We start from the raw sequence: 922746 nt of genomic DNA on the forward strand, positions 1-922746 counted from the left end.
GCGGAGCGCTCTGTCGCGGAGGGATTCGAGGCTCGAGTGCCCTTCGCGCTGGAGCAGGTTGGTGAGGACGGCCCGCTGCGCCGCTGCGCGATCGTAGAGCGCCTCGACCTGCACAGGGTTCTGCAGCACGCCGGGCGCGTGCAGCGGCTCTCCCGGGAGCGCGCGCCGTCGCGGCGCTCCGGGCGCGTGCACCTCGACGTGCCGCGGCGCAGCGAGGCGCACGACCCAGACCCAGCGCGTGCCTTCGCCGAGCAGGTCGTCGATGTTCCGGGCGAGGCGCACCTCGTCTTCGCCGACGTCGGCGTACGCGATGGCCAGCGCCGGCGCGCCCGGCACCCGGCCCGGGGCGTCGGGCGCGTTGCCCACGGCCACGTGCGGCGCGCGCAGCAGCCCCGGCGCGGAGGTGTCGTCTGGACCGACGGAGGCCTCGGAGACGGCGGGATCCCACGCGACGACGGCGCCGCCGAGGAGGAGGGCGGCCGAGGCGCGTCCACCGAGGGGCAGGCAGGCGATCGGGTGCCCGTGCGACAGGTCGACCGGGTCGCCTGGCCGGATCGGACCGGCGCGAAAGGGTCCGCGCTGGTCGGGGTCGAGGTCGGGGCGGCTGGCCGGGATGTCCGGCGACGTGGCGTCCGGCGGAGGCGGAGGCGCTGTGGCCGGCGCGGGGGCGGGATCGGGCTGGTCAGGCGCGGGAGCCGGGGTCGGTCCGGGATCGGTAGGAGAGACGAGGAGCTCTGGAGCTTGCACGGGGTATCTGGGTCGCATGCAGTGGATTCCGGGCGCGCCGGAGGCCTGGTCACGGATTCGCCGTCCGGTGGGATCGGCGGCTCGCTGGCGGCCGCGGATGGGTTCCTCCAAGCATCCGACGCTCCGGTCCCCGTGGCGATCACCACCGGGGAGAACGGGACCGGGAAGACGATCCTGCTGGATCCGATCCGGGGGCTGTCCGTGCATCCCTACGGGGGGAGCCCGCGCGCGATCTGGCGAAACGGAACGCCGTTTCTGATGGAGGCCACCCTGGTCGTCGAGGGGCGCCAGAAGGTGCTCAAGGCGACGGAGACACAGCCTGGTACGTTCAATTTCGGCGACATCCGCAAAGACATCTCTACTCTTCCACCGAAAGTCGAGCAGGGACAAGAATGCCCGAACGGGGTAGTAGATTTCTGGCGCTCTGCGCTACCCGCGGACACATACACAATCAATCAACTTACACGACAGGAGCCGAAGCTCTTCCTGCGAGATGCCATGAGAGGCATCCAGCGCAACGCCGCGGCGACCGAGCTCATCTTTACCTTCAGATCATCGCCACGACGCACTCGCCCTTCCTCGTCGGATCGGTCCCGGGCGCGAGGGTATTCGTCTGCCGTTACGATCGGGGGCGAAGGACCTGCGTGGTCGACGACGCCACAGATCTCTATGCGAACAAGCCGGTGGAGGAGATCGTGCTCTCCCCCGCGTTCGACGGCGCGCAGCCGTTCGGCGAGGAGATCTCCCGGCTGATCGAGGAACGAAAAGCCGCGTTCGAGGCAGGGGACGACCTTCGGCGTCAGGAAATCGAGGGGCAGCTCAAGGACAAGAACCCCGGGTACTTCTCGTACATCGACGTCGAAGAGCGGCTGCAGGCGCTGCGCGGCGAGACTTCCCCTTCTCCCTCATGTTCAGCGTAGTTCTTGAAAGGCTCCACGTGTAACTCCGCCATCGGGGGCGGCCTGGCCCCCGGATCACGCGCTTGCTGCTGCGCCCCCGCAGCCGAGCTCGGACTGTCGCCGCGCACGCCACGCCCATCGGACGCGCACTCCTGGCGCAACGCCAGTATCCACGGCGGAGTCACATCTCGTTCAGGAGATCATCGCGCTTGTTCGAGGGAGCTTTGCCGCCGGACTTCCCCGGAGCGCGAGTTCTGGAAGGCGCCGTGGGCGGAGCCGAATGGCTCTGCGGCGCATCCGCGGACGCCCCCGCATCGGGCAATGGCGCCGCGCCGCGCTCCGGTGCTGATTCAGCAGGAACCGCTTCGGCCGACGACGCCGCCGGCCCTGCTCCGCCGACGCTCGCCGCCGGCGCCGCTCCACCGACGCTCGCCGCCGGCGCCGCTCCGCTGACGCTCGCCGCCGGTGCCACCGCTTCGACAACGTCCCCGGGGCCGGAGAGCGCAGAGAGCAAGAGCAGGACCCCACCGATCACCACCGCGAGCCCCACCGCCGCCCCGATCACGATCCCTGTGCGCCCTCGCTTCTGTGGCGGCGGCACATCGGCCTGGGTCTGCGACGAGGGGGAAAATGTGGCTGTTGGTTGGGGCAGAGCAGCCGGGGCGATCGCCGGCTCCGTCGCCGAGATCCTCGCCGGCGCCGGCTCCGTCGCCGAGATCCTCGCCGGCTCCGGCTCCGTCGCCGACACCCCACCCGCCTCTCTTGCGGCGATCCTCGCCGCCTCCGTCGCCGAGATCCTCGCCGTCTCCCCCGCGGCCACCGGCTGCGCCGCGGCTGCATGCACAGCGCCCCACGGCGCGCCCGCCCCGGGATCGCGCGCCCCGGGCAGCGCCGCGAAGGCCTCGACGAGCTCGGTCGCGCTCTGGAACCGCCGCGCCGGATCCCGCTCGAGCGCTCGGTGGAAGAAGGCGTCCACCTCCAGGCCGAGGCCGGGCGCCACCTGCGAGGGGAGCGGGATGGGCGCCGTGCAAATCTCGACGAGCACATCGCCGAGCTCCTGACCCGGAAAGGGGAGCTGGCCGGTGACGCACTGGAACGCGATCACCCCGAGAGACCAGAGGTCGGAGCGGTGATCGACCTTGCTGCTGCTCCGCACCTGCTCCGGGCTCATGTAGCTCGGCGAGCCGAGCAGCGACCCCGTGCGCGTCGCCCCGGCGCTCTCGACGGCGGTCACCTTCGCGACGCCGAAGTCGACGACCTTGGCGACCAGCTCGCCGTCCTGGAGCGAGAGGAAGAGGTTGCTGGGCTTGAGATCGCGGTGGACCAGGCCGAGCTCGTGCGCCCGGCGCAGCGCCCTGCCGACGTGATCGAGAATGGCCAGCGTGATCGGGAGCCCGAGGCGCCGCTCGCGCGCGAGGCGCGCCGCGAGGTCCTCGCCCTCGAGCAGCTCCATCACGATGTAGGGCGTCTCGTGCTCGATGCCGTAATCGTAGATCTGCACGGCGTGCGCGCTCTTGAGCACGGCCGCGGCCCTCGCCTCGCGCTCGAAGCGCGCCCGCAGCTCGGCGGACGTGGCGAATTGCGGCGCCATGAACTTGATCGCGATATCGACGCCGAGCTGCAGGTGCCGGCCCACCCACACGCTGCCCATGGCGCCCCGCGCCAGCTCGCGCTCGACGCTGTAACGGCCTGCAATGGTGATGCCTGGCGCGATCTCGAGCACGGGGGAGAGCATAGTGGAGGCGGCGTGCCCGGTCCACCGGCGAGGCGGACCCCCAGGGACAAACTCGTCCGCCTCTACTCGTCGCGCGCGCAGCGGAATCCGAAGAAGGAATACCGCAGCTCGGGCTGCTCGCCGATACGCTCGGTCGTGCTCAGCGTCTCTTCACCGTGGGAGAACGCTCCGCCGTGGGCCGCCCTGCCGAACTCCCCCTCGATCAGGGACGCACAGTTGTCGCAGGGCGGGACGGGCTCGTTGTGGTAATCGAAGACCCACTCATACAGGCTGCCGGCCAGATCGGCCTGCTTCCACTTGCCGTCGCCGGCAGGCGATCGCGAACCGACGCTCGGGACCGGGCACACAGTGGTCGTTGTCTCGCAGCCGAACACGGCCAGATCGTCGCTCGGGGCCGCGGCTCCCCAGGGGTACTCGCGGTGCTCGTTCCCGCCGGCGGCCGCGTAGTTCCACTCGGCGTCCGTGGGCAGCCGGCCGCCGTCCCAGGCGCAGAAGGCGAACGCTACATACCAGCTCACACAGTTGATGGGCGCCGTTTCATTGCCGGACGGCTCGTCGGTCCACGTCCTGAAGTTCTCGTCGCACTGGAGCTCATCCACCAGCTCGTCCCGGCTCGCGGGCAGCTCGGCATCCCAGGCCGGGTCCCAGCCGCTGCCGTCGATGCGCGGGTGCGCGCCCGCGCCCGCCACCGGCTTGATCGCCGGATAGCTCGCGACGAACTGCCGGAACCGACCCACGGTGACCTCGAAGCGATCGAGGTGAAAATCGGCGACCGTCGCCGGATATGCCGCATTGTTGAGGCGATTGAACGTGCCGCCCACCACCTCCCCCGCCGCGCAGCAGCTCTCATTGGACGCCGGGCCGCAGGTCGGCGCCACCTGATCGCAGCGCGGCAGCGAGAAGACGTCCGGCTCGACGTCGGGGATGCACGCACCCCCGAACGCCGGCACGAGCGCGAGCGCGGCGAGCGCTCCGAGGGAATGCAGGGACACGCGATCACCTGTGCGCATCAGAAGCTCCCGGAGATGCTGGCGCCGGCGACGGAAGGCGCGATCCAGGGCGCCACGACGGCCGCCTGCGCCGGCGCGGCCCGATCCTCGCTGCCCGCCCGCAGGATCCCGAAGGTCGCCACCCCGAGCGCGACGAGCCCTGCGCCGCCGAGGCCGATGAAGAGCGGCAGATCGCGGTTCTTGCGCGCGTTGTCGGCCGCGACGTCGTATCCGGGGTTGCAGTACGTCCCGCCCGGGGCCTCGCGGCAGTTCTCTCGCAAGGCGCCGATCGCCGACAGGTCGTCGACAAGGAACCCGACCGACGCGCCGACAAGGGCGATGCCGGCGGCCCCCGAGATCCACGCCCAGGTCGGGACGCGCCCGCTCGATGCTTCGTTCGTGTCCGCCGCCGCCACCGGCGCGCTCGCGGAGGGCGCCGCGGCCGCCGGCCGCAACGTGAGCTCGACCGTCGCCGTCTCGCCCTCCTTCAGCGTGACCGAGCGGGTCTCCGCCTGGTGCCCGGGGGCGCTGGCGCGGATCTCGTGCGGGCCCGGATCGATCGGCAGCGGCTCGCCCAGCGCCGCCGCCGGGAGCGGCGTGCCGTCGCGCTGGACCTCGACGCCGGGGGGCGCGCCCTCGAGCACGATACGGAGCTTCGGCAAGCGCGGCTCGAGCGCCGCGATCCCCTTCTGCGCGAGCTCCTCGAGGCCACGCCGCCGCTGCTCCCCCGCCGTCTCGCGGTTCAGGACGAGGGCCCGATGGTAATCGTGCCAGGCGGTCGCGAGCTTGCCCTCGTGCTCGTGGCACCGCGCGATGTTGATCATGGTGCTCGCGGAGGGGTTCAGCGCGAGGCTGGCCTCGAACTTCGGGCACCCCGCCGCGTGATCCCCCTTGTCGACCAGCGCGCGCGCGGCCTTGAAGAGCGCCTCTGCGGCCACCGGGTCGCGAGCGGGCTGCTGCGCGCGCGCCGCCGCGCCGCCGAGCGCGATCGCCGCCCCCGCCGCGAGCGCGAGCGCGGCGCGCATGCCCGGCCTGGGAGCAGCGCCGCGGCGGGCGCCGGCGAGGTGAATGCGCGGCGCCGCGCGAGGGAGGTGTTTCCCGAGCGGGCTCGTTGTCGATTCCACCATGGGTGCTCGTTCCGCTGCGGCGAGCCCGGGGGGCGCGCGGGGGAACTCTACACAAAAACGTCCGGACGACCAGCCTGTCGACGATCGCACGCGCCGCGCTCGACAGCGAGAGCCCCCTCCCCCGTCTGACGTGCTGAGCGCAGGAACGGGCGCAGCCCGGCGCTCATCGCTTCATCATCGCGAAGGCAACACCGCTCTGCAGCGTCAGGCGCGTCGTCACGCCGCCCAGATCGCGCCCAACGCGCGTGAGCTCCTGCGCGATGTGGGGACCGATCCCGGTCAGGACGACGTCCGTACCGAGCAGCCGCGCGGCCTGCGCCAGCTTGACGATCTCGTCGGCGGCGTCCGGACCCAGGCTCGGAACGCCCGTGAGGTCGACGATCGCGACACGGGTGTTCCGGGCAGCGATACCCGCGGTCAGGGTGGCCTGTACCTGCCGCATCCGATGCCGATCCATGTGCCCGATGAGCGGCATCACGGTGATGTCGTCGGTGATCGGGATGAGCGGCATGGAGAGCGCCTCGAGCGCCCGCGCCTGCTCCCGGATGATCTCCTGCTGCGCCCGCTGCTCGGCAGCCGCCGCTTCGGCCCGCCGGCGCTCGGTGATATCGCGGATCAACACCAGCGCCTCGGACGCGTCGAGCCCGACGATCCGGGCCTCGTGGTGGCGAAGCTCCCCGCCCACCGGCTGCTCGTACTCGAGGACCTGCGTCGTGTCGTCGGCGAGGGCCCGGCGGAGGTCGTCGAGGAGGCGCCGCGCGACGTCGTCCGGCAAGGCGTCGCCGACAGGCATGTCGCGCGAGAACCCGGGCTGGAGGGCCAGCGCGAGCCCGCGCGGCGGCTTGACCTCGAGACACCTGCCGTCCCTGTCCACGCGGAGCACCATGTCCGGCAGCGACTGGATCAGCCGGCGGTGCTTCTCGTCCTGGGCCGAACTCCGGGCGACCGCCTCCTCGAGCTCGCGCTCCCGGTTCCACTTCTCCGTGAGCGCACAGGCGATCTGCCGGACCTCGACGACATCGAACGGCTTCTTGAGGATGAGCAGGCGATCGGTCTGGCCGAACCGCGCCATCACGTCTTCCCAGCAGCAATCCGAGTAGGCGGTGCAGATCACGCCCTGGAGGAGAGGATCTTCCTCCCACAGCCGAGAGAGCGTCTCCACGCCATCCCACCCCGGCGGCATGCGGACATCCACGAACGCCACGGCGAACGGGGCGCCGGCCTGCACGGACCTGCGCACCGCCTCCAGCGCCACCTCGCCCTGGTAGGCAGACGTCAGCTCGAAGCTCGGCCCCCGAGGCGCCCCGCCCTGACCGCCGAAGAGCAGCGCGTCCAGCGCGTCGAGCCCGGCGGAGCTCCCGGCGGGGGCCAGGACGTCTCGGAACGTCCTGTGGATGCTCTCGGTGTCGTCGACGACGAGGACTCTCCTGTTCTTCGCGCTGGCTCCGTTCATCGGCTCAGGGCCTCCTGCGAGCGACCACACACCATCGACCTCTGTGCTCAATGTTCTTCCACCGTGGCAGGCTCCCACCGACGCGCCCCTGAGAGCACCTGAAACCCCATGTCGGGCTGGCGCCGTCCGCTCGCCAGCTCCGAAGGGAGCCTACCCTACAACATGCCGCGCGCGCAGCGGGGAACCTGCGCGCGCGCGACCTGCGCCCCCTCCTCGATGGCTCCGCGCGCCGCCAGGCAGGCGACGATGAACGAGCGACGCGGCGCCTCGGGCCCGCCGTGCTCGCACCATGACAACTCGGTTTGCTGTTGCAAGGCACCCACGAACTGGCTCCAATGAGCTCGATGCGGCACGCCGCGGCAGAGCGCCGAGCGTGCCGGTGCGCGCGTCGTCCGCTCGCCCTGACGCGGCCGCCCGATGGGATGGCGGTGCGCCAATCCACAGCACGTGTTCCAGCCAACAGAGAACGAGACAAGCGCCATGCTCGAGATTCATGGATACACGCTTCTCGACGCCATCAAGGCGACCGACGCCGACGTTGTGTACAGGGCAGTGCGCCGCGCGGACGGGCTGCCCGTCCTCGTCAAGACGCCGGCGGCGCTGCACCCCGGGCCGCGCGAGCGCGAGCGCTACCGCCGGGAGCACGGCACGTTGCAGCGGCTCCGCGGCGCGCGCGGGGTGATCGGCGTGCTCGCGTGCGAGATCGCGCAGGAGCGCCCGGCGCTCGTCCTGGAGCGCGTCGAGGGGCGGCCCCTGCAAGAGCGCGCGGGCGCGCCCCTCGACGTCGGTCGCTTCCTCGATCTGGCCATCTCTCTGACTGCGACAGTGGCGGAGATTCATTGCCATGGCGTGATCCACAAGGACATCAAGCCGGGCAACATCGTTGTCTCGCCGTCGGGCGAGCCCTGGCTCATCGATTTCCGCATCGCTGCCTCCCAGAAGGTGGAGCACGTGGACGCGATGCCGACCCACCTCATCGAGGGCACGCCGGCCTACATGTCCCCCGAGCAGACCGGGCGCATGAACCGCGTCATCGACTACCGCACCGACCTCTACTCGCTGGGCGTCACCTTCTATGAGCTCCTGACTGGCACCTTGCCCTACCAGGGGCGCGACGCCCTGGAGTGGTTCCACGCCCACATGGCGCAGGTCCCGAGGCTCCCGCACGAGCTCGTGCCCGGCCTCGCGCCCGCGCTCTCCGCCATCGTGATGAAGCTCCTCTCCAAGACCGCCGACGAGCGCTACCAGAGCGCCGAGGGCCTGAAGGCGGACCTGGAGCGGTGCCGCGAAGGCCTGCGCCGCGGCGCCATCGAGGATTTTCAGCCCGGCACGCGCGACGTCTCCACCTGCCTGCAGATGCCGCAGCGGCTCTACGGGCGCGAGCCCACGGTCGCCACCCTGCTGGAGGCGTGGGGCCGCACGGCGCGCGGCGGGCGGCCGGAGCTCCTCCTTGTCAGCGGCTATTCGGGCATCGGGAAGTCCTCGGTCGTCCACGAGCTGCACCGGCCGGTCCTGGAGCGGCGCGGGTTCTTCCTGAGCGGCAAGTTCGACCAGTTCCAGCGTGATGTCCCGTACGCCACGATGGCGCAGGCCATCCGCGAGCTCGTGCAGCACCTCCTGGCGGAGACCGACGAGAAGCTCGGCAGCTTTCGCCAGCGCCTGCGCGAGGCGTGGGGAGACAACGGGCAGGTCATGGTGGACCTCGTGCCGCAGCTCGCGCTCGTCGTGGGCGAGCAGCCGAAGGTCCAGGAGCTGCCGGCCGCCGAGGCCCAGAACCGCTTCAACCTGGTGTTCCAGCGGTTCCTCGGCGTCTTCGCCACCACCGAGCATCCGCTCGTCATCTTCCTCGACGACCTCCAGTGGAGCGACCTGGCCACCCTCAAGCTCGTCCAGCACCTCACCGCCCACCCGGACATGCCGCCGGTGCTGCTGATCGGCGCCTACCGCGACAACGAGGTCGGGCCGTCACACCCGCTCATGCTGGCGCTCGACGAGATACGCAAGGCGGGCGCGCGGGTGAGCGAGGTGCAGCTCGGCCCGCTGAGCCCCGCGCAGACCCGGGAGCTCGTCGCCGACGCGCTCCCGGGCGCGGGCCCGGACGTGGTCGCCCCGCTCTCGGCGCTCGTGCACGAGAAGACCGGCGGTAACCCGTTCTTCCTCGTCCAGATGCTGCCCACGCTCCACCGGGATGGGCTCCTCCGCCGCGCGCCCGACGGGGGTTGGCAGTGGGACGCAGAGGGGGTGAAGGCAAAGGACTACTCCGACAACGTCGTCGACTTCATGGCGGGGAGGCTGCGCCTGCTGCCTGTCGAGACGCTGCACCTCCTGCGGCTCGCGGCGTGCGTGGCCAACACGTTCTCGCTGCAGACGCTGGCCATCATCTCTGGCCAGGACCTGGGCGAGGTGGAGCGGCACCTCGATCCCGCGCTCCAGGAAGGGATGCTCGTGCGCAGCGCGGCGGACCAGTACCGGTTCCTCCACGACCGCATCCACCAGGCGGCTTACGCCCTCACCCCGGAGGACGAGCGCAAGGCCGCGCACCTGCGCATCGGCCGCCTGCTGCTCGGGAGCCTGACGCCGGAGGAGGTCCGGGAGCGGCTGTTCGACGTGGTGAATCAGCTCAACGCCGCGGCCGAGCTGATGGACGAAGGCGCCGAGCGCCACCGCGCGGCGCGCCTGAACGCCGAGGCGGGCTGGAAGGCCAAGGCGTCGGCGGCGCACCGCTCGGCCATCTCCTACCTCACGGCGGCCTTCTCGCTCATCCCCGGCGACCCGTGGGAGACCGACCACGAGCTCGCCTTCAAGCTGCGCCTCGATCGCGCGAGCAGCGAGTTCATGCTCGGCCGCGCCGCCGAGGCGCGCCGGCTCGCCGACGAGCTCCTCGAGCGGGCGCGCACGCGCGTGGACAAGGCCGCTGTGTACCGCCTCAAGAGCGACATCCACGTGGCCTCCAGCGAGAACGAGGCGGCCGTCGCGAGCATCCTGGCAGGCCTCGACCTCTTTGGCATGCACATGCCGCCCCGCCCCTCGTGGGACGACGTCGCGGCGGCCAACGAGGAGGTGATGGCGCTCCTCGGCGACCGCCCCGTCGAGAGCCTCGTCGATCTGCCGCTCATGGCCGACACAGACAAGAAGGCGGCGATGGACCTCCTCGCGGCGCTCTTCGCGCCGGCGTTCTTCACGGACGGCAACCTGCTCGTGCTCCACCTCTGCCGGATGGTCTCTCTCGCCCTCCGCCACGGGAACACCGACGCGGCCGCGCAGGGATACGTCTGGTACGGCGTCATGGCCGGCGCCGTCTTCCAGAACTGCCAGCAGGGCTATGCCTTCGGCAAGCTCGCCTGCGATCTCGTCGAGCGATACAACTTCTCCGCGTGCCGAGGCAAGGTCCTCTACAGCATGGAGATCATCAATTACTGGACTCGACCCATCTCCATCTCGCTCGACCTGGCCCGGAGCGCCTTCCACCACGCGGTCCTGTCCGGCGATTTCCAGGTCGCCTGTTACTGCTGCAATCACATCGTCACGGACCGCATCAGCCTCGGGCACGACCTGGCCGACGTGTACCGCGAGTCGGTGGCGCGCCTCGATTTCCAGCGCAAGGCCGGGTTCCGGGACGTGCAGGACATCACGCTCCCGGCGCAGCGGTTCGTGCAGCAGATGCGCGGGCTCACGCGGGCGTTTGACACGCTGGACGGCGACACGCTGGACGGCGACGGCTTCGATGAGGCGGAGTTCGAGGCCGCGCTGACGCCGGACCGGATGAGCACCATGCGGTGCTGGTACTGGATCCTCAAGATGCAATCGAGGTACATGGCCGGCGCTCACGAGGAGGCGCTGCGCGCGGAGGCGAGGGCGACGGAGCTCATCTGGGCTTCTCTCAGCCACATCCAGCTCCTGGATTACCACCTCTATCGCCCCCTGACCCTCGCGGCGTGCTTCCACGACAGGGCGCCCGAGGAGCAGCGGGAGCACCTCGAGGCGATGCGGCAGAGCCAGCGGCAGCTCGAGGCGTGGGCGAGCCACTGTCCGGAGAACTTCCGCGCTGCCGCGCGGATGGTGGGCGCGGAGATCGCGCGCGTCAGCGGCAGGCCGGACGAGGCGATGCACCTGTACGACGAGGCGATCCAGGCGGCCCGCGAGGACGGCTACATCCAGTACGTCGGCCTGGCGAACGAGCTCGCGGCGCGCTTCTGGCGCGAGCGGAAGCTCCCGTTCATCGCCGCCGCGTATGCGCGCGCGGCGCAGGACGCGTACAGGCAGTGGGGGGCCGACGGCAAGGTGAGGCACCTCGCGGCCCTGTGGCCTCAGCTCGCCTCGCCCGCCGTCCCCCTGGCCGCGGACGCCACGTGCGACACGAGCGTGACGCACATCGACGCGCTCGCCGTGGTGAAGGCACAGCAGGCCGTCTCCGGCGAGATCGTGATCGAGCGGCTGGTGAGCACGCTGATGAAGGTCGCCATCGAGAACGCGGGGGCGCAGCGCGGCGCCCTGCTGCTCCCGAAGGGCGACAAGCTCGTCGTCGAGGCCGTGGCCGACGCCCATCGAGGGCGAGGGGGCGTCGTCGTCGCCCCGGGCGACGCCGGCCAGGAGCTGCCGTGGAGCATCGTCGCTTATGTCAGGCGCACGCACGAGCACGTGCTCATCGGCGATGCGCTCGAGCCCCACCCGTTCTCGTCGGACGCCTACCTCGCGAGCGGCCGCGCGAAATCGGTGCTGTGCTTGCCGCTCCTCCGCAAGGGGGAGTTCCACGGGGTGCTCTACCTGGAGAACGGGCTCGCCTCCCAGGCGTTCACGCCGGACCGCATCGCGCTGCTCGAGCACATCGCCTCTCAGGCGGCCATCTCGATCGAGAACGCGCGGCTCTACGCGGAGGTCCAGCGGGCCGAGGTCGCCTTGCGCCACGCCAACGACGAGCTCGAGAAGCGCGTGGAGGAGCGGACGCGGGAGCTCAAGCAGGCGCAGTCCCAGATCGCGGAGTCGGCGCGCGCGGCGGGCATGGCCGAGGTCGCGGCGAACGTGCTGCACAACGTGGGCAACGTCCTGACGAGCGTCACCGCGGACGCGCAGATGATGCAGGAGTCGCTGGCCGGCTCGCGCGTCGGCCGGCTGAAGCAGATCGCGGCGATGCTCCAGGAGAACCGCGGGGATCTCGCCGGCTTCCTCACCAGCGACCCGCGGGGGAGCCGGCTGGCCGAGTACCTGCACGCCGTCGCGGGCGAGCTCGCCGGGCAGCAGGAGGCGCTGCTCGGCAGCCTGAGCTACATGCAGCAGCACATCGAGCACATCCGCACGATCATCCAGGTGCAGCAGCTCCACGCGAAGAGCGCGCTCTACGTGGAGGAGTGCTCCCTCGGCGAGGTGGTCGAGAACGCGCTGCGCATCCAGGAGACAGCGCTCCGCCGCCACAGCGTCGCCGTGACGCGTGAGCTCGACGCGCTGCCGGCGCTGCCGGTGGACAGGCACAAGGTGCTGCAGATCGTGGTGAACCTGCTGGCGAACGCGGCGGAGGCCGTGGCCGAAATGCCCGAGGGCGATCGGCGCCTCGTCGTGCGGCTCCGGCGCGAGGGGCAGGCGGCGCGCATCCAGGTGGTCGACAGCGGCGTGGGGATCGCGCAGGAGGTGCTGCCCCGGCTCTTCTCGCACGGCTACACGACGCGCAAGGACGGCAACGGCTTCGGACTGCACTCGAGCGCGCTGGCCGCCAGGGTCCTCGGGGGCTCGCTCACGCTGAAGAGCGAGGGACCCGGCAAGGGAGCGACGGCCACGCTGGAGATCCCGATCGCGGGACCGGCGGTCGAGCCGACCCGGGGAGCGGAGGCCAGGAGCCGCACGAGCGAGCTGGCGCCGTGACGCGGGGGCCGGGATCCCGAGCCTCGATGCGCTCGGCCCCCCTCACGGATCGTCCTCCACCCACAGCCTCGGCCCGTTGTCGCGCCCCGGCGCCTTCTGCCCGACGAGCACCGCGCCCACCCAGACCTCCTTCGCCGTCTCCCCCGCGTCGCCCGCCTGCGGCCCGAGCAGCGACAGCCGCACCACGCGCTCGCCCGGCGCGAGGTCGTCGCCCAGCCGGATCACCGAGCGCCCCACCCCGTCCGCGCCGCGCCTGTCGGTCGCCGCCTCCCACAGCGTCGCGCGCGTGAGATCGCCGCCCCGGCCCGCCAGCACGCCGTCCGGGATCGTCACCCGCCGGAAGAACGCCGCCTCGCGCGACGCGGGCTTCGCCCCCTCGATCCGGTAGCGGACGCGGTAGTCCTCGTTCTGCCCGGGCGTCACCACGAACAGCACGAGGTGCAGCGTCTCGCCCGGCTCCTGCCGGAACCGGTACGCCATCGGCCGGCCGCGCGTCAGCTCGAACACGTCGCGCCGGCGCACGATCGCCCCGCCGTTCGCCGGCGGCGCCTCCGTGTACGCGACCCCCGCCTCGCCGAGCCCCTCGACCTCGATCCGGCGCGTCCCCGGCGCCGCCGTCACGCGCAGCGCGCCCGACAGCGCCACGATCGGCTCGCGCAGCGCCACCTCGCCGTCCACGCGCACAGCGACCTCCTTGCCCAGCGACGCGCGCGCGGCCCTGTAGACGATCGACAGCCGGCCCGCGCCGGCCCCCTCGGCGTCCACGCGCACGTCCTTCGCCACGAGCAGCGGCGTCCACGCGTCGCCCGGCGACGGCTCCCCCGCCGACTGCCACGCCGGCATCAGGAGCCGCCGGCGCACCGGCGCGTGCTCGGGCACGAGGATGCGCTCCGGCCGATCCGCGTCCGACCTCGCGCCCTCGCCCGAGCGCTCGATCCGCACCTGCTCGCGCAGATCCGAGAAGCGCTCCTTCCGCTCGAGATCGTCGAGGTTGACCGGGCGCACGTCGGTCCACGTGCTCACGTCGAACGGCGCGTACCGCCACGTCTCGTCCTCGGCCAGCTCGACCCGGTACGGCAGCCGGTAGAGCGTCTCGTTCACGCCCGGCTCGATCGTGCGCAGCCGCACGCGCGTCCTCGCGTCGCCCGTGATCTCGATCCGCTCCACCCCCGGCGGCGGCCGGAGGATCGCGAGCCGCGGCTCGGACGCGTCGAACCCGTCGTTCCACCACTCGAAGCGCGATCGCGGGAGCGTCACCTTGAGCTCGGCCCGCTCGGACGGCCCCGGGCCCCACCGCGCCACCACCGTCGCGTCGCCCTGGTTCGCGCCGCCTGTCGCCTCGATCTCGGCGCGGATCAGCAGCCCGAGGAGCTCCTGCCCGGGCGCCATCCGCGCGATCACCGGGTCGCCCGGATCCAGCGCGAGGTAGCGCACGATGCGCACGTCCGGCGGCGTCTGGAGCCGCGCCGGCGCGGCCGGCGCCGCGGCGGCGGCCGGCGCCTCGGCGGCCGGCGCCTCGGCGGCGCCGGGGGCCTCGACGGCCGGCGCCGCGCCGGGGTCGCCTGCGGCGGCGGGCGGCGGCATCGCCGGGTGGACGATCTCGCCGACCTGCTGCATCGCCTGCGCCTCCGGCGCGCCGAAGCGCACGCCGAAATCCGGGCCGACGCCGTCGATCACCACCGTCCGGATGCCCTCGCGCGACAGCTTCACCGTCGCCCGCCCGAGCGGGCCGAGCGCCACGCTCGCGGCCGCGCCCGCGCCATCCGCGACGCGCACCGTGCGGCCCGGCGGGCCCTCGATGTCGAGCGACAGCGGGCCGCGGAAATTCAGCGCGGCCGCGTGGCGCTCGCCGACGACGAACTCGGACGCGCCGCGGCCGTCGGCGCGCGGGTACGGCATCCGGAAGCGGCGCAGCAGCAGCCGCGACATCTCGTAGTCGAGCCCCTCGCGGCCCCCGGCCTCGAGCCGCCGCGCCCAGCCCTGGAGCAGCTCCCGTCGCGCCGGCTCCGGCAGGTCGGCGAACCCGAGCGCCGACACCCGGCGCCCCATCTGCCGCCGCTCCTCCGCGTCGAGGCTCTGCTCGAACACCGCGCGCGACGTCTCGCTGCGCTCGTAGCGCCCCTCCAGGCGCGACAGGATCGTCAGGTCGATCGGCGCGCCGTCGCTCCCCACCGCGGGCTTCGCGCGGAGCCGCACCTGCCCGCCCTGCGGGAGCACGTCGTGCGTGATGAGCAGCGTCGAGCGCGGATCCGTCACAGCGCCCTCGCCGCCGGCCAGCCGCGCCGCGTACTCGCCCTCGCCGAGCGGGCGATCCGGATCGCAGCTCACGCGGCTCTCCAGGTCGTACACGTGCCGCGCGACCTCCGCGCCCCGCTCGTTCACGAACGTCGCGACGAACCCGTACGGATAGCGCCGCGCCGAGTCGCAGATCTCGGCCTTCACGCCGCCCCAGGTCGTCACCTCGACGGCGTCGATCTCGGCCGGGATCTTGATCACGAGGTCCCGCTGCGGCTCGATGTGGTAGGCGAGGATCTCGTCCTCGGCGGGCAGCGAGCTGCGGAGCGGCGGCGCGCTCGGCAGGAGCGAGAGCGCGAACGCCGTCACCCCGAGCAGCGACATCGCGATCAGCCAGCGCGGGTTCAGCCCCTTGCGCGGCGCGCTCGGCCGCGCGACGAAGCCCCCCGTCGCCTGGCGCGCCCGCAGCGGCGGCCGCGCGGGGCGCGGCGGCGCGGGCGCCTCGTGGATCGACGGCTCGCGGCGCTTCGCCGGGGCGCTCACGGGGCCGCCTCCTGCGGGGCCGCGCCGGGCGACGTGGACCCGGGCGCGGGCGCCGCGCCGGGCGGCGCGGACCCGGGCGCGCCCGCGCCGGCCGCCTGGAACCTGAGCGCGCTCGTGCCGACGGTGACCGCGCGCCGCAGCCGCAGCTCGCCGGGCACGGCCGCGCCCGGGATCGCGACGAGCGCGCCGTCGATCGGCAGGATCTGCGCCTCGCCCGGCCGGGCCGCGATGACCCACGGGCGCCCCGTGATCACGTCGCGCCTGAGCTCCACGTGGCACCGCGCCTCGGCCCGCGGCGCCGCCGCCGCCTCGGCCCGCGGCGCCGCCGCCGCCCCGGCCCGCGGCGCGCCCGCCTGCGCCGCCGCTGCCGCCTGCGCGCCCGCCGCCGCCGCCGCCTGCGCGGCGAAATGCGCCTTCAGGTAGTACGGGTTCCGCTCCGTCGTGTAGCGCCGGAACACCTCCATCGCCGCGGTGAGGTCGCACTCCGCCGGCACGCCCCGGGTCGGGCACGCGACGTCCCCGCTCGCGCCCGCGCCCGCCGTCGCGCACGACGCGAGCGTCCGCGCGCGCTCGGCCACGTCGAGCGGCTCGGGCGCCACGCCGAGCCGCGTGAGCCGCGCCTCCAGGCGCGTCTCCCCCTGCCCCGGCGCCGCGAAGCGCCGCAGCTCGAAGAAGCGCCGGATCGCGCTGCCCAGGTAGACGATCGCGAACCGCCCCTCGGCGAACCGCTTCGCGTAGGCCATGGCCATGTCCGTCGCGCCGCTGAACGACACGTGCTCCCGCGTGCCGTCGAAGAGCCCGACGCGCAGCTCGAGATCGCGCAGCGTCTCCAGCAGCGGCCCCGCCAGGGCGGGCACGTGCTCCGGCCGCACGACCTCGTAGCCGAACGAGATCACCGCGTCGCGCTCGTGGCTCCGCTCCGCCTCAATCGCCTGGACCGACAGCGCGCTCCCGCCGTCGCCGACCCAGACCTCGTGCGCCCGCTGGAAGAAGCTGCGCAGCCCCTCGGCGCGCCGCACGTCGGCCGCGCCGCTCGGCTCCGCCGTGGGCACCGCCCCCGCGAGCAGCAGCGACTGCGCCGAGAGCGCGTCGGCGAGCGCGAGCCCCGCGCCGAACACCCCGATCTGCCACCGCGGCGCCGGCACCTCGACGAGCATCGCCCCCGTGAGCGCCGACCGCATCGACTCGGGCGACGGCGACGGCAAGATCCCGCCGATCGACGCCGCGGGCCCCGCGCGGCGCCCGGCCGGCGCGGCCGGCGGCGGCGGCGGCGCGGGCGGGTGCGACAGCACGAGCCACGCCGGGTTGCCGCGGCGCTCCGGGCCGCCCTCGGACGGCCCCGGCTCCGCGATGCCCCACGCCGCCGGCGCCGCGTCGGTGCCGCCGATGCGCACCTCGCGGAAGCCGAGCCGCCCGAGGATCGCCCGCTCCCACGCGGTCGGCGGCGGCGCGCCGGCCGCGCCGCCGGGCCGCGTCGCCGCCGCGATCAGCCGCGGCGCCACGACGCTGTCGAACAGCCGCAGCTCCTCGATCGACGGCGGCCGGAACCGGCCCGGCTGGACCTCGGTCAGCGACACCATCCGCTTCGAGAGCTCCTCCTCCAGCGTCCCGCTCCAGCGCACGATCCCGGGCACCCCGAGCACGCGCGCGCCCACCGCCTCCGCGACGTGGAGCGGCACCCGGAGGCGCGGCGCGTCGCCGAGGAGCGTCGACGGCTCGGCCGCCGGGCGGAACGTCATCGTCGCCTCGGCGCCGAGCCCCGCGCCGATCGACACGACAGGCAGCCCCGCCGGCGAGCCCACCACGCTGAGCTCCGGCCCGTCGCCGCCGCCCGCCTCGACGATCAGCACGTGCGGGTCCTCCATCGCCTCGATCATCGCGGCCGCGAACGCCTCGTCGTGGCGCCGGATCGCGCCGTGGCGCGACAGCAGCACGACCCCCGCCGCGTCGAGGATCTCCGCCGCCCGGAGCGCCACCGCGGGCAGCGCCGAGCCGATCTGCGCGGGCGCCGCCAGCACCAGCCACTCGGGCGCGGACGTCGGGCTCCGGCCGAGGCGCTTGCGGAACGCCGCCCGCGGCGCGCTCGGCGCGTCCTCCGGGTCCTCGAACCGCGCGGTCATCACGTACCACGGCCTGTCGCCGTCGCCCTCCTGCACGACCGAGAGCCGCGCGCGCTCCGCCACGCCGAGCAGCTCGCCCGCCGGCCGGCCGTCGCGCAGCACGCTCCGCGCGAGCCGATAGGCGACCCGCCGCGCCTCGATGTCGGCGGCGATCGCGGCCGCCCTCGGGCGCGGGCCCGGCCGCGGCACCGTGTCCGCGAGCACGAGCGACAGCGCCGCGCTGTCGACGCGCGGCGGCGGCCTCGCCTCGGCCGCCGGCGGCGGCGGCGCGCTCCCCCACCCGAGCGCGACGAGCGCGTAGCCGACCGCGTTGCCCGCGAGGAACGCCGTGAGCGACACCTGGAGCGTCGGCATGATCACGATGCCGACGTGCTCCTTGTTCCACATCTTCACGGCGAGGAGGCTCGGCAAGAGGTACCCGAAGCCGAAGTAGTCGATCATCTGCAGCCCCGGCGCGAACCGCACCATGGCGAAGCCGATCGCCATCTTCACGACGAAGCCGAGCACGTACACGAAGATCATGCGCCGCGGCCCGACGAGCAGCATCCGCGAGAACGGGCGGACCGAGGTGATCCAGCGCGACAGGTAGAAGACGACCAGCGCCTCGACCGTCGTCGTGAGCAGCTTCGTCGGCTCGTACCAGGCCACCGCGAGCAGGCCGGGCACGAGGATGCCGTTGTAGTCCCACCCGTAGCGGACGTTGTTGCGGGCGCCGAGCAGCGCGCCGATGACGAGGATGATGTGGGCCTTCGGCAGCTCGAGGAACTCGAGCGACAGGCTCTCGTTGAGGACCTGGAAGCGCGAGACCGACAGGTTCGTCGTGCGGAGCAGCACGCCGAGCACGAGCGCCGTCAGCGCCGTGACGACGGCGAGCCGCGGCGCCGCCCGCACGAGGCCGCTGTTCCAGAACGCGTTCGCGATGAGCGGCACGAGCACGAGCCCGATGCTGTAGAGCTCCCGCGAGTGCACGAACTCGTAGCGCGCCGAGACCTCGGGGACGACGAAGCCCTCGACGAACAGCCGCACGATCACCGCGCCGACGATGAACAGGTAGAACCGCTCGCGCCCGAACGCCGTCGACCACGCGCCCGTCCGGGTGATCCAGCGGCCGATCAGCGCGACGAACAGGTACGTCACCACCGACTCCGCGATGATGAACACCGCGGTGACCGGGGCCGCGAAGAACACCGTCGCGAGGTAGCCGGGCACGACGAGCCCCGCGTACGTCCAGCCGAGCGTCTCCGTGAACAGCGTGCCGAAGACGAGCCCGATCAGGACCGCGGCGTGGAGGCTGCGATCCAGCCCGTTCGGTGGGAAGAGCGGCAGGTTCTCGAGCATGCGACGGTGCGGCGAGGCGGCGAGGCGGCGAGGCGGCGGTGATCGGCGTCGGTCCGCCGGGATCGGGTCGGCGCGCGCCGCCGACGCCCGACCCGGCGTGCCGCGCCGCTACGGCAGCGTGGTGGCCAGGCCGATAGCGCTCGGCGCGCCCCAGCCCGTCGGGTAGTCCCAGCCCGGCCCCGCGGCAAAGAACTCCGTCGAGCCGCTCACGACGTCGCGGAACGTCGCCTGCACGGCCGGGGTCGTGTAGAGGATCGAGTTGAGGAAGCCGACGCGCGGCAGCCCCTGCGCGGCGCGGTAGCTGTTCACCGCGGCGACGATCCCCGCGAACGCGGGCGCGGAGAACGACGTCCCGCCGTAGCGCTGCCACTCGCCGAGGTAGTAGACCCAGTAAGGGAGCGGCGAGGTCGAGGCGTGCATCGCGACGTCCGCGACCGCGCGCTTGCCGCCCGATCCCTCCACGATCCCGACCTGCCACGAGGGGATGTCGAACGAGAGCGTCGGACCGGAGCCGGAGCGCGACCAGGCGATCTCGCTCTCGACCTCGCCGTCCTCGGTGACCCAGAGCGACGTCCCGCCGACCCCGGTGACGTACGGGCTCGCCGAGGGCGTGTCGGTCTGCGCGGAGTCGCCGGTCGCCGCGACGACCGTGATCCCGAGCGCCGCGGCCATCTGCGCCGCATAGTGGTACTGGAGCCGCACGGCCGGCGGCTCGGAGTCCTCGCGGTGCGCGAACGAGTCCGTGATGATCGACACCTCGCCGCGGCCGATCGCCTCGTTGAAGGTGTAGACCATCGACGTGTTCCGCGCGTCGGGCCCCTGGTACACGACGAGCTCCGCGCCCGGGGCGAGGCCCCCGGACCACTGGACGTCGAGCGTCGACTCCACGTAGCGCGTGGCGGGCGGCTCCATGGTCTGGATGACCCGCGGGTTCGACCGCTGCACGCCGAGCGACCGCCAGAACGACTGGAGGTCCTTGAACTTGAAGGCCGCGCCGACGGTGACGCCGAGCTTCACGCCCTGGCCCGTGAACCCGAGCTCGTAGAGCTCGTCGAGGTCGTACGCGCCCGCGATCTGCGCGAGGGTGACCCCGTCGGTGACGTCGGCCGGCCCCTCCTCGTCGATCGCCCCGCCCTCGGCGGGCAGCGGCTTGGTGCTCGCCGCGAGATCCGCCGTGATGATGCCGGTCGTCCGATCGGCCACCCACGTCGGCACGGTGAGCTGCTCGAGCGAGCCGTAGACGTCGAACGGCGGGTTCCCCGCCTGCGGGTTCTCCCGCTCGAAGACCCTGAGCTCCGTCTGGAAGGCCGCGTTGAACTGGGCGACCGTGCCGGTGAACTGGAGGAGCAGCCGGTTCGTGGCCGTGAAGTTCACCTGGAACCCCTGCTCCTCGAGCCAGAGCTTCACGAGGTGCACGTCGAGCTCCCGCGGCGCGAACTGCGCGATCCACTGCTCCGAGGTGAGGTACTGGCGGAACCGCGGGCTCGCCGGGTCGTACATCTCCTCGATCACCGGCGCGAGGCGCCCCGAGTTGCGGATGGGGAAGCCCATCAGCGCGCGGACCACCGCGTCGTCCTCCGCGGTGCCCTTGTCGTCGTACACGCCCGGCAGCGGGCTCGGGATGCCGTCGGTCGCCTCGGTGGGCTCGAGCTCCTGCTCGGTGAAGTCGGGCAGCTCGTCCGGCAGCACCTCCGGCGGCACCTCCCCGCCGGCCCCGCCGCCGCCCTCTGCCGCGCCCCCGGCGCCGCCGCCGCCCTCCGCCGCGCCCCCGGCGCCGCCGCTCGCGGCCCTGCCCCCACCGCCGCCGGCGCCGCCGGCGCCGCCCGCGCCGCCGCTGCCCGACGGATTTGCGAGCTGCACATCCGACTCGCAGCCACAGCTCGCGGCAGAGAAGGCGACGCTGTTCGCCAGAACGAACAACCCGAGGACCGGCGCGACCCGAAGAACTGATGAAGTACGACGCATACGCAAGGGCGATTCAAACCCCTTCCGACAGGCCGATCCAGCCCAATCGTCACCGCGCGCTGACGTCGCATGACACGCACGCCGCCCGCAACACAACGTGCCTCCGAGGGGCGTGCGGAGCACCACGTCGCACCTCGTCTCGAACAGAATCCGCTGCTGCGCCGCGGCGAGGCCGCTCGCCCCGCGCCGGCGGCCCCGCGCGGGACGAGATGAACGCGGGCGGCAGCGCTGAGCGAGCGGCTGTAGGGCGCGTCCTTCTTCTTCGAAGACACATGTTTTTGGCGCGGCGCACGCCGGTAGACAATTGTATTGGAGCGACCTCGATGCGACGCTCGGTCTCCCTGGGCGTTTCGCGACCCCTGGTGCGCTGCGTTCTTCAGCGATTATGGCGAAGACTTACCGTCCGCGGATCCCCAAGCCCTTTCGCATCCCGCGACCGATGACCTCGCCCGCCGAGGCGGCGCGCTTCGGGTGGCTCAGGCCCGACGCGATCGCGATCGCCGCGGGCGCGCTGCTCGCCGCCGTCGCGCCGCTCGAGCGGTTCGACTACGTCGCGCGCGGCCTCACCGCGTCGTCGCTCGCCGACGCCGCGCCGTCCGGGCAGGTGCTGCTCGTCACCGCCTCGCCCGAGGCGCTGCGCGACGGGCTCTGCGAGCGCGCGCTCCCCGGCCTGCTCGAGCGGGGCCGCGCGCGCGGCGCGCTGCTGATCCCGCCGGCGGACGCGTTCTGCGCCGGCGGCGCGGTAGAGGGCGCGCGCGGCGCGCTCGACGGTGACCGCGCCGCGCCCGTCGTCCGCATGCCGCCCGGGCTGCTGCGCCTGAGCGCGGGCGAGGTCGTCGGCTTCTCGCCGCTGGCCGGCGAGGAGCGCGCGGCCGAGCTCGCCGCGCTCGGCGTCTCGGCGGCGCCGTGGGTCCTCAAGAAGGCGCCGCAGAGCGTGCCCGCGGTCAGCCTGAGCGCCCTCGCCGAGGGAGAGGTCCCCGCGAGCGCGCTCGCGGGCCGCGTCGCGGTCGTCGGGGTGGGCTCGGGCGGCGTCCCGCCCCAGGCCGTCGCGACGTCGGCGCTGCCGCCGGCGAAGGGCGTCGCCGCGGTGCTCGGCGGGCTGCTCGACGGCGGGCGGCGCGCCTCGGCCCCGGCCTGGGCGCCGGCGCTGTTCGTCCTGCTCGCGGGCGGGTTCGTGTGGTTCGCGCGCCGCCGTCACGGCAGCCTGGTCGCCACCGCCGCGGTCTTCCTCGCCACGTTCGCGCTCGCCGCGGGCCAGAGCGCGCTCGCCGCGCGCGCGGAGGCGAGCCTCCTGCCGCTGCCGAGCACCCTGTTCGGCCTCGCCGTCGCGTTCGCCGGCGTGATGATCCTCCGCGGCATCGGCGTCCAGCGCGCCGTGGATCGCGCCGCGGAGCTCATCCAGCGCGCCGCGCTGTTCCGCATGCAGGGGGTGCACACGCTGCCGGACGAGGAGTTCTGGCCGCGCGTGGCCCGCCTCGCCGAGCAGGCGCACCCGGCCGATCTCGTGCTCGTCGCGGAGCTGCCCGCGGGGAGCTGGCACCTCAGGTTCTGGAACGACCAGCGCGGCGGCGAGAGCCTCGTCGCCGAGCGGCGCCACGACGTCCGCCGCCCGCCGTACAGCAGCGAGCAGGGCGTGCCGGCGATCCGCCTGGCGCGCCGGTTCCTCACCAAGCAGGACATGCCGGCGGTCGTGGTCCCGCTCATCGCGTTCGGCGAGATCGAGGGCTACGTGTTCTTCTGCGGCCCTGTCGCGGAGGCGACGTACTCGCGCGAGCCGGAGCGGGCTGAGCACGTCGGCCGCGAGCTCGCGCTGCTCCTGCGCAGAAAGCGCCTCGCGCGCACCGCGGAGGCGACCGGCGGCGAGTCGCGCGCCGGGCACACGCCGACGGACGACCTCGTCGAGGGCGCGCGCGTCGCGCTCGACGACCTCCAGCTCTTCGGGTCGATGCTGCGCAACGCGCCGGTCGGGCTCCTCTACGCGGACGCGTTCGGCGACGTCCGCTTCGTCGCGCCGGAGTTCGCGCGGTGGCTGCGCGCGCGCGACGTCACGGTCCCGGCCGAGAGCGCGAGCTCGGCGCTCCCGCCCGGCTCGCTCACGCTCGGCGACGTGCTCGGCGCCACGTCCGCGGGCAGCGCCGCTGTGTCGCTCTCCAGCGTGATGGCCAGCGACGACGGCATCGAGCTCAGCGTCAGCGCGCCCGAGCCCGCGGTGCTGTCGGTGCGCCCGCTGCGCCGCGAGTCCGACGGCTCGTCGTGGATCGCGGGCTACGTCGCCGCGCTCATCCCGGTGAAGCAGCCGGCGCCCGTGTCGGGCAACGTGCGGCCGCTCGCCGCGCGGGACGCGACAGATCCGCTCTGCGCCTTCCAGCTCGGCGACGTCGTTGCCGACGCCGTCGCGAGCGCCGCGCGCGCGACCGGCCGCGCGGTGCGGCTCGAGCCGATCCGCGGCGCGACGCACGCGCTCGGGCACCGCGGCGAGCTCGCGCAGGTGCTGGAGGCGTTCCTGACCGACGTCGCGAGCCGCGGGCTGCCGGGCCACGGCCCGGTTGTGTCGGTGCGCGAGGCGACGCACGGCGTGCAGCTCTCGATCCTCGACGTCGGCTTCGGGCTGGGGCTGCCGGAGTCGGCGCTCCGGCGCGTGCTGACCGCGCCCGGCGCGGCCCCGGCCGGGCTCGAGCCGCTCGGCCGGCTGATCCTGGCCGTGGAGGACAGCCACGGCCACGCGGAGCTCAAGACGAACGACGGCTGGGGGATCACGCTCACGGTGACGCTCCTCAAGGCGCACCCGCGCGTCGGCGTGACCCCGCACGAGGGCGGCAAGCCGGCGGCGCAGCAGAACGTCATCGCGATCGGGCGGGCGAACCCGAAGTGACCTGAGGTGCCGCGGCCGGCCGGCGGCCTCGCCGAGACCTCGGCGAGGCGCAGGGGCGCGACCTGGCCGGGGGCCGCGGCGCTTGACGATGGGGGGCCGGTCTCGATGTAGCGCCCATGGGGCAGCCATCCACCGGACGACGTCCGCAGTTCCCCTCCACCGTGCCACGACCGGTCCGGGCGCGCGCCGGGCGCACACCGACGGAGCGGACTCCGCTGGCGGTGCGGACCTTCGGCGTCGGGGTCGACGTGGCCACGAGGGCGCACGTGCGCCAGACCCTCGCGGCGAAGCTCGGGCGGTTCGCGCCCCGCATCGAGCGGCTCACGGTGCGCTTCACGGACGTGAACGGGCCACGCGGCGGCGTCGACGTCGCGTGCGACGTGAAGGTCGTCCTGAGCGGGCGCCCCAGCGTCGTCTACCAGACGCGAGGTCGAGAGCCGCGCGAGACGATCGACAGAGCCGTCCCGGGGATCGTGCGGGCGGTGCAGAGCGCCCTCGCGCGGGCGCCGCGCGGCGCACCTCGCGCGCCGCGCGGCGCGCCTCGGGCGCAGGCGCGCGCGCCGGAGCCCACGGCGCGCGCGGGGAAGCGCGGCGCGGCGGCTCCGGCGCGGCTCGAGCATCCATCGCCCGAGGGCAGCCTCATCGGGCGGCGCGTGGGGCGCAGCGAGGAGAACCTCGAGAGCGCGCTGGAGCGGCCCGAGAAGTCGCGGCGTGACGTACCGGTCGACACCGCAGCTCCGGGGCGGAGCGCGACCGACAGGAAGGCGGGCGGCGGCTCGACGGCGCGGCGCAACACGATGCGGAGGGCACGGAAGGCCACGGCGGCGCTGGAGGACTCGGCGCAGGACCGCCCGTCGCGCAAGTCGACGCGCAAGAGCGCCAATCGCGCGAAGCAGGACGCGAAGCTCCGGCGACGCGCGGTCCAGCAGGCGGCCGCTCCGAGCGCCAGGGCCGCCAAGGCGACCGCCCGCTGATCAGCGGGTGCGCTGCTGGCCGCCCTCGGCCGTGACGCCTCCCACGCGCGCCAGGCACGATGTTCCCGCCGGCGCGCTGGTACGGACGATGCCTGAAAGCGGACGTGGTCCCGGCAGCTCGTCCACGCGCGGCGGGTGATCGGCGGGACACGCGTGCTCCACGAACCGGAGGGGTGTCCATGGTCGATCCGCTCGAAGAGTCCCCGAAGCCTCTGCGCTTCACGCCGGTCGACATCGACACCGTGCGGGACAAGCGCGGTCGGTTCCTCGCGATCGGCGTTGTCTCGATCGTGCTCGGGGTGCTCGCGATCGTCCTGCCCTTCGCCGCCTCCCGGGTCACCGCCATCGTCCTCGGCTGGTTGATCGTGCTCGCCGGCGTGGCCGAGGGGTGGCACGCCATCCAGAGCCGCGGCTGGGCCGGTGCCGGCTGGGAGCTCGTGAGCGCCCTCGTGCAGGTGGCGTTCGGGCTTCTTCTCGTGGTCTTCCCGACGACAGGCAAGCTCGCGCTGGTGGTGATCGCCACGGCGTACTTCGCCGCCGAGGGCGCCCTCAAGCTCGTCCGCGCCTCTCAGCACCGCGGGCTGCCGGGCTCGGGATGGCTCGTGATCGACGGCATCCTGACGCTGGCGCTCGGGATCCTGATCGTCACGGGCGGCGTCGCCGCCGCCGTGAAGGTGCTCGGCGTGCTCGTCGGGCTCAGCCTCGTGACCGGCGGCATGTCGATGATCCTGATCGCGCTGGGCGCCGCTCGCGAGCTCCACATGCGGCCTTGAAGGAGGCGACCTCCGCGCCGTGCAGAGGGCGCGCCCCTTCCACGCTTCATCATCCTCCCCGACGAAGGCCCCTGCTGCCGGCTCGATGGCCTCGCATGGGCCGGCACGCCGACGCGCCTCGTGGTCGGCGCGGACTGCCGCGCCGCTGGACGACGCCCGCGGATGCGGATAGCTCCAGCCCATGGACCTCACCGACGTCCTGCGGGATCTCGCCGCGCTGGGCAACGAGAGGATGCGCGAGGTCAACGCCCGCGCCGGAGACGCCCACGGCGTGAACCTCACCCAGCTCCGCGCGCTCGCGAAGAAGCTGAAGGCTGACAACGCCCTGGCCGGCGCGCTGTGGCGCACAGGGGACCCCGACGCACGCCTCCTGGCGACGCTCGTGTTCAAGCCCAAGGCCTTCTCGGCGGACGAGCTGGACGCGATGGTCCAGGAGATCGGCTACCCCAAGCTGCTCGACTGGTTCATCGTCAACGTGGTGCGGGCGTCGGGCCATGTCGAGGCGCTGCGGGTCCGCTGGAAGGACTCCGCGAGCGCGCTTGTCGGGCGCGCTGGCTGGAGCCTGACGACGGACCGCGTCGTGAAGAGCCCTGCCGGCCTCGATCTCCCAGCGCTGCTCGACCAGATCGAGGCGGAGATGAAGACCGCGCCCGGCCCGAAGCAGTGGTCGATGAATCACTGCCTCGCCGAGATCGGCATTCACAACCCCGGGTTGCGCGCCCGCGCGACGGCCATCGGCGAGCGGCTCGAGGTGCTCAAGGACTACCCCGCATCGCCGGGCTGCACGCCGCCGTTCGCGCCGATCTGGATCGCGGAGATGGTGCGGCGGCAGAAGGCAGAGAAGACGCGGAGCCGGTGAGGGCGCCGGCAAGGCCCTCTGGCGGGACCCCGCCGGTCACAACCCGTCCGTCGACGCGGCGCTCTCCGCCTCGCGCGTCATTCGCGCTCGAACGCGAGCGTTGGTAATAAAACGTGTGCTTCTGCGACATGACGCCTGAGGCAAGCCGTGCCGCGTAGGGGCGTCGGCTCGAACGGTCCGCCAGCTATCCAGCCATGGGTTGACGGATGATGGTTTTCCACTTCGCCGGGTCGGCGCGACGCACGTCGCTCAGATACAAAATGAGGCTGCATGATCATCATCGTCCATTTCCACCTCGACCTGTCGTTGGAGGTGAAGACGGACATGTCATCCGACCACCAGAGGCCTTCGAGCGGCATGACCGCGTAGTCGATCCCTTGCGCCCCCTTCTTCACCATGAACTTCGTCGTGTAGGCAACGGAGAACAGCGCTTCCACGGCCTCGGCATACGCCTGTGACGTGTTGGGGTCGCCCTCGCCGTCGATCATGAGAAACTGAAACGCTGGAACGTCGACCTGAACCACCTCCTTCGCGGATGGCTGGTAGAGATGCTTGAGCTCCCTCTTGAGATCGACCTTCGACACGAATGCACCTGAGGATAGCCAACGCCAAGCTCAGCCGCGGCGGGCGTGCGACGCACGCCTGTGGATGCACTGTAACCTGCGCCCGCCGCCGGATGCAACGCTCTGTTCGGCGGCGGGACGCGTGGCCCGCCGCCTACGGGTTCAGAACCGGTTTGAGCTCTGACTTGAGCTGCTGTTCCAATCGCCGGGCGTCAGCCCCATCCATGGCGGTGGCGAAGCGGAACGCACATCGTTCGACCAGGTAGGAACGCACTGCCGCCTTTGCTTGGTGCGGATGGCGAGCGCGTTCATCGGAGATGAACTGCACACGAGCCAGAAACAGGTACTGCGCGAACATGTTCACAATCTGGCCGCTGGCATGATCACGAAGTCGCCGGCGGAGACTTCCGCTCCTGTCACGACCGGCCATCCCCACGTAGATGACTTCTTCGTCGTCGTAGATGACGTAGGCACCAGGCTGATCCGGCACACTCCTCCAGTCCACACCCCTGAAGCTCACGGGTGGAGAAAGCAGGCTGCTACGCGGGGTAGATTCATCCATCAGAACGAGTCGAGAGCCGCCGAACGATTTGCCTGCGCGCCGTACCGCGAATCCACCGCATGGACGCCACTGCGTAGCACTGCGCGCGATCGTTCAAAGGCCGGGCGTGGGTTCAGCTCTTCGGGGAGCATGGTCATGTGGAGCTAACGGCTTGCGGGTGAGCTGCGAAGCCCGCCGAGACCGACGTCCCATCGTGCCACGCCCGTCGGACCTCTCGCAAGGCTCCGGTCATCCACGCGGCGGCCTCGTCGGCTCCAGCCGCTTGTTGGCCGAGCCTGGCCCCGCTCGTCATCTCAGCAGGGATATGAACCGGTCGAGCATCGGACCGATCTGCGGAAGCTCGGGAAGACTCGGGCGAGGGCGTCCCTGGCCGCTTCTGGGCTACGCTCCGGCGCATGCATGGGGACGTGCGATGCGGCGGAAGCAACGGCTCCGGTCATCCACGCGGCAGGCCTCGCCGGCTCCAGCGGCTGGTCCGTCGTGCCTGGGTCAGATGGCCCAGGTGCCGAAGCCTTCCGAGGAGGCGAGCTTCCCGTGGGCCTCCATGAACGGCTTGTCGCATTCGCGGCACAGGATGATCCAGTGTTCTTCGAACCCCTTGCAGTCCGGGAGCGGGCGGCGCTTGGCGATCGGGGCGCCGCAGGCCGGACACGCGCCCTCGCCATCCCGCCGGTCCTCGGTGATCCGCCCGCCGCCCAGCCCGCTCAGCGCGCAGATGGCCGCCTCGTACTCATCCACCGCGACGAGGATGAACGCTGCTCGCTTGCCGAACCGGGCGCGAGCCAGCTCCCGCATCTCGGCGAAGAGCGACAAGCACTCGGCGAGGAGCTCTGCCCGGACCGCGCTCGGCGACACGGACATCTTCTGCCCGCGGCTCATGACACGGTCCATCAGGCCGGACGCCCGGAACACGTGCTGGGTGATGGGGTGCGTTGAATCGAGCATCCGTGCCTCCGATGCCGAACAATCAAGCTCGGCAGCCCCGAGCCTTCTCGGCCCTACTCGCATGGGCGCCAGGGCCTACCACGACTCCACATACGGGCGTGCGTATCCCTCGCCCAGGCGAGGTACACGTCGCCCGACGGAGCATGCCCGAAGTCGGGGCGCCCCTCGTCGCCGAGCAGGACGCTCGACGATCGTGGGCGCGCCAAACGTGCTCCCGGAATCCTCGGAGATCAGGAGCTCCGTGACCTCGCCGATGCCCGTCAGCCCGAGCCCGCCCTCGAACGTCCGCTCTCGGAGGACGCGGATCCGCTATACTGGATTCCCCTTGCTGCGCCAGCAGCGGGCGCGTGCTGCGCGTGTGCTGCTGGCGCAGCAGGCGGCGCGCGGCGCGGCGTGACGAGCAGCCGTGGCGTGGGCCTGCTCCGGCTCGGGAGCGTGATTTGCAGGGCGCCCGCGCGGCAGTACCCCCCGACTCGGCACAGCGGGCGAACGCGCCGATCGACCGGCAGCTCGCCTCGGTTCGCGTGATGACCTCTTCGCCTCCTCTCCCCCAGCGTTATCTTCTCGGCTTCATGGTGCTCGGCCTGCTCGCGGGCACGAGCAACGGCGTGGCCAAGGTGGTCCTGCCGCTGTACGCCGCCTCGCTCCACGCCTCCCCCTGGCAGATCGGCCTTGTCGGCGGCCTGCAGTTCACCGGCATGCTGCTGCTCTCGATGCCTGTCGGAGGCTTGATCGACCGCCACGGCAGCCGGCCGCTGTTCCGCTTCGGCGGCCTCGCGGGCGCGGCGCTGTACCTGATCGGCTTCACCCGGATGGATCGGCCCTGGCAGCTCATCGCGGGCGTGGTCCTCTTCGGGCTGCTCAACCCGTTTCGCATGGTCGCGACCCAGACCGAGTTTCTTCACCTGCTCCCTCGCCTCGGCCCGCGCAAGGCAGGCTGGCAGCGCGCGTCCCACTCGCTCGGCATGTTCTTCGTGGGCCCGATGCTCGGCGCGCAGCTCCTCGGCCTGCTCGGCTACACAGGCGTCTTCGTGGTGACCGGACTCGGGCTGCTGGCGACCGTCTTCGTCGGCGATCGCGTGCTCTCCGGGGCTCCCCCCGGCCGCGGGCGCTCGGCCACGCCGCTCGTCGAGCGCCTCCGTGGACAGGTCGGGATCATCCTGTCTCGCCGCGAGCTGCGCCAGAGCATGCTCATCGAGCTGTGTGGTCAGATGGCGATGTCCTACTTCGCCGTGTTCGTGGTGCTGATCGGGATACGCGAGTTCCACCTCTCGGTGCCGCAAGCCGCGAGCCTGGTGACCATCCAGGGCGCCGTGTTCGTGCTGACCTTGCTCCTCGCCGGGGGCGCCCTGTCGCCGCTGCGCGACGCTGCCCGCTACACCATCGCCTTTTCGCTGCTGCTCGCGACCGAGCTCCTGCTCGCGTTCCCCCTCGGCGTCGCGTCGCTGTGGCTCGGGGCGGTCTTGCTCGGGCTCGGGCTCGGCGTGCAGCACCTCACGAGCGTCAATCGCTTCGCGGCGCTCACAGCGGAGCTCGGCCGCGGGCGGGTGGGCGGTCTGTTCTCGCTCTCGGGGCCGGCCGGGAGCCTGATCGGCGCGGTGGCGGGCGGCTCGCTTGGGCAGCGCTTCGGCCTGCTCAGCGGCTTTCGCGTGCTCGCGGCGCTCTACGCGGTGCTGGTGCTGTGGCACGGGCGCGGCGCGCTGACCGGGAACGCCCAGCCCGTCGCGCTCGCCGAGGGCGAGCCGGAGTGACAGCAGCAGTCAAGCCAGCTCGCGCAAGAACGACAGGACCACCTCTCCCAGGCGCTCGGGTTGTTGAAATGGAAGGCCGTGGCCGGCGTCCTGCACCTGCTCGATCCGCAAGCGCGGATTGAGGCGCCGCAGCTCCGTTGCCATCTCGAGCGTGACGACGGGGCTGCTGTCACCGCCCCTCGGCTCGCCACCACCGCGGCTGTCATGCCGCCCATCGAGTGGCCCAGCAGAACCGGACGAGAGAGATCCAGGCCGCGGAGGAGGCCCACGACGTCGCTCGCGTGATCGTCGTACCTGTATCCGTGGTGCGGCGCGCTCGAGCCGCCGTGCCCTCTGGCGGCGGGCATGACGACGTCGAACTCACCTTCGAGCGCCCGCGCCAGGGGAGTCCAGCAGGCGCCGCTCCCCATCAACCCGTGGAGCAGAATGACGAAAGGCCTGGCGCCTCCAGTCCGGAGGTAGCGGATGCTGATGCCGTTCGTCTCGCAGACTCCGCTGATCCAGGTCGTCATGGAACCATCCCTGCCTGCCGCAGCAAGATGTCAGTCATTTCTCTTGATCCCGAGCGCGTTCGCCACGAGCCCACGTAAGACCCCGCTCTGCTTCGCGGCCGGCACCCCCTGGTTGGGATAACCGTCCGCGCCGCCGACGTACCCCTGGAGCTGGTTGTAGATGGGGTCAGCCTGGACATCGGGACGCTCGAACGCTGCCCGGGTGGCAGGCAGGAGATATCGTGGCTTTGCGTCCTGGCCCCCATCGCGGGAGAGCAGGACCGTCTCGTAGACCCTCGCGTCCGTGTAGAAGGTCGCGAACCTGGCAGCAGCATCCTTGCACTCCGCAGCGCTGCACCGAGGCGACAGGACGAGCGCATCGGTGAACAGGAGGAGGCGGTCTGTCTGGCCAAGCGCCGCCGGCACGATCGTCACCTTGTCAGGGTCTGTGCCCTTGCGCGCAGCCTCGTTCAGCCGCTCCGAGTACCCGAACAGCGCGTCGACGCGCCCTGCGGCGAAGGCCTCCGCGGCGTCATCGGCGCAGTGGTTCTTTCCCTCGTGGGTACACGCCCGACCAACCTTCATCAGATTCGCCTCGACATCCCTGTCGAGCCTGGCGTGCGTCGTCGCCTCCGATGCTGACGCGGTGGGGTGCGCATCGACATAGGCGTCGAGGTACAACATGACAGACTCCCAGCTACCGTCCATGTCGCCCGCCACGTCGACGCTTTCCGCTCGCCCGGCAGTGGCAAGCGTCCTGAGAAGCTGGTCGAGAGACGAGGCCGCCTTGATCTGGGGCAAGTTGCTCATGAAGAAGTGCCCGCACGTCCAGTGAGGCACGCCATACGTCGTGCCATCCACTTGAACCGCCCGTCGGGTGAACTCGAGGAACCCGGGGTCGGGGATCGTGAACGGTAGCACGGCCTTCCGCTTCACCAGCTCGCCCAGGATCATCGTATCGACCTCGACGAGGTGCTGGAAGTCGGGCGAGCTCGCATCGGTCAGCGCCTGGCCAGTCTTCTCCCACTCGTACGACAGGTCGCCGACGTACTCGTTCGGCTTCCAGTCATGGGACTTCGCAGGGTCGCGAACGACGAGATCAACCGTGGGATTCGACCTTTCGAACTCCTCTTCGATCCACCTGACGTAGGACGTATCGCCAGGGATCCACGGGAAGAGCGACACCTTCAGCCGAAAACGACTGGCGGCTGGGGTGGTGGGCGGCGCGGCGTGCTCCGCGGCGCCTGAGGCATTCGGGCTGGCTTGCGAGCCGCCGCATGCGACGTTGAAGGCACAGAGCATCCAGATCATCGATCTTCGAAGCATTGGTTCTCCGTTGACCTCTTTGGCGAGGCCGGCTGGGGAGCGGGATGGGCTGGCAACGGCGGTCGCCCCATGGACCGAAGAAAGGGCCTGCGGCCGCTGGTCGGGCGGCGGTCTCTCCGGTCCGGCTCACGGCTCGAGCTCTGACATGAACGTCACAGGCGCGGGCCGCGCAGCAGCGACGCGAGGCCCTTGTAGAAGCGGAACGCTCCGAAGAGGATGGCCCCCCACGCGAGGATGTACGAGTTGCTGACCGCCGAGTAGGTCGCCAGGGTGAAGGCGATGCCCGCGACGCAGAAGAGGCCGCCGACGAGCATCTCCCGCAGCGCCCACTCGTTGTCTCCCTGTGCGGCCTGGGCGCGCAGCTTCTCGTCCCCGGAGGTGAAAGGCACGAGGAGCGGATCGTCGACTCGCGTCTTTGCCGCGCACTGCTCGACAAGACCAACGAATACTCCGGGGTTGGGGATGCGGTCGAGGCGTATGGTGCGCCAGGCCATGATCGGAAAGCGGCGATAGAGGCGCACGCGCGCGTGCGACACGACGGCCAGCCGGATCTCGCCCCACATCATCCGCGCACCGCCGACCGTGACCCCCGCGCTATCGAGCTGGATCTTCCCGAACGTGAGCACCTCACCTTCCCCGAGCGCCCGCCGAGCTTCGACGAGCAGCGGCCCGGAGCACCCGCGCAACACGCTGATGGCGAGCGTGCCACCGTCGTTGACCGCGAGGGGCAAGCGGTGCTCCTCACCGGAGTAGTCAACAAGGCGGAGGGCGCCGAGGTACGCCCCCGCCTGATTATGAATTGGACGGATCTCGTACCACACCTCGTTCACGTCATCGAACGTGACGACCCGCCGGGTGCCTCGTCGCAGCAGGACCAATCCCTGCGCGTGCAGCGCCGCCGACCACCCGCGGTTGCGCAGCGGCTCCCAGGAGAGGATCGCGAGCGTGACCGCCGCAAGGGCGACGAGGATGGTCCGTGACGCACCACCCGCGGCGCCGATAGCGACGATAAGGGCCGCGATCAGGATCGGGCCGAGGAGGGCCCGGCGCAGCGGCGGGGGCGCGTGGACGGAGCGCAGACTCCCGAGCCGGGCCGCCTCCGACTGCTGCGGGACGGGGTCGGGCTCGACCGGCGAGGGCTCACGGTAGGGTCGCGCAGGCACAAGCATCTCCTACCACGGAGGACGGCGGGCGGGCGGGCGAGGGTGAAGCTGCCGCGGTCCAGAGTAGATGCGTGTTCCGTCCAAACCGCCGTCGGATTCACGGAGCAAGCCCTCCCTCAAGCAGGGTTCGGCGGCCCAGTCGAACAGAGCCTCGCTCATGCATCAGCGTATGGCAACCTGGGCAGAGCAGAGCGAGCTTCTCGAGGGAGTGATCGCCTCCACTCGAGAACAGAACGATGTTGTGTCGCTCCAGGATACGCTCGATCTCCTCTTCGCCCGCGCGCTCACCCGCCCTCGGAGGTGGCCCCGATGCGCCGGGGCGGCGAGGTGCTCTTCCCCGGCACGACGCGCGACGTGCCGGGGTGGAGCGACGGGGTCCCCCGCGTCAGGCGTGGCTCGCGATGAAGCGGGCCGTCGCCTCGGGCGACCGAGCGCCCGCTGGCGCTCCCGGGTCAGCGGGGAGAGCGCGACGGTGCTGGGCAGGCGCCCCGCCCGGATCTCGTCCGGCGCGCGCTCCTCGTACAGGCTCACGTCGAGTCCCTCCTTCTGGAGGTGCAGCGCGAGGTGCAGGCCGGCCATGCCGGCGCCGACGATTGCAATGGTGGGCATCCTTGTCCTCCTCGTCCTTCTCACCTGGTCGGTGCGGGCTTCACGGCGAGGGCCGCCGGGCGCTCGGCGCCCCCGACAGCGGCGACGTCGCGGGAGCGGATCGCGCCGGCGAAGGCCCCTCGCGCGACGGCCCCATTTCAGAGGACCACACCGCTGCGCGGAACGCGCGTGTCGTCCTCGAGTGAGGCCGTGAATTTCTCCTCGGCGGCCTCGATCAGGACGGGTATTGTGGAGGAGCACAGTAGAGTGGCCCACCGTCGTCGGGAGGGGGATGTGGGGAATCCACATCGAGGAGCAGCGTTGAGGCGACTGCCCTCGGGTGTGTCCTCGCGAGCCGGAATGCACATCGACCCGTCCGCCGCACGGCCCTGGACCGTCGTCGCGCAGGACGGGCGCGACGGCGCGCCGACCTCGGCAACCACGGGCAGCTCGGACGCGGGGACGTGGCCGGCGTGGGCTGCGCGGACGGCGGCTACGTGGAGCTGGCCGGCACCTTTGCGAACAGCGCGCCGAGGCCTTCGGCCATCGTCGGGTGCGCCAGGACGGCGTCCCGCAGCCCTGTGTAGGGCATGCCGGCCAGCATCGCGATCTGCACCACGGCGACAACCTCCCCGGCCTCCGCGCCGAGCATGGTGAAGCCGAGGATGCTGTCGCTCCGCGCGTCGACGAGGGCCTTCATGAAGCCCTGCGTCTCGCCGGTCGTCGCCGCCCGCAGCACGTTGCTCATCGGCAGCGTGGCGATGCGCGCCTCGACCCCACCGCTCTCGGCCTCGCGCTCGTTCAGGCCGACACGCGCGAGCGGCGGGTCGGTGAACATGCAGAAGGGGACCAGCCTGTCGCGCGTGGTCCGGTGGCCCCCGGCCTGGTTGTCGCGGACGACGCGGAAGTCGTCGATGGCGACGTGGGTGAACTGCGGGCTGCCGGCGCACTCGCCCATCGCCCATACCCCGGGCGCGGTGGTCTCCAGCCGATCGTTGACCTTGATGTAGCCGCGATCGTCGAGCTCGACCCCGGCTGTCTCGAGGCCAATCCCGGCCGTGTCGGGCGTGCGCCCCACCGCGACAAGGAGATCGCTCCCCTCGATGGTCCGCTCGCCGTCCGGCGTGCGCGCGCGCAGGCTGACGTGGTCGCCGGACCGGCCCTGCACCCGCAGCAGATGAGCCGACAGCCGCACCTCGATCCCCTCGCCCTCGAGGATCTGGCGGAGCGCCCCCGCGACGTCGGGGTCCTCGCGAGGGGCGAGCTGCGGCGCGCGGCTGATGAGGGTGACGCGGCTCCCGAATCGACGGTACGCCTGCGCGAGCTCGAGGCCCACGTAGCCCCCGCCGAGCACGAGGAGGTGCTCGGGGAGCCTGCCGAGGTCCAGCGCCTCGACGTGCGTGAGCGGCGCCGCGGACGAGAGGCCAGGGACGTCCGGGATCGTGGCGCGCGTCCCCAGGTTGAGGAACACGCGATCGCCCCTCAGCACGCGTGTCTTGCCGTCGGATTGCACCTCGAGGGTCTTCGGCGCGACGAACCGCCCCGCGCCGATGATCAGGTCGGCGCCGCTCGCGCGGAAATTCTCCAGGTGACGGGCGACCTGCGCCTCGACCATGGTGCGCTTGCGCTGCCGCACGCGCGCCATGTCGACCGCGACGGGGCCGGTGATCGTGCCGTACGCGGCCGCGTGCCGCGCCAGGTCGGCGACCTTGGCGCTCCAGATCTCGTTCTTGCTCGGGAGACAGTTGGTGTTGGGGCACGAGCCGCCGATCATGCGGCGCTCCCGCTCCACGACGGCCGTACGCGCCCCGGCCGGGGACATGTCCCAGGCCACGTGTTTTCCGCCGGCGCCGCTGCCGAGAACGAGGATGTCGAACTGCTCGGGAGACATGAGGCCCTCCTGGTTTTCAGGTTTGTTGGCGCTGACCCTGTCGCGGTGACGCGTCGGCGCGCGCGCCGAGGACGAACCTGTCGACGGCGCACGCGAACCCCTCTTCGTCGTTCGACGAGGTGACGTGGCGCGCGCAGCGTTGCACGTCGGGGCTGGCGTTCCCCATCGCGATGCTCAGCCCCGCCAGCCCGAACATGAGCACGTCGTTCGGCATGTCACCGATGCAGGCGACCTGCGAGAGCGGGACGCCGAGCGTGCGCGACAGCCACCGCAGCGCCGCCGCCTTGTTCGCGTCGGGGTGGGTCACGTCGAGATAGTAAGGCTGCGATCGCGCCGCGGACACCTGTGCTCCGAAGCGCTGACGCAGCTCGCCCTCGCAGCGTGCGACAAGGGCGAGGTCGTCGCTGACGCCGACGATCTTGACGGCGCCCTCGAGGGCGCCGCCGAGATCGTCGATGACGATGGGCGCGAACTGCACTGTCTGCTCCTCGCGCGTGACGTGCGGCGCGTCGCGGCGGCGGATGAACCAGTCGCTGCCGCGGTAGACCCAGACGTCCAGGCCAGCGCTCGCGAGCGCCGTCACGACCTCCTCGGCGACGGTGACAGGCAGGCAGCGTTGCTCGAGCACCTCGGCGAGATCGGGCGTCACGAACATGCCGCCGTTGAACGCGATGACGGGCGTCGCCAGCGCGAGCGGTCCGTTCAGCATCGCCATCCCGCGCGGCGGGCGACCGCTGATGATGGCGAGCCCTACACCGGCCGAACGCAGCCGCTCGACCGACGCGAGGGCGCGATCGGTGAGGCGCTTGTCCGAGGTGACGAGGGTGCCGTCGACGTCGGTGAGGAGCAGCTTGATCGCAGGGTACGAGTCCATGGGCTCACGACCCCCGTGACGGGCTCGTCGGCGGCAGCGGGCCTGTCAGCCTTTCGAGGAGCGCGAGGGCCCGCGCCACGACGTGATCGATAGAGAAACCGTACTCCTTCATCACGAGATCGCCGGGCGCCGACGCCCCGAACCTGTCGACGGAGAGGATGTCGCCGTCCGGGCCGACCCAGCGCTCCCAGCCGAACGATCGGGCGGCTTCCACCGCGAGCCTCGCCTTCACCGCGCGGGGCAGCACGCTCTCGCGGTACGCCGCGCTCTGCTGCGCGAAGAGCTCCCACGACGGCATCGACACGAGGCGCACCCGGACGCCGCGCTGGCGCAGGGCCGGCTCGGCGGCGACGATGAGCGGCACCTCGGAGCCGGTCCCGATCAGGATGAGCTCGGGATCGGCCTCGCCTCGATTGAGCACGTACGCGCCCCGGCGCAGCTCCTCGGCCGGGGCCAGGGCGCCGCGATCGAGGGTCGGTACGCTCTGGCGCGAGAGGATGAGCGCTATCGGCGTGTCGTGGGTCTCGATGGCCACCTGCCAGGCGCAGCGGGTCTCGTTGGCGTCGCCCGGGCGCAGCACGATCAGCCCCGGGATGGCGCGCAGGCTGGCGATCTGCTCCACCGGCTCGTGTGTCGGTCCGTCCTCGCCGACGCCGATGCTGTCGTGCGTGTAGACCCAGATCGACCGCAGCCGGGCGATGGCCGAGAGCCGGATAGGCGGGCGCATGTAGTCGGCGAAGACCAGGAACGTCGCGCCGAAGGGGATGAAGCCGCCGTGATAGACAAGGCCGTTGACGATCGCCCCCATCGCGTGCTCGCGGACGCCGAAGTGGATGTTGCGCCCCGCGTAACCCCAGCCGCCGCCGACGACCCCGTCCACCCCCTCACGTTGCCGTGCCGGTGACTCCAGGTCGCCGCCCTCCTTGAGCCACGTGAACGTCGAAGGATCCAGGTCACCCGAGCCGCCGACGAGCTCCGGCACCGTCTTCGCCAGCGCTTGCAGCACGGCCTCGGAGGCCTTGCGGGTGGCCATCCCTCGGGCATCGGCGGGCCACCTGGGCAGGCCCTCGTCCCAGCCGGCAGGGAGCTCTGCGCTGAAGCGCCGCTCGATCTCCTGCGCCAGCTCGGGATGCGCCCTGGCGTAGGCGGCGAAGCGCTGGTCCCAGTCCCTGTGCAGGGCCTCGCCGCGCTCCGCGACGGAGCGGAAGCGCGCGCGCGCCTCGGCCGGGATGTGGAAGGGCGGATCCTCGGGCCAGCCGAGGTTGCGCTTTGTCTTCTTTACCTCCTCCGTGCCCAGCGGGTTACCGTGCGCGTGCCACGAGCCGGCGAGATCGGGCGAGCCGTAGGCCATCACCGTCCTGACCACGATCAGCGACGGTCGCGCCCTGGCCCCCTTCGCCGCCTCGATCGCGCGCGAGATGGCCGCCAGATCGTTGCCGTCGTCGACCTCTTGCACGTGCCAGCCGTAGGCGCTGTAGCGGGCCGCCACGTCCTCCGTGAACGTGAGCGAGGTGGTGCCCGAGAGCGTGACGCGGTTCGAGTCATAGAGGACGATGAGCTTGCCGAGGTCCAGGTGACCCGCCAGCGAAGCCGCCTCCGCCTGCACGCCCTCCATGAGGTCGCCGTCGCTCGCGAGCGCGTAGGTGTGGTGGTTGAACACCTCGTGACCCGGGCGGTTGTAGCGCGCAGCCAGGTGCGCCTCGGCGATGGCCATGCCCACCGCATTCGCGATCCCCTGTCCGAGCGGCCCCGTCGAGGCCTCGACGCCTCTCGTGAGGTGGCTCTCGGGGTGGCCGGGCGTCAGGCTCTGCCATTGACGGAAGCGCTGGAGTTGCTCGAGGGTCATCTCCTGATAGCCCACGAGGTGCATGAGGGCATACAGGAGCGCCGAGGCGTGGCCGGCCGAGAGCACGAAGCGATCGCGATCGATGAAGCCCGGATCGGCCGGGTCCCTGCGGATGAAGCGCGTCGCCAGCACGTAGGCCATCGGCGCCGCGTCGAGCGGCATGCCGGGGTGGCCGGAGTTTGCGTGCTGCACCATGTCGACAGCGAGGAACCGGAGGGTGTTGACGCAGAGCCTGTCGATCTCTTCCTGGTTCATGCCGCCGCCCTCGGAGGGATCGGCCTTTGCCAGCCGCCGTGCACCGCCGCCACCAGACGATCGGCCTCCGCGGGTCCCCAGGTGCCCGGTTCGTAGGAGAGAGGCAGGGTCGGCGCGTCGAGGACGGGCTCGACGATGCGCCACTGTGCCTCGATGGCGTCCTCGCGCGCGAACAGGCTTGTGTCGCCCCGCATCGCGTCGCCCAGGAGCCGCTCGTAGGCCAGCATGTCGTGCGCCTGCCCCTCCGATGCAAGGAGCTCCACGTCGCGGCCCACCATGGCCTCGCCGGGGCGCTTGACGTGCACGCCCACCGCGATGGCGGTCACGTCGGGGCCGATACGGAAGCGGAGGTACTCGGGCGGCGCCGAGCGCTCGCGGTAGATGTCGCGCGGCGGTCGCTTGAGCTGCACGCGCACCTCGAAGGCGCTGGTCGGGAGGCGCTTGCCCGCGCGCAGGAAGAACGGCACATCCGCCCACCGCCATGTGTCGATGCGCAGCTTCATGGCTGCAAACGTCTCGACGTTCGAGTCGGCGGCGACGCCCGGCTCCTCCCTGTAGCCGCGAAACTGGCCCCGCACGACGTGCTCGGGGTCGAGCGGCGCCATGGCCTTCAGGATGCGCGCCTTCTCGTCGCGGATCGCCTCGACGTCCTCCCTGGAGGGCGGGTCCATGGCCAGGATGGCCGTCACCTGCAGCACGTGGTTCTGGATGACGTCGCGGATCGCGCCCGTCTCCTCGTAAAACCTGCCACGCCCCTGGACGCCGAAGCTCTCGGCCATGCTGATCTGCACGCTGTCGACGTTGTCGCGGTCGAGCACGCGCTCCAGGAAGCGGTTGGTGAACCGGAAATAGAGCAGGTTCAGGACCGGCTCTTTTCCGAGGTAGTGGTCGATGCGGAAGATCGACGGTTCAGGGAACGCTTCGTGGAGCGTGGCGTTGAGGGCGCGCGCCGAGGCGAGGTCGCGCCCGAACGGCTTCTCCACAGCGACCCGCGCTCGACCGGCGCAACCCGACGTGCCGAGGCCGCGGATCACGGAGGCGAAGGCGCTCGGCGGGATGGCGAGGTAGTGCAGAGGGCGCTCGGCCCGCCCGAGCTCGCGGCGCAGGGCATGAAAGGTCGCGACGTCGGCGTAGTCGCCGGGAACGTAGCGCAGGAGCGAGCAGAGCTTCGCGAAGCTGTCGCGATCGACGCCGCCATGGTGCTCGAGGCTGTCGCGGGCGCGGGCGCGGAGCTGGTCGACGGTCCATGGCGATCGCGCGGTGCCGATCACCGGCACGCTCAGCGCGCCCGTGCGGACCATCGCCTGCAGCGCCGGGAAGATCTGCTTGTACGCGAGATCGCCCGTGGCGCCGAAGAACACAAGGGCGTCGGAGCGCAGCGGGACTGTCATGGACGCTTCTCCTCGTGCCCGCCGAACCCGAAGCGCATCGCCGACATGACCCGGTCGGAGAACTCCGCCTCGCCGCGAGAGGCGAAGCGCTCGCTGATGGCTGTCGCGAGGATCGGTATCGGCACGCTCTCGTCGATCGCGGCCTTGAGCGTCCAGCGCCCTTCGCCGGAGTCGGAGACGCGGCCGGTGAAGTCGCGCAGATCGGGGTCGCGCGCCAGGGCCGCGGCCGTGAGATCGAGCAGCCAGGAGGCGATGACGCTGCCCCGGCGCCACACCTCGGCGATGTCGCGCAGGTCGAGGTCGTATCGATAGAGCTCGGGCTCCGGCAGGGGAGCCGTCTCGGCGTCGACGGGACGCGCCTCGTTTCCGGCGTTCGCGCGGCGGAGGACATTGAGCCCCTCGGCGTACGCGGCCATGAGCCCGTACTCGATCCCGTTGTGTACCATCTTGACGAAGTGGCCCGCGCCGTTCGGTCCGCAGCGCACGTAGCCGTGTTCGGCGGCCGTGGGCGCGCCGTGGCGCCCCGGCGTGCGCGGCGCCGCCTCGAAGGGCGGAGCCAGCGCGGCGAAGATGGGCTCGAGCCGCTCCACAACGTCGGCGTCGCCGCCGATCATCTGACAGTAGCCGCGCTCCTTGCCCCAGACACCGCCCGAGGTGCCCACGTCGACATGGCGAACGCCGGCCGCGGCGAGCGTTCTGGCGCGGCGGATGTCGTCACGGTAGTGCGAGTTGCCACCGTCGATGATCACGTCGTCGCGTGACAGGAGCGGCGCCAGAGCCGTGATGGTGCCGTCGACGGCCGCCGCGGGCACCATGAGCCAGATCGCGCGGGGCGGCTCGAGCTTCTTGGCCAGCTCCTCGAGCGAGCCGGCGCCGATCGCGCCCTGGCTCACCAGCTCTCGTACCCTGTCCGCGTTCCGATCGAAGGCGACGATCCGGTGGTCGGCCTGGAGAAGGCGCGCCACCATGCTGGCGCCCATCCGACCGAGCCCAACCATACCGAGTTTCATCCCCCCTCCCCTCCATCCATGCGAGCAGGGCGGCCGGCGCCCTGGCCTCGTTGCTCGTCGCTGTCGGCGCCGCGACCGTCGGCCAGCGCCTTGCCGAGCCGACGCCTAGCGACACCTAGGACGACGGGCGCCGGGTGCAAGCCCTGCGTGCCAGGGAAGTCGTCGCCTCTTCAGCCCGCCACTCCGGCCCGTCGAGCCCAGGGACCGCCGCCTGAACGCCGTCCCGCGCCGCGGTTACCGCGTGGGCAGCCTCGATCCGCGCGCGCCGGGAGCGCAGCTCGGACCGCGGGTCGGCTGTCGCTTCAGCAGGAAGCCCAGCGCCTCGGCCGCTGAGGCAGCAAGCTGGCGTGGCTCACGCGCTGCGTCGAGCTGGCTGACAGGCGCCGTCGCTCGTGCAAGGCCCGGACGCATCGGCGCTGAGCTCACAAGACTCGGCCAGGGAGAAGGAGGTTCGCGCCCGAGGCGACGCCGCGCTGCTAGACGGCGCCGGCGGATACGGCTAGCGCCAGTCCATGAAGCTCACCGACGTCCTGCGGGATCTCGCCGCGCTGGGCAACGAGAGGATGCGCGAGGTCAACGCCCGCGCCGGAGACGCTCACGGCGTGAACCTCACCCAGCTCCGCGCGCTCGCGAAGAAGCTGAAGGCTGACAACGCCCTGGCCGGCGCGCTGTGGCGTACAGGGGACCCCGACGCACGCCTCCTGGCGACGCTCGTGTTCAAGCCCAAGGCCTTCTCGGCGGACGAGCTGGACGCGATGGTCCAGGAGATCGGCTACCCCAAGCTGCTCGACTGGTTCATCGTCCACGTGGTGAAGGCGTCGGGCCACGTCGAGGCGCTGCGGGTCCGCTGGAAGGACTCCGCGAGCGCGCTTGTCGGGCGCGCTGGCTGGAGCCTGACGACGGACCGCGTCGTGAAGAGCCCTGCCGGCCTCGATCTCCCCGCGCTGCTCGACCAGATCGAGGCGGAGATGAAGACCGCGCCCGGCCCGAAGCAGTGGTCGATGAACCACTGCCTCGCCGAGATCGGCATCCGCAACCCCGGGTTGCGCGCCCGCGCGACGGCCATCGGCGAGCGGCTCGAGGTGCTCAAGGACTACCCGGCATCGCCGGGCTGCACGCCGCCGTTCGCGCCGATCTGGATCGCGGAGATGGTGCGGCGGCAGAAGGCAGAGAAGACGCGGGGCCGGTGAGGGCGCCGGCGGGCGCAACCGACCTCCACCCGATCGAGACCATGCTTCCGGTCCGGCCGGTCCTGGCACGATCCCCCGCTCGCCCAGCGGATCGGCGGTTCACCCGCGCGAGCCGAAGGCGAGCGCCGCGTGCACCCGCGCGTTGTGGAGCGGTCGCTGGACGCAACCGCCAGCTCGATCGTCGGCTCACAAACGCTTCATCATGGCTCGCTCGCCCGCCTCGCGGGACGGACCCAGGTCGATGAATCCGTGGCGGGCGTACAACGCGATGGCGCTGGGGTTGTGCTCCTTCACGTCGAGGCGGAGCTCACTTGCGCCCCGCTCGCGTGCCCATCGCACGATCTCCTCGACCAGCGCGTCTCCGACCCCGCGGCCGCGCACCTCCGGCGCCACCCACATGCTGATCAGCACGTAGGTGCCTTCGAGAGGCGCGCCTGTGGCCATGCCGACCGGCTCGCGGTCGACGTAGGCCACGAGGTTGTGGGAACCAGGCAGCTCCAGGCGCGCGCGCCAGCGCTCCTCGGACGCGTTTCCCCATTCCTCGAGCGTCGCCCCGAAAGCCTGGGGAGCGTCCGCGAGCGCGCGCAGCCTGAGGTCGCGCCAGACGGGCCACTCTTCAGACGACAAGGCCCGCAAGTCGATCATGGGTCACCTTGCGCCGGGCCAATGGGCCAGATGGTTGTTCCGCCGACAGGCTTACCTTCACCGTCGGTCCAGGTGAAAGCCGCGCCACCCCATTCCTGGACATCGATCCCGAGGTGCCGCTTGTACCAGGCCTGTAGTGCCGGAGCATCCTTGGCCTTGAAGAAGATGCCGCCGATGCCAGTGACTCGCTTCATGGAACCTCCGAGGACGTGTCGCGATGAGGGAGAGCGTGCTTCTGCGGCCTGCCGCCTGTATCAAACCATGCCGCGAAGCGGCGCCGGATCGAGCGATCTGTCGGCCATCACTCCATGGGCTGGCGGACGATGGTCTTCCACCTGGCTGGATCGGCGCGGCGTATGTCGCTGAGATACACCTCGTGGTGCTTTCCTGCTAGCACCGAGCGCGCACCAATGAAGTCATGGACTCGCTGGATGGTCGGCCCTTCTTCAGTGAAGGGGCCGACGTGAAGTATCTGAGCACATGATCCCTCGGTGAAGCTCTCCAGCCTGAGCGCGTCCACCGCGGGAAGCGCCTTCTTTCGCCTCACTTCCGTCATGGCCGCATGGATCACCACCTCCTCCACAAAATGAGGCTGCATGATCATCATCGTCCATTTCCACCTTGACCTATCATTGGAGGTGAAGACGGACATGTCATCCGACCACCAGAGGCCTTCGAGAGGCATGACCGCATAGTCAACCCCTTGCGCCCCCTTCTTCACCATGAACTTCGCCGTGTAGGAGACCGAGAACAGCGCTTCCACTGCCTCGGCATACACATGGGATGTGTTGGGGTCGCCCTCGCCGTCGATCATGAGGAACCGAAACGTCGGCACGTCAACCTGAACCACCTCCTTCGCGGATGCCTGGTAGAGATGTTTGAGCTCCCTCTTGAGATCAACCTTCGACACGAATGCACCTGATGACAGCCAACGTCTTGCCAATCAGCCGCGGGTCGCCCTGCCCGCCAGGGCGCTCGCGGCTGCATCACCGGGTCCGGCGGCACCCGCTCGTGGTCCGCCTCAGGCGCTCGATACCGGCGGAGCACGCGCGGGGCGCACAGGAAAGTTGCAAGAGCATCGCCTGGTGTCAAGCAAAAGTCAACATTGCTGTGCGCGCCGCGCGAGCAGCCGTCCGCTCCCGCCTGCCCGCCCAATGCTCACCGGCCCCCGCATACGCGCAACGTGGGCGCACCCTGTCTGGACCGGCCTGGGACGATGCCCGCCCGCCGAACGCCTTGCCTGTCACCCGTGGGCGCGGAGCGCCCGGCGGTGCGGCGGGGGGGCTGGTCCGCCCTTCATCTCTGTGCGGTTTCCTGGAGCGAGCCGAGCCACTTCAGCTCACGCAAGAACGACAGGACCACCTCTCCCAGACGCTCGGGTTGTTGAAATGGAAGGCCGTGGCCGGCGTCCTGTACCTGTTCGATCCGTACGCGTGGGTCATGGAGCAGAACGACGGGATACCCGGCGCCTCCAGCGCGGAGGTAGTGGATGTCGATGCCGTTCGTCTCGCAGACTCCGCTGATCCAGGTCGTCATGAAGGACCGCCGCGATGTCGACGTGGAGCTCGTCGAGGAGCCCAGCGTTCAGGCATTGCTGGATTGTGCCGGCGCCCGAAGCCCGCCTCGCCGCTCAGCCTGAATGTGACCCCCTGCTCACCCATCTCGATGTTCTCGACCGCGTGACGATGCAATTCTTCGTCCGGGAGAATCGCGCGATGATCGCAGCACCCGTCCCATGTGACGTTGATCGAATACCGAAGGGGTCGCATTGCGTGCGCCTGAAGCGGGCCAACGTTCGAGGTGAGGCGGGGCTGACGGCAAGGTACCATGGCCGCCGGAAGGATGCTACGCCCGACCTGGAGGCGGCCAGGGTGCCTCGCCGCTGGGCCTCGGCTCGACCGAGGGGTCGGGCGACGCTGCTGCTCGACCAAGCTCCTGGCCTTCAGCGCATGTGCTCGATGTCTTGCGGCATGACCACCCAGCCATGCATTCGCTCTTCATAGACCGAGAACGTCGGACCGGGGAAGGCCGGGTCCGCGAAGGCTCCCACCGGTATGGCGATCATGTCCTCGTGCCCGTCCATCACGTAATAGACGGTGGCGCCACATTCAGGACAGAACGTGAAGGTGCTCTTCGTTCCTTCGTCTCCGATCCGGACGAAGTCCTTCCCGTGCCCCTTTATCTTCACGTTCTCGCGGCTGAACCTGGCTTGAGCGCCGAAGACGCTTCCGGTCCTTCGCTGGCAGGCCAGGCAGTGACAGACGGACACGCGAATCGGGTCGCCTTCGACTTCGGCCGACAGGTTGCCGCAGCTGCAGCTTGCGATGTGATTTCTCATCGTAAATCCTCGACTTGCCGGCGGTTGTCGGCCCCTCCGAAGCGGGGAGGTGCCCTGCGACGGCCCGACCGATCCGCGGCATCGCCGTTCGGGCGGCGGCCGGGGTGCAGCGGGCGGCGTGCTGGAGGACCGCTCGGCCTGCTCCTGCGACGGGGCCCGGGGGCGACGGCGGTCATGGCGGCCCGGGGCGCGGCGGCGACGCGATCGGCATCGCCTACCTCGACGAGGACCGGCTCACTGTCGAGGGCGTCACGTCCGCGATGGGGTTGCCGGGCAAAGGCGGCATGAACTGGGACGACCAGGCCACGATGATCGCGGGCGTGGACGGCGTCGCCGTGGAGACGCTCCGGTGCAAGCGCCCGGCCAACGCCATCATGACCGTCCCCCTCCCCACGGCGAGAAGGTGCCGGGGAGCGGAGCGTGAGGTGAGCGGCGGAGCGATGGGCGCGCGCCGGAGACGATAACGTGCTTGTGATGAGCGTGGCTTGACGTCGCATTTGCTCGCGGGAGATCCTGTCTTCTGTCCGGCGAAGGAAGGTTGCACCGACAATAGCGCAACGACGGAGCGGCCGGAAGGGAGACAGCGGACCATGATGGACAAGCGCCGTGGACAAGGCACGTGGGTCGGGGTCATCGTCGCGGTCGTCCTCGCCGGGTGTTGCGCAGCCGGCTGCGGCGCCGATCCGGAACACGACCCTCCCGGCAAGGGGGGCAGCGGCGGGGCGGGCGGCGGCGGCGGGGCCGGCGGGGACGCGACGGGCGGCGGCGGTGGGGCGGGCGGGGCCGATACCGGTGGCGGCGGGGCCGATACCGGCGGCGGCGGGGCCGATACCGGCGGCGGCGGGGCCGGCGGGGATGCGACGGGCGGCGGTGGGACCGGGGCGGGCGGTGAGGGCGCCGGGGCGTCGGCTGGGCCTCCGAGCTGCGGCTCAGGCGCGCTGGCGAGCGAGGTGCTGTGCGGTTCCGAGAGCGTCAGCTGCTGTGACAGCAGGCTTGTTCCGGGCGGCACGTTCCAGCAGACGACGGTGAGCAGCTTTCTCCTGGACACGTACGAGGTGACGGTGGGGCGATTCCGCGCGTTCGTCGACGCCGGAGGAGGGACGCGGGCGAGCGCACCCGAGGACGGGGCGGGGGAGCACCCGAAGATCCCGGGCAGCGGCTGGTCTGACGAGTGGAACACCTGGCACGACTGGTTCGCGGAGGACACCGCGGCGCTCAAGGCTGCGCTCCACTGCCGTTCGGAGTACGAGCGGCCGACGTGGACCGATGAGGTCGGGCCCAACGAGGACCTGCCCATCAACTGCGTCACGTGGCTCGAAGCCTTCGCGTTCTGCGTGTGGGACGGGGGGCGCCTCCCCACAACGGCGGAGCTGAACTACGCGGCAGCCGGCGGCGACGAGGAGCGGGAATACCCGTGGGGCCAGGGGCTCGACCCGAGCCACGCGAGCTACGCCTGCACGGGCGATGGGAGCCCTGCGGGCGAGTGCGCGCTCGGCGACATCCTCCCTGTCGGCTCGAAGCCGGCGGGAGCAGCGCGGTGGGGACAGCAGGATCTCAGCGGAAACATGATGGAGTTCACGCGGGACTGGTCGGGCCAGCTCCCGGTTCCATGCGTCGACTGTGCCATTCTGAAGCAGTCCGTGGGCGGCGCGTACCTCTTGACCCACGGCGGGAGCTATCTGCAGGGCGAGGAGAATCAGCATGCGACAACGAGCGGTATTTATCGAAGCCCAGGTCGCGCAGACGATCTCGGGTTCCGGTGCGCCAGGACCCCGCCATCTGCGGAGTGAGAGAGCGGATGGGAAACCTCGACACTGTCACGAGCGAGGACGCCTCGGGCACGTGCCGTATCTACGAGCAGCAGTGTGACGCGGGCGGCGCGGGCGTCCGTGCTCGGCGTCGCCCTGCGTCGTCGGTCCCCCGCCGCGCTGACGAGCTGAGGGGAACGAGAATCCTCTACTCGCAGTCGACGAACACGACGTCGTAGGCGATGGTCGCCGCGATTCCCGAGACGTTCACGGAGTAGGTCTGGCCGGCCTCGGGGTCCCAACCGTTCGGCACGATGCGGATGGCGTTCGTGGAGCCGTAGCCCCCCTCGAGCGGCTCCACGTCGACGGCCAGAGGGGCTCCGCCGCTCGTGATCGTGACCTCGGCGTCCTCGAGCTCGATGTCCTCGCTCTGGATCGACCAGCCAGTGTCGCTGAGTGAGCTCCAGCGGTCGCCATACGCCTGCATCGGGAACGCCCCGGGCGGAGGCCAGGCCGTCCACGCCTTCCCCGCGCGCCCCGTCCCTCCGATGTTCTGCATGCAGGAGGCGCCGTTCTTCCCGGTGGAGCCGAGGCCGATCGGGCCGAGGTCGTTCGAAAGGATGATGCGCCGGTGGCCGAAGGTCGACTCGTTCCCGGGGTCGATCAGATAGCCCAGCACGCTCGCGACGCCGGGGCCACTCGATATGTTGCTTGTCCTCGCGCCGTCCGCGCCTGTCTTCGAGTAGCACTTCCAGCTCTCCGGCGGCTCGTGCGAGAGCGAATTGTTCGCGTCCATCATGAGCGCGCAGGCCTGGGCCTGAGCGTCGCGGGCGGGCTCGGTCACGACCGGGGGCAAGTCCGCCAGCCAGCGGTACAGGTTGAAGAGCCGGAGCGCATTCGCTCGACCGTCGGCAGAGATGTCTCCCGGGTCGCACGCGGGATCCAGCGAGCCGCTCCACGTGCCTTCGCTCATGTCGGCGGTGTCGGCGTTGAAGCGCGCGCAGGTGCCTTCCGGCGAGCGATCGCCCGCCTCGGGCTCCGCCCCTCCCGAGCCCCCCGATGCAGTGCCTGCCGATCCGCCGCCCCCTGCTCCTGTGCCGACGGCTGACGAACCTCCCGTGGAGACGCCCCCAGCTCCCCCGGCGCTCGCGGCGCCCGAGCCTGGATCCGCACCGCCGCTGCTCGCGGCCGCTCCCCCCGCTCCGCCCGATCCGCCGGCTGGCGGCGAGCCGCCCGACGAACCTGGCGTGCCAGGATCGGCATCTTCGCCGCTGCAGGCCGCGGCGGCCGCGACGAGGAGCGCCGTCGATGCGACGAGTCGAAAGCGAAAGAAAGCCTTGTTCATGGTGGGGAAAGGAAATCCAAACGTCTCGGAGACGTCAAGCGTCAACTGGCGCGGGGGACCAGGTGATGGTGATGCGGAGCAGCAGCAGGGGGCCCACGCTCACCTCATGGCGACCTGGCCCTGCGGCGCTCCCGGGGCATCAAGCCGCCGCAGCGAATTCTACCGAGCTGCGCCGACGTCCCTCTCCCCCCGACGACCGGCCACTGGGCGGTAGAAGGCGCGTTCGACGTCCTGGCCTCCGGTGAAGATCCGATTCATCAGACGTCAACCTCGGAGCTTCACCCCCCGATCCAGCGTTGCCCTGAAGCGGTCGGCGAGCCCCCGCGCGGCGTCGGACAGGGCGCTCTGCGGCTCAGGCCCGGTGCAGCCCATCGCCATGATCGGGCGCGACGAGGTAGCCGGACTCCGGCGAGGCGTCGCGACGGCATCGCAGCCCGGACCGCCAGAGCAGCGCCGGGGCGAGCGCGAGACAGAAGAGCGCGGCGCTGCCGTGGACCCCGAGGAACACGGCGGGGGATGCGCCGTGGCTCCACGTGGTCAGCGCGTCGACGACGGGCATCACGGTGCAGACGAGCACGAAGACGCCCGCCGCGCGCCGCTGCCGGGTCGCGACGAGGCCGAAGAGGGCCAGCGCGATGCCGAGATCTCGCCCGGACTTGATGCCCAGCCAAGGGACGGCGTCGGCGCTGGAGATGGGCAGGCCGAAGCCCTGCGCGGCGCTCAGCGGGTCCATCGCGCCGCGGACGCTGAGGAAGAGCATGAAGGATCCCAGCAGCAGCGTCAGAAGGGCCGTGGGAGAGGTGAACTTCCAGGGCAAGTCGTCTCGGTGCGATTCCATGGTGCCTCCGTGCGCGTTCGACCGCGCTTCACGGCGAGGATCATGGTGACGGCCGCCGCCGAGGGCCATTCGCGGGCGGCTCAATGCTTTGCCCGAAGCGCTCACCGTCCGGGGTCGCCGGATGGATCGCTGCTATCCTGTGGGCGTGGACGTCTCCGGCGCATCCGATCTCCTCGGGCAGATCCTCGAACGCACCGGGCTGCGCGGGCAGCTCTACTGCCGCACGGTGGCGCGCGCTCCGTGGGGCCTCCGCTTCCCGACGACGACGGTGGCGACCCTGCACCTCGTCACCTCGGGCACCTGTCACCTTGTGCACGGGCGCGAGGTTGTCGCCCTGGGTCCCGGGGATGTCGTGCTGCTGCCTCGCGGCGATGGGCACGCGATGGCGGACTCGCCGCGCAGCCCGAAGGTGCCGCTCGAACAATGGCTCGCGGAGCGCGGTGACGGGCCCGCGCGCGAGCTGGGCGGCAGGGGCGCCGAGACGCGGGTGCTCTGTGGCTGCTTCGCGTTCGACGAGCCCGGCGCTCACCCGGTGCTGCGCCTGCTGCCGGCGCGGGTGCACCTCCGTGGCGCCTCCCAGGCCGCGCGCGCCCTGTCGCCCACGGTGTCGCTGCTGGAGCGGGAGCACGAGCGCGGCGAGCGGGGGGCCTCGGTTGTCGTCTCGCGGCTGCTCGACGTCCTGCTGGTGCAGGTGCTCCGCGCCTGGGCGGACGCGCAACCGCCGGGCGGTGCGGGGTGGCTGGGCGCGCTCGGCGACAGGACGCTGGCCAGCGCGCTCGCGTGGATGCACGCCGAGCCCGAGCGGGACTGGAGCGTGAGCGAGCTGGCGCGCCGCTCCGGGACGTCGCGGGCGACGCTCGCGCGTCGGTTCGCGGCCGAGGTGGGCATCGCGCCGCACGCGTACCTCACACGCCTGCGGATGCAGGAGGCGGCCGTGCGGCTCCGCGAGAGCGACGACGGGCTCGCGTCGATCGCCGCGCGCGTCGGGTACGACTCCGAATTTGCCTTCAATCGCGCGTTCCGCCGCGCCATGGGCGTGCCTCCCGGGCAGTACCGGCGACAGGCCCGCTCCTGAGGGCCGCTCCGGCGCGAGCGCCCTCGGCCACCTTCGCCAGGCGCCCACGACCGGCACCCGACGCGACGGGCGTCGGGAAGGCGGCTGGGGCGTCCACCCGACCCGTCCACCGCGAGGCGGTGAGCGCGCCTCCAGCTAGAACGAACAGTGCGGCGGGCGGACTTCCGTGCTGCTGTCCACCACGAAGCCTCGGGCAGATCGCCTGATGACGAGGTAGGTGGGCGTGCTGCTCATGTGCTCGGCGAGCGCCGGCGGCGCCCTCCTCTGCGCGGTCCACAGCCACGCGGGAGCGTGCGGCGGCGCGGCGCAGCCGGACACGTCGGCGAGGTCGATGCGCTCCGCGGCGCGAGCGCGCTGCAGGCGAAGGTGCTGCGCTCTCAGCCCGGGCGAGCCGCTCGCCGCGGACCTGGCTTCGCTCCAGGGCTTCTCGAGCCAGGCGTCGACGAACGACTCGAGGTCGCTCGGCACATCGGCCACCGGGCACGGCGAGGCGTCGAGCACCGCGCTCACGCGGGCGGGCTGCCCGCGGGGCTGCCGCACGACGACGAAGGCCTCTCGGCTCCACGCCCCCGGTGGGTCGTGCTCCGCGTGGAGCTCGAGCCCGAAGACCCACGCGCGCTCCCCGGCGCGGGGCTCGCACGCGCGGACGGCGCCGTACTGCCAGCGGACCCGCTCGGCGTCGAGCGCTCGCAGCAGCGCTGTCGCCTGCGTCCCTGCGAGCTCGGTCGGCATCTCCAGCCTGTCCCGATACGCCGGCACGCCGAGCCAGCGCTCGACGAGCTCGTAGGGCGCGGCGCTGCCGTCGTTGCTCTTCAACCACCGCTCGCACAGCCGCTCGCGCTCGCGGTCCGCCGCGGGCGATTCGCCTGGAAGGCCGTCGCGACAGCGGACGAATCGGCCCACGTCGTAGGCCGACGTCGAGGCGTTGTACCTGCCGTCGTGCTCGATCACCATGCGCCCGCCGAAGCTGTCCACGGGATGGATCCGCCAGAAGGCGAGACGTAGATCCGAGAAGCCGTGTGTCCTCGTCGGGAGCGGGCGCAGCAGCGCAGGCACGTCGGCCACGACCCGCAGGCAGCGCGGGTACGCTTCGTTCACGAGCAGCCGCGTACCGGGGTTCGTGAAACCCATCTGGTACTCGACACGGAGCTCGCGGTGGCCGTCGGCGTTCAGGTCCAGATCGGTGTCGACCGTGAACGGGAATTGACCGTCCCAGTCGTGGATACCGCGGGTCGCGAGGTCCTTCGGGCAGGAGCTATCGGCCAGGTCGCTGATCCTGTACGCGAATCCATCGATGCCTGGGGCCACGCCTGACTCGGTGTACTGCGCCGAGCGGACCCGACCCCGCAGGGCGTACCTGCCCGGCGCGAGGTCCACCGACAGCGCCGGGCCGCACGCCAGCATGTCCCCCGGGCCGGCACCGGACATCGCCTGCACGCCGATCAGCGCGCGCGTCGTCGCCAGCTCCGGCGACGGGAACGGCCCCGTGCTGGCCCACAGCCGCACGGGCTTCGGCACCTCGATCACCCAGAGCGGCGGACTCGCAGCGTCCGCGGCCATGGTCTCGCAGCCGAGCTCGGCTTCCGTGCGCGCCGGTGTGAGCGGCTCGGGGCGCACGGCGTACTCGCCAAGCCGCCATGCAAGCGAGGGGACCGCAGCCGCGCCGCGAGGCGGCGTGACAGCCACGGCCGCATCGAGGGGCGGCGCTCTCCCTGCCCCAGGCACAGCCGCGCCCGGAGCGGCGACGTCCGCCGGCCCGGGCGCTCTGGCTTCACGTGGGCTCTGCGAAGCTGCGTTCGTCGCCGGCCCGCACGCGCACAGGCTGAGCCCAGCAACGACCAGCTGCCGGCCCAGACGCGGGCCGAACACCCCCGGAGCTGGACTCCCTCGCAAGCGCTCGCCGCCGTTCATGCTGCGGCGCGCGTCGGCAATCGGCGTGCCGTGCGCCGCATCCCGTCGGCGCCGTCTCTTTCATGATCCGCGCACCCGGACCGTCGCCGTCGGGACACAGCGACCGTGGGCGTGGAGACGCGCTCGGCGTCGACAGGGGCCGTGGGACAGGCTCCACGACCTGCCGCGCGCCTGGCCGGCGGCCACCCGTCATCGTGAGGCCGAACGGTCGTCCACCATCCACCGTGGGGCCCCGGCGCGTCGAGCAGAGCACCTGCGACACTTCCCCACGAAGCGTGAAGGGCCGAGATCGGACAGCCGCACTGCACATCTCGACGGGCGATTGACGCGGGAGGGAACCGTGCCGACCATGCAGGGATGCCCTTACCTCATCGATGTTTCGCGCTCGTCGCCCTGCCCGCCGCGACTGCCGTGCTGAGCGCGGGGTGCAGCTTCCCCGACGCCGTCTTCACCGAGCCGGCGAGCTCGGGTGGTGGTGGTGGCGCGGGCGGCGCCGCGTCGTCCGACGCGGCGGGCGGCGGCGGGGGCGCGGCGGCCTCCGGCGGCGGCGGGAGCGGCGGGGCGAGCTCGACGTCGGGCGGCGGCGCGAGCAGCGAGGTGACCTCGGGCTCGGGCGGGAGCGGCGGCGGGATCGTCGACTGCGACGCGGACGGGGACGGCTATCCGTCGATCGCGTGCGACGGCGGCACCGATTGCGACGACGACCATGCGCAGGTCCACCCCGACCAGCCCAACACGTTCCATGACACGCCCATCCGCCCCGGAGGCGGCTTCGATTATGACTGCAGCGGTCATGAGGACCCGCAGATCCCCGCGGTCCGCTGCGAGACCGGCGGGCCGTGCCAGGACGCGTCCAATGTGTACCTGGTGGAGGTTGCGTGCGGTGAGCCAGGCCCGGTCGGCAGCTGCAACCTCCTCTGCCAGCAACGCATCACGTACAGCGGGCTCAAGCGGGCCTGTCATTGAGGTGACCAGCGGACCAACGACCTTGGCACCGCGATGCTCGGAGCCGCTTGACGAAGAAGGAGGCTCTCGCGCGCGGTCTGGCGCTGGAGCTCGCGCCGCCGTCCGCGGCATGGCAGGCTCCGGAGTGGGCCGGTGGATCCCGCCACCGATCGGAGGACGACATGATCCGCCCGGCGTGGCAGCGCACCCTTGGCCTATACGCCGAGCGACTCGGCGTGAGCGTCGACGAAATCCTCTAGAGCGACAAACGGGTTGAAACCCCGAGAAAACGAACCACAGAGGCACAGAGGGCACAGAGGAAGAGAAAAGAAAGATAATTTATTTTCCCTTCTTCCTCTGTGCCCTCTGTGCCTCTGTGGTTCAAATCTCTTCATTCCTGGGTATTTCAAGCTGATCGGCGCTCTAGCCAGTCAGGCCGCCTCCGGGCCTCTTTCTGCACGGGGGCGTCACGAGCGACGTTGCGCGGTCGGCGACCATTCGAGCCGGAGCTCCGGATACTCATGCCCAGAGGGGTCGCGCTCCAGCTGCGCGGCTTTGCTGAACTCGACATCTCGTGCGCCATCGACGTAGAGCAGCCGAAACGGGCAGCAGCTGCCGTCCACAAAGGCGACGCAGAAGGTCGTGAACGGATTCGTCAGACCCGCGGGGCCAAGGATGAACGCTTCAAGCGCCGCACGATCGGCGAAGCCCCGGACAGAGGACGCTGGCACATGGGCCTCGTGATCGACGACGATGAAGCGATCGTTCAGCTCGAGCTCCGTGGAAAACGGCGGCTGAAGAATGCCGGCCGTCATCTCGATCCTGGAGAGCGTCTCCAGGAACTCGCCGCCGTCGAACGCCCAGGGATCCGCGACAGCGCATGCGGTCAGGGCGTCAGCCAGCTGAATCAGGTCCATAGAAGCGCGCAGGAAGCGGTCACGCAGGTCGGCCTGACGGCTGCGCATGAGCCGCAGCTCAGAAAATAGCACCGCAGCGCGCCGGGTGGCAAGACAGCCGGGCGCCATATGACTGCTGGGCCTTCGACGCGCCACGGCGCCCAGCGGCGATGCCCTGTTCCGAGAACCGAGCCGCCGGCTTCATGCGCTTGTCAGCCAGGACAGCGATGGCGACCGCTGGAGCCCGATACGCCACGCAGACACAACTCCTTGCTTGGATTGCGTGTCGATTGCAATCAGAAGCTCACGTTCATGAACGACCAGCGCGACCTCGAGCGAGGCAGGAAGCTCATGATGCGCCGCAACCTCCACGGATGTTCCGTCGCACGTGCACACATAGACATCCTGTCCATCGGCAAGACCAAGTTGCCAGCCGCGCCCGCGCAACGTCCCGCCGATCGCCAGCCGGCAAAGACCGTTTGATTCATCGCCCTGTCGGGCCGCATCCGTCCATGGTCAGGAGAGCACTTCGGTGGCCGTCTTCGCGCCGAGGACGTTCTCGATCCAGCGGTCGAGGGTCGCGACGTCCGTGCATGCCTGGATGCGCGCGCTCTCGTTCTCGGTGAGCCCGATCCCTGCGCGCGCGAGCAGCCGCAGCAGCGTGTCCCTCTTGCCCTCGATCCTGCCCTCTCGCATGCCCTCGAGCCGGCCCTCACGCATGCCCTTGAGCTCGCCCTCGCGGATGCCGCGATCGATGAGCTTCTGCACGAACGGGGGAAAGGTCGCCTCGCCTTCGATCTGCCGTTCCATGACCAATGCCTCCAGAGCCTGCCTCATCGGTTCACGCAACCCGTTCCAGATGAGCTGAAAGTAAACCATGGCGTGCGCCTGGTCGAGCCGGCCGAGGCCGGCGAGCGCCGCCTGGACCACCGTCAGCCCGCTCGGCCCGTTGCCGTGCGCCACCGCCGACAGCACCGCGAGCTCCGTCTCCTTCTCCGCGTCGGCCGGGTCGGTGATCTCGGGGACCACCGCCGGACCGAGCACCAGCGGCTCGACGTTGCCGCGGCCCAGGCCGAGGTCGATGTTCTCCGCGGCCCAGGCAGCCACGCCCGCGTCCGGCGCGACAACGAGGACGATCGCGCCACAGCGCTTCCTGGCGCGCACGACCGCGACGTACGTCGGCCATGAGAACTTCTTGTCCGGGTCCACGTCGCGCTGCACCTCGAGGACGATCGCCAGCACCAGCGCTTCGCGCTCGTCTCGAAGCTCGAGCACCAGATCGGCGCGGAACTCCACTGGCATGAGCTGGTCGAGCGACGACTCGACAACCGCGACCGCCGCGTGCGGCGGCACGTCGACGTGGAGGAGCGTCGCGAGCAAGCGGGGCGCGAGCTCCGGGCGTTCGCGGAACATCTCGACGAGGGCGTTGTGCTCGAGCATCGGCATGACGCTCGGCCTCGAGCACGCCCCATGCCGGCACGAAACGCCGGGAAAATGCGAGCAGAGCTCCAGCGCAGGGGGTGGCGGCGCCATGGCGGACGAGGCGGCCACAGCTCCCCCCATGGCACCCGGCGTATTCGCGATACGCGTGGCTCTGCCCCTCATGGTCGCGGGCGTCGATCTTGTTCTCGATGACGACCACCAGTCGCTTCTCGGGCACCGGCACGGAGATCACCAGGTCTGGATAGATGAACCGCGGCTTTGGATCGATCCGCCACTCCGGGTCGCTCTCGACCGTCGCCTCGTCGATCGAGGCTGCCGGCACCTCGATCTCGGCGCCGCCTCCCCTCACGACTCCGGGAGCGCATACGCAATGATTCGTTAGCCGGCGCCCTCTTCACGCCGGAGGACCTTCGGTCGGTTCCGATCGTGCTCGAAGATCTTCAGCAGTCCGTCCCAGAGCCGGGCGATCACCTCGTCGGCCAGGTCGAGAGTGACGTTGACCTCCTGGTCGACACCGAGCTCATTGGCAGCGGCGGCGGAGAGCGTCAGTTCGAGAATGCTCCCTCGAAGCCGGCACGCCTCGATCCTAGAGTAGGTCGTGGCGCCCGTGTGAGTCGAGATGGAGTACGTGTCCTGCCCCAGCTCTCGGTCCTGGTCATCGAACGGGTCGAGCCGACGTTGAACCTCAATCCGCTCACCCTCGCCATCGGTCGACGATGCGAGCACGACCACGTAGGCGTCCATCTCCGGGACGGCGAGCGCTTCACCGGCCCGTGCGTTGAGTGTGGTCATCCGGGTCCCCGCTCCAACGCGCGACGAGCTGCAAGGTCCAGCGCGACGCCGTGGCCCGACGGCACAAGAAGGAGCTCGCGGCTGGCCACGGCGAGGTCGACCTGCCCCACGCTCTGCGAGCGAAGATGCCAAGAGCAGCCACGAGCCTCGCCTGGCAGTATCTCTCCCTCGCCTCTCGCCCTTGCACCGATCCTGCGACGGGTCGACAGGACCTCTACCACCTGCACGAATCGGCGGTGCAATGGGCCGTGCACGATGCCGGACGGGCGGCAAGGCTCACCAGGCGCGCGACATGCCAACCCCTCCGCCGCAGCTCCGCGACCCACCTGCTCGAGGCGAGCACCGACATCCAGACGATTCAGACATGGCTCGGTCAAAAGGATGTGCGGACCACCGTGGCCTACACCCACATCGTCGACCGCGGGCCTCTCGGCGTGATCAATCCTCTCGACCGCTGATGGGCGCTGTCGCGTGGAGCGTCTTGAACTCCAATCCCGCCCCCCCGTACCGCCCTCACGCATCGTGGAAAGATAGCGTATCCGAAGGCTGCCCCAACTTGTCAAGGAGACCGGGGAGACCGGCGCAGGACCGTCCGGGCGCTACACTGGACGAAGGCCGACGACGCTCCGCGACAGGTTCGACCCGGCCTGCGGCGGCGACCGCCACGGCGACGTCTCCGCGCTCGCCCCGGCCGAGCTCGACGAGCTCGTGGCGTACCTCGAGTCGCTCTGACGCCACCGAAGAAGCTCCGCCGCTCACGGCGGCGATGGCGGCCCGGGGCGCGGCGGCGACTCGATCGGTATCGCCCACCTCGACGAGGACCGGCTCACCGTCGAGGGCGTCACCTCCAGGCTGGGGCCGCCAGGCAAGGGCGGCATCGGCTGAGACGACCAGGGCGAGATGATCGCGGGCGAGGACGGCGTCGCCGTGGCGATGCGCCGGTTTCCTGGATCGCTGGCGTGGAGCTCGCCCGCGCCCGCGCAACGTCCCGCCGATCGCCAGCCGGCAAAGACCGTTTGATTCATCGCCCTGTCGGGCCGCGTCCGTCCATGGTCAGGAGAGCACTTCGGTGGCCGTCTTCGCGCCGAGGACGTTCTCGATCCAGCGGTCGAGGGTCGCGACGTCCGTGCATGCCTGGATGCGCGCGCTCTCGTTCTCGGTGAGCACGATCCCTGCACGCGCGAGCAGCCGCAGCAGCGTGTCCCTCTTGCCCTCTCGCATGCCCTCTCGCATCCCCTTGAGCTCGCCCTCACGGATGCCCTCGAGCTTGCCGCGATCGATGAGCTTCTGCACGAACGGGGGAAACGTCGCCTCGCCTTCGATCTGCCGTTCCATGACCAATGCCTCCAGAGCCTGCCTCATCGGCTCACGCAACCCGTTCCAGATGAGCTGAAAGTAGACCATCGCGTGCTCCTGGTCGAGCCGGCCGAGGCTGGCGAGCGCCGCCTGGACCACCGTCAGCCCGCTCGGCCCGTTGCCGTGCGCCACCGCCGACAGCACCGCGAGCTCCGTCTCCTTCTCCGCGTCGGCCGGGTCGGTGATCTCGGGAACGACGGTTGGACCGAGCACCAGCGGCTCGACGTTGCCGCGGCTCAGGCCGAGGTCGATGTTCTCCGCGGCCCAGGCAGCCACACCGGCGTCCGGCGCGACAACGAGGACGATCGTGCCACAGCGCTTCCTGGCGCGCACGACCGCGACGTACGCCGGCCACGAGTACTTCTTGTCCGGGTCCACGTCGCGCTGCACCTCGATGACGATCGCCAGCACGAGCGCGTCGATCTCGTCTCGAAGCTCGAGCACCAGATCGGCGCGGAACTCCACCGGGATGAGCTGGTCGAGCGACGACTCGACAACCGCGACCGAGGCGTGCGGCGGCACCTCGACGTGGAAGAGCGTCGCGAGCAAGCGGGGCGCGAGCTCCGGGCGTTCGCGGAACATCTCGACGAGGGCGTTGTGCTCGAGCGTCGGCATGACGCTCGGCCTCGAGCACGCCCCATGCCGGCACGAAACGCCGGGGAAATGCGAGCAGAGCTCCAGCTCAGGGGGTGGCGGCGCCATGGCGGACGCAGGCGGCCAGCGACGCCGGCCGCCACGGCGACGTCTCCGCGCTCGCCCCGGCCGAGCTCGACGAGCTCGTGGCGTACCTCGAGTCGCTCTGACGCCACGGAATACGCTCTGCCGCTCACGGCCAGGGATCGCGCCGTGAGGGGCAAGCGTACGTTACCCGGCGACGCCCTCATCAAGACGCTGTCACCGAGGGCGCCGAGTCCTCCTGAGCCGGGAAAACGTGCGATGCTTGACCCGTGTCCCGCGTCGCTCTCATCTCCGACCTCGACCGTGCCTTCGATGCCCAGGCCGACCCCCGCAACGTGGCCATGATCCGGCGTCGCCATGCGTTCTGGGCCCAGCTCGCCCGCCTTCATGGCTGGGACCTCGCGGTCTGCGATGTGGCCTTGCTCGACGCGCCGCAGGGGGTCCGCGGCAGTGTGTCCTGGGTCGATCTGCCGATGCTCCCTCACTCCGCCTACAAAACCGTCGTCGCTCGGGCGGTTGCTGCCGGCGCCACGTGCGTGCTCGACCTCCCCGACAATGTGGAGCGGGTCCTCGGGCTCGATCAATTCTACTCGGTGCTCACGAACGCTGGTGTCCCACTCGTCGGCCAAGTCCGCCAACCCCGAGCTCTACTACGGCAGCAACCAAGCGGACGTCGAGGCCACGGTCTTCGAGGTGATCCGCCGCCTGCGTGTCGCTCTCGATGTCGGCGGCCTCGCATTGCGCGAGCACCTCGACCTTGAGCGCATCGAGCTCGCCACCGCGCCCGGCGACCGCAACCCCATCCGGGTGCCCTTCGAAGTGCGGCTGACGGTGTTGGACGGCCGTCTCCTCATGGCCAGCTACCACGGCCCCTTCGAGGCCCTCACCGACGACGTGCGCCGGCCCCTCTCCGATGAACTCACTGCGAGGAGCGAGGTGGTGCAGAGGGCGGTTCGCGCCCTTCTCCCAGCTCTTCTCACGGCTGACCTCCCGGCGAACTACGTGGCTGACGTGGCCTTCGTTCGAGACGGCCAGCCAGTGGTCCTCGAGCTCAACCCGCTCTATGCAGCGGGTTACAACGTGCCCTCCGCGCACGCCCTGCTTGTCGCTGCGCTCGGCGCCGACCTTGCCCACCGTGCCGGGTACGCAGAGTCGCCGTGGACGGAGATCCTCGACAGCGCTGCGACGCTTGCCGGCGAACGTGTGGAGCAAAGCCCGGCGGTATGGCTGCTCCGCGAGCCGGTGGACTGTTCGATAAGTTCTTGAACATTTTCACGGGCGCCCGGGGGGTGGCGGCCATCTACGTCTTCTTGTTGCCGGCGGGCGAGTTCGAGCGCTACGGCGCGCCGGCGCTGCTGCCCGGCTGAGGGCGGGCAGGGCCGTGTCGAAAAAAAAACGAGGGCGACCGATGAGTCTTCGCCGCCGCCCCGGTCTCAAGGGGAACGTGCCTCGAAGCATGGGGCACCCACCTCGACAGGAGCACCGACGATGAGACTGTACGAATTTGCGCCGACCCGATCAATTCGTGCCCGCTGGACGCTGCAGGAGCTGGGGGTCGACTTCGAAGCCATCGAAGTCAACCTCAGCGCGGGCGATCATCACCGCCCCGAATTTCGCAAGATCAACCCCGCCGGCAAGGTGCCCGCGCTCGTCGACGGAGACTTCGTGGTCACCGAGTCGGTGGCGATCGCGCTCTATCTCGCGGAGAAGTACCCGCAAAAGCGCCTTTTGCCCACCGATCTACGGCAGCGGGCCGAGGTCGACCGCTGGCTTTTGTTCACCGTGACCGAACTCGAGCAGCCGCTCCAGCGCATCGTCAGGCACACGTCGATCTACCCCGAGGCGCTGCGCGTGCCTGCCGAGGTCGACCTCGCCGGCCGCGAGTTCAAACAGATGGCCGCGGTGCTCGAGGGGCACATGCAGGGCCGCCAATTCGTTGTGGGCGACGGCGTCACCGTCGCCGACTTCGTGCTCGCCTACACGCTCGACTGGGGAAACGAGGCCAAGCTGCTGGGCGATTGCCCGAAACTTATCTCTTACATGGAGCGAATGTACGCCCGCCCCAACGCAGCGCCGCGTATCGCACAGGCCGTGGCGAGCCTCGCGGCCAGGTAGGTCGCCTTCGCCGCCCGCGCCACGGGGGCTCCGAGCAGAGCGCCTTTTGAATCCAGAGCAAAGCCAGCAAGGTGCGCGCCTCGACTTCCCCGTGAGCGAGGGCTGCCAGCGCCACAGGCGTTGCGGGACGAAGTCAGAAGCTGGATCTTCACGGTCGTCGCCCGCACGTGCCCAGTGAAGCACTGTAAGGGGGCAGGAAGGTCGAGCGTTCACCCGGGATGCCTACGAGCTTGGGCCGAGGAGCTGATCGTCTCGTGATCGCGATCGCCGCGCTGCTGGCCGCGTGCGGCGGCGCACACCGTCCGAGTGGGCCCCCGCGGGGCGCGGTGCAGCCGCCCGCTGCCGCCGTGACGCCGACTGCGGCATCGACGGCGACCGTCGCCGGCTGGCCGACGGGGTCGCCCCTGCCGCCCGGCCCGGCGACCTGCGCTGCCGCGTCGGAGTTGTCGGTGATCCTCGCGTTGCGTATTCCGGGCCGACGTGACGACCGATTCCGAGCGCACGTGACGGCTCGTTCCGCGGGGACGTGACGGGGCGTTCCGGGCCACCCGACGGGGTGTTCCGACACACCTGACGGCTCGTTCCGACGCGCGTGACGGCTCGTTCCGACGCACGTGACGGCTCGTTCCGAGGGGCGTGACGGGCCGTTCCGGCGGGGGTGACGGCCCGTACGCGGCGCTCGCGGTCGCAGCCTCATCGCGTACATGAGCGCGATGTCGGAGCGGCTATCGATGCGGAAGGTTCGAGAGATTTTGAGGCTCAAGTTCGAGTGCCGGCGCAGTCGAACGGAGATCGCGGCGGCGGCGTGCATCGGCGAGAGCACGGTGAGCGGCTACCTGGCGCGGGCGGCGAAGGCCGGGCTGACGTGGGAGGTCGCCCGAGAGATGACGGACGCGGAGGTCGAATCGCAGCTGTTCCGCGATGTGGGCCGCAACGAGCCGCCCGCGCGCGTACCCATCGACTTCGCGTGGGTTCATCGCGAGCTGTCGAAGCCGTGCGTCACGCTGCAGACGCTCTGGCTCGAGTATCGGGAAGCAAGCGCGGCGCAGGCGCCGCTCAGGCCATACGAGTACAGCCGGTTCTGCGACCTGTACGCGGGCTGGAAGAAGAAGCTCGGCGTCGTCATGCGCCAGGTCCATCGCGCCGGCGAGAAGGTCTTCATCGACTACTCGGGTAGGAAGCCGCACCTCGTCGAGCGAACGACCGGCGAGGTGACCGAGATCGAGCTGTTCGTCGCGGTGCTCGGCGCGAGCAACTACACCTATGCCGAGGCGACACGCTCGCAGAAGCTCGCCGACTTCGTCGGCTCGACGGTGCGGATGTTCGAGTACTTCGGCGGCGTGCCCGAGGTGCTCGTCCCGGACCAGCTCCGCAGCGCGGTCTCCGGGCCGGATCGGTACGAGCCGGACGTCAATCCGACCTACCTCGAGATGGCGCAACACCACGGCGTGACGGTGATTCCGGCGCGGCCTCGGAAGCCACGCGACAAGGCGAAGGTCGAGGGCGGCGTGCTCATCGCGCAGCGCTGGATCCTCGCCTCGCTCCGAAACCGGAGCTTCTTCAGCCTCGCCGAGCTCAACGCCGCCATCGCGTTGCTGCTCGACCGGCTGAACGCGCGGCCGTTCCAGCGGCTCGACGGCTGCCGGCGCACGGCGTTCGAGAGCCTCGACAAGCCCGCGATGCGGCCGCTGCCGGCGCAGCGGTACGAGCTCGCCGAGTGGAAGCACGCCAAGGTGAATATCGACTACTGCGTTGCCTACGACGACCGCCTCTACAGCGCACCGTACACGCTGGTCGGCGAGCGCGTGGACATCCGAGCGACGGCGTCGGTCGTGGAGCTGTTCCACGGCGGCGTGCGCGTCGCGTCGCACGCGCGCAGCTACGGGCGGAAGGGGATGGCGGTCATCGTGGACGAGCATCGTCCCCGAGCCCATCGCGACTACGGCAAGTGGCCGCCGGAGCGCGTGATCGCATGGGCCGAGACGATCGGCCCGAACGTCGGTGAGCTCGCGCGAGCGATCATGAGCCGCCGCACGCACCCGGAGACGGGGTACCGGACGTGCCTCGGCGTGATCCGGCTCGCGGACAAGTACGGGCGGGAGCGCGTCGACGCCGCATGCGTCCGCGCGCTCCGCATCGGCAGCCCCACCGCGAAGAGCGTGACCGCGATCCTGAAGAACGGCCTCGACCGCGCGTCGCTGGTCGAGCCGCCGCCCCGGGGGCCCCTGGCGCACGAGAACATCCGCGGTGCCGAGTACTTCGACAAGGAGCAGAGGAGTGATCTTGGAAGAGACGATACAGAAGCTGGTCGAGATGAGGCTGAATGCGATGGCGGCGATGCTGCGAGAGAGGGCGGCTGCGCCACCGACGGAGCCGCTGTCCACTGAGGAGATGATCGGGCTGCTCGTCGACCGCGAGTGGACCGCACGCGAGAACAAGCGGCTGCATCGCCTGCTGAAGGATGCGCGGGTGCCGGGGGCGCGTGCATGGAGGACTTCTCTTGCGACGCAGGGCGTGGCGTGGACAGGTCCTTCGCTCGGTCGCTGGGCTCCTGCCAGTGGGTCCGAGCGAAGCAGAACGTGATCGTGTTGGGAGCGACCGGAGCCGGCAAGAGCTTTCTCGGCGGCGCGCTCGCGCAGGCCGCCTGCAGGCAGGGCTTTCGTGCCCTCGTGATCCGTACGCCGCGCCTGCTCCAGCAGCTCGCGGTCGCACGTGCCGACGGGACCTACGCGAACGCCCTCGCGCGCCTCGCCAAGGTCGCGGTGCTTGTCCTCGACGACTTCCTGCTCGCGCCCATGACCGATGTCGAGAGGCGCGATCTGCTCGAGGTCCTCGAGGACAGATACGATACATCGTCGACGGTGATCACCTCGCAGATACCGACGAAAAGTTGGCACCAAGCCATCGGAGAGGTGAGTATCGCCGACGCGATCTGTGACCGCGTTGTCCACAACGCGCACGTGGTGACACTCCGCGGCGGGTCGATGCGAAAGAAGAAGGCGGTGGCTCCCGAGGTGACCGAGACGAAGACCTGACCGCGCTCGTCGCTACGCTCCGGTCCACGTCACGCCGGACTGGGCCGTCACGTCGCTCCGGAACGAGCCGTCACGTCCGTCGGAATACGCACTTCAGCGCCAGACGAAGCGGTAGCGCTCGGGCCCACCGTAGATGCACAGCTCGCGCTCCGTCTTGTCCCACGTGTCGCCCCAGAGCCGCGCGCGCACCACGACGGGCTCCTCCGGCGCGGACGGCGATGGATCTCCCTTCACACCGAACACCGCGACGGCGGCGTCGGAATCAACCTGGAGCGCCACCTGGAGGGCGAGCACCAGGTCTCCCTTGTTGCGCGCAGCGACCGTCGTCCGTGGCTCGCTGTCGTAGGGATCCGCCGCGACGTCGAGCACCGAGACGCCGTCGCGGTACCACATCGAGGCATGCTGGTCCGTGCCCTCCGGCACCGGCTCGGCACCCAGCGCAGCCGCGACCGCCGAGCCGACACGCGCCTTGATCTGGCAGGAGCACGGGAGCTCGCCCTCGTCCGCGCTGGCGGCGCCGAGGCGCTCGAGGCATACCGGCCAGGACACGGCGATCGGCGTGGGCTCCAGGTGCTCGTCCTCCAGGTGCACGGTGCCCTCGGCGTCGACGGCGTAGCTCACGCTGCCCAAGATCTCGGCGCCGATCGGGACGAGCTGGCCCTCGTCCACGCTCGCGGCCTCCTTCGCATCTGGCCGGTCCGGCCACGCGCCGACGATGCCGAACGGCCCCCACTGCACGTTGGCGAAGCGAAGGCCGCCCAGGCGCTCTTCGAAGTCGAGCGCCGCCTCGTGCGCCGGTAGCTCCCAGCAGGAGAGCAGGTGCTCGAGCGAGGCCCGCTCGCCCTTGCGCCGGGGGTCGACGCGCGCGCCGAGCCGCAAGAGCCCACGGACGGCGCGCGGCGTGAGCAGCGGGCGCAACGTGTCCTCGGCGCCGGTGAAATCGCGGAGGCGTGCACCCCGAGCGTCGACCGTCTCCCAGGACAGCAGCGTGCCCGCGAAGAGCCGTGTTTGCTCCAGACGCGGAGGCCCTGGCGGCGCCCACACATGGCCGGAGGTGCCGTCCTCCCCAGCGCCCGCGAGGAGCGCGACCGCGCCGCCTTCGAGGAGCACCTCGGGTGAGGGCGCCACCGGCGCGCTCCTCGGCGGTTCGATCTGCAGCTCGGCGCCGGCCGTCGTGAGCTCCGCGCCGAGCGCTCCGCACGCCGAGCCCGCGGCCCGCAGCGCAGCCACCGCGTCCTCCAGGGCAAGGGTCCACACGAGCGTGTCGCGCTCCCCCTCGTCCCGCAGCGGGTGTCCGTCCGCGATGACGAGCGAGCCGCGGCGGAAGAAGCGGTGAAAGCTGTCCGTGGCCTCGACGGCAGGCTCCGCCCCGAGCGCTCCCGCGAGCGCCGCGCCCACGTACGGCCGGAATCGCAAGCGCAGCGCCCCTTTCGCCAGCGGCTCGACGCTGGCGAGGAGGGCGAGCTTCTCGAGCAGCGTCCAGGGGTTCGTCGCGACCGGGGTGAGCTCCTTGTCTCGCGGCGCGTCGCGCATCCGATAGAGCACGCCGCGGGCATCGATGAAGTACGCCGCACCTCCGCTGCGACCGACGGGGATCGCTGCCTCTCCGTCGGGCGTCCGCCTGGTCGGCCCGTGCGCCAGTCGGCGAGCCGTGGCGAAGGTGAGCGACAGCGCGGGCACGGAGAGTCCGCCGACGTCGCGATGGAACTGAAGCGCGGCGTCGAGCTCCGGGAGCCCCTTGCTGCGCAAGGCCTCGCGGAGCGTTGATTCATCCACGCGGCCGGCCTCCTCAACCTGAACGCCCAGGGCAGTCAGCGTGCGCCGCGCGTGCTCCGACAGCTTCTCCAGGACGGTGTTCAGCTCCTCTGCCACCTGCGCGCTCATATCACACCGGTCTTCCGTAGTTTTCGTGCCGCTGGTAGCTCACGCCCTCGGGAAGTGGGTCTTTGAGCCAGTTCGGATCCTTCGGGCTCGAGAAGTTCGTGCGCTCGCCGATCCCCCTCTTCGCCCCCTTCTTCCCGGTCAGCGCAGGGTAGCCTTCTTGGATCGTATCGGGTCGAGGGCCACCCCACTTCGAGTGCAAGTTCGCGAGGAGCTGGCTGCAATTGGCGCAGGGGGCGCGGTCGACGGCCTCTTGGCTCCCGTTCGCCGGGTTCTGGGCGCTGATGCTTGTGATCGAGCCGAGACATTTCCGGATGTCTGCGTGATCCTGCGGGTTGTCCGGATCGAGCGGCTTGCCGTCCCGGTTGTCCTTTTCCCACTTCTTTATGTAAGCCGTGAGCGCGCGGGGCTCCGCGCACGACGTTGGATCGGGACCGCCGGGATATTTGCTGTTGACCTTGGGCGGAAGCGATTGCTTGACGATGTCGTGAAGATCCGGGTTCGTCCCGCCCCCGGGATCGCCGTCTCTCACACGACCGCGATGCGGCGTACCGCAGGGATTTGACGCCCCCTCGTCGGTCGTCACCGGCTCGAGTGCCGCAACCCCGCTTCGGTTGGAGCCCGGCCCCGGAGGAGCACCTCGCCGCCTCTTTGCCCGCGCCCTCACCCGCTCTCGGAGGTGGCCCCGATGAGCCCGATGAGCCGCGCCCCCGTCGACGCCCCCGCCGAGACGGCGGCCGATCTCCCGACCGCGACCGAGGCCGCCCTCCTCGAGATGGTGCTCGGCCTGCCCGGCGTCGGCCCGCGCATCCTCGGCACGACCGCTCTCCCCTCCCTCGGCCGCCTCTCGCCCGCGGCCCTCGCCGAGCGCACCCAGATCGCCCTCTTCGACGCGACCCGGCTCGCCGCCGCCTTCGAGCTCGGCCGCCGCTATTACGCATCCCGCGCCCGCCGGGGCGCGCTCCTCAACGACGCCGCCCGCGTGGCGCGGTACTTCGGCCCGAGGCTCGCTCCCCTCGTCCACGAGGAGCTCTGGATCGCCGCCCTCGACACCCACGGCCGCGTCCGCGAGGCGCGCCTGCTCGCCCGCGGTTCCGACGACGCCCTCTATGTCGGCCGCTCCACCGTCCTGCGCACGGCGCTGGACATGGCAGCCCACAGCTTCGTCCTGGCCCATAACCACCCCAGCGGCGACCCGACGCCGACCCGCGAGGACGAAGACATGACCCTGGAGCTGCGCCACCTCTCCGAGGAACTGCACGTCCCGCTCAAGGCCCACGTCATCGTCACCCCCAGCGGCCGCTACGCCGCCGTCCACGAGGTTGCCCTCGCCACGCGCAGCGCCCCGCCGCCGGCGCGCCGGCGTCCGCACCGGGGGCCCGGCATCGTGCGCCTGACGTGCGACCTCGACCTGGATGGCGCGCGAGAAAGGCGCTCGCGGGGTCGGGCGGTGGGAGCCACTCGGCCGCTGCGACGTCCAAGGCGGGAGGACTGCGACGGGAGTACGCGCTCAGGGCGACGACAGCCGGCCGGCCTCCGGAGCCATGCTCGCTATCGTCGGGGATCACCACCCTGGTACAGTGGGTCAGGCGCCCGACGCCGATGCATGATCGCCAAGCCGAACGAACAGGGGCCGAACCCTCCGGCGCCGAGAAGAGCTGGGATCAGCGGATACTCGAAAGAGTCCCCTCGGGCGTTGATGCATCGCTCATCGCCGAGAACCTGCGCCTGACGCCCACCGAGAGAGTCGAGCGGATGCGGAAGGCACTGGAGTTCATCGAGGAAGCGAAGTCGGCCCATGGTGATCGACGTTCAGCGCGTCGTTGAAGCGCTCGTCGGTGAGCATGTCGATTTCGTGATCATCGACGGGCTCGCGGGTAATCCAAGGCCGACTTCAAGCGACGTGTGCGCTCCTGCACGGCAGGAGAATGGGAGGTCGGCTCCGCTGGATCTGGCAAGGAGCTCGGACGTCGGCCGGGAGCGAGCGTGGGGCGAGGGAGGGCACCCAGCCGGAACGACACCCCGCCTCGCGAGGGACCAGCGGCGAGCCCTTCCCGTGCGAGCGGTTTCTGCTAGACTCATGCTGTATGTCGATGGTCGACACCTCGCCGCAAGCGGACGCACGCTACCACGAGCTGCTCCGGCGCATGCCTCCGGAAAAGCGGCTCGAGGCTGCGATGCGGCTGAGCCAGGCGGTCCGTGAGCTCGCCCTCGCGAGCATCCGTTCTCGCCACCCAGGGGCGGACGAACAGGAGCTTCGCGTTCGCCTCACGGTGAGACTGTACGGGCACGACTGCGCGCGCCGGCTGTTCGGTCACGTGCCGGCCGACGCCATGTGACGTCATGAGCAGCTCGACGGATGTTGTCTCCGCGCTCGATGTGGCGTTGCGCGTGGCCGCCGCGCTCGAGAGCCTTGGCTGCGAGTACTTCATCGGCGGCAGCCTCGCGAGCTCCCTCCAAGGTGAGCCGCGCGCGACGAACGATATCGACCTGGTCGTCGCGATGACGCCCCGTCATGTGCGCGCGTTCGCGGAGCTGCTCGGCCCGGACTTCGAGGTGGATCAAGAGGTGCTTCGCGACGCCCTGGCCCGCGGAAGCTGCGCGAACATCTTCTACCTACCGATGGTGACGAAGATCGATATCTTCGCTCTCGGGCCGAGCCCCTACGATGAGGTCGAGTTCAGTCGCCGGCGAAAAGTCAAGGTCCGACCCCGGGGCGCTCGCCTCGTCCTCCGGGCCTCCAGCGTGTCACGGAGCGCCTGCCCGGGCGCGGTCACAGCGACTGGTGCCCGAGGCGCACCTGCATCGACGGGTGGCGGGCAGCGAGGGCGCGGAGAAAGGCGAGGCTCCTGGCGCTGCCGGCGCTGTCGTACGAGAACGTCCCGGGCTCGACGTCGTTGCGCCAGCCCCAGACGGTGTGGCACACATCGCCGGTGAAGAGCACGGGTCCCTCGGGGGTTCGCGCGACGTAGGCGACCGATCCCGGGGTGTGCCCCGGCGCCGCGAGAGCGAAGAGCGAGGCGTCGCTGAACACGTCAATCGCGCCGCTCTCGTCGAATACCCACTCTTGAAGGGCCGCGCGGCCCTCGAGGAGCTGGTCCACGACAGGCTGCGTCAGCGCATGGAAGGGGCTCTCGAACGCGGACTCGCCGGGTCCGACGAAGATCGGGACGTCGCGCGCCACGTCGGCCAGGCCCAGCACGTGGTCGAAGTGCAGGTGCGTGAGCAGCACGTCGGCCAGCGGCCGGTCGCCGCGCCAGGCGCCGAGGCCGGCCTCCACCCGCAACGCGCCGAAGTTGAACGCCTGCCCGACGGCGCCAGTCCTCAGGGGATGGTCGTGCGCCGCGAGCGCCTGCGCCGGTTCCCCCGACCTCGGTCGGGGACCTGCGGGTTCAGTGATCGGAGATGACCACCCCTGCGTGGGCGCATGCGGCGAGCTCCTCGTCGGTCGGGAAGGACTCGGTGTCCTGCAGGACGCGCACGGGGCGGCCGGCGGCGGCAAGCGGGCGCAGGAGCTCGCAGAAGCGCTTGGTCGAGATGGCGATGAGCTGGAAGTAGGCGTCGAGTCCCAGTACCGCCTTGCGGTGCCGCAGCATGAAGCCGGGGCCGGCATGATAGGTGTGCCCAAAGGTGTCGAGCTTTCGCTCGGCCGCGCCGTGCAGCTCCTTGAGCAAGCGCTCGGCGTCGGCGCGCTGGAGGAACCCGCCCATGCTGGCCTCGGTGCGCCAGCGCTGGAGCTTCCAGTCGAGCGCGAGACGCAGCAAGGTCGACTCGAGGTCGTCGCCGCCGGGTTCGAGGTCGTCGCCGAGGCTTCCCGCAACATAGCAGCGCCCCTCCTCGTCGATGCAGAGCCAGCGCATCTTGTCGACCTTGCCCACCTGGCGCACCGGCTTGCCCTGGATGTCCTTGATCCGCTGGTCGCCCGCAACGGTCTCCGCGACGTATCCAGGCGCGATGAGGGGCGCCACGCCGAGCAGACTCCACGGCGCGAAGTCATCTTCCGCGATGACGCCGCCGTGGTCCCGCTCCACCGCGGCGAGGACGGGCCAGAGGTCGTCGCCGAAGAGCCTGCGCAGGTCCTCTTCGGAGCGCCGGAAGCGATCCAGGCGGTGGATACGCCGGGCGAACAGGTATTCCTGCAGCTCGGGAATCGGGGCAAACAGCTCGGTCGCCGGACGCGTGCGCTGGACGAGGAGCTCGCCGTCTTCCCACTCCGCTCGCTCGGTGGCGACGTCCCCGTAGTGGAGGGCCTGCTCGATCCGCCGCCCTTCGGCGACTTGAATGGAGATCTCCGCGATGCCGGCCACCTGGTGGAGCTGGGCGCCCCTGGGCACACGCTGGAGATCCTCGACGAGCATCGCCTCGGCGCGGCCGTCGTGCAGCCCAAGCTCCGCGCCGGCGGCGCGGGCGGCCGCGAGCAGCGCGGGCACGTCCTCGAAGCGGCGGGCGGCGGCGCGATCCCGGACGATGAACCAGCGGTCGTCCGACCAGCACGTGTCGTGCGGCGCCGAGGCAGCGCCGTTCTCGGCGGCGCGGAGCTTGTTCGCGAGCTTCCTGGCCTCGTCTCCAGCGCGCCAGTGGATCGAGAAGCCAACCAGGGCGGGCGTGGGGGAGAGCTCGGCGGCGAGGCGTTCCAGGAACGCGCGCAGATCGCTGCAGAGGCGCTTCTCGTACCGGCCGAGGTACACAGCGCCCTCTCGCTGCGTCAGGAGCACGCGCCGGCCCGAGGCGTGCCTTGCGATCACGAGGTCGGGCGGGCCCGAGCGGTGGCGGCGGAAGCTGCAGTCGAACTCGGCGAGGGCGCCGAAGTCGTAGTCGCCGAGGAGGGGCAGGCCGCGGTCCTGGGTCAGCGCGAGGAGCAGGTCCGCCGCCTCGGTCCAGCGGGGCGGGCAGCCGGGCGGCGCGAGCTTCGCGAGCGTGCGGCGGTCACAGGCGCGCCGGATGGGTGCGCGTTCGGCCAGCGCGGAGAGGGCCTCGGAGAATCCCTGGACAGCGCTCATGGTCATGTGACCCTCTGGAACCGATCGCCCACCACCCTCCAGGTGCCCACGTTCTGGATGCCTCCCGGGCGGTTCGGTCGTGTGAGGCGGTTGCTTGGGTTATCGTGATAAATGGGGTTCTGCGGGTTCATGGCCCCGCCGACCTCGCTCGGGCGCGGCGGCTTGCGGCCCGCCATGGTCCACAGCCGAGGGATGAGCTGGGAGCAGTTGGGGCAAGCCGGGATGTTGCTGGTCCCGGTCTCGGACTCCATGCCCTGCACCTCGCCGAGCGCTGCGCGCAGGTTGCGCCGCCACCCGGGCTGACCCGGCGTGCATGACCTGCCGGTGCGCTGCTCCCACTCCCGGAGGTGGTCGCTCAGCACGTGGGGCTCGGCGCACTGCTCCGCAGGCTGCGGCTCTATCGGGTGCCGGGCCGGCTGCCGCGGCAATGCCCTCTCGACGGCCGGATGAAGCCGGCTTGGGCTGCCACCGCTGCTCCTCGTGATCGGATCCCCGACCGTGCGCGTGAGTGTGCAGCGAACGAGCGCGTCGATGTCGACGTGCTCGACCGGCATGTTGTCGACATAGGCGTAGGGCTTGAGGCTGCCCTCGATGCGCAGCGGCTCCGGGCTCAGGTAGCAGCCCGTCTCGGGATCGTAATAGCGATTCCGGTTGTAATGGAGCCCGGTCTCCTCGTCTGCGTACTGGCCCGGGAACCGAAGCGGGGTCCTGGGCTCGCCGTCGACCCGCCCGTACAGGGTAGGGTCGAGGGGCTCTAAGCAGGGCCCCATCGCTCGTAACGAGCGCCTCGGGCGCGCCGTTCGGGCCTTCGACGTAGTACAGCAACTCCGGCGTTTGCCCGGCCCTGGTCTCGCGCTGTGCCAGTGGCAGCACCGTCCCCGGCAGCACGACATAGGTCCGCTCCTGGACGATCGGATCGCCCGCCGCGAGCGCAGTCTCATGGATCTCGCGCACGAGCGCGTCGCCGTACCAGGCGTAGCGGGTCACGCTCTCGACGCGTCCGGCGCGCTCGACGCGCTTCTCGGTCCGCCGCGCGAACGGATCGTACGCGAAACGGACCGTCCGCCCGTCGGGTAGGCGCACGGCCATGAGCTGGTCGTCGTCGGCCCAGGTGAACGACCAGGCTCTCCCGTCGGGCGCCCGCTTGTGCGACACGCGCCCCAGCGCATCGTAGGCGTACTCGACTTCTCCCCTTCGGACGAGGCGGCCTCCGGGAGCGTACTCGCGTGGGGCGGCCGGCTCGTAGAGATCGCCGCTCGCGCCGTAGCCGTACGACTCGGCAACCGCGTGCTGCGCTCCCTGAACACGACGCTTCTCGACGACACGCCCATTCGCGTCGCGCCGGAGCTCGACGCCGACGCCGCTCGCGTCGTCGACGGCTGCGAGCAGGCTGGCCGGCGAGTAGTGATAGCTGCGCGCGAAGGTTTCGCCGAGCGGGATCTGGCCGACCCACGCCGGCTCGCCCGGCCCGACGTGCGGCGTTGCTCGAGGGCTCAGGACCTGCACGCGGGCGAGCATGCCGTCGGGCGTGAAGCCCTGAACGATGCGTCCGCCGCCGGGCAATACCTGCTCGAGGACGCGGCCAGAGGGGTCGTATTGGATCTGTATCGGCGCGATGTCGCCGTGATGGAGCCGCACCGGGCGGCCGGCGACGTCGCGCTCAACCGCGATCGCGCCGAATGGGCCCTCCGCGCGTACCGCCTTGCCCATGACGTCGTACGCGGTCTCGACCGTGGTGGTCGCGCCACGGTCGACGAGGCGCTCGTGCACGATCCGGCCGCGGGCATCGTAGGTGTACTCGCAGGCGCTATCGCCGCTCCCGACGTGTACGACGCGGCCGAGCGCATCGTACTCGATCCGCTCGACGCGCCCATCGGAGAAGCTGCGCCCGACGAGGCGGCCGCAGGGGTCGTAATCGAGCTCCGTCAGACGCGCGTCCTCGCGGACAGCGAGGATCTGTCCCATGGCGTCGAGCCGGTAGGAGATGGCGCGGCCGTCGAAGGTGCGCTCGCCAACGATGCGGCCCTCGGTGTCGCGCTCATAGACGTGTTCTTCACCTACCTCGTTGATGACCCGTGCGAGGTCCTGCTCGCGGTCGTAACGATACCGGACGATCTGACCATCGGTGCGCACGACCTCCGTAACCACGCCGATGCCTCCCCAGCGGAGCAGGGTGGCACGGCCATCGGCGTCCAGGATGCGCGAGACGTTGCCGTCTGCGTCGTACTCGTAGACGACCTCAGCGCCCCCGGGGGTGCGCATGCTGCGGGTGCGACCACAGGCGTCGTAGGTGAAGAACGTCTGAAGCCCGCGCTCGTCGGTGAAGCCCACCACGCGGCCCAGGTAGTCGTACCTGATGTGGCGTGTGGCGCCGTGCGGCTCGACGACGGAGGTCCGGTTGGCGAGGGCGTCGTACTCCATGCGGGTGACGCCGCCGTTCGGCAGGGTGGCGGTGACGAGGAGGCCGCGGGGGTCGTAAGCGAAGGCGACGACCAGCCCGAGTTCGTCATGCACGGAGAGCACGTCGCCCCAGGCGTCGCGCTCATAACGGGCGACGCCACCCAGCGCGTCGCGCATCTCCACGACGTCTCCGCGCTCGTCGTGCACGTAATCCGTCAACGCTCCGGTGGGATCGACGGATCGCAGCAGGCGGCCTTCGGTGTCCCGCTCGGCGCGAGTGACGTGGCCTAGCGCGTCGATGTACTGGGTGGGCTCGCCCGCGTCGTCGTACGTATAGCTGTGCACGCCCCGTGACCAGGTGACCAGCGTGGGCTGGTCGAGCGCGTTGCCGTGTACGCGCCGGATGCCGCGCGAGGTGACGACTTCCGTGCTGTCGGGGCCGTACTCGAGGCGCACGTGGAGGAAGCCCTTGGCCCGCGTGGTGTGATCGGCGAGGAACTCGGGGATGGCGGCATCGAGTCCGTGATTGCCTTCGCGGTGACACCAGCTCTCGTAACATCTGCCTTCCTGGTCGTAGCGGAACTCGGCGACCAGCCCGCCGGGCTCGGCGCGCCGGAGGAGGCGGTGGTCGACGTCGTACTCGTAGCGCGTCGGCTGGCCCTCGCCGTCGACGGCTGCGACCAGGTCGCCTCGGTCGTTGTACAGGTACGTGCGGAAGGAGACGCGGCGGCCCTGGGCCTGCGCGTTCTTGACCTCGAAAGCGGCGATGTGTCCGTCCGGGTGCCTGCGCACAGTGACCACCCTTCCCACGCTGTCGAGGACGGTCGCGAGCTTGCCGCGTTCGTAATGGAGGCTGATCGCGTTGCCGCGCCGGTCCACGATGCGCGACAGCTTCCACCGCGAGCCCTCGGCCTCGCCGAAGAGGTACGCGAGCCCATTTCGATCGATCACGTAGCCCCAGGGGTGTCGGGTGAGCTTGCCGCAGGGCAGGCGCACCGATGCCCCCTCGGCAGGGCGCGGCGTCTCTGTCGGGTTCGCTCCCGGCTCGATCACGAGGATCGAGCGGCGGCGCTCGTCGATCGTCCAGGCGAGCGCGTGGGTCCAGCCGAAGCCGAGGCCGAGATCCTCGTGGGCCAGGGAGCTGCTGTAGCTGCGAGTGATGATGAGCGGGATGGTGCCGGGCAGCGCGAGATCGACGACTGCCGTGGTGTAGACGCGCCCGGTGATCGGGTCGACGGGGTCCCCCGCCTGGGTGCCGCGGCCGCCGTGGCTCGGGTTCGGGCATCCGCCACCGCTGCCCTGCCCGCAGGAGCCCGCGTCCTTGCCGCCGCCGCTCGCGCCGCTGCCGCCATTCTTGCCGCCGGCACCCTGTTTGTCGCCGCGTCCGCGACCGCCTCGTCCGTTGCCGCCGCCGCCACCACCTCCTCCTCCCATGATCCAGGTGCCGGGGTTCATGCCTGGAATGGCGGGGATGTTGGGCACGGGAGCGGTACGAGCCACGGCTCCATCTCTCGCCGAGCGGGTGCAGGTGTCAACCCGGTCTGGTCCGACCGGATCCTCTCCGCGGCTGGATCGTCGCCGGGCGTTCGCGCCATGGGGCGCGGGCGTTCGGGTAGTGTCAGGGCGCGTCGCGCGGGCGCAGCCCGTGTCGCTGAACGCGGCGGACGCGGCGGCTAGCCCGACCCGAGTCGCCCCAACCTGGGTCGGGCTGCTGTCCGCTCCGGTCGCGCTATGCGAGAGCGACCGGCTCGGCCGTGATCGGCTCGGCGTTGACTGGCTCTGCCGGCTGCCGCTTGGTTCGGCACCATCGCTCGCAACGGGCACGGTGGTGGGGCACCGCATCAAGGGTCGACCCGCACTCACGCATCGCCTCCGGCGACCGCCAGCGCGCCGGCGTCCGCGCTGGAGGCCCGGCATCGTGCGCCCAACGTGCGACCTCGACCTGGATGGCGCGCGAGAAAGGCGCTCGCGAGCTCGGGCAATGGGAGCCACCCGGCCGCTGCAACGTCCAAGGCGGGAGGACCGGCGACGGGCGTACGCGCTCAGGGCGACGACAGCCGGCCGGCCTCGGATTCATGCTCGCTCGCTGTCGTCAGGGATCGCCGCCATCGTACAGCGGGTCAGGAGCCCGAAGCCGATGCGTGACCGCGAAGCCGAAGGAACAGGGGCCGAACCGTCCGACGCCGAGAAGAGCTGGCATCAGCGGATACTCGAGGTCTGCTAGACTCATGTTGTATGTCGATGGTCGACACCTCGCCGCAAGCGGACGCACGCTACCACGAGCTGCTCCGGCGCATGCCTCCGGAAGAGCGGCTTGAGGCTGCGATGCGGCTGAGCCAGGCGGTCCGTGAGCTCACCCTCGCGAGCATCCGCGCTCGCCACCCAGGGGCGGACGACCAGGAGGTTCGCGTTCGCCTCACGGTGAGGCTGTACGGGCACGACTGCGCGCGCCGGCTGTTCGGTCACGTGCCGGTCGACGCCATGTGACGTCATGAGCAGCCGTGGTGGTTCAGCCGCTCGTGCGAGCGCGCCATCGTGGGCATCAGACCCCGGGGCGATGGCCTCGTCCTCCGGGCCTCCAGCGTGTCACGGAGCGCCTGCCCGGGCGCGGTCACAGCGACTGGTGCCCGAGGCGCACCTGCATCGACGGGTGGCGGGCAGCGAGGGCGCGGAGAAAGGCGAGGCTCCTGGCGCTGTCGGCGCTGTCGTACGAGAACGTCCCGGGCTCGACGTCGTTGCGCCAGCCCCAGACGGTGTGGCACACATCGCCGGTGAAGAGCACGGGTCCCTCGGGGGTTCGCGCGACGTAGGCGACCGATCCCGGGGTGTGTCCCGGCGCCGCGAGAGCGAACAGCGAGGCGTCGCTGAACACGTCAATCGCGCCGCTCTCGTCGAATACCCACTCCTGAAGGGCCGCGCGGCCGTCGAGGAGCTGGTCCACGACAGGCTGCGTCAGCGCATGGAAGGGGCTCTCGAACGCGGACTCGCCGGGTCCGACGAAGATCGGGACGTCGCGCGCCACGTCGGCCAAACCCAGCACATGGTCGAAGTGCAGGTGCGTGAGCAGCACGCCGGCCAGCGACCGGTCGCCGCGCCAGGCGCCGAGGCCGGCCTCCACCCGCAACGCGCCGAAGTTGAACGCCTGCCCGACGGCGCCAGTCCTCAGGGGATGGTCGTGCGCCGCGAGCGCCTGCGCCGCGCCGGTGTCGATGATGTACAGGCCCCGGGTCGGGTGCGCGAGCGCGTGGAAGCTGATCTCGACCGGCTCGGCGCCGTCGGTCAAGGCGGCGGCGCGCTCGTGCTCGAGGTTGATGAGCCCGCTGCGGCTCGACTCCCAGCGCGCGCTGACGACGCTCTCGACGGTGATGGGGCCTGCGTCATCGAGGAGCGCCTCCATCGCCTGAAGCGTTGTCGGCTCGCCGAGGGTGGCTTTCCCCGCGTCATGCGTCGACGCGGGCGGGGCCTTCGGCGCCGGGGATGGCTCCGTGCAGGCGCCGAGCAGCAGCGCAGAGGCGAGGAGTGTGCGGGACACGAGAGCGGTGGCGTGGATGGACATGCCGCCAGTGTGCTCTCGAAAAAATGGATGAAAACTGACGAAACCAGCATGTAGATATACGCAGATGAATATCTCCTGGGACGACGCGCGGCTGTTCCTCGCGGTGGCGGAGGCAGGCAGCCTGAGCGCCGCCGCGCGCAAGCTGCAGATGACCCAGCCGACCGTGAGCCGGCGCCTGGCCGAGCTGGAGGCGGTCCTCGGCGAGCCCCTCTTCGACCGGGGCGTCGCTGGCGCCGCGTTGACGGCCTACGGGGCCGGCCTCATCGAGCCCGCGCAGCGGATGGCCGACTGGGCCGCCGAGCTGACCCGCGCGGCCGAGCGGCGACACGCGCCCGCGGGCGTGGTCCGGATGACGGCGCCCCCCGGCGTCGCGCACGTGTTCCTCGCCCCCTTCGCCGCGGCGATCTCGTCGCGCACGCCGGGCATCGAGCTGCACGTGGTGTCCACGGTGCGCCCGCTCGATCTGATCAGGCGGGAAGCGGATCTTGCGCTGCGGCTGGGCGCCCCCGCCGATGAGACAAGCGTCGCCTCGGTGGACCTCGAGCTGCGCGCCTTCGCGTCGGAGCAGTACGCGGCGCGCGTGGCGGGCAAGACCGACCCGGCCGATCTTGCCTGGATCGGCTGGGCGCCGCCGTTCGACGACCTCTCGCCGAACACCGTCCTCCGGCGCCGGATCCCGGGATGGCGCCCGTCCTTCGCGTCCGACGACTACCTCGTTCAGATCCGCGCGTGCGAGCTCGGTCTCGGCGCGATGCTGCTCGCGCGCGAGCACCCGCATTTCGGCAGGCGGCCGCCGCTCTGTGAGCTGAAGGTGGACCTGCCGCCCGTCCGACGCCCGCTCGTCCTGCTCTGCCCGCGCGGCGCACGCGCCATTCCGCGCGTGCGCGCGGTGCTCGAGCTCCTCGTGGAGAGCCTGCACGCGTGGCGCCCGCCCAAGGGAAGGGCCGCGCGGCGCTGACGGCGCCGTCCGCCAGGGATGGGCACGGCGCGTCGTGGCGCGGGCGCCGGCGGCTTCGATCGCACACACCAGCCTGGGCATCGCCCCGCACAAGGAGCCGGAGGTCGCCGTCGCCCATCTCGGGATCTCGATCGATTACGGCGGCCTCGGCCTGGAGGCGCTGCCGCGCGGGGCGGTCGAGGAGATCCTGAGGGCCTATCCGCGGCTCGAGATGAAGCAGGAGCTCCGGCGCGCCCTCTGCGGCGTCGTGGAGCGGAAGCCGCACACAGCGGCCGGCAATTTCCTCTCGGACTTCGGCCGCCGCCACGTGCCGGGCTTTCAGCCCTTCGACGCCAGCGCCCTCCTGGAGGGCGCCCCCTTCGAGAGCTGAGCGAGGGCAGCATCGGCGGCGTCGAAGGCCGCCAGGTGGGATGCCCTGCTAGACGAGAGTCTCCCGTCGCCGAGCATGCTGTTCCAGCCAGGCGAGGAGCTGGTCCCGTGAAAGCGTGCCGGAGGCAAGCGAGAGCATCATGCGCTCTTGTTCGTCGACATTCACGTCAAGGGAGTAGCCGTTCAGCATCAGGAAGACCTCCATCGTGGCGTGACCGACGCGCTTATTTCCATCGACAAACGGGTGGCCTTGCACGAGTGAGAAGCACAGCGTCGCTGCCTTGGCGACGACAGTAGGATAGAGATCCTCGCCTCCGAAGGTTGCCTTTGGCTGGGCCACGGCAGCCTCGACGGCGCGCAGGTCCCGAACGCCTGCGGCCCCACCGCTCGCCGCCAGAACCCGCTCGTGGAGGAAGAAGACCTCCGCCAAGGTCAAGTAGCGCACTTTCAGGCGAGCCGCCTGTACAGCTCTGCGTTCTTCTGGAGGACGACCTCGGCGGCAGCGCGGAACTCGTCCTCCGGGGTCGTCAGCAGATCCGCCACAGCGGCCCGCGCCAGCTCTTCCGGCTGCAAGCCGAGACTCTTTGCGCGTTCATTGAGACGGTCTGCTTGCGCGGGCGACAGGTCGATGGCGAGCTTCATCGGTTGCAGTGTACCCCGGCCGCCCCTTGCTCGTCACCCAGCAACATGGGTAGGCCGGCGAGCGACGGATCCCTCCCTGGGAGGGCAACGGCCGATGGGCAGTTGCATCTGATGCAGGAGAGAGACGAACTCCGGAGCGGTCGGGTGTAGCGGCGTGCCAGGCGGAGCCGTTCCGTCCCCGGTCGAGCCGTGTCGTTCGGCTCACGCCTCCCCGGTCTCAACCTCCGGCCCGGGTATCGCGGCGAAGCAGGCGGCACCGGGCTCGGAGGTCGCCCGGCCATCGGACGGCGAACCACGCAGCGCAGTCGGACCTCTCCAGCAGGTCGAGCACACCCGAACTGTCGGCAGCTTCCCTTGCTGCGCCAGCAGGGGGCGCGTGCTGCGCGTGTGCTGCTGGCGCAGCAGGCGGCGGGCGGCGCGGCGTGACGCCGCGAGCTGACGCGCCGGCCCCGTGCCGTGGCGCCGGGGGCGGCGAGGCGGTCGCCAGAGGCCTGCTCAGCGGCTTTCGCGTGCTCGCGGCGCTCTATGCGGTGCTGATGGTGTGGCAGGGGCGCGGCTTTCTGACCGAGAACCCCCAGCCCGTCGCGCTCGCCGAGGGCGAGCCGGAGTGACGGCAGCAGCTACATCAGCTCACGCAAGAACGACAGGACCACCTCTCCGAGGCGCTCGGGTTGTTGAAATGGAAGGCCGTGGCCGGCGTCCTGCACCTGCTCGACCCGTACGCGTGGATTGAGGCTCCGCAGCTCCGTTGCCATCTCGAGCGTGACGACGGGGCTGCTGTCACCGATGACGAGCAGGCTCGGGACGTCGATCGCGCTCACCACGTCGCGGTACTCGGGGCTCGGCGGCGTGAGGACGTCGAACGCGCCCATGCGGGTCTTCAGCCTCGCCTCGGCTTGCAGCTCGACGAGCTCGGGCGAGCGACCCGGGTGTCGAGCTCGGGCCTGCGCGACGAGGTCAGACTTCTGCAAGCCGAGGGCCTGGCGGTGTTGATCGGCGACGTCGCTGTCGCGCACCTCGCGCTGGCGCTCGGGGCTCAAGAACGTCGGGTCGACCAGGATGAGGCCGCGGATGACCCCCGCCGCTCGACTCGCCACGACCGCAGCGGTCATGCCGCCCATCGAGTGGCCGAGCAGAACCGGACGAGAGAGCTCCAGACCACGGATGAGGCCCACGACGTCGCTCGCGTGATCGTCGTACCGGTATCCGTGGTGCGGCGCGCTCGAGGCGCCGTGCCCTCTGGCGTCGGGCATGACGACGTCGAATTCACCTTCGAGCGCCCGCGCCAGGGGAGTCCAGCAGGCGCCGCTCCCCATCAATCCATGGAGCAGAACGACGGGATACCCGACGCCTCCAGTTTGGAGGTAGTGGATGTTGATGCCGTTCGTCTCGCAGACTCCGCTGATCCAGGTCGTCATGGAACTGTCCCTGCCTGCCGCAGCTTCGCACGTGAAATGAAGTGGTTCAGGTCCAGGTACGCGTATATCGGAGAACCACGGCCGCCGTCTGCTGCAGCGCCCGGTGCGGCGGCCTACTCGAACGGAGCCTCGTGGACTCCGAATACGCGCTGCTTGTACCGCCGTCCCGCGTCGAGGTCGACCTGCCGCCAGTCGAGAACCTGCCCGCCCTCATCGAGGAACAGCTCGGCGCCGCGCGGGTACTCCCGCCCGTCGATGACTGACGGCGAGGCGAGCACGACGAGGCTCGGACGGCCATCCGGGTAGACCCAGGCGTGAAACTCGGCGGAGCACGGGAGCCCGCCGACCAGTTGATCGGCCTCCAGCCGCTGCGAGTGCTCGAGCAGCCCCCCGGCCTCGTCGAGCGTGACCCGCGCGCCGGCCGGGACCGGCACGCCCGCGAACTCGTGGGCGGCGGCAAGGGTGGCGTTCAGGAGAGCGCCGCTCTCGTGAACGTAGACGATGCCGGGGGCGCAGGCCACGCCCCCGATGACCACCGGTCGGGAGAGCCGAGCGAGCCGGAGCCGGCCGCCGGGGAAGAACACCACGTCGCAGCCGCCGGCGCACGGAAGTCCCTGGATGTCCGCGTCGCGGACAAGGGTCGCGCCGTGGATTGAGCCGTCGGGGAACAACTCCGCGCCCTCGTCCAGGTACTCGATGCCGCTCACCACCATCATTGCCCCAGGTGAGAAGGAATCGCGAAGTTCCAGGCTTCGGCGATCTGTTGAACGGGTCGATCCGTGATCGGATCGGCGTGGGCCACGAGGATTCGCTGGAGCGGCAGCGCGCGCATCTGCGCGATCGATTCAGCCACCGGCGTGCTCGCACGAGTATGCATTCGGACGTCAGGGGGCGTCCTGACTTTTTCGTAGCGTCCCCAGACGCGCGCTGCAATCCGCCAGCTCCAGTGGTCGCGCGCGCAGGCGGAAATGAGCAGATCTGCAGCGATCAGGGAACCGCTGGCTGGGTGGAAGAAGACGGTCTCATCGAGAAAGGGAACGCCCCTTAGCTGAACAGGGATCAGCTCAGGCGTGGAGCGGACATACGCCGGTTCGTCCGTGCCCATGGTCAAGCTGACGTGCGGGTTGCGCGACTGGGCAGACCTTGGTCCGACGACATGTGCCTTTGGGTATCGAGCGGCAGTAGCTGGAGCTTGTAGATGATGCCACCGATTAGGCACCACGATCCAACGCACCTCGCCGAGCGCGTCGAGCGCCGCGCATACATCGTCAGTGGGTGTGCAGGGGCTATGAACCCACAGGGCATCACCCGAGAGTCGGACGACGGTAGTTCTCGCTCGCATCCGAACACCGCCGAACCATATCGGACGTTCGGTGACCCATATGGAGTCCGGCACGACAACCTCGAAAACGCTGGCAACTGCCATCAGGGTAGCCTCCGTGTCGGTCTAACGTTTGAGCTCACCCGCGCGCGGAAGCCGGCTGTAGCGCGTGGGGCGCAGCGAAGGGTCAGGCCACATGTTCGCCTACAGGCGCATTGTCATGAACACACTGTTCGGGTCTTCCATGTACTCGCCGAACGGCCCGCAGTACGCGAAGCCGAAGCTCTCGTAAAGTCGTTGAGCTGGCTTGAATGCTTCCGCCGAGCCAGTCTCAAGGCTCAGGCGTTCGTAGGATCGAGACCGAGCGACGTGAATTATATGAGCGAGGATCGCTCGTCCCGCGCCTCTGCGACGAAGTGCGGCAGGGGTGCGCATGGACTTCACTTCGCCGTGCTTGCGGTCCAGCTCTTTGAGGGCACCGCAACCAAGCAGGAGCGAGGCCTCCCAAGCGGACCAGAACGTGACCTCGGGCCTGCGAAGCTTCTCGAGATCGAGCGCGTGAACGCTCTCGGGCGGAGACAGCTCGTACATGCTCTGCAAGTGTTCATTCAGCAATGCATGGATTGCCGGTCGAGAGAGGTCGTCGATCTCGATTATCATTGGTGAGGCGGCTCCTCTCTGCGCCCTGACGTCTCAATCAGCTGTGCTGCGCGCCATATCTTCGCTGATCGTCGCTTCCGCGTGGAGCGTCTTGAACTCCGACCCAACCCCAACGTGCCGCCCCCACGCATCGTGGAAAGGTAGCGTAGCCGACGGCTGCCCCACCTTGTCAAGGAGGCCAGCGCAGGACCGTGCGGTCTCTACACCGGACGGAGGCGCGAGCGGGTCCTCGATGCCGATGAGCGCGATGAGCCGCGCCCCCGTCGACGCTCCGGCCGCGACGGCGGCCGAGTTGCCGACCGCGACAGAGGCCGCCCTCCTCGAGATGGTGCTCGGCCCGCCCGGCGTCAGCCCGCGCATCCTCGGCACGGCCGCTCTCCCCTCCCTCGGCCGCCTCTCGCCCGCGGCGCTCTGGGTTGAAGTCTGCAGCATGTCAGTCATCTCTCTTGATCCCGAGCGCCTTCGCCACGAGTCCACGCAGGACCCCGCTCTGCTTCACGGCTGGCACCCCCTCGTTGGGATAAGCGTCCGCGCCACCCACGTACCCCTGGAGCTGGTTGTAGATCGGGTCAGCTTGGACATCGGGACGCTCGAACGCTGCCTGGGTGGCAGGCAGGAGATATCGCGGCTTCGCGCCCTGGTCCCCATCGCGGGACAACATGACCGTCTCGTAAACCCTCGCGTCCGTGTAAAAGGTTGCAAACTTGACAGCAGCATCCTTGCACTCCGCAGAGCTGCACTGCGGCGACAGTACGAGCGCATCGGTGAACAGGAGAAGTCGGTTCGCCTGGCCAAGCGTCGCCGGCACGATCGTCACCTTGCTGGGGTCTGTGCCCTTGCGCGCAGCGTCGTGCAGCCGCTCCGAGTATCCGAACAGAGCGTCGACTCGCCCTGCGGCGAAGGCCTCCTCGGCGTTACCGCCGCAGTGGTTCTTTCCCTCGTGGGTGCACGCTCGACCTACCTTCGTCAGGTTCGCCTCGACATCCTTGTCGAGCTTGGAGTGCGTCGTCGCCTCTGATGCTGACGCGGTGGGGTGAGCATCGACATAGGCGTCGAGGTACAGCATGATGGATTCCCAGCTACCGTCCATATCACCCGCCACGTCAACGCTAGCCGCTCGCCCGGCAGCGGCGAGCGTCCCGAGAATCTGGTCGAGAGATGAAGCCGCCTTGATCTGGGGCAAGCTGCTCATGAAGACAGGTCGCCGACGTACTCGTTCGGCTTCCAGTCGTGGGACTTCGCAGGGTCGCGGACAACGAGGTCAATCGCGGGGTTCGACCTTTCAAACTCCTCTTCGATCCACTTGACGTAGGACGCATCGCCAGGGATCCACGGGAATGGCGACACCTTGAGCTGAAAACGACCGGCAGATGGAGTGATGGGCGGCGCAGCGTGCTCCGCGACGCCTGATGCATCCGGACTGGCTTGCGAGCCGCCGCATGCGGGGTTGAAGGCACAGAGTACCGAGATCATCGATCTTCGACGCGTTTGTTCTCCGCTGATCTATCGATCGCAAGATCGCCTTGGAAGTGCAAGCATGTGCCGCGACCGAGTACAGTGACCTCGGACCGGCCAACATCGGGACGCGGGCGAGCACGAGGCACGTGCGCCGCTCAGGGGAGCGGGAATCGTCACGTGCGCGGAGTGGCCAGCTCGTGGTGCGCGACGGCTCCCCGTTGAACGGCTCGCCGCCGAGGTTCAGCGTCTCTTCGACGGCGCCGGATCGAGCTCCGGATAGCGCCGGAAGATGCCGTCTTCGTTGAACGGTATCCGCCGATCCGAGGCCAGGTAGGCCGCGATCCGCGGGCGCTCGGCCACGCGGTCGTGCAGCGCGACGAGCCCGGGGATCCTGGGCGCGAAGGCGGCCATGGCGTGCGGGAACGCGTAGCGGAGGCCCTCGATCACCTGGAACAACGAGAGATCCACGTACGACATCGCGCCTCCCAGGAGGTGACCGCCGCCGTGGCGTTCGAGGACGCGCTCGAAGTAGCCGAGGAACTTGGGCATGCGCTCGGCGACGAACGACTGGCTGCGGCGGAGCGCCTCGGGCTTCTGGTCCTCGTAATAGAGCTCGACGGAGATGGGGTGATGCGTGTCGTGCACCTCGGCGACCAGATCGGTGATGGTGAGCTGGAGCTGATGGGCGCCGAGCCTGCTCGCCTCGTCGTCCGGCGCGAGGCCGAGGCGCGGGCCGAGGTAGAAGAGGATGTTGGCCACCTGGGCGATCACGAGCTCGCCGGAGCGGAGGAACGGCGGCGCGAAGGGCTCGAGCGCGAGCGCGTGGCTCTTCATGAGCTTCTGCATGGCGGCGACGCCGCCGTGCTTCGCCGCGGGCAGGCGGGCGACATCGACATAAGGAGCGCCGGCGTCCTCGAGCGCGAGGCGCACGAATTCGCCTCGGCCCTGAATGCTCGGCCAGTAATACAGCTCGTACGTTGGCGCGTTCATGATGGAGTACTCGCGCCGGCGCGGGCCGCGGTCAATGGGCGCGCCGCCGAGCGGTCCGCCGGGTCCCGCGCGGGCACGCGAGCCGGTGCCCCCTCGATGCGCCGCTCCACGCTGTCGCGGACGATCGCCTCGACCCGCGACGCCCTCGTCAGGGAGCGCCTGTAGACCGCCCCCGACCTCACCCCCGCGCGATTGTTGAAACCGGAACGACCATTTCGATGGTATCCGAGGAGAAGACGATGGACTTACGAAGAGATTCGCGCGCGCGGTGGACCGAGGCCGACATCCCCAGCCAGGTGGGCCGAGTCGCTGTCATCACGGGCGGAAACACAGGCATTGGCCTCGAGACGGCCCGGGCGCTGGCGGAGCGCGGAGCCACTGTCGTGCTCGCGTGCCGCGACATGGAGAGGGCCGGCGCCGCGGTGGAGCAGATCAAGGCCCGCGCCCCCGGCGCGACAGTGCGCGCCGTGCGCCTCGATCTGGGCTCGCTCGCGTCGGTCCGCGAGGCCGCCGGCGAGCTCCGGGCCGCTCACGACCGCATCGACCTGCTCATCAACAACGCCGGCGTGCTGTCGTTCAAGCGCGAGGTCACCGCCGACGGCTTCGAGCTCCAGCTCGGCGTGAACCACCTCGGCCACTTCGCCCTCACCGGCCTCGTGCTCGATCGGCTGCGCGACGTGCCGGGCTCGCGCGTCGTGACGGTGTCCAGCCTCGCGCACCACCAGGGCGACATCGACTTCGGCGACCTGCAGAGCGAGCGGGCGTTCCGGGGGTTCCCCGCGTACGGGCGCTCCAAGCTCGCGAACCTGCTGTTCACCTACGAGCTCCAGCGCCGGCTCGCCGCGAGCGGGGCGAAGACGATCGCGCTGGCCGCTCACCCCGGCGGCTCGTCCACCTCGATCACCCGCAGCGCCCCTGGCTGGTTTCGCCGCATGGGCAAGGTCGGCGCGTGGCTCCGGGTCGGGCACAGCGTCCCGATGGCCGCCCTCGCGTCGCTCCGCAGCGCTGTCGATCCGGGCGCGCGGGGCGGCGAGTACTACGGGCCCACGGGGCTCTTCGGGATCACGGGCTTCCCCCTGCGCGTCGCGTCGAGCGCCCGCTCCCGTGACGAGGTCGCGCAGCGCCGCCTCTGGGAGGAGTCCGAGCGGCTCACCGGCGTGACCTACGCCCTCTGACCCTCGTCAAGGGTCGGTCCTCCGACGACCGGACCGCGGCCTTTCGACAGCGCGCGGGCGGCGCGGCTACTCTCGCCAGCGGTCGAGGAGCTCGCGGGCCGAGCCGCCGCGCTCGAGGCGGGCGCGCGTCACCGCGCCGTCCGGGGCGACGTCGACGATGAACTCGAGCGTCGGGTCGCCGCGCAGGTGGTAGCGGAGGTCGGCGACGCGCACGGTGGTCCCGCCGTCGCCGGCGGGGGCGTGGCGGACCACGGGGAAGCGCGCCCAGGCGAGCGCCTCGCGCACGGTGGGCACGGCCGCGACGCGGGAGGGGACCGGGCCGCTCGGCGCGCGCGCGACCCGGCGCTCCTCGGTCGGCGCGCCGCCGAGCAGGCTGACCGTGCCGGCGGCGTACGCGTCCTCGTGCGTCGCGAGGAAGCGCCATGTCGTCACGCCGAGCATCGCGGGGAAGACGGCGACGCGTTGCGCTTCGGGGTGGGCGGCGGCGACGCGGGCGACGAGGACCTGCTGCGTCGCGATCCGACCGCCGACGTACACGGCGGCGACGGCGGCCCCGGCGAGGAGCGCGCGCCGCCAGCGCGCCGGCCGGCGCCACGCGACGAGCGCGCCGAGGGCGAGCGGCAGCGTGACAAGCGGGTCGAGCACGCCTGTCCAGTCGAGCGTCAGGCGCGCGTCCGAGAACGGGAGGAGCAGGCGCGTCCCCCACCCGGTCCATAGATCCGGCAAGAGGTGCGCGAGGGCGACCGAGAGGACGCTGAACGCGTAGACCGGGCCGAACCGGGCCCGCCGCCCCAGGACGAGCCAGGCGATCCCGGCGGCCACCGCCGCCACCGCCGGCGCGAAGAGGAGCGCGTGCGACGGACCGCGGTGCGCGCGCAGCGTGCGCAGCACCGCGTCCCCCGCCGGCCAGAAGTAGTCGAGATCCGGCAGCTCGGCGGCGATCACGCACGCGAGCAGCACGGCGCTGTCGGTCGGCGACGCGCGCCCCTCGCCGGGCCTCACGTCGGGTCGACGCGATGCGCCGACCGCCAGCCCGAGGAGCCCGTGCGTGAGCGTGTCCATGAACGTCGTCAGCTAGCTCATGGCCCCGAGCGCGCGCAAGGCCGTGGCCCGCTCCCCCCCCATGGAGGTTGCCGCCGCCACCTCGAGGGCGGCGCCACCAGGGGGACGCGCCGCGACGTCCCGCGGTCCGGCGCCGGCCGGCGCCTCCATCCGGCGTGTGCGGGCGCGCCACGCGCGCCGAAGCAGCCACAAATCAAAGTAATTTCAACAAGATAGATCACCACCATCGCCCTGGAGCGCGCCGCGATCACCTCGCCGCGCGGGCTCCTTCTCTTCGAATCCTTCGCGCCGACTCGCTGGCACATCGGTTGCTCTATCGGTTGGCGTCCGGCGCGCAAACGACGCCGCCGGACGAAAAAGCAACGCATTCGCGGCGCGCGGCGAGCGCGGCACGGTCCGAGCCCCTTCGGTCCGGCCGGCCCGCTGCGCCCAGCGGCAGGAGTCAGGGATCATCATGAACACGCTTCGCATCGTCAACGGGCTCGGTTTCGTTTGCTTCAGCGTGGTTGCCTTCGCCCTCGCGGGCTGCGCGGTCGACGCCGCCGGAGACGACTCGCTCGTCGATGACATGGTGGAAGCGGACGTGGAAGAGGCCGAGCAGGCCATGGGCGTCGAGTGCGCCAATGCCGCCGCCACCGCCACGTTCGTCGGCGGCATCGACTACAGCTCGCCGCAGACCTACAACACGACGAGCTGCTACAAGGGCGTGGTCCTCGACGTCAGCAAGTACTCCTCGCTCTACACGCAGAACCCGAGCGGCTCCGTCTTCCCGGGCCGCACCACCGTCGCGTGGGCCGACGGCCTCCCCGCCCTCTCGGATGTCGACCGGGTCGCGAAGTGCAATAGCACCTACGTCGCCGCGGATCTCTTCGAGAAGGTCGGCTCGAGCTGGGTCTACAAGACCACCAAGGAGTCGCTCGGCGCCTGGACTCCCTTCTTCGACGGCGGCTTCTGCGCTGGCCCGGCCGTCTCCTTCTCTTCCGAGATGCAGGCTGGCAAGACCTACCGCATCTCCGCCACCGCCCGCAGCTACAAGGGCAGCTCCGCCCCCACCCGCAAGCTCCACGTCGATTCCCTCGAGCCCGTCGAGGCACCTCGCTGAAGCGCTCGGCGCGGACATCGAGCTCCCGGTGCGCCCACAGGAGCAGCCGGCGAGCGCGCTGACGGGGTGAGGTGACGAAGAGACGTTGCACGGGCGCGAGGCGCGCAAGGAGCAGAGAAGAAGTCAGCGGCTCGCCCTTGCGCCCTTGCGTTCCTCCTCCCCCTACTCGATCGACAGGGTGACGCTATCGTCCGTGAGCGACGTCACGAGGATGGTGCCGGAGAAGATCTCCTCGAACGCCGTATCGAGGAGGACGAACGACGAGCTCGCCTTCTCGATCCGCGCATCGGCGGCGAGGATGTTGTAGTTCAGATCGTAGACATCGATTTCACCCCCGAAATCGCGCGACGTGATCCAGTAGGCGTCCCCGTCGACCCACACGGGCACCAGGGCGCACTCCAGGTTTGTCGCCTCGCCTTCGAAGAACGCTGTTTCATCGACGCCCCAGACCCCGTTCACGAACGTCGCGCACCCCGAGGTGGCGTCGTCGTCGGTGCCTATCGCGAGCTCCACCGGATCGAGGCCGCCCGCGCCCGTGGGCCCTCCGCCCTCGCCCGCGGGCCCGCCGCCCTCCGCATTGCCGCCCTCGCCCGCGGGCCCGCCGCCCTCCGCATTGCCGCCTTCGCCCGCGGGCCCGCCGCCCTCCGCATTGCCGCCTTCGCCCGCGGGCCCGCCGCCCTCCGCATTGCCGCCTTCGCCCGCGGGCCCGCCGCCCTCCGCATTGCCGCCTTCGCCCGCGGGCCCGCCGCCCTCCGCATTGCCGCCCTCGCCCGCGGGCCCGCCGCCCTCCGCATGGGTACCCCCGCCGCCGTCGGCATGGCCGCCCGCGCCGCCGGCCCCGGCACTGGGGTCATCGTCCCCGCAGGCCACCAGCAAGCATCCAAGAAAGGCTATCGAACTCCATTTCATGTGCACCTCGGCTGTCTGTCACGCATGAAAATTACGCATGACAGCATAACATGCGCGACATGCACGCCAAAGTAATCGACTCGGCCGCTCCGGCGCCCGCGGTCGCTCACAGCGGCGTGAGCTCGTGACCCGCGCCGGTCCGTGACGCTGCCTGATCGGCCTTCTCTGTCTGCTGGATCTGGATCTTCGAGCGATCGAAGCCGCGGCGCCCGGTGAGCGCCGGTGATGGCGACGGCGGCGAGATCAGCCGGCGACAGCGGGCGCAGCCCGCGCCCCTGCCGCCCGCCGCGCCGCCTTCAGGACCCGATCCGGATCTTCTTCTTCAGCGCGGCGAGCTCATCGTCGACCGCCGACCCGCCGGGCCTGTCCGCGCCGGCGCTGCCCGCGCTGCCTCGGCCGTGCTCGAGATGGGCGAACTTCGCCTCCAGCTCGGCCGCCGACAGCCCGCCGCCGGAGATCGCCTCCTCCACCTCGCGCGACGCCGCGACCTGCGCGACCTGCCCCTCGACCTGCTCCTCCATGCGCCGGAACTCCGAGAAGGCGCTCTGGCCGCCCCGCGCCCCGAGCCCCTCGGCCCCGCCGCCGGCGCGGCTCTGCTGGATCTGCGCCGCGAGCGTGCCCTTGCGCGCCTGGAACTCCTCCTGCTTGGCCTCCATGCGCTCGAGCTCGGCCTTCATCGAGAGGACCGCCGAGCGCTGCTCCGCGCGCATCGCCTCGGCGCGGTCGCGCTCGCCCACGACCCGCTTCTTCTGGACGAGCGCCTCGCGCGCGAGCTTCTCGTCGTTCGCCTTCAGCGCGAGCTCGGCGCGCTTCTCCCACTTCTCCGCCTCGGCGTCGAGCTCGTCGACCTTCTTGCGCAGCACCTTCTCGGCCGCCACAGCGTCGACCATCTCCTTCCGCGCCGCGCGGACCTGGTCCTTCATCTCCTCGACGATGAGATCCAGCGACTTTTTCGGATCTTCCGCCTTGTCGAGGAGCGCGTTGACGTTGCTCGAGATGACCTTTCCCATGCGGTCGAAGATGCCCATGCCGGTAGCGTGCACCGCCCCGCCGCCCCTGTAAAGCGCCGGCGCGCCCGCCCGCCGGCGCCCCCGAGAGCGCCCCGCGGCGCCCTGGAAGCGCCCCTGCGGCCTCCTGGAAGCCCGCGCGCCCCGGAGGCCCCCGGGGCGCGCCCCGCGGCCCGCCGTGGGCGCCCGCGGGTCCACCGCGAACGACCGCCGGTCAGGGCGGCGGCGGGTACGCGGGGCCGAAGCTCGACTCCACGGACGAACGGGTCGTCAGCAGCGGGGTCTTCATCGCCTCGTCCTGGTAGAGCGGCCTCACCACGCAGGTGTCCTCGCCGCACTCGCCCCCGTCGACGAACGCCACGTCGGCGACCAGCCAGTACCGGACGCTCCCGTCGCTCGCGTCGAACGTGACGGGCACCTCCGGGTCGTGGAACCCCGTCGGGCCGAGATCCGCCCCGAGGGCGCCGTTGCAGAAGATCTTGATCCGCGGGTGCACCGCGTAGCTCTGCCCATGATTCGAGTAGTAGTGGACGCCGATCCTCGTCCACTGCCCGAGCGGCGGGAAATCGACGTTGATGTTCTCGGGCGCGCAGAAATCTTCGCTGTTCGGGTCCGTGACGGCGGGGTCGCAGGTGATGTTATCGATGTCGAGCCGCGGGTTGTGGCACCCCCGGCCGACGTCGCGCCACGCTTGCCCGGCGCCGCGAGGGGCATGATAGCAGGTGTTCCTGGCCTCCATCGGGTCCGCGTACCAGCTCACCGGCTCCGGCGGCGTCGCGTTGTCGCTGAACCAGCGGATCTCCGGATCCGGCTCCAGCGTCTCGATGGTGCAGTTGTTGTATCCGCAGTCGCTCGGCGAGCCGCCGATCCGCCACGGCTCCACGTCGTTCGGGCGGTGCAGGTGCAGATCGAGATCCACCCCGCCGCCCCCGAGGTCGTGCTCCCACTCGAGCTCGACCCGCAGGCCGGGCGCGCCGACGTAGAGGGCATACTCGCACGAGTCGGTCGTGCCGTCCGCGAGGCGCTTCGTGTAGACGACCTTGTACTCCCCCGACTGGAGCGGCTTGTAGTCATCCGCCGGGCTCGCTCCGGACACCCCGGGGCACGGATCGATGCCTGTCGGGCAAACGACCGTCCAGGTCTCGGAGCCGGGCTCCGCGTCCGCGCTGAACGTGCCTGTCCCGTCCTTCAGGTTCACGTCGGCGAACGGGGGCACCTGCAGCGGGTGACAGCCCGCGGGGTTCTCGCTGAAGCATTGCTCCGTCGCGTGCCGGCCGCCGAGGCACGGCCCCCACACGCCGATCTCGTTGCACAGCTCGGTGCCCGGAAAGCACCCCTCCGCCGCGCGGTACGACGGGTCGCCCATGAAGCACGCGCGCGCCTGCCCCGCGATGCAGGAGCACGTCTCGTCGACCTGACCGTCGCAGTCGTCATCGAGCCCGAGGTGGTTGAGATCGCAGAGCTCCTCCGGGCCGCACTCGGTGCCGCACGGGTTCACCGCCGCGTCGATGACCCCGGCGTCCTCGCCGGGCGGCATGACCCCGCCCGGAGCGTCCTCGGGATCGATGCCCCCGTTACCTCCCGCGCCGCCGCCCCCGCCGGAGCCGCCGGGCGGCGCGCCGCCGCCGCCCCCGCCGGGATCGTGGCCCGGCCCCGAGGCATTGCAGCCGACCGCGACGAACGCACCCGAGACCGCGGCCCCCAGAACAGCGAGGAGCGCAGAGGAGACGCCGAGATGACGCATGAAACCTCCAGTCGCCTGCGCGCGGTGAGGCGGCCTGGGGCAACACGAGCGTCCAGCCAGACACCGGCGGTGAACAGCGAGGTTCCTGGTTTAGCAGACCTGGCGAAACTCCAAAGCACGCTCGTGAGCGCGCCAAAGCACGCTCGTGAGAACGGATGTCGCGCTGTCCTCTGGAGACGTCCCGGAGGCGGGGAGACTCAGTCCGTCGCGCGCGGACCGCTCGAGGACCCAGCCGCGAGCGCCGCCTGGGCCGCGGCCATGCGGGCGACGGGGACGCGGAACGGCGAGCACGAGACGTAATCGAGCCCGACCTGCTCGAAGAACGCGATCGAGCTCGGGTCGCCGCCGTGCTCGCCGCAGACACCGAGCTTCAGCCCGGGCCGCGCCGCGCGCCCCCGATCCCGCCCGATCTCGATGAGCGCGCCGACGCCGGGCACGTCCAGCGACTGGAACGGATCCTTGGCGAAGATGCCGGCCTCGACGTACGCGCCGAGGAAGCGGCCCGCGTCGTCGCGCGAGATGCCCAGCGTCGTCTGCGTGAGATCGTTCGTGCCGAAGCTGAAGAACTCCGCCTCCTCGGCCAGCTCGCCGGCCATGATCACGGCGCGCGGGAGCTCGATCATCGTCCCGACCCGGACATCGACCCTGCGCCCCTTCTCGGCGAAGACCTCCTCCGCCACGCCCTCGACCAGCCCGCGCACGATGGCGAGCTCGCGCCGGGTCATGCTGAGCGGGATCATGATCTCGGGCTTCACCTCGATGCCCGCCGCCGCGACCTCGCACGCCGCCTCGAGGATGGCGCGCGCCTGCATCTCGTAGATCTCCGGCGACGTGATCGCGAGCCGGCAGCCGCGGTGGCCGAGCATCGGGTTGTACTCGGCGAGCTCCTCGCCCTTGCGCCGCAGCGCCTCCGCGCTGACCCCCATCGCCCTCGAGAGCTGCCGGAGCAGCGCGTCGTCCTGCGGCAAGAACTCGTGCAGCGGCGGATCGAGCAGCCGAATCGTGACCGGCAGCCCGGCCATCTCGCGGAAAACACCCACGAAATCGCCGCGCTGGAACGGGAGCAGCTTCGCGAGCGCGCGCCGCCGCCCCGCCTCGTCCTCGGCGAGGATCATCTCGCGCATCGCCTGGATGCGCTCCTCGTCGAAGAACATGTGCTCGGTGCGGCAGAGCCCGATGCCCTCCGCGCCGAAGTTGCGCGCCGTCCTCGCGTCGTGCGGCGTGTCGGCGTTCGCCCGCACGCGCAGGCGCCGGACCGCGTCGGCCCAGCCCATGAGCTCCTCGAGCTCGCCGCTCAGCGCCGCCGGCACGGTCGGCACAGCGCCGAGGTAGACCCTGCCCGTGCCGCCGTCGAGCGTGATCAGGTCGCCGGCCTTCACCGTGATCGCGCCGGTCGCGTGCCCGTTGTCGTCGTAGACCGTCACCGCCATCTGGCCCTGGCTCACGCTGATGGCCGAGCAGCCGGCCACGCAGCTCTTGCCCATCCCGCGGGCCACCACGGCCGCGTGGCTCGTCATGCCGCCGCGGGCCGTGAGCACGCCGCGCGCCGCCTTCATGCCGTGGATGTCCTCGGGCGACGTCTCGGAGCGCACGAGGATCACCGCCTTGCCCTGGCCCGCGCGCCGCTCCGCCTCGTCGGCGCTGAACACCACCTGCCCCGTCACCGCCCCGGGGCTCGCCGGCAGCCCCCGCGCGAGCAGCTTCTTCGGCGCGGCCTCGTCGATGCTCGGGTGGAGCACCTGGTCGATCGAGCCCGGGTCCACGCGCAAGATCGCCTCTCGCTGGCTGATCAGCCCCTCCCGGGCCATCTCGACAGCGATGCGCACGGCCGCCCGGCCGGTGCGCTTGCCGGTGCGGCACTGGAGCAGGAAGAGCTCGCCCCGCTGGATCGTGAACTCCAGATCCTGCATGTCGCGGAAGTGCTGCTCGAGCCTGCCCTGCACCGCGACGAGCTTCGCGTACACCTCCGGCATCCGCGCCTCGAGCGAGCGCTCGTCGTCGTCGCCGCCCGCCCCGGACCTCGACAGCGGGTGCGGCGTGCGCACCCCCGCCACCACGTCCTCGCCCTGCGCGTTGGGGAGCCACTCGCCGAAGAAGCGCCGCTCTCCCGTCGACGGGTCGCGCGTGAACGCGACGCCGGTGCCGGAGTCGTCACCCAGGTTGCCGAACACCATCGCCTGGACGTTGCAGGCCGTCCCCCAGGCCTCCGGGATATCGTGCATCTTCCGGTACACCTGGGCCCGGTGGTTGTTCCAGCTATCGAATACGGCGCGGATCGCGCCCTGGAGCTGCTCGAACGGGTCGTCGGGGAACGGCCGCCCCGCCGCCTCGCGCACGATGTCCTTCTGCTGCTGGATCAGGGACGCGAGCGACGCTGCGTCGAGCAGCGAGTCGGGCACCTCGCGCTCGAGCTCTGCGGCGTTCAGGCGCGTCGCGTCGACGCCGAGCCGCGCCGCGGCCTGCCGGCGCGCGCGGCCGAGCGCCTCGTCGAAGCGGTCGCGGGGCACCCTGAGCACGACATCGGCATAGGTCAGGATGAAGCGCCGATACGCGTCCAGCGCGAATCGCTCGCTGCCCGTGCGCCGCGCCAGGCCCCTCGCGATCTCGTCGTTGATGCCGAGGTTCAGGATTGTATCCATCATTCCTGGCATCGACGCGCGCGCGCCCGAGCGGACCGACACGAGCAGCGGCGCCTCGGGGCTCCCGAACCGCGCGTCGAGCAGCGACTCCAGCCGGCCGATCGCCGCCTTGATCTCGTCTTCGACGCCGGCGGGGAGCGCCTTGCCGGCGGCGACATAGGCGTTGCAGACCTCGGTCGTGACCGTGAAGCCCGGCGGCACCGGGATGCCGAGGCGCGCCATCTCGGCGAGCCCTGCTCCTTTTCCGCCGAGCAGGTCCTTCTGTCGTGCGTCCCCGTCCGCCTCCCCCGCACCGAAGAAATAGAGTGATCTCGCCATGGCGGGGCGCACGCTAGACCGTCCGCGCAGGCTGGTCGAGCTCCTCGAACGCCGGCGAGGGCGGCCGTCCGCCGCGCCGATCCGCGACCGACGGACGGCGCGTGATGTGGCGCGCACCTCGCCAAAAATACCGGCCCTCGACGGCAGACGAGCTATGAAGCCGCCCATGAAGCGCTGCGCTCTCCTCCTTGCGATGCTCACCCTCCCTCTCGCGGCCTGCGACCAGAAGCCCAGCTCGCAGCCGACCGCCGAGCCCCCGCCGCCCGCCTCGGCCCAGCCGGCGGCGCCGACCGCCGAGCCGACGGCGCAACAGGCGCCTGCAGAGCCCGCCGGCTTGGCTGCGCCGCCGGACGTCGCCGCGCCGCCCGCCGACGCGCAGAAGACGGCGTCGGGCCTCGCGTTCAAGGTGCTGACGCCGGGCAAGGACCAGGCGCACCCCGGCCCGGACGACAAGGTGACGGTGCACTACACGGGGTGGACGACGGACGGGAAGATGTTCGACAGCTCCGTCCTCCGCGGCGAGCCGGCGAGCTTCGGCGTGGGCGGCGTGATCAAGGGCTGGACGGAGGCGCTCCAGCTCATGAGCAAGGGTGAGAAGCGCCGTCTCTGGATCCCCGGGAGCCTCGCCTACGGCGACCGGCCCACGCGCCCGGGCGCCCCGGCCGGCATGCTGGTGTTCGACGTCGAGCTGCTCGATTTCGCGCCCGCGCCGAAGCCCCCGCCGGCCCCGGCGGACGTGAAGGCGCCGCCGAAGGGCGCGAAGAAGACGGCCTCGGGGCTCGCCTACCAGGTGCTCCAGAAGGGCACAGGCACGGAGCACCCCAAGCCGACGAGCCGCGTCACGGTGCACTACACGGGGTGGACGACGGACGGGAAGATGTTCGACAGCTCCATCGTGCGCGACGAGCCGGCCACCTTCCCGGTGGGCGGCGTGATCAAGGGGTGGACGGAGGGCGTACAGCTCATGGTGAAAGGCGAGAAGGCGCGCTTCTGGATCCCCGCCGACCTCGCATACGGCGAGAAGCCGGCGCGCCCCGGCGCCCCGGCCGGCATGCTGGTGTTCGACATCGAGCTCCTGGACTTTCGCTGATCCGTCGGCCGGCGCTTTACATCCGGCCAACCGCCTGGCTACATGGACGGCGGCGGGCGGCCAGGCATGCTGACATCCATTCGACTCAAGAACTTCAAGAGCTTCGCCGATCAAACGGTGGAGCTCTCCCCCTTCACGCTGCTGCTCGGGGCGAACGGCTCCGGCAAGAGCAATTTCCTCGACGCCCTGCGCTTCTTGCAGGGTGTGGGGCTCGATCTCCCCTTGTGCGACATCTTCCGCGGCCGCGTCGACGGCAGGCGCGAGATCTGGCCGGGCCTGCGCGGCGGCACGCAGGGGGCCACGTACAGGGGCGCCAAATCGTTCACCATCGAGAGCCGATGGGCGATCGGGAAGGAGGAGCTCACACACAAGATCACGTGTCAGGTCGAGCCTGACGTGATGGTGGAGCACGAGTCGCTGGAGGCGAGGTCGGCCGGGGGGCTGCTCTTCGACACGACGGCATCGGCGCTGCGGGGGCTGGAGGGGTTCGCCGCGGGCGGCGCGCTGAAGGCGGCGTCGAAGAAGGGCCGCTCGATGCGGATCGCCTCGATGGACCGCAACCCCGCGCGGCGCAGCCTGCTCGGTCAGATCGAGCACCACCGCGGGCGCGCCGACGACGTGAGCCTGGCGGACGTCATCGCGCTCTGCAACGCGCTCCAGGTCGCGATGCGGAGCACGCTGTCCGTCGACATCGATCCTTCGCGCATGAGGGGCTATGTTCCGCACGAGATCGAGAACCTCGGCGCCGGCGGGCAGAACCTCTCCGCTGTGCTCCGGTGGCTCTGCCAGGAGGCCGATCACAAGGCCGACGTGCTCGGCTGGGTGCGATCGATCCTCGCGCCGGAGATCAGCGACATCGAGTTCGCGGAGACGGGCCTCGGCGACGTCATGATGGTGCTCGTCGAGCAGGGGGGCGCGCGCATCCCGGCGCCGAGCCTGCCGGACGGCGCGCTGCGGGTGCTCGGCAAGATCGCCGGCGTGCTCACGGCGCCCGAGGGCTCGCTGCTCCTCGTGGAGGACCCCGACGCCGGCCTGCACCCCGAGCGCGCCGGCGTGCTGGCGCAGCTCCTGGAGGGGGCGGCGCGGCCGTCGGTCTGCCAGATCGTGGCGACGACGCACTCGCCAGCGCTGCTTAGGGGGGTGTCCAAGCAGGGGCTGAGCCGCGCGATCGCGTTCGAGCGCGACGCCGAGATCTCCGCCACCACGGCGCGGCGGCTCGGCGAGCTGCCGCGCTTCGCGGAGATGGCAGAGCGGGATCCGGGAGAGCTGCTCTCGTCGAAGGCGCTCGCGGGATAGCTCGCGGGCAGCGCTGCGTTCCGGAGCCACACGCCTCCAGCAGAGCGGGGGGTTCCGGGACGCCCGGCCCGCGGAGAGGGTGTTCGCCGCGCGGGGTGGGGGCCCCGCCGAACTCGGCTGAGACAATGAGCCTCCGGCTGCGCCGGAGGCTCATTGTCTCAGCCTCAGACATCGGCCCATCCCCCACCCCGCGCGGCGAACACCCTCTCCGCGGGCCTACCGTGGACGCGGCATCGGGCGCGATCACGCGACGGCGACGAGCTGCTGCGCGAGCGGTCGAGTCTACCCGGAAGTTTGCAGTGGTCTATCGCCCCGCGAGACTCGAACGGATCGCGACGCATGTCAACGACATACGGCATGCAGAACGTGGCACGGACCGCGTATGGGACGGCAATGCCGGAAAAATCATGTCAGGACATCATGAGTGTTCGGAGCGAGGAAGAAAAATCCTGAGCTCCTTGCTGCATAGCCCATTCCTGCGTGCGTGAGATGATGTCACTCGGGCACGATCTCGAGGAGTCGGAGATCAGATCAGACTGGCATTTTATCCATTCCACCATGACGTGGGGCATCTCTGAGCATCCGACAGCAACCCCCACCTGCGCACCGAGACTGGGCGCCATACAGCACACCATATTCCAACGCCGACAGTGCATTGCAGTGATGTCATGCATAAAGTGACCAGCTCACCTGCCATCACGCGTTGCATCGTGTGCGCGGTCATGCTTTCTATCTCTCCGTGAACCGCCTGCGCGGCGTACGTCGCGCGGCCAACACCTTGAAGAGGTACCTTGCTTTACTACAACACTTCGCTTCGACTGGTCTTTTGCATGTCCATCGGCCTATCGGCGGCGGCTTGCAACGTTGACGCCATCGAGGACTACGTCAACGACAACTTCGGCACCGGCGGCGGCGACGCCGCCAGCACGACCGGCAGCGACAGCAGCTCCAGCCAGAGCAGCAGCGCCGGCACCAGCGGCAGCACCACCGCCGGCACCGGCGGCGCGGACGCGAGCAGCGGCGTGGGCGGCGGCGACGCGGGCGGCGATGCAGGCACCGGCGGCGGCACCACCACCGGTGGCGCCGGGGGCACAGGCGGCGGCGGCGCGCCTCCGGCCGATCCGGCCTGCGGACCGGACACGGCGACCTACGCCCAGGTACGGCCGATCCTGGACAGCTGCGCGAACCAGTACTGCCACGGGAGCCCCACCGCACCGTCCGGCGGGCTCGACCTCCGCCTCGACACGGCGGTCGGCTCGCTCGTCAATCAGAGCGCCAGCTCCTGCTCCACCGAGCACGCGCTCGTCGTGCCGTTCATGCCGAGCAGCAGCTACCTCCTGAACAAGCTGAACGACGTCGACCTCTGCGACCCCGACGAGAGCAAGATGCCCCCGGGCGGGTCGCTGTCGGACGCCGAGCTGAAGACGATCACCGACTGGATCTGCGCGGGCGCTCCCGCCGATTGAGCTCGAATCGACTCGACATCAGCAGCGACGCGACCGTCCGGCGCGTCGAAGGATGGCTATCGCCGCGTCGCCCAGGCTCGTCCCTGGTTCATGGGAGAAGAAACGACCGAGGCACAGAGGAAACAGCCGGGCTCAGCAACAAAATCCTGTGACCTCTGTTGCTCGATGGTCCATCGTCTTGCCCATCACGGGATCACCACGGAACCAGAGGCGAGCCCCTGGGACGCGTCACAAGGGAGCTCCCGTGGGATCCGAGCGACGCGCCCGAGCCGCTCCAGCGTGATTTCATGATCGGTGCCATCGCGCGCACAGGCGCCTGTACGCGCGATGGCACTGATAACGACATCATCGCCAGGGTCGCGGCCGGCACAGGATGTGCGGAGCACCCATCACGCCAGCATGGATTGGCGGACACGGCCGCGTTCAACGCGGCCGACACAGGTTGGCGGACACGATCATCGACGCAGCCAGCGCGAATTGGCGGGCACAGCCGTGATCAATCGAATGCTGGCCGGGAATGACGAACACGAACCAATGAAGCGGCAAAGATCGCAGGCGAGCTGATTCACTTATCCATCTTGAGCAAAACCTGCGATTCCGCCGAATCGACCTGGAGAACCTTGATGCGCACCACTCGCTTACTTGGCACCCTCTCTGCTTCGTTCGCATGCTTCCTGCTCGCGTGCAGCCCTGGAGGCCCCGGCGACGAGCACAGCGACTCCTTGCGCTCCGGATTGCTCAGCGCGGACGGCACGATGGAGGCCTTGCTCACGCTCCCGTCGGACTGGGGAAGCGGATACTGCGCGAGCGTGACGATCACGAACAGGAGCTCCACCGTGACCACCGGCTGGAGCATGGTCGTCGGGCTCAACGGATCGACGCTGGACCACGCGTGGGTCGCGAACCTCACCCGATCGGACGGGCAGCTCACCGCCGCCAACATGGACTGGAACGCCAGGCTGGACCCGGGCCGCTCCACGACGTGGGGATTCTGCGGGAGCGGCAGCGGAAGGCCTTCGATCGTGTCGGTCGAGGGCAGCGGGGGCCCGATCATCACCAGCTCGAGCACGTCCACGAGCAGCAGCGCGGGCTCAGGCGGCGCTGGCGGCGGTGGCGGTGATGCCACGACGGTCGGCACGGGCGGCGAGGGCGGCGGCTCCACCTCCACCACCACCTCCGCCGGCACGGGCGGCGAGGGCGGCGGCTCCACCTCCGCCACCACCTCCGCCGGCGCGGGCGGCGACGGCGGCGGCTCCACCTCCGCCACCACCACCTCCGCCGGCACGGGCGGCGAGGGCGGCGGCTCCACCTCCGCCACCACAACCTCCGCCGGCACGGGCGGCGACGGCGGCGGCTCCACCTCCGCCACCACAACCTCCGCCGGCGCGGGCGGCGAGGGCGGCGCGCCTCCGGGCGATCCCGCCTGCGGCCCGGACACCGCGACCTTCGCCGACGTCCGGCCGATCCTCGAGCGGAGCTGCGCGAACCAGTTCTGCCACGGCAACCCCACCACACCGGCCGGCGGGCTCGACCTCCGCCTCGACACGGCGGTCGGCTCGCTCGTCAATCAGAGCGCCAACTCCTGCTCCACCGAGCACGCGCTCGTCGTGCCGTTCATGCCGAGCAGCAGCTACCTCCTGAACAAGCTGAACGACGTCGACCTCTGCGACCCCGACGAGCTCGCCATGCCCCCGGGCTCGCCGCTGCCGGCGGCCGAGCTGAAGACGATCACCGACTGGATCTGCGCGGGCGCTCCCGCCCTCTGAGCCCCGACCGGCTCAGTAGACCTTGCAGCGCGCGCCCCCGGCGGCGCGCGCGTAAGGCACCGCCGCGCTCCGCGCCTTCACGTAGATCGCCCCGCCCGCGGCCGGCCTCGGGATCACGGCGCCTGTCGCGATCGGCCGTCCAGGCGGCAGCTCCTCGACCTCGATGACGATGTCGTTCCCCTCCTGATCGACCGCCGAGATCGACGGCCGCCGGCGCTCCTCGTCGGCAGGGCCGCCCGGGCACGAGACGCCGCGCGCGCTCAGGGCGACGGCGAGCGTGTCGGCGCCGGTCTCCGGGGCGCCGGCCGCCCACTGGAACCTCGGATCGCCGGCCTCCGCCACCTCCACGGCCAGGCAGTTGCAGCGCTCCTTCCGCGACGCGGCGCTCGCGAGCGCGAGATCGTGCCGCACGCCGACCCACGACGCGGCCCCCCGCTCCTGCGGCGTCGTGGGGGCGCCGCCGTAGTCGTCGGGCGTGCCGAACGCCCGCCGCGGCGCCTTCTGCTTCGCGCCTTCCTGCTCCTTCGGCCTGGAAGGTTCGACGGTGTCGCCCTCCCAGAACGCGGTGGCGCCCGCGTGCTGGTTGCCGCCGCAGGCGGCGAGGACGACCCCGGAGAGGAGCGCAGCGAACCGTGCGATCTGGACACCCGAGCGGAGCATACGGCGCGATCTTCGCACCGGCGCCGCCAGCGGCCAAGGTTTGTGCTGAGAGGGGGAGGCGCGGGAGGCGCGGAGAGGCGAGAGAAGCGGCGGTGAGGCACGCGCGCCGCGCGCCGGCTACCCGGCGCGCAGCGCGGGGAGCGTCACTTCGGCTTGATCTCGGTCAGGACGAGGAGGTAGTCCGGCGAGTTGTTCGGCGACAGCTTGGCGTACGGGTTCTCCTTGCTGGGCCACCCGACGAAGCGCTTCGTGCTGTACTCGCCCCAGGACGGGTTCTTGAACAGCGGGATGACCGGCACCTGCTGCGCGTAGATCATCTGCAGCTCGTCGATGATGCGCTTCTGATCGGCCGGCTCCGTCGCGGCCTGGAACTGCTTGAACAGCGGCTCGGCCTCCTTGGCGGCGAAGCGGTGCCAGTTGCGGTTCGTGACCTCGCCGACGGGCTTCACGAACTCCGGGGCCATGAGATCGCGGTAGAAGTTGAACGGCGTGGGCTCGGTGTTGGTCCAGCCCATCGACATGTCGAACGTGCCCTTCTGGAGCGCCTCGAAGAACGCGCTGAAGTCGTACGTCTTGAGCGTGGCCTCGATGCCGACGGCCTTCAGGCTCTGCGCGGTGATCTGGACCGCGCGCACCCAGTCGGACCAGCCGGTCACGACGTTGATGTCGAACTTCAGCGGCTTGCCGTCCTTCGCGCGGATGCCGTCCGAGCCCTTGGCGTAACCGGCCTCGTCGAGGAGGGCGTTCGCCTTGGCCACGTCGTAGGTCGTCCAGTCGCCGGCCGCGACGGCCTTCTCGTTGCGCCAGCGCGCGTAGGCGTCGTCGAGCCCGGTCCCGTCCGCGCCCACCGTGTAGCCGTTGACCGCGATCTTCGCGATCTGGGCCCGGTCGATGGCCATGCTGATGGCCTTGCGCAGCTTGATGTCGTTGAACGGCTTCTTCGTGGCGTTCGGGTAGAGCGTCACGGTGCCGCCGACGAGCGGGAACCAGTAATGGTTGTTCTGCGGGTCCTTGGCGACGTAGGTCTTGTCGATATCGGGGACGAAGTTGCCGGCCCAGTCGACCTCGCCGTTGATGAGCGCCAGGTTCGCCTGGTCGTTGCCCGGGTACGCCGGGAAGCGCAGGCCCTCGACCGCCGGCTTGCCCTTCTGCCAGTAGTTCGGGTTCTTGCCGAGCTCGTAGATCTGGTTCTGGAACGTCTTCACCTCGGTGAAGGGGCCCGTCGCGACGGGGTTCTCGTTCGAGAACGTGACCGGGTCGGCGACGTCCTTCCACTTGTGCTCCGGCACGATCGGCTGGTGGCCGATGTAGCTGAGCCCGGGGACGAACGGCTCCTTGAAGAGGAACTCGACGGTGGTGTCGTTCTTGGCCTCCACCGAGTCGACGAACTTCCACACGCCCGTCTGATCGAGCGCCGGGAACTTCTTGAGGAGCCCGAACGTGAACGCGACGTCCTTCGCCGAGAAGGGCTGTCCGTCAGACCACTTGACCTCGGTGCGGGTCGTGAAGGTGAGCTTCTTGTTCGAGTCGCTCCACTCGTACTTCGTGGCGAGCCACGGCACGAACTCGCCCTTCATCGTGTTGTACACGATCATGGGCTCGTAGATGCCCGCCACGGTGGGGAAGCGCACGCTCCCCTCGCCGAGCAGGGGGTTGAAGTTGCGCACCCAGGAGGCCTGCTGCTCCCTGGAGATGGTGACGAACTTCGTGGCGCCCTTGGCCCCGCCCGCCTGCGCCGTCCCGGACCCGGCCGGCGTCGCGCCCGGCTCCTTGCCGGCGGTCCCTTCCTTGTTGTCACAGGCCGCCGTGGCGCCGACGGACAGAAGTAGCGCCGACAGGGCAAAATAGCGGCGCGACATGGATCGACTCTTCATAAGCTTGCTCCCTCGCGGCGACCTCGGTCGCCCGCGACGATCCTCTCACTCGACCGACAGCACGCAGCGCCGCAGCGCAGCGACAACAGCAGACCGTACGGCGGCGCCACGGATGAGCCGCGACTGCGGCAACCTGACGCCGGCGCACTCTACCGGCCGAGGTAGAGAAGTGTCAACCTGACGAATAGAGGGGGGTTCCTGGGCCCGCTGTGCGGCCCGTGACCTGATCGGACGCGCCAGCGGGCGCGGGCGTCCCGGCGGGCGGCGCGGGAGATCAGAATTCTGCCGGGTCGCTGTAAGTCCCCATGACGTCGCGCAGCACGTCACAGATCTCCTGCTCGGTCGCGTACACGCTGGCCGCCGCGATGATGGGGGGCATGAGGTTGTCGCGGCCGCGCGCGCAGCTTCGCACCTCGGCCAGCGCGCTCCGCACCCGGTCCTGGTCGCGCTGCGCCTTGACCCGGGCGAGGTTCTCGCATTGCACGCGCTGCACCTCCTCGTCGATGCGCAGGAGGGGGATCGTCTTCTCGCCCGCCGCGGCATAGCGGTTGACGCCCACCATGATCCGCTCGTTCGACTCCAGCTCTCGCTGGAACCGGTAGGCCGAGGCGGCGATCTCGCGCTGCGGATACCCCTTCTCGATGGCGGGCACCATCCCGCCCATCTCGTCGATCCGCTGGATGTACGCGAGCGCCTCCTGCTCCAGGCGGTCGGTCAACCACTCGACGTAGTAGCTCCCCCCGAGCGGATCGATCGTGTTCGCCACCCCGCTCTCGTGGGCGATGATCTGCTGCGTCCGGAGCGCGATGGTCACGCTCTCCTCGGTCGGGAGCGCGTAGGTCTCGTCGAGGGAGTTCGTGTGGAGCGACTGGGTGCCGCCGAGCACGCCGGCGAGCGCCTGGAGCGCGACGCGGACCACGTTGTTGTAGGGCTGCTGCGCCGTCAGCGAGACGCCGGCCGTCTGCGCGTGCGTCCGCAGCTTCATGCTCTCGGCCTTCTTCGCCCCGTAGCGCTCCTTGAGGAACCGCGCCCACATGCGGCGCGCGGCGCGGAGCTTCGCGATCTCCTCGAAGAAGTCGTTGTGGAGGTCGAAGAAGAACGAGAGGCGCGGCGCGAAGGAGTCGACGTCGAGGCCGCGCTCGACGCAGCTCTCGACGTAGGCGAGCCCGTCCGCCAGCGTGAACGCGAGCTCCTGCGCGGCGGTCGAGCCGGCCTCGCGGATGTGGTAGCCGCTGATCGACACCGAGTTCCACCGCGGCACCTCGCGCGCGCAGAACTCGATCATGTCCGTCACGACGCGCATCGCCGGGCGCGGCGGGACGAGCCAGGCGTGCTGGGCGATGAACTCCTTCAGGCAGTCGTTCTGCACGGTGCCGCCGATGCGCTTGCGCGGGATCCCGCGCTTGTCGGCGAGCGCGACGTAGAACGCGAGCAGCACGACGGCCGGGCCGTTGATGGTCATCGACGTCGTCACCTGGTCGAGCGGGATGCCGTCGAAGAGCACCTCCATGTCGCGGAGCGTGTCGACCGCGACACCGCACATCCCCACCTCGCCGAGCGACCGCGGAGAGTCGGAGTCGTACCCCATGAGGGTCGGGAAATCGAAGGCGGTGGACAGGCCTGTCTGCCCCTCGGCGAGCAGGTATTTGAACCGCGCGTTCGTCTGCTCCGGGGTGCCGAAGCCGGCGAACATCCGCATCGTCCACAGCTTGCCGCGGTACATCGTCGGCTGGACGCCGCGCGTGAACGGGTACTCCCCGGGCAGCCCGAGATCCGCCGCGTGGTCGGCCCGCGCGTCGGCGGGCGTCGCGAGGTCGGGCACCTCGACGCCGCTCCAGGTCGTGAAGCGCTCGCTGCGCGGCGGGAAGCGCGCCGACGCCTCGGCGACCGGGCCCTCGCGCCACGCGGCCACGGCGCGCCGGAGCGCGGCGAGCCCGCCCTCGTCGAGCCCGAGGCCCTCGCCGCCCCCGCCGTTCGTGTAACGGAGCGCGTCGGCGCGGCTCTCGTCGGCAGCAGCCGGGGACCGGAGCGCGCTGTCCGCTTCTGTCTCCTGAGGGAAGGTGCGCTCTTCGTACGCCATGGACTCTATTTAGCGCGGCGCGCGCGCGATGGCGCCGCTCATCGCCGCGGGCGCGGCCGCGGGCGCACGCGGGGCGGCGCCGGGCGCACGCGCCGCGTCACGGGCAGCGCGCGAGGAACACCTCGGAGACGACAGGCGTCGCCCCGTCTTCCAGCGAGTCCTCGATCGCGCCCGTGATCCGGATCCCCTCCGCGGCGCAGAGCGCCGCCGCGGCGTCGCCCGGGAGCGTCCCGCCCCCGGCGCTGGTGTCGACGGTGAACGCCACGGTCACGTCGCTGCCCGGGGCGACCTCGACCGGCAGCGACGTCGCTGTCTCGACGGGGAGCGGCGCGACGATCGAGGTCTTCTGATCGGCGCTCGCGATCTCGAAGGAGCGGACCGCGACGCGGCTGGGGCCGCTGGCCCGCGGGCCGAGGTGGAGCTCCAGCGTGAAGCGCGCCTCGAGGCTCGTCCCGAGCGCGCTCGCGGAGACGGTCGCCTCCGGCGCGGCGATGGCCGGCTCGACGAACACGGCGGCGTCGGTGTCGATGCAACCGCTCACCGCCGCGGCGAGCGTCGCTGCGGCGGCGGGGATCCAGGCGCGGGCCTTCATTGTGTCACTGTCTCCCGGGCCGGCCTGTCCTGTCCAGATCGGCGGGCGCGCGGCATGGCGACGCGGGCAGCCGCGCGCGGCCGGCTCCGCTCAGGGCGGCGGCGGGACGACGCCCTTGGAGCGGGCAAGGGCGCAGCCGAGCTCCACGTTGGTCGGCCCCTTGTCGGTCCGCACCACCTTGAACTCGACGCGCCGGTTCTTCTCCCAGGCCGCCGCGTTGTGGGCCGGGTCGAGGGGGCAGTACTCGCCGTAGCCCATGGCGCGCACCGCGTTCCGGTTGACCCCGCGCTGCACGAGCGCCGCCACGACGGCGTCGGCCCGGGACTGGGTCAGCTTCAGGTTGTACGCGTCGGCCGAGCGCTCGTCGGCGTGCCCCTGCACCTCGATCATCGAGAACTCCGGGTGGTGCTTGAGCGTCTCGGCGACCGCCTGCACGATGCCGAACGACTCCGGGAGGATCTCGGCGCTGCCTGTCGCGAACTGGATCTTCTCGAGGATGACGATGTTGTTCTCCTCGATCACGACGCTGCCCTTGTCCGGGCACCCGTCCTCGTCCTCGAGGCCGTTGAACGTCTCGGGCTCGTTCGGGCACTTGTCGACAACGTCCGGGATGCCGTCCCTGTCGTTGTCGGGGTCGGGGCAGCCGTCCTCGTCCTCGAAGTCGTCCTTGTCCTCCGGATCGTTCGGGCACTGGTCGGACTTGTCCGGGATGCCGTCCTTGTCGTTGTCGGGATCGGGGCAGCCGTCCTTGTCCTGGAAGCCGTCGCGGTCCTCCGGCTCGTCCGGGCACTTGTCGCGCGAGTCGAGGATGCCGTCGCCGTCGCGGTCGCCGTCGCTCCCCTCCGGGCAGCCGTCGTCGTCCTCGTCGCCGTCGCGGTCCTCGGGGTTGTTCGGGCAGCGATCGTCGACGTCGAGGATGCCGTCCTCGTCGTTGTCCGGATCCGGGCAGCCGTACTTCCCGGGGGGCGAGTCCGCCTTGGTGTCCTGGAAGCCGTCGTAGTCCTCCGGCTCGTCGGGGCAGTCGTCCTGATCGTCCTTGATGCCGTCGCCGTCGCGGTCGCCGATCGACGGCTCGAAGACGAACCCGAGGGTCGCGCGCTGCTCCGCCGCCTGGAACCCGGGCGTGTACCCGACGCCCGCGCCCAGCATGAGGAAGCTGTTCCGCTCGATGAAGAGCTTGATGCCCCCGATCGCCTCGGCCGACAGCTTCTGCCGGCTGCTGTCGCCGCCGCCGACCTGCTGCGTGAGGTAGGTCTCGGCCACGAGGTCGAGCGGCGTGAGGACGCGGTAGCTCATCCCGAACCCGCCGGTGAGCAGGTCGGAGTACTCGAAGTCTCCTTCCTTGAGCTGGAAGGTCATGCCGTCCTGGCGGAGGCCGAACGCGGGGTTCTTCCCTGTGTGGCCGCGGTATCCGGCGTTCACCGCGATCCGGAACGGGTTGGTGATGCCGAGCCGCTTCTCGAGCACGATCTGCGGCCAGAAGAAGAAGCCCGGGTCCGAGGCGAAGTCCTCGCTCCCGCCCACGCCGACGCCGGCCTGCGCGATCAGCGCGAGCCCGATCACGTCCTGATCGGGGCGGAGCAGGCGGAGCTTGGCGTGGATCGCCAGGTTGCCGAGCGTCTGGGCGTCGAGCGCGTCGTCGTCGTAGTTGGCGCCGGGCCCTGGGCCGATGTCGTCAACAGCCTTCGCCCCGTTGAGCACCACCGGCACCGACAGCCCGACGACGAGGAAGTTGGCGATGCCGTAATCGAACTGGAACGTCCCCTGGAAGGCGTGATTCAGCATCACCCCCGTCCCTCGGGCGTTCTCGTTGAGCGGCATGATGTTGTGCCCGTAATCGAGCACGAGCCCCAGGCTGATATCGTTGGCGCCGAGGATGTCTGCCCCGTTGACCGAGAAGAGACCTTTGGAGTCGACCGCCGGCCGGAACAGGTGCAGGTCCATGCCGTCGCCGTTGGCGCCGTTGCCCGTGCGCGTCCTGTCCCTGCCGGCGTCCTGCGCGGCGGCGTCCGGCGCGGCGGCGGTGATCGCGGCGCCGCCGAGGAGCATGGAGAGCAGCCCGACGGCGAAGCGGCTCGGGCGGCTGGGGCGACCGTGGGCGGGCGGCGCGCGCCGGTCGTCTGGCGCGCCGGGGCCGCCTGGGGGCGGGGCGGCGGGGAGCAACGGGGAACGAGGCATCATGGCAAGGTCCTCGGGTTCGTGAGGTCGCGATCGGGCAAGCGCGCATGGATCAGGCGCTGGCCGCCACGTACCACCGCGTGAATTGCGGTGTCAAACAGACGGCGCGGCGGGTCTTCGCGGCGGCGCGGGCGGGGATACCTGGATCAGAAATGTCCACGTGCCGCGCGCCCGACCGGGGCGCCGCGCGCGATCATCGCCCGCGCCGGGGCTCGCGGTTCGCCGGGGATCGCCCGCCGGCCGGGCGCGCGAGCGACGGAAGCGGCCGCGGTCGCGCGGTCGCGCGGTCGCGCGCCGGCGGCGACCGTGGCGCGAAGTTGTCCTGGCGATCGGAGACGGGTATTGCGTGAAAGGATCGCCGTGACAGGTGCTCGGCACGCGTCACGCGAGGACCTCGCGCCAGGATGGGATGTATGCTGCAAGCGAAGTGGACGAAGCTGGCCGCGGCGATCGCGGTCATGGCGCTGCCGGCGTGCGGAGACAGCGACCCGAGCGACGGCAGCGGGGGGGCCGGCGGGGCCGCCTCGAGCGCGGAGGACGCGAGCTCCGTGACGAGCACGACGGCCGCGACCGGCGGCGGCGACGGCGGGAGCCGCGGCGACGGCGGGAGCGCCGGCGACGGCGGGAGCAGCGGTGACGGCGGGAGCGCCGGCGACGGCGGGAGCAGCGGTGACGGCGGGAGCGCCGGCGACGGCGGGAGCGCTGGCGACGGCGGGAGCGGCGGTGACGGCGGAGGGGTGTGCGGCGACGGCCTCGTGCGCGGCGCCGAGGCCTGCGACGACGGCAACACAGCGGAGGGAGACGGCTGCAACGCGGTCTGCGGGATCGAGGCGGGCTACGCGTGCAGCGCCGAGCCGAGCTCCTGCGGCCCGGTCTGCGGCGACGGCCTGCTCATCGGCACCGAGACGTGCGACGACGGCAACACGAACGGCGCCGACGGCTGCAGCTCGGATTGCGATATCAACGTCGGCTACAGCTGCAGCGGCGAGCCCAGCGCGTGCGTGCCCGTGTGCGGCGACGGCATCCGCGCCGGGGGCGAGGGCTGCGACGACGGCAACACAGCGGACGGCGACGGCTGCAGCCGCGCCTGCGAGGTGGAGGAGAGGCGAGCGGCGAGGCCACGGCTCCGCCAGCGCTCAGACCTCCGCCGCTGACCCACGCCGGTCGCGCGGCCGATCAGGGAGCGCGCGTCTTCAGGCTGTCGATGGCGTGAACGGGGGCCTGATCGCCTGCCATGAGGTGCGCGATGGCCCCGTAGACCAGCCGCTGGCTCTCCAGCATGCTCTTGCCGGCGAACACAGGCGAGGTCACGACGAGGTTGAAGTGCCCTCCGCCGCCGGTCACCTCGGCGGTAGAACCCTCGATCTTCTCTTCGATGGCCCGCTTCAAGGCCTCGGGGATCGACCCTTGAAAGGTGGTCAGGTGGATGGACATGGGGCGATCTATAGGCCATCGCCCCGCCGCAGGAAAGCCGGAGCGCGGGGCTCGGGCTCGCGGCGGGGCGCGCAGCGGGGAGGATCAGCGGCGGGGGCTCAGGCGCGCGCGGCCGCGCCGGCCAGCTCGACCAGGCCGGCCGCGCCCATGCCGCCGCCGATGCACATCGTGACGATGGCGTACCGGCCGCCGCGGCGGCGCAGCTCGTAGAGGGCGGTCGCGGTGAGCTTCGCGCCGGTGCACCCGAGCGGGTGGCCGAGCGCGATCGCGCCGCCGTTCACGTTGAGCTTCTCCTCGGGGATCTCGAGCGCCCGCTGGACGTGGACGGCCTGCGACGCGAACGCCTCGTTGACCTCGAAGAGGTCGATGTCGGCCATCTTCAGCCCCGTCCTCGCGAGCAGCTTCTTCACCGCGGGCACCGGGCCGATCCCCATGATCGCCGGGTCGACGCCGACGGTCACGAACGCCCTGAAGAACCCGAGCGGCTTCACGCCGAGCGCGTCCGCCTTGGCCTTGCTCATCACGAGCGCGGCGGCGGCGCCGTCCGACAGCGGCGAGCTGTTGCCCGGGGTGACGCTCCCCTTCGCCGCGAACGACGGCTTCAGCCCGGCGAGCGCCTCCGCGGTCGTCTCCTTGCGGATCAGCTCATCGGTGCGGAAGTCGAAGGTCGCGCGCTTGCCGTTCTCGTAGCGCACGCCCTTCACGGTGACGATCTCGTCCTCGAACCGCCCCGCCGCGCGCGCCGCCGCCGCCTTCTGGTGGCTCTTCAGCGCGAACGCGTCCTGGTCGGCGCGGCTCACCTGGAACCTGTTCGCCACGTTCTCCGCGGTGATGCCCATCGGCGTGTACACCGTCGGACACCGCTCCATCGCCTCCGGCGACGCGCTCAGCTTGTTGCCGGTCATCGGCACCATGCTCATCGACTCGACGCCGCCGGCGACGGCGATGTCGACCGATCCCATCGCGATGCTCCCCGCCGCGTTCGCGATCGCCTGCAGCCCGCTCGAGCAGAAGCGGTTGATGGTGATCGCGGAGCTCTCCTGCTGCATCCCGCCGAGGAGCGAGACGACGCGCGCGACGTTGAGCCCCTGCTCGCCTTCCGGCATGGCGCAGCCGAGGACGAGGTCCTCGATGTCCTCCGGCTTCACCTGGGGGACGCGCTGGAGCAGCGCGGCGACGACCTCGCCCGCGAGCTCGTCGGGGCGCTTCAGCGCGAGCGACCCTTTGTGGGCCCGGCCAACGGCCGAGCGGACGGCCTCTGCAATTACGACGTCGACCATGGCGTTCACCTAGTTCCGGAGGGGCTTGTTGTTCATCAGCATGTACTGCATTCGCTCGGCGCTCTTCGGCTCACCGCACAGGCTGACGAACGCCTCGCGCTCGAGCTCGAGGATCTCGTCCTCGGTCACCTCGCGCGCCGCGCCCCCGGCGCCGCCGCAGAGCACCTCGGCGAGCTTGCGCGCAATCTTCGCGTCGTGCTCGCTGGCGTGGCCGCCGGCGACGAGCGTGTCGATCATCATCTGCAGCGTCGCGATCCCGCTCTCGCCCGGCAGCTTGTAGGCGCGCGGCACGGGCGCGTGGTACCCGGCCTCGGCCATCCCGACCGCGCGCGCCTTCACCTCGTACAGCTGGCGCGCCCGATCGAACGAGACGCCGTCGGTCTTGCGGAAGAAGCCGAGCGCCTTCGCCTCGTCGGCGCTCGTCGCGACCTTGGCGAGGGCGATGTTCTTGAAGACCTGCGTCACGAGGTCGTACGCGTTCACCGGCACGCCCTCCGGGACGCCCTCGAGCGCGCGCCAGAGCATGTTGAGCGTCCCCGCGCCGCCCGGGATCAGCCCGACGCCGACCTCGACGAGCCCCGCGTACGTCTCGGCGGCGGCCTGCACCGCGTCGCAGGCGAAGCAGAGCTCGAGCCCGCCGCCCAGGGTCATCCCGTAGGGCGCGGCCACGACGGGGACGCTCGCGTACTTCAGCCGCTGCGTCGCGTCCTGGTACGCCTTCACCATCTTGCGGATCGCGTCCCAGTCCTTGTTCCCCGCGGCCATGGCCACCAGGAACAGGTTGGCACCGACGCAGAAGTGCTCGCCCTGGTTGAAGACAACGAGCGCGCGGAAGTCCTGCTCGGCCTTCTCGGCGGCGAGCGTGAGCATCCCGATCGAGTCCGGATCGAGGCTGTTCGCCTTCGTCTTGAAGGTGACGCCGAGCACGCCGTCGCCGAGGTCCCAGGCCTCTGCGCCGTCGTTGGCGAGCACCGCCTTCACGCCGTTCGCGGCCGCGCGCGCGCCGGCCAGCGTGACGTTCCGCGGATCGAGCTTCCGGGCGACGTACTCCCCCTTGAGCAGGTCGAACACAGCGCCGTCGGCGCGGTAGAACGAGGTCGCGCCGCTCTGCTTCATGCGCAGGATCGACTCGGGCAGCTTGATGCCGTCCTTCTGCATGCGCTCGACGGTCTCGGCGAAGCCGAGCGCGTCCCAGGTCTGGAACGGCCCGAGCTCCCAGTTGTACCCCCAGCGCATGGCGTCATCGACGGCCACGATGCTGTCGGTGATCTCGCCGATCCGGCGCGCCGTGTACGCGAGCGAGCGGGAGAGCACCTTCCAGGCGAACTGCCCGGCCTTGCCCGGGTCGCCGGCGAGCTTCTTCACGCGCGCGGCCGGGTCCTCGATCTTCTCGCACGACCTCGTGGCCTTCTTGATCGCCTCGTCGCCGCCGTGCGGCCGATACGTGAGCTTCGCGGGATCGAGCGTCTCGAGCCCGTCCTTGGTCTTGCGGTAGAAGCCGCCCTTGGTCTTGTCGCCGAGGAGCTTCGCCTCGATCATGCTCTGGATGTACGAGGGCAGCTTGAAGACCTCGCGGTCCTCGTCGCGGTCGAGCGACGCGTAGCAGTTCTCGGCGACGTGGGCGAAGGTGTCGAGCCCGACGATATCGCCTGTCCTGAAGCTCGCGCTCTTCGGGTGGGCCATGGCGACGCCGGTGATGGCGTCGACGTCCTCCGGCGCGAGCCCCTCCTCGATCATGAGGTGGATGGCCGTGAGCATCGCGTGGGTGCCGATGCGGTTGCCGACGAAGTTCGGGGTGTCCTTCCCGAAGACGATGCCCTTGCCGAGCACGTCCTCGCCGAACCTCCGCACGCGCGCGACGACGGCCGGATCGGTGTCGGGGCCGGTGACGAGCTCGAGGAGCTTCATGTACCGGACGGGGTTGAAGAAGTGCATGACGAGGAATCGCTTGCGGAAGCCCTCGGAGCGCCCCTGCATCATCTCCTCGATGCGGAGCCCGGAGGTGTTCGACGCCGCGATCGCGTCCGGCCGCATGACCTGCTCGAGCCGCGCGAAGAGGGCGCGCTTCGGCTCCATCTTCTCGATGATGGCCTCGATGACGAGGTCGCACTGCGCGAGCTCGGCGAAGTGGTCTTCCGTGTTGCCGGTGCGCACGAGGCGGGCGTGCGACGGGTGGAAGAACGCGGCGGGCCTGGCCTTGAGGGCCTTCTCGAGCCCGCCCGCGGCGAACCGGCTCCTGGCGGCCGGGTCTTGCCGCTCAGCCTCGCTGAGGTTCGGGGGCACGATATCGAGGAGCAAGACCTCGATGCCGGCGTTCGCGAAGTGGGCGGCGATGCCGCTGCCCATGACGCCCGCGCCGATGACGCCCGCGCGGCGGATTGGTTTCGTCATGCAGATCCTCCGAGATGAATGGGGCGCAAACCATTGGCGCAAAGGGCGCCGAGCGCAAGCGTATCCGGGGTGGACGGCCGCGTGGGTGAGCTGGCGAAGGAGGTGCGCTGACGACCTGTCCTGACCGTCCGCCTGTGGTGCGCTGTGTGCGAGCGTCCTCAGGCGTTGCCGGTCGGGCTCGCGGCCGGTGGTTTTGCTCTCAGTGCCATGCCTGAGCGGACTGCACCGGCTGTCCGGTGCGGTCGTGCTCGGCCAGGAGACGCTTCGATATCTCGACGCATACGGTGCAGGACGCGAAGCGCGACCGGTGCAGGCACTGGAGCCATGTGGCCGTCCCTTGCGCCCCGAACTCCACCGCATCGAGGTGCTTGCCGCAGGCGACGCAGTGGATGTGCTTGTGTTCGTGCGGCTGCGCCGCCGGGCGCGCCGGTGCGAGCGCCTTCCGCTCGCGCTTGGTCAGTCGCTTTTCTCGCTTCATGGTCTCCTCTGGGGACGGGGATGGCCGCACGGCGTCGTGCTGGCGCGGCGCACGCTACCATGTGTCGCTCGGCGAGAGTCCCGGCGGGCGGCGCGGGAGCGCCGCGCCCCTGCGGCGCGGCCGGGCTCGCCCTGGGCGGCCCTGCTGGCGGGTGAACCCGCGCGACGGCGGTGGCTTGACTTCCTGCACGTGCTGTGCGTTTGGGGCGCTGGACCTGGACGGCGCCGACGCGAGCACGTCGAGCCCGCCCGCGTCCGCCACAGGCGTGCGCGTCGGGGCGGGGAGGCTCTGGGAGAGCGCTCTTCCCGTTGCTCCCGCCGCACTCCGGCTGTCCGGGCGAGCACCCCGCCGGCCCGAGGGGCGAAGGCCATCTCCAGAGCAGCGAGGGGCTCATCAACGGAGAGCCCGGTCCACCATGGCCGAGCTTGACCTACTCCGCCTTGGCCCTCTGGCGTGCTTACGTGGATGCCGTCGAGGATGCGCCCGAAGGCGAGAGCGAGCTTGCGACTGCCGAGGCGGCGGCGCGCGGGTTCCACGGGTCGTCCGGGCCTCACCCTCGGTGTTGGTCGTCGATGAGGAAGGTTCTGAAAGAGCGAAGGAAGGCCGAGATAGAGCGGATGCCCACCCCCGGCCCGTGCTCGGCGCTCCGCGCCTGCGCGCGGTCCGCCCCTCCCAAATCGCGCGCTCCGCGCGCTCAGGGAGGGGTGCGCCGTCTGGTGCCTGCGGCCCGAGTGCGAAGTCCGGACAAGCGAGGACGTGCACGACCTACGTCAGGACATCAGGCCGAGCACGAAGAGCGCGTCGGACCAGAGCGGCCAGAGCGTACGGTAGGGATGAGTCGCCAGCACGACGCCGCCGCTCGGCAGGCGGCGCACGTGGAAGGGCGCGTGCTCTTCGAGAAAGCGGGTGTGCCCGCGCGTCATGACCTTTGCCCGAAAAGCGGGCGGGCCCTCGCCCTCGGCTGCCTCCGCGAGCTGGCGGAGCAGCTCCATGATCTCGTGCGCCTGGGGTTCGGCTGCGCGCCACGTGTCGTCGGGCACCGCCGCGGCCTCGAGCGCATCGAGCAGCGTGGCCGGCTGCGTCGCGAGCGCCTTGAGCACGGTCTCGCGCGGGAGCGAGCCGCTGAGCTCGTGCGTGCCTTTCATGGGCACGCGCGCGCCCCGCGGCGCGGCGTCGATGCGGGCGTGCAGCGCATCCAGCGACATGCCCGCGATGCACGACACGCTCTGCTTTTCGTGCAAGCTCACCCAGGAGAGGGCGAGGTCGCGCGCGAGTTCCTCCGCGTTCGCGGTATAGGTCGCGCACATCTCGACCGGGGCGAGCCAGTCCTCCTTGTCGGTGCAGGCGCCAGCCGGCACGCGCCCGCTCGCGTCCGGCGCGCAGAGGCGGAGCAGGAGATCCTCGATGTCGCCCTGGACCAGGTGGCAAGCGACCACGGCCTCAGCCTCCACGGAGCGGGGGCCGCCGCCCACGGCGATCTCGTACGGAAAGAAATCCCGTTTTTCGCATATCCGCAACTTGAGAGGGCCGCCGGGAGAGCGACGCTCGCATTCGTCGGTGTAGCACGCGATACCACAACATATATCGCGCTCAGAATCTCTCAAGTTCACGCCGGAGAGAACGTGAGCATTGTTCCATCCTCCGAAGTGAGCGCGAATCATCGCGAGCACTTCGTCCACGGAAGGCGTCTCGCACCCTTCCTCGGAACTCATCATCAGACTGATGAGCTCTCCCGAGGGGATGAGGGCCGACAGTGCCGCGGCGAACGCGTCGATCCGTTCTGCCTCATCACACCAGGCGAAGAAGTGAGGTCCTGACACACTCATAGCCGGATCACCATGATGAACTTGTTGAAACCCTCCAACGTCACGGCCTTGCCCGTTCTCCCGTTGAACAGGTAACCGTCCCGAACAGTGAAGTTTTCATCATCAAACTTCGCTCCCTGCTCCATGATGAGCTCGACGCGTTCCACGTCTCCATCGAGCCCCTTGTTCTTCAGGGCCTTCATGGCGTTTGATAGCTGCACGCGCACGTCTTCAACATAGATCTTTCCGCCCTTGCCTCGCTGATGATGAGCTTGTGACCCGTGGATATCGACACGAAGTCAGGCGCCATCGCTTCCTTGGATTTAGGACGCGAGGTCTTCGGAATGCCGACCACCTTGCGCACGCCGTCGTCGCCGACCCCGACGAGCGATCGGCCGTCGTCCACCAGGAACTTCGCCGCCTTCTTCTCGAAGATGTCCACCTCGAACTTGGTGATCGCCCCGGTGAGCCCCTTGTACCCCCTGACTCGGTTCGTCTTCACGATCTGGGCGAACGCCTCCTCGATCTCGGCGATCTCCCCGGCCACCCGGATCGCGGCCGGCCTGAGCCCGCTGCTCGTCTTGACCGCGCGCCACATCGGCCCGACCGCCCCGAGCCCGAAGCCCAGCCCCGAGAAGATCCGCTCCTCGTCGCTCAGCTCCTGCCCCGACGGCACACACCACTCCTTGCCCGTCACCGCCTCGCACAGGTCGAGCGCCGGCCCCACCACCGGCACGAACCCCACCCCGATGCGCGTCGTCGCGTGCACCAGCGTCTGCATCACCTCGCCGTACGCCTCGACGCCTTTCGCTACCGTCGACATCGCCCCCGCGAACGCGCTGATCGTCTGGTAGAGCTGCGTCTGCTCCAGGTCGAGCCCGGCCCCCGTCCACTGGTTGAGGCTGTCCTTCATCTGGTCGGCGAGCGCGTCGAACCTCGGCTTCAGCACCGTGTCCACCACCGCCCGCAGGTCCGCCGGCACCGGCGAGTCCACGAACCAGTCCGACGCATCCATGAACCGCCGCACGACCGCCGCGATCCGGTTCTGCGCCTTCAGGAACGCGTTCGTCTCCGCCAGCGACACCCCCATCCGGTCGCGCAGCGCGATCTCCAGCGCCGCGCTGTTCTCTCGCCACGCCCTCACGTTCGCCACGAAGTCCGCCCGCGCGACCACCACCCCGCCGCTCACGGCCGCCTCCAGCGCCGCGATCACCGTGTCCGCGTACGCCGCGTACGGGTCCCTCCCCTCCTCGAACGCTCCATCCACCTCCGCGATGTCCGGCACCTCCACCCACGGCACGTCGCTCTCGCCGAGCGCGTAGCTCCACGGGTCGTCCGGATCCCACCCCTCGGCGCGCGCGTCCTGCGTCGCCAGGTCCGCCAGCTCGTCCGCCTGCGCGCCGAACTCGTCAAGCAGTCGCGCGAGCTCGCTCTCCAGGTCGCTGACGCTCTTCTTCAGGTCGTCGACGAGCTGCTGCATCGCCGCCCGCGTCTCCGCGTCGACAACGTCCTTGTACCGGTCGAGGATCGCGTCGAGGTCGGTCCGCGAGATCTCGTCCAGCGGCCGCTGCACCAGGTCGTGCAGCTCCGTGTCGAGCTGCCGCAAGAGGTCCATCCTCGCCCGGAGGTCCGCGACCCTGGCGGCGTCGCGGAGGAGCGCCGTCATCAGCCCGGCGATCCTGACCTCCAGCTCCGCGATGTCGCGCGCCAGCTCCGGGTTGATCTCCGCGAGGCTCAGGTCGACCGCGGTGTTGCCCTCGAACCCGGCCCCGTCGCGGCGGATGTTGAAGAGCGGCTTGTTCAGCCCGAGCGGCTCCGACACGAGGTGCACCACGTCGTGCGCGTGGGTGCACCAGTTGCCGCCGTTGACGGTGTGGGCCCGGAAGTGGAAGTCGTTGCTGCCCATGCGAAGCAGCACCGAATCGAACTCCGCCTCGAACGTGTTGCTCTGGGAACCATCGGCTTCGATCTGCAGCGCGTCCGGAACCGAGTACGTGGGCAGCGGCGTCTGGTTCGCCTCGAAGAAGGCGCCGCCCTCCCTGTCCAGCTCGGCGATCCCGCACGAGCCGACGTCCTGGTGGTTGCTCCAGAGGAGGGTGTACGGCGTGCCAGCCCGCGCGAACGACGGCGACAGCACCGCCAGCACCGTGACCAGCGCGACGAGCTTCTGCAGCACCACGGCGCCCCGGCGGCGCAGCGTGACATTCTTCGATCCGCTCATGTCCCCTCCGCGCCGCGCACGGCGGCGTCATACGCAATCGCGGCGCCCTTCACGTCGCCCGCGTCGAGCCTTGCCTGCGCTGCATCGAGCGCCGCCGCGGCCATCCCCCTCTCCCGCAGCGCCGAAAGGCCCGCCGCGATCTTCCGCGGCAGGCCTGTCCTGAGCTCTTCCTCCGCGCCGTCGAACCGCCCTCGAAGCTCCGCGCACCCGGCCTCGCGCCACGACGATCCCGCCGCCTCGCAGAGCGGCCGCATCTGCACCAGCGCCAGGAGCTCCCCGCACCGCTCCGCGAGCAGCGGCAGCCCGAGCTTCTCGCTCACGGGCGGCGCCGCCGACAGCGCCGCCGCCCGCCCGCGCGCTCCCTCGCGGAACCGCTCCGACGCCCTCCGGCTCCGCGACCGCGCGACCGCCTCGCGCGCGCCCTCATCGCCCTGCAACACGCGGAGCGCCTCCCGGCGAAGCGCGATGCCGCCGAGCAGCGCCGTCGCTGTCGCGTCGCTCCGCGCGACGCGCCGCTGCGCGTAGCCCAGCATCGTGCCGAGCGAGCGCAGCGCCCCCGAGGTCATGTCCGGCACCACCGCACCGTGCGTCGCGAGGACCTCCTTGTGCGGCGCGATAGCCTCCTCGAACGACACAGCGAGCGCCTGGAGCTCCGCCGACAGCGTCATGATCTCCGCGGCGAGCTCGTTCGGCGCCCGGCTCGCCTCGCGCGCCGCGGCGAGCACGGCCTCCTCCGCGCCGTCGAGGGCGTCGATGTCCGACCGCGACGCCTCCGCCGAGAGCGCCGCGTACGCCGCCGTCTCCGCCGCCTCGGTCGCGCGGTAGTCCGCGAACCGCGCCGCGACGGCCGCGTACCTCGATTGCAGTGGCGCGGCGTCGCGCCGGGCCTCGTCGAAGACCGCGTGCGCCGCAGCCAGCGCCTGCTTGTCCGCCGCGAGCGCGGCGGCGAGCGGCTCCTCCTCGGCGCGCGCCTTGTCGGCCATCGCCCGAGTGAAGTTGTCGGCCGCGCGGACCGGCTCCTCGTCGAGGATCTCCTTCTGATGACGCCTGTGTGTCAGGAGCAGCCCGAGGAGCTCGCCGTCCAGGGTCGCCCGGAGCGACTCGGCGTGCTTCTCCTCATCCCGCACGTAGGCCACGGCCCGATCGACATTGTCGAACCAGGCCCTGAGCTCCGCCTCGCTCGCGACGAACGCGTCGGGCCCGCTGAACGGCGGCAACGCCCACATCTGGATCGGCAGCTCGCCGTCCTCCTCGGCCTTGCTCCACGCGCTGCCCGGGCCCTCGCTCGCGTCCACGCAGTGCTCGAGAGTGCTGGTGTCGGCTTGCGCGCAGAACCTGCCGGGCGCGTGTTCCTCGCGCGGCCACAAGCACCCTGTCGCCATCGCGCCCAGCGCCAGGACGGCCACGGCCGCGACGAGGATGGCCGTCCGCCGGCTCGATCTTTTTCTCCTGATCACACCGGTTCCCTCCACCCCGCGAGTCTTCTCTCCCGCGCACGCTCACCCGCTCATTCGTGGGCGGCAAGCGTCCACACGGGACCGGTGGGGCATTGGTAGGAGACGGGAGACGGAGACGGGAGACAGATGACGGGCAGCCCGACGGCAGGCCCACTACGGATCGAGCAGGTCGAGGCAGCAAAAACCCGACGGTTGATCAGGCGAGAAAGCCCTTTTCAACAGCGCCGACTCCCATTGCATCTTCCCTCCTCATTGCCGCCGCCCGGCTTTGCCGGCCGGCAGGGAGGAAATCAGTCATGGAGTATTCGAATGCAGTCCTCGAGGCCACGCCGGAGCGCGCCACCAAGCTCCTGATGGGGATAGGCGCCGTCGCCGCGGTTCGCACGTTGATGGCCGGAGCGGGCATGACCGACGACGACATCCTGGAGGGCCGCGCGCTCCTCCTCGACGTCCTCGCCGCCCCGCGCAAGACCGCCGGCGCGCCGGCCGACACCGACGATGCCAGGGCGCAGCGCGCCGCGACAGGGGAGCTCGACCAGTGGGACGAGCCCAACTACGCCCGTCATGGCGCCGCGCTCCGCCGGCGCTTCCCCGACGTGCACGAGTACGTATTCAAGGACCTCTCGCCCTCCACCGGCACCGCCGCTGTCCAGGGAGTGGCCACCTTCCTCGCGCGGATCGACGCCCTCGAGAATGGCACCGATCCGGACCGCGCCGCGACGAAGCAGGGCGACAAGAAGGCCGTCGCATTCCTCGCCACCCGCGGCCTCGACAAGGCCGAGCGCAAGCGCCTCAAGGGCCTCGTCGACGTGGCGCTCGGGCCGACATCGCCTCTGCCCGAGACAATCGATCTCCCCGAGGCCGCGCGACGGCGCGAGGCGCTCGTCAAGCTGCGCGGCTGGTTCGACGAGTGGGCGACAACGGCCCGCGCCGTCGTCAAGAAGCGCAGCTACCTCATCCGCCTCGGCCTCGCGAGCCGCAAGGCGCCCCAGCGCAAGCCCGCGACAACGCCGGCCACGCCCACGGCCACGCCGCCCAGGCCGGCCGAGCCGGTCGAAGAGACCGGCGGCGCCGATCTCCAGTAATCCGAGACACAGGCTCCAGCGCCCGGGGTGCTGCGGAAGCTTCGCGCGCGCGCCCGAGACCTTCGCGCGCGGTCCTGAAGCTTCGCGCGCGCTCCGGAAGCTTCCCGCGCGCTCCGGAGCACGAGATTTCGCGTACTTGGCGGCGTCCGCCGCGCCCCCGGCGCCTTCCGGCGCGCGTCTGGGGGCGAATTTCCCGGGGAATTCAACCTTCCGACCCGCGCGCGAAGCTCCAGGACCGCACGGGAAGCTCCAGGACCGCGCGCGAAGCTCTCGCGCCACCGCCCGAAGCCTCCCCGCCGCCTCCCGGAACCTCCCCGCCGCCGCCCGAAGCCTCCCCGCCGGCCCCGCCTCCTCAGCGCCCCGCCGACTCGAACCGCGGCGCCGCCTCGAACGTCTCCGCCAGCGTCCGGCGGTACTCGTCGGCCATCTGGACGAGCCCGTCGATGAGCAGCGCCGCGTCGTGGTCCGAGAAGCCCTCGAGCGACGCCACGCACGAGACCGAGACCTCGTCGCCGGTGATCGACACGCGGAACTCCCCCGTTGTCTGGTCGTTCATCGTGAGCAGGAACCGGTAGAACGGCTCGTGGTTCGCCGCCGGAAGGCCGACGACCGGCGCGCGCAGCGTCAGCAGGCGCCCCGCCTCGTCGATCTCGACGTCCACCTGCGTCGCCGTCTCCGCCGCCGGGAACGGCCGCTGCGCGATGCGCCAGGTCCTCGGGCCGACGCGCGCCCGGTTCGCGATGATCCCGAGCGCCGACAGGCCCTGGCGGATCACCCGCTCGACCCCCGCGCGGGCCGGGGCCGGCGCGAACGCGTGCGGCAGCAGCCGGCCGCAGCCCAGGCAGCGATCGCCCTCGACGTCGAACGGCTCGTCGCACGCCGGGCAGCGGTAGACCGGCGCCCTGTCCCTGAGCTCGACGAGCGGCCGGTCCACCGCGGCGAGCAGCGGCTGGAACGAGCCCGCCGGCAGCACGACGCTGTGGCCCGGGAGCTCTCCCGCCGCGCCGGACGGCGCCGCCACCACCCCGAGCACGCGCCCCTCCGGGTCGAGCACCGGCGCGCCGAGCGGGGCCGCCACGTCGATCTCGAACGCGGGGAGCTGCCCGTCGACCCTGCGCGCCACGTGGCACACCCTGGCGACGGCGAGGCGCAGGGTCTGCCCCGGCAGGCAGCTCAGCACGGCGACGCGCTCGCCGAGCCGCGGCTCCACCGGGGCGCGCACGGCGAGCGCCGCGACGCCCGGCGGCTCGCCCGGCGCGACGAGCGCCACGTCCCGCCCCACGTCGGCGGCGATCGCGCGCCCCGCCATGCTCCGCCCGTCCTCGAGCGTCAGCGCGACCTCCGTCGGGTAGCCGAGCCCGCGCCGGCTCGTCACCACGACGCCGTTGCCGAGCGCCACCCAGCCGGTCGTGACGAGCGCGCCGGCGCGGATCGCCACGATCGAGCGGCGCGCGCGGGCGACCCGCTCGTGGAGCAGCGCCAGATCGCCGTCGCCGTGCGCCGCGAGCTGCGACGTCATTGGGCGACGATCCTCGAGAGCGCCGTCATCAGCAGATCGATCGTGCCGGGCTTCGCGCCGTCGCGCTGCGCGTAGGCGACGATGTCGCGCAGCCGCTGCTCCGTCTTGAGGGGCAGCTTCGTGCGCACGAGCAGCTCCGAGAGGGCGCCGATCGCGAGGAAGTGGCGGAGCATCGGGTCGGCCGGCGCGCGCTCGATCTCGCGCAGGTAGCGGCCGAGGTGCTCGCGCGCGAGCGCCGCCGTGGTGAGCGGATCGACGTGCAGCGGCTTCTCCTCCGCCACCTGCCCGCGCAGCGTCACGAGGCGCTCCATCGCGAGGAACGCCGGCTCCGCGACCCCGGCCGTGCCGCCGCGGCGCGCGCCGCCGTCGGCCTGGATGAGCTCGCGGGTCGCCGCCGCCGTGCAGCGGTAGAGGTGCGCCACCGCGTCCGGCATCGTGTCGCCGTACTCGTAGATCGCCCGGAACACGGTGCACCGGATGAGGAGCACCATCACGCCCGGCCGCTCCTGGAAGCTGAGCGCCGCGCCGAGCACCTGCGCGTCCCGGAGGAGCTGGCAGAACCGGTCCGCCGGCGTGTTCGTCGACTCGGGGCGGGACGGGATGTTCTGGCGCGACGGCGGGTCGATCTCGACCTCCGGCAGCGCGGGCGGGCGCACCGACACCGGCGTCGTCACGGCGGCCATCACGCTGGAGTTCGAGCGGCGAAAGGGCACGGTGCGCGCGCTGCGGCGATCGCCGATCTGCGCCGGCGTGTCCGCGGCCGGCGCGGGCTCCCCCGAGAGCGGGGCGGCGGTCGCCGGGGCCGGCTTCGCGGCGCCGGCCTCGGGCCCCGGGATCGCCACGCTGCTGATCGACTTCGACGCGGCGCCCCCGTCGTGCGCCGGCGGGAGGATGCCGGCCTTGGCCGGCGGCGCGCCGCCGTTCCTCGCCGACGTCGCCATCGACGTCGGCGCCGGGACGGACGCCAGCGACGGCGACAGGATGTCGGGGATCACGTCCGCGTCGCGGATGGGACGCGCAACCGACTCCGGCAGGCGCGGCAGCGGGGGCGCCGCCCACGCCGAGTGCTCCTCGTGCGGCGTCCGCACCGCCGAGATCGGCGGCGGGGGCGCTACGGCCCGCACCGACGGAGCGCTCGCCGGGCGGCCGGGCGCCGGCGGGATGGAGAAGCTCTTCAGGGGCCGCGCGCGGCCGGCCGACGCCCACGTCAGGCTCGCCCGCTGCTCCTCCGAGAACGGCTGTCGCGCGTCGAACCACGCGGCCATCGTCGCCCCGAGCCGCTGGGCCGCCTCGCCGCTCTCGCGCAGCGCCTGGCGCAGCGCCTCCGGCGTGAAGGCGGCGACGCGGCCGACGCGGCGGAGCAGCAGCAGATCGTCCCGGAGGCAGAGCCGGAAGGGCTCGGGGCCGCCGGACAGCTCGAGCGCCGCCCGGAGGAGCGGCACCCGCTGCCGCTCCGCGACGCGCACGACCGGGACGTCGATCGACACCCGCTCGTTCGCCGCGTCGAGCGCGACGAACAGCGTCGCCGCCCCGAGCGGGACGATCCACCCCACGCCGTCCTGCAGCGTCGTCGCCTGGACGGTCGTCCCGGCCTCCGCCGACGCGCAGTGGGACACGAAGCGCACCGGATCGCGCGCGCGCCAGGCCTCGATCGAGCTGCCGTCCCAGTCGGCGTCCGCGGGCGGCGGCTTGCGCGAGATCGCCGGCGAGCGGTCGACCCCGCACGCCTCGCACCGCGGCCCGCGCAGCGGGAAGCCGCACGCCGCGCAGAAATCGGAGGCCGGGCTCGACGGGACCGCCACGCCCGACAGCATACCTCAGCGCAAGGCCGAGGTGACACCGGGGTTTGCTCTCACAGGAACGGATTCAGGTGGAGCGCGACCTTGGCCTGCCGCAGGTTGTACTGGACCCTGCGAATGAAGTGGACGAGCAGGTAGGCCCAGACGGCGAAGGTGACCACGCTGATGACGAGCTGGACCGTCTTGCTGACGCCGATCACCATCCAGAGCGCCGTCAGAAGGAAGGCCCCGAACGAGAGCGGGACGAACCACTTCCAGCAGAGGTTCATCATCTGGTCGATCCGGACGCGCGGCAGCGTCCAGCGGATCCAGATGACGACGAAGACGAGCAGCCAGCTCTTCAGCAGGAAGAGGAAAACACCGAGGAGCTGGAGTCCGAAGCTCGCCTCCTGCTGGGCCGGCGAGACGCCGGGGATCTGCCAGCCGCCGAGGAAGAGCGCGCTCGCGATGCCGCACATCACGAAGACGTTCGCCCACTCGGCGAAGAAGAAGAAGAGGTACCGCATCCCCGAGTACTCGGTCGAGTAGCCGGCGACGAGCTCGCTCTCCGCCTCGGGCAGGTCGAACGGCGCGCGGTTGCCCTCCGCCAGCGCCGTCGTGAAGTACAGGAAGAACAGCGCGAACGTGATCGGGTTGCGGAAGACGAACCAGTACCAGGGCCAGCCGCCTATATCGAGGAACGAGGCCCCGGTGCCGCCCTGCGCGCCGATGATGTCCTGGAGGCGCAGCGATCCGGTCATCATGACGATGCACACGATCGCGACAGCGCCGGGGATCTCGTAGCTGATGATCTGCGCCGCCGAGCGGATCCCGCCGAGGAGCGACCACTTGTTGTTCGACGCCCAGCCGCCGGTCATGAGGCCGATCGTGACGAGCGAGGTCACGGCGATGACGAAGAGGATGCCGATGTCGAGGTCGGCCGCGATGAGGTACTGGCCGAACGGCATCACCACGAACGTCGCCGACACGCCGACGAAAACGAGGTAGGGCGCGAGCCGGAAGAGCGCGCGATCGCTCTCCGCCGGGATGACGTCCTCCTTGAGGATCGACTTGATCCCGTCGGCGATCCACACGAGGAAGCCCTGCGGCCCGGCGCGGTTCGGCCCGATGCGCGACTGCATGCGCGCCGAGACGCGGCGCTCGACCCAGGTGATGATCCCCGCGGTCGGGGCCATGAAGAGCAGGATGATCGCGGCGGCCACGCCGAGGAGGATGCCGGCGCCGAGCAGGTCGGTCGGCGCGCTCGCGTGGAACCCCTCGGTCGAGACCTGGACCTGGGACGGCGTCGCGCTGCCCCGCCGGATCCCGACCGTCGACAGCCGCTCGTGGCCGCTCGGGATCACGTCGCCCCTCGAGAGGACCTTCACGCCCTCGAAGCTCGTGATGACGTCGCCCGGGGCGATCTGCGCCCGGCTGGCGGGGCTCGCGTCGCGCACGCCCGTCACGACGAGCCCGCCGGACGGCGGCGACTCGGGCGCGACCTCGACGCCGAGGAACGCGAGCGCGCGCGCCCCCTCCTTCTCGCGCGCCGCGATGACGGCGCGGCGCGGGGTCGGCGGGATGAAATCGATCGTGACCGCCCTCACCGTGCCGGCCACGGGGAGCGCCCCCCGCGTTGTCGCGGGGATCTCGACGACGACGTCCCCGTGGAAGGTCGTGTGCACCGCGTCGTCGCCGCGGCCGGCGAAGCGCGCCTGCAGCCCCTCGGAGAAGACAAGCGAGACCTTGTTGCTGCTGACCTGCGCGTCGTCGATCTCGATGCTCTGGTCGGTGAGCGGCGCCTGGCCCGGGCGCCTCAGCGTCCCGCGGAACGTGACGACCGCCTCCTTCGCCTCGGCGGTGGGCAGGTTGGTCCCGAGGATCTCGATGCGGTCGCCGAGGTCGACCTCGCGCGGCACGACGTCGATCACGTTCAGGAGCTCGGGCGCCGTCCTGCTCCGGGCGCAGCCGGCCGCGCCGAGGAGCGCGACAAGGGCCAGCAGGCACGGGAGGAAGCCTCGAGGGAGAGCTCTCCAGGGTGGAGATCCGCGCATGGCGCCGCTTATAAACCGCGCCGCTCGGGCGGTCGAGATTGCGGAGGATCGCGCTCGGCCCCGGCCGCGGGCGGCGCCGATCAGCGCGCCGGCGCGTCGCGCGCGCCCCGGACGGGGAGGAAGTACCGGCTGCCGTCGAGCTCGTTCACCCCCACGTAGAGCTCTGCCTCGAACACGTCCCTGAGCCGGCGGTAGGTCATCACCTCCTCGATGGCGCCCTGCGCGACCAGCCGCCCGCCCTTGAGGAGCGCCACCCTGTCGGCGTACTGGGCCGCCGCGTTGAGGTCGTGCAGCACGGCGACGCAGGCGAGGCGCCGCTCGGCCACCTCCCTGCGCACGACCTCGTGGACCTCGATCGAGTGGCGGATGTCGAGGTGGGCCCCCGGCTCGTCGAGGATCAAGACCTGCGCCTCCTGCGCGAGCGCCCTTGCGATGGCGACCCGCTTCTGCTCGCCGCCGGAGAGCTCGGCCACCGGCCGCCCCGAGAGCTCGACGAGGTCGCAGGCGCCGAGGGCGCGGGCGACCGCCTCCTCGTCGCGGCCGGAGGCGCGCATCCAGGCGCCCTGGTGGGGCGCGCGGCCCATCATCACGACCTCGCGCACGGTGAACCCGGGCGCCGAGGCGATGCCCTGGGGCACGACAGCCACGCACCGCGCGATCGCGCGCCGGTCCATGCCGCCGAGCGGCCTCCCCAGCAGGCTCGCCTCCCCCCGCGCCGGCCGCAGGGCCCCGGAAAGGACCCGGACCAGCGTCGATTTGCCGGCGCCGTTCGGCCCCAGAACGGCGCAGAGCTCGCCCGCGCGCACCGCCAGGCTGATCCCTTCCAGCGCCAGCCTCCCGGTGGGATAGCTCGCGGTCACGTCACGCAGCTCGATCGCCGGCTCCTTCAAGCGCCGCCCCTTTTATCGAGTGATATCGAGTGATCTTTCCTTGCGCGAGGTTTCTAGCGGTGGTCCAATCGACTCGAGGCGTAGAGGAGATGGAAACGGCGAAGGAGACCCTGGGCAGCGGCGAGGTACCGCGTCGCGTTATCAAGCGCTACTCCAATCGGAAGCTCTACGACACGAAGGACAGTCGCTACGTCACCCTGCAACAGATCGGGGAGATGGTGCGGGCCGGCGAAGAGGTCCAGATCATCGACAACGCGACCAAGGAGGACAAGACCGAGGTCACGCTGGCGCTGATCATCTCGGAGGATCTCAAGTCGCAGCCGCGCTCGGTTCCGCTCGGCACGCTGAGGGATCTGATCCAGGAGCGGGGCGAGCGGCTCCTCTCGCAGCTCCGCGAGGGGCCGATCGGCCGGCTCATCCCCGGCGCGGTCCCCGGGGAGGGCGGGGTCGTAGCGCCGGGCGCCCCGCAGGCGCCCGCGCCGGAGCAGGCGGCCTCCACGCCGCCGTCCCAGCCGCCCCCGCCGCTCGACCCGGACAGGTCGAGCCACGCGAAGGGTCGCCTGAGCGGCATCGTCGAGAGCTCGAAGCAGACGCTCGATCAGTGGCAGCAGGCCGTCGACGAGCGCATCCGCGCGATCCTCCCGGGTCTCGGGCTGGTTCGCGATCTCCAGGCCGATGTCAAGCGCCTTTCGCAGCGCATTGACGAGCTGGAGGCGAAGCTCCAGGGACGCGCGGGTGAGCAGATCGAGGGCACCGCTCCCCTCCAGGCCGGCTCCGCCACGGACGAGCCCGTGGGCGAGGGTCAGGGGAGCGAGAGCAGGCCGGAATAGTCGTGGCCGCCCCTCTGTTCCCCTGTCGATCCCATGCCGTTCTTCTTCAGCAAGAAACCTGCATCCGTAGCGCAGGACCTGTCGTTATCCAGCAGTGAGGGGGGGCGCGCGGACGCCTTCGAGGTCGAGCTGCTCGGTCATCTGGACACGCTGTACGGCGTGAGCTGCAGGATGACCAAGAGCTCGACCGAGGCGGAGGATCTGGTCCAGGACACCATCGTCAAGGCGATGCGTGCCCGGGAACAGTTCGAGCCCGGCACCAACCTCAAGGCCTGGTTGCTCCGGATCCTGACGAACACGTTCATCAACCGGTACCGGCGCGGGGGCCTCGAGCGGGGCATCTTCGAGGGCCCCGACGCCGAGCCGCTCACCGACGGCTGGGTCGGTGCGACAACGATGCGCGCGATGCGCGATCCGGAGACCCAGGCGCTCACGCCGCTCGTCGAGGCGGAGGTGCAGCGCGCCCTCGACGAGCTGCCCGAGGAGTTCCGCCTCGCGGTGGTCCTCTCGGACATCGAGGAGCTCTCCTACAAGGAGATCGCCGAGGCGATGGGCTGCCCCATCGGCACGGTGATGTCGCGGCTGCACAGGGGCCGCAAGCTCCTCCAGAAGACGTTGCGCGAGCACGCGGTCCTGATGGGCATCGTCAGCGCCGAAGCACCGAAAGAGGCGCCTGCCGACCTGGACGCGTACCGCAAGCGGAAGCGGGGTGTCGCATGAGCGCCGCGAAGTCGATCGAGAGCTGTGCGCAGTTCGAGTACGCGCTGTCGGCCTACGTCGACGGCGAGCTGGATCCGGATCACGCGGTGGACCTCGAGTCCCACCTCGTCCAGTGCCCGCCGTGCTTCGAGCAGGTGAAGGTGCTGCGCTCGCTGCGCGCGAGCCTGAAGCGGGCGAAGCCCGCCGCGTGCCCGAACGCGCTGCGGGCGCGCGTCGCCGCGTCGATCGCGCACGAGCAGGCGCGCGAGGCGGCGCAGGCGTTCGAGGCGAGGCCGCGCCTCGTGCACAGGGGGTACGCCGCCGCGCTCGCCGTGGCCGCGGGCGTCGTCTTCATGGTGGGCGTGACGCGGCAGCGGGCCGCCGCGCCGCCGCCGGAGGCCGCGAAGAGCGCGGCGAAGGTGGATGCCGACGCGGCGCGCGCCGAGAGCGTCGAGATCCTGCTCGACGACCTCGTCACCCAGCACGCCCAGCCGCTGCCGCCGGAGACGACCAACCCGGAGGACCTGCCGCGCTTCGATCCGTTCGTCGGCGTGCCGGTCCGCAGGCCGGAGTTCCAGTCGATGCCCGTGAACTTCATGGGCGCCCGCGTGCACACGATGCGCGACAGGCGCGCCGCGCTGCTCCAGTACGTCGTGAGGGGCAACCACCGCGTGACGGTGTACCTCTTCAACTCGCGCGCGGTCCCGGTGCAGAAGGCGCAGCCGATCCTCCAGCCGCGCGTCGTGCGCGAGCGCCCCGTCTACGTGGGCAAGATCAACGGCTACTCGGTCGTCGCCGCCGAGCGCAGCGGCGTCGGCTACGCGCTCGCCTCGGATCTCGGCGACGACCTCAGCACGCAGCTCGTGCTCGCTGCGATGCAGTGACCGCGCCCGCGCCCGCCCGAGCGGGCGCGCCCCTCCCTCCCCTCGACCACCCCCGACCCGCGAGAGACCGCATGCGCTTCGTCTTCGTCATGGATCCGCTGAGCCGCGTGGCGCACGACAAGGACACGTCGTTCGCCTTCATCCGAGCGGCGCAGGCGCGCGGACACGAGAGCTACCACTGCTTGCCGCGCGATCTCTCGATCGAGGGCGGCGAGGCGCACGCCGTGGCGACGCCCGTGATCATCGGCGACGCGCCCCCGTACATCTCGCTCGACCTCGCGGGCGGCCCGCGCCGGCTCCGCCTCGGGGACGTCGACGCGATCTTCATCCGCAAGGACCCGCCGTTCGATCGCAGCTACCTGTACGCGACGCTGATCCTCGAGCGCGCGCGGCGCTGCCCGATCATCGTGAACGACCCGCGCGGGCTGCGCGACGCCAACGAGAAGCTCTACGCGCTGAACTTCCCCGAGTGGACGCCGAGGACGCTGGTCACCGCCGATCGCGAGCAGATCCACGCGTTCGTCCGCGACCTCGGCGGCACGGCCGTGATCAAGCCGCTGGACGGCGCGGGCGGCCTCGGCGTGCTGCAGATCAGCGAGCGCGACAAGAACGCGCGCGCGATCGCGGACATGATGACGAGCGAGGGGCACCGCCTCGCGATGGTGCAGGAGTACCTCCCCGCGGTCGTCCAGGGCGACAAGCGCGTCCTCTTGCTCGACGGCGAGCCGCTCGGCGCCATCCTCCGGGTCCCGCGCGACGACGACCACCGCTCGAACATCCATGTCGGCGGGCGCGTGGTCTCGACGGAGCTGACGCCGCGCGAGCGCGATCTCGTCCGGGCGGTCGCGCCTCGGCTGCGCGCCGACGGCCTCTTCTTCGTGGGCCTCGACGTGATCGGCGAGCGCCTGACCGAGGTGAACGTCACGAGCCCGACGGGCATCCAGGAGCTCGGCCGCTTCACCGGCGAGGATCCCGCCGCGCGGGTGATCGCCTGGGCCGAGGAGCGGGCGCTCGGCCGGACGCGCGGGTGACCGGCCGCGCCCGGGCGTCCGGAAGTTGGCCCGGAGGTCCGGTTTCTGCGAAGGCTCCCCCATGGGCGAGTCATTCGAGCGATGTGCCGTATGTGAAGATCGCGAGCTGGACAGCCGGGAGGGCGTGCCGTCCGGGGACGCTCGCGCGAGGACGCGGATGGCGCGCGTTGTCATCCAGGGGCGCTCGCTGAGCCTGTGCCGGTCGCACGCGGCGACAGTGGCCGCCGCCATGCCGGAGACGTTCGAGGAGATGCGCGAGCTGTTCGTGGGCCTCCAGCGCGGCGGGCCGCCGGCGCAGGGCGACACGTCCGTCGAGCGCCGCTCGCCCATCCCGCGCCGCAACCCCGAGGATCGGCGCGTCTTCCCCCCGCGCCCGGAAGGCCGGCGGCTCGGCGTCGGGCGCCGCGCCACCGATCCGCGGGAGTGATCGCGAGGCTCGCGCGGATCGTCGCGCCGGCGCCGGGGCCGCGATGCCCCGCGCTCGCTGGCCCGACGGCCGAGCGTCGCGAGCAGCCTGGAGCTGCGTGGTAGGTTGCCGCCATGAGATCTCATCGACGCGTCGTCATCGGGCTGGGGTCGAGCGTGGGCGATCGCCTGGCGACGATCCGCGCCGCCGTCGCGGCGCTCGACGCCGATCCCGACATCGAGGTGGTCAGCGAGTCGCCGCGTTACGAGTCGCCGCCCGCAGGTGGCCCGCCGCAAGGCGACTACGTGAACGCCGCGGTGCTCGTCGCCACGTCGCTGCCCGCGCGCGAGATCCTCGAGCGCACGCTCGCCGTGGAGCGCTCGCTCGGGCGGAGGCGACCCGATCCGGTGCGGTGGGGCCCGCGGACGATCGATCTGGATCTGCTCTGGATCGAGGGCGAAGCCGTCGCGGAGCCGGACCTCAAGGTGCCTCACCCGCGGCTGTGCGAGCGGGTCTTCGCGCTGAGGCCGCTGCTCGACGTCGCCCCCGACGCGCGCGACCCGCGCACGGCCCTCGCGTATGCCTCGCTCGCCGAGGCGAGCGCGTCCATTCGCCGGCTCGATCCGGGCTGAGCGGCGCGCTCGATCCGCGCGCCCCGGCGGCGCGCGAGCGCGCGCTCAGCTCGAGCGAGGCGCCCCGCCGGAGCGAGCCCGGAGCCCGGCGCTGCCGCCGACGGTCGACGCCGCGCTGCCGATCGCGACCATCACGACGAGCAGCAGCGCCCACCCCAGCGCGCCCGCCGGCGCGCCCTCGGCGAGCGCGAGCGCCCAGGCGAGCGCCGCGACGACGGCCCCGCTCGCGGCCGCCTCGCGCCGCCCTGCGCGCCCGCCGAACCGCCCGACGAGGTAACCCCCGGCGACGCCGGCTAGCGCGAACGCGATCACGTTGAGCCCGACCATCGCGAGCCGCACCCGCGTCGGCGCCTCGGCGTCCCCTGCCCGCTCGAGCATCCGGCGCAGCAGCGTGTTGACGAGCCCCGCGAGCGGAAGCCACGCGATGAACGTCGCCACCGTCCCGAGCGCGATCCAGTGCCACGGCGGACGGTCTTCTCCCTCGTCGTCGCCGCCGCTCTGCAGCACGGGGAGCTTGCGCTTCTCCGGCGCGGCCGTCGCGCCGCGGGGAGGCGCCGCGCCGGGCGCACCGCCGCCGACGATCGGGAGGCGTCGCTTCGGCCCGTCGGCCATGACGTCAGCTCGGCTTCGAGGTCGGCGGCGCGGCGGGGGCAGGCGCCTTCCGCCAGAGCTTCCGCGCTTCATCCTGCAGGCGGACCAGCCGCCGCTGCTCCTGGATCAGGCCGCCGTAGGCGCGAGGCACCCGCGGATCCTTCGCCAGCGCGTAGAGGACCTGGAGCGCCGCCTCGGCGTCGTCCGTCGCGCGGTGCGCCTTGTCCAGCGTGATCCCGAGCCGCGCGGCCATGTCGCCGAGGGCTCGGCTCTCCTCGTTCTTGTAGAGCTCACGGGCGAACGTGAGCGGGTCGATCCAGTCGACCTCCCGCCGCATGGCAGGCGGCGGCTCGCGCGGCCGCATGCCCACGCGCTCGAGCTCGGCGAGGAGGAACGAGCGATCGAAGGCGGCGTTGTACGCCGCCGGGATCGTCCCCTTGAAGCAGGCGAGGATCTCCTCCGCGACCTCGGCGAACGACGGCTTGCCCTCGACGTCCGCGTCCTTGATGCCGTGGATCGCTGTGCTCTCCGCGGGGATCGGCCGCCCCGGATGGATGAGCCAGTTGTAGCGGGTCAGGATCTCGCCGGCGCGGCCGATGACGATGCCGAGCTCGATGATCCGATCCCCCGCGGGGTCGCGCCCCGTCGTCTCGACGTCGATGAAGGCGATGGGCTGGTCGATCCAGGCGCTGCTCGCGTCGATCTCGGACGCGACGCCGACGGCGCGCACCTTGAGGAGGTGCGCGATCCCAGGGTAGTGCCGGCCCGTCGGGAAGCAGCCGCACGGGTCGGCGACCTTCAAGGCTTCCTCGGCTGGGCGGGCTGGGCAGGCTGGGCCGGTCCGGCAGAGGCAGCGGGGCGCGCCGCGCTGCCCGCGGGCGCGCTGCTGCCGGCGGCGCTCGCGCCGGCGGCCGGGGTCGCGCTCGCGGAAGCGGGCGCGTCGGTCGCGCCGGGCTGGGCGCCGGCCGGCTTCGGCGGCGCGGGCCGCGGGGTGTGGCCGAGGAGCTCCAGCTCGACCTTCACCCACTCCTCGAGATCCGCGGGCGGGTTCGAGAGGAGCTGCAGGTCGGCCTCGCGGCCGTTGACGAAGACCAGGGGCGTGCCGTCCAGGCCGACCTCGTCCGCCTGCTTCTTGTCCTTGTCGATCCGCGCCTTGGTCTCGGGCGAGACCATGTCGGCGCGGAACTTCACCATGTCGAGCTTGAGCCGCTGCGCGTAGCGCTCGATGTCGGCCTGCTCCAGCTTGTCCTGGTTCTCGAAGAGCAGGTGGTGCATCTCCCAGAACTTGCCCTGGTTGAGCGCGGCGATCGCCGCGCGGGCGGCGGGCTCCCCGTGGACGTGCGCCGAGAGCGGGTAGAACTTGAAGACCAGCCGCACCTGCCCGTCGAAGCGCTTCACGAGCTCCTCGAGCACCGGCGACATGAGCCGGCAGAACGGGCACTCGAAGTCGGCCCACTCGACGAGCGTGATCGGCGCGTCGGGCGGCCCCATCTCGGGCGAGCCGTCCGTGGCGAGCGTCCGGACCTTGTTCGCGTCGAAGCGCATGTGGAACGCGTCCTCGCGCTCCTTCTTCGACCGGCCATCCTTGACCTGCTTGAGCAGCAGCTGCGCGGCGGGGAGGCACGCCTTGCAGGGGCGCTGCTCCTTCACGCACTGCGCGATGCTCACGGGCGTGTCCGGGCAGGGCGAGAGCAGCTCGGAGACCTGGGCGGCCCACTCTCGACGCTCGCGGGGCGTGAGCGAGGAGGTGTCCACACCGGCGATCGAGACCGAAACCTCCGGGCTCGGGGCCGGCTTCGGCTCGCTCGAACCAGAATTACCAGGACAGCCCGTGACGCTGATCGAAGACAGCGCGAGGAGCGGCAGCATCCAGCGCAGGAATGACATCGCGGCGCGAGCTTAGTCGGACCCTTTGCGAGATGCTAGCGCGGGTGTAGCGTCGCCGGGTGCGGAGCGTCCTCTACCGCTTCCCGGATCTGCAACAGTTCGAGCAAATCGTGTGCGATCCCGAGGAGGGCGACCTCGAGCTCGGGCTGCCCGCGGGGGAGGTGGTCGCCGACGGTGAGTGGGTGCTCGCCGTCTTCGAGCTGGGCGAGAACCGCCGCGCCACGTCGGCGGCAGCGTGCGCTTGCATCTCGCCCGAGGGAGCGCGGCTCACGTTCGAGCCACGCGACTGGCGCCGCCTCGCCCATTTCGCGCAGACGGAGGCGACCCGCCCTGGCTCGATGCCCGACACAGACGCCGCCGCGCTCCTCCGCGCCGCGGGCGAGGTCCGTCCCGCCGCGCCGCCGGGCGACACTCTGGACGCCGATGCGGCGGGCCGGGCGCCGTCGCCTCCTCGGCTGAGGGGCAAGGGCGCGCGGGTCCTCGTGGTCGACGACGATCCGGACGTCCGCGGGATGCTGGCGACGATGCTCGAGGCTGTCGAGCTCGTCGTCGTCACCGCCGCCAGCGCGGAGGAGGCGCTGGAACACGTCCACGGCTCGGCGTTTCACCTCGTGATGCTCGACTGGAACCTGCCGAAGATGACCGGCATCGAGCTCTGCCGGACGCTGCGGCAGGATCCCGGGCTCCGCGATCTGCCCGTCCTCTTCCTGACAGCGAACGCCTCGTCGCAGGACATGGTCCACGCCTTCGCCAGCGGCGCCGACGACTACATGGTGAAGCCGTTCCGCGCCCCCGAGCTCCGGGCGCGCATCTTCAGCCTGCTCCGCCGGACCCGGCGCGGCGCCCCCTGAGCCGTCGCGCCGCGGCGACGCCGATCGCTCAGAAGCCGACGTCCACGTTGACGTTGAGCACGCCGATGGTCTGCGCGTAGATCCCGCCGGAGTCGGGAGCCCTCGAGTTGCCCGCCAGGCCCGCGGTGATGCTCTTTCCCGTGGTGTCGCGGCTCGCATAGAACAGGTGCGTGTACGACGCCCCGAGGTGCAGCTCCTTCGTGAGCTCGAAGCGCCCCCCCACGGCGAACGAGACATCGTGAAAGTCGGTGGCCGACGGATCCAGGGTGTCGTCGGGCACAGCGTTGGAGTCGTACCCGACGCCGCCGAAGAGCTCGACCGGGGGCTTCGGCCAGTAGCTGACGCCCGCGCGCACGCCGAACGTGTCGTTCCAGCGCCGCGCGATGTTCTGCACAACGCCGGCGGGGTCGACGGCGGAGCCGTCGCTCTCGATCGCGCACGACGCGCCCACCTGGGTGAGGCACTGGTTTTCCATGGAGCTCCACCGCGTCCAGTCGCCGAAGAGCCGGATCTCCACGCGCTCCGCCGGGACGAAGCGGGCGCCGAGCCGGACGATATCGGGCAGCCCCTGGTGAAGCTCGACGGCGGCCGGAGCGCTCGACACGCCGTTGAAGCGGTTGGTCAGCGTGCCCTCGAGCGTCTCGCCCCCCGTGACGTTCGGCCGCGACTGGTACGACGCGCCCACCCAGAGCTTCTCCGGCATCGCCTCGATCAGCGCGCCGACGCCGAAGCTCGCGTGCAGCCCGCTCACCTCGAGCAGCGAGCGCCCCTCGGTGGCAAGGAGGTTGTCGCCGGAGGCGTTGCGGGCGCGGACGGTGCTCACCTGCGTCCGGATCAGGTTCCCCGACGCGCCGAGGCTGAGGCGGAGCGCCGGGATCTCGTAGGCGGCAGCGAGCGTGAAGAACATCGCCTGGAGCGAGGACTCGATGGAGTGCCACCGCTGCACGCCGTCGACGGGCCCGGCGAGATCGCCATTGCCGTCGAAGGCGCTGTTCCTGCCCCAGGACGCCGCGCCGCCGAAGGGCACGTAGACACCGGCGCCCAGCGCGAGGTCGCCGAGCCTGGCCGACGCGCCGAGCATCGGCGAGGCGGCCTCGTTGAGCAGGCGCGCCTCACCTGTGTTCGCCCCCGGCACCGTCACGTCGTCGGACGCCGCCTGCGTGTGCGCGTAGGACGCGGCGCGCAGCGCGAAGGTCCCGTCCAGGAACAGGTGAACTCCCTCGCTCTCGGCGAGGCCTGCGGGGTTGTAATAGACGGCGGTCGGATTGCCGGTGATCGGGTTGCCGTGCTCACCGCCGAACCGCGCGGTCGCGAAGCCGCCGGCGAACGCCGGCCCGGTCCAGACAAGGCCGCCGAGGAGGCCGAGGGAGAGCGCGAAGCAGTGGCGATCGATGAGCATGGCCGGGTGTTCTCGGTACGGGGCGGAGGAACGCGCACCTGCGACAGACCTGCGTGGTAGGGTGTGTCACCTGCCAGCTCGCGGGACGTTCGACCCGATCGAGTCAGATGTCACCTTTCGCACGGTGTCAAATGCTTTTCTCCCGCTCCCTCCGGACATCGCTCGCCTCTGCCGCCCTCTCCTGCGCCGCGCTCCTCGCCGGGTGCGCCGACCCGCAGGGCAGATACGATGACTTCCAGACGCGCGACACCGCGATCCGTGAAAACCAGGCCAGCGGCGACGGTGGCAGCGACGGAAACGGTGGCAACGGCGGTGGTGGGGCCGGTGACTGCCTTCCGGAGGCAGGGGCTCCCGATGGGGACTTCTTCTTCAGCCTTTCTGCGTATCTCAGCCCACGGGCCCCCATCGTCTTCTTGAGCAAGCTGACAACCGAGGCGCGCGACGGCGGCCTGAGCTTCTCGCTGAGCTTCCAGCCGCTGGAGTCCGCCGATCGCAAGACGCCCACGGGCGATCCGGTCGACGTCGGCCCCTACGAGGTGTCCGCCGACGGGCAGTTCACCGCGGAGCTTCCGACGATCGTGGTGCCAGGCAACGCCAACCCCATCTCCGGCAACGAGCTCGAGGCCACCATCACGCTGACCGGCGCCCTCTGCGCGCCCGCCGACTTCGTCTGTGGCGAGGTGACAGGCACGGCGACGCGGCCGATCGCCCTCGATCTCGAGGGATCGACGTTCGCGATGGAGCGCATCACCGATCCCAGCAGCTACCCGGCGCCTGTCATCAACTGCGACAGGGATCCGGCGCGCCCGCTCCCGTGATCGCCTGATCGGCCGGGAGCGCAGGCGCTATCGACGGACGTCGGAGCACGGCGGTATCGCGGGCGAGCGCGGCCGACGGGCCGCGCAGCAGCTCGCCGGGGAGGGCCTAGGCCAGGGCTTCGGCTGCGGCGGTGCCCTCGAGCTCGATCAGCGAGATCTCGGACGGGGCGCCGACGCGCATCGGCGGACCCCAGTAGCCGGTCCCGCGGCTCACGTAGATCTGGGTCTCGCCGTGGGAGGACAGCCCCGCCACGTAGGGTTGATCGAGGCGCACGAAGAGGCCCCAGGGGAAGATCTGGCCGCCGTGGGTATGACCGCTGAGCTGCAGGCCGACCCCGCGCTCCGCGGCCTCCCGGATCTGCTTGGGCTGGTGCGCGAGCAGCACGAGCTCGCGGGAAGGATCCCGCCCGGCGAGCGCGCGCGCGAGGTCGGGGCCATGATCGCGGCCCATGCCGCGGGCGCTCCAGTCGTCGACGCCGGCCAGGTCGAAGCTGAGCTCGCCCTCGCCGATCGTGACGCGCTCGTTGCGGAGCACCCTCACGCCGAGCCGGCGGAGCTCCTCGATCCACGCCTCGACGCCGGAGTAGTACTCGTGGTTGCCCGTCACGAAGAAGACCCCGTGCCTGGCGCGCAGGTCGGCGAGCGGGGCTGTGTGCTCCCGGAGCTCTTCCACGGGGCCGTCGACGAGATCTCCCGTGATCGCCACGACGTCCGGCTCGAGGGCGTTCACGCGCGCGACGACGCGCTCCAGCCACTCCCGTCCGATCGTCGGACCGATGTGAAGGTCCGTGAGCTGAACCACGCGAAAGCCCGACATGGCGGCGGGGAGACGGCGGAGGCGGACGCGCACAGGGCGGACGGCGACCTCGCCGAGGGCGCTCGCGGCGCCGGCGAAGCCGAGGCCGATCGCGAGCGCGCCGACCGCGCCCGCGATGGCGCGCGAGAGGAACGTGCGGCGGTCGCTGTCGAGCGGCGGCTGGCTCAGGAGCGCCGCGACGCCGTGGGCGCCGAGGCGGACGAGCTCCGAGGTGAGCAGGAGGAAGAAGAGCAGGACGGCGAGGCCGACCCACGTGTAGACGACGCCCGCGACGATGCTGCCGATGTGCCGGGGGAGCGTGCGCGTGACGAGGAGGCCGACCGGCACGAGCAACGCGAGCACCACCAGGGCCACGCTGCCGACGCGGTGCCAGAGCGGGCCAAGATCGGGCGCGCGGATCAGGCGCTGCCAGAGGTAGTAGTGGACGCCGGCCACGATGGCGCTGAAAACACCGATGAAGAGGACGAAGGGGAGGAGAGGCCGCTGCACGCGCCCAGCATGACCACGGCCGCGCGCGCCCGCCGCTCCGATCCACGCCGCTGCGGGGATCGACGACACTTTTTAACGGGCCGGGGAGCTAGAGCGTGCTGACGCACACGCCGAACCCCGGAGGGTAGGCGCCGCTCCCGCCCTGGCACTTGGCGCCTGAGCCGCAGTCCCGCGCGCTCCCGTCGATGCGGCAGAGCTGCTTGCACTGGTTCGTCAGCATCGAGCACACGAACCCGGGCGCGCACGGGCACGACTCGCCGGCCCGCCCGGCGCCGGGCGCCACGCAGCTCGTCGTCCCATCCTCGCGGACGATCGTGCAGGTCTGCCCCGCCGGGCAGACGCTGTCGTTCAGGAGCTCGCAGTTCACCGCGGGAACGCAGACAGGGATCGAGACCGGAGCGCCCCCCTCGAGGATGGATTCGGCCATCGGCCGCTCGTCGCAGTACGTTCCAGGCGCGCAGCTCTCGACGTTGCCGCAGCAGTATTGCCGGCACACGCCGCCCTCTCCGTCGGCCGCCGCGCAGCCCAGCCCGATCGTGCAGTCCGTGCCCCGGTGACAGGGGCCGCCCCTGTCGAAGCGGCCCACCGGCTGGCAGCTCGGCATCGCGTCGCCGTCGACGAGCGCGAGCTGGCAATGCAGCATCTGCGCGGGGGACATCCCCGTGCCCGAGCCGCCCTCCGACGACGAGCACTCGCTCGGATTGCCCCCCGGCGTGCAGCCCTCGCCGCACAGGTGAGCGAAGCGCGTGTAAGGATCCGGCGGCCCTCCGGGCGCGGGGATGTTGACGTCCTCTTCCACCGCCGTGGCCCCGCCGCCCCCGCTGAGGCCATCGCTCCCCCCGGCGCCGACGCTGACGACCGCTCCGATGTCGCCCGCTCCGGTGGCCCCCTCCCCGCCCGGTGCCCCCCCCGTGTACTCCGCGGCGTCGCTGTCCGTCGCGGCGGAGTCGGCTGACCCACACGCAGAGGCCGCGGCGATCGAGAGCGCCGCGAGACCAGGAAGCAGAAGGGCACGTTGGTAGCTCATTCCAGGGTCACCAGAAAAGAACAAGCGGAGTGAGCGTATCATGTCCCCATTCAGCATTCATAGAATGTGCCGTCCCAGCATGCTTCCCGTGCACGCTGGCGCAACGTGGGTCGGGACGCCGTCGTGCGCGAGGCGCGGCGTGTGCGGCCCGCGGGAGCGCCGCTCCTGACCGGGCTCCTGGCGCAAGCATGACGCCGGTGTCGCGCCGAGAGCTTCGCCCCGCAGCCGAGGGCTTCGCCCCGCAGCCGAGGGCTTCGCCCCGCAGCCGAGGGCTTCGCCCCGCAGCCGAGGGCTGCGCCTGCACAGAAGGAATGGCGCGGTGACGGCGCCTACCGCGCCTCGATGTCGCGGGTGACCACGTTGCCCGCGCTGTCGTAGGCGCGCACCGCGAGCAGGTGCGCGCCGGGCGGCACGATCGCGCTGAGGTCCGCGTCGAACGGCTCCGCGGCCTCGTCGAAGATGCCGTCGCTCGGGAAGATGGGCCGCCACTCCTCCAGGCCGGCGATCGAGACCTCGATGCGAGCGACCGGACCGAGCCCGTCCACGACCTCGCCCGTGAGCCGGCGCCCCTGCAGCGCGAGCGTCCGGAACAGCGGCGGCGTCGTGTCGACGAGGACGGTCCCCGACTCGAGGCTGTGGCGCAGCGTGCGCTCCGGCGGGTTCGCCAGCTCGTCGCTCGCCTCGACCAGGATGCGGTACTCGCCCTCGGGGAGCGCTGTCGTGTCCCATACGTGCTCGGCGCGTGTCACCTTCTCGCCCGGCTTCAGCATGCTGCGCCAGGTCGACTGGCCCTCCATGCGGTACGACAGCCTGTAGCGGAGGTCGTCCTGATCCGGGTTGTCGACCTTCCACGTGAGCTGCAGCGAGGTCACGGGCTTCGGCGCCTCCCCGCCCGACGACGGGAAGCTCGTGCGCGAGGGCTTCGTCTGCCCCTTCGGCGCCGCCTCGATCGACGTGACCACCGCGCGCGCGTTGTCGGTCACGAACGCGAGCTTCACCTCGCGCAGCACGGCGCCAGGATCGCGGCTCCAGCGCGCGCGAATTTGCACGAAGCGCGCCGGCGGGCTCTTCGTGTCGCCCGGCGCGCCGAGCGCGGGAGACCACGGGCTCCAGGTGCTGTCCGGCGTGTCGGTGTTCCCGGTCCGGGTCTCGAGCTCCAGCGCGCCGTCGGAGCGCCACGTCAGGCGCCCGAACGTCGCCCGCAGGCCGGCGTCGAGCACCTTGCTCGTCCACACCGCCGAGGCGCCGCCGACGCCCTTCACCTCGTGGAACACCGCGGGGTCGGTGGTGGCGATGAACCTGCGCTTCCCGGCCAGCAGGAACGCGCCGACCTGGCGCTCGTCCGTGTCGGCGACGAGCCGCGCGACGTGGTTGTCGCTCACCGTGTAGAGCCGGCCTTCCGCGCCGGTCCCGACGAACGGCGTGAGATCGTCGCCGAGGCCGAGCGAGACGTAGTGGGTCTCGTCGTCGCTCATCATCCGCTCCGCGACGCCGCTCCGATCGAAGCGCACGAGCAGGCCCTTGCCGGGCTTCTGCGCGCGCGCCGGCTGCGGCGACGGCGGCCCGCTCCGGTTGCGCTTCGGGGACGCGAACGCCTCGGCGTACTTGTTGGCGATGGCGTAGATGGCGCCGCCCTTCGCGCCCGGCGCGACGGCGATGGCCTTCACGTCATCGGCGTCGAAGTCGTGGAGCACTGTCGCGCGCCCGGGCGCCGTGAGCTTGTAGAGGAGCGCCTTGCCGTTCGAGCCGGCATAGACGGCGCCGTCGTCCGCGACAGCGACGCTCACGAGGTGCGGCTCGTCGCTGTCGAAGTACACCTGCGCTTTCCCCGTGGCGTCGAGGCGGAACAGCTTCCCCTCGGGGCCTGTCGCCGCGTACAGCGCCTTGGCCCTCGGGTCGTAGGCGAGGCCCCAGACGTCCTCGGTCTGCGGGAGCTCGGCGAAGAGCTTCGCCGGGCCGCCGTTGCCGGCGCCGCGCGGCAGGCGGTACAGCTTGCCGTCAGGGAACGTGCCCGCGATGACGTCGCCGCCGTCCACGATCGCGAGCGCGCTGACCGCCATCTGCCCGGTCGTGGCCACGACCGCCACCCGGCCGCCCGACACGCTGTAGATCTTCCCCTCGTTGCCCGTGCCGAGCAGCACCGTCCCGTCCGGCAGCACCGCGGAGCTCCAGACGGACGTCGCGTCCGGCAGCGGCGTCGCGCCGAGCGTCAGCCCGGCGCGCACGTTGCCGTTCGAGTCCACGCTGACGCCGGTGAGATCGCCGTCCTTGAGGTCCTCGAGCGTCTTGAGCTCGAAGCTGCGCGTGCCCACCGCGTGGGCCGGGAGCGCGACGAGCCCCGCGGCGGCGACGGCCGCGGCGAGGGCCGCGCGCGGAGAGGGTACGGCGTGAGGGCGTGAGGTTCGGGGAGGGGCAGGAGAGCGCTTGGTGCTCATGGATCGCAGGATTGAAGGGGGGTCAGGGAGGAAGAGGGAGGCGGGGAGCCGGCGCGGCTCAGCGGAGGATAGGCCGGACCGTGACGCGCACGGTGTCCTTACCGACAAGGAAGCGCTTGAGGGAGACCGGCACTTGCACCTGCGCGCCGAAGGTCTCGGGCGCGTCGGAGTCGGAGCTCGGGCGCAGCGTGTCCATCGCGCCCGGCGGCAGCCGCGAGGCGACCTTGCCGCGGTACGCGGCGCCGTTCTCCCGCAGCTTGAACGTCGCGACGACGCTCTCCGGGTCGTGGCTCTGGTGCGGGAGCATCGCCACGAGCTCGGCGACGTTGTTCGGCGTCGCCATCGGGCGCTCGACCTCGTAGCCGGGCGACAGCTCGATGTCCACCTGGCCGCCGGCGAGCTCGCGCGGCACCGGCACCTCGATGACGCGCGACTCGACGGGGCCCTGGTGGGGCTGGAGGTCGAGGCGGATCCGCGCGGGCGCGCCCGCGTCGATCTCCGGCTCGAGCACCTTCGCGCCGCGCAGCAGGACGACCTCGCGATCGAAGGTGACCTTCACGCGGGTGTCGACGCGCTCGATCGTGACGTCCTCCCACGGGTTGTTGAGGAGCGAGCCCATCGCCCGGACGAGCCGGCTGCGGACGAAGTCGTCGGCGCTGAGCGGGGTGCCGTTGCCCGCGCCGAAATCGACGAGAGAGATCGTGCCGTAGCGCCCGATCTTGAGCTGGCTCACCGCCCGCCAGGTCATGTCCCGCCGCTCGGCCGTTGTCGTCTCGACAGCGTTGCCGATCGCCATCGACACGAACGACGGCGCCAGGAACTGGTCGTGCGCGACCTCCACGTTCCACGTCGGGTGCGGCGCGCCGGCGACGCCGTCGATCTGGACGCGCATCGGGAAGACCGGCGCCTTCGCCGCGCTGTCGACGACGATCGCGGCCTGCCGGTCGTTGACCAGCGAGCCGACCGACCGCACCGCCTCGCCGATCTTGAAGCTCCGGTTCTGGCTCGCGAGGATCCAGTGCACCCGGGCGATCGCCGTGGGGAGGTTGGTCACGCCGCCGTTCATCATCGGGTGGCCGAAGGCCACCAGCTTGTCGCCCGACACGCGCGTGACCGTGCCGATGCCCATGGCGGAGATGTCGCCGCGCACGAGCTCGACGCCGATCGCCCCGCCGTCGACGTACTTCGTCGGCGCGCCCGGATCGGGGCGCATGGACGAGCCGCCGCCGGCCTGCATCGGATCGAGCCCCATCGGGCCGAGCAGGTCGCTCGCGATGCGCAGCGACGTCCCGCCGAGCCCGCCGAGCATCACCGGCGTCGAGGCGCGCGCGAGGCCCGTCGACTCGGGCGGGGCGATCGCCGACGCGACGCGCGCGGCGATCTGGCGAGCGTGGCCGGCGAGGTCGTAGGCGTCGACCGCCCCCACGAAGCCGCGGCCGCCGTGGCGCCGGGCGGGCGCCGCGGCGCGCGGCGGCGCGCCGCCGATGGCGCTCACCGGGGCGGGCAGCGGGCCGCCGACCCGCGGGGCGATCCCCGGCGGGAGCGGCCGCGCGAGCTCGTCGAGCATCGACTTGATCGGCGTGACGCCGGCGATCGCCTCCGCGCCGAAGAGCCAGCCGTACGCATAGGCGCCGATCATCTTGCCGTTCACGTAGATCGGGCTGCCGCTCATCCCCGCGACGGTGCGGGCGATCTCGAGGCGCGGGTGCTGCGTCTTGATGAGGATGAGATCCTGGTTCGGCCGGAAATTGCGGAGGGTCGAGATGACCTCGACATCGAACTTCTCGGGCGTGGTGCCGGAGAAAACGGTCAGGCCGTATCCCTTCATCCCCGGCTTCACCTCGGAGACGGGCATCGTGTCGGGCGGCGTGGAGATCGCCTGAGCCGTGCCGAGGCCGACTGCGATGCTGCACGCCGCGCCGGCGAGCAGGCTCAGGGGGATGAGGCGCCCTTCACGGTCGACGAGCGCGCGCGCGGCGCCCGCGATCGCCCTCGCGCAGCGGGACGCGCGCGGGACGACCCGCGCGGCGAAGGAGGAATCCGGACGAAAACACGGTGATTCGCGCAGAGGCACGGACCCAGCTTAGCCCGGATTTGGGTGCGGGACAGAGCCGGGGCTCGAGGAGCGCGAGACGGGTCGGCGCGCACCCCGGGTCGATGATTTCCAGCGGCGAGGTGCGCCGCTGACGCTAGGCTTCGCTCCGTGAAGGATATCGCGGCGACCGCGACGCTCATTCTGGCCTTCGCCACCTGGGTGACCGTCCACGTCGCGCTGGCGGCGCGGCTCGTGCTCCGGAGCCAGCCCCGGTGGCGCGGGCTCATCGCGCTGGTCGTGCCGCCCCTCGCGCCGATGTACGGCTTCCGGCAGGGGTGGCGGCGGATGAGCACGCTGTGGCTTGTGTTTCTCATCGTGTACGTGCTCGCGCACCTCGTCGCGCGGGCCTGAGGAGCAGGGCGTGGCCTCTGACGTGATCTGACATGAAGGATGCAATGACGGCGAAGCGGCGCCCGGGCGCGCCGCCGGGCCTCGTCGTGGGCACGATGAACTTCGGCGGCCGCACGCCGCCCGAGGAGGCCGAGCGCGTCGTCCACCGCGCGATCGAGCGAGGGATCACCGCGTTCGACACGGCCAACCTCTACCAGGACGGCGCGTCCGAGCGGATCCTCGGCCGGGCGCTCCGGGGCCGCCGGGCCGAGGTGCAGATCGCCACCAAGGTCGGCCTGCGCCGCGTCCGTGGCAAAGCCGAGGGCCTCGGGCGCGCGCAGGTGATCCGCGCCCTCGAGGAGAGCCTCGGGCGACTCGGCACCGACCACGTCGACGTCTGCTACCTGCACGCGCCGGATCCGGAGACGCCCGTCGAGGAGACGCTCTCCGCGATCGACGCCCTGCTCGAGCAGGGGAAGATCCTGCGCTTCGGGGTCAGCAACCACGCCTCGTGGCAGATCCTCGAGATCATCGCGCGCCGCGACGCCGAAGGGAAGGCGCGCCCCGCTGTCTCTCAGGTGCTCTACAACGCGCTGATCCGCCAGCTCGACCTCGAGTACGCCGCGTTCGCGAGGCGGTATTCGGTCCCCACCGCGGTGTACAACCCGCTCGCGGGCGGGCTGCTGACCGGGCGGCACGCCGGGCCGGACGCGGCGCAGGCGGGATCGCGCTTCGAGGACAACCGCCTCTACCAGCGCCGGTACTGGAGCGGGCGCATGTTCGAGCTCGCGGCCAGCTACGCGGCCGTCGCGGCGGACGAGGGGATGAGCTTGCTCGAGCTGTCGTATGCGTGGCTCGCGGGGCGGGACGTCGTCGACTCCATCCTGGTCGGCCCCGCCCGGATCGAGCACCTCGACGCGGCCGCGGACGCGACCCGGCGCGCGATCTCGCCGGAGGCGGCGCGGCGCATGGATGCGCTCCACCGCGACCACCTCGGCACGGACGCGAGCTACGCGCGGTGACGGACTTCCTGCTGCCCGAGACCAGGACGCTCGACCTCGCGGGCCCCCTCGCCGACTACGCCGCCCGCGGGTACGCGCGGCTCGGCCGCGTGATGAGCGACGCCGGGCTCGCGGCGCTCCGCGCGCGCTCGGACGATCTGATGCTCGGGCGCGTCACGTACCCCGGGCTCTTCTTCCAGCACGACGCCGCGTCGGGCCGCTACGAGGACCTGCCGTACGGCAAGGGGTACCAGGGGCCGAGCACGTCGTACCGCAAGATCGAGAAGCTCGAGAAGGACCCGCTGTTCCGCGCCTGGATCGAGAACCCGCTCTTCGAGCGGGTCGCGCGGTCGCGCATCGAGGGCGAGATCGCCATCTACCGCGCCGTGCTCTTCACCAAGGCCGCTCCCGGCGGGACGCCGCTGCCGTGGCACCAGGACGGCGGCAGCTACTGGGGCCTGGATCGCGACCCCGAGCTGCAGATCTGGACGGCGCTCGACGACGCGCCGCTCGAAGCCGGCTGCGTCGAGGTGCTCGAGGGCAGCCACCGGGACGGGCTCGCGACGCCGCTCGGCGGGGTCGTCCCGAGCGACCGCGTGCGCGCCGCCGACGCGGACGCCCGCAAGATCGCGCTGCCGGCGCGCGCGGGCGAGGCCCTGCTGATCCACAACTACCTCTGGCACTGCTCCGCGGTGAACCGCAGCGGCCAGCCGCGGCGGGCCCTCACCATCTGTTACATGAGCAGGGCGACCCGCTGCCTCAGGAAGAAGAGAGCGCCGCGCGCGTTCACCCCGGTGTTCTGAGCCGACACCGGGAATTGCGGGCGCGGCGGTGCCGTCGGCCACCGCGCTCGGCGAGCCCCCGCCCCGCGATTCGACGATTTTTCACCCCGGCGACGCCGCGTGTCGCCCGCGCACCGTAAGGGTGGACGCCGCAAGCCGCGGCAAGTTGCCGCTGTATGCGGCGACCTGCCGCTCCGCTGGGCCATGGCCCTCCCCCGCGGCAATCTGCCGCGGCCACGCGGCGTTTTGTCGTCTTGTCGCACCCCACCAGCTGGCCATAACTGGGCCCGCGCGTCGCTCCGACGCTACACAAACCCTATGGCTCGGTTCCTGTTCCCACGATGGGCCAACAAAGTGGTCCCGCTGGGGCTCCTCTTCGGAGTCCTGCCCCTCGGTGCCGCTGTGATCGGCGGATTCTGGTACTACGGTACCAACAAACATATTGAGGTCGGGTATCAACCGGATCAACCGGTTGACTACTCACACAAGCTGCACGCCGGCGACCTCGGTATTGACTGCCGGTATTGCCACAACACTGTGGAAGTATCCGGCTTCGCCGCCGTTCCACCGACCGAAACGTGCATGAACTGTCATGCCAAGGTGCGGAGGGACAGCGAGAATCTTCTGCTCGTGCAGGAGAGCTGGGCGACCGATCAACCCATTCCCTGGGTCCGCGTCCACAACCTGCCCGACTATGCCTATTTCGACCACTCAGCCCACCTGGCTGCAGGGGTCGGCTGCGTGAGCTGCCACGGCCGCGTCGATCAGATGCACAAGGTCCGGCAGGTCGCGCCGCTCTCGATGGGATGGTGTCTGGACTGCCACCGCAATCCAGGTCCCCACCTCCGCAATCCCGCCGACGTCACCAAGATGGATATGGCGCCCTCGACGGCCGTCATGGCGGCCGGGGTCCCCCCGAACCCGGAACCTTACCAAGATCGCGTGCCAGCGGTCACTACCTCCGGGCGGCAGGTGCAGGCGCCGCTCCACTGCTCGGGGTGCCACCGATGAAACGAACTCCTCTCCCCCTCGCCCAGGATCTCTCTGGGAAGACCTACTGGCGCAGCCTGAACGAGCTCGCCGGCTCCCCCGACTTCGTCGACGCGCTCGCGCGCGAGTTCCCTCCGGGCGCGATCGAGCCGCCGGCGGACGGGGACGGCGTCGGGCGGCGCACGTTCCTCTCGCTGATGGGCGCGTCGCTCGCGCTCGGCGGCCTCGTCGGCTGCCGCCGGCCCGTCGAGCAGATCCTGCCGTACTCGCGCGCGCCGGAGGAGGTCATCCCCGGCCAGCCGCTCTTCTTCGCGACGGCGCTGCCGATGATGGGCACCGCGTTCGGCGTCCTCGTCGAGAGCCACGAGGGGCGGCCCACCAAGATCGAGGGCAACCCGAAGCACCCCGAGAGCCTCGGCGCGACAACCATCTACACCCAGGCGGCCGTCCTCGACCTCTACGATCCCGACCGCAGCAGCTCGCCGCGCGAAGGGGCGAACGCCAAGTCGTGGGACGACGCGGCCGCGTTCCTGCGCACCGAGGGCGACAAGCTCCGCGGCCGCGGCGGCAAGGGGCTCACGATCCTGACCGAGGCCCACCGCTCGCCCACCCTGGCGGCGCGCCTCGCCGATCTCCGCAAGACGCTGCCGGAGGCGCGCGTCGTCCGGTACGAGCCGTTCTCGCGCGACGCCTCCCGCGAGGGCGCGCGGCTCGCCTTCGGCAGGCCGCTCGAGACCTCGCTCGACCTGACCAAGGCGCGCGTGATCGTCGCGCTCGACGCCGATCTGTTCGCCACCGACGGCAGCCCGCTCAAGCAGGCGCGCGCGTTCGCGGCGGGCCGCGCGGTCGACAAGGACGCGCAGGCGATGAACCGCCTGTACGCCGTCGAGAGCACCTTCACGATCACCGGCGCGTCGGCCGATCACCGGCTCCGCATCCAGAGCCGCAAGATCGCCGCCTTCGCCTTCGCGCTCGCCGCCGAGCTCGGCAAGCGCGGGGTCGCGCTGGACGCGGACGTGCTCAAGGCGATCGAGGGCAAGTCGGGCGGGCTCGACGCGAAGGCGACCCGGTACGTCACCGCCATCGCCGCCGACCTCGCGGCGAACCGCGGCCAGGGCGCCGTCGTCGCGGGGCGCTCGCAGCCGAAGGAGGTCCACGCCGTCGCGCACCTCATCAACCTCGCCCTCGACAACACCGGCAGGGCGGTCCGGCTCGTGGCGCCGTTCGACGAGTCGCGCGAGGGCCCCGAGGCGATCGTCGAGCTCGCGCGCTCCATCGAGCGCAACGAGGTCGAGACGCTGCTCATCCTCGGCGGCAACCCGGCCTTCGACGCGCCCGCCGACGCGCGCTTCGCCGACGCGCTCGCCAAGGTGCCCGTCAGCGTGCACGTCTCGACGCACGTCGACGAGACGAGCGAGCGCGCCCGCTGGCACCTGAACCGCGCCCACCCGCTGGAGTCGTGGAGCGACGTCCGCGCGGAGGACGGGACGGCCAGCATCGCGCAGCCGCTCATCGCGCCGCTCTTCGGCGGCAGGACCGACGCCGAGGTCATCGAGCTCCTGCTCGGCGGCACGCGGACGGCCTACGATCTCGTGCGGGCGACGTGGATGACGGCCGAGGGCGCGAAGCGCACGGAGCAGGACATCCGCCGCGCGCTGCACGACGGCGTCGTCGCGGGGACCCAGCTCACGGACGAGCTGGTCACCGCCGCGCCGCAGGCCGCGCTCGAGGCGCTGCGGGCGTTCGCCCCGGCGGCCGAGGGCCTGGAGGTGACCTTCCGGCCCGACCAGCACGCCTGGGATGGGCGGTTCGCGAACAACGGGTGGCTCCAGGAGCTGCCCCACCCGATGACGAAGCTCACCTGGGGCAACGGCGCGTACCTGTCGCCGTCGACGGCGGCGCGGCTCAACCTGAAGGACGGCGACGTCGTGACGCTCTCGGGCGCGGGGGCCCAGGTCCGGATCCCCGTCGTCGTCGCGCCGGGGCAGGCGGACGACTCGGTGGCGATCAGCGTCGGCCAGGGGCGGCGCGCGCAGCTCCGCGTCGGTCGCGGCGTCGGCGTCGACACGACGCCGCTCCGGAAGAGCGACGCCTTCGAGGTCGCCGGCGGCTTCTCGCTCGAGAAGACCGGCGAGGTCGCGGCGCTCGCGCGCACCCAGGAGCACTTCGTCATGGAGGGCCGCCCGCTCGCGCGCGAGGGGACGCTCGCCCAGCTCCAGAGCGACCCGGAGTTCGCGAAGAAGCAGGTCCACGTGCCGGCGCTGTTCAGCCTCTTCAAGGAGCCGAACCGCAGGCAGGGGCACGCCTGGGGCATGAGCATCGACCTCAACGCCTGCATCGGCTGCAACGCGTGCGTGGTCGCCTGCCAGGCCGAGAACAACATCCCGGTCGTGGGCGCCGACGGCGTGCGCGAGACCCGCGAGATGCACTGGCTCCGCGTCGACCGCTACTACCAGGGCACGGACGCGAACGAGCCGGAGAGCATCCAGCAGCCGCTCCCCTGCCAGCACTGCGAGAACGCGCCGTGCGAGCAGGTCTGCCCTGTCGCCGCCACGGCGCACAGCCCCGAGGGGCTGAACGACATGGCGTACAACCGGTGCGTCGGCACGAAGTACTGCGCCAACAACTGCCCGTACAAGGTCCGCCGCTTCAACTTCTTCGAATACGGCCAGCCGGACTCCGAGCAGCGGAAGATGCAGTACAACCCCAACGTCACCGTCCGGTCGCGGGGCGTCATGGAGAAGTGCACCTTCTGCGTGCAGCGGATCAACCACGCCAAGATCGAGGCCAAGAGAGAGGGACGGGAGCACGTCAAGGACGGTGAGGTCGTGACCGCGTGCCAGGGCGCGTGCCCGACGCGGGCCATCGTCTTCGGCGACCTCAACGACCAGCAAAGCCAGGTCTCCGTGACGTCCGCGAGCCCGCGCGGCTACCGGATGCTCGACGAGATCAACACCAAGCCGCGGGTCACCTACCTCGCGAAGATCCGCAACAAGAACCCGGAGCTCGCCGACGCATGAGCGCCACAGCACCCCTCCAGGTCGAACACCCCCGGCTCTCGGAGCGCGCTGCCCTCTTGGACGAGGCGCCGCTCGTGCAGGGGAAGGACGACTTCCGTTCGATCACCGACAAAGTCACGGGCATCGTGCTCAACAAGGCGCCCTCGGGATGGTTCATCCTGCTGTGCCTTGCCATCAGCATCCTGCTCATCCTCGGCGGCTCGCTGGTCCACCTCGTCGGGACCGGTATCGGCATCTGGGGCCTGAACACCACGGTCAACTGGGCGTGGGACATCACCGGCTTCGTGTTCTGGGTCGGTATCGGCCACGCCGGCACGCTGATCAGCGCCATCCTCTTCCTCTTCCGCCAGAAGTGGAGGACGAGCATCAACCGCGCGGCGGAGGCGATGACGATCTTCGCCGTCGCGTGCGCCGCCATCTACCCGGTGGCCCACCTCGGCCGGATCTGGTTCGCCCACTGGCTGTTCCCGATCCCGAACCAGATGAGCATCTGGCCGAACTTCAAGAGCCCGCTGCTCTGGGACGTCTTCGCCGTCTCGACGTACGCGACGGTCTCGGCGCTCTTCTGGTTCGTCGGGCTCATCCCCGACGTCGCCACGCTCCGCGACCGGGCCACGAGCCGGACGAAGCAGATCGTCTTCGGGATCCTGTGCCTCGGGTGGCGCGGCTCGCACCGCCACTGGCTCCACTACGAGAAGGCGTACCTCATCTTCGCCGGGCTCTCCACGCCGCTCGTGCTCAGCGTGCACACGATCGTGTCGTTCGACTTCGCCGTCTCGATCGTCCCCGGCTGGCACACCACCATCTTCCCGCCGTACTTCGTCGCGGGCGCCATCTTCAGCGGGTTCGCGATGGTCGTCACGCTGATGGTGTTCGCGCGCAAGGCGTTCGGCCTCGAGGGGCTCATCACCATCCGGCACCTCGAGAACATGAACAAGGTGATCGTCGCGACGGGCACCATGGTCGGCTACGCGTACGCGATGGAGCTCTTCATCGCCTGGTACAGCGGCAACGACTATGAGCGGTTCGCCTTCGCGAACCGCATCCTCGGCCCGTACGCCTGGGCCTACTGGACCATGGTGAGCTGCAACGTGATCTTCCCGCAGCTCTTCTGGTTCAAGAAGGTGCGCACCAGCATCCCCGCGATGTTCATCATCTCGATCCTGGTCAACATCGGGATGTGGTTCGAGCGCTTCGTCATCATCGTGACGAGCCTCCACCGGGACTTCCTCCCCTCCAGCTGGACCTACTTCCGCCCGACCATCTGGGACATCTCGACGTTCTTCGGCTCGTTCGGCCTCTTCTTCACGCTCTTCCTGCTGTTCGTCCGCTACCTGCCGATGGTCGCGATCAGCGAGGTGAAGGGGATCACGGCGGCGGCCGATCCGCACGGCTCGCACAAGCACGAGGAGGCGCACCATGCAGCGTGACAGCGACCCTCCGAGCCAGAAGCGCTCCGAGGAGGCCGCCTCCGCCGAGGAGGCAAGGGACTCGGCCCGCGCCGGCGCGGCCGACGACAAGCCGCAGGGCTTCGTGCCGGGCGACGAGGCCGAGTACGACAAGCCCCACGAGGAAGGGCCGCACGGCAAGGCCCTGCTCACCTCCGAGCGCCAGGTCGAGCGCCGGCACGAGCAGGACGCGGCCCTCGAGGCGTCCGGGGAGCAGATCCCGTACGCGCTCATGGGCTACTTCACGACCCCGGCGGACATCTACCACGCGTGCGAGGCGCTCCGGGACGCCGGGTACAGCCGCTTCGACGCGCACACGCCGTTCCCCGTGCACGGGCTCGAGAAGGCGATGGGGCTCAAGCCCTCTCCCCTGCCGTGGCTCGTGCTCACGGGCGGCGTGACGGGGCTCGTCAGCGCCGTCCTGCTCGCCTGGTACACGCAGCTCTACGACTACCCGCTCATCATCAGCGGCAAGCCGTCGTTCTCGTACCAGGCCTTCATCCCGATCTTCTTCGAGCTCACCGTCCTCTTCGCGGCGCTCACGTGCTTCTTCGGGCTCTTCGTGCTCGGGCGCCTGCCGTCCTTCTTCCACCCCACCATGACGCACCCCTCGTTCCCCCGGGCGACCGACGACGCCTTCTTCATCAGCGTCGAGGTGACCGACCCGAAGTTCGACGCCACGGAGACGCGCAACCTCCTCCAGCGCATCGGCGCGCAGGGCATCCGGGAGGTCTCCTCGTGAAACGCTGGTGTATTCCCCTGCTCGTCGTCCTGGCAGGCTGCCGTGGACAGGCGAGCAGCGATCCGCCGCTCCACGTCTTCGGGGACATGGACTGGCAGCCGAAGTTCCAGCCCGAGGAGGGCACCCGGCTGTTCCCCGACGGGCGCGCCATGCGGCCGCTCGTCGAGGGCACGGTGCCCCAGGGCGCGCTCGACGAGAGCGAGGCCTACCGGACCGGCAAGGACGGCGACACGTTCCTGGCGATGGCGCCCGTGACCGTCGACGAGTCGGTGATCCGGCGCGGCCAGGATCGCTTCAACATCTACTGTGCGCCCTGCCATGACCAGACGGGGAGCGGGCAGGGCATGGTGGTGAAGCGCGGGTACCCGCCGCCGATCGACCTCGCGTCCGACAGGGCGCGCGGGCTGCCCGACGGCGAGATCTTCCATGTCATCACGAACGGCGTGCGGAACATGCCGTCTTATCGGAAGCAGATCCCGGTCCGGGACCGGTGGGCGATCGTCACGTGGGTGCGCGTGCTGCAGCAGAGCCAGCACGGGCGCATCGACGACGTGCCGGAAGCCCAGCGGGGCAACATCGCGAAGGAGAGCGGAACTCCATGAAGTCCCACGGAAGTGCTCTGGCCGAGGACACGAAGGTCCTCGATAAGGCGGTCGCGAAGCGGCTCGTCTCGAGGAGCATGGTGCTCGCCATCGTCGGCGTTGCGCTCTCGGTGCTGGCGGCGGTCGTCGACGCGAAGCGCTTCGCGTTCTCGTACCTGACCGGCTTCACCTGGCTCGTGACGATCGGGCTCGGCGCGCTGTTCTTCGTGATCATCCAGCACCTGACCCGCGCGCGCTGGTCGGCGGCCGCGCGCCGCCACATGGAGTGGATGAGCGGCGTCCTGCCCGCGTGCGCCGTGCTGTTCCTGCCGATCGCCGTGCTCGCCCACGACATCTACCACCACTGGATGGGGCCCGAGGCGGCGAACGACCACATCCTCCACCAGAAGACGCCCTACCTCAACCCGACCTTCTTCTACATCCGCGCGGCCGTGTTCCTCGCGACGTGGGCGGGCATCTCGCTGTGGTTCATCAGGACCTCGCGGGCGCAGGACGAGAGCGCCGATTTCCGGCCCACGGCGAAGATGCGGGCGTTCAGCGCCCCGGCCGTCATGATCTTCGGGCTCACCATCTCGTTCGCGGCGTTCGACTGGCTGATGAGCATCGACCCGCACTGGTACTCGACGATCTTCGGCGTCTACGTGTTCGCCGGCGCGGTCACGAGCTCGCTCTCGGCGCTCGCGCTGATCACGATCGCCCTCCACAAGGCGGGGCTCCTGCGCAAGGTGAGCAACGTCGAGCGCCAGCACGACATCGGCAAGCTCCTCTTCGGCTTCACGATCTTCTGGGCCTATATCGCGTTCTCGCAGTTCATCCTGATCTGGTACGCCAACATCCCGGAAGAGACGATCTTCTACCGTCACCGCTGGGAGGGCTCGTGGAAGGTCGTCAGCCTGGCGCTGCTGTTCGGTCACTTCGTCGTGCCGTTCCTCGTCCTGCTCTCGCGGCACGCCAAGCGGAGCCCGCTGGTCCTCGGGGCGGCGTCGGTGCTGCTCCTCGTGATGCACTACGTCGACCTCTACTGGCTGGTCATGCCGAACGTGGATCACCACGGCGCGCACCTGAGCTGGATCGACGCCGCCGGCTTGCTCGGACCGCTGGGCGTGGGAGCCTGGGTGCTCTCGCTTCAAGCGGCCAAGAGCCCGCTGTACCCTCTGAACGACCCTCACCTTGCCGAAGCGGCTCGGATCGACAACCCGTAAGGAGCCGGCCATGAGCGAACCGACCGAAAGCACAGCGACGGCGCACGGCGAGCACGAGCACGCCGAGGCGGACCGCCCGAACAACACGCTCATCTTCGTGATCGTGATCGCCACGCTGGCCTCCCTCGTGGTGACCGTGCTCTTCGTCAACGAGGTCTTCAAGGCGACGATGGAGCGCGAGATCTCGAGCAAGGTGCTCGAGCCGCCGAGCAGCGCGCTCCGCGGCCTGCGCGCGATGGAGCAGGAGCGCCTCAGCCACTTCCAGTGGGCGAACGAGAAGAACGGCATCGTCCGCATCCCGGTCGACCAGGCCGTGGCGCTCACCCTGAAGGCCTACCAGGAGAAGCGCATCGGGCTGCCCATCCCGGGCGCGAGCGCCACGCCCGCGCAGGCGGCGCAGCCGGGGCAGCCCGAGGACAGCGCCACGAAGCCGGACGAGGCCGCGGCGCCGAACGCCGAGAGCGGCGCGCCGCTCCAGGGCCAGGACGTGGCGAAGCCCGCCGACGCGGCGAAGCCCGCCGACGCGGCGAAGCCTGCCGACGCGGCGAAACCCGCCGACGCGGCGAAACCCGCCGACGCGGCGAAGCCCGCCGACGCGAAGCCCGCCGACGCGAAGCCCGCCGACGCGAAGCCCGCCGACGCCGCCAAGCCCGCCGACGCGAAGCCCGCCGACGCCAAGCCCGCGAAGCCTGCGGACGCCAAGCCCGCCCAGCCCGGAGGCGCGGAGCCCAAGCCGGCGCCTCCTGCTCCGGTGCAGTGATGTCCCGCCCGCTGTCCGCCCTGCTCGCGCTGCTCGCGCTCGTGGTGGCCACCGTCACCCCGGCGCGGAGCGCGCGGGCAGCGGACACGACCATTCCGACAGAGCTCGTCGGCGTCGATATCGAGGAGCGCCCGGGGGCGCTGCTCCCGCGCGAGCTCCGGCTCCGGGACCAGTCGGGACAAGAGGTCGAGCTCGGCCGGTATGCGACGGGGGACAAACCCCTCGTCCTGGTGCTCGGCTATTACGAGTGCCCGATGCTGTGCTCGCTGGTGCTGAACGGCGTGCTGCAGGCCATGAAGGAGACCGACTGGGCCGCGGGCACGGAGTACCGCACCCTGATCGTGAGCTTCGATCCGCGCGACACGCCCGATGTCGCGCGCAAGAAGCGGGCGAACTATATTGAGGCCTACGGCAGGCCGGTCACCGGCGACGGCTTCGACTTCCTTGTGGGAGACGAGGCGTCGGTGCGTGCGCTCGCCAATGCCGTGGGCTTCGGCTACCGATGGGACGAGACGACCAAGCAGTACGCACACGCGGCGGGCGCGTTCGTCTTCACGCCGGACGGGCGCCTGTCGCGTACGCTGTACGGCATCTCATTTCCACAGAAGAACTTCAGCCTCGCGCTGCGCGAAGCGGGCAGCGGGAAGGTGGGGAGCGCCTGGGATCGGGTGCTCCTGTTCTGTTTCCATTACGATCCCAACGCCCGGGGGTACGTCCTGGCGACGAAGCGGCTGATGAAGGCGTCAGGCGCCGTCACGGTCGTGCTGATCGGGCTCTGGCTCATTCGCTTCTGGCGGACTGAACGCTCCCGCTCGAGGGCGCGCGTAAACGAGGCTTCCTAGGACACAAGGTGGCGGAGCCACAACTATGGTGATGAAAAACCCGATCGAACTCGGCACCTTCTGGCTGCCCCGCCAGGGCTCGACGCTCGCTGAGCGCATCGACGCCGGCTGGGACGCGGCTTACTGGGTCTCCGTCGTCTTCTTCGTCCTGGTCACCGGGGCGGTCCTGCTGTTCGCCGTGAAGTACAGGCGGCGCAGCGAGAAGGACAAGACGAGCCCGATCGACCACAGCACGACGGTCGAGGTCGTGTGGACGCTGATCCCGCTCGCCATCCTGATCGTGCTCTTCTTCGTGGGCATGCGCGGCTACGTGCACGCCTCCGTGGCGCCGGCCGAGTCCTACGAGATCAACGCCACGGGCGAGATGTACCTGTGGACGTTCACCTACCCCGACGGGACGACGACAGTGAACGAGCTCGCCGTCCCGCGCGGGCGCCCGGTGCGGATGATCCTGAGCTCGAAGGACATCCTCCACAGCTTCTACATCCCGGAGTTCCGGGTGAAGCAGGACATGGTCCCGGGCTCGTACACGTCGGTGTGGTTCGAGGCGACGGAGGCGCGCGAGACGGTGCTGCTGTGCACCGAGTACTGCGGCTCCGGCCACTCGGACATGATGGCCACGGTCAAGGTGCTGGAGCCGTCGGACTTCGAGAAGTGGCTCGAGGGCAACAACAACAGCGACCTTCCGCCCGAGGAGCTCGGCAAGACGCTCTTCGCGAAGCGGAGCTGCGCGACCTGCCACTCGCTCGACGGCACCCGCCTCCAGGGCCCCTCGCTCAAGGGGCTGTTCGGCCGCGAGGAGGAGCTCGCGGACGGGTCCAAGGTCATCGCGGACGAGAACTACTTCCGCGAGAGCGTGTTCAACCCGGCCGGCCAGGTCGTGCGCGGCTACCCGCCGGTGATGCCGTCGTTCAAGGGGCTCCTCAAGGACAGAGAAGTGGATGCGCTCATCGCTTACCTGAAGACGGTCAAGTGAGCGCTGGGGAGAAGCAGTCATGTCGCAGACAGTAACCACCGTCGACGTCAATACGGCACCCGACGCCGGCCACGGATCGGATTACATCCGGGCCAAGAGCGGGATCATGTCGTGGCTCACCACGGTCGATCACAAGCGGATCGGCCTGATGTACCTCGCCAGCACCTTCGTCGCGTTCCTGATGGGCGGCCTGTTCGCGCTCGTCCTGCGCCTCGAGCTCCTGACGCCGAAGGCGACGATCATCAGCGCGAACGCCTACAACCAGATGTTCACGCTCCACGGGGCGGTGATGACCTTCCTGTTCATCATCCCGAGCATCCCCGGCGCGCTCGGCAACTTCCTCCTGCCGATCATGATCGGCGCGAAGGACGTCGCCTTCCCCAAGCTGAACCTCCTCAGCCTGTACCTCTACTGGATCGGCGCGCTCTTCACGCTCTCGTCGCTGCTCACGGGCGGCATCGACACCGGCTGGACGTTCTACGTGCCGTACTCGAGCACGGTGACCACGACGTCGGTCCTGAGCGTCACGTTCGGCGTCTTCATCCTCGGCTTCTCCAGCGTGCTCACCGGGCTGAACTTCATCGTCACGATGCACAAGCTCCGGGCGCCCGGGATGGGCTGGTACAAGATGCCGCTCATGCTCTGGGCGATCTACGCGACCAGCATCGTCCAGATCCTCGCGACGCCGGTCCTCGGCATCACGCTGCTCCTGCTCATCGCGGAGCGCGCGTTCCACATCGGCATCTTCGACCCGGCGCTCGGCGGCGACCCGGTGCTCTACCAGCACTTCTTCTGGTTCTACAGCCACCCGGCCGTCTACATCATGATCCTGCCGGGCATGGGCATCATCAGCGAGCTCATCGCCGTCCACTCGCGGCGCCGGGTCTTCGGCTACAAGGCGATCGCCTTCTCCAGCGTCGCCATCGCCCTGGTCGGCTTCCTCGTGTGGGGCCACCACATGTTCACCTCCGGCCAGAGCGAGTTCGCGGCGATCATCTTCTCGTTCCTGACCTTCCTCGTCGCCATCCCCAGCGGGGTCAAGATCTTCAACTGGACGGCGACGCTGTGGCGCGGCTCGATCAGCTTCAACGCCCCGATGCTGTACGCGCTGTCGTTCCTCATCCTCTTCTCGATCGGCGGGCTCACCGGCGTCTTCCTCGGGATGCTCAGCGTCGACCTGCACCTGCACGACACGTACTTCGTGGTCGCGCACTTCCACTACGTGATGGTGGGCGGCACCGTCATCGCCTACTTCGGCGGGCTCCACCACTGGTGGCCCAAGATCACCGGGAAGATGTACTCCGAGCGGCTCGCGGCCATCGCCTGCGTGCTCGTCTTCATCGGCTTCAACGTCACGTTCTTCTCGCAGTTCATCCTGGGCAGCCGCGGGATGCCGCGGCGCTACTACAACTACCTCGACCAGTTCCAGCCGCTGCACGCCTTCTCGACCGTGGGCTCGTGGATCCTGGGCGCCGGCGTCATGGTGATGTTCGTCTGCTTCATCAAGTCGCTGCGCTCCGGCGCGCCGGCGCCGAAGAACCCCTGGGGCGGGCTCAGCCTCGAGTGGACCACCGCCTCCCCGCCCATCACCGAGAACTTCGTCCGCACCCCGATCGTGACCAAGGGCGCATACGACTTCAACACGGAGAACGCATGAGCGCGCACGCCGAGGCCGTCGAGAGGCCGAACAAGGCAGGCCCGGCCCTGTCCCCCAATTTCCACGTCGCCCATCATTTCGACTCCGCGGACACGCAGTTCGACGCCGGCAGGATGGGCATCTGGCTCTTCCTTGTCACCGAGATCCTCCTCTTCGGCGGGCTGTTCTGCGCGTTCGCGATCTTCCGGACGTGGTTCTTCGACTCCTTCGTCGAGGCCCACCACCACCTCGACAAGGTGATGGGCGGCGTCAACACGGTGGTGCTCATCTGCTCCAGCCTGACGATGGCGCTCGCCGTCCGGTCGGCGCAGAAGAGCGACCAGAAGACCACCACCCGGCTGCTCGTGGTGACGCTGCTGTGCGCTGTCGCGTTCCTCGTGATCAAGTACTTCGAGTACCAGCACAAGTTCCACGACGGCCTGCTGCCCGGGAAGTACTTCACCGCCCAGGGCTTCGAGACGGCCCACGCGGGGATCTTCTTCGCCATCTACTTCATGATGACGGGCATCCACGGCGTGCACGTCCTCATCGGGATGGGGCTCATCACGTGGATCCTCATCCGCAACACGCGCGGTGAGTTCTCGAGCCGCTACTACTCGCCGGTCGAAGGGGTGGGGCTGTACTGGCACCTCGTCGACCTCATCTGGATCTATCTCTTCCCCCTCCTCTACCTGGTGGGCTGAGGACAGCATGTCGACACACGCAGAAGCAGCCGATGGGCACGGGCACGGGCACGGTGGAGACCACGTCCCCCACGTCCTGCCGCTCAAGGTCTACATCGCCACGTGGCTCGCGCTGCTCGTCCTCACGGTCGTGACCGTGGGGGCGAGCTACGTCGACCTCGGCGCGGCCAACCTGGCCATCGCGGTCCTCATCGCGACGGTGAAGGCGGGCGTCGTGGCGCTCATCTTCATGCACCTGAAGTGGGACCATAAGTTCCACGCCCTGATCTTCGCGTCGTCGCTCATCTTCCTGGCGATCTTCATCGGCTTCACCATGTTCGACACGAACAACCGTGGCCGGGCCGAGCCGATCGAGGCCGAGCGGCCCGCCGACCTGAAGGCGCCGTTCGACGGGAAGCGCGCCGTCGACAACTGGGCGGTGAAGCGGCCTCACAAGGTCGCCCCGCCGCCCAAGCAGGTCCACCAGGGGACGGAAGGTCCCCACTGACCGTCCGCGGGGCCGAGCGCCCCGCGCGCACGCGTCGATCGTTAGATAGATTACAACTTCAAGTCGCGGAAATCTCAGGGGTTTTCCCTGATCACGCCCGGATTTGCGCGTCGGCGCACCTCGGGCGTGCTCGCGGCTTTCGTGCGCGGTACAAGGGACCGGTCGCAAGGCAAGGTCGGAAGGTTGCTCCGGGACTGAACTCCGGGCAGCTCGACCCCGCCCTGAAAGCCCTCCCTGTCCGCGCGCGGATGCAATCCTCCTTCCAGTCCTGGTCGCTCGACGCGAGCTCCGATGCCTCCAGAAGCGGCGCGCCCCCGGCGGCGCGGCGCCGCCTCGCGGTGCTGCTGTCCGGGCCGAAGCCCCCGTCGTGGGAGACCGCCGATCGGTGGCTGATCCAGCTCCGCTGGGTGGCGATCGCGGGGATGATCGCGACGACGCTCGCGGGCAGGAAGCTCGTGCCCGACCTCAGGCTCGGGCCGCTCATCCTCGGCATCGCGGCGATCACGCTGGCCAACGTCGCCTGGACGTTCTGGGTGCGGCGCGCGCGTCAGCGGTCCGGGGGCGAGCCGTCGGCGCGCGAGCCCGCGCAGGACCTCGCGCGCGCCCAGCTCATGGGCGACGTGATCGCGAGCGCCTGGATGCTCTGGTTCTCGGGCGGGCTGGAGAACCCGTTCGCCGTCTTCCTCACCTTCCACATCGCGCTCTCCGGCCTGCTCTGCCCGCGGCGCACGACCGTGCTCGTGGGCCTGCTGACGCTGACCGCGATCGGCGTGCTCACGCACGCGGCGCCGCTGCCGCTCGGCTCCGCGCCGCTCGGGAGCGACCGCATCCGGCAGCTCGGCGACCTCGTGTCGCTCACGTCGCTGACGCTGTTCCTCGGCTTCTTCGTCGTCGTCTACGCGCACCGGCTCGAGGAGCTCCGCCAGCAGAGCCAGCGGAACGAGCGGCTGGCGATGCTCGGGCGCATGGTCGGCGGCATGTCGCACGAGCTCAGCACGCCGCTCGCGACGATCCTCCTCGCGAGCAAGGACCTCGTCGACGTGGCGCGCGAGACGGGCTCGGAGGACGCGGCGGCCATGGCCGAGACAGTGGCCGGCGAGGCGCGCCGGGCGAGCGACATCATCAGCCTGATGCGCGGCCAGATCCGGCTGGACCAGCGCCTGGAGCCGCTGGAGCTCACGCGCTTCGTGCGCGATCTGGCGAAGGTCGAGCTCGCGCGGCTCGGCTTCCGGGGCGAGCTCGCGTTCGACACGCCGCGGCCCGTGCAGGCGAACGTGCTCAGGCCGGCGCTGCGCCAGGTGCTCGTCAACCTGCTCGCCAACGCCGCCGAGGCGACGGCGGAGGCGGCCGAGCAGCGGATCGAGGTGAGCGTCCTCGAGCGCGGCGACGTCTGCGAGATCGCGGTCTCCGACAGCGGACCGGGGCTGAGCCCCGAGATCGCCGGGCGGCTCGGGGAGCCGTTCCAGACGACGAAGATGTCGCAGGGCGGGATGGGGCTCGGGCTGTACATCAGCTCGATGATGGCCTCGCGCATGAGCGCGGTGCTGCGCATGGAGAGCGTCGAGACCGGCGGGGCGAAGGCGACCTTGCGCCTCCGCCTCGACGGGACCACGGGCCCCACGGACCTGGATCTGCCCGCCGCGCTGAAGCGCGCCGGGGCCGCCTGAGGTGAAGATGACGCGACGGATCGAGACTGCGCTCCTCGTGGACGACGACGACGCGTTCCGCACGACCTTGCAGGGGGCGCTGCGGCGCCGCGGCGTCGTGGCGAGGACGGCGGCGACGATCGACGAGGGGCTCGTGGCGCTCGAGTACGAGCCGGTCGATCTCGTGGTCATCGACTACCGCATGCCGCGCGGCGACGGGCTGAGCGCGCTCGCCCAGTACCGCAAGCTGCAGCCCGACGCGGCGATCGTGATGCTGACCGGCTTCGGGGACATCCCGCTCGCGGTGGCGGCGATGCGCGAGGGCGCGGACACGCTGCTCAGCAAGCCGGTCGACGCGGACAAGCTGCTGCGCGAGGCCGCGAGCCTGCGGGAGCGCCAGCGGCCCCCGCCGTCGTCGGCGCCGACGCCGCCGCCGGGGAGCCTGAAGCTGGACGACCTCGAGCGCGAGGCGATCCGCGCCGCGCTCCGGGAGTCGGGCGGCGTGGTGGCCACCGCGGCGAAGCTGCTCGGGATCGACCGGCGGACGCTGCAGCGGAAGCTGCGGAAGCTCGGGAGCTAGGCCTTGCCGAGCGCGTCGAGCGCGCCGAGGACGTCCTTCACGACGTCCTCGGTCTCCTCGACGCCCACCGAGAGGCGGATGAGCGCGGGGGAGATGCCGATCGCCGCGAGCTGCTCGTCGCTCAGCTCGTGGAAGCTCATGATGCACGGCTGCTCGATGAGCGTCTCGACGCCGCCGAAGCTCGGGGCGATCGCGGCGATGCGCGCGCCGTCGACGACGCGCGACGCCGCCTCGCGCCCGCCGCGCACGATGAAACTCACGACGCCGCCGAAGCCGCGCATCTGCTCGGCGGCGATCCGGTGATCGGGGTGCGACGGGAGCCCCGGGTAGAACACGCGCTCGACGGCGGGGTGCGCCTCGAGCGCGCGCGCGACGGCGAGCCCCGTCGCGTTCTGCCGCTCGACGCGGAGCGCGAGCGTCTTCATCCCGCGGCCGATCAGCGCCGCGGCGTGGGGGTCCATCACCGACCCGAGCACGCTCCGCATGTCGCGCACCAGCGAGATGAGCGAGGCCGACCCGGAGACCGCGCCGCCGAGGACGTCGTTGTGGCCCGACAGGTACTTGCTGGCGCTGTGCACCACGAGGTCGATGCCGCGGCCGATCGGGTCGGAGTTGTACGGGGTCGCGAAGGTCGCGTCGACGATCGTCTTGACCCGCGCCTTCCTGCAGATCTCGGCGAACCGGGACAGATCGATGCAGTGCAGGTACGGGTTCGTCGGCGACTCGCTCAGCGCGAAGCGGGTGCGCGGCCTGAAGGCCGCCTCGAGCTGGTCGAACGCGCCCGGGTCGATCAGCGTGTGCTCGACGCCGAGCCGCGCGAGCACGGTGATCACGAACTGCCGCGTGCGGCGGTAGACGTCGCGGAAGAGGATGACGTGATCGCCCGCCTTGAGCAGGGCGAACGCCGTCGTCGTCACCGCCGCCATGCCGCTCGCGAAGAGCACGGCGTCCTCCGCGCGATCGAGCGCCGCGATGCGCCGCTCGACCTCCCGCACCGTGGGGTTGCCGTAGCGGCCGTACTCCTGCCGCTCGGGATCGGCGTCGCCGCCGGCGAAGTAGCGCTCGAGATCCGCCGTGTCCGCAAACGTGTAGGTGGCTGTCTGCGCGATCGCGGGGGCGAGGGTGTGGGACGGGCGCTCGCGGAGCACGCCCGCGTGCACGGCATCTGTCGAGTTCGGCAGGTCGATCTTCATGGCGCTGGACGGCCAGGTACCTCGGTCACCGGCCTGGATAATTGTCGCACTTGACGCGTCGGAAATATAGGGAATAGCATCAGTCATGTCGCAACCAGTCGAGCGCCTTGCGGCGGCCATCGACGAACACGCCGAGAACGTCGCCAAATTCAAACGTGGTGAGCTGACCCCCGACCAGTTCCGCCCCCTGCGGCTGGCCATGGGTGTCTACGCGCAGCTCGCTCACGTGAAGCACATGCAGCGCATCAAGATCCCGGGCGGGCAGCTCACGGCCGCCCAGCTCGAAGCGCTTGCGGAAGTCACCGAGCGGTGGGGTCGCGGGCTAGCGCACGTCACGACCCGCCAGGACATCCAGCTCCACTACCTGGAGATCGAGGAGACCATCGACCTGCAGCGCGTGCTCGCACGCGCGGGGGTGACGACGGTCGGTGCGTGCGCGGACACGCTCCGCAACATCACCGCGTCCCACCTCGCAGGCGTGGTGGAGGACGAGGTCTTCGACGTGACGCCCTACGCGCACGCCCTGACCGATCACTTCCTCTTCCACGAGCACAACCGGCGCCTGCCCCGGAAGTTCAAGATCGCCCTGTCGGGCAGCGCGCGCGACCACGCGCAGATCATGATCAACGACATCGGCCTGCTCGCGAAGATCGGCGACACGGGCCAGGGCTTCGCCGTCTACGTGGCCGGCAGCCTCGGCTCGACGCCCGAGGTCGCGCACCTCTGGCGGGAGTTCATCCCGGTGTCCGATCTGCTGCCCGTCTGCCAGGCGGTGGTGAGCGTGTTCCACCGGGACGGCGAGCGGAAGAACCGCAAGAAGGCGCGGCTCAAGTTCCTGCTCCGCAAGATCGGCGAGGCCGAGTTCCTGCGCCGGCTCGACGAGGAGTTCGACCGCATCAAGGCGGAGCGCGGCGATGCGCTCGCGGCCGAGATCGTGCGGCGCGTGTCCGAGTACCGGGAGAGCGATCCGCCCCCGCTCACGCCGCTGCGCGACACGCTCGGCGACGGCGCGTTCGCGCGCTGGAAGCGGACCAACACGATCGCGCAGAAGCAGCCCGGCTACCGGGTGGCGACGGTCAAGCTGCCGCTCGGCGACATCACGAGCGAGCAGCTCAAGAGCCTGGCCGACATCTCGCGGCGCTACAGCAACGGCGAGGTGCGGGCGACGAACACCCAGAACTTCGTGCTGCGCTGGGTGCCGGAGGGGCAGCTCCTCGGCCTGCACCGCGAGCTCACGCAGATCGGGCTCGCCGAGGCGGACGCCGGGCACATCACCGACGTGGTGACCTGCCCCGGCGGCGACTACTGCACGCTCGCGATCACGAAGAGCATGCAGGTCGGGTCGCGCATCCGGGAGCACCTGGTGCCGAACGGCAACCGCCAGGAGGCCGACGACTTCGTGAGCGCCCTCGGCGAGTTCGACATCAAGATCTCGGGGTGCCCGAACTCGTGCGGGCAGCACCACGTCGCCGACATCGGGATGACGGGGCTGATGGTGAAGGGCAAGGACGGCATCGAGCGCCCGCACTACTCGCTCCGCGTCGGCGGCGGCTGCGGCCCGAACGCCCGCATCGGCGAGCGCCTCGACGGCCGCATCCCCGAGGAGGAGACGTCCAAGGTGATCGCGGCCATCGCGCGCTACTACATGGCCGAGCGCGCCGAGGGCGAGAGCTTCCGCGACTTCGTCTCGCGCAAGGGCGCTCCCGAGATCACCCGCGTCGGCTTCGCTGCCGCCCAGGGCGCCGCCATCTAGAGCGACAGTCACCCGCTGCGGATACGGGCCCACCTCGACGTTTTCGGTGCTCGGCGTACGGGAGTACGCCTGCGCGCCGAAAACGCCGATCTGGGCCCGTCTGCTGTGCGGGTGACCGTCGCTCTGTTCCGTGGGGAAGCGAGCGGAGAAAGACTGCGCTAGGACCGGCGGCGAGGGATGAGAGGGGGATCGCCGGCGAAGGGGTTCATCGCCAGCGCGGCCAGCACGCCGGCGGCGCCCGCCTTGACCTTCTCCATCCCCGGCGCGACGGGCGCGATCTCCTCGCGCTCGTCGAGGAGCTCGGGGGGGATGTCGAGCACGAACCGGCTCGGCGTCCTCGGCACCATCTTGCCGCGCGACCCGCGGTGCTTCGCCCGCGTGAGGTAGAGCCGATCGCGGGCCCGCGTGACCGCGACGTAGAAGAGCCGCCGCTCCTCCTCGATGCTGTGGCCGCCCGCCTCGCCCCCCTCCGCGCTGATCGGCGCGGCGTCCGTGGCGCGCTCGTCGAGGCTGCGCTGGTGGGGCATCAGCCCTTCCTCCAGGCCGATCACGAAGACGTAAGGGAACTCGAGCCCCTTGGCGCCGTGCATCGTTGTGAGCGTCACGCGGTCGGTGGCCTCCTCTTCCTCGGAGTCCTGCCGGAGCGCGAGCAGCCGCAGGAACTCGGCGAAGTTCTCGCGATCCCCCTTCCCCTTGTCGTCGCGGCGCGCGAAGACGTTGAGCAGCCCCTCGAGGTTGCCCCAGCGGCGCGCCGCGGCGTTGTTCGTGGAGGAGCCGGCCGTGATGTCCTCCTTGAAGCCGGCGTCCGCGAGGAGCGCGCGGGCGATCTCCGCCGAGGGCTCGCCGCGGTCGAGCCGCGCGCGCGTGGCCTCGATGATCCGGAGGAGCTGGCGGCACCCCTCGATCGCGGCGGAGGTCAGCTCGTGGATGGCGTGCGGCCGCGAGACCGCCATCCAGAGCGAGGCGTCGTGCGCTGTCGCGTAGGCGCCGAGCTTGGCGACCGCGACATCGCCGATGCCGCGCGCCGGGTAGTTCAGGATGCGCCGCAGCGACATCTCGTCGTTTGGGTTGAGCGCGACGCGGAGGTAGGCGATGAGGTCCTTCACCTCCTTGCGCTCGAAGAACTGCTGGCCGCCGATCATCCGGATCGGGATCTGCCGCTCCTTCAGGGCGGACTCGATCGCGGCGGCCTGGAGGTTCGAGCGGTAGAGCACGGCGATGTCCTTCGGCCGCGCGCCCTCCCGCTCCAGCAGGCGCTGCGCCTCGGTGGCCACGAAGCTCGCCTCGACGTCCGGGTCGACGCAGATGATCGAGCGCACCTTGTCGCCCTCCATGCGCGTGGCGATGAGCGACTTCTTGTGCCGCCGGCCGCCGGACTTTGCGAGCACCGCGTTCGCCACGTCGAGGATCGGCTTGCGAGAGCGGTAGTTGTGCTCGAGCTTGACGACCTTCGCGCCCGAGAAGTGCTCCTCGAAGTCGAGGATGTTGCGCACGTCGGCGCCGCGCCAGGCGTAGATCGACTGGTCGTCGTCGCCGACGACCACCACGTTGCGGTGCTCGCCGCAGAGCAGGCGCAGGAGCTCGAGCTGGGCGCGGTTCGTGTCCTGGTACTCGTCGACGATCACGAAGCGATAGCGCATGCGCCAGCGCTCGAGGACGTCGGCGCGCGCCTGCCAGAGGCGCACCACCTCGCAGATGAGGTCGTCGAAGTCGAACGCCTGGAACGAGCGCAGCGCCGCCATGTAGCGCGGGTAGACGAGCATCGAGATCTCGTCGTACTCGTCGATGCCCTTGCCCTGCCGCTGCGCCTCGGCCCACGACTCGGCGTCGAGGAACGCGTTCTTGGCGTTCGAGATGCGCGAGAGGATGGCGCCGACGTCGTAGCTCTTGCCGGCGCGCAGCTCGCGGAGGATCTCGCGGATGACGCCGAGCGCGTCGGACTGATCGAAGATGGCGAAGGAGCCGCCGCGCAGGCCGAGCGCGCGGGTCTCCGCGCCGAGCACGTCGAGGCCGAAGCGGTGGAAGGTGCAGACCTTGAGCTCGCGCGCGACCTTCGCGCCGACGAGCTTGCCGACGCGCTCGTGCATCTCGGCGGCGGCCTTGTTGGTGAAGGTCATCGCCAGGATGGAGCGCGCAGAGACGCCGCGGTCGAGCAGGCGGGCGATGCGCGTGGTCACCACCCGCGTCTTGCCGGACCCGGCGCCCGCGAGCACCAGCATTGGCCCGAGCTCGTGCTCGACGGCCGCACGTTGAGACGGGTTCAATAAGCTCGTCACCGTGGCGTGGCGTAGCCCGAAGGGGGCCGGAGCGGGAGCTTGATTTTCCCGGAGCGCGGCGGCGGCCCGGAAGCCCGCGGGAAAGGCTCAGCGGCCGGGTGGCGTGGCGAATTGCCCGGGGAACGGGTCGGCCTCGCGGCGGCGCTGGAGCTCGTCGAGCGTCCAGGGCGTCGTGCCGCGCTCGTGGAAGAGGGCCACGCCGATCACGCCGACGTTGCGCGCGTCGCCGTGCTTCTGGTTCGCGTAGGAGCCGCGGACCGAGCCGAAGCGGAACGCCGCGACAGTGTCCATGCTCTGACGGAAGCCGTCGATCTCGAGCTCGCCGTGCGGATCGACCAGGTAACCGCGCTTGCCGAACGCCGCGGGCTCGCCGTCCATGACGTCGAGGCCGTCGACGGAGACGACGCACTCGATGCGGGTCGGCGTGAGGTTGCGCAGGACGATGCTGTAGCGCTGGCCGGCCTCGCCGACGACGTGGCTGGTCTCGCCGGCGACGAAGCCGCTCAGGAAGCCGCCGCTCCCGGCGCGGAGCCCGACCTCGACGGCGCCGCCGGCCAGCGTGAACGCCTGCGGCGACGTGCGGCGGAAGCCGGACGCGCGCGCCATGGCGCGGGCGCCCTCGGCGTCGTTGTAGAACAGGCTCGCGGCCGCGAACGGGCGCTCGGCATCCGCCCGCACGAACGGCGCTGTCGAGATGCGGGAGACGCGCGTCTCGCCCCACTCCGTGCCGAGCCCCGGGCGCTCGATCGGCTCCGGCGCGATCTCGCGGCTCGGCGACCTCCGCGCCGCGCCCTCGCCGCGGCCGGCGCCCTGCGAGGCGGCGGGGCGCTCGAAGTCGGCCGAGGGCGCGGAGGGCAGCGCGTCGCGCGGCGCCGGCGCCGCCGGGGGAGGAGCGCCCTGCTCGAAGGCGGCGCCGTCCGGAAAGCCGCTCGCGCCGGAGGGCGCGACGCCGGGATCGCTCGCGGCCGCGGCGACGCTTCGCCCCGTCGGCGCGGCGTCGGCGGCGCGCGGCGCGGTGCTGCCGCCGCAGGACGCCGTGCTCGCGAGGAGCGATATCGCCAAACAAGCCAGCCCGATTCGTCGCGTCCGGTCCATGGTGCCTCCACTCCGCGGTGCGGTGATGCGGTGTCGACCGGAGAACGGGCTCGACGAGGCTACCTTACAGCCGAGCGCACCTGCGCGGCGGCGCGCGCGGAGGGCGGCGCCGGCGAGGGAGGATCGCTGTCGGGGAGCCAGCGCTGCGCGAGCGCGAGCACGAGCGCGGCGGACGCGATGGCGAGCGCGCAGATCCCGAGCGGGGCGGCGCGCGACGCGGGGCGCGGCGCCGGACGTGCGCGCTGGCGCGAGCGCGCCCGCGGCCGGCGCGCGAGGAGCGCGGCGCCGGCCCTGCCGCCGATCGGCGAGGCGGGCCGCGGGCGGCGCTGCGGCGCGCCGCGCGCGCTCGCGACGGCCGCAGGCGCGTCGGTCGCGGTGGGGGTGAGCTCCCTCGCGACGGACGACGGCGCCGCGCCGGGCTGCGCGCCGTCGTGCAGCCGGCGCACAGCGGCCTCCATGTCGGCGGCCGTCTGGAAGCGGTGCTCCGGAGCCTTCGCGATCGCGCGCAGGATCAGCCGCTCGACAGCGGGGGGGATCGGCTGCGGCGCAAGGCGCGACGGCGGCGGCGGCTCCCGCTCGCAGTGGGCGAAGCGGAGCGCGTCGCGCCGGCCGCGCAGCTCGTCGAACGGGCCCCGCCCGGCGACGAGCTCGTAGAGGACGAGGCCCATCGCGTAGATGTCCGCGCGCGGATCGATCGGCCGCGCGGCGCACTGCTCGGGCGCCATCGTCCTCGGCGTGCCGATGACAGCGTCCGGGTCGGTCAGCGAGGCGCCGGCGTGGAGGAGCTTCGCGACGCCGAAGTCGAGGACCTTGAGCGCGCCGTCGTCGCACAGGAACAGGTTCTCGAGCTTGATGTCGCGGTGGACGATGCCCGCCGAATGCGCGAGCGACAGCGCGGAGAGGGCCTGCAGGACCAGGCCGAGCGCGGTCGGGACCGCAACCACGCCGAGGCGCGCGAGCTCGGTCCTGAGGTCGCGCCCCTCGAGGAGCTCCATGGCGAAGTAGGGGCGGCCGCCGTCGGTCGCGCCGAGGTCGAACACCTCGGGGAGGCTCCGGTGGCGCAGGCGGGCGATCGAGCGCGCCTCGGCGCGCATGCGCGCCGAGAGATCGAGGCGGCCGGCGTGGATCCGGTGCAGCACCTTCACCGCGAACCGCCGGCCGAGCTCGCGGTGCTCGACCTCGTACACCTCGCCCATGCCGCCCTGGCCGAGCAGGCGCACCACTCTGTAGGGCGTGCCCTGGAGCGGCTCGCCCTCGACGAGCGCGCGGAGCTGCCGCGTCTCTGCGGAAGACCCGATCTCGGACGCGCCGAGCTGGCGCGTCCCTGCGCAAGAGCCGATCTCGGACGCGCGGAGCTGAGGCGTCCCTGCGCAGGACCCGCCCTCGACGAGCGCGCCGCGCTGCCGCGCGCGCGGGTGGCTCGGCGCGAGCAAGGCGCCGCGCGCGTACAGCAAGGTGCCCGGCTCGGAGCGCTCCGCCAGCGCGCCGCTCATCGCGCCGCTCCGTGCGCGAGCAGCGGCCGCGCGCTGCGCTCGCCGGTCGGCGGGGCGGCGAGCCCCGCGCCGCCGTCGGCCGGCGTCTCCCTGCCGCCGTTCTCTCCCTGCGCCTCCGCGAGCGCGGCGGCCATCGCGTCGGCGGTCTGCCAGCGGAGCGCCGGGTCCTTCTCGAGGGCGCGCGCGACAGCGTGGTCGAGCGCCGGAGGTACCCAGAGCAGCGAGCGGAGCCGCGGCGCCGGCGTGTGGAGGTGCGCCCGCATCACCGCCATGGAGTCGACGACCGGGAACGGGCCTCGCCCGGTGATCGCCTCGAAGAGCAGGAGCCCCACCGCGTACACGTCGGTGCGCGCGTCGACCTCCTCGCCCCGGATCTGCTCCGGTGAGAGGTAGCGCGGCGTGCCGAGGACGTTCGATCCGGTCGACGGCTCCAGCCCGTCGCAGCTCACCTTCGCGATGCCGAAGTCGATGAGCACGGCGTGGTCGATCTCGAGCGCGCCGGACGCGCACTCCAGATCGTCGGCGCCGTGCTCGCCGCCGGCGCGCGGCTGGACGAGGAAGACGTTCGCCGGCTTGACGTCGCGGTGGACGATGCCGGCCCTGTGCGTCGCCGCGAGCCCGCCGAGCACCTGGATCGCGATGCGCACGGCGGCGGGCGTCGCGAGCGGGCCGCGCGCGTCGAGCCGCTCGCGCAGCGTCTCGCCGAAGAGGCGCGGCATGACGAGGAACGGCCGGCCGTCGCTCGTCACGCCGACCTCCTCGACCTTCACGATGTGCGGGTGGCTCAGCGCCGCGAGGGCGCGCCCCTCCTGGACGAGGCGCGCGCTGACCTCGCTCGAGCCCTCGTGCATGGCGCGGAGCAGCTTGAGCGCCCGGAGCTGTCCGCGGCGCCCCAGCACCTCGAAGACCTCGGAGCACGAGCCCGACCCGATCCTCTGGAGCAGGCGGTATGGAGTCCCCGGGAGCGGCTGTCCGTCGTTCTCTTGCACCATGTCCGTCGACCTCCCTTGCGGGGGCGCGCGGCGGAAAGCCGGCGCCTTCGTTCGGGAAAGGAATCGTCGCTCTCACGGCGAAAGTTGCGCGAACAAACCGCGCGACTCACCAAAAAACGCGCAATCAACGGATGTGCAGTGGAGCCCGCTGCGCGCCGTTTCAGGGCTGTGCAGCGGAATGCGGCGCGCGGCGCGCGCTCAGTGGTAGAGGAACCACCGGACGCCGGCCTTGATCTCCATGTGGTAATGGTCCGCGTGCGCCGCGTTGTAGTTGGGCGTCAGTACGTATGTAAAAATCCCGAGATCGGCCGCCTCGCACACGATGGACCGGAGCTCGCGCGCCTCGGGCAGCTCGGGCTGGGGCGCCCCTGCTCCGCACGTCTTGTCCCCGATGCGGCCGTGGAAATGGCGCGCGACGCTGATCCAGGTGCCGTCGCGCTTCCTGAGCGCGCCGACGTCGATGGCCAGGCCCGCGGGGTGACGCGTGCCAGGCGGAGCCCACGTGCCGCGCGGCTTCTGACCCGCGTCGCTGCGCAGGGCGACGTCGCCGCGACGCCTTGTCGAGGACGCCGTGGCCCGGGCCGAGCCCACGGGCTCGCGGAGCGCTACGCGCCGGGCCCCGGCCTTGCCCGCCGTCTTTGACGGCCCGCTGCGCGCCGCTGTCGCATCCGGCCGATCGGCCGGAGCGCTCGGGGCGGCGCCCCGGGCGGCCTCCGCGGCGAGCTTCGGCTTCGCAACGGCCCCCGCGGCGACCTTGTCCTTCGGAGCTGCCCCGGTGGTGCCCTTCTGCTTCGCGACGGCCCCCGCGGCGCCCTTGTCCTTCGGAGCTGCCCCGGCGGCGCCCTTGTCCTTCGGAGCTGCCCCGGTGGCGCCCTTCTGCTTCGCAACGGCCCCCACGGCGCCTTTGTCCTTCGGAGCTGCCTCGGCGGCGCCCTTGTCCTTCGGAGCTGCCCCGGCGGCGCCCTTCTCCTTCGCAACGGCCTCCGCAGCGCCTCTGTCCTTCGGGCTCGCCTCCGCAGCGCCTTTCTTCGCCACGGTCTTCGCGGCGCCCTTCTCCTTCGGGTGTCGCGGAGGCTCCTCAGGTGCCTTCGTCGCGTCGAGCGCCCCCTTCTCGCCGAGGTCCACGGGCGCAGCCTTCGGCGGTTCCTCGGGCACCTTCGTCGCGTCGAGCGCGCCCTTCTCGCCGAGGTCCACGGGCGCAGCCTTCGGCGGTTCCTCGGGCACCTTCGTCGCGTCGAGCGCGCCCTTCTCGCCGAGGTCCACGGGCGCAGCCTTCGGCGATTCCTTGAGCGCCTTCGACGTCGCGTCGAGCGCGCCCTTCTCGCCGAGGCCCACGGGCCGAGCGGGCTTCGGCGATCCCTTGCGGACGGCGCTGTCCGCGGCCGTCGCCTGCGCGGTCGGGTGCCCGTGATCTCCCCCGTCGCCCGCGCCGTCGCGGCCCGGCATCGGCATGTTGGGGCGGTACATCGTGTAATGAACGACCTCGTCGATATCGTGCCGCGCCAGCAAGGCCGCGAAATCGTCGAGCGCGAGCGCGAGGCGCGCGTCCAGGATCTCGAACACGCTCGTCACGCGCTGCTCGGGCGGGAGCACCGAATGAAAGTGCACGCCGTTCAGCCGGCTGGTGAGCCGGATCGGCGCGCGCACCCCGGGCGCACGGTCGACCTTGATGTAAAGGATCTTCCGGCGATCCAGCTCGGCCATCGCCTCGTCGTCCGTCATGTTGGCGTAGCGGTACGCCGGCGACGCCTCGACGATGCTCGCGTCCGGCGTCATGAGGAACGGCGACGCGGCCGATGCGGGCCCCGGAGAGAGCGACGCGACGGACGCGATCAGCGCGCAGGCCAGCGGCTTCAGCAGACAGCGAAGTCGGGAAAACGGCACAGCGGCCGCACTCTAACGAGACCGGGATGGAAGGCTAGAAAATGGGCGGTGGCTGGACCGGTGAGCAGCGCCCAGCGCGCCCCCGCCCAGCGCTGACCGTCGCGGACCGGCGTGCTCGCGGTTACGCTGAGCGCGCGCGACCGCGACGCCCGCGGCGCCACGATCCCGCGCACGCCCCCGCCCGCGCGCACGCCCCGCGACGAACACGCCTTGCAACCGCCGACGCCCATCGACCCGAGCCGCGACGCGAACCCCCGAGCCGGCGGCGAGGCGCCCAGCGCGCCCGCCGACGTGGACGCCGCGAGCGCGCCCCGCGGCGAGCGCCCGCGACCCCCCGAGCCGACCGCCGCGCGCGCGCTCGTCGCCGCGGCCGCCACGACCGCCGCGGTGACCGCTGTCTCCTACGCGGCGCCGGCGAGCTACGCGGGCACGCTCGTGGGCCTCACGTTCCTCGCGGCGACGTTCTGGCTCGTGCTGCGGTACGACGAGGTGACCATCCGCGATCACGGCCTGTCGCTCGGCGGGATCCTCGAGCCCGTGCCGCTGTCGGCCGAGCGGCTCGCCCGCGCCGCGCTCCGCGCCGTCGCGTGGGCGTCGCTGGCCGCCGCGATCGTGTTCCCGCCGTTCTGGCTCGGCTACCGGCTGTACTGGGCAGCGACCTCGCCGTTCGTGCTGCGCCCGCCCTCCGCCGACGAGATCGCCGCGCAGCTCCTCGTTGTCGCGCTGCCCGAGGAGGCGTTCTTCCGCGGCTACCTCCAGAGCGCCCTCGACCGCGTCTTCCCGCCGCGCGTCCGCGTCCTCGGCGCGAGGCTCGGCCCGGCGTGGCTCATCTCGTCGGCGATCTTCGCGCTCGGACACGTGCTCACGATCCAGCACCCCGCGCGGCTCGCCGTGTTCTTCCCGGCGCTCCTCTTCGGGTGGCTGCGGGCGCGCACCGGCGGCGTCGGGGCGCCGCTCCTGTTCCACGCGGCGTGCAACCTCTTCTCCCTCACCCTCGCCCGCGGTTACGGTCTATCGCCGTGAGCACCTCGTTCGACGACACGGCGCCGCGCACCCCCGGCGCGCCGGCGCGGCACGACGGCGCCGCGCCGCAGGGCGGCCGCGCGGCGCGCCGGCGCGCGGCGCTGTTCGACATGGACCGCACGCTGCTGCGCAAGGAGACGGCGAGCCTCTACGTGAAGTACCAGCGCCAGATCGGCGAGGCGACGACGCGCGATCTGCTGAGGACCCTCTACTGGGTCGGGCAGTACACGCTCGGCGTGCTCGACGCCGTGAAGGTCGCCGAGCGGGCGCTGGTCTCGCTCGAAGGCATGCCCGAGACCGTCATGGCGGCCCGCTGCGACGACTGGTTCCGGCTCCACGTCGAGCCGCACATCGCCGACGGGGGGCGCGAGGCCGTGAGGCGCCACAAGGCAGCAGGAGACCTCTGCGCCATCGTGACCGGCGCGTCGCGCTACGCCTCGCACCCGCTCGCCAGGCGGCTCGGGATCGAGCACCTCGTCTCGAGCGTGCTCGAGATCGACGAGCACGGGCGCTTCACCGGCCGCGCCGAGCAGCCGCTCTGCTTCGGAGAGGGCAAGGTCGCGCGCGCGCGGGCGCTCGCCGACGCGCAGGGGTTCCGGCTGGAGGACGCGACGTTCTACACGGACAGCATCAGCGATCTGCCGCTCCTCGAGCTCGTCGCCGCGCCGGTCGCCGTCAACCCCGATCCCAGGCTGCGCCGCGTCGCCGAGCGGCGCGGATACCGCATCGAGCGCTGGTGAGCGTGCGCCGCGCGCGCCGGGCGTGCCGCGCGCTGCCGCCTCAGAACGACGGCGGTCGCGACGTCGGGGGCGCGCCGGACGTCGGCGGCGGTCGCGACGTCGGCGGCGCGCCGGAGGTCGGCGGCGGTCGCGACGTCGGCCCCAGCGAGGCCGGCGGCGGCTGCGAGGCGTGCAGGCCGAGCGGGAGGCTCGAGCCAGCGATGGAGGACCGCGTGTTGACCGCCCAGAGCACGATCGCGGCGACGACCGGGCCGATGAAGATGCCTGCCGCGCCAAACAGCTCGAGGCCGCCGAAGATGCTGAGCAGGGCGATGAGCGGGTGCATCCCGCCGTGCGAGCTCTGCACCCACGGCCGGATGACGTTGTCCGAGAGCCCGATCAGGCCGGCCGCGACGCACATGCCGATGCCGCCGCCGATGCGACCGACGATGAACAGGTAGACGGCCGCGCCCAGCGTCACCGGCGTGGTCCCGATCATGGGCACGAGCGAGAGCAGCGTGGCCAGCAGGCCGAACAGGAACGCGCCCGGCACCTTGAAGACGAAGAGCGCGACAGTCGTCAGCGTCCCCTGGACGGCGGCGGTCGCGAGCAGGCCGAGCACGGCGCCGTGCACCGTGTCCTGGATCGAGGAGAAGAGGACGTCCGTCTCCTCGTGCCGGAACGGCGACTGCGTGAGCAGCCAGCGCAGCAGCAGGCCGCCGTCGCGGAGCAGGTAGTAGAGCGCCACGGTGAACAGGAAGGCGTCGACGATCGACTGCGGCACCGCGGCGACCATGCCCCCGGCGAAGCCCGCCATCGAGCTGCCCACCCGCTGGAACAGGTTGCTCACGTAGTTGCGGACGTCGTCCCCGGACAGGCCCGCCCTGTTGATCAGCCCCGTGATCCGCCCGTCGTTGAGGATGCCCTGGAAGCGCTCGATGGTGCTGGACCAGTCCCGGGCGAAGAAGCGGCTGATCGAGGCGGAGGCCTCGATGATGATGACCGTGAGCGGGATGCACACGAGGATGACCACGCCGACCGTGGAGATCGCGGGCGCGAACCTGCGGAAGCGGCCGAGTCGAGGCGAGAGGCGGCGCTGGAGAGGGGAGACGAGGAGCGCGACAAGGCCGCCGAGAAGGACCGGGACGAGCAGCCCTTTGACCATCCAGAAGAACAGCGCGACGAGCCCCGCCCGGAGGGCAAACGACAGCCATCGATCGGACTGAGATTCGTTCATTGCCGTGTGCGCTTGCCTGTGCGCCGCCCTCGGCGACCCGTTGCGCGCCCAAGGTAGGGTGGGCGTTCGGCATACACCAGCAATTTCCACGGCGGCGCGAGCGCAGCGCGCAGATTCCGCGATACAGTCAAGCTCGGCCGACGACCGCGAAGGCTCACGACAGCCATCGCCGCCACGTCCGCTGGAGGGAACAAGGATGAGCACGAGCGGTGGTGGGGTTCCGCCCGGAGGCGATGGCTGGGGAAACGGCGGTGGCTGGGGGACGAGCCCGCCAGGCGGGCAGGGCGCGACGCCAGGCGGACAGGGCGTGACCCCTGGCGGCGGTGGCGCGCCCTCCGCAGGGGGATATCCGCCGGCCGGTGGGGGCTACCCGCCGCCGGGCGCTGGCTGGGGAGCGCCGCCCGGCGGGGGCTACCCGCCGCCGGGCGCTGGCTGGGGAGCGCCGCCCGGGGGGCCGGGCGGACCGCCGGGAGGTGGATGGGGACCGCCGCCGGGAGGACCGGGCGCGCCGCCGGGAGGTGGCTGGGGGCCGCCGCCCGCGTACGGCGGCGGACCATCGCACCCCGGCCCGATCCAGGGCACCTCGGACAAGGACCAGGCGACAGCCTTCCTGCTCGCGGCGTTTCTCGGGATCTTCGGCGTCGACCGCTTCTACCTCGGCCAGACCGGGCTCGGGCTCCTGAAGCTGTTCACGTGCGGTGGTCTCGGCTTCTGGACCCTCATCGACATGATCCTGATCGGCACGGGCTCCATGCGAGATGCCCAGGGTCTCGTGCTCAAGCGCGACCCGCCCGTCGGTCACCCGACCAGGAGCCAGTCCACGCTCTTTCTGCTCTCGTATTTCCTGGGCACCCTGGGGGCCGATCGCTTCTACCTCGGCCAGACCGGCCTCGGCATCGCCAAGCTCCTGACGTGCGGTGGACTCGGCATCTGGTCGTTGATCGACACGCTCATGATCGGCATGGGCCGCTTCCGCGACGCGGAGGGCAACTCGCTGCGGTTCGACCGCTGACGAGCCAGCGCGCAGCGGCCCGGACGACACAGCCGAAGACGCCAAGCACGCCTGGAGCCCCTCGGAGATCTCTTCTCGCGCCCTTGGCGTCGAGGCGGCTCAACTCGCCCTCTCATCCGGGACCGCCCTCGATCCTCCAGGCGACGGCCACGATCGCTTCACCGCGGGCCACGGCCAGGAGCTCGCGCCCGGATCGGCGCGCTCGGCGTGTCGCTCGATGTCGAGGGATGCATGGAGCGAACCCCGGCTCGCTCCCCCGCGCTCGTCACTCCAGCGCCAGCATGCGCACGGTGCGGGGCATGAGCCGCACCTCCAGCGCCCCTCGACGCGCCTCGAAGCGCGCGTCGTCCAGCACGTCGCGCGCCCGCGACGCGCGCACGGTGACGCGCGCCACCACGTCCGCGTCCTCCGGGTTCAGCAGGAAGAGCACCCGCGGGGTGCCCGACGCGTCCTCGTGCAGCGTGGCGAACACGGTGCTGGGATCGCACGCGAAGGTCGGCAGGCCGAGCGCGTCGATGGCGCGCGAGACCGCGCTGTCCGCCGCCGCGGGATCGTCCTGGAGCAGCGCCGGCAGGTTCTGGCCGGGGGCGAGGAGCCGCTTCAGGTCGTAAGGCTGCGGGAGCTCGCGGAAGGCGCCGTCGAACGCGGGCTCGCGCGGGCCAAGCGTGATCAGCGTCCCCTGCCCCGCCGCCGCCTCGAGCCGCGCGAACAGCTCGGGGCTCAGGCCGCCCGCGGTGGCGCAGATGATCCAGCGCGCGCCGGCGAGCGAGACGTCGCGATCCTCGCCGCCCACGTGGGCGTAGGGGACGCCGCGCGCGTCGAGCGCCTCCTCGAACGCGCGCACGAACGTGTCGGACTCCACCGCGAGCGGGTAGCCGAGGCCGAGGTCGTCCTCGAGGCACCTGTCGCGCGCGCCGAAGTTCAGGATCGAGAAGAAGGCCCCGGTGAGCGGGCCGAACGCGTGCATCACGCGGCTCAGCCGGCGCTCGGTGCGCGGGGTGACGATGCGCACCGGCGCCGGGCGGCGGAGCGCGTGGAACGCCGTCGCCTCGAGCGCCGCGGAGAGCTTCCGCCAGAACGCGGCGAACGGGCGCGGGCGGCCGTGCGGGTCGATCGGCGCGCCGATCCAGCGATCGCGCTCGACCGCCATGTAGATGTTGTACCCGCGCAGCCCGTAGGCGAGCGCCGCCATCATCACGAAGACGCTGTCGCGCTCCTCGAGCGGCGGGAAGAACGGCGGGAAGCCGGCGCCCATCTCGCACGCGAAGGGCGGCAGCGAGAGCGCCTCGCAGCGCACGGCGAGCTCGCTCGTCCGGCGGGCGATGATCTGGCGGCTGCTCGGGCTCGCGACGCTGTAGTAGTCGAGGCCGACGAGGTCGACGACGCGCGAGATGCGGGCGGCGTTCAGCGGCGTCGCCTCCTGCCCCATCGGGAAGTTGTGCATCGTGGGCAGGCCGTCGACGCCGGCCGCGGCGAGCGCGTTCGCGAAGCGGCCCATGGCGGTCTCGAGCAGGTGCTCGTGGAACTCGCTCCAGTCGAGGTGGCGCGCGAGATCGGCCGGCGCCTCGGCGTCGAAGGCGACCGGCGGCGTGATGGTCGCGAACCGCAGATCGCCCTCGTCGGCGGGCGCGCGCTCGCGGGTGACCGCGCGCAGGAGCGCCGCCGCGGCGTCCTCGGGCGCGCCGCCCTCCGGCGCGGGCTCCGCCCGCCGCGCGTACGCCTGCTGGAGCGCCTCGATCGTGCGGTATTTCTCGCGCAGGAACCCGCGGTAGAGGGAGATCGCGTCCGGGTGGTAGTCCTGGTCGTACGCCCCGTCGCGGAAGTAGAGCGCGCCCTCGTTGTCGATCTGGACGAGCACGATCGGCCCGTCCGGATAGAGGTGCGGCCGGAGCACCGGGCCGAGCGCGTGGAAGTAACGGGCGACCTCGTCGTGGAACGCGTCGCTCGCGTAGCTCGGCACCGGGAACCCGTACGGCAGCATCGGGAGCACGACCGGGTTGTTCCGCGCCGAGCGGGCCTGGCAGCTCGAGTCCCACAGGATGCGCTCGGGGATGCCGAAGCCGGTGAGCTCCGCGTTGATGTGCGGGCCGGGGCGGGCGATGACATAGAAGCCGAGCTCGCGCGCGAGCCGGAGGAAGGCGCCGACGTCGCGGCGCGGGTCGAGCTGGCCGAAATCGAACTGGCCCGGGCCTGTCTCGTGAACGGCCCACGGCACATAGATGTCGATCAGGTGAACGCCGAGCGCGCGCGTCGCCTCGAGGCAGGCGCGCCAGTCCGGCGGGTCGAGCCGCCAGTAATGCAGGCTGCCGGCGTACAGCGGGACCAGCTTTCCGCCGATGTCGAGGCCGCCCGGGACGAGGCGAACCCCCCGCGTGAAGCGTTCCTGTGGAGAGCTCGCGTCCTGCGTCGTGGCCACGCGCGCGCACACTAGCAAGGATCGCCGGGAGATCGATACCGCCGCGTGCGGTCCGGCGAGCGCGCCGGCCGGGGGCGACGGCGGCGCGGCGCGCGGTCGGCGCACGTCCTCCGTGGTGCGCGCGGCCAGCAGCGCATGTCAGCCCGCGGTCAGCGGATCATGGTCAGCGAGCGCGCCACGAAATCGTAAACGGGCCCCCAGTAGACCCCGAGCAGCAGGGTCGGAACCGCGAGCGCGCAGGTCATCGCGCCGAGCAACCGCCGCACGGGCGCAGGCTCCGTGCGCTCGCCCTGCTCGAGGTACATCGCGCGGAGCACGCGCGCGTAATAGAAGAGCGAGATCACGCTGTTCACCACGCCGACGACAGCCATGACCCAGTTCCACGCGCCCCCGGCGGAGATCAGCGCCGAGAAGAGGTAGAACTTGCCGACGAAGCCGACCATCGGGGGCAGGCCGGTGAGCGAGATCAGGAACACGGCCATCGAGGCCGCGACGAGCGGCGCGCGGCGCCCGAGCCCCCGGAAGGCGGAGAGCGTCTCGTCCCCGCCGCTCGTCTCGGCCACGGCCATCACCACCATGAACGCGCCGAGGTTCATGAAGCAGTAGGCGACGACGTAGAACGCGATCGCCGCGAGGCCGGCGTCGCTGAACACGGAGAAGCCGAGCAGCATGTAGCCGGCGTGCGCGATGCTCGAGTAGGCGAGCATGCGCTTCACGTTCTCCTGCCCGAGCGCCGAGAGGTTGCCGATGGTCATTGTCGCCATCGCCAGGCACCCGGCGAGCACCGACCACGGCGTCTCGACGGCGGGCGTCGCGCTCGCGGCGCCGAGCGCGTCCCAGAAGAAGCGGACCAGCACGGCGAAGCCCGCCGCCTTCGGCCCGACCGAGAGGAACGCTGTCACCGGGGTGGGCGCGCCCTCGTACACGTCCGGCGTCCACATGTGGAACGGCGCGGCGCTGATCTTGTAGCCGAAGCCCGCGAGGATGCAGGCCGTGCCGACGAAGACGACCTCGGGCACCCTGCCCTGCTGCGCGGTGAGCTCGGCGATCCGGGCCGCGCACTCGCCGAGGCGCATCGACGCGGTGATGCCGAAGATCCAGCTCATCCCGTAGAGCATGATCCCCGACGCGACGCCGCCGAAGATGACGTATTTGAGCGCCGCCTCGCTCGACTTCGCGTCGTTGATCTTGAAGCCCGCGAGCACGAAGCTGATGACGCTGACGAGCTCGAGCGACAGGTAGATGAGCAGCAGGTGGCGGCTCGCCGCCATGAGGTTCATGCCGAGCGAGAGCGCGAGGATCAGCGCGAAGAACTCGCCCGTCTCGCGGCGGAGCTCGGGCTCGACCCCCGTCTCCTTCGAGGGCGGCACCGAGAAGAGGACGATCGCCGCGGTGACGAACGCGAAGATCACGCGGAACAGGTTCGAGAAGCGGTCGAACGCGAGCAGGCCGTAGAAGAGGTTCTGGGGCCCGGCGTCGCTCGCCAGGAAGTACGCGCCCATCCCGCCCGACCAGCCGAGCGCGGCGAGGCTGATGATCACGAGGCCGCCGAGCTTGAGGCGCGCCGGCGCCGCGAGGTCCCACGCGACGAGCAGCAGGACGGCGGCGATGAGGCCGAGCTCCGGCGCGAAGTACGCGAGGCTCTCCAGGTTGTCGAGGGTGCGGGTTTCCACGGCTTATCTGGCGCTGGCGAGGGCACCCCGGCCCGCCGCGGCGCCCTCCTCCGGGGCCCGCGCGGCGCGGGCCGACGCGGCGCTGTCCACGCCGGGCGCGCCGGCGATCTGGAACTGCCCCGGCCTGTCGACGAGGCGGTGCACCTCGAGGGCGCCGCGGTCGATGAGGCTGAGCAGCGGGCGCGGCCAGAAGCCGAGGACGAGGACCAGCGCCGCGAGCGGCGCGATCGACGCGAGCTCCCGCCCGCTGATCTCGGGGAACTTCCCGCCGAACGGCTCGAGGTACTTGCTCTGCCGCCACGACGCGCGGAACGTGCCGAGAAACATCCGCTGGAACGCCCAGAGGTGGTACGCCGCGGCGACGATCACGCCGACGGCGGCGAGGATCGTGAGGGCGCGGTAGCGCGGGAAGGCGCCGATGAACGTCATCGCCTCGCCCCAGAAGCCCGACAGGCCGGGCAGGCCGAGCGACGCCATGAACGCGAAGCCCACGAGCGCCGTGTAGAGCGGCATCTCCGCGGCGAGGCCGCCGAACTTGTCGATGTCGCGGGTGTGCACGCGGTCGTAGATCACGCCGACCAGGGTGAAGAGCATCCCGGTGATCAGGCCGTGGTTGAACATCTGGACGAGGCAGGCCTGGATGCCCTGCGGCGTCATCGCGCCGAGCGCGAGCAGCGTGAAGCCCATGTGGCTGACGGACGAGTAGGCAACGAGCTTCTTGAGGTCGCTCTGCGCCATGGCGCAGAAGGCGCCGTAGAGGATGTTGACCACCCCGAACGCCGCCATGGCCGGCGCGGCCCACTGCGTCGCCTCGGGCAGCAGGGAGAAGTTGATGCGGAGGATGCCGTAGGTGCCCATCTTGAGGAGCACCCCCGCGAGGATCACGCTGATCGCCGTGGGCGCCTCCACGTGGGCGTCCGGCAGCCACGTGTGGAACGGGAACATCGGGATCTTGATGGCGAACCCGACGAAGAGCCAGATCCAGACCACCTTCACCGCGGCGATGCCGAGGATCTCCAGCCCCTGCGCCGTGAAGGCGACGCGCGAGAGCTCCGGGATCGAGAAGATGCGCTCGGTCGCCTGGCCGTCGACCAGGTAGGTGTGGCCGGCGTTCAGGTAGAACCAGATGAACGCGAGCAGCATGAAGACGCTGCCGGCCAGCGTGTAGAGGAAGAATTTGATCGCCGCGTACTCGCGCCGCGGCCCGCCCCAGATGCCGATGAGGAAGTACATCGGCAGGAGCATCACCTCCCAGAACACGAAGAAGAGGAACAGGTCGAGGGCGATGAAGACGCCGAACATCCCCGTGACGAGGAGGTTGTACATGGCGAAATAGCCCTTGAGCTGATCCTGGACGCTGTAGCTCGCGAGGGCGCCCACGAACGAGATCAGCGCGGTCAGGAGGACCATCGAGATCGACACGCCGTCGACGCCGACGAAATACTCGACGTTCAGCGAGCGGATCCACACGCCGTGCTCGATGAACTGGTAGCCGTCGTTGCCGTCGGCCGCGGTGAAGCCCCGGTCGAACTGGGCGTAGAGCCACCCCGCGAGGACGAGGTTCACGCCCATCAGCACGACGGTCATCAGCCGGAGCTTCCTGTCGTCCCGGAGGCGCAGGACGTGCGCGAGGAAGACCGCGACCACCCCGAGCAGCGGCAGGAACGTCATGATCGAGAGGATGTGGTCGCCGACGAAGCCGAGGCCGCGCCCGCGCTCCGCGTGGATGCCCATCGCCAGGGTCCGCGCTGGCTCCACCACGCCGGCCGCGCCGGCCGCGACAGCGTCCGACTCGACGACGACGTGCCCGTAGAGCTCGCGCGCGCGCGCGCCCGCGGTCTTCCACCGGACGAGGACCTTCCGGCTCGCGCCCGGCGCGAGGGTCGCCGCGGCGCCGCCGCCCTCGAGCTCCGCGCTGACGCCCGGCGGGACGCGCGGATCCTCGGGCGACGTGCGCACGATCACCCGCGTCACCCTCAGGGGGCCGTCGCCGCGGTTCTCGATCGTGAACGAGCCAGCGAAGTCCGGCCCGCTCGCGGCGAGCTCGACCGGAGCGCCGGTCGCCTCCGCGCGCAGCGCGATCTGGCCGCGCGGCTCGGTCGCCCCCGGCGCCTGCGCCCGCGCGGGCAGCGCCGCCCCGAGCACGACGGAGAGCGCGGCCAGGAGGGAGATCAGGAGCTTCATCGTGGTGGCTCTGCCCGAGCTCGCGAGGGCGAATCCGCGAGACATGTTGACGAAGGAGAGGTTCGACATCCGCCGTTCACCGCAGGAAATAATGAACGATGCTGAACAAGGCGACGCCGCCCAGGAGAAAGTAGATGTAGCTCTGGATGCGCCCTGTCTGCAGGGAGCGGAGCTTCTCTCCCGCGCTCAGCGTGCCCTCGGCGACGACGTTCACGACGCCGTCGACGAGGTGCCGATCGATGGCGCCGGTGACCCAGGCCGCGGCCCGGGCCAGGACCGCGACGGCGTTGACGAGGCCGTCGACGATCCACCGATCCATCTCGGCGAAGAAGAGGCGCAGCGAGAGGAAGGCGCGCACCACTGTCGCGCCGTAGATCTCGTCGACGTAGTACTTGTTCGAGAGGAGCTGGAAGCCCGGCAGCCGCCGCTCCTCGGACTCCCAGCGCGGGGAGCGCCGCGCGCCGTAACGCGCGCGGGCGAGCGAGAAGGCGCCGATCGCGCCGCCGACGGAGATCGCCATCAGCGCGAGCTCCAGCCCCAGCCCGTGGCGCTGGAACGAGACGCCCGCGTGGGCGAACACCGGATGGAGCCACTCTTCCAGCAGGGGCTCGCCGTGGCCGCCGATGAAGTGGCTCGAGAAGCCGAACACCACGCCGGCGAGCGCCGACAGGAGCGCCAGGACCGCGAGCACCCCGGTGATCGCCGCCGGCGACTCGTGGACCTTCGTCTTGATCTCCTTGCGGGCGTGCGGCCCCTCGAAGGTCAGGTAGTAGCTCCGCCACATGTAGAACGAGGTGCCGAGCGCCGCCGCCAGGCCCATCCCGTAGAGCAGCAGCCCCGGGATCGGACCTGTATTCTCGGTGCCGAACGCCTTCCAGAGGATCTCGTCCTTGGACCAGAACCCGGCGAGGAACGGGATGGGCGCGGCGGTGATGGCGATACACGCCACCTGGTAAGTCCGCGCCGTGCGCGGCATGACGCGGCGCAGACCGCCCATGTTGCGCATGTCCTGCGCCGCGGCCTCGTCGTGCTCCACGGCGTGCATCCCGTGGATCACCGAGCCCGAGCCGAGGAAGAGGCACGCCTTGAAGAAGGCGTGCGTCATCAGGTGGAACACGGCGGCCCAGTACGCCCCGACGCCGACCCCGATGAACATGAAGCCGAGCTGGCTCACCGTGCTGTAGGCGAGCACCTTCTTGATGTCGTACTGGAAGAAGCCGATCGTGGCCGCGAAGAGCGCTGTCGAGGCACCGACGAGCGCGACGATCCCGCTGGCCACCGGGCTCAGCGCGTAGACGAAGTTGAGGCGCGCGATCAGGTAGACGCCGGCCGTGACCATGGTGGCGGCGTGGATCAGCGCGGAGACGGGGGTCGGGCCGGCCATCGCGTCGGGCAGCCAGACATGGAGGGGGATCTGGGCGCTCTTGCCCGCCGCGCCGACGAACAGGAAGAGGCAGGCCAGCGTGACCAGCGCGACGCCGCCCCACACCGTCTTCGACTGGAGGGCATCCTTGAGGAAGGCCTTGCCGCTCGCGTCCTTGATCACGAGCTGATCGTGGATCTCGCGGAAGGTGACCGTCGAGCCCACGGTCGCCACCACGACCTCCTTGCCCGGCTCGACGCGCATCCGATCGATCGCGGCGATCTCGAGGCCGTCGCCCCCGATCACGGCGCCGTCGCCCGGCACGATCACCACCGAGTGCACCCCGGCGTCGATCTCCTTGCGGATGAAGGGGGAGACGCCGAACGGCGGCGGGTTCGAGGCGAGCTGCGCCGCGTTCGCGATACCGAGGTACACGCGCGCGCCGGGGTGACCGGTGAAGGTGAGAGAGCCCTTCGCGCCCGCGAGCCGCTGTGTCCGGCGCTCCCCCGCCTTGCCCCCGGCCGCGTCGCGCGTCCCGGCGGAGGCGCCTTGCTCGCCGTGCGCCTCCCCGGACACCGCGATGAAGCGCGCGCGGTAGTCGGAGAGGTACCGGCCGTCGTCGAGCCACCTCGCGCCGAGGCCCCAGAAGAGGAGCGCGAGGCCGCACACGAAGCCCCAGTCGCCGACCCGGTTCACGACGAAGGCCTTCATGCCGGCAGAGGCCTTCTTGTAGTCGCCGTACCAGAACCCGATGAGCAGGTAGCTGCAGAGGCCGACGCCCTCCCAGCCGAAGAACATCACGATGAAGTTGTCCCCGAGGACGAGGAGCAACATCGAGAAGACGAAGAGGTTCAGGTACGTGAAGAATCGCCAGTACGCCGGCTCCGCTTCCATGTACGCCGCGGCGTAGACATGGATGAGCGCGCCGACGCCGGTGATGATCAGCGTCATCACGCCGCTCAGCGGGTCCATCAGGAACGCGAAGTTCGCGTCGAGCGACCCGATGCGGACCATCTTCCAGGCGAAGCTGTAGAGAGCGCGCTCGCCCGGCGCGAGCCCGGCGAGCTGGACGAAGTTCGCGAGCCCGAGCGCGAAGGCGCCCAGCATGGCGCCCACGGCGACGAGCGTGACGCCGAGGCTCCCGATGTGGAGCCGCTTCGACAGGTCGCGCCCGAACGCGCTCCGCTGCAGCGCCCGGCCGAACAGCGCGTTCACCGCCGCGCCGAGCAGGGGCAGGAGCGGGATCCACCAGAGCGGCGTCAGCGACGCGTGGACGTGCGTGACCTGGCCGGAGTAGTCGGGCATCGTAGGGTCAGCCGGTGGAAACGTGGGCCGCCGCGCGCGTTCTGCGCTGAAAACGCCGCGCGACAGCGTGACTGTCGGCTCTGTTGACTCCCCCGCGAAGCCGGAGGAGCCGCACGTTAATGGACGGCCGGAGGGCGGGTCAATACCTCCATCGGCGCCGATCCAGGGCGCGACGCGCCGATGCGGCGCGCGTCGCGCACCCGCGCAGCGTCATCCATCCTCGGCCGTTTCGCCGTGGCTCGACGCCGTCGCGTCGCTGCGCGTCTCCGTCGCGTCGCTGCGCGCCTCCGGCACGCCGACGCCGAACAGCGTCGCGCGCCGGATCGCGAGCCACAGATCGCGCCTGCCCTCTCCTGTGATCGACGAGAAGCCGACCGCGCGGCGGAGCGCGCCTTCCGCGGTCCTCGGGGCCGCGGAGGCGAGCTGATCCAGCGCGCGCCGGACCGATGAGCGGGGCACCTTGTCGAGCTTCGTCGCGACGAGGAGCAGCTCCACGGGCCGTCGGGCGACGTCGCGCGACGCCTCGATGAAGCGGATGAGCTCGAGATCGTCCTCCTCGAGGCCCCGGCGCGCGTCGACGAGGAGCAGCACCGCGGCGAGCGTGACGCGGCCGCGCAGGTACCCCTCGATCAGCGACGCCCATGCCGCCTTCTCGGACTTCGAGCGGTGGGTAAAGCCGTACCCCGGCAGATCCACGAGATGGAACACCGCGCCGTCGCGCGCCCGGGCCTCGTAGAAGTTGATCTGCCGCGTCGAGCCGGGGTTCGAGCTCGTCCGGACGAGCCCCTTGCGCTCGACCAGCGTGTTGATGAGGCTCGACTTGCCGACGTTCGAGCGCCCCGCGAACGCCACCTCCCCGCTGGCGGGAGAAGGGAGCGACGAGAGCGTGCCCGCGCCGGCGACGAACGAGGAGTCGACGATCTGGAACGGATCGAGCTGCCGCTCGGCGCGCGCCTTCGGAGCGGCGTGCCCCTTCGGAGCGGCCTGAGCCTTCGGAGCGGCCTGAGCCTTCTGTGCGCGGCGGGAGGTCACTTGGCGTTGGGCGGCTGGAATTGCGGCTTGCACTCGTCGCACTGGCAGAGCGAGCGCAGGTACCGGAAGGTGTAGATGCCCGAGTCGTGCTGGTCTCCCCAGGTGAACTGGAGCGCGTAGTTGCCGACCTGCTCGATCTCGCGGAGGTTCAGGTCGCCGCCGGGCACGAAGTTGATCGTGCCGCCGTGCCCCTGGCAGTTCGCGCACGGGCAGTACCCGCGCAGCAGCTCGTGCGGAAGGACGCCGCGGTGCCCGTCGGCCCAGTGAATTTCCATCACCCGCGCTCCGTGCGGCGCCTTGACCTGCGTGGGTGTGATCTTCGGATCCTGCGGCATATTACCCTTCCAGCCGACGGCAGTACCACGCCGATCCGGCGCTGCAAAGGGCAGCGGGGCGGCGATCCCGCAGCGGCCCCGCGCGCTCGCCTCCGCGTTCCACGTTCCACGTTCCGCGCCGATCCGGAGATCCCTGCGATCCGGCGCCCGGCCGCCGGCCCTCGCCGCGCGCGCCGCGCCGTCCGGGCGCCCCCGGGCGCGCTCCCCTTCCCCGGGGCGCGGCCCCTGCAGGCTACCCCGCGGCGGCCGCCCGCGCCTCGACGGGGGCGAGCGTCGCCTCGACGCGCTCGAGGATCCGCACGACCGCGGCGCCCTCGTCGAGCGGCGTCAGCGGAGGCGTGCGCTCCTCGACGCAGCGGAGGAAGTGCTCGATCTCGACCGAGAGCGGCTCGCGCCACGGCACCTCGAGCTCGTGCCCGGCCGGCGCGAGCGCGTCCCGCCCCGCGCGCTCACCCGCCGCGGCGCCGCGCCCGTCGACGAACAGGATCCGGTCGGGCGCGCGCACGTCGTCGAAGACAGCGACGCGCGCGCTGCCCGCGAGCCGCAGCCGCCGCTCCTTGGTCGGGCTCGACGAGCAGAGCTCGATCTGCGCGACGAGGCCGCTCTCGAGGCGCGCCTCCACCGTGACGCGCTCGCCGCCGGGCGAGAGGTGACCCCGCGCCTCGACGAGCGGGCTCGGATCGAGCGCCGCGAGCACCGAGAGGTCGTGCGGCCCGAGCGTCCACAGCGCCGAGGACGCCCCGCCGCCGCCGGCGCTCGCCGTGGACAGGCGCGCGGCGCTGAAGCTCACGAGCTCGCCGAGGCGCCGCTCGCGCGCGAGCGCGACGAGGTGCACAACGGAGGGGTGGTAGCGGAGCAGGTGGCCGACCATGCCGATCCGGCCGAGCGCCGCCGCGCGGGCGGCGCAGCGGTCGGCCTGGGCCGCGGACAGCGCCAGCGGCTTCTCCACGAACACGTCCGCGCCGGCCTCGATCGCGCGCAGCGCGAGCTCCGCGTGGCTCGCCGCCGGCGTCGCGATGAGCACCGCGTCCACGCGCGCGGCCAGCGCCTCGTCGAGCGTGCGCACGAGCCGCGCCCGCGGCGCGAGCGTGCGCGCCCGCGCCAGGCGGCCGCGGTCGACGTCCGCCACCGCGACAACGCGCGCCCGCGCGCTCTCCGACAGCGCGCGCAGGAGCTTCTCCCCCCACCGCCCGCAGCCCACCAGCGCGACCCGGACGCTCACGGCGCCCCCGCGGACGCGGCCGGCGTGGCGGCGAGCTCGCGCAGGACCGCCTCGCCCTCGGCGTTGCCCGGGTGGATCGAAGGGCCGTTGATGTCGACAAGGAAGTCGTAGCGCAGCGGCGGCTCCCCCTCGATCGTCGCGCGCACGCGGACGTGCTGGAGGCAGGCCGACTCGGTGGACGCGCTCCAGACGGGCGCCTTGTCCGGGTGCCGCGCGTCGATCGCCTCCGGCGCGCTCCGGCCGCCCTCCGGGCGGTACTGCTGCACGACGCCGAGCGCCGCCCTGCGGTCCGAGGCGTTGAACCTCGACTGCACCCGGAGGACCACGCCGGCGGCGACGGCGCTGGTGCCCACGAGCAGCAGCGTCCGCAGCGCCTTGCCGTAGTCCATCCGCGAGCCGTATAGCCCCGGCGCCCGGGGAGAGCCAGCCGGAGCGCCGGGCAGCGCTATCCGACGAACGATCCGAGCCCGCGGAACCTGCGGTACCTGTCGTCGACGAGCTCCTCCGGGCTGAGCGCGTCCATCGACGTGAGCGTCGCCCAGAGCGCCTTGTCGAGCAGCGCCGCCGCCTCGTCGTGATCCTGGTGCGCGCCGCCGGTCGGCTCCTCGACGATCGTGTCGACGACGCCGAGCTGCAGCAGATCCGGCGCGGTGATCTTGAGCCGCTCCGCGGCCTCGTCGGCCCGCGCCCCGTCCTTCCAGAGGATCGCCGCGCAGCCCTCCGGCGAGATGACCGAGTAGCAGCTGAACTCGAGCACCAGCACCCGGTTGGCGACGCCGAGCGCCAGCGCGCCGCCCGAGCCGCCCTCGCCGATGACGGTCGCCACGATCGGCACCCCGACCCGCGCCATCGCGGCGAGCGCAGCGCCGATCGCCTCGCTCTGGCCGCGCTCCTCGGCGCCGATGCCCGGGTAGGCCCCCATCGTGTCGATGAACGTCAGGATCGGGAGCCCGAACCTGTCGGCCATCTCGTAGAGCCGGATCGCCTTCCGGTAGCCCTCGGGGTGCGGCATCCCGAAGTTGCGCTTCACGTTCTCCTTCGCGCCGCGCCCCTTCTGGTGGCCCACCACGACGACGCTCCGCCCGTGATAGGTCGCGAGCCCGCCCACGATCGAGCAGTCGTCGGCGAAGCGCCGATCGCCCTTCAGCTCGACCCAGTCGGTGAAGAGCCGCTTGATGTAATCGAGCGTGTACGGCCGGTTCGCGTGCCGCGAGAGCAGCACCTTCTGCATCGGCGTGAGGCCCGCGAAGATCTCGCGCGCCAGCCGGCCCGTATTGTCCTCGAGCTGCGCGAGCTCCGGCTCGAACCGCGGGTCGGCCGCGGCGAGCGCGCGCAGCTCCCGCACCTTCTCGATGAGCTCAGCGACAGGTCTCTCAAAGGGTAGAATGGAAGCAGCCACGGGCCGGACCCTAACGCCGCAGCGGGCGGACGGCTACGGCGCTGTGCTGCCGCGCCGCATCGCGCTACATCGCGCTGCATCGCCGAGAGGACGCGCCGCATCGCGCTGCATCGCCCAGAGGACGCGGCGGACGCGCGCCCCTCGGCCGAAGCGGCGCGTCATCGCCGTCATTCCTGCGCGGCGTTCGTCGGCTCGGGGTTGAGGAAGGCGTTCGCCGGGACCTGCGCCATCGGCCGGCTCCGGATCACGTTGTAGATCGGGATCGGCCTGTCCTTGCCCTTCACCCGGGCGGGCTGGAGCTCCTCGGTCTCGAACCTGCCCCCGAGCTGCGCATACGTCGCGTCGCTGATGACGATCTGCCCGGCCAGCGCGATGGCGCAGAGCCGCGCCGACGTGTTCGCCACGTCGCCGATCACCGTGTAGCTGAGCGCCTTCGAGCTCCCGATGTACCCGGCGACGAGCGGCCCGGTGTGGATCCCGATGCCGACAGCGAGCGGCGGCTCGCCCTTCTCCAGCCGCTCGCGGTTGAACTCGCCGAGCACCTCGCCCATCTTCAGCGCGCACTCCACGCTGCGGACCGCGTCGTCCCGGTGGGCGACCGGCGCGCCCCAGAGCGCCATGATCCCGTCGCCCATGAACTTGTCGAGCGTGCCCTCGAACTGGAAGATCGTGTCGACCATCCGCTCGAAGTACTCGTTCAGCATCACGACGAGCTCCTCGGGCCGCTTGCTCTCGGCCATGCGCGTGAAGCCGCGGATGTCGCTGTTGAAGACGGTGCACTCCTCGACGTGCTGGCCGCCCTGCTTCACCGCGAGCTGGCCGCTCAGGACGCGCTCGGCGATGTTCGGCGACAGCAGCCGGCGGAGCTGCTCCCGCGTGACGATCTCGTTCTCGATCTTCTTCCCGAGGATGTTGATCTCGATGAACATCGCCGCCTGGTAGGCGATCGCCGTCACGAGCTCGAGGTCCTTGGGCTGGAACTGCGCGAGGGTCTCCGAGTCGAGCCAGAGCACCCCGAGCACCTCGTTGTTGTGCTGCAGCGGCGCCACGAGCGGGGCGACGATCGCCGAGCTGATCCGGTTCAGGATCATGCTCTTGCCCTTCGACGCCGCGAAATCCATCGCCGCGTCGTGGGTCAGCACCGCGGCGCGCTCGTGCACGACGTGGTTCAGGATCGTCGAGGACACGCTGATCGGCGCCGTCGTCCCGTCGCGCCGCTGCATCGCCTGCGGCGTGAGCTCGCCGCTCTCGTTTCGCAGGAAGATCACCCCGCGGTCGGCGCGGATGAACTTGAAGACGCTCGTCAGGATCTTCTCGAGCAGCTTGGTCGTGTCGCGCTCGGCGGCGATCTCGCGGGACAGCTCGTGCGACAGGCGCAGCCGCTCGTAGTCCGCGCGGAGCTGGTTCATGTCGTTCGCGATCCGGTCGAACGCGAGGAACCCCTTGTCGACCGCGGCGATCTGCGTCCCGATCTGCCGGGCCTGATCGTTCACGTCGATGCGCGTGCCCTGCGCGACGTACGATCCGCCGTGCGCCCCCGAGCGCCCCGGCAGCGGCGCCGTCCCGCCCGGACCCGGGAGCGGCGGCGGGGGCGGCGGCGGCGCGTACGCCGGCGGCCGCGTCACCGGCGGCGCCGCCGGCGTGCCCGCGAGCGGCGCCGGCTGCTGTTGCTGCGGGCGCGCGTACTGCGGCGGAGGCGGCGGCGGATAGCCGCCCTCGCGCTGCGGGTGCCCGTACCCGGGCGGCTGCGCAGGCACCCCGCCCTGGTGGTTGCCCCCGGGAGGCCAGCCCTGGACCATCGGCGGGGCGGCGCCCGGATCGTCGAACCGACCGCGCGTGGACCCCAGGGCGATCTCGTCCCCGTGCTTGAGCGGCGCTTCGCCCCGGACACGCTCGCTGTTGATGAACGTCCCGTTCAGGCTCCCGAGATCGCGCAGGACGAAGTGATCGCCCCGCTGCTCGATGATGCAGTGCTCCTTCGAGACGATCTTGTCGAGGAGCTGGATGGAGTTGTTCGGGTGGCGCCCCAGCGAGTTCACGGGCCGCAGCTCGATCGCCTGCTGGCCCTCGGCGGTCTGCAGGATGAGGCGGGCCATCGGTCCTGGGAGATTACCCAGCCCGGCACGGACCGACAATCTTTCCGGCCCGGCTTCCGGGGACGCCCGGGATGAACGCGGGCGAGCCGGGGCGGAGAGGCCGCGCGGACGAGCGCGGGACACCGCCGGAGCAGGCGGCTGGGCCGGCCTGCCTGAACAGCGGACCTCGGGCCGACACTGATCACAAGATCAGTGTTTCGTCCATAGTCCATCTGGACGTAGCGCGTGGAACTGCTATGCGCCCACACCCCGCCGCGTTAGTCGGCCGCATGGATTCCGCGTACCTCCTCGCCATCGATCAGGGCACCACCGGCACGACATCCCTCCTCATGGACACGGCGGGCGCGACGCTGGGCCGCGCGACGCGCGAGTTTCGCCAGCATTTCCCGGAGCCCGGGCTCGTCGAGCACGATCCGGAGGAGATCTGGCAGAGCGTTCAGGACGCGGTGGGCGAGACGCTCAGGGCGGCAGGCGTGGCGGGCAGCGCGATCAAGGCCATCGGCATCACGAACCAGCGCGAGACGACGCTCGTCTGGGAGCGCGCGACGGGCCGCCCGATCCACCGCGCCATCGTGTGGCAGGATCGCCGCACGACGGCGCGCTGCGCCGAGCTCCGCGCCGCGGGCCACGAGCAGGCGGTCGAAGAGACGACCGGCCTCGTGCTCGATCCGTACTTCAGCGGCACGAAGCTCGCCTGGATCCTCGACAACGTGCCGGGCGCGCGCGCGCGCGCCGAGCGCGGCGAGCTGTGCTTCGGGACCGTCGACAGCTTCCTCGTCTGGCGCCTCTCGGGCGACGTCGCGGGCGGCTCGCCGGTGCACGCGACCGACGTCACCAACGCGTCGCGCACCCTGCTCATGAGCCTCGAGTCGCTGCGCTGGGACGACGCGATGCTCGCGATGCTCCAGATCCCGCGCCCGCTCCTGCCGGAGATCGTCGGATCGGCGGGGCGCATCGCGGCGACTCGCGGCTTCCCTCACCTGCCCGACGGCATCCCGATCGCGGGCATCGCGGGCGACCAGCAGGCGGCGCTCTTCGGCCAGGCCTGCTTCGCGACGGGCGACGCCAAGTGCACCTATGGCACCGGGGCGTTCGTGCTGGCCAACATCGGCGATCGCCCGCTCCGGAGCCGCTTCGGCCTGCTCACCTCCGTGGGCTGGAAGATCGGCGCGGAGGTGGTCTTTGCGCTCGAGGGGAGCGCCTTTATCGCGGGCGCCGCGGTGCAGTGGCTCCGTGACGGCCTGGGCCTCATCAAGAGCGCGGCGGAGATCGAGGCGCTCGCCCGCACCGTGCCCTCGAGCGAGGGCGTCACGTTCGTCCCGGCGCTCTCCGGGCTGGGCGCGCCCTACTGGGACCCGGACGCCCGCGGGATCATCTCCGGCGTCACGCGCGGCACGACCGCGGCGCACCTCGCCCGCGCGACGCTCGAGGGAATCGCGCTCTCCGTGACGGATCTCGTCCAGGCCATGGCCGACGACCTGGGCCACCCGCTGCGCCGGATGCGCGTGGACGGCGGCGCCTCCGCGAACGACCTGCTCATGCAGTTCCAGGCGGACGTGGCGAACGTCGCTATCGAGCGCCCCACCGACCTGGAGACGACGGCGCGCGGCGCCGCAATGCTCGCCGGTGTCGGCGCCGGCCTCTTCCGCACGAAGGAGGACTCGGCCCGCATGTCCCGTGTCGGGCAGAGCTTCCAGGTCGCGATGAGCGAAGCGGATCGATCCGCCCACCTCCGCCGCTGGGCCGACGCCGTGGCCCGCGCGCGCTCGCAGCATGCCTGAGCACTCGGCGTTCTTCGACCTTGCACCTTTCTTCGACGATTCCCCCGAATTTCCACGCTGATTTCCGCTTGAACCAGTTCTTCCGAAGCTCTCTCCCGAGCCGTCATCGCGCCGCGGCTCGGCGGCCGAACGGGCTTCCGGATCAAGGAATCAACCCTAGGTTGCGAGAGTTAGGCCCAGAAGCCCCCAACCAGCGTAGAGTGCTATGACGACGGCGCATTTCCGTTCAAACTTGGTGCACTTGAACCGAGGCGCGCGGCCAGCCCACCGCCGCCTCGCTGCTTTCGATGGAGACGAGGAGGACATGCCGACTACCGAGAATGCTTCAGCCGGCGGGACGGCCGTTCGCGACATCCCGATCGACTGGGAGGCGCTGGAGGACGCCTTCGAGAACAACGCCCCAGAGGTGCACTCGTACCTGCACCTCGGCACGGGCGACGTGCTGCGGGTGGTCGACGGCGTGGCCGATCCGCAGATGCACGCGCGCATCGCGGCCGATGCCAACTACCTCCGGATCGATCCCGTGAGCTCGCGCGAGCAGTACCGCTGGATGGAGCGCTACATCCCGATGGTGGAAGACATGGAGCTCCAGGCGAAGCTCAGCCAGGCCATCGACGGCAAGGGCGCGTTCCGTCGCTTCAAGGATGTCTTGATGTCCTACGGTCCGGAGCGGGAGCGCTGGTTCGCCTTCCGGAGCGAGCGGCTGCGGATCTTCATGGAGGCGTGGCTGAGCGCGCACGCGCTGAACCCGGTCCCCCGTCCGCTCTGGGTGCCGGAGGTGCCGGCCCGCCCGGAGGCCGCCCCGGTCGCCCCTGCGGCCGAGGCGCCTGTGCGCGAGCGGGAGCGCGAGCGCGAGCGCGAGCGCGAGCGCGAAGAGGTGCGGGAGCCCCGCCGCGGCGGCAAGAGCGTGGAGAGCCTGCGCAAGAACCTCCGCGACATCGCCGAGGCGCTCGGCCCGCGCGACCTCGACACGCTGACGGCGTTCGCGGAGTTCCTGAAGGCGCGGCGCGCGGCGCGCTCGTTCGCGCACCACTACCACGAGGTGCCGGGGCCGTCCGACGAGGAGGCCGGTCCTGCCTCGCAGGAGATCGCGAGCGAGTCGCGCAGCGATACGGCGTGAGGGCGCGCTCGCCGGCGCCGCGATCGCGGCGCCGGGGCGCTGGCCTGAGGGTGGAACGGAGGGGAACGGAGGGGAGCGGCGGAGTCGGTCGCCGCAGGGTCTAGAAGTACCAGTCGGTGCGCGCGCCGATGTAGTGGCCGACGTTCGACCCGGCGCCCGTCCTCTGGAGGTAGGCGGACAGCGCCTGCTCGCGGGCGGCGTCGTTGTAGAACGCGGCCGTGTAGATGAGCTTGAAGTGCGGACGCGCGCCGGCGCTCAGCTCGCCCGTGGGCACGAGGGTCGGGACGACGGAGACCTTGACCGCGGTCCCGAGATCCGCCACGCCGTCCTTCCGGCCCTGGAACGAGGCCTCGACGACGGGGTGGAAGTTCTTGTGGGCGAAGATCGTGGCGTTCGCCTGGAGCGAGAAGTCCATCTGCTTCTCGTGCGGGCCAGCGGCGGTCGGGGTGACGCCCGCGGGCGCCTCGTACGCCGCCTTCGTGTAGTGGAAGGTGGCGAGGCCTTCCAGGGCGGCGGCGTCGCCGATCCGGAAGCCGACGTGCTCGACGGCCTCGATGCCGAAGGAGCCGGCGAAGGTGCCCTCGTCGTTCGCGGCACCCCACGTCTGGTACGTCTTGGCGCCGCCGGCGGCGCCGTTGGCGATGCCGGTGCCGAAGCGCACGGACGTGTCGCTCCAGTTGCCCTGGCCGAGGCCGAGGTGGAGCTTCGCGCCGATGACGCCGCCGAAGTCGGCCTTGCCGTTGTCGGGCGTCGGGATGCCCGAGCCCTGCTTCGCGGCCTGGAGGACGTGCGCCTCGGCGTGGACCTTGACGTGGTGCTTGGCCTCACCGCCGAACTCGAACTTGTAGTTGCCGGCGAAGATCGTGCGGAACCGCTCGACGTCGATGCCCCCGTCCCCGTTGAGGTCGATGTTGTACGCCGGGGTGGTGGCGCCGAAGCCGCGGTAGCCGAGGATGGCGAGGTTCAGGTTCTCGTACTTGATGCCGCCGCCCTGGCCGCTGAGGTCGTCGAGGTAGAAGTAGTCGCCGATGGGCGCGTACTGCTCGCGGAAGAAGCGCGCGCCGCCCCAGACGCTGAGGCCCGGGGTGAGGAAGTTGCCGGCCTCGATGTAGGCCTGGTTGAACTGGACGGTGATCGTCTGGCCGCCGTTCGAGGCGGGCTGCATGAACGGCCCGCCGTACTGCTTCCAGATGGCGAAGGTCATCTCGGACTTCACGAAGAAGTCGTCCGGCGTCGCGCCCTTCACCACGTGCGCGACGAACGACGGCTCGGAGTAGTCGTCCTCTTCGTAACGACCGCCGATGCCGAACCCGAGAAGGTTCATCGACGCGCCCTGGATGTTCTGCCCGTAGACAGACCACGCCATGCCGAGGCGCGAGTACCAGTGCCACTCGAAGTTCTCGCTACCCACGGCGTGGGCCGAGCGCGGCGCCGCCGTGAGGCAGATGGCCGAGGCGGCAACCAGCCCGAGGGCTCGGACTACGGTGCGCCGACCCGCGATTCGCTTGCTGGGAACCGACGACCTGTCTGTCTTAAGTGATGTCATCGAACGACGCTCCTATCCATTCTTGGGAGTGTACTTGGGGTGGTGGGACGTGGTTTGGCCAGGTGGCCAAGCGCGGCAGAGGAAGCGGCCTGTCAAGACAATCCAAGGTTGGCTCTGTGGGACAGAGCCGCCCGCTGCCACACACGCGGGGCTTGCGGGGGGCACAGTTAACAGGAACGTTCTGTTCATGTCAAAGGTCTCCGAAGCACCTACAGCAGTTTGTTGACTTCTGCGGCGCGTCATCACGAACTGACCGGAATTGCTTGGTTTCGTCAGCACCGGCGGCCCCCCGGAGCGCGCGCCACGGCGCTCTTGACGCATCGCACCAAAACCAGCTCGCGTCAGACGATTCGCGTCGGATGAAGTGCTGCCAGAAGAATTCACGCGCCCGCCGCGCGCATTGCCGGCAGTGAGCCGAGCGCGTGGCGCGACTGGGAGGCTGCGCTGGCGAGCCCCCGCGGAGCGCGATTTCTTGCCGCGGCGAGGCGGCGGCGAGCGCCGGAGTCCGCCTTGTTTCAGGATCTCGAACACGGCTTTTCGTGACGGGGCGAGGCGGGAGGCCGCCGCGGCGGCGCCCTCTCTACCGGGTTGAGCCCCGGGCGACCCCTCGCGCCCGCGGAGCCTCAATGACGATTGCGGGCGCGCCCACAGCGCCGCAGGGGCGGGATGATCCTGCGCGCGCGCGCAGGGCCGAGCGGCAGGAGGCGATCGCGTGAGAAACGTGCTCCCTGGTCCGCAAGATTACGCAACGCGTTAAACACGTGGCGCTCGACGCGGGTTCTGAGCGAGCCAGTGTCGATTGCAGTGCACGTGGGTGGACGCGATCGGGTCCAGGTACGGCGTTACGCGGTCGGCTCGGGGTTGCATCATGTTCTCGCCGCTGCCGGGCGGGGTCGCGCGGAGGACAGGCACGGTCCAGAGCGCGCGAGGCGCAGTGAGGCGGATCGGTGTTCGGGAGAGCCGGGCCGCGCCGGGCCCTCAGTGCTCTTCCGCGACGGCGCCGATCACCCCGTCGAAGAACTCGACGACGCCGATGCTGTCGAGCATGCGGTTCCAACCGATCTCGTCGAAGGGCTCTGGCAGCCCGTGGTTCGTCAGCAGGACGCCGAACAGCTCGCGCGCCGGATCGATCCACAGGAACGTGCCGGTGCCGCCCGCCTTGCCGAACGACCCGGGCGACAGGCGCGCTCCGCCGCTCGAGAAGCGCGGGGTCCAGAGCTCCCAGCCGAGCCCCTTCGGCGCGAGCAGGAGGTTGTTGAGCGGCGAGGTGTCCGTCGCCGCGGCGGTGACCTGGGGAGTCTGGTTCCGCGTCATCCTGTCGACGGAGTGCGGCGTGAGCACCCGGACGGCGCCGTAGCTGCCGAGGCCCAGGATCATCTGGCAGAAGATGGCGACGTCCATGGCCGTCGAGAACACGCCGTCGCAGCCCGTGATCCCGCCGAGCGCGAAGTCCTGCTCGTCCTGCACCTCGCCGCGCACGAGGCGCCCGCGGCGGCTCGAGTGCCCGGTCGCCGCGACGCGCGGCGCGAGCTCCGCCAGCGGGTTGAACATCGTGTCGTGCATGCCGAGCGGGCCCCAGATGTGGGCGCGCGCGAAGGTGCTCAGATCCGCGCCGGCGACGACCTCGACCAGCCGGCCCAGCAGGCGGTAGGAGAGATCGCTGTAGAGGACAGAGGAGCCCGGCGCGTACTCGAGCGGCGTCTCGGCCATGGCGCGCCAGACCGTCTCGACGTCGGGCTCGTCGAGGAGCTGGTTGTCGACGGGCAGGCCGGCCGAGTACCGGAGCATGTCGAGGACGGTGACGTCCGACTTCCCGTTCGCGGCGAAGGACGGCAGGTACGCCGCCGCCTTGTCGGAGAGCAGGAGCTTCCCCTGCTGGTTGAGCACCAGGACCGCCGGCGCCGTGGCCAGCACCTTCGTGAGGGACAGGACGTCGAACATCGTGTCGAGCGTGACCGGCTCGGTCGATCCGACGACCTTGTTGCCGAAGGCCCGGTGACCCACGATGACGCCCCGCCGCGCGATGAGCGCGGTCGCGCCCGGGAAGAGGCCGTCGCTCACGCGGCGCTGCACGCGCGCGAAGACATCCTCGACGCGCTCCGCGCTCATGCCCACCACCTCCGGGAAGCCGGCGGCGAGCACGGTCGACGTCGTCGCGCGCGCGGACGAGCTGCCGAGCACCGCAGGCGCGATCGCGGTCAGCGTCGCGATGCCGCCGAGTCCCCGCAACAGATGCCTGCGATGAAAAGGACGATCCACGGTATCCATGTGAACAACTCCTTGCGAGGTCCTGTCACGATGCCTGTCGCCATGCGCCGCCCCGGAGACGTCTCCTGCGACGCTGGCGAGGTCCGCGCGTCGATGCGTCGATGCGTCGATGCGTCGATGCGTCGATGCGTCGATCGCCACGCGCCGGGGCGGCTCGCGCGGCGTCACCGGCGGCCGTGATCGGCCCGGCGCCCGGCGTCCTCGACGCGCGCGCGACATCGCCGGGAGACCGCGCGCGCGCCGCAGCCCGCCGGCCAGCCGCGACAGCGCCTTACAGCGGCTCACGAGCGGCGCCCGCCCGCGGTCACGTGCTCTATCCCATGGCTCCTGGAACGCGCCCTCCAGCGCCGATCGCCGGGATGTAACCCCGACGAATACCCCTACGGATACGGCGCACTGGACCCCCATCCCGCGCGGCCAGCACGGGAGCGCCCGCGCTCCAAGCTGCCTGAGTGAACACCAGGCAACGCAGCAGTATCGCCCGGGTGTTCTTCGAGTTCAAGAGTCAGAGTTCACCCACGTTATCGGCCTCTGCCGCATCTGCCTGTCGTGGGTTATCGTGGCGGGTCGGCGCTATCGTGCCTTGTAAGTGGCTGGTGACCGGTGACCCGTGAAGGGCGACCCATGGCCGACTCGCCGCGCGCCGCGGCGACGGTCGAGGGGCGCGTCGAGCGCCGCTCGGCGTCGTGTCCGCGCGCTCGCGCGCTCAGCGCGCGGACACGATGCTGAGCGAGACCCGCGCTCGCGCGTTCTGGTAATACGCGTCGAGCGCCTGGGCGAGCCGCTGCCCCACGTACCAGCGCTTCAGCGCCGGGGCGACGTCCTCGTAGCGCTGATCCTTGAACGGCGTGGCGCCGGAGCGCAGGGCGATCTTGAGCTCGAAATCACTGGGCTCGAGCATCGGCGCGACCATGCGGTCCAGGTACAGGCTCGCGCGGGCCTGGCGGCGCAGCATCGCGTCGAGCTCGTCGGAGCTCACGCCCTCGGCGGCCGCCGCGGCGAGGAGGCGCGCGCGGCCGCGGGCGCGCTGCTCCAGGGAGATCCGGGCCGCCTCGGCCCGCTGCGCGACCTCGGCCGACGTCGGCGCGGGGGAGATCGGCAGGCTGGCGAGCAACGTCTCCGCGACGTGCCGGTCGAGCGCGGCGCGGATGTGCCTGTCGCGGTACAGCCCGGGCTCCGCGTCGGGGTCGGCGAGCGCCTCGATGCGCGCCTCGAAGGCGAGCTCCCGCTCGAAGATGAACTGAGGGCGGCGCACGCCGCCTGTCTCGGGCGCATGCCAGCGCACGACGACGCGGTCGAGCGCCACGGGCGCCGAGGGCGGCGCCGGCGGCGCGACCGGAGCCTCCTGGGCGCGGGCGCCGAGGGGCAGCGACGCGAGCGCGAGCAGCGTCGTGAAGATCCCGAGGCGGCGCACGCCAGCAGGCTACCGCAAGCGCGCCGCGCCTCCCAGGCGCAACGACGGCTCGCGGAGCGCCTGGGCGAGGCGATAAGATGGGGACCATGTACAGGCAGTTCGCGCTGGAGGGCGAAGTCCACGCTGTGCTCGACTGCGTGCCGCTCGCGGTGCGGCGGAAGCTGGACCTCGCGGAGCTCAAGATCTCGCTCGCGGGGTGGCAGACGCTGTCGCGCGCGGAGCGGCTCGCGCTGTGCCACATGCCGGTGGATACCGACGAGGACGTCGCGGTCTACGCGGAGGTGCTCCGCGGCTTCGCGGCCCGCGCCGGGGTCGCCCTCACCCCCCTCGCGGGCGCGCCGGTGCGCCGCGCCGCCTGGGAGAAGGACGCCGTGATCGCGCGGCTGCGCGACCGGCTCGGCCCGGACGGCGCGCTCGACGAGGCAGCGCTCGGCCGTCTGGCGGAGCTGACGGAAGAGGAGCGCTACGCGCTCGTCAAGCTTGCGGATCCGAAGCGCGGGCCCGAGAAGCTGCGCGCGCTGCTCGGCGAGCTCGGGCTGTCCCGGGACGCCGGCGGCGCGAGCCCGCCCGGCTGACCTGCCGGGGGGCGCGAGCCCGCCGGCTGAGATCTGCCAGCGGGGCGAGCCTGCCCTGTCCATGCATCGGGCGGCGCTCCGCCGCTCGCCGCTCGATCGCATGCCCGCCGCGCTGTCTCTCCGCCGCCGCCGTCGCCGCGCTCGCCGCGGCGTCGCTGCTCCTCCCCGGCCGCGGCGAAGGAGCCGCCGGGCGGCGGGAGCGCGCGGCGGTCCGCGTGGACCTCGTGTTCGACGTGGGCGGGCGCGGGGACAAGAGCTTCAACGACGCGGCCGACATCGGCTCGCCCGCGCCGCGCGCGAGCTCGGCGTGACGATCGGAGGTGCTCGAGCCGAGCGGCGCGGAGGACCGCGAGGCGGCGATGGGGCTCTTCGCGGCGCCGAGGACGGCGTCGGCTACGTGAACGAGGGCCCGCACGCGGCCGGGATCCCCGCCGGGGCGAGGGCGCGCGTCGACGCGCTCGCGGCGCGGATCGCGCGGGGCGAGCTCGAGGTCCCGTCGCGCTGACGGAGCGTCAGCGCGGCGCGCTCACCACTTCACCATCACCTTCGGCGGGTTGACCTCGGCCGTGACGCGCGGGACGTCGACGAGCACGTCGAGGAAATCGCTGCCCGGCTGGCTCAGATCGAGGTTCGCCGCCTTGGGCTCCACGCGCGCCAGGATCGCGTCGGGGTTGACGGCGCCCACGTCCTCCGGCGTCCCCGTGATCCTCACCTGCACGATGGACGGCGTCGCCGTGGCGCGCGGGATCCCGACCACCTCGACCCTGCGATCGAAGGTGCGCGTGGCGAGCTCGCGCCCGATCTCGATCGTGGCCATGACGCTGTCGACGTCGTACGTCACGAGCTTCGGCGGCCTGTCGAGGGCGAGCGGCCGCTGGTAGGTGCCCTCGGTGAGCCCGCTGATGTCGAACGGCGCGGTGCGCGCGAGCTGCATCACGTCGACGACCGAGCGCGGGCCGCGGGCGTTGACCATCGCCGGCTCGATCCCGACCGTCCCCTTCACGAGGAACCCCACCGCGGCGTCCCCCGTGCGCGGCACCTGCACCGGGATCGGGCGCACGATGATGTCGTCCCAGCGGAGATCGATCGTCGGCGGGTAGATCTGCTCGACCGTGAGCCCCGCCGGGACGTGGAACATCGACTTGTCGAGCTCGATGCGCGTGACCGTGCCGTTCCGGAGATCGAGCTGCAGCGTGCCGAGGTCGTCGGCGCGGAGGTCGTCGAGCTGGGTGCGCGAGCCCCGCACCGTGACCGAGACCGCGTTCGGGACCTGGGTCATGAGCTGCCGGTTGCTGGACTCGGGCGGGATGATCGTGACGATGTCGAGCGAGAAGGTGCGCTGCGCGTTCTCCGCCCCGTGGATGAAGGCGTAGAGGCACAGCGCGAACGTGAGCGAGAGGAGCTTGAGGCCGAGGTTGTCGAGCAGCGCCGCGCGGAGCGCCTCGCGGAGGCCGGCCAGCGTCATGGCTCATCTCGCGGGGGCATGCCCTCCGCGCTCCCCTTGGATACGGCGGTCGCCGCGGCGGCCTGCCCGGTCGGAACGAAGGTGCGCTGCGACGGGACCGGAGAGTCGGTCGCGCCCGCCGGGACGTCGGCCATCGGCCGGCCGCGCTCCGACGAGGGGCGATCGCCGTCCGGCGGCGCCGGCCCGGCCGCCGGGCTCCGGAGCTCGGCGCTGGACCCCCCCGGGACGCGCGCCTCGGCGCCCGAGCGCATCGGCGTGGAGGTGGACATCCTCGACATCGTCCGCGCTTCGCCCTCCGCGGGCGCCTTGATCATCGAGGTCGTCTTCGTGATCGGCGCCGCGGGCTTGCCCTCGATCGGCGCGGGCTTGGCCGCGGCGGGCTTGCCGGGCTCGTGGCCCGGCGCGGCGGCGGCGCCGGCCGGGGCGGCCGCCGCGGGGCTGCGGACCGGCGGCATGGGGAGGCTCGCGCGGCCGCCCTGCGCCACCTTCTTCGCGAAGCGCCGCCGGCGCGACGAGCGGCCGAACAGCCCGAGCAGCGCGTGCCGCAGCGACTGGCCGTCGAGGTTCGAGACGATGTTGCCGCTGAAGCAGAAGCTGATCGTGCCGCGCTCCTCGCTGACCACCACCACGACAGCGTCGGTCTCCTCGGTGATGCCGAGCGCGGCGCGGTGCCGGGAGCCGAGGCTCGCGTCGAGGATCTTCGTCTCGGGCATCGGGAAGAAGACGCCTGCGCGCGCGATCTTGAGATCGCGGATCAGCACCGCGCCGTCGTGCAGCTTGTTCACCGACTCGGGGACGAAGAGCGACACGAGCAGTTCCCGGGTCACGACCGAGTCGATGTGGATGCCGTCGCTCTTGACGAACTCCAGCACGTTCGCGTCCTGCTCGAAGGCGATGATCGCGCCCATGCGGTGGCGGGCGAGCTCCGTCGCGGCCGCCACCACCTCGTCGATGACGCGCGACTGCTGCTCGCGGCCGCTCGTGAACCAGTTGCTGCCGCCGACGCGGATGAGCGCGCGGCGGATGTCGTTCTGGAAGACGACGACCACGATCAGGATGATGGACGAGAGCAGCCACGAGAGGAGGTTGAGGAGCGTGGTCAGGCCGAAGACCTTCGCCCCGAGGTAGATGAGAAAGACGATGCCGAGCCCCAGGCCCATCTGCATCGCGCGCGTCCCCCGCAGCACGAGCAGCGCGCGGTAGACGACGTAGGCGACGATGAAGATGTCGATGAGGTCCCGGGCGATCTGCGTCACCGGCCTCGCCGCGAAGAGGCGGAGGAGCCCGTCAGTCATCGCCGCGCGCCCCCTCGGCCAGGGGATCGCCGGGGGGCCGGCGGCCGCCCGGGCCGGCGCGCTCGATCGCGCGCATCACGTCGAGCGCCTGGCGCACCGGGCCGACGTCGTGGACGCGCACGGCCGCGGCGCCGCGCGCCGCGCACGCGAGCGCGGCCGCGACGGTGCCGCCGAGCCGCTCCGACGGCGGCGCGAGCGCGGCGCCGCCGGCCGCGCCGCGCTCCGAGGCCGCGGCGCGCGCGAGGAACGACTTGCGGCTCGGCCCGACGAGCACCGGGAAGCCGAGCGCGCACAGCTCGTCCAGCCGGGCGCACAGCTCGAGCGACTGCCGCGCGTTCTTGGCGAAGCCGAGGCCCGGATCGAGGACGAGCTCGCCCTGCGGCAGGCCTGCGTCGAGCGCCCGCGCGGCGGCGCTCGACCACTCGCGCGCCACGTCGGCGACGACGTCGCTGTACGCGTCGTCGGGGTACGCGGAGAAGCCGGCCATCGCCGACATCGGGCCGCGGCTGTGCATGAGCACGAGCGACGCGCCCCGACGCGCGCAGAGCGCGCCGAGCTCTGCCGCGCCGTCGAGCGAGATCGTGTTGACCACCGCGGCGCCGTCGTCGAGCGCGCGCGCCGCGACGGCAGGGGAGGTCGTGTCGATCGAGACGATGGCCCCCCTCTTCACCGCGTCGCGCACGCTCCCGCCGATGCGCGCGATCTGCTCGTCGTCAGGCACCGGCTGCGCCCCCGGTCGCGTCGACTCCGCGCCGATGTCGATCATGTCCGCCCCCTCGGAGAGCATCGCATCGATCTGGGCGAGCGCCGTCTCTTCATTCTCGAAGCGACCGCCGTCCGAGAACGAGTCCGGCGTGCGGTTGAGGACCCCCATGATCACCACGCTCCTGCGGCGTTCGAGCAGCATGCGCAGCGGGGACATTTCCTGTGGGTAGCAACTTTTGCGCCGAACGGCAATTGTCTGCTCCAATCGATGTTTTCCGGGAGCAATTGGAACATCGCGAGGGCGTCCGGGCGCCGCGCGCCGGCGTCGCCGGCGGGCGCGCGCCGGTGTTGGACGACGCGCCGCCATCAACATTCGGCCGCGCGTCCGGCTTCCAGGGCCTCTCGCTCGGGGCGGCCCCTCGTCCAGGGGCGTGCGCCGGGGGCGACGCTCCACGCGACGCTGACTCGGGCACGCTTCTTTGCTAGGGTCCCGCCTACACCTTGACATCGGCGGCCGCCCGCGGCCGTTCGGTGGCGGCGGGGTGACGCGCAAGCGTGCCCCGTCAACCGTTTCTCAGGTTCCCTCCAGCGGACGAGACCGAGCGGTTCCATGCTGCGCACGCGTATCCGGGCAGGTCCCCTCGCCGGCTTCGTCTTGAGCGTCCTCTTCTCGGCGCTCTTCGCCGTGATCAGCGTGGGCGAGCTCTTCATCCCCTCGCTGAGCCCCGAGATGGGCAAGCCTGCGCCCGTGACGCTGCGGGTCCCGTACGGGCCGCGCATCGTGAGCGACTCGCACGACGGGGGCATCTCGCTCTCGTACGAGCACCGGCGCGTCATCGTGCCGCGCGGCACGGTGCTGTCGGAGCGCAACGAGGATCACGACGCCGCGATGGCGTACGAGACGGTGCGGCGCATGCGGCGGCCCGGGCTCGGCGCGCGCGTCGCGAGCACGTACGTCATCTACCTGATCGTCTGCCTGATGCTGACGGTCTACCTGCGCCGGTTCGGACAGAACCGGGTGCGGCTGCTCCGCACGCAGGTGGGCATGTTCGTCCTGATGACGGGCTCGTTCCTCGTCGCGAAGCTCCTCCTGCTCTTCACGGCGCTGCCCGAGTTCTGGATCCCGGTCGCGGCGCTCCCGCTCTGGGTCGCGATCGCGTTCGATCGGCGGACGGCGTTCCTCGTCGAGGTGGGCGTCGCGTTCATCGCCGCGTCGCTGCTCCGGTTCGACGTCGTCCTCCTGTCGGTGCTGCTCGTGCGCGGCATCGCGGCGACGATGTTCTTCTTCAAGCGCAAAGGCTCGCGGCAGCTCCTCATCGCGGGGAGCCTCGCGGGCCTCGCCGGAGCGATCGGGTTCATCGCGCTCACCGTGCTGTTCGAGGGCAGCTTCGACCTCGGCGCGGATCTGAAGCGCTGGCTCGGCTCCAACGTGCTGGCCTGCATCGGCGGCGGGCTGCTCGTCGGCCTGCTCGGGCGCAGCCTCCGGGAGCCGGCCGAGCGCGCGATGGGGCACGTGCCCCGCGACAAGCTGCTCGACCTCACCGACCTGGAGCAGCCGCTGCTCAAGAAGATGGCGGCGGAGGCGCCGGGGAGCTGGGAGCACGCGCGCGCGATGGCGAACCTCGCCGAGGCGTCGGCCGCGGCGATCGGCGCCGACGCCCTGCTGACGCGCGTGGGCGCCTACTACCACGACCTCGGCAAGACGGTTCAGCCGAAGTACTTCATCGAGAACCTCGGGCCGGGCGAGCGATCGCCGCACGAGGATCTCGAGCCGGAGGTGAGCGCCGACGCCATCATGGCGCACGTCGTGATGGGCTCGAAGATCCTGCGCGAGGGCAACATCCCCGAGCCGGTGGTCGAGTTCGCGTACACGCACCACGGCACGCAGGTGGTCGAGTACTTCTGGCACAAGTGCGTCGAGCAGGGGAACCCGAAGGATCTGACGCAGGAGCACTTCCGCTATCCGGGCATGAAGCCGCAGACGAAGGAGACGGCGATCCTGATGCTCGTCGACTCGATCGAGGCGGCGTCGCGCACCATCTGGCCTCCCGAGCACAAGAAGTTCGAGGAGATGATCCAGCGCGTGATGTTCTCGAAGCTCGCGTCTGGCCAGCTCGATCAGTCGGGGCTGACGATCGAGGATCTGCGCATCATGACGAGCCGCATGGCCTCGACGCTGGTCAACATGTACCATGGGCGCATCAAGTACCCGTGGCAGCGCGAGAGCGATCGCGCCGGGCACACCCCGTCGCCGCCCACGGCCACGCCGCACCCCGTGCGCCCCGCCACGCCCACGCCCGTGCCGTCGTCCGGCGCTGCGGCGCGGGACGGGAGCGCCGCGGCGCCGCCCGCGTCGACGGCGCGAGGCGCGGCCGCGGCGCCCGCGTCGACCGCGCGGGGCGCGGCCGCGGCGGCGCCCGCGGGCAGCGAAGGGGGCGCGAAGGAAGAGAGCCCAGCGGAGTCCGTGCGGGCGCCGAAGAAGACGCACTGAGCAGGCCGGACGCGCCGCGCGCTCCTCCGCGGCGAAGCGGCCTGCCCCTGAAAGGACGGTCCGATGCCGCCGACGATCGAGCAGAGCTTCATGAAGGCCCTCTTCCACGGCATCATCGCCGAGGACATCATCTTCCCGTACCCGGAGATGGCCGCCGAGGACCGGGAGACGACGTCGATGATCCTGGACAGCGTGCGGCGGTTCTTCGCCGCGAGCGTCGACAGCACCAGGATCGATCGAGAGCACGCGATCGATCCGGGCCTCATCGACGAGATGAAGGGGCTCGGCCTGATGGGCCTGCAGATCCCGGCCGAGCACGGCGGGATCAACCTCAGCAACATGGCGTACGCGCGCGTGATGCAGGAGATCGGCGGGCTCGACGCGTCCATCGCCGTGACCCTCGGCGCGCACCAGTCGATCGGGTTCAAGGCGATCCAGCTCTTCGGGACGGAGGACCAGAAGCAGCGCTACCTCCCGAAGCTCGCGACCGGCGAGTGGGTGGCGGCCTTCGCGCTCACCGAGCCGGGCGCCGGCTCCGACGCCGCGGCGATCAGGACGCGCGCCGAGGTGTCGGCCGACGGCTCGCACTACATGCTGAACGGGTCGAAGATCTGGATCACGAACGGCGGCTTCGCCGACGTGTTCACGGTGTTCGCCCGGACGTCCGCGCTCGAGGAGGGGAACAAGCCGAAGCTCACCGCCTTCATCGTCGAGCGGGGCATGGGCGTGAAGAGCGGGCCGAACGAGCACAAGCTCGGGATCCGGGGCTCGTCGACGACGGAGCTCTTCTTCGAGGACGTGAAGGTGCCGCGCGAGAACGTGCTCGGCGAGGTCGGCAAGGGGTTCAAGGTCGCCGTCGAGGTGCTCAACAACGGGCGGCTCGGCCTCTCGGCCGGGTGCGTGGGCGCGTGCAACACGCTGATCCGGCTGGCGCTCGACCGGGTGCAGGAGCGGCGCGCGTTCGGCCGGAGCATCGGCGATTTCGGGCTCATCAAGGACAAGATCGCGACGATGCTGGCGCACACGTACGCGCTCGAGTCCATCACGTACCTGACGGCGAGCCTCGTCGACGCCAAGGTCCCTGATTTCTCGATCGAGAGCGCGATCTGCAAGGTCATGGGGAGCGAGACCCTGTGGTTCGTGGTCAACGAGACGCTCCAGATCGCGGCCGGCATCGGCTACATGCAGGACTATCCCTACGAGCGGCACCTGCGCGACGCCCGGATCAACATGATCTTCGAGGGGACGAACGAGATCCTGCGCTGCTTCATGGCGCTCTCCGGCATGAGCGGCCCGGGCAGGGAGCTCGCGGACGTGGCGAAGGCGATGCGGGAGCCCATCAAGGGCTTCGGGCTGCTCAGCGATTTCGCGCTGCGCAAGGCGCGGTCGGTGCTCGGGCGCGAGCGGATGTCGAAGGCGCACCCGCTGCTCAGCCGGGAGGCGGTGCTCTTCGAGGAGTACACTGCCGAGCTCGCCGCCCGGAGCCAGGACATGCTCCGGAAGCACGGGCGGGAGATCGCCGAGATGCAGTACGCGCAGCGCCGCATCGCGGAGATGGCCATCGACCTCTACTGTATGGCCGCGTGCATCGCACGCACGACCCGGGCCATCGAGCGGCGCGGCGAGGACGGGGCGCGGCGGGAGATCGATCTCACGACAGTGTTCATCGGCATGGCGCAGAAGCGGCTCAGGCAGCATGTGTCGGACTTCCAGAAGAACGACGACGAGCTGCGCAAGGCGATCGCTGTGCGAGCCTATGCCGATCGCGCCTACCCGTTCGACATCCTGTAATCGCAGCCCGTCTCACCTCGGCTGACACCAAGAGACACCGAGGGAACCACACGATACGGCGCTCCATGTAGCTCCATCGCAGGAAGCACACGATACAGCGCTCCATGTAGCTCCATCGCATCACGCTCATCGACCGTGGCCGCGCCCTGTTTCAGGACGTTTTCAGCGCACGGCCGGGACGGATTGCGATATCATCTGATGGGGAGTGACGTTGGGGTAGGCCCTTCGACAGGAATCGGGTGATCACTTGTCCCAGGCTTGGGCATCGGGTGGCAGGTGCGGCGCCATGCAGGAGACCGAAGGTCGGGCCGTCATGGATAAATACCGCCTCGAGCGCAGGCTCGGGGGCGGCGGCATGGGCGACCTGTGGCTGGGCTTCGACATCAAGCTCAGGCGGCGGGTCGTCATCAAGTTCATCCGGAGCTTCGCGGCGACGGAGCCGGAGCTGATCGCCCGCTTCGAGCGCGAGGCGCGCGCGTCCGCGCGCGTCCGGAGCCCCTACGTCATCGAGACCTACGATTACGGCGTCGATCGCGGCTGCGCGTTCATCGTGATGGAGTACCTCGAAGGGGAGGACATGAATCGCCGCCTCGATCGCGAGCGGAAGCTCCCGCTCGCGCAGGCAGCGACCCTGTTCACGCAGCTCGGCAAGGCGCTCGACGCGGTGCACGCCGCGGGGGTGATCCACCGGGATCTGAAGCCGGGGAACATCTTCATCACGTCCTCGGGCGGTGATGAGCTGGTGAAGGTGCTCGATTTCGGCGTCGCCAAGTCGTCCTGCTCGCGCGACAGGATCACGAAGACGGGCATGGTCCTCGGGACGCCGAGGTACATGAGCCCCGAGCAGACCATGGCGCCCAAGCAGGTCGATTACCGGAGCGATCTCTGGTCCATGGCGGTGATCCTGTACCGCGCGACCACCGGCCAGTGCCCGTTCGCCGGCGCGACCATCAACGAGCTGGTCCGGCACATCTGTCAGACCTCGTTCCCCAGGGCGTCCGAGCTCGCGCCGGAGCTCCCGCCCAGCATCGACGCGTTCTTCACGCGGGCGTTCGAGTTCGATCCCGGCGCGCGGTTCCAGTCGGGCAAGGAGATGATGGAGGCGTTCGCCGAGATCGTTCAGCAGGTGCCGGCCTCGCTGCGGTCCCCCGAGCCGCCGCGCGCGATCCCCGGCCCGCCGCCGTCCGAGCGGAGCGCGGTCATGAAGCGGCACGCGCTGGGCGTGCCCGCCGCGGCCCCGCCGCGCTACGGGATGGATGAGACGACCATGGCCGCCATGCTGGCGACGCCGGCGAACGATCTCGGCGGCGCGCCGCAGACGGCCGCCCCCTCCGACCTCGACGACGACGACAGGCCGAGCGAGGTCGTGCTGGACAGCCGCGTCCTGCCGCCGCTCCGGGTCCCCTGGCTGGTCGCTATCGCGCTGCTGCTCGCGGCCGCCTCGGTCGTTTGCCACAGCATGGCGCAGGGCGCGGACTGGTCGCTGGGGTCTACGGAGAGCCCGACATCGATGAGCCCGTGACCGGCGGGCGCCGCGCCGCCCTCGCGGCGGGCGCGGCCCCTCGCGGCGGTTGCCTCCCCGGCCGTCGCGCGGGTGGCGGCATCGCGACGCTGGCCGGCGGAGACTACCGCGCCTCGAGTCTGGGCGCCTCGTCGATGCCGGAGATCCACCTGAGCTTCGGCGCGCCCTCGTCGATCCAGCGGTCGCGCACCCGGCGCGCGAGCTCCGGGTGCTGGCTCGCCTTCACGGCCAGCGCGGACACGAGGCATGTGCCCGGCCAGGACTCGTAGGCCGCGATGGCGCCGGCGTACGAGTCGCTCGCGAACACCGACGCGACGCTGCCCTCGAGCACCTTGAACACGAGCGGCCGCACCTCGCCGTCGATCTCCTGCGTCGTCCGGATGAGCTGCGCCTCCCCGAGCCGCACGCCGTAGCCGTCGGCGAGCGGCGCGTTCTTCGCCCAGAACTCGTCGAGGCAGCTATCGGGATCGCTCGGCCCCGAGGTGCTCGTGTAGAGGACCGTCAGGGCGGCGTAGTGCTCGTCGCCGTACCGGAATGTCGCGCGCGTCGGCTGGCTCCAGATCCGCACCCTGCGCCAGCTCTGCCAGTCGACCAGGGGAACGTCGAGCGTGTTGAACCGGTCCCGGCGCCGTCCCCAGGGCTCCTTGAGCAGCCGCTCCAGCGCGGCCCGCTCCGGGTCGGCGGCGTCGCCCCCCGGGTTCTCGCGGGTGACCGAGGCCGGCGTCGGCGGCAACCCGGGCGGCCTCGGCGGGGGGCCGCTGCTGCTGCACGCGGTGAGCGCGAGGGAGGCGAGCAGAGGGGCCGCCGACGCGGTCCCCCCGCGGAGGAAAGAGCGCGCGATCGGCCTGGAGCAGGACATGGGCAACACGAGCCTCGGCTGGCGGTCCTCGGACGGCAGCCCCGCGAGCGGTTCCCGCGGCGCCGTTACAGTCGGACCTCGCGCATCGCGATTTTATTCTTGTCGAAGACGCCCAGCCCGAGCTCGCCCGCGATGCGGATGTACGAGGGCTCGCGGCTCGCCGCCTTCAGCGTGGGCAGCCCGTTCTCCTTGCGCCACGTCTCGACCACGCCCCAGCCGATCACATCCATCGCGACAGGGTCGGTCGTGGCGTAGACCGACTCGTGGAGGACGCGCCGCTTCGGGTTCTTGTCGAGCGGGCCCTGGTCGTAGATGAGCTTGAAGCCGTCCGTGATGTGCAGGCGCACGCGGCTCTTCACGACGTCCTGCGCGTAGAGCTCGGCGATCTGCGGGCTCGCTGTGTGCTCGTGGAACGAGTGCGGGTTGATGGTCGCGCCGTGGGTGATGTTCTTGAGGCACCCGGTGTAGCCGCAGATCGAGTGATCCTTGATCAGCGACACGTTGATCACCGCGGTCGCCTCGGTGAAGGGGCGGACGAACTTGGTGGGGATGCCGCAGACAGTGATGCTCGGCATCACCGCGTCCTTGTTCTCGTGCACCGCGGCGCGGATCCCGGCCGGGAAATCGGCGGCGGGCTTGGCGGTGCGGTCGGCGCAGCGCGTGCCGGCGAGGAACGACGGGTACTGCTCGAAGATCATGACGTTCTCCGCGGGGACGCCCGCCGCGATAACGCCGCGCACGATCTCGAGCACGAGCTCCTTGTTGGTGGCCATTGTCGCGCCCTTCTGGCCTGCGATGCCGTTGGCCTTGATCGCCACGCGATCGTCCTTGTGGACGAAGCGCCCGAAGGCGGCGCCGAGGTCGGCCTTCCCGGTGAGCTCGGCCATGGCCCGCTCGAGCATCATCTTCGCCGCGGACGCGTCAGGCCAGAGGCCGTTCGGCTGCAGCGAGTTCCCCTTCGTGACCTTCACGATCTTCCCCGGGATGGAGAGCGGCGTGAAGCCGGGGGGCGGCTTGGCCGCGAGGCTCGGGACCGCCTCGGCGAACGCCGCGCTCGGGCCGAGGAGCGCGGCGCCCGCGGCGCCGGCGGCGATCCCGCCCAGGAAGGCTCGGCGCGAGCGCCCCGCGGGGCCGGGATCAACGAAGCGACGGGGATCGTGGGGCATGAGACCTCGTGGTGAGCGCCGTGGGGCGGGGTGAATGCCGCCGGGCCGCCGGGCGCCCGGAGCGCTGATGCTAGCCGAGCTTCTCGCTCGAGACACGGCGACAGGACGCCCGGGGGCGGCGAGATCGTCGTCGCCTCCCGCGTCCGCCATGGCGGCGCCGCCCCCGGGCGCGCCGGGTCCCCGCGATCGGCTCGGGTTTTCAAGGGCGCGCGCGGCCGGCATGCCGCTCGCTTCGCGCCCGGGCCGAGGAGACGAACGCCGCGCGCCGGTGCGCGGAGGGCGACGTCCTTTGCACGTTGAGGAGGCGCGGCACGATGGAGGAGACATCGAAGCGGAAGGGCTCGCTCGCCGGTCGGGCGGAGCCAGGGCAGGCTGTGGAAGCGCGGCGTTCATGGCGGAAAAGAGCGCTGACAGCGCTGCGGGAGTCGGCCTGGACGGCGCTGGGGGGCAAGGTGGTGGCGTACGGCGCGGGGTTCTTCGCGCTGGCGCTCGTGGGCTCCGGGCACGCGCGGAGCCTGCTGCCGGCCCGGCGCGCCGCAGATCCGGCGGCCGGGCTGGCGATGGTCGCCAGCGGGCCGGCGCCGATCGGCGCCGCCGGCGCCGCCGGGAGCGCGCCGCCCCACGCCACCGTCGATCCCGCGGACGCAGGGGCAGCAGCGGAGGCGCCGCCGCCGGGCGACGGCGGGGCGGGCGCTCCGGCGGGCGGCGGCGTGACAGCGGACGGCAAGGTCGTGCTGAACCTCGCCACAGAGGCGGACCTCATGCGCCTCCCCGGCGTGGGCCCGGCCAAGGCGGCGGCGATCCTGGCGCTCCGCGCCAAGATGAAGCGCTTCCGGAAGGTCGACGACCTGCTCCGGGTCAAGGGGCTCGGCCGGCGGTCGCTGAAGCGGCTGAGGCCGCTCGTGCTCGTCGATCCGCCGTGATTCCGCCGCGACGTCGTGCGCCGCGCGCCTCGTCGAGGCCTGTTCGCCCTCGCCCAGGCCGCGTGGAGGCGCGTCGTGCAGCAGAGCGGCTATCCAGGACCGGTGAGCCCGTCGCGCCTCGCGGCGCGCAGCGCTGCGGCCCGGCCCCGCGCCCGTCTCGACCTCGCGACATGCGAGCTCGCGGCGCCGCGCAGATACTGTGTTTGCGGAGCGCCGATGCGTGGGCGGCAGAGCGCAGCGCCGGCCCTCCCACGTAGAGCAGGAGGGACTCGACGAGGCGAGGAGGAGCGTCGGGCGGCGCGCGCATCAAGGCTCCCTGGTCCGCGTTGCCCGTTGATCGAGCGTTGCTGGAGCTTCTGTGCTGATCGCGGCGCACCGCTCGATCCGAGTCCGCAGCGGTCGTCTGCTCGCGGCGCGCCGCGCCGTGACGCCAGGAGCCGCGGCCCGTCGTCCGGCGATCTGCGGCGCCGAGCCCCCTTGCCCTCCGAGGGCGCTCGGGCACACTGCGCCGCGATGCACGTCCACTTCGTCGCCGTTGCGGGCACCGGCATGGGTGCGCTGGCGGGGCTCTTCAAGGCCGCGGGGCACGAGGTCTCGGGCTCCGACGTCTCCTTCTATCCGCCCATGGGGCCGGCCCTCGAGCGGTGGGGCATCCGCCTCATGACCGGGTTCGAGCCCGCGCACCTCGACCCGCGCCCCGATCTCGTCGTGATCGGCAACGTCTGCCGCCCGACGAACCCCGAGGCCCGCGCCGCCATCGACGGCGGCATGCGGGTGACCACCATGGCCCACGCGCTCGCCGACCACATGCTCGCGGGCCGCTCCCCGCTCGTCGTGGCGGGCACGCACGGCAAGACGACGACGAGCTCGATGTGCGCGTGGCTCCTGCACGAGGCAGGCAGGGATCCCGGCTTCCTCATCGGCGGCCTGCCGAAGAACTTCGAGGCGAGCTTCCGGCTGCCCCAGAGCGCCGCCCCTGCGGGCGACCGCCGCGGCCTTCCGCTCCTCAACGAGGCGGGCGCAGGTCGCCGCAGAACGCCGTTCGTCGTCGAGGGCGACGAGTACGACACCGCCTTCTTCGAGAAGACGCCGAAGTTCTGGCACTACCGGCCCGAGGTGGGCGTCGTGACCTCGATGGAGCACGACCATATCGACATCTACCCCGACGCCGCGTCGTACGAGGCCGCGTTCCGCGGGTTCGTCGAGCGGATCCCGGAGACGGGGCTCCTCGTCGCGGCAGCGCACGATCCGCGGGTCGTCGACGTCGTGTCGCGGTCGGCGCGCGCCGAGGTCGCCTGGTTCGCCCTCGAGGGCGACGACACGCACGGGAAGCCGCCGCACTGGCTCGCCGCCCCCGCGGAGGCCGGCCCGAGCGGCCAGTCGTTCGACCTGTACGCCGGCGGCGTCATGGCCGGGCGCGTCGCCCTGCAGATGCCGGGGCACCACAACGTGCGCAACGCGGTCGCCGCGATCGCGGCCGCGGCGCACGGCTTCGGCGTGCCGCTCTCGACGGCGACCGCCGCGATCGCGAGCTTCGAGGGCGTGCGGCGCCGGCAAGATCTCCTGTTCGAGGCGCGCGGGGTGCGCGTCTACGACGACTTCGCGCACCACCCGACCGCCGTGGACGAGACGCTGCGCGCGCTCCGGGCCCGGCACCCGGAAGGCGCGCTGTGGGCGGTGTTCGAGCCGCGCAGCGCGACCGCGTGCCGCGCCCTCCACCAGGATCCCTACGCGCGCGCCTTCGGCGCGGCCGATCGCGTCGTGCTCGCGCCGCTCGGCCGGCCGGACATCGCCGCGGGCGAGCGCCTCGACCTCGACCGGCTGGTGCGCGACCTCGAGCAGACGGGCAAGCGCGCGGAGGCGGCGGCCTCGGTCGACGCGATCGTCGCGTCGATCGCGCGCGACGCGCAGGAAGGCGACACGGTGGCGCTGCTGTCCAACGGGGCGTTCGGCGGGATCTACGAGAAGCTCCGCGGCGCGCTGTCGACGAGGTCGCGATGAGCGGGCGCGGGCCAGCGGAGCTGCTCGAGCTCACCGGGATCGCGCTGCGCGTCGCCGAGGAGGCAGCCACGCTCGCGCAGGCCGGCTTCCGCGCGAGCCCGCGCGTGGAGGAGAAGGGGCCGCACGACCTCGTGACCGAGTTCGACCGGGCGAGCGAGGAGCTGCTCATCGCGCGGCTCGGCGCGCTCACGCCGGGCATCGCCGTCGTCGGCGAGGAGCAGAGCGCCTCACGCCCGACGTCGTCCCGCGGAGGGCTCGTCTGGTACGTCGATCCGATCGACGGCACCACGAACTTCGTCCACGGGCATCCGTTCTGGTGCGTCTCCGTCGGCCTCATGGACGACGACACGCCCGTCGCCGGCGCCGTCGTCGCGCCGGTGCTCGGGATCCGCTGGACGGGCTACATGCCCCGCGATGCGCAGCCGTCCGGCGACGGGCCGGCGCCGGCGGCCGCCGGCGAGGCGCGCCGCAACGGCGAGCGCTGCGCGGTCAGCGCCACGACGTCGCTGCAGCACGCGATGATCGCGACCGGCTTCCCGCCGGTGCGCGATCGGGCCCCCGACAACAACTTCGACGCCTTCATCACGGTGAAGCGAAACGCCCAGGCCGTGCGGCGGTGCGGCAGCGCGGCCATCGATCTCTGCATGGTCGCCGACGGGACCTACGACGCCTACTGGGAGCGCCGGCTGCACGCCTGGGACATCGCCGCGGGGAGCGCGATCGTGCGCGGCGCCGGCGGCGTCATCACCGGGCTCGACGGCCGAGCGGCGGACTACCACACAGGCAACATCGTGGCGTCCAACGGGCTCGTCCACGCCCCCATCGTCGCGCTCTTCTCCGATAAGGGCTCGCCCGCCCGCTAGGCGTGGCGCCATGCCAGCTCCGGATCGTCCTGACGGGATCGGACCGACCCTGCATGAACGCGAGACGCGATCAAGACCAAGAGCGAGACGGCGAGCGAGATCAAGCGCGAATTGTGCGCAGACGACGCGCAGACGACGCGCCAACCATGAACCAGCCAGACGCGAGATGAGCGACGCCGAGGCGAAGAGCGGTTGACTGAGCCAGCGAGAGAACTATCCTATGGTCGTTCCCTCTGCCGATTTCGTGAGGCGCTGGACGATTGAATCCCGAGTAAGCGAGAACCAGGGAGCCAGCAACGATACCGTGGTGAGCTAGGCCCGGAACCATTCACCGGGAAGCCTGAAGCGGTACTTAGGCTCCCACCTAGCAGCTATGCTAGGGGTTCAAGTCCTTCTGCCCACGTCCTCGGCGGTACGGAACATCTCTCCCCTGCGGGCCGTTCATGCGGCCCGCAGTTTTTTTGTCCCCGGGAGCTCAGCCCAGCGGCTGCCGCACCGCGGCGTCGTCTGCCCGCGGCCGCCCGCCGAGGCATGACGCAGCCCCGCGCGGGGCGGGACCCTTGCGCCGTGCGCGGCTCGGCGCCGGAGAGGCACCGCGGCGCGGGTCGGCGCAGCGCGGCGCGCGCGGCGTCTGCGCCCGGACGGCGGCCCGGCTTTTGTTTCCGTTCTCATTCCCCTTCCGGTAGCTTCGGGCCTGCGATGGATACGAGATCCCCTCGATCTTCAGGAGCGCAACACGACGAGCAGCGCCCGCTCGCCGGCGCAGCGCGGCTCGGGCCGTCCAACCACATCACGCGCCGCGTCCACGGCCGCTCGCGCTTCATCCGGCGCCTGGCCCTGACGCTCGCGATCCTCACGGTGCCCGGGGCGGCCTTCGCCGCGGTGACGATCAAGGGCAGGACCACGGGCATGCCCAAGCTCCTGAACCCTGTCTGGAACGAGGCCAAGGATCCGAAGGCCAACCGGTACACCTTCCGCGAGCCGTCCCCGACCGTCCGCGCCGATGTCCGCACGCTGGTCGGCCACACCCCGAAGGAGCTCTGCGTCGCCGCGCTCGCCGAGAAGGGCGCGCCGCTCAAGACGCCGCGCACCATCGTCATCGCCGGCGGCCGCACCACGCCGGTGACCCTCGTCGTCGCCGAGGGCCAGCAGCTCCAGTTCGAGAACCACGACCCGTTCCCGCACAAGCTCTACGACGTCGGCAACAAGGGGCTCCAGCCGGTCGAGGTCGCCGCCGCCAAGACCCGCGCCTGGACGCCGCCGGGGCCGGGCAAGTACGAGATCCGCGATCAGCTCGCCCCGAGCATCCGGTCGTGGATCGTCGTCGAGCCCAGGGCCGTGGCCATCGCCTACCCGGACCGCCAGGGCAATTTCACGATGGAGCTCGAGGCCGGCAAGTACACGCTGCAGGGCTACTTCAACGGTGAGCCGGTCGGAAAGCCCCTCGAGGTCGTCGCGAAGCCGACCCCGGACGAGCAGTTCATCAAGGAGGCGGTCGTCGTGGGCGAGAGCGGCAAACCGAGCGCGGAGGCTGGAAAGTAGGCCATGCTGCTGTCGCGTTTCTGGTACGGGGTGCTCGCGCTCGCGCTAGGCGCCGCGGTCTTCATCCTCTTCGTCGCCGCGCAGCTCTACAACCGCTCGGGCCACCGCGCGATGAGCGAGGCGCTCGGCGCCGACTCCAGCGCGGTCGAGTGGTTCCTCAACGACGACGCCCGGAAGCGCTCCAGCGCCCTCATCCGGGTGGCGCTGAACCCCGCCCTGCGGACCGCGCTCGCCAAGTCGTCGACCGAGACCAAGCCCGGCCCCGACCTTCGCGAGAAGGCCCGCGTCGCGCTGCGCAGCGCGACCGAGGAGGTCCCCGCCGACCTCAAGTTCGATCATGTGTGGGCCGTCGACTCGAGCGGCCGGGTGATCGCGTCGGTGGGCTTCGAGCACCGTGAGGACTGGGAGCTCGGCGGCTACCCGGTCGTCGCCGACGCCCTCCACGGCTGGATCCGCGACGACGCCTGGGTCTGGAAGGGCCGTATCCTGCGCGTCGTGGCGCGCCCCGTCGAGCAGGACGGCAACGGCGAGCCGGTCGGGGCGGTGATCGGCGCCAAGATCATCGACGACACCTTCGCCCGCGCTGTGACGAAGCGCACCGGCGCCGCCGTCGGCTTCTACGCCGAGGGGTCGCGCGTCGCGTCCGGCGCGCCCGAGGGGTTCGACAAGGCGAACCTCGATCAGATCACGCAGGATCTGAAGCTGCTCGACGACAACAAGGACTACATCGAGAAGGGTCGCTCGGAGGTCCGCGCCATCGGCAAGCACCTCGGCGTGGTCTACGCGCGGCTGCCCGGCGAGGCGTGGGAGCTCGGCGCCGGCTACGCGGTCGGCCGCCTCGCGGCGTCGGTCGACTCGCCGTTCAACTTCCTCGACAAGGCGAACAACGAGGACAAGGGCAAGGTGCCCACGCTGCTGATCCTCGCCGCCGTCCTCGGCCTGGCCGCGCTCGGGCTCGTGTTCTCGTTCCTGGAGCACACGCGGCCGCTCCATGTCTTCCGCAACGAGGCGGCGCGCTTCGCCAAGGGCGACGTCGACGTGCTGGCGCCGAGCCGGTTTCGCGGCGCCTACAGGAAGATCGCGGCCGACATCAACGACGGCGTCGAGAAGGTGGCCGCGAAGGGCGGCGCGCCGCGGAAGGCCGCCGACCTCGAGCAGGTGCTCGGCCCGATCCCGGCGCAGCCCGCGATGAGCGCGTTCTCGGTGCCGCTCGGCCCCGGCGACACGCGCCCCGAGTCGCGCCCGTCGTACCCGAAGCCGATGGTGAGCCCGCGCGGCCCGACGCGGCGGCCCGGCTCGCACCCGCTCAGCGGGCCGCCGCCGGCGCGCGAGTCCGAGGACCCTGTCGAGGCGGTCGAGGAGGTCTCCGATGCGGCGATCGCGATCTCCGCCAGCAGCCCCTCGGCCGCTCCGGGGCGCCCGCCGCCGCGGCGCCCGCCGCCGCCGCCGCCGCCGCCCAGGGCGCCTGGCGCGCCCGCCCCGGCGAACCCGCTCCCCGACGCGACGAGCGCTGTCCCCGACGCGACGAGCGCGCCCGCCGCGCGGCAGGACGGCGCGGGGGACCCGGACGAGCTCACCGAGTGGAACGCCGTCTACGAGGAGTTCCTGTCGGTCAAGCAGCAGTGCGGGGAGCCCACGAACGCCCTCACCTTCGAGAAGTTCAAGGGGACGCTGCAGCGCAACAAGGACGCGCTGGTCGCGCGCCATCACTGCTCGCGGGTGCGCTTCACGGTCTACGTGAAGGACGGCAAGGCGGCGCTCAAGGCGTCGCCGGTGAAGTGAGCCGCCGGGGCGGCCGCGCGGGGAGATAGACCCCATGAGACGAGGAACTGCCGGCGCCGCGGGCGCGGCGCTCGCCGCGATGGTGGCCGCCGGCGCGGCGCGCGCGTCGTCGGGGCTCGACTCGCCGGACATCGGGGTGCTCCAGCTCGGTCGCGGCGGCGCGTGGGTCGCGCGGGCGGACGATCCGCTCGCGGCCTACTTCAACCCAGCGGGGCTCGCCGCGCAGCGGAGCAGCGCGCACGGCGGCGTCCACCTGATCCACCTGGCGCAGTGCTTCACGCGGCTCGGCCCCGACGGCCGTCCCGTCCCGCCGAGCTACACGACCGCGATCCCGGCGCCCGGCAGCGACGGCGGCCCCGACCCGGAGGTGTGCGCGGAGAGCGGCCTGTTCCCGAACCCGCAGGTCGCCGGGACCCTGCGCCTGAGCGACGCGCTCGCCGTGGGCGTGGCGGTGCTCGGCCCGCACGGCGTCGGCGAGCGGACGTGGCCCGAGTCGCTGCCGTACACGCACCCGAACTTCGGCGCCATGACGCAGCCGTCGCCGCAGCGTTACCTGCTCACGTCGCTCGACGCCCTGATCTTGATGCCCACGCTCTCGGTCGGCTTCACGCCCGCGGAGGGGGTCTCGGTCGGCGCCGGCTTCATCTGGGGTACGGCGAGCATCGATTTCGTCAACTTCAGCGAGGCGACCTCGGCCGAGGGGGGCGACGACTTCAGCTCGCACAACGATCTGCGCACCCGCGCGCGGGCGGACGATCTCTTCATTCCAGGCTTCGTCCTCGGCGCGCGCTGGGCGGCGACGGATCACCTCGACCTGGGCGCATGGTTCAAGTGGCAGGACGCCGTGCGCGCGAAGACCGATCTCGTCATCGAGTCGCGCTACTGGACGGCGGCCGGGGTCAAGAACGAGGACCCCTGCAGGGGGGAATCGCCGGACTGCAACGTGACCGACGAGAAGGGCGCCGGCGATCTCGAGATGCAGATCCCGATGGAGGCGAAGCTCGGCCTCCGCTACCACCGGCCGCGGGCAGGCGCCGCCCGGCCCGCGCGCTCCTCCGCGGCCGAGCCCCGCGTGCGCGACCCGATGGTCGACGACCTCTTCGACGTGGAGCTCGACTTCACGTGGGCCCACAACAGCGCTGTCGACGCGATCGAGGTCCGGTTCCGCGAGGGCATTCCGGTGCGCGGCACGGTCGTCGGCACGGTGCCGCGCAACGCCGACGTCCCGCACCGCTGGCGCGATGTCCTGGGAGTCCGGCTCGGCGGCGATCTCGTCGTGCTCCAGAACCTCCTGGCGCTGAGGGCGGGCGGCTTCTTCGAGGCCAAGGGGCAGGACGACGCCGACCTGAACCTCGACTTCCACCTCGGCCACCGGATCGGCGTCGGGGCGGGCGTGACCGCGCGCGTGGGCCCTGTCGATGTTTCGGTCGCGTTCCAGCACACGTTCTTCGGTCCGCTGGACAACGGCGGGAAGGGGCGCCTCAAGGCCGTCTCCGGCTCTGCGCCGAGCGGCTACCGCAGCATCCAGAGCGTCAACGGCGGCCGCTTCGAGAGCAGCCTGGACGAGTTCGGTATGAGCGGAACGATGCGCTTCTGAACGAGCGGCTGCTCGGCGCGGGGCAGCAGCAGGCGCGGGGCTGCCGGAGCGGCGGGAATGCCGCGCAGCGGGCGGGAATGCCGCGCAGCGAGCGGGAACGCAATGCAGCGCCGGGGGTGCTGCGCTGCGGGGGCGCGCCGCGCGCAGCGGGGCGCGCGCGGCGGAGCGCCGGGGCGGTCGACGCGGAAGGCGGTCGCGCCTATAAGATGGCTCCACCATGAGCGAATCGAACGTCCGCAACCTGGTCATCATCGGCTCCGGCCCTGCCGGGCTCACCGCCGCCATCTACGCGGCGCGCGCCAACCTGAAGCCGCTCCTCATCGAGGGCTTCAGCGCGGGCGGCCTGATCCCGGGGGGCCAGCTCATGTTCACGACCGACGTCGAGAACTACCCCGGCTTCCCCGAGAAGATCACCGGCCAGGAGCTGATGCAGCGCTTTCGCGATCAGGCCGCCCACCAGGGCACGGAGATCGTGACGGCGGACGTGACGAAGGTCGAGCTCACGAGCCACCCGTTCAAGGTGTGGGTGGAGGACACGCTCTACCTGGCGAAGTCGGTGGTGATCGCGACGGGCGCGCGCGCCAACTACCTCGGCCTGGAGAGCGAGGAGAAGCTCAAGAACAAGGGCGTCAGCGCCTGCGCGGTCTGCGACGGCGCGCTCTTCCGCGGCCAGGACGTCGTTGTCATCGGCGGCGGCGACACGGCCATGGAGGAGGCCTCGTACCTCTCCGGGCTCTGCAGCAGCGTCACGCTGGTGCACCGCCGCGACGAGTTCCGGGCGTCGAAGGCGATGATCCAGCGCGTTGTCGAGAACCCGAAGATCAAGATCCTCTACAGCCACGTCGTGGAGGAGGTGCTCGACGTGAAGGCCGACATGGTGACGGGCGTCCGCGTGAAGAACCTGAAGACGGGCGACAGCCACCTCGTGCCCGCGGCCGCGATGTTCGTCGCGATCGGGCACACGCCGATGACCGATCTCTTCGTCGGGCAGCTCGAGACCCACCCGAACGGCTACCTGAAGACGGTGCCGGGCTCGACGCGCACGAACATCCCCGGCGTCTTCGCCGCGGGCGACGTGCAGGACTGGAACTACCGCCAGGCCGTGACGGCCGCCGGCACGGGCTGCATGGCCGCGCTCGACGCGGAGCGCTGGCTCGCGCAGCAGGGCGGCCACTGAGGAACGGACGATGGTCGAAGCGCTGCGCGAAGAGCTCGCCGATCTGACCGCCTCGGTCCGAGCGTTCCTGGAGTGGCACGCAGCGACCGGCGCCGACGGGCTGCCGGGCCATCCTTCGGCGCTCCACGAAGCGCTCGGCGCGTCCTCGGCCGAAGGCGCGCCGGCCCCGCGGCGGGCGGATCGGGGCTTCCCGGGGCTGGATGCGCCGTCGCCGCCGGCGTCGCGCGGAGGCAGCGCCGCCGCGCCGCACCCGGAGCAGCGCTCCCCCGCCGCCCCCCCTCCGGAGCAGCGCATCGCCGAGGCGCCGGCGGCGCGGCCTCCGGTGCAGGCGCCGCGGGGCCCCGAGCCGTCCCCCCGGCTTGCCGTGAGCGCCGCCACGGCGCCCCGCGCCGACACGGCCGCGCGCGCGAGCGCAGCGCAGCCGGACACGCCCGAGGAGCGCGTGACACGGCTCGCGCTCCTCGCGGAAGAGGTCCGCACCTGCCAGAAGTGCCCGCTCCACGAGGGCCGCACGCACACGGTGTTCTCGCGCGGCAACCCGCTCTCCGAGGTCGTGTTCGTCGGCGAAGGGCCAGGCGCGGAAGAGGACCTGCAAGGCGAGCCGTTCGTCGGCCCGGCAGGGCAGCTCCTCGACAAGATGATCGCGGCGATGGGGTACCACCGCGACGACGTCTACATCTGCAACATCGTGAAGTGCCGGCCGCCGAAGAACCGGAAGCCCGAGCCGGCCGAGATGGCGGCCTGCAGCCCCTACCTCACCTCTCAGCTCGCGCTGATCAAGCCGAAGGTCATCGTCGCGCTCGGCGCCACCGCCGTGCAGGGGCTGATCGGCACGAACGAGGGGATCACCAAGCTCCGCGGGACGTGGAAGCTCTACAAGGGCTCGATCCCGATCATGCCCACGTTCCATCCGGCCTACCTGCTGCGCCAGCCGGGCGCGAAGCGGGAGGTGTGGAGCGACCTGAAAGAGGTGATGCGCCACCTCGGCAAGAGCGCGCCCGACCGAGGCTGACGTGACCGCGCCCGCCTCCGGGCGCGGGAGCGCCGCCGCGCTGGCGCCCGCGCCCGGGAGCGCCGACGCGCTGGCGCGCGGCCTGTCGAAGGCGTCGGAGCCGGCGGGGGCGCCCTCGCTGCTCCGGGCCGCGCGCTGCGCGCTGGTGCTCCTCGGCGCCCTGCCCTGGTGCGTCCCCCTGGCGCGGAGCCGCCTGCCGCTCGGAGAGCTCGGCGCGGCGCTCGATCGCTTCTTCGTGCCGATGTGCCACCGCATGCCCGAGCGGTCCCTCGCGATCGAGGGCGTGCTGATGCCGCTCTGCAGCCGCTGCGCTGGGATCTTCGCCGGCGTCGCGGCGGGCGCCGCGATCGCGCGGCCCCGCCTGGCGATGACGGCGTGGCGCCCGATCCTCATCGCCCTCAGCGCGATGATGGTGGCCGACGTGGCGACCCAGGACCTCGGGCTGCGCCCGGTCTGGCACGCGACCCGCCTCGCCACGGGCCTGGCCTTCGGCTACGCCCTGGCCGCGGCCTTCCTCACGCGGCTCACGCGCCGCCCGGGCTGAGCGCTACTTGCGGCCGCCCATGGCGCGGCACTCGTGGATGGGGCCCTTCGTGGCGTTGCGAACGCAGTCGCTGTACGCCGCGATGCCGTCCTTCCACTTGCCGGTGTCCTGGAGCGCCGAGCCCAGGTAGAGGTAGGGCAGCGCGTCGGTCGGATCGGCCGCGATGGCCGCGCGCGACGCCTCGATCGCGTCCTTGTACCTGCCGCGGTTGAGGAAGCTGAGCGCCTCCTTCTTCAGCTTGCCCGCGTCCTCGAGGCTGACCGCGGCCGCCTCGGCCTTCTCGGCTTCGGCCTCCTCCGCCGCCGCGGCCTTCTCCGCGTCGGCCTTCTCCGCCTCGGCCTTCTCCGCCGCGGCCTTCTCCGCCTCGGCCTTCTCCGCCGCGGCCTTCTCCGCCGCGGCCTCCGCCACCTTCGCGGCGCCCTGCGCCGGCGCCGGTTCGGCCGGCGGGGGCGCCTTCTCGCGCGCAGGCGCGGGATTCGCCGCCAGGGCCGAGAGCTTCGCCTCCACAGGCGCCGGCTTCGAGGCAGGCGCGGCCATCGCGACCGGAGCAGCCGAGGACGGCTTGCTCGAGAGCACCGATTTGGCGACCACCGCCACGGAGATCACGCCGGCGAGCCCGGCGACCCCCGCGACGATCCGGCGCAGGCGCGCCCGGCGGGCGAGGGTCTCGGGCGAGAGCTGATGGACCACCACGAGGCGCTCGTCCGCATGATCGTCCGGGTCGCTGGCGACATCGGTGAGCGGCGGAAACGACTCCTCTTCGCGCCGGAAGAACGCCGCCGTCGGCGAGGAAGGGTCGATCAGATCGAGCGCGTCCGAGTCAGGCGCCGGCTCGTCGGCCTCGGACGCGGCGGCAGCCGGCCGGTCGTCGGCGGCGGCTCGTTGAGACGCGACCGACGCCTCGGAGTCCCGCGCCTTGACCGGGGCCGCGTCGCCCGCGCCGCTCGAAGCGGCCGACGCCCTGGGGACCTGCGGCGCAGCGGGCACCTCCGCGATCGGCAAGGCGGCGGGCGCCTCGGGGACGGGCGGCGCAGCCAGCGCCTGCGCGACCGGCGGCGCAGCCGGCGCGTCGCCGCCGCGCGGCGCAGCGGACACCTCGGCGTCCAGCGGCGCAGCGCGCGTGCCGGCGTCGGTGTCGACGGCGTGCGCGGGCGCAGCGGAGAGAGCCGCCGCCGGCCCGGCGACAACGTCCGGGCCGCTCGCGACGGGGTGCGCGGAGTCCCGGGTCGAGGAGGCCGGAGCCTCGGGCGCCCCCGACACCCGGGGCAGGGAGGCCCGGGGACGGAGACTGCGGCCCCTGTTCGCGCGGGCCGATGCAAGAAGTCGCTTCGACATGTCCGAACCATCCTCCCGTGATCGTCACGCCCCCGATGGCGCAGGGGACCGGCGGCTCGCCCTATTCATGATCCAGGCCGGCCCCATCGGCGAGCGCCCGACCGCGCATTTCCGCGTGGCGCCGCGCCATCCCGTGTGCCGGATCGTGCCGTGTCGCCCTGACCGGCCATGCCCTCGCTCGACAGGAGGACATGATGTCTCGCGCTGCTGAAAATTGACAGATTGCGCACGGAAATCGCGCCGGACGCCCCTCCAGCGGAAGCGCCCCTGAGGGGGCAGCGATCCAGGGAATCGAGCCCCCGGCGCCGCGCACGTCAGCCTCCACCGAGCTGGACGGGCCGCCCCGCGACAGGGGCAGCGCGGAGCAGGACGAGGGTGTCGAGCTTCTTCTTCGCGTCGGAAGCGATCACCGTGCCCGCGAGGTTGTGCGCCATCTCCCAGGGCACCTCGTCGTCCGACGAGAAGAAGGCCACCGTCGCGCTGCACGCGGCGATGTCCTTCGTGAGCTGCTCGCCTGTGTGCGACAGATCCGGGCCGGCGAGCCCCTTGCGCTGGCGCTTGCCCATGCCGCCGCCGAACGGCCAGATCGCCGTCGCGAGGTCCTTCAGCACCATGGTGCTGACCGCGCACGCGGGGGGCTTCGACACGCGCCCCTCCGGGACCACCGTGATCTCCTTCGGGAGGTCGTCGCGCCCGTCGGTCTTGATGATGACCTTCGGCGCGCCGGCCGCGCCGAGCTCCGTCACGACGGCCGCGACCGCGCTCGGCTTCGCCTTCTTGTCGGCCAGCAGCGTGACCGGCTTGCCCTCGATCGGCAGCGCGCGGATCGCCTTCGCGAGCTTCTCCGCCCCGTCCTTCTGCGCCAGATCCACGCGCTGGCCGACGTAGGGGCCCATGGAGTCGACCGAGAGCTCCGGCATGCCCTTCGGCTTCGGCGGCTCGGCGGGCGCCTCCGCGGTCGAGGCCGCGGCGGCGGCGCCGGGCTCGGGCGGCTTCGGCGCGCTCTCGCACGCCGCCGCCAGGATCGAGCCGACGACCACCGCGAGGCGGGGCAAGGCGCTGGATCGGAAAGAGGAAGCTCGCATGGCGCGGCAGTGTAACCAACCGGCCTGGCTGCGCGCACCTCCGCCGTGCGAGAGTTGGCGCGATGACCTCCCCGCTCGCCGAACGGCTCTCGCAGCTCGGATCGTCCGCCCGGACCGCCGTCGAGGACGACCGAGGGCGGACCACCTTCGCGGAGCTCATGGAGCGCGCCCTCCGCGTCCGCGGCGCGCTGCTCGCCGGCGGCGCGCGACGCGGCGCGGAGCAGGGCGCGAGCCCGAGCTCCCTCGAAGGAGAGCGGGTCCTGCTCCTCGTGCCGCCCGGCACGGCGTGGGTGTCGGCCTTCCTCGGCGTCATCCTCGCCGGCGGGATCGCGCTGCCGCTGTCGCCCCTGTATCCGCCGGCAGAGCTCGCGTGGCTCGCGGGCGACGCCGGCGTGCGGCGGATCCTCCTCGGGGACGAGCTCGCCGCCGTGGCCGCCCCGATCGCCGAGGGCCGGGCCGTGCTCCGCGTGGAGGACGCCGAGCGCGCCGCGCCGGGGCCGGAGTCGGCGGTGTCGGACCTCGCCGCGGACGATCCGGCGCTGCTGCTGTACACGAGCGGCACGACCGGCAAGCCGAAGGGGGCGCTGCTCACGCACCGCAACCTCGCCGTGCAGGCGGAGCTGCTGCGCGCGGCCTGGGGCTTCTCCGAGCAGGACGTGCTGCTGCACGCGCTGCCGCTGCACCACCTCCACGGCGTCGCCATCGCGCTCACGACGTCGCTGCTCGCAGGCAGCGCGACGAGGATGCTGCCGCGCTTCGACGCCCAGCGCGTCGCCGCCGAGATCGCGCGCCGCTCGGCCACCGCGGTCATGGCCGTGCCGACCATGTACCAGCGGATCTTCGAGCACGTCGACCGCGGCGGAGCGCCGGAGTTCGCCGCGGGGGCGCGGGCCCTGCGGCTCGCCACGAGCGGGTCCGCGGCGCTGCCGGTGACGCTGGCCGAGCGCTGGCGCGACCTCACCGGCACGATCCCGCTCGAGCGCTTCGGGATGACCGAGATCGGCGTCGGCCTGAGCAACCCGCTCGATCCGGGCGGGCGGCGGGCGGGCTGGGTCGGCTCTCCGCTGCCGACGGTCGAGGCCCGCATCACGGACGACGCGGGCAACGCGTCGGCGTGGGCGCCGGGCGAGCCGGCGGCGCCGGGCGGCGGCGGCGTGGTCGCGCGGGGCGAGCTCTGGATCCGCGGGCCGAGCGTGTTCAAGGGGTACCTGGGGCGCGAGGACGCCACCGCCGCGGCCTTCCAGGACGGCTGGTTCCGGACCGGCGACGTCGCGGAGCGCTCCAGCGACGGGTGCTTCCGGCTCCTCGGACGGACCTCGGTCGACATCCTCAAGAGCGGCGGGTACAAGCTGTCTGCCCTCGAGATCGAGGAGGCGCTGCGGGAGCACGGGGCCATCGCGGAGGTCGCGGTGATCGGCGTCCCGGACGAGGCGTGGGGCGAGCGCGTCGTGGCGGTCGTCGTCCCCGCGCCGGGGCGAGAGGCGGAGTGCGCGATCGGACCGCTCCGCGCCTGGGCCAAGGAGCGACTCGCGCCTTACAAGGTCCCACGCGAGTCGGTCGTCGTGGGGAGCCTGCCGCGCAACGCGATGGGCAAGGTGGTCAAGCCAGAGCTCGTGAAGGCCCTCGTGGCGAGCATGGGCGGCGAGGAACGCCAGCTCGCGCGGTGATCAGAGGAATGCCAGCCCGCGCGGTAGACGCCGCTTGACCGAGGTGCGCTGCTCCGGCCTACTCGTCGCCAATGCAGCCTGGCACCCCCATGGTCCCTGCCGCGTACGGCGGCCTCTCGGTTCAACCGTTCGCGCATCCCACCTACACCATCAAGCGGCCTTTCTGGTCGCTCCTCGGCCGCAAGTTTCATGTCTTCGCGCCCGACGGCACCCTCGTGTGCTTCGTCAAGCACCCGCTGCTCAAGCTCCGTCAAGAGTTCACCCTCTTCGCGGATGAGTCGGAGTCGCAGCCGCTGCTCACGATCCGGTCACGGCAGGTCGTCGCCCTCAATCGGTGTCTCGACGTCCTCGACGCGCGCACCGGCGAGCGGGTCGGGACCCTCCGCTCGCGAGGGCTCAAGTCGATCCTCCGCGACACATGGGACATCCTCGACCCGTCCGATCAGCCGGTCGGCCTCATGCAGGAGGACGGCGCCGCGATGCTCCGGCGCATGTTCCCGCTCCTCATCGGCAAGTGGCACGTCGAGCTCCACCAGCAGGAAGTCGCGAAGGTCACGCAGGTGTTCCGGTTCTTCGTGAAGGAGTTCACGCTCGACCTGTCGATGAACCAGGGGCGCATCGACGCCCGGTTCGCCATCGCCTGCGCGCTGCTCGCGCTCATGGCCGAGACAGCGCGCGAATCCGGCTGAGCCCGGCGACGGCCGCCGGCGGCCGCGGGCGAGCGCGAGCCGGTGGACGCGCGCCCGCTCGCCGAAAATTCGCCCGTTTTCGCGAGTTCTGCGAGGTTGCCGCGCGATGCGCCTCGATCCTGTGTCCCGCCTCGACACCGCCCCCGAGGAGGGCCGACCGCCGTCGCCCCCTGTGCCCCCGTCCGGCCTGGCCCGGTTCGCCCCGAGCGGGCAGGGCGCCGACTCCGAGCGCGAGCTCCGGGGACGCCGCTTCCTGTGGACGAGCGCCCCGGCGGCGCCGGACGGGCAGCTCCGCGCGACCCTCGACGAGGCCGTCGAGCTCGCGCTGGCCCTGCGCGGCGCGCTACCGCCGCGGGTCGAGGCCGGCGCCCCGCTCGAGGCGGTGATCGCCGACCAGGTCTTCCGCGCCAGGGCGCTCGGCGCCGCGGGGCTCGCCGTCGCCTTGCCGAGGCTCGCGACCGGGGCGCCGGGGGCGCTCCATCCGGAGGACAGCACGACGCTGCTCGCCTGGCTCAGCGCGGCGCGCGAGGCGCCCCTCGCCCTCGTCTTCGACGAGGCCGACAGGTCCGCGAGGGTCCTCGCGCCGGTGCCCCTCGCGGACCTCGTCGAGCGGCACGCGCCCGAGGGGCACAGCGCCGCCTCCCCGCGCGGGCAGGTGCGCAGCCTCCCGGCGCGGGAGCCCGCCGCCGCACGAGAGCTGGGCGCGGCCCGGGAGCTGGGCTCGACGCACGAGCCCGCCGCCGCGCGCGAGCCGGAGCGACATCTCAGGCCGGCGCAGCCCAGCGCCGCGGCGCCGGAAGAGGCGCCCCAGGCCGAGGCGAGCGCGACCGCGGCGCCCGCCGCCGCCGAGGCGCGGACCGACGGGAGGCCGCGCGGCGTGCTGCCCCCCCGCTCCTCGAAGATCCGCCGCCCGGACGCGCCGGTGGGCATCTCCGCCATGGGGAGAGGCCCTGGCGCGGCGCCGGCGCCGGGAGCGGGCGCGCCGCCCGCCGCCAACGACGCGTCGGCGATGACCGCAGCCAGCGCGGACACCGACGCGCCCCTCGAGGAGCGCAGCGCGGGAGCGACGCTCCGGCCGCCGCGCGCCGCGCACGAGGCCGCGACCGCAGCGCCGCCCGCAGAGGCCGCCCACGCGGACACCGACGTGCTCCCGCCGACGCGCAGGGAGCGGAAGGCGCCGCGCCACCGGATCCTCAGCGCGGCCGAGTGGCGCGCGCTCGCCGTCGAGCTCGACAACGCCCGCGGGCCGAAGCCGGTCCGGGTCATCGAGCAGCTCTTCGCGACCCACTACACGCCGCTGCTCGGCGCGACGCTGGCGGGTGAGACGGACGCGGCCGTGCGCGGCGTTGTCGATGGCTGGAGGACCAGCTTCGAGCACAGCTACCGCGAGGCGTTCTCGGCGCTGCGCGTGACCGGCAAGCGGCCGCCCATGGTGTTCGACGCGCCGGACATGGCCGCGCGCCTCGCCCGGCTCAACGGGGCCCGCGGCGTGAAGCTCCTGCTCGTGGACGCGATGCGCTTCGATCTCGGCGAGCGGGTCGCCGCGCACCTCAAGGAGCTCATGATGGATCGGGCCATCCTCGTGGAGCGCTCGATCCTGTGGGCGGCGCTGCCGCCCACCACGTCGGCGCAGATCTCGCTGCTCGCCCGCGGCCCGGACGGGCTCCGCGAGGCGATGCCGCCGAGCGAGGCGGAGCCCGCGATCGCCCGCGGTCGCGCCGTGGCGACGCTGCGGCGCGAGCGGGTCGGATCGCGCGAGCTGATGAAGCTCGATCTGGTCGAGGCGCGGCTGCGCGCCGCGGGGCCGCCGTTCGCCGAGCGGATCGAGGCCATCGCGGAGGAGGTCGCCGACGTTGTCGCGCGGTTCATGGACAGCCTGCCGCCGCGGACCCTGCTGCTCGTGTTCGGCGACCACGGCTTCCGCATGACCGGCGACGGCAACATGACCGGCCCCGCGTCGCAGGGAGGAGGCTCCCCGGAAGAGGTGCTCGTCCCGGCGCAGGCGTGGCTCGTCGGCGGCGTGCACTGAGCGGTCGATCGAGGCGCCGTCGAGCGCAGGGCGGCGCTGTCGAGCAGGGCGGCCTCGAGGCGGCGCGCCTCGCCGCGCGGGGCGCTCAGGGCGACGCGCCGCGCAGGCTCGTCAGGGCGCCGTGCGGTACGGGCCCGTCGCCGCGTCGCCGCGCGGCTTCGGGCGGATGAGGCCCGCGAGCCGGGTCGCGACGAGCGCCCCGGCGCCGATCAGCGCGACGGCCGCGCAGATCGCGCCGCCGACGTAGGGGATCCCGCTGACGAGGAGCAGGCCGAGGCAGCCGATCGCGAGGTGGACGTAGGGGTTCCTGGTCCGGTGACCGAAAACCCCCGCCCCGGCCGTCTCCAGCACAGCGCAGCCGCCCGCGACAACGGCGATCACGGCGAGCAGCAGGCCGATCACCGCGAACGGTATGCCGATCAGCGTCACGCAGAGGGCGGCGGCCAGCGCCGCGGCGCCGAGGACGCCCACCACGCCGAGCGCGAACGAGCGCATGGGCCGGGCGGCGATCTCGACCTTGAGCGTCTCCATGCGCCGCGGCCAGAGCGCCAGCATCACCGCGCCGAAGGCGAACAGGAGCGCCGTGCGCGTCACCGCGTTGCCGGCCCTGCGCGCGAGCGCGGACGCGCCCTTCGCGCCGGGCCCGCTGTCGCCCACCGCGCTGACCTCGTTGTTCACGTCTCCCTTGATGCGCGCGCGCTCGCCCCGGCGGAACGGTCCGCCCACCACGTCGACGTCGCCGTCGATGCGCGCGCCGTCGGCCACCGTGAGGGGGCCGCCCACCGTCGCCACGTCGCCGCGGACGCGCGCGCCCTCGTGGACGTGCGTGGAGCCGCCCATCACGTCGATGTCCCCGGTGACGGTGCCCCACACGTCGAGCGAGCCGCCGATCACCGACACGTCGTGGACGACCTCGCCCCGCTCGATCCGGAGGCTGCCGCCGGTCACGAACCGATCCTGGCCGCGCGACGTGCGCCGCGCCTCCTCGGCGTCGTCGTCCTCGTCGTCCGCCTCGTCCTCCGCGTCGTCGGGCGACGCCCCGGGCGAGGGCGGCGCCGGGACCGCGGGCGACACCGGGGGCTCGGGCGCGGGCCGCGGCTCGGGGGCCGACCGCGGCGCGGTCGCTGCCGGGGCGATCGCGATCAGGTCGCCGTCGCGGGTCGCCACGTAGCTCCCGTCGGCGAGCAGGAGCTCCAGCACCTTGTCCGCCGGCTGGTCCTGGATGTGGAGCTCGACGACATCGCCGGGCGGGAGGTTGAGCAAGAGGCTCCACCCGGCTTCCCGGGCGACGCGCTTGAGCGCCTCGTTGCGCGGCTCTCCGCTCACCTCGAGGCTCACCTTCGGCTCGAGCTCTGGCCAGGATCCCTTGCGGGTGATCTCCGCCGTGGCCGCGCCGCTGACCGAGATCCCGATCGCGGCGCCCAGCGCAGCGGCGCCGAGCCGCGAAGCGCAGAAGAGACGAGCCGAGATGATCTTCATCACATCCCTCCGTTCAGCGTGAGCTGCTTTCCCCTGGTCCAAGCGACACCGACCCCCACGACGACGAGGAGCGCCGCCGAGAGCCACGGCAGCGCCGTGAGCCAGCCGGACAGCGCCCCGCTCCCCGCGACGGCGCAGCCGGTCCGCACCACGACCGCGCAGGCATGCCAGAGCGCCGCCAGCCGCTCCCGCAGGCCCCCCGCGCCAGCGACGAGCGACGGCGCCGCGCCGAGCGCGGAGAGCGCCAGGGCAAAGGCGATCGCGGGGACCGGCAGCGGGGCGCGCGGCGCCGCCGGCTCGCTCGCGCCGCTCGAGGCCGCGCGCGCGCGCAGCATCTCCCCCGCGCGCAGCGAGAGGAGCGCCGTCCGGCCGAGCGCCGACGAGCAGGTCAGGCAACGAGCGACATGCGCGGCCGCGCCCGCTGGCAGGATGGCCTCCTCCCCGTCCCCCAGCGCCGTGAGCGCAATGTCGGTGAGGTGGCCGTCTGGTTGCCATACGAGATCCGGCGAGAGCTTGTCGTCGTCCTGCATCGATCACTCTCCGAGCGCCTCGGCCAGGCAGCGCCTGCCCCGCGCGATCCACGTCGCCACCGTCCCGAGCGGGATGTCGAGCCGGCGCGATATCTGCTGGTAGTTGAGCCCTTCGACATGGAAGGCCAGGAGCGCGCGGCGCTGCGGCTCCGGCAGCCTCTGCAGGGCGATGTCGATCCGGCGGGCGCGCTCGGTCTGGGCGGCGCGCTCCTCCGGCCCGGGCGCCGGGTCCTCCACCGACTCGAGGAGCTCGCCCCGCTCCTCGGGGTCCTCCGCCGGCGGCGCCTCGGCGCGCCGCGTGCGGCGGCGCCGGCGCAGCACGTCCAGCGCCACGTGACGGGCGATCCCGAGCACCCAGGGGCGCAGCGGCTCGCCGTCGCGGAGGCGGCTGCGCCCCTCGAGGGCCCGCGCGAGCGCCTCGTGGGTGCAGTCCTCGACGTCGGGGTGATCGGCCCGCTCACCGAGCACGCAGGCGATCGCCGCGCGAACCACCGACCGCAGGGCGGCGGTGTCGTCGAACGACGCCGTCACGAGCGACGCCGCCGGCAGCCCGTCGGGCGCCTGGGGAGACCGCGGCGTGGTGGCTGGGATCATGGTGAACCCAGACAGTTCGCGCGAGCCCTCCCCGAAATTTCACGCGCCGGCGCGGCGTGAGATCGCGCCCCGGGAATCATGGCGCGCCGGAGGGCTCAGCAGGACGTATCCGACCCATGTCTGCCGAGGTAGGACAAGGTGACTCGACGGCCGCCGCGGCGGCGACGCCGGCGGCCCTGGCGGCGGCGCGGCTTGCTGCCGCGGTGGGGGCGCCGGCTGCGGCGCTCACGGCTCCGCCGACGGCGCGAGGAACGCCGTGAGCTCCGGGAGGACGAGCGCCGGGTCCTCCAGGTGGGGTGCGTGCCCGAGCGGCACGACGCGCAGCGCGGCGCGCGGGATCGCGGCGGCCGCGGCGATGCCGATCGGCGCCGGGAACACGCCGTCGCGCTCGCCCCAGAGCACCAGCGTCTCGGCGTCGATCTCGCCGAGCCGCGCCAGGCGGTGCGGGACCGGGCCGAAGGCGGGGAACAGCGCGTTGAACGCGGCGACGGGCGCGGCCCGGCCGTCGGGCACGGCGTAGAGCTCCCGGTGCAGGGCGCCGAGGCGCTCGCCGAGCGGGGTGGGCGGCGGCGGGTGGAGGCGGCGGAAGAGCGCGGCGCCGAGCACCCGGACCAGGCGCTCCGGCGGGGCGCGGAAGTAGGCGCGGCTCCGGGCGGTCATGACGGGCCCGACCCCCATCGCGCCGAGGAGCGCGAGCTTCCGCGGGCGCGCGCGCCTGCGGAGCGCGATCTCCACCGCGACCAGCCCGCCGAGGGAGTGGCCGACGAGCGCGGCGTCGCCGAGGTCCATCTCGAGCAGGAGCTCCTCCACCGGATCGGTGAAGAAGCGGAGGCCGTCCTCGAACCCCCCGCCCGCGAAGGGGGGCGACGACGCGTGACCGAAGCCCGGCAGATCCAGCGCGATGACGCGGTGGCGCCGCGCGAGCTCGGGGAGCAGCGGGAACCACGTCGTCGCGGCGTTCCCGCGGCCGTGCAGGAGGACCACCGGCGGGCCGCTGCCGCCCTCCAGGGTGCGCAGCGTCGCGCTCAGCGCGGCGCGGCGGTGCACGGTGATGGGCGGCGCGCCCGCGGCGAGCTCCGCGAGGATCGCGCGCTCGGCCGGGCCCAGGCGGGAGACGACGGCGTGCACGTTCGTCACAGGGGCCCTCCGTAGCGCGATCGATACGCCGCGGAAATGCCGCAGCAGCCCGCGCGGACACCGCCGCGCGGCGCCCCCACCGTCAGTCTCGGCCGTGCCCGGGCCCGAGGATGAGCTGCATCTTGGCGATGGGCTCGAACCCCTCGACGTGCGGCGGGTGGTGACACTGCGTGACGCAGCTCTCGGGCGGCGGCGAGAGCACGATGAGCCCCTTCTTCTCGGGGTCCTTCGCGTGCAGCGAGCCCGGGCCGTGGCACTCCTCGCACTGCACGTTCTGCAGGGCGGCGTTGTGCGTCACCGTGGAGCCGCCCGGCTTGCCGTAGCCGGTCACGTGACAGCTCACGCAGTCGAGGTTGAACTCCTTGAAGTCCTGCTGCAGCGTCGCGTACGCCCGCGCGTGCGCGGTGCCGTCGAAGACCTTGCGCTCCTCGTCGTGGCAGTTCGTGCAGGCGTCGATGCCGATGTAGCTGGCCTCGCCCTTCGGCGCAGGCTCGGGGACGCGGTCCGCGAAGGCCTCCTTGTTGTGGGCGTTGACCCGCTTGTAATAGGCGAGGAGCTGCCCGGCGACGTCCTTGTCGGCGCCGAGCTTCTCGCGCACCTCCACGAGGTTGTAGCGGAAGAAGCTGCCGGTCACCTTCGTCTCCGCCGCCTCGAGCTTCGCCTTCTCGACCCGGAGCTTCTCCAGATCGGCCTTCCGATCGGCGACGTCCTTCGCCGAGACCCGCTTGTCGCCCTCCCAACCGTTGAGGCGGATCTCGAGCTCCCGGATCCGCGCCGACAGGCTGATGAGCTCCTCGGCCTTCGCGACGCCGCCCGCGTCGGCGAACACGAGCGGGCCGTCGCCGCCGCCGCGGAGGAAGAGATCCACGACCGCCACGGACTGCAGGTGGTTCGGCGTCTCCACGACAAGCGTCGACCCGATCATCACCGGCGGCTTCTGGCCGTCGTTGCCGTCGCCGCGCTCGCTGGGCTTGCCCAGCACCAGCACGTGCAGCTCCGGCACGCTGTCCGCGAGCCGGAGCGCCTCGCCCCTCGGCAAGGCCGCGAGCCCGACGAACACCCGCGCGCCCTGCTTCTTCGCCTCCTCGATGCCCGCCTTCATCGCCTCGATCGCCGGGCCGGCCTGGAGGCCCTCGGGGTAGGCGCCGGTGCGGCCCTTCGGGTCGCTCACGCCGACGAGGCCCACCTTCACGCCGGCGACGTCGCGCACGACGACGCCCTGGACGCCCTTCGCGCCCCCGAGGTTCTTGCCGAGCACCGCCGCCCCGGCCTGCTCCTGGTACTTCGCGAGCGAGTCCGCGCCGAGCGCCCAGTCGTTCTCGCCGGGCGCCCACGCGGCCAGCCCGATCTCCTTCGCCGCCAGCGCCATCGCCTCGGCCTTCCAGGCGTCCTGCGACGAGCGCTCCGGCTTCACCTCGGGGTCGGTGAAGAGCAGCGGCCCCGCGCCGACCACGAGCCGGTTCGGCGCCTCGTCGCGCTGGCTCTCGATGAGGGCGGCGAGGTGATCGATGCCCCCGAGCTGGTCCTTCGTGCACCCGCACGGCTCCAGCGCGCCGGCGACGGTGCTGAGCACGTAGAGCCGCACCGTCGGCGTCGTCGCGGCCGGCTCCGTGTCCGCGTCCGCGCTCACGGCGCCCGTCGACGGGACCTTGCACCCCTGGCATGCCGCGACGCCCGCAGCCGCGGCGATCGCGAGAAAAGGAATCAAGAGCGCGTATCCCCGACGCACCCCGCCAAGAAGCGAGCGCTTCATGCCCGCGCTATAGCACACGCGCCCGCGTGAACCGCCGGGGGCCGCGCCGGAGGGCCAGGAGCGCGGTCAGAAGCTCGACGGAGCGAACGGCAGGACCGTCTTCAGGTCGGCGTCGTTGAACCGGAGCTGCAGGCCGATGAAGTAATCCCGGCGATCGGTGTTCAGGATGTCGTCCATGCCGCCGAGCAGCCACAGCTTGCGGATGAACTCGTACGCGAGCGCGACCCGCCAGCGCGGCGACAGCTCCTCGCCGAAGCCGAAGAGGTCCTGACGGAGCTCGAACCTGTCGTCGAGCAGGTGGAGATCGAGGCCGAGGCCGCCCGTCGACTCCTTGATGCCGAACCGGCCCGTGAACGGGCCCATCCGCTTCGCGAACTGGAACGAGAAGCGGAAGGCGTTCGTCGTGATCGTGCGGACTTCCCGGTAGTGCGCGGGGTCGTTCGGGTTGGTCGTGTCGACGTCGATCTGCTGGAAGTCCGTCTTGCCGCGCGGGTCGTTCACCAGCTCGACGACGTAGTACTTGTCCTCCGTCGGCTGGAGCCTGAGCTCGACGTAGCTCTTGATGGTGTTCGCGAGGAAGTTGTAGTCGGTCCGCAGCCCGACGACGGTTTGAAACCGGCTGATCCCCCCGACGAGCTCGCCGACGTCCTCGACGACCGTCTCGACCTCGTTGATCAGCGTCTCGTCCTTGGTGATGCGGCCGAGCGTCCCCTCCCCGCGGTCGATGCGCGCGGCGACGCTGTCCACGTGCTTCAGCGCCGACTCGAGGCTCTCGGTCGCGCGGCCCACGCGCTCCGCGGCGCTGCGCAGCTCCCCGGGCTGCCCGTCCCGGCCGGGCACCTCGGCAGCGGCGGTCATCATGCGGATGTCGCGGCTCACCTGCTCGACGTTGCGCAGGATCTCCCGCAGGCGCGGGCCCGACTCGCCCGTGATCTGGTTGATGTTGTTGATCGTCTGCGTGACGCCCGCGCGGTTCTCGCGCACGGTCGCGTTCATCTGCTCGGTGACGTCCGCGAGGTTGTCGAGGATCTGCGCGAGCCGCTCCTGCCCGCCCTCGGAGCCGACGGTGTTCTTCAGCGTCTCGGTGACGGTCTTGACGTCCTTCAGGATCTCGGCGACCTGCCCCTGCATCGACTGGATGGTCGGCTCGTCGATGTAGTACTGGATCCTCCCCTCGTCAGGGATCCGCGGCTTGCCCTCGGTGCCGGGCGCGAGCACGACGAACGACTCGCCGATGAGGCTCGTGGCGCGCTTGCCGACCGCCGCGTCCTCGTAGAGCGGGACGTCGGGGCTCATCTTGATGTCGATGCGCGCCTGGCCGTTGTAGAGCGAGATCTTGTCGACGACGCCGACCTGGATGCCCGAGATCATCACCCGCGACTGCGGGGAGACGCCGATCGCGTCCGGCAGCGTGGCCCAGACCCGGTAGCCGTTCCCGCCGCCCACGTCGCGCGAGACGAAGCGGTAGCCGCCGTAGGCCGCGCCTGCGAGCACGATCGTCATGACGCCGACCTTCGCGGCCTTGGAGACCTCAGCCATCCTGCGCGACGCCACGGTAGCACGAGCCGACCGCGGGACCGCGCGGCTTTCTCTCCGGCGCGGAGGGGATGCGGGGAGGCGCACACCGCGCGACCAGGGGTCGGTCGCGGGCGGGCGCCGGCTCGAAAAACCTGCTAGCCGAGGCGCATGCGGTCGTGGTGGGCCACTCTGGTGTTCGGCGCGGCGCTCACCTTCGCCGGGGCCGCGGCAGCGGAGCCGCCTGCGCTCACGTGGGCGGCGACGACGCGCTCGCCGCAGCCGGGCGCGGCGAGCGCGCCGGAGATCACCGCGCTCGCGGCGCGCTGCGGGAGCGCGGACGCGGCGCTCGCCGCCGTCGCCCGGCGCAACGTCGAGCGGCAGCTCCAGGGCGGGGACTTCATGCCTCCCGACGAGCTCGCCTTCACCCTGCGCGCCGCCGGCGAGCCGCACGCGTGGCCGAGGGGCTGGTCGATCTCGGGCCGGGGGCTCGATCCGGCGGAGATCGGGACGCGGCTCGACGGGTGGCTCTCGGGATGGATCACCCTCGGGGTGAGGCGATGTGGGGTGGCCCAGGCGAAGAAGCCGGACGGGACGGTGATCGTGGCCACGGTCGGGGTGGACGCGCTCGCGGACATGTCGCCGCTGCCGACAACGGCGCGGGTGGGGCAGTGGGTGACGCTCGAGGGGACGATGCGGGTCCCCGCGACAGCGGTGAAGGTGGTGCTGCTGGGGCCGCGGGGCGCGCCCAGGGCGGTGCTGAGCTCGCTGTCGGGCGCGCGGCTCCGCTCGAGCTTCGCTGTCGACCAGCCCGGGAGCTGGCTGGTGCAGGTGCTGGCCACTGTGTCGACAGGGCCGCGGCCCGTGCTGGAGGCGATGATCTTCGCCGGGAGCGCGCCGCCGGGCCGGTACGTCCGCGCGACGGCGCCCGGCGAGGAGGCCGCCAAGGGGGCGAAGGACGACGAGGACGCGCTGCTGCGGATGATGAACGCGGCGCGGGCCTCGGAGGGCCTGCCGGCGCTCGCGCGCGACCCGGCGCTCAGCGCGCTGGCGCGGGCGCACTCGGAGGAGATGATCAAGGCGAAGATGGTGGGCCACGACGTGGGCTCGGGCGACCCGGCGGTGCGCCTCAACGCGGCCGGGTACAAGGCGACGATCGCGGGAGAGAACGTGGCCAGCTCGAGCACGACCGAGGGCGCGCACCGCGCGATCTGGGCGAGCCCGTCGCACAGGGGCAACCTGCTCGACCGGCGCTACGGCAGGACCGGCGTCGCGGTGGTGCGCGACGCGAGCGGGCGGGTCTGGGTGACGCAGCTCCTCGCGGGGTGATCGCGGGCGCCTGGCGTCAGGCGCCGCCGCGCTCCCGCCGGAGCCGCTCGAGCTCCGCCATCGCCTCCGCGAGCCGGCGCTCGGCCTCCTCGCGGGCGCGGGCCTCCTCCTCGCGGGCGCGGGCCTCCTCGTCGAGGCGCGACTCGATCTCCTGCGCGCGCTGCTCCGCAGCGTCGACCAGGGCGCCCAGCTTGTCGATGAGCTCGTCCGTATCGGGGATCGCGGCGTCGCCCGCATAGAAGCGGAGCCTGCCGTCCTCGATCACGAGATCGAGCCCGAGCACCCGCGAGGCGTAGTGGCCGCGCTGGGCGATGACGGGCTCGTACACCTTCGCCGCCGAGGACGGCAGGCGAAAGCCGCGCAGCGAGCCGCGCGTGCGGTCGTACACGAAGTACTCCGGGATACCGAGCCTCGCGAACCACTCCACGTTGCGCTGGAGATCCTTCCTGCGCTTTCCGCGGACGATCACCTCGAGGGCGACATCGAGGCCCCTGCCTTCGTCCGACACGACCCACCGGTCGCGCTCGTGCGTCTCCACGTCGACCACCGCGATGACGTCGGGCGAGAAGACGCGCTCGCCCGGGTAGTACACGGCGAGGTTGCCGCTGACGTAGACGCGGCGGCCAGCGCGCCGGAACCAGCGCTCGAGCGTCGTGCGCGCCCGGGTCACCGGGTGCCAGTGCGGATCGCCCTCGGGCGGCGAGGCCTCATCCAGAGGGAACTCGGACGGAAGGCTGTCGACGAGCTCACGGCGCTGCGCGGGCGTGAGCTGCTCCCAGACCTCGGCGGTCGGAGCGCGCGGATCGTCGGGGTCGACACGCCACGGGGTCGCACAGCGCATGGCCTGATTCTACTCGCGCCGCGCTGGTCCGTCAGCTCCTGGGCTCGAGGGCGTGTCGACGCGAAGCTTACGGCGAGCAGGCGCCCGGCGCTCGCCGATCGCCCGCTGTTCACCGCCGCACGGACTTCTGCGGCTCATCCGGGCGGCCGCCGTTCCGCGCGTGTATCCTTGCACGCGATGGCTGCACGCCCGCTTTACGTCGGCATCGACCTCGGCACCACGAACTCGACCGCGGCCGCCTTTGACGGCGAGAAGGTCACCCTCGTCAGGAACTCCCAGGGCGCGACGCTCACCCCGAGCGTTGTGCGGATCGACGCGCGCGGGACGATCACGGTCGGCGCGCGCGCCCGGAGGTTCCTCGAGAGCGATCCGCAGAACACCCGCGCGGAGTTCAAGCGGCTCATGGGCACCGCCCAGCAAATCGAGTTCGCGGCGGCGAAGGTGACGAAGAAGCCCGAGGAGCTCGCCGCCGAGGTGCTCCGCTCGCTGCGCGCCGACGTCGCCGAGCACCTCGGCGCCCTGCCGGCCGCGGCGGTGATCTCCGTGCCCGCGCTCTTCGAGCTGCCCCAGAGCGCGGCGACCTCGGAGGCGGCGCGGCGCGCGGGGTTCGAGCGCGTCGAGCTGATCCAGGAGCCGGTGGCCTCGGCGCTCGCGGCCGGCTGGACGGCCGAGGACTCCACGGGGAGCTGGCTCGTCTACGACCTCGGCGGCGGGACGTTCGACGTGTCGCTGCTCGAGACGCGCGACGGGCTGCTCCGCGTCGTCGGCCACGACGGCGACAACTTCCTCGGCGGGCGCGACTTCGACTGGGCCATCGTCGACTGGGCGCTCGCCGAGACCGCGCGCGCCCAGGGCGTCACCGTGAGCCGCGCCGACCCGCGCCACGCCGCCGCGCTCCGCAAGCTCAAGCTCGCCGTCGAGGAGGTCAAGATCGAGCTCACCCGCGCCGACGAGGCGGCGCTCGCGATCCCCGGGGCGTTCGAGGTGGACGGCGCGCATGTCGACGTCGACCTGGTCCTGCAGCGGTCGACGCTCGAGGCGCTCTGCGCGCCGATCATCGACCGCTCGATCGAGGTCTGCAGGCGGCTGCTCGCGGCGCACGGCCTCGTCGCGTCGCAGCTCGCGCGCGTCGTGCTGGTGGGCGGACCGACGGTGATGCCGGCGCTCCGGGCGCGCGTGAGCGACGCGCTCGGCGCGCCCTTCGGCGAGGGGCTCGACCCGATGACCCTCGTCGCGCAGGGGGCCGCGATCTACGCGGCCACGGCGGGCCTGGACGCGCGGGCCTCCTCCGCGGGCGCGCGGGCCAAGGAAGAGGGCCGCCGGCTCTGGCTCCAGTACCCGGCGATGTCGTCCGATCTGACGCCCCACGTCGTGGGCCGCGTCGTGGAGGGGCCGGGGCCCGCGCCCGAGCGGATCCGGCTCGCGCGCGAGGGCGACGGCTGGACGAGCGCCGAGGCCCCGCTCGACGCCGAGGGCGCGTTCGTGATCACCGTCGACCTGCTCCCGCGACGGCCGAACGTCTTCCGCGTCGAGGCGCTCGCGGCCGGCGGCGCGCGGGTGCCGGTGCACCCGCAGGCGATCACCATCGTCCAGGGGCTCACCATCAGCGATCCGCCGCTGTCGCGCACGATCGGGGTCGCGCTCGCGGACAACACAGTGCGGGTCTACTTCGAGCGCGGCGCGCCGCTGCCGGCCCGGCGGACGTTCGTGCACCACAGCGTGGAGAGCGTCCCGAAGGGCTCGAGCGCGTGCGTGCTGAAGATCCCGATCGTGCAGGGCGAGCTCGACGTCGCGCACCTCTGCCGCGTGGTCGGGACGCTGGAGATCGACGGGAGCGGGCTCACCGCGCCCCTGCCCGCGGGCGCGGCGATCGAGCTCACGCTCGAGCTCGACCGCGGCGGGCACCTCTCGGCGCGCGCGCTGATCCCGTCGCAGGGGCTCGTGTTCGAGGGCGTCGCGCACCTGCTCGTCCCCGAGGCGGCGCCCGAGGTGCTCGACGCCTCGCTCGCCGCCATGCGCGAGCGGCTCGCCTCGGTGCGCGAGGGCGCCCTGCGCAGGAACGAGCCGCACGCGCTCGGCAAGGTGACCTACGTCGAGTGCGCGCTCGCCGAGGTCGAGCGCGACGTGGCGGCCGCGCGCGGCGGCGACGCCGACGCCGGGCAGAAGGCGCGGCGCGCGCTGCTCGAGCTCGACGTGCTGCTCGAGCAGGCCGAGTCCGACAAGCGCTGGCCGGAGCTCGAGGCCGAGGCCCAGGCCGCCGTCGCGAACGCGTCGGTGTGGATCTCGCAGCTCGGGTCGGGCACCGAGAAGGCGCTCCTCGAGGAGGCCGCGCAGGGGGTGGCGCGGGCGCGCGCCGAGAAGAACCAGGTCGAGCTGCAGCGGCAGCTCCGCCTCGTCCGCAACCTGAGCAGCGCGGCGTTCCAGCGGCACCCGAAGGCGTGGGTGTGGATGTTCGAGGAGGCCGCCTCCGAGGCGCACCAGGCGTCGGACCTGGTCCGCGCGCAGAAGCTCGTGCGCGACGGGCGCGGCGCGGCGGAGCGCGGCGACGCGACGGCGCTCCGCGCGATCACCGAGGAGATCTGGCGGCTCCTGCCCGTCGACGCGCAGAAGCGCAGGCTCGGCCACGAGTCGGGGGTGCGGTGATGGACGACGCGCTCGGCCGCATCCGCGACAACCCGTTCTACGTGCTCGGCCTGCGCCCGAGCGCGACCCGCGCGGAGGTCGAGCGCGAGGGGCAGAAGCTGCTCGGGATGCTCGAGCTCAAGCTCGCGAGCGCCGCGGCCTACGCGACGCCGGTCGGCCCCGGCGTCCGCACGGCCGACAAGGTGCGCCAGGCCATGGCGGCCCTGCGCGACCCGGAGCGGCGCCTCGCGCACGAGGTCTGGGCGCGGCTCGACCCGAGGCCGCCGCCGAAGGACGACCTCGACGACGACCTCGGCGACCTGCCGCCGCCGGAGCCGCCCGGAGAGGATCCGCGCGCGCCGTGGCCCGAGGCGCTGTCGGCGCTCGGCTGGGGGTCGCGATGAGCTGGGGCGCCGCCCTGTGCATCGCGGTCGTGCTGCGGGCGATCGGCGTGGCGGTCGCGCGGAAGGCCTCGCCCGAGGCGCCGTGGCGCGAGCTCGTGCTCGGCTCGGGCGGCTGGCGCACCCCGGTGACCATCGTCTTCGTGCCGGCCGCGTTCGTCCTCGCCATCGGCCTTGCCGCGGGTCAGCTCTGGTGCGCGCTGCCGCTCGCGCCGCTCGTGCTCCTCGTCGCGCCCTGGTTCGTCGCGCGCCGCGTGCTCATTCCGCTCGGGCTGCCGCGCGCCGCGTACTTCGTCGCGTGGCTGTCGGACTGGACATGGCGCGCCGACAGGCGCGGCGGCGCGGCGCTCGCGGCCGCGTGGGCGCTCTGCCGCGCGCGGAAGCCGGACGCCGCGGTGGAGGCCTGGGTCAGCGAGCGGATCGAGCGCGGCGGCGAGCCCGCGGGGGCCGGGCCCGCGCCCTCGTCGGCGAGCGTCGTTCCGCTCCGCGGCGCGGGGATCGCCGCCGGCGCGATGCTCGCGGCGCACCGCGGGGACGTGGAGGGCGCGCGGGCGCTCTTCGGCAGCGTCGCCGGCCTGGACGAGCGCGCCTGCCCTGGCGAGGCCCGCCGCGTCGCCGCCGGCTGGCTCGCCGCCGAGGCGGCGTCGCGCGGCGACTGGGCGGCCGTGATCGCGCACGCGTGCGCGGGCAGCGGCCGGGCGCTGTCGCTGCTCGGCGCCGTCGCCGCGCGGCTGGTCGGCGAGGAGCCCGCGCCGGGGGCGCTCGGGCTCTGGCTCCGCTGGCTCATCGCGCCCCGCCGCCGCGCCACGCTCCCGCTCCTGCGCCGCGCCCTGGCCGCGGGCGCCGGCGCGCCGCGCCCGGCGCCGGAGGCGCCCGAGCCCTGCGCGGCCAAGGTCGCCGACGGCGACCTGTGGAGCCGGGCGGTGCTGCTCCACGCGACGCTGCTGCTCCGGCCGCGCGGCAAGGTCTCGGGCGACGACCTCCGGCGGCTGGGCGGCGCGTGGGACGCGGCGCTCGAGGACGCGCGCGCCCAGGCCGAGCTCCGCGAGCGGGCGCTGTCGCTCGGCGCCTCGGGGGCGCACGCGGCGCTCGGCCCGGTCGCGCGCGCGGTCGAGGACGACCTCGCGGCGGCGCTGCGCGCGGCCCGCGTGCCGCGCGCGGAGTGGGACGACCTCGGCGCGACCATCGGCCGCACGCGCCGGCGGCTCCGGGACGAGCTCCTGTCCGAGGTGGAGCTCGCGTGCGACGCCCTGCGCCGCCGCGTCGACGAGAAGCGCGAGCTCCCGGCGCTGTCGGAGTGGCGCGAGTGGACGGCGCTCCGCGCGCAGTACGAGGCCGCCGCCGAGCTCGTGGGCACGGAGTTCCGCCGCCTCGTGTTCCCCAAGCTCCACGCCGACGTGTGCCACGCCGCCGTCTGGCTGTTCAACACCCGCAAGGAGCGGGCGATCGCGAACGCGATGTTCCGGTGGCTCCTCGCCGAGGCCGAGGCGCTCGAGGACGCGCGCCTGGCGGGGCTCCAGCGCGGCAACGTCGCGTGCGGGGTGTGACGACGAGCGCCGCGCGCGCTCGATGACGGCGCGCGCGGGTCCCCGCGGCGCGCCCGAGGAGCCAGCATGATCGAGCTCGACAAGGTCACGAAGCGCTACGCCGACACGATCGCGGTCGACGAGGTCTCGCTGCGCGTCGAGGAGGGCGAGCTCCTCGTCCTGCTCGGCGGCTCGGGCTCGGGCAAGACGACAACGCTCAAGATGGTGAACCGCCTCATCGAGCCCACGTCGGGCGCGATCCGGATCGGCGGGCAGGACGTCACCCACGAGCCGCCGCACGCGCTGCGCCGGCGCATCGGCTACGTCTTCCAGCGGCTCGGGCTCTTCCCGCACCTCACCGTGGCGGAGAACATCGGCGTCACGCCGTCGCTGCTCGGCTGGGACGCGGCGCGCATCCGGGCGCGGGTCGACGCGCTCCTCGAGCTCTGCGAGCTCGACCCGGCGGCCGTGCGCGATCGCCGGCCTGCGGAGCTCTCGGGCGGCCAGCAGCAGCGGGTCGGCGTCGCGCGCGCGCTCGCCGCCGAGCCCCGGGTGATGCTCCTCGACGAGCCGTTCGGCGCGCTCGATCCGCTGACGCGCGACCGGCTCCAGCAGTCGTTCCTCGCGATCCGGCGCCGGCTCGGGCTGACCGCGATCTTCGTGACCCACGACATGGTCGAGGCCCTGCTGCTCGGCGACCGCATCGCGGTGATGCAGGGCGGCCGGCTCGCGCAGGTCGGGACGCCGCGGGAGCTCATGACGGCGCCGGCGGACGAGTACGTCTCGCAGCTCATCGGGACGCCGAAGCGGCAGGCGGGGCTCATCGACGCGCTGCTCCCCGAGGGGGAGCGCGCCGCGTGAACGAGCAGCTCGCCCTCCTCCCCGGGCGCCTCCTCGCGCACCTCGAGCTCACGCTCGTCGCGCTCCTCGTCGGCGCGGGCGTCAGCGTGCCGCTCGGCGTGCTGGTCTCCCGCGCGCGCCGGCTCGAGCAGCCGGTGCTGGCGGTCGCGAGCGTCATCCAGACCGTCCCCAGCCTGGCGCTGCTCGCGTTCATGGTGCCCGCGCTCGCCGCGATCGGCGCCGCGAGCATCGGCTACCTGCCGGCGCTCATCGGGCTCGTGCTCTACAGCGTGCTCCCGGTCCTCCGGAACACCGTTGTGGGCCTCTCCAGCGTCGATCCGGCCCTGATCGAGGCGGCCGACGGCGTCGGCATGACGCCGGGCCAGCGGCTCCGGCGCGTGGAGCTGCCGCTCGCCATGCCCGTGATCGTCGCCGGCATCAGGACGGCCACGGTGTGGACGGTGGGCACCGCGACGCTCTCGACGCCCATCGGCGCGGAGAGCCTCGGCAACTACATCTTCACCGGACTGCAGACGCGCAACACAGCGGCGGTGCTCGTCGGGTGCGCGGCGGCGGCGGCGCTGGCGCTGTTCCTGGACGGCACCGTGAGGGCGCTGGAGGTCGGGCTCCGCCGGCGGCGCCGGGGCCTCGTCGCGGCGGCGGCCTTCGCGCTCGCCCTGCTCTACGCGATCACGGCGGTGAGCTTCGCGCGGGGCGCGCTCGGGGGCAGCGCGCGGAAGATCGCCATCGGGTCCAAGACCTTCACCGAGCAGTACATCCTGAGCCGCGTCCTCGCGGGGAAGATCCAGCGCGACACCGGGCTGCCCACCGAGACGGTGGAGTCGCTGGGGTCGACGGTGGCGTTCGACGCGCTGCGGACGGGCCAGATCGACGCGTACGTCGACTACTCGGGGACGCTCTGGGCGACGGTCATGAAGCGGAGCGACCTGCCGGCGGACCCGGGCGAGGTGCTCCGGGGCGTGAAGCGGTACCTGCTTGAGGAGCACGGGATCGTCGTCGCCGCCGCGCTGGGCTTCGAGAACACCTACGCGCTCGCGCTGCGGCGCGACCTCGCCGAGCGGATCGGCGCGCGGACCATCAGCGATCTCGTGCCCGCGGCGCGATCCATGACGATCGGCGGGGACTACGAGTTCTTCCAGCGCGCCGAGTGGAAGACGGTCGAGCAGCGGTACGGGATCGCGTTCGCGCGGCAGCGCAGCATGGACCCCTCGCTCATGTACGAGGCCGTCCGGGCGGGCGAGGTGGACGTCATCAGCGCGTTCTCGACGGACGGGCGGATCGTGTCGTTCGACCTGCGCGTGCTCGAGGACGACCGGCGGGCGATACCGCCCTACGACGCCGTCGTCCTCGCGAGCGCGCGGCTCGCGCGGGAGCACCCGGAGGTGGTCGAGGCGCTGCGGGGGCTCGAGGGCAAGATCGACGCGGCGAGGATGCGGGAGCTCAACGTCGCCGTCGACGAGCGCGGGAAGTCCCCCGCGGAGGCGGCGGAGACGCTGCTGCGGGGGCTCTGACGGGGCTGTGCGCGCGCCGGCCGGCCGGCCGCGCGCGCCCGTCGCGCCCCGCTACGGGTCGCGACGGCTGCTCGCGGGCTCGCCGTCGCGCGGCGACCGGGCGCCGGGGCGCCTGAGCGTCACCAGGTGCTCTTCCTGGAGGGGCTCGGGCTGGATCGTGCAGTGGGTCAGCGCGTGCTGCTCGCGCAGCCGCCGCGCCACGGCCGCGGCCACGTCCGTGCCGTGGTGCCCCTTGGCGAGCACCACGTGCACCGTGAGCACGTTGAAGCCGTCGGAGATCGACCAGACGTGCAGATCGTGGAAGTCGACCACGCCGGGCACGCTCCGGATCGTTGTCTCGACGTCGGCGAGGTCGATCTCGATCGGGCTGCCCTCCATCAGCACGCGCGACGTGTCGCGCACCAGCCGCCAGCCGCCCCAGAGCACGAGCCCGCCGATGGCCGCGCTGATCACCGGGTCGGCCCGCGTCCAGCCGAACGCGAGGATGAGCACGCCCGCGAGGATGGCCCCGACCGATCCGAGCGCGTCCGACAGGACGTGGGCCAGCGCGGCCCGCGTGTTGATGTTGTGCCCGTGCTCGCCGGTCGAGAGCAGCAGCGCCGAGGCCACGTTCACGATCAACCCCACGGCCGCGGTGATCGTCAGCGCCTCGGCGTGCACCTCCTGCGGCTCGCGCCACCGGCGGGCCGCCTCGATGAAGATCCATGTCGCCGTCAGCGCCAGCGCGATGCCGTTGGCGAACGCCGCGAGCACCTCGGCGCGGCGGAAGCCGTACGTCCGCGCGCGCGTCCGCGCCTGCGCCGCGATGCGCTGCGCGATGATCGCGAGCGCGAGCGCCGCGGCGTCCGCGAGCATGTGGCCCGCGTCGGCGAGGAGGGCGAGGCTCTTCGACCACCACCCGACCGCCGCCTCGACGAGCAGGAACGACGTCGTGAGCGCGAAGGCCGCGATCAGCCGGCGGAGCGGCGCGCCCCGGTGGTCGTGATCGTGATGCCGCGGGTCACCGTGGTCGTGGTCGTGACGTCGCCCATCGCCGTGGCCCTGATGTCGCCCGTCGCCGTGATCATGGTCATGCCCGTGATCGTGGCGGTGCCCGTGATCGTGCCCCGCGCCGCGCCCGCGAGGGCGCTCGTGAGCGGAGCTCCCGGGATCGTCGGGCACCCCCATCGCGGCGCCGGCGCGGCTCACACCCGCTCGACGATGGTCGCCACGCCCATCCCTCCGCCGATGCACAGCGTGATCAGCGCGGTCGCCTTGCCGTCGCGCTCGAGCTCGTCGAGCGCCGTGCCGATCAGGCAGGCCCCTGTCGCGCCGAGCGGGTGCCCGAGCGCGATCGCGCCGCCGTTCACGTTGACGCGGTCGAGATCGACGTCGAGCTTGCGCGCCGTCTGCAGCGGCACCGCCGCGAACGCCTCGTTGATCTCCCAGAGATCGATGTCGCGCGCCTGCATCCCCGCCTTCCTGAGCGCGCGCTCCGACGCGGGCGCCGGGGCCGTCAGCATGATCACCGGCTCTGCCCCGGCCGTCGCGACGGCGCGGATCTTCGCGCGCGGCTTGAGCCCGTGCGCCTTCACGTAGTCGCCCGACGCGAGCAGCACCACGGCCGCCCCGTCCACGATGCCGCTCGAGTTGCCCGCCGTGTGGACGTGCTGGATCGCCTTCACCTGCGGGTACCGCACGAGCGCGAGCTCGTCGACGGTCTCGCCGCGGGGGCCCATCGGCGTCGCCCCGAGGCCGCCGAACGCCGGCTCCAGCTTCGCGAGCGCCTCCATCGTCGCCCCGGCCCGCGGGTGCTCGTCCCTGTCGAGCAGCGGCTTGCCGTCGCGATCGACGACAGTGAAGAGGCTCTTCGCGAACCGCCCCTCGCGCGCGGCCCGCTCGGCCTTGTGCTGGCTCGAGAGCGCGAAGCGGTCGACGTCCTCGCGCGAGAAGCCCTCGATCGTCGCGATGAGATCCGCCGAGATGCCCTGCGGCACCATCGCGAGCTTCTCGCGGAGCGCGAGGTTGTTCCCGTCGAGGGGCGCGCCGTCCGAGCCCATCGGCACGCGCGACATGCTCTCGACGCCGCCGCCGATGGCGAGCTCCTGCTGGCCCGACATCACCCCCATCGCCGCGAAATTGACAGCCTGCGCGCCCGAGCCGCAGAAGCGGTTGACGGTCACGCCGGTCACGTCGTCCGGCCAGCCGGCCGCGAGGATGGACGTGCGCGCGACGCACGCGCCCTGCTCGCCCGCCTGGGTCACGCACCCGACGACAACGTCCTCCACGTCTTCCTTGCGGATCCCTGTCTTCTCGGCGAGCCGGTTGAGCGTCTGCGCGAGGAGCTCCTGGGGGTGCACGCCGGAGAGCGCTCCCTTGCCTGCCTTGCCTCGCCCGCGCGGCGTGCGAACGGCATCCACGATGAAAACATCTCGCATGACAGGCCTCCGAGCCCCCGGCGTCCGGCCCGTGCTTAGCACACGACCCGTTCCCGGGGCAGCCTGCACGCGACAGGTCCCGGTGGACCTGAACCGCGTCGGATCGGCTATGCTCGCCGCCGATGACGGACCGGTCGCAGCGCATGGTGTGGGTCGATCTGGAGATGACAGGGCTCGATGAGAGCTCGTGCGCGATCGTGGAGATCGCGACCATCGTCACGGAGCCCGACCTGACCGTGGTCGCCGAGGGGCCGTGCCTCGTCATCCACCAGCCCGAGGACGTGCTCGCGGGGATGAGCGACTTCGTCCGCGATCTCCACGCCCGCTCGGGGCTCCTCGCGCGCATCAGCGCCTCCACGCTCTCGGTCGGCGACGCGGAGACCGAGACGCGCGCGTTCCTCGAGGCGCACTGCGACGAGGGGACGGCCGTGCTGTGCGGCAACTCCGTCTGGAAGGACCGCGCCTTCCTGCAGCGCTACATGCCGGGTCTCCTCTCCTTCCTGCACTACCGCATCGTGGACGTCTCCACGCTGAAGGAGCTCGTGCGCCGCTGGTACCCGACGCGCTCTGCGCCGAAGAAGCGCGAGATCCACCGCGCGCTCGACGACATCCGTGAGTCGATCGAGGAGCTCAGGTGGTACCGCGCCAACGTGTTCCAGCCGCTGCCGGGCAACGAGCCCCGCTGAGCGGCGAGCGCCGCTCGCTCTCCTCGCGCCCGCAGCACCCCGCTCGCTCGCCCCCCGGCGCCTCGCCGCGCGCCCCGGGGCGCGACGCCCGCTCCCGTCGACGGGCGAGGCGGCGCTGCCTGTCGCCGGAGAAAATTATCGACAACGTGAGAAAACTCGATCGATTGACGGAATGCTTTTGGTAGGCTGGCCATGCGTCCAGGCCTCCGGCACGAGGCCTGTGATGCAGACGCCCCGGCGGCCCCAATCCGCCGGGGTGTCGTTTGCCAGCTTACCTCGGGCAGCCTGCGGGGGCCTCAGAAGAGCTGGTCGCCGTACCACCGCTGCCGGGGGCGCCCACCGGCGTCCACGGCCGGGTTCGTGGCCAAGGAGGCCGGCGCAGGGCGGCGCGTCGCCCGGGACCTCAGCACCGGCCTCTCGGCGGCGGGTCGCACCGCCTCGGGGACATCGGGGTCGCATTGCGCCGGCGGGATCAGCCCGTAATTGTTGTCTGAATTACCTGTGTACGATGAGGGCTCGGCCGGGGCCGGGGGCGGCGCCCCGCGCCGGGCAATGAAGGAGCTCAGGGATACGGCGACAGCGGCGCTCGTCAGCCCGAGGATCAGCAGCGCCCCCCCGACCCGCAGCGCGCCGCGACGCCAGCGCGGGGCGACGATCGGGACCACGGGGTGCCGCATGGCCTCGGGGGGGAGGGTCCCGGTGGGCAGGGTGTTGCGCGACGTCGGGGTGGGCGCGCTCCGCTCGGTGTCCGGCGGCGCCTCGTGCGGCGGCGGGGCGCCCGCCGCGAGGGGCGCCGGGTCGGCGAGGAGCAGCGGCCGCACGGCGGTCATGAGCTCCTGGACCGTCCGGAAGCGCGCGTCGGGATCCTTCGCGAGCGCCCGCGCGAGCGCCTCGTTGACCTGGGGCGGCACGCCCTCGATCGGCGGGGGCACCTCGTCCAGCGCGCACACGTCGAGATCGTCGCGCCCCTCGAACGGCCGCCGGCCCGCGAGGACGCAATACAGCAGCATCCCGAGCCCGTAGATGTCCGTCCGCGGATCGATCGCGCGCGCGTCGAAGAGCTCCGGCGCCCTGTAGCGCGCGGCGTCCGCCATGGCGTCCGCGGGCGCCCCGAACAGCCGGTGCAGCCCGAACCCCCTGACGAGGGCGGCCCCCTGGCCGGAGACCACCACCGTGTGCGGGCCGAGGTCCCCGTGCGACAGGCCCAGCGCGTGCGCCGCGCCGAGCGTCCGCGCGACGTCGACGACGAGCTCGTAAGCGACAGAGCGCAGCCGGGGCAGCAGATCCTCCACCGAGGGATCATCGCTCGGCCGGGCGGCGAGCCAGCCCGCATTGCCCTCCATGCCGCCCCGGAGCACAGGCACGATGCCGTGCAACGACGCAGACGCCGAGAGGAGCCGCTCGAGCTCACCGCGGAACGCGGCGGGGTCGAGCGCCAGCTCCTCCTGGACATAAAGCGTCACCTCGCCGCCGTCTGCGTCGAGCGCGCGATAGGCCTCGGCCGGAGCGGGGGAGTCGAGGCTGGCGACGATGGTGTAGCCAGCGAACTCCTGGCCCAGGATCACCATGAGCCCCCCGACGCAACCCCCCCGCCGGACACAGCAGCTTCAGCTTCTGTACGGGGGAAGAACCAGGATCGATGCGCGGACGCGCGCCGCGATGTTGAATCAGACCAGAAGATTCTGCTCACTGCGTCGGACCTCCGGCACGAGGTTCGAGTCCATGACACCCCCGGACACGGCTCGGGGAACATCGGTTGACGCGAGCCTAACAGACGTCTCAGGCGCGCGGAAGCCGTCGGCAGGGCGGACCGGGATCGCGGAGCGCGCGAGACGGCGCGCTCACTTCCCGGAACGACGGCTCGAGGGCGGGGTAACGCGCCCTGAAGCGGCGCGCTCCGGCGGGCGCGATCGCGGCTGAGCCGCCGAGCGAGAGCGCTCGGGATCCTCGCTGGCCAGGGCGAGCATTGCTTGCTTCCTCGGCGAATCGTCAGCCTCCATGAGCAGAAAGAGGATCGCGTTCTGGAGCGTCTCCTGGGCCTTGTCGAACAGCTCTGCCACGACCGACGCGACAGGGCTGCGGCCGTCGCCGGGCAGCAGGAGGCGCGGATCGCACTGGAGCCCCTGGGCGATGAGGCCGAGCGCGCCGAGGCCGAGATCCCGCTCGCCGCGCTCGACCTGCCGCAGGTACGTGGCCGAGAGCTGCGCCCTCTCGGCGAACTCCTGCATGCTGAGCCCGCGAAGCTTCCGGAGGATGTGGATCGCCTGGCCGACCTCCTTGGGGAGCGTGTCGCGCATTGGTAGATCCTACTTTCTTCCGCCCGGTCGTGAAGCCTGGCGATGAAGGGCAAGACCCCCTTTCAAACCGTGCGTGCGGATTTCCCGCACACGGCTTGCCGGTGGCCTCTCGGGTCGCTGCATTACGCAGCCTCCGGGTACTGCACGGTCCCGCGCAGGCGGTGGAGCCCGTGGCCTTCGACGAAGAAGTCGCTCGTCCATCCCTCGACCTCGCCCGCGCGCAGGTTGCGCCCCTTGCGCTTCACGAGGAAGCCGCAAAGCCGCCGCCGCACGTAGTCGTCGACCTGGTTGAACTTGTTCGCCGCATTCCCGGTGCGGAAGTAGTTGCCCCAGCCGCGCAGCACCGGGTTCAGGTCGCGGATCAGCACCCGCACGTCCTTCACCCCGTTCCTGGCTCGACCGGTCAGCTCCTTCACGCGCTGCCGCACCCGCTTCATGCTGCGCTGAGAGGGCCAGCGCTGGAGCAAGTACACGCGCCGGCGTGACTGCTCCCAGATCCGTCCGCTCAACCGCTTGCGCAGGTGGCAGCCGAGGAAGTCGAAGCCCTCCTTGCCCCAGGAGAGATCCACCCGCCTCGTCTTGTCCGGGTGTAGCTCCAGCCCGAGCCGCGCGAGCACCTCGCGCACGCGCTTCTCGGCCTGCTCGCACGCCGACCTCGTGCTGCACATGATCACGAAGTCGTCTGCGTAGCGCACCAGCGTGCCCAGATGGGCACCGTGGCGCTCCCACGCCGCATCGAGCACGTGCAGGAAGATGTTCGACAGAAGCGGCGAGATCACGCCGCCCTGCGGTGTCCCCGAGAGCGTCGCTACCTCGCGCCCCTCGTCCATCACCCCGCACTGGAGCCACTGGCGCAGCAGCTTGAGCACCCGCCGATCCGAGATGCGTCGCTCGACCAGCTTCATCAGCTTGCCGTGGTCGATGCTGCCGAAGTAGTCGCGGATGTCCGCGTCGAGGACGTGGTTGCCTCCGCGAGCTCCCAGCTTGCGGAGGGTCTCCAACGCCTGCGTCGCGCTGCGACGAGGCCGGAAGCCGTACGAGCTCGGGCGAAAGTCCGCCTCGAAGATCGGCTCCAGCACCAGCTTCGCCGCCATCTGCACCACCCGGTCCCGGATCGTCGGGATGCCCAGCGGCCGCTTCTTTCCGTCGGCCTTCGGGATGTACCGACGCAGCACCGCTGCCGGCCGGTACGTGCCTGCTCGCAGCGCGGCGCCGAGCTCTTCGAGGAAGCGCTCCACGCCGTGCTGCTCGATGTCGGCGAGCGTCTGAGCATCGACGCCCGCCGCACCTCGGTTCCGCTTCACCCGCTTCCACGCTTCCGCGAGGACGTCACGCCTCGCGATGCGGTCGTACAACGCGTGGAACCGGCGCCCCGGATGCCGCTTGGCCGCGACCCACAGCCGGCGTTGGAGTTGTCGCACTTTGTCCTCGGGCTCGCGCCCGCGGGGGTGGTTGGAACCGGTCCTGCCGGCCATGCCCTCGTGCTTACCTCCTCGACCGACGCGACCACCGCAGGGGCCTCTCCCTCCGGCCGCGTTGTTCGTCGCGGCCCTCGACGGTACTACGGCCCCCTCGGACTCCCGCTGCGCAGCGCTCGATTTCACCTTCGGCTTATACGAGCCACCTTGCCGTGACGACGGCGGCGCAGACGGGCCTCCCGTGTTCCGCACCTCTCCTTGAACGCGTGCTGCGCCCTCTACCCCGGAGGGACCCGTCGCGCGTTCTGCTCCGGACTGCGGCGCGACGGGCGTGGCCTTCGCCGTGGCATGCGCGGCTCGGCTCCCTCGTTGTGACTCTGTCGAGGCGGCAGGCTTCACTTCATGTTGCGGCCCGCGTTCTTGCTCCCTCCGTGGAGGCACTCGACGCCCCGCTCGGGCTGCGGGGTCTCCCCCACCAACCTGGGGCCTGCTACCGGGCGCTCCGGCGCTTACCCGGGCGGGACTCGCACCCGCTGGAGATGTGCAGCGTGAGGCCGATCCCTCGCCCCGCAGGCGGGACTCGAGTTCGACCTCGTCACGACGCACCATGCGGCGAGCCTAGCAGGGAGGGCCCGCTCGAGCTCTACAGGTATCCTTCGGCCTGCAGCGCGAACATGCGGGCGTAGCGCTGGCCGCGGGCCACGAGATCGTCGTGGGTTCCCTCCTCGACGATCCGTCCACCATCGAGCACGAGGATGCGGTCGGCCATGCGTACGGTGGGGAAGCGGTGCGAGATGACGATCGTCGTCCGGCCCCTGGAGAGCGAGCGGAACCGCTGGAAGACCGCGTGCTCGGCCTCGGCGTCGAGCGCCGCGGTCGGCTCGTCGAGCACGAGGATGTCGGCCTGCTCGCGCATGAACGCGCGCGCGAGCGCGATCTTCTGCCACTGCCCGCCGCTCAGCTCGACGCCGTCCTTGAACCAGCGCCCGAGCTGCGCGTCGAGGCCCCCCGGCGCCGCGGCCACGACCTCTTCCGCGCCCCCCTCCGTGACGGCGCGCGCGATGCGCGGCTCGTCCGCGAGGTGATCGAGGCTGCCGAGACCCACGTTCTCGCGCAGCGTGAGCTGGTATTGGTTGAAATCCTGAAACACGACACCGATCCTCCGGCGCAGCGCGTCGAGATCCCAGGCGCGGAGATCCTTGCCGTCGAGCAGGATGCGCCCCTCGGTGGGCTCGTAGAGCCGCGTGAGCAGCTTGATGAAGGTGGTCTTGCCCGCGCCGTTGTGCCCGACGAGCGCCAGGCTCTGCCCGCTCGGGATATGCAGATCGATATCCCGGAGCGCCCAGCGCGACTGGCCAGGATACCGGTAGCCGACGCCCTCGAACCGCACGCCCCGCTCGCCGGCGCCGCCGTCCGCGAGCGCAGGCGCGCCGTCCGTGGGCGCCGCGGCGCCGTCCGGGAGCGCGGGAGGCGCGCTGGTGGGGATGCTCAGATACTGAAAGAGGTTCGACATGTAGAGGTTGTGCTCGTACATGCCGCCGACGCCGGCGAGGACGGCCTGGAACGCCTGCTGGCCCTGCCGGAACGCGGCGACGTAAAGCACCATCTCGCCGAGCGAGAGGCGCCCGGCGGCGGCGCCGAGCGCCATCGCGCCATAACAGCCGTAGAACGCGGCCGTCCCGAGGAGCGACAGGGCGTAAGCCCACCCGGCGCGGCGGACCGCGAGGGCGCTGTCCTCCCGGTAAAACGACGCGGCCAGCGCCTTGTACCGCCCGAGGAACATCGGCCCGAGCCCGAAGAGCTTCACCTCCTTGGCGTGGCCGTCGTTGGCGAGCACGTACTCGAGGTAGTTGAGACGGCGCGCCTCGGGAGAGCGCCAGTTGCGGAGGCGGAACGCCGCGCCCGAGAAGCGCGCCTCGGCGACCGTGGCGGGGATGGCCGCGACCAAAAGCGCGAGCACCGCGAGGGCGCTGAACCCCACGAGCATCGCGGCGTACCCCGCGAGCGTGATGAGGTTCTGCACGAGCGAGAAGCTCTCGGTCACCACCGACGCGGGGCGCGACGACGCCTCGCGGCGCGCGCGGGTGAGCTGATCGTAGAACTCGGAGTCCTCGAAATGCGCCAGATCGAGCGAGAGCGCCTTCTCGAGGATCATCGCGTGGATGTCGATCGAGAGCCGCGCGCCGAGGAGCTGCCGCGTCAGCGCGAGCCCGCGCTGGGCGAGCGCGAGCGCGGCCACGAGGCCGAGCTCGACCGAGACCCACACGAGCGCCGCGCGCTCGTCGCGGGCGACGACCGCGTCCGTGATCGTCTTGCCCACGTAAGCCACCCCGAGCGGCAGCGCCGCCGCCACGAGCGTGAGCGCGCCGAGCGCGACGCTGGCCGCCCGCGAGGAGCGCCAGACGAGCTTGAGCGTCCGCGGGGTGTGGGCGAAGCTGTCCCGCAGGCGGGAGAGGCCGAGCATGGGGGCGGATTCTAACCACGCCGCAGCGCTCCGCCCGCAGAGGCCCCGGCGAGCGCGAGCGCGGGCGCGGCGGCGCGGGGCCGCGGTGGCGGGCGCGCGGAAAGGCCGCGGTGGCGGGCGCGCGGAAAGGCCGCGGTGGCGGGCGCGCGCCGTCCGCGGTATCCCGGGGGCTCAAACAAGGAGGCTCTGCATGTCGAGCATGTCGAATGTGACCCTGGGCTACGGCGCGCTGCTCACGGCGCTCGGCGTCGGCAGCTTCGCCGCGACGAGCGCGCCGACGGCGCTCATCCCGGCCGGCTTCGGGGTCGTCGCGATCGGGCTCGGCCTTGTCGCGCGGCAGGAGAAGTACCGCATGCACGCCATGCACGCGTCGGCGCTGCTCGGCGTCCTCGGCGTCCTCGGCTCGGCCCGCGGCCTGTCGAAGCTGCCGGCGCTGCTCTCCGGCGGCGACGTGGAGCGGCCGGCGGCCGTCATCGCGCAGTCCCTGATGGCCGTCCTCTCCGCGGGCTTCGTCGTCGTCTGCGTGCGCTCCTTCGTCGCGGCGCGCCGCGCCGCCGCCCGCCCCTGAGCGGCGCGCGCGCCTGGGCGCCGCGCGCGCCGCCTCGCGGCGGCGCCAGGGCGCCCTCACAGCCCCCCTCTTCGCCATCACCTCCCCGCCACGGCGCGCCGAGCGGCCCAGTCGGCCGCGCGCGCTGGCGGCGCGCGGCGCGCTCCTGTCGAATCCGTAGAGAACGGCCGGCGCCGCAGCGCCTCTCGCGTCGACGAACTCCCTCCCCTCTCCCCACTCTGCACGTCCGATCTCCGCGCGTCGGATCTCCGGATCCGCGCTCTCCGCGCGTCCGATCCAGGCATCTCCGGGCGTCGCTTCCCCCGGGCGGATCTCCTCATGTCGATTATTTGGCAATCTGGAACGACAATCCGGAATGCCACAAATCCGCTCGCAAACGGCCAGATCGGCGCCCTCGACCGCCGTGCATGATGTACTGTCGTCGTCACCAGACCATCAACTACTAAAGAAGAGCGAGCACCATGCTTCGACGCGTCATTGCATTGGGGCTGACCGCGCCTCTTTTCCTTTCGTGCGGGGAGAACGGGGCCATCATGATCTGGAGTTGCGACGAGTGCCCCGAGGGCTGGACCTGCACGGAAGACGCCTGTATTCCCCCGCACTGCAGCAATGGCGTCATGGATGATCACGAGGGGGAGACCGACACCGACTGCGGCGGTTCGTGCGCGCCTTGCCGCCTCGGCGCTGCGTGCGAGACGGGACTCGACTGCAAGGACGGCGTATGTCGCCTGGGGGCTTGCCAGGCGCCGACGTGCGTGGACGGCGTGGCGAACGGCTTCGAGACCGGCGTCGACTGCGGCACCCGGTCGTGCCCGCTCTGCCCCGCGGGCGAAGGGTGCCTCGCCGGGGAGAACTGCGCGTCCGGCGTGTGCAGGGAGCGTGTCTGTCAGGAGCCTTCCTGCAATGACGGGATCCTGAACGGGAGCGAGCTCGACGTGGATTGCGGTGGCGCGTGCCGGACCTGCAAGTGACGCGGCGGGCGCGATGAGGCCAGCGCGACGCGGCCAGCTCAATGCGGAGCGACGACGGGCGCGGTCTCCAGGCTCACCGTGCCGCCGGTCGCGATCCAGCGGAACCCGTCGATGAGCGCGGTGGAGTCGAAGCGATCATCGCCGGTGTCGAAGAGGATGAACCGGAGCGTGATCTCCTCGCCGCCGCGCACCGGCGCCCTCGTCTTCAGCCACCGGGTGCCGCCGTCGTGGCGCGGGCTGAACCCCGTCCCCGCGAGCTCGCCAGCGCCGCGCGGGCATCCGTCGCAGACATCGAAGAACGCGATATTGACGCTGACCGGCCTGCCCTCCTCGTCGAACGAGAGGTTGCCGTTGTACGATCCCGGCGGCGCGGGCGTGGCCAGCGCCACGAACTGATCGTTGAAGTCCTCGCAGACCCACTCCGGATACTCGTACGTATAGAACTTGAAGAGGAACTCGTAGCCGGTCGCGTTCCGGGGCGCGCGCAGGACGACCTCCAGGCCGATATCGTCGTTGATGAAATCGGAAGGAGGACAGTCCGGGTTGTCCTGGGGGAACCCGGGCGGCGCGGCGCCAGGGCCGTAGCTCGAGCAGCTCTCCGTCCAGCAGGCGTCCGGGTGGTCCGGCAGGCGGGCGCGCCCTGTCGAGAGCGCGAGAAGGCGCGCGCCGCCCTGCACGTGCACGTTCGGCCCGAACCCGTCGAAGAGCCCGACCGCCGGCGAGCGCGCCGCCGGCGAGCCGTCCCCGCGGACGTACCTGGCGGACAGCACGCCCCACCGCCCGTCCTCGCGGGACGCGACAGCGCAGAGGTCGATCGCCCTCGCCCCGTTCATCGGATCGAAGTCCTCCAGCGCGAGCCCCTCGTCGCAGGGCGGCGCCACGTTGTCGATCGCGCCGTCGCAGTCCTCGTCCGCAGGCGCAGGCACCTGGCCGCTCGCGTCAGGCTCCGTGACCTCGACCTCGATCGCGCCGGGGTTCACATTTTCATCCGCATCGTTGCAGTCGCCGCCGGCGGGCGTGAACCCGTCGCCGTCGCCGTCCGCGTGGGGGTCGGCGACGGGGCCAGCGCCGCCGCCGCCCAGCCCCGGCCCGCCCGGCGCATCGAGCCCGCCGGGGCCTTCTTCGTCGCCGCCGGCCCCCGAGGACGCCGTGCCGCGCTCATCGCCCGCGCCGCCCTGCGCGGGCGCGCCCCCCACCGCCGAGCACCCGAACGCGGCGACGAGCGCCCCCAGCGCCGCGACGCCGACGCCGGGAACAGAAAACCGTCGTTCCATCATCCCTGTACTTTGCCACGAGGCCCGCCGCGAGCCCGCGCGTAGACCCCGGGCGAGCGCAGGCGGCGCGCTCGCATCCGATGGGCTCGCCCGCCCCTCGGGCCGCGGCGCGCCCCCCCGGCGGCGCGCTACATCCGCTCGGGCGCCTCGATCCCGAGCAGGCCGAGGCCCTTCGCCAGCACCTCCGCCGTGAGATCGCAAAGCGCGAGGCGCGAGCGGCGCACCTCGTCGCTCTCCGCCCGGAGCACGGGACAGCGCTCGTAGAAGGTCGTGAACGAGCCGGCGAGCTCGAAGAGGTAGCCACACAGGCGGTGCGGCTCGAGCGTGGCGGCCACGTCCTCGAGCACGGCGCCGAACCGGAGCAGCTCCAGCGCGAGCGCCCGCTCGGCCGGATCGCCCAGCGCGAACCCGGCGCCGCGCGCGGGCTCGACGCCGCCCTTGCGGAAGATCGACCGGATGCGCGCGTGCGCGTACATCAGATAAGGCGCCGTGTTCCCCTCGAAGGCCAGCATCCGGTCCCAGTCGAACACGTAGTCCTTGATGCGGTCGCTCGAGAGATCGGCGTACTTCACCGCGCCCACGCCGACGGCGCGCGCGACAGCGCCGGCCGCCTCGGCGTCGAGCTCCGGGTTCTTCTCGCGCACCACCTTCGCCGCGCGCTCGACGGCCTCGTCGAGCAGGCTCGAGAGCTTCACCGTGTCGCCGGCCCTCGTCTTGAACATCTTCTTGTCGGCGCCGAGCACCGAGCCGAAGGCCACGTGCTCGGCCCGCGCCGGCGGCCTGAGCCAGCCGGCCTCCCGCGCGGTCGTGAAGACCATCGCGAAGTGCTGGCTCTGCGGCGCGCCGACGACGTAGACGATCCGCTGCGCGCCGACGGTCGCGAGGCGGTGGCGGATCGCCGCGAGGTCGGTCGTGGCGTAGCCGTAGCCGCCGTCCTGCTTGCGGATGATGAGCGGCAGCGGCTCGCCGCCCTTGCCGGTGAAGCCGGCCGGGAAGACGCACAGGGCGCCCTCGCTCTCGCGCGCCAGCCCCTTCTCGGCGAGCTCGGCGATGACGTCGGCCAGCATCGGGTTGTAGAAGCTCTCGCCGGCGAAGTCGGCCTCGGTCAGGGTCACGCCGAGCCGGCGGTAGACCGACCCGAAGTAGCGCGTCGACTCGCGCACGAGCTTGCGCCAGAGCGCGAGCGTCGGCTCGTCGCCGCCCTGGAGCCGCACGACCCGGAGGCGAGAGCGCTCGACGAACGCGGGATCGCCGTCGAACTTGGCGCGCGCCTGCCGGTAGAACGCGTCGAGATCGCCGACCGAGAGCTCCTCGGCCGCGGCGGCCTCGCCGAGATCGAGCATGTGCTCGATCAGCATGCCGAACGGCGTGCCCCAGTCGCCGAGGTGGTTCTGGCGGATCACGCGGTGGCCGAGCGCCTCGAGGACGCGCGCGAGGGCGTCGCCGATGATCGTGCTGCGCAGGTGGCCGACGTGCATCTCCTTCGCGGCGTTCGGCCCCGAGTAGTCGACGATGACCGTCTCGGGCTCGGCCGCGGGCGCGACGCCGAGCCGCCCGCCGCCCGCCGTCTCGGCGAGCTCGCCCGTGAGGTAGGCGTCGTCGAGCGTCAGGTTCACGAACCCGGGGCCGGCGATCTCGACCTTGCGGCAGATCCCGCCGACCTCCAGGTGCGCCACGATCGCGGCCGCGACATCGCGCGGCGGCCTGCCGAGGCGCTTGCCGAGCGCCATGGCGGCGTTCGCCTGGTAGTCGGCGTGGGCCGAGCGGCGCAGGGAAGGATCGGTGGCGGCGTGCTCGGCGCCGAACGCGGCGGTGATCGCCGCCTGGAGTGCGCGGGCGAGGGCGTGGACGGGATCGGCCATGGCGCATCCTTGGCCCGGGCACGCGGCCAATTCAATAGGCAAGCCGGCGCGCTCCCGCCGCCGCGCCGCCGCGCCGCCGGCTCCTCCCCGCCTCTCTCCGCCTTTGACAAAAAACGCACCAGGCCGGACAGTTCACGCCTTCCCGTGAGCGCCTCCCCGCCCCCTGCCCCCGGCCCCCCGCAGCCCGCCGCGAGCGACGCGACGGCGGAGAGCGCGGCGGCCCAGATGGTGGGGAAGGTCATCTCGGACAGGTACCGGATCGTCGAGCTCGTCGCGACAGGCGGGATGGGCGCGGTCTACAAGGCCGAGCACCTGCTGCTGCGCAAGTGGCTGGCGGTGAAGCTCCTGCTGCCCGCGGCGAAGGGCTCCCCGGAGCTCGCCGCGCGCTTCGAGCGCGAGGCGATCGCGGGCGCGCACATCCAGCACCCGAACATCGCGTCGGCGACCGACTTCGGGAGCCTCCCCGACGGCTCCCGGTTCCTCGTGCTGGAGTACGTCCGCGGCACGACGCTCGACCGCATCATCAAGAAGGGCCGGGTGCCCGCCGCGCGCGCCGCCGAGATCGCGCGGCAGATCGCGGCCGCGCTCGCCGCGGCGCACGAGCGCGGCGTCATCCACCGCGATCTCAAGCCGCGCAACGTCATGGTCGAGCACGGCACGGACGCCGTGAAGCTCATCGATTTCGGGTTCGCGAAGGTCCCGCTGGAGCGCCTCTCCACGACCGACGCGCACAGCGGCGAGGCGCGGCCCGAGCCCGACCCGATCACGCTGAGCGGCATGGTCTTCGGCACGCTCGCGTACATGGCGCCGGAGGCGGCGCAGGGCATGGATCACGTCGACGAGCGCTCCGACCTGTATGCCCTCGGGCTGATCCTCTACGAGATGCTCGCGGGGAAGCACCCGTTCGACTCGATCCTGCCCGTCGAGCTGTTCCGCGATCAGCGCGAGACGGCGCCGCCGCCGCTGCGGCTGCGCGCTCCGGGCGCGGACGCGCCGCGCGAGCTGGAGGCGCTCGTGATGCGCCTCTTGCGCAAGGCGCCGGCGGCGCGCCCCGCGAGCGCGCGGGCGCTGCTCGCCGCGCTCGACGCGGCCGTGCCGAGGTCCGAGGCGATCGGCCTGCTTCCGTGGAAGGAGCCGCTCTCGGGCGGCATCGCGCCGCACGGGGGCGCGCTGCGCGCGCTCGAGCCCGCCGCGCCGCCGGCGCAGCAGGACCGGGCAGGCGCCGCGGCCGACGGTGGCGCGGGCGCCGGGGCCGGCGCGGCGCACGCGGGTGCGGCGGGCGCGGCGCCGGCCGGGAAGGATGCGCGCGGGGCGGCGGGGCGCGGTGCGCGGCAGCGCAGGAGCGCGCTGGGGTGGCTCCTCGGCGCGGCGGCGGTGGTCGCGGTGGGCGCGGCCGCTGGCGCGCTGCTCCTCCGTCGCCTGGACGCGGGCGCGCCCGCGCTGGCCGTCGCCGGCGCGGAGCTCGGGGAGGCGCCCGCCGCGATGCAGGCGCCGGCCGCCGGGGCGCCGGGCGCCCTCGGCGCGCGGCCGCCAGCCCCGTCCGCGGCGCCGGCCGCGGGCGCCACGGACCTCGAGCAGGCCGCCTCCGTGACGGCGCCGACCGGGGGCGCGACGCTCGACGCAGGCGCGGAGCTCGCTGGGGGTGCAGCGGCCGACGCAGGCGCGGAGCTCGCTGGAAGCGCAGCGGCCGACGCAGGCGCGGAGCTCGCTGGAAGCGCAGCGGCCGACGCAGGCGCGGAGCTCGCTGAGGGCGCAGCGGCCGACGCAGGCGCGGCGCCCGCGGGTCCGGGGCCGATCGACGGCGCGCCCCTGCCGGCCGAGCGGGCGCGCCTCGTGGAGGCCGTCCAGGCGAAGCGGTGGGAGGCGGCAGAGGAAGCGCTGCTCGCGCTGCTCGACAGGGATCGCGCCGCCTTCGCGGATCGCGACGTGATGACGTCCGCGGCCGCCGCCGCGGTGAAGAGCGCGTACCGGGCCGACGGCCGCGCGGACGCGATCTTCGACGCCCTGGAGAGCCGCCTCGGCCCCGACGGCCTCGACATCGCCTACGAGATGATGAGCGGCTACGGCGGCACGCAGGGCGGCAAGCGCGCGGCCGCGCTGCTGCGGCGCCCCGAGGTGCTGAAGCGCGCGAGCGTCCCGCTGCGCATCGCCGTGGAGCTGCGCGAGGCCCCCTGCCGGCGCAAGCACGCGCTCTTCGACCGCGCGGCGCTCGAGGGCGACGCGCGCGCGCTCGTGTTCCTGGAGATGCTCCGCTCGTCGCAGTGCCAGCCGCGCATCGGGCAGTGCTGCTTCCATCATCACGCGGGGCTCGAGCGCGCCGTGCGCGCGCTGCGCGACCGGCTGCACCACTGACGACCGGCCGCGCCCGCGCCGCCCGCGCGCCCCGGGCGAGGCGCGGCCCCCCGAGGGGCGCCGAGATGGGCTACGCTCGCACCCCCTGTCCGCGGCGCCCAGGAGGCCAGAGCACGGCCCCAGGGGCGCGCCGGACGACAAGGACGAAGGAAGAGGAATGAGCGACAAGACGAATGAGGAGATCTACAGGGCGTATCTGCTCGCGTACGCGTGCAGCGGCGACGCCTCGAAGGTCGCGGTGCTCCAGGACGCGCGCCCGCTGACCTCGGCGGTCGCCGCCGCGCTCGCCCTGGCGGAGCGCGATCGCCAGTCCGGCGAGCCGCCGGACACGTGGGACTCGCTGACCGAGCGCCTGCAGGCCATGTTCGACGAGTTCGATCCGCACGGGTACGACCTGGCGAGCGGGGACGACGAGCCGCTCGACGACGAGGACGAGGAAGACGCCGAGGAGCCGATCGCCTCCTGAGCGGCCCGGGGCGCACCTCGGCGGCGGGGCCGCGGAGCGCGCGCGCCGGCGACACGGCCATTCGCCCGGCGGCTCCGGGCGGGTGGCCGCACCTCGATCTCGGGCGGGAGCTCCGGCGCGCCGAGCGACGTCGTCTCGATGACGAAGCCGCGCATGTTGCGCCCGGACCGGTCGACCGCCAGCTTCGTGCAGCGCAAAGGGCAGCCCCGGGGACCTCTCGGGCGATCTGTCCAGGCCCCCCGGGCCGCCGGCTCACCCCCCGAGGGTCGCGCCGTTCGAGGCGATGACCTCGCGATACCAGTGCGCCGAGTCCTTGGGGACGCGCTTGCCTGTCGGGTAATCGACGAAGACCAGGCCGAAGCGGTGCTTGTAGCCGTGGGCCCACTCGAAGTTGTCCAGGATGGACCAGTGGAAATAGCCGTTCACGGCCGCGCCGTCGGCGATCGCCTTGCGGAGCTCGATCAGGTGGCGCGCCATGAAGTCGATGCGCTGGGGGTCGTGCACCTTCCCGTCGAGCGATATCCAGTCCCGGGTGGACAGGCCGTTCTCGGTGATCACGATGGGGCGCTTGTACCGCTCGTGGAAGAACCTGGGCCCCCAGTAGAGGCACTCGGGGGTGACGGACCACTCGAAGGCGGTGATCGGGTGTCCGACCGGATGCGGCACGACCTCGGCGGCGCCGTTCGCGCCGGCGCGCACGGGGAACCCCCAGTAGACGTTCACGCCGCAGAAATCGACGGGCTGGGCGATGATCTCCATATCGCCGCTCCGGATCTCGGGCAGCTCGTTCGCGAACAGGCGGAGCCCGTCCTCGGGGTACCTGCCGAAGAACACGGGATCCATCCACCACGTGTTGGTCCACGTGGTGCGCGCGTTCACCGACCACGTGGCCGCGCGCGCGGCCTCGAGATCTTCGGGCGACGAGCTCGCTGGGTATTTCACCTGCGCGACCGGCGCATAGTAGACATTGCACTTGCCGAGGCTCGCCGCGCGGATCGCCTGCACCGATTTGCCGTGCGCGAGCAGGACATGGTGGCACAGGCGCAGGACCTCGGCGAAGCGCAGCCGGTCGCCGGGCGCGTGGCGGCCCTCGTAGTGGCCGGCCCCGGCGAACACCTGAGGCTCGTTGAGCGTCATCCAGTCCTTCACCCGGTCGCCGAGCTTCCGGACCACGACGCTCGTGTACTCGGCGAACCAGTCCGCGCTGTCGCGGTTCAGCCAGCCGCCCTTGTGGTAGAGCGCGAGCGGGAAGTCCCAGTGGAACAGGGTGATATGGGGCTGGACGCCCGCCTCGAGCAGCGCGTCGACGAGGCGATCGTAGAACGCGAGCCCGCGCTCGTTGACGGCGCCCGTGCCCTCGGGCAGCACGCGCGGCCACGAGGTGCTGAGTCGGTAGGCGCGGAGGCCGATGTCGCGCATGAGGGCGACGTCCTCCTGGTACCGGTGGTAGTGGTCGCACGCGACGTCGCCCGTATGGCCGTTCCACACCGCGTCCGGCTTCCGGCAGAACATGTCCCACACGGACGGCCCTTTGCCGTCCTCCTGCGCGGCGCCCTCGATCTGGTACGACGCCGCCGCGGCGCCCCAGAGGAACCCTTCGGGAAAGCCCTTTTGACCCTGTTCTCGCGTCATGGTGGCCGCCACCATATCAAAGGCGGCCGATGTCCGGCACCGCGACGTCAGCGCACAGCGACGTCAGCCCGCGTCGCGCGCCTCGTAGCCGGCGTCGCGCACGGCCGCGAGCAGGGCCTCCGCCGTCGCGCTCCCCTCGACGATCGCCTCGCCGCGCTCGAGGCTCACCTCGCCCACGCGCGTGACGCCGGGCACCTTCGCGAGCGCCTTCGAGACCGCCTGGACGCAGTGGCCGCAGGTCATCCCTTCGATAGCGAGTCTGCGCATCACCCCCCTATGCCCGCTCCACGCGGCAGCGTCAACGCGCCGCCGGCCGGCGCGCTGGGCCCACGGCCCCGCCGGCGGGCTCAGCGCGGGCACGCCGGGCACGCCTGCCCACCGCAGTCCACGCCGAGCTCGTCACCGTTCTGCACGCCGTCGAGGCACGTCGGCCGCTGGCACACGCCGGCCCAGCAGACGCCGGCCTCGCAGTCCGCCGCCGCCGCGCACCCGTCCCCGGGCAGGCACGGCTTCCACGGGCCGCCGCAGTCGACGCCGGTCTCGGACCCGTTCCGCACGCCGTCGGCCTCCATCGCGCCCCGGCATGTCCCCGGGCTGCCGAGGCACACGCCGGAGATGCAGTCCAGCGCCACGGTGCACATCTTTCCGCTCTCGCAAGGTCGCCTGCAGATACCGCCGCAGTCGACGTCGGCCTCGTCCGGGTCGCGCCGCGCGTTGATGCAGTGGCGCGGCGCGCAGTAGCCCCCGCCGCGCTGCGCGCCCACGACCGGGATGCAGATGCGGTCGGCCCCGCACTGGTTGTCCTCGACGATGCAGTCGAACGTCTCCGCCTCGTAGCAGATCTGATCGACCTTGTAGAGGTCCCAGAGGCTGACCCCGTTGTCGAGAGGCACGTTGACAGGCCTGTTCTCCTCCGAGCAGATATCCGAGGTGCACAGGTTGCCATCGTTGTAGAGGTCCGACGGGTCGGGCCTCGACACGACCTCCCCCGCGTGCGTGCACTCCAGCCGCGCGCAGTCGCCGCGCACCTGCGAGGGCAGCGGGCCGGGGTAGATGTCCACCTCACACACCCGGTCCACGCAACGACCGACGCCGCAGCGGGGGTCCGGCGGGCCGGCGCACTTCGCGTCGTTGTCGCACGCCGTCCCCGCCGTCCCCGGCGCGCAGCTGAACCAGCCCTCCTGGCACTCGCTGCACGGCCGACAGGCGAGAAAGCAATCAGGCGCCGTGTCCTCGGGCTCGCAGCACAGGGTGTGGCCCTCCTGGACGCAGGTGCACACCCCGTCCGCGCACTCCGTGCCAGGCGCGTACTGCGTGTCCGACTCGCAGTCGGCCGTCGACTCGCAGCTCCCACCCAGGTGGCTCGGCCGCTCGCATGAAGAAATCGCCACGACAGTGAGAAATATGGACACAACAACGCAATGCTTAAGATAACTGTACATGCGTCCAGTCCTCCGGCACGAGGCTTTGGCGCCAACACCCCGGCGGCCCCAATCCGCCGTGATGTCGCTCCCGACTGGCGATGATCCTACCCGGACCCGGCGCGCCTCTGCCAGCCTTGACGACAGTTTTCGTCACTTTTCGTCAACAGCGCATCGAGGCTCCGGTCGTCTGCGTGTTCACGTGCGCTTGCTGGCGTGCGCTTCGCCTCATTACGGATTCAGGTGCTCGCGGCGGATCACCGCTGCTGCGCGCTTGCGCCGTCCGCGCCGGAGTGGTTGGCTCTCGCGGGTGGCGGCTCGCGAGCACACGGCGCTTGTCGACGAAGGCGGCGTGCACGTCGTCGAGGACGCCGGCGGGACGCGCCGCCATGCCCTCCACCTGGTCAAGCTGGTGGTGCCTGTCGACGGCCCTCTCCGGGTCGAGCGCGAGGGCGCGCGGCCGCTCGAGGTGCGCGCGCCCGTGCTCACCGGCGCCGGCGTCGCCCACGCCATCATCGCGCCCGGACCGACGGTCACGGCCTTTCTGCCGCCCGGCGGGCTCGGCGCGGGGGCGCAGGTGGCCGTCCGCGGGCGGGTGCTCGCGCTCGAGGGGGCCCAGGCCGAGCGGGTGCGCGCCGCCGCGCGCGAGGTGCTCCGCGGTCGGCTCGACAACGCCGCCGCGCGCGAGCTCATGACCGCGTGCGCCCGCGCGTTCACGCCGGAGCGGCCGCCGGTCGACCGCCGCGTGCTGCGCGCCATGCGCCGCCTCGCGGAGCAGGCGCCGGAGCGCCCCGCGCTGGGCCCGCTGGCCGCCGCGGAGGGCCTCTCGCGCTCGCGGCTCTCCCACCTGTTCCACGACGCGTTCGGGCACCCCCTGCGCGATTACGTGACGTTCCTGCGGGTCATGGCGGCCGTCCGGGCGCTCGTGGACGGCGCCGCGCCGGCCCGGGCCGCGCTCGCCGGCGGCTTCCACGACCAGGCCCACCTCGCGCGCGCGGTCGCCGCCACGCTGGGCCGCACGCCGGGCGCCGTCGCTCGCAGCCACTTCGTACAAGCGCCGGCCGCGCCGGGGCGCATGGTGGTCCCCTGAAACCAGGAGGACCCATGCCCCCTCGCGCTGTCGACGCCATCCGCATCTCCCTCGGCCTCATCGTGCTGCTCGGCGGCATCAACGGCTTCGTGCGCATCGTGCCTGTCCCGGAGCCGCTCCACCCGTTCACCCGGATGCTCGTCGACAGCGGCTACATCCACGCCGTCAAGGCGGTGGAGCTCACCGCGGCGGTCCTGCTCCTCCTCGGCCGCCGCCGCGCCCTCGCTGTGGCGCTGCTCTGGCCGGTCGTGGTGAACATCGCCCTGTTCCACCTGCTGCTCGACCCCCGCGCCGGCATCAACGCTGTCATCCTCCTCGGACTCCTCGGCGCCCTCACCTGGCACGAGCGCCGCGCGTTCGCGCCGCTCTTCGCCGAGGGGCGCTCCGGTGCGCCGTCTGCCGCGGACAGCGCGGCGCGCGGAGAGCGTGGTTCGCCCGCGTTGCTCAGCGGGCGGAGGACGGGATGAAGAGATAAAAAACCACAGAGGCACAGAGGGCACAGAGGGAGAGAGAAGAGAAAGAAGAGAGGGAGAGGGGCTCAGAGTTCATTCTCTTCCCTCTGTGCCCTCTGTGCCCTCTGTGGTTCCAACTCTCTTCTTCTCGTGGAGCCCCGACCGGCGCCGCGGGCGAGCCCGGGGGCCGGCGCGATCGGGCCCAGAGAATTCGACAAGCCTCTTGACAAAGCCTCTTCGTCCGGGCCCCGCGCAGCGCGCGGGGGCGCGCTACGGGGCGCTGTCCTGGAGCACGCCGTCGGGGACGAGGCGGAGGGAGCGCACAGCGCCTTCGCGCGCGAGCAGGACGGCGCCGAGCAGGCCGGCCTCGCTGCCGAGCGGAGAGGCGACGACCGGCACCTCTCCGGCGCGGACGGCGTGGCGCGGCAGCTCCTCGCGCAGGCCGGCGAGGAGGATGTCGGGCGCGGCGATCGCCTCGCCCCCGAGCACGACGAGCTGCGGGTTGAGCAGGTTGAGGAGGACGCCGATGCCGCGCGCTAGCTGCGCGCCGGCCTGGTGGAAGATCCCGCGGGCGGCCTCGTCACCGGCCAGCGCGGCGCTCGCGATGGCGGCGACCGCGTGCGGCCGGGGGAGCGCGGCGAGCGCGCTCGAGCGCGACGACGCAGCCTCGGCGGCGCGCCGGAGCGCCATCACCGAGGTGAACGTCTCGAGACAGCCGCGGCGGCCGCAGCCGCACGGGGGGCCGTCGTCCGCGACACGACAGTGGCCGATCTCGCCGCTGTACCCCTGCATCCCGAAGAACAGGCGCCCATCGACGACGAGCCCCGCGCCGACGCCGAGCCCGACGTAGATCCAGACGTACGAGGCGTGCCCCCGCGCCGCCCCGAGCTCCCCCTCGGCCACCGCCGCCGCCTGGGGCAGGTTGTACACAGGCACCTGCATGCGGAGCGCGCGGCTGAGCTCCGCGCGCAGCGGGAACCGCTCCCAGCCCAGGTTGGGGGCGAGCACGCAGACGCCGCTCGGCCGCTCGATGAGCCCGGGCAAGATGGCGCACGCGCCGCGAAGCCGCTTCCGCGGCACCCCGGCGAGCTGCAGCACCTTCGGCAGGAGCTCGACAACGTCGCGGACCGTCCGATGCGGATCGCGCAGGACGGCCGGCTGCTCCAGGCGAGCCCGCGTCCGCCCGCGCGCGTCGGCCACGGCCACGGCCGTCTGCTCGACGCCGATCTCGATGCCGAGGTAGGCCGCGCTGTCGTCGTTGAACTCCAGGAGGCGCGCCGGGCGCCCGCCGCGCGACTCGGACCCGACATCGCGGACGCTGCCGCTGTCGAGCAGCTCCTCGATGATCGCGGAGACCGTCGGCTTCGTCAGCCCGCTCAGCCGCGCGAGGTTCGTGCGGGAGATCGGGCCGTGCTCCTGGACGAGGTCGAGCACGAGGGCGCGGTTCAGCTCCCGCGGGGTGCGGTTGTTCGCGGTCTTGTCGGTGGGACGGACCATTCGAGCGGACCAAGACTTAGCCGCGCTCGAGCATCGAAAGCAAGGGCCGTCACCGCCCCGCTGCCTCGAACCCTCGCGTCGCCTCGAGCGCTCCGCCCCCGTAGCAAACTGCCCCGCAGCACGGCGATGCGTCGTACAGCGAACGACGCCGTGTGGCGGAACGCCTCATCACCGCGTGTGATGTGGGAACAGGGTGTGCGCGACCCCTTCCCGCCGCCGGCCCCGCCCGGACCGACCCGGATCCCCGTCTCCGCCGCGCGCCGCGCCCCCCGCGGCGCCGCAGAGAGCAGCGGCGGGCGGGCTCATCTCATCTCGCGGGGAACGCTGATTGCAAACGCAGGTAGCGGACGACAGAGGGCACCAGGTGCCGAGTCGATGAGAGCTGACGACGTGGATGAATGAGGGGAGCGATCGTCGAGGCGCTGGAGCGTGGACATATCGACGCACTGCCACCCCGGGTCGGGCGAGAGCTCGGCGGCATGGAGGACACAGCGATATCGCAGGGAGACGCAGGACGAATGACCGTCGCGCCACGAGCGCTGTCGGCTTGCTCTCCCGGACGGCGGTTGACGGGCCCATCCACGGGTCCTAGCAACCGCTTGCCCGGGATGAGGGACCGAGACAGCGCGCCTCGCGGCCGCGCTGGCGTCGTCCATCCCGCAGCCGATTCGCATTTCCGAGGGGACGCCCGGAGCGCTGGGCCCATTTCCTCATGAGGAGTTTTCACGATCATGAACATGGCGAATGTTCTGGGTGCTGTTCTCGCTGTAACACTCGCCGGCTGCACGGCATCATCGGACCCTGCCGAGGTCGCAGACCAGGAGGAGACGGGGACAGTCGAGGGCGCGCTCAGGCTGAGCGACGTCGCCGCCGTCCCGGCGTATTTCGATCATGAAAACCGCCTCTCGGTGGGCCGCGGGGAGTCGGTCTACGCGCACTTCACGAGCCATCCTGGCCGGACGATCACGCTCGATCTGCGGGCCGTCGCCGCCGGCAGGAGCGCCGCTGTCGCCGTCAGGGTGCACGAGGTCACGACCGACGGGAGGCTGCGGAATGTCCCGCGGATCAGGGGCTCGCTCGGACAGGGCTCCACGACGTGGCAGAGCCAGGGCACCGGCTCGTACGTCGTGCAGGTCGTCTCGCAGCGGACCCCCGTCGAGGTCGAGCTCCGCCTCTCCTGCGGCGGCGAGGTCTGCTCGCCGCGCGCGCAGCCCGGCGCGATGTGCGGCGGCATCGCCGGCTTCCGCTGCGCGGAGGGGCTGTATTGCGACTTCGCCCCCGAGGCGAACTGCGGCGCTTACGATCGGAGCGGCACGTGCAAGCTCGTGCCGGAGGCGTGCCGGCAGGACTACGATCCTGTCTGCGGGTGCGACGGCCGGACGTACGGCAACGACTGCGTCGCGGCGATGGCCGGCGTCTCGGTGAAGAGCCTCGGCGAGTGCGGCCCGACGATCGTCGGGCTCGGCGAGAGCTGCGGCGGCTTCACCCTCGGCGGGCCGCGCGTTTGCGGCGACGGGCTTTATTGCAAGTACGCGCCCGACGCGATCTGCGGCCGCGCCGACGCGGCCGGCGCCTGCGCGGAGAAGCCCGAGGCCTGCACGAAGGAGCTCGCGCCCGTGTGCGGGTGCGATGGACAGACGTACTCCAACGCCTGCGTCGCGGCCGCCACCGGCATCTCCGTCGATCAGCGGGGCCCGTGCGCGAGCGCGCCTATCGAGTGAGGCGCACCGCGGGCTGGTCTCTCCGCGCGACCTCGCGTAAGGTGGGGAGCCGTGCTCGACGTCGATCGCCTGGGCCTCCGGGCTCCTGGACCTCCGGGCGGCGCGGGGCGCAGGAGAACGACATGCTCGGCTCGCCACTTCCCGTCGATGTCCGCCATGAGTCCGATCGGGGCAGCGTCGAGGTATCGTATCCAGGACGCCACATCATCTATTACCGCCTGACGGGGCACATCGACGCTCCGCTCCTCGCCTGCCTCGTCAAGCCGACGCTGCAATGCGTGGCGCTCCACGGGCACATCGACGAGTTCCTCGATTGCACGGGCGTGACCGGCTACGACTCGATCGTTCGCGTCCGCCTCGTCGAGTACCTGCGGGCCGTGCGGGAGAGCGCGTCGGTGACCGAGCACGTGCTCGTCGAGGCCAAGATCGTGGCCCTGGGCGCCTGGCTCATGAAGCTCGCCGTCGGCGGGATCGAGATCTACCACGAGCGCGCCGCGTTCGAGGCGGCGCTGCGCCGCGCGCTCGACGCGAGCTGAAGCGGAGCCCCGCGCGGCCTGAAGCGCGGGCTCAGGGCTCCCCGCCGACGCTCCCCTCGCCCTGGGCGCTCCCCTCTCCCTGAGTGCTCCCCTCGCCCGGCCGGATCCCGCGCGCCGCCCGCCGCTCGCGGTTCCTCGCCACCCGCGCCGCCCGGCTCGCCAGGAGCTCCGGCGACGGCTTGCGCCCCTGGTGCGGCACCTGCTCGGCGTGGTGCTCGTCGAACGACCCCGGCTCGCTGCCGAGCTCGAAGATCGCGACCTCGCGCTGGCCGCGCTCGCCGAGCCGCAGCGGCATCACCGCCGCGCCGATCCCTGCCCCCACGTAGACCGCCCCCTGGCCGGGCTCTGCCCGCTTGCGGGTGCCGTAGAGCCCGTGGATGTACCGGTGCCCGGCGATCTTGCCGATCGAGAGCTCGTTCAGGCGCGCGACAGTGACCTGGCCCGCGTGCGTGTGGCCCGAGAGCACCAGCGGGACGCCGTGACGCCAGAGCCCGTCCGCCTCCTCGGCGATGTGCGAGAGGCCCAGCGTCGGCAGATCGCGCCGCATCCCCTTCACCGCCTTCTCGCGCGACGCATGGCCTGTGTAGGCGTCGTCGAGCCCCACCACCTGGAGCCGCTCATGGCCCAGCGTGATCACCGTGCTCGCGTTGCACAGCACCGCGGCGCCCCCGCGCTCGAGCGCGCGCTTCACCGCGTCGGCGCCCGACCAGTGATCGTGATTCCCCAGCACGGCGATCACCGGCGCCTCGAAGCCGCGCACCACCTCCTCGAGCTGATCGAGGTAGAGCTGGCTGTGGCACACGAAATCGCCGGTGAGCACGACCAGATCGGGCCGCTGCTGGTTCGTGATCTCCACGGCCGCGCGCTGGACCCGGACCGACGTCACCCGGCCGACGTGCTGATCGGTCAGGTGGGCAATGCGAAGCGAGGAGACCTGGTCGAGGTAAGCGGCCGGCCCGGCGAAGCGCCGGAGGCGAATCCCCATGGTCGCGTCCGTCGCCCCGGGTTCCGATATCTCCCCTGAGGCGCCAGCGCCTCGCCTGAAGAGCCCCTGCCACCGCTCCTTCGCACGTACAGCGCTGTTCACCGTCGCCGAGTCTACGGGCGAGGTCGAATGGCCGCCACCTTTTCTTGCGCCCCGTTCATCCAGGGAAGCGCCGCAATCCAGCGTGCGCTCGTGTGTGACAGCGCCGATCTTGGAAAACTTTATGCTCGTGCGAGTCAGGCACCGTTCAACGGTCCTGAGAGCGGTCGTGGCAACGGCAACGCGCCTGGGGTCGGCGGACGAGGTCGCGATCGAGCGCCGCGAGGGAGGGGCAGCCGGCGAGCGCCATGGCGACCGAGAGCTCGTCGCGCAGGGCCGCGAGCACGCGCGCGACGCCCTCGCCGCCGAGCGCGGCCAGGCCCCACAGGACGGGGCGCCCGACCAGCACCGCGCGGGCGCCGAGCGCGAGCGCCTTCAGCACGTCCGTACCCCACCGGACACCGCCGTCCATCAGCACAGGGCACCGCCCGGCGATCGCGTCGGCGACGGCGGGGAGGGCCTCGATCGTCGCCGGGGCGCCGTCGAGCTGCCGCGCGCCGTGGTTGGAGACGATGACGCCGGCCGCGCCGGCGTCGAGGGCGCGGACCGCGTCGTCCGGGCGGATGATGCCCTTGAGCAGGATGGGCAGCCTCGTCAGCGAGCCGAGCCACTCGACGTCGCGCCACGTGAGCGAGGCGTCGTGTCGCGCGGCGACGTAGGCCGCGAGCAGCGAGCCCTGCTCCCCCGCCGGGGCGGACGCCGCGGCGTCGCGGAGGTTCGCCATCACGAGCCCCTCGGGCAGCGCGAAGCCGTTGCGCACGTCCGCGATGCGGCGGCCGAGGAGCGGCGTGTCGACGGTGAGCATCAGCGCCTGATAGCCAGCCGCCTCCGCGCGCTCGACGAGCGAGCGCGTGAGGCCGCGGTCCTTGTGCACGTAGAGCTGGAACCACTTCGGCCCCGGCGACGCCTCGGCGACCGCCTCGAGGCTCGTCGTCGAGAGCGTGGAGAGCGTGAAGATGGTCCCGAGCTCCGATGCCGCCCGCGAGGAGGCGAGCTCGCCGTCGGGGTGCGCGAGGCGCTGGTAGGCGGTGGGCGCCACGAGGATGGGGAATGGCACCCTCGCGCCGAGCACTGTCGTGCTCATGTCCCGCTCGGACACGTCGACGAGCACGCGGTAGTGGATCTCGAGGCGGCGGAAGGCGCGGCGATTCTCCCGGAGCGTCCTGCCCTCGTCGGCGCCCGATCGGTAGTAGTCGTAGGCCATCCTGGACAGCCGGGCGCGCGCGGCGCGCTCGAAGTCGTCGACGGTGAGCAGCGACGGGGCGGGGCGAGGGTCTTGCACGGCGTTCTCCTGGAGAGCTCCGCGAACCATCCTGACCGCGGGCGCCGGCCATCTTACCAGCCCGGGTGGCGGGGAGCCGGCGTCGCGAGGGCGCTCCGGCGAGGTAGGCTCGTGCGCGGCGAGCAGAGCGCCTTGCGCGGTGAGATCGCCGCGGCGCCGCGCGAGGGGCGCGCCGCTGGGCCTGGGTGGCCGCCGCGGCGCGCAGGGCTCGATCGGCCGGATGCCGGTCGGTCTCAGTTGCAGGCGGGGAGCTGGGCGCCCGCGGGCTGGTCACCCGCCTTGAGGTCCAGCATGGCTTCCACGGAGGATCCGTTGATGTCGGTGGCGCGGACATGGTACGGCGGAGCCCCCATGTCCCCGTCGCCGACGACGAAGTAGTTGTACGGCTGCCGCGTGGCCGTCTGCCACGTGCCCTTGATCTCCACCTCGACCTTCTCGATCGGGTGCGCGTGCCCCTCGACGATGATCTCGTTCCAGTACCGGTTGGTCGCGTCCTTGAGGCGGAAGGTGACAGGGGCCGTCGTCGGGCACGGGATGTATTTCCACGAGATCTTCCCCGCGGCGCCGCCGTTGGTGGTGCCGAGATACCCCTCGCGCTCGGCGCCGATCTGGAGAAAGGCGTTCTTGCTGAGGTCGATGTGGCCCCGCACGCACTTCGGGTTCGTGGCGATCGGGCACTGGTCGACGACCATGGCCTGCACCTTGCGCCCGTCGTCGCGGGAGACCTCCACGCACGCGCCGCACATCCCCGCAGCGTCGTAGTCCTGGGTGTTCATGGCGGCGAAGTACTGGCCTCCGCCGAAGGGGACGTGCGCGACGATGTCCGGGTTGCGCCCGGTGATCTGGTAGCTGCAGTTCACCTCGGCCGAGCCCATGTCGAGCGTGTAGAAGGTGATGGATCCGTTCTCTGTCACCGCGGGATAGCCGCAGCTCACCGACCCGCCGCCGCCCGTGCCCGTCGTGGCGGCGGTGGTTGTCGCGGCCGTCGTGCTGGCGGGCTCGCCGCTGCTCGTCGAGGTAGCGCCGGTCGTCGTGGAGCTGCCCGGGCCAGCGCCCGTGCCCGTCGCGGTGACCCCGCCGCCGCCGGCGCCGCCCTGCCCGTCCTGGCCGCCGGTGGCGGTCGACGTGCTCTCCGTACCACCGCCGGAGTCGCCGCTGCCGTCGTCACCACAGCCCGTGAGGCCGAGGGCGATCAGCGACACGAGGGGCCATAAAATGCCCGTGGGCACGGAATCTAGCTTCATCTCGGCTCCTTAAGATTTACGATAGAAGTGGATTTGTGGTTCCACGGAGCTGGCTTACGCCAGGAGGGGAAGTGACGCAACAACCTCGGCGCGATGTCGTGCGCTGAGACAAGGGCCCTGGCGCACATTGCGGGCTCGGAAGGGGTCGTGAATCGGGCGGACTCGTTTGCTCAACCGCGCCGGGAGCGCAGGAGTTTTCACTGGCGGGCGACACGCGCATGCGCGGAGGGAGCTGGCGATTTGCCGCGTGTCCGCTCGACTCGGCTCGATACGCCGGCAGGCGGGCGGACCCGCTTCGCGTCCGTGCTCCCGCTCCGATTCTCGGAGGGCTTGCGCTGCAGCTCGCCCTCGTCTTGCCCCGTGTCCGCGTACTCCACGGCGAGCGGCGGCGCCGCGCTCGCCCATCCGGGCTTGTTTTGGACGTTTCCTACCGAGATGTCCGGCGCACGGAGCATGTCCGGGCGCACGGAGACGCCGACATCCACACCGGCAGACTCGACCGCTGGATCGGTGTCCAGCACGGAGCCGCCCACCAGGTTGCCTCGCCCGCCGCGCTCCCCGGTCGGCAAGCACTCGACCAGCTCTCCTTCCGAGAGCTCGTAGGGATCACCCGGTCGGATCTTGTCGGCCGTGAGGGGAGAACGTGGCGGAGCGCCCATGGGGTATCTTCTCATACCTTATTGTTCCGGGTAGACCGGCGCGTCGATCTCGGTTTCTGCGCGCCGCGGGAGACGAGCGCCGCGAGCGGCCGCGGCGCCGCGCTCGCGCTCGCGCTCCCATCGCCGCGCTTGCGCTCACGCTCCCATGGCCGCAGGCGCGCGGATGCATCGCGGCCAGCGCGCCCGCTGCCTTCACGGGCCGACGGCGCGCTGCTCGACGAAGGTGCCGGCGCTGGTCGTGTACGCCAGCCAGAGCGAGCCGCCGCGGTCCGCCTCGATCGCCACGTGCTTGAACGACTTGCCCTCCACGGCAAGGCAGCGCGCCTGAAAGCGCCCCTCCGCGTCGAGCTGCCCGATCTCGAGCGCGTGCCGCGCCCCGGGCTCGGGCGCGATCGGTCGGACGCGGGCCACGTGGATCGGCGAGACGCCCTGCGTGGCCGCGATCGGCGCGGGGCTGAGGCCGTTCGGGTAGAGCGACCAGACAGCCGGCATGTCGTCGCGCGGCGCGTCGGCGATGCGGATCGCGGCCATGCCGAACTCGGACATGTCCTTCGACGCCGGGAGGAGCACGTACGCCGGGCCCTCGGGCCCGATCGCGAGCGCGCCGCCCATCCGCGACTCGCCCGCGTCGCCGACGAAGAGCACAGCGTCAGGGCCGAGCTCTAGCTTGCCTTCCGCGGTGGGCCGCAGCGTGCGGGCGTGGACCGGCGTCAGCGCCGAGCGCGCGTCGATGTACATCGCGAGCGCGCCGTCCTTCCACGGCGAAAGGGCGACGAACGTCGCGCCGCTGCCCTCCTCGGAGAGCGGCACGGCGGGCCTGTCGTCGAGCACCGCGAAGGCCTGCGTCACGACGCCCTCGCTTGTCTTGCGGTCCGAGAGAAAGGCGAGGAGCGTGTGCCCCCCGGGCAGCGGAACCGCGGAGATCCCCGTGCCGCGGCGCCCGGCGCCGAGGGGCGGCGCCGCCCCGCCGGACATCGGGGTCCTCCGGATCGTGCCGCCCTGATCCATGCAGAACACGAACCCGGAGGCGACGGCGCAGGCCGGCCACGACGCGCGCGCGGGCTCTCCGCTGCCGGCGCCGGCGTCGGTCGCGACATCGTCGCGCGGCGGGACCGAGCCGACGAGCGCGGCGAACGCCGGCGCGACGGGCTGCGCCACGCCGTCGCGGTTGAAGATCACCCGGAAGTCCGCGCGCGCCTTCTCGTCCGGGGACCACAGCAGCGCCGGCCCGCGGAGCGAGAGCGCGAGCGGGCCCCGGCGGAGCTTGCAGCCCGCGTCGGGCGCCGCGGCCGCGACTGCGGCGTCCGCGCCGGCGTCGGGCGCTGCCGCGTCCGGCGCTGCCGCGTCCGCTGCCGCGACGGCTCCCGCGTCCAGCGCCGCCGCGCTCGCCGCGGGGACAGGGGCGAGCGGGACGGAGGACGCCGGCGCGGCAGCGGCCACCTCCTGCGCCTGCGCCGGCCCGGCGTCAGGCGCGCCGGCGCCGCCACGGCAGGCGGCGAGCAGCGCTGCCAGCGCGACCAGGCAGGAACGGAAGGGCGAGGATCTCACCACCGTGGCCCGACCCCGACGGGGGCCAGGATGTTCCCCGTGCCCATGCGACGGGTATCCGGCGGGCCGCGCGGAGCGTCAACCCGGGACGCTTCACCGCGCGTCAACCCGGGACGCTTCACCGGAGCTGCTCCACCGGAGAGGGACGCCGTGGGGCGTCCGGCGAGCCACATCGTCCCGGGCCTTCGAGCAGGCCTACTGCTGCTCGAGCACCGTGATCGACCGGTCCCAGTACGAGGCGACAACCGCCCGCGCGCCGTCCTTCGAGACCGCCACCGCGCACGCGCCCTTGCCGGTGGGCAGCGACGCGACGACCTTCGGCGGGTCGCCCGCGATGACCGCGACGCCGCTGCCGACCGGCGGCCACTGCGTCCCGCCGAGCGCCACGAAGAGCGTCCTCCGATCGGGCGACGTCACGCCCGTCCGCGGGACCCCGCGGAACGGCAGCGTGCTCTTCACCGCCATCGTCGAGAGATCGATCACGCTCGCGGTCCGCGCTTCGGCGTTGAGCGTGATTCCATACCTGTCGTCGTGGAGCAGGTAGCCGGCGGTCGGCCCGACGCCGACAGGCGCCTTCCGCGTCTCGGTCACCCCGGCGACGCGCAGCAGGATCGCCGTGTTGGACAGCCGATCCGGGAAGAACACCGCGCCGCCGTCCGCGGTGATGTCGCCCTCGCGCGGCTCGCGCCCGACAGCGATGCTCCGCCGCGTCGCGCCGAACGGCGACTCGCTCGGGTCGAACAGGTCGATCCAGGCGCCCGCCGGGCGGCCGGCGTGCGTCAGCGCGCCGAGCGCCGCGATGTAAGGCCGCCCCTCGGCCTGCACAAGGAAGAGCTGCCCCGTCGCGTGCGGGAGCGTGATGTTCGCCAGCCGCACCCCCGTCGGCAGCTCGAACTTCGTCACCCGCTTCGTGTCCGTCGTCGCCGCGACAACCGTCCTGCCGTCCGGCAGCGCCACGATGTCGCCAGGGCTCCGCCCCACGTCGAGCAGGACCGGGTCGCGATCCCACGCGGTCGTGTCCATCACAGGGATCCGCGCGGCGTCCTCGTGCCGCAGCACAGCGACGTACCGGTCGAACAGCAGCCGGATGTGATCGCCCTGCGCCGGCACCGACGCCTTGTGGATGATCTCGCCGCTGTCGAGCTTGTACTCGCGCAGCGACGCGTCGTCCCCGCTGACGTAGATCGACGTGCCGCTCGGGTTGAAGACAACGTCGAGCGGGTGGACGTCCCCGATCCGGAAGTCGCGGGCGCGCCAGCGGCCCGTCGGCTCGGGCGGCGGGGGCGGCGGCGTCGGGTCCGGGCCGAACGCGGCGGGGTTCGGCGCGTCGTCGGGCACATCGGGCGAGGCCGCGCCCTCGGGCGTGAGCGCTGTCAGCGGCGGGGCCTCGCCGACGGGCGACTTCAGGCTCGTCACGAGGGCGATGATCACGGCCGCGACGCCGCTCGCCACCGACACCGACACCCGCGTCAGGCGCGGTTCGCGGCCCGAAAGCGAGGCGGAGGAGCCGCGGGGACGCTCGCCCAGCCACGCCTTGCAGGCGCGGCACTTGCGCGCCCCCTCGACGACGCGGACGCCGCAGCTCGGGCACGGGACGCGACGCTCGCTCATTGCAGCACCCACGCGACCTTGGCGCGATCGCCGAGCGCGAGCGCCGAGCCGCCGTCCGGGGCGAGCCGGATCCGCGTCGGCTCGCCGCCGAGCGGGTGGACCTTCGCCGCGTAGCTCTTCAGGTCGACGAGCGCCACCGAGCCGGCCCCGTCGCCGCTCAGCGCCACGACCGCCTGCGCCCCGTCCGGCGCGACCGCCATGTCGAGCGCGCGGCCGGGGAACGTGACAGCGCGGACGAGCTCGCGCTTCGCCAGGTCGAAGACCTGGATCGCCCGCCCCTCGTTGCACCGCACGATCGCGCGCCTGTCGCTCCGGACGAGCTCGATCTGCTCCGGCTCGCGGCACGTCGTGATGCGCGCCTCCTGCCGCACCGCGCCCGATGGGAGCCAGGTGAGCGGCACCAGGGTGTTCTCGGCCCGGAGCGCGACGAACCCCGCCGAGCCGTCCGGGCTCATGAGCGCGCTGGCCGGGTTGCCCACCATCGAGGTGCGCACGCGATCCTGCTCCGACCCGAGCCGGCTCGGGTCGAACGGGTACGCGACGCCACCCGACGCCGGCTCGCGCTGGCCAGGCTGCGGGAGCTGGCCCGTGGTCGTGATCGCGCGGGAGCCGCTGTCGTCGACGGCCACGGGGCCCACGGCGTCGTCGCCGAACTGGATGCGCTCGATCTCGGCGTGGTACTCGGTCGCGAGGATCGCCACCGCGTGCGCCTCCGGCAGCGAGGCGAGCGCGCGCCGGCCCGAGGCGCCGACGACGACGTCGCCCACGGCCTCGCCGAGCTCGATCGTCTTGAGCAGCCGCGTGGTGGCGGCGTCGATCACGTAGATGCGCGAGGGCGAGGTCGCGTAGACGACGTCGCCCACGCGGTAGAGGCGCCGCACGTGGGGCGCCTCGGTGACGAGGCTCAGCGCCTCGCCCGTCCTGGAGCTGCGCACCTCGAGGCCGGAGGAAAGCGCGACAGCGAAGCGATCGCGGTCGAGCGGGAGCGCGTCGGCCGCGTCCTTGGGGAGGGGGAAGGGCCCGGCGATCGACGGCGCGTCGACCAGGTGGCCCACGTTGTTCGGGCGCTGCCAGACGCAGCGGCCGAGCTGGCACGACTCGCCGCTCCAGCAGGGGGCGCCGCACACAGGCGCCGGCGGGGCGACCGCCGTGGCGGCCCTGGACGGCGAGAACCGGTGGGGCGCCAGGTAGCGCAGCGCCCCGCCGGTGCTGATGAGCCCGAGGATGGCGCCGATCGTGACGAGCGGGCGCCAGTGCAGCGAGAGCCAGCTCGCGTCCGGCGGGGCGTCGGGGACCGAGGGGGCCCGCACCGGCTTCCTCGTTGCGTCGGGCGGCTCGCCGCACTCGGGGCAGAGGGCCACGCCGGCGGTGATGCGCTCGAGACAGACAGGGCAAATCGCCTCACTGGCGCTGGGCGGGCGGGTCGACGGCGCGTCCGCCCACTCGGCCGACGGGCTCGCCTCGGCGGCATGGAGGGCCTCCCGCGCGTCAGCGGCGCTGGAGCCAGGCTCGATGTCGCTCGACGTCTCGTGGTCCACTGCGCACCTGCGTCTCTACCGGGAGCGGTCCCGCGTACTCCGAGCGTGCCCGGATGTCGAGCCCCTCGTGGTGGCGCACCGGACACAGCGACGTCGCCGCGCCGGTGCCCCGGCGGTGATCGAGCGGACGCAGACGGGAAGTCGAGCTGCCTCGGGGGAGGGCTCGCGCGGGCAGGATGAAGGTGGCAGGGGCATCAGGTGAGCATGGTTGTGGCCGCCAGCTCAGGAGTCGGCCGGCGGCCGTTCAAGGCCAGCTCAGGAGTCGGCCGGCGGCCGCTGGATGGCCGCAACATCGGTGTAGTCGGACTGCCCGACTGGCTCGCGCCCGTCCTTCGGCGCAGACGGGTCGTTGCCCGCGGGCCGGTCGGCATACGCCTCGTCCCGGGGATCCGCGTCGTCGTCCTCGGGCTGCGCGCCCGGCGGATCGAGCCCGGGGCTGTGCCCGATCTCCTCCGACGGCACGCCCTCGCCCGCCCCGGTGTGCGCGGCCGTCCGCTCCGCGGCGTCACGTCGTTGATCACCCATCGTCGCTTCCTCCTTCCGCGTTACGCGTTCAGCGTTCCGTGCGCTGTCCTGTATGCAATCCAGCGTCCACTCCCGCCGGCGCGCCTGTGGGAGAAGGTCATTCACGGCGCCGGGCACAGCCGTCCATGCGGACGAGCCCGGCCCCTGTCGTTGTCTGCGCCCCAGGTGGCGCCGCGGCGCAGGCGACCAGCGCGCTCATCGGGGGCGACCCGCTCGACGCCCTCCGAGGCCCTGTCGCGCGGGTTCGACGCCGACCTCACCGGAGCGAGCAGAAACGTATGGGATCAAACAATTTCAGCGACCTGGGTTCGCCGGCCTCCGGCCACGAGGCCCCGGGAGCATCGATGGTAGAAAATGCCAGCGTGAGCACACTCAATCGCTTGCTGGAGGTGCGCAATTCCGCTGATGACGCATTACGTCAACACGCCGGAATAGCGCTCTCATGCTAGTTTGCCGTCGGGGCTTGGGAAGACATCTTAGAGCGAGGTCGGCGATGAAGGCGATGAAGACGGCGGCGGGTTGCGGGGCGGTGCTTGCGCTTGTGGGCGTGCTGAGCGGGTGCAGTGCAGAGGCGAGTCATCGCAACGGCGGGGACTCGTCGTCTGAGGGCGCCGGCGGGCCTGGCGGACCTGGCGGGACTGGCGGGCCTGGCGGGCCTGGGCCCGGCGGGACCGGGGGCTACGACGACAGCTTCGGCTCGGTCAACCCCACCACCACGGGCGGCACCGGCGGTGGGAACCCCGGAGAGAACGGGCAGCAAAACGGGGAGTCCTGCGATGGCAAGTTCACCGGCCGGGTGCGCGACTTCAAGGAGGAGCACCCCGACATGGAGCCGCAGGACGTCGGCAAGTGCTCGAACTGCGACGACCACCTGATCGTCACCGACACCCTCGGAGAGGACCTGAAGCCCATCTACGCCGGCGGGCCCGATGGCACCATGACCACGACCGGCAAGGCGAACTTCGACATGTGGTTCCGCGACATGGAAGGCGTGAACATGCCGAAGAACATCACGCTCCAGTTCGAGGACCCCGACAGAGACGGCGTGTGGACGTACAACGACCAGCTCTTCTTCCCCATCGACAATGAGCTCTTCGGCAACGAGGGGCGGGAGCACAACTACCACTTCACCTTCGAGATGCACATGGGCTTCGAGTACAAGGGCGGCGAGCAGTTCACGTTCGCCGGCGACGACGACGTCTTCACGTTCATCAACGGAAAGAAGGTCGTCGACCTCGGGGGCATCCACGCCGAGCAGACAACGATCGTCGACCTCGACGAGCTCGGGCTCGAGGTCGGGAAGACCTACCAGCTCGACTTCTTCTTCGCCGAGCGCCACGTGACCGACTCCCACTTCCGGATCGACACCTCGATCGAGTTCATCAACTGCGGCGTCGAGGTGAAGTGACGCAGGCCGACCGGCGCGGGCGAGGCCGATAGCGCGCTGGCGCGCCCGGATCGCCCCGCCGCCCGCTCACTCCGCGCAGGAGAAGGTCTGTGGGCAGGCCGTCGACGCCTCGCAGTCGTCGCCGCACTCCTCGTGACAGCTCACGCACGCGGCGAAGCTCTCCTCGGTGGAGCAGAAGGGCACCGCGTCGCGCAGCCGATCGCAGCGCTGCTGCGCCTCCTCGGTCGAGAGCCCCCCGCAGCCGGCTGCGAGGGCGACCAGCGAGAGCAGTGCCGTGCCAAACCCCTGTCGTCGAGCCATCATCGCCTCCTTCGAGCCCCCCGAGCCTATCCGAAGCGCCGCGGTGAGGCCCGGCTTTCCGCGCCGCGCGCTCAGCCGTCCGCCGGGCGCGCGGGCGCGGCGAGCCCGTACGTGCCGGCGCCGCTCACCTGGATCCACGCGCGCGTCACCTGGATCGGGCGGCCCGCCCGGGCCACGGCGGCGGCCGCGTCGCCGAGGTCGCGCGCGCACGCGGCGTGCAGGTCGTCGGTCGTCTCGTGGTCCTCCGCGGAGCGGCGGATCCAGACAGCGGTGGACGGCATCGCCGCGCCCTCGTGCCTGTCCTGCCAGCGCCTGCCGACGAGGTGCGCCCGGAGGAGCTTCCGCGCGTCCGGGGGCGTGTCCGGGTGAAGCTCGTAGACCATCGTCGCGATGAATGACCTCATGCGCGGAGGCTGCCAAAGCGGCGTGGGCACGTCCAGAGAGGCAGAGCGCGGCCGGGCACCGGCGTCGCCGCGCGCGCCCTCGGATCGTGCGCTGGGTTGCACCCGCGCGGGGGCGCGCTCATGCCGTGGCTGCCAGCGGCTCCGTCGCGCCTGGGAGCGCCGGGGCATCTTGATCCAGGCCGTGCTCGACGCTGTGCCTCTGCCGATCCGAGGCTCCCCTGCAGGGCATCTCCGCGCGCTCGGTGCCCCAGCGCACGCCACGTCCGGCTCCTCCCGGCGCCGCTCCTCGGCGCAGGCGAGGGCCTCGGCGGCGAGGCGCTGCGCTAGCATGCGCCGATGTCGCTCGACCCCCGGCGCATCCTGCCCATCGCGGACCGCCTCCACGCGGAGCCCGGCGTTGCGGGCCGGGATGTGACGATCGCCTTCCTCGACTCCGGCTTCTACGCCCACCCGGATCTCGTCACGCCGCGCCGCCGCATCCTCGCCTACCACGACCTCTTCGCGCCCGAAGCGGGCCTGTCGGCGCTCGATCTCCCGGATGTGTCGTCGTGGCACGGGATGATGACGTCGGTGGTCGCCGCGGGAAACGGCGCGCTCTCCGACGGGCGCTTCCGCGGGCTCGCGTGGGAGGCGAACGTCGTGCTGGTGAAGGTCGGCTCGGCGCACCGCATCGTGCACGACGACATCCGCAGGGGCATCGAGTGGGTGATCGCGCACCGCGAGCAGTACGGGATCCGCGTGCTCAACATCTCGTGCGGGGGCGATTACGAGGAGTCGTACCTGACCGGCAGCCTGTCGCGCGCGGCCGACGACGCGAGCCGGCACGGCATCGTTGTCGTGGCGGCGGCGGGCAACGCCGGGCACGACGCGGCGCACAACGTCCTTCCGCCGGCGAGCGCGCCGAGCGTCATCGCTGTCGGAGGGCTCGACGACGGCGGGGCCGGGGAGCAGACGTGGAACTACCACTCGTCGTACGGGCTCACCGTCGACGGGCTGCAGAAGCCGGAGCTCATCGCGCCGGCGATCTGGCTGGCGGCGCCCATCCTGCCCGGGACGCCGACGGCGGCGCAGGCGCAGCTCCTGTCGCTGCTCGACAGCGCGCCGGACGAGCAGCTGCCAGGGCTGCTCGTCGAGCACGCGTGCGTCGATCCGGACCTCGACGCCGTCGCCGGGCGCGAGCCGTACCTCGTGCGCCAGCTCGCGGCGGCCAGGCTGCGCGACCAGAAGGTGATCTCCGGCCACTACAAGCACGTCGACGGGACGAGCTTCGCCGCGCCGATCGTGAGCAGCGTCGTCGCGCAGATGCTGGAGGCGAACCCGCGCCTCACGCCGCAGCAGTGCCGGCGCATCCTGATGAAGACGGCGCGCGGGCTGCCAGGCATCGCGCTCGAGCGGCAGGGCTGGGGCGTCGTGCAGCCCCGCGCCGCCGTGGCCGCGGCCCGCGCCGCCTGAGGGGGGCGCAGGGCAGATCGCGGCGCCGGCGCGGCGCCGCGCTCAGCTCCGCCCCGCCCCCGTCACTGCGGCACGGGCAGCGCCTTCTCGGCCCACTGCGGGATGTGGTTGCCCGTGGGGTTCGCCATGTCGTCGTTCTGCTGCGGCATCCACACCGGCGCGAAGCTCGGATCGCCGTCGATCGACCCGCCCGGCGCGAGCGTCACGGCGGCGAAGGCGAGGTGCTTGCCGTCCGGCGACCAGGCTCGCGCCCGGGGGGCGCGCCGGGCAGCGCGATCTCGCCGGCGACCTTCACGGTGACCTCGGCGGTCGCCGTGATCGAGCCGCCCGCGGCGGTCACCCGGACCCGGCCGGGCGAGGCGGTCGTTAGCTGCCCGGCGTCCACGTGGGCGAAGAGGTCGTCGGCGCTCCATGTCACCCGGCCGGTGACGTCGCGCTCGGAGCCGTCCTGGAAGCGGCCGATCGCGCTGAGCTGCACGGCGGCAGCCTTGCCGTACGCGAGCTCGACCGAGGTGGTGCCCGGGTCGACGCGCAGCGAGACGAGCCCCTCCACCGCGCCGCCGGCGCCGCTGGACGAGGAGCCGCCCCCGCCCTGCGCCCCGCCCGCCGACGCGCCCGTGCCGCCGTCCGACGACGAGGAGCACGCCGCCCCGGCCGCCGCGAGGGCGAGGAGGAGCGCCCCTCGATCCGCCTTGCGCGAGCCTGCCCTCGCGGAGAACACGCGTGATCTCATGGTCTGACCTCCGGTTCGAGCGCCGAACAGGCAGGCTACCAGAAGCGACGATCGGGGACATACGGCCTCGCCCCCGGCCCGCGCGCGACGACGTCTTCACGAGATCTGGGTCGAGCCGAGCTCGGCAACGTCGGAGAGATCCAGGAGCTCCGTTCGTCCATGGTGCACAAAAACACGCGTTCCGGCGCGGGCGCGGGGCCGCGGCGCGCGTCCCCGGGGCGGGCGCCGGGGGGCGATGGGCGGGCGCCGGGGGGCGACGAGCGCGGCGATCATCAGGCAGACGCGGCCATCCAGGGGGAATACCTTGCGTACCCCGTCGCCGGCCGGTAGCTTCCGGAGCGCCTCAAGGCTCGTTCGTCCTCGACCTCTGATCCGGCCGCCTGCTGCAACGTGGTTGCCTCTTCCGAACGTGGGGTGACGGCCGGTCATCGGGGAGCGTTTTCGCATGGCGGCCCGCGGCACGATCCGGGCCGCCTGCGAGGGAAGCGGGGATCGTGCAACGGGATCGGCGGCAGACATGAGCAAGCGGCTTTATGTGGGGAACCTCGCGTTCCATTCGACGGAAGACAGCCTTCGCAACGCGTTCGAGGCGGCGGGTGTCGAGGTTCTCTCGATTCAGTTGATGACGGATCGGATGACCGGGCAGTCTCGCGGGTTCGGCTTCGTCGAGGTGAGCGATGCCCAGGCGCAGGCGGCCATCAACGCGCTGCACGGCAAGGACCTCGACGGCCGCACCCTGACGGTCAATGAGGCGCGCGAGCGCACCGGAGGCCCCGGCGGGGGCGGTGGCGGCGGCGGCTTCCGTGGCGGCGGCGGCGGCGGCGGTGGTGGCCGCGGCGGCGGCGGCGGCGGCGGTCGCGGTGGCCGCGGAGGTGGCGGCGGCCGCGACCGCTGGTAGCGAGCGGCAGCGGATAGCTGGCAGCGAGGCTGCCAGCGGATAGCTGGCAGCGAGGCTGCCCCCCGGCGCGCTCCGCGCCGCGGGGGCCCCGCTGCGTCGTTCACATCGACGGCACCGAAGACGTCGACAACGTCGACATCACCGACAGCATCGACCAGCGCTGGCCGCGCCTGTGCGGCCAGCGCCGGGCGATCTCACTGGCTGGCGCGCTGCGACCCGGGGCGGCGGAACGGCTTGCGGCCGGCGAAGATCTGGCCGTCGCCGAGCGCGTACGCGATCCGGAGCAGCTGGTTGTACTTCGCGACGCGGTCCGAGCGGGACGCGGAGCCCGTCTTGATCTGGCCCGCGTTCGTCGCGACAGCGAGGTCGGCGATGAACGTGTCCTCGGTCTCGCCCGAGCGGTGGGAGATGATCGACCGGTAGCCGCCCTCGGCCGCCTGGCGGATGCACTCGAGCGTCTCGGTCACGGTGCCGATCTGGTTCAGCTTGATGAGGATGGCGTTGGCGAGGCCGTCCTCGATGCCCTTCGAGAGGCGGGCGGGGTTCGTGACGAAGAGGTCGTCGCCGACGAGCTGGATCTTCTTGCCGAGCCGCTCGGTGAGCAGCCGCCAGCCCTTCTCGTCGTTCTCGGCGATGCCGTCCTCGATCGACACGATCGGGAACGCCTTGCTGAGCTCCTCGTAGATCGCGACGATCTCCTCGCGGGTCTTCTGCTGCTTGTCGAAGGTGTACCGCTCGGTCTTCGCGTCGTAGAACTCGCTGAGCGCCGAGTCGAGCGCGACGCCGACGTCCTCGCCGGGGCGGTGGCCGGCGGCCTCGATGGCGCGCACGACGTACTCGAGCGCCGCCCGGTTCGACGCGAGGCGCGGGGCGAAGCCGCCCTCGTCGCCGACGGCCGTGATCATGCCGTCCTTCTTGAGCAGCCCCTTGAGGGTGTGGAAGATCTCGGTGCCGGTGCGCAGCGCCTCGGCGAACGACTCGGCGCCGTAGGGGACGATCATGAACTCCTGGATCTCCAGGCCGTTGTCGGCGTGCACGCCGCCGTTCAGGATGTTCATGAGGGGCGTCGGCAGGACGCGCGCCGCGGCGCCGCCGAGGTAGCGCCAGAGCGGCAGGTCGACCGTGTCCGCGGCGGCGCGCGCGGCCGCCATGGAGACGGCGAGGATCGCGTTGGCGCCGAGCTTCGACTTGTTCGCGGAGCCGTCCGCCTTGATGAGGACCTGGTCGAGCTCGGCCTGATCGAGCGCATCCATCCCGAGGATGGCCGGACCGAGGACGGTCTCGATGTTCTTCACCGCGGTGAGCACGCCCTTGCCGAGGAAGCGCTTCTTGTCGCCGTCCCTGAGTTCGACGGCCTCGTGCTCGCCGGTCGACGCGCCGCTCGGCACGGCCGCGCGGCCGGTGCCGCTCAGCGTGGTGACCTCGGCTTCGACGGTGGGATTGCCGCGCGAATCGATGACTTCGCGCGCGATGACGCTCTGGATCTCCGACATGACCTCTCCTCAAGGGGCCGCGTCCGCGCGGCCCCGGAAGTTCTCGAAGGGGGCTCGAGAAGCGGGCGGAGCATAGGCACGGCCCCTTCCGGATGTCGACGCTCCGGTGCACCGGCGGCCCTCGGCGGGCTCAGGTCGACCGCCGGCGGGGAGCGCGCGCGGGTCGACGGTCGGTGCGCGTCTGGCGTAAGCTCGCGGCCGCGTGGAAACCTCCATCGGCGTCTTCGGTGAGGAGATGCTCCTCTGGCTCTGCATGCTCCGCCAGTCCCCGCGGCGGCCGCCGGCCGATCACGTGCTGCGGCAGGCGAACCTGCTGCTCGAGGAGCTCAAGGCGACCAAGCTCGGGCGGGAGATGCCGATGGCGTCGGTCGACGACGGCATGTTCGCGATCGCCGCGTTCGCGGACGAGCTCGCGATGTCGCTGCCCGATCTCCGGCCGGTCTGGGCCCAGCGCCCGCTCCAGGCGGCGCGGTGGACGACGAACAACGCGGGCGTCGAGCTCTTCGAGCGGCTGGAGCGCGTGCGGAAGGGCCCGCTGCCGGTGATGGCGACCTACGCGTGCGTGCTCGGGCTCGGCTTCCGCGGCCGCTACGCGCTGCCGGGGCAGAGCACCGACGACCTGCTGCGGATCCGCCGCGATCTCTCGCTGAAGCTCGGCGTCGATCCGGATCGGGACTGGAACGGCGGGGTGCTCCGGCCGGTGCGCGTCGAGGGCGTCGCGGTCCAGCACCTCCCCAAGCTGCCGCTGTGGAAGTCCGCGATGGTCGGGCGGACGCTGGCGGCGCTCGTCGCGCTCGCGGGCGCGGCCGCGATGGCGTGGACGATCGCCCAAAGGGTCGGATGAGCGGCTCCTTCGTCTACGAGCTGGCGAGCGTCCACGCGCTGGTCCAGCAGGCGAACCCTGGCAGCGCCGAGGGGATCTACGCTGTCCCCTGCTACCTCGTGCTCGGCGAGCCCGGCTCGGGCCGCTCCACGGTGATCCGCTCGATGAACCTCACCTGGCCCGCGGGCGGCGGCCCGCTCGCGATCGGCGTGCCCGGGGCGCGGTGCTCGTACTGGCTGGCGAAGGAGGCGCTCTTCATCGAGCCCGAGGCGACGGTGCTCGGCCCGCGGCGGGAGCCGGCCGAGCTCGCGCAGCTCTGCGAGGAGCTGCGCCGCTCGCGCAAGCGCGAGCCGATCGACGGCATCCTCCTCGTGCTGAGCATCGCCGAGTTCATCGACCTCGACGAGCAGGGGGTGGACGCCTACGCGAACCGCGTGCGCGCGTACCTCCTCGAGGTGGGCCGCGCGCTGCGCGCGGACGTGCCGGCATACGTGGTGCTGTCGCGCTACGACACGCTCTGGGGGTTCGCCGAGGTGTTCCAGTGGACCGCCGAGCGCGGGCGCGAGGAGCCCTGGGGCTTCGCGCTCCCGCTCGAGACGGGCCTGGACAAGGCGGCGCCGCGCATCCTGCAGGAGCTCGAGGGGCTGAACGCGCGGCTGGAGTCGTATTGCCTGGCGCGGGTGAGCTCGGAGGATCCGCCCGAGGCGAGGACGCGGGCGTTCCAGCACCTCGCGGAGGTGCGGGGGCTGATGGCGCGGCTGCGGCAGCTCTTCGGCGTGATCGCGATGGAGAACGCGTTCGAGCGCGCGCCGTGGCTCCGTGCGGTGGCGATCGGCAGCGCGCTGCCGGGCATGGGCGACCGGCTGCGCGCGGGGGTGACGCGGTTCATCAACATGGGGCTGGCGCAGCCGCCGAACGCGGCTGTCGCGCAGCGGCCGGGCGGGCTGCCGATCCACCAGACGATGACGGCCGTCGTGCTGCCGGAGCGCGACATCGTGCCGCTCCGGCCGCGGTGGCGGGACGACAGGCTCACGCTGATCGGCTTCGTCGTCGGGCTGCTGCTGCTCGTCGGGGCGGGGATCACCGAGCTCATCCTGCGTCTCGTTGTGTGACGCCGCAGAGGGCTTGATCCTGGCGAGCTGACGGCGGGCGCTCGGCGACGCAGTCCGGGCTGTGTCTGATTCACGCTCACGGCGCGGCACCGCATTTGCAAGAAATGCGGCAGACAAGGAGGTTCCCATGGCGGAACAGCAGCGTCAGCAGGCGGGTCAAGATGTGTCCGTTGGCAGGTCGCAGCAGGGCAAGACCGGCAGCCAGGCGACGGGTCAGCCCTCCTCTCAGGCCGCCGGCGGGCAGTCCACCGGAATGCAGCGCCAGCAAGGTGGCGCGCCGATCGGGCGCTACGGCGGGGCGGGTGGCCTCATGAGCCCGTTCACGATGATGCGCCGGATGATGGAGGACATGGATCGCATGTTCGATGATCTCGGCTTCGGAGGGGTACTGTCGCCGTACAGGCAGGCCCGTCCGATGGCCGAGCAGGGCGGCGGGCGGGAGCTCTCGTCGTTCGGCGGCGGCCTCTGGGCGCCGCACATCGAGGTGGGTGAGCGCAGCGGCCAGCTCGTCGTGAAGGCCGATCTGCCCGGCGTGACGAAGGAGGACATCCGGGTGCAGCTCCAGGACGACGCGCTGATCATCGAGGGCGAGCGCCGGCAGGAGCAGCAGGAGCAGCGCGAGGGCGTGAGCTACACCGAGCGCAGCTACGGGTCGTTCGTGCGCTCCATCCCGCTGCCCGAGGGCGTGCAGCCCGAGGACGTGAACGCCACGTTCGAGAACGGCGTCCTCGAGGTCTGCCTGAAGCTGCCGCAGCAGCAGCGGCGCGGCCGCTCGGTCGAGATCAAGAGCGGCGGGTCCGCGGCGCAGATGGCGAGCGGGCAGGGCGCGAGCGCGGGCGGCGGCCAGGCGACGGCCGACAAGGCGAAGCAGCCCAGTTGATTGGCTTCATTCACGGCCGGGGGCGGCGGCGCGCCGCCCCCGGCGATCTGAGCCGGCGGAGGGACCGATGATCACCGACTGCGTTGTTCGGAACTGGTGGGCGCCTGTCGTTCGTGGCGTCCTCGCGATCGCCTTCGGCGCGCTCACGCTCGCCGTGCCGCGGATCAGCCTCAAGGTGCTGGTCCTGCTCTTCGGCGCGTATGCCCTGGCCGAGGGCGTGACGAACATCGCCGGCGCGGTCCGCGGCGGCGACGAGCGGCGCCGCTGGTGGGTCCTGCTCCTCGAGGGCCTGGTGAGCATCGGTGTCGCGCTCGTCACGCTGTTCTGGCCGGGCATCACCGCCTTCGCGCTCGCCCTCTGGATCGGCGCGTGGGCAGTCGTGACCGGCGCGCTGGAGATCGGCGCGGCGATCCGGCTGCGCAAGCACATCGAGGGCGAGTGGCTCCTCGCGCTCGGGGGGGTGCTCTCGATCGCCTTCGGCGTGCTCATGCTCGTCGCCCCTGGCGCGGGGGCGCTCGCGCTGGTCCTGTGGATCGGGGCGTATGCGCTGGTGTTCGGCATCTTCCTGATCGCGCTGGGGATCCGACTGCGATCGTTCAGCACCGCCGCGGTGGGGCCCGGCGCGGGGCCGATCCACGGGACGTGAGGAGGTCGCCAGACGCCTCCCCTGACGGGGGGCCGGCGGTGCCTGGAGAGCGCTTTTGGCGCTCCCGGGCACCGTGGCGGACGGGGCGGCTCACGCCACCGCTTCTTCGAGCTCGCCGAGGACGATCACCGCCGCGACAGCCGGCTCGAAGAACTCGGCCTTCACGGCGCGGTACGCCGGATCGGCGAAGAACCGCTCCCGCGTCGCGCGATCGGGGAACACGATCGTGAAGACGCGGTTGATGCGCTCATCCCCCTTCAGCACGCGCGCCACGACGAAATCGTGGCCGAAGGCGCCGCCGTAGGTCGAGAGGATCGGCGTCATGCGGGCGCGGTAGCTGGCGTAGGCCGCCTCGTCCGTCACCTGGAGCCCCATCAGGAGCACGTGCTTCCGGCCCTCAGCGTCCATGGGAGTAGCCTCCGTCCACGTCGAGCGTCGTGCCGGTCACGAAGCCGGCCCTGGCCAGGTACAGCGCCGCGTCCGTCGTGTCCCGCACCTCGCCGATCCGCCCGAGCGGGTGAATCGAGGCCATCGAATCCGCGTTCTCGCCGATGAGCGGCGTGCGGATGATGCCGGGCGCCAGCGTGTTCACGCGGATGTTGTGGCGGGCCAGCTCGGCCGCGAGCGAGACGGTGAGCGCGTGGACGCCGCCCTTGCTGGCCATGGCGGCCGAGGCCGGCATGGCCGTCATGGCCTGCTGCACGAGCACCGTGCCGACATTGATGATCGAGCCCCCGCCGCCCTCGATCATCAGCGGCACCGCGGCCTGGGTCATCAGGAACGTCCCCTTCACGTTGGTGGCGAAGAACCGGTCGAGGTCCTCCTCCGTGCTCTCGAGGAACGGCTTCACGCCGAAGATCCCGGCGTTGTTGATCAGCACATCGACGCCGCCGAAGCGCTCCCGCGCGGCGGCGACGACAGCCAGCGCCGTGGCCCTGTCGCCCACGTGGCCCGGCACGGCGACGACGCGCGCGCCGCCCTCGAGGCTCCGCCGCGCCCGGTCGAGCTTCTCCGGATCGCGCCCGTTCAGGACGAGGCTCGAGCCCTCGGCCAGGAAGCGCCTCGCGAGATCGAGGCCGATACCGCTGCTGGCGCCGGTGATGATGACGCGATCGATTCGGTTGGACATGGAGTGTCGCTCCTCTCTTGTCGACACCCTGATGCCACACCCCGGAACAAGAAAGTGGTATGTTCCTATGGACTCCATAACCTCCGGTTATGGACCTGCGCGCGCCGCCATGACCTACGATCAGCTCGTCGCCTTCCTCGCCGTCGCGGGCGAGGGCTCGTTCAGCGCCGCGTCCGCGCGGCTGCACAAGTCCCAGCCGGCGGTGAGCAAGCTGGTGCGCAACCTGGAGGGCGAGCTCGGGGTCGAGCTGTTCGATCGCCGGGAGTACCGCGCCACGCTCACCGACGCGGGCCGCCTGTTCCACGAGCGCGCAGCGGCGGTCATCGAGAGCACCGAGGCGCTGCGGAGCTTCGGCATGCGGCTCTCGGGCAAGGTGGAGCCGATCGTGCGGCTCGCGGTCGAGGCGGTGACGCCGCTCGGGCCGATCATGGCCGTCTTCCGCGGGGTGCAGGCGCGCTATCCGCTGGTGCGCATCGAGCTCGGCACCGAGCGGCTGTCGGGCGCCGCCGACGCGCTGCGCGAGCGCCGCGCCGATCTCGCCGTGGCCACGAGGCTCGGGATCGACGCGTCCGAGGTCGAGATGGCGCCCTTCTGCGACGTGCGCGTGCTCCCTGTGGCGCGCTTCGATCACCCGGTGGCCACCTGCGGCACGCCCATCCCGCCGGCGCTGCTGCGGGCGCACGCGCAGATCGTCCTGCGCGACAGCGCGACGGGGAGCTCCTCGCCGTCGCTGAACGTGCTGGAGGGCGGCCTGCGCTGGAGCGTCACCGACGTCGCGTCGAAGCGGGAGGTCATCGCCGCGGGCATGGGCTGGGGCGGGCTGCCCGAGCACGTGGCCGCCGACGCGCTCGCGGCGGGCGAGCTGGTGAGGTTGCAGGTGCCCGAGTTCAAGGCCGACGTCATGGAGCTGTTCGTGATGCGTCGCCGTGACCGCCCGCACGGCGTCGTCGCGCAGGCGCTCTGGGAGGCGCTGCGGAGCGGCGGCCGCGACGCCGGGGCGCCCGCGTCGGCGGGGAAGGCCCGGCGCCGGCGGAAGAGGGGCTGAAGCCGGTGGCGCGTCGCCTCGTCGGCACGACGCGCGCGCGTTGCGCTCCAGCATTCCTCCGCGGCCTCGATGTGCCGCGCTGCCACCTTGCGATCGGCCACGCCGTCGTCCGGCCCCCCTGGAGAAGCGACGCCAGCTCAACAACTCATCTGTACATCGAAGATGTCCGCCTTCACTCCACAGCCCGCGGGATCATGAGCCTCGACGACAGCGCCTGCGTGGTGACGAGCGGCTCCGGACGATACCGCCAGCGTGCCAGCGTGCCAGCGTGCCAGCGTGCCAGCGTGTTTTTCTGGGTGGCAGGCCCCTCCTGCACGATAAAGAGGCGCGATGTCCGTGCGGAGCACCTGGCCCGACGTTTGCCAGAACGTTTGCTAGAGCCGTCCCCGGATAACGCTTTAGTTCTACGGCGCCCGCAGTAGCCGTTCCGAGGATCAAATGACGCGCGAGGAGGTCGCGCACGCGCTTGAGCAACCCGGGACAGGTCCCGCCTTTGGAGCTTCATGACTTCAAAACGTCTATTTTTGCTTCTCCCTCATGGACTTCAGCGGCAAAGCCCGTGTCTCGCCCTGCGTGCCACGAACACGAAGCATATCATTCAATATATACCGAGAGCGATATACCTATGACCAGCAACCAGAATTCGAAGCTCTTCCGCGGAATGGGAGGACCTGGACTCGCATGGGCTCGCATGGGCGCAGCCGGCGTGCTGCTCGCTGTGGCGACCGTGGGGTGCAGCGCCGCAGACGCGAGCGATGACTTTTCCGACGAACCGATCGCGACGGACATGCAAGAGGTCCGTGCCGGCACGCCAGGCGGCGGGGTCGGCACCGTGGAGATCGGTGGCTGCACCGGAACGCTGCTCGGTCGACACATGATCCTGACCGCGGCGCACTGCTTCGACAGCAGCCTCGGAACGGCGCTGTCGGGGATCGTGAGCACCAGGGTATCCTACGCGCACGACGGGGGCACCTGGAGCTGCATGACAGGGACCCCCGCGAACGACAAATGCCAGGTGAAGCGCGACATCTTCGTGCACCGCTACCAGGTGGGATGGGACGCGAAATATGACCTGGCCGTCGCCTTCACCAGCACGATCGGCGGCTCGTTCCAGAACGTGACTGCCTCCCACGCAGCCGACGGGTTCTACACAGGGGAGCTGTCTCCCGCGGAGCCCTATCGACTCTATGGGCGAGGCTACGAAAGCCCGTCTGGCACCGGCGGTGGAATCATGCGCTGGATGGAAGACTCGCTGAACTGGGTAGGCGAGAGGCACTTCGTCACGGACGCGGGATGGGACCGAGTTTGCTCGGGCGACTCAGGCAGCCCGTACTTCCTCAGGAACGCAGGCGGCCCCACCAAGTGGACGTTCGGCATACACTCCAACAGGGACGATTCAGGCGACGCGTGCGCCGCGGAGGGCGACAAGTTCCGGGGCATGCGGCTGACCCCGTTCCGGGCCAGCCAGATCAATGATTACCGCGCCGACCGAGGACTTCCGCCCTGCGTGCATCCCTCGGCTTCATCCACTGATTTCTGGGTCTGCCTGTGAGCGGCTACTGATCCAGGCTGCTGCTCGCGCCGCCCGCCGCCCCTCTGGCGGGCGCCGCCCCGCCGCTCCCCTTGAGGATCGCTGGTGAGGCTGGAGGTGCCCGAGTTCGAGGCCGACGTCATGGAGCTGTTCGTGATGCGTCGCCGTGACCGCCCGCACGGCGTCGTCGCGCAGGCGCTCCGGGAAGCGCTGCGGAGCGGCGGCCGCGACGCCGGGGCGCCCGCGTCGGCGGGGAAGGCCCGGCGCCGACGGCAGAGGGGCTGAGGGCCCAGCCCGGATCGCCCGCTCCTCAGTCCCGCTGCCTGGCCTGTTTCAGGGCCTGATCGAGCTCTCCCAGGCGCTGCTCCGCGGTCCTCTTGACCGCCGCCAGGCTGATCCCCCTGGCGCGATCGATCTGGAGCAGGATCTCCTGGACTGCCGCCGATCGTCCCGTGAGATCTTCCACGAGCCTGTCCGCCTCGGCCTTCGGCAGCTTTTCCCGGGACTGGGCTGTCGGATCGCGGACGCCAGCGCGGCTCAGCCCGGGCCAGCAGGCGAGTCGCCCGCCTCCCACCCGAGCCGACGGAGCAGGCCGGTCACCTGCTCTCCGACGAGCGCCCGCTCGTGCGAGGAGGCGATGGTCCGCTGGGCGACCTCCGCGATCAGGGCCGCGTGGCGCGCGAGCGCTCGCCGGTCTCGCTCCCGCGAGGCGCAGCCGGCGACGGCCTCGACCGCGGAGAGCATCCGGGCGAGGACCGTCGTGTTCCCGGCGGCGTTCCGGCGGATCGCGCCGAACGCGACGTCGAGCAGCGCCTCGAACGTGACCCCTGCGCGATGACGCGCAGCTCGCCGCCGTCGAATCGATAAGGCGACACAGGCCGCCTGCCCGCGGCCCGCGCGAGGATCGCCGAGAGGTAGTCGACGCACGTCACGGCGGTCGTGGTGTCGTTGATGCCGGGCGAGAGCGCCTTGAGCGCCACGTCGACGATCTGCTGGACACCGAAGCTCGGGTCCTGGTCCGCGGTCCGGTGCCCGCCGATCATGTAGAGCTCATCCATCGCCCGCGCTGTGCCCTCGTCCGATCGCCCCCCTGCCCCCTCCCCTCCCGATCGCCGCGAGCACGATGAGCGACGGGACGAACCAGAGGCTCACGCGGAGCTCGCTCCAGAGCTGCCGCAGCCGGATCATCGCGCTGCCCCCCGCCCGCGCGCCGCGCCGCGGGGTCGCGAGGACGGCGCGCGGCCGCGAGCGCGGGGCGCCGGGCGCCGACCCCGGCGGGCGGTGACGATGCCCGCAGCGCTCACGGCGGGCCCTGCGCTCCGACAGCCGCGGGCGCCGCACCCGCGCGTCCACCGAGGATCGCGAGCTCGGTCTTGATCCACCGATCGAGCTCCCCTTGCAGGCTGAACAGCGCCAGATCGAACTCCCGCCCATTGACCACGATGAACGGCGTCCCCGAGAGCCCGGCGCGGTCGGCCTCGGCCCTGTCGCGCGCGATCACCTTCGCGGCGGCCTCGCCCGCCATGTCGGCGCGGAACCGGGCCATATCGAGGCCGATCCGCTGCGCGTAACCGAGCAGGTCCTTCTCCTCGAGGCGCTGCTGGTTCTCGAACAGGAGGCGCTCCATCTGCCAGTAACGGCCCTGGGCGTGCGCCGCGATGGCGGCCCGCGCCGCCGGCTCGGCGTGCGCGTGCGACCGCAGCGGATACACCTTGTGGACCAGCCGGACGTTCGGCGCGTGGCGCTCGACGATCTCGTCGAGGATCGGGACCGCGCGACCGCAGGAAGGACACTCGAAGTCCGACCACACGACGATCTGGACCGGCGCGCCCTCCGGCCCGCGAGAGGGCGAGTCGGCGAGGTCGATCTTCTTCACGTTCGGACCGAACCGTACACCGTACGCGGCCTGCGCCTCCGGGCCGCTCGCGCCGCCGCGGATCTTGTCGGCGAGGAGCTGCGCGGCGGGCACGCAGGCCGCGCAGGGGCGCGCCTCGCGGACGCACTGCGCGAGCGACACGGCGTGTTCGGCGCAGGGCGCGTAGAGCTGCGAGACGAGCTGCCACCAGGTATGGCGCTCGCGGCGAACGAGCTCGGCCGTGTTGACGCCGGGCAGCTCCTCCGGCTCGCCGCCGGGGGCGTCGAGCGGCGCGGCGCCAGGCGGGCCGGGCAGCGGGACAGCGGGGGAGTCCGCGAACCGAGGCTCCTGCCGGTCGGCGCCGCCGCACGCGGCGAGCGCGGCGAGCGCGGCGAGCGCGAGCCGTCGTGCACCTGATTTCGGAATGAACACGCGCGGATGCTACACCGTCGTCGCCGCGCGGCGAGGCGCGAAGCGCCGGCCCGGGCCGGCTGGCCGCCCCCCGGCTCCGGCGACGGATCGCGGGAGCGCGCTCCCGCCGTTCGACTCAGAAGGTGCCGCCGAATCCGAAGGTGGCGCCGCCGGGCGCGAGGCCGACCTGCGGCGCGAGCCGCAGGCGCGGCGAGCGGACACGGAGGTAATCGTAGCTCTCCACCGTCCCGCGCTCCTCGACCTCGAGGACGGCGATGTCGATGACGTTCGCCGTGAGCAGGCCAAGGCCGCCGCCGAGGACCAGACCGCCGAGCGCCGCGAACGGTTCGTCGGAGGCGCTGCCAAGGAGCATCCCGATCATGCCGCCGCCGAACGTGCAGCCGGCGTTGAGGCCGAGGCTGATGAAGCCCTTGCCGAGGTTGCCGTTGGCCCAGTGCGTGACCGGCCCGCCGAGCGCGGCGCCGCTGAAGCTCACCCAGGCGAGCCCCTCTGACTCGGTGGCGACGACGATGGGCACGAGGGCGGCGCTCCCGAGGAGCACGAAGAGGTGCTGCCAGCCGTACCAGACGGTCTTCCGAGCGGGCTGCTCGCCGCCGACGGCGCTCCCACGCTGCCCGGGGATGGGGCTCCACGTCCACCCGGGAGGCGGCGGAGGATAATACCCGGGCGGCGCGCCTGCCGGGCCGCCCGCCGGCGCAGGCGACGCCGGCGAGACCTCGTGCGCCTGTGCGGGCGGGGGCTGCATGGCGCTCGCCTGCACCGCCGTGAACGCCACGGCCGCTGCGCAGCACGTCCCCACCACCTCGCGAAGCATGTCTGTCACCCGGCGCTCCTCCGTTCCTCGCTTCTACTCCTTCCTGGCCGGTGCTGCTCTCTTCCTGCGCGCGATCCGGGGCCCGCGTCCACGCGCGCACGGTCGGGCCGTCCGGGCGACTCCGGCGGCGCGGGCCGTCAGATCCACCGCCGCGTCGACCGGGCATAGGTCTCGTAGGCAGCGCCGAACCGGGCGCGGAGCCGCCCCTCTTCGAAAGCGATGTACCACCGGTCGACGATCACGACGAAGACGGCCGCGAGCAGGAACGAGGCCGCGGAGCCGCTCAGCATCGCCATGCCCACGGCGGCGAGGCCCATGCCGAGGTACATCGGGTTCCTGGACAGCCGGAACAGGCCGCCTGTCACGAGCCGCGTGGGCTCGGCGAAGGTGTTGATCTCCGTCGCGGCCCGCGCGAACTGCAGGCGGGCCGCGATCGCCGCGGCGACCCCAATCGCGAGGAGCAGGAGGCCGATCGGGCGGTACGGCCCCGGGAGCACCGACGGGCGCGGCACGAGGGCGTGCGCGAGCCCCATGACGGCCGCCACGATCAGGAAAAGAACGGGCGGGAGCAGATTGCGCGGGGATGCGTTGGAGGTGATCATGAGCCGCCAGTCTGGTGCATCCGGCGGACCGCGGAGACTCGCGTTGGGAAGACACTCGATGAAGCGCCCACAGACGCCGCGCAAAGAGCCTCGCCAGGCGCGCTCGCGCTTCCTCGTCGAGACCATCGTCGAGGCCGCAGCTCGCGTTTTCGACGAGCATGGCTACGACGGGGCGAACACGAACCGCATCGCCAGGATCGCGGGCGTGAGCGTCGGCTCGGTGTACCAGTACTTCCCGAACAAGGACGCCCTCGTCACCGCGCTGCACGAGCGCCACGTGCGCCAGATGCTCGGGCTCCTCGAGCAGGTCGGCGCGGTGGACGGCGGCGCCTCGCTGAGGGAGGCGACGGAGAGGCTCGTCGCCAGGGGCCTCGCGGTCCACCGGACGGAGCCGCGGCTGCAGCGGCTCCTCCACGCCGATCTGCCGACGCTGGAGCAACGGCGCGCGCTGAGCGCCGCGAGCCAGGCGGTCTTCGACAGCACGCGGCAGCTCCTGTCGCGCCACAGCGCGGAGATCGCGCAGCCGGATCTCGATCTCGCCACCTACGTGGTGCTGCGCATGTTCGAGGAGCTCGTCCACGCAGCGGCCCTCGATCCGCCTCCGGGCGTCGAGGAGGGCGGCCTCCTGCGGGCGATCTCGGACGCGCTCATCGGCTACCTCACCGTCGCTTCGCCGCAAACGCCGGCGGCGAGTCCCCCGGATCCGCCGTAGGCGCAACGCAGGCTCCGCGCGCGCGGCCGCGGTGCGCGGCGCCTCGCGCGTCGGACACCAGGCGGCTGCGGAGCGTCCGCGCCATTGCACTTGCGCACTTGCAACGACGCGCCTGCGACAACTTGCCACATGTCGCGCGCGCGGCAGCCGTGCAACGAAGCCCCGCGCTGCAGCGGGCGGGCGCGCGCGGCGCGGCCCCTCGGGAGAGGACCCTTATCATGACGAGATCACCTGGACCGACCCTGTTGGCGATGGCGCTGGCCGGCTTCGCCGCATTCGCTGCGGCCTGCGGCGACGACAACGACGGCGCGCCCCCCTGCGCCGACCCGCCCGCCGGAGACGGCGGCTCCGGGGCCGAGCCGCCCGCGGGGGACGGCGGCTCCGGCGGCGCGGGCGGCCAGCCCGTGGACGACGAGGACAGCGACAACGACAGGGACGGCTTCACCTCGCGCGCGGGCGACTGCGACGATTTCAACAACACAATCCACCCCGGCGCCGAGGAGCGGAGCCTCGATACCATCGACTCCGATTGCGACGGGTCCGACGCGCCGGCCAAGAGGCTTGTGTGGGACGGCGGCGCGGATCCCGATCAGGCCGACGCGATCGCGCTCATGGACGCGGACGGCGACGGTCAGATCTCGCTCGACGAGTTCTCCGCGCAGTGCGCCGAGTCCGCCATGCTGATGGGCACCGCGCGCCCCGGAGTGGTCCAGGTCCACGCGGCCTGCGCCGGCACGAACAGCTGCCGCGGCATGGTCTATCAGGTCTGGAACGAGATCTACGAGCACGCCTGCCGCGCCGTGAACGACTGCGCGGGCTGGAGCTGCGTGGAGACCGCCGAGGACCACGATCGCGACGGGCTCGCCGCGTTCGAGGCGGGGACGTGCAACCACTGCCACGCCGTCTCGGAGGGCTCGTTCCTGGTGCAGGTGCCGCCCGGCGAGGACGTGAGCGCCTTCATCGCCGACTTCTGGGAACGTCGCCCGGATCCGTACCTGCAGGCGATCATCGCGTTCGGGCTCGACGGCGTCACCGCAGAGGGTCATGCCTACTCGAACATGCCCGGCTCCTACCACCTGCTCTCGCGCGCCGAGATCGACCGGCTGATCGCCTACCTGCGCACCCTGACGCCGGAGGGCGAGAGCTTCGAGCAGCTCCCGTCACCCGACCCGATCGACTAGCCCGCCGATGCGCGCGCAGGGCCCCACCGCCGGCGATCAGGCGCCCGTCGCGCGAGCGCCCTCGCGAGACGCGCTCGGCCTCGGCCTGCGTCCGCCGCACTACGAGGCGATCGAGCGGCTCCGGCCCGAGCTGGGCTTCTTCGAGATCATCGCGGAGAACTACCTCGGCGCCGCTCCCTTGCCCCGGGAGCGGCTCCGCCGCGTCGCCGAGCGCTATCCCATCGTCGCCCACGGCGTGTCGCTGAATCTGCTCGGCGAGGCCCCCCTCGACCGAGATCACCTGTCCCGGCTCAGGGACCTGATCCAGGAGCTCCATATCTCCTATTTCACGGATCACCTCTGCTGGACGGCGTTCGAGGGCGTGACGCACCACGATCTCCTGCCGGCGCCCTGCGATCCGGAGCTGATCCCCTACGCCGCCGGCCGGGCGTTCGAGGTCCAGGAGGCCCTCGGCGTCCCCTTCGGGATCGAGAACCTCTCCTCGTACGTCGCCTGGGAGCGCGACGCGATGCCGGAGTGGGAGTTCTACCGTCGCGTCGTGGAGGAGTCCGGGTGCTGGTATATGCTGGACCTCAACAACGTGTTCGTCTCCAGCGTGAATCACGGGTTCGATCCGCGCGAGTACCTCGACAGCGTGCCCTGGCGCCGGGTCTTGCAGGTCCACCTGGCCGGCCACCAGACGTTGCCCTCGGGCCTGCGGCACGACACGCACGATCGTCCTGTATGCGACGAGGTGTGGTCTCTCTACGAGGAGGCGTGGCGCCGGGGCGGCCCCTTCCCGACGCTCCTCGAGTGGGACGCGGAGATCCCGCCCTTGCCCGTGGCGCTCGCGGAGCTCGACAAGGCGCGGCGGGCGCGGTCGGCATGAGCCCGAGGGGCGGAGATCCTCCGGGCTGGCTGCGAGAGCTCCAGCGCGATTTCACCGCGGTCCTGCGCTCGCCGCTCGACCCGGATACAGGCGTCTTCCGGGAGCGGCAGGATCTGTATCCTGCGCGCCTCGTGGCGCAGCTGAAGGGCGGCCCCGGGAGCGCCGCTCCGTCGGAGCGGCTCGCGCTCTATCACCGCCAGTACTGGATGCGGCTGTTCACCGCCCTCCAGACGAGCTTCCCCCGCGTGTCGCGGGCGGTGAGCTACTGGCACTTCAACCACCTGGCCGCGCAGCACCTGGCCGAGCACCCGCCGCGGCACGTCGACCTCGACGAGGCGGCCCGCGGCTTCTCAGCGCGGCTCCGGGGCGCGCTGAGAAGCCTCGACGGCGCGCGCCGCGATCGCCGGCCGGGGCGCCCGGCGCGCGAGGACGCGTGGTGCCGGCGGATCGAGCTGTCGAGGGCGCCGGTCGCGATGGTCCGCCAGGCGCTGGAGATGGACGAGGCAGAGCGGCACGCCTACGAGTCGCCGTTCGAGGGGCTCTGGCGGCCGACGCCGGAGGAGCTCGCCAGGCTGGCGCTGTCGTCCGAAGCGCGGCTGCGCTTCGCTGTCTCCTGCACGCTGACCCGCGAGGACTGGGACCTCGCCCGCTTCTCGCGGCTCGCGGGGGTCGACCAGGACGAGGGCGCGCCGGGCCCCCTGCGCCGCCACCCATCGACGCGCTGCTGGGTCTTCGCCCGGAGCGCCGGCGGCACGACCACGACCGCCGTGGATCCGCTGTTCGCCCGGCTGCTCGAGCGCTGCAGGGAGCTGCCGTTCGGGCAGGCCCTCGCCGACGTCGAGCAGGCCTGCTCGGCCGCGGAGGCAGCGCAGCTGCGCGCCCACCTCCAGGGCTGGATCGCGCTCGCCCTCTCGAGCGGCTGGTGGACGGGGCTCGCCGAGGCCGAGCCGGGCGCGCAGCGGGCCGCGATCGACGACCCCGGCCGAGCGTGAGCCCCGCGCGCACAGCGCCTCCGCCGGCTCCCCTCGCCTACCCGAGCAGCGACGCCGCGACGCGCGGCGCCTCCCGCGCCGGGCAGCCCATCCAGCTCGAGAGCCGCGCCGCGGGCTCGCCGCTCACGAGCGCCCGGTGCACCCGCTCCGCCACGTCCGCGCGGATCGCCCGCGTCCCGAACACCGGGTAGCCGATCGCCGCGTACGCCCTCGGATCCACGCCCCGCGCGACAGCCACCGAGACGGCGCCCGGCGCGGGGCAGGCGGGCACGCGGCCCCGGTCGAACCACGCCGCGCACAGCGCGAGCCGGCGCTCCAGCGCGCCGCGGCGGAGGAGCTGCTGCGCGTAGATCACGCGCTCGCCCACCTCGATGCCGCGCGCCGCGAGGAGCGCGCGGTCCTCCGGCGCGAGCTCCGCGATCTGCTCGCCGGCGTCGCGCGCCGCCGCCGTCCCCAGGCCCTGCTCGAGCTGGTAGACGATCCCGCGCGCCGCCCCCTGGAGCCCGCGCACCTCGGGCGACCGCAGCGGCGCGAGGAGCTCCTCGACGAGGTCGCGCGCGAACGCCACGAGCCGCCGCAGGACGCGCGACCGCGCCCCCGGGCCGAGGTCGTCGAGCGCCGCGAGCCGCACGTCCGGCAGGAGCAGCGCCGGGCCGCGCGCGAGCTGCCCGAGGAGCTGCTCGCCGTCGAGGATCCTCCCGGCCACGTCGACGGAGAAGCGCTCGTGCGGCGCCCCCACGATCGACTCGACCCAGCGCGCCCTGTCGTCCTCGGGCGCGGGCGCCGCCGGCCCCGGCGCCAGCAGGGCGCGCATCGCCGCGATGCGCGCGAACGGGTGGTCGGGCGCGACCTTCACCGGCTCCTCGGCCTCCGGCCGGCGCTGCGCCGGGCGCGCTCCTGCCCGCGCGCCGCGCGCCGCCCCGCCGCCGCGCTCGACGAAGCGCTGCACCAGCCGCTCGTGGAGCGCGTCGCTCAGGCGATCCTCGATCGCGCGCGTGCGGTCCTGCCACGCCCCCGCGTCGCGCACCCAGCGCCCGTGGTTCGAGATGTAGGTCCACGTCCGGATCGACGCGATCCGCGTGATCAGCGTGTCGATGTCGCCGCCCACCTCGTCGATCTCGGCCACCCGCGCGGCCATCCAGCCGGGGTCGAGCGCCGCGCTCGGGCCCGAGAGCTGCGCGTAGATCTCGGCGAGGAGCGCGACGTGCGACTCGAACAGCAGCTTGCGGAAGTCGGGGATGCGGCAGACCTCCCAGAGCAGCCCCACGGCCTCGCTGCCGCGCGCGCGGGCGCGGATCTCGGGGTCCTCGGCGAGCCGCGACAGGGCGGCGGCGTCCTCGGCGTCGTGGACGAGCTTCAGGCTGCGGGCGGGCGGGGGCTCTCGGAGCGACGCGAGGAGCGCGTCGATCGAGCTGCGGTCGAGCTCGCTGTTGCGCCAGCGCAGCCGCCGCACGGCGGGGAAGCGGTGCGCCTCGATGGCGGCCGCGATGCCGTCGGGGAGCGACAGCGGCGCGACAGTGCCGAAGGTGCCGTCCGCGAGGTGCCTGCCCGCGCGACCGGCGATCTGCGCGAGCTCGGCGGGGTCGAGGTCGCGCACGTCGCGGCCGTCGAACTTGCGCAGGGCGGCGAACGCGACGTGGCGCACGTCGAGGTTGAGGCCCATGCCGATCGCGTCGGTGGCGACGAGGTAGTCGACCTCGCCCGACTGGAACATGGCGACCTGCGCGTTGCGCGTGCGCGGCGAGAGCGCGCCGAGCACGACCGCCGCGCCGCCCCGCTGCGCGCGCAGCCGCTCGGCGATCTCGTAGACCTGCGGGGTCGAGAACGCGACAACGGCGCTGCGCGGCGGCAGCCGCGAGAGCTTGCCGGCGCCGGCGCTCGTGAGGCGCGAGAGCCGCGGGTGCTGGACGAATTTCGCCGTGGGCACGAGGTCGGACACGAGGGGCCGCATCGTGTCGGCGCCGAGGAACCAGGTCTCGCGCCGCCCGCGCGCGAGGAGCAGCCGCTCGGTGAAGACGTGGCCGCGCTGGTCGTGGGCGGCGAGCTGGATCTCGTCGATGGCCAGGAAGTCGACCTCGAGGTCGATCGGCATCGCCTCGACGGTGCACACCCAGTAGTCCGGCCGCCTGGGGACGCGCTTCTCCTCGCCGGTGACGAGGGCGACGCGGGCCTCGCCGACCCGGGTTGTCACGCGGTCGTAGACCTCGCGCGCGAGGAGCCGCAGGGGAAGGCCGATCATGCCCGAGTCGTGCGCGAGCATGCGCTCGATGGCGCGGTGGGTCTTGCCGGTGTTGGTCGGACCCAGGACGGCGGTGATCGCGGAGGCGTCGGCCATGCCACGCGCAGCTTAGTACCGGACGCCGCAAAGACTCCCCGGCGCGGCGGGGAGAGCGCGAGCCCGGCGCGGCGCGGGTGGACGGGCTCGTCCGTGGGTCTGTGGATGCAGGGTGCGCGTGGCGGCGGGGGCCCCTCGCGGAGGGTGCGCCGTGAGGAGGAGCCATGCGACAGCGGACCGCGCGCGCTCGACCTTCGTCGCGCTGGCTCGGCCATGGCATGATGAGGCGAGATGCCAGCAGGTGTAAGAACGGCGACGCTGGGTCCCGCCTCTGCTAGACCCGGTGGGCCCGAACGCAAGGACACTGGGACGCGGAAGGCTCGAACGCATGCTGTCGCTTGAAGCGGGGAGCGTCGTCGGTGGGAAGTATCGCCTGGAGCGGCCGTTGGCGGGCGGCGCCATGGGCTTCCTCTGGGTGGCCCGGCACCTCCAGCTCGACGTCGAGGTCGCGCTCAAGTTCATGATGCCGCAGCACGCCGACTCCCCGGTCGCGCGCGCGCGGTTCGAGCGCGAGGCGAAGGCCTCGGCCCAGCTCCGGACGCCCCACGTCGTCCACGTCTACGACTACGGGCTCGAGGGCGACACGCCCTACCTCGCGATGGAGCTCCTCGAGGGCGAGGATCTCGCGGCGTACCTGGTGCGCCGGGGGCGCCTCGCGCCGGCCGAGACGCTGGGCATCATCGTCCAGGTGTGCAAGGCGCTCCGCCGCGCGCACGAGGTGGGGCTCATCCACCGCGACCTCAAGCCGGCGAACATCTTCCTCGCGCGCCAGGGCGACGAGGTCGTCAAGATCCTCGACTTCGGGGTCGCCAAGGCGACCGGCACCGGGCTGGCCGCCGACGCGACGAAGACGGGGACGCTCATCGGCTCGCCGCACTACATGAGCCCCGAGCAGGTGCGCCGGAGCAAGACGATGGACCACCGCAGCGATCTCTGGTCGCTCGGGGTGATCATCTTCCAGTCCCTCACCGGCCAGCTCCCCTTCCCCGGCGAGGAGCTCGGCGACGTGCTCGTGGAGATCTGCACGGGCGACATCCCCGTCCCCTCGCAGCTCGCGCCGGACCTCTGGCCCGAGCTGGACCAGTTCCTGGCGCGCGCGCTCAAGCGCGAGCCCGCGGAGCGCTTCCAGAGCGCGAGCGAGCTCGCCCACGCGTTCGCGGCGGCCGTGCACCGCACACCCCTCCCCGCGCCGCGCGACGCGATGGACTCGACCGGCGCGCTCGCGGCGCTGGGCGGCGCGCCGGCGCTGGGCAGGCCGGGGTCGGGCAGCGCGCCGGCGCTGGCCGTGCAGGGCTCGGGCAGCGTGCCGGCGCTGGGCAGCGCGCCGGCGCTGGGCAGCGCGCCGGCGCTGGGCAGCGCGCCGGCGCTGGGCAGCGCGCCGTCTCACGCCGCCCCGGGCTCCGGCAACACGCCGGCGCTGGGCGCGCCGGGCTCGGGCAGCGCGCCGGCCTTCCGGGGCGGCACGGTGGCCCTCGATGTCGGCGTCGGCGCCGGCGGCACGCTCGCCGCGGGCGAGACGGTCGTCGCGGGCCGCATGCAGGTACCTGGCGGGGTCCCCGGTCCGGGCGGCACGCTGGAGGCCGTGGGAGGCGCCCTCCCCGCGCCACCGGAGCGTCGCTCCTCGTCCAGGGCGCTGCCCGCCGTGATCGCCAGCGCGCTGACGGTCGCGGCGGGCATCGTCGCCGTCGTCGTGCTTCGATCGCCCGCTCCGGACGCGCCCGTCACACCGGCGGACATGCCTTCGCCCGTCGCGCAGGAGCCCGCGGCGCCGCCGCCCCCCGTCGCACAGGAGCCCGCCCCTCCGCCGGCGCCGGTCGAGCAGGAGTCCTCCCCGCCTCCGTCGAGCGCCCTCCCCGCTGCTTCCTCGTCAGCCTCGGCTGGGCCCGCCACGCCGCCGGCGGCGTCCCCACCGGGCACCGCGAGGGCCTCCAGGCCGGCGCGCCCGGCGTCGCCTTCCCCGCCCAGGCGATCTGCGCCGGCCGCGCCCACCAGCAAGGGAGCTTCCGAGAGGGATCCCACCTTCGGATTCTGAATCAGACAGGGGGGGTATCTCTCGAGCTGACGCTGGAACACCGCGAGAGTTGCCCGCGCAACCAAACCCTCTCGCCCCCGTCTCCCGTCTCCCGTCTCCCCTCTCCCGTCTTACGACCATCGTCCTCGTCTGGCGTGCTCGTGCGCGTGCGCGTTCCACGTCCTCCATCGTGCCGCTACACGTCTCACGGTGACGGGAGAAGGGATGGATCGGGCACGCGCACGCGCACGACAGACGCGCACGGAGACGATGGGTCGGGAGACGGAAGACGGGAGACGAAAGACGGAAGACGGGGGACTGAGGACCGGCGATGGATTGACGCCAACCAGCCCCGAAGACCGGCTCTCTCTCCGCTCATACCCTGGCCGTCGTCAACCAGTGCGGATTCTTCGTCGTCCCATCAAATCGCTCGGTCGTCTTGAACTGCTCGTGCTTCCCCGTGGCCCCGAGCGCGGCGGTGCGCGCCAGGATCGCCGAGACGCGCTCGCTGCCGAGCGGCTGAAACGTGTAAGCCGCCCTGAGCGCCTGCTTGAGAACCCCCATCGTATCGCAACCGGTGATGACCACCGACGTCGGCAAGCTCATCGGGTAATGCAGGCACTCGGTCGCCGAGACCGCCCCGGTCATCATGATATCCCCGCTGGCGAACGGCTTCATCCCGAGCACCCCGATGCCACGCTCGGTCAGCACGGGGAGCACCTTCTTCTCGAAGCTGCGGTAATGGGGATCCATCACGTTGAGCGGCATCTGCACGGCGTCGAGCGGCACACCCTGGCGCTCCGCCATCTGCAGCATGGCCAGGTGGATGTCCGGATCCTTGTGGCCGGTGAAGCCGATGAACCGGATCTTGCCGGCCTTCTTCGCGGCCACGAGCGCCTCCATCGCGCCGCCAGGCCCGTAGATCTGCTCGGGATCGCTCATCCGGATGATCTCGTGCATCTGCACGAGATCGATGACGTCGGTCCGCAGCCGACGGAGCGACTGCTCGAGCTGCGCCTCGGCGACAGCGCGCGTGCGGCCGTCGAGCTTCGTCATCAAAAAGGCCTTCTGGCGATAGCCGTCCTGGAGCGCCTTGCCCATCAGCTCCTCGCTCCTGCCCTCGTTGTAATCCCAGCAGTTGTCGAGGAAGTTGATCCCGTGATCGAGCGCGAAGCGGACGAGCCGGATGCTCTCCTGCTCGTCCTTCGGCTTCGCGATGTGGTACCCGCCGAGCCCCACGAGGCTGACGTTCACGCCGGTCCGCCCGAGAGGCCTCATCGGCATCACGCCCCCGGCAGGCAGCTCGACGTCCTTCGCCCCGGGCGCGCCGGGCGCAGGGCCCTTGGGAGGATCCTGAGAACCCCCGCTCGCAGATGTGGCATTTTGCCCCACCTGCGCGCTTCCTGCACACGCGCTGAGCGCGACGCCGGCACCCACTGCATGAAGGAATGTCCGTCGGGAAGGTCGCTTCGTCATGAAAGGCAGCGCTCCTTTCGAGGACGAAGCTGGATTGCAGGGGATGTGCCAGGCGGCCCGGCACGACGGCGCGCAGGCCGCGCCGCCAGCCCAGGAGATGGGCCGGTCAGGCCTTGAGCACGTCGAGCTCGCCTTCCTCGCCGAAGGAGCCGAAGTTCTTTATCGGACCCCCGCCCTCCTCGGTGCAGCCGACCGCGTTCGCGAGCGTCGTGAGCAGCTTGTTGTGGGGAGCATCCTTGTCCTGCACCGTGTCTTGCTGCCGCGTCACCTTGATGTACTGACCCGTCTTCAAGTAGCCGCCGCAGCTCCCCGCGATGATGTACGGAAGGTCGCGAAAGTCGTGCCACTTCCCGTTGGAGAGCTCGTTCATGAACACGACAGCGCTGTTGTCGAGCACGGACGTCCCGCCCTCGTCATAGCCCGCGAGACGGTCGAGCAGATAGACATACTCGCCCATGAACCAGCGATCGATGTTGAAGAGCATCTCCTCGTAGCCGTCCACGACGCTCCCTGTGTCGTCGTCCTTCGTGTTCCCGTGAGAGAGCTTGTGGTGGTTGTACTCGTGGTTCATCCCGTCCCACCTGAAGATGGGCCCGTGCGCGCCCGAGCCCCACTGCAGCGTCGCCGAGCGCGTCGCGCCTGTCGCGATCGCCAGCGCGAGGATGTCCATCTGCATGCGGCCGATCGTCCGGAACTCGGCGTCGAACGCCACGGTCTGCGGGTCGATCCCCTCGATCTCCGCCGCCCTCTCCGGCGGGAGCTCGCGCGGGATGACCCCCGCGTTGCCCATGCCCACCTCCAGGTCGCGCACCGTCTGGAAGTGCATGTCGAGCTTGTCGCGATCGGCCTTGCTGAGCTTCTTCTTGAGCAGGCCTTCGTACTCGGCCCCGACCAGGTCGAGCACGCTCTGGCGGCGCTTCGTGAGCCGCACGATCGCCTCGTCCTCGAGGTTCGTCACGCCGATCAGGTCCTGGTACGCGAGCCACGGGTTGTTCTCACCCGTCACGGGCTGCTCGGGGCCGCTGTACGAGATGTGCCCGCGCACGTTCGGGGTCTTCGCCCCGACCATCAGCGTCAGCGCGGGCGTGCCCGGCGGGTTGATCTTGTTCGCGATGAACTGATCGAGCGAGATCCCCGCGGGGTACTGGCTGCCCTGGACGAGCGGCTGCGCCGTGAGCTTGCAGCCGATCCCCTTCGCGTGATCGTCGCCCGCGCTCATGTCCCGCCCGAAGCCGCGCGGCACCATGTGAATGCCCCGCGGGATCAGGAGCCTGTCCCTGTACGCGGCGAGCGGCGCGATCGCCCGATCTGCGCCGAACGAGGCGGCCGTCAGCGCGCCGTACGCCGTGCCCGGGAAGAACCGGTCCATGTTCACGCCGTTGCACATGAAGAAGGCGATGAACCGGCGCGGCGCGGTCGGCGCGTCGGCCTTGGCGTCGCGCGCCCGCAGCGACTCGAGGAACGGGAGGCCGAGCATCACCCCGCACGCGCCCCGCAAGAACGTTCTGCGATTCATTGCTCCACCTCTTCCGCCGCGTCTTCCACCGCACGGTTCCTGAACGTCTTCGTCTGCGTGAGCGCGACGAGCAGCTCCTTGATGTTGTACCCGGTCTCGACGAGCTTCGCGTCGAGCTCCTCGATCGTGCACGCGTCCTCGGGCGAGAGCTGGCGGGCATTGCCGTATCGATACCAGTTCGTCAGATAGCACCGCTCCGCGACGGGGCTCTGCGCGAGCTGCTTCACGAGGTCGATCGCGCCGTCGAAGCGCATCTCCGTCGCGCCGACAGTGAGCGTGCCGGACGCGTCGATGGGCGCGCCGCCCTCGTCGGCGCGGTATCGCCCGACCGCGTCGAAGTGCTCGAACGCGAAGCCGGGCGGGTTGATCATGCCGTGGCACGTGCTGCACGCCTTCGGGGACGTGTGCGCCTCCACCTGATCCCGCGTCGTCCTGATCTCACCCTGGATGGGCGGCAGCTCCGTGTCGACGTTCGCCGGCGGATCCGGCAGATCCGCGCAGAGGATCTGGCGCTGGATGAACACGCCGCGGTGGATCGGGGACGTCTTGTTGAAGAACGCGTGCGAGCTCAGGAAGCCGGCCTGCGTGAGCAGCCCTGCGCGCGCGCCCGGGTCGAGCGGCGTCTCCACGAGCTCGCTCGTGAACGAGCCCTCGACGCCGTAGATCGGGGCGAGCTTGTCGTTCACGAAGCCGACGGACGAGGTCATCAGCGCCTCGTAGTCGCCCTCCATCTCGAGGACGACGTGCCGGATGAACCGCCGTGTCTCGGCCTTCATGGCCGAGGACACGCTCGCGTCGAAGTCCGGATAGAGCGCCGGATCCTTCGTGAGATCGTCGTAGCGGCTCACCTGCAGCCACTGGTCGTGGAAGTCGTCCAGGGCGCTCACCGCCCTGGGATCGGCCAGCATGCGCCGCGCCTCGGCCTCGACGCCCTCGGGCGTGCCCAGCGCCCCGCCCTCGGCGGCCGCGAGGAGCGCGTCGTCGGGCAGGCTGTTCCAGAGCAGGTAGGAGAGCCGGGTAGCGACCTCGTGGCCGTCGAGCGGGATGATGTCCTCGCCGTCGAGCGCCTCGCTGAGCTCGACGCGGTAGAGGAAGTGCGGCGACTGGAGCATCACCTCGATCACGTGCCGGACGCCCTGCTCGAACGGCGTGCCCGCCTCGAAGAGGCCATTGCCGCGCGCAAACGCGGCGACGTACGCCTCCTCCTGCTCCGCCGAGAGCGGCCGCCGGTAGACGCGCTTGCCGAGCTCCTGGATGAACCGCCGGGCGCACGCGGCGCCGTCTCCCTCGGGCGCGCAGGGCAGGATCTTGCCGAGCACGGCCTCGTCGGCGACGGCGCTCTCCGCGATGGTCTCGGCGGCGCGGCGGTAATCGCGGGCGAGGCGGTCGGAGACGGTGAGCGCCCTGGCGTTGTTGGTGAACCCCTCGAACGCCGGGTCCGCCAGGAACGACGCCGCGGCCTTCATGTCCTTGCCGAAGAGGTCCCGGATCGTGTTGTCGTACTGCGCGTGCGTGAGCCGCGTCAGCCGCGGCGTCGGGCCGGGCGCGGTGACGCCGGGTGCGCACTGGACGCCTGTGTCAGGGCCGGTGTCAGGGCCGGTGCCAGGGCCGGTGTCAGGGCCGTCGCCAGAGCTGGAGGATCCGTCCGGGCCTCGGTCGGCTCCCGAGCACGCGGCCGCGCTCGAGAGCGCGAGGACCGCGAGCAGCATCCTCGGGGTGCTTCGTTTCAAGGGCAGCTCCCTTCGTGAAGAGGTCGAAAAGCAAGAATGTACAAGCGGGGCCCGAGACAGGCTATCGGCGACGAGCGCCGACCGTCAACGCGGCGGGCGCGCCGCGGGTGCTTTTCGTCCATGCGCTGGATCCGTTCAGGGGCGATGGCGCAGCGCGGTGGTGACGCGCTGCGGCCGGGGAGGCGCCGCCTGTGGGTGGCCGGGAGAGCCTTATCTACGGCGCGGGTGACGGCGCCTGATGGCGCACACAGGGAACGCTCTCCTTCACGGCATCGAGGGCTGACACCTGCCCTCCGAGCATTTCGCCGTCATCCCTGCCGGATACACGGGCGCGCACGGAGGGCACGCGCCGAAGCCCTCGGGGCAGACGATGCTGGCGAGATCCGCGCTCTGGTTGAGGGCGACGATGCCTGTCCCGTCGCACCCCTCGCAGCACCCGACGCCGTCGCGCAGGGCGCAGTCCGCGTCTTGCGTGCATTCCGTCAGCGGGGACTCGCGCACGTCGAGGACGACGCAGCGCCCGCTCTCGCACGCGGCGGTGAAGTACTGGGAGGTGCGCTCGGCCTCGGTGGCCGGCGGGCACGGCGCGCACGCCACGTCCCCGCACCCGGTGGCGACCGAATAATCCGCCGACGCCTCGCGGTGGATGGCGACGAAAGCGCTGGCGTCGACAGGGTCGCAGGAGGCGCAGCAGCGCGGCGAGGCGAGGACGCAATCGCCCGCCGACGCGCAGGTATCCATGTCCGGGGCGCCGCCCTGACAGGCCTCCTGACAGGCAGCGAGCGACTCGAAGCGGTTCTCGTTGCCGTCGCAGCCGCCCCACGTGAACGGAACGCAGACGCCGGTGCTGGGGTCGTGCCAGTAGCGCGGGATCGCCGCGTCGCAGGGGCCGACGTCCTGCGGCAGCGCGCACCGCGCCGGCAATTCTCCGCCAGCGCCGCTGCTCGCGACCGAGCCGCCGCCGCTGCCCGTGACCGCGCCGCCGCCGCTGCCCGTGACCGCGCCGCCGCCGCTGCCCGTGACCGAGCCGCCGCCGCCCGGACCCCCGCCGCCCGGTCCGCCGTTGTTCTCCACCTCGCCGCAGCCCACGGCGAGCAGGAGAGAGGTAAGCAAGCCAAGACCGAGGGATAAGCGGCGATGCATGCCAGATGCATTGCAACCAGCGTGCCCCCGGTCGCCGGAGGATAAGCCCGTCGATTGAAGGATATTCATGCGTGTCCGATGGCATGCCAGGCGGCGGTGTGCCAGGCGGAGCGGCACACCGTGACGACGTCGTCCAGGTGCGGCGCGGCCTCGACGGCGCGCGGCGCGCGGAGCCGACGTTATCCCACCCATCGGCCGATCAGCGCCTGTGTGCGTCAGCGCGCGCGCCCGTCACGCGGCGCGCGCGCCCGTCTCACGCGGAGATCTCGAGCGACGGGAGCTGCTCGCGGAAGAACGCGTTGTACTTGGGGTCGTTGTACCGCTCGTACTCGAGCACGAAGGGCGTGAGCTGACTGACTCCGCCCTTGTACCGGATGGTGAGCGCCATCGGCGTGACCTCGCGGTAATTGCTGGTCGGCGGCAGGTCGTCGTTCGTCTTCCCGCCGGCGGAGAACAGGGTGAGCAGCACGCCGTCGGGGTCGTCGTAGACGACGCGGAACCCCTCCGGGATGCGCTCGTGGCCGCGGATCAGGGTGGTACAGCCGATCTTCTGCATGAAGCTCTTGAACTGCCGCTTGCCGAACGGGAATCGGGCGGTGGCCCGCTGGAGCTCGGCGGGGATCGCGTCGGCCTCGCTCGGGTCGCTCCACAGCATCTGGAAGCGGATCTCGGGGTCGTTGAGCGAGGACAGCGACCGCCACTTGGCCGCGAGGGTGTCGTCGCGCGCGACGCCCGCGTGAACGAAGAGGATGCGGTCGAAGATCAGCATGTTCGGGAGCGCCTCGAAGAGGCGCATGTACGCGGCGAACACCTCGTTCGGCGCGATCGCCGCGAGCGAGCTCATCGCCTCGGAGGGCCGCACCGGCGCGAGCACGCGGCCGTTCAGCTCGACGTAGTACTCGTGGTTGCCGCGCAGCACGAAGACGTTGTCGGGCGCGGCGAGGAAGAGCTGCATCACCGTGCGCAGGATGCCGTTGTAGCTGAACCTGCCGCGGTCGATGTAGTCGCCCAGGAACACGAGCATCATCCGGGGGTTGTGCGCAGGGTCCTCGCGGTGCGCCTGCACCTTGGCGAAGAAGTCGGCCTGCATCAGCGCCGCCTTGAGGCACGAGTAGCACCCGTGCAGGTCGCCGACGACGAGGAGCTCGACCTCCTCGGCGGGGTCGGGCGAGGCGACGTAGATGTGGCCGTCGAGGAACGGCGGCTGCCCGGCGAAGCCCGAGAAATCCGTCGCGCCGTCGAGCCGGCCCGCGCCGCGCGCGCGCTGCTCCTCGAGCTTCTCCTCGAACCGGCGCATCAGGTCGAGGTCGACCTTGGCCTGCTCGGCGAACGTGGCCGGGTCGCTCGCGTAGTCCCACTCGAACGCCTTGAAGAACGGGTGATCGATCTCGCGCGCCTTCTTGCGCGTGGCCGGGTCGATCACGATCGCGCCCTGCTCGACCGGCTCGATGTCCACGTCGTCGATCTCGGTCGGGGTCGCGAGGAGGGCGAAGAGCTCGTCGCGGAACCGCTGCTCGTTCGGGTGGACGACGCCGTCGGCGAGCATGAGCCCGTCGACGATCGCGAGCAGCGCCTCGCGGCTGTCCTCGTCGAAGCTGTCGAGGAGCTCGAAGCAGCGGAGCTTGATCTTCGCGAGGACGAAGTCCCTCGGGTCCTCTCCGTCGGCGACGCTCTCGGTGAAGAGGGTCTGGATCTGGTGGTCGACCTCGGCGAACACCTCGTGGAAGTGAGCGGTCCACCGCGCGATGACGTCCTGGTTCGCGGGAGCCTCGGCGCCGAGGGCGTCGAGCGCGCGCTGCGACACGAGCTCCTGGATGTAGCCGCGGATGAAGGACTTCTCCGTCGCGTCGAGCTCGCCGTCGATGTAACCGAACCCCGTGAGATAGTAGATGATGGCTTGCATCTGCTGCTCAGCGACGCGTGGATCAGGGCTGAACGACATCATCAGGCAGCTCTCCTCTCGCGGTGGACCCCCAGGGTAGCGCAAGACGGGCGCGCCGCGGCGACGGCCGCGCGCCTCACGGCGACCCGGCCGGCCCCGGGCGCCCGACGAACGCGCGGATCCGCGCGCGATCAGCCTCGGACAGCGGGCGCCCCGGGGGCGGCATGGTCCGCTCCTCGAGGACCCGGCGCGCGATGGACTCCCGGAGCGTCGTCGTCGTCGTCCACGCCGCGGGCGTGGAGAGGTCGACCCCGCCCTCGCCGCCCGGGAGGTGGCAGGGCGCGCACGCGCGGGCGACGACCGGCGCGAGGTCGTCCCAGGCGGGCGCGGCGTCGCCGTCGCCCGCGGAGAAGCGCCGGAGGGCGCCCGACGCGAGCAGCCAGACGTCGCCGCCCGGCGAGCCGATGAGCTTCCCGCCGCGCGGGAGGCGCGCGCCGCGGGTCTCGCGCGCGCCGGTCGCGTCGAGCACGCCGAGCTCGTCGCCGTCGGCGAACCACACGCGATCGCCGGCGACGGCGAGCGCGTGGAGCGCGGCGCTCGCCCGCAGCCGGAGGCGCAGCACGCCGGCGGCGTCCTCCTCGTAGAGCGCCGCGGGGGTCGCCGCGAGCAGCCTGCCGGCGCCGGTGACGGCGAGGAGCGGCGCGGGGCCGTCCGGCAGCGGGTACGACCGCAGCGCCCGCGTGGCGACGTCGAGGGCGCGGAGCCCGTCGCCGAGCGCGAAGGCCACGCGCCCGCCGCCCGCCGCGAACGCCTCGAGCGGCCCGGTCGCGTAGCGCGTGACGGTGGCGCCGTCCGCCACCGCGATCTCGCCGTCCAGCGCGAAGGCGGCGCCGCCTGCGACGGGGGCGCCGCCCCCGCCGAGGCCGAGCGCGGCCCGCACCGGGGCGCGCTCGAGGCCGTAGCGATCGGCGACGGGCTCGAACGCGCCCTGGCCCGGCAGCCTGAGGAGGCGCCCCTCGGCGTCGACGCCGACGATCCACGTGCCGTGGCCGTCGGGCGCGGGGAGCGCCGCGGCGCTGACCCAGCGGTGGGGCGCGCGCTCGACCCGGGCGAGCGCGCCGTCCACGAAGACGGCCGCGGCGCCGTCGTGGAACAGCACGACGCGGCGGCCGTCGTCGGCGACAGCGCGGACGGGGCCGAGCCCGGCCGAGGGGGGCCACGCGACCGGCCGCACGGCGAGCGGCCGGGCCGGCGCCGCGGCCTGCCCGGCGCAGCCGGCGAGGGCGAGCGCGAGCGCGAGAAGGGCGCGGGGGGCCGCGCTGCGGAGGCGCGTCACGGGCTCCGGAGCAGCTCCGGCACCACCTCGCCGTCGCGCAGGTGCTCGCGCGGCGCGATGCCGAAGGCGAACAGGAAGGTGGCGAGCAGGTCCGGCGGGGCGATCGGGCGCGGGCCGCCCCGGAACGCCTTCGCGGCGGCCGGGAGGAGCTGCTCGGGGTCGGTCTTGCCGAACGAGAAGTTCCCGCGGAAGCGGGGGGAGATCACCATCGCGGAGTTGTTGGGGTAGTGGTCGCGGCCCATCGCCGTGTTGATCTGCGGCGTGCGGCAGAAGTCGCTCGTCACGAGGAGGTGGGTGTGATCCGAGAGCTTCTTGCCGGCCCGGGTCGGGTGCGGGGTCGCGTCGAGCGAGCGGACGAGGGCGGCGATCAGATCGAAGAGCTCCTGCTGCGTGGCCGCGTGCTGGCGGTAGTTGCTCGTGTGCGTGTCGAACCCGGTGCTCGAGAAGCTCACGCAGCGGACCACGTTCCGCCGCATCGCCTCGAGCGCGAACGCGGCGTTGACCGCCGCCTGCCTGGCGAAGCGCGCCGTGTGGTTGAACTCCGGGTGCGCCTGGACGAGCTTGCCTTTGGAGAACACGTCCTGGAGCCCCGACTTGAGCATCCTGGCGAGCCCTTCTGCCTGGAGCGCGAAGCCGTCCAGGGTGCCGGTGGTGCTCGATCGCGCGGCGAGCGACCTGGCCTCCTCGGAGAGGAGCGCTGTCACGGCGTCGCGGTCCTCGGCTGTGTCGTAGAGCTTCGCGCGGGTGAGGGAGCGGCTGATCGTGCCGATGTCCGCCACCATGAGCGGGGCGGCGCGGCGGTCGAGGCGGTCGCCCACGAACGACGAGGGGAACTGCACGGAGACGACGGGGAAGGTCTGGCCCGCGCCGAGCTCGCTCGCGCAGATCGCGTCGAGGCTGGACGACGTGGAGCGGCCGCCGCTGAGGTGCCTGCCGGTGGTCGCGAAGGCGATGCCGTCGGGGTGGCTGACGGTGTTCATCGCCAGCCCGTTGACGATGCACAGCCGGTCGTACAGCGCCGCGAGCGCGCCGATGCCGGGGCCGAACGCGAGGTTCGAGCCCTGCGGCCTCACCGGGGCGAAGGTCTTCGCGCCGCCGGGCCCGGGCGCGTCGACCCAGAGGCGGAGCGGCGCGGCGTCGGTGTTGTCGGTCGTCGCCGGGTCGACGAGCCCCCTGGCCTCGTTCCGCGGGTCGGCCCAGAGCGTGACGTCCCAGCCGCCGGACGCGTGGATGAAGACGAAGAACTCGTCCTCCGCCGACTTGGTCTGCGCGGCGAGCGCGCGCGCCGGCAGGCCGAGCGCGCCCGCCGACAGGCCGAGCGCCGCGCCCGCGGCGGCCTGGAGCAGCGCGCGGCGCGGGAGCGCATGGCAACGAGGACAGGGGTCGAGACGAGCCATCACGGGTGGTCCTCAGGGTACCTTCTGACGCCGCCCGCGCCCGCACGATCGATTCTCGCTGTTCCTGGGTCAGCACGAGGATCTCGGCTTCTCCCTCCGGCGCCTCCTCCGGAAGATTGAGCTCGACGCGTCACGACCTGGGAATCCGGACAGTGAGCTTGTGCCCGTGCATGGCGCTGCGCACGAAAAGCAATCTGCATTACACCATGCACCATCTGGCCGGCTCGACGCCACGCGACCTGCGGCGGCAATCCAGGCGCAAGGACAGGTGAGCGAGCCCGTCCGTCACCGGATCTCGGAGGCTCGGGACGCAAGAGCAACCCTCAATACAGCACGAACTCCGGGTGCCGCACGAGCCCGTAACACACAGCGGCCCAGCCTGCCTCGGCCGGCGAGAACCGCGACTTCGGCGCGCCCTTCGCGCGGTGCCGCGCCACCGTGCCCTGGTAGAGCGCGAAGAACCTCCCCTGCCGGTCCGGCGGCGCGAGGCGCGCGGGGTAGCTCAGGAAGGTCCGGTGCAGCACGTCGAAGCGCGGAGCGAAGGCGGGCTCGTCGAGGTCCTCCGCGGGCAGGTCGAAGGCGAAGATGAGCCGGCGCTCGATCGGGACCGGCACGCTCGCCTTGAGGTCGTGCTCCAGGGCGCGGTCGCAGAGCGCGATGCCGAGCCGCTCGAACGCCGCCATCATGAGCGCGTTGGTCTGCGTGCCGCGCGGGAAATCGATGCCGTGATCCGGGAGCCCGAGCGCCGCGAGGTAGTCTCCCCACGTATCGAAGAGCGCCGATCTGTCGTCCCCCCGCGCACGCCGCTCGACCTCGGCGGGCGAGAGGCCGCCGAAGAGCCGGAGGTACGTCCTCAGGTACGCCTCGGCCGGGATGAGCCGCACGTCCCGCCTCGGGGCGCGGCTCTGGGCGACGCGCCCCGTCTCCCGGAGCGGCGCGGCGGGCCGCGGCGCCACCGCCTCCGGCGGGGCGCAGGCGCCGGCCAGCGCGGCCGTCCCGGCAAGGGCAAAGGCCCTCACCCGGCCGCGCATCACCGCGCGCCCCCGCCGGCGCGCTCCAGCGCGGGCCGCTGGTTGCTCGCGCGCGCATAGGCCGGCGAGCGGACGATCGCCTCGACCAGGGACCGCATCCGGTAGCCGCGCGACACGAACCGCTCGCGGAGCGCGCGGAGCAGGGCCTCGTCCTCGTCGCGCAGCGGCCGCCCGAGGAACGACTCGGTCACGCGCTCGACAGCGCACGAAGCGAACTCGGGCATGCGCGTGAGATCGGCCGCGACGCCGGCCGGGCCGCGCTCGGCGTTGTCCGGTGAGGCATAGGCGCCCCGGAGCACGCCGCGCTCCCGGCTCGAGAACGCAGGATCGTAGAAGCGCTGGCACGAGTGGCCCGTCTTGCCCTCCGCGTTCAGCTTGCACACAGGGTTCTCGATCGGGAACCTGGAGGCGGGGAGATAGGTCCACGTCGTCTCCTCGACCCGCGTGAAATACGCCGCGAGCGGCTCCAGCCTCGCATGACAGCTCGAGCAGCCCGGCCGGACCATCAGGTCGGGCTCGTCCGACGGCGGGAGATCCGCGTGCTCGGCCATGAAGCTCTTGCACAGGAACGCGCTGTAGAGCGCTGCCGCGCGCGCGCGGCGGGAGGCATATTTGGCGAGGAACACCGGCGTCGTGATGATCCCCGCCGCGCGCGGCCCGCGATCGGGGATGAACGTCCAGTCCGACACGTCGTGCGGAGCGACGACAGGCGGCACCGCGCCCGGCAAGAACAGCGGCGCCTCGTCCTCGCGCATCCCGAACGACTTGTGCAACGAGCAGCACGCCGCGGGCGCGCTCGATCGATAGAACTGCGCGAGCGGCCCGTTGATGAACGTGTAACGCCCGGTGAGGATCTCGCGGAAATCGCGGTCGGCCCCGAAGACGTGCTTCATGAAATGAATCGCCTCCTGCGACCACCAGAACTTGTGCCAGCCGGAGATCGTGTGGGGCGCCGCGCCGATCGGGGCCTCGATGCCGAGCGGGAGGTGGGCCGGCAGCGAGAAGGCGCGCGGATCCCTGCCGGAGCTGTCGCCGGGCAGGCAGTGCTCGAGGCCGATGCCGCAGCCGCAGTCGACGCTCATCACCGAGGCGAGCGCGCTCCGGCACGAGATCGGCTCGCCGCGGTGCGCCTTCGCATAGCGATCCTCGGGCATCGGCGGGCGCGCGCGGCCCGCCGGCAGCGGCGCCCCCCGGGGCAACGGGGGGATGTCGCTCGCGTAGATGCGGCCGACGTCGGCTGTCTGCGCCTCTTCCTTGCAGACCCGGACCTCGACCGTCGGCGTCGTGCCGTCCGGCTCGAACAGGAGCTGCGGCAGCGGGACATAGGCGCTGTCCGGGTCCTTCCACCCGGCGCCGTAACGCTGCGTCGGCACGACCGAGAGGTAATCGCGGTAGAGCCAGAACGGGCGCACGACAGTGGTCCGCTCGTCGAGCAGCCGCTGGGAGATGGGCCTGGGCGTCCCCGTGACAGCAGCGAAGCTCGCCACCCGGAGGCCGCTCTCGGCCTCGGAGAAGCAGAAGTCGCCGTCGATCACCGGGAGCAGGCGGCGCTGGTTGTGGCGGTAATAGACATGGAGCGGCTTGCCGTCCGGGCCGAGCACCTGCGCCCGGCGGAGCGTCGTCTCCGACGGCGTGAACAGCCCCACCGGGCCGAGCTCCAGCCGCAGGACATCCATGTAGATGCGCGTGAGCCGCTCGACGTACCCCGGGCCGTCGAGGTGGCGCTCGATCCAGGCGTCGAGATCGAAGCCCGGCGACTCGAGCTCCGCGAGCTCCTCGCGCGTCGGGAGCCGGCCCTCCAGATCGAGAGAGAGCGCGCGGAAATACCGGTACTGCTCCAGCGCCGGCGCGGCGGCGGACGGCGGCGCGACGGCGGCCGCGGCCGCCGCCGCGAGCAGCGCCGGCGCCGTCAGCGCGCGCACAAGGCGCGAGCCGCTCACGGCGCCACCTCGCCCGCCGCGCCCTCCGGGGCGGCCTCGCCGGGGACCGCCCCGGCCATCAGCATCCCGAGCTCGGTCCGCGAGACGGCGCCCGCGTCCCGCGTCGCCACGATCGCGCCCCTGTACATCACCGCGATCCGGTCCGACAAGGACAGCACCTCGTCGAGCTCCGCCGACACGAGCAGCACCGCCGCCCCCGCGTCGCGGGCCGCCACGATCTCGCGGTGGATGTGCTCGATCGACCCCACGTCCACGCCCCGCGTCGGCTGGCTCGCCACGAGCAGCTCCACCGGGCGGCTCAGCTCGCGCGCGAGGATCACCTTCTGCTGGTTGCCGCCGGACAGCGCCGAGACGGGCGTCCCGGGGCCGGGCGCCCGAATGTCAAAGCTCTTTATCAGGCGCCGCGCGTTCTCCTCGCGGGCGTCGTCGCGGAGCACGCCGCGCGAGGAGAACGGCGCCTTGTAATACGTGCAGAGCGCGAGGTTGTCCGCGATCGAGTACGAGAGCACGAGCCCGTGACGCTGCCGGTCCTCGGGCACGTGCGAGACGCCCCGCTCGCTCAGCGCGCGGGGCAGCGCGCCGGTGACGTCGCGGCCCCGGAGGAGCACGCGCCCGCCCCGCGCCGTCGACAGGCCGGTGATCGCCTCGACGAGCTCGGTCTGGCCGTTGCCCTGCACGCCGGCGATGCCGAGGATCTCGCCCGCGCGCACCGAGAAGCTCACCTCGCGCACCGCGTCGCCGCCGGCCCCGCGCCGGCCCGCGACGCTGAGGCGCTCCACCTCGAGCACGACCGCCTCGGGGCGCGCCGGCGCCTTCGTCACCTGGAGCGCGACCTCGCGGCCCACCATCGTCGCCGCCAGGCCGCGCTCGTCGGTCTCGGCCGGGACCGCGGCGCCCACCACCCGGCCCGCGCGCATCACCGTCACCCGATCGGCGACCGCGAGCACCTCCCTGAGCTTGTGCGTGATGAACAGCACCGACACGCCCTGCGCCGTCAGGCCCCGCAGCACGCGGAACAGGTCGTCCGCCTCCTGCGGCGTGAGCACGGCCGTGGGCTCGTCGAGGATCAGGATCTCCGCCTTGCGGTACAGCGCCTTGATGATCTCCACGCGCTGCTGCACGCCGACCGGGAGGTCCTCGACGCGGGCGTCGGGGTCGACGCCGAGCCCGTGGCGCGTCGACAGGGCGCGCACCTCGTCGCTGGCGCGCCGCCTGTCGATCACGCCGCCGCGCCGCGCGGGCTCCGCGCCGAGCACGATGTTCTCGGCGACCGTGAACACCGGGATCAGCATGAAGTGCTGGTGCACCATGCCGATCCCGAGCGCGATCGCGTCGCTCGGCGAGCGCAGCGCCACCGTGCGCCCGCTGCGGCGGAGCTCCCCCTCGTCCGGGCGCACCAGCCCGTAGAGGACGTTCATCAGCGTCGACTTGCCGGCGCCGTTCTCCCCGAGCAGGGCGTGGATCTCGCCCTCGCGGAGGTCGAGATCGACCCTGTCGTTCGCCAGGACGCCGCCGAACCGCTTGGTGATCCCCCGGGCCTCGAGGACGGCCGTCACCTGCGCCCCTCCGGCTCGTAGGGCTGGCCGTCGGCGGCCGGCGGCGTTGTCTTGCCGATGACGCCGGTGAGGATGAGCAGCGTCAGGAGGTACGGCACGAGCCCCACGACCGACGATTGCTGCAGGAACGACCACGACGGCGGGATGAGGTCGCGGAAGAGCTGGAGGTTGATCTGGAACGCCTGCGCGGCGCCGAAGACGAGCGCCGCGGCCCACGCGCCGAACGGGGTCCAGTCGCCGAAGATCATCGCCGCGAGGGCGATGAAGCCGCGGCCGTTCGTCATCATCGGCTCGAACGACGGCACCGACTCCAGCGTGAAGTACGCCCCGCCGAGCCCCGCGATCGCGCCGCCGATCACGACGTTCACGTAGCGCACGCGCGCCACGTCGATCCCCACCGTGGCCGCGGCGCGCGGGTGCTCGCCCACGGCGCGCGCGCGCAGCCCCCACCGCGTGCGGAACAGCACGAGGTGCGTGACGACGACCAGCGCGATGGCCGCCAGGGCGATCGGCTGCTGCTCGAAGACGGGGCCGACGACGGGGATGTCCGCGAGCAGCGGGACGCGCAGGCGCGGCAGGACGCCGGGCGCGTGCGGGACCTGGCCGCCGAACGCGCTGCCCGGCCCGAAGAAGAGCTGTCGGTTGAAGAAGCCGGTGAGCCCGACGGCCAGCAAGTTGATCACCGTCCCCGCGAGGATCTGGTCCACCGCGAAGGTCACCGCAAGCACAGCGAGCAGGAGGCCCAGCGCCGCGCCCGTGAGGATCGCGATGACGACGCCGAGCAGCAGGCTCGGCAGCGCCGGGAGGTGCAGGACCGCGCTCGCGTAGATCGACCCGAACCAGCCCGAGAACGCCGCCGCGAGCATCATCCCCTCGATGCCGAGGTTGACGACCCCGGAGCGCTCGCAGAACACGCCCGAGAGCGCGCCCAGCGTGAGCGGCGTGGCCACGGCGAGCGTCGTGGCCGCCATGCTGGCCACGATCGTGAGGGGCGGCACCCGCGAGGCGCCGACCAGCGCGACGACGAGGACCAGCAAGCACACGACCGCGGCGATGAACCCGTACCGTCGATAGGCCATCTTCACCCTCGCGCTCAGCCACCCCAGCCGCGCGTGAGCACGAGCCGCTCGCGCTCGCCCCGCACGCGGTAGATGCGCCGGACCAGGGTGTCCGCCGCGACGAAGAGCAGGATCAGCGCCTGGATCACGGAGATCACGTCGATCGGCACCTGCGTGAGGTACTGCATCCGGGTCGCGCCGCTGCGCATGGCGCTGAACAGCAGGGCGGCGAGCACCGTCCCGCCGGGGTGCGCCTTGCCGAGGAGCGCGATGGCGATCGCGTCGAAGCCGTACCCCTGCGAAAACCCGAGCTCGTGCCGGTGGTGCAGCGCGCTCACCTCGATGGCGCCGGCCGCCCCGGCGAGGGCGCCCGAGAGCGCCATCGTCACGATCACGGTGCGGCCCACGCGGACCCCGGCGTAGCGCGCGGCGTCCGGGCTCTGCCCCGCGGTGCGGACCTCGAAGCCGAAGACCGTCCGCTGCAGGACCCACCCGACGAGCGCCGCCGCGAGCAGGGCCAGCGGGAAGCCCCAGTGCAGCCGGAAGCCGTCGACGAGCGCCGGCAGGCGCGCGCTCTCGTCGATGAGCGGCGTGCGGGAGAGCACGTTGCCCGGGGTGGGGTCCTTCATCGGGCCGTTCAGCAGGAAGCTCACCGCGTTGAGCGCGACGTAGTTGAGCATGATCGTGCTGATCACCTCGTGTCCGCCCGCGCGCGCCTTGATCCACCCGGGGATCGCGGCCCAGAGCCCGCCGGCGAGCGCGCCGAGCAGCAGCGTCAGGGGCACGTGCAGCGCCGCGGGCAACCCCACGCCGGCGAGCCGCGGCAGCCAGTGGCCCGCCCAGGCCGCCGCGAGCGCCCCGAGCGCGAGCTGCCCCTCGGCCCCGATGTTGAACAGCCCGCCCCTGAACGCCAGCGAGACCGACAGGCCCGCGAGGATGTACGGCGTCGCCCACACGAGCGTCTCGCTGACAGCCCGCGGCGACCCGAACGCGCCCTCGAGCATGCCCGCATAGGCGTCGATCGGATTGCCGCCGGCCAGGGCGATGAGGGCGCCGCCGAGGACCATCGCGGTGAACACCGAGAGGGCCGGCAGCAGCAGCGGACGGAGGAGCCGGATCAGCCTCTCTCGCATGCCCGAGCTCCCCGGGCGCTCACTGCCCCGGCTTGGTCGGCGGCACCCCGGTCTTGAGGGTCCCGTCGAGGAGGGCCTTCCTGAGCTCCTCCATCTTCGCCTTCACCTCGGCCGGCACCTTGCCATCGAGATCGTGATACGGCGCGTACCCCGATTTGCCCGTGAAGTTCCCGCTCGGGAGCTTGCCTTCCTTGGCCATCTTGATGAGGTCGAACGCGCCGTCGTTGATGAGCTTGACGGCGCTGGAGAGCAGGACCTTCTGGGCCTCTGGCACCGTGTAGTACTGGTCGGTGTCGACGCCGATGGCGTAGGCGTCCTTCGTGGCCGCGCCGAGCAGCGCGCCGTTGCCCGTCTTGCCGCCGCCGCCGAAGACGATATCGACGCCCTTGTCGATCATCGAGACGGCGGTCGTCTTCCCCCACTCGGGATCGGTGAAGGTCTTATCGAACCCGACGTCGTTGTGATAGACGACGCTGAGCTCGACGTCGGGCTTCACGTGGCGCGCGCCCGCGCGGAACCCCTCGCCGAAGCGCCAGACGGGCGGCACGGCGTCGGTGGCCAGCACGGCGCCGATCTTCCCCGACTTCGTCATCATCGCGGCGAGCGCGCCGACGAGGAAGCCGCCGTGGTCCTCCGGGAAGATGAGGCCGACAACGTTCGGCTTCTCGGCGCCGGGCCCCTGGAACTGGTCGATCCCGATGAACTTCACGCCCGCGAACTGCGCGGCCGCGGCGTGCGTCGCCTCGGTGAGCCCGAAGCCGCTCGTCACGACGACGTCGTACTTCTCCTCGGCGAATGTCGCGATGTTCTTGGGGTAGTCCTTCGGATCCGTTGTCTCGATGTACTGCGTCGTGGCGCCGAGCTCCTTCTGCGCCCGCTGGAGCGCCTCCCACGCCGACTGGTTGAACGACTTGTCGTCGATCTTGCCCATGTCGGTCACGAGGCCCACGCAGAACACCTCGGGGGTCGCGCAGTCGGCCTTCTTGTCCCTGCTGCACGCCGGGAGCGCGCTGGCCAGCGCCAGAAGGACCGCGACCGCGAGGCGCTGCTTCTTCAACATGCCGGATCTCCTTTGGAAGTCGCATTGGACACCGGCCAGCGCACCAAGGCAACCCGGCGATTGCATTTGCGCACATTTGCACACACGGCTTCGGGCAGGGCCGCGGCGCGCCGGGCGCTCGAGCGCCGCGGCGCGATCGGGAGCAACTTTTTCCTGAGCGGCGTTGTCACAGTCGCTCGGTGGCGCCCGATGAACGACGGGGCGCGCCGGCTCAGCCTGCCCGAGGAGGTCTTTCATGACGGGTCCTGCCGTTCGACTCATGCTTTGTGGTGCACTCATCGCGACTGCCCTCGTCCCTTCCGGGGACGCGTCGGCCTGCGGTGGCGAGGAGATCATGCCCGCCATCGATCACCGCGTGATGGGGGTCGCGCAGGCCGAGCAGGCGCTGCGCGACGGCCGGATCACCGCGGCCGCGGGGAGCGTGATCCGGATGTTCCCCGAGATCCGGCGGATGTCTCATGACAGAGATCCGCTGCTCAACCGGGCTTTCCGCGTCCTCGCCGTGGCCACCGCGCGCGCGGACGGGGCGCTCCGGGTCGCCCCGGAGCTGCCGCGCGAGCTGCTCGAGACGTGGGGCGGTGCGTCGGCCGAGGACCGGAAGGCGAACGTCGACTGGTCGATCCGCGCGCTGCGCCGGCTGAACGAGCAGCGAAAGAACGACCCGGCGCTCCAGACCGACCTCGGCGAGGCGCTCGCCAGGGCGCCGGAGCACAGCGGCGAGGCGCTGAAGCTGCTGGGCGGCCTGGCGGAGAAGGACCTGCTCGCGAGCCCGGAGGGGTACGCGGCGCTGGCGCGGCTGCGCGCGCTGTCGGGGGACGGCGCGGGGCACGACGCCGCGGCCAGCCGGTGCGAGGCGATGGCGAAGAACACGGCCCTCTGTAGGAGCAGCCGCGCGATCGACGCGCGGCCGCAGAGCTGACGCCGATGCGCGCCCGCCCGCTGCTCGCCGCGCTTGTGGCGCTCGCCTCGGGCGCCGCCGCGTGCACCTCGGAGGACCCGCGGGGGACCGGCCCCGCCGCGACGCCGCCCGCGCAGGACGGCGGCGCGGCGGCCGCGATCGCCGCGGCGCCGGCCGCGATCGCCGCGGCGCCGGCCGGCGATCCGGAGCGCGGGCAGCGGCTCGTCGCCGAGCACCAGTGCAACCGCTGCCACGACGGGACCGGGCACGCGCCCGCGCCGCGCGACGCCCATTGCGTGCAGTGCCACCAGGACATCGCGGCCGGGCGGTTCCAGGCGCCGGCCGCGGCGATGAAGCGGTGGAACGAGAACCTCGTGTTGCTGCGCGACGTCCCGTCGCTGGCCGCGGCCGGCGACAGGCTGCGGCGCGACTGGATCCGCGGGTTCCTGCTGGAGCCGCACGACGTCCGCCCGCGGCTGCACGCGACGATGCCGCGGCTCGCGCTCGGCCCGGAGCAGGTGAGCGACATCGCGGCGTACCTCACCCGCGATCGCCGCGAACGTCCGAGCGTGTCGCTCGAGGGCGCGAGCGCGGCCCGGGGGCGCGCGCTCTACGAGGCCAAGGGGTGCGGGACGTGCCATGCCTTCACCGGGGTGACCGGCGTGACGGCTGTCGCGCCTGTCAAGGCGATGGAGAAGGAGACGCGCGCGGCGGTCGCGCTGGCGCCGGATCTGCGGGTCGCGCGCGACCGGATCGAGCCGGCCGATCTCGTGGCGTGGGTGCTCGATCCGGGGGCGATCAAGCCGGGGACGCCGATGCCGCAGGTGCCGATGTCGCCCGCCGAGGCGCGCGACATCGCGGCGTTCGTCATGACCGAGCCGCTCGCGCCGCGGGCGCCGGCGAGCGCGCCGGAGAGGCTGCCTGTCCTGTCGCGGCGGGTGACCTACGAGGAGGTGGATCGCAGGGTGTTTCGTGTCACCTGCCGGCACTGCCACTCCGAGCCCGACTACGCGCTCGGCGACGGCGGGCCCGGGAACACCGGCGGGTTCGGGTTCAAGGCGCGCGGGCTGAACCTCGCCGCGTACGAGGGGATCGCCGCGGGGTACGTCGATGATCAGGGCGAGCGGCGGAGCGTTTTCGCGCGCGGTCCGGGCGGCGTGCCGCGCCTGGTCGCCGCGCTGCTGTCGCGGCAGGCGGAGGAGGCGGGGCGGGCCGATCCGGCGGTGCGCGGGATGCCGCTCGGGCTGCCGGCGCTCGGCGCGGAGGAGATCCAGCTCGTCGAGAGCTGGATCGCGCAGGGGCGCCCTCAATAGCGCGGCGGGCGACGCGGGCGCCCGTGGTAGGCTCCGGCCGCGTCCGCGCACCGCGGGTCGCATCTCATGCCCTTTTGGGGAGGCCGGTGTCATGACAGGGATGCTCCTGGAAGACGATTTTGCCAAGGTCGGTGTCGATCCGCGACTCGAGTGGCGCCACCCGCCGGCGCGCTGGGCCGTGGCGCCGGAGCGGAGCGTGCTCGTTGTCGAGCCCGCCGCGAAGACCGATTACTGGCAGCGGACGCACTACGGTTTCCAGAACGACAACGGTCCTTTCTTGTTCACGCGCGCCGGCGGCGATTTCGTGATGACCACCCATGTGCGGTTCCGGCCCGCGCACCAGTACGACCAGGCGGGGCTCATGGTGAGGCTCTCGGCGTCGTGCTGGCTGAAGACGTCCGTGGAGTTCGAGCCGAACGGCCCGAGCCGGCTGGGCGCGGTGGTGACGAACGCCGGCTACAGCGACTGGTCGACCCAGCCGTTCCCCTCGGATCGCCGCGAGATCTGGCTGCGCATCCGGCGGGAGGGCCCGGACTACATCGTCGATGGCTCGGACGACGGCGCGGCGTGGACGCAGCTCCGCATCGCGCACCTGCACGAGGACGACGGGGCGCGCGAGGTCGAGTGCGGACTCTACGCTTGCAGCCCGATGGGCGAGGGCTTCGTCGCGGAGTTCGAGCTGCTCCGGATCGCGCCGGGGCGCGCGGCGTGAGGCGCCGCGCCGCGGGCGCCGCCGCCCTCGTCGCCGGGCGCTGAGCGCTCAGCCGGCCGGGCAGCGTGGCGCCTCGCCCGCGGGGGCGGGGGCGGCCTGCGCGTCGGGCGCGGGGAACTGGTGGCGGAAGGTGAACGCGCGGGGCGTCGGCCCGTGGCGGCGGAGCTCCTCGAGCCGCTCCTCGGCCTCGGCCACGGTCGGGATGTGCCCGGCCGGGATCCACCACAGCACGGAGATGGCCTCCTTCATCGGGGCGAACCACTCCCGGCGGCGGCGCATCGCGGCGGCGTGGTCGGGGTTGCGGAAGACGAAGTCGGACAGGGCCTCTGGCGACTCCCACACCGACATGTTCACGATGAGCCGGTCGTCGCCGAACGCGCGCACCCCGGTGGCGTCGCCGTCGTCGGTCTTCAGCCGCCACACGAAGCCCGGCGCGGCCTCGGCCAGCGCGTTCACCGGGTCGAGCGCGGACACGAAGTCGGCCAGCCGCGCCGAGTCGAGCGGCTCGATCGGCAAGGCGATGTTGACCTGGGCAAGGTGGTGAGTCGGCATCTGGGGAGGATACCACCGCTGCACGCCTACGGTTGGCGGAGCCTCCGCGAGGACAGGAGCGCGAGCCCTCCCGTGCGCTCCGCGACGCGCTGGAGCGACGCGCGCAGCGCGGACGCCTGCTCCTCCCCCAGCAGCGCGCGCAGCCGCCGGTTCACGGCGGCGTGCGCGGCCCGCCCCGCCTCGACAGCGGCCCCCCGACGGCGCGGCAGCCTACGGAGCGCGCGAGGCGCCGGGCCATGCCCGCATCGCGGCCTCCACGGCCGCGCGGAGGCTCTCCCGTGACGCGCCGTCCCGCGCCTGGACCGACATCCCCAGCAAGACGGTCGAGTAGAACGTGGCCAGCGCGTCGGCGTCGGTGTCGGACGCGATCTCGCCGTCCTCGATGCCCCGCTGGATCCGCGCCTGAAGCGAGGCGTGCCACGCCTCGCGGTGCCCCCGCATCAGGTCCTGTACGGGCCGGGCGCCGGGGGAGCACTGGGTCCCGCCCAGCGCGATCATGCAGCCGGACGGATGATCGGATCGCGTGAGCTCGGCGGCCGCCGTCTCGAGCAGCCGCTGCACCCCGCCCCGGGCCGTCGGCTCCTTGGCAAAGATGCAGCTCATGCTCCCGCCCCCCCGGGCGAGGTACCGGTCGACCGCCGCCCGGAAGAGCTGCTCCTTGCCCCCGAACGTCGCGTAGAGGCTCGACGGGCTGATGCCCATCGCCGCGCTCAGCTCGTCGAGCGACGTCGCCTCGTACCCCCGCTCCCAGAACAGGACCATGGCCCGCTCCAGCGCCGCCTCCTGATCGAAGCTGCGCGGCCGCCCTCGCCCCCGCGGGATCTCCCCTGCCGCTTTTTTCATAACGACCGTTCCATAAATCGCTTGACGGACAGCGACAGCCTACGTAGCTTCCTTTTCAGGAACGATCGTTCCAGAAAAAAGGAGACCTGTCGATGAGCACGCTGAAGGGCAAGGTTGCGCTGGTCACCGGGGGTTCGCGGGGTATCGGGGCGGCGATCGCCAGGCGCCTGGCGCACGAGGGCGCCGCCGTGGCGATCACGTATGCCGCGTCGCCGGCGAAGGCGGCCGAGGTGGTGCACGCCATCGAGGCGGCGGGCGGCAGGGCGGTCGCCGTCCGGGCGGACAGCGCGGACGCCGAGGCGGTGAAGGGCGCCGTCGCCTCCACGGTGAAGACCTTCGGGCGGATCGACGTGCTGGTGAACAACGCGGGCGTCGCCGCCATGGCGCCCCTCGATCAGTTCTCGCTGGAGGAGTTCGATCGGCTCATGGCGGTGAACGTCAGGGGCCTCTTCGTCGCGGCGCAGGAGGCTGCCCGCCACATGGGCCAGGGCGGGCGCATCATCAACATCGGGAGCGTCAGCGGCGACAGCGCGCTCATCCCCGGGATGGCCGTCTATGGCGCGACCAAGGCAGCGGTCGCCGGCCTGACCCGCGGCTGGGCCCGGGATCTCGGCCCGCGCGGCATCACGGTCAACAACGTCCAGCCCGGCCCCGTGGACACCGACATGAACCCGGCCGACGGCCCGCTCGCCGCCCAGCTCAAGGACCAGATCCCCGTGCAGCGCTACGGGCAAGGCGACGAGATCGCCGGCATGGTGGCGTACCTGGCCGGCCCCGACGGCGCCTTCGTCACGGGCGCCGACCTGACGATCGACGGCGGCCTCACCGCCTGATCAGCCGGATCTCGCGCGAGACCGCCGCGCGTCCCGCTCGCCGATGCGCTCCATTTCCCGGAGCCATGTCGCTCGTTGCGCGGGGGTCCGGGTGTTCTGATTGAAATAGGTGGTCTCGCGGACGGGCCCGAAGCCGACGAAGCGCAACGTCGCGTTGACGAAGGACGCATGAACGGAGCGCCGGTGCCAGAAGCGGTACCACCAGCTCGGGCTATCCATCGTCGTCACGACGCGCGCGCTGCGACCGGCGAGCAACCCCTCGGGCAACGGGCTCCGCTTTCGGTAGGCGAACGACCAGCCGGGCAAGAAGGTGCGGTCGATGAAGCCCTTGATGAGCGCGGGCGGCCCCGCCCACCAGGTGGGAAAGAACCACGCCACGTGGCTCGAGCGCTCGATGGCGGTCCGGGCCTGGAGGAGATCCGGCTCGAGCTCCTGTCGACCGCTGAAGCCGGCGCGCAGGTGGGGATCGAAGGAGAGCGAGCGCAGGGCCAGGTGCTCGACGCGCGCTCCGCCTCTCTCGAGGCCGGTGGCGTAGGCCCGAGCGAGCGAGTCGCTCAGGCTGTCGGGAGCCGGGTGACCTTGAATGATGAGGTGCATGCGTCGATCGTGGCCATGCAGCAGCATCCGGGTAGACCGATCCGGGCAGGCGTGCCATGCGTGGATGCATGGCTCGCTCTCCCGCTTCCCCGCGCGCAAGCGTGCCGCCCGCCGACGTGGACTGGGCCGATCTGCGCCTCTTCCTGGAGGTGGCGCGCACAGGCAGCTTCTCGGCCGCCGCCCGCGCGCTCGGGGTCGAGCAATCGACAGTGAGCCGGCGCATGGCCGCCTTCGAGAGAGCGCTCCGGGTGGCCGTTTTCGATCGGCGACCGGGAGGCTCGATGCTCACCCCGCTCGGCGAGCGGCTCCGCCGCCACGTCGAGGCGATGGAGGCCGGCGCCGACCAGCTCGTGCGCGAGGCGAGCGGCCACGAGAAGGAGGTCGAGGGCCTTGTTCGCCTGGCGCTCACCGAGTCGATCGCCGTGCACGGCGTCATCCCGCGCGTGCTCCCGGTGCTCGCCGAGAGGCACCCGCGCGTGTCGGTCCACCTGCTGACCAGCTACGAAGCGGCGGATCTGGGCCATCGTGAGGCGGAGATCGCCGTGCGCTTCTTCCGGCCGAAGAGCGGCGATCTGGTGGCCGCGCGCATCGTCACCCTGCCCACGGTGCCTGTCGCCCACCGCAAGCTCTCGAAGAAGAGCCGCGACGAGCTCGACTGGGTCGGCGTCGACCTGGGCCGCATCCCCACCGTCGAGGAGGACTACCAGAGGCAGCACGTGAAGAAGGCTCCCAAGGTCGTCGTGAGCAGCTACATCGCCCAGATCGAGGCCGTGCGGGCGGGTCTCGGCGCCGCCGTCTTGCCGTGCAGCGCGCTCGATCTGGACGCGGATCTGGTGGAGCTCGATCTGGGTCTACCCGCAGGTCCAGTGCTCGAGCTCTGGCTCGTCACGCCCCGCAGCCTGCGCCACGTGCCGCGCATCGCCGCCGTGTGGAGCGCTCTCGAGGAGCAGCTCCAGTTTCTGCACGACGCGCGGCGCGCGCCGGCGCGTCCACGGTCGCGGTGAGCCGCACCGCGATCCATGGCGCCTGCCGATCTTGCGCTCGCGCGCGCGGCGCTCGGATGTGAACGCTCACATTTACCCCCATTTCCGCATCCGTCGATCGCGCGCCCCGTGAATTCCCCGGCCTTGCCACGTCGTTCCCCGGGGCGACGGCGCGGCTCAGGGCGCTGGCAAGCCCGACAACCGGGCCGCCCAGGCGAAGCCCGTACGGCAGCTCACACGGGCACGGCGATCGACAGCCGTGGCGCCCCCGGCGCAGATCGAGGAGCGCCGCGCGCCGGTCATTTTGATTGACGCCGCCATGTGAACGTTCACAATTGGAGCTGGACCCCTCGAACGACACGAAGCGGGCGACGGACGAGGAGGTGAATCAGGCCTGAAAAATCCCCTCGGTTTGCAGCCCTTTTCAGCGGGGCAATTGAACAGGGAGACGGGGAGTATCGTGAAATTTTCCCTCCCCGCCCCCCTGCCTCCCTGTGAATTTTCTGAAGGATCCGAGGGGACGCCTCAGGAATCAGGCCCCTCGGACAGCTCGGGGAGGCGCCACGACCAGGAAGCAGCTCGCCTCGACGCAACCATTTCTCTGCGAGCCGCGTGCCGAGCGCTCGCTGACACCTCTCATCAGGAGTTCACCATGCACTTTGCTTCTCGATGGTCCAACGTCCGCTCTCTCGCCCGACGTACGGGCGGCACGGCGTCCGCAGCCGTTCTCCTCGCTCTCCTTGCAAGTTGTGCCGGGGAGTCGCAGGAGGGCGATGGCGCCACGACGGGTACGACGACCGGCCCTGGAACGAGCGGTTCGACCACCAGCGGCTCGGGCGGGAGCGGTGGACAAGCGGCGAGTGGCAGCTCGACGAGCACCAGCGGAGGATCGACGACGTCCGGAGGCGGCGAGCCTGGGACCGGCGGCGGCGGCGACGGCGGCTCGGGTGGCAGCGCCCCTGCCGTATGCCCCGAGACCTACTCCAATCCTCTCATCTGGGCAGACCTCCCCGATACAGAGGTCATTCGCGTCGACGACACCTACTACTATACCGCGTCCTCGTTCCACCATTCGCCTGGAGCGCCGGTGCTCCGCTCCTACGATCTGGTCCACTGGGAATATCTATCACACTCCGTCCCCCGGCTGGACTTCGACGCGTCGTACGACCTGAGCGGGGACAGATCCTACGTGAACGGCATCTGGGCCTCCACGCTCCAGTATCGAAAGAGCAACGAGACCTTCTACTGGATGGGCTGCATGCACAACACAGGCGGCGGCTGGGTCTTCACCGCCAAGTCCCCCGAAGGTCCGTGGGAGAAGCACAGAGGCGGCTGCTATTACGACATGGGGCTGCTGGTCGACGACGACGACACCATGTACGTGGCGTACGGGAACGGCACGATCAGCGTGGCTCAGCTCAGCGCAGACGGCTTCAGCCAGGTCAAGAATCAGGCCGTGTTCCAGACGCCGGGCAACATCTCCGGGCCGCTGGAGGGCTCTCGCTTCTACAAGATCGACGGGGACTACTACATCCTCGTCACGCAATACGCGAACGGCGAGTATGTGCTGCGATCGACGAACGGCCCCTTCGGTCCCTACGAGCTGCGGCCCTTCGCGGTCAAGCTGCCCTACGCCGGCGCCGCGGGCTCCGGCGGGAGCCCGCATCAAGGCGGCATCGTCCAGACGCAGAACGGCGACTGGTACTACATCGCGTTCAATGACGCGTTCCCGGCCGGCCGCATGCCTGTCATGGCCCCGGTGACATGGTCCGACGGCTGGCCCTCGGTCACCCTGGTGGACGGCAAATGGGGAGGTACGTACCCCTTCCCGGACCTGCCGTGCGGCTCGAACCGGGTGAAGCCGCCCGCGAGCAGGGAGACCTTCGCGGAAGCGACCCTGAGCCATGAGTGGGAGTGGAACCACAACCCCGACAACACCAAATGGTCCTCCGGGGCTGGGCTGACCCTGCAAACGGCGACGGTGACCAACGATCTCTATGATGCTCGAAATACGCTGACCCGTCGTATCGAGGGACCCGTCTCGATCGCGACGATCGAGCTCGACTTCAGCAAGATGCAGAACGGCGATGTCGCCGGCCTCGCCGCGCTGCGCGACGCGTCGGCGTGGATCGGGGTCAAGAAGGCCAACGGGGCGACGCGCGTCGTGATGACCAACGGGGTCAACATGAACACCTCCTGGACCACGACGAGCAGGGGCACCGAGGTGGCCGGCGCCGACGTGTCCGGCACCAAGATCTGGCTGCGCGTGGAAGCCAACGTCCGCACCGATGCCGGCGGCGCGCAAGCGCGCTTCTCCTACAGCACCGACGGCACCCGGTTCACCAGCCTGGGCAACACGCTCAACATGAACAAGGACTGGCAGTACTTCCTTGGCTACCGCTTCGGCATCTTCAACTACGCCACGCAGTCTCTGGGCGGCTCGGTGAACGTCGCCTCCTTCGAGGTGACCAAGCCGTAACCCGCGAGCCGTTCGCCTGCGCGCGCCGCCGCTCGTCGGCGCTGCGCATCCCCGTGGTGCCCTCCCCGCCCCTCCCCGCTCGTCGATGCCCGGACGCGCCGCCCCCTCGAGGGGCCCGCTGCGCGCGTCGAGCCGGCGTCAGCCGTCGTACCCGCCCTGCTCGCCGTCCGCGTCCGGCGAGCGACACCGCATCACCATGCAGATCTCGTTGCCCTTCTCGTTGTGCCGCACCTCGTCCATGAAGGTGCGGATCAGCATCAGGCCGCGGCCGCTCGGCTTCTCCAGGTTGGCGAGGTCGGTCGGGTCCGGCAGGTCGCGCGGGTCGAAGCCGGGGCCCTCGTCGCGCACCACGTAGGTCGCCTCGGTCCGCGTCTCCCGCGCTGTCACGTACACGCGCCGGTCCCGGTACGGGCTCTCCCGCCGGCGACGCTCGACGAGCGCCTGGAACGCGCTCGGATCCTCGTCGAGCAGCGTCGAGCAGACCTCGAGGTTGCCGTGCACGATCGCGTTCACGAGCGCCTCGCGCAGCGCCACCGCCACCTGGATCCGGCCCGTCTCGTCGCACAGCCGCATCCGGCCCAGGCTCTGCTCGATGTGGCCCACCAGCGCGGGCACCTTCGCCACGTCGTTGTCGAGCTCGAAATGGGACTCGGTCGCCGTCAGGCACGAGAGGAGCTGCTGCTCGCGGCGATCGAGCCGCGCCACCGCGAGGACGTTCTCGACCGTGCTCACGAGCTCCGCCGCGAGGTTCCGCTTCGCGACGTAGCTCGCCGCGCCCCGCCGGAGCGCCTGCACCGCGATCTCCTCGCTGCCGTGCGCCGTCATCAGGATCACCGGCAGGTACGGGTGATCGCGGCGGATCGCCTCGACGAGCTCCAGGCCGTCCATCTCCGGCATCTGGAGATCGGTCAGCACGATCTCCGGCATCGCCCGCGCGATCGTCTGCAGCGCCTCGACGCCGTTCTCGGCGTACATCGGCTCCATGCCGGCGCGCTTCTTGAGCAAGCTGCCGGAGAGGCGCCGATCCATCGGGGAGTCGTCCACCACGAGCACCCTCACCATCGCGTCACCTCGTTATCAGAGCGTGGTTCGCCCTGCACCGGCGGCGCAGGGTCCGCCGGCGAGCCCTCTCGCATGAACGCGGCGAGCTCGGGGATCAGGCGCTCGATCTGCGCGCGCAGCGCGAACTGCGCCTCCGCGAGGCTGCCGAGCTCGTTCGTCCGCGCCATCTTCTCCAGCGCGAACGCGGCCTCGAACGCGCCCCGCGCGCCGAAGCTGTCGACCCCGCCCTTCAGGCTGTGCGCGGCCCGCTGGAGCTTGCGCGCGTCGCCGGCGGTCACCGCCTCGTCGATGTCGGCCATCCAGCGGGGGCACTCCTCCAGGAAGACCTCGGCGAGCTCGCGCAGGAGGTCGGCGTCGCCGCCCGTCCGCTCCAGCGCCCTGGTGCGGTCGAACATCGGCCGGCTCGCGATCGACGACGGCGAGCCGGTCAGCCGCTCCGAGCGGTTGCTCGGCGGCCCGCTCTCGAACGACGACGAGGGCACAGGCGAATACGAGCTCGGCGCGCCGAGCGACAGGCTCGCCGGATCCTCGATCTCCAGGGAGGAGGGCCCGGCGGCGAGCCGGTCGATCATGTCGTAGAGCTCCTCCACCTGCACCGGCTTCGACACGTAGCCGTCGAAGCCCGCCCGGAGGCAGCGCTCGCGGTCGCCCTTCATCGCGTAGGCGGTCACGACGATGAGCGGCATGTGCCCGCCCTCGCGCCGCTCGCGGGCGCGGACGACGCGCGCCGCCTGGAGGCCGTCCATCTCGGGCATCTCCACGTCGAGCAGCGCCACGTCGTACTGCCCGCTCGCGATCTTCTCGACGGCGAGCCGGCCGTTCTCGACGATGTGCACGTGATGGCCCTGCCGCTCCAGCCAGCGGCGCATCAGCTTCTGGTTGATCGCGTTGTCCTCGGCGACGAGCACGCGCAGGCCGCGGACGCGCGGCCCGGGCGCGGCGCGGCGCACGTCGGCCGACCGGAGCGCGCTCCGCGTCGGGACGCCGAAGGCGTGGAACACGGCCTCCTGGAGGTGCGACGGCTTCACGGGCTTGGTGAGCATCGCGAAGACGCCGAGGTCGCGGCAGCGCGCGGCGTCCGCCTGCGCGCTCGTCGAGCTCAGCATCATGATGGTGCGGCCCTTCAGGATCTCGCGGCGGCGGCAGTGCTCGACGACGGCGAAGCCGTCGACCTTCGGCATGCGGGCGTCGACGATCGCGAGGCCGAACGAGCTGCTCGGCCCGACCGCGTTGCCCCCCGGCTTGCCCCAGGGCAGCGCCCACACCCCCGAGTCCTCCGAGAGCGCCGCGATCGCCGCCGCGCCGGAGTCGACGGGGACCGCCTTCATCCCCCAGCCCTCGATCGTCTCGATGAGGATGCGCCGCGTCGTCGCGTTGTCGTCGGCGATGAGGACCCGCGTGCCCTGGAGATCCTTCGGGAGCTGCGGCCTGCGCGACCGGGCGGCGCCCTCGAGCGCCCGGAGCTGGAGCGTGAAGTGGAAGGTGCTGCCCTTGCCGACCTCGCTCTCGATCCAGATCTTGCCGCCCATCATCTCGACGAGGCGGGCGCAGATCGTCAGCCCGAGCCCGGTGCCGCCGTACTTGCGGGTCGTCGACCCGTCCGCCTGCGCGAACGCGTCGAAGACGAGCCGCTGCTTGTCGGGGGCGATGCCGATGCCCGTGTCGATGACGCGCACGTGGAGCACCACGACGTCGCCGAGCGCCTCGCCCGAGTAGAGGTCGGCCGAGCTCGGCCTGTCCGCGGCGGCCTCCTCGGGCGCGACGGGCGCGCGCGAGTCGACCCCGGCGCGGACGAGGATCTCGCCGGCGTCGGTGAACTTCACCGCGTTGCTCACGAGGTTCACGAGGACCTGGCGCAGCCGCAGCGGGTCGCCGACGAGCGCCTCGGGCACCTCGGGGCCGACGTCGTAGGCGAGCTCGAGGCGCTTCTCGTGGGCGCGGAGCGCGAGCGTCTTCACGGCGTCGCCGAGGATCTCGCTCGGGTCGAAGACGACGGGCTCGATCTCGAGCTTGCCCGCCTCGATCTTGGAGAAATCGAGGACGTCGTTGATGATGGCGAGCAGCGCGTCGGCCGAGATCTTGACCATCTCGAGGTACTCGCGCTGCTCCTGGGTGAGCTCGGTCTGGAGCGCGAGCGACGTCATGCCGATGATGCCGTTCATCGGGGTGCGGATCTCGTGGCTCACGCTGGCGAGGAACTCGCTCTTGGCGCGGCTCGCCGCCTCGGCGGCCTCCTTGGCCTGCTGGAGCTCGGCCTCGACCGCCTGGCGCTGCATGAGCAGGGCGCGCAGGCTCGCCGAGTGCTCGCGCTCGTTCTCGAGCGAGGCCTCGCCCATGGCGTCGGCGCGCCGCTTGGCGATGCTCGCCATCACCGCCATGGCGGGCGTGGTGACGGCGAAGACGATGACCCGCAGCAGGTTCTCCCCGCTGTAGACGAACGGCGCCCCGTCCTCGGAGAAGTAGATCGCGAAGTAGACGCACGAGATGAGCGACGAGGCGATGCCGCTCCAGAGGCCGCCGCTGAACGCCGCGAAGACGATGATCATCGACAGGATCGCGGGCGGGTTCGGGACGGTCCAGTCGAACGCGGCCTCGAGCGAGGTGACAGCGCCGATGACGAGCAGCGCGAGCAGAGGCCCGAGCAGCGGCAGCCACCGCTTCTCCCAGGAAGGGCGGCTGAGGCGTGGATGAGGCGCGGACCGGGCCGGCAGGAAGGTGCCGCGGGCGTCGCCGTCGCCGGCGAACGAGGGGCGGGGCTCGCCGGCGAGCGAGGGGCGGGGCTCGCCGGCGAACGAGGGACGGGCGTCACCCCCCAACGAGGGGCGGGCATCACCGCCCAACGAGGGGCGGGGCTCCGCGCTGCTGGTCCCCGGCGCGGCGGCTGGCGGGGGAGCCTCGGCCTTCGGCATGGCTCCATGGAGATAGCGGGGTCGCGATCGGGCGTCCATGGCCGCGAGGGTGAGATCCGGCGGTCCGGCCGCGCGGAGGCGACCCCGGCAGCGGGCGGCGCGCGCGGGCCGACGGCGGCGCTCGACCCCCCGACCGCTCACCGCGCGTTCACTGTGCGTTCGCCGTGTGATCTCGGTGCGTTCCCCGTGCGCGCTGCGTGGGTTCTCCGTACCGTTACCCCTTCACCCCACCCGTCGTCAGCCCCGCCACGAGGTGCCGCTGCACCAGGTAGAACGCGCCCATGACAGGCAGCGACACGAGCAGCGCGCCCGCCGCGAACCGCTCCCACTGCGCGTCGTACTCGCCGATGTACCGCTGCAGCACCACCGGCAGCGTGAACATCTCCTCCTTGCCGAGCAGCGTCGCCGCGAGGATGAACTCGTTGTACGCCGTCATGATCGCGAACAGCGCCGTCACCGCGATCGCCGGCCGCGCCGCCGGGAGCACGACCCGCAGGAACGCCTCGAAGCGCGTCGCCCCGTCGACCATCGCCGCCTCCTCCAGGTCGACAGGGATCGCCTCGAACGCCGCCCGGAGCTGGAAGATCGAGAACGGCACCGCCGTCGACGCGTAGCAGAGCACGAGCCCCGTCCGCGAGTTGAGCAGGCCGAGCGCGTCGAGCAGGAGGTACAGCGGGATCGCGCTCGCCACCGTGGGGAACATCTGCGTCGCGAGCAGCGCGCGCAGGCCGCGGACCTTGCCGACGAACTGGAAGCGCGCGAGCGCGTACGCCGCCGGGACAGCGACGGTCACGCCGACGGCCGCTGTCGCGAGCGCCACGACGATCGAGTTCGCGAGCTGGCGGGGGAAGAGCCAGATCTCCTCGCCGCCGACCTTCTGCCTCGTCGTGACCACGGCCTCGAGGTGCTCGAGCGTCGGCTGGTTCGGGATCGGCAGGACCTCCGGCACCGGCGGGCGCGACCCGGAGAAGGCGATCGAGATGACCCAGAGCACCGGGTACAGCGCGAACGCGACCGCCGCGAGCAGCGCGAGGTGCACAGCGATCGACTCGACCGGAGAGGGCTTGCGCGTCATACGGCCTCCGTCGCCGCCACCGGGGCGGGCGCCGACCCGTCGGCGGCCCCGCCGCCCTGCGGGATGGTCGACCCAGGCGTCCGCCGGCGCCACCCCGAGGCGCGCGTCGCGAGCGTGAGCAGCAGGAAGATGAGCACCGAGTACGCCGCGGCGTAGCCGTACTGGGCCTCTCGCGTGAACGCCCACCTGTACGCCTCGGACACGAGGATGTCCGTGGTGCCGTCGGGATCGCCGCCCGAGACAAGGAACACCACGTTGAACATGTTGAACGTCCAGATCGCGCCCAGCGTCACCGCCGGCGCGAGCACCGGCCGGATCAGCGGCAGCGTAATATTCCAGAGACGCTGCCATCGCGTGGCGCCGTCGACCTCGGCCGCCTCGAGCACGTCCTCGGGCACGGCGGTGAGCGCGCCGAGCGTGACAACCATCATGAACGGGAAGCCGAGCCAGACGTTCGTCGTCACGTTGGCCGTGAACGCTGTCGTGAAGCTCGAGAACCAGGCGATGGGCTCGATGCTCGTGCCGAACGCGGAGTTCACCGCCTCGATGAGGCCGGTCACCGCGCCGAACTGCCGGTGGAACATGCCCTTCCAGGACAGCGCGGTGACGTAGCTCGGCACCGCCCACGGCACGATGAGCAGCACCCTGTAGAGCGCGCGGAGGCGCAGCGTCGGGCGGTGCAGCAGCAGCGCCAGCGAGACGCCGAGGAGGACGTGGAAGAAGAGGTTCACCGCCGTCCAGAGCACGGTCACCGCGAGCACGAGGTAGAACGAGCCGCTCGCGAAGAGCGGCCCGCCGCGCGCCGTGAGGATGCTGATGAAGTTGGCGAGGCCGACGTACCGGAGGCTCTCCCCGCTGCCGGCGAAGAGCGACGTGGCCGCGCCGATGACGAGCGGCACGATGACGAGCACGCCGATCGCGACGACGGCGTGCGCGACGTACTTGTAGGCCGGGAGCGAGCGCTCGAGCGCGCGCCGGAGCGTCGGGCGCGTCGGGTGCGTCGGGCCGCCAACAGCGCGCCTCGCGGCGACGACCCACCGGAGCACGAGGGCGAGCGCGAGCGCGCCGAGCACGAGGAGCAGCGGCGCCGGCGAGGCGGGCGGCGGGAGCGGCCGGCGCACGTCGTCGAAGCGGCGCTTCGCCTCGGAGAGCGCGACATCGGGGGGCGCGTCGCCCCGCAGCACCTTGCGGATCGCGCGCGCCGACGGCTCCCACGTCGAGCGCATCGCCGGCGAGGTCGGCATCGGGATCGCCACCTTGGCCTGCTCGGCGAACGCCGCGATGAAGGCGTCGTCGGCCGGGACCGGCACGTCGCTCCGGACCGGCGGCGTGCGCGCTACCTCGAGGCGCGTGGCCGCGGCCGCGGCGCCGGCGATGTGGCGCGCGAGCGCCCGCGCCTCGGCGCGCCGCGCGCCGTCGGGCGAGAGCATCACCGCCTCGACGGTCATGAACGGCCGCATCGGCTGGCCGGTCTCGCGCACCTTCGGGAGCGGCACGACGCGCGAGCGCCGCTTCGCCTCGTCCTTGAGGCCGCCAACGAACCACGGCCCGCTGATCGCGAACGCCGCGCGGTTCGTGTTGTAGAGGTCGGTCACGAGCGCGCCGTTCGCATCCTCCGGGACGACCCGCCGCGCGATCAGCGAGCGGACGAGCTCGAGCGACCGCTCCGGGCCGGGGCCGACGAAGCCGAACTGGTCGTTCTCGTCCAGCATCGTGCCGCCGAACGCGGCGAGGATCGGCATGTGCGCGTAGGCGTTCGACGCCTCGTACGCGAGCGGGTACACGCCCTGCGGCAGGGAGCCGGCGAGCGCCGCGATGTCCTCGAGGTAGGCAGGGGCCTCGCGGACGAGCGCTGTGTTCATGTAGAGCGCCATGCACTTCTGGCTGATCGGCAGGCCGAAGATCTCGCCTTCCTGCCGCACCGCCGCGAGCGCCGGCCCCTGGAACACCGCCTCGCCGCCCGGCTCGAGCGCGTCGCCCACCGGCGCGACGAGCTTGCGCGCGCGGTAGTCGCCGAGCCGCTCGTGGGCGTCGATGAACAGGTCGGGCCCCTCGCCCATCGGGACGGCCGCCTGGAGCTTCGAGGCGTACGCGTCGAACGGGAGGGCGAGGAGCTCGACCTCCTCGCCCTTGAAGGCCGCGACGATGGCGCCGAGCGCCCTGGCCTCGTCGTCGCGGTAGGCATGCCAGAGCCGGAGCGGCGCCGCGGCCGCGAGCGCCGGCAAGAGGAGCAGCAGCGCGGCGAGCGCGGCGGCCGTGACGGCGGGCGCGGGCGGGGTGCGGCGGCGACCTGGCATGGCTCGCCTCACGCTTCCCGGAGGCTCAGCCCCGTGTCCGTGTCGAACAGGTGCACCTTCTGGAGCGCGATCCTCACGGTGTCCCCCTTCGCGACAGGCGCCGCCGGATCGAGGCGCGCGACGAACGGCGCCCCCCCGACGGTGCCGTGGGCGTACGACTCGGCCCCGAGCGCCTCGACGATCGCCACCTGGAACCGGGCGCCCTCGTCGCCCGAGGCGAGGTCCACCTCGTGCGGGCGCACGCCGACAGTCACCCGCCGCCCGGACGAGAGCGCGCCCGGGAAGTCGGCGGCGTCGATCTCGATCGCGAGATCGCCCTGGGACGCGAACCACCGGCCGTCCCGGCTCTCCATCCGCGCCTCGAAGAAGTTCATGGCCGGGCTGCCGAGGAAGCTCGCCACGAACTGGGTGCGCGGCCGGGCGAACACCTCGAGCGGCGGCCCGGACTGCTCGACGACGCCCTTGTTGAGCACGAAGATCTCGTCGGCGAGCGTCATCGCCTCGACCTGATCGTGGGTGACGTAGACGCTCGTCGCGCCGAGCCGGTCGTGCAGCTTGCGGATGTCGACGCGCACCTGCGCGCGCAGGGCGGCGTCGAGGTTCGAGAGCGGCTCGTCGAAGAGGAAGAGCTGCGCCCGCCGCACGATCGCCCGGCCCATCGCGACGCGCTGCCGCTGGCCGCCGGAGAGCGCCCGGGGGAACCGGTCGAGCAGCGGGCCGAGGCCGAGCATCTCCGACGCCTCCTTCACGCGCGCCTCGATCTCGGCCGGCGGCGTCTTCCGGAGCTTCAGGCCGAAGGCGAGGTTGTCGCGCACGGTGAGGTGCGGGTAGAGGGCGTACGACTGGAACACCATGGCGATGTCGCGATCGCGCGGCTCCAGCCGGGTGACGTCGCGGTCGCCGAGCGCGATCGAGCCGTCGTCGGCCTCCTCGAGGCCGGCGAGCAGCCGGAGCAGCGTCGACTTGCCGCAGCCGCTCGGGCCGACGAGGACGGCGAACGAGCCGTCGGGCACGTCGACGGAGACGCCGCGCAGCACGTGGGTCTGGCCGAATCGCTTGTTGAGTCCGCGCACTTTGACAGAAGCCATGTTGGAGACTCTCGGGGGCAGGAGTGCTGAAGAGGGTCAGAGACCCTGGATGACCTGATCTTCCGGGACGAGCAGCGCGCCGCTCACCGGAGGCAGCTTGACGACGACGGCGCCGCGCGCGCCCACGGTATAGGTCTTCTGCCCGGGCGAGAGCACGTCGACGAGCACGGTCCCCGGCTCGAGCTCCGTCGTCATCGCCTCCCCGCCGAAGCTCGTGGCGCTGTGCTTCTTCGGGTGGGTGTTGAGGACGACGAGCGCGTAATCGCCGCCCGCCTCGCCCCGCTCGAACGCGAAGATGCCGGCGTCCTCGTCCGAGCCGCCCGTCCGATCCGTCGACCATCGCACCGTCTGCTCGCCGACGGTGAGCGCCCGGTAGCCCCTGCGCAGCGCCGTGAGCCGCTTGACCCACCGGAAGAGCGGGTGCTGGGTGTCATAGCCGCTGATCCAGAGCGGCTCGCGGTTGGCCGGGTCGTTGCCGCCGCGGAAGCCCTGCTCCGTGCCGTAGTAGAGGCAAGGGATGCCGTCCTCCGTGAAGAGGAACAGGAGCGCGTTCCTCAGCGCCGCCTCGGGGTCGGCCTTGAAGGGCGAGACGCCCGCGCCGTCGTAGAGGAAGCGCGGGACATCGTGGTTGTCGATGAAGTTGACCAGCGTCTTCGTCGGCGGCAGGCCCGTGCCGTTCGCGTTCGGCTTCGTGCCGTAGTGGGCCTCGCGCGCGGCCCAGAGATCCTCGATGCGCCGGGTGCCGAGCGCGTCGCGGAAGACGTCGCGGAAGGCCTGGTAGTACTGGGAGAAGTAGAAGACGCTGTCGACCATGTCGCCCGTGATCGGCGCGTCGCCCGGACAGCCCCCCTCCGCCTCGCTGCCGTTCTCGCGCTCGAGATCGCCGCCGAGCGCCTCGTCGTGCGGGTGGGCCGGGACCTCGTGCTTCGTGAAGCTGCCGATGAGGTCGTCCCTGCCGTCGAAGGCCTCGCCGAACATGAAGAAGTTGGTCTTGCCCCGCGCCTTGAGCCGCAGCCGGACGTTCTGCGTGAAGTAGCGCCAGAACTCGTGCTCGACGTGCTTCAGCGTGTCGAGGCGGAACCCGTCGACGTCGGTGAGCTCGACCCAGCGCACGAACAGGTCGACCATCGCCCGCTTCACGTCGCAGCGGGAGGTGTCGATGTCCTTGAGGCCGCCCGGGAAATCGCCGTGCACGAGCTGGTCGACGTCGTCGAAGTCGAAGATGCGCCCCTTGCGGTTGTAGACCTCGGGGTCCTGGAAGAGCTCGGGGAGCGGCGGGAGGTGGTTGGTCGCGGGGTCGTAGCGGAAGACGATCGGCGCCGGGCCCGACTCGCCGAGCGAGGTCCGCGCCTGGACGCCGCGGGGGTCGAAATCCGGGTCGTACTCGCTCATGCGCTCGATCGGCGATTGCCCGGGCCTGCCGCTGCCGTACACGGACTCGTCGGGCTGCCCGTTCTGGTTGATGTCGTAATAGAAGAGCTGCCCTACGTGGTTCGTCACCACGTCGAGGATCACCTTCATCCCGCGGCCGTGGGCCGACGCGACGAGCCGGCGCAGCGACGCGAGGTCGCCGAAATGCGGGTTCAGCGCGGTGAAGTCCTGCGTCCAGTAGCCGTGGTATCCATCGAAGCCGGCGTCGGTGTCGACGTTCTTGACGATCGGCGAGATCCAGAGCGCGGTGACGCCGAGCTCCTCGAGGTACGGCAGCCGGTCCTCGAGCCCCTTCCAGTCGCCGCCGTGCCAGCGGCCGAGCGCCGAGGAGACCCGGGCGTTGTTGCCCGGGTCGCCGTCGGCGAAGCGGTCTATCAGCACCTGATAGATGATCTCCTCCCGCCAGTCGCTCACGTGCGCCTTGAGCGCTACCTGCTGCGCGACGGCCTCGTCGAACGACATGCACCCCGCCGCGGAGAGCGCGAGGGCGGCGGCCGCCGGGGCCAGCGCGCGCGCCGTTCGCCCGAGCGTCGCTCGCCAGAGAGAGTGCCTCGATCGCTGCCGGAACATCGTGATCACCTCAGCTCGGGGTGTTGAACCACCACTCCGCCCCGAGACCGAGGAAGTGCTCTGTCTCGCGGAGGCCGAAGACATCATCCTCCGGATACAGCCCCCGCGCCCCCTCGTCGCGCAGCGTGAGCGCCCAGATCAGCCGGACGACCGGGCGGCTCAGGTCCCCGCGGCCGGCGGGCGTGACGAACGGGGAGACGCCGAAGCGCACGAGGCTCGCTGTGTGCGGCGCCTCGGGCGCGTCGAGCGAGCCCGGCGGCGCCCACGGGGTCGAGAACACGCCGCGCTGCTGCGCCTGGTACGAGGCCTCCACCGCCAGCCCGCCGAGCTCACCGAAGAAGACGTGCGGGCGGGCCATCACGATCCCCTCGTCGACGTCGTGGAGATCGAGCGCGGGGCTCGCGTCGCGGAAGCTCCGCACGTAGCCGGCGACCATGACCCCGAACGGGCCGCGCTCCCAGTTGCCCCCGAGCGCCACGACGAGCTCGCGCGCGCCCGAGGTCGTCCCGTCGGCCGCGAGCTGCACCGGGGTCGCGAGCTCGCCGTACGCCGCGAGCCCGCGCGCGTACCGGACGAAGAGGTTCACATGCGTGTCGCGCTCGCCGGCATAGGCGCCTATCTCGGCGCCGAGCACATAGCCGCTGTCCGCCGGGAGCCGTTGGTAGACGTCGGGCACGTTCGGCTCGGCCTGGCGCTGCCCGCGCGCCAGCGTGTGGAGCTCGCCGTACGCGACCCCCTTGAGCCCGGCCCGCCCCGGGAGCGGGATCACGTGGGCCGCCCGCGCGCTGCCGATGAACTTCTGGCGCGACAGCACCTCGACCGACGTGACGCCCATCTGGTTGAAGGGGCTCGGCCGCTCGACGGACTGGGTGAAGAACAGCCCCTGCGGCCTCGAGAGGCCCGCCTGGAGCGCCGCTGTCGTCCGCTCGTCAACGGCGTACTGGACCCCGCCGCCGAGCGTGTTGAGGTTGTCGAGCGGCCACCAGTCGAGCAGGTAGATGTCGTCTCCCCGGTACATGCGGGAGCCGGCCCAGAGCGAGAGCCCCTTTGCGCCGAGATCGCCCACCTCGAGATACAGGTTCCGCAGCGCGATCGAGGCGTCGAAGACGCCGTCGTGATGGAAGATCGGGTGAGCGACGGCGAGGGTGGTGACGACGCCGGTGGAGGCGCCGGTCTTCTGCCAGTGATCGTCGCGGCGGAGCGTGAGCTCGACATAGCTCGACTCGTCGAGGCGAGAGCCGTGAGCGACGATATCGGCGTCACGCCCCGGGCGCCCCCGGAGATCGGTCGCGGCGACAACGCGACCATAGGAGCCGAAGGAGAACCCATCTTGCCTGGATTGCGCCACGGGCGGCGGCGTGGCCGCGGCGGGCGCGCCCGGATCGGGCCGCCCGCGCGAGGAGGCGGCCGCGGCCTCGCCGGGCAGCTCGGGGCGGATCGCCGCGGGCTGCGGCGGCGTCGCGCCCGGCGGATCGGCCGGCGGAGGAGCCGCCTCTGCCGGAGGCGGCGACGGCGATAACGGGGTCTCTGCGGCAAGAGCTTCCGGGGTATCGGGAGAAGCCGTAGTGTTGGCAGGATTCTGCTGAGCCGCGGAGCGCAATGCACTCCCCAGCAGCGACATGGCCGCCAGCGCGGCCACGACGCGATGTTCCCCCACCCTCAACGACCCTCGCACGGCGCGAACGCTACACCAGCCTCCATCGCGTGGTCCACGATTTCTACAGGTGGCAAGTGGGTTTTCGACGGGCGCATTCGCCCTCGCGCCGCCCGGAGTCGCGCGTCGCGCGCTGCCGGAGGCCGTTGCCGCGCGGCTTTCGTGAGCCGTGGCCCACGCTGTCGACGTTCGACATGATTGCGACGTCACCGCGCCGTCACGAGCCCTCGTGATTCACCGGGGACGCTTACGTCTCTGGGTGGCGTTCCGTTGACCGTCCCGGCGCAGCATGGCACCGTCAGATTCGTGACCTTCTCCGCGCCTCCCGACCTCGATCAGGCGCAGGCCAGCGCGGGAGATCCGAGGCGCCGGTTCGAGGCGGGCGGGACCGTGGGAGACGGCGCCATCTATATCGAGCGCTCCGCGGACAGGGAGCTCTTCGAGGCGCTGCGGGAGGGAGAGCTCTGCTATGTGCTGTCGACCCGGCAGATCGGGAAGTCCAGCCTGCGATTGCGGGTCTCGAGGCGGCTCCGCGCCGAGCAAGTCGAGTGCGCGAGCGTCGATCTCGAGGCGCTCGGCGCCGAGTCGACGACGCCGGTCGGCTGGTACCTCGGGATCGCGTCGGAGATCGCCGAGCAGCTCGGGCTGGAGCCGCCGGACGAGTTCTGGGACATGCACTGGCACCTCGGGCCCGTGCACTGCTGGTTGCGCTGGCTCGAGGACGTCGTGCTCGTGGAGATCTCCTCCGCGATCGTCCTGTTCATCGACGAGGTCGACGCCACGCTGTCTCTGCCGTTCTCGCGCGACGACTTCTTCGCGGTGATCCGGTCGTTCGTGAACCGGCGGGCCGAGCGCCCGGCCAACGCCCGGCTCACCTTCTGCCTGCTCGGGGCGGCGGCGCCGTGGGAGCTCGTCGCCGATCCGGCCCGGACGCCGTTCACCATCGGCCGCTCGGTCCGGATCGACGATTTCACCCGCGCCGAGGCGCGGGGGTTCCGCGCGGGCCTCGAGGGGCTCGCGGCCGATCCCGACGCGCTGCTCGACGCCGTCTACGCGTGGACGTCGGGGCACCCCTACATGACCCAGCGGCTCTGCGCGGATCTCGTCGGGGAGCGGCGCGGCCTCGGCGTGGACGAGGCCGTGCAGCGGCGGTTCCTCGGCCACGGCCGGACCGAGGACCCGAGCCTGCGCCACGCGGAGCGGTGCCTGGACGCGCAGGGGCCGCACCGCGCGCAGGCGCCGAAGCTCCTCCGGCTGTACCAGCGGCTCCTCGACGGCCAGCCTGTCGCGGCCGACAGCGGGGACCGGCTCCAGCTCCTGCTGCGGCTCTCGGGGGTCGCCGCGGAGCGGGCGGGGCCCGCGGGCGCTCCGTGCCTGGCCGTCCGCAACCGCATCTACGGCGCGGTCTTCGACCGGGCGTGGGTCGCGTCGCGCGAGGCGGAGCGATCCGTCACGGCGCCGCTCCTCCGCTGGCTCGCGAACGGGCGGAAGGACGACTTCCTCCTGGGCGGCGCGGCGCTCGCCGAGCTCACGTCGTGGTGCGACGGGCGGGCGGACCTCTCGGCGGAGGAGCAGGCGTTCCTCGCCGCCTGCGCGCGGGCGGAGCGCCAGAAGCGGTCGATGCGGCGGCTGCTCACCGTGCTCGCCGTCGCCGTCACGCTGCTCGGCAGCCTGAGCCTCGTGCTCCTCTGGCAGATGGGGAAGGAGGAGCAGGCGCGGCTCCGGGTGCAGCAGGAGTCGCGCGAGAAGGACGCGCGCCGGCTCGCGGCCCAGGCGGCGAAGGAGCTGGCCGAGGGCCGGCTGCAGCGCGCGCGCCTGCTCGCCGTGGAGGCCGGCCTCGCGGCCAGGGCCAGCGGCCGCCCCGCGGACCCCACGGTGGTGCAGGCGCTCGGCGACGTTGTCTGGGGCCCTGCCGTGGGCCAGGAGGTGCTCGCCGGGCACGGCGGCGCTGTCCACGACGCGGCCTTCAGCCCGGACGGCCTCTCCGTGGCCACCGCCTCGGCCGACGGCGCCGCGCGCGTGTTTCGCCTCGGCGGGCGCGACGAGCCGCTCGTCCTGCGCGGCCACGACCTCGCGGTTGTCGCGGTCGCCTACAGCCGCGACGGGAGCCGCCTGGCGACCGCCTCGACCGACGGCACGGTGCGCCTGTGGCGCGCGGACGGCCACGAGGAGGGCACGCTCACCACGCGGGACACAGCGCCGGCCAGCGTGGCGTTCAGCCCGGACGGCAGCCGCCTCGTCGCGGGGACGACGAGCGGGGCGATCTACGTGTGGCGCCCCGGGATGGGCGACGAACCGCCGATCATCGTCCACCTGGGCGAGCGGCACATCCGGCACGCGGTCTTCGATCATGACGGCACCCGGATCCTCGCCACGGCGATCAGCGGGACGGTCTACGTGGTCCGCGCCGATGGGCAAGGCGCCCCCGCGGTGCTGGACAGGCAGGGGCACGGGGTCGAGAGCGCCGACTGGAGCCCGGTCGACGACCGCATCGCCCTCGCGGTGGGCGACGGGACCGCGCGCGTCCTCACCGCCTCCCATCGCGAGCCCATCGTCCTCCGCGGGCACCTGGGCCCTGTGCGCAGCGCCGCCTTCAGCGCCGACGGCGCGGCGATCGTCACGGCCTCCGCCGATGGAACCGCCAGCATCTTCCGCGCCGACGGCAAGGGAGCGCCCACGGTCCTCCACGGCCACGAGGGGATCGTGAACAGCGCCGCCTTCAGCCACGACGGCCGGAGCGTTGTCACCGCGTCCGACGACGGGACCGCGCGGGTCTGGCGCCTCGACGCGCCGGGCGAGCCGCTGCTCCTGCGCGGCCACGCCGGGCCGCTGACAGGCATCGCCGTCAGCCCGGACGGCAGCAAGATCGCCACCGCCGGGACCGATAGGACGGCGCGCGTCTTCCGGGCCGACGGCGCGGGTGAGCCCGTGGTGCTGCGGGGGCACGAGGAGCACCTGCTCAGCATCGATTTCAGCCCCGATGGAGGCCGCCTGGTCACCGGCTCGGCCGACAGGAGCGCGCGGGTGTGGCGCACCGACGGCAAGAGCCCGCCGGTCGTGCTCGGCGCCCACGACGACCGGGTGGTCGGCGTCGCCTTCAGCCCGGACGGCAGCCGCATCGTCACGACCTCGTGGAACGGCATCCTGCGCGTGTTCGAGGTCGGCGTCCCGGGCGAGCCCGTCGTGCTGCGCGACGAGCGCGCAGGGCTGATCCGCGCGGCGTTCATCCCGGACGGCAAGCACATCGTGGCGACCTCGGGGCCGAACGTGAAGGTGTGGCCGGCAGACGGCCAAGGCGCCCCGCGCGTCATCCTCTCGGGGTCCGAGGACCGCGCGATCGCCGCGCTGGCGGTGAGCCCGGACGGCAACCACGTTGCCGTCGCGGCGCTCGACGACGGCGTGCGGCTGCTGCGCACCGACGGCCAGGGACAGCCGTTCGTCCTGAACGGCCTCGGCACGGCGGTGCGGACGATCGCGTTCAGCAGCGACAGCGCCCGCGTCGTGGCCGTGTCGAGCGACGGCATCGCGCGGGTGCTCCCGGTCGACGGGCAGGGCGAGGCGATCGCCCTCCGCGCCGAGGGCGTCACGCTGACGGACGCCGTGTTCACCCCCGACGCGGCGCGCGTCGTGGCCGCGGCGAACGACGGCGCGGCGCGCGTCTTCTCGATCGCGGCCGAGCCGCTGATGACCCGCGCGTGCGCCTATGTGGGGCGCAACTTCACGCGCGAGGAGTGGGCGCAGCTCATGCCCGACATGGCCTACCGCACCACCTGTCCCGAGTGGCCGGGCGCCCCCGAGCAGGACGCCGGCGTGGCGCCGCCGCCCAGCGTGCGCTGAAGCCGCTCGAGCGGCGCGCGTCGGTGGCTGTCCGTCCTCGGCTGCGCGCGTGAGTGAGACGCGCCTTCCGGCCACCGCGCGGAGCGCTTCTCCCACCTTTCTTCCGTGAGGGCGGACGACCTTGTGATGGTTCGCGCTTCAACGGGAACCATGTATGCTCGCCCTGCTCCATTCGCCTTCTGCCGCGCACGGCGCGGCCTCCGTTCGCCGCCCGGTCTATGGCCCCGCTCGATCCGCACGCCGAGGAGCCGAACCTCGTGGACACAGCCGCTGCGCGGATCGGGACATCCCTGAACGCCAAGTGGCGGCTCGATGACCTGCTCGGGGTCGGCGGCATGGGCGCTGTGTTCGCGGCGACCCACCGCAGGGGCTCGCGCGCCGCGGTGAAGGTCCTCCACATCGAGTTCGCCCGGAACGCCGAGCTGCGCGACCGCTTCCTGCGCGAGGGCAAGATCGCGAACCGGGTCGATCATCCCGCGCGCGTCGCCGTGATCGAGGACGACCTCAGCGACCGGGGGGAGCCGTTCCTCGTGATGGAGCTGCTCACCGGCACGACGCTCCAGCGGCTCGCGAGCAGCGCCGGCGGCACCCTCTCCGTCGCCCAGGTGCTGCCCGTCTTCGACGTCGTGCTCGACCTGCTCGAGAAGTGCCACTCGATCGGCATCGTCCACCGCGACATCAAGCCGGCGAACATCTTCGTCACGAGCGCCGGCCACGTGAAGGTCCTCGATTTCGGCATCGCCCGGATGCGCGACCCCGAGCGGCAGGCGACGCGGGCCGGCCTCACGTTCGGCACCCCGGCGTTCATGTCGCCCGAGCAGGCCATGGGCGTGTCGGGCATCGACGGCCGCTCCGACCTCTGGTCGGTGGGCGCGAGCCTGTTCACCCTCCTGTCGGGCAAGCGGCTCAACCGCGGGCGGAGCGAGTCCGAGTCGTATTTCCTCGCGGCGACGCAGACCGCGCCGTCGATCGCGACCGAGGTCCACGACCTGCCGGTCGAGATCGTGGCGTTCGTCGACAAGGCGCTCGCCTTCGAGCGCGGGAGCCGCTTCCAGAGCGCCGCCGCGATGCGCGCCGAGCTCCGCCGGCTGACCGCCGCGTACGCCGCCGGCCAGCTCACGCCGTCGCGCGAGAAGAAGGCGCCGCGCGTGCTCGTCCGCGGCAACGACGCGATCGACGAGGAGCAGGAGCCGACGTCGATCGCCCTGGTCGAGCAGACGTGCCAGCGGCTCGTCGGCGTGTGGAAGCAGCTCGCGCTCGTGCTGAGCAACATCCGCCAGTACGGGTGGAACCACCCGCACGTGAACAAGGGCATCCACTTCGCGTTCGACGAGATCACGCGCACGCTGGCGCAGAACCCGCTCGGCGTCCGCTGGGAGGTCACCCCGAGCGCGTTCACCTCCGGCGGCCAGCCGATCTGGCAGCCCGACCGGCCGCCGTTCGACCGCATCCCCTACCAGCTCTTCGCCGACGGCGTCCGGAAGATCCAGGTCAAGGCCGGCGTCACCGAGGCCGAGCTCCGCGATTTCGCCGCCATCCTGCTCCGCGACCAGAGCTTCGGCATCGGCGAGGACGACGACGCGGTGACGGCGCTCTGGGATCGCCGCTTCGAGCACATCGCCTACATGGCGATCGACCAGTTCGCCGCGGGCGACGTCGACCCGGAGGAGTTCGAGGAGGAGTGCCGCGAGATCGCGACAGGGGCGCGGGCCCTCGCGCAGATCGAGAGCCTCTGGGACGAGAGCTCGCTCGCGGGCAGGGCGCTGCAGCGGAACGTCGAGGCCGCGCTCGCCGAGACGGGGGCGGCCGCCTCGGCGCTCGCCATCGACCCGCTGACCCGGAGCACCCTCGGCGCCCAGATCGCGCTGCCGACGGAGCAGTGGAGCGAGCGCTACATGGAGGCGTTCGTCGACGGCTACGTCGACGCCGTCCGGCACGGCGACGTCGGCCGGCTGACCACGGCGCTCACCGCGTGGACCGCCGACCAGATCGTCCTGCACAGCTACGAGATCGCGTTCGAGGTGCAGACGATGCTCCGGCGCGCGTTCGCCGCGCGGCTCGACGGCGTCCAGCGGAGCGCGCCGGGCGCGGCGGGGAGGCGCGGGGCGGCGACGCCGCCGCTCTCGCTGCGCTCGGTCGACCGGGCGCTCGCGCACGCGATGTTCCCGGTGGAGGCGCTGCGGGCGATCCTCGACGACCTCGCGACGGCCCACCCGGACGAGGCGGCCGCCGCCGGCGCGGGCGCCGCGACGCAGGCCGGCCCGGGGCGGAGCATGGCGCCGCTCGATCCGGCGATCGTCGAGGGGCTGGCCCACGCGCTCGACGCGCTCGACGACGGCGCGCTCTTCGGCGCCGTCTGCCAGTGCTACAGCGCCGTGCAGTCCGAGCGCCTGCGCGAGGTCCTGTTCGCGTACCTGCGGCGGTGGTCGCCCGGGCGGGAGGCCGAGCTCGGGGACCTGCTCTCGCGCGCCCCGGCCCCCCTCGCCCTGACGCTCATCCAGCTCCTCGTGCAGCTCAAGACCCCCGAGGCGCTCGCCGCGCTGGACGCCGGCTTCGCGAGCCCGCACGTCGAGGTGCGCATCAGCGCGCTCGCCGAGCTCCCGGACGCCGCGGGCGGCGAGGGCGCCCCCGCCGGCGGCGCGGCCGAGCGCGTCCGCGAGGAGCTCCAGAAGCTGCTCGACGACCCCGCCCTGCCGGTGCGCCGCGAGGCCCTGCGCCTCATCGGCAAGCTCGGCGTCCTCGCCGCGGGGCCGACGCTGGTGCGGCGGATCGTCGCGCCGTCGTTCCACGATCTGCCGGCCGTGGAGCGGCGGCAGTGGATCGAGACCGTCGCGCTGCTGAACCCCGCCCGGGCCGAGAAGCTCGCGATCGAGCTGCTGGAGAAGCGCCAGCTCATCCCGTCCGAGGCGATCGAGCAGACCCGCGAGCTCGCCGCCCACTTCCTCTGCCAGGCGCGCAGCTACGAGGCGCTCCGCGCGGTGAAGGAGGCGACAAAGCCGCGCTGGTGGAACACCCCGCCGGTGCGCGACGCGGCCGCCCGCGCCGCTGTCGCGATCGCCGCGCGGCTCGTCGCGCCCCCCCGCCAGAGCGATCGCCCGCCGTCGGCCGCGTCGCTGGCGCCATCGTTCCCCGACGCGAGCTCGCCGCCCTCGCGCGCCGCGCGCTCGTACTCGCCCGTCTCGGTCCGGCGCGCCGGCCCGGCGGCCGGGCCGCTCAGCCTGCCGGACCCGCTCGAGCCGTGGAGCACCCCGCGCCCGAGCGCTGTGGGGACCCACAGCGGCGCGACGGGCCCTCACGGCGGCTCGGCCGGCCCCCACGGCGGCGACGCGGGGCGGCCCGCCTACCGGCCGCCGATGGTGTCGCCGGTGCCCGGCTCGGTCGGCGCCGCGTCGGCGCCGCCCACCTCCGTGCCGTTCAGCCGGCGCATGTCGCCGCCCTCCGCGGCCGCGGCGTCCACCCCGACCGCGGCGCCGCCGCCGTCGATGCCCCGCCCGGGCTCGCCGTTGTCCCCCCCTGCCCCGCCCTCCGGCGCCCCGCCGACCAGCGCGCGGCAAGGCCCCGCGTCGCTCCCGCTCAGCTCGCCTGGCCGCCAGGCGTTCGAGCCGGCGCCCGGCAGCGCCGTGCCGTCGACGAGGCCCGCGCCGTCGCCGTCGCCCCGGGGCGGGAGGAAGCCGTGAGCGAGGAGAAGGCGAACCTCCACGAGATCACCGGCGAGACGGCGATCTCGGGCGTGAAGGCCGACGTGCGGCGCCGCGCGGCGCTCGGCCTCGTGCAGATGATCTACCGGCTCGCGAAGGCGTGCCTGCTGCACAGCGACTCGAACCAGGCGGTGCTGTCGCTCGTCCCGTCGGCGATCGACAGCATCGTCCAGTACTGCGAGCTCTCGGGGACCGAGGCGGCGACGCTGGTGTTCGCGGGCAACACCCTCTTCCTCAACGGCCAGATGCTCCGCGCCTCGCGCGAGACGTACGAGATCGCCCTGGAGCTCGGCAGCTTCTTCGAGGCGTGCGACGTCTCCGAGCTCGTGCTCGAGAAGACGGTCCGCCGCGCCGAGCTCGCCGCCTTCGCCCGCCTCCTCGCCGACGCGCAGCGCGACCGCAGCATCGCCGCGCGGCTGCTCCAGTCGAACCTGCGCGGCGTCCGCGTCCGCAAGCTCACGAACCCGTTCCCCGCCGGGGCGATCGAGGGCGACGGCACGCGCATCGGCCGCATCAGCCGCACCTACGCGGCGGCGATCCTGGTGATGCGCTCGTTCTACGCGGCCCTGCGCGCCGCGGAGCCGGCGCTGCCGCATCGGGTGAAGCGCGTCGCGCAGAAGCTCGTCGCCGCGGCCGAGGAGGACGCGCGCCTCCTGCTCGCGGTCGCCGCGGGCAAGGTCGCCGACCCGGACGAGGCGGGGCTCAGCGTCTCGACGGCGATCGTCGCGCTGGGCATCGCCCGCCAGCTCACGACCGACCGGCGGATGCTCGGGAGCCTCGTCACCGCGGCGCTGCTCTACGACGTGAGCCGGCTGCGGCTCACGGGGGTGCTCGCGGGCCCGGCCCACGGCGAGGATCCGGCCGCGCGCTCGCTGCTCGAGCGCAGCCTGAGCGACGACGAGAAGGAGCGGCTGCCCGCGAGCGCGGCCGTCATGCTGACGGCGCTCGGCAAGCTGCACGCGCCGTCGATCACGCGCACGGTGATCGCCTACGAGGCGCTCGGGCTGCGGCCGGGCGGCCGGCAGGGCGCGCTCTACGGCGGCCGGCGCAGCCCCACGGTGCTCGCGCGGATCCTCGCCGCGGCCCGGCACTTCACGGAGCTCCGGGCGGCGCCGTTCCCGGCGATCGACGGCGCCTCGAGCGGCGGATCGTCGCTCGACGCCGTGCTCCAGCGGATGCTCGCGGGCGCCGAGAGCGCGACCGACAGGGCGATCGGCAAGCTGCTCATCGGCGCGCTCGGCATCATCCCGACCGGGACGTTCGTGCAGCTCAGCACCGGCGAGCTGGGCGTCGTGCTCTCGACGCCCTCGTCGCCCGCGCGCTTCGCGCAGCCGCCGGTGCGCGTCCTCTTCGACGAGCAGGGGCACCTCCTCGGCGCGCCGTTCGACGTGGATCTCGCGCAGCGGGCGCCGGGCGCGGAGCCATGCTTCATCGTGCGTCCGGTCGAGGTGGAGCCGCACCACGAGCGGGCGATCCGCGCCGCGTTCGGGTTCCGCTCCGGCCGGGGCGCGGCGGGCGTGGAGTCGCGCGTCACCGCCGTCGCGCCGGTCCTGTTCGGCGACGAGGTCCCCCCGACCGAGCCGGGCGACACGCTCGCGCCGCGCGCGATCCGCGCCGCGGAGGAGGGCGCCCGCGCCGCCCAGGCGCGCAAGGAGGCCGCGTGGCTCGGCAGGCCGCTCGCCGGCTCCGCGCACGGCGCGCCGCCCCCGGTCAGCGTGCAGCCCCGGCAGCCTGCGCCGGCGGTCCGCCCGCCGCCGGCGGAGCGCGGCCGCAACGAGAACCTCATCTCGACGCAGCCGCCCCCCTCGACGGCGGCGGCGAGCGCGGCGACGGCGGTCCCGCCGCCGCCGCGGCTGCCGCGGGACTCGCGGCCGTTCGGGCAGGTCCCGTCGACGAGGTACGCCGTGCCCCCGGCCGAGCCGACGCGCCCGTCGCGGCGCCTCGAGCGCCGGGACGACGCGCCCTCGCGGGATCCAGGCGTGGGCCAGCTCCCGACAATCGGCCCGCCGGCGGCGTTCCCGGCGTCGCGGAGGTCGGGGGATGCCCGGCTCGGCCCGACGTCGCGCCGGTCGGATTCCCGAGCAGATCCGGAGAGTTGGGACTGGGACGACGAGCTGCCCACCATCGATCCGCCGCCCCCGCCGCCCCCGCCGCCTCCGCCGACCTCGCGGAGCCCCTCCTTTGCGCCCGAGCGTCCTCCCAGCAACGTGCCAGGCCGCCCGTCGAGCCGTGCGCCGGACCGGTCCCCGAGCTACGCGCCGGATCGGTCCCCGAGCTATGCGCCGGATCGGTCCCCGAGCTACGCGCCGGACCGGGCCTCCAGCCCCAGCTTCGCGGCCGGTTACCCGCCGGACCGCGGCTCCAGCGCCACCCTCATGCCCGGGCGCGCTCCTGGCCCGCCGCCGGACCGCCCCACCACCCCGAGCTTCGCGGCCGGTTACCCGCCGGACCGCGGCTCCAGCGCCACCCTCATGCCCGGGCGCGCTCCTGGCCCGCCGCCGGACCGCCCCACCACCCCGAGCTTCGCGACCGGGCGAGATACCGGCCACGCGCCGGACCGGGCGCCGAGCTACGTGCCAGAGGCTGTCGCCACCGAGCGGAACGCGCCGCGGGGGCTCTCCAGCGCCGGGGCCGCGATGACCTTGGAGGAGGCGGACCTGACCTGGACCGACGACCTGCCGACGCTCGACCCGCCGCCGCCGAGCACGGAGGAGCTGGAGCGCGACCGCCTGCTCGCTGCCTACCTGGCCGAGCGCACGCCCTTCCCGGAGGCCGGTCTGCACGAGTGGAGCGCGACGTCCGGCGGACCGCCGGGGCTGACCGACGCCGAGGCGGACGGCAGATGGCGCGGCGGCTCGCCGTCCCAGCGCGCGCCCGACTCGCGCGCGACGCCGCCGATGAGCTCCAGCCCCTTCGGCGCCACGAGGCGCCCGCCGCGCGCGCCCATCCCGCGGGAGGAGCCGGAAGAGGACACGGGCGACCCTCCGGCGTCGGAGGGGCGGGATCGCTGATGGCCTGGCCGCGCCGCTCGGGGGCGCCGCGTCTCGCGGGGCCTGCGCTCGTCGCGCTGCTGCTCGCGGCGCCCGCCTGCGGCGACGAGCCTCCGCCGGACCCGTGCAAGCTCGGGTACCTGGGCGAGCAGGGCGCGGACATCCAGCTGGAGGTCATCGCGCTCGACTCGAGCGACGTGGCGCGCCCGGTGAGCGACGGCGACGAGGTCGACATCATCATGCCGCCGCAGGGAGGGCGGGTGATCTTCCTGGGCGCCCGCGCGACGAACCTGAGCGCCTGCGGCGTCAAGCTCTCCGGCTCGCTCCGCGACACCGGGTCCGGGCGGGTCATGGTGGAGTCGAGGACTGTCAACCTGAGGCCGACCGGCGACGGATGGGGCGCGAGCGTCGACGCCGACATCTCGACGTTCGCGAACGTGGGAGTCTGCCCGAACAACTGGTCTGGTCGGAACATCTTCGATGAGGACCACGAGATCGTCGTGCAGGTGACGGACAGGGACGGCCGGAGGGCGGAGCAGGTGCGGCAGGTGCGGCCGGCGTGCAACGAGCCCGAGCTCGAGGTCGAGTGCCGCTGCGTCTGCAAGCACGGGTACATCCTCGGCGAGGCGTGCGAGTAGGTCGTCGCTGCGCGCCAGCGATGGACTGGCAGCTTCGAGGGATCAGCTCGCCGGGATAACGATTTCCAGATGCAGCCATCTGTCAGCACGTGAGCGCCGGAGCAGCCCAACACCACAACACGACGCGCTGGTTGCCGTGAATGCGCTCTGCTACTGCGCCGCGAATGCCGCTCGCGTGGGTGCTCGCGCAGCGGCAGCTCGCGCTGCGGCCCGAGGAGGACGCACGCATCGAGGGCTGCGCCGAGCTCGACGTGCTGGAGCGGTGGCTCGAGCGCGCCGTCACCGCCGCGACGGCGACCGACGCGCTGACGTGATCGCGGGCTGCCCTGACGGAAGACGCCTCGCGCGCCCGCGCCCCCGGGCGAGCCGTCGGTCGTAGCCCGCCGCGAGCGGCGCACGGCTCCCCGGCGCGAGCGCGGCCCGCTGCGGCCGTCATGGCCCGGCGCGCGCCTGCCGCGAGGCGCCTCGGCTCGACCGCCGGCGAGTCTTTGCCTGCCGCAGCGTCCTGGTGGTAGGGCAAACCCGTGATGCACGCGCGGCGGAGCGGCGATCGATCCGGCGGGACCACGCTGGAGCAGGCGATCGCGCGCTTCCTCACCTACCTCACGGCCGAGCGCCGGGCCTCGCGCCACACGGTGGACGCCTACCGGCGCGACCTGGAGCAGCTCGCCCGCTTCGTCCGCGAGAAGGCGGCCGCGAACGCCGAGGGTCGCCCGGCGACGGCGCGGGGGAAGGCGAAGACAGCGGGGAAGGCTCTGGCCGCAGGCGGCACCCAGGCCGCCAGCAAGGCCCAGACCGCCGGCAACAGCCCGGCCGCCGGCGACGCCCACGCTGCCGCCGAGGCCCCCGCCGCAGGCGAGGCGACGGCCGCAGGCGAGGCCCCGGCCGTCGACGGCCTCGACGTGCTCCTCCTGCGGAGCTGGCTTGGCTCGCTCGCGCGGACCCACGCGCCCGCCTCGATCGCGCGCAAGGTGGGCGCCGCCCGCGCCCTGCTCCGGTACCTGGAGCGGCGCGGCGAGGTCGACAAGAACGCGGCCGCCCAGCTCGCCCTGCCCAAGATCCGGCGGCCGCTGCCGACCTTCCTCGACGTCGACGCCGCCGCCGAGGTCATGGAGATCCCCGGCGCCGACACGGCCGAGGGGCTTCGCGACCGCGCCATCCTGGAGACCCTCTACGGCGCGGGCCTGCGCGTCTCCGAGCTCTGCGGGCTCGACCTCGCCCACGTCGACCGACAGCCCAGCAAGGCGTCGGTGCGCGTCGTCGGCAAGGGCGACAAGGAGCGGATCGTCCCGCTGGGCTCCCATGCCCTCGCCGCCATCGAGCGCTACCTCGAGCGGCGCGCCGAGCTCGCCGATCCGACGACCGGCGCCCGCGACCCCCGCGCCCTGTTCCTGTCCCGCCGCGGCGCGCGCATCGGGGTGCGCCGCGTCCAGACCCTCGTCCAGCGCTACGGCGCCCTCGGCGCCGGCCGCGCCGACCTGCACCCGCACGCGCTCCGGCACACCTGCGCGACCCACCTGCTCGACGGCGGCGCCGACCTCCGGACCATCCAGAAGCTGCTCGGGCACGCCTCGCTCGCCACCACGCAGCGGTACACGCACGTCTCGATCGACCACCTGCTCAAGGTCTACGACGCCGCCCACCCCATGGCGCGCAAGCGGAGCCCCTCGTGAAGCGGGCCCCGAGCTCGCCGGGCACCGCCGTCCCCACGCTGGCCCGCGCGTGGGCGGGGCGGCTCGCCACGAGCGCGCTCGGGGCCAGCGTCTTCGGCGCCCTCGCCGCGTCCCTCGACGCCGGGTGGGCCACGGCCGGCACCGGCGGCGACTCCGCCTTCCAGCTCGCGACCTACCTCGCCGACATCGGGGTGTTCGCGCCGCTCGCCCTCGCGGTCGGCCTGCTCGGCGGCGCCGCCGCGATCGTTGTCGACCCGTCGCGCCCGCCGTCGCCGGCCACGCTGGTCGCCTCGCTGCGCGTGCGCGCGATCGGCCGGCCCGCCGACATCGCGGCGTTCGTGCCGCTCGCGGTCCTCGCGGCCTTCCTCTGGATGACCCTGTGCGCGCACCTCGCCCGCGCGCTGCTCGGGCTCGAGGCCGCCCCCCTGCTGGTCGGCACGGCCATCGCCGCGGGCGCGCTCGGCCTCGGCCTCTTCGCGGGCCTCGCCGTCCTCGCCCTGACGCCGCCGCTCCGGCGCACGCTCGCCAACGCCAGCGACGGGCGCCCGGCCTGCGTCGACCCCGCGGTCACCGGGGGCGTCGCGCTCGGCATCGCCGCGTCCCTGTTCGCGCTCGGCGTCGCCACGGGCGGCGTCTCCGGCGAGGGCGGCTTCCTCGGCATCTACGGCGTCTTCAAGCGCCCCGAGCTCGACCTGCGCGCCCCGGCGATCCTGCTCGTCGTCGCGCTCGCCGCCTTCCTCGCGCCGGCCGCCGTCCGGACGGTGCGCGCCCCGCTCGCGCTCGTCCTCGCGCTCCTGCCGCTCGCGCTCACCGCGCGCGCCGCCACGTCGCTCAACGCCCAGCCCGCGGTGAGCCAGGCGCTCGAGCGCGACGCGCCCGTCGGCGGCAAGAGCCTCGCGGTCCTGCGCCGCATCGCCGACCGCGACGGCGACCGCGCGGCCGCGCTCTTCGGCGGCGGCGACTGCGACGATAGCGACGCGCGCGTCCACCCGCTCGCCGAGGAGATCCTCGACAACGGCGTCGACGACGACTGCACCGGAGGCGACCTGACCGCCGCGGCGCTCGCCCGGCTCGCCCCCGCGCCAGTGCCGGCGGCGAGCGCCGACCCGCCCGCCGCGCGCGTCCCGCCGGACCTGAACGTCGTCCTCATCACGATCGACACGCTCCGCTGGGACCTCGGCTACGCGGGCAACCCGCGGCCGGTGTCGCCGAACCTCGACGCGCTCGCGGCGCGATCGACAGTGTTCGAGCGCGCGTACGCGCTCGCTTCCTACACGGGCAAGAGCATCGGCCCGATGCTCATCGGCAAGTACGGGAGCGAGACCCACAGAAACTGGGGTCATTTCAACAAGTTCAGCGACGAGGACACGTTCGTCACGGAGCGGCTGAAGCGCGCCGGGGTGCGCACGATGAGCGTGCACGGCCACCGGTACTTCGGCAGCTTCGGCGGCCTCGACCGCGGCTTCGACGTGGTGGACATGTCGGCGGCGCCGCCCGAGGGGGCGCCGTGGGACGTCGACAACAAGGCGACGAGCCCCGCGCTGACCGACGCCGCGCTCCGGCTGCTCGCGTCGCCCGAGAACACGGGCGGGCGCTTCTTCCTGTGGGTCCACTACCTCGATCCGCACGCCGACTACCTCCGGCACGACGACGGGCCGGATTTCGGCGCGAAGTCGCAGCGGGACCTCTACGACGGCGAGGTGGCCTTCACGGACAGGCACATCGGCCGGCTGCTCGACGCGATCGCGGCGGCGCCGACGCTCGCCGGGCGCACGGCGATCGTGGTGACGAGCGATCACGGCGAGGCGTTCGGGGAGCACAAGATGTACCGCCACGGCTTCGAGCTCTGGGAGGAGCTCGTGCGCGTGCCGCTGCTCGTCCACGTGCCGGGCGCGACGCCGTCGCGGGTCTCGGCGCGGCGCAGCCTGATCGACCTGACGCCGACGCTCCTCGACCTCATGCGGGTACCGGGCCCGGGCGAGGGCGCGCCGGCGACCGACTTCCTGTCCGGCGCGTCGCTCCTGCCCGACGTGTTCCTCCCTCCCGGCGAGCAGGCGCAGGCGCGCGACGTGCTGATCGACATGCCGGCCGGGCCCTACAACGACGCGCGGCGGTCGTTCATCCGCGGCGACATGAAGCTGACGATCTCGGGCGGCGCCCGGTTCGAGCTCTACGACCTGGCGGGCGACCCGGAGGAGCGGAAGAACCTCTGGGGTACGCCGGCGGCGAAGGAGATCGAGCCGTACTACGCGGCGATGCGGGCCCGTCTCCGCGAGATCCAGGTGACCGGCGCGCGGAAGTGACCGGCGCGCGGAGGGGGCGTTTCTGGGTCCTTGGCGGCCCTCTTCGTGTCCCTGACGGCACGCCACCTCGTCCCGTCGACGCGTCTCTGGGCCCCTGGCGGTCCTCTTCGTGTCCCTGACGGTTCACGTCCGCGCCCTGCCGTTCGAGCTGCGCGCGCTCTCGGCCAAGAGGTCCGGCGTCCGCTCGCGTCCATTCCGGAGCGACGCTGTCTGACCTCCTGCACCGAGGAGCCGCAAAGCCCGTTGACGTCACGGGCTCCACTCCTAGCTATTTCCGGAGGCGTGTCGCGCGCTCGGCGACGACGACAGGTCCAGCGTGAATGAGGAGGGGGGGGTCCAACGAAGACCGAGATTCTCCACAAAGTCCGGGACCGCCTCGCCACAGGGGGCCATCGATCCGTGCCAGTCCGAGCGTTGGTCCTCGCCGGCGGATGGTGGGCGCTCACCGAGGGAGATCGCGCGGGGCTCGCCTTCGGCGCGCCGGTGGTGCTCCTGGCCCTCTTCGCGAGCGCGTGGTTGCCCTCGCCCTCGCCTCGGTGGAGCCCGCTTGGCCTGCTGCGGTTCGTGCAGGTCTTCCTCATCGGCTCGCTCCGTGGCGGGATCGATGTCGCCCACAGCGCGCTCGCGCCACGGCTCCCGATCACGCCCGTGATGATCCGAGTTGCGCTCCGCCTGCCCGCGGGTCCGGCGCGACACCTCTTCATCGGAACGATGAACATGATGCCCGGGACGCTGAGCGTGACCCTCGATGGCGACCAGATCGAGATCCATGTCCTCATCGACACGGGCGATGAGCTCGTCGGGCAGCTACGGGCGCTGGAGGAAGACGTTGCTCGCGCCCTGGGCGAGCGCCTGGAGCGTTCCCGTGCATGACGTGAGGACCGGCGTCGCTGTGTTTCTCTTGCTGAACGTCCTCGCCGGCCTCGTGAGGGTCGCGCGAGGCCCCACGCTCGCCGATCGCATCCTTGTCGCCCAGCTCTTCGGCACGACCGGCGTGGCCGTGCTCCTGCTCATGGCCGCGGACCCGGGGATGTCGGCGCTGCGAAACGTGGCCCTGCTCTTCGCCATGCTCGCGCCGATCACGGTCGTGGCGTTCGTCAAGCACGCCTTCGGGCGCTGGACGGGGGGCGACTCGTGAGGATCGTGGACGCCGCTTCGGGCGCGCTCTTCGCCGTGGGCGCGTTCTTCTTCTTCGCGGGGACCGTTGGGCTCCTGCGGTTTCCGGACGTCTACACGAGGCTGCACGCGCTGACGAAGGCGGACAACCTCGGCCTGGGCTTCGTCGCGGCGGGGCTCGCGCTAGAGGCCGGCGAGCTCTCGGTGGCGCTCAAGCTCGGGATCACCTGGGGTCTCGTGCTGCTCTCCAGCGCCGTCACCTGCCACCTGATCGCGAGGGCCGCATGGCATGGCGGAATCCGACCCTGGAGGAAGACATGAGCGGCGTCGACTGGGCGATGGACGGAGTCCTCGCGTGCGTCCTCCCCTTCCTCTCGTGGCGGGCCCTGGTGACCGAGGATCCGCCGAAGTCCGTTGTGCTCTTCCTGGCCTTCGGCCTCCTCTCCGCCGTGGCCTGGGCTCGCCTCGGCGCCCCGGACGTCGCCCTCGTCGAAGCGGCGGTCGGCACCGGGTTCACGGGCGCCCTGCTCATGAGCGCGCTCGGGTGGATCGGTCCGGCGAAGCAGGCGCCGCCACCCCCTTCCCGGTTCCGGCGAGCCTTGCTGTCCCTGACGCTCGCCGGGCTCGCCCTCCTCCTCGGCGCTGTCGTGTTCTCTCTGCCCGATCCGAGCCGTGGCCTGAGCGATGAAGTGCTCAGCCATCTCGCGCCGGCCGGGGTGTCCTATCCCGTCACCGCGGTCCTGCTCAACTTCCGCGGCTATGACACGCTCCTCGAGATCGCCGTCCTGCTCCTCGCGGCGCTCGGGGTGCAGGCGCAGCTTCGGCCGGCGGTGGCGCTCGACGATGCAGCCACGGCGGGGCCCCTGCTCCCCGCGCTGGTGCGCCAGCTCATCCCCGCCATGATCCTGGTTGCCGGCTATCTGCTCTGGCGGGGCTCGCGGGCGCCTGGCGGGGCGTTTCAAGCGGGCTCGATCCTCGGCGGGGGCGCGATTCTCCTGCTGCTCGCGAGGACGGTGCCACCGCCCTCCCTGTCGTCGATCGCCGTGCGAGCGGCCTTGCTCGTGGGCCCGGCGTGCTTTCTCGCGGTCGCCGTGGCGCCGCTCTTCGCCGGTCGACATGTGCTGGAGTACCCGCCCGCGTGGGCCGGGGCGCTGATTCTTTGCGTCGAATCGGCGCTGACGATCTCGATCGCCATGGTCCTGGCGCTGTTCTTCCCCTCCACGAGGCACCTCGACCGCGCGGGAGAGCAGGTCCACCAGGAGGACAGGACGTGAGCCCGTGGACCCTCTATGCCCTCTCGGGCGTCGTCGTGCTGGCCGTGGCCCTGTACGGGCTGTTTTCCACCGGAGCTCTCCTCAGGAAGGTCATCGCGGCCAACCTCGTCGGGAGCGGCGTGTTCCTGTTTCTCGTGGCGCTGGCGCGGCGATCTTCCTCCGGCGTCCCCGACCCGGTGCCCCACGCGCTGGTCCTGACCGGCATCGTTGTGTCCGTGAGTGCGACGGCCCTGGCCCTTTCCCTGGCGAGGCGCCTCGGCGGTGCGGCGGAGGCCCCCGGGCCCTCCGCGTCGGCCGAGAGAGAAGCGGATGAGCCATGAACGCCGGGCTCGCCTGGGCGGTCCTCATCCCCCTGATCGGCGCCGTCCTGTGCTTGCTCTCAGGTCCGCGCGGCCAGCGATGGATCGTCGGCGCCACGAGCCTGGGGACCCTGGGCGCCGTCTCTGTGGTCGCAGGGTCCGTCAGCAGCCGCGGCACGCTTCGCCACGCTGCAGGCGGCTGGGGCGTGTCGCTCGGCATCGCGCTGCGCGCCGACGGCCTGGCGGCGGTGATGCTGCTCGTCGTCGGCGTCGTCGGCGCGCTGACAAGCGCGCAGGTCCTCCGGGATCCGCGCGCCAGCCCTCGCCCTGGAGGTGGGTTCTTCGCGCTCTGGCTCTCCGCGTGGGCGGCCCTCAACGCCCTCACGGTGTCGGCCGACCTCTTCAACCTGTATGTCACGCTCGAGCTGACGACGCTGGCCGCGGTGGGGCTCATCACCGCCGGCGGCAACCGAGAGGCCGTCGACGCGGGGTTACGTTACCTCCTGGTCGCGCTCCCGGGCTCGCTCGTTTACCTGCTCGGCGTCGCGATCCTCTACGGGATGTACGCCACGCTCGACCTGAGCGTCCTCGGGGCGCGGCTCGCCCCGGACCCGACGACGTGGACGGCGCTCGCGCTGATGATCGTCGGCCTCTGCCTCAAGGCCGCGCTCTTCCCGCTCCACGCGTGGCTCCCTCCCTCCTACGTGAGCGCCGGGTCGACCGTCAGCGCGCTCGTCGCCGCGCTCGTCGGAAAGGGCTCGTTCTATGTGCTCTTGAGGATCTGGCTCGAGGTCCTCCCGGCGGAGGCGGCGCCGCGAGCCGGACAGCTCCTCGGGGCGCTCGGGGCCGCGGGCGTGCTCTGGGGTTCGCTCCTCTCGCTGAGACAGCGACGACTGAAGGCGCTCACGGCCTATTCGAGCGTGGCGCAGATCGGGTATCTGTTCATGTTCTTTCCGCTCGACGTCCCGGGCGCCTTGTCGGGCGCCGTGTACCTCGCGGCCTCGCACGCCGCCGCCGCGGCTTCCATGTTCCTGGCGGCCGGCGCTGTGCATCGCACGCTCGGCCACGACGAGCTCGATGGGCTGCAAGGCCTGGCCCGACACCGCCCGATCACCTTCTTCTCCCTGGCGCTCGCGGGCGCCAGCCTGATGGGGATGCCGCCGAGCGGTGGATTCGTCGCGAAGTGGCTGCTCCTCCGCGCGGCCATCGAGCGCCGCCATGGGTGGCTCGCGGCCGTGATCCTGGTGGGCGGGCTGCTCGCCGCCGGCTACGTGTTCCGGGTCCTGCGCGGCGCGTTCCTGCCGCTGCCGCCCGAGGTGCACCTCCACCCGCTCCCGCGCGGCGCCGAGCTCGCGGCCCTCGCGCTCGCCCTGCTCGCGCTCCTGCTCGGCGTCGCGCCGAAGGCCCCGCTCGATCTCCTCCGCGCGGGGCTGCCGTCATGAGCCTCCACGACTCCATTCCCCTCCTTGTCATCCTGAGCTCTCTCCTGCCTGGGACCCTCATCTTCCTGCTGGCCGAGGAGCAGCGTCGCACCCGGACGGCCCTGAACCTTGCCTCGGCGCTCCTGAAGCTCGCGCTCACGGGCATCCTTGTCTGGGGTATCGAGCACGGCCGGCGCTACGAGACGCGCCTGCCGTTCCTCCCCGGCGCGGACCTGCTCCTCCGCGCCAGCCCTTTCAGCATGCTCTTCGTCACGCTCTCGGCGGTCCTCTGGCTCGTCACCACCGTGTACGCCGTGGGCTACCTGGAGGGGTCGCCGCACCGCAGCCGCTTCTTCGGCTTCTTCTCGCTGAGCGTCTCCTCGACGATGGGCGTCGCGCTCGCGGGGAACCCCCTCACCTTCCTCGTGTTCTACGAGATGCTCACCCTCTCGACGTACCCGCTCATCGTCCACCGCGGGACCAGGGAGGCGCTCCGCGCCGGCGACCTCTATCTCCGCTACACGATCCTCGGCGGGGCGCTGCTCCTCGCGGGCGTGGCGTGCCTGTACGCGCTCGTCGGATCCATCGAGTTCACCGAGGGGGGAGCGCTCCCCCCGCTCGCGGCGCAAGACCGCCACGTCTTCATCCTCGTGTTCGTGCTGCTGATAGGGGGCCTGGGCGTGAAGGCCGCCCTCTTCCCGCTTCATGCCTGGCTGCCCGTGGCCATGATCGCTCCTGCCCCGGTGAGCGCTCTCCTCCACGCGGTCGCCGTCGTCAAGGCCGGAGCGTTCGGGATAACGCGCGTCGTTTACGACGTGTACGGGGTCCACCTCGCTCACGAGCTCGGCGTCATGAGGCCCCTCGCGATCCTCGCCGCGACGACGATCCTCTACGGCTCGCTCAAGGCCCTCGCGCAGGATGATCTCAAGTCGCGGCTGGCCTATTCGACCGTCAGTCAGGTCTCCTACATCACGCTCGGCGTGGCGGCGTTCGGCACGCTGTCCACCATCGGTGGCATCGTCCACCTCGTCCACCAGGGGCTGATGAAGATCACGCTCTTCTTCTGCGCCGGAAACCTGGCCGAGGAGCTCGGGCTCCACAAGGTGAGCGAGCTGCGCGGCGTGGGCCGGCGGATGCCCTGGACGATGGCCGCGTTCACCCTGGCGGCGCTGGGGATGATCGGCGTGCCGCCGCTCGCCGGGTTCGTGACCAAGTGGTACCTCGGGGTGGGCGCGCTCGAGGCGGACCAGCCGTGGATCGCCGTCGTCCTGATCGTCAGCAGCCTGCTCAACGCCGCCTACTTCTTGCCGATCGTCCACGATGCATGGTTCGGGGAGCCCGCGTCGCCCTGGCCGGAGGCCTCGCGCCGCGCGGAGGTGAGGCCGTTCCTGCTGTGGCCCACGCTTGTCGCCGCGGCGCTCTCCCTCGCTGTCGGGCTCTTCGCCGGCGCCTCGCTGAGCCCCCTGGCATGGGCCAAGCTGATAGCCGCCCGGGAGTTCGCGCCGTGACCCTCGACGGCCTCGCCGCCGGGGCGACGATCGCGGCGTTCGCGTTCCCCCTGCTCCTCGCGGCGGCGATGCCTGTACGCTTCCTTCGACCGCTCGTGGCCGCGCTCGCCCCCTGGGCCGCCTTGCCGGCGCTGATCCTCGCCGTCGGCCTGCACGGGCGCGTGACCATCGACTGGAGCGCTGCCGTCCTCGGGATGCGCCTCGGGTCCTCAGGCACGTTGACCCGGGGCTTCCTGCTCTTCACGGCGTGCCTGTGGCTCGTCTCCAGCCTCTTTGCGCGAGCGTACCTGGCGGGCGATCCGGATCGCGCTCGTTTCTGGGTCTTCTTCCTCGCGACGCTGAGCGGGAACCTCGGGCTCGTCCTCGCCCAGGACGTGGCGAGCTTCTATCTCTTCTTCGCCCTCATGACCTTCGCCGCGTACGGGCTGATCGTGCACGATGGAACCGGCGGGGCGCGCCGGGCCGGACGGGTCTATATCGTGATGGCCCTCCTCGGCGAGATGTCGCTCCTGGCGGCGTTTCTCCTCATCGTGGGCGCCGACATCAACGTTGACCTGCAGGACGTCCCGCGCGTGGTGGCCGCCTCGGCGCTCCGGGATCTCATTGCCGCCCTGCTCCTCGTCGGGTTCGGGGTCAAGGCTGGAGCGCTCCTCCTGCACATGTGGCTGCCCCTCGCGCACCCGGCGGCGCCGATCCCGGCGAGCGCGATCCTGAGCGGCGCGATGATCAAGGCGGGTGTCCTCGGCTGGCTGCGGTTCTTGCCCCTCGGCGCCGCGGCGCTGCCCGCCCACGGTTCGGCGTGCGTTGTCGCCGGGGTCGCCGCGGCGTTCTTCGGCGTCGCGCTCGGGCTGACGCAGCGGGAGTCCAAGACGATCCTGGCCTACTCCAGCGTGAGTCAGATGGGCTTCATGACGGCCGCGCTCGGCATCGGCCTCTCGAATCCGGGCGCCGCTCCCGGGGTGGTCGCGGCGATCCTCTTCTACGCGATGCACCACGCTCTGGCGAAGGGAGCGCTCTTCCTCGGCACCGGGGTCGCCAGGGCGACGGGCTCCGGCTGGCCGGGGGGCCTCGTGGCCCTGGGCCTGTCATGGTCGGCCCTGGATCTGGCGGGGGCGCCGCTCTCCAGCGGCTCCCTCGCGAAGATCGCCCTCACGAACATCGTGGCACAGGCGCCCTGGGGAGCCGCGTCGTTGCCCTGGTTGCTGTCCATCGGGGCCGTCGCCAGCACGCTCCTGATGATCCACTTCGTGCGTCGCACCATCCCGCGCTCGGCGGAGCGCCTCGTTCCCGGGGCCGGGCTGTGGGTTCCCTGGGCGTGCCTCATCCTGCTCGACCTCGGCTTTCTCGTGAGGCCGCCGGTCGCGCCGGCGGATCTCGGGCTCCTCGTTGCCCCCGGCGCGCTCTGGTCCGCGGCCTGGCCGGTGCTCGTGGGCGTCGTGCTCGCCGCTGTCGGCGGGCGGCTGCGACGCCGAGGCACACGCGTCCTTGTGGAGCTCCCCCCTGGAGATCTGCTCTATCTGGTCGATGCCGTCCTGATGAAGCTTCAGCGGGTCCTCCTCGCGGCCCGGGACGCGTGGGCGAGCGTGGATCTCCGGCAACGGCGCGCACGGCTCGTTCCTATCGGGCGGCTCTCGGATCGCCTCCTCGAGGCAGCGGAGCGGGGCGAGGTGGCCCTCTCCGCGTTCGGGGCGATCGGCCTGCTGTTCCTCCTCCTCGCCGTCGTGGTCGCGGCCGCGCAGCTCTTCTAGCGAGGAGCGGTAGACGGCGCTGCGCGCGAGGTCGCTCGCCAGGTCTCCGGCGGCGCGTTCGTGCTCCGCCGCCGCGCGTCGACCGAGCGCTTCTGGGGAGTTTGCGCGCAGCGCCGCGGCCAGCACGTTTCGGTCGCGGAGGACGAGACGCGGCCTTTGATACATTGACGTCATGGCAAAACACACGGTCTTCAGCTTCTGTTTCATGGCCGTAGCGCTCGTGGCGGCCGCATGCAGCGACGACAACGGCGGGAACAACGGCGCCACCTCGGGGCCGGGCGGCGGCGGCGGCGATGGCGGGGCCCCCGGCGACAAGGACCCTGCCGAGGTCACGTCGGCCGACGATTGCTTCTCCGACGGCGCGGGCGGCGCCAACGCATTCCAGTGCTCGGCCGCGAGGATCGAGCTCGCCGAGCCGGTCCCCGTCGCCGCGCTGACGTTCGTCGTCGAGACCAGCGAGGGCGACGTCTTCGATGCCGCCAGCCAGGACCAGCCGCTCGGCATCAGGGTCGAGGTCGACCCGGGTGGCGGCGCGGGAGGAGGTGGCGGCGCCGGCGGCGGGTCGGGGGAGGTCGCGACAGCGCTCGTCGTCTACGTCGACAGCCCGCCGCCGCACTACAACCCGACGTGGATCGACGTCCAGGTCCGCGCCGGCGGTGAGCTCGTGGGCGAAAAGCGCTTCGAGGACCTCAAGTTCGCCTGCGTCGCGCGCTCGTCGGACGACTGGTGCTGGGAGTCCGAGCCGGTCACCCTGCCCATCGACGCGGCGGAGTGAGCGCCTCGAGCGGCGCGCCGCAACGCTTCCTGGAGACGACCACCGCCGCGGAGATCCATGTAGCCCGTGATGGGCTCGTCGACGACAGCACAGTCGATGCATGGAGTCGGGGCTTCGCCCAACCAGTCGCGCACGAGCCCCTGCGCGCTGCCGCCGAGATCCTGGTGTCCGCATCGCCCTCGTTCCATCGGCTTCGACCCGACCGGCAAGAGTTCACTCAACGCCCATTGGCCCGCCAGGCTGCCATCCTCGATGGCAATCATGGCCGGAGTCGCTGAGATCGATCCCCTGGCGCCACGGATCTTCACGCGGCTCGTCCCCGCCGGCTGCCGCGTAGGCGCTCGCAGAGCAGGCCCGTCGACGGAGCGCTCGCGCCTCATCATCGCACGATGCTCCTCTCCGCCGGTTTCGCCGGTTCGCTGGCGGCGCAAACCAACCCCATCGACGTCGACAGGCTCCGCCGGTGCGGGACGCGGCGTCATGGCACGCTCGCGACGAGCAGCTTGCCGCCGGACCGGCGACCGGGCGCCTCCCCGCGCTGCCGCGCGACGCGGGCGTGCTGCCCCGCCCCGTTCTGCGGTAGCCTCTCCCCGCCCCATGAGCGACCTGCGCCAGCCCGCCGAGACCAAATACGAACACGAGCTCGCGGCCCTCGCCGCCGAGGACACGGCGCCGAGGCCGCCCGGGTGGCGGCTCTCGCCGAGGGCCGTGGAGACCTACATCCTCGGCAGCGACAAGCCCGTCGGCGGCATCGCGATCACGCCCAAGTACATCGGCGATCGCGCGCTCGTGCAGGTCGCCCTCGCGACGCTCGCCTCCGACCGCGCGCTCATGCTCGTCGGCGAGCCAGGCACGGCGAAGAGCTGGCTCTCCGAGCACCTCTCCGCGGCCATCAGCGGGACGAGCGCCCTCGTCGTCCAGGGGACCGCGGGCACCAGCGAGGAGCACGTCAAATACGGCTGGAACTACGCCCTGCTCCTCGCCGAGGGGCCGTCGCAGAAGGCGCTCGTGCCCTCGCCCATCCTCCGCGCCATGCGCGACGGGAGGTTCGCGCGGTTCGAGGAGATCACCCGCACGTCGTCGGAGATCCAGGACGCGCTCATCTCCATCCTGTCCGAGAAGCAGGTCGCCGTCCCGGAGCTCGACCAGGTGGTCTCCGCGCAGCGCGGGTTCAACCTCATCGCCACCGCCAACACGCGCGACCGCGGCGTCAACGAGATGAGCGCCGCGCTCAAGCGCCGCTTCAACTTCATCACCGTCCCTGTCGTCGACGACCTCGAGCAGGAGATCCGCATCGTGCAGAAGCGCGAGGCCGAGCTCCGCGGCGACTACCAGGTCGGCGTCGAGCCGCCGGCCGAGCTCGCGAAGCTGCTCGTCACGCTGTTCCAGGAGCTCCGCGCCGGCGTCACCAAGGACGGCAAGACCAAGGTGAAGGCGCCCGGCTCGGTCCTGTCGACAGCGGAGGCGATCAGCGTGCTGTTCAACAGCGGGATCCTCGCGCAGCACTTCGGCACGGGGAAGATCACGGCCGACGACCTGGCGCGCTCGCTCCTCGGCGCCGTGACCAAGGAAGGCGGCGACGACCTCAAGGCCGTGCGCGAGTACTGCGAGACAGTGGCCAAGGGGCGCGCGGGGCTCTGGAAGGAGTTCTACGCTGCCTCCAAGAAGCGGCTCGCGCCCTGAGCGAGGGAGACCCGATGGACCTCGACCGGCTCGCCGCCGTCCACCTCTTCCCGGTGCGCCATCACTCGCCGCGCTCGAGCGCGACGCTGCGCGCGTACCTCGACGAGGTGCGGCCGAAGGCGATCTTCGTCGAGGGGCCGAGCGACGCCACCGAGCTCCTCGAGGCGCTCGTCGATCCGAAGACCGTCCCGCCGGTCGCGATCCTCGGCTACCGGACCGACGGGACGCCCGCGTCGTCGCTGTGGCCGTTCGCCGCGTACTCGCCCGAGTACGTGGCGGTGAAGTGGGCCTTCGAGCACGGCGCGCGCGTGGAGCTCATCGACGTGCCCGTCGGCATGACCCTCGCGCCGTTCGAGGGCGCCACGGTCGGCCACGACGACGCCGAGGACCCGGGCGGCCACGAGCGCGAGGGCGACGCGGAGCGCGGGGAGGACGCGGACGAGGGCGGTGACGGGCCGGCGAGCGTGGAGGAGCCGCAGGAGAGCCTCTACGAGGCGTGCGCGCGGGCGCGGGGGTTCCGCTCGTTCGAGGAGTTCTGGGAGGCGTCGTTCGAGGCGCCCCGCTACGAGCCCAGGTCGTTCCGCGAGGCGCTCCTCGCCTACGCGGACCTCGCGCGCGGCGACGGCGAGCGGCTGGTCCACCGGGCGCGCGACGCGTACATGGCGCGGCAGATCCTCGAGCGCATGGGGGCGGACCTCGCCCCGCGCGAGGTCGCGGCCGTGCTCGGCGCGGCCCACGCGGCGGCGTTCGCGGCGCGCGACGTCGATCCCGCGCTGGAGGCGCGGCTGCCGGCGCCCGTGCCGTGCGCGGTGACGCTGATCCCGTTCAGCTTCCCGCGGCTGTCCGAGCAGCTCGGCTACGGCGCGGGGAACCGGGCGCCGCAGTACTACCAGCGCGCGCACGACGCGGGGGGCGACTTCCGGCGCGCCACGCTCGAGGTGCTGATCGACTTCACCGAGCACCTCCGCCTGCGCGGGTTCATGGCGTCGCTCGCGGACACCATCGAGGCGTTCCGCCTGGCGGTGGCGCTCGCCGAGCTCCGCGGCAAGGCGGAGCCGGGCCTCGACGAGGTGCGCGAGGCGACGATCGCGACCATGTGCCGCGGCGACGCGACCCACGTTGACGGCTTCCTGTGGCCGGCGGTCATCGGGCGCAACGTCGGTCGGGTCGGGAGCCGCATCGGGAAGAATTCACTCCAGGAGGAATTCTGGCGCGAGGTGCGCGAAAGAAGGCTCCCCGCAACGGACGCGCCCGAGTCGTTCCGGCTCTCTCTCACCAACCAGGTTGAGGTCGGAACGAGCGTGCTCCTGCACCGGCTCCGCATCGCGAAGATTCCGTACGCTGCGTACGCTGGCACGCGAAGGTCGGGCGTTGCGGCGCGTCGCCGCGGTCCGGCGGCGCAGGAGGTGCCGGCGGACGAGCTGCTGGGGCAGCTCAGCGAGACATGGGAGGCGCAGTGGACGCCGGCGACCGACGTTGCGCTCGTCGAGAAGATCGTCCTGGGCGACACGCTGGAGCAGGTGGCGACGCGGCTGCTCGAGGAGGACCTCGCGGCGTGCCACACGACCGGCGAGGCAGCGGACGTGCTGCTGAACGGGGTGCTCGCGTCGAGCGCCCGCGCCGTGGCCGCGGCGCTGCGCGCGTGCGACGAGTTCGCCGCGGGCGACAGCGATCTGCCGTCGCTGGCCCGGGCGTGCCGCGCGTTCGCGGGGCTCGCGTCGTTCGGGTCGTCGCGGTCGCTGTCGTCGCTCGGCGACGGGGTGATCGCGCCGATGCTGGAGAAGACGTTCGCGCGCGCGGTCCTGCGCGTCCACGGGGGCTGCACGGGCAGCGACGAGGCGGTCGCCGCCGCCAAGGAGGCGCTGCGCACGCTGCACGACGTGGCGCTGTCGCAGCCGATCGTCGACCGCGGGGCGTGGCTCGACGCGGCGCGGGGGCTCGTGGACAGCGAGGTGGTGAACCCGACGGCGTCCGGGCTCGCGTGCGGGCTGCTCTACCTGGCGCAGGCGATCGACGACGCCGAGGTGGCGCGGGTCGTCGGCCTGCGGCTCGGGGGCGCGGCCGTGCCCGAGGCGGCGGCGTCGTTCCTGGCCGGGTTCCTCGAGGTGAACGCGCTGGTGCTGGTGAAGAGCCGGCCCGTGGTCGAGGCGCTGGACGCGTTCCTCCGGGCGATCGCGCCGGAGCGCTTCAAGGACACGCTGCCGGTGCTTCGGCGCGCGTTCGCTGGGCTCGGCGCGACGGAGCGGCGGTACCTGCTCGAGAACGTGCTCGCGGCGCGGAAGCTGGGGGACAAGGCGCGCGCGGCGCAGGCGGTGCTCCTGGAGAAGGACCGGGAGAAGCTGAAGGAGATGAGCGAGGACCTCTCACAGGCGATGGACGACCTGGACGAGTTGCTCTGACACGACCCGGGTCTGACGACCTGCGGGTCCGACGACCTGGACGACCTGAACGACGACCCGACGACCGACGACCTGAACCAGGTTGAGTTCTCGTGAGACGACCTGAACCAGATCGAGACCAACGCTACCCCCAACGACGACCCGAACCCGACGACCCGAACCAGGTTGAGTTCTAGGTTATTCTAGGTTCACGGTACAGAACGGTTCCCGCCGGTCAAGCATAGCCCCCCGACAACACGGATTCTGTTTCGCTTCTTGCACGCTCACCACGGTATGACGCATGCGTACCCACTCGCGTGATGCCGCATGGAGGATCTACCACTTGCTCGGCCTCCTGAAGGCACACGCTCGCCTGAGGGCACGTCCATGTCGTCGCCCACCCCTCGATCCTTCTGGCCATCCCACGATCCCGCTCCCGCAGGCGGCTCTACACCACAAGCACCACGTCATTCACGCTGACCCCGTGAAACATTCGCATCCACCATGTCCCCACCGGGAATACGGCGCTGCGTACACCGGCACGCCAGCGTTCGAGCGCCGCGCGGTACGTCGCGCGGAACGCCCGCACGGACGCGGCAGCGGTTTGCCACGCTCCTCCCTGCTCGCGGCCCACCGCAAAGGTAGGATTGCGGCCAAGCAGCGCCTCGAAGCTCGTGGCACGCTGGTAAGGCGAGACGTTGCTGGCTCGCTCGGCACCAAAGAAGCGGAGTCCTTGCCGCTCCACCTCGGCATGGGCCAGCGCCTCCTGTCGTTCGAGCTCGGCCAAGATCTCGCGGCGGAATGCCTCCGCCGCGTCCTGCTCGATGATAGGCGGTAGTGCGAGCGGCAGCGTTGCTTCCTGGGGCCACTGTGGATTTTCCGGGTCGAGGTATGCCGAGGGACGAGCCGCGTGCAGCACGGCGTGGCCGATCTCACCCACATCCACCTTGGCGCCGGGCCATTCTCTCGAATTACGGACGAGACCGGCAGCAACAGGGTTTGCAAGGACATAGGCAATCTTTTCCACAACCGCCGCGCGAGTCAGCAGCCGTACCACGCTCGTGGCTTCATGGTCCCATACCGGGCCCTCCCACTTGCGCAGCACCTTCGTGCCGAGCGCGACGATTCGATGGAAGAACTGCAAGAAGCGCGGCAGGACGCCCTGCACATCGGTCACGACGAGGTGCAGATGCGTCGACATCGCGCAAAGGGCATGAACCTCGACACCGTAGCGGCGGGCCGCGACAGCGAGGGCATAGACCAAGAACTGGTTCATGGCTGCATCGGGGCGAAACAGGAAATGTCGGCGCAGAACGCGACGGGTGATCAGGTACGTGGCGCCGGGAGCGATCTCGCGAGGCTGGCTCATGGCCGGATCACATAGACAAACGCTGCGCCACCAAGGGATGTGAATCATTTCAATGACTTACCCCGCTATGGGGGGTGGCGGCCGCCGATTTCCGCCAATTTCCGCCACGCTGGGCCGCCGCTTGTCACGCGGCCAGCTGGTGTCAGGCCGCCTCGGATTACCCCCGGTAGACCTCGGTAGACCTCAACCTCGGTAGACCTCAACCTGGGTATGGGTAGACCTCAACCTGGGTCGGGTCGGCCCCCCAGAGTTGGGTCGGATCGGGTCAGGTCGGGTCGGGTGGGTCGACAACCTGGGTCGTCCAACCCGGGTCGGGTTGCGGCTCCCCAACCGGCCAACCTGGGTCGGGTTGCCAGGTTGCCAACCTGGGTCGGGTTGCCGGTTGAACCTGGGTCGGGTCTGCCCCCGGCCGCCAGCAAACCTGGGTCGGGTTGCCGGTTGAACCTGGGTCGGGTCTGCCGGTCGGGTCTGCCCCCGGCCGCCAGCAGGCTCACTCCTCCTGGCCGGCCCGCGACCAGCCGCCGAGCTTGACGCCCGGCGTCTGCGCCAGGAAGGCCTGCACCGCGGGCGGCGGCGACGCCCACGCCGCGAGGCGCCCCGGGCTCCGCGGGATCGGCGTCGTCGCCGAGCGCGAGTAGGAGCTCCACGCGCCGTCGCTGCAGGCATAGCAGGTCGAGCGCGCGAGCTGCGCGGTGAGCCGGAGCGACCCCCGCGCGTCGTAGGCCGGCGCGATCTTCACGAGCTGCGGGGGGTCCTTCTCTCGCCGCGCGGCCTCCGGATCCTCCTCGATGTCGTCGAGCGTCGCCTCGGCCGCGCGCTGCAGCGACGGCACGCCGGACACCTCGGCGAGCAGGTCGACCGCCGCGCCGCGCTCGGCGTCCCACACAGTGAACGCGGCCCCCTCGGAGCCGTGCGCGCCGCAGAGGTCGCTGTACGTGCGCTCCTCGATGAACAGGTACGGCCCCACGCTGCCGATCAGCGCGGCGCTGTGCTGGAACACGTTGCTCTCGTCCTGCTCCGGCACCGTGATCACCGCCTGGCGCTCGCCGTCCCCGCGCAGCACGAGCGCCGCGTCGGTCGCCGTACCCTCGCCCGGCTCGCGCGTGTCCCCGTCCCAGAGCTCGCACGGCGTCGTCTCGACCTCCTTCGCGCGCGCCTCCCAGCGCCACTCCCCGCGCCGGGTCGCCACGACGATCCCGGGCTCCTCGCGGATCACCGCGCCGCCCTCGGCGACGTGCCACGTCCTCGGCGTCCCCTCGCCCGTGCTGCCCCAGACGAGGACCACCCCGTCGGCAGCAACGTTCCCGGCCGACTCGGCCTCGGGCGGGCGCGGGGCGGGCGCGAGCTGGATGTCGGTGGAGGCGGCCGGCGCAGGCCCGGGCCGCGCGGCACAGCCGGAGATCAGCGCCAGCGAGACGATCAACGCAGCAGGTCGGGAGCGCAGCATGCGGAGCCGAAAGAGCATGGTGTGTGCCGCGGCCCACGGCCAGGAAAGCCCGCGCCGCGCGCGCCGGAGGTGTAGCCGCGCGCCCACGCCGCGTGGCACGAGCGCCCCGTCACCGGCGTCGGCACCCGACGATCGAGCTCCGACGCGGGCAGCAGCACGAACGGCGCGTCGCCCGCGTCGGCGAGCGCGCCGTCCTCAGGTGCCGGAACGCGAGCGCGCCCGGCGCAGGAGCGCCCGCTGCGCGGCGTTCAGCCGGATCCCGGGCCTGCGCTGCCGGATCCGGGCCTCCATCGCGTCGACGTCGGCGGCGAGCTCGCGCTCCAGCAGCAGCGCGGCCGCGAGGGTCGCCGATCGGCCGCGGCCCGAGGCGCAGTGCAGGTACACGCCGTCCACGCCCCGCAGCCGCTCGAGGAGCTCCAGGAGCCGCTCCACCTCGGGCCCCGTGCCGTCGAGCGTCGGCACGCAGAGGTAGCCGGGGTGGCGCCGCACCGCGGCGGCCGCCGGAAACTCGGCCGTCATGTCCACGACCACCCGCACGCCCGCCGGCAGCTCGTGGGCGAGCGGCCGCCGGCCGACCCAGAGCCCCGGCGCCACCTCGTTGGCGCAGTCCGCCCGCCCGAGCGCCCGCTCCGCGCGCCATACAGCCCAGGTCAGGAGGAAGTACGGACCGAGCAGGATGAGCGCCCACGCGGCCTGTGTGCCGTCTGGCCGCTTGCCCAGCAGCGCGGGCCGGCGCGCGATGTACGCGGCGCCAACAAAACCGAAGCTCAGCGCCGGCCAGAGCAGGGCGAGCGCAGCCCCGCCGGCCAGGACGGCGAGCGCGGCGAGCGAGGCGCTCAGGACGAGGAAGGTCAGGCCGTATCGCATGGATCGGAGAGGCGTCTGCTCGGTCATGCTCTCACATCGGGCGCTCCTCAAGGAAGTCGAGCAGCCGCTCGCTCGCGTCGGACGTCTCGCTCTTCGGCCCGAACACCGGCGGCAGATCCCCTCCGCCCGGCCACGTGCGCCCGCCCCCACGACAGCGCAGCGCTCGACCTCGGCCTCGTCGGCGCAGCGCGACCACGCCGTGCACGTCGTATCGCCGTGCGCGCACGTGATGTGGGAGACGTCAGCGCAGCCGTCGCGATCGCGCCAGATCGGAGACAGGACAGTGCGATGGGCCGGACATCATCACAGCTCTCTCTTTCGGGATCTCGAAAGCCATCCGGAGGTGCGCTGTCGGCGCGGACAGCGTCTCACACGCCCGGCAAAGCTGGCCTCGAGTCCACCGCGACAGCCCTCTGGATGGCGTCGCGGAGCCACCCGTGGCCCTCGTCGTGCTCGGAGCGCTCAGGCCAGACGAGCGTCAGCGTGTAGCCCTCGAGCTGGAACGGGCACGGCCGCACCACGAGATCGAGCCTCCGGGCCAGGGCCGCGGCGACGCGCGCGGACACGGTGAGCAGCAGGTCGGAGCCGGAGACGATGAACGGCGCGACAAGGAAATGGGACACGGTCAGCGTCACCCGCCGGCGTGTTCCCTGCTCCGCCAGCGCCCGATCGATGGCGCCGTGGTCCTCTCCGTGCGGCGAGACCATCAGGTGCTCGCAAGCAGCGTAGCGCGCCGCGGTGAGCGGCCTCCGGGACGCCGGGTGTCCGCGGCGCATCACACAGACGATCTCCTCGGCCGCGAGCAGCGTGGAGCGACAGCCGTCGGGCACCGGTCCGCCGCGCCCGAGCTTGCCGTCGAGCTCGCCGCGGCGCAGGAGCTCGGCGAAGTCGGCCGGGATGTTCCCGCAGCGCAGGTTGACGCGCGGCGCCTCCACGGCGAGCAGCGCGGTCAGCGCCGGGAGCACGAGCAGCTCGAGGTTGTCGGTCGCGACAAGCCGGAACGTGCGCTGCGACCGCCGCGGGTCGAACCGCTCGACCGGGCGGAAGACCTGCTCGAGCCGCTCGACGGCCTCGGCCGCCCGCGGGGCCAGGTCCCGCGCCCGCTCGCTCAGCGTCATCTGCCTGCCGACCTGGATGAGCAGCGGGTCCTCGAAATGGGCGCGCAGCCGCGCGAGCGCGTGGCTCATCGAGGGCTGCGTCACGCCCACGCGGCGCGCGGCGCGCGTGACGCTCTTCTCCTGGAGCAGGGCGTGCAACGCCACGACGAGGTGGGTGTCGACCGACTGCAGCCGCATGGTCGATGGATATCACGTCGATCCATCGACGGCGTCTATGGATCGCCGCGCCGACTGCCGATTCGACGCCCGGGCCCTGGGTGCCTATCTCTCCTCTCCGGACGGCGCATGCCGCCGCGCGGCGCGCGCCTACCCCCCAGCGAGGAGAGCAACCCCATGATCATCGAGTACGTTCGCTACACGATCCCCGCGGAGCAAGAGAAGGAGTTCCTGGCCGCTTACCGCGACGCCGCCGCGGAGCTGCGCGGGTCGGAGCATTGCCTCGACTACGAGATCTCCCGCTGCGTCGAGGATCCGACGAGCTACGTCGTCCGCATCTGCTGGGACTCGCTGCAAGGCCATCTCCAGGGCTTCCGCAAGGCGGCGGCGTTCCCGTCGTTCTTCGCCAAGGTGAAGCCGTTCTACGAGCGTATCCAGGAGATGAGGCACTACGCCTTGACCGACGTCGCCGCGCGGCAGGCGGGGACGGCCGCGACGGGCTGAAGGGTAGCCCCTGCGGCCCCCCGAGCGCCGAGGCCGCCTGCGCCGGCCTCGGCTGCTCCCCGCCAGCCTGTCCGCGCCTCACATCGAGCCCCTTGCAGGCCCAGCGCGCCCGGTGAGGTGCGGTGTGACGCCGCGATCCCGGAAAGCCGCTGGGGAGACCGCGCGGGGAAAGCGACGCGCCGCTTCCGCCGCGGTGCGGGCGGGTGCAGGATGCGGCCATGGGAATGCCTCCGGCGCTCGACCGAGACCACCGCCGCGCCGCGCGCGCGCGCGCCGCCGCCCTCATCGCGCTCCTCGCAGCCGGCGCCGCGCTCGCGGCCTGCTCCAGGAGCACAGGCGGGCCGAAGCACCGCGAGGCGGCGCCGGAGCGCGACAGCGCCTGCACCGATCCAGCGAAGCCCAGGGCGTACTTCTATCCTGCGGAGAACCGGACTGACTACGCGCCTGACGATCCCTGGAAGGACGGCTGCGCCATGCTGGTGCCGGATCACCTGTTCTGCTGTCCGGAGAAGGCCCCCACCGGCTCGCCCTGATCCGCGCCGCCCCGCCGCGCGCGCACATGCCGCTCGTCCGGAGCGCAGCCGCCCCCCGCGCGTGCGCCACACAGGCCGCAAACGTCCCACACGCCGCGCCTGCAGGCCGAGCGCAGGGCGCCCTGCGGAGCGCCGCGCGCCCACCTCGGGCGCCGTCGCGCGGCGACCGACGCGGCCGTCGCGCGGCGATCGACGCGCGGGCAGCGCGCTTCACGGCGACGTGGGGATACCCTGGCCTGGCCGTGGATCTGTTGAGCCACGCCGGGTCGAACCTGCAGGACCGCGGGCCGAGCTCGCTGCGCGTTCCCTTCCCCGCAGCCTGAAGCGGGCGAGCGTGGCGCCGCAGCGGGGCGGCCGACACGGGTGCCGCACAACGCGGCATGTCGCATTCTGCGGCGGCGCCGGGCGGATGGCTGGACGCGCGCACCTGCGCGCGCCACCTGCGCTACGACGCCGGACATGAAGCTCGCGCGCAAGCTGACGCTCGCCCTCGTGTTCGGGGTATTCCTCGTGCTCGCGCTGAGCGCCTACGCCCAGATCCGCAGAGAGGCCAGGATCTTCGAGAACGACGTCCAGCGCGACCACCACACGATGGGCCGCGCGCTCGCGGCCGCGGTCATGGAGGTGTGGCGCGCCGAGGGAACCGCGCGGGCGCTGCGCCTCGTGGAGGACGCCAACGAGCGGGAACAGCAGGTGAACATCCGCTGGGTCTGGCTCGATGGCCAGGCCGACGAGCCCCATCGCCCCCGGCTGGCGCCGGAGCTGCTCGCCCCCGTCGCCGAGGGGCGAGCGGTCGTGCGCCGGATCCCACAGAAAGACGCGGATCTGCTCGTGACCTGCGTGCCGGTGTCCGTGCCCGGCGACCGCGCCGGCGCGCTCGAGCTCTCCGAGTCGCTCGCGGGCGCGCGCCGGTACATCCGGAGCATGATCCTGAGCACGGCGATCACCACAGCCGCCCTGACGCTGGTATGTGGGTTGCTTACAACGGGCCTCGGAGTCTGGCTGGTGGGACGCCCCATGCGCACGTTGATCGACCAGGCGCGGCGGATCGGCGCCGGCGATCTCTCCGGGCGGCTGTCGCTGCGCCAGGAAGACGAGATCGGCGAGCTCGGGCGCGAGATGAACGCCATGTGCGATCGCCTCGCCGCGGCGAACCAGAAGCTCGAGTCCGAGGCCGCCGCGCGGATCGCCGCGCTCCAGCAGCTCCGTCACGCCGAGCGGCTCGCGACCGTCGGCAAGCTCGCGTCCGGGATCGCGCACGAGCTGGGCGCGCCCCTCCAGGTCGTCACGGGGCGCGCGCGGATGCTCGTCGACGGCGACGTGTCGGGCGATGAGGTGCCGATCAATGGACAGATCATCCTCGAGCAGTCGCAGCGGATGACCCAGATCATCCGCCAGCTGCTCGACTTCGCCCGGCGCCGCAGCGCCGAGAAGCAGGAGACCGCGCTCCGCGGCGTCATCCGCGGCACGTTCACGATGCTGAAGCCGCTGGCGGACAAGCAGGGTGTCACGATCGTCGAGGAGGGAGACACGCCGGATCGGGTGGTCCACGCCGACGCCGACCAGCTCCAGCAGGCGCTCACGAACGTCGTCGTCAACGCGATCCAGGCCATGCCGTCCGGCGGCACGATCGCTGTGCGTGTCCAGGCCGTCCGCGCCAGCCCCCCGCCCGACCAGGGAGAGGCCGAGGGCGACTACATCGCGCTGTCGGTGCGCGACGAGGGACAGGGCATGACGGCCGACGTCCTCGAGCACGTCTTCGAGCCGTTCTTCACGACCAAGCCCGTCGGCGAGGGGACCGGGCTCGGCCTGCCGGTCGCCTACGGCATCATCAAGGAGCACGGCGGCTGGATCGACGTCGACAGCCGCCCCGGCTCCGGGAGCCAGTTCACGATGTACCTGCCGCAGGAGAAGCCATGACCGGACGCGTCCTGATCGTCGACGATGAGCGAGGCGTCTGCGAGCTCCTCGACGCCGGGCTGAAGAAGCGGGGATTCCAGGCGGCGTGGCGCACGTCGGCCGCCGAGGCGCTCGAGCTCCTCGGCGCGGAGGACTTCGACGTCGTCGTCACCGACATGACCATGCGCGGCATGAACGGCCTCGAGCTCTGCGAGCGCATCGCCCAGAACCGGCCCGATCTGCCGGTCATCGTCATCACCGCGTTCGGGAGCCTCGACACCGCCACGTCGGCGATCCGCGCCGGCGCCTACGACTTCGTGACCAAGCCGTTCGAGCTCGACGCGCTCCGGCTCACCGTCGAGCGCGCCCTGCGCCACCGCGCCCTCCGCGAGGAGGTGCGCCGGCTGCGGCGCGCCGTGGACGACTCCCACCGTTACGAGCAGATCCTCGGCGGCAGCCCGGCCATGAAGGGCGTCTTCGATCTGCTCGACCGGGTCGCCGACTCGGACACCTCGATCCTCATCACCGGCGAGAGCGGCACCGGCAAGGAGCTCGTCGCGCGCGCCGTGCACCAGCGCAGCCGGCGCGGCCAGGGCGCGTTCATCGCGGTGAACTGCGCGGCGGTCCCGGACGCCCTGCTCGAGACCGAGCTGTTCGGCCACGCGCGGGGCGCCTTCACCGACGCCAAGGGGGCGAGGAGCGGCCTGTTCGCGCGGGCCCACGGCGGCACCCTGTTCCTCGACGAGATCGGCGAGCTGCCGGTCGGGCTCCAGCCGAAGCTCCTGCGCGCCCTCCAGGAGCGCGTCGTCCGGCCCGTCGGCGCGGACGAGGAGGTCCCCGTGGACGTGCGGCTCATCGCGGCGACCAACCGCGACCTGGAGACAGCGATCGAGGAGCGCCGCTTCCGCGAGGACCTCTATTACCGGATCAACGTGGTCCACGTCGATCTGCCGCCGCTCCGCTCCCGCGGCGCCGACGTGCTGCTGCTCGCGCAGCGCTTCCTCGAGCACTTCGCGACCGTCAAGGAGCGGCCCATCAAGGGCCTCTCGGCGCCCGCGGCCGAGAAGCTCGTCGCCTACGCGTGGCCCGGCAACGTCCGCGAGCTCCAGAACTGCATCGAGCGGGCCGTCGCGCTCGCGCGGTACGATCAGATCACGGTCGACGATCTCCCCGAGAAGATACGGAGTTACAGGCGCTCTCACGTCCTGGTCTCGAGCGACGACCCGACCGAGCTCGTCCCCATGGAGGAGGTCGAGCGGCGCTACATCCTGCGCGTCCTGGAGGTGGTCGGCGGAAACAAGAGCCAGGCAGCCCAGGTCCTGGGCTTCGATCGAGCGACCCTGTACAGGAAGCTCGAGCGGTACGGCCTGCGCGCCGGGCGCGCGGGCGACCCGAGGCCGTGATCCGCCCGGCGCCGCGCCGGAGGTGATTTTAGGAGCGCCTCGCGGCGGCGGCGCCGCTCGTCCTCGCGCTGTTGCAGAACGCGACACCCGCGGCGCCGCGCGATCGGCAGCGCCGCGCGCGGGCGCGCGCGTTCTGCGCTGGTGGCATGAGAGCTGCCTGAAAGCAGGGCGCGAACATGAGCCACACAACGGCGGCGTCTGCTGCTCCGGACCGGAGAGTGCCAGTCGACTGGATCGCGCTCGCGAACGCCTTCGACAACATCGCTCGAGGCGTGCGCCATTTCCTTCACCTCGACACGGGCGCCGTGCTCCGGCTGAACGAGCGGCTCGTCGATCCCGCCACGCGCGCGCGCATCGAGGAAGACCCGGGGTGCGTGCTCATCGAGGCCATCGCCGCTCGGGATCAGTATCGATGGCTGGAGGCGTTCATTCCCACGGTGGAAGACCTCGAGTTCCGGCTGGCGCTCCTGCACAGCATGCAGGGCCCAGGATCGTTCCGGCGGTTCAAGGCCGCGCTCTCGGCCAGGCCGGAGCAGCTCCGCCGCTGGCGCGCCTTCCGGCAGGAGCAGATCCGGGTCGCGATCCTCCGGTGGTTCCACGCCCGCGGGCTCACGCCCGTCGCGCTCGAGCTCTCCTCGCAGGACGCGAGCTCCGAGCCGCAGAGCTCCCGCGCCGTCGACTCGGCTCGCCAGCAGCTTTACTCCGCGGCGGACGGCCTCTGTCCGAGCGACCTCCAGGCGCTGACGTCGCTCGCGGAGTACCTGCGCGCGGCGCGCTCGGCGCTGCGGATCCCCGCCGATTCATCCATGGGAGACGCCGCGCGGGCCGTCCGCCTGATCCCTTGACGACGAGCGCGGCAGCTCGATCCGGAAGACCGAGCCGGCGCCGGGACGGCTCTCGACGAAGAGGCGGCCGCCGTGCGCCTCGACGATGCGCTTCGCCACCGCGAGGCCGAGGCCCGTGCCCGGGATGGATCCAGACGTCGACTTGAGCCGCCGGAACGGCTCGAAGAGGTGCGCCAGATCCTCGGGCTCGATCCCGAGCCCGCGATCGCGAACGGTGATCTCGGCCCCCTCGCCGTCGGCGCGGACCGCCACGTCGACCTGCCCCCCGGCAGGGGAGTACTTGAGCGCGTTCGACAGGAGGTTGTTCAGCACCTGCTCGATCCGGGTCGCGTCGCAGCGGACGAGCACCTGTGTCTCGGGGAGCGAGAGCTCGATGGGGTGCTCCGGCGAGACAGGGCGATAGAGGTCCACCGCCTCCTGCGCGAGATCGCGCAGGTCGCGCTCCTCCACCCGGAGTTCGAGCTTGCAGGCCTCGATCTGCGACGCGTCGAGGAGGTCCCCGACCATGCGCTCGAGCCGGTCGACCTGCCGCCCGACGAGCGCCATGGTCCGGCGCACGCTCGACTCCTGGGGCCGGTTGTCGGCGTCGAGGAAGTGCACGGACAGCCGGAGCGCCGACAGCGGGTTCCTGAGGTCGTGGGCCACGCCGCCGAGGAACGCGAACTGCGCCTCGCGCTGGCGCTCCAGCGACTCTGCCATGTCGTTGAAGGCGCGCGCGATCTCCCCGAGCTCGCGCGGCCCGATCAGCGGCGCGCGCGCGGCGCGGTCGCCCGCGCCGTAGCGCCCGATGGCCTCCTGGATCGCGACGATGGGGCGGTAGATGAGCCACCGCGCGCTGAGGAGGATCGTGGACGCGCCCGCGAGGAAGAACACCACCGCCGCGAGGCCGGCGCCGGTCGTGCGCCGGGTCAGGTGCGCGACGAGCGCCTCCGACGCGCGGGCCTGCTCGAGGTTGATCTCGACCAGGTGATCGAGCGCCCTGAACGCCTCGTCGAGCGCGGGGTCGTGCACGCCGACCAGGCCGGGTTCGCGCGCGCCAGGCGCCGACGGGAGCTCGTCGGCGTCGGCGGCGCGGCGCCGGGCGAGGTAGTCCTCCACGCGCCGCTCCGCGTGCTCGAGGATCCTGCCCTCCTCCGGGCTGCTCACGTGGTCGCGCGCCGCCGCGAGGCCGCTCCTCAGGCCTTGCTCCCACGCCGCCAGGGAGGGGGCCAGCTCCCCGCGGCCGGAGCCGACCGCGCGGCGGCTCTGGTGCGCGTCGAGCAGGAGATCGATCTCCAGCCTCTCCACGAGCCGGACGCTCTCGACCGTGGCGCCGAGGATCCGGGTGGTCTGTTGCATGGTCGTCGACGCGACCATCAGCGCGCCGACGACAACGATGGCCACGCTCGTGAGAAGAAGCGTGGCGGCCCCGAGGAGCGCGCTCAGGCGCACGGGCCGCGGAAGACGGGGCCAGCTCAGGCCCTGCGGAGTTGGCTGTCGCATCTTCCTGCGTTGGTTCGGATCCGCGCCGGATGCAACGTCGCCTCGATGGAGAGATTGAACTGCAGAGGCACAGAGCACATCGAGACAGGGAGCGATAAGCGCGCTGCGCCCGCGGCGCTCCCCGCCCCTCCGGGCCGGCATCACCGGCCGCTCGCGCCTCGATCATCTCGGTCCTCTGGACGGTGTTCCCCGTTTCCTCGACACTGCGCGAGATGCCCGCCCGCACCCCCCGCAAGCCCCCGCCGCCCGCCTCGCCCGCTGGCCCCGCCGGCGCGCCGGACGACCTCACCGACAGCGATCGCGACGCGCTGCTGCGCTGGCGGCTCGCGCTCGGGCCCGAGGCCGAGCGGGTCGACCCGCGCCTCTCCCTCGGCGGGCTCGGGGGCGCGGCGCCCGCGATCGACGTCGACGCGCGGCGGCTCGGCGACCTCGACAAGGCGCTCTCGTTCATCTACGACGAGCGCGCCGGCGGCCTCGGCGGCTCGCGGCCCTACGTGCCCGAGTGGCTCTCCGCCGTGCGCGAGTTCTTCAGCCACGAGGTCGTCGCCCTCGTCCAGAAGGACGCCATCGAGCGAAAGGGGCTGACGCAGCTCCTCTTCGAGCCCGAGACGCTGCCGTTCCTCGAGAAGAACATCGAGCTCGTCGCCACGCTCATGAGCGCCAAGGGCCTCATCCCGGACGCCGCGCGGGACACCGCCCGGCAGATCGTGCGCGAGGTCGTCGAGGAGGTGCGGCGCGCGCTCGAGGCCGAGGTCCGCACCGCCGTCCTCGGCGCGCTGCGCCGGAACACGACGAGCCCGCTGCGCGTCCTCAGGAACCTCGACTGGAAGCGCACCATCCGCAAGAACCTGAAGGGGTGGGACGCGGAGCGGCGCCGCCTCGTCCCCGACAAGCTCTATTTCTGGGCGAACCAGACGCGACGGCACGAGTGGGACGTCGCCATCCTCGTCGACCAGTCGGGCTCGATGGGCGAGAGCGTCGTCTACAGCTCCATCATGGCCGCGATCTTCGCGTCGCTCGACGTCCTCCGCACCCGGCTCCTCTTCTTCGACACCGAGGTCGTCGACGTGACTCCGATGCTCGTCGATCCGGTCGACGTGCTGTTCACGGCGCAGCTCGGCGGCGGCACCGACATCAACCGCGCCGTGGCCTACGCCCAGGCGAACTTCATCGAGCGGCCCGAGAAGACGCTGCTCATCCTGATCACCGACCTGTTCGAGGGCGGCAACGCCGAGGAGCTCGTCGCGCGCATGCGCCAGCTCGCCGACAGCAAGGTGAAGTCGATCTGCCTGCTCGCGCTGTCGGACGGCGGAAAGCCCTCGTACGACCACGAGATGGCGCAGAAGCTCGCCGCGCTCGGGACCCCGTGCTTCGGCTGCACGCCGAAGCTCCTCGTCAAGGTGGTGGAGCGGCTCATGCGAGGTCAGGACCTCGGCCCGCTGCTCGGCGCCGACGCGCGGTGAGCGCCCCGCGCGGCGCGGGATCACGGAAGCAAAGAGGACGCAGAGGCACTTGTCTCTCGTCTGCGTCCTCTGTGTCCTCTGCGCCTCCATGGCCGCCCGTCAGGGGCCCCGCGACCGACAGGCGCGGCTCGCGAACCTCGCCGACGTCAGCGAAGGCGCGCCCTGGACATCCGCGGCCGCGCAGGCCGCGTCAGCGCGCGCGACGGATCGGCTTGGCGGCGCGCTCGTCCGCCCGCCGGGCGGCGGCGCGCTTTCGCGACGTGGCGCCGTGGGCAGCGCTCGCGGAGACGCGACGGCGGGCGCCGGCCGCGCGAACCACCGCTTCGAGCGAGGGTGACTGGCCCACGAGAGGACCAGTGCTGATCGAGGGGCCGACTAGGCTGATAGAAAGTTTCACTTGAACTACCGATGTGGTGGCGGACCGATCACGTCGCTCAGCGGAGGGCTCGTCGACCTATAAACTGTTTTGATCTTTTGCGCAGCGTCACGATGCGGAGATCACGACCCCTGAGCGCCCGTCCGGACGTGAACTTGTCCCCCCGGGGGATCCACACGCCTTCCGCCTCTCACGACGGACGTACGCATACACCGCGGAGGCACGAAGGCACGGTTGTGGGTTCGCTCCGTGCCTTCGTGTCTCCGCGGTGCTTGGCGAGGGACTGCCCCCGGAGGTTGCACCGGGCGCTCTGTCCGAGCTGGTTGCACGATGCAGGCCAACGATGGCCGGATGCCGGCGTCGCCCGTTTTCCGGGGATGGCCATGGTCCGCCTTTCATGGTTGAAACCACTGGTTGCAACCATGGCGGAACGGAGCGGCGTCGCTGCCCCCGCGGCGCCTGGCGCCCCTGGGAGAGCGCCTCTCGGCCCGCAGGACCGGTCAGCGGGGATCCAGGGCGCTGGCCCAGCGGCCCCGGCGATCCAGCCGCGCGGGGCGGGAGCGGCAGCGTGGATCACTGCGGACTTGCCCTCGACCGAGGTCCGCATCCGGATCGGCTTGCCGCGACCGTAGCCGATGGCGTTCATGAGCAGGCTGGCGATCACCGGGTCGACGCCTAGGTGGTCCCACCGGCCGATCGCCGAGGTCGAGCGCCTGGGCGACGTCCCCCGGCGAGCACGCGACGCGCAGGCCGGGACGCCCGCTCGTCAGCCCCCCGCCGCGCTGCCCACGCCGAGACGAGTTCCTGCAGGCGATCTCGGGCTCACCCTCGCGCGAGGACCTGCTCCTCGGTGAGCCCGATAGACGCTGCCCGGGCCTCCCCCCCCCACTCCGTACCTGCCCGACAAAGGACCAGCCCACGCGCGCTGTCATTCGGTTGAGCACCCGCCTTCTGTTCGCAGGGTGCGCCTCGAAGAGTCGGACAGGTCGCCTTCCGGAAAGGCAGAGGCCTGGTGTCCGCCATGTTTCCGGCGTGCTTCGCAGCTCGGACCACGGGCCACCTCTACCCGGGCAACTCGACCTGATGCAATGCAGTCGACCCCGCCTGGCCCTCGCGACGCCAGGCCCACCACAGCGTACTCGGCGCAACCACTCAGCCCTCACGATAGCTCTGTAACTTTTCTTACAACATGCGCACTTGATTGAAAGACTGGAAAAGCGAACGACGAAAGGTTGCGTATATTACTGTAGGTGCTAGCCTGGCGCGCACTTCCCTATGCCCGACACGTCGTCGTCTAGCCCCGTAATGGCGATGGGGCTATGGGACTCGAAAGCCCGGTCCGTAGAGGATGCACGGCCTGCCTCGGGGCTCCCTCGTCCATCCGCGGGCATCGCTGTGGTGGGAATGGGATGTCGCTTCCCCGGCGGCATCGATTCGCCCGGATCCTTGTGGGCGGCCCTATCTCAAGGGCGCGACCTTATCAGCGAGGTCCCGCCGGACCGGTGGGATGTCAATGCCCACTACGACGCCGACGCAAGCGTCCCCGGGAAGATTGCGACCCGCCATGGCGGCTTCCTCGCCGGGGTCGCGGCGTTCGACGCGCCTTTCTTCGACCTCTCGCCGCGCGAAGCGAAACATATGGATCCGCAGCAGCGCCTCGGCCTCGAGACGGCGTGGGAGGCGCTGGAGGACGCAGGCCTGGACGCGAGGAGCTTGCGGGGCAGCCGGGCAGGGGTGTTTGTCGGCTCGATGTGGGCGGAGTACGACGTGCTCGCGTCGCGACATCCCGAATCCATCTCGCCGCACGGGGCCACGGGGAGCGACCCGGGGATGATCGCAGCGCGCATCGCCTACACCTTTGGCCTTCGTGGGCCGGCCTTGTCGGTGAATACCGCGTCGTCGTCCTCCCTCGTGGCGGTGCATCTCGCATTGCAGAGCTTGCAGAGCGGAGAGTGCGAGCTCGCGCTGGCCGGCGGCGCGAACCTCATCCTGACCCCATACAACACGATCAAGATGACGAAGCTCGGGACGATGTCGCCCGACGGCCGGTGCAAGGCGTTCGACCACCGCGCCAACGGCTACGTGCGCGCCGAGGGCGTCGGGTTCGTGGTCCTGAAGCCGCTGTCGCGGGCGACCGCGGACGGGGATCGGATCTATGCGGTCGTGCGTGGCTCGGCCGTGAACAACGACGGGCTGACCGACGGGCTGACCGCGCCGAGCGGGGAGGCGCAGGAGGCCGTGCTGCGAGAGGCGTATGCGCGCGCCGGGGTGTCTCCCGCCGAAGTGGACTACGTCGAGGCGCATGGGACGGGAACGCCGCTCGGCGACCGCGTGGAGGCGACGGCGCTGGGACGGGTGCTCGGCGCAGGACGCGCGGCGGATCGCGCGCTGCGGGTCGGTTCGGTCAAGACCAACCTCGGTCACGCGGAGGCAGCCGCCGGGGTCGTCGGTCTGATGAAGACAGCGCTGTCGCTGCGTCACGGGTCGCTTCCGGCGAGCCTGCACGTCGAGCGCCCGAACCCCGAGATACCTTTCGAATCGCTGGGCCTCCGGCTCCAGACGGCGCACGGCGCGTGGCCGGAGGTCGATCGGCCCCGGCGAGCAGGCGTGAGCTCATTCGGCTTCGGCGGCACGAACTGCCATGTGGTGCTCGAGGAGTGGCGCGGGGGCCTCCAGCAGAGCGCCGCCGAGGCGGGCAGCGAACCCGGCGCCGCCGTACCGCCGTCTGGCCTTCCCCTTGTGCTGTCGGCGAGGGACCACGGGGCGCTGCGGGCGCAGGCGGGCCGGTGGGCGGCGTGGCTCACGGAGCACCGCGAGGCGCGCTGGGAGGACGTCGTCCACACGGCGGCAGTGCGGCGGACGCACCTCGGCGCTCGGGCCGCGGTGATGGCGGCGGGCGTGGCCGAGGCCGTCGATGCGCTGAAGGCCCTGGCCGACGGGCGCGCCCACGGGGCCGTGACGGTCGGCGAGGCGCGCGAGCGGGGCAAGGTGGTCTTCGTGTTTCCGGGCCAGGGCAGCCAGTGGCCGGCGATGGGGCGAGCGCTCCTGTCCGCGTCGCCGGTGTTCGCCGAGGCCGTCGAGGCGTGCGACGCGGCGCTGAGGCCGCTGACGGGCTGGTCGGTGCTCTCGTTGCTGCGCGGCGACGCCGGGGAGGCAGCGCCGTCGCTCGACCGCGTCGACGCGGTGCAGCCGGCCCTGTTCGCGATGGCTGTCGGCCTGTCCGCTGTCTTTCGCGCGTGGGGCCTCGATCCTTCGGCCGTGGTGGGCCACAGCCAGGGCGAGGTCCCGGCGGCGTACGTCGCGGGGGCGCTCTCGCTCGACGACGCGGCGCGGGTCGTGGCGGTCCGAAGCGCGCTCGTGCGGCGGCTCGCGGGCGCAGGGGCGATGGCGGCGGTGGAGCTGCCGGCCGGCGAGGTGGAGCGCCGCCTGGCGCCGTTCGGGGGGGCTCTGGCCATTGCGGTGGTCAACACGTCGAGCTCGACGGCCGTTTCGGGAGACGCCGAGGCGGTGGACAGGCTGGTCGCGCAGCTCGAGGCCGAAGGCATCTTCTGCCGAAAGGTGAACGTCGATTACGCATCCCACAGCGCGCACGTGGACGTCGTGCTGCCAGAGCTCCTGGAGCGCCTGGCGCCGGTCCGGCCAGGGGCCACGAGGATCCCCTTCTATTCGACAGTGACCGGCGGTGTGCTGGAGGGGACGGCGCTCGACGGGGCGTACTGGTGCCGCAACCTGCGCCAGCCGGTGCGGCTGGACCGCGCGCTCGCCCGGCTGCTGGACGACGGGCATGGCGTCTTCGTGGAGGTCAGTGCGCACCCGGTGCTGGCGTCGCCGCTGACCGCGGCGTGCGCCGAGCGCGAGGGCGTGGTTGTCGGCAGCTTGCAGCGCGACGACGGCGGGCTCGCGCGGCTCCTCGGCTCGCTGGGCGCGCTGCATGTGCAGGGCCAGCCTGTCGACTGGCGCGCGGTGCTGGCGCCGTTCGGCGGCAGCCTGGTGGACCTGCCGACCTATGCATTCCAGCGCCTGCGTTACTGGTTCGATACGGACGAGAGCGCGGCCCTCGCAGCGGCGTCCAGCGTCGCGGAAGAGTCGTGGTCAGAAAAGCTGGCCGGGCTGCCTCCCGCGCGACGGGAAGAACGGCTGCTCGAATGGGTGCGCGCAGAGATTGCAGCGGTGCTCGGGCTGGAGGCGCCGGCGGTGCCGCCAGACGTCTTGCTGCGGGATCTCGGATTGAAATCGCCGATCGCCGTGGAGCTGGGGAGCCGGCTGGGACGCAGGACACGCCGGAAGCTGCCCGTGACCTTCGTTTACAACCACCCGACGCCACGAGCGATCGCTCGCGCCCTCCTGGAGGGAATGTTTTCCTCGATCAAGGACTCTGCTTCGAGCGCCGCTGACGGCCGCCGGCCGCCGGGGGTGCTCGAAGACGTTGCGCCCCCACAGGCGCTCGAGACGTCCGAGATGTCCGACGATGAGCTGTTCCAGTCCATCGATGCGCTCGTCTAGGGAGACCGCGCTCTCGTCGAAGAAGGTTGTTCAACGCTGCGGGTCGAGGATTGCTCGTGGATCGAAGCGATAAACTGCGTGCGTATCTGGAGAAGACCACGGCCTCGCTGGTCGAGGCGAAGGGCCGGATCCGGGAGCTGGAAGCGCGTTCGCGCGAGCCGATCGCGATCGTGGCGATGGCGTGCCGGTTTCCTGGCGGCGTCGACAGCCCCGAGAAGCTCTGGACGCTGCTGGACGAGGAGAGGGACGTCATCACCGAGGTGCCGCCCTCGCGATGGGACCTCGAGCGCTTCTATGACCCCGATCCGGACGCCGCGGGCAAGACCTACAGCCGCTGGGGCGGCTTCGTTGGCGATCTGGACCGTTTCGACGCGGCGTTTTTCGGGATCAGCCCCCGCGAGGCCCGGAGCATCGACCCGCAAGAGCGCTGGCTGCTGGAGACCACGTGGGAAGCCCTCGAGCGGGCCGGCGTGCGCGCAGACACGCTGGAAGGGACCCTGGGGGGCGTTTACATCGGCCTGTCCGGCTCGGAGTACCAGACGGAGGCATTCCACGATGCGGAGCGCATCGACGCCTATTCGCTGACCGGCGCTTCGCCGAGCACGACCGTGGGGCGCCTCGCCTACTGGCTCGGGCTACGAGGCCCCGCGGTCGCCGTGGACACCGCGTGCAGCTCCTCGCTCGTCGCGGTGCACCTGGCCTGCCAGGCGCTGCGGAACGGGGAGTGCGATTTTGCGCTGGCAGGCGGCGTCAATGCGCTCCTGGCCCCCGAGAGCTATGTTGCCTTCTGCCGCCTCAGGGCGCTGTCCCCCACCGGGCGGTGCCAGACCTTCTCCGCGGACGCCGATGGCTACGTGCGCGCGGAAGGGTGCGGGGTGCTGCTGCTCAAGCGTCTGTCGCACGCGCAGCGGGATGGAGACCGTGTGCTCGCGGTCATCCGGGGCAATGCCATCAACCAGGACGGCCGCAGCCAAGGGTTGACGGCGCCGAACGGGCTCGCGCAGGAGGACGTCATCCGCAGCGCGCTGTCGCAAGCCGCCGTGGAGCCGACGACAGTCGATGTGGTCGAATGCCACGGGACCGGCACGGCGCTCGGCGATCCGATCGAGGTCCAGGCGCTCGGGGCTGTTTACGGCGATGGGCGCCCCGGAGACAGGCCGCTCGTGATCGGCTCCGTCAAGACGAACATCGGTCATACCGAGGCGGCCGCGGGCATGGCCGGCCTCATCAAGGCCGTCCTTTCGCTGCAGCACGCCCAGGTCCCTCGATCGCTGCACTTCGCGGCGCCGAGCCCTTACATCCCCTGGGATACCCTCCCCGTCCGCGTGGCCGCGCAGCGCGTCGCATGGGAGCGGCGCGGGCACCCGCGGCGCGCCGGGATCTCATCGTTCGGGATCAGCGGCACCAACGCGCACGTGATCGTCGAGGAGGCGCCGGAGGCGCCGGAGGCGCCGGCAACGGCGCCGGAGGCGGCGGCGGTGACGTCGACGCTGCCGTTGCTTGTGTCGGGGCGGGATGAGGCGGCGCTCAGGGCGCAGGCAGAGCGGTGGGCGGCGTGGCTCGCGGCGCACCCGGAGGCGCGCTGGGCGGACGTCGTGCACACGGCCGCCGTGCGGCGCACGCACCTGGAGGCGCGCGCGGCGGTGGCCGCGGAGAACGCCGCCGACGCCGCCGCGGCGCTGGGGGCGCTGGCCGCCGGGCAGCCGCACAAGGCGGTGTCCCTGGGCGAGGCGCGCGCGCGCGGCGATGTCGTGTTCGTGTACCCGGGCCAGGGGAGCCAGTGGCCGGCGATGGGGCGGGCGCTGCTGGCCGAGTCCGAGGTGTTCGCCGCCGCTGTCGCCGCCTGCGACGCGGCGCTGCGGCCGTTCACGGGCTGGTCGGTGCTCTCGGTGTTGCGCGGGGAGCAGGGAGAGGCGGTGCCGCCCGCCGACCGCGTGGACGTGGTGCAGCCGGCGCTGTTCGCGATGGCCGTGGGGCTCTCGGCTGTCTGGCGGGCGTGGGGCATCGAGCCCTCGGCCGTGGTCGGCCACAGCCAGGGCGAGGTCGCGGCGGCGTACGTCGCCGGGGCGCTGACGCTCGAGGACGCGGCGCGGGTGGTGGCGCTGCGCAGCCAGCTCGTGCGGCGCATCGCCGGCGGCGGCGCGATGGCCGTGATCGAGCGCCCCGTCGGCGAGGTGGAGCAGCGGCTCTCTCGGTTCGGAGGGCAGCTCTCGGTGGCGGCGGTGAACACGCCGGGCTCGACGGTGGTGTCCGGGGACGCCGCAGCGGTCGATCGCCTGCTGGCCGAGCTGGAGACCGCGCAGGTCTTCGCGCGGCGGATCAGGGTCGATTACGCGTCGCACAGCGCGCACGTGGACGCGATCCTGCCGGAGCTCGAGGCCTGCCTGGCCTCGGTCGAGCCCCGTACCTGTGCCATCCCGCTGTACTCGACGGTGACGGGAGAGGTGCTCGCCGGCCCGGAGCTCGGCGCGGCATACTGGTGCCGCAACCTGCGCGAGCCGGTGCGGCTCGACAGGGCGCTCTCGCGGCTGCTGGCGGACGGGCACGGGGTGTTCGTCGAGGTCAGCGCGCATCCGGTGCTGGCCATGCCGCTGTCGGCCGCGAGCGCCGAGCGCGGCGGCGTGGTGGTCGGCAGCCTGCAGCGCGACGACGGCGGTCTGGGGCGGCTGACGTCGGTGCTTGGCGCGCTGCATGTCCAGGGGCATCCGGTGGACTGGGCCAAGGTGCTCGCGCCGTACGGCGGGGCGCTCGTGGGCCTGCCGACGTACGCGTTCCAGCGCCAGCGCCACTGGCTCGAGGCGCCGCGGTACGCGGCGGTGGATACGGACGGCGCGGCGCGGCGCGACCCGCTGTACCGGGTCACGTGGATCGAGGCGGCGCTGGAGGAAGCGCCGTGGGCGCCCGAGCGCCACGTCGTGCTCGGCGGGGGCGGCGCGCTGGCGGCGGGGCTGGGGGCGCTCGCGCTGGCGGGGCTGCCGGAGCTGCTCGAGGCGCTGGAGAACGGGGCGGCGGCGCCCGAGCGGCTGGTGCTGGACCTGACCGAGGGCCGCCCAGGCGCGGTGGCGGAGTCCGTGCACGCCACGACGCGCGACGCGCTCGCGCTGGTCCAGGCATGGCTTGCGGCGCCGCGGCTCTCGGGCACCGAGCTGGTCGTGGTGACGCGGGAGGCTGTGGCGGCCGGCCCGGACGAGGGCGTGGCGGCGCTGGGCCCCGCCGCTGTCTGGGGGCTGCTGCGCACGGCCCGGGTCGAGCACCCCGAGCGCGCGGTGCGCGCGGTGGATCTGGGGCGCGAGCCGCTGGACGTCGCGGTCTTGCGGCGGGCGCTGGGGGCGGTGGCCGAGCCGGAGCTCGCGCTGCGCGCGGGCGGCGCGCGGGCGGCGCGCCTGCGCGCTGTCGACGCCGGCGCGGGCGCCAGGGAGCCGGCGGCTGCGCTGGACCCGCAGGGCACGGTGTGGATCACGGGCGGCACCGGGGAGCTGGGGCGGCAGATCGCGCGGCACCTGGTCGCGGCGCACGGCGTGCGGCACCTCCTGCTGACGTCGCGGCGGGGCGCGGCCGCGCCGGACGCCGAGGCGCTCGTCGAGCAGCTGCGGGCCGACGGCGCCGAGACGGTCGAGGTCGTGGCGTGCGACGTGACGGACGGCGCGGCGCTCTCGGCAGCAGTCCAGGCGGCTGCGGCAAGGCACCCGCTGACGGCCGTGGTGCACACCGCCGGGGAGCTGGCGGACGGGGTGCTCACGGGGCTGACGGCGGAGCAGCTCGCGCGGGTGCTGGCGCCGAAGGTCGACGGGGCGTGCCACGTGTACGCCGCCGCGCAGGACCAGCCGCTCGCGGCCTTCGTGCTGTTCTCCTCGATCGTGGGCACGCTGGGCAACGCGGGCCAGGCGAACTACGGGGCCGCCAATGCGTTCCTGGACGCGTTCGCGGCGCAGCTTCGCGCGCGCGGCGTGCCGGCGACGAGCCTCGCGTGGGGCTTCTGGGAGCAGGCAGGGCTCGGCATGACGTCGCACCTCGGCGCGGCCGACCTGGCGCGCCTCAGGCGGCAGGGCCTTGCGCCGCTGTCGGTCGCGCAGGGCCTGCGCCTGCTCGACCGGGCGCTCGCGCGCGCGGAGGCGACGCTGGTGCCGGCGGCGCTCGATCTTCCGGCGCTCCAGCGTGCGGCGAGCGACGCCGGACGGGTGCCGCCGCTGCTGCGCGGGCTGGTGCGCGCGGGTCGCGGCCGCCCCACGGCGACCGCGACCCCCGAGGCCGGGCCGGCGGCGTCGGCGCTGCGCGCGCGGCTCTCGGCGTTGCCCGAGGCCGAGCGGGCGGGCGCGCTGCTCGAGCTGGTGCGCACGGAGGTGGCGGTCGTGCTGCAGCTGGGTGGGCCGGCGCAGGTGCCCGCGGACAGGCCGCTGAAGGAGCTGGGGCTCGATTCGCTCACGGCCGTCGAGCTGAGGAACCGCCTCGGCGCGCGCGCCGAGACGGTGCTGCCGACGACCCTCGCGTTCGACCATCCGACGCCGCGCGCGATCGCGGATCTGCTGCTTCAACGTGCGTTCTCGGAGCTCGCGGCGGCGGAGGCGACGCGCGCGCGGGGAGCGCATGACGAGCCGATCGCGATCGTGTCGATGGCGTGCCGGCTCCCGGGCAGCGTCGACACCCCCGCGGCGCTGTGGGAGCTGCTCTCGGAGGGCCGGGACGCGATCGGGCCGTTCCCCGAGGGGCGCGGCTGGGACGTGGCGGGGCTGTACGACCCGGACCCGGACGCGCCGGGCAAGTCGATCACCACGCAGGGCGGCTTCCTCTACGACGCCGACCGCTTCGATCCGACGTTCTTCGGCATCAGCCCGCGCGAAGCGGAGCGGATGGACCCGCAGCAGCGGCTGCTGCTCGAGTGCGCCTGGGAGGCGCTCGAGCGCGCGGGCCTGGCGCCCCACGCGCTCGAGGCGAGCGCCACGGGCGTCTTCGTCGGGCTCGCTCACGGTGACTACGGCGGGCGGCTCTTGCAGCAGCTCGAGTCCTTCGACGGCCACGTCCTCACCGGCAACTTCCTCAGCGTGGGCTCGGGGCGCATCGCGTACACGCTGGGGCTCCGCGGCCCCGCGATGACAGTCGATACGGCGTGCTCGTCGTCGCTCGTGGCGGTCCACCTCGCGTGCATGTCGCTCCGCGCGGGCGAGTGCGACATGGCCCTCGCCGGTGGCGCCACCGTGATGGCCACGCCGATGATCTTCGTCGAGTTCAGCCGCCAGCGCGGCACGGCGCTGGACGGTCGTTGCAAGGCGTTCGGCGCCGGGGCCGATGGCGCCGGCTGGTCGGAGGGGTGCGGGATCCTGGCGCTGAAGCGGCTGTCGGACGCGCGGCGCGACGGCGACCGCGTCCTGGCGATCATCCGCGGCTCCGCCGTCAACCAGGACGGCCGTAGCCAGGGGCTCACCGCCCCCAACGGCCCGGCCCAGCAGGACGTCATCCGCCAGGCCCTGGCCGCGGCGGGGCTCACGCCCGCCGACGTCGACGCCGTCGAGGCGCACGGCACCGGCACGCGCCTCGGCGACCCCATCGAGGCGCAGGCGCTGCTGGCGACCTACGGCGCCGCGCACACAGCGGAGCGGCCGCTCTGGCTCGGCTCGCTCAAGTCGAACCTCGGGCACACGCAGGTCGCCGCGGGCGTGTCGGGGCTGATGAAGCTCGTGCTGGCCTTGCAGCACGCGGAGCTGCCGAGGACGCTGCACGCCGACCCGCCCTCGCCGCACGTCGACTGGTCGCAGGGGCACATCAAGCTCCTGAACGAGCCCGTGCCGTGGCCGCGCACCGACAGGCCGCGACGCGCGGCTGTCTCGTCCTTCGGCATCAGCGGCACCAACGCGCACGTCATCGTCGAGGAGGCGCCGGCCGAAGCGCCGGCGACAGCGGCGGACGCAAAGTCGGTGGAGGCGCTTCCGATCCTGCCGCTGCTTGTCTCGGGGTCCGACGAGCCGGCGCTGCGCGCGCAGGTGCGGCGGCTGGTGGAGCACCTGCGGTCGCACCCGGACGAGCGGCTGCTGGACGTGGCAGCGAGCCTTGCGACCACGCGCGCGCATCTCGCGATGCGACTCGCGCTGCCCGTCTCGGCAGGGGCGCCCCGGGATGCGTGGGTGGATGAGCTGGAGGCATTTGCCAGGGGAGGAGCGGCTCCGACGCAGGCATCGCAGACCCCCGCCGAGAGCAGCGCGGGCAAGGTCGCGGTGCTCTTCACCGGCCAGGGCAGCCAGCGCGCCGCCATGGGGCGCGCCCTGTACGCCACCCACCCCGTCTTCCGCGCCGCGCTCGACGCCGCATGCGCCGAGCTCGACCGACACCTCGACAGGCCCCTCCTCACCGTCCTCTTCGCAGACGCCGGCACCGAGGCCGCCGCGCTGCTCGACCAGACAGGATGGGCGCAGCCTGCCCTGTTCGCCCTCGAGGTCGCGCTCTACCGACAGTGGGAGGCCTGGGGCCTGCGCCCCGAGCTGCTGCTCGGCCACAGCATCGGCGAGCTCGCCGCTGCCCACGTCGCCGGCGTGCTCGACCTCCCCGACGCCGCCGCCCTGGTCGCCGCCCGCGGACGGCTCATGCAGGCCCTCCCCCACGGCGGCGCCATGGCCTCCATCGAGGCCACAGAGCACGAGCTCCTGCCCCTGCTCGACCAGCACACCGGACGCCTCTCCCTCGCCGCCCTCAACGCTCCACGCCAGTCGGTCGTCAGCGGCGACCAGCCCGCCGTCGACCATGTCTGCGCCCACTTCATCGCCCTCGGCCGGCGCGCCAAGCGGCTCGACGTCAGCCACGCCTTCCACTCGGCCCACATGCAACCCATGCTCGACGCCTTCGCCGGCGTCGCCCGCGGCCTGACCTTCCACCCGCCACGGCTGCCCATCGTCAGCAGCGTCACCGGCGCTCGCGCCACCGCCGAACAGCTCTCCTCGCCCGACTACTGGGTGCAGCAGGTGCGCGAGCCCGTGCGCTTCCTCGACGCCATGCGCTCCCTGCACGCCGCCGGCGCCGCCTCCTTCGTCGAGTGCGGGCCGCACGGCGTGCTCACCGCCGCAGGCGCCGAGTGCCTCGCTCCCGAGGGCGCTCGCGACGCCGGCTTCGTCACCAGCCTCCGCAAGGACCGCGACGAGGCCCTCGCCCTGGTCCACGCCGCCTGCGCCCTGCACGTCCGCGGGCACGCCCTCGACTGGCCCCGCTTCTTCGACGCCACCGGCGCTCGCCGCGTCGAGCTGCCCACCTACGCCTTCCAGCGACAGCGCTACTGGCTCGAGGCGCCGAGGCCTCGCCCCAGCCTCGAGGGCGTCGGCCTCACCGCCGCAAACCACCCGTGGCTCGGCGCCGCCGTGCGCCTCGCAGACCGCGATGGCTACGTCCTCAGCGGCCGCCTCTCCACCACCGACCACCCGTGGGTCCTCGACCACGTGGTGCTGGGCACGGCGCTGCTCCCGGGCACGGGCTTCGTCGAGCTGGCGTGGGCGGCGGCCGAGGCGGTCGGGCTGTCCGGGGTATCGGAGCTGGCGATCGAGGCGCCGCTGGCGCTCCCGGCGCGCGGGGCGGTGGCGCTGCAGATCGCGATCGAGGCGCCGGACCCGGCGGGGCGCCGCGGCGTCGCGATCTACAGCCGCCCCGACGGCGCAGCCGACGCGCCCTGGACAGCGCACGCGCACGGCGTGCTGGGCGCCGCGGCGCCCGACAGGGACGCGGCGTGGGCACAGGGCGCGTGGCCGCCACCGGGGGCCGTGCCTGTCGATGTGACGCAGCGGATCGAGATCGTGGACGCGTGGGTCGGCCCGGCGTTCCGGGGCGTCACCGCGCTGTGGCGCGTCGGGCGGACGATCTACGCGGACGTCGCGCTGCCGGACGGTGTGGCGAGCACGGCGCAGGACTTCGGGCTGCACCCGGCCTTGCTCGATGTGGCGCTACGCGCGTTCCTGAGAGCGGAGCTCGGCGCCGATCCGTCGCCACGGGAGGGCACGGTGGTGCCGTTCGCGTTGTCGGACGTGGTGCTCGCGGCGCGTGGGACGGCGGCGCTGCGGGTGCGCGTGGAGGTGGCGGCCGATGGGGACGGCGACGCGATCACGGCGTCGATCCAGCTGGCCGACGGGCAGGGCCGCCCCGTCGCGCGGGTGGGCGCGCTCCAGATGCGGTGGACGACCGCCGAGCGGGTGCGCGCGGCCGCGGCCGCGGGCGCGGCGGAGCGCGATCTGTACCGCGTCGCGTGGACGGACGTGGCGCTGGACGACGCGGCGTTTGCGCCGGAGGAGCACGTCGTGGTCGGCGGCGACGGCGCGCTGGCGGCGGCGCTCGGTGCACGCGCGGTGGCGGGGCTGCCCGAGCTGCTCGCGTCGCTGCCGGACGGCGCGGCGGCGCCACGCCGGCTGGTGGTGGACCTCACGGCGGACGCCGCGGGCGCGGTCGTCGACGCCGTGCACGCCGCAGCGCGCGACGCGCTGTCCCTGGTGCAGGGATGGCTGGCGGCGCCGCAGCTGGCGGCGACGGAGCTCGTGGTCGTGACGCGCGGCGCGGTGGCGGTCGCGCCGGACGAGGGCGTGGCGGCGCTGGGCCCCGCGGCGGTCTGGGGGCTGCTCCGCGCGACGCGCGTCGAGCATGCGGATCGCACGGTCCGCGTGCTCGATCTGGGGTCCGCGGCGCCGGACATGGCGCTCTTGCGCCGGGCGCTCACGACGGCCGAAGAGCCAGAGCTCGCGCTGCGCGCGGGCGGCGCGCGGGCGCCGCGCCTCGACGCGGCCAGCGAGACCGAAGGAGAGCTGGCGCCGCCCGACGGGGCGCGCTCTCTTCGCCTGTCCATCCGGACGAAGGGCTCGTTCGACGCGCTCCACCTCGCGGACGCTCCCGATGCGCTGCGCCCGCTCGGGCCGGGGCAGGTCCGGCTCGCTGTCCGCGCCACGGGGCTCAACTTCCGCGATGTCTTGAACGTCCTGGGGACGTACCGCGGCGAAGCGGGGCCTCTCGGTCTGGAGGGGGCTGGGGTGGTGCTGGAGGTGGGCGAGGGAGTCACCGCCCTTCGACCCGGCGACAGGGTGATGGGCATGCTGCACGCGGGCATGGCGACCCATGCTGTCGTCGACGCCCGGCTGCTGACGCACATCCCGCGGGGGCTTTCCTTCGTGGAGGCGGCGACGATTCCAGCGGCCTTCCTCACCGCTCTGTACGGGCTGCGCGACCTCGGCGCGCTGAAGGCGGGGCAGCGCGTGCTTGTGCACGCCGCCGCCGGCGGGGTGGGCATGGCGGCGGTCCAGCTGGCGCGCCTCTGGGGAGCCGAGGTGTTCGCGACGGCGAGCGAGGGCAAGTGGCCGGCGCTGCGTCGGATGGGGATCGACCAGGCCCATATCGCCTCGTCGCGGACCCTCCACTTCAGGAGAGCCTTCCTCGATGCGACGCAGGGACAGGGCGTCGACGTGGTGCTCGACGCGCTCGCGGGCGAGTTCGTCGACGCTTCGCTCGACCTGCTCCCGCGCGGGGGCGCGTTCGTGGAGATGGGCAAGAGCGACGTGCGGGATCCCGAGCGCGTCGCCAAGGACCACCCCGGCGTTCGCTACACGGCCTTCGATCTGCTCGACGCGGGGCCAGACCACATCCAGGCGATGCTGCGGGAGCTCGTCCCGCTTTTCGAGGAGGGCGTGCTCGCTCCCCTGCCCTCCGTGGCCTACGACCTGCGTCGCGCCCCGCACGCCTTCCGCTCGATGGCCAACGCACGCCACGTAGGCAAGCTCGTGCTGGTGCCGCCCGCGACGCTCGACCCTGGCGGCACGGCGTTGATCACGGGCGGCACGGGAGAGCTCGGGCGGCAGGTCGCGCGGCACCTGGTGGCGGCGCACGGCGTGCGCCACCTGGTGCTCACGTCACGGCGCGGGATGGACGCGCCCGACGCCGCGGCGCTGGTGGAATCGCTGCGCGCGGCGGGCGCCGCGACGGTGGAGGTCGCGGCGTGCGATGTGACGGACAGTGACGCGCTCGCGGCCATCGTGCAGGCGATCCCCGCGGCGCGCCCGCTGACCGCCGTCGTGCACACGGCCGCCGTGCTGGACGACGGCACCGTGGCGGGGCTCTCGGCCGAGCAGCTCGCGCGCGTGCTGCGGCCGAAGGTCGACGGCGCCTGGCAGCTCCACGAGGCGACGAAGGACGCGCCGCTCGCGGCGTTCATGCTCTTCTCGTCGGTCGCCGGCACGCTGGGCAGCTCGGGGCAGGCGAACTACGCCGCCGCGAACGCGTTCCTCGACGGGCTGGCGGCAGAGCTCCGCGCGCGCGGCGTGCCGGCGATGAGCCTCGCGTGGGGCTTCTGGGAGCAGGGCGGGATCGGCATGACGGCGCACCTCGGCGCCGCCGATCTGGCGCGGCTGAAGCGGCAGGGCATCGCGCCGATGACGGTCGCGCACGGCCTGCGGCTGCTCGACCGCGCCCTCGAGCGCCCGGACGCGGCGCTGGTGCCCGCCTCCCTGGACATGGCGGTGATCCAGCGGACGGCGAGCGACCACCGTCAGGTGCCGCCCATGCTGCGCGGGCTGGTCCGCGTCGCGCCGCGGCAGGCGGCAGGGGCAGCCAGCGGCAGGAGCCATGAGGCCTCGACCCTGCGGCAGCAGCTCGCCGCGCTGCCCGAACCGGAGCGGCAGCGCGCGTTGCTCGATCTGGTCCGGACCGAGGCGGCCGCCGTCCTTGTGCTGCGCGGGCCAGACGCTGTCCCCGCCGACAAGCCGCTCAGGGAGCTCGGGCTCGACTCGCTCACGGCAGTGGAGCTCAGGAATCGGCTCAGGACCCGTGCGCAGACCGATCTCCCATCGACCCTCGCCTTCGACTACCCGACGCCGAAAGCGGTCGCCGTGTATCTGGCCCAGGAGCTCGACCTTCACGACGTCATGACGGAGATGCGCGGACCGAGCTCGCGCTCTGACGACGAGCTCAAGTCGGCCATCGCGAGCATCCGGATCTCGACGCTACGCCAGGCGGGGCTGCTCGACAGCCTGCTTCGGCTCGCCGCCAGCGAAGCCGTCTCCACATCCAGCGACACGACACCTGAAACCGACGAGCTGACGCTGCAGCATGTTGGAGACGATGAGCTGGCACGGCTTGTCTTCGACCTCGCCGGAGGAGCGCAATGAAAGAAGAGATCTCCGCCCGTCAAGCTCTCGAGAAGAGCTTCATTGAACTTCGCCGTATCAAGCGGGAGCTCGATCAGCTCAAGGCGAAGTCGAGCGAGCCAATCGCGATCGTGTCGATGGCGTGCCGGCTCCCGGGCGGCGTCGATACCCCCGCGGCGCTGTGGCAGCTGCTCTCGGAGGGCCGGGACGCGATCGGGCCGTTCCCCGAGGGGCGCGAGTGGGACGTGGCGGGGCTGTACGACCCGGACCCGGACGCGCCGGGCAAGTCGATCACCGCGCAAGGCGGCTTCCTCTACGACGCCGACCGCTTCGATCCTGCGTTCTTCGCCATCAGCCCGCGTGAGGCCGAGCGCATGGACCCGCAGCAGCGGCTGCTGCTCGAGTGCGCCTGGGAGGCGCTCGAGCGCGCGGGCCTGGCGCCCCACGCGCTCGAGGCGAGCGCCACAGGCGTCTTCGTCGGGCTGTCGGTCACGGACTACGGCGGGCGGCTGCTGCACGATCCCGAGGCCCTCGACGGGTACATCGCCACCGGCACCCTGCCCAGCGTCGGCTCGGGGCGCATCGCCTACACGCTGGGGCTCCGCGGCCCCGCGATGACAGTCGACACGGCGTGCTCGTCGTCGCTCGTGTCGCTCCACCTCGCGTGCATGTCGCTCCGCGCGGGCGAGTGCGACATGGCGCTCGCCGGCGGCGCCACCGTGATGGCCACGCCGATGGCCTTCATCGAGTTCAGCCGCCAGCGCGGCACGGCGCTGGACGGTCGTTGCAAGGCGTTCGGCGCCGGGGCCGATGGCGCCGGCTGGTCGGAGGGCTGCGGGATCCTGGCGCTCAAGCGGCTGTCGGACGCGCAGCGCGACGGCGACCGCGTCCTGGCGGTGATCCGCGGCTCCGCCATCAACCAGGACGGCCGCAGCCAGGGGCTCACCGCCCCCAACGGCCCGGCACAGCAGGACGTCATCCGCCAGGCCCTGGCCGCGGCGGGGCTCACGCCCGCCGACGTCGACGCCGTCGAGGCGCACGGCACCGGCACGCGCCTCGGCGACCCCATCGAGGCGCAGGCGCTGCTGGCGACCTACGGCGCCGCGCACACAGCGGAGCGGCCGCTCTGGCTCGGCTCGCTCAAGTCGAACCTCGGGCACACGCAGGCCGCCGCGGGCGTGTCGGGGCTGATGAAGCTCGTGCTGGCCTTGCAGCACGCGGAGCTGCCGAGGACGCTGCACGCCGACCCGCCCTCGCCGCACGTCGACTGGTCGCGGGGGCACGTCAAGCTCCTCAACGAGCCCGTGCCGTGGCCGCGCACCGACAGGCCGCGGCGCGCGGCTGTCTCGTCCTTCGGCTTCAGCGGCACCAACGCGCACATCATCCTCGAGGAGGCGCCGGCGGCCTCCGCCGAGGCGACGAGCCGCGGGGAGAAGACGTCCGCTGCCGCGCCGCCGTCGATGCTGCCGCTGCTGGTCTCGGGGGTGGACGAGGCGGCGCTACGAGCGCAGGCGGGGCGGTGGGCGGCGTGGATCGAGGCGCACCCGGAGGCAGGCTGGGCGGACGTCGTGTACACCGCGGCAGCGCGGCGCACGCACCTGGGGGCGCGTGCGGCGCTGACGGCGGCGGACGCGGCCGGCGCTGTCGCGGCGCTGACGGCGCTCTCGCAAGGGCAGCCGCACGCCGCGCTCGCCGTGGGCGAGGTGCGCGCTCGGGGGAAGGTCGCCTTCGTGTTTCCGGGCCAGGGCAGCCAGTGGCCGGCGATGGGGCGGGCGCTGCTCTCGCAGTCGGAGGTGTTCGCCGCGGCGGTCACGGCGTGCGACGCGGCGCTGCGGCCGTTCACCGGATGGTCGGTGCTCTCGGTGCTGCGCGGCGACTCGGGCGCGGAGGTGCCGCCGCTGGAGCGCGTCGACGTCGTGCAGCCGGCGCTGTTCGCGATGGCGGTGGGGCTCGCCGCCGTGTGGCGCGCGTGGGGCCTCGAGCCGTCGGCGGTGGTGGGCCACAGCCAGGGGGAGGTCCCGGCGGCGTACGTCGCGGGGGCGCTGTCGCTCGAGGACGCGGCGCGGATCGTGGCGCTGCGCAGCCAGCTCGTGCGGCGCCTGTCCGGGGCTGGCGCGATGGCCGTGATCGAGCGCCCGGTCGGCGAGGTCGAGCAGCGGCTCTCGCGGTTCGGCGGCGCGCTGTCGGTGGCGGCGGTCAACACGCCGCGCTCGACGGTGGTGTCGGGAGACATCGAGGCGGTCGACCGCCTGCTGGCGGAGTTCGAGGGCGAGCAGGTCTTCGCGCGGAAGGTCAACGTCGACTACGCGTCGCACAGCCGACACATCGACGGGCTGCTGCCGGAGCTGGAGAGCGGCCTGGGCGCGGTGCGGCCGCGCGCGAGCACGATCCCGTTCTACTCGACGGTGACCGGGACGGTGCTGACGGGCGCGGAGCTGGACGCCGCGTACTGGTGTCGCAACCTGCGCGAGCCGGTGCGGCTCGACCGGGCGCTCTCGTGGCTCCTCGACGACGGGCACGGCCTGTTCGTCGAGGTCAGCGCGCACCCGGTGCTGACGCTGCCGCTCACAGGAGCGAGCGCGGCGAGCGGCGGTGTGGTTGTCGGCAGCCTGCAGCGCGACGACGGCGGGCTCGGGCGGCTCCTGGGGGTGCTGGCCGCGCTGCACGTGCACGGCCACGACGTCGACTGGCGCGCGGTGCTGGCTCCGTGGGGCGGAGGCGTGGCGGACTTGCCGACCTACGCGTTCCAGCGGCAGCGCTACTGGCTCGAGGCACCGCGCGGCCGGGCAGGGCTGGAGAGCGGAGGGCTCCTGGCCGTGAAGCACCCGTGGCTCAGCGCGGCGGTGCGGCTGGCCGACCGCGACGGCTACGTGCTGAGCGGACGGCTGTCGACGGTCGAGCACGCGTGGGTCCTGGACCACGTGGTGCTGGGCACGGTGATCCTCCCGGGCACGGCGTTCGTCGAGCTGGCGCTCGCGGCGGCCGATGCGGTCGGACTGCCCTCGGTGTCAGAGCTCACGATCGAGGCGCCGCTGGCGCTGCCGGCGCGAGGGGCGGTGGCGCTGCAGGTGACTGTCGAGGCGCCGGACGCGACGGGGCGGCGGGGCTTCGCGGTCTACAGCCGGCCCGACGGCGCGCACGACGCGCCGTGGACGGCGCACGCGCGCGGCGTGCTCGGCGCAGCGCCCGCGGCGGCCACGACGGCGTGGGCGGCGGGCGCGTGGCCGCCGGCGGGGGCCGAGCCGGTCGACGTCACGCGGTGGGTCGAGGCGCTGGACGCGTGGGTCGGCCCGGCGTTCCGGGGCGTGACGGCGGCGTGGCGCGTGGGGCGGTCGATCTACGCCGACCTGGCGTTGCCCGAGGGGGTCTCGGAGCGGGCGCAGGACTTCGGCCTGCATCCGGCCTTGCTCGATGCAGCGCTCCAGGCCCTCCTGAGGGCGGAGCTCGGCGCAGGCGCGTCGCCGCGGGAGGGCATCCCGATGCCCTTCGCGTGGTCGGACGTGGCGCTCGAGGCGCGGGGGGCAGCGGCGCTGCGGGCGCGCGTGGAGGTCGAGGACGCCAGCGATGGGGACCAGCTCGCGGCGTCGATCGAGCTGGCCGACGCGCAGGGGCAGCCGGTCGCGCGCGCAGGGACGTTCCGGGCGCGGTGGGCGACGGCGGAGCACGTGCGCACGGCGGCGGCGGGCTCGAGCGAGCGTGACCTGTACCGGGTCACGTGGACGGACGTGGCGCTGGAAGAAGCGGCGTGGGCGCCGGAGGAGCACGTCGTGCTCGGCGGCGACGGCGCGCTCGCGGCGGCGCTGGGCGCGCGCACGGCGGCGCTGCCGGAGCTCATCGCGGCGCTGCCGGAGGGCGCGGCCGCGCCGCGCCGGCTGGTGATCGACGCGGCCGCGGGCGACCCCGGCGACGGCCTGGTCGCGGCGGCGCACGCGGCGGCGCAGCGGGTCCTGTCGCTGGTGCAGGGGTGGCTCTCGGAGGCGCGGCTCGCGGACAGCGAGCTGGTGGTTGTGACGCGCGGCGCTGTGGCCGCCGGGCCCGACGACGGCGTCGCGGCGTTGAGCCACGCGCCGCTGTGGGGACTCGTGCGCACAGCGCGCCAGGAGAACCCCGGCCGGGCGGTGCGCCTCGTGGACCTGGGGCCCGAGCCGCTGGACGGAGCGCTCCTGCGCCGGGCGGTGGCGGCGGCCGAGGAGCCGGAGCTCGCGCTGCGCGGGGGCGCGGCGCGCGCGCCACGCCTGCGCGAGGTGCGCGCGGGCGCGGCCGACGCGGCCGACGCGGCGCGGCCGACGCGGCTGGCTCCCGGCGGGACGGTGCTGATCACGGGCGGCACCGGGGAGCTCGGGCGGCAGGTCGCGCGGCACCTCGTGGCGTCGCACGGCGTGCGGCACCTCGTGCTCACGTCGCGGCGCGGGATGGATGCGCCGGACGCCGCGGCGCTGGTGGACGAGCTGCGCGCCGCGGGCGCCGCGACGGTCGACGTCGCGGCGTGCGACGTCGCCGACGGCGCGGCGCTGGGGGCGGTCATCGCGGCGATCCCGGCTGCACACCCGCTCACGGCGGTCGTGCACATGGCGGGCGTGCTGGACGACGTCATCGTGACGAAGCTCTCGGCCGAGCAGCTCACGCGCGTGCTGCGGCCGAAGATCGACGGCGGCTGGCACCTGGCCGCGGCGACTCGAGACCATCGGCTCGCGGCCTTCGTGCTGTTCTCGTCGGCGGCCGGCACGCTGGGCAGCCCGGGGCAGGCGAACTACGCCGCGGCCAACACGTTCCTTGACGCGCTCGCGGCGCAGCTCCGCGCGCGCGGCGTGCCCGCGATGAGCCTCGCCTGGGGCTTCTGGGAGCAGGCAGGGCTCGGGATGACGGCGCACCTCGGCGCGGCCGACCTGGCACGCCTCAGGCGGCAGGGCATCGCGCCGATCGCGCTCGCGCAGGGCATGCAGCTGCTGGACCGGGCGCTCGCGCGCCCGGAGGCGGCGCTGGTGCCGGCGGCGCTCGACCTTCCGGCGCTCCAGCGTGCGGCGAGCGACGCCGGGCAGGTGCCGGCGCTGCTGCGCGGGCTCGTGCGCCCGGCGGCCGGGCGGCGCGCGGCGGCGCCTGCGGCCGCCGCGACCGGAGCGGCGGCGCTGCGCGCGCGGCTCGCGCCGCTGCCCGAGGCCGAGCGGCACGACGTGGTGCTCGACCTTGTGCGCGCCGAGGCGGCGGCCGTGCTGCAGCTGGCGGGGCCGGCGCAGGTCCCCGCGGACAAGCCGCTGAAGGAGCTGGGGCTCACCTCGCTCACGGCCGTCGAGCTGAGGAACCGCCTCGGCGCGCGCGCCGAGACGGCGCTGCCGGCGACCCTCGCGTTCGACCATCCGACGCCGCGCGCGATCGCGGATCTGCTGCTCCAGCGTGCGTTCTCGGAGCTCGCGGCGGCGGTGGCGACGCGCGCACAGGCGCCACGCGCGCAGGGGGCGCACGACGAGCCGATCGCGATCGTGTCGATGGCGTGCCGGCTCCCGGGCGGCGTCGATACGCCCGCCCGGATGTGGCAGCTCCTGGCGGAGGGGCGGGACGCGATCGGTCCGTTCCCCGAAGGGCGCGGCTGGGACGTGGCGGGGCTGTACGACCCGGACCCGGACGCGCCGGGCAAGTCGGTCACCAACCTGGGCGGGTTCCTCTACGACGCCGACAACTTCGATCCGACGTTCTTCGGCATCAGCCCGCGCGAGGCCGAGCGCATCGACCCGCAGCAGCGGCTGCTGCTCGAGTGCGCCTGGGAGGCGCTCGAGCGCGCGGGCGTCGCGCCCCACACGCTCGAGGCGAGCGCCACAGGCGTCTTCGTCGGGCTGGTGTACAGCGACTACGGCGGCCGGCTGCTGGAGCACCTCGAGGCCTTCGACGGCTACGTCGCCACCGGCAGCTTTCCCAGCGTCGGCTCGGGGCGCATCGCGTACACGCTGGGGCTCCGCGGCCCCGCGATGACAGTCGATACGGCGTGCTCGTCGTCGCTCGTGTCGCTCCACCTCGCGTGCATGTCGCTCCGCGCGGGCGAGTGCGACATGGCGCTCGCCGGCGGCGCCACCGTGATGGCCACGCCGATGGCCTTCATCGAGTTCAGCCGCCAGCGCGGCATGGCCCCGGACGCACGGTGCAAGGCCTTCGGGGCGGCGGCGAACGGCATCGGCCCCGCGGAGGGCTGCGGGATCCTGGTGCTCAAGCGGCTGTCGGACGCGAAACGCGACGGCGACCGCGTCCTGGCGATCATCCGCGGCTCCGCCGTCAACCAGGACGGCCGCAGCCAGGGGCTCACCGCCCCCAACGGCCCGGCGCAGCAGGACGTCATCCGCCAGGCCCTGGCCGCGGCGGGGCTCACGCCCGCCGACGTCGACGCCGTCGAGGCGCACGGCACCGGCACGCGCCTCGGCGACCCCATCGAGGCGCAGGCGCTGCTGGCGACCTACGGCACCGCGCACACAGCGGAGCGGCCGCTCTGGCTCGGCTCGATCAAGTCGAACCTCGGGCACACGCAGGCCGCCGCGGGGGTTGTGGGGCTGATGAAGCTCGTGCTGGCCTTGCAGCACGCGGAGCTGCCGAGAACGCTGTATGCGGAGCCCCGATCGCCGCACATCGACTGGTCGCAGGGGCACATCAGCCTCCTGAACGAGCCCGTGCCGTGGCCGCGCACCGACAGGCCGCGCCGCGCGGCCGTCTCGTCCTTCGGCATCAGCGGCACCAACGCGCACGTCATCATCGAGGAGGCGCCGGCCGAAGCGACAGCGGCCGCGCAAACAGCAGCGGCGGCGGGGGTGCCGTCGACGCTGCCGCTGCTCCTGTCGGGTCGCGACGAGCCGGCGCTGCGCGCCCAGGCCGGGCGGCTCGCCGAGCACCTGCGCGCCCACCCGGACCAGCGGCTGCTCGACATCGCCGCGGGCCTGGCCACGACACGCACGCACCTCGCCACGCGCCTCGCGCTGCCGGTCGCCGCAGACGCAGCCGCGGAGGAGCTGGGTGCGCTCCTTGCGCAGTTCGCCGCAGGCGGCCCGGCGCCCAGCGGCGCCGCCGTGACCGCGCCGGGGCAGCCGCCCGGCAAGCTCGCGGTGCTCTTCACCGGCCAGGGCAGCCAGCGCGCCGCCATGGGGCGCGCCCTGTACGCCACCCACCCCGTCTTCCGCGCCGCGCTCGACGCCGCGTGCGCCGAGCTCGACCGACACCTCGACAGGCCCCTCCTCACCGTCCTCTTCGCAGACGCCGGCACCGAGGCCGCCGCGCTGCTCGACCAGACAGGATGGGCGCAGCCTGCCCTGTTCGCTCTCGAGGTCGCGCTCTACCGACAGTGGGAGGCCTGGGGCCTGCGCCCCGAGCTGCTGCTCGGCCACAGCATCGGCGAGCTCGCCGCTGCCCACGTCGCCGGCGTGCTCGACCTCCCCGACGCCGCCGCCCTGGTCGCCGCCCGCGGACGGCTCATGCAGGCCCTCCCCCACGGCGGCGCCATGGCCTCCATCGAGGCCACAGAGCACGAGCTCCTGCCCCTGCTCGACCAGCACGCGGGACGCCTCTCCCTCGCCGCCCTCAACGCTCCACGCCAGTCGGTCGTCAGCGGCGACCAGCCCGCCGTCGACCATGTCTGCGCCCACTTCATCGCCCTCGGCCGGCGCGCCAAGCGGCTCGACGTCAGCCACGCCTTCCACTCGGCCCACATGCAACCCATGCTCGACGCCTTCGCCGGCGTCGCCCGCGGCCTGACCTTCCACCCGCCACGGCTGCCCATCGTCAGCAGCGTCACCGGCGCACGCGCCACCGCCGAACAGCTCACCTCGCCCGACTACTGGGTGCAGCAGGTGCGCGAGCCCGTGCGCTTCCTCGACGCCATGCGCTCCCTGCACGCCGCCGGCGCCGCCTCCTTCGTCGAGTGCGGACCGCACGGCGTGCTCACCGCCGCAGGCGCCGAGTGCCTCGCCCCCGAGGGCGCTCGCGACGCCGGCTTCGTCACCAGCCTCCGCAAGGACCGCGACGAGGCCCTCGCCCTGGTCCACGCCGCCTGCGCCCTGCACGTCCGCGGACACGCCCTCGACTGGCCCCGCTTCTTCGACGCCACCGGCGCTCGCCGCGTCGAGCTGCCCACCTACGCCTTCCAGCGGCAGCGCTACTGGCTCGAGGCGCCAAGGCCCCGCCCCAGCCTCGAGGGCGTCGGCCTCACCGCCGCAAACCACCCGTGGCTCGGCGCCGCCGTGCGCCTCGCAGACCGCGATGGCTACGTCCTCAGCGGCCGCCTCTCCACCATCGACCACCCGTGGGTCCTCGACCACGTGGTGGCAGGCACAGTGATCTTGCCAGGAACGGCGTTCGTCGAGCTGGCGTGGGCGGCGGCCGAGGTGGTGGGCGCCGCCGCGGTGTCCGAGGTGACCTTCACGACGCCGCTCGTGCTGCCGCCGCGCAGCGTGGTGGAGCTGCAGGTGAGGATCGGCGAGCCGGACGCGTCCGGGCGGCGGACGTTCGCCGCCTACAGCCGCGCGGACGCGGCGAGCGAGGCGGAGTGGACGCAACACGCGACGGGCGTGCTGAGCGCGCAGGCGGCGGCCGGAGCCGACGTGGCGGACCTTTCGGTGTGGCCACCGCCGGGCGCCGAGGTGGTGGCGCTCGACGGCGGCTACACGTGGCTGGCGGCGCAGGGCTACGGCTACGGCCCGGCGTTCCAGGCGCTGCGCGAGGTGTGGCGCGCGGGCACGACGCTGTACGCGCGGGTCGCGCTGCCGGACTCGGTGGCGGACACGGCGCGGGGCTTCGGGATCCATCCGGCGCTGCTCGACGCGGTGCTGCACTCGTTGCTGGCGCCGTCGGCGCAGGAGGAGGCGTCCGGCGACGACAAGGTGCTGCTGGCGTTCGCGTTCTCGGACGTGGTGATCGAGGCGCGCGGGGCAGCGGAGGTGCGCGTCCGCCTGAACAAGCAGGCAGGAGACGACGGGGAGGGCGTCACGGCGTCGATTCACCTCGCCGACGCGCAGGGGCGGCCGGTCGCGCGCGTGGGGGCGTTCCAGGCGCGGGCGACGACCACGGAGCGGGTGCGCGCGCTCGCGGGCGCGAGCGAGCGCGATCTGCACCGGGTCACGTGGACGGACGTGACGCTGGAAGAGACGCCGTGGGCGCACGAGGACAGCGTCGTGGTCGGCGGCGACGGCGCGCTGGCGGCGGCGCTGGGCGTGCGCGCGGTGGCCGGGCTGCCCGAGCTGCTCGCGGATGGCGCGGCGGCGCCGCGTCGTCTGGTGATCGACGCGACAGCGGGCGACCCCGGCGACGGCCTGGTCGCGGCGACGCACGCGGCGACGCAGCGGGGCCTCGCGCTCTTGCAGGGATGGCTCTCGGAGGCGCGGCTCGCGGCCACGGAGCTGGTGCTCGTGACGCGCGGCGCGGCGGCGGCCGAGCCGGACGAGGGTGTGGCGGCGCTGAGCCACGCGCCGCTCTGGGGGCTCGTGCGCGCGGCGCGCGAAGAGCACCCGGCGCGCGCGCTGCGCCTTGTCGATCTGGGGCGCGAGGCGCCGGACGGGGCGATCCTGCGCCGGGCGATCGCGGCGGACGACGAGCCGGAGCTCGTTGTCCGGCGCGGGGCGCTGCGGGCCGCGCGCCTGAGCCTCGCCCACGCCGGCCCGGACACCGCGGGGCAAGCGACGCGGCTGGCCCCCGGCGGGACGGTGCTGATCACGGGCGGCACGGGAGAGCTCGGGCGGCAGGTCGCGCGGCACCTGGTGGCGGCGCACGGCGTGCGCCACCTGGTGCTCACGTCACGGCGCGGAATGGACGCGCCCGACGCCGCGGCGCTCGTGGAGTCGCTGCGCGCGGCGGGCGCCGCGACGGTGGAGATCGCGGCGTGCGACGTGGCGGACGGCGATGCGCTTGCGGCGGTGCTCCGGACCATCCCGGCGGCGCATCCGCTGACCGCTGTCGTGCACACGGCGGGCGTGCTCGAAGACGGCGTCGTGACGGGGCTCTCGGCCGAGCAGCTCGCGCGCGTGCTGCGGCCGAAGGTCGACGGCGCCTGGCAGCTCTACGAGGCGACGAAGGACGCGCCGCTCGCGGCGTTCATGCTCTTCTCGTCGGCGGCGGGCACGCTGGGCAGCGCGGGGCAGGCGAACTACGCCGCCGCGAACGCGTTCCTCGACGGGCTGGCGGCAGAGCTCCGCGCGCGCGGCGTGCCGGCGATGAGCCTGGCCTGGGGCTTCTGGGAGCAAGGCGGGATCGGCATGACGGCGCACCTCGGCGCCGCCGACATGGCGCGGGTCAAGCGGCAGGGCATCGTACCGATGGCTGTCGCGCACGGCCTGCGGCTGCTCGACCGCGCGCTGGAGCGGCCCGAGGCGACGCTGGTGCCCCTATCGCTCGACGTGGCGGCGCTTCAGCGCGCGGCGAGCGACGCCGGACGGGTGCCGGCGCTGCTGCGTGGCCTGGTGCGCCCGGCGGCCGCCCGGCGCACGGCGGCGCCGGCGGCCGCGGCGACGGGGGCGACAGGGCTCCGCGCGCGGCTCTTGCCGTTGTCCGAGGCCGAGCGCCAGGACGTCTTGCTCGATCTGGTGCGCACGGAGATCGCCGATATCCTCGCGCTGTCCGGGCCAGCGGCGGTGCCTCCCGATCAACCCATCAGGGAGCTGGGGCTCGATTCGCTGACAGCGGTGGACGTTCGGAGCCGGCTTGTGCAGAGGAGCGAGATCGACCTCGCCGTGACCCTCGCGTACGATTACCCGACCGCGCGAGCGATCGCGGCACATCTGAGCGAGCAGATGGGCCTCGAAGGAGCGCCGGAAGATCGTGAGTCGGCGCTCGACGAGAGCCAGATCCGCGCCCTGCTCATGCAGATTCCTATCCCCACGTTGCGCCAGTCGGGGCTGCTCGGAGACCTGGTTCGCCTGGCCTCCCCGCAAGCGCCCCCGCGCGAAGAAGGCGAGAGCGAGACGTTGAGCTTCGATCACCTCGGAAATGAAGAGTTCCTCAGCCTCGCGTCGAAGCTCATTGCAGAGGAGGGATCATGAGCCAAGAGACTGTTCTTCGGCAGACACTCGAGAAGAGTCTCCACAAGATCCAGCACCTCAATCGGGAGCTCGAGCGTCTCAAGGCGAAGTCGAGCGAGCCGATCGCGATCGTGTCGATGGCGTGCCGCTACCCGGGCGGCGTCGACGGTCCCGCGCGGCTGTGGGAGCTGCTCTCGGAGGGCCGGGACGCGATCGGGCCGTTCCCCGAGGGGCGCGGCTGGGACGTGGCGGGGCTGTACGACCCCGACCCGGACGCGCCGGGCAAGTCGGTCACCACGCAGGGCGGCTTCCTCTACGACGCCGACCGCTTCGATCCGACGTTCTTCGGCATCAGCCCGCGCGAAGCGGAGCGCATGGACCCGCAGCAGCGGCTGCTGCTCGAGTGCGCCTGGGAGGCGCTCGAGCGCGCGGGCGTCGCGCCCCACGCGCTCGAGGCGAGCGCCACAGGCGTCTTCGTCGGGCTGGTGTACAGCGACTACGGCGGGCGGCTGCTGGAGCACCTCGAGGTCTTCGACGGCTACGTCGCCACCGGCAGCTTTCCCAGCGTCGGCTCGGGGCGCATCGCCTACACGCTGGGGCTCCGCGGCCCCGCGGTGACAGTCGACACGGCGTGCTCGTCGTCGCTCGTGTCGCTCCACCTCGCGTGCATGTCGCTCCGCGCGGGCGAGTGCGACATGGCCCTCGCCGGCGGCGCCACCGTGATGGCCACGCCGATGGCCTTCATCGAGTTCAGCCGCCAGCGCGGCATGGCCCCGGACGCACGGTGCAAGGCCTTCGGGGCGGCGGCGAACGGCATCGGCCCCGCGGAGGGCTGCGGGATCCTGGTGCTCAAGCGGCTGTCGGACGCGAAACGCGACGGCGACCGCGTCCTGGCGATCGTCCGCGGCTCCGCCGTCAACCAGGACGGCCGCAGCCAGGGGCTCACCGCCCCCAACGGCCCGGCCCAGCAGGACGTCATCCGCCAGGCCCTGGCCGCGGCGGGGCTCACGCCCGCCGACGTCGATGCCGTCGAGGGGCACGGCACCGGCACGCCCCTCGGCGACCCCATCGAGGCGCAGGCGCTGCTGGCGACCTACGGCAAGGCGCACACAGCGGAGCGGCCGCTCTGGCTCGGCTCGATCAAGTCCAACTTCGGGCACACGCAGGCCGCCGCGGGGGTCGCGGGCATCATCAAGCTGGTGCTGGCGATGCAGCACGCGGAGCTGCCGAGGACGCTGTATGCGGAGCCCCGATCGCCGCACGTCGACTGGTCGCAGGGGCACATCAGCCTCCTGAACGAGCCCGTGCCGTGGCCGCGCACCGACAGGCCGCGGCGCGCGGCTGTCTCGTCCTTCGGCGTCAGCGGCACCAACGCGCACGTCATCATCGAGGAGGCGCCGGCCGAAGCGCCAGCGGCCGCGCACACAGCAGCGGCGGCGGGGGTGCCGTCGACGCTGCCGCTGCTCCTGTCGGGTCGCGACGAGCCGGCGCTGCGCGCCCAGGCCGGGCGGCTCGCCGAGCACCTGCGCGCCCACCCGGACCAGCGGCTGCTCGACATCGCCGCGGGCCTGGCCACGACGCGCACGCACCTCGCCACGCGCCTCGCGCTGCCGGTCGCCGCAGACGCGGCTACGGAGGAGCTGAGCGCCCGCCTTGCGCAGTTCGCCGCAGGCGGCCCGGCGCCCAGCGGCGCCGCCGTGACCGCGCCGGGGCAGCCGCCCGGCAAGCTCGCGGTGCTCTTCACCGGCCAGGGCAGCCAGCGCGCCGGCATGGGGCGCGCCCTGTACGCCACCCACCCCGTCTTCCGCGCCGCGCTCGACGCCGCGTGCGCCGAGCTCGACCGACACCTCGACAGGCCCCTCCTCACCGTCCTCTTCGCAGACGCCGGCACCGAGGCCGCCGCGCTGCTCGACCAGACAGGATGGGCGCAGCCTGCCCTGTTCGCTCTCGAGGTCGCGCTCTACCGACAGTGGGAAGCCTGGGGCCTGCGCGCCCACGCGCTGCTCGGCCACAGCCTCGGCGAGATCGTCGCCGCCCACATCGCCGGCGTGCTCGACCTCCCCGACGCCGCCGCCCTGGTCGCCGCCCGCGGACGGCTCATGCAGGCCCTCCCCCACGGCGGCGCCATGGCCTCCATCGAGGCCACCGAGCACGAGCTCCTGCCCCTGCTCGACCAGCACACCGGACGCCTCTCGCTCGCCGCCCTCAACGCTCCACGCCAGTCGGTCGTCAGCGGCGACCAGCCCGCCGTCGACCATGTCTGCGCCCACTTCATCGCCCTCGGCCGGCGCGCCAAGCGGCTCGACGTCAGCCACGCCTTCCACTCGGCCCGCATGGAACCCATGCTCGACGCCTTCGCCAGCGTCGCTCGCGGCCTGACCTACCGCGCCCCGCGCCTGCCCGTCGTGAGCAATGTCACCGGGCGCATGGCCACCGCCGACGAGCTCACCTCGCCCGACTACTGGGTGCGCCACGTGCGCGAGCCCGTGCGCTTCGTCGCCGGCGTGCGCGCGCTGCACGCCACCGGCGTCACCACCTACCTCGAGTGCGGGCCCGACCCGGTGCTCGGCGGCATGGCCGCAGACTGCCTCACCGCCGACGAGACCCGCGACCCAGGCCTGGTCCCCAGCCTCCGCAAGGACCGCGACGAGGCCCTCGCCATCGCCCAGGCCGCCTGCGCCCTGCACGTCCGCGGACACGCCCTCGACTGGCCCCGCCTCTTCGACGCCACCGGCGCTCGCCGCGTCGAGCTGCCCACCTACGCCTTCCAGCGGCAGCGCTACTGGATCGATGCGCCGCGGCGCGCGGCGGGGCTCGAAAGCGTCGGACTCACGGCCGCAGACCACCCCTGGCTGGGCGCGGCGGTGCGGCTCGCCGATCGGGACGTCTACGTGCTGAGCGGGCGGCTGTCGACGGTCGACCACCCGTGGATCCTGGACCACGTGGTGGCGGGCACGGCGCTGATGCCAGGAACGGGGTTCGTCGAGCTGGCGTGGGCGACGGCCCAGGCGGTGAACGCCGCCGCGATCGCGGAGCTCACCCTGACGACGCCGCTCGTGTTGCCGGCGCGCGGCGCGGTGCAGCTCCAGGTGACGGTCGACGAGGCCGACGCGGATGGCCGGCGGGCGTTCGCGATCCACAGCCGGCCGCATGGGCTCGTCGACCTCGAGTGGACGCAACACGCGACAGGCGTGCTGAGCGCGGAGCCGCCGGCGGGAGCCGACGAGGCGGCGGGGCTCTCGGAGTGGCCGCCGCCGGGCGCGGAGGCGGTGGCGCTCGACGGCGGGTATGAGCAGCTTTCCGAGCACGGCTACGGCCACGGCCCGGCGTTCCAGGGGCTCCGCGGGCTCTGGCGCGCGGACCGGACGCTGTACGCGCACGTCGCGCTGCCGGACGCTGTCGCGGGCACGGAGCAGGGCTTCGGGCTCCATCCGGCGCTCTTCGATGCGGCGCTGCAGTCGCTGGCGCGGCTGTCGCGCGAGGAGGCGGCCGCTGGCGACCCGGTGCTGGTGCCGTTCGCGTGGACGGACGTGGCGCTGTACGCGGCCGGCGCGACCGAGCTGCGGGCGCGCATCACGCTGGAGCAGGCGGAGGGCGGCGCGCCGGCGGTGGCGTCGCTGCTGCTGGCCGACGCGCACGGACGAACCGTGGCGACGACAGGGCGGGTGCGCGGGGCGAGCGCGGCGCAGACGCGGTCCGCCGCGAGCCGTGCGGAGCCGATGTACCGGGTCGCGTGGACGGACGTGGCGCTGGAGGCGGCGGCGTGGGCGCCCGAAGAGCACGTCGTGCTCGGCGGTGACGGTGCGCTGGCGTCGGCGCTGGGCGTGCGCGCGGCGGCCGGGCTGCCGGAGCTGCTCGAGGCGCTGGCGGACGGCGCGGCCGCGCCGCGGCGGCTTGTCGTGGACCTGACGGCGGGCGACGCGGGCGCGGTCGTCACGGCCGTGCACGCCGCGGCGCGCGGCGCGCTGGCCCTGGTGCAGGGATGGCTCGCCGCGCCGCAGCTGACGGCGACGGAGCTCCTCGTGGTGACGCGCTGCGCCGTGGCGACAGGGCCGGACGAGGGCGTTGACGCGCTGGGGCCGGCGGCCGTCTGGGGGCTGCTGCGGGCCACGCGCGCCGAGCACCCCGACCGCGCGGTCCGGGTGCTGGACCTGGGGCGCGAGCCGCTGGACGGGGCGCTCCTGCGCCGGGCGCTGGCCGCGGTGGCGGAGCCGGAGCTGTCGTTGCGCCGCGGCGAGGCGCGCGCGCCTCGCCTGCGCGAGGCAAAGCCCGCCGCGGCGCCGGCGACACGGCTGGACCCTGACGGGACGGTGCTGGTCACGGGCGGCACCGGGGAGCTGGGGCGGCAGGTCGCCCGGCACCTGGTGGCGGCGCACGGCGTGCGGCACCTCGTGCTGACGTCGCGGCGCGGGATGGACGCGCCCGACGCTGCGGCGCTGGTAGAAGAGCTGCGCGCGGCGGGCGCGGCGACGGTCGACGTCGCCGCGTGCGACGTCGCCGCTGGCCCGGCCCTGGCGGCGGTCGTGGAGGCGATCCCGGCGGCGCATCCCCTGACGGCGGTCGTGCACATGGCGGGCGTGCTGGACGACGGCATCGTGACGAAGCTCTCGGCCGAGCAGCTCACGCGCGTGCTGCGGCCGAAGGTCGACGGCGCCATTCATCTCCACGAGCTCACGAAGCACGCGCCGCTCGCGGCCTTCGTGATGTTCTCGTCCGCGGCGGGCACGCTGGGCAGCCCGGGGCAGGCGAACTACACGGCGGCCAACGTGTTCCTGGACGCGCTGGCGGCGCGACTGCGCGCGCGCGGCGTGCCCGCGATGAGCCTGGCGTGGGGCTTCTGGGAGCAAGGCGGGATCGGCATGACGGCGCACCTCGGCGCCGCCGATCGGGCGCGGATGAAGCGACACGGCGTCGTGGCGATGTCGGTCGCGCAGGGCCTGCGGCTGCTCGATCGCGCGCTCGCGCACCCCGAGGCGGCGCTGGTGCCGCTCGCGCTCGACCTCTCGTCGCTGCAACGCGCGGGGAGCAACGCCGGGCCGGTGCCGCCGCTGCTGCGCGGGCTCGTGCGCGCACCGGCCGGCCGGCGCACGGCGGCGTCCGCTTCCGGGGCGAACGGGAACGGGAACGGAGCAGCGGCGCTGCGCGCGCGGCTCTCGCCCTTGCCCGGGGCCGAGCGCCAGAAGGTGCTGCTCGATCTGGTGCGCACGGAAGTCGCGGAGGTGTTCCAGTTGCCGGGCCCCGCCCATATCCCTGCGGACAGGCCGCTGAAGGAGCTGGGGCTCGACTCGCTCATGTCGGTCGAGCTGCGCAATCGCCTGGGTCCGCGCGTCGAGGCGGCGCTGCCCGCGACGCTCGTGTTCGACTACCCCACGCCCGGGGCCATTGCGTCCTATCTGGGCACGTTGCTCAACCTCTCCGGCGAGAACGCACACCCGGGCCAACCGGGGCGCGCTCCGGACGAAGAACACGAGATCCGGGCCGCGATAGCGCGCATCCCGATAACAACCTTGCGGGAGGCAGGGCTCCTCCAGAGCTTGCTCCGACTCGCCCCCGACCAGACGACGTCCGATGACGTCACGCCGAGAACCGATGAGCTGATGGTCGAACACCTCGAAGATGAAGAGCTGCTGAAGCTTGCTTTCGCGTCCACCGGAGGAACCAAGTGAAGGACGAGGTGCTTTCGTTCCGCCGCGCCTTGGAGAAGACGGTCGTCGAGATCCGCCGCCTCAACACGGAGATCGACGGCCTGCGGGCGAAGTCGGTCGAGCCGATCGCGATCGTGTCGATGGCGTGCCGCTACCCGGGCGGCGTGGACAGCCCAGCGGCGCTCTGGCAGCTTCTCTCCGAGGGGCGGGACGCGATCGGGCCGTTCCCCGAGGGGCGCGGCTGGGACGTGGCGGGGCTGTACGACCCCGACCCGGACGCGCCGGGCAAGTCGATCACCACGCAGGGCGGGTTCCTCCACGACGCCGACCGCTTCGATCCGATGTTCTTCGGCATCAGCCCGCGCGAGGCCGAGCGCATCGACCCGCAGCAGCGGCTGCTGCTCGAGTGCGCCTGGGAAGCGCTCGAGAGCGCGGGCATCGCGCCCCACACGCTCGGCGCGAGCGCCACGGGCGTCTTCATCGGACTGATGTACACGGAGTATGGCCTGCGGCTGCTGAACCAGCCCGAATCCCTCGACGGCTACATCGGCATCGGCAGCGCCGGGAGCACGGCCTCCGGGCGCATTTCCTACACGCTGGGGCTCCGCGGCCCCGCGGTGACAGTCGACACGGCGTGCTCGTCGTCGCTCGTGTCGCTCCACCTCGCGTGCACGGCGCTCCGCCGTGGCGAGTGCGACATGGCGCTGGCGGGCGGCGTCGCCGTGGTGGCGACGCCGGCCCCGTTCATCGAGTTCAGCCGGCAGCGGGCCCTCGCGGTCGACGGTCGATGCAAGTCGTTCGGCGCCGGGGCCGACGGCGTCAGCTGGTCAGAGGGTTGCGGGCTGCTCGTCCTCAAGCGGCTGTCGGACGCGCAGCGCGACGGCGACCGCGTCCTGGCGGTGATCCGCGGCTCCGCCGTCAACCAGGACGGCCGCAGCCAGGGGCTCACCGCCCCCAACGGCCCGGCCCAGCAGGACGTCATCCGCCAGGCCCTGGCCGCGGCGGGGCTCACCCAGGCGGACATCGACGCGGTGGAGGGGCACGGCACCGGCACGCCCCTCGGCGACCCCATCGAGGCGCAGGCGCTGCTGGCGACCTACGGCAAGGCGCACACAGCGGAGCGGCCGCTCTGGCTCGGCTCGATCAAGTCCAACTTCGGGCACACGCAGGCCGCCGCGGGGGTCGCGGGCGTGATGAAGCTCGTGCTTGCCTTGCAGCACGCAGAGCTGCCGAGGACGCTGCGCGCCGACCCGCCCTCGCCGCACGTCGACTGGTCGCGGGGGCACGTCAAGCTCCTCAACGAGCCCGTGCCGTGGCCGCGCACCGACAGGCCGCGGCGCGCGGCTGTCTCGTCCTTCGGCGTCAGCGGCACCAACGCGCACGTCATCATCGAGGAGGCGCCGGCGCCCGTCGCGGAGGTGACGAGCCCTGGAGCAGAGCCGCCCGCTGTCGCGCTGCCGCTGCTCGTGTCGGGGCGGGATGAGGCGGCGCTCAGGGCGCAGGCAGAGCGGTGGGCGGCGTGGCTCGCGGCGCACCCGGAGGCGCGCAGGGCGGACGTCGTGCACACGGCCGCCCTGCGGCGCACGCACCTGGGGGCGCGCGCGGCGGTGACGGCGGCAAGCGCCGCCGATGCGGCCGCGGCCCTGACGGCGCTCTCGCAAGGGGAGCCGCACCCCGCGGTGACCCTGGGCGAGGCGCGCGCGCGCGGCGATGTCGTGTTCGTGGCTCCGGGCCAGGGGAGCCAGTGGCCGGCGATGGGACGGGCGCTGCTGGCCGAGTCCGAGGTGTTCGCCGCCGCTGTCGCCGCCTGCGACGCGGCGCTGCGGCCGTTCACGGGCTGGTCGGTGCTCTCGGTGTTGCGCGGGGAGCAGGGAGAGGCGGTGCCGCCCGCCGACCGCGTGGACGTGGTGCAGCCGGCGCTGTTCGCGATGGCCGTGGGGCTCTCGGCTGTCTGGCGGGCGTGGGGCATCGAGCCCTCGGCCGTGGTCGGCCACAGCCAGGGCGAGGTCGCGGCGGCATACATCGCCGGGGCGCTGACGCTCGAGGACGCGGCGCGGGTGGTGGCGCTGCGCAGCCAGCTCGTGCGGCGCATCGCCGGCGGCGGCGCGATGGCCGTGATCGAGCGCCCCGTCGGCGAGGTGGAGCAGCGGCTCTCTCGGTTCGGAGGGCAGCTCTCGGTGGCGGCGGTGAACACGCCGGGCTCGACGGTGGTGTCCGGGGACGCCGCAGCGGTCGATCGCCTGCTGGCCGAGCTGGAGCACGAGGAGGTCTTCGCGCGGCGGGTCAACGTCGACTACGCGTCGCACAGCGCGCACGTGGACGCGATCCTGCCGGAGCTCGAGGCCTGCCTGGCCTCGGTCGAGCCCCGTACCTGCGCCATCCCGCTGTACTCGACGGTGACGGGAGAGGTGCTCGCCGGCCCGGAGCTCGGCGCGGCATACTGGTGCCGCAACCTGCGCGAGCCGGTGCGGCTCGACAGGGCGCTGGCCCGGCTCCTGGACGACGGGCACGGGGTGTTCGTCGAGATCAGCGCGCATCCGGTGCTGGCCATCCCCCTGACGGCCGCGAGCGCCGAGCGCGGCGGCGTGGTGGTGGGCAGCCTGCAGCGCGACGACGGCGGCCTGGGGCGTCTTGTTTCAGCGCTGGGCGCGCTGCACGTCCAGGGGCATCCGGTGGACTGGGCCAGGGTGCTCGCGCCGTACGGCGGCGACCTGGTGGACTTGCCGACGTATGCGTTCCAGCGGCAGCGCTACTGGCTCGAGGGGTCGAGGAGCCGGATCGACGCGAGCGACCTCGGGCTCGCGGCGACGGGCCGCCCGCTGCTGGGCGCCGCAACGCGGGTCGCCGGCACGGACAGCTACATCCTGGCGGGTCGGCTGTCGACAGCGGAGCACCCGTGGCTGTCGGGACAGGTCGTCTTCGAGCGGACGCTGTTCCCGGCGACGGGGTTTCTGGAGCTGGCGCTCGAAGCCGCTGACGCGATGGGGGCGGCGGGGGTGACCGAGCTGGTCGTGCCCGCTCCGCTGATCTTGCCGGCGCGGGGCGCGGCGCACGTCCAGGTCGCGGTTCAGGGACCGGACGAGGCGGGACGCCGGCCGTTCTCCGTGTACAGCCGCGCGGAGACCGCCGGGCTGGACGCGGAATGGACGCTGCATGCCACGGGGCTGCTCGGGGGAGCGCGCGCCAGCGCGGCGGCGGACACGGGGCTCGAGGCGTGGCCGCCGGAGGGAGCGGCGCCGGTGGACGTCAGCGACGCCTACGCGCGGCTGGAGGCCGCCGGCGTGCGTTACGCGCCGAGCTTGCGCGCGCTCGTGGAGGCCTGGCAGGCGGGGCGGCGCATCTATGCGCGCGCGGTGCTGGCGGCCGGCGCGACGCAGGGCCACGGGCTCCACCCGGCGCTGTGGGACGCGGCGCTGCACGCGCTGGCGCTGGTGCTCCTCGGGCAGGACGCGGAGCACGCGGGCGTGCTGTTGCCCCGGGCCTGGTCGGACGTGACGCTCGCGGCGCAGGGGGCGACCGAGCTGCGGGTGCGCATCGATCTCGCGGACGCGGACGCGGAGCACGTGTCGGCGTCGCTGACGATGGCAGACGCGGACGGTCAACCCGTGGCGACGGTGGGGTCGGTGGAGGTGCGTCGCACGACCGCGGCCCAGGTGCGCGCCATGAGCACCGCGACCCAGCACCTGTACGGGGTCGAGTGGAAGGCGGTGGCGCTGGCGGAGCCGCCGCGGTCTGCGGGGGAGCAGGTCGTGCTCGGACCGGACAGCGAGCTCGCGACGAGGCTGGGCGCGCGACGCGCCGGCAACCTCGATGAGCTGTTGGCCGACGGCGAGGCGGCGCGCCCCGCGCCCAGGCGGCTCGTGGTCGACGCGCGGACGCGCCACGACGGCGACGTGCCGGCGGCTGTGCACCAGGCGACGCGCCAGGCCCTCGAGCTCGTGCAGCGATGGCTGGCGGACGCGCGACTGACGGACACCGAGCTCGTGGTGCTGACGCGCGAGGCTGTGTCGACCGGCCCAGACGTGGGGGTCGAAGACCTGGGCCACGCGGCGCTCTGGGGATTGCTGCGCGCAGTGCGGAGTGAGCACCCGGACCGCGGGGTGCGCCTCATCGACCTCGGGCCTGACGCCGCCGCGACGGAGCTGCTCGACAGGGCCCTCGAGACCGTGGCGGAGCCCGAGCTGGCGCTCCGGCAGGGGATCGCGCTGGCGCCCCGGCTCGGCGTGCCGCGCGATCGCGCCGGCGCCCCGGCGCCGATGCGGCTGGACCCGGACGGGACGGCGCTGCTCACGGGCGGCACCGGGGAGCTCGGGCGGCACGTCGCGAAGCACCTGGTGACGGCGCACGGCGTGCGGCACCTCGTGCTGACGTCGCGGCGCGGGATGGACGCGCCCGACGCCGCGGCGCTGGTGGAAGAGCTGCGCGCGGCGGGCGCGGTGACGGTCGACGTCGCCGCGTGCGACGCGGCGGATGCAGCGGCGCTGGCGGCGGTGGTCCGGTCGGTCCCCGCGACGCGCCCGCTGACGGCCGTCGTGCACACCGCAGGCGTGCTGGACGACAGCATCGTGACCAAGCTCTCGGCCGAGCAACTGGAGCGCGTGCTGCGGCCGAAGGTCGACGGCGCCATTCACCTCCACGAGCTGACGAAGCACGCGCCGCTCGCGGCCTTCGTGCTGTTCTCGTCGGCGGCCGGCACGCTGGGCAGCCCGGGGCAGGCGAACTACGCCGCGGCCAACACGTTCCTTGACGCGCTCGCGTCGCACCTGCGCGCGCGCGGCGTGCCCGCGATGAGCCTCGCCTGGGGCCTCTGGGCGCAGGCAGGGCTCGGCATGACGGCGCACCTCGGCGCGGCCGACATCGCCCGGATGAAGCGCCTGGGTGTCGTGACGATGTCGCCGCAAGAAGGGCTCGAGCTGCTGGACGCGGCGCTCCAGCGGCCGGACCCGCTCCTGGTGCCGGCGCCGCTCGACCTCGCCGCGCTCGAGCGAGCCGCGCGCGACGGCGCGCCCGCCTCGCCGATGCTGCGCGAGCTGGTGCGCGGCGCGCCCGCGCGGCGCGCCGCCGCGGGCGACGGCGCGAGCGGCAGGGCCTCGGCGCTGCGCGCGCTCCTGGCGCGGCGGCCCCAGAGCGAACGATTCGCGGCGGTCCTCGAGCTCGTCAGGGCGGAGGCGGCGCGCGTGCTCCGGTTGCCGGGGGCCGCGGCGGTGCCGCCAGATCGGCCGCTCAAGGAGCTGGGGCTCGACTCCCTCACCGCTGTCGAGCTGCGGAACCGGCTGGCGGCGCGGACGGAGGCCAAGCAGCCGGCGACGCTCGTCTTCGACCATCCGACGCCCAGCGCCATCAGCCGATTCCTGCTCAAGCAAGCCGGCGCCGATCTCGCCTCGAGCGAGGCCGTGGCGAGCCTCGTGCCGAGCAGCCGGCGTGCTCCCCTGGATGAGCCGATCGCGATCGTCGCCATGGCGTGTCGGTGCCCCGGCGGGGTCGATAGCCCCGAGGCGCTGTGGAGGCTGCTCTCCGAGGGACGGGACGCGATCGGCCCGCTCCCGGAGGAGCGAGGCTGGAGCGTGGAGCAGATCCTCGGCCGTGATCCGGGTGCCTCGAGCAAACCGTTCAGTGGCCGGGGCGGCTTCCTCTACGACGCTGACAAGTTCGACGCCGAGTTCTTCGGGATCACCCCGCGCGAGGCCAGGTTCCTCGACCCGCAGCACGCCTTGCTCCTCGAGTGCACCTGGGAGGCGCTCGAGCGCGCGAGCATCGTCCCGCAGTCGCTGGAAGGGAGCTCCACGGGTGTGTTCGTGGGCATGGTGGGCGGCATGGCCGCTGGTCACGGCTCGGTATCGAGCGAGGGCTATGCGCTCACCGGGACCGCGCTGAGCACCGCCTCGGGGCGTATTTCCTACGCGCTCGGCCTGCAGGGCGCGGCGGTGACCGTCGACACGGCGTGCAGCTCGTCGGCCGTGGCGATTCACCTCGCGTGCACGTCGCTGCGGACCGGAGAGTGCGATCTGGCGCTGGCGGGGGGCGTGACAGTCATGGGCAGGCCCGAGATCTTCTCGGAGTTCGGCCGGCTCGACATCCTCGCCTCGGACGGCCGATGCAAGGCGTTCGGGGCCACGGCCGACGGCGTCGGCTGGGGCGAAGGCTGCGGGGTCTTGCTGCTGAAGCGGCTGTCGGACGCGCAGCGCGACGGCGACCGCGTCCTGGCGGTGATCCGCGGCTCGGCCGTCAACCAGGACGGCCGCAGCCAGGGGCTCACCGCGCCCAACGGCCCGAGCCAGGAGGCGGTCATCCAGAAGGCCCTGGCGGTGGCCGGGCTGACGGCGGCCGATGTCGACGCCGTCGAGGCGCACGGCACCGGCACGCGCCTCGGCGACCCGATCGAGGCGCAGGCGCTGCTCTCGACCTACGGCCAGGCCCACACCGCGGGGCAGCCGCTGTGGCTCGGCTCGATCAAGTCCAACCTCGGGCACACGCAGGCCGCCGCAGGGGTCGCCGGCGTGATCAAGATGGTGCTGGCAATGCAGCACGGGCAGCTCCCGAGGACGCTGTACGCCGACACGCCCTCGCCGGACATCGACTGGTCGCAGGGGCACGTGAGGCTCCTGGTCGACGCGGTGCCGTGGCCGCAGAGCGCGCGGCGGCGGCGCGCGGGCGTCTCGTCGTTCGGCATCAGCGGCACCAACGCGCACATCCTCGTCGAGGAGGCCCCGGAGCCGCCGCAGGCGGGGGCCGCGCCGGAAGCGCCGGTGACGCTGCCCTCTCTGCCGCTGCTGGTCTCCGGCCGCGACCTCGCGGCGTTGCGGGCGCAGGCAGCGCGCCTCGCCGCGCACCTGCGCGAGCGCCCCGACCAGCGGCTGGTCGACGTGACGGCGAGCCTCGCCACGACGCGCACGCACCTCGCCGCGCGGCTGGCGCTGCCTGTCGCCGCGACCGCTGGACGCGACGAGATATGCGGCGCGCTCGACGCGTTCGCGGCGCGGGGGCTGGCCTTGAACGGCGCGTGGGCCACACCGGCGCAGCACCGCGCCGGCAAGATCGCCGTGCTGTTCGCGGGGCAGGGTGCCCAGCGGCCCGCGATGGGGCGCGGCCTCTACGAGGCGCTCCCGGTGTTCCGCGAGGCGCTGGACGAGGTGTGCGCGCGCCTCGACGCTCACCTCGACGCGCCCCTGAAGGACGTCCTCTTCTCCACCGAGGGCTCCCCGGAGGCGAGCACGCTGCACCAGACCGGATGGGCGCAGCCGGCGCTGTTCGCGCTGGAGGTGGCGCTGTACCGGCAGTGGGAGGCGTGGGGGCTGCGGCCCGACGCCTTGATGGGCCACAGCCTCGGCGAGATCGTGGCGGCGCACGTGGCTGGGGTGCTCGACCTCGCGGACGCGTGCGCGCTGATCGCGGCGCGCGGGCGGTTGATGCAGGCGCTGCCGACGGGCGGCGCGATGGCCTCCATGGAGGCCTCCGAGGACGACGTGCGGCCGTTGCTCGACGCCCAGCAGGGGCGGGCGTCGCTGGCGGCGCTCAACGGCCCGAGGCAGACCGTCGTCAGCGGCGACGAGGACGCTGTCGACGCTGTCTGCGATCACTTCAAGGCGCAGGGGCGCCGCGTCAAACGGCTGACTGTCAGCCACGCGTTCCACTCGGCGCGCATGGAGCCGATGCTCGAAGCGTTCCGCGCTGTCGCGGCGACGCTGACCTTCCGGGCGCCGCAGATCCCGATCGTGAGCAACGTCACGGGCGAGCGGGCGCCTGTCGACGCGTTGACGTCGCCCGACCACTGGGTCCGGCAGGTGCGCGAGGCCGTTCGCTGGACGGACGGCGTGCGCGCGCTCGAGGCGGACGGCATCACCACCTACGTGGAGTGCGGCCCGGACGGGGCGACGTGCGCGATGGCGTCGCAGTGCGTGACGCGCGCTGCGAAGGCCCCCGCGTTCGTCTCCAGCCTGAACCGGAAGGGCGACGAGGTGCAGGCGCTCGTCAGCGCCGCTTGCGCCGTTCATGTTCGCGGCGACTCCCTCGACTGGAGGGCGTTCTTCGCCGGCTCCGGCGCTCGGCGGGTGGAGCTGCCGACCTACGCGTTTCATCGACGGCGATACGGGGTGGACGAGCCGAGCCCTCGCCCCACGGAGGTCCGGACCCCGGACACCACGCGGACGCGCGTGCACGTGAGCGCGGACGATCCGACGGTCCACGGGCACGTCGTCGGCTCCCAGACCCTCTACCCTGCCGCCAGCTACATCGACCTCGCGCTCCGCGTCGCCGCGAGCGCCGGGCAGGCCTGTGTGCGCGCCGCGAACCTGGCCTGGTTCGCCCCCGCCATCGTGCCGCCCGGGGGCCTGTCGCTCGACGTCCAGCTACGACGCACGAAGGCTGGCCTCGAATGCGAGGTCTCCAGCGGAGACTCCGACCAGCGGACCATCCATTTCCAGGGCACCCTGATCGGCGGCGATCCCGGACCGTGGCCGGCGGTCGACCTCCGCCGGATCATCGGAGAGTGCTCCCTTCGTCTCGACAGGGCCCACCTCTACGGCATCTTCGCAAGCTACGGATTCAGCTACGACCGGGCTTTCCAGTCCGTCGCGTGGCTCGTCAGCAACGCGAACGACGTGGTGGGACGCGTGGAGCTGCCGGCGTCCGGGTCCGCGACAGCCGAGCACCACCTCCAGCCGAACCTGCTCGACGGCGCCTTTCAGACCATCGTCGGGCTCGACGCGGTCAGCGCGCTGAGCGGGCCCACGACCGACGCGGGCTTCAACTTCGTGCCGTCCGCCATCCAGGATGTGCAGATCTTCGGGCGCCTTCACCGCGCTGCGTACGTTCGCGCGACCCGACGCGGCAAGGCGCACGGCTCGCCCTCGTTCGACTTCCAGCTCCTCGGCGAGAACGGCGAGCCCATCGCGCTCGTCACGGGCCTGACGTTCCGCAAGCTCCGTTCCCGAGCCGAGCTCGACGCGCCCTCCGCCCCCGCCAAGAGACCAAGCAACGGAGAGGCCGCTCGCCCCAGGAACGTGCCAGCTCCTGCCAACGTGCCAGCTCCTGGCGGTGACCACGCCGACGCGTCCCCTCGCGCGCCGTCGGCGGAGGTGCTGTTCTTCTCGCCCGCATGGGTCCCGGAGAAGCCCGTCATGGCCGCCTCCGTGACAGGAGACATCGTCGTGTTCGGGGACGATGACGCGCAGATCACCCATCTCCGGGGGCTCCTGCCGCTGGCTCGGCTGATTCACGTCCGCTCCGGACCGAGCTTTCAGCGCACCGGTCCCGCCGCCTACGCGGTCCGACCCGACAGCCAGGAGGATCTCTCCGCGCTCTTTGCCGAGTTCGACGACGCCCGGTCGAAGTCGCTTCGGGCCCTCTATCTCTGGGACCTGTCCCGCAGCGCGGCCGAGGGCTCGGCGCTCCCGGGCGACGGTGACGTCGCGGCGGCGATCCGCTCGTTGTTCTGCCTCTTCAAGGCTCACATGGCCGAGCGGCGAAAAGGGATGCAGCTCCTCTATCTCACGTCGTCGGCGACGAGCGCAGTGCCCGTGAACGAAGCCGTGCTGGCGTTCTTCCGGACCATCCGCACGGAGAACCCGACGTATGTGGGCAAGGTGATCGCCGTGGCCGATCCGGGCCACATCGGCCGCGCCTGCGCCACGGAGCTCGGCCTCCCGACCGGCAGCGACGTGGTCCAGCATGTCGACGGCGCTCGCCACGTCCGGAAGCTCTTCTCGCGAGAGCCGGCCCCCCGGGAGCGCCTGCGAGACGCGCTCCCGCTGGCGCCGGGCGGCACGTTCGTCCTGACCGGCGGCGCAGGCAAGATCGGCCTGCTCCTGACAGACATGCTGGTGCGGGAGTACCAGGTGAACGTCGCCCTCATCGGTCGCTCGCAGCTCGACGAGCCCCGGCGACAGGCCATCGACAGCATAAGGTCAGGTCCTGCCCGGGCGCTCTACTACTCGGCGGACGTCGGGGTGCTCAGCGACACCGACAGGGCCATCGGAGACATCCGCGCGACGCTCGGCCCCATCCGCGGGGCGATCCATGCGGCGGCGATCATCCGCGACAGCTTCTTCATCAAGAAGACCCTCGCGGAGGTCGACAGCGTGCTGCGACCGAAGGTCAACGGCGCCATCTACCTGGACTTCCTGCTGCGCGACGATCCGCTCGAGATGTTCGTCCTGTGCTCGGGCCTGGCCTCTCTCCTGGGCAATCAGGGGCAATCGGACTACGCGGCCGCGAACGGGTTCCTCGATGGATTCGCGATCCAGCGCGAAGCGCTCCGGCAAGCAGGCCGACGTCAGGGGCGCACAATCTCCATCAACTGGCCCTTGTGGGGGGGCGACGGAGGCATGGGTGTACCAGACTACATCGAGACCGAGCTCCTGAAGCGTGGACTCGTGCCGCTCAACACCAGCGACGGTGTGACGGCGTTTCGGCAAGCGATCGCCATGAAGGAGCCGCAGGTGGCGGTCGTCGCCGGACAGAGGGCCGCAGCCCGGCGGCTCCTGCGCCCGTGGCTTTCAGAGGGGCGAACGGAGGATCATCAATGACAAGCTGGTTGCTGGCGAAGACGGAGGAATTTCTCGGGGACCTGGTCTCCGAGGTCAGTGAGATCCGCCGGGACACGATCTCTCCTGACGCTGATTTCCAGGAGTTTGGTCTCGACTCTCGCTTCGTCATCGCGATGAATTCGAGGCTGGAGCAATATTTTTCCGGCCTGCCTCGCACGCTGTTCTTCGAGTACCCGTCCATCCGCGCTGTCGCCAGCTACCTGGTCGAAGAGTTTCAAGACCAGCTCCACGCGCTCTTTCCCGACGGCGAGCCAGCCGAGGCGCCGCGACCTGCGCAGAGCGTGCCGGTCGCCCGACCCAGCGACGCCATCCCCAGCGGCGCTTCGCCCGGCGGCGCTTCGCCCGGCGGCGCTTCGCCCGGCGGCGCTTCGCCCCAGACCTCCGCGGCCGATCTCTCCGATCTCGCTTCCCTGATCCAGCAGATCCCGCTCCCGGAAGCGGTCCTGTCGAGCGTCGAACTTCCCCGGGTCGACACCCGGCCGGCGGCGCCCGCTCCCTCTGTGGCCAGAACGTCATCCAGCGACCAGAGCGGCGATGACATCGCCGTGATCGGGGTGGCGGGCAGGTACCCGAAGGCGAGAAACATCGAGGAGTTCTGGCGCAATCTGCGCGAGGGCCGCGACTGCATCGAGCCGTTGCCGAAGGATAGGTGGGACCCGGATCCGTCGGACCCGCTCCGCTGGGGCGGGTATCTCGACGGCGTCACCGATTTCGATTCGCTCTTCTTCGGCATCTCGCCGCGTGAAGGAGAAGGGATGGACCCCCAGGAGCGGCTCTTCCTGGAGGTCGCCTGGGAGACCATCGAGAGCGCCGGCTACGACCCCCTCAGGCTGGGTCGCAGCGGAGAGCCAGCGTCCGTCGGCGTCTTCGTGGGGGTCATGTACGGCGAATATCAGGTCTTTGGAGCGGAGCTGACGCTCCTCGGCCAGCCGACCCTGGTGAGCTCCTCGTACGCGACGATCCCGAACCGCGTCTCGTACTTCCTGAACTTCAGCGGCCCGAGCCTGGCCCTGGACACGATGTGCTCGTCGTCCCTGACGGCGCTTCACCTCGCGTGCGCGAGCCTGCGCTCAGGAGACTGCAAGATGGCCCTCGTCGGAGGGACCAACGTCACGATCCATCCAAACAAGTACCGGCTGCTGGAGGCCGGGAAGTACCTGGCGAGCGACGGCCGGTGCCGGAGCTACGGCGCGGATGGCGACGGGTATGTCCCCGCCGAGGGCGTCGGCGCAGTGCTCATCAAGCCCTTGGCCGACGCGCGCCGAGACGGCGACACGATCTGGGGTGTCATCAAGAGCACGAGCATCAACCATGGCGCGCGCGCGCGCGGCTACACGACCCCCAATCCCAACGCTCAATCGGCCTCCCTGTCCCGCGCGCTCGAGCGCGCGAAGATCGAGCCGCACACGCTCGGATACATCGAGGGTCATGGGACTGGCACGTCGCTGGGTGATCCGATCGAGATCCGCGGCATCCAGAAGGCCGTGGGCCGCGTTCCGGAGAAGATCCCGATCGGCTCGGTCAAATCGAACATCGGGCACGCGGAGTCTGCCGCGGGCGTCGCGGGCCTCACGAAGGTGCTCTTGCAGCTTCGGGCGCGGGAGCTCGTGCCCTCGATCCACTGCGAGCCCCCGAACCCGAACATCGACTTCGACAGGGCGCCCATCCAGGTGCAGCGGCACGCCGCTCCCTGGAACCGCAAGACGGTCACGTCGGGCGGCGTCACTCGAGAGATCCCCCGGCGGGCCGTCGTCTCCGCCTTCGGCGCGGGAGGCAGCAACGCGCACGTCATCGTCGAGGAGGCCGACGCGCCAGCGCTGCAGCGCACCGTGTCCGCGCAGCCTCGGTTGTTCGTCCTGTCGGCTCGCTCCGTCGAGCGGCTCCGCGCCCACGCGCAGAGCTTTCTCGATTTCTTCTCGAGGATGTCGACCCTCAGGGAGCCCGAGGCGAGGGAGCTCTTCTACGATATGTGCGCGACGCTGTACTTCGGCCGCGCTCCGTTCGAGGCGCGGCTTGCCATCGTGACCGAGAGCCTGCGGACGTTGCAGCAAAAGCTCGCCGCGTTCGTTTACGGCGCCTCGCGAGACCCGGACATCCTCGTGAGCGATGGGCGATCGCCCGCGGCCACAGACGGCGGGCAGCGGCAGCTCTCTGGCCTCGCCGATCTGGGGCGGCGCTGGGTCGCGGGAGAGGCGGTCGACGCGAGCGAGCTGTTTCCGCATCCCTGGAAGAAGCTGGCGCTGCCTACCTATCCGTTCGAACGGCGGCGGCTGTGGGCGCCTTCCGGAGACAAGCTGTACGATCTCAGGTCCGCCGCGGCGCCGGCTCCGGCGGCTCCACCAGGGAACGGGGCTTCACCGAGGGAGGTCCCTGCGAACGTGCCGCGGGCGGCTCGTGCGGACACCGCAGAGACAGCCGTCGTGAACGGCCCGCATCACGCACGGATCGCGCCGGCCGAGCGGAGGCTCGACGTGGCCGAGCAGGCGCTCGCGGTGGCCGAGCGCCCCTCACCCCCTGGCCGGGGCCCGTCGACGAGCGAGGCGCGGGAGAGCGAGAGCGGTCCGCACGTCACGAGCACGTTGAACGGCCACACGAGCGCGTTGAACGGCCACGCCGCGCGAGCGACAGCGCCCGAGCGCCCGGCGGCGGCCGCTCAGGCAGCAGATCAGGGCGCGGCCGTCGAGATCGTCCAGGAGATGGTCCGCGATCTCGTGGCGCAGATCCTCTTCGTCGACCGCTCCACCATCCTGCCCGACGCGGCGCTGTTCGATTATGGCCTCGAGTCCGTCAGCTCCGTAGAGCTCGCGGAGCGCCTCAACGCGATGCTCGGCGTGGACATCACGCCGACGAGCTTCTACGAGTTCAACACGCTCGCGCACTTCAGCCGCCACCTGGTCGAGCGCTACAACCTCGCGGACCGGCTCTCCGGTCTCGGCGCCGGGCTCGCCGGGGGGAGCTCCGCTCCCATCGGCCCGTCCGGTCGTGGTGATTCGCCGCCACGAGCGGCCGCCGGAGCCGAGCGCCCCGTGGTCGGCGCAGCGGCCGCCGAGGGCGCCGCCGCGCCTGCGGCAGGCGGACCCACCGTCGAGGAGCTCTGGGCCAGCGCGATGCACGCCGAAGGGCTCGCCGTGCTCCCGGGCCCCGAGCCCCGGCGCTCGGCCTCCGGGGTTGAACGCCCGGCGCCGCCCGTTCAGCCGTCGGATCAGGCCAGGCCCGTCGAGATCGTCCAGGAGATCGTCCGCGATCTCGTGGCGCAGATCCTCTTCGTCGACCGCTCCACCATCCTGCCCGACACGGCGCTGTTCGATTACGGCCTCGAGTCCGTCAGCTCTGTCGAGCTCGCGGAGCGCCTCAACGCGATGCTCGGCGTGGACATCACGCCGACGAGCTTCTTCGAGTTCAACACGCTCGCGCATTTCAGCCGCCACCTGGTCGAGCGCTACAACCTCGCGGACCGGCTCTCCGGCCTGAGCGCCGGCCTCGCCGGGGGGAGCACCGCTCCCGCGCGGGCCAGCGCGCCTCGCGCCCAGGGGCCCGCGGCGCCCTCGAGCCCCGAGCCCCGAGGCTCGGACGCCGAGATCGAGCTGCACGTGATCCCTGGCGTCGACGGACACGCCGTGGAGTTCGCCACGCTCGGCTCGGGCGTACCGCTCTTCGTGCTCGGCGGCCTGCTGGCGACCCATGACGCGCTGACCTTGAACCCGGATATCCTGTCGCTCGGTCAGACCTACCGGGTGATCATGGTTCATCCGCCTGGCGCAGGCCGGAGCGAGCTGCCGCGCGGCGAGCTCACGATGGATTTCATCGTGCGGCAGGTCGAAGGCGTGCGGCAGTCGCTCGGCCTCTCGTCTGTCGTGCTGGTCGGCTACTCGTTCGGTGGCCTCGTCGCGCAGGCCTACGTCGCGCAGTTCCCCGAGCGGGTGTCGAAGCTCGTCCTGGCGTGCACGACGTCGGACCCGGCGAGCGTCGTGAACGGCATGCACCTCGTCGCGGCCGAGGCGCAACGCCACCCGGACGGTCTCCGGGCGCTGCAGTTCGCCGACGTGAGCAAGTTCCCGCTCTACTCCCAGCTGAGCACGCGGCTCCGGCCGGAGACGCTCGCTCATCCCCCCGTGCCGACCCTGATCGTGGCGGGAGCCGAGGATCGGTACGTGCCGACCCTCCACGCCGAGCGGCTCGCGCGCGCCAATCCCAACGCGACGCTCCACATCGTCGAGGGCGCGGGGCACTTCCTCGGCCTGTCTCACGGCGGCGTGCTGGTCCACCTCGTGAATGGCTTCGTGCTCGGGGACAGGACCGCTCCGGCGAGGTCTCCTGCGGTCGGCGCCTCGCGGCGCGGTGGGCTGCGCAAGATGAGCCAGGAGTCGGTCCGCGCGCTGAAGAGCTACCTGGAAGAGGGAGAGATCGCTTCGGGGGTGGAGGCCTCGCCCGTCGCGGGTCAGGTCGGCTATTTGCTCAACCGGCTCCTGAGCGGACAGGAAGCGCCGAGCAGCCCCTACCACTGCTTCTTCATGCCGTCCGGCATCGAGGCGGTCGACGCGGCGCTGCGGTTCGGACGCCGCCGGGCAAAGCTCTCCAGGGGCCTCGGCGACGCGAAGACGCTCGTCCTCGATCCCGAGGGGGCTCTCCGCCGGCATTTCGAGTTCCTCCCGCAGGAGAGGCTCTTCCCCGATCTGATCTTCGTGGGCGAACCGCGCGAGCTGCTCCGGATGCTGCAGGGCGCCGGGGACATCGGCGCCGCGTACGTCACCACGGCGTGCGATGACGCGACCCTCGAGACGGTCGCGGCGGAGTGCGCCCGGCGCGGGATCGTGTCGGTGCTCGGAGAGCTGCACGCGGACACCGGCGAGCTCGTCTCGGCGAGGCTGCGCTCGAAGCCTGACGTCGTGGTGCTCGACGAGGCCATCGCTGGTTTCGAGCTGCCGTTCGGCGTGTGCGCGATACGGCGCTTCCATGAGAGCGGCGTGTGGACGCGCCAGCCCGAGGAGTTCGCTGTGCGCGTCCCCGGATCGATGGCGGGGCCCGCGCTCACCGTCGTGAGGGAGAACATCCTGCGGCGATTCCGCTCCGTCGTGACGAGCGACACCACCGCGAACCTGCACGCGATCGCCGCGGATCAACGGCGCACGAAGGAGGCTCACCGGAGCTATGTGAACCCCGTGCTGCTGGAGTCGCTCGACGCGTTCGGGCTGGCGGTCCGGCAAAGGCACGCGGACCGACGCGGCTACGAGATCGAGCGAGATGACGGGAGCTCGGCCCGGGTCGTCAACCTGTACCTCGTGACGAGCGCGTCGTTTCGAGGGCACACCGGCTCCGAGATCGCGCAGTCGGTCCTGGGCGCCCACGACATCACGAGGGACTACTGGGCGGATCTCGAGAAGCGCATACCGCGCGAGACGGGCTTCGAGCGGGTCTTTCCCGCGGCGGGCCCCGCGACGGCGGTCGAGACGGCGGTGAAGCTCGGGCTGCTCGCCGCGAGGAAGGGCTCGGCGCTGCTCGTCCTCAAGGGGAGCCCCATCTTCACGCGGCTCGGGGCGCTCGTCTCGCACGCGGAGCCCGGCTCGCCGCTGGAGGCCCTCGTGGAGAGCTGCCCCTGGTCCAAGGTGCTGGCCGTCGATCCGTTCGGCGAAGGCGCGGCCGCCGAGCTCGAAGTGAAGCTGACGTCGGACGACGTCGGGTTCGTCTGGCTCGAGACGCTGCAGTCGGACTGGGGCGGTCTACGGAGCGTTCCGGATGCCGTGCTCGAGGTGATCGACAGGCATCGGGAGCGGTCGGGGTACCTGGTGGGCGTCGACGAGACCTACACGAGCCTGGGTTGTGGCCGGATGTTTCACTGGCAAGGCAAGCTCGCCCGCCCCGACGTCGTCGCGGTGTGCGTGGGCTGGACGGACTGCCAGCTCCTGGCGGGCTACGTCCTCACCACCGAGGAGGTCGCGGCGCGCGCGCGGCAGCGCAACGAGGCGGCGGTCTCGGCGCTGCAGGAGCAGCTCCGCTGCCAGCTCACGGCGCATGCGACGCTGCGCCTGCTCGACGTCCTGAAGGAGGACCGGATCCTGCCGCAGATCGCGGAGACCGAGCGACGATTCTCCGGCGCGTTGAACGACTTCGCGGCCGAGTGCGGCCTGGTCAAGCGCGTCTGGGGAGAGGGGCTCTTCTGGGCGGTGCAGTTCGATCTCGACGGGTGGCCCCGCTTCGTCCGTGACTGGTTCTCGTCATTCCTCTGGAGTGAGTGCTTGCGAGATCCAGTGGCGCCCGTCGCGCTGTCGATGCAGCCGCTGACGCCAGCGTGCATCCGCGTCGAGCCGCGCTACGACATCCCGGCTGCGGAGCTCGACGCCGCGATGGGCACGCTGAAGCGCGTGCTCGGCAAGGGTGTGGAGGGGATCGTCGCGAGCGTCGCCGACGACGTCGAGCGACGGGGAGACACCCGCCGCGCAGCGCTGTTCCGGAGGATTCTTCAAGGGTTCAAGACGACATGAGCGCCCAACCTGAGTACTGCATCGTTGGCGGCGGGCCCATCGGCATCGGCATCGGGAAGTGCTTCGCCCAGGAGGGGCTGAAATTCACGATCGTCGAGGCCGATGAAGACTTCGGTGGCACATGGGCGCTCTCCCAGCGTTCGGGCCTCGTGTACAAATCGACCCACCTGATCTCATCGAAGAAGAACACGCAGTTCATCGACTTCCCGATGCCGGCGGATTACCCGTATTATCCCAGCCACGCGCAGATGCTGTCCTACCTGCGCAGCCTGGCGACGCATTATGGCCTTTACGACAGAGCGTTGTTCGGCACCCGCGTCGAGCACGTGGCGCCGAATGGCGGGGGCTGCCGCGTTCGCCTCTCGAACGGAGAAACGCGGACGTTCTCGGCCGTCGTCGTGGCCAACGGGCGCATGCGCACGCCCCTCACCCCGCGCTATCCGGGGGTCTTCAGCGGGGAGACGATGCACTCGGCCGCCTACAAGTCACACGAGGTCTTCCGCGGGAAGCGCGTGCTCGTCATCGGCGGCGGGAACTCGGGCTGCGACATCGCCGTGGACGCAGCGCTGGCGGCCGAGCAGACGATCCACAGCACGCGGCGTGGGTACCATTACATGCCCAAGTTCATTCACGGCAAGCCCACCCAGGAATGGCTCATGGACATGGGGTCGCGGTTCCGCTCCCAGGACGAGTACTGGTCGTTCGTCCAGCGGGAGTTCAAGGCGGCCGGCTACGACCCCGTCGATTACGGTCTGCCGCGCCCCGACCACGCCATTCATGAGGCGCATCCGATCTTGAACTCCCTGGTCCTCTACTACATCGGCCACGGGGACATTCATCCCAAGCCGGATGTCCGGCGCTTCGAGGGCCGGACGGTAGAGTTCGTGGATGGCACGCGCGCGGAGGTCGATCTCATCCTTTATGCGACGGGCTACGAGATGGATTTCCCGTTCCTGGCGGAGGATCTGAGGCCGAGCGACGGCGCGCTGGAGCTGTTCCTGTCGATGTTCCACCGAAAGGCCGACAGCCTCGTGTTCGTCGGTTATTTCAACGCGGCGTCGGGGCTCGGCAACCTGCTCAACTGCGGCGGGGCGCTGGTCACAGACTATTTGATCGCCCGCGAGAAGAACACCGAGGCATTTCGAGTGCTGCGCAGGCTCATTCAAGGGCCCGAGCCCGACATCGGCAGAGGTCGTTTCCTGAACTCTCCGCGGCACCGGGTCGAGACGGATCTATGGAAGGCGATGAAGGTCATGAATTTCTTCCGGTCAGTGCTCAACCCGGCACGGGCAGCCGGAGACGTGGTGCGCGCCTGACGGAGGCCAGGCGCGCGCCTCGCAGCAGCGGTCGAGTCGACCCGGGCGGGTCGACGTGAGGGCTTCATGCCCACGGCGCTGCCTCCGCGAGCGGCACACGCTCGACTCGCCCCGAGACTGCGCTGAATCGCTTGACGTCAGGGCCGCTTGATCGTAGTCGTGAATGGATAAGACTGCACCTTGCAGTGCATGAGCAAGGAAGGAACGAGCTCGATGAACATTGGTAGTCCGCTGCCGCCCGTCGAAAATGCTCTGGACCTGTTCAGGCATTACGCCACGAGCGCCCCTGAAGCGAGGATCGCCGTATTCATCGAGGAGGAGGGGCAGGAGCAGGGCCTCACCTACAGGGAGCTTGAGCGCGCGGCCACGAACCTCAGCCTTGAGCTCGGGTCGGTCGCCGCGCCGGGTGACAGGGTCCTCGTCGCTTACGATTCCGGTCCCATGTACCTGGTGGGGGTATGGGCGGCGCTCTATGCCGGCATGATCGCCGTCCCCGTGGATCCGCTCGGTCCTGATCGCCCCGCGGCGAACGTCACGCGATTGTTGAACGTCACCGCCGACTCGGGCGCCACGGTCTGCGTCGCGTCGCGCAGCATGCTCGACGCGGTGAAGAGCCACCCAGGCGCGCGGCAGCTCACGGAGACGCTCCGGTGGGTCGTCCCCTCGCTCCCCGATCTCCTGGGGCGAGCGCCCGGCTCCCCGCCGGCTGCCCGGTGGACCGAGAAGGACGTCGCGATGCTCCAGTACGCGTCGGGCTCGACCGGCGCGCCGAAGGGCACGATCGTGACGCACGCCAGCCTGCTGATGCTCGCGCGCGCGCTGCTCATCTCGACCTCGGCCGACAGCCCGTTCGGCCGCCCCGACGTCGAGGTCACGTGGCTCCCCCTGACCCACTCGACGGCTGGATACGGCTTGATCATGAAGTGCCTGACGGGAGCGACGATGTCCGCGTGGTACATCGCGCCCAGCGCGTTCGCCCGGTCGCCCGCGATATGGCTGCGGACGATCTCCCGTCACAAGGGCAAGCAGGTGTATTCCGTCGCTCCGAACTTCGCGCTCGACTGGTGTGTCTCGTCGACGACGGAGGCCGAGCGCAAGCAGCTCGATCTGAGCTGCTGGACGCACGTCATGAGCATGGGGGAGAAGGTGCGCCCCGAGACGTGGAAGGCGTTCTCGGACACGTTTCGCGAGAGCGGCTTCCGCCCCAAGCTGTTCATCGCCGGGTACGGCATGTCGGAGACGGGATACGTCTCCGGCTCGGTGAACGGCGGCAAGACGGTTCGCTTCGATCGTGCGGCGATGGACGAAGGCAGCTTGGTAGAGGCGCCGGAGGGCGGGATCCTTCTGCTGTCGTCGTCCGGGTTCATCCTTCCCGGCGTGCGTGTGGCGATCGTGGACCCGGAGACCAGAGAGGTCCTCCCGGAGGGCAAGATCGGCGAGATCTGGGTGTCGACGCCCACGGCCATGACGGGCTACTGGAACCGGCCAGAGGAGACCGAGCAGCAGTTTCACGCGCGGACGGCCGATGGAAGCGGCCCCTTCTTCCGCAGCGGGGACATGGGCGCCTTCTATGGGGGCAATCTGTTCGTGACGGGCCGGCGAAAGAGCATCGTCGTCATACGCGGGCGCAAGCACTACGCGGAAGACATCGAGTCGACGCTCGAGCGTACGCTCGACTGGCTTGGCGCGAACTCGTCCATCGCCTTCGCGGACGACGTGAACGGCGTCGAGGAGCTGTTCATCGCGGTCGACCCGAGGGGCGCGCGCGACGGCGTCGGCTTCGAGGAACGCACGGACGCCCTACGCAGCGTCGTCGCGCGGGAGTTCGGCATTCGCGTTCACGAGGTCCTGTTCCTGGCCGCGGGGCAGCTTCCGCGGACCAGCATGGGCAAGGTCTCCCGGGTCTCTTGCAAGGACCTCTTCCGCAGCGGCGAGCTCGAGATCGCGGCGCGGTCCGGCAGCATCGCGCGCGGCGGCGCCGACCTGCCGGCCGTTGACCTGCGCGCGATCCTCGACGAGCCGGACGCGGAGCTGCGCGTGGCGCGAATGGCCGAGCACATCAGGAGCCTGCTCTCCGCGTCGCTCTCTGTTCCGGCCGACGCGCTGAGCCTCACGAAGTCGTTCGACGAGCTTGGGGTCGACTCGATGACGGGAGTCCGGTTTCGCGGCGAGCTCGTCCGCGCGGTCGGATTGGAGCTCCCTGAATCCATCGTCTACAATTATCCGACCATCGCGCAGCTCGCGTCCTTCGTGTGCGAGAAGCTGACCGGCACCGCTGGCAGCGACGATGGGGAGCGGGCGGATCGAGGTCCCGCGGCGCTCGCGGCTCTCGACGTCGAGAGCATGTCCGAGGAGACCGCCGCGGCCGCGCTGCGCGCCCACCTCGATGGTCGAAAGTAGGAAGCGGGCTGGCCGACGCCATCACCCCGGAGTGAAGTGAGATGAGCGAATCCGGCGAACTGTCTCTCACCAAGCGCGCGCTCCTCGCCCTGCAGAAGGCGGAGCTCGAGATCAGCCGGCTCCGGGACGCTCGGCCGGAGCCGATCGCGATCATCGGCGTCGGATGCCGCATCCCCGGCGGCGCCACGTCGCCGACCCGGTTCTGGAAGCTGCTGGAGGACGGCTTCGACGCGCTCGCCGAGATACCGGCCGCGCGGCGGAAGCTGTTCGAGCTGCAGGGGGCCCGCAGCCCGACGTCGGGAGGGTTTCTCGATGAGATCGACAAGTTCGATCCCTCCTTCTTCTCGATCTCCCCACGGGAGGCCATCTCCATGGATCCGGCGCAGCGGCTGCTGCTCGAGGTCTCGGTCGAGGCGCTCGAGGACGGCGGCGTCCCGATGGCGCAGATCCGGGGCACCCGGACGGGGACGTTCATGGGGTTCTCCGGGTACAGCGGCTATGGCTCGCTGACCGGCGCGCAGGTCGAGCAGCTCTACGCCGTGACCGGGCTCTCGATCAACGTGGCCGCCGGCCGGATCTCGTACGTGCTCGACCTGCAGGGGCCGTGCGTGTCCGTGGACACCGCCTGTTGCTCGTCGCTGGTCGCGGTCCACCTCGCGTCTCAGAGCCTCCGCAGCCGCGAATGCGACCTCGCCCTCGCCGGAGGCGTCAATGTGATCGCGGCGATGGCCGGCAACGAGGCGATGGCGGCCACGGGAGCGCTCTCGTCGTCCGGCGGACGTTGCAGGACGTTCGACGCGGCGGCGGACGGCTACATCCGGTCGGAGGGCTGCGGCGTGGTCCTCCTGAAGCGGCTGACGGACGCGATGGAGGCGGGGGATCGGATCCTCGGTGTCGTCGCCGGCTCCGCCGTGAAGCATGACGGACATAGCAACGGGCTCACCGCGCCGAACGGCCGCGCGCAGCAGCAGCTCGTCCGCGAGGCGCTCGCCGCCGCGCGCGTCCGACCTGAAGAGATCGACTACATCGAGACGCACGGGACGGGCACGCCGCTCGGCGATCCTATCGAGGTCGAGGCGCTGGCGGAGGTCTTTGGCGGCGCGCGCGACCCCGACCGGCGCATCATGCTGGGCTCGGTGAAGACCAACGTCGGGCATCCGGAGGGGGCGGCCGGCATCGTCGGTCTCATCAAGGTCCTCGGCATGTTCCGGCGCGGCATGGTCCCACGTCATCTTCACTTCAACACCCCGAACCCGCGGGTCTCCTGGGATTCGGTCCCGTTCCTGGTCCCGCGCGAGACGCTCCCCTGGCCTGCCGCCGACAAGGTGCGGGTGGCCGGCGTCAGCGCGTTCGGGTTCAGCGGCACCATCTCGCACGCCATCGTCATGGAGCCGCCGAAGGCGCCGGAGCGGAGCGTGGACGTCGGTCCGGCGACGGCGGGGCGCCCGCTGCTCCTGCCCATCTCCGCCAGGACACCGGAGGCGCTGAGGGCCTATGCCGCGTCCTATCTCGACCACTTGAGCGCGGAGGCGACGCCGGAGGAGACCGATCGGGATGTGGCCTATACCGCCAGCCTGCGGCGGGATCATCATGCGCACCGGCTGGCGGTGGTGGGCAGCGATCGCGCAGCGTGGCGCGAGAAGCTGCAGAGCTACGTGTCCGGCGAGGGCTGCCGTGGCCTGGTCGAGGGGGTGGTGCCCGAAGCGCGTCCGCGCCTCGCCTTCGTCTTCTGCGGCCAGGGTCCGCAATGGTGGGGGATGGGGCGGGAGCTGCTGGAGAAGGAGCCGGTGTTTCGCGGCGCGCTGGAAGCGTGCCACGAGCGCATACGGGAGGCGGGAGGCCCATCGCTGCTGGATGAGCTGCGGCGCGACGCCGACGCGTCGAGGTTGAACCAGACCGAGGTGGCCCAGCCGGCGCTGTTCGCGCTGCATGTGGCGCTGGCGGCCCTCTGGCGTTCCTGGGGAGTACAGCCGGACGCCGTGGTGGGTCACAGCATCGGTGAGGCGGCCGCCGCCCACGTCGCCGGCGCGTTGAGCTTGGAGGACGCCGCGCGGCTGGTGGTCCACCGCGGTCGGATCATGCAGCGAGCGACCGGCCTCGGAAAGATGCTGTCTGTAGCGCTACCGCTCTCGGCGGCGCAGCGGATCGTGAGCGATTACGGCCAGCGCATATCCATCGGCGCGAGCAACAGCCCCACGTCGACCGTGCTGTCGGGAGAGGCAGCGGCCCTCAAGGAGGTCGTCGAGCAGCTTCAGGGCCGGCAGGTCGAGGCCAAGTGGCTACCGGTCGAGTATGCCTTTCACAGCGCCCAGATGGAGGGCTTTGGGGAGGAGCTGAGCAAGGAGCTGCGCGGGCTCGCCCCGGGGGCGAACGGTCCGCTGCTGATGTCGACTGTCACCGGCGCGGAGCAGCGCGGGACCTCGTTCGACGCGGACTACTGGGGGCAGCAGATCCGCAAGCCGGTCCTCTTCGCGCAGTGCGTGGAGGAGCTGGCGCGCAAAGGGTGCAGCCTCTTCCTGGAGATCGGGCCCCACCCGGTCCTCTCGGCGTCCATGACCGAGACGTTGCTCGCCCAGGAGAAGAGCGGCCGCGTGGTGGCCTCGCTGAGGCGCCGCGACGAGGAGGTACCCACGCTCCTCGAGGCGCTGGGGCAGCTCCACTGCGCCGGCTACCCGGTGGACTGGTCGAAGCAGCACCCGGCGCGCGGCCGTGCCGTTTCGCTGCCCACGTATCCGTGGCAGCGGGAGAGCTACTGGCTCGAAGCCCCGAAATCGCAGGCGCCGCGCCAGCACGGCGCGGAGCACCACTATGAGATGGAATGGCGCCTGGCCGAGCGCGAGCGGCCCGCCGAGCCTCGGCGGGGCGGATGGCTGATCCTGGACGACCAGGCGGAGCGCGCCGCTGCGCTGCAGGACTACCTCGAGGCGCGCGGCCAGACGTGTGTTCGTGTGGCGACTGCCGACACCTACGCGCGGCGTGGCGCGCGCGACTACCAGATCAACGCACGGGAGCCCGAGCACTTTGCCCGGCTCCTGGGTGAGCAGGAGGTTGTGGACGCCCTGGCCGACGCCTCTCCTTCAGATCGGTGCGGCGTCGTGCACTTGTGGAGCGCGCACAGCGCGCCCGCGCCCACCCTCGAATCGATCCAGCAGGCGCAGGCGCTGGGCTCGATCAGCGCCCTCCACCTCGTCCAGGCCCTGGCGCGCGCGGGATGGCGACAGCCGCCGCGCCTCTGGCTCGTGACGCAGGAGGTCCAGGCTATCAAGAACCCGACCGTCTCGGTGACGCAGGCGCCCGTGTGGGGCTTTGGCGCGACCGTGGCGCTCGAGATGCCGGAGCTCCAGTGCACCCTGCTCGACCTCGACGCCACGCCGAACCTCGAGCCTCTGGGACAGGAGCTCCTCTCCGGCAGCGACGAGGATCGGATCGCGCTGCGCGGAGCCGAGCGTTACGTCGCGAGGCTGGTCCCGCATCTACCGGAGCAGCGCCCGGCCCCGGAGCCGTTGTCGTTCAAGGCCGACGCGACCTACCTCCTGACCGGAGGCCTGGGGGGCATTGGACTTGTGGTCCTGGAGTGGATGGCGGCGCGAGGCGCCAGCCACTTCGCGCTGCTGGGGCGGAGCGGCCCATCCGCCTCGGCGCAACCCGTGCTGGACCGGATGCGCGAGGGTGGCGCGCAAGTCCGGACGTTCTCCGTCGATGTCGCCGACCGCGAGCGGCTCCGCAGCGTCCTCGAGCAGATCCAGACCTCGATGCCACCGCTGGCCGGGATCATTCACGCGGCCGGGGTGGGAGATCAGAAAATGATCCCCGACCTGGACGGGCCCTCTCTGCAGGCGATCGGGCGGCCGAAGGTCGACGGGAGCTGGAATCTGCACGAGCTGACGAGCGAGCTGCCGCTCGACTTCTTCGTCCTGTTCTCCTCCGTGTCGTCGCTCTTCGGCTCGCACGGGCAGTCGAGCTACGCCGCCGGCAACGCCTTCCTCGACGCGCTGTCGCACCACCGGCGAGCGCTCGGCCTCCCGGCGCTCAGCCTGAACTGGACGGCGTGGACCGACGTCGGGATGGCGACGCCGATCATCGCCCACACGTCGCGGTACCTCGCCACGCAGGGCATGGGCGCCCTCTCCTCCAGGGAGGGCGTCGCCGCGCTGGAGCAGCTCTTTCGCGCCCCCTCGGCCCAGATCGGCGTCGTGCCTCTGTCGATCCCCTCGCTGCCGAGGAAGCCCTTCTATTCCGTGGTGGCTCCGCCCGCCGCCCCGACGCCGACGGCGCAGACGGTCCGGGCGTCCGAGCGCATCGCCGCGCGGCCCCCCGGGGAGCGGCAGGAGGCGATCGAGGGCACGCTGCGCGAGCTGTTCGCCAGAGCGCTGCGGATGCCGCCCGGCAAGCTGAAGCTGACCGAGGCGCTCCAGAACCTGGGTGTCGACTCCCTGATCGCCCTGGAGCTCCGCCGCCGCATCGACGAAGAGCTCGGCGTGAAGCTGCAGGCCGCCGAGATCGCCAGGGTCGCCAACGTGCGTGAGCTGGCCCAGCTCGTGACCGCCAAGTTCGACGCGCTCCACGGCAGCGCGAGCGTGGCCCAGCAAGCGCGGCTCGAGGCCCGCGGCCCATTGACCGTCCTCAAGCCCAGCCGGCAGAGGCCGCGCTTGCGGCTTGTCTGCTTCCCCGCTTCGGGCGGCGGCGCCGGCGACTTCGCCGAGTGGGCGAAGGTGATGCCGGACGACTGCGAGCTCGTGGCCGTGGAATACCCGGGGAGCGGCGCGCGGCAGCTCGAGTCGTGCGAGCATCCCCTGGCCGCGCTCACGCTGCAAGCGGCCGGCGCCCTCATGGCGATGCCCAAAGCGCCGCTCGTGCTCTTCGGGCACAGCCTGGGGGGCCTCATCGCGCACGCGACGGCCGTGGAGCTGGAACGGCACGCCATGGGCCCGTCGTGCGTGGTCCTGTCCAATCCAGCCAACGTGATCACCGTCCAGCGGGACCTCCCCCGAGACGGATTCCGTGACCAGAAGTTCCTGACATGGCTGGCCAGGTCGATCGGGATCCCCATCGACCCCGACGCGACCGACAGCGAGGCCACGCGTCAGTTCTTGAAGACGTTCGGCGAGCAGCTCGCGTGGACGTTCGACTTCGACCTGGGGTGGCGGGTCTCCTGCCCGGTCGTTCTTTCGTGCGGTCGAGACGACACGACGCTCCACGCCGAGAGCCTCGAGTTCTGGAGGCGCAGCGGAGGCGATCTGGAGGAGTGGAGCTTCGCCGGAGCCCATGACTACATCCGCCAGCAGTTCGCCGAGATCGTGTCCAAGATCATGAACAGGGCTACGGGGAAAGACAGAACATGAGCCGTGCAATCGTCATCGGGGGCAGCATCGCAGGGATGTGCAGCGCTCGCGTGCTGTGCGATTTCTTCGATGAGGTCGTGATCCTGGACCGGGACCAATTTCCCGCCGAGATCGCGCCTCGGCCTGGCGTGCCGCAGAGCCGTCATACACATGTGCTCCTGACGCGGGGAGAGCAGGAGCTCGAGGCGCTCTTTCCCGGCTTCACCGCCGCGATGATGGCCGCGGGCGCGCTGAGGTTCGACGTCGGGACGGGCATGGCGGTGCGGCGCGTCTTCGGCTGGCAGACGGTCGGGCCCACCGGCCGCGAGCTGCTCTGGGCCAGCCGCGACCTGTTCGAGGGCACGATACGCTCGCTGATGCGACAGCAGACCAAAGTGCGCGTTCGGGAAGGCTCCCAGGTGCTCGCGCTGCGCAGCACGGCGGGCGAGAGGCCGCGGATCAAGGGCGTGCTTCTGCGCGATGACGCCGCGGAGCAGGAGCTGGAAGCCGACCTGGTCGTCGATGCCAGCGGCCGGCATACGCGCGCCGAGCAGTGGCTGACCGAGCTCGGGCTACCTGCGCCCAAGACGCAGAGCGTCGACTCGCGCGCCGGCTACGCCTCGCGGTTCTACAAGGTGCCCCCGCCCGAGCGCCGGCCGTCGGACTGGTGGTGGAAGGGTCTGTGGGTCGAGGCGGAGCCCGACCGGCCGCGGGGCGCGGTCGTCTTTCCGATCGAAGGCGATCGCTGGCTGGTGACCGCCTCGGGCTTCAGCGGCTCGTATCCGCCCACCGACGAGCAAGGCTTTCTCGAGCACCTCGCGAGCCTGAGCTCACCGATCGTGGCTCGGGCAGTGGCGCTGGCGGAGCCCATCTCGCCGATCTACGGCAACCGCTCCATGGCCAACGTATCCCGCGCTTACGACAGCTGGGAGATCCAGCTCCCTGGCTTCGTCGCTGTTGGCGACGCGGCTTGCGCCTTCAATCCCGTCTACGGCCAGGGCATGTCGACCTCGACCGTCTCTGCCGTCATCCTGCGCGACGTGCTGCGCCGCCACGGCCCAGGCGCGGGCTTCGAGCCGGCCTTCTTCCAGCAGCAAGCCAGGTTCTTGCGCTCGGTCTGGGATTTCGCCACGCGCTCCGACTTCCGATGGCCGGGAACGGTCGGCGAGCGCCCGCGCACGCCGGCGATCATCGGCGCGTACGCGAAGCTCGCCATCGAGTCTGCTCATCATGACAGCGCCATACGGCGCCATCTCTTCCCGGCGTTCGATCTCACCGGCTCGGCGGCCTTGCTCTTCGAGCCTCTCTTCGTGGGCAAGGTGCTGCTCTCCGCTGGCCAGCGTCGACTCCGCCAGCGCTTGCTCGGCGCACCTCCGGTCTCCGAAGCGCCGCCCGTGCCCGCGGGTGTACCTCGAGGGGCGGCCGGCGCCGCCACGTGATCGACGCCGCGAGCAGGCGCCAGACGAGAGCAGGCCTGCTGCCGCGGCGGCGTGATTGAGTCACATCCGCCTCCCATGGTAGAAAATGGGTGAACGGACCCTTCAGAAAAAGGAGAATCAACAATGCGTTACATGATCTTCGTCACGAGCGACGAGTCGTTGTGGGCGAGCGCGACCCCCAAGCAGCGGGAAGAGATCTACGGCAAGTACATCCAGTACACCGAGGAGATGCGGAAGGCAGGCGTCCTGCTTGGAGGCGAATCCCTTCAGCCGACGAGCAAGGGCGCGCGCGTATCGATCCGGAACGGCGAGCGGGTCGTCGTCAACGGTCCGTTCGGCGAGCCGACAGCCATCGGCGGCCATGTCCTCATCAAGGTCAACTCGAAAGAGGAGGCGATCGAATGGGCGGCGAAGAGCCCGGGCGCCGTCTACGGGACCATGGAGGTGCGCGAGGTGACCGAGTTCGGCTGACGCCTGCTCGGCGAGACGCTCGCGCAGCGGCGTGCTGGGACGGTGATCACGAGGCGGCGAGCGGCAGCCTGCGGGCCGCGCGCGCGGCCTCGTGCCCGTCTCCCGCCTCAGGCGTCGCCTCGGCCGCCTGCCCACGGTAGATCCGATCGATCCGGTCGCGCGACGCGATCAGGGCCTTGTCGAACCGGCCAAGGACATTGCCCTTCAGGATCCCGCGCTTGTCCGCCAGACGGGACAGCAACCTCATGTCAAGGCGCAGCTCGAGATCCATGGCCGCCCGGAGGGGAGGCCAGATCAATGAGCCGAGCCCGAGCTCGCTCCAGCGCCCCAAGGACGCGAACAGAAACGTGTAGATCTCCGAAGACTCCGGGCCCACCGGGTTGAAGAACACGGCCGACCGAAGCGGGTATGTCACGACCTCCCTGGTCCTCGGGTTGATGAAGGAGTGGTCGTAGATCGCGTGCACCGGCGAGAAGCGCGCCGTCCATTCGACGACGAACTTCGCGTCGTGCGGGATGCGGAACATCTTCTCCACGATCCGTGGGATGGGCCGCTTCGGACCCGTATTGACGACCCGGACGGCGTCGTCCGACAGGGTTACCTGCGCCTCCACCTCCGGCATCTGGTCGAGCGAGTAGCCGAGCATGAAGTGGACGAACGGCGTGTGCTCGACCTCGATGAAATTGTCGAGCGCCAGCTCGAACGGCACGGAAGCGCGGTGCCGGAGGACACCGGCGGGCACGTACCCCTCGGCATCAAAACGCGGGAACGTGGCCAGCGCCCCTGCGCGCTTCACCCAGATGGCGCCGTACCGCTCCACCGCGTCGAACACATCATCGCGCCGCGCGCACGGCCGTGCCGCCGGGGTGGCAGGGATGTCGCCCCGGCCGTCCACGGCCCAGCGCCAGCCGTGGTAGGCACACACCAGCTTGTCGCCCTCTACCCATCCCTCGCTCAGGCGCATGCTCCGGTGCGGGCAGCGATCCGTGAACGCCCCGAGCCCGCCGCTCGAGGTCCGGAACACCACGATCTCGCGACCCGCGAGCCGCACGCCGCGGGGCTTGCGGCGGAGCTCGTGGCTGAGGAGTACCGGATGCCAATGGTCGAGTTCAGCCATGATCAATTCACCCCTCGGAGATGCCGCGCGACGCGCGGCGCCTCGGCTGCGATGTCCCGAAGCTGCCCTGTGATGGGATTGCGGAAACCGATGAAGAACAGCCCCGGCGTCGGCGTCGGTGCGCCATGCCAGCGCGGGTAGCCGCGCTCGTCCGTGAAGCGCGCCGCGTCCTCGAGGAAGTCACCGAGCCCGGCCCTGTAGCCGGTGGCGAGCACGACGGCATCGAAGGGCAGCTCGCGACCGTCCGTGAAGATCACGCCTGTCTCGGTGAACGCGCGCGGTCCGGGGACCACCGCGATCTTGCCCTGCTGGATCAGCGCCAGCGTACCCATATCGATGAGCGGAATGCGGCCTTCCTTCACGGCCCGGGTACCCGGGCCGATCTCGGGCCGATGGATCCCCCAGCGCGACAGATCCCCCACCGTGCGGGACAGGAATGCGGTGGCGAGCCGGTCCCCTACGGCGACCGGGAGGGCTCCGTAGAGGGCAAGGGCGCTGAACTGGGCCGGGAGCCTGAGCGGGTCTCGCGGGATCACGTGAATACCGCTGCGCGCGGAGACTGTCGTCTCCGCCGCATGCTCCCAGAGGTCCATCGCGATCTCGCCGCCAGAATTGCCGGAGCCCACCACGAGCACGCGCTGACCGCGGAATGCAGCGCCCGACCCGTAGGTGGAGCTATGGAGGATGGGCCCGCGAAAGCGCTCCTGACCGGGCCAGGTGGGTACGTTGGGGAGACGGCTGTAGCCCGTGGCCACGACGAGCGCGCGGCTCGTGAACTCTCCAGCGCGCGTCTGGGTCACCCACCGCGACCCGTCGCGGTGAGCGCGCACGACCTCGGCGCCGAAGCGCGGCTCCAGGCGGAAGCGCTCGGCGTAGCGCTGGAGGTAATCGACCATCTGCGCCCGGGAGGGATACGGCGGGGCATATCTGGGCCAGGCGAGCCCGGGCAGCGAGGAGAATTGCTTGACCGTGTGGAGGTGCAGCCGTTGATAGTGGCGCCGCCAGGTGGCGCCGACCGCATCCGATTGCTCGAGCAAGACGAATGGAATTCCCCGCTCGCGCAGACAGGCGCCCACCGCTAGCCCAGACGGACCGGCGCCGATGATGACGACATGGCTCTCCTCGATCACGACCGGAGTTTAACCGAATTTCGCCCGGGATACCAACCACATCGACCCGCGGAGCGAGCGGCGCGGGCGCCCCGCCTACAGGAGGTCCGCGAGCCTGCCGAGCAGTGGAGTGCGCTTGAACGTGGCGCGGATCGCCGCGCGCATCCCGCGGTACTTCGCCGTCGTGTACGGGAACAGGAGAGGACTGTTCAGCGGCATCGCAAAGCGCTCGTGGTTGACGTGGCGCGCGTAGCACATCGCGCGCAACGAGTCGTCCGAGTGTACGCGGCCGTAGCCCGAGCTCTTGATCCCGCCGAACGGCGCCTCGGGCGCGCAGTACGAGACGAGCACGTCGTTGATCATCACGGTGCCCGCCTCGATCCGCTCGGCGACCGCCCGCGCACGCGTCTTGTCCCGCGAGAAGACGTACGCGTGCAGCCCGAGCGGCGAGTCGTTCGCGATCCGGACGGCCTCCTCCTCGTCGCGCACTTTCATGATGGGGACGACCGGGCCGAAGATCTCTTCGCGCATCACGGTCATCTCGGGCGTGCAGCGGGTCAGCACCGTGGGCTCGAAGAACATCCCCGGCCCCGGCCTGCGCCGCCCGCCCGTGGCCACGAGCGCGCCGCGCGCGACGGCATCCTTGATATGCGCCTCGGCGATATCCATCTGCTTTGCGAAGATGATCGCGCCCACGTCCACGTCGTCCGCGCGCGGGTCGCCCTGGCGAAGCTCACGCGTGAGCGCCACCACGCGATCCACCAGCCGGTCGTGCACCGCCTCGGTGGCCAGCACCCGCTCGACCGAGATGCATAGCTGCCCCGAATTGATGAAGCCGCCGGCGACGATCGACCGTGCGGTGCGCTCGATCTCGCAGTCGTCGCACGCGATGAGCGGCGCCTTCCCGCCGAGCTCGAGCACGCACGGGATCAACCGCTCAGCGCACGCGGCCCCGACGCGCCGCCCGGAGCTCACCCCGCCGGTGAAGACGACCTTCTGCACGCCGGCGTCGATCAGCGCAGCCCCGGTGCGGGCATCGCCGGTCACCACCTGGAATAGATCGGTCGGAATCCCGACCGCGTCCACGACCTCCTTGGCCTTGAGCAGCGTGAGCGGCGTGACCTCCGACGGCTTGGCCACCACGGCGTTACCAGCGATCAGCGCCTCGATAACGCTGCCCATCGGGATCGCAAGCGGCAGGTTCCACGGCGAGATCACGGCGATGACGCCCATCGGCACGTGCGTGACATAGCTCCCGCGCCACTTCATATGGTGCAGCGTGATGGACGTATCGGCGAGGATCCGGCCGGCGTGGCGCGTGAAGTAGTGGCACGCTTCCACCACCGTGATCCACTCGGCGAGCGCGTCGTTGCGCGGCTTGCCGGTCTCGATCACCACCGCGTCCACCAGCTCGTCCAGCCGCTCGACGAATGCGTCGATCACGCGCGCCACGCGCCCGGCGCGGGTCTCGATCGGGAGCTGCGCCCAGGCGCGCTGGGCGGTGCGCGCGCGCTCCACCGCGGCGCGCACCTCGGCATCACCCATCAGCGGCACCTCGCCCAGGCGCGAGCCGTCGATCGGCGATTGGACCACGAGCGTGCGGGTGGAGGGCGTTGTCGTCGGGGATGCGGGAAAGGCTTGGGCCATGAGCGGCTCCTCGTTTGCTCGAAAGCGGGGCGGCAGCTTACCACTCGCGCCGCGCGGCTCGCAATGGCCGTCCCGCACACCGCGCGCGTCCTCTGCGTCGCTCACGCGTGGTGTGGCAGAATGGGCGCCAGTCCTTGCACGAGTGCCATGACGGCGGACGGGAGCCATGCGCCAAAACGTCCGAGATATGGGGCGCACCACCTGGGCTTGACAGGATGACGGTCCTGGGTCTTTCTACGCGACATGTCCTTCATTTGTGCTACAAGCCACAGCTCGGCGGGCTCGCGCGGCCCCGGAGGAGCGCAACCAGCTCGTGGGACGCGAGGGGGCCACGGCAGCGACAGCGGGAGCCGCGCGCGGACAACGCCACCCTGAGCGCCCGGCTTCCCCAGGCACCGCTGGCGGACACGATGGCGCTTGAGGCGCACGAACGGAACGATCCCCGAGGAAATGATGCAATCGACGGCCACCATCGCCCCCCTGGCAGTCCTGTTCGTACTGATGGCCATCGAGGCGGTCGTGGCCCGGCATCGGCGCGGTGACACGACGTACCGCCTGCCTGACACGGTGGCCAGCGTGGGCGTCGGTGTCGGGTCCTTCGCGCTGGTCGCGTTCTTCAGCTTCATCTCGATCGTGGTCTACGACATCGTCTATGAGCGCTGGGCGATCACGCACCATGCTCGCTCGGCGGTGACGATCGTCTTCACCATCTTCGCGGCGGACTTTCTCTACTACCTGTTCCACCGCGCCAGCCATCGCGTCAACGTCCTCTGGGCGATCCACGTCGTACACCACCAGAGCCGCGAGCAAAACCTGGCGGTCAACCTCCGCATGCCGTGGCTCCAGCCGGCATACCAGTGGTTCTTCTATCTGCCGCTCGCCTTCCTGGGGATACCTCCGGCCGTCTTCTTGCTCGCGCGCGGGGTAAGCATCTCTTACAACGTCTTCACTCACACGCGCGCGGTCGGGAAGCTCGGCCCGCTCGAGTATGTGCTCAACACGCCCTCCCACCACCGCGTGCATCATGGGATGGACGAGCAGTACCTCGACTGCAACTACGGCGGGATCTTCATCGTGTGGGATCGCCTCCTCGGGACGTTCGTCCCGGAGGGCAAAGAGCCGACCTACGGAACGCGCAGAAGGGTGGTCTCGTGGAATCCGATCTGGCTCAACGTGGAGCCGTTCATCCACCTCGCCAAGCTATCGCGCGCAGCCAGATCTCCGTGGGATCGCGTCAAGGTATGGTTCATGCCGCCCGAGTGGCAGCCCGCCGGCGTCCTGGAGGCCAGCGCTCCGCCCGAGCGGCGCGACATGGAGAGCCGTGGTTCTACGGCGTCGTCGATCGCCCAGATGGCGCTCAGCGTCGGCGTCACGGTGGTCATCGGCGCGATGGTCATCATGTACACGGGCACGTCGTCGACGATGCCGAGGCTTGCGCTCCTCGTGCTGCTGCTCGCGTCGCTCGGCGCGCATGCTCGGTCTCTCGAGAGTCCTGGCTTCGCCTGGAGGTTTGAGCTCGCGCGCGCAGCCCTGCTCCTCGCCGTCGCGGGCTGGCTCGACGCCATCGGAGCGAGGCCGCTGGCCAGCGTGGCCCTGATGGCCGGAGGCCTCTCGGCCGCGAGCGGTGTCCTGTTCCGCCTCGGGCGCCGCCCGCGCGGCGCGCGGGCGGGAGGGGCCGAGGACGCCGCCCCGTCGATGTCGCTCCCAGGATCGTAGCAGGTCGGCCGAGGCGGACGCCTCGGCCCGGACCGCCCATCGCACCCATCAGCCAGGGGATTCTCTCTTGATCGGGAGGTAATGTATGGCTCCGTTCGAAGCTGGAATGCGCAGGTGGTCGAACACGAAGAGCCTGGCGCTACATGAGCGCGCGGCGAAGGTGATGCCAGGAGGCCAGGCGAACTTCAGGGGAGGTTTGTTGAGCACCCCCCTCTTCTTCACCCATGCACGAGGCGCGCGCCTGTGGGACGTCGACGGCAACGAGTACATCGACCTGATCAACGCAGGCGGTCCGGGCATCCTCGGCCACAACGATCCGGAGTACATCGACGCGCTGAAGCGCCAGCTCGACACGATGTACTCGCTCGGGTCGGGGATCTGCCAGACCGAGCAGGATATCGAGCTGGCCGAGAAGATCGCGAGCCACGTCCCGTGCGCCGAGCGCGTCCGCTTCTGCGTCACCGGATCGGAGGCGGTACACCTGGCCCTACGGCTCGCGCGGGCGTACACGAAGCGCCCCTATTTCATTCGCTTCCAGACTCACTACCACGGCTGGTTTGACAGCGTGCTGGGGGGTGTCGTTGACGAGCACCCGGAAGGGCGCCCTCTCCCGCTGGAGAGCGAGCAGAGCTTCTTTCACACCGAGGGCAGGGTCCCCGACGCATTCAAATACTCGTTCCTCTTGCCCTGGAACGACATCGATGTCCTCGAGGAGACGCTGAAGAAGTACGGGCACGAGGTGGCCGTGATCCACATGGAGCCGATCCTGGTGAACGGCGGAGGCTGCCCCCCCAGGCCCGGCTATCTCGAGCGTGTGCGCGAGCTCTGCGACCAGCATGGAATCGTGCTCAGCTTCGACGAGATCATCACCGGCTTCCGCGTCGGCCTCGGCGGCGCGCAGGCGGCGCTCGGCGTCGCGCCCGATCTGGCGACGTTCGGTAAGGCGCTAGGAGGTGGGATGCCGATGGCGGCCGTCGTCGGGAAGAAGGAGATCATGGATCAGCTCCGGACCGGCAAGGTGACAGGGGCTGGCACGTTCAACGGTTATCCTCTCGGCGTGGCCGCGTCCCTCGCGACGCTCAAGATCCTGGAGAGGGACGATGGCGCGGTCTACAGGAGGATCGACACGATGCAGGCTCGGCTCAAGGAGGGCCTGCTCGATATCTGCAAGCGACGTGGGATCCCCGCCCTGGTGCAGGGGCCGCGCGGCGTCTTCTTCTTACTTTTCACGGACAAACCGGTGATCTATAGCTTCCAAGAGCTCATGCAGGCCGCTCTGCCCAGGCAGTTCAAGTTCTACTCGACGATGCCCGAGGAGGGGACTCTCCTCATGTACGGCGGCCGCTGGTACATCTCCGCGGCGTTGACCGAGGCCGACGTGGACTGCGCGCTGGAGAGCGCCGACAGGACCTTGGCTAGAATCTGACGTAGTCTCGCTTCGGCAAACGACGTTGACTTGGACGGTCGGGTGCGCTGAACGCCGGCCCAGAAGAGGAGCGCCAGCCTGGGGCTGGCGTCTGTTCGATGCCCCCTACAGAAGATTTGAAGCAGGTCTTGGAGCAGCTCGGATCGGCCAGGTTGAGCCATGAGGTCGAGCTGAGCCAGCTCATGGCGCCGCTCTCGCCAGAAGAAGTTTTGTTTTGCTTTCTGTTCATCAAGTCCGGCTCGGCCGAGGGCTTCGGCGAAGAGCCCGTTCGGTTCAAGGACTTGCCGAGCGCGCCTGACAGATTCTGGAAGGCGATGGCGCTGCACGTCGGCGCGCTCTCCGGGCAGTTCAAGCCGCTGCCCCCGTCGTATCTCAAGGATGCGTGGCTCCGTTTCGTGAAGGAGCGGCCCGGGGACGAGCCGCTGTCGCTCCTCGAGTACTACAGCCTCGCCGCGCAGCTCCTCAGCGACACGGACAGGGTCTTCATCAACCACGGGTACGCGTTCCTGAACCCAGCAGAGGCGCCCTCTCTCGCTGCCTGGGAGGAGCCGTCGCGCCTCAGCATCCACCTCTACCACAAGCTCCTGGGCGGCCAGGATTTCACGGGGCTCGATGTGGTCGATATGGCCTGCGGACGGGGGGGCGGCAGCCTCTACCTGAAGCAGCGGAAGGAGGCCCGGCTCGTCGCCGGCATCGACGCGGTGCGCACCCACGTGCTGCTCGCGCGAGAAGCCCATCCCTCCGTCGACGGCGTCTACTTCGTCCACGGCCGAGCGGAAGAGATACCGCTGCCCACCGGCGCCTTCGACGCGCTGATCGCGGTGGACGCTGTCTTCCACTTCCCGCTCAGGGAGTTCCTCCACGAAGCCCATCGCGTGGTGAAGCCGGGGGGGCGCTGTTTCCTCAATAGCTGGGGCCCGCCGACCTGGTACATGGATCTCGAGGGTGCGGTCGAGTCGTGTGGTTGGAAGCTCGAGCACGCCGAGGACATCACGACGGGCGTCCTCCTGGCCAGAGAGCAATGGAGGACTCACGACATGTTCACGTGGGTCCGCTCGCGGCCGCGCAAATGCCGGCCGGAGATCTACATCGAGTTCGACAGGATGGTGATGATGCCCGTCGAGGGCCGCCGCTATTACAATTTTCACCTCACCCGGCTCGACCAGAAGGCAAGCTGAAGCGAGGCGGCCCGCGCTCCCCTCGACCCGGCTGGCTACCGGTAGGCGACGATGCCACCGAACGGCCACTTCGCGTGGTCCTCGGGCGCCGGATAGACCTCCCATTCGGAGAACCCGGCCGCGCGGAGCGACAGCTCCCACTCTTGCAGCGTCAGATAACCAACATGCTGACGGCGAGGCGGATCGAGCTTGGCCTTGCTGTAGGTGTGCAGCATCGACTGAAAAAATTCATTGGGGAAGAACACCCCGGGCCGATCGCGGAACGACATGGTGAACGCGAGCTGACCGCCCGGCTTCAGCATCGTGTGGAACGCCTGGAGGGTGGCGTGAAGATCGCGCACGTCGTAGAGCACGTGCTCGAGGACGATCAGGTCGACCGAGGCGGCCCGGGCGAACGTGCTGCCAGCGGAGGGCAGCGTGTCCAGGTCCAGGCGCTGGAAATGAATGCGCTGAAACACGTCGGCCGGCGCGTGGGTCCGCAGCCACTGCTTCCCCGTCTCCATCAACAGGGCGCTGATGTCGGTGTAATCGTAGCGGACGAGGTTCTTGCTCAGCGGGAGGAACCGCGGATCGGACAACGCCTGCCGCAGCACCACGCCGAGCCCCGCGCCCCCCTCGAATACAGAGATCCCCGGCCCCTCTGCGAGCTTGGCCATCAGCGCCCGCGCCAGCATCACGTTGCACGGCTTCTTGGCGGGAAGGCTGATCATCGAGTATTCCCAGAATTTCAGCGAGGCCTGCATCCCGTACTGGAGATCCATGGTGGCCAGCGCGTCCTTGCCCGCCAGCACCGGCCCGGCCAGACCCCGATAGCGCTGGAGGAACTCGACCATCTCGCCCAGGATCGCGCGGTCTGCGAGCGCGATGGACTCCTTCTCGGCGACGCGCTGTCGCACCGCCTCGCTGGGCACCAGCCGCCCGCTGGGGTCCTGGGTGAGGTCGCCCTTGTCGCTGAAGTAGTCGAGCAGCTTCCTGCGAAACTGATAGGCGGTGACCGACGGAGCCGACTCCGGGCGATCGTCGAGCCCCCGGACCGCGCCGCTCGGGTCGACGAGGTGCTCGAGCAGGATCTCGCTGGCAACAAGCTCGGTCTGACGACGGAATGCTTCTATGTAAGCGGTGTAAGCGTCGTTGTAGAGATCGGTCACGTCCAATCGTTGTCGCATGCAGGTCCTCGCGGGTGTGGCGCCCATCCTGCGCAGCGCAGGGACGAAGCAGGTCATGGAATGGTCCAGCTCGCCCGGGAACGCAAGGACGGACCGCCCCCTGCCGACGGGCGCCGCGCCTCCGAGCGCCTCGCGCGCCCGCGCGTCACCTGGAGCTCAGCGCCTGCCCGCCGTTCCCGCGGTTCTTGTGCACAATGGCGTACAGGATGAGCACGTAGGCGAAGAGCCGGAATAGGTACAGGTAATGGATGGCGTCTTCCTCGACGCGGTTCAGGGCGACGGCGATGCGGCCCAGCATCATCAGCCAGAACGCCGCCGAGAACTTCGCGAACAGCCGGTCGCCCGTCTTCTTCCAGAAGCGGAGGAAGAAGAGCGCGACGGTCGCGTACCCGAACGTCATCGCACCGATAAGGAAGTCGTTCAAAGGTCCTACCTCGCCTCTACGCGCGTTTACTCGCGCAGGTCCCAGATGAGGCCATAAAGGAGCAGGGCCAGCCCGATGAGCGCGGTGAGGTGGCGCAGCGATGATAGATCGACGCTCCGGATCACGACGAGGTCCACGAAGAGCAGGGTGTTGTTCGCTGCGAGCGCGGCGAAGCAGAGCCCGCTCCACAAGAGGAGGCGGACCTTGCGCTGCGCGTATCCGCGCAGGAGCAGCACGGCGCACGCGATGCTGGTCAGGGCGCAGAGGATGTAGACCGCCGCTGCCATGGCTAGCCACCCTTTCCCTTCTTCGTGATCAGGAATGCGTCCGAGAAGCTCTGGATGTCGCTCGGCGGGGGCGTGGCGTAGATGTGATTGATCACGCTCAGCCGGCGCTCCTTGTACGCCTGCGCCAGGTCGTCGATCGTCCGGCGGGTGTCATCGTCTGCCGGGGCGTACCGGTAGAAGATGTCCTCCCCGTCCTCCCGGGCCACGATCAGACATCTGCTGGCCAGGCCCCCGAACCGGTCCTGGATGGACATCATGCTGGACCCTATCTCGCGCGCCATCGCGGCCGCGCTCCACTCGCGCTCCGCCGTGCGACGCATGAGCAGAAGCACTTCGAGTTGCTCGATCGAGGAGATGTGCGCGCCGAGAAAGCGCTGGACCCGGTCGGGGAGCCCGCTAGACACGAGCTCCTCGCCGGCCGAGGGTCCCTCCGGTCACCGGTGCAGCCATAGCCGCAGCATAGCGAGCAGGTGCTCGGGATCCACCGGCTTCGAGATGTAATCGTTCGCGCCCGCCTCGAAGCACTTCTCCCGGTCGCCCTTCATCGCCTTGGCCGTGACCGCGATGATGGGCAGCGCATGGTGCTCGGGCTTCGCGCGGATGGCACGGATCGTGTCGTAGCCGTCCATCTCTGGCATCATGATGTCCATGAGCACGATCTCGATGTCCGGCGTCCGCTGCAGCATCTCGATCGCCGCTCTGCCCGTCTCCACGTAGACCGTCTTCATCTGCTGGGCGTCGAGGATCGTCGTCATCGCGAAGATGTTCCGGACGTCGTCGTCGACGACCAGCACCTTCTTGCCCGCGAGCACCCTGTTCGACTGGTGCAGCTCCTGGAGGGTCTGGCGCTGTCGCTCGGAGAGCGCCGCCACCGGGCGGTGCAGGAACAGGGAGACGTCGTCGAAGAGCCGCTCCTTGGAGCGGACGTGCTTGAGCACCATCAGCTGGCTGAAGCGGCTCAGCTGCGCCTCGTCCGCGGCCGAGATCTCCTCCGGCGCGTAGACCAGGACGGGCAGCTCCGTCGACCCGCTGCCCTGCGCGAGCTGCCCGATCAGATCGAAGCAGCGCATGTCGGGCAGGTCGAGGTGCAGGATGAGGACGTCGGCCCGCTCGGTGAGGAGCGCGTCGAGCGCCTCCTCCCCGGAGGCCACGCTCCGGATCGTGACGTCGTCGCCGCCGAGGAGCTCGACGAGCTCCTGGCGCTCGGCCTCGTCCGGCTCGGCGAGCACGACCGTCCGCCGGCGCGACACCATGAACTGCGAGAGGCGCCTGAAGGTCTCGTCGAGCGCGTCCCGGGTCTTGAGCGGCTTGCAGAGCACCCCCGTCGCGCCCATCCGGAGCGCGCGCTCGCGCTCCTCGTCCGTCGTGATCACCTGGACGGGGATGTGCCGCGTCGCGAGGTCGCGCTTCACCCGGTCGAGCACGCGCCAGCCGTCCATGTCCGGCAGGTTGATGTCAAGCGTGATCGCGTTCACCCGCCGCTCGCGGACGATGGAGAGCGCCGCCCCGCCGCGGTAGGCGAGGATCGCCTTGAACCCGTGGTCGTGCGCGACCTCCATGACGAAGTGCGCGAAGCTCGCGTCGTTCTCGACGATGAGCACAACGGAGTCGCTGGGCTGGAGGCTCGCGCTGTCGTCGACGCTCTGGTTGAGCAGGTGCGGCGGCGGCTCGGCCGCCGACCGCGGCGCGACGTCGCCCGAGACGAGGGCCGGCGGCGCCGAGGGCATCTCCGCGGCCTGCTCCTTCCTGCGCGGGCGCGCCGGCGTGTACGTGAGCGGCAGGTAAAGCGTGAACGTGCTCCCGCTCCCCGGCTTGCTCGAGAGCTTGATCTCGCCGCCGAGCATCCACGCGATCTCGCGGCTGATCGCGAGCCCGAGGCCGGTGCCGCCGTACTTCCGGCTCGTCGAGCCGTCAGCCTGCTGGAAGGCCTCGAAGATGATCTGCTGCTTGTCGTGCGGGATGCCGATGCCCGTGTCCCGCACCGACATGGCGATCGCCGCGCCGGCGCGCGAGAGGCCCTCGTTCTCGATGGTCCATCCCGAGGTGACCAGATCGACGTCGAGCGCGACGCTGCCGCGCTCCGTGAACTTGAAGGAGTTCGAGAGCAGGTTCTTGAGCACCTGCTGCACGCGCTTCGCGTCCGTGTAGATGACCTGCGGCAGGTTCTGCGCGAAGTTGAGCTCGAACTCGAGCCTCTTCGACTCGGCGACGTGCTGGAACGTGCGCTCGACGTAGTCTTGCAGGTCGCTGAACGACAGCTCGCCCACGTCGACGATCACGGTCCCCGACTCGATCTTGGACAGGTCCAGGATGTCGTTGATCAGCGCGAGCAGGTCGTTGCCCGACGAGTGGATCGTCTTGGCGAACTCGACCTGCCGCCCCGTGAGGTTGCGGTCGGTGTTCTTCGAGAGCTGATCGGACAGGATGAGCAGGCTGTTCAGCGGCGTCCGGAGCTCGTGCGACATGTTCGCGAGGAACTCCGACTTGTACTTGGAGGTGATGGCGAGCTGCCGCGCCTTCTCCTCGAGCGCCTGCCGCGCCTGCTCGACCTCGCGGTTCTTCCGCTCGACCTCGACGTTCTGCTGCGCGAGCAGGCGAGCCTTCTCCCCGAGCTCGGCGTTCGTCTGCTGCAGCTCCTCCTGCTGGCTCTGGAGCTCGCGCGCGAGGGACTGCGACTGCTTGAGCAGGTCCTCTGTGCGCATGTTCGCCTCGATCGTGTTGAGCACGATCCCGATCGACTCCGTGAGCTGGTCGAGGAACGCCTGGTGGGTCGGGCTGAATCGCTCGAACGACGCGAGCTCGATGACCGCCTTGACCTGCCCCTCGAAGAGCACGGGGATGACGATGATGTTGACCGGCGGCGCCTCGCCGAGCCCGCTCGTGATGCGGATGTAGTCGGGGGGCGCGTTGACGAGGAGGATCTTCTCCTTCTCGAGCGCGCATTGCCCGACGAGCCCTTCGCCGAGCTTGAAGTGGTTGTCGATGTTCTTCCGCACCTTGTACGCGTAGCTCGCGAGGAGCTTGAGGATCGGCTCCTCCTTCGCCACGTCCATCGTGAAGAACACGCCCTGCTGCGCGCCGACGACCGGGGCCAGCTCGGACAGGATGAGCCGACCGACAGTGAGCAGATCCTTCTGCCCCTGGAGCAGGCGCGAGAACTTGGCGAGGTTGGTCTTGAGCCAGTCCTGCTCGCTGTTCTTCAGCGTCGTGTCCTTGAGGTTCCGGATCATCTCATTGATGGTGTCCTTGAGCGACGCGACCTCCCCCTGCGCCTCGACCCGGATGGTCCGGGTGAGGTCGCCCTTCGTCACCGCGGTCGCTACCTCGGCGATCGCGCGCACCTGCGTCGTCAGGTTGGCGGCGAGCTGGTTCACGTTGTCGGTCAGGTCCTTCCACGTGCCGGCCGCGCCGGGGACGCTGGCCTGCCCGCCGAGCTTGCCCTCGACGCCTACCTCGCGCGCCACCGTCGTCACCTGGTCGGCGAAGGTCGCGAGCGTCTCGATCACGCCGTTGATCGTGTCGGCCAGCGCCGCGATCTCGCCCTTCGCGTCGAAGGCCAGCTTGCGCTTCAGGTCGCCGTTCGCGACCGCGGTCACGACCTTGGCGATGCCGCGCACCTGGTTGGTCAGGTTGCCGGCCATGAAGTTCACGTTGTCGGTCAGGTCCTTCCACGTGCCCGCGACGCCGGGGACGCTGGCCTGCCCGCCGAGCTTGCCCTCGGTGCCGACCTCGCGCGCCACGCGCGTCACCTCCGACGCGAACGCGTTGAGCTGGTCCACCATCGTGTTGTTGATGGTGTTCTTCAGCTCCAGGATCTCGCCGCGGACATCGACGGTGATCTTCTTCGACAGATCGCCGTTGGCGACGGCCGTTGTGACGGCGGCGATGTTGCGCACCTGCGCGGTCAGGTTCGACGCCATCGAGTTGACGGAGTCGGTCAGGTCCTTCCACGTGCCGGCGACGCCGGGGACGCTGGCCTGCCCGCCGAGCTTTCCCTCGGTGCCCACCTCGCGCGCCACGCGCGTCACCTCCGACGCGAACGAGCGGAGCTGATCCACCATCGTGTTGAAGGTGTCCTTCAGCTCCAGGATCTCGCCGCGGACATCGACGGTGATCTTCTTCGACAGATCGCCGTTGGCGACGGCCGTTGTGACGGCGGCGATGTTGCGCACCTGCGCGGTCAGGTTCGACGCCATCGAGTTGACGGAGTCGGTCAGGTCCTTCCACGTGCCGGCGACGCCTGTCACCTCGGCCTGGCCGCCGAGCTTTCCCTCGGTGCCCACCTCGCGCGCCACGCGCGTCACCTCGGCCGCGAAGGAGCTGAGCTGATCCACCATCGTGTTGAAGGTGTTCTTCAGCTCCAGGATCTCGCCCTTGACGTCGACGGTGATCTTCTTCGACAGGTCGCCGCGGGCCACGGCCGTGGTCACGTCGGCGATGTTGCGGACCTGCGCGGTCAGGTTCGACGCCATCGAGTTGACGGAGTCGGTCAGGTCCTTCCACGTGCCGGCGACGCCGGGGACGCTGGCCTGCCCGCCGAGCTTTCCCTCGGTGCCCACCTCGCGCGCCACGCGCGTCACCTCCGACGCGAACGAGCGGAGCTGATCCACCATCGTGTTGAAGGTGTCCTTCAGCTCCAGGATCTCGCCGCGGACATCGACGGTGATCTTCTTCGACAGGTCGCCGTTGGCCACGGCGGTGGTCACGTCGGCGATGTTGCGGACCTGCGCGGTCAGGTTCGACGCCATCGAGTTGACGGAGTCGGTCAGGTCCTTCCACGTGCCGGCGACGCCTGTCACCTCGGCCTGTCCGCCGAGCTTGCCCTCGGTGCCTACCTCGCGCGCCACGCGCGTCACCTGGGCCGCGAAGGAGCGGAGCTGATCCACCATCGTGTTGAAGGTGTTCTTCAGCTCCAGGATCTCGCCGCGGACATCGACGGTGATCTTCTGGGTCAGGTCGCCGCGGGCGACGGCCGTTGTGACGGCGGCGATGTTGCGCACCTGCGCGGTCAGGTTCGACGCCATCGAGTTGACGGAGTCGGTCAGGTCCTTCCACGTGCCGGCGACGCCCTTCACCTCGGCCTGCCCGCCGAGCTTGCCCTCGGTGCCTACGTCGCGGGCGACGCGCGTCACCTCGGCCGCGAAGGAGCTGAGCTGATCGACAGTCGTGTTGATGACGTCCTTGATCTGGAGGATCTCGCCGCGGACATCGACGGTGATCTTCTGCGTCAGATCGCCGTTCGCGATGGCTGTCGCGACCTTCGACACGTCGCGGAGCTGGACCGTGAGGTTCGACGCCATCGAGTTGACGGAGTCGGTGAGATCCTTCCACGTGCCGGCGACGCCCTTCACCTCGGCCTGCCCGCCGAGCTTGCCCTCGGTGCCTACCTCGCGCGCCACGCGCGTCACCTCCGACGCGAACGAGCGGAGCTGATCCACCATCGTGTTGAAGGTGTCCTTCAGCTCCAGGATCTCGCCGCGGACATCGACGGTGATCTTCTGGGTCAGGTCGCCGCGGGCGACGGCCGTTGTGACGGCGGCGATGTTGCGGACCTGCGCGGTCAGGTTCGACGCCATCGAGTTGACGGAGTCGGTGAGATCCTTCCACGTGCCGGCGACGCCCTTCACCTCGGCCTGGCCGCCGAGCTTGCCCTCGGTGCCTACCTCGCGCGCCACGCGCGTCACCTCCGACGCGAACGAGCGGAGCTGATCCACCATCGTGTTGAAGGTGTCCTTCAGCTCCAGGATCTCGCCCTTGACGTCGACGGTGATCTTCTGGGTCAGGTCGCCGTTGGCCACGGCCGTTGTGACGGCGGCGATGTTGCGGACCTGCGCGGTCAGGTTCGACGCCATCGAGTTGACGGAGTCGGTCAGGTCCTTCCACGTGCCGGCGACGCCGGGGACGCTGGCCTGGCCGCCGAGCTTGCCCTCGGTGCCCACCTCGCGCGCCACGCGCGTCACCTCCGACGCGAACGAGCGGAGCTGATCCACCATCGTGTTGAAGGTGTCCTTCAGCTCCAGGATCTCGCCGCGGACATCGACGGTGATCTTCTGGGTCAGGTCGCCGTTGGCCACGGCCGTCGTGACGGCGGCGATGTTGCGCACCTGGGCGGTCAGGTTGCCGGCCATCGAGTTGACGGAGTCGGTCAGGTCCTTCCACGTGCCGGCGACGCCCTTGACGTCGGCCTGCCCGCCGAGCTTGCCCTCGGTGCCTACCTCGCGCGCCACGCGCGTCACTTCGGACGCGAAGGAGCCGAGCTGATAGACCACGGTGTTCACTGTCTTGGCGGTCTGGAGGAACTCTCCCTCCAGCGGCCGCCCGCCCACCTCGAGCGCCATCGTCTGGGAGAGATCGCCCTTGGCGACCGCGCCGATGACGCGCGCCATCTCCCTCGTGGGCTGCACGAGATCGCCGATCAGCGCGTTGACGGAGGCGACCTCGTCGGCCCAGGCGCCGCTCACCTCGCCCATCGAGACGCGCTGGCCGATCTTGCCTTCCTTGCCGACCGCGCGGCTCAGCCGCTCGAGCTCGAACGCGAACTTCTCGTTCATCTCGACGACATCGTTGAAGGTGTCGGCGATCTTCCCGTCCAGCCCCTCGAGATCGATGGGGAGGCGTACCGAGAAGTCCCCCTTCTTGAGCGCCACCAGGACCGCGAGCATCTGGCCCATCTCGAGGGCCTGCCGCGCCGGCCGGCGCATCACGTCATCCGATGCAGCGCGCCGCCGCGGGCGACGCAGGTCTTCGAGATGGACAGACTGCGACCGCTGCTCAAACGCGGTGGATTGCGGCTCCCGGGCCGCGCCGCCTGCGCGCTTGGCCTCCGCGTTCTTGCCGTTCCTCGGGTGCTTGCCGTCCTTGCCGTTCGTGCCCTTCGCGACGCCGTCCTTCGAGGACGTCGCCCGGTTCCGAGGAGACGCTACCTTGCCGCTCGTCCGCTGCTCCATGTTGAACCCTCTCCAGGGCGACGCCATGCTAACGCGCTCGGCGGCCGGCGAACCACACTAAAGATATTCGTGTATCTACCGTGTGAGAGATCCCCGACAAGAGGGGTCGGGATGATCCCGATACCGCCGGCGGAGCTTCTCGCGCCCGTGGCGGACACAGCCTTGGACATCGCGGAGGTGCGCGGTTGGTCAGCGAACGAAAGCCACCTTCAGCGGGCGGGCGCGACCGTCAGTGCGCCGATGCTGCTCTTGCGGTGCGGGCTGTTCATGCCGTGCCCTCGCCCCTCACCCTTGCTGATCTTCGTCACCGCGTTCGCGGCGCCGCGCGCCTCGCCTGCGCCTCTACCACGACCCGCCCGCGCGCGCGGCTGCTGCTCGAGGCGCCCGCGCGCGGCGCGCTCTCGGCCAGCATCTCCCCCCAGCGCGAGATCGCCTGCGCGACCGCCTGGAACCCCCGTCCGGAGTCGGTCAGCTCGTACTCCACCCGGACCGGAGGCCCCGGCAGCACACGCCGCACCACGAGGCCGAGCGCCTCGAGCTCCTTGAGCCGGCTGGAGAGCATCCGGTCGCTGATCGCGTCGAGCCGCTCGCCGATCTCGCCGAAGCGCAGCGCGCCTCCCTCGAGCGTCGCGATGATGAGCCCATTCCAGGGCTTCGCGAGCACGTTCATCGCCGCTTGAAATTTGTCGCAGAGATGCTGACATGGATGCTTCATTCCTGGTCCCCGAGCCTCATCATGATCGCATCACTAACAAAAAGGAAGCTACTTGACGGAAAGAAGCGACGACCCATGATGCTTTCCCAGCGGATGCCACTTCCGTTTCGGAAGTTACAGCTTTTTTGCCAGGGGAATCGACAATGACCACCGCCTCTCACCTGCTGTTCAGCTCCTTCTCTCTCGGCTCTCTCTCGCTGCCGAACCGCATCGTGATGGCGCCGATGACGCGCTGCCGCGCGGGCGAGGGCAACGTGCCCACCGAGCTCAACGCGGTGTATTACGAGCAGCGCGCCTCCGCCGGCCTCATCATCACCGAGGCCACGCAGGTCAGCCCGCAGGGCGTGGGGTACCTCCGCACGCCGGGCATCCACACCGACGCGCAGGTCGAGGGGTGGCGGCTCGTGACGGACGCGGTGCACCGGGCGGGGGGGCGCATCTTCGCCCAGCTCTGGCACGTCGGGCGGTCGTCGCACGTCTCGTTCCAGCCGGGCCGGCAGGCGCCGGTCTCGTCCTCGGCCGTCCGCATCCGCACCGGCCACGCGCACACGCCCGAGGGCCCGCAGCCGTACAGCACCCCGCGCGCCCTCGAGACGCACGAGATCCCCGGCGTCGTCGCGCAGTTCGAGGACGGCGCGCGCCGGGCGAGGGCGGCCGGCTTCGATGGGATCGAGCTGCACGCGGCGAACGGCTACATCATCGACCAGTTCCTCCGCGACGGCGTGAACCAGCGGACGGATTCGTATGGCGGCTCTGTCGAGAACCGGGCGCGGTTCCTGCTCGAGATCGTCGACGCGGTGACCGGCGTCTTCGACCCGGACCGGGTCGGCGTGCGGGTCTCGCCGCTGGGCGGCTACAACGACATGAGCGACTCGAACCCGAAGGCGATCTTCGGCCACGTCGCCGCCGAGCTCTCGGCGCGCAAGCTCGCCTACCTGCACGTCGTGGAGCCGGTGGACGGGCAGGCGGAGGACGCCGCGGGTCGCGTGATGCCGCTGCTCCGCGAGCGGTTCCGCGGCGTCCTCATGGCGAACGGCGGCTACACGCTCGAGACAGCGGAGGCGGCGCTGCGGTCGGGCGCGGCGGACCTCGTCTCGTTCGGCGCGCCGTTCCTGGCCAACCCCGATCTGCCCGAGCGCCTGTCGCGCCGGGCGCCGCTCAACCCGCCCGACGTGTCGACGTTCTACTCCGAGGGGCCGCGCGGCTACACCGATTATCCGCGCCTCGGCGAGGCGCAGGCCGCCGCGCAGCCGTCGGCCTGAGCGCGGCATCCGGCGCAGGCGCGGCGAGGGCTCCCGCGCCGCGGACCATGGTAGGCTCCAGGGCCGATGCCGACGGCCCTGGATCTGTTCCCGAGAGCGGTCGTTGTTCTGTTGGCGAGCAGCGCGCCGCGCCCGGCGCGCTCGCCCGCGGGGGCGCCGTGAGCGCGGCGCCGGGCGAGGTGCAGCGCATCGGGGCGGGCGAGCTCCGGGCGTTCATCCAGGACGCGGGCGAGCTCAAGAAGGGCACGCTGCTCTACGACGGCGGCCAGCTCCTGAACCTGGCCCGCCACGAGAACAAGCTGTTCTGCGAGGCCAGGGGCTCGGGGGCCGCGCCCTACAAGGTCACGCTCGTCTACACCGGCTCGCCGGCGCCCGCCTTCAAGGGGCGCTGCACCTGCCCGGCGCGGACGTTCAACACGGCGTTCTGCAAGCACGCGGCGGCGCTGCTCGTCGCCTGGGCGCGCGCGCCCGAGTCGTTCGTCGTGAGCGACGCGGCGCCGCCCGGCGCGCCCGGCGCCGACACCGCGCGCAAGAGCGTGAAGAAGGGCAGCGCGAACGCGCAGGCCCTGATGAAGTCGGGCGTCGAGCAGGTAGGCACGCTTGTGCGCGAGCTCGCCGTGGCCGGCGTCGCGGCGATCGGGGCCGACCGCATCGAGCAGATGGAGAAGCTCGCCGAGGCGCTCCGGGAGAACCGCCTCCGGCGGCTCTCGGCGCGGACGCTCGACCTCGCCGCGCTGCTCCGTGGCCCAGCCGCGGGCGGCCCGCAGGCCACCGGCGCCCGCCGCGGCGCGCTCCCGGCTGTCGCGTACGCGAACCTGATGGCCGATCTCCTGCTCACCGCCCGCAAGCTCGAGAAGCACCTCGCGGGCGAGCCGCTCGACGACCGCCACGTCGAGGAGCTCGTCGGCAAAACGTGGAAGGCGTCCGACCGCAAGCCCGCGGAGGGGCTCACGCTCGTCGAGTACGCCTTCTCGACGCGGACGACGAGCGACGATTACGTCATCCGGGAGAGCCGCTTCCTCGACCTCGAGACAGGCCGGCACCTCAGCGAGAAGCAGATCCTCCCGGCCTTCATGGCGAAGCGGACCGAGCCGAAGCGGAGCTTCGCCGGGGAGGTGCTCGCCGGGGCGCGCGCGACGACCTACCCCGGCTACCCGCCGCTCCGCCTTGACTTCACGGACCTCGGCGACAAGCGCCCGCTCGACGCCGGCGCACTGGAAGCCGTGCTCGCGCGGGCGCTGCCCGACGTCGGCGCGGCGCTCGCGGCGCTCCAGGAGCACCGCAAGGACGTCTTCGCGCCCGACCTCGTGCCCGTGGCGGTGCGCATCGACACGCTCTTCGCGCGCGGCGCGCGGCTCTCGGCGGTCGACGACAAGGGCGAGGCCCTCCACCTGCCCGACGACGCCGCGCTCGAGGAGCGGCTCGCCGGCTCCCTCCGCGACGCGCGGCTGCGCGCGCTGCTCGGCGACGTCGGCATCGACGCGGCGCTGCCCACGCTGTGGCCGCTCGCCGCTGTCGTCGAGGGCCCGCTCGGCCTCGAGCTCCGGCCGGTCGTGGAGCAGGGCGCCGCGGCGCGGAGCGGGCCGCTGGAGGGCTCCGCGTGGAACGCCGCCGCCCGCGAGGCCGGCGCGTCGCCCGCGGCCATCGCGCTCGGCGAGGTGCGCGAGGAGCTCGCCGAGGCGCTCGCCACCGGGCTCACCGGCCTCGGCGCCCGCGTGACCGACCCGCTGGCCGAGCGGCTCCGCGACCTCCGCCTGGAGAAGCAGGCCGCGCTGCTCCAGGGCCTGCCGCAGCGGCCCGAGCCGGCGGACAGGCTCGACGACTTCATCAAGCTCTACCAGGTGCTCGAGATGGCGCTCGTGCGCCTCGCCGGCGCGACGCACATCGACAGCGTCGGCGAGGAGATCGAGCGCGTGCCTACCTACGAGAGCGTGACCGTCGCGCGGCCCGACGAGGCGCTCCCCCCGGACGAGGTGGCGCGGCGCCGCGCGGCGGGCACGATGAGCCGCTACGTCGCCGCGGTGCACTACGCCCGGTACTACGCGTCGCTTCCGGCGAGCGAGCTCGTCGAGAGCATCTTCCCCCTGTGGGCGGACGGCACGGCGACGCCGACCATCGCGAGGACGTTCGCGCCGCTCGGGGCCGAGGCGATCGCCGCGGCCGAGCGGGCGCTCACGGTCAAGGCGGGCCGCGTGGCGAAGCTGACCGCTGTGCGGGTGCTGCAGGCGGTCGCCCTGCACGGCGGCGCGGCCTCGGCCGACGCCGCGGCGATGCTCGGCCGGGTCGCGGAGCACGCCAAGGACGCGGGCCTGCGGGCGCTCGCCCGCGACGCGCTCGACGTGCTCGACGTGCTCGACGCGCGCGCGGCGGGCCCGGGCGGCGCCGCGGTGCGCGCGCGCCGCGCCGGCCGGATGGAGCGGGTGCAGGAGCTCGCGAAGGCGCTCGGCGCGGCGCCCAACAAGGAGGAGCGGGGCGAGGCGCTCAAGGCGCTCGCCGAGCTGGGCGACCTCTCCGCGCTGCCGGCGCTCCGCCGCGCCTTCTACGCCGACGCCGCCCGCGGCGTGCGCGAGGAGGCCGCCTACGCGCTCGCCCAGCTCGGCGACGTCGAGATGGTCGAGACGTTCGTGCGGATGCTGGCGAGCCGCGGCGAGGACGAGCGGGAGGCGAAGATCGCCGCGTACGCGCTCGGCTACCTCGGCGACGTCCGCGGGCTGAGCGAGCTCCTGTCGGCCTACGCCGAGGGGTACAAGCCGGGCATCGTGGCGGACGCGATCCGCGCGTTCGGCCCGGTGGCGCTCGCGCCGCTCGTGGAGCTCATCGAGGCGCGGCCGGAGATCGCGAAGCGCGCGGCGGCGCTCGACGCGCTGAAGAAGATGGACGACACCGCGGTGGCGGGGTGCCTGCTCGAGCGGGTCGAGGCGCGGCGCGGCGACGCCGATTTCCCCGAGCGGGCGCAGCTCTACCTGAAGCTCGCGGACGTGCACCCGCACAGCCGGCGCGAGGTCGCGAGCGCCGTCGCGGCGGCGCTCGCGGGCGCCGAGGGCAAGGACGCGCAGGCCGCGCTCAGGGCGGCGCAGCGGGCGCTCGGCGTGGTCAAGCGGGGCAAGTAGCGGCCCCGCGCCCGCTCACATCGCGATCTGCAAGGGGATCTCCGCGGACACCTTCTCGCCTGCGTCCTTGGGGGTCGCGACGATGCGGAGCACGCCGCGGGCCGCCGGGATCTCGCCTGCCGCGTCCGCTTGCCCGCCGTCGCGGAAGTCGAGGAACACGGGCGCGATCGTCTCGGTCCACCCGGAGGCGCACGCGTTGACGGGCACTGTGTTCGAGCCCTCGAGCACGGGCCGGCGCGGCGCCGCCGGATCGGGCTCGGGCGCCGCCGGATCGGCCGCCTCCGGCTCGAACGCCAGGCGGTAGGCCCACACGCCGCCGCCGCGCGTGTGGTGCCGGATCGCCACCATCACGTGCTGGCCGCCCTGGGGGCCGTACTCGATCGGGAGCGCCGCGTCCTCGGCGAGCGGGGTCGCGCCGCCCTTCGGATCGCTGAAGAACAGGCCGGCCGCGCCGGCCGCGGGCGGCTCGCCGTCGGCGCACGCCGTCGAGGGGTCGGGCGGGCCGTTGTTGCCGCCGGGATCGGGCCAGATGCAGAAGGAGCCCATCGAGCACAGGCCGAGGAGCGCCGTGAGCGCGACGCTGGTCCGGAGCTTGGGGAGCCGCATGCTCCCACCTATCCGGCAGATCCGCGAGGGGCGCAATCGGCTCTTCGTGGGGGATCGGCCTCCGCCGCGCGTCGCCTCGTGACGATCGCGCGGTGGCCGCAATGGCCTCAATGGCCGCAATGGCCTCAATGGCCGCGGTGGCCTCAATGGCCGCGGTGGCCTCAATGGCCGCAGGCGCTGTGGAGCGCTGCCAGAAAGCTGGCGAGTTTCGCTAAGGTAGCTCGACAAGTCTCCAGTACTTGTTGAGCGCCGCCATCAGCTCAACGAAGCTGAGGAACGTGACGGGCTTGAGGAGATAGCCGGCCACGTTGAGGTTGAAGGCACCCACCTTGTCGCGATCGTCGTTCGATGTGGTCAGCACGACAACCGACGTGGACACGAGATCCGGATCGGCGCGCAGCTCGCGCAGAAACTCGATCCCGTTCATCTTCGGCATGTTGAGGTCGAGCAGGATCAGCCGGCGCTCGACAGGGATGACGCCGCTGCGCAGCATCTCGAGCGCCTCGACGCCGTTGCCGGCGACCCAGAGAGGGTTCGAGATGTTGTTCCTCTTGAACGCCCGGCGGACGTTCATCACGTCGACCTCGTCGTCCTCGACGAGGAGGATGTTCAGGAGCTTCTCTTCGACGTTCATTGTCTCCCTGTTCTCCTTGGCGGGAAGGACGTGAACGTCAACCTCCGCGCGATGGTCGCCGCCGCACTGATCATGGCAAGAGGGCGACCGCCGCGGAGGTCTCGCGGCCGCCGGTGTGCCCGAGCGCGCTCCGGCGCGCTGCTTGTCGCGCGAGCTCTCCCGGAGTGTCTCATTGTTCGAGCTTGGATCACCGGTTCGCCCGATTCAACTGCAATGAGGATCCCCTCCCGCCGCTGAGCTTGCCACTGGCCCGGTTCGCCGGCGCCGCAGCGGGGGAGCTCAGCGATCGTTCGGATCGCGCTTCTGCCAGGTGAAGCGGAAGGTGGCGCCCTGGCCCGGCGAGGAGTCGATCCAGATGTGGCCGCCGCGGCTCTCGACGATCTTCTTCACCACGGACAGCCCGATTCCCGTGCCCTCGACCTTGTCGCGCGCCTCCAGCGTCTGGAAGAGGCCCCAGACGCGGTCGTGGAACTCCGGGGCGACGCCGGGGCCGTTGTCCTCGACGAAGAACTCGTGGTGCAGGCCTGCGTCCCTGTGCCCGACGCGGACGCGCACGTCGGCGCGCCGCGCGTGCTTGAGCGCGTTGCCGATGAGGTTCATGAACACCTGCTGCAGCGGGATCCGCTCGGTCCGCAGCGACGGCAGGCCCGGCGCGACCTCGACGCTCGCCCCGGGCGCGGGCGCGATCAGCTCGATCACGTCCGCGAGCACCTGGCCGACGTCGACCGCCTCGACCTCGTGCCGCACCCGCCCGGCGCGGCTGTAATCGAGGATCCCGTCGATGAGCGCCTCCATGCGCCGGACGCGGCCGCGCAGCAGGCTCATGTGCTCGCGCGACTCGCCCTCGACCGTCCCGGCGAGGTCCTCCTCGATCCACTGCGTCAGGTTCGCGATGCCGCGCAGCGGCGCCTTCAGGTCGTGGCTCGCCACGTACGCGAACTGATCGAGCTCCTTGTTGCTCCGCTCGAGCGCGGCGATGAGGCGCTCGCGCTCCGCCTCGGCGCGCTTCTGCTCGGTGATGTCGCGGATCTCGATGACCGTGCCCACGGGGACGCCGCCGTCGAGGATGGGGCTCGCGGTGAAGGCGACCTGGTAAAACGAGCCGTCCTTGTGGACCAGGACGTCCTCCCCTTGCTCCTGGCTCTTGCGCGGCAGCGCCCTGTCGATCGGGCACTCGTCGATGGGGTAGTGGCTGCCGTCCGGCCGCGTGTGGTGGATGATCTCGTGCAGGGGGCGATCGAGCGCCTTCATCTCGTCGAAGGTGAAGCCGGTGATCTTCTCGGCCGCCGGGTTCATGAAGGTGCAGCGCTGGTGCGCGTCCATCATGAACAGGCCGAGCGTCGCGTTCTCGGCGATGGTGCGCACGATCTGGTGCTGCACGCGGAGCGCCTCCTCGGCGCGCCGGATGTCGCTCACGTCGACGTTGCAGCCGACCCACTCGTCGATGGAGCCGTCGTCCGCGAGGAGCGGGACGCCGCGCGCGACGGTGTGGGCCCAGGAGCCGTCGCGCCGACGCAGCCGGTACTCCACCTCGTAGCGGGACCTCGACGCGACCGCTCCGCGCCACGCGGCGTCCGCGTGCGGGCGGTCGTCGGGGTGGACGGCGTCGAGCCACCCGTAGCCGAGCCACTCCTCGCGGCCCTGCCCGGTGAAGTCGCGCCAGGACGCGGAGTCCTCCACGACGTGGCCGTTCGGCCCGGTCCGCCAGACGACGACCGTCGTCGCCTCCACCATCGAGCGGAAGCGCTTCTCGGCGGCGAGCGCCTCCTCGCGCAGCCGCGCGTTCTCGATGGCCACGCTGGCGAGCTGCGCGAGCTGCATCAGGATCGACTCGTCGTCGCCGGTGAACTCCCCCTCGATCTTGTCCGAGAGCTGGATGAGCCCGATGTTGCTGCCGTCGCGGGCGACGAGCGGCGCGACGAGCCAGCCGCGCATCGGCGGGTGGCGCGACGCCTCGCCGCTGAAGCCGCGCCACGCCGGGTGCGCCTCGAGCTCGGCCTGCGTCATGCGGAGCGGCCTGTTCTGCTGGCAGGCCAGCGTGTAGATCCCGCTGCCGGTCGTCCTCGCGTCGTAGCCGCGGTACGCGGCGTACTTGTCCGAGAGGCTGACCGCGTTGATGGCCTGCGCCCAGTTCTGGTCGCGGGTCATGCTGATGACCGACTGGTGCGCTCCGATGAGCGACCGCGCCCGCTCGGTGATCTCGGCGAGCATGCGGTCGAGCGACGGCGCCGAGTTGACGGCGAGCGAGGCCTCGGCGAGCCCCCGGAGCTGCTCGCTGCGGCGCCGCTCCTCGCGCAGGGCGCGGATCCGCTCCGTCGCGTCGACGCCGACCACCACGCCGGCCACGATCTGCCCCGCGGCGTCGCGGATGGGCGCGGCGCTGTACTCGATGATGGCCCGCGAGCCGTCGGCGCGCTGCATCTCCACCGGCTCGGCCCGGACGAGCTCGCCGCTGGCCACGGCGCGCGCGAGCGGCCACTCGTGCGGCGCGTAGGGCCGGCCGTCCGCGTGGAAGCCCTGGTAGGCGGCGCTGTACTCTGCGATGTCGGTCGACACGACGAACGGGCGGCCGAGCTGCGCGGCGCCCTGCGCGTTGCCCATCACGAGCTGCCCCGAGGGGGCGTCCGCGATGTACACAGCGTGGGGCATCTGCTGGATGATCTGCTCCAGCTTGTGGCGCTCGTGCTCGAGCTGCTCGGCGAGCTGCTCTATGCGGCGCCGCGCGAGCACCTGATCGGTGACCTCGACAGCGAAGAGCACCACGCTCTCCGTCCCGCCGGCGGCGGCCGGGATGGGCTCGAGGGTCACGTTGAAGTACCCCTCGGCCAGCGCGCCGTCGCCGCGGTCGAGGAGGATCAGGAGCTCGCACGCGGCGGCCGCCCGGCCCGACCCGTGGGCCCGCTCGATCAGCTCGGCCACCTGGGAGCCGGCGAGCTCCGGGGCGCACTGGAACAGGCGCCTGCCGACCACGGTGCGGTCGCGGAAGAGGCGCTGCGCGAGCCGGTTCGTGAAGTCGATCACCCAGTCGGGCCCGCGGAACACGGCGATGGCGGTGGGCGCCTCCGTGAACAGCGCGTGGATGGAGTGGATGGACCGGCTGGCGTCCGACGCGGCCTGCGCCTCCATCGGAGTCAGTCCGCGCGCGGCCGCCCCCTCGTCCCGGAAATGCTGGGTCATCGCTCGTCCTGGTGGTCAGTCGCCGCCGCGGCGAACGGCTCCGTGACGCGGCGGCTCATCACGCACTCGGCGGGCTCGGAGCCAGTTGCGCTGCGTCTCGACTCCGAGCCTGCCCGGTCACCCCGGGAATGTCAACGGGACCCCGGAGAGGGGGATTGGGCCTGGGGAGGTTCATGCGGAGCAGGAAGGCAGGAAGATCCTTATCTTCCCTCCTCTCGTCTCCTGCTCGGATGCGGCCGCCCCTGGAGAGGCGGCGCTGCATGCGTTGTTCGCGCGGTCGGCGTCGCGGCGCGCTGGCGGCTCAGCTCACCCGGGGCCGCTCGCGCCACAGCGTCATCAGCACGCGCCCGACCTGGACCATGCGGCCGACCCGCCCCTTCGGGCTCGTGTCGGCGGCGCGGAACGGCTCGGCGCGGAACGGCTCGGCGCGGAACGGCTCGGCGCGGAACGGCTCGGCGCGGTAGCTCGGGCCGGCGGAGGGCGCCTCGCGGGCGGCGGCGCCGCCGCTTTCGGCCGTCGCTGCGGAGACGGGCGCGGGCCCGAGCCGCCTGTCGAGGTGCACCTCGACCGCCTCGCCGATCAGGTTGCTCATGTCGCGGTCGTGCTCGATGCAGTGGAGCAGCAGCCGGTCCGCGAGCGGATCGGGGAGGTAGACAGTGACAGCGCGCCGCGCGCGGCCGTCGTTCCCGACGAGCACCGGCGGGACGGCCGGCGGCTCCGAGGTGGTGGCGAGCGGCTGGGGCCCGGCGATCGCGCTCGCCGCCGCGGGCTGCGCCGCCGCGGGCGGCTCGGCGCTCGGCTGCGGCGCTGGATCCTGCCTCGCTTCCGCCGGCTTCTCGGCGTCGAGCGCGCGCCTGTCGGCGGCGGCCTTCGGCTTCTCGGCGTCGGGCGCGCGCCTCGATCGGTCGTCGTCGTGCGCCGGCTTGCCGTCGGCGCCGCCCGCGACGAACGCGTCGACCTTCTCAGGCGACGGCGGCTTTCTTAGCGAGACCGCGACTTGTTTTTTCGCCATGGTGAAGCGTCTCCAGTTCTTCGAGAAGGTGGGTGATCTCTCTGGCCGCGGTGTCCCGCGGCGCATAGCCCGTCACCCCTTGCCCGCAGGCGAGGGACTCCTGGTAGGCAATGCGATAGCCGAGCTCCGTGGAGAGCACCGGCAGGCCCGAGGTCTCGAGCACGGCGCGCGCCGATTTGCCGAGCGCCGTGCGGCCCTGCTTTCGCGTGATGAGGATGCAGCCTTTGAGCCCGCTCCGCAGCGCGGCGGCCTCCCGGAACACCTCGATCGCGGCGGTCAGCGCCCAGGCGTCCGCGGCCGTGGGGCCGCAGGGATAGACGGCGATGTCGGCGATCATCAGCGCCGACCGGGCGATCTCACCGTGGCGCGGCGGGCAGTCGATGACCGTGAGGTCGTACGCGGCCGCGACCTCCGGGAGCTGCCCCGGCTTGTGCATCGAGGCGCCCATCGCCATCACTGTCGGGATCTCGTGCCCTGCCTCGGCGGCCACGTCGCCCCACGTGCGGACGGTGCCCTGGGGATCGGCGTCGACGAGCAGCGCCCGCCGGCCCTTCGCCAGCGCGGCCACGGCGAGGCTCACGGCCGTGGTGCTCTTGCCGATCCCACCCTTCTGTCCGGTGAGCGCGATGATCATGACACCCCCCTAGCAGAACCTACGTCGGGTGGTCCACTTTCTTGCGGACGCCACCGCGGCCTCGTCGCGGCTCTGCCCCGCTCTTCGCTGTGGACGCCGCAGGCCCGCGGAAGGGAGCTCCCTACACGACGCTCGACAGGGCCGCCGATTCGTCGGTGGTATCCGCAGCTTGGATGTCACCTCACAGGTTGTTCCGCATGCTCGCACGCTCGGCTCAGCCCTCTTGCTCCCTCGCTGGCCTCTCGTCGGTCGTCCTCGACACCGACCGCCGGGCCACGTTACCTTGAGGACGAAAGATGACGAACACAGCGACTTCCCTCGGATCCCCGGGGCTCGGCACGAGCTACATGAGCGCTGTGCGCAGCGCGCCCTTCGTGGTGATCGAGTGCGCTGGGAATCTCGACGATCTCGTGGTCGTCGCGTGGAATGGCGAGGCGGAGCGCCTCTTTGGATATACAGCTGACGAAGCGGTGGGCCGCCGCCTCACCGACACGATCTTGAGCGGACCGGACGCCGAGGCGTGGCGGCGCTCGCTCGGGCAGGCGAGCGCCCCGATGCGCTGCACCCATGCCCGCAAGGACGCGGGCGCGGTCGTTTGCGAGTGGCGACATGCGCCCGTGGTCGACGACGGCGGCGCGCCGATCCGGCTGCTCTGCTTCGGGCAGGATGTCACGGAGCAGGTCAAGGTCGTCGAGGAGCTGAGAGAGAGCGACGTCATCCTCCGGGCCATCCTCGGCGCGGTGGACACGTCCGTGACCCGGATGGATCGGGATGGATTCTGCACCTTCCACGAGGGCAAGATGCTCCCGTCCCTCGGCCTCAGGCCGGGCCAGTTCGTCGGAAGGAACGTGTTCGACCCCCCTCCCGAGCCGATGGACATGGAGCCGATGCGGAGAGCGGTCCGGGGCGAGCTCGTCCGCAGCAGCGTCGAGGCGTTCGGGATGGCCTGGGAGACGTGGGTCATCCCGGTCCGCGACGCCCGCGGGGGGCCCGACGGCGCGGTCAGCTTCACGCTCGACGGCACGGAGGCGAAGCGCAGGGAAGACGAGCTGAAGGCGCGGCTCGAGATCATCGAGCGCCAGCAGAAGGTGATCCGCGACCTGTCGACGCCGATCATCGAGGTCTGGGACGGCGTGCTGACCCTCCCGATGGTGGGCGTCGTCGACAGCAAGAGGGCCGCCGAGGTGATGGACGACCTGCTGGCCGCCGTCGCGGACAAGCGGGCCCGGTTCGCGATCCTGGACCTGACCGGCGTCGAGGTCGTCGACACGAAGACAGCGAGTTATCTCATCGACCTCGTCCGCGCCCTCCGGCTCCTGGGCGCCGAGGGGGTCATCACGGGCATCCGGTCCAACGTGGCGCAGACGATGGTCTCCCTCGGGCTCGACCTGTCGGGCATCGCGACCGTGGGGAACCTCCGCGCGGGCCTGAAGCTGTGCATGCAGCGCGCGGCCGCGAGCGGCGCGGCGGCGAGCGCCGCCGAGGGCGCGGCGCCGAGGCTCCCGGGGGGCGGCCCGCGCTGAGGCGGCGGGCACGCTGGGGGCGCGCCGCTCGCCGCCGCGCGCTCGCGACACCTTCGCTCCTGGCGCACATCCTCGGCGACAAGCTCTGCGACGGCCTGCCGTTCCATCGCCAGGAGTGTTAGACTTGCCGCATGGGACTCTTGACCTTCAGCATCAACGTCACCCTGGACGGCTGCGTCGACCACCAGGAGGGAATCGTCGACGACGAGACACACGCCCTCTTCACCCGCCTCATGGACGAGGGCGGGGCGATGCTGTGGGGCCGCGTCACCTACGAGATGATGGAGAGCTACTGGCCGGCGGTCGCCCGCGGCGACGAGGAGGCGCCGCCGGCGATGCGCGAGTGGGCGGTCAAGCTGGAGGCCAAGCCGAAGTACGTGGTGTCGTCGACGCGAAGGGACTTCCCGTGGACCAACAGCCACCACATCGCCGGCGACCTGCGCACGGGCGTGCAGAAGCTCAAGGACGCGACCCCGGCCGGCGTGCTCCTCGGTAGCGGCAAGCTCGCGACCGAGCTGGACCGGCTGGATCTGATCGACGAGTACAAGCTCCTCGTCCACCCCATGATCGCCGGCCACGGCCCGACCCTGTACCAGAGCGGGCTGCCCAGCACGCGACGGCTCGAGCTGGTCTCGGCGAAGCCGCTCCGCTGCGGCGCGGTCGCCATGCACTACCGGCGCGCGCGCTGACTCAGAGCAGCCCCATCGCGCCCAGCTCGCGGGCCAGCGCGTCGTCGGGAGCCTTCTCGCCGCGCAACACGGCGTACCCGCTGCACGAGCCCCATCTCGAGCATGACCGGCTGAGCGGTGCAGGGTGCAGGGGACGGCGGATGCAGCTACGTGGAAGAAGCATGTGGCGGCCTGGCGTGCGAGCGGAGACGTCCGGCGTCCTGGTCACCACCTTCTCCGGGCCCTGCATTGCCGTCCAGAGCGCCGGCACGGAGCTACACAACATGGGCGATCCTCATCTCGCCGAGGCCGTTGGTCGCGCCAGGGACCTCTTGAAGCGTGGAGCGTACGCCGAGGCCGAGGAGCTGCTCTCCGGGCTCATCCACGACATCGAATCGCGATTGGGCGACCGCGCGCCGGAGCTGATCAACCCCCTTTACCAGTACGCCAGGGCTGTGAGCCAGCAGTACCCGTGGACCACGCTGCCGCATCGCGAGAGAGCCGCGCTCGAGCGCGCGTTACGGCTCGCCGTCGAGCATCACGGCGAGGAGTCGCGTCCCGCGGCGCGGATCCAGAATGTGCTGGCGCTGAGCCTGAGCTCGTGTGGAGAAGCCGCGCTGGCGTGCACCCACATGATGAATGTCGTTCGGTTCACGGAGCGAGCCCACGGAGATGGCGTCCTGCTCGCTCACGCGCTGGGCGGGCTCGCTGATATGCTGCTGGATGCCGGGCGGTGGGAGGAGGCCCTCGCGACGTACGAGCGCGCGTCCTGCATGATGAGAGGCAGAGGAGACGAGCTGGCCGAGTTCACGCTGCTGTTTGGCAAAGGCCGCTGCCTCATCGCGATGGGACGTCACCCCGACGCGGCTCCGGTCCTCGAGCGCGCGTACACCTGGTTTCTCGGGAGATTTGGCGACAACAGGAGGGCAAAGGAGCTGCTCGCCTGGCTCGATCGTGCCCGGCTCGGAGCGGCGGGAGCCCTCGAGACGTGAGTCCGACGGCACGTGGATAGCGCGCACCTTCTCCAGCACCCTCGGCCCCTGCTCCCGGAACGGGAGAGCCCTCGCGCGGTCCTTCCCCGAGATTGCCCTCGACCACGCGCTCGGGGACCTGCCGGAGCCCGAGCCCGTCAGGGGTAGACGTCCGGCGCGTCCAGCCCAGCGCGGCGAGGTTCGAGCGGTTGAAGAGCAAGTTGGACGAGAAGTCCGGGGTGGCGTGAGCGCCATCCCCACGATGATGGCGTCCACGAAAGCGTCTCCAAGACGAACCGCGGGACCTGCCCCGGGCTGACAGCGCGTTCTGCTGTGCAGCCCGGCCCTCCTGGAAGAACGACGGTAGATCGATGCATCGCAGCCGCCGCGTTCACTCCACCGCCTGCGGGCGAGCGCCCGCTACTGCAACAGCGACTCGATATCGGCGCAGGTGCGATCCTCGACCTCCTGGCATTCCCACGAGACGTAGGCATCGTAGGGGAACCGGCAAGCGCCCATGTCGTCGACGGCGCACGCCTCCTCCAGCCCTTCCTTCATGACGACCGGGCAGATCTTCTGCGCCGCGGGCGCTTGCCAAGGGATGTCGTCAGTGCAGAAGCTGACGAAGGGGTCGTCGGAGGTGCGCCCGCGTTCCTGAAAGAGGGCGGTGCCGTCGCCGAGCAGGACGTAAATCCGCTGGGTCTGGCCGCATCCCCCGCCCGGATCGTCGAGGGTGCCCAGCACGCCGACCTCGCCCGAGACGATCAGCTTGGCGCCGCAGAGCATCGCAGAAAGCGGCTCTGAGTCGATGTGGGAGTAGATCTCCTGGCAGGTGTATGGCAGGCCGCACTCGAAGAGATTGACATGCTCCTGCGCACTTCCAGTGTCCTCGCCGCCGGCGCCGCCGTCCCCTCCCCCGGCGCCGCCGTCAGCGCCGAGCGCGGGCCCGGAGACCTCGCCGCCGGCGCCGCCGTCCCCTCCCGAGGAGCCGCCGTCACAGCCGAGCGGGAGGCCGGAGAACGAGATGGCGAACGCGAAAGCCCAGAGGTTCTTGCGGTGGAGCATGGAGGTTCCTTTCGTTGCGCCTGGCTGCCAGTTGCAATAGCCTGGCCACACACAGTGACCGACGACTCGTGCCCTCGCCGTCCGGAGATATGACAACCCTGTCAGGACTCGGCCGTCATCGGCACACTTCGAGCCAGATTGTGCATTGATCGCGCATGGCTCTGCGCGCTGGCTCCTTCACCTTGCTTGCTGCCTCGCTGACGCTCCTCGCGGCCTGCGGCGGCAATACAGCTCCCCAGCGCGCCCGCTCGACGTCGATGATGCCGGCAACCCTGCGTTCCTTGACGAAGAGATCGGGGCGCCGGGCACGAACGAGGTAGTGCTTCCTGGGCGCCGCAAACTTCTTGAGAGCCGCGCTCGGTGCGTCGAATATCCGTGGACCAAGACACGGCGTGACCGCCCAGGTCGTCGACAATGACGTTCACCCACTTTCTTGATGATGTGTCGAACGTCCGGTACGAGTTGAACTCGCACTTGTACTCGCCGGATGACACCACGAACTCGATTTCAAGGAATCGCCCCCGCATCCGAGAAACACGAGTGATCAGGCGGTCGACCGCCCGATAGCCGCCCCGCTTGCGCCTGGGAGCGGGCTGCTCGTCCACCGTCGCGACCGCGGGGACTGGCCCGCGGTCAGGCAGCCCGCCCTCGGCCGCCGAAGTTCGCGTTTGCGTCGGCAATCCCAGGCCCGTAAGGAACGGCGGACAGGCGACGCCGCGCGCGGCGCCGGGAGACGCCGATCGTGACCACCGAGCCCCGCAGCACCACGAACGCCGGCCAGCGCGCGGCTGGCCCTCGCAGCCCCCGCCGCGGCGCGCGCGGCGTCGCCGCCGGCCGCCGCGCCGCCCTGGCGCTCGCCGTGGCGCTCGCCGGCGCGGCGTCCGCGGGGTGCGCCCCCCGGGGCGCGGCGTCGCCGCTCGCCGTCGAGGCGCCGCTCCCCGCCGCGTTCGCCGCCGCCCTGGAGGCCGAGATCGCGAGCTCCGCCGCGGCGGCGCCGTACCTCGACGCCCTCGAGCGCGCCGTCGACGCGCCGAGCGACGCGGGCGCGCTCGCGACCGTGATCGCGTCCACCGACGCGCTCGTCTTCGGCGCCGGCACAGCGGGCGGCCCCGACCCGGGCGCCTCGGCGATCGCGTTCCGCTCGCGCGAGGCGCTCCCCGAGGTCGCCCGCCGCCTCCAGCGCGCCTGGGCGTTCGCGGACGTCAGCGGCCGCGGCGCCCCGGAGATGCCGTTCGTGCGCGGCACGCTCGCGAGCGCGCTCCACCGCATCGCCCTCTTCGTCGGCGACGAGGCCGCGGCCGCGACGTGGAGCGCGCGCCGCGGCTGCGCGGGCGAGGCCGCCCTCGTCGGCCCGCTCGACGCGGCGCCGCTCCAGAGCCTCGCGCGGCCGTCGCCCGTGAGCTCCGCGCCGGGCGCCCCGCTCGCGCGGTCCTATCCCGGGATCGCGCCGTTCGCGCCGAGCGTTTCGCCCCTCGTTGTCCGCGCCGACGCGTGCGCGATCGACGTCGACGCGGTGAGCGCCCTCCAGGGCACGCGCGCCGTCGTTGTCGACCTCCACAACCCGGTCGCCCAGCGCGTGAGCCTCGCGCTCGCCTCGGGGTCCGCCGCCGTGCTCGAGGTGGGCGGCGTGCCCGCCCTCGAGCGCGACTACGCGGCGGGCGGCGGGCAGGTCACGCGCCTCGCGACCGTGGAGGCCCAGCCGGGCACGCTGCGCGTCGTCGTGCGCGTCGCGCAGAAGGGCGACGGCAGCTCCATCGAGCTCAGCGCGTGGGGCGAGAACGGCCTGCCGCTCCGCGCCCGCGCGCCGCGCCCCGGCGCCGCCGCGACAGCGACGGCGGCGCGGCCGTCCGCGGTCAGCCTCACGCCCGGCCCGGGCGGCAGCCCGGCGTCCGTCGAGGTCGCGGCCGCGGCGCTGCTCGCGCTGGGCGACGCGCGCGCGGCGGAGCACCTCCTCGACCCGGCCGGCGACGGCCCCTCCGGCGACGGCGCGGCGCGCGGGCAGGCCGCGGCCGCGGCCCCCGCCGCGGCCCCCGCGCCGCGCCGGCCGCGGCACGACCTGCTCTACGCGAGGGCCATCCGCCGCGTGGGCGACCTGCCCGAGGCCGAGGTCGTCGAGCGCATCCGCGCCGCCCTCGAGCGCGTGCTCGCCGCGTGGCCCGCGTCGTGGGAGGCGCGCCTCTACCAGGCAGAGCTCGCGGAGCGCCGCGGCGGCCAGGGCGAGGGCACCATGGACGCGCTCCGCGAGCTCGGGGTGAAGGTCGCGCCGCCGGGGCCGGGCGGCGCCGTGAAGGCGCCCGGGGTCCCGGACGCCGACCGCATGGTCCTCGCCGAGCTCGCGGCGACCGCCCGCCGCGCCGGCGTCACCGACGTCGCCGAGGCCGCCTACGCGAGGCTCGCCGTGGCGGCGCCGGGCTCGGCGCTGCTCGCCGCCGTCGACGACCGCATCCACGGCCGCGTCGGCGTCGACGCGGTGAAGGCCGCCTGCGAGGGCGGGCTCGACCGCTCGAGCACCGCGTGCCTCGGCGCGCGCCTCGACGCGAGCGACCGCGCCGCGGTCCTCGCCGAGATCACCCGGCTGCGCCGGCTCCGCCGCGCGCCGGACGCCCTGCGCGAGGTGGAGCTGCGCGAGCGCGTCGCCCGCGGCGACCTGCGCGGCGCGCTCGCCGTGTACGACGCGATGCCGCCGGGCGACCGGATGATGCTGGAGGCGCTCGGCCTCGCCGCCGGCCGCGGCAACGTGCGCGCGGTGCGCGGCCGCCTCGCCCGCGACCGCACCACCGCGCGCGACACCCCCGCCGGGATCGGCCCCATCACCCGCGCGCTCGGCCTCACCCCGGACCCGGCGCCGGCGCTCGAGGCCGAGGGGCGCAAGCTCGTCCTGGAGGACCAGGCCAAGGCGTTCCTGCCCGGCGCCGCGACAGCGGTGCTCCGCCACGTCGAGCGGTTCACGATCGCGCCCGACGGGCTCGTCCACTACGTGACGTACGACCTCCGCCGCGTCTCGGGCACCACGGACGTGGCCCAGGGCGCGGTCGCGTACGGCCCGCTCATCGAGGGCCGCGGCGCGGCGCGCCTCCTGCGCCGCCGCATCCACAAGCGCGACGGCCGCATCCTCGCGCCCGACGCGGCCGCGAACGCCGCGCAGGAGCACAGCGACCTCTCGCAGCTCGAGCAGGGCGACTACGTCGAGCAGGTCACCGAGGGCTACGCGCTGCCGGGCGACAGCGGCCAGCTCGTCATCGACACATGGGACCTGCTCCCCGAGCGCACGAGCGTGCGCGAGGCCGAGATCGAGGTGCGCCGCCCGTCGTCGCTCCGGCTCGCTGTCTGGTCGCACCCGCTGCTCGGCGCCGCGGAGCAGCGGGTCGAGGGCGCCTCCACGGTCAGCGTCTGGCGCCTCAAGGACCAGCCGCCGCGGCGCATGGAGGACGGCGTGCCCCGGGTGGAGATGGGCGTCGGCGTCAGCCTGGGCACGCAGACATGGGGTCACGTGGCCGCGGCGATCGACGAGAACCTCCGCGCGCTCTCCGACCGCGACCCCTCGATGACCCGCTGGGCGCGCGAGGCCGCGGGCCCGGAGCGGACGCCGTCGCCCGCGCTGCTCGAGCGCGTCGTCGCGGCCGCGGGCAAGGCGGTGAAGGTCGCGGGCGGCGCCGAGCTCTCGGACATGGCGGCGCTGCTCGGCGGCGGCCCGCAGCGGACGACGGCGCGCGCGATGATCGAGCTCGGCCAGGGCAGCCGGTCGTGGGTCATCTACCGCGCGCTGCGCGAGCTCGGCGTGCGCGCCGACCTCGCGATCGCCGAGACCGAGCCGTTCAGCTCGTCGGCGGACTTCCCGCCGCACGCGGGGCGCTTCCAGCACCCGCTCGTCATCGCGCGCCTGCCGGGCGGCGACGTGTGGATCGACGCCGACGTCGAGGGCCCGCCGCTGCCGCCCGGGCGCATCAGCCCCGAGCTGCGCGGCCGCGCCGCCATGCTGCCCGGCGGCGAGCTCGTCACCGTGGCCGGGACGAGCGGCGAGACAGGCGACGAGGTCGACCTGCGGCTCGCTGTCGACGAGCAGGGTAACGCCGCGGGAACATTCACGATTTTGCTGCACGGACGGGCGGCGCAGGCGCTGTCCGAGGCGTTCGAGACCGTGGTCGGCACGGCGCGGCGCGAGATGCTCCGCGGCGTGGTGCTCGGCTGGCTGCCGTGGGCCGACGTGGAGGACGTCACTGTCTCGTCGACGGAGGGCTCGTGGGAGGTCGCGCTCCGCGCCGCGGTGACGATCCACGGCTTCGCGCGGCCGGAGGGCAAGGACGCCGCCGCGTGGACGCTGCCGGGGCTGGAGCCGGTGCACCTCGTGTTCCCGCGCGCGTTCACGGGCACGCTCGGCGCCACGTACGCCTCGCGCGGGGCGCGCAAGAGCGCGCTCGCGATCGAGACAGCGCTCCAGTACCACGTGCGCCGCCGGATCGAGCTGCCGGCGGGTTACGCTGTCGCGCGGGTGCCCGAGGGCGTGCGCGTCGAGCACGCGGACCTCACGGCGTCGCGCAAGGGCAGCTACGGCGCGGTGATCGAGGAGGACTTCGCGCTGAGCCTGCCGACCGGGACCGTGGCCACCGACGAGTACAGGGCGTTCGTGGAGCGGGTGCAGGCGGTGGACAGCGGCTTCATGGCGGGCATCCGGGTGGCGCGGCCGGCGGGGGCGGCGAGCAACGCGCAGAAGCCCGGGGCGGGCCGCGGCGGCGCGGCGAGCCCGCAGAAGCCGGAGAAGAAGCCCTGAGCCTCGAGGTCCGCGAGTCGGTCCCGCTGGCCTCGCTCACGACGCTCGGCGTGGGCGGGCCGGCGCGCTTCTACGCCGAGGCCGCGGGCGAGGCCGCGGTGGTCGAGGCGTTCCGCTTCGCCGAGGCGCGCGGCGTGCCGCTGTTCGTGCTGGGCGGCGGCTCGAACCTCGTTGTCTCGGACCGCGGCGTCGACGCGCTGGTGCTGCGCGTGCGGGTCCGCGGCGTCGAGGTCGTCGGCGGCGAGGTCGTCGGCGGCGAGGGGCTCGATCCGGCCGGGCGCGTGCTCGTGCGCGCCGGGGCGGGCGAGGGCTGGGACGACCTCGTCGCGCGCGCGGTCGCCGAGGGGTGGGCGGGGGTCGAGTGCCTGTCGGGCATCCCTGGCGACGTCGGCGCGACGCCGATCCAGAACGTGGGCGCCTACGGCCAGGAGGTCGCGGAGACGATCGCCGAGGTGCGGGCGGTCGACCGCGCGACGGGGGCCGTGGCCGTCATCGCCGGCGCCGACTGCGGCTTCGGGTACCGCGACAGCCTGTTCAAGCGGGCCTGGCGCGGGCGGTACGTCATCACGGCGGTCACCTTCGCGCTGCGCCCCGGCGGCGCGGCGGCGGTGCGCTACCCCGAGCTCCAGCGGGCGCTCGCCGCGGCGCCGGGCGGGGCGGCGCCGCCGCTCGGCGAGGTGCGCGGCGCGGTGATCGCGCTCCGCCGCGGCAAGTCGATGGTGCTCGACCCGGGGGACGAGAACGGCCGGAGCGCGGGGTCGTTCTTCATGAACCCGACGCTCGCGGCCGGCGATGCCGCGGGCGCTGTCGCGCGCATCGAGGCGGCGGGCGTGCTCGCGCCGGGCGAGGCGATCCCGAAGTACCCGGCGGGCGGCGGCCGGGTGAAGCTGTCCGCGGCCTGGCTGATCGAGCGCGCGGGCTTCGCGAAGGGGACGCGCCACGGCGCCGCGGGCATCTCGACGCGCCACACGCTCGCGCTGGTGAACCGCGGCGGCGCCACCGCGGCGGAGCTGCTCGACCTGGCGCGGCGCGTGCGGCGGGGCGTGCTCGATCGGTTCGGCGTGGCGCTCTCGGTCGAGCCCGATCTGGTCGGGTTTGCGCCGGGGGAGATCGCGGATCTCGTCGGCGACGCCCACGGGGCTGACCAGGGCGGCTGATCCGCAGAGCGCGGCGAGGAGCGCCTGCGCATCGCCGGCCGCATCGGCGCCTCGTGTGGTTGCCGTGCTGGCCGTCGACGTCCGACAGCCGCCGCGTCGACGGGCCGTACCGGTACATCGTCTCGACCCCGCTGCCCGCCACCACCCGCACCCGTTGCCCGTGCTCGTCGTACCCGATGAGCCTCAGGTACTCCGTCGTCCTCGGCTCGTCCGGGTGCTGCGGATTGACCTGCTGGTTCTCCCCGACCGCCGACACCAAGAGGCCGCCGCGCTCGCACTCGCGTGCTCGGGCGCAGCTGCCTGACATTGTGCAGCTGCGCCCCAATTCACGTCGAGCAGGGTACTAACCGGGGGAATAGACGTCCACCCTATCGCAGAGCTCCGAGATCCGCCGCATCACGTCTGACGAGAGCGTGAATCCACCCTGACCACCAGCCGGCTCCCACCAGATGCCCACGGAAATCGTCGCTCCCGCTGCGTCAGCCATCCCTCGGATCGCTGCTGCACGAGGCTCCGCTACCGCGAGAAGTTCGAGGGCACACTGTTGAACATCGGACCCATCACAGGTGACCACCCATATCCCCAAAGGACGCTTACGAGTTCCGCCTGCCTTCGATTCATAACATTCACCTTTGCTCCAAGCGCGAGAGGGAAGCACCCCAACAGCCGCCGTGACCTCCGCTGGAACAACCCTGTCCCCCGACAGACCAAGCTCCACATGCACAATATCCGGCGCACCGTCGTCGCAGCCCTCTTCAACGTCGTATTTCACATCAGCACTCATAGGTACTCGAGGAGATTTCCGAGATAGTTTCCAACATCATCCACATAGTCGCCAGTACTCAGAATTCGCCCATGGTGGTCATTCGGAATTTTGTTAAACCGCTTCAGCCCTTCCAACGCCCGCCCCCATTCGCGCCGAGACAGTCCATACCCAGCGCCTCATTCAGCCCTCTCGCCGTACTCGAGTTGAACTTGTTCCCGCCAGTCTGGAGTACTTTTGAAGCAGCGGCGCTGAGGGTCCCCTCTCCGAAGATGGTAGCGCCCCCGTTCGAGATCACCTTCGACGCCAGCTTACCGAGAGCGAGTTTCGCTCCGACTCTGACTAGGGTAACGGCCGTACCGGCGACGCCTATCGCATCGATAGGGTCAATCAGCGGAGCTTCTAGCGGCTTGTCTTCAGCCGCGTTCCGCGCCCGGTCGATCTCTTGCCAGTGCTGGACACGGGCAACCGGACTCATGCATGATTCAGAGATACATCCACTCGCACGTTGCTCCTTGGTTTGAGTGCTGACCTCCTCGGGCGCCACAAACGCTTGGCAGACACCGTCGACGCATTTCTCGGCCAGCCCCGTCGGGTCGACGAACATCAGCGGGTTGTTCCGCGTGTACGTGTACACCCCCAGGTGGATCGGCTCGTACACCCCCCCGTTCGGCGCACCCCGCATGTACTGGTCGAGGATCGGATCCGGGCTGAGCCACACGCCGAGCTGCGGCTCGTAGCTCCGCGCCCCGTAGTAATAGAGCCCCGTCGACAGGTCGAGCTCCTTGCCGGTGAACAGGTACGGCTGCCGGTTCTGGAACCGCGAGTCTGACTCGTCGGTCCACAATTCCCCGCTTGGCAGGTACTCGACGTCCTGGCTCAGCTCCTGGTCCTGGTCGGTGACGTACTGCGTGCTCCCGAGGTCGTCGGGGTGGTAGTACATCACCGGCGGTCTCTGGAACCAGTCCGCGTCGATCTTGCTCGCGACCCGCGTCTCGCCCGCGAAGATGTGCTTCGTCGCGACCACCCCGTTGCGCACCACGAGGTGCTGATCGACGTACGCCGTCTCCTCCTCGCCGGCCACCCCGTGCCGGTGTACCCGTCGCTCCCCTGCGCCATCGTACAGCGCCCGCGACATCTCCTGGTTATTCTCTCTCACCGACACAAGCCGGTTGTCTTCGTCCCAGCCCAGGGTGCGCTGCAGGTTCCCCCGGTACTTCCACTCCTTGTGATTGCCGTTCGCGTCGTGGAACAGCTCCCGCAGCCGAGGCTGCGCCTCGGCATGCACGAACTCGTCCACCTGATTCGCCGCGTGCGGCCGCGACCCGGTGTAGCGGTACTCGTTGCGGTACGTCCTCTCCCGGATCACGTCCTGCTTCTGCCACTCGCCCGGGGCGCCCCACATCGGCACGTACCGGGCCACCTCCTGCCCCTTCGTCTTCACGTTCCCGAGCACGTCGTACGCGATCTCCAGCGCGTACCCCTGCCGCTCGTTCCCCCGCTCCTGGTAGGTGCCCGATGCCCCGATGAGACGATCTCCTCGCCGGTGCCGCGGAAGTGCAGCTCCTGCATCGCAGAGGTCCCACGAACGATCGACATCCATCATCGACACATTCCTCTGCCAGAGCTATCGGACCCCTAAATTCCCTCATTCTGTGGCTGATTTTAGCGACAAATTAAACACGGAGGCGGGAAGGCGAGAAGATTTTCCAGAGATTTTGCTTCCCGCCTTCCCGTCTTCATATGAACTCCCCGAAAAATTCGAGAGGATTCCTCAGGTAGACGTCTTCAACCTCGATCGACACAGGCACGCCAATATCGAGCAGGCGCTATTCCTCTCCGACATAGAGGTCGAAGTCCACCTCAGCGCAGATATCGGCAAGATCGCGAATTATTTTCTTGCTCAACCCCAGTGCAGGCTCGGTCGGCGCGTGCACTATGCAGGACAGTAGCACTTCGTTCTCTTCAGCCATCTCAGCGATTTGCTTGGCGCAGCGCTCAACCTTCCGAAGAACCGCGCTAATATGCTCAGACAGCTCGCAATGTTCGGGAAGTCCCGAGTGAAGCTCCCAGCAATTCGTGTTCTCGATGATGGTCGTATGCGGTCGTGGCTGCCCCGCGCGCCGAACGCGATCGGGATTCAAGCCCAAACGTGCGGTAATCTCCTCTGGCGTTACCGACCGGGTAATGATCTTAAGGCGGACATGATTACGAACCGACATCACTCACCTCCCCCGCGCATAATGTCTTCGATGTTTATTCCGGTCGGATCCCCCGGACCCGAACCACCCTTCGGTTTCACTAGGACATTGCCCTTGGAATCTTTGTACAGGTCGTAGCGGCCGGCCCGCTCCGGCTTGAGATCGTGAACGTCGATGCCCGCGTCCTTCAGCGCTTTTATCTCTCCCTTTGATAGCATCTTATCCTGGGCAGCGGCATTAGGCGCGTCCTTACCTCCCCCCCCTGCGGCCTTCGCGGTTGTCGTGCCACCGTTGCTATCTCCATCGGTCGCCGCCATCTGCATGGTCGTGGCGCCCTGCATCACAGCGGCGCGGCCGCTCGCGACGAGCACCGCCCCTACCTCGACGCCCGCGACAGCAACCGGAACTGCTGCAGGAGCCGCTGCACCGCCCGAACCGGCGGTAGCCGCCACGCCGCCCGCCGCTGAACCGCCCGCGATCGCCCCGCCGACAGCCATCTGCACCACGCCACCGGTCATCTGTCCGGCTCCCATGCCGACTTGAAACGACTCCGTGTCCTTTGGAGGCGGCAAAAAGCCGAGCAGGTTGCCAACAACAGGCGTCGCGCCAAGCACAAACCCGTACGAGAATCCGAGGACGGTATCTTCTGCGCGCGCAAGGCCTGCCTCGATCTCCTCGGCCGTTGGCCATCTTCCCGTGGGGTCTCTGAGGACAACCGGGTTGTTCCACGCATACGTGTACAGCCCCAGGTTGATCGGCCGGTACACCCCGCCGTTGATCCTGCCGACCATGTACTCTGCCAGCACCGGATCCGGGCTCAACCACACCCCGAGCCGCGGCTCATAGCTCCGCGCCCCGTAGTAATAGAGCCCCGTCGACAGGTCGAGCTCCTTGCCGGTGAACAGGTACGGCTGCCGGTTCTGGAACCGCGAGTCTGACTCGTCGGTCCACAATTCCCCGCTCGGCAGGTACTCGACGTGCTGGCTCAGCTCCTGGTCCTGGTCGGTGACGTACTGCGTGCTCCCGAGGTGGTCGGGGCGGTAGTACATCACCGGCGGTCTCTGGAACCAGTCCGCGTCGATCTTGCTCGCGACCCGCGTCTCGCCCGCGAAGATGTGCTTCGTCGCGATCACCCCGTTGCGCACCACGAGGTGCTGGTCGACGTACGCCGTCTCCTCCTCGCCGGCCACCCCGTGCCGGTGTACCCGTCGCTCCCCTGCGCCATCGTACAGCGCCCGCGACATCTCCTGGTTATTCTCTCTCACCGACACAAGCCGGTTGTCTTCGTCCCAGCCCAGGGTGCGCTGCAGGTTCCCCCGGTACTTCCACTCCTTGTGGTTGCCGTTCGCGTCGTGGAACAGCTCCCGCAGCCGAGGCTGCGCCTCGGCATGCACGAACTCGTCCACCTGATTCGCCGCGTGCGGCCGCGACCCGGTGTAGCGGTACTCGTTGCGGTACGTCCTCTCCCGGATCACGTCCTGCTTCTGCCACTCCCCCGGGACGCCCCACGTCGGCACATACCGGGCCACCTCCTGCCCCTTCGTCTTCACGTTCCCGAGCACGTCGTACGCGATCTCCAGCGCGTACCCCTGCCGCTCGTTCCCCCGCTCCTGGTAGGTGCCCGACGCCCCGATGAGCTGATTCAGGTCGTCGTACGCGAACCGCTGCTCGGTCGTCGCGACCATCACCGCCCCGCCCAGCGACTCGTCGAACTGCGCCTCGTTGCGGAGCGCGAGCACGTTGCCCACGAGGTCGTAGTCGTACCGCAGCCGCTGGAACGCCCGCGGCCCGCGCCCCATCCGCCGCATCTGCGCCGACTGATGATCCGCGTCCACGTCCGACAGCCGCCGCGTCGACGGGTCGTACCGGTACTTCGTCTCGATCCCGTTGCCCGCCACCACCCGCACTCGCCGACCGTGCTCGTCGTACCCAATGTGCCTCAGGTACTCCGTCGTCCTCGGCTCGTCCGGGTGCTGCGGATTGACCTGCTGGTTCTCTCCGGCCACCGACACCAGCAACCCGCCGCGGTCGTACCCGTAGCGCACGACCTCCTCGCCGGAGCCCGGGAAGTGCAGCTCCTGCATCCGACCCAGCGCGTCGAACACGTACTTCAGACTCGCCTGGTACGGCCCCCGGTGCGGCTCGCGCAGCCGCGGGAACTCCGCCTCCAGCTCGGCCACGTTGCCGAAGCGGTCGTAGCGGTAGCTCCGTGTCCCCGCCATGCTCGTCTCCTGCTTCAGCCGCCCCGCGCGGTTGCCCTGCGCGTCGCCGGCCTCCTCGGGGCTGCCGTACGTGTACGCCACGTCCTGCGTCACCGGGTAATCGATCTTTCGCAGCCGGTTGAAGTCGTACTCGTACCGGATGAGCTGCCCGCGTAGCGCCAGCTCCGCCGTCTGCTTCGCGCGAAGGTTGCCGGCCAGGTCGTAGCGCCACTCCGTGCGCCCAGCGTCCGGGCTCACCAGCTCCACCATGCGGCCGACCGTGTCGTATCTCGCCTCCGTCGCGTTGCTCCGCGCGTCCGTCACCCGCACCAGCTCGCCCAGCGGGTTGTGCGCGTACCGCGTCACGATCTGCCGCTCGACCTCGTCGATCGTGTTCCACTCCTCGACCGCCGCGATCCGCCCGCCCACGTCCCGGTAGGTGTTGCGTGACTTGCCGTTCGCGTCGATCACCGTCTCCTGGAACAGGAGCCGCCCGTCGAACTGCACCACATCGCGCTCGACCCGCGTCTGCGCGTACCCGCCCGTCAGCGTGGCCTTGGGGTCCGGCACCTCGACAAGCCGCGTCCGCGACAGCACGTCGTGCTCGAAGCGCGTGCTCCGCAAGAGCTCCGCGGCCGTGAACGTCGTGTCCGGCTCCGCGCTGAACACCGGCTGCCCCTGCTCCACCACCCGACCGAGCGCGTCGAACACCACCGCGCCGCTGACGGTCATCCCGACCTCGGTGCCCGTGCCCGTGTCGCGCTCCAGGTCCTTCTTCGTCTGGATCACCCGCCCGAGGCCATCCGCGAACGTCACCGTCACGATCGGGTCGCCCGGGTGCTCCATGTCCTTGTGGCTCGTCCTCGCCCACGCCGGCATCGCGGTCGACTGATCCGGCTGGAGCGCGTACTCGAACCCGACAGCCGGCTCGCCTTCTCCGTCGAGCTCGTCCTCGCTCCAGATCTTGCTCGGCGTGCAGTCGACCGGAAGCGCCTGTGCCTCGGTGAGGTCGTTCGGCCCCCAGACGCCGATCAGCCGGCCGAAGTCGTCGTACCGATGCACGATCGTGTGCCCGTTGACATCGGTCTCCTGCGCCACCGTGCCGTACAGTACGTTGGGCACGCTGTTCGAGCGGTACCCGAAGCTGTCGACCACGCACGTGCGGTAGCTGCGCGTCAGCTCATCGTAGCCGTAGGTCAGCGTGTAGCTGTTCGGGTCGGTGAAGGTCTCCAGGTTGCCCAGGTCATCGTAGTCGAAATGCCATGTCGCCTCGTCGCCGGCGTACAGCGACCCATCCGGACGCTTGCCCCCGGTGATGACATTCGTGAGCGTCTCGAGCGCGCCCGTGCCGGGCCAGTACGTCGCCGTGCGCTCGCGCAGCACGCGTCCTTCCGTGTCCGTCGTCCGCACGAGCTTCGGCTTCACGTGATAGGGAGCGTCGTCCTTCTCGTACTCGACGTGGTGGTGCACGTCGTCGGCCGTTGTCCCCGCCTCGCCGTAGAAAAACACGTCGGTGAGATTGCCGTCCTCGTCATGAAGCCGTGTCTCTCGCGTGCTCTTGTGGGTCGCCTCCGGGTCGTCCGCGGTGCCCTCGTAGAACGCGCTCCTTCGCTCCGTCTCCCGCGGGAAGAACCACCCGTTCGCCTCGATGTGCGCCAGGTCCGGCGGCAGATGGTCGACCTCCTCGACCGTGTAGAGCATCCCGTCCCCGTCGCGCAGCGCCGAGCGCGCCAGGAAGCCTCGCCGGTAAACGTCCTCGTTCCGATAGCCGACCTCCTCGATCGCCATCGCGGAGACGCCATCCTCGTCGAGCGTCGTCGTCGTGACATGCCGGTACCCGAGGTCCACGCGCTCATCCCGGTGGTACACCCCGTCCCCGAACGTCTCGATGCGCGTCCGGTACGTGTGCGCCCCGTGCGCGCCGCTCACGCCCTCCACGCCGTCGCGCACGACCACATCGCTCAGCACCCACTGGCTCGACGGCATGTCCACCGCCGCCGTGCGATCGTCCGCCTCCGTCCGCGCGTCGTCCATCGGCAGGCCATTCTCGTCCACCGGCCCGCCCGCCGGCACCTCTCTCGGCACCACCAGGTTGCCCTCGCGCCGGTAGTCGATCTCCACGCTCCCGCCCAGCGGGCGGTGCACCCGCCACAGGAGGTTCGCCTTGCCGATCGTGTTCCTCCGCGCCCGCACCGCGCTGTCGCCGTCCCGCTTCAGCACGTGATCGGCCAGCCCGTCGCCGTCGATGTCCTCGAACCCGAGGTGTGACGCGCCGGTTCCCTCGGAGTAGTAGACCGAGCCGCCAATGCAGACGAAGTAACAGACCTGGAGCGACACGCTGCCGTCGAGGCTCTCCGAGCGCCGGAAGCCCACCGCATCGCCGCTCCCCATGAACGCGTATTCCGGCGGGTCGATGTCCACCCCCCAGTCACCGGCCGGCCACTCCTCCTCTGCCGCGAACCGGTCGCCGAGGTTGAGCTGCACCCGGAAGGACGCCTCCGCCGGATCCTTCATCACCTTGTCGGGCAGCCCGTCGCCGTTCACGTCCGCGAAGTCCACGATCGTGCGCGCCGTCGTGCGCGTGTACCCGATCCCCGCGCCCACGCTCGCGCTCACGCCGCCGCTGGAGGAGCCGCCTGCGTTCGCCCCGAACCCGACGCTCTGCGCGCCCGTGTCCTCCAGCCGCACCGCCTCCACGCCCGCCGCGTCCGTGAAGAAGCCCAGCACCTCGCCGAGCGCATCGTTCAGCGCACCCGCGTTGAAGCTGGCCTTGTTGAACCCGTCTCGCTGCCACGGCACCGGCGCCGTGAACCGGTAGCCGAGGTTCAGCGCCACCGTCATCTGCCCGCTCTCGGGGTTCTGCGCCACCTGGTCGACAAGCCCATCGCCGTTGATGTCGATGAGCTCCACGTGCGCCGCCGATAGCCCGTAGCTGGTCCCGGCGCTGAAGCTCGTGCGCAGGTATCCTTGCGAACGCCCCCGGCTGTCGGTCTTGTTGAGCGTCTGCTCCTCCTCGTCTCCCCCGCTGAACGTGAGCGACGCCAGGTCGCCGCTGAGCCGCACCGTGCGGTGCTCCACCCGCCGCAGCGCGTCCGGCAGCGAGAACGACGCGCTCGCACCGAACCCCGCGCCCGTGTTGAGCGCCGCGCCCTGGCGCGTGACGCTGTCCGGGTAGCGGTCGCCGTTCAGATCGATCAGCTCCAGATCCGTCGTCGTGCTGCCGAAGCTATAGCCCCCGCCCACGGGGCCCGCGCCCACGGTCAGCTCCGCGTTCCACGTCTCCGCATAACGCACGCTGCCCCGCTGGCGCTGCCCCGAAAGCCGTCCCACCACCGACGGCAGCACCCGATCGCCGCCCACGAACGCCTCCGACGCCGCCGCGCCCCAGACCGGCGCGCCCTCCTCCGGCGAGAGCGGCACCGCGAGCGTGAAGTTGCGCTCGGGATCGCGCGTCGGGAACAGGATGTCCGCCTCGGAGAACGCGCGGTCTCCGTTCATGAAGCCGACCGACCAGCCGTGGAACCCGCCGGCGGTCGGGTCCTGCGGCGCCCCATCGACAAGCGCCTGGGATGCAGGGTCGGGCACGAGCTGGGCGACCGGGACCGGCTCCCCATCGATGCTGGCGCTGTTCAGGACCGCGAAGCCCCCGGGCGCCTGCTCCGAGAAGAGCGTCACATAGATCGGCTCGCCGGCCTGGACCTCCAGGTCGACGGATACGGGATACGCGGTTCCAGCGCTGCTCGGCGCCGAATACGACTGCTTGTACAGCAGCCGGTGCACGCCCTGGACCAGCAGCGTCAGCGGCTGGGCAAGCGTGCTGGTCCCCGGCACCACCAGGGTCCCCTCGAGCCGCGCGGTCCCCGTCTCCGGCGCGATCCAGGGCGCCCGGCGCGCCGGCCTCCACCGCCGCACCGGCATGGCCACGTACGGCTGCTGCTGGATGAGCGCCACCGGCAGCGCCGCGTCCTCGGCCCTGTCGCTGTCCAGCTTGCAGCCGGCGCGCCCGTTCGGCTGCACCGCGCACGTCACCGGCCCGCAGCGTCGCTCACCCGTCCGTCGATCGGCGCGGCAGTAGGTCCGGTAGTCGACCGTCGGCGTCCACGCCACGCGCGCCGGGTCGTCGGGCACATCCGACCTGACCCGGAACCACAGCCGATCGCCCTCCTTCACCTCGACAAGGCCGCTCGCGTCGCCGTGGATCCGGCCCGCGAACGCCAGCACCCCTGCGTCAGCGCTCACCACCTCCTCATCCATCACGCTGCGGAACGTGCCCTCGCTCTCCCGCGCGATCGACACCCGCAGCGCATCGCTCGTCGACGCCTTCACCAGATCGCCCGTGATGCTCACGAGGCCATCCGACGACGCCACCCACGGCACCTCGGGCTGCCCTCCGAGCCGGTGATCTTCGGCGTACGCGAATCGATGGATGGGCCGGCCGTCCGGCCCGACGTGCCCGAGCATCTCCTCGCCGACCTGGTACGTGATCGACGGGCTCCACGACAGCACGTCGGACGCCGTGTTCACCGCCCGCTCCGGGTCGATCTCGGGCGCCGCGCTCACGCGGAAGTAGAGGCGATCGCCCGCGAGCACGTGCACCGAGAGCGCCGCACCGCCGCAATCGCCCGCGCCCACCGCGCACGGCCCGAGCTCGTCCGAACCGAACACGTGGCTGAACAGCGGCGGCAGGGTCCCATTGCGAACCAGCTCAACCCGCACCCCGTCGCCTCCCGCCTCCTGCTTCTGGAGCACGCCCTCGATGCGCACATCCCCCTCGAACGGCGCGGTCCACCGGAGCATCGGGTCGGCCGGATGGAAGTCCGCGCGCGACGCCAGGGCGAAGTCCGGGTTGCCCGAAGGCGCGCTGTCGTCGACGGTCCCCCAGTCCATCACGCCCTGGAACCCGCCGCGTCGATCGTTGATCGCGACCTGCAGCTGCCCGAGCGCCCCGACCGACACGAGGTCAGGGAACCCGTCGCCGTTGAGGTCCGAGACGACCCGCTCGTCCTCCGCCCGGCTGCGCGTGTACGCCGCCGACGCGCTCAGCGCATCGCCCACGTTGATGCCGGCGTGAACGCTCCATCCCGAGGTGTCCGTGAACCCGAGATCGTCGCTGGTGAGCCCGCTGAGGTGGAACGGATCGAGGTGATTCCCGTCGGGAAGGCGCAGCAGGTTGCGCAGCGTGTCCCCGCCGTCGCCGGCGAAGTCGGGCAGCCCGTCGCCGTTCAGGTCGAGCAGGCTGGCACGCGTCGTCTGGTTGCCGCTGTAACCGCCGCCGCCCACGCTGACGATGCCGAGCAGCCCCACGGACACGCTGCCGCCGAAGGTCGAGTCCTCCGTGCGCGACAGGCCACGTTGAGACCACGCCTGCCCCCACGTCACGGCGTCCGCCGCGAACGCCCCGGGCTGCCCGGACGCGGTGCGCGGCGCGGAGAAGTACTCGAACGTGTGCCGATAGAGCTCCTCGCTCGTGAGCGTGCCGTTGGCGTTGCAGCTCCCCTTGCCGAGCACCGCGATCGCCTGGAGCACGCTCTTGCCGAAGTCGCCCTGCGCGTACTCGAGCGCAATGCTGCGGATGATGGTATCGCCGAACCGCACGTCCACGCGCGCGAGCCGCTGGCTTGTCTGCTCCAGAAAGCCCGGCCTGCCGCTCAGCATCACGTCCGGGCGCCCGCCCTCCGAGATGAAGTCCACGGCGTACGCCGCGTCCACGCCCTGCGACGTGTTGGCCGTGTACTCGATTCGCTCGGGGTGCACCTCGATGCGCGGCGCCGGGCCCGCGGTGTCCGACCAGCGCGCGTACTGGATGAACATCTGGTTGCCGAACGGATCGCGGACCTCTTCCAGGTACCAGCGGAACACGTTGCTCGGGCGGCCCGGGTCCGGATCGGCGAGCCGCGCTGTCGCGCTGCGCCCGTAGACATAGGTCGTCCCGTTCTTGTCCGTGACCTCCCAGGAATAGCTGTCCGGCCCGGTCCCGTGGCGCAGGATCCGCGCGAAGCGCCCCTCCACCCGCTGCCGGTAGACATACGGCTCGCTCGACGCGTCGCCCATCCGCACGAGCTCGCTGCCGTCGAGCGCGTACCGCTCCTCACCCGTCGCGTACGTCGGCACGCCGAAGCGCGTGTCGATCTCCACCCGCGACAGCTGCAGATCCCAGCCCACGCCGAGCCAGCCGTTGCGATGCTCGCTGTCGTAGCGGACGGCGAGCGATGGCTGGATGCCGTTGCGGCCCGGCGGGACCTCGATCGGGTGGCTCAGGTGCGCCGAGCCGCTCGAGCTCGCCTCCGGCGGCGCGATCATCGTCACGCCGGCGAGCGGGCTGCCGAGCGCGAGCCCCTTGATGCTGCTCGGATCGAACGAGCGCGCCCCCGGCGCGTCCGGCATCGCCAGCGTCGCGTTGATGAAATCGGTGAAGTGGTCGGTCAGGCTCGCCAGCTTGCCCTTCTCGGCCTCGCCGGCCCGCTCGACGCGCTGCCACGTGCCGAGCGCCTCGTCGAAATAGAAGCCGGTGATGTGCTGCGCCGTCATCCCCGGCGGAATGGCGTGCTCGTCATACGGCAGCGTCAGCCGCACGGGCTTCTTGAACCTGAGGCCGTGCGGCCCGAAGCGGTAGGCTTTGCCTCCGGGCGTGACATTGACCATCGCGCGCCCCATCGGCTGCACGTCGCCTGGGTCGAGCGGCCGGATCGTGATCCGCACCGGCTCGTCCACCGCGCCCTCGGGGATCTCCAGCACGGCCCCCTCGAACGCCACCACCCCGGCCTGATGGGGGAGCACCATCTCTCCATGGGGCGCCCCCACATCCTCGACCAGCGGCGCGTCGAACCGAGGCCCCAGCAACAGGCCCCCTGCCCCGTCGCTCGGCAGCCGCAAAGGAACCGTGGAGAGCGCCACGCCGCCGCCCGGAGGCGACAGCGGCAAGAGCCGCGGCTCCGGAGGCCCGGCCAGCGCGAGGCCCTCGTGCCCCCGCCCGAGCAAGAGCACCACAGCAAAACACACCACGAGACGACAGAACCAGCCCGCGTGTCGCATTCGAGATACTCCCGACGCAATGTCTGTTGTTGGCGCCCACATATCCACGGCAGAACGCACCGTGTCAATACGCGACGAACGAAAGCAACGAAGTCGCGCTGCCGTCCTCTCCGATCGCCGGACGCCTGCTATCGGAAGCTGCGCAAGAACATCGTCGCAGCAGCATTCAGACGTCTGGCCCCGTCGAGCGCTGTTGACAGCGGCTCCTCATGACCGACCATCCCCCGGTTACGCTGACCCAGGAGGGGACCTGTCCCCCCAACGACGCTCCCGCCGGAAGGCCACGGCCACCAAGTCCGTCGTCGCCCCCGAGCTCGGCCCGGAAGCATAACGTCTCCCTCACGGCCCGATCCTCTCGCGCCCGCGCCCGATCCTCCCGCCCGCGCCAGGAGCCCTCTCCTCCTCTGCGCCCTTTCCGGTCCTCTCTCGCCCATCCGCTCCACGCGTCGAGCCCGCACGGATGCCGCTTCGCCCCTGACGCCCGTCTCCGTCGCGCGCGTCTCGCGCCCGCTCCCCGTGCCGAAGCGAGCCTTGCGGAGCGGCGTCCCCTGCGCTTTGATGGCCGCCCCTTCCGAGGTGGAGCAGCTCATGGCGACCCTGGACGAGCTTCGTGTGCGCATCGACAGCATCGACGACCGGATCCTCGATCTCCTCGCCGAGCGGGCCGAGGTGGCCGTCGAGGTCGCCCACACGAAGCGCGCCGCGAACGCGACGCAGTTCCACGACCCGGAGCGGGAGCGGCGCGTCCTCACCCGGCTCCAGGCCAAAGGCGCCGGCCGCTTCCCGCGCGACGCCATCCGGGTGGTCTTCCGCGAGGTGATGAGCGCCTGCCTGGCGCTCGAGGAGCCCATGAAGGTCGCCTTCCCGGGCACGGAGGGCGCCTTCGCGGAGGTCGCGGCGCGGCACCTGTTCGGGCTGGCGGCCCGTTACAGGGAGACGGGCACCATCGAGGGCGTCTTCGACGCCGTGCGCGCGGGCGAGGCGGCCTGCGGCGTCGTCCCGGTCGAGAGCTCGACCGACGGATCGGTGACGCTGACGGCCGACGCCCTGATCGAGAGCGACCTCCAGATCCGGCAGGAGCTCGTGCTCGACGTCGCGTACTGCCTGTTCAGCCAGGCGGCGGGGCTGAGCGGCGTCGCGCGGGTGCACGGGCACTCGCACGCGCTCTCGCAGTGCCGCCTCTGGCTCGCGAAGCACCTCCCCGGCGCGCAGATCGTCCAGACGGTCTCCGCCGCCGCGGCGGCGCACGAGGCCCTCGGCGACCCCGCCGCCGCGGCGATCGGCAGCCGCGGCGCGGGCGAGCTCTACGGCCTGCCGCTGCTGCGCGAGCGCATCCACGATCGCCCCGAGAACGCGACGCGCTTCATCGTCATCGCCCCGGCCGACGCGCCCCCGACGGGCACCGACAAGACGTCGCTCGTCTTCTCCGTGCAGGAGGAGCCCGGCGCGCTCCGCCGGGTGCTCGCCATCTTCGACGACGCGGCGATCAACCTGACCCGGATCGAGTCGCGGCCGAGCCGCCAGAAGCACTGGGACTACGTGTTCCTCGTCGACCTGGAGGGCCACCGGAGCGACCCGCGCGTCGCCGAGGCGGTCGAGCGGCTGCGCGCCCGCTGCGAGATGGTGAAGGTGCTGGGGAGCTACCCGCGCTCGACCGGCGCGCGCTGAGGGGCGCGCGCGCGACACGGCTCCTCGCCGCCGCGGCGGGCGCGACACGGCCTCTCGCCGCCGCGCCCCGGGTGAGGCACCGCCGCCCCCGTGCTATGGGGCCGCCATGCCGAACGTGGCCGGCGACATCGACGTGGAGGCGCTCAACGACCGCCTCGCCCGCGAGCACCCGATCGACGACTACTACGACCGCGCCCCGCTGCCGATCCGGCTCATCGAGCGCGAGCGGCTCGCCATCATCCGCGACATGCTCGGCGACTGCGCCGGCCTCGATCTCGCCGAGGTCGGCTCGGGCGGCGGGCACGTGCTGCGGATGTTCCCGCGGGCGCGCATCACGGCGATCGACGTCTCCGACGTCTTCCTCGACACCGCCCGCAAGAACCTCGCGGGCTACGACGCCCGCTTCCTCAAGGGCGAGGTCGACAAGCTCGACCTCCCCGCCGCGAGCTTCGATCGCATCGTCTGCACCGAGGTCCTTGAGCACACGGTCGACCCCTCCGCCGTCCTCGCGGCCATCGCCCGCCTGCTGCGCCCCGCCGGCGTCGCCGCCATCACGGTCCCGAACGACCCGCTCATCGCGAAGCTGAAGGGCATCGTCCGCCGCACGCCGGTCGGCTACCTCCTGCGCGACCGCATCCAGTGGGGCGGCGACGTCTACCACCTGCACAAGTGGACGCCCGACGAGTTCGGCCGGCTCCTCGCGCGCCACTTCCGCGTGACCGAGCGCCGCGCCGCGCCGCACGACGCGCTGCCGATCCGCGCGTGCTTCCGCTGCGTCCCCCTGTGACCCCCCGCGAACCCACCATGTCCGAACCCCGATCCGAGCTCGCTCCGGAGACGCCGCCCGAGACGCCGCCCAAAACGCCGATCGAGCTCTCCGTCATCGTGCCCTGTCTGAACGAGGAGCTGAACATCCCCGAGCTCGCCGAGCGCGTCCTCGGCGTCTTCCGCGAGGGGCGCCTCGCGGGCGAGCTCCTCCTTGTCGACGACGGCTCGACCGACGGCACGAAGACGACGATCGAGGCGCTCGCCGCCGCCCACCCGGGGCTCGTTGTGGGGTGCTTCCACCCGCAGAACCGCGGCATCACCGCGGCGTGGCGCACCGGCGCTGCCGCCGCCCGTGGCAAGCTCGTCGCCATCATCGACGCCGATCTCCAGTACCAGCCCGAGGACCTCCTGCGCCTCCGGCGCGAGCTCTACGAGCACAGCGTCGATGTCGTCCAGGGCTGGCGGAGCGCCGTCGGGCGGCGCCGGGACCGGCGGTATCACCTGAGCCGCGGGCTCAACTACCTCCTCAACAAGACCTTCGGCATGTCGCTCCAGGACAACAAGAGCGGCTTCGTGATGTGCGCGCGCGAGGTCTTCCAGGACCTGCTCACGTACGAGGGGAGCTACTTTTACTGGCAGTCGTTCATCCTTGTCGCCGCCCACGCCAAGGGCTACTCGTACAAGGAGGTCGAGACGCTCTTCGAGCAGCGGCGACAGGGCACCTCCTTCCTCGACCAGCGCGAGGTGAGCGCCGTCGCCAAGTCGTTTCACGACCTCGGCAAGGCGGTGTGGGAGTACCGCGTCGACAGGATCCCGGCCGACATCGCCACGCAGTACCTCCGCCGGCACCCGGTCACGGGCCGCTCGCCGGAGCGCGATCCGCTCACCACGGCGAAGTGGCGCGCGTACCTCGCCGCGTTCAACCACACCCACTGGATGATCACGCGCGACGTCGAGCACTACTACGAGACGCTGCGCAAGACGCAGTGGCTCGCGCCGGCGCAGACGCGCGAGCTCCAGGACGAGAAGCTGCGGCGGCTCATCCGCCACTGCTACCGCAACGTGCCTTATTACCGCGCGCGCATGCAGGAGCTCAGGCTCCGGCCCGAGGACATCCGCGGCCAGGACGACCTCCACAAGCTGCCGTTCCTCACGAAGGCGGATATCCGGCGCCACCTCTACTTCGACATCATGTCGGAGAACCACGACAAGTCGCAGGTCCTCAAGATCACGACCAGCGGCTCCACCGGCGAGCCGTTCGTCTGCTACGCCGACAGGGCGCAGCTCGAGTTCCGCTGGGCGGCCACGCTGCGCGCGCAGGAGTGGACGGGGTACCGCTTCGGCGACCCCACGGTGCGGCTGTGGCACCAGACCATCGGCATGACGAAGTGGCAGGCGGCCCGCGAGCGCGCGGACGCGATCCTGTCGAACCGGACGTTCATCCCGATCTTCGAGCTGTCCGACGACAACCTGAGCCAGATGATCGCGCGGATCGCCGAGGTGCAGCCGGTGCTCATGGACGGCTACGCCGAGGCGCTCGACTTCCTCGCCCATTACGTCAAGGGCACCGGCAAGGTCGCGGCCCGGCCGCGCGCGATCATGTCGAGCGCGCAGACCTTGCCGCTGCCGAGCCGCCGGCTCATCGAGGAGGCGTTCGGCTGCAAGGTCTTCGACAAGTACGGGAGCCGCGAGTTCTCGGGCATCGCGTACGAGTGCGACGCGCACGAGGGCCACCACGTCGTGGCCGAGGGCTACCTCGTCGAGGTCCTGCGCGACGGGCGCCCCGCGGAGCCCGGCGAGATCGGAGAGGTCGTGATCACCGATCTCAACAACTTCTGCATGCCGTTCGTGCGTTACCGCATCGGCGACCTCGCCGAGGCGATGGATCCGGCCGTGCCGTGCCCCTGCGGCCGGGGGGCGCCGCGCGTCGGCCGCATCGAGGGTCGGGTCCAGTCCATCATCCGGGGGACGGACGGGCGGTATCTGCCCGGCACGTTCTTCGCGCACTATCTCAAGGAGTTCGACTACGCGATCAAGCGCTTCCAGGTGGTGCAGGAGGAGCGCGACGCGATCACGTTCCGCGTCGTGAAGGGCGGGCGGTTCTCGCAGCAGGTGCTGGACGAGGTGCTCGCGACGTTCCGCCATTACCTCGGCGAGCGGATGCGCATCTCCGTCGAGTTCGCGGACGAGATCGCGCTCGTCCGCACGGGCAAGCACCTCGCGAGCGTCTCGCGCCTGAACGTCGACTTCCAGCGCGCCGCGCCGGCGGTGATCCTGTCGCCCGGCGAGAGCGGCGCGGGCGGTTGACGAGGAGCCCCCGATGGCAGCGACGATGAACCGCGTTGTGACGGTCTCCAGGCCTGGCGTGAGCTACGCCGAGCGCGCGCCCTTCGATCCGCCGAACCCTGTCTACGAGGCCGTCGAGGCGCTCTTCCGGCGGCTCGGCCTCGACGCGGCCCGCGCCGGCACGCCCGCGTGGAACCCGCTCGGCGACCTGATCGCGCCGGGCGACAGCGTGATCATCAAGCCGAACCTCGTCTCGTCGAAGAACCTCCACCAGAAGATCACGGGCGAGCTGCTCGCGGCCTCGAGCACGCACGGCTCGCTCCTCCGGCCCGTGCTCGACCACGCGCTCCGCGCCGCGGGCCCGCGCGGGCGGGTGCGCGTCGTCGACTCGCCTGTCGAGGGCTGCGAGATCGAGAAGGTCGCGGGCCCGCTCGGCATCTTCGAGGTGATCGATCACCTCAAGGCGCAGGGGCACGACGTCGATTTCATCGACCTGCGCTATTTCCGGGTCGCGCCTGTGTTCGCGCTCGACGACGTGCGCCGCTTCGGCCGCTCGTGGAACCTCGGCCTGCTCCTCCGCCGCCGCCTCCCCGGCGATCCGAGGGGCTACCGGGTCGTCGATCTCGGCCGGGACAGCTTCTTCGCCGCCGCGGGCGCCCCGCGCTCCGGCGCGCTGCGGTTCCACCGCAGCCATTACGCGACGCCGGTGCCGCACCACAGCGGGGAGCGGCACGAGTACAGCATCCCCCAGACGCTCCTCGACGCGGACGTCGTCATCAACCTTCCCAAGCTGAAGACGCACAAGAAGACAGGGGTCACGCTCTCGCTGAAGAGCGTGATTGGCCTGACCAACGAGAAGTACTGGCTCCCGCACTTCACCGAGGGCGACCCGTCGGTGGGCGGCGACGAGTTCGACAGGCCGCAGGGCCTCGGCGACGCGGTGGAGAACAAGCTGAGCCGGTTCCCGCTCCCGGGCGATCACTCGCTCGTGGCGCGCGCGCCGCGGCTCGGGGCGCCGCCGAAGGTCATCGACGGGAGCTGGGAGGGGAACAACACGCTCTGGCGGACGATCCTGGATCTCAACCGCATCCTGTTCTTCGCGGACCGGACAGGCGCGCTGCGCGGGGAGCCGCAGCGGCGGTACCTGACGATCGTCGACGGCATCGTCGCGGGCGAGGGCGAGGGTCCGCTCGGGGCGACGCCGGTGCGCGCGGGGCTGCTGATCGGCGGGTTCGACCCGAGCGTCGTCGACGGGATCGCGTCGCAGGAGATGGGCTTCGATCCGGCGCGGATACCGCTCGTGCGGGCGTCGCTGGGCGGGGTGCTCTTGCCCGGGAGCGACCTCGACGCTGTCGAGCACATCGTCGATGGTCCCGCGCCGGCGTACCTGTTCAAGCCGCCGCGGAGCTGGCCGTCGCTGTTGCCCCGCCTGGCTGGCGCGGCGGCGTGACGGGAGGGGGAGTCGCCCGCTTCCCGTCACGCGAGGGTCCGTGGCGCGGTGACCTGATCGCCGGCGGGCTCAGCCCGTCACCGGTGCTCCAGCCCGAAGGCGGTCAGTTGGCGACGAACGTGCAGCACCCGAGGACGCAGGAGTAGCCGGCCGAGCACGCGTCCCCGTTGCTGCAGGGAGCGTCGCAGGTCCAGGCGGACCCACCCTCCCCGCCGTCCGGGTCGCCGCTGCTGCCGCCGGTCCCGCCCGTGCCGCTGCTGCTGCTGCTCGTGCCGCCGTCGTGGGGGCAGTCCCCCGCGCCGCTGCCGGTGCTTGTCGTGCCGCCGTCGCTGCCGCCCGCGCCGCCGGTGCTCCCGGTGCCGCCATCGCAGTCACAGTCGCCGCCGTCGCCGCCGCCCGTGCTGCCGGAGCCGCTGCTGGGCCCGTCGTCGCAGTGGCCAGGGCCGATGCCGCCTTCGTTGAAGTCCGCGAGCGCGCCCGAGAGCGAGACGGCGGCGTCGGCCGCGCTGCCCCGCTTCACGCCGTACGGGAGCCGGCCGTCGGCGTCCTTGTTGGCGGCCATCCACGCCTCGGCGTCCGCGAGCGCCCCGCCGAGGGCGGCGTCGCTCGCGCCGCTCGCCACGTTGAGCAGCGCGGCGATGAGCTGGTGGCCCACGATCAGGCTGGCATCGCCCTTCGGGGGCGTCCGGAAGAGCTCCAGCAGTTCCTCCTGCGAGTACGCCACGCCGCCGATGGTGAGCGACGACACCGGCCAGCTCTCCTCGTGGTTCTTCCAGTAACCCTGCGTGAGCGTGCAGCCGTCGCCCTCGGACGTGGGGGGAGTCACGACCACGTTGCCGCTCCCCTCGCCGACGCGATCGGCGCCGGCGAGCCCACAGCCGACGAGGGCAGTTCCGACAAGCGACAGACACCCCACAAGCATCATCCTGCCAAGCGTCATGACTCCTCCTGAAGTTACTCATCTGCGATGATCGCTGCGCGCAAGCGGCGAGCGAGCGACATCGCACGTGCTGAGCGGCCGGCGTCGCGCCGATCGGGTGCACCGGTGGACCCGATCGACGGGCGCCGCGGTCTCGATCGGACCGAGCTGGTACCTTGTCGCTCAGGTTCGTCCCTGGTCCGTGAGGGGAAGAAATTGAACCACAGAGGCACAGAGGGCACAGAGGAGAGAGAGAGAGTAGAATTTTCTCTCTTCACCTGTCTTCCCTCTGTGTTCTCTGTGCCTCTGTGGTTCCCTCTCTCCTGAGACCAGGGACGACCCTGGGCGGCGCAGTACGAGCTGCGAGCCGCGCTCTCGGTCCCTTCAGTGCCGGCCCGAGCTCGGCGCGGCTCATGTTTCTGTGGGTGCCTGCCGATTCAGGTTGCGATCTCAGGTGAGCAGATTTTTACCTCACCACCGCATCCCCGCCGCGCTCACTTCAGCCCGTACCGATCCATCTTGTTGAGCAGCCCCTGGCGCGACAGCCCGAGCCGCGCCGCTGCCTGGCTCCGGTTCCCCTGGGTCGCCCGGAGCGCGGCGGCGATCTCCCGCCGCTCCAGCGCCGCGATCTTCTCCTCCAGCGTCGCCCCCTCGCCCAGCTCGTCGCTGCCTGCCGCCGCGGCTGCGGGCGCGGCGCCTCGCCGCGCGGGGGAGAGGTCCTCCTCGAGGATCTCTCCCCTTCCTCCGGCCATCACGAGCGCGCGCTGCATCTCGTGGCGGAGCTCGCGCAGGTTGCCGGGCCAGTCGCACGCCTCGAGCCGCCGCATCGCGCCGGGCGACACCGTTGTCACGGGCGAGCGCGGCACGAGCGCCCGCGCCATGTTCAGGAAGTGCTGCGCGAGCAGCGGCAGATCGCCCACCCGGTCGGCGAGCCGCGGCAAGGCGATCTCGATGCCCCGCACGCGCCAGTAGAGGTCGTCGCGAAAGGTCTTGCTCGCGACCATCGACTCCAGCGCCCTGTGCGTGGCCGACACGATGCGGACGTCCACGATCGCCGGCCGCGCCGCGCCCACGGGCAGGATCTCGCCCGTCTCGAGCACGCGCAAGAGCTTCACCTGCAGCGCCGGATCCATGTCGCCGATCTCGTCGAGGAACAGCGTCCCTCCGTCCGCCTCGACGAACAGGCCGGGAGCGTCCTTGATCGCGCTCGTGAAGGCGCCCTTCTTGTGGCCGAACAGCGTCGACTCCAGCAGGGTCGGCGCGAGCGCGCCGCAGTTGACCGCGATGAACGCCCTGTCCTTCCGCCGGCTCCTCGCGTGCAGGTACCGGGCGAACACCTCCTTTCCGGTCCCCGACTCGCCCGTGATGAGCACCGGCACGTCGGCCGGCGCCGCGCGCTCGCACAGCGCCCTCGCCTCGAGGAAGGCCGCCGACTGCCCGAGCAGCGCCGAGGCGTCGCCCTCGCGGGCGGTGAGCGAGCGCTCGAGCTCCGCGACCCGGTCCTCCAGCGCCAGGCGCGCCGCCGCGCGCGCGACGACGGCGAGCAGCACGTCGGGGTCGACCGGCTTGGCCAGGAAGTCGTACACGCCGCGCTGGACGAGGTGCAGCGCGAGCGGCGTCTCGCCCGCGCCGGAGACGACGATCACCTTGGCCGCCGGCCGCTCGGCGAGGATCCTCTCCGCGAGCGCCGCGCCCTCCTCCGGGCGGCCCGACGGCGGCAGCATGAGGTCGAGCACGACGAGCCGCGCGCTCGTCCGACGGAGCTCCGCGAGCGCCTTCGGGGCGACCCCCGCCTCGGCCACCGCGTAGCCCTCGTGCGCGAGCAGCTCGCTGTAGGCGTCGCGGAACCCGGGATCGTCGTCGATGAGCAGGACAGTCTCGGTCACGGGTGACCGTACCGCGTCGCCAGGGCGCGGATCCAGGCCCGTCCAGGGCCTCCGCGCGCCAGGCAGGTCCCCTGCCGCGATCCGCTGCCAGCCCAGCTCGATGTCCCGCACCGCCGAGCGCCGGAAGCGATGGACCGGCGACGCGAAGGATCACAGGTAGAGGCCCGGATCGAGGATATCAATGGTCAGGGTGATCATCCGGGCAGAGTCCCCTCCTCGGAGCGTCGCGCGGTATCGGGGCTCACGATCGGCGGCGGTGCGCTCGCGTACATCGATCCAACGTGAAGGTCGTGCGGTGTCGGAGGCGCTGCGCGCGAGGAGCGGACGTCCGAAGTTCGCCCGGGGTAGCCTTGCTTTTGGTACGGTGGCTCGGAAGGACGCCGCCTTCCATCTGCGCTTCGAGGGACCACGGGATCATGAGCGAGGTCGGTGCGAGAACCGGTGCTGCTGCAGAGACGGAGCTGGAGATGCTCCGCCGGCGGAACGCGGAGCTCGAGCAGGAGCTCGCCGAGAAGCTGCGCGTGGAGATCGCCCTGCGGGAGAGCGAGGCCCGCTACCGGGGCATCGTCGAGGACCAGACCGAGCTCATTTGCCGCTTCCGGATGGATGGCACGCTGACGTTCGTCAACGAGGTGTACTGCCGGTACTTCGACAAGACGCAGGAGGAGCTGGTCGGTCACCGCTTCACGCCGCTCGTCCCTGACGAGGACCAGCGGCTGCTCGACCAGCAGTTCGCGAAGCTCGGCCCCGACAACCCCATCGTGCACACCGAGCACCGGGTCGTGCGCCCGGACGGCTCGACCCGCTGGATGCGCTGGACCAACCGCGCCCCGCTCGGCGAGGGGGGGCCGCACGCCGAGTTCCAGGCGATCGGCGTCGACGTCACCGAGCGCCGGCAGGCGGAGGACGAGGTGAGGCGCCTCAACGCCGAGCTCGAGCTGCGCGTCGCCGAGAAGACGATGAAGCTCGAGCAGATGGTGCGCGAGCTGTCGGCGCCGCTCATGCCGGTGGCCGATCAGGTCATCGCGATGCCGCTGATCGGCGTCCTCGACGGCGCCCGCGCCGCGGCGGCGCTCGAGACCCTCCTCCACGGGGTCGTCACGCACAACGCCACGACGGTGGTCCTGGACATCACGGGCGTCGGCGTCATCGACGCCCAGGTCGCCGACGCGTTGCTCCGGTTGGCCAAGGCGGTGAGGCTCCTCGGCGCCCAGGTGGTGCTCACCGGCATCCAGCCGCGCATCGCGCAGACGCTGGTCCAGCAAGGCGTCGGTGTAGGCGGCATCGTGACGCTTCGGACGCTGAAGGAGGGTATCGCTTTCGCCCTGCGGCGCGGCCCCGCCGGCGCTCGACCGCCGGACCGCTGACCGTGTAGCCTTGTCGATCATGGCGCCCCCGCACGCGACTGACCGGCCCGACGCAGAACCCGCGGCTCACGGCGCCAGAGCCAGCGACGGCGTCCAGGGGACAGAGGGCGGGTTCGACCCCCGCACCATGAACGAGGACCTCGCGCCCGTGCGCTTGGACCAGCGCAAATGGGGGACGAAGGACATCGCCGCGCTGTGGGTAGCCATGTGCGCCTGCACGCCCACGTACATGCTCGCCTCGGGCCTGATCGCCGAAGGCATGAGCTGGGTGCAGGCCGAGCTCACGATACTCCTCGGCAACGTCATCGTGCTGCTCCCCATGATCCTCAACGCGCACGCGGGCACGAAGTACGGCATTCCATTCCCCGTCTACTGCCGGAGCGCCTTCGGCGTCCGAGGGGCCAACGTGCCCGCGGTGCTGCGAGCGCTCGTGGCCTGTGGCTGGTTCGGGATCGGGACATGGCTCGGCGGGTGGGCCATCTACAAGATCGTCGCCGTCTTCATGCCATCGATAGAGCAGATGCCGGTGACGCCGCTCGGCATCAACGCCCCCCAGCTCGCCTGCTTTCTGCTGTTCTGGGGCATCAACGTCTGGATCGTTTACCTGGGCATCGAGTCGATCCGGATCCTGCTCAACATCAAGGCGCCCCTCCTGGTCGGCCTCGGCCTCTTGCTGCTCCTCTGGGCATACAACCGCGCCGGCGGGTTCGGCCCGATGCTCGAGAAGCCCTCGTCGTTCGCGCCGGGCCAGCCCAGGGAGGGCCAGTTCTGGAGCTTCTTCTTCCCCGCGCTGACAGGGATGGTCGGCTTCTGGTCGACCCTGGCGCTCAACATCCCCGACTTCACGCGCTACGCGCGCTCGCAGCGCGACCAGATCCTCGGCCAGGCCGCCGGCCTGCCGCCCACCATGGCGTTCTTCTCGTTCATCGGCGTCGCGGTCACCTCCGCCACGGTCGTCATCTACGGCGAGACGATCTGGGATCCGGTCGTCCTGCTCGCGCGCTTCGAGAGCCCTGTCGTCCTGATCGTCTCGCTCGCGGCGCTCAGCATCGCCAACCTGGCGACGAACATCGCCGCGAACGTGGTGAGCCCGGCCAACGACTTCTCGAACCTCTGGCCGTCACGGATCTCGTTCCGGACCGGGGGCCTGATCACCGGCATCCTCGGGATCCTGATGCAGCCCTGGCGGCTGGTCAGCGACCCCACCGGGTACATCTTCACCTGGCTCGTCGGCTACTCCGCGCTGCTCGGCCCCGTCGGCGCGATCCTGATCGCGGAGTATTACGTGATCCGGAGGACCAAGCTCGATCTCGTCCAGCTCTACAGGCGGGAAGGCACCTACTGGTACGCGAACGGGTGGAATCCCATCGCGATCGTCGCCCTCGTCGCCGGCGTCTTGCCCAACTTGCCCGGCTTCCTCGGCACCATCAAGGTCGTGACGGTGTCCGCTGCGTGGATGGACTTCTACCATTACGCCTGGTTCTCGGGCTTCTCGATCTCGTTCGTCGTCTATGTCGCGCTCACGCTGATGCGCCGCCCGGCCCCGGCTCTCGTTGTGGGCCAGGAGCCCACGGCGGAAGACCTGTAACACAGTGTAGAGCGCTGCTTCCATGAGGGCGCCTCGCCCTGTGAAAGTGTCTTACCAAACAGACATATCATGATTTGAATCTTCCCTCTTGCCAGGCGACTGCACTTTTATGTCATCATTGTATGTTCCTCCAGCCTCCGAGGTGCCCAATGATGAAGCTCGTTCTCCTGTCGCTCCCGGCGCTCGCCCTGGCCGCCTGCAGCGACGCCGGCACGCCTGTCGACGAACCCCGTGCTGCTGGGAGCGCCCCGAGCGCGCTCGCCGCCGCCCCGTCGTACCCCCTCTTCGAGAGCGGCCAGGTGCGCCCTCTCGCCCTCTCGCCCGACGGCTCGACGCTCTTCGCCGTCAACACGCCGGATAACCGGCTGGAGATCTTCAACGTCCGGAGGGGCACGCTCGAGCACCGCGGCTCGGTCACCGTCGGCCTGGAGCCCGTCGCTGTAGCGGCCCGCAGCGACGACGAGGTCTGGGTCGTCAACCACCTCTCCGACAGCGTGAGCGTGGTCGACGTCTCCAGGCCGAGGAGGCCCCGCGTGGTGCGCACGCTGCTCGTCGGCGACGAGCCTCGCGATATCGTCTTCGCGGGCGCCGGCAAGGGCCGCGCGTTCATCACCACCGCGCACCGCGGCCAGAACAGCCCTGTGGACCCGGCGCTCACCACGCCGGGCGTGGGCCGCGCCGACGTCTGGGTCTTCTCCGCGGCGAGCCCGAGCGCGGCGCCGCTGACAATCATCACCCTCTTCAGCGACACGCCCCGCGCGCTCGCTGCGACGCCCGACGGCGCGCGCGTCTACGCGGCGGCCTTCCACTCCGGCAACCGCACCACGGTCGTGGAGACCAACGTGGTGAACCTGGGACTCGGCCTGCCGCCGCCGACGACCAACGCCGCCAACGTCGCGCAGCCCTCGGCGCCCCTCATCGTCCGGTTCAACGGCCAGCACTGGGTGGACGAGCTGAATCGCTCCTGGGACGACAAGGTGAACTTCGCCCTGCCGGACAAGGACGTCTTCGTCCTCGACGCCCTGGCCGACCCGCCCGCGCCTGTCGCGGGCCCCACGGGCTCCTTCGGGGGCGTCGGCACGATCCTCTACAACATGGCGGTCAACCCGGTGAGCGGGCGCGTCTACGTCGCCAACACCGAGGCGTTCAACGAGCAGCGCTTCGAGGGCCCCGGCGTCTTCGCGGGCCACACGGTGCGCGGCCGCTTCAACCACAACCGCATCACCGTGCTCGATCCGGCGACGGGCGCCGTGGCCCCGCGGCACCTGAACAAGCACATCGACTACAACGCGTGCTGCGCCCCGGTCCCCAACGCCGAGAACCGGAAGAGCCTCGCGCTGCCTCAGGGCATGGCCGTCTCGGCGAACGGAAAGAGGCTTTACGTCGCCGCGCTCGGCTCGGACAAGATCGGCGTCTTCCAGACAGCGGCGCTCGAGGCCGACACCTTCGTGCCCAGGCTCGCGCGCCAGATCCCGGTCTCGGGCGGCGGGCCGACCGGCGTGGTGCTGGACGAGGCGCGCGGCCAGCTCTACGCGCTCACGCGCTTCGACAACTCCATCGCTGTCATCGACACCGACGCCCGGGCCGAGGTCGCGCACGTGCCCATGTACAGCCCCGAGCCGGAGAGCGTCGTCCGCGGCCGCCGCTTCCTCTACGACGCCTCGTTCTCGTCCAGCCACGGCGACTCGGCCTGCGCGAGCTGCCATGTCTTCGGCGACACCGACAGCCTGGCGTGGGACCTCGGCGATCCGGACGCGCTGACAACGCCGATGCCAGGCCCCTTCGCGCTCGATCCGACGCTCTTCGGCCAGCCCGCCGAGTTCGCCGCGCTCAAGGGGCCCATGACGACGCAGACCCTGCGTGGGATGGCCAACCACGGCCCGATGCACTGGCGGGGAGACCGCACCGGCGGCAACGACGCGCCGAGCGCGCAGCCGGACAGCGGCACCTTCGACGAGGACGCCGCGTTCAAGAAGTTCAACGTCGCCTTCGTCGGCCTGCTCGGGCGCGACGCGCCCATCCCCGCGCCGGACATGCAGGAGTTCACCGACTTCGTCCTCCAGATGATGTATCCGCCCAACCCGATCCGGCGGCTGGACAACGCGCTCACCCCCGATCAGGCGGCGGGCAAGGCCTTCTTCCTCCTGCCGCCCAGCGAGGGCGGCCCCTGCGCTTCATGCCACGTGCTCGATCCCACGGCCAACGCCGAGCACGGGGTGCAGTTCCCGGGCTTCTTCGGGACCGACGGGCGCTACACGTTCGACTTCATCTTCCAGAGCTTCAAGGTCGCCCAGCTCCGCGGCCTCTATCAGAAGGTGGGCATGTTCGGCATGGTGCAGAACCCCCGCTTCAACGATCGAGACCACCTGTTCCAGGGCGATCAGATCCGCGGGTTCGGCTTCGCCCACGACGGGACGGTGGACACGATCTTCCGCTTCCACGATCAGCTCGGCTTCAACGAGGCCCCCGGGATCGCCGGCTTCCCGCCGGGCGAGCCGGGCGACGTGCTGCGCCATCAGGTGACAGACTATCTGCACGCCTTCGACAGCAACCTCGCGCCGATCGTGGGCCAGCAGGCCACGCTCACCGGCGCGGTCGATCCGGCGGCCGAGCAGCGGGTGGATCTCCTCATCGCGCGCGCCGGCGCGGGCGAGTGCGATCTCGTGGTGAAGGGCCGCATGGGCGGCGAGGACAGGGGCTTCCTCTACCAGCCGGGCGACGGCACGTTCCGCAAGAACAGGGCGGGGAGCGCGGCGATCGGCGACGCGGCGCTGCGCCAGCGCGCGTCCGCGGAGCACGCGCTGACCTACACCTGCGCGCCGCCGGGCGCGGGGGTGCGGATGGCGCTCGACCGCGATGGCGACGGGGCGCTCGACGGGGACGAGGAGGACGCGGGGACCGATCCGGCGGATCCGGCGAGCATGCCCCCTGGCTGAGCGACGTCACCCCGCCTCCGCCCCCCGCCCCGGCCACAGCGCCTCGAAGCGCGCGCCCCCTGCCGGCGCGCGCTCGTGGCGCAGCGCGCCCCCGTGCCGCTCCAGCCAGCGCGCCGCGACGGCCAGCCCGAGGCCGGTGCCCGGGTGCTTCGCGTCGCGCCCGCGCCCCGTCACGAACGGCTCGAACAGCCTCGCCTCGATCGCCTCCGGCACCCCCGGGCCGTTGTCCTCCACGCGCACGACAACGGCGCCTCCCTCGCCGCGCGCGACGCGGACGCCGATCCGCCCCGCGGGGCTCCCGTCGAGCGCGATGGCGGCGTTCTGCAGCAGCGCCGTGGCGACGTCGAGGAACGCCCCGCGGTCGGCCTCGACGAAGATCGCGTCGCCGGCCTCGGACGCGATCTCGACGGTCGGCGCGCCCTCGCCGACGATCTGCCGCACGTGGCTCGCCGCGAGCCGCAGCGTGGAGAGCACGTCGACCTCGCTCACCTCGAGCGGCCTCGGGCGGCTGTAGCGGAGCAGGTCGTCGAGGAAGCGCCGCGCCCGGTCGACCTGGGCGCGCAGCGCGGCAACGGTCTCGGCCTTCGCGCCCTGCCGCTCGAGGAGCTTCGCCTGCGCGGCGATGACGCCGAGCGGGTTGCGGATCTCGTGCGCCACGGCGCTCGCGAGCCGCCCGAGCTCGGCGAGGCGCTCGGCCTGGTCGGCGCGGACCTCGACGCGCTCGACCTCGTCGGCGAGGTCGCGGACGCCGATCGGCCTGTCGAAGAGCCGGCGCCCGAGGTGCTCGACGACGAGCATGCGCAGCGGGTCGAGCGGGAGCGCGGCCAGGAAGATGACGAAGGCGAGCCAGGGGAGCGACGCGCCGCCGCCGGGCGAGAGGTGCGGCAGCAGCTTGAAGAAGGCGGCCAGCCCGAACGTGGACAGGAGCGCCGTGAGGGCGGCGTAGGCGAGCCCCTGCATGACGACGCGGCGGGATCGCCCGAGCTCGCTGCTCAGCACGGCGTAGGCGACAAGCAGGATCGCGGCCAGGAGGAGCGGCGCGGCGACGATCACGTCGCCGAGGCCGGTCACGCGGAGGATCACGACGAAGCCGCCCCCGAGCGTCGCGAGCACGCTGCCGAAGAAGAGCGCGGCGAGGCGCCGCTGCTGCAGCCCCCGGGCGCCGCGCACCGCGCGCCCGAGGTGGACGCCGATCGCGATCGCGGTGACGCCCATGACGACGGCGAGCGGGAAGAACAGCGGGCCGGGCGAGCGAGCCGCAGGGCCGTAGAGCAGGCGCGGGGAGACGGCCCCGAGCAGCGCGACCGCGGCGCTCACGACGTAGGCCACGGCGACGGGGCGGCGCGAGGTGCCGGCGACGTCGGCGTAGGCGTGCGCGAGGCCGGCGGCGAGGATCATCCCGCTCGGGAGGACGTGCTCGGCGAGGCGGAGCGTGCTGTCGGTCTCGAGCAGGATGAGCCCCGTGATCCAGAAGGCGAGGAAGAAGCAGAGGGCGACGAGGCCGCGGCCCACGTTGCGGCCGAGGCGCAGCGCGGTGATCGCGACGGTCACGACGACGGCCCAGAGCGGGTAATAGGCGAGGGCGACAAGGGGTCTCACGGGGCCTCGGCGGGGTGGGAGGCGGCACGATAGCGCCGGAGGACGCGGGGGGGCGAGGTATCCACCGCGTGGACAGGGGGCTGTCCACGCCGTGGGCGCGAGGCGGGCGCGACGCGGGCGCGAGGGCTCGATGGCGCGCGTTGGCGCCGCGTTCGCGGGCGGATACGGCGGTGGCACGCGCGCTGCTAAGGGGGGTGTCGAGGAGACGGAGCATGGAAATCGAAATGGAAGGCGCCTTCGAGGGCTATATCGTCGCGGTGTACGGGGCGTATGCGATCATCAGCGTGGGACTGACGATCTGGATCGCGCGGACGCTGTTCAAGAACGGAGCGGTGTTCCTGGAGGACGTGTTCGCCGACAACCCGAGGATGGCAGAGGCGGTGAATCGGCTGCTCGTGGTGGGCTTCTACCTGGTGAACCTCGGGTATGCGTCGCTCATCCTGAAGGCGGACCCCTCGACGACGGTGGCGGGCGGGATCGAAGTGCTGTCGTCGAAGCTCGGGCTCTTGCTGCTCTCGCTCGCGGTCATGCACTTCGGGAACCTCTATGTGTTCCACCGCATCCGGCGCCGGGCGAAGCTCGCGGTGCTGCCGCCGCCTGTAGCGCCGCAGATGAGGCTCGGGGCGCACGCGTAGCGAGGAAAGGCGCGAGCCGGGGGGGTGGGGAGGAGACGAGGGGGAGCGGAGAGGAGAGAGCGAGCACGCGCACGCGCACGCGCACGAAGAGGCGCACGGAAGACGGGAGACGGGAGACGGGGGACGAGTGACGATGGACGAGAGACGGCAGGGGGGAGGCGGGGGCCTGCTCCCCGTTCACGAGGAGAAGAGCCATGATCGAGCGGATCACCGTCCTCTATGACGCGGACTGCGCGCTGTGCGTGAGATGCCGCGAGTGGATGGAGCGCCAGGACGCGCTCGTCGAGATCGAGTTCGTGCCCGCGGGGTCGGGCGAGGCGGCCGCGCGGTTCGGGGACGTGCCCTGGCTCGGCGAGGACCTCGTGGTGGTCAGCGACCGCGGCGAGGTCTGGGCCGGCCCGGCGGCCTTCATCGTCGCGCTCTGGGCCCTCGAGCGCTACCGCGAGTGGTCGTACCGGCTGAGCGGCGACACGCTCTCGAAGGTGGCGGAGGGCTTCTTCCACGCGCTCTCGGGCAACAGGAGGTGGATCGCCGGCTGGTTCGGGCATCCCTCGTGCTCGGGCGGATCTTGCCGGCTGCCGGGCGCGCCGGCGGCGGGGCCGTTCCGGTGAGGGGAGCTGTGATGAGAGCGAGCTCAGCTCAGCATGCTGCGCGAGCTCGAACCTGCCGCCGGCGGGCGATCGAAAAAATCCCCTCATCTAGCAGCCTTTTTTTCAGCAGAGAAATTGAACAGGGAGGCGGGGAGATAGGGAGTATCTTCGAGATTTCTCTCCCCGCCTCCCTGTGAATTCTCCGAAGTTTGAGGGGGTTTCTCAGCTGGGCGATGGTCCCATGTCCACGCGAGACGTGGGTGCGGGCCCGCCCGCCCTCAATGCACCCGCATCCCCGGCTTCGCCCCCGAGTCCGGCGCCAGGATGTGCACCGTTTCGTCCCCCGCCGCGAGCACCATCCCCTCGCTCAGCCCGAACTTCATCTTTCGCGGCGCCAGGTTCGCGCACACGATGACGAGCCTGCCGATGAGGTCTTCCGGCTTGTAATACGCCTTGATCCCGGCGAACACAGTCCTCCGCGCCTCCCCGCCGAGCGACACAGTGAGCTTGAGCAGCTTCTTCGCCTCGGGCACGTGCTCCGCCGCGACGATGCGCGCCACGCGCAGGTCGACCTTGCCGAAGTCGTCGATCGTGCACTCCGGCGCCAGCGGCTCCTTCGCGAGCGCCGCGCCGTCGTCCTCTGCGGCCGCGCCCCCGCCCGCCGCCTGCTCCGCCGCCGCCGCCGGCGCGGCCGCCCCGCCCTGCGCCCCCGCCTCGTCGGCAGGGCGGCTCTCCGCGATCATCTTCTCCACCGCTCCCGGATCAACCCGCTTCATGAGGTGCTCATACGCGGCCACCGGCGTCCCCACAAGCGGCGTCTTCGCGAGCTCCCACCTGTCCATCGGGCACCCGAGCAGCCGCCCGACGTCCTCGGCGAGCTTCGGCAGCACCGGCGCCAGGTAGATCACGATCTGCCGGAACAGGTTCAGCGCCACCGTGCACACGGCCTGCACCTCCGCCTTCTTGTCCGGCTGCTTCGCCAGCGCCCACGGCTGCATCCGGTCGACATACTCGTTCGCCCGGTCCGCCAGCGACACGATGATCCGCGTCGCCCGCGCGTAATCGAACCCCGCGTACGCCGCGCCGATCGCCTCCGCCTCCGCCGCGGCCGCCGCGAACAGCCCCCCGTCGTCCGGGTAGGCCGCCGACAGCCCCGCCTGCGCCACGAAGCGCGACGACCGGCTCGCCAGGTTCACGACCTTGTTCACGAGCTCGGCGTTCACCTTGTTCACGAGCTCTTCCAGGTTCAGGTCGATGTCGTCGACCTTCGAGCTCAGCTTGCTCGCGTAGTAATAACGGAGGTACGCCGGGTCGAGGTGCTTCAGGTACGTCGAGGCGAGCACGAACGTGCCCTTGCTCTTCGACATCTTCTCCCCGTTCACCGTGAGGAACCCGTGCACCTGCACGCGCGACGGCAGCGTGAACCGCGCGCTCCTCAGCATCGCCGGCCAGAAGAGCGTGTGGAAATACACGATGTCCTTCCCGATGACGTGGACGATCTCGGTCTCCTCGGATCGCCACCAGTCGTCGAACGCCTCGCTCTGCCTGTCGCACCACTCCTTGCTTGCGGCCATGTACCCGATCGGCGCGTCGAACCAGACATACCAGTAGTTCCCGGGCGCGTCGGGGATCTCGAACCCGAAATAGGGCGCAGGGCGCGACACGTCCCAGTCGCGCAGCGGCTCCGACAGGAAGTGGCCCGCGAGGTAGTTCGCGATCTCCTTCGGCATCCGCCCCTCGCCCTGCGTCCAGGTCGTCAGGAACGGCCGCTCCGGCTCGATGGCCACCATGAGGTGCTGCGCGCTCCGCACCTCGGGCCGCGCGCCCGTCAGCGCGCTCCTCGGCTCGACCAGATCGGTGGCGGCGTACGTCGAGCCGCACCGATCGCAGCTATCGCCGTACTGGTCCGGCGCGGCGCACTTCGGGCAGGTGCCCTTGACGAAGCGATCCGCCAGGAACATCCCCTCCTCCGGATCGAAGAGCTGCGTGACCTCCTTCGTCGTCACCCTGCCGCGCTCGCGCAGAGACGCCCAGATCTCCTCGCACAGCGCGCGGTTCGCGGGGGAGTTCGTGCTGCCGTAGTGGTCGAACCGGATCTGGAACGCCGCGAAATCGCGCTGGTGCGCCGCGCTCATGTCGGCGATGACGTCGGCCTCGCTCCGCCCCTCCTGCCGCGCGCGGATCATGATCGCCGTGCCGTGGGTGTCGTCGGCGCACAGGTAAACGCACCTCCGCCCGGTCATGCGCCAGTAACGGGCGAAGATGTCGGTCTGCGTGTACTCGACGAGGTGTCCGATGTGGATGTGCCCGTTGGCGTAGGGCAGCGCGCTGGTGAGCAGGAGCCGTTTCATGCTGGGCTGGACTGTGCACGAAATCCCGACCGGAGGCGAGCGGCCGATGGGCGCCGCGCGCGCCTCCTGCGACGCGCGCCCTCCAGCGGACCGCCGCGCGCGGACACCGCGGCCATGGACGGAGCGGGCTCAGGCTCTAGGTACGTAGTGAACCGATCGACGTGGAGGGGACCATGACAACAAGGGGCCAGCAGCGGCAGCGTGGCAAGGGCGGAGAAGCGCGGGCGGTGGAGGCCCAGCCCGTCCTCCGGCAGCGAGGCAAGGAGATCCAGCCTTTCGGGACGCTCGTGGAATATCCGCTGGCGCTCGCCGCGAAGCCGCGCGCGGAGAGCATCAAGGCGCTCAATCAGATCCTGTCGGACACGCTCGTCCTGCGCGACATGTACAAGAAGCACCACTGGCAGACGTCCGGGCCGACCTTCTTCCAGCTCCACCTGCTCTTCGACAAGCACTTCAAGGAGCAAACCGCGCTGATCGACATGCTCGGCGAGCGCGTCCAGATGCTGGGCGGCGTCGCGATCGCCATGGCCCACGACGTCGCGGAGATGACAAAGGTCGAGCGGCCTCCCCGCGGCCGCGAGCAGGTGCCCGCCCAGCTCTCGCGCCTGCTCGACGCGCACGAGGTCATCCTCGCCGAGACGCGCGAGGCGGTGACGCGCGCGACCGAGAACCGCGACGACGGCACCGCCGACCTGCTCATGAGCGACGTCCTCCGCACGAACGAGATGCATGTGTGGTTCCTTTCCGAGCACCTCGTCGACACGCCGCTCGTCCGCGCCACCTGAGCGCCCGCGCGCCGCTCCCCCCTCCCCCGTCCGGCCTTCCAGGCCCGCCCCGAACAATCGACGGGGCGCGCGTAACCTTTCCGGGCCCCCGATCGTGGTACCGCCAGGAAAGGGGACATGTGATGCGCACTACAAAAGATGCGGTGGTGATCGGCGGCGGCCTCGCGGGCCTCGCGGCGGCGACGTACCTCGGCCGGGCGGGGCGGTCCGTCGCCCTCATCGAGAAGGCGCACGCGCCGGGCGGCCGCGCCGTCACGCAGCAGAGCCACGGCTTCTCGCTGAACCTCGGCGCCCACGCGCTCTACCGCGGGAGCGCCGCCGAGGAGGTGCTCCGCGAGCTCGGCGTCCGCTACACCGGCGCCCCGCCGCCCGCGTCGGGCGCGCTCGCGTTCGACCGCGGCGCCTTCCACACGCTGCCCTCCGGCGCCCTCTCGCTCCTCACGACGGGCCTCTTCGGCGTCGCCGCCAAGATCGAGATGGCCCGCGTCCTCGGCGGCCTCGCCGCGATGAGCCCCGCGCCGCTCGCGTCGGTCCCCGTCTCGACGTGGCTCCGCGACACCTTCCGGACCCCCGAGGTGCGCCGCCTCGTCGGCATGCTCGTCCGGCTGACGACCTACTGCGCCGACGAAGGCCGGCAGAGCGCCGGCGCGGCGCTCGCCCAGCTCCAGCTCGCCTTCAGCCACGGCGTGCTCTACCTCGACGGCGGCTGGCAGACGCTCGTCGACGGCCTGCGCGACGCAGCGACCGCGGCCGGCGTCGAGATCCTCACCGGGGTGCGGGCGACGCAGGTCGCCGTCGAGGGCGGCGCCGTCTCCTTCGTCGAGCTCGCGAACGGCGACCGCCTCGGCGCCGGCGCCGTCGTCGTCGCCGCGAGCCCGCGCGCCGCGGCCTCGCTCGTGCCCGGGAGCCCCGCGCTCGCCGCGCACGCCGAGCGCGCCGTCCCTGTCCGCGCCGCGTGCCTCGACCTCGCGCTGTCGCGCCTCCCCCGCCCGCGCGTCCGCGTCGTGCTCGGCATCGACCGCCCCCTCTACCTGACGCTCCACTCGGCGTCCGCGCGCCTCGCCCCCGAGGGCGGCGCCTTGCTCCACGCCGTCCAGTACGGCCCCGAGCTCGCCGGCCGCGACGCCGAGCGCGAGCTCGAGGCCCTGCTCGACCGCGCGCAGCCCGGGTACAGCGCCGCGATCGTCGAGCGCCGCTTCCTCCCCTCGCTCGTCGTCTCGAACGCCGTGGTCGCCGCGGAGGGGGGCGGCGCCGCGGCGCGCCCCGGCGTCAGCGTCCCGGAGGTCGACGGGCTCTTCCTCGCCGGCGACTGGGTCGGACCGACGGGCATGCTGGCCGACGCGAGCCTCGCCAGCGCGCGCGACGCCGCCGGCGCCCTGCTCGCGCGAAGCGCGCGCCGGGCGCTCGACCGCGCGGCGTGACGGGGTTACCGGGGCACTCCATGAGCAGCGCCACGGCCTCCCCCGCCCCGCGCGCGGCGCCCGCCTCGCCGGCGCCGACGCCGGGCTTCCTCGCCGCGAGCTACCGCGAGCACGAGCGCTTCCTCTGGGCCGTCTCGTACCGGCTCACCGGCAGCGCCGCCGACGCGGACGACATCGTGCAGGAGACGTTCGTGCGCGCGCTGGAGCACCCGCCCGCGCGCACGGACGAGCCCGTCCGCCCGTGGCTCACCCGCGTCGCGCTGAACCTCGGCCGCGACGCGCTCCGGCGCCGCAAGCGCCGCGCCTACGACGGCCCGTGGCTCCCCTCGCCCATCGAGACCGAGATCGAGCCGCCGTCGTTCGAGATCCCGGGCAAGGACGGCACCGAGGGCCGCTACGATCTCCTCGAGAGCGCGTCGTTCGCCTTCCTCATCGCGCTCGAGGCGCTCACCCCGCAGCAGCGCGCGGTGCTCCTACTCCGCGACGTCTTCGACTACTCGGTGCAGGAGACCGCCGGCGCGCTCGGCCTGTCCGAGGCCAGCGTGAAGACGACGCACCACCGCGCCCGCCGCGCCCTCGAGCCGTACGACCGCGAGCGCTGCCGCCCCTCGCCCGAGCACGTCGAGCGCTCGGGCGCGGCGCTCGTGCGCTTCCTGCAGACCCTGGCGACGCAGGACGTCGCCGCGATCGAGGCGCTCCTCAGCGAGGGCGTCCGCGTCGTCAACGACGCGAACGGCGAGTACAAGGCGGCGCGCCGGATCGTCGTCGGCCCGAACCGGGTCGCGCGGCTCTTCGTCGGCCTGCTGAAATGGGAGGGCGCCGGCGAGCCCCGCCACGAGATCCGCCTCATCAACGGCCTCCCCGCGATCGTCATCGAGCGCGCGCCCATCCTGCCCGGCGGGGCGCCGCGGTACGTCCTGCGCTGCGACGTCGACGCGCGCGGGCGCATCACGGAGCTCCACGTCGTGCTCGCCTCGCACAAGCTGACGGCCGTGAGGCCGCTCACCCCGTGACGGGTCTCGACGACCCATCAACGGGCCGAACGTTGAAAGCATCGACAACGTCGACGCGCGGCGAGAGGGACAGCCCTCTGCCGGCCGAGCACTGGGGTGAGTCGTATCGCGGGGCGCACTTCGGCCGGCGAAGTTGAATCTGTGTTGCAGCAGCCTAGCGCGGTGCGGCGCAGGTGTCCACGCCGGAACAGCCCGCTCGTCAGGTGGCTTTGCCCGCGCCCTGGGCTCGCTCTTTGTGCGCCTCGCCGATGAAGTGTCGAACTTCCTTCTCGATGGCCGCGATCGCGATCCCCTTGAAAGGTCGCATGAGGAACGGCACGTCGAGATCGACGTCCACGGCGCCGGGGCGGAGCTCCATGCTGCCCTTCAGCTTGACCCCCTTCACCGAGAAGCCGAGCTCCGCGCGCTTCTCGTCGCGCCACACGAGGAATGGCTCGTACTCCGCGTAACGCTCCCGGTACTGCGCGATCGCTCGCTCGGTCACCAGCTTCGCCTCGCTGTCGTTCAGATCATGCTCAATCGTGTGCTTCATGATGGGACCTCGCAGTTCGTATCAGGGCACATCGCGAGAACCGACCAGGGGGACCGTCCACGCCGGAGACGTCCGCTCGGCGCGCGGCGCCAGGCCGATTTCCATCGATCAGATAACACAGATGGGCTGAGCACGCGGCCCGCGACGGCCCTTGATCCACTTCTGCGCGCCCTGTGACATTTCGCCACGAGGCGGAATGGCGGCCCCTTGTGGGCTTTCCCGCACGACGCGCCGGGTCGACCGCGGCGCGCGGAGGCCGGCGGGAGGCACCGCGGATGCAAAGCGCCCTCGCATGCGTGTGCTCGGCGCTCGATCTGGAGATCTCCTGGGGCTCACGGCCGCAGCGGCCCTGCTGCTCGGCGCCGTCGGGTGCGCCCTGCCGACGCGGATCACCTCGGTGGACGAGGAGGTGGCCCGGGTCCAGACGCCGGCGGCGATCGACGAGGGGCTCGAGAAGCTGGAGGAGGCGGAGACCCAGCGGCGCGTCGCGCGCCTGATGGCCAGCCCGGAGGTGCGGGCCGCGCAGCGGCAGCTCATCGCCGGGCTGATCGACGGGACGCTCGCGTCGCTGGGCGAGGCGGACCGCGCCGCGCGCGTCAACGAGCTCACCGCGGCGTACACGCGCGGCGTCGTGCGGAGCGCGACGAACGGCGCGCTCGACGGCGCGCTGAGCGAGGACCGCCGGCGCGATCTGCAGCGCATGACGGGATCGCTGGTGGAGGCGAGCGTCAGGCAGCTCCGGGACAGCCTGGACGAGGCCGACCTCGGCCCGGCGATGTCGTCCGCGCTGCGGGAGCAGCTCGGCCCGGCGCTCCAGGTGGTGATCGCGGAGAACCTGGGCCCGGGGATGACAGCGCTGCTCGGCAGCGAGGATTTCCAGCGCGCGCTGGGCGCAACGGCGCGGGTCATCGGCCGCGAGATGGTGGCCGGGGCGAACGACGCGCTCACGGAGATCCAGCAGCGGAGCGGCGGGCCGCAGGGCGAGTCGATGCTCTCGCGCGTCGGCGACCTGGCGGACGAGGGAGCGCAGCTCGTCGGCGCGCTCCCGTGGATCCTCGCCGCGATCGCCGTCGCGCTCGCTGTCTGGGTCACGACGCTGCTCGCGCAGCGGAAGCGGTACCGCGCCGAGACCGAGCGGCGCGCGCGGGCGCGCCTGCTCCTCTCGGCGCTCGAGGCGTCCGAGGGCAAGCCCTGGTCGGACGAGCTCCTGGCGGCGCTCGAGGACCGCTTCCCCGCCGAGGAGGACGCCGAGCTGGAGCTCCGCCGCGCCCGGAGCAAGGTCATCCGGGCGCGCGCCCGCGCGAACGGCGCGGGCGGCGTGGACGGGGGCCACCCGACGCCGCCGCCCACCTGAGCGCGCCGCCGGCCTGCGACCGTCGCGCCTCGGCGCAGTGGCCAGTGGCCACCGCGCCCGGCCTCGCGTAAAGACAGGCCCCGCCGTGGACCTCCTGTATTTCGCGCTGCTCTGCTCCGTGCTCATCTTCGTGCACGAGCTCGGCCACTTCGTGTGCGCGAAGATCTTCGGCGTGAAGGTCCTCACCTTCTCGATCGGCTTCGGCCCCCGGGTGCTGCGCCTGCGGGGCCGTGAGACGGAGTACTGCATCGCCCTCCTGCCCCTCGGCGGCTTCGTGAAGATGCTCGAGGAGAACCGGCAGGAGGCCGTGCTCCCCGAGGATCGCAAGCGCACCTTCGAGTCCCAGGCGCTCTGGAAGCGCGTGATCATCGTCATGTCCGGCCCGGCGATGAACGTGCTCTTCCCGGTGCTCCTCTACTTCGCTGTCTTCATCGGCGAGACCCGCTTCGTCCCGCCCACTGTCGGCGTCGTCCTGCCGGGGCACCCGGCCGAGGGCCGGCTCGTCCCGGGCGATCGCATCCTCGAGGTGGACGGCGAGCGGGTCAGCACCTTCGCCGAGCTCCACCGCATCGTGGCCAAGAGCCCCAACCAGGAGCTCCGGCTCAAGGTGTTCCGCAACAAGGAGCACGTCGAGGTCACGGTCGTCCCGGAGGAGAAGCTCGTCCACAAGCCGCTCGAGATCGTCGACCGGGTGGGCGAGATCGGCATCAAGCCGAGCCGCCCTGCCGCCGTGGTCGGCGTCTCGCGGCCCGACTCGCCCGCGTTCCGCGCGGGGCTGCGCACGTTCGACGTGGTGACGGAGGTGCGCGGCACGCCCGTGAAGACCTTCGCCGACCTGGAGATCGCGCTGGAGGAGAGCCGCGGCGCCACGGTGCCGGTCACGTACCTGCGCCCGGTCCCGGTGCCGCACGCGCTCGGCGGGCTGGCCGAGATGGCGGTCTACGAGTCGGGCGTCGCCGCGCTGACGCCGGAGACGGGCAACGGCGACCTGCTCGCGCGGACCGGCATCGAGCCGGCCGATCTCTACGTCGCGCAGGTGCCCGAGGGCTCGGCCGAGTGGGACGCCGAGCTCCGGCCGGGCGATCGCATCACCGAGGTCGACGGCGTCGAGGTCACCGCCTGGTCGACGTTCGTCGAGCTGCTGTTCGCGGCGCCCGATCGGCCGCACGTCATCACCTGGCAGCGATCGGGCCAGCGCAAGAGCGGCACGATCGAGCTCCGCCGCGAGGACTGGATCGACGAGTACGGCCAGCACCGCCCGCGCTTCTACCTGCGCGCCTCGAACTGGTCGCCGATGGTGGCCGAGCCTTACGTCGACAGCCCGTCCGCCTTCCAGTTCGCCCTGGAGAGCGCTGTCGACGAGACGTACGACGTCATCCGGTTCATCGTGGTCGGGATCGTCCGCATCATGGAGGGCAAGGTCAGCATCTCCACGCTGGGCGGACCCATCACTGTGTACGACGTGATCGGCGAGGAGGGCGCGAAGGGGGTCAGCTATTTCGTCTGGGCGATGGCGGTGATCTCGATCAACCTTGGGCTCATCAACCTGCTGCCCATCCCCGTGCTCGACGGCGGTCACCTCCTGTTCTTCACGTTCGAGGCCGTGCTGCGGCGCCCGCTGCCGCTGCGCGTGCGCGAGATCGCGAGCCTGGTCGGGCTGGTGGTGCTCATCGGCCTGATGGGCATCGCCTTCAAGAACGACGTCGAGCGCCGCTGGGATGTGATCCAGGGGCAATTCAAGGAGCTCGTTGGCTGACCGGACGAAGGGCGGCAGGGGCGGCGCGGCTGGCGCCGAGGGCGGCGCGGCCGGCGCTGGCGGCGCTCCGCCGCGGCAGCGGGAGAGCGCGCCGCGCGCGGTGGCGGCGCGGGTGCTCGCGCGGGTGTGGGAATCGGACGCCTTCGCCTCGGCGGCCCTCGACGCCGAGCTGCGCCGGGCGCCGGCGCTGGACCCGCGGGACGTCGGCCTGGCGACCGAGCTCGTCTACGGCGTCCTGCGCGCGCAGGGGGCGCTCGAGGCGCGCATCGCCGAGCTCGCCGCGAAGGGCCGCTGGACGACCGACCCGCTGGTGCGCGCGCACATGCTGATGGGCGCGTACTCGCTCTGCTTCCTCGATCGGGTCCCGCCGTTCGCGGCCGTCTCGGAGGCGGTGGACGGCGCGCAGGCGTCCGGCGGTCCTCGCGTCGGCGCGTTCGCCAACGCGGTGCTGCGGAAGCTCGCGACCGCGGTGGAGGCCGGCGGTCGCCCGCCGCTCGCGGCCGCGGTTGTGGCGTCGGCGCCGGGGTGGCTCCGGGGCGCCCTGCGCCGCTCGCTCGGCCGGGCCGCGGCCGAGGCCTTCCTGTCGGCCGGCCCGGTGCCGCCGCCGACCGGCCTGTGCCTCGCGCCCGGCGAGGACCGCGACGCGTGGCTCGAGGCGCTGCGGGCCGCCGCGCCGTCCGCGTCCTTCGAGGCGGGCCGCGTCTCGCCGCGCGCGATCGTCGGGCGCGGCGCGGGCGATCTCCGTCGCCTGCCCGGCTTCGGCGCCGCGTGGATCGGCCAGGAGGAGGGCGCGCAGGCGCTCGCGCTCGCGCTCGGCGCGCGGCCCGGCGAGCGGGTGCTCGACGCGTGCGCCGGCCGGGGCAACAAGTCGTGGCTCCTGTCGCGCGCTGTGCTCCCCGGCGGCGCGGTGGACGCGGCGGACCTGTACCCCGCGAAGCTCTCGCAGCTCCGCGCCGCGCTGGGCGCGCCGCCGGCGAGCTCGGAGAGCGCGGGCGCGGAGGGCGACGCGCTGGTGGGCGGCGCGCTGCCCGGCGCTGGCGGCGGCGGGCTGGCGCGGGCGGCGGCGTTCGTCCGCGAGACGTACGCCGTGGACTGGACGGTGGGCGCGGGCGACGTCCCCGAGGGCTACGACCGCGTGCTCGTCGACGCCCCCTGCTCCGGGATCGGCACGCTGCGGCGGCGCCCCGAGATCGCGCTCGGGCGCGAGGCGGACGACCTCGCGCGCCTCGCCGACCTGCAGGTAGCGATCGCGCGCCGCGCCGCGACGCGCGCCCGGGACGGCGGCCGGCTCGTGTTCGCCGTGTGCAGCGTGCTGCGCGAGGAGTGCGAGGCCGTGGCCGCGCGGCTCGCGGCCCCGGCGGAGGACGACCTCGGCGTCCGCCTGGAGCCGGCGCCGTTCGACGCGGAGATCGCGCGGGAGCTCGCGGGCGGCGGCGACGCGTTCCGGCTGCTGCCGCACGTGCACGGCACGGACGGGTATTTCGCGGCGATGTTCGTCGTGCGCAGGTGACGGCGCGCGCGCCGACCGGCCGCATCGAAACCGTCGCTCATGCGGCGAGCGTGGCGGCCGTCGCGCCAGGAGCAAGAGGCTCGCGGGGCATTCTGGGGCGCTCCTGCGCGCGCTCGGCGGCCGGGCTCGGGTCCTGGGGTGAAGCGAAAAGCGAACTGGCGGATCGACGCTCCAACAGGTGAACCGATTAAGCTCAGCGACAGAGGCCAAGCGCTCTGAAGATGGTTCCAACGAACCACAGAGGGCACAGAGGAGAGAGAATTAAAATCTCTCCTCACTCTCCCCTCTGTGCCCTCTGTGCCTCTGTGGTTCAATCTCTTCTCTTCCCATCCCGGAGCCACGGACGAGCTCTGTGGTTCAATCTCTTCTCTTCCCATCCCGGAGCCACGGACGAGCTTCCGGGGACGCGGCGCTCCACGACAGCTCCGCGGCTGCGAGCGGCTGCTGACAAGCTCGAGGAACCCCCGCACCTCGGCGTCCCGGTGCCGCCGCGCTGCATCAGCAGGGCGCGACGGGACATCGCCGTTTCATCTGTCCCCGCGGTCCGTGCCTGGCCCAGCCGGCCGCCGCGCGGCGGGAGGCGCCAACGTCGCGCGGCGTCCGCTCCGAGGCCGCCGGCCGAGCGCGCCGGCACGGCCCGGCGACGCCGCACCGGCAGGTCATTCCAGCAGCGACAGCCGATCCCCTGGTGAGGGCGTCGCGCGCCGTTCATCCGCTGTACCGTGCCGCGCGCGTGTGAGAGGATCGCGATCGCCCATGAAGAGGATCAAGCTCAAGCTCCACAGCGACGAGTACCACCTCAGCGCGGTCGGCTACCTGTTCGAGGACCCCCCACCGGACATGGATCCGGCGGGCGTGCGGCCGTTCTCGATCCGCAACACGGTCTTTCCCGAGTTCGATCTGGAGCCCGGCAACTACGTATTCCGCTTCAGGATCCGGAACGGCAGCGGGAAGTTCCAGATCTTCGCCTTCGACCCCAAGACGAACCAGAGCACGCGCGCGGAATACGACACGTCGAGCGGCGCAGAGCACCTCACGTTCAAGTTCACGGTGACGCCATGAAACGATCGCTGCTGCTCCTGCCCACCGCGGCGCTGCTCTCGCTCTCGCTGACCTCGCCCGCCCTCGCCCAGAGCGCGCCGCCGCCGTCGGATCCGGCGCCGCCGGGCGCGCCGCCCACCCCGCCTGCGGCGCCCGTCGCGCCCGTCTCCCCCGCGGCGCCCGTGCCGCCCGCCGCCGCGCCCCTCCAGCCCGTCGCCCCGACGCCAGACGCCGGCGCGGCCGCGGCGCCCGCGCAGCCGGGCCGCGCCATCTCGCCGGTCGCGCCGGGCGCCTCGAACGCGCCGATCTCTCCGATCGCCCCCGCCCCCGGCGCGCCCATCTCGCCGGCGGCCACGGGCCGCGAGCTGGTCTATCTCGTCCCGGCCGAGGTCACGGGCGCCTCCGACGGGACGGCGCTCGCGCGCGTCGGCTTCGGTGTGCTGGCCGGGTTCGGCGAGGTGACGGATCCGACGGCGTGGGACGTGAGCACCGTGCTCCAGGCCGAGGTGGCGACCGACAACGGGCTGGCTACGCTGATCGGCCTCTCGAGCGCCGACGAGACGGCCCAGGCGCCCGTCGGCAGCCTGCGCCTCTCCGCGTCGTTCGCGCGCCTCGACTTCGAGGGCGAGGGCAGCTCGGCGTATCCGCCGCTGATCCTCTACGTCGGCGGCAAGGTCGGCCGCACGCGGTTCAGCTACCTCGGCCCCGGCCCCGAGCGGCGCGACGAGAGCCTGCCGCCCACCTTCGTGCCGCGCGAGATCATCGCCGTGCCCTGGAGCGTCGGCGCGGCGGCGGTCTACGTCGGCGAAGGCGGGAAGAAGCTCGCGCCGACCCTCGAGGGGCAGATCGCGTTCGACTCGCGCTGGACCGCGTCGGCGGACACGCTCGACTGGTGCGAGCCCGTGGGCGACGTCGTCCGCGGCGTCGATCCGGTCACCCAGTCCACGGAGTACGCCCCGGTCACCCGCTGCCGGCGCGAGGTGCTCGGCGCGCCGGCGAAGAGCCAGGAGCTCACGATCACGGCGCACGCCGGGCTCGTCGACAAGGTGGCGAACGCCACGTTCCGCGCGTCGATCGGCGCGCGGGTCGCCGTCGCGCTCAACGACGAGGCGCCCGCCGACGTCGGCGTCAACGTGCGCGCCCCGGTCTACGTGACGCTGGCGCGCGCGCCGGAAGGGACGAAGTACCGCGGGCTCATCCGGCTGATGCCGGCGCTCAGCGTGATCCGGCGCTCGACCGGCGAGACGGACGTCGGCGGCATGCTCGAGATCAGCTTCCTCGGCCAGCGCGCGATGTTCTCCGACAACTACACGGACCTCTGACGGCCGGCGCCGGCAGGCGCGGGCCAGCGCGCTGCACGCGCAGCGAAGGCCGCCCACGCAGGCGCCGCGGCGCGCCCACAGCGCCGCGCGCGCCGCCCGCCGCGGCAAACACCGTCGCAGCGACCTCCGGCCGGGCTCGGCTGTCGCGGGCGCCTGGCGCCGTCCCGCACTTTCTTGGCCCACTGCGCCAGCATCCGCTACCGACGCACGAGAGCAGCGGTGGCGCACCCGGAAGCATCGGATGGGTCGCCGCGGCTCGCTAGGGAGACAGCGATGGGCCCGAGCGCGGCGTACAAGGTGGAGGGGCTTTGCGACGGGGTGCCGGCGCCGAGCGGCGTGGAGGGGCGCAAGCAGGGGCAGCTCAGCCTCTGCAGCGCCCCCACGATGCCGTTCAGCTCGCACGCGGGCAGCGTGGAGGGACCGCCGGCGTCGAGGCCCTGGTGCGTCGACCACGGCGACCACCTCGAGGCGATGAGCACGGTCGAGCTGTGGCGCGCGCTCGAGGAGGGGGAGCTCCCGCACAGCACGCGCGTGTGGCGCGAGGGCCTCGAGTGCTGGACGCCCGCCGGCGAGGTGAAGGCGCTCGGCTGGACGATCTCGCAGCCGCCCCCGCGCGACGAGGCGCCCGCCGTCTCCGCCGCGGGCGACGGTCCCGAGTCCACCGGTCCGCTCAGCTTCGCGCTGACGCCCGACGACCTCAGGTCCGTCGCGCCCCGCTTTCACCAGGACGGCCCCGCGAGGGCCCGCGACGAGCGCGCGGACTCCTTCGTGCTCGGCCCGTTCCCGCTGGCCGAGTCCGCGGCGCAGCGCGAGACGCCCTCGCCGCCGATCTCCCTCGAGATCCCTTCCTGCTTTCCGGCGATCCCCTCGTCCGCGCCCGACACGCTCCCGAGCGCCGTGGCCCCGCGGCTCAGCGCCGCGCACCTCGGTCCGGCGCGCGGCGCGCGCGACGCGGCCCAGGCGGCGCGCGGGCGGGCGTCGGGCACCTGGTCGCGGCTGGCGCGGCGGGCCCGCGCTTCCCGCAATGCGGTCTCGATCGCCGCGGGCAGCGCGGCCGTCGTTCTCGTGCTGGGCCTCTCCGTGCTGAGCGCGCTCGGCCCCGCGCGCGCGCCAGCGAAGGCCGCGGCCCCGCCGGCGGCGCACCGCGGCGTCGCGCAGGGCGTCGCGGCGGCCGCCGCCCAGGTCGTCCTCCCCGTCCCGGAGCTCGCCGGGGCGGCCGGCGCTGCGGGTCTGCCCGGCGCCGCCGCCCTCCCCGCCGCCGCCGCCCTCCCCGCCGCGGCCCAGGCGACCTCCGCGCTCGAGGGCGCCGCCTCGGCCGAGGATCCCGGCGCGCCCGCGCCGCCGGTCCACCGCGCGGGGAAGGCTCCGGCGGCGGCCGGCGCGAAGCCGGCGCCCGTGGGTCGGCGCGAGCGCGGGCAGTTCCGCCTGCGGCGAGGTCGATCCGAGGCGGACACCGCGCGCGGCATCAGCTATCCGGGTCGCGGCCCCGGCTCATGGGTCGGGACGGGTGCGATCGAGCGCGACTCGCGCTAAGGTGCGCGCCGCGCGGCGGTCAGCTCCGATCCCGCGGCACTCCGGCGTCGTTCAAGGGCAGGACGGGGGACTTTGAATCCCCTAATCGTGGTTCGAATCCACGCGCCGGAACCAATGAGCGCCCGCGATCTCTGAGGGGGATCGTGGCGGGCAGCCTCCATCGAGCGCACGGGAGCGCCTCCGGCGCGGTCGCGCCGCGTCGCGGGCGCTACGGGCGCCGTTGCCTGCTCGCTATTGTCTGGCGCGGCCGCGCCGGGGTTGTTTACCGTTGTCTCACCGAGGGCTCCGCGCCTGCCGCGCGGCGGGGGCGAGGCCTTGCATCCTGGAGGACCGGACGGCGTGGCGAGCGATGAAGGGGACGACCGCGAGCGCGGCGTACCGGCCCATGCAGATGCGGACCGCGGGCGCGGCGCTCCGGCCCGCGCGGACGTGGTGCGCGGGCGCGCCGTACCGGCCCGCCCTGACGGAGACCGCGGGCGCGGCGCTCCGGCCCGCGCCGACGGAGACCGCGGGCGCGGCGCGCCGATCCGCGCGGCCGTGGAGCCGGAGCGGGAGCTCACGGAGCAGCTCGACGCGAGCGAGTCCCAGTTCATCGCGCGGCTCGTCGCGCGCGACGAGAGCGCGTTCAACGAGCTCGTGGTCCTGTACGAGCGCCGCGTGTTCGCGCTCGTCTACCGCATGCTTGGCCGACGTGACGAGGCCGAGGACCTGTCCCAGGAGGTCTTCGTGCAGGTCTTCAAGGCGATCGACCAGTTCCGCGGCGAGTCGAAGCTCTCGACCTGGATCTACCGCATTGCCGTGAACCTCTGTAAGAACCGGACGAAGTACCTCTCGCGCCGCCACGCTGGCGCCCAGGACGATGTCGACGCCATGGCCGAGCGGGTGCCGCTGTCGGCCGCCAAGGGCGTGAGCGTCGGCGACGTGAGCCGCCCCGACGAGCTCGTGGAGGGGATGCAGCTCGAGGCGGTCGTGAAGCGCGCCATCGGGCAGCTCGATCCCGAGTTCCGGGAGGCGCTCATCCTTCGCGACGTCGAGGACATGTCCTACGAGGAGATCGCCTCGGTGACGGGGCTGCCGGACGGGACGGTGAAGAGCCGGATCCATCGCGCGCGCGGGCAGCTCCGCGCGCTGGTCGAGAAGGTGATGGGCGAGAAGATGAGGGGCGGGAAATGAGCGGATCGGACGACCCCAGGCGCACGGGGCAAGCCGAGGATCCTGCCGCTCCCGGCGTGGAGAGCGGCAGCCGTCCCACGGCGCCGCCCCTGGAGCGATCGCGCGACGCCGCGCCGCGCGCCGCTGCGCCGCCGCGCGATCTGCCCGACGACGGCGACTTGCCCGACGACGGCGACTTGCCCGACGACGGCGATCTGCCGCTCGTCGACGAGGTCGATCTGCGCGAGCTCGTCCGCGGCGCCATGCGCGCGCCCCCCGCGGCTCCGCCGAGCCTGCTCCGCGGCGTGCAGCAGCGCATCCGCACGCGCTCTCGCGGGAAGTTCTACGGCGACGGCTGGAGCACCGCGCGCTCGCCGCGCTCGACGTACCTGATGACGAGCCTGTTCATGCTCGCCCTCATCGCCTTCGTCTTCCTCGTCCTGGTCCCCTGGAGCGGCGGCGCCCTCCCCTGAGCGGCGCTCACCCGCGTCGGAGACGGGCCCATCTCGACGTTTTCGGTGCTCGGCGTGCTGGAGCACGCCTGCGCGCCGAAAACGCCGATCTGGACCCGTCTCCTGTGCGGGTGAACGCCGCTCGGCGACGCCGGCGGCACGGAGCCGCTGCGGAGATCGGACGCTCGAGGTCGGGGGTTATTGCGTCCAGCGGACGAGGACGCACGTGACGTTGTCGGGGCCGCCGTTCTCGTTCGCGCGCTCGATCAGCTTCGAGGTCGCGACCTGGATGTCCTGGTGGTCCGACAGGATCTGGGCCATCTCGTGGTCGCTCACCGGGCCGGAGAGGCCGTCGGAGCAGAGGACGTAAAGGTCGTTGAGCTGCGGCACCTCGAAGCGGGTGTCGACCTTGACCGTGTCCTTCATGCCGAGCGCGCGCACAATCACGTTCTTGTGCGGGAAGTTCGCGATCTCCTCCGGCGTGAGCCGCTTCATCTTGATGTAGTCGTTGAGCAGCGAGTGGTCCTCGGTGAGCATCTCGAGGCGGCCCTCGCGGAAGCGGTAGACCCGGCTGTCGCCGACGTGGGCGACGTAGACGCCGTCGTTCGCCGTGAAGATGCCGACGAACGTCGTCCCCATTCCCCGCTTCTTCGCCTCGCGCTGCGCCGTCTCGTAGATACGCAGGTTCGCGAGCTTGATGCCGGTGATCAGCCGGTTTTCCTCATAGCCCTTGGACCGGTCCATCTTGTAGGGCCAGGTGCGCTCCGGGTCGTCCTGCGTCTGCGCGAAGAAGTCCTGCATCGCGTCGACAGCCATCTTCGACGCGACCTCGCCCGACGCATGCCCCCCCATCCCATCGGCGACCATGAAGAGGCCGTACTCCACCATGATGCCGAAGTTGTCCTCGTTGTGGTTGCGCTTGCGCCCGACGTTCGTCTCGCCGGCCACCTCGATTCGAAACGTTTGGGACACGGATCACCCGATCGAAGGCCCCGCGCGAGGCGCGAGGCTGAATGAGAACCGCGAGCGCGCTAGACCGAGCCGCTCAAGCCCGATCCTGGAGGTTTGGTTGACGGAGTGTCAACCGGATCGCGCCCGAGCGCCGAGCTTATAGAATCCGCGCGCGGCCCCCCATCATTTTTCGCTTACTTGCGGTACTCTTCCGTGGCTTTGCCGCTTGAGCTCGGCGGCGGGAGCTCGGCCTCGGGCGCGGGCTTCTTCGCCGCGGCGGCCTTCGGATCCGGCGCGGCGCGGAGCAGGACCGCGACCTGCCGGTACTTGCCGCGGCTGAGCAGCAGCAGCGGCACCTTCTCGCCGACCGCGTGCGTGCGGATCGCGTCGGAGAGCGCCTCGGGGCTGGTGACGGGCACGCCGTCGACGGCGAGGATCATGTCGCTCGCGGCGCGATCGCCGCCCTGCAAGCGGGCCTCGTCCGCGGGGCTCTCGGGGTGGACGACGGTGACCCGGACCCCCTTCGCGACCGGCGAGGCCTCGCTCACCCCCTGGATCCCGAGCCACGCCGCGGGCTGGACCGCCGTCGCCGGCACCGCGCGAAGGAAGCCCCGGATCGCGCTGATCGGCGCGCCGTAGGCGACCGGCGTGCAGGGCTTGCCCTCGTTCGGGGCGCAGCCGCGGCCGAGGATCGCGACGACCCGGCCGTCCTCGTCGACGATCGGCGCGCCGAGATCGAGCGGCGAGACGCGCGACCCGAGCTCGATCGCGTTGTCGAGCTGCCTGTCGTCGCCGCCGATCAGCGTCTTGCGCGCCCGCAGCACGAGCGGGACGGGCGCGACCTTGCCGCGGGCCGCCGAGAACGAGCGGATCTGCGCGTCCGGGCGCACCGGATCGCGCGACGAGGCGGTGAGCCCCTCGGTCCACCGGCCTGTCTGCGGCACGAGCAGCGCGAGGTCCCACACCCGGTCGTGGTGGCCGAGCTTCACCCGCACGGTGGTCCCGTCGGCGAGGCGCGCCGACAGATCGTTGCCCGCGCCGAGCGGCGAGAGCGCCGTGAGGATGCGCCCGTCGCCCGCGAGCACCGCGCCGAGGCCGAGCACCTGCCCGCCCCGCTCGATGATCGCCACGCCGCGCGCGGCGCGCTCCTCGACGGGGCGCTCCGCCTTGTCCTTCTCGGCCGGGCCCCTCTTCGGCTCCGCGTCCGCGGGGGCCGCCCTGCGGTCCTTCCCGCCCACGTCGGCGCGCGCCGGGATCACCTTCCTGCGCGCCTTCGGGGCGGGCGGCGGGGCCTCGGCCTCCTGGGCCTCCTCGTCCAGCTCCTCCGCTTCCTGCGCGAGCGCCGCGGACGACGAGAGCGCGCCCGCGACGGACAGGGCAAGGGCGAACGCGAGGGACCGTCTCCATCGCTTCACAGGCGAGGTGTCAACGGGCGCGCTCGGTCCGGCATCTCCGGGCGCGAGTGCCTTCGCGAGCACAGACAGGCTTGTCTCATTCATAAGCGCGGCTCCTGAGGCGACTGCCGATTCTGCTGCGGCTGGGATCGTATTGCAAAAGGCAAAGGCCGGACCCGCCTGTACTGTGGGATCGGGCACCGGAAGCCGCCGGGGGGCGGGGGCGAAGAAGAAATCCGGTCACGAACCCGGGGGACGCGGACACATGGCCGGCGATGAGGCAGCGATGGCAGCTGGGCTAGCGCTCGTGGGGGCGGGGGACGGCGCGCGGGCCGAGGGCGACGCGCGGACCGAGGGCGACGCGCGGGCCGACGAGGCGCGGGCGATCGAGGGGCTGATCGGGGCAGGCGACTTCCGGGAAGCGCTGTCGCTGTGCGCCAGGGCTTACGCGATGCCGCTGGGCCGGCTGTGCATGGCGTTCACGGGATCGCAGGCCGAGAGCGAGGAGCTGGTGCAGGAGACGCTGCTCGCGGCGCTCGACGCGTTCCCCCAGTACCGCGCCGAGGGGAGCGTGCGGGCCTGGCTCTTCGGGATCGCGCGGCGCCTCTGCGGGCGTCACACGGAGATCAAGGCGCGGCGGGAGGCGCGGCTGCGCCTCGTGCACGACACCCGGCCGCGGCCCGACGCGAGCGAGATCGCGCTGGAGCGGGAGCGGGCCGAGCGCGCCCGCGCGGCCCTCGCGCGGCTCAAGCCGAGCGAGCGCGAGGCGGTGGTGCTGCGGTTCGAGGCGGGGCTCTCCTTCAAGGAGGTGTCCATCGCGTGCGGGATCGACGAGGCGACGGCGCGCAAGCGGGTCAGCCGCGCGCTCGGGCGGCTCAGGGCCGACCTGGGCGAGGAGTGAGGGCGATGAGCGCGACAGGAACGGGTTCGGCTGGGCTGTGCGGCGAGGTCGAGGAGCAGCTCGCGGAGGTGATCGACGGGACGGCGCGGCCGTCGCTGTACGAGCACATCGCCGGCTGCGACGCGTGCCGCGACCTCCGGCACGACGCGGCGCGGGCCGCGGAGGCCGCGGCGGCGGCGGGCGCTGATTTCCGGCCGGCGGACGACTTCGCGGAGGCGCTGCTCCGGCGGATCGAGGCCGCGCGCCCCTCGGAGGGCGCGACGAGCGGCGCCGTCCTCAGGGCGGTGCCGGAGGCGGGCCACGGCGAGGCGGCGGCCGACGCGCGCCACGGCGAGGCGACGGCCGACGCGCGCGACAACGAGGCGACGGCCGACGCGCGCCACGGCGAGGCGACGGCCGACGCGCGCGACAGCGACGTGCGCGCTGGTGAGGCGACGGCCGACGCCCGCACCGGCGGCGCCCTGACCGGCGCGGACACAGGCGCGCCGCGCTCCTCCAGCGCCGGGCGCGCCGCGCCGGCGCCGCGCCGCGCGCGGGGCGCGCTCTTCGGGCGGCGCCCCGCCATCGCCGCCGCCGCCCTCACCGCCGCGGCGGCCATGGTGGCCGGCGTCGTCCTGCTGCGCGACGACAAGGACGGCCCGGCCAGCACGGCGGCGGCGGTCAGCTCGCCCTGGTCCGGAAAGGTCGCCTCCGTGTCGCGCGCCTCGGCCGACAGATCCGGCGGCCTCGAGGCGTGCGACGCCGCCGGCGCCTGCGCGCCGCTCGTACCGGGCGCCGAGCTCCCCGAGGGCGCGACCCTGCGCACCGACGCGCGGACACGCGCGCACGTCGCGCTCCAGGACGGCTCCGCGCTCGCGATCGACCGCGGCTCGCGCGTGTGGCTCGGCGCCGGCGACGCCCGAGCCGCGCGGGTGGACGAGGGCGCCGTCGTCCTCGATGTCGTCCCGGCCGCCGGCGCGCCGCCCGCGCGCATCAAGGTGCCCCACGGCGAGATCGAGGTGCTCGGGACGAAGCTCGCTGTCACCGCGAGCGCGGAGCGCGCCTCCGTCGAGGTCGCGCGCGGCGCCGTGCGCGTCACCGGCGAGAAGGGCGAGCCCGTCGAGGTGCGCGCCGGCGAGGAGGCCACGCTCGAGAGGGGCGCCGCGCCGCGGGTCGCGAGCTCGACGTCGCTCGCCGACTCGCTCTCGTGGAGCGACAGGTCCGCCGAGGAGGCCGACGCCCCCGCGCTCCGCGGCCTCGGCGAGCTCCGGGCGCGCAAGCCGGGCGCCACGCAGGAGAAGGAGCGGGCCGTGCGGCTCGCGAAGCACGCGGTCAAGGTGCGGATCGTCGACGTCGTCGCCAGGACCGAGATCGACGAGACCTTCGCCAACGACACCGACGAGGAGCTCGAGGGCATCTTCCGCTTCCCGCTCCCGCCGGGCGCGCAGATCGAGCGGCTCGCGCTCGAGGTCGACGGCAAGCTCATCGAGGGCGCGTTCGTCGACCGCGATCGCGGGGCCGCGATCTGGCGCGGCGTCCTCCAGAACGCCGCCCCCAAGGCCCCCAAACCGCGCGAGGAGATCATCTGGGTCCCCGGCCCGTGGCGCGACCCCGCGCTGCTCGAGTGGCAGCGCGGCGGCCGGTTCGAGCTGCGCATCTTCCCCATCCCGAAGCGCGGCGCGCGCCGCGTCGTGCTCACCTACACGCAGCTCGTCGAGCAGGCCGCCGGCGTCCGGCGCTTCACCTACCCGCTCGCGCACGACCAGAGCGGCACGACGACCATCGGCGACTTCTCGCTCGACCTCCAGGTGCTCGGCCACGACCGGGAGTTCGGCGTCGAGACGCGCGGCTACGAGCTCGCCGCGGCGCCCGCCGAGGGCGCCGCCGACCGGCGCACGCTGCACGCGCAGGGGTTCACGCCGGCCGGCGACCTCACGGTCGAGTACGCGCTCCCCGATCGCGATCGCCCGGTCACGGCGTGGGCCTACCGGATGCCCCCCGCCGCGGCGACGGCGCCCGAGCCGAAGGCGGCCACATCGCCGCCGGCCCCGCGCAGGCCGGCCGGGGCGCCGGGGAGCGGCGGCGCGGAGCACGAGGCGTCGCTCGCCGCGGCGCGCGCCATCGCGGGCGACGCCTCGCCCTACGTCGCGATCGCGCTCCGGCCCCGGCTCCCCCGCTGGGAGCAGGCGACGTCGCGGCGCCACGCGATCGTCGTCGACTCGAGCCGCTCGATGATCGGCGAGCGCTTCGCCCGCGCGACGCGGCTCGCCTCGTCGATCGTCCGCGAGATGGACAGGCGCGACGAGGTCGTCGTGCTCGCGTGCGACACGCTCTGCCGCTCGCTCGGCGAGGGCGGCCAGGCCGGCGCCGCGCGGCCCATGGCGCCCGGCGCCGCGTCGGCCGACGAGGTCGAGCGGTTCCTCGGCCGCATCGAGCCCGACGGCGGCAGCGATCTCGCCGCGGCGATGATCGCGGCGCGCGCGGCCGCCGGCCCGCTGCAGGGCAAGGAGCTGCGGATCCTCTACCTCGGCGACGGCACGCCGTCGGTCGGGCCGACGCGCCCCTCGCACATCGAGGCCGCGGTGCGCGGCGCCGTCCCCGCGGACGGCGCCGCCGTCGTCGCTGTCGCGCTCGGGAGCGACGCGGACACGACGTCGCTCCGGGCGCTCGCGCGCGGCGGCGGCGGGGTGATGGTCCCCTACGTGCCCGGCCAGCGGGTCGCGAGCGCGGCGCAGTCGGTCCTCGGCGCGGCCTACGGCCTCGTGCTGCGCGATCCCGAGATCGAGCTGCCCCCCGGCCTCACCCAGGTCACGCCGGCGCGGCTCGACCCGATCCGCGCCGGCGGCGAGGCGTTCGTCATGGCGCGGATGAGCTCCGGCGCCGACGTCACCGGCGAGATCCGCCTCCGCGGCCGCGTCTCGGGCGAGCGCTTCGAGCAGACCTACCCCGTCACCATCGCCGCCGGCACGGGCGCGGGCAACGCCTTCGTCCCCCGCCTCTACGCGGCGGCGAAGATCGCGGAGCTCGAGGAGACAGGCGGCGACGCGCAGAAGCCCGCGATCATCGAGCTGTCGCGGCGCTTCTCCGTGGCGAGCCGGTTCACGTCGCTGCTCGTCCTGGAGAGCGAGGCGATGTTCAAGGCGTTCGGCCTCGAGCGGGACGGCCTCGCCTCGGCCTTCACCGGCGAGGAGCAGGCCGAGCGCGTGAGCGCGAGCGCCGCGGGGGAGCAGCCCGACGACGCAGCGAACGACGCGAGCGCGTTCAACGACGACCTCGAGGCCGAAGCGCCGAAGGGGAGGGCGGAGTCGAAGGAGGAACGGTCCCAGGCCGCGGCGGACCTCGGGGTGTCGGGCACGGGGTTCGGCGGAGGCGGCCGGTCCAGCCTGGACGCGCTCCCCAGACGGGCGAGGCCGGCACCGCCGGCGAAGGCGGCGGCGCCCATGTCCCCCCCGCGCCCGAGCGGGCCTGGCTCGCCGTTCCTCGACAGGGACTTGCCGGCGGAGATCGCCGAGGGAGACGCGCCGAGGCCGGCGGCCACAAGCGCCCGCCCGCCCGAGCCCGCCTGGCAGCCGCCGGCCCCGCGGCGGATGGTCCCGATGCGCCGGGTCTTCGACCGCCGCGTGAGCTTCGACGCGACGAACACGCTCGCGCCCGAGGGCGCCGCGAAGACGGCGACCGCCGAGGCGGCGCTCGCGGCGTCCCCGGACAGCCGCGACCGGACGATGGGCCTCTACGCGCTCTACGCCACGACCGGCCGGCTCGGCGAGGCCCAGGAGCTGACCGCGCGCTGGAGCGGCCGCGACGCGCTCGACCCCGACGCGCTGATCGCCCGCGCCGACCTCGCGGCCCGCCAGGGCGATCGCGACAGCGCGGCGCGCATCCTCGGCGGCCTCGCCGACGTGCGCCCCGGCGACAGGGCCGTCCAGACGCGCCTCGCCGATCTCTGGGACGCCGCGGGCCGGCCCGCGTTCGCGTGCCAGCACCGGGTGGCGCTCGCCGACCTCGCGCCCGCCGACGCGCGGCTCGTCGCCGCCGCGATCCGGTGCGCCGGCGAGGGCGGCATGGGCGAGCTCGCGAGCCAGCTCCGCCTCGACGTGACCTCCGCCATCCGGGCGGAGGTCGACCGGCGCCTCGCGCAGCCGGACGCCGCGCCGCCCGCCAGCCTCTCGGGCGACGTGCAGCTCAGCGCCGAGTGGAGCGGCGGCGCCGATCTCGACCTCGCGCTCATCGACGCGCAGGGCCGGCGCCTCTCGTGGATGGGCTCCACGCTCGGGTCGGTCGGTGTGCGCTCGCGCGACGCGACAAGCACGCGCGCCGAGTCGCTCGCGCTGCGCGGCCTCCCCAAGGGCAGCTACATCGTCGAGATCGCGCGCGCCTCCGCCGGGGAGGAAGGCGCGCCGTCCGCCCCTCCCGGCGGGGCCGGCGTCGTGCGCGGCGAGCTGACCCTGCGTCTCGCGGGAGAGACGCGCAAGATCCCCTTCACGCTCGAGGGCGCGCGGCGCGAAGTCGGCGCGGTGCGCGTCTTCTTCACCTCCCGCCTGGTGCCCGTCGACGAGCTCCCGGCGCTCCCGGTGCGCCCCTGGTGACGTGGTGACGCCGGCGCGCGCGCCGCGCCCTCGCCCGGAGAGCGCCTTTCCGGCGCATCTCCGGGCGCTCACCCGGGGAGTCGTCAGGGCCCCCCCGCCGCGCTCGTGTCGGGAGGAGATCCCCGATACAGTTTCGACATGAATCCGCTCGTCCCGGACTTCATCCTCGAACAGGATGCCGAAGGGCAGTACGCGGGAGCGGTCGACGCCGCCGTCCTGCACGTCTCGCTCCCGGCGGTCGTCGAGCTCGCCGAGCAGATGATCGCGCGTCAGGCGATCGATCCGGACGCGCTGCGCTCGCTGTTCGATCCGCTCTTCGAGGCCGTGCACCAGTCGGGCGGGTTCGTGGCGACGTTCTCGCCGGGCGGCGGGTTCACGGCGCTCTTCCCCGATCGGCCGGGGCGCAACGTCACCCGGCACGCCCGCAGCGCCGCCCTCGCGATGCGGCGCAGCCTCCTCGAGCTCGCCGCGCGCCGCGCGCTCGGCGCCGGGGGCGCGCAGATGCCGTTCCGGATCGGGCTCGCGTGGGGCTCGGTCCACTGGACGATCGTGCGCATCGCCGAGGATCGGGCGTACTTCCTGCTCTACGGCCCCGCGCTCGAGGCCTGCCAGGCGACCGACCGCGGGGGCGACGACAGCGAGCTCCACCTCGATCGCAGCTTCCGCGAGCGGCTCCCCGGCGCCGGCGCGCGCGAGAGCGCGGTGGAGTTCGACGACGCCGATCTCCTGAGCGGGCCTCCCTCGCTGACCGTCGCGTCGGCCCCGACGGACGCGGACGCCGAGTCGTTCCTGCCGCCGGGCGCGGGCGATCTCGCGCCGGAGGGCGAGATCCGGGAGGTGACGACTGTCTCGCTCTCGCTCGACCGGGTCGCGAGCCCGACGGAGCTCATCCAGCAGCTCCACGAGATCGCGGCGATGTACGGCGCCACGTTCGCCGGCATGAACGTGACCGAGCGCGGCTTCGGCGCGCTGTTCTACTTCGGCGCGCCCGTCTCGCACGAGAGCGACCACGATCGCGCCCTCGACTTCGCGCTCGAGCTGAAGAGCAACGGCCTCGGCGTGCAGCGGCTCGCGGTGGGCATCACCCGCGCGCGCTGCCTGATCGGCTTCTTCGGCGGCGCGGGCCGCCGCGAGTTCGCCTGCATCGGCCGCGCCGTCCACCTCGCCGCGCAGATCGCGCGCAAGGCCGCGCCGTCGTCGATCTGGGCGGACGAGCGGGCGTTCCTCGCGGGCGAGGCGAGCCACCAGTGGTCGACCGAGAACATCTTCCGGTTCGACGGGTTCGACCTGCCGATCCTCGTCTACTCGCTCGAGCGGCGGCGCATCGCCGTGCAGGAGGAGTTCTACGACCTCGGCCCCATCGGCCGCGAGGCCGAGCTCGAGCGGCTCACGCGCGCGCTCGAGCCGATCTTCACCGGGCGCTCCGCCGGGGTCGTCTACATCCTCGGCGAGGCGGGCATCGGCAAGAGCTACCTCGTGCACAGCTACCGCCACCAGCGCGCGCAGCTCATGGACATGCGCCCGCTCCTCTGGATCGAGGCCCGCTGCGACCAGACGCTGAACACGCCGCTCTACGCGTTCGAGTTCGCGCTGAAGGAGTACCTCGGGATCTCCTCGGAGATCGGCCAGCGCGCGAAGCAGGCCGGGCTCGATCTCGCGCTCCAGCTCCTCCTCGAGCGGCTGCCCGAGAGCTGGACCGAGGTGCGGGCGCGGATCGACCTGTCGCGCGAGGCGCTCGCGCGGCTGCTCCGGCTGCGGAGCGAGGAGCCGGCGACGCCGGAGGCCGAGGCCGAGCGGCGCGAGGAGGCGCTCGCCGCGCTCGCCGCGCTGCTCGTCGCGGAGAGCTCGCTCCAGCCGGTGGTGGTGCACCTCGACGACGCGCAGTGGGCCGACCCGACGTCGCTCGAGGCGGTGCGCGCGATCACGGCCGCCTGCCGGGATCTGCCGCTCGCGGTGATCTGCTCGGCGCGGCCGCCGGCGCCCGGAGGCGAGGAGGGCGCGGTGCGCATCCCGCTCGACGACGGCATCCCGTCGCAGGTGATCGAGCTCGCGCCGCTGCCGAAGGAGCGGCTTCTCGCGCTCGCGGAGCCGTTCTTCGGCGGCCCGCTCCCCACGATGCTCGAGTCGCTGCTCGGCCAGACCGCGGGCGGCAACCCGTTCTTCGCGCAGGAGATCCTCGCGTACTGGCTGGAGGACGGCCGGTACGGGTCGACGCACGAGGGCGCGCGCTCGAGCCGGTTCATGCCGCCGCGCACGGTGAACAGCCTGCTCGTCGCCCGGCTCGAGCGGCTCGAGCCGCGGACGCGGCAGACGGTCGTCTCCGCGGCGGTCCTGGGGCGGGAGTTCGACACGCGCGTGCTCGCCCGGATGATCCCGGACGCGTCGGTGCTCGTGGATCACCTGCGCTTCGGCGAGGCGCAGCGGATCTGGTCGCGGATGGGGGAGCACCGGTTCGAGTTCTGCACGGTGCTGATCCGCGACGCCGCGTACGGGATGCAGCCGAAGCCGGCGGCCGAGCGGCAGCACCGCCTCGCGACCGAGGCGCTCGAGGCCGTCTACGGCGACGACCTCGAGGATCAGCGCGCGGCGCTCGACAGCCACCGGAAGCTCGCGGGCTGAGCGCGCCTGGCCGCGCGGCCGCGGCCGCGCCATTGCCCGCTCGCGCGGCGGAGCGTTGTACCCCCTCGACGCCGCTGTGGAAGTGCGGCAACTGTCGCGCGCATGAGCACGGCCCATCAAGAAACTCACGCGGCCGCGGCGCACGACGCGAGCGACCACCACGGCTTCGACGGGGAGCCCGCCCGCGCGCTGCCGGCCGACGAGCCGCCCACCCCGAACTGGGTCCCTGCGCTGGGGCTCGCGATCTTCGTTGTCGCGGGCGTGACGTTCCTCGCGATGGGCAGCGGCGACGACGCCACGGGGAGCGGGCAGGCCGCCCCGGCCAACGCGCGTCCGGCGGCCGCGGCGGACGCTCGCCCGGCGGCCGCGGCCGGCGCCCGTCCCGCGGCTCAGGGTGACCAGCCCCCGCCCGGGCGCCGGCTGGCGCTGCCGGGCGCGCGTCCCGCCCCGCCCACCGGGCCCGCGGCGGGCGCGGCCGCGGAGACCCTGCGGGCCGCCGCGGCCCTCGGCGCCCCCGCCGCGCCTGGCTCGGCGAACCTGCGCAAGCTGACGCCCGAGGAGGTGGAGCGGGTGCGCAAGCAGATGCAGGAGGCGCGGCAGAAGAGCGGCGCGCAGCCGCCGGCCGCGCCGAGGTGAGCGAGCCGGTGGAGGTCTCCCCCGGCGCCCGCGTGCGCGCGGTGCTCGTGCTCGGCGCGGGCACGATGGGCCAGGGGATCGCGCAGGTCACGGCGGTCGCCGGCTACGTGACGCGCCTCCATGACGTCGACGCGGCGCGGATCGGCGCGGCGATCGAGGACATCAAGCGCTCGACCGATCGCCTCGTGCAGAAGGGCAAGATGCTCAACGAGGCGCGCAGCGAGATGATCGGGATGCTGGTCGCGTCGCCGGATCTCGACCGCGCGGCGGCGGACGTCGATCTCGTGATCGAGGCGGTGCCCGAGCGGATGGACCTCAAGGTCGAGGTGCTCGGCCGGGTGAAGGCGGCGGCGCCGGAGCGGGCGCTGTTCGGCTCGAACACGTCGAGCCTGAGCATCACGGAGCTCGGGCGCCGGCTCGGGGCGGGGGCGCGCACGGTGGGGCTCCACTTCTTCAACCCGCCGCCGGTGATGGAGCTGCTCGAGGTGGTGCGGGGCCTGGAGACCGACGAGGCGACGGTGAGGGCGGCGCTCTCGGTGGCGAGGCGCCTCGGCAAGACGCCGATCGTGGTGAACGACACGCCCGGCTTCGCGACGAGCCGGCTCGGGGTGGCGCTCGGCGCGGAGGCGATGCGGATGCTGGAGGCCGGGGTGGCGTCGGCGGTCGACATCGATCGCGCGATGGAGCTCGGGTACCGGCACCCGATGGGGCCGCTGAAGCTGACGGACCTCGTGGGGCTCGACGTGCGGCTCGCCATACTGGAGCACCTGCACCGAGAGGTCGGGGAGCAGTTCAGGCCGCCGGTGATCCTGCGGCAGATGGTGCGGGCGGGGAGGCTCGGGAAGAAGACAGGGGAGGGGTTCTACCGGTGGACCGAGGCGGGGGCCCAACCCATCGAGGGCGACGGCTGGCGTAGGGGGTAGAGAGCGCTCTGCACGCGCGCGGGGGCCCGCCGAACTCGCGCGGGCCCGTGCTTGCCCCTCGCTGCGCGAGGGACAAGCACGGGCAAGAGGCGCTCAGACATCGGCCCGTCCCCGCGCGCGTGCAGAGCGCTCTCTACCCCCTACGCCAGCTCCTGAAGAAAAAGGGGAGTCGTCGAGAGGGCAACGGGCGTCAGCGGGGAATGGGGAGTCGAGGACGGAGAAGGCTCGCGTGCTCCGTGGAGGAGCTCCGCGCAGCCGGGGAGGACGCGCTAGCGGTTCAGCTTGTCCTTCTTGGCGTTCTCTTCGGCCTCTTTCTGACGCTCGGCCTCGCGCTGGACGATGCGCTCCTTGACCGCGGCGTAGTCCTTCTCGTCCTTCACCCGACGATCGATCTGCTTCTGACGCTCCGTCACGGTCGCCGGATAGCCGCCCGCCTTGGGGTTGCTGGTCAGGAACGCGCCGTAAGCGCCCCACGCATCCCGCGCCCCCTGCCAGCTCTTCTGACGCTCTCGCAGATCCGCGAGGCAGAAGAGGACCTTGGCGTGCAACGCGTCCGTGCCCTTCTTGCCGAGCGCCGTCGTCCAGGCCGCCTCGGCCTCCGCCTGGTTGCCCGACTCGAGCATCGCCTCACCGAGACGGTAGAAGCCGAGCATCTTCGTGGGATCCAGCTTGATCGCCTCCTGGAAAGCCGCGATCGCGCCGGGGATGTCGCGCGCCACGAACGACCCCTGACCCTTCAGGATCTGCTCCGTGTACGGGCTGATGCCGCTCCGCCCCTCAGGATCCTTCGGCGACGTGGCCGCAGCAGCAGGCGGCGCCGCGGAGTCCGCAGCCGTCTGCTGGGCAGCGGCCGGCGCCGCAGCGGCGACAACAGCGAAAGCGAACGAGGCGATGACAGCAAGCGAACGGTCCTGCATGCCCGCCAAGGTACCGCAGCCACGCCTCGATGGGGAAACCTTGCTGCACAGGCCGACAACGCCAGGCAGCCCCGACGGGCCCCGTCCCCGTCGACCTCGGCGCGGCGCGCTACTTTCGCCGCGGCCTGAACGGGTCCGGCGGCACCCCGGCGTCCGGCGGCCGCCCCGCATCCACCGGCGGCCAGCCCGCATCGGGCACCCCAGCGTCCTCCGGCGGCCAACCCCCGTCCGGACGCCCCGCGTCCACCGGCGGCCAACCCCCGTCCGGCTGCCCCGCGTCCACCGGCGGCCAGCCCGCATCCGGACGCCCCGCGTCCACCGGCTGCCTCCCCCCATCCGCCGGCACACCGCCGTCCACCGGCAGCCTGCCACCATCCGGCAGCACGCCGCCGTCGAGCGCCGCCGGGCCCTGCGCGTCCAGCGACGCCAGCCGGCCGTCCGGCCCCGGAGGCCACAGGAAGCGCTGCTCCGCGCCCGTCTTCCGATCGACCAGCTTGGCCCAGCTCGCGCGCGGGTTGTCCGCCATCTGCACGCGCAGCCGCGTCGTCACGCCCTCGTCGAACGCCGGACGGCGGTGCAGGATGTCCGGCTGCCGCTCGGGCGCGTCACCCGTCAGCGGCACGTCGAAACGGACCCTGTCGAGCAGCTCCTGGCCGACGTAGAGCTCGATCGCGAACCGGCCCATCACGCGCGCCGTCGACACAGCCCTGTCGAGCTTCACCGGGCGCGCCCCCGCGATCGAGCCCCTGCCCTTCGCGTACTGCACCTCGAAGACCCACTGCCTGTCGCTCGGACGCACCGCCGGGTCCGGCGCATACCCGGCGCGGGACGGCGGTGCGCCAGGCTCGGCGACCGCGACAACGGCGGCGGCGGCGAGCGCGAGGCCGGCGAGGATCGCCAGGGCAGCACGGGCGAGAGGACGAGGCGAGGTCATCGGGTACCGGATGGAGCCCCGAGCAGCAGAGCCGCCTCGGGCGTCGCAGACAGCACCTCTTCCCACGCGGAGCCGTCGCCGTCGAGCGACGTCCAGAGATCCCGCAGCTCGTCAGGGACAGGGGCCAGCGCCGCGCGCTCCTCGCCGCGCTCGTCCGGCACCGCGACACGCAAGGCGTGCAGCGCGATGCGCGGCAGCGGAAGCACGCGGCCCCGCGCCGTTGTCACGGACCGGGCGCCGCCATGGTCGCGATCGCCGAGCAGCGGCGCGCCCGCATGCGCGGCGTGCACCCGGAGCTGATGCATGCGGCCCGTCACCGGATCGAGGCGGAGCAGCGTGGCCACGGCCGAGCCGCCGCCCGCCCAGGCGACCGCCCGGTACCGCGTCGCCGCGTCCCTCGCCCCGGCGCCGCCCACCGCCGGCAGGCTGCGCCCGCCCCGCGCCCGCGCCGCGCCGATGGGCGCGTCCCACGTGCCCGCCCCCTCGACGCGCCCCCCCGCGACGCCGACGTACACCCGCGCGACGCGCCCCGCCTCGCGCATCGCCGCGAGGTGCCGCTGGCCCCGCACGCCCGTCGCGCACAGCACCGCGCCGCTCACGCCGACGTCGAGCCGCGAGGCCGCGTGCGGCGGCGCGCGCAGGCCGAGCAGCTCCGCGACCTCCGTGACAAGCGACCGCGTGCCGCGGCGCTCCGGCGTCGTCGGCAGCGCCGCCGGCTTCGACGCGACGAGGATCTCCCCCCAGCGCGCCAGCACCTCGACCGGCGGCCCGCCCGGCGCGTCGCGCCGCGCCGGCCACACGGCGAGCTCGTCGCCGACCGCCACCGCGTCGTCAGGCCGCGCGCGCCGCGCGTTCAGGAAGGCGCGCCCCTCGGCCGCCGCGCCCGCAAACCCGCGCGACGCCCCGCCCATGCGCTCGAGGACGTCGGCCACCGTGGGGCCATCCGCCGGCCCGACGCGCCAGCGCGCGGCGGTCATCCGGGCGGCGCGGCGAGCGGCGCCGCGCCCTCGCCGACGGCGCCGTCCAGCGACGGCGGCGCGGCGCGCTCGTCCAGGCGCTCGACAACGCCGCGATCGCCGTCGATCCGCAGCCGATCGCCCGTCTTGATCGCCAGCGTCACGCCAGGGACGTTCACCACGGCAGGGATGCCGTACTCGCGCGCGACGATCGAGGCGTGCGACATGGGGCCGCCGAGCTCGGTCACGACCGCGGCGGCCACAAGGAACAGCGGCGAGAGGCCGATGTCCGTCGTCCGCGCGACGAGCACCTCGCCCGGCTCCACCGCGTCGAGCGCCGATGTGCCGGGATCGAGCACGCGCGCCCGACCCTCGACCACCCCGGGGCTCGCGGGCAGCCCGAGGAGGCGGACCCCGGACGCCGGCGGCAGCACGACAGGCGGCGGCCGGCCGATGAACGTGGGCGGCGGATCGGGGCGCGCGGCGTCGCGCAGGTGCTCGGCGCGGCGCAGCCGGACGACGTGGCCCACGTCGGCGCGGCCGCTGGAGAGCGCCGTCACGAGCTCCTCGTAGGTGCAGAAGAAGACGCTCCCGGGCAGCAGCGAGGGCTCGATGCGCCGGAGCCGCCGGTCGATGTCGAGCGCGACCTTCCGCAGCATGCCGAGCACCCGCGTCACCCATGTGCGCATGCGCTCGCGCAGGCGCACGTAGCGCTGCGCGCGGCCGACCAGCGCGCGGAGGAGCGCGAGCTCCACCCGCGGCAGGCGCGTCTCGAGCATCGCCATCTCCCGGTCGGCGAGCGCGCGCGCCCGCGCCAGCGCGCGCTCCGGATCGCCGGGCGCGCCGCGCAGCGACGCCATCAGCATCGCGATGACAGGCGACGGGTCCTCCCGCCAGCGCGGCGTCGCGAGCTCCGCCTCGCGCACGGCGCGATCGCCGTACGCGTCGAGGAAGCGCGCGAGCGCGTCGCGCGCCGGCCCCTCGGGCAAGTCGCGCGGCCACCTCACCTCGCCGGCGAGGAGCCGCTCGCGCGCGACCCGATCCAGCATGACGAGCTCGGCCACCCGGGCGAGCTCGATGCCAGGCCCCGCGCTGTCGAGCTCGCGCACGCCGCCCGCGAGCACCTGCGCCAGGTGCTCGATGTTGGTCTCCGCGCGGCCGGCCGGCTCGTCGAGCGGCGCCTCCCCGGAGGCCGAGCGCGCGGACGCGCGGCGGCGCGTGACCCGCTCGAGCGCCTTGCAGAGCGCGAGGTGGCTCGCGAGCGACGCCGACGCGCAGTGCAGCATCAGCGTGCCGGTCCGCTCGAGCAGGAGGAAGACGCTCCGCAGCGTCGTGCCGATCGCGTCGTCCGGCAGGAGCGTCATGTCGAGCTCGGAGAGCGCGCGCTGCGCCCACAGCGCCTCGCCCTCGTAGGCGGCCACCTCGCGCTCGAGCCGCGCCTGCCGGAGGAGGAGCCGCGGCCCGGTGAGCGGCAGCCGCGCGTAGAAGCCGCGCCGCGAGACGCTCGCGCTCTGCTCGACGAGCCGCGCGATGAGCTGCTCGCTCGCCCCGCCGCTCATGCCGAGCAGCGCCCGCGGCGAGAGCCCCGGGACCTGCGCCGCGATCTGCATGAAGGCGGTGAGGTTCAGGTAGAAGCGCCCGTACACGTTCGTCACGAGGCGCGCGCCGCGCGGGACGCGGCATCCGAGCGCGGAGAACGCCTCGCGGAAGCCCCGATCGGAGAACGCGCGGGCCACCGACCAGGTGAGCGGCGTCGCCGCCCCCGGCAGCGCCTCGCTCACGTTGGCGCGCGACCAGATCGTGTCGGGGCCGCCCCCCTCGGGGAAGCCGCCGCCGCTCACCGGGCGCACCTGGAGCAGCCAGACGCGCCGCTCGGCCGGCGGCAGCGCGCTGCCGGGCGCGGCGCCGTCCGGCGGCTCCGGCGGCTCCGACGGGCGGCCGGGGTCGTCGCCCTCGACAGCGAACTCCACGTCGAACGGGCCCTTGCCGCCCTGCTCGAGCCGCGCGGCGAGCTCGGCGAGCTGCCGCAGCGCGGCCTCGTCGAGCGCCGGGCGCTCGGCGCGCGCCTCGGGCACCGGGACCTCCTCGATCCCCGCCGGGCCCACGACGAGCGCGCGCCGCTTCTGCGCCACCGCCGACGCGACCACCCGGCCGCCGTCGCGCGCGATCCGGATGGTGTCGGCGGCCACGGCGCCGTCGACGACAGGGGCGCCGAGCCCGAGCGTGACGTTCACGAGCCGCTCGCCCGCACGCCAGTGCTCTCCCGCGAGCCCCGGCGGCGGCGCGGTGAAGAGCACCCCCGCGGCCTCGGCGCGCACCATGACCTGCAGGACCACCCCCATCGCGACGTCGCGGACGCCCGCGTGCGCGAGGTAGGCGAGCGCGCGCGGCAGGAAGGCGCTCGCCCAGACCTGCCGGATCGCCGCGTCGAGCTCGGCCTCGCCGCGCGCGCCGAGCACGGAGGTGGCGAGCCCCGCCATCGACGTCTCGTCGCTGTCCTCGCACGTGGCGCTCGATCGCACGGCGAGCCCCCAGGGCGCGTCGGGCTCGACGGCCTGCCAGAGCGCCCGCAGCGCCGTCGAGAGCGTCTCGGGCAGCGGCTCGCTCAGGATGCGGTCGCGCGCCCGCGCGGCCCGGTCGACGCCCGCCTTCGTGCCCGAGAGCCGGATCAGCGTCGCGAGGTCGTGCCCCGGCGGGAGCTGCCTGTCGACGAGCTCCGTGAAGCACCGCGCATCGAGGACCCAGCCGCGCGGCACCGGGAGGCCGTCGCGGAGCAGGCGCCCGAGCGACGCCGCCTTGCCGCCGACGCGCTTCGCGCTCGTGTGGCGGCGCTGGCCGGCGCTCTCGAGCGGCTTCAGCCACTCGCGCACGGAGGGCGGGTCGGTCGCGCTGTCGGCGCGGGCGATGCGTGTCGGGTCGGCCACGTCGTTGCCGAGGAAGTAACACGGTTCCGCGGCCTGGGTCAGGGGCTTGTGACGCCAGGACCGACCCGGTCACGGCGGGCTCAACCCGCGCAGGACGCGCTCGTGCCAGAGCACCATTTCCACGCCGCCGGGGCCTCGATTCCAGGCATAGTCGTGCGGTCCGGGCACAATGAGCAGCTCGTGGGCAACGCCGTCCTGTCGCAGCCGATCGCTGATCGCCTGGATGGCGGGCAGGAAGGGGTCGGCCTCGCTCGACACGAGCCGCAGCGCGAGCTTGCGGCGCTCCATGGCCCGGCGCGCGAGCATCGAGAACATCTCCGCCTCGCCCGCCCGCACCGCGGGCTGCAGGGCGCCGACCGCGCCGAAGACGTCGGGGTGCGACAGGCCGACGAGCAGCGCGAGGCGGCCGCCGAGGCTCACGCCGTCGATGCCTGTCGCCGTCCGGGCGGCCCGGCAGCCGCTCTCGGCGCGCGCCCGCGGCAGGAGCCGCTCGACGACGAACCGCCCGAAGCCCGCGGCCCCCTCGACGGATCGATCGCGGAGGTCGGGCGTGAACGGCGTCGCGATGGACATCCCGCGGTAGGGGTGGGCGCCGAGCGAGGCGTTGAGCTGCGCGAGCCGCTCGCGCGTCACCATGTGCCCGAGGTCTTCCGGCGCGAGCGGCGGCGAGCGGAGCCGCTCGAGGGTCGCGTCGAGGCCGTAGTCGTCGCGCCACCCGCGCGCGCCGACCTCGGCGCCCCGCACCGCCTCGCCGCGCCCGTGCAGGGCGACGAGCAGCGGCAGCGCCGCCGCGTCGCCGGGCGCGAGGAGCAGCGCGCGCTGCGGGCCCTCGTCGCCGGCGACCGGCTCGAACGCGAGGTCCTCCCAGCCCGGAGGGGCGGCTGCGGACGACGCGGGCGCCGGCTCCGGCGGCGAGCTGCTGCGGCGGCACGAGGTCGAGGCGAGCGCGGCGAGGCCGAGGAGCGCGCGCCTTCGCGAGAGCGGGGGGAGCTTCGTGGCGGCCATCGGCGGCGAGGGTAGCAGCGAGGGGTGCCGCGGCGCCGGCGCGCGCGGGCTGGTCCTGTAGCGGGCTCACGACAGGCATGTTTCGACAGCCGTCCACGCCGCCGCGGTGCGCGCGGCGATGACAAGCGCAGCGGGCTGATCGTGAGAACGACAGCCAGGACGCCAGGAGCGCCAGGAGGGACGAGTTTTTTCTCTCCCCCTTGGCGTCCTTGGCGGTTCAAATCCTTCGTCTTGTCGCCCCACGACGTGCCCCCCGTAGGCTCGCGTTGCGCGGGCGAGATCCCGGGTGGAGCTCATCGCAGCGCGCTCTCGCTCTGCACCGCGCGCACGATGGGCCGGGTCGGCCAGGTCAGGGGGTGAGTCAGCCGCCGGAGGGGCTGAAGAGGAGGGGATAGGTGACGGTCACGATGCCGGCGTCCGGCGGCGGGAACGACAGCCCGTAGAACGAGCGCACCACGCAGGCGACCACGCCGGCGTCCGGCAGATCGGAGCCACCGTTCTGCACGCTGGAGACCGCGCCGTCGCGGCCGATCGTGAAGCCGACCGACACGCGCCCGGTCAGGTTCGGGCTGTTGCGCAGCCCGTTCTCGTAGCAGAGCCGGAACCGGCCGAAGTTCTGCCGCACGATCCGCTGGATGACCTCGGGCGGGATCCGGCCCGACACCGAGGGCGACCCGACCCGCATGCGCGGCGCGTCCGGCTTGTGGCCACGGGCGCCGGCGAAGCGCGACGCGCCGTGGCCAGGGCCGAAGCCCTGCCCGTCGCCGAGCCCGTTGCCGTGGCCGACGGTGCCGAGGGGCCCCATCCCGATGCCGGTGAAGCGCCCGCCGCCGCCCTCTCCCACGCCGAGGAGCCCGAGCCCACCCACGCCGCCCGACTCGTCGATCGTCTCGCCCCACATGTTGGCGATCACGCTCCGCGCGCCGTTCCCGAGCGTTTCCACGCCACCCCAGGGCGCCGAGAGCGCGTTCGGATCGCCGCCGAGGCCCGCCTGGAGCACGCCGATCATGCCGAAGCGCGCCGCGTCGTCGAGCGCCTGCGCCCGCGAGATCCGCACGTCGAGGTTGTCCTTCGGCCCCTCGATGTCGAAGCGCCCGTTCATCTTCCGGCTCGTCGCGCTCCCGGCCTTGCCCGACTCGCCGATCGCGGCCGCGCCCGTGCCGCCTTCCGTCTCGTTCGGGCGGCTCGCCTCCGCGCCCTCGTTCGCCTCGGGCAGCTCCCGCTCGGCCGTCGCCGCGAGCGCCTGCGCCATGAGGTACGCCTGCTCCGCGCTGACGCCGCCGTCGTCGGCCATGGCCAGCGGCGGCATGAACGCGGCCATGGCCGAGAGCAGGCCGACGTGGACCAGCGTCGAGAGCGCGGCGAACGGCAGGCTCCGGCGGTCGAGGCTCACCTTGCCCGCCACGCGGCGGCCCGCCCTGCCCACGGCGACCTCGACCCCGAAGTCGCCGAGATCGAGCTTCGCCCGGCCGCCGAGCGGCAGCGCGATCTGCCGCGCGCCGTCGAGCGCCGCACACGGCACGGCGCGGCCCGACGCGATCGCCTGCGCGACAGTCATCTTGCAGCTCCCGAGCTCGATCATGCCCGTGGCGCCCGGCGGGATCACGGCGCTCACCTCGCCGCCGTCTCCGACGAGCACGAGCGGCGCGCTCGCCGCGCCGAGCCGCGCCGCGGGGACGAAGAAGTCACACCCGCCCTCGACGCCTTCCTGCTCGCCGGCGTGAAAGGCGCGCGGCGGCGTCAGGTGCGCCATGTGAAGCAGGCTGTCCCCCCACCGGATGACCACCTCGACGGACAGCGCCTCGGTCTCGCACTCGTCCGCGGGCACCTCGGGCGCGCTCTTGACCAGCGCGTACGTATACGAGCCCTCCGGCGCGTCCGCGGACACCTCGGCCTCGCAGGCCGGAGCCGGGCTGAAGGGCAGATTGCCAAGAAATGGGTTCGACGATGCGATGCTCGGAGCCAGCTTGAACGTGTCCATCGGAGACAGCCCTTTCCTGCCCGCGCGCGCGGCGTGAGCCGCGCAGCGAGCGGTATGAATGGAGCGAGCCCGCGAGAGCCCGCCAGCGCAGCGCTCCACGGCGGGCGCGCGGCGAGCTTCACCGCGCTCTGCGTGCGCCGCGGAGCACCGCGTCCACGCCCTGGATCGACAGCGGCCCCTGCCCCAGGTTCCGGGCCTGCAACGCAATTTTCAGCGGCGACCTCGCGCGCCGGCCGTTGAATAAATTCCAGACCACCGGCCCGCACGCCCCCGCGGCGGCGCGCCGCGGAATCGCCGCGAAACCGGATCGCAACCTTCCGGTGCTCTCCGGTTCACCACCACGCACCGGCCGAGACGTCGACCAGAGAACCCCCCTTCATCGCACCATGGTATCGAGCGCGACACACCGATGGTGGACCCGGAACCGCAGGGACGATCGGGGCTCACGCAACCAGAATGACACGGGCGTTGGGGTAGCCGGGCGCTCTCCCTCGTGCGTATGATGAACGCCATGGGTGCGACCAGGAGCAGCGGTCAAGACCCGCTCATCGGCGCGACGATCGCGGGCCGATATCGGATCATCTCGCTCATCGCCCGCGGGGGTATGGGCAAGGTCTACAGGGCAGAGCAGTTCGCGCTCGGTCGGATCTGCGCCCTCAAGCTCCTCGTCCCCGATGAGCGCCACGAGCAAGATCCGGAGTTCTTCCGGCGCTTCTCGCGCGAGGCCGCGACCGCGGCGAGGCTCACCCACCCGAACTCGGTCACCGTCTTCGATTACGGCAAGGACGATCGGCGCGGGATCTATTTCATCGCCATGGAGTACATCGCCGGGCGCACGCTCCACCGCGTGCTCCACGACGAGGGCCCGCTCCCCGAGGCGCGCGCGAGCCGGATCGCCCGGCAGATCTGCCGGGCGATGGCGGAGGCGCACGGGCTCGGGCTCGTGCACCGGGACCTCAAGCCGAGCAATGTGCTCCTCGTCGACCAGGGGGACGAGAAGGATTTCGTCAAGGTGCTCGACTTCGGCCTGGTCAAGGACGTCTCGGGAGAGCTCGACGATCTGACGCAGAAGGGCCTGTTCATCGGCTCTCCCAGGTACACCGCGCCGGAGCAGGCGCTGGGCAACGAGCTCTCGCCGCGCGCAGACATCTACTCGCTCGGCGTGCTGCTCTACGAGATGCTCTGCGGCAAGGCGCCGTTCGACAAGAAGGTGCCGACGGCGACGCTGATGGCCCACGTCAGCGAGCCGCCGCCGCCGCTCGCGCGCGCCTCCGGCGACGCGCCGGGCGCGCCCGTGTCGCCGGGGATGGAGGCGATCGTGATGCGGTGTCTCGAGAAGAGCCCGGACAGGCGCTTCCAGTCGATGAAGGAGTGCCTCCTCGCGCTGAAGGGCGCGGCGGGCGAGCCGGTCGACGTCGCGCGGTCGTCGACGCCGGACCGCGTGCCCGTGTCGCAGCCTGGCGGCGCGCTGCCGTCTGCGCCGTCGGCCTCGGGGCCGCTCATCTCGGAGCTCTCGCCGCCGCCGGCCGACTCGGGCGCGTCGCCTCGCTCGATCCAGCTCGACTCGCTGTCTCCTCCCCACGTCTCCCCGACGTTCAGCGGCTCTGTCGCGCCACCCCGTCACCGGCCGCTGTCTCTTTACCTCGTGGCGCCGATCGCGGCGCTCGTCGGCGGCGGCCTCGTGATGGCAATCGGCGGGCAGGCGCGCGGGCCGCAGGCCGCGAGCACCCCGGCGGCCGTCCAGTCCGTCTTCTTGCCGATCGCCGTCCCCGCCGAGGCGTCGGCGGACAGAGCGCCCGGGGCGGCGGCCGGCTTCAGGATCGTGCGGATCGAGAGCGCTCCGCCCGGCGCCCGCGTGTCCGACCGCGGGACGGAGGTGTGCCTGGCAACGCCGTGCCGGCTCGTCCTGGAGGGCGCCGGGACCCGGGCCGAGTACCGGCTCCAGCTCACCAGGCCCGGCTACAAGCCGGCCGCGCTGGTCGTGCGCCCCGAGGACGAGACCGCCTCGGCCCACCTCGAGGCGCTGGCCGCGGCCCCCGCGCCTCCGCCGCCGCCGAGCGCGCAGGTCGCGGTGAGCGCCCTCCCGGAGGCGGCTCTCTACGAGGAGGCGCTGCGCGAGGAGGGCGCCGCGGCCGAGCCCGCCGTGACCGAGCCCGGAGCTGCCCAGCCCAGCGCGGCCGCCCTGCCGGCGGCTCCAGAGGCCGCGCCCGCCGCGGCGCCGGCCGCGCCGGCGTCGATGGTGACCGCTCCCGAGATCCTGCGCTTCCAGGACGGGATGACGCGCCCCGTGCCGATCGAGGCGCCCGCGGTTGTCTACACGCGGGAGGCGCGGCAGGCCCGCGTCGAGGGGACGGTCCTCGCGCGCTGCGTGGTGACGACGGCCGGAAATCTCGCTGGCTGCCGGATCGTGAAGGGCGTCCCCCACATGAACGAGGCGGTCCTCTCGGCGCTCGCGGCGAGCCGCTACAAGCCGGTCACGTACCAGGGACAGCCCGTCAACGTCGACTACGTGTTCTCGATCAAGCTCGTGCTGCCCTGACGCCAGCACCTCGCCGCTGAGGCTCATCCCTGGTTCATGAGAAAAAAACCACAGGGGCACAGAGGAGAGAAGAGAGGATAAAAAACTCTCTCTTTCCTCTGTGCCCTCTGTGCCCTCTGTGGTTCAAATTCTTCCCCATCACAGGGCGAGCATGACGGCGGCCGAGAGGAAGACGACATGAGTGATCATGGCCGAAACCGGGCGGCGCGAGCCGGGCTGATCCTCTGTTTCGCGGCGCTGCTCGGCTGCTCGCGGGAAGAGACCTCCCGGCCGGGCGCAGGGAGCAGCGCCGCGCGCCCGGCTGCGCTCGGGGCCGAGGTCGTGCCGGCGCCGGAGGGCGGCGAGGTCCCCGCGCTGGTGCAGGAGGCGCGGGACCGCGCCCGGCGCGAGGGGCGCGAGCTCGTCGTCTACGTGGGCGCGTCGTGGTGCGAGCCGTGCACGAGGTTCCACGACGCCGTGAAGGCGGGCCAGCTCGACGCGAGCTTCCCGGCGCTGCGCCTGCTCGAGTTCGACCTCGACCGCGACCACGACCGGCTCGCCGAGGCCGGCTATGCGTCCGAGATGATCCCGCTCTTCGTCGTGCCGGGCGCGGACGGCCGGGGAACGCCCCTCCGCGTCGAGGGGTCGGTGAAGGGCGACCGCGCGGTGGACGAGATCGTCCCCCGGCTCGCGGCGATCCTGGCCCGAGCGCGCGCGGCGGCGCGGTGATCCGCGGAGCGCGCGGCGCCCGCGCCGGCGATCGCGAGCGCGGCGCCCGCGTCGCGGTGGACGGGCGGCGGCGGCGGAGCCATGGATGGACCTCCATGAGGACCGCGAACCTGCTGCTCGCAGCCGCGATCGTGACGCTCGCCGCGGGCTGCCGCGGCGGCGGCAGCGAGCCTGCTCAGCCCATCCCGCACGTCACGCCGATCGACACGCGCCCCCCCGCCGAGCCGGCGGCGGACGACGAGCCGCCCACGCCGCGGCCCCCGAAGCAGGCTGACCCCACGAGCACGGACTCGTTCGAGGGCACCGCGGGCGCCACCGACAAGCCGCGCGCCGGCGCCACGGTCGCGGTCCTGCGCGACGTGCGCGCGGCCCGGCACGAGCACTACGACCGCGTCGTGTTCGAGTTCGAGGGGGACACGGTGCCTGGCTACCACGTCGACTACATCGACAAGCCGGTGCGGCAGTGCGGCTCGGGCGAGGCGACGGAGATCGCCGGCGACGGGTGGCTCGCCGTGCGCATGACCCCCGCCGCGGCGCACACGGAGGCGGGGAAGGCCACGATCCCGTTCCGCGAGCGGAAGCTCGCGCTCGGCGTGGCCCTGGAGCTCGAGCGCACGTGCGACTTCGAGGCCGAGGTGACCTGGGTGCTCGGGGTCTCGTCGCCGAACCGGTACCGCGTCCTCGAGCTGACGAAGCCGGCGCGGCTCGTCGTCGACGTGAAGCACTGAGGCCGCGCGAACGACCGCCGCGCGCCCCTCGCCGGCTCAGCCGCCCAGCGCGGGCCCGGGCTCGTCGTGGCGCGCCGGCGTGGACGCGTCCGCCGCCCTCGGCGGCGGAAGCCGGCGCGGCGGCACCGTGACGTGCTTCGGCGGGGCGGCGGGGCCGCCGGACGGCCGCGGGATGTTGTAGACGCGCTTCGCCTGGATCGCCGTGGATCGCAGGCCGTTCGCCCGCTTGATCGCCTCCACGGTGGTGCCGTACCGCCGGGCCAGCGAGCCCAGGGTCTGCCCCTTCCTCGCGAGGTGGCGCACGTACTGCGCCGTCGGCTTGATCGCCCCGCGCTTCACGAGCATGGGGTAGGCGCGCACGGCCGAGTCCTGCGCGATCGGGCTGTAGAACCTGATGTGGATGTGGTTCGCGTGCCCCCGGGCGTGACGGATGAGCGGCCGCGGCTTCCTCGACCCGAACTGGAAGACGTCGTCGAGCCAGTCCTTGTCCTCGCCGATCTTCAGCGCGTGCTCCTTGAGCAGCTTCTGCACGCTGGTGTCGATGAGGATGAGCTCCACGTCGGTCTCGGTGATCAGCGCCCGGACGAAGGCCCAGGTGCGCTCCCGGTCGAGGTTCGCCGCCGTGGCCCGCTGGTACCAGCGGTGCCTCGCGTCGAGGAAGTAGCTGATGTCGACGTCGCGCCCGGCCTGGTGGCTCTTGTGCGGCGAGAGGCGGCCGCCGTCCCGCGCGCTGATGTGCCCGATGTAGAGCTTCGGGCTCCCCGGGAACTGCCGGTGCACCTCCCCGATCGCCCGATCGAGCGCGTCGACCGTCTCGCGCGTCCCCCAGGCGTGACCCGGGTCGACGAGCTCCCACCTGTCGCTCTCGGGCATCCGGATGCCGTTGAACAGCGCGCCCGCGTTGGTGGCGCCCACCGACATCGGCCCGAGCGCCGCCGGGTCCTTCGACAGCAGCTCCTCGATCTGCGCGTCGGTCATGGCCGCGAGCGGCGAGCGCGCCGGCGTGCCGGTGCCCGGCTCCGGCGGCAGCTCGACGTCGTCGTCGACCTCCCCGCCGTCCTCGTCCACCTCGTCGTCGTGATCGTGGTCGTGGGCGGCCGCGAGCGCGGCGTGGTCCGCCGCCGTCCTGGGCGCGCCTGCGCCGTGCTCCGATGAGACAGCGGCGGCCGCGCGCAGCAGGCTGTCCTTCGACCGCGCCGCCACGGGCGCCCTCCCGGCGCAGCCCGCGACGATGAGGGCGCAGAGGACGGAAACCAAGCTGCTGCGGCCCATCGCGGCGCCACTATACCGGCACGAGGACGACACGCCAACCGCGGCCCGGCGGTCGCACAGCGCCCTTCACGCGACGCGTGTTCAGCGCCCGGGCGCCTTACGCGGCTGTGCCCGCGGCCGCGCGCGGCTGCGCTCCGGCTGGCACCGGGCGCAGAAGGCGCTGGAGCGCCCGCCGATCGCGCGCGTCTCCAGCGCCGCGCCGCAGCGAGGGCACGGCTCGCCGGCGCGCGCGTAGACCTGGAACGGGTTCGGCGCCGCGCCGGACTCGGACAGGTACGCGATCTCCCCGGCGCCGATCGCCGTGATCGTGTGCGCGATCGACGCCTCGATGCCCGCGGCGATGGCGGCGACCTCCTCGCGCGACAGGGAGCGGCCCGGCCGCGCCGGGTGCACGCCAGCCCGGAAGAGCGCCTCGGTCGCCTGGATGTTGCCGAGGCCGGCGATCACCGCCTGGTCCATCAGGATCACCTTCACGGCGCGCGCGCTCGCCCGGGCGCGCTCCAGCAGGGCGTCCACGTCGATCCCGTCGCGCAGCGGATCGGCGCCGAGCGCGGCGATCTCGGGGATCTCGCGCGGCGAGGCGCCGCGCAGGACGGCGAGCCGCCCGAGGAGCCGCGGGTCGTTGTAGTGGAGCACGCTCCCCGAGGTGAGCCGCAGCCGCGCGCGGCTGTGCCCCAGCGCGGGCTCTCCCGGCGCGCGGCGCACCCACTTGCCCGACATCCCGAGGTGGCTGAGCAGCATCACGCCCCCGTCGAGCTCGAGGACGAGGTACTTGCCGAAGCGCGTGACGCGCTCGAGCGCGCGGCCCGGCAGCTCGCGCTCGAAAGCGTCGCGGCTCGATCGGCGGAACACGCGGGTCGGATCGCCCTCGGCGGACGCGATCCGGTCGCCCGCGAGGAAGCGGCGCAGCGAGGCGGCGGCGTGCTCGACCTCCGGGAGCTCCGGCACCCGCGAGGACTATCACGCGCCGCGGCGCACGAGGGCGTTGCCGCCGGCTGGGCGGCGGCTACATGCTGCCCTCGTGCAAGGGTCCCAGCGGAGCGGCCGCCCCGATCCGGCAGCCCAGGGGGCGGCCGCGACGGCGCGCCATCCGGGGCCGGCCGCGGCGCCCGACGGCGCGCCGCGCCCGCACGAGCGACCGGCCGGGGCCGGCGAGCGGCCGGCCGCGGCGGGCGAACGGCACCCGGGCGGCGGGGGCCAGCGGAAGCTCTTCTCGGCCAGGGAGGTGGCGGGCGACGGGTCCGCGACGGTCGAGGGAGAGGTCGTCCGCGTCACCTACGAGAGCGAGTCGAGCGGCTTCCGGGTGCTGCGGGTGGAGGTCACCCCGGGCGCAGCGCCGGAGGTCTGGGTCGGGGTGTTCCCGCCGGTCGGCCCGGGCACGCGCGTGCGCGCGACCGGGCGCTACGAGCGCGATCCGAAGCACGGCGAGCAGCTCAAGGTCGAGACCCTGCTGCCGATCGCCCCCGCCACGCTGGACGGGCTCGAGCGCTACCTCGGCTCCGGCATGGTGCAGGGCATCGGCCCCGCGTACGCGAAGCGGATCGTCGAGGCGTTCGGCGCCGAGACGCTCGAGATCCTCGACCGGTCGCCGGAGCGGCTCGCCGAGGTCCCCGGGCTCGGCCAGCGGCGGGCGCAGGCCGTCGCGAAGGCGTGGGCGGCGCAGCGGGCCATCGGGGCCATCATGATCTTCCTCCAGGCGCACGGCGCGTCCCCGGCGCTGGCGAGCCGCATCTACAGGCGGTTCGGCCCGCACGCGATCGACATCGTCTCCCGCTCCCCGTACCGGCTCGCGCTCGACGTGTGGGGCATCGGCTTCAAGACAGCCGACCGGATCGCGCGCTCGATCGGCGTCCGGGCCGACTCGCCGGAGCGGGCGCAGGCGGGCGTGCTGCAGACGCTGGTCGACCTGTCGACGCGCGGGCACACGCTCGCGGAGCGGCCGGAGCTCGCGGAGCTCGCCGCGACGATGCTCGAGCGCGACGCCGCCGAGGTCGACAGCGCGATCGACGCGCTCGTGGCGAGCGGCCACGTCCGCGTCGAGGCGCTGTCGACCGGCGAGGTCGCCGTCTACCCGAAGGACCTCTACGAGGCCGAGGTGCGGCTCGCGCGCCGGATGCGCTCCCTGCTGGGGGGCGACGAGGACGACGCGGCGAGCGACGCGCGCCTCGCGGAGGGCGTCGACGCGGCGATCGCCGCGTTCGAGGAGAAGACGAAGGTCGCGCTGGCGGCCGCGCAGCGCGCCGCGGTGGAGCAGGCCGCGCGGAACAAGGTGCTGGTCGTCACCGGCGGCCCGGGCGTGGGCAAGACGACGATCGTCCGGGCGATCCTGGCGCTGTTCGATCGCGCCCGGCTCCCGGTGCGGCTCGCCGCGCCGACGGGGCGCGCGGCCAAGCGGATGAGCGAGGCGACGGGGCGCGAGGCCGTCACCCTCCATCGGCTGCTGGAGTTCGACCCGAAGCAGCGCAAGTTCGGGCGCCAGCGGGGCCGCCCGATCGAGGCGGCGGCGATCGTGGTCGACGAGGCGTCGATGCTCGACCTGGCGCTCGCCGACGCGCTCCTGCAGGCCACGTCCGACGCGGCGCGGCTCGTCCTTGTGGGCGACGTCGACCAGCTCCCGTCGGTCGGCCCCGGCGCGGTGCTGCGGGACGTGATCGCCTCCGGCGAGGTGCCCACGGTGCGCCTCACGCAGATCTTCCGGCAGGCCGAGGGCAGCCTCATCGTCCGCAACGCGCACCGCATCCACGACGGCGAGCCGCCGGAGGGCGCGCGCGGCCCCGGCGGCGAGTTCTACGTGATCGAGCGGACCGAGGCCGAGGCCGCGGCGGAGCTGATCCTGCACCTCGTCACGGAGCGCATCGCCAAGGGGTTCGGGCTGGACCCGCGGCGGGACGTGCAGGTCCTCACGCCGATGCACAAGGGCGAGGCCGGCGCGATCTCCCTGAACGCGCGGCTCCAGGCGGCGCTGAACCCCGAGGGCCCGAGCGTCACGCGCGGCGCGCGCACGTTGCGGCTCGGCGACAAGGTGATGCAGCTCCGCAACGACTACGACCGCGAGGTCTACAACGGCGACGTCGGGTTCATCACGGACCTGAACGCCGAGGAGCGGAAGCTCCAGGTCCGCTTCGACGATCGCGAGGTCGGCTACGAAGAGGGGGAGATCGACGAGCTGACGCTCGCTTACGCGACGAGCATCCACAAGAGCCAGGGGAGCGAGTATCCGGCCGTGATCGTGCCGATCCTCACCCAGCATTTCGTCATGCTGTCGCGGAACCTCATCTACACGGCGGTGACCCGCGGCAAGCGGCTCGTGGTGCTCATCGCCGATCCGCGAGCCGTGTCGCTGGCGCTGGCGGAGACGCGCAAGGAGGAGCGCCGCACCCACCTCGCGGAGCGGTTGCGCAGCGCGGCGCCGGCGCGCTCCGGGCCGGCGCTCGAGCCCAAGCCGGCTCTCGCCGCCGGGCCGCGACTCGACTAGGACGTTGGCCGAGAGGGCGAGCGACATGAGCGTCCGTGACGGCGACAGCGACAACGACAACGATCCCACGAGCGAGCGCGAGACGCGCGATACGACCAAGGCGACAGCGCAGCAGGGCCCAGCGCGGCTGGCCTGGAGCGCGGGCGGCGCGACGAGATTCACCAGTGGAATCACGCGTGGAAACTCGGGTGGAATCACGGGCGGAAACTCGGGTGGAAACCGAAGTGGAGCCGGCGGAGCCGCCGCGGCCAGGGCCCGCACGCTCGGAGCTCCCCCGTTGCCCGGCTCGGCCCTCCCTGCTAGCGTTCGCGCCCCCTCTACACGAACTACGACCCCCATCACTTCAGCGCGCAGGGTACCGGGGCGAGGCTGGGCGATTCCTGCCCCTCGGCGCGCGTGGGGGAGAGATCTCGGAGCATCGACGATGACGACCAACGGACAGCAGCAGGCGGCTGGGCTCAACATCAGCGGGGGGGCGGCGATCGTCGCGCCCGTGAGCGCGTTTCCGAACGGCGTGCCGGGGAACGCGCTCATCGTCATCCCGATGAACAAGCCGACCGATGAGCTGAAAGGCCTCCTCGAGCAGGGGCCCACGGCGGTGACCCTCGATCAGATGTGGCAGCTCCTCGGCTTCAACGGGCCGGCGGTGCAGGTGCAGGACGACCAGGGTCGCCCCATCGCGATCGGTCTGGAGGACCTCCTCGCCGGCCTCGAGAAGCACTGGACCGAGCAGCCCGACGACCTGAACCGCGGGCGCATCTACGCGCAGGAGCTCCTCAAGCACAACCGGCTGCAGCGCGCCGAGCAGGTGCTCTCGAAGGTGGTGGCGAAGGGCGGCACGGGCGACGACTGGCTCGCGCTCGGCATCGCGCAGCTCTCCCAGGACAAGCACGACAAGGCCGAGGGGACGCTCAAGGGGGCGCAGAACCTGCTGAAGGACAACCCCTACCCCTCGCTGCACCTCGCGAAGCTCTACCAGGCGCGCAAGGAGGACGCGAAGGAGCGCGAGTACATCGAGAAGGCGATCGCGATCGACGCCGGGTGTATCGACGCGTGGGCCTACCTCTTCCAGTACCTGAAGCAGCGCGGGGACGAGGAGAGCGCGGTGGCCGAGATGGAGAAGATCTCGGCGGACAAGAAGACGGCCGCGCCGTACATCGCGATCCAGGGCTTCTACGCGAGCAACGAGGAGACGCGGGACAAGGCCGTCGAGTACGCCAAGAAGGCGGTCGCGCTGAACCCGGACGACCCGCTGGCGCTGCTCTGCCTGTCGGCGCTGTACGGGCAGAAGAACGACCTCGAGGCGGTGGTCCGCCTGCTCCAGCCGCACGAGGCGAAGATGAGCCGCGACGTGCGCCTCGCCAACAACTACTTCGAGGCGCTCTTCCAGTCTCGCCAGCTCGAGAAGGTGACCAAGCTGCTGAACGCGCTCGCCGGATCTCCGAACAAGGAGGTCAAGCAGTTCGCCATCGAGCGCTCGCGCGCCGTCGCGCAGTACCTGCAGCAGCAGCAGCAGCAGCTCGCCGCGGCGGCCCAGCCGGCGCAGCGCAAGGTCTGACGAGCGCGCAGGACCCGCGCGGGGGGCGTCCTAGGCGGCGCTCCCCGCGGCTCACCGGCTCAGCAACGAACAGCAGCCGCTCGCCCTGGCGGGCGCAACGCCCTCCCTCAGCTCAGCGACTCAGCCTCGGCATGAAGAGGCTCGCCGCAGCCGCCTGACCGGCGCTCAGCGCCCGAAGGCGCGGCGGATCGCCTCGGCGATGCCGCCGCCGAGCAGGCCGTCGGCGTCCAGGCGGTCCGTCGCGGCTTGCTTCACGTTCTCGGGCGCCTGCCCCATCGCGAAGGAGCGCCCGGCGACCTCGAACATCGGCAGGTCGTTGAGCCAGTCGCCGACCACGACAACGTCCGACGGCGAGCACTGGTAGTGCTCTGCCAGCCACGCGATCGCCGTCCCCTTGGTGGGCCCGGCGGCGCGGACCAGCATCGCGAAGACGTCGTGCAGGAGGGGGAACGAGACGACGAACACCGCCTGGCCGAGCTCGGACCGGACCTCCTCGACGGCCGCCATGACCTGCGGCTCGGTCCCGATCGCCACCAGCCCGAGCAGGCCGTGCTCGTGCTCCCAGTACGGGTGCGACGAGACCCGCTCGACCTCGGCGATGGCGCTCGACCACCCCCGGACATAGTGGACGTGCGGCGCGCCTGTCGCGTCGTGGACGATGCTGTCCTGCGCGAAGAGGAACGACGCCGTCGCGTGCCGCTCAGTGATCGAGCGCAGGAGCGCCGCCTCGACGCCCGAGATCGTGCGCGAGTACAGGTGCGCGTCGCCCTCGGTGTGCACGATGTGGCTGCCGTCGACGCACGCGATCGGGCCGACGATGCCGACCCGCCGCGCGACCTCGCGCGTCCCCGAGTACAGACGCCCTGTCGCGATCGAGACCGGTACACCGGCCGCCTGGAGCCGCTGGATGGCGAGGAGGTCGTCCTCGTGGATGGATCCATCACGACGGACAAGGGTCCCGTCGACATCGAGGGCGAGGAGCTTGTAGGTGGTCACCGCGCTACGCTCTGTCCGACGAGCTGCTGCGCCGCCCGTACTGACAGTCGAGCTCGCTCGAAGTACTGCAGGTTTCCGAGCTTGCTCTCGCCGGTCCCGGGCCGCTGGCGACGTTCATCACACAACGCCTTGAGCAATGCGAGAGCCCACGGGGCGCTGCAGGCAGGGCTAGCTGGACTGGATGGCACCGCGCTCGGCGCGGCATCCGGAAGGAGGGCTCAGGAGCCCGGGTAGACCGACACCTGCTTCTTGGTGTTGGACTTCCACTCGTACTTCACGACGCCGTCGACGAGGGCGAACAGCGTGAAATCGCGGCCGGTGCCGACGTTGTGGCCGGCGTGGATCGAGGAGCCGACCTGCCGGACCAGGATGCTGCCCGCGCGAACGGGCTGCCCGGCGTAGATCTTCACCCCACGGCGCTGCGCGTTCGAGTCACGGCCGTTCCTGGAGGAGCCGCCGCCTTTTTTGTGAGCCATGTCTACTTCTCCTGCTAGGCGGTGATGCCGGTGATCTTGAGCTCGGTGTACGGCTGCCGGTGGCCGTTCTTGCGACGGTAGTTCTTCCGGCGCTTGAACTTGAAGACCACGATCTTCTTGCCGCGGTCCTGCCCGGTGATCTCGGCAGCGACGGAGGCGCCGCTCACGAGGGGCTTGCCAATCTTGGGGGAGTCACCGCCGACGAGGAGCACCTCGCTGAACGTGACCTTGTCACCGGCATTGCCGGCAAGCTTCTCGACCCGGAGCTTCTGACCTTCGGCGACCCGATACTGCTTGCCGCCCGTCTTGATGACCGCGTACATGGTGCGTCTTCCTCAACCTGGGGACCGCGATCCCTCACCTTACGTCACGCAATTGCCCTCGTTCGGAGGGCCCGGTGAGCGAGGGAGCGGCAGTATACGGACCTTCTTCGGCTTGGCAAGAGGTTCGCAGCGCCCTCCCCCAGGTTCGTCGCCCGGAGAAACAGCCCGCGGTCGCCCGCGCGCTGTCAGCGCCGCCTGCCCGCTGGCAGCGCCTGGAGGCGGCCCGCAGGCGTGCCCCCGCGGCCCGGCGCAACCCGGGCCACGGTCGGGCTCGCTACCCCTCGGCCTTGGTGAAGACAAACCTCTCGCCGACCACGTCGACCAGCATCTTCTGACCGGCCTGGTACCCGCCCGCCAGGATCGTCTCGGCGAGCGGGTTCTGGAGCTCGCGCAGGATGGCCCGCTTCAGCGGGCGCGCGCCGAGGCTCGGCTCGTAGCCGAGGTCGACGAGCCGCGCCTTCGCGGCGTCCGTGAGCGCCAGGCGGATGTCCTTGTCCGTGAGGAGCTGCTCCAGGCGGCGGAGCTGGATGTCGACGATGCCCCGGAGATCCTCCTTGCTGAGCGCCTTGAAGACGACGATGTCGTCGATGCGGTTCAGGAACTCGGGGCGGAAGAACCCGCGCAGCTCCTCGAGCAGCACGTCGCGGATCGCCTCGCGCCCGTCCTCCGTCGACCAGAGCTTCGCTTCGGTGTCGAGCACGCGCTTCGACCCGATGTTCGAGGTCATGATCACGACCGTGTTCGAGAAGTCGGCGAGCCGCCCGCGGCCGTCGGTCAGCCGGCCATCGTCGAGGATCTGGAGCAGCAGGTTGAACACGTCCGCGTGGGCCTTCTCGACCTCGTCGAACAGGAGCACGCTGTACGGCCGGCGCCGGGCGGCCTCGGTGAGGAAGCCGCCCTGCTCGCTGTCCGCGTAGCCCGGCGGCGCGCCGATCAGGCGCTGGGCCATGTGGCGCTCCATGAACTCGCTCATGTCCATGCGCGTCAGCGCCTGCTCGTCGTCGAACAGGAACTCGGCGAGCGCCTTGGCGAGCTCCGTCTTGCCGACGCCGCTCGGCCCGAGGAACAGGAACGAGCCGATCGGCTTGCCCGGATCGCGAAGCCCCACGCGCCCGCGCCGCACCGCCTTCGCGATCGCGCGCACCGCCTCGTCCTGGCCCACCACGCGCTGCGCGAGCCGCTCTTCCATCTTGAGGAGCTTCTCGGCCTCGCCCTCGAGCATCTTCGCCACCGGGATGCCGGTCCAGTCGTTGAGCGTCGCCGCCACGTCCGACTCGCTAACGACGTTCGACGTCGGCGCGACCCCCTCCCGCTGCGCCGCCTCCTCGGCGGCATGCAGCCGCCGCTTGATCTCCGGGATCGTGACGTGCTCGAGCTCGCCGATCTTCGCGAACGCCTTGTCGCGCTGGGCCACCTTCAAGGCGTCCGTCGCGGCGACGAGCTCCCGGCGGATGGACTGGCACGCCGCGATGACGCCGCGACGCGACGCGTTGCGGGCCCGCATCGATGACGCCTTCGGCTCGATCTCGGCGAGCTCCGCCTCCAGCCGCCCGCGGGTCTGGACGCTCAGCTTGTCGTCGTCGTCGGCGAGCGCGGCGATCTGGGCGCGGAGCGCGTCGACGCGCCGGCTGAGCGCGTCGAGCTCGGCCGGCACCCCGTCGACCTCCACCCGCTTGCGGGCGGACGTCTCGTCGAGCAGGTCCACGGCCGTGTCGGGGAGCGCGCGGTCCGAGATGTACCGCTTGGCCAGCGCGACAGCCGAGGCGATGGCGCTCTCCCCCACGCGGACGCGGTGGTGGGCCTCGTACTTCGTCGCGATCCCGCGCAGGATCTCCGTCGCCTGGTCGATGCTCGGCGCCTCCAGCGTGATCGTCGAGAACCGGCGGATGATCCCTGGATCGCGCTCGTTGATCTTGCGCACGCCCTCCGGCGTCGTGGTGGCGATGATCCGGATCTCGCCGCGCGACAGCAGCGGCTTCAGGAGCTCGCCGACGCCGGCGCCCTGCACCCCCTGGCCGAAGAGCGCGTCGAGGTCCTCGACGACGAGGATGCTCTCGGCGTCCTGCTCGCCGCGCAGGCGGTCGACGAGGACCTTGAGGCGCTGCTCGATCTCGCCGCGCAGCTTCGCCCCGGCGACCAGCGCGCCGGTGTCGAGCTCGTAGAGGTGGGCCCCGGCCAGGTTCGTGGGCACGTCCCCATGGGCGATCCGGTCGGCGAGGCCCCGGATGAGCGCTGTCTTGCCCACGCCGGGCTCGCCGACGATGAGCGGGTGGTTCTTGAACCGCCGCTCGAGGATCTGCAGCAAGCGGCGCGCCTCGACGTCCCGCCCGATGACCGGATCGAACCGCCCCTCGCGGGCGTCGGCGACGAGATCCCGCGTGTAGGGCGCGGGCTGGCCCGGCTCCGACGCGCTCGCCGGCGTGGGCGACGGCTCCCGCGAGGCCGCCTCCAGCGCGCCGAGGTGCGGCCGGAACGCCCCTGGGCCGATGCCGAACGACGAGAGGATCTCCCCCGCGGGCCCGCGGATCTCCTGGGCGAGCGCGTGGAGCAGGTGCTCGATGCTGACGCTCGCCGACTTGTCGCGAGTCGCCTCCCGCTCGGCGCGCCCGAGCAGGTCGAGCAGGCGCGGGCTCACGTACGCCACCCCGCCGCCCGCCCTGGGCAGCTTCTTCAGCGCGTTCTCGGCGAGCTGGAGCACCTCGTTCGGGTCGGCTCCGGCCCGCCGAAACACCTCGGATACCCCCCGGTCACGCTCGAGCAGCCTCGTCAGCAGGTGCAGCGGCGTGACCTCGGTGTGCTGGCGCTCGTCCGCGATCTGCTGGGCGCCGGCGACGACTTGCTTCGCGTCGCCGGTATAGCGATCGAGGTGAATCGTCCCCTCTTTCTCGGCCATGCGCGCAGCGTACCCCAAGGAAGGGCCCTGTGCGCTTGCATCTTTGGCCGTCCCGGGAAAGGAAAGAGGACGAGATGTCCATGCAAGCAGCCGAAGTCACCATCTACGTCACCGAATACTGCGGATACTGCACCATGGCGAAGCGCCTGCTGACCCAGAAGCAGGTGCGGTTCACGCAGATCAACGTGGAGGACCGAGACGACCTCCGCGCCTGGCTGGTCAAGGCCTCCGGGCAGCGGACCGTCCCGCAGATCTTCATCAACGGGAACAGCGTCGGCGGATTCAGCGAGCTCTCGGCCCTGGAGAAGCAGGGCGCGCTCGACGCGCGGCTCGCCGAGGCGCCGCGCGCGGACGCACCCGCCATGCCGCGCTGAGCGGCGCAGGCGGGCGAGGTGCGACGAGCCCCCGGCCGGGCGCCCCTGGGCCGCCGCCGGCGAAGGTGCACCCCGGCGTGGGTAGGTGATAAGCTGCCGCGCGGGGACGGGGCGCAGCTTTCTTTGATACCGTTCGTCCATAGGGCTTCATGGGCTCCGCCCGCCCCTCAGAGTCGCAACCGCCATGCCTAGCAGCACCGACACCACTGCCGCAGCGACTCAGCCGGTCGAGGGGTCGCTCGTCGGGAAGCGGGTGCAGAAGTACGAAATCGTACGGGTGATCGGCCGTGGCGGCATGGGCATGGTCTACGAGGCGGTCAACACCGCCATCGGCAAGCGCGTCGCGATGAAGTTCGTCGACGCCGACCTCGCGCAGAACAAGGACTCGGTCGCGCGGTTCCACCGCGAGGCGCAGGCGGCGAGCGCCGTCGAGAGCGCGCACATCGTCGAGATCTTCGACGCCGGCTTCGCCGACGACATCCCCTTCCTCGTGATGGAGCTGCTCCGCGGCGAGGACCTCGGCCACCGCATCCGGCGCTGCGGCAGGCTCGAGCTCGGCGAGGCGCTCCACGTGACCGCGCAGATCCTCCGCGGCCTGCACCGCGCCCACGAGGCGGGCATCGTCCACCGCGACCTCAAGCCGGACAACATCTTCCTGGTCGACCGCGACGACGACCCGAACTTCGCCAAGATCCTGGACTTCGGCATCTCGAAGGTACGCCGCGTCGACGGCGCGCCGGCCCACACGCTGACGCGGGAGGGCACCGTCCTCGGCACGCCGTTCTACATGTCGCCCGAGCAGGCGCAGGCGCTGCCCGACGTGGACGGCAGGACCGACCTCTGGGCCGCCGGCGCGATCCTCTACGAGTGCCTCACCGGGCACCCGCCGCACAGCGGCAACTCGTACGAGCAGGTGATCGTCAACATCTGCATGAAGGACGCGCAGGACGTGCGGATGAGCAACCCGGCCGTCCCCGAGCCGATCGCGCGCGTCATCGCGAAGGCGCTCACGCGGGACCGCGACCAGCGGTTCTCCTCCGCAAGGGATTTCCTGGACGCGCTGATCGGGGCGGCTGGCGGGCTCCTCGGGCCGCGGCGCAGCTCGAGCGACGAGCTGACCGTGCCCGCGGCGATCGCGCCCGGCGTTCCCGGGCACACGCCGGCGAAGCAGACGCCGGCCGATCCAGGCATCGGGCTGGATCCGACGCTCGAGGTGCCCGGCAGCGGCTCGAAGGTGGGCTGGGTGAGCAACGGGCGCACCGGCGCGCGGGGACCGCGGCGGCTCGTGCTCGTCGCGATCGCGCTGCTCTCGCTGATCGGCGGGCTCGCGGGCGCGGTCCTCCACGCGCGCCGCTCGCCGGCGGAGGCGACGGCGGCCATCGCGCCCGCGCCTCCCGCCCAGGTCTCGGTCGAGCTCCGGACGAACGCCGAGGGCGCGCGCTTCACCGTCGACGGCGTGGCCCTGGTCGACCGCACGCTGCGCGGGCGCACGGGCGAGACGAAGCGGGTCCGGGTCGAGGCCTCCGGCTACACGCCCGTGGACAAGGAAGTGACGCTCCAGGCCGGCAGGACCCCGATCGAGGTCCTGCTCCACCCGCTGCCGCTGGCCGTCACCCCGGTGCCCCCGGCGATCGAGACGGCCGCGGAGCCGGCGCCCACAGCGCCCGCCCCGCCCCCCAAGGCCGCGCCGAGCGCGAAGAAGACGGCGACGCTCCCCTTCGCAGCGCGCCCGAGGGGCGCGGGCACCGGCGCGAAGCCCGCCGCGTCGAGCCAGGCCACCCCGGCGGTCGCGACGTCGAAGCCGGCGGGGGTCGCGGCTGGTCTGCAGCTCAAGGTGGACTGAGGCGGGTTTGGGCCGATCCCACGGACGACTCCCGCTCGCGCTCTGCGCCGCGACGCTCGGCCTGGCCCTGCAGCTCTCGCCGGCGCTCGCGCAGGTCGAGCCGTACCGGCAGCACATGGCGAACGGCATCAAGCTGTTCCAGGACCGGAACTACCCGGCGGCGATCGCCGAGTTCGAGGCGGCCTACAAGGAGAAGCCGAAGGCCAGCCCGCTGTTCAACATCGCGCTCGCCGAGAAGGCCCTCTTCAACTACCCGCGGGCGATCGCGGCGCTCGAGCGCGCGCTCGCGCAGCACCGCGACACGATGGACGAGAGCGACGAGAAGACGGCGCGCGGCGCCATCGAGGAGATGCGCGCGCTGCTCGCCCAGGTGACGATCGAGCTCAGCCCGCAGAGCGCGACGCTGATCATCGACGGCCAGGAGCACCCCCCCTCGTCGTCCGGGACGCGGGTCGTGGAGCTCGGGCCCGGGGTGCACCGCATCGGCGCGCGCGCCGAAGGTCACGTGGGCGCCGAGCAGAGCGTCACGGTGGTGAGCGGCGAGCGCGGCAAGCGGGTGAAGCTGTCGCTGGCACCGGAGCGGCCGGCCGCGCCTCCGGACACGGAGCCGTTCACGCCGCCGCCGCCCCCGCCAGCGCCGCGGCCGGTGCCCCTCTCGCTGGCGCCGCAGGGCTACTACGTGATCGGCGCGGCGTCGCTGCTCTGGCCGCTCGGCCATCCTCGAGCATTCCCGGAGCCGGAGGCGAACAGCGGCGGCGCCGGCTCGATCCGGGTCGGGTACCGGGTGAACACCCCTGCGGCGTTCGACCTGATGCTCCAGTACGCGAACATCAACATCGAATCGGACGACACTGCCTACCAGAACGCCAGCTACACGCTCGGCTCGACGCGCCTCGGGCTGAATGTCCGGTTGATGACCCCCGGGCAGACCTGGCGGTTCGTGGGCTCCATCGGCGGCGGCCTCACCTATGACGAGGTGCGGTTCCACAACGTCGGCACGACGGACGGGGACATCTGTGGCGGCCGGTGCCGCCCCGCCTCGGGGGTGAACGCGTTCGTCTTCTCCGAGGTAGGGGTCGAGCTCGACCTCGACGGCGTGCTCCTCGGGTTCTCGCTGGACAGCTACTTCCAGTCGTCGCGCGGCATCGACTACGAGCAGGGCGAAGACGGCCCCCCGCTCTACTCCTCCGTGCTGCTGCATCTCGGCGGCAGCCTGCACGCCGGCTACGCGTTCTGGTGATCGGGCCGCACCGGGCTCGACGGGTCGCTCGTTCCCTCCTTGTTCTGCCGCTCGGCGGATGTATTCTCGCACCCCCTCGCGGGGAGTCGGAGATGGTTCGCCGATCTTTCCATCGGGGAACATGGGTCGGGGATCGGCCTTCGCCGTCCCCTCCAACGTAGGCCGGGGATCGGCGCTCGCCGTCCCCTCAAGGGGTGACCATGTCGCAAGATGCCATCACGTCGTTGCTCAAGGAGACGCGCCGGTTCGAGCCGCCGGCCGAGTTCTCGCGTCGTGCGCGCGTCGGCGCGCGGGAGACCTACGAGGCGCTCTACCGCGAGAGCATCGAGCAGCCGGACGCGTTCTGGCGCCGCGAGGCGGGCGACCTCGTGTTCCGCACGCCGTGGACCACGACCAGCGACTGGTCCCTGCCGCACGTGAAGTGGTTCCTCGGCGCGACGCTCAACGTCACCGAGAGCTGCCTCGATCGACACCTGACGACGGCCACCAAGAACAAGGCAGCGATCATCTGGGAGGGCGAGCACGGCGCCACGCGCACGCTCACCTACGCCCAGCTCCACCGCGAGACGCTGCTGCTCGCGAACGCGCTCAAGCGGCTCGGCATCGAGAAGGGCGACCGGGTCGCGATCTACATGGGCATGGTCCCCGAGGTCGCCGTCGCGATGCTCGCCTGCGCCCGGCTCGGCGCGGTCCACACCGTGGTCTTCGGCGGCTTCGCCGCGGACGCCCTCCGCGACCGCATCCACGACAGCCAGGCCAAGCTCGTCATCACGCAGGACGGCGCGAACCGGCGCGGGCAGGTCGTGCCGCTCAAGGCGACCGTCGACAGGGCGCTCGCGCAGCCGGAGGCGAAGAGCGCGACGCACGTCATCGTGTACCAGCACCTCGGCAGCGAGCGCTGCGAGGTGCAGATGAAGGAGGGCCGCGACGTCTACTGGCACGACCTGCTCGCCCAGGCCTCGCCCTCCTGCGAGCCGACCATCGTCGACGCCGAGCACCCGCTGTTCATCCTCTACACGAGCGGCTCGACCGGCAAACCCAAGGGGGTGCTCCACACGACCGCGGGCTACCTGGTCAACGTGCACGTCACGACGAAGTACGTCTTCGACCTGCGCGACGACGACGTCTACTGGTGCACCGCCGACGTCGGCTGGGTGACGGGGCACAGCTACATCGTCTACGGCCCGCTCTCGAACGGCGCGACGTGCCTCATGTACGAGGGCGCGCCGAACTTCCCCGACTGGGGTCGCTTCTGGCGGCTGATCGAGAAGCACGGGGTGACCATCCTCTACACCGCCCCCACGGCCATCCGCGCCTTCATGCGGCAGGGGGACGAGTGGCCTGCAAAGAGCGATCTCTCGAGCCTGCGGCTCCTCGGCTCGGTCGGCGAGCCGATCAACCCCGAGGCGTGGATCTGGTACCACCGGACCATCGGCGGCGGCCGCTGCCCGATCGTGGACACCTGGTGGCAGACGGAGACCGGGGCGATCATGATGACCACGCTGCCCGGCGCGGTGCACGCGAAGCCGGGGTCGACCGGGCTGCCGATCTTCGGCGTCGTGCCCGAGGTCGTGACGAAGGACGGCAAGCCGGTGGCCGCCGGCGAGGGCGGGCTGCTCGTCCTGAAGAAGCCGTGGCCGTCGATCCTGCGCACCGTGTGGGGCGACGACGAGCGCTTCCGCAAGCAGTATTTCAGCGACGTCGAGGGCTGCTATTTCACGGGCGACGGCGCGCGCCGCGACGAGGACGGCTATTACTGGGTCGTCGGGCGCATCGACGACGTGCTGAACGTGGCCGGCCACCGCATCGGCACGGCCGAGATCGAGAGCGCGCTCGTCTCTCACCCCGCTGTCGCAGAGGCGGCCGCTGTCGGCCGCCCGGACGATCTCAAGGGGCAGGCGCTCGTGGTCTTCGTCTCGCTCCGGCCGGGGTTCGCGGCCGGGCCGGAGCTCCAGGGCAAGCTCGCCGAGCACGTGGCCAAGGAAATCGGCAAGTTCGCGCGCCCCGACGCGATCCGCTTCGCGGACGCGCTGCCGAAGACCCGCAGCGGCAAGATCATGCGCCGGCTGCTGAAGGACGTCGCCGCGGGCCGGGAGATGACCGGCGACACCTCGACGCTGGAGGATCTGAGCGTCGTGGCGAAGCTCCGGCAGCAGGAAGACGAGTGACCCTCGCCTCGGCGCAGGGGCACGGTCGTGCCCCTGCGACCGACGAGGCGGCATCGCGCGGGATGGGGGAGGCACTGGATCGCCAGCGAGGCGGCGGCGAAATCATGGAAGAGCTCGGCACCACGGCTCTTTCTCCGTCCCCGACCAGCGCAGGACGGCGGCGGCTCACGGCCGGCGGCCTGCGGTCGACGGCCAGATCTCCTCGTTCGCGCCGGAGAATTTGATCCGCCGCATCGGCGCGGGGGATAATCTGTGGCGAGGCGCTTTTGGAGCTCGAAGCTGGAACCGTCGTTGCGAACCGGTATCGCATCATCCGCCAGCTCGGACGTGGCGGCATGGGTGAGGTGTTCGCTGCGGAGAACATCCGCACCGGCCGCCAGGTGGCGATCAAGCTCCTGCGCGCCGACTCGAAGGCCAAGTCGTCCGCCGCCGAGCGGTTCCGGCGCGAGGCGCGGGCGGCGGGCTCGATCAACAGCGACCACGTCACCGAGATCCTCGACGTCGAGGAGGACCCCGAGCACGGCATCGTGCTCGTGTTCGAGCTGCTCGAAGGCGAGTCGCTGATCGACCGCCTGAAGCGGACGGGGCCGATCGGCTTCGAGGAGCTGCACCCGATCATCGAGCAGGTCTGGATGGGCCTCGCCGACGCGCACCGCGCCGGCATCATCCACCGCGATCTGAAGCCGTCGAACGTGTACCTGGAGCCGCGCCCCGACGGGTCGACGCGGGTCAAGATCCTCGACTTCGGCATCTCCAAGCTGCCGAAGGAGATGGGCGGGGAGACGCTCACCGAGATGGGGCAGAGCCTCGGCACCTTCTCGTTCATGCCGCCCGAGCAGATCGGGAAGGCGAAGACGGTCGACCACCGCGCGGACATCTACGCCTGCGCCACGATGATCTACCAGTCGATGAGCGGCCAGCTCCCTTACCAGGCGCGCAACCTGCTCATCATGGTCGAGATGAAGCAGAAGGCCGACGCGCGGAAGCTCGCCGAGGCGATGGACGGCCCGGTCGATCCGCGGCTCGAGGCGTTCCTCGCGAAGGGGCTGGCGCGCGAGCCCGCCGACCGCTTCCAGAGCGCGCTCGAGGGGCTCACCGCGTGGCGGGAGCTGCGGCCGGCGAGGCCCTCCAGCCATCCGATGAGCGGCTCGCGCACGTCCCTGGCCGGCGGCAACGTGGCCGGCAACGCGCTCGCCACGCCCGTCCCTCCGCACACCGTCAAGCCCCCGTCCTCCGGCGCGCTCAAGAACCTGCAGCCGCTGGTCGACCCCGTCCTGATCCGCACGCAGACCGATCCAGGGACGCAGGCGCCGGTCGGGACCGTGGCGCGCTCGGCCAGCGGGCATGATGTGGCGGCCCACGGCTTCGGGGAGCCATCGCTCGCGCAGACCGAGGACCAGCGCCCGTCGTACGCGGGGGGCGCGGCCGGCGGACAGCTGGCCGCGCCGCCCATGCAGTGGACCGGCCCGAACGGCACCATGGTGCTGAACAACGCGGCCAGTGAGCTCGCGGTCCCGAGCGCGCCCCCACCCGCGGGGCCGCCGAGGATCCTGGACCTCTCCGAGGACAGCTCGGCCGGGTCGACCAGCCAGGGGCCGACGCTCATCTACAAGCCCACGCGGCCCAGCATGGGCTCGGTGAGCTCGGGGCTGGCTGGCCCAGGCGGTCCAGAGCCGATCGAGCAGCGGCCTCCTGCGCAGCCGCCGGCGCGGACGTTCCGGACCATCATTTACGTGCTGGCGGCGATCTTGTTCGCCGTCGTGGGCTTCCTTCTCATGGGGATCGCCCTCGAGTACCTGGACGCGCCGAGGTAGCCGGCGCGCAGCGCCGCGACCTCGTCCATCCGCCCCGCGGCGGCTCAGAGCGCCGCGTGCTCCTCCGCGGCGCGGCCCTGGGCCGGCGCGCCGCCGGCGGGCAGCGTGATCCGGAACCTCGTGCCCCCCGTCGCGCGCGCCTCGCACGAGATCGTGCCGCCGTGCGCCTCGATGATGTCGCGCGTCACGGCGAGCCCGAGCCCCGTCCCGCGCTGCTTGGTCGTGAAGAACGGGTCGAAGATGGACGCACGCAGCTCCTCCGGCACGCCGGGGCCCGTGTCGTCGACCGCGATGGTCGCGGCGCCGCTCGAGAAGCTCACGCTCACCACGATCTCGCCGCCCTTGGGCATCGCCTCGCGCGCGTTGCGGAGCAGGTTCAGGAGCGCCTGACGGAGCTGCGACTCGTCGAGGAGGATCTCCGGCCCCGCCTCGTCCACCTCGACGCGGACCGCGACGCCGGCGCGATCGAGCTCGGGCCGCACGAACGCCACGAGCTCCTGCACCAGGTCGTCGACGCGCTCGGGCACAAGCCGCGGGCGGGGGCGCCGGGCGACGCTGAGGTACTGCTCCGCGATGCGCGACAGGCGATCCACCTCGGCGCGGATCGCCGTGACGAGCTGCGCCGACTCCTTCATCACGGGCCTGAGCTCCGCGTCGGGCGTGCCCTCGGCGGAGGCGCGCGCCACCTCCTCCTCAAGCAGCTCGAGGTTGAGCCCGATCGACGACAGCGGGTTCCTGATCTCGTGCGTGACGTGCGCCGCCATCTTCCCGATCGCCGCCAGCCGCTCGGCGTTCACGAGCTCGGCGCGCGCGCGGCGGATCGCGGCGACCATGTCCTCGAACGTCGTCGCGAGCTCGCCGATCTCGTCGTTCGTCGCGAGCACCTGCTTCGGCGTGAGGTCGCCGCGCGCGACCGCGTTCGCCCGCTCCGTGACCGCGGTGAGCGGGGCGAGCACGCGCCGCGCGTACAGCGACATCATCACGCCGACGAGCAGCGTCAGCACGCCCAGCCCGAGGAGCAGGTGCATCGAGCGCTCCTCGCGCCGCCGCGCCTCGACGGTGAGGGTCTCCATCTGCTCCTCGACGCGGCTCTTGATCGCCCGCAGCCGCTGCGCCCCCTCGACCTCGCGCTTGACCAGCTCGTCGCGCGTGCGCTCGGCGAGCTCGCGGTTCCCGACGGCGAGCGCCTGGAAGAGCTGGGAGAACCGCTCCGGGCTCGCCCCCACGAGCCGCTCGATCGCCGCCACCTCGGCCGCGATCTCCTCGCTGAACCGGCGCACGCCCGACGAGGCGGCCGCCTGCCCCACGCCCGCGCCCCCGCCGGCCGCCTTCTCGTCGGCTCCGGCGAGCGCGCGGGCGGCATCCTTGACGATCGAGAAGGCGAGCGGCCGCGTCCGCCGGGCGGTCTCGATCCACTCGCGCACGTCGCCCGGGTTCTTCGCGGCGGTGATGTGGTTGAGCTGGGCGTTGAAGACGTTCTGCTCCGCCAGCACCTCGCCGATGCGGAGCAGCAGCGGGACGTACCCGGCGCGCAGGAGCTGGGCGTCGCGCGACGCGGCCCGGAGCGCCTGGACGCTCCAGCCGACGGTCAGCGCGAAGGCGGCGAGCACAACGAGGTAGCTCGCGAGGAGCCTGCCCGCGACCGTGCGCCGCTTGTGCGGCGCGCGCCCCTCCGGGCCCGCGGCGCCGCGCACAGCGTCCACGGCCGGCGCCGGCGCGTTCATCGCGGCGCGACGGCCCGCGCGACCAGGCTCGCGAGGTCCTCCGCGGGCTCGCCCCGCGACCTGAACCGCCGGAGGCTCTGCGCGCAGTGGGTCACGAGCAGCCCGCCGCCGAGCGCGCGGTGCTCCGCGATCCTGCCGTCGGCGATGGCGGCAGACGAGGCGGGGCGCGTGGCGGGCACGAGGCCGCCGCCCCCGCTGCAGTCGGCGTGCTCGCGGCGGTGGATGAACTCCTCCGGCGGCCGCCCCGTGATGCGGGCGAGGATCTCCCGCGGCGCGTCGTAGCGATCGAGGCCGCGCCCGAGCTGGCAAGGGTCGTGGTAGCGCACCCGCCGCTCCGACGTCGACCGCTGCAGCCGGTCCAGCGAGGCGACCGCGAGGTCGACGAACAGCTCCGGCGCCTTCACGTCCACGCCGGCGCGCGCGTACTCGACGCGCACGGCGCGCGCGCACCCGGGGTCGACGGCGACGAAGCGCTCTCCCTCCGCCACCTCGGCGGCGAGCCGCCGCGCCGCGGCCTCGAAGCCCGGCCTGTCGCCGGCGTACAGGAGCGGCAACCCGCAGCAGGCGCGCACCGGGCGGACGGGGGCGCCGATCAGCGCCTCGGTCGCGTCGAGCGCGTCCTCTGCGACGTCCGGCGCGTGGCGGACGTAGCCGCAGCCGACCAGCACGCGGACCGCCCCCGGCGCGGCCGCGCGGGCGTCCGGCTCGCCATCACCGGCGTCCTCGCGGGCCCAGAAGCGCTCCGCCGCGCGCCTGGCCCCCTCCGGCGCGAGGCCGCGCGCGAAGAACTCCGCGCGCGCGTCGGTCAGCACCGTGGCCACCTCGTTCTTGTGGTCGCAGCGCTCGCGGCACGCGTAACAGCCCGAGCAAGCCCAGGCGGGGTCCGCGTGCAGCGCGTCGAGGGGCACGTCGCCGCGCCCGGCGAAGTACGCCATCGACATCTTCCCCCACGGCGTGACCGTCTCGTTCGCCTCGACGTTCGACACGGGGCACGCGGCGCGTGAGAGCTTGGGGCAGTAGACGCACTTCTCGAGCGACGTCCGGTGCGGCTCGAGGAGCTTCAGGCGGAGCTGGGGCACCGTTCGAGTCTCTCCATCGGACGCGCCTCGCGCAAGCGGCGGGGGCGCGTCACGCGTCCGAGCCGCTGCTCGACGAGCGCCTGCCACGCTCGTTCGCTGGGGGGGATGAGCTCGCCGGCCTGCGGCGCGGCGCGCCCTCGTGGACGACCGTCGCGGCCTCCGCGCTCGGCCTGGTCGCTGGCTCACCGTCCGTCGACGCCAGCCGCGACGACGCCTCCGCCGCCGCGCCCTCCGCGGCCGCGGCCGTCGAGGACCGCGACGGCGCGCTCTCCTGGGGCAGGCGGATCGTGAACTTCGCGCCCTTGTCGGACGACTCGACCTCGATCGTCCCGGCGTGCTCGTCGACGATCTTCTTCACGATCGCGAGCCCGAGCCCGGTACCGCCGCGCTTGCCCGAGGTAACGAACGACTGGAAGAGCCGGGCCTGGACCTCCTTCGGGATCCCCTTGCCCGTATCGGCGACGCTGATCGCGAGGTTGCCCCCGTCGCGGTAGGCGCGGATCGTCACCCTGCCGCCGCCCGGCCGCATCGCGTCGGCCGCGTTGCGGACCAGGTTGTGCAGGAGCCGCGTCATCTTCGCCTCGTCGAACCGCGCCGTCCCGCGGTCCTCGAGCACCAGCGACAGCGTCACGCCGGTCCCGGCGAGCTCCTGCTCGAGCTGCTTCTCGATGTCGCCGAAGAACTTGGTCAGGTACACCTTGCGGACGAGGATGCTCCGCTCGCCGCGCGCGAACTCCAGCACCTCGCGCTGCATCGCGCTGATCACGTCGAACTGCTTGAGGATCAGCCGCGCGTGATCCTCCCTCGTCGCCGCGTCCGGCGCGCCGGCCATGAGCTGGACGTACCCGCTGATCACCGTGAGCGGCGTGCGCACGTCGTGCATCACCCCCGAGAGCAGGCGCCCGATCGTGGTGAGCCGCTCGCTCTGCTCCCGCTCGAGGCGCGACCGGAACAGCCGCAGCGCGGTCGACGCGTTGGCCGACACGAGGCGCAGGAGCGCGCGATCGTCCTTCGAAAAACCGTGTGATTTCCTGGAGTTGTAGAGCGCCATGGCGCCGATCGGCACCGCGTCCTCGCCCTCGAGCGGCACGGCGATCGCCGTCTTCAGCTCCGCGCCGAGGAGCTGGGCGAGCCGGGGCGACACCGGCATGTCGCCCGCGTCGCCGCCGCCCTGGCTCGAGAACCACACGGCCTCGTTGTGCACCATGGCGCGGCCGACGATCCCCTCGCCGCGGCGCATGGCGATGCGCTTGACCTCCAGCCTCGGCGGAGACGCGTCCACGACCCCGTCGGGCTCGTCGCCCGAGGCGGACGATCGCGGCGGCGGGTTACCCTCCTCGAAGGCGGCGAGGTCGAAGAAGTAGAGGACGAGGCCGCCCTCGATCTCGTCGACGAGCATCGCCCCCGCGCGCGCCTCGCACGCCCTGCCGGCCGACGTGATCACCGCGCGCGCGAGGTCTTCCATCGTTGTCGCGCGGCCCATCGCGCTCTCGAGCTCGAAGAGCAGCTTGAGGTCGCTCACGCGGTGCTCGAGCTGCTCCTTCGTCTCGACGAGCTGCGTGTTCTTCTGGATGACCGACAGGAACAGCCGCGAGTTGTCGATCGAGACCGCCGCCTGCGTCGCCAGCGCGCTCAGGAGCTCCTCGTCGTGGACCGAGAACTCCCCTTCCCCGTGCTTGTTCAGGACCTGGATGACCCCGATCGTCCGGCCGACGTGGTTCTTCATCGGCGCGGCGAGGATCGAGCGGGTGCGGTACCCCGTCACGTCGTCCCAGTCGCGCGAGAACCGGCGATCCCGGTAGGCGTCCTTCACGCGGACGGTGCGCCCGACCTTGGCGACGTGGCCGGCGATCCCGGCGCCGACGGGCAGCTCGATCGCGCGCGCCTCCTCGCCGATGACGATCCGCGAGAACAGCCGCTGGCGCTGCTCATCGAGCAGGTAGAGGGTCGCCCTGTCCGCGTCGAGCAGCTCGGTGATCTTGTTCAGGATGAGCGCGAGGAGCTGATCGAGATCCAGGGTGCTGCCGAGCGCGAGCCCGACGTCCCGGAGCGCGTGCACGGTCTTCTCGGCCTGGGCGAGCCGCGCCTCCAGCTCTTGAATGCGAGCTTGCAGCGCCTTCGTGCGTTGTTCCGCCTTCGCGGTCACCGGGAGACGCTAACACGACTTCGCCCGGGGGAGCGCGCGCGCGGGCCCCTGCGCGACGCGTCCGTTCGGCAGAGAGCGCCCCCGACGTCCGCCGGGAGCGCCCCTACGACGAGCGGCTACTGGTTCATGCTCTCGAGGAACTCCTGATTGGTCTCGGTGCGGCTCACCTTGTCCAGGAGGAATTCCATCGAGTCGATGACGTTGAGGGGATGCAGGAGCTGGCGGAGCAGCCACACGCGCTGGAGGATCCACTCCGGGAGCAGCAGCTCTTCCTTGCGGGTCGCGCTCTTGTTGATGTCGAGGCAGGGGAAGATCCGCTTCTCCATCAGCTTGCGATCGAGGTGGATCTCGCTGTTACCCGTGCCCTTGAACTCCTCGAAGATGACCTCGTCCATGCGCGAGCCGGTGTCGACGAGCGCGGTCGCGACGATCGTCAGCGATCCGCCCTCCTCGACGTTGCGCGCGGCGCCGAAGAACCGCTTCGGCTTGTGGAGCGCGTTCGAGTCGACGCCGCCGGACAGGATCTTCCCGCTCGGCGGGACGACGGTGTTGTAGGCGCGCGCCAGGCGGGTGATCGAGTCGAGGAGGATCACGACGTCGTGCTTGTGCTCGACGAGGCGCTTGGCCTTCTCGATCACCATCTCGGCGACCTGCACGTGGCGCGTCGGCGGCTCGTCGAAGGTCGAGCTGATCACCTCGCCCTTCACGGTGCGCTGCATGTCGGTGACCTCTTCCGGGCGCTCGTCGATGAGCAGCACGATGAGGGTCGTGTCCGGGTGGTTCGCGGAGATCGCGTTGGCGATCTGCTGCAGCAGGACCGTCTTGCCGGCGCGGGGCGGCGAGACGATGAGGCAGCGCTGCCCTTTGCCGATGGGGCAGAGCATGTCGATGATGCGGGTCGAGAAGCTCTTCGTCCCGTTCTCGATGTTGAACTTCTGCTGCGGGTAGAGCGGCGTCAGGTTGTCGAAGAGGATCTTGTCGCGGGCGACCTCCGGGGGCTCGCCGTTGATCTTGTCGACCTTGAGCAGCGCGAAGTACGCCTCGCGCTCCTTCGGCGGCCGGATCGAGCCGCTCACGCTGTCGCCGGTGCGGAGGTTGAAGCGCCGGATCTGGGACGGCGAGACGTAGATGTCGTCCGGGCCCGGCAGGTAGTTGTAGTCCGGCGCCCGCAGGAAGCCGAAGCCGTCGGGCAGGCATTCGAGGACGCCCTCGCCGTAGACCGGCTGGTCCTGCGCGGCGTGGGCCTGCAGGAGCGCGAAGATGACCTCCTGCTTGCGCAGCCCGGCAGCGCCCTCGATGTTGAGCCCCTTCGCCATCTGGACGAGCTCGGCCATCGGTTTCTGCTTCAGTTCCCTGAGGTGCATGAGTCGGAAAGCTCCAGGATGCGACAGCGCTCTCCCTGTCAAGGGCGTGGAGGCCGTCGGTCGATGGTTTCTGGTTGGGGGGGTCTAGCGGGTCGGCCCGAGGCGGGGCCGAGCATGTCGTCGATGTCGGCGGGCCGCCAGGGAGAAGAGGGCTCGCCTCGTCACCGGCGCCCCTCACGTTCATGTCGCTCGATCGGCGGGCTGCGCTTGCCGATCGGGCGGCGACTCTATCAAGCGCGTTTGCTCTGTCAATGCGCGCCGGCGGCCGTGGACAGGAGGGTCGTCCGCGCGGCGCTCGCGCGGAACGGCGGGGGCGAACCGCCGCGAACTGCCAGGAGCGTCCTGGCGCTGCCTGAAGTTGCCTCCCTCTGGATGCGCGGCTAAGTCAAGCTGGTTCCATGGGGCTCAAACAGGTTCAACTGTTCGTCCGCGGTCGCGTCCAGGGCGTCTTTTTTCGTGCCTCCACGCAGCGCGAGGCCAAGCGGCTCGGTCTCACCGGCTGGGTGAAGAATCGCGCCGACGGCAGTGTCGAGGTCCTCGCCGAGGGTGAGGAGGACGAGCTCAAGGAGCTCATCGCCTGGGCCAACCGCGGCCCGAGCGCGGCGCGCGTCGAGCGCGTCGACGTCCGGTGGCGCGGCTTCTCGGGCGACTTCTTCGACTTCCGCATCACGGATTGAGGGATTTGGCACGCTGTCCGTCCGATCTGGGGAACGCGGGTGCGCGACCGTCACGGCGCTACAGGCCGGCGGGCGCGTGGCTCGTCCTGCTCATCCTGCTCCCGGGGGCGCCGCTCGCGCTGCGTCCGGCGCACGCCGCGCTCGACCGCGACGCGGGCGCCGCGGCGGCTGCCTCGTCCCCGTTACCGGAGCTCCCGCGCCTCGCGCCGATCGCCCGCCCGGAGCCCGACATCACCGCGATCCGCGAGCTCGATCGCGTGCTCGACCAGCTCACGTCGCAGGACGCGCGCTCGCGCGAGAGCGCCCGCGCGGGCCTGGATGAGCCGATCCCGGGCATCGTCGACGCGGTGCGGCTGCGCGTGCAGGACATCCGCGGCTCGCTCGATCGGGACGCGGCGCCGCGGGTGCTCGCCGAGGCGCGCCGGGAGGGGCGCAAGGCGCTGAAGGGCGAGAAGGACGGCGAAGGGCGCGACGCCAAGAAGAAGGGCGCGGACGCGAAGGACGGGAAGTCCGACAAGGGCGCGAAGAAGGGCGCCGGCGACGCCAAGCAGGACGCGAAGAAGAGCGCTGCCGACGAGAAGAAGGGCGCCGGCGACACCAAGAAGGACGCCAGGGCCGACCAGGGCGCGAAGAAGGGCGCCGACGACGAGAAGGACGAGAGCGAGGGCGACTGGCTGGATTTCATGCTGGCCATGCCGCGGCCGCGCGACAGCGCGTGGCGCGATGTCGTGAAGCTGCTCGCGATGGAGCGGATGCTCGTCGCCGCGGGCACGACGCCGGCGGTACGCGAGCTCATCGCGCTCCACGCCTACTTTGGCGAGCTGCTCCGCATCGACCTGCAGCGGCAGATCGTGAAGCTGCGCGACAAGGCCGTCCCCGCGCTGATCGAGGCGCGCCAGCACGACGCGAAGATCGTCCAGCGGTGGGCCAACAAGCAGCTCGACCTGCTCGGCCGGGCGATCCCCGGCGAGGCGATCGCATCGAACGACACGCAGATCCTGGCCGACGTCCTGCGCGCGTACGGCCGGGTCCGCGACGTGGACGCGATGCGCGCGATCCTGAGCTTCTGCAACAGCGACCGCGCGCGGCTGCGCGACGCTGCCCGGGAGGCCATCTCCGCGATCGGCGAGCCGGGCATCTGGCAGCTCCGCGACGCCTACCTGAACCTCACGGGCGAGAAGCCGCCGCGCGAGTGGTCGTGGGACCGCATCGCGCGCGAGCTCTTCGCGACGTACGATCGCGCGCGCCTCGCCGAGGTGTACAAGCTGATGGACGAGGGCGTCGCCGCGGCGAGCGCGGGCAAGCTGGCCGAGGCGACCGACGCGTTCGACAAGGTCCTCGCACGCGCGCCGCTCTTCGAGCGGCGCGCGGAGATGGTAGCGGCCTACGTCGAGCGGGCGGGGTCGCTCGCCGACGACCGCCGCGAGGACGCCCTGGCGATGCTGCGCAAGGCGCTCCGCCTCGAGCCGACCGGCGAGCACGCGAAGAAGATCGAGGCCGAGATCGCCTACCTGGAAGGCGCGCTCCTCATCGATCGCGGCACGCCGGACAAATTCGTGCTGGAGCGGGCGCTGGAGCTCGATCCCGCCCACGCCGGCGCGAAGGCGGCGCTCGCGTCGCTCGGGGACAAGGTCGCCGAGCGAAAGAGCCAGAAGAACCGCTACATCGCCGCGGGCGCCGTGGGCATCGCGGCGATGCTGGCGATGTTCTTCATCGCCCGCCGCCGGAGCGACCCGACGCCGTCGCCACGGCGGGCCAGCACCGCTCCCCCGCAGCCGCACGCGGAGACGCCGGAGCCGTCGCCGCCACAGGCCAGCGCCGCTCCCCCGCAGCCGCACGCGGAGACGCCGGAGCCGTCGCCGCCACAGGCCAGCACCGCTCCCCCGCAGCCGCACGCGGAGACGCCGGAGCCGTCGCCGCCGCAAGCCAGCGCCACTCCCCCGCAGCCGCACGCGGGGACGCCGGAGCCGTCGCCGCCCCAAGCCAGCGCCACGCCCACGCCGTCGCAGGCTGACCAGGAGCCGCCGCCGTCGGCCAGCCCGGAGCCGGGCCCACAAAGCAGAGACGCCGGGTGAGCTGGTCGCTCTCCCGGCGCCTCTGTGACTACGCCGGCGCCGCGGGGCGCCGGCCTGGTCCGGTTCAGCCCGCGGTGGTCGCCGGCGTGGCCGGCTCCGCCGCCGCGACCGGCTCAGCCGCCTGCGCGGGCGCGTCCTCGACCGCCGGCGCGTCGATGAACTCGATGAGGCTCATCGGCGCGTTGTCGCCGCGACGCGGTCCCAGCTTGATGATGCGCGTGTAACCACCCGGCCGACCCTCGAACCGCTTCGAAAGATCGATCATCACCTTTGCGATGATGTCGACCTTCTTGCCGTCGGTCGCGACGCCCCAGCGAGGGATGTAGCTGCCGACGAGCCGCTCGGCGTGGAGCCGGCGCGCCCTGTCGCCAGGGCTGAGCTCCGTGTGCGCGGTGTACGCTACCTTCCCGAGCCGCGTCGCCTTGGTGATGAGCCGCTCGGCCACCCGGCGCAGCTCCTTCGCCTTGGCGTCGGTCGTCTCGATCCGCTCGTGGGTGATCAGGTTCGCCGTCAGGTTGCGAAGCATCGCCCTGCGGCTGGAGGTATCCCGACCAAACTGCCTGCCCGCTTTCTTGTGACGCATGACGTTCCCTCAGTACCGACTCACGCCTGCGCCTGCTGCGCCTTCCAGCGCTCGAGGAGCTGCGGCCAGTTGTCGATCTTCATCCCGAGCGAGAGCCCCATGTTCGCGAGGATCTCTTTGATTTCCTTCAGCGACTTGCGACCGAAGTTCTTGGTCTTGAGCATGTCCTGCTCGGTCCGCTGCACGAGCTCGCCGATGAGCGTGATGTTCGCGTTCTGCAGGCAGTTCGCGGAGCGGACGCTCAGCTCGAGCTCCTCGACGGACCGGAACAGGTTCTCGTTGAGCGGCTCGTCGTCGCTCATCACCGCCTGGTAGCTCGTCTCCTCGCTCTCTTCGAAGTTCACCCAGATGGAGAGCTGCTCCTTCAGGATCTTCGCGGCGAACGCGACCGCATCCGCAGGCGAGACGGATCCGTTGGTCCAGACCTCGAGCGTGAGCTTGTCGTAATCGGTCACCTGCCCGACGCGGGCGTTCTGCACGGTGTAGTTCACCTTGCGGATCGGCGAGAACAGCGCGTCGATCGGGATCGTCCCGATGGGCATCGTCGGCGTCTTGTTGCGCTCGGCGGGCACGTAGCCGCGGCCCACGTTGACCGTGAGCTCCATCGAGAGCGGCCCCTTCTTGTCGAGCACCGCGACGAGGTGGTCGGGGTTGAGCACCGACAGCCCCTCGACGAGCTGGATGTCGCGCGCGTACACGGGCCCGGGGCCCTCGCGGTCGATCCGCACCGAGTACGTCTTCGGGGTGGCCGCCTTGAAGACGACCTCCTTCACGTTGAGGATGATGTCGCTGACATCCTCGACGACGTCCGGCACCGTGGTGAACTCGTGGAGCGCCCCCTCGATGCGGATGGCCGTCGCGGCAGCGCCCTGGAGGGAGGAGAGCAGCACCCGCCGCAGCGAGTTGCCGATCGTGATCCCGAAGCCGCGCTCCAGGGGCTCACACGTGAACTTGGCGTAGAACTGCGTCCCGCTCTCCGCGTCGATCGAGATGCCCTTCGGCCGGATCAGATCGCGCCAGTTCCGGGCGATCATCGTGAGGTTCGGGTTGTTCATCGTCATGACGTTCTCCTTCCTTCATGGGTCTGCGCGGAGGTCCCACGCCGCGGCCGCACTCGACCGGTCCGGCGCCGCCTCCTGCCCGCATTCGTGGCTCCATCCGCCTGCGCGCGCCGCGCGCAAGACGACGACGCCGAGGGGAGCCCGCAGCGCGCGAGCGCACCCCGCAAGGTGCGCTCGTGACGCTGCCTCCTCGGCGCCGCCTCGCGCGATCAGCGCGAGTAGTACTCGACGACGAGCTGCTCGCGGATCTCCGGCTCGTTCAGATCCTCGCGGATCGGAGCGCCCTTGACCGCGCCGGTGAACGCCGCGCGATCCACGTCGATCCAGCTCGCGACCGGGCGCTTGTCCGCGCCGCCGACGGACGCGAGGACGCTCTTGAACTTCCGCGCCCCCTCGGTGAGGTCGATCCGGTCACCGGTCCGCACCACGTAGCTCGGGATGTCCAGCCGCTTGCCGTTCACGTGGACGTGACCGTGGCGGACGAGCTGGCGCGCCTCGGCGCGGGACGAGCCGAAGCCCATCCGGTGCACCACGTTGTCGAGCCGGCGCTCCAGGAGCGCGAGCATCTCCTCGCCCGTCCGGCCCTTGCGCCGGTTGGCCTCCTGGAAGTACCCGCTGAACTGCCGCTCGAGCACGCCGTAGATGCGACGCACCTTTTGCTTCTCGCGCAGGCGCACCGCGTACTCGCTCAGCTTGATGCGCCCCTGGCCGTGCTGGCCGGGCGGATACGGGCGCCGCGTGTACGCGCACTTCTCGGAGTAGCACCGCTCTCCCTTGAGGTAGAGCTTCATCCCCTCGCGGCGGCAGAGCTTGCAGACCGGACCAATGTAGCGAGCCATCGTGAATTACCTCAAACCCTGCGCCGCTTCGGCGGCCGGCAACCGTTGTGGGGGATCGGCGTGACGTCCCTGATCAGCGTCACCTTGAAGCCAGCGGTCTGGAGCGCGCGGAGCGCGCTCTCGCGCCCGGCCCCCGGCCCCTTCACGAACACGGCGACCGATCGCATGCCGTGCTCCTGCGCGCGCCGCGCGGCCTCTTCCGCCGCGAGCTGCGCGGCGAACGGCGTCGACTTGCGCGATCCCTTGAAGCCGCGAGCGCCAGCGGACGACCACGCGATCGCGTTGCCGTTGATGTCCGTGATCGTCACGACCGTGTTGTTGAAGGTCGACTGAATGTGCGCGATGCCCGCGGACACATTCTTCTTGACCTTCTTCTTCTGCTTCGTCTTGCTGGTGGTGGCAGCCGTCTTCGCTTGCGCCATGGCGTCCTAATCCCCGCTCGTCACTTCGTCGCGGCAGGACGCCGCTGCAACATGCCCTTGCGCGGCCCCTTCCGGGTGCGCGCGTTCGTGTGCGTCCTCTGTCCGTTCGCCGGGAGGCCGCGCCGGTGGCGGAGCCCCCGGTAGCAGCCGAGGTCCATGAGCCGCTTGATGTTGAGCTGCACCTCGCGCCGCAGGTCGCCCTCGACCTTGTACTCGGCGTCCAGGAGGTCGCGGATCGCCTTTACCTCAGCGTCGCTGAGCTCCTCGACCCGCCTGTCCTGCGGGATGTTGGTCCTCTCGCAGATTTGCAACGCGAGAGACCGCCCGATCCCGTAGAGGTACGGTAGGGCGTAGGCGACATGCTTCCGACGCGGGAGATCGACACCAGCGATACGAGCCATGGTTACTCCAAACCGAAAACGAGGGCGGGCTTCCGCCGAAAGAGCTAGTTCCCCTGGCGCTGCTTGTGGCGGGGGTTCTCGCAGATGATCCGAACGACACCACGCCGCCGCACCACCTTGCACTTGTCGCAGATCTTCTTGACGCTCGGGCGCACCTTCACGGGGAGCCTCCAGATTCCTCAAAAAATACGTTACTTATGCCGGTACGTGATCCGGCCTCGACTCGGGTCATACGGCGAGACCTCGACGGTCACGCGGTCGCCCGGCAGGATCTTGATGTAGTACTGCCGCATCCGGCCGCTGATGGTGGCGAGGACGCCCAGGCCGTTGTCCGCCTTCACGCGAAACATGGCGTTCGGCAGGGCCTCTTGAACCACGCCGTCGAACTCGAGCTTGTCGCCCTTCGGTTCTTTCGGCGCTCTGGCTTGTTTTGATCGCCTCATTCTCCACCCGAACCCGGTCGGCCGAGGGCCGACATCACCCTCTGCGTGACTTCTTCCGGCGTCCCGACTCCGTCAACGCGACGCAGCAGTCCCTTCTGTTCGTAGAACGGAAGAAGGGCGGCCGTCATCGCCTCGTAGGCGTCCAGACGCTTGCCGACAGCTTCGGGCCGGTCGTCGGCTCGATGCTCCAGCTCCGCACCGGGGGGCGGCGGATTATAAACGAGATGATATATCTGTCCACTGCGTTTGTCGGTGCGGCGATGGATCAACCGTTCCTCGAGCAGGGAGCGCGGAACGTCGAGCTGGATCACCGCCTCGATCCCGCTGCCCTGGCCGACGAGGAGCGCGTCGAGCGCGTCCGCCTGGGGCACCGTCCTGGGAAATCCGTCCAGAAGGAAACCGCCACGGCAGTCGGGCTCAGCGGTCCTGCGGTCGATAAGGCCGATGACGGCCTCATCCGGCAGGAGACCGCCCGAGTCCATGATGTCCAGGTAGCGCTTCTCCAGCGTGCCCGAGCGCTTCGCCTCGCGCAGCATGTCGCCCGTCGAGATCTGCGGGATGCCGAAGCGAGCGCACAGCAGCTTCGCCTGCGTACCCTTCCCAGCGCCAGGTGGCCCCACCAGAACCAAGATCATTTGACCTCCATCACGCTTCCGGGAGCCTGCGGCCCCGGATGCGGCTGGCGCCGGGGCCGGTCAGGCCCTCGTAGCTCCGCGTGATCAGGTGCGCCTCAAGCTGGTTCACGGTGTCGAGCGCGACGCCGACGACGATCATGAGCGACGTCCCTCCGAAGCCGAAGGGGACGCGCAGAAGGTTGCCGACGATCGACGGGATCACACACACCGCGGCGACGTAGAGCGCACCGCCGACGGTGATCCGCTGGATCACCCGGTGGATGTAGTCCGCCGTCTGCTTGCCCGGTCGGATCCCGGGGATGTTTGCCTGCTGCTTCTTCAGGTTCTCGGCGACGTCCACCGGCTGGAACGTGACGTTCGTGTAGAAGAAGCAGAAGAAGATGATGAGCAACGCGTAGCCGGTGTTGAAGACCCAGTCCCCCCGGTTGATGATCGCCTGGAGCTGGTCGGCCCCGGGCACGTTCATGTTCGCGAGCGTCTGCGGGAACATCAGCAGCGAGGACGCGAAGATGGGCGGGATGGTGCCGGCGGTGTTCACCTTGAGCGGCAGGTGCGCCGTCTGCCCGCCGTAGACGCGGCGACCGACCTGGCGGCGCGAGTACACGATCGGGATCTGCCGCCTGCCGTTCTCGAAGAACGCGATGACCCCGATGACGAACACGATGAACGCGACGATCGCGGCCATCGACAGCGGCTGGAGATCACCGGAGTTCTGCGCGAAGTAGTTGCCGATCTCCTGCGGGATCTGCGTGATGATGCTCGCGAAGATCAGGAGCGATACGCCGTTGGAGACGCCGCGCTCGGTGATCTGCTCGCCGATCCACATCAGGAACGCGGTCCCGGTCGTCAGCGTGATCACCGTCATGAGCTGGAAGCCGATGCCCGGGTGGTTCACGATCCCGGCCCCGGTCTCGCTGCTCGACAGGCCCTCGAGCATCTTCGCGATCGAGAAGGCCTGGAACAGCGAGAGCGCGACCGTGCCGTACCGCGTGTACTGATCGAGCCGGCGACGCCCCTGCTCGCCCTCTTTTCGCAGCTCGTCGATGGGCTTGTAGACCATGCCCATGAGCTGCATGATGATCGATGCCGAGATGTACGGCATGATCCCGAGCGCGAAGATCGACAGGTTCTCCAGCGCTCCGCCGGAGAACATGTTGAAGAAGCCCAGGAGCCCGCCCGACTGCTTCGCGACGTACTGTCGCATCGCGTTCCGGTCCACGCCGGGCGTCGTCACGAAGACGCCGACCCGGTAGACCGCGAGCATCACCAGCGTGAAGATCACGCGCCGCCGGAGCTCGGGGATCTTGTGGAAGTTGGTGATTCCCGCGAGGCTGGCCATGGGGGTTCCTGGACTCCGGCTTGAGGGGGTGCGCCTGCGCGCTGGCTAGGAGGACGAGGAGTCCGTCGAGTTGCCCTGAGCAGCGGGCGCCTCGAGCACGACGGCCTTGCCCCCCGCCTTCTCGATCTTCTCGATCGCTCCCTTGGAGAAGCGATGCGCCGTCACGGTGAGCTTCTTCGTGAGCTCACCGCCGCCGAGGATCTTCAGGACGTCGAACCGGCCCTGCACCAGGCGGCTCGCGTGGAGCGCGATCACGTCGACCTGCGCGCCGTCGTCGAACGCCTCGAGGGCGCCGACGTTGACGTTGGCCACGATGTCCGCGAGCGGGTTGCGGAAGCCGCGCTTCGGGAGGCGACGCTGGATCGGCGTCTGGCCACCCTGGAAGTGCTTCTTGTTGATGTTGCCGCCCGCCCGAGCCTTCTGCCCTTTTTGTCCTCGGCCAGCCGTCTTGCCGACGCCGGATCCCACGCCGCGGCCGACGCGGAGCCTCTTGGTTACGGCGCCTTCAGGGGCTTGGAGCTTAGAAAGGATGTCCATGTTTCACACTTCCGTACGCGGCAAACCCGCTGGAATGACGATCTCGCTTCTCAGGACTTCGGGGAGGTTGCCTCGTCGGCGACCTCCTCCACCTCGACCAGGTGGAGGATCTTCTTGACCATGCCACGGAACGAGGGCGTGTTCGCGACGACCACCTCAGATCCCGGCCCACGCAGGCCGAGCCCCTTGATGACCTTGCGGGTGTGCTCGACCTGGCCGATGTTGCTGGCCTTCTGACGTACGCGGAGCTTCACTGCGAGCCTCCTTCACCCCCGCCACCACCCTGCGGCGCGCCGCTCGGCGCGGGGGGCGCGACGCTCGCGCGCCGCCGGGCCGCGGTGTTCGTACCGCCGCGGCGCTGGTAGTCGAGCGAGTCGAGCTGCATCGATCGCTTCCCCGCGACGCTCTCCGGGCTCTTGAGCCCGCGGAGCGCCGCGACGGTCGCGTGCACGACGTTGTGCGGGTTGCTCGTGCCGAGCGACTTCGACAGCACGTCGTGGATCCCCGCGGACTCGACGACGGCGCGCACCGCGCCGCCGGCGATGACGCCCGTCCCGGGGCTCGCCGGCTTCAGCAGGACCTTGCCCGCCCCGACGTGCCCGAACGAGTCGTGCGGGATGGTCACGCCGTCCAGCGGGATGCGGAACAGGTTCTTGCGAGCCTGGTCGTTCCCCTTGCGGATGGCCTCCGGCACCTCGTTGGCCTTACCCAGGCCAACGCCCACGTGCCCCGCCTCGTCGCCCACCACGACCAGCGCCGAGAAGCTGAAACGCCGGCCGCCCTTGACGACCTTGGCGACGCGGTTGATGTGGATGACTCGCTCTTTCAGCTTCTCTTCGTCGACATGATCGAACGCCATATCCGTCCTCTATCACGTTCTCCGCCGCGGCAGTTGACCGCGCCCGCCGCCCTCACCTGCAGGGCAGCGGCTATGGGAGTCAGAAATCGAGACCTGCCTCGCGCGCCGCCTGGGCGAGGGCGCTCACGCGCCCGTGGTACAGATAGCCGTTGCGGTCGAAGACGACCTTTTCGATCTGCTTCTCCTTGCAGATCTTCGCAATCAGCGCCCCGACCTTCTTCGCCGCATCGACCTTGTTGTCCTCGTCGAGCGAGCCCTTGAGGTCCTTCGACAGCGTCGAGGCGTGGGCGAGCGTCTTGCCGCTCACGTCGTCGATGACCTGCGCGTAGATGTGCTTGGTGCTGCGGAAGACGCTGAGGCGCGGGCGCTCCGGCGTCCCCTCGACCTTCTTGCGGATGCGGAGCTTCCGGCGCTCCCGACCGACGATTTTCATGCCCATGACCGTCTCGTACCTCGGTGCAGCGACGTCCCCGCCGCTGCTCGCCCTTACTTCTTGCCGCCCTTGCCGGCCTTGCCAGCCTTCTCCCGCACGCGCTCGCCGCGGTAGCGAACGCCCTTGCCACCGTACGGCTCCGGCGGCCTGAAGCCGCGGATCGTCGCGGCCGTCTGCCCGATGAGCTCCTTGTCCGCGCCCGTCAGGACGAGGACAGTGCCCTTCGAGTCCGCCGGGATCGTCGCGGTGAGGCCCGCCGGGACCGGGAAGGTCACCGGATGGGAGAAGCCGAGGGCGAAGTTCAGCGTCGTACCCTTGAGCTCGACGCGGTAGCCGGTTCCCTTGAGCTCGAGCGTCCGCTCGTAGCCCTCGGCGACGCCCTTCACCATCGCGGCCACGAGCGCGCGCGTGAGCCCCTGGAGGCGGGACCCGTCACGGCCGGGCGCGAGCGAGTTCACGTGGAGCTTGCCGCCGTCGAGCTTGATGTCCACCCGCTCGGTGATCGCGCGGGAGAGCTGCCCCTTCGGACCCTTGACGTCGATCCGGCGGCCGTTGACGGTCGCGGTGACACCCTTCGGGAGATCGATCGGCCGCTTGCCGACGCGCGACGTCTTCGGCGCGAGGCGGTTGTCACCGTTCGCGTTGCCCTTCGCGAGCTGGTCTGCGTTCGCCTGAGCTTCCATCACCACACCTCGCAGAGCAGCTCGCCGCCCACCTTCAGACGGCGCGCATCCCTGTCGCTCATGAGCCCGCGAGACGTGCTCAGGATCGAGATCCCGAGCCCGCTGAACACGCGCGGGATCCTGTCGTGACGCACGTACACGCGGCGCCCCGGGCGGGACACGCGGCGCACGCCGTCGATCGCGCTCTGCCGATCGCGCCCGTACTTGAGCACGATGGTGAGCTTCTTGGGACCTTCGCCTTCGGTCTCGCGCACATCGGCGATGAAGCCCTCGGATTTGAGGATCTCCGCGACCGCAGCTTTGATGCGGCTCGCGGGGACCTCGGTCCGGTCGTGCCGCGCGAGCGCCGCGTTGCGAATGCGGGTCAGCATGTCGGCGATGGGATCGGTCATCATAGAATCACCAGCTGGCCTTGATCACACCAGGGAGCTCACCACGGAGCGCGAACAGCCGAAGGCAGACACGGCAGAGCTCGAAGTCGCGGTAGTAAGCGCGCGAGCGCCCGCACACCTTGCAACGGTTCTTTTGCCGCGTAGAAAACTTCGGCGGACGGTTCAGCTTCGCAAACTCTTTTGCACGGGCCATCGAAAATCCCTCAATGCCGGAACGGGATGCCAAGCTCGGTCAGGAGCGCGCGTCCTTCTTCGTCCGTCTTCGCCGTGGTCACGAACGAGATGTTGAGCCCCTTCACGACGTCGATCTTGTCGTAGTCGATCTCGGGGAAGATGATCTGCTCGCGCAGGCCCATCGTGAAGTTGCCCTTGCCGTCGAACCCCTTCGGGCTCACGCCCTTGAAGTCACGGACGCGCGGCAGGGAGAACGCGATCAGACGATCGACAAACTCCCACATCCGCTCGGCGCGCAAGGTCACCATCACCCCGATGGGCAGGTTCTCGCGAAGCTTGAACGTCGCGATCGACTTCCGGGCGCGGGTCACCACCGGCTTCTGGCCGGAGATCGCCCGCATGTCCTCGACCGCGGAGTCGATGATCTTCGGGTTCTGCACCGCGGCGCCGAGCCCCATGTTGATCACCACCTTCTGCAGGCGGGGCACCATCATCGGGTTCTTGTAGCCGAACCGCTTCGAGAGCGCGGCCGTCACGTTCTTCTGGTAGTGCGTGCGCAGCCGCGGGATGTAGTTCGGGTCGCGCGGGCGCACCTCGGCGGGCTCGGAGGCCGAGACCTCGGCGCCCTTCCCCTTCGCGCTCCTGGCTTCCTTGCTCTTGGCGGGCGCCTGCGGCTTGGCCTGCTGCGACTTGGGCTTGTCCTTGCCCTTGCCGCCGTCCTTGGCCGCCTTGTCCTTGTCCTTCTTGTCCGCCATGGCTAGCCCACACCGATCGCGCTGCCGCTCTTGCCGACGCGCGTCTTCTTGCCGTCCTCACCGACGCGGACCTTCACGCGCGTCGGCTTGCCCGTCGCCGGATCGACCGGCATGACATTCGAGGCGTGAATCGGCGCCTCCTTGGTGATCTTCCCGCCCTCCTGATTGCGCGGCGTGGGCCGCTGGTGGCGGGTCACCGTGTTCAAGCCCTCGACGACCACGCGATCCGTGTCGGCGAGGATCTTGGTGATGCGGCCCTGCTTCCCCTGCTCCTTGCCGCTGATGACCTGCACCAGGTCACCGACCTTGAGGCGCTTCATCAGAGGACCTCCGGGGCGAGCGAGATGATCTTCATGAACTTCTTCGCGCGGAGCTCGCGAGCGACCGGCCCGAAGATACGGGTGCCGATCGGCTCCTTCTCCTTGTTGATCAGGACCGCGCTGTTGCCGTCGAACTTGATGTAGCTGCCGTCCGAGCGCTGGTACTCGCGGGCGGTGCGGACGACGACGGCGCGCGCCGTGTCACCCTTCTTCACCTTCGTCCCCGGCAACGCCTCCTTGATCGACACGACGATGACGTCGCCGAGGGCGGCGTACTTGCGGCGCGAGCCGCCGAGCACCTTGATGCACTTCACGATACGGGCGCCGGAGTTGTCCGCGACCTCGAGATGCGTCGACACCTGGATCATGGCGCTACTCCTCCACCGGCCGGGCAACGAGCTTGGTCACGAGCCACCGCTTGTCGCGGGAGATCGGCCTGTGCTCCATGATCTCGACGCGGTCGCCCACCTTGTACTGGTTCGTCTCGTCGTGCGCCTTGTAGCGCTCCCGCTGACGGACGTACTTCTTGTAGACGGGATCGAGCGCGTTCCGGATGACCTCGACGGTGACCGTCTTGTTCATCTTGTCGCTGGTCACCTTGCCGACCAGCTTGCGCCGGAAGCCGTGCGCCTTCGCCTCGGTCTCGGCCTGCGCAGGCGCGGCGGCTGCCAGCTCGGGCGCCGCAGCGACCGGCTGCTGGTTCTCTGCCTTCTTCTTCGCCATGGCTACGCCTTCTCCTCGGCACGCGCACGCTGCGTGAGGATCGTCTTCACCCGCGCGAGATCCCGCTTCGCCTTGCGGATCGTCGCCGTGTCGTTCAGCCGGTTCGTGAAATTCTTGAAGCGCGCCTCGAACAGGCCCGCCGCAAGCGACTTCTCGAGCTCGCGCAGGTGATCAGTGGTGCGTTCACGCAAATCCTTCGCCTTCATCGCCTACCTCACGTCAGCCCGCGGGCGAGGAACTTGCACTGCATCGGGAGCTTGTGCGACGCGAGGCGGAACGCCTCCTTCGCAATCTCCTCGCTCACGCCGCTGATCTCGTACATCACGCGGCCGGGCAGCACGAGCGCGCACCACTCCTCGGGCGCGCCCTTGCCCCCACCCATGCGGACCTCGAGCGGCTTCTTCGTCACCGGACGATCCGGGAAGATGCGGATCCAGAGCTTGCCCGCGCGCTTCACGTGCCGCTGGATCGCCATACGGGCCGCCTCGATCTGCCGCGAGGTCACGCGGGCAGGCTCGACGCACTGGAGCGCAAAGTCGCCGAAGGAGACGTCGCTGCCCGTGAGGGCGAGGCCACGGTTGTTCCCCTTCTGCATCTTGCGGAACTTGGTTCGCTTCGGAGACAGCATTCTGCAATCCCTCTACTGGATCCGGCGCGCCTTACGCTGCAGGACCTCGCCCTTGAACATCCAGACCTTCACGCCGATGATGCCGACCTTCGTCTTCGCCTCGGCGAGGCCGAACTCGATGTCGGCGCGGAGCGTGTGCAGCGGCACCCGGCCCTCGCGGTAGGTCTCGACGCGGCTCATCTCGCTGCCGCCGAGCCTGCCGGCGCAGCGCACGCGGATGCCCTTCGCGCCGAACTTCATGGCGGTGGCCACGGCCTTCTTCATCGCCCGGCGGAACGCGATCCGGCGCTCCAGCTGCGTCGCGATGTTCTCGGCGACGAGCTGCGCGTTGGTCTCGGCCTTCCGGACCTCCTGCACGTCGATGAAGACCTCGTTGTCCGTGAACGACGACACGCCCGGGAAGAGGGTCTCACCCTTGGACGCCGTGCCGACGTTGCCGCTCTTCAGCGTCTCGATCCCCTTGCCGCCCTTGCCGATGACCATGCCAGGGCGGGCGGTGAAGACGATCACCTTCGCGCGGTTCGCGGCGCGCTCGATCTCCACGCCGGCGATGTTCGCGTTGTAGAGGTACTGCTTGATCGCGCGCTTGATGCGGATGTCCTGGTGGAGCCACTTCTGATACGCGGCGCCGTCCTCGTACCACTTGCTGCTCCACGTCTTGATGACACCGACGCGGAAGCCATACGGATGGGTCTTCTGTCCCATAGCGGCAGGTCCTCTACTTACTTTCTCTCGTCGACTTCGATGACGATGTGCGACACGCCCTTGGTGATCCGGGTCGCACGGCCCATCGCGCGCGGCCGCCAGCGGCGGTTGAACTTGTTCGGCCCCTTGTCGACGGTCGCCTTGCTGATGAAGAGCGCGTCGATGTCGGCGCCCGCCTGCTGGGCGTTCGCGACCGCGCTCTCGATGATCTTCCGCAGGACAGGGGCGCCGCTCTTCTGCGTGAACGAGAGCAGCTGGATCGCCTCGTCCGCGTCGCGACCCCGGACGAGATCGGCGATCATGCGTGCCTTGCGCGGGGCGATCCGCGAAAACATCGCACTGGCTTTGCTTACCATTCGAGACACCTCGCGACACCGGCGGGCGGAGAGACTCCGTACCGGGTTTCGGTTCACTTCGAACCGGTTGCACCGTCGTACACTTCCGGTCGCAGCCCGACGTCCACCGACGCGAACCCCCTTCGCGTCACCGGGGGGAGGCCCGCGGCGGCCGAAGGGGCGGAGCTGAGATCGAAGCGCCGTTACGGCTCTTCTACTGGGAGACCGGGAGGACACCCGATCGCCCGGGAAAACGGAGCGCGGTGATTACCAGCGGGGCGCGCGGTACGCAAGCGCGATCCTTCCGCGTCCCTTCAGTTTGTTGCTCGGGCGTTGCTCAGGCCGGTTTCCCCTGAGCAACCTTTCAGATTTTCCTGAACGCGCGTCCGGAGGGGCGCGGGAGGCCGCATCCTGGCGCAGGGCCGGCCCACGAACGGTCATACCCCTCGCGGTCGGCCTTGACAATCACGAAACACGACGGAAACAGTCGGGCCTGGCGATCTGAGCGGCGCTCGGCCGCCCCCGGACAGGCTGCGCCCACCCGGGCGCATGCTCGTGCGGCACGGCGACGGTGAAGAACAGGATTGCGAGGGGAATAGGAGAGCCCCAGGCTCAGTCGAACGTCCCAGGCCCAGGAGCTTTTTCCTGACACTGTAGGAGGCAACGTGACCATGCTTGCTCGTCATCGCCATTCTTTCTTCGCGCTTACCCTGATCTTGCCCGCGTTCTACGGCTGCGTCGTGACGTCGGAGGACACCGACAACGACGTGGAGCAGGCGACCGGCGTCGGCGTCACCAATTCCTCCTCCTCCTCCAGCGGCGGCGACGGCGGCTGGGGAGGCGACGGCGGCTGGGGAGGTGACGGCGGCTGGGGAGGTGACGGCGGCGAGGGCGGCCAGGGGGGCGACGGCGGCGAGGGGGGTGGCGCGTGCGTCGATGACTCGGACGGCAACCTCACGGTCGCGGCGTGCGACGAGCTGAACATCGCGCCGGCGCAGGGCGCGACGAGCCAGTGCGGCCCTGAGCGAGACGAGCCGCCGATCGGCTACGGGCTGTGCAAGCACGGCTTCGTCATCTTCGCCCGGGGGCACGCCGCGGACCTCGTGGACTGTCTGAGCGAAATTCCCGTACAGGAGGCGTGCGATCAGCCGCCCGTCGAGGACTGCATGGACCGCGTGTACGCCAACGCGTGCCCCAGCCAGGCGGTGGAGATCTGCGACACCATCTACGAGGCCTGCGACGCCAACACGTTCGACCGCACGACGTGCTCGGCTCAACTGAACCCGTTCAACACGGCGACAAAGGAAGCCATCGTGGAGTGCATGAACAACAACCTCGATGTCACCTGCCAGGAGGCGTACGACGAGTGCTACCTGGAAGCCTTGTACTTCGAGGGCTGAACAGGTCGCCGTCGGACAGGTGAGACAACGGCGTCACCGGCGCCCGCTCTGCTCTCGCGGTTCTTTTCCCCCGACACGCGACGCACATCCGGTGACCTCCGTGCCTCGCATCAGCTCACGCCCACCTTGGCGCCAAGACGTACGCAGCCTCTCAATGTACGGGCCTTCGGGCGATCCCTGAGCGCGGTATTCGGTTGCAAAAAAGATGGCGGGAAGGGATCCTCGGCTCCTCCGTGGCCAAGGACTCCTCTCGACCGCGCCAGGCAACCTCCCCTTCCCGTTCGTCGGGGGCGCGTCCATTCCGAGGCGGTGCCCTGCTAGGTCTGCTGGTCGCGTCAGCCGGCTGCGCGCCGGGATCGACGACAGCGGAGCAGATCACGCCACGCTTGATGATGCGCGCCTCGCTCGACGCGAGCCCCGCCGTCCTCGCGGAACGACCCATGAAGGCGAAGGAGAGCGCGACCACCACCGTCAAGGACGGTGCCGCGCTCGAGTCCACCATGGCGCCCGAGAGCGGCGCCGGTCAGGTGGTCTCCTCCACGGGCAGCACGCGCTGCCCCGCCGAGATGGCCCTCGTCGAAGATCGCGTGTGCGTCGATCGGTGGGAGAGCTCCCTCGTGGAGCTGACGCCCAGCGGGGAGCGCCCCTGGTCGCCGTTCGATCCGGTCGACGGGAACGAGCGCCGCGTACGCGCCGTGTCATGGCCGGGTGTCATCCCGCAGGGGTACATCAGCGGCCGTCAAGCCAAGATGGCGTGCGCGGCGTCGGGCAAGCGCCTTTGCACCTCGGATGAGTGGGTGAGCGCCTGCCGCGGGCCGGAGGACACCACCTTCCCGTACGGCGCGCAACGGCAGCACGGCGTGTGCAACGACGACGAGCGCCCGGTGCACCCCATCGCCGAGATCGCGGCGCTGCTCGAGATCAAGTCCGAGGAGCTCTGGACGACGGCGATGAACAACCCGCTCATCAACCAGCTGTCCCACGCGCTGCTCGCGACGGGCGAGCGCGCGGCGTGCACCAACGCCTACGGCGTGTTCGACATGGTCGGCAACCTCCACGAGTGGGTCGACGACCCGAACGGCACCTTCCGCGGCGGCTACTTCATGGACACAACGCGCAACGGCGAGGGCTGCAAGTACTCCACGACAGCGCACTCGTTCGGGTACCACGACTATTCGACGGGCTTCCGGTGCTGCATGGATCCGGAGCAGGCCGACTAGTGCGGGCATCGCGAGGTGCGGCCGGCGCCGGGCGGCCGCGACGCGGGCGCGGAGTCCGGGGGGGCGGCTCGAGGAGACTGGCGGTGGCTTTGGCCGCCGTGAGCGCCCTCCTGGCGATCGGGTGCAGGAAGAAGGAGAAGGCAGAGCCGATCACCGTCCCGCCCCCGGGCGCCGCGTCCTCGGACGAGCTCACCACGGCCATTGGCCAGGCGCGGGGAATCCACTCGGCGCTCGCGCCGTCGTCGACGCGGTGGCAGCGGGCGTTCGTGCTCGACGACAAGCGCGCGGTGGTGACAGGCGAGGTCGAGAACGAGGCGATCGCGCTCGTGACCGACAACGCAGGCAGGACGTGGCGCTCTCTGCGGCGCCTGCGCGAGGGGTGGTCGACCTGGTCGGTCGGCGAGGACGGCTCCACCGTGCTCACCGTCGGTCCGCGCGGCCAGGATCGCTCGAAGCAGGCGCACGGAGCTGCAGGGGCGCCGCCCGCGGTGGACCCGCCGAGCCTCTTCTTTGCGCCGTTCGAGGCGGCCGATCTCTCGGCGCCGTCGCCGGTCACCCTGCCCGAGCTGAGCCGCGGAGCGCGGTCGCCGGTGAACGCCGTGCCCGCGGTGCTCTCCGCCGAGATCGCCGCGCTGCTCATCGAGCCGAAGCCCCGGCGCACGACGCTCGTCTATGCGGGGCCGCCCGGCGCTCCGCCGGTCGCGCCGGTGGTGTTGCCCGCGCAGGAACAAGCGCTTCCCGTGCCGTATGGCCGCCCGCCAGCGCTCCTGTCCCTGCGCGGGCGCAACCTCCTCGTGCGGCCCGTCCCCGCGCCGGGGGCGCCGCTCGACGCGCCAAGGAGCGTCGATGGGCTCGTGATGAGCCCAGCGGCGACGTCCGCGCTCTCCGCGACACCCGCGTGCGATTTCGCGGGGTGGTCGATCCAGCTCGTGCCTCAGCCGCCCGACACGACCGCCGTCGTCGCCATCTCCGCGACGCAGACAGCCGTCCTGAAGCTGCCCGCGAAAGCCGCCCCCGGAGCCGCGGTTGGCTGCGCGGCCGGTCGAATCATGGTCGAGGTCGTCGCGCCCGCGACCAAAGAGCTCACGATCGCGACGTGCACGCTCGAAGGCGCCTGCGTCCTCGCCGAGAAACCGCCCTTTCGCCCCTCGCTGGAGCCGCATGATCGCTCCGTCGCCCTGGCGCCCACACGCGAGGGCGTCGTGGCGATCCTGACCTCCCGCGCCGCAGCGCGATGGGGGCTCTACATCGCGCAATCGCCGGAAGCGGGTAAGATCTACGACGTCCCGAGGGTCATCGGAGAAGGCACGGGCGAGCGCGGCCGTATCGAGCTCGGAGCACTCCTCTCCTTCGGGAATCGACTCGTGATGCTCCTCCAGGCGGACGTCACCGGGACGTCGCGACGTGGCTGGTATGTTGCGGCCTCTGAAGATAGCGGGCTCACCTGGAGCCCGCCCTGAGCTCCGTCTCGAACGGGACAGCCATTCTGAACGCAGCGCGTCAGCATAGCTTCATCCCCCTCTGACGTTGACGTGCGCGGTGGTCGCCAGACCTACTTCGCCGGCGCGGCAGCCTGGGCGACACGCTTGCGGCCCTTGACGCTCGGCTTCTTCACGGGCGCAGGCCCCGCCGCTGTCTTTCGTGCGTTCGCGCTCGCCTGCTCGGCGGTCTTCGCATCGCCTGCATAGCGAGCGAATCGGCGATCACCCCCCTGGAAGATCCGCTTTTCCAGCTTGAGCTCCTTCAGCGCTGCGGCGGCGCGCGTCTGCGGGATCCCCGCCTGCTTCGCCACCTCGCTCGCGCTGACGCCAGAGCTCGCTTTGACGACGCGCTCGACCGCATCGAGCGTCTCCTGACGCTCCGCCGAGGCGGCGGGCGAGCTGCGCGGGCGACCGGGCCGGCGCTTCGGCGCGGCGCCTCGCTTGGCCGCGACGGAAGACGTCTTGGACTGGACCGCTCCAGCGCGGGCACGCGCGCGGCTGCGGCGAGGCGCCGGCGGAGGAACCAACGGCGCTTCCCCGGTCACGGCGCCCAGCTGATTCTTGACGAGCGCGAGGATCGCCTCGTCCGGCATCTTCCGCACGAGGTTTACAATCTGCTGTGAAAAGGCATCCGTTGCCATGTGCTCTCCCTCGTCGCCGAATCCAGCTCGGCGGTTGGATACGACTATGCCGTTGCCACTTGCCTGGTCAAGCGAATTGAGGACACAGGGGTGTCTTTTCTTTCATTAGGCGCTGCGGGCGGGCTCAATCGGAGAGCTCATTGGACGGCCACGAACGGCTGGGCTGCTTTGCTCGACAGGCGCCGAGCGATGAGCGCCCCGTGGCGCGAGCGCCAATTGATAGCCGAGACCCCTCCCCCGCGCGGGACGGCCCGGTCCACGACAAATCCCTCTCAGCCCCGCTCACGATGCACTGCGGCATTGCGTGTCTCGGGTTAGCGGCCGGTCAGGTCACCGCTGTATGAGACCGGGCGGGCCGCTCCCTCGATCAAGCCCGTCGCGGGCGGCAATGCAGGCGCGCGCACAACGCAGAGGCGCATCGACCTCCGGCCTGGCGCCTCCCACCCAACCATTGAAGCGCCCGGCGCAGGGTGCGAGCGCCTGGCGACGCCACACAGGCGACCAGCGCATGGCTACATTGCACGCCCCGGGCACACGACTGACCCATGATGGATCCTGATACGATGCCGCCCGGCGGAGCGACGCAGCGGGGCTCTCCACGACGCGCGCCGGGGGGGCGGCAATCACCGCCGAGACGAGAGCGCCTCGTCCAACCAGCACAGGCCACGGCCTCGCGCTGGGAGCTGCCTCCCCGTCCGCCCGCGTCGCGACGGCCGCGCGCCCGCTTCGAGCGACAACCGCGACGAGGTAAATCGCCAGCAGGCTCATCGCGAGCCGATGGTCGAGCTCTTCCCGCGACATCCGCTCATCGGAGCGGGAGGAAAGGGATCGCGCGCGTCCGTGTCTTCGGCCGCCTCGCCCGTTCAACGAGGGACCCGCCGGGCTCTTCGAATGCCGACGCCGCGAAGGCGTCCGCCGGCCCACGATCGAGGCGCGCCTACAGCGCAGCGCCGGTCTCGAGATCACGCGCGTGGCCGCCGCCGCGGGCGGCGCAGGGTGACGCGTTGGGGGCGCGTCGCGCCCGGCGGACCGGCCGCGGACGCGTGGTCCATACGGCAAGACTTTCCCTCGTTACATAACAGAGCGCCGAAGCGGGCTCATCGCGATTGTCAGGTCTCCTGCTCGGCGCTCCCGGAGCGCTCGGCCCCCGATCCGGCGCTCTCGAGCGCGCGGGCCCGCTCCCGGGGCGCACGTCCTCTACGACATTGTCGTCTGCTCCAATGCAAGGACGACGGCCGAGATGCCGGCCCGCTCCACCCCGGCTTCTTCGAACGCCTTCCTGTCCATATCTGCGCCGATCCGGCATCCTCCCGCGTTGACCGGGCATCCTTCATGACGATCCCGGTGTCGGCGCCCCCCGGCGGCGGCCGAGATTGGCCAGCCGCCGCCCCTCGTTGACATGCGCCCCCATCGCGAGAAGGATGCGCGCATGCCGCTGGTCCGTAGGCTCGAGCCGGAGGTCATGGATACCGACGAGGACGCGCGGGCCTATGACAGCATGGACCACGCCGCCGTCAACACGGCGTTCTGCGACGCGCTCCTCTCCCACGATCCCGATCTCGCATACGCCCTCGACGTCGGCACAGGGACCTGCCTGTTGCCCATCGAGCTTTGCAAGCGCGTTCCGACGGCGCGGCTCAAGGCGATCGATCTCGCGACGTCGATGCTCGCGCTCGGGCGCAGCCACGTGGAGCAGGCCGGGCTCACCGACGCCATCGCGCTCGCGGTGGTGGACGCGAAGGAGCTGCCCGAGCCGGACGAGACGTTCTCGGCCGTCCTCTCGAACAGCATCGTCCACCACATCCCCGAGCCGATCGCGGTGCTGCGCGAGATGCTCCGCGTTCTCCAGCCCGGCGGTCTCCTGTTCGTGCGCGACCTGGTCCGTCCCGAAACGGAGGCGTCGCTCGCCGCCCTCGTCGCCACGTATGCGGCGAACGACACCGCGTACCAGCGAGCCCTCTTCGACGCGTCCCTGCGCGCGGCGCTCTCGCTCGATGAGCTGCGGGAGATGCTGCGCTCGCTCCAGATTCCCCCGGAATGCGCACAGATGACCAGCGACCGGCACTGGACCCTGGCGTTTCGCAAGGCGCCGTGACGCGCGGCCGACGCGCCGGCCCGTCAAATCAGCGCGACGTCCAGCCCGGCACGTAATAAAAGCGTCCGCGTGAACCCCACCGGAACACGAGCTCGCCGCGCGCGCGGCGTCGCCCGCGCGCTCCTCCTGCCCCTCACCCTCGTCGTCCTCGCGGCCTGCGAGGAGAGCCCGCCGCGCCCGAGCGAACCGGAGCGGCCCGCGCCCCCCTCGTCGCAGCCGGGCGCGTCGGCCGCGCCGCCCGCGGCCAGCGCGGCGGCCACGGAGCAGCCCAGCGCGGGCGCGCCGGGAGACGCGGGCGAGCCCCAGGGCACACCGGTGTGGCAGGGCACGTGGGAGGGGCGCTACGACGCCAAGAAAGGGAGCGTCGTGCTGCCCCCCAAGGTCAAAGATGCCGTGCGCCAGAAGGACGACGGCAAGGTGGCCACGGGCGCCGGGACGGTGACCGTGACCGTCGAGCCGAGCGGAGAGCTGAAGGGTACGGCGAAGGGAGCGCTCGGCGACGCGACCCTCGTCGGCAAGGTCGAGGACGGCATGGTCCGCGCCTCGGTCTTCCCCGACGATCCGCGCGCGCCGAACGCGATGACCGGCATCCTGGTCGGGAAGCTGAAGGAAAACGTGATCGAGGCGGAGATCCGCGTGACCGGGCCCGACGCGATGCTGGTGCGCGAGTCCCCCGTGGAGCTGAAGAAGAAATGACGCGCGCCGCTGGACGAGCGCGCCGACGCCGGCGCCTCGCCCAGCGGCGCCTCGCGTCAGCTCGCGGCGCCAGCTCCGCCCGGCTCGTCCGTCGGCGGCCGCCCCTGCGGCGCAGCCCCGGCCTCTCCCGCCGGCGCGCCGCCGCGCGGGCCGCCGCGCGCCGCCTCGCGCCGCTCCTCGCGCCGCTCCTCGCGCTGGCGCGCCACCTCGGCGTCGCGCTGCTCGTACGCCACGATGATCCGCTGCACGAGCGGGTGGCGCACGACGTCGACCTCGGTGAACGAGCAGATCGCGATGCCCTCGATCCCCGCGAGAAGCTCGCGCGCCTCGGCGAGGCCGCTGCGCGCGCCGTGCGGGAGATCGACCTGCGTGACGTCGCCCGTCACCACAGCGCGAGACGCGTAGCCGAGGCGGGTGAGGAACATGCGCATCTGGTCGCTCGTCGCGTTCTGCGCCTCGTCGAGGATGACAAAGCAATCGTTGAGCGTGCGGCCGCGCATGAAGGCCAGCGGGGCGACCTCGATCTGGCCGCGCGTCACGAGGCCTTGCGCCTTGTCCGCGTCCATCATGTCGTGGAGAGCATCATATAAAGGACGCAGGTACGGATTCACCTTCTCGGCGAGGTCGCCGGGCAGGAAGCCGAGCCGCTCTCCCGCCTCGACGGCGGGGCGGGTCAGGATGATCCGCTTGACACGACGCTCGAGCAGCGCATGAACCGCCATCGCCATCGCGAGGTAGGTCTTGCCCGTACCCGCCGGCCCGATGCCGAACGTCATGTCGTTCGATCGGATCGCCTGGATGTACCGCTTCTGCGCCAGCCCCTTCGCCGAGATGGGCCGGCGGCGCGCCGAGATCAGGACGACATCCTCGAACAGCTCGCGCAGCGTCATCGCCGGATCGTCCCGGAGCGCCTGCACCCCGCGCACGTAGTCCTGGGGATCGAGGACCACGCCGCTCCTCAGCATCTGCGCGGCCTCCGCGAGGCAGCGCTCCGCGAGCGCGACCTTGTCGGCGTCCCCGGCCAGCCGGATCGTGTTGCCTCGAACGCCCGACTCGATGCCAAGAGTGCGCGCGATGAGCTTCAGGTTCTCGTTTCCAGGCCCCGCGAGGGCCACCAAGGTGCTGTTGTCGAGCACCTCGACATCCGCCGTGATCCGCACGCTCGTCGTCATCGCGTGATCCTTCCCGGAAATTGCCCCGGCGCTCCTTCGCCGACGCGACCGTCCCATCGGAGCGGGCTCTTGACCCACCCACCCTCTACGTGATTGTGATGCCCGCGCGTCCACTGGCTTACACAGAATCGTAACGTCCAGGTCATAATCCTGCTGCGGGGTCCATGGTGGATTCAGGCGCGCGGGCGAGCCGCACAAGGGAGAACTGCATGAGGTTAGCTACATCAGCGTTGCTGGGCATGACCGTTACGCTGTCGGGCCTTTCGGCGCTAGCACAGCCTGGGCCCCAGGGCCCGGCGCAACCGGCGCCGACGCCGCCCGCGGCCCCGGCCCCGGCCCCGGCCCCGCCCCCGGCTGCGGCCCCGCCCGCTGGCGCCGCAGGCGCGGCGCCGCCGGCTCCGCCCGCCGACGCTGCGCCTGCAGCGCCGGAGCAAGCGCAGCCGCCCGCCGTTCAGGTCCCGCCGCCCCCTCCTCCTGGAGCGGCTGCGGCCACGGCGCCGCCCCCGCCGCCCCCGCCGGTGTTCGCGCCGATGGCCGATGCGGCCGTGGTCACGGAGCAGCAGCCGCTCGCGGGGTGGCACGGCGGCTTCTTCCTCCGGGACGCCAATGACACCTTCCGGCTCTACCCGAAGGCCCGGATGCACCTCGACTTCCAGAGCAGCTTCGGCCGCGGGGTCTCGGACGTGGGCGCGGCCGACGGCGGGAACGCGCTGCAGCCGCGCTTCTTCGTCCGTCGCGCCCGCCTGGAGTTCGACGGCGAGTTCCTGAAGCGATGGTCGTTCAAGCTCGACGTCGACTTCGCCGGCCAGGCGCTCGGGAACGCCAACGGCAGGGCCGAGACCTCCGCCGCGCCGGCGGGCCAGGCGCCGAGGGCCGAGACCGCGCGCTTCGCCCCGGTGCAGACCACGAGCCCGAACGTGGCGCTCGCCGACGTCTGGATCAACTACTCGGTCCTGCCGGCGCTGAACTTCATGTTCGGGCAGTTCAGCTCGCCGTTCGGGATCGAGACCCAGACGAGCAGCAACGCCATCACGTTCATGGAGCGCAACATCGCGATCCGGAGCTTCGCCCACCCGGAGGCCAAGAGCATCGGGGTGATGGCGTGGGGCGACGTCGCCGACAGGATGCTCGGCTACGGCATCGGCGTGGTCGCCGGCGACGGCCAGAACCGGCCCGGCGTCGACGCCCCGCCCGATTTCATCGGCCGCGTGTTCGCGCGCCCGTTCGCCGGCGACAAGAAGGGGCTGCTCGCCAAGGCGCAGATCGGTATCAGCGCGCAGCACGGAGAGCGCGACCAGGACTACGTGGGATACGACTACGCGCCCATCAGGACGGGGCAGGGGTACACGCTCTGGAGCGGCGGCTACAGGGATTCGCTGGACCGGCAGATCCACGTCATCCCGTCGGGCGCGCAGAACGCGATCGGCGGTGAGCTGCGGCTGCCCATCAAGATGGTCGAGCTGCGGGCGGAGGCGTACTACCTCGCGAACAACACCCGCGAGGCCGTGGAGGGCTATCAGCTCACCAACACCGAGCGGCTCGGCCGGGTGAAGGGCCTCGGCTGGTACGTGCAGCTCTCCGCGTGGCCCGTGGGCGACGCCTTCGTCACCGGGGATCCCGGGTACAGCCCGCGCCCTGCGAAGGTCGATCTGACGAAGGAGCCCGAGAAGCCGAAGTCGGGGCTCGAGGTCGCGGCGCTCCTCTCGGGGATCAACGCGACGTACGACGGCGCGACCCGCAAGGATAGCGAGCACGACGACGACACGCCGGGCGCCGAGGGAGGGCCGGGCACCGATCTCGACGTCCTGCAGATCGGCGTCGCCGCCAACTACTGGCACACGAAGAACGTGCGGCTCAGCGTGAATTACAACGCCTACCTGACGCCGGGCAGCGGATCGGACGAGAACCTCCTCCGGGTGCCTGGCAACACCCTGAAGCGGGCCGACGCGCACGCGCTCCACGAGCTCGGCGCCCGGCTCGGCCTGTCCTTCTGAGCCGCGGCGCTGCCCTCCTCGGCGCGGCCGGCGACGCGGCCGCGCCGCTCGATCGTTTGCCCTCCAACGAATATCGCCGGGCACCGCGCTGGGCGGCGCCGCGCCGCGCCGCCCGCGCCCGCCGGCCGGGGGCGCGCCTCAATTTTGGCCCAGCGCGCCGCGGCGGGGTACCCGTCGGCCATGCGCGACATGCGTCAGTGGATCGCCGTCGGCGCGGCCGTCGGGCTCGTTGCCGTGACCCTCCCCATGCTGCGCGAGCACGACGTCCAGCTCGGGGGATTGCTCGCCAAGAAGACGACCGCCGGCGGGCCGACGATCACGCGGAAGGTGACGCCGCCGCCGCTCACGGACCTCGATCTGACGCGCATCGACGACCGGCGGAGCCCGCCGACGGCGCCGGCGCACGGCGGCCGCGTCGCGGAGCTGACCATCAACCCGATGTACCAGCGCGCGGCGCTCGGCTTCCTGCGGGCGGGCCAGGTCCCGGAGGGCGCTGTCGTGATGACCGATATCCGCACCGGGAAGGTGCTGGTCTGGGCCAGCTACGTGAACGAGGGGGCGCTCCACGACGTCGCCGCCGAGGCCACCGCGCCGTCGGCGAGCATCTTCAAGGTCGTGACCGGCACCGCGCTCATCGAGGCCGGCCTGAGCCCGAGCACCAAGCAGTGTTATTCGGGCGGCGAGCACTCGATCCGGCCCGCCGACATGATCGACAACAAGCGGCGCGACAAGTACTGCGCGACGCTCGGGCAGGCCATGGGCCGGAGCATCAACACGGTGTTCGCGCGCCTCGCCGCCAAGAACCTCGATCACGAGAAGCTCGGCGCCGTGGCCGCGAAGCTCGGCTGGGGGCAGGACACGCCGTTCGACGTGAAGGTCGCGACGAGCACGATCGCGCTGCCGGAGGACGAGCTCGGCTTCGCGCGGACCGCGGCGGGCTTCTGGAATACGACGCTTTCGCCGTTCCAGGGGGCGAACCTGGCGACCATCGTCGCCAACGGCGGCGAGATGATCCGGCTCCACGTCGTGTCGAGCGTCCAGGACGAGGTCGGCGAGATCTACCAGGGCGCGAGCGAGCGGCAGGTGCTCAAGCGCGTGATGGACGAGAGCACGGCCAGCGCCGTGACCACGATGATGGAGGCGACGGTGGATAACGGGACGAGCTACCGATCGTTCCACGATCGCAACGGTCGCGCGTACCTCCCGGATATCCGCGTCGCGGGCAAGACGGGGACGCTCACGAAGCCGACGCCCGAGGGACCTTTCTACACGTGGTTCGTCGGCTTCGCCCCGAGCCGCAAGCCGGAGGTCGCGATCTCCGTGATGGTCGCGAACGGCGCGAAATGGCGGGTGAAAGCGACCAACGTGGCGTGCGACATGCTCCGCACCTACTTCGCGGATCAGGGCGCGCCCGGCGTCAGCGATCCGAACAATCGGACGGGCGCGACAGCCAAGCGCCGCTGACGTCCGCCGACGCACCTCGGCGCCGGATCCGACCCGGCCCGCATTGCCTCACGCCGCGCGACGCAGCCGGCGGCACCTGGGACCGGAGCGCCCGCCACACGGGCGCGGCGCAGCGCCGCTGCGCCCGATCGGGCTGGGCATCGGACCAGCGATCGCCTAGCCTGTGCGCCCCCGCGGCAAGGCTGAGAGCGTTCGCCTCGTTCCGCCCGGCCCGCGGCTCGCCGCCCTGGCGACAGACGACGCGGCGAGTCGTCGCGCCCGCTCGGCGGCCGGCAAGGTATGCTGAACCATTGTATGCGGCGCCTGGACCATTGATTTACAGAACTTTTCCGCCCAGGAGCCGGCCCCCCTACACCCGCTCGCCGTCCGCGGCGCGCAGGTCCGGGCGGCTCCTATGCAGCCGGACACCCTGGGCCAGGGTGGGACCTAGTTGCGAGAGGCGCTGCTTGTGCAGCTTGTGCTCGGCCGAGATCTGCGTGCTAGCATCTCTGTTGTGCAGGTTGTGCTCCGCAAGCTCGGCCGGGGATCGCGCGCAGTCGTTGGCCGGCTCGTCCGTGCACCACGGAAAGGCTCGGTCATCGTCATCGAGTTTTCCGATGGAATGCATGAATACGTGACGACCCCGGTCAAGCGCGTGTTGCGTCTCGCCGGGCGCGAAGTCTTCTACATAGAGACCGTGAACTCCCGGTACCGCCTCGAGGTCCGCGGCCGCGAGGTCGCGCTGGACGGCGCGGTCGGGGGCTGAACCAGCCGGGCGCGGCCGCGCAGCGCGAGATCGCGCCGGCCCCGCGCTGACGACGCGACGACGCGACGACGCGACGACGCGACGACGCGACGATGAAGCCACCAGAGCGCGCGCGGGACACTGCACACGCGTCTAGCTCGAGAACTGCGCCTCCGCGCGCATTGCCCCTTGCGCTCCCATTCGCTCTTGGGCACATTCCCGCTCCCTTTGAGGGGCCCCGCGGTAGTCCATCCACACGGTTGCAGGATGGGGCTCGCCTGGCGAGCTGTCTTCACGATGCCGCGCCCGTGCCCCCGACCGTGAGGAGATTGAAGCAGATGGGCAAGCGCGATCGTCGCCAGTCGATGAAGATGAGGCGCCGCAAGGCGCAGGCTGCCAAGAAGGAGCGCGCCAAGCGCAGCAAGCTGACGAGGGCCACGACCGAGGTCGCCGGAAAGGCCAAGAAGCCCCGGGCTGCGAAGAGCAGCACGCCCGCCAGCCCTGCGCCGTCTGCTTGACGGGTGCGTGGCCGGCACGCCGGCCACGCGGGGGACCGCCGCTGCCGCGCGGTCCCGCCGATCACCGACATCGCGCCGGCCGGCGAGGAGCTCGAGCCCGGCGCGGTCCCCAGCGCGCCGCCGCGCGCCTCAGGCATCCGCGGCGGCGCTCACTCATCTCGAATGACGCGCGTGTGGAGGCTCAGGCCCTGTTTCCGGCCCGTGTCGACCGCGCTCGACGCCTCGCCGGCCTCCTCCGCCGCGGGCGGGGGCTCGCCGAGGAGCCCGACGTCGCCGTCTCGCCGCTCCTCGCCGATCAGCTCCCAGTGGCCCCGCGCGTCGCGCCAGCGCTGGGCGATCCGGGTGGTGCGGACCGTGGACTCGTCGTTCCGCAGCCAGAGGACGTCGAGGTAGACCTCGGCCTCGTCGCGCTGGACCATCTCGAAGCCGCCGAACTCCACGTCGACGACCCGGAGGCGGGTGCCCCACGCGGCGTGGCGGCTCATGAAGTCCTGGCGAGCGGTCGAGCCCACGCGCTCGAGCGCCACATCCATGCGGCCGAACCGGGTCGCCGTGTTCATCTCGAGCGCGGCTTCGGTGAGACGCTGGGAGTTGCTCGGGGCGATGCCGCAGCCGGCGAGGGGGAGGAGGCTCAAGGCGAGGAGGACGCGGCGCATGGCCGAGCACCGTGGGCGAAGCGGCCCGCACGGGCAAATTTCCCGCGGGCGCGCGGCGCTCAGAACGAGTTCGTCGCGACGAAATAGAGCTGGCCGCCGGGGATCGCGCGCTCGCTCAGGCCGTAAGCGTAGCCGAAGCGTAGCTGCGAGAAGGCGACGTACCCGAGGTTCAAGCTGAACCACACCTCGCCGCCGACCGAGGTGTGGAGCTGGGGCGAGTAGAGGAGGCTCCCGTTCGTGAAGAGCGCGAGGTCGTCGGTCTCGAAGCGGTTGAACGCGCCGCCGTGGTCGAGGAAGAGGCTCGCGTCGATGCGGCGCAGGTAGATCGGCAGCGTCGAGAGGCCGCGATCCGGCTGGGCGACGGGCACGCGGTACTCGAAGGTCTGCGAGAAATACGAGCGGCCGGACATCACGCCCGGCGCGTAGCCGCGGAGCGTGAAAGAGCTGTTCGTGACCCCCGTGAGCAGGGTGTCGACGAGCGTGAGGTTCTCGAGATCGTACCCGCCGACCGCGTAGGCGCCGCCCCGAGGGAAGTTGCCGCCCGAGACCGCCCCGGCGACGCGGAACGCGAGGGTGTGGTCGCGCGACCAGGGCATCGCCACGTAGGCGCTCAGGGCCGTCGAGAACGCATAGGTCGTGTAGCTGCTGCCCGTCTCGCGGCCGGCGTAATCGAGGCCGGCGTTCATCGCCACGCCGCGCACCGCGCCGGCCGCGTCGAGCGAGCCCTCGGCGTTCGAGAACGCATAGCCGAGGTGCGCGAGGTTCAGCGTGCCCTGCGGCGGGAGGATGGTCCGGGGCGCGTAGGGGTCGATGTTCTTGCCGATGGGGAGCTTGCCCTTGAAGCCGACGCTGCTGAACGACGCGCTCAGCGTCTGCCGCGAGAACTCGCCGCGGATCGGGTAGCTGATGCCCGAGACGATGCCGATCGCGCGCTCGTCGTAGGTGATGTCCCGGCCGCCGATGCGGTAGCCCCGGCGCGGCGATGTCACGTAGTACCCGCGGACGCCGAGGTCGACGGGCAGGCGCCCGTAGTTGTACCCGAGCAGGACGTCCGGGGCCGGCGCGTCCGGCTGGACCGTGAGCTGCCCGAAGATCGCGTGCCGGCCGACGATGTCGGAGCCGGTCACGCTCACCGTCAGCGCGTTGGAGCCGTAGCTCCCTGGCGCGTAGTCGAGCGTGACCGCGCGCGGCGCGAGCGTCGGGAGCGGGTTGTACGGCGTTCGCTCGATCCGTATCGCCGAGGCCTCGGTCGCGGGATCGGGGCGGTCGCTCGGGGGCGGCGGCGCCGGGAGGAAGCGCGCCGGATCGAGCGGCATGACGAAGAGGTCGTGGCCCCGGGCGGTGTACCCGACATAGACAAGCGTCTTGCCATCGGGGCTGATCGCCGGCTGGAAGGCCCCGAGTCTCACGTTGGTGACCTGCCGTAGCGCGCCGGTCGAGAGCTCGCAGGCGTAGACGTTGTGGATGCCGGTGCGGTCGGAGGTGAAATAGAGCGTCCGGCCGTCGGGCGACCAGACCGGGCTCATGTCGGTCGCGCGATCGCGCGTCACCTGGCGGAAGCTGCCCGTGGCGACGTCCACCACGCGGATGTCGCGGTAGCCGCCGGCGGTCCAGACGCTGTACGCGAGGAGCTTGCCGTCGGGCGAGAACGACGGGGAGTAGGCCTGCTCGAAGCGGGCGCTCGGCACGAGGTCGCGCCGCTCCGAGAGGACGCCGTCCCTGGAGAGGCGCGCGATCTCGAGGTACCGCGTGCCCTTGCTGTTGAGGGAGAAGGCCACGTGGTCCCCGGTCGGGCTCACGTCAGGCGCCGAGGAGCGGAGGCCGTGGGTCAGCCGGCGGCGCCGGGGCTCGTCGCCGTCGGGCGCCGCCTCGCCGCGCGGCAGGAGGACCAGGTCGTCGCGGTAGTACTGGTTGCGCCACGGCATGAGCGCCGTGAAGATCAGGTCGCCGGCCGGCGTGAAGGCCGGCCGCGAGGCGGAGCTGGTGCGCGCGAGGAGCGCCTCGGGGCGCGCGCTCCCGGGCGCGGGCGCGGCGAGGGAGAGGCGGTAGATGCCGCGGCGGTCGTGGCCGTCGTCGCGGTAGTAGACGATCTCGTCGGCGGCGCCCCGGCGCGCGACGGGCGGCACGAACCGCGGGTAGTGCACGATGCGCCCGTGATCGGTGAGGCGCGCCCCCTCGCGGAGCCCGCGCGCCTCGACGGCGGCCACCTGCTGCCGGTAGACCCGGCGGAGGTGGTCCTTCCAGCCCTCGTACAGATCGACGTACGTCCTGCCCGTCACGCGGCGGATGGCGCGGTTGATCCCCCACGGGACGATCGACGCTCCGTAGTCGGCGGAGACGGCGCGCATCGTGTTGGGGCCGTAGACGTCGAGGATCCAGCCGAGGAACCTCGAGCCGTAGAGGTACCAGAGGTTTCCCTGCGGCCAGCGGACCGGGGAGCTCGAGATCTGATCGAGCCCCGCGATGTTGTCCGCGAGCACGTCGGCGCGCAGGTACATGTCGAAGACGGTCGAGCGCATGCGGCCGCCGCTCGTGTGATGGCTCTCGCTCACCACCGCGAGGCCCTCGATGATCCACCGCGGCTGCACCTGGTTCGGCGAGAACGACTTGCCGACGATCGCGTTCAGGAGCGCCGGGATCCCCGAGGTGTTGTCGATGTGCGCGATGTGCGTGAACTCGTGCGTGACGAGGTCGAGGTACCAGTCGTCGTAGTCGCCGAGCGTCGACAGGTCCTCGGGCCCGGACACGAGGAGGGAGATCGCGTTGTAGGGGATCGTGCCGGCCGACCCGTTCGCGCTCTCGGAGTCGTCGGTGATCACGATCTCGGTGCGGCCCTTCGGGGCGTAGCCGAGCGCGTCCTCGACGCGCCCGTAGATCGTCTCGGCGAGCGAGGCGATGCGCGCCGCGATGGGCTCGAGGCCCTGCGGGTGGTGCACGCGGAAGTGCGCGGTCTCGTAGGTCCAGAACGCGAGGTCGGGGTCGCCTGTCGCCCGGGCGGGCCGCGGCGCGAGCAGCAGCGTCGCCGCGAGGACGGCGGCACAGAGGACGGAGGCTGCGCGGTGGAGCGGCCGGCTCGCTCGCGAGCCGGGCCGCATGGGAAGGAGATTCACCGGGATCGACGCGGCGTGGCGGTGTCAGAGGTCGTCGTAGAAGAGCGGCTCCCTGTTGCGCGTGAACCGGGAGACGAGCTGGCGCCCTTCCGCCGAGATCTGCGTGATCCGGGCGCCAAAGCCGGGCTCGGCCGAGTCCCTCGAGCCGCCGGCCTCGCGCGTCCACCGGACCGTGGCCAGCGCGGTGAACTCGTAGTTGCCCGGCAAGCGGACGCGCAGGGTCATGGCCGTGCCGATCGGCGGGATCTTGTAGGTCGCGACGAAGATCCCGCCGTGCTCGACGACGTCGTTGCCAGCGAGCCCTTTGTAAAAATTCGACGGCGTCAGAGCGCCGAGCTCGACGTCGACGACAGCGGCGGCCGCGCGGTTGTCGACGGACTGCAGCGTGGCCTGGAACGGCGGCGCGCTGCGCGCGTCCGCGTGAGCCTGCGGGGCGGGCGCGCGCCGGGGCTGCTGCGGCGAGGGGAGCGTCTGCTGGAGGTGCGGAGGAGCGGCCACCGGCGCGGGAGGCGCGGCCACCGCGACGGGCGGAGGAGCAGCGACGGCGACCGGCGGCGGCGCGGGCGCAGCGACGGGCGCGGGCGCAGCGATGGGCGAAGGAGCAGCGACGGCGACCGGCGGCGGCGCGGCCACCGCGACGGGCGCGGGCGCAGCGATGGGCGCAGGAGCAGCGACGGGCGCGGGCGCAGCGATGGGCGCAGGAGCAGCGACGGGCGCAGGCGCAGCGATGGGCGCAGGCGCAGCGACGGCGATGGGCGCAGGCGCGGCCACGGGCGCCTGCGCGCCGGCCGCCTGCGCTCTGCTCAGCGCGTGCACCTTGCTCAGCGACGACGCGACGTGCTCCATCAGCACGTCCACCACCGGATCGGCCACGGTGACGCTCTGCAGGCGGTTCAGGACGTCGCGCACGTGGCCGAGCGCGACATCGCTGCCGTCGAGGGTCTGCCCCCCGGAGCGCTCGATGCGGTGCATGATGCCCATCGCCTGCGCGATCGGCTCTGCGAGCGCCTCGACCTGAGGCGACACTCCCCCGTTCGACTGGAGCGCATTGAGCGCCGCCGCGAGCAGTTCGCGGGCGCTTTTCGCAAGCTGCGCGGGTTCCGACATGAATCCTCCGAGGGGCGCATCCTACGCGGTCGCGCGCGCGCAGGTTCAGGATTCGATGGCCCGTGAGCCGGCCAGGCGCGCCCGCTGGCCACGGCCGCCGGGCGCGCCCCGGCCGGCGGTCACCCGCTCGCGGCGCCCGACGCGACGAGCGCCGCGAGCTCCCCCGCCGACGCCGGCTCGCCGTCGATCTCCCCCTCCAGCAACGCGACCGCCGTGTCGCCCGTCCGCACGACGACCACCCCGCCCTGGGACACCGCCTCGCCCGGCGCCAGCGCCTCCGCGAAGCCCGGCGCCGGCGCCGCCCGCAGGACGATGACGCAGGCGCCCTCGATCTCCGTCCATGCCCCCGGCGCCGGCGCGAGCGCGCGGACGTGCCGCAGGACGCGCTCCGTCGGCCACGACCAGCAGATGGCGCACGCCTCGTCGTCCGGCGCGGGCGCCGCCGTCGCGAGCGCCGGGTCCTGGGCGACGCCCGCCACCTCCTCGCCGCGCGCGAACCGGGCGACCGTGCGTCGCAGCACGCGCAGGCTCGGGCGATCCAGGGCGCGGGCGAGCTGCCAGGCGGTCCACGCCGGGTCGATCGGGAGCCGCTCCTGGTCGAGGATGTCGCCGGTGTCGTACTCCGCCTCGATCCGGTGCGCCGTGACGCCGCTCTCGGCGTCGCCCGAGGCGATCGCCCAGTACGTCGGGTCCGGGCCGCGGTGGCGCGGGAGCAGCGAGGGGTGCACGCCAATCCCCCCGAGCCGCGCCGCCCTCACGAGCGACATCGGCAGGCGCGTGGTCCAGAACCAGCTCACCAGGAGGTCGGGCGCGAGCGCCTCGACGCGCGACCTGAGCTCGGCGCGCTCGACGTCGGGGCGCATCAGGAGGCGCAACCCGAAGACGCGGCCGGCGCGGCGGAGCCCCACCGCGTCGGCGCGGCTGATCGCGGCGAGGGCGATCTCGTGGCCGTCGGCGTGGAGCAGCAACGCCGCGAGCGGGAGGCCGAAAAAGGCGATCCGGAGGGGTCGCCCCTCCGCGCCTCGGCCGAAAAGTTTTCCGTGTCCGAGCAGGCTGATAGGTGAAGGGTCCGATGGCGGCGCCCCCCCCGCAAGGCTCTTTTCGACCCGCGCTCCGGCCCGGCCACCGCTACGACGCGTCCGCCGCGCGCCGGCCGATCCTCGTGTTCGAGGACGTATATAAGTCGTACCGCGCGGACCAGCCGGTGCTGCGCGGGATGTCGCTCTCGATAGAGCGGGGCGAGTTCGTGTTCATCACCGGCCCGAGCGGCTCGGGCAAGAGCACGCTCCTCCGCCTCGTTCACCGCACCGAGCGCGTGGACGACGGCCGGATCCTCTTCCTCGGCCGGGACATCGCGCGCCTGACCGACACGTCGATCCCGGCGCTGCGGCGCAACATCGGCTTCGTCTTCCAGGATTTCAAGCTGGTCCCGAGCTGGACGGTGTTCGACAACGTGGCGATCACGCTGGAGGTGCTCGGCCTGCCGTCGCGCCTGCTCCGGACCCGGGTCGGCGAGGCGCTCGAGCGCGTCGGGCTCTCGGGGCGCGGCGGCGACCGGGCGCAGGTGCTGAGCGGCGGCGAGCAGCAGCGCGTCTCGATCGCGCGGGCGATCGTCGGCGAGCCGACGCTGATCCTCGCGGACGAGCCCACGGGCAACCTCGACCCGCAGCTCGCGATCGATCTGCTCGGGCTGTTCGAGGACATCCACGAGACCGGCACGACGGTCCTGTTCGCGACGCACGATCGGACGCTGCTCGACGTGCGCCCGCGGCGCGTGGTGGTGCTCGACGACGGCAAGGCGACCGACGTGCCCCACGGCCTCGGCGGCGGCGACCTCGCCGGCGGCGAGGACGAGGACGAGATGGATAGCGGCGTGCGCGGCGCGGCGTAGGCCGAGGGCGCCGCCCAGGCGATCGACCGATAGAGGGACCGGATGCAGACAAGCGAACGTGACGATCGGCGGAGGCGGCTTCGCACCTGGCGGGCCGGGAGGAGCGACTGGCGCCTGCAGGCGCTGTCGATCTTCTCGCTCGCGGTCGCGTTCGTCTGCCTCGCGTCGGCCCTCCTCGTTGTCACGAACCTCGTGGCGGTGCGCGATCGCTGGTCGCGCGCCGGCCGCGCCACGATCTACCTGCGCGACAGCGCGACCGACGCGGAGGCCGCGGAGCTCACGCGCGCGCTCGAGGGCACCCAGGGCGTCAAGAAGGTCCGGCTCGTGACGAGCGCCGAGGCGCGGCGCGAGGTGGTGCACGACGACGGCGACAAGGCGCTCGCCGCGCTGCCGCCGAGCGCGTTCCCCGCGTCGCTCGAGGTCGGCTTCACCGAGGAGATCTCGGACGAGGCGCTCGCCTCGATGACCGTGAAGCTGCGCGCGCTGCCGGCCGTGGACACGGTGGAGACGTACCAGCGCTGGACGGAGCGGCTCTCGTCGCTCCTCGGCGGCGGCGTGGCCGCGAGCGCGTGCCTCGCGGCGATCGTCCTCTGCGCCGTCGTCAGCGTCATCGGCTCGACGATGCGGCTCCTCCTGCACCGCCGGAAGATCGAGGTCGAGGTGCTGAAGCTGGTCGGCGCGACCGACGGCTTCGTGCGCCGGCCGTTCATCGTCGAGGGCGCCACGCAGGGCGCCGCCGGCGCGGCGGGCGCGCTGCTCATGCTGGGGGCGCTGTTCCTGATGGTGCGGGGCCGCTTCGATCACGAGCTCGCCAACCTGCTCGGCGTCTCGCCGTCGTTCCTGCCCTGGCCGGTCGCGCTCGGGATGGTCACCCTCGGCGCCGCGCTCGGCGCCGCGACGGCGCTGCTCACGCTGCGCAAGATGGTGGCGGTGTGAGGCGCCGCGCCCGGATCGCGCCGATCGCGCTGGCGCTCCTGACCGGCGCCGCCACGAGCGGCGCGGAGGTCCCGGCGCTCGATTCGACGTCATCGACGGCGGCGGCGCGCGCGCCCTCGCCCGCCGCGAGGGCGCCGGCCCCGCGCCCGAGCTCCGCGCTGGCGGAGAACGATCTCGACCGGCTGCTCGCGAAGCTCGACGCCGAGGAGAAGGCGCTGCGCGCGGAGCTCGACGCGATCGGCCCCGCGCTGGAGGTCACGCGCCGGCGGATGATCGCGCGCGGGCGCGCGTACTACCGCCACGTGCGCGCCGGCTTCCTCCCTGTGGGCGGCGGGTTCGACGCGCTGGTCGACCACGCCGCCCGCGTGGAGCGCACCCGGCTCGCCCTCGAGCGCGATCTCGCCCGCGAGGCCGAGCTGACCCGGCGCAGCGCCGAGCTCGCCGATCGCCTCACGCACCTCGGCGCGGAGCGCGCGCCCCTCGAGGTGCACCGCGAGGCGATGAACCGCGCCCGCGTCGCGCTGGCCCAGGAGGAGGAGCGCCGCGCCGCGTTCGCGCGCGCGTTCGCGACCAGCGTCCGCCCCGACCACGTCGCCATCTACGGGGCGGACGTGGGGCCCGCCGAGCTCGATCGCCGCGCCGGCTTCCGCTCGCTCCACGGGCGGCTCCCCTTCCCGATCGCCGGGCGCGCCGAGGTGCGCAAGGTGTCGCGCCGCGGCGTCGGCGGGCCGGGCGTCGAGCTCACCGCGCTGGACGGCGCGCCGGTCCGCAGCGTGGCCGCGGGGCGGGTGGCCTTCGCCGACAGCTACGCGGACTACGGGCTCACCGTGATCGTCGATCACGGCGAGCGTCACTACTCGGTGTACGCCAGCCTCGGCGCGGTGGACGTGCGCGCCGGCGATCAGCTCCCGGGCGGGGCGCGGGTGGGCACGGTCGCGAGCGGGCCTGACGGCGCGAAGCTCTACTTCGAGCTGAGGCGCGGCGCCGAGGTGATCGATCCGGGCCCCTGGTTCGGGATGTAGCGGCCGCGGCCCGCGGCGCTTCCTGCGCGCCGCCGCGAGGCGCGGCCGTGCCACGCCGGAGATGTGCTAAGGCGGCGCTCGTGAATCGCCCTGACGGTCGCCCCCTCGACGCCCACCGCCCCGTGGAGATGATCCTCGGGTTCCACCGCAACGCAGAGGGATCCGTCCTCTACCGGGCCGGGAGGACGGTCGTGCTCTGCACGGCGTCGGTCGATCCCACCGTCCCCGCCTGGATGATGGGCAAGGGCGCGGGGTGGCTCACCGCCGAGTACCAGATGCACCCGCGATCGAGCCCCGCGCGCAGGGAGTCGCGCGACGGGCGGGGCAAGGCCCCGAGCGGCCGCACGCAGGAGATCCAGCGGCTCATCGGGCGCGCGCTCCGGGCGGCGGTCGATCTGAAGCAGCTCGGCGAGCAGACGATCGCGATCGACTGCGACATCCTCGAGGCGGACGGGGGCACCCGGACCGCGTCGATCACGGCCGGGTTCGTGGCGCTCGCGCTGGCGCTCGATCGCCTGCGCGCGGCCGGCGCGCTCAAGGGGCCGGTGCTCCGCGATCAGGTGGCGGCGATCAGCGTCGGCCACCTCCCGGGCGGGCTCGCCCTGGACCTCGTGTACACGGAGGACAGCGCGGCGCGCGTCGACATGAACGTCGTGGCGACGGCGGTCGGCTCGATCGTCGAGGTCCAGGCGACCGCTGAGGATGAGGCCATCCCCCGCACGGAGCTCGACAGCATGATCGACCTCGCGCTCGCGGGCGTGGCGTCGCTCGCGAGCGCGCAGCACCGGGCGCTGGCCGACGCCGGCGTCGATCTCTCCGAGCTGTTCCAGACGGACCACTGGAGGGTCGCGTGAGCCGGGGGCCGATGCGCCTGCTCGCCGCGACCTCGAACCGGGGAAAGCTCGCGGAGCTGCGGTCGCTGCTCGCCGATCTCCCGATCGAGGTGCTCTCGCTCGCGGAGGCGCTGCCGGGCGCGCCGGCGGTCGTCGAGGACGGCGAGACGTTCCTCGAGAACGCGCTCCTCAAGGTGCGCGCCGGCGCGCTCCGGTCGTCGATGGTGACGCTCGCCGAGGACTCGGGGCTCGAGGTGGACGCGCTCGACGGCCGGCCGGGCGTGCGGTCGGCCCGCTTCGCGCGGGAGGGCGCGACCGACGCGGAGAACAACGAGGCGCTGCTCTCGGCGCTCGCGAGCGTGCCGGACGACCAGCGTCGCGCGCGCTTCCGCTGCGTGATGGTGCTGCTCGACCCGCGATCCGAGCAGCCGCCGATCGTGACCGAGGGGCGCTGCGAAGGCTGGATCGGCCGGCAGCCCAGGGGAGCGGGCGGATTCGGCTACGATCCGCTGTTCGTCGTGGAGGACTACGGACGGACGATGGCCGAGCTCGGCGAGGCCGAGAAGAACCTCGTGAGCCACCGCGGCAAGGCCGCGCGGGCGATGCGGTCCTCGCTCGAAGCGCTGATCGCGCGGCGCCCGTAGCGGCGGCGCCCCGGGCCGAGCGCCCGACGGCGGTTGACCTCGTCCGGGACCGCTTGTAATCGCGACCTGAGGCACCCAGGTACTGCCGGGTGATCGGATCCCCTGATGAAGCAGGACTGGAAGGCCGTCGGAAGCTACGGGACCATCGGCCTCGAGGTGGTGCTGAGCATCCTGCTCGGCCTGTTCATCGGCCGCTGGCTCGACGGGAAGCTCGGGACCGATCCGCTGATGTCGGTGCTCTGGTTCTTCTTCGGGCTCGGCGCCGCCGGCAAGGCGGTCCATCGAGCGTGGAAGGAGATGCAGGCCGAGGCGGCGCGGGAGGAGCGCGAGCAGGGGAACCCCGCGCCGATGTTCGAGGACCGGAGGGCGCGGCAGGACGATCGCGCGCCGGAGGACGACCGGCGGGCGGCTTCCAGCAACGTCGCCCTCGATCCCGACGAGCGGCAGCCCGCGAAGGAGCACGATGAGCGCTGAGCGACGATCCGGGGCACGCGGCGACGAGCCGCCGCGCAGGGAGCCCGACGCGGAGGAGCAGCCGGGGGTCGGGGACGCGACCATGCGTGCCGTGCTCCGCTGGGTCGCCGGCACCGCCGCTGTCCTGTCCGTGGCCGGGCTGCTCGCGTACGGCGTGCGCGCGGCGCTCGGCGTCGCCATCGGGGGCGCGATCGCCACGGCGAACCTCTACGTCTTCGCCCGCATCGTCGACGCGTTCATCTCGCGCCGGGGCCACACCGTGTCGTGGACGGTGATCGCGATGGTGAAGCTCACCGCCCTGATGGGCGGGGTGTGGCTCATCCTGAAGAGCGAGGCCGTCTCGGGGGTCGCCCTGATGGTCGGCTACGCCTCCCTCGTGGTCGGCATCAGCCTGGGGACGCTGTTCGGACCGAAGCCTCCTGCGGAGGGGGCCCCGCCGAGCGCCCCCGGCTGATGTCCCGCGGAGGCCGGCGCCGCGCCGGGGACGACCAGCGCGCTACCTGATGTCACCTGGAGCGGACCTGGCGCGCTCCAGGGTGCCCATCGTGGGCGAGTTGTGGTAGAGGCGAGGCCCCCTCGACCGAGGGCGAACTCCTTCAAGGCGCGCGAGCGCTCGCGGCCGTGTCAGCACAGCCGCGCGGCCGCCAGCGCGGCGCATCGACGACGAAAGCCATGCCTGAGCATACAGGGTTCCTCACGTACCTCCTGGCGCAGCTCCCCGGGCTCCGGGAGAACGCTCGCAACATCGGCAAGACGTTCATCGGTCACCACACCGTGGATTACCGCGGGACCGAGCCGATCTTCATGAGCCTCCTCATCATCGTGCTGTTCGTGCTCCTCGCCAGCGAGGTGCGCTCGCAGTACCGGCGCCTGAACGAGTCCGTGATCCCGGAGGACAAGCTCACGCTGCGGACGTTCTTCGAGGCGTTCTTCGGCTACTTCTACGGGATGGCCCGCGACGTGATGGGGCCCGTGAACGCGAAGCGGTACTTCCCGCTCATCGGCGGTTCGGCCGCGTTCGTCTTCTTCTCGAACGCGTCGGCGCTGATCCCGGGGGTGAACCCGCCGACCTCGAACCTGAACGTCACGATCGGGTGCGCTGTCGTCGTGTTCGTCCTTTTCAACTACTACGGGCTGAAGGAGAACGGCTGGGGCTACATCGCTCACCTCGCCGGACCGAAGTGGTACCTGGCGCCGCTGATCTTCCCCATCGAGGTCATCTCCACCTGCGTCCGCCCGGTCACCCTCTCGATCCGGCTCATGCTCAACATCGCTGTCGATCACCTCGTGGCGAGCATCTTCCTCGGGCTCGTCGCGCTGTTCGTCCCGGTGCCGCTGATGTTCCTGGCGATCATCGTCATCACCGTACAGACGCTGGTGTTCTGCCTGCTGAGCTGCATCTACATCGGGCTCGCGACGGAGAAGGCGGATCACCACTGAACGCCTCGCCTGACCGCTCGGTCGAGACCTGCCGGCGCCGCAGAGAACAGCGCTCGGGAGTGAAGAGAAGGCTAGCCAGCCCTCGAAAAACGGATTAGAGGGGCCCCGCTGTCGATGGGTTGCCCCAGAGAGGTGGGTGGATCGCGGAAGCGCGTCCCCTACCGATGCAGTTGCGAGGTCCCGGGAGCGATCCCCGGAGCTCGATGGGGGGCCGCCCGCGGAGCCCCCGACCCACGCAGATGTTACGCATGCAGCCCCGCGCGGGTTGTGTGGCTTGAAAGGAGCAGATTCGGATGTCGCTGAAGAGCAAGCTGTCGCTGTCCGCCGTTGTCGGCACGGCGCTGGTACTGGTTCCCGCTATGGCGCTGGCGCAGGATGGCGCGGCGTCGAACAAGTACGACGCGAACTCGTGGCTCGCCGTCGCGGCTGGATTCGCGATCGGCATCGCTGCCCTCGGCGGCACCATGGGCCAGGGGCGCGCTGCGGCGGCCGCCCTGGAGGGCATCTCCCGGAACCCGGGCGCTGCGGCCCGTATCCAGACCCCGATGATCCTCGGCCTGGCGCTCATCGAGTCGCTCGTGCTCCTCTCCTGGGTCATCGCCTTCTTCCTCCAGGGCAAGATCGCCCCCTGAGCCAGCGCTCGCCGCGCCCAACGGGCCCGGCTTCGCTGCTGCTCCCCCCGCCTCCCCTCGCCCTCTCTGCTGCGCCGGTCGAGCGCTCCTCTCACGGAGCCTCGCCCGTCCGCGATGTCTCCCCCGCTACCCGCCGCCGTCGCACGCGCGCCTCGCGCCCCGGCTCCCGCGCGCGAGGTTCCGCCGCCCGCAGCTATCGCACGCGCACCACGGTCCCTGGCGCGTGCGCCGTGGGGAGGACCGCTGTCCATCCGGCGGGGAGCCGGGGCGACGTCCACCAGAACAGCCGCTGCGCGTCGAGCGGGGCCAGGTTCACGCAGCCGTGGCTCCGCACCTGGCCGAACGAGCGATGCCAGAACGCGCCGTGCAGCCCGACGCCCTTCGAGAAATACTGCACGTAAGGGACGTCCTCCATCCGGTAGTAGCGATCGGCGCCCTCGTCCTCGAGGTTGTCCATGTCCGAGGTGAGCAGCTTGGCCCAGACGCGGTAGGTGCCGGCCGGCGTGACGCTCGACGACCCGGGCGCCCCCTTGCCGGTCGAGACGAGCGTCGCGAACACGGGGCGCCGCCCCTCGTATGCGACGAGCGTCTGCGTCGCGCGCTCGACGTCGATCCACCGCTCGCCCGCGTCGACGTCGACCTCGGGCGGCGGCGGCGCCACCGACGGCCGCCGGAGATCGCGCGCCGCGATCCACGCCGCGCCGTCGCCGTCCGCGACGCGCGCGAGCTTCCCCGACGCGCCCTGCGCCTCTTCCAGGTAGGGGACGACCTCGAACCGCGCCTTGCTCTCCTCGGTCCGCGCGAAGCCCGCCGCCGTCCTCCGGTAGAGCGGCGCCTTCTCGGACGCGACCCACGCGGTCGCGATCTCCGCGGCGCCCGCGGGCACATCCACCCCGTGGAAGGCGAACGCGCGCACCGGGCCGAGATCGCGCATCGGCACCCAGAACCCGCTGTTCGTGCGGCCGTACCGCGCGCCGCCCTGCGCTCGCTCCTCGACGATCGCCACCGCGAAGCCGGGCTCGAGCTGCGCGTCCGGCGCGTCGATGTCGGCCGCCTCCGCCCGGCGATAGCCGAAGGTCCCCTCGGGGCCGACGAAATAGTAGCGGTACGGCAGCCCGTCCGGCATGTCGCGCCACGTGCGCACCAGCGGGCTGATCGGACCTGCGGCCGAGAGCTCGACGGCGTCGTCGCAGACCCAGGCGGTGGCGCCCACCTCGAGCCAGCGCCCGAGGCAGCCGTCGCCGCGCCGGACCGCGAAGATGGGGAGCTGCACGTTGCGGTCGACGGAGCCGCGCCGGCGCGCGTTCTCGCCCGGCGCCTCGAACAGCGGCTGATCCCGCTTGAGCACGCGCGCGCTCTTGACCCACGGCGGGAGCGGGATCTCGCCCGCCTGCACCCACGGCGGGGGCTGCGCGGCGAAGACCGCGCCGCCCCAGATCGCCGCGCCGAGGGCGACCGCCGCTGCGGCGCTTCGCAGCGCCCGCTCGCGGCGGGATCCCGGGACGCGGTGCGCGCTCAAGGACCTGCCGCGGTCAGCGGTACGAGAAGCGCACTTCGTGATCGCAGATCCGGAAGAGGTCGCCCTCGACGATGGCCTTCCGGGCGATGCGCTGGCCGTTGTACTCGACGCCGTTCGTCGAGCCCATGTCGACCATGTAGTACTGGCCGTTCAGGAACTCGACCATGGCGTGCTGTCGCGACACGTTCGGGTCCTTGATCGTCAGATCGCTCGACTGCTTGCCGCGCCCGATGATGAACCGGTCCTTGTTCACCACGAAGCGCTGCCCCGCGTAGAACGCGGCGAGCGCCGGGCCGGCGGGGATCTGGCTCGGCATCCCCATGGCCATCGGCGGCGGGCCCGGCACGCTGCTGCCCGTCGGCGGCGCAACGCCGTACGGCGGCGACACCGGAGGTCCGATCGGCGAGGCGTACCCGGTCACGCTGCTCATCGGCGGGGGCGGCGGCGGACCCGAGCGGCCCGGCGGCGCGCCGGGCATGCTCTGGCGCCCACCGGACATCGAGGCCTGAGACGGGAGCGGCGGCGGCGCGCCGAGGCGGGTCACGCTTGTCGGCGGCGGCGGCGGCGGGCCCATGCGGCCCGGGATCGGCGGCGGCACGGGCAGGCTGGGCCGCTTCCCGCCGGCGTTGCTGCTGCCGGGCGGCGGCGGCGGCGGCGGCGCGCCCTGCCGGACCTGCCCCGGCGGCGGCGGCGGCGGCGTGAGCGCCGGGACCGGCGTCGGCCCCGGCCCCACCGGCGGCACGCCGTACGGCGGCGACGGCGCGCCGTAGGCGGGCGCGCCGGGCGATGCCCCGTAAGGCGACCCGCCGGCCGCCGGCTGCTGCTGCAGCGCGACCATCGGCGAGACGCCCCCGCCGAAGGGCGGCGGCGAGCCCGGCGTCGCCAGCCCGGGCGGCTGGAGCGGCGGGTTGGGGGGCATCGCATTGGCCTGATGAGCGTGCGCGATCGCCTGCTGTCCGGAGCCGGGGGGCGCGTCGACCCTGGCGGGCGGCGGAAAAGGCGTGCGCGGGCTGTAGCTTCGCTGCCGCGCGTACTGCTTCATCGACTCATTGATGAGGTAGTCGATGGAGCACTCGAGCTCGCGCGCCATCTGCTCGAACGTCTCCCAAAGGACATCGCGACACTGGAACGTCCGTGCGCTTTTCTTGTTCGGATCCGCGCTCATCTCTACCCAACGATAATGGAGGATGAATTGCGCTGGGAAGCCTCCTCCCGGCCTCTTCCCTGCAAGAACCTGATGGCCCTCGGCGGCGCCGATGGCGCGCTGCGACCCTGAACATGCCGTCGTGAGATCCCGTGATCACCCGCGCAGCTCGCCGCGAGACCTGCGCCCGGATCGCACGGCGATCCAGCGGCGAAGCGCGGCGCGAGAGGCGCGCGGCGCCGCGCAGGACCTCCTGGAATCGCCGCGGCGTCGCCCGGGATTCTCGCGTACTGAGCCGGCGCTCGCGTCACTTCTTCTCGCCCTCCGGCTTCCGCTCCTGCATGGCCGGCTCGATGCAGTACTGAACGAACTCGCCGACGGTCTTCACGTCCCTGAGCTCGCGCTCGTTCGACCCCTCTTTCGGCACCTCGCACGCCCACTTGCAGTCCGGGTCTGCATCGCAGACCGGCGCGCGCGTTGTGTCGCCCTCGAGCGGCTTGACCGCCTCGATGTCGGCGGCGGTGCCGAAGGTGAAGTAGTACGCGATGGCGCTCGTCCGCGCCGGCGCCGGCCCCGCGGCGAAGTGCTTCTTCAGGGCCTCGAGGGGCGAGCCCTCCTTCAGGTCGCCGAACGCCGCGCCGTACGTGAGCGCCTCGGGCATGGCGAACCCCTTGCTGTCGGGGAGCCTGCTCATGAACTCGTCGATGTGCTTCACCGTCGACATCTTCAGGATGGTCGCGGCGGCGGCGCGGCGGATCTTCCACTTGTCGGTCTTGAAGAGGCCGTAGAGCTTCTCGACGACGAGCTCACGCGGCATCTCGCCGACGCGGCGGAAGGCCTGGTCGAGCACCACGTCGGGCGCGTCGGCGGTCGCGATCTCGAGGATGCGCTGGATGTCGCTCGGGTTGTTGCGATCGAGCCGGCCCTCGAGGGCGGCGAGCGCGGCCTGGCGGCGCTTCTCGGGCTGCTGTGTGTCCGCCGCGAAGGCGAGGAGGAAGTCCACCGACGGCCGGCCGCCGAGCTTCTTCATCGAGCCGAAGACCCGGAAGAGCTCCTCCTCCTGGTACTGCGCGAGCTGCGCCTCGAACTGCTTCTCGGTGGGCGTGAGCTTCGACGCGGCGTTCGCCGCCTGGAGATCGGGCTTCTTGACGTTGACCCAGTCGCTCGAGGTGACGAACTTCGCGATGGCGACCAGGTTCGCCGAGGCGGCCTCCTTGGCCTGCGGGTCGCCGTACTCGGCCACGAGCGACGCCATCTGGTCGAGCCGCTTCGCCTCGCGCGTCATGAGCTTGGGCAGGCCGGCCACCGCGGGGGGGCCGATGAAGCGCAGGAGCTGCTCCATCCCGTACGCCTGGGAGCGGTCCTCGAGCCGGTGCTCGAAGTCCGCCATGGCCCAGTCGATGAGGGCGGCCTTGAGCCCCTCCTTCAGCCCCTCATCCGCGATGATCACGGTCCGGTCGGACGTGAGCATCGCGTACGCGGCGTCCTTGTAGGGGAACGAGGTGTCCGGCGGGACCGGCTGCCCGGGCTGCGCGACGGGCGGCGGCTTTCTGAGCTCGGCGATGATCGTCGGCACGAGCGCCGCGACGATGGGCTGCCGGGCCTCGGGCGCCATGGTCGCGAGGGTCTCGACCATGATGCCGATGCCCACGCGCCGGCCCTGCCGCGGCTTCATGCGGATGAGCGAGGTGGCCGCCTCGACGCGGAGCGAGTTGTCGTACTTGTCGTGAAACAAGACGGCCCTGAGCTTGTCCGGCCCGTGGGCGGTGCTCTCCCAGCGGTGGATGTCGTTCTCGTTGACGCGACACCCGCTGGTGGCGAGCCCCATGCCGGCGGTGGCGAGGCACAGCAAAAGAAGGCCCGCAGCGCCAGCGCGCCGCCCTGCTCGTTCGACAGTTTCCATGCACGTCCCAGGAGGGTGGGGATGGTACCGCCCGCCGCGTCCTGTTTGAAAGAATTTCAAGGCCGACGAGAAGGGAGCACGGGTGAGTTTCCGCCAGATCGGGCCTGAACTCCAGCGCGGCGTCGTCCCCTCCCCTCCATCTCGCCACCGCGCCGCGCCCTCGCCGCGCCCGCGCCCGTCACGCTCCGGAGAAGGCTGAGCCGCACCGCCGGCGAGCTCGGGCGCACGCGCCCGCACGCAAGCGCACGCAAGCGCGCGGAGGTACGCGAACGCGCCCGTCTGTTCCGCCCTTGCCCGATTCTTACCAGCCCTGCCAGACTTCTTGCCCCCGTGGCGGAGTACGCATATGTGAGTAAAGTAGGTTTAGGTAGGTATGAACGTCCCCTTGTTCGCTCCTCGCCGTGCCCAGCCTGCCGCCGGCCCTGGTGAGCCCTTGCGGTCCGGGGCACGTGGCGCCGCACGGACCAGTCCGGTGGGGGTCGCGGGTCCTGCGGCGCCGCGGGGGCATAGCTACGCCCGGGATGCGGCGGCGCTGGTCCTGCTGGTGTCGGCGCTGTACAGCGCGCTGGCGCTCGCCTCGTTTCGCGCGGATCCGCTGCGCCCGGAGCTCGTGGGCGAGGACTGGGTCGGGCCCGTGGGGGCGGCGCTCGCGGGCGCGTCGGTCGAGGCGGTCGGCGTCATCGCGTGGTTCGTCCCGCTCGAGCTGGCGCTGCTCGCGATGCCGCTGCTCGGGGCGAAGCGCTCGATCGCGAGCCTGTTCCGGCTGAGCGGCGACATCGTTGTGGTCGTGGTGCTCGCGGCGCTCTCGCACGTCGCGTTCCCGCGGGCGGTCGCGTTCGGCGCGATGCCGCTCGGCGGGGCCGTGGGGGAGCTGTTCGGGGAGGTGCTGCGCGCGCTCTTCTCGAACATCGGGTCGTACATCATCGGGCTCACCATCGTCGCGCTGATCCTGATGGGCCGCGCGACGTTCTCGTTCATCGAGCTCGCGCATCGGGCCGAGCAGCTCGCTGTCGCGATCGCGGCGCGCGTCGCCGGCTGGGCGCGCGCGCTCTTCGGGGCGTGGGCCGCGGCGCGCGACATGGAGCGGCGGGCGGCGGGCGCGGAGCAGGAGGCGCCGCCGATCATCGCGCGCAACTCGAGCCCCGACGCGATCATCGCCGCGCTGGCCGACGACGCCGACGAGCCGCTCTCGGACCCCGGCGCGAGGAGCACGCCCATCGAGCCGGCCGGCGTCGAGGCGCCGGCGCTCGACCTGTGGAAGAGCGCGCCGACCGGCGCCGCCGCTCAGGAGCCGGCGGCCCCGCCGAAGCCGAAGCGCGGACGGAAGGCGCAGGTGCGCGATCCGCGCGAGGCCGCGCCCCTGACGAGCGAGGCGGCGCCGCACGGAGCCGAGCCGCGCGAGGCGGTGATCCACGGCGGCGAGGCGCACGAGGTGGTCACCCACAGCGCCGAGCCGCGCGAGGTGGTGATCCACGGCGGCGAGGCGCACGAGGTGGTCACCCACAGCGCCGAGCCGGAACCGGAAGAGGAGGCGCCGCAGAGCGATCCGCGCGAGGTCGCGCAGGACAGCCCCGCGCCGCGCGAGGTGGTGCAGCGGTTCGTCGAGCTGTTCGAGGGAGAGGAGCGCGGAGGAGCGCAGCGCGCCGTCGAGCCGCGCGAACGAGCGCAGCGCGCCGTCGAGCCGCGCGACGGCGGACCGCGCCGCGCTGGGCGGCGCCGCGCCGCGGCCGTCGCAGCGCCGCGCGTCGACGCGGCCCTGGGGGACGACGACGAGTCGCCCTTCGCGGGCGAGGCGCACCTCTTCGAGAGGGAGGAGCAGCTCGATGAGGACGACGCGGTCGAGCCCGCGGAGCTCGACGCGGCGGACGAGGAGAGCGTGGCCGCGTTCGCAGAGCCGGAAGCGCTCGACGTGCCCACGCCGTCGCCCATCCTGCCCGTGCGCGAGCTGCCGGCGCGGCAGCCCGACGCCAGGGTGGCCCACCGTGACCTGCCCGTCCGCGGGCCGCGCGACCTGCCCGCGCACGAGGCGCGTGACCTGCCTGCACGCGAGCCGGATGCCCGGGTGGCCCACCGCGAGCCTCCGCCGGCCGGCGGCCCCGAGCGATCTCAGGGCGCCGCGCCGCGCGCGCCCACGATCGTCGACACGAGCCGCGAGCTCGTCAGCGAGAAGCCGGCCGTGGTCAAGGTCGTCCCGGCCACGGGGGCGGGCTTCCGCCTGCCGATGACCGACATGCTCGACGCGGCCGCGGGCGGGCGCATCCAGCTCGACGCGGATCAGCTCAAGGCGACCGCGCAGCTCCTCGAGAAGACGCTCGCCGACTACGGCGTCAGCGGCAAGGTCGAGGAGATCCACCCGGGGCCGACCGTGACGACGTTCGAGGTCTCCCCCGCCGCCGGCACCAAGGTCTCGAAGGTGGCGGGCCTCGCGGACGACCTCGCGCTCGGCCTCTCGCGCAAGGTCCGCATCGTCGCCCCCATCCCCGGGAAGAACCGGATCGGCTTCGAGATCCCGAACGAGCATCGCCTGCCCGTCAACCTGCGCGAGCTCGTCGAGGACCGCCGCTTCGTCGAGATGAAGGCGCCGCTGCCGTGCGTGCTCGGGCGCGACATCATCGGCACGCCGTACTTCGCCGACCTCGCGTCGATGCCGCACGTGATCGTCGCGGGCGCGACCGGCGCGGGCAAGAGCGTCGGCCTCAACGTGATGCTGGTGAGCCTGCTCTTCCGCAAGACGCCGGAGGAGCTCAGGCTCCTGATGATCGACCCCAAGGTCGTCGAGCTCGCGCCCTTCGACCGCATCCCGCACCTGCTCCTGCCGGTCGTGACCGACATGAAGCAGGCGGCGAACGCGCTGAAGTGGGCGGTCGACGAGATGGAGCGGCGGTACCAGCTCTTCGCGAACGCGGGGACGAAGAACATCACGACCTACAACGCCTGGGTCGAGCGCGTGCAGCGGGGCGAGGCGCGCCCGCCGAAGCCGCCCGCCAAGGTGAGCGCGATCGGGGCCGACGGGCTCGAGGTGGAGATCGACGCGGCGAAGGACGGGTCGGACGCGGCGCTGCCGGAGAAGATCCCGTTCATCGTGATCGTCGTCGACGAGTTCGCCGACCTGATGATGCAGCAGGGCAAGGACGTGGAGGCGAGCGTGGCCCGGCTCGCGCAGAAGGCGCGCGCCGCCGGCATGCACGTGATCCTCGCGACGCAGCGGCCGAGCGTCGACGTGATCACCGGCATGATCAAGGCGAACTTCCCCACGCGCATCGCCTTCCGGGTCGCGCAGAAGGTGGACAGCCGCACGATCCTCGACGAGCAGGGCGCCGAGCACCTGCTCGGCCGCGGCGACATGCTGATCAAGATGAACGGCTCCAACGACACGCGCCGCGTGCAGTGCCCGTTCTGCTCCGAGGAGGAGGTCCAGAAGATCACCGACTTCCTCCGGCTCCAGGGGGAGCCGGTCTACGACGAGGCGATCCTCCGGCCCCGCGACGAGGAGGGCGAGGAGCCCGACACCGCCGACGCGGAGGCCGATCCCATGTACGACGCCGCGGTGCGGATCGTGGCCGACACCCGGCGCTGCTCGACCTCCTGGCTCCAGCGCAAGCTCGGCGTCGGCTACAACCGCGCCGCCAAGCTGGTCGAGGCAATGGAGAAGCGCGGGCTCGTCGGGCCGGCCAACGGCGCCAAGGATCGCGAGGTGCTCATCGCGCCGATCTGATCCTCACGGGATCTGTCTTGACGCCGCGCCGCAGCGCGTGTTGGCACGCGGTCGACCCGGGCGAGCAGGCCGAGACGGATGTTGAGGAGAGCACAGCCCCGGCGTCCCCGCCGCCGGGGCGGCGCGCTAGCATGGCGGTTGTTTTGACTTTCCCGTTCGAATGCTTCATGGAGCACGCAGGATGGCGCCTGAGGAAACGCGCACGCGTCTGATCGCTCAGATCGCGAGCCTCCTGAAAGAGGGAACGATGCCCGCGGACGCCCGCGCAGCGGGGCTGACGCTCATCGGCTGGCTCGCGAGGCGCATGCCCGGAGAGGCGGCGTCGCGAGACGGTGTCGACGAGATGTGCCGCCGCGCCGCGGTCCTGGGCTGCCGGCCGCGGCGCATGGGCGGGCGGCGGTCCACCTGATCGGGCGGCGCTGATCGGGCGCCGCGGGAGAGCCGCCTTGTCGACGCGCCGGCCAGCGCTCCGCGGCGCGCGAGGCGGTCGCCCTGCTCCCCGGAGCCTCCCGCCCGATGCGCGGCCGCGACGGGCGGCGGGCCCCGGCGGCCGTACACGGTGGCGCGACGGCCGGAAGCCGACCTCCGTGCCGTAATTTGTACGTGCCGTATCCAGCGCGGCTAAGCTCCTGGTGGCGCGGTATCCCGCGCCGTGAGGCTCGCGCGACGCTCGAACAGGGACGTCGGCTCGCCAAGGTACGATGGGGTCAACGGCCGCTGTTGGGCCTGTGATAGGTGGTGTTGCTCATGGCGAACCGCGTGGTCGCCCTCCCCGAACCGCACCCGAATGACGATGAAGATGTCGTGTGGGGGATCTCCACGGCCAGCGCGCTGTGGGCGCGAGGCGAGCGACGTGACGCCATCGTGTGGCTGCGGCGCGCGGCCGACGCGGCCGGGGCCGCGGGGCAGACGTTCCGCGCCTCGGAGCTCGGGCTCTGCGCGACCGCGCTCGAGGAGGTGATGGCCTCGGAGGTCGGTCAGCCGAGCGATCCCGACCTCCTGGAGACGATCGACGAGGACGACGAGCTGACCCTGACGTCCGACGACACCGAGACCGACGACGAAGGCCCGCCCTCCGACGAGCAGACATGGCGCCGCCGCCGCTCGCTCACCGAGGAGCTGCGCGCCTCGATGCCCTCGATCGAGATCGACATGTTCGAGCCGCTCTCGGAGCCGGAGCTGGCCGCCGAGTCGGAGCGCCTGCCGCCGCCGCTGTCACGGCCGTCGCCGGTGATCCACCCGGCCGCAGACGACGCCCCCGGCCCCGCGGCCCGACCGATCGCGCCGTATGCCCCGGGGCTTCCCGGCGTCGCGCAGGGCAGCGCCCCGCAGCCCCCGCCGCAACGAAGGACGCAGCAGCCTCCGGGCGCCCCCTTCCCGCAGGCCGCGCCGCCCGTTCAGCCGCCGCCGCCCATCGCGCCGGCGGCGCAGGCTGTCGCGCCGCCCTTCGCGCCGGCGGCGCAGGCTGTCGCGCCGCGCTCGCAGCCGCCCGCAGCTGCGTACCCGCAGCGGCTCGACCCCCCTCACGCCCAGCCCCCGGCGCCGGTCGCGCCGTCCGCACCGCCGCCAGGGGTGACCACCCTCCAGGGCAGCGCGCTCTATCAGAGCCAGCCGCCGCCGGCGCCTCCGCTCACCGCAACGCAGGCTGCGAGCGCGATCCCGCCGCCGCCTCCACTGCCCGGGGCTCCGTCGTACAGGCCGCAGGTGGCCGCCGACCCGGCGTGGCACGCCGCGCAGTCGAAGCCGCAGAGCGCGCCGCCGCCGCCCCCTGCCCCGCCGCCTCCGGCCCCGCCGCGCGCCGCATCGCTGCGGCCGTCGTCGGCTCCGCCTCGCCTTTCCCCTACGTCTGTGCCGCCATTGCCGTCCCTCGGGGCTCCGCCGGCGCCGTCCTTCGGGCCTCCGCCGGCGCCGTCCTTCGGGCCTCCGCCGGCGCCGTCCCATCCGCCGTCTCCTGGGGTGCTGCCCGCGCCGCCGCATCCGCCGTCCTTCGGACCTCCGCCGGCGCCGGCTCATCCGCCGAGCTTCGCGCCACCGCGCCCGCAGCCGCCGCCGGTGCCGCATGCGCAGGCGCCGCATCCGCCGAGCTTCGCGCCGCCGCGCTCGCAGCCGCCGCCTCCACCCGCCGCGCCGGCAACCGCGGCGGCGCCGCCCGTCGCACCGCCGCCCCCGCAAGCGCTGCCCCCGCCGGTCGCGCCGCCGCCCTCGACGCTCGCATACGCTGCACCGCTGCCGCCACCGGTCGCGCCGCATGCGCAGGCGCTGCCCCCGCCGGTCGCGCCGCATGCGCAGGCGCTGCCCCCGCCGGTCGCGCCGCATGCGCAGGCGCTGCCCCGGCCGGTCGTGCCGCCGCCGCCCTCGACGCTCGCGTCCGCTGCATCGCCATTGCCGCCGCCGGGCGCGCCGCCGCATCCGCATCCGCAGGCGCTGCCGCCGCCGGGCGCGCCGCCGCATCCGCAGGCGCTGCCGCCGCCGGCACCACCTCCACCCCACACCCTTGCGTCGGCATCGCGACCGCCTGCTGCACCCCTCGCGCCGCCGCTCTCCGCGCCGCCAGCGCCTCCAGCGCCGCCGCTGGCCTTGTCGGCGTCCGTCGCGCCGCCTGCCTCGGCGCCACTCGCCCCGTCGACCTCCGCGGCGCCGCCTCCTCGACCTGCCGCGCCGGCGTCCGTCGCGCCGCCTCCGCCGCCCGCGCTTGCAGCGCCGCCGTCCCCGCCGGTGCCCGCTGCACCGCAATCCCCCTCGCCTGCTGCGCCGCCTCCTGCGCCGCCCGCAGCACCACCGCCGCCCACGGCGCCTCCGCCTGTCGCTGCGCCGGCTCTTTCGGCCCCTGAGGCGCCGGCCGTGTCGGCTCCCGTTGCGCTGCCTCCTCCGTCGCCCGCAGCACCGCCGTCTCCGGCCGCGACCGGCGCGCCGTCGTCACCGCCGCCCGCCGCGCCTCTGCCCTCGATCGCGTCGGCGCCGCCGCAGAGCCCGAGCCCTGCGACGCGCACCGACGATCGCGCGGCAGACGACGACGTCGGCGAGATCCTCGTCGAGGCTCAGGCCCCGCCTCCCGCCGCGACCCGCCCCAGCCCGGCCGCACCGGCGGGGACGGCCATGGCGAGGCGGAAGCCGCGCGAGCCGATCCTCGACCCCTGGTCCGATGACGCCGAGGTGGCCGCGCCACCTCGGCCACCGCAGGAGACCATCTCGCCGAGCGGCGACACGTACCTCGTGGCCCGCCGGCCTCCCTCGACGCCGCACGAGGGCGACGAAGACGAGGTCATCACCTCGGCGGCGCCGCTCGATCTGACGCTCAAGCGAAAGCCGATCTCCGCGCGACCTCCCGCGCCTCCGGCGCCGGCAGCCCGCCTCCGGCCAGCGACCCCCGCTGGAAGCGAGCCGCCCGGACACATCGGGGCGTCGGCAGACAGCATCCCCCCGAAGGGCGCCGTCGTGTCCTCGATCCGCGACGAGCCGATCGAGCCTCCTGCGACCGCAGGAGCGTCGGATCCGGCGTCGACGCCCGAGGGAACCGTCGTGATCGAGCTCTCCGATCACGACCTCGACGCGCAGCCGCCGTCGGTGCGCGACGACGCCGCGCCGGCACCCCAGGCGGCGGTGCAGGACGGCGACCTGCAGGCGAAAGCCGACTCCGCCCACGGCAAGCCCGTCTCCGACGGCGCGGAGGCCCCGGCGCAGCCCCCGCGCGAGCTCGGTAAGGCGGTCGCCGAGCCCGCGCCGGAAGAAGAGCTACTCGACGAGGCGGACCTCGCGCTCGACGAGACGCCCGCGATCCAGGCCCCCGTGGCCAAGGCCCCTGCGGCCGAGCCGCTGCCTCCGCGCCCGGCATCGGCCCGCGCGCCGGCGGCGGGCGATGCGCGTCCCGGGACGGCCGCGACGCCGCCCGAGGTGCTCGCGGCGGAGCTGCCTGGACCGGACGCAGGCGACGCCGTTGACCTCGCCGCGATGGAGCTCGACCTGCCGCCCGAAGCGCCACCGGCGGAGGGAGCGATCGCGGCGCTCGACATCACCCCGGGGATCGCGGCGGATCTACCGCAGCGCGATGGCGCCGGTGCCGCGCCCGTCGCCAGCGCCGCGCCGGCCGCCGCCATCACCGGCGGCGACATCGAGCAGATCGAGGCGTTCGCCGACCTGCCCGAGGAGATGCACGACGAGCTCGCGCGCGCGGCGCTGGTGGACGACCTCGCGCCCGACGAGGAGCTCGCCGTCCACGGGGCGGCGCTGGTGCTGAGCGGGAGCGCGGCCGTGTGCGCGAGCATCGTCGACATGCCGGCCGAGCGCCCCGCCATCATGGCGCTCGTGCCGTCGCGCGGCACGCTCGAGGACGGGATCCCGCTGCGCGTCGTCGCCGGCGCAGGCGGCGCGCGGGTGGCGATCTGGGACCAGGCGACCATCGACAACGCGCTCCGCTCCTGCCCCTGGGTCGTCGACGAGCTGCGCACCGTCGCAGACCGGATCCAGTCGCTCGCTGGCGCCACGATGGGGCCGCTCGGAGAGCTCGAGGAGTCGCTGCTCCGCCGGGTCCTGGGCCGGCTCCGCGTGCGCGGCCTCGTGCCCGGCGAGCAGCTCGTCCACGCCGGCAATCCCATGCCAGGGCTCGTCATCATCGGCGCCGGCGCGCTGGAGCTGGTCGACGAGCGCTCGCACGAGACCATCGGCGCCGCGCGGCCCGGTGAGCTCCTGTTCGCCTCCGAGCTACTCGGAGGCCAGCCGGCGCCGTCGATCGCGCGCGCGGCCGGAGGCGGCGCGCTCTTGCTCATCGCCGACCACCCCGTGCTGCGCGAGCTGTTCGAGAGCACGCCGGAGCTGCTCTCCATCCTCGCGCAGTCCGTCTCGCTGGGCGCTCAGCGCGGCTGAAGGCCCTGGCGGCTCGAGCCTCGCGCCGCTGATCCCGCCGCAGGCTCGGCCGGTCCCCCCGGGCCGGTCAGCGGCCCGCCACGGGGCGCAGCGGCCGCGCGGCCTCCTGCTCCAGCTCGACCGGCTCGGCGGGCTCCTCGTCCTCCGTGAGCTGCCAGACGAGCTCGCTGTTGCCCTGCGCTCCGGCGAAGCGGAGCCCGAACCACTTGGCGGCGGGCGAGATCGTCAGCCTCCCCTCCGCTGTCGCGCGCGGGAAGCGGATGCGGAACGCCTGCCGCCACACCGTGTTGTACGGGAAGTAGGTCCGCTCGAGCGCGTTCGGCTTCTTGATCGCGATGATCTCCTCGGGCGCCGTCTCGTTGCCTGTGTCGTCGATCAGCCGGACGATCCACGCGCTGTTCGGCGTCGAGAGGTCGTTGTACTTGCGCTCGCCCCCGAAGATCGCGACGAAGAACTGGTGATGGTGGCGCGTCTCCTCGAGCGTCTTCTCGAGGAGCTTCTGCCGCTGCTCGATCGTGAGCCGGTAGTCCTGCGCGTAGCGGGCGACGTAGGCCCAGCGGAAGTCCCACGACTCGAACGTGGCGGTGGCCGTGAGGAAGTTGTCGAGCTCCGAGAGCGCGAACAGGTGCTCCGTGCGCGTCCAGGCGCGGAGCACGTTCTCGTAGTCCGTCGCCACGTACTCGCGGGGTCCCTCATTGAGGCTCACGAGCTGGGTCGCGCAGCCGGTCGCCCCGAGGAGCGCCGCGAGAACCAGACCGCGCCGGAGCCATGCTGCTTTGACCACGCGCCCAGGGTACCCAGCAGCCGCGCTGGATGCACGCACTCGAACGAGCCCCCCGCACCTTCGGCCGCGTCGCGCCGCCGCGCCCCGCCGGGAGCGCCCGCGGGAGGCGCGCCCCTCTCTCACGGGTACGCCGGAGGATCGTCGGTCGGGAAGGCGAACCCGACGCTGAGCCGCGCGGCGTAGTACGAGGCCACGTCGCCGCGCAGCGGGGTCGCGATCGGCAGCAGCACGCTGAGCGCCGGCTGCACGTTCGCCAGGATGAAGCGGACGCTCGGCGAGATCGCGAACGTCGCGCGCCTGTCGTCCGGGAGGCCCTCCGTGAGCTGGTAGACCTCCCACATCTCGAGCCCCACCCCGACCGGCCGCGCGATCCGGTAGCCGAAGTAGAACGCGGTGTGCGCCCGGATGTCGGTGCGCCGCTCGCCGGACCTGAGGCCGCGCACGACCAGCGACCAGTCGAGGCCCTGCCGGAGCTGGAAGATGAACGGCCCCGTGATGTGCCGCATGTCGAACCAGGGGCGGAACGTCAGCGTGAGATCCCGGAAGCGCGTCTCGTCCCACGGCCGCACCACACGCGCGGTCCGCAGCACCTCGGCCTCGTGGGGCGAGACGTCGCGCGGGACCGGGATCACGACGCCGAAGCCGCCGCCCGAGGAGAGCCCGCGCGCGCTCGACCAGACGCCCCGCCCGTAGAGCTCGGGGCTCCCGAGCACGATCGACCGCGCGACCCCCGGGACGCTCGCGGCGGCGCTGTCGTGCACCGCGCCGACGAACCATTTCCGGGGGACGAGCGGCATCTCCATCTCGCCGTGCGAGTACCAGGCGAAGGCGGTCCTGCCGCTCGCCCGGCTCGTCGACTCGGGCTCGATCACGGCCGCCGTGTACTCGAAGGTGAAGGTCGGATCGCGCCGCGTGAGCCCGGGGAGCGTCGGCGGCGCGGGGACGTCGAAGACGGCCTCTTCCTCGTCGTCGGACCACGCGCCCGAGCCCGGCGGCGCGGCCAGCGCGGAGGACGGCGAGCCGGCCAGCGCGAGCAGCGAGAGCGAGGCCGCCGCGCGGGCGAAGCGGCACGACATCGCGTGGGCGAGCCGCCGCGCCGGCGCGCGGGCGCGGCGCCGTGCCGACGCCGGAACCCGCGCGGGCCGCCTCGATGCCACGCGGGGAGCGCTACTTCGACCCGAGGCCGAAGTCGTTCGCCGTGACGTAGAGCATCAGCCCGAGCAGCATGACCACGCCGACCAGGTGGATGTGCGCCTCGATGCGGGCGTTCGGCCGGCGCCGCGTGGCGGCCTCGTAGAACAGGAACATCAGGCGGCCGCCGTCCAGGGCCGGGAACGGGATCAGGTTGAACGCGCCGAGGTAGGCCGAGAGCAGGCCGAGCCACTCGAGCCCCTCGGCCCAGCCGCGCTTGGCCGCGTATGCCGTCTCCTCGATCATCCGCTTCGGACCCCCGAGCTCCCCGTCGACCTTGCCCGTCAGGTACTGGCCGAGCCCGACCACCAGGCTCTGCACGACCTTCGGCGGCTTCGTCACGGCGAGCACCGCGGCCTCCTTCGCTGTCACCGGCGCCGAGCGGGTCGCCCCGATGGACATCACGCCGATCTTGCCCGAGCCGTTCTCGTTCGACGGGGTGACCTTGGCCTGGACGCGCTCGCCGGCGCGCTCCACGACGATGTCGAGCGGCCGGCCAGGGCTGTGGGAGATGATCTCCGCCATCGTCTCCCAGTCCTGGACCGGGGTCCCGTCGATCTCGACGATGCGGTCGCCGTCCTTGAGGTTGGCCGCCGCCGCCGGCATCCCGGCGACGACGCCGATGTCCGTCAGGCGGTAGGGCTTGCCGCCCGTCATCAGGCTCGCGAAGAAGAGCACCGACGCGAACAGGTAGTTGGCGAGCGGACCGGCGAAGATCGCGGCGATCCGGCCCATCAGGCTCGCGTTCGCGTAGCTGCCCTTGTCCTCGGGATCGACCTCCTCGAGGGGGTTCATCCCCGCGATCTGCACGTACGCGAGGAACGGGATCATCGCGACCTGGAACACGGTGGGGCCGTGCTTCACCGGGTCGTGACGCCAGAGCCGCACGCGGACCTTGTCCGCGGCGGTCGTGAACCAGAAGTACCCGTCCTTCGGGACGACCTTGAAGAAGGTGGGACCGAAGCCGATCGAGAACTTCAGGACGCGCATGCCGTAGGCGCGCGCGGCGAAGTAGTGCCCTCCCTCGTGGACCACCATCAGCAGGGCGAGACCGAGGATGCCTACAAAGTACCAGCCGAACATCTCCGGCTAGTCTAACCAGGGCGGGCCTCCTCCGCACGTGCCCGATGGCCGTCCCGTGCGCCCGCCCCGGCGGCGATCCCGCCGCCCACGGCGGAGGCCGGCGCTCCCCCGGCGCCGGCAGCGGGGCAGCGAGACCGCAGGGCAGCGCCCGTGGCGGCTCGGTCCGGCCTGAGAAGGGACGGGGGTGGGGCTCAGCCGGTGAAGAACGACACGCCAACGCTGAAGAACGGATAGCCGATCCGCATCGTCAGCGAGATGTCGTCGTTGAAGTGGTACCGGCCGCCGACCATGGTGACGAAGTCCAGGTACACGTCGTCGTAGAACCCGTCGGTCCGGAGGACACCGCCGATATCGGCGAACGCGCTCCACTTATCGTTGAAGAAGAAGTTCCACTGCATGGTGACCGGACTCCAGATGGTGAAGTCGCGGCGGCAGTAGTTGCAGTTGGTGAAATCCAGGCCGAACGAGATGCCAACCGTGTTGTTGAGCCGCGGGATGAAGGCCGGATCGGCGAGCTCGATCGTGGCCCTGAAACCGAGGCCGAACTCCGCGTCCCCGACGCCGGCGTACCTGCCCCGGCCCCGCCGCAGGCCGTAGTCGCGGTGCAAGAAGACGAAGTTCCCGTGCGGCTCGAGCTCGGCCACGTAGTCGGGGTGGTCGTTCGGATTCTTGATGTTCGCCTGCGCTTCGGGCGCGAGCGTGAGGAGGGTGGCGCCGGCGAGAGCGACACTCACGAGCGAGGGGAGCGCTTTCATGTGCTCTACGTACCAAAGGAACGGCAGCGAAGGAAGTGAACGGCCACGTGCCGGGCTCATGAAAGCCGCCGCTGGAGGCGGTGTCGCACCCCGCGCACCCCGCGCGGCGCTCGCGGCGCTCGCGGCGCCGTGGCTTGTGGCGCTCTGCGCGGGGCGGTCCACGTGGTGCGGCGCCCTCTGGCCCGCGGCGCGCTGCGCGCGTGGCCTGCGTCACGCCGCGCGCGGGCTCTCGCCGAGGGCGAGCTCGTCTGGCTGAGGCGCGCGCTTCGATGTAAGAGGGAAACGGAGCGCAGCGCCGCATGAGCCCGCGTGGCGCGGAGGGGCGGCGTTCCCGGAGCGTCGAGAGGAGAGGTTCGATGAGCGTCATCCAGCAGGCCCGTGGTTGCGTGCGCATCGCCCCGGCGCTCGCCGCGATCGCCGCGCTCGCGTGCAGCCCCACGATCCAGGTCGCGGGCCCGCCGCCGGACGAGACGGCCCAGCCGCCGGCGCCGCAGAAGAAGACGCCCGCTCCGGCGGGGCCCCTCACGACGCCGGAGCCGCCGGCGCCCGCGCCCGTCGAGCCGTTCGTGAAGACGCAGGACTCCGACGAGTGGGTGAGCCAGACGCTGAAGCTGCAGCGGCGGTACGAGCGCGTCCTCGTCGTCGGCGCGCCGGCCCCCGCCACGATCCGCGTCGCCGCGCTCGATCTGAACGCGCGCGACGCCCTGAACGCGCGCAACGCCGCCGCCGGGCCGCAGGATCTGCCGGTCACGCGCGCCTTCGCGACGCTCCAGGAGGCCGCGGACGCGGCCCGCGGCGGCGACCTCGTCGCGGTGCTGCCGGGGACGTACGCGGGGTTCTCGATCGGCGACAAGCCGAGCGCCGGCCAGGAGAAGTACATCCACTTCAAGGCCATGGGGCGCCCGGGGGAGGTCGTGATCGACCGGGCGTGCCCCGCCGACCCGAGCTGGATGGTCTACCTGAAGGCGGCGCACCACGTGGTGCTCGAGGGCTTCAACCTCGCCGGCAGCAGCGAGCCGGGCAAGCAGAGCGCGGGCTCGCCGCGCGCGGGGATCATGGTCGACGGCGCGTTCGGCGAGACCGGCAGGCTCGCGCACCACATCGCCATCGTCGGCAACTTCTCCCATCACCATCGGACGTGGGGGTTCCACTCCACCGACAGCCACACCGTCCTCCTGCAGGACAACCTGTTCGCGCTGTCCGCGCGCGAGCACGGCGCGTACGCGTCCGACGGCTCGGACAACTACGTGGTTCGTCGCAACGTGTTCTTCGGCAACAACGCGGGCGGGTTCCAGGCGAACCTCGATCCGGAGGCGTCGCTCGAGGAGGTGATGAGGCACCCGTCGTTCCGGGGCTACCCGTCCATGCAGCCGACCCGCGCCTGGGCCGCGGGGCTGATGAAGCTCGCGACGGACAGGTTCGGCGAGCACGGGTTTCCGGACGGCCGCGGCGTCAACTTCATCATCGAGCAGAACGTGATGAACGGCAACGGGCGCATCGGCGGCGGGGCGATCAATCTGGCTGGGCTGTCGGACTCGCTGATCCAGAACAACCTCGTTTACGGCAACCTCGCCCACGGGATCGCGCAGTGGGACAACGCGAACCCGTTCGACAGGGCGTACGTGGAGCCCGGCCCGCGCTCTCCGGAGCAGGTGAGCGGCCCCGACGCGCTGCCGCTCTGGGGCTGCCGCAACAACCTCATCCGCAACAACACGGTGATCATGAACGCGAGCGGCCGGGCCGCGCTCCAGTGCGGCAACGGGAGCTGGGGTTGCCGGCTGCGGAACAACATCTTGGTGAACGACGCGGCGTCGTCGATCGAGGTGCTGAGCACGGGGATCTACCGGTTCGACGCCGGGCACAACGTGGTGACCCAGGTGAGCTACGGCGGGATGCCCGACGGGCTGAAGCGGCTCGCGGCGGCGCTGCCGGAGACGCGGGCGATCACGGGGATCACGCGCGCGCGGCTCGCGGCGGAGGTGGTGCGCGCGAGCGAGGAGCCGTGGGTGGTCCTGGAGGGGAGCTGGTGGAAGCTCAACCCGAACCGACCGGATTTCAGGCCGAAGCGGTCGTCGAAGATGCTCCTCGGGCAGGGCGACGCGCGCGAGATGCCGGCGCAGGATCTGCTCGGCAACAAGCGCAGCGGCGCGGAGCTCGGGGCGCTCTCGCCAGGGGGCTGAGCGGGATCGCGGGAGGCTGCGGCAGGGGGTCGCGGCGGGCCGCGGCGGCGCCCGGCGGGGACGGGCCGCGGCGGCGGCGCCCGGCGGGGGTACGCCCGGGGGCGCCGCGCCTGTCAGGGGTCGCCGGCGGCGGTGGCGGCGGCCGGGGCGGCGATGCCGAGCCAGCGGTGGGCGTGCTCGAGGCTGGGGAGGCAGACGTCGGCGAGCGCCTCGAAGCCGCGGCCTTCCCAGGGGCCCTCGGGGACGGCAACGACGATCATGCCGGCGGCGCGCCCGGCCGTGACGCCCGCGAGGGAGTCCTCGAGCACGGCGCAGCGGGCCGGGGGCACGCCGAGCGCGGCCGCGGCGCGGAGGAAGATGTCCGGGGCCGGCTTCGGGTGGGCGACGTCGTCGCCGGAGACGACGGCCTGGAAGCGCGGCCGGAGGTCGAAGCGCTCGAGCACGGCGGCGATGAGCCGGTGCGGCGACGACGAGGCGAGCGCCGTGGGCAGCCCCGCGAGCGCGGCCGCGGCGAGCAGCTCGGCGGCGCCGGGCTTCAGCGCGAGCCCGCCGACGGAGCCGATGAAATCGTCGACGACCGCGGCGACATCGCGCTCGTGCTCGACGGCAAACCCGAAGCGCTCGCCGGTGGCGGAGAGGGTGGCGCGCAGGCCCCCGCCGACGCAGCCGGCGTGGTGCTCCTTGGTCCAGGTGAAGCCGCGCGCGCGGCAGAAGGCCTGCACGACCTGGAGCCAGAGCGGCTCGGAGTCCACGAGGAGGCCATCCATATCGAAGATGAGCGCGGCAGGGGGCAGACCGGACATGGGCCGGGTGGGTAGCCGAGCCGGGGCGCGATGCCAACCGGCGCGGGTGGTGGGGACGCAGGCGCCGGGGCATGCGGGTGTGAGGAAAAAATCTTGCGGGGGGAATGAAGTAGGCGAACGATCGCCCGGCGTTGAAGTAACGCGGTGGAACGGGCGCGGCGTGCCCTGAAGGAGAGCGGAGATGCGCAACAGGACTTCTTCTCTTGTGTTCGTGTTCTGCGTGGCCGCGGGCGCGGCGCTTGCGGGCTGCTCGGGCGAGACGACGGAGAACCCCGGCGGGACCGGGGGGAACGGGGGAGACGGCGGCGCGGGGACGACGAGCAGCACGACGTCGAGCACCACGACCGGGGCGAGCACCACCTCGACCACGACGGCGGCCTCGACCACGACGGCAGCGTCGAGCGGATCGGGCGGCGCCGGGGACGTGTGCGATCAAGCGTGCGCGCGCGCAGCGGAGTGCGGATCGCCCATTTGCGAGCAATACGCCGTCGAGTGCTCGGACCCGCAGTACGAGTGCATCGCTGAGTGCGTCCTCGACGCGGAGGACTGTGAGAACATCAGCGCCAACAACCCGACATTTATAGCCTGCGCACTCGGATGCGAGGGTGGGGGCGCCGGCGGCGGCAACAGCGGCGGAGATTGCCGCACGTGTGCTTTCGAGAACAACTGCTTGACGAGCTGCCTGCTCAATCCGGGCTGCCGAACGTGGGCTGAGTGCACACAAGGCTGCTTCACGAACGATCCTACCCCCGAGTGCTTCAGGAGCTGTGACATGGTGGCATCGAACAACGAGGAAAACGGCGAGGCGGTGGAGAGGCTCTACCGCGCTGCCTACGAGTGCACCTGCACGAGCTGCGAGGAGACATGCGAGGCTGTCGCGGATCCGTGCAGCCAACGATGAGCGGGCACCCCACAGGACACACCAGGCTCGACCGCACCCGCGCCGTGCTCTCCGTTGTGCATCGAGACGCGCGTTTCGCGACCGCTCCGGAGTGAGCTCACAGGCGACACGTTTCCAGACACAGTGTTGCAGCAATTGCGCCACAGGCTGTCCGAGACGCGCCCATCCGAGCTGTGAGGAGCGTGCGGCACCGGAGCTGCCTATCTTGTCCGTGCATTCCTGGCCGGACGCCGGTGGCTCGTTTAATCCACCTTATGGCTAGTTGCTAGCTTCGGCCATCCCAGCCCGCTGCGTAGATTCGCCACCGTTGACGACACAACGGCACCCTTCAAGGGACAAGCTTCGCCAGAAAAATGTCCGATCCTCCGTTCGTCGTCAGAGTGCCGGTACCAAGCTCGATGTTTCCTGAGAACGACCCCAGGAGCATCGGCTCCTCCAAGGAGGTAAGAGCCATGCCTGCCCATTGTCTATTGGAGAACCCGCTAATCTCCCTGGACCACGACAGTTGGCCGACCCGCGAAAGCTTGGCCAAGAACAAAGATCCGGACTCCCCTACTGAAGAAAGCTCAGCGCTCCCGAATCTCACCATCATCTCAAAACCACCCTGCACGTACACGTCTCCATCGCCACCGATTACCACGTCCTGCCCCAGCTGATCCCCCGCGCCGCTCAGCCATAGGCTCCACTGATACCCCCCACCTGGGCCCATCTTGAGCAGGAAACCATCTCGGCCAACGGCGTCAAACAAGCCGCCGCCAACATTAAGAGCCCCGTCAAAACTACCGGACAACAAAACACCTCCCACGCTATCCAAGGCCACGCCGCCCACAATATCATCACCACTTCCGCCAACACGTCGCTGCGAGGAGACTGTCCCATCAGGCTCAAATTGAGCGACAAATATGTCTTGCCCCTCTGCCGCACGCAGACCGCCCAAGCCAAAGTCAACACTACCCCGATATTCGCCGACGAATACAATCCCACCTTCACTATTCAGCACAAGGCGCCTACCATACTGACGCTCAGCATCACCAAATACCTTTCCCCACGACCCCGCCGTCGCCGCCCCGGAGCCGTCCGAAGCCCGGAGCTTCGCAAGGAACAAGTCCGTGTTCGTCCCAGTCGAAAGGAGGGCATCACCTCCAAAAGCGATGGATTGGCAGAAATCCCCCGCGACAACCAAAGCGTCATCCCCAGCAGCAGCAATCGACTTTACACCTGGAACATCTAGGGAACACAACCCAGAAAGATGCTTTGCCCAAACAGGATCGCCGAACGAATCGACCATGGCGAGAAACACACCTCGCTCAATCAGCGTTTCTCCCAGCTCAAACGGACCCGTCGTGACACCCGAGAAGAAGACGTTTCCGTCGGCATCAACAGCAATCGCAGACGGCCACTGTGTATCATCACTCCCAAATCCTCTAGCCCACACAAGATCTCCGTCCGCGGCGAACTTGATCAAGAAGATATCATTCGACCCCAAGGAAGTCAGAACCGCTCCACCAATCGCGATATCTCCGTCAAAGGTCCCGATAACGTAGCTGTTACCAGAAGAATCAACCGCTATCGCCCTCGCGGTCTGCAGCGACTCATCCCCGAAAGTCATCGCCCACTGGGCGCAGTCCTTCCCGTCGCAGTCCTCGTCCTCCGTGCTCGCGCACGTCTCCGCCGCCGGCGTCACCTCGCCCGAGCACGCCTCGTACCCGAAGCCATCCTGCTTGCACGCCTGCATCCCGGCCTGGCAGGTCCCAACGCCCTCCGTCCCGGGAGGGCCGGAGTAGCACTCCGCCACGCTCCGGGGCTCGCACGTGGCCCCTCCGCCTGCTCCTGCTCCACCTGCTCCCGCTCCGGCCGACGTAGCGCCGTCAGCGGGCGCGGCGTCCTTGAAGTCGTCCAGGTCGAGCAGCAGACCGCAACCGGATACCGCCAGGATGCCGAAGCCGGCCATGCATCGAGGCAACGTACGCATCTTCATGCGCGCCATCGTAGAGCGATGACGCACAGGCAGTCAGCCCGAGAGCATCCCTCAGCCCGCCCGCATCGAAGCGAGCCTACGGCGCCGGCGCCCTCCCCTCCTCCACCGCGCCGCGCCTGCACGCCATCTCGCGCCGGCGCGCCCTCCGCTCGCACGATCGCTCCCAGCTCCGCCCGCTCGCGGGTCTCCCGCTCGAGTAGCCGCTCCGCGATGCGGTGCAGCACCAGCCTCTCCCTCAGCACAGCGCGCCCCGCTCGTACGCCGCCGTGACGGCCGCCCCCACCTCGGCGTCGATCGCGCCGGTCTCCTCGCTGAAGTTGCGCTCCTCCCCGAGGCTCACCGGGGTGTCCAGAAAGCGCGCGCCGGCCGGGCGGCCGAACATGAGCGGCCCGAGCACGTCGCTCATCCCGGAGCGGCATCTGCCGCGCCGTCTCCGTCGCGCGCTCCAGGTCGTTCTGGGCGCCCGTCCAGATGTCGTCGCAGCAGGGCTCCTCGGCGATCCGGCCGCCCAGCATCACGCAGAGCCGATCGCGCAGCTCGTCGCGCGTCATCAGGTAGCGATCCCCAGTCGAGAGCTCGAGCGTCGCGCCCCGCGCGCCGATCTAGCGCGGGACGATCGTCAGGCGATGGACCGGCTCGGCGTGCTCGACCGAGAGCGCCACGAGCGCATGGCCGGCCTCGTGGAACGCCACGCGGCGCTTCGAGGCGGAGGAGCGCACCGCGATGGAGCCCAGGCGCGCGCCGGGCGCGTGTACACTCCGCCTCGTGCCGTCCGTGCCGCCCTGCGACCGCCTCCGGGCTCGCCTGTCGAACAGATCCTCACTGCCCCGGCGCCTGTCAGGACGCGCGCATCCAGGTCTGCTGGCCGCCCTGGGTTGGCTCACGGCCTGCGCCGCTCCGAACGACGGCGGCGGCAGCGCGGCGAAGAAGGTCGAGGCCTCCGGCGAGGCCCACGTGGCGCACCACGCAGAGGGAGCGGCCCCGGCCGCGGCTGCGGGGCTCGCCGCGGCTTCGGCCTCCGCCGCATCTCCGGGGCTCGCCGCGGCGTCGTCCGCCGCCGCAACGCCGGCCCCCGCCGCGCCCGCGCCCGCCGGCAGCGCGCACGCCGGCGCAGCCATCCCGGGCGGCGCCGCCGCCGAGCCCGCGCCGACCGCGGTCGCCGCGAGCGCCGCCCCCGCGGCGGCGCAGCCGCCGGGCTCCGCCAGCGCCGGGCCGGCCGTCTTTCCTCCGCGGCCGCTCGGGCTTCCGCTGGAGCTCGGGTCCTGCCCCGCCGATATGGTCCTCGTGGGCGGCTTCTGCATCGATCGCTACGAGGCGCACCTGGTCACCGACGCCGGCGGACAGCTCACCGTTCACCCTCACTACCAGCGGCCTGAGCCGAACGTCCGCTATCTCGCCCGCAGCGAGGCCGGCGTCTTTCCCCAGGCGTACATCAGCCGCGTCGAGGCCAAGGCCGCCTGCGTCGCCGCGGGCAAGCGCCTGTGCACGCGGCGCGAGTGGCAGCGCGCCTGCCGCGGCAACGGCGTTCACCGCTACCCGTATGGCCCCCGCGGCGAGCGCGGGCGGTGCAACACCGGCAAGCCCCACCTCCTGCGCGAGCTCTTCGGCGACCACCCGCCGGGCGGGTGGAGCTACGAGCGCCACTTCAACAGCGCCGACCTCAACCAGAAGCCCGGCTTCCTGGCGAGGAGCGGCGACCACCCCGGCTGCGCCAGCGAGCTCGGCGTCCACGATATGGTCGGGAACCTGCACGAGTGGGTCGGCGACATGGTCGATCACGAGCTCGTGCAGCGCATGCGCACCGAGGGCGTCGAGCGCCGCGACCAGCCCTCACACGACGGCAACGGCGTGTTCATGGGCGGCTTCTTCAGCACGACCAGCGAGCTCGGCCCAGGCTGCTACTTCACCACCATCGCCCACGAGCCGACGTATCACGACTACTCCACCGGATTCCGTTGCTGCGATAGCCCCGAGCTGCCCGCCGCGTCGGACGCGGCCGGCGCGACCAGGCCAGACGGCAGCTGAAGGCGCGGCCGGCTGCTCCGACCTGTCCACTCTCGCTGGAAACACGTTCTTCAAGGGGTCCGGCCGTCCCGCTGGGCGAAGGCGCGCCGCCGACGGGGCGGTCCGACCGCCCCCTCGCTGTCGAGATCGATGCCGGAACGGCGGTCCGACCGCCCCCTCGCTGTCGAGATCGATGCCGGAACGGCGGTCCGACCGCCCCGTCGCTGGCGAGATCGATGCCGGAACGGCGGTCCGACCGCCCTCTCGCTGTCGAGATGACAGCACCAGGGGCGGTCAACCGCCCTGCCTTGGGAGGCGCGCGGAGGCCGATCCGCTCACGCCGTGAACATCCGGTCGAGCACCGCCCTCGGCGCCCCGCCCTGCAGGATCGTCTCGAGCGCCTCGAACACCCCGGCGTCGACCTTCCGCGCCCTCGCGAACGCCACGACGCGCGGGATCAGCGGGATCGCCTCCACGCGCAGCCTCGCCTGCGCGACCGCCTCATCGAGCGTCCGACCGCGCGCGAGCGCCTTGCCGAGGAGCACCTCGGGCCGGCTCTCGAGCCGGATCGAGGCGAGCAGATCGCCGTACCCGCCGAGCCCCAGCATCGTCCGCTCCTCCGCGCCCGCCGCCGCGGCGACGCGCGCCGCGCTGTCGACAGCCCTCGAGATGAGCGCCGCCAGCAGCCCCGGGCCGGCGCCCGCCTCCTCGGCGAAGCCGACGCCGATCGCCAGGCAGCCCACCAGCGCCGACGCCCACTCGAGGCCCTGGAGATCCGGCGTCGTGTAGACCCGGAGCGCGTCGGACTGGAACGCCGCGGCCACCGCCGCGTGCACCTCGGGGAACCGCGACCCGCACACCATCGCCGAGGGGCGGCCCTCCCGGAGCTCATCCGCCTGCACAGGCCCGCCCAGCGCGCCCACCCGGCGCGCCGGGGTCTCATCGCGCACGAGATCCGAGACGGTCTTCAGCGCCTCGCCCTCGAGCCCGCGCACGCCGTGGATCACGAGGTGCGACCCATCCATGTGATCGCCGAGCGCGCGCAGCGCCGTCCGCGCCGCGTTCGACGGCACCGCCATCACGAGCAGCCGCGCCCGCGCCACCTCCGCGTAGTCCCGAACGACCCGCGGCCCGTCGTTGATCTGCGGGTGCTCGCGCCGCGAGAACAGCAGGACCTCCGCCCCGGTGCGGCTCGCCGCGAGCGCCAGCGCCACGCCCCAGAAGCCGCCGCCGATGACCCCCACCGTGGCCGCCGGACGCGCGCTCACCGGCCACCTCCGGCGCCGTTCATCGAGCCCGCGCGCACGCCCGCGGCCGCGCTGTGGGACGAGGCCGCGCCCCGGTCGTCGAGCGGCGGCGGCGGCGACGAGGCCGCCAGCGGCGGCAGCGGCGGCTGCACCTGGAGGCCGGACGGGACGCCGGGCGGCGCGATCACGTCCCACGCCACGCCGTGGGCGGCGAGGCGGTTCTGGTAATAAAAGAGCAGGTTCGTGTCGCAGATCGCGATGCCGTCCGGCCGCGAGTCGAGCACCGGCGACGAGTGGTATCCGGCGAAGGCGCGCAGCGCGCGCTCGACGATGTCCCCGCCCGAGCCGAGCCGGACGTCCTCGCCCAGCACGACGCACCCCCTCTGCTCCAGCTCACGCAGGCGCTCGCAGAGGGCCATCACGTCGGCCGCGAGGTCGTCGCGCGGCACCGTGAGCACGTCGCGCTGGCGCAGCACCGTGAAGAGATCCGCGGCGGGCGCGTGCGCGCGGAGCCGGGCGAAGCTCGCCGCCGCGACCACGTGCGTCGCCATCACCACCGTGTCGCGCGCGTACGCCCGGCAGATCTCCTCGCCGAGCTCGCGGGCGTACTGGGCGTCGCGCGCCCCGTCGATGACCGGGGCGCCGTCCTGGTTCTTCACGTAGCTCGCCGGATCGACCTCGCGGCCGCGCGCGTCGAAGGAGCGGCCGAGCTCGTCGACCCGGTTGCCGAACGGATCGAGCGGCTCCGAGAAGCGGATGACCACCGCGGCGTTCATCGCGAGGAGCTTGCGCAGGAACGAGGCGATCCGGCCGATCCGGCTCGACTCGTCGTCCTCGATGATGAAGCGGCCCTTGCCGGCCTCGGAGAGGAAATCGGCGATGAGCGTCTCGGCCTCGAGCGTGATCAGGTAGTTGATCGTGGCGGGGACGAAGAAGACGCGGCGCTCGCGGCCGCTGAGCAGCGTGCGCGTGTAGGCCTCGAACGCGCTGCCGACCAGGCCCAGCTTGAGCTTCCGCTCGATGCCGCCGGAGCGCGACCGCGTGCCGCCCGGGAAGAACAGCGAGTGGTAGCCGCGCTCGAGCAGCACGCCCGAGTACGTCTTCAGCACGTCCTTGTAGAGGTTGTGCCGGACGCGCCGATCGACGCGGTAAGCGCCGAGGTTGTGCATGAAGAACGAGAGGACCGGGTTCGTGAACAGGTTCTTGCCGGCGCCGTAGGTCGCGGGCGGCAGGCCGGCGCGCTCGAGGGCGTAGCCGAACACGATCGAGTCCATGTTCGACAGGTGCGTCGGCACATAGACGGCCGTGCCGCGCTGCACGAGCGACCGGAGCTTCGCGAGCGGCCCCTGCACGAGCACCCGGTCGGCGAGCAGCTCGAGGCTGACGAGCTTGCGCGGGTCGCGGACCACGGTCACGAGCTTCCGCGGCGCGAGCAGGGCGCTCACGACCGGCGGCAGGAGCCGCGACGAGAGCTGGTAGACGCGCCGGTCGAAGTTGCCGGCGATGTCCCACGCGTACTCCTCCGCGAGCTCCCGCAGGCGGCGGCGGCGCTCGGCGTCGTGCATGCGGCCGAGCGAGCGGGCGAGCCGCTGCCACTCGGCGAGCTCGCGGACGTCCTGCGGCTTCCGGGAGCCCTCGAGCCGCTTCGCCTCGTGATACGCCGCCTCGTTCATGGCGAGCAGCGGATCCCTGGTGGCGCCGACGACCCGGTCGACCACGGTGCGCACGATCTCGTCGCGCGCGTCGTTGAACCCGAAGATGGGAGCGCGGGAGTCCATGCCCGTAGTCGTATAGAAATCAGGCGGCGGGCGCGAGCGGAATACGGCCGCGCGCCACGGCGTCACTCAGCGGTAATTGTCCTTGGCGCGCCGCACGGCGGCGAACACGTCGGGCAGCGTGGCCCCCGGGAATCGCGCCTGTACGGACGGCTCGCCGCAGCGCAGGAACGGGTTCGTCGCGAGCTCCTCGGCGATGGTGCTCCCCACCGTCGGCTCGCCGCGCTCGCGCGCCGCGCGGGCGGCCTCGAGCTTCTTGCGGACAGCCTCGTTCTCGGGCTCGACCGTCTCGGCGAAACGAAGGTTGTTCACGGTGTACTCGTGACCGCAGAACACGCGCGTGTGCCCCGGGAGCGCGGCCAGCTTGGAGAGCGACGCGTGCATCCCCTCCGGTGTGCCCTCGAACATGCGGCCACAGCCGGCGATGAACAGCGTGTCCCCGGTGAACACGGCGTCCTCGACGCAGTACGAGACGGCGCCGAGCGTGTGCCCGGGGACGTGCAGCGGCCGGAGCTCCAGGCCGGCGACCCGGACCGGCTGGCCCTCCTCGACCCGCTCCGTCTGCGCTGGCACGCGGCCGACGTCGCTCGAGTGCGCGTACACGGGGAGGTCGCCGTAGCGCGCGCGGAGCGCCTCGTTGCCGCCGACGTGGTCGTGGTGGTGGTGCGTGTTGACGATGGCGACCGGACGGAGCTTCTCGCGCTCGAGCGCCTCGATGACCGGCGGGGCCTCCGAAGGGTCGATGACGATCGCCTCGCTCCGCCCGTCCGCGGCCACGAGGTAGGCGTAGTTGTCGCTGAGGCAGGGCACAGGGAGGATGCGCATCAGGCGGGAACTATATCGCGGCGCTCGCGGGGCGCTCCGGAGAAAAACTCGATGCGGAGACCGCAATGGCACGCGCTTGTCGGCTTCGTACGAAGCGGCGCGCGGCATGACGCTGGCGGGTCGCCTCGCGCCGTGACGCGGGCGGCGGCGTGTGGCAAGGGGCGGGCATGACGTCGGCCGAGACCTCCATTCGCTACCGCATCGGCGTCGATGAGAACGGCCTCGGCCCGCGGCTCGGCCCGATGGTGGTGACGGCGGTCCTCTCGCGCGTCACCGGGCCCGGCTGGGACACGGCCAGCCGCGCGCCCCGCGGCGCCCTGGCCCAGCGGCTCGGCGACTCGAAGCAGCTCGTCTCGTACGGGGACGTCTCGCTCGGCGAGGCCTGGACCCGCGCGCTCGTCGCCCGCGGCTGCGGGCGCGCGGGGGCGCCGAGCGACGCGTCGTCGGTCGACGAGCTGCTCCACGCCGTCTCGCTCGACGATCGCGCCGCGCTGCGCGCGCTCTGCCCGGATCACGTCGAGGAGCAGTGCTGGTCGACGGAGGGCGAGGCGTTCACCGCGCCCGCCAAGCTGCTGCGCGCGATCGGCCGCGACCTCGACAAGCTCGCGGAGAAGGGGGTCGAGATCGTGGCCGTGCGCTCGATGCTGCTCTGCGTGAAGCGGATGAACGACGGCGTCCGCGCCGGGAAGAACCGGTTCGTGCTCGACCTCCACGCGATGGAGCGCCTCATCCTCGAGCTCGGCGGCCTGGCCGGCGCGGAGGTCTTCGCTGTGTGCGGCAAGGTCGGCGGCTTTGGCAAGTACGGCTCCGCCTTCGGCCCGCTCGCCGGGCGGCTGCACGCGGTGCTCGAGGAGGGCCGCGCCCGCAGCGCGTACCGCTTCCCCGGCCTCGGCGAGATCGCGTTCGTCCGCGACAGCGACGCCTCGGATCTGTGCGTCGCGATGGCGTCGATGGTGGGCAAGTACGTCCGCGAGGCGCTGATGGAGCGGGTCGCGCGCCACTACCAGCGCGCCGTCCCTGGCCTGCACGGGGCGAGCGGCTACCACGATCCGGTCACCACGGCGTTCATCGGGGCGACCCGCCTCGTCCGTCGCGCGCGCGAGATCCCCGACGACTGCTTCGAGCGACGCGCCGCCGAGGGCGACGCCGCTCTCGAGAGCGGCAGCCCGTAACGCCGAGTCCGGCGCCTCGAGGCTGCGCCGGCCGCGCGATCCGCGCCGCGGGGCGAAATCGGCGCGGCGAGGCGAAACCGGCGGCGCGGCGAGGCGTAGGAGGGGTGGTTACGCTACCCTTCCGGCAGGCCAGGTGGATATGAATTGGCTCCGCGCTGCTCGTCTACTTTTCGCGCTCTTGCTCGTCGGGTGCGCCGCCTTGTTCGCGTGCCGGCGCGCGGGAGAGGCGGGGCGCGCGAGCGAGGTTGCTCTTGGGCCCAAGGAGGCTGTGACGATGTCGGACAGAAGCTATCGCAAACCGTCGGAGGAGGAGCTGCGCAAGCGGCTCACGCCGCTCGCATACGAGGTCACGCAGCGCGACGCGACCGAGCCGCCGTTCCGCAACGCGTTCTGGAACAACCACGACGCGGGCCTTTACGTGGACGTCGCGAGCGGCGAGCCGCTCTTTTCGTCGCTCGACAAGTTCGACTCGGGCACCGGCTGGCCGAGCTTCACGCGCCCGGTGGCGCCGGAGCGGGTCGTGGCGCGCGTCGACAGGGCCCACGGCATGGTCCGCACGGAGGTGCGCTCCAGGGACGGCGACTCGCACCTCGGGCACGTCTTCGAGGACGGGCCCGCGCCGGCCGGGCTGCGCTACTGCATCAACTCGGCGTCGCTCCGGTTCATCCCGCTGGATCGCCTCGAGGCCGAGGGCTATGGCGCCTACCGCGCCCTGTTCGAGGGCGGGAGCGGCGCGCCTCAGGCGCAGGCCGGCGCGAACGCCTGCGCCGCCCCGGCGCCGGGGCAAGCCCCCGGCTGCCAGACAACGCTGGAGACGGCCATCCTGGCGGGCGGCTGCTTCTGGGGGATGGAGGAGCTCCTCCGGGGGATCCCCGGGGTCCTCGAGACAGAGGTCGGTTACACGGGCGGCCGGATGACGAACCCGACCTACGAGCACGTGAAGACGGGAGACACGGGCCACGCCGAGTCGGTGCGCATCGTCTTCGATCCGGCGAAGCTGTCCTATGCCGAGCTGCTCGAGAAGTGGTTCTTCCGCATGCACGACCCGACGACGCGCAACCGCCAGGGCAACGACGTCGGCACGCAGTACCGCTCAGCCATCTTCGTGACGACGCCCGAGCAGCGCCGCGTCGCCGAGGAGGTGAAGGCGCGCGTGGGCCAGAGCGGCAAGTGGCGCGCGCCGGTCGTCACCGAGATCGTGGAGGCCGGGCCGTTCACGCGCGCCGAGGAGTACCACCAGAAGTACCTGGAGAAGTACCCGGGCGGGTACACGTGCCACTACATGCGCGACTGACGCGGCGGTACGGTCTGCCCCGGCGGCGCGCTCTCTTCTCGGATCGTCGGGCTGGAGCACAGCAGCTCGAAGAGAAGAAGGGTTAGAACCACAGAGGCACAGAGGGCACAGAGGAAGAGAGAGAATTTTATCTCCTCTTTCCTCTGTGCCCTCTGTGCCTCTGTGGTTTTATTTCTGGCCCTTTTCGAGCCGGGCGTCGCTTCAAGGGAGCAACGCGCCGGCTCGTTGGCGGCCGGGCCCCGTGAGCCGCCGGCCGCCTCTGCCAGGGCGCGCGCTCAGCGGTTCGCGATGTGGATCGCCGCGCCCATCGCGTGGGCAGCGGCTTCCATCAGCGACTCGCCGAGGGTCGGGTGGGGGTGAATCGTCATCGAGATGTCCTCGAGGAAGGCCGCCATCTCGAGCGAGAGCGACGCCTCGCTGATCATCGTGCTGGCCTCCGGCCCCACGATGTGGACGCCGAGCACCTGCTTCGTCTTCTTGTCGGCCACGATCTTCACGAACCCCTCGGTCTCGTTCATGGCCATGGCCTTGCCGAGCGCCGCGAACGGGAATTTGCCGACGATCACCTCGAGGCCCTTCGCCTTCGCCTCCGCCTCGGTGAGCCCCACCGTGGCGATCTCCGGATCGGTGAAGATCGCGCCCGGGATCGCGACCCAGTCCTTCTCGGCCTTGTGGCCCGCGATCACCTCGGCGACGATCTCGCCCTCCTTCGACGCCTTGTGCGCGAGCAGGGGCGGGCCGCTGACGTCGCCCACGGCGTAGATCGATGGCACGTTGGTGCGGCCCGTCTTGTCCGTGGGGATGAACCCGCGCTGATCGACCGTCACGCCGACCTTCTCGAGGCCGAGGCCCTTCGAGCTCGGACGCATGCCCACGGCGACAAGCACCATGTCCACGATGATCGTCTGCTCCTTGCCCTCGATCTGGATCTTCACCCCGACCGAGCCGTCCTTCTGCTTCTCGTACCCGAGCGCCTTGGCGTTCTTGTAGATGGTGCCGCCGCGCTTCAGGATCTTGCGCTCGACGACCTTGGTGCAGTCCGGGTCGACGCCCGTGAGCAGGTCCGGGAGCGCCTCGACCACGGTGAGCTGGGCGCCGAACGCCTGGTAGACCATGCCGAGCTCGAGGCCGATGACGCCGCCGCCGATCACGAGCAGCCGCTTCGGGATGCGGCGCAGGCTCACCGCCTCCTTCGCGCCGATGATCGCGTCGCCGTCGAACTTGAACGTCGGGATCTCGATGGTGGTCGAGCCTGTCGCGATGACGATCCCCTTGGTCGCCTCGATCTGCTCCACCGAGCCGTCCGGCAGGGTCACGTCCACGCGCTTCGGCCCGACGATCGTCGCGGTGCCGGCGAGCAGATCGGCGCCGTTGCCCTTGAGCAGCGACCTGACGCCGCCGGTGAGCTTCTTGACGATGCCTTCCTTCCAGTCCTGCATCGCGTTGGCGTCGAGCTCGACGCCGCTGACCTTGATGCCCATCGAGGCGCCGGCCTGCGACTTCTCGTAAAGGTGGGCGGCGGCGATCAACGCCTTGGAAGGGATGCAGCCCCAGTTGAGGCAGACGCCGCCGGGCTGCTCCTTCTCGATGCAGAGCGTCTTCTGCTTGAGCTGAGCCAGCCGGATGGCGCAGGGGTATCCGCCGGGGCCGGCACCAATGACGATTGCGTCGTAGGTCTTCATCCTTGTCCTTTTGTGCGCTTCGGAGACTGGAATAGGGGCGCCGGGGTGGGCCAGGCAAGCCCCTCGCTGACCAGCCCTGAGGCCGCGCCCGCCACCGCGAGCCGTACCCTGGGGTCCGGCGGGCTTACACGACCTCGCACCGAGGGGAAATCCCTCGCGTGGTCAGCGTCCGCCGCCGTGCGCGGGCCCTTTCGGTGAGCGCACGAGCTCCGCGCGCTGCTCGCGCAGGTGCCAGGGCAGCTCCGCGTAGACGTCGTCGAACAGCGTCTCGCGGGCGGGCGGGTCCATCCCCTCGACCTCCGTGACCGCGGCGGCGATCTCCGCGTTGAGCTCCGCCTCCAAGGCGGCCTCCGCTGCGTCGTCGAGCAGGCCGCGGGCGGCGAGGTGGCGCCCGAGGCGCAGCAGCGGGTCGCGCTGCGTCCAGCGATCGACCTCCTCCTGCGACCGGTAGCGGCTGGGGTCGTCGCTCGAGGAGTGGGCCCCGACGCGGTAGGTGAGCGCCTCGATGAAGGTCGGCCCGCCGCCGGACCGGGCCCGCGCGACCGCCTCGGAGACGGCGCGGTAGACGGCGATGACGTCGTTGCCGTCCACCCGCATCGACGGGACGCCGTACGCACGGCCCTTGATGGCGATGGTCCTCGACGCCGTCTGCCGCGCCGTCGGCACGCTGATCGCCCAGTGGTTATTCTGGCAGATCATCACGCACGGCACCCTGAACACCGCCGCGAAGTTCATCGCGCTGTGGAAGTCGGGCTCGCTCGTCGCGCCGTCGCCCATGAACCCCACGACCACCGTGCTGTCGCGCCGCAGCTTGGCGGCCCACGCGGCGCCCACCGCCTGCGGGATCTGCGGCCCGATGCAGCTCGACCAGGACACCTGGTTCACGCGCCGCCCGCTCATGTGCGACGGCATCTGGCGCCCCTTGAGCAGATCGCCCGAGTTGCCGAACACCTGGGCCACGTAGGTGCGGAGCGGGAAGCCGCGCACCAGCATCATCACGCTCTCGCGCAGCGCGGGGAAGATCCAGTCGCCGGGCTCGAGCGCGAGCGCCGTGGCGATCGGCGTCGCCTCCTGGCCGGTGCACGCGCCATAAAAGCCGACCCGCCCCTGCCGCTGGAGCAGGAGCATGCGCGCGTCGAGCAGCCTGAGCCGCTTGATCTCGCGGAAGGCGCGCAACAGCAGCGCGTCGTCGAGGCCGGGATCGGTCGCGGGGTCCAGCGTCCCGTCGTCGCGGAGGACGCTGAGCAGGCCCTCGTCGTCCCCCTCCGCCGCTCGGGACGGCGGCGCGGGAGATGGAGAGACGTCGGCTGCAGGCCTCGTCGTGGCGCCGGGCGGCGTGGCTTCCAGCTCGCTCATGACGGGACGACCATACCGCGAAATGGCGGCGATCGTGGCGCCTTCAGCCCGCCGGAACGAGCCCTCCCGCCCCGGTCGCCTGCCGGAGCGAAGCGGCTCACATCCCTCGCGCCCGCGCTCAGCCGAGGAGGACGCGGAACATGCGCTTGCTGTCGGAAAGATAGTAATAAGCGGCGCGGTCCGCGTCGCCCATGAGCTCGAGGATGGCGCGCTCCATCTGTTCCGGGCTCAGCGAGTTGGACACCTCCCAGGTATCCCGCGTGACCTCGTCGCCCTGCCACGGTCCGGCGCAGAGCGCGACGAGGCGAGCCCGGTTCGCCTCGTCGGCGATCGAGAAGGTGAGGATGTAATCGTGGTTGACGAAGCCGCTATACAGCTTGTTGTCGCGCGGCATCTGATCTCTCCCTGTCGTGGGCGCGGCGTCACCGCGGGCCGGGCGGCAGCGGCGCGGCCGCCTCGTCGTCCTCGTCGTCCTGGTCGGGACGGCGCGCGCCGAGCGTGAACACGTGCAGCACGACCAGGCCCGCGCCGAGGAACACCTCGGAGCGCCCCACGAGCTCGGCGCGGCGATGGGCGCGCTCCAGCTCCATGCCGAGCTCCCCCTCGCCGCGCCGGACGCCGTCGCGGTGGAGCGCGGCGATGCGGGGGGTGAGCGCCAGGCCAACGTAGGCGGCGCAGCCGGCCATCACCATGGCGACGACCCGGCGCACGCGGGCCGCCGGGCCCGCGCCCCGACGTCCTGCCGCCCACGTGCGCGCCACCTCCGCGCCGAGGAGGATCACCGCGGCGCCGAGCGCGAGCTGATCGAAGCGGGCGAACGCCGCGCTCATCGCGTCACCGGAGAAGGGGGCCGGGGCGAGCCGGAAGACGAACGGCGCGGCGCAGGCCCCCAGCGCCACCATCCCGCCGGCCCAGGCGCCCGCCGCGAGCGCGGCCACGCTCGCGGCCACCCTGTCGATCAGGAAGCGGCGCGACGCGGCGCGCTCTTCGGGGCCCGGGGCGAGGTCGGCCTCGCTGAACTGCGCTTCATCGTTCATGCATCCACCTCGGTGGGGGCAGCGCGGCGTCCCGGCGACCTGCCCGCGGTTGCTCCGTCCCTCTACGCCAGCCTCGGCCGCGCCGCATGCCCCGCGCGCGGCCGTCGCGCGGCTCAGTCGCCGGGCGCCGTCGGCGCGCCCTCGGCGGCGGAGGCGATCGCGGCGAGCGCCTCCTCGACGGCCCCCTGGTCGGCCTTCCGCTCGTCGCCCCGCATCGCCGCGATCGTCGCGCGGGCGGCCTCGAGACGCGCGCGACCGGCGGCGGCGACGGCGAGCGTGCGGCGGTGGCGGTCCCACGCGCCCAGCTCGCTGAGGATCTCGCGGACAGCGCGCTCGTGCCCCGTGCGCGCGAGCGCGACGCGCGCGTGCCAGCGCAGCGGGTCGCGGCCGAAGCCGATCCTGAGCCCGAACGCGCGCCGCTCCAGCGCGCTCCGGGCGGCCTGCAGGCCGAGCTCGCCGCAGAGCTCGATGGCCGCGGCCTCGTCCTCGTGGTCGACCCCGCGGAGCTTCCCTTCCACGATCTCGACGAGCACCGGGTGACCGATGGGATCGCCGAAGCGCGCGGTGACGACCGCCGCCGCCGCCCGGACGAGCGGCGACGCGTGGCCGAGCAGCGCCCGGGTTCGCTCCAGCGCCAGCGGCGGCAGCTCGCCGGTGGCTTCCCCGAGCTCCTCGAACATGCGCAAGGCGATGTGGCAGACGATCGGGTCGTCGTCGTGGGTGGCCTGCATGACGGCATCGACCGCGTCGGCCCCCTGGGCGCAGACGCGGGGGAACGCGATCACCGCCTGGAAGCGGACCTCGGGCCGCTCGTCCGCGAGGGCGCGCCGCAGCCGACCCGTGGCGCGCCCGTCGCCGATCTCGCCGAGCGCCGTGATCGCCATCTGCCGGACGTGCGGGTCCACGTCCTCCACGGCGAGGAGCAGCGCGGGGAGCGCCTCGACCGCCTTCGTGTCGGCGAGCGCGATCGCCGCCGCCGCGCGCACCGCCGCGTGCGCGTCCGAGCGCAGCGCGCCCTCGACCGCGCGCAGGACCTGCTCGCGCGCCGTCGCGGCGTACGGGACGAGGTCGCTCACCGCCTCCACGCGCACGGCGGGCTTCTGCGAGCCGACGTCGCGCAGCGCAGCTTCGAGCGTCCTTTTCGCAGGGGCCGGTCCGAACACGCGGCCAACGCTAGCACGGTCGACGCGCGACGCCGGATCGACCGAGCAGCGCTCAGCCGCCGCCCGCGCCCCCGGCGCCGCCAGCGCCGCCAGCGCCGCCAGCGCCGCCAGCGCCGCCAGCCCCGCCGTCGCCTCCGGAGCCGCCGGCCCCGCCCGAGCCTCCGCCAGCGCCGCCCTCACCCGCCGCGCCGCCCTCGCCGCCTGCCCCGCCCGAGCCAGAAGACCCCGGCGTATAAGGAGTCCACGCGGGCTGCTCGGTGGCGGGCCCGCAGATCCCGGGGGTGCTCTCGGCGTCGCCCGACGGCTCGCCGGGCGCGCTCGGCGAGGAGGACGGCAGCGGCAGGCACGCCTTCCAGCCCTCCGGCTCCGTGTCGACGATCACGGCGTTGCGCTCGCCCGGCGCGATCGCCGCCGCCTCCCGGACATCGCGGAGCGGGACGCAGGCGTAGCCGCCGCGGCAGTCGTCGTCCTCGTCGCACGTGGCCATGCAGAAGGTCCGCTCGAAGCGCGGCCAGCGGGCGTTCTCGAGCGCGCCGCACGCCTGGTCCAGCACCGGGTTGAACGCGACGCAGACGCTGCTGCCGGAGCAGCCGTTCGGCTCGCAGTTGAAGATCGTGCAGTAGCCGCCCGGCTGGGTGGTGTCGCAGAAGAGCGCCTGCTCTTGCTGCACACAGTCGAGCGACGTGGTGCACTCATCGCCGATCTGCGGGCCGCAGCCGGCGAGCAGGCAGGAAACGCCGAGGAGGACGAGCAGTTGGGCGGGCCCGGGGAGGCGAAGCATCGAGGAGGGCCGCTTAGTACTGGCGGGGGCGCCCGCGCGCAAGCATACGCGCGGCTCTGGCGCGCAGAACCGGCGCCCGCTTCCGCCCGAATTGACACCCTGCGGTCAGGCCTCTACAAACGAGCGGACCGGGGTTGGACCCCGGAGAATGAAGCGAAGGTCATGGCGACTTACATCACCGAAGACTGCATCAACTGCGGCGCCTGCGAGCCCGAATGCCCGAATGAAGCCATCAGCGAGGGCGATGAGATCTACGTGATCGATCCGGAGCTCTGCACGGAATGCGTCGGCTTCTATGACCACGAAGCGTGCCAGGCCGTGTGCCCGGTCGAGTGCTGCCTGCCCAACCCGCAAATCGTGGAGACCGAGGAGGCCCTCATCGCGCGCGCGATCAAGCTGCACCCCGACGATGCCGATCTGCAGAAGCGGGCCGCTGCCAACGACTACCCCTCGCGCTTCCGCAAGTAGCGCCCCCTCTCGATCCGCATCGCGTCGCCAGCCGGGCCGCGCTCGCCATGTCTCCGCTGGCCCCGTCGGTTCGATGCGGCGCCCGGGTCGCGCCGTGATCCGGCGCTGGGCCGCATGGCTCCTCGCGAGCGCGTGCGCGGGCTGCCACGGCGGCGGCCCGCTGCTGCACCCGGCCCACGCGCTCCGTCCTGGCACCGTGAGCTTCGGCGGAGGCCTGTCCGGCGAGATGGTCGTCGCCGGCGCGACGACCGCCCCGCCGGACGCGAGCCCCGGCGGCCCGGCGGCGGCGGAGGGCGCCGCCCGGCGGAAGCTCTCCGAGATCGCCGTGGCGCCCGGCGTGGCGCCCTGGGCCAGCGCCCGCGTCGGGATCGAGGGCGACAACGAGGCGGGGCTGACATACACGGGGCGCGCCCTCCGGCTCGACGGGCGGCATGCCTTCCCGATCGGCGAGGCGGCCCTGTCGGTCGGGCTCGGCGCCGCCGCGCTCTTCGCGGGCGGACCGGGGTCAGAAGGAAGCGACGTCCTCGGCGCGGGGATCGACGTTCCTGTCCTGCTCGGCTTCCGGTCGGACGCCGACCTCTACGCGCTCTGGTTCGGCCCGCGGCTCGGGCTCGACCTCCTCGGCGGCCAGGTGCGGCTGCCCGCCGCCGGGGCCGCCGCGCCGGGACCCCTCGTCGACGCGTCGGGACAGCACCTCCGGGTCGGGTTCGTGCTGGGCGTGCGCGGTGGGTTCCGCCATGTGCATGTCGCCGTGGAGGCCACAGCGACCTACCACCACGCCGAGGGCGAGATCGCCGGTGTTCCCGTGGCGATCGACCAGGGGACCGTCGTTCCGGGCGGCGGTCTCACCGTCACCTTCTGACGTGGCCGTAACCGCCGCCGGCCAGACCGCAAGCTAGCGGATTTTCTTGCATTTTCTGTGGGTCGCACAGGCGCTTGCCCGCCCGGAGGACCCGCCTTAGACTCGGATCTATGCGTCCCAACGGCGCCCTCTCCATCGCATGCCACGTCCTCGCCGGTGCGGCTCTCGTCGGCTGCTCGGCCCCTGTCGCGGGCGACGACGCGGCCGACGCCAGCGGGGTGGTCACCCAGGGGGTCGTGCGCGTCGAGCGCGCGATCAACCTGAGCCGCGATGACGCCTGGACCACCTCGGCCGTCGAGCTCGATGAGGCGGCGCTGCCGAGCGCCGCCGTCGAGAGATCGGGGTCGGTCACCAACGTCTCGGCGAAGTTCATGCGCCTCTCGTCCGCGGCCGATTCCGAGCTCGCGGAGCGGGTGGTCGGCTCGCCCTTCGACCTTCCGTCCGCCGGCAGCTGCATGGTCCTCTCCCCCGCCGACGACGAGACGGCGACGAGCAGCCTGAGCTCGCTCGGGCCGATCGAGCTCCTCGACGCGGGCGACGTGACGATGAAGACCGACAGCGCGGCAATGCCGCTCGCTGCCCGCGCATTCCCCGACGTCGGCGATCTGGTCTTCGGCGTGTTCTACACGTCGCGCGACGCGACGAGCGATCTGCCGGCGCCAGCGAGGTACGTCTTCGAGAGCTCCGGGTCGGGCCTGCTCGACAGGTTCTCCTTCGAGGCCGACGCGCCCGCGGGCCCTGAAGAGGTGCGGGTCGGCGACGCCGACCTGGCCGACGGCGTCGAGCTCGACGCCGGGGTCGGCGCCGTCGTGCAGTGGCGCGCCGACGAGGGCGCCGAGGACGGCCGGTCGCGGGACGTCATCTACGTCGACGTCACCTCCACGCGCGGCGCGGCCGTGCGGTGCGCCTTCAAGGACACGGGGCGGGGCGTGATCCCGGGCTCCTTGCTCGACCCCTCGACGCTCGGTCCCCTGCCGGCGATCGCGACGCTGGCCGTGCACCGCACCCGGCAGGTGCCGTTCAGCGCCTCGGGGATCGACCTCGGCGAGGTGCGCTTCGATCTCTCCGTGGTCGGCCGCGCGCGCATCGCCGCGCACTGACGGCTGGACGGCCGACGTCGGGGTGGCGCACGAGGACCTGCGACGGCGCGCGGCCGAGCTCGCCGCGATCGGGCAGCGCGCCCGCGGCGCCGCGCTGCTCGTGGCGGCCGGCGATCACGCGGGCGCCTCGGAGCTGCTCGAGCGGGCCTGCGACTTCGTCGGCGCGGCCCGGGAGGCGCTGGCGGCCGAGGATCCGGCCCGCGGGGCGCTGATGGCCGCGCTCGGCGGCGACGAGGCGCTCGCGCGCGAGGCGCTCGACCTGCTCACCGCCACGGCGCCCCGCGACGCCGCGCTGCGCGCCGCCGCCGATCTCGCGGCGCGCGGGTTCGCGCGCCACGCCGGCGCGCTGTTCGCGGCGCTCGGCGCGCACGCAGCGGCCGCGGAGGCGTTCACCGCGGCCCAGGACGCGCGCCGCGCCGCCGAGAGCTTCGAGCTCGCCGGCCGTCCCGCGGACGGCGCGCGGGTGCTCGAGGCCGCGCTCCGCCGCCGCCCGGACGACGCGGCGGCGTGGCTCGCGCTCGGCGAGCTCCTCGCGCGCCACGGCCGCGCCGAGGCCGCGGTGCGGGCGCTGCAGCGGCTGCCGGCCGACGCCGCCGAGCGCGCGCGCGCGCTGCCGCTGCTCTCCAGGTGCCTGATCGAGCTCGGGCTCGAGGACGCCGCGCGGACCGTGCGTGACGAGATCGCCCAGCGCGATCCGAGAGCTCCGGAGGCGCCCCCGCCGCGCGACATCGCCCCCGTCGTCCCCGCCGCGGGGCCGTCCGGCGCGCCGCTCCTCTTCGGGCGCTACGAGTCGCTGCGCGAGGTCACGGCCACGCCGCACGCGCGCGTCGTGGAGGCGCGCGACAGGATCACGGCGGAGCGCGTCGCGGTGAAGATCTTCGCGGGCGCGGCGTTCGGCGCGGGCCGCGACGCGCTCCTCCGGTTCGAGCGCGAGGCGCGCGCCCTCGCCCAGCTCCGGCACCCGAACGTCGTCGCGCTGCGCGCGTACCACCCGGAGGGGCCCGCGATGGTGCTCGCCTGGATGTCCGGCGGGTCGCTGATCGAGCGGCTGCGGGGGGAGCCGGTGGCGCCCGCGCGCGCCGTGGAGATCGCGTGCGCGCTCCTGTCGGCGCTCGGCGAGGCGCACCGGCTCGGCATCCTTCACCGCGACGTGAAGCCGAGCAACGTGCTCTTCGACGAGGTCGGGACGGCGCACCTCGCGGACTTCGGCGCGGCGCACCTCGGCGATCTCTCGACCACCGCCACGGCCGGCGCGATCGGGACGTTCGCGTACATGTCGCCGGAGCAGCGCATGGGCCGACCGGCGACGCTGACGAGCGATCTGTACGGCGTCGGCGCGGTGCTCGCCGAGCTGCTCACCGGGGAGCCGCCCGCCCCGGCGGTGCACGGACAGCTCGATCCCGCGCCGAGCGACGTCCATCCGGACCTCACGGCGGCCCACGACGCGGCCGTGGCAGCGCTGCTCGCGGAGCACCCGGCCGCGCGGCCCGCCGACGCGTTCGAGGCGCGGCGCGCGCTGACCGCGCTCTCCTGGCCGGAGCGCGCGCGGCCGCAGCGAGCGCGCGCGAGCGCCCGGCCGCGGGCGAGCGACGCGCCGCCCTCGACGACGGCGCGGCTCGCGGCGACCCTGGAGGCCGGCGACGGCCGGGACACGGAGGGGCGGTGGCGCGACGCGTGGCTCGATCGCGACGTCCTCGTGCTGCAGCTCGACGACGCGACCCTCGCCCGCGCCCGGGCGTTCGCGCGCGCCGGCCACCCGTCCCTGCCGTGCGTCCTGCGGGTCGACCTCGCCGCCGGCGAGGTCTGGGTGGCGCCGCCCCAGGGCCGCGCGCTCGCGGACGAGGCGCGCGCGCTGACCAGGGGCCAGCGCGCGCGGCTCGGCGAGGCGATCGCGGCGCTCCACGCCGCGGGGGGCGCGCACGGGTGCATCGACGACCAGCACCTCTACCTGCACGACGGCGACGTCGCGCTCGCCTACCCGCGCGAGGCTCCCGGCGACGTGGAGGAGATGGCCGCGCGGGATCTCGCGGCGCTCCAGGAGCTCGACAGGAACGCGCTGGACGAGCTCTAGGAAAATGGGAGCGGGGGCGGCGCAACGCTCGTCCGGCGCGAGCCCGACGGCGAGGGCGACGAGCGCCCGGCGTCAGGGCTCAGTTCGGCGGAGAAGGCGCGGGCTGCGGCGGTGGAGCGGGCTGCGACGGCGACGGCGGCGACGAGCGCCCGTCGAACGAGGTGCACGCGCCGTAGTCGTCGCGCTTGGTGATGCTGTAGCAGCAGTAGTCCCCGTCGTACTCGGGCTCGCTGTCGACCGACTCGACCTCGCCATTGCACTCATCGCTGCCGAAGTAGGCGGGCGCTTCGGCCTGGGAGGGGCATGCCCCCTCGAGCTCGGTCCACTCGAAGCACCCGACCTTGTCGCACCCGGTGGTCGCGACGGCGAGCGCCAGCGCTGCGAGCGGAGGAAGGGCCAGGACGGGGCGACGCGCAAGGGCCGAACGGATCCTCGAGATCATGGACTCTCCCGCATGGGGGCGCTGCGCGCGCCCGGGGCGAGCATACTCCGGTTCGGACGAAGCCGGCTGCCCTGGAGAGCGGCCGGCCTCGCGGAGCAGGCTTACGCCACGCAGCGCGGCGGCGGGCGCCGCCTCGCCTGGTCGATCCGGAGCGGCTGGAGTACACGACAGCATGGCGACCGGAGAGCAGGGGGCCCGGGTGGTGCGCGCGCCGCGCGGGAGCGAGCGGAGCTGCAAGGGGTGGGTCCAGGAGGCGGCGCTCCGGATGATCCACAACAACCTGGATCCGGAGGTCGCGGAGCGGCCCGACGATCTCGTGGTGTACGGCGGCACGGGGAAGGCCGCGCGATCGTGGGAGGCGTTCGACGTGATCGTCCGCGAGCTCCGGGAGCTCGCGGACGACGAGACGCTCCTCGTGCAGTCGGGCAAGGCGGTGGGCCGCTTCCGCACGCACCCGGACGCTCCCCGCGTGCTCCTCGCGAACTCGAACCTCGTGGGCCGGTGGGCGACGTGGGACGAGTTCCGGCGGCTCGAGGCGCTCGGCCTGACGATGTACGGGCAGATGACCGCGGGCTCCTGGATCTACATCGGCTCGCAGGGCATCGTGCAGGGCACCTTCGAGACGTTCGTCGCCGCGCGGAAGGCGCACGCGGCGCGGGTCCAGGGCGGCGGGCGCTGGGTGCTCACCGCGGGCCTCGGCGGCATGGGCGGCGCGCAGCCGCTCGCCGCGACCATGGCGGGCATGGCCTGCCTCGGCGTCGAGATCGACCCGGCGCGCATCGAGAAGCGGCTCCGCACCCGCTACGTCGACGAGCGCATCGACGACATCGACCGCGCGCTCGACGCGGTCCTGGAGAGCGTCCGGCGCGGCGCGCCGCGCTCGATCGCCCTCTGCGGCAACGCCGCCGACGTGTACCCGGAGCTCGTCCGCCGCGGCGTCACGCCGGACCTCGTCACCGAGCAGACCGCGGCGCACGATCCGCTCGTCGGCTACGTCCCGCCGGGGCTCACGCTGGAGCAGGCGGCGGAGCTCCGCGCCCGCGACCCCGGGGAGTACGTCGCGCGCGCGAAGGAGGGGATGCGGATCGAGGTCGACGCGATGCTCGCGATGCAGCGGCGCGGGGCCGAGGTCTTCGACTACGGCAACAACATCCGCACCTGCGCGATGGAGGCGGGGTGCCAGGACGCGTTCGCGATCCCCGGCTTCGTGCCGGCGTACGTGCGCGAGCTGTTCTGCCAGGGCAAGGGCCCGTTCCGGTGGGTCGCGCTCTCCGGCGACCCCGAGGACATCCTCGCCACCGACCGCGCGGTGCTCGAGGCGGTCCCGGGCGACCCCGATCTGCGGCGCTGGATCGAGCTCGCGGAGCAGAGGATCGCGTTCCAGGGGCTCCCGTCGCGGATCTGCTGGCTCGGCTACGGCGATCGCGCGAAGGTCGGGCTCGCCTTCAACGAGCTCGTGCGCACCGGCCAGGTGAAGGCGCCGCTCGTGATCGGGCGCGACCACCTCGACTGCGGGTCGGTCGCCTCGCCGTTCCGGGAGACCGAGGCGATGAAGGACGGCTCGGACGCGATCGCCGACTGGGCGATCCTCAACGCGCTCGCGAACACCGCCGGCGGCGCGTCCTGGGTCAGCTTCCACCACGGCGGCGGCGTCGGGATCGGCAACTCGCTGCACGCGGGGATGGTGATCGTCGCCGACGGCACCGAGGCCGCCCGGCGCAGGCTCGAGCGGGTGCTCACGATCGATCCGGGGATGGGGATCATCCGGCACGCCGACGCGGGGTACGAGACGGCGATCCGCGTCGCCGACGAGAAGGGCGTCAGGGTGCCGCACCGGGCAGGGTGACCGGGCGGAGCGCCGGGGCGCGCGAGCCGCGCCGCGGGGCCGCGATCACCCGGAGGCACCGGCTGGCGCGAGCGTCACGCGCGCGGGGCGCGCGGCTTCCCCTTCCTCACCGGACGGGCATCGACGGGGGACGGCGTCGCCGCCGCCGGCTCTGCCGCGCCGCAGAGGCCGCGCAGCCGCGCGAGCTCCTCCGCGTAGCCGCGCCGCTCCTTGGAGAGCGGCGGCAGCTCGATGACCGCCGGCACGCGCGCGAGCCGCGCGTCGTTCGCGAGGCGCCAGAACGGCGCGAGCCCCATCTCCCCGCCGCCGATGCGCTCGTGCCGATCGACCCGCTGGCCGAGCGCCGCCTTCGAGTCGTTCACGTGCATGCACCGCAGCCGGTCCAGGCCGAGCCGCCGGCCGAAGTCGCCCCAGAACCGCTCGTAGCCGGCCTCGCTGCGGAGATCGTGCCCCGCCGCGAACGCGTGCTGGGTGTCGATGCAGACCCCGAGCCGCGCCCCCTCCGGCCCGGCGCGCTCGATCATCGCGGCGATCTGGTCGAGGCGATCGCCGAGCGTCGAGCCCTGCCCGGCCATGTTCTCGATGCAGAGCTGCGCGCGGAGCCCCTTCCCCCGCGAGAGCACGATCGCGAGGCTCTCGCCGATGCGGTCGAGGCCGGCCTCCTCGCCGAGGCCGCGGTGCGCGCCCGGATGGAACACGACGAAGTCGATCCCGAGCGCGTCGCACCGCGCGAGCTCCTGGTACAGCGCCTCCCGCGAGCGCTCGAGGATCGCGGGGTCGTCAGCGCACAGGTTGATGAGGTAGCTCGCGTGCGCGAGCGTCCGACCCGCGCCGGCCCAGGACGCGCGCGCGGCGCGGAACGCCGCGATCTGCTCCGCGCTCAGCGCAGGCTCGCGCCACTGGCCCGAGACCTTGGTGAAGATCTGCATCGCCTCGCAGCGGTCCTCCCCCGCCAGCGCGATCGCGCGGTGAAGGCCGCCGGCCACGGACTCGTGCGCGCCGAAGATCATGGGCCGCACTGCTTGGGTCGCCGACCGCGCGCCGGCAAGGCATTGCGCTGAACGCGCGCGATCTGCCACCGCCCCGGCCCACCACCCGCTCGCGCCACGCGCGGACACGACATGCCCGGAGCACGCCGTCGAAACGCCGCGACAGACTCAATTCTGCGAGCAAGATGTGAGCAAACCCCATGCCTGGAGGGCGCGTACCCCGGTTCGCGGCACCTCGCCCTTGACGCGTTCCGGCCCAGGCGCGAATTGAGCGGCCTTCCTGGAGTCTCGATGAGCCATATGGGTGTTACGAACGGGGCTGGGGCCAGAGCGACGGAGCCCGGGGCGCCGGGTGAAGCGGGCCGCCAAGAGATCGCGGCGGCCCCGCCGCTGGTGCCGTCTCACGTGCTCTCGGGCAAGCGGCTCGTGGTGGTCGGAGGCACCGGGTTCCTCGGCAAGGTGTGGCTGGCCATGCTGCTCGCGAGGTTCCCGGAGATCGCCCACATCTACCTGCTCGTCCGGGCCAAGGAGGGCCAGTCGCCGGAAGAGCGCTTCTGGTCGCAGATCGCCACCTCGCCGGTGTTCGATCCGGTCCGCGAGCAGCACCCCGGGCCCGCCTTCGAGGAGTACCTCCGGCAGAAGATCACCCCCATGAACGGCAACGTCGGCCAGCCGCTGCTCGGGCTCGGCGACCGCGTCGGGGAGCTCACCGGCCAGATCGCCGCGGTCGTGAACGTGGCCGGCGTCGTCGACTTCAACCCCCCGCTCGACGAGGCGCTCGAGGTCAACGCGTTCGGCATCAGCAACATCGTCGAGCTCGCGCGGACCCTCGGGGCCAAGGTGATGCACACGAGCACCTGCTTCGTCGCAGGGTACCGCTCCGGGCTCATCGAGGAGAACCACCCGGCCGAGATCCCCTTCCCCCGCGCCGCGGGCGAGACGTGGTTCGGCGCCGCCTGCCCGAAGCGGACGCTCGATCGCTCGCACTGGGACCCGCAGCGCGAGATCAGCGAGTGCCTCGACCTCGTGAAGCAGGCGCGCCAGCGGTGCGAGGACGCCTTCCGGCAGAGCGCCTTCCTCGACGAGGCCAAGGCGAACCTGGCCGCGCGCGGCGAGCCCGGCCGCGGCAGCGCGCTCGAGAACGAGCTCGCCCGCGTGAAGCGCAAGTTCATCAAGGACCGGCTCGTCGAGGCCGGCAAGGAGCGCGCGCTCTTCTGGGGGTGGACCAACATCTACACCTACACGAAGAGCATCGGCGAGCAGGTGCTCGCCAGCTCCGGGCTGCCCTTCACCATCGTCCGCCCCGCCGTCGTCGAGACCGCCGTCGAGTTCCCGTTCTGCGGCTGGAACGAGGGGATCAACACCTCGGCGCCCTACCTCTACCTCGCCTCGAAGGGGCAGGTGCAGTTCCCGGGCGACCACGACGTGCGGCTCGATCTCATCCCGGTCGACATGACCGCGAGCGGCATGATCGCCTCGCTCTGCGAGCTCATCGAGGGCCGCGCGCCCGCCGTGTACCAGTACGGGACCACCGACACGAACGGCTGCCGCGTGACGCGCTACCTGGAGCTCGCCGGGCTCTACAAGCGACGGCAGGTCTTCGAGGGGAAGAAGACCGCGCTCTTCGACGTCGTGTCGTCCCGCTTCGAGCCGCGCGGGCTCACCCGGCAGCAGTACAACGCGCACGGCGCGCGGACCATCGAGGGCGCGCTCCGCGGCCTGGGGGGCCTGCTCAAGACGGCCGGCGTCGGCCCCGCCGCGGCGCTCCTCAAGCCGGCGGCCGCCGCGCTGGAGAGCGCCGCGAAGACCGAGCAAAAGACGGCCGCCCTCCTCGAGGTCTTCATGCCGTTCGTCGCGGAGGCGGACTGGGTCTACTCCTGCGCCAACACCCGCGCGGCCATGGCCCGCATGCCGCCCGAGGAGCGGGCCCGCTTCGTCTGGGCGCCCGAGAAGATCGACTGGCGCGACTACATCTGGAATGTCCACCTCCCCGGGCTGGAGAAGTGGGCCTTCCCGCTCATGGAGAACATGCTCCGCCGGGAGATCAAGGCGCTCCGGCCCTACGACAGCCTCGTCGACCTGCTCGACGAGGTCGCCGAGCGCTTCGATCACGCGCTCTCCGTGCAGCGCATCGAGCAGGACGGGCTCTCGCGCACGAGCTACCGCGAGCTCCGCGACGCGGCGTGCAAGACGGCCGCGCGCCTCGCCGCGCTCGGCGTCCGCCGCGGCGATCGCGTGGCGCTCTCCGGCGCGAACCAGCCGGCGTGGCCCGTCGCCTACTTCGGCATCCTCCGCGCGGGCGCCGTCGCCGTCCCGATCGACCCCGCGGTCGACGCGGAGGCGTTCGCGGCCGTCGTCCGCTCGTCGACAGCGAAGGTCGTCCTCTGGGACAGCGGCGTGGAGGCGAAGGTCGGCGCCGGCGTGCGCGCGGCGCTGCCGAACCTGTACGCCTTCGACCTGGCCGGCTTCGCCGAGGGCCGCGCGGCCGACCTCGGGCCGGCTTCGGGCGACGGGCTCGCGCCGCCGGACGTGCGCGTGGGCAGCGAGGACGTCGCGAGCGTCGTCTACACGAGCGGCACCACCGGGGAGCCGAAGGGCGTGCTGCTCACGCACGGCAACTTCACCGCGCTGCTCGCCTCCCTCGCCCCGCTCTTCCCGCTCAAGGCGGGCGACCGCGTGCTCAGCGTGCTGCCGCTCCACCAGACCTTCGAGGTCACCTGCGGCCTGCTCCTGCCGCTGTCGCAGGGCGCGCGGATCATCTACCTCGACGAGGTCTCGGCCGACCGGGTGACCGACGGGCTGAAGAGGGCGCGCGTCACCGCGATGGTCGGCGTGCCGGCGCTCTGGCAGATGCTCGAGCGCCAGATCGTCGCCCGGATGAAGGAGCAGGGGCCCGCCGCGGCCGCCGCGTTCAACTGGGCCATGGAGCTGAACCGCATGCTCGGCAAGCGCTTCGGGCTGAACGCGGGGCGGCTCTTCTTCGGCAGCGTCCACGACGCGCTCGGCGGCAACGTCCGCTTCCTCATCTCCGGCGGCGCCGCGCTCCCAAGGGACACGGCCGCCGTCTTCAAGGGGCTCGGCCTGCCGCTCGCCGAGGGCTACGGCCTGACCGAGGCGGCGCCGCTCCTCACCATCGCCAAGGCCTCGCCGGCCGCGAGCCCGGGCAACGTCGGCAAAGCGCTCCCCGGCGTGCAGATCAAGATCGCGAACCCCGACGCGAACGGCGTGGGCGAGGTGCTCGCGCGCGGCGCCAACGTCATGAAGGGCTACGCCGACGCCCCCGACGCGACCCAGGCGGCGCTCGACGCGGACGGGTGGCTCCACACCGGCGACCTCGGCAAGCTCGACAAGCAGGGGCGGCTCACCCTCGTCGGCCGGCAGAGCGAGGTGATCGCCGCGGCGAAGGGCGAGAACGTGTACCCGGCCGAGATCGAGCGCACGCTCGGCAAGGTCGAGCACATCAAGGAGCTCGCGATCGTCGGGATCGACAACGGCCGCGGCGGCGAGCAGGTCGCGTGCCTCGCCGTCCCCACGCCGCTCGGACCGAAGGACGACGGTGAAGACGAGGAGCTCGCGTGGGCACTGCAGCACGAGCGCGCGCTCGATGCGCTTCGGACGTCGATCCAGGCGCTGCCCAAGCCGTGCCACCCCATGGCCGTACACCTCCACGACGCGGACCTGCCGCGCACCGCGTCCGGCCAGGTGAAGCGCGCCGAGGTGAAGGCGATCGTCGCGCGCCTCGCCGCCGAGGCGGCCGCTTCCGCGGCGGCCGACGCCGGCGCGGGGAGCCTCGCGCACGACGGCGGCGCGGCGGGCATCGAGCCGAGGTCGCACGCGCCCGGCGAGGAGCCGATCCACATCCCCCGCCCCGTGGCCGACTTCGCCAAGCACTGGATGAACAAGGTCCAGTCCGGCTTCTACGGGAACGTCATGCGCCCGAAGGTCTACGGGCGCGCGTTCATCCCGCACAACCGCAACACGATCGTCGTCTCGAACCACGCGAGCCACCTCGACATGGGGCTCGTGAAGTTCGCGCTGGGCAGCTACGGCGACGGCCTCGTCTCGCTGGCCGCGCAGGACTACTTCTTCGAGGGCAACCGCTGGCGGCGCGCCTACTTCGAGAACCTCACGAACCTGGCGCCCTTCGACCGCAAGGGCGGCCTCCGCACGGCGCTGCGCCAGACCGGCGAGATCCTGGACCGGGGGCGGACCGTGCTGCTCTTTCCCGAGGGCACGCGCAGCCCCGACGGCAGCGTCCTGGAGTTCAAGCCGGCCATCGGGCACCTCGCGCTCACGCACAACGTCGACATCCTGCCCCTCTACCTGGGCGGCACCTTCGAGGCGCTCCCCAAGGGGCGCAGCGTCCCGATCCGCCGCGACCTCGTCGCGCGCATCGGGCCGCCGCTCGAGATCGCCGACCTCAAGCGGCTCACCGCCGGGATGAAGTACGCGGTGGCGTGCCGCAGGGTCGCGGAGCTCACGCAGCTCGCCGTGATCAAGCTGCGGGAGGGCGGCGCGCTCGACCTGCGCCGGGTCGAGAGCATCGACCAGGCGGCCACCACGAAGGAGCACCCGCTCACGGTCCTGTTCCGCGAGCTCGAGGCGAAGTACGTGGCCGGGCGGGTCGCCCAGCCGATCACGTACTACGTGACGCTCGGCGCGGAGGAGGAGGCGAAGTGGACGCTGCGGATCGATCCGGCCGGCTGCGAGGCGCGGATCGGCAAGCCGATCCAGCAAGCCGACTGCGTCCTCAAGACGACGCCGGAGATCTTCACCAAGATCGTCCGCGAGGCCTACACGCCGAGCCCGATGGAGTTCATGACGGGCCTCGTGAAATCGAACGACATCTCCCTCCTCCAGACCTTCCAGAAGGTTTTCGACCTCGCATGAGCCGCTACCTCGTCACCGGCGCGACCGGTTTCCTTGGCTCGCACCTCGTCACGGCCCTCCGCGGGGCGGGCCACGACGTCGTGGCGCTCTGCCGGTCGGAGGCGCCCGCGCTCGTCGAACAAGGCGTGGCGCTCCGCCGCGGCGACATCCTCGACGCGGCGTCGGTCCGCGCCGCCGCCGAGGGCTGCGAGGGGCTCTTCCACTGCGCCGGGCGCGTCTCGCGGCGCCGCGAGGACGCCGAGGCGCTCTACCGGACCCACGTCGAGGGGACGAAGATCACCCTCGACGCCTGCCGCGACGCGGGGGTGAAGCGCGCGGTGATCGCGAGCACGAGCGGCGTCGTCGCCGTGAGCCGGGAGCCGAGCGACGTCCGCGACGAGACGGCGCCGCCGCCGATCGACCTGATCGCCGGCTGGCCCTACTACCGCTCGAAGCTGTACGCCGAGCGCGCGGCGTTCGATCGCAGCGGACCGGGCTTCGAGGTCGTCGCCGTCAACCCGAGCATCCTGCTCGGGCCGGGGGACGTCCACGGCGCGTCGACCGGAGACGTCGTGAGCTTCCTCGAGCGCCGGCTGCCGTTCATCCCCGCGGGCGGCCTGTCCTTCGTCGACGCCCGCGACGCGGCGCAGGGCATGGCGCTGGCCATGGAGAAGGGCCGCCCGGGCGAGCGCTACCTGCTCGGCGCCGCGAACATGAGCCTGGACGTCTTCTTCCACCGCCTCTCGCGCGTCTCCGGCGTCCCCGCCCCCGCCCTGCGGCTGCCCCGGAGCATCGCGCTCGCGAAGGCGGGCGCGCACCTCATCGAGCGGGCGCGCAAGCGGCTCCCGTTCGATCTGCCTGTCGACCCCGTGTCGGCGGAGATGGCCCAGCACTTCTGGTACCTCGACGCGACCAGGGCCCGGCGCGAGCTCGGGTGGACGCCCCGCGACCCGCTCGAGACGCTCGCGGACACGGTCGCGGACCTGCGCGCGCGCGGCGTGGTCTGGCCGCAGGCGTAGGCCGAGCGCGGACCTCGCGGCCGCCGCGCGCCGAGAGGCGGTGGGGCGGCGACGTCAGCACACCCCTCCAGCTCCCAGGGGGGTCCCGTCACCACCCCCGCGCGCGCCAAGTTGCCCCGCGTGATGGCGTTACGCCACAGCCGCGCCCGGTGACGGCGACGGTACCGCCGGCGTCGCGGCGCGGTCCGCCGCTTGCACGATGAGCCTGCCAGAGAGACTCCGCAGCAGCGAGGGAGCAAGCCTGGTGAGACCGTCTCTATCCACCGATGCACCGACCGTGGGCACGATTCAGGTGGGGCTCGTGTTGCTGGACATCGCGCGGCGCGGCCGGGTGGTCTTCGCGAACGCGCCGGCGCGCGAGGTCTCCTTTGCCTACGAGGACCTGGACGGGCAGACCCCGCACGTCACGAACGCCGATGGGGAGCCGATCGCGCCGCACGAGCGGCCCCGGTCCCGCGCCCTCCGGGGCGAGGCGTTCGGCCCCTTGATGACGCACTGGAAGACCGGCAACGGCGACGTCGCGCTCATCGTCCGGTGCGACCCCGTCGACCTCGATCACAAGCTCGCCGCGCTGACCTTCGTCGACGTGACCGCCTTCCAGCGATGGACCGACGACACGCGCGCCGCGCTCGCCGCGCGCGACGAGTTCCTGTCCATCGCGGCGCACGAGCTCAGATCGCCCCTCAACGCCCTGCTCCTCACGATCCACCGGGTCAAGCTGCGCGTCCCGTCGGACGAGGCGCCCTCCGAGCTCGATCGCCTCGTCGACATGTCGCAGCGCCAGGTCGATCGCCTGACCAGCCTGGTCCAGAACCTCCTCGACGTGACCCGGATCCGCGCCCGCCGGCTCGAGCTCGATCTGGAGCCGAAGGATCTGCTCCAGATCGTGCGCGACGCCACGGAGGCGGTCGCCGAGCATGCCCGCGCGGCCGGGACGCCGGTCCGGGTCGTGGCCGGCGAGCCGATCCACGGCCTCTGGGACGGCGCGCGCATCGAGCAGGTCGTCCAGAACCTCCTCACGAACGCGCTGAAGTACGGCGGGGGCAGCCCGATCGAGGTCTCCGCCGCGCGCGAGGGGACGACCGCCAAGCTCACGGTCCGCGACCACGGGCCAGGCATCGCCGCGGGCGACTGCGACCGGGTCTTCCAGCCCTTCCAGCGGATCGCGTCCACCTACAAGTCACAGAGCCTCGGGCTCGGCCTCTACATCGTGCGGGAGATCGTCCATGCGCACGGCGGCAGCATCGTCATCGAGTCGCCCGACAGCGGCGGGGCGGCGTTCGTCGTTCGCCTGCCCGTCGAGCAGCAAACGCCGGAGACTTCAGCGGAAAAATCATGACGCTAGGACGAGAAGATCAACCAGGCGCACAGGGGTCCTCGATCCAGGACGGAGAGCGCGACAGCCCCAGCGCGGCCATCCCCCGGCTGGAGACTGGAATTCCGAGGCTCGACTACATCCTGAAGGGCGGCTTCCTCCGCAACGGCACCTATGCCGTGATGGGCCCGCCGGGGAGCGGAAAGACGATCCTCGGCAATCAGCTCTGCTTCGAGCGCGTCCGGCGGAGCTCGAGCACGCGGTGTGTCTACGTGACGCTCCTCGTCGAGTCGCACGCCAAGATGATCCGCCACCTGAGCGGGATGAAGTGGTTCGACACCGGCATGATCCCGGACCGCATCTATTACATCAGCGGTTACACGGCGCTCCGCGATCAGGGCCTGTCCGGGCTGATCGACCTCCTGCGCCGCACCCTGCGCGAGCGCCGCGGCACCGAGGTGCTCGTGATCGATGGGCTGGAGAGCGTCGAGCAGCGCGCGCCCGACGTGCTGGCTTTCCGTGAGTTTGTGCACGAGATTCAGGGGCTCTCGGCCCTGAGCGACTGCACGACCTTCCTGCTCTCGAGCACCGGGGAGCGGTCGCACTCCGAGAACACGCTGGTGGACGGCGTCATCGAGCTCACCGATCAGCTCATCGGGCTGCGGGCCGTCCGGGAGCTCACGGTGCACAAGTTCCGCGGGGGCGATTACCTGCGCGGGAAGCACGAGGTCGAGATCCAGTCGTCCGGGATGGTCATCCACCCGCGCACCGAGATCCAGTTCGACACCCCGCAAGCGAGCGCCACCGAGGACCGCAAGCGGATGAGCTTCGGGATCGCGAGCTTCGACGCGATGATCGAGGGTGGACTGCTCTCCGGCTCGGCGACCGCGCTCCTCGGCGCGCCAGGCATCGGCAAGACGCTGCTCGGGCTCTCGTTCCTGGTCGAGGGGGCGAAGCAGGGCGAGGAGGGGATCTATTTCGGCTTCTACGAGCCTCCGCCCAGGCTCTGCGAGAAGGCCCGGAAGGTCGGCATCGATCTCGATACCTACATCCAGGAGGGTACGATCCGGCTCCTCTGGCAGCCGCCGCTCGAGCACATGCTGGACTCGCTGGCGGAGCAGCTGCTCGAGCTGCTCCGACATCGCCCGAAGCCGCGACGCCGGCTGTTCATCGACGGCATCGAGGGCTTCCGCGCCGCGTCGGTCTACCTGGACCGGCTGCCGCGCTTCCTCTCGGCGTTCACCAATCAGCTCAGGATGCTCGACGTGACGACGTTGGTGAGCGAGGAGCTCGATCTGTTCACCCCGCTCATCAAGATGCCGAGCCCCGAGCTCGGGAACGTGGTCGAGAACGTCGTCCTGCTCCGCTATGTCGAGCTCAGGTCCCAGATTCACCGCCTCATCTCGATCATGAAGATGCGAGAGAGCCACTATGACAGGTCAATCCGTGAGTTCTTCATCGGCGAGCAGGGGATCGAGGTGGCCGATTCGTTCCGCTCGGCGGAGCAGATCCTCTCGGGGCAGGCGCGGCTCCTGGCCGGATTGCAGGACAGAGAGGGAGAGTCGTGACGACGGTGCTCGTGGTGGATGACGAGTCGGACCTCCTCGCGTGCATCGAGGGGCTGCTCGAGGACGAGGGGTACTCGGTCGTGACGTGCCCCGACGGCAAGGCGGCGCTCGACTACCTGCGAGAGGCCCGGCCAGACGTCGCCCTCGTGGACCTGATGATGCCGATCATGAGCGGGTTCGACCTCGTCAGGGCCGTGAAGGAGGAGCGGCGGCTCGACGGCATGCCGATCGTCATCATGAGCGCGGTCGAGCAGCGCCAGGAGCTGCTCCAGAAGCTCGGCGACCGGGTGCACGCCGTCCTCAAGAAGCCGTTCACGGCCGACAAGCTCCTCGGCACGGTCCGCAAGCTGCTCGCGGCGCCTGCGGCCGCGGCGGCCCCGTGAGGCGCCGCCGCGGCTCAGACCGCCCGGCGCAGCGGGGTCGGCGGGAACAGGTCCTTCATGTCGAGCGGGAGCTGACCGCGGAACCCCTCGATCTCCCCGGCGGACACGCTGTCCGCGACCGCCTCGCAGATCGCCTGCAGCACGAAGCCGGCGGCCTCGCGGTCCATGCGCAGCTCGCGCGCGACGTCGTCCTCGATGGTCGCCGTCGTGATGCGCTTGTCGGGCCCGTCGAGGAACGGATCGAGCGACGGGTGGAGCTTGGAGGGGAGCTGCGCGATGAGGTGCCGCGCCTCCTGCGGCGTCACCCTGCGGCAGAGGTTGCCGAGGACGATCTGCAGCGCGAGCTCCGCGCGGTCGCGCTGCTGGAGGCCGCTGTGGCGCTCCACGGCGTGGAGCAGCCGGCCATAGGCGCTGTCCGCGCGCGCCTTGCGCCGGGTGAGGGCGCGCACGGGGCCGCGCGAGCGCTCGGGGCGCGCGGTCCCCTCCGGGTGCAGCGCGCCTCCCGGCTTGAACCGGGCGGCTACCTCGAGCTGCGCGCGCACGACGGAGCCGGCGGCCTCGGCGTCGACGGCGCCGTCGGCGAGCAGGTCGTCCAGGGTCACGAGGCCGACGGGTCGCCCTTGCTCGGTCAGCGGCACGCGTCGACACGCCTGATCGCGCATGATGCGCACGGCGTCGTCGATCGACGCGTCGATCTCGAGCGTCGCGACCTCGTCCGACATGATGTCGCGCAGCATGGTGCTGCGGGCGTCGAGGTCGCCCGCCACGATCTCGAGCGCGACGTCGCGGTCGGTCACGATGCCGGCGAGGCGCTGGCCATCGTGGACCAGGACCGCGCCGACGTGGTTGTCGACCATCGCCCTCACCGCGTCGTAAGCGGTCGAGCGCGGGCTCAGAACGATCATGCGCGGGCGTCGGTACTGTTCGAGCGGCATGGCGAGATCCCTCCCCTGGGTAGCGCTGGCGCGTGGGTGCGTTGAAGAGCGGCTAGCCAGAACGGTACCAACGGGTCGCCGACGGGCGGCCTCGGGGCGAGGGGACCGATCCGGCCGAGCCGCTCGAGGACACCCCCGACGGCGGACCTCTCACGGCGTCTGCTTGTTTGCCTGCGCGACGGGCACGAGCCGCACCATCCGGTGCTGGAGGCCGTCGACGCGCTGCAGCCAGCTTCGCCAGGCGGCGTACTGGGCCACGGGGATTGTCGAGCGATCGAGGACCACGCGCTCCTTCACCACCACGGCGTTCCTGCCCGGCACCCTCGCGAACGAGAGCGTCGCGCGGCCGAACTCGCCGCCGTCCTCGTCGCCGCCCGGCGGCAGCTCGGCGAACGTGTACCCGGCCGGGGCGACGATCGTGATCGTCCGGTGGTGGTGCCGCGGCGCGAGGCTCGGCGGCAGGACCACCGGCAGCGTGCGCTTCACGAGCGGCGCGAGCTGCGACGTCATCGTCGACGTGCCCGAGAGCGGCACCGAGAGGTCCGCGCCCTCGCGGCGGGCGAGCCCCTCGGAGCGCGCCTCGTACGCGAGCGACGCCGCGCCGTGCGGGAGATCGGCCTGGAACGCCACCTTCGGCTTCACGTCCACGGTCGGGAACCAGCCGTACGCGAGGTACTGCTCGACCCACTGCGCGCGCGCGTCGGCCTCGGCCAGGTTCGACCGGAGCTCGAACGCCGCGTCGCCGATGTGCCGCTCCTTCGCGGTGAGCTCGCCCGCGCCCGACGGCTGCAGCGCGATCGTCCACTCGGCGTCGACGCCGTGATCGGCCGGAGAGCTCGCCGGCGTCTCCACGATCTTCGGCGGCCCGTCGTCGACGAACAGCGCCAGCGTGCGCGCGTCCATCGCCGGCAGCGGCCCGAGCCGGCTCTGCGGGCTCGTCGCGTCGAGCCACATGCCCGGCGCGCCGCCCACGCCCGGCAGGTAAGCGATGCCGTGATCGAACACCGGGATCGCCGCGACCTCGCTCCGGAGCAGCGACGGCTGGCCGGTGTAGCGCGTCTGCACGAGCACCTCCGTCGCCTCGATGCCGATCGACTTGAGCAGCGTGATCAGCAGCATCGCCTTGTCGTCGCAGTCGCCCTGCCGCCGCGCCAGGAGCTCCTGCGGGCGGTTCGGCAGCCACCACTCGCCCGAGACGAAGTTCACGTAACGGATGTCGTCCGCCACGAAGTCGAAGAGCGCCCGCAGCTTCTCCTCGCGCGTCGTCTTGCCCTTCGTGAGCTCGGCCGCGAGCCGGCGGACCTGGTCGTCGGGCTCCATGAAGCCCGCGACAGCGCCCCGGTACCACTCGCGGAAGTCGTGCCAGCCGTGGAACGTGGAGCCCACGACGACAGGCAGCACCTCCGACAGGTGCGGCGCGAGCGGCTCCTCGGGCACCTCGGGCGGGTCGTCCCAGATGAACCGCGTCACCTGGCGGCCGTCCTTCTCCGACGTGAGCACCCGCTCCGCCTTGCCGTTGAGCACGTCGATCGCCAAGGGATCGCTCTTCGGCGAGTCGACGACGACCTCGTTGTAGAGGATCGGCCGCGTGTCGGTCGAGCCGACGTAGTCGATGAAGTAGAACGGCGCGTCGCCCCGGCGGCCCACCGGGCCCGGGGTCCACGAGCGCACAGCGACCTCCACCACGTCGCCCGCCTTGAGCTTGGGCCAGCGCACGAACGGCCTCTGCCCGCCCGCGCCCTGCTCGTCCGGCTGCGCCACGGTGCCGTCCTTGCGGTGCACGCGCGCGAACAGCAGCTCGGTGTCCGCCGCCTCGGCGGGGATGTCGCGCTCGTAGAGGTCCTGATCGGTCCGCGGCTCGATCACGATCTCGCGCGCGTAGTGCATGAGCTGCGAGACGCGCTTGTCCGGGTGGTACGTCGCGACGCGCACCCAGTGGAGCTGACGGTCGGCGATCTCCCCCTTCTTCGCCGGGTCCTTGCGCGCCCGCGCGAGGAAGACGTCGGGCGCGACGAGGTGCTGCTCGTCGCGCATGCGCCGCCGTCCCGGCGCGCCGGCCGAGCCCTCGCCCATGCGGAGCGCGAGCTCGGCCTTGAGGAACGGGTCGCCGGGCGTGAGGTCGCGCGCCCGCCCGAGCGCGGCGGTCGAGAGGGCGGACCAGGGCGCGGCGTCGGCGCCCTGCCGGGCGGCGGCGAGCGCCTGGAACGCGGCGGGCTGGTTCGGCGCGACGTGCGTGGCGTAGGCCAGCACCTCGCGCGCCCACGCGGCGCGGCCCGCGTCGTGGAGCGCGCGGCCGATGCGGATGACGTCCTGGGCCGACGTCTGCTGCGCGAGCGCCCCGGCGGCGGCCACCTCCAGCGCGGCGCCGCCCTCGTGTCCGAACGCGAGGACGTAGTCCGCGCCCCGCGACTCGGGCGTGACCTCGGCGAGCCGGCGCGCGGCCCGCAGCTCGAGCGCCGGGTCGAACCGGGCCGAGGCCGCGATCTCCTGCCACACGACGACCGGGGTGCGGTCCTTCTGCTCGCGCTCGATCGCGAGCAGATCGTCGAGCGCCGCCCGCGCGAGCCCCGAGGCCGCGAGCTTCTTCTTCACGAGCGCCCTGAGGACGCGCGCCTCGGGATCGCGCGCCGAGCGCAGCGGATCCTCGCGCAGCGCGGAGGCCGCCCAGTCGACGCGGTCCGAGGCGAGATGGGCGGCGACGAGCCGGCGCTGCGCGAACGAGGCGGTGGCCCGGTCCTTGTCGGCGAGGCCGCGGGCGCGCGCGGCCTCGAGCCAGCCGCTGCGGTTCGCGCCGAACGGGGACACCCACCCCGCCATGGCGATCGCGTCAGCGGAGACGCCCGCCGCGCGCGTCAGGCGGTCGAGCAGCCCGGGCGCGCGGGGCGACCGCTGGTCGTCCGCGCCCCCGAGCGTGCGCGCCACGACGGCCGTGAGCGTCTGATCGAGCGCCGGCGACGCGCCCGCCTCGAGCGCCCGGTCGAGCGCCGTCCTGACCGGGGTCACGGCCGAGGGCGCGGCCGGGGGCGCCGTGAGCGGCGTGAGGTCCGACGAGGTCGCGAGCGCCACGGGCCGGCGCTGCTCGTCGGTGAAGCGCACGCGGACGCGCCCCTCGTCGCCGATCGCGCCGGTGCACACCTTGAGCGCGAGCAGGTGATCGCCCGCGGGCGCCTCGACGCGCGCGGCGAGGCGATCGAGCACGAGGCGCTCGTGCTCCACGTCGCTCGCGGCGACGTCGGCGCCGTCCCACAGGAGCCGCACGGCGCCGGCCGCGGCGACGTGCGCGACGAGCGGCTTGCGATCGAGCGCGGCGGGCACGGTGACGCGGGAGGCGAGGTACGTGCAGCTCTCGCCGCGCGGGTGGATGTAGAGGTCGAGCGGCACGCCGCGCGCCGTCGACGCGGCGGGCAGCGACCGGCGCCACGCGACGTCGTACACGCCCCACGCGTAGCGGGCGCTCATGTCCGAGAAGCGCTGGCCTTCGGCCTCGGGCCCCTCGCGGCGCGCGAGCCCGCCGCCCGAGCTGTCCTGGAACGGCCCCAGGACGGCGAACGCCTTCACGAGCCCCGACGGATCCGGCGGCGCGTCGTACGAGACGGCGCGCGCGCCGGGCCACGCCGCGGCCGGGGGCTCGGGGGCGAGCGAGGCCGCGAGCCAGCGCGCGTCGTCGGCGAGCGGCGACGAGGACGCGGCGATCTGCGCGAGGCCCTCGCGCGCGCGGCCCTGCGCCGCGCGGTCGGACAGCGCCGCCGCGATCACGAGCCCCGCGATCGCGTCGTCGCCGCCCCGCCGCGCGCGGGCCAGCGCGGCGCCGAGCATCTCGTCGGGCGTCGCGGCGGTCCACCGCGGCGCCGTCGCGATCGGCGCGCGCTTCTCGGTCGCCTGCGCGCCGCCCACCGCGGGCGCGCGCGCCTCCACCTTCGCGCCGCCCGGGCGCGGCGCCGGCGCGCCACCCGCCGCGGGCAGGCGCGGCGCCACGATCCTGCCCGGGCGCGGCGCCTGCGCCTTGTCCGCCGCCGGCGCGCCCGCGTCTGCCGGCGCGCCGCCCGGGCGCGGCGCCTGCGCGTCGCTCGCGGCGGGCGCGACGGCGACGGCGAGCAGCGCCGCGATCCATGCGCCGCGGCGCGCCGCGCGGGCGCGCGCGCGCCCCGCTCGTCGATCGTGTTGATCCAGCCGATCGCGCCGCCCTCGTCGACCGCGTCGATCTTCCCCCGGCGAGCTCCGCTCCATCGATCCTCGCTTCCAGGCCACGGCATAGCGCGAGCCCGATCGCGGCGCGAGCGCGGCGATCGCCGCGCGCTATCGCACGGACGCGGCCGCCGCGCGCGAACGCGCCGTGCGCGAACTTGGCCGGCCAGCGCGCGGCCCACTAGCCTGGCTCGCATGCGGCACGCGTCACGATGGGTGTTCTCGGCGGTGATGGCCCTGACCACGCTCATGGCCTCGCCAGCGATGGCCTCTTCCCGCGAGACCAAGGTCGACTGGAAGAGCGTCGACGTCCCCGCGGGTGAAGGGCAGGCCCGGCGGGCGCGCACGCTGCGCGGCCTGCTCGCGAGCGCCGCGAAGAAGGCGGACTTCGGCAAGGCGAAATCCGTCGTGCTCAGCGCCCGCGTCGTCGAGTTCACCTCGTCCACGCGGGGCGACGTCCACCGCGTGAGCTGCACGGTGGTCGGCCGCGTCGTCGGCGGCCCCACCGCCCGCTCGCGCATCTCGTTCGGCGGCAGGCCGAGCGAGCGACAGGCGCTGGAGAAGCAGGTGCTCACGATGGTCGCCAACGGCGTGGTCGGCAGGCTCGCCGCCATCGTCCGCTCCCGGGAGGCAGCGCGCGACTGAGCCGGGCGGCCGCGCGCTGCCCCGATCGCGTCGCGACGCGCTCGACCCTCCGCGGGATCTGGACTACGAGGGCCGACGCGTCATGGAACTGGACCGGATGGTGAGCGAGCTCTTCCAGGAAGAAGAGCTCGCTCGCGACATGGCGAGGAAGCTGCTCGCCATGGCGCAGCGCTCCGCGGACGAGGCGAGCGCTGAACGCGAGAGCCTGCTCGCATTTCTCCGCGGGCCGATGGAGCGGCACATGCACTACGAAGAAGCCGCTATCTTCCCGCATTTCCAGGCACGCGGGCTCGCCGAGGAGGTCCAGGTCGCGCTGAAGCAGCACGCCGCGGTGCGCGACGCCACCGAGGCGCTCGCGCGCGCCGCGCAGGGCAGCGACGTCGCCGGGATCATCGCCCACGTCGCGAGGCTGCTCCTGCACCATACAAATTTCGAGGGCGACTACATTTATCCGGAGCTCACCGATGACGAGTGGCGCGCGCTGATGAAGGAAACGGCTCGTCGGGAGATCTGAGGCCGTGCGCAGGAACTCGACACGGATGTTCCCCTCGACGTAGGCTTTTGCCGCCGTGTCTATCGCAGCAGGTCAGGTGCTGAGCGAGCGCTACCGCCTCATCCGACCCGTGGGGCAGGGCGCGCAAGCCTCGGTGTGGGTCGCCGAGCACCTGGCCCTCAGCACGCACGTCGCCGTCAAGCTCATCGACCCCGACCTGGCGAAGCAGGAGGACGCGCGCGAGCGGTTCCGCCGCGAGGCCACGGCGGCGGCGCAGCTCCGCAGCGCACACGTCGTGCAGATCCTCGATCACGGCATCGAGGGCGAGCAGCCGTTCATCGTGATGGAGCTGCTCGAGGGCGAGGACCTCTTCGAGCGGCTCGCGCGCCGGCGCCGCCTCTCGCTCCAGGAGACGTCGAGGATCATGACGCAGGTCGCGCGCGCGCTCACCCGCGCGCACGGGGCCGGCATCGTGCACCGCGACCTCAAGCCTGAGAATTTCTTCCTCTGCGCGAACGAGGACGACGAGGTCGTCAAGATCCTCGACTTCGGCATCGCCAAGGTGGGCCACGGCAAGCGCGCGGCCCAGCGCACGACGGTCGGCACGCTCATGGGCACGCCGCACTACATGAGCCCGGAGCAGGTGAAGGGGCTCCAGGAGGTCGACTACCGCGCCGACCTCTGGGCGCTCGGCGTGATCGTCTACCAGTGCGTGACGGGCGAGCTCCCGTTCGACAGCGAGGGCATCGGCGACCTGCTGATCAAGATCTCGGTCGGCGAGATCCCGGTCCCCTCGCGGGTGAACCCGGAGCTGCCGCCGACGTTCGACGCGTGGTTCGCGCGCGCTTGCGATCGCGATCCCGAGGGGCGCTTCAGCAGCGCGCGCGATCTGGCGGAGTCGCTCGCCCGCATCGCCGATCTCTCGACCGAGGCCCCGGCCAGCCTGAGCTCGCCGCGGCCGCCGCCGCTGCCCCCTCGGTCCGCGCCGACGCGCCCGCCCGCGGCGCCGCCGCGGCCGGCGACGGGCTCGACGATCCCGAAGGCGCCGCCGCTGCCGCGGATGGCCGACCCCGACGGCGAGGTCGCGGCGGGCTCACCCGATCGAAGGCCGAGCGAGCGGTCCGCGAGCGCTGCTCCGCTGTCGACGCTGCCGAGCGCGAAGATCCCCGCGCGGCCCAGCGAGCGGCCGCCGGCGCCGCCGCGGCTCACCGACAGGCCGCCAGCGCCGCCGCGGCTCACCGAGCGACCTGCGACGCCGCCCCGGCTCACCGAGAGGCCCCCTGCGGCGCCGCGGCCCACCGAGCGACCTGCGGCGCCGCCGCGGCTCACCGAGCGACCTGCGGCTCAGGCGCAGCTCGGCGAGCCGCCGCCCGCCTCGTCCCAGCTCGCCGAGCGGCCCCCGCTCGGCGAGGCCCCGCCGCTCTCCTCGCGGCGCGGCGAGCGGCCCCCTCTGCCGCCGCGGCGCAGCGACGCCGCGTCGCAGACGGCGACGCCGATCTCCACGGCGCCGCTCTCCGCGAAGGCGCCGCCGAGCGGCGCGCAGCCCGCGACCGCGGACGGCAGCCTCGAGGTCCCGCAAGGATCGACGCCGCTTCCGCGCAGCGGAGCGCCCCGGCCGCCGGCCGACAGCGCGCCCTCGCTCGTCGACGTCGACATCGAGGATTTCGAAGAGGACGCGATCGACACCGACGTGGACGAGCCCTGGGTGGAGCCGTCCGCGCCCGCGGCGCGAGCGCCGCAGGCGGCCACGGCGCTCGCCTCCCCGGAGCCCGCGGCGCTCGCGCCGCAGGCGGCCACGGGCACGGCGGAGCCCGCCGAGGCGGCGCCCACCGAGGCGGCGCCCGCCGAGGCGGCGCCCCAGAGCGGCGAGGCGTTCGCGCTTGTCGTACCGGCAGCGTCGGCGGCCGCAGCGCCTCCACCGCAGGCGCCCGCGCTTCGGGCGGTCGAGCCGACGGAGGCGGCGAGCGAACGCGGCGCGCCGCCGAGCCAGGCGCTGCCCGAAGAGCGTCGCGATCGCGTCGAGCCAGCGGCCATCGCTTCGGTCGCGGCCCTGAGCGCCGCGCCTCCCGCTGCGCTGCGCGCGCCGCAGCCGCTCGAGCCGCCGATCGCGCGTGCTCCGGTCCCGCCGGAGCACGCAGCCCGCGCCGGCCAGACGCCGGAGCACTGGATGAGGGGCTCCACCGTGAACGGGATGGCGCACGAGGGCGAGCTCCCGGAGTTCGACCCCGGCTCGCGCCGGCGTCGGCTCGCTCGCTGGGGAGCGCTCGCGCTGGTGGTCCTCGCCGGCGTCGCGGTCTGGCAGGTCGTCCGCTTGCGGCTCCCGCCGCCGGGCGCGCCGGCGGCCGAGAGCGAGCCCGCGCCGCCGGCCGTCGCGACCGACCCGGCGCCCCCGCAGGAGCCTGCGCCTCCGCCCAGCGACACGGCGCCGGCCGCGTCGGCGGCGCCGTCCGCGCAGCCTTCGGCGAGCGCCGCCGCGACGTCCACAGCGCCGCGCAAGCGTCGCGCGCCGCCGCCTCCGCCGAAGAGGCCGCGGAAGCAGCCGGCCACCAAGGTGGACGACCTGACGATCGAGATCCCGGACCCGGTCCCGGAGCCGGCCGAGGCAGAGCCGACCTCACCCCCGGAGCTGCCTCCCCCGAGCGAGCCGCCTCCCCCCGAAGCACCGACCCCGCACGCAGAATAAAAGAGCGGATGGAAACGACGGCATACCAGCAGTACTCCGAGGAATCCGGCGACTGGTTGAGGAAGGGGAGGGCTCGGCTGCTGGCCCATCTGGTGCGCGAGTTCGCCCCCGCGCGGCGGCCGCTCGAGCTGCTGGAGGTCGGCGCCGGGGTCGGCCAGAACCTGAGCGTCCTCGCGGAGTTCGGCGCCGTCGACGCGAACGAGGTGAGCCCCCTCGGACAGGAGGCCATCGCGAGGACCGGCGCGGCGAGGACGCTTTACAGCGCGTCGCTCCCGTTCGAGCTCGACCAGCGCTACGACGTGATCTGCGCGCTCGACGTCATCGAGCACATCGAGGACGACCGCGCCTCGCTCCGGTGGATCCACGATCACCTGAGCCCCGGCGGGATCTTCGTCGCCACGGTGCCGGCGTATCCGTGGCTGTTCAGCGATCATGACCGCGCGCTGCAGCACTTTCGCCGGTACACCGCGGGCAGCTTCCGCGCCGCGCTGCCGGCCGACTTCCAGGTGGAGGCCTGCGCGTACTTCAACCAGCTCCTCTTTCCCGCCGCTGTCGGCTCGCGCGCCGTCTGGAGCGCCGCGCGCAGGCTGCGCCCGGGCAAGGGCAGCATGAAGCAGCCCTCGCCGAAGTCGGGCCTCGCCTCCACCGCGCTCGAGGCCGTCCTCGGCGCCGAGGTCGACCTCATCGCGCGCGGTTACCGGCCGCGCTTCGGGCTGTCGGTCTTCTGCGTGGCGAGGCGCCGGCCGACGTGAAGGACAGGCCCGCGTCGCTCGTCGATCTTCCGGCCGCCCCGCCCCCCGACGCCCCGCCCGCCCCACCGAAGATCCCGGACGCCCCGCCCGAGCCGGCGCCCGGCGCCCCCGGCCCGCTGCAAGGGATCGGGGGCCCGCTCGCCAGGGCGCGCGCCGCGCTGCGCCCGGTGATGCTCGTTGCCGCGGCGCTGTTCATCGGCCTCGCCGCGCGGGATCTCGCGCGCCGGTGGGAGAGCGGCGAGTCCATCGAGGTCCGCCCGGCGTTCGTGGCCCTGTCGGTGCTGCCCCTCGCGCTGGGCGCGGTCGTGCTCGGGCTCGGGTGGGCCTGGCTCCTCGAGGAGCTGACAGGCCGGTCCATCCCCCGCTGGCCGGCGATCGCCCTGCACATCGAGTCGCAGGCGGCGCGGTACATCCCCGGCAAGGTCGGCGTGCCGCTGACCCGCATGCTCGGCGCGCCGCGCATCGGCACGACGAGCGCGGTGGTGGGGTCGTCGTTCGCCGTCGAGCTGATCAGCTTCGTCTCGGTCGGCGCTATGGTGGGGCTCGGCCTGCTCGCGGCGGGCGGCGAGCAGGTCGCTGGCGTGAGCGCGCTCATCGGGCGGTGGAGCCTGCCGGTGCCCCTCGCCCTGGGCGTGGTGCTCGTCGCGCTCATGACGGTGGATCGGGCCCGCGCGCCAGCGCGCGTGCGCAAGCTCCTCGCGGCCGAGGGGCGCGGGCCGCTGATGCCGGCGCGGCTGCCGCTCGCCCACGCGGCGTACTGGCTGACCTGGGCCGCGCACGGCACCTGCGCGGCGCTCGCCGTCGGCGCGACGCCGGGCGCGGCGCTCGGCGGATCAGGCCTCTTCGTGCTCGCGCCGATCGTCGGCTTCCTCGCGCTGGCCACGCCGGGCGGCATCGGCGTGCGTGAGGCGCTGCTCTCCGTGGGCCTCGCCCCGGCCGTGGGTCCCGCCGCCGCGCTGGGCGCCGCGGTGATGTCGCGCGCCACCTCGCTCGCCGTCGACGTCGGCGGCTGGCTCGCAGCGCGCCTGCTCAGCGGGCGGCGCGGGGCCGAGCCCCGACGGCGCTAGCGGATCAACCGCGCGCGTCGCCACGGTGCTTCGGCCATAAAACCTGCCTGGATTTTCGACACGCGGTACTAGGATGCGCGCCCGCCATGCTGGCTCGCTTGCGTGCTGTCCTCACTCCCGACTCGCCCCTGGCTCGCCTGCGCGCCGCCCTGACCTCCGACTCGCCACGGCCGAGGCTCCTGCGCGGCGCCTTCGCGGCCGTCGCCTGCATCGCGGGCCTCGCCTATTACGCGTTCGCGGTCCACAAGCACATCCCGGTGCAGCACTGGCTCCTGTGGCGGCTCGCGCCGCTCTGGGGTTATTCGCTGCTGTTCCTGCTCTCCAGCCTCGGTATCGGCCTCGTGCTGCTGCGCCGGGCGCTCCGCCTCGCGCACCTGCCGCCGGTCGAAGAGGGCCTGTTCGGCATGGCGCTCGGCACCACCGCCTTCGTGTTCGGCATGTACCTCGCCGGCGCGGCCGGCTGGATCCGCCCCTGGTTCGGGCTCGCGCTGCCGGCGGCGCTCCTCGCCGGCGGCCTCCTGGAGCTACCGCGCTGGCTGTCGCGGTTGAAGGGCGACCTCGACGCCTCGACCACGCCGAGAGGGGCAATGCGCTGGCTCTGGCTCGCGGCGACGGGCGTGGGCGCCGTGGGCCTCGTTCTCCTTTACCTGATGTCGCTGACCCCGGAGTCCATCGGCTTCGACGCGAGCTGGTATCACCTGCCGATCGGGCAGGACTACGCGCGCGCGGGCCGCATCGTGCCGTTCTACGGGGACGTGAACCGCGCCTTCCCCCACTTCGCGAGCATGCTCTACGCCTGGGGCTTCAGCGTCCCCGGGCTGATCGTGGAGCAGCGATGGATGCTGGCGCTCCACCTGGAGCTCGTGTTCGTCGCGTGGAAGGTGGTCGGCGTCGCGGCGCTGGCGCGGTACCTGCTGCAGGGCGAGCGCGTCCCCGGCCTCTGGGCGGCGTTTTTCCTGTTCCCCTCGCTGTTCGTCCACGACCAGAACCCCAGCGGCTCGTCGGACCATTTTCTGGGCTTCTTCGCGGCGCCCGTCCTGCTCGCGTCGATGCGCTTCGCCGAGCGCTTCGACAGGCGGTATGCCGTCCTGCTCGGCGCGTCCCTCGGGGGCGCGATGCTGGTGAAGTACCAGGCCGTCTATCACCTCGGCATGGCAGCGGCGATCGTCGTGCCCCGCGCTGCGTACCTGCTGGGGCGCGCGGCGTTCCGCGCCGCGAAGAAGCGCCGGCGGCCGCTCCTCTCGCCGCGCCGCGTCCTCATCGCGGGGCTCCTCGCGTCGGGCGTGGCGCTCGGCACGGCCGCGCCGCATTTCGTCAAGAACACCATCTATCACAACAACCCCGTGTATCCGATGGCGCAGCGCGTGTTCACGCGGTCGTACCCGCAACACCCGCGCTCCGCGGAGTTCATGGAGAAGGCGTACCCCAACAAGCCTTACCTGCCGAAGGGGAAGGGGCTGGAGCGACAGCTCATCGCGGTCGGGAACTTCTTCTCGTTCTCGTTCTCCCCGCACTACTCGTTCACGCGCTACGTCCCGTCGATGGGCTCGCTCTTCACGCTGCTCCTGCCGATGTTGCTTGTCATCCGGGGCCGGCGCAGGCCGGCGCTCGCGGCCTGGGCGGCGTTCGCCGGCATCTGGGTCTGGGGCAACACGTACACAGCGGACCGTTACCTGCAGGGCCTGCTCGCGGTGCCGATCGCCGCCACGGCCGCGATGCTCGTCCGCACCTGGCAGCTCGGGACGGTCGCGCGGCTCGGCCTCGTGCCGCTCGTGGTGTTCCAGATCGTGTGGAGCGGCGACGTGCCTTTCTACTCCGGCCCCGACCGGCTCGAGCGCGCGCTCTCGCTGATCCGCTCCACGTACGAGAAGAAATGGACCGACGCGCAGCGGTTCAAATTCCGCGAGAATCATCGCGCGATCACCCAGGCGACCCCGCCGGACGCGCGCATCCTCGCGCGCAACTACCGCACGACGCTCGGCATCGAGCGCGACATCATCTTCGATATCCAGGCCTGGCAGTCGCTCATCTTCTACGAGCCCGTGCGCGGGCCGCGCGAGCTCTACGAGCATTACCGGAGCGTCGGTATCACCCACATCCTGTACCCGCCGAACCAGCGCCCGCCGGACACGCTCCAGGCGGCCGTGCTGTTCAACGAGCTCGTTCACCGCCACGCGACCGAGAAGCGCCGCTTCGGCGGCCTCCAGCTCGTGACCATGCCGAAGGAGCCGCCGCCGCCCGACGAGCTGCCCTATGAGGTGCTGACGCTCGGCGCGCCCGGCTACGAGGACGGGCTCTATCCGGTCGAGGCGCTCCACATCCTCCCCAAGCTCCAGCCGCCCAAGGGCCAGGGGCCCGAGCCCGCCCAGGCGTGGCCCAAGGACAGCGGCGCGCAGGCCGCGCTCGTCGAGGCCGCGGAGGCGGTGGTGGTCGGAAAGAACGCGGCGCGGCGCGGCCGGGCGCTGAAGCTGGACAGCGCGTTTTCCGCGACGGAGCGCTTCAAGGGCTACACGGTGTACCTGCGGGACAAGCGCAGCGCCGCCCCGGCAGAGGCGCCGGAGCCCGCGGACGCGCCGTCCGCGCCGGAGCCCGCGGACGCGCCGTCCGCGCCGGAGCCTTCGGACCCGGCAGATCCCTCGCAGGACGACGACATGGAGGACCCGGGCGGCTGAGCGCCCCGGCCAGCGGGGCTACGGGCGCTGCTCGGCGAGCAGCACCGTCCAGGGGACCGGGCTCTTCACCTCGCGGACGGCGAGCTCGCCCCCCACGAGCGCCACGAGATCGCGGCGGCCGAAGTGCTGGATGTGGCCCGGCGTGTTGCCGAGATCGGCGAGGTACCGGCCGCGCAGCACGTTCAGCGCCCGCCACAGCGGCTCGCGCGGCGTGCTCGCGATCACCCAGCGGCCGGCCACGCGCCGCAGCTCGCGCAGCGCGCGCGCCGGGTCCTCGAGGTGCTCGAGCACCTCGCAGCACACGACGAGATCGAACTCGCGATCCTCGAACGGCAGCTCGTAGACCGACGCCTCCCGGAACTGGATGAGCGGATCCACGTCGGGCGCGACGCGCTCCAGCGAGACGTCGGTGGCCACGAACCGCTCGGGCCGCGGCGCGCTCGTCACGATGTGGTGGGCCAGCCGGCCTTCTCCGCACCCGACCTCCAGCACCGAGCGCGGCGCGACACGGCGGTAGAGGTCCGTGACGGCGCCGAGGAAGCCGCCCATCAGCATCCGGGCGACAGGGTTCTTCGTGCCGTACTTGTCGTAATGATTGCCGACGATGTTCCCCGACATGGCCATCACCCCGCGCTCGCCCGCGCCCTGTGCACCTGCTGGTTGCGCCACGGCTTCGCGCCGGTCGTGTGGATGCCCTCCGGCCGGACGCCCGGCGCCCGCTGCGCGAGCTCGGTCTCGATCCGGCGCACGCGCATCAGCACCTCCTCGACGAGGCGGCGGTTCGCCGCGATGAGCTCCGCGAGCAGCGCCACGGCCACCAGGATGCACGCCACGACGACGGCGCCCGTGGCGACGATCAGCGACTGGATATAACCGCTGTAGTCCGGGTTCTGGAGGTAGAAATAGAGAAACCGGACGCCGAGCGCGAGGCCGAACACGAGCAAGATCGCTGCGACCCAGCCCACGAGCTGCACGGGGCGGTACATCGCATAAGCCCGGAACATCACCGGACCGGCGCGCCTCAGGTAGTCGGGGATCGACCGGAAGAGCCGCGACTCGCGCGTCTTCGGGTTGGTCGTGATCTTCACGTTCTCCACGGCGAGGCCGCGGCGGCCTGCCTGGATCACGGTCTCCAGCGTGTAGGTGAAGCGGTTGTGCACGAAGAGCTGCAGCGCGGCCTTCCGGCTCACCGCGCGGAAGCCGCTCGGCGAGTCGGCGACGTCGGTGGCCGACAGGCGCCGGATGAGCCGCGAGCCCCACCGCTGCAACACCTTCTTGAGCGGCGAGAAGTGCTCGATCCTGTCCGTCTGCCGGTCGCCGATCACCAGGTCGGCCCGGCCTTCGAGGATCGGAGCGACGAGCCTCGGGATCTCCGCGCCGCGATACTGGTTGTCCGCGTCGGTGTTCACGATGATGTCAGCGCCGAGGCGCAGGCACGCGTCGATGCCGGCCATGAAGCCGGCGGCGAGGCCGCGGTTCATCGCGAAGCGGACGATGTGGTGGATCCCGAGCTGTTCGGCCAGCTCGCTCGTCCCGTCCGTGCTGCCGTCGTCGATGATCAGGACCTCGATCTCGTCGACGCCGTCGATCGACCTCGGCAGGTCGGAGAATGTCTGCGCGAGGGTCTCGCGTTCGTTCAAGCAAGGGATCTGGATGATGAGCTTCACGGGGGATGTCGCGGCGCAGCGTAGCACGATGTGCGTCGAGGGATTCACCTCGGATCACATCGCGGCCCGCCTGCACATGTCCGCGTCGCTCCTCCGCGGAGCTCCGGCGCCGGGCGCCGCGCGTCGGAGGCGACAGCCCGCAGCCCCCGCGCCGGGACCGCGGACGATCGCCCCGCGCTAGTTCAGCAGCTTCTTCGAGAGGTGCTTGACCGCCTCCTGCGCCGCCTCCCGCAGCGCGACCTCAACCGCCTTGGAGGACGTATCGCCGCGCACGAGGATGGCGCAGTTGTCCCCTTCGGCCTCGAACGATGCGAGGGGGAGCTCCGTCGCCGCCTCTGCAGCGCGGATCGGCACCTGCACGGCAAGCGAGCCGACCTCGAGCTCCACGAACCCCACCAGCTCCGACTTGGATAGGTTCTGCATGCTTAGAACGTGGGTCGCCCTCAGGGCCTAGGCAAGGTCAGGTTTTTCCTGCTTGTCGGTGGGATTGAGCTCCACCGGAAGAGGCAGATTGCGCGCACGTCAAGCCTGTTCCCCCACGACCGCGCAGCCCGACACACGTGGCCCGCAGGGCGCGCGACGCGCCGGTCCGGGCGTCCCGCTCGCCGCGTCGTCAATGGCCCGCCGCGCCCGACGCGCCGCGCGGCGCGTCGTCCACGATCGCCGCGTTCGTCGCGCGCGCCGCGTTCGTCGCGCGCGCCGCGTCGTCCATCCCACGCTTCCGCACGGATGCCCGCGCTCGCGTCAGTGCTTCAGCGACGTGAGCTGGTCGGCCATGATGCTGCGGTGGCTGCGATAGACCTGGAGCACGATGGCCAGCGCGATCGCCGCCTCGCTGGCGGCGAGGACGATGATGAAGACAGTGAACACCTGGCCGGCCACGCCGCCCGCGACGAAGTGCTCGAACGCGACGAAGTTGAGCGCAGCCGCATTGAGGATGAGCTCGACGCCGAGGAGGATGCCCACCGCGTTCTTCCGGGTCATCACCGTGAACAGCCCGAGACCGAAGAGCACGGCGGCCACCGTGAGGTAGTGGATGAGCCCGATCTCCATCGGCTACTCCCGCTCCCAGGCGCGCTTGACGGCGCGGCGCGCCAGGACGACAGCCCCGATCATGGCGGCGAGCAGGACGATGGATCCGAGCTCGAACGGGAGCAGGTACTCGCCGAGGAACGCGTGTCCGAGCTTGGCCGTGGACGGCATCGCCGACCGGGCCTCGGCGGGCCAGGGGGTCCGGGTCGCCACCCTGCCGAGCACGAGGAGCACCGCCGTGACCAGGGCGAAGGCCACGGCGAGCCCGCCGCGCGGGTTCGAGATCTTCATTTCCTGGATGCGGCTCGTGAGCATCACGGCGAAGAGGATGAGGATGAGCGTGCCGCCGACGTAGACGAGCACCTGCGTCGCCGCGAGGAAATCGGCCGACAGCGTGACGTACAGCCCGGCGACGCCGAGGAACGTGCCGAGCAGGGCCAGCGCCGAGTGGATGATGTTCCTGGAGAACGCCACGAGCCCGGCGGAGCCGAGCGTCAGCGCGGCGAGCCCGAGGAAGGCGAGTGTGCTCAGGGGAGGCATGCGGTGGGGACCGCGACGTTAGATCGCCGCCCACCGCCCATCAAGCCATCAAGCGCGACGCCCCGGCTCACCCGCCCGCGGCGCCGGCGTCCTCGGCCCCGCCCTCGGCGCCCTTGTCCTTGCCGCGCTCCCTGCGCCAGATGGCGCGCAGCTCCTCCAGCGCGGCGGGGTTGTCGCGCATGGCGCGCTCCCGGGCCTCGCGGGCGTGAGGCCCGTACTCGCCGACTGGCACCTCGCCGAGGTCCTTCGGCGCCCTGTACAGCGGCACCAGCCCCTCCGGGATGAAGCGGAAGGTGAGGTGATCGAGCGTCGGCGCCGCGCCCTCGAACTCGCGGGTGTGGCGGATCGCGCCGGTCGATTCGGTCTTGCACGCCTCGACGCAGAGGCCGCAGTACATGCACTTGCCCATGTCGATGTCGAAGCGGCTCATCGCCTGCTTCTTCGTCGCCGGGTCCTTCTCCAGGTCGATGGCGATGCACTCGATGGGGCACGCGCGCTCGCAGCGCTTGCACCCGGTGCAGATGTCCATCTGCACCTCGAGGAAGCCGCGGTAGCGCGGGGGGAGCATCTCGCTGACAGGGCGGTCCGTCTTGTCGGGATACTGGACGGTGATGGGCTCCCGGAACAGGTGGGAGAACGTGACCGCCATCCCTTCCAGGATGGTAGTGGCCGCGCTGGAGATGCTCTTGATGTACTGGGCGAGATCCATGGCGGGGGCTTCTCCGGGACCTGGCGCGCGCGGGCATACGGCCCTGACGAGCGAGGTGCCACACCGCGCAGGCTAGCAGAATGCCAGCCTTTCTCGAGGCGTCCGGGGCGCGATCCGTCAGCCCCGCGGCGCGGCGGGAACCCGCGCCGCAGGGCGTCCATGGCCGCGCTCGACCGGCGAGGGTCGACGACGCGCCGCGCTGGTCGGGCGCGGCGCGCGCCGCCCGCCCGGCGCAGCGCGGCCGCGCCCGACCAGCGCGGCGCGGCGGGAACCCGCGGAGTGCGCGGAGGTGGTGGTGAACCTGTCCTCTCCTGTTGACGCGCACCCCGGGTGGCGATCATGGTCCCTTTATGACGCAGCTCCCCTTGTCGGGAACCTTCACCGCCCTGGTCACGCCATTCACGCCCGACGGCGAGGCCGTCGACTTCCAGGCGCTGGACGCGCTGGTCGAGGCGCAGATCGCGGGGGGCGTCAGCGGGCTCGTGCCGTGCGGGACCACGGGCGAGTCACCGACCCTGAGCGAATCGGAGACGACAGCGGTCATCCGGCGCGTCGTCGAGGCGGCCCGCGGCCGCGTGCCGGTGATCGCGGGGACGGGCTCGTTCTCTACGAAGAAGACGATCGACGCCTCGCGCGCCGCGATCGCGGCGGGCGCCGAGGGCGTGATGATCGTGATGCCGTACTACAGCAAGCCGTCGCAGGACGGGCTCCGCGAGCACACGCTGGCCATCGCGAAGGCGATCTCCGCGCCCATCGTGCTCTACAACATCCCGGGTCGGACCGGGATCGACCTGTCCGCCGAGGCGACCGAGCGCATCTGCGCGGCCGCGCCGAACGTGGTCGCGATCAAGGACGCCACGGGCAACGTGCTCCGCTGCCAGGAGCTCGTGCGGCGCCTCGGCGACCGGCTCACCGTCCTGTGCGGCGACGACGCGCTGACGGTCGCGATGATGGCGCTCGGCGCGAAGGGCGTCATCAGCGTCACGTCGAACGTGCTGCCGCGCGAGACGAGCGCGGTGACCCGGCGGTTCCTGGCCGGCGACCTCGCGGGCGCGCGGGCGGCGCACCTCGCGCTGCTCGAGCTGCACGGGCTCATGTTCGTCGAGCCGAACCCCGCGCCCGCGAAGGCCGCGCTCGCGGCGCTCGGCCGCATGAGCCCCGCCGTGCGGCTGCCGCTGGCGCCGGCCGGCGACGCGACAAGGCAGCAGATCGCCGAGGCGGTGCGGCGGCTCGAGGCGAGGCGCGAGGCGACGTGAAATCGAACGGCGATCATCGAGGCGTACCCATGGGCGTGCTGCTGGGGGCCGCTGCGGCCGAGGAGGCGCGCTCGCTGAAGGTCGCGATCCACGGCGCGGGCGGCAAGATGGGCCAGGCGATCGTCCGGCTCGCCGCGAACGAGCGCGCGCAGGTCGTGGGCGCGATCGTGTCGCGCGGCTCGTCGCGCATCGGCCGCGACGTCGGCGAGCTCGCGGGGACGGGCACCATCGGCGTCGCGATGAGCGACGACACGAGCGCCGGGCTGCTCGGCGCGGACGTTGTCATCGACTTCTCGCGGCCCGAGGCGCTCCCCCGGCTCCTGCACCTCGCGATGCGGGCCAAGGTCGCGGTGGTCAGCGGCACGACGCGCCTCGACGCCACGTGCGAGCGGCTGCTCGACGAGGCGGCGCAGCACGTGCCCGTGCTCTGGTCGCCGAACACGAGCATCGGCATCCACGTGCTCGCGGAGATCGCGGCGAGCGCGGCGCGGCGGCTCGGGCCCGGCTACGACGTCGAGATCGTCGAGGTGCACCACCGCGCCAAGGTGGACGCCCCGAGCGGCACGGCCGTGCGGCTCGCGGACGCCGTGCGCGCGGCCCGCGGCGAGGCCGGCGACGCGGCCGCGGCGCTCTCCGACGTGCACGGCCGGGAGGGCAACGTCGGCCCCCGCAAGGCGGACGAGCTCGGGATCTTCGCCGTGCGCGGCGGCGACGTCATCGGCGACCACACCGTCCACCTGCTCGGCCCCGGCGAGCGCCTGGAGCTCACGCACCGCGCCACGAGCCGGGATCTCTTCGCGCGCGGGGCGCTGCGCGCGGCGTGGCACCTGCACGGCAAGCCGCCTGGCCGCTACACGATGGCGGACGTGATCGAGGGCTGAGGGCGACGCCGCCGGGCAGCCGGACGAGGAGACGGCGCAACGACGAGATGACGAGATGACGAGATGACGAGATGACGAGGCGGCGACCGCGTCCGGCGGGTCGCGCGAGGCGCCACAATGTGGTCCGCGGCGTGGCGCCGCACTAGGCTGCCCCGCTCGTATGGAGACGCTCGCTGCGCGGATCGCACGCGCGGGACCCTTGCCGGCCCGGGACGCGGTGGGCTGGGTCATCCGCCTGGCGAAGCGCGTCGAGCGCATGCACGGGCGCGGGACCGTGCACGGCCGGCTGTCGGCCGCGTGCGTCGTCATGGGGGACGAGCCGTGCGCGTCGCAGGGATGGCTGTCGGATCCGCTCGAGACGCCGGCGTTCGTAAGCTACCGCTCGCCGGAGCGGGCCGCCGGCGAGGGGCCGTCGCGCGGGGATGACACCTGGGCGCTCGGGGTGACCCTGTACGTGGCGCTCTCGGGGAAGCACCCCTTCCCGGCCGAGAGCGACAGGGAGCTGCGCCGCCTGCAGGGCGCCGGCGCCGCGCCGCGGGTGACGCTGGCGGGCGCGGAGGGCGACGCGCTGTGGCGCGTCCTGGAGCAGGCGCTCGCGCGCGACGCCAGGGAGCGGATCGTCGAGGTCGCCGCGCTCCGCCGCGCGCTGGAGGCGGCGCGGCCGGGCGACGGCCTGGAGGAGCTGACGCCGCTCGACGAGCACCCGCTCGCAGCGCCGGCGAGGACCGTGCCGGCGCCGCGCCCCTCGAGCAGCGGCCTGCGGGGCGCGTCGAGCTCGCAGCCGCCGCGCAGGAGCGCCCCGCCGGGAGAGAGCTCCGGCGGCTCGCAGCCGCCGCGCAGGAGCGCCCCGCCGGGAGAGAGCTCCGGCGGCTCGCAGCCGCCGCGCAGGAGCGCCCCGCCGGGAGAGAGCTCCCGCAGCTCGCAGCCGCCTCGCTGGAGCCCGCCGCCTCGTGGCCAGACGAGCTCGCTGCCGCCGCACAGCGGAGGCTCCGCGGCGCGCCGGACGCCGATCCCGCTCCACGGGCTCTCGGCGCTGGGCCTCCGATCGACGGCGGGCACGCCGATCACCCCGGTGCCCGAGGCGCCAGACCGGCCCGCGAACGCGCCCTCGGCCTCGCCTCCCGGGCCATCGGAGCTCGCCGGCGCCACACCGGCAGGTGCCTCCGGCAGCCCGCCCGGGCCGGCCCTCTCGCCCGCGCAGGTCGAACAGCCGGCCCTCTCGCCCGCGCAGGCGGAAACGCCGTCTATTCCACCTGCATTGCTATTTTCCGATGAAGACGACGAGCTGGAGAGCCCGCCGTCGTTCCGCGCCGTGCCGCTGTTCGCGGGCGACGAGGTGCCGCCGACGCCCTCGAAGCCGCTCGCGCTCGCGCCCGCGCCAGCCAGCGACGTCGCGCACGTCCGCGCGCCCCGTCCCGGTGCGCTGCGCGCCCCGGCCCCGGCGCCGGAGCCGCGCCCGCCCCGCGGGAGGCCGTCCGCCGCCCCCCGGATCGCGGCGCTGGTCCTCTGTGTCGTGGTCCTCGCCGGCGCCGCCGCGGCGGCGTGGCTCTGGCTGCGCCACCGCGGTGCCGCGACGCCCCAGCCGCCCGTCCCGGCGCTGCCTGCCGCGCCCGCCGCCTGCGCCACCCCCGCAGCGCCAGGAGGCCCCCCGGCCGCTTCCGCGGCAGCGTACGACACGGCTCCCGCGGCAGCGCAAGGCGCCGCCGCGGCGGCGCCGGTGGACGCCGGCGCGGCGAGCGCAGCGCCGGCGGAAGCGGCCCCGGCGGCGTTCGCCGCGTGCATGGCCCCGCTCTTCCCCGGCAAGAGCGTCGACGCCGCGACCGCGGGGCAGATGGCGTTCGTCTGCGCCGAGGTCGACCCGATGAAGGGCGTCGCCGCGCTGAAGGGCCACCTCGCCCAGGCCGCCGGCCCGAAGGGTATCTCGGATGCGACGAAGGAATGGGGCGTGCTCCGCTGGTACGACATGGCGGCCCTCGCCGCCGTGCGCGCCCGTTGCTGCCACGCTCCGCCCCCCCTCGATCTGCCCGACACGCCGGAGGGCTGCCCGCCGCTCGACGCGGCGCTGAACGACCTCGGCGCGGCCGTCTCGTCGGCGTCCGCGCCGGACGATCGGGCGATCGCGAAGGAAGCGCGGCGGTACACGCGGACGGTCCAGTGCATCGTGCGCGTCGGCGCGGCGAGCCGTTACGGGCGCAAGAACAACCCGAACGGAGGAGAGGCTCGCGCCTTCACGAAGGTGCTCGCGCGCGCCCTCCAGGACGCGGCGCCGGGGCGCTGAGCGCGCGGCAGGGCGCTCGGTCCGGCGCGGCCTGGCGCGGGGTCCGGCGCAGCGAGCCGCGGCTCGAGGTGGCCCCCGTGGATCGATCGACCGCCTCGCCGGACGGGCGGTTCTGGGGTAGCGTCCGCGGTCCCATGTCCAACGAAGCGAGCGATCTCCTGCTCGAAATCGGCGTCGAGGAGCTCCCCTCGTCGTTTGTCGAGGCCGCGCTCCGCGCGCTCCCGGAACTCGCCACGAAGCGCCTCGCGGAGCTCAGGCTCCGCCACGGCGCGATGCGCGCGCTCGGCACCCCGCGGCGGCTCGCCTTGCTCGTCTCCGCTGTCGCGGCGCGCCAGCCGGACCTCGAGGAGGAGGTCACCGGCCCGCCCGTCAAGGCGGCCTTCAAGGACGGCGCGCCCACGAAGGCGGCCGAGGCGTTCGCGCAGAAGCTCGGCTGCGCGGTGTCCGATCTGCGCCGCGTCGAGGGGCCCAAGGGCGAGTACCTCGCGGGCACCCGGCGCGAGGCCGGCAAGGCCGCGGCCGAGCTCCTCCCGGAGGTCCTCGCGGCGCTCGTCGCGGCCATCCCCTTCCGGAAGTCGATGCGCTGGGGGACGGGCGAGTTCGCCTTCGGCCGCCCCATCCAGTGGCTGGTCGCGCTCTCCGGCGGCGACGTCATCCCCGTCGAGATCGCCGGCGTGCGCAGCGGCCGCGCGAGCCGCGGCCACCGCTTCCTCGCGCCGGGCGAGATCGCGATCGGCGCGGCGAAGGACTACGTCGAGGCGATGCGCGCGGCGCACGTGATCGTCGACACCGAGGAGCGCGCGCGCCTCATGCGCGAGCGCCTGGTCGCCGCGGCCCGCGACGCCGGCGGGGTGCTGATCGAGGACGACTTCCTGATCGGCGAGAACCTCTCCCTCGTGGAGGAGCCGCACGTCATCGTCGGCGGCTTCGAGGAGCGGTTCCTCGAGCTGCCGGAGCGGGTGATCCTCGAGGTCGCGCGCGGTCACCAGCGCTACTTCGGCGTGCGCGACGCGAAGACGGGCGCGCTGCTCCCGAGGTACCTGGCGGTCGTGAACACAGCGGAGGCGCCCGAGGCGATCAAGCGCGGCAACGACAAGACGATGCGCGCGCGCCTGTCCGACGCGCAGTTCTTCTACCGGGAGGACGTCAAGATCCCGCTCGCGAACCGCCGCGAGAAGCTCGGCGGCATCGTGTTCCAGAAGCGGCTCGGCAGCGTGCTCGCCAAGGCCGAGCGCGTCGAGCGGCTCGCCCGCGAGCTCGGCCTGCTCCTGATGCTGCCCGAGCCGACGCTGATGGCGGCCGCGTCGGGGGCGCACCTCGCGAAGTGCGATCTCGTCGCGCTGATGGTGGGCGAGTTCCCCGAGCTCCAGGGCGAGATGGGCCGCGCCTACGCGCTGGCCCAGGGGGTCAGCCCCGACGTCGCCGACGTGATCCGCGATCACTACCTGCCCAGGGGCGCCGCGGACGCGACCGCGCCGACGCACGCCGGCGCGCTGGTCGCGATCGCCGACCGCCTCGACACGCTCGTCGGCTGCTTCTCGATCGGGCTCATCCCCACGAGCACCGCCGACCCGTACGGCCTGCGCCGCGCCTGCCTCGGCGTGCTGCGCACGCTGCTCGATCGCGAGCTCGATCTGCGCCTCGGCGCCGCGTTCAGCGCCGCGTACGACGGCTACGCGGGCGTGGAGCTCAGCGCCTCGCGCGAGGAGCTCACGGCGCGCCTCGGCGAGTTCTCCGCCGAGCGGCTGAGGGGCCTGCTGTCCGACCGGCTCCCGCAGGACGCGGTCCTCGCGTGCCTGCGCGTGGCCGCGGACCGCCCGCTCGACCTCCGGGCGCGCGTGCGCGCGATCGACGCGCTCAGCCCCGACGTGCGCGCGCGGGTCGGCGAGGTGTTCAAGCGGGCGACGAACATCGCGGACAAGGCCCCTCCGGGCGAGCCGGTCGCGCCGTTCGGGCAGGAGGTGCACGCGAGCGAGACGGCGCTCTTCGCGGGGTACCTGAAGCTGCGGGAGCAGATCGCGTCGGACGTGAAGAGCGGGGCGTACGACGCGGCGTTCCGGGCGGTGGCGGATTTCGCGCCGCTTCTCCACCAGTACTTCATCGACGTGTTCGTGATGACGGACGACGCGGCCGTGCGGGACAACCGGCTGCGGCTGATGCGCGCCCTCTCCGAGACCTGCTCGAGCCTTGCGAGGCTCGAGCTCCTCGGTGAGGCGCCGCGCGCGGCGTCCTGACGGGACGGGCGCGACGCCGTTTCCCCGGGGGGGCCCCGCTGAACTCGCCTGGGAGTTGGAACACCCGGCCTTGCCGGATGCTTCGACTCCCAGGCTCACACATCGGCCCATCCCCCACCCCGCGCGGCGAACACCTCTCCGGGGGCCTACCGTGAACTGGGACCGGGGGCGAACCACGGGCAGCGAGAGCGGATCTCGGAGGAATCGGACCGCGGAGCTCCGTCGGTCACGTTCTCGTTCCTGCGGGCGCGACGCAATTGGTGACAATTCCGGCAACGCTATCGCAATGAACACGATCGAGGCGCTTGTCGCCTCGGCGCCGCGCCAGCCGACCCGTGAGGTGCTCTGTTGCACGACGAGGGTGTGGTGGGCGGACGCCTCGCGCACCCGATGAAAAAAGCTGTCGTGGAGGTCGGGGCCGGCGGGCTCCTGGCGGTTCTCTCCGGGAGGCGTGGTGAACAAGCGTTGCAGGACGTAAGCGGGACGGGCGCCGCGATCGCCGGCCCGCGAGGGTCGCCGCGGTGCGAGGTCGCGCGCGGGAGCGCGCTGGCCGCGACAGCCGCGGTGGAGTAAAGGGGATTGACCAGGAGGCACCATGGGCATCTCCATCGCGTACAGCGGCAAGCTCCGTGACCCGGCCCTCGTCCCAGAGCTCGTCGGCGATCTCGCCGCCAAGGCCGAGTCCGCCGGCTGGCTCAGCAAGGCCATGAAAGAGCTCGTCGCCGAGAAGCGCGTCACCTGCTCCGGTCTCGAGGGGATCACGCTCTACCCCCATCGCGAATGCGAGCCGCTGCACTTCCATTTCGATGAGGAAGGCACCTTCATCAACCACTACTATCATGCCCTCCTCAGCAACACGGAGATGGCGGACATGATGCGTCAAGCGCTGGCCGAGTCCGCGGCCCTCACCCGCAATCTGGCCCGGAGCTCGCAAAGCACGCCAAGCGGCGGCGGGCCGCGCATCGCCGTCCCCGCCCTGCCGGAGGCGCCAGGAGTCGAGTTCTTCAAGCAGGGGAGCCGCTACAACTGGACCAAAACGCAGTTCGCCGGCCCCAAGGTGCACGTCGCCGTGTGCGCCATCCTGCGTTACGTGAAGGAGCGCTACGCGCCCGATCTCGAGGTCAAGGACGACAGCGGGTACTTCGCCAGCGGCGACTACGAGAAGCTCGAAGCCGAGCTCGCTTACGTCGAGCGCCTCGCCTCGATCACGACGGACGCCATTCAAGCCGCGGCCACGTCGAGCAAGGGCCCGATGACCCTCGACGCGTTCGTGAAGCGGATCAACGAGGAGCTCGCCGAGGCCAAGAACAAGCTGCACTGAGGAGCGGCCAGGAAGCAGGCGCCGGCGCCGCGAGCGCGGTCGGCGGCCTCGCCTCTGCTTCCTCGCCGTGCACCCTGGCGCGGGGGCGCCATGCACCGGTGACAGAACATCACGGCTGGCGCCCTGGCCGGCGGCGGCGTGCCGCCAGCCGGCATCCATTTCGTACCGTCCTCCGTCGCGCTAGGTGACCGGAACCACGATACGGCGCCCCTTCCCCTTCTCGCGCTTCGCCTTCTTCTCGTGCTTCTTCCCGAGCCCGAGCTGCTCCGCGATCGCCTTGCGCGCCTCGCGCGCGAGCTTGCGGACCTGCTTCGCCTCGTCCTGGGTGATGACGCCGTCCTTGGCGGCCCTGTCGACCGCCGCGCGCACCTTGGCCTGGGCGTCGTCGAGCGCCTTCCGGATCTCGGCGCGACGCGCGTCGGGGACGCCGCCCTGCTGCATCTTCGCTTCGATCTTCGCGCGCTGCTTCGCGCTCTTCGCGTCGACCCGCTTGCTGAAGCTGGCGGCGTCCTGCGGGAACTGCGGCCGGCCCTTGCCACGGCCGTGATGCGGCGCCTTCGCGGCCGCCGCGGGGGTCTCCTTGGCCGCAGCCGCGGCCGGAGGGGCGGCGGCGCCGAGGACGACGAGCGCGGCGAGCGCCGAGGTGATGCGAGCGAGCTTGTTCATGGATCCTACCTCTCGAGATGACGCGGTGCGGTGCGAGACCGGGGTCGCGGCCGGCGAGCCGAGGCCCCCGAGGGACCGCGTGCTCGGCCCGTGAGACGTGGCTCGGGCGACGGTATTCCCGCCGCACGTGGAGCGCCAGTCAGGCACGAAGCTGCACCTCGCCCCGGGGTGGTGGCAGCAGAAATCCTTCTCGGAGGCCGCTTGACACTGCGCGTCGCGTTCGGGTGTGCTCGCTGGTCCTGTCATGCACCTGGTCAACGCCACGGCCGTCCCTGCCAAGCTGATGACGGCGCGCCTCTTCGGCGCGACCCACCGCATCGGTATGGTGGTGGCGAAGGCGACGTTCCGCATCGGGCCGAGGGGGACGGAGCTCGACACGCAGGATCCCTGGCCGCTCCTCGACGACGATCGCGCGACGGAGCTCGGCATCGCGCCCCGCGACGACCTGCCGAGGCGCGACGACGCGTTCGAGGTCGTGCTGCTCGGCGCCGCGCACGCGCCCGGCGGCGAGCCGGTCGGCCAGATGGTCGTGTCTCTCACCGTCGGTGGCGAACGGCGCGAGCTTCTGGTCTCGGGGGATCGCACCTGGGAGAGCGGCGCGACCCCGCGCATCGGCGCGCCGGTGCCCTTCACGCGGATGCCCCTGACCCATGAGCGCGCCTTCGGTGGAACCGTCGAGGTCGAGATCGACCGCGAGGCGTTCGTCGAGGCGATGGACGCCCGCAACCGTGGTGGGCGCGGCTTCGACCCTGCGCCCGCCGTGAGGTCCCTGATGGAGACGCTGAATCCCCCCGACGGGTACCCGCGCTACGATGGGATCCGGCGGCTGCCCAACATCGAGGATCCGAGGACACGGATACGTCTCCCCGAGGACGCGCCCGAGCCCGTGTACTGGGGCGCGGTACCGGTGGACTCCGCGGTCCAGGCGATGCGCACCGTGGCGCCACCCCCGGGAGTCGGGCCCACGCTGCCCCAGTTCGACGACGGCGCCTATCACCGGGCGCACCCGCAATGGGTCATCCCGCTGCCGGCGGCGCGGAGCCGGGTGACTTTGACCGGGCTCACCCCGGGGCCGGAGCCGCTCTCCTTTGCCCTTCCGGCAGTGCGGGTCTTCGTCGATTACGTATCCGGGGTCCGCACCGGAACTCGCGAGCTGCGACCCCATGCGCTCGTCCTGCTCCCGGAGGAGCGGCGCCTCTACCTCGTGTTCCGCCACGCCTTCACCTACGACTACCCCAGCGCGGAGCGCTCCATGCGCCTGCGCGTCGAGCGGGGCGGCTGGTACGAGCCGTCCAGCCGAGGAGGATGAGCCATGGGCGTCCCTGTCCCCGTCACCCGGTCGAACGACCTCAGCGCGGGCTATTCGACCCACCTGTTCCTGACGATCCCGCCCGCGCCGCCGCCGACGATCAACGCGGCCATCGAGATCCCGCTCCCGCACGCGTGGCCGCCGGGCGAGAGCGCGGGGAAGGTCCAGAAGACGACCACCGTCTTCGTCAACGGCAAGAACGTGATGCTCGATCTGCACGACTGCGGGCCTGTCATTCCGCAGATCACGATTCCGCCGGTGAACGCCCTCTTCCCGATGCAGCTGTTCAAGTCGAAGCGCGCCGTGACCGTGACCTGCTTCTCCGTCCGGATGAACGGCAAGACGACGGCGTGCACGGGCGTGTGGCCGCCGCTCGCGCTGCTCGCCTGCGGCGATCCGGTCTCGTGGCCCACGACCTTCACGTTCACCAACATGTGCGTGAACGTGCATGTAGGCGTGTCCGGCGCGGACCTGATCGGTGGGCTCCTCTTGACGCTCGCCACGATGGCGATCGACCACTGCTTCTTCAGGTTGCCTGATGTGAAGCTAAATCCGTGGGAGGAGCTCGCCAAGGGCTTCCTTGGGGCCGCTGCGAGCGCGACGACGAGCTTGGTTCAACACATGCTTGATCCGCGTTACCCGATTCGGATCGACACGAAGGTGAAGGCTCCTGGCGGCATCGAGATCAAGATAATCGCGTCCACATTGTCCACGGACACCACCAACAACCCGCAAAAGATCTCTATAAGCATCGAGAAGAAGGTGGAGGATAAATACAAGAGTCGCGCCGCGAGCATCGGTGGCTCTGGTGAGTACACCTGGGACGCCGGCGGGGACACGACCAAGGAGGGGTTCAAAGGCCAGCTCGGCGCCGCGGGGGCTGGTCCCGGCCTCGGCATCAAAGGAACTGCCGCCGGCGAGCACCACCCCGACGCCTCTGAAGAGCAGCGAACGAAGTGGACGCTCAAGAAGGAAGAGGCGACGCCCTTCGGCTCCGAGTCGAAGCAACACGACTATAACCCCGGAGCCCCCGAGGGCCAGGGTTGGTCGAGCAAGACGGAAAGGGTGGTAAAAGGCCAGAGCGGTGACCGACGAACGACGACCGTGGCCAACCCCGACGGCACCACGACCGTCACGGTCGTCGAGAACAAAGACGGCAAGGTCACGATGAAGAGTCGTAAGCACCCTGGTGACCCCAGGCCGTTTCCGGAGCAGACTGGCAGCAGCGGCAGCCCGTCTCGCGCCGCCGACGCCGCAGGTTCCAACGTCTGGGGTCCTCCGCTGTGATCGCCGAACGTACACCCGTGCGCGAGACGTATGACGCCGTCCTGGAGCTCGGCCCCTGGGAAGGGGTGTCCCCGACAGCGTACGTGCTGGTGAAAAAGACGTTCACGATCGCCGGGCGAAGGTGCGAGCTTGCACCGCCGCTGCCTCTGTTCAACGATCCTCGTGACGAGGCGCTCGTCCCGCGCATCCCTGCGGGGATCGATTTCTGGCCGAGCAAGGAGGCGACCGACTTCGTCGTCCGTGGCGCCGCGTACGCACCCGGTGGCCGGCCGACAACGCAGATGTTCGTGGGAGCCTCGATCGGCGCCACGTCGAAGCGCATCGCGATCTTCGGCCGGCGAGAGATCAGATGGACCGCGGGAGGCAGGCCGGTCATCGATGATCCGGAGCCGTTCACCGTGATGCCCGTGATCTGGGAGCTCGCCTACGGCGGCGCCGACCCGCGTGTCGAGCTTCAGGGCGAGGTGTCCTTGCCACGGCTGGGGATGGCCTCGATGGGCATGGATCACCCTGGCACCTACCCGCGAAACCCGCTGGGCAAAGGCTACCTCGTCGAGCTCGCGCCGCTCCACGGCGCCGAGCTGCCGAACCTCGAGGATCCGCTCGATCGGCTCACGGTCGAGCGGCTCGTGACCAAGGATCCGGCGCTCTGGTACCGGCAGCCGCTTCCAGCATGTTTCGACTTCGTGCCTCCGCTCGCGTTCCCGCGTCACCTTGGCTTCGGTCCCTCGGTCGAACCATGGTTTCCTCCGCCGGATGACGAGCGGTTGCCCGAGGTGCGGCTCGGCGTGCTCCCGGCAGGGTACCGCGGCGCGCGCGCGCCGGGGTTGTCGCCGCGGTTCTTTCAGGAAGCTCCGCCGGGCTTCGTGCTCGACGCGGTGCGCGGCGACGAGGTGGTTCGCATCGAGGGCATGCACGCAGAGCGGCCATCGATCGAGTTCACATTGCCCCGGGCGCCGTCGATCGCGTTCATGATCGAGGGTGGCCGCGTGCCCGTCGTGCCTCGCACCCACACGATCCTCGTGGAGCCTGCTGTGGAGCGCGTCTCTCTCGTCTACGGGGCCACGGTGGCGCTACCGCGCACGTTCGTGCCGGGGATCCACAAGTACATCCCTGTCGCGGTGACTGTCGACGGCGATCGGCCCATTCACTACCAGGCTCCGCCCACGCTGCGCGATCGAATGTCATCGACGAACGGGCGGCAGGAGCGAACGTGAGCCACGGAGCCGCCACGGCTTCGCTCGCCGAGGACCTCACGAGGAACCGGGCAGGGCACCTCTCCTCAGCGCAGCGAGGCGTGCTCGAGAAGGCTGCTCCGGTCCGGTTCAAAACGTGGGCGGTGTGGCTCGGCCTGCTCGTCACCCTCACGACCCTCATCATGGCTACCGCGGCCATGGCTTCGGAGTGGCGACACGAAGCCTCGGGCATGAAGGCCGCGCTGCTCGGCGGGGTGCTCGTCCTGGCGTGCAATCTCGGGCTTGTATGGATGCTCGTGCGAGGAGCCCAGCGCCGCGCCGCGCTCCGCACCGATATCGCCGAAGGCAACGTGGTAGCGTTCCTCGGTCGCGTCGTCTGGACGACGCGCTTCTCCTACAACAACTACGTACTCGAGCCGGTCGACGGGTCGCCGGCCGTCCACGCGAGGTCGGCGCCGCTCCCGCCCGGGCCCTACCGCGCCTACGCCCTGCCGCGGTCCCGGGTCGTCGTCGCCGCCGAATCAACGGTCGTCCCCGGGGGGGTCTGGTCCATCTCGCTCACCAATCCCAGGGAAGTGGGTTTGCACCTCGACTCGAGGCCGGGCCTCGGCTCCGCGCTCGCGCAGCCGTTCCCCATTGCGCCGCACATCGGTGAATGCGCCGAGCTGCTCCGCGCCCTCGCCGACGCGCTTGCATTCGATGCCGAGGACCTCGAGCACAACCGTCGAGGCACCATGTCCCCGCGCCAGGTGCGCCGGCGCCTCACCTCGGCGGTGGTCCCCTTCATGTTCATCAGCTGGCTCGGGTTCATACCTGCCGTGCCATTGATCCTCGGCAGTCGCTCTTCCCCTCTCTTCTTCGCCGCGCCTACCCTCCCCGCCGCTCTCATCTGCCTCTGGCTCCGTCGAGACGTCTTCACACGACATGTGGAGGCCGTCGAGGGCGTCGTGGAGCGTTACGCCCCGGCGAACGTGATGGAGACGATGGCGATCAGCGACTCGAACGACTACTATCGTTCACTTCTCGTTCGTGGGCATAAGATCCCTGTGCGAGAGTCGCCCTTTCGCGCCGTGGTCCCCAAGCTGCGGTATCGGCTCTATCTCGCCAAGAGCACGGGGAGAGTGCTGAGCGCGGAACCCTTGGACACGTCATCGGCCCAACCTCACGGCGCCCCGCGCCCGGGCGCGACCTGGAAGGCAGTGTGAGCATGCGACACAGCTCTGACCGCGAATCATCCGTGCTCTACGAAGAGCCCTCCCCCGTCGACGAGCTCGTCGACGCCTCTCTCGCGCACCTCGACGAGGCGCCGCCCGAGCCGCTCGCGGGCCTGCGCCCCGGCGAGGTGATCGTCGGCGAGTGCATCGACGCGCGGCACCCGACGTTGATCGGCCGCCTCCTCGTCCGCTGGGCGACGCCCCGCGGCGCGCAGGAGTGCTGGCTGCCGTCACTGCATGGCCTCGCCGTGCGCGCGCACGACCGCGTGCTCGTCTCGCAGCCATCGAACTGGCCCGAGCCCATCGTGACGGGCGTCGTCGACGGGTTTGCCCTGCGCCCCGAAGCGCCGCGCGCGGAGGCCGCGCGCCTCGCGCTCCACGGTGATGAGACGCTGCGCGTCACCACCGCCGACGGTAAGCCGCTCGTCGAGGTGTTCGCCTCGGAGACCGGCCCCGTGATCCGGCTCATGACCGAGGGCGTGGACCTCGAGCTGCCGGGCGCGCTGCGCATCAGCGCCACGAGCATCGATCTCGTCGCCCGACAGGGCGAGGTGCGGGTGAACGCGACCGACGACGTCGTCGTGCAAGGCGAGAACATCCACCTGAACTGATGCCGTAACGGGAGGAGAACGACCAGCATGGCCAGCGACTTCAGCTTCGCATGGGAAGGGGCGAACCGCTCCGACGACGGTCCGTGGCACCATCTCCGGGTGCTGGAATTCCGCGGACGCGAGTCGATCAGCGGGCTATATGCGTTCGAGATCGATCTCGTGCGCCTGCACCATACGCCGGACGTCGATGTGACGGATCTCGTGGGGAAGCTCGCCTCCCTCCGGATCGCGACAAAGGACAGTCCCCCTTTCCGGCTCATCCATGGACAGATCTCGGCCGCCGAGGAGCTGGGTGAGGTCCAGCTGGGCACGCGCTACCGCGTCACGCTCGCGCCGCCGTTCTGGCGCGCGACGATGCTGAAAAAGAGCATCATATATCTCGAGAAGACCATCCAGCAGATCGTCGAATCGGTGCTCGCCCGCACCTCGTGGGGCGCCGGGCTCGTCGCCTCTTCAGGCCAGCCAGCCGAGGACGACGGCGACGAGAGCACGTTCAGGCCGGCGAAGGCGACCTTCGCGTGGCGCGTCATCGACATGGGCCGGATCGCCGACGTGACGGCACGATCGTACTGCGTGCAGTATCAGGAGAGCGACTTCGACTTCGTGTCTCGTCTCCTCGAAGAGGAGGGCATCTCGTACCATTTCGAGCACACGAAGGGCGAGTGTGTCCTCGTGCTCAGCGACAACGACGGCGGGCGCCCGCGGCTCGATCCAGCACGGCCGCTCGGCCCCGGCATCCTCGCGCGGAAGGTGAGCGACGTCCGGATGGGGAGCCGCGTGCAGCCGACGTCGGTCGTCCTCAACGACTACAACTGGCGCAAGCCGAAGCTCGATCTGCTCGCGTCGGCGCCGGCCGGCGCCACGGAATCCGCGGTGTACGAGCACCCCGGCCGCTACGAGGAGTCCAGGGAGACAGGGGAGCGCCTCGCGGAGCAGCGGGCGCTGCGCCTCGACGCCGACCGAGAGTGGGCAGCGGCGAGCGGGGCGTGCCGGCTGCTTGGCGCCGGGACGCTGTTCACGCTCGAGCACCCGACATCGAAGTGGAGCGGGTCCTACCTCGTCACCGCGATCGAGCACTCCGCGCACGAGCCGGGCTACTTCGCAGCTCCCGCCGGGCAGGAGCCCTACCGCTGCCGCTTCGAGGCCATCCGGTGCGGCCGGAGCGGGGAGGATGCCCCCTCTCGCTTCGTCCCGGCCCGCGTCGCGCCCCGGCCGCGGATCCACGGCAGTCAGACAGGGGTAGTCACCGCGGAGCCGTCCGATCAGGACGCCGAGATCAACGTCGGCGGGCCCTCGGCCATCGGCTGCGTGCGCGTGCGCTTCCACTGGGACATCGACGTCGGCCGCCACGCGAAGGAGGCGACCTCGTGCTGGGTACGCGTCAGCCAGATGTTCGCCGGCGGCCGCGGGCACGGCGCCATCTGGCATCCGCGCGTCGGCGACGAGGTGGTCGTCGACTTCCTCGAAGGCGACCCCGATCGGCCGCTGATCACCGGGCGCGTCTACAACGGGATCAACCTCCCGCCGGAGAACGCGACGAAGCGGCCGACCTACAGCGCCATCAAGAGCTACACGAGCCCCTTCAACGGCAACTACAACCTGCTGTCGTTCGAGGATGCCCAGGGCGAGGAGGAGATCCGCCTGCACGCGGCGCGCGATCTCACCACGGAGGTCACGCGTAGCGCGCGCAGGACCGTGGGCGTCGACGACGCGACCGAGGTGGGCGGCGATCAGAGCACGCAGGTCGCAGGCTCGCAGTCGACCAGCGCGGGAGCGATCACGCAGAGCGCCGGGACGACGGTCGCCGTCCGCTCCGGCGCCGAGATGACCCTCTCGGCCGGGACGACGCTCACTGGATCGGCCGGAGACAACATGTCGCTCGGCGCGGGCGGCAACAACACCATCACGGCCGGGTCCCATCTCTCGCTGGGCGCGCCGGTCATCGAGATCACGGGCGAAGGGAACATCAACGTGGACGCGCCCTGGATCGACATCAAGGGAGGCCCGAAGCTCCGGGCCGGCGCCGCGCTCGTCGAGGTCAACGGCGCCGCGACGGTCCTGATCAACGGCGGCAACTCGATCTCGATCAAGGGCGGCACGGTCAACGTCTCCGGAGGGACGGTCAACGTCGCCGGCGATGGGACCGTGACCATCAAGGGCGCGGTCGTGAATCTCAACAGCTGATCGGGTCGCGCGGAGCGGGCCCCCGCTCTGGGACGGCGCGCGGTGGAGGAACCAGGAAGATGGCCAGAGACGCATCGCAGCTGCCCGGAACGACGCCGGCCGATGCCCGCGAGACGACGCATGGCGGGCTGACCATCGAGCGATACGGCGAGCTCTCCGCGCACCTGCGCCGCTTCCCGCGGTTCGCCAAGGCGGAGGTCCTCGCCCGCCTGACGATCGCGGACGCGGACTGGGACGCCGCGGTGTGCGGGTGGACCGACGCGCTCGCCGAGGAGAGCGCCGACGGCGGCGAGGCGCTCTCGAACCGCTTCTGTCGAGCGTTCACCGCCGCCGAGACGCGCCTCGAGCGCGAGCAGCCAACGCTCGCGTCGCTCGGCCCTTTGCCTACCAACGCGCCTCCCGATGTCTCGCCGCCAGCGCCCCCGGCGCTGGCGGTCGTCCCGGCAGGAATGCGGCACTTCACGAGCTTGCGGGAGACGGTCGAGACAGCGCCGACCGCGTCGCGCGGGCCGGCGCTCCCGTTCGCGCCCCGGACGGCCGCAGGACCGGGCGGCCTCAACGAACGCGCCGCGTCCTTCGCGGAGAGCGCCGCGCGAGCGGCCGCGCCTCCGCCCCGATCGGCGTTCCCGCCCGGGGGCCACACCGCCGATCTGTCGACCGCCGTGGCGTCAGCGCTCGGCCAGCGCAATCCGCTGCCCTTCAACGCAGCGCCGAAGGGCGCCGCGCTCCCCGCCGAGGTCCGTCCGGGGTCACCGGCGGCGCCCGTAAAGCACGGATCGGGGAGCGGCGCGACGCGCCCTGCGGCGGCGGCGGCCGCCCCCGGATCGGCGCACCCTGGGGACAGCCGCGGGGCGGCACGAGCTGCCGCGTCACAGCCACTCAGCACGGCCAGCGCGGCGGTGCTGTCGCTCGAGCAGCATGCGTCGATGTGCGCCGAGATCGCGGTCGCCCCTGGCAAGACGGCCGAGATCGTCGCGCGTTACGGGCTCACGGAGGCAACACGAGCGCAGACGGACGAGCACTGGCGAGCGCGGATCGCGCAGGAATCCCGTGCGGGGGAGGCGTGGCAGCGGGCCTATACGATCCATCGGGACCGGCTGCTCGGTCTGCGCTCCTGAGCTGTCCCGCTCCTCCGCGCCGCCGATCTGCGCGGAGGAGGTCGCCGAGAGCCTCCGTTCTTCCCCGCCCGCTCGACGCGCCCGCCGTCACGCCATCGACCTCGCCCAGCTCCTGGCCGCGCCGCTGCCGCTCGCGGCCATCGACAGCAGCCGGCTCACGCGCTCCTCGGTCGTCGGGTGCGTCGAGAACCACTTCAGCAGCGAGCTCGCCCCGGCGAGCGGGCTCACGATGAACAGGCTCGCCGTCGCCGGGCGCCCGGCCTCGGAGGGCACGAGCTCGACCCCGCGCTCCAGCCTCGAGAGCGCGCTGGCGAGCGCCTCCGGGTCGCCGCACAGCCTCGCCCCCACCTCGTCCGCCAGGTACTCGCGCGAGCGCGAGATGCCGAGCTGCACGAGCGTGGCCGCGATCGGGGCGACGATCGCGAGGGCCAGGCCGCCGAGCAGGCCGCCGCCCTCCTCCTCGTCGGACTGCCCGCCGCCGAAGAGCCCGGCGAGGCTCACCGCGTGGGCGATCGACGTGATGCCCGAGGCGAACGCCGCCGCGATGGTCGACACAAGGATGTCGCGGTTCTTGATGTGCGCGATCTCGTGCGCCAGCACGCCCCGCAGCTCGCGCTCGCTCAGGAGCTGCAGGATCCCCTCGGTCACGGCGACCACGCCGTGCTCCGGGTTGCGCCCGGTGGCAAAGGCGTTCGGCTGCGCGTCCGGAATGACGTAGACGCGCGGCTTCGGGATCTCCGCCCGACGCGAGAGCTCCTCCACCATCCGGTGCAGGCCCGGCGCCTCGTCCGGCGAGACCTCGGCGGCCCTGTGCATCGCGAGCACGATACGATCCGACATAAAATAGGCGCCCAGGTTCATCGCGAGCGCGAGCACGCCGAACAAGACGAGGTACCCCGGCCCGAGCGCCCCGCCGATGGACACAAGGATTGCCGACATGATGCCGAGCAACAGGATCGTCTTGATCTGATTCTTCATGAACTTCGTTACCTCCTCGGAACCCTGAAATGGAGCGCTGCGAACACCGCTCCACGAAGCGGAACGCCGCGCGCGCCGCTCCCGCGGAACCCACGGAACCCACGGAACGAGCGCCGCAAACGCCGCTCCCGGAGCTCCCGGAGATCGATGTGTCGCGCTCCGCAGCATTGCAATGCCGCGTGCCACGATCAGCAGTCGTCCCGTGCGGCGGATTCCCGGCGTCGCGGCCCTGACCGCCCGCCCCGCTCCGCCCCATTTCGCCCCGCCGCCCCGTTTCGCCCCGATCCGCCCGACTCGCCCCGATCCGCCCGTCTCGCGGCGACCTCAGGCCTGCCAGATCGCCAGCAGCCACACCGCGACGCCGGCCGCGCAGACAGCGAGCCCCGGGGCGGCCCGCGGCCAGACCCACTGGCCCGTCACCGTGACCGCGCGCCGCACCACCCAGATCGCCCCGACCACCCACGCCACGAAGGCCGCGACCAGCGCCGCCACCCAGCCGACCCGCGGCGCGTCGTCGCGCGCGAGCGCCTCGAGGTGCTCCCGCGCCACCACGGCCGCAGGCTCGGTCCGCGTCCCCGGCGGGCGAGGCGCCGCCGCCGAGAGCCGGGCGATCGCGGCGTTGGCCTGCGCCAGGTCCCCGGCGTGCGGCGTCGTGAGCCACCGCGTCTCCAGGGCGGCCGTGCGCACCCCGCGCCAGGCGAAGAGCGCGAGGTCGGCCTGGCCGAGGCCCTCGGCCGCCGTCGCGAGCGCGATGAGCCGCTCGTACGCCACCCGGACGTGCGGGGCGCCGGGCGCGTACCAGCCCGCCGCCCGCCGGGCATGGAGCGCCGCGGCGTGCGGATCGCCGGCGCGCAGGGCCTCCGTGCTCTCGGCGATCTCCCCCTCGCCCGCGACAACCACGCGCAACGACGCCGCGCCAAGGAGGAAACCGACGAGCGCGAGGCCGCGCAGGACGCCGAGCACGACCGGGAGCTTCACAGAAAGTCGCGCTTCTTGAAGACGAACGTCGCGACAGCCAGGAGGCCGAGCGCCCAGCCGACGCACGTGATCGCCGCCCAGCCGAGGTACACGAGGAGGTTCGCGTCGGCGACCTCGCCCGCGAGCAGCGGGCGGGGCGGCACGTAGATCTGCAGGTTCGGCACGACCCGGGACAGCGCGCGCCCCGCGGCGCTGATCTGCGGGCCGAAGTACTTCACCGGCAGCCGCGCGAGCGAGTCGGCGTTGCGACCGACAAGGAAGAGGCCCAGCGTGAGCAGCGACGACAGGAACGGCGTCGAGAACGACGAGAACAGCGTGGCGATCGCCGCGACGATGCCCACCTCGAGGAACGCGAGCGCGCTGCCGGCGAGCACGACGCGCCGCTCCGTGGGGGCGGCGGCCGAGAAGAGCACGCCGAGCGCGAGGAAGACAACCGACCACGGGATGAACCCGTACGTGCGCGCCGCAGGGGAGCGCCACGCCGCGAAGCCGAGCACCGCGAGCGAGGCGGCCCCGGCGCCCGCCACGAGCGCCGCAGGACGGCCGGCCAGCACGCCGCTGATCAGCAGCACGAGCCCCGCGTCCGCCAGGATGAACACCGCGAGCGTGAGCAGCGTGCCGAGGTACTTGCCGACGAGGTACTCGCCCCGCCGCATGGGGCGGGCGAGGATCGGGAAGATCGTCTTCTGCTCGAGCTCCCGGTAGAGCGACGTCGCGCCGATGATGACAGCGACAGCGATGCTGAACAGCGACAGCGACGCGACGCCCAGATCGCTGACGACGCGCGGCCCGTTGCGGAGCGTGTAGGCCCCGACGATGATCGCGTAGAAGGCGACGGCGAACGCGACGCCCGCGAGGCCGATCAGGATGCGCGCCCGGAGCGACTCCCTGTAGGTGTTGAGCGCGATCGCGGAGATCCGGCCGAACATCAGGGCGACGTTAGCAAGGGACAGGGGGAGCTTGCAAAGGGCCGCGGGTCACGGATCGGCCGCGTCGCCGGGATCCACGACCCGCACGTCGAGGAACCACAGGCCGTGCGCCATCGCGTGGCCGTCGATCTGGAGGTAATAGACGCCCGGATCGAGCACGAGATCGAGGAAGCTCCGCTGGGGGCCCACACCGATCGTGCAGGAACGCGGCATTTCGGTGCCGGGGCAGGTCGGGCCGCGGCGGACCGAGAGCAGCGTCTCGTAGCTCGACCCGGCCATGTCGAGCACGACCCGCCGGCGCGCGGAGAGCGTGAGCTTCAGGAGCTGGTCCCGCGCGCCGCGATCCTCGATGCCGGCGCTGTCGCAGCCCGCGTCGAAGTCCGCGGCGGCGTTGGTCGTGTTGCCCTGGAAGAAGCCGCCGGACTCGGGGATCTCCAGCGCGCCCTCGCACGCGTCGGAGAACGGGACGAGCGTGGGCGGCGCCGCGGGCCGCACGAACGCCGTCACGCTCACCGGCTGGCCGAGCTGCGACTCCGCCACGACGCGGTACGAGCCCGCCGCGAGGCCGCGCCGCGCGCTCCGGAGCGGGGAGACCTCCCCCTCGCCGCACGCGAGCCGGTCGCCCGGGCCGCCGCACGCCGGCGCGGACAGGGCGATCGCGCCGGTGTCGCCGGACGACAGCTCCTCGACGAGGAGCACGTCGGAGGCGACAGGCAGCTCGAGCGCGTACACCGCGTCGACCGCCGCCGGGCCGCAGCCGAGATCCACGTCGTCCTGGTGGCCGACGAGCGACACGGCGACCGTCCGGTTCGGCTCGAGCGCCGCCTCCGAAGCGCACCCCTCGTCGGGCGGCGGCTCGGTCGGCGGCGAGAGCTCCAGCGTGACGAGCGCCGACGTCGGCGCCGTCGCGGAGACAGCGATCGCGTAGCTCCCCGCGGGCAACGCGCGCCGGAAGAGGTGCGGCGCCGCGGCGGTCTGGCAGGCGAGCTCGTCCTCGGGCAGCGCGCACGCGGCGGTCCGCAGCGAGAGCGAGGGCGCGCCGTCGCCGTCGGTCGAGACCGCATAGACGTCGACGTCCCGGGGCTCGGTGAGCTCGAACGTGTAGACGAGCTCCCCGAGCTCGGTCTCGCACGCGCCCCCGAGATCCCGGGCGGCGTCGAGGATCGTCGCCAGCACCGGCTCGCCCGGCGCGATCGGCGCCGCCGTGCCGCACGTCTCGTTCTCGGGCGCCGGCGAGGGCGGGAGGAACGCGACGTCGACGAGCACCGGCGCGCCCTCCGCGGTCGTCACGTAGACCGGCAGCGCCGTCGTCCGCTCCGGATCGCCGAGGCCGCGGGCGCGGAGCTTCGCGAGCCTGCCGCCGTCCGTCGTCGCGAACGGGCGGCCGCACGCGAGCTCCGTCGCGGCGTCGCCGCACTGGCCGGCGAGCGTCACCGCGACGTCCGTGCCCTGGGTCCGCGCCGTCACCTGCACGTCGACGGGCGGCCCCGGCGGCAAGAGCACCGCGGCCACGACGTCGCGCGTGCTCGCCGGGCGGGGCAGGCCGCACGCGCTGGCGTAGTGGAAGCCCGCGCCCGCCGTCGTCATCGCGTACGAGCCCGGCACCGAGATCTCGAGCGCGTCGGCGCAGGTGTCGTGCTCAGGGGATACGCAGTCGTCCTCATCCGTGTCGCCGTCGCAGTCGTCGTCGCGCTCGTTCCCGCAGACCTCGGGCTGTGACGAGGACGTCGCGGGATCGGCGTCATCGCAGTCGCCCCCGCCGCAGTGCGCGTCGGGATCGCCGTCGAGATCGGCGTCGCGCGGCGCGCTCGAGCACGTCCTCGTCCGCTCGTCGCACGCGTCGATCGTGCACGAGCTTCCGTCGCTGCACCCGATCGGCTCGCCGCGCACGCAGCCGAGCTGCGGGTTGCAGCGCTCGACCCCGTCGCAGTAGACGTCGTTCTGACACGCGCTGTCGTCCGGCGTGAAGCGGCACCGCCCTGCGGCGGTGTCGCACGCGTCGAAGGTGCAGGGAAATCCGTCCTCGCACTGTTCGTCGTCGACGCACGGGCCGCCGAGCGTCGGGTCCGCAGGAGCGAGCCCGCCCCCTTCACCGCCGGCGCCGCCCTCGCCGCCGGCCCCGCCCGCTCCGCCGGTCGACGGGAACGGGCTCGGGGCGCTCGAGCTGCAGGCGGCGCCCGTCAGGGCCGCCGTCGCGGCCGCGCACCAGGCGGCGCCGAGAAGCGCGATACGCATCCAGAAGGAAGCAGAGGCAGAGGAGGTCGAGGGGATCTGCATCGAGCGAGGTGAGCGGCAATGAGCGTAGCAGGGCACCGCCACGTCTGGCATCATGGCGCGCGAATCCGCGGAGCGCGGCGGACAGAGGGACAACAGGGTGACCAGCGACAGATTGACCCGACCCGAGCTGACGTGGCTGCTGGCGCAGGAGGCGCGCAGCGCCGCCCAGAAGCTCCGCCAAGGCGTGGGGATGATCGCGACCGAGGCCACGCCGCCGCCGCTGCCGTCGCAGGAAGACGGCGCCGGCGGCGTCGAGAGCACGCTCAACCGGCTCGACGAGGCGGTGAGCATGCTCGCGTCGCTCCACGGCCGGCCCATGGCGCGCGGGCGGCGCGGCCGCGTCGACCTCACGGCCCTCCTCTGGGAGGTCGCGCCCGAGGCGCGCGTGCAGATCGAGATGGGCGAGGGCACCACCGTATTCGGCGACGAGACCGAGCTCCGGCGGATGCTCCAGGTGCTCATCGCCCAGGGCGGCGATCCGACAAGCCAGGCCGGCGCGCCCGAGGTGAGCATCCGCCGCGTCGGCGAGGAGGTGAGCGTCCGCGTCAACCTCGGCCCGGAGACGCCCGTGAACTTCGAGACCGAGCGGGTGTGGCTGTCGCGGATGGCGCTCCGCTACGGCGGCCGGCTCGAGCTCGACGGCCTGATGCAGACGCTGACGCTGCCCGCGGAGATCGACCAGCAGCGCCTCGAGGTCGAGAGCCTCAAGAAGGAGCTGGCCGCGGCGCAGGCGCAGGGCGAGGCCTACGCGCGCGAGCTCGCCGCTGTGTTCTCGCGGGTCGAGGGCGAGCGCGAGCGCGGGTCGCTGGCGGGCGTCGTCTCGCGGCTCGGCAGCGATCCGGTGTCGCACCTGCCGCCGAGCGGCGACAGCCTCGCTGTGCTCGTCGCCGCGGCGCGCGTGCTCGGGACGCAGCTCCGCGGCATCCTGTCGGCGATCGGCCGCGACATCGCGCCGCTCCGGAGCCACGGCGGCGACGTGGGCGAGACGGCCTCGTCGGTCGGGCGCCACGTGACCGCGGCCTCGGAAACCGTGAGTGATCTCGCGAGGTTGGGCGCGTGCCCGCTCCACGAGTTCCCGCGCCACTGCGACGTGGCCGACCTGCTGCGCGACGTGGTGAAGGACGACGTCGCGCGCGCCGCCCGCCACGACGTGCGCGTGGTGCTCGAGTCGCCGGAGGCGACGCAGGAGGTGGTGCCGCAGGGCGCGCTGACGGTGCTGCTGCACGCGCTGCTCGACCACGCCATCAGCGCGTCGCCGCCGGGCAGCGAGGTGGTGGTCACGCTCGTCGAGACCCCGAGCGGGGTCGAGATCACCTTCGACGACGCGGGCCCGACGCTCCCTGCCGCGGCGCGGAGCGTGGTGCTGAGCCGCGACTTCGAGGCGGTCGCGCAGGGGCGGCCCCCGGCGGTGCCGCTCATCGCGGCGCACGCGATCGCGGCGCACACGAACTACGGGCTCACCCTCGAGGACGGGCCGCGGGGCGAGACGCGGGTGCGGCTCACCATTCCTCGATCGGGCTGAGCGCTGGAGATCCCGAGAGAGAATTCGAACCACAGAGGCACAGAGGACACAGAGGGAAGAAGGAGAAAAGTTTTTATCTTCTCTCTTCCTCTGTGCTCTCTGTGCCTCTGTGGTTCAATCTCTCTCTGTGGTTCATCTCTCGGGCTCTCGCGCCCGTCGATGGCCTGGTCTAGAGGAACGAGGTCGACGGGAAGTCGACGTCGATGTTGAGCTGAGCTCCCCTCACGATGCGGAGGTTCTCGAGCGGCAGCGTCGTGGTGACAGGGCGCTCGTCGCCCCGCTCCACGAGCGTGGCAATGGCCCTGTACTCGTCGGGCGGGAGATCCACCGTGATGCTGAAGTCCTCGCAGCTCGCGTACTCCCTCGCCACCTCGCGGCTGCCCCTGTAGACGATCAGCTCGAAATCGGCGCCCTGGCGGCCGCCGTAACGGTCGCAGACCCGCGGGTCGCTCCTGCGGTTCACCGTCCACTCGACCGTGAGGCTCCCGACGGCTTGCCGGGGACTGGCCCCGTCCCGCACGTCGACGATGCAGCCCGCGGCTAGGAAGCCCGATAAGGCGAGACCGCAGAGGGGAAAGACGCTCTTCTCCTGATTCATCCTCGAACCCGTCCTTTCGCTGCTGCCCCGCCGTCAACGCGGCGTGTAATGACGGCGCCCCCGCTCGCGCGGATAGCTCAGCTCGCGCTCCGGCACGTACCGCGGCGACGCCCGGTACGTCTGCCGGTAGCGCCTGAGCTCCACCGGCTCCTTCTCGAAGATCACCCAGCCCCGGTTCGTGGGGTAATACCACTGGCCGTCGACCAGGTACGCGTAGGTCCCGCGGAAATAGACGCGCGGATAGGCCGCGATCTCCACCGGGACGGCCTCCGCGCGCACCGCCGGATAGCCGGACACGACATAGCCCTCCGTCCCGACCGTCGCGAGGCACCCCGTGAGCAGCGAGGCGCCGAGCCCGAGCGCAGCCGCCGTGAGAACGGACCTCGCCACGGAGAGAGACGTGGGCCGTCTTCGCACGAGCGAAGTCACCGTGTTGCTCAGTTGGACGTCATGCTTCACGTCATGCTTCACGTCATTCTTCACGTCATGGTTCATGTCATGGTTCACATTCGTGCTCCTCGCGGGGCAGCTCAGCAATGCGAGTGCCAGCGCGGGGCGGCGCGACTCGGGATCTCCGGTGACGGAGCGCTCAGCCGCCAGCGCGCCGCGCGCCGAGCGCGCCGGCGAGCGCGAGCGCGCGCTGGATCTCCGCCGTCGTCACCAGCCCGATCACGTGCTCTCCCCCGTCGAGCACCGCGACCGCGCTCGCCTCGCCGCTCGCCAGCGCGTCGATCGAGCGGGACGCGTCGTCGTCGGCGCGCGCCCTGGGCACGTCGACGGGCATCACCGCGCCCACCGTCGCCGGCGCGGCGCCGCGCCCGAGCTGGCGCGCGAGGTCCCAGACCGTGACGACGCCGATCTCCCGGCGCCCCTCGCCGCCCACGGGCTCGTCGATCACCCGCGCGCCGACCAGGTTGTTGCGCAGCAGCCGCTCGGCCACCGCGCGAGGGCTCTCGTCCGCATAGGCGTCGCCGAGCCGATCGGTCATGAACCGCGCGACAGGGACGCCGCGGAGCAGCTCGCGCGTGCTGGAGCGCGCCTGCTCGGCCGAGGCGCCCATGTAGACGAACACGGCGACCAGCACCAGGATGAAGTTCCACGAGAGCAGGCCGAAGAGCCCGAAGACCACCGCCATGCCCCTGCCGACCGCGGTGGCGACGCGCGTCGCGCGCACCGGCCCGAGCCGGCGGAGGAGCAGCCCGCGCAGCACCCGGCCGCCATCCATCGGGAACGCGGGGAGCAAGTTGAACGCGCCGATGATCGCGTTCGTGAGCGCGAACGCCAGGAGCGCCACGCCGACCTCCGCCGGCGCCGGGAGCAGCCGATAGGCGCCGTAGCTGCCGAGCGCGATTCCAAAGCTCATCAGCGGCCCCGCGAACGCCATCCACGCCTCGTGCTCGGGATCGTCGCGCTCCATCAGCGAGACGCCGCCCAGCATCATCAGCGTGATCGAGCGCACCCGGACTCCATTCCTGAGCGCGACGAACGAGTGGGCCAGCTCATGCGCCAGGACCGCGACGAACAGCCCCACCGCCAGGATCCCCCCCCAGGCGAGCGGCGGCAGGCGCAGCGACTCGAGCGGGATCTCGAGCGACGACGCGATCAGCGAGAACTGCGACGCCGCCACATACGCGACGTACGGCAGGAATATCAGCAGCGTGATGTGCAGCTTGATCGGGATTCCCCGGATCCTCAGGACAGTCAACCCGTGGTCGAACATGTGCCTCCTGGTGCGTTCGTACAGATGGGGCCGACAAGCGCCTTCGCAAGCCGCCGAGAGCGCACCGGCGCGCGGAAAACAGGGCCATTCGCGCAGATCTGCCCTGCAATGCGCAGGCGCGCGCAAGCGGAGGTGGAAGCTGAGGTGGAATGGCCGCGAGCGGCGGCGAGCGCCGCGCCGGCTCGATTCCAGCGCTCGCCGCGCGTCGACGCTTCGGCTTCCACGCTGAGGCCTTCACGTGGGTTTCCGTCCCAGGCGGGAATCGTCGCTTGAAATCGCGCAGCGCAGCGCGGCGCGCTCCCCGCGGCGCGCGGATTGGCGTAGCGTGGTGTGTCCGAGGTCGCCCATGCGCCAGCGGGTCCCCGATGCATTGATGGAAGCGAGCGCGGAAGAGCTCACGGACGTCGGGCTCACCGTGCTCGAATCGTCGCTCTCGAGCGGCGTGCCGAGGGACCTCACGGGCCATGTATTCGCGATCGGGCCGGCGGGCTCGGTCGATAGCGGCGTGCCCGGGGCGGACGGCGCGCCGATCCTGAACGGCAATGGGATGATCTACAGGCTCGACTTCGACACGGGCGGCCCGGTCCGGCTGACGTCGCGGCTCGCGCGCACCCCTTGCTATCACGCGGACGCGGCCTCGCGGCCCGGCGCGCGCTTCGAGGCGCTCGGCTTCCGCGACGCCGGGCGGCTCCGCTTCTCGCCCCACCTCGGCCTGCGCAATCACCTCAACCACGCGCTCGTGCCCATGCACGCGCCCCGCGCGCCGGCGCGCCTCCTCGTCACCGGCGACACCGGGAGACCCTACGAGATCGACCCGGCGACGCTGGAGCTCGTCACGCCGGTCGGGCGCAACAGCACGTGGTACCCGGCGGTGCCCGTCGATCACCCGTTTCCGGTGACGCTGGCGACAGCGCACCCGTGCTTCGACGCGGCGCGGGGCGAGCTCTTCACCGTCAACCACGGCCGCTCGCTCCTCCCCCGCTTCCTCGCGTCGCTCCCGTGGCTCGACGAGCTCGGCGCGCTGCCGCGCTCCTGGGACCGGCTCGCGTCGGCGGCCGCGTCGATGATCGAACAGCAGATGCTCCGGCCGAGCGCGGAGCGGCTCGATCTGTTCGCGAAGCGCGCGCTCGGGCTCCTGCCCGCGCGCCTGCGCCCGGGCGCGCCGCCAAGCCCGGGCGACCTCCTGGCGCGGCAGGCGGCGCGCCTCGGCGGCACCCCGCTCGCCGAGGCCGGGGGCGATTTCGTGTTCCTGCTGCGGTGGGACGGCCACAACGAGCCGGAGCGGCACCAGCTCGTCCTGCCGGGCGGCGCGCCGGTGCGGATCGAGCAGAGCGTGCACCAGCTCGGGCTGACGCGGCGCTGGGTCGTGCTCGCGGACACGGCGCCCAAGATCGGCCTGGAGAGCGTTGTCAGCCAGAGCGCGCCGGAGAGCCCCGGCGTCGAGCGCCTCCTCCGCGCGCTGCTCACCATGCCCCAGGAGCCGAGCACGACGTTCTACCTGGTCCGGCGGGACGCGCTGCGGCCAGGCGGCGGGCAGGCCGTCGTGAAGAAGGTCGTCGTCCCCCTGGAGACGCTCCATTTCCTCGTCGATTACGAGGACGCGGGGGACCGCATCACCGTGCACGCGGCGCACAGCTGCGCGACAGATCACGGGGAGTGGCTGCGGTCCTTCGACCGGCACGCGGCCAGCAAGGCCCCGGCGCCGCCGCGGCTCCGCGGGATGTCCCCGCCCGGGCAGGCGGACGTGCACAGGATCGGCCGGTACACGCTCGACGCGGCCGCCGAGCGCGTCGTGGATCAGGCGGTGTTCGCCGACCCGGCGCGGGCGCTCGGCGTCGGCCTCTACGCGCACCGGGAGACAGGCGCGTCGTGGATGCCGCCCGACCGCCTGGAGAACGTCTACTGGCGCGGCGTCGGGGTCTGGGACGAGCTCTCGACCGAGTTCATCGACCGGCTCTACGCGGCGCACCCGCACCGGTCGCTCCCCCTGGCCGCGCTCCGGCGGATGCGCGCCGAGGGCGGGCACCCCGACAGCCTGTTCCGGTTCAACCACCGATCGATGCGTATCGAGGATCGCCACGAGTTCCCGCGGCGCGCCGTGGGGTGCTGGATCAGCTCGCTGCAGTTCGTGCCGCGGCGCGGCGGCAGCGGGGCGGACACCGACGGGTACGTTGTCGCGCTCGTCGCGACGGCGCACCGGGCCGAGATCTGGGTGTTCGACGCGACGAACCTGGCGCGCGGGCCGCTCTGCAAGCTCGGGCACCCGTCGTTCCGGCCGGGGCTCACCCAGCACACGGCGTGGCTCAACGCTGTCGCGCCCTGGAGGGGTGGATACCGCGTGCCGGCGGCGGAGGATCACGAGGACTTCGTTGCCGAGGCCCCCGCGGACGGGGTGAAGGCGCTGTTCGAGGAGGAGGTCTATCCGCGGCTCGCGTGAGGCGCGGCGAGCAGCGGCGCCGCCACGCGGGGCCCGAGCAGCGGCGCCGCCGCGCGGGACCCGAGCAGCGCCGCGCCGCGCGCGTCGACCGCGAGGCCGTCGCCCCGCTCGAGCAGCACGCCCACGGCGCCGTCGCCCAGGATCGCCTCGAGGTCGTTTCCGGCCCACGGCCGCCCGGCGCGCAGGCGCGACGACCGCACCTCGCTCGCGACGACGAGCGCGCGCCGGAAGCCCCCGTCGAGGTGCCTGTTCGCCACGTGGAGCGCCGCGGCGAGGCCGCCCTGCGCGGACGAGAGGTCGAGCGCCAGCGCGGGCGACAGGCCCGCCATGCACGCGGCGAACGCCGCCGCGCCGCCGTCGCCCCGCGCGCCGTCGTCGCTCGTCATGATGACGACATCGACGAACGGGTCACGGAGCCGCCCCGCCTCGATGAGCTGCCGCAGCACCGCCGCGGCCATGGACAGCGTGGTCTCCGCCGCGCCGGCGAAGCGCCGCTCCAGGACCCCCGTCGCCCGCTGCAGCCAGTCGGCCGAGCAAGGGAGACCGTAGCTCGCGACGAGCTCGTGGTTCGTGACGACGCGCTCCGGAAGATACATTGCGACGCCCGTGATGCGCACTTGAAGCATGTTCCCGCCCTGCTCCGGCGCCCGCCCCCGGGGCGCGCCGACGATGCAATTCTCCGCCAGGAAGGCTCGATCCGGAGCCCCACCGGCGCCGCTCGGCCAGCGCCGGGTGCGGCGTCGAGCCGGTGCCCCGGACAGCATGAGACAATCCGCCGTCGACACGAAAGGCACTGTGCGACGGGCAACAGCTCGGATGCTCCCTCCCCGTCTCCGACGTCAACCACTGGACCATTTACCGAACGTCCTGCGCAAGGGGGAATGACGCCGCTGCGCCCCCGTCCGTTCCCGGAGGAGCGACGCGGAGGCGCTGCGCGCCGCGTCGGGGGCGCTCCCGCCGCCCGCGACGCGCTCGCCGCGGCGCGTCGCGGGCCCGCGGGGCCCGCCGCGCGCGGGGTGCGTGGCCTGCGCGGATCAGTCGCAGTCGCGGGTCCTCAGGCCGCTGATCGTCGCGGGGGTGGCGCTGTGGCTGATCGCGCCCCAGCACTGCACGGAGCCGTCCGCGAGCCGGGCGCAGCTATAGTGCTTCCCCGCCGAGAGCGCGACCGCTGTCGAGATGCCCGCGACGGGCGCGAGCCGGCCCATGTCGAGCCCTGCGCCCTCGGACTGGCCGCCGCTCGAGCACTGGACCTGCCCCGTCGCCAGGAGCACGCAGGTGTGGAATTGCCCCCCAACCACGGCGACCGCGCCCGACGCGACCAGGGTGACGCCCGGGTCGGACGAGGCGCCGAGGCCGCCGAGCTGCTTGTTCCAGTCCTGACCCCAGCACTGGACCTTGCCACCCTCGAAGACCGCACACATGTGATCTTGACCCGGACCGACGTAGAGCGCCCTGCCCGGGACCGTCGTGGGCGACGCGGGGCCGCCCGTGCCTGATGAGGTGCCGATGCCGTGCATTCCTCCGTTGTTCTCGCCCCAGCAGTACAGCTTCGCTGCGTCGGTCACCGCGCAGCAGCCATGGTAGTAACAAGCGACCTGGACGGGCGCCTCGCCGCCGAACGTCACGTCCGCGGGGAGGTCCCCTCCCCAGCACTTGACGGCGTTGCCGACGATCGCGCACGCGTGGTTGAGGCCGCCGGAGACCATCGTCGCGCCCGCGCTGACGGTGGGCGTCCTGGAGATCGTCGTGTGACGGCCGCAGTGCACAGCGCCCGTGTCGAGCAGGACGCACGCCTCCTCGGTGAAGCCCTTGCCCGTGACCTGGGCGACGCCCGTGACCTCCCCGCCGCCCTCGTAGGTGAGCGTCGTCGGCGTTGTCGACGCGAAGCACACAGCCTTGCCGTCGGCCGTTGTCGCGCAGGGGATTGTCGTGCCCGAGCCGTTGTTGAGCCCGGCGCACGCCGGAGAATCCGACCCGGTGCCCGGGTCGCTGCCCCCCGCGCCCGTCGTGCTGCTGGCCGAGGTGCTGCTCGCGCCGCTGGCCGAGGTGCTGCTCGCGCTGCTGGCCGAGGTGCTGGTCGCCCCGGTGCTGCTCGTGCTGCTGGCCGAGGTGCTGGTCGCCCCGGTGCTTGTCGCGCTGCCAGCCCCCGCGCCGCTCGTCGTCCCGCTGCCGGCGCTGGTGACGCCGGGGTCGCCGCCCCCGGACGCCGCCGCGCCGCCCGTGCCCTCGTCCCCGTCCGACGACGAGCAGGCCATCCATCCACAAGCCAAGAAGCCCAGTATCACCAAGGAACGTTTCGAACTCATGTGAAGACCTCGCGTTGGTACCGCGCTTCCCGGCTCGCCCCTGTTTCATGAGACGGGCCCGGGAGGCGCAGAGGACACAGAGACGCTCGTTCTTTCTCCTCCGTGCCCTCGCGGCCTCCCGGGTCCACCGCGGAAGCCGGCGCGGTGCCGCCGGGGCAACGGGCTTCGTCTCCAGGGAGGAGCTCGAGGAGCGCAGCACGAAATCTAGCTCAGTCCGAACCCGCGGGTAATGGCTGCAATCTCAGCGCAAAACTTCACTACCACCGGGTCGCCCCGCTGGAGCCCGCCGGAGATCGACAGCGCGGCGCGCCGACAGGGGCTCCGGGCGCCCGGCGGCAAACGCCTCTTCGCGCCCTTGCTCTCGCGTCGTCTCCCACGTTGGTGCCGTGGCTTACGTCCTCGATGGGCCCGGCGCGGGTCGCTGCGGACACGTGACCTGGCCGGAAGCGAGCACGCGTGAACGGCGCGCAACGTCGCGACACGGCGCGACACAGGGCCGGAGCGGTTATGTCGTGGAGGGTTCGATCACGGCCACGGCGGAGCGTTCCGGCCCAAGGCGAGGAATCCGCTCCTGCGAGCGCGCGGATGCACAAACGTGACGACCCGTACGGCGCTGAGCAGGCTGGGCGCAGCGCGGCCGTCTTCCCGGGACGGCGGGATCGATTGCGTCGGGGCTGCGAGCGGCCCGCGTTTTTCTGGGCGCGGAGGGGAGCTCCACGTATTGTGAGTTCCGAGAACACCCATGCTCGACACGACATGCAGCGCCGCGACGCGAGCGCCGCGCAGCGGGGAGCGCAGGGGGCCACGTCTCGTATCGTTTTTGCCGCGCGCAGGCGCGTGATGAGGGCAACAAGCCGCCGATTCAGCGTGAAATCGGCGCCGCGGCGCGCGCGTCACGCGCGTCACCAGGATCGATCTCGATCCAATCGCGGAGAAATCCCCATGGAGCGCAGATCCGGGGAGCGCCTATTTCAAGGACGCAGCCTGCGAATCCACGCGGGCTCGGAGCGGCAACCTCTGCACAGGCGAGCGAGGCACACACCCTGCTCATGGGTGAGTCAAGGTGTTCGGGGCCGCAAGGCCAGGCATGAACACCGGGGAGGACCGATGATCTCGATTCATGGCAAGATGATGGGTCTCGCGATGGTGCTGGCGCTCGGGGCCGGGTGCGCGGCGGGCGCGGACGAGGAGATCGACATGGACGCGATGGAGCTCGACGAGGAGAGCGTCGACTCCACGGCCGAGGCGCTGGAAGAGGCCGAGCGCGGCGGGTACGCGGGTCAGCTGCAGGCCCAGGTCGGCCAGATGGGCCCCAGCAAGCTCGGCCTGCCCCCGAGCAAGGGCCTGCCCTCGAAGGGCAGCCCGATGCTGCCCAGCAAGGGCGAGCTCGGGCCCAGCAAGGCCGGGTTCCCGAGCAAGGGAAGCCTCCCGAGCAAGGGTCTCCCGACCAAGGGCTACCCGACGAAGGGCGAGTACGGCCAGCAAGGCCCGGCGCAGATCGGCCAGTCCGGGGTCGGGCAGGTGGGCCTCTCGGAGGCGCAGGTCGGGCAGGCGCAGATCGGCTCGCAGGCGCAGATCGGCTCGCAGGCGCAGGTCGCCTCGAAGGCGCCGCTCGGCTGGGCGCAGACCGGCCAGACGGCCGGCATCAGCCAGGTCGGCGTCGGGCAGACGGGCCTCGTGGGGCAGGAGACCGGCCAGCGTGACGGCGCGCGCTGCTTCGGCGGCTTCGGCGGCTTCGGCGGCTTCGGCGGCTTCGGCGGCTTCGGCTGCGGTCTGACGGCGATCACGACGTCGATCACCAGCTTCGTCCCGAGCTTCATCAACCCGTGCTGCAGCCCGTGCGGCTTCGGCGGCTTCGGCGGCTTCGGCGGCTTCGGCGGCGGCTTCTGGTGAGCTTGATCTGACCGCGCCGCGCCGGACGGCGCCACAGGCTCCGCGTCCCAGGATGCCACGGCGCCGCTCCGGCCCTCCTCTTCGATGGGCTCCCGAGCGCCGGTAGCCCGGGGTTGGATATCCCGGGCTGCCGGCGGCTCCCCTCTCCCCTCCTCCGCCTCCTCCGCTCGCGCGGAAGCCGCCCCACCGACGCCGGTGGGGATCGCGCGAGCCCCCTATCCACCGTCAACCCACCCACCGTCACGCCACCGTCAGCCGCCCTGACCGAGCGCGCGATCCAGGTAGAACGCCGCGCTCACCAGCCCGAGGTGGGTGAACGCCTGCGGGAAGTTGCCGAGCAGCTCTCCGTTCGGCCCGATCTGCTCGGAGTACAGGCCGAGGTGGTTGGCGTAGGTGAGCATCTTCTCGAAGAGGAACCGCGCGTCGTCGAGGCGGCCAGCGCGCGCCTGGGCCTCGACGAGCCAGAAGCTGCAGATGCTGAACGTGCCCTCCTTGCCGTCGAGGCCGTCGCCGGCGCCCTTGCCGAGCTCGTAGCGGTGGACGAGCGTGTCGCTCGCGAGCTCGGCGAGCGTGCGATCGATCGTGCCGACCATGCGCGGGTCGGTGGGGGAGATGAAGCGCATGAGCGACATGAGCAGGTTGCTCGCGTCGAGCGCCGTCGAGCCGAACGACTGCACGAACGTCCGCCGCTCCGCGTCCCAGCCGCGGGTCATGATCGTCTCGTAGACCTCATCCCGCGCGCGGGCGATGCGCTGCCGGTCGAGCGGCAGCGAGCGCTTGTCCGCGAGCCGCAAGGTGCGGTCGAGCGCGACCCAGCACTGGAGCTTCGAGTAGACGAACTGCCGCTTCCCGCCCCTCACCTCCCAGATGCTCTCGTCCTCCTTGTCCCAGTTCTCGCAGACCCAGTAGGCCATGCGCCGGTGCTCGCGCCAGAAGTCGTAGGAGATGGGCGATCCGTACTTGTCGAACAGGTACACCGAGTCGATGAGCTCGCCGTAGATGTCGAGCTGGAGCTGCTCTGTCGCGCCGTTCCCGACGCGGACAGGCCTCGACCCGCGGTAGCCGTCGAGGTGGGTCAGCGCGACCTCGGGCAATTCGTGGCGCCCGTCGATTCCGTACATGAGCTGGAGCGGCCCGGTGGGGCCATCCTCCTCGGAGACGCGGGCCATCAGCCATTCCATGAACCGCGCGGCCTCCTCGGTGTAGCCGAGCCGGAGGAACGCGTAGAGGGTGAACGCGGCGTCGCGCACCCAGACGTAGCGGTAGTCCCAGTTGCGGACGCCGCCGATCTCCTCGGGCAGGCTAGTGGTCGCCGCGGCGACGATCGCGCCGGTCGGCTCGAACGTGAGCAGCTTGAGCACGAGCGCCGACCTGTCGACCATCTCGCGCCAGCGCCCCTTGTAGCGCGACTTGCCGAGCCACTGCCGCCAGAAGGTGACCGTGCGCCGGAGCGCCTCGTCGCCGTTGATCGGCGTCGAGAGCAGGTCGGCGTTCGCGGTCCAGTCCTCGACCTGGCGCAGCGAGAACGTGGCCGACTCGCCCTCCTCCAGGACGAAGTCCGCGGTCACCCCGCCGGCGCCGTCGGGGAGCAGGGGGACCGGGCTGATCAGGGCGAGGTCGAGGCCATCCGAGTCGAAGACGGCGCCGCGCGGGTCGTCGAGGAGGAGACGGTGGGGGCGGCGGGCGAAGTCGATCGCGGGGCGGCAGGAGAGCCGGAAGCGCACAGCCCCGCGGACGGCGCGCGCGACGCGGACGATCTGGTGCATGCCGCGGCGGTAGGCGCCGTACGTGTCCCGGTGGATCGGCATGAAGTCACAGACCTCCCCGACGCCCTCCGCGTCGAGGAACCGCGTGAGGAGCACGTTGGTGTCCGGCAGGTACATCTGCTTGCGCGACGTGCTGTGCACCGCGGCGAGCTCGAAGCTGCCCCCCTGCTTGTCGTCGAGGATGGCCGCGAAGACGCTCGGCGAGTCGAAGTGGGGGAGGCAGCACCAGTCGATGGATCCATCCATTCCGACCAGCGCGACGGAGTGCATGTCGCCGATGATGCCGTAGGACTCGATGGGCTTGTAGGGCATGGCCTCTTCATAGCGCCCGCCCGGCCGATAGGAACCGCCGCCCGGCAAATCTGGAATGTTCAATCGTTCACGAGCGGGGCGGCAGCCGCGAGAGCTTCCGCTGGAGCGAGCGCCGGTGCATCCGGAGCTTGCGCGCCGCCTCGGAGATGTTCCCCTCGCAGTCGGCGAGCACGCGCTGGAGGTACTCCCACTCGACCCGCTCGAGCGACGGCAGGTCCTCGTCGCCGCCCGCGGCCGGGGCGAAGCCGAGCAGCGACCGCGCGCACCGGGCCGCGTCGACCGGCTTGGTCAGGTAATCCACCGCCCCCGCGCGGATCGCCGCCACCGCGTTCGCGATCGTGCCGTAGCCGGTGAACACCACGATGCGGATGCCGTCATCCATGCTCCGCAGCGTCCCCACGAGCTCGATCCCGCTCTGCCCGGGCATCCGGACGTCGACGAGCGCGTACTCGAACACATGCTCGCGCGCCATCGCCGTGGCCTCCTCCGCGCTGCCGGCGAGGAACACGGCGAAGCCGTTCCTGCCGAGCGCCTGGCCGAGCGCGGACCGGAAGGTGGCGTCGTCGTCGACGATGAGCAGCGTCGGCTCGGAGGCGGGCTCCGCGCTCATGAGTCCACCGGCGCGAGGCGCAGTGCGACCCGCGTGCCGCGCGCGCCGCCCGCGTCCGACCCCTGCCTCGACGACACAGTGAGGCGCCCTCCGACCTGCTCGATGAGCGTCCGCACGAGGTAGAGCCCGAGGCCCATCCCCTCGCCGGGGGCCTTGGTCGTCACGAACGGCTCGCCGAGCCGCCCCTCGAGGCCCGGCGGGACGCCCACCCCGCCGTCCTCGACGCTGATCACCGGCGCGCCGCCCTCGTCCCCGACCGTGACAACGATCGGCCCCGCGGCCGGCGTGCTCGGCCCGAGCGCCTCGAGCGCGTTGTCGAGCAGGGCGAACAGCGCCGCCTCGATGTCGGCCGCGTCGAGCGGCACCGTGCGGCGCGGCGCGAGGTCGCCGCGCACCTCGACGGCGACCCCGGGGTGCGCCGCCTGCCACGCCTGCACGCCGCGCCGCGTCGCCTGGCCGACGTCGACGCCGGCGCGCAGCCCGTCGGCGCGGACGTCCGCCCGCATGCGCGCGATGACGACGCGGCAGCGCTCGACCTGCTCCGCGACCGTCCGGGCGCGGCGCCGCGCGGCCTCGCTCGACGCGGGGTCGTGGAGGCTCTCCTCGGCGAGCACCGCGATCGTCCCGAGCGGGGTGCCGAGCTCGTGGGCGGTGCCGGCCGCGAGCGCGCCGAGCGCCTGGAAGCGCGAGGCCTCCTCCGCGCGCCGGCGCAGCGCCGCGTTCTCGGCGGCGCTCTCGTCGAGCGCGCGGCGGACCTTGAGGAGCACGTGGGCGACGAGCGCCGAGCTCAGCACGAAGGCGAGGAGCATCCCGTAGAGGTGGGCCGAGAAGGCGCCGTGCTCCGGGTGGCTCGGGCAGCACGCACCGGAGGGGAGCGCGAAGAGCGCCGCGAACAGGCAGGCCGCGAGCGCCGCGAGCGCGAACGTCGTCCGCGCGGGCAGGAGCGCCGCGGCGAGCGCGACGTGCACGAAGAAGAGCGCGCTGAACGGGTTGCCCGCGCCGCCCGACGCGGCGAGGACGCCGGCGATCGCGACGAGGTCGAGCGCCACGACGCCAGCGACGAGCGCGCTCTGCGCCCCCTGCTCGGACCTCAGCCGCCGCGCGAGGACGACGTTGAGCCCGGCGGCCAGCGCCAGGATCGGGACGGCGATCGCGTACCGGACGTGGTAGCCGAACAGCACCTCGTCGAGGGCGAGCGTCGCCGCGAGCACCGCGAACAGCGCCCAGCGCAAGCCGATGAGCCAGCGGAGGACGATCCCGCCCGCCGGCGCCTGGTCAAGGGAAGCCTCGTGCGTCACGGCACGACTATACCGCGAACGCGGCGGGCGCTCCGGACCGCCCGGCTCACCGCGGCTTCAGCACGGCGAACAGCGCGCGCGGGGGCGGCTCCCGGGGCCCGTGGTAGACGGTCTCGTCGGCGGAGAGGACCTCGAACTCCGCCCCGAAGATCTCGCGCAGCGCCTCGGGCGTGAATCGGTACGGCCCCTGGTCGAACGGCTCCAGCACGCTGAAGCACTTGAGGAACAGGTGCCCTCCGGGCGCGACCAGCCGCTTCAGCGTGCGGACGTAGTCGGCCCTGCGCGCCGGCGGGAGGCAGTGGAAGCAGCCGCGATCGAAGACGACGTCGAACCGCTCGTCGAGCTTGCTGTCCAGGATGTCGTCCTGCAGGAAGCGCGCGGAGGCTCCCCGCTGCGCCGCCTGCGCCGCCGCCTGCTCGATGGCGGCGTGGGAGAGATCGGTGCCGGTGACGTCGAAGCCGCGCTCGGCCAGCGCGAACGCCTGCGTGGCCGGGCCCGTGCCGAGGTCGAGCGCCCGTCCCCGCGCGATCTGCCGCTGCTCGAGCGCCCGCTCGAGGTCGGGATCCAGGCGCGCGTGGTACCAGGGCATGCTCTCTGCCGGGGTGCTTCGATACAGCTCTTGCCAGTCCGGGAAGCTCCGTTCGTCGCTCATGCCATCGTTATAATCCGCGCGGGCGGCGCTGCACCCGACGTTCTCGTGTAGGCTCCGGCGCGGGCGCAGGCGCAGCAGCAGGGGAGCAGGGCGGTGAGGATCACATGCGTGGGCGGCGGGCCGGCGGGCCTCTACTTCGCGCTGCTCGCGAAGCAGCGCGACCCGCGGCGCGAGGTCGTCGTGGTGGAGCGGAACCGGCCCGACGACACGTTCGGCTTCGGCGTCGTGTTCTCGGACGCGACGCTCGACAACCTCGAGGGCGCCGACCGCCCGAGCTACGACGCGATCCGCGGCAGCCTCGCCCACTGGGACGAGCTCCACGCGCACTTCCGCGGGCGCGTCCTCGTCTCGAAGGGGCACGGCTTCAGCGGCCTCTCGCGCCGGAGGCTGCTCGAGATCCTCCAGGGGCGGGCGCGGGAGCTCGGCGTCGCCCTGCGCTTCGAGGAGGAGGTGCAGGACGCGGCCGAGATCGTGTCCGGGAGCGACCTCGTTGTCGCGGCCGACGGGGTGAACAGCCGGATCCGCGAGCGCTTCGCCGACAGGTTCCAGCCGCGCATCGACGTCCGGCCGAACCGCTTCGTCTGGCTCGGCACGACGTTCCCGTTCGACGCGTTCACGTTCTACTTCGAGGAGAACCGCCACGGGCTCTTCCGGGTGCACGCGTACCGCTACGAGCCGGATCGCTCCACGTTCATCGTCGAGTGCCGGGAGGAGACCTTCCGGCGGGCGGGCCTCGAGCACGCGGGCGAGGACGGGACGATCGCGTACTTCGAGGAGCTCTTCGCCGACAAGCTCCAGGGGCACCGGCTGCTGAAGAACCGGAGCGTGTGGCGGAGCTTCCCCACGGTGCACAACGAGCGCTGGAGCGCGGGCAACGTGGTGCTGCTCGGGGACGCCGCGCACACGGCGCATTTCTCGATCGGCTCGGGGACGAAGCTCGCGCTCGAGGACGCGATGGCGCTCGTCGAGAGCCTGGGGCGGGACGCGCGCGTGCCCGAGGCGCTCGCCGCCTACGAGGCGGAGCGCAAGCCCAAGGTGCTCGCGTTCCAGCGGGCCGCGCAGGTGAGCCTCCGGTGGTTCGAGGACACCGAGCGCTACATGGCGCTCGACCCCGTGGAGTTCATGTTCAGCCTGCTGACGCGCAGCCTGCGGGTGACGCACGAGGGGCTGAAGGCGCGCGATCCGGCGTTCGTGCGCGAGGTCGACGCGCACGTCGCGAGCAAGGCCGAGGAGCAGTCGGGGGCGCGCGTCACCGGCGCGGGCGGCGCCCCGCCGCCGCCGATGTTCACGCCGTTCCGGCTGCGGTCGCTCGTGCTCGAGAACCGGGTCGTCGTGTCGCCGATGTGCCAGTACTCGGCGGACGACGGGCGGATCGACGACTGGCACCTCGTGCACCTCGGGAGCCGGGCGCTCGGCGGGGCGGGGCTCGTGATCACGGAGATGACCGACGTGAGCGCCGAGGGGCGCATCACGCCCGGCTGCGCGGGGCTCTACCGGCCCGACCACGCCGACCGCTGGCGGCGCGTCGTCGACTTCGTCCACGCGCGCTCCCCGGCCCGGATCGGCGTCCAGCTCGCGCACGCGGGGCGCAAGGGCGCGACGAAGCGGATGTGGGAGGGCGCGGACGAGCCGCTCGAGGCCGGCGCCTGGCCGCTGCTCAGCGCGTCCGCGGTGCCGTACCTCGCGCAGAGCCAGGTCCCGAGGGCGATGGATCGCGGGGACATGGACCAGGTGACCTCGGATTTCGTGCAGGCGGCGAGGCGCGCGGACGAGGCCGGGTTCGACCTGATCGAGCTGCACTGCGCGCACGGGTACCTGCTCTCGAGCTTCATCTCGCCGCTGACGAACCGGCGCACGGACGCCTACGGCGGCCCGATCGAGGGCCGGATGCGCTACCCGCTCGAGGTGTTCGACGCGGTGCGGGCCGCGTGGCCGGAGGAGAAGCCGATGAGCGTGCGCATCTCGGCGACCGACTGGGCGCCGGGCGGGCTCACGACGGACGATCTCGTCGCGCTGTCGGTGATGCTCCGGGAGCACGGCGCCGACATCATCCATGTCTCGGCGGGGCAGACGGACCCGTCCAGCAAGCCCGAGTACGGGAGGCTGTTCCAGACGCCGCTCTCCGAGCTCGTGCGGCTGGAGGCGAAGGTGCCGACGATCGCTGTGGGCAACATCCAGAGCTACGCGGACGTGAACAGCATCATCGCGGCCGGCAGGGCGGACCTGTGCGCGCTGGCGCGGGCGCACCTCTACGACCCGTACTGGACGCGGCACGCCGCCGCGGAGCAGGGCTTCGACCTGGAGTGGCCGCCTCAGTACAGGTCGGTCGAGAGATACACGCTGCGCATGCGGTGACCCGGGGCGGCGGCGACGCCGCGCCGGTGGATCGGAGCGCGCGTGGGTGGCCAGGCGGCCGGCGCCCTTCGGGGACCGGCGCGGCGCTTGCTCTTTGCGCGCACGTCTTTCAGAGTCGCCGGACCCGATGGCGTCCGCCGACGTCCGCTACCTCGAGCATGCGCCCCACCCCCTCTTGCGCGGCGCGGTGCAGAGCTGCTCTTCCTACGAGGAGCGCCACACGGCGAGCACGGAGGAGCACCGCCTCCTGCCGGACGCCAGCGTCGATCTCGTGTTCCACTGCGGCGACGCGCGCATCGAGGGGCGCGACGGCCGCCTGCGCCCCTTGCCGCCTGTCTTCGTGATCGGCGTGCGGGACGAGCCTGCCCGGATGGTGTCTCGCGGCCTGTCGCGCGTGCTCGGCGTCCGCTTTCATCCGTGGCGCGCGGCCGCGTTTCTCGAGCACGAGGCCGATCTGCGCGGCTACTGCACGATCGTGGGCCCGGGCCTGCGCGCGCTCTCCGCGCGGGTCGGCCCGCTCCTCGAGGGGGGCGAAAGCGGCGCGGCGCTCGGGCTGATCGAAGGGTGGCTGCTCGCGCAGCGCCGCGTGGCCCGCCGCCCCGCCGCCCCGGTGGAGGCGGCGGGCCTCGCGCTCCACGCGAGCCACGGGGGCGCGCGCGTCGGCGCGCTCGCCGGGCGGCTCGGCGTGTCGGTCCGGCAGCTCGAGCGGCAGTTCAAGCGATCCGCCGGGATGTCTCCCAAGGCGCTCGCGCGGCTCATCCGCTTCTCCCGGGCCACCGAGCGCCTCGAGCTCGACCCGGACGCGCGCCTCACCGCGCTGGCCTTCGAGCTCGGCTACGCGGATCAGGCGCACTTCACCCGGGAGTTCCGCGCCTTCGCGGGCATGAGCCCCGGCATGTACGCCGGCGAGGTGCGGCGCCTCTGGCCGCGCAGCGAGGGCGCGCCGGGCGCCCCTCGATCCGGCGACGCGCGCGCTTGACCTGATCTGCTCGCGAGCGCGCGCCGCGTCGCGTTTGTTCAATCGAGGCGGCGCGGCGGTCGTCACGTTCTGCGCATGACGAGCGCCGTCCAGCGCCGTCCCGGCGCGGGCGTACGCCCCGGGGCGCTCCTGTTCCTCCAGGCCACGGCCTTCCTGAGCGCGGCCGGCACCGGGCTTGTCGTCCCGGTGACTCCCTTCCTCGCCGCGCGGCTCGACGGCGACCCTGCCCATGTGGCCTCGGCGGTGGGCCTGCTGAGCGCGTCCTACTCGCTCTGCGCCTTCCTCGCCGCGCCGGCGCTCGGGGCGCTGAGCGACGTGGTCGGGCGCCGCCCGGTGCTCCTGCTCAGCCTGGTGGGCTCGGCGGCCGGGTACGCGCTGTTCGGCTTCGCCGACGCCCTTCCGCTCCTGTTCCTCGGGCGCGCGATCGACGGCCTCACGGCGGGCAACGTGGGCACGGTGTTCGCGTACCTGGGCGACACGACGCCTGCCGAGCAGCGCGCCCGGTATTTCGGGCGGGTAGGCGCGATGTTCGGTGCGGGGCTGATCGCCGGCCCCGCGCTCGGCGGTGTGGCCCTGAAGCTCGGCCTGAAGGCGCCGTTCTTCCTGGCGGCCCTCCTCACCGCGCTGAACGCCGCAGGGAGCTATCTCTTCCTTGCGGAGAGCCTCGACCCCGCCACCCGGGTCCGGGCGGTGCCGTGGAGAAAGCTCAACCCGCTCTCGCAGCTCTCAGGGCTGCTCCGCCTGAGCCACCTTCGTCCGCTCCTGACCGTCGGCGTGCTCTTCACGGCGGCCGTCGTCTCGCTCCAGGCGACGTTCGCGCTGCTCGCCAAGGACCGGCTCGGCTGGGGCGCCGACGCGGTGAGCTTCGCCGTCATCGCTGTCGGCGTCACGGACGTGTTCGTCCAGGGGATCTTGCTGGAGCGCCTGGCCAAGGTCCTCGGGGACTCGCGCGTCCTCGGGCTGGGCCTTGCCCTCGTCGTCCTCGCCCTCGCGACCATGGCGGTCGTCGCCCGCCACCCCTCGGCGCCGGCGTTCGTCGCGGCCATCGTGGTGTTCGCTGGCGGCGAGGGACTGCTCACCGCGTCCTTCTCCGCCCTCCTGTCGCGCGCCGCGGGGACGGCCGCGCAGGGGCAGGCGCAGGGCGGCCACCAGGCGCTCCAGGAGCTGGCCTGTGTGATCGTGCCGCTCGTCGCCACCCAGCTTTACGCGCGGGCCGGCATGGGCGCGCCGTTCTGGGCTGCGGCGGCCGCGGCGGCGCTCGCCGGCGTGCTCCTCCGCGCGAGCGTCGCGGCGGCGCCCGCCGCCGGCGACGGGGCGTGACGGGGCGCGCGAGGGCAGCGAAAAAAAAGTGGCGGCCCGGCCTTGATCCTCACGCTACGTGAGGACCTAGCCTCCGGGGCATGGACGTCCTCCCCCGCCCTGGAACCAGGGGAAGCACCATGCGTTCAGCACCGTTGAAAGTCGGCGATCTCGCCAGGCAGACCGGCCTCTCCGTACGCACGCTCCACTATTACGAGGAGATCGGGCTGCTGTCTCCGTCGCATCGCACCGCGTCGGGGCACCGGATGTACTCGGCAGGCGACGTCGCCCGGCTCCAGCACATCAAGTCGTTGCGAGAGCTCGGCTTCAGCCTGGAGCAGATCAGCGGGTGTCTGGACAAGGAGGGCTTCTCTCCTCTCCAGACCATCGAGCTGCACCTGTCGCGGCTGCGCGAGCAGATCGCGCTGGAGCAGAAGCTCTGCGCGCGGCTCGAGGGCCTGGCCCATGTCCTGCGGGCGGGGGAGGACGTCTCTGTGGAGCAGCTCCTTCAGACAATCGAGGTGATGACCATGATCGAGAAGTACTACACCCCAGAGCAGCTCGCGGAGCTCAAGCAGCGCGCGGACGCGCTCGGCCCGGAGAAGATGCGCGAGGCGGAGAACGCGTGGAAGACGATCTACGACGACATGCGGGCGGAGATGCAGAAGGGCTCCGATCCGAAGAGCGAGCCGGTGCAGCAGATCGTGCGGCGCATGCGGGAGCTCATCGACGCGTTCACGGGGAAGAACCCCGGGATCGAGAGATCGCTGAACAGGATGTACCAGGAGGAGCCGTCGATGAGGAACCGCCCCGGGGTGGATCCGGCGTTGCACGAGTTCATCGGCAAGGCGATGAGCTAGCGCGTCCTCATGGAGGCAGCGGATAGCCGGTAGGTGGGAGACCGCCGATGGAGCGAGGGCCGCTGGGCTCAGACATTGGCCCTTCCTTGCGCGCCGCGCGGGGCGGAATACCTCTCTTCGCGCCCACCGTTTTCTCAATGCCCGTATCGCTCAGACATCGGCCCATCCCCCGCGCCGCGCGGCGAATACCCCCCTTGGGGCCTACAGGCTTCCTCGCAAGCTCCTCCCTCGCCCCACCGCAGCACTGGACAATTTCATCCTCACGGCAGGTCATCCAGGCCCAGCAGGCCGCCCTCCGCGAGCTCTCCCCCCCTCGTCCCCCTCGCCGAGGGCGTCGTCGCCATGCCCCTCATCGGCGCCCTCGACCGCTCCCCCGCCCTCGCGCCGCGCAGCGGCCGGCACGCCACGTCCGTTCCGGGCGCGCCCGCCTCGCCTGCCAGACAGCGAGCGCCCGCCTGAGCGTCGTGACGCACGCGGGGGAGCGCCTGCGCCGGACCGCCGGAGGGGGCGCGCCGCGCCGACGCGCCGATGAAAGATAGCTTGCGTCCGCCCGCGCCTTGATGTGGCCTTTGTGCCGCGTGGGGCAATTCGCGCCACGCCCGCGGGAGGAGCCGCTCAGCGCCCGGACGGGCTGCGATGCGAGAGATCGTCACCATGGGGGTCGAGCTGCCGCCGCGCTCGGCCTGGCATCCACGTTGCTCGTTCAGGGGCAGCCGCCCCGGCTTGAGCCGCCCAGGAAGTACATCCCGGCGCCGCGCGCGCCCCTGCAGCGAAGGTCCGCTATGCACCTGCCCGGAAAAGAGATCCCCTGGAAGGATTTTCTGAACGACCTAAAGCAGGAATGGGTCAAGGACAAGGTCGACACCGTCGCTGCTGCGCTGACCTTCTTCGGCGTCCTCGCGATATTCCCTTTCCTGCTCTTCGCTGTCGCCCTCGCCGGCCTGGTCATCGATCCGGTGGAAGCGGCGCGGATGGTCGGCGAGCTCTACCAGGTCGCCCCCCCGGCGGTGGCGAACATCCTCGGTGAGCGGCTCCACGCGCTGACCGAGGGCCAGAGCCCGGCGCTCCTGACGGTCGGCGCCCTCGGCGCTGTCTGGGCCGCCTCGGGCGGCGTCATCGCGCTGATGGATGCGCTCAACTCGGCCTACGGCGTCGAGGACAGCCGGTCGTTCCTCAAGCGCCGCGGGATCGCCCTCCTGGTCACCCTCGGCGGCGCCGTCCTGCTGACGCTCGCCTCGGCGCTCGCGGTCGCCACGCCGGCCATCGCCGAGCACCTCGGCCCGCTGGGGACGCTGATCCTCTGGCTGCGCGTGCCGATCTCGGCGCTCATCGTGATGTCCGTCCTGGCGACGCTCTATTACGTGCTCCCCGACGTCGAGCAGAGGTTCAAGTTCATCACCCCCGGCTCGATCGTGGCGGTCGTGATCTGGGCCATCGCGTCCCTGGGATTCTCGTTCTACGTCGGCCGGTTCGGCAGCTATGAGGTGAGCTACGGCGCGCTGGGCGGCGTCATCATCCTCCTCCTCTGGATGTGGATCTCCTCGATGGCGGTGCTCCTCGGGGCCGAGATCAACGCCATCATCGAGCACCGCTCGCCCGACGGGAAGCGAACCGGCGCCAAGGACGCCAACGATACCGGCGCAGATGTGCCGAAGACCGAGAAGGAGCACGTCGAGGGCGCCGCGCTCCCGGCCGGCGCCGCGCGCCCCGCGGGCGGCGACGTCGCGATGCCCCGCCCGATCCGCTCGAACCACCCGGGGCTCCATGGCGGGAGGGCGTAGCCGACGCTGCCTGTCCCTGGAGCTCGGTTGAACCTGACCGCGAGGACGCCTCCATGCCCAACAACAGACTCACCCTGTCCACATCGCTGCTCCTGCTGTGCGGCTCGCTCGCCGCGGGCTGCCAGGGCTCCCAGAGCGGCGCGCCCATGGCGCCCCCGCCGATCGACACAGGGAAGGGCGCGGAGGCGGTCGACGTGCAGGGCCAGGAGGACGCAGGAGGCGCCGGCGATCCGACCGGGGCCGGCGGCGCGGCGGGCGGCGCGCAGGGCTGCGTCGACGGGCCGCTCATGAAGTACGTCGGGCAGAGCCACGACGCGTGCGCGCGGATCCGCTTCGTGTGCGAGCCGGGGTGGAGCTACTTCAGCGACGACTGCGGCTGCGGTTGCACGAAGCAGCCGTGACCGAGGCCGGCGGCGCGGAACGGCGCGGAACCGCGCGCCAGGCGGCGTTGACGGCGGCGGCGCTGGCCGCGCCACAAAAACACCTCGCCCTGGGCGGCCTGCGGCATCTAGCATCGGAGCCCGCATGCGCCCCCTCCTCATCGTGAATCCCCGGTCCAGCGGCGGAAAGACGGGCAAGCTCTTCGACGGGATGCAGAAGCCCATCCGGCGCGTCCTCGGCGAGATCGACGTCGTGCACACCGAGCGTCCGCGGCACGCCGTGGACCTCGCGCGCGAGGCGGCGCTCGGCGGGCGCGAGACGGTCGTCGCGGTGGGCGGCGACGGCAGCGTCAACGAGGTGGTGAACGGCCTGATGCAGGCGCGGGACAGGGGGGCGACCGGCACCCGGCTCGGGATCATCGGCGCGGGCACCGGCGGCGATCTCTGCAGGACGCTGAAGCTGAGCCACCGGCTCGACAGGTACTGCACGGCGATCGCGAGCGGCAGCGCGCGTCCGATGGACGTGGGCCGCTTCTCGTACGCGACGCACGACGGGCGGCAGGCCGAGGCGTTCTTCGTCAACGTGCTCTCCGCGGGGATGAGCGGCCTCGTGGATCAGATCGTCAGCGAGACGACGAGGGCGCTCGGCAACTCGCTGGCGTACACGATGGCCTCGCTCCGGGGCCTCGTCCGCAGCCGCGTCGGCCGGGTGCGCTGCGTGGCGACGCTGCGCGGCGAGCGGCGCGAGGAGGAGCTCGCGACGCGCACGGTGGCGATCTGCAACGGGCGCTTCTTCGGCGCCGGCATGCAGGTCGCGCCGATGGCGCGGGCCGACGACGGCGTGTTCGACGTCATCGACCTGGGCGGCGCGCCGCACGTCCGCTTCGCGGCCGTGTCGACCGGCATGTACACGGGCGCGCACATCCGCCACCCGGACGTCCGCCACTTCCAGTGCGATCGCATCGAGCTCACGCTCCTGAACCGCGACGTCGAGGACGCGTTCCTGCTCGACGTGGACGGCGAGCCGCTCGGGCGCCTGCCGATCACGGTGACGATGGAGCCGAAGGCGATCGAGGTGCTGGCGCCGGCGGACTGAGGGCGCGGCGCGGCGCTGAAACACCGGGAAGAATTTGAACCACAGAGGCACAGAGGGCACAGAGGGCAGAAGAGAGAGATAGATAAGCCATCTTTCTTTTCTCTCCTCTGTGCCTCTGTGGTTCAAATTCTCATAAAACCAGCAGGTGATGATCCCGAGCTGAATAGTCCATTGTTCGTGGGCACAGGCTCGTCCTACGCGTGACGATGCCGGCAGTGCAGGCGTCGACCCGCCGACAGCGGCACTCCTCCGGCGACATCTCCTCCGGCGAGCCGCGAGCCCGCCGCGCGCTGCTGACGCGCGAGCGCACGCCGCGCTGCGCCGCGCTGACGCGGCGCGGTGACCTCCGACGCCCCTGCCCCGTGCTGGCGCTCCCCTCGAGCCCGTCGAGCCCGCGCCGCAGCGGTGGTAGGGGATCTCGCATGAGCTTCATCGATTCTTCAGCGGGCGAGTCTGCGCCGAGCTCCTCCGCGGCGCGCGGCGCCTCGGCCCCGCGGCTGCTGGTCGTCGGGTGCGGCGGGATCGGCGGCATCATCGCCGCGCACCTGTTCGAGCAGGGGCACGACGTCACCGCGTTCACGACGAACCCGATCATCGCCGACGCCATCAACGCCGTCGGCTTCCGGGTGCGCGGCGAGGCGAGCCCGGGCACGGTGCGCGGCCGCGCGGTGCGCGAGCTCGGCCCGGACACCCGGCCGTTCGACTACGTCCTGCTCGCCACGCAGCCGCCGCAGGTCGAGGAGGCGGCGCGCAGCGTTGTCGCCCACCTCGCCCCGACGGGCGCGATGATCTGCCTCCAGAACGGCCTCTGCGAGGAGCGCATCGCGCGCATCGCCGGCCCGGAGCGCACCTTCGGCGGGATCATCGCGTGGGGCGCCTCCATGGTGGAGCCCGGCGTGTACGACCGCACCTCGAGCGGCGGCTTCGTCCTCGGCCGGCTCGACGGCGCGAGCGACCCGCGCCTCCACGAGCTCGCGCGCATCCTCGAGGCGATCGGCCCGACGACCGTCACGGACAACCTCGCCGGCGCGCGCTGGTCGAAGCTCGCCATCAACTGCGCCATCTCGTCGCTCGGCACCGTCGGCGGCGACCGCCTCGGCGCGCTCCTCCGGCACCGCTTCGTCCGCCGGCTCGCGCTGGAGGTCATGACCGAGACCGTCCAGGTCTCGCGCGCGGCCGGCGTGCGCCTCGAGAAGGTGGCGGGGACGCTCGACCTCGACTGGATCGCGCTCACGGACGCCGAGCGATCCGCCGTGGGCTCGCCCGGGCTCTTCGCGAAGCACGCGCTGATCCTCGCTGTCGGCGCGCGCTACCGCCGCCTGCGCTCGTCGATGCTCGCCGCCATCGAGCGCGGCCGCCCACCCGCGGTCGACTTCCTGAACGGCGAGGTCGTCACGCGCGGCGCGGCGCTCGACATCGCCACGCCCATCAACGCCGCGGTCCGCGAGGAGGTGCTCGCGATCGCGGCGGGCCAGCGCAAGCCGAGCCTCTCGCTGCTGCGCGCGCTGTTCGACCGGACGCGCGAGCTCGTGGGCGCGCCGCCGCCCGCGGGCGCGCCGTCGACCCGGCCGCCGCCCGCGGGCGCGCCGTCGACCCGGCCGCCGCCCGCGGGCCCGCCGCACGAGACGTCCGCAGCGCCAGCCGACACCCAGGCGGCCGCCCCGCACGCGCCTACCGCGGCCGTCGTCGACGCGCAGGCGGCTGCCCCGCACGAGGCGTCCGCGACAGCAACGAACGCCCAGAGCGGTCGCGAGGACGTCTAGCGCGCTTCGCGCACCGGACGGAAAAACGCCAGGACCCCTGGCCTCACCGACAAATGTCCTGGCCTTCTTGGACGACGGCGCGGGATCGAGCGCTCCGCGGCGTCGCGGCGCGCACTCTTTGTCGCGCCCGCGCGTCGAAGTTCGGTAGCATCGGGCGTCTCTCCCCGTGGATCTCGAGAAGGTCCCTCGATGAGGAGCCCTCGCATGACGCACTCCCCGCTCGCACTCTCCTCCCGGCGCGGCGCCTCGCTCCGCGGCCGTGTTCCCCTCCTGCTCCTCGCCGCGCTCGCCACGCTCGCCGCGTGCGGCGACGACGGCGGCGGGGGCGGCAGCGGGGCCGCCGGCGGCGGGGGCGACGGCGGCGAGGACGGCGCCGGCGGCAGCCCCGTCATCGAGGAGCCGAACCGGTTCCGCATGCGCATCGACGACGCGGACGTGCCGTCGGTCACGCTCGAGCTCGACAGGCAGAAGGCGATGCAGGTCTTCGGCGAGGACGGCACCAAGCAGATCACCGTCCTCAACGTCGACACGACCGGCCTGCTCCGGAACGCGCTCGAGCGGATCCAGGACGCGTGCGGGACCTCCTGGCGAGAAGACGACGTGAACCCTGGCCACGACTGCACGCTCACCCCGCTCGGCCAGAGCTTCAAGGCACCATGGCAGACATCGCCGGAGTTCGCGCTCGTCCGGCTGCTCAGCATGACACCTGCCAATGCCAACGTGACGGGGACGTCGCTCGCGGAGCTGAAGGCGCTCTTCAATGATAACCCCGGCACCTTCGCATTCGACTTCGCGGACATCCTCGCCGATAGCATCAACCTCGATCTGGCGGTCCAGCCGGACCCCACGGTCACGCGCGAGAACCGGACGGCGCCGCTCGTGCCGATCGACAAGCTCATCAGCGCGCTCCAGCAGCAGCTGCTCGGCTCTCACCCGGCCATCCCGAACCCCGACGGCGTGAGGTTGCCTGTCACGCTGTACGAAGCGTTGCACGATCTCGAGCCCCTCGATGAGAAGCTCGGCCCGGCCGGGGATCATCCGGGCGTGCTCGTCCCTGACAATGACACCTTCACGACGAAGAGCGACGTCCTCCTCCCCGACTTTTCGATGCGCGTCGTCGCCGAGTCCGGCCTGCGCAGGGTCTCCGGGATCGACCTGTCGAAGGGGGGCGGCGACATGTTCCTGCGCGAGGGCGACGCGCCGCTGCGGTTCGATTTCTCCGATCCCGAGAAGCTCCAGGTCAGCGGCATTGCACAGGCACCGACAGTGGACATGCGGATCTCGCTGCGCGAGCTCCCCACCGCCGTGCCCTCTTGCAGCGGCAGCAACACGCCGGACTGCAAGACCAACTCTCCCGATCACCCGGTCGGCGCCGACACGATCTGGACGGTTCCCCCGTACCTCCTCGAGTCCATCATCGGCACCGCAGGTTACCTCACGTACGGCGACCGCCGGTTCTCGGGGTGTTACTTCAAGTCGGGCTCGACGTGCCGGCTCGGTGTGAACATCGGCCAGGACGGCGATCCGCCCGGCTGGTCCGTCTTCCTCGGCAACATCTCCTTCCCGCCCGACCCGCCGCCCCGCATACCGGATCCGCAGTTCTTCTGGGAGCTGCTCACCGATGTGGCGCAGGTCGCCATCCACGACCCGACCGGCGAGGGCATGCCCGACATCGTGGAGGGCAAGGCCCAGCCGGTCTTCGCGCTCCCGGGCGTCGGCATCGGCCTCACCGCAGAGGAGATCGTCACCGAGCTCCGCCAGACGCTGCAGGGCCAGGCCAAGCAGATCGCCGAGATCATCCTGGGCCGCTACTGGGTCAACAACGACGCGCTCGACTTCTTCTACAGCCGCAGCGAGCCGGGCGGCGCTCCCTACCTGGTTTTCGTCGCCGAGGGCGATCTCCGGGCCCCGGATCAAGGCGCGGACGCCCCGCGCCCTTACACCTACGACAAGCCCGGGTTCTTCACGAGCCCCGATCTCGACGAGGCGAGCAAGGTATCGACGAAGGACCTCGACGGCGTCGCCGACACGACGCACGAGAAATACAGGCTGCCGCCCGGCGAGACCACGCTGTACATGCAGGACGACGAGGCCGCCGTCTACGAGGTCCGCTTCCACGTGCCCGACATCCGCGATCCGGTGGAGATCACCGCCGACGTGAAGAGGCTCTGATCATGGACGCGCGAGACAGCACCCGCCCCGCCGCCCCCGCCGGCCGCCGGTTCTCCCGGCTCGGCCTCCTGACCGCCGCCGCGCTCTCCTCTGCGCTGCCCGCCTGCGTCGACGCCGTCACGGTGGAGCAGCCGCCGCCCCCGGCGGCGCTCGGCGTGCGCGAGAGCCGCACCCTCACGCTCGAGTTCCTGCGGTTCGACGCGCGGGGCTTCGCCAAGACCCTCACGCTCGAGGAGCTCAGGGCGCTCCCGCGGCCCACGCTCGAGGGGATCTGGCTGCTCGATCTCGACATCTCGACGCTCATCGAGAACGCGCTGCTCAAGGTCATGTACATGCCCCCCGCGGAGATCGCCGCGCTCCCTCCGGCGGCGCAGAACCTCGTCGGCCTCCTGAACATGACGCCGGAGAACGCCGACCTCCGCGGCACGAGCCTCGAGGGCCTGCTCGGCGTCGGCAACGCCGTCGGGATCCCGACGTCGAAGATCCTCTCCGACCTCGTGGGCGCGGCCGGCAACGAGCGGATCATCCCCGTCGAGCTCACCGCGCAGGCCGTCCTGGAGAACCTCGTCAGCACGCACCCGAACACGAAGACGCGGCGAGGGCCGCAGACCGACGAGCACCCGGACGGCGTGTACCCGGTCGCGCCCCACTCCATCCCCGTCACCCTGCACGACGTCGTCACCGACTTCGCCGGCCTCGCCGGGCAGTTCGGCCCGGCGCCGCTCGATCCGGACGACCCGGACGGCGCGAAGCACCCCGGCTTCATCAAGGCGGCCTCGGGGGTGAAGGCGGCCCTCGACGACTTCACGATGACGGTGAAGGTCGACGTCAACGCCCTCCCGTACAAGGGCGTCGACGCGACGGCGGCCGACGTCGCGAGCGTCAACAGCACGCCCGGCCAGATAGACACCCTCTTCGACTTCAGCGAGCCGGACTGGCTCGTGCTGGACAACCTGTCGAGGAACCTCAGCATCGGCGAGCTGACCCTCGCCATCCCCGAGAGCCCGATGTACCTGCCCGGCGGCACGAGCAAGGAGCCCACCCCGCGCGGCGACTCGCCCGTGTGGGAACAGCCGCTCTGGGAGTTCGAGCACATCCTGGCGCGCGCCGGCGAGCTCAGGGCAGCGCAGCTCGAGGACCACTGCTCCACCTACGGGCCCCAGGGCACCTCCACGAGCGACTACCAGCCCGTGAAGGTCTGCGTCGACGGCGCCGCATGGACAGAGATCGGCGTCGATGAGAGCGTCGTCCTCGAGGAGCCGCCGCCGCCGGCGTCGTACTTCTGGGACATCCTGCTCGAGGTGGCCCAGGCGCGGCTGCACGACGGCGGCCTCGCCGAGGGGGAGGCCGACATCGAGGTGACCCTCCGCGACGTCCCTGTCGGCGTGAAGACCGACGATCTCGTCGCGAGCATCAAGGAGAACCTCTCGAACGATCCCGCGGTCCTCAAGGACATGGCGATCGAGCTCAACGACAACTCCGCCGGCGACGCGGACTTCTACCTGTACCAGCCGAGCACCGAGAGCGGCGTCGCCGGCCAGCGGGATTACCTCTACTTCATCGCGCCCGACGACATCCGCAAGGACGCCGAGGGCGCGCGCGTGCGCGAGTACGCGTACGCGCATCCGGGCTTCTTCGCCGACCCCGAGCTCACGAAGAAGGTGTCGACGACCGAGGAGATCGACGGCGACGTGCTCCACGAGAAGGTGGAGGTCGAGCCGGGAGACGCGCTGTACTTCGAGGACGACGAGGGGCGCCGCTACGAGATCACGATCGGCGACAAGCCGAGCGCCCATCGCCTCTCGCTCACCCTCACCCGGCTGAACTAGCCGGATCACCCCCTGTGAGGACCCTTCTCATGTCAGGAGCCCTGCCCGCCCCGCGGCCCCGTGCCCGTGCCCGTCGACGGAGAGGACGTGAGCTCGCCGCGCTCGCGCTCGCGACAGGCCTCGTCTGCTGGACGGCGGGCGACGCGCGCGCCTCGGGCATCGACGCGCCGTGGGTGACGAGCGGCCTCTCGGGCCCCACGACGTCCGACGCCGCCGCCGTGTTCTGGAACCCGGCCGAGCTCGCCGGGGTCGAGCGGCCGGAGCTCCTGCTCGGCGCGGGGCTCATCGTCGGCCGCGCGACCTACACGCGCGAGCGGCGCGGCACCTACCAGACGCCGGACACCCTGCAGTTCAAGCTCCCGCTCGATCCAGCGAACGTCGACGCCACCAGGACCGGCCCTGCCGAGGAGGTCTCGACAACGCCGATCGCGCCGACCGGCAACGCCTTCTTCGCCTTCCCGACGATCCCGAACCGCCTCACGCTGGGCGTTGGCCTGTACGTCCCCTACGCCGCGGCGCTCAGCTTCCCGGACGGCCCGCAGCGCTGGCAGCTCCAGCAGGCGTTCATCGTCTCGACCTCGCTCACGCTGGCCGCCGGGCTCAAGCTGACCGAGCAGCTCTCGCTCGGCGCCGGCCTCTCGTACGTCGGCGGCATCGCCGAGCTCTCCAAGGTGCAGGACTTCGCCAGCATGAAGGAGTTCCGCGACGGCCTCGCGACCCTCAAGCAGGACAACGACTTCGGCCCGACCACGCCGTCCGAGCTGCGCGAGCTCGACGTCCTCGCGCGCCCCATCTCGCTCAAGCAGGCGATATCGCACGGCGCCTCGTTCCACGTCGGGCTCGCCTTCAACCCGAACAAGGATCTCCGCTTCGGCCTCACGTACCAGCACAGCGCCGCGATGCGCTACAAGGGCAAGTTCGCCATCGACATGAACCACCCGTTCTTCACGCAGGACCTGGCCGAGCAGGGCCTGCGGTACAAGCCCCTTGTCGAGGGCGACGCGGAGCTCTCGTTCACGCTCCCGAAGCGCCTCACCGCGGGCGTCGGCTACCGGGTGAACGACAAGCTCAGCGTCGATGGCCTCCTGTCGTACGTGCTCTATTCGGACGTCGACGCGTTCGTCGTCGAGGCCTCCTCACCGGACCTCGCCCAGCCGAAGCTCGGGATCGCCGACCGCGTGGCCGTGACGTTGCCGCGCAAATGGAATGACACCGTGTGGGTGGAGGCCGGCGCCAAGTACAAGCTGAGCGAGGCGCTGCTCGCGACGGCGTCGGTCGGGTATCAATCGCCGGCCTCGCCGGACAGCACGATCGACGTTGCCTCTCCGGACAACCACCGGCTGATCGGCGACGTCGGCGGCGTCTACACGGTGAGCGATCGCGTCTCGCTCTCGGCCGACGTCCGCGTGCAGGGCATCTTGCCGCGCACGGTGACCGCGTCGGATTACGACCTCGGCAACGGGGAGTACACGCTGCTGCTCACGACCGTGGGCGGGCACCTCAAGGTCGGGTTCTGAGCGGGGAGGCTCCTCGCGATCCTCCGGAGAGGCCCCCGTACAAGGGCGGCACGTCACGAACGGCGGCGTGCGACGTCGAGCTGACGTGGGGGCGAGGGCAGGATGGGCGCTTCGTGCCACCGGCCGGCACGCCGCCCGCCGGGAGCGCCATGGCGGTGCGGTACGATCCCGCGAGCCCCCGCGAGGTCGCCCTGCCAGCGCGGTCCGCCGAGCCGTTCGACGGGAGCGGCTCGTGGCCGGAACGGGATGGGGTGCCCGGGAGCGGCCCACCCGCCGGATCGGACACGGCCCTCCAAGCCCAACGACGGGTTGCCCGTCGCCCCGGACACAGATCTGTAACCTGGATTTCTATGTGACCGCCGAACAGGGCGCTGCGCTGAAAGCGCAGCTCACCTCGGTCTCCGCGTCCTTCGCGACGTGCAGCTTCATCCCCATCTCGTTCGGGCTGCCGGCGTACACCATGCGCCAGCGCTCCACCTGCCCGGGCGGCGTCACGATCCGCGGCCTGAGCTTGCCGTTGATCAGCGTGGCCCGGAGCGTCTCGACAGCGAGGAAGTCGGTCACCGACAGGTTGTCCTCGGTGCAGTCCTCTCCCTCTCTCAACGGCACCGTGTTCTCGTGATCGATGGGCACCTGCGTCATGACCATGACCCGCTCTCTGGCCCTGGCGATGCCGGGAAGCTCGTCGAGCGCCCCCTCGATGATGAATGCCCCGGCGGCGCCGTCCATGACCTGGATGGCCGTCGAGCCGTGGATGTGCGGGTGGTACCAGTCGGTCCCCTCGTGGTGGATCCCGTCCTCGTCGAGGTCCCAGCGGTACCGGGCGCTCTCCCCCGGCCCCACCGTGTGCAGCACGTGGTCCCCGAAATACCGTCCGCCGGGGGCGCAGCCGTCGCCCTCGCACGGGTCCGCTGGATCGTCGGTCGCGACGTTGGGCTGCACGTGCAGGCCGTGCCCGTGAAGGTTCGTCAGGTTGAAGTCGTGACACGACCTCGCGCCGTGGCCCATCATGCTCGCGATCTCGCGGAAGTCGCTCCGCGTGAAGTCGTTGTGGAGGTTCACGTGGACCCTGCGATCCTCGCCCTTCGGGACGCGGATCGTGGGGCCGCTCGTCATGCCGTTGTAGGCGCGGAGGCAGAACCGCCGCCCGCCGATCTCGACAGCGCTCGGGCCGAAGCGGAGCTCGAACGCGCCGTCCTCTCCCGGCTGCAGCTCCGGTGGATCCTCGTACATCGCCGTCGTCTCCGGCGTCGCGCCGGCCTCTTCCCCTCCCCCGCACCCCGCGATCACCGCCGCCAACACCGCCAGCGCACCGAGCGATCCTGCGCGCGCGAGCGCAGGCGAAGCGTTTCGTACCATCGGCCTCTCTCCTCCAGGGGCCACGCTATCGAGCGGCGCCCGAGCGCGATGGCCGAAGACGGACACCCCTGGCTAGAATGCGGACAGTGGCAGGGTGTATGGACCTCGAAGAGCTGCGCGCCTTCCTCGCTGTCGTCGAGGCCGGCTCGTACCTGGGCGCCGCGCGCGCGCTCGGCACGTCGCGCACGACGCTCCGACGCCAGGTCGCGGCGCTGGAGGCGCGCGCCGGCGTCCCGCTGCTCGAGAGCGTGCGGCAAGGCGTCCTGCCGACCGAGGCCGGACAGGTGCTCGCCGGCAGGGGGCGCGGCATGATGCAGGAGGCCGCCGCGCTGCTGGCCTCGATCCGCGAGATCGGCGACGCGCCCTCGGGCACGCTGCGGGTCGTCCTGCCCGTGGGCTTGCCGCCGCACGTGCTCACGCCGCTCTTCGCCGCCGTGCGCCGCGCGTATCCGAGGCTCCACTTTCATTGCCGCTTCAGCAACGATCCGCTGGGCGAGGCCCTGACGGACATCGACATCGCCGTCCACTTCGGCGAGGACGCGCCGCGGGGGCACTGGCTATCGCACGTCGTCCTGCGCGCCCGCGAGTGGCTTGTCGCCGGCCGCGCCTACCTGGAGCGGCGCGGCACCCCCACGTCGATCGACGACCTGAAGCACCACGAGCTGCTCGCGTGGCAGGCCCCCGGTGAGGACGCGCGCATCTGGCGGACGCGGCGGGGCGCGCCCTTCACTGTCGAGCCGTCGCTCATCGCGACGGACATCCACTTCATCCGCCACTGTTGCATCTCCGGCCTGGGAATCGGCCTGATCCCCGACGCGCTCCTGCCCGATCCCGGCGTGGGCCCGGACGCGCTCGTCCCCGTCCTCCCCGACATCGTCGGGCAGGAGCGGCCGGTGCGGCTCAGCGTCCCGGAGATGCTCTCGGAGATCCCCAAGATCAAGATGGTCATCGAGCACGTGCGTGCGTTTCTGGCTCCCGTGAGCCGAGGAGAGCAAGATCCATGAAGCTCGCGTGGGCGACCGACATCCACCTGAACTTCCTCACGCCCAGCGAGCGCGCTGCGTTCGCCCGCTCGGTGCGCGACACAAGCGCCTCCGCGTTGCTTGTCACCGGCGACATCGCGGAGGGCCCGAGCGTCGTCCCGCTCCTCCGCGAGCTGCACGAGGCGCTCGGGCTCCAGGTCTTCTTCGTGCTCGGCAACCACGATTACTACCGGAGCAGCGTCGGCCACGTGCGCGCGCAGATGGACGCGCTCTGCAGCGGCACCCCGGGGCTCTCGTGGCTCCACGCCGCCGCCGTCACCGCGCTCGGCGAGGCCACCGCGCTCGTCGGCGTGGATGGATGGGCAGACGGCCAGTACGGCAACTACCGGGCTTCTCCCGTGAGCCTGAACGACTACGTGTTGATCCGCGACCTCGCCCTGCCGGGCAAAGCCGACCGCCTGCGCGTCATGCGCGATCTTGCCGGCGAATCGGCGGAGCGCCTGCGCGGCGCCCTGGAGAGCGCGCTCCCGGTCCATCGTCGGGTCCTCGTCGCCACCCACGTCCCGCCCTTCGAGGAGGCGTGCTGGCACGAGGGGAAGATCTCCGGGCCGGACTGGCTCCCGCACTTCGCGTGCAAGGCCACCGGCGACGTGCTGCTGAGCGCCGCCGACGCCTGGCCGGATCGCCGGATAGAGGTCCTCTGCGGACACACGCACAGCGAGGGCGTCGCCTCGCCGAGGCCGAACCTGCTGGTCAGGACGGGGGCCGCCGAGTACGGCGCGCCTGCGCTCGCGGGCGTGCTCGAGATCGAGGCGTAGGCGCTCGCACGGCGACGGGACCGCGGGACGTTGCTCCCGACCGCCGGAGCTTACGCGGCGCCGGAGGGTGATACTAGAGTAGCCGGATGGTCTCCCCTGCAGGCGGGGTGCGCGTCGCCCCCGCGACCTCCGACGAGCCCGTCCTCCGCGTCCGCAACCTCCACAAGGCGCACGCGCTCGGCGCCACGCCGATCGAGGTGCTCCGCGGCGTCGACCTCGACATCCACGCCGGCGAGATGTGCGCGATCATGGGCCCTTCCGGCGTCGGCAAGAGCACGCTGCTCTCGTGCGTCGCGGGCCTCGAGTCCCCCGACCGGGGCGAGGTGCGCGTGCTCGGCGAGGACATGGCCGCCCTCGACGAGCACGGCCGCACGCTCCTGCGCCGCCGCCGCATCGGCATCGTCTACCAGTTCTTCAACCTCGTCCCGACGCTCACCGGCTACGAGAACATCGTGCTGCCGTACCTCATCGACGGCGCCGCGCCGGACCACGACGCCGCCTCGCGCATGCTCGATCGGGTCGGCATGCGCGCCCGCGCCGAGCACCTGCCCTCGCAGATGTCCGGCGGCGAGATGCAGCTCATCTCCATCGCCCGCGCCCTCGTCCGCCGCCCCGCGCTCGTGCTCGCCGACGAGCCGACAGGCAACGTCAACGTCGCGACCGGCCGCCGCATCATGGCGCTGCTCGCCGACGCCCTCCAGGAAGCGGGCAGCGCGATGCTCCTCGTCACGCACAACGCCGAGGACGCCGCCCGCGCCCACCGCGTCGTCTTCATGCGCGACGGCCTGCTCCTGCACGACGCCGACCTCGCGGGCCCCGCGGTCACGTCGGCCGCCGTCCACGACCGCCTGAAGGAGCTCGGGATCTGAATGCTCCTCCTCCGCGCCCTCTTCCAGCCGCTCGTCCGGATGCTCGCCCTGCGCAACCTGCGCGCCGACCGCTTCGGCGCGATGGCCGCCCTGCTCGGCGTCGCCCTCGGCGCGGCGACGGTCAACGTCGTCCTCATCCTCGACGTCGGCACGCGCGCCGTCGAGGCGAAGAGCTTCGTCACCAACCCCGATCTCCCCGTCTTCACCGAGCAGACCGTCACCCTGCGGGGCCTCCGCCCCGACGGCGAGCCCACCTCCGCGGCCGACGCCCAGGAGGAGACGCACGAGGACTACGAGATCATGCGGTCCGCGATCCGCCTCGGCTCGCTCTCCGCGTTCCTCGTCGGCGCGCTCATCGTCTTCTTCACCTTCAACGTCGCCGTCGAGCGCCGCCGCCGCGAGATCGCGCTCCTGCGCAGCGCCGGCGCGCTCCCCCCGCAGGTCGCGGCGGTCTTCGTCCTCGAGGCGCTCCTGCTCGGCGTCGGCGGCGCGGCGCTCGGCCTGCTCGCGTCGATCCCGCTCGCGTACCTGGCCGCGAAGGCGGGCATCACGACCACCGGCCGCGCGCGCATCCCGCTCCACGCCATCCGCCTGCCGTGGAGCGCGATGCTGCTCGTCTGCGGGACCGGCGCCCTCACCGCGCTGCTCGGCGTGCTCCGCCCGGTGCGCGAGGCGCTCCGCGTCGACATCGCACGCGCCCTGCGCCCGCGCTTCCTCGAGGGCGGGGCCGAGCAGCGGCGCCGCATGCGGGGCGTCACGCTGCTCGCGCTGCCGTTCATGGTGCTCGTCTACGGCCTGCTCCGCCCCTTCTTCCAGGAGTCGGTCCCGCTGTTCGCCTTCTTCGTCCTCGAGGCGGGGCTCGTCTGCGCGGCGTTCCTGGCGGCCATCGTCTTCGTCCCCGACCTCGTCGCGCGCCTCGGCGCTGTCGCCGTGCGCCTCGCGCCGCGCCGCTGGGCGGCCGAGCGCCTCCTGCTCCAGCGCCGCGTGCAGCACAGCGGGCACGAGCTCGCCTGGAGCGTCGGCGGCGTGATGATGGTCTTCGCCCTGCTGCTCGCGCTGCACATCGCCACCGCGGCGCTCAAGCAGGAGGTCTCGGCGTGGGCCGGCCGCGCGCTCGCGCCCTACACGTTCTTCTACCCGGACGAGCCGCTCGGCCACGCCGAGCGCATGCTGCCGGCCCTGCCGCCGCGCCTGGTCGCCGCGCGCTTCTCGGGCCGCACGCCGTGGCCGAACGTCGTCTATGCCGCACCGGCCGACGAGCTCCGCGCGCTCGCCGAGGCCACGGGCCGGCCCGAGTCGATCGCGCTGAGCCGCCGCTTCGGCCCTGGCAAGGCGATCGTCTCCACGATGATGGCCCGCCGCTACGACGTGGGCCCCGGCGATCAGCTCGAGGTGGGCGGGCGCGCCGGCGTGCGCCGCTTCGAGGTCGTCGGCGTGACCGACGATCTCGGCTACGTGCACGCGCCCGGGGCTTACCGCAACCTGCGGACCTATGCGGTCATCGAGGCGGCGGACTTCCCGGTCATCTCGCCGTACGCGACCGCGATCGGCCACACGGTGGCCGTCGCCGATCCGGTGACAGGCGCCGCGGCGGCGCAGGGCGGGCCCGAGACGCCGCCGTGGGGCGAGCTGCTCGCCGGCGTGCCGCAGGCGCGGGATGTCCGGATGCAGACGGGGGTCGAGATCGAGGCGATCCGGAGGAAGGCCACCGGGCGCGATTTCGTGATCTTCGACATGATCCTCGGCTTCACGACGGTGCTCGCGGCGATCGGCGTGGCGAACCAGATGGTGCTGGCGCTGCACGCGCGGCGGCGGGAGCTCGCGCTGCAGCGCGTGCTCGGGATGACGGCGGGGCAGGTCCGGCGGATGGTGCTGATGGAGGGGGCGCTCGTGGGCGCGCTGGGCGGCGTGCTCGCCGTGCTGCTCGGGGTGCCGCTGGGGTCCGCGGCGCTCGGGGCGCTGCGCACGGTGTCGACCTTCGATGTCGAGTTCAGCATCCCGCCGGAGTACGGGGTGCTCACGGCGCTGGGGGCGACGGCGGTGGCGCTCGGGGCGTCGTTCTATCCGGCGCGGACAGCGGGGCGGAGCAACGCGGCGGAGTCGGTCCAGTACGAGTAGGGGTGGGCGGCCTCCCCGTCAGGCTGAGCGGCTTGATGGAACCGTCGCCAGCGCTGGCGGCAAAGGCACGATCCTACCTGTGCTTGGGGGACAGGGATGAGCCCCACCACGACGTCTCCGTTTCGCCGCCCCGGGAGGCGGTCCCCCACGTTCACCAGAGGCGGATCGGCGCGCCGCGCACGCCGCCGGCGAGGATCTCCTCCACCAGCGACGGGTCCGCGTTGGCGAACGCCATGACGACCAGCGAGGCGGGCTGGGCCCTGCTCAGGTTCGCCGTGACCGTCATCCGGGCGTGCGCGGGCGCCGTATGGGCCCACCAGATCTCCGCCGTCCCGAGCCGGCCGCTCCATCGGGCTGCCTTCGTCCAGGTCAGGGGCACGCCCGTGTTCGTGACGCCGGTAACGGTCGTGCCCGCCCCCCTCGGGCCCCCCGCCGCCACGTACGCGACGAGCAGCGTGTTCGCGGCGGGCGTGACGGCCGGGCTTGTCACGGCGCTGGCCCCGAGGGTGCTGCCGACGAACGTCCCGGCGAGGACCGGCCCCGCCGGTCCGCGCGAGACGACCAGATCCACCGGGGTGCCCGGCGCCGCTGTCTCGCCCGCGGGCGGCGTCTGGCGGACGACGCTGCCCGCCGCGACCGTATCGCTGTCCTCGAACGTGACATCGCCCACCAGCAGCCCCCCGCCCGCGATCGCCGCCGTGGCTTCCTCCTGCGTCTGACCGACGACGCCGGGCACCGGTACCAGCCTGGTGCTCTCGGTCTCGACGGTGCCGTCCGCGAACGCCAGCAGCTCGATGTTCCGCACGATGTCCGTGCCGTCGATGCCCGCGCCGTCCTGATGGCGCACCGTCAAGCTGCCGTCCGGGTTCGTGGAGATGACGTATTCGGATTGAGGGCCCGAGAACACCGCCGTGTCCACGTCCTCCGCGCTGGCGTCCGCCAGCTCGATGGTGCGGCGGATATGGAGGTCGCCCGGATTGACCCTGCCCGCGAACACGTCTGCCCGGAACGCGAGCATGCTGTCGACCCGCTTCGTGCCGCCGTTCTCGACGTCCGGCCCTTCGATCTGCACGTTCAGCCACGCGTCACCGTCGAGGATGTCGTCGCCGCCGCGGCCTTCGAGGAGGTCGCTGCCGGCGCCGCCAAGGAGGATGTTGCCGCCCGTGAACGTTGTCGCGCCGCCGAGCACGGTCCGCAGCCCGGCGATCCGCGCGCTCCCCTCCTCGGTCAGCTCGTGCTGGACCATGTCGTCCGCGACGCGGCTGTCGCCGCGCAGGATGTCGTCGTTGCGCCATCCCGACAGGCCCTCGACGCGGTCGAACCTGTCACGGAGCTCGTCGAGGGTCGGCCCCGCGAACACGGGGATCGCCATGTCGGCGTCCACCGGCAGCGGGTCTCCCCGGTACGTGCTCCAGTCGAAGCCGAGCATGCCTTCGCTTCGCTCGGTCCCCATCGAGTCGTTGACCATGATGTCGTCGCCGCCCTCGGCGTCGTAGTCGTCGTCTCCGAGGCCGCCGATGATGACGTCGTGTCCCCCGTTGGGATCGTCCTGGAACTGGTTGCCCGCGTCGCCCTGCAGCAGATCGAGCTGCGGGCCACCCTCGATCCAGTCGTCGCCGCCGTCGCCGAACACGATATCCTCCGCGTCACCGGCGAAGATGAAGTCATCGCCGGGGCCACCGAAGGTCTCCGTGCCGTCGGATCCGGCGACGATGTAGTCCTTCCCGCGCCCGCCCTGGTTCAGGTCGAAGCCCGGTCCCGAGCTGATGGCGTCGTTGCCGTCGCCGCCCTTGAGGACATCGTCCCCGAACGTGTCCGTGATGATGTCGTCGCCCAGGCCGCCGATGCACTGGTCGTTGCCGTCGCCGCCTTCCAGGCGGTCGTCGCCGCCGTCGCCGCGGAGGGTGTCGTCACCTTCGCTGGATCGAATGCTGTCATCCGTGTCGTCCCCGCCGTTCCAGATGACATGAGCCGTCCCGGTATAGCGGAACGTCCCGTCGGGCATCCGGAGGAGATCCGGCATCGCCGACTCGTCGTCCGGCGTCGAGGGGTCGTCCTGGATCGAGCCGCCCGGCCCGGCGATGCGCGGCACGTTGAGCACGAAGTCCGGCCGCGCGAAGACGTCGGCCGGCATGCCCGCCGCCGTCGTGTTGCGCGAGATCAGCTCCGCGAACGAGTTGCCTTCGAGCTGCACGAGGAGGTTCAACCCGTCGAGGCGCTCCAGGTAGTAGAACCGGTCGGAGTTCTGCAGGTTCTCCATCTGCGTCTCGAACACGAAATTGAACGTGGAGCCCAGCAGGCCGCCGAACGGGGCCTGCTTCTCGGCGAGGCCGCCGACCCAGAGGTCGATGTTCTCGACGCCTGTCTCCCCGGCGTCGCCGAACATGAAGCCCGTATCGGTGGCGAGGGCCTCCGCCGCGGCGCGCTTGTCGGCCACCGTGGTCGCCGCGGCGAGCGTCGGGTGCTCGCCGTACGCGGCGATGAAGTTGATCACCGACTCCCGGTGCCTGAGCCCGAGCTCGAAGTCCTTCCAGCTCTCGTAGGGGACCAGGCTCGAGTTGGCGCTGGCCTCGTAGAGCTGGCGGCGCACCTCGTTCAGCGGTGGAATGCCCTCGCTCCGGCCGCGCGCCAGGTTGATCGTGGCCAGATCGAGCGGCAGCCCGAGGAGTCGATTGCGCAGGGCCTCTGTCTTGAACTCGTCGATCTCGTTCGCGATCTGACGCGTCCCGCCCTGGAAGATGATCCCGGCCGCCTCGCGGGCGGTCAGCGCCTGGCCACCGACGTTCGTGAACGCCAGGGGGTTGAGGAACGCATCGAGGAGCGGGATATCGTGGTCCGTCGCCGTCCCGTCGGGGTTGATGACGGTGCGGGACACCGTCTCGGTCAGCATCGAGTGACCGAAGCGATACACCGCGTGCGCGAACTCGGCCACGATGGCCGGGTTGATGTCGCTCTGGAAGTTGATGCCGTCCACGATGAACACGTTGATCAGCGGCTGCACCTTGCGCGCGAACTCCTCGAAGACGAGGTGCTGGTACTCCATCTCGGTGACGAACCGCGCCGCCTGGAAGAGCCGCTCGCCGTAGTCCCAGCCGGACGCCGGGTCCGTGGCGTTCCACGCCGTGATCTCCGCCGGGGTGAGCAGGCTGCCAGGGCCGTTGATCAGCCGATCGATCTCGTCGCGTAGCCGGTTGTGCTCCGAGTGGAACACGGTATGTACGGCGGTCAGCGCGATGTTCTCGTTGCCACGTCCGTCGCCGGTGACGAAGTGCGCGTCGAGGAGCGCGGCGTCGTACCCGGGGCTCGTGGGATCGGCCGCGCGCGCGATGTCATCGAGGAACTGGTGGCCGGTCGTGCTCGAGCCTGCGGTGGAGAGGGGGGCCGACGGATCGCCTTCCACCATCGTCACGCCGTCCGCCATGACGAGCAGCGGGAAGCCGTTCGGGCCGCGCAGGAAGCGGCCGTAGGGGTCGGTCGCCAGGAGCGGCACGTCGAGCGCGTCCGTGTCGACGAGCCCGATCCCGAGCATCTCCGCGGCCTGCTGCTTGACCTCGCCCCAGGTGCCGATGTGGCCGCCGGCGCCGTCGAGCATCCTGCCGGTCGCCACCGGCCTGCCATCGATCATCTCGTACGCGCGCAGGAACACCTGGTGAGACGCATGCGAGGTATAGGTCTGGTTCTGATCGACGAACGGCGTCGTCTTGTTTCGCCCTTCCTGCAGGTCGTCGGCCCCCTCGTCGAGGCCCGGGGTCGCGGCGTCGTCGCCCAGGATGCCGTCTGGACCGGGATCGTTCGTGCCTCGGTTCAGGATCATGAAGTTGGTCGGGCTGCCCGGTACGAACAGCGGGTCGTCCGGCTGTAGCGGCACGAAGACCGTCTCGGACCCCTTCGCCAGGAGGTCGAGGCCGTGGTCGAAGAACTGGCCGAAGAAGGGGAAGAGCGTGTTGAACGGCGCGGACAGGCCGGCGTCGGGCGCCACGTTCGGAATGAACAGCGTGCCGGACGGGTCGGGCTCGGCGTCCGGACCAGCGGCCGCGCGCGCGGCCGGGTTGCCGTCCGTCTGATCGACGATGAGGTTGCTGATGACGCGCGGCCCAGAGTCGACGACCTGCCCTGTCCTCTGGGCGTACGACGTCCCGGCCTCGGCGGCGCGGAAGCTCGGCGTCGTCATGCGCGGGAAGCGCTGATCCGCGGCGCCGAAGCTCGTCTGATCGGGCAGGAGATGGTTGAACGACCCGTCGACCGTCCGCAGGCCGAACGGCAGCCGCGGCTCGTTGACCTGGTTCGGTCCGGGCCCCAGCAGCTCTCCCCCGGCCGCGTGCGCCTGGGCGATCTCGATCTGCCGGAAGATGAACCGCAGGTCGCCGGCGTCGAGGTTAAACCCCGCTCCGACCGGAGCCTGGGCTCTGGCCGTCCGCGCGACCGCGAGGCTGCCGGCGATCGAGATGAGCCCGGCGAGCACGAGCACCGTGAGCCATCGCTTCTCCGCACGTGCGCCGCGAACGGCGGCGCGCCGCCTGCGTGACGCTGGGCGCGTCGAGGCGGCGCGCCCGCGGCCAGACCCTGTGTGGCTGGCGATCTTTGACATCGATGTCTCCTCCATGTAGCCCGCGGCGTGCCGCGCAGGGCGCTCTTCGCGGCACGCCGCGCGTGCACCTCTGCTCGTGGTGTCCTGTGCGAGCCGGGGGGAGGCTGCTGGCAAGCTGGGTGCCGCTCGGGATATTGCGTTGAACTCGCGCTCGTGCGTTCCCACGCATGCTCGCGTGGCACGTGGTGTACAGGAGAGTCCGATGAAGTACGCCGCTCGCGGCGGAGGCGCAGACGAAGGATGCCTTGGACTTCACGGGGAGCGACGCGCACGCGAGCGCGTGTGCACGCGCCACACAGCCCGCGAGGACGAATGAGCCGACGGATCCCCGCGTGGACGGCGCGGCGAGGCCGATGGCAGTCCGGCCGGAGCGGCACAACAGGAAATCGACTTTTCGGCGTTTACTAACCGTTTTCCCGCCGTAGACTCGCGGGCGAGGAGCGAGGCGATCGACCCGCCTCGCTCCGTGCGATCGCTCATCGGTGGGGCGGTCCCTGGACCTGCCTCATCGTGGAGCGCCTGGCGCGCATCTGGACCGTCCGGACCAACAGCCGTGCTGCCGAGAGGCCAGCGCCGCTCGACACCTTCGTGAGATCGGTCCCCGGAGCGCCCTGAACCGGCGGCGGCGACGGGACGTCGTCGTCGTCGTCGCCGCAGGAGGTACGCAGTGCATCTGCTCAAGTACAGACCGAGCAAGCTCGCCGTCATTTCCCGGAACAATCGTCAGGAGATCATCCAGGCCGGCCTCACACGGCGCGACCTCATCAAGATGGGGCTGATCGCGGGCAGCGGCTTTCTGGTCACCAAGGGCGGGCTGAGCGCGCGCGCCGCCCTGAGCGCGCCGGGGAGCCCGCCCACCGAGCCGTTCGTGCAGCCGCTGCTCATCCCGCCCGTGGCGCAGCCGGTCTCCTTGACGCCTGCGCCGGGAGAGCTCCGGGTGGCGGGCGAAGCGCCGCGGGCGACTCACCAGTTCTGGAGCAGGTTCCGGCCCCGGAGGACGTACGAGCTCGAAGCCAGGGAGTTCCAGCACCGCTTCCACCCCGAGCTGCCGGCGAGCACGGTCTGGGGCTGGGGCGGAACGGTGCCGGGAAGGACGATCATGGCCCGCTACGGCGAGCCGATCGTCGTGCGCTTCCGCAACCGGCTACGGACTGTCGCCGCCCACCGAGGGTTCGGCCGGCCCGAGCTCACGACCCACCTGCACAACATGCACACGGCGACCGAGAGCGACGGCTTTCCGACCGACTTTTACCCGACGGGCCTGTTCAAGGATCACCACTACCTCAACGCATTTGCCGGCTTCGACACGCCCGAGTTCGCGCCGCTCGGCGATCCGCGCGAGGCGCTCGGCACGCTCTGGTACCACGATCACCGGGTCGACTTCACGTCGCAGAACGTCTATCGCGGCCTCGCCGGCTTCTATCTCGTCTTCGACGAGCTCGACTCGGGCGACGAGCAGGACAGGAACCCGCGGGCGCTGCGCCTGCCGAGCGGCGAGTTCGACGTGCCGCTCATGATCACGGACCGTGTCTTCGACGAGGACGGCCAGCTCTTCTTCGACCTGTTCAACCTCGACGGCATCCTCGGAGACAAGTTCATCGTCAACGGCAGGATTCAGCCGTTCTTCAAGGTGGCGCGGCGCAAGTACCGCTTTCACATCCTCAACGCTGGTCCATCGCGCTTCTACGAGTTCTTCCTGAGCAACAGGCTCCCCTTCACGATCATCTCGAGCGACGGCAACCTGCTGCCCAGCCCTGTCACGTCGAGGAGCGTGCGCGTCGCGGTGGCCGAGCGCGTGGACGTGATCGTCGACTTCAGCGACACGAACATCGGCGACAGGATCATCCTCGAGAACCGCCTGGAGCAGGACGACGGCCGCGGGCCGACGGGGGACATCTTGCCGGCCGGGCGGGGCAACGCCGTGCTGCGCTTCGACGTCGATCGAGACGCTCCGGACCCGAGCCGCGTGCCCGCGTCGCTGCGGCCGCTGCCCGCGATCAACGTCGCCGAGGCGGCCGCGGTGCGCGTGTGGGAGCTCGATCGCAGGCGCGGCGCGTGGGCCATCAACGACGAGTTCTTCGACGTCAACGTGGTCAGGGCGAGCCCGCGCCGGAACACGGCCGAGATCTGGATCCTGCGCAACGACTCGGGCGGCTGGTCGCACCCGGTGCACATCCACCTCGAGGAGTTCCGGATCCTCAGCATCGACGGCGCGCCGCCGCCCGCGCGGCTCGCCGGGCGCAAGGACGTCATCGAGATCGGCCGCGCCAACGGGAGCGAGGTGCAGCTCTTCATGCGCTTTCGCGACTTCGTCGGGCGCTACCCGATGCACTGCCACAACACGGTTCACGAAGATCACGCCATGATGCTCCGCTGGGACGTCGTCCTCCCCTGACGGAGAGAGAGGGCACCACCATGCTCATGTCGACTCAGCTCTTGCGGTGGGGGCTTTATGCGATCTGCGCGATCGCCCCCGCGACCTACGTCCTGGCGAGCGAGGGGGTCCTGTCGAAGCCGCGGACCACCGCCCGCTTCGCGCCTACCCGCGGGGGATTCGGCGCAAGCTACTTCCCGAACGTGCCGCTGCGCACCCACGAAGGCAGAGAGGTCCGCCTCTACGACGACCTCCTGAAGGACAAGGCGGTCGTCATCAACTTCATGTATACGCGGTGCGACGGCACCTGCCCTGGCACCACGGCCAACCTGCGCAAGGCTAGCGTGAGCTCGGCGACGCCGTCGGACGGGACGTGTTCATGTACTCGTTCACGCTCAAGCCGGTGGAGGACACGCCCGAGGCGCTGCGCGCGTACGCCGAGGCCCACGACGTCGGTCCTGGCTGGCTCTTCCTGACGGGGAGCCCGGCCGATCTCGAGCTCGTGCGGCGGAGGTTCGGCTTCGTCGACCCGGACCCGGACGTCGACGCCGACCGATCGTCGCACGTCGGCGTGGTCCTGTACGGCAACGTCGCCCACGAGCAGTGGGCTGGCTGCCCCTGCCTCTCGAACCCGCGGGTGATGCTCGAGCAGATCCTCTGGATGATCCCCGAGGAGAGGCGCCCGCTCATCGGCGTCGAGCCGCACGCCCCCGCGGAGATCAGCCAGATACCCCCGATCCAGCCTTGACCCGGGCCGGTCGCGGCGGCGGCTTCCGCTTCGTCATGATCCCGGAGGTCCTCGTGTCGCTCACCCGGAGCGCATCCCGTGAGGGCCGGTCCAGAGGCGGCGCCAGCAGGGGCTGCTCGAGCAGGACGCGCGTGCAGCGACGCCAGCGATCGCCGCCCGGCTTCACGACGCTCACGCTCCCGGCTCGCGCCGCCGGGGCGCCGGCCGCCGCCGCGTCGTCGCCTCGGAGGCGAACGGCCTGTCGCCGGGGCGCAGCGCGCTGCGTTGCTCGGCGCCGAGCCGCTTCACCGCCGCCCGGAAGTCCTCCCGGCCCAGCCTGAGCCGGTTCTGGGCCGTGTTCTCGTTGATCTGCAGCTCGCGGGCGATCTCCACGACCGGGATCTCGAGCATGTCGTGCATCACCAGCATCACGCGCCGCTCGGGGAGCAGGCTGGCGAGCAGCGCGTCGATCACCTCGGCCCGCTCCGTCGCTTCCACCTGCTGCTCCAGGCGGGGGCGCCGGTCGACCCCGGCGAAGATCGCGCTGCTCTGCAGGCCCACCGGGATCTCGCGGCGCCGGAAGGCCCGCTCGCGGTAGTGCGTGAGCTGCCGCCACGCGATCCCGAAGAGCCACCGGTACAGCGGGTCCCACGCCCGCCGCGCCCGCAGCCCGGCGAGGTAGGGGAGCACCCTGCTCAGCGGCACGGGCTCGCCGACGACGTCCTCCTCGTCGTCGTCGCGCGCCCCCAGCGCGGCGCGCAGCAGGCGGCTCGCGTCGAAGCTCTCCAGGCGGCGGTAGGCGACGAGGAGGATGTCGTGCAGCACGTCCTCGCGATCGTGCGGCGCGACGCCGTACCCGCGGAGCATCCTCCGGAGGAAGGGAGCGCCTACCTCGTGCACCACAGCGAAGCTGCGATGTTTCTCGCGGACGGCGTTATCTGATCGAGATTCCACATATAATTTTTACGAGCCATCATTCCGAGTCATTTGGGAACCTGCCTCCTCTCGCCAGAAACCCCGGTTTTTGTCGCAGTTTTTTTGTGACCGGCGCGCGACTCGCCCGCGCCTCGCCAGCCCTCGTGTCGCCCTGAATTCGATACTCGGTCACCAGAAGCCGTGACCAGGTCGTCGGGTGTCGAGTAACTTGAGCGTTTCCGCCGCGAAAACGCGTGGCGCCCCCCGGCCCGCCCGCCGCGCGCCGGCCTCTGTCGCGCATTTTCCGGCGCTCGCCGCCGGCCTCACCGAGCCCGGCGGCGCCCCCGGGCCCCCGCCAGGCCCTCGCCAGGGGCCCCGCCAGGCCCCCGCCAGGCCCCCCGCCCGAGGCCGCGCGATCGCGCCCGCCGGCGCCGCCCGCGCCCGCCCGGGCCGCCCCCTTGCCGTTCGCCCCCCCGGCCCGTAGGGTGACGGCGCCGTGCCCCTCCTCCAGCTCCGCCGCAGCGCCGGCGCCGCCGCCCGCGACCTCACCGCGTTCCTGCCGACGACCCGGGAGGAGATGCGCGCGCGGGGGTGGGACGCGCTCGACATCCTGCTCGTCAACGGCGACGCCTACGTCGACCACCCCGCCTTCGGCGCCGCCATCATCGGCCGCTTCCTCGAAGGGCGCGGCTTCCGTGTCGGAATCATCTCCCAGCCCCGCTACCAGGACACGAGCGACCTCCTGCGGATGGGGGTGCCCCGGCTCATGGTCGGGGTCACCGCCGGCAACCTCGACTCGATGCTCAACAAGCTCACCGCCCAGAAGAAGGTCCGCAGCGAGGACCAGTACTCGCCGGGCGGGCAGGTGGGCCTCCGCCCCAACCGGGCCTCGATCGTCTACGCCAACCTCTGCCGGCAGGCGTTCCCCGGCGTCCCCATCGTCCTCGGCGGCATCGAGGCGTCGCTCCGGCGCATCGCCCACTACGACTACTGGTCCGACCAGGTCCGCCGCTCGGTCCTTCTCGACGCCAAGGCCGACCTGCTCCTCTTCGGCATGGGCGAGAAGGCCGTCTGGGAGGTCGCCGACCGCCTCCGCCGCGGCGAGCCCGTCCGCTCGATCCGCGACGTCCGGGGGACGGCCTTCCCCATGCGCAAGGGCGAGTGGGAGCCGATCGAGGGCTCGCGCTACGTCGCCGACGGCAAGCCGGTGATCCTCCCGAGCTACGAGGAGGTCGCCGCGGACAGGCGCGCCTTCGCGGAGATGTCGCGCGCCTTCCAGTTCGAGACGAACCCCGGCAACGCGCGCCCGCTCCTCCAGGCGCACGGCGCCGAGGCTGTCTACTTCAACCCGCCCGCGTTCCCGCTGGAGACGGCCCAGATGGACGCGCTCTACGACCTGCCGTTCACCCGGGTGCCGCACTGGTCGTACGACGCGCCGATCCCCGCCTACGAGACGGTGAAGCACTCGGTCGTCACGATGCGCGGCTGCTTCGGCGGCTGCACGTTCTGCTCGATCACCGAGCACGAGGGCCGGGTCATCCAGTCGCGCTCGGCCGAGAGCATCCTGCGCGAGGTGCGGGCGCTCCGGCGCATGGACGGCTTCCGCGGCGTGCTCAGCGACCTCGGCGGGCCGACGGCGAACATGTACCAGATGCGGTGCAAGGACGAGGCGATCGAGAACGCATGCCGGCGGCTCTCGTGCGTCTTCCCGGAGGTCTGCGAGAACCTGAACACCGACCACGGCCCGCTGCTCAAGCTGATGAAGGCGGTGCGCGAGGAGGAGGGGATCAAGAAGGTCTTCATCGCCTCCGGCGTGCGCTACGACCTCGCCGAGCGGTCGCCCGAGTTCATCGAGGAGCTCGCCGCGCACCACACGGGCGGCCAGCTCTCTGTCGCCCCCGAGCACAGCAAGAAGGACGTGCTCGACAAGATGAAGAAGCCGGGCATCGAGAGCTACGAGCGCTTCGCCGAGCAGTTCCGGTGCGCGAGCGAGGAGGCCGGCAAGAACCAGTTCCTCGTGCCCTACTTCATCTCGGGGCACCCGGGCTCGACGCTCCGGGACATGGTCGACCTCGCCGTGTACCTGAAGAAGAACGGCATGCGGCCGCGCCAGGTGCAGGATTTCATCCCGACGCCGATGTCGATGGCCGCGTGCATGTACCACACGGGGATCGACCCGCTCACGCGCGAGCCGGTGTACACGGCGAAGGATCTGCGGGAGAAGAAGCTCCAGAAGGCGCTCTTGCTCTACTGGGATCCGGCGCACCACGACGAGGCGCGGGAGGCCTTGATCAAGGCGGGCCGCGGTGATCTCATCGGCACGAAGCCGCACTGCCTCGTGCCGCCCGCGGCCGGCAAGGGGGCGCCGCCGCGCTACCTCGCCAAGGTCCGCGGCGAGCGCCGTGGGAAGCCAGCCGATGCGACACACCGCCGAACCCGATAAGGACCGGACCTTCGCCGCGAAGCTCGGCGACCGCGGCCTGTTCCCGCACCTCGCGCCGCTCGTCTACGTGAACCACGCGGGGATCTCGCCCCCGTCGCGGCCGGTGCGCCTCGCGATGATCGCGCTGCTCGACGACTACGCCGCGCGGGGGGCGGCCGCGTTCCCGGCGTGGTTCGCGCAGCGCGCGCGGCTGCGCGCGAAGCTCGGCCGGCTCATCGGAGCGGCGGCTGACGACATCGCGCTGGTGCAGAGCACGACGCGCGGGCTGACCGACATCGCCCTCTGCTACCCCTGGCGGCCGCGCGACCGGGTGATCCTGTTCGAGGGCGAGTTCCCGGCCAACGTGACCCCGTGGCAGCGCGCTGCCGCGATGTTCGACCTGGAGCTCGTCTTCCTGCCGCTCGGCGGCTTCGCGGACGGCAGCGGCGCGGGCCTCGCCCGGCTCGAAGACGAGCTCCGGCGCGGCGCGCGGCTCGTCGCTGTGAGCGCTGTGCAGTTCCAGACGGGCCTCCGGATGCCGCTCGCCGCGATCGGCGCGCTCTGCCGCGCGCACGGCGCCGAGCTCTGCGTGGATGCCGTCCAGGCGGTCGGCGCGACGCCGGTGGACGTCGAGGCGGCGGGGATCGACTACCTCGCGTGCGGCGGGCACAAGTGGCTGATGGGCCTGGAGGGCACGGGCTTCCTGTACATCCGCCGCGAGCGCTTGCCGGCGCTCCGCCCCGCTGTCGCGGGCTGGCTGAGCCACGAGGACGGCGTGAGCTTCCTGCTGCAGGGTCCGGGGCACCTCCGGTACGACCGGCCGATCCGGCAGCGGGCCGATTTCGTGGAGGGGGGCAACCTCAACGCGGCTGGCTACGCCGGGCTCGAGGCGGCGGTGGATCTGATCCTGCAGATCGGGGTCGAGCGGATCCACGAGCACGCGAATCGCTTTCTGGATCCGCTCGAGGAGGCGCTCCGGGAGCGCGGCTGGGAGAGCCTGCGCGCGGAGGATCCGGGCTTGCGGGGGTGCGCGCTCGGGGTGAGGCCGCCGGGCGGCGTCTCGGTTGTGGAGCTGCACCGGGAGCTCACGCAGCTCGGGATCGCGTGCGCGATCCCGGACGGCGTGCTGCGGTTCTCCCCGCACTGGCCGAACGCGCTGGACGAGTGGGAGCAGGTGCTGCTCTCGACGGACGAGGCGCTCTCGCGGGTCGCGAGGGCGTGAGTCGCCGCGAAGGGGAGTCTCGGGTCAAACCTTCTGCTCGTCCGAGCACCGCCGTGTTCTGACCAGATAGGATAGCAGCCCGCGTCAGGGCTGCGCCTGGAGCTTCGTGTCTGTTTCGCGTTCGGAAGAATTCGAACCACAGAGGGCACAGAGGGCACAGAGGGCACAGAGGGCACAGAGGAAGAGAATCAATCTCTGGCCTCTCCATCCCTCTATGTCTCTTCTCTTCCTCTGTGCCCTCTGTGCCCTCTGTGGTTCAAACTCTCATGAACCAGAGATGGGCCCGGACGACGCGGTACTCGCGCCCCCTCACCGCCCCCGCTCGTAATCGAGCGCGGCCTTCTCCACGACGTCCCAGTCCCTCGCCGCCCGCTCGGCCTCTGCCACGAGCTCCGCCGTGAACAGCGTCAGCCCCCAGATGCCGTTGTCCCTCCGGCGGAACGGATACCGCGTCCCGCGCGCCGTCTCGACGGTCGCGCGCTCGCCCGTCACCTCCACCTTCCCGATGCCGGACAGGTCGCGCCGGAGGCGCGTGATGAAGCCCTGCCTCGCGGCGAGGTCGACCCACACGTCCGCCCCGTCCTCGGCCATCGCGTGCGCGCGGTACTGCTCGAGCAGGCGCGTGCGCTCCGGCTCCGGATAGCTCGCCTCGATCCGCTCGAACGCCTTCCGCCGGTAATCCCGGACCGTGTAGGCCGCGTGCTGCGCCCGGTCCTCGAGGTACGGGAAGCACGCGCGCGGCTCGCTCGCGCCGATGTTGTACGCGATGCGGAGATACGCGCCCTCGGGCGTCGTGTCCGGCGGAAACCGGTTCAGCTTGATCAAGACGAGCAAGAGCGCCACCGCAGCGACGGCGGCGGCGCCCCAGGTGATGGCGCGGCGACGGGTCATGTTCGAGCCTCCATGCGTGCGAGGGCGGCGCCCCGGCGCTGGCCTCCGCGCGTGGCGCTCGCGCCCGAGGCGCCGGGCCGGGGCCTAGAGGTGGCCGCCGAACTGCAGGTAGAGCGACGCGACCTGCCCCCTGTCGAACGCCGGCCCCGCCGGCTCGTCCAGCGCGAGGAGCAGGCCGGCCCGCATGAAGAAGGTCTTCTGGCTGTCGTACACGAAGTACGGCATCAGCGAGACCTGCGCGTCGTCGGCGGCGTCCGGCGCCGTCGGGACCCACACCATCCTCAGCGAGACGCCGCCGCCGAAGCCGGCGCGGCTCTGGAACTCGGGCTCGACCTTCGTCTGGAACACGACGTCGAGATCGTTCGAGCCCAGGTATCCGATGTTGCGCACCCGGTCGCTCAGCGGGGGCATGAACGTGAGATCGCCGCCCGCCCTGAGCACGAACGGGCGCCCGAACCGGTACTCGATGCCGCCGAACCCGCCGATCGGCAGCGTGTCCGTCGCCCAGAGGTGCGCGTCGTACAGGGCCATCGCCCACCCGGCGGACGCGGTGGCCCAGCGCCAGTCGACGTCATCGACCGCGTTGAGCGGCAGCGAGATGCGGCCGCCCGCGTACCACGTGAGCTTGCCGTCGATGTCCGAGTAGTAGAGCGCGAACGTGGGGTTGCCGAGGCCCGCGCGCGACTCGCTCCTGAGGTCGACGCCGCCGCGGCGGCTGTCGATCGAGAGCGCGACAGGGAACTGCAGGTTGATGAACAGGTCGGGCGTCGGCTCGAACTGCACGAACGGCACGGTGGCGAGCGACGTGCCGTAGTAGCGGGCGCTCCACATGTAGAGGTCCACGCCCGCGTCTGACCGGTGCACCGGCGGATGCCAGGCGCGCGCCTCGGGGGCGGCGGCGAGGAACGAGGCAGCGGCGGAGGCCGCCAGGGCGAATGCGCGGAGCCATCGGGGCGTGCTCATCTCGAGATCTGCCTACCGAGATCCTGACCGCGCCGTCAACCGCGTCGCGCCCCCCCTTCCTGAGAAGCCGGCGCGCCCCTACGATGCGCCCCATGTCCCGCACGAGACCCGAAGCCCCTCTCCTCGAGGCGCTCCAGCGCTCGATCCTCGTGTTCGACGGCGCGATGGGCTCGCTGCTCTACGAACGCGGGGTGTTCGTCACCCAGAACTTCGAGCAGCTCAACGTCACGCGGCCCGACCTCGTGAAGAAGGTCCACGCCGACTACGTCGCGGCGGGCGCGAACGTCATCGAGACGAACACCTTCGGCGCGAACCGGTTCCGCCTCGAGCGCTACGGGCTCGTCAACGAGGTGCGCAACTTCAACCTCGCGGGCGCGCGCATCGCGCGCGAGATCGCGGGCGGCGACGCGTACGTCGCCGGCTCGATCGGCCCCACCGGCCTCGTGCCCGGCGTGGCCACCCGCGACGACCTCGCCGCCGCGGCCGAGACCTTCGCCGAGCAGGCGGGCGCGCTCGCCGAGGGCGGCGTCGATGTCCTGGTTCTCGAAACATTTCGCCACCTCGACGAGATCAAGCTCGCCGTCGAGGCGGCGCGCAAGGCGGCGCCGGGGCTCCCGGTCCTCGCGTCGATGACGTTCGACACGAGCGGCGTCGTGGCCGACGGCAGCGAGCCCGAGCGCGTCGCCCGGACGCTGCGCGACTGGGGCGTCGACCTGCTCGGGGTCAACTGCGGCGACGGCCCGCAGCTCTCGCTCGCGATGGCCGAGCGGATGGCCACCGCCGGGCTCCCGCTCTGCGTGCAGCCGAACGCGGGCCTGCCCCGCACCGTCGACGGCCGCCTGCTCTACATGGCGACGCCCGAGTACTTCGACGTCTTCGCCCGCCGGATGATCCAGGCGGGCGCCGCGATGATCGGCGGCTGCTGCGGCACCACGCCGGAGCACGTCAAGTGGATGGCCAAGTCGGCCCGCATGCTCCGGGGCGGCGCCGCGCCCGAGGTCGCCGCCCGCCCGCACATCACGATGGACGCGCCCACCGGGAGCGAGCCCACCCCGCTCGGCGAGCGCAGCCCCCTCGCGGCGAAGCTCGCCGCCGGCAAGTTCGTCGTCTCCGTCGAGGTGAACCCGGCCCCCGGCCTCAACCCCGACAGCGCGCTCAGCGCGGCGAAGATGCTGATCGACAGCGGCGTCGACGTCGTGAACGTCGCCGACGGCCCGCGCGCCACCGCGCGCATGACGAACCTGGCCTTCTGCGCGCTCCTGCTCCAGCGCTACGGCATCGAGCCGATCCTGCACGTCTGCGGCCGCGACCGGAACCTCATCGGCCAGATGGCGCACCTGCTCGGCGCCCACGCGATCGGCATCAAGAACCTCGTCGTCATCACGGGCGATCCGCCGAAGGTCGGCGACTACCCGGAGGCGACCGCCGTCTACGACCTCGACTCGATCGGGCTGCTCCACATGGCGAGCACGATGAACCGCGGCCTCGACCCGGCCGGCAAGCCGATCCCGGGCGGCAAGACGTCGTTCCTGCTCGCCACCGGGCTCGAGCCGGGCGCCCCGGACCTCGACAAGGAGATCGCGCGCCTGGAGCGCAAGCGCGCCGCCGGGGCCGACATCATCATGACGCAGCCTGTCTTCCACCAGGATCTGCTCGCGAAGGTGCTGAAGCGCATCGAGCACCTGGGGATGCCGGTCCTCGTCGGCGTGCTGCCGCTGGTCAGCTACAAGAACGCCGAGTTCCTCCACAACGAGGTGCCTGGCATGCAGATCCCGGACGAGATCCGCGAGCGCATGCGCAAGGTGCCGGCCGGCCCCGAGGCGCGCAAGGAGGGGGTGAAGATCGCCCGCGAGATGCTCTTCTCGGTGCGCGACAGGGTCCAGGGGGCGTACCTGATGCCGCCGCTCGGCAAGTACGAGCTCGCGCTGGAGGTCCTCGACGGCCTCAAGAAGGGCTGAGCCGCCCGGCCGCCCGCCAGAGCGCGCCAGTTCTCCCTTGCAGGGCCGGGCGTCGCGCGGGGAAACTCGGCCGCGATGCCTCTAGAGTACCGGCTTCATTCGCGCTGCGCCTGCGGCTCCGTCCTGTCGTCGTCCGAGTTCGCGCTGGCCTCGCGTCCCTTCACGCTCGCCGGGACGAAGCGCGTCTACGAGCGCGCCCGCCCCTTCACGATCCGGCACATCGCCCTCGATCTCGCGCTCGACGTCGCGGAGCGCTCGATCCGCGGCACCGCGCGGCTCGAGGCGGTCCGCGTCGACCCCGGGGCGCGCGAGATCGCGCTCGACGCGATCGGCTTCGACCTGGAGGCGGTCGAGATCAGCGTCGGCGCCGGCGCCGCGCGCGCCGCGAAGCCCCGGCGCGGCGCGCGCGGCGTCGGCAACGCGGCGGGCGGCGCGTTCCAGCCGGCCGAGCACTCGTACGACGGCGAGACGCTCCGCGTGGCCGTGCCGCTCGACGCGGCCGAGGCGTCGATCCTTGTCCGGTACCGCGCGACGCCGCGGCGGGGGCTCTACTTCCTCCAGCCCGACGAGCACGTCCCCGACCGCCCGCGCCAGGTCTGGACGCAGTGCCAGGACGAGGACGCGCGCCACATCTTCCCCTGCATCGACAAGCCGCACATCAAGCAGACCACCGAGCTCCGCGCCGAGGTGCCGCCGGGCTGGTACTGCCTGTCGAACGGCGAGCTCGAGAGCGACGCGAAGTCGCAGAAGGCGGGCGTCTACCATTACCGGCTCGACGAGCCTCACCCGAGCTACCTGTTCACGCTGGTGGCGGGCGAGTTCGCGCGCATCGACGACGCGGCGCTCGACATCCCGCTCGCGTACTTCGTGCCGAAGGGGCGCGAGGATGACGGCCGCCGCACGTTCGCGCGCACGCCGGACATGATCCGCCACTTCAGCGAGAAGCTCGGCGTCAAATACCCTTTCCGCCGCTACGCCCAGGTGGTCGTGAGCGACTTCATCTTCGGCGGGATGGAGAACACGACCGCCACCACGATGTACGAGCACATCCTGCTCGACGACCGGGCGGCGCTCGACGTCTCGTCGGACGATCTCATCGCCCACGAGCTCGCGCACCAGTGGTTCGGCGATCTCGTGACCTGCCGTGACTGGTCGCACGGCTGGCTCAACGAGGGCTTCGCGACGTTCATGGAGCACGTCTATCGCGAGCACCACCTCGGCGCCGACGAGTACGATCACAGCCTGAAGGCGGATCTCGACTCCTACCTCGGCGAGGCGCGCGGGCGCTACCGGCGGCCGATCGTCTGTCAGGACTACGACGCGCCGCTCGACGTCTTCGACCGGCACCTCTACGAGAAGGGCGGCCTCGTGCTCCACCTGCTCCGCCGGGAGCTCGGGGACGAGCTCTTCTGGCGCGGGGTGAACACCTACCTCACGCGCCACGCGCGCGGGGTCGCGGAGACGCGGGATCTCGCCCGCGCGCTCGAGGACGTGAGCGGCAAGTCGCTGGAGCGCTTCTTCGAGCAGTGGGTCTTCCGCGCCGGCCACCCCGAGCTCGACGTGAAGATCGAGCTCGAGGGCGACCAGTGCACGGTGACCGTGAAGCAGACGCAGGCGCCCGGGCAGCACCCGAGCCGGGAGCACGCGCTCCAGCCGGAGGCCTCGACGCCGCCGGTGTTCGCGTTCGACCTGGCGCTCGATTTCGGCTTCGCGGAGGGCAAAGGCTCGAGCGTGCGCCGCGAGGTGCGGCGCGTGGATCAGCAGGCGCACACATTCGTCATCCCGCTCCCGCGGCGCCCTCGCTTCGTGGTGGTGGATCCGGACCTCAGGATCCTGGGCGAGGTCAAGGTCGACGCGCCCGCCGATCTGCTGCGGGCGCAGCTCGCGCACGCGCCGACGGCGCGCGGCCGTCTGCTCGCCGCGAAGCCGCTCTCGCGGCGCGACGACCCGCCGACGGCGCGGGCGCTCGGGCAGGCGCTCGCCGACGCGAACGAGTTCTGGGCGGTGCGCGCCGCTGCCGCCGGCGCGCTCGGCGCGCTCCAGTCGAGCGCGGCGTTCGCGCTGCTCGAGGGGAGCGCGGACGTGGAGCACCCGAAGGTGCGCCGCGCTGTCGCGGCCGCGCTCGGCAACTTCAGGTCGGCGAAGGCCGCGGAGGCCCTCTCCAGGCTGGCCCTGCGCGACGCGAGCTACCTCGTGCAGGCCGAGGCGGCGCGGGCGCTCGGGGCCACGCGGCAGGGCGCGGGGTTCGAGACGCTGATCGATCTGCTCGACCGCCCCTCGTGGGGCGAGGTCGTCCGCTGCGGCGTGATCGACGGGCTGGCGAACCTGCGCGACGAGCGCGCCGTGCCGCACCTCACGGCGCGCACGCGCTACGGCATCCCGACGCGGGCGCGCCGGGCGGCGATCATGGCGTTGCCGAAGCTCTCCAGCGATCGGCGGACGCGCGAGCTCCTCGAGGAGCTGCTCGACCAGCCCGATCCGTACCTGCGGGTCGACGTCGCGCGCGCGCTCGGCGATCTCGGCGACGGCCGGTCGCGGGGCGCGCTGCAGCGGCAGCTCGACCGCGATCTCGACGGCCGGGTGCGGCGGCGGATCCGCGAGGTTCTCCGCGACCTGGGCGGGGCGGGCAAGCGCGAGCTCGAGCGCCTGCGGGACGAGCTCGAGGCGCTGCGCCGCGACAACGCGGAGATCCGGGCGCGGCTGGGCAAGCTCGAGGCGGCGGGGAGCAAGGCCAAGAAGGCGGCCGACGCGAGGTGAGCGCGCCCCTTTGCCGCGCCGCCGCGGTCGGCTAGGGAGGCGTCATGTCCGAGGCCTCTCCCGTGAAGCTCGACCGCCGCGGCGCGGTCGCGGTGCTCACCATCGACCGCGCGGATCGCCGCAACGCGCTCTCCCGCGACGCGCTGCTCGCGTTCGGGCGCCTCGGGCGCGAGCTCGCGGACGACCCCGAGGTGCGGGCGATCGTGATCACGGGCGCCGGCGACAAGGCGTTCTGCGCCGGCGCCGACCTGAAGGAGCGGCAGGGCATGAGCCCGGACGACGTCCGCCGTCAGGTCGGCCTGTACCGGACAGAGCTCGGCATGCTCGCGCGGAGCCCGAAGCCGGTGGTCGCGGCGATCAACGGGGTCGCCTTCGGCGGGGGCCTGGAGCTCGCGTTGATCTGCGATCTCCGGGTGGCGGCGCCGCACGCCGAGCTCGCGCTCCCGGAGACGTCGCTCGGCATCATCCCGGGCGCGGGCGGCACGCAGCGGCTGCCGCGGGTGGTCGGCGAGGCGCGGGCGAAGGAGATGATCCTGCTCGGCCGGAGGCTCACGGCGACCGAGGCGCTCGCCTGGGGCCTCGTGAACCGGGTGTCGCCCGAGGGGACGCCGGTGGTCGACGACGCCATCGCGTGGATCGAGCCGATCGCGACAGGCGCGCCGATCGCGCAGGCCGCGGCGCTCCGTGCGATCGAGGACGGCTACGACGTGCCGCTGGAGCACGGTCTGGAGATCGAGCGGGTGCACTACGACGAGACGCTGCGCAGCGAGGACAGGCTGGAGGCGCTGCGCGCGTTCGCGGAGAAGCGGAAGCCGGTCTACAAGGGGCGGTGAGGGCTGCCCCGGCCCGAGGCGAGGGGGCGCAGGTCCTCGCCGCCTCCGGGGAGCAGCTCCCGGTGTGGGCCGAGCGGGTCCTCGTCGCAGGGACGCTGGACGAACTCATCGTGGGCTGAAACGCCGCGCATCGCGAGCTCTGGCCCTGCCCTGGGCTCTTGCGCGCGGCCCATCGGTCGCTGCGAGCCCCGCGGAGCGTGGTGACGTGAGGCTCGATGACGGAGGAGCCGCCACCATGGCAGCGAGCGTCATGCGCAATCGCGGAGCTCCAGCTCATCACCCTCGGCACCCCGCTGGAGCCTTCCGACGCGCCCCGGAAGCTTCCGGAGCGCGCGGGGCGCCTTCGCCCCCGGCTCCCGCCGCGCCCGCGCCCTCTACAATCCCTCCGTCGGCTGCCGGAGCACCTCGACCTTCCCCTCCAGCCGCTTCGACACCCACACCTTGTTGTTCCGGTCGACGATCACCGCCCCGCAGTCCTCGATCTCCTCGACCAGCGCGAGCCCCTTCTCCGCCCCCAGGATGAACACCGCGTCATCGATGGCGTCCGCCGTCAGCGCGTCCTTGGCCCAGAGGGTCACGCTCCGGCTCTCGGTCGCCGGGAACCCGGTCCGCGGATCGAGGATGTGGTGGTAGCGCCTGCCGTCCTTGATGAAGCCCCGCTCGTAGTCGCCCGCCGTCGAGAAGGCGTGGTCCTCCACCTCGATCATCGCGAAGTAGTCGTTCGCGTCCTTGCCGCGCGGATCCCGCACCCCCGCCCGCCACCGCGAGCCGTCCGGCTTCTTCCCCGCGATGTACAGATCGCCGCCCGCCTGCACGAAGAACGACGTCAGCCCCTCCGCCCGCAGCACCTGCGCCGCCGCGTCGACGGCGTACCCCTTCGCGATCCCGCCGAGGCTCAGCCGCATCCCGGGCCTCGCGAGCATCACCGTGCGCCGCGCGCTGTCGATCGCGATCTGCCGGTAGTCGATGAGCGCGCGCGCCCTCTCGACGTCCTCCCTCGGCGGCACGTTGTCGTCGATGTCCTCGTCGAACTTCCAGAGCCCGTGCATCGCCTCGAACGTGATGTCGAAGACCCCCCCGGATCGCTCGCTGATCCAGAGGCTCTTCTCGATCACGGCGAGCGACTCCGGGCTCACCTCCACCGCGCCCTTGCCGGCCGCCGCGTTGACCCGCGACAGCTCGCTGTCCGGCCGCCACGTCGTCATCAGCCCCTCGAGCCTGCGGATCTCGGCGACCGCCTTCTCCAGCCGGCCCCTGATCGCCGCCTCATCCATCACGTCGCTCGTGTAGGCGGCGAGGACCAGGCTCGTGCCCATCGCCCTCGCCTCGACCACGACGCGGGCGGGCGCTGCCTGCGCCTGCGCCGCCTGGGACGGCCCAGGCGAAGCGGCGTCGGTCGAGGCAGCCGGCGCGCTCTCCTGAAGCGCACGCGCACGCGCGCACGCCGGCACGTCGCACGCGGCGGGCGCGAGCATCGCCCCGAGGCAGAGGCGGAGGGAGCAGACGAGGAAGCGCGAGGAACAGCGCGGTCCGTGCATGCGAGATCCTGACTCCTTGAGCGCCACCATGGCCCAGGCGCGGCGCGCAGATCCAGAGTAGTATCGCCCCGCCATGAGCCTCGACCCGAGCCGCATCCAGCGCGACATCGACGACCTCTCCCCCGAGCTCCGCGACATCGCCGGGCGCATCCACGCGAACCCCGAGCTCCGGTTCGCGGAGCACAAGGCCGCTGCGTGGATCGCCGAGGCCGTCGAGAAGCACGGCGTCCAGGTCGAGCGCGGGCTCGGCGGTATGCCCACCTCGCTGCGCGCGCGCATCGGCCAGGGCAAGGGCCCGCACCTCGCCATCCTCGCCGAGTACGACGCGCTCCCGGAGATCGGCCACGCCTGCGGGCACAACCTCATCGCGGCCGGGGCGCTCGGCGCCTTCCTCGCGCTCGCCCGGCAGAGGGACGCCGTGGCCGGCACCATCGACCTCGTCGGGACGCCCGCCGAGGAGGGCGGCGGCGGCAAGATCAGGCTGCTCGAGGCCGGCGCGTTCGAGGGCGTCGACGCCGCGATGATGTTCCACCCGTTCGACCGCGACCTGCTCGCCCACGACACGCTGGCCAGCACCTGGCTCGAGCTCCAGTTCCGCGGCAAGCCGTCGCACGCCGCGCTCGCGCCGTGGGACGGCAACAGCGCGCTCACCGCGTGCCTCGACACCTTCCGCCTCATCGACGGCCAGCGCGTCCACTTCCGCGACGGCGTCCGGGTGCACGGGTTCATCAAGAGCGGCGGCCAGGCGGTCAACATCATCCCGGAGCTCGCGGTGGCCGAGTTCTCTGTCCGCGCCCTCGACACCGAGGAGCTCGCCCGCGTGCGCGCCATCGTCGAGCGCTGCGCCCGCGGCGCGGCCATGGCGAGCGGCGTCGAGCTCACGCTCGTCGACCAGGGCGGCTACAAGAACATGGTCAACAACCGGAAGATGGCGCGCCGCTTCGGCGAGCACCTGCGCGCCCTCGGCCGCTCCCCCCTGGAGATGGACCCCGCCGTCGGCACCGGCTCGACCGACATGGGCGACGTCTCCCACGCGCTCCCCGCCATCCACCCGTGGATCGCGATCTGCGGCAAGGACGAGACGACATGCCACCAGCACGCGTTCGCCGCGCGCGCCGCGAGCCCCGCCGGTCAGGACTCGATGCTGATCGCCGCCAAGGCGATGGCGATGACGTGCGCGGATCTCCTGCTCGATCCCGAGCTGCGGAGGGCCGTGCGCGAGGAGTTCGCGCAGCGCAAGGCCGGCGCGAGCGCGGCCTGAGCCGGCTCAGCCGTCGTCCTGCAGCGGGTTGCCGAGGTCGTCCATCAGCCCGGTCCCCCCCTCGATCGGGATCGCCCGCGCCAGGGCCACGCGCTCCAGCACCACCGACAGCGCGATCTTGTCGCCCACGTCCGGCAGCCACGTGCGCGACCCGTCCCAGAGATCCAGCCGGATGTTGCCCGACAGCTTGCCCTCCGCCTTGTCCGCCCCCGCGTCTCCGGCGCCCGCCCGCGCGGGCGGCACCGACATCCTGTCGATCTGCGACCAGGCGAAGCGCCGCACGCGCGGCAGCCCGAACCCGAGCAGCTCGCGCAGCTCGATCCCGTCCGGGTGCACGACCACGCCGCGCATCTGCTCGCGCAGCACCGCCGCGAGCGCGCTCACGCACAGGATGATGGCGCAGACGCTCGACGACACGAGCCGGTGCCGGTCCCCCTCGACCACGTACTGGAAAATTCGAGAGCTCGAGGGGGCGTTCTGGCCATAGAGGATCACCGCCGTCACGACGATGGCGAAGGCGAAGTAAAGCAGCGCCGGGATGCGCTCCTTCAGCGGCGGCCCGAACGCGATGCGCTTCTCGGGCCTGTACGTCATGTCAAAGCCGGGAGGTCTGGAGGGACGCGCCATGTCCCCAGTCTACACGGCGACCGAGCCAGCGCTTGGGTCCCACCCTTCGCGCCGCCCGCCGTGGAGGCCGGCCACCGCGCTCCCCGCGGCGCTGGGAAGCGTCCAGAAACTGATTGCCGGGGGGTGGCTGAACGGACATGAAGGAACGCCCCGAGGGCGTCCCTCGACCCATCCTGGAGCCAGCCATGCACGATCGCTTCCTGCGCGCCTGCCGGCGTGAGCCGACCGATGTCACGCCCGTGTGGTTCATGCGCCAGGCCGGCCGGTACATGGCGGAGTACCGGGAGCTCCGGAAGAAGTACACGCTCCTCGAGATCTGCAAGACGCCCGAGCTCGCGCTCGAGGTGACGCTCCAGCCGCTGCGGCTCGGCATGGACGCGGCGATCCTCTTCGCCGACATCCTGCTGCCGCTCGAGCCGATGGGCGCCCCGTTCGAGTTCGCGAAGGGCGAGGGCCCGGTCATCCACGAGCCCGTGCGCGACCGGGCGGGCATCGAGCGGCTGCGCGTGTTCGAGCCGGAGGAGGGCCTCGGCTACGTGCTCGACGCCGTGCGGCTCATCCGCAAGGAGCTCGACGGCAAGACGCCGCTCATCGGCTTCGCCGGCGCGCCGTTCACCATCGCGAGCTACCTCGTCGAGGGCGGCAAATCGAGCGACTACCGGCTCACGAAGCAGATCATGTGGAGCGATCCCGAGGCGTGGTCGGCGCTGATGGGCAAGATCTCCGAGGTCGTCCGCCGCCTGCTCCGCGCGCAGGTCGCCGCGGGCGCGCAGGCGGTGCAGCTCTTCGACTCGTGGGTCGGCTCGCTCTCGATCGACGACTACCGCGAGCACGTGCAGCCGCACGTGCGGTACATCCTCCAGGACCTCGAGGCGACAGGGATCCCGGTCATCCACTTCGGCACGAACACGGGGGCGCTGCTCGAGGCGCAGCGCGACGCCGGCGGCACGGTCATCGGCGTCGACTGGCGCACGCCGCTCGACAAGGCGTGGCAGCGCATCGGCCACGATCGCGCCGTGCAGGGCAACCTCGACCCGCTGCTGCTCTGCGCGCCCCGGGAGGTCGCCGTGCGCCGCGCGCGGGCGGTGCTCGCCGAGGCCGGCGGGCGCGCCGGGCACATCTTCAACCTCGGCCACGGCATCATCCCCGAGACGCCTGTCGACACGGTGAAGGCCGTCATCGACCTCGTCCACTCCATCCCGCGCTCGTCGTTCCAGTCCGACGCGGACCGCTGACGCGGCGCCCCGCCCGCCGCGCGGCCGGCCAGGAGCGCGCGGCCCGCCGCGCGGCGGTCGGAGGGCGCCGGCGCATCGACGCGCTGGCGGCAGACCTCTACGGCGCATCGACTCGCCGGTCGCAGCCACCTCCTGCGGTGGTATCGTGCAGCCGCGAGCATGTGCGAGCTCCTCGGCATGGAGTGCAACGTCCCGACGGACATCGTCTTTTCGTTCAACGGTCTGCGGCACCGGGGCGGCCGCACCGGCCCGCACGCCGACGGCTGGGGTCTCGCGTTCTTCGAGGGGCGCGCCGCGCGCGTCTTCCTCGATCCGAGCCCCGCCGCGGAGAGCCCGCTGGCGCGGTTCCTCAGCGAGACCCCGATCAAGACGCTGCTCGCGATCGGCCACATCCGGCGCCGCACCCGCGGCGACGTCCTGCTCGCCAACACGCACCCGTTCGTGCGGGAGCTCTGGGGCCGGCACTGGGTCTTCGCGCACAACGGCACGCTGCCCCGCGTGCGGCGCCGCGCGCTGGGCCGCTTCAACCCCATCGGCACGACCGACAGCGAGCACGCCTTCTGTTACCTGCTGGAGGGGCTCCGCAGCGCGTTCCCCGGCTATCCGCGCCGGACCAGCGAGCTCTGGGAGGCGGTCGCGGCGCTCGGCGGCGAGCTCGGCCAGGATGGCACGTTCAACTTCCTGCTCGGCGACGGCCGCCACCTCTTCGCCCGCTGCGCCACCCGGCTCTGTTACATCGTGCGCAAGGCCCCGTTCGGCGTCGCGGCGCTCGTCGACGACGACGTCCGCGTCGACTTCTCCGCCGTGACGAGCCCGAAGGATCGCGTCGCGGTCGTCGCGACCACCCCGCTCACAGCGAACGAGACCTGGACCCCGGGGCAGCCCGGCGAGCTCTGGGTGTTCGACGGCGGCGAGCTGCGCGCGACGCTCCCCTCGCGCGCGGCGCCCCCCTCTCGCGCGGCGCGCGTGTCGCTCGCCTCCCGCGCGCCGCGCGCGTGACCGAGGCCCGACCCGGGCTCTCGCGCTCGCTCCCGGCGGCTCGCGCTGGCGGGCACCGGTCGTCAACACCTTCGTTGCGGTCGAGCTCGGATTCTCGACGCCCTCTTCGGCGCTGACCCGGCGTCACATCTGTCGCGCCTGTCGCCTCCGCAGTCTCTGCTGGCTTTGCCGCCTCTGCCGCCTCTGGTCACCTCGCGCGTCGCGGCTGAGCTCGAACATTCGATATAGCTTCGGGACGGACGGTTCCAGCAAAGACGGAGCGTGGCTAACCCTCAGAGGGCGTGAAACGCTGTGCTCCGAGGATCATCCCAGGAGAAAGCACGCGGCCATGCCGGTCTGGAGGCGGGAACGGGCGGCCGGAAATGAAAAACGTCGCGACGGACCTGGGGGGGGAAGGTCTCCGCCGCGACGCATGTCTATCCTACGCACCCGGTATGCCAAGTCAACCAACCGGCGCTCCTCAGCAGCAGACCCGAGCGCGGCGCGCAGCGACGGCGTGCGCAGCGGTCAGTTCAGCGTTGTGATGCACCCTGGTTTTGAGGCAGAACTCGCGCAGCCTCGTCCCGCAGCGGACATGCCGACCGAACAGACACATCGTGCTCCAGCGAACCATTCTCTGCCCTGCAGGCCCAACTGCTCGCCGGACGGGTGGCGGCGCGCCCGGGAAACGCATAGAGAGAGCCGCATCGTCGACAGCGCGGGCTGTACAAGAGGAGACGGGCAGCGTGTCAACTGCGATGGACACGCACAATGCCCCACAATGCACGTGAGCGAGCACAGGGATGTGGTGCGGAGTGAGCGGCAGGGGGCGGACGGCGTGCGGGGAACAAGCCGAGAACGTGGAAGGGTGCGACGGAGCGCAGAGGGCGACGTACGCCGCTGTCAGGTCAGGAGGGCGGAGGAAGCACCGAAGACAGCGTCGCCCGGATGGGCGTCTTGACGGGAGTCGGGACATGTCAGTACGCTTTGATCTCGGGCGAGCTAAGGCATATCGAGCCGTCGGATCGCGACCGAAGCGCCGCGCCCGGGTAGGTTCCGTCTCCGGAGGAGCTCGAGACGTGTCGAAGCTAGGTCGCACGACGGGTTGGGCTGAGCGCGCGTGAGCGACTTCGACGAAAAGACTCGTGTAACGCAGGTGGTCCAGCCCCCACCGGGCGGCGGCAGCAAGAACACGACCGACTGCCTGGTCGTGATCTACACGAAGGAGCCCACGCTGCTCGGCAAGCGGTTCGTGCTGGAGCACAACCCGACGCGGGTCGGCCGCGGGGCCGACAACCACATCGTGCTCGACGGCGACTCGGTGTCACGACGCCACGCCCATTTCGAGCAGCGGCCGAGCGCCTGGATGGTCGTCGACGACGGGAGCACCAACGGGACGTACTGCAACGATGAGCAGATCTCCCGCGAGGTGGTGCTGAAGAACGGAGACCGGGTGAAGATCGGCCCCACGATCTTCAAGTTCCTGTCCGGCGCCGACGTCGAGGCGCAATACCACGAAGAGATCTACCGGATGACCATCATCGATGGTCTCACGCAGATCCACAACAAGCGCTACCTCTACGAGGCGCTCGAGCGCGAGATCATCCGCGGGCGCCGCCACGAGCGGGACCTCGCGATCCTCCTGTTCGACATCGACCACTTCAAGCGCATCAACGACGTCCACGGCCACCTGGCCGGCGACTTCGTGTTGAAGGAGGTCGCGCGCATCGTGCAGAGCCGCATCCGCCGCGATGAGGTGTTTGCGCGGTACGGCGGCGAGGAGTTCGCGATCATCCTGCCCGAGACGTCCATCGAGGGCGCCGCGGCGCTCGGCGAGACCCTGCGACAGAAGGTCGCGGAGCACCTCTTCGTCTTCCAGGCCGACAGCATCCGCGTGACGATCAGCGTCGGCGTGGCGCTGCTGCAGGAGGGCGATCGCACCGCGAACGACCTCATCAAGCGCGCCGACGAGCGCCTCTACCACGCGAAGAACAGCGGAAGAAACCGGGTGTGCGCCTGAGCTCCAGGCCTCGGTTGCGCTAAGGGTCCGGCGGAGGAACGACGATGCCGAACAGCGAGCTGCCGCCCTCGGCGGCGCTGGGCGCGGGCGACGGCGGCGAGCTGCCCGAGGTGCGGGTGCCGCCGCCTGGGCCCCTGTCGCGGAGCGCCCTCGAGCGGCTCGAGCGCGTCGAGTGCCCGGCGTTCGGCCGGCGCCGCGAGGCGCGGGCGCAGAAGAGCGGCGCCGACATGCTGCCCATCGTGCTGTCGCACGGGCGCGGCGCGAACGTCTGCGACGTCGACGGCAACCGCTACGTCGACCTGTGCTCGGGCTTCGGCGCGCTGCTGCTCGGCCACGCGGCGGAGCCGGTGCGGCGCGCGACGGAGGTGCAGATGGCGCGGCTGACGCTCGCGCTGGGCGACGTGTACTCGGCGGACGTGAAGATCGCGCTGCTGGAGCGCCTCGCGGCGCTGCACCCCGGGCCCTCGCCCATGGCGCTGCTCGGCCAGAGCGGCAGCGACGCGGTCACGGCGGCCATCAAGACGGCGGCGCTCGCGACCGGGCGGCCGGGGCTCGTCGCGTTCGAGGGCGCCTACCACGGCCTCGGGTACGCGCCGCTCGCGGCGTGCGGGCTGCGCGAGAGCTACCGGGCGCCGTTCGCCGAGCAGCTCAACCCGCGCGTGACGTTCGCGCCGTACCCGCGCGACAAGGCGGGCGCCGCGCGCTCGCTCGACGCGATCGAGGCGGCGCTGCGCGGCGGCGAGGCGGGCGCGGTGCTCCTCGAGCCGATCCTCGGGCGGGGCGGCTGCGTCGTGCCGCCGGACGGGTTCCTGCGCGCGGTGTGCGAGGCGGCGCGCCGGCGCGGGGCGCTCGTGATCGCCGACGAGATCTGGACCGGCCTCGGTCGGTCGGGGGCCATGACGCGCACGGGCGAGATCGGGGCGCCCGTGGACATCGTCTGCTTCGGCAAGGGGCTCGGCGGCGGGCTGCCGATCTCCGCGTGCGTGGCGCCCGAGCCGATCATGCGGGCGTGGGCGCGCGAGGGCGAGGTGGTGCACACCTCGACGCACTCCGGGTCGCCGCTCGCGTCGAGCGCCGCGCTCGCGACGCTCGACGCCCTCGACGCAGGCCAGCTCGCCGCGCGCTCGCGCGACGTCGGCGCGCGCTTCCAGCAGGCGCTGCGGGAGGCGCTCGCGCGCGCGCCGGGCGTCGTCGACGTGCGGGGCGCCGGGCTCATGGTCGGGGTCGAGCTCGAGAGCGCCGAGCTCGGGCTCCGGGCCATGCGCGGGATGCTGGCCGAGGGCTACCTGATCCTCACGGGGGGGGTGCGCGGCGAGACGCTGACGCTGACGCCGGCGCTCACCATCCCCGAGGCGCTGCTGTCGGCCGCGGCCGGCGCGCTCGCGCGCGTGCTCGCGGGCTAGGGCGAACGCCGCGCGCGGCGCTCGACATGGCCCGCGCGCTGGCCGCGGCGGCCCCCGCGCGCGGGGCGGCGCGTGCTATCCCGGTCCCCGTGGAACCACCCGACCAGAGCGAGGCGCTGCACCGGCGCGCGCGGGCGTTCATCGAGGCGTCGCTCCTCCCGGGCGGCGCGGCGCTCCCGGAGACCTTCGACGCGCTCGCGATCGCGCTCGCCCGGCACCAGGCCGCGCGCTGCGCGCCGGTCGCCCGCCTCTTCACGGCGCGCGGCGCGGACGTCGCCGCGATCGAGCGCGCCGACGAGATCCCCGCGGTGCCGTGCGACGTCTTCCGGTTCGCGCGCGTCGCGGCCCACCCGCCGGCGGCGGACGAGCGCGTCTTCCGCACGAGCGGGACCTCCCTCGGCGCGGCGTCCCGCGGCGAGCACCCGTTCCGCACCACCGCGACGTACGAGCTCGCCGCGCTCGCCTGGGGCGAGCGCCTGCTGTGGCCCGACGGCGCGCGGCTCCGGGCGCTCGTCCTGGCGCCGCCGCTCGACGAGGCGCCGGACTCGTCGCTCGGCTTCATGATCGATCGCTTCGCGGCGCGCCTCTCGGGGCCGGCGACGTGGCACGTGCGCGGCGGCGAGCTCGACGCCGGCGGCTTCGCCCGCGCGTGCGGCGAGGCGCGCGCCGCGGGCGAGCCTGCCATCGTGCTCGGCACCTCGTTCGCGTTCGTGCACCTGCTCGAGGCGCCGCTGCCCGGCGGCGCGACGCTGCTGCCCGCAGGGAGCCGGGTCATGCAGACCGGCGGCTACAAGGGCCGCTCGCGCGAGGTGCCCGCGGACGAGCTGCGGGCCTCGATCGCGCGGGCGCTGGGGGTGCCGCCCTCGCACGTCGTGGGCGAGTACGGCATGACGGAGCTCTCCAGCCAGCTCTACGAGGGCACGCTCGCGGCGGCGCTCGGCGGCCCCGCTGTCGCGGCGCGCGCCGCGCCGGGGCTCTACCACGCGCCGCCCTGGACGCGCGTCACCGCGGCGGACCCCGAGACGCTCGCGCCGCTTCCGGCCGGCGAGATCGGGCTCGCGCGGATCGTCGATCTCGCGAACGTCGACTCGGCCGTCGCCCTCCAGACAGCCGACCGCGTGCGCGTCACCGAAGACGGCGTCGAGCTCCTCGGCCGCGCGGCCGGTGCGCCGCCGCGCGGCTGCTCGATCGCGCTCGACCAGATGCTCGGCGGCGGCCCGTGATGGACGCCGGCGCGGCGCGGCGCCGCCGGGTCGAGCGCGCTGTCGCCGCGGCGGCGCGGATCGCGGACCCGCGCGATCCGCTGGGCGAGGAGGCGCGCCGGCGGTTGCCCTCGACGAGCGGCCTCTCCCCCGAGGGCGTGGAGCTCGCGCTCGCGCGCCACCTCGAGGTCGCGCCGAGCGGCGGCGAGCTCGACGCCCTCGTGACGACCGCGGGGCGCGCGCGCCGCTGCCAGGTGATCCTGGCCGCCAACGTGTGCACGGCGCCGCTGCGGGCCATCGCCGTCGCGGCGGCGACGGCGCCGGAGGTCCTCGTGCGCCCGTCCCGCCGCGATCCCGTCGTCGCGGAGCTCCTCGTGCGCGCGCTGCAGGCCGACGAGGCGTTCGCCCGCGCCGGCGGCGCCATCGCGCTCGTCGCCGATCTCGCGCTCGAGGACGCCGGCGAGGGCGCCGCCGGCGATGCGCCGCGCGCCGAGCTGCACATCTACGGCTCGGACGAGACCGTGGCGGCGCTGCGGGCCCGGGCCGGCCGGGGCGTGCTCGTGCGCGGGCACGGCGCCGGCCTCGGGCTCGCCGTGGTCGGCCCCGCCGCGGACATCACCGAGGCGGCGCGGGACATCGCGGACGACGTCGTGCCGTTCGATCAGCGCGGGTGCCTGTCGCCGCGCTTCGTGCTGGTGGAGGGGCCGGCCGGGCGCGCGGAGGCGCTCGCGCGCGCCCTGCACGAGGCGCTCGGGCAGGCGGGGGCGCGCGTCCCGCGCGGGCCGATCGACGGCGCCGCGCGCGCCGAGATCGCCATGTACAGGGCGACGCTCGAGGCGGTGGGCTCGTTCTGGGAGGGCGAGGGGCACGGGGTCGGCCTGGACGCGGCGCCGCGCTCGCTGCTGCTGCCGCCCGCGGCGCGCGTCGTCCACGTGGCGGCGAGCAGCGCGGAGGCGGCGGCGGCGCTTCTCGCGCCGATCCGCGGCGCGATCACCGCCATCGGCGCGGGCGGCGGCGGGGAGCTCGCGCGCGCGGCGTCCGCGGCGGCCCCGCGCGCCCGGGTCTCGGCGCTCGGATGGATGCAGCGCCCGCCCCTCGACGGCCCCGTCGACCTGCGCACGCGCTGACGGCCTGAACCGGGCTGCCGGCCGGCGGCGCGCCGGAGCGCGCCCATCGCGCCCATCGCGCCGCCGCGCCGCCCGCCTCGCGGAGCCGCCCGGACGCTCGCGCGTGCGAGGTGCGCTCGAGCGACGGTGTGTGATAGCGATCGTCGTATGTCGTCGCGCACCGATCCGAAGGCGACCCCCACGCCCGCGGAGCTCGAGGCGATCGCGAGCCCGTCCGCGCCGCCGCTCGGCGTGGAGGGCTCACGGGACGGGCTCCTGGACGGCGCGTCGGGCGGGATCGAGGCCGACCGGGGCTCGCCCGCGCCGAGCGAGCCCTCCGGCAGCTCGACCGACGGGGCGGGCGCCGAGGACGAGGGCGCGCCGCCCTCTGTCGCCTCCGCCAGGATCCAGGTGCGCCGCGAGGAGCGCCTGGATCTCGTCCTGGAGTACCTGGCCTTCGTGGCGAAGCCGATGCCGCTGTCGCTCCTCCTCGACGAGGCGCCGCAGCGGATCGCCGCGATCCTCGGCGCCGACGTGGCCTCGCTGTACCTCCTCGAGGGCGACGGCGACGAGCTGGTGCTGCGCGGCAACGTGGGCTTCCCGCGCGAGGCGCGGGGCACGGTGCGGCTGCCGGTCGGGCAGGGCATCACCGGGATGGCCGTCGAGTGCCTGCGCCCGATCTCGGTCGTCCAGGCGACGGAGCACGAGCGTTACCGGGCGTTCCCCGAGCTCCGCGAGGAGCGGTTCCCTGTCTTCCTCGCCGCCCCCATCCTGGGGAGCGGCCGCCCGCTCGGCGCCCTGGTCGTGCAGCGGGCGGGCGATCGCGCCTTCACCGCGCGCGACGTCGAGCTCCTCATGGCCCTGACGGCGCCGATCGCGTCCGGCGCGCGCCACGCGCAGGTGCTCGACGAGCTGCGCGAGCGGCGGCGGCGCACCGGCGGGGGCACCCGCAAGGTCACGCTGCCGGGGCTGCCCGTCGTCCCGGGGCGCGCGCTCGGCGCGATCGCGGCCCTGCGGCGGCCGGCCAGCTCGTCGCTCGGCTCGCAGCAGGGCCGCGGCGATCCGAAGCTCCTGCGGTTCGCCTTCGACACAGCGGAGAAGGCGCTCGTCGACCTGCACGCCCGCGCGGCGGAGCGGGGGATCGCCCAGGACGCGGCGTTCCTCTCGACGTACCTCCTGATGATCGGAGACGGCCGCCTGCGCGCGCGCGCCTTCGAGCTCGCGGCCGGCGGGCGCAGCGTCGCGCAGGCGCTCGGCACGGTCGCCCGCGAGGTGGCGCGGGCCGCCAACGGGATCGTCGGCGACCCGTTCCTGCAGGACCGCGCCCGCGACATCGAGGACCTCTGCGACGCGATCCTGATGCTGGCGACCCCAGACGCGCGGGCCCAGCTCCCGTCGAAGGCGGTCCTCGTGGGAGACCAGCTCACGGTCTTCGATCTCCTGATCTCCGCCCGGGCCAACCCGGTGGGCGTCGCGCTCAGCGACCGGTCCGGGCCGCGCTCGCTCGTGCTCCTCCAGCTCCTCGGCGCGCCCTCGATCGTGGACGTGGCGGGCGCGTTCCGCTGGGCGTCGCCGGGCGACGTCGCGCTCCTCGACGCGGACCACGGCTTCCTGGTGATCAACCCGTCCCGGGCCGAGGTCGCGACGGTCCGCGCGGCGCGGCGCCAGGGGCGGCTGTCGCTGGAGCCGGGGTCGGAGCCGGACGACGACGGCGAAGACGAGCCTGCGGGCTGAGCACCGGCCGAGGCCGGTGCTCGCGGCCTAGCTGCTGGGCTGCGCGGCGGTCGGGTCGGCCTGCGGCGTCCCCTGGGCGTTCTGCAGCTCCTTCTTGGCGCGCCAGTTCGCCAGGCGCTTGGTGTCGCGACGCTTCTTCTTGGCTCTCACTGCGGGCTTCTGCGGCATGGCCGGGGGTATAGCCGCTCGAGCTCCTCGAGGGAACCCCGTCCGGCGCGCGACAGCGTTCGTCCCACGCCGCGCCCGCTGGCCGCACGCCGCCCACGTGGGACGAGGCCCCGCGCGGGAGCCCCGGACGAGGCCGCGGGGCGTTGACGCCTCACGGCGCCCGCCCCATGACCGCTGCTCCAATGAACGTCCGTCTCGTGCATGAGTTCCGCTTCGAGGCCGCCCACCGCCTTCCCAAGGTGCCGCAGGGGCACAAGTGCGCGCGCCTCCACGGCCACAGCTTCAAGGTCGAGGTCGCGATCCGCGGCCCCGTGAACGAGGAGACGGGGTGGTTCATCGACTACGGCCACCTCTACGAGGCCTGGGCTCCCCTCCACGACCTGCTCGATCACAACTACCTGAACGAGGTCCCCGGGCTGGAGAACCCGACCAGCGAGGTGCTCGCCCGGTGGATCTGGAGCCGCCTCGCGCCGTCGCTGCCGTCGTTGAACCGGGTCACCATCTTCGAGACCTGCGACGCCCGCTGCGAGTACGAGGGCGACTAGCGCGATGAAGACGCTGGTCTGCCGCTGCGAGGACGTCACCTTGCACGAGCTCGAGGCCGCGATGGACCGCGGCTACAAGGACATCGAGTCGGTCAAGCGCTACACGGGCTTCGGCACCGGCTGGTGCCAGGGCAAGTGGTGCCTCGCGCTCTGCGCGCGCCTCATCGAGGAGCGCGGGGGCGACGTCCAGAAGCCGATCACGCCGCGGCCCCCGTACCACCCGGTCTCGCTCGCGGCGCTCGCCGGGCTCGACGAGCTCGGCCTCCGCGGCGGCGGGCACGAGCGCTGACGCCGGCCGCGCGCGCGACCGGCGCCGACGCCCGTCCGCTCCGCTCGCCCAGGCGTCAGCCGAGCGGGCGCCGGGCGCTCGCGCACCCGACGTTCACGGTCAGCTCGAACACCCCCTCGGACCAGTACTTCGACACCGCGTGGTGCAGGTACTTGAGCATCGAGTCGATGATCTGCGGCTCCACGTCGAGCATCGCCGTCGCCTCGGGGATCACCATCAGCCGGGAGATGGGGTCCTCGAGGAACTCGCGCCCGCTGTCGAACGACACCGCGATGAGCTGGACGTCGACCTCGACCTCGTCGAACCCCGCGCCCTCGAGCTCCTCGGCGATCGTCTCGATCGTCGGGCGGCTGACGGCGGCCGCGTCGACGGCCGCGCCGAGCTCGGAGAGGTCCTGCTTGAGCGCGCACTCCCGCGCGATGTCGGCGACCTCCGGGAACGAGCCGCGCAGCGGCAGCGCGATGAGCGCCTGGCCGCCCGGGACCAGGACCCGGCGCAGCTCGGCGAGGAGCTGCGCCCGCTCGTTCGGCCTGCAGACCGGGTGCAGCGTGAACGCGTGGGAGAAGCTCTCGCTCGGCAGCGGCGTCGGCAGGGCGTCGGCGAGCACGTAGCTCGCGTTCATCCCGGAGAACAGCGCCGCCTTGGCGCGCGCGAGATCGAGCGCCGCGGCGGAGCCGTCGACGCCCACGAGGGCCGCGCCGGGCAGCTTGTCGGCCACGATCGGATCGGGGAAGCCGCTCCTGCAGCCGAAATGGACGATCCGCGCTGCCTCGGAGGGCAGCAGCATGTTCACCGCCAGCGAGGCGAAGAACGAGATGTAGCGCGGGACGACCGCGTGCTCGAACAACACGGCGTCCGCCGCGCTCAGCGGCGGGCCGTTCATCAGGCGGCCCCGTCCCCCTCCTCGTCGTCGTAGGGCGCGAGGAGGCCGAGCGCCTCTTCGGCGAGCTCGCCGAGCGTGACCTCCGACGTCGCCTCGTCGCCGCCGCCGTCGTCCGCCAGCTCGACCGTGCGCGAGTCGCCGAGCAGCGGCTGGATCAGGGGCGCGTGCGCGGGGTCGCCGATCTCGACGAGCGTCTCGATCGCCGCCGCCACCGCGTCCGGATCCTTGTGGCTCAGGAACTGGCCGAGCAGCTTCGGCACGCCCGGCTCCGGCACCTCGGCGATGAGGTACGGCAGCTCCGGGAGCGCCGACGACCCGACCGGCAGCCGCTTCAGCGCCCGCTCGATCGCCTGGGCGACCTCCTTGAACCGCTCGTAGGCGAGCGACTCGATCTCCTCGCCCGCGGCCTGCCGCGCCTCGGGGTGCTCCGACGCGAGCACGTCGATGAGCGCGTCGAGCGCGCGCGGGCCCTCGTGCTCGCCGAGCAGCGAGGCGACGCGGACCAGCCGGAGCGCCGCCTCGTCCTCGTCCTCCTCGCGCGCCGCGCTCGCGATCGCGTCGGTGAGGACGTCGAGCAGCGCATCGCCGGGCATGGCCGCGAGGTCGTCGTGGAGCCGGCGAGCCGTGCGCTCCGCGTCGAACAGCTTGTTCAGGGTCGTCTCGATGGCTTGGCGATTTTGCACGAAGAGGAGCTATCAACAGCGCGCCGCCTCCGCAAGCTGGCAGGCAGCAGGGGCCTCTTCCCCGCGAATTCCGCTCCATTTCTCCGCGTCCGTCTCCCGTCCACGGCGGGCGCGGCCACGCGCGCCGCCAGGCCGGCGCCGCCGCGCGCCGCCAGGCCGGCGCCGCCGCGCGCGGGCTCGGCGCGATCGAGCGCGGCGCCGCTGCGCTGCGCTCGCCAGCCGCGCCCGATGCGGTAGACCGTTCATTGCATGCGCGCGTCCGGCTCACCGCAGGCCCGCCCGACGAGGGCGGCGCTCTCCCCTTCCCCGCTCGTGCGCGGCGCCGCGGCGTCCGCCCTCGTCCTTGCGCTCGGCGGCCTCGATGACCCCGCGCCGCCGCCGCCCGCGGTCGTGCCGCCGGCGGCGGCAGCGCGCGGCGCCGCGGGCGCGGGGGCGCTCTGCGGTCCGCGCACCGTGCCGGAGGGCGCCGCGTGCATCCCGCTGCCCGCTCCGGGCGCGCCGCTCGCCGAGGGGGGCGCGGCGGCCATCTACGGCCCCGGCGGGGCGCGCCCTGCCGGGGCGGGCGCGCGCAGCCAGGCCTACGAGCACATCCCCCGCCGCCCGGAGCGTCCAGCGAGCGCCGGCGCGTACGCCTTCCCGATCGGCGCGCCGGATCAGCCGCCGGCGTTCCTGCTCGTCGAGGGCACCGCGGCGCAGGCAGGCGCGCAGCCGCCGGCCGGCCCCGTGGCCGCGATCGGCGCCGCGCGGCCCGAGCCGCCGTCGTGGACGGGCGGGGTCGAGATCGCCGCGACGCGGGGCGATCGGGTGGCGGCGCTGAGGCTCGACGGTCAGGAGGGGAAGGCGGAGGTCGTCTTCGTCGGCGAGCTGTCCGGGATCACGGTCGCCACCGCGCACGACGTGCGCGAGGGCGACCGGGTGCGTCGGTACATCCTGCTCCACGGGCACCTCGATCGCCCTGGCCCGGGCGTCGTGGCGGGCGCGCGCCTCGACGCGGGCGACGTCGTCGGATACGCGGGCGAGACAGGCAGCCCGGGCCTCGTCCGGCTGCATTTCGAGGCCCGGCAGCTCCGCGAGGGCGCGCGCCTCTCGGACCTCGACCCGAGGCGCATCACCGACGCCGCGGTGACGGTGCCGTGCGACCTGCGCAACGTGCTGCCGCTCCGTCAGGGAGCGAGCTTGTAGCCGAAGCCGTAGACCGTGAGGATGTGCTCCGGCTTGTCGGGCGAGCGCTCGATCTTCTTGCGCAGCTTGACGATGAAGTTGTCGACCGTGCGGTTCGACGGCCCGGCCTCGATGCCCCAGATCTTCTGGAGGATCTCCTCGCGCGAGACCGGCTGGCCCACGCGCTCATGAAGGAGGCGCAGGAGCTCGACCTCGTAGAACGAGAGCTGGTCCGACCGCGAGCCCCGCGACACCGTGTGGGCGGTCATGTTGACCTGCGCGTTGCCGATCGTGAACACCTCGACGGGCGCCTCGGCGGGCCGGGCGGCGCGGCGGAAGAGGGCGCGCAGGCGGGCGATGAGCTCGCCCACGCTGAACGGCTTGGTCACGTAGTCGTCGGCGCCGGCGTCGAGGCCGCGGATCTTGTCGATCTCCTGGCCGCGGGCCGTCAGCATGATGATCGGCACGAACGCGTCCCAGCGCCGCAGGTCCTCGCAGACCTTGAAGCCGTTCGTGTCGGGCAGCATGAGGTCGAGGAGGATCGCGTCCGGCTTCTCCTGCCGCGCGAGCAGCACGCCGTCCTTCCCCTTCGAGGCCGACGCCACCGAGAAGCCCTCGAACTCGAGGGCGTCCGTCAGCCCCAGCACGATGTGGGGCTCGTCCTCGATGATGAGAATCTTCTTGCGTGCGGCCACGACCGGGCACGGTTCTAGCACAAAACCCGCCGAGACCGGCCAGAGCGGCGCCGGGCGGCCCGCTCGGGTCGGCTCCGGGGCCACAAAAGCGCCGCGGGGCGCGATCTCGCGATCGCGCCCCGCGCGCCGGGCGATATCAGCTGCCGGCTACTCGCCGGAGCAGGTGATGAACAGCGTGGCCCCTTGCTGGGCCTCGCCCTTGTTCGTGAACCGGATGATGCGCTGCTCGGTCGGCGGGCAGGACGCGACGATCTCCGGGTTGCCGACGCGGATCGACGGATCGATGTAGCACCACCCGTTGACCTCGTTGCCGTCGACCCTGACGTTGTCGCTCGGGTCGTTCCTGCACGCGTTCGCCTCGGCGCCCGCGAGCTGCTCGATCTCGCACACGCAGTCCCAGCCGGCGGCCTGCGCGATCGGATCGGCGAGCACCTTGTCCATCGCCGCCTTGTGGTCCTCGGTGACGTTGGCGCGCGCCTCCGTGTCGCCGCAGTCGCACGCGCCCTGCGTGTTGCGCGCCTCGAGGATCAGGCACTGAACCTGGCCGGCAGTCGGGTTCACCGTGGGATCCCCGGGCTCGGGCGTCAGGGTGCGCGGCAGGCACTGGCCGCCGAGCACCGTCTTCAGCCGATCGATGATAGCGCCGATCGCCGGCCGGTAGCCGTAGTCGGCCGCGTTGTCGTTGTTGAGCTGCCTCGGGCACACCGAGCCGACGATGCCCTGGGGTCCGAGCTCCCGGATGAGCTGCAGCTCGCGCAGGCCCGGGTAGGCCTTCGCCTTGATCTGCGTCGTCGTCCTGGGCTGCGGGTCGGCCTCATCGTTGCCGGCTTCGGGCTCGCACAGCGGGTTGTCGTTCGGCTGGCCGCCCACCTCCCTGCAGTCGCAGCTCTGGGAGTTGCCCTCACAGGTCTTCGAGTCGATGAGGTCGAAGATGCACGCGTACTGGAGGTCGCCCGTGCTCCCCGTCGGGATCGTGTACTCGCGGCCGTTGATGCCGTTCCAGCCCGCCTCCGTCGGCGGGACGATCGTGTCGCCGGTGATCGGGTTCGAGCCCGAGCGCGGCGCCGTCGACTCGACCATGAACGGGTCCTTCGGCGGCTGGTAGTTCGCGGGATCGCCGAGGATGATCTCCCAGGTGCTGCTGAACGCGCCGCCGAGCAGCGGGGCGCTGAGCTCGTCGGCGTTCTTGAACCCGCCGACAGGCTCGCCGTCCTGGTTGAGGCCGCGCAGGAGGTCGGGCTGGCCCGCCTCGTTCACGCGCGCGATGTCCTGCCACGGCACGCCGACGATGCCGGCGAAGAAGACGAGCCCGGGATCGCGGATGCTGTTGTCGTCGTCGTCCGGGTTCGGATCGCTGAAGATCGGGTTCGGGACCAGCTCGCCCCGGCGGTTCTCGATCTGCGCCTCGGTGAAGGCGCGCCGGTAGCGCTCGATCGGGTAGAGGAAGTCGAAGCCGAACCGGCGCTTCTGATCCCAGCAGCGGGAGTTGACGGGATCCTCCGCCGCGCTCAGCCGGGCGGGGAAGCCGTCGTCACCCGTGCACACCTCGGCGGCGGGGCAGTCGTCATCGTTCTGGCTGCACGACCGGCAGCACTTGTCGCCCGGGTCCCTGGCGCACTCGGGGCGCGGCTTCCACAGGCGGAAGCCGTTCCTGGTCTCGGCCACGAGGTAGTTGCGGCCCTCCTCGCGGATCGAGCAGTCGTTCTCGTCGCTGAGCATGATGATCGCGAGGAGGGAGCTCGGCCGGAGGAACTCGGCGCGCTGCTGCAGGACTGTCGCATCCAGGCCGGTCGGCACCGCCTTGTCGTCCTGGAACTCGATCGTCGCGTAGGGCTCCGGGTCGACGAGGAAGCGGTACACGCTCTCGAGCTGCGCCTCGAAGCCGCAGCCGGCCTGCCCCGTGCCCTTCACCATCGCGGTGAGCTGTTCGACCAGCGAGGTGTCGTTGAGGTCGTTGCCCGAGTCCGCGTTGATGTCGGCCTCGCCGTCCTCCGGGTCCGCCACCTCGGGCTCGCCGGCGAGCTTCTGATCGGGGTCCCAGGCCAGGAAGCCCTTGTTGAGGTAGGTCGGGATGTCGTTGGTCGCGGAGCTCTCGTTGGTGCGCGCGAGGAGGTGCGCCATGTCCACGTTCGAGGGGCTCGTGGTCGCCGGGCACGCGCCCGAGCCGTGGCCGCCGAGGCTCGAGCTGATGATGCCGATATGGATGTCCTTGACCGGCTCGAACTCGCGCTTGTAGCCCGTCGGGCAGTCGGCGTTCGGCGAGTTGACCGTCTGGGCGTCGCCCATGCCCGACGCGGGGATGCAGCGCGGGTTGACGAGCCCCTCGACGAGGTCAGGGATCGCGAAGCCGAGGATGTCCTGCTTGTCGGCCATCGAGCCCGAGTTGTCGATGGCCAGCAGGAGATCGATCTTGTCGACCGAGCTCTGCGTGAGCCGCTCGACGATCGTGGCCGTCGTGCGGGGATTGTTCCTCGCGATGGGGCGGTTCAGGCATCCGAAGGCGCTGCCTGTGCCCGCGATCAGGAGGCCCGCCAGGGCGAACCTCACCGCGCCCGTCCATGGGCGCCTCCTCTCACGCTCAATCCGCGTCATCATTCGACTTTCCTTTCGACCACCGATCCGGTTGCGCGGCGGTCAAGCCACAGAAAAGACCCGTCGTTCACGGGCCCATGACCGACTTCCGCAGGCGATCCGCGGCTCGACGGAGCCCGATGCTAGGGACCCGAGCGGAACGCTGTCAATTCGACCTGGCCGCCCGCTCGAGCCCGCCAGGGTAGACCCGAGGGCGCTCAAGCAAGGGGGGTGCCGCCGCGGCGCCTCGGCGGTCGTCCTCTCCGAACCGGGCGGCGCCGTCAACTGGATTGCGCCGTAGACAACTCAGTAGGCAGCGGCGACCTCGACGACCTCAACGCCAGTCGGCCCCGCCACCTCAACCTCGGTCGGTCGGAGGGGACCTCAACCTGGGTCGGTCGGAGGGGACCTCAACCTCGGTCGGCCCAACCTGGGTCGGACGTCGGCTGTGGGGCTACCGGCCTGCTCGGGCGACCGGCGTCGGCGGGGGGAATGACGCTTCCCAGCAGGGCCGAGTTGTGGTCAGTGCCCGACCAGCATGTTGCGCGTCGCCCTCGCCATGGTCCCGGAGGTACGGCAGCTCCTCGCCGAGGATCCAGCGCAGCTCGCCGAATTGCTGGAGGAAATCCACGACGAGGACCTCGCCGACCTCATCGGCTTGCTGGACGACGCCGAGGCAGCGAAGGTCCTCATGGCCCTCAAGGCCGAGGACGCCGCGCCGATCTTCGAGCGCCTCGACGGCGAGATCCAGGAGGCGCTCGTCGAGCAGATGGGCGTCGAGAGCATCGCGCCGATCGTCTCCGAGATGGCGGCCGACGACCGCACCGATCTCATCGAGGCGCTCCCGGATCAGGTCAGCGACACGCTGCTCTCCACCCTGGAGAAGGTCGACCCCGAGGCCGCGGCCGAGGTCGAGGAGCTCGCCAAGTGGCCCGAGGACAGCGCCGGCGGGCTCATGACCACCGACTACGTGTCGGTGAACATCAACCTCACGGTCGCCGACGTCATCGAGCGGATCCGCGCCGTCGGCGAGGACGCCGAGACCATCTACTACGTGTACGTCGTCTCCAAGCGGGGGCACCTCATCGGCGTCGTGTCGCTGCGCGATCTCCTGCTCGCCTCGTCATCCGAGAAGCTCTCGAACGTGATGACCGAGAACGTCTTCACCGTCAGCCCCGAGACCGACCAGGAAGAGGTCGCGCGGACGATGGCGAAGTACGACTTCAGCGCGCTGCCCGTGCTCTCCGCGGACCGGAAGCTGCTCGGCGTCATCACCGTCGACGACGTGATGGACGTCCTCACCCAGGAGCAGACCGAGGACGTGCAGCGGCTCGGCGCCGTCGGCCCCATCGAGGACAGCTACTTCAAGACGAGCTTCTGGACGTTCATCCAGAAGCGCGCCCCCTGGCTCGCCGTGCTGTTCGTCGGCGAGTTCATGACCGGCGAGGTGCTCCGTCGCTTCGAGCACGACCTCGAGGCGGTCGCGACGCTCGCCTACTACGTCCCGCTGCTCATCTCGACCGGCGGCAACTCCGGCTCGCAGTCGTCGTCGCTCATCATCCGCGGCCTCGCCATCGGCGACGTGCGCGTCGGCGACTGGGCGAGCGTCCTCGTCCGCGAGCTCGGCCAGGCCGTCGTCCTCGGCCTCATCCTCTCGGTCATCGGCATGCTCCGCGTCTGGCTCTGGGGCGACGGCACCGGCTTCGTCCTGACGATCGGCGTGACGCTGATGGCGATCGTCCTCATGGGCTGCACCGTGGGCGCGATGCTCCCCCTCCTGCTGCGGCGCGTCGGCCTCGATCCGGCGACGAGCTCCACGCCGTTCATCGCGAGCCTCGTCGACGTCCTCGGGATCCTGCTCTACTTCACGATCGCGCGCATCTTCCTGGCCGACCTCCTCGCCGCGGCCGGCGCCGGCGGGTGAGCCGGCTCGTGCGCCGCCGCGCCTCCGGCGCCGTCAACGCCGCGCGGGCGCGCCACGTGCTTCCCGGCGCGCCGCGACCCTTGACGCGTCGGCCCCCATGGGGGAGTGAAACAGGCGTCTTTCGCTCGGCGCGAGTCGCGCTGAGCCCCTCCTAGGGAAGGAGTCAAGATGGCCGAAGGCTTGAATCGCGTGATGCTGCTCGGCAACCTGGGCGCCGACCCCGAGCTCCGGTTCACCCAGGGAGGGCAGGCCGTCTTGAACCTGCGGCTCGCCACGACCGAATCGTACCTCGATCGCGACAAGGTCCGGAAAGAACGGACGGACTGGCACAACGTCGTGATCTGGGGCAAGCGCGCCGAAGCCTTGGGCAAGATCCTCAGCAAAGGCTCCTCGATCTTCATCGAGGGCTCGCTCCGCACGTCGAGCTACGACGATCGGGACGGCAACAAGCGCTACAAGACCGAGGTGATCGCGAACAACGTCCTGCTGACGGGCGGCGGCCGCGGCCGCGGCGCGGGCGGCGATGATGCGGGCGCGTTCGGCGCCGACCCCGGCGGCGGATACGCCGGTGGTGGCGGCGGTTACGGCGGCGGCGGCGGTGGCGGAGGTGGCGGCGGCTACAGCGGAGGTGGCGGCGGCGGGCGCCCGGCCGGCGGCGGTTACAACAACCGCGGTGGCGGTGGCGGTGCCGGCGGCGGTCGACCGGCCCCGGCCGCCCAGGATCCCGGCCCGCCTGCGGACGACTTCGGCGGCGGCTACGGCGGCGGCAACGACGACGACATCCCTTTCTGATCGCTCCGCCCCGCCAGACGCGGCCCTTCCCCCGAGACGGCTCTCCTTCTCGTTGATCTCACCGAGACGGTAGCTCTCCTCGGCCCCGCGCCGCGCGAGGAACAGGGGCGCCTCGGGCCAGGCAGCTCGCCTCTCCCCGCGCGCTCACAGGGGCCGAGGCCGAGGTCGCCGCGCCAGCAGGACAGCCACGCCCGCCCCCGCGAGCAGCCCCATCGCCGCTGCCGCAGCCGCCGGGTGCTCGGCAGCGACGAAGATCGTCCGCACGAGCGCCCCCGGCTCCGGCGCCTCCACGAGCGCGCCCTCGACCCCGCTCGCTGCGAGCAGCTCGCCGCAGCGCGCCCCCGCCCCCTGCGCCGGCTCCAGGCAGACCACGCTGCAGAGCGCCGCGTCGCGCTCGCTCCCGGCGAAGCCGAGCACGTGCCGCCCGCGGATCGCCATCGCTCGCTCGCCCACCTTCCCCGCCCCCTCGAACGCCTGCTCGAACAGGCGCGAGTCCGCGCGGATCGGCCCCGCCTCCCATCGCTCGATCGACACCCCGAGCGCCCCGCGCACGAGCCCCGTGGCCCGATCGAGCACGAGCTCCTCCAGCCCGGTGACCCACCGCCGCGACGGGGCCGTCGCGCAGACAGCGCGCAGCGAGAGCCCGTCCGCGTCGACGCCCCGGCGGAGCGTCACCTTCGCCCCCGCGATCGCCGATACGTCGATCGCGGGCAGCGCCTCCGCCGGCGTGTCGCGCGCCCCGGCGGGCAGCGAGAGCCGCAGCGCGACGCCCGGCGCGACGCCGTGCACCTCAGGCGCGATCGAGCTCATCCATCAACGCGAGCAGCTCGCCGCGGATCTCGACCAGCGCCGCGCGCATGCGCTGCACCTCCTCGCTGCTCGCGCCCGCGTCGGGGGGCGGCGGCTCGATGCCGCCCTCGCGCAGCTTGCGCCGCGCCCCCGCGATCGTGAAGCGGTGCGAATAGAGGAGCTCCTTCACCTTGAGGAGCGTCTCGACGTCGCGCCGGCTGTAGACCCGCTGCCCCTTCGCCGACTTCTGCGGGCGGATGGAGCGGAACTCCGTCTCCCAGTACCGGAGCACGTGCGGCTCGACCCCCACGATGCCGGCCACCTCGCCGATCCGGTAGTACAGCTTCGCCGGAAGCTGCTGGCGCACCGCCAAGCGGTCTACTCCTCGGCCGCCGAGGCCGTCTCGCGCGGGTTGAGGGCCTGCTTCAGGATCTGGCTCGCCTTGAAGTTCAGGACCCGCCGCTCCGTGATCAGGATCGGATCGCCGGTCTGGGGGTTGCGGCCCTGCCGCTGGCGCTTGTCGCGCAGCACGAAGTTACCGAATCCGGAGATCTTGATCTTCTCCCCGCGACCCAGGGTTTCCTTCATGGTCTCGAACACAAGATCCACCAGATCGGCGGACTCCTTCTTCGAGAACCCGCCAAGGCGGGAGTAGACCGCCTGAACGATTTCGGCTTTCGTCATGACACCCCCAACGCCCTTGCAGAGCGGGGGACGCGCCGCAACCCCTGAAGACCGTTCAGGAAGCCGCGTACGGTCCTCCGACCGGCTCGGGGCAGGATGCCAGCGTGCGTCGGGGAGGTCTAGGGGGGTCACGCAGGCTCCGCCCGATAGCGCCAGGCGTACTTCATGCACAGTTCCAGCGGATCAGCAGAGCTCGGAGCAGCCCTGGGTGGACGGCGGGGCCCGCGCCGCGCGCCGCCCGCCTCGACGTCGGCGGCCAGGAGGCCCGGCGGCAGGATGCTGGTGTGGGGGCGCGGGAGGGCGCGGGGCGCTGGACGCGCTCGCCGCGGCGGGGGGGTCGCTCAGGCAGCGAGGTCGCCGAGGGGCCGATCCTTCGTCGCCTGCCTGGACCAGGCGCCGACAACGGCGGCGTCGCTCGACGGCGCGTCGCTCCAGACGGCCGGCGCGCCCGAGGCGGCGTCGCGGCGGCGCGCGAACTGCTCCTGGGCGACCATGAACGCGACGTAGAGGTAGCCGACCGCGAACAGCACCGCGAACGGCGTGGCGAAGTAGTGCCCCGTCTGGATCGACGCGACCACCGCGCCGCACGAGAGCACGGCGAGCAGCGCCTCGGTGAGCGGCAGGTCGGTGCGCACCCTGTACCGGCCCTTGTTGTCGCCCTGCTTGGGCGTCCGCACGAACTCGCCGGCCATGCTGCGGAGCCCCTCGATCACGGCCTTCGAGAGGTGCGGCGCGAGCCCCGTGCCGAGCGCGATCAGCATCGGCAGGCGCACGACAGCGCCCCACCGCGAGCGGCCCTGCGCCGTCTCGGCCTGCATGTAGAACGCCGCGAGCGAGCCCGTGGTCGCCGTGCAGAGCGGCAGGTCGATGGCGACCATCGTCAGCGTGTCGGCGGCGGGGAACAGGACGAGCGCCGGCAAGAGGAGCACGCTCAGGAGCACGAGGAGCGGGTAGGCGAAGTGCGGGGTGAGGTGGAAGAACGCCTCGATCCGCTGCCCGACCGAGAGCTTCGCGCTGAGCACCCGCGCCATCAGCTTGCGCGCGGTCTGCACCGTGCCCTTGGCCCAGCGGTACTGCTGCGCGCGCAGCGCCGAGATGTCCTCCGGGAGCTCCGCCGGCGAGACGACATCCTCGCGGTAGATGAAGCGGTAGCCCGCGAGCTGCGCCCGGTACGACAGGTCGAGGTCCTCGGTCAGCGTGTCGTGCTGCCAGCCGCCGGCCTCGAGGATCGCGTCCTTGCGCCACATCCCGCCGGTGCCGGAGAAGTTGAACAGCAGGCCGGCGCCGAAGCGCGCGCGGTTCTCGACGAGGTGGTGGCCGTCGAGCATCAGGGCCTGCACCTGCGTCAGGATGGAGACGTCGCGGTTCAGGTGGCCCCACCGCGTCTGGACCATGCCGACCGTCGGATCCTCGAAGTGGCCGACGATCGAGCGGACGAAGCCCGGCTGCGGGATGAAGTCGGCGTCGAAGATCGCGACGAGCTCGCCCTTCGCGACCTTGAGGCCCGCGTCGAGCGCGCCCGCCTTGTAGCCGACCCGGTCCGTGCGATGCAGGTACACAGCGTCGATGCCCTGCGCGCGCAGCCGCTCGACGTGCGCCCGGACGAGGCCCTGCGTCTCGTCCGTCGAGTCGTCGAGCACCTGGATCTCGAGCTTGTCGCGCGGGTAATCCATCCGCGCGACCGCATCGAGCAGCCGCGCCGCGACCGTCGACTCGTTGAACAGCGGCAGCTGGATCGTCACCGGCGGGAGGTCGCGATCGGTCAGGGCCGCGACCTCCTGCGCGCGCGCGATCTTCGCGCGGTTGAACCGGCAGAGGACCACGAGGTGCAGTCGGTGCAGGCCGTAGGCGCTGAGGCCGAGCAGCACGCCGAAGTAGAGCACACAGAGCAGCATGGAGAGCATCGGGAGCACCTTCCGCCAGCGGGTGCCTTCCAGCCGTGGGCCCGGGCGAGAGCGCCGGTCTCCACGCCTGCAAATGCTGGCGGGTGACGAACGCGTACCATCCGCCGAATCCGAAGTTGTCATGCACTTGTAATTCGTTGCAACTCTCTGTCACGAGTCCTGGAAAGTTGACTCCAGGGGCGAGTCCTCCCCCCAGGAAAATGACAATCACCGACAATCCCTCTCCGACCGTCCGCGCGTCGTTCGCCGCGGGTTTCGCCCGTGCGCGAGCGACACTCCGAGTAAGGTGATCTCCCGATACCGGCCGCCAAAGTAAGGTGCTTTTAGTAAGGGAGTCTCTGGTGTCCGGTTCAATAACTACAGGCTCCACCTGACGCTCAGATTCACAGTGGTCCGCAGTCCCGCGCGATTTTTGAGGCCTGTCCAGGAATCACGCGCCCCCGACGCGCCCCCGGCGCGCCCCCGGCGCGGGCCGAGGAACGGGGTCATCTGCGCCTGGCGCCGGCGGGGGGCCGGGGCTATCCGTTCCCGGATGAGTCGCGCGCTACTTAATGAACTGAAGGCTCGTCAGATCGCGTTCCTCGAGGCGCGGCTCGTCTCCGAGGCGGCCGCGCGGGATTTCCGGGAACGCCTGCCCGCCGGCTTCGCGGCGCTGCTCGCGACGCCGCTCGGCGCGCTCGCGGACGCGGCGGCGATCGCGCGCGCGCTCGACGCGCTGGCGGCGGAGGAGTCGCTCCGGCGGGCGGTCCGGCCCGCGGCCGCGGCCGCGCTCGCGGCGCTGATCGAGGCGGCGCGGGCCGAGCGGCGGCGTGCGAAGGAGCTCATGCCGGAGGGGGCGCGCGCCACGATCGACCGCATCCTGGAGCAGCCGAAGCTCGTCCCGGAGCGGCTCGTGCGCGAGGTGCTGGAGAGCGCGGCGCTCGACGCGGTGATGCGCGACGTCCTCTACGACGCGCTGAAGGAGTTCTCCGAGAAGGTGAACCCGTTCTTCGCCGAGTGGGGCCTGCCGGCGCTGCTCAAGCGGGTCTCCCCGTTCGGCCTCGGTGGGGTCGGCAAGACCATGGGCACGATGCGGGGCGAGTTCGAGCGGCGGCTCGAGCCGGAGATCCGCCGGTTCCTGCAGGGCTTCTCGCGCACGGCGATGCGCCAGGTGCAGGACATCGTCGTCGCGAAGGGTGACACGCCCGAGTTCGTCGGCCTGCGCAAGCACGTCGCGACGTGGGTGCTGGAACAGCAGGTGAGCGAGCTCATCGGCCAGCTCGACGCGAAGAGCTCGGCGCTCGCCGAGGAGCTCGGGGCCGACGTCGCCGCCCAGGTGCTCCGGGACCGGCCCGTACGGCAGCGGCTCCACGAGGCGACAGCGGCGTTCGTGGCCGCGCACGCGAACGAGCCGCTCGGCGAGGTGTTGGGGCGCTTCGGGATCAAGCCCGCGCTCGACTTCGACGCGCTCGCGGCAGCGCTCTGGCCCGTCGTGCGGAGCCTCTGCGCGACCGCGCCGGTGCGCGCCTGGATCGCGTCCATGGTGGAGGAGTTCTTCGACGGGCTGCCGGACGGGATCTCCCCGCCGGCTTGACCATGTAAGGCAAGCCGGGACCGGCGGCGCCGGCGGGGGCGCCGCCCTGCGCGAGGAGCGCGGGGGCCCTGCGCGCGCGGCCGCTCAGCCCATGGCAGACGCGTCAGCGACCGCCGACTCGATGTACGCGAGGCCGCGCGACGGGCACGCGGGCACCGTGGGCGCGAACGCCTCCATGTCGAGCATCATCTGCGGGCCGGCCACGAGCGTGAGCACCACGACGGGCACGCGCGGGGACATGCGGCGGAGCTCCTCCATCTCGCTGTGCACCCCCGCGTCGTCCCGCGGCACGAGCACCATCACGTGAGGACGCCACCGGGCAAGCACGTCACGCGCATGGCCGAGCCCGCAGCACGTCTCCACCGTGTAGTCCCGGCACGAGAGGAAGTGGACGAGCGGCTGGGAGTTGCTGGCGTCGTCGTCGATCACCAGAACGCGGGTCGTGCTCTCGATCTCCATGGATATCCCCCGTCGGCGGCCACCACGGACCGCGATGGTTAAGACCAGTTCTTCGTCGCCTGGCGCACGGAAACCATACTCCATCGGCGGCGAAGCGCGATGTCAAACGCGCCTCATCGCATCACGCGATGCGTTGATACGCGCTTGAAACACCAGCGCTTTCCGCCTGTCTCTTCCGTGACTTGCCCGCGCTCCGCGGCGGATCTGGCCGGGATCAGCCGCCGAGGTAGGCCGCTCGGATCTCCTCGTTCGCCGCGAGATCCTTCGAGTCACCGCTCATGGCGATCTGCCCTGTACGGAGCACGTAGGCTCGGGTGGAGTACTTGAGAGCGAGTCGGGTGTTCTGCTCAACGAGGAGTACGGTTGTCCCTGACGCCGCGATCGTGGCGATCGACTCGAAGATGTCCGCGACGAGCCGCGGGGCGATGCCGAGCGAGGGCTCGTCGAGCAGCAGCATGGCGGGGCGCGCCATCATGGCGCGGCCGATCGCGAGCATCTGCTGCTCGCCGCCGGAGAGGGTGCCGCCCTGCTGGTGCATGCGCTCGCCGAGGCGGGGGAAGAGCTTCACCACGTCGTCGAGGGTCTCGGCCATGGTGGGGCCGTGCTTGTGGCACCACGCGCCGAGCTCGAGGTTCTCGCGGACGGTCAGGTTCGAGAAGATCGCGCGCCCCTCCGGGACGAGCGAGACGCCGGACGCGACGAGTTCCTCGGCCGTCACGGACGCGAGGTCCCGGCCGTCGTAGCGGATGCGGCCGGCGGCGATCGGCAGGAGGCGGACGACCGTCTTCAGCGTTGTCGTCTTGCCGGCGCCGTTGGCGCCGATCATCGCGACGATCTCGCCGCGCCGCACCTCGAGGCTGACGCCCTTCAGCGCCTTGATGCCGCCGTAGCTGACCGCGAGATCCTCGACGACGAGCAGGGGCTCGCCGGGGGCCACAGAGGGGGGCTGCCGCGTCGGGTGCGTCGTCTTCATGTGGGCTCCTGCGCCGCCGCGGAGGCCGCGATGCGGGCTTCGTCCGCCTCGCCTTCGACCTCCTCGCCGAGGTAGGCGGCGAGGACCTTCGGGTCCTTGCGCACGGCCACCGGGGTGCCGTGCGAGATGGTCTCGCCGTGATCGAGGACGTGGATCTCCTCGCACACCCCCATCACGACCTGCATGTTGTGCTCGACCAGCACGACCGTGATCTCGAACGTGTCGCGCAGCCAGCGGATCTGCTGCTTGAGCCCCTCGGCCTCGCCGTAGTTCATGCCCGCCGCCGGCTCGTCGAGCAGCAGCAGCTTCGGCTTGAGCATCATCGCCCGGGCGATCTCGAGGCGGCGCTGGTTGCCGTACGAGAGCGACGTCGAGATCTCGTCCGCCATGTCCTCGAGCTTGAACACCGAGAGCAGCGAGAGCGCTCGCTCGGTCATCTCCTGCTCGTCCCTGTAGAAGAACGGCGAGCGGAGCAGGGCGGAGGCGAGCGTCGAGCGGCGCAGGTTCTCGCAGGCGACGAGCACGTTCTCGAGCACCGTGAGCTGGCCGAAGAGGCGGATGTTCTGGAACGTGCGGGCGACGCCGAGCCGGGCGATCTGGCTCGGCCTGAGCGGCGCGAGGTCGGTCCCGCCGAAGTGGATCGAGCCCTCGTCGTGCTTGTAGACGCCGGTGATCAGGTTGAACACCGTCGTCTTGCCGGCGCCGTTCGGGCCGATGAGCCCGAAGATCGAGCGCTCGGGCACGGAGAACGAGACGTCGCCGACGGCCCGCAGGCCGCCGAACCGCTTCGTGACATGCTTCAGATCGAGGTTCACTCGAACTCCCTCCCGGTCGGCTTGACCTCGCGCTCGAGGGCGGTGCCGGGCCGCTCCTCCGCAGGGGGCGCGTCGCCCGCGGGCGCGGCGGCGGCCTCGGCGCCCGTCGTCGCGGGCACGGGCTCGGCCGGGCCCACGGGGGGGCGCTTCTTGCGCGCCCAGCGCCGGTCGAAGAGCTCGCGCTCGCCGAAGAGCCCCTCGGGGCGGAGGATCATCAGCCCGATGAGGATGGAGGCGTAGAGCACCATCCGGAGGGCGTTCAGGTCGAGCGCGGGGTAGGCGGCCTTCAGCGCGAGCACGCTGTCGAGGCCCTGGAGCTGCTCGATGAGCTTCACCGTGAAGGTCACGAGCACGCCGCCCACGATCGACCCGGTGACGCTGCCCGAGCCGCCGAGGATCACCATCGTGATGGCGTCGAACGAGTAGTTGAACGTGAACTGGTCGGGCTGGACCGTGGGGTTGCCGTCGCGCATCGCGGAGAGCAGGGCGCCGGCGACGCCGCCGCCGGCGGCGGCGATGACGAAGGACGTGACCTTGTAGCGGGTGGGGTCGACGCCCACCGCGGCGGAGGCGATCTCGTCCTCGCGGAGCGCGCGCAGGGCGCGGCCCCAGCCGGAGAACTTGAGCCGCCACGCGATGACGGTCGCGACAATGACGGCGCCGAAGATCCAGAACGGCCCGGCGTACTGCGGGACGCCGGTGTCGTCGGGGCCGGCGTAGCCGATCGGGCCGCCGAGCGCGCCGAGCAGCCTGCCGACAGTCCCCTGGTCGGCGCCGCCGGTTGTCGCCGTGGCGATCGTCAGGCGGAAGATCTCGGCGAACCCGAGGGTCACGATGGCGAGGTAGTCGCCGCGCAATCGGAGGCTCGGCAGGCCGACGACGAGGCCGAAGAGCGCCGCGACGAGCCCTGACGCGAGCAGCGAGGCGGGCATCACGAGGAACGAGTTGCCGAAGAGCGGATCGCCGCCGCCGAGCTGCTGGTGCAGGTTGCCGGCCACGATCGCGCCGGTGTACGCGCCGATGCCGACGAAGCCGGCGTGGCCGATCGAGAACTGGCCGGCCATGCCGTTGATGACGTTGAGCGAGAGCGCCGCGATGACGTTGACCATCGCGAACAGGGCGAGCTGCCGCCATGCGGCGTCCGGCAAGATGATCTCGAAGCCGAACTCGAGGGCGACGACGGCGCCGAGGAGCCCGAGCGCCTGAAGGACGCGCTGCAACTGTCGAGGCATGGCCGGGCCACAGTTGATTGGGCCGAGCCGTACCGTCAAGCGGTAGCTTTATTTGATGACGCGCAAATAGGGGGGCAGCTCGCGCTTTGGCTTGCCCGCTCCGGGGCGCTGCCTGGGCTCGGCCTCACCGGAGCTACCGGATTCGTCGTCTTCGCCTTCCTCCGCGGCGGGTCGCACCGGCGCGAGGGCCGGGGAAGGCACCGACGCGAGCGGCCTCACGGCCGCGCCGGCGTCGCGCGCCGGGGCCTCGCTGGCGCTGCGGCGCTCGCCGGTCTCCACCGGATCCACCTCGGGGCGGCGCCCGCGGTCGCGCGCGCGCGCCTCGTCCGACGCCTCGGCGCCGCGCTCGTCGTCGCTGGGGGTCGCGACGGCGGCGAGCCGGGGACGCGGGCGCTTGCCGGGCTTCTGCGGCGGGCCCGCCTGGGGCCGCTGCTGCTTCTGCGCGGCGAGATCGGCGGGGATGTCCTCGGGCCACACCATGCCGCGCTGGTCCTCGCTCACGAGCGCCCAGATCGCGTGCCAGGGCAGGCGGCACAGGAACGGCGCGCGGTTGAACGAGAGCGTGCAGCTGATCCCCTCGTCGTCGACCTTGAGGTCGGGGATGGGGATCGCCATGTTCATCCCGACCTGCAGGATGAGCTGCGGCTGCCCCGTGAACCACTTGGGGACGAAGACACCGGGCCGGCGCGGGTCGAGGTGGATGAACACGCTCGGCTCTCGCTCGAGGAGGGCCAGCGCGACGTCCTTTTTCGGCGGAAGCGGTCTCTGCACGTCGGACATCGTACTGCTCTGCCCAATACCCTGGACCGCGCGGCTCCGCCAGCGCTTCGGGCCCCGGGAAGCCAGGCGGCGCGCCGCGAGCGGGCCGCGAGGAGGCCGCGGCGCGCCAGCCGCCAGGCGACTCCAGCAGATCTGTAGAAAGATCGCTGTACGTGCGCGCGGCCGCGCCCCCGGCGCCGAGGTGCGCGGGGCAGGGCGGACGGCGGCGCGCGCCGCGGCGGCGGCGCCGGGGGGCTCGGGTCACGCCGCGGAGCGCCGGCTCAGCTCGATGGGGACCTCCGAGAGGGTGACGCGGTGCTTGCCGCCGCTCGTGAGGGGGATGTCGTCGACGAGCTGGACGCAGACCTCGGCGCGCTCGCCCAGGTGATGCCGGACGGTGCGCTCGATGAGCCGCGCTGTCTCGGGCTGGAAGCCGTCGCCGGGCACGAGCCGCACCGTGATCGCGCGGCGCCGGTCCTGGTAGACCTGGTAGCGGGCGATCGTGGGCTGGTCCTTGATGAGGTGCGGGAAGAACTCCCCCGCGAGCAGCTCGCCGTCGGGGCCGACGAGCAGGTCGAGGACGCGCCCCTCCACCGAGGCGAGCATCGGCAGGCCGCGGCCGCACCCGCACGGCGCGCCGGCGGCGATCGCGACGTCCTGGTTCTTGTAGCGGATGAGCGGCATCGATCGGCAGACGAGGTCCGTCACGACGACCTCCCCCGCCTCGCCCGGGAGCGCGTGCCGCCCGTCGCGGAGCAGCTCGACGTACACGCCCTCCATGTTGATGTGCTTGCCGGCGTGCCGCTCGCACTCGGCGGCGATGAGCATGAGCTCGCGGCAGCCGTACCGGTCGAACACCGGGGCGCCGAAGGCGCGCTCGATGGCCTCGCGCTGGTGCGCGAAGAGCCGCTCCGCGCTGGTGACGACGCCGCGCGGGGCGGGGAGCGCGCGCCCCGCCGCGAGCGCGTAGCGCGCCGCCTGGTAGAGCGCGCCCGCGTACCCGACGATGACCTGGGGCCGGTACCGCGCGATCTCGTCGAGGAGCGCGGCGAGCCGCCGGTCGGACAGGTCGAAGGCGGAGATCATCTTCTTGCGGAGGATGGCCTCGTGCAGGGAGCGCTTCGCCTTCTTCACGAGGGTCTCGGAGGACAGGACGGAGCTCCACAGGTGGAGCTCCCTGTCGCCGAGCCGGGCGCCCGCCCACCGGTCGGACCGCATGGCGGCCGCGATGCGGCGCTCGTACGTGCGGTGGTCGAAGCGGAACTGCACCGGCTCTCCCGTGGAGCCCCCCGTGCCGCTCGCGTAGAGCCGCCCGACGAAGCCCTCGGCGACGAGATCGCGCCCGTGGGCGCGGAGATCGGCCCGCGTGAGGACCGGGATCCGCAGGAGGTCCTCCGGCGACCTCACCGAGGCGACGCGCACGCCGTGCTCCGCGAACCGGGCCCGGTAGAAAGGGACGTTCTGCTCGGCGAAATGGAGCGCCGCGAGCATCCGCCGGAAGCTGAGATCGCGAATCTCTTCCTCCGATCGCCACTGGGAGCGCTCGAGCTCCTCCAGGGCCTTGAGGGTGTCCCTGCCCCTCAACCGGGTCTCGTAGAGCGGAAACAGGATGTTTCGAAACAGCCCACCGTACATGGCGGAGAGCGTCCCTTCGAATCATCGGCAGTCAAGCGCGCGAGGGCGGTTCTCCTGCGATTCCCCATCATCGTGGTGAGGAGTTCGACCGAAGCGGCGCGCGCCGGCGACTTCCGTCCTGGCGAAGATCATGAGCGCTCGGCTCCCTCGCTGCACAGGCATGCTTCCATCGCGACCCGGGCGTCGCGATCCGGACATCGCCAGTCCGGGCGGCGCCTGGAAGAGCGCGTCAGCCGGCGCCCTGGGCCGCGGGCGAGCTCGACCCCAGGATGGCGACGGTGGCGCCGACGAGGATGATCGCGGCGCCGGCGACCTCCGTGGCCGTCGGGATGGCGTCGAGCCACAGGGCGCCGATGACGATCCCGCCCAGCGTCTCGCCGGGGGACACGAGCGCGACGATCGCCGGGGACATGCGCCGCGCCGCGGCCTGCACCGCGGTGTGGCCGACCAGGGTGGGCACGAGCGCGAGCGCGACGATGGCGACGGCGGCGTGGGCCGGCGGCGGGGAGACGCCCTCGAGCGCGCCGGGCGCCACGGGGAGCGCCGCGGCGAGGAAGACGGCGGCGCTCGTGTAGACGAGCGCGGCGTAGCTCCGCGCCGGCAAGGCGTCCCGGAGCGCGCGGGCGAACGAGACGTAGAGGCCGTAAAGGAGCGTGGCGCCGACGACCATGAGGTCGCCCGAGAGCCGGTGATCGCCGGAGCCGGCCGCGCGCGCGACAAGGGCGGCGCCGGCGGTGGCGAGGAGCACGCCGGCCTGCTCGGAGCGCGTGGGGCGGACGCGGAAGAACACCCACGCGCAGAGCACGACGGCGAGCGGCTCGAGCGAGATGAGCGAGAGCGCCGCGGCGAGGGAGGTGCGGTCGAGCCCGCAGAGAAAGAGCGCGAAGTGGACGGCGAGCAGGAGGCCCGCGGCCAGGACGGCGGCGCGCTGGCGCGGCGAGAGGGCGGCGGCCGAGCGGGCGATCCCGCGCAGGTCGATGAGCGAGAGCGCCGCGGCGGCGAGGGCGACCCTGCCGAAGGCGATGAAGAGCGGGTGGACAGGGCGCGCGTACCGGGCGAGAGGGCCGCTCGTGGCGAAGGCGAGGCTGGCCAGGACGACGAAGAGCGCCGCGCCCCGGGCCGTGACGCGTTGCCTGGCCGCCATGCGGTGGTGCTAGGTCAGGCGGCGGGGAAAGACAATCCAGCGGCGGCGGTGGCGCCCTGCCGGCGCTGTCACCGGGGCGGGGGCGGCGGCGGCGCGATGGTGAGGAGGTTGAGGCCGCCCGGGTACTGGTAGCTCGTGTAGGAGCCGTAGCCGATCACCTGGATGCCGACGGGGGCCGAGGCGCTCAGCACGTGCGCGCCGCTGTTGCCGGGGCCGAGCTTGACGCGCGCGACGCCGAAGCCCGAGCCGTTGCCGATCGGGGTCGGCGCGGCGTCCACGGCGGCGCCGTCGAGCGTGACCGAGGCGTCCACGGGCTGGATGATGTCGACGTAGCTCTCGTCGTAGTCGCTCGGCGCGAGGAAGATGTACTTGGTGCGGTATTGCTCGACCGCGGTGGGGTGGCTCTGCGACGGATCGCCCTTCTCGTTGGCCTGGCCGGTGGAGCTCTCGACGGCCTCGGCGCCCAGCATGAACGAGCTGACCGCGAACTCGTGATCTCCCACGACCTCGAAGTCCCTCTTCACCAGGCTGAGGTCGACGACCTGGCCGGCGTTGATCCTTGTCGGCCCGCCGTCCGGCCGGCCGGACGGATAGGTGAGCGCCGTGCCGTCGACATTGCCGTAAAGACGCACGATATGCCCGACGACCTTACCGCCCGGCGACGTCGGGACCGTGACGAAGTAACGCTTGCCCAGGGTCTCGGCGGGGAACACCGACTCCTCGATGTGGTCGCACGCCAGCCGGCCGATCGGCGACTGCACGCACGGCATGCCTGTGAGCACCTGGACGGGGTTCGTGGCGGTGACGAGGCTGCCGCTGAGGTCCTTGGCCGGGTCGCCGAGGACCTCGACGACGTCGCCCTCGTCGAGCTCGACCGTGAAGCGCTCGCCGCCGCGCGTCGCGGGGATGCCGCCGCCGGCGACAACCGCGCCGCCCTGGGCCACGCTCACCGTGACGCTGGTGCCGTCCTTGGTGCCCGTGATGACCATATATCCGCCCATCGCGACCTGGGCCCAGCCCTGCTGGCCGGTGATGCGGTAATTGCCTGTCATCGCCGTGCTCGGCAGAAGCAGCGAGGCGTCGTTGGTGAACGAGAAGCAGCCAGCAGTGCTGCCATCGCACACCCTGTTGCCCGGACAGGACGACCAGTCCTTGCCGGCGGGCCCCCCCGCGCCCTTGTACTCGAGCGCGTTGAACTGATAGACGGTGACCGGCCTGGTCGAGACGAGGTGGTACGCGCCGCCGTCCACGCGGACCGACCTGTCGATCGACCGGCCGGAGGCGCACGCGTTCGCGTCGGGTCCCTTCAGCTCGGGGACCCAGGGGAGATAGATCTTGGACAGGCTGTTGGGCTGGATCTCGGCCTGCGCGACGACCTCGCCGGCGCGCGTCACCTCGACCTCGGCGATCTCGTCTCCCGCGTTCGCGACGACGACCGCGTAATCGAAGATCGACCAGACGACGTTGGCGGTGACCGTGGGCCAGAAGTCGCAGCCGACGTAGGACTTGTTCGCGGCGGCCTCCGCGCACGTCTTCGGATCCTCCGCCGGCATCAGGACATCGCCGCCGCCGCCGACGCCGGTGGTGGTGGTGGCGCCGCTGCCGAGATCGTCTCCGACCCCGCCCGTCGCCGTCGAGCCGCCGCCGCCCGAGCCGCCGGCGCCGACGGCGCCGCTCGTGCTTCCAGGACCGGAGGATCCCGATCCGGAAGGCGCAGGCGCCGATGTACCGCTGGCGGAGCAAGCGACAGCGGAGACGGCACCCAGCCACATTCCTAGGCCGAGAAACAGAGAGTGCTTCGAGATCTGCATGGGCCCTCCCGTCAACGGACGTCGAGCACAGGGGCGAGTGCGACAGCCCGGCTCGCTCGGGAAATCAGAGTGGTTTGCTGAAGCAGCTGGTGGGGTGCTTTCGCACTCGAGGACACGCTGGTGTCCATCGATCCCGGCTACGCGCTTTTGTACCGCGATGCAAGCACGCGGAACAAATCCGCCCATGACACCATTCCTGTACAGAATGGATAGGCAGGATCGTCAGAATCAGTGAATTGCTCGTTACATTGCAGCGCTGCGCCTGGAGGCGCGGTGGGCGCTAGCTCGCGCCCAGCAGCGGGCGCAGGAACTGCCCGGTGTACGAGGCCGGCACCTTCGCGACGTCCTCCGGCGTCCCCTCGGCGATGACGCGGCCGCCGCCGGCGCCGCCCTCGGGGCCGAGGTCGACGACCCAGTCGGCGCACTTGATGACATCGAGGCTGTGCTCGATGACCACCACCGTGTTGCCCGCCTCGACCAGCCGGTGGAGCACGCCGAGGAGCTTGCGGATGTCCTCGAAATGCAGGCCCGTCGTCGGCTCGTCGAGCACGTAGAGCGTGCGGCCCGTCTGGCTCTTGCCGAGCTCGCGGCTCAGCTTCACGCGCTGCGCCTCGCCGCCGCTCATCGTCGGCGCGCTCTGGCCGATCTTCATGTACCCGAGGCCGACCTCGACCAGCGTGTCGAGGACGCGCCGCAGGGCGACGTGGTGCTCGAAGAGCTGCCGGCAGTCCTCGATGCTCGTGTCGAGGATGTCGGCGATGCTCTTGCCCTTGTACCGCACTGCGAGCGTCTGCGCGCTGTACCGCTTGCCGGCGCACACGTCGCAAGGGACGTAGACGTCGGCGAGGAAGTGCATCTCGACCTTCACCATGCCGTCGCCGCTGCACGCCTCGCAGCGCCCGCCCTTCACGTTGAAGCTGAACCGCCCCGGGCCATAGCCGCGCGCGCGCGACTCCGGCAGCTCGGCGAAGATCTCGCGGATCTGGTCGAACGCCTTCGTGTACGTCCCCGGGTTCGAGCGCGGCGTGCGGCCGATCGGCTTCTGGTCGATCGCGATCACCTTGTCGAGCGCCTTGAGCCCCTTGATCGCGCGGTGCGCGCCGACCGGCTCGGTGCTGTTGTGGAGCGCCCGGCCCAGCGCCGGGAGGAGGATGCCGTTCACGAGCGAGCTCTTGCCGGCGCCGCTCACCCCTGTCACCGCGAGCAGCACCCCGAGCGGGAACCGGACATCGATGTTGCGCAGGTTGTGCTCGGACGCGCCCAGGATCTCCAGCCACCCGCGCGGCGCGCGCCGCGCCGCGGGCACCTCGATGCGCGCGCGCCCGGACAGGTACGCGCCGGTCAGGCTGTCGGGGTGGCGCTCGACCTCCTCGGGCGTCCCCGCGGCCATCACCCGGCCGCCGAGGTGCCCCGCGCCGGGGCCGAAATCCACGACGTAATCGGCGGCCCGGATCGTCTCCTCGTCGTGCTCGACAACGAGCACCGTGTTGCCGAGATCCCGGAGGCGCCGCAGCGTCTCGATGAGGCGCTGGTTGTCCCGCTGGTGCAGGCCGATGCTCGGCTCGTCGAGCACGTACATCACCCCGGAGAGCTCGCTGCCGAGCTGGCTCGCCAGCCGGATGCGCTGCGCCTCGCCGCCGCTCAGCGTCGGGCCGGAGCGATCGAGCGTCAGGTACTCGAGGCCCACGTTCAGGAGGAAGCTTAGCCGGCTCGTGATCTCCCGCCGCACCCCCTCCGTGATCTTCTGCCGGTTGCCCGGGAGCTCCAGCCGGGAGAAATGCTCGAATGCGTCCCGCACCGTCATCGAGGTGACGTCGGCGATCCCCCTGTCGGCGACGCGCACGGCGAGCGACTCCGGGCGCATGCGCCGGGAGCCGCAGGCGTCGCACGCCCGCTCGCTCATGAACTTGCGGTAGGCCTCCCGCGCCGACTCGGACGACGACTGCTGGAACCGGCGCATCAGGCTCGGGATCACGCCCTCGAAGCGCATGCCCCAGGTGCCGTGCGTCTCGCTCCCCTCCTTGCCCCACGTCACCGCGATGCGCTTGCCCGAGAGGCCATGGAGCACCATCTCCTGCTTCTTCGCCCCGAGCTTGCGCCAGGGCGCGTCGAGGTCGACCGAGCACGCCTTGGCCACGGCGTCGATGATGCGGAACGTCCAGCCCTCGCCCCGCGCCATGGCCGACGCCCAGGGGGCGATGGCGCCCTCGCGGATCGACAGCGAGGGGTCCGGGATCACGAGGTCGGGGTCGATCTCGAGGCGGGTGCCGAGGCCATTGCACGCGCCGCACATGCCGAGCGGGCTGTTGAACGAGAAGCTCTGCGGCGACAGCTCGGGGAAGCTCTGGCCGCAGCAGGAGCGCGCGGCGCTGAACAGCAGCGGGGCCGCCGGGCGGCGCTTGCGCGCCGCGGCGCCGTCGTCGGCCTGGAGCTCGACCCGGAGCTCGCCGCGGCCCTCCTGGAGCGCGAGCTCGACGCCCTCGGTGATGCGCTGGCGCTCGTCGGCGCGCACGACAAGCCGGTCCACGACGAGCGCGATGGTGTGCTTGAGCTTCTTGTCGAGCCGCGGCGCCTCGTCGAGCCGGTGCTGCGCCCCGTCGATCTCGACCCGCACGAAGCCGCGGCCCCGGAGCTCCTCGAAGAGGTCCTTGAACTCCCCCTTCCGGTGCGTCACGAGCGGCGCGAGCAGCACGAACTTCGTCCCCTCGGGCATCGCGAGGAGCTCGCCGACGATCTGCTCCGAGCTCTGCGCCTTCACCGGCTTGCCGCAGAGGTGGCAATGCTGCTCGCCGGCGCGCGCATAGAGCACGCGCAGGTAATCGTAGACCTCCGTGATCGTGCCGACCGTGGAGCGCGGATTGCTCGACGCGCTCTTCTGCTCGATGGCAATCGTCGGCGACAGCCCGCGCAGGTGCTCGACCTGCGGGCGCTCGAGCTGACCGAGGAACTGGCGGGCGTAGGAGCTCAGCGTCTCGACGTATCGCCGCTGCCCCTCGGCGTAGAGCGTGTCGAACGCCAGGCTCGATTTGCCCGAGCCGCTCACCCCCGTGAACACGACGAGCTTGCGCTTCGGGACCTCGAGCCGATCGATGTGGAGGTTGTGCTCGCGCGAGCCGAGCACCTCGATGAAATCCGGCTCGCGCGCCGCGTCGAGGAGCTTGAGCGGCGCCCGGTGCTCCGCCGGGTCGAGCGCGGGCGCGGCCGGCTCAGCGCGCCGCGCGCCGCGGAGCTTCCCCGTGCCGGCCGCCGCCGCGCTCCGGGGGGTCGATGTCGTGGAGCTCGTCAACTGCGGCTGTGCCGATCCGTTCGTTCGCGCGCCCATCGGGATTCCCGACCGGCATTAACATGGTGGCGCGCTCTCCGGCAGTTGACGTTTCATGGAAAAGGGGACAAGCCGCGCGCAATGCGCGGCCCCACACGGCCCGTGCGATGCGCGGCTCAGCGCCTGGGCTGGCCGTCGGGAGAGGCGCGCCAGCGCACGACAACGCAGGTGACGTTATCGGGGCCACCGTTCTCGTTGGCGCGCTTGACGAGCCGCGCGGTGATCTCGCCGAGGTCGACGCGCTCTCCAAGGATACTTGCGATATCTTGCGCCGGCACCACGCCGGACAGGCCGTCCGAGCAGAGGAGCATGACGTCGCCGCCCTCGATGGCCTCGATCCGCGTCTCCACCTCGACGGCCTCGTCGGTGCCGAGGGCGCGGGTGATCACGTGCTGGAGCGGGAACGTGCTGGCCTGCTCGGGGAGGAGGTGGCCGAGGCGGATGCACTCGTTGACCAGCGAGTGATCTCGAGTGAGCTGCTCGAGGCGCTGATCGCGGAGGCGGTATACGCGGCTGTCGCCCACGTGCGCGATGGCGACGAAGCCGTCGCGCGCGAGCGCGGCGACGAACGTGGTGCCCATCCCGCGCTTCTCCCGGTCGCGCCGCGCCGCGGAGAAGATGCGTCCGTTCGCGAGCTGGATGCCCGCGACGAGCAGCGGCAGGCCCTGATCGACGTAGCGGGCCTCGGAGCCCCGGACCGTGGGCGGGCCGACGCTGACGGCGACAGGCCAGGTGGACTCCGGGTCGTTGAAGAAGTCGCGCACGGTGTCGATCGCCATCCGCGACGCGACCTCCCCGGCGGCGCGCCCTCCCATGCCGTCGGCCACGAGGAACAGCCCGCGCGACTCGAGGATCGCGAAGCTGTCCTCGTTCGTGTCCCGGACCATGCCGGGATGGCTGATCCCGGCGGCTTCAAAGACGAGGTGAGGCTGCACGGCGCTTCCCCCCAGCTTGCTCGCGGGCACGCTCTGCCGAGCTGCCGGACGACGGGCGCTCATCGCGCGTCATCCGCGCCCTTCCGGCGCCTGGCTCGACCCCATCGTGCAGTACAGGACGCTCGGTCTAGTCATCGTGCTGCCCGCTCCGGTGGCCTTGCGCGAGCCTACGCGCCAAGGATCGGTCGCGTCCACCAGATCAGGCCTCAGGCCGCGCCTGGCGGCGATCGTCCGCGCGGAGGTCGGACGCCGCGCGTGCTGCGCGCAGCTTGCCGTTTCGCTTCCGCCGCTTCCGCCGTCCGCCTGCGCCGTGGCCGCGGGGAGGCCCGCGGCAGGGCCGGTGGGCTGCTGGACCGACCGGAACGCACCGGCGCGCCGCGGATCCGTCACGGGACCGCGAGCCGCTCGGCGCCGCCGCCGGAGCAGGCGCTCAGCGCGAAGCCGAACCGGTCCTCGGTGCCCTCCTGCATGATGCGCTCGAGGTTGCGGCAGGCGTGGCGGAAGACGCCCTGCATGGCGTAGCGGTCCTTGCTGTCCACGACGACCACGACGCCCGTGGCCGTGACCTCGAGGTGGTAGCTGACGGGGTCGCCCTCGATGGTGTACCGGGTCGTCTTGAACTCGGACGGCTCGCGGTTCCTGTACGCCTGCCAGATGCACTCGCGCGCCGCGCCGTTGTAGCCGTCGCCGTGCCGGACGACCTCGGTGCCGCACTGCTTGAGCGGCGGCGTCGCCGGCCCGCTCTGCACCTTGTCGGCGGCGGAGGAGCAGGCGGCGGCGAGCAGGGCGAGCGCGAGGACAGCGAGGGATCGGCCTGGCGAGCGAGGCATGGGGACTACTTACCTAACGCGATCCACGGAAAAGGGATTCTTTTTTTCGGGCGGGCCGGCGGCGGGCGCCGGCGTCGGGGGTGTTCCTCACGTCCCGCGTGCTGCGCGGGGCGGCTTTCTTCCGGGTTGGCTTTTCTGGCGGCGGCTCGAGCGCGGCGGCCAGGGCGCCGAGGTCCTGGAGGCCGGCGACGAGGGCGCGGAGGTAGGGCTCGGAGAGGCGCTCGGCGGCGCAGAGCGCGCGGGCGGCGAGCACCTGGGCGTTGTAGGGGCCGGCGTCCTCGGGGACGTTGTCGGTCGCGCGCGCGACAGCGAGCGTGGCGCGGGCGCTCACGAGCGACTCGTGGAAGAGCGCCGTGGAGAGCGCGTTGCTGAGCGCCTGGGCTTGCCGCTTGACCCGGCGCTCGATGACGTCGCCGTCGCACGGGAGCTGCGCGAGGTCGCGCGCGAGCGGCTCGGGGAGGCGCACCTCGCGCGCCGCGATCTCGCCGCGCAGGCGCGCGAGCGAGGGGACGGCGGTCTTCTGCCGGCCCTGGGCGAGCGCGCGCAGGCGGCGGCGAGCGGCCCGAACGACGGCGGGGAGGTCGCCGAGGGCGAGGGCGGCGGCGAGCGCGCCGTCGTCGGGGATGCCGGCGTCGGCGAGGGCGCGGAGCTGGGCCTCGGCCTCGGCGCGCGCGCGGTGGAAGGAGGCCTCGAGCGCCGCGAGCCGGTCGGCGGCGCGGGCAGCGAGGCGCGCGCGGGCGCCGCCGTCGAGGGAGCCGGCGCGCTCGAGGAGCGCCTCGATGAGGCGGTAGCTGGCGGGGTCGAAGCGAGAGGCGCCGGCTGCCTGGAGGGCAGCGAGGCGGGTGGGGAGGAGGTGGGGGGTATCGGATGACCCAGGGTGGGTGACGGTGAGCGATCCGGGATGAGCGGTGCGAGGAGGCGAGCCGGGTTTTGCAGCGATGGACGGCCCGGGGTGGGGGGTAGCAGATGACCCGGACTGGGGGGCGGCAGCCGACCCAGGTTGGGGGTCGGCGGCCACCGACCCAGGTTGCGGCGGGCGTCCCGACCGAGGTTGAGCGGCCACAACCGACCCGGGTTGAGGGGCCTCAGCGACCGACCGAGGTTGAGCGGCGGCTGCAACCGACCGGGGTTGGAGGTCCACGGCCGCCGACCCAGGTTGAGGCGGGCGCCCCGACCGAGGTTGAGCGGCGGCCGCAACCGACCCGGGTTGGGGGTCCGCGGCCGCCGACCCAGGTTGAGGCGGGCGCCCCGACCGAGGTTGAGCTGGACGCCGCTGAGGTTGGGCTGGACGCCGCTGGCGCTCCTCCGGGTCGACAACCGGCGGCAAAAAATCCAGCGTCGACGGCATCAGGGAGCGCCCCGCCGCGGGATGGGCGAGATCTCGACGCGGCGGTTCTTCGCCCGGTTCTCGCTCGTATCGTTGGGCGCAACCGGGTGCCGCTCGCCGAAGCCGGCGGCGAACAGCGCCTTGTCGGGGACGCCGGCCACGGCGAGCGCGCGCGTCACCGTGAGCGCGCGCTGCGCCGAGAGCTCCCAGTTGTCGGCATAGCCACGGGAAGAGCTCGTGAGCGGGCGGTCGTCCGTGAAGCCGCTCACCATGATGAGCTCGTCATGATGCTCGAGGTAGGCCTTGAGCGGGTCCGCGAGCGCGCGCAGCAGCGCCACGCCCTCCGGCTGGAGCTCGGCGGAGTTGAGCTCGAACAGGATGCTGCCGCGGATCCCGATGCGCCCCTCCGTCAGCGTGATCCTCCCCTCGGCGAGCGGTCCGGCCAGGGCGCGCTCGAGCGACTCGAGGCGCGCGCGCTCCGCGGCGCGGGTGGCGCGCTCGACGGCGAGATCGCGGGTCAGGTCGACCTGGAACGAGATGGCCCAGACGAAGAAGAGCACGAAGAGCCCGAAGAGACAGGCCATCAGGTCGCCGAAGACCGGCCAGACCGCCGCCTGCTCGAGCGCGTCGTCCTCGGCCGGCGTCAGGGACATCGGCGGCGAGCTCTCATGGACGGCACCAGGAACATCGAGGAGCTCTCCCAGCGGGCCATGGACCTGACGACCTGCGGGCACGAGGAGCCGGGAGGAGGGGGCAGCGCGGGGCGGCGCATCAGCTCGTCCTGCTCCTCAGCGCCCGCAGCTCGGAGAAGAGCTCGCGCTGGAACTGCAACGAATGGTCGAACACCTCGCGGGTCTGGTCGAGGTAGGCGCCGAGGAGGTCCGCCGCCTCCCCGTGATCGCGGCGCTCGACCGCGTCCTCGATCGCGCCCAGGCTGTTCAGCCAGCGATCGCTGGCGTCGCGGTAACGGTCGACAGCGACGGTGAACATCTCGGCCACCGCCGTCATCTCGGCGCCGCCGGCCCGCACGAGCTCCGAGGCCTCGCGCACAACCGCCGCCGTCGCCTCGAGGCTCTCACCGAGCCCGCGCGCGTGCGCGCCGAGCCGCTCGGCCAGCCCCTCGGCCGCCTCTCGCCGCGCGCCGTCCAGCCGCTCCTCGAACGCCGCCAGCCGCGCCGCCTGCTCCGCCAGCAGCGCCCCCGCAGCATCCCCCAGCGCCGCCACCCGCGCCTCGGCCCGCGCGTCACGCTCCGCCGCGCCCTGCGCCACCTGCTCCGCCAGCGCCGCCACCCGCTCGGCCTGCTCCCGCGCGCTCCCGGACATCCCCGCCGTCGCCTCCGACAGGCCCTCCAGCAGCGCGTCCAGCCGCGCGTCGCGCGCCGCGTCCGCCTCCGCGCGCGCCGACAGCCGCTCCGACGCCTCCGCGATCAGCCGCGACGCCGCCTCCGGCGCTGCCTGCGCCGCGCGCGCCGCCTCCGTCAGCGGCGCCGCCAGCGCCTCGCCCAGCGCCGTCAGGTGCGCCGCTCGCGCCGCGTCCAGCTCCGCCTGCCGCTCCGCCGCCTCGGCCAGCCGCGCCGCCTGCGCCCGCTCCAGCCGCTCGATCGCCTCCCCCACCACCGCCGCAAGCCGCTCCGCCTGCCCCTCCAGCCGCGACGCCGACTCGGTCTCGAGCGCCTGCCGGCGCGCGACAGCTTCCCGATCCAGCCGCTCGAGCCGCTTCGCCGCGCCCTCCTCCATCTGCTCCAGCCGCGACGCCACGCCCCCCTCGAGCCGCTCCAGCCGCGACGCCACGCCCCCCTCGAGCCGCTCCAGGCTCTCACCGAGCCCGCGCGCGTGCGCGCCGAGCCGCTCGGCCAGCCCCTCGGCCGCCTCCCGCCGCGCGCCGTCCAGCCGCTCCTCGAACGCCGCCAGCCGCGCCGCCTGCTCCGCCAGCAGCGCCCCCGCAGCATCCCCCAGCGCCGCCACCCGCGCCTCGGCCCGCGCGTCACGCTCCGCCGCGCCCTGCGCCACCTGCTCCGCCAGCGCCGCCACCCGCTCGGCCTGCTCCCGCGCGCTCCCGGACATCCCCGCCGTCGCCTCGGACAGCTTCTCCAGCAGCGCGTCCAGCCGCGCGTCGCGCGCCGCGTCCGCCTCCGCGCGCGCCGACAGCCGCTCCGACGCCTCCGCGATCAGCCGCGACGCCGCCTCCGGCGCCGCCTGCGCCGCGCGCGCCGCCTCCGTCAGCGGCGCCGCCAGCGCCTCGCCCAGCGCCGTCAGGTGCGCCGCTCGCGCCGCGTCCAGCTCCGCCTGCCGCTCCGCCGCCTCGGCCAGACGCGCCGCCTGCGCCCGCTCCAGCCGCTCGATCGCCTCCCCCACCACCGCCGCAAGCCGCTCCGCCTGCCCCTCCAGCCGCGACGCCGACTCGGTCTCGAGCGCCTGCCGGCGCGCGACAGCTTCCCGATCCAGCCGCTCGAACCGCTTCGCCGCGCCCTCCTCCATCTGCTCCAGCCGCGACGCCACGCCCCCCTCGAGCCGCTCCAGCCGCGACGCCACGCCCCCCTCGAGCCGCTCCAGGCTCTCGCCGAGCCCACGCGCGTGCGCGCCGAGCCGCTCGGCCAGCCCCTCGGCCGCCTCCCGCCGCGCGCCGTCCAGCCGCTCCTCGAACGCCGCCAGCCGCGCCGCCTGCTCCGCCAGCAGCGCCCCCGCAGCATCCCCCAGCGCCGCCACCCGCGCCTCGGCCCGCGCGTCACGCTCCGCCGCGCTCTGCGCCACCTGCTCCGCCAGCGCCGCCACCCGCTCGGCCTGCTCCCGCGCGCTACCGGACATCCCCGCCGTCGCCTCGGACAGCTTCTCCAGCAGCGCGTCCAGCCGCGCGTCGCGCGCCGCGTCCGCCTCCGCGCGCGCCGACAGCCGCTCCGACGCCTCCGCGATCAGCCGCGACGCCGCCTCCGGCGCCGCCTGCGCCGCACGCGCCGCCTCCGTCAGCGGCGCCGCCAGCGCCTCGCCCAGCGCCGTCAGGTGCGCCGCGCGCGCCGCGTCCAGCTCCGCCTGCCGCTCCGCCGCCTCGGCCAGCCGCGCCGCCTGCGCCCGCTCCAGCCGCTCGATCGCCTCCCCCACCACCGCCGCAAGCCGCTCCGCCTGCCCCTCCAGCCGCGACGCCGACGCGACGTCCGCCTCCCGCCGCGCGCGCGCCTCCTCGTCGAGGCGCCGCTCGACCGCCTGCAGCGCCTCGCCCGCTGTCGCGCCGGCGCGCTCCACCGCCTCGGCAAGGATCGGCCTCACCACGCCGGCCGCCACGTCGGCCGTCTGCCGGAGGCCCGCCGCGATGTCGCCGCGGATCCCGGCCGCGGCCTCCGCGAACGAGGCGGCGGTCTGGCGCGCGCCCTCGACCTGGACGGCCAGGAGCCGCTCCTCGAGGCGCTCGAGCCGGGTGGTGGCCTCGCGCAGCGACGACGCCGCCGCGGGCAGCGCGTCGCCCTGCCGCGCGAGCGCCTCCAGCGCGGCGAGCTGCCGGCCCGCGACAGTGAGCGCCGCGAGCGGGCCCGCCGCGTAGGCCTGGAGCGCGGCAACGGCCGCGCCCTCGGTCCGGCGCACGAGCACGGAGGCGAGCCCGAGCATCGCCGACGCGGCGACGCCCGCCGCCGATGTGCCGAACGCGCGCGACAGGCCCTGCATCGGCGCGGCCAGGCTCTGCCGCAGCGCGTCCACATCGGCGCTCAGGGTCAGCGCCTCGCGCGCCCCCCGCAGCGTCTCGAACAGGCCGAGGAACGTGCCGAGCAGCCCGATCGTCACGAGCAGGCCGACGAGGTACGACGCGAACGATGCGCCGGCCGTTGGCGACGCCACCCCGGCGATCCGCGCCTCGAGCAGCGGCCGGAGCGGCGCGCTGCTCTGCTCGATCGCCGCCCGCGTCGCCGGCCGCGGCAGCGCGGCGATCTCGCGCCCGAGCCGCGCGGCCCGCCCCGCGCGCACGAACAGCTCGAGCGTGCCGAGCGCGAGCCCGAGCGCGATGAGCTGCACCAGGCGGTACGCGAGCGGATCCGTCCCGCGGTAGACGAGCGCCGCCCGCCCCACGAGCGCGAGGCCGAGCCCCCCGGCGAGGAGCACCAGGAGCCGCGTCGTCCACTGCCGCGCCGTCGCGAGCCGCATCGTCAAGCCCCCCGCGGGCTACGCGGGCTCGCCCGCCGCCGCGGCCCCGTCGACCAGCGCGAGCAGCCGGCCCGCCTCGTGCGCGAGCGCCGCCTGCACCACGAGCTCCATGCGCTGGAGCTCCCGCCCGAGCCACCGATCCTGCCCGAACCAGCCCGCGATCTCCTCGATGCCGGCCTCCTCCGGCAGCGCGGCCACCGCGCCGCGGAGGCCGCGCGCGAAGGCGCGCGCGAGGCCGGGGACGAGCTCGGCGAGCGCGCGCTCGCGCCGCTTCTGGGTCGCGGCGGAGATCGCCGCGTCGAGCCGCTCGAGCCGCGCCGCGCCCGGGCCGAGCGCCCGCAGCGACGGCGCGAGCTCCTCCCGCAGCGCGCGCGTCTCGAGCCGGATGCGGCCGAGGACGCGGTCGGCGAGCTCGCCGAACGGCCCCCAGAGCTGGCCCGCCGCGTGCGCGAGCGCGCGCCCGGCGCGCGAGCGCGCGGGCAGCACCCCTGTCTGCTCCAGCGTCGCGAGCACCGCCCCGGCGTCGGGCAGCTTGTTCCGCCGGTGGAACGGCGCGGCGAACACGTGGTCGAGCGCCTCGGCGAGCTCGCCGAGGCGATCTGCGGCCAGCGCCCGGACCTCGGCGCGCGCACCGGCGGCCGGCGGCGGCGCCGACGACGGGGCGGCGCGGTCGAGCTGCGAGAGCTCGCGCGCGAGCGAGACGCTCCCGTGCAGGTCCATGAGCCCGGCCAGGACCGCCGCGGGGTCGGAGAGCTCCGCGAGCGGCGCGCGCGGCTCCTCCGCGAGCGCCGAGACGGCGGTCGCGAGGGGGCGCGAGGTCAAAGGCCCGCGCCGCGAGGACCCGGCTCCGGGGTGAAGCATTCGCACAGCGGCGCGTTGTTACCCGTCGCGGCGCTGAGCCGCAAGCCTGTCCGTCGCGCCGCCTCGCGCCTTACCTGATGGCGTGCGCCTTCGCGCTCGTGGCCGACAGCGCGAAGGAGATCTGGTCGGCGCCCTTCTCGACGGCCGCCTTGATGAGATCCGCGCCCCCGTGCCCGGCGTTGCGCTCGATGCGGAGCAGGACCGGGCCGCCAGCGCTCGCCGCCTGGAGGGCGGCGGCGAACTTGCGCGCGTGCATGGGATCGACCCGATCGTCGCTGTCGGCCGACAGCAGCAGGACGGCCGGGTACCTCGTCCCCGGCCTGACGCGGTGATAGGGCGAGTAGGCGTGGAGCGCATTGAACTGCTCCGGGTCGTCGGCGGATCCATATTCGCTGATCCACGTCTTGCCGGACCCGAACAGGTGATATCGCACCATGTCGAGCAGGGGAACGCCGCAGACGACGGCCCCGAACAGCTCCGGCCTCTGCGTGAGCGCGGCGCCGACGAGCAGCCCGCCGTTCGAGCCGCCCTGGATGACGAGCCGCTCGGGTTGCGTGTACCCCTCGCGGACCAGGTGCTCCGCGGCGGCGATGAAGTCGTCGAAGACGTTCTGCTTCTTGAGCAGCATCCCGTCCCTGTGCCACGCCTCGCCGTACTCGCCGCCGCCGCGCAGGTTCGCCACCGCGTACACGCCGCCCCGCTCCAGCCAGGGGTACATCGACGCGGTGAACGAGGGGGTCTGCGAGATCTGGAAGCCTCCGTATCCATAGAGCAGCGCGCGGGAGCTACCGTCCTTCTTCATGTCCTTGCGACGGACGATGAACATCGAGATCTTCGTGCCGTCCCTGGACGGGAAGAACGTCTGCTCGACGGTGAAGGGCGACGGGTCGACTGGCACGTCGATGCGCGCGTAGAGCGCCGTCTCACCCGTCTTGATGGACGTCGCGTAGATCGCCTGAGGCGAGGTGAAGGACTCGAACGAGAAATACGCCTCGTCCTCGTCGGGCAGCCCGGACGGGCCGCCCACGGTGCCGATGCCGGGCAGCGGGACCTCGCGGACCAGCTTGCCGTCGAGCGAGCGCACCTCGACCCGGCTCGAGGCGTCCTCGAGATAGCTCAGCGCGAGGTGCCCACCCACGACGGAGACGCTGTCCAGCGTGGCGTCGGGGCGCTCCGGGACGATCTCCTTCCACGCGGCGCGCTCCGGCCTGCCCGGGTCGACCTCGAAGAGGCGGTAATGCGGCGCGCCCTCGTCGGTGTGGACGTAGAACCGGTCCTTGTGGACCTCGACGTTGTAATGAGCGTCGCGCCCGACGGCGAGCGGCTTGTCCACCGCCTGCGCCTGCCCGCCCGGCTTGCGGAGATCGCGGAAGTAGACGTCCGTCGAGGTCCACCCGTGGGACACCGTGAGCACGAGGAAGCGGCCGTCCTTGGAGAGGGACACATTGAGGAACGTCTTCGGGTCGCCCGTCTTGCCGCGCACAACGCGATCCTGCTTGGGATCCTGGCCGAGCCGGTGGAAGCGCACCTCCGCGTAGCCGGGCCTGTCGGCGACCGGGATCGACGGGTCGGTGGGGAGCCAGACGTAGTAAAAGCCGTCGCCCGAGGGCGTCCACGACGCGTACGCGTACTTGCCCCCTTCGATGACGTCGACCTCGGAGCGCTTGCCGGACGCGACATCCATCACATAGAGGGTCGCCTCATCGGAGTTGTTCTTCTGGACCTTGTAGGCGACGTTCTTGCCGTCCCACGACACCTCCCAGCCGCCCAGCGAGACGCTGCCGTCGTCAGACCACCGGTTCGGGTCGAGCAGCGCGCGCTCCTCGCCGCCCTTTCCTTCCTTCCAGTAGATGATCGACTTCTCCTTCGTCGCGTGCCTCCGGCTCAGGAAGTACCGGCCCCGCCGGTGGCGCGGCGCGGAGACAGCGTCGATGTAGAAGAGCTGCTTGAGCCTCGACGCGATCGCGTCCCGCTCCGGGAGCCGGGAGAGCTCGGCGCGCGTGAACGCGTCCTGAGACTTCATCCACTCCTTCACCTCCGGCGAATCGCCGTCCTCGAGCCAGCGGTACGGATCGGTGATCTCGACCCCATGCAGGGTGTATTTCACCGGAACGGCGCGGGTGGGCGGGTACGCGGGGCGGCCAGGGGGAGCGGGGGCGGGCGCAGCGCTGGCCGCGCCAGGGGGCAACGAGGAGCTTGCTGTCATGGTGGGACCCGTTCGGTGTGCGTCGGCACCTCCACAGGCGCCAGCGAGAAACGCCGCGAGGAGCAGGCCGGGAGAAGCCTTCATTGGACGAGCAGCATAGCGCGCCCCGCGTTGCCCGCGCACCTGGGCACGCGGGTCTGCTCCGCGCGCTCCGGCGCGGCGCGCGGAGCAGGCGCGCGCGTCTCCCCTCGGCGCGCGGAGGCCGGGGCCACCTCTGGCTGGCGCGGCGCGCCTCGCCGGCGACGAGGACGTGCGCTCGGTGGTCGATGAAGGGATGGACGGCAGAGATGATGTCGACTTGCTCCGCCACGCACATCGTCAGCGACGAGTCACCCTGACCCACGATGGGGACTTCGGGATGCTGGCCTATCGCGGCGGCGAGCCGTTTCGTGGCCTCATCCACCTGAAGCCCGGGCACATCTCCTCGATCTTCGTGCTCGAGACCCCGGCCATCGTATAGGAAGGAAGCCCATGGCGACGCCCCTCCACCCTGGACGCGCGACCGCGCTGCCGGCGCTCCTCGGCATCTGCCTGCTCCAGTCCGCCGCAGCCGCGCAGCAGACAGCGCCGGCGGACGCAGCCGCGCAGCAGACAGCGCCGGCCGCGCCCGCCGGCGCGGAGCCGCAGCCCCCGGGCGCAGCGGACGACCCGGCCGGCGCGGAGCCGCAGCCTGCCGCGGAGACGCCAGCGATCGATCCGCTGTTCTCGCCGAGGCGAACGACGCGGCGCGGCGGGTTCGCCGCGGGGATCTCCGGCGGCCTCGCGCTCGGGAGCGCCGCCGGCTACCCGAATGACGTCCAGAAGATAGGATTCCAGCGTCACTACACCGAGACAGGCGTCGGCATCGGCGGGGGAGGCTACGTCTGGCTCGGCGGCGTGCTCGCGGACTGGCTCACGTTCGGCGCCGGGGTCGGCGGGCACGCCCTGGCCGCCGCGGACCACTCCATCCTGGCCGGCGGCTTCATGTTCCACACCGAGATCTTCCCGCTCTTCTCGCTCGGGGAGCGCTGGACTGACGTGGGCGTCATCCTCGACGCGGGCACCGGCTTGGCCTACACGACCGCGGACGCCGACGACGACACCGACGCCATCGACGGCGCCCTCCCCGCCCGCATCGGAGGCGGCGTGTTCTACGAGGGGATCCGCCTCTGGAAGGTGTCGATGGGCCCCTGGCTCTACGCCGATTACACCTGGAGCACGTCCGTGCGCCAGCCAGGGTTCTACCTCGGCTGGCGCACCGCCCTCTACACCGAGCCCTGAGCCGCCCATCCCCCACCCCGCGCGGAGAACACCCTCTCCGGGGGCCGGGCAGCTCGGCGAATCCCGCCAAGACGACCCTAGGCCTGCAGCTCCGGAACCCGCCTCCGCGACAAGGCCTCTCGCCCCGGCGTCACCATCGTGAGCCGGATCCCGCGCCGGATGAGCTGTATCGCCAGGAAGGACACCGCGCCCACCAGGATCTTCCGCCCGATCTCGCGCGGAACGCTCGGCTTCGCCCGCGGCGCCACCCAGTCGGGGTGCCGCCAGAAGCGGACGAGCGCCCGCACGCGCTCCCGCCGCAGCCGCGCGTCGCGCGCGCGCGCCTCCCGGACCACCGAGATCACCGCCGCGCCCCCCATCAGCACGAGCATGAGCCCCCCCGTGACCACCCCGGCGCCGTGCCGGCGCACCTGGGTCTTCACGTCGAGGATCGCGTGGCGCCGCTGATCGATCGCCTCGATCGTGTGCAGCAGCCGATCGCGCAGCTCGTCCGCCTTCCGCTCGAACTCCTCCCGCTGGCCGTTCAGCCCCCTCATACGATGTGCTCCCGGACCAGCCGCACGTCCGACCCGAGGCGGCCCCGCGTCCGCTCCAGCGGCCTCTTCGGCACGCGCCCGTAGCCGACGAGCCCCACCACCACGGCCACGGCGATGAGCCCGAGCCCGATCAAGAGCGCCGGCAGCGGCGCCGGCGCGATCGCCAGCGCGATCGCGACGAGCACCAGCGCGACGCCGAGCAGCGCCGCCGCGGCCGCCGCGCCGAGCGCGACGCCCGACGCCTTCGCCCGCGCGATCTCCTGGTTGATCTCGTCGCGCGCCAGCGCGACCTCGACCTCGATCAGCTCACGGGCCTCGACGATCGCCTCCTTCACGAGGTCCGCCGTCGAGCTCTCGGGCCTGGGATCCACCTGCCTCATGGAACACCTCTCCGCGTCAGCGAACGCGCTCGGACAGCGGAGCAGGCAACCTCCGGCGCACCCGGATCACCCGGATCGCCGCGGAGCCCCCGCCACCGACCGCGCCACGCGGTGCATACGGCACGCCAGCCCCATCCTCGCGAAGGCGCGCGCGCGCTGCGCGGCCCCCGGGCGGCCTCTGCGCGCGCCGCGCGCCGCGGGCGATCAGGGCAGGACGCCGGAGACGACCCGCTCGTGCCCGCCGTAGTCGAGGTTCCTCGCGACCTCGGTGAACCCCGCCGCGGCGAAGAGCCCGGCGACCTCGGCCGCCTTGCCGGCCTCGACCTCCAGGGCCAGCACGCCGCCAGGGGCGAGCCAGCCCGGGGCCTCCGCGACGATCCGGCGCGTGACGTCGAGCCCGTCGTCGCCGCCCGCGAGCGCGAGGTGCGGCTCGTAGCCGCGGATGTCGATCTGCAGCGCGCCCACGTCCTGGTCCGGGATGTACGGCGGGTTCGCTGTGATCAGGTCGAAGCGGAGGCCGGACGGCACGCCGGCGAAGAGATCCGAGCGCAAGAACCCCGCGTTGACCGCGCCGAGGCGCAGCGCGTTCTCGCGGGCGACCACGAGCGCGCCGGCCGAGATGTCGACGCCGAGCACACGGCCGGTGGGCCGCTCGCACGCGAGGCTCACCGCGACGCAGCCGGACCCGGTGCACAGATCGAGCACGCGCGCGGCGAGCGCGACGCGACGCGTCCGGGCGAGGCCGACCTCCACGAGGATCTCGGTGTCGGGGCGCGGGATGAGCACGCGCGGATCGACGCGGAACGGGCGGCCGTAGAACTCCCGCACACCGAGCAGGTACGCGACCGGCTCGCCGGCGCGGCGGCGCTGGTGCAGCTCCCTGTAGGCGGCGAGCTCGGCCTTGTCGAGCGGCCGCTCGGCGTCGATCAGCAGCCCGACGCGGTCGAGGCCCAGCACCTTGCCGAGCAGGAGCTCGGCGTCGAGGCGCGCCGAGGACGCGCCGCGCTTCTTCAGGTCGCCCGAGGCCCACGTGATCACGCGGCGGATCGTCCAGGCTTCGTTCTGCGGCTCGATGTCGGGCTTGTTCACGGCAGAGGGGCGGCGAGGGACGCGCGGACCGCATCGGAGACGACGGCCTCCACCTCGGCGCGGGCCGCGTCGCGGTCCGCGACCGACCGGGCCTCGAACCGCAGCACGAGGATCGGACCGGTGTTCGAGGCGCGGCAGAGCCCCCACGCCCCGCCGCCGAAGTCGATGCGCGCGCCGTCGATGTCCACGACCGGACGGACGCGGCGGAAATGCTCGGTCACGCGGCGGACGACATCGAACTTCACCGCGTCGGGGCAGTCGACCCGGATCTCGGGGGTGGCGAAGGTCTCCGGGACGTCCGCGAGCAGCTCGCCGAGCGGCCGCCGCGCGCGGCCCACGATCTCGAGCAGGCGGACTGTCGCGTAGACGGCGTCGTCGAACCCGAACCACCGATCGGCGAAGAACATGTGCCCGCTCATCTCGCCGGCGAGCAAGGCGCCCTCCTCTTTCATCTTGGTCTTGATGAGCGAATGGCCCGTCTTCCAGAGGATGGGGCGCCCGCCGCGCGAGGCAATGTCCGCGTAGAGGGTCTCGGAGCACTTCACCTCCCCGAGCACCGCCGAGCCGGGGCGCTCGGCGAGGAGCGCCCGCGCGAAGAGGATCAGCAGCTTGTCCCCCCAGAGCACCTCGCCCCGCTCGTCGACGACGCCGATCCGGTCGCCGTCGCCGTCCCACGCGACGCCGAGCGAGGCGCCTGTCGCGAGCACGCGGGCGCGGAGCGCCTCGAGGTTCTCGGGCACGGTCGGGTCCGGGTGGTGGTTCGGGAAGAGGCCGTCGATGTCGCAGAAGAGAGCGTCCGGCGCGAAGCCGAGCGCCTCGAGCGTGCGGACGCCGAGCGGGCCGGCCGCGCCGTTGCCGGCGTCGATCACGAAGCGGACGTCGGTGCCCGACAGGCGCGACGCGGCGCGCACCGCCGCGATGTAGTCGGCCGCGAGGTCGACCTCGGTGAGCGCGCCCCTCGCCGCCGGCGCGTCGCGGCCCCCGGCGGCGGCGCCCTCCTCGATCAGATCGGCGAGCGCCTGGATGTCCTCGCCGAAGAACGAGGCCTTGCCGCGCATCAGCTTGAACCCGTTGTCGGGCGCCGGGTTGTGGCTGGCCGTGATCATGATCGCGCCGTCGGTCCGGAGGTGGTGCGCGGCGAAGTAGAGCTGCGGCGTCGGCCCGACGCCGGCCGAGATCACGTCGGCGCCGGCCCCGAGAAGGCCGTCGGTGAGGGCGGAGAACAGCCTGTCGCTCGAGCGTCGGCCGTCGCGGCAGACAGCGACGCGCGGCCGGTCCGCGCCGGAGCGCGCCCCCTCGGCGAGCTCGCGGCGGAGGAGCAGGGCGAAGGCAGCGCCGAGCTCGCGGGCGAGCTCGCTGCTGAGGTCGCGCTCGGCGACGCCGCGGATGTCGTACTCGCGAAAGATGTGTCGGGGGAGCTTCATGGACCAGCGGTCGAGCGCTCGGCCTTCCACGCTGCGGCGCGGGCCGGCGGCGCCAGGGACGCTCTGACACGGCGCAATCGTGGGTGAAACGAAAAACGCCGCGCGCGCGGCTCGCACGGCTCACAGATTGCGTTCCCGGCCGCCGGCCGGGTAACTTTGGCGCGTGGAGCCCAGGACCGCATGATGACGCGCGCACAGAGAACCGGTCTCGCAGCCCTGGTGGCCCTCTCCTGCCTCGCCCGCGCCGACGCCGTGCGGGCGGCGGAGCCGTCGCCCGCCGCCGTGCCGATCACCGTCATCGCCGTCCGGACCGACGACGCCTACGACCAGGCGGACGCGCTGACCAAGGCGCTCCGCTCCGCCATCAAGAACAGCGCGGGGTGGTCGGTCGGCGAAGGAGATTTCTCGCTCGAGGTGCTGACGCTGTCCCTGCAATGCGAGGATCGACCCGACGCGGCCTGCCAGGCCCGCATCGCCGATCACATCAAGAGCGACCGCTACCTCTGGGGCGTGCTCCGCAAGAGCGACACCAACGTCGAGGGCGACGTGCACCTCTGGACCCGCGGAAGGCCGTCCTCGAGCGTGCCGGTGAAGTACAGCGCGAACCTCACCGAGGCGAACGACGAGCCGCTCCGCAAGATCGCGGCGGACGCGCTCGCGACGCTGACCGGCGGGCCGCCGCAGGGGTCGCTCCGCGTGAGGACGGGCGCCGCGGAGGCGAGCGTGCTCATCGACGGCAAGCCTGTCGGCAAGGTGCAGAACGGCGAGGGGGTGTTCACGGTGGCGGTCGGGCCACACAAGGTGCTCGTCAAGTCGACAGGCTTCCTCGACGCCGAGGCGTCGGTCCTCGTCCGACCCATCGCCACCACGGACATCGCGCTCAGCCAGATGCCCGCCGACGCATCGCAGACCAACTGGAAGCGCGTGGGCGGGTTCATCGGCCTCGGCGCAGGGGCTGTGTTCGGGACCGTGGGCGTCATCAGCTCGGTCCAGGTCGCGAGCATCCAGGGCGACGCGCGGTACGACGCCTACCGAAACCTGTTCGGCACCGAGGTCAAGGACGTCTGCGACCCCGAGCAGCGCGAGTCCGTCCGCGGGCTGGCCGGCAGCGAGGGCCGGACGGCCGACGCCGGCGTCAAGCTGTGCGAGCGGGCGGACACGTTCATGGCGCTCCAGTACGTCTTCTACCCGCTGGCGGTGATCTCCGCGGGCCTCGGCGCCTACCTGCTCGTGACAAGCGACGGACGGGCGGGGGAGCGCACCGGCTGGACCGTGCAGCCCAGCGTCGGCCTCGGCGCGGGCGCCCTCGACCTGACGTACCGCTGGTGAGCCGCGCCGCGCGGCCCGCGGCGAGCGGGCGACGACCATGCGGGTGATCGCCGGCCGGCTCGGCGGACGGCGGCTCGCCGCGCCGCGCGGCGAGGGCACGCGGCCGACAGCGGATCGCGTGCGCGAGGCGCTCTTCTCCTCGCTCGGCGACGTCACCGGCGCGCTCGTCTGCGACCTCTACGCCGGCACCGGCGCGCTCGGCATCGAGGCGCTCTCGCGCGGGGCGCGCCGCGCGGTCTTCGTGGAGAACGGCCGGCCCGCGCTCGCGACGCTCCGCGAGAACCTCGCCGCGCTCGGCCTCGAGGAGGCGGCGCGGGTCGTCCCCCTCCCGGTCGAGCGCGCGCTCGACCTGCTCCGCGACGAGGGCCCCTTCGATCTCGCCCTGCTCGACCCGCCCTACGCCGCCCTGGCCAGAGCCGCCGCCGCGGCCGCGCGCCTCGCCGGGCCGCTCGGCCTGCTCGCGCCGGCCGGGCGCCTCGTCCTCGAGCACGCGCGGCGCGACCCCTCCCCGGAGATCGCCGGGCTCACCTGCGCCGCCGTCCGCACCTACGGCGACACCGCTGTGTCGTTCTACGCGCGCTGAGCGGCCCGCGCGCTGCGCCGCCCGCCTCCCGCGCGCGCCGCGCTGCCCGCCCGCGCGGCCCCGCCGCGTTCATCCCCGGCGCATCCAGTTTCCTGGCGCGCTTCCCTGTCGGCCCTTGTAGACTCGCCCCCCGCCGGACGCACGTGCGTCTCGGCTCCGGTGCCCGACGGCCCCGCCGAAACGGCCGGACCTCGCGCGCCTCTCCGGGAGGACTTCTCACGTGTCCGCATCGATGCCCCCGTCATCTCAGCAGATCCCCGGAAAATCCGGCAACTCAGGTATCTACATCGCAGGCATGGTCGTCCTCGCCGCGCTCATGGCCGGCCTGCTTTACTGGAAGATGAGCCCCGAGCCGGACGTGCCGACCCCGGCGCCGTCCGTGCCCGTCGCGAGCAAGCCGGCGGATCCTCCGCCGCTGTTCGCGCCCCCGCCGCCGCCGCCCGTCGACGAGGTCGAGGACGCCGGCGCGGACGCCGGCAAGGTCGCGTCGGGCCAGGGCCCGGCCACGACGGGCAAGTCGCCCTGCTCCGGCAAGTGCGGCGACGGCGCGAGCTCGCCCGCGCTCGACTCCGCCGTCCTCGGGCTCGCTCGCTCGGCGCAGGGTTGTTATAACCGCGCGCTGCGCACCTCGGAGGTCTCCGGCAAGCTGACGGTGAGCGTGCAGGTCGCCTCGACAGGCGCGGTGTGCAGCGCCTCGATCCTCAACGACACGGTAGGCTCGGGCGAGATTGCGTCTTGCGTCCTGGGACGTTTCCGCGGCAAATCACTGCCTCCGCCGCAGAGCGGATGCGTCGTGGTGAACGTTCCGATCAACTTCACCATCAAGCAATAGGAAGCAGCCGATGCGTACGCTCCCCCTCCGGATGGCCAGCCTGCTCCTCCTCGCGCTCGCGCCGCTCGCGCTGCAGAGCGCCGCGTGCCGCGCAGAGGACGGCACCACGCCTGTCTGCAACGACAACCTCGATCCCGAGCAGGGGATCGTGAAGGATGCGGACGGCTGCCACCAGTTCCCGTACTGCCTGGTGAACGGCGCCGCGGCGGCCCCCGAGGAGTGCTGCAAGAACGCGGAGGGCCTCGTCAACCAGGAGTGCGTCAGGGGCTATGCGCCCCTCACCTCCTCGGCCAGCACGACGTCGGCGACCAGCACGACATCGGCGACAGGCACCGGAGGCAGCGGCGGCGCCGGGGGCAGCGACGGCGCCGGGGCCGCCGACGGCGGGGGCGGCGCCGGGGCTGCCGGGGGCGCGGGCGGCGCCGGGGGGAGCAGCGGCTAGGCCGCGCGCCCATCGTGCCGTGCCGAGGCTAGTCGCCGCGTCCAGCCGGGGGATCCTGCTCTCGGTCGCCTACGATGGGCGCCCGTTCGCCGGCTACGCCCGCCAGCGCGACCAGCGCACTGTCGCGGGGGAGCTGCTCGGCGCGCTGCGCGCCATCGACCCGGCCATCCGCGAGATCCGCGGCGCGAGCCGCACCGACGCGGGCGTCCACGCGCGCGACCAGCGCGTCGCCTTCGACACGGCGGCGCCGCTGCCGCCGCGCGGCTGGGTCCTCGCGACAGCGCGCCACCTGCCGGACGAGATCGTGATCCGGCGCGCCGCCGTCGTGCGCGTCGGGTTCTCGCCGCGCTTCGAGAGCCTCCGCAAGCGCTACCGCTACCTGATCCTCCGCGATCTGGTCCGCGACCCGTTCCTCAGCCGGCGCGCCTGGCGCGTCGAGGGCCTCACGGACGAGGCGATCGCGCGGGCGCGCGCCGAGGCGGCCACCGCGACAGGCACGCACGACTTCGCCGCGTTCCGGACCAGCGCGGACGAGCGGACGACAACGATCCGTACACTGTACGGTGTCGAGCTGTCGCTCGATCCTGCGGATCCGCGCCTCGTCCGGATCGACGTCGACGGGAACGCGTTCCTGCACAACATGGTGCGCATCCTTGTCGGCACCCTGATGGACGTGGCGCGCGGCCACCTGGAGCCCGGCGCTATCGCGCGCGCGCTCGCGTCGCGGGACCGGCGCCACGCCGGGATCACGGCGCCGCCGGACGGGCTCTACCTGGAGCAGATTCACCTGCGCGACGACGGCCAGGATGCGTGGCCGGGCGGGCCCTCGGCGGGAGCTCCGGCGGACGAGGCCGCGCCCGCGTGGGCCGAGCCGGAGGCGGACGCGTCGCTTCCGCCCGAACCCGGCCCCGACGCGGACGCGTCGCTTCCGCCCGATCGGTGACCCGCGCGGGTTCCGCGCGCCGGGAGGTTGCGTTCGCCCGCGCTTGCCGTCTTACCTCTCGCCTCGCTGCCGGGCACCGCGCCGCGGACCGCGGACAGGATCTCTCCCACGCGCTGGAGGAAGCATGAACTCGCGTCGGCTCGCCGTATCCCTCGCCCTGCTCGTCCCTGCCCTCTCGCTCTCGTCGCTCTCGTCGCTCGCGGGCGCCCAGCCGGCCGCGGAGCCGGCGCCCTCGCCGAAGGCGCCCCCCTCGCCCGCCCCGAAGGCGCCGCCCGCGCCGCCGTCCCGCGCCGCCGCGTCCAGCGCCGCCGCGGCCGCCGGCGCCGCCGACCTGCGCCGCCTCGGCGAGGCCTTCGCCGACGTCGCCGACAAGGTCGGCCCCGCCGTCGTCCAGATCGAGGTCACCGTCGGCGAGGACGTCTCCTCGCCGCTGCGCTGGTTCCGCGACGGCGGCCAGCGCCGCGGGCTCGGCTCGGGCGTCATCTTCTCCCCGGACGGCGGCATCCTCACGAACAACCACGTCATCGACGGCGCCCGCGCGATCACCGTCCGGCTCCGCGACGGCCGCATGTTCGCCGGCCGCGTCGCGGGCCGCGACCCCGCGACAGATCTCGCCGTGATCCGCGTCGACGCGAAGGACCTCCCCGTCGCGACGTTCGGCGACAGCGACGCCGCGCGGGTCGGCGCCTGGGTCGTCGCGATCGGCTCCCCGTTCGGCCTGGGCCACACGGTCACCACCGGCGTGCTCAGCGCCAAGGGGCGCGGCGGCGTCGGCGTGAACGACGTGGAGGACTACCTCCAGACCGACGCGAGCATCAACCCAGGCAACTCGGGCGGCCCGCTCGTCGACCTCGACGGCCGCGTGCTCGGCATCAACACCATGGTGGTGAGCCGCGGGCAGGGCATCGGCCTGGCCGTGCCGGCGAACATGGCCCGCCGCGTGGCGGAGCAGCTCCTCCGGAGCGGCCGCGTCGAGCGCGCCTTCATCGGCGTCGGGCTGCAGGACCTCACGCCCCAGCTCGCGGCGGCGATGCGGAGCCCTCCCCGGGCGGGCGCGCTCGTCAACGCCGTCACGCCGGGCGGCCCCGCGGCCAGCTCGAACCTCCAGCCGGGCGACGTGATCACGTCCGTCGCGGCCCGGCCGGTGCGCGACGCGCAGGACGTCATCCGCGAGCTCTTCAACCACAACGTCGGCGAGACGCTGACGCTCGAGGTCGTGCGCGGCGCCCAGCGGTACCAGGCCCACGTCACGCTCGCCCCGCGGAACGAGCCGCCGCCGCCGGCGCTCCCGGTCCAGCGCGCGGCCGCCCGGCACCCGGGCCTCGGCCTCACGCTGCGCGACGCGCCCGCCCCGCGCGGCCCGGGCCGCGAGGGCGGCTCGATCGCGCGCATCGTCGCGGTCGCGAGCGACTCGCCCGCCGAGCGCGCGGGCCTCCGGCCGGGCGACGTGATCCTGGAGGCAGACAGGAACCGCGCGCCGACCGCCGCCGAGGTCGAGGAGGCCGCGCGCGACGGCGAGCTCCTCGTCCGGGTCCAGCGCCGCGGCGCGGCGTTCTACACGGCGCTCACGCGCTGACCCGCGCCCGCGCGGCCGCCCCCGGAGAATCCGACGCGGACGAATGGACGGCCCGCGCTCGCCTTGGTAGTCACGGTACCGTGCACGTCGGTCTCGATCGCCTCCCCGATTTCCCGCAGCTCAAGCGCATCCGGTCGGCTCGCCTGGGCGTCCTCGCGCACCCGGCGAGCGTCGATCGCGAGCTCACCCACATCGCCTTCGTCCTCGAGGAGCTCGGGGTGCGCCCGCGCCTCTTCTTCGGGCCGGAGCACGGCTACGGCGGCGAGGCGCAGGACATGGCGGCGGTGACGAGCGACGTCGACGCGCGCTCGGGCGCGCGCATCGTCAGCCTGTACGGCGATCGCTTCGAGGATCTCTCGCCCTCCGCGGCGGATCTCGCGGAGATCGACCTGCTCCTCATCGATCTCGCCGACGTCGGCGCGCGCTACTACACGTTCGTGTGGACGGCGCTGCTCGCGCTGCGCGCGGCCCACGCGGCGGGCGTGCACGTCGTGCTGCTCGACCGGCCGAACCCGATCGGCGGCGCGACGGAGTGCGTCGAGGGCGCGACGCAGGCGCCGGGGTTCCTCTCGTTCGTGGGCCTCGAGCCCGTGCCCATCCGCCACTCGCTCACGGTGGGCGAGCTGGTCGCGCTCTTCGCGCGGCGCGAGGGCATCCCGCTCGGCGACGTCGCGTGCGGGCTGCAGGTCGTGGCCGTCGCGGACCACCGGCGCGAGGGGCTCGCGGCCGAGTGGGATCGGCCGTTCGTCCTCCCGTCGCCCAACATGCCGACGGCGGACACGGCGCTCGTCTACCCGGGCGGCTGCCTGCTGGAGGGGACGAACCTGTCGGAGGGCCGCGGCACGACGCGCCCGTTCGAGATCGTCGGCGCCCCCTGGCTCGACGGCCGCGATCTCGCCGCGCGCCTCGCGTCCACGGGGCTGCTCGGCTTCGTCGCGCGTCCGCTCACCTTCCGGCCCACGTTCCAGAAGCACGCGGGCAAGATCTGCGGCGGCGTGCAGATCCACGTCACCGATCCGCGCACCTTCCGCCCGGTGGCGACGTACGTCGCGCTCACCGCGTTCGCGCGCCGGCAGCAGCCCGAGCAGTTCCGCTTCCGCACCGAGCGTTACGAGTACGTCGACACGATCCCGGCCTTCGATCTGCTCACCGGCTCCGCCGCCGCGCGCCTCGCCATCGAGGCCGACGAGGATCCGCTGTCGATCGCCCTGGAGGTGTCGCGCCCGGATCCGTCCTGGTCCGAGGTGATGCGCGAGGCGCAGGCGGCGGTGGCTGCCTGCTGAGCGCCGCCCGCGCGGCTCAGCGATCGTAGCGATCGTAGGGCGCCGGCCGGGAGATCACGCCGGCCGTGTACCGCGTCGCGAGGACGACGATCAGGAGCCCGATCCCGCCGGCCACGAAGAAGGCGCGCGCCGGGACCTCGTCGGAGAACCCGAACAGCCAGGGCGAGGCGAGGAGCCCGACGCCGAGGGAGAACTCCAGCGCTCCGTGCACAGCAAACGGGATCTTCCGCGCGGCGCCGAGCGGGTGGTCGGACAGCAGCGTCACGACGAGGTGCGCCAGGGCGGTGACATAGCAGACCGACGTCGGCACCGCCCCGAAGCGGAGCGCGAGCGGCGCGAGGGCGAGCAGGGCGACGGCCGCGTAATCGATGTACCCATGGTGGCGGGGAGACAGGAGCGTCATCGGTCCCTCCTTGGAGGAGCTCTCTCCCCGGAGGTGCATCGCATGTGCCGAGGAGATGCGCCGAGGAGAGCGGCTCACCACGCGCAGGCCGCCCCGGAATGTCGCGCTCGATGGGCGCCGCGCGGTCACCCCGCGTCCGGGACGGGCGCGAGGGTGCTCATCGTGCTCACAACGAGCGGGGCGATCGCCGGTGGTGGCTGCAATCGAGCATGAGGACGGGAAGAAGGCGAGACGAAGAGACAACGACGCGAGGAGGCGAGACGACAGGATCACAAGACTCCCCGCCTCGAGGCGAGCTCCCTCCGGACCCAGCCGGTCATCACGCGCCCGCCGGCCCGGCTTGACGCGTTCGACGGGGGGCGCAGGTTCCGGTGCATGCCAGACAGATCTCGCGCCGTTCATCGCGGGACGCGCGCGACCGACGCGCCGTGTGGCCCGGCGGGCGGCTGCCCGCGGGCGAGGCGCCCGTCATGAGCGCGGAGCCGCGGCTCACCGGTCGTGTCGTCCTCCCCGGGGACCCGGGGTACGACGACGCGCGCGAGGTGTACAATGCGCGCTTCTCGCGCCGTCCTTCTGCCATCGTGTTCTGCCAGGACGCGCAGGATGTCGCGAACGCCGTCCGGTGGGCGACAGCGCGAGACGCGGAGATCCGGGCGAGGAGCGGCAGGCACTGTTACGAGGGGTTCTCCGTCGTCGACGCGGGGCTCGTCATCGACGTGAGCGACCTCCGCAGTGTCCGCGTCGACCGCGAGCGTGGCGTCGCCGTCGTCGGCGCCGGCGCCGACCTGATCACCGTCTACGACGCGCTCGGGCAGGTCGGCGTCACCCTCCCTGCGGGCTCGTGCCCCACGGTCGGCATCGCGGGGCTCACGCTCGGCGGCGGGTTCGGCCTCCTCTCCCGCGCGCTCGGCCTCACGTGCGACAGCCTGCTCGCCGTCGAGATGGTCACCGCGGACGGCGAGGTGATCCGGGCCGATGAGCGCGAACACCAGGATCTGCTGTGGGCCTGCCAGGGCGGCGGGGGCGGCAACTTCGGCGTCGTCACGTCGTTCACGTTCAAGACGCACCCTGTCTCCGAGGTCTCGATCTTCAGGATCTCCTGGCCCTGGGGCGAGCTCCCCAGCGTTCTCGAGGCGTGGCAGGCGTTCGCCCCGTTCACCGACGAGCGACTGACGTGCATCCTCAAGCTCACGGCCATGTCCTCCGGCGAGATCTCGTGTGTGGGCCAGATGCTCGGGACAGGCGAGGATCTCAATCGCACGATCCAGCCGCTCCTCTCCATGCGGGCAGCCGCGCCTATCAACGTGTCGATCGAGACAATGCCTCATCTCAACGCGGTCGGCCAGCTCGGTGGAATCGGCGGCGATCCCGACCGATGGACCGTGCACCAGCACCAGGCACAGGCGAGCTTCAAGAACGCGTCGGCCTATGCATACGAGCGCTTCGGCCCCGAGGCGATCGCGGCGCTCACCGCCGAGCTCTCGCGCGCGCCGAGCGCGAGGTGCCTTGTCCAGCTCGACGCCTATGGCGGCGCCGTCGGCCGGATCGCGCCCGACGCGACGGCGTTCCCGCACCGACACGCCATGTGGAGCCTGCAATACCAGGCCTACTGGACCGCCGCCGCGGAAGAGAAGGAGAACGTCGCCTGGGTCGAGCGGGCCCGCCGCGCGATGCTGCCCCACACGCGAGGCGCGTACATCAACTACATCGATGCGGAGCTCGAGGACTGGCTGACTGCCTACTACGGCGCGAACCTCGCGCGGCTCTCGGCCATCAAGGCCATGTACGACCCGCGCGAGGTGTTCCGCTTCCCCCGATCGATCCCCCGCTCCCTGCCGGAGGCGGCCGGCGCCTCCGGGAGCTCCGGCGCGCCAGATACGCCAAATATCGTATAATATCAATTAGTTACGTCACCGCCGGGGCGAGGTGGCTCCACCTCCGCTGCGGCCGGCGCGCGCAGCGGCCTGTTGCCTGCGCTCCGCCGCGCGCGGCAGGCGCTCAGCCCGTCGAGAGGAGCTCGTCGAGCACGGCCTCGTACTCGTCGCGCAGCGGGTGCGGCGGCAGCGCGCGGGACATCGCGCGCAGCTCCTCGAACCTGGCGACCTGGATCTCCCTGCCGCGCTTGAACATCGACCACGGGTCGCCGTGCTCGCGCGCGCAGACGATGATCGACTGGAAGTTGTCTATCTTGTCCGCCAGCGTGATCGCCTGCGCGTCCCAGGGCTTCTTCGGGAACGCGTCGAGATAGAGCCGCTTGCGGTCCTCCCAGGGCAGCGACCTGTCCTGCTCGGTCACGTGGCGGACGAGCGTGGCGACGCGCTCGCCGAAATGCTGGACCAGCTCGTCGAACGTGACGCCCTGGTCCTCCATGGCGTCGTGCAGCGCGCCGGCCGCGACCACCTCGTCGTCGAAGCCGTGACGGGCGAGCAGCACCGCGACGCCGGCGAGGTGGCTGATGTAGGGGACGTCAGCGTTCGGATACTTGCGCTTCTGTGCCCGGTGCCAGACCGCCGCCTGGTCGAGCGCGCGCTTGAGGAGGATGCCCATCGCGTGTCCCGCCAACCATAGCCGCTCGTAGTCCAGAACGCAGGCGCCGATGGCGACCGGCCTCGCCCAGCAAGCCCTCCGCCTGGCTCGCGGCCGGCTCGGCCCACCCGCGGCGAGCCGCGAGCGGGCCGAGCGGCGAGCATCCGGGCGCGTCCGGCGGGGCCCGCGCCCGCGGATTGCACGCTCGATAGCCTCTCGTTCGTTCAGATGGTCCGGGGAGGTGCGCGCAGGTCCTACGAAGATGTGGCCGGCGTCGCTCGTTGCCCAAGACTCCGCAGTTGCCGACCTGTATACTCGTCCGCGACAGCGTCTTATATCGTCATGCGAAACCCGCCGACGCAGGGTGCCACCTCATGAGACCTTGCTCCCTCCTCTCGCTGGCCGCCGCGCTGGCCGCTCTCGCCGTCACGCCGGCGCCCGCGCGGGCGCAGGACGCGCCCGTCAAGCCCGAAGGCATGGCCCTGAGCCGCTTTGTCCCGGCGCCGGCCGGGGACCGTATGTTCAGCGTGCCGTCCCCGTTCGCCGCGGGCCACCTGAGGCCCCACGTGATGCTGATGGCCGACTATGCGAGCAATCCGCTCGTCCTGCGGCGCGAGCGCGACGACGCGGAGATCGGCGCGGTCGTCAGCGATCAGCTCACGTTCCGGCTCAACGCGTCGCTGCCGCTCTGGAACAGGGTGAGCCTCAGCCTCGACGCGCCGGTCACCGCGGTCCAGTCGGGAGAGAGCCCGAACGGCGGCGGCCAGCAGTTCACCTCCCCGAGCGGCGCGGACCTCGGCGACCTGCGGTTCGGCGCGCGCGTGCAGCTCCACGGCGCGTACCACGACCCGCTCCAGGTCGCCGTGGGCGCGTACCTCTGGCTGCCCACCGGCGCGGACGACGGGTTCGTGAGCGACGGCAGCGTCCGCGCCATGCCCTACGTCGCCGTCGGCGGCCGCATGGAGCGGCTCGTGTGGTCGACCGCGCTGGGCACCGAGCTGCGGCGCTCCCAGTCGTTCGGCGGCGTGGCGCAGGGGACGATGCTCACCCTCGGCGGCGGCGTCGGCGTCCTCGCCGCCGACGGCCGGCTCCAGGTGGGGCCGGAGCTCACCACCGCGATGGTGCTCGAGGACATCAACGGTCGCACCTTGAACGCGGAGCTCCTCCTCGACGCGAGGTATCGATTCCTCCCCTTCGTGGAGGCGGGCATCGGCGTCGGGCCGGGGCTCACCTCGGGGATCGGCACGCCCGACCTGCGCGTCGTCGCGATGGCCGCCTTCACGCCGGAGCAGCCCACGGACCAGGACAGGGACGGCATCGGCGACCCCGAAGACGCCTGCCCGCAGGTGCCCGGCGTGCGCAGCGACGACCCGCGCAAGCACGGCTGCCCGCCGCCGCCGGACCGGGACAGGGACGGCATCGCCGACGCCGACGACGCGTGCCCGTTCGTGGCCGGCGTCGCCAGCGACGACCCGCGCAAGCACGGCTGCCCGCCGCCGCTCGACCGGGACAAGGACGGCATCCCCGACGGCGAGGACGCGTGCCCGCTCGTGGCCGGCGTCCGGAGCGACGACCCGCGCAAGAACGGCTGCCCGGCGGACCGGGACGAGGACGGCATCCCCGACGGCGAGGACGCGTGCCCCGACGTCAAGGGGTTCCGCTCGAAGGACCCGGAGAAGAACGGCTGCCCGCGCGACACGGACGGCGACACGTTCCGCGACGACCAGGACGCCTGCCCGAGGGAGAAGGGCTTCGCGGATCCGGATCCCGAGAAGCACGGCTGCCCGAAGGCGGTGCGGGTGACCGAGAAGAACGTCGTCATCCTCCAGCAGGTGCAGTTCGACACGGACAAGGCCAGCATCAAGCCGGTGAGCGATCCGCTGCTCGACGAGGTCGCCCAGGTGCTGGCGGAGCACCCGGAGATCGCGCTCATCGAGATCCAGGGTCACACGGACGACCGCGGCACCGACGAGCACAACCGGACCCTGTCGCAGAACCGCGCCAACTCGGTCATGGCGGCGCTGGTCCGGCGCGGCATCGACTCGACGAGGCTCACGGCGCAGGGCTATGGCCGGGACCAGCCCATCGACGACAACAAGACGGAAGCGGGGCGCCAGAGGAACCGGCGAGTCCAGTTCAACATCATCAAGAAGGCCGCGTACAAACCGCAGGTCGAAACCGGAGAAGATCGATGAAAAAGCAGTTGAGCGTCACCGGTCTCGCGCTACTCACGCTGATGGGCCTCACGACGGCCAGCGCGACGGCCGAGCCCAAGCTGCGGGTGCAGGTCGATCAGCAGGGCGACTTCGCCCTCATCGGGAGCTCGATCGGGCAGGAGTGCCGCTCGTCGACGCCGCGGCCCGTGGAGGGCACTGTCGGCGACTGCGGCGCGTCGACGGTCGAGTCGGGGCCTGATCTGCTCTGGCGCTCCGACTCGCCCGAGGCCGGCAAGGCGGAGGCCTCCCTCGATATCACCCCGGAGACGGCGCGCACCACCGCGGTGCTGGAGCTCCCCGAGGGAGCGACGGTGACGCACGCGTACCTCTACTGGGCAGCGCGCAACACGGCCGGCGCGGACACCGAGGTCGAGCTCCACCACGAGGGCGGCTTCGACGGCACGGTCACCTCGATCGACTCGGTCGAGACGGTGATCAACCAGGGCAAGCCCAACGAGTCGCACAACTACCAGTCGGTCGCCGACATCACGGCGATCGTGAAGGAGAGCGGCGCGGGCGCCTACCGGGTGGGCGGCGTGGACGTGGTCGACGTCAGGAACAGCGACGACGACGTGGTGTTCGTGGCGTGGTGGATGGTGGTGTTCTACGAGGCGCCGAAGTCGCCGATGCGCAACCTCGCGCTGTTCGACGGGCTCGATCGGGTCTCGGAGGGGAACTCGCAGCAGGTCGAGCTCTCGGGCTTCAAGGTGCCCGACGCGGGCTTCACCGCCAAGCTCGGCATCATCGCGTTCGAGGGCGACAACACGAACTCGGGCGACAGCGTGTTCTTCAACCCGCAGAACCCGGGCAAGCCCGACGCGGCCGAGGCGCTGAGCAACGAGCTGAACCCCGCGGACAACTTCTTCAACAGCACCCGCTCGACGCTCGGAAAGCCGGTGTCGGTGGAGGGCGATCTCCCGAGGATCGCGGGGACGCCTCAGAGCATGTCGGGCGTCGACATCGACATCGTCGACGTCAGCGCGAAGCTCAAGCCGGGGAACGATCGGGCCACCCTGGTCGCCACGAGCAGCCAGGAGCTCTTTTTCCTCGGGGGGTGGGTGACGTCGATCTCCAACTTCGGCCCCGACTTCAGCAAGTCGAGCAAGGTGGCGAAGGACCTCGGCGGGCTGCCGACCTACCGCGGCGACGCGATCGAATACCGCATCACGGCGACGAACACAGGCAACGACGACGCGATCGACGTGGTGCTGACCGACGCGCTGCCCGCCGGCGTGACGTTCGTCCCCGGCTCGCTCGAGATCGTCGACGGGCCGAGCGCCGGGCCGCAGACGGACAGGGCGGGCGACGACCTCGGCGAGTACGATCCGCAGACGCGGACCGTCACGTTCCGGCTCGGCGAGGGGGCGGACGGCGCGCGGGGCGGGGGCATCCCTGTCGACGGGAGCGTGACCGTGCGCTTCGAGGTCACGGTCGACCAGGAGGCGCCGGACCTCATCAAGAACCAGGCGAAGATCGCGGCCGGCGGCGCGATGGGCGCGCCGGTCAGCGACGACCCGACCGACGGCAACGGCGACGCCCCGGGCGCGCCGCCGACCGAGGTCACGCTGGAGCCGGAGAGCTTCTATGCCGCCGGGAGCGGCGTTGTCGGCGCCTGCGCGACGAGCCCGCGCGGCCGGGATGGAAGCGCCGGGTGGCTCGCCGGGCTCGCGCTGGCGGGCCTGCTCTGCTGGCGGCGCAGGGCGTAGCGCTTCGACAGGACGGGTGGGTTGCGCTGGCGGCGATCGCCAGCGCGCCCGCGTCCCATCGAGGGGCGCAGGCGCCCGGCGACGGCCGGGCGGCGCGGGGGCGCTGCGCTCAGTTGATGGTGAAGGACTTGCTGACCGCGATGGGCGAGCCGCCGAAGGCGGGCACCCGCGCGCCGCGGAACACCCTGGCGACGCAGCCGCCGACGCTCGTGCCGGCGAACGGCGCGCCCTGGACCTCGGCCGACGTGACGTTGCCGCTCGGCGCGAAGGTGACCCTGACCTTGCCGGTCCCTGTCGGGCCGCCGGCCTTCTTGCAGCTCTTGGCGGATCCAGCGGCGGCGCCGAGCGCCGAGCTCGCGGCGCCGCGGTTGAACTCGCCGCCGCCCGACGGAGCCGCCTCCGCGGGCTTCGACGCCGGCTTCGCCGCGGCGGGCGCCGCCGCGGCAGACCTGTCCCGCTCCGCCGGCTTCTCGGCCGCGGGCGAGGCCTGCGCCGGGGTCGGCGTCGCCGCGCCGGCGGCGTCCTCCGCCGAAGCGGCAGGCGCCGCCGTCTCCGCCGGGGGAGGCGTGTCGGCCGCCGCCGTCTCGGAGGGCGTGGCTGCCGGCGGCGGGGTCGTCGTCTCCGCCGGGGGCGTCGCCTCCGCCGGGGGCGTCGCCTCGACGGGCGCTGCGTTCGTCTGCTCCGGCGTGACCATCTCCTCCTTCGGCGACTGCATGAAGAAGAAGGCGACGCCGCCGATCAGCACGACCGCGGCGGCCGCGGCGGCGATGAGGCCCGTGCGGCTCCGCTTGGCGGGCGCCTCCGGCGCCCCGAACGGGGAGAGCGACGGGAGCGACGAGAGCGGCGCCGGCGGCACGGACGACTTCGCCGATCCCGACATGGACGGCGGCGGCCGCGAGTCTGCCACCGGCGCGAGCAGCGGCGGGGGCGCGAGCATCGGCGCGGAGGCGATGGCGCCGCCGCCGAGGTTCAGCAGATCGTCATAGCCGGCGCGCCCGTTGTTCTTTGCGGGACGGGTCGAGGGGCGCCGGCCCGACGGGGCCTCGTCCGGCGTCTGCTTGGCCGCGGCGTTCTCGGTCGCCGTGAGCGCCGAGAGCGAGAAGAGGACCGAGTTCTCGTTGCGCTCACCCACCTGGCGGTCGATGCCGGGTTGCGGCGCGGGCGCCGCCGGCTCCGAGGAGCGCTCGGCGGCGCTGAAGACGTCGACGGCGGCCGCCCGACCCACGCGGCGCGCGGCCGCCGGGGCCGGGGTGGCCGCCGCGTCCGGAGCCGGCGCGGCTGTCGCGGCGGCGGCCGCCGCAGGCGCGGGTGCGGAGGGCGACGCCGCCGCGGGGGCCGAGAGCGCGGCCGCCGCGCCGGGCGGCCCGCGCCGCGAGTCCTTCATGACCACGGTGCCCTCGGGCCCGAACTTGAGCCCGGCCGGGGCCGGAGCCACGGGCACCGCTGCAGGTGCGGGCACCGCCGCGGGCGCAGGCACCGCCGCGGGCGCAGGCACCGCCGCGGGCGCAGGCACCGCCGCGGGCGCAGGCACCGCCGCGGGCGCAGGCACCGCCGCAGCCTCTGCCGGCGCCGCATCCGCCTGCGTCGAGAACTGCTGCCGGAGCTCGGGGACGCTGGCGATCGGTAGCCAGTCACCCATGCCCTCTTTCCAGACGTACGTGTCGTTGCTGAGCGCTCCGCGGGCGTATGCCTCCACGAGCTCGGCCGTCGTCATGGTGCGCTCGTCGCCCTCGGCGACGTTGACGGTCCACGCGTCGGGCGAGGTCCCCGAGGCCGCGCCGCCCGCGTCGAGCTTCGGCTCGGCGTCGTCCGAGAGATCGCCCTGCTGCCCCACGGTCGCGTCCTGCGACGCGGCTGCCGCCGCGGAAGGATCATTCGCGCCGGTGACGACCATCGCGTGGTTGCATTTCTTGCATTTGATCTTGACCGTCTTGCCGACGACCTTCTCGTCCGCAATCGTGTACTTCGCCTGGCAAGACTCACACGTAATCTTCATGCGACTGTCGCCCTTCCCGTTCCGGCTTGCGGGCATGGGTTCAACGACCACACACGCGCACGTCCACGCGTCCCGGTCGTGTTGACGGCAGGATAGCGGGATGCCGCGAGGCCGATCAAGGCGACGGCTTTTTTTGTGAACCGGGGACGGCACCACCGGCATCGCGTCATCTCGCGGCGAGCTTCCGGCGCGGCGCGGCGGGATGACGCAGCGCGCGTCGATGCTGCGCGTGATTGCCCGCGGATCGGTGCGCCTCAGTTGACGAGGACGAGCTGCGTGCCGTCTTTACCGCAGAACATCGCCTCACCTGGATAAAGCGCGCCGCAGGTCGGGCAGATCTTTCCGCGCGGAGGCGACGCCGGCTGGACCGGCGCCTCGGCGAGCCGGGCCCCGGCGGACGCCGGCGCCTCCTCCGCCCCGGCGCCGCCGCGCTCCCCGAAGGCGCTGCCCGTCGAGGCCGGGCCGTCCAGGTCGCCCCCTGCCCGCCGGCGGCCCCGGCGCAGCAGGATCAGCCCCGCGAACCCGAGGCAAGCGGCGACGCCGCCCACGATCGCGACGAACAGGTTCTTGCGCTGGCGCCCCAGGTCCTCCCCCGCGGTGGTGCGCCCGCCGATGGTGCCGGTCGCGATCGTCACGGAGGCGGCCTCGTCGCTCTCGCCCGCCTCATTGAGCCCGCTCGTCGCGAGGAGCGCGTCGTACCGATCGGGGCTCGTCACCTCGATCGAGACGGTCACGCCCTTGCCGGCCACGGACGCGACAAGGCCGAGGTTCCCCTCGCCCGCGTCGGCGCCGACCGAGAGCGCGCCTGTCGCGTCGACCGTCGCGGCGGACGCGAGCGGCCCGGGGGCGATCGACCACGCGGGCCGCGTCGGGAGCGCGCACCCCTCCGCATCCATGACGAGCGCGCGGAACTGGAAGCGCTCGCCCGGCCGCATGAGCTTGCGCGACGGCGTGACCTCGAGGCGCGCCGGCTCGCCGGGGGCGTCGCAGGTGCGCGACGCCGCGGGCTTCTTCACGGAGGCGGCGGGCGGCGCGCTCGCGGCGGCCGGCGGCGCGCTCGCGGTGGCCGGCGCGCTCGCCGCGGGCGGCGCGTCGCCCGCGCGCCGGACGAGCGTGTACGTCCGCGTCCTCGTCACGGAGGCGTTGCAGGTCGTGCCCTGGATGATGAACTGGTACTGCCCCGTCTCGACCATCTGGATGCTGGTGTCGGTCGCCTGCGTGGTCGTCGTGACGACAGCGCGGCGGGGGTCGTTGGGGGGCGTCGTGCAGCGCGTCTGCCAGGAGCGCGCGTCGCCGGACGCCGAGTGCTTGCTCCGCGCGAGCCCGGGCATCTGCTCCCAGCACGCGGCGGTGCTCCACGGCCGGCCGGCGCCCGAGATCGAGAGCTCCGAGCCCTGCTGCTGGATCTGCACGGCGCCGCCCGGCGCGCCCTGCGGCTGCGGCCTCGGCCCGCACGCCTCGCCCCACGCGGCGACCGACCACTGCTCGGTGAGCGGGCTCGCCGTCCACGCCCCGCTCAGCGTGGGCAGCTCCTGCGCGGCGCCGGTGCGCGGGGCAGCGACGAGCGACGAGGCGAGGAGCGCGAGGAGCAGGGCCGGCGAGGCGAGCAGCGGGCGTCCCACGGCGGAACCCTAGCAGCGCCCGCCCGCGGACGGCACCCGGCAGCGCCCGCCCGCGGTGTCGGCGGCGCTCGCGCCTCTCGGGACAGACCGGGACGACGGCGACGAGGCTGACAACGACCAGGCGAGGCGCGCGGGATGGAGAGGCGGGGGATGAGGGGATGGGGGATCACGCGCCGGCAGGGGGAGACGTGGCACGACGTGGCACCGCACAAAAGCTCTCGAGCCCCGAAAAGGATCTAGACAGGCGAAGCGGAGACTCGTTATCTTGAAAAATGGTCCTGTGCGCACTCTGCATCAAAACTCGCTCGGAGACCCCGCGCACCTGATCCGATCCTGTTCGTCCCTCGGGCCCTGCAGAGGGGCGGAGAGGGCTGCGGAGCGCACCAGTGCGCTGCCGCACGCGTGGCGCGCGTGGCGCGCGTCGACAGCGTCGATTGACGCCGCGGGCCGCCGTCGTCCCTGCGCTCCGACGCATGGAGTGTGGATGCAGGCTGACAAGCGCGGGCCGGGCATGGGGGTGCCCAAAAGCGTCACCGCACAGGCCAAAAGCGTCACTGTGCAAGTCGCCGCCAGCGATGTTTTTTTCGCGTATCGCTGCCAGAAAGATCTGGACACTTTCGACATCGAGTGGCTAAGTTAAACACTGTCTCTTTGCGCATCCGCTCTCCGATCCGAGCCAAGGCGCCCGCGTACCTGATCTGATCCTGATCAGCCCCGCGGGGCGCAGCCCGACCGGAGCCCGCGAAACCGACCTCGCCTGACCCGTGTGTCATGGTGCCTGCTATTCGGATGACGCTCCAGCAGTGGTTCACCCGTGAGGACCTCAAGGAGCTACCAATGAAGCAGATCGCAATCGCCTCATCCGCCGCGCTCGCAACCCTGTTCATCACCGCCACGAGCTTCGCCAACACCACCGCGCCTTCGCCCACGTGCACCGTGATCCAGCGGGGGGCGCTAGGCGACATCTACAACGCCGAGATCTGGAGCCTCTACCCGAGCTACGCCGTCCGGACGCCTCATGAGGTGAACACCGGGTACTCCAGCACGGCCGGCGAGAAGCGCGCCCTGTTCGGCTTCAATCTGAGCCCCATTCCCGCCGGCTCTCTCGTCACGTCGGCCAAGTTCTACGCGCAGACGTACAGCAGCACGGCCCAGACCGTCCGCGCCCACCGGGTGCTCGCACCCTGGAGCGAGGACACGGTCACCTGGAACAACCTCGGCGGCATCGATCCCACGACCTTCACGTCGTTCGTGGCCGGCGGCTCGGTGTGGCAACAGCTCGATCTCACGGAGCTGGTCCAGGAGTGGGTGAGCGGCATCTCGCCCAACCACGGGATCCTCCTCGAGGAGGACCAGTACGGCAAGACATCGTACAAGGGCAGCGCCCACACGAACCTCTCCTACCGTCCTCTGCTCGAGGTCTGTTACACGGCCCCGAAGGGCTCGATCGGCGACAAGGTGTGGTTCGACGCGAACGCGGACGGCGTCGAGGACGCCTCCGAGCCCGGCATCTCCAACGTCGTCGTCGACCTCTTCGTCGACGCGAACTGCGACAAGGTCGCCGACGCCGGGACGACCCCGAGGACGACCGCCACCGACGCGAACGGCGCTTACCGCTTCGGCGAGCTCGAGGCGGGCTGTTACGTCGTCAGCGTCGACGACGCGACGCTCCCGCTCGGCCACTTCCTCACCACCGACGACGAGCCGCTCGCCGTGTCCCTCGACGCGGGGGAGAACGTGAGCGACGCCGACTTCGGCTATGTGACGTACTCGTCGATCGGCGACACGGTCTGGCTCGACAGCGACGCCGACGGGCTCTACGAGCCGGAGACCGGCGAGCTCGGCGTCAACGGCGTCCTCGTCGAGCTGTTCCACGACGGCGTCCTCCTCGACTCCACCGTCACCGGCAACAGCCCCTACACCGGCCAGCCCGGCTTCTACCTCTTCGACACCCTCGCCGCGGGCACCTACTCGGTGGTCATCACCTCCGACAACTTCATGACGAGCGGCCCGCTCGCCGGACAGGAGCCGACGGCCGATCCCGACGGTGGGCTCGACAACGTGGGCACTGTGTCGCTCGGCTGGGCCCAGGACCTGCTCGACGCGGACTTCGGTTACCAGCTCTCCTGCGGCAACGGCGTCTGCGGCGGCGACGAGAGCTGCGGCACCTGCGCCGTCGACTGCGGCGCTTGCCCGCCCGTCTGCGGCAACGGCACCTGCGAGGTCGGCGAGGACTGCGGGAGCTGCAGCGCCGACTGCGACATCTGCCCGCCGGTCTGCGGCGACGGCACCTGCGACGCGAGCGAGTCGTGCGGGAGCTGCTCGGACGACTGCGGCGCTTGCCCGCCCGTCTGCGGCGACGGCACCTGCGGGGCCGGTGAGGACTGCGGCACCTGCTCGGACGACTGCGGCGCTTGCCCCGCTGTCTGCGGCAACAACGTCTGCGAGACAGGCGAGGACTGCTCCAACTGCGCCGGCGACTGCGGCGCTTGCCCCGCTGTCTGCGGCAACGACACCTGCGAGGCCGGCGAGAACTGCCTCGAGTGCCCGAGCGACTGCGGTATCTGCCCGCCCGTCTGCGGCAGCGGCGTCTGCGAGGTCGGCGAGAGCTGCTCGACGTGCAGCGCCGATTGCGGTGAATGCCCGCCCGTCTGCGGCGACGGCACCTGCAAGGCGGGCTTCGAGGACTGCTCGAGCTGCAGCGCCGATTGCGGCGCGTGCCCGGCCGCGGCCCCCGGCACCGGCACCCCCGGCTACTGGAAGAACCACGAGAGCGCGTGGAAGGTCTCGTCGATGACCGTCGGCGGCAAGACGTACACGAAGGCCCAGCTCCTCGATATCATCAGCCGCCCGACCAAGGGCGACGTGACGTACATCATCGCGAAGCACCTCATCGTCGCCAAGCTCAATGTCGGTATCGGCAATCAGTCGAGCTGCATCGAGGACACCATCGCCAAGGCCGACGCCTGGCTCAAGCAGTACCCGCTCGGCAGCAACATGAAGGAGAACGGCAAGAACACGCCCTGGACCATCGGCCAGCCCCTCGCCGAGACGCTCGACAACTACAACAACGGCCGCCTCTGCGCGCCGCACCGCGACTGATGATCGGTCACCGGCCGGCAAGGGACCGCTGCCCCGCAACAGCGACGGACCGATAGACGGACCGATAGACGAGCGCTCTCCCCCCCCCCCGGGCCAGCGCCCGCCCCGGGCCACCTGGCTCGCGCGGCGCTGGCCCATCCGCTCCTCCCCCCTCCCATCCCCTTCTCCGCTGCTCCTCGCCGAGCGCTCTCTTCAAGAGAGGCAGCCTCATCGCTGCTCGCTCGCCCCTACCTCGCGGCCGTTCCGGCTGTTCCAAGGTCACCAATCTCTTCGGCGAGGACACCACGGACGCTGTTGCGTCGCCGGGCCCGAGGCACGCGGCTCCCGCTCGAAGTGGAACGGCCCTGCGCGCGAGGCGATCCGCGCGCGGGCCATGAGGCGCGGCCCCGCGAGGCGGGGAGACGGAAGTGCCCCACGCGTGCGCGTGTTCTGCCCCTCCGCGCGACAAATTGCCCCTACGAGGCGGAAGGGGACCCCTGCAGGCGCGCGCTACGCCGCGGACACCGCGGTCCCGCGAGCGCAACGGTCTCGTCGAGCCCGCTTCACTGCAAAGGAGGACAGCGTGGCACGGCCGCTGCAAATCCTGCGGGTTCGATCGCCGAGGACCACGGTGGACGGTCCGAGGCCGCGGTGTTGGCGGGCCTGTAGTTAAGGAGAAGCGGCGATGAACCTCACGGAAAGCTGGATTGGCGACAAGCCCTTGGTCCCGCCTTGCGGCTTGTTCGGCAAAGGTCAGCGTATCCTCCTCGCGGAGGACGATGACGACATGCGCGCCACGCTCGCCCTCGCGCTCCGGCGCGACGGGTTCGAGGTCTCGGAGGCGCGCAACGGCCTCGAGCTGCTCGACAAGGTGGCGCCCTGGCTCGGTGGGCAGGAACCGCCGGAGCCGATCGACGCGATCGTCAGCGATATCCAGCTGCCGTGCTTCTCGGGGATGGAGATCCTGGAGGGCCTGTCCGAGCTGAGGCGCCGACCGCCGGTCATCCTGATCACCGCGTTCGGCGACCCCCACCTGCACGCGGCAGCGCGCAGCCTGGGCGCCTCGGCGGTGTTCGAGAAGCCTTTCGACCTCGATGATCTCCGCAGCGCGCTGTTCAACCTGAAGGACAGCGCGAAGGACAGCGCGAAGGACGCGCCCGGCTTCGACGGCGGGTTCTGACGCGGTGCGGACGGCGCCCTCGACAGGGCGGGGCGCTGCGCCGGGGCCGCTGGCCGGCGCTCAGCCGTCCGGCCGCGGGAGCGGCGTCGCCGCCGCCCAGGCCGCGACGCAGCGCCGCTCCTCCTCGGTCATCTCCAGCATGGTCGCCACCAGGGCGTCCAGGTGGCGCCGGGCCTCGACGGGCAGGCCCGCGTTCGCCGGGCCGAGCTCCCGCCCGAGCGCGTCCAGCGCGGCGATCCGATCGGCCCGACCCGGCGGGGGCGCGGGGATCGCGCGCAGGTGCGCGATCTTCACCTGCGGCATGCCCTCGCGCGCGTCCCGGTGCCGGGTGTAGTGCCACCACCGGACAGGCGAGGAGTTGAGGTAGCAGAGCAACGCATACTCGCTCCAGGTGGCGTCGCAGAAGCCGGCCAGGATCGAGTTGCGGAACGGGAGGCCGTCGCTCAGCGCGGCGATCGGGTACCGGGCGGTCTGCCGGATGAGCAGCCGCACCGCCCTCCAGTCCTCGTCCTTGCGGAAGCGGCCCTTCACGGCGGCGCGATCGACGTGGTGGCGCGGCGCGCGCGCGATGAGCTCGCCCACGTCGGTGCCCTCCCGGATGGGGCAGGTGTACGGCGGCACGGGCACGTCCGCGCGCCGGATGCGCTCGGCATCCTCGGCCGTTGTCTGGAAGCCGCGCTCCCCGAACAGGGCGGCGGGGAGCGGGGCGAGCGCGCTCAGCCGATCGAGGAGCCGGCTGGACACGACGTCGAGGTCCGAGCGCGCGAGGGGCCACGGGGCGCCGGCCGCCGCCCGGGGAGACGCGGGGCCGACGCGGCCGACGCGGGTCGAGAGGAGGCCCATGCACGGCTGGAACACGCCCTCGAAGGCGTCGCTGCCGAAGCTCGGGAGGTCGGGGTCCACGGCGCAGAGCGCGTCGTGCGCGCGCCGCGTCGGGCGGTAGCCGTCGAGATCCGAGACAGACGTCGGGATGACGAGGCCGAGCCGGCCGCCCGGACGGAGCAGCGACGCCGCCCGGCGCACGAACAGGCCGTGCAGCGAGCGGTAGCCGTGAAAGGCCGGGTTCCTGCGGAGGTGGAGGTTGAAGACCTCGGGCGCGATCGGCTGCGCGGCGCGGCCAACGTACGCGACCCAGGGCGGGTTGCCGATCACGGCGTCGAAGCCCGGCTCCGGGCGATCGAAGACGCCGGGGAACGCGAGCTCCCAGTGCAGGAACCGGCGCTCCTCGGCGATGCGGCGCGAGAGGGCGGCGCGCGGGTCGGCCGGCTCGCGCGCCGCGGCCATGTGGCGGTCGAACGTGTCCGGGGTCGGCGCCGCGGCCGCGAGATCGCCCTCCAGCGGCCAGAACCACAGGGCCATCCAGGCGTCGAGCGCCGCCGGATCCGCGACCGCGGCGCGCTCCGCCGGCGCCGCGGCCGCGGCGCGCTCCGCCGGATCCGCGACCGCGGCGCGCTCCGCCGGATCGCCGGGCGCGCCGGTCGGCGCCCGCGCACCCTGCGCCCGGCCGCGCGCGGGAGCCCGCCGCGTCAACGCCTGCCGCGCTCGCCGCTCGACGGCGGCGTCCGCGGCGCCGCCGCGCGACCACGCGTCGGCCGGGAAGGCGCCGATCTCCGCGCGCGAGGCGCCGATGAGGCTGTCGCCGCAGCGGAGCTTGCCGTCGAGGAAGCTCAGCGGCAGGTCCGCCTGCGCCACCACGAGCCAGAGCGAGAGCCTGGCGAGGTCGACCGCGAGCGGGTCGAGGTCGACGCCATGAAGGCAGCGCTCCGCCACGAGCGCCATGGCGCGGCGGAGCGGCGGCTCCCCTGGCGCGAGGTACGGCGCCTCGCCGGCGCGCTGCCAGGCCGCGGCCAGGTGCGCGGCGAGCTGGCGGCACGCCTCCACCAGGAACGCGCCCGAGCCCATCGCGGGGTCGCAGACGGCGAGCGCGAGGAGGTCGTCGGGCGCCGGCGGCCGGCCCGCTGCCTGGAGCAGCGGTGTGAGCGTCCGCTCGACGACGTGACATGTGATGTCACGCGGTGTATAATACGAGCCTGCGCGGCGCCTTATCTGGCCCGGCTGAAGGTAGAGCGTGCCGCGCGCGATCCGGCCCGGGTGCCGCGGGGAGGCGCGACGCGCGAGCGCCTGCGCCAGATCGGCCACGGTGCCGGCCGCGGCGACGGCGGCGGCGTGGCGCGCGCCGAGCTTCTGGCCCGCCGCCTCCTCGAGCCGCGCGGGCCGCTCGCCGCCGGGGAGGGCGAGGAGCGCCTCCAGGTCGACGACAACGTGGGACGGCAGCAGCGCCATCGACTCGCCCTCGGCGACCTCGAGATCGAGCGCGATCAGGCCTTCGTAGAGCGTGCCGATGTGCTCGACCTCGAGATCGCCGTGGCGGACCCTCGCGCCGTCGTGGACGAGCAGCGCCGAGAGCACGCGGCGGAGCACGCCGTCGCTGAGCCAGGGCGCGCTCTCCAGGAAGGGGAACGCGTCCGGGTCGCAGAGGCCGCCCCGCGCGCCCCGGGGACCGCGGTCGGCGAGGGCGCGGAAGAGCGCCGCGACGCGCGCCCACGCGCCGTGGCGGCGATCGAGGTCGCCGCCGCACCGCCGGTGCTCCTCGAGCTCGTCGAAGAGCCGCGCGACAGGCGCGCCGTCGCCGGGCGCGCCGGCCAGCAGCCCGCGCGACTCCGCGTAGAGGAGGAAGATGATCCGCATCAGCGCGGCCACGAGCCCGGCGTGGAGGTGCCGCCGCCCTGCAGCGGCGCCGCCGCGCGCGATGTCCGGGCCCTGCAGATCGGCGGCCTGGAGGCCGCGGAGGAGCTCGCCGAGGGCGCCCTGCGCCTGCTCGCGGAGCTGCCTGGCCACGCCGCCGGGGGGCGGCCCGGCCTCACCGCGCGGCGCGCCGACCTCCCGCACGCTGCCGGGCGGCGCGCCGACCTCCCGCGCGCTGCCGGGCGGCGCGTCGACCTCCCGCGCGCCGTCGGGCGGAGCCAGGGCGCAGGCCCGTTCACGGTCGCGGCGCAAGGCGGCGCTGAGCTGAGGGGATTCCGAGGACACGCGGGGCCGCGCGAGCATTGCGGAAGGAACGGGGTGCAGGCAAGCGCCCCGTCGCCGGGCAGCGCGCGGCCGCGGCGGGGGCCCGGTCGAGGGACGCCACGAGCGGCGGGCGGGCGCCGGGCAGCGCGGGCTCCGCCGCGCAGCGACGCCGGGAGAAGAACAGGGCACCTCGGATCTCGGCGCGCTCGACCCCCCGGGGATCTCGCCCCGCGACGCCGCCGGCGCGCTGGACAGGAGTCCTTGCTCACCCGGAGATCCTCGCGCAGCGCCGTTTACCGGAATGCTCGTGAGCGGGGCTCCGGCGCGCCCGTGAGGGGGTATGGATCGTGCCGTGTGTCCCGGGATGAAGCCTGAGCTGATCGAACGATACGCACTCGCCCATCCGCGCAACTCACACCCTGGCTCCGCGCCGCGGCGCGGCGCCCTGCTCGCCGCGCTCCTGCTCGGGATCTCGGCCTGCCAGGGCGCCGGCGAGGAGCCCGAACCGGAGGCCACCGGCGGCGCAAGCGCGGCTGTCGGCCTCTATTCCGGCATTCCCCAGGACGGCATCGTCCTCGGGGATCCGCGCGCGCCCATCACGCTGGTCGAGTTCTCCGATCTCCGCTGCTCGCATTGCCGGGATTATGCGCTCGAGGTGCTGCCCGCGATCCTCGAGCGCCACGTGAGGACCGGGCAGGTGAAGCTCGTGTTCCGGAACCTCACGTTCCTCGGCCCGGGCTCCGTGCAGGCCGCGCGCATGGCCGCGGCCGTCGGGATGCAGGACCGGCTCTGGGACTTCGTCGATCACTTCTTCCGGATCCAGGCGCGCGAGCGCCCGGCGATCACGGACGATCTCCTGCTGCGCGTCGCCTCCGAGCTGCCGGGCGTGGACGCCGCGCAGGCGATGGCCCAGCGCGACAGCGCCGAGGTCGCGCGGCTGCTCGCGGAGGCGCAGGCCGAGGCCGGGCGCCTCGACATCCGCGGCGTGCCGGCGGTGTTCCTGAGCCGGCAGGGGCAGGAGCTCCGCCGGCTCCGCCTCACCTCGATGTCGCCGGAGCCGATCTCCCGCGCGATCGAGCTGCTCCTGCGCGCGCCGCCCCGGCCCATGTGAGCCCGACGAGGCGGCGGAGGAGGCGAAGAGGCGCCGCCCCCCCCGCGCCTTTTGCTAGGCTCGCGCGGGGATGACCGCCTCGCCGTACGTGTTCCCTCCCCCGCCCCCCTCGCTGCGCGGCCGGCGCCGCGAGCTCGCGACGCTCACGGCCGCCCTGCGCGCGTCGCGCCCGACGCGCATCGCGCTCGTCGGCACGGGCGGCAGCGGCAAGTCGACGCTCGCGTGCGCGCTCGGGCACAGGCTCGCGCGCGAGCTCCCCGGCGGGATCCACTGGTTCCGGGTCGGCGCCTGGGACGCGCGCACGCTGGTCGGCATGCTGTCGCTCCGGTTCGGGGCGGGGCCGTCGCCCTCGCTGCCGGCGCTGCGGCGCCGCCTGCGGGCGCTCGGGGAGATGCTCATCGTGCTCGACAACCACGAGCACGACCGCGCCGTCGCCGAGCTGCTCGACGACCTGCGCGACGAGGCGGTGACCTGGGTCATCACGGCGCGCCGCTGCCTCGTCGCCGGCGTCTCGATCTTCCCGGTCATCGCGCCGCTCGTGACCTCGGGGCAGAGCCCCTTCCCCGCGGTCGCCTCGCTGACGCGCCTGCTCCGCTGGAACCCCGTCTCCCTGGAGCTCGCCGACGCGATCGTCACGAGCGGCGCGGCCGACGCCGACGAGCTCCGCGGCTGGCTCGTGGCGGGCGGCGTCGACCGCGTGCAGGTCATCGATCACGAGGACGACCTCCCCGAGGTCGGCCTGCTCGTCGCGTGGGTCTTCCGCGGGCTCGCGCCGGCGGCGCGCCGGATGCTCGCGGTGCTGGCCCACTCGAACGGCGACCACATCGACGAGGCGTCGCTCGCCCAGCTCGCGCGGGCGGGGCGGAGCGCCGGCGACGCGCTCGCCTCGCTGCGCCGGTTCCGGCTGGTGCAGGAGCCGTTCGCGGGCCGCTTCGCGCTGCACGCGACGGTGCGCCACGCGGTGCTGAAGCGCACGCAGCTCGATCAACGCCGCTTCTTCGAGCATTACGTCGCGCTCCTCGAGCGCTCGCCGGAGCGGCTCGACCTCGAGCAGACTCACCTGTTCGCGGCGATGGACTACGCGCATGACACGGGGAGCGTCGCGGCCGCGATCCGCGTCAACGAGCTCTTCTCGCGGCTCTCGCTCTGACGAGATCGGCCGGCGTCGGCGGGCGGCGAGCGCGCGCTCGATCGCCCTGTCACCGCGGCGCTTCCGGGCGCCCCACGTGCTGGCAGCAGAGCTCGACGAGGCGCTTCAGCACCCATTGCCCCGCGGGGCCCATCACGAGCCCCGGCCGGTGGACCAGGGCGAGCGCCAGGAGGTGCTCGTCATCGCCCCACGCGTCCGGCCGCAGGCGCACCAGGCGCCCCGCGCCGAGGTCGTCGCGGATCATGTGCTCTGGCAGGTTGCCCCAGCCGAGCCCGGCGCACAGGAGCTCTCGCTTGGTCTGGAGGTCCACGACGCGCCAGGTGCGGGGGGACAGGACGGCCTGCTCCGGCGAGCGCGCCGCGCCGCGCTCGCTCAGCACGATCTGCACGTGCTCGCGGAGCTGCTCGGTCGCGAGGCGCGCGGCGCTCTGCTGGGCGGCGGCGAGCGGGTGCGACCTGGCGGCGACAGGCACCATGCGCACCGACGTGAGGTGCCGGCGCTCGAGCCCCTGGGCCGGCGCGGCCGGCCCGACGACGCCGAGCTGGCACGTCCCGTCGAGGACCCTGTCGGCGACGGCGGCCATGCTCTCGGTGTGGACGACGAGCTCCACGGTCGGGTAGACGCGCGCGAACTCGACGCAGAGATCGACAAGCGCGGACAGCGGAAACACAGCGTCGACGCACAGCGAGACGAGCGGGTCGAGGCCGCCGGCGAGCCGCTGCGCCGCGCTGCTGAGCGCGTCCGCGTCGGCGCACACCCGCCGCGCGGCGTCGAGCAGGACGCGGCCCTGCTCCGTGAGCGCCGGGATCCTCGTCGAGCGGTCCCAGAGCACGACCCCGAGCTGGCCCTCCAGGTTGGCCATCGCGTGGCTCACGGCCGACTGGACGCGGCGGAGCTTCCTGGCCGCCGCCGAGAAGCTCCCCTCGTCGGCGACCGCGATGAACGTGCGGAGCTGATCGAGCGTGATGGAGTCGTGCACCGGGCACCACCATGCCACGGCTCGCCGCGCCGCGGCGGCCCGGCGTCCGCCCGCCGGCGGCGGGCCTTCCGCGCTGGTGAGGTCGACAAAAACAGCGCGGCGACCGGGGCAGGCGAGGAGCGTTTTCCCAAGGGGTCTACCCTCCAGCCGGCCGCGCGGCCCGCGGGCGGGTAGACCCCTTTTTCTACGCTCCTCGCCTGCCCCGGCCGCCGGCGCGCGCTCGACAGAGCGCGCTCGTCACGGCCTGGGACAGCCGCCGACGCCGATCAGAGCGGCGGGTTGGCGTTCTTCACGCACTCCACGAAGTAGTCGTGGAACCAGTAACCCGCCTCCGGCGCGCGCTGATCCGCGTCCTCGTAGCCGCAGAACAGGTCGTAGCGCGCCGCGCTCTTGTCCGCGGTGCCGTCGGAGTCACCCGGCGGCTTGACCCAGTAGAAAGCGTCGAGGCGCGTCGCGCCGCCCGGGTTCGCCCTGGGCCGCTCGCCCATGCCGGCGCCGATGTTGTTGCACCAGTAGCCCCAGTCCGCCCGGATGTTGCCGCGGCCGTTGCGGCTCGTGTCGATGATGAAGTGCTTGTCGCCGAGGCCCACGGCCGACAGCGCCTGACCGAACTGGTTGACGTAGTCGTACTCGCCGAAGCAGGGGTTGAACTGCTGATCGTAGCTCTCCGCGCCATCGGCGTACTTGAGCTGGGTGTAGTTGGCGACGTTGGTCGCGAAGCCGCGGACGTTGGACGGATTGCCGGCGAGGTCGAGGACCTCCTTGAAGATCGCGGCGCCCTTCTCCTGGTTGTCCGGCCAGCCGAGCCAGCCCGAGTGCGCGGCGTCGATGTAGTGATGGACGTGCGACATGCTGAGCTTCTTGAGCGCGTACGCGACGCCTTCCTTGTAGCCAGCCGCCGTCTCCTCGGAGCAGTCCTTCTGGCCCATGTTCGTCGCGAGGTTGGGGAGCGAGTCGGGCTCGATGACCGTGACGATGCGCAGGTTCGGCCGGGCGGCGAAGATCTCCGCGATCTTGTCGATGAACTCGGTCTTGTACCGCGCGGCTCCGCCGTTCTCGAGCCGGAGCTCGCCGTTCGACGCCTCGGCGAAGCAGTCGCGGTTCGGCAGGTCGTACACGACGATGACCGGAATGACCGGCTTGCAGAGCTGGTTCTGGAGCTCGATCGCCTTGTCGAGGTGCCCCGCGAGGCGGCTGACCGCGGCGATGTTGTCGAGCCAGAACGCGGTGGGGATCTCCTGGACCTTCTTCATCTTCGCGACGAGGGCCGCGTCCGTCGTCATGTCGATCGACGACTGGACCTTCGCGATGTACTCCGGGTCCACGAACAGCGTCCCCCCGTCGAGCGGGTTGCCCGTCGTCGAGATGTCGACGGCAGTGGGGCAGGAGCCCGTGCCCGCGCCGGTGCTGCCCGTCGGGGTGCCCGCGCCGGTGCCGCCGCCCGTCGGGGTGCCCGCGCCGGTGCCGCCGCCCGTCGGATCGACCGTGCCGGTGCCGCCCGTCGGGGTGCCCGCGCCGGTGCCGCCGCCCGTCGGGGTGCCCGCGCCGGTGCCGCCGCCCGTCGGGCCGCTCGCGCCGCCCGCTCCCTCGTCCCCGCCGTTCTCGCCTGCACCCGAGCAGGCCGCGATGGATGCGGCGAAGAGGACCGCAAACCAGTTGCTCAACCCCCGATGCGAATTCCTTCTCAGCATACTAAGCCTTTCATCTACTTCGCCAAAGGAACCAGGCAAACTCAGCACGTCAAGATTAGCGCGCCGAATCTAGACCAACGGTTTCGCTGGAGCAAGAACAAACGACGACTGCGCGATCTCACCGTGGCTTCATCATCTGCCGTGCGGTTATTTTTTCACGGCGAATAAAACACGTCCGTCCACATCTCGCGTCACGCGCGCGTCATGGGCGCGTTCAACCACGGCGCCGCAGGGGTGCTCCGCTTGTGGAGAACGCGCCGACGCGCATCGGGCGGACTGTTCCTGAGCGCTCAACGCAGCGCGTGATCATCAGGACTGGACAGCGCTGCCCGACGCTCGGTGTCATGGCAAACCACCAGAATCGTTTCGGGTGGTTTGCCAGCCCCCACTCCGTGGCGGCTTCTGGCCGGGCGTGCCGGATCGGTTACGCTTCGGTCCCCCCGCCGTCCGCAGAGCCCGCCATGCGTTTTCTCCTCATCGCGCTGATCGTCCTCCTCGTCGTCGGCCTCATGGGCGTGTACGTGCACCGGCGCGCCTCCCGGGTGCTCGGCCTGGGGCCTCGCGCCCGGCGCGCGCTCTCCTTTCTGCTCGCCGCCGGGCTCATCGCCATGACCCTGTCGCGGCTCGGGCGCGGCGCGCTGCCCGACGGCGTGCTCCGCGCGATGGGGCTCGTGGGCAGCACCATCTCGCTCGCCGTCCTGATCTCCGCTGTCCTGCTCGCCGTCGTCGATCTCGGGCAGCTGATCGCGCGGCTCGGGCGCGCCGCGCTCGCGCGCGCCGCCGCGGCCCCGCGCGCCGCCGACCTGGCCGGCCGCCCCGCGGACGCAGCGGCGCGCGAGGGGGGCGGCGCCGGGGGCGAGGCCGTCCCGCCGGCTGCGCCGCCGAGCGCGCTGCCCGCGCTCCCCCGCCGCGCGTTCCTCGCGAACGGGGCCGCGGGCTCGGCGTTCCTCATCGGCGGCGGCAGCGCTGTGTACGGCGCGCTGGTCGGGCGGCACGACTACGTCATCGAGGAGATCGCCATTCCGATACCGGGGCTGCCGCGCAGCCTGGACGGCTTCTCGATCGTGCAGCTCTCGGACATCCACCTCGGGCTGTTCGTGGGTGAGCCCGAGATGCGCGCCGCCGAGGATCTCGTGCGCAAGGCGCGCGGCGATCTCGTCGTGATGACCGGCGACCTCATCGATTTCGATCCGAGGTACGCCGAGCACCTCGGGCGGCTCACGCGGCGGCTCGGCCCGCTCGCCCGCGAGGGGGTCGCGGCGATCCCGGGCAACCACGACCATTTCGCCGGCATCGACGCGACGATCGACGCGCTCGAGCGCGGCGGCGCGCACGTGCTGCAGAACCGGGGGCGCGTCATCGGAGGGGCCGGCGGCGCCTTCGCGCTGCTCGGCGTCGACGACGTGTGGGCGCGGCGGCGGGTGCCCGGCGGCGGCCCCCACCTCGGCCGGGCGCTCGCCGACGTGCCGCGCGACCTGCCGCGCGTGCTGCTCTGTCACAACCCCGTGTTCTTCCCGGAGGCGGCCGGCGAGGTGGCCTTGCAGATCAGCGGGCATACGCACGGCGGCCAGGTCAACCTCGTCGTCCGGCCCGCCGACGTGGTGCTCCCTCACGGCTACGTCGCCGGGCTCTACCAGCGCGGCGGCGCGCATCTCTACATCAACCGCGGCTTCGGCACCGCCGGCCCGCCCGCGCGCATCGGCGCGCCCCCCGAGGTGAGCCGCATCGTGCTCGTGGCGGCCTAGGCGCTGCCTGGCTCCAGCGTGGCGCTCGACACGACGGGTGGGGGGAACATCCCCTTTCCCCTCCATGAGGCTCCCACGAGCGCTCGCGAAGGTTCTCCCTGTATTTCGGGATAGGGCACCTGCTCCGCTTCTTGATTCTCGCGCTCGCGGTGTTCAGGCTCCGAGTCGCGATGAGCGTGACGAGCCGACGAGCGCCGGCGACCTGCGGCCCGCGAGGGGCGCTCCTCCTGACGATCGCGCTCGCGCTCGGCGCCGGCGGGTGCGCGCCCGCGCCGCTCGCCGCGCCGGTGGGCCGCAGCGACGCGTCCCTCGACGCGCCGGAGGATCGCCCCGCGCCCGCGCCGGCGCCCCCGCCGCCGGCCGAGGAGGGAGCGTTCGTCGATCTCGAGGTCCCCGGCTTCAGGCCCGCGGTGGTCGTGCCGCCGAGCGGCGGCGGGCCGCGGCCCGTGATCGTGGTGGCGCACGGCGCCGGCGATCGGCCCGAGTGGCACTGCGACGTCTGGCGCGCGATGGTGCGGGGCGCCGGGTTCATCCTCTGCCCGCGCGGCAAGCCCATCGACGCGCGGGTGCCGGACGGGATCTTCTACTACCCCGATCATCGCGCGCTGAGCCGCGAGGTCGCGGCGGCCGTCTCGGCGCTGTCGCGGCGCTTCGGGGATCGGGTGGATCTCCGCGAGCCCGTCTATGCGGGGTTCTCGCAGGGGGCGATCATGGGCGCGCTGCTCTTGCCCGGGCACCCCGCGCGCTTTGCGCGGGCGGCGCTGATCGAGGGTGGTTATGGCGGCTTCGGCGAGTGGACGCTGGGCACCGCCCGGCGCTTTCGCGGCGCCGGGGGGGCGCGGGTGCTGCTCGCGTGCGGCCGGGCCGATTGCGCGGCCAGGGCGCGCGAGACGCAGGCGGTGCTCGAGCGCGGCGGCGTGACGGCGCGCGTGCTCCACGCCGAGGGCGCGGGCCACACCTACGGCGGCCGGATGGAGCGCGCGCTCCACGAGGCGTACCCGTGGATCGTCGAGGGCGATCCCCGCTGGCTCGACGCCCGATCAGGCGGACGCGGCGGCGATGCTGCGCGCGCGCTCGGCGAGCCCCTGCACGACCGAGTGGAAGCTCCGGAGCTGCCTCACCTTGCCCTGGCCGAAGCGGCGCTCGATCGCGCGCCGGAGGGCCGGCACCCTGGCGGTGCCGCCGGTGCAGCACACGACGTCGACGTCGTCGAACGACATGCCCGCGTCCTGCACCGTGTGGTCGAGGGCGCGGAGGATGGCGTCGATCTGCCGCTCGCTTGCGGCCTCGAAGTCCTCCCGCGCGATGGGCTCGCGGATGTGCATTGACGGGTAGTCGAAGCAGAACTCCGTCGCTGCCTCGCCGGACAGCGCGCACTTGCTGCGCTCGATCTCCTCGAACACCCGGAAGGCGAGCGAGTCCTCGACGAGGCAGAGCAGGTTATCCATGCGCTGCCGGTCCTCGGGCCCGAGGGACCACGCCTTCACGTCGCGGAGGAAGGCGAGCACGTCGCGGTGCTGGAGCACCGTCATATCGGCCGGCGAGCAGAGCTTCTCGGCGATGGGCCGGGGCATTGTCAGCAGGTTCGAGCCGAGCGGGACGCGGTAGGTGACCTCTGCGCCGAAGTGGCGCGCGATCTTGTGCCGCATGAGGCTCCCGTCGAGCGCGTCCCCGGCGATCGACACGCCGCCGAGCGAGAGCACGTCGGACGGCGCGAACCCTTCCCGGCGCATCCGCACGATCGTGTAATCCGACGTCCCGCCCCCGAAATCGGCCACGAGGACGACGGCCCCGCGGTCGAGCTCCAGCTGGAAATCGTGCGCGGCGGCGACCGGCTCGGGGCAAAAGAAGATCTCGCGGAACCCGGCGATGCGCGCCGCCCTCTCGAGCCGCTCCTCGGCGAGCCGATCGTCCGCCGGATCGTTCGAGAACTTCGCCGGCCTGCCCAGCACGACGCGCGCGACGTCCGCCTCGAAGTACCGGTTCGCCTGATCGCGCATCTCCTTGAGGAACCGGCCGATCAGGTCCTCGATGGTCACGACCCGGTGCCCGATCTGGGTGCCGGAGAAGCTCCGGTCCGGGAGGTATTTCTTGATCGAGCGGATGAAGCGCCCTTGCATCCCGTTCGCGACGAAATCGGTGATCGCCGCTGCGCCGCAGGAGAACCGCTGTTGCCCGAAGAAGAGCAGGCTCCGGAGGACGGTCGGGTCTGCCGCCGCGCTGTCAAGCGGGATGGGCGGACAGGTCGCCTCCGCGCTTGCCGCAGAGAGCAGCGAGTTGGAGGTACCGAAATCGACGGCATACATCTCGGGCCTGAATCGTGCGGACATGATCTCGCCTCCTCACGGGTGCTTCGCGGGCACGGAGATCTCGCCGATTCAACCACCTATTTACAAGCTGTCGAATGCATGAGACGATGTTGACGGGCTCGCGGGATGGCCAGATTTCGCCCCGTCTCCCGCGCCCCCGCCGTGGGCCCCCGTGGAGGGGGCCGGCTAGGACACGCGCGTCACGCGCCGCAGCGCCACGATGAGCGCGACGAGCGCGATCAGGGTCGGCAGCCCCACGACGCCCACGTTGAGCCAGCCGAGCCAGGTGGTCGGCGCGAGCCACGCCGCGGGGATCGGCAGCGCGAACGCGTTGTAGGCGGCGGCGCAGAGCGCGAGCACGCCGCACGAGATGAACAGCCACACAAGCGTGGCCCGGAGGCCCCTTCCGAGGCGCTCCATGGCCGGCGCGCTCCGCCAGCGCCCGACGAGCACCCGGATCGTGCCGATGAAGGCGAAGAGCGAGAGCGCCCCCGCGGCCCCCCCGGCGATGAGGAGCTCGGTCTCGTCGAGCGCCCGCCGCTCGGTGATGCCGTAGATCATCCGCAGGACCATCGCGGCGCTGGTGAAGACGGCCGCGCCCGCCGCGAGGCTCACCGCGATCGACAGCAGCACCGCGACAGGCCGCGCGCGCCGCGCCCTGCGCGTCACGTCGTCCGCGCTCTGCCCCTGGGCGTTGGGGATGACGACGGTGGCCACCTCGTCGTTCGGCGCGCCGTCGGTCACCGCCGTGGGCAGCGCGAGCGCGCGCGCAGGGTTGAGCGGGTCCTGCATGTCGAAGTCCGCGAGCAGGCGATCGAGCTCCTGGGCGGACGGCGGCCGGTCCTCGCGTGCGCGGGCCATGGCGCGCTGGATGAGCGCCTCGAGCCCCTCCGGGATGGTCCTGTCGATGTCGCGCGGGCGCCGCGGGTCCTCGGTGAGCAGGCGGATCATGACCCGGGTCGGCTCCTCGTCGGGGAACGGCCGATCGCCGGTCAGCATGCGGTAGAGCACGGCGCCCACCGCGTAGATGTCCGCGCGCGAGTCGACCTCGGCAGAGCCTCGCGCCTGCTCCGGCGCCATGTACTGCGGCGTGCCGACCACCGAGCCCGTGCGGGTGAGGTCGGCGCCGTCGAGCACCTTGGCGACCCCGAAATCGAGGATCTTCACGTGCATGCTGCCCCCCTCGCGCCGCACGAGGAACAGGTTCGACGGCTTGAGGTCGCGGTGGACGACGCCTGTCGCGTGGGCCGCGGCCAGGCCCCGGCACACCTGGCGCGAGATGGTGATCGCTGTCGGGAGCGGCAGCTTGCCGACCTGGTCGAGGAGGCTGCCGAGGTCCTCGCCCTTGAGCAGCTCGGTCACCATGCAGGGGCGACCGTCCTTGAGGCGCACGACGTCCACGACGTCGATCACGTGCTCGTTGCCGACGCGCGCGATCGTCTGGGCCTCGCGCTCGAAGCGCGCCATCGCCTCCCGGTGGCTGGCGAAGTGCTCGTGGGGCACCTTGACGGCGAAGCGCTTCGGCAGGCGGATGTGCTCGGCGACGTAGACGCGGCCCATGCCGCCCGCGCCGATCACGCCGGTGATGCAGAAGCTCCCCGCGAGCAGCTCGCCGACCATCGGGTCGGTCGCTGTGACGCCCTGGAGCTCCAGCGCCGTCGCGTCGATGGGGCAGACGAGGAAGTCGAGCGGGTACCGGACCGCGCACACGGGGCACCGTCGGGTGGGTCTCTCCGGGGGTGCCTGCCGCGCCTGGTCCGGGTCGGCGTGCCTGGCTAGCTCGACCATTGACGGGGAGTCTAGGACGAGATGCCCGTCCGAGGGAGACGGATCGGCCGCGCCCGCCGGCGACGCGCCGCGCCTTGCGAAAGACGACCCTCCTTCAACGCGCTGGCAGGTCGAGCAGGGAGCCGCGGCGCGCTGGCCGCGAGACGAGCTCTGGCGGCGACAACCGCCGCACAAGAAATTTGAATGACCGGCGCGCGCCTCGAGGTAAGCTAACTTACTGAAGACCGAGCCTTCGTGGGTGGCAGCCGAGGGATCGGGGCCTCGGAGGCTGATGCAAGCAGCCTCTGCTCTTCCGGAGCAGTGCGTTCCCTACCGCTCAACCAAGGAGATCAGGATGAAGGACCACGCGACGCACCAGAATCATGCGCACGATCACGGCACGACGTGCGGACACCCGGCGATCCGTCACGGCGACCACGTCGACTACCTGCATGATGGCCACTTGCATCATCAGCATGAGGACCATTTTGACGAGCACGTCCTCTCGGTGGACGACGCGAACCCCGCGCAGTGCACCCCGAGCCACGCGTGCTCAGGCCATGACGTGAAGCACAAGCACGGACAGGGCTGTGGGCACCCCCCCGTCCCCCACGGAGACCACGTGGACTTCCTCGTCGAAGGCCACCTGCACCACCCGCACAGCGGGCACTGCGACCATCACGGCGACGTGCAGGTGATGGCGTAACGTTCAGGCCAGGGCGTCGAGCGTCAGGGCGACGCGAGGCGAGGGCCGGGGCGGCGACCGGTGCAGACGATGACGGAGAAGATGCAGAGGAAGAAATACGAGCCGATCGACCGCAAGCACGTGCTCTTCACGGAGAGGAAGATCTCGAAGGGAGGTGGCAAGTGAGGGTGACACTGGCGCTCTCCTGAGGAGCGCGACGCGGCTGCGTGAGCCCGGGCGCGCGCTTCGCCGCAGCGACCCGCGCCGATGTGGGCCCGCCGTCCTGCGGCGGGCCTCAGGGCAGGCGGAGGGGCTGCGCGGCCTCGGCCTCGCTCTCCACCTCTTCTGCCTGCTCCCACGCCGGGAAAGGATCGTCGAGCCGGCTCCAGCCGGAGGGCCCCGCGGCCATCTCCTCCTGGGTGAGCAAGCAGGCGTCGAGGCCGCGCGTGAGCTCGTCTCGGGCCATGTCGACGCCGATGAAGACGATCTCCTGCCGCCGGTCGCCCCAGACCGGATTCCACGCTGCGTCGAGCGCGGCGCGCTCCTCCTCGTCCTCCGGCCGCTGCTCCTCCGGCAGGGCCGCGTACCAGCGTCCCGCCGCCTCGAACGAGGCCGCGCCGCCCGCCTGGGACCAGGCGCCGGTGGTGTCCATGCGGGTCGCGAGCCAGAAGAACCCCTTGGAGCGGAGCACGCCATCCCACGCGGTCGCGCCGTGGAGGAAGGCCCAGAGCCGCTCCGGGTGCATCGGGCGGTCTGCGCGGTAGACGAAGCTCTCGATCCCGTACTCCTCGGTCTCGGGCACGTGCTCGCCGCGCAGCTCCCTCATCCAGCCGGGTGAGCGCGCCGCCTCCTCGTAATCGAAGCGCCCCGTGCCGAGGATCTCGCGCGGATCCACCTGGCCGCGACAGGCCCTGATCACCCGGGCGCCGGGGTTCAGGTGCAGGAGCATCGCCCTGAGCCGCTCGACCTCGTCCTCGCTGACGAGATCGGTCTTGTTGAGCACGAGCACGTTCGCGAACTCGACCTGCTCGACGAGCAGATCGGCGACCGTGCGCTCGTCGTCGCCGTCCAGCGCGGCCCTGCGCGCCCGGAGCTCGTCGGCGCTCGTCCAGTCGGCGAGGAACCGCTGCGCGTCGACCACCGTGACGAGCGTGTCGAGCCGGGCGAGCTCCGAGAGGCCCTTGCCCGTCGCGGGGTCGGCGAAGGTGAACGTCTCGGCCACGGGCAGCGGCTCCGAGATGCCCGTCGACTCGATGAGCAGGTAGTCGAAGCGCCCCTCCCCGGCCAGGCGGGCCACCTCGACCAGCAGGTCTTCCCGGAGGGTGCAGCAGATGCACCCGTTCGACATCTCGACGAGCTTCTCCTCGACGCGGCGGAGCGCCGCGCCCCCACCCCGGACGAGCGCCGCGTCGACGTTGACCTCGCTCATGTCGTTGACGATCACGGCGACGCGCAGCGCGTCGCGGTTCGCGAGCACGTGGTTGAGCAGCGTGGTCTTGCCGGCGCCCAGGAAGCCGGACAGCACGGTCACAGGGAGCTTTGGAGTCACAAAGAGGCCTCTCTTGATCCGCGCCCGCAGCGCGAGCGCGTGAATCACGCTATGGCAACCCAAAATTAATTGCAATACAATTGCGTTTTCTAGAGCGCGCGCTCCGCCGGTGCGGGCGGCGCACGCCGCTGGACGGGGCGCTCCGGCGAAAGGGAGCCTGGAGGGCGGACTCGCCCGCTCGACGCTCCGGCCCCGAGGACACGCGACCGGGCCTGGCCGGCGGAGCGTCCAGCGGCTACACAAGGGTCGTCGTGACCTCGACCCTGCTTGCCTTCTGCGGCGCCGCGCTGGTGCTGGCCATGATCCCGGGGCCGAGCACCGCCGTCATCGTGCGGCAGGCCCTGCGCGGCGGGCGCCGCGCCGCGCTCGCCACCATCGCCGCGAACGAGGTGGGGCTCCTCTTCTGGGCCCTCGTCGCGGCGCTCGGGGCCTCCGCGCTCGTCGAGGCCTCCGAGGTCGCGTACCACGCGCTCCGCCTCGCCGGCGCGGCCGTCCTCGTCGCGCTCGGCGTTCAGTCCATCCTGGGGCGGCCTCGGGCCAGCAGCGGCGACGCGGGGCCGGGAGCCCGGGAGCCCGCTGCCGGCGGCTGGAGCGCCTTCCGCATCGGCCTGCTCACCATCCTGGCGAACCCCAAGGCGGCCGTGTTCGCTGCCTCCTTCCTGCCGCAGTTCGTGCCGACCGGCGCGCCGATGATGTCGGCGCTGCTCCTCCTCTCGCTGGTGTGGGTCGCCGTGGACACCGCCTGGTACCTGGCGCTCGTCCTGCTCCTCGGCCGGCTCCAGGCCGCCATGGCCGGCGGTCGCGTGCGCCGGACGCTCGAGGCGCTCTCCGGCGTGGTCCTCGTGGCGCTCGGCGTGCGGATGGTCCTGGAGCGTCCCTGAGGAGCGAGAGCCTCCCGCGATCACATCTCCTCGAGCTCCTTGCCCTTCGTCTCGGGGACGAAGACGACGACGAACGCCGGGGCTCCCTGGAAAGACGCCCGAGGCGCAGGCACGGCAGATGATACGGCCATGTCTGCTGTGGAGATCCTACGCACAGAGAAGGGCCGCGCGCGGGGCCTCCCGACGCGCGAAGAGCAGGCGGTGCTGGTGTGCATCGGCGCGTGCCTCGCCGCCATCCTCGTCGCCTCGGTCCTCCTGACAGGGGTTCCCGCGGGCGTCGCTGTCGTGTCCCTCGAGTTCGACGACACGCTGGCAAATCAGCTCTCCGCGCGATCCATCCTCGCCGAGCACCGGATGCATGCCACGTTCTTCGTGAACAGCGGTCGACTCGACCGGCCCGGCTACCTGACGGTCGCGCAGCTCCGCGCGCTCGCGTCCGACGGCCATGAGATCGGCGGCCACACCATCGATCACGCGCGGCTGCCCGGGCTCCCTGCCAGAGAACAGCGCCATCAGATCTGCGAGGATCGCCGCGCTCTCCTCGCGCTGGGCTTCGACGTGAGCGACTTCGCGTACCCCAATGGCGATTACGACAGCGCCAGCGCCGAGCAGGTGCGCGCCTGCGGTTACGAAAGCGCCAGAGAGGTTGGCGGGATCGGCTACCCTCCATGCATCTTCTGCACATGGGCGGAGACCATCCCTCCACGCGACCCCATGGCCACCCGCACACCCGGCTCCCTCCGCCGCGCTCACAGCCTCCCCAGAATCCAATCTCTCGTCCGCCGCGCGCAGCTGGCTGGCGGCTGGATACAGCTCACCTTCCACCATCTCTGTGACGCGTGCGACGACTACAGCATCTCCACCGAGGACCTCTCCACGCTCCTCGGCTGGCTCGCGGAAGAGCGCGAGGCGGGCCGCGTCGCCGTCCTGACGGTGCGGCAGGTGATAGGATCTGGCGCGAGTGATGAAAATGATTTACATTTTCAACATTAACCAAGGACCATGATTCCCGGCGCCTCCTCCCCTCTTCCGACCGACCCGAGCTCCTCCACCACCCTGAGCCCGACCGGCGTGTCCGCGGGGCCCCGCGGGGCGCGCGACGCTCCCGCCGCGGGCCCGCTCGCGGAGGTGCGCGCCGGTGAGCGGGCCATCGTGGTCGAGATCGGCCTCGACGCCGATCTCGCCGGGTGGCTCGGCGCGATGGGGCTCGGCCCCGGCCAGACGCTCACGCTGATCCGGCGCGCGGTGTTCGGCGGCCCCCTCCATGTGCGCACCGGCTCCGGGGGCGAGCTCGCGATCAACGCGGCGCTCGCCCGCTCGATCCTGGTCGCGCCCCTGCCCCAGCCGGGGCGGAGCCCGTGACCGAGGCGTTCGGCGAGGCGCGCACGGACGCGCGCGCGGCCCGCGTACAGGCGGCGATCGAGCGGCCGCTCGTCGCGCTCCTCGGTCGGCCGAACTCGGGCAAGTCGTCGCTGTTCAACCGGCTGACCGGCGGCAGCGCGCACGTCGGCAACTTCCCCGGCATCACGGTCGACATCCTCACCGCCGACGTCCGCCTCGCCGGCGGGAAGGCGGTGACGATCGCGGACCTCCCAGGGCTCTACTCGATCGAGGCCGTCGTCGACCCCGCGACGGACGAGGGCGTCGCGCGCCGCTTCCTCGACCGCACGGGCGAGGGCGGGCGGCCGCGCCTCGTCGTCCAGGTGCTGGACGCGACGCAGCTCGCGCTCGGCCTGCGGCTCACGCGCGAGCTCGTGCGGCGCGGGCTCGCGCCGCTCGTCGTCGCCACCCAGCGCGACGTGCTCGAGGGCGAGGGGCGCGGGCTCGACCTCGGCGCCCTCGAGCGCGCCATCGGCCTCCCGGTGGTGCTCGTGAGCGCGAGGGACCCGGCCGCGCGCGGCGTGGTGCTCGACGCGATCACCGCGCGGCTCGACGCCATCGCCGCAGGCGCCGCGCAGGCCCCCGGCGCCGCCGCGTGGGATCCGGATGCGGTCGCGCGCGCCGCGCACGTCGAGGCGCCGCTGCGCGACGCCGCCGCGGAGCGGCGGAGGACCTTCACCGCGCGCGCGGACGCCGTGCTGCTCCACCCGGCGGTCGGCCCGGTCCTGTTCCTCGGGCTCATGGCGCTGCTCTTCGCCGCCGTCTTCCTCGTCGCCACCCCGGCCACCGAGGCGCTCGACGCGGCGATCGGCCAGCTCGGCGGCGTCGTGTCCCGCGCCCTCGGCGAGGGGCTCGCCGCCTCGTTCGTCGTCGACGGCCTGCTCGGCGGCGCGGGCACGGTGCTCGCCTTCATGCCCCAGATCGTGGTCCTCACGGTCGCCATGGAGCTGCTCGAAGCGAGCGGCTACCTCGCGCGCGGCGCCTTCCTCGTCGACCGCCTGCTCCAGCTCATGGGGCTGAGCGGCCGCGCGTTCCTCCCGCTGCTCATGGGGCACGCGTGCGCGGTGCCCGCCGTGCACGCGACGCGCATCCTCCGCGATCCGCGCGAGCGGCTCACGGCGATCCTCGTGCTGCCGCTCATGGCCTGCTCCGCGCGGATCCCGACCTACGGGCTCCTGCTGACGACCTTCTTCGCCGCCCACGGCGCGTGGGTGCAGGCGCTGCTCTTCGTCGCGCTCTACGTCGCCGGCATCTTCTCCGGGCTCGCCGCCTCGCTCGTGCTCCGCCGCACGGCGACCCGCGGGCGCTCGCTCCCCATGGTGCTCGAGATGCCGGCGTACCGGAGCCCCGAGCCGCGCCTCGTCGCCCGCCAGGCGGCCCGGGCGGCGTGGCGGTTCACGCGCGAGGTCGGGACCGTGATCCTGGCCGTCTCGGCCGTGCTGTGGGTGCTCCTGAAGGTCCCCATGCCGGGCGCCGCCGCGCCGGAGCCGCCGGCCGCCGCGGCCGAGACCGCGGCGACGCCGCTCGCGTCGAGCATCGCCGGCGGCGTGGGGCGCGCGCTCGAGCCGGTGACCGCGCCGCTCGGCTTCGACTGGCGCATCAACGTCGGCCTCATCGGCTCGTTCGGCGCGCGCGAGGTCATGGTCGGGACGATGGGCGTCATCTTCGGCATCGAGGGCGCCGACGACGAGCCCGCGCCGCTCGCCGAGCGGATCCGCGAGGCGAGGCGCCCGGACGGGACGCACGCGTACTCGACGCGCACGGGGCTCGCGCTGCTCGCGTTCTTCGTCCTGGCCTGTCAGTGCATGAGCACCGTGGCGGCGATCCGCCGCGAGACGAAGACGTGGCGCTGGCCGGCGTTCGTCCTCGCCTACAGCTACGCGGCGGCGTACGTCGCGGCGCTCGTGGTCTACCAGGGGAGCGGGCTGCTCGGGATCCCGTGACCCAGCGCGGGATGGCCGGCGCCGGGTCCGGATGTCGCCCGAGCACCGGAGGCCCGAGAGGAGATACGGTGACCGAGCAAGGAAGAGACGAGCGACGCTCATCCGCCCCGTTCCGCTGCTTCGACCGGCTGGACGCGGAGATCCCCGCAGCACGCTGACACATCACATCTCTTCAAGCTCCTTGCCCTTCGTCTCGGGGACGAAGGCGATGACGAACACAAGCGAGGCCGCCGCCGCGGCGGCGTAAAGCCCATAGGCGATGCCCAGGCCGGCCACCTTGAGCGAGGGGAATGTCGCGCTCACGAGGAAGTTCGCCAGCCATTGCGCGGCGGCCGCGATCGAGAGGGCGAGGGCGCGGATGCGGTTCTCGAACATCTCGCCGAGCAGCACCCAGGTCACCGGGCCCCACGACGCCCCGAAGCAGAAGACATAGAGGTTGGCCGCGAGCAGCGCGACGGGGCCGGCAGCGCCCCTCAGGACGGGGTTGCCCGCGGCGTCCTCGCCCGCGGCGCCGAACACGGCCGCCATGGTGCCGAGCGTCAGCGCCATCCCGATGGAACCCGCGATGAGCAGCGGCCTGCGCCCGAGGCGGTCGACTGTCGCGATGGCGACGAAGGTGGTCGCGATGTTCGTGACGCCGGTGATGACGGTGATGGCGAGGGAGCTTCGCTCGGAGAACCCGACCGCCTGCCAGAGGACGCTCGAGTAGTAGAAGATGACGTTGATGCCCACGAGCTGCTGAAATGCCGAGATGCCGATGCCGATCCAGACGATGCGGAGCAGCCCGGAGCGCCCCCGCAGGTCCGCGAGCCTCGGCCGTCGCTCGGACGAGAGCGTCTTCTGGATCTCGACGAGCTTCGAATCGGCGGCCGCGCCGAGGAAGCCGCGGAGCACGACGAGCGCCTCGGTCACGCGCCCCCTCGCCGCAAGATAGCGCGGGGACTCGGGGATGAGCAGCGCGCCGATCCCGTAGAGGAGCGCCGGCGGGATGGCGCTCCAGAACATCCATCGCCAGGCGCTGGCCCCGAGCCAGAACGGGCTCGCGGCCGAGCCCGCGGACGTCGCGATCGCATAATCGCCGAGCAGGGCGACGAAGATGCCGACGACGATCGCGAGCTGCTGGAGCGATCCGAGGCGGCCGCGCAGGTGAGCCGGCGCGATCTCCGCGATGTACGCAGGAGCGACGACGCTCGCCGCGCCGATGGCGACGCCGCCGAGCACCCTCCACGCGCTGAAGTCCCAGGGCGAGACCGCCGCCCCGGAGCCCGCCGCGCTGACGACGAAGAGCAGGGACGTCGCGAGCATCGTGCGCGTCCGGCCGTGGCGGTCCGCCAGCCTGCCTGCGAACACAGCGCCGACGGCCGCGCCGAGCAGCGCCGAGGACACCGACAGGCCCACCGTGGCCGCGTGCGCGGCGAACATGCTCTCCAGCGCGCCAACGGCACCGTTGATCACGGCGGTGTCGAAGCCGAACAGGAAGCCGCCCAGCGCGGCGACGGACGCGATAAGGGCGACCCGTACCGTCGAGACGTGCTGCTCAGCGTGCCCGTGCCCCTGCTGCGCCGTGGGATCTCGCATGAGCCCGGTGAACCACGAAGCATGCCGCCGGGACTCGCCGCCTCGAGCGCCGCAGGCCCTCCTGGCGCTGCCGCGAGGCGGCGCGCTGGCAGGCTCCGAGACCAGGCCTCGGCGCCCCCGCGCCGGTGGAGCAGCGCCTCGAGTCGCTGCTCGCGCAGCAGCGGGTGGCGCATCAACGGCTCGTCCAGGCGCTCGCGCTCGAGGGCGGCTCCTCCCGAGCGCGGTACCGGTACTGACATGGACCGCCTGTGCCGCACCCTGCTACGAGTTCGTCTCGCCGCGAGGCATCACTCCAGCGAACCCCCGTGTGGACAAAGCTGCGCCAGAGCGAGCGAATGTCCGTCTTCGCATCACTGAACCTTCGGCCAGCATGACACGCGTGCGCGGCATGTGATTTACAAACGTGCGGCTTGAACACACCCCGGCACGATGAGGGCGGCACGCCAACGATCTGGGGCCAGGCCAACGAGTGAATCCGCTGTTTGCTGGTTGTTTTCGTGAGGGGGGGACAACTTGAAGTTCGTTCATTGTGCAGACGTTCACCTCGACAGCCCCCTGCGAGGGCTGAGCGCCTATGACGGCGCGCCTGTCGAGTCGCTCCGCGGCGCCACGCGCAGAGGGTTCGAGAATCTGGTCAACCTGTGCATCGAGGAAGAAGCGGACTTCCTCGTCATCGCCGGCGACCTCTACGACGGCGAATGGCTCGATTTCAACACGGGGCTCTACTTCGCCAAGCAGATGGCGCGCCTCGGGCAGCGCGGCATCGCCGCGTACGTGGTGCGCGGCAACCACGACGCAGAGAGCAAGATCACACAGCGACTGTCTCCGCCCGACAACGTCCATGTCTTCGGCTGGAAGAAGGCGGAGACGGTCACCATCGAGCGGCTCAAGGTAGCGCTGCACGGCCAGAGCTTCGCGAAGCGCGATACGCTCGAGAACCTCGCCGCGAGCTACCCGACGCCGAGGAAAGGCTGGTTCAACATAGGCGTGCTCCACACCGCGCTCGATGGACGCGAGGGGCACTCGGGCTATGCGCCCTGCGCGCTCGATCACCTGCGCGCCCGCGGCTACGACTACTGGGCGCTCGGCCACGTTCACAAGCGCGAGGTGCTCTGCGAGGACCCGTGGGTGGTCTTCCCCGGCAACGTGCAGGGTCGCCATGTGCGCGAGTCGGGGGCCAAGGGGTGCACGGTCGTGAGCGTCGATGACGGCCAGGTCATCACGGAGCACCGCGCGGTCGACGTGCTCCGCTGGGCCTGTGTGATCGTCGACGCCTCCGGCGCGGGGACGCCGGAGGACGTGCTCGACCGCGTCCGTGACGCGATCCGCCGCGAGCGCGAGGAGGCCGAGGGGCGCTTCCTCGCGGCCCGGATACGGATCGAGGGCCGCTGCGACGCACATGACGCCATCCTCCGGCACCCGGACCTGTGGAAGCACCAGGTCCGCGCCGCCGGGGTCGAGGCGGGCCAGGACGACGTGTGGGTCGAGAAGGTGGAGACCGCTACCCAGCCGCTCCGCGACCTCGACGAGGTCCGGAGGCGTGACGACGCGATCGGCGAGCTCCTGCGCTCGGTCCGCGAGGTCGTCGAAGACCCGGGCGCGATCGGCGCGCTTGTCGAGGAGATCGACAAGCTGCTGAGCAAGCTGCCCCATGACGTGCGCGAGGCGATGGCGCTGTCCGACCTGCGCGACCCCGAGCAAGCCCGCATGCTGATCGACGACGCCGAGCAGCTGCTCCTCGCGCGCATCGACGCCTGGGGCGCGGCGCCGTGAGGCTCATCGAGCTCCACCTCAAGGCGTTCGGCCCGTTCACCGAGCGGACGCTGACCTTCGGTGACAAGGCGGGCGTCGTGCACGTGGTGTACGGCCGGAACGAGGCCGGGAAGACCTCGACGCTTCGCGCGCTCGGCGACCTGCTCTTCGGGTTCCCGCACCTCTCGCCGGCCGCGTTCCTGCACGACGAGCGGGCGCTCCGCGTGGGGGCCGCCATCGAGAGCGACGCCGGCGCCACGCTCCGGTTCCTCCGCCGCAAAGGACGCGTGAAGACGCTCCTCGACCCCGAGGAGGGCGCCCTCGACGACGGCGCCCTCAAGCCGTTCCTCGGAGCCCTGGAGCGCCCGTTCTTCGAGCGGATCTTCGGCCTCGATCACGAGCAGCTCCGCGAGGGCGGCGAAGCGCTGCTCAAGGACGGCGGGGACGCAGGGCTCGGCCTCTTCGAGGCGGGCGCGGGGCTCGCCGGCATGCGCAAGGTGGTGGAGGAGATCGACGGCGACGCGGGCAAGCTGTTCCGCCCCCGAGGCCAGAACCAGCTCATCAACGAGGCGCTGAAGCGGCTCGCCGAGGTGCGCAAGGAGCTCAAGCTGCGCGCGCTCTCGGGCGACGAGTGGCGGACGGTCCGCGACGAGCTCACAGGTGTCCGGGTGCAGCTCGAGAACGTCAGCAAGCGCGTGCAGGAGCTCTGGGCGGAGCGGGAGCGACTGCACCGGATCCAGCGCAACCTGCTGCCGCTCTCGGAGCGGAGCGCGCTGCTCGCGGAGCTCGCGTCCCTCGCTCTCGTGCCCGATCTCCCCGACGACGCGCCGGCGCAGCGGCAAGAGGCGGAGTCGTCGCTCGGGGAGGCCAGACGCCGGCTCACCGGGGCCGAGCAGGAGATCGTGCGCCTCTCGGGGCAGCGCGACGCGATCACCCCACGCGAGGCCGTGCTGAGGCAGGTCGACGCGATCGAGCGGCTCGCGCGCCAGCGGGGCGACATCGAGAGCAAGCTCGCCGATCTGCCGAAGCGCGAGGCCGAGCTGCGCCAGGTACGGACGGAGATCACGCGCCTGCTCGCGCAGGCGGGCTTCAAGGCGAAGGACGCCGAGGCGCGCGAGATCCTGCCCCGGCGCCCCGAGGTCGCCGCCATCCGCGAGATGATCCGCGAGCAGCAGCGGCTCGGCGCAGAGCACGAGCAGGCCCGCAAGACGGTCGAGGGCCACGAGGTCGAGCTGCGCACGGCCGAGGGGGCCCTGGGGCGCGCGGTCGAGCCGAGGGACACGGCGCCGCTCGCCGCCGCCGTGGGTGAGGCGCTGAAGCTCGGAGATCCCGGCAAGGGCCTCCGCGCCGCGCAGACGGAGGCGGCGGCCGCCAGCGAGGCGCTCGCGCAGGCGCTGCGCAAGCTGGCCTTCTGGACGTCCGGCGACGTGGAGCTCGAGGCGCTCCCGGTCCCTCCGGACGCGATCATCGACCGCTTCGCCAGCGCGTTCCGCGACGCGCATGAGCAGAAGATACGGGCGCGCGGCGCGCTCGACGACGCGCGCCGGGAGCTCGAGCGCGCCGAGGCCGAGCTGATCCGCTTCGACGCCGCCGGCGAGGTCCCGACGGCGGAGGCCGTGCGCAGCGCCCGCCGGCGCCGCGACAGGGGCTTTCGGCTCCTGCGCCGCGGGTTCATCGACGGCCGGGAGGACATCGCCGCGGAGGCTGCGGCCTTCGCGCCCGGCCTGCCGCTCGCCGACGCGTACGAGGACAGCGTCGCGGCCACCGACGAGCTGGCCGATACGCTGCGCGCCGAGGCGGCGCGCGTGGAGCGCCATCGCTCGCTCGTCGCGGAGGTCGCGCGCCGGCGCGAGCTGGTCGCGGCGCAGGAAGGCGAGCTCCGGGGCGTCGAGGCGAGCGCGACACGGACCGAGGAGGAATGGCGCGCGCTCTGGCCGTCGCTCGGCTTCGCGCCGCAACCGCCGGACGAGATGCTCAAGTGGCTCGCGCAGCGCGCGCGCGTCCTCGAACGCAGCGCCGCCGCCCGCGCGCGGCAGGACGCGCTCCGCGAGCTGGAGGACGCACACTCGAGCGCACGGCTGTCGATCGGCCGAGCGCTCATGCTCGTCGGCGAGGAGGGCGCGGGCGGCGACGAGGACCTCGCCGCGCTTCTCGCGCGCGCGCAGCGCCTCGTCGAGCAGAGCGCTGCGGAGCGGAGCGAGCGCAAGTCGCTGCTCCAGACGATCGACAGCCTGCGCTCCAAGCGCGACGCCGCGCGGCAAAGCTACGCCTACAAGGAGGCGCAGCTCGAGGGGTGGCGCGAGCGGTGGGGCCTGTTCGCGAACAGGTTCGGACGCGGCCTCACCGTCATGCCCGCGGAGATGGAGGCGGTCCTGGATCTCTGCGATGAGACAAGCCGCAAGCTCGATGACGCGGACACGCTCGAGCATCGCATCCGCCGTATCGGGGAGGACAGGATCGCGTTCGAGCGAGCCGTGGGCGCATGCGTCGCGGCCGCCGCCCCCGAGCTCACGGGGCTGGACGCCGTGGGCGCGGCCGATCGCCTCGCGAAGGTGCTCGCCTCGGCGCGGGGCGACGAGGAGCGGCGCGCGGGCCTGGAGGCCGAGATCGCGCACCACGAGCGCATCCTCGACGAGTGCCGCGCGGCCATCGCGCGTCACACCGCCAAGCTCGAGGAGCTCTGCCGGAACGCGTGCTGCTCGACGCTCGACGACCTCCGCGCGATCGAGCGCACGTGGCAGCAGCGGCGCGACGTGGAGCGCCGGCTCGGCAGCCTCGAGCGGCACCTCCTCGCCGGGGGCGGGGGGCGCTCGCTCCAGGATCTCGCGGCCGAGGCCGCGGGCGCGAACGGCGACACGCTGCCTGGGCTGATCCAGGAGCGGGAGGAGGAGGCAAAGCAGCTCGACGCCGAGAAGACGGAGCTCGCGCGCAAGGAGGGTGAGCTGCGCACCCGGTTCGACGCGATGAGCGGCGGCGACCAGGCCGCGCTGGCCGCCCAGAGCGCCCAGGCCGAGATCACCAAGATCCACGAGGGGGCGGAGCAATGGATCCGGCTGACGCTCGCGAGCGCGCTGCTCCAGCGTGGGATCGAGCGCTATCGCGAGAGGAACCAGGGGCCGATCCTCGGCCGTGCCAGCGCGCTCTTCGAGCGCCTGACGCTGAGCTCGTTCGCGCGCCTGGCCGTCGAGTTCGGGAAGGACGACGAGCCGGTCCTCCTCGGCGTTCGAGCGGATGGCAAGAGCGTGGGCGTCGAGGGAATGAGCGACGGCACCCGGGATCAGCTCTTCTTCGCGCTTCGGCTGGCGGTCGTCGAGCAGTATGTCAGCCGCAATGAGCGCCTCCCCTTCGTCGCGGACGACATCTTGATTCACTTCGACGACCCTCGATCCGAGGCAGCGCTCCGCATCCTCGGCGACCTGGCGGAACGCACGCAAGTGCTCTACTTCACCCATCACGAGCACATGGTCGAGACAGCGAGGCGGGCGCTCGGCTCCGAGCGGCTCGTCGTGCACACGCTTTGAGGCAGGCATGACAACCCAGGAGCAGCCGACGACCGCTGTCGAGCTCGAGCACACCCGGACCCTGACGTTCGCCCTCGAGCAAGCGGGAGTGCCCATTGTCTCTTCCGTGCAGATCCGGAACAGCGGCTCGGCGCCGCTCGAAGGTGCGGTGCTCACGATCGAGCTCGCCCCGGAGCTCGGCGCGCCGGTGCAGGTCCAGGTGCCTACCGTGCACGGCGGAGAATCCACCGACCTTGGCATCGTGGATCTCCCCCTGCCGCCGGAGCGACTGCGCGCCCTCACCGAAGCCGAACGTGCCCGGATCGCGTGGAGGCTTGTCGCCGGCGGACAGGCCCTCGCCGGGGGCTCCGGCGCCATCGACGTGCTCGCGTACAACGAGTGGCCCGGGCTGCGCGCGCCGCCGGCGCTGCTCGCGATGTTCGTCACGCCGAACCACCCGGTCGTCACGCTCCTGCTCCGCCAGGTGCGCGACCGACTCGGCCGGGCGACCGGCAGCAACGCGCTCGACGGCTACCAGAGCCGCTCCACGGCCCGCGTCACGGCGATGGTCACCGCGCTCTACGAGACGCTCCAGAGCTTCGGGATCTCGTACGCGGAGATGCCGGCGAGCTTCGAGGAGGTGGGGCAGAAGGTCCGCTTCCCCGATCGCATCCTCGAGGACCAGCTCGCGAACTGCCTCGACATGACGCTGCTCGCGGCCGCGTGCCTCGAGCAGATGGGCCTCCGGCCGTTGATCGTCACCGTCCACGGTCACGCCTTCCCTGGCGTGTGGCTCGTGGACGATCGCTTCCCGGAATGCGTGGTGAACGACGCCGCCCGGCTGCGCACGACCGTGGCGCTCGAGCAGCTTCTCTTTTTCGACTCGAGCACCATCATCCACTCACCGGCCCCCCGCTTCGAGCGCGCGAAGGCGGTGGCGACCGACTACCTGTCACGGGACGAGGAATTCGTCTTTGCCGTCGACGTCCGGGTCGCCCGCATGGACCGCTACAGGCCGCTCCCTCTCCGCGACCTCCTGCGCGCCGCCTCGGCGCAGCTCGCCCTCGCGGCGGCCCCGGGCCGAGTCACCGAGGAAGCCCGGACCCTGCTCCTCGAGGCGGCGCAGATGCCGCTCGAGGACCCCCCGCCCGTCGTCGCTGTGCGCCCAGCCGACCCCGTCAGCGCGCGGCTCAAGCAGTGGCGCGACCGCCTGCTCGATCTCTCGCTCCGCAACCGGCTCTTGAACTTCCGGGCCGATGTCAAGGGATCGGTCCCGCTCGAGGTCCCGGACGCGGCGGCCTTCGAGGACGCGCTGGCCGAAGAGAAGGCCTTCGACCTGTTCCCGCGGCCGTCCGATGGCCGGGACACGCGCGACGCCAAGCTCGCCAAGGCGCGCTCCGAGGACGCGGAGATCCAAGCGCGCCTGCGCGAGGACCTGAAGAAGGGCATCGTGCATAGCCCGCTGTCGGAGGTGGACCTTCGGACCCGGGCCGTCCACCTCGATCGCAGCGCGCGAACGGATCTGGAGGAGGGCGGCGCCAACACGCTTTACGCTGCGATCGGGTTCCTGCGCTGGTACGAGTCCGAGTCCAGCGACAAGCCTCGCTTCGCGCCGCTCTTGCTCGTGCCGGTGGCGCTCGAATACCAGCGGACGACGAGGCGCCTCCGCCTGCGGGGTCTGCCGGAGGAGGCAGTACCGAACGTCACGCTCGCCGAGAAGCTACATCGCGATTTCGCTGTCGATCTCGGCGCCCTCGCGAACCTTGACGCGGATGAGCACGGGCGCGACGTCCCGGCGATGTTTCGCGCCGTGCGCCAGGCCATCCAGCGGATGCCGCGCTGGGAGGTGAGCGAGGAGGTCCACCTCGGGCTCTTCACGTTCACCAAATTCCTGATGTGGCGCGATCTGGGGGACAACGCCGCGGCGGTCCTGGAGAACCCCGTCGTGCGCCACATCGCTTCCGGCGCGCAGACGGCTTTCCCCAACGCCGCGCCGGCGATGGATCCGCGCGCGCTCGATGATGCCGTGTCGCCGGCGCGCCTGCCCGTCGTCGTGGACGCCGACTCGACGCAGATGGCCGCCGTCACCTCGGCGCTCGCCGGGCGCTGCTTCGTGCTCCAGGGTCCGCCGGGGACCGGCAAGTCGCAGACGATCACCAACCTCATCGCCGCTGCAATGGCGGAGGGCCGCACCGTGCTCTTCGTCTCGGAGAAGATGGCCGCGCTCGACGTGGTGAAGCGGCGCCTCGATCAGGCGGGTCTCGGCGACTTCTGCCTCGAGCTGCACAGCCACAAAGCGCAGAAGAAGCAGGTCATCGAGTCGTTCGGGAAGAGCCTTTCACGCGCTGCGATGACGGCGCCGTCGGCCTGGGAGCAGCGCTCGGCAGAGCTCGGGAAGCTGCGAGCAGAGCTCAACGCCTATACGCGCGCGCTCCACGCGCCGCGCCCGCTCGGGCGCAGCTTCTACCAGGCGAGCGCGCGCCTCCTCGCCCTGGCCAGCGCGCCGAAGATCCCCGTCGTCTTCGCCAACGTCATGTCCGCGACCGACGTGCAGCTCCGTGGGCTGCTCGAAGCGGCGAACGCCTACGCTGTGGCATCTCGCGACGTGGACCCGATCACCGCGCACCCATACCGGGACGCACGGCTCATGGAATGGTCGGCGCAAGGCGAGCAGGCCTTACGCGCAGAGGTGGAAGGCGCGATCCGGGCCATTGGGGCGGTTGACGCGACCGCGCGGCAGCTTGCATCCCTCCTCGGCGTTCCCATGGCGGAGTCGCTCACCGGGATCGACGAGCTCGTGCAGCTCGGGGCCGCGGCCGCGCGCGGCCCCGTCCCCCCTTTGCTCATCGACGAGGCGGGCAGCGCAGATCTGCGCCGGCGGATGCACGAGTGGATCGGGCGGACGCGGACGCTCGCGGAGTGGCGGGAGCGGCTCGGGAGGCGCTGGCAGGACTCCGTCTACCAGCTGGACCTCGAGGCGCTCGAGGCTCTGTTCAAGCGCTGGGCGCAGAGCTTCTTCCTGTTCGCGCTCCTGTTCCTGTGGGGCGCCCGCTCGCGTCTCAAGCCGGTGGTGCGCGGCGCGCTGCCGCCCAATCAAGAGATCTCCAGCGATCTCACCCTCGCGCGCGCGGCGCTGGGCAACGCGGAGCAGATCGAGCGCGACCGGGCGGGGCTGGTCCACGCCTTCGGTGGCTGCTGGACGGGGAGCGACCACGACGATCCTGCGCCTGTGCTTGCGCGGGCCGATGCGTTCCGCGCGGCGCTCCGCCGCTACAGTGCCTCCTCCTCGGCTCCGCTCGACCGGGTCGTCGCGCTCACCGACCCCGCGCTCTCCCCGGAGCGCCGCAACGTCGTTGCCGCGCAGGCACAGACCCTGTCCGGCGCGATGACCGCGCTGCGCACGCACGTGCAGGCCGTGGTTGCGGGGATCGCGCCCTTCGGCGGTGTGTGGCCCGATGACGCCCGCCCGGGCTACCTGCACATGGCGCACGAGCTCCTGTCTCGCTGGCATCAGGGTTTTGGCGCGTTCCGGTCCTTTTGTCTCTACCGGAAGCAGGCGGCGCAGTTCACGCAGTGGGGTACCGGGCCCATCGTCGCTGCACACCAGGCCGGGACGCTCCGCTCGGGCGATGTTGTCGCGTGCACCGAGCGTTCGTTCTTGCAGGCCTGGGTGGACGCGATTCGCGACGCCGAGCCCGCGCTCCGGACGTTCGACGGGCCGAACCGCCACCGGCTGGTGGAGCGCTTCCGGAGCGCCGACGAGGAGCACATCCAGCTCGGCCGTCAGCGCATCGCCGAGGTCCTGCAAGCGCGGCTGCCGCAGGTGGACGGCGCGCTCTCGGAGGCGTCGGAGACGGGCAGGCTCCAGCGCGAGCTGCGCAAGAAGGCCCGACACCTGCCGATCCGGCGGCTCCTTGGCGAGATGCCGAACGTGTCGACGCGCCTCAAGCCCTGCTTTCTCATGAGCCCGCTCTCCGTGGCGCAGTACCTCCCGGCGGACGGGCGGCGCTTCGACCTCGTGGTGTTCGACGAGGCCTCGCAGATCTGCACCCACGATGCGATTGGGGCCATCGCCCGGGGCAGGCAGGTGGTGATCGTGGGCGACTCGCGGCAGCTCCCGCCGACGAGCTTCTTTCAGCGCGGGGTCGCGGACGACGCGCCGGTGGACGACAACGACGTCGAGGAGCTCGAGAGCATCCTCGACGAGGCAGTCGCCGCCGGATTGCCGCAGCAGATGCTCGGCTGGCATTACCGCAGCCGGCACGAAGCGCTCATCGATTTCAGCAATCAGCACTACTATGAGGGGCACCTGAACGTGTTCCCGGCGGCGCACGGCCGCGTGCCCGAGCTCGGCGTCGAGTGGCACCCCGTACCCGGCGGTGTGTACGACAAGAGCAAGTCGCGGACGAACCGTGCGGAGGCCGAGGCGCTCGTCACCCATCTCGTGAGCGCTCTCCGCGGCACCCCGCCGGGCGAGCGGAGCTTCGGGATCGTGACCTTCAGCATGGCGCAACAGCTCCTCATCCAGGATCTGCTCGACGAGGCGCGCGGGAAAAGCGCGGAGGTCGAGGCGCACTTCTCGAGCAGCCTGACGGAGCCAGTCTTCATCAAGAACCTGGAGAACGTGCAGGGCGACGAGCGAGACGAGATCCTGTTCAGCGTAGGGTACGGTCCGGATGAGTCCGGGCGCGTCTGGATGAACTTCGGCCCGCTCAACCGCAGCGGCGGCGAGCGCCGTCTGAACGTCGCCATCACGCGCGCGCGGATGAAGCTGCGCGTCTTCTCCACGCTGACGCATGAGCAGATCGACCTCACGCGGACGAACGCGACCGGCGCGCGGCATCTCAAGGCATTTCTTCGCTATGTCGCGGAGCGCGGCAGCTCGACGCAAGAGCGCCCGGTGCTGCGCAGCGGCGACTTCGACAGCGACTTCGAGCGCGAGGTGTACGAGGCCCTGATCGCCAAGGGGTATCGGGTGGACTGCCAGGTCGGGTGCGGCTCGTACCGCATCGATCTCGCGGTGGTGCATCCCGAGCGGCCGGGCGTCTACCTGCTGGGCATCGAGTGTGACGGCGCCAGCTACCATTCGGCGGCGACCGCGCGCGATCGCGATCGGCTCCGGCAGCAAGTGCTGGAAGGGCTCGGATGGAAGCTGCATCGAGTCTGGTCTTCCGACTGGTGGTTCCAGCGCTCTCGCGAGCTCGAGCGGCTCGAAGAGGCGGTGCGGCGCGCTCTGGAAGAAGGCAGCAGGGCGCCCACCCCACGTCCACCGGCGGCCATCGCCTCGGCGCCGCTCCAGGAGGCGCGGACACCCACGCCGCCTGCTGCGAGCGTCACCGCGAGCCCCGATCTGACACCGAAGCCTCCGCCGGCCACACCCTACGTGAAGGCGGAGCTCGCGCCTGCTCCATTCGGCGTGGACGCGATCTATAGCGGAGCTGGAGCTCGGGAGCTGCGCGCGCGCCTGCTCGGCATCCTCGCTGTGGAGGCGCCTATCCACCTCGACGAGCTCTCGCGGCGGATCGCTGCGTGCTTCGGAGGGTCGCGGATCACCGATCGCCTGCGGAACCACCTTACCGAGCACCTCCGTGGCATCCCGGGCATGGCTGTGATGCGGGGCGATTTCGTATGGCGCGCCGATCAGGCACACGACACGTGGTCCACGTTCCGCGGACCTGCGAGCACTGGAGATCCGCGCCCTGCGGAGCTCGTGCCCCCCGAGGAGATCGCCGCCGCTGCAGCCTGGCTGCTCTCGCGTAGCCTCTCCACCACCCGTGACGACCTGATCCGGGAGACAGCGCGCCTGTTCGGAATCCAGCGAGCGGGGCAGAAGGTCAGCGAGCGCATCGCTGTTGGCATCGAGCTCTTGAGGAAGTCCGGGCGCTGCGCGATGGAGGGAGAGCGGATCGAGTGGCGAGGTCGCTAGGAGGACAACCGGTTCACGCGATCTGGAGCAGATGCGCCAAGCGAGGGTGTTCGATGAGGCTTCCAGCGCTCATGCCTCTCACGGCACCTCGCCGGACGACCACAGCTCCGTGTGCGATGCGGGAGCGCCGCACCCACGCCTGGCCGGACGGCTGCTGAGCCCGGCGGTGACGTCGCCGTGAACCTCGTCGCCGGGGAGACCGCGGCGTGGATCACCGACCGGGCGGGGCACACGTCGTCGCAGAGCATCTACCGCGACAAACGACATGCCCGGACCCGCGCCGAGCGCAGCCTTGGCACCCTGAAGCTGCCGCACGAGGCCATCCCCGCGCTCGCCGGGGCGACGTCGACCTGACGCGCCGCTCAGAACACCGAAAGCCCGAAACCCCCCTGGGTCATCGGGCCTTCTAGCACCTGTACCGCGCTGCTTCTTGGATTGTCCCAGCCAGCCGCCAGGGCTGGCTGGATTCGTCAATCATTTCGGGTGGGCCATGAAGGACTTGAACCTTCAGCCAATGGATTAAGAGTCCACTGCTCTACCAATTGAGCTAATGGCCCGAATGGATTGTCAATCAACCGAACCTGTAACAGGTTCCCGGAGTCTCGCCAGGTCGCTTGAGTCGCCCGTTGAGCCCGGCACGCCCGGCCTGATTCGAACAGGCGACATTCGGATTCGAAGTCCGACGCTCTATCCAGCTGAGCTACGGGCGCTCCTGCGGTCCCCTCGGCGGGGCACGCGGAACGCTTCTAACCGCACCGGAGCGGTTGTGTCAAGGCGTTGAAGACATAGCGTGCGCAATTCTCAGGCCGCCCCCTTCCGTTGAGCTCGGACGGACGGCTTCCCAGGCCTCCCCCGCGGGACCTGCGGCCGCGCCTGGCCGGGGGCGGCTGCGAAAGAATTTCTCTGCGCGCGGCGCCGCGGGGTAGGGTCCGCCCCCGTCATGCCGCTGCTTCGCCCGCTCTCTCGCCGCGTCTTCGCTTCCCGGGGCCCGGTCGCCGCTCTCCTCCTCGCGCTCTCGGTCGCAGCGCCGGCCTTCGGCGCCCCGGCGAGCGCGGAGCCGGCCGCGGCGGAGCAGCGGCCGGCCAGCGGCAAGCACCCGCACGGCAAGCGCCGCGCGGCGCGCAGCCCGGCCGGCTCCGAGAACGGAGCGCGGGCGGCCCAGCGCGACGGCGCGAAGGCGAAGGCGAAGGCCCCCCAGCGCGCGACCAGGACGCGCGCCGCGAAGCGGGACGAGGCCTTCCGCGCGAAGCGCGGCGGCGCCGCCGCCGAGGCCGACGAGCGCAAGCTCCTGTCGAAGGGCGCTCCCAACCGGGGGCGGCTGACGGGCGCCGTGCGGCTCCGGTCGTCGCGGCACCTCAAGACGCGCGAGGGCGCCAGGACGTGGGGCCTGCCCGTGCTCGTGAAGGCCCTGCGGCGCGCCGCCTTCCAGGTGGCCAAGAAGCACGGCGACTCCGCGCTGCTCGTCGGGGATCTCTCGGCCAGGGCGGGCGGCCCGCTCGACGGGCACAACTCCCACCAGACGGGGCGCGACGCCGACGTCGGCTTCTACGTCGTGAACTCGAAGGGCAAGACGCTGCGCACGGAGCGGTTCGTGGCGTTCGACGACAGGGGCAACGCCATCGGCCTCCCCGGGGCGCGGTTCGACGACATGCGCAACTGGGCGCTCGTCGAGGCGCTGCTCCAGGACCGGCAGGCCGGGGTCAAATACCTGTTCGTGACCGACGCGCTGAGGGCGCGGCTGCTCGCCCATGCCGCGAAGAAGCGCGTGCCGGCGGAGCTCCGGGCCCGGGCCGCGGCCGCGATGATGAGCCCCAGGGACGCCGACCTGCACAACGACCACTTCCACATCCGCGTGGCGTGCCCGGCGTCGATGCGCGGCGCCTGCGTCGAGGAGTCGCTGGCCCGACCCGCGTGCGCCACGGGCGAGCCGAAGAAGGCGCGCGAGGCCGCGGAGGACGTCTACGTGGATGCCGCGGACGCTCCGGCGCCCGCGGCCGCCCCGCCCGCGGCGGGCGCGGCCGCGCAGGCAGACGCCCCCCGCTGACGTCCGGCCGCGCCCAGGCCGCCGGCGCTGCCTCAGGCCGCCGGCGCGGCCCCGGGCGGCGCCGCGCCGTCCGCGAGCTCCACCACGACCGGCGCGTGATCCGAGGGCCGCTGGAGCTCCCGCGGGCGCGTGTCGATCGCGACGTCCGTGCAGCGCGCCGCGAGCGGGCGCGTCACCAGCGCGAGGTCGATGCGGAGGCCCTTGTTGCGCCGGAACGCGCCCATCCGGTAGTCCCACCAGCTATAGGCGGCCTTGCCCGGGTGGCAGGCGCGAAACGCGTCCACGAGCCCCCACTCCATCAGGCGCCCCAGCGCGGCCCGCTCGTCCGGATGGAAGAGCACCTGCCCTTCCCACTTCTTCGGCTCGGCGACGTCGATCGGCTCCGGCGCGACGTTGAAGTCGCCGCAGATCAGGAGCTGCTGATCGGGGCTGTAGCGCGCCTCGAGCTCGCTCCGCAGCCGCCCGAGCCACGCGAGCTTGTAAGCGAAGGCCGGCGTGCCCACCGCCTGCCCGTTCGGCACGTAGACGTTGATGATCCGGACGCCCTCGACCGTGGCCGCCAGCATGCGCCGGGCGACGTCCTCCTCGTCGCCGTCGAGGCCCTTCTTCACGTCGTCGATCGAGAGGCCGAAGCGCGCGGCGATCGCGACGCCGTTGTAGCTCTTCTGGCCGAAGACGATCGAGCGATAGCCCACCTCGGAGAGCGCGGCCTCGGGGAAGCTCCCGTCCTCGACCTTGGTCTCCTGCAGGCAGACGACATCGGGCGCGGCGCGGACCAGCCAGCTCGTGAGCTGCTCGAGCCGCGTGCGGATGGAGTTCACGTTCCAGGAGGCGATGCGCATAGGTCCGCTCACCGATAATGGAGGGAGCCCAGGGCGAAAAGCCTGGATCGCGGCCGCGCGCCCGCTGCCGAGGATTCGCCTAGAGGGCGGACCGGATCACCTCGAAGAGGCCTTCCGGGTCATCGACGTGCAGCCAGTGCCCGGCGGTCGGCAGCACGTGGACCGAGACCCAGGGCGCGCGCGCCGCGAGCGCCTCGAAGCGGGCGCGCGACGCCGGCGAGATCGACGCCGATCGGCCGCCGAGCACCACGTGGATGCGTCGCTCCTCGGCGCCGGCGCCGGCCGGCGCCGGCGGGTCCTCCAGGACGTGCCAGAGATCGCTGGCGAAGTAGTCGGCGAGCAGCGCGTTCAGCACGTCCAGGTCGAGGCGGATGCGGAAGCCGTCGCCCTCGCGGCGGACGTTCATCGCCAGCCACTCCGCGATGCCGCGGCTGAGCCCGGCGGCCTGCACCGCCTCCAGGAACGCCTCGCGCGACGCGATCGGCTGCGGGATCGCGCGGAGCAGCTCGAGCACGCCGGGGCTCTCCGAGCCGCTCTCGCCGGCGGAGCTGGCGCTCGGATCGGCGTCGAGGATGAAGCCGCGCTCGAGCCCCTCGGGACGGCGCTCGAGGTACGCGAGGGCCACCTTGCCGCCGAACGAGTGGCCCATCACGCCGCGAACGTCGAGGCCGAGGCGGTCGCCGAGCCGGAGCAGGTCGTCGGCCGCCGCCGCGATCGTGTGCGGCGCGGGCGGGCCCTGCGACATGCCGTGGGCCCGCAGGTCGACCAGGATGAAGCCCCACGGCCGCGCGGCAGCGCCGGCGGCCTGCGCCTCGACGAGGCGCCGGACGAAGGTGCGCCAGTTGGCGCCCGAGCCGAAGATGCCGTGCAGCACGAGCATCCAGCGGGCGGGCGACGTGGAGGGCGCGGAGACGAGGGCGTGATGGGGCACGAAGCCGTCGTGTGCGTTCATGGCTCTCCAGGCCGCGCGAGCGCGCGACCTGCGGCTAGCGCTAGCATGGACGCATGGCCAAGAAGCCCCCGATCGCGCCGTCGCGCGCCGACACCGCGGAGGACCAGGTCACCCGGCCGGCGGCGCCCGAGCGCTTCCACGGCGCGACGCTCGCCGGGGCCGACTTCGACGACGTCGACCTGCGCGGCGCCCGCTTCCACAACGTCGCGCTCGCCGGGGCCGACTTCGACGACGTCGACCTGCGCGGCGCCCGCCTCCACAACGCCGCGCTCGCCGAGGCCGAGCTCGACGACGTCGACCTGCGCGGCGCCCGCCTCCACAACGCGACCCTCGCCGGCGCGTCGATCGACGACACCTCGCTCGCCGGCGCCCGCATCGACGACGCCGACGCCGCGTCGACCCGCTGGTCCGACGTGAGCCTGCGCGGCGCCCGCATCGAGGGATCGGACCTCCGCGACGTCGAGATCGTCGGCTGCACGATCGATGGGCTCACCATCGACGGCGTGCGCGTCGATCGCCTGCTCGAAGAGGCGAAGGGACGATCGAGCGCGAGACCGACGCCGGAGACGACGAGGAAGAGAGCGCTGCCGAAGAAAGAGAAGTCGAGGCGCGCCGCTCCCCGGAAATGAGAGGGCGAGCGCCTCGCGCGCGATCGGGGCCGGGTTACGCCTCGATCAGCCCGGTTCGCACCGCGATGCGGGTCAGCTCGACCGCGCTCTTGCACCCGAGCTTCGCGTAGATGCGCACGCGGTGGGTCTCCACCGTCTTCGGGCTGATCGTGAGCCGCGCGGCCGTCTCGCGCGTCGACACGCCGGCCGCGAGCAGCCGCAGGACCTGACGCTCGCGCGGCGTCAGCGCGTCGAGGCCGCCAGAGCCCTCGCTCGCCGGCTTGCGCATCGCGCGCACGACGGCGCCCGCGATGCTCGAGGACAGCGGCGCGCCGCCCGTCGCGATCCGACGGATGCCCTCGACGACCTCCTCGAGCTTCGACGTCTTCACGAGGTACCCCTGCGCGCCCGCGCGCAGCGCCTCGGCGACGCGGAACTCGTCGTCGTAACCGCTCAGCACGAGGAGCTTCGCCTGCGGCAGCTGCGCTCTCAGGGCTCCGAGGAGCTCGATGCCGTCCCGGTCGGGGATGTTGAGATCGACGAGCACGACGTCGGGCTTGCAGCTCGCCGTCTCGCGCAAGGCATCGGCCGCCGTCCCAGCCTGGCCCACGACGACCATGTCGGGCTCGTCCGAGAGCGCTCGAGCGAAGCCTTCGCGAACGACCGGGTGATCGTCGATGAGGTAGATGTGCAGCTTGCTAGCAGGGGTTTCCGCCATGATGACCACAGGGGGATTTGGATGTCCTTCGGACCACAATTCGATACCCATGAGCAGTACAAGTCAAGCTGCTCAGGTCGTCCTGGGAGGAACCTTACAGGGGTATCAGGTGCTCAACGATCTGCAAGCAGCGGCGCGGCGGCAAGCCCAATTGATAAGGAAAACTCCGTCCTGAGCGAGTTTCGGGGCTCGGTGGAGATCTGCGGTGTGGAAGGCATGACGCTTCGCTCCGCACTCCGCGCGAGCCTCCACCGGTGCCGCGACGGCGGCCGTCTGGTATCCTTCGCGCGCTTCATGCGCCGAAAAGGCCCGCGAACGAGGGAAGTTGGATGAGCTCGCCGGGCTTTTCCCCCAGCCTGACCTGCGCCTCCCCGCTCGGGGGCGCGGAGATCTTCGTCGTCGATGACGATCCGGCGCTCGTCGACTCGCTCATCGACCTGCTCTCCGATGAGGGGTACCGCGTCCAGGGCTTCACCCGCCCGCAGGAGGCGCTCGACCGCCTCGCCCGCGGCGCCAGGCCCCGGGCGGTGCTGCTCGACTACGTGATGCCCGAGATGACCGGCGAGGAGTTCCTGACCGCGCTCGCCGCCGCGGGCGTCGACGTGCCCGTCCTCCTGCTCTCCGGCGTGAGCGAGCTCAGCATCCGCGGTCCCGTGGCCGGCGTGCTCGCGAAGCCGTTCGACGTCGATCGGCTCCTCGTGGTGCTCGACCGGCTGATCCGCGCCGTGCGCTGATCCGCGCCGTGCAGCGCGAGCGCGCCGCCGCCCGCGCTGATCCCGACCTGCACACGCGCTGCGGCACGGTCCTCGCGTAGACCGCCCCGGGGGGAATCGGAGGATGGGGGGAATCGGAGGATGTCGTCGCTCCCAGACAGCGCGCCTATCCCAGACCGCGCGCCTTTCCTGATGCGAGGCGGGTCGAGCAGCCCCGCCGCCGCGAGCGCGCCGGCGGCGATCAGGCTGCCCGCCGAGCTGCACCACCGCTTCCGCTTCATCGCGATCGACGGGGGGCTCCTCGCGGAGGCGGGCGACCGCGCCGCGGCGCTGCTCGACGCGCTGCTCGCGATGGGGGCGCGCGTCGCCGTCCTCGCCGCCGCCGAGGCCGTGCCCGAGCTCGCGCGGCGGCTCGCGCGCCGCGCGCGGGCCGACGACCTCAGGCGCCTCTTCGTCGGCGCGCTCGGGGCGGCGGAGCTCCACGGCTTCGATCGCCGCGGCGAGGCGGTCCCGCTCCTCGCCCGCGCGGCGCCGGACGGCCGCTCCGCGCTCGCGGAGCTGCTCGCGCGCGTCGTCGCGCCGCTCCGCATCGAGCCGCGCGATCGGCTCGCGATCTCGCCCGACCCGCGCGGCGGCGCGCCGGCGGCGCACGCGGCCGGCGGGCTCCGCGACGCGCCGGAGCTCGCGGGCGCGATCCACGCGACCGCCGGCGCGCAGCGGCTCTGCGACATCCTCGCGCTCCAGCGCGAGCTCGACCTGGAGCTCGGCCCCCACGCGGCGCCGCGCGACGCCGCGTGGGTCATCGACGAGCCGGGGTTCGACGTCGCGCGCGAGCACGAGATCGAGTCGCTGCTCGCGATCGCCAACGGCTACCTCGGGTCGCGCGCGTCGCTCGCGGAGGGATCGAGCGTGTCGCGACCGGCGACGTTCATCGCGGGCGCGTTCGAGCCCTCGGCCGACGTGAGCCGCGTCCCGGAGCTCGTGATCGCCCCCGACTGGGGCCGGCTGAGCGTCGTCATCGAGGGCGAGCCGTTCTCCGCCGAGACGAGCGGCGTGCTCCACCACCGGCGGGAGCTCGACATGCGGCGCGGCGTGCTGCTGCGCGACTGCCTGCGGTGCGGCGAAGGAGGCCACCTCGCGCGCCTGTACACGCTCCACGCCGCCTCGCTCGCGGACCGCCACGTCCTGATGGAGGCGGTCAGCGTCGCCCCGCTGAACTTCACCGGGACGATCCGCGTCGACGCGATCCTGAGCGGCGACGTGAAGAGCGCGAGCGGCGCGGCGCACTGGGAGCGCTTCGCGGCGGACGCGAGCGCGCGCAGCCTGATCCTCGTCGGGCGCACGCACGGCGGGCTCGTCACCGCGATGACGTCGCACCTGCGCGTGCTCCCGGACCAGGCCGCGGAGGGCGCGCCCCCGCCCGAGGACGCGGAGGGCGCGCGTTGCGCGCGCACGTCCGACGCGCGCTCGATCGCCGAGCGCTGCGAGGTGAGCGTCCTCGTCGCCGAGCGGCGCCGCCTCTTCCGCACGACCACGCTGCACACCTCGCGCGACACCCCCGCGCCGCGCCAGGCGGGGGAGGCGCTCCAGGCGGAGCTCTCGGCCCGCACCATGGACGACCTGCTCGGCGAGCACGCGCGGGCGTGGGCGGAGCGCTGGCGCCGCGCGGACGTCGAGATCGACGGCGCCCCGAAGATCGAGCGGGCGCTCCGGTTCGCCCTGTACCACCTCATCGGCGCCGCGAACCCCGACGATCCGCGCTGCTCCGTCGGCGCGCGCGGGCTCAGCGGCGAGGCGTACCGCGGCCATGTCTTCTGGGACACCGACATCTTCCTCCTCCCCTTCTACGCGCACTGCTACCCCGAGGCCGCGCGCGCGCTCGTCCTGTACCGGCACCGCACCCTGCCGGCCGCGCGCCGCAAGGCGCGGGCGCTCGGCTACGAGGGCGCGCTCTACGCGTGGGAGTCGGCGGACACGGGCGACGAGACGACGCCGCCGCTCGTCATCACGCCGTTCGGCGAGGTGATCCGGGTGCTCTCCGGCGAGCAGGAGCACCACATCAGCGCCGACGTGGCGTACGCGGCGCACGCCTACGGCCGCGCGACAGGCGACCTCGACTTCGCGCGCGGCGAGGGCGCCGAGATCCTGATCGAGACGGCGCGCTTCTGGGCGAGCCGCGCCGAGCTCGGGCCGGACGGCCGCGCCCACATCCGGCGGGTCATCGGGCCGGACGAGTACCACGAGGGCGTGGACGACAACGCCTTCACGAACTGGATGGCGCGGTACAACCTCCGCGTCGCCGCGGCGACGGTCCGGCGCGGCGGCGTTCGGGGCGACGTGCTCGCGCGGCTCGACCTCCGCCCCGAGGAGGTCGACCGCTGGGGCGACGTCGCGGACCGCATGGTCCTCGGGATCGACCCGCAGACGGGCCTCATCGAGCAGTTCGCGGGCTACTTCCGCCTCGCGCCGTTCTCGATCGCCGACCACGCCGTGCGCAGCGCGCCGATCGACATGCTGCTCGGGCGCGAGCGGACGCAGGCCTGCCAGGTCGTGAAGCAGGCCGACGTCGTGCAGCTCATCGCGCTCCTCTGGAGCGCGGTGCCCCCGCGCGCCCGGCGCGACAACTTCCTCTACTACGAGCCGCGCACCGCGCACGGAAGCTCGCTGAGCCCGGGCGCCCACGCGCTCGTCGCCGCCCGGCTCGACCTCCACGCCCTCGCCGAGCGCTACTTCGACCAGACCGCCGACATCGACCTCGGCAACACGATGGGCAACGCCGCGGGCGGCGTGCACATCGCCGCGATGGGCAGCCTCTGGCAGGCGGTCGCGTTCGGCGTCGCCGGCATCACGCGCGTGCCGCGCAGCGAGCGCCCGGACGGGTCGGCCCGCGCGCCGCTGCCCCCGGCCGACGACGAGGCGATCGGGATCGAGCCGCACCTCTTGCCTGGGTGGCGGCACCTTAAGATCCCGATCGCCTGGCGGGGCCGCGCGCTCGAGATCCACGTGGAGGACGACGCGGTGGAGGTCGCGCTCGAGGGCAGCGCGCCCCTGCCGATCTGCGCGCTCGACGCGGGCGCGCCCGCCTGCGCTGTGCTGGCCGAGCCGGGCCGCCGCTACGTGGCGCGGCGGGCCGGCGGCCGGCTCCACCCCTGGGAGGAGGTCACGACATGGTGAGCGCCGCGCGCAACGGGTCGCCCGGCAGACGCGGAGCGCTGTCCGGATCGGTCTCCGACAGCGGGCCGCCCCGCCCGGCGCCCGAGGACGACGAGCCCTCGCCGATGAGCGGCGTGCGGAACAGGAACGTCCTCGTCGCCCTCCACGGGCGCCGCGTCCACCTCGGCGCCGTCGAGCTCGGGCGGCTCATCGCCGGCGCGCTCCGGGCGCCGCTGCACGGGCTCGTCGTGTCGTCCGAGCCGATCGAGCCGAGCGACGTGCCCGCCCACCTCGGGGTCGACCCGGAGGCGCTGCGCGGCGTGGTGCTGCACGTCCACGCGAGCGACGATCTCCCCGGCGCGCTCGCGTCCGCCACGGAGCGCCGCGAGGCCGCCTTCGTCGTCGTGGCCTCCGAGCCGGAGGAGCTCACGGACAACCCCCTCGGCGTCGGCTGCCTCGCCGCGCGCGCCCTCGAGGCCGCCGCGTGCGGCGTCGTCGTGATCGGCCCCGCGCACCGGCCGGCGACCCGGCTCCGGCGCATCCTGCTCCCGCTCGACGGCACCCCCAGCACGGCCGCCGCGATCACCCCCGCCGGGGAGCTCGCCCGCAGCCTCGACGCCGAGCTCGACATCGTGATGGTCGGCGGCGCCTCGCCGCGCGACGACGCGGAGGACGCGGCGCCCGTCTCGACGCCGGCGCCCTCCGAGCCGGGCGCGATGGTGGCGCCCCTCTACGTCGACCAGCCCCAGCACGAGTGGCCGGCGTTCACCGAGGAGTTCCTGGGCCGGTTCCTGAGCGCGATCGGCCACTGCCCCCACGACGTCTCCACGCGGTTCTTCCTCGGCAGGGGCGCGCCGGCGGCGGAGATCCTGCGCCTCGCCGGCGAGCTGGCGAGCGATCTCGTGGTGCTGGTCTGGCACGGCCAGCTCGCGGACCGGCACGGCGGCGTCTTCCGGGACGTGCTCCGCGGCGCCCCGTGCCCGGTCATGGTCCTGCGGCGGTAGACCGCGCTCGCAGGCGCGGATCGGCGCCGCGGCGCAGGGCGCCCGGCGGGCTCCACGCCAACGGGCGGCGAAAGGCGCTATGTTGCGCCGCCATGGTCGCCCGGAAGCTGCCCGCCAGCGAGTGCCGCAAGATCGTCGAGCCCGAGAGCTTCCGCTTCTCCACGACGGAGGAGGTCGCGCCGCTGTCCGCGGGCATCGGCTCGCAGGAGCGCGCCCTCGCCGCGCTCGCCTTCGGCCTCGACATCCGCCAGCCCCGCTTTCACGTCGTCGTCGTCGGCGCGCCGGGCACGGGCCGCACGTTCTGCGCGCGCGCCGTCGCGAAGCGCATCGCCGCGAGCCGCCCCACGCCCGACGACATCCTCCTCCTGCCGAACCCCCACCGCCCGAGCGAGCCCACGGTCCTGTCGCTCCCCCCCGGCGAGGGCCGCCCCTTCGTCGAGGCGATGGAGGAGCTCCACGAGAAGCTCGTCGACGCGCTCCGGGGCGCCACCGAGGGCGAGCGCTTCAAGCAGGCGCGCGGCAAGATCCAGCGCCGCGTCAACGCCGAGGAGCGCCGGCTCGAGGAGCAGCTCAAGGCCGCCGCGCGCGAGCTCGGCCTCGACCTCGTCCGCGGCGAGGACGAGGTGCAGATCACCTCGCTCGAGGACTCCTCGAGCGCGCCGGCCGGCGAGGCCCTGCTCGCCGTCGCCGGATTCATCGAGGAGTTCGAGATGCGGCTCGCCACGGTGCAGGACGAGGCCGACGTCGAGCTGCGCAGCGTCGTGAAGCAGCTCCTCAGCGACGGCGTGAAGGGCTGCTTCCAGCCCGTCCTCGCGCGCTTCGAGGGGCGCGACGACATCAGCGCCTTCCTCGCGGACGTCGAGACGGTCGTCTCGAAGGAGTTCCGCCTGCTCGTCGACGAGGCGCGCGGCGAGGAGGGCGGCGCCACGCTCCCGCGCGGCGTCGTCGTCCCGACGCTGCTCACCGAGCACACGCCCGACTCCGGCGCCCCCGTCGTCGAGGTCCCCTACCCCACGCTGAGCGCCCTGTTCGGCCGCACGCACGCGCCGCCCGACTCCGGCTTCCCGCCGGAGCCCGGCTTCGCCGTCGCGGGCGCGCTCCACGAGGCGGCCGGCGGCTTCCTCATCCTGCCCGCGGGCGCGCTCCTCAAGAACGAGGCGCTCTACGAGCAGCTCAAGGCCTGCCTGCTCGCGGGCAAGTTCATCGTGCCCGAGCACAACCCGTCGTACTTCCGCGGCACCGCCGAGGAGCTGCTCTTCCCGCCGATCCCGATCGACGTGAAGGTCGTCCTCGTCACGAACCCGCAGCTCTACCAGGACCTTCACGACGCCGATCCGGAGTTCTCGCAGCTCTTCAAGGTGCAGGCGCGCTTCGAGACGACGATCTCGCTCGAGCAGGCGTTCGTCACGTACCCCACGTTCCTCGCCGGCTTCGCGCACGATCGGGGCCTGCCGCCGATCACGGCCGACGGCGTGACCGCGCTCCTCTTCCACGGCGGGCGCCTCGCCGAGAGCCAGACCAAGGTGAGCGCCCAGATCGGGCTCATCGCCGAGGTCGCGACTGAGGCCGGCTACCGCGCCCAGCGCCGCGGCCGCAAGGTCGTCGACGGCCCCGAGGTCAACGAGGCGCTCGAGTCGGCGCGCCGCCGCGGCAGCCATTTCCGCGACCACGTCCACGAGATGCTCTCCGACGGGACGATCCGCATCGACGTGACCGGCCGCCACGTCGGGCAGGTCAACGCGATCTCGGTCCTCTCCGACGGCCCCCAGACGTTCGGCCGCCCGTGCCGGGTGACGGCGGTCGTCTACCCGGGCCTCGAGGGCCCGGTGAACATCGCGCGCGAGGTCGAGATGTCCGGCCCGCTCCACAGCAAGGGCGTGCTCGTCCTCACGGGCTTCCTCGCCGCCCGGTTCGCCCAGCGCCGCCCGCTCTCGTTCGGCGCCTCGCTCGTCTTCGAGCAGACCTACGAGCCCATCGAGGGCGACAGCGCCTCCTCCAGCGAGCTCTACGCGCTCCTGTCGGCGCTCTCCGGCGTCCCGATCCGGCAGGAGCTCGCCGCGACCGGCAGCATCGATCAGCAGGGGAGCATCCAGCCCGTGGGCGGCATCAACGAGAAGATCGAGGCCTTCTTCGACCTGTGCGCCGCCAAGGGCCTGACGGGCGAGCAGGGGGTGCTGATCCCGAGCGCCAACCGCGACGCGCTCATGCTGCGGGGCGACGTGGTCACCTCGATCGAGGCCGGCCGCTTCCACGTCTTCGAGGTGAGCTCGGTGGAAGAGGGCATCGAGATCATCACCGGCGTCCCGGCCGGCGTCGCGGGCGCGGACGGCAGGTATCCGGAAGGGACCGTATTCCACGCGGCGGACCAGCGGCTCGAGCGCTTCTACCAGGCGATCGCCGACACGATGAGAGGGGGGCCGGGCGTGGATCCTCGGAGCATGCTCAGGGGTCGCTGAGGAGGGCCGAGCCCCGGAGCATCGTCCGGGGTCGCCAGGGAGGACCGATGGCCGCGAAGCGCACAGCCAAGCCACGGGCGCCCGCCGCGCAGCGCTTCGATCCGGCCGCGGCCCGCCCCGACAAGGTCGCGCGCGCCGCCGGGCTGCCCGGGGAGCCCGCCGGGTGATCCCGCGCGCGCCCCGCCTCCCCGCGCCCCCGCAGCCGGCCCAGGCCCCGCGAGCCGGACAGCCGCCCGCGCACCCCGCCGTGGATCCCGCCGCTGCGCCGCCGACCCACCCCGGCGATCCCCGCGCCATCTACGCCTACGCCGCGCACGTCGTCGGCCAGTCGCTCGCGTGGGAGGGGAACTACAAGGCGGCGGCCGCCTCGCTGCGCGACGTCCCGCGGGACTGGATACCTCCGCAGGTACGGCTGCTCCTCCTGAGCAACCTCGCCCAGTGGCAGCTCTGCGCCGGCGACATCGACGCGGCCCGGCGGCTCCTCGACGACCTCGACGAGGATCGCGCGCCGCCGTCGGTGCGGCCGCTCGTGCGGGGGGCGCGCGCCGCGGTGCTCGTGCGCGCGGGGGACCCCGAGGGAGCGCTCTCCCTTGTCGGCCGCCGCGACGGCGAGCGCGACGAGCCGCCCGAGGTGCGCCAGCGCTACCGCATCACCCGGGCGCACGCGCTCGCCGCGCGGGGCGACCTCGCCGCCGCGCGCGCGGAGCTCCGCCGGGTGGTCGACGACGTCGGCGTCGACGAGCTCTGCCGCTGGATCCCCGCGGGCGGGCCGGCGCGGGCCACCATGATCGAGCTCATCGACGAGGGGTGATCGACTCGCGCCATCCGCTCTCTCCCGGCTGCCGCCGCTCTCCCGGTTCGCCGCTGGATTGACGCTCAGCAGCTCTCCAGACAGGCCGTGAGCTCCGCGCTGCGCGCACTCACGTCCTCGTTGCGGGGGCAGGCGCACCGCCCGTGCGCGACAGCGCTCCAGCCCAGCGCTCGAGTCGAGCGTGGATGGTGCCCACATGCGCGCTGTCAATCATCATTTCCCTGATTCGTCATCTGGGATCCTCCCGACTCCCGTTCGGGGCGGTTCGGGCCAACGGAGCGCACCCGGCGCGTACCTGCTGGGATTCCGGTGGACGGTGCGGAGCGCAACGTCGCGGGCGGGTGGCGTCTGTTAAACAAAGGATGCTGTACGCAAAGTGCAACGGGCCAGGTAGGCTTTTCGCGTCGGCCGGGGGAGAACGCATGCCAACCTGCACGGGTGGCCAATGAGCGCGGGGGCGCCACGGAGGGGTATCGGCGAGTGCTGCACCGATCTGGCCAGGCGCATGCGCCCCCTCAGGGCGGCAATCCCCGCTCGCCGGAGCCCGCGCGGGGGGCTCCCGTGAACCGTCCATCCGACACCGCGCCTCCACGCATCCTGGTCGTGGACGACAGCCCCACGTACCTGCACCAGGTCGCGGCGGCGATGCGCGAGGAGGGCTACGTCCCGGTGCTCGCCCACTCCGGGGAGGAGGCGCTCGCGCGGCTCACGTCGGCGCGCGTCGACGGCATCGTGCTCGACATGGTGATGCCGGGTCTCTCGGGTCCTGCCACGTGCCTCCGCATCAAGGCCAACGCCGCCTGGCGTCCGATCCCGCTCCTGATGCTCACCGGCCGCGACGACCACAAGGCGATCCTCGACGCCCTCTCGGCCGGCGCCGACGACTTCGTCATGAAGTCGGGCGAGCTCACCGTGCTCAAGGCCCGCGTGCGCGCCCAGCTCCGCCGCAAGCACTACGAGGACGAGAACCGCAGGATGCGCGAGCTGCTCCTGCGCCGGGAGATGGAGGCGGCCGAGGCGCGCGCCGATCGGCGCCTCAAGCAGAGCGAGGAGCGGTTCCGCCTGCTCGTGGAGGGCGTCCAGGACTACGCCATCTTCATGCTCGATCCCGCGGGCCGCATCGCGAGCTGGAACCCGGGCGCCGAGCGCATCAACGGGTACCGCGCCGACGAGATCATCGGCCGCCATTGCTCGGTCCTCTACCCGTCGGAGGACATCGAGCTCGGCAGGCCCGGCGCGGAGCTCGACGCCACGGTGGAGATCGGCCGCTCCGTCCAGGAGGGCTACCGCGTCCGCAAGGACGGCATGCGCTACTGGGCCAACGAGGTCATCAGCGTCCTCTTCGACGAGGCCGGGCGCCTGCGCGGCTTCGCGAAGGTCACCCGGGACGCCACCGAGCGCCGCCGGGTCCACGAGGCGCAGCGCATCCTCGTCTCGGCCGGGCAGATCCTCGCCGAGTCGCTCGACTTCGAGGAGACGCTGCGCCGCGTGGTCCGCGTCGCGCTCCCCGATTTCGCGTCGATCTGCGTGCTGCTCCTCCAGGACGAGTCCGGCGCGATCGAGCGGCAGGTGACCGCCCACGCGGATCCCTCCATGGCGGCGGCGACCGAGCTCCTCGGCAAGATCACGGCCGACTCGGCCGCGCGCGGCATCGGCAAGGTCCTCCGCACGGCGCAGCCGGAGCTCATCCCGAGGGTGACCGACTCGTTCGTCCGCGCGATCTCCTTCGACCAGGCGCACTACGAGGCGCTGCGCTCGCTCTCCCTGGCCTCGCACCTCACGGTCCCGCTGACCGCGCGCGGCCGGACGCTGGGCACGCTCTCGTTCGCCTCCACGCACCGGCGCTACGACGCCGTCGATCTCGATCTCGCGCAGGATCTCGCGCGGCGCGCGGCGCTGGCCGTCGACAACGCCCGTCTCTACCGGGAGGCGCAGCTCGCGGTGCGCGCGCGCGACGACTTTCTCACGATCGCCTCGCACGAGCTCCGCACGCCGCTCACGCCCATGCAGCTCCAGGTCGACGGCCTCCTGCGCGCCGGAAAGCGCGGCGGCCTCACGCCCGAGCGCGCGACGCCGCGGCTGGAGATGATCAAGCGCCAGGTCGAGCGGCTCGCCCGGCTCATCACGAACCTGCTCGACATCTCGCGCATCTCCGCGGGACGCCTGCAGCTCGAGCTCGAGGACGTCGACCTCGCGGCCACGCTGAGCGAGGTGCTGGAGCGCTTCCGCGAGGAGCTCTCGGCCGCGGGCTGCCCGGTCAACCTGTCGATCCCCGCGTCGCTCCACGGCCGGTGGGATCGCCTCCGGCTCGACCAGATCGTCACGAACCTCATCTCGAACGCGATCAAGTACGGCGCCGGCAAGCCGATCGACGTCGAGCTCGTCGAGATCGCGGACCGCGCCCGCCTGACCGTGCGCGATCGCGGCATCGGCATCGCCCCGGACCAGCAGGCCCGCATCTTCGAGCGCTTCGAGCGCGCCGTCTCCAGCGAGAACTACAGCGGCTTCGGCATGGGCCTGTGGATCGTGCGGCAGATCGCGGACGCGCTCGGGGCGACGATCCAGGTCGAGAGCCGCCCGGGCGAGGGCGCGACCTTCACCGTCGACCTGCCGAAGCAGCCTGCCTGACGGCGGGGGGAGGCTACAGCGCCCGCCGCACCCTGCGGCGCTGCTCGATCATGTGCTGCGTGATCTGCTGCCTGCCCTCGGCGCGCTCCACCAGGGTCCACACGTTGTCGCCGCGCTCCCGGCCCGCGCAGTCGAGGAGCGCGTCGGCCGCCTGCTCGGCGGGGATGAGCCCGTCGTGCCGGCCCGGGAGCTCCACCACGGCGACGCGCGTGCAGAGCCCGCCCATGGTCGCCAGCATCCGGCGCACGACCTCGCGGAAGACCGCCTCGTCGAACGCGTCGCGCCGGCCGGCGCCGAACAGGACGAGCTTGTCGAACGCCATGCTCGGCTTGCACGGGATCATGACGACCTCGCCGAGCTCGCAGGTGATCAGCCCCTGCCGCCGGAGGTCCGAGATCCGGCCGCCGAGGCGCCAGTCGCAGAGGCCGGCCACGCCGTGGGCGGGCAGCGCGTCGCTGAAGGGGGCGCACGCGAGCACCTCGGAGTCGAGCTCGTCGAGGCTCTGCAGGTCGGGGGAGATGAACCGGAGCTCCACGGGATCAGACGCTGATCGCGCCCTTGCGGAAGTCGCTCTTCGCGATCTTCACGTTGACGCACGCGGGCCTGCCGCACCGGAACGCCTCGTCCAGCGCGGGCCCGAGCTCCTCCAGCCGCTCCACGAAGGCCCCGAAGCCGCCGAGCGCCTCGACAACGCGGTCGTACCGGGTGAAGTCCAGCGACGTCGCGGGCGCGCGGCCCTCGCCGTAGAGCTCCACCTGCCCCCGCCGGATCTGCGTCCACGCCGCGTCGTTCCCGATCACGCTCACGACGGGGATGCCCTGGCGCGCCATCGCCTCGAACTCGAGCGCGTGGAACCCGAACGAGCCGTCGCCGTACACGAGGACCACGTTGGCCTCGGGCCGCGCGAGCTTGGCCGCCATCGCGTAGCCCGGCCCGACCCCGAGCGTCCCGAGCGGGCCCGGGTCCATCCAGAGCTGCGGCCACTCGAGCTTCAGCACGTTGGCGGCCGTGGCCACGAAGTCCCCGCCGTCGCCGATCACGATGTCGTCCTTGCCGAGCCGCTTGCCGATCTCCGCGCAGACGCGCAGCGGGTTCGGCGGATCGCTGTCGCTCTGGATCTCGGCCAGCATCTTCGCGCGCGACCGCTCCTCGGCCTCGCGCACGGCCGCGAGCCACGCGTCGGCCGCCTTGCCGGGCACCTCCGCGAGCAGCTGCTCCAGCGCCACGCCGCTGTCCGCGTGGATCCCGAGGTCGACGCGGCGGTTCTTGCCGAGCTCGCCGCCGTCGAGATCGATCTGGACGACCTTCGCGGCCGGGCCGATCGCGCGGCCGTACTCGAGGCGGAAGTCGAACGGCGTCCCGAGCACCACGCAGAGGTCGGTCTGCGACAGCGCGAAGCGGCGCGAGCGGCTCATCAGCCCCGGGTGCGCGTGGGGCAGCGCGCCGCGGGCCATGCCGTTCAGGTAGAAGGGCGCCCTCACCGCGTCGGCGAAGCGGCGCAGCGCGTCCCGCCGCGGCGACCAGCGGAGCTGGCTGCCGACGATGAACATCGGCCGCTCCGCTTCCCGCAGCATCGCCGCCGCGCGCGCGATCTCGGCCGGGTCTCCCCCGGGCCGGGGCGGGGCCATGGGCGCGGTGGTCGGCGCGTCGTCGCCCGCGTAGCCCATCAGCAGGTCGAGCGGCATCTCGAGGAACACAGGGCCCGGCACGTTCGCCTGGGCGACGCGGAAGGCCGAGTCCACGTACTCCTGGATGCGGTCGGTCGACGGGACGGCGGCGCTCCACTTCGAGATGGGGCGCATCAGCTCGACGTGGTTCATGTCCTGGAGCGAGCCCATGTCGGCGAGGGCCCGCGGCCCGGCGCCGCCGATCACCACCATCGGGATCCCGGCGCGCTGCGCGTTGGCGACAGCGGTCACCACGTCGGTGACACCCGGCCCCGCGGTGACCGCGCACACCCCCGGCCTTCCGGTCACCCGCGCGTACCCGTCGGCGGCGTGGCCGGCTGTCTGCTCGTGTCGCACGTCGACGACGCGGATGCCGTCATCCAGGCACCCGTCGTAGATCGCCTGGATGTGCCCGCCGCAGAGGGTGAAGAGGTGCGTCACCCCGTGCCTCGCGAGGGCCTTCGAGACGAGCCTGCCGCCGTGCACCTGCGCCATGGGGCCGGCATATACCACGACCACCCCAGCGTCCTCCCGGCGAGCGGCCCGTCCGCGCGCCGCCGCGCCCGGGCGGAAGCAAGCCGCCTCACACCTCCGGCGCGCTCGGCTCCCGGTGACGACCTCCCCCGGGACGCTCCCGGCGGTCGCGCGGGCCACGCCGCGTCGCGGCGCCGCCGCCGCTGCGGCGGCTGGCGGCGGGCACCCTCACCGTCCCTGGAGAGATGACGGTGAGTTGAAGAGAAAGTTTAGTGTCCTTCCTAACCAACACGTCACATGAAAGCTCTTGAATCTGGAGGGTCAGGATCTTCGGGGTCAGCGCACCAGCCGGCCGCGCGCCGCCTTGCTGGACTTGAACCACGCTATCGCAGGAAGAGGTCGTCTATGCCGCGCCCGAGGGGGAATACCTTCCTTCGTCCGTGCAGCACTGTAAAATTCCAGCATCACTACAGGATGGACGGCGCCCTTGCCGGCGAGATCGTCATCCCATTGGCGGCCGGCGCCTTCGTGTTCCCCTGGCTCGCCCTGTTCTCACCGGGCGAACACATGATATAGTTGGCTCCTTATTGCGGCTGCCAGCTCGACACCGCCATCCCTCTCGGCCTCTCCCGGTGCCCCTGCCCTGCAGCCGCCGGTCTGGGAGACGGCCTCGATCCCGGCACGAGGGGGCGAGCCCGCCGGGGACCGGCGCCGCGGCCGCCCGCGAGGCGCGCAACCTGGCGGAAACAATTGGGCGGGGGACGAGGTGGTCGCGCGCGTGAGCATCTGTGAGGAACATGACCCGCTCACCACCACCGATGAACGCTCCGTGCGCAGGGTGGTTGGTGAGAAACAGCATCTCCTGCGCGCGGCCCGGGCGATCGCTGTCTCCGGGCGCTCGGCGAGGGAGGGCCGCTGTGACCGGAGGGCGGCTCCGGAACGCCGCGGCGTGACCGCGGCGCCCCCGCCCGTCGCGCTGACATACGATCTCCTTTCGGTGTGCGCGCCAACTCCCCTGGGGTACGCCAGCCTCGACGGGCTTGAGATGCCATCGCGCCGCCGCGGCGTTCTCGTGGGGTCCCTGCGTGAGATGGAGCCATCGTGTGTGATGCTCTCGTCGACGCAGGCCTCACACCCTACGTCCCGACCGTCGGACCCGCGCGCGGCGCGCCTCCGTGGGCGCGTGCCGGACGCCCGATCGCCGCGAGACGCTGACCTCACCGGGCCGGGCTCGTCTCCGTCCATGGCAAATCATTTCATCGAGGCGCGATCAGTTACGGTTCTACACGCCCCTCGTGCGCCGAGGAGGCCTTGTTCCTCGGAGAATTTGCGCGCCGCCCTCGTGGGTTGTAGTGCGCTGGCTCCCCCCTTCTCGCAGCGTTGATTTCGAACATCCTGTGTTCACAGAACGTTACCCAATACACCAAACTAACGCGTGACTGCTTACATGAGCTGGCGAGGTTGTTGTTTTCTATTTCGGGAAAGCTCTGTATCGGTTATGCGGAATAAGAGGACGCGCAATCGCGCTTCGCTGGAGTAGCATCTTTCTATGTCGGAGCCGCCTAGTAGCAGTAGCAGTCAGTTGATCCGGATTCCCATCGTGCTGGCGCTCGACTGCAGCCCGAGTTTTCTGGCTCGTTGCCGCAGGGTTGCAGCGCGGGCACGCTTCCTTGTCCGCTCCTGCGAGGCGGCGTCGGCGTGGGCGGTGGCTGTTCGCCTCCGCCCGCTGGCGATCGTCTTGCCGAGCCACCTGCACGACCGCGCGCCGCGCACATTCGAGCTGCTCGCGGAGGACGCGGGCGCGCGCCTCGTCGTCGTGGAGTCCGAGCAGCTGCCTGCTGGCGAGCTCGAAGGGCACATCACCCACGCGATCGGCGAGGCGAGCCGCGCCCGGGGCGCGTAGCGCCGCTCGGTCGAGCCGCCGCGGCTGACGCGGCTGACGACCGCGGGCTCGGCGGCAGGCTCGGTCGCTGCGCGCGCGACCGCTGCGGCGTCGAGCGCCGCCGGGCTCAACAGCGCTGACGCAGCCGCCGGGGAGCGCGCGTCGAGGGCCTCAGTCGACGCGGATGCCCGCGCTGAACCGGAAGCCCCAGGTGTGGTCGAGCGGCGGGCCGAGCTCCTCGTCGAAGGGCAGCAGCAGCCCCGTTCGGATGAACGTGAGCCTGCGCTCGATCGTGAGGAACGGCTCGAGGGCGAGCACGTAGAGGTTGCGCGCGACAGCGTGCCGGACGCCCACGTTGTCGAACGTGGGCAGCGCCATGCCCTGCACGCGCAGGCCGCCGCCGATGCTGTGGCCGATCTGGATCTCGGCGGCGTGCTGGATCGCGAGCTCGTACTCCTCGTTGCGGCCGAGCGGGATGTAGAGCACGGGCTCGAGCTGGGCGCGCGCGATCAGCGGGCCGAAATGGGCCTCGGCGCCGAGGCGCGCGTGGATCGGGAGGATGCTCGGGAAGTACTCGTGGAGGTCCCAGTAGGCCCGGCTCGCGCCGACCGGCTCGTAGCTTTTGTGGTCGTGGGTCTGTCCCGAGAGCGTCGCCAGCCCGACGGCGCCGCCCACCGTGAGCCAGAGCCTCTGGCCGGCGTGGACGATGTGGTGAGCGCCGAACGTGACGTTGCCGAGCACGGCGTCGGTGCCCTCGTCGATCGCGAGCCCGAAGGGGACGCGGACGTCGAGGAAGGTGTGCCCGGAGAACGGCATGCGGGCGAAGAGCGAGACAGCGAGCCCGGAGACGTCGCTGTCGCCGCCGGTGAACGACGACGTCTCCACGCCGATCGCGCCGCGCCGGCCGAGCGGGATGTTCGCCCGGTTGAGCGTCCCCTCGCCCGGCGCGGGCGTCGGCGGCGGCGGGGGCCCGAACGCGTCGTCCGGGAGGGCTATCCAGGGGTCGAACGCGGCGCGCCCGCGGCCGGCGTCGGGCCCGCCCGGGGATGCCGCAGGGGGCGCGGCCTGGGCGGGCGGCGCGGCCTCCGCGGCTGGCGCGGCGGCGTCAGCAGGCGGCGCGCCCTCGGCAGGCGACACGGCCCCGGCAGCCGGCGCGCCGACCGGCGGCGGTCCTCCTGGCCCGGGCGGCGCTCCTGGCGCGGGCGCGCCCGCAGCCGGCGGGACGGGGGCCGCGGTCGCCGACGGCTGCGGCGCGCCGGGCGCCGGAGGCGTCGCTGCCGGAGCAGGAGGGGCGGGCGGCGTTCCTGCCGGCGAGGACGCGGCGGGCGCAGGGCTCGTCGCCGGGGCGGGCGACACGGGCTGCGCGACGGACGGCGACGCGGCGAGGGTCGATGCGGCCAGGCAGGCAAGCGAGGACAAGACCAGGATTCGACGTGGCATCGGGTCTCCTTGGGGGCGCGCATCCTATCTGCTCGCGAGGCGCGCGCGCGCTGCTCCCGCGAGCGCTGGCCGCTCGTCGCGCCGCCTGCTCCCGCCGGCGCTGGCCGCGCGGGCGCGCTCTGCTCCCGCGAGCGACGCGTCGAGCGGAGGCGGTGAGCACGGCAGGCAGCGTCGCGCCACGGCGCTACGCCAGCGCCGCGAGCGCCGCCGCGAGCCGCTCGTAGTGCGACCGCTCGTTGTAGATCTGGGCCGAGATCCGGAGCCACCGCCGGGGCGACGCGGGCCACGCGAACACCGGCACCTCGATGCCCCAGCGGTCGAGGAGCGCGTCCTGGAGCGGATCGAGGCGCGGCGGCGACGACGGCGCGTCGGGGAGCGGCAGCGTCGCGAGCGCGCCGATCATCGCGTCGGGGCCCGGCGGCCGGCAGCCGAGCGCCTCGCACAGGAGGTCGCGCGCGGCCAGCGCCGTCGCCCGGTTGTGGGCCCGGAGCGCGGGCCAGCCGCCGGGCAGGAGCGCGCCGAGGAAGCGGATCGCGTCCGCGACGCAGAGGGCCGCGCTGGGATCGGACGTGCCCGTCCAGTCGAACTCGAGCAGGAAGCGCGACCGGTCGGCGCGCGGCGAGCTGGCGCCGTGGCTGATGACGAGCGGGCGGATCGCGCCCTGCCTGTCCCGCCGCACGTGGAGGAACCCCGCGCCCTTCGGCGCGCACAGCCACTTGTGGCAGTTGCCTGTGTAATAGGCGGCCCCGAGGGCGCGGAGGTCGAGCGGCACCATGCCGGGCGCGTGCGCCCCGTCGATGAGCAGGTCGACGCCGCGCCCCGCGAGCTCGGCGGCCAGCGCGGCGACGGGGAACACGAGCCCTGTCGGGCTGGTCACGTGGTCGACGAGGACGAGCCGCGTCCGGGGCCCGACGGCCGCGAGCACCGCCTCGACCACCTGCTCGGGCGCCTCGATGGGGAACGGCACCGCCGCGACAACGACGCGCGCCCCGGCGCGGGCCGCGGCGGCCTCGGCCGCGTTGCGGCAGGCGTTGTACCCGTGATCGGTGACGCAGATCTCGTCGTCCGCCCCGAGCGGGAGCGACCGCAGCACCGTGTTCACCCCGGCGGTCGCGTTGGGCACGAACACGAGGTCCTCCGGGTCGGCGCCGACGAAGGAGGCGAGCTCCCCCCGGGCCGCGTCGAGCAGCGGCTCGATCTCGCGGAGGAAGAAGCGGACCGGCTGGCGCTCCATCTGGTCGCGGTAGCGCTGCTGCGCCTCGAGCACCGCCCGCGGGCAGGCGCCGAACGAGCCGTGGTTCAGGAAGGTGACTCCCGGTTCGAGGGGCCAGAGCGCGCGCACGGCGCCGGCGGGCGGGTCGGGGAAGACGTTCGGGCTCATGGTGAGGGTCGGGAGGCGGGCGTGGCGAGATGTCGGAGCGACCGGAGCAATGTCGCGCGGGACCCGCTCCCCTGTCGAGGGGCACCCGAACCGTATCCACGTTGATCCATGATGGACTGGACAATCCATGTTGATTGGTTGATCAACCATGACCGGGGTGCCCCGGGTTCGGAGGACCCCGTCAACCCGTCCATCATGGACCCCTCATTGGTCCATCATGGACTCGAGACGCGCTGTCGGCGCTTCCCGGAGCAGCTCAGCGACCCGACCAGACAGGAGAAGCGCTGTTCATCTGGAGCGCATCCATGCGCCGCGCCGCGGGCGGGGCCGCCGCGGCGGCGCGCGCCGTCTTCCGCGCGCTCGCCACGGCAGCGGCCGCGTGGGCGGCGCGCTCCTTCTCCGGGGCCGACCGGGCGCGCGCCGCCTGCTGCCGGAGCCGCTCCTCGGCCGCGGCGAGCTTCGCCTCGGCCGCGCCGAAGTTGCCCGAGCTCACGTCCTGGGCGGCGTCGAGCTGCGCCATGCCCGTCTCGATCACCGCGGCGAGGGTCTGGGTCTTCTCGTTCGGGTGCGCGGCGACAAGGCTCGGGTCGCTCGTCACGTCGTAGCGAGCCACGACCTCCTGCACGCGGGGGACGTTGCCGTTCTCGGGGTCGCGGAAGTGCAGCCGCACGCTCGCGAGCGGGTGCGAGCCGGCGGCCGGCGCGGTGACCCGCGCCCGCACGAGCATCTCGCGGTGCTGCCCGCCGAACATCGTGCCGAGGAGCACCCGGATCGCGCCGCCGGACCGGTCGGTGCGCTCGTTGGGCACGTCGATCAGCTCCACGCCGGGCGCCGGGACGATCTCGACGAACGCCCCCGTCGCCGCCGTCGTCTGGAGCAGGGCGAGCTCGCGCTCGAGGACGGAGGACATCTGGCGCGCCTCGGTGAGGTGGTACAGCCGGCCGCTGGAGCCGACGGCGAGCGCGTTGAGCGTGCGCTCGTCGTAGTCGGCCCCGACCCCGAGCGAGGTGATCTGCATCCCGCGGGCAGCGCCGCGCTGGGCGAGCGCGCCGAGGACGTCCGGCGAGGAGGGCCCGACGTTCGCCTGGCCGTCCGAGATGAGCACCACGCGCCGGACCGCGTGCGTGGACGGCGCCATAACCGCGTGCTTCTCCGCGAGCCGGAGGCCGTCGAAGAGGTTGGTGCTGCCCTCGGGGGCGATCGCGGCGATGGCGCGCGCCACCGCCGGCCGCGTGGCGGGGCCGAGCACGGTGGGCGCCACGCGCTCCTGCGCCGCGTCGGCGAACGACGCGAGCGACACAACGTCGCCGTCGGGCAGCCCGTCGACGAACGCCTGCGCCGCCGCGCGGGCGTGCTCGATCTTCGCGCCCTGCATCGAGCCGGAGGCGTCCACGAGCAGCGCGACCGCGGCCGGTGCCCGCGCCCGCTTCGACGACGCGCGGGCCGCCGGGACGTCGACCCACACGCCGAGCTGCGTCTCGCGCGTCCCCGGCAGCATGAAGTCGCTCGCGCCCGCGGCGCCGATCCAGACGCCCCGCGTCGCGCCGGACGCCGGCTCCGGCGCCGGGGCGTCGGCCGCCGCCGGTGCCGCGGCCGCCGCCGGAGCGTCGTCCGCCGCCGGTGCCGCGGCCACCGCCGCGCGCTCTTCCAGCGCCGCCCCGGCGGCCGGCGCGCCCGGCGCGGCCGCGGCGCCCGTACCCGGCGGCGTCGCCACGCCGGCCGCGCAGCCAAGCGCCGCCCATCCCATCAGCAATCCAGCGAGCATCGTCCGCATCGAGGGGCTCCTTCCGCCGCAGGCCATGACGCGGCCACCGGAGGACCTCGCGTCCTCCGCCGCGTTCTCTCGGCCCCCGCAGCGCGCGGCTTCTACGGACCGGTCTGGAAAAAGATCTCGCGGAGCGCCCGCGCCACCGGAACCAGCCCTCGCCCGGCGGCGCGCCGCCGCCTCACGTCCAGAGCCCCCTCCGAGCACACGTCCGTGGGTCGTCCCTGCCTGACTCCAGGGCGCAACTCGCGATCTCGCAAGAACGGCGACTCCCCACGTCCCTCCCGTCCGTGGTCCAGGTCTTGCGAACGCTGGCCGTGGACAGGTGATCCCCGGAGCGCGGCGCCCGGGCGCGGTGCGCCGCAGAAGCCGGCGATACCGGAGGAGGTCGAACCGATGAAACTCGCTCGAAGCAAATCTCCAGCGTCTCTCGCCGCGTTCGCGGCGATCTTCCTGGCTGTCGCGAGCCTCTTCGCTTTACCGGACTACACGCTCACGGGCACCGGAGTCCGCGTGAGGACGGTCGGTGTGGCCAGCATCGAGGTGTACAGGATCAGCCATTACATGGAGGAGCTCCCGCAAACGCGGTCGAAGCAGGCTGTCATCGACATGGATACGGGGAAGAAGTTCGTCTGGACGATGCTGCGCGACGTCGACCGCGCGAGCATCGTCAAGGCGCTGAGAGACGCCTATGCGATGAACGACTATACCGACACGGCGAAGATCGGGAGGTTCGTGGCGGCGTTCGCGGGTGACCTGAAGGCGGGATCGGAGGTCACCATCGAGTACGACGCGCGCGCGAAGACGACCACGGTCACCGTCCCCGGCGGCGGGACCGCCACCGTCGGCGGCCTCGACTTCATGAAGGCCACCTGGCGCATCTGGTTCGGCAAGATCGACCAGCCGCAGCTCGCGGACGAGCTGATCGCCAAGCTGCGCTGACGGCGGGGATCGTCGTCAGTCCGACGGCCTGTCGCGCACCACGAGCACCGACCGGCTCGTGTGGTTCACGACCTTCGCCGCGGTCGTCCCGAGCACCTTGTCGATGCCCGAGTACCCGTGCGACCCGATCACGATGAGATCGGCGTTCTCCTCATCGGCCGTCCGGCAGATGACCTCCCAGGCGACGCCGACGTGGACCACGAGCTTCGCGAGGAGCTCGGGCGGCACGTCGCGCGCGAGCTGCTCCAGCTCCTCGCGGTCGCCCCGCTCCAGGATCTCGGGGACGCGGGTCGGGGACTCGTTCATGGCCTCGGCCGGGAGGCTGTGGTGCAGGCCGATGCCGCGGACGAGCACGAGGCGGCCGCCGAGCTTCTGCGCGAGGTCCACGCCCTCCGCGAGGATGAGAGGCGCCCTGGGAGAGCTGTCCAGGGCAACGAGGATGGTCCGGGGGTGCTTGAGGCTCATGGCGTCCGCCTTTCGTGCGGTGGCTTTCCTGGGACTCTTTAGCCGACTCCGCGCCGGGTGCGCAGCACGTCGCGCTGGGCAACGCCGCCCATGCGCGCACCGAGCCCGGCCTCTGCTAACCGCACGCGGTGAGGTGCGTCCGGCGCGGATCAGGCGCGGATCGTCACGCCGTGGCCGCGGTCGTCCGTGAGGATCTCGAACGCCGCGCGCCGCGCCGTCGTCAGGGTCTCGACCCCGACCTCGCGGCCGAGGCTCTTCCGCCGCAGCGTGACGGTGCAGGCCGCGATCTTCGTGTTCAGGCAGTGCTTCACGCCGCCGGGCGGGTTCCTGTAGGCGAGGCCGACGAAGTCGCCCGGCTGCGCGGAGATCTGCCCTTCGACGCTCAGCCCGGCGGTCTCCGTCCGGAAGCGCCAGGTGAAGTAATCGAACGAGGCCTCGGCGCGGACCGCCCGGACCAGGGAGCTCAGCGCGATCTCCTCGCCCCGGTGGCGCAGGACCAGCGGCGTCATGCTCGGCGTCCAGAGCGGCCCGACCTTCAGCCGGGCCGTCGCGACCTCCAGGAAGCTGTCCGGGTGGCTGTCGAAGCCCGCTACCTGCCCCCAGGCGTACAGGTCCGTGTGCTTCGTCCCCCAGTTGTGGTTCTGGCTCCCCACCCAGCCCGACACGTCCACGTCGCGCCCGGAGACGCGGAGGACGCCGCTGTAGGCGCAGAGCGGCGCGCCCACCAGCGCCTTCGCCTTCGGCAGCGGGGCGTCGTAGAGCGCCCCCGGCAGCAGCAGGAGCGGCTCCCCGCCGCCCTCGTACGCGAGGTCCCAGGCGATGGCGTCCTCCCCCTCGCCGACAGCGCCGGCGAGCTTGCCGGGGCGCAGGCGGGCGCCGTCGACGTCGACCGAGAAGGCGTCGCCGGCGAACGAGCAACGCCCGGCGAAAGGGACCTCGCGCTTGGCGACCGCGTGGCGCCCCGACTCGCCGTCGAAGTAGACGGCCCAGAGCTCGCCCTCGGCGGCCTCGGGCCGGCCATCGGGGCTGAAGAGCGTGTACCGGATCCAGAAGGCGAGCGGGCGCGTCGGGTGGTTCGCGCGCTGGAAGAAGCTCTCGTAGAAGCCCCCGCGCTGCCCAGGCCGGTAGCGCGCGTGGTTCACCCGCTCGCGGAGCGCCCTCGCGCCCGTCACCTGGCGCCCCGCTTCTGCCCGCCGCTGAGGAGGTCGGCGATGACCCGCTCCAGGTCGTCGAGCGAGATCGGCTTGGCGATCTTCGCGTTGTCCACCCGCTCGACGAACTCGCGCGCGGTCGGCGTGAAGGCGCCACCGGACATGAAGGCCATCTTCGGCTGGAGCTGCGGGAACCGCTCGCCGATCTCGTCGTACAGGGCCATCCCGCTCATCTGCGGCATCAGCAGATCGCAGACGATCGCGTCGATCTGGCCGCCGCGGTCCCGCAGCAGGTCGAGCGCCTCGTGGCCGCTCTTCGCCACGAGCACCTCGTGCCGCTCCTCGAACGCGCGCGCGAACGCGTTGAGGAGCATCGGCTCGTCGTCGACGAAGAGGATCGTCCCGCGCGACGAGGAGCGCGGCGGCTCGGGCGGCGGCCGCAGCGCGGGCAGATCCGCGGGGTTGAGCCCGGTCAGGCGGATCGTGAAGACGGTGCCGATGCCGGGCTGGCTCGACACAGTCATCGTGCCGTACTGCTCCTCGACGATGTTGCGCGACACCCAGAGCCCGATCCCCGGGCGGGCGCTCTCTTCCTTCGTCGTGAAGAACGGGTCGAAGATCCGCTCGACGACCTCGGGGGTCATGCCGCGCGCGTTGTCCTCCACCTCGATGTGGTGCACCCCGTCGTCGAAGCGCGTCGTCACGCGCACCATGTTCTCGTCGCGCGGGCGGTTCGGCATCGCCTGCGCCGCGTTGATGAACAGGTTCACGAACACCTGCGAGAGCTTGCCCGGGTAGCCGACGAGCGGGGGCATCTCGCCGTACCGGCGCTCGATGCGGCAGAGCTGGCTGAGCTGCGGGCCGGTCATGCGCAGCGCGAGCTCGATCACGTCGACGAGGTCGACCCGCTCGGGCTTGCGCTCGCTGCTGCTCGAGAAGAGGTTGAGGTCCGTCACGATGTCCCGCATCCGCTCGACGCCCGCGAGCGCCTCGTGGCAGGACCTGTCGATGAGGTCGATGGCGCGGAGCAGGTCCTCGTACGAGCCCGAGGCGACGGGGCGCGCCGCGGAGACGAGCTTGTGCGCCCCGCTCCGGATCTGCTCGAGGTTCGCCATCACCCACGCCATGGGGTTGTTGAGCTCGTGCGCGACGCTCGCGGCGACCTGGCCGATCGAGGCGAGCTTCTCGCTGTGGAGGATCTGCGCGCGGCGCGCGACCTCCTCGGTGACGTCGCGCATCAGCGCGAGCGAGGCGTCCTCGCCGTAGAGCCGCGTGATCCGGACCGTCATGACCTTGGTCAGGCCGGCGCGCGTCGCGCAGCGGACGGTGGCCTCCCGCGGCGCCTCGGCGCGGGACGCGCTCATCACGAGCGCGCGCAGGACCGGCACGTCCGCCGCGACGGCCAGCGCGGTGATCGGCCGGCCGATCCAGGCCTGCCGCGAGTGCCCGAAGAGCACCTCGAACCGCACGTTCAGCCGCGTCAGCATCCCCTCCTGATCGATCGTCGCGAGGACGTCCGACGAGAGCTCGACGATCTCGCGGTAGCGCTCCTCGGAGGCGAACAGCGAGCGCTGGGCGTACGCCTCGGCGAAGCGGTGCTCGAACTGGAGCAGCAGCGCGTCGACGGCGCGGAGCACGTCGATCGACGACGAGCCGTCCGTGACGCCCTCGTCGTGCGTCGTGTCGAGCACGCCCGCGACAGCGGTGCGGAACTCGGAGGCGGCGATCAGCGGGCCGCTGATCGAGTAGCCGGTCGCGTAGCGCTGCTCGACGAGGTGCGTGATGAACTGGTCGAGCAGCTCGGCGCTGCCGTCCTCGAGGATCCTCATGAACGCGGCGAGCCAGGAGCGGACGTTCTCCGTCACCTCGCCCACGGGCCGGTCGGTGTACCGGCCGCGCTCCGGCGGCAGCGCCAGCACGTTCTCGATCCAGTCGTCGATCAGCTCGTCCTTGTGCCGCTTGCAGAGCTCGAGCAGCCGCCGGCGCGCGAGCGCCATGGAGGTCTCCGCGTGGCTCGGCGCGTGGACCGGCGGCGCGTGCGAGCGGCGTTCGCCGTCCCCTCCGTCGCGCGAGCTCCTCGGTCCTGGGAGCTGCGACCGGCGTTCGCCGTGCCCTCCCTCGCGCGAGCTCCTCGGCTCAGGCAGCTGCGACCGGCGCTCGCCCTCTCCTCCCCCGTCGCGCGCGCCCCTCGCCTCCGGAAGCTCGCGCCTGGCCTCCTCGTCCGCTGCCATGATGGATGCTACCTGCCGCGGAGGACCTCGCAGCCCATGAACGCCCGGAGCGGCTCGGGGACGACCACCGTCCCGTCCGCCTGCTGGTACTGCTCCAGGATCGCGATGACCGTCCGCCCGACCGCGAGCGCCGACCCGTTCATCGTGTGGACCAGCCGCGGCTTCGCCTTCGGCTCCGGCCGGTAGCGGATCTGCGCGCGGCGCGCCTGGAAGTCGCCGAAGTTCGAGCAGCTCGAGATCTCGCGGTAGACCCCCTGGCCCGGCAGCCACACCTCCAGATCGTAGGTCTTCTGCGAGCCGAAGCCGAGATCGCCGGTGCAGAGCGCGGAGACGCGGTAGTGCAGGCCGAGGCGCTTCAGGACCTCCTCCGCGTGCGCTGTGAGCAGCTCGTGCTGGCGCGGCGAGTCCTCCGGCGCCGAGAACCGCACGAGCTCGACCTTGTCGAACTGGTGCTGCCGGATGAGCCCCCGCACGTCGCGCCCGTGGCTGCCCGCCTCGCTGCGGAAGCACGGCGTGTACGCCGCGTAGGCGATCGGCAGCGACGCGCCGTCGAGGATCTCGTCGGCGTGCAGGTTCGTCAGCGGGACCTCCGCCGTCGGGATGAGGTAGAGGTCGTAGGCCCTGTCCGGGTCGCTCTTCTGCGTCTTGAACAGGTCCTCGGCGAACTTGGGGAGCTGGCCCGTGCCGAACAGCGCCGAGTCCTTCACGAGGAACGGCGGCAGCACCTCGAGGTAGCCCTGCTCGCGCGTGTGCAGGTCGAGCATGAACGAGATGAGCGCCCGCTCGAGGCGGGCGGCGGCGCCCATCAGGACCGTGAACCGCGCGCCCGAGATCTTCGCCGCGCGCTCGAAGTCGAGGATGCCGAGGGCCGTGCCGATGTCCCAGTGGTTCTTCGGCGTGAACGAGAAGCTCGGCCTCTCGCCCCACGTCCTGAGGACCACGTTGTCCTGCTCGCCCGCGCCGTCGGGCACCGACGGATCCGGCAGGTTGGGGACGCCGGAGAGCAGCTCGGTCATGCGCCTCTCGAGCTCGGAGACGACCTGCTCGGCCTCCTTGATCCTCGCGGACAGGGCCTTCAGCTCGTCGCGCTTCTGCGCGAACTCGGGCGATTTCTTGTCGAGGCGCGCCATCGCGTCGTTCGCCGCGTTGCGCTGCGCCTGCCACCCCTCGAGCTCCTGGATCCGCGAGCGCCGCGCGCTGACCGAGGAGGCGAAGTCGTCTCCGAGGGTGGCGGCGGCGGCGGGCGAGCGACGAGCAAGCGCCGCGCGCACCTCATCGAGGTGATCTGCGACGTGGCGGGGATCGAGCATGCGCCAGGGTTTAGCCGAAGCGCGCACGGGCGTCAGCAGCCGCGACGCGGCGCGCCCTGATTACGGCGGGGTCCGCTCCCCGCCGGCTGCAGCTCCAGCGCGCGCGGGGAGCGGCGTGTCGAGCGGCGCTAGGCCGAAGCGCCCAGGCTGCGCAGCACGAACTGGAGGATGCCGCCGTGCTGGTAGTAGTCGACCTCGTTCGGCGTATCGATGCGCGCGGTGACGGTGAACGTCGTCGTCTTCCCGCCCTCGCCGGTCGCGACAACGTTCAGCTTCTTGCCCGGCGTGAGGTTGTCCGAGATGCCGCCGATCTCGAACACCTCGCGGCCGGTGAGCCCGAGCGCGGACGCGTCCTCGCCCGGCGCGAACTCGAGCGGGAGCACGCCCATGCCGACCAGGTTCGACCGGTGGATGCGCTCGAAGCTCTTCGCGATGACCGCGCGCACGCCGAGCAGCTTCGTCCCCTTGGCCGCCCAGTCGCGCGACGACCCGGTGCCGTACTCGGCGCCCGCGATCACGAGCAGCGGCACGTTCTCCGACTTGTACCGCATGGCCGCGTCGTAGATCGTCGTCTTCTCGCCGTCGGGCAGGTGCACCGTGATGCCGCCCTCCTCGCCCGCGCGCAGGAGGTTCTTCAGGCGGATGTTCGCGAACGTCCCGCGCATCATCACCTCGTGGTTGCCGCGGCGGGCGCCGTACGAGTTGAAGTTGGCCGGCGTGACGCCGTGCTCGCCCAGGTACTTCGCGGCGGGGCTGTTCTTGGCGATGTTGCCGGCCGGGGAGATGTGGTCGGTCGTCACCGAGTCCCCGAGCAGCGCGAGCACGCGCGCGCCCCGGATGTCGGTGAGCGGCGCCGGGTCCTTCGACAGCCCGTCGAAGAACGGCGGCCTGCGCACGTACGTCGAGGCCTCGTCCCACACGAACGTCTGGCCGCCAGGGACCGACAGGTTCTGCCACTCCTCGTCGCCGGCGAAGACGTTCTCGTACTGCACCTGGAACTGCTCGGGCCGCACCGCCGTCCGGATGGCCTCGCTGACCTCGGTCGAGCTGGGCCAGATGTCCTTGAGGTACACCGGCTCCCCGTTGCGGTCCGTGCCGACCGGCTCCTTGAAGAGGTCGGCGTCGACGTCCCCGCGCAGCGCGTAGGCGACCACGAGCGGCGGCGAGGCGAGGAAGTTCATCCGCACGTGCTGGTTGATGCGGCCCTCGAAGTTGCGGTTGCCCGACAGGACGCTCGCCACGACGAGGTCGTTGTGGCGGACCGTGTCGCCGATCACGTCCGGCAGCGGCCCGGAGTTGCCGATGCACGTCGTGCAGCCGTAGCCGACCAGGTGGAAGCCGAGCGCCTCGAGGTACGGCAGGAGCCCGGCCTGGCGCAGGTAGTCGGAGACGACCTTGGACCCGGGGGCGAGCGAGGTCTTCACCCACGGCTTCACCGTCAGCCCGCGCTCGACCGCCTTCTTCGCGAGGAGGCCGGCGCCGAGCATGACCGCCGGGTTCGACGTGTTCGTGCAGGACGTGATCGCGGCGATCACGACCGAGCCGTGGCGCAGGGTGTAACGCGTGTCGCCCTCGGTGACGTCCGCCGGGCGCATGACCTTCTCGAGCGCGGGCGCGCGCGCGGCGCTCGTGCCTGTCTCCTCCTCGAGGAACGCCTTCACCGCGGCCGGGTCGGCGGCGGTGAACTCCTTCTCGAGCATGCTCTGGAGCGAGGTGCGGAAGGCGCGCTTCGCGTCGTGCAGCCTGACGCGGTCCTGCGGCCGCTTCGGGCCGGCGATCGACGGCTCGACGTCGCCGAGGTCGAGCGAGAGCGTGTCGCTGAAGACGGGGTCCGGGGTGTTGTCCGTGCGGAACAGCCCCTGCTCCTTGTAGTAGGCCTCGACGAGCGCGACGAGCGGCGCGGGCCGGCCGGTGAAGCGCAGGTAGGCGATCGTCTCGTCGTCGACAGGGAAGAAGCCGATGGTGGCGCCGTACTCGGGCGCCATGTTGGCGATCGTGGCGCGGTCCGGGAGCGAGAGCGCGCTCAGGCCGGGGCCGTAGAACTCCACGAACTTCCCGACCACCTTCTTCTGCCGCAGCATCTGGGTGACCGTGAGGACGAGGTCGGTCGCTGTGGCGCCCTCGGGCAGGGTGCCGTGGAGCTTGAAGCCCACGACCTCGGGGATGAGCATCGAGAGCGGCTGGCCGAGCATCGCCGCCTCGGCCTCGATGCCGCCGACGCCCCAGCCGACCACCCCGAGCCCGTTGATCATCGTTGTGTGCGAGTCGGTTCCAACGAGCGTGTCCGGGTAGGCCAGCGTGCCCTGCCGCATGACGGCGCCCGCGAGGTACTCCAGGTTGATCTGGTGGCAGATGCCCTGGTCGGGCGGCACCACGCGGAAGTTCGTGAACGCCTGCGCTCCCCAGCGGAGGAAGGCGTAGCGCTCCTCGTTCCGCTCGAACTCGAGCGCCGCGTTCACCTTCAAGGCCGTCGAGGACGCGAACCGATCGACCTGGACCGAGTGGTCGATCACGAGGTCGACGGGCTGGAGCGGGTTGATCTTGAGCGAGTCGCCGCCGAGCTTCGCGAGCGCCTCGCGCATGGCCGCCAGGTCGACAACGGCCGGGACGCCCGTGAAGTCCTGGAGCAGCACGCGCGCGGGGTGGAAGGCGATCTCCTGCGACGGGCGGGCCTTCGGGTCCCAGTTGAGGACGGCCTCCACGTGGTCCTTGCGCACGACACGGCCGTCCTCGTGGCGGAGGAGGTTCTCCAGCAGGATGCGGAGCGAGAACGGGAGCTTGTCGAGCGAAGCGCCGCCCTGCGCCAGCGAGGTGAGCTTGTAGTAGGTGTATGTATCGGCTTGAACCGTCAGCGTGCTCTTCGTGCCAAAGCTGTCCACCATGCGGCCTCCTCCAACGTCCGGAGCGCCCTTGTAGGCGCGCCGAAGGCGCTAATCTAGTGTTATGTGTGCGCGCTTTACCCTCGCCGTCCCGGACTTTGCTGCCCTTGTGGCGATGCTCGAGGCGTCGCTGGGCGCGGGCGCCGGCCCCGCCCGCGCGATCGACGCCGACCCGAAGGCGGCCGCCCGCTACCGGCCCCGCTACAACATCGCCCCTTCGACCGTCCACCCCGTGCTGCGCGCGCAGGACGGCCGCCGCGCGCTCGTGCCCGCGACCTGGGGCTTCGTGGGGCGCTTCGCCAGGGGTAGCGCGGGACAGACGCTCCTCGCGAACGCGCGCGCCGACGGCGCGCGGACGAAGCCGACCTTCCGGGAGGCGTTCGCGGCGCGCCGCTGCGTCGTGCCGGCGGACGGCTTCTACGAGTGGACCGGGCCGAAGGGCGCGCGGCGTCCGACGTGGTTCCACCCCGCGGGCGGCGGGCTGCTCCGCATGGCGGGGCTGTGCCAGCCGGCGAAGGACCCCGACACGGGGGACGTCGACGTCCGCTTCACGATCCTGACCACCGAGGCGAGCGCCGACGTCGCGCCTGTCCACGACCGCATGCCGGTCCTCCTGGACCCCGGGGACGTGGACCTCTGGCTCGGCGTCGACGGCGCGGACGTGGACCGGGCCGAGGCGCTGCTCCGGCCGGCGCGTCCCGGCACGCTCGCCGCGCGCCCGGTCTCGCCGCGGGTCAACTCGGTCGGCCACGACGACCCTGCCCTGCTGGAGGAGGTCGCGGCGGAGGCCGCCGCCCCCAGGGCTCCTGCTCCGAAGGCCGCCGCCCCGAAGACCGGCGGCACGCTTCCGCTGTTCGATCTGGAGGGTGGCGCGGGGCCCGCCGTCCCCTCCGGACGGACCTCGCGCCGCTGACGTTCGCTGACGGGCGCCGGCGTCAACGCGCGGAGGCGCTGCTCGAGCGACCGCCCTTGCGGCCCGTGCGGGTCGTCTTCGCCGGCCGGCTCGGCTTTCGCGCGGGCGTGGCTCGCCCGGTCTTCGCCGGCGCCGTCTCGGCTGCCTTCTTCCGCCCGGTCGTGGGCGCGGCCGCGGCGCCGCGGCGGCCCTTCTGGGCGCCCCGCGCCGGCTCGGCGCGCTGCGTCGACGCGCGCTTCGCGGGCGGACGCTTGGCCGCCGTGGCCTTGCGGGCCGCCGGCTTCGCCGCCCGGCTGCGGCGGCTGGTGGTGGTGGCGGGCATGCTCTTCGCGACGCTCTGGCTCAGGAGCGCCTTGACGTTGCCCTCGCGCACCTGGACGAAGCGCGACTCCAGGCGGTTGCCGAGCTCCTCGAGGCGCTCGGCGCCCATGGCGCTCTCGAGCTGAGGGAAGAGCTCCTGCTCCTCCTCCTGGACGTGGTGCTGCACGAGCTCCTTGAGCACCTCCAGCCTGGCGTGAAAGCTTTCGTCACCCGGGTCGGTGCTGAGCAATTTCTGCAACATGATGTGAACGAGGGAGTGCTCCTCGTACGAGGTCGGGATCAGGGGGGAGGCGCCGAGCGCCTCCCGGGACTCGGGGTAGAAGATCTCCTCCTCGATGGCCGAGTGGCCCACGAGGCTCGCCACCAGCTCGTCGCGGAGCGCGTTGATCTCGTTGCCGCTGGCCTGCGCCATGCGCTCGAAGAGCTCGTCGACTTCCTGGTGCTGCTCCTTCAATAGGTCGGTCGCCTTCATGCGGGGACTCCTCTCACGGAAAGATGAAGCGCCGTCGAGGCGCTTTGCCCTGTGCGGCTCTCGGCGTTTGCGTGAAGCATGCCAGCCGCCCGGCGCGCGCGGAGCGCGCGCATCACGCGCACGCCGGCGCGCGTGGGGCGAGCGCGTCACGCGCACGCGCGGGCGCGGGCGTACGTCGCTCGGCGCGCGCGGGGCGCTGGCGTGCGTCGCTCGGCGCGCGCGCGGCGGGGCATGATGCCTCGCGGCGGGGCATCATGACGTCGCGCGATCGCGCTCTCGCGCGGCCTGCGCGATGTCGCGGACGCCCTCGCTCGCGCCGGCGCGCCGCCCGGGCTCCGTCAGCGGGCTCTCCTCGCGAGCGCTGGCCGCGTCGGCCGCGGGCGCGCGTCGCGCTGACCTCATTGCGCGTCCCGGGCCCTCATTGCGCGCCCCAGACGTTGAGCACGGCCGCCGTCTCCGCGTCGATCGTGGCGGGCTCCCGCTGCGCCGCGGGCGCGCGAACGGACAGGTCGAACGTGACGGTGCGCCGGAAGAGGGCCATGGTGGCGAGCGGCATCACGTCGCGGCGGTTGAAGGCGCAGGTCGGGTCCACGTCGAGGTCGCAGAGAAAGGGGGGAACGCCGAGCCGCCCCGAGAGCACGAGGTTGCCCCAACGCGTGGAGTAACGATCGCCGAGCCCGGCGATCTGGGGCTCTCGCTCGACGCCCTCGAGGCCCGAGGCGACGGCCGCCAGATCCTTCCCGAGCGGTTTGCGGGCGAACGAGAGGCCGAGGGAGGCGATCGCTGTGCGCGTGATGTCGATGATCTCGGTCGGGGCAGAGACGCGCTGGCCGGCGTAAAGGTCACCGGGAAAGTGGACATAAAGCGGGAGCGCCAGGACCGGCTCCTGGAGGTCCAGGCCCTCGGCGTAGAGCGTGCCGTCGGAGCGGCCGCTGGCGAGGTCGCCGGTCACGATGAAGAGGGTCTCGTCCCACAGGCCGGCGGTCTTGAGGGTCCCGATGAGGTTGCCGAGGGCGCGGTCCTGGCCGGCGAGCGCGATGGTGAAGAGGTCGCGGATGCGGTCCCTGTCGTCGGGGCTGAGGACATCGCGGCGCCGGTTCCGCAGCCTGGCCAGCACCTGGGCGGCGCGGCGCGGCTCGATCGGGCCGGCGTAGTCGGCGGGCTTGAGGGCGTTCAGCTCCTTCGGGCTGACCTCCCAGGGCGGGTGGCCGCCGCGCGCGTGGACGAACGCGAGCAGGCGGTTCGAGGAGTCCTGGCGGACGGTCTCGCTGATCCAGGCGGCGGCGGCGTCGATGGGCGTGGTCGCGGGCTCACCGCTCGTCGGCGGGTGCTCGAGGACACGGGACCAGCCCGGCCCGAAGCCGAACGCCCGGAAGGTGGTGGGGACGCCGGTGAAGAACCCCGTCCGGACGCTGCTGTCGCTCGCGATGGCGCCGATGGTCGTCGTGCGGGCGGGGAGGCGGGCCCCGGTGTCGGTGACTGTATGCGCCGACGGCGGCAGGCCGGTGAGCAGCGACGCGATCACGGAGGACACGACCGTGCTCGGCGCCCGGTGGTGGTCGAACGTCGTGGCGGACGCGGCGAGGTCGGAGAGCGCCGCGAGGCGCGGCTCCGGGCGAGCGCTCCAGGGGGGCAGATCGGGCCGCTCGACCCCGTTCAGGGCGACGATCACCACGGCGCGCGCCGGGGGCACGGACGGCGGCGGCTCCGGCGATCCGGCGAGGACGGGGTCGCCGAAGAGGACGCGCGCGCCGCGGGTCGCGGCGGCGGCGCGGAGCTCGAGGGAGATGAGCGAGCCCGCGAACGGCGCGAGCGGCAGCTCGACGTCGGTCCAGGTTGCCTTGTCGCCGCCCTCGACGTGGACGCGGTGGAGCACCATGGGCTCCTGGCCGTCGCGCAGGATGCGGATCTCGGCGTCCCCTTCACCGGAGCCCAGCACGCCGACGGCGGTGCGGAGGCGGCTCGTCCTGGAGGGGCGGAAGGCGCAGCGGACGGCGCCCGGGGCGCGCAGCGCGATCGACCGGTGCGGGACGCCCGACAGCGCGGCGGCGGGCGCGACGACGTCGCGCAGGGTCGGGGGGCCGTAGGTGGACGGGTCCTCGTCGGGGATGCCGACGCGGACCCAGTCGACGTCGGCGAACGACTCCCCCTCGCGCAGCCGTCCGGAGAACCGCACGGTGAGCGTGTGCAGGCCGGGGTCGGCGGGGAGCGAGGTGATCGAGGTCGAGGCGATGCGGAGCTGGTCGCGCTGGAAGCGGAGCGTCCCGAGGAGCTGGTCGTCCAGGGAGACGGTGGCGTACCGGGAGGCGAGCCCGACAGCGCGGGCGGACACGAAGATAGGGCTCGCGGACGGCAGGACGAACGTGAGCCTGATCTGCCGCTCCGAGATGCGCGCCCAGGTGGAGCCGTTGTGCTCGACGGCGCGGATGCCCGTGGGCGCGCTCCCCTGCCAGGCGAAGCGGCCCAGGAGCGCGCCTGCGCCGGTGTCGAACAGGAGGCCTCGGTGCTCGAGGTCGCAGATCGGCAGCTCGTCGACGAGGTGCACGAGGTCGCGCGCCGGGGGCAGCGGCGCCGCCGTGGGGGTGGCCGACGCCACGACGGCGCCGGCCGGGAGGTCGCGGGGGGACGACTCGCACCCGGTGCAGCCGGAGAGGAGCGCGGCCGCGGCGGTGAGGAGCGCGAGCGCGGGAGAGGGGTGGGGGGTTCGGGTCACGCGGGCGCGCACGGGGCGTGCTCTATCACGACCGGCGTTCCCTGCCCGTGGCTGGGCGCGCAGGGGAGCGCGGGCGGTTCGGCTGCCTGCGCGGCGCGTCGGGCGATGGTCAGCGGCGCCACGGCGGCGCGTCGGGCGATGGTCAGCGGCGCCACGGCGGCGCGATGCGGAGCCGGGTGAGGCGGCCGGCCTTGACGAGCGCGAAGCGCACGCGCTCCTCGTCGCGGAGCTTCGCCCGGATCTCGTAGACGCCGGCCTTCGGGGCGAGCGGCAGCTTGACGCTGCCGGTGCCCACCTTCCGCCCGTCCACGAAGAGCGTGTCGCCCGATCCGGCGGTCACCTCGAGCATGCCGTGCCCCTCGGGCACCTTGTGCCCGGCGGGGAGCGGCAGGTCCTCGGGGAGCGCGGGGTTGGCCGTTGTCTCGCCGACCGGCCCGGCGGCAACCCCTGTCGGCGCGGCATCGACGACGGCCGGCGCGACGGCGGCACCCGGCGCGACGGCGACGGCCGGCGTGACGGCGGCGCCGGGCGTGCCGGCTGCAGCAGGCTCGGTGGCGGGCGGGCTCGGCGGAGGGGCGGCCAGCGGGGCGCCCTGCAGCTCGTGGTCGCGCGACAGCCGTGCGCCCACGGCGAAGACGAACGCCGCCACCGCGAAGAGGACCCACATGGTCATGCGGTTGTCGCGGGCCGGCGGGAGCTGCGTGGGCACGTAGGCGGACGGGCGGCGCACCCGGCGGGGCGTGGGAGACTCGTCGATGGCGGGCGCCGGCGCGGGCGCTGCGGTCCGCGCAGCGGGCGGGGCGGGCGTCTTGAGCGCCGCGGGCGCCGGAGGCGGCGCCTCGACGACGGGCGGGGGCCGGAGCGACCCCAGCGTCACGAGCCGCTCAGGCTTCGGGTACTCGAGCACCGGCAGCGTGGCGCCTGGCCGGCGCGGCGCCGGCGCGACGCCTGGCACGGCCGGCGTCACGCTCGCCAGGGCCGCGGCCTCGGACGGCGTGGTCCACGTCGCCCGCGCGCTCAGCACATCGCCCTGGATCTCCGCGAACTCCCGGGGGATGCGGGCGCTGGCCAGCGCCTTCGCCTCGATCGTGCGCGCGCTCGCGAGCGCGAGCGTCTCGTCCTCCGCGTCGACCGACACCACGGGGATGGAGGCCGCTGAGCCGGACGACGGCACCACAGAGATCGGCGCCGCCGAGCCGGGCGCGGACGCCGCCGAGATCGGCGCCGCCGAGCCGGGCGCTGCCGAGATGGACGCCACCGAGATGGGCGCTTCCCAGCCGGGCGCCGACATCGAAGAGATCGGCGCCACCGACCCGGGCACCACCGTGACCTGGTCGTCGGCGAGCTCGAAGGGCGCGCGCGACGAAACGACCGCCGCATCGCCGCCGAGCTCAGGCGGCGGGGCGACCGCCGGAGCAGCCCGCTCCGGCGCGCGCCGCACGCCGCGGAGCGTCTCCTCCTCGTACGTCACGGCGGGGGCGAGCAGGTCGTCCCCGTCGCGGCCGATGACGCGCCGCACGCCGCCGCGCGCCGCGACGTCGTTCAGCACGTCCTCGACCAGGCTCGCGGCGAACTCCCCCGAGGTGATGACCGACCGCGGCGAGATCCCCCGCGCGAGCGCCCGCAGGAGCGACCGCGCCGGCTCGGGCGTCGCGTCCGCGGTCGCGCCCATCCCCTCCAGATCCAGGATGACGCGCTCGACCTGCATCAACGGCGGCCCGTGGAGCAGCCGCTGGGCGGCCCGGGCCGCGGCGATCGCGGGCACGAGCTGCTCGGCGAGCGTCCCTTCGAACCCGGGTCGCGGCGGCGCCGCGAGCTCGCTCTCCGGCGCCGGCGCCACGGCGAAGCGGCCGGAGCCGACGCCGAGAAGCGCCGCGAGCACCGAGGGGCCGCGGTGGAACGTCCCGTCCTGCGCCGTCCGCGTCGCCCCTGCGGGGCGGCCGTCCTTGATCAGCACCTCGTACAGGAACGCGGCGTCGCGCACCGACACGAGCGCGTCGGGCCGGTGCGCGCAGGAGAGCGACAGCAGCGTCCGTGTGGTCATGCCGTCGAGGCGCCCGCGCACCTCGCCGCCCGTCGCGATGCGCTCGGCCACGCGCCTCCGGCCCCGGAGGACCTCGTGCACCCGCTGCACGAACGCCGCGGCGCTCGCCTCCTTGCGGAGGTAGCCGTCGGCCTGGGCGCCGAGCTCGCGGAGGCGCTGGAGCAGGTCCTCCTTCCAGGACAGCAGGATGACCGGCACGTCGCGCAGCGCCACGTCGCGCTTGAGGGCGCGGCAGAGCGCGAAGCCGTCGAGGCGCGGCATGAGCACGTCGCTCACGACCAGGTCGGGCGTCGTCTGGTGCGCGAGGTCGAGCGCCCGCGCGCCGTCGTGCGCCTCGTGCACTGTCGCCCCCGCGGCCCGGAGCACGCCGGCGAGGAACCACGTCACCGCCGGATCGTCGTCCGCGACCACGATGTCCATCGCGCCGAGCGCCGTGACGCCAGGCTCCGCGGCGAACGCCCTGGCCCCGCGCGCAGGCGCCTTCGCGCGGACCTCGCTGGGCTGCCGGGCGCGCTCGCCCTCGGCGGCGGTCGGCGCGCTCATCCACGGCGCGAGCGGCAGCGCGCCCTCCGGCCCGTTCGGCGAGAACCGCACGCCGCCCTGCGAGCGGATCGTCACGAGGTCGCGGATGCGCGCCACGGCGCCCCAGAGCGCCGCGAGCACCTCGGCCCCGTCGCCGAGATCCACGTGCGTCCCGCGGCTCCTCGGCTCTGCGGCGTCGCAGAGGCCCCGGCGCAGCTCCTCTGCGAGGCGCGCCCCGAGCTCGTCGAGGCTCACCGCCCCGAGCGGCCCGCGCGCGGCGCGCGCGTCGTCAGAGCGCACGCAGGTCGCGGCGGCCTCTGCGGCGGCGCGGCGGAGCGCGTCGGGCGACGCGGGCTTCGCGAGCACGCGCGCGGCGCCGAGCGCCACGTAAGGGGCCGCGTCCTCCGGCCGCGCGAAGCGCCCGACGGCGACCACCGGGACCAGGTCCGTCAGCGGATCGCCGGCGAGCGCCTCCGCGAGCCCGCGCGCTCCCGGCAGGTCCGCGTCGAGCAGGACCACGTCCGGCGCGAACGCGCGCGCGAGATCGATGGCCGTGTCCACCTCGTCGGTCCGCTCCACCTCGAACGACGGCCCCACGTCGGCGTCGCCCGGATCGAGCGCCTCGGCGAGCGGCGCGCCGCCCACGACGAGCGCCGTGATCGGCGCCTCGAGCGCCGCGGTCTCCGGCGCCTTGGCGTGCCCCGCCGGCTCGGCCGGCTTGGCGCTGCGCAGGCCGGAGGAGCGCGGGCTCGCCTCCTCGTCCTCGTCCATCGTGAGCGGCTCGGGCGCCAGCGCGCGCCCGCTGCTCACGTCCGCGATCCAGGTCGCGCCCTGGGCCTTCGCGCCGCCTGCGTCCGCGGCTTCCTGCCGGGCTCCTGCGCTTCGCGCGATCGGCTGGCTCACGGACGCCTGCTCGCGCGGCGCCGGCGCGTGCTCGCCGACAGCCGACTGCCCCCAGGCGAGCGCGGGCAGCTCCTCGAGCACCTTCCGCAGGGCCGCCGCTGCCTCGCTGGTCAGTCGCGCCCCGTTCGCGGCGACGAGCTGCGACTCCCCTTCGGCGAGCCGCTCGGACACCCGCACGAAGCGCAGGAGACGCGCCCCGGCGCCGAGGGAGTGCAGGCGCCGCTTCAGCTCCGCGACGAGCCGCGGCGCATCGTCGTCTGCCTCGATCCGCCGGACCATGGCGCGGAGCTCGGCCACGTGGCGACCCAGGTTCGCCACGAACTCGGCCCGCGCCCCGCCCAGCCGCTCGTGCCGAGCTTCGCCAGCTGCATTGCTACGCGGTCCCGCGTGCTCCACCGCCCTCGATCCTACGCCCATTGGCGGTCCCGTATCACAGGAGGATCGGACACCCGAACTTCTCGGCGATCGGTCCCTCGCCGGCGGCCCCCACCCCGGGGTCGCCTCAACCCCGGTCGGTCGCCTCAACCCCGGTCGGTCGCCTCAACCCCGGTCGGTCACCCCGACCCCGGCCCCAACTCCGCGGCGATCTGCTCCCGGACCCATGCCCCTGCGGCCCGCGTTCCGAGCGTGCCGCCGACGT

General features: G+C 72.2%; 684 protein-coding genes, 3 tRNA genes, 1 other RNA gene and 10 pseudogenes (2 of these 698 only partly in view). 336 read left to right on the top strand and 362 right to left on the bottom strand.

From position 1 onward, the window contains the following. Positions 1-747, bottom strand: partial view of a hypothetical protein gene (locus tag WMF42_RS37025; RefSeq protein ID WP_437687833.1) — the 5' portion only. The gene continues 165 nt to the left of window position 1, outside the view; only the first 747 of its 912 coding nucleotides appear in the window; its start codon is at positions 745-747; its stop codon lies beyond the left edge, outside the window. A 644-nt stretch (positions 748-1391) separates the two neighbouring features. Here WMF42_RS37025 and WMF42_RS37030 point away from each other — a divergent pair. Next, positions 1392-1667, top strand: a complete 276-nt coding sequence (locus WMF42_RS37030) for a hypothetical protein (protein WP_437687835.1) — start codon at positions 1392-1394, stop codon at positions 1665-1667. A 160-nt stretch (positions 1668-1827) separates the two neighbouring features. On the opposite strand, the gene WMF42_RS37035 is transcribed toward WMF42_RS37030, so the two are convergent. The 5 genes from WMF42_RS37035 to WMF42_RS37055 form a co-directional block, all read right to left on the bottom strand. Further along, positions 1828-3369, bottom strand: a complete 1542-nt coding sequence (locus WMF42_RS37035; protein WP_437687837.1) for a protein kinase domain-containing protein — start codon at positions 3367-3369, stop codon at positions 1828-1830. A gap of 74 nt (positions 3370-3443) precedes the next feature. Next, complete coding sequence (locus WMF42_RS37040) at positions 3444-4373, bottom strand: formylglycine-generating enzyme family protein (RefSeq protein WP_437687839.1); 930 nt, start codon at positions 4371-4373, stop codon at positions 3444-3446. A gap of 17 nt (positions 4374-4390) precedes the next feature. Continuing rightward, positions 4391-5497 carry a PEGA domain-containing protein gene (locus WMF42_RS37045; RefSeq protein ID WP_437687841.1) on the bottom strand — a complete coding sequence of 369 codons (1107 nt, stop codon included), beginning with the start codon at positions 5495-5497 and terminating at the stop codon, positions 4391-4393. Between the two features lie 163 nt (positions 5498-5660). Further along, on the bottom strand, positions 5661-6950 hold the full coding sequence (locus tag WMF42_RS37050) for a PAS domain-containing protein (protein WP_061606592.1): 1290 nt from the start codon (positions 6948-6950) through the stop codon (positions 5661-5663). A gap of 155 nt (positions 6951-7105) precedes the next feature. Then, on the bottom strand, positions 7106-7432 hold the full coding sequence (locus tag WMF42_RS37055) for a hypothetical protein (RefSeq protein ID WP_437687843.1): 327 nt from the start codon (positions 7430-7432) through the stop codon (positions 7106-7108). On the opposite strand from WMF42_RS37055, the gene WMF42_RS37060 reads away from it, so the two are divergent. Then, positions 7431-12803, top strand: coding sequence for a trifunctional serine/threonine-protein kinase/ATP-binding protein/sensor histidine kinase (locus WMF42_RS37060; protein WP_437687845.1), 5373 nt, complete (start codon positions 7431-7433; stop codon positions 12801-12803). The two genes, WMF42_RS37055 and WMF42_RS37060, sit on opposite strands and share 2 nt — an antisense overlap. 42 nt (positions 12804-12845) lie before the next feature. Here WMF42_RS37060 and WMF42_RS37065 read toward each other — a convergent pair whose 3' ends face one another. The 3 genes from WMF42_RS37065 to WMF42_RS37075 all read right to left on the bottom strand — a co-directional run bounded on the left by WMF42_RS37065 (position 12846) and on the right by WMF42_RS37075 (position 20899). Beyond that, the gene (locus WMF42_RS37065; RefSeq protein WP_437687847.1) at positions 12846-15581 is read right to left on the bottom strand and encodes a hypothetical protein; all 2736 of its coding nucleotides are present in this window, start codon (positions 15579-15581) and stop codon (positions 12846-12848) included. Next, on the bottom strand, positions 15578-19039 hold the full coding sequence (locus WMF42_RS37070) for a poly-gamma-glutamate biosynthesis protein PgsC/CapC (RefSeq protein ID WP_437687849.1): 3462 nt from the start codon (positions 19037-19039) through the stop codon (positions 15578-15580). The genes WMF42_RS37065 and WMF42_RS37070 overlap by 4 nt, the downstream gene beginning before the upstream one ends. A gap of 108 nt (positions 19040-19147) precedes the next feature. After that, entirely contained in the window at positions 19148-20899 is a 1752-nt protein-coding gene (locus tag WMF42_RS37075) for a S53 family peptidase (RefSeq protein WP_437687851.1), read from the bottom strand. 544 nt (positions 20900-21443) lie between these two features. Here WMF42_RS37075 and WMF42_RS37080 point away from each other — a divergent pair. From WMF42_RS37080 to WMF42_RS37095, 4 genes are all read left to right on the top strand, one after another. Beyond that, positions 21444-23876, top strand: coding sequence for a hypothetical protein (locus tag WMF42_RS37080; protein WP_437687853.1), 2433 nt, complete (start codon positions 21444-21446; stop codon positions 23874-23876). A 161-nt stretch (positions 23877-24037) separates the two neighbouring features. Next, complete coding sequence (locus WMF42_RS37085) at positions 24038-24850, top strand: hypothetical protein (protein ID WP_437687855.1); 813 nt, start codon at positions 24038-24040, stop codon at positions 24848-24850. A gap of 179 nt (positions 24851-25029) precedes the next feature. Next, positions 25030-25623, top strand: coding sequence for an HdeD family acid-resistance protein (locus WMF42_RS37090; protein ID WP_061612039.1), 594 nt, complete (start codon positions 25030-25032; stop codon positions 25621-25623). A 181-nt stretch (positions 25624-25804) separates the two neighbouring features. Beyond that, positions 25805-26482, top strand: coding sequence for a DNA alkylation repair protein (locus WMF42_RS37095; protein ID WP_437687857.1), 678 nt, complete (start codon positions 25805-25807; stop codon positions 26480-26482). Between the two features lie 77 nt (positions 26483-26559). On the opposite strand, the gene WMF42_RS37100 is transcribed toward WMF42_RS37095, so the two are convergent. The 3 genes from WMF42_RS37100 to WMF42_RS37110 form a co-directional block, all read right to left on the bottom strand. Then, entirely contained in the window at positions 26560-27066 is a 507-nt protein-coding gene (locus tag WMF42_RS37100; protein ID WP_437687859.1) for a GyrI-like domain-containing protein, read from the bottom strand. Positions 27067-27199: 133 nt separating this feature from the next. Beyond that, positions 27200-27607: a GIY-YIG nuclease family protein gene (locus tag WMF42_RS37105; protein WP_437687861.1), complete on the bottom strand. Its 408-nt coding sequence runs from the start codon at positions 27605-27607 to the stop codon at positions 27200-27202. A 489-nt stretch (positions 27608-28096) separates the two neighbouring features. After that, positions 28097-28552, bottom strand: coding sequence for a hypothetical protein (locus tag WMF42_RS37110; RefSeq protein WP_437687863.1), 456 nt, complete (start codon positions 28550-28552; stop codon positions 28097-28099). A gap of 527 nt (positions 28553-29079) precedes the next feature. Here WMF42_RS37110 and WMF42_RS37115 point away from each other — a divergent pair. Beyond that, on the top strand, positions 29080-30303 hold the full coding sequence (locus WMF42_RS37115; RefSeq protein ID WP_437687865.1) for an MFS transporter: 1224 nt from the start codon (positions 29080-29082) through the stop codon (positions 30301-30303). 9 nt (positions 30304-30312) lie between these two features. Here the strand turns inward: WMF42_RS37115 and WMF42_RS37120 are convergent, their stop codons facing one another. From WMF42_RS37120 to gnd, 10 genes and pseudogenes are all read right to left on the bottom strand, one after another. Continuing rightward, a complete protein-coding gene (locus WMF42_RS37120; RefSeq protein WP_437694474.1) occupies positions 30313-30447 on the bottom strand; it encodes an alpha/beta fold hydrolase in 135 nt (44 codons plus the stop codon). Between the two features lie 14 nt (positions 30448-30461). After that, a pseudogene (locus tag WMF42_RS37125) lies at positions 30462-30815 on the bottom strand (alpha/beta fold hydrolase); the annotation flags it as partial. A gap of 30 nt (positions 30816-30845) precedes the next feature. Beyond that, positions 30846-32105 (bottom strand): extracellular solute-binding protein, encoded by a 1260-nt coding sequence (locus tag WMF42_RS37130; protein ID WP_437687867.1) that lies wholly within the window; start codon positions 32103-32105, stop codon positions 30846-30848. Positions 32106-32272: 167 nt separating this feature from the next. Beyond that, a complete protein-coding gene (locus WMF42_RS37135; protein WP_437687868.1) occupies positions 32273-33283 on the bottom strand; it encodes a DUF6585 family protein in 1011 nt (336 codons plus the stop codon). 162 nt (positions 33284-33445) lie between these two features. Then, positions 33446-34180 (bottom strand): NAD(P)-binding protein, encoded by a 735-nt coding sequence (locus WMF42_RS37140; RefSeq protein ID WP_437687870.1) that lies wholly within the window; start codon positions 34178-34180, stop codon positions 33446-33448. 184 nt (positions 34181-34364) lie between these two features. Further along, on the bottom strand, positions 34365-35762 hold the full coding sequence (locus tag WMF42_RS37145; RefSeq protein ID WP_437687872.1) for a mercuric reductase: 1398 nt from the start codon (positions 35760-35762) through the stop codon (positions 34365-34367). Positions 35763-35778: 16 nt separating this feature from the next. Next, complete coding sequence (locus tag WMF42_RS37150; RefSeq protein WP_437687874.1) at positions 35779-36636, bottom strand: Cof-type HAD-IIB family hydrolase; 858 nt, start codon at positions 36634-36636, stop codon at positions 35779-35781. A gap of 4 nt (positions 36637-36640) precedes the next feature. Next, positions 36641-38737 (bottom strand): transketolase, encoded by a 2097-nt coding sequence (tkt, locus tag WMF42_RS37155; RefSeq protein WP_437687876.1) that lies wholly within the window; start codon positions 38735-38737, stop codon positions 36641-36643. Next, entirely contained in the window at positions 38734-40128 is a 1395-nt protein-coding gene (gene zwf / locus WMF42_RS37160) for a glucose-6-phosphate dehydrogenase (protein WP_437687878.1), read from the bottom strand. Before zwf ends, tkt begins: the two co-directional genes overlap by 4 nt. Next, positions 40125-41138, bottom strand: a complete 1014-nt coding sequence (gnd, locus tag WMF42_RS37165; protein WP_061607525.1) for a phosphogluconate dehydrogenase (NAD(+)-dependent, decarboxylating) — start codon at positions 41136-41138, stop codon at positions 40125-40127. Before gnd ends, zwf begins: the two co-directional genes overlap by 4 nt. Positions 41139-41650: 512 nt before the next feature. Here gnd and WMF42_RS37170 point away from each other — a divergent pair. Further along, positions 41651-42328: a DNA alkylation repair protein gene (locus tag WMF42_RS37170; RefSeq protein WP_437687880.1), complete on the top strand. Its 678-nt coding sequence runs from the start codon at positions 41651-41653 to the stop codon at positions 42326-42328. A 186-nt stretch (positions 42329-42514) separates the two neighbouring features. Here the strand turns inward: WMF42_RS37170 and WMF42_RS37175 are convergent, their stop codons facing one another. The 4 genes and pseudogenes from WMF42_RS37175 to WMF42_RS37190 form a co-directional block, all read right to left on the bottom strand. Beyond that, on the bottom strand, positions 42515-42973 hold the full coding sequence (locus tag WMF42_RS37175; protein ID WP_061612498.1) for a GNAT family N-acetyltransferase: 459 nt from the start codon (positions 42971-42973) through the stop codon (positions 42515-42517). Positions 42974-42975: 2 nt separating this feature from the next. Continuing rightward, positions 42976-43167 (bottom strand): annotated as a pseudogene (locus tag WMF42_RS37180) (VOC family protein); the annotation flags it as partial. A 107-nt stretch (positions 43168-43274) separates the two neighbouring features. Beyond that, complete coding sequence (locus tag WMF42_RS37185) at positions 43275-43883, bottom strand: GyrI-like domain-containing protein (protein ID WP_437687883.1); 609 nt, start codon at positions 43881-43883, stop codon at positions 43275-43277. Between the two features lie 386 nt (positions 43884-44269). After that, positions 44270-44509 carry an alpha/beta fold hydrolase gene (locus tag WMF42_RS37190; protein ID WP_081427016.1) on the bottom strand — a complete coding sequence of 80 codons (240 nt, stop codon included), beginning with the start codon at positions 44507-44509 and terminating at the stop codon, positions 44270-44272. On the opposite strand from WMF42_RS37190, the gene WMF42_RS37195 reads away from it, so the two are divergent. Beyond that, positions 44469-44612: a hypothetical protein gene (locus tag WMF42_RS37195; RefSeq protein WP_199694324.1), complete on the top strand. Its 144-nt coding sequence runs from the start codon at positions 44469-44471 to the stop codon at positions 44610-44612. The genes WMF42_RS37190 and WMF42_RS37195 overlap by 41 nt on opposite strands. A 24-nt stretch (positions 44613-44636) precedes the next feature. On the opposite strand, the pseudogene WMF42_RS37200 reads toward WMF42_RS37195, so the two are convergent. Both WMF42_RS37200 and WMF42_RS37205 read right to left on the bottom strand, forming a co-directional pair. Continuing rightward, a pseudogene (locus tag WMF42_RS37200) lies at positions 44637-44742 on the bottom strand (dihydrofolate reductase family protein); the annotation flags it as partial. A gap of 173 nt (positions 44743-44915) precedes the next feature. Continuing rightward, on the bottom strand, positions 44916-45311 hold the full coding sequence (locus WMF42_RS37205) for a GFA family protein (RefSeq protein ID WP_437687885.1): 396 nt from the start codon (positions 45309-45311) through the stop codon (positions 44916-44918). A 104-nt stretch (positions 45312-45415) separates the two neighbouring features. On the opposite strand from WMF42_RS37205, the gene WMF42_RS37210 reads away from it, so the two are divergent. Both WMF42_RS37210 and WMF42_RS37215 read left to right on the top strand, forming a co-directional pair. Further along, complete coding sequence (locus WMF42_RS37210; RefSeq protein ID WP_437687887.1) at positions 45416-45775, top strand: hypothetical protein; 360 nt, start codon at positions 45416-45418, stop codon at positions 45773-45775. Between the two features lie 126 nt (positions 45776-45901). Beyond that, complete coding sequence (locus tag WMF42_RS37215) at positions 45902-47101, top strand: formylglycine-generating enzyme family protein (RefSeq protein ID WP_437687889.1); 1200 nt, start codon at positions 45902-45904, stop codon at positions 47099-47101. A 166-nt stretch (positions 47102-47267) separates the two neighbouring features. Here WMF42_RS37215 and WMF42_RS37220 read toward each other — a convergent pair whose 3' ends face one another. Together WMF42_RS37220 and WMF42_RS37225 are read right to left on the bottom strand one after the other, a co-directional pair. Beyond that, entirely contained in the window at positions 47268-48032 is a 765-nt protein-coding gene (locus WMF42_RS37220) for a CAP domain-containing protein (RefSeq protein WP_437687891.1), read from the bottom strand. Between the two features lie 724 nt (positions 48033-48756). Continuing rightward, positions 48757-49242, bottom strand: a complete 486-nt coding sequence (locus tag WMF42_RS37225) for a DUF4267 domain-containing protein (protein ID WP_437687893.1) — start codon at positions 49240-49242, stop codon at positions 48757-48759. A gap of 121 nt (positions 49243-49363) precedes the next feature. On the opposite strand from WMF42_RS37225, the gene WMF42_RS37230 reads away from it, so the two are divergent. Beyond that, positions 49364-50317: a cupin domain-containing protein gene (locus WMF42_RS37230; protein ID WP_437687895.1), complete on the top strand. Its 954-nt coding sequence runs from the start codon at positions 49364-49366 to the stop codon at positions 50315-50317. A gap of 135 nt (positions 50318-50452) precedes the next feature. Here WMF42_RS37230 and WMF42_RS37235 read toward each other — a convergent pair whose 3' ends face one another. Beyond that, the gene (locus tag WMF42_RS37235; RefSeq protein WP_437687896.1) at positions 50453-51877 is read right to left on the bottom strand and encodes a hypothetical protein; all 1425 of its coding nucleotides are present in this window, start codon (positions 51875-51877) and stop codon (positions 50453-50455) included. 708 nt (positions 51878-52585) lie between these two features. Here WMF42_RS37235 and WMF42_RS37240 point away from each other — a divergent pair. Continuing rightward, a complete protein-coding gene (locus WMF42_RS37240) occupies positions 52586-53194 on the top strand; it encodes a hypothetical protein (protein WP_437687897.1) in 609 nt (202 codons plus the stop codon). Between the two features lie 47 nt (positions 53195-53241). Next, the gene (locus WMF42_RS37245) at positions 53242-53433 is read left to right on the top strand and encodes a hypothetical protein (protein WP_061609060.1); all 192 of its coding nucleotides are present in this window, start codon (positions 53242-53244) and stop codon (positions 53431-53433) included. A 207-nt stretch (positions 53434-53640) separates the two neighbouring features. On the opposite strand, the gene WMF42_RS37250 is transcribed toward WMF42_RS37245, so the two are convergent. Next, positions 53641-54138: a hypothetical protein gene (locus WMF42_RS37250; protein WP_437687899.1), complete on the bottom strand. Its 498-nt coding sequence runs from the start codon at positions 54136-54138 to the stop codon at positions 53641-53643. 243 nt (positions 54139-54381) lie between these two features. On the opposite strand from WMF42_RS37250, the gene WMF42_RS37255 reads away from it, so the two are divergent. Beyond that, entirely contained in the window at positions 54382-54552 is a 171-nt protein-coding gene (locus WMF42_RS37255; RefSeq protein WP_434043372.1) for a hypothetical protein, read from the top strand. A 33-nt stretch (positions 54553-54585) separates the two neighbouring features. Here WMF42_RS37255 and WMF42_RS37260 read toward each other — a convergent pair whose 3' ends face one another. From WMF42_RS37260 to WMF42_RS37270, 3 genes and pseudogenes are all read right to left on the bottom strand, one after another. Beyond that, entirely contained in the window at positions 54586-55515 is a 930-nt protein-coding gene (locus tag WMF42_RS37260; RefSeq protein WP_437687902.1) for a hypothetical protein, read from the bottom strand. A 136-nt stretch (positions 55516-55651) separates the two neighbouring features. Then, positions 55652-55861, bottom strand: a pseudogene (locus tag WMF42_RS37265) (PD-(D/E)XK nuclease family protein); the annotation flags it as partial. A gap of 29 nt (positions 55862-55890) precedes the next feature. Next, the gene (locus WMF42_RS37270; RefSeq protein ID WP_437687904.1) at positions 55891-56304 is read right to left on the bottom strand and encodes an Imm10 family immunity protein; all 414 of its coding nucleotides are present in this window, start codon (positions 56302-56304) and stop codon (positions 55891-55893) included. A gap of 50 nt (positions 56305-56354) precedes the next feature. Between WMF42_RS37270 and WMF42_RS37275 the strand changes: the two genes are divergently transcribed. Continuing rightward, entirely contained in the window at positions 56355-56762 is a 408-nt protein-coding gene (locus WMF42_RS37275; RefSeq protein WP_437687906.1) for a tyrosine-type recombinase/integrase, read from the top strand. Between the two features lie 595 nt (positions 56763-57357). Here the strand turns inward: WMF42_RS37275 and WMF42_RS37280 are convergent. Next, positions 57358-58275, bottom strand: a complete 918-nt coding sequence (locus tag WMF42_RS37280; RefSeq protein WP_437687908.1) for a hypothetical protein — start codon at positions 58273-58275, stop codon at positions 57358-57360. Positions 58276-58947: 672 nt separating this feature from the next. On the opposite strand from WMF42_RS37280, the gene WMF42_RS37285 reads away from it, so the two are divergent. From WMF42_RS37285 to WMF42_RS37300, 4 genes and pseudogenes are all read left to right on the top strand, one after another. Next, positions 58948-59604 (top strand): ATP-grasp domain-containing protein, encoded by a 657-nt coding sequence (locus tag WMF42_RS37285; RefSeq protein WP_061607913.1) that lies wholly within the window; start codon positions 58948-58950, stop codon positions 59602-59604. A gap of 222 nt (positions 59605-59826) precedes the next feature. Beyond that, on the top strand, positions 59827-60453 hold the full coding sequence (locus WMF42_RS37290) for a glutathione S-transferase family protein (RefSeq protein WP_437687910.1): 627 nt from the start codon (positions 59827-59829) through the stop codon (positions 60451-60453). Positions 60454-61184: 731 nt separating this feature from the next. Next, positions 61185-62717 (top strand): annotated as a pseudogene (gene istA / locus WMF42_RS37295) (IS21 family transposase); the annotation flags it as partial. A gap of 222 nt (positions 62718-62939) precedes the next feature. Then, positions 62940-63488 (top strand): ATP-binding protein, encoded by a 549-nt coding sequence (locus WMF42_RS37300; protein ID WP_437687912.1) that lies wholly within the window; start codon positions 62940-62942, stop codon positions 63486-63488. Between the two features lie 93 nt (positions 63489-63581). Here the strand turns inward: WMF42_RS37300 and WMF42_RS37305 are convergent, their stop codons facing one another. Then, complete coding sequence (locus WMF42_RS37305; RefSeq protein ID WP_437687914.1) at positions 63582-65372, bottom strand: hypothetical protein; 1791 nt, start codon at positions 65370-65372, stop codon at positions 63582-63584. Position 65373: 1 nt separating this feature from the next. Beyond that, positions 65374-65955 (bottom strand): YwqJ-related putative deaminase, encoded by a 582-nt coding sequence (locus WMF42_RS37310; RefSeq protein ID WP_437687916.1) that lies wholly within the window; start codon positions 65953-65955, stop codon positions 65374-65376. A 111-nt stretch (positions 65956-66066) separates the two neighbouring features. Here WMF42_RS37310 and WMF42_RS37315 point away from each other — a divergent pair. Then, a pseudogene (locus WMF42_RS37315) lies at positions 66067-66690 on the top strand (JAB domain-containing protein); the annotation flags it as partial. 766 nt (positions 66691-67456) lie between these two features. Continuing rightward, positions 67457-67708 carry a hypothetical protein gene (locus WMF42_RS37320; protein WP_061607917.1) on the top strand — a complete coding sequence of 84 codons (252 nt, stop codon included), beginning with the start codon at positions 67457-67459 and terminating at the stop codon, positions 67706-67708. Positions 67709-68142: 434 nt separating this feature from the next. Here the strand turns inward: WMF42_RS37320 and WMF42_RS37325 are convergent, their stop codons facing one another. The 4 genes and pseudogenes from WMF42_RS37325 to WMF42_RS37340 all read right to left on the bottom strand — a co-directional run. Further along, positions 68143-68649: an MBL fold metallo-hydrolase gene (locus tag WMF42_RS37325; RefSeq protein WP_437687918.1), complete on the bottom strand. Its 507-nt coding sequence runs from the start codon at positions 68647-68649 to the stop codon at positions 68143-68145. A gap of 112 nt (positions 68650-68761) precedes the next feature. Next, positions 68762-70375, bottom strand: coding sequence for a hypothetical protein (locus WMF42_RS37330; RefSeq protein WP_437687920.1), 1614 nt, complete (start codon positions 70373-70375; stop codon positions 68762-68764). Further along, positions 70372-71310: an RHS repeat-associated core domain-containing protein gene (locus WMF42_RS37335; RefSeq protein ID WP_437694395.1), complete on the bottom strand. Its 939-nt coding sequence runs from the start codon at positions 71308-71310 to the stop codon at positions 70372-70374. The genes WMF42_RS37330 and WMF42_RS37335 overlap by 4 nt, the downstream gene beginning before the upstream one ends. Before the next feature lie 2518 nt (positions 71311-73828). Continuing rightward, positions 73829-74686, bottom strand: a pseudogene (locus WMF42_RS37340) (DUF6531 domain-containing protein); the annotation flags it as partial. Between the two features lie 318 nt (positions 74687-75004). Here WMF42_RS37340 and WMF42_RS37345 point away from each other — a divergent pair. Then, positions 75005-75256, top strand: a complete 252-nt coding sequence (locus WMF42_RS37345; protein ID WP_437687922.1) for a hypothetical protein — start codon at positions 75005-75007, stop codon at positions 75254-75256. A gap of 124 nt (positions 75257-75380) precedes the next feature. Here the strand turns inward: WMF42_RS37345 and WMF42_RS37350 are convergent, their stop codons facing one another. Then, entirely contained in the window at positions 75381-76301 is a 921-nt protein-coding gene (locus tag WMF42_RS37350) for an MBL fold metallo-hydrolase (RefSeq protein ID WP_437687924.1), read from the bottom strand. 88 nt (positions 76302-76389) lie between these two features. Between WMF42_RS37350 and WMF42_RS37355 the strand changes: the two genes are divergently transcribed. Further along, positions 76390-77283: a LysR family transcriptional regulator gene (locus tag WMF42_RS37355; protein ID WP_434043387.1), complete on the top strand. Its 894-nt coding sequence runs from the start codon at positions 76390-76392 to the stop codon at positions 77281-77283. A gap of 34 nt (positions 77284-77317) precedes the next feature. Beyond that, the gene (locus WMF42_RS37360) at positions 77318-77653 is read left to right on the top strand and encodes a hypothetical protein (RefSeq protein WP_437687926.1); all 336 of its coding nucleotides are present in this window, start codon (positions 77318-77320) and stop codon (positions 77651-77653) included. Between the two features lie 48 nt (positions 77654-77701). On the opposite strand, the gene WMF42_RS37365 is transcribed toward WMF42_RS37360, so the two are convergent. Then, positions 77702-78097: a type II toxin-antitoxin system death-on-curing family toxin gene (locus WMF42_RS37365; protein ID WP_061607919.1), complete on the bottom strand. Its 396-nt coding sequence runs from the start codon at positions 78095-78097 to the stop codon at positions 77702-77704. A 2-nt stretch (positions 78098-78099) separates the two neighbouring features. Continuing rightward, positions 78100-78294 carry a hypothetical protein gene (locus WMF42_RS37370; RefSeq protein ID WP_061607920.1) on the bottom strand — a complete coding sequence of 65 codons (195 nt, stop codon included), beginning with the start codon at positions 78292-78294 and terminating at the stop codon, positions 78100-78102. A gap of 422 nt (positions 78295-78716) precedes the next feature. Between WMF42_RS37370 and WMF42_RS37375 the strand changes: the two genes are divergently transcribed. Continuing rightward, on the top strand, positions 78717-78905 hold the full coding sequence (locus tag WMF42_RS37375) for a hypothetical protein (protein ID WP_437687928.1): 189 nt from the start codon (positions 78717-78719) through the stop codon (positions 78903-78905). Between the two features lie 9 nt (positions 78906-78914). On the opposite strand, the gene WMF42_RS37380 is transcribed toward WMF42_RS37375, so the two are convergent. The 5 genes and pseudogenes from WMF42_RS37380 to WMF42_RS37400 form a co-directional block, all read right to left on the bottom strand. Continuing rightward, on the bottom strand, positions 78915-79712 hold the full coding sequence (locus WMF42_RS37380) for an alpha/beta fold hydrolase (RefSeq protein ID WP_437687930.1): 798 nt from the start codon (positions 79710-79712) through the stop codon (positions 78915-78917). Positions 79713-79825: 113 nt separating this feature from the next. Beyond that, entirely contained in the window at positions 79826-80419 is a 594-nt protein-coding gene (locus WMF42_RS37385) for a hypothetical protein (protein ID WP_155798333.1), read from the bottom strand. A gap of 5 nt (positions 80420-80424) precedes the next feature. Beyond that, complete coding sequence (locus WMF42_RS37390) at positions 80425-80817, bottom strand: hypothetical protein (RefSeq protein WP_061607924.1); 393 nt, start codon at positions 80815-80817, stop codon at positions 80425-80427. 60 nt (positions 80818-80877) lie between these two features. Then, positions 80878-81138: pseudogene (locus tag WMF42_RS37395) on the bottom strand (DUF4336 domain-containing protein); the annotation flags it as partial. A 99-nt stretch (positions 81139-81237) separates the two neighbouring features. Next, a complete protein-coding gene (locus tag WMF42_RS37400) occupies positions 81238-81693 on the bottom strand; it encodes a GNAT family N-acetyltransferase (RefSeq protein WP_437687932.1) in 456 nt (151 codons plus the stop codon). Positions 81694-81940: 247 nt separating this feature from the next. Here WMF42_RS37400 and WMF42_RS37405 point away from each other — a divergent pair. Then, positions 81941-82105: pseudogene (locus WMF42_RS37405) on the top strand (JAB domain-containing protein); the annotation flags it as partial. 21 nt (positions 82106-82126) lie between these two features. On the opposite strand, the gene WMF42_RS37410 reads toward WMF42_RS37405, so the two are convergent. From WMF42_RS37410 to WMF42_RS37420, 3 genes are all read right to left on the bottom strand, one after another. Then, on the bottom strand, positions 82127-82885 hold the full coding sequence (locus tag WMF42_RS37410; RefSeq protein WP_437694476.1) for a hypothetical protein: 759 nt from the start codon (positions 82883-82885) through the stop codon (positions 82127-82129). Continuing rightward, positions 82882-83166, bottom strand: coding sequence for a hypothetical protein (locus WMF42_RS37415; RefSeq protein ID WP_437687934.1), 285 nt, complete (start codon positions 83164-83166; stop codon positions 82882-82884). The genes WMF42_RS37410 and WMF42_RS37415 overlap by 4 nt, the downstream gene beginning before the upstream one ends. 225 nt (positions 83167-83391) lie before the next feature. Continuing rightward, positions 83392-84141 (bottom strand): glutathione S-transferase, encoded by a 750-nt coding sequence (locus tag WMF42_RS37420; RefSeq protein WP_061607929.1) that lies wholly within the window; start codon positions 84139-84141, stop codon positions 83392-83394. Between the two features lie 239 nt (positions 84142-84380). Between WMF42_RS37420 and WMF42_RS37425 the strand changes: the two genes are divergently transcribed. Continuing rightward, a complete protein-coding gene (locus WMF42_RS37425; RefSeq protein WP_437687936.1) occupies positions 84381-85316 on the top strand; it encodes an oxidoreductase in 936 nt (311 codons plus the stop codon). 66 nt (positions 85317-85382) lie between these two features. On the opposite strand, the gene WMF42_RS37430 is transcribed toward WMF42_RS37425, so the two are convergent. Further along, complete coding sequence (locus tag WMF42_RS37430; protein ID WP_437687938.1) at positions 85383-86378, bottom strand: metal-dependent hydrolase; 996 nt, start codon at positions 86376-86378, stop codon at positions 85383-85385. Between the two features lie 454 nt (positions 86379-86832). Between WMF42_RS37430 and WMF42_RS37435 the strand changes: the two genes are divergently transcribed. After that, a complete protein-coding gene (locus WMF42_RS37435; RefSeq protein WP_437687940.1) occupies positions 86833-87480 on the top strand; it encodes a hypothetical protein in 648 nt (215 codons plus the stop codon). 162 nt (positions 87481-87642) lie between these two features. Here WMF42_RS37435 and WMF42_RS37440 read toward each other — a convergent pair whose 3' ends face one another. From WMF42_RS37440 to ppdK, 4 genes are all read right to left on the bottom strand, one after another. After that, positions 87643-88350: a hypothetical protein gene (locus WMF42_RS37440; RefSeq protein ID WP_437687942.1), complete on the bottom strand. Its 708-nt coding sequence runs from the start codon at positions 88348-88350 to the stop codon at positions 87643-87645. A 335-nt stretch (positions 88351-88685) separates the two neighbouring features. Beyond that, the gene (locus tag WMF42_RS37445) at positions 88686-89417 is read right to left on the bottom strand and encodes a PspA/IM30 family protein (protein WP_061607933.1); all 732 of its coding nucleotides are present in this window, start codon (positions 89415-89417) and stop codon (positions 88686-88688) included. Between the two features lie 193 nt (positions 89418-89610). After that, positions 89611-91140 (bottom strand): hypothetical protein, encoded by a 1530-nt coding sequence (locus WMF42_RS37450; RefSeq protein WP_437687944.1) that lies wholly within the window; start codon positions 91138-91140, stop codon positions 89611-89613. Between the two features lie 197 nt (positions 91141-91337). Next, positions 91338-94097, bottom strand: a complete 2760-nt coding sequence (gene ppdK / locus WMF42_RS37455; RefSeq protein ID WP_061607934.1) for a pyruvate, phosphate dikinase — start codon at positions 94095-94097, stop codon at positions 91338-91340. A 166-nt stretch (positions 94098-94263) separates the two neighbouring features. Here ppdK and WMF42_RS37460 point away from each other — a divergent pair, with 166 nt between their 5' ends. The 3 genes from WMF42_RS37460 (at position 94264) to WMF42_RS37470 (ending at position 97949) form a co-directional block, all read left to right on the top strand. Beyond that, positions 94264-95187, top strand: coding sequence for an FKBP-type peptidyl-prolyl cis-trans isomerase (locus WMF42_RS37460; protein WP_437687946.1), 924 nt, complete (start codon positions 94264-94266; stop codon positions 95185-95187). A gap of 66 nt (positions 95188-95253) precedes the next feature. Further along, positions 95254-96483 (top strand): AAA family ATPase, encoded by a 1230-nt coding sequence (locus WMF42_RS37465; protein WP_061607585.1) that lies wholly within the window; start codon positions 95254-95256, stop codon positions 96481-96483. A gap of 830 nt (positions 96484-97313) precedes the next feature. Next, positions 97314-97949: a hypothetical protein gene (locus WMF42_RS37470; protein ID WP_437687949.1), complete on the top strand. Its 636-nt coding sequence runs from the start codon at positions 97314-97316 to the stop codon at positions 97947-97949. Positions 97950-98514: 565 nt separating this feature from the next. On the opposite strand, the gene WMF42_RS37475 is transcribed toward WMF42_RS37470, so the two are convergent. Continuing rightward, positions 98515-98805, bottom strand: coding sequence for a hypothetical protein (locus tag WMF42_RS37475; protein WP_061607582.1), 291 nt, complete (start codon positions 98803-98805; stop codon positions 98515-98517). On the opposite strand from WMF42_RS37475, the gene WMF42_RS37480 reads away from it, so the two are divergent. After that, positions 98705-99715 (top strand): cellulose binding domain-containing protein, encoded by a 1011-nt coding sequence (locus tag WMF42_RS37480; protein WP_437694397.1) that lies wholly within the window; start codon positions 98705-98707, stop codon positions 99713-99715. The genes WMF42_RS37475 and WMF42_RS37480 overlap by 101 nt on opposite strands. Positions 99716-99727: 12 nt before the next feature. Here the strand turns inward: WMF42_RS37480 and WMF42_RS37485 are convergent, their stop codons facing one another. The 5 genes from WMF42_RS37485 to WMF42_RS37505 form a co-directional block, all read right to left on the bottom strand. Beyond that, positions 99728-100375 (bottom strand): hypothetical protein, encoded by a 648-nt coding sequence (locus WMF42_RS37485; RefSeq protein WP_061607580.1) that lies wholly within the window; start codon positions 100373-100375, stop codon positions 99728-99730. Between the two features lie 143 nt (positions 100376-100518). Beyond that, entirely contained in the window at positions 100519-102249 is a 1731-nt protein-coding gene (locus WMF42_RS37490) for an ABC transporter substrate-binding protein (RefSeq protein WP_199693619.1), read from the bottom strand. Positions 102250-102523: 274 nt separating this feature from the next. Then, complete coding sequence (locus WMF42_RS37495) at positions 102524-104329, bottom strand: acyl-CoA mutase large subunit family protein (RefSeq protein ID WP_061607578.1); 1806 nt, start codon at positions 104327-104329, stop codon at positions 102524-102526. Positions 104330-104426: 97 nt separating this feature from the next. Beyond that, positions 104427-104921, bottom strand: coding sequence for a hypothetical protein (locus WMF42_RS37500; RefSeq protein WP_437687952.1), 495 nt, complete (start codon positions 104919-104921; stop codon positions 104427-104429). A 90-nt stretch (positions 104922-105011) separates the two neighbouring features. Continuing rightward, positions 105012-107102 (bottom strand): OmpA family protein, encoded by a 2091-nt coding sequence (locus tag WMF42_RS37505; protein ID WP_061613515.1) that lies wholly within the window; start codon positions 107100-107102, stop codon positions 105012-105014. Between the two features lie 410 nt (positions 107103-107512). Here WMF42_RS37505 and WMF42_RS37510 point away from each other — a divergent pair, with 410 nt between their 5' ends. Next, positions 107513-108253, top strand: a complete 741-nt coding sequence (locus WMF42_RS37510) for a DUF4215 domain-containing protein (RefSeq protein ID WP_437687954.1) — start codon at positions 107513-107515, stop codon at positions 108251-108253. Positions 108254-108275: 22 nt separating this feature from the next. Here the strand turns inward: WMF42_RS37510 and WMF42_RS37515 are convergent, their stop codons facing one another. The 8 genes from WMF42_RS37515 to WMF42_RS37550 all read right to left on the bottom strand — a co-directional run bounded on the left by WMF42_RS37515 (position 108276) and on the right by WMF42_RS37550 (position 118165). Then, positions 108276-108533 carry a BolA/IbaG family iron-sulfur metabolism protein gene (locus tag WMF42_RS37515; RefSeq protein ID WP_437687956.1) on the bottom strand — a complete coding sequence of 86 codons (258 nt, stop codon included), beginning with the start codon at positions 108531-108533 and terminating at the stop codon, positions 108276-108278. 98 nt (positions 108534-108631) lie between these two features. Continuing rightward, entirely contained in the window at positions 108632-109813 is a 1182-nt protein-coding gene (locus tag WMF42_RS37520; RefSeq protein WP_434043410.1) for a thiolase family protein, read from the bottom strand. 9 nt (positions 109814-109822) lie between these two features. After that, complete coding sequence (locus tag WMF42_RS37525) at positions 109823-112204, bottom strand: 3-hydroxyacyl-CoA dehydrogenase/enoyl-CoA hydratase family protein (protein ID WP_437687958.1); 2382 nt, start codon at positions 112202-112204, stop codon at positions 109823-109825. A gap of 199 nt (positions 112205-112403) precedes the next feature. Beyond that, positions 112404-112682: a hypothetical protein gene (locus WMF42_RS37530; RefSeq protein ID WP_061613511.1), complete on the bottom strand. Its 279-nt coding sequence runs from the start codon at positions 112680-112682 to the stop codon at positions 112404-112406. Between the two features lie 770 nt (positions 112683-113452). Next, on the bottom strand, positions 113453-114508 hold the full coding sequence (locus WMF42_RS37535) for a hypothetical protein (protein WP_437687960.1): 1056 nt from the start codon (positions 114506-114508) through the stop codon (positions 113453-113455). After that, entirely contained in the window at positions 114505-114690 is a 186-nt protein-coding gene (locus tag WMF42_RS37540; RefSeq protein ID WP_437687962.1) for a hypothetical protein, read from the bottom strand. The genes WMF42_RS37535 and WMF42_RS37540 overlap by 4 nt, the downstream gene beginning before the upstream one ends. Continuing rightward, entirely contained in the window at positions 114687-116708 is a 2022-nt protein-coding gene (locus WMF42_RS37545) for a hypothetical protein (protein ID WP_437687964.1), read from the bottom strand. Before WMF42_RS37545 ends, WMF42_RS37540 begins: the two co-directional genes overlap by 4 nt. Next, the gene (locus WMF42_RS37550) at positions 116705-118165 is read right to left on the bottom strand and encodes a hypothetical protein (protein ID WP_437687966.1); all 1461 of its coding nucleotides are present in this window, start codon (positions 118163-118165) and stop codon (positions 116705-116707) included. Before WMF42_RS37550 ends, WMF42_RS37545 begins: the two co-directional genes overlap by 4 nt. Before the next feature lie 296 nt (positions 118166-118461). Here WMF42_RS37550 and WMF42_RS37555 point away from each other — a divergent pair, with 296 nt between their 5' ends. After that, the gene (locus WMF42_RS37555) at positions 118462-119250 is read left to right on the top strand and encodes a hypothetical protein (protein WP_437687968.1); all 789 of its coding nucleotides are present in this window, start codon (positions 118462-118464) and stop codon (positions 119248-119250) included. Between the two features lie 352 nt (positions 119251-119602). Here the strand turns inward: WMF42_RS37555 and WMF42_RS37560 are convergent, their stop codons facing one another. The 4 genes from WMF42_RS37560 to WMF42_RS37575 all read right to left on the bottom strand — a co-directional run bounded on the left by WMF42_RS37560 (position 119603) and on the right by WMF42_RS37575 (position 125491). Next, positions 119603-120769, bottom strand: a complete 1167-nt coding sequence (locus WMF42_RS37560; protein WP_437687970.1) for a trypsin-like peptidase domain-containing protein — start codon at positions 120767-120769, stop codon at positions 119603-119605. Continuing rightward, positions 120766-122571, bottom strand: coding sequence for a hypothetical protein (locus WMF42_RS37565; RefSeq protein WP_437687972.1), 1806 nt, complete (start codon positions 122569-122571; stop codon positions 120766-120768). The genes WMF42_RS37560 and WMF42_RS37565 overlap by 4 nt, the downstream gene beginning before the upstream one ends. A gap of 50 nt (positions 122572-122621) precedes the next feature. Further along, complete coding sequence (nuoH, locus tag WMF42_RS37570) at positions 122622-124601, bottom strand: NADH-quinone oxidoreductase subunit NuoH (RefSeq protein WP_437687974.1); 1980 nt, start codon at positions 124599-124601, stop codon at positions 122622-122624. Between the two features lie 80 nt (positions 124602-124681). Further along, entirely contained in the window at positions 124682-125491 is an 810-nt protein-coding gene (locus tag WMF42_RS37575) for an ABC transporter ATP-binding protein (RefSeq protein ID WP_233561000.1), read from the bottom strand. 89 nt (positions 125492-125580) lie between these two features. Between WMF42_RS37575 and WMF42_RS37580 the strand changes: the two genes are divergently transcribed. The 6 genes from WMF42_RS37580 to folK all read left to right on the top strand — a co-directional run bounded on the left by WMF42_RS37580 (position 125581) and on the right by folK (position 129973). Then, positions 125581-126321, top strand: a complete 741-nt coding sequence (locus WMF42_RS37580) for a polyhydroxyalkanoate synthesis regulator DNA-binding domain-containing protein (RefSeq protein WP_061605649.1) — start codon at positions 125581-125583, stop codon at positions 126319-126321. A 33-nt stretch (positions 126322-126354) separates the two neighbouring features. Beyond that, a complete protein-coding gene (locus WMF42_RS37585; RefSeq protein WP_081426094.1) occupies positions 126355-127041 on the top strand; it encodes a sigma-70 family RNA polymerase sigma factor in 687 nt (228 codons plus the stop codon). Then, positions 127038-127904: an anti-sigma factor family protein gene (locus WMF42_RS37590; protein ID WP_434043423.1), complete on the top strand. Its 867-nt coding sequence runs from the start codon at positions 127038-127040 to the stop codon at positions 127902-127904. Before WMF42_RS37585 ends, WMF42_RS37590 begins: the two co-directional genes overlap by 4 nt. Positions 127905-127975: 71 nt before the next feature. Then, positions 127976-128935 carry a glutathione synthase gene (gene gshB, locus WMF42_RS37595; protein WP_437687977.1) on the top strand — a complete coding sequence of 320 codons (960 nt, stop codon included), beginning with the start codon at positions 127976-127978 and terminating at the stop codon, positions 128933-128935. Positions 128936-129092: 157 nt separating this feature from the next. Further along, positions 129093-129362 (top strand): hypothetical protein, encoded by a 270-nt coding sequence (locus WMF42_RS37600; protein WP_233560999.1) that lies wholly within the window; start codon positions 129093-129095, stop codon positions 129360-129362. Between the two features lie 113 nt (positions 129363-129475). Further along, complete coding sequence (gene folK / locus WMF42_RS37605) at positions 129476-129973, top strand: 2-amino-4-hydroxy-6-hydroxymethyldihydropteridine diphosphokinase (RefSeq protein WP_437687980.1); 498 nt, start codon at positions 129476-129478, stop codon at positions 129971-129973. A 45-nt stretch (positions 129974-130018) separates the two neighbouring features. On the opposite strand, the gene WMF42_RS37610 is transcribed toward folK, so the two are convergent. Genes WMF42_RS37610 through WMF42_RS37620 form a run of 3 tightly spaced genes read right to left on the bottom strand, consistent with a single transcriptional unit; the run spans position 130019 to position 132451 of the window. After that, a complete protein-coding gene (locus WMF42_RS37610; RefSeq protein ID WP_437687982.1) occupies positions 130019-130585 on the bottom strand; it encodes a hypothetical protein in 567 nt (188 codons plus the stop codon). Between the two features lie 4 nt (positions 130586-130589). Next, entirely contained in the window at positions 130590-131366 is a 777-nt protein-coding gene (locus WMF42_RS37615; RefSeq protein WP_061611668.1) for a 3'-5' exonuclease, read from the bottom strand. Next, the gene (locus WMF42_RS37620) at positions 131363-132451 is read right to left on the bottom strand and encodes a DsbA family protein (protein ID WP_437687984.1); all 1089 of its coding nucleotides are present in this window, start codon (positions 132449-132451) and stop codon (positions 131363-131365) included. Before WMF42_RS37620 ends, WMF42_RS37615 begins: the two co-directional genes overlap by 4 nt. A 59-nt stretch (positions 132452-132510) precedes the next feature. On the opposite strand from WMF42_RS37620, the gene WMF42_RS37625 reads away from it, so the two are divergent. Next, positions 132511-133302, top strand: coding sequence for a response regulator transcription factor (locus WMF42_RS37625; protein WP_061612556.1), 792 nt, complete (start codon positions 132511-132513; stop codon positions 133300-133302). A 28-nt stretch (positions 133303-133330) separates the two neighbouring features. On the opposite strand, the gene WMF42_RS37630 is transcribed toward WMF42_RS37625, so the two are convergent. Next, positions 133331-134701: an OmpP1/FadL family transporter gene (locus tag WMF42_RS37630; RefSeq protein ID WP_437687987.1), complete on the bottom strand. Its 1371-nt coding sequence runs from the start codon at positions 134699-134701 to the stop codon at positions 133331-133333. A gap of 413 nt (positions 134702-135114) precedes the next feature. On the opposite strand from WMF42_RS37630, the gene WMF42_RS37635 reads away from it, so the two are divergent. After that, positions 135115-135519: a hypothetical protein gene (locus WMF42_RS37635; RefSeq protein ID WP_437687989.1), complete on the top strand. Its 405-nt coding sequence runs from the start codon at positions 135115-135117 to the stop codon at positions 135517-135519. A 106-nt stretch (positions 135520-135625) separates the two neighbouring features. Here the strand turns inward: WMF42_RS37635 and WMF42_RS37640 are convergent, their stop codons facing one another. From WMF42_RS37640 to WMF42_RS37655, 4 genes are all read right to left on the bottom strand, one after another. Next, positions 135626-136825 carry a metallophosphoesterase gene (locus WMF42_RS37640; protein ID WP_437687991.1) on the bottom strand — a complete coding sequence of 400 codons (1200 nt, stop codon included), beginning with the start codon at positions 136823-136825 and terminating at the stop codon, positions 135626-135628. An 88-nt stretch (positions 136826-136913) separates the two neighbouring features. Continuing rightward, positions 136914-137852 (bottom strand): hypothetical protein, encoded by a 939-nt coding sequence (locus WMF42_RS37645; RefSeq protein ID WP_437687993.1) that lies wholly within the window; start codon positions 137850-137852, stop codon positions 136914-136916. A gap of 329 nt (positions 137853-138181) precedes the next feature. Continuing rightward, positions 138182-140287, bottom strand: a complete 2106-nt coding sequence (locus tag WMF42_RS37650) for a hypothetical protein (protein ID WP_437687995.1) — start codon at positions 140285-140287, stop codon at positions 138182-138184. Between the two features lie 58 nt (positions 140288-140345). Continuing rightward, complete coding sequence (locus tag WMF42_RS37655) at positions 140346-142361, bottom strand: SpoIVB peptidase S55 domain-containing protein (RefSeq protein WP_437687997.1); 2016 nt, start codon at positions 142359-142361, stop codon at positions 140346-140348. A gap of 129 nt (positions 142362-142490) precedes the next feature. On the opposite strand from WMF42_RS37655, the gene WMF42_RS37660 reads away from it, so the two are divergent. From WMF42_RS37660 to WMF42_RS37740, 17 genes are all read left to right on the top strand, one after another. Beyond that, the gene (locus WMF42_RS37660; RefSeq protein ID WP_061613261.1) at positions 142491-142733 is read left to right on the top strand and encodes a hypothetical protein; all 243 of its coding nucleotides are present in this window, start codon (positions 142491-142493) and stop codon (positions 142731-142733) included. Between the two features lie 32 nt (positions 142734-142765). Continuing rightward, positions 142766-143734 (top strand): aldo/keto reductase, encoded by a 969-nt coding sequence (locus WMF42_RS37665; RefSeq protein ID WP_437687999.1) that lies wholly within the window; start codon positions 142766-142768, stop codon positions 143732-143734. Further along, positions 143731-144516, top strand: coding sequence for a phytanoyl-CoA dioxygenase family protein (locus WMF42_RS37670; RefSeq protein WP_437688001.1), 786 nt, complete (start codon positions 143731-143733; stop codon positions 144514-144516). The genes WMF42_RS37665 and WMF42_RS37670 overlap by 4 nt, the downstream gene beginning before the upstream one ends. Before the next feature lie 297 nt (positions 144517-144813). Further along, the gene (locus WMF42_RS37675) at positions 144814-145506 is read left to right on the top strand and encodes a cytochrome c3 family protein (RefSeq protein WP_061613263.1); all 693 of its coding nucleotides are present in this window, start codon (positions 144814-144816) and stop codon (positions 145504-145506) included. After that, positions 145503-148505: a TAT-variant-translocated molybdopterin oxidoreductase gene (locus tag WMF42_RS37680; RefSeq protein ID WP_063816014.1), complete on the top strand. Its 3003-nt coding sequence runs from the start codon at positions 145503-145505 to the stop codon at positions 148503-148505. The genes WMF42_RS37675 and WMF42_RS37680 overlap by 4 nt, the downstream gene beginning before the upstream one ends. Further along, a complete protein-coding gene (gene nrfD, locus WMF42_RS37685) occupies positions 148502-149935 on the top strand; it encodes an NrfD/PsrC family molybdoenzyme membrane anchor subunit (RefSeq protein WP_061613264.1) in 1434 nt (477 codons plus the stop codon). Before WMF42_RS37680 ends, nrfD begins: the two co-directional genes overlap by 4 nt. Beyond that, positions 149925-150695 carry a DUF3341 domain-containing protein gene (locus tag WMF42_RS37690; RefSeq protein WP_434043440.1) on the top strand — a complete coding sequence of 257 codons (771 nt, stop codon included), beginning with the start codon at positions 149925-149927 and terminating at the stop codon, positions 150693-150695. Before nrfD ends, WMF42_RS37690 begins: the two co-directional genes overlap by 11 nt. Then, positions 150692-151297, top strand: a complete 606-nt coding sequence (locus WMF42_RS37695; protein WP_061613266.1) for a c-type cytochrome — start codon at positions 150692-150694, stop codon at positions 151295-151297. Before WMF42_RS37690 ends, WMF42_RS37695 begins: the two co-directional genes overlap by 4 nt. Continuing rightward, on the top strand, positions 151294-152499 hold the full coding sequence (locus WMF42_RS37700; RefSeq protein ID WP_437688004.1) for a hypothetical protein: 1206 nt from the start codon (positions 151294-151296) through the stop codon (positions 152497-152499). The genes WMF42_RS37695 and WMF42_RS37700 overlap by 4 nt, the downstream gene beginning before the upstream one ends. Positions 152500-152509: 10 nt before the next feature. Beyond that, entirely contained in the window at positions 152510-153259 is a 750-nt protein-coding gene (locus tag WMF42_RS37705; RefSeq protein WP_437688006.1) for a hypothetical protein, read from the top strand. Further along, positions 153259-154101 carry an SCO family protein gene (locus tag WMF42_RS37710; protein WP_061613268.1) on the top strand — a complete coding sequence of 281 codons (843 nt, stop codon included), beginning with the start codon at positions 153259-153261 and terminating at the stop codon, positions 154099-154101. Before WMF42_RS37705 ends, WMF42_RS37710 begins: the two co-directional genes overlap by 1 nt. 31 nt (positions 154102-154132) lie before the next feature. After that, the gene (coxB, locus tag WMF42_RS37715; RefSeq protein WP_233562700.1) at positions 154133-155077 is read left to right on the top strand and encodes a cytochrome c oxidase subunit II; all 945 of its coding nucleotides are present in this window, start codon (positions 154133-154135) and stop codon (positions 155075-155077) included. A 19-nt stretch (positions 155078-155096) separates the two neighbouring features. After that, positions 155097-156734 (top strand): cytochrome c oxidase subunit I, encoded by a 1638-nt coding sequence (gene ctaD, locus WMF42_RS37720; RefSeq protein WP_061613270.1) that lies wholly within the window; start codon positions 155097-155099, stop codon positions 156732-156734. Further along, positions 156731-157417: a cytochrome c oxidase subunit 3 family protein gene (locus tag WMF42_RS37725; protein ID WP_061613271.1), complete on the top strand. Its 687-nt coding sequence runs from the start codon at positions 156731-156733 to the stop codon at positions 157415-157417. The genes ctaD and WMF42_RS37725 overlap by 4 nt, the downstream gene beginning before the upstream one ends. 7 nt (positions 157418-157424) lie before the next feature. Next, the gene (locus tag WMF42_RS37730) at positions 157425-157904 is read left to right on the top strand and encodes a cytochrome C oxidase subunit IV family protein (protein ID WP_437688009.1); all 480 of its coding nucleotides are present in this window, start codon (positions 157425-157427) and stop codon (positions 157902-157904) included. 248 nt (positions 157905-158152) lie between these two features. After that, positions 158153-159571: an ATP-binding protein gene (locus tag WMF42_RS37735; protein WP_061613273.1), complete on the top strand. Its 1419-nt coding sequence runs from the start codon at positions 158153-158155 to the stop codon at positions 159569-159571. Positions 159572-159578: 7 nt separating this feature from the next. Beyond that, the gene (locus tag WMF42_RS37740; protein ID WP_061613280.1) at positions 159579-160130 is read left to right on the top strand and encodes a response regulator transcription factor; all 552 of its coding nucleotides are present in this window, start codon (positions 159579-159581) and stop codon (positions 160128-160130) included. Here WMF42_RS37740 and WMF42_RS37745 read toward each other — a convergent pair. Next, positions 160127-161323, bottom strand: coding sequence for a trans-sulfuration enzyme family protein (locus WMF42_RS37745; RefSeq protein WP_434043449.1), 1197 nt, complete (start codon positions 161321-161323; stop codon positions 160127-160129). The two genes, WMF42_RS37740 and WMF42_RS37745, sit on opposite strands and share 4 nt — an antisense overlap. Positions 161324-161408: 85 nt before the next feature. Between WMF42_RS37745 and WMF42_RS37750 the strand changes: the two genes are divergently transcribed. Continuing rightward, positions 161409-163076 carry a nitrite/sulfite reductase gene (locus WMF42_RS37750; protein WP_061613275.1) on the top strand — a complete coding sequence of 556 codons (1668 nt, stop codon included), beginning with the start codon at positions 161409-161411 and terminating at the stop codon, positions 163074-163076. A 158-nt stretch (positions 163077-163234) separates the two neighbouring features. Here the strand turns inward: WMF42_RS37750 and WMF42_RS37755 are convergent, their stop codons facing one another. The 5 genes from WMF42_RS37755 to WMF42_RS37775 form a co-directional block, all read right to left on the bottom strand. After that, positions 163235-165352: an ATP-dependent helicase gene (locus WMF42_RS37755; RefSeq protein ID WP_233562701.1), complete on the bottom strand. Its 2118-nt coding sequence runs from the start codon at positions 165350-165352 to the stop codon at positions 163235-163237. Between the two features lie 87 nt (positions 165353-165439). Next, positions 165440-166414 (bottom strand): hypothetical protein, encoded by a 975-nt coding sequence (locus tag WMF42_RS37760; protein WP_437688011.1) that lies wholly within the window; start codon positions 166412-166414, stop codon positions 165440-165442. A 92-nt stretch (positions 166415-166506) separates the two neighbouring features. Then, positions 166507-167940, bottom strand: a complete 1434-nt coding sequence (locus WMF42_RS37765; RefSeq protein WP_437688013.1) for a serine/threonine-protein kinase — start codon at positions 167938-167940, stop codon at positions 166507-166509. Next, entirely contained in the window at positions 167937-168932 is a 996-nt protein-coding gene (locus tag WMF42_RS37770; protein ID WP_437688015.1) for a serine/threonine-protein kinase, read from the bottom strand. Before WMF42_RS37770 ends, WMF42_RS37765 begins: the two co-directional genes overlap by 4 nt. Positions 168933-169130: 198 nt before the next feature. After that, positions 169131-170816 (bottom strand): extensin family protein, encoded by a 1686-nt coding sequence (locus WMF42_RS37775; protein ID WP_437688017.1) that lies wholly within the window; start codon positions 170814-170816, stop codon positions 169131-169133. 210 nt (positions 170817-171026) lie between these two features. Between WMF42_RS37775 and mrtC the strand changes: the two genes are divergently transcribed. Beyond that, a complete protein-coding gene (gene mrtC / locus WMF42_RS37780; protein ID WP_434043456.1) occupies positions 171027-171839 on the top strand; it encodes a myxosortase MrtC in 813 nt (270 codons plus the stop codon). Further along, positions 171836-172579 (top strand): HAD family hydrolase, encoded by a 744-nt coding sequence (locus tag WMF42_RS37785; protein WP_437688019.1) that lies wholly within the window; start codon positions 171836-171838, stop codon positions 172577-172579. The genes mrtC and WMF42_RS37785 overlap by 4 nt, the downstream gene beginning before the upstream one ends. A gap of 40 nt (positions 172580-172619) precedes the next feature. Here WMF42_RS37785 and WMF42_RS37790 read toward each other — a convergent pair whose 3' ends face one another. Next, positions 172620-173795: an AI-2E family transporter gene (locus WMF42_RS37790; RefSeq protein WP_061612248.1), complete on the bottom strand. Its 1176-nt coding sequence runs from the start codon at positions 173793-173795 to the stop codon at positions 172620-172622. 196 nt (positions 173796-173991) lie between these two features. Here WMF42_RS37790 and WMF42_RS37795 point away from each other — a divergent pair, with 196 nt between their 5' ends. Further along, on the top strand, positions 173992-174807 hold the full coding sequence (locus WMF42_RS37795; RefSeq protein ID WP_199694251.1) for a TM2 domain-containing protein: 816 nt from the start codon (positions 173992-173994) through the stop codon (positions 174805-174807). A gap of 265 nt (positions 174808-175072) precedes the next feature. Here WMF42_RS37795 and WMF42_RS37800 read toward each other — a convergent pair whose 3' ends face one another. The 10 genes from WMF42_RS37800 to WMF42_RS37845 form a co-directional block, all read right to left on the bottom strand. After that, positions 175073-177223, bottom strand: a complete 2151-nt coding sequence (locus tag WMF42_RS37800) for a beta-galactosidase (protein WP_437688022.1) — start codon at positions 177221-177223, stop codon at positions 175073-175075. 149 nt (positions 177224-177372) lie between these two features. Then, positions 177373-178896: an NADH-quinone oxidoreductase subunit N gene (locus WMF42_RS37805; protein WP_061612245.1), complete on the bottom strand. Its 1524-nt coding sequence runs from the start codon at positions 178894-178896 to the stop codon at positions 177373-177375. A gap of 3 nt (positions 178897-178899) precedes the next feature. Next, positions 178900-181149 (bottom strand): complex I subunit 4 family protein, encoded by a 2250-nt coding sequence (locus WMF42_RS37810; protein ID WP_061612244.1) that lies wholly within the window; start codon positions 181147-181149, stop codon positions 178900-178902. Positions 181150-181156: 7 nt separating this feature from the next. Beyond that, entirely contained in the window at positions 181157-183748 is a 2592-nt protein-coding gene (locus tag WMF42_RS37815) for an NADH-quinone oxidoreductase subunit 5 family protein (RefSeq protein ID WP_437688025.1), read from the bottom strand. A 210-nt stretch (positions 183749-183958) separates the two neighbouring features. After that, positions 183959-184780 carry a ribosome biogenesis GTP-binding protein YihA/YsxC gene (gene yihA, locus WMF42_RS37820; RefSeq protein WP_233562489.1) on the bottom strand — a complete coding sequence of 274 codons (822 nt, stop codon included), beginning with the start codon at positions 184778-184780 and terminating at the stop codon, positions 183959-183961. After that, complete coding sequence (locus WMF42_RS37825) at positions 184777-185115, bottom strand: gamma-butyrobetaine hydroxylase-like domain-containing protein (protein ID WP_063815965.1); 339 nt, start codon at positions 185113-185115, stop codon at positions 184777-184779. Before WMF42_RS37825 ends, yihA begins: the two co-directional genes overlap by 4 nt. 232 nt (positions 185116-185347) lie before the next feature. Next, a complete protein-coding gene (locus tag WMF42_RS37830) occupies positions 185348-186337 on the bottom strand; it encodes a Gfo/Idh/MocA family protein (RefSeq protein ID WP_437688028.1) in 990 nt (329 codons plus the stop codon). Beyond that, positions 186334-186726, bottom strand: a complete 393-nt coding sequence (locus WMF42_RS37835; protein ID WP_061612241.1) for a hypothetical protein — start codon at positions 186724-186726, stop codon at positions 186334-186336. Before WMF42_RS37835 ends, WMF42_RS37830 begins: the two co-directional genes overlap by 4 nt. Positions 186727-186782: 56 nt before the next feature. Beyond that, positions 186783-187736, bottom strand: coding sequence for an acetyl-CoA carboxylase carboxyltransferase subunit alpha (locus tag WMF42_RS37840; protein WP_061612240.1), 954 nt, complete (start codon positions 187734-187736; stop codon positions 186783-186785). A 167-nt stretch (positions 187737-187903) separates the two neighbouring features. Beyond that, positions 187904-189832, bottom strand: coding sequence for an adenylate/guanylate cyclase domain-containing protein (locus WMF42_RS37845; protein WP_437688031.1), 1929 nt, complete (start codon positions 189830-189832; stop codon positions 187904-187906). A gap of 236 nt (positions 189833-190068) precedes the next feature. On the opposite strand from WMF42_RS37845, the gene glpK reads away from it, so the two are divergent. Together glpK and WMF42_RS37855 are read left to right on the top strand one after the other, a co-directional pair. Next, on the top strand, positions 190069-191613 hold the full coding sequence (gene glpK, locus WMF42_RS37850) for a glycerol kinase GlpK (RefSeq protein ID WP_233562409.1): 1545 nt from the start codon (positions 190069-190071) through the stop codon (positions 191611-191613). 304 nt (positions 191614-191917) lie between these two features. Beyond that, entirely contained in the window at positions 191918-192733 is an 816-nt protein-coding gene (locus WMF42_RS37855) for a UPF0158 family protein (RefSeq protein ID WP_437688033.1), read from the top strand. A 100-nt stretch (positions 192734-192833) separates the two neighbouring features. On the opposite strand, the gene WMF42_RS37860 is transcribed toward WMF42_RS37855, so the two are convergent. From WMF42_RS37860 to WMF42_RS37870, 3 genes are all read right to left on the bottom strand, one after another. Then, positions 192834-194144, bottom strand: coding sequence for a carbohydrate porin (locus WMF42_RS37860; RefSeq protein WP_437688035.1), 1311 nt, complete (start codon positions 194142-194144; stop codon positions 192834-192836). 1113 nt (positions 194145-195257) lie between these two features. Beyond that, positions 195258-196508 carry a serine hydrolase domain-containing protein gene (locus WMF42_RS37865; protein ID WP_437688037.1) on the bottom strand — a complete coding sequence of 417 codons (1251 nt, stop codon included), beginning with the start codon at positions 196506-196508 and terminating at the stop codon, positions 195258-195260. Between the two features lie 745 nt (positions 196509-197253). Further along, positions 197254-197961, bottom strand: a complete 708-nt coding sequence (locus tag WMF42_RS37870) for a hypothetical protein (RefSeq protein WP_061611835.1) — start codon at positions 197959-197961, stop codon at positions 197254-197256. Positions 197962-198047: 86 nt separating this feature from the next. Here WMF42_RS37870 and WMF42_RS37875 point away from each other — a divergent pair, with 86 nt between their 5' ends. Then, on the top strand, positions 198048-198536 hold the full coding sequence (locus tag WMF42_RS37875; protein ID WP_061611836.1) for a nitrate reductase associated protein: 489 nt from the start codon (positions 198048-198050) through the stop codon (positions 198534-198536). A gap of 526 nt (positions 198537-199062) precedes the next feature. Here WMF42_RS37875 and WMF42_RS37880 read toward each other — a convergent pair. The 3 genes from WMF42_RS37880 to folP are packed head-to-tail and all read right to left on the bottom strand — an operon-like array spanning position 199063 to position 202218. Further along, entirely contained in the window at positions 199063-200001 is a 939-nt protein-coding gene (locus WMF42_RS37880; RefSeq protein WP_061611837.1) for a CdaR family protein, read from the bottom strand. Then, positions 199998-201296 (bottom strand): diadenylate cyclase CdaA, encoded by a 1299-nt coding sequence (cdaA, locus tag WMF42_RS37885; protein ID WP_437688040.1) that lies wholly within the window; start codon positions 201294-201296, stop codon positions 199998-200000. The genes WMF42_RS37880 and cdaA overlap by 4 nt, the downstream gene beginning before the upstream one ends. Further along, positions 201289-202218 (bottom strand): dihydropteroate synthase, encoded by a 930-nt coding sequence (gene folP, locus WMF42_RS37890; protein ID WP_437688042.1) that lies wholly within the window; start codon positions 202216-202218, stop codon positions 201289-201291. The genes cdaA and folP overlap by 8 nt, the downstream gene beginning before the upstream one ends. Before the next feature lie 393 nt (positions 202219-202611). Here folP and WMF42_RS37895 point away from each other — a divergent pair, with 393 nt between their 5' ends. The 3 genes from WMF42_RS37895 to WMF42_RS37905 all read left to right on the top strand — a co-directional run bounded on the left by WMF42_RS37895 (position 202612) and on the right by WMF42_RS37905 (position 207805). Next, positions 202612-204492: an HDIG domain-containing metalloprotein gene (locus WMF42_RS37895; protein ID WP_437688044.1), complete on the top strand. Its 1881-nt coding sequence runs from the start codon at positions 202612-202614 to the stop codon at positions 204490-204492. A 63-nt stretch (positions 204493-204555) separates the two neighbouring features. Then, positions 204556-206283, top strand: a complete 1728-nt coding sequence (locus WMF42_RS37900; RefSeq protein WP_061613006.1) for an acyl-CoA dehydrogenase family protein — start codon at positions 204556-204558, stop codon at positions 206281-206283. Between the two features lie 286 nt (positions 206284-206569). After that, entirely contained in the window at positions 206570-207805 is a 1236-nt protein-coding gene (locus WMF42_RS37905) for a serine/threonine-protein kinase (RefSeq protein WP_081427080.1), read from the top strand. A gap of 103 nt (positions 207806-207908) precedes the next feature. Here the strand turns inward: WMF42_RS37905 and WMF42_RS37910 are convergent, their stop codons facing one another. Then, complete coding sequence (locus WMF42_RS37910; protein WP_437688046.1) at positions 207909-208664, bottom strand: hypothetical protein; 756 nt, start codon at positions 208662-208664, stop codon at positions 207909-207911. A gap of 65 nt (positions 208665-208729) precedes the next feature. Further along, positions 208730-209830: a DUF362 domain-containing protein gene (locus WMF42_RS37915; protein ID WP_061613008.1), complete on the bottom strand. Its 1101-nt coding sequence runs from the start codon at positions 209828-209830 to the stop codon at positions 208730-208732. Between the two features lie 314 nt (positions 209831-210144). Between WMF42_RS37915 and WMF42_RS37920 the strand changes: the two genes are divergently transcribed. From WMF42_RS37920 to WMF42_RS37965, 10 genes are all read left to right on the top strand, one after another. Further along, the gene (locus WMF42_RS37920) at positions 210145-210753 is read left to right on the top strand and encodes a ComEA family DNA-binding protein (RefSeq protein ID WP_437688047.1); all 609 of its coding nucleotides are present in this window, start codon (positions 210145-210147) and stop codon (positions 210751-210753) included. Positions 210754-211266: 513 nt separating this feature from the next. Continuing rightward, entirely contained in the window at positions 211267-212754 is a 1488-nt protein-coding gene (locus WMF42_RS37925; protein WP_437688049.1) for a UDP-N-acetylmuramate--L-alanine ligase, read from the top strand. Next, complete coding sequence (locus tag WMF42_RS37930) at positions 212751-213617, top strand: inositol monophosphatase family protein (RefSeq protein WP_061613354.1); 867 nt, start codon at positions 212751-212753, stop codon at positions 213615-213617. Before WMF42_RS37925 ends, WMF42_RS37930 begins: the two co-directional genes overlap by 4 nt. Before the next feature lie 227 nt (positions 213618-213844). Beyond that, positions 213845-214037: non-coding RNA, 6S RNA (gene ssrS / locus WMF42_RS37935), on the top strand. A gap of 279 nt (positions 214038-214316) precedes the next feature. Beyond that, the gene (locus WMF42_RS37940; RefSeq protein WP_061613353.1) at positions 214317-215159 is read left to right on the top strand and encodes a hypothetical protein; all 843 of its coding nucleotides are present in this window, start codon (positions 214317-214319) and stop codon (positions 215157-215159) included. 3 nt (positions 215160-215162) lie between these two features. After that, entirely contained in the window at positions 215163-216941 is a 1779-nt protein-coding gene (locus WMF42_RS37945) for an MXAN_5187 family protein (protein ID WP_437688051.1), read from the top strand. Between the two features lie 34 nt (positions 216942-216975). Beyond that, the gene (locus tag WMF42_RS37950) at positions 216976-218538 is read left to right on the top strand and encodes an OmpP1/FadL family transporter (RefSeq protein ID WP_437688053.1); all 1563 of its coding nucleotides are present in this window, start codon (positions 216976-216978) and stop codon (positions 218536-218538) included. Positions 218539-218755: 217 nt separating this feature from the next. Further along, positions 218756-219715: a thioredoxin-disulfide reductase gene (trxB, locus tag WMF42_RS37955; RefSeq protein WP_061613640.1), complete on the top strand. Its 960-nt coding sequence runs from the start codon at positions 218756-218758 to the stop codon at positions 219713-219715. A gap of 10 nt (positions 219716-219725) precedes the next feature. Further along, a complete protein-coding gene (locus tag WMF42_RS37960; protein WP_233562530.1) occupies positions 219726-220727 on the top strand; it encodes a uracil-DNA glycosylase in 1002 nt (333 codons plus the stop codon). Between the two features lies 1 nt (position 220728). Continuing rightward, positions 220729-221271 carry a DUF2085 domain-containing protein gene (locus tag WMF42_RS37965; protein WP_437688056.1) on the top strand — a complete coding sequence of 181 codons (543 nt, stop codon included), beginning with the start codon at positions 220729-220731 and terminating at the stop codon, positions 221269-221271. 3 nt (positions 221272-221274) lie between these two features. Here the strand turns inward: WMF42_RS37965 and WMF42_RS37970 are convergent, their stop codons facing one another. Together WMF42_RS37970 and WMF42_RS37975 are read right to left on the bottom strand one after the other, a co-directional pair. Next, a complete protein-coding gene (locus WMF42_RS37970; protein WP_437688058.1) occupies positions 221275-222606 on the bottom strand; it encodes a hypothetical protein in 1332 nt (443 codons plus the stop codon). 314 nt (positions 222607-222920) lie between these two features. Continuing rightward, positions 222921-223691, bottom strand: coding sequence for a biopolymer transporter ExbD (locus WMF42_RS37975; RefSeq protein WP_437688060.1), 771 nt, complete (start codon positions 223689-223691; stop codon positions 222921-222923). Between the two features lie 62 nt (positions 223692-223753). Here WMF42_RS37975 and WMF42_RS37980 point away from each other — a divergent pair, with 62 nt between their 5' ends. The 3 genes from WMF42_RS37980 to WMF42_RS37990 all read left to right on the top strand — a co-directional run bounded on the left by WMF42_RS37980 (position 223754) and on the right by WMF42_RS37990 (position 228076). Then, on the top strand, positions 223754-225358 hold the full coding sequence (locus tag WMF42_RS37980; RefSeq protein WP_437688062.1) for an AMP-binding protein: 1605 nt from the start codon (positions 223754-223756) through the stop codon (positions 225356-225358). 71 nt (positions 225359-225429) lie between these two features. Next, positions 225430-226047, top strand: coding sequence for a hypothetical protein (locus WMF42_RS37985; RefSeq protein ID WP_061612412.1), 618 nt, complete (start codon positions 225430-225432; stop codon positions 226045-226047). Positions 226048-226153: 106 nt separating this feature from the next. Beyond that, a complete protein-coding gene (locus WMF42_RS37990) occupies positions 226154-228076 on the top strand; it encodes a hypothetical protein (protein ID WP_437688064.1) in 1923 nt (640 codons plus the stop codon). 111 nt (positions 228077-228187) lie between these two features. Here the strand turns inward: WMF42_RS37990 and WMF42_RS37995 are convergent, their stop codons facing one another. The 6 genes from WMF42_RS37995 to WMF42_RS38020 all read right to left on the bottom strand — a co-directional run bounded on the left by WMF42_RS37995 (position 228188) and on the right by WMF42_RS38020 (position 235108). Next, positions 228188-229555, bottom strand: a complete 1368-nt coding sequence (locus tag WMF42_RS37995) for a hypothetical protein (protein WP_437688065.1) — start codon at positions 229553-229555, stop codon at positions 228188-228190. After that, complete coding sequence (locus tag WMF42_RS38000; RefSeq protein ID WP_437688067.1) at positions 229555-230085, bottom strand: hypothetical protein; 531 nt, start codon at positions 230083-230085, stop codon at positions 229555-229557. Before WMF42_RS38000 ends, WMF42_RS37995 begins: the two co-directional genes overlap by 1 nt. A gap of 3 nt (positions 230086-230088) precedes the next feature. Further along, the gene (locus tag WMF42_RS38005; protein ID WP_437688069.1) at positions 230089-230679 is read right to left on the bottom strand and encodes an RNA polymerase sigma factor; all 591 of its coding nucleotides are present in this window, start codon (positions 230677-230679) and stop codon (positions 230089-230091) included. Positions 230680-230904: 225 nt separating this feature from the next. Next, positions 230905-231816, bottom strand: coding sequence for an alpha/beta fold hydrolase (locus tag WMF42_RS38010; RefSeq protein WP_437688071.1), 912 nt, complete (start codon positions 231814-231816; stop codon positions 230905-230907). 82 nt (positions 231817-231898) lie between these two features. Next, positions 231899-233569, bottom strand: a complete 1671-nt coding sequence (locus WMF42_RS38015) for a multiheme c-type cytochrome (RefSeq protein WP_061610683.1) — start codon at positions 233567-233569, stop codon at positions 231899-231901. 66 nt (positions 233570-233635) lie between these two features. Beyond that, the gene (locus tag WMF42_RS38020) at positions 233636-235108 is read right to left on the bottom strand and encodes an MlaD family protein (protein WP_061610682.1); all 1473 of its coding nucleotides are present in this window, start codon (positions 235106-235108) and stop codon (positions 233636-233638) included. Between the two features lie 147 nt (positions 235109-235255). Here WMF42_RS38020 and WMF42_RS38025 point away from each other — a divergent pair, with 147 nt between their 5' ends. Next, positions 235256-236413, top strand: a complete 1158-nt coding sequence (locus WMF42_RS38025; RefSeq protein WP_437688075.1) for a CAP domain-containing protein — start codon at positions 235256-235258, stop codon at positions 236411-236413. A 16-nt stretch (positions 236414-236429) separates the two neighbouring features. On the opposite strand, the gene WMF42_RS38030 is transcribed toward WMF42_RS38025, so the two are convergent. Continuing rightward, on the bottom strand, positions 236430-237254 hold the full coding sequence (locus tag WMF42_RS38030) for a Uma2 family endonuclease (RefSeq protein ID WP_437688077.1): 825 nt from the start codon (positions 237252-237254) through the stop codon (positions 236430-236432). Between the two features lie 177 nt (positions 237255-237431). On the opposite strand from WMF42_RS38030, the gene WMF42_RS38035 reads away from it, so the two are divergent. The 5 genes from WMF42_RS38035 (at position 237432) to WMF42_RS38055 (ending at position 244175) form a co-directional block, all read left to right on the top strand. Further along, positions 237432-239897: an Hsp70 family protein gene (locus WMF42_RS38035; RefSeq protein ID WP_437688079.1), complete on the top strand. Its 2466-nt coding sequence runs from the start codon at positions 237432-237434 to the stop codon at positions 239895-239897. Then, on the top strand, positions 239897-240280 hold the full coding sequence (locus tag WMF42_RS38040; protein WP_061610678.1) for a hypothetical protein: 384 nt from the start codon (positions 239897-239899) through the stop codon (positions 240278-240280). The genes WMF42_RS38035 and WMF42_RS38040 overlap by 1 nt, the downstream gene beginning before the upstream one ends. Beyond that, positions 240277-241824 (top strand): hypothetical protein, encoded by a 1548-nt coding sequence (locus WMF42_RS38045; RefSeq protein WP_437688081.1) that lies wholly within the window; start codon positions 240277-240279, stop codon positions 241822-241824. Before WMF42_RS38040 ends, WMF42_RS38045 begins: the two co-directional genes overlap by 4 nt. A 66-nt stretch (positions 241825-241890) precedes the next feature. Continuing rightward, positions 241891-242664 carry an ABC transporter ATP-binding protein gene (locus WMF42_RS38050; RefSeq protein ID WP_061609371.1) on the top strand — a complete coding sequence of 258 codons (774 nt, stop codon included), beginning with the start codon at positions 241891-241893 and terminating at the stop codon, positions 242662-242664. Further along, on the top strand, positions 242661-244175 hold the full coding sequence (locus tag WMF42_RS38055) for a glycine betaine ABC transporter substrate-binding protein (protein WP_437688083.1): 1515 nt from the start codon (positions 242661-242663) through the stop codon (positions 244173-244175). Before WMF42_RS38050 ends, WMF42_RS38055 begins: the two co-directional genes overlap by 4 nt. A 51-nt stretch (positions 244176-244226) precedes the next feature. Here the strand turns inward: WMF42_RS38055 and WMF42_RS38060 are convergent, their stop codons facing one another. Together WMF42_RS38060 and WMF42_RS38065 are read right to left on the bottom strand one after the other, a co-directional pair. Further along, on the bottom strand, positions 244227-245363 hold the full coding sequence (locus WMF42_RS38060) for a cation diffusion facilitator family transporter (RefSeq protein ID WP_437688085.1): 1137 nt from the start codon (positions 245361-245363) through the stop codon (positions 244227-244229). Further along, the gene (locus WMF42_RS38065; protein ID WP_437688087.1) at positions 245360-246592 is read right to left on the bottom strand and encodes an acetyl-CoA C-acetyltransferase; all 1233 of its coding nucleotides are present in this window, start codon (positions 246590-246592) and stop codon (positions 245360-245362) included. Before WMF42_RS38065 ends, WMF42_RS38060 begins: the two co-directional genes overlap by 4 nt. A gap of 122 nt (positions 246593-246714) precedes the next feature. On the opposite strand from WMF42_RS38065, the gene orn reads away from it, so the two are divergent. Continuing rightward, the gene (orn, locus tag WMF42_RS38070) at positions 246715-247278 is read left to right on the top strand and encodes an oligoribonuclease (protein WP_061609374.1); all 564 of its coding nucleotides are present in this window, start codon (positions 246715-246717) and stop codon (positions 247276-247278) included. Between the two features lie 296 nt (positions 247279-247574). Here orn and WMF42_RS38075 read toward each other — a convergent pair whose 3' ends face one another. The 4 genes from WMF42_RS38075 to WMF42_RS38090 all read right to left on the bottom strand — a co-directional run bounded on the left by WMF42_RS38075 (position 247575) and on the right by WMF42_RS38090 (position 253457). After that, the gene (locus WMF42_RS38075; RefSeq protein WP_437688090.1) at positions 247575-248846 is read right to left on the bottom strand and encodes a serine/threonine protein kinase; all 1272 of its coding nucleotides are present in this window, start codon (positions 248844-248846) and stop codon (positions 247575-247577) included. A gap of 273 nt (positions 248847-249119) precedes the next feature. Beyond that, a complete protein-coding gene (locus WMF42_RS38080) occupies positions 249120-249575 on the bottom strand; it encodes a helix-turn-helix domain-containing protein (protein WP_061609376.1) in 456 nt (151 codons plus the stop codon). A 122-nt stretch (positions 249576-249697) separates the two neighbouring features. Continuing rightward, on the bottom strand, positions 249698-251050 hold the full coding sequence (gene ltrA / locus WMF42_RS38085; protein WP_081426633.1) for a group II intron reverse transcriptase/maturase: 1353 nt from the start codon (positions 251048-251050) through the stop codon (positions 249698-249700). 586 nt (positions 251051-251636) lie between these two features. Then, positions 251637-253457, bottom strand: coding sequence for an ABC transporter ATP-binding protein (locus tag WMF42_RS38090; RefSeq protein ID WP_437688093.1), 1821 nt, complete (start codon positions 253455-253457; stop codon positions 251637-251639). A 190-nt stretch (positions 253458-253647) separates the two neighbouring features. On the opposite strand from WMF42_RS38090, the gene WMF42_RS38095 reads away from it, so the two are divergent. Both WMF42_RS38095 and WMF42_RS38100 read left to right on the top strand, forming a co-directional pair. Then, positions 253648-254025, top strand: coding sequence for a hypothetical protein (locus WMF42_RS38095; protein ID WP_434043511.1), 378 nt, complete (start codon positions 253648-253650; stop codon positions 254023-254025). Between the two features lie 533 nt (positions 254026-254558). After that, complete coding sequence (locus tag WMF42_RS38100) at positions 254559-254996, top strand: hypothetical protein (protein ID WP_155798787.1); 438 nt, start codon at positions 254559-254561, stop codon at positions 254994-254996. A gap of 38 nt (positions 254997-255034) precedes the next feature. Here WMF42_RS38100 and WMF42_RS38105 read toward each other — a convergent pair whose 3' ends face one another. Next, complete coding sequence (locus WMF42_RS38105) at positions 255035-256273, bottom strand: choice-of-anchor L domain-containing protein (RefSeq protein ID WP_437688095.1); 1239 nt, start codon at positions 256271-256273, stop codon at positions 255035-255037. A gap of 125 nt (positions 256274-256398) precedes the next feature. Beyond that, positions 256399-258132, bottom strand: a complete 1734-nt coding sequence (gene argS, locus WMF42_RS38110; RefSeq protein ID WP_061610975.1) for an arginine--tRNA ligase — start codon at positions 258130-258132, stop codon at positions 256399-256401. A 144-nt stretch (positions 258133-258276) separates the two neighbouring features. On the opposite strand from argS, the gene WMF42_RS38115 reads away from it, so the two are divergent. Both WMF42_RS38115 and WMF42_RS38120 read left to right on the top strand, forming a co-directional pair. Continuing rightward, positions 258277-260484 carry a protein kinase domain-containing protein gene (locus WMF42_RS38115; RefSeq protein ID WP_437688097.1) on the top strand — a complete coding sequence of 736 codons (2208 nt, stop codon included), beginning with the start codon at positions 258277-258279 and terminating at the stop codon, positions 260482-260484. Between the two features lie 157 nt (positions 260485-260641). After that, positions 260642-260950 (top strand): hypothetical protein, encoded by a 309-nt coding sequence (locus WMF42_RS38120; protein WP_061612024.1) that lies wholly within the window; start codon positions 260642-260644, stop codon positions 260948-260950. A gap of 252 nt (positions 260951-261202) precedes the next feature. Here WMF42_RS38120 and WMF42_RS38125 read toward each other — a convergent pair whose 3' ends face one another. From WMF42_RS38125 to WMF42_RS38135, 3 genes are all read right to left on the bottom strand, one after another. After that, the gene (locus WMF42_RS38125) at positions 261203-262582 is read right to left on the bottom strand and encodes a GH1 family beta-glucosidase (RefSeq protein WP_437688100.1); all 1380 of its coding nucleotides are present in this window, start codon (positions 262580-262582) and stop codon (positions 261203-261205) included. A gap of 63 nt (positions 262583-262645) precedes the next feature. Continuing rightward, complete coding sequence (locus tag WMF42_RS38130) at positions 262646-262849, bottom strand: CopZ family metallochaperone (RefSeq protein WP_061612023.1); 204 nt, start codon at positions 262847-262849, stop codon at positions 262646-262648. 80 nt (positions 262850-262929) lie between these two features. Continuing rightward, positions 262930-263973 (bottom strand): hypothetical protein, encoded by a 1044-nt coding sequence (locus WMF42_RS38135; RefSeq protein WP_437688102.1) that lies wholly within the window; start codon positions 263971-263973, stop codon positions 262930-262932. Between the two features lie 340 nt (positions 263974-264313). Between WMF42_RS38135 and WMF42_RS38140 the strand changes: the two genes are divergently transcribed. Then, on the top strand, positions 264314-265093 hold the full coding sequence (locus WMF42_RS38140) for a helix-turn-helix domain-containing protein (protein WP_437688104.1): 780 nt from the start codon (positions 264314-264316) through the stop codon (positions 265091-265093). A 14-nt stretch (positions 265094-265107) separates the two neighbouring features. Then, the gene (locus tag WMF42_RS38145) at positions 265108-265560 is read left to right on the top strand and encodes a hypothetical protein (protein ID WP_061612020.1); all 453 of its coding nucleotides are present in this window, start codon (positions 265108-265110) and stop codon (positions 265558-265560) included. Positions 265561-265815: 255 nt separating this feature from the next. Here WMF42_RS38145 and WMF42_RS38150 read toward each other — a convergent pair whose 3' ends face one another. Then, a complete protein-coding gene (locus WMF42_RS38150; RefSeq protein WP_061612019.1) occupies positions 265816-267042 on the bottom strand; it encodes an ROK family transcriptional regulator in 1227 nt (408 codons plus the stop codon). Between the two features lie 731 nt (positions 267043-267773). Between WMF42_RS38150 and WMF42_RS38155 the strand changes: the two genes are divergently transcribed. Both WMF42_RS38155 and WMF42_RS38160 read left to right on the top strand, forming a co-directional pair. Further along, positions 267774-268763, top strand: coding sequence for a Kazal-type serine protease inhibitor family protein (locus WMF42_RS38155; protein WP_437688107.1), 990 nt, complete (start codon positions 267774-267776; stop codon positions 268761-268763). A 122-nt stretch (positions 268764-268885) separates the two neighbouring features. Continuing rightward, complete coding sequence (locus tag WMF42_RS38160; RefSeq protein ID WP_437688109.1) at positions 268886-269299, top strand: hypothetical protein; 414 nt, start codon at positions 268886-268888, stop codon at positions 269297-269299. A 31-nt stretch (positions 269300-269330) separates the two neighbouring features. Here WMF42_RS38160 and WMF42_RS38165 read toward each other — a convergent pair whose 3' ends face one another. From WMF42_RS38165 to WMF42_RS38195, 7 genes are all read right to left on the bottom strand, one after another. Beyond that, positions 269331-270284 (bottom strand): metallophosphoesterase, encoded by a 954-nt coding sequence (locus WMF42_RS38165; RefSeq protein WP_061612016.1) that lies wholly within the window; start codon positions 270282-270284, stop codon positions 269331-269333. Positions 270285-270531: 247 nt separating this feature from the next. Next, positions 270532-271665: an alpha-hydroxy acid oxidase gene (locus tag WMF42_RS38170; protein ID WP_081426961.1), complete on the bottom strand. Its 1134-nt coding sequence runs from the start codon at positions 271663-271665 to the stop codon at positions 270532-270534. Between the two features lie 233 nt (positions 271666-271898). Next, a complete protein-coding gene (locus WMF42_RS38175; RefSeq protein WP_437688111.1) occupies positions 271899-272894 on the bottom strand; it encodes an expansin EXLX1 family cellulose-binding protein in 996 nt (331 codons plus the stop codon). Between the two features lie 866 nt (positions 272895-273760). Next, positions 273761-275116 (bottom strand): hypothetical protein, encoded by a 1356-nt coding sequence (locus WMF42_RS38180; protein WP_437688113.1) that lies wholly within the window; start codon positions 275114-275116, stop codon positions 273761-273763. Between the two features lie 195 nt (positions 275117-275311). Then, positions 275312-276727 carry a YncE family protein gene (locus WMF42_RS38185; RefSeq protein ID WP_437688115.1) on the bottom strand — a complete coding sequence of 472 codons (1416 nt, stop codon included), beginning with the start codon at positions 276725-276727 and terminating at the stop codon, positions 275312-275314. Further along, positions 276724-278265 carry a YncE family protein gene (locus tag WMF42_RS38190; RefSeq protein WP_437688117.1) on the bottom strand — a complete coding sequence of 514 codons (1542 nt, stop codon included), beginning with the start codon at positions 278263-278265 and terminating at the stop codon, positions 276724-276726. Before WMF42_RS38190 ends, WMF42_RS38185 begins: the two co-directional genes overlap by 4 nt. A gap of 255 nt (positions 278266-278520) precedes the next feature. Continuing rightward, the gene (locus WMF42_RS38195) at positions 278521-278790 is read right to left on the bottom strand and encodes a hypothetical protein (RefSeq protein WP_061611779.1); all 270 of its coding nucleotides are present in this window, start codon (positions 278788-278790) and stop codon (positions 278521-278523) included. A gap of 493 nt (positions 278791-279283) precedes the next feature. On the opposite strand from WMF42_RS38195, the gene WMF42_RS38200 reads away from it, so the two are divergent. Beyond that, the gene (locus WMF42_RS38200; RefSeq protein WP_437688119.1) at positions 279284-280198 is read left to right on the top strand and encodes a fibro-slime domain-containing protein; all 915 of its coding nucleotides are present in this window, start codon (positions 279284-279286) and stop codon (positions 280196-280198) included. A 66-nt stretch (positions 280199-280264) separates the two neighbouring features. On the opposite strand, the gene WMF42_RS38205 is transcribed toward WMF42_RS38200, so the two are convergent. Both WMF42_RS38205 and WMF42_RS38210 read right to left on the bottom strand, forming a co-directional pair. Beyond that, positions 280265-280501, bottom strand: a complete 237-nt coding sequence (locus WMF42_RS38205; protein WP_437688121.1) for a hypothetical protein — start codon at positions 280499-280501, stop codon at positions 280265-280267. A 68-nt stretch (positions 280502-280569) separates the two neighbouring features. After that, on the bottom strand, positions 280570-280902 hold the full coding sequence (locus tag WMF42_RS38210; protein ID WP_155798887.1) for a hypothetical protein: 333 nt from the start codon (positions 280900-280902) through the stop codon (positions 280570-280572). Between the two features lie 336 nt (positions 280903-281238). On the opposite strand from WMF42_RS38210, the gene WMF42_RS38215 reads away from it, so the two are divergent. Further along, positions 281239-282354: a S8 family serine peptidase gene (locus WMF42_RS38215; RefSeq protein WP_061611781.1), complete on the top strand. Its 1116-nt coding sequence runs from the start codon at positions 281239-281241 to the stop codon at positions 282352-282354. 62 nt (positions 282355-282416) lie between these two features. On the opposite strand, the gene WMF42_RS38220 is transcribed toward WMF42_RS38215, so the two are convergent. Both WMF42_RS38220 and WMF42_RS38225 read right to left on the bottom strand, forming a co-directional pair. After that, positions 282417-282560, bottom strand: coding sequence for a hypothetical protein (locus WMF42_RS38220; protein WP_155798888.1), 144 nt, complete (start codon positions 282558-282560; stop codon positions 282417-282419). After that, the gene (locus tag WMF42_RS38225; protein WP_155798889.1) at positions 282557-283087 is read right to left on the bottom strand and encodes a hypothetical protein; all 531 of its coding nucleotides are present in this window, start codon (positions 283085-283087) and stop codon (positions 282557-282559) included. The genes WMF42_RS38220 and WMF42_RS38225 overlap by 4 nt, the downstream gene beginning before the upstream one ends. A gap of 517 nt (positions 283088-283604) precedes the next feature. Between WMF42_RS38225 and WMF42_RS38230 the strand changes: the two genes are divergently transcribed. Beyond that, positions 283605-283985 (top strand): RNA recognition motif domain-containing protein, encoded by a 381-nt coding sequence (locus WMF42_RS38230; RefSeq protein WP_437688124.1) that lies wholly within the window; start codon positions 283605-283607, stop codon positions 283983-283985. A gap of 194 nt (positions 283986-284179) precedes the next feature. Here WMF42_RS38230 and eno read toward each other — a convergent pair whose 3' ends face one another. Next, positions 284180-285478 carry a phosphopyruvate hydratase gene (eno, locus tag WMF42_RS38235; RefSeq protein ID WP_061612785.1) on the bottom strand — a complete coding sequence of 433 codons (1299 nt, stop codon included), beginning with the start codon at positions 285476-285478 and terminating at the stop codon, positions 284180-284182. A 202-nt stretch (positions 285479-285680) separates the two neighbouring features. Here eno and WMF42_RS38240 point away from each other — a divergent pair, with 202 nt between their 5' ends. The 4 genes from WMF42_RS38240 to WMF42_RS38255 all read left to right on the top strand — a co-directional run bounded on the left by WMF42_RS38240 (position 285681) and on the right by WMF42_RS38255 (position 288939). After that, on the top strand, positions 285681-286322 hold the full coding sequence (locus WMF42_RS38240) for a DotU family type IV/VI secretion system protein (protein WP_437688126.1): 642 nt from the start codon (positions 285681-285683) through the stop codon (positions 286320-286322). After that, the gene (locus WMF42_RS38245) at positions 286319-287413 is read left to right on the top strand and encodes a type VI secretion system protein (RefSeq protein ID WP_434043538.1); all 1095 of its coding nucleotides are present in this window, start codon (positions 286319-286321) and stop codon (positions 287411-287413) included. The genes WMF42_RS38240 and WMF42_RS38245 overlap by 4 nt, the downstream gene beginning before the upstream one ends. 127 nt (positions 287414-287540) lie before the next feature. Continuing rightward, positions 287541-288293: an Hsp20/alpha crystallin family protein gene (locus WMF42_RS38250; protein ID WP_437688129.1), complete on the top strand. Its 753-nt coding sequence runs from the start codon at positions 287541-287543 to the stop codon at positions 288291-288293. A gap of 67 nt (positions 288294-288360) precedes the next feature. After that, a complete protein-coding gene (locus WMF42_RS38255; RefSeq protein ID WP_437688131.1) occupies positions 288361-288939 on the top strand; it encodes an HdeD family acid-resistance protein in 579 nt (192 codons plus the stop codon). Between the two features lie 90 nt (positions 288940-289029). Here WMF42_RS38255 and WMF42_RS38260 read toward each other — a convergent pair whose 3' ends face one another. After that, entirely contained in the window at positions 289030-289347 is a 318-nt protein-coding gene (locus tag WMF42_RS38260) for a DUF1330 domain-containing protein (RefSeq protein ID WP_437688133.1), read from the bottom strand. Continuing rightward, positions 289337-290068: an SDR family NAD(P)-dependent oxidoreductase gene (locus WMF42_RS38265; protein WP_437688135.1), complete on the bottom strand. Its 732-nt coding sequence runs from the start codon at positions 290066-290068 to the stop codon at positions 289337-289339. The genes WMF42_RS38260 and WMF42_RS38265 overlap by 11 nt, the downstream gene beginning before the upstream one ends. A gap of 109 nt (positions 290069-290177) precedes the next feature. Between WMF42_RS38265 and WMF42_RS38270 the strand changes: the two genes are divergently transcribed. From WMF42_RS38270 to WMF42_RS38280, 3 genes are all read left to right on the top strand, one after another. After that, positions 290178-291113, top strand: coding sequence for a LysR family transcriptional regulator (locus WMF42_RS38270; protein WP_437688137.1), 936 nt, complete (start codon positions 290178-290180; stop codon positions 291111-291113). A gap of 691 nt (positions 291114-291804) precedes the next feature. Next, positions 291805-292665 carry a trypsin-like serine peptidase gene (locus WMF42_RS38275; protein ID WP_437688139.1) on the top strand — a complete coding sequence of 287 codons (861 nt, stop codon included), beginning with the start codon at positions 291805-291807 and terminating at the stop codon, positions 292663-292665. Positions 292666-292749: 84 nt separating this feature from the next. Then, positions 292750-292929, top strand: coding sequence for a hypothetical protein (locus WMF42_RS38280; RefSeq protein ID WP_437688141.1), 180 nt, complete (start codon positions 292750-292752; stop codon positions 292927-292929). Between the two features lie 25 nt (positions 292930-292954). Here WMF42_RS38280 and WMF42_RS38285 read toward each other — a convergent pair whose 3' ends face one another. Together WMF42_RS38285 and WMF42_RS38290 are read right to left on the bottom strand one after the other, a co-directional pair. Further along, positions 292955-293218 carry a hypothetical protein gene (locus WMF42_RS38285; protein WP_437688143.1) on the bottom strand — a complete coding sequence of 88 codons (264 nt, stop codon included), beginning with the start codon at positions 293216-293218 and terminating at the stop codon, positions 292955-292957. 88 nt (positions 293219-293306) lie between these two features. Beyond that, on the bottom strand, positions 293307-293702 hold the full coding sequence (locus WMF42_RS38290; RefSeq protein WP_437688145.1) for a DUF2254 family protein: 396 nt from the start codon (positions 293700-293702) through the stop codon (positions 293307-293309). A 65-nt stretch (positions 293703-293767) separates the two neighbouring features. Here WMF42_RS38290 and WMF42_RS38295 point away from each other — a divergent pair, with 65 nt between their 5' ends. Beyond that, positions 293768-293929 (top strand): hypothetical protein, encoded by a 162-nt coding sequence (locus tag WMF42_RS38295; protein ID WP_437688147.1) that lies wholly within the window; start codon positions 293768-293770, stop codon positions 293927-293929. A gap of 15 nt (positions 293930-293944) precedes the next feature. Here the strand turns inward: WMF42_RS38295 and WMF42_RS38300 are convergent, their stop codons facing one another. The 3 genes from WMF42_RS38300 to WMF42_RS38310 form a co-directional block, all read right to left on the bottom strand. Next, on the bottom strand, positions 293945-294931 hold the full coding sequence (locus WMF42_RS38300; RefSeq protein ID WP_437688149.1) for a DsbA family protein: 987 nt from the start codon (positions 294929-294931) through the stop codon (positions 293945-293947). 115 nt (positions 294932-295046) lie between these two features. After that, positions 295047-295754 (bottom strand): hypothetical protein, encoded by a 708-nt coding sequence (locus WMF42_RS38305; RefSeq protein ID WP_437688151.1) that lies wholly within the window; start codon positions 295752-295754, stop codon positions 295047-295049. A gap of 128 nt (positions 295755-295882) precedes the next feature. Beyond that, entirely contained in the window at positions 295883-296347 is a 465-nt protein-coding gene (locus tag WMF42_RS38310) for a methyltransferase family protein (RefSeq protein ID WP_061610470.1), read from the bottom strand. A gap of 58 nt (positions 296348-296405) precedes the next feature. Here WMF42_RS38310 and WMF42_RS38315 point away from each other — a divergent pair, with 58 nt between their 5' ends. The 4 genes from WMF42_RS38315 to WMF42_RS38330 all read left to right on the top strand — a co-directional run bounded on the left by WMF42_RS38315 (position 296406) and on the right by WMF42_RS38330 (position 300100). After that, the gene (locus WMF42_RS38315; RefSeq protein ID WP_437688152.1) at positions 296406-297059 is read left to right on the top strand and encodes a TetR/AcrR family transcriptional regulator; all 654 of its coding nucleotides are present in this window, start codon (positions 296406-296408) and stop codon (positions 297057-297059) included. A 218-nt stretch (positions 297060-297277) separates the two neighbouring features. Next, complete coding sequence (locus WMF42_RS38320) at positions 297278-298240, top strand: MopE-related protein (RefSeq protein ID WP_437688153.1); 963 nt, start codon at positions 297278-297280, stop codon at positions 298238-298240. A 7-nt stretch (positions 298241-298247) separates the two neighbouring features. Then, complete coding sequence (locus tag WMF42_RS38325) at positions 298248-299108, top strand: DUF692 domain-containing protein (protein WP_061610473.1); 861 nt, start codon at positions 298248-298250, stop codon at positions 299106-299108. Further along, entirely contained in the window at positions 299105-300100 is a 996-nt protein-coding gene (locus tag WMF42_RS38330) for an HvfC/BufC N-terminal domain-containing protein (protein WP_437688154.1), read from the top strand. The genes WMF42_RS38325 and WMF42_RS38330 overlap by 4 nt, the downstream gene beginning before the upstream one ends. A gap of 37 nt (positions 300101-300137) precedes the next feature. Here the strand turns inward: WMF42_RS38330 and WMF42_RS38335 are convergent, their stop codons facing one another. Beyond that, a complete protein-coding gene (locus WMF42_RS38335; protein ID WP_437688155.1) occupies positions 300138-302435 on the bottom strand; it encodes a helicase-related protein in 2298 nt (765 codons plus the stop codon). Positions 302436-302763: 328 nt separating this feature from the next. Between WMF42_RS38335 and WMF42_RS38340 the strand changes: the two genes are divergently transcribed. Next, positions 302764-304467 carry a protein kinase domain-containing protein gene (locus WMF42_RS38340; RefSeq protein ID WP_437688156.1) on the top strand — a complete coding sequence of 568 codons (1704 nt, stop codon included), beginning with the start codon at positions 302764-302766 and terminating at the stop codon, positions 304465-304467. A 354-nt stretch (positions 304468-304821) separates the two neighbouring features. Here WMF42_RS38340 and WMF42_RS38345 read toward each other — a convergent pair whose 3' ends face one another. The 13 genes from WMF42_RS38345 to WMF42_RS38405 form a co-directional block, all read right to left on the bottom strand. After that, entirely contained in the window at positions 304822-305730 is a 909-nt protein-coding gene (locus tag WMF42_RS38345) for an aldo/keto reductase (protein ID WP_061610213.1), read from the bottom strand. A gap of 298 nt (positions 305731-306028) precedes the next feature. Continuing rightward, on the bottom strand, positions 306029-307438 hold the full coding sequence (locus WMF42_RS38350; RefSeq protein ID WP_437688157.1) for a DUF1552 domain-containing protein: 1410 nt from the start codon (positions 307436-307438) through the stop codon (positions 306029-306031). Continuing rightward, on the bottom strand, positions 307435-309168 hold the full coding sequence (locus WMF42_RS38355; protein WP_233561996.1) for a DUF1592 domain-containing protein: 1734 nt from the start codon (positions 309166-309168) through the stop codon (positions 307435-307437). Before WMF42_RS38355 ends, WMF42_RS38350 begins: the two co-directional genes overlap by 4 nt. Positions 309169-309432: 264 nt before the next feature. Continuing rightward, positions 309433-310281, bottom strand: coding sequence for a BPTI/Kunitz domain-containing protein (locus tag WMF42_RS38360; RefSeq protein WP_233561997.1), 849 nt, complete (start codon positions 310279-310281; stop codon positions 309433-309435). Positions 310282-310564: 283 nt separating this feature from the next. Further along, entirely contained in the window at positions 310565-312214 is a 1650-nt protein-coding gene (locus tag WMF42_RS38365) for a metallophosphoesterase family protein (RefSeq protein WP_437688158.1), read from the bottom strand. A gap of 115 nt (positions 312215-312329) precedes the next feature. After that, entirely contained in the window at positions 312330-313529 is a 1200-nt protein-coding gene (locus tag WMF42_RS38370) for a c-type cytochrome (RefSeq protein ID WP_437688159.1), read from the bottom strand. After that, positions 313526-314926, bottom strand: a complete 1401-nt coding sequence (locus tag WMF42_RS38375) for a DUF1501 domain-containing protein (protein WP_437694399.1) — start codon at positions 314924-314926, stop codon at positions 313526-313528. The genes WMF42_RS38370 and WMF42_RS38375 overlap by 4 nt, the downstream gene beginning before the upstream one ends. Before the next feature lie 323 nt (positions 314927-315249). Continuing rightward, positions 315250-315945: a hypothetical protein gene (locus WMF42_RS38380; RefSeq protein WP_233562680.1), complete on the bottom strand. Its 696-nt coding sequence runs from the start codon at positions 315943-315945 to the stop codon at positions 315250-315252. An 11-nt stretch (positions 315946-315956) separates the two neighbouring features. Next, on the bottom strand, positions 315957-317897 hold the full coding sequence (locus tag WMF42_RS38385) for a DUF1585 domain-containing protein (protein ID WP_437688160.1): 1941 nt from the start codon (positions 317895-317897) through the stop codon (positions 315957-315959). Beyond that, entirely contained in the window at positions 317894-319453 is a 1560-nt protein-coding gene (locus WMF42_RS38390) for an ABC transporter ATP-binding protein (RefSeq protein ID WP_437688161.1), read from the bottom strand. Before WMF42_RS38390 ends, WMF42_RS38385 begins: the two co-directional genes overlap by 4 nt. Continuing rightward, on the bottom strand, positions 319450-320532 hold the full coding sequence (locus WMF42_RS38395; RefSeq protein WP_061610395.1) for an ABC transporter permease: 1083 nt from the start codon (positions 320530-320532) through the stop codon (positions 319450-319452). The genes WMF42_RS38390 and WMF42_RS38395 overlap by 4 nt, the downstream gene beginning before the upstream one ends. A gap of 14 nt (positions 320533-320546) precedes the next feature. Further along, entirely contained in the window at positions 320547-321644 is a 1098-nt protein-coding gene (locus tag WMF42_RS38400) for an ABC transporter permease (protein ID WP_437688162.1), read from the bottom strand. A 19-nt stretch (positions 321645-321663) separates the two neighbouring features. Continuing rightward, a complete protein-coding gene (locus WMF42_RS38405) occupies positions 321664-322704 on the bottom strand; it encodes a BMP family lipoprotein (protein ID WP_437688163.1) in 1041 nt (346 codons plus the stop codon). Between the two features lie 334 nt (positions 322705-323038). Between WMF42_RS38405 and WMF42_RS38410 the strand changes: the two genes are divergently transcribed. The 3 genes from WMF42_RS38410 to WMF42_RS38420 all read left to right on the top strand — a co-directional run bounded on the left by WMF42_RS38410 (position 323039) and on the right by WMF42_RS38420 (position 325627). Further along, positions 323039-323623: a hypothetical protein gene (locus WMF42_RS38410; protein WP_061610394.1), complete on the top strand. Its 585-nt coding sequence runs from the start codon at positions 323039-323041 to the stop codon at positions 323621-323623. Positions 323624-323628: 5 nt separating this feature from the next. Further along, positions 323629-324915, top strand: a complete 1287-nt coding sequence (locus tag WMF42_RS38415) for a c-type cytochrome (protein ID WP_437688164.1) — start codon at positions 323629-323631, stop codon at positions 324913-324915. Between the two features lie 91 nt (positions 324916-325006). Further along, the gene (locus tag WMF42_RS38420; RefSeq protein WP_437688165.1) at positions 325007-325627 is read left to right on the top strand and encodes a DUF1349 domain-containing protein; all 621 of its coding nucleotides are present in this window, start codon (positions 325007-325009) and stop codon (positions 325625-325627) included. Between the two features lie 48 nt (positions 325628-325675). Here the strand turns inward: WMF42_RS38420 and WMF42_RS38425 are convergent, their stop codons facing one another. Together WMF42_RS38425 and WMF42_RS38430 are read right to left on the bottom strand one after the other, a co-directional pair. Further along, entirely contained in the window at positions 325676-326179 is a 504-nt protein-coding gene (locus WMF42_RS38425) for a DUF3291 domain-containing protein (protein WP_437688166.1), read from the bottom strand. 210 nt (positions 326180-326389) lie between these two features. Further along, on the bottom strand, positions 326390-327022 hold the full coding sequence (locus WMF42_RS38430) for a TetR/AcrR family transcriptional regulator (RefSeq protein WP_061610286.1): 633 nt from the start codon (positions 327020-327022) through the stop codon (positions 326390-326392). A gap of 92 nt (positions 327023-327114) precedes the next feature. Between WMF42_RS38430 and WMF42_RS38435 the strand changes: the two genes are divergently transcribed. Then, positions 327115-327855 (top strand): 3-oxoacyl-ACP reductase family protein, encoded by a 741-nt coding sequence (locus WMF42_RS38435; protein WP_437688167.1) that lies wholly within the window; start codon positions 327115-327117, stop codon positions 327853-327855. Here WMF42_RS38435 and WMF42_RS38440 read toward each other — a convergent pair whose 3' ends face one another. After that, positions 327856-328452, bottom strand: coding sequence for an NAD(P)H-dependent oxidoreductase (locus WMF42_RS38440; RefSeq protein WP_061610284.1), 597 nt, complete (start codon positions 328450-328452; stop codon positions 327856-327858). It lies immediately after the preceding gene. Between the two features lie 68 nt (positions 328453-328520). Between WMF42_RS38440 and WMF42_RS38445 the strand changes: the two genes are divergently transcribed. Both WMF42_RS38445 and WMF42_RS38450 read left to right on the top strand, forming a co-directional pair. Then, positions 328521-329456: a LysR family transcriptional regulator gene (locus WMF42_RS38445; RefSeq protein ID WP_233562009.1), complete on the top strand. Its 936-nt coding sequence runs from the start codon at positions 328521-328523 to the stop codon at positions 329454-329456. 631 nt (positions 329457-330087) lie between these two features. Beyond that, positions 330088-331914: a glycoside hydrolase family 43 protein gene (locus WMF42_RS38450; protein ID WP_061610282.1), complete on the top strand. Its 1827-nt coding sequence runs from the start codon at positions 330088-330090 to the stop codon at positions 331912-331914. Positions 331915-332052: 138 nt separating this feature from the next. Here WMF42_RS38450 and WMF42_RS38455 read toward each other — a convergent pair whose 3' ends face one another. The 7 genes from WMF42_RS38455 to WMF42_RS38485 all read right to left on the bottom strand — a co-directional run bounded on the left by WMF42_RS38455 (position 332053) and on the right by WMF42_RS38485 (position 343694). Next, a complete protein-coding gene (locus tag WMF42_RS38455; protein ID WP_061610281.1) occupies positions 332053-332976 on the bottom strand; it encodes an ATP-binding response regulator in 924 nt (307 codons plus the stop codon). Further along, positions 332970-335885 carry a response regulator gene (locus WMF42_RS38460; protein ID WP_081426739.1) on the bottom strand — a complete coding sequence of 972 codons (2916 nt, stop codon included), beginning with the start codon at positions 335883-335885 and terminating at the stop codon, positions 332970-332972. Before WMF42_RS38460 ends, WMF42_RS38455 begins: the two co-directional genes overlap by 7 nt. A gap of 214 nt (positions 335886-336099) precedes the next feature. Beyond that, positions 336100-336960, bottom strand: a complete 861-nt coding sequence (locus WMF42_RS38465; RefSeq protein WP_437688168.1) for a sugar ABC transporter permease — start codon at positions 336958-336960, stop codon at positions 336100-336102. Continuing rightward, positions 336957-339257, bottom strand: a complete 2301-nt coding sequence (locus tag WMF42_RS38470) for an extracellular solute-binding protein (protein ID WP_061610279.1) — start codon at positions 339255-339257, stop codon at positions 336957-336959. The genes WMF42_RS38465 and WMF42_RS38470 overlap by 4 nt, the downstream gene beginning before the upstream one ends. 8 nt (positions 339258-339265) lie before the next feature. Then, complete coding sequence (locus WMF42_RS38475) at positions 339266-340345, bottom strand: ABC transporter ATP-binding protein (protein ID WP_061610278.1); 1080 nt, start codon at positions 340343-340345, stop codon at positions 339266-339268. A 36-nt stretch (positions 340346-340381) separates the two neighbouring features. Beyond that, complete coding sequence (locus WMF42_RS38480; RefSeq protein WP_437688169.1) at positions 340382-342346, bottom strand: alpha-amylase family glycosyl hydrolase; 1965 nt, start codon at positions 342344-342346, stop codon at positions 340382-340384. Positions 342347-342356: 10 nt separating this feature from the next. Continuing rightward, a complete protein-coding gene (locus WMF42_RS38485; protein WP_437688170.1) occupies positions 342357-343694 on the bottom strand; it encodes a carbohydrate porin in 1338 nt (445 codons plus the stop codon). Between the two features lie 612 nt (positions 343695-344306). Between WMF42_RS38485 and WMF42_RS38490 the strand changes: the two genes are divergently transcribed. The 18 genes from WMF42_RS38490 to WMF42_RS38575 all read left to right on the top strand — a co-directional run bounded on the left by WMF42_RS38490 (position 344307) and on the right by WMF42_RS38575 (position 371362). Then, complete coding sequence (locus WMF42_RS38490) at positions 344307-347837, top strand: AAA-like domain-containing protein (RefSeq protein ID WP_061610276.1); 3531 nt, start codon at positions 344307-344309, stop codon at positions 347835-347837. Positions 347838-348055: 218 nt separating this feature from the next. After that, entirely contained in the window at positions 348056-351514 is a 3459-nt protein-coding gene (locus tag WMF42_RS38495) for a serine/threonine-protein kinase (protein WP_061610275.1), read from the top strand. Next, positions 351511-354546 (top strand): hypothetical protein, encoded by a 3036-nt coding sequence (locus WMF42_RS38500; RefSeq protein WP_437688171.1) that lies wholly within the window; start codon positions 351511-351513, stop codon positions 354544-354546. The genes WMF42_RS38495 and WMF42_RS38500 overlap by 4 nt, the downstream gene beginning before the upstream one ends. Continuing rightward, positions 354546-355163, top strand: coding sequence for a hypothetical protein (locus WMF42_RS38505; protein ID WP_437688172.1), 618 nt, complete (start codon positions 354546-354548; stop codon positions 355161-355163). Before WMF42_RS38500 ends, WMF42_RS38505 begins: the two co-directional genes overlap by 1 nt. A gap of 164 nt (positions 355164-355327) precedes the next feature. Further along, positions 355328-355477, top strand: a complete 150-nt coding sequence (locus WMF42_RS38510) for a hypothetical protein (protein WP_437688173.1) — start codon at positions 355328-355330, stop codon at positions 355475-355477. Positions 355478-355690: 213 nt separating this feature from the next. Continuing rightward, a complete protein-coding gene (locus WMF42_RS38515; RefSeq protein ID WP_437694401.1) occupies positions 355691-356836 on the top strand; it encodes a tyrosine recombinase XerC in 1146 nt (381 codons plus the stop codon). Beyond that, positions 356833-359139 carry a sulfatase-like hydrolase/transferase gene (locus tag WMF42_RS38520; RefSeq protein WP_437688174.1) on the top strand — a complete coding sequence of 769 codons (2307 nt, stop codon included), beginning with the start codon at positions 356833-356835 and terminating at the stop codon, positions 359137-359139. The genes WMF42_RS38515 and WMF42_RS38520 overlap by 4 nt, the downstream gene beginning before the upstream one ends. 414 nt (positions 359140-359553) lie before the next feature. Further along, positions 359554-360012 (top strand): Na+/H+ antiporter subunit E, encoded by a 459-nt coding sequence (locus WMF42_RS38525; protein WP_437688175.1) that lies wholly within the window; start codon positions 359554-359556, stop codon positions 360010-360012. After that, the gene (locus WMF42_RS38530; RefSeq protein ID WP_437688176.1) at positions 360005-360277 is read left to right on the top strand and encodes a monovalent cation/H+ antiporter complex subunit F; all 273 of its coding nucleotides are present in this window, start codon (positions 360005-360007) and stop codon (positions 360275-360277) included. The genes WMF42_RS38525 and WMF42_RS38530 overlap by 8 nt, the downstream gene beginning before the upstream one ends. Beyond that, positions 360274-360576 carry a monovalent cation/H(+) antiporter subunit G gene (gene mnhG / locus WMF42_RS38535; protein WP_437688177.1) on the top strand — a complete coding sequence of 101 codons (303 nt, stop codon included), beginning with the start codon at positions 360274-360276 and terminating at the stop codon, positions 360574-360576. Before WMF42_RS38530 ends, mnhG begins: the two co-directional genes overlap by 4 nt. Continuing rightward, a complete protein-coding gene (locus tag WMF42_RS38540; protein ID WP_437688178.1) occupies positions 360573-361529 on the top strand; it encodes a hydrogenase subunit MbhD domain-containing protein in 957 nt (318 codons plus the stop codon). The genes mnhG and WMF42_RS38540 overlap by 4 nt, the downstream gene beginning before the upstream one ends. Continuing rightward, the gene (locus WMF42_RS38545) at positions 361526-361849 is read left to right on the top strand and encodes a cation:proton antiporter subunit C (RefSeq protein WP_437688179.1); all 324 of its coding nucleotides are present in this window, start codon (positions 361526-361528) and stop codon (positions 361847-361849) included. Before WMF42_RS38540 ends, WMF42_RS38545 begins: the two co-directional genes overlap by 4 nt. Beyond that, complete coding sequence (locus tag WMF42_RS38550; protein WP_437688180.1) at positions 361846-363270, top strand: complex I subunit 5 family protein; 1425 nt, start codon at positions 361846-361848, stop codon at positions 363268-363270. The genes WMF42_RS38545 and WMF42_RS38550 overlap by 4 nt, the downstream gene beginning before the upstream one ends. Next, positions 363267-364757 (top strand): complex I subunit 5 family protein, encoded by a 1491-nt coding sequence (locus tag WMF42_RS38555; RefSeq protein ID WP_437688181.1) that lies wholly within the window; start codon positions 363267-363269, stop codon positions 364755-364757. Before WMF42_RS38550 ends, WMF42_RS38555 begins: the two co-directional genes overlap by 4 nt. Then, positions 364754-366505, top strand: a complete 1752-nt coding sequence (locus WMF42_RS38560) for a complex I subunit 5 family protein (RefSeq protein ID WP_437688182.1) — start codon at positions 364754-364756, stop codon at positions 366503-366505. Before WMF42_RS38555 ends, WMF42_RS38560 begins: the two co-directional genes overlap by 4 nt. Positions 366506-366677: 172 nt before the next feature. Next, positions 366678-367280, top strand: a complete 603-nt coding sequence (locus WMF42_RS38565) for a hypothetical protein (protein ID WP_437688183.1) — start codon at positions 366678-366680, stop codon at positions 367278-367280. 597 nt (positions 367281-367877) lie between these two features. After that, the gene (locus WMF42_RS38570; protein WP_437688184.1) at positions 367878-368963 is read left to right on the top strand and encodes an ATP-binding protein; all 1086 of its coding nucleotides are present in this window, start codon (positions 367878-367880) and stop codon (positions 368961-368963) included. A 14-nt stretch (positions 368964-368977) separates the two neighbouring features. Continuing rightward, entirely contained in the window at positions 368978-371362 is a 2385-nt protein-coding gene (locus tag WMF42_RS38575) for a DUF5682 family protein (protein WP_437688185.1), read from the top strand. A gap of 427 nt (positions 371363-371789) precedes the next feature. Here WMF42_RS38575 and WMF42_RS38580 read toward each other — a convergent pair whose 3' ends face one another. From WMF42_RS38580 to WMF42_RS38600, 5 genes are all read right to left on the bottom strand, one after another. Then, on the bottom strand, positions 371790-372710 hold the full coding sequence (locus WMF42_RS38580; protein ID WP_437688186.1) for a transposase: 921 nt from the start codon (positions 372708-372710) through the stop codon (positions 371790-371792). Between the two features lie 490 nt (positions 372711-373200). Next, the gene (locus WMF42_RS38585) at positions 373201-374157 is read right to left on the bottom strand and encodes a hypothetical protein (protein ID WP_437688187.1); all 957 of its coding nucleotides are present in this window, start codon (positions 374155-374157) and stop codon (positions 373201-373203) included. Positions 374158-374352: 195 nt separating this feature from the next. Continuing rightward, entirely contained in the window at positions 374353-375024 is a 672-nt protein-coding gene (locus WMF42_RS38590; protein WP_437688188.1) for a hypothetical protein, read from the bottom strand. A gap of 31 nt (positions 375025-375055) precedes the next feature. Further along, positions 375056-375250 carry a hypothetical protein gene (locus WMF42_RS38595; RefSeq protein ID WP_437688189.1) on the bottom strand — a complete coding sequence of 65 codons (195 nt, stop codon included), beginning with the start codon at positions 375248-375250 and terminating at the stop codon, positions 375056-375058. Between the two features lie 142 nt (positions 375251-375392). Continuing rightward, positions 375393-376319, bottom strand: a complete 927-nt coding sequence (locus tag WMF42_RS38600) for a LysR family transcriptional regulator (RefSeq protein WP_437688190.1) — start codon at positions 376317-376319, stop codon at positions 375393-375395. Between the two features lie 156 nt (positions 376320-376475). Between WMF42_RS38600 and WMF42_RS38605 the strand changes: the two genes are divergently transcribed. From WMF42_RS38605 to WMF42_RS38625, 5 genes are all read left to right on the top strand, one after another. After that, entirely contained in the window at positions 376476-376802 is a 327-nt protein-coding gene (locus WMF42_RS38605; RefSeq protein WP_434043616.1) for a putative quinol monooxygenase, read from the top strand. A gap of 218 nt (positions 376803-377020) precedes the next feature. Continuing rightward, positions 377021-377335 carry a hypothetical protein gene (locus tag WMF42_RS38610; protein ID WP_437688191.1) on the top strand — a complete coding sequence of 105 codons (315 nt, stop codon included), beginning with the start codon at positions 377021-377023 and terminating at the stop codon, positions 377333-377335. Between the two features lie 459 nt (positions 377336-377794). Beyond that, positions 377795-379255 carry a sensor histidine kinase gene (locus tag WMF42_RS38615; protein WP_437688192.1) on the top strand — a complete coding sequence of 487 codons (1461 nt, stop codon included), beginning with the start codon at positions 377795-377797 and terminating at the stop codon, positions 379253-379255. Next, on the top strand, positions 379252-380637 hold the full coding sequence (locus WMF42_RS38620; protein ID WP_434043619.1) for a sigma-54-dependent transcriptional regulator: 1386 nt from the start codon (positions 379252-379254) through the stop codon (positions 380635-380637). Before WMF42_RS38615 ends, WMF42_RS38620 begins: the two co-directional genes overlap by 4 nt. Positions 380638-380813: 176 nt before the next feature. Further along, positions 380814-381482, top strand: a complete 669-nt coding sequence (locus tag WMF42_RS38625) for a UPF0158 family protein (RefSeq protein WP_437688193.1) — start codon at positions 380814-380816, stop codon at positions 381480-381482. Here the strand turns inward: WMF42_RS38625 and WMF42_RS38630 are convergent. Then, complete coding sequence (locus WMF42_RS38630; RefSeq protein WP_437688194.1) at positions 381438-382865, bottom strand: ATP-binding protein; 1428 nt, start codon at positions 382863-382865, stop codon at positions 381438-381440. The genes WMF42_RS38625 and WMF42_RS38630 overlap by 45 nt on opposite strands. A 311-nt stretch (positions 382866-383176) precedes the next feature. Here WMF42_RS38630 and WMF42_RS38635 point away from each other — a divergent pair, with 311 nt between their 5' ends. From WMF42_RS38635 to WMF42_RS38690, 12 genes are all read left to right on the top strand, one after another. Beyond that, positions 383177-384427, top strand: coding sequence for a VWA domain-containing protein (locus WMF42_RS38635; protein WP_437688195.1), 1251 nt, complete (start codon positions 383177-383179; stop codon positions 384425-384427). A gap of 1687 nt (positions 384428-386114) precedes the next feature. After that, positions 386115-389306: a type I polyketide synthase gene (locus tag WMF42_RS38640; RefSeq protein ID WP_437688196.1), complete on the top strand. Its 3192-nt coding sequence runs from the start codon at positions 386115-386117 to the stop codon at positions 389304-389306. A gap of 56 nt (positions 389307-389362) precedes the next feature. Continuing rightward, the gene (locus WMF42_RS38645) at positions 389363-400417 is read left to right on the top strand and encodes an SDR family NAD(P)-dependent oxidoreductase (RefSeq protein ID WP_437688197.1); all 11055 of its coding nucleotides are present in this window, start codon (positions 389363-389365) and stop codon (positions 400415-400417) included. Beyond that, the gene (locus WMF42_RS38650) at positions 400414-411396 is read left to right on the top strand and encodes a type I polyketide synthase (RefSeq protein ID WP_437688198.1); all 10983 of its coding nucleotides are present in this window, start codon (positions 400414-400416) and stop codon (positions 411394-411396) included. Before WMF42_RS38645 ends, WMF42_RS38650 begins: the two co-directional genes overlap by 4 nt. A 110-nt stretch (positions 411397-411506) precedes the next feature. After that, positions 411507-417041 carry a type I polyketide synthase gene (locus WMF42_RS38655; RefSeq protein WP_437694403.1) on the top strand — a complete coding sequence of 1845 codons (5535 nt, stop codon included), beginning with the start codon at positions 411507-411509 and terminating at the stop codon, positions 417039-417041. Further along, complete coding sequence (locus tag WMF42_RS38660; RefSeq protein ID WP_437688199.1) at positions 417038-427543, top strand: SDR family NAD(P)-dependent oxidoreductase; 10506 nt, start codon at positions 417038-417040, stop codon at positions 427541-427543. The genes WMF42_RS38655 and WMF42_RS38660 overlap by 4 nt, the downstream gene beginning before the upstream one ends. Beyond that, the gene (locus tag WMF42_RS38665) at positions 427540-434043 is read left to right on the top strand and encodes an alpha/beta fold hydrolase (RefSeq protein WP_437688200.1); all 6504 of its coding nucleotides are present in this window, start codon (positions 427540-427542) and stop codon (positions 434041-434043) included. Before WMF42_RS38660 ends, WMF42_RS38665 begins: the two co-directional genes overlap by 4 nt. After that, positions 434040-435359: a flavin-containing monooxygenase gene (locus tag WMF42_RS38670; protein WP_437688201.1), complete on the top strand. Its 1320-nt coding sequence runs from the start codon at positions 434040-434042 to the stop codon at positions 435357-435359. Before WMF42_RS38665 ends, WMF42_RS38670 begins: the two co-directional genes overlap by 4 nt. Before the next feature lie 189 nt (positions 435360-435548). Further along, positions 435549-437759, top strand: coding sequence for an AMP-binding protein (locus tag WMF42_RS38675; RefSeq protein ID WP_437688202.1), 2211 nt, complete (start codon positions 435549-435551; stop codon positions 437757-437759). A gap of 41 nt (positions 437760-437800) precedes the next feature. Continuing rightward, positions 437801-443101 carry an SDR family NAD(P)-dependent oxidoreductase gene (locus WMF42_RS38680; RefSeq protein ID WP_437688203.1) on the top strand — a complete coding sequence of 1767 codons (5301 nt, stop codon included), beginning with the start codon at positions 437801-437803 and terminating at the stop codon, positions 443099-443101. Then, entirely contained in the window at positions 443098-444519 is a 1422-nt protein-coding gene (locus WMF42_RS38685) for an FAD-dependent oxidoreductase (protein ID WP_437688204.1), read from the top strand. Before WMF42_RS38680 ends, WMF42_RS38685 begins: the two co-directional genes overlap by 4 nt. A 123-nt stretch (positions 444520-444642) precedes the next feature. Beyond that, a complete protein-coding gene (locus WMF42_RS38690; protein WP_437688205.1) occupies positions 444643-444990 on the top strand; it encodes a YciI family protein in 348 nt (115 codons plus the stop codon). A 46-nt stretch (positions 444991-445036) separates the two neighbouring features. On the opposite strand, the gene WMF42_RS38695 is transcribed toward WMF42_RS38690, so the two are convergent. The 3 genes from WMF42_RS38695 to WMF42_RS38705 all read right to left on the bottom strand — a co-directional run bounded on the left by WMF42_RS38695 (position 445037) and on the right by WMF42_RS38705 (position 449064). Continuing rightward, on the bottom strand, positions 445037-446107 hold the full coding sequence (locus WMF42_RS38695; RefSeq protein ID WP_437688206.1) for a Rieske 2Fe-2S domain-containing protein: 1071 nt from the start codon (positions 446105-446107) through the stop codon (positions 445037-445039). 2 nt (positions 446108-446109) lie between these two features. Next, the gene (locus WMF42_RS38700; protein WP_437688207.1) at positions 446110-447237 is read right to left on the bottom strand and encodes a flavin-containing monooxygenase; all 1128 of its coding nucleotides are present in this window, start codon (positions 447235-447237) and stop codon (positions 446110-446112) included. A gap of 75 nt (positions 447238-447312) precedes the next feature. Continuing rightward, on the bottom strand, positions 447313-449064 hold the full coding sequence (locus tag WMF42_RS38705; protein ID WP_437688208.1) for an aldehyde dehydrogenase family protein: 1752 nt from the start codon (positions 449062-449064) through the stop codon (positions 447313-447315). 249 nt (positions 449065-449313) lie between these two features. Here WMF42_RS38705 and WMF42_RS38710 point away from each other — a divergent pair, with 249 nt between their 5' ends. The 3 genes from WMF42_RS38710 (at position 449314) to WMF42_RS38720 (ending at position 453183) form a co-directional block, all read left to right on the top strand. Continuing rightward, positions 449314-450579, top strand: a complete 1266-nt coding sequence (locus tag WMF42_RS38710) for a sterol desaturase family protein (protein ID WP_437688209.1) — start codon at positions 449314-449316, stop codon at positions 450577-450579. Positions 450580-450664: 85 nt separating this feature from the next. Then, a complete protein-coding gene (locus tag WMF42_RS38715) occupies positions 450665-452005 on the top strand; it encodes an aspartate aminotransferase family protein (protein ID WP_437688210.1) in 1341 nt (446 codons plus the stop codon). 116 nt (positions 452006-452121) lie between these two features. Further along, positions 452122-453183, top strand: a complete 1062-nt coding sequence (locus tag WMF42_RS38720) for a class I SAM-dependent methyltransferase (RefSeq protein WP_437688211.1) — start codon at positions 452122-452124, stop codon at positions 453181-453183. Positions 453184-453218: 35 nt separating this feature from the next. Here the strand turns inward: WMF42_RS38720 and WMF42_RS38725 are convergent, their stop codons facing one another. The 6 genes from WMF42_RS38725 to WMF42_RS38750 all read right to left on the bottom strand — a co-directional run bounded on the left by WMF42_RS38725 (position 453219) and on the right by WMF42_RS38750 (position 462677). Next, entirely contained in the window at positions 453219-454349 is a 1131-nt protein-coding gene (locus tag WMF42_RS38725) for a class I SAM-dependent methyltransferase (protein WP_437688212.1), read from the bottom strand. Between the two features lie 145 nt (positions 454350-454494). Then, complete coding sequence (locus tag WMF42_RS38730; protein ID WP_437688213.1) at positions 454495-454773, bottom strand: DUF5985 family protein; 279 nt, start codon at positions 454771-454773, stop codon at positions 454495-454497. A 26-nt stretch (positions 454774-454799) separates the two neighbouring features. Next, a complete protein-coding gene (locus WMF42_RS38735; protein ID WP_437688214.1) occupies positions 454800-455060 on the bottom strand; it encodes a DUF5985 family protein in 261 nt (86 codons plus the stop codon). A 2-nt stretch (positions 455061-455062) separates the two neighbouring features. Beyond that, positions 455063-455380 carry a hypothetical protein gene (locus tag WMF42_RS38740; protein ID WP_437688215.1) on the bottom strand — a complete coding sequence of 106 codons (318 nt, stop codon included), beginning with the start codon at positions 455378-455380 and terminating at the stop codon, positions 455063-455065. A 114-nt stretch (positions 455381-455494) separates the two neighbouring features. Further along, on the bottom strand, positions 455495-461761 hold the full coding sequence (locus WMF42_RS38745; protein ID WP_437694405.1) for a HAMP domain-containing protein: 6267 nt from the start codon (positions 461759-461761) through the stop codon (positions 455495-455497). Positions 461762-462311: 550 nt separating this feature from the next. Continuing rightward, on the bottom strand, positions 462312-462677 hold the full coding sequence (locus WMF42_RS38750) for a winged helix-turn-helix transcriptional regulator (RefSeq protein WP_434043635.1): 366 nt from the start codon (positions 462675-462677) through the stop codon (positions 462312-462314). A 188-nt stretch (positions 462678-462865) separates the two neighbouring features. On the opposite strand from WMF42_RS38750, the gene WMF42_RS38755 reads away from it, so the two are divergent. After that, positions 462866-463984 carry an alkene reductase gene (locus WMF42_RS38755; protein WP_437688216.1) on the top strand — a complete coding sequence of 373 codons (1119 nt, stop codon included), beginning with the start codon at positions 462866-462868 and terminating at the stop codon, positions 463982-463984. A gap of 158 nt (positions 463985-464142) precedes the next feature. Further along, positions 464143-467094 carry a HEAT repeat domain-containing protein gene (locus tag WMF42_RS38760; RefSeq protein ID WP_437688217.1) on the top strand — a complete coding sequence of 984 codons (2952 nt, stop codon included), beginning with the start codon at positions 464143-464145 and terminating at the stop codon, positions 467092-467094. A gap of 15 nt (positions 467095-467109) precedes the next feature. Here WMF42_RS38760 and WMF42_RS38765 read toward each other — a convergent pair whose 3' ends face one another. From WMF42_RS38765 to parA, 5 genes are all read right to left on the bottom strand, one after another. Continuing rightward, positions 467110-467700: a hypothetical protein gene (locus WMF42_RS38765; protein WP_437688218.1), complete on the bottom strand. Its 591-nt coding sequence runs from the start codon at positions 467698-467700 to the stop codon at positions 467110-467112. Between the two features lie 211 nt (positions 467701-467911). Continuing rightward, a complete protein-coding gene (locus WMF42_RS38770) occupies positions 467912-468334 on the bottom strand; it encodes a response regulator (protein WP_433930487.1) in 423 nt (140 codons plus the stop codon). A 279-nt stretch (positions 468335-468613) separates the two neighbouring features. After that, entirely contained in the window at positions 468614-471511 is a 2898-nt protein-coding gene (locus WMF42_RS38775; RefSeq protein WP_437688219.1) for a PAS domain S-box protein, read from the bottom strand. A 301-nt stretch (positions 471512-471812) separates the two neighbouring features. Beyond that, positions 471813-472523, bottom strand: coding sequence for a hypothetical protein (locus WMF42_RS38780; RefSeq protein ID WP_437688220.1), 711 nt, complete (start codon positions 472521-472523; stop codon positions 471813-471815). After that, positions 472474-473157 carry a ParA family partition ATPase gene (gene parA, locus WMF42_RS38785; protein ID WP_434043641.1) on the bottom strand — a complete coding sequence of 228 codons (684 nt, stop codon included), beginning with the start codon at positions 473155-473157 and terminating at the stop codon, positions 472474-472476. Before parA ends, WMF42_RS38780 begins: the two co-directional genes overlap by 50 nt. Before the next feature lie 296 nt (positions 473158-473453). Between parA and WMF42_RS38790 the strand changes: the two genes are divergently transcribed. The 3 genes from WMF42_RS38790 (at position 473454) to WMF42_RS38800 (ending at position 476340) form a co-directional block, all read left to right on the top strand. After that, positions 473454-474680 (top strand): PAS domain-containing protein, encoded by a 1227-nt coding sequence (locus WMF42_RS38790; RefSeq protein WP_437688221.1) that lies wholly within the window; start codon positions 473454-473456, stop codon positions 474678-474680. A 131-nt stretch (positions 474681-474811) separates the two neighbouring features. Beyond that, complete coding sequence (locus WMF42_RS38795; protein ID WP_437688222.1) at positions 474812-475369, top strand: dihydrofolate reductase family protein; 558 nt, start codon at positions 474812-474814, stop codon at positions 475367-475369. 176 nt (positions 475370-475545) lie between these two features. After that, positions 475546-476340: a tetratricopeptide repeat protein gene (locus WMF42_RS38800; protein WP_437688223.1), complete on the top strand. Its 795-nt coding sequence runs from the start codon at positions 475546-475548 to the stop codon at positions 476338-476340. A 399-nt stretch (positions 476341-476739) separates the two neighbouring features. Here the strand turns inward: WMF42_RS38800 and WMF42_RS38805 are convergent, their stop codons facing one another. After that, positions 476740-477384: a hypothetical protein gene (locus WMF42_RS38805; RefSeq protein ID WP_437688224.1), complete on the bottom strand. Its 645-nt coding sequence runs from the start codon at positions 477382-477384 to the stop codon at positions 476740-476742. 742 nt (positions 477385-478126) lie between these two features. Here WMF42_RS38805 and WMF42_RS38810 point away from each other — a divergent pair. After that, a complete protein-coding gene (locus WMF42_RS38810; protein ID WP_437688225.1) occupies positions 478127-482152 on the top strand; it encodes a hypothetical protein in 4026 nt (1341 codons plus the stop codon). Further along, positions 482149-483309, top strand: coding sequence for a UDP-N-acetylmuramate dehydrogenase (locus WMF42_RS38815; protein WP_437694407.1), 1161 nt, complete (start codon positions 482149-482151; stop codon positions 483307-483309). Before WMF42_RS38810 ends, WMF42_RS38815 begins: the two co-directional genes overlap by 4 nt. Positions 483310-483652: 343 nt before the next feature. On the opposite strand, the gene WMF42_RS38820 is transcribed toward WMF42_RS38815, so the two are convergent. From WMF42_RS38820 to WMF42_RS38835, 4 genes are all read right to left on the bottom strand, one after another. Beyond that, positions 483653-484093, bottom strand: coding sequence for a DUF4279 domain-containing protein (locus WMF42_RS38820; protein ID WP_081426567.1), 441 nt, complete (start codon positions 484091-484093; stop codon positions 483653-483655). Between the two features lie 103 nt (positions 484094-484196). After that, complete coding sequence (locus WMF42_RS38825) at positions 484197-485678, bottom strand: RHS repeat domain-containing protein (protein WP_437688226.1); 1482 nt, start codon at positions 485676-485678, stop codon at positions 484197-484199. Between the two features lie 223 nt (positions 485679-485901). Then, complete coding sequence (locus WMF42_RS38830) at positions 485902-486294, bottom strand: DUF4279 domain-containing protein (protein WP_081427113.1); 393 nt, start codon at positions 486292-486294, stop codon at positions 485902-485904. Continuing rightward, entirely contained in the window at positions 486294-495506 is a 9213-nt protein-coding gene (locus WMF42_RS38835) for a SpvB/TcaC N-terminal domain-containing protein (protein WP_437688227.1), read from the bottom strand. The genes WMF42_RS38830 and WMF42_RS38835 overlap by 1 nt, the downstream gene beginning before the upstream one ends. 558 nt (positions 495507-496064) lie before the next feature. Here WMF42_RS38835 and pheA point away from each other — a divergent pair. The 4 genes from pheA (at position 496065) to WMF42_RS38855 (ending at position 501678) form a co-directional block, all read left to right on the top strand. After that, complete coding sequence (gene pheA, locus WMF42_RS38840; protein ID WP_233562037.1) at positions 496065-497174, top strand: prephenate dehydratase; 1110 nt, start codon at positions 496065-496067, stop codon at positions 497172-497174. 106 nt (positions 497175-497280) lie between these two features. Then, a complete protein-coding gene (locus tag WMF42_RS38845; protein WP_437688228.1) occupies positions 497281-497961 on the top strand; it encodes a methyltransferase domain-containing protein in 681 nt (226 codons plus the stop codon). Positions 497962-497978: 17 nt separating this feature from the next. Continuing rightward, on the top strand, positions 497979-500249 hold the full coding sequence (locus WMF42_RS38850) for a glycosyltransferase (protein ID WP_437688229.1): 2271 nt from the start codon (positions 497979-497981) through the stop codon (positions 500247-500249). 13 nt (positions 500250-500262) lie between these two features. After that, positions 500263-501678 carry a DUF362 domain-containing protein gene (locus tag WMF42_RS38855; protein WP_437688230.1) on the top strand — a complete coding sequence of 472 codons (1416 nt, stop codon included), beginning with the start codon at positions 500263-500265 and terminating at the stop codon, positions 501676-501678. 103 nt (positions 501679-501781) lie between these two features. Here WMF42_RS38855 and WMF42_RS38860 read toward each other — a convergent pair whose 3' ends face one another. Both WMF42_RS38860 and WMF42_RS38865 read right to left on the bottom strand, forming a co-directional pair. Next, positions 501782-502618, bottom strand: coding sequence for a hypothetical protein (locus tag WMF42_RS38860; RefSeq protein WP_437688231.1), 837 nt, complete (start codon positions 502616-502618; stop codon positions 501782-501784). A gap of 473 nt (positions 502619-503091) precedes the next feature. Then, positions 503092-504483 carry a sigma-54-dependent transcriptional regulator gene (locus WMF42_RS38865; protein ID WP_437688232.1) on the bottom strand — a complete coding sequence of 464 codons (1392 nt, stop codon included), beginning with the start codon at positions 504481-504483 and terminating at the stop codon, positions 503092-503094. Positions 504484-504899: 416 nt separating this feature from the next. On the opposite strand from WMF42_RS38865, the gene WMF42_RS38870 reads away from it, so the two are divergent. The 3 genes from WMF42_RS38870 to WMF42_RS38880 all read left to right on the top strand — a co-directional run bounded on the left by WMF42_RS38870 (position 504900) and on the right by WMF42_RS38880 (position 510374). After that, positions 504900-505850 (top strand): PAS domain S-box protein, encoded by a 951-nt coding sequence (locus WMF42_RS38870; protein WP_061610454.1) that lies wholly within the window; start codon positions 504900-504902, stop codon positions 505848-505850. Positions 505851-505977: 127 nt separating this feature from the next. Then, positions 505978-507438 (top strand): NCS1 family nucleobase:cation symporter-1, encoded by a 1461-nt coding sequence (locus WMF42_RS38875; RefSeq protein WP_437688233.1) that lies wholly within the window; start codon positions 505978-505980, stop codon positions 507436-507438. A 149-nt stretch (positions 507439-507587) separates the two neighbouring features. Next, positions 507588-510374, top strand: a complete 2787-nt coding sequence (locus tag WMF42_RS38880) for a hypothetical protein (RefSeq protein WP_437688234.1) — start codon at positions 507588-507590, stop codon at positions 510372-510374. A 6-nt stretch (positions 510375-510380) separates the two neighbouring features. Here WMF42_RS38880 and WMF42_RS38885 read toward each other — a convergent pair whose 3' ends face one another. Further along, positions 510381-511973, bottom strand: coding sequence for a sensor histidine kinase (locus WMF42_RS38885; RefSeq protein WP_437688235.1), 1593 nt, complete (start codon positions 511971-511973; stop codon positions 510381-510383). A gap of 212 nt (positions 511974-512185) precedes the next feature. On the opposite strand from WMF42_RS38885, the gene WMF42_RS38890 reads away from it, so the two are divergent. Both WMF42_RS38890 and WMF42_RS38895 read left to right on the top strand, forming a co-directional pair. After that, complete coding sequence (locus WMF42_RS38890; RefSeq protein WP_199693902.1) at positions 512186-512608, top strand: hypothetical protein; 423 nt, start codon at positions 512186-512188, stop codon at positions 512606-512608. 194 nt (positions 512609-512802) lie between these two features. Further along, on the top strand, positions 512803-513219 hold the full coding sequence (locus tag WMF42_RS38895; RefSeq protein ID WP_437688236.1) for a thiol-disulfide oxidoreductase DCC family protein: 417 nt from the start codon (positions 512803-512805) through the stop codon (positions 513217-513219). Positions 513220-513476: 257 nt separating this feature from the next. On the opposite strand, the gene metG is transcribed toward WMF42_RS38895, so the two are convergent. Continuing rightward, positions 513477-515549 (bottom strand): methionine--tRNA ligase, encoded by a 2073-nt coding sequence (gene metG / locus WMF42_RS38900; RefSeq protein ID WP_437688237.1) that lies wholly within the window; start codon positions 515547-515549, stop codon positions 513477-513479. Between the two features lie 173 nt (positions 515550-515722). On the opposite strand from metG, the gene WMF42_RS38905 reads away from it, so the two are divergent. The 3 genes from WMF42_RS38905 to WMF42_RS38915 all read left to right on the top strand — a co-directional run bounded on the left by WMF42_RS38905 (position 515723) and on the right by WMF42_RS38915 (position 518768). After that, the gene (locus WMF42_RS38905; protein WP_061612639.1) at positions 515723-516334 is read left to right on the top strand and encodes a Dps family protein; all 612 of its coding nucleotides are present in this window, start codon (positions 515723-515725) and stop codon (positions 516332-516334) included. A 122-nt stretch (positions 516335-516456) separates the two neighbouring features. After that, on the top strand, positions 516457-517755 hold the full coding sequence (locus WMF42_RS38910) for a phytoene desaturase family protein (protein ID WP_437688238.1): 1299 nt from the start codon (positions 516457-516459) through the stop codon (positions 517753-517755). A 20-nt stretch (positions 517756-517775) separates the two neighbouring features. Next, entirely contained in the window at positions 517776-518768 is a 993-nt protein-coding gene (locus WMF42_RS38915; protein WP_437688239.1) for a sigma-70 family RNA polymerase sigma factor, read from the top strand. Positions 518769-518967: 199 nt separating this feature from the next. On the opposite strand, the gene WMF42_RS38920 is transcribed toward WMF42_RS38915, so the two are convergent. Continuing rightward, positions 518968-519300 (bottom strand): polyhydroxyalkanoic acid system family protein, encoded by a 333-nt coding sequence (locus tag WMF42_RS38920; protein WP_061612636.1) that lies wholly within the window; start codon positions 519298-519300, stop codon positions 518968-518970. 292 nt (positions 519301-519592) lie between these two features. Between WMF42_RS38920 and WMF42_RS38925 the strand changes: the two genes are divergently transcribed. The 9 genes from WMF42_RS38925 (at position 519593) to WMF42_RS38965 (ending at position 529441) form a co-directional block, all read left to right on the top strand. Next, positions 519593-520654: a hypothetical protein gene (locus WMF42_RS38925; protein WP_061612635.1), complete on the top strand. Its 1062-nt coding sequence runs from the start codon at positions 519593-519595 to the stop codon at positions 520652-520654. An 85-nt stretch (positions 520655-520739) separates the two neighbouring features. After that, positions 520740-522410 (top strand): RIP metalloprotease RseP, encoded by a 1671-nt coding sequence (gene rseP, locus WMF42_RS38930; protein WP_233562575.1) that lies wholly within the window; start codon positions 520740-520742, stop codon positions 522408-522410. Then, on the top strand, positions 522403-523920 hold the full coding sequence (locus WMF42_RS38935) for an RsmB/NOP family class I SAM-dependent RNA methyltransferase (protein ID WP_437688240.1): 1518 nt from the start codon (positions 522403-522405) through the stop codon (positions 523918-523920). The genes rseP and WMF42_RS38935 overlap by 8 nt, the downstream gene beginning before the upstream one ends. A 756-nt stretch (positions 523921-524676) precedes the next feature. Further along, positions 524677-524982, top strand: a complete 306-nt coding sequence (locus tag WMF42_RS38940) for a hypothetical protein (protein WP_434043670.1) — start codon at positions 524677-524679, stop codon at positions 524980-524982. Beyond that, positions 524979-526283 carry a hypothetical protein gene (locus WMF42_RS38945; RefSeq protein WP_437688241.1) on the top strand — a complete coding sequence of 435 codons (1305 nt, stop codon included), beginning with the start codon at positions 524979-524981 and terminating at the stop codon, positions 526281-526283. The genes WMF42_RS38940 and WMF42_RS38945 overlap by 4 nt, the downstream gene beginning before the upstream one ends. A gap of 273 nt (positions 526284-526556) precedes the next feature. Further along, complete coding sequence (locus WMF42_RS38950) at positions 526557-527816, top strand: GYF domain-containing protein (protein WP_437688242.1); 1260 nt, start codon at positions 526557-526559, stop codon at positions 527814-527816. 40 nt (positions 527817-527856) lie between these two features. Beyond that, a tRNA-Gln gene (locus tag WMF42_RS38955) sits at positions 527857-527930 on the top strand. Positions 527931-528353: 423 nt separating this feature from the next. Further along, complete coding sequence (locus WMF42_RS38960; protein WP_061612732.1) at positions 528354-528989, top strand: sigma-70 family RNA polymerase sigma factor; 636 nt, start codon at positions 528354-528356, stop codon at positions 528987-528989. Beyond that, entirely contained in the window at positions 528986-529441 is a 456-nt protein-coding gene (locus WMF42_RS38965; RefSeq protein WP_061612733.1) for a hypothetical protein, read from the top strand. Before WMF42_RS38960 ends, WMF42_RS38965 begins: the two co-directional genes overlap by 4 nt. 177 nt (positions 529442-529618) lie before the next feature. Here the strand turns inward: WMF42_RS38965 and WMF42_RS38970 are convergent, their stop codons facing one another. Beyond that, positions 529619-530392, bottom strand: coding sequence for a Stp1/IreP family PP2C-type Ser/Thr phosphatase (locus WMF42_RS38970; protein ID WP_061612734.1), 774 nt, complete (start codon positions 530390-530392; stop codon positions 529619-529621). Between the two features lie 173 nt (positions 530393-530565). Further along, the gene (locus WMF42_RS38975; protein WP_061612736.1) at positions 530566-531786 is read right to left on the bottom strand and encodes a S1C family serine protease; all 1221 of its coding nucleotides are present in this window, start codon (positions 531784-531786) and stop codon (positions 530566-530568) included. A gap of 265 nt (positions 531787-532051) precedes the next feature. Here WMF42_RS38975 and WMF42_RS38980 point away from each other — a divergent pair, with 265 nt between their 5' ends. From WMF42_RS38980 to WMF42_RS39000, 5 genes are all read left to right on the top strand, one after another. Then, on the top strand, positions 532052-532666 hold the full coding sequence (locus tag WMF42_RS38980; RefSeq protein WP_437688243.1) for an RNA polymerase sigma factor: 615 nt from the start codon (positions 532052-532054) through the stop codon (positions 532664-532666). Positions 532667-532671: 5 nt separating this feature from the next. Further along, positions 532672-537231: a VIT domain-containing protein gene (locus tag WMF42_RS38985; RefSeq protein ID WP_437688244.1), complete on the top strand. Its 4560-nt coding sequence runs from the start codon at positions 532672-532674 to the stop codon at positions 537229-537231. Positions 537232-537369: 138 nt separating this feature from the next. Next, positions 537370-539850, top strand: a complete 2481-nt coding sequence (locus WMF42_RS38990) for an AAA family ATPase (protein WP_061607749.1) — start codon at positions 537370-537372, stop codon at positions 539848-539850. Positions 539851-539952: 102 nt separating this feature from the next. Further along, the gene (locus tag WMF42_RS38995; protein ID WP_437688245.1) at positions 539953-540486 is read left to right on the top strand and encodes a hypothetical protein; all 534 of its coding nucleotides are present in this window, start codon (positions 539953-539955) and stop codon (positions 540484-540486) included. An 8-nt stretch (positions 540487-540494) separates the two neighbouring features. Next, complete coding sequence (locus WMF42_RS39000; RefSeq protein WP_437688246.1) at positions 540495-541409, top strand: 3-hydroxyacyl-CoA dehydrogenase family protein; 915 nt, start codon at positions 540495-540497, stop codon at positions 541407-541409. A 269-nt stretch (positions 541410-541678) separates the two neighbouring features. Here the strand turns inward: WMF42_RS39000 and WMF42_RS39005 are convergent, their stop codons facing one another. The 6 genes from WMF42_RS39005 to WMF42_RS39030 form a co-directional block, all read right to left on the bottom strand. After that, the gene (locus WMF42_RS39005; protein WP_233561899.1) at positions 541679-542326 is read right to left on the bottom strand and encodes a tetratricopeptide repeat protein; all 648 of its coding nucleotides are present in this window, start codon (positions 542324-542326) and stop codon (positions 541679-541681) included. Positions 542327-542435: 109 nt separating this feature from the next. Continuing rightward, positions 542436-543260, bottom strand: coding sequence for a hypothetical protein (locus WMF42_RS39010; protein WP_437688247.1), 825 nt, complete (start codon positions 543258-543260; stop codon positions 542436-542438). Next, the gene (locus WMF42_RS39015; RefSeq protein WP_437688248.1) at positions 543257-544237 is read right to left on the bottom strand and encodes a pseudouridine synthase; all 981 of its coding nucleotides are present in this window, start codon (positions 544235-544237) and stop codon (positions 543257-543259) included. Before WMF42_RS39015 ends, WMF42_RS39010 begins: the two co-directional genes overlap by 4 nt. Further along, positions 544234-547140: a PEP/pyruvate-binding domain-containing protein gene (locus WMF42_RS39020; protein ID WP_437688249.1), complete on the bottom strand. Its 2907-nt coding sequence runs from the start codon at positions 547138-547140 to the stop codon at positions 544234-544236. Before WMF42_RS39020 ends, WMF42_RS39015 begins: the two co-directional genes overlap by 4 nt. A gap of 69 nt (positions 547141-547209) precedes the next feature. Beyond that, positions 547210-548145, bottom strand: coding sequence for an alpha/beta hydrolase (locus tag WMF42_RS39025; RefSeq protein WP_437688250.1), 936 nt, complete (start codon positions 548143-548145; stop codon positions 547210-547212). A 361-nt stretch (positions 548146-548506) separates the two neighbouring features. After that, complete coding sequence (locus tag WMF42_RS39030) at positions 548507-550126, bottom strand: AgmX/PglI C-terminal domain-containing protein (protein ID WP_437688251.1); 1620 nt, start codon at positions 550124-550126, stop codon at positions 548507-548509. A gap of 511 nt (positions 550127-550637) precedes the next feature. Here WMF42_RS39030 and WMF42_RS39035 point away from each other — a divergent pair. The 3 genes from WMF42_RS39035 (at position 550638) to WMF42_RS39045 (ending at position 554101) form a co-directional block, all read left to right on the top strand. Beyond that, positions 550638-552665: a TonB family protein gene (locus WMF42_RS39035; protein ID WP_437688252.1), complete on the top strand. Its 2028-nt coding sequence runs from the start codon at positions 550638-550640 to the stop codon at positions 552663-552665. 177 nt (positions 552666-552842) lie between these two features. Then, entirely contained in the window at positions 552843-553373 is a 531-nt protein-coding gene (locus WMF42_RS39040) for a TlpA family protein disulfide reductase (protein WP_437688253.1), read from the top strand. A gap of 95 nt (positions 553374-553468) precedes the next feature. Beyond that, positions 553469-554101: an AMIN-like domain-containing (lipo)protein gene (locus WMF42_RS39045; RefSeq protein WP_061609652.1), complete on the top strand. Its 633-nt coding sequence runs from the start codon at positions 553469-553471 to the stop codon at positions 554099-554101. A gap of 36 nt (positions 554102-554137) precedes the next feature. Here the strand turns inward: WMF42_RS39045 and WMF42_RS39050 are convergent, their stop codons facing one another. Together WMF42_RS39050 and mutM are read right to left on the bottom strand one after the other, a co-directional pair. Beyond that, positions 554138-555373 (bottom strand): LysM peptidoglycan-binding domain-containing protein, encoded by a 1236-nt coding sequence (locus WMF42_RS39050; protein WP_437688254.1) that lies wholly within the window; start codon positions 555371-555373, stop codon positions 554138-554140. Positions 555374-555454: 81 nt separating this feature from the next. Beyond that, positions 555455-556321: a bifunctional DNA-formamidopyrimidine glycosylase/DNA-(apurinic or apyrimidinic site) lyase gene (mutM, locus tag WMF42_RS39055; protein WP_437688255.1), complete on the bottom strand. Its 867-nt coding sequence runs from the start codon at positions 556319-556321 to the stop codon at positions 555455-555457. 73 nt (positions 556322-556394) lie between these two features. Here mutM and recD2 point away from each other — a divergent pair, with 73 nt between their 5' ends. Together recD2 and WMF42_RS39065 are read left to right on the top strand one after the other, a co-directional pair. Beyond that, a complete protein-coding gene (gene recD2 / locus WMF42_RS39060; protein WP_437688256.1) occupies positions 556395-558848 on the top strand; it encodes an SF1B family DNA helicase RecD2 in 2454 nt (817 codons plus the stop codon). A gap of 424 nt (positions 558849-559272) precedes the next feature. Beyond that, on the top strand, positions 559273-560406 hold the full coding sequence (locus WMF42_RS39065) for a tetratricopeptide repeat protein (RefSeq protein WP_061609626.1): 1134 nt from the start codon (positions 559273-559275) through the stop codon (positions 560404-560406). Positions 560407-560571: 165 nt separating this feature from the next. Here the strand turns inward: WMF42_RS39065 and WMF42_RS39070 are convergent, their stop codons facing one another. The 4 genes from WMF42_RS39070 to WMF42_RS39085 all read right to left on the bottom strand — a co-directional run bounded on the left by WMF42_RS39070 (position 560572) and on the right by WMF42_RS39085 (position 565094). After that, complete coding sequence (locus tag WMF42_RS39070; RefSeq protein WP_061609625.1) at positions 560572-561402, bottom strand: HAD family hydrolase; 831 nt, start codon at positions 561400-561402, stop codon at positions 560572-560574. A 218-nt stretch (positions 561403-561620) separates the two neighbouring features. Continuing rightward, on the bottom strand, positions 561621-561878 hold the full coding sequence (gene rpmA, locus WMF42_RS39075) for a 50S ribosomal protein L27 (protein ID WP_061609624.1): 258 nt from the start codon (positions 561876-561878) through the stop codon (positions 561621-561623). A gap of 14 nt (positions 561879-561892) precedes the next feature. Then, positions 561893-562201 (bottom strand): 50S ribosomal protein L21, encoded by a 309-nt coding sequence (gene rplU, locus WMF42_RS39080; RefSeq protein WP_020740951.1) that lies wholly within the window; start codon positions 562199-562201, stop codon positions 561893-561895. A 274-nt stretch (positions 562202-562475) separates the two neighbouring features. Then, positions 562476-565094, bottom strand: coding sequence for an ATP-dependent Clp protease ATP-binding subunit (locus WMF42_RS39085; protein ID WP_061609623.1), 2619 nt, complete (start codon positions 565092-565094; stop codon positions 562476-562478). Between the two features lie 80 nt (positions 565095-565174). Between WMF42_RS39085 and grxC the strand changes: the two genes are divergently transcribed. The 5 genes from grxC to WMF42_RS39110 all read left to right on the top strand — a co-directional run bounded on the left by grxC (position 565175) and on the right by WMF42_RS39110 (position 572533). Beyond that, complete coding sequence (gene grxC / locus WMF42_RS39090; RefSeq protein ID WP_061609622.1) at positions 565175-565468, top strand: glutaredoxin 3; 294 nt, start codon at positions 565175-565177, stop codon at positions 565466-565468. A 184-nt stretch (positions 565469-565652) separates the two neighbouring features. After that, on the top strand, positions 565653-567311 hold the full coding sequence (locus tag WMF42_RS39095; RefSeq protein WP_061609621.1) for a serine/threonine-protein kinase: 1659 nt from the start codon (positions 565653-565655) through the stop codon (positions 567309-567311). A 7-nt stretch (positions 567312-567318) separates the two neighbouring features. Next, positions 567319-568551, top strand: a complete 1233-nt coding sequence (locus WMF42_RS39100) for a tetratricopeptide repeat protein (protein ID WP_233561892.1) — start codon at positions 567319-567321, stop codon at positions 568549-568551. 200 nt (positions 568552-568751) lie between these two features. Continuing rightward, positions 568752-570719, top strand: coding sequence for an acetate--CoA ligase (gene acs, locus WMF42_RS39105; RefSeq protein WP_437688257.1), 1968 nt, complete (start codon positions 568752-568754; stop codon positions 570717-570719). 266 nt (positions 570720-570985) lie between these two features. Further along, positions 570986-572533, top strand: a complete 1548-nt coding sequence (locus WMF42_RS39110; RefSeq protein WP_061609619.1) for a serine/threonine-protein kinase — start codon at positions 570986-570988, stop codon at positions 572531-572533. 44 nt (positions 572534-572577) lie between these two features. Here the strand turns inward: WMF42_RS39110 and WMF42_RS39115 are convergent, their stop codons facing one another. From WMF42_RS39115 to rho, 4 genes are all read right to left on the bottom strand, one after another. Next, complete coding sequence (locus tag WMF42_RS39115; protein ID WP_061609618.1) at positions 572578-574257, bottom strand: sensor histidine kinase; 1680 nt, start codon at positions 574255-574257, stop codon at positions 572578-572580. Then, positions 574254-575336 (bottom strand): (Fe-S)-binding protein, encoded by a 1083-nt coding sequence (locus tag WMF42_RS39120; RefSeq protein ID WP_437688258.1) that lies wholly within the window; start codon positions 575334-575336, stop codon positions 574254-574256. Before WMF42_RS39120 ends, WMF42_RS39115 begins: the two co-directional genes overlap by 4 nt. A 49-nt stretch (positions 575337-575385) precedes the next feature. Continuing rightward, positions 575386-577482: a GAF domain-containing protein gene (locus tag WMF42_RS39125; protein WP_061609616.1), complete on the bottom strand. Its 2097-nt coding sequence runs from the start codon at positions 577480-577482 to the stop codon at positions 575386-575388. 116 nt (positions 577483-577598) lie between these two features. Beyond that, positions 577599-578846 (bottom strand): transcription termination factor Rho, encoded by a 1248-nt coding sequence (gene rho, locus WMF42_RS39130; protein WP_012240541.1) that lies wholly within the window; start codon positions 578844-578846, stop codon positions 577599-577601. A gap of 398 nt (positions 578847-579244) precedes the next feature. Between rho and yccX the strand changes: the two genes are divergently transcribed. Together yccX and WMF42_RS39140 are read left to right on the top strand one after the other, a co-directional pair. Continuing rightward, complete coding sequence (yccX, locus tag WMF42_RS39135) at positions 579245-579523, top strand: acylphosphatase (protein ID WP_061609615.1); 279 nt, start codon at positions 579245-579247, stop codon at positions 579521-579523. Between the two features lie 5 nt (positions 579524-579528). Beyond that, positions 579529-581598, top strand: coding sequence for a hypothetical protein (locus WMF42_RS39140; protein ID WP_437688259.1), 2070 nt, complete (start codon positions 579529-579531; stop codon positions 581596-581598). A gap of 64 nt (positions 581599-581662) precedes the next feature. On the opposite strand, the gene rplQ is transcribed toward WMF42_RS39140, so the two are convergent. The 24 genes from rplQ to rplV form a co-directional block, all read right to left on the bottom strand. After that, positions 581663-582181 (bottom strand): 50S ribosomal protein L17, encoded by a 519-nt coding sequence (gene rplQ / locus WMF42_RS39145; RefSeq protein WP_061609613.1) that lies wholly within the window; start codon positions 582179-582181, stop codon positions 581663-581665. 20 nt (positions 582182-582201) lie between these two features. Further along, positions 582202-583242, bottom strand: coding sequence for a DNA-directed RNA polymerase subunit alpha (locus WMF42_RS39150; RefSeq protein ID WP_081426661.1), 1041 nt, complete (start codon positions 583240-583242; stop codon positions 582202-582204). Between the two features lie 209 nt (positions 583243-583451). Continuing rightward, positions 583452-584081, bottom strand: a complete 630-nt coding sequence (rpsD, locus tag WMF42_RS39155) for a 30S ribosomal protein S4 (protein WP_061609612.1) — start codon at positions 584079-584081, stop codon at positions 583452-583454. An 11-nt stretch (positions 584082-584092) separates the two neighbouring features. Further along, a complete protein-coding gene (rpsK, locus tag WMF42_RS39160) occupies positions 584093-584503 on the bottom strand; it encodes a 30S ribosomal protein S11 (protein ID WP_061609611.1) in 411 nt (136 codons plus the stop codon). Between the two features lie 20 nt (positions 584504-584523). Beyond that, entirely contained in the window at positions 584524-584904 is a 381-nt protein-coding gene (gene rpsM, locus WMF42_RS39165) for a 30S ribosomal protein S13 (RefSeq protein WP_061609610.1), read from the bottom strand. Between the two features lie 44 nt (positions 584905-584948). Further along, on the bottom strand, positions 584949-585065 hold the full coding sequence (gene rpmJ, locus WMF42_RS39170; protein ID WP_012240549.1) for a 50S ribosomal protein L36: 117 nt from the start codon (positions 585063-585065) through the stop codon (positions 584949-584951). 30 nt (positions 585066-585095) lie between these two features. Then, the gene (infA, locus tag WMF42_RS39175) at positions 585096-585347 is read right to left on the bottom strand and encodes a translation initiation factor IF-1 (RefSeq protein WP_061609609.1); all 252 of its coding nucleotides are present in this window, start codon (positions 585345-585347) and stop codon (positions 585096-585098) included. Further along, positions 585344-585982: an adenylate kinase gene (locus WMF42_RS39180; protein ID WP_061609608.1), complete on the bottom strand. Its 639-nt coding sequence runs from the start codon at positions 585980-585982 to the stop codon at positions 585344-585346. Before WMF42_RS39180 ends, infA begins: the two co-directional genes overlap by 4 nt. 10 nt (positions 585983-585992) lie before the next feature. Next, positions 585993-587321, bottom strand: coding sequence for a preprotein translocase subunit SecY (gene secY / locus WMF42_RS39185; protein WP_061609607.1), 1329 nt, complete (start codon positions 587319-587321; stop codon positions 585993-585995). A 45-nt stretch (positions 587322-587366) separates the two neighbouring features. Then, complete coding sequence (gene rplO, locus WMF42_RS39190; protein WP_061609606.1) at positions 587367-587858, bottom strand: 50S ribosomal protein L15; 492 nt, start codon at positions 587856-587858, stop codon at positions 587367-587369. A gap of 50 nt (positions 587859-587908) precedes the next feature. Beyond that, positions 587909-588112, bottom strand: coding sequence for a 50S ribosomal protein L30 (gene rpmD, locus WMF42_RS39195; RefSeq protein ID WP_061609605.1), 204 nt, complete (start codon positions 588110-588112; stop codon positions 587909-587911). Next, positions 588109-588717 (bottom strand): 30S ribosomal protein S5, encoded by a 609-nt coding sequence (gene rpsE, locus WMF42_RS39200; protein WP_061609604.1) that lies wholly within the window; start codon positions 588715-588717, stop codon positions 588109-588111. Before rpsE ends, rpmD begins: the two co-directional genes overlap by 4 nt. Positions 588718-588796: 79 nt before the next feature. Continuing rightward, positions 588797-589156, bottom strand: coding sequence for a 50S ribosomal protein L18 (gene rplR, locus WMF42_RS39205; RefSeq protein WP_061609603.1), 360 nt, complete (start codon positions 589154-589156; stop codon positions 588797-588799). Between the two features lie 47 nt (positions 589157-589203). Then, on the bottom strand, positions 589204-589833 hold the full coding sequence (gene rplF, locus WMF42_RS39210) for a 50S ribosomal protein L6 (protein ID WP_081426660.1): 630 nt from the start codon (positions 589831-589833) through the stop codon (positions 589204-589206). After that, the gene (gene rpsH / locus WMF42_RS39215; RefSeq protein ID WP_061609602.1) at positions 589833-590228 is read right to left on the bottom strand and encodes a 30S ribosomal protein S8; all 396 of its coding nucleotides are present in this window, start codon (positions 590226-590228) and stop codon (positions 589833-589835) included. The genes rplF and rpsH overlap by 1 nt, the downstream gene beginning before the upstream one ends. A 4-nt stretch (positions 590229-590232) precedes the next feature. Beyond that, entirely contained in the window at positions 590233-590418 is a 186-nt protein-coding gene (locus tag WMF42_RS39220; RefSeq protein WP_081426659.1) for a type Z 30S ribosomal protein S14, read from the bottom strand. 10 nt (positions 590419-590428) lie between these two features. Further along, the gene (gene rplE / locus WMF42_RS39225) at positions 590429-591154 is read right to left on the bottom strand and encodes a 50S ribosomal protein L5 (RefSeq protein ID WP_420895012.1); all 726 of its coding nucleotides are present in this window, start codon (positions 591152-591154) and stop codon (positions 590429-590431) included. Positions 591155-591156: 2 nt separating this feature from the next. Next, the gene (gene rplX, locus WMF42_RS39230) at positions 591157-591474 is read right to left on the bottom strand and encodes a 50S ribosomal protein L24 (protein WP_061609601.1); all 318 of its coding nucleotides are present in this window, start codon (positions 591472-591474) and stop codon (positions 591157-591159) included. After that, positions 591474-591842 (bottom strand): 50S ribosomal protein L14, encoded by a 369-nt coding sequence (gene rplN / locus WMF42_RS39235; RefSeq protein WP_061609600.1) that lies wholly within the window; start codon positions 591840-591842, stop codon positions 591474-591476. Before rplN ends, rplX begins: the two co-directional genes overlap by 1 nt. Before the next feature lie 4 nt (positions 591843-591846). Beyond that, positions 591847-592197 carry a 30S ribosomal protein S17 gene (gene rpsQ, locus WMF42_RS39240; RefSeq protein ID WP_420895011.1) on the bottom strand — a complete coding sequence of 117 codons (351 nt, stop codon included), beginning with the start codon at positions 592195-592197 and terminating at the stop codon, positions 591847-591849. A gap of 2 nt (positions 592198-592199) precedes the next feature. Beyond that, on the bottom strand, positions 592200-592403 hold the full coding sequence (gene rpmC, locus WMF42_RS39245) for a 50S ribosomal protein L29 (RefSeq protein ID WP_061609599.1): 204 nt from the start codon (positions 592401-592403) through the stop codon (positions 592200-592202). Between the two features lie 8 nt (positions 592404-592411). Beyond that, the gene (gene rplP / locus WMF42_RS39250; protein WP_061609598.1) at positions 592412-592825 is read right to left on the bottom strand and encodes a 50S ribosomal protein L16; all 414 of its coding nucleotides are present in this window, start codon (positions 592823-592825) and stop codon (positions 592412-592414) included. Between the two features lie 12 nt (positions 592826-592837). After that, a complete protein-coding gene (rpsC, locus tag WMF42_RS39255) occupies positions 592838-593530 on the bottom strand; it encodes a 30S ribosomal protein S3 (protein WP_061609597.1) in 693 nt (230 codons plus the stop codon). 17 nt (positions 593531-593547) lie between these two features. After that, on the bottom strand, positions 593548-593886 hold the full coding sequence (rplV, locus tag WMF42_RS39260; protein ID WP_012240567.1) for a 50S ribosomal protein L22: 339 nt from the start codon (positions 593884-593886) through the stop codon (positions 593548-593550). 650 nt (positions 593887-594536) lie between these two features. Between rplV and WMF42_RS39265 the strand changes: the two genes are divergently transcribed. The 3 genes from WMF42_RS39265 to WMF42_RS39275 all read left to right on the top strand — a co-directional run bounded on the left by WMF42_RS39265 (position 594537) and on the right by WMF42_RS39275 (position 597945). After that, complete coding sequence (locus tag WMF42_RS39265; protein ID WP_437688260.1) at positions 594537-595265, top strand: hypothetical protein; 729 nt, start codon at positions 594537-594539, stop codon at positions 595263-595265. A gap of 440 nt (positions 595266-595705) precedes the next feature. Further along, complete coding sequence (locus WMF42_RS39270) at positions 595706-596485, top strand: SUMF1/EgtB/PvdO family nonheme iron enzyme (protein ID WP_437688261.1); 780 nt, start codon at positions 595706-595708, stop codon at positions 596483-596485. A gap of 83 nt (positions 596486-596568) precedes the next feature. Beyond that, positions 596569-597945, top strand: coding sequence for a hypothetical protein (locus WMF42_RS39275; RefSeq protein WP_437688262.1), 1377 nt, complete (start codon positions 596569-596571; stop codon positions 597943-597945). Between the two features lie 92 nt (positions 597946-598037). Here WMF42_RS39275 and WMF42_RS39280 read toward each other — a convergent pair whose 3' ends face one another. Continuing rightward, the gene (locus tag WMF42_RS39280; RefSeq protein WP_437688263.1) at positions 598038-598277 is read right to left on the bottom strand and encodes a hypothetical protein; all 240 of its coding nucleotides are present in this window, start codon (positions 598275-598277) and stop codon (positions 598038-598040) included. A 1759-nt stretch (positions 598278-600036) separates the two neighbouring features. On the opposite strand from WMF42_RS39280, the gene WMF42_RS39285 reads away from it, so the two are divergent. Both WMF42_RS39285 and WMF42_RS39290 read left to right on the top strand, forming a co-directional pair. Then, a complete protein-coding gene (locus tag WMF42_RS39285; protein WP_061609627.1) occupies positions 600037-600702 on the top strand; it encodes a class I SAM-dependent methyltransferase in 666 nt (221 codons plus the stop codon). A gap of 69 nt (positions 600703-600771) precedes the next feature. Then, on the top strand, positions 600772-601398 hold the full coding sequence (locus WMF42_RS39290) for a hypothetical protein (protein WP_061609593.1): 627 nt from the start codon (positions 600772-600774) through the stop codon (positions 601396-601398). Between the two features lie 56 nt (positions 601399-601454). Here WMF42_RS39290 and WMF42_RS39295 read toward each other — a convergent pair whose 3' ends face one another. Beyond that, on the bottom strand, positions 601455-602570 hold the full coding sequence (locus WMF42_RS39295; RefSeq protein ID WP_437688264.1) for a PhoH family protein: 1116 nt from the start codon (positions 602568-602570) through the stop codon (positions 601455-601457). Between the two features lie 530 nt (positions 602571-603100). On the opposite strand from WMF42_RS39295, the gene WMF42_RS39300 reads away from it, so the two are divergent. The 4 genes from WMF42_RS39300 to WMF42_RS39315 all read left to right on the top strand — a co-directional run bounded on the left by WMF42_RS39300 (position 603101) and on the right by WMF42_RS39315 (position 607270). After that, positions 603101-604564, top strand: a complete 1464-nt coding sequence (locus WMF42_RS39300) for a porin (protein WP_437688265.1) — start codon at positions 603101-603103, stop codon at positions 604562-604564. A gap of 180 nt (positions 604565-604744) precedes the next feature. Further along, the gene (locus WMF42_RS39305) at positions 604745-606028 is read left to right on the top strand and encodes a penicillin-binding transpeptidase domain-containing protein (protein ID WP_061613216.1); all 1284 of its coding nucleotides are present in this window, start codon (positions 604745-604747) and stop codon (positions 606026-606028) included. Between the two features lie 448 nt (positions 606029-606476). Continuing rightward, positions 606477-606773, top strand: coding sequence for a hypothetical protein (locus tag WMF42_RS39310; RefSeq protein ID WP_148314458.1), 297 nt, complete (start codon positions 606477-606479; stop codon positions 606771-606773). Between the two features lie 317 nt (positions 606774-607090). Beyond that, a complete protein-coding gene (locus WMF42_RS39315) occupies positions 607091-607270 on the top strand; it encodes a hypothetical protein (protein ID WP_155799110.1) in 180 nt (59 codons plus the stop codon). A 149-nt stretch (positions 607271-607419) separates the two neighbouring features. On the opposite strand, the gene WMF42_RS39320 is transcribed toward WMF42_RS39315, so the two are convergent. The 4 genes from WMF42_RS39320 to WMF42_RS39335 all read right to left on the bottom strand — a co-directional run bounded on the left by WMF42_RS39320 (position 607420) and on the right by WMF42_RS39335 (position 613111). Next, complete coding sequence (locus tag WMF42_RS39320; protein WP_061613219.1) at positions 607420-607926, bottom strand: hypothetical protein; 507 nt, start codon at positions 607924-607926, stop codon at positions 607420-607422. 59 nt (positions 607927-607985) lie between these two features. Further along, positions 607986-611021, bottom strand: a complete 3036-nt coding sequence (locus WMF42_RS39325) for a BamA/TamA family outer membrane protein (protein ID WP_061613220.1) — start codon at positions 611019-611021, stop codon at positions 607986-607988. 39 nt (positions 611022-611060) lie between these two features. Next, a complete protein-coding gene (locus tag WMF42_RS39330) occupies positions 611061-612143 on the bottom strand; it encodes a hypothetical protein (protein ID WP_437688266.1) in 1083 nt (360 codons plus the stop codon). A gap of 119 nt (positions 612144-612262) precedes the next feature. After that, the gene (locus tag WMF42_RS39335) at positions 612263-613111 is read right to left on the bottom strand and encodes a methionyl-tRNA formyltransferase (RefSeq protein ID WP_437688267.1); all 849 of its coding nucleotides are present in this window, start codon (positions 613109-613111) and stop codon (positions 612263-612265) included. Positions 613112-613215: 104 nt separating this feature from the next. Here WMF42_RS39335 and WMF42_RS39340 point away from each other — a divergent pair, with 104 nt between their 5' ends. The 9 genes from WMF42_RS39340 (at position 613216) to WMF42_RS39380 (ending at position 620015) form a co-directional block, all read left to right on the top strand. Beyond that, the gene (locus WMF42_RS39340) at positions 613216-614034 is read left to right on the top strand and encodes a cell division ATP-binding protein FtsE (protein WP_063815982.1); all 819 of its coding nucleotides are present in this window, start codon (positions 613216-613218) and stop codon (positions 614032-614034) included. A gap of 42 nt (positions 614035-614076) precedes the next feature. Then, positions 614077-614970 carry a cell division protein FtsX gene (locus WMF42_RS39345; RefSeq protein ID WP_061612574.1) on the top strand — a complete coding sequence of 298 codons (894 nt, stop codon included), beginning with the start codon at positions 614077-614079 and terminating at the stop codon, positions 614968-614970. Then, positions 614967-615992 carry a murein hydrolase activator EnvC family protein gene (locus WMF42_RS39350; RefSeq protein WP_437688268.1) on the top strand — a complete coding sequence of 342 codons (1026 nt, stop codon included), beginning with the start codon at positions 614967-614969 and terminating at the stop codon, positions 615990-615992. Before WMF42_RS39345 ends, WMF42_RS39350 begins: the two co-directional genes overlap by 4 nt. 80 nt (positions 615993-616072) lie before the next feature. Then, positions 616073-616846, top strand: a complete 774-nt coding sequence (gene rph, locus WMF42_RS39355; RefSeq protein WP_061612576.1) for a ribonuclease PH — start codon at positions 616073-616075, stop codon at positions 616844-616846. Continuing rightward, positions 616843-617469, top strand: a complete 627-nt coding sequence (gene rdgB, locus WMF42_RS39360) for an RdgB/HAM1 family non-canonical purine NTP pyrophosphatase (RefSeq protein ID WP_081427028.1) — start codon at positions 616843-616845, stop codon at positions 617467-617469. The genes rph and rdgB overlap by 4 nt, the downstream gene beginning before the upstream one ends. A 105-nt stretch (positions 617470-617574) precedes the next feature. Beyond that, positions 617575-617943, top strand: a complete 369-nt coding sequence (locus WMF42_RS39365) for an AtpZ/AtpI family protein (RefSeq protein ID WP_061612578.1) — start codon at positions 617575-617577, stop codon at positions 617941-617943. After that, positions 617933-618397 carry an ATP synthase subunit I gene (locus WMF42_RS39370; protein WP_061612579.1) on the top strand — a complete coding sequence of 155 codons (465 nt, stop codon included), beginning with the start codon at positions 617933-617935 and terminating at the stop codon, positions 618395-618397. Before WMF42_RS39365 ends, WMF42_RS39370 begins: the two co-directional genes overlap by 11 nt. Before the next feature lie 218 nt (positions 618398-618615). Then, on the top strand, positions 618616-619383 hold the full coding sequence (gene atpB, locus WMF42_RS39375) for a F0F1 ATP synthase subunit A (RefSeq protein WP_061612580.1): 768 nt from the start codon (positions 618616-618618) through the stop codon (positions 619381-619383). 293 nt (positions 619384-619676) lie between these two features. Continuing rightward, complete coding sequence (locus tag WMF42_RS39380; protein ID WP_012240589.1) at positions 619677-620015, top strand: ATP synthase F0 subunit C; 339 nt, start codon at positions 619677-619679, stop codon at positions 620013-620015. Positions 620016-620208: 193 nt separating this feature from the next. Here the strand turns inward: WMF42_RS39380 and WMF42_RS39385 are convergent, their stop codons facing one another. The 3 genes from WMF42_RS39385 to WMF42_RS39395 form a co-directional block, all read right to left on the bottom strand. Further along, complete coding sequence (locus tag WMF42_RS39385) at positions 620209-621534, bottom strand: L,D-transpeptidase (protein ID WP_437688269.1); 1326 nt, start codon at positions 621532-621534, stop codon at positions 620209-620211. Between the two features lie 13 nt (positions 621535-621547). Beyond that, the gene (locus WMF42_RS39390) at positions 621548-622624 is read right to left on the bottom strand and encodes an FHA domain-containing protein (RefSeq protein WP_437688270.1); all 1077 of its coding nucleotides are present in this window, start codon (positions 622622-622624) and stop codon (positions 621548-621550) included. Positions 622625-622985: 361 nt separating this feature from the next. Further along, on the bottom strand, positions 622986-624530 hold the full coding sequence (locus WMF42_RS39395) for a hypothetical protein (RefSeq protein ID WP_437688271.1): 1545 nt from the start codon (positions 624528-624530) through the stop codon (positions 622986-622988). A gap of 523 nt (positions 624531-625053) precedes the next feature. Between WMF42_RS39395 and WMF42_RS39400 the strand changes: the two genes are divergently transcribed. Continuing rightward, complete coding sequence (locus tag WMF42_RS39400; RefSeq protein ID WP_437688272.1) at positions 625054-628296, top strand: DNA translocase FtsK 4TM domain-containing protein; 3243 nt, start codon at positions 625054-625056, stop codon at positions 628294-628296. Positions 628297-629043: 747 nt separating this feature from the next. Further along, a complete protein-coding gene (locus WMF42_RS39405) occupies positions 629044-633156 on the top strand; it encodes a hypothetical protein (protein ID WP_437688273.1) in 4113 nt (1370 codons plus the stop codon). Positions 633157-633223: 67 nt separating this feature from the next. Here WMF42_RS39405 and WMF42_RS39410 read toward each other — a convergent pair whose 3' ends face one another. The 4 genes from WMF42_RS39410 to WMF42_RS39425 all read right to left on the bottom strand — a co-directional run bounded on the left by WMF42_RS39410 (position 633224) and on the right by WMF42_RS39425 (position 636969). Continuing rightward, positions 633224-633940: a hypothetical protein gene (locus WMF42_RS39410; protein ID WP_081427124.1), complete on the bottom strand. Its 717-nt coding sequence runs from the start codon at positions 633938-633940 to the stop codon at positions 633224-633226. 119 nt (positions 633941-634059) lie between these two features. Further along, positions 634060-635016 carry a hypothetical protein gene (locus WMF42_RS39415; protein WP_061613324.1) on the bottom strand — a complete coding sequence of 319 codons (957 nt, stop codon included), beginning with the start codon at positions 635014-635016 and terminating at the stop codon, positions 634060-634062. A gap of 91 nt (positions 635017-635107) precedes the next feature. Continuing rightward, positions 635108-636214, bottom strand: a complete 1107-nt coding sequence (locus tag WMF42_RS39420; RefSeq protein WP_061613323.1) for a M50 family metallopeptidase — start codon at positions 636212-636214, stop codon at positions 635108-635110. Positions 636215-636405: 191 nt separating this feature from the next. Next, positions 636406-636969, bottom strand: coding sequence for a hypothetical protein (locus WMF42_RS39425; RefSeq protein ID WP_081427123.1), 564 nt, complete (start codon positions 636967-636969; stop codon positions 636406-636408). 356 nt (positions 636970-637325) lie between these two features. Here WMF42_RS39425 and WMF42_RS39430 point away from each other — a divergent pair, with 356 nt between their 5' ends. After that, positions 637326-639149, top strand: a complete 1824-nt coding sequence (locus tag WMF42_RS39430) for a right-handed parallel beta-helix repeat-containing protein (protein WP_437688274.1) — start codon at positions 637326-637328, stop codon at positions 639147-639149. 113 nt (positions 639150-639262) lie between these two features. On the opposite strand, the gene WMF42_RS39435 is transcribed toward WMF42_RS39430, so the two are convergent. Further along, on the bottom strand, positions 639263-640339 hold the full coding sequence (locus WMF42_RS39435; RefSeq protein ID WP_437688275.1) for an HAD family hydrolase: 1077 nt from the start codon (positions 640337-640339) through the stop codon (positions 639263-639265). 385 nt (positions 640340-640724) lie between these two features. On the opposite strand from WMF42_RS39435, the gene WMF42_RS39440 reads away from it, so the two are divergent. Next, positions 640725-640853 (top strand): hypothetical protein, encoded by a 129-nt coding sequence (locus WMF42_RS39440; protein ID WP_437688276.1) that lies wholly within the window; start codon positions 640725-640727, stop codon positions 640851-640853. 328 nt (positions 640854-641181) lie between these two features. Here WMF42_RS39440 and WMF42_RS39445 read toward each other — a convergent pair whose 3' ends face one another. From WMF42_RS39445 to WMF42_RS39455, 3 genes and pseudogenes are all read right to left on the bottom strand, one after another. Then, a complete protein-coding gene (locus tag WMF42_RS39445) occupies positions 641182-642648 on the bottom strand; it encodes a hypothetical protein (RefSeq protein WP_437688277.1) in 1467 nt (488 codons plus the stop codon). A gap of 418 nt (positions 642649-643066) precedes the next feature. After that, positions 643067-643237 (bottom strand): hypothetical protein, encoded by a 171-nt coding sequence (locus tag WMF42_RS39450; RefSeq protein WP_199694564.1) that lies wholly within the window; start codon positions 643235-643237, stop codon positions 643067-643069. A gap of 22 nt (positions 643238-643259) precedes the next feature. Further along, positions 643260-643715: pseudogene (locus WMF42_RS39455) on the bottom strand (hypothetical protein); the annotation flags it as partial. A 70-nt stretch (positions 643716-643785) separates the two neighbouring features. Between WMF42_RS39455 and WMF42_RS39460 the strand changes: the two are divergent. Next, positions 643786-644856, top strand: a complete 1071-nt coding sequence (locus WMF42_RS39460) for an SUMF1/EgtB/PvdO family nonheme iron enzyme (protein WP_437688278.1) — start codon at positions 643786-643788, stop codon at positions 644854-644856. A gap of 314 nt (positions 644857-645170) precedes the next feature. Here the strand turns inward: WMF42_RS39460 and WMF42_RS39465 are convergent, their stop codons facing one another. The 3 genes from WMF42_RS39465 to gloB all read right to left on the bottom strand — a co-directional run bounded on the left by WMF42_RS39465 (position 645171) and on the right by gloB (position 648682). Continuing rightward, positions 645171-646103 carry an NAD(P)-binding domain-containing protein gene (locus WMF42_RS39465; protein ID WP_061611627.1) on the bottom strand — a complete coding sequence of 311 codons (933 nt, stop codon included), beginning with the start codon at positions 646101-646103 and terminating at the stop codon, positions 645171-645173. After that, positions 646100-647860 (bottom strand): 1-acyl-sn-glycerol-3-phosphate acyltransferase, encoded by a 1761-nt coding sequence (locus WMF42_RS39470; RefSeq protein WP_437688279.1) that lies wholly within the window; start codon positions 647858-647860, stop codon positions 646100-646102. The genes WMF42_RS39465 and WMF42_RS39470 overlap by 4 nt, the downstream gene beginning before the upstream one ends. 66 nt (positions 647861-647926) lie before the next feature. After that, positions 647927-648682, bottom strand: a complete 756-nt coding sequence (gene gloB / locus WMF42_RS39475; protein WP_061611625.1) for a hydroxyacylglutathione hydrolase — start codon at positions 648680-648682, stop codon at positions 647927-647929. A 167-nt stretch (positions 648683-648849) separates the two neighbouring features. Here gloB and WMF42_RS39480 point away from each other — a divergent pair, with 167 nt between their 5' ends. Beyond that, complete coding sequence (locus WMF42_RS39480; protein WP_061611624.1) at positions 648850-649854, top strand: hypothetical protein; 1005 nt, start codon at positions 648850-648852, stop codon at positions 649852-649854. A gap of 139 nt (positions 649855-649993) precedes the next feature. Then, positions 649994-651148, top strand: a complete 1155-nt coding sequence (locus WMF42_RS39485; protein WP_437688280.1) for a bifunctional methionine sulfoxide reductase B/A protein — start codon at positions 649994-649996, stop codon at positions 651146-651148. Between the two features lie 275 nt (positions 651149-651423). On the opposite strand, the gene lpdA is transcribed toward WMF42_RS39485, so the two are convergent. From lpdA to WMF42_RS39515, 6 genes are all read right to left on the bottom strand, one after another. Beyond that, entirely contained in the window at positions 651424-652830 is a 1407-nt protein-coding gene (gene lpdA, locus WMF42_RS39490) for a dihydrolipoyl dehydrogenase (protein ID WP_061611623.1), read from the bottom strand. Positions 652831-652992: 162 nt separating this feature from the next. Beyond that, complete coding sequence (locus WMF42_RS39495; RefSeq protein WP_233562375.1) at positions 652993-654186, bottom strand: thiamine pyrophosphate-dependent dehydrogenase E1 component subunit alpha; 1194 nt, start codon at positions 654184-654186, stop codon at positions 652993-652995. Between the two features lie 118 nt (positions 654187-654304). Further along, entirely contained in the window at positions 654305-654580 is a 276-nt protein-coding gene (locus WMF42_RS39500; protein WP_437688281.1) for a hypothetical protein, read from the bottom strand. A gap of 28 nt (positions 654581-654608) precedes the next feature. Then, positions 654609-655223, bottom strand: a complete 615-nt coding sequence (locus WMF42_RS39505; protein ID WP_061611621.1) for a DUF4149 domain-containing protein — start codon at positions 655221-655223, stop codon at positions 654609-654611. Between the two features lie 113 nt (positions 655224-655336). Beyond that, positions 655337-656386 carry a HEAT repeat domain-containing protein gene (locus WMF42_RS39510; protein ID WP_061611620.1) on the bottom strand — a complete coding sequence of 350 codons (1050 nt, stop codon included), beginning with the start codon at positions 656384-656386 and terminating at the stop codon, positions 655337-655339. Positions 656387-656438: 52 nt separating this feature from the next. Beyond that, entirely contained in the window at positions 656439-657167 is a 729-nt protein-coding gene (locus WMF42_RS39515) for a hypothetical protein (RefSeq protein ID WP_437688282.1), read from the bottom strand. 162 nt (positions 657168-657329) lie between these two features. Here WMF42_RS39515 and WMF42_RS39520 point away from each other — a divergent pair, with 162 nt between their 5' ends. The 4 genes from WMF42_RS39520 (at position 657330) to WMF42_RS39535 (ending at position 661668) form a co-directional block, all read left to right on the top strand. Then, on the top strand, positions 657330-657635 hold the full coding sequence (locus tag WMF42_RS39520) for a YfhL family 4Fe-4S dicluster ferredoxin (protein WP_061610113.1): 306 nt from the start codon (positions 657330-657332) through the stop codon (positions 657633-657635). 73 nt (positions 657636-657708) lie between these two features. Further along, positions 657709-658497, top strand: a complete 789-nt coding sequence (locus WMF42_RS39525) for a hypothetical protein (protein WP_437688283.1) — start codon at positions 657709-657711, stop codon at positions 658495-658497. 110 nt (positions 658498-658607) lie between these two features. Continuing rightward, on the top strand, positions 658608-659597 hold the full coding sequence (locus tag WMF42_RS39530; RefSeq protein ID WP_437688284.1) for a hypothetical protein: 990 nt from the start codon (positions 658608-658610) through the stop codon (positions 659595-659597). A gap of 22 nt (positions 659598-659619) precedes the next feature. Next, a complete protein-coding gene (locus WMF42_RS39535; protein WP_437688285.1) occupies positions 659620-661668 on the top strand; it encodes a protein kinase domain-containing protein in 2049 nt (682 codons plus the stop codon). A gap of 79 nt (positions 661669-661747) precedes the next feature. On the opposite strand, the gene WMF42_RS39540 is transcribed toward WMF42_RS39535, so the two are convergent. Further along, positions 661748-662110 carry a hypothetical protein gene (locus WMF42_RS39540; protein ID WP_437688286.1) on the bottom strand — a complete coding sequence of 121 codons (363 nt, stop codon included), beginning with the start codon at positions 662108-662110 and terminating at the stop codon, positions 661748-661750. Between the two features lie 172 nt (positions 662111-662282). On the opposite strand from WMF42_RS39540, the gene hutU reads away from it, so the two are divergent. After that, positions 662283-663956, top strand: coding sequence for a urocanate hydratase (hutU, locus tag WMF42_RS39545; RefSeq protein WP_437688287.1), 1674 nt, complete (start codon positions 662283-662285; stop codon positions 663954-663956). 74 nt (positions 663957-664030) lie between these two features. On the opposite strand, the gene WMF42_RS39550 is transcribed toward hutU, so the two are convergent. Next, positions 664031-664966, bottom strand: coding sequence for a deoxyribonuclease IV (locus WMF42_RS39550; RefSeq protein WP_233561769.1), 936 nt, complete (start codon positions 664964-664966; stop codon positions 664031-664033). Between the two features lie 279 nt (positions 664967-665245). Here WMF42_RS39550 and WMF42_RS39555 point away from each other — a divergent pair, with 279 nt between their 5' ends. From WMF42_RS39555 to WMF42_RS39575, 5 genes are all read left to right on the top strand, one after another. Continuing rightward, on the top strand, positions 665246-669835 hold the full coding sequence (locus tag WMF42_RS39555) for an AMP-binding protein (protein ID WP_437688288.1): 4590 nt from the start codon (positions 665246-665248) through the stop codon (positions 669833-669835). Next, complete coding sequence (locus tag WMF42_RS39560) at positions 669832-670833, top strand: NAD-dependent epimerase/dehydratase family protein (RefSeq protein ID WP_437688289.1); 1002 nt, start codon at positions 669832-669834, stop codon at positions 670831-670833. The genes WMF42_RS39555 and WMF42_RS39560 overlap by 4 nt, the downstream gene beginning before the upstream one ends. A 277-nt stretch (positions 670834-671110) precedes the next feature. After that, a complete protein-coding gene (locus tag WMF42_RS39565) occupies positions 671111-672172 on the top strand; it encodes a sensor histidine kinase (protein WP_437688290.1) in 1062 nt (353 codons plus the stop codon). Continuing rightward, the gene (locus tag WMF42_RS39570; protein ID WP_437688291.1) at positions 672169-673716 is read left to right on the top strand and encodes an RAD55 family ATPase; all 1548 of its coding nucleotides are present in this window, start codon (positions 672169-672171) and stop codon (positions 673714-673716) included. Before WMF42_RS39565 ends, WMF42_RS39570 begins: the two co-directional genes overlap by 4 nt. Next, a complete protein-coding gene (locus WMF42_RS39575) occupies positions 673713-674099 on the top strand; it encodes a response regulator (protein WP_434043743.1) in 387 nt (128 codons plus the stop codon). Before WMF42_RS39570 ends, WMF42_RS39575 begins: the two co-directional genes overlap by 4 nt. A 14-nt stretch (positions 674100-674113) precedes the next feature. On the opposite strand, the gene WMF42_RS39580 is transcribed toward WMF42_RS39575, so the two are convergent. Continuing rightward, positions 674114-675034 carry a DUF2267 domain-containing protein gene (locus WMF42_RS39580; protein ID WP_061609243.1) on the bottom strand — a complete coding sequence of 307 codons (921 nt, stop codon included), beginning with the start codon at positions 675032-675034 and terminating at the stop codon, positions 674114-674116. A gap of 150 nt (positions 675035-675184) precedes the next feature. Then, positions 675185-679261, bottom strand: a complete 4077-nt coding sequence (locus WMF42_RS39585) for a transglutaminase domain-containing protein (RefSeq protein ID WP_437688292.1) — start codon at positions 679259-679261, stop codon at positions 675185-675187. 153 nt (positions 679262-679414) lie between these two features. On the opposite strand from WMF42_RS39585, the gene WMF42_RS39590 reads away from it, so the two are divergent. From WMF42_RS39590 to WMF42_RS39615, 6 genes are all read left to right on the top strand, one after another. Then, positions 679415-679864 (top strand): hypothetical protein, encoded by a 450-nt coding sequence (locus WMF42_RS39590; RefSeq protein WP_061606429.1) that lies wholly within the window; start codon positions 679415-679417, stop codon positions 679862-679864. A gap of 82 nt (positions 679865-679946) precedes the next feature. Continuing rightward, complete coding sequence (locus tag WMF42_RS39595; RefSeq protein WP_061606428.1) at positions 679947-680378, top strand: hemerythrin domain-containing protein; 432 nt, start codon at positions 679947-679949, stop codon at positions 680376-680378. Positions 680379-680433: 55 nt separating this feature from the next. Beyond that, the gene (locus tag WMF42_RS39600) at positions 680434-683040 is read left to right on the top strand and encodes a protein kinase domain-containing protein (RefSeq protein WP_437688293.1); all 2607 of its coding nucleotides are present in this window, start codon (positions 680434-680436) and stop codon (positions 683038-683040) included. Positions 683041-683048: 8 nt separating this feature from the next. Beyond that, the gene (locus tag WMF42_RS39605) at positions 683049-683792 is read left to right on the top strand and encodes a class I SAM-dependent methyltransferase (RefSeq protein WP_081426210.1); all 744 of its coding nucleotides are present in this window, start codon (positions 683049-683051) and stop codon (positions 683790-683792) included. Beyond that, positions 683789-684859: a lysylphosphatidylglycerol synthase domain-containing protein gene (locus WMF42_RS39610; protein ID WP_061606425.1), complete on the top strand. Its 1071-nt coding sequence runs from the start codon at positions 683789-683791 to the stop codon at positions 684857-684859. Before WMF42_RS39605 ends, WMF42_RS39610 begins: the two co-directional genes overlap by 4 nt. Positions 684860-684945: 86 nt before the next feature. Continuing rightward, entirely contained in the window at positions 684946-687531 is a 2586-nt protein-coding gene (locus tag WMF42_RS39615; RefSeq protein WP_437688294.1) for an ArnT family glycosyltransferase, read from the top strand. Positions 687532-687549: 18 nt separating this feature from the next. Here WMF42_RS39615 and WMF42_RS39620 read toward each other — a convergent pair whose 3' ends face one another. The 6 genes from WMF42_RS39620 to WMF42_RS39645 all read right to left on the bottom strand — a co-directional run bounded on the left by WMF42_RS39620 (position 687550) and on the right by WMF42_RS39645 (position 691479). Next, complete coding sequence (locus WMF42_RS39620; RefSeq protein ID WP_199693522.1) at positions 687550-688149, bottom strand: class I SAM-dependent methyltransferase; 600 nt, start codon at positions 688147-688149, stop codon at positions 687550-687552. Positions 688150-688154: 5 nt separating this feature from the next. After that, positions 688155-689198 (bottom strand): glycosyltransferase family 2 protein, encoded by a 1044-nt coding sequence (locus WMF42_RS39625; RefSeq protein ID WP_061606422.1) that lies wholly within the window; start codon positions 689196-689198, stop codon positions 688155-688157. 177 nt (positions 689199-689375) lie between these two features. Next, positions 689376-689621: a hypothetical protein gene (locus WMF42_RS39630; protein ID WP_061606421.1), complete on the bottom strand. Its 246-nt coding sequence runs from the start codon at positions 689619-689621 to the stop codon at positions 689376-689378. A 321-nt stretch (positions 689622-689942) separates the two neighbouring features. Then, positions 689943-690251: an NADH-quinone oxidoreductase subunit NuoK gene (gene nuoK, locus WMF42_RS39635; protein WP_061606420.1), complete on the bottom strand. Its 309-nt coding sequence runs from the start codon at positions 690249-690251 to the stop codon at positions 689943-689945. Positions 690252-690254: 3 nt separating this feature from the next. After that, entirely contained in the window at positions 690255-690770 is a 516-nt protein-coding gene (locus WMF42_RS39640) for an NADH-quinone oxidoreductase subunit J family protein (protein ID WP_061606419.1), read from the bottom strand. 67 nt (positions 690771-690837) lie between these two features. Further along, entirely contained in the window at positions 690838-691479 is a 642-nt protein-coding gene (locus tag WMF42_RS39645) for a NuoI/complex I 23 kDa subunit family protein (RefSeq protein ID WP_061606418.1), read from the bottom strand. Between the two features lie 365 nt (positions 691480-691844). Between WMF42_RS39645 and dapA the strand changes: the two genes are divergently transcribed. Both dapA and dapB read left to right on the top strand, forming a co-directional pair. Then, the gene (gene dapA, locus WMF42_RS39650; protein WP_437688295.1) at positions 691845-692735 is read left to right on the top strand and encodes a 4-hydroxy-tetrahydrodipicolinate synthase; all 891 of its coding nucleotides are present in this window, start codon (positions 691845-691847) and stop codon (positions 692733-692735) included. Between the two features lie 29 nt (positions 692736-692764). Next, positions 692765-693616: a 4-hydroxy-tetrahydrodipicolinate reductase gene (dapB, locus tag WMF42_RS39655; protein WP_061611517.1), complete on the top strand. Its 852-nt coding sequence runs from the start codon at positions 692765-692767 to the stop codon at positions 693614-693616. 375 nt (positions 693617-693991) lie between these two features. On the opposite strand, the gene WMF42_RS39660 is transcribed toward dapB, so the two are convergent. Continuing rightward, a complete protein-coding gene (locus tag WMF42_RS39660) occupies positions 693992-694765 on the bottom strand; it encodes a hypothetical protein (protein WP_437688296.1) in 774 nt (257 codons plus the stop codon). A 109-nt stretch (positions 694766-694874) separates the two neighbouring features. On the opposite strand from WMF42_RS39660, the gene WMF42_RS39665 reads away from it, so the two are divergent. From WMF42_RS39665 to WMF42_RS39675, 3 genes are all read left to right on the top strand, one after another. After that, the gene (locus WMF42_RS39665; protein WP_437688297.1) at positions 694875-695894 is read left to right on the top strand and encodes a hypothetical protein; all 1020 of its coding nucleotides are present in this window, start codon (positions 694875-694877) and stop codon (positions 695892-695894) included. Between the two features lie 134 nt (positions 695895-696028). After that, positions 696029-698128 carry a glycine--tRNA ligase subunit beta gene (gene glyS, locus WMF42_RS39670; protein ID WP_061612827.1) on the top strand — a complete coding sequence of 700 codons (2100 nt, stop codon included), beginning with the start codon at positions 696029-696031 and terminating at the stop codon, positions 698126-698128. Positions 698129-698723: 595 nt separating this feature from the next. Next, positions 698724-699449, top strand: a complete 726-nt coding sequence (locus WMF42_RS39675; protein WP_061612825.1) for a hypothetical protein — start codon at positions 698724-698726, stop codon at positions 699447-699449. A gap of 180 nt (positions 699450-699629) precedes the next feature. Here the strand turns inward: WMF42_RS39675 and WMF42_RS39680 are convergent, their stop codons facing one another. Beyond that, a complete protein-coding gene (locus WMF42_RS39680) occupies positions 699630-700115 on the bottom strand; it encodes a hypothetical protein (RefSeq protein ID WP_061612824.1) in 486 nt (161 codons plus the stop codon). Positions 700116-700359: 244 nt separating this feature from the next. Here WMF42_RS39680 and WMF42_RS39685 point away from each other — a divergent pair, with 244 nt between their 5' ends. The 7 genes from WMF42_RS39685 to WMF42_RS39715 all read left to right on the top strand — a co-directional run bounded on the left by WMF42_RS39685 (position 700360) and on the right by WMF42_RS39715 (position 709034). Beyond that, on the top strand, positions 700360-701424 hold the full coding sequence (locus WMF42_RS39685; protein ID WP_061612823.1) for a DUF2169 family type VI secretion system accessory protein: 1065 nt from the start codon (positions 700360-700362) through the stop codon (positions 701422-701424). A 3-nt stretch (positions 701425-701427) separates the two neighbouring features. After that, complete coding sequence (locus WMF42_RS39690; protein WP_437688298.1) at positions 701428-702711, top strand: hypothetical protein; 1284 nt, start codon at positions 701428-701430, stop codon at positions 702709-702711. 17 nt (positions 702712-702728) lie between these two features. Continuing rightward, the gene (locus WMF42_RS39695) at positions 702729-703928 is read left to right on the top strand and encodes a DUF2169 family type VI secretion system accessory protein (protein ID WP_437688299.1); all 1200 of its coding nucleotides are present in this window, start codon (positions 702729-702731) and stop codon (positions 703926-703928) included. A gap of 80 nt (positions 703929-704008) precedes the next feature. Continuing rightward, positions 704009-705112 (top strand): hypothetical protein, encoded by a 1104-nt coding sequence (locus WMF42_RS39700; RefSeq protein WP_437688300.1) that lies wholly within the window; start codon positions 704009-704011, stop codon positions 705110-705112. 2 nt (positions 705113-705114) lie between these two features. Then, on the top strand, positions 705115-705732 hold the full coding sequence (locus WMF42_RS39705; protein WP_437688301.1) for a hypothetical protein: 618 nt from the start codon (positions 705115-705117) through the stop codon (positions 705730-705732). Positions 705733-705759: 27 nt separating this feature from the next. Then, positions 705760-707916: a type VI secretion system Vgr family protein gene (locus WMF42_RS39710; protein ID WP_437688302.1), complete on the top strand. Its 2157-nt coding sequence runs from the start codon at positions 705760-705762 to the stop codon at positions 707914-707916. A 59-nt stretch (positions 707917-707975) separates the two neighbouring features. Next, positions 707976-709034, top strand: coding sequence for a hypothetical protein (locus tag WMF42_RS39715; protein WP_437688303.1), 1059 nt, complete (start codon positions 707976-707978; stop codon positions 709032-709034). An 87-nt stretch (positions 709035-709121) separates the two neighbouring features. On the opposite strand, the gene WMF42_RS39720 is transcribed toward WMF42_RS39715, so the two are convergent. From WMF42_RS39720 to WMF42_RS39735, 4 genes are all read right to left on the bottom strand, one after another. Further along, positions 709122-710012, bottom strand: a complete 891-nt coding sequence (locus tag WMF42_RS39720; RefSeq protein WP_437688304.1) for a zinc metalloprotease HtpX — start codon at positions 710010-710012, stop codon at positions 709122-709124. 324 nt (positions 710013-710336) lie between these two features. Beyond that, positions 710337-710990, bottom strand: coding sequence for a hypothetical protein (locus tag WMF42_RS39725; protein WP_061612814.1), 654 nt, complete (start codon positions 710988-710990; stop codon positions 710337-710339). Next, on the bottom strand, positions 710987-711919 hold the full coding sequence (locus WMF42_RS39730; RefSeq protein WP_061612813.1) for an ABC transporter permease: 933 nt from the start codon (positions 711917-711919) through the stop codon (positions 710987-710989). Before WMF42_RS39730 ends, WMF42_RS39725 begins: the two co-directional genes overlap by 4 nt. A 48-nt stretch (positions 711920-711967) precedes the next feature. Then, complete coding sequence (locus WMF42_RS39735) at positions 711968-714154, bottom strand: MopE-related protein (RefSeq protein WP_437688305.1); 2187 nt, start codon at positions 714152-714154, stop codon at positions 711968-711970. Between the two features lie 139 nt (positions 714155-714293). Between WMF42_RS39735 and WMF42_RS39740 the strand changes: the two genes are divergently transcribed. Next, positions 714294-715718 (top strand): sensor histidine kinase, encoded by a 1425-nt coding sequence (locus WMF42_RS39740; RefSeq protein WP_233562616.1) that lies wholly within the window; start codon positions 714294-714296, stop codon positions 715716-715718. Positions 715719-715887: 169 nt separating this feature from the next. Here WMF42_RS39740 and WMF42_RS39745 read toward each other — a convergent pair whose 3' ends face one another. From WMF42_RS39745 to WMF42_RS39755, 3 genes are all read right to left on the bottom strand, one after another. Further along, entirely contained in the window at positions 715888-716316 is a 429-nt protein-coding gene (locus WMF42_RS39745) for a hypothetical protein (RefSeq protein ID WP_061612811.1), read from the bottom strand. Positions 716317-716349: 33 nt separating this feature from the next. Continuing rightward, a complete protein-coding gene (locus WMF42_RS39750) occupies positions 716350-716706 on the bottom strand; it encodes a hypothetical protein (protein ID WP_437688306.1) in 357 nt (118 codons plus the stop codon). Positions 716707-716905: 199 nt separating this feature from the next. Then, entirely contained in the window at positions 716906-718036 is a 1131-nt protein-coding gene (locus tag WMF42_RS39755) for a site-2 protease family protein (protein ID WP_437688307.1), read from the bottom strand. A gap of 346 nt (positions 718037-718382) precedes the next feature. Here WMF42_RS39755 and WMF42_RS39760 point away from each other — a divergent pair, with 346 nt between their 5' ends. Continuing rightward, positions 718383-720473: a carotenoid oxygenase family protein gene (locus WMF42_RS39760; protein ID WP_061612809.1), complete on the top strand. Its 2091-nt coding sequence runs from the start codon at positions 718383-718385 to the stop codon at positions 720471-720473. Here WMF42_RS39760 and WMF42_RS39765 read toward each other — a convergent pair. Both WMF42_RS39765 and WMF42_RS39770 read right to left on the bottom strand, forming a co-directional pair. Beyond that, the gene (locus WMF42_RS39765; protein WP_061612808.1) at positions 720455-721099 is read right to left on the bottom strand and encodes a hypothetical protein; all 645 of its coding nucleotides are present in this window, start codon (positions 721097-721099) and stop codon (positions 720455-720457) included. The genes WMF42_RS39760 and WMF42_RS39765 overlap by 19 nt on opposite strands. Before the next feature lie 408 nt (positions 721100-721507). Beyond that, positions 721508-722365: an RCC1 domain-containing protein gene (locus WMF42_RS39770; protein ID WP_437688308.1), complete on the bottom strand. Its 858-nt coding sequence runs from the start codon at positions 722363-722365 to the stop codon at positions 721508-721510. A gap of 4 nt (positions 722366-722369) precedes the next feature. Between WMF42_RS39770 and WMF42_RS39775 the strand changes: the two genes are divergently transcribed. Continuing rightward, positions 722370-722783, top strand: coding sequence for a hypothetical protein (locus WMF42_RS39775; RefSeq protein WP_437688309.1), 414 nt, complete (start codon positions 722370-722372; stop codon positions 722781-722783). Positions 722784-723886: 1103 nt separating this feature from the next. After that, a complete protein-coding gene (locus WMF42_RS39780; RefSeq protein ID WP_437688310.1) occupies positions 723887-724672 on the top strand; it encodes a hypothetical protein in 786 nt (261 codons plus the stop codon). Between the two features lie 251 nt (positions 724673-724923). Here WMF42_RS39780 and WMF42_RS39785 read toward each other — a convergent pair whose 3' ends face one another. The 4 genes from WMF42_RS39785 to WMF42_RS39800 all read right to left on the bottom strand — a co-directional run bounded on the left by WMF42_RS39785 (position 724924) and on the right by WMF42_RS39800 (position 729310). Continuing rightward, positions 724924-726750: a glycoside hydrolase family 15 protein gene (locus WMF42_RS39785; RefSeq protein WP_437688311.1), complete on the bottom strand. Its 1827-nt coding sequence runs from the start codon at positions 726748-726750 to the stop codon at positions 724924-724926. Positions 726751-726817: 67 nt separating this feature from the next. After that, a complete protein-coding gene (locus WMF42_RS39790) occupies positions 726818-727360 on the bottom strand; it encodes a response regulator transcription factor (protein WP_061610954.1) in 543 nt (180 codons plus the stop codon). Continuing rightward, positions 727357-728658 (bottom strand): sensor histidine kinase, encoded by a 1302-nt coding sequence (locus tag WMF42_RS39795; protein ID WP_061610953.1) that lies wholly within the window; start codon positions 728656-728658, stop codon positions 727357-727359. Before WMF42_RS39795 ends, WMF42_RS39790 begins: the two co-directional genes overlap by 4 nt. A 46-nt stretch (positions 728659-728704) precedes the next feature. Continuing rightward, positions 728705-729310: a class I SAM-dependent methyltransferase gene (locus WMF42_RS39800; RefSeq protein WP_061610952.1), complete on the bottom strand. Its 606-nt coding sequence runs from the start codon at positions 729308-729310 to the stop codon at positions 728705-728707. Between the two features lie 108 nt (positions 729311-729418). On the opposite strand from WMF42_RS39800, the gene WMF42_RS39805 reads away from it, so the two are divergent. From WMF42_RS39805 to WMF42_RS39855, 11 genes are all read left to right on the top strand, one after another. After that, positions 729419-731665 carry a bifunctional salicylyl-CoA 5-hydroxylase/oxidoreductase gene (locus WMF42_RS39805; protein ID WP_437694409.1) on the top strand — a complete coding sequence of 749 codons (2247 nt, stop codon included), beginning with the start codon at positions 729419-729421 and terminating at the stop codon, positions 731663-731665. A gap of 127 nt (positions 731666-731792) precedes the next feature. Continuing rightward, positions 731793-732644 carry a helix-turn-helix domain-containing protein gene (locus tag WMF42_RS39810; RefSeq protein WP_437688312.1) on the top strand — a complete coding sequence of 284 codons (852 nt, stop codon included), beginning with the start codon at positions 731793-731795 and terminating at the stop codon, positions 732642-732644. A 75-nt stretch (positions 732645-732719) separates the two neighbouring features. Further along, the gene (locus tag WMF42_RS39815; RefSeq protein ID WP_437688313.1) at positions 732720-733964 is read left to right on the top strand and encodes an MFS transporter; all 1245 of its coding nucleotides are present in this window, start codon (positions 732720-732722) and stop codon (positions 733962-733964) included. Between the two features lie 119 nt (positions 733965-734083). After that, positions 734084-734803: a MerR family transcriptional regulator gene (locus WMF42_RS39820; RefSeq protein WP_061610948.1), complete on the top strand. Its 720-nt coding sequence runs from the start codon at positions 734084-734086 to the stop codon at positions 734801-734803. Positions 734804-735585: 782 nt separating this feature from the next. After that, positions 735586-736584 (top strand): YihY/virulence factor BrkB family protein, encoded by a 999-nt coding sequence (locus WMF42_RS39825; RefSeq protein WP_437688314.1) that lies wholly within the window; start codon positions 735586-735588, stop codon positions 736582-736584. 53 nt (positions 736585-736637) lie between these two features. Next, the gene (locus tag WMF42_RS39830; RefSeq protein ID WP_437688315.1) at positions 736638-736985 is read left to right on the top strand and encodes a hypothetical protein; all 348 of its coding nucleotides are present in this window, start codon (positions 736638-736640) and stop codon (positions 736983-736985) included. A gap of 124 nt (positions 736986-737109) precedes the next feature. Beyond that, on the top strand, positions 737110-738060 hold the full coding sequence (locus tag WMF42_RS39835; RefSeq protein WP_437688316.1) for a diacylglycerol/lipid kinase family protein: 951 nt from the start codon (positions 737110-737112) through the stop codon (positions 738058-738060). A gap of 422 nt (positions 738061-738482) precedes the next feature. Continuing rightward, positions 738483-739823 (top strand): 2-dehydropantoate 2-reductase, encoded by a 1341-nt coding sequence (locus tag WMF42_RS39840; RefSeq protein WP_437688317.1) that lies wholly within the window; start codon positions 738483-738485, stop codon positions 739821-739823. 204 nt (positions 739824-740027) lie between these two features. Continuing rightward, entirely contained in the window at positions 740028-741995 is a 1968-nt protein-coding gene (locus WMF42_RS39845) for a hypothetical protein (protein ID WP_437688318.1), read from the top strand. A 2-nt stretch (positions 741996-741997) separates the two neighbouring features. Continuing rightward, positions 741998-743824 (top strand): acetyltransferase, encoded by a 1827-nt coding sequence (locus WMF42_RS39850; protein WP_437688319.1) that lies wholly within the window; start codon positions 741998-742000, stop codon positions 743822-743824. A gap of 29 nt (positions 743825-743853) precedes the next feature. Beyond that, a complete protein-coding gene (locus tag WMF42_RS39855) occupies positions 743854-745341 on the top strand; it encodes an OmpP1/FadL family transporter (RefSeq protein ID WP_437688320.1) in 1488 nt (495 codons plus the stop codon). Between the two features lie 348 nt (positions 745342-745689). Here WMF42_RS39855 and WMF42_RS39860 read toward each other — a convergent pair whose 3' ends face one another. Next, a complete protein-coding gene (locus tag WMF42_RS39860) occupies positions 745690-746700 on the bottom strand; it encodes a multicopper oxidase domain-containing protein (RefSeq protein ID WP_437688321.1) in 1011 nt (336 codons plus the stop codon). Between the two features lie 98 nt (positions 746701-746798). Here WMF42_RS39860 and WMF42_RS39865 point away from each other — a divergent pair, with 98 nt between their 5' ends. From WMF42_RS39865 to WMF42_RS39880, 4 genes are all read left to right on the top strand, one after another. Further along, positions 746799-747704 carry a LysR family transcriptional regulator gene (locus WMF42_RS39865; RefSeq protein WP_437688322.1) on the top strand — a complete coding sequence of 302 codons (906 nt, stop codon included), beginning with the start codon at positions 746799-746801 and terminating at the stop codon, positions 747702-747704. Next, complete coding sequence (locus WMF42_RS39870; RefSeq protein WP_437688323.1) at positions 747701-748501, top strand: metallophosphoesterase family protein; 801 nt, start codon at positions 747701-747703, stop codon at positions 748499-748501. Before WMF42_RS39865 ends, WMF42_RS39870 begins: the two co-directional genes overlap by 4 nt. An 86-nt stretch (positions 748502-748587) precedes the next feature. Continuing rightward, positions 748588-749370, top strand: a complete 783-nt coding sequence (locus tag WMF42_RS39875; RefSeq protein ID WP_061605941.1) for an ABC transporter ATP-binding protein — start codon at positions 748588-748590, stop codon at positions 749368-749370. Continuing rightward, positions 749371-751488: an FtsX-like permease family protein gene (locus tag WMF42_RS39880; protein WP_061605942.1), complete on the top strand. Its 2118-nt coding sequence runs from the start codon at positions 749371-749373 to the stop codon at positions 751486-751488. A gap of 151 nt (positions 751489-751639) precedes the next feature. On the opposite strand, the gene WMF42_RS39885 is transcribed toward WMF42_RS39880, so the two are convergent. Next, a complete protein-coding gene (locus tag WMF42_RS39885) occupies positions 751640-756076 on the bottom strand; it encodes a peroxidase family protein (RefSeq protein ID WP_437688324.1) in 4437 nt (1478 codons plus the stop codon). Positions 756077-756743: 667 nt separating this feature from the next. Here WMF42_RS39885 and WMF42_RS39890 point away from each other — a divergent pair. Together WMF42_RS39890 and WMF42_RS39895 are read left to right on the top strand one after the other, a co-directional pair. After that, positions 756744-758471 (top strand): multicopper oxidase family protein, encoded by a 1728-nt coding sequence (locus WMF42_RS39890; RefSeq protein ID WP_437688325.1) that lies wholly within the window; start codon positions 756744-756746, stop codon positions 758469-758471. 358 nt (positions 758472-758829) lie between these two features. After that, on the top strand, positions 758830-759198 hold the full coding sequence (locus WMF42_RS39895; protein ID WP_437688326.1) for an SCO family protein: 369 nt from the start codon (positions 758830-758832) through the stop codon (positions 759196-759198). Positions 759199-759369: 171 nt separating this feature from the next. Here WMF42_RS39895 and WMF42_RS39900 read toward each other — a convergent pair whose 3' ends face one another. Further along, positions 759370-760077, bottom strand: coding sequence for an RNA polymerase sigma factor (locus WMF42_RS39900; protein WP_437688327.1), 708 nt, complete (start codon positions 760075-760077; stop codon positions 759370-759372). Between the two features lie 511 nt (positions 760078-760588). On the opposite strand from WMF42_RS39900, the gene WMF42_RS39905 reads away from it, so the two are divergent. Together WMF42_RS39905 and WMF42_RS39910 are read left to right on the top strand one after the other, a co-directional pair. Beyond that, complete coding sequence (locus tag WMF42_RS39905) at positions 760589-762535, top strand: YgiQ family radical SAM protein (RefSeq protein WP_061613400.1); 1947 nt, start codon at positions 760589-760591, stop codon at positions 762533-762535. Further along, positions 762510-763736, top strand: a complete 1227-nt coding sequence (locus tag WMF42_RS39910) for an aminotransferase class V-fold PLP-dependent enzyme (RefSeq protein ID WP_437688328.1) — start codon at positions 762510-762512, stop codon at positions 763734-763736. Before WMF42_RS39905 ends, WMF42_RS39910 begins: the two co-directional genes overlap by 26 nt. 309 nt (positions 763737-764045) lie before the next feature. On the opposite strand, the gene WMF42_RS39915 is transcribed toward WMF42_RS39910, so the two are convergent. Together WMF42_RS39915 and WMF42_RS39920 are read right to left on the bottom strand one after the other, a co-directional pair. Continuing rightward, entirely contained in the window at positions 764046-764627 is a 582-nt protein-coding gene (locus WMF42_RS39915) for a hypothetical protein (protein ID WP_061613402.1), read from the bottom strand. Between the two features lie 84 nt (positions 764628-764711). Then, positions 764712-765590, bottom strand: coding sequence for a hypothetical protein (locus tag WMF42_RS39920; protein WP_061613403.1), 879 nt, complete (start codon positions 765588-765590; stop codon positions 764712-764714). 92 nt (positions 765591-765682) lie between these two features. Between WMF42_RS39920 and WMF42_RS39925 the strand changes: the two genes are divergently transcribed. The 4 genes from WMF42_RS39925 to WMF42_RS39940 all read left to right on the top strand — a co-directional run bounded on the left by WMF42_RS39925 (position 765683) and on the right by WMF42_RS39940 (position 771257). Continuing rightward, positions 765683-767548, top strand: a complete 1866-nt coding sequence (locus tag WMF42_RS39925; RefSeq protein WP_061613404.1) for a bifunctional homocysteine S-methyltransferase/methylenetetrahydrofolate reductase — start codon at positions 765683-765685, stop codon at positions 767546-767548. A 75-nt stretch (positions 767549-767623) separates the two neighbouring features. After that, entirely contained in the window at positions 767624-770305 is a 2682-nt protein-coding gene (locus WMF42_RS39930; protein ID WP_437688329.1) for a M1 family aminopeptidase, read from the top strand. Between the two features lie 44 nt (positions 770306-770349). Continuing rightward, complete coding sequence (locus tag WMF42_RS39935; RefSeq protein WP_437688330.1) at positions 770350-771138, top strand: enoyl-CoA hydratase-related protein; 789 nt, start codon at positions 770350-770352, stop codon at positions 771136-771138. Continuing rightward, a complete protein-coding gene (locus tag WMF42_RS39940; protein ID WP_267888157.1) occupies positions 771135-771257 on the top strand; it encodes a hypothetical protein in 123 nt (40 codons plus the stop codon). Before WMF42_RS39935 ends, WMF42_RS39940 begins: the two co-directional genes overlap by 4 nt. A gap of 255 nt (positions 771258-771512) precedes the next feature. On the opposite strand, the gene WMF42_RS39945 is transcribed toward WMF42_RS39940, so the two are convergent. Then, positions 771513-772676 carry an FAD:protein FMN transferase gene (locus tag WMF42_RS39945; protein ID WP_437688331.1) on the bottom strand — a complete coding sequence of 388 codons (1164 nt, stop codon included), beginning with the start codon at positions 772674-772676 and terminating at the stop codon, positions 771513-771515. A gap of 73 nt (positions 772677-772749) precedes the next feature. On the opposite strand from WMF42_RS39945, the gene WMF42_RS39950 reads away from it, so the two are divergent. Next, positions 772750-773937 carry an amidohydrolase gene (locus WMF42_RS39950; RefSeq protein WP_061612860.1) on the top strand — a complete coding sequence of 396 codons (1188 nt, stop codon included), beginning with the start codon at positions 772750-772752 and terminating at the stop codon, positions 773935-773937. A gap of 6 nt (positions 773938-773943) precedes the next feature. Here the strand turns inward: WMF42_RS39950 and WMF42_RS39955 are convergent, their stop codons facing one another. Further along, complete coding sequence (locus tag WMF42_RS39955) at positions 773944-774531, bottom strand: hypothetical protein (protein ID WP_437688332.1); 588 nt, start codon at positions 774529-774531, stop codon at positions 773944-773946. A gap of 218 nt (positions 774532-774749) precedes the next feature. Here WMF42_RS39955 and hemE point away from each other — a divergent pair, with 218 nt between their 5' ends. The 7 genes from hemE to WMF42_RS39990 all read left to right on the top strand — a co-directional run bounded on the left by hemE (position 774750) and on the right by WMF42_RS39990 (position 784242). Further along, on the top strand, positions 774750-775799 hold the full coding sequence (gene hemE, locus WMF42_RS39960) for a uroporphyrinogen decarboxylase (RefSeq protein WP_437688333.1): 1050 nt from the start codon (positions 774750-774752) through the stop codon (positions 775797-775799). 159 nt (positions 775800-775958) lie between these two features. Then, complete coding sequence (locus tag WMF42_RS39965; protein WP_437688334.1) at positions 775959-776798, top strand: class II glutamine amidotransferase; 840 nt, start codon at positions 775959-775961, stop codon at positions 776796-776798. A 1099-nt stretch (positions 776799-777897) separates the two neighbouring features. Beyond that, on the top strand, positions 777898-778797 hold the full coding sequence (locus WMF42_RS39970; RefSeq protein ID WP_020741151.1) for a GGDEF domain-containing protein: 900 nt from the start codon (positions 777898-777900) through the stop codon (positions 778795-778797). 44 nt (positions 778798-778841) lie between these two features. Continuing rightward, positions 778842-780200, top strand: coding sequence for an aspartate aminotransferase family protein (locus WMF42_RS39975; RefSeq protein ID WP_437688335.1), 1359 nt, complete (start codon positions 778842-778844; stop codon positions 780198-780200). Positions 780201-780289: 89 nt separating this feature from the next. Then, positions 780290-781423 (top strand): acyl-protein synthetase, encoded by a 1134-nt coding sequence (locus tag WMF42_RS39980; RefSeq protein WP_437688336.1) that lies wholly within the window; start codon positions 780290-780292, stop codon positions 781421-781423. Next, a complete protein-coding gene (locus WMF42_RS39985; protein WP_437694411.1) occupies positions 781423-782529 on the top strand; it encodes an acyl-CoA reductase in 1107 nt (368 codons plus the stop codon). The genes WMF42_RS39980 and WMF42_RS39985 overlap by 1 nt, the downstream gene beginning before the upstream one ends. A gap of 147 nt (positions 782530-782676) precedes the next feature. Next, complete coding sequence (locus tag WMF42_RS39990) at positions 782677-784242, top strand: GAF domain-containing protein (protein ID WP_437688337.1); 1566 nt, start codon at positions 782677-782679, stop codon at positions 784240-784242. A 27-nt stretch (positions 784243-784269) separates the two neighbouring features. Here the strand turns inward: WMF42_RS39990 and WMF42_RS39995 are convergent, their stop codons facing one another. Continuing rightward, positions 784270-784410 (bottom strand): hypothetical protein, encoded by a 141-nt coding sequence (locus WMF42_RS39995; RefSeq protein WP_199693429.1) that lies wholly within the window; start codon positions 784408-784410, stop codon positions 784270-784272. Positions 784411-784592: 182 nt separating this feature from the next. Between WMF42_RS39995 and queD the strand changes: the two genes are divergently transcribed. Next, positions 784593-784955, top strand: a complete 363-nt coding sequence (queD, locus tag WMF42_RS40000; protein WP_061605432.1) for a 6-carboxytetrahydropterin synthase QueD — start codon at positions 784593-784595, stop codon at positions 784953-784955. A 4-nt stretch (positions 784956-784959) separates the two neighbouring features. Beyond that, positions 784960-785244: a (2Fe-2S)-binding protein gene (locus WMF42_RS40005; RefSeq protein WP_061605431.1), complete on the top strand. Its 285-nt coding sequence runs from the start codon at positions 784960-784962 to the stop codon at positions 785242-785244. Positions 785245-785299: 55 nt separating this feature from the next. On the opposite strand, the gene WMF42_RS40010 is transcribed toward WMF42_RS40005, so the two are convergent. Beyond that, positions 785300-786127, bottom strand: coding sequence for a class I SAM-dependent methyltransferase (locus WMF42_RS40010; RefSeq protein ID WP_061605430.1), 828 nt, complete (start codon positions 786125-786127; stop codon positions 785300-785302). After that, complete coding sequence (locus tag WMF42_RS40015) at positions 786127-786810, bottom strand: HEAT repeat domain-containing protein (RefSeq protein ID WP_061605429.1); 684 nt, start codon at positions 786808-786810, stop codon at positions 786127-786129. The genes WMF42_RS40010 and WMF42_RS40015 overlap by 1 nt, the downstream gene beginning before the upstream one ends. A gap of 249 nt (positions 786811-787059) precedes the next feature. Here WMF42_RS40015 and WMF42_RS40020 point away from each other — a divergent pair, with 249 nt between their 5' ends. Beyond that, positions 787060-787992, top strand: coding sequence for a hypothetical protein (locus tag WMF42_RS40020; protein WP_437688338.1), 933 nt, complete (start codon positions 787060-787062; stop codon positions 787990-787992). Here WMF42_RS40020 and WMF42_RS40025 read toward each other — a convergent pair. Together WMF42_RS40025 and WMF42_RS40030 are read right to left on the bottom strand one after the other, a co-directional pair. Next, the gene (locus WMF42_RS40025; RefSeq protein ID WP_061611726.1) at positions 787974-788666 is read right to left on the bottom strand and encodes a response regulator transcription factor; all 693 of its coding nucleotides are present in this window, start codon (positions 788664-788666) and stop codon (positions 787974-787976) included. The two genes, WMF42_RS40020 and WMF42_RS40025, sit on opposite strands and share 19 nt — an antisense overlap. A 147-nt stretch (positions 788667-788813) precedes the next feature. Further along, a complete protein-coding gene (locus tag WMF42_RS40030; protein ID WP_061611729.1) occupies positions 788814-791258 on the bottom strand; it encodes a hypothetical protein in 2445 nt (814 codons plus the stop codon). Positions 791259-791775: 517 nt separating this feature from the next. Here WMF42_RS40030 and mgtE point away from each other — a divergent pair. Continuing rightward, positions 791776-793161: a magnesium transporter gene (gene mgtE / locus WMF42_RS40035; RefSeq protein ID WP_061611725.1), complete on the top strand. Its 1386-nt coding sequence runs from the start codon at positions 791776-791778 to the stop codon at positions 793159-793161. Between the two features lie 168 nt (positions 793162-793329). Further along, on the top strand, positions 793330-793953 hold the full coding sequence (locus WMF42_RS40040; RefSeq protein ID WP_437688339.1) for a single-stranded DNA-binding protein: 624 nt from the start codon (positions 793330-793332) through the stop codon (positions 793951-793953). A 144-nt stretch (positions 793954-794097) separates the two neighbouring features. Here the strand turns inward: WMF42_RS40040 and WMF42_RS40045 are convergent, their stop codons facing one another. The 4 genes from WMF42_RS40045 to WMF42_RS40060 form a co-directional block, all read right to left on the bottom strand. Then, complete coding sequence (locus tag WMF42_RS40045; RefSeq protein ID WP_061611723.1) at positions 794098-794763, bottom strand: hypothetical protein; 666 nt, start codon at positions 794761-794763, stop codon at positions 794098-794100. Beyond that, positions 794744-795109 carry a MerR family transcriptional regulator gene (locus WMF42_RS40050; protein ID WP_434043820.1) on the bottom strand — a complete coding sequence of 122 codons (366 nt, stop codon included), beginning with the start codon at positions 795107-795109 and terminating at the stop codon, positions 794744-794746. The genes WMF42_RS40045 and WMF42_RS40050 overlap by 20 nt, the downstream gene beginning before the upstream one ends. An 11-nt stretch (positions 795110-795120) precedes the next feature. Then, entirely contained in the window at positions 795121-795426 is a 306-nt protein-coding gene (locus tag WMF42_RS40055) for an integration host factor subunit alpha (protein ID WP_012241218.1), read from the bottom strand. A 341-nt stretch (positions 795427-795767) separates the two neighbouring features. Next, positions 795768-797330 carry a glycosyltransferase gene (locus tag WMF42_RS40060; protein ID WP_061611721.1) on the bottom strand — a complete coding sequence of 521 codons (1563 nt, stop codon included), beginning with the start codon at positions 797328-797330 and terminating at the stop codon, positions 795768-795770. A 532-nt stretch (positions 797331-797862) separates the two neighbouring features. On the opposite strand from WMF42_RS40060, the gene WMF42_RS40065 reads away from it, so the two are divergent. Continuing rightward, positions 797863-798903 (top strand): hypothetical protein, encoded by a 1041-nt coding sequence (locus WMF42_RS40065; protein WP_437688340.1) that lies wholly within the window; start codon positions 797863-797865, stop codon positions 798901-798903. An 84-nt stretch (positions 798904-798987) separates the two neighbouring features. On the opposite strand, the gene WMF42_RS40070 is transcribed toward WMF42_RS40065, so the two are convergent. The 16 genes from WMF42_RS40070 to WMF42_RS40145 all read right to left on the bottom strand — a co-directional run bounded on the left by WMF42_RS40070 (position 798988) and on the right by WMF42_RS40145 (position 821340). After that, positions 798988-799362, bottom strand: coding sequence for a response regulator (locus tag WMF42_RS40070; protein ID WP_437688341.1), 375 nt, complete (start codon positions 799360-799362; stop codon positions 798988-798990). 214 nt (positions 799363-799576) lie between these two features. Continuing rightward, the gene (locus WMF42_RS40075) at positions 799577-800335 is read right to left on the bottom strand and encodes an ABC transporter ATP-binding protein (RefSeq protein WP_061611718.1); all 759 of its coding nucleotides are present in this window, start codon (positions 800333-800335) and stop codon (positions 799577-799579) included. Next, entirely contained in the window at positions 800332-801150 is an 819-nt protein-coding gene (locus tag WMF42_RS40080) for an ABC transporter ATP-binding protein (protein WP_437688342.1), read from the bottom strand. Before WMF42_RS40080 ends, WMF42_RS40075 begins: the two co-directional genes overlap by 4 nt. Further along, a complete protein-coding gene (locus WMF42_RS40085) occupies positions 801147-802382 on the bottom strand; it encodes a branched-chain amino acid ABC transporter permease (RefSeq protein WP_061611716.1) in 1236 nt (411 codons plus the stop codon). Before WMF42_RS40085 ends, WMF42_RS40080 begins: the two co-directional genes overlap by 4 nt. 48 nt (positions 802383-802430) lie before the next feature. After that, the gene (locus WMF42_RS40090) at positions 802431-803162 is read right to left on the bottom strand and encodes a ClpXP protease specificity-enhancing factor SspB (protein WP_061611715.1); all 732 of its coding nucleotides are present in this window, start codon (positions 803160-803162) and stop codon (positions 802431-802433) included. Positions 803163-803402: 240 nt separating this feature from the next. Beyond that, positions 803403-804776 carry a phenylacetate--CoA ligase family protein gene (locus WMF42_RS40095; protein ID WP_437688343.1) on the bottom strand — a complete coding sequence of 458 codons (1374 nt, stop codon included), beginning with the start codon at positions 804774-804776 and terminating at the stop codon, positions 803403-803405. A gap of 229 nt (positions 804777-805005) precedes the next feature. After that, positions 805006-805920, bottom strand: coding sequence for a DMT family transporter (locus WMF42_RS40100; RefSeq protein ID WP_061611713.1), 915 nt, complete (start codon positions 805918-805920; stop codon positions 805006-805008). A 68-nt stretch (positions 805921-805988) separates the two neighbouring features. Further along, on the bottom strand, positions 805989-807692 hold the full coding sequence (locus WMF42_RS40105) for an IgGFc-binding protein (protein WP_437688344.1): 1704 nt from the start codon (positions 807690-807692) through the stop codon (positions 805989-805991). 319 nt (positions 807693-808011) lie between these two features. Beyond that, on the bottom strand, positions 808012-811053 hold the full coding sequence (gene uvrA, locus WMF42_RS40110) for an excinuclease ABC subunit UvrA (protein ID WP_061611711.1): 3042 nt from the start codon (positions 811051-811053) through the stop codon (positions 808012-808014). A gap of 116 nt (positions 811054-811169) precedes the next feature. Then, positions 811170-811988: a Stp1/IreP family PP2C-type Ser/Thr phosphatase gene (locus tag WMF42_RS40115; RefSeq protein ID WP_081426912.1), complete on the bottom strand. Its 819-nt coding sequence runs from the start codon at positions 811986-811988 to the stop codon at positions 811170-811172. A 386-nt stretch (positions 811989-812374) separates the two neighbouring features. Then, entirely contained in the window at positions 812375-812818 is a 444-nt protein-coding gene (locus WMF42_RS40120; protein WP_437688345.1) for a hypothetical protein, read from the bottom strand. 13 nt (positions 812819-812831) lie between these two features. Beyond that, a complete protein-coding gene (locus tag WMF42_RS40125) occupies positions 812832-813836 on the bottom strand; it encodes a DUF2894 domain-containing protein (RefSeq protein ID WP_061611709.1) in 1005 nt (334 codons plus the stop codon). A gap of 329 nt (positions 813837-814165) precedes the next feature. Continuing rightward, positions 814166-814798 (bottom strand): OmpA family protein, encoded by a 633-nt coding sequence (locus tag WMF42_RS40130; RefSeq protein WP_061611708.1) that lies wholly within the window; start codon positions 814796-814798, stop codon positions 814166-814168. Positions 814799-814916: 118 nt separating this feature from the next. Beyond that, the gene (locus WMF42_RS40135) at positions 814917-818273 is read right to left on the bottom strand and encodes a hypothetical protein (RefSeq protein ID WP_437688346.1); all 3357 of its coding nucleotides are present in this window, start codon (positions 818271-818273) and stop codon (positions 814917-814919) included. Positions 818274-818291: 18 nt separating this feature from the next. Further along, positions 818292-819095 (bottom strand): hypothetical protein, encoded by an 804-nt coding sequence (locus tag WMF42_RS40140; protein WP_233561978.1) that lies wholly within the window; start codon positions 819093-819095, stop codon positions 818292-818294. Positions 819096-819204: 109 nt separating this feature from the next. Beyond that, positions 819205-821340, bottom strand: coding sequence for a prolyl oligopeptidase family serine peptidase (locus WMF42_RS40145; RefSeq protein ID WP_081426722.1), 2136 nt, complete (start codon positions 821338-821340; stop codon positions 819205-819207). 259 nt (positions 821341-821599) lie between these two features. Between WMF42_RS40145 and WMF42_RS40150 the strand changes: the two genes are divergently transcribed. Beyond that, a complete protein-coding gene (locus tag WMF42_RS40150; RefSeq protein ID WP_267888109.1) occupies positions 821600-821800 on the top strand; it encodes a DUF5615 family PIN-like protein in 201 nt (66 codons plus the stop codon). A gap of 11 nt (positions 821801-821811) precedes the next feature. Then, on the top strand, positions 821812-822600 hold the full coding sequence (locus WMF42_RS40155) for a hypothetical protein (RefSeq protein WP_437688347.1): 789 nt from the start codon (positions 821812-821814) through the stop codon (positions 822598-822600). Between the two features lie 77 nt (positions 822601-822677). Here WMF42_RS40155 and WMF42_RS40160 read toward each other — a convergent pair whose 3' ends face one another. The 4 genes from WMF42_RS40160 to WMF42_RS40175 form a co-directional block, all read right to left on the bottom strand. Continuing rightward, a complete protein-coding gene (locus tag WMF42_RS40160) occupies positions 822678-823136 on the bottom strand; it encodes a hypothetical protein (RefSeq protein ID WP_061610121.1) in 459 nt (152 codons plus the stop codon). Next, positions 823133-823516 carry a phage holin family protein gene (locus WMF42_RS40165; protein WP_061610120.1) on the bottom strand — a complete coding sequence of 128 codons (384 nt, stop codon included), beginning with the start codon at positions 823514-823516 and terminating at the stop codon, positions 823133-823135. Before WMF42_RS40165 ends, WMF42_RS40160 begins: the two co-directional genes overlap by 4 nt. 204 nt (positions 823517-823720) lie before the next feature. Then, positions 823721-824605, bottom strand: a complete 885-nt coding sequence (prmC, locus tag WMF42_RS40170; protein WP_061610119.1) for a peptide chain release factor N(5)-glutamine methyltransferase — start codon at positions 824603-824605, stop codon at positions 823721-823723. After that, a complete protein-coding gene (locus WMF42_RS40175; protein ID WP_437688348.1) occupies positions 824602-826029 on the bottom strand; it encodes a phosphomannomutase/phosphoglucomutase in 1428 nt (475 codons plus the stop codon). The genes prmC and WMF42_RS40175 overlap by 4 nt, the downstream gene beginning before the upstream one ends. 219 nt (positions 826030-826248) lie before the next feature. Between WMF42_RS40175 and WMF42_RS40180 the strand changes: the two genes are divergently transcribed. The 7 genes from WMF42_RS40180 (at position 826249) to WMF42_RS40210 (ending at position 833017) form a co-directional block, all read left to right on the top strand. Then, positions 826249-827358 (top strand): PEGA domain-containing protein, encoded by a 1110-nt coding sequence (locus WMF42_RS40180; protein WP_437688349.1) that lies wholly within the window; start codon positions 826249-826251, stop codon positions 827356-827358. 37 nt (positions 827359-827395) lie between these two features. Then, entirely contained in the window at positions 827396-827941 is a 546-nt protein-coding gene (gene rsmD, locus WMF42_RS40185; protein WP_061610116.1) for a 16S rRNA (guanine(966)-N(2))-methyltransferase RsmD, read from the top strand. Positions 827942-828236: 295 nt separating this feature from the next. Continuing rightward, a complete protein-coding gene (locus WMF42_RS40190; protein ID WP_437688350.1) occupies positions 828237-828773 on the top strand; it encodes an AgmX/PglI C-terminal domain-containing protein in 537 nt (178 codons plus the stop codon). A 10-nt stretch (positions 828774-828783) separates the two neighbouring features. Then, positions 828784-829215, top strand: a complete 432-nt coding sequence (locus WMF42_RS40195; protein ID WP_434043838.1) for a hypothetical protein — start codon at positions 828784-828786, stop codon at positions 829213-829215. A 19-nt stretch (positions 829216-829234) separates the two neighbouring features. After that, the gene (gene truA, locus WMF42_RS40200; RefSeq protein ID WP_233562668.1) at positions 829235-830158 is read left to right on the top strand and encodes a tRNA pseudouridine(38-40) synthase TruA; all 924 of its coding nucleotides are present in this window, start codon (positions 829235-829237) and stop codon (positions 830156-830158) included. A gap of 124 nt (positions 830159-830282) precedes the next feature. After that, positions 830283-831734 (top strand): trypsin-like peptidase domain-containing protein, encoded by a 1452-nt coding sequence (locus WMF42_RS40205; RefSeq protein ID WP_437688351.1) that lies wholly within the window; start codon positions 830283-830285, stop codon positions 831732-831734. An 80-nt stretch (positions 831735-831814) separates the two neighbouring features. Further along, complete coding sequence (locus tag WMF42_RS40210; RefSeq protein ID WP_434043841.1) at positions 831815-833017, top strand: exo-beta-N-acetylmuramidase NamZ family protein; 1203 nt, start codon at positions 831815-831817, stop codon at positions 833015-833017. A 16-nt stretch (positions 833018-833033) separates the two neighbouring features. On the opposite strand, the gene WMF42_RS40215 is transcribed toward WMF42_RS40210, so the two are convergent. Continuing rightward, complete coding sequence (locus WMF42_RS40215; protein WP_434043842.1) at positions 833034-833420, bottom strand: SPW repeat domain-containing protein; 387 nt, start codon at positions 833418-833420, stop codon at positions 833034-833036. Between the two features lie 470 nt (positions 833421-833890). On the opposite strand from WMF42_RS40215, the gene WMF42_RS40220 reads away from it, so the two are divergent. Then, a complete protein-coding gene (locus tag WMF42_RS40220; RefSeq protein ID WP_437688352.1) occupies positions 833891-835315 on the top strand; it encodes an FAD-binding oxidoreductase in 1425 nt (474 codons plus the stop codon). A 103-nt stretch (positions 835316-835418) separates the two neighbouring features. Here WMF42_RS40220 and WMF42_RS40225 read toward each other — a convergent pair whose 3' ends face one another. Continuing rightward, positions 835419-835967: an HD domain-containing protein gene (locus WMF42_RS40225; RefSeq protein ID WP_061607073.1), complete on the bottom strand. Its 549-nt coding sequence runs from the start codon at positions 835965-835967 to the stop codon at positions 835419-835421. 353 nt (positions 835968-836320) lie between these two features. Here WMF42_RS40225 and WMF42_RS40230 point away from each other — a divergent pair, with 353 nt between their 5' ends. Together WMF42_RS40230 and WMF42_RS40235 are read left to right on the top strand one after the other, a co-directional pair. Next, entirely contained in the window at positions 836321-838141 is a 1821-nt protein-coding gene (locus WMF42_RS40230; protein WP_434043844.1) for an OmpA family protein, read from the top strand. Further along, positions 838138-839868: a DUF3344 domain-containing protein gene (locus tag WMF42_RS40235; protein ID WP_437688353.1), complete on the top strand. Its 1731-nt coding sequence runs from the start codon at positions 838138-838140 to the stop codon at positions 839866-839868. The genes WMF42_RS40230 and WMF42_RS40235 overlap by 4 nt, the downstream gene beginning before the upstream one ends. A gap of 109 nt (positions 839869-839977) precedes the next feature. Here the strand turns inward: WMF42_RS40235 and WMF42_RS40240 are convergent, their stop codons facing one another. Then, positions 839978-841864 carry a zinc-ribbon domain-containing protein gene (locus WMF42_RS40240; protein WP_437688354.1) on the bottom strand — a complete coding sequence of 629 codons (1887 nt, stop codon included), beginning with the start codon at positions 841862-841864 and terminating at the stop codon, positions 839978-839980. A gap of 254 nt (positions 841865-842118) precedes the next feature. Then, positions 842119-843486 (bottom strand): hypothetical protein, encoded by a 1368-nt coding sequence (locus WMF42_RS40245; RefSeq protein WP_437688355.1) that lies wholly within the window; start codon positions 843484-843486, stop codon positions 842119-842121. Positions 843487-843970: 484 nt separating this feature from the next. On the opposite strand from WMF42_RS40245, the gene WMF42_RS40250 reads away from it, so the two are divergent. The 3 genes from WMF42_RS40250 (at position 843971) to WMF42_RS40260 (ending at position 847747) form a co-directional block, all read left to right on the top strand. Further along, entirely contained in the window at positions 843971-844126 is a 156-nt protein-coding gene (locus WMF42_RS40250; protein ID WP_437688356.1) for a hypothetical protein, read from the top strand. A 197-nt stretch (positions 844127-844323) separates the two neighbouring features. Then, the gene (locus WMF42_RS40255; RefSeq protein ID WP_437688357.1) at positions 844324-846588 is read left to right on the top strand and encodes an SdrD B-like domain-containing protein; all 2265 of its coding nucleotides are present in this window, start codon (positions 844324-844326) and stop codon (positions 846586-846588) included. Between the two features lie 664 nt (positions 846589-847252). After that, complete coding sequence (locus WMF42_RS40260; protein ID WP_061606167.1) at positions 847253-847747, top strand: response regulator; 495 nt, start codon at positions 847253-847255, stop codon at positions 847745-847747. Positions 847748-847807: 60 nt separating this feature from the next. Here WMF42_RS40260 and WMF42_RS40265 read toward each other — a convergent pair whose 3' ends face one another. Beyond that, a complete protein-coding gene (locus WMF42_RS40265) occupies positions 847808-850777 on the bottom strand; it encodes an Eco57I restriction-modification methylase domain-containing protein (RefSeq protein ID WP_437688358.1) in 2970 nt (989 codons plus the stop codon). Between the two features lie 343 nt (positions 850778-851120). On the opposite strand from WMF42_RS40265, the gene WMF42_RS40270 reads away from it, so the two are divergent. Further along, complete coding sequence (locus WMF42_RS40270; protein WP_081427110.1) at positions 851121-851867, top strand: DsbA family protein; 747 nt, start codon at positions 851121-851123, stop codon at positions 851865-851867. 70 nt (positions 851868-851937) lie between these two features. Further along, positions 851938-853017: a hypothetical protein gene (locus WMF42_RS40275; protein ID WP_061613175.1), complete on the top strand. Its 1080-nt coding sequence runs from the start codon at positions 851938-851940 to the stop codon at positions 853015-853017. Positions 853018-853066: 49 nt separating this feature from the next. On the opposite strand, the gene WMF42_RS40280 is transcribed toward WMF42_RS40275, so the two are convergent. Continuing rightward, positions 853067-853996: a LysR family transcriptional regulator gene (locus WMF42_RS40280; RefSeq protein WP_061613174.1), complete on the bottom strand. Its 930-nt coding sequence runs from the start codon at positions 853994-853996 to the stop codon at positions 853067-853069. 266 nt (positions 853997-854262) lie between these two features. Continuing rightward, positions 854263-855660, bottom strand: coding sequence for a glycoside hydrolase family 6 protein (locus WMF42_RS40285; protein WP_437688359.1), 1398 nt, complete (start codon positions 855658-855660; stop codon positions 854263-854265). A gap of 488 nt (positions 855661-856148) precedes the next feature. Here WMF42_RS40285 and WMF42_RS40290 point away from each other — a divergent pair, with 488 nt between their 5' ends. After that, on the top strand, positions 856149-857432 hold the full coding sequence (locus WMF42_RS40290) for a metallophosphoesterase (RefSeq protein ID WP_437688360.1): 1284 nt from the start codon (positions 856149-856151) through the stop codon (positions 857430-857432). A 1040-nt stretch (positions 857433-858472) separates the two neighbouring features. Here WMF42_RS40290 and WMF42_RS40295 read toward each other — a convergent pair. Both WMF42_RS40295 and WMF42_RS40300 read right to left on the bottom strand, forming a co-directional pair. After that, a complete protein-coding gene (locus tag WMF42_RS40295; RefSeq protein WP_437688361.1) occupies positions 858473-859762 on the bottom strand; it encodes an Hsp70 family protein in 1290 nt (429 codons plus the stop codon). Positions 859763-859927: 165 nt separating this feature from the next. After that, entirely contained in the window at positions 859928-861451 is a 1524-nt protein-coding gene (locus WMF42_RS40300; RefSeq protein WP_061610484.1) for a serine/threonine-protein kinase, read from the bottom strand. Positions 861452-861863: 412 nt separating this feature from the next. On the opposite strand from WMF42_RS40300, the gene WMF42_RS40305 reads away from it, so the two are divergent. Next, on the top strand, positions 861864-862214 hold the full coding sequence (locus WMF42_RS40305) for a hypothetical protein (RefSeq protein ID WP_081426773.1): 351 nt from the start codon (positions 861864-861866) through the stop codon (positions 862212-862214). Positions 862215-862283: 69 nt separating this feature from the next. Continuing rightward, positions 862284-862379, top strand: coding sequence for a 50S ribosomal protein L33 (gene rpmG / locus WMF42_RS40310; RefSeq protein ID WP_081426775.1), 96 nt, complete (start codon positions 862284-862286; stop codon positions 862377-862379). A gap of 109 nt (positions 862380-862488) precedes the next feature. On the opposite strand, the gene zigA is transcribed toward rpmG, so the two are convergent. Then, positions 862489-863742, bottom strand: a complete 1254-nt coding sequence (gene zigA, locus WMF42_RS40315) for a zinc metallochaperone GTPase ZigA (protein ID WP_437688362.1) — start codon at positions 863740-863742, stop codon at positions 862489-862491. A gap of 251 nt (positions 863743-863993) precedes the next feature. Between zigA and WMF42_RS40320 the strand changes: the two genes are divergently transcribed. The 4 genes from WMF42_RS40320 (at position 863994) to feoB (ending at position 867946) form a co-directional block, all read left to right on the top strand. Beyond that, on the top strand, positions 863994-864623 hold the full coding sequence (locus tag WMF42_RS40320) for a LysE family translocator (protein ID WP_437688363.1): 630 nt from the start codon (positions 863994-863996) through the stop codon (positions 864621-864623). A gap of 129 nt (positions 864624-864752) precedes the next feature. After that, the gene (locus WMF42_RS40325) at positions 864753-865616 is read left to right on the top strand and encodes a polysaccharide deacetylase family protein (protein WP_437688364.1); all 864 of its coding nucleotides are present in this window, start codon (positions 864753-864755) and stop codon (positions 865614-865616) included. Between the two features lie 9 nt (positions 865617-865625). Beyond that, positions 865626-865985, top strand: a complete 360-nt coding sequence (locus WMF42_RS40330; protein WP_437688365.1) for a FeoA family protein — start codon at positions 865626-865628, stop codon at positions 865983-865985. Beyond that, positions 865982-867946 carry a ferrous iron transporter B gene (gene feoB, locus WMF42_RS40335; RefSeq protein WP_437688366.1) on the top strand — a complete coding sequence of 655 codons (1965 nt, stop codon included), beginning with the start codon at positions 865982-865984 and terminating at the stop codon, positions 867944-867946. Before WMF42_RS40330 ends, feoB begins: the two co-directional genes overlap by 4 nt. A 162-nt stretch (positions 867947-868108) precedes the next feature. Here the strand turns inward: feoB and WMF42_RS40340 are convergent, their stop codons facing one another. Then, complete coding sequence (locus WMF42_RS40340; protein ID WP_061610480.1) at positions 868109-869524, bottom strand: sugar porter family MFS transporter; 1416 nt, start codon at positions 869522-869524, stop codon at positions 868109-868111. Positions 869525-870037: 513 nt separating this feature from the next. On the opposite strand from WMF42_RS40340, the gene WMF42_RS40345 reads away from it, so the two are divergent. From WMF42_RS40345 to WMF42_RS40360, 4 genes are all read left to right on the top strand, one after another. Further along, a complete protein-coding gene (locus tag WMF42_RS40345) occupies positions 870038-871297 on the top strand; it encodes a metallophosphoesterase family protein (RefSeq protein ID WP_061610479.1) in 1260 nt (419 codons plus the stop codon). Continuing rightward, positions 871294-874797, top strand: a complete 3504-nt coding sequence (locus WMF42_RS40350; RefSeq protein ID WP_437688367.1) for an AAA family ATPase — start codon at positions 871294-871296, stop codon at positions 874795-874797. The genes WMF42_RS40345 and WMF42_RS40350 overlap by 4 nt, the downstream gene beginning before the upstream one ends. A gap of 7 nt (positions 874798-874804) precedes the next feature. Beyond that, a complete protein-coding gene (locus tag WMF42_RS40355) occupies positions 874805-880702 on the top strand; it encodes a DUF3320 domain-containing protein (protein ID WP_437688368.1) in 5898 nt (1965 codons plus the stop codon). A 177-nt stretch (positions 880703-880879) separates the two neighbouring features. Continuing rightward, the gene (locus tag WMF42_RS40360; RefSeq protein WP_155798714.1) at positions 880880-881056 is read left to right on the top strand and encodes a hypothetical protein; all 177 of its coding nucleotides are present in this window, start codon (positions 880880-880882) and stop codon (positions 881054-881056) included. Between the two features lie 130 nt (positions 881057-881186). On the opposite strand, the gene WMF42_RS40365 is transcribed toward WMF42_RS40360, so the two are convergent. Beyond that, positions 881187-881259, bottom strand: a tRNA-Lys gene (locus WMF42_RS40365). Between the two features lie 79 nt (positions 881260-881338). Next, a tRNA-Arg gene (locus WMF42_RS40370) sits at positions 881339-881412 on the bottom strand. Between the two features lie 230 nt (positions 881413-881642). Between WMF42_RS40370 and WMF42_RS40375 the strand changes: the two genes are divergently transcribed. After that, positions 881643-882746, top strand: a complete 1104-nt coding sequence (locus WMF42_RS40375; protein ID WP_437688369.1) for a penicillin-insensitive murein endopeptidase — start codon at positions 881643-881645, stop codon at positions 882744-882746. Between the two features lie 32 nt (positions 882747-882778). Here the strand turns inward: WMF42_RS40375 and xth are convergent, their stop codons facing one another. Both xth and WMF42_RS40385 read right to left on the bottom strand, forming a co-directional pair. Further along, on the bottom strand, positions 882779-883588 hold the full coding sequence (gene xth / locus WMF42_RS40380; protein WP_061606620.1) for an exodeoxyribonuclease III: 810 nt from the start codon (positions 883586-883588) through the stop codon (positions 882779-882781). Between the two features lie 79 nt (positions 883589-883667). Beyond that, positions 883668-884540 (bottom strand): alpha/beta fold hydrolase, encoded by an 873-nt coding sequence (locus tag WMF42_RS40385; RefSeq protein WP_437688370.1) that lies wholly within the window; start codon positions 884538-884540, stop codon positions 883668-883670. Between the two features lie 53 nt (positions 884541-884593). Between WMF42_RS40385 and WMF42_RS40390 the strand changes: the two genes are divergently transcribed. Next, the gene (locus WMF42_RS40390) at positions 884594-885169 is read left to right on the top strand and encodes a pentapeptide repeat-containing protein (RefSeq protein WP_437688371.1); all 576 of its coding nucleotides are present in this window, start codon (positions 884594-884596) and stop codon (positions 885167-885169) included. 34 nt (positions 885170-885203) lie between these two features. Here the strand turns inward: WMF42_RS40390 and WMF42_RS40395 are convergent, their stop codons facing one another. After that, positions 885204-885866 carry a response regulator gene (locus WMF42_RS40395; RefSeq protein ID WP_434043867.1) on the bottom strand — a complete coding sequence of 221 codons (663 nt, stop codon included), beginning with the start codon at positions 885864-885866 and terminating at the stop codon, positions 885204-885206. 329 nt (positions 885867-886195) lie between these two features. Between WMF42_RS40395 and WMF42_RS40400 the strand changes: the two genes are divergently transcribed. The 6 genes from WMF42_RS40400 to WMF42_RS40425 all read left to right on the top strand — a co-directional run bounded on the left by WMF42_RS40400 (position 886196) and on the right by WMF42_RS40425 (position 896631). Next, on the top strand, positions 886196-886600 hold the full coding sequence (locus WMF42_RS40400; RefSeq protein ID WP_061606623.1) for a response regulator: 405 nt from the start codon (positions 886196-886198) through the stop codon (positions 886598-886600). Positions 886601-886771: 171 nt separating this feature from the next. Next, complete coding sequence (locus WMF42_RS40405) at positions 886772-889753, top strand: glycoside hydrolase family 65 protein (protein ID WP_437688372.1); 2982 nt, start codon at positions 886772-886774, stop codon at positions 889751-889753. Then, positions 889747-890736: a universal stress protein gene (locus WMF42_RS40410; protein ID WP_061610970.1), complete on the top strand. Its 990-nt coding sequence runs from the start codon at positions 889747-889749 to the stop codon at positions 890734-890736. The genes WMF42_RS40405 and WMF42_RS40410 overlap by 7 nt, the downstream gene beginning before the upstream one ends. A 92-nt stretch (positions 890737-890828) precedes the next feature. Then, a complete protein-coding gene (locus WMF42_RS40415; RefSeq protein WP_061610969.1) occupies positions 890829-893192 on the top strand; it encodes an AAA family ATPase in 2364 nt (787 codons plus the stop codon). 247 nt (positions 893193-893439) lie between these two features. Then, positions 893440-894003 carry a hypothetical protein gene (locus WMF42_RS40420; RefSeq protein WP_434043872.1) on the top strand — a complete coding sequence of 188 codons (564 nt, stop codon included), beginning with the start codon at positions 893440-893442 and terminating at the stop codon, positions 894001-894003. Positions 894004-894564: 561 nt separating this feature from the next. Then, on the top strand, positions 894565-896631 hold the full coding sequence (locus WMF42_RS40425; RefSeq protein WP_061610968.1) for a hybrid sensor histidine kinase/response regulator: 2067 nt from the start codon (positions 894565-894567) through the stop codon (positions 896629-896631). 13 nt (positions 896632-896644) lie between these two features. Here WMF42_RS40425 and WMF42_RS40430 read toward each other — a convergent pair whose 3' ends face one another. Next, on the bottom strand, positions 896645-897166 hold the full coding sequence (locus WMF42_RS40430; protein WP_061610967.1) for a M17 family peptidase N-terminal domain-containing protein: 522 nt from the start codon (positions 897164-897166) through the stop codon (positions 896645-896647). A gap of 4 nt (positions 897167-897170) precedes the next feature. Next, the gene (locus tag WMF42_RS40435; protein ID WP_437688373.1) at positions 897171-898793 is read right to left on the bottom strand and encodes a thiamine pyrophosphate-binding protein; all 1623 of its coding nucleotides are present in this window, start codon (positions 898791-898793) and stop codon (positions 897171-897173) included. Between the two features lie 1684 nt (positions 898794-900477). On the opposite strand from WMF42_RS40435, the gene WMF42_RS40440 reads away from it, so the two are divergent. Further along, complete coding sequence (locus WMF42_RS40440) at positions 900478-900675, top strand: hypothetical protein (RefSeq protein WP_233562150.1); 198 nt, start codon at positions 900478-900480, stop codon at positions 900673-900675. A 150-nt stretch (positions 900676-900825) separates the two neighbouring features. Here the strand turns inward: WMF42_RS40440 and WMF42_RS40445 are convergent, their stop codons facing one another. The 3 genes from WMF42_RS40445 to WMF42_RS40455 all read right to left on the bottom strand — a co-directional run bounded on the left by WMF42_RS40445 (position 900826) and on the right by WMF42_RS40455 (position 905249). Further along, positions 900826-902094: a hypothetical protein gene (locus WMF42_RS40445; protein ID WP_437688374.1), complete on the bottom strand. Its 1269-nt coding sequence runs from the start codon at positions 902092-902094 to the stop codon at positions 900826-900828. A 184-nt stretch (positions 902095-902278) separates the two neighbouring features. Next, positions 902279-903475: an aminotransferase class V-fold PLP-dependent enzyme gene (locus WMF42_RS40450; RefSeq protein WP_061611393.1), complete on the bottom strand. Its 1197-nt coding sequence runs from the start codon at positions 903473-903475 to the stop codon at positions 902279-902281. Positions 903476-903731: 256 nt separating this feature from the next. Then, positions 903732-905249: a vWA domain-containing protein gene (locus WMF42_RS40455; protein ID WP_437688375.1), complete on the bottom strand. Its 1518-nt coding sequence runs from the start codon at positions 905247-905249 to the stop codon at positions 903732-903734. A gap of 387 nt (positions 905250-905636) precedes the next feature. Here WMF42_RS40455 and WMF42_RS40460 point away from each other — a divergent pair, with 387 nt between their 5' ends. Next, positions 905637-906182, top strand: a complete 546-nt coding sequence (locus tag WMF42_RS40460) for a chalcone isomerase family protein (RefSeq protein ID WP_061611841.1) — start codon at positions 905637-905639, stop codon at positions 906180-906182. A gap of 15 nt (positions 906183-906197) precedes the next feature. Here the strand turns inward: WMF42_RS40460 and WMF42_RS40465 are convergent, their stop codons facing one another. The 5 genes from WMF42_RS40465 to acnA form a co-directional block, all read right to left on the bottom strand. Beyond that, the gene (locus tag WMF42_RS40465) at positions 906198-906647 is read right to left on the bottom strand and encodes a universal stress protein (protein ID WP_061611842.1); all 450 of its coding nucleotides are present in this window, start codon (positions 906645-906647) and stop codon (positions 906198-906200) included. Between the two features lie 149 nt (positions 906648-906796). Then, positions 906797-907819: a hypothetical protein gene (locus WMF42_RS40470; protein ID WP_199694112.1), complete on the bottom strand. Its 1023-nt coding sequence runs from the start codon at positions 907817-907819 to the stop codon at positions 906797-906799. Further along, entirely contained in the window at positions 907816-909795 is a 1980-nt protein-coding gene (locus tag WMF42_RS40475; protein ID WP_199694113.1) for an ATP-binding protein, read from the bottom strand. Before WMF42_RS40475 ends, WMF42_RS40470 begins: the two co-directional genes overlap by 4 nt. 242 nt (positions 909796-910037) lie before the next feature. Continuing rightward, positions 910038-911339: a serine--tRNA ligase gene (serS, locus tag WMF42_RS40480; RefSeq protein WP_437688376.1), complete on the bottom strand. Its 1302-nt coding sequence runs from the start codon at positions 911337-911339 to the stop codon at positions 910038-910040. Positions 911340-911467: 128 nt separating this feature from the next. After that, positions 911468-914221 carry an aconitate hydratase AcnA gene (gene acnA / locus WMF42_RS40485; protein WP_437688377.1) on the bottom strand — a complete coding sequence of 918 codons (2754 nt, stop codon included), beginning with the start codon at positions 914219-914221 and terminating at the stop codon, positions 911468-911470. Between the two features lie 61 nt (positions 914222-914282). Here acnA and WMF42_RS40490 point away from each other — a divergent pair, with 61 nt between their 5' ends. Further along, the gene (locus WMF42_RS40490; protein WP_081426931.1) at positions 914283-915131 is read left to right on the top strand and encodes an SOS response-associated peptidase; all 849 of its coding nucleotides are present in this window, start codon (positions 914283-914285) and stop codon (positions 915129-915131) included. 22 nt (positions 915132-915153) lie between these two features. Here WMF42_RS40490 and WMF42_RS40495 read toward each other — a convergent pair whose 3' ends face one another. The 4 genes from WMF42_RS40495 to WMF42_RS40510 all read right to left on the bottom strand — a co-directional run. Beyond that, positions 915154-915924 (bottom strand): hemerythrin domain-containing protein, encoded by a 771-nt coding sequence (locus WMF42_RS40495; RefSeq protein ID WP_061611846.1) that lies wholly within the window; start codon positions 915922-915924, stop codon positions 915154-915156. A gap of 418 nt (positions 915925-916342) precedes the next feature. Then, positions 916343-918637 carry a sulfatase-like hydrolase/transferase gene (locus WMF42_RS40500; protein ID WP_233562546.1) on the bottom strand — a complete coding sequence of 765 codons (2295 nt, stop codon included), beginning with the start codon at positions 918635-918637 and terminating at the stop codon, positions 916343-916345. 142 nt (positions 918638-918779) lie between these two features. Then, entirely contained in the window at positions 918780-922424 is a 3645-nt protein-coding gene (locus tag WMF42_RS40505) for a response regulator (protein ID WP_437688378.1), read from the bottom strand. Positions 922425-922660: 236 nt separating this feature from the next. Beyond that, positions 922661-922746, bottom strand: partial view of an isocitrate/isopropylmalate dehydrogenase family protein gene (locus tag WMF42_RS40510; protein WP_233562544.1) — the 3' portion only. The gene runs 1012 nt beyond the window's last position; only the last 86 of its 1098 coding nucleotides appear in the window; the start codon falls outside the window, past its right edge — the gene reads right to left on this strand; it ends in the stop codon at positions 922661-922663.

The sequence above is a fragment of the Sorangium sp. So ce176 genome (assembly GCF_051519835.1).
Classification (GTDB): Bacteria; Myxococcota_A; Polyangia; order Polyangiales; family Polyangiaceae; genus Sorangium; species Sorangium cellulosum_G.

Coding starts and splice junctions, on each gene's coding strand:
- WMF42_RS40235 (WP_437688353.1), top strand. CDS start 838,138: ATGAAAAAGCAGTTGAGCGTCACCGGTCTCGCGCTACTCACGCTGATG.
- cdaA (WP_437688040.1), bottom strand. CDS start 201,296: ATGACTGACGGGCTCCTCCGCCTCTTCGCGGCGAGGCCGGTGACGCAG.
- WMF42_RS40020 (WP_437688338.1), top strand. CDS start 787,060: ATGCGCGCGTCCGGCTCACCGCAGGCCCGCCCGACGAGGGCGGCGCTC.
- WMF42_RS39495 (WP_233562375.1), bottom strand. CDS start 654,186: ATGAGCGAGCTGGAAGCCACGCCGCCCGGCGCCACGACGAGGCCTGCA.
- WMF42_RS37080 (WP_437687853.1), top strand. CDS start 21,444: ATGACCTCGCCCGCCGAGGCGGCGCGCTTCGGGTGGCTCAGGCCCGAC.
- WMF42_RS40255 (WP_437688357.1), top strand. CDS start 844,324: ATGAAGCAGATCGCAATCGCCTCATCCGCCGCGCTCGCAACCCTGTTC.
- WMF42_RS39785 (WP_437688311.1), bottom strand. CDS start 726,750: ATGCCCTACAAGCCCATCGAGTCCTACGGCATCATCGGCGACATGCAC.
- WMF42_RS37235 (WP_437687896.1), bottom strand. CDS start 51,877: ATGGCCGCGGACGCTGCGAGTCCGCCGCTCTGGGTGATCGAGGTGCCG.
- WMF42_RS39530 (WP_437688284.1), top strand. CDS start 658,608: ATGCGTCCCAACGGCGCCCTCTCCATCGCATGCCACGTCCTCGCCGGT.
- WMF42_RS38065 (WP_437688087.1), bottom strand. CDS start 246,592: ATGCGAGATGTTTTCATCGTGGATGCCGTTCGCACGCCGCGCGGGCGA.
- WMF42_RS37855 (WP_437688033.1), top strand. CDS start 191,918: ATGCCGACTACCGAGAATGCTTCAGCCGGCGGGACGGCCGTTCGCGAC.
- WMF42_RS37630 (WP_437687987.1), bottom strand. CDS start 134,701: ATGCTCATCGATCGCCACTGCTTCGCGCTCTCCCTCGGCCTCCTCGGC.
- mgtE (WP_061611725.1), top strand. CDS start 791,776: ATGTTGCGCGTCGCCCTCGCCATGGTCCCGGAGGTACGGCAGCTCCTC.
- WMF42_RS38275 (WP_437688139.1), top strand. CDS start 291,805: ATGGGCGCAGCCGGCGTGCTGCTCGCTGTGGCGACCGTGGGGTGCAGC.
- rplN (WP_061609600.1), bottom strand. CDS start 591,842: ATGATCCAGGTGTCGACGCATCTCGAGGTCGCGGACAACTCCGGCGCC.
- WMF42_RS40325 (WP_437688364.1), top strand. CDS start 864,753: ATGTCTGCTGTGGAGATCCTACGCACAGAGAAGGGCCGCGCGCGGGGC.
- WMF42_RS38890 (WP_199693902.1), top strand. CDS start 512,186: ATGGAAATCGAAATGGAAGGCGCCTTCGAGGGCTATATCGTCGCGGTG.
- WMF42_RS37450 (WP_437687944.1), bottom strand. CDS start 91,140: ATGCGTCATCTCGGCGTCTCCTCTGCGCTCCTCGCTGTTCTGGGGGCC.
- ppdK (WP_061607934.1), bottom strand. CDS start 94,097: ATGGCGAGATCACTCTATTTCTTCGGTGCGGGGGAGGCGGACGGGGAC.
- WMF42_RS39895 (WP_437688326.1), top strand. CDS start 758,830: ATGTACTCGTTCACGCTCAAGCCGGTGGAGGACACGCCCGAGGCGCTG.
- WMF42_RS40490 (WP_081426931.1), top strand. CDS start 914,283: ATGTGTGCGCGCTTTACCCTCGCCGTCCCGGACTTTGCTGCCCTTGTG.
- pheA (WP_233562037.1), top strand. CDS start 496,065: ATGGCCGCCCCTTCCGAGGTGGAGCAGCTCATGGCGACCCTGGACGAG.
- rpmG (WP_081426775.1), top strand. CDS start 862,284: ATGACGGAGAAGATGCAGAGGAAGAAATACGAGCCGATCGACCGCAAG.
- WMF42_RS39605 (WP_081426210.1), top strand. CDS start 683,049: ATGGAAACGACGGCATACCAGCAGTACTCCGAGGAATCCGGCGACTGG.
- WMF42_RS39150 (WP_081426661.1), bottom strand. CDS start 583,242: ATGACGATGAACAACCCGAACCTCACGATGATCGCCCGGAACTGGCGC.
- WMF42_RS38335 (WP_437688155.1), bottom strand. CDS start 302,435: ATGGCCGACGCCTCCGCGATCACCGCCGTCCTGGGTCCGACCAACACC.
- WMF42_RS37920 (WP_437688047.1), top strand. CDS start 210,145: ATGGAGGAGACATCGAAGCGGAAGGGCTCGCTCGCCGGTCGGGCGGAG.
- WMF42_RS37505 (WP_061613515.1), bottom strand. CDS start 107,102: ATGATGCCTCGTTCCCCGTTGCTCCCCGCCGCCCCGCCCCCAGGCGGC.
- WMF42_RS38795 (WP_437688222.1), top strand. CDS start 474,812: ATGGGACTCTTGACCTTCAGCATCAACGTCACCCTGGACGGCTGCGTC.
- WMF42_RS40070 (WP_437688341.1), bottom strand. CDS start 799,362: ATGGAGATCGAGAGCACGACCCGCGTTCTGGTGATCGACGACGACGCC.
- WMF42_RS38570 (WP_437688184.1), top strand. CDS start 367,878: ATGAGCGACCTGCGCCAGCCCGCCGAGACCAAATACGAACACGAGCTC.
- WMF42_RS38410 (WP_061610394.1), top strand. CDS start 323,039: ATGCCCGCCATCGATCACCGCGTGATGGGGGTCGCGCAGGCCGAGCAG.
- WMF42_RS39405 (WP_437688273.1), top strand. CDS start 629,044: ATGGCGAACCGCGTGGTCGCCCTCCCCGAACCGCACCCGAATGACGAT.
- WMF42_RS38550 (WP_437688180.1), top strand. CDS start 361,846: ATGAACGCCGGGCTCGCCTGGGCGGTCCTCATCCCCCTGATCGGCGCC.
- WMF42_RS40475 (WP_199694113.1), bottom strand. CDS start 909,795: ATGGCGCTCGCGCGCCGGCGGCTGCTCGAGCTCTGCAAGCGGCACAAG.
- WMF42_RS37060 (WP_437687845.1), top strand. CDS start 7,431: ATGCTCGAGATTCATGGATACACGCTTCTCGACGCCATCAAGGCGACC.
- WMF42_RS39810 (WP_437688312.1), top strand. CDS start 731,793: ATGGCGTCCGCCGACGTCCGCTACCTCGAGCATGCGCCCCACCCCCTC.
- WMF42_RS39835 (WP_437688316.1), top strand. CDS start 737,110: ATGCGCCCCCTCCTCATCGTGAATCCCCGGTCCAGCGGCGGAAAGACG.
- hemE (WP_437688333.1), top strand. CDS start 774,750: ATGCACGATCGCTTCCTGCGCGCCTGCCGGCGTGAGCCGACCGATGTC.
- WMF42_RS38255 (WP_437688131.1), top strand. CDS start 288,361: ATGATCACCGACTGCGTTGTTCGGAACTGGTGGGCGCCTGTCGTTCGT.
- infA (WP_061609609.1), bottom strand. CDS start 585,347: ATGAGGCGATCAAAACAAGCCAGAGCGCCGAAAGAACCGAAGGGCGAC.
- rpsH (WP_061609602.1), bottom strand. CDS start 590,228: ATGATGACCGATCCCATCGCCGACATGCTGACCCGCATTCGCAACGCG.
- WMF42_RS38270 (WP_437688137.1), top strand. CDS start 290,178: ATGACCTACGATCAGCTCGTCGCCTTCCTCGCCGTCGCGGGCGAGGGC.
- WMF42_RS39840 (WP_437688317.1), top strand. CDS start 738,483: ATGAGCTTCATCGATTCTTCAGCGGGCGAGTCTGCGCCGAGCTCCTCC.
- orn (WP_061609374.1), top strand. CDS start 246,715: ATGACGGACCGGTCGCAGCGCATGGTGTGGGTCGATCTGGAGATGACA.
- WMF42_RS37105 (WP_437687861.1), bottom strand. CDS start 27,607: ATGGATGAATCTACCCCGCGTAGCAGCCTGCTTTCTCCACCCGTGAGC.
- secY (WP_061609607.1), bottom strand. CDS start 587,321: ATGGCCAGCCTCGCGGGAATCACCAACTTCCACAAGATCCCCGAGCTC.
- WMF42_RS37515 (WP_437687956.1), bottom strand. CDS start 108,533: ATGTCCATCCACCTGACCACCTTTCAAGGGTCGATCCCCGAGGCCTTG.
- WMF42_RS38855 (WP_437688230.1), top strand. CDS start 500,263: ATGGCAGCGACGATGAACCGCGTTGTGACGGTCTCCAGGCCTGGCGTG.
- WMF42_RS37050 (WP_061606592.1), bottom strand. CDS start 6,950: ATGAACGGAGCCAGCGCGAAGAACAGGAGAGTCCTCGTCGTCGACGAC.
- serS (WP_437688376.1), bottom strand. CDS start 911,339: ATGCTCGATCCCCGCCACGTCGCAGATCACCTCGATGAGGTGCGCGCG.
- WMF42_RS38440 (WP_061610284.1), bottom strand. CDS start 328,452: ATGCACCTCATCATTCAAGGTCACCCGGCTCCCGACAGCCTGAGCGAC.
- WMF42_RS37415 (WP_437687934.1), bottom strand. CDS start 83,166: ATGATCTCGGTACTCTGTGCCTTCAACCCCGCATGCGGCGGCTCGCAA.
- WMF42_RS40355 (WP_437688368.1), top strand. CDS start 874,805: ATGACAACCCAGGAGCAGCCGACGACCGCTGTCGAGCTCGAGCACACC.
- rplV (WP_012240567.1), bottom strand. CDS start 593,886: ATGGTAAGCAAAGCCAGTGCGATGTTTTCGCGGATCGCCCCGCGCAAG.
- WMF42_RS38475 (WP_061610278.1), bottom strand. CDS start 340,345: ATGGCTTCTGTCAAAGTGCGCGGACTCAACAAGCGATTCGGCCAGACC.
- WMF42_RS38580 (WP_437688186.1), bottom strand. CDS start 372,710: ATGAGCCAGCCTCGCGAGATCGCTCCCGGCGCCACGTACCTGATCACC.
- WMF42_RS38205 (WP_437688121.1), bottom strand. CDS start 280,501: ATGATGGCTCGACGACAGGGGTTTGGCACGGCACTGCTCTCGCTGGTC.
- WMF42_RS38965 (WP_061612733.1), top strand. CDS start 528,986: ATGAGCGGATCGGACGACCCCAGGCGCACGGGGCAAGCCGAGGATCCT.
- WMF42_RS39710 (WP_437688302.1), top strand. CDS start 705,760: ATGGCCAGCGACTTCAGCTTCGCATGGGAAGGGGCGAACCGCTCCGAC.
- WMF42_RS37355 (WP_434043387.1), top strand. CDS start 76,390: ATGAATATCTCCTGGGACGACGCGCGGCTGTTCCTCGCGGTGGCGGAG.
- WMF42_RS37690 (WP_434043440.1), top strand. CDS start 149,925: ATGCAGCGTGACAGCGACCCTCCGAGCCAGAAGCGCTCCGAGGAGGCC.
- WMF42_RS40135 (WP_437688346.1), bottom strand. CDS start 818,273: ATGCGGCTCGCGACGGCGCGGCAGTGGACGACGCGGCTCCTGGTGCTC.
- gshB (WP_437687977.1), top strand. CDS start 127,976: ATGCGCTTCGTCTTCGTCATGGATCCGCTGAGCCGCGTGGCGCACGAC.
- WMF42_RS37970 (WP_437688058.1), bottom strand. CDS start 222,606: ATGTCGAAGCGACTTCTTGCATCGGCCCGCGCGAACAGGGGCCGCAGT.
- WMF42_RS37205 (WP_437687885.1), bottom strand. CDS start 45,311: ATGAGAAATCACATCGCAAGCTGCAGCTGCGGCAACCTGTCGGCCGAA.
- WMF42_RS39560 (WP_437688289.1), top strand. CDS start 669,832: ATGAGCCGCTACCTCGTCACCGGCGCGACCGGTTTCCTTGGCTCGCAC.
- WMF42_RS38400 (WP_437688162.1), bottom strand. CDS start 321,644: ATGCGAGAGAGGCTGATCCGGCTCCTCCGTCCGCTGCTGCTGCCGGCC.
- WMF42_RS37445 (WP_061607933.1), bottom strand. CDS start 89,417: ATGGGCATCTTCGACCGCATGGGAAAGGTCATCTCGAGCAACGTCAAC.
- WMF42_RS38395 (WP_061610395.1), bottom strand. CDS start 320,532: ATGGCCTATCGACGGTACGGGTTCATCGCCGCGGTCGTGTGCTTGCTG.
- WMF42_RS40290 (WP_437688360.1), top strand. CDS start 856,149: ATGCGTTTTCTCCTCATCGCGCTGATCGTCCTCCTCGTCGTCGGCCTC.
- WMF42_RS37740 (WP_061613280.1), top strand. CDS start 159,579: ATGACGCGACGGATCGAGACTGCGCTCCTCGTGGACGACGACGACGCG.
- WMF42_RS38510 (WP_437688173.1), top strand. CDS start 355,328: ATGCCGCTCGCGTGGGTGCTCGCGCAGCGGCAGCTCGCGCTGCGGCCC.
- WMF42_RS37470 (WP_437687949.1), top strand. CDS start 97,314: ATGTCCATCGGCCTATCGGCGGCGGCTTGCAACGTTGACGCCATCGAG.
- WMF42_RS38320 (WP_437688153.1), top strand. CDS start 297,278: ATGACGAGATCACCTGGACCGACCCTGTTGGCGATGGCGCTGGCCGGC.
- WMF42_RS38215 (WP_061611781.1), top strand. CDS start 281,239: ATGTCGCTCGACCCCCGGCGCATCCTGCCCATCGCGGACCGCCTCCAC.
- WMF42_RS39580 (WP_061609243.1), bottom strand. CDS start 675,034: ATGCCGCTCGAACAGTACCGACGCCCGCGCATGATCGTTCTGAGCCCG.
- WMF42_RS40330 (WP_437688365.1), top strand. CDS start 865,626: ATGATTCCCGGCGCCTCCTCCCCTCTTCCGACCGACCCGAGCTCCTCC.
- WMF42_RS39930 (WP_437688329.1), top strand. CDS start 767,624: ATGCCTCTAGAGTACCGGCTTCATTCGCGCTGCGCCTGCGGCTCCGTC.
- WMF42_RS38480 (WP_437688169.1), bottom strand. CDS start 342,346: ATGTTCCGGCAGCGATCGAGGCACTCTCTCTGGCGAGCGACGCTCGGG.
- WMF42_RS38610 (WP_437688191.1), top strand. CDS start 377,021: ATGGGAATGCCTCCGGCGCTCGACCGAGACCACCGCCGCGCCGCGCGC.
- WMF42_RS38315 (WP_437688152.1), top strand. CDS start 296,406: ATGAAGCGCCCACAGACGCCGCGCAAAGAGCCTCGCCAGGCGCGCTCG.
- zwf (WP_437687878.1), bottom strand. CDS start 40,128: ATGACAGTCCCGCTGCGCTCCGACGCCCTTGTGTTCTTCGGCGCCACG.
- WMF42_RS39815 (WP_437688313.1), top strand. CDS start 732,720: ATGACGAGCGCCGTCCAGCGCCGTCCCGGCGCGGGCGTACGCCCCGGG.
- WMF42_RS40045 (WP_061611723.1), bottom strand. CDS start 794,763: ATGAGCTCGATCGCGCCTGAGGTGCACGGCGTCGCGCCGGGCGTCGCG.
- WMF42_RS37610 (WP_437687982.1), bottom strand. CDS start 130,585: ATGGCCGACGGGCCGAAGCGACGCCTCCCGATCGTCGGCGGCGGTGCG.
- WMF42_RS39450 (WP_199694564.1), bottom strand. CDS start 643,237: ATGAGCGACGTGCTCGGGCCGCTCATGTTCGGCCGCCCGGCCGGCGCG.
- WMF42_RS40340 (WP_061610480.1), bottom strand. CDS start 869,524: ATGCGAGATCCCACGGCGCAGCAGGGGCACGGGCACGCTGAGCAGCAC.
- WMF42_RS37425 (WP_437687936.1), top strand. CDS start 84,381: ATGGACTTACGAAGAGATTCGCGCGCGCGGTGGACCGAGGCCGACATC.
- WMF42_RS39430 (WP_437688274.1), top strand. CDS start 637,326: ATGAGCGTCATCCAGCAGGCCCGTGGTTGCGTGCGCATCGCCCCGGCG.
- trxB (WP_061613640.1), top strand. CDS start 218,756: ATGAGCGAATCGAACGTCCGCAACCTGGTCATCATCGGCTCCGGCCCT.
- WMF42_RS39955 (WP_437688332.1), bottom strand. CDS start 774,531: ATGACGTACAGGCCCGAGAAGCGCATCGCGTTCGGGCCGCCGCTGAAG.
- WMF42_RS40130 (WP_061611708.1), bottom strand. CDS start 814,798: ATGTCCCTGACGCCGGCCGAGGACGACGCGCTCGAGCAGGCGGCGGTC.
- WMF42_RS39320 (WP_061613219.1), bottom strand. CDS start 607,926: ATGCGCCGCGTCCTCCTCGCCTTGAGCCTCCTCCCCCTCGCCGGCTGC.
- WMF42_RS37845 (WP_437688031.1), bottom strand. CDS start 189,832: ATGGCCCGCCTCATCCTGCAGACCGCCGAGGGCCAGCAGGCGATCGAG.
- WMF42_RS39830 (WP_437688315.1), top strand. CDS start 736,638: ATGCCCAACAACAGACTCACCCTGTCCACATCGCTGCTCCTGCTGTGC.
- WMF42_RS37110 (WP_437687863.1), bottom strand. CDS start 28,552: ATGCTCGATTCAACGCACCCCATCACCCAGCACGTGTTCCGGGCGTCC.
- WMF42_RS38445 (WP_233562009.1), top strand. CDS start 328,521: ATGGCTCGCTCTCCCGCTTCCCCGCGCGCAAGCGTGCCGCCCGCCGAC.
- WMF42_RS38340 (WP_437688156.1), top strand. CDS start 302,764: ATGCTGTCGCTTGAAGCGGGGAGCGTCGTCGGTGGGAAGTATCGCCTG.
- WMF42_RS40275 (WP_061613175.1), top strand. CDS start 851,938: ATGACCGCCTCGCCGTACGTGTTCCCTCCCCCGCCCCCCTCGCTGCGC.
- WMF42_RS38495 (WP_061610275.1), top strand. CDS start 348,056: ATGGCCCCGCTCGATCCGCACGCCGAGGAGCCGAACCTCGTGGACACA.
- glpK (WP_233562409.1), top strand. CDS start 190,069: ATGCGCCCACACCCCGCCGCGTTAGTCGGCCGCATGGATTCCGCGTAC.
- WMF42_RS38835 (WP_437688227.1), bottom strand. CDS start 495,506: ATGCGACACGCGGGCTGGTTCTGTCGTCTCGTGGTGTGTTTTGCTGTG.
- WMF42_RS38650 (WP_437688198.1), top strand. CDS start 400,414: ATGAAAGAAGAGATCTCCGCCCGTCAAGCTCTCGAGAAGAGCTTCATT.
- WMF42_RS38625 (WP_437688193.1), top strand. CDS start 380,814: ATGAGCCACACAACGGCGGCGTCTGCTGCTCCGGACCGGAGAGTGCCA.
- WMF42_RS37795 (WP_199694251.1), top strand. CDS start 173,992: ATGAGCACGAGCGGTGGTGGGGTTCCGCCCGGAGGCGATGGCTGGGGA.
- WMF42_RS38540 (WP_437688178.1), top strand. CDS start 360,573: ATGAGCGGCGTCGACTGGGCGATGGACGGAGTCCTCGCGTGCGTCCTC.
- WMF42_RS39965 (WP_437688334.1), top strand. CDS start 775,959: ATGTGCGAGCTCCTCGGCATGGAGTGCAACGTCCCGACGGACATCGTC.
- WMF42_RS38870 (WP_061610454.1), top strand. CDS start 504,900: ATGAGCGAGGTCGGTGCGAGAACCGGTGCTGCTGCAGAGACGGAGCTG.
- WMF42_RS38460 (WP_081426739.1), bottom strand. CDS start 335,885: ATGCCGAAGGCCGAGGCTCCCCCGCCAGCCGCCGCGCCGGGGACCAGC.
- WMF42_RS40155 (WP_437688347.1), top strand. CDS start 821,812: ATGGCGACGCCCCTCCACCCTGGACGCGCGACCGCGCTGCCGGCGCTC.
- WMF42_RS38430 (WP_061610286.1), bottom strand. CDS start 327,022: ATGAAAAAAGCGGCAGGGGAGATCCCGCGGGGGCGAGGGCGGCCGCGC.
- WMF42_RS37330 (WP_437687920.1), bottom strand. CDS start 70,375: ATGACCATGAGCGCTGTCCAGGGATTCTCCGAGGCCCTCTCCGCGCTG.
- WMF42_RS38940 (WP_434043670.1), top strand. CDS start 524,677: ATGAAGAGGATCAAGCTCAAGCTCCACAGCGACGAGTACCACCTCAGC.
- WMF42_RS39690 (WP_437688298.1), top strand. CDS start 701,428: ATGGGCGTCCCTGTCCCCGTCACCCGGTCGAACGACCTCAGCGCGGGC.
- WMF42_RS37910 (WP_437688046.1), bottom strand. CDS start 208,664: ATGTCCTGCTCCAGGCCGATCGCGCGCTCTTTCCTCCGCGGGGGGACC.
- WMF42_RS37900 (WP_061613006.1), top strand. CDS start 204,556: ATGCCGCCGACGATCGAGCAGAGCTTCATGAAGGCCCTCTTCCACGGC.
- WMF42_RS39640 (WP_061606419.1), bottom strand. CDS start 690,770: ATGCCTCCCCTGAGCACACTCGCCTTCCTCGGGCTCGCCGCGCTGACG.
- WMF42_RS38020 (WP_061610682.1), bottom strand. CDS start 235,108: ATGGCTGAGGTCTCCAAGGCCGCGAAGGTCGGCGTCATGACGATCGTG.
- ltrA (WP_081426633.1), bottom strand. CDS start 251,050: ATGGCCGGCAGGACCGGTTCCAACCACCCCCGCGGGCGCGAGCCCGAG.
- WMF42_RS38710 (WP_437688209.1), top strand. CDS start 449,314: ATGATGCAATCGACGGCCACCATCGCCCCCCTGGCAGTCCTGTTCGTA.
- rpsE (WP_061609604.1), bottom strand. CDS start 588,717: ATGGCGTTCGATCATGTCGACGAAGAGAAGCTGAAAGAGCGAGTCATC.
- WMF42_RS39990 (WP_437688337.1), top strand. CDS start 782,677: ATGTCGTCGCGCACCGATCCGAAGGCGACCCCCACGCCCGCGGAGCTC.
- WMF42_RS37895 (WP_437688044.1), top strand. CDS start 202,612: ATGCTGCGCACGCGTATCCGGGCAGGTCCCCTCGCCGGCTTCGTCTTG.
- WMF42_RS39935 (WP_437688330.1), top strand. CDS start 770,350: ATGTCCGAGGCCTCTCCCGTGAAGCTCGACCGCCGCGGCGCGGTCGCG.
- WMF42_RS37555 (WP_437687968.1), top strand. CDS start 118,462: ATGGAGTATTCGAATGCAGTCCTCGAGGCCACGCCGGAGCGCGCCACC.
- rpsM (WP_061609610.1), bottom strand. CDS start 584,904: ATGGCTCGTATCGCTGGTGTCGATCTCCCGCGTCGGAAGCATGTCGCC.
- metG (WP_437688237.1), bottom strand. CDS start 515,549: ATGAAACGGCTCCTGCTCACCAGCGCGCTGCCCTACGCCAACGGGCAC.
- WMF42_RS39365 (WP_061612578.1), top strand. CDS start 617,575: ATGAAGCAGGACTGGAAGGCCGTCGGAAGCTACGGGACCATCGGCCTC.
- WMF42_RS37260 (WP_437687902.1), bottom strand. CDS start 55,515: ATGCCGATGCTCGAGCACAACGCCCTCGTCGAGATGTTCCGCGAACGC.
- WMF42_RS37400 (WP_437687932.1), bottom strand. CDS start 81,693: ATGATAATCGAGATCGACGACCTCTCTCGACCGGCAATCCATGCATTG.
- WMF42_RS37905 (WP_081427080.1), top strand. CDS start 206,570: ATGCAGGAGACCGAAGGTCGGGCCGTCATGGATAAATACCGCCTCGAG.
- WMF42_RS39500 (WP_437688281.1), bottom strand. CDS start 654,580: ATGCCGCGCGACAACAAGCTGTATAGCGGCTTCGTCAACCACGATTAC.
- WMF42_RS39730 (WP_061612813.1), bottom strand. CDS start 711,919: ATGTTCGGCCGGATCTCCGCGATCGCGCTCAACACCTACAGGGAGTCG.
- WMF42_RS37475 (WP_061607582.1), bottom strand. CDS start 98,805: ATGCTCCAGCCGGTGGTCACGGTGGAGCTCCTGTTCGTGATCGTCACG.
- WMF42_RS37750 (WP_061613275.1), top strand. CDS start 161,409: ATGTCGCAACCAGTCGAGCGCCTTGCGGCGGCCATCGACGAACACGCC.
- WMF42_RS38200 (WP_437688119.1), top strand. CDS start 279,284: ATGAAGGCGATGAAGACGGCGGCGGGTTGCGGGGCGGTGCTTGCGCTT.
- WMF42_RS37465 (WP_061607585.1), top strand. CDS start 95,254: ATGCTGACATCCATTCGACTCAAGAACTTCAAGAGCTTCGCCGATCAA.
- tkt (WP_437687876.1), bottom strand. CDS start 38,737: ATGAACCAGGAAGAGATCGACAGGCTCTGCGTCAACACCCTCCGGTTC.
- WMF42_RS39415 (WP_061613324.1), bottom strand. CDS start 635,016: ATGTCGTGCCGCTTCGCCCGCGCGGCGGCCTCGCTCTCGCTGCTCGCG.
- WMF42_RS37145 (WP_437687872.1), bottom strand. CDS start 35,762: ATGTCTCCCGAGCAGTTCGACATCCTCGTTCTCGGCAGCGGCGCCGGC.
- WMF42_RS40165 (WP_061610120.1), bottom strand. CDS start 823,516: ATGAGGCAGGTGGATCCCAGGCCCGAGAGCTCGACGGCGGACCTCGTG.
- WMF42_RS37500 (WP_437687952.1), bottom strand. CDS start 104,921: ATGAAGGCCCGCGCCTGGATCCCCGCCGCCGCAGCGACGCTCGCCGCG.
- WMF42_RS38425 (WP_437688166.1), bottom strand. CDS start 326,179: ATGCCGACTCACCACCTTGCCCAGGTCAACATCGCCTTGCCGATCGAG.
- WMF42_RS39595 (WP_061606428.1), top strand. CDS start 679,947: ATGGAACTGGACCGGATGGTGAGCGAGCTCTTCCAGGAAGAAGAGCTC.
- WMF42_RS40415 (WP_061610969.1), top strand. CDS start 890,829: ATGGTCGCCCGGAAGCTGCCCGCCAGCGAGTGCCGCAAGATCGTCGAG.
- WMF42_RS37730 (WP_437688009.1), top strand. CDS start 157,425: ATGTCGACACACGCAGAAGCAGCCGATGGGCACGGGCACGGGCACGGT.
- WMF42_RS38080 (WP_061609376.1), bottom strand. CDS start 249,575: ATGCGCGACACGCTCCCCAAGGAGGTCGGCCAGGCGATCCACATCCTC.
- WMF42_RS37710 (WP_061613268.1), top strand. CDS start 153,259: ATGTCCCGCCCGCTGTCCGCCCTGCTCGCGCTGCTCGCGCTCGTGGTG.
- WMF42_RS40040 (WP_437688339.1), top strand. CDS start 793,330: ATGGCCGAAGGCTTGAATCGCGTGATGCTGCTCGGCAACCTGGGCGCC.
- WMF42_RS38100 (WP_155798787.1), top strand. CDS start 254,559: ATGATCTGGAGTTGCGACGAGTGCCCCGAGGGCTGGACCTGCACGGAA.
- glyS (WP_061612827.1), top strand. CDS start 696,029: ATGTCCAACGAAGCGAGCGATCTCCTGCTCGAAATCGGCGTCGAGGAG.
- WMF42_RS38805 (WP_437688224.1), bottom strand. CDS start 477,384: ATGCTCCACCGCAAGAACCTCTGGGCTTTCGCGTTCGCCATCTCGTTC.
- WMF42_RS37675 (WP_061613263.1), top strand. CDS start 144,814: ATGGCTCGGTTCCTGTTCCCACGATGGGCCAACAAAGTGGTCCCGCTG.
- WMF42_RS37590 (WP_434043423.1), top strand. CDS start 127,038: ATGAGCGCCGCGAAGTCGATCGAGAGCTGTGCGCAGTTCGAGTACGCG.
- WMF42_RS38980 (WP_437688243.1), top strand. CDS start 532,052: ATGGCAGCTGGGCTAGCGCTCGTGGGGGCGGGGGACGGCGCGCGGGCC.
- WMF42_RS37345 (WP_437687922.1), top strand. CDS start 75,005: ATGTCGATGGTCGACACCTCGCCGCAAGCGGACGCACGCTACCACGAG.
- WMF42_RS40295 (WP_437688361.1), bottom strand. CDS start 859,762: ATGTCCGCACGATTCAGGCCCGAGATGTATGCCGTCGATTTCGGTACC.
- rpsD (WP_061609612.1), bottom strand. CDS start 584,081: ATGGCTCGCTACATTGGTCCGGTCTGCAAGCTCTGCCGCCGCGAGGGG.
- WMF42_RS39520 (WP_061610113.1), top strand. CDS start 657,330: ATGGCGACTTACATCACCGAAGACTGCATCAACTGCGGCGCCTGCGAG.
- WMF42_RS37995 (WP_437688065.1), bottom strand. CDS start 229,555: ATGAAGATCATCTCGGCTCGTCTCTTCTGCGCTTCGCGGCTCGGCGCC.
- WMF42_RS40495 (WP_061611846.1), bottom strand. CDS start 915,924: ATGAAGGCGACCGACCTATTGAAGGAGCAGCACCAGGAAGTCGACGAG.
- WMF42_RS39270 (WP_437688261.1), top strand. CDS start 595,706: ATGAAGGCGAAGGAGAGCGCGACCACCACCGTCAAGGACGGTGCCGCG.
- WMF42_RS37925 (WP_437688049.1), top strand. CDS start 211,267: ATGCACGTCCACTTCGTCGCCGTTGCGGGCACCGGCATGGGTGCGCTG.
- WMF42_RS37930 (WP_061613354.1), top strand. CDS start 212,751: ATGAGCGGGCGCGGGCCAGCGGAGCTGCTCGAGCTCACCGGGATCGCG.
- WMF42_RS38585 (WP_437688187.1), bottom strand. CDS start 374,157: ATGCTGCGCTCCCGACCTGCTGCGTTGATCGTCTCGCTGGCGCTGATC.
- WMF42_RS38365 (WP_437688158.1), bottom strand. CDS start 312,214: ATGCAAGCCATCATCTACTATCTCACGGGGTTCGGTTACATCGACGGC.
- WMF42_RS38775 (WP_437688219.1), bottom strand. CDS start 471,511: ATGACCCAGCATTTCCGGGACGAGGGGGCGGCCGCGCGCGGACTGACT.
- WMF42_RS39825 (WP_437688314.1), top strand. CDS start 735,586: ATGCACCTGCCCGGAAAAGAGATCCCCTGGAAGGATTTTCTGAACGAC.
- WMF42_RS38295 (WP_437688147.1), top strand. CDS start 293,768: ATGAGCGACGGGACGAACCAGAGGCTCACGCGGAGCTCGCTCCAGAGC.
- WMF42_RS38005 (WP_437688069.1), bottom strand. CDS start 230,679: ATGATCCCAGCCACCACGCCGCGGTCTCCCCAGGCGCCCGACGGGCTG.
- WMF42_RS37725 (WP_061613271.1), top strand. CDS start 156,731: ATGAGCGCGCACGCCGAGGCCGTCGAGAGGCCGAACAAGGCAGGCCCG.
- WMF42_RS39755 (WP_437688307.1), bottom strand. CDS start 718,036: ATGTTCGACCACGGGTTGACTGTCCTGAGGATCCGGGGAATCCCGATC.
- WMF42_RS40445 (WP_437688374.1), bottom strand. CDS start 902,094: ATGCCACGTCGAATCCTGGTCTTGTCCTCGCTTGCCTGCCTGGCCGCA.
- WMF42_RS39910 (WP_437688328.1), top strand. CDS start 762,510: ATGCGACACACCGCCGAACCCGATAAGGACCGGACCTTCGCCGCGAAG.
- WMF42_RS38160 (WP_437688109.1), top strand. CDS start 268,886: ATGCTCGGCTCGCCACTTCCCGTCGATGTCCGCCATGAGTCCGATCGG.
- WMF42_RS40270 (WP_081427110.1), top strand. CDS start 851,121: ATGAAGCCTGAGCTGATCGAACGATACGCACTCGCCCATCCGCGCAAC.
- rpsQ (WP_420895011.1), bottom strand. CDS start 592,197: ATGGCGAAGAAGAAGGCAGAGAACCAGCAGCCGGTCGCTGCGGCGCCC.
- WMF42_RS39855 (WP_437688320.1), top strand. CDS start 743,854: ATGTCAGGAGCCCTGCCCGCCCCGCGGCCCCGTGCCCGTGCCCGTCGA.
- WMF42_RS38095 (WP_434043511.1), top strand. CDS start 253,648: ATGTCGAGCATGTCGAATGTGACCCTGGGCTACGGCGCGCTGCTCACG.
- WMF42_RS37390 (WP_061607924.1), bottom strand. CDS start 80,817: ATGGGCACGGACGAACCGGCGTATGTCCGCTCCACGCCTGAGCTGATC.
- WMF42_RS39685 (WP_061612823.1), top strand. CDS start 700,360: ATGCACCTGGTCAACGCCACGGCCGTCCCTGCCAAGCTGATGACGGCG.
- WMF42_RS39480 (WP_061611624.1), top strand. CDS start 648,850: ATGACGTCGGCCGAGACCTCCATTCGCTACCGCATCGGCGTCGATGAG.
- WMF42_RS38990 (WP_061607749.1), top strand. CDS start 537,370: ATGAATCCGCTCGTCCCGGACTTCATCCTCGAACAGGATGCCGAAGGG.
- WMF42_RS37255 (WP_434043372.1), top strand. CDS start 54,382: ATGAACGACCAGCGCGACCTCGAGCGAGGCAGGAAGCTCATGATGCGC.
- WMF42_RS37240 (WP_437687897.1), top strand. CDS start 52,586: ATGCCCTTACCTCATCGATGTTTCGCGCTCGTCGCCCTGCCCGCCGCG.
- WMF42_RS38950 (WP_437688242.1), top strand. CDS start 526,557: ATGGGCCCGAGCGCGGCGTACAAGGTGGAGGGGCTTTGCGACGGGGTG.
- WMF42_RS37960 (WP_233562530.1), top strand. CDS start 219,726: ATGGTCGAAGCGCTGCGCGAAGAGCTCGCCGATCTGACCGCCTCGGTC.
- WMF42_RS38830 (WP_081427113.1), bottom strand. CDS start 486,294: ATGTCGGTTCGTAATCATGTCCGCCTTAAGATCATTACCCGGTCGGTA.
- WMF42_RS37985 (WP_061612412.1), top strand. CDS start 225,430: ATGCAGCCTGGCACCCCCATGGTCCCTGCCGCGTACGGCGGCCTCTCG.
- WMF42_RS38735 (WP_437688214.1), bottom strand. CDS start 455,060: ATGGCAGCGGCGGTCTACATCCTCTGCGCCCTGACCAGCATCGCGTGC.
- WMF42_RS37300 (WP_437687912.1), top strand. CDS start 62,940: ATGGAGGACTTCTCTTGCGACGCAGGGCGTGGCGTGGACAGGTCCTTC.
- rplX (WP_061609601.1), bottom strand. CDS start 591,474: ATGAAGCGCCTCAAGGTCGGTGACCTGGTGCAGGTCATCAGCGGCAAG.
- WMF42_RS37770 (WP_437688015.1), bottom strand. CDS start 168,932: ATGGTGCAAGAGAACGACGGACAGCCGCTCCCGGGGACTCCATACCGC.
- WMF42_RS37815 (WP_437688025.1), bottom strand. CDS start 183,748: ATGCCCGACTACTCCGGCCAGGTCACGCACGTCCACGCGTCGCTGACG.
- WMF42_RS38845 (WP_437688228.1), top strand. CDS start 497,281: ATGCCGAACGTGGCCGGCGACATCGACGTGGAGGCGCTCAACGACCGC.
- WMF42_RS37280 (WP_437687908.1), bottom strand. CDS start 58,275: ATGCCGACGCTCGAGCACAACGCCCTCGTCGAGATGTTCCGCGAACGC.
- WMF42_RS37095 (WP_437687857.1), top strand. CDS start 25,805: ATGGACCTCACCGACGTCCTGCGGGATCTCGCCGCGCTGGGCAACGAG.
- WMF42_RS38575 (WP_437688185.1), top strand. CDS start 368,978: ATGGACCTCGACCGGCTCGCCGCCGTCCACCTCTTCCCGGTGCGCCAT.
- WMF42_RS39035 (WP_437688252.1), top strand. CDS start 550,638: ATGGGTGCGACCAGGAGCAGCGGTCAAGACCCGCTCATCGGCGCGACG.
- gnd (WP_061607525.1), bottom strand. CDS start 41,138: ATGAAACTCGGTATGGTTGGGCTCGGTCGGATGGGCGCCAGCATGGTG.
- WMF42_RS38875 (WP_437688233.1), top strand. CDS start 505,978: ATGAACGAGGACCTCGCGCCCGTGCGCTTGGACCAGCGCAAATGGGGG.
- WMF42_RS40105 (WP_437688344.1), bottom strand. CDS start 807,692: ATGTGGCTGGGTGCCGTCTCCGCTGTCGCTTGCTCCGCCAGCGGTACA.
- WMF42_RS39780 (WP_437688310.1), top strand. CDS start 723,887: ATGATCTCGATTCATGGCAAGATGATGGGTCTCGCGATGGTGCTGGCG.
- nuoK (WP_061606420.1), bottom strand. CDS start 690,251: ATGGAGATCGGGCTCATCCACTACCTCACGGTGGCCGCCGTGCTCTTC.
- rplU (WP_020740951.1), bottom strand. CDS start 562,201: ATGTACGCGGTCATCAAGACGGGCGGCAAGCAGTATCGGGTCGCCGAA.
- WMF42_RS39850 (WP_437688319.1), top strand. CDS start 741,998: ATGGACGCGCGAGACAGCACCCGCCCCGCCGCCCCCGCCGGCCGCCGG.
- WMF42_RS39875 (WP_061605941.1), top strand. CDS start 748,588: ATGGTCTCCCCTGCAGGCGGGGTGCGCGTCGCCCCCGCGACCTCCGAC.
- WMF42_RS39315 (WP_155799110.1), top strand. CDS start 607,091: ATGGGCAAGCGCGATCGTCGCCAGTCGATGAAGATGAGGCGCCGCAAG.
- WMF42_RS37190 (WP_081427016.1), bottom strand. CDS start 44,509: ATGACGACCTGGATCAGCGGAGTCTGCGAGACGAACGGCATCGACATC.
- WMF42_RS38125 (WP_437688100.1), bottom strand. CDS start 262,582: ATGACGCGAGAACAGGGTCAAAAGGGCTTTCCCGAAGGGTTCCTCTGG.
- WMF42_RS40030 (WP_061611729.1), bottom strand. CDS start 791,258: ATGACGCGGATTGAGCGTGAGAGGAGGCGCCCATGGACGGGCGCGGTG.
- WMF42_RS40410 (WP_061610970.1), top strand. CDS start 889,747: ATGGTGAGCGCCGCGCGCAACGGGTCGCCCGGCAGACGCGGAGCGCTG.
- WMF42_RS38450 (WP_061610282.1), top strand. CDS start 330,088: ATGCACTTTGCTTCTCGATGGTCCAACGTCCGCTCTCTCGCCCGACGT.
- WMF42_RS40075 (WP_061611718.1), bottom strand. CDS start 800,335: ATGAAGACGACGCACCCGACGCGGCAGCCCCCCTCTGTGGCCCCCGGC.
- WMF42_RS38350 (WP_437688157.1), bottom strand. CDS start 307,438: ATGAATCGCAGAACGTTCTTGCGGGGCGCGTGCGGGGTGATGCTCGGC.
- WMF42_RS37120 (WP_437694474.1), bottom strand. CDS start 30,447: ATGGCAACGGAGCTGCGGCGCCTCAATCCGCGCTTGCGGATCGAGCAG.
- WMF42_RS38740 (WP_437688215.1), bottom strand. CDS start 455,380: ATGCGTCGCACGGCGGAGCGCGAGTGGAGCGCGGCCGCGATGGCGCGC.
- WMF42_RS37435 (WP_437687940.1), top strand. CDS start 86,833: ATGAACACGCTTCGCATCGTCAACGGGCTCGGTTTCGTTTGCTTCAGC.
- WMF42_RS37045 (WP_437687841.1), bottom strand. CDS start 5,497: ATGGTGGAATCGACAACGAGCCCGCTCGGGAAACACCTCCCTCGCGCG.
- WMF42_RS40145 (WP_081426722.1), bottom strand. CDS start 821,340: ATGACAGCAAGCTCCTCGTTGCCCCCTGGCGCGGCCAGCGCTGCGCCC.
- WMF42_RS38130 (WP_061612023.1), bottom strand. CDS start 262,849: ATGCGCAGACTCGCTATCGAAGGGATGACCTGCGGCCACTGCGTCCAG.
- WMF42_RS37510 (WP_437687954.1), top strand. CDS start 107,513: ATGCTGCAAGCGAAGTGGACGAAGCTGGCCGCGGCGATCGCGGTCATG.
- WMF42_RS39300 (WP_437688265.1), top strand. CDS start 603,101: ATGGCCGATGCGGCCGTGGTCACGGAGCAGCAGCCGCTCGCGGGGTGG.
- WMF42_RS39180 (WP_061609608.1), bottom strand. CDS start 585,982: ATGATCTTGGTTCTGGTGGGGCCACCTGGCGCTGGGAAGGGTACGCAG.
- WMF42_RS38565 (WP_437688183.1), top strand. CDS start 366,678: ATGGCAAAACACACGGTCTTCAGCTTCTGTTTCATGGCCGTAGCGCTC.
- gloB (WP_061611625.1), bottom strand. CDS start 648,682: ATGCGCATCCTCCCTGTGCCCTGCCTCAGCGACAACTACGCCTACCTC.
- WMF42_RS37480 (WP_437694397.1), top strand. CDS start 98,705: ATGGAGGCCTTGCTCACGCTCCCGTCGGACTGGGGAAGCGGATACTGC.
- WMF42_RS37175 (WP_061612498.1), bottom strand. CDS start 42,973: ATGATCGACTTGCGGGCCTTGTCGTCTGAAGAGTGGCCCGTCTGGCGC.
- WMF42_RS39885 (WP_437688324.1), bottom strand. CDS start 756,076: ATGTCAAAGATCGCCAGCCACACAGGGTCTGGCCGCGGGCGCGCCGCC.
- WMF42_RS39340 (WP_063815982.1), top strand. CDS start 613,216: ATGGCGGCGCCCCCCCCGCAAGGCTCTTTTCGACCCGCGCTCCGGCCC.
- WMF42_RS39380 (WP_012240589.1), top strand. CDS start 619,677: ATGTCGCTGAAGAGCAAGCTGTCGCTGTCCGCCGTTGTCGGCACGGCG.
- WMF42_RS37230 (WP_437687895.1), top strand. CDS start 49,364: ATGGATCGCTGCTATCCTGTGGGCGTGGACGTCTCCGGCGCATCCGAT.
- WMF42_RS38195 (WP_061611779.1), bottom strand. CDS start 278,790: ATGGGTGATCAACGACGTGACGCCGCGGAGCGGACGGCCGCGCACACC.
- WMF42_RS37380 (WP_437687930.1), bottom strand. CDS start 79,712: ATGACGACCTGGATCAGCGGAGTCTGCGAGACGAACGGCATCAACATC.
- WMF42_RS39325 (WP_061613220.1), bottom strand. CDS start 611,021: ATGCGGCCCGGCTCGCGAGCGAGCCGGCCGCTCCACCGCGCAGCCTCC.
- rpmC (WP_061609599.1), bottom strand. CDS start 592,403: ATGAAGGCGAAGGATTTGCGTGAACGCACCACTGATCACCTGCGCGAG.
- WMF42_RS39030 (WP_437688251.1), bottom strand. CDS start 550,126: ATGGACACGTTCAAGCTGGCTCCGAGCATCGCATCGTCGAACCCATTT.
- WMF42_RS40375 (WP_437688369.1), top strand. CDS start 881,643: ATGCCGCTGCTTCGCCCGCTCTCTCGCCGCGTCTTCGCTTCCCGGGGC.
- WMF42_RS38555 (WP_437688181.1), top strand. CDS start 363,267: ATGAGCCTCCACGACTCCATTCCCCTCCTTGTCATCCTGAGCTCTCTC.
- WMF42_RS38465 (WP_437688168.1), bottom strand. CDS start 336,960: ATGACGCGCAAGCCCTCTCCGGTCGAGTCGATCGCTGTGCACCTCGCG.
- coxB (WP_233562700.1), top strand. CDS start 154,133: ATGAAAAACCCGATCGAACTCGGCACCTTCTGGCTGCCCCGCCAGGGC.
- WMF42_RS38000 (WP_437688067.1), bottom strand. CDS start 230,085: ATGCAGGACGACGACAAGCTCTCGCCGGATCTCGTATGGCAACCAGAC.
- WMF42_RS40400 (WP_061606623.1), top strand. CDS start 886,196: ATGAGCTCGCCGGGCTTTTCCCCCAGCCTGACCTGCGCCTCCCCGCTC.
- WMF42_RS40215 (WP_434043842.1), bottom strand. CDS start 833,420: ATGACGCTCCTGTCTCCCCGCCACCATGGGTACATCGATTACGCGGCC.
- WMF42_RS37430 (WP_437687938.1), bottom strand. CDS start 86,378: ATGGACACGCTCACGCACGGGCTCCTCGGGCTGGCGGTCGGCGCATCG.
- WMF42_RS39920 (WP_061613403.1), bottom strand. CDS start 765,590: ATGAGCACGCCCCGATGGCTCCGCGCATTCGCCCTGGCGGCCTCCGCC.
- WMF42_RS38310 (WP_061610470.1), bottom strand. CDS start 296,347: ATGATCACCTCCAACGCATCCCCGCGCAATCTGCTCCCGCCCGTTCTT.
- WMF42_RS40095 (WP_437688343.1), bottom strand. CDS start 804,776: ATGTACGGTGGGCTGTTTCGAAACATCCTGTTTCCGCTCTACGAGACC.
- argS (WP_061610975.1), bottom strand. CDS start 258,132: ATGGCCGATCCCGTCCACGCCCTCGCCCGCGCACTCCAGGCGGCGATC.
- WMF42_RS40260 (WP_061606167.1), top strand. CDS start 847,253: ATGAACCTCACGGAAAGCTGGATTGGCGACAAGCCCTTGGTCCCGCCT.
- WMF42_RS38230 (WP_437688124.1), top strand. CDS start 283,605: ATGAGCAAGCGGCTTTATGTGGGGAACCTCGCGTTCCATTCGACGGAA.
- WMF42_RS40100 (WP_061611713.1), bottom strand. CDS start 805,920: ATGGCGGCCAGGCAACGCGTCACGGCCCGGGGCGCGGCGCTCTTCGTC.
- WMF42_RS38995 (WP_437688245.1), top strand. CDS start 539,953: ATGAGCACGGCCCATCAAGAAACTCACGCGGCCGCGGCGCACGACGCG.
- WMF42_RS39945 (WP_437688331.1), bottom strand. CDS start 772,676: ATGCACGGACCGCGCTGTTCCTCGCGCTTCCTCGTCTGCTCCCTCCGC.
- WMF42_RS39505 (WP_061611621.1), bottom strand. CDS start 655,223: ATGAACGATGAAGCGCAGTTCAGCGAGGCCGACCTCGCCCCGGGCCCC.
- WMF42_RS39550 (WP_233561769.1), bottom strand. CDS start 664,966: ATGATCTTCGGCGCGCACGAGTCCGTGGCCGGCGGCCTTCACCGCGCG.
- WMF42_RS37495 (WP_061607578.1), bottom strand. CDS start 104,329: ATGGCGTACGAAGAGCGCACCTTCCCTCAGGAGACAGAAGCGGACAGC.
- WMF42_RS39715 (WP_437688303.1), top strand. CDS start 707,976: ATGGCCAGAGACGCATCGCAGCTGCCCGGAACGACGCCGGCCGATGCC.
- WMF42_RS38590 (WP_437688188.1), bottom strand. CDS start 375,024: ATGCGATACGGCCTGACCTTCCTCGTCCTGAGCGCCTCGCTCGCCGCG.
- WMF42_RS37225 (WP_437687893.1), bottom strand. CDS start 49,242: ATGGAATCGCACCGAGACGACTTGCCCTGGAAGTTCACCTCTCCCACG.
- WMF42_RS37460 (WP_437687946.1), top strand. CDS start 94,264: ATGAAGCGCTGCGCTCTCCTCCTTGCGATGCTCACCCTCCCTCTCGCG.
- WMF42_RS37305 (WP_437687914.1), bottom strand. CDS start 65,372: ATGAGCGCGCAGGTGGCAGAGGAGCTGAACACCGTCCTGGAGAAGCTG.
- WMF42_RS37835 (WP_061612241.1), bottom strand. CDS start 186,726: ATGGACTACGGCAAGGCGCTGCGGACGCTGCTGCTCGTGGGCACCAGC.
- queD (WP_061605432.1), top strand. CDS start 784,593: ATGAACGTCCGTCTCGTGCATGAGTTCCGCTTCGAGGCCGCCCACCGC.
- yccX (WP_061609615.1), top strand. CDS start 579,245: ATGGGGCTCAAACAGGTTCAACTGTTCGTCCGCGGTCGCGTCCAGGGC.
- WMF42_RS39645 (WP_061606418.1), bottom strand. CDS start 691,479: ATGGATCTCGCCCAGTACATCAAGAGCATCTCCAGCGCGGCCACTACC.
- WMF42_RS38600 (WP_437688190.1), bottom strand. CDS start 376,319: ATGCGGCTGCAGTCGGTCGACACCCACCTCGTCGTGGCGTTGCACGCC.
- WMF42_RS38030 (WP_437688077.1), bottom strand. CDS start 237,254: ATGCGCTGTGCGACCCCGTGGCGTGTCGACCCCGACGATCCGCGCGCT.
- WMF42_RS37290 (WP_437687910.1), top strand. CDS start 59,827: ATGAGACTGTACGAATTTGCGCCGACCCGATCAATTCGTGCCCGCTGG.
- WMF42_RS38825 (WP_437688226.1), bottom strand. CDS start 485,678: ATGATGGATGTCGATCGTTCGTGGGACCTCTGCGATGCAGGAGCTGCA.
- WMF42_RS38330 (WP_437688154.1), top strand. CDS start 299,105: ATGAGCCCGAGGGGCGGAGATCCTCCGGGCTGGCTGCGAGAGCTCCAG.
- WMF42_RS38090 (WP_437688093.1), bottom strand. CDS start 253,457: ATGCTCGGCCTCTCCCGCCTGCGGGACAGCTTCGCCCACACCCCGCGG.
- WMF42_RS38375 (WP_437694399.1), bottom strand. CDS start 314,926: ATGGCTCGTCTCGACCCCTGTCCTCGTTGCCATGCGCTCCCGCGCCGC.
- WMF42_RS37490 (WP_199693619.1), bottom strand. CDS start 102,249: ATGAAGAGTCGATCCATGTCGCGCCGCTATTTTGCCCTGTCGGCGCTA.
- WMF42_RS38515 (WP_437694401.1), top strand. CDS start 355,691: ATGCACGCGCGGCGGAGCGGCGATCGATCCGGCGGGACCACGCTGGAG.
- WMF42_RS37170 (WP_437687880.1), top strand. CDS start 41,651: ATGAAGCTCACCGACGTCCTGCGGGATCTCGCCGCGCTGGGCAACGAG.
- WMF42_RS37130 (WP_437687867.1), bottom strand. CDS start 32,105: ATGATCTGGATGCTCTGTGCCTTCAACGTCGCATGCGGCGGCTCGCAA.
- WMF42_RS37420 (WP_061607929.1), bottom strand. CDS start 84,141: ATGAACGCGCCAACGTACGAGCTGTATTACTGGCCGAGCATTCAGGGC.
- WMF42_RS39525 (WP_437688283.1), top strand. CDS start 657,709: ATGCGGCGCCCGGGTCGCGCCGTGATCCGGCGCTGGGCCGCATGGCTC.
- WMF42_RS37335 (WP_437694395.1), bottom strand. CDS start 71,310: ATGAGACTGCGCTCGCGGCGGGCGATCCGATCGTCCAGGAGCGGACCT.
- WMF42_RS37620 (WP_437687984.1), bottom strand. CDS start 132,451: ATGTCATTCCTGCGCTGGATGCTGCCGCTCCTCGCGCTGTCTTCGATC.
- WMF42_RS38075 (WP_437688090.1), bottom strand. CDS start 248,846: ATGGTGATCCTGGGCCAGGAGTTCGCTGGCTACACCATCGTCGCCAGC.
- WMF42_RS39085 (WP_061609623.1), bottom strand. CDS start 565,094: ATGGCCGAGAAAGAGGGGACGATTCACCTCGATCGCTATACCGGCGAC.
- WMF42_RS40090 (WP_061611715.1), bottom strand. CDS start 803,162: ATGTCCGACGTGCAGAGACCGCTTCCGCCGAAAAAGGACGTCGCGCTG.
- WMF42_RS39025 (WP_437688250.1), bottom strand. CDS start 548,145: ATGGCCGCCACGAAGCTCCCCCCGCTCTCGCGAAGGCGCGCGCTCCTC.
- WMF42_RS37580 (WP_061605649.1), top strand. CDS start 125,581: ATGGAAACGGCGAAGGAGACCCTGGGCAGCGGCGAGGTACCGCGTCGC.
- WMF42_RS39995 (WP_199693429.1), bottom strand. CDS start 784,410: ATGCCGCAGAAGCCCGCAGTGAGAGCCAAGAAGAAGCGTCGCGACACC.
- WMF42_RS37875 (WP_061611836.1), top strand. CDS start 198,048: ATGTACAGGCAGTTCGCGCTGGAGGGCGAAGTCCACGCTGTGCTCGAC.
- WMF42_RS39765 (WP_061612808.1), bottom strand. CDS start 721,099: ATGCTTCAAGTGCGCATCACGGGCGTCGCAATGTATCTTCCGGAGCGC.
- WMF42_RS39425 (WP_081427123.1), bottom strand. CDS start 636,969: ATGAAAGCGCTCCCCTCGCTCGTGAGTGTCGCTCTCGCCGGCGCCACC.
- WMF42_RS37320 (WP_061607917.1), top strand. CDS start 67,457: ATGTCGATGGTCGACACCTCGCCGCAAGCGGACGCACGCTACCACGAG.
- WMF42_RS39470 (WP_437688279.1), bottom strand. CDS start 647,860: ATGGACTCCCGCGCTCCCATCTTCGGGTTCAACGACGCGCGCGACGAG.
- WMF42_RS39620 (WP_199693522.1), bottom strand. CDS start 688,149: ATGTCGGGGAACATCGTCGGCAATCATTACGACAAGTACGGCACGAAG.
- WMF42_RS38755 (WP_437688216.1), top strand. CDS start 462,866: ATGACCACCGCCTCTCACCTGCTGTTCAGCTCCTTCTCTCTCGGCTCT.
- WMF42_RS37410 (WP_437694476.1), bottom strand. CDS start 82,885: ATGAGCAGCTTGCCCCAGATCAAGGCGGCTTCATCTCTCGACCAGATT.
- WMF42_RS38035 (WP_437688079.1), top strand. CDS start 237,432: ATGGCTGCACGCCCGCTTTACGTCGGCATCGACCTCGGCACCACGAAC.
- WMF42_RS37650 (WP_437687995.1), bottom strand. CDS start 140,287: ATGAGCACCAAGCGCTCTCCTGCCCCTCCCCGAACCTCACGCCCTCAC.
- WMF42_RS37915 (WP_061613008.1), bottom strand. CDS start 209,830: ATGCCCCACGATCCCCGTCGCTTCGTTGATCCCGGCCCCGCGGGGCGC.
- acnA (WP_437688377.1), bottom strand. CDS start 914,221: ATGGTGGACAGCTTTGGCACGAAGAGCACGCTGACGGTTCAAGCCGAT.
- WMF42_RS38675 (WP_437688202.1), top strand. CDS start 435,549: ATGAGCAAGGAAGGAACGAGCTCGATGAACATTGGTAGTCCGCTGCCG.
- WMF42_RS39485 (WP_437688280.1), top strand. CDS start 649,994: ATGAATTGGCTCCGCGCTGCTCGTCTACTTTTCGCGCTCTTGCTCGTC.
- WMF42_RS39440 (WP_437688276.1), top strand. CDS start 640,725: ATGGTGGCATCGAACAACGAGGAAAACGGCGAGGCGGTGGAGAGGCTC.
- WMF42_RS37535 (WP_437687960.1), bottom strand. CDS start 114,508: ATGAGTGTGTCAGGACCTCACTTCTTCGCCTGGTGTGATGAGGCAGAA.
- WMF42_RS38690 (WP_437688205.1), top strand. CDS start 444,643: ATGCGTTACATGATCTTCGTCACGAGCGACGAGTCGTTGTGGGCGAGC.
- rplE (WP_420895012.1), bottom strand. CDS start 591,154: ATGGCGGACAAGAAGGACAAGGACAAGGCGGCCAAGGACGGCGGCAAG.
- WMF42_RS38680 (WP_437688203.1), top strand. CDS start 437,801: ATGAGCGAATCCGGCGAACTGTCTCTCACCAAGCGCGCGCTCCTCGCC.
- WMF42_RS37150 (WP_437687874.1), bottom strand. CDS start 36,636: ATGGACTCGTACCCTGCGATCAAGCTGCTCCTCACCGACGTCGACGGC.
- WMF42_RS37250 (WP_437687899.1), bottom strand. CDS start 54,138: ATGCGCAGCCGTCAGGCCGACCTGCGTGACCGCTTCCTGCGCGCTTCT.
- WMF42_RS38770 (WP_433930487.1), bottom strand. CDS start 468,334: ATGAACGTCGAAGAGAAGCTCCTGAACATCCTCCTCGTCGAGGACGAC.
- WMF42_RS37530 (WP_061613511.1), bottom strand. CDS start 112,682: ATGAAGCGAGAAAAGCGACTGACCAAGCGCGAGCGGAAGGCGCTCGCA.
- WMF42_RS37665 (WP_437687999.1), top strand. CDS start 142,766: ATGAAGGATGCAATGACGGCGAAGCGGCGCCCGGGCGCGCCGCCGGGC.
- atpB (WP_061612580.1), top strand. CDS start 618,616: ATGCCTGAGCATACAGGGTTCCTCACGTACCTCCTGGCGCAGCTCCCC.
- eno (WP_061612785.1), bottom strand. CDS start 285,478: ATGTCGGAGATCCAGAGCGTCATCGCGCGCGAAGTCATCGATTCGCGC.
- WMF42_RS37975 (WP_437688060.1), bottom strand. CDS start 223,691: ATGCGAGCTTCCTCTTTCCGATCCAGCGCCTTGCCCCGCCTCGCGGTG.
- WMF42_RS37215 (WP_437687889.1), top strand. CDS start 45,902: ATGATGGACAAGCGCCGTGGACAAGGCACGTGGGTCGGGGTCATCGTC.
- WMF42_RS40065 (WP_437688340.1), top strand. CDS start 797,863: ATGAGTCGCGCGCTACTTAATGAACTGAAGGCTCGTCAGATCGCGTTC.
- WMF42_RS37220 (WP_437687891.1), bottom strand. CDS start 48,032: ATGAGCGAAGGCACGTGGAGCGGCTCGCTGGATCCCGCGTGCGACCCG.
- WMF42_RS39540 (WP_437688286.1), bottom strand. CDS start 662,110: ATGATCTCGAGGATCCGTTCGGCCCTTGCGCGTCGCCCCGTCCTGGCC.
- WMF42_RS38745 (WP_437694405.1), bottom strand. CDS start 461,761: ATGCGCCGGCCGGCGCGGCAGGCCCTCGAGATGGGCCAGATGCTCGCG.
- WMF42_RS40460 (WP_061611841.1), top strand. CDS start 905,637: ATGAAACTCGCTCGAAGCAAATCTCCAGCGTCTCTCGCCGCGTTCGCG.
- WMF42_RS39950 (WP_061612860.1), top strand. CDS start 772,750: ATGAGCCTCGACCCGAGCCGCATCCAGCGCGACATCGACGACCTCTCC.
- WMF42_RS38250 (WP_437688129.1), top strand. CDS start 287,541: ATGGCGGAACAGCAGCGTCAGCAGGCGGGTCAAGATGTGTCCGTTGGC.
- WMF42_RS39615 (WP_437688294.1), top strand. CDS start 684,946: ATGCTGGCTCGCTTGCGTGCTGTCCTCACTCCCGACTCGCCCCTGGCT.
- WMF42_RS37585 (WP_081426094.1), top strand. CDS start 126,355: ATGCCGTTCTTCTTCAGCAAGAAACCTGCATCCGTAGCGCAGGACCTG.
- xth (WP_061606620.1), bottom strand. CDS start 883,588: ATGCGCATCGCCTCCTGGAACGTGAACTCCATCCGCACGCGGCTCGAG.
- WMF42_RS38790 (WP_437688221.1), top strand. CDS start 473,454: ATGACGAACACAGCGACTTCCCTCGGATCCCCGGGGCTCGGCACGAGC.
- WMF42_RS40395 (WP_434043867.1), bottom strand. CDS start 885,866: ATGGCGGAAACCCCTGCTAGCAAGCTGCACATCTACCTCATCGACGAT.
- acs (WP_437688257.1), top strand. CDS start 568,752: ATGTCGCAAGATGCCATCACGTCGTTGCTCAAGGAGACGCGCCGGTTC.
- WMF42_RS37880 (WP_061611837.1), bottom strand. CDS start 200,001: ATGACGCTGGCCGGCCTCCGCGAGGCGCTCCGCGCGGCGCTGCTCGAC.
- WMF42_RS40085 (WP_061611716.1), bottom strand. CDS start 802,382: ATGCCTCGACAGTTGCAGCGCGTCCTTCAGGCGCTCGGGCTCCTCGGC.
- WMF42_RS38435 (WP_437688167.1), top strand. CDS start 327,115: ATGAGCACGCTGAAGGGCAAGGTTGCGCTGGTCACCGGGGGTTCGCGG.
- WMF42_RS40435 (WP_437688373.1), bottom strand. CDS start 898,793: ATGGCGCAGGTGCACGGCGGCAGGCTCGTCTCGAAGGCCCTCGCGAGG.
- WMF42_RS39735 (WP_437688305.1), bottom strand. CDS start 714,154: ATGCGTATCGCGCTTCTCGGCGCCGCCTGGTGCGCGGCCGCGACGGCG.
- WMF42_RS38265 (WP_437688135.1), bottom strand. CDS start 290,068: ATGTCCAACCGAATCGATCGCGTCATCATCACCGGCGCCAGCAGCGGT.
- WMF42_RS38945 (WP_437688241.1), top strand. CDS start 524,979: ATGAAACGATCGCTGCTGCTCCTGCCCACCGCGGCGCTGCTCTCGCTC.
- WMF42_RS39015 (WP_437688248.1), bottom strand. CDS start 544,237: ATGACCGCCGCGCGCTGGCGCGTCGGGCCGGCGGATGGCCCCACGGTG.
- WMF42_RS38015 (WP_061610683.1), bottom strand. CDS start 233,569: ATGAAGCGCTCGCTTCTTGGCGGGGTGCGTCGGGGATACGCGCTCTTG.
- WMF42_RS37540 (WP_437687962.1), bottom strand. CDS start 114,690: ATGAAGGCCCTGAAGAACAAGGGGCTCGATGGAGACGTGGAACGCGTC.
- WMF42_RS37990 (WP_437688064.1), top strand. CDS start 226,154: ATGCGCCTCGATCCTGTGTCCCGCCTCGACACCGCCCCCGAGGAGGGC.
- WMF42_RS37520 (WP_434043410.1), bottom strand. CDS start 109,813: ATGGTCGACGTCGTAATTGCAGAGGCCGTCCGCTCGGCCGTTGGCCGG.
- WMF42_RS38695 (WP_437688206.1), bottom strand. CDS start 446,107: ATGGCTGAACTCGACCATTGGCATCCGGTACTCCTCAGCCACGAGCTC.
- WMF42_RS38505 (WP_437688172.1), top strand. CDS start 354,546: ATGGCCTGGCCGCGCCGCTCGGGGGCGCCGCGTCTCGCGGGGCCTGCG.
- WMF42_RS38670 (WP_437688201.1), top strand. CDS start 434,040: ATGAGCGCCCAACCTGAGTACTGCATCGTTGGCGGCGGGCCCATCGGC.
- WMF42_RS39870 (WP_437688323.1), top strand. CDS start 747,701: ATGAAGCTCGCGTGGGCGACCGACATCCACCTGAACTTCCTCACGCCC.
- WMF42_RS39065 (WP_061609626.1), top strand. CDS start 559,273: ATGACGACCAACGGACAGCAGCAGGCGGCTGGGCTCAACATCAGCGGG.
- rpmA (WP_061609624.1), bottom strand. CDS start 561,878: ATGGCTCACAAAAAAGGCGGCGGCTCCTCCAGGAACGGCCGTGACTCG.
- WMF42_RS37140 (WP_437687870.1), bottom strand. CDS start 34,180: ATGTGGATTCCCCACATCCCCCTCCCGACGACGGTGGGCCACTCTACT.
- WMF42_RS37525 (WP_437687958.1), bottom strand. CDS start 112,204: ATGACGAAACCAATCCGCCGCGCGGGCGTCATCGGCGCGGGCGTCATG.
- WMF42_RS37940 (WP_061613353.1), top strand. CDS start 214,317: ATGGATACGAGATCCCCTCGATCTTCAGGAGCGCAACACGACGAGCAG.
- WMF42_RS39675 (WP_061612825.1), top strand. CDS start 698,724: ATGGGCATCTCCATCGCGTACAGCGGCAAGCTCCGTGACCCGGCCCTC.
- WMF42_RS40060 (WP_061611721.1), bottom strand. CDS start 797,330: ATGCTCTCCATGCTGCTCTGTGTGCTCTACTTCGGCGTGCTGCTCGGC.
- WMF42_RS37825 (WP_063815965.1), bottom strand. CDS start 185,115: ATGCCGCAGGATCCGAAGATCACACCCACGCAGGTCAAGGCGCCGCAC.
- WMF42_RS38985 (WP_437688244.1), top strand. CDS start 532,672: ATGAGCGCGACAGGAACGGGTTCGGCTGGGCTGTGCGGCGAGGTCGAG.
- WMF42_RS39265 (WP_437688260.1), top strand. CDS start 594,537: ATGCTTGCTCGTCATCGCCATTCTTTCTTCGCGCTTACCCTGATCTTG.
- WMF42_RS37745 (WP_434043449.1), bottom strand. CDS start 161,323: ATGAAGATCGACCTGCCGAACTCGACAGATGCCGTGCACGCGGGCGTG.
- WMF42_RS38850 (WP_437688229.1), top strand. CDS start 497,979: ATGTCCGAACCCCGATCCGAGCTCGCTCCGGAGACGCCGCCCGAGACG.
- WMF42_RS38470 (WP_061610279.1), bottom strand. CDS start 339,257: ATGCCAGGTCGCCGCCGCACCCCGCCCGCGCCCGCCGTCACGGCCGCC.
- WMF42_RS39705 (WP_437688301.1), top strand. CDS start 705,115: ATGCGACACAGCTCTGACCGCGAATCATCCGTGCTCTACGAAGAGCCC.
- WMF42_RS38905 (WP_061612639.1), top strand. CDS start 515,723: ATGACAACAAGGGGCCAGCAGCGGCAGCGTGGCAAGGGCGGAGAAGCG.
- WMF42_RS40450 (WP_061611393.1), bottom strand. CDS start 903,475: ATGAGCCCGAACGTCTTCCCCGACCCGCCCGCCGGCGCCGTGCGCGCG.
- WMF42_RS38895 (WP_437688236.1), top strand. CDS start 512,803: ATGATCGAGCGGATCACCGTCCTCTATGACGCGGACTGCGCGCTGTGC.
- WMF42_RS37055 (WP_437687843.1), bottom strand. CDS start 7,432: ATGGCGCTTGTCTCGTTCTCTGTTGGCTGGAACACGTGCTGTGGATTG.
- WMF42_RS40010 (WP_061605430.1), bottom strand. CDS start 786,127: ATGAACGGCCCGCCGCTGAGCGCGGCGGACGCCGTGTTGTTCGAGCAC.
- WMF42_RS37115 (WP_437687865.1), top strand. CDS start 29,080: ATGACCTCTTCGCCTCCTCTCCCCCAGCGTTATCTTCTCGGCTTCATG.
- WMF42_RS40230 (WP_434043844.1), top strand. CDS start 836,321: ATGAGACCTTGCTCCCTCCTCTCGCTGGCCGCCGCGCTGGCCGCTCTC.
- WMF42_RS38145 (WP_061612020.1), top strand. CDS start 265,108: ATGCCCCCTCGCGCTGTCGACGCCATCCGCATCTCCCTCGGCCTCATC.
- WMF42_RS37560 (WP_437687970.1), bottom strand. CDS start 120,769: ATGACGTCGCAGCTCGCGGCGCACGGCGACGGCGATCTGGCGCTGCTC.
- WMF42_RS38725 (WP_437688212.1), bottom strand. CDS start 454,349: ATGCGACAACGATTGGACGTGACCGATCTCTACAACGACGCTTACACC.
- WMF42_RS40195 (WP_434043838.1), top strand. CDS start 828,784: ATGCGTACGCTCCCCCTCCGGATGGCCAGCCTGCTCCTCCTCGCGCTC.
- WMF42_RS38455 (WP_061610281.1), bottom strand. CDS start 332,976: ATGGTGAGGGTGCTCGTGGTGGACGACTCCCCGATGGATCGGCGCCTC.
- WMF42_RS39915 (WP_061613402.1), bottom strand. CDS start 764,627: ATGACCCGTCGCCGCGCCATCACCTGGGGCGCCGCCGCCGTCGCTGCG.
- WMF42_RS39420 (WP_061613323.1), bottom strand. CDS start 636,214: ATGTTCGGCTGGTACTTTGTAGGCATCCTCGGTCTCGCCCTGCTGATG.
- WMF42_RS38155 (WP_437688107.1), top strand. CDS start 267,774: ATGAACATGGCGAATGTTCTGGGTGCTGTTCTCGCTGTAACACTCGCC.
- WMF42_RS39115 (WP_061609618.1), bottom strand. CDS start 574,257: ATGAACGCGCCGGCGCCGGCCGTGGACGCTGTGCGCGGCGCCGCGGGC.
- ctaD (WP_061613270.1), top strand. CDS start 155,097: ATGTCGCAGACAGTAACCACCGTCGACGTCAATACGGCACCCGACGCC.
- WMF42_RS40405 (WP_437688372.1), top strand. CDS start 886,772: ATGCGAGGCGGGTCGAGCAGCCCCGCCGCCGCGAGCGCGCCGGCGGCG.
- rplF (WP_081426660.1), bottom strand. CDS start 589,833: ATGGAAGCTCAGGCGAACGCAGACCAGCTCGCGAAGGGCAACGCGAAC.
- WMF42_RS40225 (WP_061607073.1), bottom strand. CDS start 835,967: ATGGGCATCCTCCTCAAGCGCGCGCTCGACCAGGCGGCGGTCTGGCAC.
- WMF42_RS39040 (WP_437688253.1), top strand. CDS start 552,843: ATGAGTGATCATGGCCGAAACCGGGCGGCGCGAGCCGGGCTGATCCTC.
- WMF42_RS38120 (WP_061612024.1), top strand. CDS start 260,642: ATGAGCGACAAGACGAATGAGGAGATCTACAGGGCGTATCTGCTCGCG.
- WMF42_RS37545 (WP_437687964.1), bottom strand. CDS start 116,708: ATGAGCGGATCGAAGAATGTCACGCTGCGCCGCCGGGGCGCCGTGGTG.
- WMF42_RS37700 (WP_437688004.1), top strand. CDS start 151,294: ATGAAGTCCCACGGAAGTGCTCTGGCCGAGGACACGAAGGTCCTCGAT.
- WMF42_RS39095 (WP_061609621.1), top strand. CDS start 565,653: ATGCCTAGCAGCACCGACACCACTGCCGCAGCGACTCAGCCGGTCGAG.
- WMF42_RS38040 (WP_061610678.1), top strand. CDS start 239,897: ATGGACGACGCGCTCGGCCGCATCCGCGACAACCCGTTCTACGTGCTC.
- WMF42_RS39555 (WP_437688288.1), top strand. CDS start 665,246: ATGGGTGTTACGAACGGGGCTGGGGCCAGAGCGACGGAGCCCGGGGCG.
- rplQ (WP_061609613.1), bottom strand. CDS start 582,181: ATGCGTCACAAGAAAGCGGGCAGGCAGTTTGGTCGGGATACCTCCAGC.
- WMF42_RS38150 (WP_061612019.1), bottom strand. CDS start 267,042: ATGGTCCGTCCCACCGACAAGACCGCGAACAACCGCACCCCGCGGGAG.
- WMF42_RS38405 (WP_437688163.1), bottom strand. CDS start 322,704: ATGTTGAAGAAGCAGCGCCTCGCGGTCGCGGTCCTTCTGGCGCTGGCC.
- WMF42_RS38640 (WP_437688196.1), top strand. CDS start 386,115: ATGGGGCTATGGGACTCGAAAGCCCGGTCCGTAGAGGATGCACGGCCT.
- parA (WP_434043641.1), bottom strand. CDS start 473,157: ATGATCATCGCGCTCACCGGACAGAAGGGTGGGATCGGCAAGAGCACC.
- WMF42_RS39515 (WP_437688282.1), bottom strand. CDS start 657,167: ATGCTTCGCCTCCCCGGGCCCGCCCAACTGCTCGTCCTCCTCGGCGTT.
- WMF42_RS39680 (WP_061612824.1), bottom strand. CDS start 700,115: ATGAACAAGCTCGCTCGCATCACCTCGGCGCTCGCCGCGCTCGTCGTC.
- WMF42_RS39865 (WP_437688322.1), top strand. CDS start 746,799: ATGGACCTCGAAGAGCTGCGCGCCTTCCTCGCTGTCGTCGAGGCCGGC.
- WMF42_RS39295 (WP_437688264.1), bottom strand. CDS start 602,570: ATGACGACGAGCGTGCGGATCACGGCGGATGTCGAGGTGCTCGACAAC.
- dapB (WP_061611517.1), top strand. CDS start 692,765: ATGGGCGTGCTGCTGGGGGCCGCTGCGGCCGAGGAGGCGCGCTCGCTG.
- WMF42_RS38820 (WP_081426567.1), bottom strand. CDS start 484,093: ATGAGTGCTGATGTGAAATACGACGTTGAAGAGGGCTGCGACGACGGT.
- WMF42_RS40005 (WP_061605431.1), top strand. CDS start 784,960: ATGAAGACGCTGGTCTGCCGCTGCGAGGACGTCACCTTGCACGAGCTC.
- WMF42_RS38925 (WP_061612635.1), top strand. CDS start 519,593: ATGCGTGTGCTCGGCGCTCGATCTGGAGATCTCCTGGGGCTCACGGCC.
- WMF42_RS38105 (WP_437688095.1), bottom strand. CDS start 256,273: ATGATGGAACGACGGTTTTCTGTTCCCGGCGTCGGCGTCGCGGCGCTG.
- WMF42_RS39045 (WP_061609652.1), top strand. CDS start 553,469: ATGAGGACCGCGAACCTGCTGCTCGCAGCCGCGATCGTGACGCTCGCC.
- WMF42_RS40055 (WP_012241218.1), bottom strand. CDS start 795,426: ATGACGAAAGCCGAAATCGTTCAGGCGGTCTACTCCCGCCTTGGCGGG.
- WMF42_RS38715 (WP_437688210.1), top strand. CDS start 450,665: ATGGCTCCGTTCGAAGCTGGAATGCGCAGGTGGTCGAACACGAAGAGC.
- WMF42_RS40190 (WP_437688350.1), top strand. CDS start 828,237: ATGGTCGTCCTCGCCGCGCTCATGGCCGGCCTGCTTTACTGGAAGATG.
- WMF42_RS40205 (WP_437688351.1), top strand. CDS start 830,283: ATGAACTCGCGTCGGCTCGCCGTATCCCTCGCCCTGCTCGTCCCTGCC.
- WMF42_RS39220 (WP_081426659.1), bottom strand. CDS start 590,418: ATGGCCCGTGCAAAAGAGTTTGCGAAGCTGAACCGTCCGCCGAAGTTT.
- WMF42_RS37765 (WP_437688013.1), bottom strand. CDS start 167,940: ATGAGCGGCGCGCTGGCGGAGCGCTCCGAGCCGGGCACCTTGCTGTAC.
- WMF42_RS39975 (WP_437688335.1), top strand. CDS start 778,842: ATGCCGAACAGCGAGCTGCCGCCCTCGGCGGCGCTGGGCGCGGGCGAC.
- WMF42_RS39800 (WP_061610952.1), bottom strand. CDS start 729,310: ATGAGCGACGAACGGAGCTTCCCGGACTGGCAAGAGCTGTATCGAAGC.
- WMF42_RS40240 (WP_437688354.1), bottom strand. CDS start 841,864: ATGAAGATTACGTGTGAGTCTTGCCAGGCGAAGTACACGATTGCGGAC.
- WMF42_RS37980 (WP_437688062.1), top strand. CDS start 223,754: ATGACCTCCCCGCTCGCCGAACGGCTCTCGCAGCTCGGATCGTCCGCC.
- WMF42_RS38765 (WP_437688218.1), bottom strand. CDS start 467,700: ATGCGGCTCCCCAAGCTCCGGACCAGCGTCGCGCTCACGGCGCTCCTC.
- WMF42_RS37705 (WP_437688006.1), top strand. CDS start 152,510: ATGAGCGAACCGACCGAAAGCACAGCGACGGCGCACGGCGAGCACGAG.
- WMF42_RS38025 (WP_437688075.1), top strand. CDS start 235,256: ATGCGGTCGTGGTGGGCCACTCTGGTGTTCGGCGCGGCGCTCACCTTC.
- WMF42_RS38345 (WP_061610213.1), bottom strand. CDS start 305,730: ATGCCGATGAGGCCTCTCGGGCGGACCGGCGTGAACGTCAGCCTCGTG.
- WMF42_RS37485 (WP_061607580.1), bottom strand. CDS start 100,375: ATGCTCCGCTCGGGTGTCCAGATCGCACGGTTCGCTGCGCTCCTCTCC.
- WMF42_RS38225 (WP_155798889.1), bottom strand. CDS start 283,087: ATGAGATCACGCGTGTTCTCCGCGAGGGCAGGCTCGCGCAAGGCGGAT.
- WMF42_RS37950 (WP_437688053.1), top strand. CDS start 216,976: ATGAGACGAGGAACTGCCGGCGCCGCGGGCGCGGCGCTCGCCGCGATG.
- WMF42_RS40120 (WP_437688345.1), bottom strand. CDS start 812,818: ATGCCTCGCTCGCCAGGCCGATCCCTCGCTGTCCTCGCGCTCGCCCTG.
- WMF42_RS40250 (WP_437688356.1), top strand. CDS start 843,971: ATGCAGGCTGACAAGCGCGGGCCGGGCATGGGGGTGCCCAAAAGCGTC.
- hutU (WP_437688287.1), top strand. CDS start 662,283: ATGGCGACCGGAGAGCAGGGGGCCCGGGTGGTGCGCGCGCCGCGCGGG.
- WMF42_RS39590 (WP_061606429.1), top strand. CDS start 679,415: ATGCGGCACGCGTCACGATGGGTGTTCTCGGCGGTGATGGCCCTGACC.
- WMF42_RS39005 (WP_233561899.1), bottom strand. CDS start 542,326: ATGCAGGACCGTTCGCTTGCTGTCATCGCCTCGTTCGCTTTCGCTGTT.
- uvrA (WP_061611711.1), bottom strand. CDS start 811,053: ATGGGCGCGCGAACGAACGGATCGGCACAGCCGCAGTTGACGAGCTCC.
- WMF42_RS39370 (WP_061612579.1), top strand. CDS start 617,933: ATGAGCGCTGAGCGACGATCCGGGGCACGCGGCGACGAGCCGCCGCGC.
- nrfD (WP_061613264.1), top strand. CDS start 148,502: ATGAGCGCCACAGCACCCCTCCAGGTCGAACACCCCCGGCTCTCGGAG.
- WMF42_RS39745 (WP_061612811.1), bottom strand. CDS start 716,316: ATGAATCAGGAGAAGAGCGTCTTTCCCCTCTGCGGTCTCGCCTTATCG.
- folP (WP_437688042.1), bottom strand. CDS start 202,218: ATGTCCCCGCTGCGCATGCTGCTCGAACGCCGCAGGAGCGTGGTGATC.
- WMF42_RS38880 (WP_437688234.1), top strand. CDS start 507,588: ATGATGAAGCTCGTTCTCCTGTCGCTCCCGGCGCTCGCCCTGGCCGCC.
- WMF42_RS38415 (WP_437688164.1), top strand. CDS start 323,629: ATGCGCGCCCGCCCGCTGCTCGCCGCGCTTGTGGCGCTCGCCTCGGGC.
- rplP (WP_061609598.1), bottom strand. CDS start 592,825: ATGCTGTCTCCGAAGCGAACCAAGTTCCGCAAGATGCAGAAGGGGAAC.
- WMF42_RS38420 (WP_437688165.1), top strand. CDS start 325,007: ATGACAGGGATGCTCCTGGAAGACGATTTTGCCAAGGTCGGTGTCGAT.
- WMF42_RS38045 (WP_437688081.1), top strand. CDS start 240,277: ATGAGCTGGGGCGCCGCCCTGTGCATCGCGGTCGTGCTGCGGGCGATC.
- nuoH (WP_437687974.1), bottom strand. CDS start 124,601: ATGCGCGGATCTCCACCCTGGAGAGCTCTCCCTCGAGGCTTCCTCCCG.
- WMF42_RS39390 (WP_437688270.1), bottom strand. CDS start 622,624: ATGGCGCGCGAGCTCGAGTGCTCCATCGACTACCTCATCAATGAGTCG.
- WMF42_RS39630 (WP_061606421.1), bottom strand. CDS start 689,621: ATGCAGAACCTATCCAAGTCGGAGCTGGTGGGGTTCGTGGAGCTCGAG.
- WMF42_RS40220 (WP_437688352.1), top strand. CDS start 833,891: ATGAGCGCGGAGCCGCGGCTCACCGGTCGTGTCGTCCTCCCCGGGGAC.
- WMF42_RS39845 (WP_437688318.1), top strand. CDS start 740,028: ATGACGCACTCCCCGCTCGCACTCTCCTCCCGGCGCGGCGCCTCGCTC.
- WMF42_RS39345 (WP_061612574.1), top strand. CDS start 614,077: ATGCAGACAAGCGAACGTGACGATCGGCGGAGGCGGCTTCGCACCTGG.
- folK (WP_437687980.1), top strand. CDS start 129,476: ATGAGATCTCATCGACGCGTCGTCATCGGGCTGGGGTCGAGCGTGGGC.
- lpdA (WP_061611623.1), bottom strand. CDS start 652,830: ATGAAGACCTACGACGCAATCGTCATTGGTGCCGGCCCCGGCGGATAC.
- WMF42_RS40385 (WP_437688370.1), bottom strand. CDS start 884,540: ATGAACGCACACGACGGCTTCGTGCCCCATCACGCCCTCGTCTCCGCG.
- WMF42_RS39720 (WP_437688304.1), bottom strand. CDS start 710,012: ATGAAGAATCAGATCAAGACGATCCTGTTGCTCGGCATCATGTCGGCA.
- WMF42_RS37680 (WP_063816014.1), top strand. CDS start 145,503: ATGAAACGAACTCCTCTCCCCCTCGCCCAGGATCTCTCTGGGAAGACC.
- WMF42_RS38920 (WP_061612636.1), bottom strand. CDS start 519,300: ATGAAGCACACGATTGAGCATGATCTGAACGACAGCGAGGCGAAGCTG.
- WMF42_RS38050 (WP_061609371.1), top strand. CDS start 241,891: ATGATCGAGCTCGACAAGGTCACGAAGCGCTACGCCGACACGATCGCG.
- WMF42_RS39285 (WP_061609627.1), top strand. CDS start 600,037: ATGCCGCTGGTCCGTAGGCTCGAGCCGGAGGTCATGGATACCGACGAG.
- WMF42_RS38910 (WP_437688238.1), top strand. CDS start 516,457: ATGCGCACTACAAAAGATGCGGTGGTGATCGGCGGCGGCCTCGCGGGC.
- rplO (WP_061609606.1), bottom strand. CDS start 587,858: ATGGACATCCTTTCTAAGCTCCAAGCCCCTGAAGGCGCCGTAACCAAG.
- WMF42_RS39330 (WP_437688266.1), bottom strand. CDS start 612,143: ATGTCGGAACCCGCGCAGCTTGCGAAAAGCGCCCGCGAACTGCTCGCG.
- WMF42_RS39985 (WP_437694411.1), top strand. CDS start 781,423: ATGGACGCCGGCGCGGCGCGGCGCCGCCGGGTCGAGCGCGCTGTCGCC.
- WMF42_RS39860 (WP_437688321.1), bottom strand. CDS start 746,700: ATGGTACGAAACGCTTCGCCTGCGCTCGCGCGCGCAGGATCGCTCGGT.
- WMF42_RS38620 (WP_434043619.1), top strand. CDS start 379,252: ATGACCGGACGCGTCCTGATCGTCGACGATGAGCGAGGCGTCTGCGAG.
- WMF42_RS39585 (WP_437688292.1), bottom strand. CDS start 679,261: ATGGAGCGGAGCTCGCCGGGGGAAGATCGACGCGGTCGACGAGGGCGG.
- WMF42_RS40465 (WP_061611842.1), bottom strand. CDS start 906,647: ATGAGCCTCAAGCACCCCCGGACCATCCTCGTTGCCCTGGACAGCTCT.
- rpsC (WP_061609597.1), bottom strand. CDS start 593,530: ATGGGACAGAAGACCCATCCGTATGGCTTCCGCGTCGGTGTCATCAAG.
- grxC (WP_061609622.1), top strand. CDS start 565,175: ATGCAAGCAGCCGAAGTCACCATCTACGTCACCGAATACTGCGGATAC.
- WMF42_RS38260 (WP_437688133.1), bottom strand. CDS start 289,347: ATGGACGCTGAGGGCCGGAAGCACGTGCTCCTGATGGGGCTCCAGGTG.
- WMF42_RS37790 (WP_061612248.1), bottom strand. CDS start 173,795: ATGAACGAATCTCAGTCCGATCGATGGCTGTCGTTTGCCCTCCGGGCG.
- WMF42_RS38210 (WP_155798887.1), bottom strand. CDS start 280,902: ATGAGGTCATTCATCGCGACGATGGTCTACGAGCTTCACCCGGACACG.
- WMF42_RS38750 (WP_434043635.1), bottom strand. CDS start 462,677: ATGAACGTGCTCGCGAAGCCCTGGAATGGGCTCATCATCGCGACGCTC.
- WMF42_RS39305 (WP_061613216.1), top strand. CDS start 604,745: ATGCGCGACATGCGTCAGTGGATCGCCGTCGGCGCGGCCGTCGGGCTC.
- WMF42_RS38780 (WP_437688220.1), bottom strand. CDS start 472,523: ATGGCGAAAAAACAAGTCGCGGTCTCGCTAAGAAAGCCGCCGTCGCCT.
- WMF42_RS39880 (WP_061605942.1), top strand. CDS start 749,371: ATGCTCCTCCTCCGCGCCCTCTTCCAGCCGCTCGTCCGGATGCTCGCC.
- rplR (WP_061609603.1), bottom strand. CDS start 589,156: ATGGGCATGAAAATCGTCGGTCGGGAGCGCCGGAAGCTCCGCATCCGC.
- WMF42_RS37370 (WP_061607920.1), bottom strand. CDS start 78,294: ATGAAGCTCGCCATCGACCTGTCGCCCGCGCAAGCAGACCGTCTCAAT.
- WMF42_RS38615 (WP_437688192.1), top strand. CDS start 377,795: ATGAAGCTCGCGCGCAAGCTGACGCTCGCCCTCGTGTTCGGGGTATTC.
- WMF42_RS38635 (WP_437688195.1), top strand. CDS start 383,177: ATGCCCGCCCGCACCCCCCGCAAGCCCCCGCCGCCCGCCTCGCCCGCT.
- WMF42_RS37195 (WP_199694324.1), top strand. CDS start 44,469: ATGCCGTTCGTCTCGCAGACTCCGCTGATCCAGGTCGTCATGAAGGAC.
- WMF42_RS38290 (WP_437688145.1), bottom strand. CDS start 293,702: ATGGATGAGCTCTACATGATCGGCGGGCACCGGACCGCGGACCAGGAC.
- WMF42_RS39570 (WP_437688291.1), top strand. CDS start 672,169: ATGACGCTAGGACGAGAAGATCAACCAGGCGCACAGGGGTCCTCGATC.
- WMF42_RS40175 (WP_437688348.1), bottom strand. CDS start 826,029: ATGAAGCTCCCCCGACACATCTTTCGCGAGTACGACATCCGCGGCGTC.
- WMF42_RS37945 (WP_437688051.1), top strand. CDS start 215,163: ATGCTGCTGTCGCGTTTCTGGTACGGGGTGCTCGCGCTCGCGCTAGGC.
- WMF42_RS40455 (WP_437688375.1), bottom strand. CDS start 905,249: ATGCGGACGATGCTCGCTGGATTGCTGATGGGATGGGCGGCGCTTGGC.
- WMF42_RS37645 (WP_437687993.1), bottom strand. CDS start 137,852: ATGAGCTACCAACGTGCCCTTCTGCTTCCTGGTCTCGCGGCGCTCTCG.
- WMF42_RS37090 (WP_061612039.1), top strand. CDS start 25,030: ATGGTCGATCCGCTCGAAGAGTCCCCGAAGCCTCTGCGCTTCACGCCG.
- WMF42_RS38605 (WP_434043616.1), top strand. CDS start 376,476: ATGATCATCGAGTACGTTCGCTACACGATCCCCGCGGAGCAAGAGAAG.
- WMF42_RS40390 (WP_437688371.1), top strand. CDS start 884,594: ATGGCCAAGAAGCCCCCGATCGCGCCGTCGCGCGCCGACACCGCGGAG.
- WMF42_RS37600 (WP_233560999.1), top strand. CDS start 129,093: ATGGCGCGCGTTGTCATCCAGGGGCGCTCGCTGAGCCTGTGCCGGTCG.
- WMF42_RS39820 (WP_061610948.1), top strand. CDS start 734,084: ATGCGTTCAGCACCGTTGAAAGTCGGCGATCTCGCCAGGCAGACCGGC.
- WMF42_RS37270 (WP_437687904.1), bottom strand. CDS start 56,304: ATGACCACACTCAACGCACGGGCCGGTGAAGCGCTCGCCGTCCCGGAG.
- rsmD (WP_061610116.1), top strand. CDS start 827,396: ATGCGGGTGATCGCCGGCCGGCTCGGCGGACGGCGGCTCGCCGCGCCG.
- WMF42_RS38185 (WP_437688115.1), bottom strand. CDS start 276,727: ATGAGCGAGCGTCGCGTCCCGTGCCCGAGCTGCGGCGTCCGCGTCGTC.
- WMF42_RS38325 (WP_061610473.1), top strand. CDS start 298,248: ATGCGCGCGCAGGGCCCCACCGCCGGCGATCAGGCGCCCGTCGCGCGA.
- WMF42_RS37735 (WP_061613273.1), top strand. CDS start 158,153: ATGCAATCCTCCTTCCAGTCCTGGTCGCTCGACGCGAGCTCCGATGCC.
- WMF42_RS40160 (WP_061610121.1), bottom strand. CDS start 823,136: ATGAGGGGGCTGAACGGCCAGCGGGAGGAGTTCGAGCGGAAGGCGGAC.
- WMF42_RS38915 (WP_437688239.1), top strand. CDS start 517,776: ATGAGCAGCGCCACGGCCTCCCCCGCCCCGCGCGCGGCGCCCGCCTCG.
- WMF42_RS38860 (WP_437688231.1), bottom strand. CDS start 502,618: ATGACGCTTGGCAGGATGATGCTTGTGGGGTGTCTGTCGCTTGTCGGA.
- WMF42_RS39010 (WP_437688247.1), bottom strand. CDS start 543,260: ATGACCTCGCCTCGTCCTCTCGCCCGTGCTGCCCTGGCGATCCTCGCC.
- WMF42_RS38245 (WP_434043538.1), top strand. CDS start 286,319: ATGAGCGGCTCCTTCGTCTACGAGCTGGCGAGCGTCCACGCGCTGGTC.
- WMF42_RS40305 (WP_081426773.1), top strand. CDS start 861,864: ATGAAGGACCACGCGACGCACCAGAATCATGCGCACGATCACGGCACG.
- WMF42_RS37070 (WP_437687849.1), bottom strand. CDS start 19,039: ATGCTCGAGAACCTGCCGCTCTTCCCACCGAACGGGCTGGATCGCAGC.
- WMF42_RS37810 (WP_061612244.1), bottom strand. CDS start 181,149: ATGTCGAACCTCTCCTTCGTCAACATGTCTCGCGGATTCGCCCTCGCG.
- WMF42_RS38665 (WP_437688200.1), top strand. CDS start 427,540: ATGACAAGCTGGTTGCTGGCGAAGACGGAGGAATTTCTCGGGGACCTG.
- rho (WP_012240541.1), bottom strand. CDS start 578,846: ATGCACCTCAGGGAACTGAAGCAGAAACCGATGGCCGAGCTCGTCCAG.
- WMF42_RS39925 (WP_061613404.1), top strand. CDS start 765,683: ATGTCCCGCACGAGACCCGAAGCCCCTCTCCTCGAGGCGCTCCAGCGC.
- WMF42_RS39760 (WP_061612809.1), top strand. CDS start 718,383: ATGCGCCAGCGGGTCCCCGATGCATTGATGGAAGCGAGCGCGGAAGAG.
- WMF42_RS39790 (WP_061610954.1), bottom strand. CDS start 727,360: ATGAGCGCGGAGCCCGCCTCCGAGCCGACGCTGCTCATCGTCGACGAC.
- WMF42_RS39050 (WP_437688254.1), bottom strand. CDS start 555,373: ATGGGCCGCAGCAGCTTGGTTTCCGTCCTCTGCGCCCTCATCGTCGCG.
- WMF42_RS38685 (WP_437688204.1), top strand. CDS start 443,098: ATGAGCCGTGCAATCGTCATCGGGGGCAGCATCGCAGGGATGTGCAGC.
- rpsK (WP_061609611.1), bottom strand. CDS start 584,503: ATGGCGCAAGCGAAGACGGCTGCCACCACCAGCAAGACGAAGCAGAAG.
- WMF42_RS38165 (WP_061612016.1), bottom strand. CDS start 270,284: ATGGGGATTCGCCTCCGGCGCTTCGCCGGGCCGGCCGCTTACCTCGAC.